General features: G+C 39.0%; 870 protein-coding genes, 2 tRNA genes, 1 other RNA gene, 21 pseudogenes, 3 CRISPR repeat arrays, 3 riboswitches and 1 other annotated feature (2 of these 901 cut by a window edge). Of the genes and pseudogenes, 318 read left to right on the top strand and 576 right to left on the bottom strand.

What is annotated here, in order from left to right; translation table 11 throughout:
* Nucleotides 1-509 carry the 3' portion of a Cof-type HAD-IIB family hydrolase gene (locus tag NSQ61_RS07400; protein ID WP_340806549.1) on the top strand. Its footprint begins 262 nt before the window's first position, so 509 of the gene's 771 nt are visible here — the last part of the coding sequence; the start codon falls outside the window, past its left edge; the stop codon is at nucleotides 507-509.
* A 177-nt stretch (nucleotides 510-686) separates the two neighbouring features.
* On the opposite strand, the gene def is transcribed toward NSQ61_RS07400, so the two are convergent.
* Together def and NSQ61_RS07390 are read right to left on the bottom strand one after the other, a co-directional pair.
* A complete protein-coding gene (gene def, locus NSQ61_RS07395) occupies nucleotides 687-1,241 on the bottom strand; it encodes a peptide deformylase (protein WP_063389641.1) in 555 nt (184 codons plus the stop codon).
* Nucleotides 1,242-1,338: 97 nt separating this feature from the next.
* Complete coding sequence (locus NSQ61_RS07390) at nucleotides 1,339-1,473, bottom strand: YjcZ family sporulation protein (protein ID WP_340806547.1); 135 nt, start codon at nucleotides 1,471-1,473, stop codon at nucleotides 1,339-1,341.
* Nucleotides 1,474-1,991: 518 nt separating this feature from the next.
* Between NSQ61_RS07390 and pdhA the strand changes: the two genes are divergently transcribed.
* The 4 genes from pdhA (at nucleotide 1,992) to lpdA (NSQ61_RS07370) (ending at nucleotide 6,885) form a co-directional block, all read left to right on the top strand.
* Complete coding sequence (gene pdhA / locus NSQ61_RS07385) at nucleotides 1,992-3,113, top strand: pyruvate dehydrogenase (acetyl-transferring) E1 component subunit alpha (RefSeq protein ID WP_063389642.1); 1,122 nt, start codon at nucleotides 1,992-1,994, stop codon at nucleotides 3,111-3,113.
* 2 nt (nucleotides 3,114-3,115) lie between these two features.
* Entirely contained in the window at nucleotides 3,116-4,093 is a 978-nt protein-coding gene (locus tag NSQ61_RS07380; protein ID WP_063389643.1) for an alpha-ketoacid dehydrogenase subunit beta, read from the top strand.
* A 74-nt stretch (nucleotides 4,094-4,167) separates the two neighbouring features.
* On the top strand, nucleotides 4,168-5,466 hold the full coding sequence (locus tag NSQ61_RS07375; protein ID WP_063389644.1) for a dihydrolipoamide acetyltransferase family protein: 1,299 nt from the start codon (nucleotides 4,168-4,170) through the stop codon (nucleotides 5,464-5,466).
* Between the two features lie 3 nt (nucleotides 5,467-5,469).
* Nucleotides 5,470-6,885 (top strand): dihydrolipoyl dehydrogenase, encoded by a 1,416-nt coding sequence (lpdA, locus tag NSQ61_RS07370; protein ID WP_340806545.1) that lies wholly within the window; start codon nucleotides 5,470-5,472, stop codon nucleotides 6,883-6,885.
* 284 nt (nucleotides 6,886-7,169) lie between these two features.
* Here lpdA (NSQ61_RS07370) and NSQ61_RS07365 read toward each other — a convergent pair whose 3' ends face one another.
* Nucleotides 7,170-7,544, bottom strand: coding sequence for a hypothetical protein (locus NSQ61_RS07365; RefSeq protein ID WP_066250224.1), 375 nt, complete (start codon nucleotides 7,542-7,544; stop codon nucleotides 7,170-7,172).
* 440 nt (nucleotides 7,545-7,984) lie between these two features.
* Nucleotides 7,985-8,809 (bottom strand): annotated as a pseudogene (istA, locus tag NSQ61_RS07360) (IS21 family transposase); the annotation flags it as partial.
* A 248-nt stretch (nucleotides 8,810-9,057) separates the two neighbouring features.
* On the opposite strand from istA (NSQ61_RS07360), the gene NSQ61_RS07355 reads away from it, so the two are divergent.
* Together NSQ61_RS07355 and NSQ61_RS07350 are read left to right on the top strand one after the other, a co-directional pair.
* A complete protein-coding gene (locus tag NSQ61_RS07355; RefSeq protein WP_340806543.1) occupies nucleotides 9,058-9,324 on the top strand; it encodes a hypothetical protein in 267 nt (88 codons plus the stop codon).
* A 146-nt stretch (nucleotides 9,325-9,470) separates the two neighbouring features.
* Complete coding sequence (locus NSQ61_RS07350) at nucleotides 9,471-9,602, top strand: GapA-binding peptide SR1P (protein ID WP_082830423.1); 132 nt, start codon at nucleotides 9,471-9,473, stop codon at nucleotides 9,600-9,602.
* Nucleotides 9,603-10,337: 735 nt separating this feature from the next.
* Here the strand turns inward: NSQ61_RS07350 and NSQ61_RS07345 are convergent.
* On the bottom strand, nucleotides 10,338-11,267 hold the full coding sequence (locus NSQ61_RS07345) for a DMT family transporter (RefSeq protein WP_340806541.1): 930 nt from the start codon (nucleotides 11,265-11,267) through the stop codon (nucleotides 10,338-10,340).
* A 173-nt stretch (nucleotides 11,268-11,440) separates the two neighbouring features.
* Complete coding sequence (locus NSQ61_RS07340) at nucleotides 11,441-12,913, bottom strand: aminotransferase class I/II-fold pyridoxal phosphate-dependent enzyme (protein WP_340806539.1); 1,473 nt, start codon at nucleotides 12,911-12,913, stop codon at nucleotides 11,441-11,443.
* A gap of 198 nt (nucleotides 12,914-13,111) precedes the next feature.
* Here NSQ61_RS07340 and NSQ61_RS07335 point away from each other — a divergent pair, with 198 nt between their 5' ends.
* On the top strand, nucleotides 13,112-14,077 hold the full coding sequence (locus NSQ61_RS07335; protein ID WP_063389650.1) for an NAD(P)H-dependent flavin oxidoreductase: 966 nt from the start codon (nucleotides 13,112-13,114) through the stop codon (nucleotides 14,075-14,077).
* A 50-nt stretch (nucleotides 14,078-14,127) separates the two neighbouring features.
* Here the strand turns inward: NSQ61_RS07335 and NSQ61_RS07330 are convergent, their stop codons facing one another.
* Nucleotides 14,128-14,763, bottom strand: a complete 636-nt coding sequence (locus tag NSQ61_RS07330; protein WP_340806537.1) for a YktB family protein — start codon at nucleotides 14,761-14,763, stop codon at nucleotides 14,128-14,130.
* 163 nt (nucleotides 14,764-14,926) lie between these two features.
* On the opposite strand from NSQ61_RS07330, the gene NSQ61_RS07325 reads away from it, so the two are divergent.
* Nucleotides 14,927-15,721, top strand: coding sequence for an inositol monophosphatase family protein (locus tag NSQ61_RS07325; RefSeq protein ID WP_063389652.1), 795 nt, complete (start codon nucleotides 14,927-14,929; stop codon nucleotides 15,719-15,721).
* Between the two features lie 461 nt (nucleotides 15,722-16,182).
* Here the strand turns inward: NSQ61_RS07325 and NSQ61_RS07320 are convergent, their stop codons facing one another.
* A complete protein-coding gene (locus NSQ61_RS07320) occupies nucleotides 16,183-16,368 on the bottom strand; it encodes a DUF5325 family protein (RefSeq protein WP_130158513.1) in 186 nt (61 codons plus the stop codon).
* 149 nt (nucleotides 16,369-16,517) lie between these two features.
* On the opposite strand from NSQ61_RS07320, the gene typA reads away from it, so the two are divergent.
* Nucleotides 16,518-18,356 (top strand): translational GTPase TypA, encoded by a 1,839-nt coding sequence (typA, locus tag NSQ61_RS07315; protein WP_130158515.1) that lies wholly within the window; start codon nucleotides 16,518-16,520, stop codon nucleotides 18,354-18,356.
* A 23-nt stretch (nucleotides 18,357-18,379) separates the two neighbouring features.
* Nucleotides 18,380-18,700, top strand: a complete 321-nt coding sequence (locus NSQ61_RS07310) for a YlaH-like family protein (RefSeq protein ID WP_340806533.1) — start codon at nucleotides 18,380-18,382, stop codon at nucleotides 18,698-18,700.
* A gap of 87 nt (nucleotides 18,701-18,787) precedes the next feature.
* Here the strand turns inward: NSQ61_RS07310 and NSQ61_RS07305 are convergent, their stop codons facing one another.
* Nucleotides 18,788-18,988, bottom strand: a complete 201-nt coding sequence (locus tag NSQ61_RS07305) for a YlaI family protein (RefSeq protein ID WP_063389656.1) — start codon at nucleotides 18,986-18,988, stop codon at nucleotides 18,788-18,790.
* 553 nt (nucleotides 18,989-19,541) lie between these two features.
* Entirely contained in the window at nucleotides 19,542-20,141 is a 600-nt protein-coding gene (locus tag NSQ61_RS07300; RefSeq protein ID WP_063389657.1) for a YhcN/YlaJ family sporulation lipoprotein, read from the bottom strand.
* A 253-nt stretch (nucleotides 20,142-20,394) separates the two neighbouring features.
* On the opposite strand from NSQ61_RS07300, the gene NSQ61_RS07295 reads away from it, so the two are divergent.
* On the top strand, nucleotides 20,395-21,741 hold the full coding sequence (locus NSQ61_RS07295; RefSeq protein ID WP_375338794.1) for a PhoH family protein: 1,347 nt from the start codon (nucleotides 20,395-20,397) through the stop codon (nucleotides 21,739-21,741).
* Nucleotides 21,742-22,015: 274 nt separating this feature from the next.
* On the opposite strand, the gene NSQ61_RS07290 is transcribed toward NSQ61_RS07295, so the two are convergent.
* A complete protein-coding gene (locus tag NSQ61_RS07290) occupies nucleotides 22,016-22,513 on the bottom strand; it encodes a molybdopterin-dependent oxidoreductase (RefSeq protein WP_066250247.1) in 498 nt (165 codons plus the stop codon).
* Nucleotides 22,514-22,793: 280 nt separating this feature from the next.
* On the opposite strand from NSQ61_RS07290, the gene NSQ61_RS07285 reads away from it, so the two are divergent.
* The 5 genes from NSQ61_RS07285 (at nucleotide 22,794) to NSQ61_RS07265 (ending at nucleotide 32,370) form a co-directional block, all read left to right on the top strand.
* On the top strand, nucleotides 22,794-23,078 hold the full coding sequence (locus tag NSQ61_RS07285) for a YlaN family protein (RefSeq protein ID WP_063389660.1): 285 nt from the start codon (nucleotides 22,794-22,796) through the stop codon (nucleotides 23,076-23,078).
* A 226-nt stretch (nucleotides 23,079-23,304) separates the two neighbouring features.
* Entirely contained in the window at nucleotides 23,305-24,477 is a 1,173-nt protein-coding gene (locus NSQ61_RS07280; RefSeq protein ID WP_327855916.1) for an FtsW/RodA/SpoVE family cell cycle protein, read from the top strand.
* A 69-nt stretch (nucleotides 24,478-24,546) separates the two neighbouring features.
* The gene (gene pyc / locus NSQ61_RS07275; protein ID WP_340806528.1) at nucleotides 24,547-27,990 is read left to right on the top strand and encodes a pyruvate carboxylase; all 3,444 of its coding nucleotides are present in this window, start codon (nucleotides 24,547-24,549) and stop codon (nucleotides 27,988-27,990) included.
* 443 nt (nucleotides 27,991-28,433) lie between these two features.
* Nucleotides 28,434-32,039 carry a dynamin family protein gene (locus NSQ61_RS07270; RefSeq protein WP_340806523.1) on the top strand — a complete coding sequence of 1,202 codons (3,606 nt, stop codon included), beginning with the start codon at nucleotides 28,434-28,436 and terminating at the stop codon, nucleotides 32,037-32,039.
* Nucleotides 32,040-32,103: 64 nt separating this feature from the next.
* Nucleotides 32,104-32,370 carry a YpbS family protein gene (locus tag NSQ61_RS07265; protein ID WP_063389664.1) on the top strand — a complete coding sequence of 89 codons (267 nt, stop codon included), beginning with the start codon at nucleotides 32,104-32,106 and terminating at the stop codon, nucleotides 32,368-32,370.
* Nucleotides 32,371-32,730: 360 nt separating this feature from the next.
* On the opposite strand, the gene NSQ61_RS07260 is transcribed toward NSQ61_RS07265, so the two are convergent.
* Together NSQ61_RS07260 and NSQ61_RS07255 are read right to left on the bottom strand one after the other, a co-directional pair.
* Nucleotides 32,731-32,898, bottom strand: a complete 168-nt coding sequence (locus tag NSQ61_RS07260) for a hypothetical protein (RefSeq protein WP_165381958.1) — start codon at nucleotides 32,896-32,898, stop codon at nucleotides 32,731-32,733.
* Nucleotides 32,876-33,295, bottom strand: coding sequence for a reverse transcriptase-like protein (locus tag NSQ61_RS07255; protein ID WP_340806518.1), 420 nt, complete (start codon nucleotides 33,293-33,295; stop codon nucleotides 32,876-32,878). The genes NSQ61_RS07260 and NSQ61_RS07255 overlap by 23 nt, the downstream gene beginning before the upstream one ends.
* Before the next feature lie 353 nt (nucleotides 33,296-33,648).
* Here NSQ61_RS07255 and NSQ61_RS07250 point away from each other — a divergent pair, with 353 nt between their 5' ends.
* Nucleotides 33,649-33,867: a zinc-finger domain-containing protein gene (locus tag NSQ61_RS07250; protein ID WP_157728045.1), complete on the top strand. Its 219-nt coding sequence runs from the start codon at nucleotides 33,649-33,651 to the stop codon at nucleotides 33,865-33,867.
* 70 nt (nucleotides 33,868-33,937) lie between these two features.
* On the opposite strand, the gene cspD (NSQ61_RS07245) is transcribed toward NSQ61_RS07250, so the two are convergent.
* The 3 genes from cspD (NSQ61_RS07245) to metA form a co-directional block, all read right to left on the bottom strand.
* Complete coding sequence (cspD, locus tag NSQ61_RS07245) at nucleotides 33,938-34,141, bottom strand: cold-shock protein CspD (protein ID WP_063389667.1); 204 nt, start codon at nucleotides 34,139-34,141, stop codon at nucleotides 33,938-33,940.
* A gap of 378 nt (nucleotides 34,142-34,519) precedes the next feature.
* Entirely contained in the window at nucleotides 34,520-35,659 is a 1,140-nt protein-coding gene (locus tag NSQ61_RS07240; protein ID WP_063389668.1) for a diglucosyl diacylglycerol synthase, read from the bottom strand.
* A 60-nt stretch (nucleotides 35,660-35,719) separates the two neighbouring features.
* Nucleotides 35,720-36,628: a homoserine O-acetyltransferase MetA gene (metA, locus tag NSQ61_RS07235; protein WP_063389669.1), complete on the bottom strand. Its 909-nt coding sequence runs from the start codon at nucleotides 36,626-36,628 to the stop codon at nucleotides 35,720-35,722.
* Between the two features lie 181 nt (nucleotides 36,629-36,809).
* Between metA and NSQ61_RS07230 the strand changes: the two genes are divergently transcribed.
* From NSQ61_RS07230 to NSQ61_RS07165, 14 genes are all read left to right on the top strand, one after another.
* Nucleotides 36,810-37,283: a glutathione peroxidase gene (locus tag NSQ61_RS07230; RefSeq protein ID WP_063389670.1), complete on the top strand. Its 474-nt coding sequence runs from the start codon at nucleotides 36,810-36,812 to the stop codon at nucleotides 37,281-37,283.
* 97 nt (nucleotides 37,284-37,380) lie between these two features.
* A complete protein-coding gene (locus tag NSQ61_RS07225; protein ID WP_066250259.1) occupies nucleotides 37,381-38,505 on the top strand; it encodes a conserved virulence factor C family protein in 1,125 nt (374 codons plus the stop codon).
* 59 nt (nucleotides 38,506-38,564) lie between these two features.
* Nucleotides 38,565-38,999, top strand: a complete 435-nt coding sequence (locus NSQ61_RS07220) for a BrxA/BrxB family bacilliredoxin (protein WP_063389672.1) — start codon at nucleotides 38,565-38,567, stop codon at nucleotides 38,997-38,999.
* 164 nt (nucleotides 39,000-39,163) lie between these two features.
* Nucleotides 39,164-40,954, top strand: coding sequence for an IS1182 family transposase (locus NSQ61_RS07215; RefSeq protein WP_066249780.1), 1,791 nt, complete (start codon nucleotides 39,164-39,166; stop codon nucleotides 40,952-40,954).
* 319 nt (nucleotides 40,955-41,273) lie between these two features.
* Complete coding sequence (locus NSQ61_RS07210) at nucleotides 41,274-41,855, top strand: YpjP family protein (protein WP_066250261.1); 582 nt, start codon at nucleotides 41,274-41,276, stop codon at nucleotides 41,853-41,855.
* Between the two features lie 15 nt (nucleotides 41,856-41,870).
* The gene (locus tag NSQ61_RS07205) at nucleotides 41,871-42,386 is read left to right on the top strand and encodes a phosphatidylglycerophosphatase A family protein (RefSeq protein WP_340806514.1); all 516 of its coding nucleotides are present in this window, start codon (nucleotides 41,871-41,873) and stop codon (nucleotides 42,384-42,386) included.
* A 207-nt stretch (nucleotides 42,387-42,593) separates the two neighbouring features.
* Nucleotides 42,594-43,388: a thymidylate synthase gene (locus NSQ61_RS07200; protein ID WP_066250264.1), complete on the top strand. Its 795-nt coding sequence runs from the start codon at nucleotides 42,594-42,596 to the stop codon at nucleotides 43,386-43,388.
* The gene (locus NSQ61_RS07195) at nucleotides 43,385-43,888 is read left to right on the top strand and encodes a dihydrofolate reductase (RefSeq protein ID WP_340806509.1); all 504 of its coding nucleotides are present in this window, start codon (nucleotides 43,385-43,387) and stop codon (nucleotides 43,886-43,888) included. The genes NSQ61_RS07200 and NSQ61_RS07195 overlap by 4 nt, the downstream gene beginning before the upstream one ends.
* A gap of 258 nt (nucleotides 43,889-44,146) precedes the next feature.
* On the top strand, nucleotides 44,147-45,415 hold the full coding sequence (gene ilvA / locus NSQ61_RS07190; RefSeq protein WP_063389677.1) for a threonine ammonia-lyase IlvA: 1,269 nt from the start codon (nucleotides 44,147-44,149) through the stop codon (nucleotides 45,413-45,415).
* 87 nt (nucleotides 45,416-45,502) lie between these two features.
* The gene (locus tag NSQ61_RS07185) at nucleotides 45,503-45,754 is read left to right on the top strand and encodes a DUF2535 family protein (RefSeq protein ID WP_063389678.1); all 252 of its coding nucleotides are present in this window, start codon (nucleotides 45,503-45,505) and stop codon (nucleotides 45,752-45,754) included.
* 214 nt (nucleotides 45,755-45,968) lie between these two features.
* The gene (locus tag NSQ61_RS07180) at nucleotides 45,969-46,817 is read left to right on the top strand and encodes a DegV family protein (RefSeq protein ID WP_063389679.1); all 849 of its coding nucleotides are present in this window, start codon (nucleotides 45,969-45,971) and stop codon (nucleotides 46,815-46,817) included.
* Between the two features lie 107 nt (nucleotides 46,818-46,924).
* Entirely contained in the window at nucleotides 46,925-47,497 is a 573-nt protein-coding gene (locus NSQ61_RS07175) for an SCO family protein (protein WP_094245660.1), read from the top strand.
* A 131-nt stretch (nucleotides 47,498-47,628) separates the two neighbouring features.
* Complete coding sequence (locus NSQ61_RS07170) at nucleotides 47,629-48,456, top strand: SGNH/GDSL hydrolase family protein (protein ID WP_339199787.1); 828 nt, start codon at nucleotides 47,629-47,631, stop codon at nucleotides 48,454-48,456.
* Between the two features lie 5 nt (nucleotides 48,457-48,461).
* A complete protein-coding gene (locus tag NSQ61_RS07165) occupies nucleotides 48,462-49,040 on the top strand; it encodes a YpmS family protein (protein WP_327855922.1) in 579 nt (192 codons plus the stop codon).
* Nucleotides 49,041-49,072: 32 nt separating this feature from the next.
* On the opposite strand, the gene NSQ61_RS07160 is transcribed toward NSQ61_RS07165, so the two are convergent.
* Nucleotides 49,073-50,452 carry an RsmF rRNA methyltransferase first C-terminal domain-containing protein gene (locus NSQ61_RS07160; RefSeq protein WP_130157591.1) on the bottom strand — a complete coding sequence of 460 codons (1,380 nt, stop codon included), beginning with the start codon at nucleotides 50,450-50,452 and terminating at the stop codon, nucleotides 49,073-49,075.
* 172 nt (nucleotides 50,453-50,624) lie between these two features.
* Here NSQ61_RS07160 and ypmT point away from each other — a divergent pair, with 172 nt between their 5' ends.
* The 16 genes from ypmT (at nucleotide 50,625) to NSQ61_RS07080 (ending at nucleotide 64,789) form a co-directional block, all read left to right on the top strand.
* Nucleotides 50,625-50,819 carry a protein YpmT gene (gene ypmT, locus NSQ61_RS07155; protein ID WP_063389739.1) on the top strand — a complete coding sequence of 65 codons (195 nt, stop codon included), beginning with the start codon at nucleotides 50,625-50,627 and terminating at the stop codon, nucleotides 50,817-50,819.
* Between the two features lie 151 nt (nucleotides 50,820-50,970).
* Nucleotides 50,971-52,176 carry an MFS transporter gene (locus NSQ61_RS07150; protein ID WP_066250280.1) on the top strand — a complete coding sequence of 402 codons (1,206 nt, stop codon included), beginning with the start codon at nucleotides 50,971-50,973 and terminating at the stop codon, nucleotides 52,174-52,176.
* Nucleotides 52,177-52,340: 164 nt separating this feature from the next.
* A complete protein-coding gene (gene msrB, locus NSQ61_RS07145; RefSeq protein WP_340806504.1) occupies nucleotides 52,341-53,312 on the top strand; it encodes a peptide-methionine (R)-S-oxide reductase MsrB in 972 nt (323 codons plus the stop codon).
* A 293-nt stretch (nucleotides 53,313-53,605) separates the two neighbouring features.
* Nucleotides 53,606-54,544: a magnesium transporter CorA family protein gene (locus tag NSQ61_RS07140; protein WP_063389686.1), complete on the top strand. Its 939-nt coding sequence runs from the start codon at nucleotides 53,606-53,608 to the stop codon at nucleotides 54,542-54,544.
* A 364-nt stretch (nucleotides 54,545-54,908) separates the two neighbouring features.
* Complete coding sequence (locus NSQ61_RS07135) at nucleotides 54,909-55,058, top strand: YjcZ family sporulation protein (protein ID WP_340786954.1); 150 nt, start codon at nucleotides 54,909-54,911, stop codon at nucleotides 55,056-55,058.
* Between the two features lie 124 nt (nucleotides 55,059-55,182).
* Complete coding sequence (gene bioB / locus NSQ61_RS07130; RefSeq protein ID WP_340806503.1) at nucleotides 55,183-56,181, top strand: biotin synthase BioB; 999 nt, start codon at nucleotides 55,183-55,185, stop codon at nucleotides 56,179-56,181.
* 218 nt (nucleotides 56,182-56,399) lie between these two features.
* On the top strand, nucleotides 56,400-56,627 hold the full coding sequence (locus tag NSQ61_RS07125) for a YozE family protein (protein ID WP_063389688.1): 228 nt from the start codon (nucleotides 56,400-56,402) through the stop codon (nucleotides 56,625-56,627).
* Nucleotides 56,628-56,775: 148 nt separating this feature from the next.
* Nucleotides 56,776-57,390 carry a hypothetical protein gene (locus NSQ61_RS07120; RefSeq protein ID WP_235600520.1) on the top strand — a complete coding sequence of 205 codons (615 nt, stop codon included), beginning with the start codon at nucleotides 56,776-56,778 and terminating at the stop codon, nucleotides 57,388-57,390.
* Nucleotides 57,391-57,565: 175 nt separating this feature from the next.
* Nucleotides 57,566-57,754 (top strand): hypothetical protein, encoded by a 189-nt coding sequence (locus NSQ61_RS07115; RefSeq protein WP_327855925.1) that lies wholly within the window; start codon nucleotides 57,566-57,568, stop codon nucleotides 57,752-57,754.
* Between the two features lie 2 nt (nucleotides 57,755-57,756).
* Nucleotides 57,757-58,566: a serine/threonine protein kinase gene (locus NSQ61_RS07110; protein WP_063389691.1), complete on the top strand. Its 810-nt coding sequence runs from the start codon at nucleotides 57,757-57,759 to the stop codon at nucleotides 58,564-58,566.
* Nucleotides 58,567-59,337: a sporulation protein gene (locus tag NSQ61_RS07105; protein ID WP_063389692.1), complete on the top strand. Its 771-nt coding sequence runs from the start codon at nucleotides 58,567-58,569 to the stop codon at nucleotides 59,335-59,337.
* Between the two features lie 1,014 nt (nucleotides 59,338-60,351).
* Nucleotides 60,352-60,954, top strand: coding sequence for a phosphatase PAP2 family protein (locus NSQ61_RS07100; RefSeq protein ID WP_063389693.1), 603 nt, complete (start codon nucleotides 60,352-60,354; stop codon nucleotides 60,952-60,954).
* Between the two features lie 79 nt (nucleotides 60,955-61,033).
* Nucleotides 61,034-61,342: a YodL domain-containing protein gene (locus tag NSQ61_RS07095; protein WP_063389740.1), complete on the top strand. Its 309-nt coding sequence runs from the start codon at nucleotides 61,034-61,036 to the stop codon at nucleotides 61,340-61,342.
* A gap of 97 nt (nucleotides 61,343-61,439) precedes the next feature.
* Nucleotides 61,440-62,144 (top strand): purine-nucleoside phosphorylase, encoded by a 705-nt coding sequence (gene deoD, locus NSQ61_RS07090; RefSeq protein WP_340806494.1) that lies wholly within the window; start codon nucleotides 61,440-61,442, stop codon nucleotides 62,142-62,144.
* A gap of 236 nt (nucleotides 62,145-62,380) precedes the next feature.
* On the top strand, nucleotides 62,381-63,220 hold the full coding sequence (locus NSQ61_RS07085) for a M15 family metallopeptidase (protein ID WP_130157584.1): 840 nt from the start codon (nucleotides 62,381-62,383) through the stop codon (nucleotides 63,218-63,220).
* A gap of 183 nt (nucleotides 63,221-63,403) precedes the next feature.
* Entirely contained in the window at nucleotides 63,404-64,789 is a 1,386-nt protein-coding gene (locus NSQ61_RS07080; protein WP_066250343.1) for a S41 family peptidase, read from the top strand.
* A gap of 536 nt (nucleotides 64,790-65,325) precedes the next feature.
* On the opposite strand, the gene NSQ61_RS07075 is transcribed toward NSQ61_RS07080, so the two are convergent.
* Nucleotides 65,326-65,739, bottom strand: coding sequence for an Hsp20/alpha crystallin family protein (locus NSQ61_RS07075; RefSeq protein ID WP_063389698.1), 414 nt, complete (start codon nucleotides 65,737-65,739; stop codon nucleotides 65,326-65,328).
* Between the two features lie 138 nt (nucleotides 65,740-65,877).
* Here NSQ61_RS07075 and rarD point away from each other — a divergent pair, with 138 nt between their 5' ends.
* From rarD to NSQ61_RS07010, 13 genes and pseudogenes are all read left to right on the top strand, one after another.
* Nucleotides 65,878-66,777, top strand: a complete 900-nt coding sequence (gene rarD, locus NSQ61_RS07070; RefSeq protein WP_063389699.1) for an EamA family transporter RarD — start codon at nucleotides 65,878-65,880, stop codon at nucleotides 66,775-66,777.
* Nucleotides 66,778-66,811: 34 nt separating this feature from the next.
* A complete protein-coding gene (locus NSQ61_RS07065) occupies nucleotides 66,812-67,078 on the top strand; it encodes a hypothetical protein (protein ID WP_063389700.1) in 267 nt (88 codons plus the stop codon).
* 14 nt (nucleotides 67,079-67,092) lie between these two features.
* Nucleotides 67,093-67,440 carry a YojF family protein gene (locus tag NSQ61_RS07060; RefSeq protein WP_063389701.1) on the top strand — a complete coding sequence of 116 codons (348 nt, stop codon included), beginning with the start codon at nucleotides 67,093-67,095 and terminating at the stop codon, nucleotides 67,438-67,440.
* Nucleotides 67,441-67,457: 17 nt separating this feature from the next.
* On the top strand, nucleotides 67,458-68,126 hold the full coding sequence (gene bshB2 / locus NSQ61_RS07055) for a bacillithiol biosynthesis deacetylase BshB2 (protein ID WP_063389702.1): 669 nt from the start codon (nucleotides 67,458-67,460) through the stop codon (nucleotides 68,124-68,126).
* A 183-nt stretch (nucleotides 68,127-68,309) separates the two neighbouring features.
* A complete protein-coding gene (locus NSQ61_RS07050; protein ID WP_340806489.1) occupies nucleotides 68,310-69,392 on the top strand; it encodes a C40 family peptidase in 1,083 nt (360 codons plus the stop codon).
* 977 nt (nucleotides 69,393-70,369) lie between these two features.
* Nucleotides 70,370-70,562: riboswitch (Lysine riboswitch) on the top strand.
* A gap of 138 nt (nucleotides 70,563-70,700) precedes the next feature.
* Nucleotides 70,701-71,004, top strand: a pseudogene (locus NSQ61_RS07045) (group II intron maturase-specific domain-containing protein); the annotation flags it as partial.
* Nucleotides 71,005-71,123: 119 nt separating this feature from the next.
* On the top strand, nucleotides 71,124-72,590 hold the full coding sequence (locus tag NSQ61_RS07040; protein ID WP_063389705.1) for an amino acid permease: 1,467 nt from the start codon (nucleotides 71,124-71,126) through the stop codon (nucleotides 72,588-72,590).
* A gap of 799 nt (nucleotides 72,591-73,389) precedes the next feature.
* On the top strand, nucleotides 73,390-74,295 hold the full coding sequence (locus NSQ61_RS07035; RefSeq protein ID WP_445659447.1) for an AAA family ATPase: 906 nt from the start codon (nucleotides 73,390-73,392) through the stop codon (nucleotides 74,293-74,295).
* Between the two features lie 10 nt (nucleotides 74,296-74,305).
* The gene (locus NSQ61_RS07030; RefSeq protein ID WP_340806483.1) at nucleotides 74,306-76,222 is read left to right on the top strand and encodes a vWA domain-containing protein; all 1,917 of its coding nucleotides are present in this window, start codon (nucleotides 74,306-74,308) and stop codon (nucleotides 76,220-76,222) included.
* A gap of 250 nt (nucleotides 76,223-76,472) precedes the next feature.
* Nucleotides 76,473-79,316: a 2-oxoglutarate dehydrogenase E1 component gene (gene sucA, locus NSQ61_RS07025; protein WP_063389707.1), complete on the top strand. Its 2,844-nt coding sequence runs from the start codon at nucleotides 76,473-76,475 to the stop codon at nucleotides 79,314-79,316.
* Nucleotides 79,317-79,332: 16 nt separating this feature from the next.
* The gene (odhB, locus tag NSQ61_RS07020; protein WP_130157576.1) at nucleotides 79,333-80,592 is read left to right on the top strand and encodes a 2-oxoglutarate dehydrogenase complex dihydrolipoyllysine-residue succinyltransferase; all 1,260 of its coding nucleotides are present in this window, start codon (nucleotides 79,333-79,335) and stop codon (nucleotides 80,590-80,592) included.
* A gap of 74 nt (nucleotides 80,593-80,666) precedes the next feature.
* Complete coding sequence (locus NSQ61_RS07015) at nucleotides 80,667-80,873, top strand: DUF6501 family protein (RefSeq protein ID WP_063389709.1); 207 nt, start codon at nucleotides 80,667-80,669, stop codon at nucleotides 80,871-80,873.
* A 49-nt stretch (nucleotides 80,874-80,922) separates the two neighbouring features.
* Nucleotides 80,923-82,365 carry an NAD(P)H-hydrate dehydratase gene (locus tag NSQ61_RS07010; protein ID WP_311067247.1) on the top strand — a complete coding sequence of 481 codons (1,443 nt, stop codon included), beginning with the start codon at nucleotides 80,923-80,925 and terminating at the stop codon, nucleotides 82,363-82,365.
* Nucleotides 82,366-82,370: 5 nt separating this feature from the next.
* On the opposite strand, the gene NSQ61_RS07005 is transcribed toward NSQ61_RS07010, so the two are convergent.
* Nucleotides 82,371-83,222, bottom strand: a complete 852-nt coding sequence (locus NSQ61_RS07005) for a superoxide dismutase (protein ID WP_082830427.1) — start codon at nucleotides 83,220-83,222, stop codon at nucleotides 82,371-82,373.
* 53 nt (nucleotides 83,223-83,275) lie between these two features.
* On the opposite strand from NSQ61_RS07005, the gene NSQ61_RS07000 reads away from it, so the two are divergent.
* Nucleotides 83,276-83,509: a hypothetical protein gene (locus tag NSQ61_RS07000; protein WP_340806476.1), complete on the top strand. Its 234-nt coding sequence runs from the start codon at nucleotides 83,276-83,278 to the stop codon at nucleotides 83,507-83,509.
* 576 nt (nucleotides 83,510-84,085) lie between these two features.
* Here NSQ61_RS07000 and NSQ61_RS06995 read toward each other — a convergent pair.
* On the bottom strand, nucleotides 84,086-84,226 hold the full coding sequence (locus NSQ61_RS06995; RefSeq protein WP_198318524.1) for a hypothetical protein: 141 nt from the start codon (nucleotides 84,224-84,226) through the stop codon (nucleotides 84,086-84,088).
* 468 nt (nucleotides 84,227-84,694) lie between these two features.
* Complete coding sequence (locus NSQ61_RS06990) at nucleotides 84,695-86,179, bottom strand: aldehyde dehydrogenase family protein (protein ID WP_340806471.1); 1,485 nt, start codon at nucleotides 86,177-86,179, stop codon at nucleotides 84,695-84,697.
* Between the two features lie 239 nt (nucleotides 86,180-86,418).
* Here NSQ61_RS06990 and NSQ61_RS06985 point away from each other — a divergent pair, with 239 nt between their 5' ends.
* The 6 genes from NSQ61_RS06985 (at nucleotide 86,419) to NSQ61_RS06960 (ending at nucleotide 90,843) form a co-directional block, all read left to right on the top strand.
* Nucleotides 86,419-86,658: a spore coat associated protein CotJA gene (locus NSQ61_RS06985; protein ID WP_063389713.1), complete on the top strand. Its 240-nt coding sequence runs from the start codon at nucleotides 86,419-86,421 to the stop codon at nucleotides 86,656-86,658.
* Nucleotides 86,659-86,663: 5 nt separating this feature from the next.
* Nucleotides 86,664-86,924 carry a spore coat protein CotJB gene (locus NSQ61_RS06980; protein ID WP_063389714.1) on the top strand — a complete coding sequence of 87 codons (261 nt, stop codon included), beginning with the start codon at nucleotides 86,664-86,666 and terminating at the stop codon, nucleotides 86,922-86,924.
* A 45-nt stretch (nucleotides 86,925-86,969) separates the two neighbouring features.
* Entirely contained in the window at nucleotides 86,970-87,539 is a 570-nt protein-coding gene (cotJC, locus tag NSQ61_RS06975; protein WP_063389715.1) for a spore coat protein CotJC, read from the top strand.
* 832 nt (nucleotides 87,540-88,371) lie between these two features.
* On the top strand, nucleotides 88,372-88,500 hold the full coding sequence (locus NSQ61_RS06970; protein WP_340806469.1) for a hypothetical protein: 129 nt from the start codon (nucleotides 88,372-88,374) through the stop codon (nucleotides 88,498-88,500).
* Nucleotides 88,501-88,761: 261 nt separating this feature from the next.
* A complete protein-coding gene (locus NSQ61_RS06965; RefSeq protein WP_063389720.1) occupies nucleotides 88,762-89,130 on the top strand; it encodes a helix-turn-helix transcriptional regulator in 369 nt (122 codons plus the stop codon).
* Between the two features lie 15 nt (nucleotides 89,131-89,145).
* A complete protein-coding gene (locus NSQ61_RS06960) occupies nucleotides 89,146-90,843 on the top strand; it encodes an ABC-ATPase domain-containing protein (RefSeq protein ID WP_340806467.1) in 1,698 nt (565 codons plus the stop codon).
* Between the two features lie 184 nt (nucleotides 90,844-91,027).
* Here NSQ61_RS06960 and NSQ61_RS06955 read toward each other — a convergent pair whose 3' ends face one another.
* A complete protein-coding gene (locus tag NSQ61_RS06955; RefSeq protein ID WP_066246600.1) occupies nucleotides 91,028-92,263 on the bottom strand; it encodes an MFS transporter in 1,236 nt (411 codons plus the stop codon).
* 351 nt (nucleotides 92,264-92,614) lie between these two features.
* Here NSQ61_RS06955 and NSQ61_RS06950 point away from each other — a divergent pair, with 351 nt between their 5' ends.
* From NSQ61_RS06950 to NSQ61_RS06905, 10 genes are all read left to right on the top strand, one after another.
* A complete protein-coding gene (locus NSQ61_RS06950) occupies nucleotides 92,615-94,486 on the top strand; it encodes an IS1182 family transposase (RefSeq protein ID WP_340806465.1) in 1,872 nt (623 codons plus the stop codon).
* 305 nt (nucleotides 94,487-94,791) lie between these two features.
* Complete coding sequence (gene yunB / locus NSQ61_RS06945; RefSeq protein ID WP_063389724.1) at nucleotides 94,792-95,538, top strand: sporulation protein YunB; 747 nt, start codon at nucleotides 94,792-94,794, stop codon at nucleotides 95,536-95,538.
* Between the two features lie 100 nt (nucleotides 95,539-95,638).
* Entirely contained in the window at nucleotides 95,639-95,845 is a 207-nt protein-coding gene (locus tag NSQ61_RS06940; RefSeq protein ID WP_066246606.1) for a DUF1657 domain-containing protein, read from the top strand.
* A 56-nt stretch (nucleotides 95,846-95,901) separates the two neighbouring features.
* Nucleotides 95,902-96,348, top strand: coding sequence for a YhcN/YlaJ family sporulation lipoprotein (locus NSQ61_RS06935; protein WP_063389726.1), 447 nt, complete (start codon nucleotides 95,902-95,904; stop codon nucleotides 96,346-96,348).
* Between the two features lie 13 nt (nucleotides 96,349-96,361).
* Entirely contained in the window at nucleotides 96,362-96,841 is a 480-nt protein-coding gene (spoVAC, locus tag NSQ61_RS06930; protein WP_063389727.1) for a stage V sporulation protein AC, read from the top strand.
* Between the two features lies 1 nt (nucleotide 96,842).
* On the top strand, nucleotides 96,843-97,850 hold the full coding sequence (gene spoVAD / locus NSQ61_RS06925) for a stage V sporulation protein AD (protein WP_063389728.1): 1,008 nt from the start codon (nucleotides 96,843-96,845) through the stop codon (nucleotides 97,848-97,850).
* A gap of 5 nt (nucleotides 97,851-97,855) precedes the next feature.
* Complete coding sequence (spoVAE, locus tag NSQ61_RS06920; protein ID WP_063389729.1) at nucleotides 97,856-98,212, top strand: stage V sporulation protein AE; 357 nt, start codon at nucleotides 97,856-97,858, stop codon at nucleotides 98,210-98,212.
* A 5-nt stretch (nucleotides 98,213-98,217) separates the two neighbouring features.
* Nucleotides 98,218-98,424: a DUF1657 domain-containing protein gene (locus NSQ61_RS06915; RefSeq protein ID WP_063389730.1), complete on the top strand. Its 207-nt coding sequence runs from the start codon at nucleotides 98,218-98,220 to the stop codon at nucleotides 98,422-98,424.
* A 14-nt stretch (nucleotides 98,425-98,438) separates the two neighbouring features.
* A complete protein-coding gene (locus NSQ61_RS06910; RefSeq protein ID WP_066246610.1) occupies nucleotides 98,439-99,299 on the top strand; it encodes a DUF421 domain-containing protein in 861 nt (286 codons plus the stop codon).
* 16 nt (nucleotides 99,300-99,315) lie between these two features.
* Nucleotides 99,316-100,227 (top strand): NAD(P)/FAD-dependent oxidoreductase, encoded by a 912-nt coding sequence (locus tag NSQ61_RS06905; protein WP_340806463.1) that lies wholly within the window; start codon nucleotides 99,316-99,318, stop codon nucleotides 100,225-100,227.
* A 479-nt stretch (nucleotides 100,228-100,706) separates the two neighbouring features.
* Here the strand turns inward: NSQ61_RS06905 and NSQ61_RS06900 are convergent.
* Nucleotides 100,707-101,483: pseudogene (locus NSQ61_RS06900) on the bottom strand (DMT family transporter).
* On the opposite strand from NSQ61_RS06900, the gene NSQ61_RS06895 reads away from it, so the two are divergent.
* The 3 genes from NSQ61_RS06895 to ilvD all read left to right on the top strand — a co-directional run bounded on the left by NSQ61_RS06895 (nucleotide 101,473) and on the right by ilvD (nucleotide 104,953).
* Nucleotides 101,473-101,682, top strand: coding sequence for a hypothetical protein (locus NSQ61_RS06895; protein ID WP_242009282.1), 210 nt, complete (start codon nucleotides 101,473-101,475; stop codon nucleotides 101,680-101,682). The pseudogene NSQ61_RS06900 and the gene NSQ61_RS06895 overlap by 11 nt on opposite strands.
* 651 nt (nucleotides 101,683-102,333) lie before the next feature.
* Nucleotides 102,334-103,113, top strand: a complete 780-nt coding sequence (locus tag NSQ61_RS06890; protein WP_063389744.1) for a TIGR00266 family protein — start codon at nucleotides 102,334-102,336, stop codon at nucleotides 103,111-103,113.
* A gap of 163 nt (nucleotides 103,114-103,276) precedes the next feature.
* Entirely contained in the window at nucleotides 103,277-104,953 is a 1,677-nt protein-coding gene (gene ilvD / locus NSQ61_RS06885) for a dihydroxy-acid dehydratase (protein WP_063389594.1), read from the top strand.
* 481 nt (nucleotides 104,954-105,434) lie between these two features.
* On the opposite strand, the gene NSQ61_RS06880 is transcribed toward ilvD, so the two are convergent.
* From NSQ61_RS06880 to NSQ61_RS06865, 4 genes are all read right to left on the bottom strand, one after another.
* Nucleotides 105,435-106,973 (bottom strand): solute symporter family protein, encoded by a 1,539-nt coding sequence (locus NSQ61_RS06880; protein WP_094245693.1) that lies wholly within the window; start codon nucleotides 106,971-106,973, stop codon nucleotides 105,435-105,437.
* A 20-nt stretch (nucleotides 106,974-106,993) separates the two neighbouring features.
* Nucleotides 106,994-107,326 carry a DUF485 domain-containing protein gene (locus NSQ61_RS06875; RefSeq protein ID WP_063389591.1) on the bottom strand — a complete coding sequence of 111 codons (333 nt, stop codon included), beginning with the start codon at nucleotides 107,324-107,326 and terminating at the stop codon, nucleotides 106,994-106,996.
* Nucleotides 107,327-107,602: 276 nt separating this feature from the next.
* On the bottom strand, nucleotides 107,603-108,130 hold the full coding sequence (msrA, locus tag NSQ61_RS06870) for a peptide-methionine (S)-S-oxide reductase MsrA (protein ID WP_094245694.1): 528 nt from the start codon (nucleotides 108,128-108,130) through the stop codon (nucleotides 107,603-107,605).
* Nucleotides 108,131-108,184: 54 nt separating this feature from the next.
* Entirely contained in the window at nucleotides 108,185-108,505 is a 321-nt protein-coding gene (locus tag NSQ61_RS06865) for a hypothetical protein (protein WP_130157230.1), read from the bottom strand.
* Nucleotides 108,506-109,057: 552 nt separating this feature from the next.
* On the opposite strand from NSQ61_RS06865, the gene NSQ61_RS06860 reads away from it, so the two are divergent.
* Nucleotides 109,058-109,792 (top strand): SDR family NAD(P)-dependent oxidoreductase, encoded by a 735-nt coding sequence (locus tag NSQ61_RS06860; RefSeq protein WP_066246619.1) that lies wholly within the window; start codon nucleotides 109,058-109,060, stop codon nucleotides 109,790-109,792.
* Between the two features lie 147 nt (nucleotides 109,793-109,939).
* On the top strand, nucleotides 109,940-111,280 hold the full coding sequence (locus NSQ61_RS06855) for an MATE family efflux transporter (protein ID WP_063389603.1): 1,341 nt from the start codon (nucleotides 109,940-109,942) through the stop codon (nucleotides 111,278-111,280).
* A gap of 24 nt (nucleotides 111,281-111,304) precedes the next feature.
* Here the strand turns inward: NSQ61_RS06855 and NSQ61_RS06850 are convergent, their stop codons facing one another.
* The gene (locus tag NSQ61_RS06850) at nucleotides 111,305-111,934 is read right to left on the bottom strand and encodes an NUDIX hydrolase (protein ID WP_144597011.1); all 630 of its coding nucleotides are present in this window, start codon (nucleotides 111,932-111,934) and stop codon (nucleotides 111,305-111,307) included.
* Nucleotides 111,935-112,085: 151 nt separating this feature from the next.
* Here NSQ61_RS06850 and NSQ61_RS06845 point away from each other — a divergent pair, with 151 nt between their 5' ends.
* Together NSQ61_RS06845 and NSQ61_RS06840 are read left to right on the top strand one after the other, a co-directional pair.
* Entirely contained in the window at nucleotides 112,086-112,229 is a 144-nt protein-coding gene (locus NSQ61_RS06845; protein ID WP_158640157.1) for a hypothetical protein, read from the top strand.
* Between the two features lie 317 nt (nucleotides 112,230-112,546).
* Nucleotides 112,547-113,737: an MFS transporter gene (locus NSQ61_RS06840; RefSeq protein WP_063389587.1), complete on the top strand. Its 1,191-nt coding sequence runs from the start codon at nucleotides 112,547-112,549 to the stop codon at nucleotides 113,735-113,737.
* Between the two features lie 37 nt (nucleotides 113,738-113,774).
* Here the strand turns inward: NSQ61_RS06840 and NSQ61_RS06835 are convergent, their stop codons facing one another.
* A complete protein-coding gene (locus tag NSQ61_RS06835; protein WP_063389586.1) occupies nucleotides 113,775-114,632 on the bottom strand; it encodes a TetR/AcrR family transcriptional regulator in 858 nt (285 codons plus the stop codon).
* Between the two features lie 149 nt (nucleotides 114,633-114,781).
* Here NSQ61_RS06835 and NSQ61_RS06830 point away from each other — a divergent pair, with 149 nt between their 5' ends.
* Nucleotides 114,782-117,928 (top strand): efflux RND transporter permease subunit, encoded by a 3,147-nt coding sequence (locus NSQ61_RS06830; protein WP_066246621.1) that lies wholly within the window; start codon nucleotides 114,782-114,784, stop codon nucleotides 117,926-117,928.
* A 169-nt stretch (nucleotides 117,929-118,097) separates the two neighbouring features.
* On the opposite strand, the gene NSQ61_RS06825 is transcribed toward NSQ61_RS06830, so the two are convergent.
* Nucleotides 118,098-118,185 (bottom strand) — tRNA-Ser (locus tag NSQ61_RS06825).
* Between the two features lies 1 nt (nucleotide 118,186).
* Nucleotides 118,187-118,263 (bottom strand) — tRNA-Pro (locus NSQ61_RS06820).
* A 141-nt stretch (nucleotides 118,264-118,404) separates the two neighbouring features.
* On the opposite strand from NSQ61_RS06820, the gene NSQ61_RS06815 reads away from it, so the two are divergent.
* From NSQ61_RS06815 to NSQ61_RS06805, 3 genes and pseudogenes are all read left to right on the top strand, one after another.
* Nucleotides 118,405-119,373, top strand: coding sequence for an MBL fold metallo-hydrolase (locus NSQ61_RS06815; protein ID WP_133309079.1), 969 nt, complete (start codon nucleotides 118,405-118,407; stop codon nucleotides 119,371-119,373).
* Between the two features lie 7 nt (nucleotides 119,374-119,380).
* Nucleotides 119,381-120,152 (top strand): annotated as a pseudogene (locus tag NSQ61_RS06810) (pirin family protein).
* A 305-nt stretch (nucleotides 120,153-120,457) separates the two neighbouring features.
* Nucleotides 120,458-121,837, top strand: a complete 1,380-nt coding sequence (locus NSQ61_RS06805; RefSeq protein WP_327873951.1) for a methyl-accepting chemotaxis protein — start codon at nucleotides 120,458-120,460, stop codon at nucleotides 121,835-121,837.
* 600 nt (nucleotides 121,838-122,437) lie between these two features.
* On the opposite strand, the gene NSQ61_RS06800 is transcribed toward NSQ61_RS06805, so the two are convergent.
* Nucleotides 122,438-122,713 carry a hypothetical protein gene (locus NSQ61_RS06800; RefSeq protein ID WP_063389581.1) on the bottom strand — a complete coding sequence of 92 codons (276 nt, stop codon included), beginning with the start codon at nucleotides 122,711-122,713 and terminating at the stop codon, nucleotides 122,438-122,440.
* A gap of 137 nt (nucleotides 122,714-122,850) precedes the next feature.
* Between NSQ61_RS06800 and NSQ61_RS06795 the strand changes: the two genes are divergently transcribed.
* The 23 genes from NSQ61_RS06795 to NSQ61_RS06685 all read left to right on the top strand — a co-directional run bounded on the left by NSQ61_RS06795 (nucleotide 122,851) and on the right by NSQ61_RS06685 (nucleotide 150,793).
* Nucleotides 122,851-123,168: a helix-turn-helix domain-containing protein gene (locus tag NSQ61_RS06795; RefSeq protein WP_063389580.1), complete on the top strand. Its 318-nt coding sequence runs from the start codon at nucleotides 122,851-122,853 to the stop codon at nucleotides 123,166-123,168.
* Between the two features lie 652 nt (nucleotides 123,169-123,820).
* Nucleotides 123,821-125,281 (top strand): aldehyde dehydrogenase family protein, encoded by a 1,461-nt coding sequence (locus NSQ61_RS06790; RefSeq protein WP_340806449.1) that lies wholly within the window; start codon nucleotides 123,821-123,823, stop codon nucleotides 125,279-125,281.
* Between the two features lie 400 nt (nucleotides 125,282-125,681).
* Nucleotides 125,682-125,957 (top strand): metal-sensing transcriptional repressor, encoded by a 276-nt coding sequence (locus tag NSQ61_RS06785; RefSeq protein WP_063389602.1) that lies wholly within the window; start codon nucleotides 125,682-125,684, stop codon nucleotides 125,955-125,957.
* 12 nt (nucleotides 125,958-125,969) lie between these two features.
* Nucleotides 125,970-128,366 (top strand): heavy metal translocating P-type ATPase, encoded by a 2,397-nt coding sequence (locus tag NSQ61_RS06780; RefSeq protein WP_144597019.1) that lies wholly within the window; start codon nucleotides 125,970-125,972, stop codon nucleotides 128,364-128,366.
* Nucleotides 128,367-128,423: 57 nt separating this feature from the next.
* A complete protein-coding gene (copZ, locus tag NSQ61_RS06775; RefSeq protein WP_094245704.1) occupies nucleotides 128,424-128,627 on the top strand; it encodes a copper chaperone CopZ in 204 nt (67 codons plus the stop codon).
* Between the two features lie 703 nt (nucleotides 128,628-129,330).
* The gene (locus NSQ61_RS06770; RefSeq protein WP_063389576.1) at nucleotides 129,331-129,780 is read left to right on the top strand and encodes a DinB family protein; all 450 of its coding nucleotides are present in this window, start codon (nucleotides 129,331-129,333) and stop codon (nucleotides 129,778-129,780) included.
* A gap of 69 nt (nucleotides 129,781-129,849) precedes the next feature.
* Complete coding sequence (locus tag NSQ61_RS06765; protein WP_063389575.1) at nucleotides 129,850-130,215, top strand: PH domain-containing protein; 366 nt, start codon at nucleotides 129,850-129,852, stop codon at nucleotides 130,213-130,215.
* A 443-nt stretch (nucleotides 130,216-130,658) separates the two neighbouring features.
* Nucleotides 130,659-133,244, top strand: a complete 2,586-nt coding sequence (locus NSQ61_RS06760; protein WP_340806446.1) for a PAS domain S-box protein — start codon at nucleotides 130,659-130,661, stop codon at nucleotides 133,242-133,244.
* A 738-nt stretch (nucleotides 133,245-133,982) separates the two neighbouring features.
* The gene (locus NSQ61_RS06755) at nucleotides 133,983-134,711 is read left to right on the top strand and encodes an EAL domain-containing protein (protein WP_066246638.1); all 729 of its coding nucleotides are present in this window, start codon (nucleotides 133,983-133,985) and stop codon (nucleotides 134,709-134,711) included.
* 60 nt (nucleotides 134,712-134,771) lie between these two features.
* Complete coding sequence (locus tag NSQ61_RS06750) at nucleotides 134,772-136,811, top strand: FapA family protein (RefSeq protein ID WP_144597023.1); 2,040 nt, start codon at nucleotides 134,772-134,774, stop codon at nucleotides 136,809-136,811.
* A 98-nt stretch (nucleotides 136,812-136,909) separates the two neighbouring features.
* Complete coding sequence (locus NSQ61_RS06745; protein WP_340806445.1) at nucleotides 136,910-137,227, top strand: STAS domain-containing protein; 318 nt, start codon at nucleotides 136,910-136,912, stop codon at nucleotides 137,225-137,227.
* A 601-nt stretch (nucleotides 137,228-137,828) separates the two neighbouring features.
* A complete protein-coding gene (locus tag NSQ61_RS06740; protein WP_063389570.1) occupies nucleotides 137,829-138,560 on the top strand; it encodes a LytR/AlgR family response regulator transcription factor in 732 nt (243 codons plus the stop codon).
* Nucleotides 138,561-138,695: 135 nt separating this feature from the next.
* Nucleotides 138,696-140,795 (top strand): HD domain-containing phosphohydrolase, encoded by a 2,100-nt coding sequence (locus tag NSQ61_RS06735; RefSeq protein WP_327848631.1) that lies wholly within the window; start codon nucleotides 138,696-138,698, stop codon nucleotides 140,793-140,795.
* 53 nt (nucleotides 140,796-140,848) lie between these two features.
* Entirely contained in the window at nucleotides 140,849-142,468 is a 1,620-nt protein-coding gene (locus tag NSQ61_RS06730; RefSeq protein WP_340806444.1) for a methyl-accepting chemotaxis protein, read from the top strand.
* Nucleotides 142,469-142,521: 53 nt separating this feature from the next.
* Entirely contained in the window at nucleotides 142,522-142,839 is a 318-nt protein-coding gene (locus NSQ61_RS06725) for an STAS domain-containing protein (protein WP_066246649.1), read from the top strand.
* Complete coding sequence (locus NSQ61_RS06720) at nucleotides 142,839-143,678, top strand: PP2C family protein-serine/threonine phosphatase (protein WP_340806443.1); 840 nt, start codon at nucleotides 142,839-142,841, stop codon at nucleotides 143,676-143,678. Before NSQ61_RS06725 ends, NSQ61_RS06720 begins: the two co-directional genes overlap by 1 nt.
* Nucleotides 143,679-144,104: 426 nt before the next feature.
* Nucleotides 144,105-144,749 (top strand): HlyD family secretion protein, encoded by a 645-nt coding sequence (locus tag NSQ61_RS06715; RefSeq protein ID WP_340806439.1) that lies wholly within the window; start codon nucleotides 144,105-144,107, stop codon nucleotides 144,747-144,749.
* Nucleotides 144,750-144,835: 86 nt separating this feature from the next.
* A complete protein-coding gene (locus NSQ61_RS06710) occupies nucleotides 144,836-146,467 on the top strand; it encodes a DHA2 family efflux MFS transporter permease subunit (RefSeq protein ID WP_375338809.1) in 1,632 nt (543 codons plus the stop codon).
* Between the two features lie 79 nt (nucleotides 146,468-146,546).
* The gene (locus NSQ61_RS06705) at nucleotides 146,547-146,963 is read left to right on the top strand and encodes a MarR family winged helix-turn-helix transcriptional regulator (protein ID WP_082829330.1); all 417 of its coding nucleotides are present in this window, start codon (nucleotides 146,547-146,549) and stop codon (nucleotides 146,961-146,963) included.
* Nucleotides 146,964-147,165: 202 nt separating this feature from the next.
* A complete protein-coding gene (locus NSQ61_RS06700; protein ID WP_094245712.1) occupies nucleotides 147,166-148,086 on the top strand; it encodes a malate dehydrogenase in 921 nt (306 codons plus the stop codon).
* A gap of 262 nt (nucleotides 148,087-148,348) precedes the next feature.
* Nucleotides 148,349-149,002: an MOSC domain-containing protein gene (locus NSQ61_RS06695; protein WP_066246655.1), complete on the top strand. Its 654-nt coding sequence runs from the start codon at nucleotides 148,349-148,351 to the stop codon at nucleotides 149,000-149,002.
* Between the two features lie 371 nt (nucleotides 149,003-149,373).
* On the top strand, nucleotides 149,374-149,949 hold the full coding sequence (locus NSQ61_RS06690; protein WP_339199836.1) for an RNA polymerase sigma factor: 576 nt from the start codon (nucleotides 149,374-149,376) through the stop codon (nucleotides 149,947-149,949).
* Nucleotides 149,921-150,793 carry a hypothetical protein gene (locus tag NSQ61_RS06685; protein ID WP_066246656.1) on the top strand — a complete coding sequence of 291 codons (873 nt, stop codon included), beginning with the start codon at nucleotides 149,921-149,923 and terminating at the stop codon, nucleotides 150,791-150,793. The genes NSQ61_RS06690 and NSQ61_RS06685 overlap by 29 nt, the downstream gene beginning before the upstream one ends.
* A gap of 84 nt (nucleotides 150,794-150,877) precedes the next feature.
* On the opposite strand, the gene prpB is transcribed toward NSQ61_RS06685, so the two are convergent.
* The 3 genes from prpB to mmgD all read right to left on the bottom strand — a co-directional run bounded on the left by prpB (nucleotide 150,878) and on the right by mmgD (nucleotide 154,769).
* Nucleotides 150,878-151,783, bottom strand: coding sequence for a methylisocitrate lyase (prpB, locus tag NSQ61_RS06680; RefSeq protein ID WP_066246659.1), 906 nt, complete (start codon nucleotides 151,781-151,783; stop codon nucleotides 150,878-150,880).
* Nucleotides 151,784-152,186: 403 nt separating this feature from the next.
* Nucleotides 152,187-153,635 (bottom strand): bifunctional 2-methylcitrate dehydratase/aconitate hydratase, encoded by a 1,449-nt coding sequence (locus NSQ61_RS06675; RefSeq protein WP_340806437.1) that lies wholly within the window; start codon nucleotides 153,633-153,635, stop codon nucleotides 152,187-152,189.
* A 24-nt stretch (nucleotides 153,636-153,659) separates the two neighbouring features.
* On the bottom strand, nucleotides 153,660-154,769 hold the full coding sequence (gene mmgD / locus NSQ61_RS06670) for a citrate synthase (RefSeq protein WP_063389557.1): 1,110 nt from the start codon (nucleotides 154,767-154,769) through the stop codon (nucleotides 153,660-153,662).
* A 514-nt stretch (nucleotides 154,770-155,283) separates the two neighbouring features.
* Between mmgD and ppx the strand changes: the two genes are divergently transcribed.
* From ppx to NSQ61_RS06655, 3 genes are all read left to right on the top strand, one after another.
* Complete coding sequence (ppx, locus tag NSQ61_RS06665; protein WP_063389556.1) at nucleotides 155,284-156,816, top strand: exopolyphosphatase; 1,533 nt, start codon at nucleotides 155,284-155,286, stop codon at nucleotides 156,814-156,816.
* A gap of 33 nt (nucleotides 156,817-156,849) precedes the next feature.
* Entirely contained in the window at nucleotides 156,850-158,961 is a 2,112-nt protein-coding gene (locus NSQ61_RS06660) for an RNA degradosome polyphosphate kinase (RefSeq protein WP_066246664.1), read from the top strand.
* Nucleotides 158,962-159,125: 164 nt separating this feature from the next.
* A complete protein-coding gene (locus NSQ61_RS06655) occupies nucleotides 159,126-160,073 on the top strand; it encodes an aldo/keto reductase family protein (protein ID WP_340806435.1) in 948 nt (315 codons plus the stop codon).
* Nucleotides 160,074-160,200: 127 nt separating this feature from the next.
* On the opposite strand, the gene NSQ61_RS06650 is transcribed toward NSQ61_RS06655, so the two are convergent.
* Both NSQ61_RS06650 and NSQ61_RS06645 read right to left on the bottom strand, forming a co-directional pair.
* Entirely contained in the window at nucleotides 160,201-161,733 is a 1,533-nt protein-coding gene (locus NSQ61_RS06650) for an FAD-dependent oxidoreductase (protein ID WP_340806433.1), read from the bottom strand.
* Between the two features lie 884 nt (nucleotides 161,734-162,617).
* A complete protein-coding gene (locus NSQ61_RS06645; protein WP_277986809.1) occupies nucleotides 162,618-162,746 on the bottom strand; it encodes a hypothetical protein in 129 nt (42 codons plus the stop codon).
* A 181-nt stretch (nucleotides 162,747-162,927) separates the two neighbouring features.
* On the opposite strand from NSQ61_RS06645, the gene NSQ61_RS06640 reads away from it, so the two are divergent.
* The 4 genes from NSQ61_RS06640 (at nucleotide 162,928) to NSQ61_RS06625 (ending at nucleotide 168,143) form a co-directional block, all read left to right on the top strand.
* Nucleotides 162,928-164,679: a sensor histidine kinase gene (locus NSQ61_RS06640; RefSeq protein WP_340806431.1), complete on the top strand. Its 1,752-nt coding sequence runs from the start codon at nucleotides 162,928-162,930 to the stop codon at nucleotides 164,677-164,679.
* Nucleotides 164,676-165,407, top strand: a complete 732-nt coding sequence (locus tag NSQ61_RS06635) for a LytR/AlgR family response regulator transcription factor (protein WP_063389552.1) — start codon at nucleotides 164,676-164,678, stop codon at nucleotides 165,405-165,407. The genes NSQ61_RS06640 and NSQ61_RS06635 overlap by 4 nt, the downstream gene beginning before the upstream one ends.
* Nucleotides 165,408-165,577: 170 nt before the next feature.
* Nucleotides 165,578-167,371 carry a carbon starvation protein CstA gene (cstA, locus tag NSQ61_RS06630; RefSeq protein WP_063389551.1) on the top strand — a complete coding sequence of 598 codons (1,794 nt, stop codon included), beginning with the start codon at nucleotides 165,578-165,580 and terminating at the stop codon, nucleotides 167,369-167,371.
* A gap of 196 nt (nucleotides 167,372-167,567) precedes the next feature.
* A complete protein-coding gene (locus NSQ61_RS06625; RefSeq protein ID WP_066246672.1) occupies nucleotides 167,568-168,143 on the top strand; it encodes a TetR/AcrR family transcriptional regulator in 576 nt (191 codons plus the stop codon).
* 129 nt (nucleotides 168,144-168,272) lie between these two features.
* Here NSQ61_RS06625 and NSQ61_RS06620 read toward each other — a convergent pair whose 3' ends face one another.
* Entirely contained in the window at nucleotides 168,273-169,487 is a 1,215-nt protein-coding gene (locus tag NSQ61_RS06620) for a Gfo/Idh/MocA family protein (RefSeq protein WP_340806429.1), read from the bottom strand.
* Nucleotides 169,488-170,059: 572 nt separating this feature from the next.
* On the opposite strand from NSQ61_RS06620, the gene NSQ61_RS06615 reads away from it, so the two are divergent.
* The 3 genes from NSQ61_RS06615 to NSQ61_RS06605 are packed head-to-tail and all read left to right on the top strand — an operon-like array spanning nucleotide 170,060 to nucleotide 172,458.
* A complete protein-coding gene (locus NSQ61_RS06615; RefSeq protein WP_340806428.1) occupies nucleotides 170,060-170,815 on the top strand; it encodes a prolipoprotein diacylglyceryl transferase in 756 nt (251 codons plus the stop codon).
* Nucleotides 170,805-172,217, top strand: coding sequence for a radical SAM protein (locus tag NSQ61_RS06610; protein WP_340806426.1), 1,413 nt, complete (start codon nucleotides 170,805-170,807; stop codon nucleotides 172,215-172,217). The genes NSQ61_RS06615 and NSQ61_RS06610 overlap by 11 nt, the downstream gene beginning before the upstream one ends.
* Entirely contained in the window at nucleotides 172,210-172,458 is a 249-nt protein-coding gene (locus NSQ61_RS06605; RefSeq protein WP_340806424.1) for a hypothetical protein, read from the top strand. The genes NSQ61_RS06610 and NSQ61_RS06605 overlap by 8 nt, the downstream gene beginning before the upstream one ends.
* A 126-nt stretch (nucleotides 172,459-172,584) precedes the next feature.
* On the opposite strand, the gene NSQ61_RS06600 is transcribed toward NSQ61_RS06605, so the two are convergent.
* The gene (locus NSQ61_RS06600) at nucleotides 172,585-173,136 is read right to left on the bottom strand and encodes a hypothetical protein (RefSeq protein WP_144597989.1); all 552 of its coding nucleotides are present in this window, start codon (nucleotides 173,134-173,136) and stop codon (nucleotides 172,585-172,587) included.
* A gap of 84 nt (nucleotides 173,137-173,220) precedes the next feature.
* Here NSQ61_RS06600 and NSQ61_RS06595 point away from each other — a divergent pair, with 84 nt between their 5' ends.
* The 3 genes from NSQ61_RS06595 (at nucleotide 173,221) to NSQ61_RS06585 (ending at nucleotide 175,251) form a co-directional block, all read left to right on the top strand.
* Nucleotides 173,221-173,823, top strand: a complete 603-nt coding sequence (locus NSQ61_RS06595) for a TetR/AcrR family transcriptional regulator (protein ID WP_340806422.1) — start codon at nucleotides 173,221-173,223, stop codon at nucleotides 173,821-173,823.
* 105 nt (nucleotides 173,824-173,928) lie between these two features.
* Nucleotides 173,929-174,852 (top strand): hypothetical protein, encoded by a 924-nt coding sequence (locus tag NSQ61_RS06590; protein WP_340806420.1) that lies wholly within the window; start codon nucleotides 173,929-173,931, stop codon nucleotides 174,850-174,852.
* A 99-nt stretch (nucleotides 174,853-174,951) separates the two neighbouring features.
* Entirely contained in the window at nucleotides 174,952-175,251 is a 300-nt protein-coding gene (locus NSQ61_RS06585; protein WP_340806418.1) for a hypothetical protein, read from the top strand.
* Between the two features lie 561 nt (nucleotides 175,252-175,812).
* Here the strand turns inward: NSQ61_RS06585 and NSQ61_RS06580 are convergent.
* Nucleotides 175,813-176,520, bottom strand: coding sequence for a DsbA family oxidoreductase (locus tag NSQ61_RS06580; protein ID WP_340806416.1), 708 nt, complete (start codon nucleotides 176,518-176,520; stop codon nucleotides 175,813-175,815).
* Nucleotides 176,521-176,907: 387 nt separating this feature from the next.
* Here NSQ61_RS06580 and NSQ61_RS06575 point away from each other — a divergent pair, with 387 nt between their 5' ends.
* The 6 genes from NSQ61_RS06575 to NSQ61_RS06550 all read left to right on the top strand — a co-directional run bounded on the left by NSQ61_RS06575 (nucleotide 176,908) and on the right by NSQ61_RS06550 (nucleotide 181,995).
* Entirely contained in the window at nucleotides 176,908-177,285 is a 378-nt protein-coding gene (locus tag NSQ61_RS06575) for a hypothetical protein (protein WP_063389541.1), read from the top strand.
* Nucleotides 177,269-177,466 (top strand): RNA polymerase sigma factor, encoded by a 198-nt coding sequence (locus tag NSQ61_RS06570; RefSeq protein ID WP_340806414.1) that lies wholly within the window; start codon nucleotides 177,269-177,271, stop codon nucleotides 177,464-177,466. The genes NSQ61_RS06575 and NSQ61_RS06570 overlap by 17 nt, the downstream gene beginning before the upstream one ends.
* Nucleotides 177,408-177,806, top strand: a complete 399-nt coding sequence (locus tag NSQ61_RS06565) for an RNA polymerase sigma factor (protein WP_445659458.1) — start codon at nucleotides 177,408-177,410, stop codon at nucleotides 177,804-177,806. Before NSQ61_RS06570 ends, NSQ61_RS06565 begins: the two co-directional genes overlap by 59 nt.
* Nucleotides 177,807-177,856: 50 nt before the next feature.
* On the top strand, nucleotides 177,857-178,012 hold the full coding sequence (locus NSQ61_RS06560; RefSeq protein WP_339199857.1) for a hypothetical protein: 156 nt from the start codon (nucleotides 177,857-177,859) through the stop codon (nucleotides 178,010-178,012).
* Between the two features lie 408 nt (nucleotides 178,013-178,420).
* The gene (locus NSQ61_RS06555) at nucleotides 178,421-178,873 is read left to right on the top strand and encodes a MarR family winged helix-turn-helix transcriptional regulator (protein ID WP_340806411.1); all 453 of its coding nucleotides are present in this window, start codon (nucleotides 178,421-178,423) and stop codon (nucleotides 178,871-178,873) included.
* Nucleotides 178,870-181,995 carry an MMPL family transporter gene (locus tag NSQ61_RS06550; RefSeq protein ID WP_340806409.1) on the top strand — a complete coding sequence of 1,042 codons (3,126 nt, stop codon included), beginning with the start codon at nucleotides 178,870-178,872 and terminating at the stop codon, nucleotides 181,993-181,995. The genes NSQ61_RS06555 and NSQ61_RS06550 overlap by 4 nt, the downstream gene beginning before the upstream one ends.
* Before the next feature lie 710 nt (nucleotides 181,996-182,705).
* Here the strand turns inward: NSQ61_RS06550 and NSQ61_RS06545 are convergent.
* On the bottom strand, nucleotides 182,706-184,127 hold the full coding sequence (locus NSQ61_RS06545) for a LysM peptidoglycan-binding domain-containing protein (RefSeq protein WP_340806407.1): 1,422 nt from the start codon (nucleotides 184,125-184,127) through the stop codon (nucleotides 182,706-182,708).
* A gap of 495 nt (nucleotides 184,128-184,622) precedes the next feature.
* Here NSQ61_RS06545 and NSQ61_RS06540 point away from each other — a divergent pair, with 495 nt between their 5' ends.
* Together NSQ61_RS06540 and cspD (NSQ61_RS06535) are read left to right on the top strand one after the other, a co-directional pair.
* On the top strand, nucleotides 184,623-185,063 hold the full coding sequence (locus NSQ61_RS06540; protein WP_340806405.1) for a DMT family transporter: 441 nt from the start codon (nucleotides 184,623-184,625) through the stop codon (nucleotides 185,061-185,063).
* Between the two features lie 266 nt (nucleotides 185,064-185,329).
* A complete protein-coding gene (gene cspD / locus NSQ61_RS06535; protein WP_063389535.1) occupies nucleotides 185,330-185,530 on the top strand; it encodes a cold-shock protein CspD in 201 nt (66 codons plus the stop codon).
* Nucleotides 185,531-186,008: 478 nt separating this feature from the next.
* Here the strand turns inward: cspD (NSQ61_RS06535) and NSQ61_RS06530 are convergent, their stop codons facing one another.
* Nucleotides 186,009-188,105 carry a DNA topoisomerase III gene (locus tag NSQ61_RS06530; RefSeq protein ID WP_340806403.1) on the bottom strand — a complete coding sequence of 699 codons (2,097 nt, stop codon included), beginning with the start codon at nucleotides 188,103-188,105 and terminating at the stop codon, nucleotides 186,009-186,011.
* A 350-nt stretch (nucleotides 188,106-188,455) separates the two neighbouring features.
* Between NSQ61_RS06530 and NSQ61_RS06525 the strand changes: the two genes are divergently transcribed.
* From NSQ61_RS06525 to NSQ61_RS06510, 4 genes are all read left to right on the top strand, one after another.
* Complete coding sequence (locus NSQ61_RS06525; protein WP_311067271.1) at nucleotides 188,456-189,514, top strand: beta-carotene 15,15'-monooxygenase; 1,059 nt, start codon at nucleotides 188,456-188,458, stop codon at nucleotides 189,512-189,514.
* Nucleotides 189,515-190,054: 540 nt separating this feature from the next.
* Nucleotides 190,055-191,095 carry a zinc-dependent alcohol dehydrogenase family protein gene (locus tag NSQ61_RS06520; protein WP_311067272.1) on the top strand — a complete coding sequence of 347 codons (1,041 nt, stop codon included), beginning with the start codon at nucleotides 190,055-190,057 and terminating at the stop codon, nucleotides 191,093-191,095.
* A 677-nt stretch (nucleotides 191,096-191,772) separates the two neighbouring features.
* Nucleotides 191,773-192,681 carry a ketopantoate reductase family protein gene (locus NSQ61_RS06515; protein WP_311067273.1) on the top strand — a complete coding sequence of 303 codons (909 nt, stop codon included), beginning with the start codon at nucleotides 191,773-191,775 and terminating at the stop codon, nucleotides 192,679-192,681.
* A 109-nt stretch (nucleotides 192,682-192,790) separates the two neighbouring features.
* The gene (locus tag NSQ61_RS06510; protein ID WP_311067274.1) at nucleotides 192,791-193,201 is read left to right on the top strand and encodes an acyl-CoA thioesterase; all 411 of its coding nucleotides are present in this window, start codon (nucleotides 192,791-192,793) and stop codon (nucleotides 193,199-193,201) included.
* 109 nt (nucleotides 193,202-193,310) lie between these two features.
* On the opposite strand, the gene NSQ61_RS06505 is transcribed toward NSQ61_RS06510, so the two are convergent.
* Complete coding sequence (locus tag NSQ61_RS06505) at nucleotides 193,311-194,201, bottom strand: hypothetical protein (RefSeq protein ID WP_311067275.1); 891 nt, start codon at nucleotides 194,199-194,201, stop codon at nucleotides 193,311-193,313.
* A 167-nt stretch (nucleotides 194,202-194,368) separates the two neighbouring features.
* On the opposite strand from NSQ61_RS06505, the gene NSQ61_RS06500 reads away from it, so the two are divergent.
* Nucleotides 194,369-194,968: a nitroreductase family protein gene (locus tag NSQ61_RS06500; protein WP_094245736.1), complete on the top strand. Its 600-nt coding sequence runs from the start codon at nucleotides 194,369-194,371 to the stop codon at nucleotides 194,966-194,968.
* 442 nt (nucleotides 194,969-195,410) lie between these two features.
* Nucleotides 195,411-196,856, top strand: coding sequence for a DHA2 family efflux MFS transporter permease subunit (locus tag NSQ61_RS06495; protein ID WP_340806396.1), 1,446 nt, complete (start codon nucleotides 195,411-195,413; stop codon nucleotides 196,854-196,856).
* Nucleotides 196,857-196,920: 64 nt separating this feature from the next.
* Here the strand turns inward: NSQ61_RS06495 and NSQ61_RS06490 are convergent, their stop codons facing one another.
* Nucleotides 196,921-197,487 (bottom strand): spore coat protein, encoded by a 567-nt coding sequence (locus NSQ61_RS06490; RefSeq protein WP_327856815.1) that lies wholly within the window; start codon nucleotides 197,485-197,487, stop codon nucleotides 196,921-196,923.
* Nucleotides 197,488-197,590: 103 nt separating this feature from the next.
* Nucleotides 197,591-197,884, bottom strand: a complete 294-nt coding sequence (locus NSQ61_RS06485; RefSeq protein ID WP_066246704.1) for a hypothetical protein — start codon at nucleotides 197,882-197,884, stop codon at nucleotides 197,591-197,593.
* 422 nt (nucleotides 197,885-198,306) lie between these two features.
* Here NSQ61_RS06485 and NSQ61_RS06480 point away from each other — a divergent pair, with 422 nt between their 5' ends.
* From NSQ61_RS06480 to NSQ61_RS06460, 5 genes are all read left to right on the top strand, one after another.
* Complete coding sequence (locus tag NSQ61_RS06480; RefSeq protein WP_340806394.1) at nucleotides 198,307-199,113, top strand: HAD family hydrolase; 807 nt, start codon at nucleotides 198,307-198,309, stop codon at nucleotides 199,111-199,113.
* Between the two features lie 422 nt (nucleotides 199,114-199,535).
* Nucleotides 199,536-200,702 (top strand): KamA family radical SAM protein, encoded by a 1,167-nt coding sequence (locus NSQ61_RS06475; protein WP_063389524.1) that lies wholly within the window; start codon nucleotides 199,536-199,538, stop codon nucleotides 200,700-200,702.
* A 660-nt stretch (nucleotides 200,703-201,362) separates the two neighbouring features.
* On the top strand, nucleotides 201,363-202,394 hold the full coding sequence (locus NSQ61_RS06470; RefSeq protein ID WP_340806392.1) for a fatty acid desaturase: 1,032 nt from the start codon (nucleotides 201,363-201,365) through the stop codon (nucleotides 202,392-202,394).
* A gap of 91 nt (nucleotides 202,395-202,485) precedes the next feature.
* Nucleotides 202,486-203,628, top strand: a complete 1,143-nt coding sequence (locus NSQ61_RS06465; protein ID WP_063389522.1) for a sensor histidine kinase — start codon at nucleotides 202,486-202,488, stop codon at nucleotides 203,626-203,628.
* Nucleotides 203,625-204,224, top strand: coding sequence for a response regulator transcription factor (locus tag NSQ61_RS06460; RefSeq protein WP_063389521.1), 600 nt, complete (start codon nucleotides 203,625-203,627; stop codon nucleotides 204,222-204,224). Before NSQ61_RS06465 ends, NSQ61_RS06460 begins: the two co-directional genes overlap by 4 nt.
* A gap of 416 nt (nucleotides 204,225-204,640) precedes the next feature.
* On the opposite strand, the gene NSQ61_RS06455 is transcribed toward NSQ61_RS06460, so the two are convergent.
* Nucleotides 204,641-204,874: a hypothetical protein gene (locus NSQ61_RS06455; RefSeq protein ID WP_340806389.1), complete on the bottom strand. Its 234-nt coding sequence runs from the start codon at nucleotides 204,872-204,874 to the stop codon at nucleotides 204,641-204,643.
* A 261-nt stretch (nucleotides 204,875-205,135) separates the two neighbouring features.
* Here NSQ61_RS06455 and NSQ61_RS06450 point away from each other — a divergent pair, with 261 nt between their 5' ends.
* From NSQ61_RS06450 to NSQ61_RS06400, 11 genes are all read left to right on the top strand, one after another.
* The gene (locus NSQ61_RS06450) at nucleotides 205,136-205,471 is read left to right on the top strand and encodes a hypothetical protein (RefSeq protein ID WP_340806386.1); all 336 of its coding nucleotides are present in this window, start codon (nucleotides 205,136-205,138) and stop codon (nucleotides 205,469-205,471) included.
* Between the two features lie 110 nt (nucleotides 205,472-205,581).
* A complete protein-coding gene (locus NSQ61_RS06445; protein WP_311067280.1) occupies nucleotides 205,582-206,712 on the top strand; it encodes an MBL fold metallo-hydrolase in 1,131 nt (376 codons plus the stop codon).
* Between the two features lie 223 nt (nucleotides 206,713-206,935).
* A complete protein-coding gene (locus NSQ61_RS06440; protein ID WP_311067281.1) occupies nucleotides 206,936-207,331 on the top strand; it encodes a sulfurtransferase in 396 nt (131 codons plus the stop codon).
* On the top strand, nucleotides 207,298-207,558 hold the full coding sequence (locus tag NSQ61_RS06435) for a metal-sensitive transcriptional regulator (protein WP_063389517.1): 261 nt from the start codon (nucleotides 207,298-207,300) through the stop codon (nucleotides 207,556-207,558). Before NSQ61_RS06440 ends, NSQ61_RS06435 begins: the two co-directional genes overlap by 34 nt.
* A 95-nt stretch (nucleotides 207,559-207,653) precedes the next feature.
* Entirely contained in the window at nucleotides 207,654-207,881 is a 228-nt protein-coding gene (locus NSQ61_RS06430; protein ID WP_066246718.1) for a sulfurtransferase TusA family protein, read from the top strand.
* A gap of 53 nt (nucleotides 207,882-207,934) precedes the next feature.
* A complete protein-coding gene (locus NSQ61_RS06425; RefSeq protein ID WP_066246720.1) occupies nucleotides 207,935-208,417 on the top strand; it encodes a DsrE/DsrF/DrsH-like family protein in 483 nt (160 codons plus the stop codon).
* Between the two features lie 10 nt (nucleotides 208,418-208,427).
* Complete coding sequence (locus tag NSQ61_RS06420) at nucleotides 208,428-208,793, top strand: rhodanese-like domain-containing protein (RefSeq protein ID WP_144598008.1); 366 nt, start codon at nucleotides 208,428-208,430, stop codon at nucleotides 208,791-208,793.
* A 305-nt stretch (nucleotides 208,794-209,098) separates the two neighbouring features.
* Nucleotides 209,099-209,659, top strand: coding sequence for a sulfurtransferase TusA family protein (locus tag NSQ61_RS06415; protein WP_117016959.1), 561 nt, complete (start codon nucleotides 209,099-209,101; stop codon nucleotides 209,657-209,659).
* A 339-nt stretch (nucleotides 209,660-209,998) separates the two neighbouring features.
* Nucleotides 209,999-210,781, top strand: coding sequence for a sulfite exporter TauE/SafE family protein (locus tag NSQ61_RS06410; protein WP_340806381.1), 783 nt, complete (start codon nucleotides 209,999-210,001; stop codon nucleotides 210,779-210,781).
* 794 nt (nucleotides 210,782-211,575) lie between these two features.
* Nucleotides 211,576-211,878: an ArsR/SmtB family transcription factor gene (locus tag NSQ61_RS06405; protein ID WP_063389511.1), complete on the top strand. Its 303-nt coding sequence runs from the start codon at nucleotides 211,576-211,578 to the stop codon at nucleotides 211,876-211,878.
* 470 nt (nucleotides 211,879-212,348) lie between these two features.
* Nucleotides 212,349-213,746, top strand: coding sequence for an acetaldehyde dehydrogenase (acetylating) (locus tag NSQ61_RS06400; protein ID WP_339211512.1), 1,398 nt, complete (start codon nucleotides 212,349-212,351; stop codon nucleotides 213,744-213,746).
* A 312-nt stretch (nucleotides 213,747-214,058) separates the two neighbouring features.
* Here the strand turns inward: NSQ61_RS06400 and NSQ61_RS06395 are convergent, their stop codons facing one another.
* Nucleotides 214,059-214,673, bottom strand: a complete 615-nt coding sequence (locus tag NSQ61_RS06395; RefSeq protein WP_340806377.1) for a hypothetical protein — start codon at nucleotides 214,671-214,673, stop codon at nucleotides 214,059-214,061.
* On the opposite strand from NSQ61_RS06395, the gene NSQ61_RS06390 reads away from it, so the two are divergent.
* Nucleotides 214,646-214,924, top strand: a complete 279-nt coding sequence (locus NSQ61_RS06390) for a hypothetical protein (protein WP_340806375.1) — start codon at nucleotides 214,646-214,648, stop codon at nucleotides 214,922-214,924. The two genes, NSQ61_RS06395 and NSQ61_RS06390, sit on opposite strands and share 28 nt — an antisense overlap.
* A gap of 320 nt (nucleotides 214,925-215,244) precedes the next feature.
* On the opposite strand, the gene NSQ61_RS06385 is transcribed toward NSQ61_RS06390, so the two are convergent.
* The 5 genes and pseudogenes from NSQ61_RS06385 to NSQ61_RS06370 form a co-directional block, all read right to left on the bottom strand.
* The gene (locus NSQ61_RS06385; RefSeq protein WP_340806373.1) at nucleotides 215,245-215,685 is read right to left on the bottom strand and encodes a hypothetical protein; all 441 of its coding nucleotides are present in this window, start codon (nucleotides 215,683-215,685) and stop codon (nucleotides 215,245-215,247) included.
* A 629-nt stretch (nucleotides 215,686-216,314) separates the two neighbouring features.
* Nucleotides 216,315-216,610: pseudogene (locus NSQ61_RS20230) on the bottom strand (AmiS/UreI family transporter).
* Nucleotides 216,579-216,788: pseudogene (locus NSQ61_RS06380) on the bottom strand (AmiS/UreI family transporter); the annotation flags it as partial. The pseudogenes NSQ61_RS06380 and NSQ61_RS20230, both read right to left, overlap by 32 nt.
* Nucleotides 216,789-216,825: 37 nt before the next feature.
* Nucleotides 216,826-217,944, bottom strand: coding sequence for an AAA family ATPase (locus NSQ61_RS06375; protein ID WP_340806371.1), 1,119 nt, complete (start codon nucleotides 217,942-217,944; stop codon nucleotides 216,826-216,828).
* Between the two features lie 67 nt (nucleotides 217,945-218,011).
* Nucleotides 218,012-219,058 (bottom strand): aliphatic amidase, encoded by a 1,047-nt coding sequence (locus NSQ61_RS06370; RefSeq protein WP_063389505.1) that lies wholly within the window; start codon nucleotides 219,056-219,058, stop codon nucleotides 218,012-218,014.
* Nucleotides 219,059-219,330: 272 nt separating this feature from the next.
* Between NSQ61_RS06370 and NSQ61_RS06365 the strand changes: the two genes are divergently transcribed.
* From NSQ61_RS06365 to NSQ61_RS06350, 4 genes are all read left to right on the top strand, one after another.
* Complete coding sequence (locus NSQ61_RS06365) at nucleotides 219,331-221,664, top strand: transporter substrate-binding protein (RefSeq protein ID WP_340806369.1); 2,334 nt, start codon at nucleotides 219,331-219,333, stop codon at nucleotides 221,662-221,664.
* A 665-nt stretch (nucleotides 221,665-222,329) separates the two neighbouring features.
* Nucleotides 222,330-223,778: a sensor histidine kinase gene (locus NSQ61_RS06360; RefSeq protein ID WP_327856801.1), complete on the top strand. Its 1,449-nt coding sequence runs from the start codon at nucleotides 222,330-222,332 to the stop codon at nucleotides 223,776-223,778.
* 1 nt (nucleotide 223,779) lies between these two features.
* A complete protein-coding gene (locus tag NSQ61_RS06355; RefSeq protein WP_144598014.1) occupies nucleotides 223,780-225,189 on the top strand; it encodes a response regulator transcription factor in 1,410 nt (469 codons plus the stop codon).
* A gap of 27 nt (nucleotides 225,190-225,216) precedes the next feature.
* Nucleotides 225,217-226,509: an MFS transporter gene (locus NSQ61_RS06350; protein WP_130156609.1), complete on the top strand. Its 1,293-nt coding sequence runs from the start codon at nucleotides 225,217-225,219 to the stop codon at nucleotides 226,507-226,509.
* A gap of 226 nt (nucleotides 226,510-226,735) precedes the next feature.
* On the opposite strand, the gene NSQ61_RS06345 is transcribed toward NSQ61_RS06350, so the two are convergent.
* Together NSQ61_RS06345 and NSQ61_RS06340 are read right to left on the bottom strand one after the other, a co-directional pair.
* Entirely contained in the window at nucleotides 226,736-227,623 is an 888-nt protein-coding gene (locus NSQ61_RS06345) for a carbon-nitrogen hydrolase family protein (protein WP_130156611.1), read from the bottom strand.
* 109 nt (nucleotides 227,624-227,732) lie between these two features.
* Nucleotides 227,733-228,596 (bottom strand): polysaccharide deacetylase family protein, encoded by an 864-nt coding sequence (locus tag NSQ61_RS06340; protein ID WP_130156613.1) that lies wholly within the window; start codon nucleotides 228,594-228,596, stop codon nucleotides 227,733-227,735.
* An 856-nt stretch (nucleotides 228,597-229,452) separates the two neighbouring features.
* Here NSQ61_RS06340 and NSQ61_RS06335 point away from each other — a divergent pair.
* A complete protein-coding gene (locus NSQ61_RS06335) occupies nucleotides 229,453-229,914 on the top strand; it encodes a DUF523 domain-containing protein (protein ID WP_094245804.1) in 462 nt (153 codons plus the stop codon).
* A gap of 26 nt (nucleotides 229,915-229,940) precedes the next feature.
* Here the strand turns inward: NSQ61_RS06335 and NSQ61_RS06330 are convergent, their stop codons facing one another.
* Nucleotides 229,941-230,105: a hypothetical protein gene (locus NSQ61_RS06330; protein ID WP_158640189.1), complete on the bottom strand. Its 165-nt coding sequence runs from the start codon at nucleotides 230,103-230,105 to the stop codon at nucleotides 229,941-229,943.
* A 626-nt stretch (nucleotides 230,106-230,731) separates the two neighbouring features.
* Here NSQ61_RS06330 and bioW point away from each other — a divergent pair.
* The 4 genes and pseudogenes from bioW to NSQ61_RS06310 form a co-directional block, all read left to right on the top strand.
* The gene (gene bioW / locus NSQ61_RS06325; protein ID WP_340806365.1) at nucleotides 230,732-231,526 is read left to right on the top strand and encodes a 6-carboxyhexanoate--CoA ligase; all 795 of its coding nucleotides are present in this window, start codon (nucleotides 230,732-230,734) and stop codon (nucleotides 231,524-231,526) included.
* 66 nt (nucleotides 231,527-231,592) lie between these two features.
* Nucleotides 231,593-232,003: an aminotransferase class III-fold pyridoxal phosphate-dependent enzyme gene (locus NSQ61_RS06320; RefSeq protein WP_340806363.1), complete on the top strand. Its 411-nt coding sequence runs from the start codon at nucleotides 231,593-231,595 to the stop codon at nucleotides 232,001-232,003.
* 222 nt (nucleotides 232,004-232,225) lie between these two features.
* A pseudogene (gene bioF / locus NSQ61_RS06315) lies at nucleotides 232,226-233,397 on the top strand (8-amino-7-oxononanoate synthase).
* A gap of 12 nt (nucleotides 233,398-233,409) precedes the next feature.
* A pseudogene (locus NSQ61_RS06310) lies at nucleotides 233,410-233,547 on the top strand (AAA family ATPase); the annotation flags it as partial.
* A gap of 186 nt (nucleotides 233,548-233,733) precedes the next feature.
* On the opposite strand, the gene NSQ61_RS06305 reads toward NSQ61_RS06310, so the two are convergent.
* Entirely contained in the window at nucleotides 233,734-235,440 is a 1,707-nt protein-coding gene (locus NSQ61_RS06305) for a sigma 54-interacting transcriptional regulator (RefSeq protein ID WP_340808070.1), read from the bottom strand.
* Nucleotides 235,441-235,884: 444 nt separating this feature from the next.
* Here NSQ61_RS06305 and ahlS point away from each other — a divergent pair, with 444 nt between their 5' ends.
* From ahlS to NSQ61_RS06135, 34 genes are all read left to right on the top strand, one after another.
* Complete coding sequence (gene ahlS, locus NSQ61_RS06300; protein WP_063389500.1) at nucleotides 235,885-236,733, top strand: AhlS family quorum-quenching N-acyl homoserine lactonase; 849 nt, start codon at nucleotides 235,885-235,887, stop codon at nucleotides 236,731-236,733.
* A 111-nt stretch (nucleotides 236,734-236,844) separates the two neighbouring features.
* A complete protein-coding gene (locus NSQ61_RS06295) occupies nucleotides 236,845-238,026 on the top strand; it encodes an iron-containing alcohol dehydrogenase (protein ID WP_063389499.1) in 1,182 nt (393 codons plus the stop codon).
* A 1,450-nt stretch (nucleotides 238,027-239,476) separates the two neighbouring features.
* On the top strand, nucleotides 239,477-240,310 hold the full coding sequence (locus NSQ61_RS06285; protein WP_117017599.1) for a hypothetical protein: 834 nt from the start codon (nucleotides 239,477-239,479) through the stop codon (nucleotides 240,308-240,310).
* 1,478 nt (nucleotides 240,311-241,788) lie between these two features.
* Nucleotides 241,789-242,160 (top strand): ATP-binding cassette domain-containing protein, encoded by a 372-nt coding sequence (locus tag NSQ61_RS06280; protein WP_340806362.1) that lies wholly within the window; start codon nucleotides 241,789-241,791, stop codon nucleotides 242,158-242,160.
* Between the two features lie 77 nt (nucleotides 242,161-242,237).
* Complete coding sequence (gene istA, locus NSQ61_RS06275; RefSeq protein ID WP_327848831.1) at nucleotides 242,238-243,737, top strand: IS21 family transposase; 1,500 nt, start codon at nucleotides 242,238-242,240, stop codon at nucleotides 243,735-243,737.
* Nucleotides 243,737-244,477, top strand: coding sequence for an IS21-like element helper ATPase IstB (gene istB / locus NSQ61_RS06270; RefSeq protein ID WP_412674477.1), 741 nt, complete (start codon nucleotides 243,737-243,739; stop codon nucleotides 244,475-244,477). The genes istA (NSQ61_RS06275) and istB (NSQ61_RS06270) overlap by 1 nt, the downstream gene beginning before the upstream one ends.
* A 25-nt stretch (nucleotides 244,478-244,502) precedes the next feature.
* Nucleotides 244,503-244,889: an ATP-binding cassette domain-containing protein gene (locus tag NSQ61_RS06265; protein ID WP_340806361.1), complete on the top strand. Its 387-nt coding sequence runs from the start codon at nucleotides 244,503-244,505 to the stop codon at nucleotides 244,887-244,889.
* A gap of 5 nt (nucleotides 244,890-244,894) precedes the next feature.
* Complete coding sequence (locus tag NSQ61_RS06260; protein ID WP_063389493.1) at nucleotides 244,895-245,590, top strand: hypothetical protein; 696 nt, start codon at nucleotides 244,895-244,897, stop codon at nucleotides 245,588-245,590.
* A 1,120-nt stretch (nucleotides 245,591-246,710) separates the two neighbouring features.
* On the top strand, nucleotides 246,711-248,756 hold the full coding sequence (locus tag NSQ61_RS06255; protein ID WP_063389492.1) for a methyl-accepting chemotaxis protein: 2,046 nt from the start codon (nucleotides 246,711-246,713) through the stop codon (nucleotides 248,754-248,756).
* Between the two features lie 322 nt (nucleotides 248,757-249,078).
* Nucleotides 249,079-249,354, top strand: a complete 276-nt coding sequence (locus NSQ61_RS06250) for an autorepressor SdpR family transcription factor (protein ID WP_066250666.1) — start codon at nucleotides 249,079-249,081, stop codon at nucleotides 249,352-249,354.
* Entirely contained in the window at nucleotides 249,351-250,001 is a 651-nt protein-coding gene (locus NSQ61_RS06245; RefSeq protein WP_340806360.1) for an SdpI family protein, read from the top strand. The genes NSQ61_RS06250 and NSQ61_RS06245 overlap by 4 nt, the downstream gene beginning before the upstream one ends.
* A gap of 465 nt (nucleotides 250,002-250,466) precedes the next feature.
* The gene (locus tag NSQ61_RS06240) at nucleotides 250,467-251,210 is read left to right on the top strand and encodes an amidohydrolase family protein (RefSeq protein WP_327874041.1); all 744 of its coding nucleotides are present in this window, start codon (nucleotides 250,467-250,469) and stop codon (nucleotides 251,208-251,210) included.
* A 317-nt stretch (nucleotides 251,211-251,527) separates the two neighbouring features.
* Complete coding sequence (locus tag NSQ61_RS06235; RefSeq protein WP_063389488.1) at nucleotides 251,528-252,403, top strand: ABC transporter ATP-binding protein; 876 nt, start codon at nucleotides 251,528-251,530, stop codon at nucleotides 252,401-252,403.
* 13 nt (nucleotides 252,404-252,416) lie between these two features.
* Nucleotides 252,417-253,214 (top strand): ABC transporter permease subunit, encoded by a 798-nt coding sequence (locus NSQ61_RS06230; protein WP_066250675.1) that lies wholly within the window; start codon nucleotides 252,417-252,419, stop codon nucleotides 253,212-253,214.
* 20 nt (nucleotides 253,215-253,234) lie between these two features.
* On the top strand, nucleotides 253,235-253,888 hold the full coding sequence (locus NSQ61_RS06225) for a TetR/AcrR family transcriptional regulator (RefSeq protein WP_339212680.1): 654 nt from the start codon (nucleotides 253,235-253,237) through the stop codon (nucleotides 253,886-253,888).
* Nucleotides 253,889-254,616: 728 nt separating this feature from the next.
* Nucleotides 254,617-255,576 (top strand): bile acid:sodium symporter family protein, encoded by a 960-nt coding sequence (locus NSQ61_RS06220; RefSeq protein ID WP_063389485.1) that lies wholly within the window; start codon nucleotides 254,617-254,619, stop codon nucleotides 255,574-255,576.
* Nucleotides 255,577-255,888: 312 nt separating this feature from the next.
* Nucleotides 255,889-256,083: a hypothetical protein gene (locus tag NSQ61_RS06215; protein ID WP_340806359.1), complete on the top strand. Its 195-nt coding sequence runs from the start codon at nucleotides 255,889-255,891 to the stop codon at nucleotides 256,081-256,083.
* A gap of 1,192 nt (nucleotides 256,084-257,275) precedes the next feature.
* On the top strand, nucleotides 257,276-257,830 hold the full coding sequence (locus tag NSQ61_RS06210; RefSeq protein ID WP_340806358.1) for a nuclease-related domain-containing protein: 555 nt from the start codon (nucleotides 257,276-257,278) through the stop codon (nucleotides 257,828-257,830).
* A gap of 77 nt (nucleotides 257,831-257,907) precedes the next feature.
* Nucleotides 257,908-258,234 (top strand): IS66 family insertion sequence element accessory protein TnpA, encoded by a 327-nt coding sequence (gene tnpA / locus NSQ61_RS06205; RefSeq protein WP_327848417.1) that lies wholly within the window; start codon nucleotides 257,908-257,910, stop codon nucleotides 258,232-258,234.
* Entirely contained in the window at nucleotides 258,228-258,584 is a 357-nt protein-coding gene (gene tnpB, locus NSQ61_RS06200) for an IS66 family insertion sequence element accessory protein TnpB (RefSeq protein WP_048622526.1), read from the top strand. The genes tnpA (NSQ61_RS06205) and tnpB (NSQ61_RS06200) overlap by 7 nt, the downstream gene beginning before the upstream one ends.
* Nucleotides 258,585-258,648: 64 nt before the next feature.
* Complete coding sequence (gene tnpC, locus NSQ61_RS06195; RefSeq protein ID WP_445659444.1) at nucleotides 258,649-260,226, top strand: IS66 family transposase; 1,578 nt, start codon at nucleotides 258,649-258,651, stop codon at nucleotides 260,224-260,226.
* Nucleotides 260,227-260,296: 70 nt separating this feature from the next.
* Nucleotides 260,297-260,527: a topoisomerase DNA-binding C4 zinc finger domain-containing protein gene (locus NSQ61_RS06190; protein ID WP_340806357.1), complete on the top strand. Its 231-nt coding sequence runs from the start codon at nucleotides 260,297-260,299 to the stop codon at nucleotides 260,525-260,527.
* A 723-nt stretch (nucleotides 260,528-261,250) separates the two neighbouring features.
* Complete coding sequence (locus NSQ61_RS06185) at nucleotides 261,251-262,825, top strand: Vga family ABC-F type ribosomal protection protein (RefSeq protein WP_063389482.1); 1,575 nt, start codon at nucleotides 261,251-261,253, stop codon at nucleotides 262,823-262,825.
* A 919-nt stretch (nucleotides 262,826-263,744) separates the two neighbouring features.
* Nucleotides 263,745-264,665 (top strand): putative RNA methyltransferase, encoded by a 921-nt coding sequence (locus tag NSQ61_RS06180; protein ID WP_340806356.1) that lies wholly within the window; start codon nucleotides 263,745-263,747, stop codon nucleotides 264,663-264,665.
* A complete protein-coding gene (locus NSQ61_RS06175) occupies nucleotides 264,646-266,109 on the top strand; it encodes an Msr family ABC-F type ribosomal protection protein (protein WP_340806355.1) in 1,464 nt (487 codons plus the stop codon). The genes NSQ61_RS06180 and NSQ61_RS06175 overlap by 20 nt, the downstream gene beginning before the upstream one ends.
* A gap of 407 nt (nucleotides 266,110-266,516) precedes the next feature.
* Nucleotides 266,517-266,681: a DUF4083 family protein gene (locus tag NSQ61_RS20225; protein ID WP_082829585.1), complete on the top strand. Its 165-nt coding sequence runs from the start codon at nucleotides 266,517-266,519 to the stop codon at nucleotides 266,679-266,681.
* Between the two features lie 656 nt (nucleotides 266,682-267,337).
* On the top strand, nucleotides 267,338-267,985 hold the full coding sequence (locus tag NSQ61_RS06170) for a TetR/AcrR family transcriptional regulator (protein WP_066250691.1): 648 nt from the start codon (nucleotides 267,338-267,340) through the stop codon (nucleotides 267,983-267,985).
* A gap of 96 nt (nucleotides 267,986-268,081) precedes the next feature.
* Nucleotides 268,082-269,224 (top strand): acyl-CoA dehydrogenase, encoded by a 1,143-nt coding sequence (locus NSQ61_RS06165; protein ID WP_340806354.1) that lies wholly within the window; start codon nucleotides 268,082-268,084, stop codon nucleotides 269,222-269,224.
* Between the two features lie 63 nt (nucleotides 269,225-269,287).
* On the top strand, nucleotides 269,288-270,931 hold the full coding sequence (locus NSQ61_RS06160) for an AMP-binding protein (protein ID WP_445659457.1): 1,644 nt from the start codon (nucleotides 269,288-269,290) through the stop codon (nucleotides 270,929-270,931).
* A gap of 10 nt (nucleotides 270,932-270,941) precedes the next feature.
* On the top strand, nucleotides 270,942-272,297 hold the full coding sequence (locus NSQ61_RS06155; RefSeq protein ID WP_340806350.1) for an acetyl-CoA carboxylase biotin carboxylase subunit: 1,356 nt from the start codon (nucleotides 270,942-270,944) through the stop codon (nucleotides 272,295-272,297).
* A gap of 84 nt (nucleotides 272,298-272,381) precedes the next feature.
* A complete protein-coding gene (locus tag NSQ61_RS06150) occupies nucleotides 272,382-272,594 on the top strand; it encodes an acetyl-CoA carboxylase biotin carboxyl carrier protein subunit (protein WP_130157294.1) in 213 nt (70 codons plus the stop codon).
* 12 nt (nucleotides 272,595-272,606) lie between these two features.
* Nucleotides 272,607-273,515: a hydroxymethylglutaryl-CoA lyase gene (locus tag NSQ61_RS06145; RefSeq protein WP_340806345.1), complete on the top strand. Its 909-nt coding sequence runs from the start codon at nucleotides 272,607-272,609 to the stop codon at nucleotides 273,513-273,515.
* Nucleotides 273,516-273,532: 17 nt separating this feature from the next.
* On the top strand, nucleotides 273,533-274,312 hold the full coding sequence (locus NSQ61_RS06140; protein WP_063389474.1) for an enoyl-CoA hydratase: 780 nt from the start codon (nucleotides 273,533-273,535) through the stop codon (nucleotides 274,310-274,312).
* Between the two features lie 14 nt (nucleotides 274,313-274,326).
* Nucleotides 274,327-275,874: an acyl-CoA carboxylase subunit beta gene (locus tag NSQ61_RS06135; protein ID WP_340806341.1), complete on the top strand. Its 1,548-nt coding sequence runs from the start codon at nucleotides 274,327-274,329 to the stop codon at nucleotides 275,872-275,874.
* A gap of 1,521 nt (nucleotides 275,875-277,395) precedes the next feature.
* On the opposite strand, the gene NSQ61_RS06130 is transcribed toward NSQ61_RS06135, so the two are convergent.
* Both NSQ61_RS06130 and NSQ61_RS06125 read right to left on the bottom strand, forming a co-directional pair.
* Complete coding sequence (locus tag NSQ61_RS06130; protein WP_340808066.1) at nucleotides 277,396-277,737, bottom strand: AzlD domain-containing protein; 342 nt, start codon at nucleotides 277,735-277,737, stop codon at nucleotides 277,396-277,398.
* Nucleotides 277,738-277,757: 20 nt separating this feature from the next.
* Nucleotides 277,758-278,487, bottom strand: a pseudogene (locus NSQ61_RS06125) (AzlC family ABC transporter permease).
* A gap of 350 nt (nucleotides 278,488-278,837) precedes the next feature.
* On the opposite strand from NSQ61_RS06125, the gene tnpA (NSQ61_RS06120) reads away from it, so the two are divergent.
* The 10 genes from tnpA (NSQ61_RS06120) to NSQ61_RS06075 all read left to right on the top strand — a co-directional run bounded on the left by tnpA (NSQ61_RS06120) (nucleotide 278,838) and on the right by NSQ61_RS06075 (nucleotide 288,127).
* Entirely contained in the window at nucleotides 278,838-279,164 is a 327-nt protein-coding gene (gene tnpA / locus NSQ61_RS06120; RefSeq protein WP_327848417.1) for an IS66 family insertion sequence element accessory protein TnpA, read from the top strand.
* Complete coding sequence (gene tnpB, locus NSQ61_RS06115) at nucleotides 279,158-279,514, top strand: IS66 family insertion sequence element accessory protein TnpB (RefSeq protein ID WP_048622526.1); 357 nt, start codon at nucleotides 279,158-279,160, stop codon at nucleotides 279,512-279,514. The genes tnpA (NSQ61_RS06120) and tnpB (NSQ61_RS06115) overlap by 7 nt, the downstream gene beginning before the upstream one ends.
* 64 nt (nucleotides 279,515-279,578) lie before the next feature.
* The gene (gene tnpC / locus NSQ61_RS06110; protein WP_445659444.1) at nucleotides 279,579-281,156 is read left to right on the top strand and encodes an IS66 family transposase; all 1,578 of its coding nucleotides are present in this window, start codon (nucleotides 279,579-279,581) and stop codon (nucleotides 281,154-281,156) included.
* Nucleotides 281,157-281,758: 602 nt separating this feature from the next.
* Nucleotides 281,759-283,693, top strand: a complete 1,935-nt coding sequence (locus tag NSQ61_RS06105; protein WP_340806338.1) for a BglG family transcription antiterminator — start codon at nucleotides 281,759-281,761, stop codon at nucleotides 283,691-283,693.
* A gap of 14 nt (nucleotides 283,694-283,707) precedes the next feature.
* Complete coding sequence (locus NSQ61_RS06100; protein ID WP_130157288.1) at nucleotides 283,708-284,151, top strand: PTS sugar transporter subunit IIA; 444 nt, start codon at nucleotides 283,708-283,710, stop codon at nucleotides 284,149-284,151.
* 20 nt (nucleotides 284,152-284,171) lie between these two features.
* Nucleotides 284,172-285,167: a 6-phosphofructokinase gene (locus tag NSQ61_RS06095; RefSeq protein ID WP_130157286.1), complete on the top strand. Its 996-nt coding sequence runs from the start codon at nucleotides 284,172-284,174 to the stop codon at nucleotides 285,165-285,167.
* A 22-nt stretch (nucleotides 285,168-285,189) separates the two neighbouring features.
* Nucleotides 285,190-285,480 carry a PTS sugar transporter subunit IIB gene (locus tag NSQ61_RS06090; protein ID WP_130157284.1) on the top strand — a complete coding sequence of 97 codons (291 nt, stop codon included), beginning with the start codon at nucleotides 285,190-285,192 and terminating at the stop codon, nucleotides 285,478-285,480.
* A gap of 104 nt (nucleotides 285,481-285,584) precedes the next feature.
* A complete protein-coding gene (locus NSQ61_RS06085; protein WP_339199908.1) occupies nucleotides 285,585-286,865 on the top strand; it encodes a PTS sugar transporter subunit IIC in 1,281 nt (426 codons plus the stop codon).
* A 20-nt stretch (nucleotides 286,866-286,885) separates the two neighbouring features.
* Nucleotides 286,886-287,272 carry a tetratricopeptide repeat protein gene (locus NSQ61_RS06080; RefSeq protein ID WP_130157282.1) on the top strand — a complete coding sequence of 129 codons (387 nt, stop codon included), beginning with the start codon at nucleotides 286,886-286,888 and terminating at the stop codon, nucleotides 287,270-287,272.
* Nucleotides 287,273-287,284: 12 nt separating this feature from the next.
* Entirely contained in the window at nucleotides 287,285-288,127 is an 843-nt protein-coding gene (locus tag NSQ61_RS06075; protein ID WP_130157280.1) for a class II fructose-bisphosphate aldolase, read from the top strand.
* Between the two features lie 323 nt (nucleotides 288,128-288,450).
* Here NSQ61_RS06075 and NSQ61_RS06070 read toward each other — a convergent pair whose 3' ends face one another.
* Nucleotides 288,451-289,098 (bottom strand): ATP-binding cassette domain-containing protein, encoded by a 648-nt coding sequence (locus NSQ61_RS06070; RefSeq protein ID WP_340733711.1) that lies wholly within the window; start codon nucleotides 289,096-289,098, stop codon nucleotides 288,451-288,453.
* A gap of 39 nt (nucleotides 289,099-289,137) precedes the next feature.
* A complete protein-coding gene (modB, locus tag NSQ61_RS06065; RefSeq protein WP_063389471.1) occupies nucleotides 289,138-289,812 on the bottom strand; it encodes a molybdate ABC transporter permease subunit in 675 nt (224 codons plus the stop codon).
* 303 nt (nucleotides 289,813-290,115) lie between these two features.
* Here modB and NSQ61_RS06060 point away from each other — a divergent pair, with 303 nt between their 5' ends.
* The 3 genes from NSQ61_RS06060 to modA all read left to right on the top strand — a co-directional run bounded on the left by NSQ61_RS06060 (nucleotide 290,116) and on the right by modA (nucleotide 292,775).
* The gene (locus NSQ61_RS06060) at nucleotides 290,116-291,063 is read left to right on the top strand and encodes a helix-turn-helix transcriptional regulator (RefSeq protein WP_130157276.1); all 948 of its coding nucleotides are present in this window, start codon (nucleotides 290,116-290,118) and stop codon (nucleotides 291,061-291,063) included.
* A 208-nt stretch (nucleotides 291,064-291,271) separates the two neighbouring features.
* The gene (gene tsaA, locus NSQ61_RS06055; RefSeq protein ID WP_311067307.1) at nucleotides 291,272-291,751 is read left to right on the top strand and encodes a tRNA (N6-threonylcarbamoyladenosine(37)-N6)-methyltransferase TrmO; all 480 of its coding nucleotides are present in this window, start codon (nucleotides 291,272-291,274) and stop codon (nucleotides 291,749-291,751) included.
* 211 nt (nucleotides 291,752-291,962) lie between these two features.
* Nucleotides 291,963-292,775 (top strand): molybdate ABC transporter substrate-binding protein, encoded by an 813-nt coding sequence (gene modA / locus NSQ61_RS06050; RefSeq protein ID WP_445659446.1) that lies wholly within the window; start codon nucleotides 291,963-291,965, stop codon nucleotides 292,773-292,775.
* Nucleotides 292,776-293,601: 826 nt separating this feature from the next.
* Here the strand turns inward: modA and NSQ61_RS06045 are convergent.
* Nucleotides 293,602-294,459, bottom strand: coding sequence for an oxidoreductase (locus NSQ61_RS06045; protein ID WP_066250720.1), 858 nt, complete (start codon nucleotides 294,457-294,459; stop codon nucleotides 293,602-293,604).
* A 265-nt stretch (nucleotides 294,460-294,724) separates the two neighbouring features.
* Nucleotides 294,725-295,636 (bottom strand): DUF5655 domain-containing protein, encoded by a 912-nt coding sequence (locus tag NSQ61_RS06040; protein WP_066250723.1) that lies wholly within the window; start codon nucleotides 295,634-295,636, stop codon nucleotides 294,725-294,727.
* Nucleotides 295,637-296,065: 429 nt separating this feature from the next.
* On the opposite strand from NSQ61_RS06040, the gene NSQ61_RS06035 reads away from it, so the two are divergent.
* The 6 genes from NSQ61_RS06035 (at nucleotide 296,066) to arsC (ending at nucleotide 300,132) form a co-directional block, all read left to right on the top strand.
* Nucleotides 296,066-296,275: a MetQ/NlpA family ABC transporter substrate-binding protein gene (locus NSQ61_RS06035; RefSeq protein ID WP_063388323.1), complete on the top strand. Its 210-nt coding sequence runs from the start codon at nucleotides 296,066-296,068 to the stop codon at nucleotides 296,273-296,275.
* A gap of 15 nt (nucleotides 296,276-296,290) precedes the next feature.
* Complete coding sequence (locus NSQ61_RS06030) at nucleotides 296,291-297,049, top strand: methionine ABC transporter ATP-binding protein (protein WP_063388322.1); 759 nt, start codon at nucleotides 296,291-296,293, stop codon at nucleotides 297,047-297,049.
* Nucleotides 297,042-297,704 carry a methionine ABC transporter permease gene (locus tag NSQ61_RS06025; RefSeq protein WP_327848320.1) on the top strand — a complete coding sequence of 221 codons (663 nt, stop codon included), beginning with the start codon at nucleotides 297,042-297,044 and terminating at the stop codon, nucleotides 297,702-297,704. The genes NSQ61_RS06030 and NSQ61_RS06025 overlap by 8 nt, the downstream gene beginning before the upstream one ends.
* 545 nt (nucleotides 297,705-298,249) lie before the next feature.
* Entirely contained in the window at nucleotides 298,250-298,597 is a 348-nt protein-coding gene (locus NSQ61_RS06020; RefSeq protein ID WP_340806316.1) for an ArsR/SmtB family transcription factor, read from the top strand.
* 31 nt (nucleotides 298,598-298,628) lie between these two features.
* A complete protein-coding gene (gene arsB / locus NSQ61_RS06015; RefSeq protein ID WP_144598538.1) occupies nucleotides 298,629-299,690 on the top strand; it encodes an ACR3 family arsenite efflux transporter in 1,062 nt (353 codons plus the stop codon).
* A gap of 19 nt (nucleotides 299,691-299,709) precedes the next feature.
* Nucleotides 299,710-300,132 (top strand): arsenate reductase (thioredoxin), encoded by a 423-nt coding sequence (gene arsC, locus NSQ61_RS06010; RefSeq protein ID WP_144598539.1) that lies wholly within the window; start codon nucleotides 299,710-299,712, stop codon nucleotides 300,130-300,132.
* Between the two features lie 468 nt (nucleotides 300,133-300,600).
* Here arsC and pdxR read toward each other — a convergent pair whose 3' ends face one another.
* Nucleotides 300,601-302,052, bottom strand: coding sequence for a MocR-like pyridoxine biosynthesis transcription factor PdxR (pdxR, locus tag NSQ61_RS06005; RefSeq protein WP_340806314.1), 1,452 nt, complete (start codon nucleotides 302,050-302,052; stop codon nucleotides 300,601-300,603).
* Between the two features lie 143 nt (nucleotides 302,053-302,195).
* Here pdxR and NSQ61_RS06000 point away from each other — a divergent pair, with 143 nt between their 5' ends.
* From NSQ61_RS06000 to NSQ61_RS05990, 3 genes are all read left to right on the top strand, one after another.
* Nucleotides 302,196-302,822, top strand: a complete 627-nt coding sequence (locus NSQ61_RS06000) for a LysE/ArgO family amino acid transporter (RefSeq protein WP_144598541.1) — start codon at nucleotides 302,196-302,198, stop codon at nucleotides 302,820-302,822.
* Between the two features lie 170 nt (nucleotides 302,823-302,992).
* Complete coding sequence (locus NSQ61_RS05995) at nucleotides 302,993-304,135, top strand: aminotransferase class V-fold PLP-dependent enzyme (RefSeq protein ID WP_340806311.1); 1,143 nt, start codon at nucleotides 302,993-302,995, stop codon at nucleotides 304,133-304,135.
* Nucleotides 304,136-304,861: 726 nt separating this feature from the next.
* The gene (locus NSQ61_RS05990; protein ID WP_340806307.1) at nucleotides 304,862-305,248 is read left to right on the top strand and encodes a hypothetical protein; all 387 of its coding nucleotides are present in this window, start codon (nucleotides 304,862-304,864) and stop codon (nucleotides 305,246-305,248) included.
* A gap of 580 nt (nucleotides 305,249-305,828) precedes the next feature.
* Here the strand turns inward: NSQ61_RS05990 and NSQ61_RS05985 are convergent.
* From NSQ61_RS05985 to NSQ61_RS05975, 3 genes are all read right to left on the bottom strand, one after another.
* Nucleotides 305,829-307,439: a sodium:solute symporter family protein gene (locus NSQ61_RS05985; RefSeq protein ID WP_340806303.1), complete on the bottom strand. Its 1,611-nt coding sequence runs from the start codon at nucleotides 307,437-307,439 to the stop codon at nucleotides 305,829-305,831.
* 14 nt (nucleotides 307,440-307,453) lie between these two features.
* On the bottom strand, nucleotides 307,454-307,579 hold the full coding sequence (locus NSQ61_RS05980) for a hypothetical protein (protein ID WP_277986822.1): 126 nt from the start codon (nucleotides 307,577-307,579) through the stop codon (nucleotides 307,454-307,456).
* A 79-nt stretch (nucleotides 307,580-307,658) separates the two neighbouring features.
* Nucleotides 307,659-309,053, bottom strand: a complete 1,395-nt coding sequence (locus NSQ61_RS05975) for a sigma-54 interaction domain-containing protein (protein WP_340806299.1) — start codon at nucleotides 309,051-309,053, stop codon at nucleotides 307,659-307,661.
* Between the two features lie 318 nt (nucleotides 309,054-309,371).
* Between NSQ61_RS05975 and NSQ61_RS05970 the strand changes: the two genes are divergently transcribed.
* From NSQ61_RS05970 to NSQ61_RS05960, 3 genes are all read left to right on the top strand, one after another.
* Complete coding sequence (locus NSQ61_RS05970; RefSeq protein WP_340806296.1) at nucleotides 309,372-311,366, top strand: oxidoreductase; 1,995 nt, start codon at nucleotides 309,372-309,374, stop codon at nucleotides 311,364-311,366.
* 276 nt (nucleotides 311,367-311,642) lie between these two features.
* Nucleotides 311,643-312,830: a CaiB/BaiF CoA transferase family protein gene (locus tag NSQ61_RS05965; RefSeq protein WP_130157728.1), complete on the top strand. Its 1,188-nt coding sequence runs from the start codon at nucleotides 311,643-311,645 to the stop codon at nucleotides 312,828-312,830.
* Between the two features lie 20 nt (nucleotides 312,831-312,850).
* On the top strand, nucleotides 312,851-314,068 hold the full coding sequence (locus NSQ61_RS05960) for an acyl-CoA dehydrogenase family protein (RefSeq protein ID WP_063388313.1): 1,218 nt from the start codon (nucleotides 312,851-312,853) through the stop codon (nucleotides 314,066-314,068).
* 53 nt (nucleotides 314,069-314,121) lie between these two features.
* On the opposite strand, the gene NSQ61_RS05955 is transcribed toward NSQ61_RS05960, so the two are convergent.
* Complete coding sequence (locus NSQ61_RS05955) at nucleotides 314,122-314,430, bottom strand: DUF3870 domain-containing protein (protein ID WP_063388312.1); 309 nt, start codon at nucleotides 314,428-314,430, stop codon at nucleotides 314,122-314,124.
* 572 nt (nucleotides 314,431-315,002) lie between these two features.
* Here NSQ61_RS05955 and NSQ61_RS05950 point away from each other — a divergent pair.
* Both NSQ61_RS05950 and NSQ61_RS05945 read left to right on the top strand, forming a co-directional pair.
* Nucleotides 315,003-316,163: a DUF4062 domain-containing protein gene (locus NSQ61_RS05950; protein ID WP_144598051.1), complete on the top strand. Its 1,161-nt coding sequence runs from the start codon at nucleotides 315,003-315,005 to the stop codon at nucleotides 316,161-316,163.
* Nucleotides 316,150-316,308 (top strand): hypothetical protein, encoded by a 159-nt coding sequence (locus NSQ61_RS05945; protein WP_311066120.1) that lies wholly within the window; start codon nucleotides 316,150-316,152, stop codon nucleotides 316,306-316,308. Before NSQ61_RS05950 ends, NSQ61_RS05945 begins: the two co-directional genes overlap by 14 nt.
* A 1,427-nt stretch (nucleotides 316,309-317,735) precedes the next feature.
* On the opposite strand, the gene NSQ61_RS05940 is transcribed toward NSQ61_RS05945, so the two are convergent.
* Entirely contained in the window at nucleotides 317,736-317,924 is a 189-nt protein-coding gene (locus tag NSQ61_RS05940; RefSeq protein ID WP_130157692.1) for a hypothetical protein, read from the bottom strand.
* 868 nt (nucleotides 317,925-318,792) lie between these two features.
* Here NSQ61_RS05940 and NSQ61_RS05935 point away from each other — a divergent pair.
* Together NSQ61_RS05935 and NSQ61_RS05930 are read left to right on the top strand one after the other, a co-directional pair.
* On the top strand, nucleotides 318,793-320,343 hold the full coding sequence (locus NSQ61_RS05935; protein WP_340806286.1) for a hypothetical protein: 1,551 nt from the start codon (nucleotides 318,793-318,795) through the stop codon (nucleotides 320,341-320,343).
* Between the two features lie 19 nt (nucleotides 320,344-320,362).
* Nucleotides 320,363-321,661, top strand: coding sequence for a hypothetical protein (locus NSQ61_RS05930; RefSeq protein WP_340806284.1), 1,299 nt, complete (start codon nucleotides 320,363-320,365; stop codon nucleotides 321,659-321,661).
* Between the two features lie 388 nt (nucleotides 321,662-322,049).
* Here the strand turns inward: NSQ61_RS05930 and NSQ61_RS05925 are convergent, their stop codons facing one another.
* The gene (locus NSQ61_RS05925) at nucleotides 322,050-322,301 is read right to left on the bottom strand and encodes a GNAT family N-acetyltransferase (RefSeq protein WP_242513773.1); all 252 of its coding nucleotides are present in this window, start codon (nucleotides 322,299-322,301) and stop codon (nucleotides 322,050-322,052) included.
* 578 nt (nucleotides 322,302-322,879) lie between these two features.
* Here NSQ61_RS05925 and NSQ61_RS05920 point away from each other — a divergent pair.
* Nucleotides 322,880-323,377, top strand: coding sequence for a hypothetical protein (locus NSQ61_RS05920; RefSeq protein ID WP_340806281.1), 498 nt, complete (start codon nucleotides 322,880-322,882; stop codon nucleotides 323,375-323,377).
* A 1,297-nt stretch (nucleotides 323,378-324,674) separates the two neighbouring features.
* On the opposite strand, the gene NSQ61_RS05915 is transcribed toward NSQ61_RS05920, so the two are convergent.
* The 10 genes and pseudogenes from NSQ61_RS05915 to moaA form a co-directional block, all read right to left on the bottom strand.
* Nucleotides 324,675-325,475, bottom strand: a complete 801-nt coding sequence (locus NSQ61_RS05915; RefSeq protein ID WP_063387658.1) for an ABC transporter permease — start codon at nucleotides 325,473-325,475, stop codon at nucleotides 324,675-324,677.
* Nucleotides 325,472-326,101, bottom strand: a complete 630-nt coding sequence (locus NSQ61_RS05910; RefSeq protein WP_311067342.1) for an ABC transporter ATP-binding protein — start codon at nucleotides 326,099-326,101, stop codon at nucleotides 325,472-325,474. The genes NSQ61_RS05915 and NSQ61_RS05910 overlap by 4 nt, the downstream gene beginning before the upstream one ends.
* A gap of 972 nt (nucleotides 326,102-327,073) precedes the next feature.
* Nucleotides 327,074-327,559: a cyclic pyranopterin monophosphate synthase MoaC gene (gene moaC / locus NSQ61_RS05905; protein WP_340806279.1), complete on the bottom strand. Its 486-nt coding sequence runs from the start codon at nucleotides 327,557-327,559 to the stop codon at nucleotides 327,074-327,076.
* A gap of 4 nt (nucleotides 327,560-327,563) precedes the next feature.
* A complete protein-coding gene (gene moaD, locus NSQ61_RS05900; protein ID WP_063387661.1) occupies nucleotides 327,564-327,797 on the bottom strand; it encodes a molybdopterin converting factor subunit 1 in 234 nt (77 codons plus the stop codon).
* Nucleotides 327,794-328,249 carry a molybdenum cofactor biosynthesis protein MoaE gene (locus NSQ61_RS05895; RefSeq protein WP_130156967.1) on the bottom strand — a complete coding sequence of 152 codons (456 nt, stop codon included), beginning with the start codon at nucleotides 328,247-328,249 and terminating at the stop codon, nucleotides 327,794-327,796. Before NSQ61_RS05895 ends, moaD begins: the two co-directional genes overlap by 4 nt.
* Before the next feature lie 32 nt (nucleotides 328,250-328,281).
* Nucleotides 328,282-328,785 (bottom strand): molybdopterin-guanine dinucleotide biosynthesis protein B, encoded by a 504-nt coding sequence (gene mobB, locus NSQ61_RS05890; RefSeq protein WP_201108594.1) that lies wholly within the window; start codon nucleotides 328,783-328,785, stop codon nucleotides 328,282-328,284.
* A complete protein-coding gene (locus NSQ61_RS05885; RefSeq protein WP_340806277.1) occupies nucleotides 328,782-330,047 on the bottom strand; it encodes a molybdopterin molybdotransferase MoeA in 1,266 nt (421 codons plus the stop codon). Before NSQ61_RS05885 ends, mobB begins: the two co-directional genes overlap by 4 nt.
* 45 nt (nucleotides 330,048-330,092) lie before the next feature.
* On the bottom strand, nucleotides 330,093-330,701 hold the full coding sequence (locus tag NSQ61_RS05880) for a molybdenum cofactor guanylyltransferase (protein WP_340808061.1): 609 nt from the start codon (nucleotides 330,699-330,701) through the stop codon (nucleotides 330,093-330,095).
* Between the two features lie 5 nt (nucleotides 330,702-330,706).
* Nucleotides 330,707-331,207, bottom strand: coding sequence for a MogA/MoaB family molybdenum cofactor biosynthesis protein (locus tag NSQ61_RS05875; protein WP_094245859.1), 501 nt, complete (start codon nucleotides 331,205-331,207; stop codon nucleotides 330,707-330,709).
* Nucleotides 331,208-331,217: 10 nt separating this feature from the next.
* A pseudogene (gene moaA, locus NSQ61_RS05870) lies at nucleotides 331,218-332,198 on the bottom strand (GTP 3',8-cyclase MoaA).
* A gap of 465 nt (nucleotides 332,199-332,663) precedes the next feature.
* Between moaA and NSQ61_RS20220 the strand changes: the two are divergent.
* The 5 genes and pseudogenes from NSQ61_RS20220 (at nucleotide 332,664) to NSQ61_RS05850 (ending at nucleotide 335,360) form a co-directional block, all read left to right on the top strand.
* Nucleotides 332,664-332,792 (top strand): annotated as a pseudogene (locus NSQ61_RS20220) (helix-turn-helix domain-containing protein).
* A gap of 520 nt (nucleotides 332,793-333,312) precedes the next feature.
* Complete coding sequence (locus NSQ61_RS05865; protein WP_063387667.1) at nucleotides 333,313-333,546, top strand: DUF2249 domain-containing protein; 234 nt, start codon at nucleotides 333,313-333,315, stop codon at nucleotides 333,544-333,546.
* Between the two features lie 4 nt (nucleotides 333,547-333,550).
* Nucleotides 333,551-333,778, top strand: coding sequence for a DUF2249 domain-containing protein (locus tag NSQ61_RS05860; protein ID WP_063387668.1), 228 nt, complete (start codon nucleotides 333,551-333,553; stop codon nucleotides 333,776-333,778).
* A complete protein-coding gene (locus NSQ61_RS05855) occupies nucleotides 333,765-335,012 on the top strand; it encodes a hypothetical protein (RefSeq protein ID WP_339192850.1) in 1,248 nt (415 codons plus the stop codon). The genes NSQ61_RS05860 and NSQ61_RS05855 overlap by 14 nt, the downstream gene beginning before the upstream one ends.
* Nucleotides 335,013-335,057: 45 nt before the next feature.
* Nucleotides 335,058-335,360, top strand: a complete 303-nt coding sequence (locus tag NSQ61_RS05850) for a metal-sulfur cluster assembly factor (RefSeq protein WP_063387670.1) — start codon at nucleotides 335,058-335,060, stop codon at nucleotides 335,358-335,360.
* A 460-nt stretch (nucleotides 335,361-335,820) separates the two neighbouring features.
* Here the strand turns inward: NSQ61_RS05850 and NSQ61_RS05845 are convergent, their stop codons facing one another.
* Nucleotides 335,821-335,943, bottom strand: coding sequence for a hypothetical protein (locus NSQ61_RS05845; protein ID WP_268753464.1), 123 nt, complete (start codon nucleotides 335,941-335,943; stop codon nucleotides 335,821-335,823).
* A 189-nt stretch (nucleotides 335,944-336,132) separates the two neighbouring features.
* Complete coding sequence (locus NSQ61_RS05840) at nucleotides 336,133-337,245, bottom strand: TIGR04053 family radical SAM/SPASM domain-containing protein (RefSeq protein ID WP_144598044.1); 1,113 nt, start codon at nucleotides 337,243-337,245, stop codon at nucleotides 336,133-336,135.
* Between the two features lie 338 nt (nucleotides 337,246-337,583).
* Here NSQ61_RS05840 and NSQ61_RS05835 point away from each other — a divergent pair, with 338 nt between their 5' ends.
* Both NSQ61_RS05835 and NSQ61_RS05830 read left to right on the top strand, forming a co-directional pair.
* Nucleotides 337,584-338,276 carry a Crp/Fnr family transcriptional regulator gene (locus tag NSQ61_RS05835; RefSeq protein ID WP_130156977.1) on the top strand — a complete coding sequence of 231 codons (693 nt, stop codon included), beginning with the start codon at nucleotides 337,584-337,586 and terminating at the stop codon, nucleotides 338,274-338,276.
* Nucleotides 338,277-338,367: 91 nt separating this feature from the next.
* On the top strand, nucleotides 338,368-338,580 hold the full coding sequence (locus NSQ61_RS05830; protein WP_242009325.1) for a YozQ family protein: 213 nt from the start codon (nucleotides 338,368-338,370) through the stop codon (nucleotides 338,578-338,580).
* A 191-nt stretch (nucleotides 338,581-338,771) separates the two neighbouring features.
* Here NSQ61_RS05830 and NSQ61_RS05825 read toward each other — a convergent pair whose 3' ends face one another.
* Nucleotides 338,772-339,515, bottom strand: coding sequence for a YwiC-like family protein (locus NSQ61_RS05825; protein ID WP_063387675.1), 744 nt, complete (start codon nucleotides 339,513-339,515; stop codon nucleotides 338,772-338,774).
* Between the two features lie 199 nt (nucleotides 339,516-339,714).
* On the opposite strand from NSQ61_RS05825, the gene ric reads away from it, so the two are divergent.
* The gene (gene ric, locus NSQ61_RS05820) at nucleotides 339,715-340,410 is read left to right on the top strand and encodes an iron-sulfur cluster repair di-iron protein (protein WP_340806271.1); all 696 of its coding nucleotides are present in this window, start codon (nucleotides 339,715-339,717) and stop codon (nucleotides 340,408-340,410) included.
* A gap of 692 nt (nucleotides 340,411-341,102) precedes the next feature.
* Here ric and parC read toward each other — a convergent pair.
* The 3 genes from parC to NSQ61_RS05805 all read right to left on the bottom strand — a co-directional run bounded on the left by parC (nucleotide 341,103) and on the right by NSQ61_RS05805 (nucleotide 346,082).
* Nucleotides 341,103-343,532, bottom strand: coding sequence for a DNA topoisomerase IV subunit A (gene parC / locus NSQ61_RS05815; RefSeq protein ID WP_340806269.1), 2,430 nt, complete (start codon nucleotides 343,530-343,532; stop codon nucleotides 341,103-341,105).
* A gap of 25 nt (nucleotides 343,533-343,557) precedes the next feature.
* A complete protein-coding gene (gene parE, locus NSQ61_RS05810; RefSeq protein ID WP_094246508.1) occupies nucleotides 343,558-345,480 on the bottom strand; it encodes a DNA topoisomerase IV subunit B in 1,923 nt (640 codons plus the stop codon).
* Nucleotides 345,481-345,674: 194 nt separating this feature from the next.
* A complete protein-coding gene (locus NSQ61_RS05805) occupies nucleotides 345,675-346,082 on the bottom strand; it encodes a CoA-binding protein (RefSeq protein WP_063387680.1) in 408 nt (135 codons plus the stop codon).
* Nucleotides 346,083-346,237: 155 nt separating this feature from the next.
* Between NSQ61_RS05805 and plsY the strand changes: the two genes are divergently transcribed.
* On the top strand, nucleotides 346,238-346,834 hold the full coding sequence (gene plsY / locus NSQ61_RS05800; protein ID WP_311066126.1) for a glycerol-3-phosphate 1-O-acyltransferase PlsY: 597 nt from the start codon (nucleotides 346,238-346,240) through the stop codon (nucleotides 346,832-346,834).
* A 19-nt stretch (nucleotides 346,835-346,853) separates the two neighbouring features.
* On the opposite strand, the gene NSQ61_RS05795 is transcribed toward plsY, so the two are convergent.
* From NSQ61_RS05795 to NSQ61_RS05785, 3 genes are all read right to left on the bottom strand, one after another.
* Nucleotides 346,854-347,570 carry an exonuclease domain-containing protein gene (locus NSQ61_RS05795; protein ID WP_340808059.1) on the bottom strand — a complete coding sequence of 239 codons (717 nt, stop codon included), beginning with the start codon at nucleotides 347,568-347,570 and terminating at the stop codon, nucleotides 346,854-346,856.
* Between the two features lie 23 nt (nucleotides 347,571-347,593).
* Nucleotides 347,594-348,571: a DUF294 nucleotidyltransferase-like domain-containing protein gene (locus NSQ61_RS05790; protein WP_311066128.1), complete on the bottom strand. Its 978-nt coding sequence runs from the start codon at nucleotides 348,569-348,571 to the stop codon at nucleotides 347,594-347,596.
* A 66-nt stretch (nucleotides 348,572-348,637) separates the two neighbouring features.
* Complete coding sequence (locus NSQ61_RS05785) at nucleotides 348,638-349,903, bottom strand: ammonium transporter (RefSeq protein ID WP_340806266.1); 1,266 nt, start codon at nucleotides 349,901-349,903, stop codon at nucleotides 348,638-348,640.
* A 224-nt stretch (nucleotides 349,904-350,127) separates the two neighbouring features.
* Between NSQ61_RS05785 and NSQ61_RS05780 the strand changes: the two genes are divergently transcribed.
* Nucleotides 350,128-351,282, top strand: coding sequence for a CapA family protein (locus NSQ61_RS05780; protein ID WP_327848194.1), 1,155 nt, complete (start codon nucleotides 350,128-350,130; stop codon nucleotides 351,280-351,282).
* Nucleotides 351,283-351,354: 72 nt separating this feature from the next.
* The gene (locus NSQ61_RS05775) at nucleotides 351,355-351,645 is read left to right on the top strand and encodes a HesB/YadR/YfhF family protein (RefSeq protein ID WP_063387686.1); all 291 of its coding nucleotides are present in this window, start codon (nucleotides 351,355-351,357) and stop codon (nucleotides 351,643-351,645) included.
* A 187-nt stretch (nucleotides 351,646-351,832) separates the two neighbouring features.
* On the opposite strand, the gene NSQ61_RS05770 is transcribed toward NSQ61_RS05775, so the two are convergent.
* The 8 genes from NSQ61_RS05770 to NSQ61_RS05735 form a co-directional block, all read right to left on the bottom strand.
* Nucleotides 351,833-352,141, bottom strand: a complete 309-nt coding sequence (locus NSQ61_RS05770; protein ID WP_144598039.1) for a hypothetical protein — start codon at nucleotides 352,139-352,141, stop codon at nucleotides 351,833-351,835.
* Nucleotides 352,142-352,144: 3 nt separating this feature from the next.
* A complete protein-coding gene (locus tag NSQ61_RS05765; RefSeq protein WP_063387688.1) occupies nucleotides 352,145-352,570 on the bottom strand; it encodes an acyl-CoA thioesterase in 426 nt (141 codons plus the stop codon).
* A gap of 272 nt (nucleotides 352,571-352,842) precedes the next feature.
* On the bottom strand, nucleotides 352,843-353,064 hold the full coding sequence (gene tlp, locus NSQ61_RS05760) for a small acid-soluble spore protein Tlp (RefSeq protein WP_063387689.1): 222 nt from the start codon (nucleotides 353,062-353,064) through the stop codon (nucleotides 352,843-352,845).
* Nucleotides 353,065-353,226: 162 nt separating this feature from the next.
* Entirely contained in the window at nucleotides 353,227-353,370 is a 144-nt protein-coding gene (locus NSQ61_RS05755; RefSeq protein WP_063387690.1) for an acid-soluble spore protein N, read from the bottom strand.
* A 73-nt stretch (nucleotides 353,371-353,443) separates the two neighbouring features.
* Nucleotides 353,444-353,584 carry an FbpB family small basic protein gene (locus tag NSQ61_RS05750; RefSeq protein ID WP_082829475.1) on the bottom strand — a complete coding sequence of 47 codons (141 nt, stop codon included), beginning with the start codon at nucleotides 353,582-353,584 and terminating at the stop codon, nucleotides 353,444-353,446.
* A 204-nt stretch (nucleotides 353,585-353,788) separates the two neighbouring features.
* A complete protein-coding gene (locus NSQ61_RS05745) occupies nucleotides 353,789-354,298 on the bottom strand; it encodes a redoxin domain-containing protein (RefSeq protein ID WP_066248554.1) in 510 nt (169 codons plus the stop codon).
* A gap of 158 nt (nucleotides 354,299-354,456) precedes the next feature.
* Nucleotides 354,457-357,183 carry an aconitate hydratase AcnA gene (gene acnA, locus NSQ61_RS05740; protein WP_063387692.1) on the bottom strand — a complete coding sequence of 909 codons (2,727 nt, stop codon included), beginning with the start codon at nucleotides 357,181-357,183 and terminating at the stop codon, nucleotides 354,457-354,459.
* 244 nt (nucleotides 357,184-357,427) lie between these two features.
* On the bottom strand, nucleotides 357,428-357,691 hold the full coding sequence (locus NSQ61_RS05735; protein ID WP_063387693.1) for a hypothetical protein: 264 nt from the start codon (nucleotides 357,689-357,691) through the stop codon (nucleotides 357,428-357,430).
* 154 nt (nucleotides 357,692-357,845) lie between these two features.
* On the opposite strand from NSQ61_RS05735, the gene NSQ61_RS05730 reads away from it, so the two are divergent.
* From NSQ61_RS05730 to NSQ61_RS05720, 3 genes are all read left to right on the top strand, one after another.
* Entirely contained in the window at nucleotides 357,846-357,986 is a 141-nt protein-coding gene (locus tag NSQ61_RS05730) for a small acid-soluble spore protein P (protein WP_063387694.1), read from the top strand.
* A 522-nt stretch (nucleotides 357,987-358,508) separates the two neighbouring features.
* Nucleotides 358,509-358,826 (top strand): hypothetical protein, encoded by a 318-nt coding sequence (locus NSQ61_RS05725; RefSeq protein ID WP_063387695.1) that lies wholly within the window; start codon nucleotides 358,509-358,511, stop codon nucleotides 358,824-358,826.
* A 66-nt stretch (nucleotides 358,827-358,892) separates the two neighbouring features.
* Nucleotides 358,893-359,318, top strand: a complete 426-nt coding sequence (locus NSQ61_RS05720; protein ID WP_063387696.1) for a DUF2621 domain-containing protein — start codon at nucleotides 358,893-358,895, stop codon at nucleotides 359,316-359,318.
* A gap of 98 nt (nucleotides 359,319-359,416) precedes the next feature.
* Here NSQ61_RS05720 and NSQ61_RS05715 read toward each other — a convergent pair whose 3' ends face one another.
* From NSQ61_RS05715 to yneA, 9 genes are all read right to left on the bottom strand, one after another.
* Complete coding sequence (locus tag NSQ61_RS05715; RefSeq protein WP_063387697.1) at nucleotides 359,417-359,881, bottom strand: CcdC family protein; 465 nt, start codon at nucleotides 359,879-359,881, stop codon at nucleotides 359,417-359,419.
* Between the two features lie 70 nt (nucleotides 359,882-359,951).
* Nucleotides 359,952-360,308, bottom strand: coding sequence for a response regulator (locus tag NSQ61_RS05710; protein WP_063387698.1), 357 nt, complete (start codon nucleotides 360,306-360,308; stop codon nucleotides 359,952-359,954).
* Between the two features lie 127 nt (nucleotides 360,309-360,435).
* Complete coding sequence (locus tag NSQ61_RS05705; protein ID WP_066251214.1) at nucleotides 360,436-361,146, bottom strand: cytochrome c biogenesis CcdA family protein; 711 nt, start codon at nucleotides 361,144-361,146, stop codon at nucleotides 360,436-360,438.
* Nucleotides 361,147-361,467: 321 nt separating this feature from the next.
* A complete protein-coding gene (locus NSQ61_RS05700; RefSeq protein ID WP_063388294.1) occupies nucleotides 361,468-361,686 on the bottom strand; it encodes a YneF family protein in 219 nt (72 codons plus the stop codon).
* A gap of 86 nt (nucleotides 361,687-361,772) precedes the next feature.
* Nucleotides 361,773-362,204 (bottom strand): sporulation inhibitor of replication protein SirA, encoded by a 432-nt coding sequence (gene sirA / locus NSQ61_RS05695; protein ID WP_157727967.1) that lies wholly within the window; start codon nucleotides 362,202-362,204, stop codon nucleotides 361,773-361,775.
* Nucleotides 362,205-362,317: 113 nt separating this feature from the next.
* Nucleotides 362,318-364,327, bottom strand: coding sequence for a transketolase (tkt, locus tag NSQ61_RS05690; protein WP_063388296.1), 2,010 nt, complete (start codon nucleotides 364,325-364,327; stop codon nucleotides 362,318-362,320).
* A 71-nt stretch (nucleotides 364,328-364,398) separates the two neighbouring features.
* Complete coding sequence (locus NSQ61_RS05685; RefSeq protein ID WP_340806263.1) at nucleotides 364,399-364,629, bottom strand: DUF896 domain-containing protein; 231 nt, start codon at nucleotides 364,627-364,629, stop codon at nucleotides 364,399-364,401.
* A 75-nt stretch (nucleotides 364,630-364,704) separates the two neighbouring features.
* Nucleotides 364,705-365,355, bottom strand: coding sequence for a YneB family resolvase-like protein (locus NSQ61_RS05680; RefSeq protein WP_094245871.1), 651 nt, complete (start codon nucleotides 365,353-365,355; stop codon nucleotides 364,705-364,707).
* An 18-nt stretch (nucleotides 365,356-365,373) separates the two neighbouring features.
* Nucleotides 365,374-365,688, bottom strand: a complete 315-nt coding sequence (yneA, locus tag NSQ61_RS05675; RefSeq protein WP_063388298.1) for a cell division suppressor protein YneA — start codon at nucleotides 365,686-365,688, stop codon at nucleotides 365,374-365,376.
* Between the two features lie 159 nt (nucleotides 365,689-365,847).
* Here yneA and lexA point away from each other — a divergent pair, with 159 nt between their 5' ends.
* From lexA to NSQ61_RS05660, 3 genes are all read left to right on the top strand, one after another.
* Entirely contained in the window at nucleotides 365,848-366,471 is a 624-nt protein-coding gene (gene lexA / locus NSQ61_RS05670; protein WP_063388299.1) for a transcriptional repressor LexA, read from the top strand.
* Between the two features lie 329 nt (nucleotides 366,472-366,800).
* Nucleotides 366,801-368,180, top strand: coding sequence for an NADP-specific glutamate dehydrogenase (gdhA, locus tag NSQ61_RS05665; RefSeq protein ID WP_327862970.1), 1,380 nt, complete (start codon nucleotides 366,801-366,803; stop codon nucleotides 368,178-368,180).
* A 735-nt stretch (nucleotides 368,181-368,915) separates the two neighbouring features.
* Entirely contained in the window at nucleotides 368,916-369,500 is a 585-nt protein-coding gene (locus NSQ61_RS05660; protein ID WP_066251223.1) for a lysophospholipid acyltransferase family protein, read from the top strand.
* 83 nt (nucleotides 369,501-369,583) lie between these two features.
* Here the strand turns inward: NSQ61_RS05660 and NSQ61_RS05655 are convergent, their stop codons facing one another.
* The 4 genes from NSQ61_RS05655 to NSQ61_RS05640 form a co-directional block, all read right to left on the bottom strand.
* Nucleotides 369,584-370,165, bottom strand: a complete 582-nt coding sequence (locus NSQ61_RS05655) for an LOG family protein (RefSeq protein WP_066251226.1) — start codon at nucleotides 370,163-370,165, stop codon at nucleotides 369,584-369,586.
* Nucleotides 370,166-370,262: 97 nt separating this feature from the next.
* Nucleotides 370,263-371,195 (bottom strand): aldo/keto reductase, encoded by a 933-nt coding sequence (locus NSQ61_RS05650; RefSeq protein ID WP_066251228.1) that lies wholly within the window; start codon nucleotides 371,193-371,195, stop codon nucleotides 370,263-370,265.
* A 1,161-nt stretch (nucleotides 371,196-372,356) separates the two neighbouring features.
* On the bottom strand, nucleotides 372,357-372,968 hold the full coding sequence (locus tag NSQ61_RS05645) for an alpha/beta hydrolase (RefSeq protein ID WP_339209818.1): 612 nt from the start codon (nucleotides 372,966-372,968) through the stop codon (nucleotides 372,357-372,359).
* 41 nt (nucleotides 372,969-373,009) lie between these two features.
* Nucleotides 373,010-373,951: a ring-cleaving dioxygenase gene (locus tag NSQ61_RS05640; protein ID WP_339196279.1), complete on the bottom strand. Its 942-nt coding sequence runs from the start codon at nucleotides 373,949-373,951 to the stop codon at nucleotides 373,010-373,012.
* Between the two features lie 432 nt (nucleotides 373,952-374,383).
* Between NSQ61_RS05640 and NSQ61_RS05635 the strand changes: the two genes are divergently transcribed.
* A complete protein-coding gene (locus tag NSQ61_RS05635; protein ID WP_027725928.1) occupies nucleotides 374,384-375,613 on the top strand; it encodes an IS110 family transposase in 1,230 nt (409 codons plus the stop codon).
* 706 nt (nucleotides 375,614-376,319) lie between these two features.
* Here NSQ61_RS05635 and NSQ61_RS05630 read toward each other — a convergent pair.
* Complete coding sequence (locus NSQ61_RS05630) at nucleotides 376,320-376,463, bottom strand: hypothetical protein (RefSeq protein WP_161939811.1); 144 nt, start codon at nucleotides 376,461-376,463, stop codon at nucleotides 376,320-376,322.
* A 95-nt stretch (nucleotides 376,464-376,558) separates the two neighbouring features.
* On the opposite strand from NSQ61_RS05630, the gene NSQ61_RS05625 reads away from it, so the two are divergent.
* Complete coding sequence (locus NSQ61_RS05625) at nucleotides 376,559-377,536, top strand: LacI family DNA-binding transcriptional regulator (RefSeq protein WP_063387811.1); 978 nt, start codon at nucleotides 376,559-376,561, stop codon at nucleotides 377,534-377,536.
* 348 nt (nucleotides 377,537-377,884) lie between these two features.
* Here the strand turns inward: NSQ61_RS05625 and NSQ61_RS05620 are convergent, their stop codons facing one another.
* On the bottom strand, nucleotides 377,885-378,304 hold the full coding sequence (locus NSQ61_RS05620; protein WP_157727971.1) for a hypothetical protein: 420 nt from the start codon (nucleotides 378,302-378,304) through the stop codon (nucleotides 377,885-377,887).
* 134 nt (nucleotides 378,305-378,438) lie between these two features.
* Here NSQ61_RS05620 and NSQ61_RS05615 point away from each other — a divergent pair, with 134 nt between their 5' ends.
* The 5 genes from NSQ61_RS05615 (at nucleotide 378,439) to NSQ61_RS05595 (ending at nucleotide 381,925) form a co-directional block, all read left to right on the top strand.
* Nucleotides 378,439-378,780, top strand: coding sequence for a lmo0954 family membrane protein (locus NSQ61_RS05615; protein WP_063387809.1), 342 nt, complete (start codon nucleotides 378,439-378,441; stop codon nucleotides 378,778-378,780).
* A gap of 15 nt (nucleotides 378,781-378,795) precedes the next feature.
* Nucleotides 378,796-379,440 carry a PspA/IM30 family protein gene (locus NSQ61_RS05610; RefSeq protein WP_063387808.1) on the top strand — a complete coding sequence of 215 codons (645 nt, stop codon included), beginning with the start codon at nucleotides 378,796-378,798 and terminating at the stop codon, nucleotides 379,438-379,440.
* An 82-nt stretch (nucleotides 379,441-379,522) separates the two neighbouring features.
* Nucleotides 379,523-380,257: a cell wall-active antibiotics response protein LiaF gene (gene liaF / locus NSQ61_RS05605; protein ID WP_066251251.1), complete on the top strand. Its 735-nt coding sequence runs from the start codon at nucleotides 379,523-379,525 to the stop codon at nucleotides 380,255-380,257.
* Complete coding sequence (locus NSQ61_RS05600) at nucleotides 380,254-381,300, top strand: sensor histidine kinase (protein ID WP_063387806.1); 1,047 nt, start codon at nucleotides 380,254-380,256, stop codon at nucleotides 381,298-381,300. The genes liaF and NSQ61_RS05600 overlap by 4 nt, the downstream gene beginning before the upstream one ends.
* Nucleotides 381,293-381,925 (top strand): response regulator transcription factor, encoded by a 633-nt coding sequence (locus NSQ61_RS05595; RefSeq protein ID WP_063387805.1) that lies wholly within the window; start codon nucleotides 381,293-381,295, stop codon nucleotides 381,923-381,925. Before NSQ61_RS05600 ends, NSQ61_RS05595 begins: the two co-directional genes overlap by 8 nt.
* 556 nt (nucleotides 381,926-382,481) lie before the next feature.
* On the opposite strand, the gene NSQ61_RS05590 is transcribed toward NSQ61_RS05595, so the two are convergent.
* The 3 genes from NSQ61_RS05590 to NSQ61_RS05580 all read right to left on the bottom strand — a co-directional run bounded on the left by NSQ61_RS05590 (nucleotide 382,482) and on the right by NSQ61_RS05580 (nucleotide 387,277).
* Entirely contained in the window at nucleotides 382,482-383,726 is a 1,245-nt protein-coding gene (locus NSQ61_RS05590; RefSeq protein WP_340806258.1) for a TIGR01459 family HAD-type hydrolase, read from the bottom strand.
* Between the two features lie 687 nt (nucleotides 383,727-384,413).
* Nucleotides 384,414-386,162: a methyl-accepting chemotaxis protein gene (locus tag NSQ61_RS05585; RefSeq protein ID WP_340806256.1), complete on the bottom strand. Its 1,749-nt coding sequence runs from the start codon at nucleotides 386,160-386,162 to the stop codon at nucleotides 384,414-384,416.
* Between the two features lie 392 nt (nucleotides 386,163-386,554).
* On the bottom strand, nucleotides 386,555-387,277 hold the full coding sequence (locus NSQ61_RS05580; RefSeq protein WP_339209826.1) for an EAL domain-containing protein: 723 nt from the start codon (nucleotides 387,275-387,277) through the stop codon (nucleotides 386,555-386,557).
* 174 nt (nucleotides 387,278-387,451) lie between these two features.
* On the opposite strand from NSQ61_RS05580, the gene NSQ61_RS05575 reads away from it, so the two are divergent.
* Nucleotides 387,452-387,790 carry a helix-turn-helix domain-containing protein gene (locus tag NSQ61_RS05575; RefSeq protein ID WP_340806253.1) on the top strand — a complete coding sequence of 113 codons (339 nt, stop codon included), beginning with the start codon at nucleotides 387,452-387,454 and terminating at the stop codon, nucleotides 387,788-387,790.
* 55 nt (nucleotides 387,791-387,845) lie between these two features.
* Here NSQ61_RS05575 and NSQ61_RS05570 read toward each other — a convergent pair whose 3' ends face one another.
* From NSQ61_RS05570 to NSQ61_RS05550, 5 genes are all read right to left on the bottom strand, one after another.
* Nucleotides 387,846-389,093 carry a restriction endonuclease subunit S gene (locus NSQ61_RS05570; RefSeq protein ID WP_340806251.1) on the bottom strand — a complete coding sequence of 416 codons (1,248 nt, stop codon included), beginning with the start codon at nucleotides 389,091-389,093 and terminating at the stop codon, nucleotides 387,846-387,848.
* Between the two features lie 301 nt (nucleotides 389,094-389,394).
* Nucleotides 389,395-389,937, bottom strand: a complete 543-nt coding sequence (locus NSQ61_RS05565; protein WP_339196309.1) for a helix-turn-helix domain-containing protein — start codon at nucleotides 389,935-389,937, stop codon at nucleotides 389,395-389,397.
* Nucleotides 389,934-390,887, bottom strand: coding sequence for an alpha/beta hydrolase (locus NSQ61_RS05560; RefSeq protein WP_340733825.1), 954 nt, complete (start codon nucleotides 390,885-390,887; stop codon nucleotides 389,934-389,936). Before NSQ61_RS05560 ends, NSQ61_RS05565 begins: the two co-directional genes overlap by 4 nt.
* Nucleotides 390,888-391,182: 295 nt before the next feature.
* On the bottom strand, nucleotides 391,183-391,461 hold the full coding sequence (locus tag NSQ61_RS05555) for a YciI family protein (RefSeq protein ID WP_066251612.1): 279 nt from the start codon (nucleotides 391,459-391,461) through the stop codon (nucleotides 391,183-391,185).
* A gap of 92 nt (nucleotides 391,462-391,553) precedes the next feature.
* Nucleotides 391,554-392,699: an AbrB family transcriptional regulator gene (locus NSQ61_RS05550; protein WP_094245887.1), complete on the bottom strand. Its 1,146-nt coding sequence runs from the start codon at nucleotides 392,697-392,699 to the stop codon at nucleotides 391,554-391,556.
* 144 nt (nucleotides 392,700-392,843) lie between these two features.
* Here NSQ61_RS05550 and NSQ61_RS05545 point away from each other — a divergent pair, with 144 nt between their 5' ends.
* Complete coding sequence (locus tag NSQ61_RS05545) at nucleotides 392,844-393,716, top strand: LysR family transcriptional regulator (RefSeq protein ID WP_340806249.1); 873 nt, start codon at nucleotides 392,844-392,846, stop codon at nucleotides 393,714-393,716.
* Nucleotides 393,717-393,795: 79 nt separating this feature from the next.
* Here the strand turns inward: NSQ61_RS05545 and NSQ61_RS05540 are convergent, their stop codons facing one another.
* The 5 genes from NSQ61_RS05540 to NSQ61_RS05520 form a co-directional block, all read right to left on the bottom strand.
* Complete coding sequence (locus NSQ61_RS05540; RefSeq protein WP_063387794.1) at nucleotides 393,796-394,323, bottom strand: nitroreductase family protein; 528 nt, start codon at nucleotides 394,321-394,323, stop codon at nucleotides 393,796-393,798.
* Between the two features lie 293 nt (nucleotides 394,324-394,616).
* Entirely contained in the window at nucleotides 394,617-394,829 is a 213-nt protein-coding gene (locus tag NSQ61_RS05535; protein ID WP_066251603.1) for a hypothetical protein, read from the bottom strand.
* Between the two features lie 524 nt (nucleotides 394,830-395,353).
* Entirely contained in the window at nucleotides 395,354-396,814 is a 1,461-nt protein-coding gene (locus NSQ61_RS05530) for an aldehyde dehydrogenase family protein (protein WP_340733830.1), read from the bottom strand.
* A 228-nt stretch (nucleotides 396,815-397,042) separates the two neighbouring features.
* Nucleotides 397,043-397,714 (bottom strand): response regulator transcription factor, encoded by a 672-nt coding sequence (locus NSQ61_RS05525; RefSeq protein WP_339196321.1) that lies wholly within the window; start codon nucleotides 397,712-397,714, stop codon nucleotides 397,043-397,045.
* A gap of 2 nt (nucleotides 397,715-397,716) precedes the next feature.
* Complete coding sequence (locus NSQ61_RS05520) at nucleotides 397,717-399,087, bottom strand: sensor histidine kinase (protein WP_339196323.1); 1,371 nt, start codon at nucleotides 399,085-399,087, stop codon at nucleotides 397,717-397,719.
* A 301-nt stretch (nucleotides 399,088-399,388) separates the two neighbouring features.
* On the opposite strand from NSQ61_RS05520, the gene NSQ61_RS05515 reads away from it, so the two are divergent.
* The gene (locus NSQ61_RS05515; RefSeq protein WP_412674572.1) at nucleotides 399,389-400,696 is read left to right on the top strand and encodes a cell wall-binding repeat-containing protein; all 1,308 of its coding nucleotides are present in this window, start codon (nucleotides 399,389-399,391) and stop codon (nucleotides 400,694-400,696) included.
* 509 nt (nucleotides 400,697-401,205) lie between these two features.
* Nucleotides 401,206-401,385: pseudogene (locus NSQ61_RS05510) on the top strand (energy-coupling factor ABC transporter permease); the annotation flags it as partial.
* 159 nt (nucleotides 401,386-401,544) lie between these two features.
* Here the strand turns inward: NSQ61_RS05510 and NSQ61_RS05505 are convergent.
* From NSQ61_RS05505 to NSQ61_RS05480, 6 genes are all read right to left on the bottom strand, one after another.
* Entirely contained in the window at nucleotides 401,545-402,660 is a 1,116-nt protein-coding gene (locus tag NSQ61_RS05505) for an IS4 family transposase (RefSeq protein ID WP_340806227.1), read from the bottom strand.
* A 297-nt stretch (nucleotides 402,661-402,957) separates the two neighbouring features.
* Nucleotides 402,958-403,803, bottom strand: a complete 846-nt coding sequence (locus NSQ61_RS05500; RefSeq protein WP_311066149.1) for a hypothetical protein — start codon at nucleotides 403,801-403,803, stop codon at nucleotides 402,958-402,960.
* 308 nt (nucleotides 403,804-404,111) lie between these two features.
* Entirely contained in the window at nucleotides 404,112-405,311 is a 1,200-nt protein-coding gene (locus NSQ61_RS05495) for a CaiB/BaiF CoA transferase family protein (protein ID WP_311066150.1), read from the bottom strand.
* A 1-nt stretch (nucleotide 405,312) separates the two neighbouring features.
* Complete coding sequence (locus NSQ61_RS05490; RefSeq protein WP_066251578.1) at nucleotides 405,313-406,110, bottom strand: enoyl-CoA hydratase/isomerase family protein; 798 nt, start codon at nucleotides 406,108-406,110, stop codon at nucleotides 405,313-405,315.
* Nucleotides 406,111-406,451: 341 nt separating this feature from the next.
* Nucleotides 406,452-407,117: a GntR family transcriptional regulator gene (locus NSQ61_RS05485; protein WP_063387781.1), complete on the bottom strand. Its 666-nt coding sequence runs from the start codon at nucleotides 407,115-407,117 to the stop codon at nucleotides 406,452-406,454.
* 245 nt (nucleotides 407,118-407,362) lie between these two features.
* Complete coding sequence (locus NSQ61_RS05480; protein ID WP_144596560.1) at nucleotides 407,363-408,472, bottom strand: IS4 family transposase; 1,110 nt, start codon at nucleotides 408,470-408,472, stop codon at nucleotides 407,363-407,365.
* Between the two features lie 808 nt (nucleotides 408,473-409,280).
* On the opposite strand from NSQ61_RS05480, the gene NSQ61_RS05475 reads away from it, so the two are divergent.
* Complete coding sequence (locus NSQ61_RS05475) at nucleotides 409,281-410,564, top strand: SLC13 family permease (RefSeq protein WP_327856332.1); 1,284 nt, start codon at nucleotides 409,281-409,283, stop codon at nucleotides 410,562-410,564.
* A gap of 260 nt (nucleotides 410,565-410,824) precedes the next feature.
* On the opposite strand, the gene NSQ61_RS05470 is transcribed toward NSQ61_RS05475, so the two are convergent.
* A complete protein-coding gene (locus NSQ61_RS05470) occupies nucleotides 410,825-411,838 on the bottom strand; it encodes a FecCD family ABC transporter permease (protein ID WP_340806243.1) in 1,014 nt (337 codons plus the stop codon).
* 1 nt (nucleotide 411,839) lies between these two features.
* Nucleotides 411,840-412,883, bottom strand: coding sequence for a FecCD family ABC transporter permease (locus NSQ61_RS05465; RefSeq protein WP_340806240.1), 1,044 nt, complete (start codon nucleotides 412,881-412,883; stop codon nucleotides 411,840-411,842).
* Nucleotides 412,884-413,010: 127 nt separating this feature from the next.
* Here NSQ61_RS05465 and NSQ61_RS05460 point away from each other — a divergent pair, with 127 nt between their 5' ends.
* The gene (locus NSQ61_RS05460) at nucleotides 413,011-413,988 is read left to right on the top strand and encodes an ABC transporter substrate-binding protein (RefSeq protein ID WP_340806238.1); all 978 of its coding nucleotides are present in this window, start codon (nucleotides 413,011-413,013) and stop codon (nucleotides 413,986-413,988) included.
* A 1,177-nt stretch (nucleotides 413,989-415,165) separates the two neighbouring features.
* On the opposite strand, the gene NSQ61_RS05455 is transcribed toward NSQ61_RS05460, so the two are convergent.
* Nucleotides 415,166-415,369 carry a Fur-regulated basic protein FbpA gene (locus NSQ61_RS05455; RefSeq protein WP_144598111.1) on the bottom strand — a complete coding sequence of 68 codons (204 nt, stop codon included), beginning with the start codon at nucleotides 415,367-415,369 and terminating at the stop codon, nucleotides 415,166-415,168.
* Nucleotides 415,370-416,502: 1,133 nt separating this feature from the next.
* On the opposite strand from NSQ61_RS05455, the gene NSQ61_RS05450 reads away from it, so the two are divergent.
* Nucleotides 416,503-416,700: a hypothetical protein gene (locus NSQ61_RS05450; protein WP_340806234.1), complete on the top strand. Its 198-nt coding sequence runs from the start codon at nucleotides 416,503-416,505 to the stop codon at nucleotides 416,698-416,700.
* A gap of 924 nt (nucleotides 416,701-417,624) precedes the next feature.
* Here the strand turns inward: NSQ61_RS05450 and NSQ61_RS05445 are convergent.
* The 8 genes from NSQ61_RS05445 to istA (NSQ61_RS05410) form a co-directional block, all read right to left on the bottom strand.
* Nucleotides 417,625-417,900: a 2TM domain-containing protein gene (locus NSQ61_RS05445; RefSeq protein ID WP_327848729.1), complete on the bottom strand. Its 276-nt coding sequence runs from the start codon at nucleotides 417,898-417,900 to the stop codon at nucleotides 417,625-417,627.
* Between the two features lie 378 nt (nucleotides 417,901-418,278).
* A complete protein-coding gene (locus NSQ61_RS05440; RefSeq protein WP_340806231.1) occupies nucleotides 418,279-418,482 on the bottom strand; it encodes a hypothetical protein in 204 nt (67 codons plus the stop codon).
* Between the two features lie 270 nt (nucleotides 418,483-418,752).
* Nucleotides 418,753-419,177: a CRISPR direct-repeat array (repeat unit 30 nt; unit sequence GTTTCAATTCCTTATAGTTAAGATAAAAAC).
* Between the two features lie 631 nt (nucleotides 419,178-419,808).
* Entirely contained in the window at nucleotides 419,809-420,753 is a 945-nt protein-coding gene (locus tag NSQ61_RS05435; RefSeq protein ID WP_340806229.1) for a hypothetical protein, read from the bottom strand.
* A 170-nt stretch (nucleotides 420,754-420,923) separates the two neighbouring features.
* On the bottom strand, nucleotides 420,924-422,039 hold the full coding sequence (locus NSQ61_RS05430; RefSeq protein WP_340806227.1) for an IS4 family transposase: 1,116 nt from the start codon (nucleotides 422,037-422,039) through the stop codon (nucleotides 420,924-420,926).
* 292 nt (nucleotides 422,040-422,331) lie between these two features.
* Nucleotides 422,332-423,018 carry an ABC transporter ATP-binding protein gene (locus NSQ61_RS05425; RefSeq protein WP_340806225.1) on the bottom strand — a complete coding sequence of 229 codons (687 nt, stop codon included), beginning with the start codon at nucleotides 423,016-423,018 and terminating at the stop codon, nucleotides 422,332-422,334.
* Nucleotides 422,999-424,468, bottom strand: coding sequence for a hypothetical protein (locus NSQ61_RS05420; protein WP_066247521.1), 1,470 nt, complete (start codon nucleotides 424,466-424,468; stop codon nucleotides 422,999-423,001). Before NSQ61_RS05420 ends, NSQ61_RS05425 begins: the two co-directional genes overlap by 20 nt.
* Nucleotides 424,469-425,455: 987 nt before the next feature.
* Entirely contained in the window at nucleotides 425,456-426,214 is a 759-nt protein-coding gene (istB, locus tag NSQ61_RS05415) for an IS21-like element helper ATPase IstB (protein WP_066251710.1), read from the bottom strand.
* Nucleotides 426,211-427,740, bottom strand: a complete 1,530-nt coding sequence (gene istA, locus NSQ61_RS05410; RefSeq protein ID WP_066251714.1) for an IS21 family transposase — start codon at nucleotides 427,738-427,740, stop codon at nucleotides 426,211-426,213. Before istA (NSQ61_RS05410) ends, istB (NSQ61_RS05415) begins: the two co-directional genes overlap by 4 nt.
* Nucleotides 427,741-427,863: 123 nt before the next feature.
* On the opposite strand from istA (NSQ61_RS05410), the gene NSQ61_RS05405 reads away from it, so the two are divergent.
* Nucleotides 427,864-428,970, top strand: a complete 1,107-nt coding sequence (locus NSQ61_RS05405; protein WP_340808056.1) for an ISL3 family transposase — start codon at nucleotides 427,864-427,866, stop codon at nucleotides 428,968-428,970.
* 1,082 nt (nucleotides 428,971-430,052) lie between these two features.
* The gene (locus tag NSQ61_RS05400; RefSeq protein ID WP_340806221.1) at nucleotides 430,053-430,226 is read left to right on the top strand and encodes a hypothetical protein; all 174 of its coding nucleotides are present in this window, start codon (nucleotides 430,053-430,055) and stop codon (nucleotides 430,224-430,226) included.
* Between the two features lie 977 nt (nucleotides 430,227-431,203).
* Here NSQ61_RS05400 and NSQ61_RS05395 read toward each other — a convergent pair.
* Nucleotides 431,204-431,413 carry a hypothetical protein gene (locus NSQ61_RS05395; protein ID WP_340806219.1) on the bottom strand — a complete coding sequence of 70 codons (210 nt, stop codon included), beginning with the start codon at nucleotides 431,411-431,413 and terminating at the stop codon, nucleotides 431,204-431,206.
* Between the two features lie 76 nt (nucleotides 431,414-431,489).
* On the opposite strand from NSQ61_RS05395, the gene NSQ61_RS05390 reads away from it, so the two are divergent.
* Entirely contained in the window at nucleotides 431,490-432,611 is a 1,122-nt protein-coding gene (locus tag NSQ61_RS05390; RefSeq protein ID WP_340806217.1) for a hypothetical protein, read from the top strand.
* A gap of 521 nt (nucleotides 432,612-433,132) precedes the next feature.
* On the opposite strand, the gene NSQ61_RS05385 is transcribed toward NSQ61_RS05390, so the two are convergent.
* Nucleotides 433,133-435,640 (bottom strand): restriction endonuclease-like protein, encoded by a 2,508-nt coding sequence (locus tag NSQ61_RS05385; protein WP_340806215.1) that lies wholly within the window; start codon nucleotides 435,638-435,640, stop codon nucleotides 433,133-433,135.
* Entirely contained in the window at nucleotides 435,609-438,578 is a 2,970-nt protein-coding gene (locus NSQ61_RS05380; RefSeq protein ID WP_340806213.1) for an McrB family protein, read from the bottom strand. Before NSQ61_RS05380 ends, NSQ61_RS05385 begins: the two co-directional genes overlap by 32 nt.
* A gap of 433 nt (nucleotides 438,579-439,011) precedes the next feature.
* Between NSQ61_RS05380 and NSQ61_RS05375 the strand changes: the two are divergent.
* From NSQ61_RS05375 to NSQ61_RS05355, 5 genes and pseudogenes are all read left to right on the top strand, one after another.
* Nucleotides 439,012-439,668, top strand: a pseudogene (locus tag NSQ61_RS05375) (IS4 family transposase); the annotation flags it as partial.
* Nucleotides 439,669-439,755: 87 nt separating this feature from the next.
* A complete protein-coding gene (locus NSQ61_RS05370) occupies nucleotides 439,756-440,118 on the top strand; it encodes a Gfo/Idh/MocA family protein (RefSeq protein ID WP_340806212.1) in 363 nt (120 codons plus the stop codon).
* Between the two features lie 132 nt (nucleotides 440,119-440,250).
* Complete coding sequence (locus NSQ61_RS05365) at nucleotides 440,251-440,532, top strand: hypothetical protein (RefSeq protein ID WP_144598098.1); 282 nt, start codon at nucleotides 440,251-440,253, stop codon at nucleotides 440,530-440,532.
* A 180-nt stretch (nucleotides 440,533-440,712) separates the two neighbouring features.
* Entirely contained in the window at nucleotides 440,713-441,726 is a 1,014-nt protein-coding gene (locus NSQ61_RS05360; protein ID WP_144598097.1) for a LacI family DNA-binding transcriptional regulator, read from the top strand.
* Between the two features lie 526 nt (nucleotides 441,727-442,252).
* Nucleotides 442,253-442,444, top strand: a complete 192-nt coding sequence (locus NSQ61_RS05355; RefSeq protein ID WP_144598096.1) for a hypothetical protein — start codon at nucleotides 442,253-442,255, stop codon at nucleotides 442,442-442,444.
* Between the two features lie 195 nt (nucleotides 442,445-442,639).
* Here NSQ61_RS05355 and NSQ61_RS05350 read toward each other — a convergent pair.
* Nucleotides 442,640-442,912 (bottom strand): annotated as a pseudogene (locus NSQ61_RS05350) (transposase); the annotation flags it as partial.
* 46 nt (nucleotides 442,913-442,958) lie between these two features.
* Between NSQ61_RS05350 and NSQ61_RS20215 the strand changes: the two are divergent.
* Nucleotides 442,959-443,459 (top strand): annotated as a pseudogene (locus NSQ61_RS20215) (IS3 family transposase); the annotation flags it as partial.
* A 332-nt stretch (nucleotides 443,460-443,791) separates the two neighbouring features.
* On the opposite strand, the gene NSQ61_RS05345 reads toward NSQ61_RS20215, so the two are convergent.
* From NSQ61_RS05345 to NSQ61_RS05280, 14 genes are all read right to left on the bottom strand, one after another.
* On the bottom strand, nucleotides 443,792-445,219 hold the full coding sequence (locus tag NSQ61_RS05345; protein ID WP_144598094.1) for an aldehyde dehydrogenase family protein: 1,428 nt from the start codon (nucleotides 445,217-445,219) through the stop codon (nucleotides 443,792-443,794).
* 204 nt (nucleotides 445,220-445,423) lie between these two features.
* A complete protein-coding gene (locus NSQ61_RS05340) occupies nucleotides 445,424-446,377 on the bottom strand; it encodes a transketolase family protein (protein WP_144598093.1) in 954 nt (317 codons plus the stop codon).
* Complete coding sequence (locus tag NSQ61_RS05335) at nucleotides 446,374-447,231, bottom strand: transketolase (RefSeq protein ID WP_144598092.1); 858 nt, start codon at nucleotides 447,229-447,231, stop codon at nucleotides 446,374-446,376. Before NSQ61_RS05335 ends, NSQ61_RS05340 begins: the two co-directional genes overlap by 4 nt.
* 98 nt (nucleotides 447,232-447,329) lie before the next feature.
* Nucleotides 447,330-448,343, bottom strand: coding sequence for an inositol 2-dehydrogenase (iolG, locus tag NSQ61_RS05330; protein WP_340806205.1), 1,014 nt, complete (start codon nucleotides 448,341-448,343; stop codon nucleotides 447,330-447,332).
* A 547-nt stretch (nucleotides 448,344-448,890) separates the two neighbouring features.
* Complete coding sequence (locus tag NSQ61_RS05325) at nucleotides 448,891-450,081, bottom strand: sugar ABC transporter permease (protein WP_144598090.1); 1,191 nt, start codon at nucleotides 450,079-450,081, stop codon at nucleotides 448,891-448,893.
* 4 nt (nucleotides 450,082-450,085) lie between these two features.
* Nucleotides 450,086-451,600, bottom strand: coding sequence for a xylose ABC transporter ATP-binding protein (locus tag NSQ61_RS05320; RefSeq protein WP_144598089.1), 1,515 nt, complete (start codon nucleotides 451,598-451,600; stop codon nucleotides 450,086-450,088).
* Between the two features lie 76 nt (nucleotides 451,601-451,676).
* A complete protein-coding gene (locus NSQ61_RS05315) occupies nucleotides 451,677-452,756 on the bottom strand; it encodes a sugar ABC transporter substrate-binding protein (RefSeq protein WP_144598088.1) in 1,080 nt (359 codons plus the stop codon).
* 42 nt (nucleotides 452,757-452,798) lie between these two features.
* Nucleotides 452,799-453,626: a sugar phosphate isomerase/epimerase family protein gene (locus NSQ61_RS05310; protein WP_144598087.1), complete on the bottom strand. Its 828-nt coding sequence runs from the start codon at nucleotides 453,624-453,626 to the stop codon at nucleotides 452,799-452,801.
* 74 nt (nucleotides 453,627-453,700) lie between these two features.
* Nucleotides 453,701-454,723: a Gfo/Idh/MocA family oxidoreductase gene (locus NSQ61_RS05305; RefSeq protein WP_144598086.1), complete on the bottom strand. Its 1,023-nt coding sequence runs from the start codon at nucleotides 454,721-454,723 to the stop codon at nucleotides 453,701-453,703.
* Between the two features lie 478 nt (nucleotides 454,724-455,201).
* Nucleotides 455,202-456,110, bottom strand: coding sequence for a myo-inosose-2 dehydratase (gene iolE, locus NSQ61_RS05300; RefSeq protein ID WP_144598085.1), 909 nt, complete (start codon nucleotides 456,108-456,110; stop codon nucleotides 455,202-455,204).
* A gap of 58 nt (nucleotides 456,111-456,168) precedes the next feature.
* On the bottom strand, nucleotides 456,169-456,975 hold the full coding sequence (gene iolB, locus NSQ61_RS05295) for a 5-deoxy-glucuronate isomerase (protein ID WP_340806199.1): 807 nt from the start codon (nucleotides 456,973-456,975) through the stop codon (nucleotides 456,169-456,171).
* A gap of 143 nt (nucleotides 456,976-457,118) precedes the next feature.
* Complete coding sequence (gene iolD, locus NSQ61_RS05290; protein WP_144598083.1) at nucleotides 457,119-458,984, bottom strand: 3D-(3,5/4)-trihydroxycyclohexane-1,2-dione acylhydrolase (decyclizing); 1,866 nt, start codon at nucleotides 458,982-458,984, stop codon at nucleotides 457,119-457,121.
* A 39-nt stretch (nucleotides 458,985-459,023) separates the two neighbouring features.
* Nucleotides 459,024-460,025, bottom strand: a complete 1,002-nt coding sequence (locus NSQ61_RS05285) for a Gfo/Idh/MocA family oxidoreductase (RefSeq protein ID WP_144598082.1) — start codon at nucleotides 460,023-460,025, stop codon at nucleotides 459,024-459,026.
* An 86-nt stretch (nucleotides 460,026-460,111) separates the two neighbouring features.
* On the bottom strand, nucleotides 460,112-461,311 hold the full coding sequence (locus tag NSQ61_RS05280) for a diphosphate--fructose-6-phosphate 1-phosphotransferase (RefSeq protein WP_340806197.1): 1,200 nt from the start codon (nucleotides 461,309-461,311) through the stop codon (nucleotides 460,112-460,114).
* Between the two features lie 1,445 nt (nucleotides 461,312-462,756).
* Between NSQ61_RS05280 and NSQ61_RS05275 the strand changes: the two are divergent.
* Nucleotides 462,757-463,422 (top strand): annotated as a pseudogene (locus NSQ61_RS05275) (IS3 family transposase); the annotation flags it as partial.
* A gap of 1,729 nt (nucleotides 463,423-465,151) precedes the next feature.
* Here the strand turns inward: NSQ61_RS05275 and NSQ61_RS05270 are convergent.
* From NSQ61_RS05270 to NSQ61_RS05255, 4 genes are all read right to left on the bottom strand, one after another.
* Nucleotides 465,152-465,406: a hypothetical protein gene (locus NSQ61_RS05270; protein WP_063388730.1), complete on the bottom strand. Its 255-nt coding sequence runs from the start codon at nucleotides 465,404-465,406 to the stop codon at nucleotides 465,152-465,154.
* Nucleotides 465,407-467,043: 1,637 nt separating this feature from the next.
* Nucleotides 467,044-468,393 (bottom strand): GntP family permease, encoded by a 1,350-nt coding sequence (locus NSQ61_RS05265; protein ID WP_063388181.1) that lies wholly within the window; start codon nucleotides 468,391-468,393, stop codon nucleotides 467,044-467,046.
* Nucleotides 468,394-468,442: 49 nt separating this feature from the next.
* Entirely contained in the window at nucleotides 468,443-469,987 is a 1,545-nt protein-coding gene (gntK, locus tag NSQ61_RS05260) for a gluconokinase (protein ID WP_130157840.1), read from the bottom strand.
* Between the two features lie 15 nt (nucleotides 469,988-470,002).
* Nucleotides 470,003-471,019, bottom strand: a complete 1,017-nt coding sequence (locus NSQ61_RS05255) for a LacI family DNA-binding transcriptional regulator (RefSeq protein ID WP_063388183.1) — start codon at nucleotides 471,017-471,019, stop codon at nucleotides 470,003-470,005.
* A gap of 639 nt (nucleotides 471,020-471,658) precedes the next feature.
* On the opposite strand from NSQ61_RS05255, the gene NSQ61_RS05250 reads away from it, so the two are divergent.
* From NSQ61_RS05250 to NSQ61_RS05240, 3 genes are all read left to right on the top strand, one after another.
* Entirely contained in the window at nucleotides 471,659-472,705 is a 1,047-nt protein-coding gene (locus tag NSQ61_RS05250; protein ID WP_340808054.1) for an energy-coupling factor ABC transporter permease, read from the top strand.
* A gap of 62 nt (nucleotides 472,706-472,767) precedes the next feature.
* Nucleotides 472,768-473,574 (top strand): cobalt ECF transporter T component CbiQ, encoded by an 807-nt coding sequence (gene cbiQ, locus NSQ61_RS05245; RefSeq protein WP_340806194.1) that lies wholly within the window; start codon nucleotides 472,768-472,770, stop codon nucleotides 473,572-473,574.
* Nucleotides 473,575-473,578: 4 nt separating this feature from the next.
* Nucleotides 473,579-474,409, top strand: coding sequence for an energy-coupling factor ABC transporter ATP-binding protein (locus NSQ61_RS05240; RefSeq protein WP_340806191.1), 831 nt, complete (start codon nucleotides 473,579-473,581; stop codon nucleotides 474,407-474,409).
* A 331-nt stretch (nucleotides 474,410-474,740) separates the two neighbouring features.
* Nucleotides 474,741-475,038: a CRISPR direct-repeat array (repeat unit 30 nt; unit sequence GTTTCAATTCCTTATAGTTAAGATAAAAAC).
* A gap of 723 nt (nucleotides 475,039-475,761) precedes the next feature.
* Here NSQ61_RS05240 and NSQ61_RS05235 read toward each other — a convergent pair.
* The 9 genes and pseudogenes from NSQ61_RS05235 to NSQ61_RS05195 form a co-directional block, all read right to left on the bottom strand.
* Nucleotides 475,762-476,460, bottom strand: coding sequence for a response regulator (locus NSQ61_RS05235; RefSeq protein ID WP_082829387.1), 699 nt, complete (start codon nucleotides 476,458-476,460; stop codon nucleotides 475,762-475,764).
* Nucleotides 476,460-478,049 carry a sensor histidine kinase gene (locus NSQ61_RS05230; RefSeq protein ID WP_340806190.1) on the bottom strand — a complete coding sequence of 530 codons (1,590 nt, stop codon included), beginning with the start codon at nucleotides 478,047-478,049 and terminating at the stop codon, nucleotides 476,460-476,462. Before NSQ61_RS05230 ends, NSQ61_RS05235 begins: the two co-directional genes overlap by 1 nt.
* Nucleotides 478,050-478,114: 65 nt before the next feature.
* Nucleotides 478,115-479,641: a tripartite tricarboxylate transporter permease gene (locus tag NSQ61_RS05225; RefSeq protein ID WP_063388192.1), complete on the bottom strand. Its 1,527-nt coding sequence runs from the start codon at nucleotides 479,639-479,641 to the stop codon at nucleotides 478,115-478,117.
* Between the two features lie 15 nt (nucleotides 479,642-479,656).
* Entirely contained in the window at nucleotides 479,657-480,112 is a 456-nt protein-coding gene (locus NSQ61_RS05220; protein WP_063388193.1) for a tripartite tricarboxylate transporter TctB family protein, read from the bottom strand.
* A 156-nt stretch (nucleotides 480,113-480,268) separates the two neighbouring features.
* Complete coding sequence (locus tag NSQ61_RS05215) at nucleotides 480,269-481,237, bottom strand: Bug family tripartite tricarboxylate transporter substrate binding protein (protein ID WP_445659456.1); 969 nt, start codon at nucleotides 481,235-481,237, stop codon at nucleotides 480,269-480,271.
* 968 nt (nucleotides 481,238-482,205) lie between these two features.
* Nucleotides 482,206-482,765: a CRISPR direct-repeat array (repeat unit 30 nt; unit sequence GTTTCAATTCCTCATAGTTAAGATAAAAAC).
* Nucleotides 482,766-483,201: 436 nt separating this feature from the next.
* A pseudogene (locus NSQ61_RS05210) lies at nucleotides 483,202-483,522 on the bottom strand (transposase); the annotation flags it as partial.
* A gap of 179 nt (nucleotides 483,523-483,701) precedes the next feature.
* Nucleotides 483,702-484,867, bottom strand: a protein-coding gene (locus NSQ61_RS05205; RefSeq protein ID WP_340806189.1) for an IS3 family transposase whose coding sequence is annotated in 2 segments (ribosomal slippage) — nucleotides 483,702-484,591 and nucleotides 484,591-484,867 — 1,167 coding nt in all. Because the reading frame shifts where the segments join, the coding sequence is not laid out codon by codon here.
* A gap of 111 nt (nucleotides 484,868-484,978) precedes the next feature.
* Complete coding sequence (gene glnA, locus NSQ61_RS05200; protein ID WP_063386744.1) at nucleotides 484,979-486,313, bottom strand: type I glutamate--ammonia ligase; 1,335 nt, start codon at nucleotides 486,311-486,313, stop codon at nucleotides 484,979-484,981.
* Nucleotides 486,314-486,361: 48 nt separating this feature from the next.
* Nucleotides 486,362-486,769, bottom strand: a complete 408-nt coding sequence (locus tag NSQ61_RS05195) for a MerR family transcriptional regulator (protein ID WP_063386743.1) — start codon at nucleotides 486,767-486,769, stop codon at nucleotides 486,362-486,364.
* 99 nt (nucleotides 486,770-486,868) lie between these two features.
* On the opposite strand from NSQ61_RS05195, the pseudogene NSQ61_RS05190 reads away from it, so the two are divergent.
* Nucleotides 486,869-486,973 (top strand): annotated as a pseudogene (locus NSQ61_RS05190) (helix-turn-helix domain-containing protein); the annotation flags it as partial.
* A gap of 7 nt (nucleotides 486,974-486,980) precedes the next feature.
* Here NSQ61_RS05190 and NSQ61_RS05185 read toward each other — a convergent pair.
* The 125 genes from NSQ61_RS05185 to NSQ61_RS04565 form a co-directional block, all read right to left on the bottom strand.
* Nucleotides 486,981-488,249, bottom strand: a complete 1,269-nt coding sequence (locus tag NSQ61_RS05185; protein WP_340806186.1) for a methionine gamma-lyase family protein — start codon at nucleotides 488,247-488,249, stop codon at nucleotides 486,981-486,983.
* 14 nt (nucleotides 488,250-488,263) lie between these two features.
* On the bottom strand, nucleotides 488,264-489,511 hold the full coding sequence (gene hflX, locus NSQ61_RS05180; RefSeq protein WP_082830231.1) for a GTPase HflX: 1,248 nt from the start codon (nucleotides 489,509-489,511) through the stop codon (nucleotides 488,264-488,266).
* Between the two features lie 965 nt (nucleotides 489,512-490,476).
* Complete coding sequence (spoVK, locus tag NSQ61_RS05175) at nucleotides 490,477-491,391, bottom strand: stage V sporulation protein K (protein WP_232515765.1); 915 nt, start codon at nucleotides 491,389-491,391, stop codon at nucleotides 490,477-490,479.
* Between the two features lie 418 nt (nucleotides 491,392-491,809).
* The gene (hfq, locus tag NSQ61_RS05170; RefSeq protein WP_066246428.1) at nucleotides 491,810-492,037 is read right to left on the bottom strand and encodes an RNA chaperone Hfq; all 228 of its coding nucleotides are present in this window, start codon (nucleotides 492,035-492,037) and stop codon (nucleotides 491,810-491,812) included.
* 30 nt (nucleotides 492,038-492,067) lie between these two features.
* Nucleotides 492,068-493,024 carry a tRNA (adenosine(37)-N6)-dimethylallyltransferase MiaA gene (gene miaA, locus NSQ61_RS05165; protein ID WP_339196456.1) on the bottom strand — a complete coding sequence of 319 codons (957 nt, stop codon included), beginning with the start codon at nucleotides 493,022-493,024 and terminating at the stop codon, nucleotides 492,068-492,070.
* 226 nt (nucleotides 493,025-493,250) lie between these two features.
* Nucleotides 493,251-495,149 carry a DNA mismatch repair endonuclease MutL gene (gene mutL / locus NSQ61_RS05160; protein ID WP_340733906.1) on the bottom strand — a complete coding sequence of 633 codons (1,899 nt, stop codon included), beginning with the start codon at nucleotides 495,147-495,149 and terminating at the stop codon, nucleotides 493,251-493,253.
* A gap of 9 nt (nucleotides 495,150-495,158) precedes the next feature.
* A complete protein-coding gene (mutS, locus tag NSQ61_RS05155; RefSeq protein WP_311066214.1) occupies nucleotides 495,159-497,777 on the bottom strand; it encodes a DNA mismatch repair protein MutS in 2,619 nt (872 codons plus the stop codon).
* 559 nt (nucleotides 497,778-498,336) lie between these two features.
* Nucleotides 498,337-498,891: an outer spore coat protein CotE gene (gene cotE / locus NSQ61_RS05150; RefSeq protein ID WP_063386736.1), complete on the bottom strand. Its 555-nt coding sequence runs from the start codon at nucleotides 498,889-498,891 to the stop codon at nucleotides 498,337-498,339.
* A gap of 242 nt (nucleotides 498,892-499,133) precedes the next feature.
* Complete coding sequence (locus NSQ61_RS05145; RefSeq protein WP_063386735.1) at nucleotides 499,134-499,559, bottom strand: RicAFT regulatory complex protein RicA family protein; 426 nt, start codon at nucleotides 499,557-499,559, stop codon at nucleotides 499,134-499,136.
* Entirely contained in the window at nucleotides 499,559-501,091 is a 1,533-nt protein-coding gene (miaB, locus tag NSQ61_RS05140; RefSeq protein ID WP_063386734.1) for a tRNA (N6-isopentenyl adenosine(37)-C2)-methylthiotransferase MiaB, read from the bottom strand. The genes NSQ61_RS05145 and miaB overlap by 1 nt, the downstream gene beginning before the upstream one ends.
* Nucleotides 501,092-501,295: 204 nt before the next feature.
* Nucleotides 501,296-502,162 carry a 2-oxoacid:ferredoxin oxidoreductase subunit beta gene (locus NSQ61_RS05135; protein ID WP_063386733.1) on the bottom strand — a complete coding sequence of 289 codons (867 nt, stop codon included), beginning with the start codon at nucleotides 502,160-502,162 and terminating at the stop codon, nucleotides 501,296-501,298.
* Nucleotides 502,163-503,920, bottom strand: a complete 1,758-nt coding sequence (locus NSQ61_RS05130) for a 2-oxoacid:acceptor oxidoreductase subunit alpha (protein ID WP_117016773.1) — start codon at nucleotides 503,918-503,920, stop codon at nucleotides 502,163-502,165.
* Between the two features lie 369 nt (nucleotides 503,921-504,289).
* Complete coding sequence (gene spoVS / locus NSQ61_RS05125; protein WP_003181955.1) at nucleotides 504,290-504,550, bottom strand: stage V sporulation protein SpoVS; 261 nt, start codon at nucleotides 504,548-504,550, stop codon at nucleotides 504,290-504,292.
* Between the two features lie 180 nt (nucleotides 504,551-504,730).
* Nucleotides 504,731-505,525 (bottom strand): TIGR00282 family metallophosphoesterase, encoded by a 795-nt coding sequence (locus NSQ61_RS05120; protein ID WP_340806181.1) that lies wholly within the window; start codon nucleotides 505,523-505,525, stop codon nucleotides 504,731-504,733.
* Between the two features lie 82 nt (nucleotides 505,526-505,607).
* The gene (rny, locus tag NSQ61_RS05115) at nucleotides 505,608-507,167 is read right to left on the bottom strand and encodes a ribonuclease Y (RefSeq protein WP_063386730.1); all 1,560 of its coding nucleotides are present in this window, start codon (nucleotides 507,165-507,167) and stop codon (nucleotides 505,608-505,610) included.
* A 248-nt stretch (nucleotides 507,168-507,415) separates the two neighbouring features.
* A complete protein-coding gene (recA, locus tag NSQ61_RS05110; RefSeq protein WP_082829319.1) occupies nucleotides 507,416-508,456 on the bottom strand; it encodes a recombinase RecA in 1,041 nt (346 codons plus the stop codon).
* Nucleotides 508,457-508,592: 136 nt separating this feature from the next.
* On the bottom strand, nucleotides 508,593-509,846 hold the full coding sequence (locus NSQ61_RS05105; RefSeq protein ID WP_063386750.1) for a competence/damage-inducible protein A: 1,254 nt from the start codon (nucleotides 509,844-509,846) through the stop codon (nucleotides 508,593-508,595).
* A 24-nt stretch (nucleotides 509,847-509,870) separates the two neighbouring features.
* Nucleotides 509,871-510,449 carry a CDP-diacylglycerol--glycerol-3-phosphate 3-phosphatidyltransferase gene (gene pgsA, locus NSQ61_RS05100; RefSeq protein ID WP_340806179.1) on the bottom strand — a complete coding sequence of 193 codons (579 nt, stop codon included), beginning with the start codon at nucleotides 510,447-510,449 and terminating at the stop codon, nucleotides 509,871-509,873.
* 54 nt (nucleotides 510,450-510,503) lie between these two features.
* Complete coding sequence (locus tag NSQ61_RS05095; RefSeq protein ID WP_340806177.1) at nucleotides 510,504-511,391, bottom strand: helix-turn-helix domain-containing protein; 888 nt, start codon at nucleotides 511,389-511,391, stop codon at nucleotides 510,504-510,506.
* Between the two features lie 15 nt (nucleotides 511,392-511,406).
* On the bottom strand, nucleotides 511,407-512,201 hold the full coding sequence (locus NSQ61_RS05090; RefSeq protein WP_340806174.1) for a YmfK family protein: 795 nt from the start codon (nucleotides 512,199-512,201) through the stop codon (nucleotides 511,407-511,409).
* Nucleotides 512,202-512,345: 144 nt separating this feature from the next.
* A complete protein-coding gene (locus NSQ61_RS05085; RefSeq protein WP_063386726.1) occupies nucleotides 512,346-512,603 on the bottom strand; it encodes a DUF3243 domain-containing protein in 258 nt (85 codons plus the stop codon).
* Between the two features lie 73 nt (nucleotides 512,604-512,676).
* Nucleotides 512,677-513,390 carry an elongation factor P 5-aminopentanone reductase gene (gene ymfI / locus NSQ61_RS05080; protein WP_232515766.1) on the bottom strand — a complete coding sequence of 238 codons (714 nt, stop codon included), beginning with the start codon at nucleotides 513,388-513,390 and terminating at the stop codon, nucleotides 512,677-512,679.
* Nucleotides 513,391-513,405: 15 nt separating this feature from the next.
* A complete protein-coding gene (gene yfmH, locus NSQ61_RS05075) occupies nucleotides 513,406-514,695 on the bottom strand; it encodes an EF-P 5-aminopentanol modification-associated protein YfmH (RefSeq protein ID WP_340806172.1) in 1,290 nt (429 codons plus the stop codon).
* Nucleotides 514,692-515,969 (bottom strand): EF-P 5-aminopentanol modification-associated protein YfmF, encoded by a 1,278-nt coding sequence (yfmF, locus tag NSQ61_RS05070; RefSeq protein WP_340806170.1) that lies wholly within the window; start codon nucleotides 515,967-515,969, stop codon nucleotides 514,692-514,694. Before yfmF ends, yfmH begins: the two co-directional genes overlap by 4 nt.
* 365 nt (nucleotides 515,970-516,334) lie before the next feature.
* Complete coding sequence (locus NSQ61_RS05065; protein ID WP_066249780.1) at nucleotides 516,335-518,125, bottom strand: IS1182 family transposase; 1,791 nt, start codon at nucleotides 518,123-518,125, stop codon at nucleotides 516,335-516,337.
* 175 nt (nucleotides 518,126-518,300) lie between these two features.
* Nucleotides 518,301-518,483, bottom strand: a complete 183-nt coding sequence (locus tag NSQ61_RS05060) for a YfhD family protein (protein ID WP_063386722.1) — start codon at nucleotides 518,481-518,483, stop codon at nucleotides 518,301-518,303.
* A gap of 103 nt (nucleotides 518,484-518,586) precedes the next feature.
* Nucleotides 518,587-518,715 (bottom strand): YfhE family protein, encoded by a 129-nt coding sequence (locus NSQ61_RS05055; RefSeq protein WP_082829320.1) that lies wholly within the window; start codon nucleotides 518,713-518,715, stop codon nucleotides 518,587-518,589.
* 82 nt (nucleotides 518,716-518,797) lie between these two features.
* On the bottom strand, nucleotides 518,798-521,110 hold the full coding sequence (locus NSQ61_RS05050) for a DNA translocase FtsK (protein ID WP_339196504.1): 2,313 nt from the start codon (nucleotides 521,108-521,110) through the stop codon (nucleotides 518,798-518,800).
* 135 nt (nucleotides 521,111-521,245) lie between these two features.
* Nucleotides 521,246-521,464 carry a YlzJ-like family protein gene (locus NSQ61_RS05045; protein ID WP_066246452.1) on the bottom strand — a complete coding sequence of 73 codons (219 nt, stop codon included), beginning with the start codon at nucleotides 521,462-521,464 and terminating at the stop codon, nucleotides 521,246-521,248.
* Nucleotides 521,461-522,195, bottom strand: a complete 735-nt coding sequence (locus NSQ61_RS05040) for a ClpP family protease (RefSeq protein ID WP_066246454.1) — start codon at nucleotides 522,193-522,195, stop codon at nucleotides 521,461-521,463. The genes NSQ61_RS05045 and NSQ61_RS05040 overlap by 4 nt, the downstream gene beginning before the upstream one ends.
* Nucleotides 522,196-522,315: 120 nt before the next feature.
* On the bottom strand, nucleotides 522,316-523,971 hold the full coding sequence (locus NSQ61_RS05035; protein WP_063386718.1) for a ribonuclease J: 1,656 nt from the start codon (nucleotides 523,969-523,971) through the stop codon (nucleotides 522,316-522,318).
* 187 nt (nucleotides 523,972-524,158) lie between these two features.
* Nucleotides 524,159-525,034 carry a 4-hydroxy-tetrahydrodipicolinate synthase gene (dapA, locus tag NSQ61_RS05030; RefSeq protein WP_117016776.1) on the bottom strand — a complete coding sequence of 292 codons (876 nt, stop codon included), beginning with the start codon at nucleotides 525,032-525,034 and terminating at the stop codon, nucleotides 524,159-524,161.
* 22 nt (nucleotides 525,035-525,056) lie between these two features.
* Complete coding sequence (dapG, locus tag NSQ61_RS05025; protein WP_063386717.1) at nucleotides 525,057-526,271, bottom strand: aspartate kinase; 1,215 nt, start codon at nucleotides 526,269-526,271, stop codon at nucleotides 525,057-525,059.
* 66 nt (nucleotides 526,272-526,337) lie between these two features.
* The gene (asd, locus tag NSQ61_RS05020) at nucleotides 526,338-527,381 is read right to left on the bottom strand and encodes an aspartate-semialdehyde dehydrogenase (protein WP_063386716.1); all 1,044 of its coding nucleotides are present in this window, start codon (nucleotides 527,379-527,381) and stop codon (nucleotides 526,338-526,340) included.
* A gap of 127 nt (nucleotides 527,382-527,508) precedes the next feature.
* The gene (locus tag NSQ61_RS05015) at nucleotides 527,509-528,099 is read right to left on the bottom strand and encodes a dipicolinate synthase subunit B (protein WP_063386715.1); all 591 of its coding nucleotides are present in this window, start codon (nucleotides 528,097-528,099) and stop codon (nucleotides 527,509-527,511) included.
* The gene (dpaA, locus tag NSQ61_RS05010) at nucleotides 528,083-528,997 is read right to left on the bottom strand and encodes a dipicolinic acid synthetase subunit A (RefSeq protein ID WP_340808050.1); all 915 of its coding nucleotides are present in this window, start codon (nucleotides 528,995-528,997) and stop codon (nucleotides 528,083-528,085) included. Before dpaA ends, NSQ61_RS05015 begins: the two co-directional genes overlap by 17 nt.
* 156 nt (nucleotides 528,998-529,153) lie before the next feature.
* Nucleotides 529,154-529,414, bottom strand: a complete 261-nt coding sequence (locus NSQ61_RS05005) for a YlmC/YmxH family sporulation protein (RefSeq protein WP_063386713.1) — start codon at nucleotides 529,412-529,414, stop codon at nucleotides 529,154-529,156.
* Between the two features lie 129 nt (nucleotides 529,415-529,543).
* Nucleotides 529,544-530,800: a M16 family metallopeptidase gene (locus NSQ61_RS05000; RefSeq protein WP_340806160.1), complete on the bottom strand. Its 1,257-nt coding sequence runs from the start codon at nucleotides 530,798-530,800 to the stop codon at nucleotides 529,544-529,546.
* Nucleotides 530,801-530,823: 23 nt separating this feature from the next.
* A complete protein-coding gene (locus tag NSQ61_RS04995) occupies nucleotides 530,824-531,780 on the bottom strand; it encodes a polysaccharide deacetylase family protein (protein ID WP_340806157.1) in 957 nt (318 codons plus the stop codon).
* 102 nt (nucleotides 531,781-531,882) lie between these two features.
* The gene (gene pnp, locus NSQ61_RS04990; RefSeq protein WP_063386710.1) at nucleotides 531,883-533,994 is read right to left on the bottom strand and encodes a polyribonucleotide nucleotidyltransferase; all 2,112 of its coding nucleotides are present in this window, start codon (nucleotides 533,992-533,994) and stop codon (nucleotides 531,883-531,885) included.
* 162 nt (nucleotides 533,995-534,156) lie between these two features.
* Nucleotides 534,157-534,426 carry a 30S ribosomal protein S15 gene (gene rpsO, locus NSQ61_RS04985; RefSeq protein ID WP_063386709.1) on the bottom strand — a complete coding sequence of 90 codons (270 nt, stop codon included), beginning with the start codon at nucleotides 534,424-534,426 and terminating at the stop codon, nucleotides 534,157-534,159.
* Nucleotides 534,427-534,554: 128 nt separating this feature from the next.
* On the bottom strand, nucleotides 534,555-535,535 hold the full coding sequence (gene ribF, locus NSQ61_RS04980; RefSeq protein ID WP_339196516.1) for a bifunctional riboflavin kinase/FAD synthetase: 981 nt from the start codon (nucleotides 535,533-535,535) through the stop codon (nucleotides 534,555-534,557).
* Between the two features lie 21 nt (nucleotides 535,536-535,556).
* Nucleotides 535,557-536,474, bottom strand: coding sequence for a tRNA pseudouridine(55) synthase TruB (gene truB / locus NSQ61_RS04975; protein ID WP_327847715.1), 918 nt, complete (start codon nucleotides 536,472-536,474; stop codon nucleotides 535,557-535,559).
* 71 nt (nucleotides 536,475-536,545) lie between these two features.
* A complete protein-coding gene (rbfA, locus tag NSQ61_RS04970; protein ID WP_063386706.1) occupies nucleotides 536,546-536,905 on the bottom strand; it encodes a 30S ribosome-binding factor RbfA in 360 nt (119 codons plus the stop codon).
* A gap of 16 nt (nucleotides 536,906-536,921) precedes the next feature.
* Nucleotides 536,922-537,200: a DUF503 domain-containing protein gene (locus NSQ61_RS04965; protein WP_063386705.1), complete on the bottom strand. Its 279-nt coding sequence runs from the start codon at nucleotides 537,198-537,200 to the stop codon at nucleotides 536,922-536,924.
* Nucleotides 537,200-539,362, bottom strand: a complete 2,163-nt coding sequence (gene infB / locus NSQ61_RS04960) for a translation initiation factor IF-2 (protein ID WP_340806149.1) — start codon at nucleotides 539,360-539,362, stop codon at nucleotides 537,200-537,202. Before infB ends, NSQ61_RS04965 begins: the two co-directional genes overlap by 1 nt.
* Before the next feature lie 19 nt (nucleotides 539,363-539,381).
* The gene (locus NSQ61_RS04955; protein ID WP_063386703.1) at nucleotides 539,382-539,681 is read right to left on the bottom strand and encodes a YlxQ family RNA-binding protein; all 300 of its coding nucleotides are present in this window, start codon (nucleotides 539,679-539,681) and stop codon (nucleotides 539,382-539,384) included.
* Complete coding sequence (gene rnpM, locus NSQ61_RS04950; RefSeq protein ID WP_063386702.1) at nucleotides 539,678-539,962, bottom strand: RNase P modulator RnpM; 285 nt, start codon at nucleotides 539,960-539,962, stop codon at nucleotides 539,678-539,680. The genes NSQ61_RS04955 and rnpM overlap by 4 nt, the downstream gene beginning before the upstream one ends.
* Nucleotides 539,963-539,974: 12 nt before the next feature.
* A complete protein-coding gene (gene nusA, locus NSQ61_RS04945; protein WP_340806147.1) occupies nucleotides 539,975-541,096 on the bottom strand; it encodes a transcription termination factor NusA in 1,122 nt (373 codons plus the stop codon).
* Nucleotides 541,097-541,119: 23 nt separating this feature from the next.
* The gene (gene rimP / locus NSQ61_RS04940; protein ID WP_327856304.1) at nucleotides 541,120-541,596 is read right to left on the bottom strand and encodes a ribosome maturation factor RimP; all 477 of its coding nucleotides are present in this window, start codon (nucleotides 541,594-541,596) and stop codon (nucleotides 541,120-541,122) included.
* Nucleotides 541,597-541,769: 173 nt separating this feature from the next.
* Nucleotides 541,770-546,095, bottom strand: a complete 4,326-nt coding sequence (locus NSQ61_RS04935) for a PolC-type DNA polymerase III (protein WP_340806145.1) — start codon at nucleotides 546,093-546,095, stop codon at nucleotides 541,770-541,772.
* A gap of 118 nt (nucleotides 546,096-546,213) precedes the next feature.
* Complete coding sequence (locus NSQ61_RS04930; RefSeq protein WP_063386698.1) at nucleotides 546,214-547,914, bottom strand: proline--tRNA ligase; 1,701 nt, start codon at nucleotides 547,912-547,914, stop codon at nucleotides 546,214-546,216.
* Between the two features lie 35 nt (nucleotides 547,915-547,949).
* Nucleotides 547,950-549,209: an RIP metalloprotease RseP gene (rseP, locus tag NSQ61_RS04925; RefSeq protein WP_063386697.1), complete on the bottom strand. Its 1,260-nt coding sequence runs from the start codon at nucleotides 549,207-549,209 to the stop codon at nucleotides 547,950-547,952.
* Between the two features lie 14 nt (nucleotides 549,210-549,223).
* Nucleotides 549,224-550,372 carry a 1-deoxy-D-xylulose-5-phosphate reductoisomerase gene (dxr, locus tag NSQ61_RS04920; protein ID WP_339196524.1) on the bottom strand — a complete coding sequence of 383 codons (1,149 nt, stop codon included), beginning with the start codon at nucleotides 550,370-550,372 and terminating at the stop codon, nucleotides 549,224-549,226.
* Entirely contained in the window at nucleotides 550,369-551,181 is an 813-nt protein-coding gene (locus tag NSQ61_RS04915) for a phosphatidate cytidylyltransferase (RefSeq protein ID WP_063386695.1), read from the bottom strand. Before NSQ61_RS04915 ends, dxr begins: the two co-directional genes overlap by 4 nt.
* 15 nt (nucleotides 551,182-551,196) lie before the next feature.
* Complete coding sequence (locus NSQ61_RS04910) at nucleotides 551,197-551,970, bottom strand: isoprenyl transferase (RefSeq protein ID WP_063386694.1); 774 nt, start codon at nucleotides 551,968-551,970, stop codon at nucleotides 551,197-551,199.
* Nucleotides 551,971-552,088: 118 nt separating this feature from the next.
* The gene (gene frr, locus NSQ61_RS04905; RefSeq protein ID WP_063386693.1) at nucleotides 552,089-552,646 is read right to left on the bottom strand and encodes a ribosome recycling factor; all 558 of its coding nucleotides are present in this window, start codon (nucleotides 552,644-552,646) and stop codon (nucleotides 552,089-552,091) included.
* Between the two features lie 2 nt (nucleotides 552,647-552,648).
* Nucleotides 552,649-553,371: a UMP kinase gene (gene pyrH, locus NSQ61_RS04900; protein ID WP_063386692.1), complete on the bottom strand. Its 723-nt coding sequence runs from the start codon at nucleotides 553,369-553,371 to the stop codon at nucleotides 552,649-552,651.
* A gap of 109 nt (nucleotides 553,372-553,480) precedes the next feature.
* Nucleotides 553,481-554,362 (bottom strand): translation elongation factor Ts, encoded by an 882-nt coding sequence (gene tsf / locus NSQ61_RS04895; RefSeq protein ID WP_063386691.1) that lies wholly within the window; start codon nucleotides 554,360-554,362, stop codon nucleotides 553,481-553,483.
* Nucleotides 554,363-554,438: 76 nt separating this feature from the next.
* Nucleotides 554,439-555,140, bottom strand: a complete 702-nt coding sequence (rpsB, locus tag NSQ61_RS04890; RefSeq protein WP_063386690.1) for a 30S ribosomal protein S2 — start codon at nucleotides 555,138-555,140, stop codon at nucleotides 554,439-554,441.
* Nucleotides 555,141-555,289: 149 nt separating this feature from the next.
* A complete protein-coding gene (locus NSQ61_RS04885) occupies nucleotides 555,290-555,769 on the bottom strand; it encodes a DUF6115 domain-containing protein (RefSeq protein WP_066246479.1) in 480 nt (159 codons plus the stop codon).
* A 28-nt stretch (nucleotides 555,770-555,797) separates the two neighbouring features.
* Nucleotides 555,798-556,568: a FliA/WhiG family RNA polymerase sigma factor gene (locus NSQ61_RS04880; RefSeq protein WP_063386688.1), complete on the bottom strand. Its 771-nt coding sequence runs from the start codon at nucleotides 556,566-556,568 to the stop codon at nucleotides 555,798-555,800.
* A 35-nt stretch (nucleotides 556,569-556,603) separates the two neighbouring features.
* Entirely contained in the window at nucleotides 556,604-557,101 is a 498-nt protein-coding gene (locus tag NSQ61_RS04875) for a chemotaxis protein CheD (protein WP_063386687.1), read from the bottom strand.
* 4 nt (nucleotides 557,102-557,105) lie between these two features.
* Complete coding sequence (locus tag NSQ61_RS04870; protein WP_340806142.1) at nucleotides 557,106-557,732, bottom strand: chemotaxis protein CheC; 627 nt, start codon at nucleotides 557,730-557,732, stop codon at nucleotides 557,106-557,108.
* A complete protein-coding gene (locus NSQ61_RS04865) occupies nucleotides 557,716-558,189 on the bottom strand; it encodes a chemotaxis protein CheW (protein ID WP_063386685.1) in 474 nt (157 codons plus the stop codon). The genes NSQ61_RS04870 and NSQ61_RS04865 overlap by 17 nt, the downstream gene beginning before the upstream one ends.
* A 25-nt stretch (nucleotides 558,190-558,214) precedes the next feature.
* Nucleotides 558,215-560,278, bottom strand: coding sequence for a chemotaxis protein CheA (locus tag NSQ61_RS04860; RefSeq protein ID WP_340806140.1), 2,064 nt, complete (start codon nucleotides 560,276-560,278; stop codon nucleotides 558,215-558,217).
* Nucleotides 560,279-560,297: 19 nt separating this feature from the next.
* Nucleotides 560,298-561,350, bottom strand: coding sequence for a protein-glutamate methylesterase/protein-glutamine glutaminase (locus NSQ61_RS04855; RefSeq protein WP_063386683.1), 1,053 nt, complete (start codon nucleotides 561,348-561,350; stop codon nucleotides 560,298-560,300).
* Nucleotides 561,351-561,355: 5 nt separating this feature from the next.
* Complete coding sequence (locus NSQ61_RS04850; protein WP_066246485.1) at nucleotides 561,356-562,231, bottom strand: MinD/ParA family protein; 876 nt, start codon at nucleotides 562,229-562,231, stop codon at nucleotides 561,356-561,358.
* Between the two features lie 6 nt (nucleotides 562,232-562,237).
* The gene (flhF, locus tag NSQ61_RS04845) at nucleotides 562,238-563,326 is read right to left on the bottom strand and encodes a flagellar biosynthesis protein FlhF (protein WP_066246487.1); all 1,089 of its coding nucleotides are present in this window, start codon (nucleotides 563,324-563,326) and stop codon (nucleotides 562,238-562,240) included.
* Complete coding sequence (gene flhA / locus NSQ61_RS04840) at nucleotides 563,326-565,359, bottom strand: flagellar biosynthesis protein FlhA (protein ID WP_066246489.1); 2,034 nt, start codon at nucleotides 565,357-565,359, stop codon at nucleotides 563,326-563,328. Before flhA ends, flhF begins: the two co-directional genes overlap by 1 nt.
* A 23-nt stretch (nucleotides 565,360-565,382) precedes the next feature.
* A complete protein-coding gene (gene flhB, locus NSQ61_RS04835) occupies nucleotides 565,383-566,465 on the bottom strand; it encodes a flagellar biosynthesis protein FlhB (protein ID WP_063386679.1) in 1,083 nt (360 codons plus the stop codon).
* Nucleotides 566,462-567,238 carry a flagellar biosynthetic protein FliR gene (gene fliR, locus NSQ61_RS04830; RefSeq protein WP_066246491.1) on the bottom strand — a complete coding sequence of 259 codons (777 nt, stop codon included), beginning with the start codon at nucleotides 567,236-567,238 and terminating at the stop codon, nucleotides 566,462-566,464. Before fliR ends, flhB begins: the two co-directional genes overlap by 4 nt.
* Nucleotides 567,239-567,243: 5 nt before the next feature.
* On the bottom strand, nucleotides 567,244-567,513 hold the full coding sequence (gene fliQ / locus NSQ61_RS04825; protein WP_063386677.1) for a flagellar biosynthesis protein FliQ: 270 nt from the start codon (nucleotides 567,511-567,513) through the stop codon (nucleotides 567,244-567,246).
* A 17-nt stretch (nucleotides 567,514-567,530) separates the two neighbouring features.
* Nucleotides 567,531-568,196: a flagellar type III secretion system pore protein FliP gene (fliP, locus tag NSQ61_RS04820; RefSeq protein ID WP_063386676.1), complete on the bottom strand. Its 666-nt coding sequence runs from the start codon at nucleotides 568,194-568,196 to the stop codon at nucleotides 567,531-567,533.
* On the bottom strand, nucleotides 568,193-568,834 hold the full coding sequence (locus tag NSQ61_RS04815; protein WP_066246493.1) for a flagellar biosynthetic protein FliO: 642 nt from the start codon (nucleotides 568,832-568,834) through the stop codon (nucleotides 568,193-568,195). The genes fliP and NSQ61_RS04815 overlap by 4 nt, the downstream gene beginning before the upstream one ends.
* A 12-nt stretch (nucleotides 568,835-568,846) precedes the next feature.
* Nucleotides 568,847-569,209 carry a response regulator gene (locus NSQ61_RS04810; protein ID WP_063386674.1) on the bottom strand — a complete coding sequence of 121 codons (363 nt, stop codon included), beginning with the start codon at nucleotides 569,207-569,209 and terminating at the stop codon, nucleotides 568,847-568,849.
* A 21-nt stretch (nucleotides 569,210-569,230) separates the two neighbouring features.
* Complete coding sequence (fliY, locus tag NSQ61_RS04805) at nucleotides 569,231-570,310, bottom strand: flagellar motor switch phosphatase FliY (RefSeq protein WP_063386673.1); 1,080 nt, start codon at nucleotides 570,308-570,310, stop codon at nucleotides 569,231-569,233.
* The gene (fliM, locus tag NSQ61_RS04800) at nucleotides 570,303-571,301 is read right to left on the bottom strand and encodes a flagellar motor switch protein FliM (RefSeq protein ID WP_063386672.1); all 999 of its coding nucleotides are present in this window, start codon (nucleotides 571,299-571,301) and stop codon (nucleotides 570,303-570,305) included. The genes fliY and fliM overlap by 8 nt, the downstream gene beginning before the upstream one ends.
* Before the next feature lie 33 nt (nucleotides 571,302-571,334).
* Nucleotides 571,335-571,763, bottom strand: coding sequence for a flagellar basal body-associated protein FliL (gene fliL, locus NSQ61_RS04795; protein WP_063386671.1), 429 nt, complete (start codon nucleotides 571,761-571,763; stop codon nucleotides 571,335-571,337).
* Nucleotides 571,756-571,974, bottom strand: coding sequence for a flagellar FlbD family protein (locus NSQ61_RS04790; RefSeq protein ID WP_063386670.1), 219 nt, complete (start codon nucleotides 571,972-571,974; stop codon nucleotides 571,756-571,758). Before NSQ61_RS04790 ends, fliL begins: the two co-directional genes overlap by 8 nt.
* A gap of 25 nt (nucleotides 571,975-571,999) precedes the next feature.
* On the bottom strand, nucleotides 572,000-573,529 hold the full coding sequence (locus NSQ61_RS04785; protein WP_063386669.1) for a flagellar hook protein FlgE: 1,530 nt from the start codon (nucleotides 573,527-573,529) through the stop codon (nucleotides 572,000-572,002).
* Between the two features lie 35 nt (nucleotides 573,530-573,564).
* Nucleotides 573,565-574,008 carry a flagellar hook assembly protein FlgD gene (flgD, locus tag NSQ61_RS04780; protein ID WP_063386668.1) on the bottom strand — a complete coding sequence of 148 codons (444 nt, stop codon included), beginning with the start codon at nucleotides 574,006-574,008 and terminating at the stop codon, nucleotides 573,565-573,567.
* A 9-nt stretch (nucleotides 574,009-574,017) separates the two neighbouring features.
* Nucleotides 574,018-575,289, bottom strand: coding sequence for a flagellar hook-length control protein FliK (locus NSQ61_RS04775; RefSeq protein ID WP_311066229.1), 1,272 nt, complete (start codon nucleotides 575,287-575,289; stop codon nucleotides 574,018-574,020).
* Between the two features lie 43 nt (nucleotides 575,290-575,332).
* Entirely contained in the window at nucleotides 575,333-575,956 is a 624-nt protein-coding gene (locus tag NSQ61_RS04770; protein ID WP_327847722.1) for a MotE family protein, read from the bottom strand.
* Nucleotides 575,957-575,965: 9 nt separating this feature from the next.
* A complete protein-coding gene (fliJ, locus tag NSQ61_RS04765) occupies nucleotides 575,966-576,409 on the bottom strand; it encodes a flagellar export protein FliJ (RefSeq protein ID WP_063386665.1) in 444 nt (147 codons plus the stop codon).
* Nucleotides 576,406-577,722, bottom strand: coding sequence for a flagellar protein export ATPase FliI (gene fliI / locus NSQ61_RS04760; RefSeq protein ID WP_311066231.1), 1,317 nt, complete (start codon nucleotides 577,720-577,722; stop codon nucleotides 576,406-576,408). Before fliI ends, fliJ begins: the two co-directional genes overlap by 4 nt.
* A gap of 5 nt (nucleotides 577,723-577,727) precedes the next feature.
* A complete protein-coding gene (gene fliH, locus NSQ61_RS04755) occupies nucleotides 577,728-578,480 on the bottom strand; it encodes a flagellar assembly protein FliH (protein ID WP_161939796.1) in 753 nt (250 codons plus the stop codon).
* Complete coding sequence (gene fliG / locus NSQ61_RS04750) at nucleotides 578,473-579,474, bottom strand: flagellar motor switch protein FliG (RefSeq protein WP_063386662.1); 1,002 nt, start codon at nucleotides 579,472-579,474, stop codon at nucleotides 578,473-578,475. The genes fliH and fliG overlap by 8 nt, the downstream gene beginning before the upstream one ends.
* 13 nt (nucleotides 579,475-579,487) lie before the next feature.
* On the bottom strand, nucleotides 579,488-581,092 hold the full coding sequence (gene fliF, locus NSQ61_RS04745) for a flagellar basal-body MS-ring/collar protein FliF (protein ID WP_340806134.1): 1,605 nt from the start codon (nucleotides 581,090-581,092) through the stop codon (nucleotides 579,488-579,490).
* A gap of 46 nt (nucleotides 581,093-581,138) precedes the next feature.
* Nucleotides 581,139-581,435: a flagellar hook-basal body complex protein FliE gene (gene fliE / locus NSQ61_RS04740; RefSeq protein WP_327856292.1), complete on the bottom strand. Its 297-nt coding sequence runs from the start codon at nucleotides 581,433-581,435 to the stop codon at nucleotides 581,139-581,141.
* 16 nt (nucleotides 581,436-581,451) lie between these two features.
* Nucleotides 581,452-581,895: a flagellar basal body rod protein FlgC gene (gene flgC / locus NSQ61_RS04735; RefSeq protein ID WP_063386659.1), complete on the bottom strand. Its 444-nt coding sequence runs from the start codon at nucleotides 581,893-581,895 to the stop codon at nucleotides 581,452-581,454.
* Complete coding sequence (flgB, locus tag NSQ61_RS04730) at nucleotides 581,895-582,284, bottom strand: flagellar basal body rod protein FlgB (RefSeq protein ID WP_340806131.1); 390 nt, start codon at nucleotides 582,282-582,284, stop codon at nucleotides 581,895-581,897. The genes flgC and flgB overlap by 1 nt, the downstream gene beginning before the upstream one ends.
* Nucleotides 582,285-582,632: 348 nt before the next feature.
* Complete coding sequence (gene codY, locus NSQ61_RS04725; RefSeq protein ID WP_066246516.1) at nucleotides 582,633-583,412, bottom strand: GTP-sensing pleiotropic transcriptional regulator CodY; 780 nt, start codon at nucleotides 583,410-583,412, stop codon at nucleotides 582,633-582,635.
* Nucleotides 583,413-583,444: 32 nt separating this feature from the next.
* Entirely contained in the window at nucleotides 583,445-584,848 is a 1,404-nt protein-coding gene (gene hslU / locus NSQ61_RS04720; protein WP_340806128.1) for an HslU--HslV peptidase ATPase subunit, read from the bottom strand.
* 15 nt (nucleotides 584,849-584,863) lie between these two features.
* The gene (gene hslV / locus NSQ61_RS04715) at nucleotides 584,864-585,406 is read right to left on the bottom strand and encodes an ATP-dependent protease subunit HslV (protein ID WP_082829323.1); all 543 of its coding nucleotides are present in this window, start codon (nucleotides 585,404-585,406) and stop codon (nucleotides 584,864-584,866) included.
* 14 nt (nucleotides 585,407-585,420) lie between these two features.
* The gene (gene xerC, locus NSQ61_RS04710) at nucleotides 585,421-586,332 is read right to left on the bottom strand and encodes a tyrosine recombinase XerC (RefSeq protein WP_094246052.1); all 912 of its coding nucleotides are present in this window, start codon (nucleotides 586,330-586,332) and stop codon (nucleotides 585,421-585,423) included.
* Between the two features lie 63 nt (nucleotides 586,333-586,395).
* Entirely contained in the window at nucleotides 586,396-587,703 is a 1,308-nt protein-coding gene (gene trmFO, locus NSQ61_RS04705; RefSeq protein WP_339196567.1) for an FADH(2)-oxidizing methylenetetrahydrofolate--tRNA-(uracil(54)-C(5))-methyltransferase TrmFO, read from the bottom strand.
* A 118-nt stretch (nucleotides 587,704-587,821) separates the two neighbouring features.
* Complete coding sequence (gene topA / locus NSQ61_RS04700; protein WP_340806126.1) at nucleotides 587,822-589,900, bottom strand: type I DNA topoisomerase; 2,079 nt, start codon at nucleotides 589,898-589,900, stop codon at nucleotides 587,822-587,824.
* A 160-nt stretch (nucleotides 589,901-590,060) separates the two neighbouring features.
* Nucleotides 590,061-591,026: a DNA-processing protein DprA gene (gene dprA, locus NSQ61_RS04695; RefSeq protein ID WP_082830336.1), complete on the bottom strand. Its 966-nt coding sequence runs from the start codon at nucleotides 591,024-591,026 to the stop codon at nucleotides 590,061-590,063.
* Nucleotides 591,004-591,906, bottom strand: a complete 903-nt coding sequence (gene sucD, locus NSQ61_RS04690; RefSeq protein WP_066246522.1) for a succinate--CoA ligase subunit alpha — start codon at nucleotides 591,904-591,906, stop codon at nucleotides 591,004-591,006. Before sucD ends, dprA begins: the two co-directional genes overlap by 23 nt.
* Nucleotides 591,907-591,923: 17 nt before the next feature.
* Nucleotides 591,924-593,084 carry an ADP-forming succinate--CoA ligase subunit beta gene (gene sucC / locus NSQ61_RS04685; RefSeq protein ID WP_063388418.1) on the bottom strand — a complete coding sequence of 387 codons (1,161 nt, stop codon included), beginning with the start codon at nucleotides 593,082-593,084 and terminating at the stop codon, nucleotides 591,924-591,926.
* A 118-nt stretch (nucleotides 593,085-593,202) separates the two neighbouring features.
* Nucleotides 593,203-593,472, bottom strand: coding sequence for an EscU/YscU/HrcU family type III secretion system export apparatus switch protein (locus NSQ61_RS04680; protein WP_063388419.1), 270 nt, complete (start codon nucleotides 593,470-593,472; stop codon nucleotides 593,203-593,205).
* Nucleotides 593,469-594,956 carry a hypothetical protein gene (locus NSQ61_RS04675; protein ID WP_340787524.1) on the bottom strand — a complete coding sequence of 496 codons (1,488 nt, stop codon included), beginning with the start codon at nucleotides 594,954-594,956 and terminating at the stop codon, nucleotides 593,469-593,471. The genes NSQ61_RS04680 and NSQ61_RS04675 overlap by 4 nt, the downstream gene beginning before the upstream one ends.
* 5 nt (nucleotides 594,957-594,961) lie before the next feature.
* A complete protein-coding gene (locus NSQ61_RS04670; RefSeq protein WP_094246058.1) occupies nucleotides 594,962-595,744 on the bottom strand; it encodes a ribonuclease HII in 783 nt (260 codons plus the stop codon).
* A 265-nt stretch (nucleotides 595,745-596,009) separates the two neighbouring features.
* Nucleotides 596,010-596,864, bottom strand: coding sequence for a ribosome biogenesis GTPase YlqF (gene ylqF, locus NSQ61_RS04665; RefSeq protein WP_063388422.1), 855 nt, complete (start codon nucleotides 596,862-596,864; stop codon nucleotides 596,010-596,012).
* 9 nt (nucleotides 596,865-596,873) lie between these two features.
* Nucleotides 596,874-597,425 (bottom strand): signal peptidase I, encoded by a 552-nt coding sequence (lepB, locus tag NSQ61_RS04660; protein WP_063388423.1) that lies wholly within the window; start codon nucleotides 597,423-597,425, stop codon nucleotides 596,874-596,876.
* 211 nt (nucleotides 597,426-597,636) lie between these two features.
* Nucleotides 597,637-597,978, bottom strand: a complete 342-nt coding sequence (gene rplS, locus NSQ61_RS04655) for a 50S ribosomal protein L19 (protein ID WP_063388424.1) — start codon at nucleotides 597,976-597,978, stop codon at nucleotides 597,637-597,639.
* A 129-nt stretch (nucleotides 597,979-598,107) separates the two neighbouring features.
* Complete coding sequence (gene trmD, locus NSQ61_RS04650; protein ID WP_063388425.1) at nucleotides 598,108-598,842, bottom strand: tRNA (guanosine(37)-N1)-methyltransferase TrmD; 735 nt, start codon at nucleotides 598,840-598,842, stop codon at nucleotides 598,108-598,110.
* Nucleotides 598,839-599,360: a ribosome maturation factor RimM gene (rimM, locus tag NSQ61_RS04645; RefSeq protein WP_066246531.1), complete on the bottom strand. Its 522-nt coding sequence runs from the start codon at nucleotides 599,358-599,360 to the stop codon at nucleotides 598,839-598,841. Before rimM ends, trmD begins: the two co-directional genes overlap by 4 nt.
* A 10-nt stretch (nucleotides 599,361-599,370) precedes the next feature.
* A complete protein-coding gene (locus NSQ61_RS04640; protein WP_063388427.1) occupies nucleotides 599,371-599,751 on the bottom strand; it encodes a YlqD family protein in 381 nt (126 codons plus the stop codon).
* Nucleotides 599,752-599,935: 184 nt separating this feature from the next.
* Nucleotides 599,936-600,166 carry a KH domain-containing protein gene (locus tag NSQ61_RS04635; RefSeq protein WP_063388429.1) on the bottom strand — a complete coding sequence of 77 codons (231 nt, stop codon included), beginning with the start codon at nucleotides 600,164-600,166 and terminating at the stop codon, nucleotides 599,936-599,938.
* A gap of 12 nt (nucleotides 600,167-600,178) precedes the next feature.
* Nucleotides 600,179-600,451: a 30S ribosomal protein S16 gene (gene rpsP / locus NSQ61_RS04630; RefSeq protein WP_063388430.1), complete on the bottom strand. Its 273-nt coding sequence runs from the start codon at nucleotides 600,449-600,451 to the stop codon at nucleotides 600,179-600,181.
* A gap of 96 nt (nucleotides 600,452-600,547) precedes the next feature.
* Complete coding sequence (gene ffh / locus NSQ61_RS04625; RefSeq protein WP_066246533.1) at nucleotides 600,548-601,888, bottom strand: signal recognition particle protein; 1,341 nt, start codon at nucleotides 601,886-601,888, stop codon at nucleotides 600,548-600,550.
* Between the two features lie 11 nt (nucleotides 601,889-601,899).
* Nucleotides 601,900-602,232, bottom strand: a complete 333-nt coding sequence (locus NSQ61_RS04620; RefSeq protein WP_063388432.1) for a putative DNA-binding protein — start codon at nucleotides 602,230-602,232, stop codon at nucleotides 601,900-601,902.
* Between the two features lie 94 nt (nucleotides 602,233-602,326).
* Nucleotides 602,327-603,310, bottom strand: coding sequence for a signal recognition particle-docking protein FtsY (ftsY, locus tag NSQ61_RS04615; protein ID WP_063388433.1), 984 nt, complete (start codon nucleotides 603,308-603,310; stop codon nucleotides 602,327-602,329).
* A gap of 15 nt (nucleotides 603,311-603,325) precedes the next feature.
* Nucleotides 603,326-606,892 (bottom strand): chromosome segregation protein SMC, encoded by a 3,567-nt coding sequence (gene smc / locus NSQ61_RS04610; protein WP_340806123.1) that lies wholly within the window; start codon nucleotides 606,890-606,892, stop codon nucleotides 603,326-603,328.
* Nucleotides 606,893-606,978: 86 nt separating this feature from the next.
* Entirely contained in the window at nucleotides 606,979-607,719 is a 741-nt protein-coding gene (rnc, locus tag NSQ61_RS04605; protein ID WP_063388435.1) for a ribonuclease III, read from the bottom strand.
* Nucleotides 607,720-607,832: 113 nt separating this feature from the next.
* Nucleotides 607,833-608,066 carry an acyl carrier protein gene (locus NSQ61_RS04600; RefSeq protein ID WP_063388436.1) on the bottom strand — a complete coding sequence of 78 codons (234 nt, stop codon included), beginning with the start codon at nucleotides 608,064-608,066 and terminating at the stop codon, nucleotides 607,833-607,835.
* 63 nt (nucleotides 608,067-608,129) lie between these two features.
* On the bottom strand, nucleotides 608,130-608,873 hold the full coding sequence (gene fabG, locus NSQ61_RS04595) for a 3-oxoacyl-[acyl-carrier-protein] reductase (protein ID WP_063388437.1): 744 nt from the start codon (nucleotides 608,871-608,873) through the stop codon (nucleotides 608,130-608,132).
* A gap of 2 nt (nucleotides 608,874-608,875) precedes the next feature.
* Nucleotides 608,876-609,817 carry an ACP S-malonyltransferase gene (gene fabD / locus NSQ61_RS04590; RefSeq protein ID WP_063388438.1) on the bottom strand — a complete coding sequence of 314 codons (942 nt, stop codon included), beginning with the start codon at nucleotides 609,815-609,817 and terminating at the stop codon, nucleotides 608,876-608,878.
* A gap of 2 nt (nucleotides 609,818-609,819) precedes the next feature.
* Nucleotides 609,820-610,821: a phosphate acyltransferase PlsX gene (plsX, locus tag NSQ61_RS04585; RefSeq protein WP_340806120.1), complete on the bottom strand. Its 1,002-nt coding sequence runs from the start codon at nucleotides 610,819-610,821 to the stop codon at nucleotides 609,820-609,822.
* Nucleotides 610,805-611,407: a transcription factor FapR gene (gene fapR / locus NSQ61_RS04580; protein WP_063388440.1), complete on the bottom strand. Its 603-nt coding sequence runs from the start codon at nucleotides 611,405-611,407 to the stop codon at nucleotides 610,805-610,807. The genes plsX and fapR overlap by 17 nt, the downstream gene beginning before the upstream one ends.
* Nucleotides 611,408-611,498: 91 nt before the next feature.
* Entirely contained in the window at nucleotides 611,499-613,544 is a 2,046-nt protein-coding gene (gene recG, locus NSQ61_RS04575; protein ID WP_340806118.1) for an ATP-dependent DNA helicase RecG, read from the bottom strand.
* A 127-nt stretch (nucleotides 613,545-613,671) separates the two neighbouring features.
* Nucleotides 613,672-615,339 (bottom strand): DAK2 domain-containing protein, encoded by a 1,668-nt coding sequence (locus NSQ61_RS04570; protein ID WP_066246543.1) that lies wholly within the window; start codon nucleotides 615,337-615,339, stop codon nucleotides 613,672-613,674.
* A 17-nt stretch (nucleotides 615,340-615,356) separates the two neighbouring features.
* Nucleotides 615,357-615,719 carry an Asp23/Gls24 family envelope stress response protein gene (locus NSQ61_RS04565; RefSeq protein ID WP_063388443.1) on the bottom strand — a complete coding sequence of 121 codons (363 nt, stop codon included), beginning with the start codon at nucleotides 615,717-615,719 and terminating at the stop codon, nucleotides 615,357-615,359.
* A gap of 238 nt (nucleotides 615,720-615,957) precedes the next feature.
* Between NSQ61_RS04565 and rpmB the strand changes: the two genes are divergently transcribed.
* The gene (rpmB, locus tag NSQ61_RS04560) at nucleotides 615,958-616,146 is read left to right on the top strand and encodes a 50S ribosomal protein L28 (protein WP_063388444.1); all 189 of its coding nucleotides are present in this window, start codon (nucleotides 615,958-615,960) and stop codon (nucleotides 616,144-616,146) included.
* 675 nt (nucleotides 616,147-616,821) lie between these two features.
* Here rpmB and spoVM read toward each other — a convergent pair.
* The 15 genes from spoVM to NSQ61_RS04485 form a co-directional block, all read right to left on the bottom strand.
* Nucleotides 616,822-616,902, bottom strand: a complete 81-nt coding sequence (spoVM, locus tag NSQ61_RS04555) for a stage V sporulation protein SpoVM (RefSeq protein WP_063388445.1) — start codon at nucleotides 616,900-616,902, stop codon at nucleotides 616,822-616,824.
* Between the two features lie 220 nt (nucleotides 616,903-617,122).
* Complete coding sequence (rpe, locus tag NSQ61_RS04550) at nucleotides 617,123-617,770, bottom strand: ribulose-phosphate 3-epimerase (RefSeq protein WP_327847729.1); 648 nt, start codon at nucleotides 617,768-617,770, stop codon at nucleotides 617,123-617,125.
* Nucleotides 617,771-617,772: 2 nt separating this feature from the next.
* Nucleotides 617,773-618,657 carry a ribosome small subunit-dependent GTPase A gene (rsgA, locus tag NSQ61_RS04545; RefSeq protein WP_339209945.1) on the bottom strand — a complete coding sequence of 295 codons (885 nt, stop codon included), beginning with the start codon at nucleotides 618,655-618,657 and terminating at the stop codon, nucleotides 617,773-617,775.
* An 18-nt stretch (nucleotides 618,658-618,675) separates the two neighbouring features.
* Complete coding sequence (gene pknB, locus NSQ61_RS04540) at nucleotides 618,676-620,643, bottom strand: Stk1 family PASTA domain-containing Ser/Thr kinase (RefSeq protein ID WP_066246548.1); 1,968 nt, start codon at nucleotides 620,641-620,643, stop codon at nucleotides 618,676-618,678.
* Nucleotides 620,637-621,395: a Stp1/IreP family PP2C-type Ser/Thr phosphatase gene (locus tag NSQ61_RS04535; RefSeq protein WP_066246550.1), complete on the bottom strand. Its 759-nt coding sequence runs from the start codon at nucleotides 621,393-621,395 to the stop codon at nucleotides 620,637-620,639. Before NSQ61_RS04535 ends, pknB begins: the two co-directional genes overlap by 7 nt.
* Nucleotides 621,396-621,399: 4 nt before the next feature.
* On the bottom strand, nucleotides 621,400-622,461 hold the full coding sequence (gene rlmN / locus NSQ61_RS04530) for a 23S rRNA (adenine(2503)-C(2))-methyltransferase RlmN (RefSeq protein WP_340806114.1): 1,062 nt from the start codon (nucleotides 622,459-622,461) through the stop codon (nucleotides 621,400-621,402).
* Entirely contained in the window at nucleotides 622,461-623,807 is a 1,347-nt protein-coding gene (gene rsmB / locus NSQ61_RS04525) for a 16S rRNA (cytosine(967)-C(5))-methyltransferase RsmB (RefSeq protein ID WP_066246553.1), read from the bottom strand. The genes rlmN and rsmB overlap by 1 nt, the downstream gene beginning before the upstream one ends.
* Nucleotides 623,804-624,739 carry a methionyl-tRNA formyltransferase gene (fmt, locus tag NSQ61_RS04520; RefSeq protein ID WP_063388452.1) on the bottom strand — a complete coding sequence of 312 codons (936 nt, stop codon included), beginning with the start codon at nucleotides 624,737-624,739 and terminating at the stop codon, nucleotides 623,804-623,806. The genes rsmB and fmt overlap by 4 nt, the downstream gene beginning before the upstream one ends.
* A 77-nt stretch (nucleotides 624,740-624,816) precedes the next feature.
* Nucleotides 624,817-627,228 (bottom strand): primosomal protein N', encoded by a 2,412-nt coding sequence (priA, locus tag NSQ61_RS04515; RefSeq protein ID WP_340806111.1) that lies wholly within the window; start codon nucleotides 627,226-627,228, stop codon nucleotides 624,817-624,819.
* 3 nt (nucleotides 627,229-627,231) lie between these two features.
* Nucleotides 627,232-628,443, bottom strand: a complete 1,212-nt coding sequence (gene coaBC, locus NSQ61_RS04510) for a bifunctional phosphopantothenoylcysteine decarboxylase/phosphopantothenate--cysteine ligase CoaBC (RefSeq protein ID WP_130158138.1) — start codon at nucleotides 628,441-628,443, stop codon at nucleotides 627,232-627,234.
* Between the two features lie 73 nt (nucleotides 628,444-628,516).
* Nucleotides 628,517-628,717: a DNA-directed RNA polymerase subunit omega gene (rpoZ, locus tag NSQ61_RS04505; RefSeq protein WP_063388646.1), complete on the bottom strand. Its 201-nt coding sequence runs from the start codon at nucleotides 628,715-628,717 to the stop codon at nucleotides 628,517-628,519.
* Nucleotides 628,717-629,340 carry a guanylate kinase gene (gene gmk, locus NSQ61_RS04500; RefSeq protein WP_063388455.1) on the bottom strand — a complete coding sequence of 208 codons (624 nt, stop codon included), beginning with the start codon at nucleotides 629,338-629,340 and terminating at the stop codon, nucleotides 628,717-628,719. The genes rpoZ and gmk overlap by 1 nt, the downstream gene beginning before the upstream one ends.
* A gap of 12 nt (nucleotides 629,341-629,352) precedes the next feature.
* Nucleotides 629,353-629,616 (bottom strand): extracellular matrix/biofilm regulator RemA, encoded by a 264-nt coding sequence (gene remA / locus NSQ61_RS04495; protein WP_063388456.1) that lies wholly within the window; start codon nucleotides 629,614-629,616, stop codon nucleotides 629,353-629,355.
* A gap of 22 nt (nucleotides 629,617-629,638) precedes the next feature.
* Nucleotides 629,639-630,514 (bottom strand): YicC/YloC family endoribonuclease, encoded by an 876-nt coding sequence (locus NSQ61_RS04490; RefSeq protein WP_063388457.1) that lies wholly within the window; start codon nucleotides 630,512-630,514, stop codon nucleotides 629,639-629,641.
* 94 nt (nucleotides 630,515-630,608) lie between these two features.
* Nucleotides 630,609-633,281, bottom strand: a complete 2,673-nt coding sequence (locus tag NSQ61_RS04485) for a calcium-translocating P-type ATPase, SERCA-type (RefSeq protein ID WP_144597732.1) — start codon at nucleotides 633,279-633,281, stop codon at nucleotides 630,609-630,611.
* A 128-nt stretch (nucleotides 633,282-633,409) separates the two neighbouring features.
* On the opposite strand from NSQ61_RS04485, the gene NSQ61_RS04480 reads away from it, so the two are divergent.
* Nucleotides 633,410-635,116, top strand: coding sequence for an Rqc2 family fibronectin-binding protein (locus NSQ61_RS04480; protein ID WP_063388458.1), 1,707 nt, complete (start codon nucleotides 633,410-633,412; stop codon nucleotides 635,114-635,116).
* Nucleotides 635,117-635,270: 154 nt separating this feature from the next.
* On the opposite strand, the gene NSQ61_RS04475 is transcribed toward NSQ61_RS04480, so the two are convergent.
* The 51 genes from NSQ61_RS04475 to NSQ61_RS04225 form a co-directional block, all read right to left on the bottom strand.
* Nucleotides 635,271-636,044: a sirohydrochlorin chelatase gene (locus NSQ61_RS04475; RefSeq protein WP_340806107.1), complete on the bottom strand. Its 774-nt coding sequence runs from the start codon at nucleotides 636,042-636,044 to the stop codon at nucleotides 635,271-635,273.
* A complete protein-coding gene (gene cobA, locus NSQ61_RS04470; RefSeq protein WP_066246567.1) occupies nucleotides 636,041-636,820 on the bottom strand; it encodes a uroporphyrinogen-III C-methyltransferase in 780 nt (259 codons plus the stop codon). The genes NSQ61_RS04475 and cobA overlap by 4 nt, the downstream gene beginning before the upstream one ends.
* Nucleotides 636,821-636,848: 28 nt before the next feature.
* Entirely contained in the window at nucleotides 636,849-637,055 is a 207-nt protein-coding gene (locus NSQ61_RS04465; RefSeq protein ID WP_340806104.1) for a DUF3906 family protein, read from the bottom strand.
* A 13-nt stretch (nucleotides 637,056-637,068) separates the two neighbouring features.
* Nucleotides 637,069-638,694 carry a nitrite/sulfite reductase gene (locus tag NSQ61_RS04460; protein ID WP_340806102.1) on the bottom strand — a complete coding sequence of 542 codons (1,626 nt, stop codon included), beginning with the start codon at nucleotides 638,692-638,694 and terminating at the stop codon, nucleotides 637,069-637,071.
* A 23-nt stretch (nucleotides 638,695-638,717) separates the two neighbouring features.
* Nucleotides 638,718-639,314, bottom strand: a complete 597-nt coding sequence (cysC, locus tag NSQ61_RS04455) for an adenylyl-sulfate kinase (RefSeq protein WP_063388463.1) — start codon at nucleotides 639,312-639,314, stop codon at nucleotides 638,718-638,720.
* Nucleotides 639,315-639,326: 12 nt separating this feature from the next.
* Nucleotides 639,327-640,469, bottom strand: a complete 1,143-nt coding sequence (gene sat / locus NSQ61_RS04450) for a sulfate adenylyltransferase (protein WP_327847737.1) — start codon at nucleotides 640,467-640,469, stop codon at nucleotides 639,327-639,329.
* Nucleotides 640,470-640,958: 489 nt separating this feature from the next.
* Nucleotides 640,959-641,678 (bottom strand): phosphoadenylyl-sulfate reductase, encoded by a 720-nt coding sequence (locus NSQ61_RS04445; RefSeq protein ID WP_063388465.1) that lies wholly within the window; start codon nucleotides 641,676-641,678, stop codon nucleotides 640,959-640,961.
* 274 nt (nucleotides 641,679-641,952) lie between these two features.
* The gene (pyrE, locus tag NSQ61_RS04440) at nucleotides 641,953-642,588 is read right to left on the bottom strand and encodes an orotate phosphoribosyltransferase (RefSeq protein WP_066246572.1); all 636 of its coding nucleotides are present in this window, start codon (nucleotides 642,586-642,588) and stop codon (nucleotides 641,953-641,955) included.
* Nucleotides 642,585-643,301, bottom strand: coding sequence for an orotidine-5'-phosphate decarboxylase (pyrF, locus tag NSQ61_RS04435; protein WP_066246573.1), 717 nt, complete (start codon nucleotides 643,299-643,301; stop codon nucleotides 642,585-642,587). The genes pyrE and pyrF overlap by 4 nt, the downstream gene beginning before the upstream one ends.
* Nucleotides 643,270-644,205, bottom strand: a complete 936-nt coding sequence (locus NSQ61_RS04430) for a dihydroorotate dehydrogenase (protein ID WP_063388468.1) — start codon at nucleotides 644,203-644,205, stop codon at nucleotides 643,270-643,272. Before NSQ61_RS04430 ends, pyrF begins: the two co-directional genes overlap by 32 nt.
* Nucleotides 644,199-644,975, bottom strand: coding sequence for a dihydroorotate dehydrogenase electron transfer subunit (locus tag NSQ61_RS04425; RefSeq protein WP_063388469.1), 777 nt, complete (start codon nucleotides 644,973-644,975; stop codon nucleotides 644,199-644,201). Before NSQ61_RS04425 ends, NSQ61_RS04430 begins: the two co-directional genes overlap by 7 nt.
* 13 nt (nucleotides 644,976-644,988) lie before the next feature.
* Nucleotides 644,989-648,177 (bottom strand): carbamoyl-phosphate synthase large subunit, encoded by a 3,189-nt coding sequence (gene carB / locus NSQ61_RS04420; protein WP_066246575.1) that lies wholly within the window; start codon nucleotides 648,175-648,177, stop codon nucleotides 644,989-644,991.
* Nucleotides 648,170-649,261 carry a carbamoyl phosphate synthase small subunit gene (locus tag NSQ61_RS04415; protein WP_063388471.1) on the bottom strand — a complete coding sequence of 364 codons (1,092 nt, stop codon included), beginning with the start codon at nucleotides 649,259-649,261 and terminating at the stop codon, nucleotides 648,170-648,172. The genes carB and NSQ61_RS04415 overlap by 8 nt, the downstream gene beginning before the upstream one ends.
* A gap of 1 nt (nucleotide 649,262) precedes the next feature.
* Complete coding sequence (locus tag NSQ61_RS04410; RefSeq protein WP_063388472.1) at nucleotides 649,263-650,540, bottom strand: dihydroorotase; 1,278 nt, start codon at nucleotides 650,538-650,540, stop codon at nucleotides 649,263-649,265.
* Entirely contained in the window at nucleotides 650,524-651,438 is a 915-nt protein-coding gene (locus NSQ61_RS04405) for an aspartate carbamoyltransferase catalytic subunit (protein ID WP_066246591.1), read from the bottom strand. Before NSQ61_RS04405 ends, NSQ61_RS04410 begins: the two co-directional genes overlap by 17 nt.
* 154 nt (nucleotides 651,439-651,592) lie before the next feature.
* Nucleotides 651,593-652,888, bottom strand: a complete 1,296-nt coding sequence (locus NSQ61_RS04400) for a solute carrier family 23 protein (RefSeq protein WP_063388473.1) — start codon at nucleotides 652,886-652,888, stop codon at nucleotides 651,593-651,595.
* A 143-nt stretch (nucleotides 652,889-653,031) separates the two neighbouring features.
* Entirely contained in the window at nucleotides 653,032-653,577 is a 546-nt protein-coding gene (gene pyrR / locus NSQ61_RS04395; RefSeq protein WP_063388474.1) for a bifunctional pyr operon transcriptional regulator/uracil phosphoribosyltransferase PyrR, read from the bottom strand.
* 163 nt (nucleotides 653,578-653,740) lie between these two features.
* Nucleotides 653,741-654,655 (bottom strand): RluA family pseudouridine synthase, encoded by a 915-nt coding sequence (locus tag NSQ61_RS04390; RefSeq protein ID WP_327847739.1) that lies wholly within the window; start codon nucleotides 654,653-654,655, stop codon nucleotides 653,741-653,743.
* A gap of 3 nt (nucleotides 654,656-654,658) precedes the next feature.
* Entirely contained in the window at nucleotides 654,659-655,120 is a 462-nt protein-coding gene (gene lspA / locus NSQ61_RS04385) for a signal peptidase II (protein ID WP_412674429.1), read from the bottom strand.
* A gap of 109 nt (nucleotides 655,121-655,229) precedes the next feature.
* Entirely contained in the window at nucleotides 655,230-655,568 is a 339-nt protein-coding gene (locus NSQ61_RS04380; protein ID WP_232515561.1) for a molecular chaperone DnaK, read from the bottom strand.
* A 253-nt stretch (nucleotides 655,569-655,821) separates the two neighbouring features.
* Nucleotides 655,822-658,596 (bottom strand): isoleucine--tRNA ligase, encoded by a 2,775-nt coding sequence (ileS, locus tag NSQ61_RS04375; protein WP_144597715.1) that lies wholly within the window; start codon nucleotides 658,594-658,596, stop codon nucleotides 655,822-655,824.
* Nucleotides 658,597-658,649: 53 nt separating this feature from the next.
* Nucleotides 658,650-658,874 (bottom strand) — a binding site (T-box leader).
* Between the two features lie 51 nt (nucleotides 658,875-658,925).
* Complete coding sequence (locus NSQ61_RS04370) at nucleotides 658,926-659,435, bottom strand: DivIVA domain-containing protein (protein WP_063388479.1); 510 nt, start codon at nucleotides 659,433-659,435, stop codon at nucleotides 658,926-658,928.
* 95 nt (nucleotides 659,436-659,530) lie between these two features.
* Nucleotides 659,531-660,307 carry a YlmH family RNA-binding protein gene (locus NSQ61_RS04365; RefSeq protein WP_063388480.1) on the bottom strand — a complete coding sequence of 259 codons (777 nt, stop codon included), beginning with the start codon at nucleotides 660,305-660,307 and terminating at the stop codon, nucleotides 659,531-659,533.
* A 78-nt stretch (nucleotides 660,308-660,385) separates the two neighbouring features.
* Nucleotides 660,386-660,649: a YggT family protein gene (locus tag NSQ61_RS04360; RefSeq protein ID WP_063388481.1), complete on the bottom strand. Its 264-nt coding sequence runs from the start codon at nucleotides 660,647-660,649 to the stop codon at nucleotides 660,386-660,388.
* Nucleotides 660,650-660,658: 9 nt separating this feature from the next.
* The gene (locus NSQ61_RS04355; protein WP_063388482.1) at nucleotides 660,659-661,120 is read right to left on the bottom strand and encodes a cell division protein SepF; all 462 of its coding nucleotides are present in this window, start codon (nucleotides 661,118-661,120) and stop codon (nucleotides 660,659-660,661) included.
* 22 nt (nucleotides 661,121-661,142) lie between these two features.
* On the bottom strand, nucleotides 661,143-661,814 hold the full coding sequence (locus NSQ61_RS04350; RefSeq protein WP_066246582.1) for a YggS family pyridoxal phosphate-dependent enzyme: 672 nt from the start codon (nucleotides 661,812-661,814) through the stop codon (nucleotides 661,143-661,145).
* Nucleotides 661,815-661,817: 3 nt separating this feature from the next.
* Nucleotides 661,818-662,645: a peptidoglycan editing factor PgeF gene (gene pgeF / locus NSQ61_RS04345; RefSeq protein WP_063388484.1), complete on the bottom strand. Its 828-nt coding sequence runs from the start codon at nucleotides 662,643-662,645 to the stop codon at nucleotides 661,818-661,820.
* A gap of 82 nt (nucleotides 662,646-662,727) precedes the next feature.
* Nucleotides 662,728-662,979, bottom strand: coding sequence for a YlmC/YmxH family sporulation protein (locus NSQ61_RS04340; protein ID WP_063388485.1), 252 nt, complete (start codon nucleotides 662,977-662,979; stop codon nucleotides 662,728-662,730).
* 96 nt (nucleotides 662,980-663,075) lie between these two features.
* Complete coding sequence (gene sigG, locus NSQ61_RS04335) at nucleotides 663,076-663,852, bottom strand: RNA polymerase sporulation sigma factor SigG (protein WP_063388486.1); 777 nt, start codon at nucleotides 663,850-663,852, stop codon at nucleotides 663,076-663,078.
* Nucleotides 663,853-663,983: 131 nt separating this feature from the next.
* A complete protein-coding gene (gene sigE / locus NSQ61_RS04330) occupies nucleotides 663,984-664,703 on the bottom strand; it encodes an RNA polymerase sporulation sigma factor SigE (protein ID WP_063388487.1) in 720 nt (239 codons plus the stop codon).
* Between the two features lie 51 nt (nucleotides 664,704-664,754).
* Entirely contained in the window at nucleotides 664,755-665,681 is a 927-nt protein-coding gene (gene spoIIGA, locus NSQ61_RS04325) for a sigma-E processing peptidase SpoIIGA (RefSeq protein ID WP_063388488.1), read from the bottom strand.
* A gap of 720 nt (nucleotides 665,682-666,401) precedes the next feature.
* Nucleotides 666,402-667,535, bottom strand: a complete 1,134-nt coding sequence (gene ftsZ, locus NSQ61_RS04320; RefSeq protein ID WP_063388489.1) for a cell division protein FtsZ — start codon at nucleotides 667,533-667,535, stop codon at nucleotides 666,402-666,404.
* A 41-nt stretch (nucleotides 667,536-667,576) separates the two neighbouring features.
* Nucleotides 667,577-668,863: a cell division protein FtsA gene (gene ftsA, locus NSQ61_RS04315; protein WP_063388490.1), complete on the bottom strand. Its 1,287-nt coding sequence runs from the start codon at nucleotides 668,861-668,863 to the stop codon at nucleotides 667,577-667,579.
* A 129-nt stretch (nucleotides 668,864-668,992) separates the two neighbouring features.
* The gene (locus NSQ61_RS04310) at nucleotides 668,993-669,364 is read right to left on the bottom strand and encodes a small basic family protein (protein WP_063388491.1); all 372 of its coding nucleotides are present in this window, start codon (nucleotides 669,362-669,364) and stop codon (nucleotides 668,993-668,995) included.
* Nucleotides 669,365-669,366: 2 nt separating this feature from the next.
* Nucleotides 669,367-670,089, bottom strand: coding sequence for a DUF881 domain-containing protein (locus tag NSQ61_RS04305; protein WP_232515562.1), 723 nt, complete (start codon nucleotides 670,087-670,089; stop codon nucleotides 669,367-669,369).
* 49 nt (nucleotides 670,090-670,138) lie between these two features.
* The gene (locus NSQ61_RS04300; protein ID WP_063388492.1) at nucleotides 670,139-670,846 is read right to left on the bottom strand and encodes a DUF881 domain-containing protein; all 708 of its coding nucleotides are present in this window, start codon (nucleotides 670,844-670,846) and stop codon (nucleotides 670,139-670,141) included.
* The gene (locus tag NSQ61_RS04295; protein WP_063388493.1) at nucleotides 670,833-671,624 is read right to left on the bottom strand and encodes a cell division protein FtsQ/DivIB; all 792 of its coding nucleotides are present in this window, start codon (nucleotides 671,622-671,624) and stop codon (nucleotides 670,833-670,835) included. The genes NSQ61_RS04300 and NSQ61_RS04295 overlap by 14 nt, the downstream gene beginning before the upstream one ends.
* Before the next feature lie 172 nt (nucleotides 671,625-671,796).
* Nucleotides 671,797-672,708, bottom strand: coding sequence for a UDP-N-acetylmuramate dehydrogenase (murB, locus tag NSQ61_RS04290; protein WP_066251810.1), 912 nt, complete (start codon nucleotides 672,706-672,708; stop codon nucleotides 671,797-671,799).
* Nucleotides 672,709-672,724: 16 nt separating this feature from the next.
* Entirely contained in the window at nucleotides 672,725-673,831 is a 1,107-nt protein-coding gene (gene murG, locus NSQ61_RS04285) for an undecaprenyldiphospho-muramoylpentapeptide beta-N-acetylglucosaminyltransferase (RefSeq protein ID WP_340806098.1), read from the bottom strand.
* Between the two features lie 109 nt (nucleotides 673,832-673,940).
* Entirely contained in the window at nucleotides 673,941-675,041 is a 1,101-nt protein-coding gene (gene spoVE / locus NSQ61_RS04280) for a stage V sporulation protein E (RefSeq protein WP_063388496.1), read from the bottom strand.
* Between the two features lie 41 nt (nucleotides 675,042-675,082).
* A complete protein-coding gene (gene murD, locus NSQ61_RS04275) occupies nucleotides 675,083-676,438 on the bottom strand; it encodes a UDP-N-acetylmuramoyl-L-alanine--D-glutamate ligase (protein WP_429652951.1) in 1,356 nt (451 codons plus the stop codon).
* On the bottom strand, nucleotides 676,439-677,413 hold the full coding sequence (gene mraY / locus NSQ61_RS04270) for a phospho-N-acetylmuramoyl-pentapeptide-transferase (RefSeq protein ID WP_066251816.1): 975 nt from the start codon (nucleotides 677,411-677,413) through the stop codon (nucleotides 676,439-676,441).
* Between the two features lie 102 nt (nucleotides 677,414-677,515).
* Nucleotides 677,516-678,994, bottom strand: coding sequence for a UDP-N-acetylmuramoyl-L-alanyl-D-glutamate--2,6-diaminopimelate ligase (locus NSQ61_RS04265; RefSeq protein ID WP_066251819.1), 1,479 nt, complete (start codon nucleotides 678,992-678,994; stop codon nucleotides 677,516-677,518).
* Nucleotides 678,995-679,103: 109 nt separating this feature from the next.
* Complete coding sequence (locus NSQ61_RS04260) at nucleotides 679,104-681,041, bottom strand: stage V sporulation protein D (protein ID WP_066251821.1); 1,938 nt, start codon at nucleotides 681,039-681,041, stop codon at nucleotides 679,104-679,106.
* A 148-nt stretch (nucleotides 681,042-681,189) separates the two neighbouring features.
* Nucleotides 681,190-683,346 carry a penicillin-binding protein gene (locus NSQ61_RS04255; protein WP_162876998.1) on the bottom strand — a complete coding sequence of 719 codons (2,157 nt, stop codon included), beginning with the start codon at nucleotides 683,344-683,346 and terminating at the stop codon, nucleotides 681,190-681,192.
* A 5-nt stretch (nucleotides 683,347-683,351) separates the two neighbouring features.
* Nucleotides 683,352-683,711: a cell division protein FtsL gene (gene ftsL / locus NSQ61_RS04250; RefSeq protein WP_063388501.1), complete on the bottom strand. Its 360-nt coding sequence runs from the start codon at nucleotides 683,709-683,711 to the stop codon at nucleotides 683,352-683,354.
* 10 nt (nucleotides 683,712-683,721) lie between these two features.
* A complete protein-coding gene (gene rsmH / locus NSQ61_RS04245; RefSeq protein ID WP_063388502.1) occupies nucleotides 683,722-684,657 on the bottom strand; it encodes a 16S rRNA (cytosine(1402)-N(4))-methyltransferase RsmH in 936 nt (311 codons plus the stop codon).
* Nucleotides 684,658-684,711: 54 nt separating this feature from the next.
* The gene (gene mraZ / locus NSQ61_RS04240) at nucleotides 684,712-685,143 is read right to left on the bottom strand and encodes a division/cell wall cluster transcriptional repressor MraZ (protein ID WP_063388503.1); all 432 of its coding nucleotides are present in this window, start codon (nucleotides 685,141-685,143) and stop codon (nucleotides 684,712-684,714) included.
* Between the two features lie 123 nt (nucleotides 685,144-685,266).
* The gene (bshC, locus tag NSQ61_RS04235) at nucleotides 685,267-686,922 is read right to left on the bottom strand and encodes a bacillithiol biosynthesis cysteine-adding enzyme BshC (RefSeq protein ID WP_340806089.1); all 1,656 of its coding nucleotides are present in this window, start codon (nucleotides 686,920-686,922) and stop codon (nucleotides 685,267-685,269) included.
* A 67-nt stretch (nucleotides 686,923-686,989) separates the two neighbouring features.
* On the bottom strand, nucleotides 686,990-687,373 hold the full coding sequence (locus tag NSQ61_RS04230; RefSeq protein ID WP_063388505.1) for a DUF3397 family protein: 384 nt from the start codon (nucleotides 687,371-687,373) through the stop codon (nucleotides 686,990-686,992).
* On the bottom strand, nucleotides 687,373-688,257 hold the full coding sequence (locus NSQ61_RS04225; protein ID WP_340806086.1) for a 2-dehydropantoate 2-reductase: 885 nt from the start codon (nucleotides 688,255-688,257) through the stop codon (nucleotides 687,373-687,375). Before NSQ61_RS04225 ends, NSQ61_RS04230 begins: the two co-directional genes overlap by 1 nt.
* Nucleotides 688,258-688,445: 188 nt before the next feature.
* Between NSQ61_RS04225 and NSQ61_RS04220 the strand changes: the two genes are divergently transcribed.
* Nucleotides 688,446-688,925: an N-acetyltransferase gene (locus NSQ61_RS04220; protein ID WP_063388507.1), complete on the top strand. Its 480-nt coding sequence runs from the start codon at nucleotides 688,446-688,448 to the stop codon at nucleotides 688,923-688,925.
* A gap of 99 nt (nucleotides 688,926-689,024) precedes the next feature.
* Here the strand turns inward: NSQ61_RS04220 and NSQ61_RS04215 are convergent, their stop codons facing one another.
* From NSQ61_RS04215 to NSQ61_RS04205, 3 genes are all read right to left on the bottom strand, one after another.
* Nucleotides 689,025-689,618, bottom strand: coding sequence for an RsfA family transcriptional regulator (locus NSQ61_RS04215; RefSeq protein ID WP_066251829.1), 594 nt, complete (start codon nucleotides 689,616-689,618; stop codon nucleotides 689,025-689,027).
* Between the two features lie 778 nt (nucleotides 689,619-690,396).
* Nucleotides 690,397-690,570, bottom strand: coding sequence for a 50S ribosomal protein L32 (gene rpmF, locus NSQ61_RS04210; protein WP_063388509.1), 174 nt, complete (start codon nucleotides 690,568-690,570; stop codon nucleotides 690,397-690,399).
* A 28-nt stretch (nucleotides 690,571-690,598) separates the two neighbouring features.
* The gene (locus tag NSQ61_RS04205) at nucleotides 690,599-691,123 is read right to left on the bottom strand and encodes a YceD family protein (protein WP_063388510.1); all 525 of its coding nucleotides are present in this window, start codon (nucleotides 691,121-691,123) and stop codon (nucleotides 690,599-690,601) included.
* A 131-nt stretch (nucleotides 691,124-691,254) separates the two neighbouring features.
* Between NSQ61_RS04205 and NSQ61_RS04200 the strand changes: the two genes are divergently transcribed.
* Nucleotides 691,255-692,481, top strand: coding sequence for a nucleotidyltransferase (locus NSQ61_RS04200; RefSeq protein WP_340808044.1), 1,227 nt, complete (start codon nucleotides 691,255-691,257; stop codon nucleotides 692,479-692,481).
* On the opposite strand, the gene NSQ61_RS04195 is transcribed toward NSQ61_RS04200, so the two are convergent.
* Nucleotides 692,478-693,500, bottom strand: coding sequence for a SepM family pheromone-processing serine protease (locus NSQ61_RS04195; protein ID WP_339209987.1), 1,023 nt, complete (start codon nucleotides 693,498-693,500; stop codon nucleotides 692,478-692,480). The genes NSQ61_RS04200 and NSQ61_RS04195 overlap by 4 nt on opposite strands.
* Nucleotides 693,490-694,284 (bottom strand): patatin-like phospholipase family protein, encoded by a 795-nt coding sequence (locus NSQ61_RS04190; RefSeq protein WP_063388513.1) that lies wholly within the window; start codon nucleotides 694,282-694,284, stop codon nucleotides 693,490-693,492. Before NSQ61_RS04190 ends, NSQ61_RS04195 begins: the two co-directional genes overlap by 11 nt.
* Nucleotides 694,285-694,437: 153 nt before the next feature.
* Between NSQ61_RS04190 and ylbJ the strand changes: the two genes are divergently transcribed.
* Entirely contained in the window at nucleotides 694,438-695,658 is a 1,221-nt protein-coding gene (ylbJ, locus tag NSQ61_RS04185; RefSeq protein ID WP_133309190.1) for a sporulation integral membrane protein YlbJ, read from the top strand.
* A 40-nt stretch (nucleotides 695,659-695,698) separates the two neighbouring features.
* On the opposite strand, the gene coaD is transcribed toward ylbJ, so the two are convergent.
* Both coaD and rsmD read right to left on the bottom strand, forming a co-directional pair.
* Nucleotides 695,699-696,193, bottom strand: coding sequence for a pantetheine-phosphate adenylyltransferase (gene coaD / locus NSQ61_RS04180; protein ID WP_063388514.1), 495 nt, complete (start codon nucleotides 696,191-696,193; stop codon nucleotides 695,699-695,701).
* Nucleotides 696,194-696,214: 21 nt separating this feature from the next.
* Nucleotides 696,215-696,766 carry a 16S rRNA (guanine(966)-N(2))-methyltransferase RsmD gene (rsmD, locus tag NSQ61_RS04175; protein ID WP_066251986.1) on the bottom strand — a complete coding sequence of 184 codons (552 nt, stop codon included), beginning with the start codon at nucleotides 696,764-696,766 and terminating at the stop codon, nucleotides 696,215-696,217.
* Between the two features lie 408 nt (nucleotides 696,767-697,174).
* Between rsmD and NSQ61_RS04170 the strand changes: the two genes are divergently transcribed.
* Nucleotides 697,175-697,564: a DUF7147 family protein gene (locus NSQ61_RS04170; protein ID WP_130156241.1), complete on the top strand. Its 390-nt coding sequence runs from the start codon at nucleotides 697,175-697,177 to the stop codon at nucleotides 697,562-697,564.
* Between the two features lie 30 nt (nucleotides 697,565-697,594).
* Here the strand turns inward: NSQ61_RS04170 and NSQ61_RS04165 are convergent, their stop codons facing one another.
* The 7 genes from NSQ61_RS04165 to NSQ61_RS04135 all read right to left on the bottom strand — a co-directional run bounded on the left by NSQ61_RS04165 (nucleotide 697,595) and on the right by NSQ61_RS04135 (nucleotide 701,248).
* Nucleotides 697,595-697,867 (bottom strand): YlbG family protein, encoded by a 273-nt coding sequence (locus tag NSQ61_RS04165; RefSeq protein WP_063388517.1) that lies wholly within the window; start codon nucleotides 697,865-697,867, stop codon nucleotides 697,595-697,597.
* A 34-nt stretch (nucleotides 697,868-697,901) separates the two neighbouring features.
* Nucleotides 697,902-698,342, bottom strand: coding sequence for a YlbF family regulator (locus NSQ61_RS04160; RefSeq protein WP_063388518.1), 441 nt, complete (start codon nucleotides 698,340-698,342; stop codon nucleotides 697,902-697,904).
* 64 nt (nucleotides 698,343-698,406) lie between these two features.
* Entirely contained in the window at nucleotides 698,407-698,844 is a 438-nt protein-coding gene (locus tag NSQ61_RS04155) for a hypothetical protein (RefSeq protein ID WP_063388519.1), read from the bottom strand.
* A gap of 181 nt (nucleotides 698,845-699,025) precedes the next feature.
* Nucleotides 699,026-699,262 carry a YlbE-like family protein gene (locus NSQ61_RS04150; protein WP_144597726.1) on the bottom strand — a complete coding sequence of 79 codons (237 nt, stop codon included), beginning with the start codon at nucleotides 699,260-699,262 and terminating at the stop codon, nucleotides 699,026-699,028.
* A gap of 5 nt (nucleotides 699,263-699,267) precedes the next feature.
* Entirely contained in the window at nucleotides 699,268-699,642 is a 375-nt protein-coding gene (locus NSQ61_RS04145) for a YlbD family protein (RefSeq protein WP_063388521.1), read from the bottom strand.
* 82 nt (nucleotides 699,643-699,724) lie between these two features.
* A complete protein-coding gene (locus tag NSQ61_RS04140) occupies nucleotides 699,725-700,756 on the bottom strand; it encodes a CAP domain-containing protein (protein WP_340808042.1) in 1,032 nt (343 codons plus the stop codon).
* A gap of 135 nt (nucleotides 700,757-700,891) precedes the next feature.
* Complete coding sequence (locus tag NSQ61_RS04135) at nucleotides 700,892-701,248, bottom strand: CBS domain-containing protein (RefSeq protein WP_094246106.1); 357 nt, start codon at nucleotides 701,246-701,248, stop codon at nucleotides 700,892-700,894.
* A 200-nt stretch (nucleotides 701,249-701,448) separates the two neighbouring features.
* Between NSQ61_RS04135 and NSQ61_RS04130 the strand changes: the two genes are divergently transcribed.
* On the top strand, nucleotides 701,449-701,808 hold the full coding sequence (locus NSQ61_RS04130; protein WP_063388524.1) for a YugN family protein: 360 nt from the start codon (nucleotides 701,449-701,451) through the stop codon (nucleotides 701,806-701,808).
* A gap of 32 nt (nucleotides 701,809-701,840) precedes the next feature.
* On the opposite strand, the gene ctaG is transcribed toward NSQ61_RS04130, so the two are convergent.
* From ctaG to cyoE (NSQ61_RS04100), 6 genes are all read right to left on the bottom strand, one after another.
* The gene (gene ctaG / locus NSQ61_RS04125) at nucleotides 701,841-702,740 is read right to left on the bottom strand and encodes a cytochrome c oxidase assembly factor CtaG (protein WP_063388525.1); all 900 of its coding nucleotides are present in this window, start codon (nucleotides 702,738-702,740) and stop codon (nucleotides 701,841-701,843) included.
* Nucleotides 702,741-702,914: 174 nt separating this feature from the next.
* The gene (ctaF, locus tag NSQ61_RS04120) at nucleotides 702,915-703,244 is read right to left on the bottom strand and encodes a cytochrome c oxidase subunit IVB (protein ID WP_063388526.1); all 330 of its coding nucleotides are present in this window, start codon (nucleotides 703,242-703,244) and stop codon (nucleotides 702,915-702,917) included.
* Nucleotides 703,245-703,246: 2 nt separating this feature from the next.
* Nucleotides 703,247-703,870, bottom strand: a complete 624-nt coding sequence (gene ctaE / locus NSQ61_RS04115; RefSeq protein ID WP_339196679.1) for a cytochrome c oxidase subunit III — start codon at nucleotides 703,868-703,870, stop codon at nucleotides 703,247-703,249.
* Nucleotides 703,870-705,738, bottom strand: coding sequence for a cytochrome c oxidase subunit I (ctaD, locus tag NSQ61_RS04110; RefSeq protein WP_340806079.1), 1,869 nt, complete (start codon nucleotides 705,736-705,738; stop codon nucleotides 703,870-703,872). The genes ctaE and ctaD overlap by 1 nt, the downstream gene beginning before the upstream one ends.
* A gap of 31 nt (nucleotides 705,739-705,769) precedes the next feature.
* Entirely contained in the window at nucleotides 705,770-706,852 is a 1,083-nt protein-coding gene (coxB, locus tag NSQ61_RS04105) for a cytochrome c oxidase subunit II (RefSeq protein WP_130156230.1), read from the bottom strand.
* Nucleotides 706,853-706,957: 105 nt separating this feature from the next.
* The gene (gene cyoE, locus NSQ61_RS04100) at nucleotides 706,958-707,830 is read right to left on the bottom strand and encodes a heme o synthase (RefSeq protein WP_232515768.1); all 873 of its coding nucleotides are present in this window, start codon (nucleotides 707,828-707,830) and stop codon (nucleotides 706,958-706,960) included.
* A 427-nt stretch (nucleotides 707,831-708,257) separates the two neighbouring features.
* Here cyoE (NSQ61_RS04100) and NSQ61_RS04095 point away from each other — a divergent pair, with 427 nt between their 5' ends.
* A complete protein-coding gene (locus NSQ61_RS04095; protein ID WP_063388531.1) occupies nucleotides 708,258-709,163 on the top strand; it encodes a COX15/CtaA family protein in 906 nt (301 codons plus the stop codon).
* 159 nt (nucleotides 709,164-709,322) lie between these two features.
* Here the strand turns inward: NSQ61_RS04095 and NSQ61_RS04090 are convergent, their stop codons facing one another.
* The 9 genes from NSQ61_RS04090 to NSQ61_RS04050 form a co-directional block, all read right to left on the bottom strand.
* Entirely contained in the window at nucleotides 709,323-710,846 is a 1,524-nt protein-coding gene (locus NSQ61_RS04090) for a carboxypeptidase M32 (RefSeq protein ID WP_066251852.1), read from the bottom strand.
* A gap of 26 nt (nucleotides 710,847-710,872) precedes the next feature.
* On the bottom strand, nucleotides 710,873-712,786 hold the full coding sequence (locus NSQ61_RS04085) for an ATP-dependent DNA helicase (RefSeq protein ID WP_066251856.1): 1,914 nt from the start codon (nucleotides 712,784-712,786) through the stop codon (nucleotides 710,873-710,875).
* Between the two features lie 199 nt (nucleotides 712,787-712,985).
* Entirely contained in the window at nucleotides 712,986-713,159 is a 174-nt protein-coding gene (locus NSQ61_RS04080) for a hypothetical protein (protein ID WP_157728005.1), read from the bottom strand.
* A gap of 58 nt (nucleotides 713,160-713,217) precedes the next feature.
* Complete coding sequence (locus tag NSQ61_RS04075) at nucleotides 713,218-714,363, bottom strand: THUMP domain-containing class I SAM-dependent RNA methyltransferase (RefSeq protein WP_066251860.1); 1,146 nt, start codon at nucleotides 714,361-714,363, stop codon at nucleotides 713,218-713,220.
* A 76-nt stretch (nucleotides 714,364-714,439) separates the two neighbouring features.
* Nucleotides 714,440-714,815: RNase P RNA component class B (rnpB, locus tag NSQ61_RS04070), an RNA gene on the bottom strand.
* Nucleotides 714,816-714,880: 65 nt separating this feature from the next.
* Entirely contained in the window at nucleotides 714,881-715,180 is a 300-nt protein-coding gene (gpsB, locus tag NSQ61_RS04065; RefSeq protein WP_063388535.1) for a cell division regulator GpsB, read from the bottom strand.
* A 187-nt stretch (nucleotides 715,181-715,367) separates the two neighbouring features.
* Nucleotides 715,368-715,595, bottom strand: coding sequence for a CotD family spore coat protein (locus tag NSQ61_RS04060; protein WP_063388536.1), 228 nt, complete (start codon nucleotides 715,593-715,595; stop codon nucleotides 715,368-715,370).
* Between the two features lie 364 nt (nucleotides 715,596-715,959).
* Nucleotides 715,960-717,216: a ribonuclease H-like domain-containing protein gene (locus tag NSQ61_RS04055; protein ID WP_066251863.1), complete on the bottom strand. Its 1,257-nt coding sequence runs from the start codon at nucleotides 717,214-717,216 to the stop codon at nucleotides 715,960-715,962.
* Nucleotides 717,207-719,489, bottom strand: a complete 2,283-nt coding sequence (locus tag NSQ61_RS04050; RefSeq protein ID WP_066251865.1) for a DEAD/DEAH box helicase — start codon at nucleotides 719,487-719,489, stop codon at nucleotides 717,207-717,209. The genes NSQ61_RS04055 and NSQ61_RS04050 overlap by 10 nt, the downstream gene beginning before the upstream one ends.
* Nucleotides 719,490-719,636: 147 nt before the next feature.
* Between NSQ61_RS04050 and NSQ61_RS04045 the strand changes: the two genes are divergently transcribed.
* Nucleotides 719,637-720,104, top strand: a complete 468-nt coding sequence (locus NSQ61_RS04045) for an Hsp20 family protein (RefSeq protein WP_066251868.1) — start codon at nucleotides 719,637-719,639, stop codon at nucleotides 720,102-720,104.
* Between the two features lie 735 nt (nucleotides 720,105-720,839).
* On the opposite strand, the gene NSQ61_RS04040 is transcribed toward NSQ61_RS04045, so the two are convergent.
* Complete coding sequence (locus NSQ61_RS04040; protein ID WP_063388540.1) at nucleotides 720,840-721,154, bottom strand: YppG family protein; 315 nt, start codon at nucleotides 721,152-721,154, stop codon at nucleotides 720,840-720,842.
* 158 nt (nucleotides 721,155-721,312) lie between these two features.
* Here NSQ61_RS04040 and yppF point away from each other — a divergent pair, with 158 nt between their 5' ends.
* Nucleotides 721,313-721,498 carry a YppF family protein gene (gene yppF, locus NSQ61_RS04035; RefSeq protein ID WP_063388541.1) on the top strand — a complete coding sequence of 62 codons (186 nt, stop codon included), beginning with the start codon at nucleotides 721,313-721,315 and terminating at the stop codon, nucleotides 721,496-721,498.
* Nucleotides 721,499-721,746: 248 nt separating this feature from the next.
* Here the strand turns inward: yppF and NSQ61_RS04030 are convergent, their stop codons facing one another.
* The 3 genes from NSQ61_RS04030 to NSQ61_RS04020 form a co-directional block, all read right to left on the bottom strand.
* Complete coding sequence (locus tag NSQ61_RS04030) at nucleotides 721,747-722,109, bottom strand: YppE family protein (RefSeq protein ID WP_066251871.1); 363 nt, start codon at nucleotides 722,107-722,109, stop codon at nucleotides 721,747-721,749.
* Nucleotides 722,110-722,159: 50 nt separating this feature from the next.
* Nucleotides 722,160-722,387 (bottom strand): hypothetical protein, encoded by a 228-nt coding sequence (locus NSQ61_RS04025; protein WP_066251875.1) that lies wholly within the window; start codon nucleotides 722,385-722,387, stop codon nucleotides 722,160-722,162.
* A 309-nt stretch (nucleotides 722,388-722,696) separates the two neighbouring features.
* The gene (locus NSQ61_RS04020) at nucleotides 722,697-723,641 is read right to left on the bottom strand and encodes a DUF2515 family protein (protein WP_066251879.1); all 945 of its coding nucleotides are present in this window, start codon (nucleotides 723,639-723,641) and stop codon (nucleotides 722,697-722,699) included.
* A 106-nt stretch (nucleotides 723,642-723,747) separates the two neighbouring features.
* On the opposite strand from NSQ61_RS04020, the gene recU reads away from it, so the two are divergent.
* Nucleotides 723,748-724,344 carry a Holliday junction resolvase RecU gene (recU, locus tag NSQ61_RS04015; RefSeq protein ID WP_063388545.1) on the top strand — a complete coding sequence of 199 codons (597 nt, stop codon included), beginning with the start codon at nucleotides 723,748-723,750 and terminating at the stop codon, nucleotides 724,342-724,344.
* Between the two features lie 40 nt (nucleotides 724,345-724,384).
* A complete protein-coding gene (locus NSQ61_RS04010) occupies nucleotides 724,385-727,009 on the top strand; it encodes a transglycosylase domain-containing protein (RefSeq protein WP_063388546.1) in 2,625 nt (874 codons plus the stop codon).
* A gap of 109 nt (nucleotides 727,010-727,118) precedes the next feature.
* Here the strand turns inward: NSQ61_RS04010 and NSQ61_RS04005 are convergent, their stop codons facing one another.
* The 16 genes from NSQ61_RS04005 to NSQ61_RS03930 form a co-directional block, all read right to left on the bottom strand.
* On the bottom strand, nucleotides 727,119-727,634 hold the full coding sequence (locus tag NSQ61_RS04005; RefSeq protein WP_144598148.1) for a YpoC family protein: 516 nt from the start codon (nucleotides 727,632-727,634) through the stop codon (nucleotides 727,119-727,121).
* Between the two features lie 3 nt (nucleotides 727,635-727,637).
* On the bottom strand, nucleotides 727,638-728,288 hold the full coding sequence (gene nth, locus NSQ61_RS04000) for an endonuclease III (RefSeq protein WP_063388548.1): 651 nt from the start codon (nucleotides 728,286-728,288) through the stop codon (nucleotides 727,638-727,640).
* A 42-nt stretch (nucleotides 728,289-728,330) separates the two neighbouring features.
* Complete coding sequence (locus NSQ61_RS03995) at nucleotides 728,331-729,023, bottom strand: DnaD domain-containing protein (protein ID WP_144598147.1); 693 nt, start codon at nucleotides 729,021-729,023, stop codon at nucleotides 728,331-728,333.
* Between the two features lie 104 nt (nucleotides 729,024-729,127).
* Nucleotides 729,128-730,420 carry an asparagine--tRNA ligase gene (gene asnS, locus NSQ61_RS03990; RefSeq protein WP_144598146.1) on the bottom strand — a complete coding sequence of 431 codons (1,293 nt, stop codon included), beginning with the start codon at nucleotides 730,418-730,420 and terminating at the stop codon, nucleotides 729,128-729,130.
* Nucleotides 730,421-730,545: 125 nt separating this feature from the next.
* Nucleotides 730,546-731,730 (bottom strand): pyridoxal phosphate-dependent aminotransferase, encoded by a 1,185-nt coding sequence (locus NSQ61_RS03985; RefSeq protein ID WP_066251883.1) that lies wholly within the window; start codon nucleotides 731,728-731,730, stop codon nucleotides 730,546-730,548.
* 18 nt (nucleotides 731,731-731,748) lie between these two features.
* On the bottom strand, nucleotides 731,749-732,252 hold the full coding sequence (locus NSQ61_RS03980; RefSeq protein ID WP_063388550.1) for a cell wall elongation regulator TseB-like domain-containing protein: 504 nt from the start codon (nucleotides 732,250-732,252) through the stop codon (nucleotides 731,749-731,751).
* A 12-nt stretch (nucleotides 732,253-732,264) separates the two neighbouring features.
* Complete coding sequence (locus NSQ61_RS03975; protein ID WP_065095534.1) at nucleotides 732,265-732,435, bottom strand: YpmA family protein; 171 nt, start codon at nucleotides 732,433-732,435, stop codon at nucleotides 732,265-732,267.
* A gap of 278 nt (nucleotides 732,436-732,713) precedes the next feature.
* Nucleotides 732,714-733,097, bottom strand: a complete 384-nt coding sequence (panD, locus tag NSQ61_RS03970; protein WP_063388552.1) for an aspartate 1-decarboxylase — start codon at nucleotides 733,095-733,097, stop codon at nucleotides 732,714-732,716.
* Between the two features lie 17 nt (nucleotides 733,098-733,114).
* Nucleotides 733,115-733,963 (bottom strand): pantoate--beta-alanine ligase, encoded by an 849-nt coding sequence (panC, locus tag NSQ61_RS03965; RefSeq protein WP_066251888.1) that lies wholly within the window; start codon nucleotides 733,961-733,963, stop codon nucleotides 733,115-733,117.
* Entirely contained in the window at nucleotides 733,960-734,793 is an 834-nt protein-coding gene (gene panB, locus NSQ61_RS03960) for a 3-methyl-2-oxobutanoate hydroxymethyltransferase (protein WP_066251892.1), read from the bottom strand. Before panB ends, panC begins: the two co-directional genes overlap by 4 nt.
* A gap of 246 nt (nucleotides 734,794-735,039) precedes the next feature.
* Nucleotides 735,040-736,020, bottom strand: a complete 981-nt coding sequence (locus NSQ61_RS03955; RefSeq protein ID WP_117016804.1) for a biotin--[acetyl-CoA-carboxylase] ligase — start codon at nucleotides 736,018-736,020, stop codon at nucleotides 735,040-735,042.
* The gene (locus NSQ61_RS03950; RefSeq protein WP_130156202.1) at nucleotides 735,990-737,201 is read right to left on the bottom strand and encodes a CCA tRNA nucleotidyltransferase; all 1,212 of its coding nucleotides are present in this window, start codon (nucleotides 737,199-737,201) and stop codon (nucleotides 735,990-735,992) included. The genes NSQ61_RS03955 and NSQ61_RS03950 overlap by 31 nt, the downstream gene beginning before the upstream one ends.
* A complete protein-coding gene (bshA, locus tag NSQ61_RS03945; protein WP_130156200.1) occupies nucleotides 737,198-738,340 on the bottom strand; it encodes an N-acetyl-alpha-D-glucosaminyl L-malate synthase BshA in 1,143 nt (380 codons plus the stop codon). The genes NSQ61_RS03950 and bshA overlap by 4 nt, the downstream gene beginning before the upstream one ends.
* 44 nt (nucleotides 738,341-738,384) lie before the next feature.
* Entirely contained in the window at nucleotides 738,385-738,789 is a 405-nt protein-coding gene (gene mgsA / locus NSQ61_RS03940; protein WP_340806072.1) for a methylglyoxal synthase, read from the bottom strand.
* Between the two features lie 11 nt (nucleotides 738,790-738,800).
* Complete coding sequence (gene dapB / locus NSQ61_RS03935) at nucleotides 738,801-739,580, bottom strand: 4-hydroxy-tetrahydrodipicolinate reductase (protein WP_340806071.1); 780 nt, start codon at nucleotides 739,578-739,580, stop codon at nucleotides 738,801-738,803.
* 15 nt (nucleotides 739,581-739,595) lie between these two features.
* Complete coding sequence (locus NSQ61_RS03930; protein WP_063388560.1) at nucleotides 739,596-739,919, bottom strand: nucleotide pyrophosphohydrolase; 324 nt, start codon at nucleotides 739,917-739,919, stop codon at nucleotides 739,596-739,598.
* 141 nt (nucleotides 739,920-740,060) lie between these two features.
* Here NSQ61_RS03930 and NSQ61_RS03925 point away from each other — a divergent pair, with 141 nt between their 5' ends.
* Complete coding sequence (locus tag NSQ61_RS03925; protein ID WP_094246122.1) at nucleotides 740,061-740,930, top strand: YitT family protein; 870 nt, start codon at nucleotides 740,061-740,063, stop codon at nucleotides 740,928-740,930.
* 109 nt (nucleotides 740,931-741,039) lie between these two features.
* On the opposite strand, the gene ypjB is transcribed toward NSQ61_RS03925, so the two are convergent.
* A complete protein-coding gene (gene ypjB / locus NSQ61_RS03920) occupies nucleotides 741,040-741,819 on the bottom strand; it encodes a sporulation protein YpjB (protein ID WP_063388562.1) in 780 nt (259 codons plus the stop codon).
* Between the two features lie 64 nt (nucleotides 741,820-741,883).
* Nucleotides 741,884-742,483 (bottom strand): DUF1405 domain-containing protein, encoded by a 600-nt coding sequence (locus tag NSQ61_RS03915; RefSeq protein ID WP_066251898.1) that lies wholly within the window; start codon nucleotides 742,481-742,483, stop codon nucleotides 741,884-741,886.
* Between the two features lie 288 nt (nucleotides 742,484-742,771).
* On the opposite strand from NSQ61_RS03915, the gene NSQ61_RS03910 reads away from it, so the two are divergent.
* Entirely contained in the window at nucleotides 742,772-743,059 is a 288-nt protein-coding gene (locus tag NSQ61_RS03910) for a hypothetical protein (RefSeq protein WP_117016808.1), read from the top strand.
* Between the two features lie 739 nt (nucleotides 743,060-743,798).
* Here the strand turns inward: NSQ61_RS03910 and NSQ61_RS03900 are convergent.
* The 29 genes from NSQ61_RS03900 to NSQ61_RS03760 all read right to left on the bottom strand — a co-directional run bounded on the left by NSQ61_RS03900 (nucleotide 743,799) and on the right by NSQ61_RS03760 (nucleotide 769,884).
* Nucleotides 743,799-745,259, bottom strand: coding sequence for an alanine/glycine:cation symporter family protein (locus NSQ61_RS03900; protein ID WP_063388566.1), 1,461 nt, complete (start codon nucleotides 745,257-745,259; stop codon nucleotides 743,799-743,801).
* Nucleotides 745,260-746,122: 863 nt separating this feature from the next.
* Nucleotides 746,123-746,890 carry a menaquinol-cytochrome c reductase cytochrome b/c subunit gene (locus NSQ61_RS03895; protein ID WP_063388567.1) on the bottom strand — a complete coding sequence of 256 codons (768 nt, stop codon included), beginning with the start codon at nucleotides 746,888-746,890 and terminating at the stop codon, nucleotides 746,123-746,125.
* 64 nt (nucleotides 746,891-746,954) lie between these two features.
* Complete coding sequence (gene qcrB, locus NSQ61_RS03890; RefSeq protein ID WP_063388568.1) at nucleotides 746,955-747,629, bottom strand: menaquinol-cytochrome c reductase cytochrome b subunit; 675 nt, start codon at nucleotides 747,627-747,629, stop codon at nucleotides 746,955-746,957.
* Between the two features lie 3 nt (nucleotides 747,630-747,632).
* Nucleotides 747,633-748,145: a QcrA and Rieske domain-containing protein gene (locus tag NSQ61_RS03885; RefSeq protein ID WP_063388569.1), complete on the bottom strand. Its 513-nt coding sequence runs from the start codon at nucleotides 748,143-748,145 to the stop codon at nucleotides 747,633-747,635.
* Between the two features lie 140 nt (nucleotides 748,146-748,285).
* Nucleotides 748,286-748,729, bottom strand: a complete 444-nt coding sequence (locus NSQ61_RS03880; protein WP_327873669.1) for a YpiF family protein — start codon at nucleotides 748,727-748,729, stop codon at nucleotides 748,286-748,288.
* 83 nt (nucleotides 748,730-748,812) lie between these two features.
* Nucleotides 748,813-749,355 carry a ReoY family proteolytic degradation factor gene (locus tag NSQ61_RS03875; protein WP_063388571.1) on the bottom strand — a complete coding sequence of 181 codons (543 nt, stop codon included), beginning with the start codon at nucleotides 749,353-749,355 and terminating at the stop codon, nucleotides 748,813-748,815.
* Between the two features lie 72 nt (nucleotides 749,356-749,427).
* A complete protein-coding gene (locus NSQ61_RS03870; RefSeq protein WP_327873670.1) occupies nucleotides 749,428-750,693 on the bottom strand; it encodes a tetratricopeptide repeat protein in 1,266 nt (421 codons plus the stop codon).
* Nucleotides 750,694-750,714: 21 nt separating this feature from the next.
* The gene (locus NSQ61_RS03865; RefSeq protein WP_340806067.1) at nucleotides 750,715-751,626 is read right to left on the bottom strand and encodes a hypothetical protein; all 912 of its coding nucleotides are present in this window, start codon (nucleotides 751,624-751,626) and stop codon (nucleotides 750,715-750,717) included.
* A gap of 75 nt (nucleotides 751,627-751,701) precedes the next feature.
* Nucleotides 751,702-752,997, bottom strand: coding sequence for a 3-phosphoshikimate 1-carboxyvinyltransferase (gene aroA / locus NSQ61_RS03860; RefSeq protein ID WP_340806065.1), 1,296 nt, complete (start codon nucleotides 752,995-752,997; stop codon nucleotides 751,702-751,704).
* Between the two features lie 16 nt (nucleotides 752,998-753,013).
* The gene (locus tag NSQ61_RS03855; protein ID WP_327859056.1) at nucleotides 753,014-754,114 is read right to left on the bottom strand and encodes a prephenate dehydrogenase; all 1,101 of its coding nucleotides are present in this window, start codon (nucleotides 754,112-754,114) and stop codon (nucleotides 753,014-753,016) included.
* Between the two features lie 55 nt (nucleotides 754,115-754,169).
* A complete protein-coding gene (gene hisC, locus NSQ61_RS03850) occupies nucleotides 754,170-755,252 on the bottom strand; it encodes a histidinol-phosphate transaminase (RefSeq protein ID WP_340808037.1) in 1,083 nt (360 codons plus the stop codon).
* A 21-nt stretch (nucleotides 755,253-755,273) separates the two neighbouring features.
* A complete protein-coding gene (gene trpA, locus NSQ61_RS03845; protein ID WP_375338753.1) occupies nucleotides 755,274-756,068 on the bottom strand; it encodes a tryptophan synthase subunit alpha in 795 nt (264 codons plus the stop codon).
* Complete coding sequence (gene trpB, locus NSQ61_RS03840) at nucleotides 756,058-757,254, bottom strand: tryptophan synthase subunit beta (RefSeq protein ID WP_412674490.1); 1,197 nt, start codon at nucleotides 757,252-757,254, stop codon at nucleotides 756,058-756,060. Before trpB ends, trpA begins: the two co-directional genes overlap by 11 nt.
* Nucleotides 757,254-757,892 (bottom strand): phosphoribosylanthranilate isomerase, encoded by a 639-nt coding sequence (locus NSQ61_RS03835; RefSeq protein WP_327856238.1) that lies wholly within the window; start codon nucleotides 757,890-757,892, stop codon nucleotides 757,254-757,256. Before NSQ61_RS03835 ends, trpB begins: the two co-directional genes overlap by 1 nt.
* Complete coding sequence (gene trpC, locus NSQ61_RS03830; protein ID WP_340733964.1) at nucleotides 757,889-758,656, bottom strand: indole-3-glycerol phosphate synthase TrpC; 768 nt, start codon at nucleotides 758,654-758,656, stop codon at nucleotides 757,889-757,891. Before trpC ends, NSQ61_RS03835 begins: the two co-directional genes overlap by 4 nt.
* Nucleotides 758,649-759,665 carry an anthranilate phosphoribosyltransferase gene (gene trpD, locus NSQ61_RS03825; protein WP_063388580.1) on the bottom strand — a complete coding sequence of 339 codons (1,017 nt, stop codon included), beginning with the start codon at nucleotides 759,663-759,665 and terminating at the stop codon, nucleotides 758,649-758,651. Before trpD ends, trpC begins: the two co-directional genes overlap by 8 nt.
* Nucleotides 759,662-761,176 carry an anthranilate synthase component I gene (trpE, locus tag NSQ61_RS03820; RefSeq protein WP_130156176.1) on the bottom strand — a complete coding sequence of 505 codons (1,515 nt, stop codon included), beginning with the start codon at nucleotides 761,174-761,176 and terminating at the stop codon, nucleotides 759,662-759,664. Before trpE ends, trpD begins: the two co-directional genes overlap by 4 nt.
* A 237-nt stretch (nucleotides 761,177-761,413) precedes the next feature.
* Nucleotides 761,414-761,779, bottom strand: coding sequence for a chorismate mutase (gene aroH / locus NSQ61_RS03815; RefSeq protein WP_063388656.1), 366 nt, complete (start codon nucleotides 761,777-761,779; stop codon nucleotides 761,414-761,416).
* Nucleotides 761,776-762,870 carry a 3-dehydroquinate synthase gene (gene aroB, locus NSQ61_RS03810; protein WP_144598136.1) on the bottom strand — a complete coding sequence of 365 codons (1,095 nt, stop codon included), beginning with the start codon at nucleotides 762,868-762,870 and terminating at the stop codon, nucleotides 761,776-761,778. The genes aroH and aroB overlap by 4 nt, the downstream gene beginning before the upstream one ends.
* The gene (aroC, locus tag NSQ61_RS03805) at nucleotides 762,870-764,042 is read right to left on the bottom strand and encodes a chorismate synthase (protein ID WP_063388583.1); all 1,173 of its coding nucleotides are present in this window, start codon (nucleotides 764,040-764,042) and stop codon (nucleotides 762,870-762,872) included. The genes aroB and aroC overlap by 1 nt, the downstream gene beginning before the upstream one ends.
* A gap of 105 nt (nucleotides 764,043-764,147) precedes the next feature.
* Nucleotides 764,148-764,924 carry a CheR family methyltransferase gene (locus NSQ61_RS03800; protein ID WP_063388584.1) on the bottom strand — a complete coding sequence of 259 codons (777 nt, stop codon included), beginning with the start codon at nucleotides 764,922-764,924 and terminating at the stop codon, nucleotides 764,148-764,150.
* Nucleotides 764,925-764,992: 68 nt separating this feature from the next.
* Nucleotides 764,993-765,439 (bottom strand): nucleoside-diphosphate kinase, encoded by a 447-nt coding sequence (gene ndk, locus NSQ61_RS03795; RefSeq protein WP_063388585.1) that lies wholly within the window; start codon nucleotides 765,437-765,439, stop codon nucleotides 764,993-764,995.
* 84 nt (nucleotides 765,440-765,523) lie between these two features.
* Nucleotides 765,524-766,486, bottom strand: a complete 963-nt coding sequence (gene hepT, locus NSQ61_RS03790; protein ID WP_063388586.1) for a heptaprenyl diphosphate synthase component II — start codon at nucleotides 766,484-766,486, stop codon at nucleotides 765,524-765,526.
* Nucleotides 766,487-767,212, bottom strand: a complete 726-nt coding sequence (locus NSQ61_RS03785; protein ID WP_063388587.1) for a demethylmenaquinone methyltransferase — start codon at nucleotides 767,210-767,212, stop codon at nucleotides 766,487-766,489.
* A 3-nt stretch (nucleotides 767,213-767,215) separates the two neighbouring features.
* Nucleotides 767,216-767,992: a heptaprenyl diphosphate synthase component 1 gene (locus NSQ61_RS03780; RefSeq protein WP_158640198.1), complete on the bottom strand. Its 777-nt coding sequence runs from the start codon at nucleotides 767,990-767,992 to the stop codon at nucleotides 767,216-767,218.
* A 113-nt stretch (nucleotides 767,993-768,105) separates the two neighbouring features.
* The gene (gene mtrB, locus NSQ61_RS03775) at nucleotides 768,106-768,333 is read right to left on the bottom strand and encodes a trp RNA-binding attenuation protein MtrB (protein WP_063388589.1); all 228 of its coding nucleotides are present in this window, start codon (nucleotides 768,331-768,333) and stop codon (nucleotides 768,106-768,108) included.
* A gap of 17 nt (nucleotides 768,334-768,350) precedes the next feature.
* Entirely contained in the window at nucleotides 768,351-768,917 is a 567-nt protein-coding gene (gene folE / locus NSQ61_RS03770; RefSeq protein ID WP_063388590.1) for a GTP cyclohydrolase I FolE, read from the bottom strand.
* Between the two features lie 216 nt (nucleotides 768,918-769,133).
* Entirely contained in the window at nucleotides 769,134-769,412 is a 279-nt protein-coding gene (hbs, locus tag NSQ61_RS03765) for a non-specific DNA-binding protein Hbs (RefSeq protein WP_063388591.1), read from the bottom strand.
* Nucleotides 769,413-769,671: 259 nt separating this feature from the next.
* On the bottom strand, nucleotides 769,672-769,884 hold the full coding sequence (locus NSQ61_RS03760; protein ID WP_340806062.1) for a hypothetical protein: 213 nt from the start codon (nucleotides 769,882-769,884) through the stop codon (nucleotides 769,672-769,674).
* A gap of 209 nt (nucleotides 769,885-770,093) precedes the next feature.
* On the opposite strand from NSQ61_RS03760, the gene NSQ61_RS03755 reads away from it, so the two are divergent.
* The 4 genes and pseudogenes from NSQ61_RS03755 to NSQ61_RS03735 all read left to right on the top strand — a co-directional run bounded on the left by NSQ61_RS03755 (nucleotide 770,094) and on the right by NSQ61_RS03735 (nucleotide 773,017).
* The gene (locus NSQ61_RS03755) at nucleotides 770,094-770,279 is read left to right on the top strand and encodes a hypothetical protein (protein WP_327848142.1); all 186 of its coding nucleotides are present in this window, start codon (nucleotides 770,094-770,096) and stop codon (nucleotides 770,277-770,279) included.
* A pseudogene (locus NSQ61_RS20210) lies at nucleotides 770,276-771,171 on the top strand (CotH kinase family protein). Before NSQ61_RS03755 ends, NSQ61_RS20210 begins: the two are co-directional and overlap by 4 nt.
* Before the next feature lie 236 nt (nucleotides 771,172-771,407).
* A complete protein-coding gene (locus tag NSQ61_RS03740) occupies nucleotides 771,408-772,280 on the top strand; it encodes a hypothetical protein (protein WP_066251960.1) in 873 nt (290 codons plus the stop codon).
* 71 nt (nucleotides 772,281-772,351) lie between these two features.
* A complete protein-coding gene (locus NSQ61_RS03735; RefSeq protein ID WP_375338754.1) occupies nucleotides 772,352-773,017 on the top strand; it encodes a DUF2642 domain-containing protein in 666 nt (221 codons plus the stop codon).
* An 88-nt stretch (nucleotides 773,018-773,105) separates the two neighbouring features.
* Here the strand turns inward: NSQ61_RS03735 and NSQ61_RS03730 are convergent.
* From NSQ61_RS03730 to prsW, 17 genes and pseudogenes are all read right to left on the bottom strand, one after another.
* Nucleotides 773,106-774,434, bottom strand: a pseudogene (locus tag NSQ61_RS03730) (arsenic transporter).
* 378 nt (nucleotides 774,435-774,812) lie between these two features.
* A complete protein-coding gene (spoIVA, locus tag NSQ61_RS03725; protein ID WP_340806060.1) occupies nucleotides 774,813-776,291 on the bottom strand; it encodes a stage IV sporulation protein A in 1,479 nt (492 codons plus the stop codon).
* A gap of 170 nt (nucleotides 776,292-776,461) precedes the next feature.
* Nucleotides 776,462-777,175 (bottom strand): hypothetical protein, encoded by a 714-nt coding sequence (locus NSQ61_RS03720; RefSeq protein WP_082829632.1) that lies wholly within the window; start codon nucleotides 777,173-777,175, stop codon nucleotides 776,462-776,464.
* A 20-nt stretch (nucleotides 777,176-777,195) separates the two neighbouring features.
* Nucleotides 777,196-777,396, bottom strand: a complete 201-nt coding sequence (locus tag NSQ61_RS03715; RefSeq protein ID WP_063388596.1) for a DUF2768 domain-containing protein — start codon at nucleotides 777,394-777,396, stop codon at nucleotides 777,196-777,198.
* A gap of 114 nt (nucleotides 777,397-777,510) precedes the next feature.
* Nucleotides 777,511-778,554 (bottom strand): NAD(P)H-dependent glycerol-3-phosphate dehydrogenase, encoded by a 1,044-nt coding sequence (locus tag NSQ61_RS03710; protein WP_340806056.1) that lies wholly within the window; start codon nucleotides 778,552-778,554, stop codon nucleotides 777,511-777,513.
* A gap of 19 nt (nucleotides 778,555-778,573) precedes the next feature.
* Nucleotides 778,574-779,884, bottom strand: coding sequence for a ribosome biogenesis GTPase Der (gene der, locus NSQ61_RS03705; RefSeq protein WP_340806052.1), 1,311 nt, complete (start codon nucleotides 779,882-779,884; stop codon nucleotides 778,574-778,576).
* Between the two features lie 190 nt (nucleotides 779,885-780,074).
* The gene (locus tag NSQ61_RS03700) at nucleotides 780,075-780,263 is read right to left on the bottom strand and encodes a capping complex subunit for YIEGIA (protein WP_066251964.1); all 189 of its coding nucleotides are present in this window, start codon (nucleotides 780,261-780,263) and stop codon (nucleotides 780,075-780,077) included.
* Nucleotides 780,254-781,156: a YIEGIA family protein gene (locus NSQ61_RS03695; RefSeq protein WP_063388600.1), complete on the bottom strand. Its 903-nt coding sequence runs from the start codon at nucleotides 781,154-781,156 to the stop codon at nucleotides 780,254-780,256. The genes NSQ61_RS03700 and NSQ61_RS03695 overlap by 10 nt, the downstream gene beginning before the upstream one ends.
* Nucleotides 781,153-781,749 (bottom strand): YphA family membrane protein, encoded by a 597-nt coding sequence (locus tag NSQ61_RS03690; RefSeq protein WP_339193005.1) that lies wholly within the window; start codon nucleotides 781,747-781,749, stop codon nucleotides 781,153-781,155. The genes NSQ61_RS03695 and NSQ61_RS03690 overlap by 4 nt, the downstream gene beginning before the upstream one ends.
* Nucleotides 781,750-782,595: 846 nt before the next feature.
* Nucleotides 782,596-783,741, bottom strand: a complete 1,146-nt coding sequence (gene rpsA, locus NSQ61_RS03685; protein WP_144598135.1) for a 30S ribosomal protein S1 — start codon at nucleotides 783,739-783,741, stop codon at nucleotides 782,596-782,598.
* Nucleotides 783,742-783,891: 150 nt separating this feature from the next.
* Nucleotides 783,892-784,476: a lysophospholipid acyltransferase family protein gene (locus NSQ61_RS03680; RefSeq protein WP_066251969.1), complete on the bottom strand. Its 585-nt coding sequence runs from the start codon at nucleotides 784,474-784,476 to the stop codon at nucleotides 783,892-783,894.
* A 3-nt stretch (nucleotides 784,477-784,479) separates the two neighbouring features.
* The gene (gene cmk / locus NSQ61_RS03675; RefSeq protein ID WP_063388604.1) at nucleotides 784,480-785,151 is read right to left on the bottom strand and encodes a (d)CMP kinase; all 672 of its coding nucleotides are present in this window, start codon (nucleotides 785,149-785,151) and stop codon (nucleotides 784,480-784,482) included.
* Nucleotides 785,152-785,230: 79 nt separating this feature from the next.
* Nucleotides 785,231-785,407 (bottom strand): DUF5359 family protein, encoded by a 177-nt coding sequence (locus tag NSQ61_RS03670; protein ID WP_094246144.1) that lies wholly within the window; start codon nucleotides 785,405-785,407, stop codon nucleotides 785,231-785,233.
* 53 nt (nucleotides 785,408-785,460) lie between these two features.
* Entirely contained in the window at nucleotides 785,461-786,108 is a 648-nt protein-coding gene (locus tag NSQ61_RS03665) for a flagellar brake protein (protein WP_130156168.1), read from the bottom strand.
* 94 nt (nucleotides 786,109-786,202) lie between these two features.
* Complete coding sequence (gene ypeB, locus NSQ61_RS03660) at nucleotides 786,203-787,546, bottom strand: germination protein YpeB (protein WP_066251975.1); 1,344 nt, start codon at nucleotides 787,544-787,546, stop codon at nucleotides 786,203-786,205.
* A gap of 14 nt (nucleotides 787,547-787,560) precedes the next feature.
* Nucleotides 787,561-788,514, bottom strand: a complete 954-nt coding sequence (sleB, locus tag NSQ61_RS03655) for a spore cortex-lytic enzyme (protein ID WP_094246145.1) — start codon at nucleotides 788,512-788,514, stop codon at nucleotides 787,561-787,563.
* A gap of 92 nt (nucleotides 788,515-788,606) precedes the next feature.
* Nucleotides 788,607-789,278 (bottom strand): glutamic-type intramembrane protease PrsW, encoded by a 672-nt coding sequence (prsW, locus tag NSQ61_RS03650; protein ID WP_066251976.1) that lies wholly within the window; start codon nucleotides 789,276-789,278, stop codon nucleotides 788,607-788,609.
* A 224-nt stretch (nucleotides 789,279-789,502) separates the two neighbouring features.
* Here prsW and NSQ61_RS03645 point away from each other — a divergent pair, with 224 nt between their 5' ends.
* Both NSQ61_RS03645 and NSQ61_RS03640 read left to right on the top strand, forming a co-directional pair.
* Nucleotides 789,503-790,471 carry an asparaginase gene (locus tag NSQ61_RS03645; RefSeq protein ID WP_340806043.1) on the top strand — a complete coding sequence of 323 codons (969 nt, stop codon included), beginning with the start codon at nucleotides 789,503-789,505 and terminating at the stop codon, nucleotides 790,469-790,471.
* Between the two features lie 298 nt (nucleotides 790,472-790,769).
* Nucleotides 790,770-791,990: an IS110 family transposase gene (locus NSQ61_RS03640; protein WP_063388609.1), complete on the top strand. Its 1,221-nt coding sequence runs from the start codon at nucleotides 790,770-790,772 to the stop codon at nucleotides 791,988-791,990.
* Between the two features lie 371 nt (nucleotides 791,991-792,361).
* Here the strand turns inward: NSQ61_RS03640 and NSQ61_RS03635 are convergent, their stop codons facing one another.
* The 8 genes from NSQ61_RS03635 to NSQ61_RS03600 all read right to left on the bottom strand — a co-directional run bounded on the left by NSQ61_RS03635 (nucleotide 792,362) and on the right by NSQ61_RS03600 (nucleotide 799,956).
* Nucleotides 792,362-793,330, bottom strand: coding sequence for a YpdA family putative bacillithiol disulfide reductase (locus NSQ61_RS03635; protein ID WP_066247690.1), 969 nt, complete (start codon nucleotides 793,328-793,330; stop codon nucleotides 792,362-792,364).
* 90 nt (nucleotides 793,331-793,420) lie between these two features.
* On the bottom strand, nucleotides 793,421-794,677 hold the full coding sequence (locus NSQ61_RS03630) for a Glu/Leu/Phe/Val family dehydrogenase (RefSeq protein WP_063388611.1): 1,257 nt from the start codon (nucleotides 794,675-794,677) through the stop codon (nucleotides 793,421-793,423).
* Between the two features lie 236 nt (nucleotides 794,678-794,913).
* Entirely contained in the window at nucleotides 794,914-795,495 is a 582-nt protein-coding gene (locus NSQ61_RS03625) for a genetic competence negative regulator (protein ID WP_063388612.1), read from the bottom strand.
* 130 nt (nucleotides 795,496-795,625) lie between these two features.
* A complete protein-coding gene (locus NSQ61_RS03620) occupies nucleotides 795,626-796,078 on the bottom strand; it encodes a DUF2663 family protein (RefSeq protein ID WP_066247688.1) in 453 nt (150 codons plus the stop codon).
* Between the two features lie 70 nt (nucleotides 796,079-796,148).
* On the bottom strand, nucleotides 796,149-796,799 hold the full coding sequence (locus NSQ61_RS03615) for a LysM peptidoglycan-binding domain-containing protein (RefSeq protein ID WP_157728008.1): 651 nt from the start codon (nucleotides 796,797-796,799) through the stop codon (nucleotides 796,149-796,151).
* On the bottom strand, nucleotides 796,774-797,397 hold the full coding sequence (locus NSQ61_RS03610) for a CPBP family intramembrane glutamic endopeptidase (protein ID WP_311066282.1): 624 nt from the start codon (nucleotides 797,395-797,397) through the stop codon (nucleotides 796,774-796,776). The genes NSQ61_RS03615 and NSQ61_RS03610 overlap by 26 nt, the downstream gene beginning before the upstream one ends.
* Before the next feature lie 4 nt (nucleotides 797,398-797,401).
* A complete protein-coding gene (locus NSQ61_RS03605) occupies nucleotides 797,402-798,898 on the bottom strand; it encodes a RecQ family ATP-dependent DNA helicase (protein WP_340806039.1) in 1,497 nt (498 codons plus the stop codon).
* Nucleotides 798,895-799,956: a helix-turn-helix domain-containing protein gene (locus tag NSQ61_RS03600; protein ID WP_144598197.1), complete on the bottom strand. Its 1,062-nt coding sequence runs from the start codon at nucleotides 799,954-799,956 to the stop codon at nucleotides 798,895-798,897. The genes NSQ61_RS03605 and NSQ61_RS03600 overlap by 4 nt, the downstream gene beginning before the upstream one ends.
* Nucleotides 799,957-800,229: 273 nt before the next feature.
* Between NSQ61_RS03600 and NSQ61_RS03595 the strand changes: the two genes are divergently transcribed.
* Nucleotides 800,230-800,478 (top strand): ferredoxin, encoded by a 249-nt coding sequence (locus NSQ61_RS03595; RefSeq protein WP_063388618.1) that lies wholly within the window; start codon nucleotides 800,230-800,232, stop codon nucleotides 800,476-800,478.
* Between the two features lie 135 nt (nucleotides 800,479-800,613).
* Here NSQ61_RS03595 and NSQ61_RS03590 read toward each other — a convergent pair whose 3' ends face one another.
* Nucleotides 800,614-801,195, bottom strand: a complete 582-nt coding sequence (locus tag NSQ61_RS03590) for an ECF transporter S component (RefSeq protein ID WP_082829402.1) — start codon at nucleotides 801,193-801,195, stop codon at nucleotides 800,614-800,616.
* Between the two features lie 157 nt (nucleotides 801,196-801,352).
* A riboswitch (FMN riboswitch) is annotated at nucleotides 801,353-801,504 on the bottom strand.
* A gap of 140 nt (nucleotides 801,505-801,644) precedes the next feature.
* Here NSQ61_RS03590 and NSQ61_RS03585 point away from each other — a divergent pair.
* Both NSQ61_RS03585 and serA read left to right on the top strand, forming a co-directional pair.
* Nucleotides 801,645-802,142, top strand: coding sequence for an inorganic diphosphatase (locus NSQ61_RS03585; protein ID WP_063388619.1), 498 nt, complete (start codon nucleotides 801,645-801,647; stop codon nucleotides 802,140-802,142).
* A gap of 170 nt (nucleotides 802,143-802,312) precedes the next feature.
* Complete coding sequence (gene serA / locus NSQ61_RS03580; protein WP_066247685.1) at nucleotides 802,313-803,884, top strand: phosphoglycerate dehydrogenase; 1,572 nt, start codon at nucleotides 802,313-802,315, stop codon at nucleotides 803,882-803,884.
* On the opposite strand, the gene NSQ61_RS03575 is transcribed toward serA, so the two are convergent.
* The 15 genes from NSQ61_RS03575 to NSQ61_RS03505 form a co-directional block, all read right to left on the bottom strand.
* The gene (locus NSQ61_RS03575; protein ID WP_261308724.1) at nucleotides 803,875-804,009 is read right to left on the bottom strand and encodes a hypothetical protein; all 135 of its coding nucleotides are present in this window, start codon (nucleotides 804,007-804,009) and stop codon (nucleotides 803,875-803,877) included. The genes serA and NSQ61_RS03575 overlap by 10 nt on opposite strands.
* Before the next feature lie 84 nt (nucleotides 804,010-804,093).
* Nucleotides 804,094-805,206 (bottom strand): GerMN domain-containing protein, encoded by a 1,113-nt coding sequence (locus tag NSQ61_RS03570; RefSeq protein WP_340806037.1) that lies wholly within the window; start codon nucleotides 805,204-805,206, stop codon nucleotides 804,094-804,096.
* The gene (gene sigX, locus NSQ61_RS03565; RefSeq protein WP_130157469.1) at nucleotides 805,181-805,771 is read right to left on the bottom strand and encodes an RNA polymerase sigma factor SigX; all 591 of its coding nucleotides are present in this window, start codon (nucleotides 805,769-805,771) and stop codon (nucleotides 805,181-805,183) included. Before sigX ends, NSQ61_RS03570 begins: the two co-directional genes overlap by 26 nt.
* Before the next feature lie 92 nt (nucleotides 805,772-805,863).
* The gene (locus NSQ61_RS03560) at nucleotides 805,864-806,448 is read right to left on the bottom strand and encodes a cob(I)yrinic acid a,c-diamide adenosyltransferase (protein WP_340806034.1); all 585 of its coding nucleotides are present in this window, start codon (nucleotides 806,446-806,448) and stop codon (nucleotides 805,864-805,866) included.
* A gap of 50 nt (nucleotides 806,449-806,498) precedes the next feature.
* On the bottom strand, nucleotides 806,499-808,265 hold the full coding sequence (locus tag NSQ61_RS03555) for an ATP-binding protein (RefSeq protein WP_094246154.1): 1,767 nt from the start codon (nucleotides 808,263-808,265) through the stop codon (nucleotides 806,499-806,501).
* A complete protein-coding gene (locus NSQ61_RS03550; protein WP_066247683.1) occupies nucleotides 808,262-808,984 on the bottom strand; it encodes a response regulator transcription factor in 723 nt (240 codons plus the stop codon). Before NSQ61_RS03550 ends, NSQ61_RS03555 begins: the two co-directional genes overlap by 4 nt.
* Nucleotides 808,985-809,075: 91 nt before the next feature.
* On the bottom strand, nucleotides 809,076-810,251 hold the full coding sequence (gene ccsB / locus NSQ61_RS03545) for a c-type cytochrome biogenesis protein CcsB (protein WP_144598193.1): 1,176 nt from the start codon (nucleotides 810,249-810,251) through the stop codon (nucleotides 809,076-809,078).
* 24 nt (nucleotides 810,252-810,275) lie between these two features.
* Nucleotides 810,276-811,907, bottom strand: a complete 1,632-nt coding sequence (gene resB / locus NSQ61_RS03540; protein WP_063388627.1) for a cytochrome c biogenesis protein ResB — start codon at nucleotides 811,905-811,907, stop codon at nucleotides 810,276-810,278.
* A gap of 16 nt (nucleotides 811,908-811,923) precedes the next feature.
* Nucleotides 811,924-812,445 (bottom strand): thiol-disulfide oxidoreductase ResA, encoded by a 522-nt coding sequence (resA, locus tag NSQ61_RS03535; protein ID WP_063388628.1) that lies wholly within the window; start codon nucleotides 812,443-812,445, stop codon nucleotides 811,924-811,926.
* 171 nt (nucleotides 812,446-812,616) lie between these two features.
* The gene (locus tag NSQ61_RS03530; RefSeq protein ID WP_063388629.1) at nucleotides 812,617-813,354 is read right to left on the bottom strand and encodes a pseudouridine synthase; all 738 of its coding nucleotides are present in this window, start codon (nucleotides 813,352-813,354) and stop codon (nucleotides 812,617-812,619) included.
* A gap of 99 nt (nucleotides 813,355-813,453) precedes the next feature.
* Nucleotides 813,454-813,984 carry a spore maturation protein gene (locus NSQ61_RS03525; RefSeq protein ID WP_063388630.1) on the bottom strand — a complete coding sequence of 177 codons (531 nt, stop codon included), beginning with the start codon at nucleotides 813,982-813,984 and terminating at the stop codon, nucleotides 813,454-813,456.
* 2 nt (nucleotides 813,985-813,986) lie between these two features.
* Nucleotides 813,987-814,577, bottom strand: coding sequence for a nucleoside recognition domain-containing protein (locus tag NSQ61_RS03520; protein ID WP_063388631.1), 591 nt, complete (start codon nucleotides 814,575-814,577; stop codon nucleotides 813,987-813,989).
* Nucleotides 814,574-815,704: a D-alanyl-D-alanine carboxypeptidase family protein gene (locus NSQ61_RS03515; RefSeq protein ID WP_340806032.1), complete on the bottom strand. Its 1,131-nt coding sequence runs from the start codon at nucleotides 815,702-815,704 to the stop codon at nucleotides 814,574-814,576. The genes NSQ61_RS03520 and NSQ61_RS03515 overlap by 4 nt, the downstream gene beginning before the upstream one ends.
* A gap of 124 nt (nucleotides 815,705-815,828) precedes the next feature.
* Complete coding sequence (gene scpB / locus NSQ61_RS03510) at nucleotides 815,829-816,413, bottom strand: SMC-Scp complex subunit ScpB (RefSeq protein WP_327848146.1); 585 nt, start codon at nucleotides 816,411-816,413, stop codon at nucleotides 815,829-815,831.
* Nucleotides 816,394-817,164 (bottom strand): segregation/condensation protein A, encoded by a 771-nt coding sequence (locus NSQ61_RS03505; RefSeq protein WP_340808033.1) that lies wholly within the window; start codon nucleotides 817,162-817,164, stop codon nucleotides 816,394-816,396. Before NSQ61_RS03505 ends, scpB begins: the two co-directional genes overlap by 20 nt.
* Nucleotides 817,165-817,343: 179 nt before the next feature.
* Here NSQ61_RS03505 and NSQ61_RS03500 point away from each other — a divergent pair, with 179 nt between their 5' ends.
* Nucleotides 817,344-817,868, top strand: coding sequence for a DUF309 domain-containing protein (locus NSQ61_RS03500; protein WP_063388635.1), 525 nt, complete (start codon nucleotides 817,344-817,346; stop codon nucleotides 817,866-817,868).
* Here the strand turns inward: NSQ61_RS03500 and NSQ61_RS03495 are convergent, their stop codons facing one another.
* The 6 genes from NSQ61_RS03495 to NSQ61_RS03470 form a co-directional block, all read right to left on the bottom strand.
* Entirely contained in the window at nucleotides 817,869-818,237 is a 369-nt protein-coding gene (locus NSQ61_RS03495) for a GNAT family N-acetyltransferase (RefSeq protein WP_063388636.1), read from the bottom strand. It abuts the gene before it with no gap.
* Nucleotides 818,238-818,364: 127 nt separating this feature from the next.
* Entirely contained in the window at nucleotides 818,365-818,835 is a 471-nt protein-coding gene (ribH, locus tag NSQ61_RS03490; RefSeq protein WP_063388660.1) for a 6,7-dimethyl-8-ribityllumazine synthase, read from the bottom strand.
* 21 nt (nucleotides 818,836-818,856) lie between these two features.
* On the bottom strand, nucleotides 818,857-820,050 hold the full coding sequence (locus tag NSQ61_RS03485) for a bifunctional 3,4-dihydroxy-2-butanone-4-phosphate synthase/GTP cyclohydrolase II (RefSeq protein WP_063388637.1): 1,194 nt from the start codon (nucleotides 820,048-820,050) through the stop codon (nucleotides 818,857-818,859).
* 13 nt (nucleotides 820,051-820,063) lie between these two features.
* A complete protein-coding gene (gene ribE, locus NSQ61_RS03480) occupies nucleotides 820,064-820,708 on the bottom strand; it encodes a riboflavin synthase (protein WP_063388638.1) in 645 nt (214 codons plus the stop codon).
* Nucleotides 820,681-821,796: a bifunctional diaminohydroxyphosphoribosylaminopyrimidine deaminase/5-amino-6-(5-phosphoribosylamino)uracil reductase RibD gene (gene ribD, locus NSQ61_RS03475; RefSeq protein ID WP_066247677.1), complete on the bottom strand. Its 1,116-nt coding sequence runs from the start codon at nucleotides 821,794-821,796 to the stop codon at nucleotides 820,681-820,683. Before ribD ends, ribE begins: the two co-directional genes overlap by 28 nt.
* 152 nt (nucleotides 821,797-821,948) lie before the next feature.
* Nucleotides 821,949-822,100: riboswitch (FMN riboswitch) on the bottom strand.
* Between the two features lie 392 nt (nucleotides 822,101-822,492).
* Nucleotides 822,493-822,930 carry a peptidylprolyl isomerase gene (locus tag NSQ61_RS03470; protein WP_063388640.1) on the bottom strand — a complete coding sequence of 146 codons (438 nt, stop codon included), beginning with the start codon at nucleotides 822,928-822,930 and terminating at the stop codon, nucleotides 822,493-822,495.
* A 164-nt stretch (nucleotides 822,931-823,094) separates the two neighbouring features.
* Here NSQ61_RS03470 and NSQ61_RS03465 point away from each other — a divergent pair, with 164 nt between their 5' ends.
* Nucleotides 823,095-823,961 carry a DUF1002 domain-containing protein gene (locus NSQ61_RS03465; RefSeq protein WP_340806029.1) on the top strand — a complete coding sequence of 289 codons (867 nt, stop codon included), beginning with the start codon at nucleotides 823,095-823,097 and terminating at the stop codon, nucleotides 823,959-823,961.
* A gap of 43 nt (nucleotides 823,962-824,004) precedes the next feature.
* On the opposite strand, the gene lysA is transcribed toward NSQ61_RS03465, so the two are convergent.
* From lysA to NSQ61_RS03375, 18 genes are all read right to left on the bottom strand, one after another.
* The gene (lysA, locus tag NSQ61_RS03460) at nucleotides 824,005-825,327 is read right to left on the bottom strand and encodes a diaminopimelate decarboxylase (protein WP_066247674.1); all 1,323 of its coding nucleotides are present in this window, start codon (nucleotides 825,325-825,327) and stop codon (nucleotides 824,005-824,007) included.
* 74 nt (nucleotides 825,328-825,401) lie between these two features.
* Nucleotides 825,402-826,877: a spore germination protein gene (locus NSQ61_RS03455; protein WP_066247706.1), complete on the bottom strand. Its 1,476-nt coding sequence runs from the start codon at nucleotides 826,875-826,877 to the stop codon at nucleotides 825,402-825,404.
* Between the two features lie 55 nt (nucleotides 826,878-826,932).
* Nucleotides 826,933-827,940, bottom strand: coding sequence for a stage V sporulation protein AD (gene spoVAD, locus NSQ61_RS03450; protein ID WP_066247704.1), 1,008 nt, complete (start codon nucleotides 827,938-827,940; stop codon nucleotides 826,933-826,935).
* A gap of 37 nt (nucleotides 827,941-827,977) precedes the next feature.
* Entirely contained in the window at nucleotides 827,978-828,400 is a 423-nt protein-coding gene (locus tag NSQ61_RS03445) for a stage V sporulation protein AB (RefSeq protein WP_063388663.1), read from the bottom strand.
* Entirely contained in the window at nucleotides 828,390-829,007 is a 618-nt protein-coding gene (locus NSQ61_RS03440; RefSeq protein WP_063388643.1) for a stage V sporulation protein AA, read from the bottom strand. The genes NSQ61_RS03445 and NSQ61_RS03440 overlap by 11 nt, the downstream gene beginning before the upstream one ends.
* 101 nt (nucleotides 829,008-829,108) lie before the next feature.
* Nucleotides 829,109-829,867, bottom strand: a complete 759-nt coding sequence (sigF, locus tag NSQ61_RS03435; protein ID WP_063388329.1) for an RNA polymerase sporulation sigma factor SigF — start codon at nucleotides 829,865-829,867, stop codon at nucleotides 829,109-829,111.
* A 12-nt stretch (nucleotides 829,868-829,879) separates the two neighbouring features.
* Complete coding sequence (spoIIAB, locus tag NSQ61_RS03430; RefSeq protein ID WP_063388330.1) at nucleotides 829,880-830,320, bottom strand: anti-sigma F factor; 441 nt, start codon at nucleotides 830,318-830,320, stop codon at nucleotides 829,880-829,882.
* Nucleotides 830,317-830,670 (bottom strand): anti-sigma F factor antagonist, encoded by a 354-nt coding sequence (gene spoIIAA / locus NSQ61_RS03425; protein ID WP_063388331.1) that lies wholly within the window; start codon nucleotides 830,668-830,670, stop codon nucleotides 830,317-830,319. The genes spoIIAB and spoIIAA overlap by 4 nt, the downstream gene beginning before the upstream one ends.
* Nucleotides 830,671-830,767: 97 nt before the next feature.
* Entirely contained in the window at nucleotides 830,768-831,934 is a 1,167-nt protein-coding gene (locus NSQ61_RS03420; protein WP_063388332.1) for a D-alanyl-D-alanine carboxypeptidase family protein, read from the bottom strand.
* A gap of 181 nt (nucleotides 831,935-832,115) precedes the next feature.
* Nucleotides 832,116-833,420 carry a pyrimidine-nucleoside phosphorylase gene (locus NSQ61_RS03415; RefSeq protein WP_094246164.1) on the bottom strand — a complete coding sequence of 435 codons (1,305 nt, stop codon included), beginning with the start codon at nucleotides 833,418-833,420 and terminating at the stop codon, nucleotides 832,116-832,118.
* A gap of 15 nt (nucleotides 833,421-833,435) precedes the next feature.
* Nucleotides 833,436-834,254, bottom strand: coding sequence for a purine-nucleoside phosphorylase (locus NSQ61_RS03410; RefSeq protein WP_094246165.1), 819 nt, complete (start codon nucleotides 834,252-834,254; stop codon nucleotides 833,436-833,438).
* A 3-nt stretch (nucleotides 834,255-834,257) separates the two neighbouring features.
* Entirely contained in the window at nucleotides 834,258-835,448 is a 1,191-nt protein-coding gene (gene deoB / locus NSQ61_RS03405) for a phosphopentomutase (RefSeq protein WP_144598189.1), read from the bottom strand.
* A 99-nt stretch (nucleotides 835,449-835,547) separates the two neighbouring features.
* Nucleotides 835,548-836,441, bottom strand: coding sequence for a site-specific tyrosine recombinase XerD (gene xerD, locus NSQ61_RS03400; protein WP_063388336.1), 894 nt, complete (start codon nucleotides 836,439-836,441; stop codon nucleotides 835,548-835,550).
* Between the two features lie 6 nt (nucleotides 836,442-836,447).
* Nucleotides 836,448-836,675, bottom strand: a complete 228-nt coding sequence (locus tag NSQ61_RS03395; RefSeq protein ID WP_063388337.1) for a YqzK family protein — start codon at nucleotides 836,673-836,675, stop codon at nucleotides 836,448-836,450.
* Between the two features lie 107 nt (nucleotides 836,676-836,782).
* Complete coding sequence (gene fur, locus NSQ61_RS03390) at nucleotides 836,783-837,247, bottom strand: ferric iron uptake transcriptional regulator (RefSeq protein ID WP_063388338.1); 465 nt, start codon at nucleotides 837,245-837,247, stop codon at nucleotides 836,783-836,785.
* A gap of 111 nt (nucleotides 837,248-837,358) precedes the next feature.
* Nucleotides 837,359-837,997, bottom strand: coding sequence for a stage II sporulation protein M (gene spoIIM, locus NSQ61_RS03385; protein WP_066247667.1), 639 nt, complete (start codon nucleotides 837,995-837,997; stop codon nucleotides 837,359-837,361).
* 96 nt (nucleotides 837,998-838,093) lie between these two features.
* The gene (locus NSQ61_RS03380; RefSeq protein WP_066247665.1) at nucleotides 838,094-839,263 is read right to left on the bottom strand and encodes a TIGR00375 family protein; all 1,170 of its coding nucleotides are present in this window, start codon (nucleotides 839,261-839,263) and stop codon (nucleotides 838,094-838,096) included.
* Complete coding sequence (locus NSQ61_RS03375; RefSeq protein WP_063388341.1) at nucleotides 839,260-839,814, bottom strand: NUDIX hydrolase; 555 nt, start codon at nucleotides 839,812-839,814, stop codon at nucleotides 839,260-839,262. Before NSQ61_RS03375 ends, NSQ61_RS03380 begins: the two co-directional genes overlap by 4 nt.
* Nucleotides 839,815-839,892: 78 nt before the next feature.
* Between NSQ61_RS03375 and mciZ the strand changes: the two genes are divergently transcribed.
* Both mciZ and NSQ61_RS03365 read left to right on the top strand, forming a co-directional pair.
* On the top strand, nucleotides 839,893-840,072 hold the full coding sequence (gene mciZ, locus NSQ61_RS03370) for a Z-ring formation inhibitor MciZ (RefSeq protein WP_145976098.1): 180 nt from the start codon (nucleotides 839,893-839,895) through the stop codon (nucleotides 840,070-840,072).
* Between the two features lie 5 nt (nucleotides 840,073-840,077).
* Nucleotides 840,078-840,998, top strand: coding sequence for an aldo/keto reductase (locus NSQ61_RS03365; protein WP_094246527.1), 921 nt, complete (start codon nucleotides 840,078-840,080; stop codon nucleotides 840,996-840,998).
* A 263-nt stretch (nucleotides 840,999-841,261) separates the two neighbouring features.
* On the opposite strand, the gene NSQ61_RS03360 is transcribed toward NSQ61_RS03365, so the two are convergent.
* Nucleotides 841,262-841,867: a TetR/AcrR family transcriptional regulator gene (locus NSQ61_RS03360; protein WP_066247661.1), complete on the bottom strand. Its 606-nt coding sequence runs from the start codon at nucleotides 841,865-841,867 to the stop codon at nucleotides 841,262-841,264.
* Nucleotides 841,868-842,037: 170 nt separating this feature from the next.
* On the opposite strand from NSQ61_RS03360, the gene cyoE (NSQ61_RS03355) reads away from it, so the two are divergent.
* Nucleotides 842,038-842,955 carry a heme o synthase gene (cyoE, locus tag NSQ61_RS03355; RefSeq protein WP_066247660.1) on the top strand — a complete coding sequence of 306 codons (918 nt, stop codon included), beginning with the start codon at nucleotides 842,038-842,040 and terminating at the stop codon, nucleotides 842,953-842,955.
* Between the two features lie 358 nt (nucleotides 842,956-843,313).
* Here cyoE (NSQ61_RS03355) and NSQ61_RS03350 read toward each other — a convergent pair whose 3' ends face one another.
* The 4 genes from NSQ61_RS03350 to NSQ61_RS03335 all read right to left on the bottom strand — a co-directional run bounded on the left by NSQ61_RS03350 (nucleotide 843,314) and on the right by NSQ61_RS03335 (nucleotide 845,127).
* Nucleotides 843,314-843,550 (bottom strand): DUF3886 domain-containing protein, encoded by a 237-nt coding sequence (locus tag NSQ61_RS03350; RefSeq protein ID WP_063388345.1) that lies wholly within the window; start codon nucleotides 843,548-843,550, stop codon nucleotides 843,314-843,316.
* 8 nt (nucleotides 843,551-843,558) lie between these two features.
* A complete protein-coding gene (locus tag NSQ61_RS03345; RefSeq protein ID WP_063388346.1) occupies nucleotides 843,559-843,801 on the bottom strand; it encodes a DUF2552 family protein in 243 nt (80 codons plus the stop codon).
* A 10-nt stretch (nucleotides 843,802-843,811) separates the two neighbouring features.
* A complete protein-coding gene (locus tag NSQ61_RS03340) occupies nucleotides 843,812-844,135 on the bottom strand; it encodes an iron-sulfur cluster biosynthesis family protein (RefSeq protein ID WP_340806024.1) in 324 nt (107 codons plus the stop codon).
* Between the two features lie 209 nt (nucleotides 844,136-844,344).
* The gene (locus NSQ61_RS03335) at nucleotides 844,345-845,127 is read right to left on the bottom strand and encodes a class I SAM-dependent methyltransferase (protein ID WP_066247657.1); all 783 of its coding nucleotides are present in this window, start codon (nucleotides 845,125-845,127) and stop codon (nucleotides 844,345-844,347) included.
* A 399-nt stretch (nucleotides 845,128-845,526) separates the two neighbouring features.
* Between NSQ61_RS03335 and NSQ61_RS03330 the strand changes: the two genes are divergently transcribed.
* Nucleotides 845,527-845,898 carry an iron chaperone gene (locus NSQ61_RS03330; protein WP_063388349.1) on the top strand — a complete coding sequence of 124 codons (372 nt, stop codon included), beginning with the start codon at nucleotides 845,527-845,529 and terminating at the stop codon, nucleotides 845,896-845,898.
* Between the two features lie 22 nt (nucleotides 845,899-845,920).
* Nucleotides 845,921-846,292 (top strand): iron chaperone, encoded by a 372-nt coding sequence (locus tag NSQ61_RS03325; protein ID WP_130157796.1) that lies wholly within the window; start codon nucleotides 845,921-845,923, stop codon nucleotides 846,290-846,292.
* Between the two features lie 483 nt (nucleotides 846,293-846,775).
* Here NSQ61_RS03325 and NSQ61_RS03320 read toward each other — a convergent pair whose 3' ends face one another.
* The 4 genes from NSQ61_RS03320 to NSQ61_RS03305 form a co-directional block, all read right to left on the bottom strand.
* Nucleotides 846,776-847,105 carry a YolD-like family protein gene (locus tag NSQ61_RS03320; RefSeq protein ID WP_066247653.1) on the bottom strand — a complete coding sequence of 110 codons (330 nt, stop codon included), beginning with the start codon at nucleotides 847,103-847,105 and terminating at the stop codon, nucleotides 846,776-846,778.
* A 38-nt stretch (nucleotides 847,106-847,143) separates the two neighbouring features.
* Nucleotides 847,144-848,400: a Y-family DNA polymerase gene (locus tag NSQ61_RS03315; RefSeq protein ID WP_094246170.1), complete on the bottom strand. Its 1,257-nt coding sequence runs from the start codon at nucleotides 848,398-848,400 to the stop codon at nucleotides 847,144-847,146.
* A 339-nt stretch (nucleotides 848,401-848,739) separates the two neighbouring features.
* Nucleotides 848,740-849,534: an SDR family NAD(P)-dependent oxidoreductase gene (locus NSQ61_RS03310; RefSeq protein ID WP_063388354.1), complete on the bottom strand. Its 795-nt coding sequence runs from the start codon at nucleotides 849,532-849,534 to the stop codon at nucleotides 848,740-848,742.
* The gene (locus NSQ61_RS03305) at nucleotides 849,535-850,503 is read right to left on the bottom strand and encodes an MBL fold metallo-hydrolase (RefSeq protein WP_063388355.1); all 969 of its coding nucleotides are present in this window, start codon (nucleotides 850,501-850,503) and stop codon (nucleotides 849,535-849,537) included.
* Between the two features lie 325 nt (nucleotides 850,504-850,828).
* Between NSQ61_RS03305 and proC the strand changes: the two genes are divergently transcribed.
* The gene (proC, locus tag NSQ61_RS03300; protein WP_063388161.1) at nucleotides 850,829-851,665 is read left to right on the top strand and encodes a pyrroline-5-carboxylate reductase; all 837 of its coding nucleotides are present in this window, start codon (nucleotides 850,829-850,831) and stop codon (nucleotides 851,663-851,665) included.
* Nucleotides 851,666-851,794: 129 nt separating this feature from the next.
* Nucleotides 851,795-852,820: an NADPH dehydrogenase NamA gene (gene namA, locus NSQ61_RS03295; RefSeq protein ID WP_340806021.1), complete on the top strand. Its 1,026-nt coding sequence runs from the start codon at nucleotides 851,795-851,797 to the stop codon at nucleotides 852,818-852,820.
* A 262-nt stretch (nucleotides 852,821-853,082) separates the two neighbouring features.
* Here namA and rnz read toward each other — a convergent pair whose 3' ends face one another.
* Nucleotides 853,083-854,012 (bottom strand): ribonuclease Z, encoded by a 930-nt coding sequence (gene rnz, locus NSQ61_RS03290; RefSeq protein WP_130157788.1) that lies wholly within the window; start codon nucleotides 854,010-854,012, stop codon nucleotides 853,083-853,085.
* Between the two features lie 177 nt (nucleotides 854,013-854,189).
* On the opposite strand from rnz, the gene zwf reads away from it, so the two are divergent.
* Nucleotides 854,190-855,665, top strand: coding sequence for a glucose-6-phosphate dehydrogenase (gene zwf, locus NSQ61_RS03285; protein ID WP_066247642.1), 1,476 nt, complete (start codon nucleotides 854,190-854,192; stop codon nucleotides 855,663-855,665).
* 85 nt (nucleotides 855,666-855,750) lie between these two features.
* On the opposite strand, the gene NSQ61_RS03280 is transcribed toward zwf, so the two are convergent.
* Nucleotides 855,751-856,023: an acylphosphatase gene (locus NSQ61_RS03280; protein ID WP_094246179.1), complete on the bottom strand. Its 273-nt coding sequence runs from the start codon at nucleotides 856,021-856,023 to the stop codon at nucleotides 855,751-855,753.
* Nucleotides 856,024-856,418: 395 nt separating this feature from the next.
* Here NSQ61_RS03280 and NSQ61_RS20205 point away from each other — a divergent pair, with 395 nt between their 5' ends.
* Nucleotides 856,419-856,490, top strand: coding sequence for a LuxR C-terminal-related transcriptional regulator (locus tag NSQ61_RS20205; protein ID WP_395994372.1), 72 nt, complete (start codon nucleotides 856,419-856,421; stop codon nucleotides 856,488-856,490).
* Nucleotides 856,491-856,841: 351 nt separating this feature from the next.
* On the opposite strand, the gene NSQ61_RS03275 is transcribed toward NSQ61_RS20205, so the two are convergent.
* The 9 genes from NSQ61_RS03275 to NSQ61_RS03235 form a co-directional block, all read right to left on the bottom strand.
* Nucleotides 856,842-858,023, bottom strand: coding sequence for a sugar ABC transporter permease (locus tag NSQ61_RS03275; protein WP_063388156.1), 1,182 nt, complete (start codon nucleotides 858,021-858,023; stop codon nucleotides 856,842-856,844).
* Nucleotides 858,024-859,523, bottom strand: coding sequence for a xylose ABC transporter ATP-binding protein (locus NSQ61_RS03270; protein WP_311067359.1), 1,500 nt, complete (start codon nucleotides 859,521-859,523; stop codon nucleotides 858,024-858,026). It abuts the gene before it with no gap.
* Between the two features lie 91 nt (nucleotides 859,524-859,614).
* Nucleotides 859,615-860,703 (bottom strand): D-xylose ABC transporter substrate-binding protein, encoded by a 1,089-nt coding sequence (gene xylF, locus NSQ61_RS03265; protein ID WP_311066303.1) that lies wholly within the window; start codon nucleotides 860,701-860,703, stop codon nucleotides 859,615-859,617.
* A 221-nt stretch (nucleotides 860,704-860,924) separates the two neighbouring features.
* Entirely contained in the window at nucleotides 860,925-862,199 is a 1,275-nt protein-coding gene (locus tag NSQ61_RS03260; RefSeq protein WP_340806018.1) for a response regulator, read from the bottom strand.
* Complete coding sequence (locus NSQ61_RS03255) at nucleotides 862,192-863,625, bottom strand: sensor histidine kinase (protein ID WP_144596820.1); 1,434 nt, start codon at nucleotides 863,623-863,625, stop codon at nucleotides 862,192-862,194. Before NSQ61_RS03255 ends, NSQ61_RS03260 begins: the two co-directional genes overlap by 8 nt.
* Nucleotides 863,622-864,737 (bottom strand): sugar-binding protein, encoded by a 1,116-nt coding sequence (locus NSQ61_RS03250; protein WP_242513817.1) that lies wholly within the window; start codon nucleotides 864,735-864,737, stop codon nucleotides 863,622-863,624. Before NSQ61_RS03250 ends, NSQ61_RS03255 begins: the two co-directional genes overlap by 4 nt.
* A gap of 210 nt (nucleotides 864,738-864,947) precedes the next feature.
* On the bottom strand, nucleotides 864,948-865,850 hold the full coding sequence (locus tag NSQ61_RS03245) for a hypothetical protein (protein ID WP_445659445.1): 903 nt from the start codon (nucleotides 865,848-865,850) through the stop codon (nucleotides 864,948-864,950).
* Nucleotides 865,777-867,546, bottom strand: coding sequence for an IS1182 family transposase (locus NSQ61_RS03240; RefSeq protein WP_445659455.1), 1,770 nt, complete (start codon nucleotides 867,544-867,546; stop codon nucleotides 865,777-865,779). The genes NSQ61_RS03245 and NSQ61_RS03240 overlap by 74 nt, the downstream gene beginning before the upstream one ends.
* A gap of 154 nt (nucleotides 867,547-867,700) precedes the next feature.
* Nucleotides 867,701-868,714, bottom strand: a complete 1,014-nt coding sequence (locus NSQ61_RS03235; RefSeq protein ID WP_340806013.1) for a hypothetical protein — start codon at nucleotides 868,712-868,714, stop codon at nucleotides 867,701-867,703.
* 90 nt (nucleotides 868,715-868,804) lie between these two features.
* Between NSQ61_RS03235 and NSQ61_RS03230 the strand changes: the two genes are divergently transcribed.
* The gene (locus NSQ61_RS03230) at nucleotides 868,805-869,956 is read left to right on the top strand and encodes a DUF2515 family protein (protein WP_340806011.1); all 1,152 of its coding nucleotides are present in this window, start codon (nucleotides 868,805-868,807) and stop codon (nucleotides 869,954-869,956) included.
* Entirely contained in the window at nucleotides 869,877-870,344 is a 468-nt protein-coding gene (locus tag NSQ61_RS03225; protein ID WP_066247629.1) for a CBO0543 family protein, read from the top strand. Before NSQ61_RS03230 ends, NSQ61_RS03225 begins: the two co-directional genes overlap by 80 nt.
* Nucleotides 870,345-870,614: 270 nt before the next feature.
* On the opposite strand, the gene NSQ61_RS03220 is transcribed toward NSQ61_RS03225, so the two are convergent.
* From NSQ61_RS03220 to gltB, 5 genes are all read right to left on the bottom strand, one after another.
* The gene (locus NSQ61_RS03220) at nucleotides 870,615-871,208 is read right to left on the bottom strand and encodes an ABC transporter ATP-binding protein (RefSeq protein ID WP_340806009.1); all 594 of its coding nucleotides are present in this window, start codon (nucleotides 871,206-871,208) and stop codon (nucleotides 870,615-870,617) included.
* A gap of 201 nt (nucleotides 871,209-871,409) precedes the next feature.
* Nucleotides 871,410-872,822: an NADP-dependent phosphogluconate dehydrogenase gene (gene gndA / locus NSQ61_RS03215; RefSeq protein WP_063388147.1), complete on the bottom strand. Its 1,413-nt coding sequence runs from the start codon at nucleotides 872,820-872,822 to the stop codon at nucleotides 871,410-871,412.
* 110 nt (nucleotides 872,823-872,932) lie between these two features.
* Nucleotides 872,933-874,153 (bottom strand): DNA polymerase IV, encoded by a 1,221-nt coding sequence (locus NSQ61_RS03210; protein ID WP_066247697.1) that lies wholly within the window; start codon nucleotides 874,151-874,153, stop codon nucleotides 872,933-872,935.
* A 269-nt stretch (nucleotides 874,154-874,422) separates the two neighbouring features.
* Nucleotides 874,423-875,904, bottom strand: coding sequence for a glutamate synthase subunit beta (locus tag NSQ61_RS03205; RefSeq protein WP_063388146.1), 1,482 nt, complete (start codon nucleotides 875,902-875,904; stop codon nucleotides 874,423-874,425).
* 45 nt (nucleotides 875,905-875,949) lie between these two features.
* Nucleotides 875,950-880,509: a glutamate synthase large subunit gene (gene gltB / locus NSQ61_RS03200; RefSeq protein WP_340806007.1), complete on the bottom strand. Its 4,560-nt coding sequence runs from the start codon at nucleotides 880,507-880,509 to the stop codon at nucleotides 875,950-875,952.
* 128 nt (nucleotides 880,510-880,637) lie between these two features.
* On the opposite strand from gltB, the gene NSQ61_RS03195 reads away from it, so the two are divergent.
* The gene (locus NSQ61_RS03195; RefSeq protein ID WP_063388144.1) at nucleotides 880,638-881,540 is read left to right on the top strand and encodes a LysR family transcriptional regulator; all 903 of its coding nucleotides are present in this window, start codon (nucleotides 880,638-880,640) and stop codon (nucleotides 881,538-881,540) included.
* A 194-nt stretch (nucleotides 881,541-881,734) separates the two neighbouring features.
* On the opposite strand, the gene NSQ61_RS03190 is transcribed toward NSQ61_RS03195, so the two are convergent.
* A complete protein-coding gene (locus NSQ61_RS03190; protein WP_339196787.1) occupies nucleotides 881,735-882,856 on the bottom strand; it encodes a tripeptidase T in 1,122 nt (373 codons plus the stop codon).
* Nucleotides 882,857-883,006: 150 nt separating this feature from the next.
* On the opposite strand from NSQ61_RS03190, the gene prli42 reads away from it, so the two are divergent.
* Nucleotides 883,007-883,102 carry a stressosome-associated protein Prli42 gene (gene prli42 / locus NSQ61_RS03185; RefSeq protein WP_153028099.1) on the top strand — a complete coding sequence of 32 codons (96 nt, stop codon included), beginning with the start codon at nucleotides 883,007-883,009 and terminating at the stop codon, nucleotides 883,100-883,102.
* Nucleotides 883,103-883,527: 425 nt separating this feature from the next.
* Here the strand turns inward: prli42 and NSQ61_RS03180 are convergent, their stop codons facing one another.
* The 6 genes from NSQ61_RS03180 to lpdA (NSQ61_RS03155) all read right to left on the bottom strand — a co-directional run bounded on the left by NSQ61_RS03180 (nucleotide 883,528) and on the right by lpdA (NSQ61_RS03155) (nucleotide 889,836).
* Complete coding sequence (locus NSQ61_RS03180) at nucleotides 883,528-884,505, bottom strand: aromatic acid exporter family protein (protein WP_339196790.1); 978 nt, start codon at nucleotides 884,503-884,505, stop codon at nucleotides 883,528-883,530.
* A gap of 77 nt (nucleotides 884,506-884,582) precedes the next feature.
* Nucleotides 884,583-885,020, bottom strand: coding sequence for a BrxA/BrxB family bacilliredoxin (locus tag NSQ61_RS03175; protein WP_063388141.1), 438 nt, complete (start codon nucleotides 885,018-885,020; stop codon nucleotides 884,583-884,585).
* Nucleotides 885,021-885,141: 121 nt separating this feature from the next.
* Nucleotides 885,142-886,377 carry a dihydrolipoamide acetyltransferase family protein gene (locus NSQ61_RS03170; protein ID WP_311066310.1) on the bottom strand — a complete coding sequence of 412 codons (1,236 nt, stop codon included), beginning with the start codon at nucleotides 886,375-886,377 and terminating at the stop codon, nucleotides 885,142-885,144.
* Nucleotides 886,378-886,407: 30 nt separating this feature from the next.
* Nucleotides 886,408-887,391 carry an alpha-ketoacid dehydrogenase subunit beta gene (locus NSQ61_RS03165; protein WP_063388139.1) on the bottom strand — a complete coding sequence of 328 codons (984 nt, stop codon included), beginning with the start codon at nucleotides 887,389-887,391 and terminating at the stop codon, nucleotides 886,408-886,410.
* A 13-nt stretch (nucleotides 887,392-887,404) separates the two neighbouring features.
* Nucleotides 887,405-888,397 carry a thiamine pyrophosphate-dependent dehydrogenase E1 component subunit alpha gene (locus NSQ61_RS03160; RefSeq protein WP_340787819.1) on the bottom strand — a complete coding sequence of 331 codons (993 nt, stop codon included), beginning with the start codon at nucleotides 888,395-888,397 and terminating at the stop codon, nucleotides 887,405-887,407.
* A 17-nt stretch (nucleotides 888,398-888,414) separates the two neighbouring features.
* Nucleotides 888,415-889,836 (bottom strand): dihydrolipoyl dehydrogenase, encoded by a 1,422-nt coding sequence (lpdA, locus tag NSQ61_RS03155; protein ID WP_340806002.1) that lies wholly within the window; start codon nucleotides 889,834-889,836, stop codon nucleotides 888,415-888,417.
* A 212-nt stretch (nucleotides 889,837-890,048) separates the two neighbouring features.
* Here lpdA (NSQ61_RS03155) and NSQ61_RS03150 point away from each other — a divergent pair, with 212 nt between their 5' ends.
* Complete coding sequence (locus NSQ61_RS03150) at nucleotides 890,049-890,297, top strand: DUF2627 domain-containing protein (RefSeq protein WP_340787823.1); 249 nt, start codon at nucleotides 890,049-890,051, stop codon at nucleotides 890,295-890,297.
* A gap of 19 nt (nucleotides 890,298-890,316) precedes the next feature.
* Here the strand turns inward: NSQ61_RS03150 and NSQ61_RS03145 are convergent.
* A pseudogene (locus NSQ61_RS03145) lies at nucleotides 890,317-890,406 on the bottom strand (sporulation initiation factor Spo0A C-terminal domain-containing protein); the annotation flags it as partial.
* A 121-nt stretch (nucleotides 890,407-890,527) separates the two neighbouring features.
* Between NSQ61_RS03145 and NSQ61_RS03140 the strand changes: the two are divergent.
* The 3 genes from NSQ61_RS03140 (at nucleotide 890,528) to NSQ61_RS03130 (ending at nucleotide 892,671) form a co-directional block, all read left to right on the top strand.
* The gene (locus NSQ61_RS03140) at nucleotides 890,528-891,562 is read left to right on the top strand and encodes a tyrosine-type recombinase/integrase (protein ID WP_340806000.1); all 1,035 of its coding nucleotides are present in this window, start codon (nucleotides 890,528-890,530) and stop codon (nucleotides 891,560-891,562) included.
* Between the two features lie 148 nt (nucleotides 891,563-891,710).
* Entirely contained in the window at nucleotides 891,711-892,157 is a 447-nt protein-coding gene (locus NSQ61_RS03135) for a hypothetical protein (protein WP_340805998.1), read from the top strand.
* A 67-nt stretch (nucleotides 892,158-892,224) separates the two neighbouring features.
* Nucleotides 892,225-892,671 carry a helix-turn-helix domain-containing protein gene (locus NSQ61_RS03130; protein ID WP_340805996.1) on the top strand — a complete coding sequence of 149 codons (447 nt, stop codon included), beginning with the start codon at nucleotides 892,225-892,227 and terminating at the stop codon, nucleotides 892,669-892,671.
* A 32-nt stretch (nucleotides 892,672-892,703) separates the two neighbouring features.
* Here NSQ61_RS03130 and NSQ61_RS03125 read toward each other — a convergent pair whose 3' ends face one another.
* The 4 genes from NSQ61_RS03125 to NSQ61_RS03110 form a co-directional block, all read right to left on the bottom strand.
* Nucleotides 892,704-893,570 (bottom strand): peptidoglycan recognition protein family protein, encoded by an 867-nt coding sequence (locus NSQ61_RS03125; RefSeq protein WP_340805994.1) that lies wholly within the window; start codon nucleotides 893,568-893,570, stop codon nucleotides 892,704-892,706.
* The gene (locus tag NSQ61_RS03120) at nucleotides 893,570-893,980 is read right to left on the bottom strand and encodes a phage holin family protein (protein WP_340805992.1); all 411 of its coding nucleotides are present in this window, start codon (nucleotides 893,978-893,980) and stop codon (nucleotides 893,570-893,572) included. The genes NSQ61_RS03125 and NSQ61_RS03120 overlap by 1 nt, the downstream gene beginning before the upstream one ends.
* Nucleotides 893,981-893,982: 2 nt before the next feature.
* Nucleotides 893,983-894,192: a hypothetical protein gene (locus tag NSQ61_RS03115; RefSeq protein ID WP_340805990.1), complete on the bottom strand. Its 210-nt coding sequence runs from the start codon at nucleotides 894,190-894,192 to the stop codon at nucleotides 893,983-893,985.
* Between the two features lie 120 nt (nucleotides 894,193-894,312).
* Nucleotides 894,313-896,598, bottom strand: a complete 2,286-nt coding sequence (locus NSQ61_RS03110) for a phage tail protein (protein ID WP_340805988.1) — start codon at nucleotides 896,596-896,598, stop codon at nucleotides 894,313-894,315.
* Between the two features lie 294 nt (nucleotides 896,599-896,892).
* Between NSQ61_RS03110 and NSQ61_RS03105 the strand changes: the two genes are divergently transcribed.
* Entirely contained in the window at nucleotides 896,893-898,209 is a 1,317-nt protein-coding gene (locus NSQ61_RS03105) for a hypothetical protein (protein ID WP_340805986.1), read from the top strand.
* Here NSQ61_RS03105 and NSQ61_RS03100 read toward each other — a convergent pair.
* From NSQ61_RS03100 to NSQ61_RS02965, 28 genes are all read right to left on the bottom strand, one after another.
* The gene (locus NSQ61_RS03100) at nucleotides 898,132-900,369 is read right to left on the bottom strand and encodes a hypothetical protein (protein ID WP_340805983.1); all 2,238 of its coding nucleotides are present in this window, start codon (nucleotides 900,367-900,369) and stop codon (nucleotides 898,132-898,134) included. The genes NSQ61_RS03105 and NSQ61_RS03100 overlap by 78 nt on opposite strands.
* Nucleotides 900,370-900,383: 14 nt before the next feature.
* Nucleotides 900,384-901,256: a phage tail family protein gene (locus NSQ61_RS03095; protein ID WP_340805980.1), complete on the bottom strand. Its 873-nt coding sequence runs from the start codon at nucleotides 901,254-901,256 to the stop codon at nucleotides 900,384-900,386.
* Entirely contained in the window at nucleotides 901,256-905,572 is a 4,317-nt protein-coding gene (locus NSQ61_RS03090) for a phage tail tape measure protein (RefSeq protein ID WP_340805976.1), read from the bottom strand. The genes NSQ61_RS03095 and NSQ61_RS03090 overlap by 1 nt, the downstream gene beginning before the upstream one ends.
* A 4-nt stretch (nucleotides 905,573-905,576) precedes the next feature.
* Nucleotides 905,577-905,798 carry a hypothetical protein gene (locus NSQ61_RS03085; RefSeq protein WP_340805974.1) on the bottom strand — a complete coding sequence of 74 codons (222 nt, stop codon included), beginning with the start codon at nucleotides 905,796-905,798 and terminating at the stop codon, nucleotides 905,577-905,579.
* A 98-nt stretch (nucleotides 905,799-905,896) separates the two neighbouring features.
* A complete protein-coding gene (locus NSQ61_RS03080) occupies nucleotides 905,897-906,262 on the bottom strand; it encodes a tail assembly chaperone (protein WP_340805971.1) in 366 nt (121 codons plus the stop codon).
* Nucleotides 906,263-906,321: 59 nt separating this feature from the next.
* Complete coding sequence (locus NSQ61_RS03075) at nucleotides 906,322-906,765, bottom strand: phage major tail protein, TP901-1 family (RefSeq protein WP_340805966.1); 444 nt, start codon at nucleotides 906,763-906,765, stop codon at nucleotides 906,322-906,324.
* A 7-nt stretch (nucleotides 906,766-906,772) separates the two neighbouring features.
* The gene (locus NSQ61_RS03070) at nucleotides 906,773-907,216 is read right to left on the bottom strand and encodes a hypothetical protein (protein WP_340805962.1); all 444 of its coding nucleotides are present in this window, start codon (nucleotides 907,214-907,216) and stop codon (nucleotides 906,773-906,775) included.
* A 5-nt stretch (nucleotides 907,217-907,221) separates the two neighbouring features.
* Complete coding sequence (locus tag NSQ61_RS03065; RefSeq protein ID WP_340805958.1) at nucleotides 907,222-907,584, bottom strand: HK97 gp10 family phage protein; 363 nt, start codon at nucleotides 907,582-907,584, stop codon at nucleotides 907,222-907,224.
* Nucleotides 907,584-907,982, bottom strand: a complete 399-nt coding sequence (locus NSQ61_RS03060) for a hypothetical protein (RefSeq protein ID WP_340805954.1) — start codon at nucleotides 907,980-907,982, stop codon at nucleotides 907,584-907,586. The genes NSQ61_RS03065 and NSQ61_RS03060 overlap by 1 nt, the downstream gene beginning before the upstream one ends.
* Before the next feature lie 12 nt (nucleotides 907,983-907,994).
* Complete coding sequence (locus tag NSQ61_RS03055; RefSeq protein ID WP_340805950.1) at nucleotides 907,995-908,810, bottom strand: hypothetical protein; 816 nt, start codon at nucleotides 908,808-908,810, stop codon at nucleotides 907,995-907,997.
* Nucleotides 908,807-909,178, bottom strand: a complete 372-nt coding sequence (locus NSQ61_RS03050) for a hypothetical protein (RefSeq protein WP_340805946.1) — start codon at nucleotides 909,176-909,178, stop codon at nucleotides 908,807-908,809. The genes NSQ61_RS03055 and NSQ61_RS03050 overlap by 4 nt, the downstream gene beginning before the upstream one ends.
* Before the next feature lie 14 nt (nucleotides 909,179-909,192).
* The gene (locus tag NSQ61_RS03045) at nucleotides 909,193-909,393 is read right to left on the bottom strand and encodes a hypothetical protein (RefSeq protein ID WP_340805943.1); all 201 of its coding nucleotides are present in this window, start codon (nucleotides 909,391-909,393) and stop codon (nucleotides 909,193-909,195) included.
* On the bottom strand, nucleotides 909,393-910,415 hold the full coding sequence (locus NSQ61_RS03040; protein ID WP_340805939.1) for a major capsid protein: 1,023 nt from the start codon (nucleotides 910,413-910,415) through the stop codon (nucleotides 909,393-909,395). The genes NSQ61_RS03045 and NSQ61_RS03040 overlap by 1 nt, the downstream gene beginning before the upstream one ends.
* A gap of 61 nt (nucleotides 910,416-910,476) precedes the next feature.
* On the bottom strand, nucleotides 910,477-910,863 hold the full coding sequence (locus NSQ61_RS03035) for a hypothetical protein (RefSeq protein WP_340805937.1): 387 nt from the start codon (nucleotides 910,861-910,863) through the stop codon (nucleotides 910,477-910,479).
* A gap of 16 nt (nucleotides 910,864-910,879) precedes the next feature.
* Nucleotides 910,880-911,419, bottom strand: coding sequence for a hypothetical protein (locus tag NSQ61_RS03030; protein ID WP_340805933.1), 540 nt, complete (start codon nucleotides 911,417-911,419; stop codon nucleotides 910,880-910,882).
* Nucleotides 911,420-911,439: 20 nt separating this feature from the next.
* A complete protein-coding gene (locus NSQ61_RS03025) occupies nucleotides 911,440-912,948 on the bottom strand; it encodes a phage portal protein (RefSeq protein WP_340808031.1) in 1,509 nt (502 codons plus the stop codon).
* Between the two features lie 46 nt (nucleotides 912,949-912,994).
* The gene (terL, locus tag NSQ61_RS03020) at nucleotides 912,995-914,701 is read right to left on the bottom strand and encodes a phage terminase large subunit (protein ID WP_340805931.1); all 1,707 of its coding nucleotides are present in this window, start codon (nucleotides 914,699-914,701) and stop codon (nucleotides 912,995-912,997) included.
* A 20-nt stretch (nucleotides 914,702-914,721) separates the two neighbouring features.
* On the bottom strand, nucleotides 914,722-915,144 hold the full coding sequence (locus NSQ61_RS03015; RefSeq protein ID WP_340805930.1) for a phBC6A51 family helix-turn-helix protein: 423 nt from the start codon (nucleotides 915,142-915,144) through the stop codon (nucleotides 914,722-914,724).
* Nucleotides 915,145-915,169: 25 nt separating this feature from the next.
* Nucleotides 915,170-915,778: a DNA-methyltransferase gene (locus NSQ61_RS03010; RefSeq protein WP_340805929.1), complete on the bottom strand. Its 609-nt coding sequence runs from the start codon at nucleotides 915,776-915,778 to the stop codon at nucleotides 915,170-915,172.
* Nucleotides 915,779-915,971: 193 nt separating this feature from the next.
* Nucleotides 915,972-916,625, bottom strand: coding sequence for an NUMOD3 domain-containing DNA-binding protein (locus NSQ61_RS03005; protein ID WP_340805927.1), 654 nt, complete (start codon nucleotides 916,623-916,625; stop codon nucleotides 915,972-915,974).
* A gap of 886 nt (nucleotides 916,626-917,511) precedes the next feature.
* Entirely contained in the window at nucleotides 917,512-917,916 is a 405-nt protein-coding gene (locus tag NSQ61_RS03000; protein ID WP_340805924.1) for a hypothetical protein, read from the bottom strand.
* 32 nt (nucleotides 917,917-917,948) lie between these two features.
* Nucleotides 917,949-918,149 carry a DUF5659 domain-containing protein gene (locus tag NSQ61_RS02995; RefSeq protein WP_340805922.1) on the bottom strand — a complete coding sequence of 67 codons (201 nt, stop codon included), beginning with the start codon at nucleotides 918,147-918,149 and terminating at the stop codon, nucleotides 917,949-917,951.
* 57 nt (nucleotides 918,150-918,206) lie between these two features.
* Complete coding sequence (locus tag NSQ61_RS02990) at nucleotides 918,207-918,395, bottom strand: hypothetical protein (RefSeq protein WP_340805920.1); 189 nt, start codon at nucleotides 918,393-918,395, stop codon at nucleotides 918,207-918,209.
* Nucleotides 918,395-918,628: a hypothetical protein gene (locus tag NSQ61_RS02985; protein WP_340805918.1), complete on the bottom strand. Its 234-nt coding sequence runs from the start codon at nucleotides 918,626-918,628 to the stop codon at nucleotides 918,395-918,397. Before NSQ61_RS02985 ends, NSQ61_RS02990 begins: the two co-directional genes overlap by 1 nt.
* Before the next feature lie 185 nt (nucleotides 918,629-918,813).
* Nucleotides 918,814-919,281: a hypothetical protein gene (locus NSQ61_RS02980; protein ID WP_340805915.1), complete on the bottom strand. Its 468-nt coding sequence runs from the start codon at nucleotides 919,279-919,281 to the stop codon at nucleotides 918,814-918,816.
* A complete protein-coding gene (locus NSQ61_RS02975; RefSeq protein WP_340805914.1) occupies nucleotides 919,278-920,429 on the bottom strand; it encodes a DNA-methyltransferase in 1,152 nt (383 codons plus the stop codon). Before NSQ61_RS02975 ends, NSQ61_RS02980 begins: the two co-directional genes overlap by 4 nt.
* The gene (locus tag NSQ61_RS02970) at nucleotides 920,426-920,746 is read right to left on the bottom strand and encodes a sigma factor-like helix-turn-helix DNA-binding protein (protein ID WP_340805913.1); all 321 of its coding nucleotides are present in this window, start codon (nucleotides 920,744-920,746) and stop codon (nucleotides 920,426-920,428) included. The genes NSQ61_RS02975 and NSQ61_RS02970 overlap by 4 nt, the downstream gene beginning before the upstream one ends.
* Before the next feature lie 52 nt (nucleotides 920,747-920,798).
* Nucleotides 920,799-920,981 (bottom strand): hypothetical protein, encoded by a 183-nt coding sequence (locus tag NSQ61_RS02965; protein WP_340805912.1) that lies wholly within the window; start codon nucleotides 920,979-920,981, stop codon nucleotides 920,799-920,801.
* Nucleotides 920,982-921,062: 81 nt separating this feature from the next.
* On the opposite strand from NSQ61_RS02965, the gene NSQ61_RS02960 reads away from it, so the two are divergent.
* Nucleotides 921,063-921,440 carry a hypothetical protein gene (locus tag NSQ61_RS02960; protein ID WP_340805911.1) on the top strand — a complete coding sequence of 126 codons (378 nt, stop codon included), beginning with the start codon at nucleotides 921,063-921,065 and terminating at the stop codon, nucleotides 921,438-921,440.
* On the opposite strand, the gene NSQ61_RS02955 is transcribed toward NSQ61_RS02960, so the two are convergent.
* The 3 genes in view from NSQ61_RS02955 to NSQ61_RS02945 are tightly spaced (each overlapping or abutting the next) and all read right to left on the bottom strand, a layout consistent with a single transcriptional unit that may run on beyond the window.
* Nucleotides 921,415-921,978, bottom strand: a complete 564-nt coding sequence (locus NSQ61_RS02955) for an AAA family ATPase (RefSeq protein WP_340805909.1) — start codon at nucleotides 921,976-921,978, stop codon at nucleotides 921,415-921,417. The genes NSQ61_RS02960 and NSQ61_RS02955 overlap by 26 nt on opposite strands.
* Nucleotides 921,971-922,714 carry a hypothetical protein gene (locus NSQ61_RS02950; RefSeq protein ID WP_340805907.1) on the bottom strand — a complete coding sequence of 248 codons (744 nt, stop codon included), beginning with the start codon at nucleotides 922,712-922,714 and terminating at the stop codon, nucleotides 921,971-921,973. The genes NSQ61_RS02955 and NSQ61_RS02950 overlap by 8 nt, the downstream gene beginning before the upstream one ends.
* Nucleotides 922,711-922,746, bottom strand: the end of a protein-coding gene (locus NSQ61_RS02945; RefSeq protein WP_340805905.1) for an ImmA/IrrE family metallo-endopeptidase. The gene runs 258 nt beyond the window's last position; the window shows 36 of its 294 coding nt (coding positions 259-294); the start codon falls outside the window, past its right edge; its stop codon occupies nucleotides 922,711-922,713. Before NSQ61_RS02945 ends, NSQ61_RS02950 begins: the two co-directional genes overlap by 4 nt.

Raw genomic sequence — 922,746 nt, 5'->3', positions numbered from 1 at the left:
AGCAATTAATCGAAGCGACTGAAAATACTGATTACCCGCTTGTATTTTTGAGTGAAGAAGATATGAAAGCAAATGTGGAAGATCATCCGTTTATTCATGAAAGTTTGAAATCTTTGCACCTCTCGCATCCTGAGTACAGACCTGATTATTTTCAAGAAAAACATATTTACCAAGCGCTTTTGTTTTGCAAAGAAGGAGAAGAAGAACAGTTCAATATTTCTGAAGAGATAAAATTTGTCCGCTGGCACCAGCTTTCAACTGATGTTGTTCCAAAAAAAGGATCGAAAGCAGAAGGGATCAAAAAGATAATGGATATGCTTGGCGTTAGCCGTCAAGATGTGGTTGCTTTTGGAGACGGTTTGAATGATATAGAAATGATTTCGTTTGCTGGAACAGGCGTTGCTATGGGTAATGCTGTTTCGCATGTGAAAAAAGTAGCTGATTTTGTTACAAAGCCTGTTGATGAAGATGGAATATTTTATGCTGCAAAGCAATTGCAGTTGATATAAATCCGAAGCTAAACTTAAAAAAATGCCTTGCAAAGGCGATTTCAAATGGTAGTGTGCACAAAAAATTTCTCTTTATGAACAAAAAATCCCGAAAGAACTATTCGGGATTTTTTGCATGGATTTTCGTTTTGCTTCAAAATATTCCGCGGCTTGGATGCCGGGCGCTAACTTCTGGCTTCATCTGTCAATTGGAGTTGCATTTTCCGGTTCTTTAAAAGGATTCTCTTTATTGATCCGATCATAAAACATAATGCCGTTTAAATGATCTATTTCATGCTGAAACACAATAGCGACAAGACCTTTTAAACGAAGGTCGACTTCATTGCCTTCAAGGTCAACCCCTTTGACGCGGATGCGTGCATAACGCGGAACATATCCTGGAACCTCTCTGTCAACGGAAAGGCATCCTTCACCGCTTGTTAAATAACTTTGTTCCACTGAATGGCTTACAATTTTTGGATTGAACAGGCCGTACGAATATAATTTTCCTTTTTCATCCGTCACATGAACGGCAATCATTCGTTTTGATACATTAATTTGCGGGGCGGCAAGACCGATCCCAGGCCGCAATCCATATTTTTCTGCAATCTCTGGATCTTGACTGTTTTTTAAGTATTGAAGCATCTCCGCTAAAATTTTTTTCTCCTCTTCAGAAGCGGGCAATTCCACTTCCTTGGCAACTTGACGAAGAGTTGGATGTCCTTCCTTAATAATATCTTCCATTGTAATCATTGCTAATCACTCCTGAACCTATATCAACAAATTTCATTATACATAAATCTTTTAAAAGAAACAAAAAAGAATTGCCCGAAAATCGGACAATCATCAATTAATAGTTTAAGCAGGCAGCGCCAACAATAATGAGCAAAATAAAAAGCACAGTGATCAATACAAATGTCCAGTTTGAAACTGGAAAATATCCGTATGATGGGTAATGATAAGACGGATTGGAATAATAATGCATCTCTTTCACCTCCACATAAGGACTCCATATCGCCTTATTTAGGGCAAATGTCTATATCATCGTATGATGAAGCAAAATAAAGGTATAGACGTTTGCCTAGAAGACTTCCTTATTTATATAAATTCTTCTGTAATTTATATAGAGAAGCAACACGCTCTCCAGATAAATGATTCGCTTCCGTCTGTATCTGTAATAGTGATACAGAATTATCTGTTGTATTAGTACAGATTTAAAAGTAAAAATATTTCCAATTATCTTGAAAGCGTTTTATATATTGTTTTAAAAATAAACAAATTAATTGACGCATGTGAAAAAAGGGTGTACACTATGAAGTGAAATCGATGTGTATTACTATTTTAAATAAAAAAATTAATACAGTTTGTAAAGCGATCTTGCAATGTACTTGACGATTTTGGCAATTAAAGATCCGCAATGTGTGTCTCCATGAACAATTTGGGGTAATCTAGTTTTATGGATGAATTTAAAGGCTGAGAAAATGAAACGAAGAGGTGTGTTGAATGGCAAAAAAGGCGAAAAATGTTGTCGTTGACAGCGAAAAGCAATTTGATGCGATTCGCAAGGAATTCCAAACGTTCCAAATTTTAAACGAAAAAGGCGAAGTCGTGAATGAAGATGCGATGCCTTCCCTTTCTGATGAAGAATTAAAGGAATTAATGAGACGAATGGTATTTACCAGAGTGTTGGATCAGCGTTCAATTTCTTTAAATCGTCAAGGTCGTTTAGGTTTTTACGCACCGACTGCCGGACAAGAAGCATCACAAATTGCTTCTCATTTTGCCTTGGAAAAAGAGGACTTCATTCTCCCGGGCTATCGTGATATACCGCAGTTAGTTTGGCATGGATTGCCTTTGTATCAAGCATTTTTATATTCCCGCGGGCATTTTCATGGAAACCAAATGCCTGAAGACGTAAACGCTTTTTCACCGCAAATTATTATCGGCGCCCAATATGTGCAAGCTGCAGGGGTAGCATTAGGCTTGAAAAAACGCGGCAAAAAAGCAGTTGCTGTTACGTATACAGGTGATGGAGGAACGTCTCAAGGCGACTTTTACGAAGGAATAAACTTTGCTGGGGCATTTAAAGCACCTGCTATTTTCATCGTTCAAAACAACCGGTTTGCAATTTCAACACCTGTAGAGGTGCAAACTTCAGCTGAAACACTTGCACAAAAAGCTGTTGCAGCTGGAATCCCTGGTATACAAGTAGATGGAATGGATCCGCTTGCTGTTTATGCAGCTGTGAAGGAAGCGCGTGAACGGGCAATAAACGGTGAAGGTCCGACATTAATTGAAACATTATGCTACCGCTACGGTCCGCATACAATGGCAGGAGACGATCCAACGAGATATCGGGCAAAAGAGCTTGATGACGAGTGGGAGGCAAAAGATCCGCTTGTTCGTTTCAGAAACTTCCTTCAAGCAAAAGGATTGTGGAGCGAGGAAGAAGAAAACGAAGTTATCGAAAAGGCGAAAGAAGATATAAAAGAAGCAATCAAAAAAGCGGATGAAACTCCAAAACAAAAAGTGACAGACTTAATCAACATTATGTTTGAAGAAGGAAGCTGGCCTTATAACCTAAAAGAACAATATGAAATTTATAAAGAGAAGGAGTCGAAGTGAGCATGGCGCAAATGACAATGATTCAAGCAATCACTGATGCGTTGCGTACGGAACTGAAAAACGACGAAAATGTGTTAGTATTTGGGGAAGATGTTGGTGTAAACGGCGGTGTGTTCCGTGCAACAGAAGGACTTCAAAAAGAATTCGGCCCAGACCGAGTTTTTGATACGCCTCTGGCAGAATCAGGAATTGGCGGCTTGGCAATCGGTTTAAGCACACAAGGCTTTCGTCCGGTAGCTGAAATTCAATTCTTCGGTTTTGTTTATGAGGTTATGGATTCCATTTCTGGACAAATGGCGCGTTTGCGTTATCGCTCCGGGGGCCGCTGGCATGCTCCGATCACCATTCGTTCTCCTTTCGGCGGCGGCGTTCATACCCCTGAGCTTCACGGGGACAGCTTGGAAGGCTTGATGGCGCAGCAGCCTGGTTTAAAAGTCGTTATTCCTTCCACCCCTTATGATGCAAAAGGGTTGCTTATTTCAGCAATTCGGGATAATGATCCGGTCATTTTCTTGGAGCATATGAAGCTTTATCGTTCCTTCCGTGATGAAGTTCCGGAAGAAGAATATACAATTCCGATCGGCAAAGCAGATATAAAACGTGAAGGGAAAGATATTTCGATCATCACTTACGGGGCAATGGTGCATGAATCTTTAAAAGCTGCTGACGAACTTGAAAAAGAGGGCTTTTCAGCAGAAGTGATCGATTTACGTACAGTAAGTCCGCTGGATATAGAAACGATTATTGCTTCAGTAGAGAAAACAAACCGCGCGATTGTCGTGCAGGAAGCCCAAAAACAAGCAGGAATTGCTGCTAATGTTGTTGCAGAAATTAATGAAAGAGCGATTCTTAGCTTGGAAGCTCCAGTTTTCCGCGTGGCAGCTCCAGACACTGTCTATCCATTCTCACAAGCGGAAGATGTATGGCTTCCAAACTACAAAGATATCGTTGAAACGGCTAAAAAAGCATTGAATTTCTAATTGGCTAAAAAGAGGAGCATCATCTTTTCTTCTTTTCGGCCATCAACTGAAAATTATTTAGGAGGTTGAAATCTGTGGCTTTTGAATTTATAATGCCGGATATCGGTGAAGGCATTCATGAAGGTGAAATAGTAAAATGGTTTATCAAACCTGGTGATGAAATCAATGAAGATGATGTTCTTTGTGAAGTGCAAAATGACAAAGCAGTTGTTGAAATCCCTTCCCCTGTAAAAGGAAAAGTATTAGAATTAAAAGTGAATGAAGGGGAAGTTGCAACTGTCGGTCAAGTATTAGTCACAATTGATGCTCCAGGTTATGAAAATCAATCAAAAGGCGATGAAAGCGGTGAAGCAGCAAAAGAAGAAAAGCCTTCCACAGAAGAGCAAAAAGTGGAAAGCAACGCTTCACAGTCTGCTTCAGAAGACGTAGATGTTAACCGACGCGTTATTGCAATGCCATCCGTCCGAAAATATGCGCGTGAAAAAGGCGTTGATATTCGATTGGTACAAGGCTCAGGAAACGGCGGGCGCATATTGAAGGAAGATATTGATGCTTATCTGAAAGGTGGACAAGAAGAAGCAAAACCTGTTGAAAACGTGGAAAAAGAAGCTGCAACAGGCGTATCGGCAGGAGAAAAAGCAGCGCCGGCTCCGGTTGTCCTTGAAGGAGAATTCCCAGAAACCCGCGAGAAAATCAGCGGTATTCGAAAAGCAATTGCAAAAGCGATGGTTAAATCAAAGCAAACTGCGCCACATGTAACATTAATGGATGAAGTCGATGTAACAGAGCTTGTTGCACATCGGAAGAAATTTAAAGCTATTGCGGCAGAACAAGGCATTAAGCTTACATATTTGCCTTATGTTGTCAAAGCTTTAACATCAGCACTTAAAAAATATCCAGTATTAAACACATCGTTTGATGATGAAACAGAAGAAGTTATTCATAAGCACTATTACAATATCGGAATTGCAGCTGATACGGAAAAAGGACTTTTAGTTCCTGTTGTCAAACATGCAGATCGAAAATCGATTTTTGAAATCTCGGCAGAAATTAATGAATTGGCAACAAAAGCGCGTGAAGGCAAACTTACTCCAAATGAAATGAAAGGCGCATCATGCACGATAACCAATATCGGTTCCGCTGGCGGCCAATGGTTTACTCCTGTCATTAATCATCCAGAAGTAGCCATTCTAGGTCTCGGACGTATTTCTGAAAAACCGGTTGTGAAAAACGGAGAAATCGTTGCAGCCCCTGTTTTAGCGCTGTCTTTAAGCTTTGACCATCGAATGATCGACGGTGCAACTGCACAAAATGCGCTTAACCATATTAAGCGTTTATTGCATGATCCCCAATTATTACTAATGGAGGCGTAATAAATGGTAGTAGGAGATTTCCCGATTGAAACTGACACTCTCGTCATAGGAGCTGGTCCCGGCGGCTATGTGGCTGCAATAAGAGCCGCGCAATTAGGGCAAAAAGTTACGATCGTTGAAAAAGGATCTCTTGGCGGCGTCTGCCTCAATGTTGGATGTATTCCTTCTAAAGCATTAATTAGTGCAGGACACCGTTATGTAGAGGCTAAAGAATCAGAAGATATAGGAATAAAAGCTGAAAATGTAACACTAGACTTTTCTAAAGTGCAAGCTTGGAAAGAAAGTGTCGTCAAAAAACTTACAGGCGGTGTTGAAGGCCTTTTAAAAGGAAATAAAGTTGAAATTGTAAAAGGCGAAGCATATTTTGTTGATCGCAACACCGTCAGAATCATAAACGAGAATTCAGCTCAAACGTATAAATTTAAAAATGCAATCATTGCAATTGGCTCCCGTCCAATTGAAATTCCAAGCATTAAATTTTCTGAGCGAGTCATTGACTCAACAGGAGCGTTGTCCCTGCAAGAAGTTCCGAAAAAAATGGTTATTATTGGCGGGGGAGTCATTGGCATAGAGCTTGGAACTGCTTATGCGAATTTCGGCACTGAAATTGTGATTGTTGAAGGAGACAAAGAAATTCTTCCAGGATTTGAAAAACAAATGACAGCTCTTGTAAAAAGAGCGTTGAAGAAAAAAGGAAATGTCGAAATTCATACTAGCGCACTTGCAAAAGGTGTTGAAGAAACAAAAGACGGAGTAAAAGTGACATTTGAAGCGAAAGGAAAAGAGCAAGTAGTGGAAGCGGACTATTGTTTAGTTACAGTAGGACGCAAACCAAACACTGATGAACTTGGTCTCGAACAAGTCGGAGTAGAAATCGATGAAAAAGGCTACATTAAAATTGACAAACAGTGCCGGACAAATATTTCAAATATTTATGCTATCGGCGACATCGTTCCAGGACCTTCACTTGCTCATAAAGCTTCATATGAAGGGAAAATTGCTGCAGAAGCGATTTCTGGAAAACCTTCTGAAATCGATTATAACGGAATTCCTGTCATTGTCTTCTCAGAACCTGAGTTGGCTTCTGTCGGATATACGGAACAACAGGCTAAAGACGAAGGAATTGACATTGTGGCAGCTAAGTTTCCATTTGCAGCAAACGGCCGCGCATTGTCATTAAATGCAACCGATGGATTTGTAAAATTGATTACACGAAAAGAAGACGGCCTTGTTATTGGGGCTCAAATCGCAGGTGTCAGCGCATCAGATATGATTGCTGAACTTGGACTTGCGATCGAAGCAGGCATGACGGCAGAAGATATTGCCTTGACGATTCATGGCCATCCGACATTAGGAGAAATTGCAATGGAAGCTGCCGAACTTGCACTTGGAACACCGATTCATATTATAAATAAGTAATGCAGCCCAAAGGGGCAGTCTAATAAGTCGTTTTTTCGGCTTATTGACTGCCCCTTTTAATGTTATAGAAACGTTGATATATCGGTGTTTATGATTATTTGTTTTCAATGGGGATTTGACTTTTTGGACAACACCTTTTTATGATGAAATGTAAATGATGGAACAATTCTCTCACTGTTGTGAAAGTTTTTTCACAAAAATATGTTGTGCAGAGATTTTGAGCACAAATCCTATTTAACTAAAGAATCTTCTCAGCGCTTAATTACCTCAAACCGACATTCTCATTATTCGGAAAGCACTTCTGAGACCGGCTCTACAATTTCATCTTTTGTTGAAACTGATCCTTTAATATGCAAAATGATGCCGTCATGATCCATCACGATAATGGAAGGATATGTTTTAATATTAAACCGCTTAGATTCAGGGTTATCAGCTTGGTAGATCATCATATTGTCCATTTCCTCTGGAAATTGTTTTTTTAAATCTAATAAAGCATCGTAGTAAATTGATTCTTTTTCCATCATTTTTTGGTCGGTAAAAAAAAGAATTTGTTTTTTGTCGGAGCTTGAAATCGAGTGATCGTCTTTCGGATCAGCAATACAAGATGACAATAGAAGCAGTACGGCAACGGTATAGGTATATGCAATAAATTTCACCATTGTCCTACCTCTTTCGTTTAAAGAAAACTGGTAAAATGTGTTCATTTTTTCTTAACGCCATTTTAACATATTTAATTCCGTCACTTTTGAATGTTATGCAAATGTTACAAAAATAAAATATTATTTAAACAAATTAAAAAATTTTAAATCGTGTACGAGAAGTATGATATCTAGAGCGAATGTTTGAGTTGTTGGGTTGTAGACTTTAGATGCACGTAATGGATCATACTCAGCAATCATGTAATGCTAATGATCAGAAAGATAAAGGTCATTTGAAAGCTACTTTGAACCAAAAAAATGTCCCCATCCCCATATAAAACATTTCCTTGTTTAATTAAAAACTTTTTTCGCATAGATTTCATTGATATGGCCAAAGGATTCCAGATAGTAATTTTTCCTTTTGTGGAATATATTCGGAAGAGTGAGCAGCAAAGACTTTCCATTTCTTCTTTCATCCAAGTCGCTAATTGCGGAAAACTTTCCATTATTGGTTCCGTTGTAAACAAATTATTCCTTGTATAACCAACTTTCTTTTCCACATTGCCTTTCTCATGTCCACTAGACGGGTTACACGGTTGAACTTCAAAGCCATAGTGACATTTAAATCTAATAAAAGAGTCAGTGTATGTTCGCTTGTCCCCTTTACCAATTGAAACAACTGCTGCAGCTAAGTTATCAATTCGTCAATAGGTTGGAACTCCCCCCGCCTGATGAAACAGTTGTTTTAATCCTTCTAGGAAACATTCCGTATTTTCACTTGGAAGAGGGTAGGAAAATCCCGCGTTACTCTGTGGAAAACTCATGACAAGTGCCTTTATATCCTTATAGGCTCCATCTTTTACAACAGTCATGTTACCGAAATCCACTTGTGCTTCTCCAGGAGGGTGCTCTAAACGCTCATAACTTTCAATATTTGCAGCTTTGATTTGCGGTCTCCGGTATTGAATATACTCGCACACAGTCCGATAAGATCCCCTAAACCCATGTTCATCTCTAAGCTGTTCATATATTTTCTTATTGGTTCTTCTTTCTTTTCTCTTAAGTTTCATGTCCTCCTCAAGCCAATAATCTACGATTTCTCCGTACCCCTCCTCATACATCATTCCTCTTTTCCTAAAGGTAAGAGTTTCTTCAAAACTTTCTCCATCTGCGTATTTCTTAACTGTCCTCCAATTACGGCCAGTCTTTCTTGCAATTTCATTTATTGACAAATCTTCTTTCTCTCTTAAATGTTTGATATAATTAACTTCAGGCATTGCTAGCATCCTTTCATTTCCTCCCACTGTTAAGATCGCTCAATCTATACAGTAGGAGTTATTTTAGGGGCTGGCAAGCCTATTTTTTATCCAGTTAAGTTCTGCACAAATTCCTTGCAAATCTCTGTACTTTTATTTTGCAATAAACAGGTAGTCCTCCGACTGGTTCTTCATACAAAGCAGGCGATATTTATAGAAATGAAAGTGTCCGAGCGATATTGTATTACGGCGCAGGAGGTCAGGAGCCTGTTGTTGAGATGTATGATTCGGGTATTGTTGCTACTTCTCTAGCCCTTGATTCCGTTGTAAATGGGAACCATAGTAGTGGACGTAATTCTATTCCTGGATACAAAGAATTAATGGCTCATGCAGAAGCTAAAGATGCACCATCAACTGATGCTTATTTTAGTAAAAATTCTCTCAATAGTAGTGTTTCAGGGAATAGACAAGTTTCTGAATTCCAGCAGATTCAAGAAATTCCATTAAAATTCCTGTTCCTCAAAATGTCATCCTTCATATTGTAGGGGAAGGTAGTTATATGCAAAAAAAATAAATGTGTTATACAATTTTCTGCTTGACGAATATAATGTGACATATTAATATATAACTATCAGGTCATTTTGTCTCCACTTTATTCTTTATGACGCTATATGGAAAAGGGGAATACAGGATGGGAACAATTGTCTGTCAAGACTGCAATTCAACAATTCATTTCTTTGATGATGAAAAAGTTACGGTATTGTATGGTAAATGCAACAATTGCTGTACAGAAAAGAATCGTAAAAAAAGCAATCATCAATAACATATTGAATAACACGTGTAACAAAGGGGTTTAAGATAAATGGGCTGTCTTTAAGGCAGCTTTTTTTTATGTAAAGCAAATGCTGGTGATCTTAATGGAATGGATGCTTGCAGGATTGTGATTGAGAGCTAAGACAGAAAAACATCGTTTGAATTCATTTTTTATCAATTCACCTTTGTCTTTTTCAGTAAGTACGGTCATTGCGGTTTTTAAGTGTTAAAACGACAGCGATGCGGTTTGTAAAGATTGATGAAACATATACCAAATGTCACTTGTGCATAAAAGGTTGGATGAAAAATTTATTGGAGTTACGACAAATTTCGCAGCCAATATTGGAACTGGCAGCAATTCGATATAGCGAAGTTTGTTATCGATGTCTTTTCAATAAAAGTATAAAAAGTGGTGTCTATTCCATTCATTAGGCGGTAAAATGTAGCTAAAGGACTTTTGTGAAAGGAGCTTTACAATGGAGGTAATGGCAGCAAGCGTCTTTTCGGCAATTATTATATTTATTACTGTCTTTTCTATGATAAGGGTATTCATCATCGCTTTTAAGAGGAAAGAAATAACGCTTCGGAAGTTCATCATCTTCACCATATCTTCAATTGTTACAGGTTTAATTATTGCTTCCGTTTTACCGTTTGTTTATCAAAAAATATTTCATTACTTCTATTAACTGTTTTTTTAATGAAAGACCTTCCCCACGAAGCAGGAAGGCCGTCGTCCATATTTTAGTTATGTATTAGCACTTTTTACAGAAGCATTCGTAGTCAATTCCTTATTTGAAAGTCCTTTATTTTTCAAAAACATACTGACTCCAATTAAAGATAGCGCTCCGCCAATCATTTGGGAAATAGATGTAGCTTCTCCTAAAAATAAGTATGCTAATATAATTGCCCCTATTGGTTCACCTAAAATACTCATTGAAATCGTCGTAGCATCCAAATATTTTAAAAGCCAATTAAATAATACGTGACCAAAAATATTGGGGACTAGTGCTAGAAGTACAAATATGCCCCAATCATGAACTGAATAATGAATCAGCGGGATCTCGTAACTAAGATTGTAAATCAATAATACAAATCCACCTATAAAGAACACACAAAAACTATATATTGATGTTGGAATTTTTTTGCATAATACTTGTCCAAAAAGCATATGAATGGCTACTGCTAACGTTCCTGCTAATGAAAGGAAATCTCCAAATAATGCTTTTGTAGAAAGATTAATATCTCCCCATGCAATAATGATTGAACCGCTAACAGCTATAATAATACTCACAATCCCAATAAGGTTTGTTCTCTCTTTAAAAATAAAATAAGCTCCGATCATAACAAATACAGGCTCTAATGTAGTTATAATCATTGAACTTGCTACTGTTGTATATCTAAGGGAATCCATCCAAAATAAGAAATGAAAACCTAGGAAGATTCCAGATAAAAATAGTTGAATCCAATCCTTCCATTGAATGTTAATAGCTCCTGTTTTGATTTTCTTCCAAGGGAGAAACGGCAGCATAACGATCACTGTAAAAAGCAGTCTATACATTCCTAATATAGATGCAGGTGCATCAGACCATTTAACAAAAATAGAAGAAAATGAAATAGAAATAACACCAATTAGTAAAATAAAAATAGGCGGAACGGGAAATTGATATTCTTTCATTGTTGTCGCTCCTTTTAAAAGAATTGAATATTATTATAAATTAAATACGGTAATGGTTTTAGCCATTACCGCAGCAAAATTATTTTATGATCGATCTTCAGCAAAATTTGGTTTCATCCGTTTTTCGACTTGTCCTCGAATGTATGGATTTATAAAGCTTCTTCAGCGATTTCTCATTTAATCGGTTTATGCTCTTTAATAACGCGAATGTAGGAAAGAGTTGGATCTTCTGTACCTTGAACAGGCAGGCCGGCATCTAAATTTTTTCGGATGTAATGTAAATTTTCTTTAGTGATGATTTCTCCTGGTATGAAAATCGGTATGCCCGGTGGGTACACCATGACAAATTCTGCAATAATGCGTCCGACAGATTGTTCAAAAGGTACCATTTCCGTCTCTGCATAAAAAGCATCTCTAGGTGTCAGCGCCAAAACAGGAATATCGGGCAGAAGGACAGAGACTTCCGCTTGCTTGTTTGCCTGATGGGAAAATTCTTTTGACAAAGCACGAAGCGCTCTTATTAAAAGTGATGTTTCATATTCTGTATCACCGGGCGTGATCAGACAGAGCAGATTGTACAGATCGGAAAGCTCCACTTCAATGTTGTAATGTTCTCTTAACCACAGCTCTGCATCATATCCCGTTATGCCTAGTTCCTTCACAGAAATAATTAATTTTGTCGGATCATAATCATACGTTGCATTCGTTCCCAAAATTTCTTCTCCTACACAATATAGATGATCAATTTTGTTAATTTCGTATCTTGTCTGATTCGCCAATTGAATCGTTTGCTCTAATAATTCATAGCCCTTCGTTGCCAGCTGCTTTCGAGCTGCATCCAGTGATGCAAGAAGCAAATAGGATGTCGATGTCGTAGTCAGCATGCTTAAAATCGATTGAACACGGTCAGGAGACACAAGACCTTCCCGAACATTTAAAATAGAGCTTTGCGTCATCGATCCTCCCAGCTTATGAACGCTAGTTGCCGCCATATCTGCCCCTGCCTGCATGGCGGATAATGGCAGCTTGTCATGAAAATGAATGTGGACGCCGTGCGCTTCATCTACAAGAACAGGGACATTATATGAATGAGCAATATTTACGATTTGTTTTAAATCAGCTGAGATTCCGAAATACGTTGGATTAATGACTAAAAGCCCTTTTGCATCAGGATATTGCTGAAGAGCTTTTTCAACTGATTCTGTCGTTATTCCGTGAGAAATGCCGAGGTTTTTATCCACTTCAGGATGTATAAAAACGGGGGAAGCCCCTGAAAAAATGATTGCTGACATGACCGATTTATGAACATTTCTTGGAACAATAATTTTATCTCCAGGTCCGCAAACCGACAGGACCATTGTCATAATGGCTCCGCTCGTACCTTGTACCGAGAAAAAGGTGTGATCGGCACCGAAAGCTTCAGCAGCCAATTTTTGTGCTTCTTTAATAATTCCTTTTGGCGAATGAAGATCATCCAAAGGACCGATATTAATTAAGTCCATCGCCAGAGCATTATGTCCGATAAATTCTCGGAATTTTGGCTCCATTCCGGCTCCTTTTTTATGGCCGGGAATGTGAAATTGAATTGGATTTTTTTGAATATGTTCTAAAAGACCTGTAAACAATGGTGTATCATGCTGTGACAATTTTCCTTTTCACCTACTTTTTAAAGGTTCCCCAAAATTAAAAACAAATGAAATTATAGCACTTTCCTTTAAAACCTGCAAAAGGCATTAAATAGGGTTTTTAATATCTTTGTGCTTCTCTTTGTTTTGAGCTACGTTTTTATAAAGAAGGAATTTAATGCGTGGAAAAAGAATAATACGAAATGGGGAGGGGGAAACATGGTATTTTCAACAAAAATTACCGAATTGCTAGGGATTAAATATCCGATCATTCAAGGGGGACTTGCTTATTTAGCGTATTCAGAATTAGCAAGTGCAGTAAGCAATGCAGGAGGGCTCGGTCAGATCACGGCTATGTCTCTTCCGAATCCAGCTGCGCTTCGAGAGGAAATACGGAAGGTGAAACAAAAAACGGATAAGCCGTTTGGAGTGAACTTCGCCATAGGTCAGCATGGCCGTCCATTTTCCGATATGCTTGATGTGGCGATTGAAGAAAAAGTGCCGGTCATTTCCATCACTGGCGGGAACCCGGCTCCGCTTTTTGACCAATTAAAAGGTGTCGATGTAAAAAAACTAGTTCTCGTTGCGGCAAGAAGACAAGCGGAGAAAGCGGAAGAGCTTGGAGCAGATGCAGTGATGGTCGTCGGACAAGAAGGCGGCGGTCATTTAGGAAAAGACGATATCGGCAATTTCGTATTAATTCCACAAGTAGTGGAAGCTGTCTCCATTCCGGTGATTGCTTCTGGAGGCATTGCGGACGGGAGGGGACTAATGGCAGCATTGGCTCTTGGAGCTGAAGGGATTGAAATGGGAACTCGTTTTATTGCAACGAAGGAATGCGTACATGCACACCCGTTATATAAAGAAGCAATTGTCAACGGTACTGAACTTGATACCGTCATTATTAAAAGGTCGTTAGGGGCACCAGGTCGGGCGCTTCGAAATAATTGGACCGAAAAAATTTTGGAAATTGAAAGAGAAAGAGGAGATTATGAGTCGCTAAAAGATTTCATTAGTGGAGAAGCGAACAAAAAATATATTTATGAAGGCAAAATCGAGGAAGGATACGCATGGGCCGGTCAATCTATAGGGCTGGTAAAAAATATTCCGTCTGTTGCGGAACTGTTTGACGAAATCATTGAACAGGCGAAAGAGATAAGGCGGAAATGGTCCAGCATTGCTTAATTGTTTTCAAAAGAAATAATGGTCAGCGATGCAGCGCATCCTGACCATTTTTAAACAGTGCTTTTTTGTGTGATTTGATAAAGCGGCATTAACGTTTTAAACGTCTCGTCAACCTTTTCCAAAAATTGCTCCCTGCTCATGGAGAGAACTTCATTTTTTGGAAGGTTGATGCCGCATAACATTTCTGCTTTTTTCACCGATTGCAGACGTTGAAAAATTCGTTGAAAATCTTCGTCAGATAAATTTTTTTGTTTTTCCGCATCTGGTTTTGTATGATCGGCTGACCAGAAATAATCTTCAGGAATTTGCTTTCGAATTTGCTGCCAATTCTGTAGAAATTGTTTTCCGATTTCTGCTTTCACAGGGGATTCATAAATAATGGCAAACCAAACAAAGACGTGTGTGCTCCATAATCCGATTTGAAAATGAGGGAGCTTCTTATAACCCCGTTTACTGTTTGCAAATGCAACCCATGTGTCATTGGGAGGATGAACGGTACGGCGGGCATGTTTTGCTACATGATAAAATATTTCATCTCCCGTCAAAGCAGACAAAGTAGGTGCAAAATGCTGTCCCAGCGCTTCAAGTTTTGGGCGCACCCGTTTTTTTAGCTCATCCATTCTCGCTTCTAAACCGTCTATTTGAAAAACTTCAAAATCTTCCTTCACAAATGGCACAAAATCCATAAAAATCCTCCTTGTGTTGTTTGTCCACATTGTAGCACAAACCGACAGAGAAAGAAAAATAATGTGGGTGAAATATTGCAATGAAAAAGGTGAAAAACTTGATTTTCTCCATTTCTTTACAGTATGCTAAAAAAGGTGATTGAATAGAAAGTGGGTAAGATAGATGAACTGGCATGAAATAGATCAAAAAGCAAAGCAATGGATTTATGAGGCTGGTGAAAGAATTCGCCAATCATTTCAACAAAAGCTGGTCGTTGAAGCGAAATCAAGTCCAAACGATTTAGTGACGAATATTGACCGGGAAGTAGAGCATTTCTTTTGGGAAAATATTCGCAAAACGTTTCCGGAACACAGCATTTTAGGAGAAGAAGGTTCCGGTCATGAATTGAAATCATTGGACGGTATCGTTTGGATAATTGATCCGATTGACGGCACAATGAATTTTGTACATCAAAAGCGGAATTTCTGCATTTCGGTTGCTGTTTTTGCGGATGGTGTCGGTCAAATAGGACTGATTTATGATGTCGTCAGAGATGAAATGTACCATGCGATAAGGGGGAACGGCGCCTATTTAAACAAAACGGAGCTTCCGCCGTTACAAAAGAAAACAATAGAAGAATCCATCATCGGCTTGAATGCATCATGGCTGGTGGAAAACAGACGAATTGACCCAGCAATATTAAGTCCGCTTGTCAAACGTTTAAGAGGAACGAGATCATTTGGTTCAGCCGCTCTTGAATTTGCCTATGTAGCTGCAGGCAAGCTGGACGGCTATATTACAATGAGACTTGCTCCTTGGGATTTTGCGGCAGGTTTAATCCTTGTCGACGAAGTAGGCGGGGTTACGACAACGCTTGACGGAAAACCAGTCGATTTGCTTAAAAAGCAAAGCATTTTCACCGCTAACCAAACCATTCATCAACAAATTATCGAGGAGTATATTAAAGGGAAAATATAAAGCTGCAAATGCTGTTGACAGCTTATAGATCATCATAGCTTGCTAAAAAACAAGCATGAAGAAAGCAGTATAAAAAGTCTCTTATAAAAATATGAAAGAATTGGTATCGTTCGGCAAACTTCACATCGTGATGGCAGGCGAGAAAAATGGAACAAGTGTGGAGCAATGAAATGTTGTAGCAATCAACGTTTTGTAAATAGGGCTAAAAATCGGGTTGTTTAAAAATTTACATAAAATGGAACTTTTTTTTATCCATTCCATTTCTGGCTGGTCTTTTGAAAAAGGCTATTGTAAATGAGTTTTAGCTAAAACCGAACATATTGTGAAACAAAAGATGGGTCTTTGTAGGTTTGAAAGAAACTAATGCCATGTAATAAAGCCCCTCTATCAGTAGAGGGGACGATCTATGTATCATAAACCGTTTGAAAGTATAAAATGGCCGATGCCAAGATGTAAATTCTTTATAATAATCCTCTCTCTCGCATTTTCTTTTTTTGGGTAAAGCCGAGTCCAAATACTATAATAATTCCAATGATGCTAACAACTACTCCCAACAGGCTGCCAGCCCCTATTGCAAAGCCGACCAACACAATAAGCAGCGCCGCAATGGTGGCGAGAACCCAAAATATCCATTTTCCGTTGCCCATTCCCATCCTCCTTTCATTAATCCAAGGCGAAAACTATTAATAGCCTTTAAGCCTCTTTCCATCTTTAGTTTATCGAAAAACGTTCAACGTTTCCACAGTATTTATGGTATAATAGCCTAGGTTCAGTTTAGCAAATAGGAGATGACAGTGTGAAAGTTAGAAACGACTTACGCAATATTGCTATTATCGCGCACGTAGACCATGGGAAAACAACATTGGTTGACCAATTGCTTCGCCAATCAGGAACGTTCAGGGAAAATGAACAAGTGGCGGAGCGCGCATTAGATTCCAATGACTTGGAGCGCGAGCGCGGAATCACCATCTTAGCCAAAAATACGGCGATTGAATATAAAGGAACGACCATTAATATTTTAGATACGCCTGGTCATGCCGACTTTGGCGGAGAAGTAGAACGCATTATGAAAATGGTCGATGGCGTGCTGCTAGTTGTCGACGCCTATGAGGGCTGCATGCCGCAGACAAGATTTGTTTTGAAAAAAGCGTTGGAACAAAACTTAACACCGATTGTCGTCGTGAACAAAATTGACAGAGAGTTTGCCCGGCCTGAAGAAGTTGTCGATGAAGTGCTTGAGCTGTTTATTGAGCTTGATGCAAACGATGATCAATTAGAATTTCCGGTTATTTATGCTTCGGCCATCAACGGAACGGCAAGCACAGATCCAACTAAACAGGATGAAAATATGGAAGCTCTATTTGATGCGATTATCGAACATATTCCTGCACCTGTTGATAACAGCTCAGAACCCCTTCAATTCCAGGTGGCGCTGCTGGATTACAATGACTATGTTGGGCGGATCGGCATCGGCCGCATTTTTCGCGGAGAGATGAAAGTCGGACAACAAGTCGCATTAATGAAGCTTGACGGAAGTGTGAAGCATTTCCGTGTTACGAAAATGTTTGGATTTAAAGGATTAAAACGATTGGAAATTGAACAGGCAAAAGCTGGTGATCTTGTCGCTGTTTCTGGTATGGAAGACATTAATGTCGGGGAAACGGTTTGTCCAGTTGATCATCAAGAGGCGCTACCTGTTCTTCGGATTGATGAACCGACGCTGCAAATGACGTTTTTAGTTAACAACAGTCCTTTCGCAGGCAGAGAAGGAAAATATGTGACGGCGAGAAAAATCGAAGAAAGGCTGCATGAACAACTGCAAACAGATGTTTCGCTAAGAGTGGAGCCGACGGATTCCCCGGATAAATGGATAGTATCAGGGCGAGGCGAGCTTCATTTATCCATTTTAATTGAAAACATGCGCAGGGAAGGGTATGAGCTGCAAGTTTCGAAGCCTGAAGTAATTGTAAAAGAAATCGATGGAGTACTTTGCGAACCGGTTGAACGGGTGCAGGTGGACGTTCCAGAGGAATACACAGGTCCTGTCATGGAATCATTGGGCGCGCGCAAAGGGGAAATGGTCGACATGATCAATAACGGAAATGGACAAGTCCGCTTGATTTTTATGGTGCCATCGCGCGGATTAATCGGCTACACGACCGAATTTATGTCTTTAACAAGAGGATACGGCATCATAAACCATTCGTTTGACTCGTATCAGCCTATGCAAAAAGGACAAGTTGGCGGAAGGCGTCAAGGGGTTCTTGTTTCAATGGAAACAGGAAAAGCTACCTCTTATGGCATTCAACAGGTCGAAGATCGCGGAACGATTTTCGTTGAACCCGGAACAGACGTGTACGCTGGGATGATTGTCGGTGAACATAATCGTGAAAATGACCTTGTTGTAAATATATGTAAAGTAAAACAACAAACAAATATCCGTTCTTCGACGAAAGAACAAACGGTCGGAATGAAAAAAGCTCGGATTATGTCGTTGGAAGAAGCACTTGAATATTTAAATGATGATGAATATTGTGAAGTCACGCCTCAATCGATTCGTTTAAGAAAGAAAATCTTGGATAAAAACGAGAGGGAAAAAGCAGCGAAAAAGAAAAAACTGTCAAATCAAAGCTAATGAGTGAAAGGGGGAGGGACGTAGTGACAGACGAACAAGTAATTGAAAGGCTGTCTTTTTTTGCGCGTCTTTTCCGTGTTCATGAGCAGCATGATGTCGGAATGTGGTATTTGTATATTACCATTCTGATTTTATCAATTATTGTATATAAACTGGGATTTGCTAAGAAGCTCCCGATTTTAAAGTCTGCTATAATCTATTTATTTCTCGCTTTCGGCTGTACGGTGCTGACGTTTTTGGCAATTTTTCTACCGATTGCAGAAGGATTGGTAGTCGCTGTCCTTATTTTAAGCATATATAAAATTCGGCTTTACTATTCGAAAAAAAATGAAAACAACACATAGCTTTAAAGAAAATAAAAACAGATGTCGGTATGTGCCAGTGCGCACCACCTTCATCTGTTTAACTTTTTTCTGAGTATTTTTCTGTTCTCAAAAAAGCTCATTCCTTTTTCTTTCGCGGTACAAACGGAACTTTCCGGTTGATAGTCTTTTGTTTGTTTTTTCCGTAATTCGATTATAGCAAGTATTGCACATATATGTATGAATCGGTCTATTCCTCAGCTGTTTTGCCTTCAATGATTCGTCATCAATTGTTTCGATTTTATCGCATAAAACACATTTGACTTTCATCTTGCTTCTCACACTTTCTAATCAAATTTTTAAGCTTTGTACAACGTTGTTCGTCTCAGCATCAAAAGGCTTCGATGATAGTTTGGATTGCTTCCAAACAACACGCCTCTATACTCACTCGCCTCTCGCATAGTATATCACGTTTTGCTTCCGCTCACACAATTTCTTTTGCAACTTTGCAAAAGAATCAAGCCAGCAGCGGCTTTATACGACTTACACACAATACAATTTCTATAAGAAAAGACAGAAAAATAAGCTATTGAGCCACTTTCGAGCATTGCAAAAAACATTGTGAGACAGGTCAATACTCTTTATCCAAACCAGAGCCATTTGCATTTCCGTTCCGACTTGGGATCGTGAATCATCCGGCGATAGTCAAGCTATTATTAAAATGAATAGACATACTGATCTTCAGCCGCGCAGGTCAATAGTGAAACAATGTTTTATGAGTTGTTATTTTATTAAATATGACAAAATATCATCGGATTTTGACTAAAAGGTGTTGAAAGCAATGAAAAACGCTTAAGCTTCGGACTTAAGCGTTTTAATGTCTTTATTGTTGTTTTTGGTTTGATTGATCACGCTGTTCTTTATTCAGCTCTTGATTTTTTGACTTCGGAAGCTGATCTTTTTCATTCATCGGCTGCTTTTGTTGATTGTCTGTCGCGTCACCAGGAAGATCCGGCATCAATCTTCCGACAATTTGAGCGAGCTCATCTAGAATGCCGCCAATGGGCCGGCCGTTTTGAATTTCCTCTCCAATTTGGCGGATTCGTTCATTTGTGTCTGGATCGGCAATAACTACAGCATAAGCCCCGTAAGGATCGTTTTTTAATGATTCTGCAACGGAATACTTAATCGATTCAACTTTTGAACGATCCAGCTTTTTGTCGACATCAATTCCGACGACTGCATAATTTCCAAGAACAACTGCAGTTGCATCATTTACATCTGGAACATTTTCGGCTATTTTTGCCAAGCGGCGGGCGATTTCCTGGCCGGATTTGCGATCAACATTTTCCCGCACGGAATCTTTGACAGTAATTGTTCTTGAATAGTTTTCACCACGATTTTCCTCTCGTGCATTTTCGTTTGTGGAACAACCGTTTAAAATAAAGCCGACAAGCAAAATAAACATCAAAAAGCTGCGCATGCTATCACTCCTTTTCTTACAAGTAAGGTGTAAAGTAATCCATTACTTATTTCGTGCTTCCGTCTTTGACGAATAACATTGGTTCTAGTTACAAAACTTATAAAGAAGCCTGAATCTTTCGGAGTTAACTCCCGACTGGATTGTAGAAGACATCGGCTTAGGCAGCATCTTTCTTTATTTATTGTTTAATAAACCTTCTATCTTTATTCATAAAGACATATATTTTAGCTAAGGAAGCCTCCAATAATTTCGGATGAGGGAGGAAGAAAGATTGGGCAAGATATATGTGCTGGATACGAATGTTTTGTTGCAGGATCCGAATTCCATTTTTTCCTTTGATGAGCACGAAGTTGTAATACCTGCCGTTGTTCTTGAAGAGGTGGATTCCAAAAAAAGATATATGGATGAAGTTGGACGAAATGCGCGCCAAGTTTCAAAAATCATTGATCAGTTGAGGGAACAAGGGAAATTGCACGAAAAAATTCCTCTGCCAAACGGCGGATCTTTAAGAATTGAATTAAATCATCGTTCGTTTCATGATCTGCAGGAGATTTTCGTGGAAAAAACAAATGATAACCGAATTTTGGCAGTAGCCAAAAATTTATCACTAGAAGAGCAATCAAAGAAAGATGGAAAATCGGTAATTTTAGTCAGCAAAGATGCTTTAGTGAGAGTGAAGGCAGATGCGATTGGACTTCATACTGAAGATTTTCTGAGCGATCGTGTAGTAGAAATTGACCATATCTATACAGGGTTTCTTGACCTTTACATAAGTATGGAAAACTTAAACCGATTTTATGAGAAAAATGAGCTGCTGCTGTCGGAAATAACCAATCATCCTTTTTATCCGAATCAATTTATTTTGCTGAAGGATGCTTTAGGAGGCAAATCATCTGCCATTGGGATTGTCGATAAAACAGGGAAAAGATTGAAAAAGCTTGTTTTTCAGCATGACCATGTTTGGGGAATTCAGCCGAGAAATGTTCAACAAACGATGGCATTCGAACTATTAATGAGACACGATATTCAGCTCGTGACTTTGATCGGCAAAGCAGGTACAGGAAAAACGCTTTTGGCTTTAGCGGCCGGGCTGATGCAAACAGAAGACATGGAATCATATAAAAAGCTTCTTGTCGCCAGACCAATTGTTCCAATGGGAAAAGATATCGGTTTTTTGCCGGGAGAAAAAGAAGAAAAACTGAGGCCTTGGATGCAGCCAATATGGGATAATTTAGAATATTTATTTAATACGAAAAAAGCTGGCGAGCTTGATGCGATTTTAGCAGGTATGAATTCGATCGAGGTGGAGGCGCTGACTTATATTCGCGGCAGGAGCATCCCGGAACAATTTATCATCATCGATGAAGCGCAAAATTTGACGAAACATGAAGTGAAGACGATTTTAACAAGAGTTGGCGAAAAAAGCAAAATTGTGTTGATGGGGGATCCAGGACAAATTGATCATCCTTATTTAGATGAATATAACAATGGGTTGACCTATGTAGTGGAAAAATTTAAAGATCAAGCAATTGCCGGGCATGTAAAATTACTGAAAGGCGAACGATCCCAATTGGCGCAAATAGCAGCAGATTTGTTATGAAAAAGTGAGATGTTGTAGTTTTTAAAAGCCTCAGGGGTCAGAGATAAAAGTGTGAGCTTTGCAGAAGCTGATTTATCTTAAGCTCTTTGCAGCATCCAAAAAGATTTTTTGCGCTAACATTTGCGATTCTACTCAAATTGTGAGCAATGGAAAAAAAGGGATTGTCCAGAAAGTCAAATCGCCATTGGTAATAAACACCGATATATCAACGTTTCTAAAACATTAATGGGGGCGTCAATAAGCCGTAAAACGACTTATTAGACACCCCCAAAAATTATTTTACGATTATTGCTCTCACCTTTTTAATTGGATCATTGCGGTTCGAGCCATCTCCGTAAATGATGTGGACAGGGCCGTCTTCTTTTAACGGTTTTCCTTCCATGCTAAATGCCAAAATGCATTCTTCTGCTTTTTCAATCGGCATTTCGACTTCGCCGTTTTCGGTTTCAAAAACGACCGTTTTGGCGTTCGTTAACGGTTCAGCATTTGATAAAAACGGTTTAAGCGGCATGCCGAAAGTCCCGGTAAGCACCTTTTCTTTTTCAAATTTTTGTTCCGTTTTTAAAGTAGGCGGAAATACAGCTCCCTCCTGAATCTCCCGTTGCCATTGATTTGCTGTTTTTTGCACATAGTCCTCTTCTATGTTTTCCTCTTTGCGGCCTTGATCAAAATATGTATTTAAATCAATGCGGCGGTCATCAAAGATCCAAACACCTGGGTCCAAAGTAATTGGAAATTTTACATTCCCTTTTATTTGAATAATATCGCTCATGAGCATCCCTCCACGTTAAAGTATAAGCGCTTTTATGGATTTTGTCACATTCCGTTGCCCATTTCAGTTCAAAAAGGCGACAATCAGGCGGCTGAGTCCAGACGCGGCAAATCAATCAGACGAATTCTTCTAGCATTTTTTTGGAAGGTTCATACATATATATGAACAACTTTAAAATTATTAGGGAAGGAGGGTGCGTGTTTCCTTGCAATTTTCCTTTATAACATTTAATATTAATAGATAGAATAGGGATTCCTTAATGGGGAACGGAGGGATTCAGATGGCATCATTTGAAATGGTTCTTAGTCACCGGGAAAAGGCTCTTTCGCTTTTAAAGGCGGATGCAGATAAAATCATGAAATTGATTAAAGTACAAATGGACAATTTGACAATGCCTCAATGTCCTCTTTATGAAGAGGTTTTAGATACGCAAATGTTCGGATTATCTCGGGAAATTGACTTTGCTGTCAGACTAGGCCTGATTGAAGAACGCGAGGGAAAAGCTCTGCTTGATGAGCTTGAGCGTGAGCTGTCAGCTCTGCACGAGGCATTTGTACGAAAATAAAAAGCTTGCTCAAACCGGTAAAAAAAGGTTTGGGCTTTTATTTTATCTTTTCCATTTCTCATATCGACCTTCCACAATAGGTGTTCCTTCGCAATTTTTATTTTGCCATTGAGAAAATGAATTGTTCAAAGTATAATAGAAAATAAATTTTCTTTACACTTATGAAAACAATGACTGTGTATTTATTTTGCAACAAGAAGAGCAGCAAGTCGTAAGGAAGATGAACATGTTGAAACGAATTTTAAAATCATATGATTATTCGCTTATTTTAGCAGTTTTCTTATTATGCGGTTTCGGCTTGGTCATGGTGTACAGTTCAAGTATGATCATGGCAGTCACGAGGTATTATACGGAAAGCGATTATTTTTTTCGCAAGCAATTGTCCTCGCTCCTGCTTGCAACGATAGCTTTTCTAGTAATGATGTTTTTTCCGTACCGCGCTCTGCTGAACGGAAAATTTATAAGAATTTTGTTTTTTGGATCGATTGCTGTTCTCGGGCTGTTATTTATTTTTGGACATGTTGCCGGCGGTTCGCAAAGCTGGTTTAAAGTTGCCGGAAGAGCCATTCAGCCGGGAGAATTTGTCAAGCTTTCCGCCATTATTTATTTATCAGCTGTATACGAAAAAAAGCAATCGTACATATGGCACTTTGGAAAGGGAGCATTGCCTCCGGTAATCTTTACCGTATTGATTTGCGTTTTTGTTATGCTTCAGCCTGACATTGGGACATCATTCATTATTGGAATGATTGCCTTGTCTATTATTTTATGTTCAGGTATGGGCATCAAAAACATGTTAAAGTTAGTATTGCTTGCTTTATTTTTCTTATTGCTGCTAAGTCCGCTCATTTTATTTAAGGCCGATGATATTTTTAGTAAAGAACGTCTTTCCCGCTTTACAGGGTATACGGATCCATTTGAACATGAAGACGGAGCAGGTTATCAGCTCGTAAATTCATATATTGCGATCGGATCCGGAGGTCTTACTGGACTGGGGCTGGGGGAAAGCGTGCAAAAATACGGATATTTGCCGGAAGCGCACACTGATTTTATTATGGCCGTTGTAGCGGAAGAGCTAGGTATTTTCGGTGTATTATTTGTTCTTGCGCTTTTGGCGTTTATCGTTTTAAAAGGCCTCTATATTGCAAGAAAATGCACTGACCCGTTTGGTACATTGATTGCCGTAGGAGTTTCAAGCATGATCGCCATTCAAACGGCCGTCAACTTGGGAGGAGTGACAGGGCTGATCCCGATCACTGGTGTTACATTGCCGTTTGTCAGTTATGGAGGCTCATCGTTATTAGTACTATTAATATCGATGGGATTGTTAGTGAATGTTTCAATGTTTGTCAATTACCGGGAGCAATATAAAAAAGAAAAAGAAATTACAAGCATGTAATCGTTCCGCCATATGCTGCTCTAATTTTATTTTCTTGAAAATCTAATATACACTGCAAGGGGGATTTATATGACGAACAGAAAAATTAAAAAAATCTTAGTAGCAAACCGTGGAGAAATCGCGATTCGGGTATTTCGAGCTTGCAATGAATTGAATATCCGAACTGTTGCAATTTATTCCAGGGAAGATTCAGGTTCTTATCATCGATATAAAGCAGATGAAGCTTATTTAGTTGGCGAAGGAAAAAAACCGATCGAAGCATATCTCGATATTGACGGTATCATTGAAATTGCAAAAGCTCATGACGTGGATGCTATTCATCCCGGATACGGTTTTTTATCTGAAAATATCGAATTTGCTAGAAAATGCGAAGAAGCCGGAATCATTTTTATCGGCCCTAGAACAGAGCACTTAGATATGTTTGGCGATAAAGTGAAAGCTAGACATCAGGCGGAAAAGGCCGGAATTCCAGTCATTCCAGGCAGCAACGGTCCAGTCAAAAGCTTGGATGAAGTGATTCAGTTTGGTGAAGAATACGGGTATCCGTTTATCATTAAAGCTGCTCTTGGCGGCGGAGGCCGGGGAATGCGCATAGTCCGTTCAAAGGCTGGAGTAAAGGATTCTTATGAACGAGCTAAATCGGAAGCAAAAGCAGCATTCGGCAGCGACGAAGTGTATGTAGAAAAGCTGATCGAAAATCCGAAGCATATTGAAGTGCAAATCATTGGTGACCACGATGGAAACATTGTTCATCTTTATGAGAGGGACTGTTCTGTCCAACGTCGTCATCAAAAAGTCGTGGAAGTTGCTCCAAGCGTTTCTTTAAAGCAGGAATTAAGGGATAAAATTTGCGAAGCGGCTGTACGGTTAATGAAAAATGTCAACTATGTCAATGCAGGTACGGTGGAATTTTTAGTTTCCGGAGATGACTTTTATTTCATCGAAGTAAATCCGCGTGTTCAAGTAGAACATACGATTACTGAAATGATTACAGGGATAGATATCGTTCAAACACAAATTCTTGTGGCAGAAGGCCACTCAATTCACAGCCCGGAAGTTGGAATTCCAAGACAGGAAGACATTAAAACATGGGGATATGCTATTCAAGCAAGGGTGACGACGGAAGATCCGCTGAACAATTTCATGCCGGACACTGGAAAAATTATGGCGTATCGTTCCGGAGGCGGCTTTGGCGTTCGATTGGATACCGGAAACAGCTTCCAAGGCGCTGTTATTACACCTTATTATGATTCATTGCTTGTAAAAGTATCGACATGGGCGCTATCGTTTGAGCAAGCTGCCAGAAAAATGATTCGAAATTTAAGAGAATTTCGAGTTCGCGGAATAAAAACAAATATTCCTTTTTTGGAAAATGTCATTAAACATGAGAAATTTTTATCTGGAGAATATGATACGTCCTTTATTGATTCATCACCTGAGCTGTTCGTTTTCCCGAAACAACGAGATCGGGGAACAAAAATGCTCACATATATTGGGAATGTGACGGTGAACGGTTTTCCAGGCATCGGGAAAAAGAAAAAACCAGTATTTGATGAGCCACCAATTCCGCAAGTAAAATTATCGGAGCCTATTCCAGAAGGAACGAAACAAATTTTAGAGAAAGAAGGAGTCGACGGCCTTGTTAAATGGGTAAAAGAACAAAAACAAGTGCTGTTGACGGATACGACTTTCCGAGATGCTCATCAATCATTGTTGGCAACTCGCGTGCGTACAAATGATATTAAAAAGATTGCTGAACCTACTGCGAGATTGCTTCCAAACCTGTTTTCGCTTGAGATGTGGGGAGGAGCAACGTTTGATGTTGCCTATCGCTTTTTAAAAGAAGATCCGTGGGAAAGACTTCAAATTGTCAGAAAGCATGTGCCAAACTTGCTTCTGCAAATGCTTTTGCGCGCATCGAATGCTGTCGGATATAAAAACTATCCAGATAATGTAATTAAAGAATTTGTCGAAAGATCAGCGGAAGCAGGCATTGATGTGTTCAGAATCTTTGACAGCTTAAACTGGGTAAAAGGGATGACCCTTGCCATCGATGCCGTCCGTAAAACCGGAAAAATTGCCGAAGCAGCCATCTGTTATACAGGGGATATTCTCGATCCAACAAGAAGAAAATATGATTTGAATTATTACAAACAGATGGCAAAAGAATTGGAAGCATCAGGTGCACAAATTTTAGGCATTAAAGATATGGCAGGACTGTTGAAGCCACAGGCGGCATATGAGCTTATTTCAGTGTTAAAAGAAACGGTCGATCTGCCAATTCATTTGCATACACATGATACGAGCGGAAACGGCATATACACATATGCCAAAGCGATCGAAGCAGGAGTCGATATTATAGATACGGCGTTGAGCTCAATGGCCGGTTTAACTTCTCAGCCAAGTGCCAATTCTTTATATTATGCGCTTGAAGGTTCGGAAAGAAGACCGAATGTTAACATTCAATCATTGGAAAAGCTGTCTCAATATTGGGAAGAAGTTCGCAAATATTATCAAGACTTTGAAAGCGGCATGAAAGCTCCTCATTCAGAAGTTTATGTACATGAAATGCCTGGCGGACAATACAGCAATTTACAGCAGCAGGCGAAGGCTGTAGGTTTGGGTGACCGCTGGGAGGAAGTGAAAGAAATGTACAGCCGCGTCAACCAAATGTTTGGCGATATTGTCAAAGTAACTCCGTCATCAAAAGTTGTTGGTGACATGGCGCTCTTTATGGTTCAGAACAATTTAACGGAAGAAGACGTATATGAGCGTGGAGAATCGCTTGACTTCCCAGATTCAGTCATTGAATTTTTTGCCGGATATCTCGGCCAGCCGTACGGAGGCTTTCCGAAAGAGCTCCAGCGCGTGATTTTAAAAGGCCGTGAGCCGATTACAGTTAGACCTGGGGAGCTATTGGAGCCGGTTAATTTCCAAGCATTAAAAGAAGAACTGGAGCAGCTGCTCCATCGTGAGCCGACGCCTTACGAGACGATTGCTTATGCACTGTATCCAAAAGTGTTCACGGAATATTTGAAAACATATGAACAATATGGAAACATTTCTGTTTTAGATACACCGACATTCTTCTACGGAATGCGTTTAGGCGAAGAAATTGAAGTGGAAATAGAAAAAGGAAAAACGCTGATTGTGAAGCTAGTTTCCATTGGCCAACCGCAGCCTGATGGAACGCGGATCGTGTACTTTGAATTAAACGGTCAGCCGCGTGAGGTTGTCATTAAAGACGAGAGCATCAAATCAACTGTTCAGCAAAGAGTCAAAGCAGATCCGCAAAACCCTGAACATATTGGAGCGTCTATGCCTGGAACAGTAATTAAAGTCTTGGTGGAAAAAGGCGAAAAAGTAAATAAGGGCGATCATTTAATGATCACTGAATCAATGAAAATGGAAACGACCGTTCAAGCTCCATTTGCAGGTGTTATTAAAGATATTTATGTGAAGAGCGGAGAAGCTATTCAAACAGGTGATTTGTTAATCGAAATCACTAAATAATAAATTTTGTGCCAGCCATTTTTGGCTGGTTTTTTTATGTAAAATTTTAAAATTTAAAACTTCGTTTCGAAAAAACTATTGAAAATGATTTTCACTCATGTTATTCTTTAATTAATGATGAAAATCATTCTCAAGAAAGGCTGTGACGACATGACAATGCTTTTTGTCGGTAGTACGGTTTTGATTTATAGCATTTTAATCGGATATGTTTTGAAGCGAGTCGACTCAAATTCATAAATAAATTTTTCATATATTACATAGCGGGGATTGGCAAAAAACAGTCAATCTCTTTTTTATGGGAAAACTGAGCTTTTTAACAGTCGCTTGGGAGGAAGCGAAGCGGGTTTTTTCTTGTCCAGGCTCCTGAAAATAATTTTTTTGCCTTCATTTACGGGCAATATGGTAAAATCAACATGAGGAATTGACGAAAAGGAGCCTGAGGTATGGGAAATGTAGTTGAGCAAGAACGAATCAGCAGCTTGATTCAAATATTTGAAAAGCTTCCTAAAGAAGTCAAAGCTTCCTATAAACAAAAATGGAAAGAATTAATTGAAAAAGAAATGCAGGATCAAATCCAAATTGCATTTATGGGCCATTTTTCGGCAGGAAAATCATCGCTGTTAAACAAGCTTGCAAACGGAACCATTTTGCCTTCGAGTCCGCTTCCGACCAGCTCCAATATCGTCATGCTGGCGAAAGGCGAACGTTTGACCCGTGTGCATCTGTTTAATGGCAAAATGTATGAATCGAAAGACGATTTGGATAATGAGCTGATCAGCAAGCTGTGCAAACAAGAAAATGAAATTGAAAAAGTATTTATTCAACGGCCTTATTTTACGATTCGTGAACATCTGATTTTAACAGATTCGCCGGGAATTGATTCAACGGATGACGATCATCGCAAAAGAACAGAATCGGCGCTCCATTTAGCGGATTACATCGTATATGTGACGGATTATCATCACGTTCAGTCGGAGCTGAATTTTTCTTTCTTGTCAAAGCTGAGGGAGATGAATAAACCGATCATCGTCATCATCAACCAAATTGATAAGCATCAAGAAGATGAAATACCTTTTTCAACGTTTAAAACAAACATTGAAGCCTCGCTGACAGCTATCGGAATTGAAAAGGAAAATATTTATTATACGACAACGAAATCGCCTGAGCATCCTTTAAACGAATTTAAGCAGTTAGAGGAGCGGTTAAATGGGCTAGTCGATAATAAAAAGCATTTAGTGCGAAAAAATGTATTGGAGCAGGCAAAAATTTTGCTTCAACAAATGAAGGAGGATTTGTCTAAAGAGAAAGCGGAGAGCCTTCATCTCTCATTGGATGAATGGAATCAGCTTGATCAGCTGCTTCAAAACAGCCAGCAAAAATTGTCGGAAATAGAACAGAAGCTCAAACTGATAGATGAAGACATTAAACAGTTTGAAGCAGCATTTGATCAAGAACTTGATGGTTTGTTGAGAAACGCCAATCTTATGCCTTATGATACAAGGGAAAAAGCGGCAAAATTAATTGAAACCCAGAAAAAAGATTTTAAAGTTGGTTTGTTTTTCTCAAAAAAGAAAACAGAAGAGGCAAAACGAAATGCACTTATTCAATTTTATGAAGAGCTGGCCAAAAATGTGGAATCGCAAATTGTATGGCACATCATCAATATGGCGAAAAAATATTACGAAAAGCATCATATCGACCAACCTTCTCTTTTACAGCAAATACTAAGCTTTTCGATCGAATTTGATGAAAATATGCTGCTTGACGTGATCAAACCAGGGGCTGAATTAAATGGTCAATATGTGCTCCAGTATGGGAAAGATGTTTCAAATGCTGTACAGCAATTGTGCAAACGAGAAGCTCAAAGCTTGCGCGATCACATGATCAAAGCGTTACACAAGATGAATCAAACAGAAAGAGAACGGATGAAGCAGGAGCGGGAACAGCTTACAGTCAAACTGATGCAAATGTCTAAAGCGATTGATGAGAAAGAACAATTTATGAATGAGTTTAAACAGCTTTCCGACATATTAAATGGTCAAGGAACTGTTGACAATATCGATATCGAGCGATGGAAAGCCGAACATCTGCAAAAACAAATCATGGAATGGAATTCTCTTCAATTCCTTATTTCGAATGAAAAGCAAAGAAAAGATAAAAAAATAGAGAAAAAAGAAACCGAACGAAAACATGAAGCGGCGAAGAAAGATCAAATGATAAATAAGCTGCAAAAAGGGATTGAAATTTTAAATGAGACTGGGCTGGAGCATTCAGCCAACCGCTTAAAAGAAAAACTTTCTCAAATTGAGAACCGCTCCTTTCAAATTGCAATTTTTGGCGCGTTTAGTGCAGGAAAATCGAGCTTTTTAAATGCCTTGATTGGTGAAAAAATTTTCCCTTCCTCGCCAACTCCAACAACCGCTGTTATCAATAAATTAACCGGTGTTAAAGATGGCAAAAAACACGGGGATGTTGAAGTAGTCTTTAAAAATGAGCAGCAAATTTTAGAAGAAATTAATGAATTGCTAGCACCGCTTTCTCTTAAGGCGGAGCGATTTTCCGGTTTGCGCGAAGCGATGCTTCAAGCAATGAAACGAACGGAAGATGAAATGGTTCAACGAAGGCTGAACACCTTTTTAGAAGGAATCTCATTTTATGAAAAAGAAGATCAAAAAGTGAAATGGATCAAGGCAGATGAGCTTGAGTCATTTGTTGCAAAAGAAGAACGGTCATGTATGATTCAGGATGTAACGATTTATTATGATTGTGATCTGACTAGAAAAGGGATTACTCTTGTTGATACTCCAGGTGCGAGTTCATTTCACGGCCGGCATACAGAACTTGCTTTCCAATATATAAAACATGCGGATGCCATTATCTTTTTAACTTACTACAACCATCCATTTTCAAAAGGAGATCAGCAGTTTTTGGATCAGCTTGGTCTTGTAAAGGACGCCTTTACGTTAGATAAAATGTTTTTTATCATCAATGCAATTGATTTGGCGGAACATGATCAAGATGCAGAAGATGTTCGAAATTATGTCGAGCAAATGCTATTGTCCCATTCAATCCGACAGCCGAAGCTTTTTCAAGTTTCAAGCTTACAGGCATTGGAAAAGAAAAAGATTTCAAAGGTTCGAGACGAGTTTCCGCATTTTCTCAAGTCGTTTGAACATTTTATCCATCATGAATTGATGACCGTTTTAATTCAAGCAGCTGAACATGAATTTCAACAGGCGGTCTCAGAACTTTCAGATATGATCAAGCTTTTGGAGCTTGATGAAAGCGAACGCGATCAGAAAATTCGCGAATTGAAGGATCAGCTCAATCGCATGCAGGAATTAATTCGTACGCAATCAGTTGACGAATACGTTATAACATTCCAGCAGGAAACGGAAGAATTGAACTATTACGTAAAACAGCGGCTTCTTCATAAACTTCCGGAGCTGTTTAAAGAGGCGTATCATCCTGGCAAATTTACAAACAACACAAAGGGAGAAGCAGCCATTTTAATGGATTGTTTTAACGAAATGATAGAAGGACTGAATATTCAGCTCCAGCAGGAAATGAACGCTACAACACTTCGTATTGAAAATTATTTAAACGGAATATTGCAAAAAATCAATCAGAACCTTTCCGACATGGTTGCTAAACAATGTGAAGCAGTTCCGTTTTCAAATATAGAAGAGGTTCAATGGGAAGAAATCCGGATCCAAGTTTCCGTTTTCCCTTACATTCAATTTGATGTTTCAAAAGCACATAAAGTGTTCCGAAATACGAAATCATTTTTCGAGCAGAACGAAAAGCAAAAGCTGTTTGATATTTTAGAACAGAATTTGAAAGATACGATTGACATGTCGGTGAAAGCTTTTGAAGAGCATCTGGCTCGCCATTACGAAGCATTATTGAAAAAGGAAATCGAACAGCTGAAGGAAAAAATGATTCATGAAGGGGAACAATTTATTCAAGCTAGATTAAAAACGTTGACAGCACCAAATGATGTACAATGGATGAAAGAAAAATTCAATGAATTAACATCGCTTTCATAAAGAGGGGCAGAAGCTCCTCTCTTCCTTTGAAAGTGCTCGAACTCAAAAATTAGGGGGAAAAAAGATGGCAGAAGTACATAAAGAGATAACAAAGCATTCAAACCGCCAGCACGAGATCGTGAAAAGGTTTTTGCATCTCGAAGAAAAACGGGAGCAGGCAATCGATGAAGCTGTAATGCTTTGCGAAAAGGGGCTTCATTTTTCCGTGCAAACGATTAACGAAATTACAAAAGAAATGAATGAGCTGGCCAGAACCACCGGAATCGTTCCGCAGCGAAAATACGTAACGGAAGAAATGGTAAAAGAATATGTAAGTCGGAAGCAAAGCTGAAAGGAACTGGATGACCCAGTTCCTCATAACATTTATGGAAGAGTCTTTATTTTCTGGATGCTAACAGAACGTGCAAAATGGTTTATGGAAATGTTTTTTGCCGGGAGAAGCCGCAAAAACCAAGCTCATCCCTCTGATCAAAAAGCGGATGATCTCATGGGGCCCCGCTCTTGATGGAACGCTCATAAACGTTGTTAGTTTATTGTGTTCTAATACATTAAAGGTCCCGGTGAATGTTCACAAACGTTGTTAGTTTATTGTGTTCTAATACATTAAAGGTCCCGGTGAATGTTCACAAACGTTGTTAGTTTATCGCGCTAACACATTAAGGTTCCGGTGAACGCTCCGAACGTTGTTAGTTTATTGCGTGCTAATACAATAAAGGGTTCCAATGAAAGACCACAACGTTGTTAGTTCTTCTTCAATAATATGAGTTAACACATAAAGCCCTCCGAACGATAAAAAATGCTGTTTCCAAATATAAGCAACGCGAAAAAACTTAAAATCAGCCGCTTGTTGTTCCTTCATGATCAATCCCTTTTTGATGCTGCAATGCTTTTTTGGCTAATTCATCAGCCGTTTTGTTTTGCTTTTCGGGAATCCATTTAATAAAAAACAAATCCAATTGATCGATGAGCTTTAACGCTTCCTGAAGATGGCTGTTATAGCGTTGATTTTTTGCATAACGTTTAAGCACTGCTTGCTCCACTGCCTGTGAATCGGTTCTGAAAGAGACGATCTTATATCCTTTTTCAAGGCAGATCATAAGTCCTTTGACTAATGCAGCAAATTCAGCTTCATGATTATCCATGACGCTAAGGGGGAAAAAATATTTTTCTTGAATGTTCGTTCCTTTTATATAAATACCGGCGCCGGAAAGTCCGGGATTTCCTTTTGCCGCACCATCTATGTAGACTTCTACCAATCAATTTCACTCCCTTAGAGGAATTTTTTTAAAAATGAAGAATATAACATGTCATCAAGATCATGATATGGATGAAAAAAGCTTAAAATAGATGTGAGGAGCTTTTGATCTTATTAAGTAAAACATCTATTTGACTGCCTTTTTCTTTTCAAAAAAATCGATGTGATTATACCATACAATTCGATCAATGTCTGTAAAAACCCTTTTGAGTGAATCGGTTGCAAGGTTGAACAGAATATGGTATAAAAAATTAGTCTCTTCAATTGAGAATGCGAAAGATACATTTTCGAGAAAGTACAATCTCTTTTTGTGAAACAGCATAATGATAAATAAAAAACAGTGGAGATGGAATGATGAAAGATCGTGCGGCTATATTTGAAAAAGTGACTGAATTAATGGATGAATATTGCGTAAATTGTTTTTTAAAAGCTCATTTTCGAAAAGAATACGGAAAAACATATGCCCATTCATTTTGTATTAATAAATGCACGGTGGGACAGCAAATTAAAGAGCTGGGGAAAAATTTGAGGGGGACACGCAAGCGCGGCGATCGAAAATTCAGTAATAAATAAAAATTCCGAAAATAAAAAATAAAAAGAGGCAAAAGCCTCTTTTTATATTTGAAGATCAAATGATCATCGATTATAATTTTACAACGTTCGCTGCTTGTGGTCCACGATTTCCTTGGACAATTTCAAAAGATACCGCTTGACCTTCTTCTAAGGTTTTGAAACCTTCGCCTTGAATTGCAGTGAAGTGGACAAAAACATCGTCTCCGCCTTCAACTTCAATAAAACCATAACCTTTTTCATTGTTAAACCATTTTACTTTACCATTTTGTTGCATATTTCGATTTCCTCCTAATACTTTCCGCACAAAGCCGTGCTTAAAAAATTTTTTATCATTTAACAGGAATATAATGCAACAAGCAAGGTCTCAAAACCTTAGGCTGCCTATATTCAGCTAAATGATATATCTACTATACACTAACCAATTATTGAAAGTCAAGTTTATTCCAATGATTCGAATTTTTGTCAAAACGCTAAGATGGAAATTGATTGGGAATAAATCAGCTTAATTGCCGGCTACATGACAAGGATGCTTTCACCGTGAAAATCGGTGCTGTTTTCTCGCAAAAAAAAGCATTTTCCAGGTAATACGAGGAAGTTAATACGATAAAGCGACATCATTTTATAAAAAAACGAATGTCTTATTGACACTCGTTTATGAAATATGTTCATGAATATATTTAGACATTCGTTCACTTTCTAACTTTATGTCGTCTAAAATGGTGTCCACAGCGTTTGGATGGTACAGTTGAAAAATATTTTTACGCATCCGTTTTAACTTATCAGGTGAATGCAATAATTTGTTCACCTCATCAATCATATCAGATACATTGTTGACGATGACCGCAGCACCGTGTTTTGCAAAGAATTCCGCGTTTTCTTTTTCCTGCCCAGGAACCGGGTTGTATAAAACGAGAGGAACCGAAAGGGAAGAAGCTTCTGTTAACGTAATTCCTCCGGGTTTTGTAATCAACAAGGAAGCAATTCGAAACAGCTCGTCCACTCTTTCGACGTAACCCAAAACTTTCAATTGATCTCTGCTTGCTTTAGCAAGAGGGGCTAAGCGGTCTTTGAGCGCATGATTGTTTCCGCATACAACAACGGTTTGGACGTTTTCTGAATAGCGCATCGCTTCGCAAATTTCTTTCACATTTTTTAAGACGCCGTGAGCACCTGCCATAATAAGCAAAATATGTTTGTTCTCACTTAATCCATATTTGCGGTACAACGGTTCTATCTCAATATTTTCTTCAAATCGGCTGCGTATAGGAATTCCGGTAACTTTTACGTCTTTTTCGTCGATCCCTAAGCTGAGAAGTTTTTCTTTTACATCTTCACATGCAACATAATATTTATCTATGTTTTGATGCACCCAAATTTTATGTAAACAAAAATCTGTCATGACATTAAAGGTCGGAATCACGTGACCGGTGCGTCTCCGGTATTCGGGTACGACGATCATTGGAAACGTATTGATGATGATATCGGGTTTTTCAGCAGCAATCACTTGTTCGAGTTTTTTTCTGCCCATTGTGTAATAAACATTCATGACTCGTTTATTGTACATTTTATCTACACCATAATAAAACAAACGGTAAAACTGTTTTCCAAACGAAAAGCTCTTTAAATACAGGTATTTTGTGAATTCAGTAATGAGTGGATGAGACTCTTGATATAGATCGCAAACGATGACGTCCATACCCCGTTCCATACATCGCTTTTCCAGCGTCTTTGCCACTTGAATATGCCCGTTTCCGTACTTTGCTGTCAAGATCAAAATTTTCTGCTTATTCATAAACGATTTCATCACCTCAATTTCAGAACGTCGTATTTTAATCCGACCAGGTTGCTATTATTATTCCCAAATATAAGGAGTTTCTTGATATACATAATAGTTAAGCCAGTTGACAAACAGCAAATTCGCATGTGACCGCCAGCGATTGTAAGGCGATTTCGTCGGGTCGTCATTAGGGAAATAATTTTTTGGGATTTCGATGTCAAGTCCTCTCGCCAAATCTCGTTCATATTCATCTCTTAATGTTGTTGCATCATATTCAGGATGTCCGGTTAAAAAAATAAATCTCCCGTCTTTCGAAGAAATAAGACATACACCCGCTTCATCCGAATAAGACAAAATCTCTAAATCTTTTTGTTTTTTCACTTCTTCCACATCGATGTCCGTATGGCGAGAATGGGGAACGTAATAGATTTCATCGAAACCTCTTAACAGCTTGACGGAAGGATCTGATATTTTATGTTCAAAAACGCCGAAGCATTTTTTCGGCAGCATATATTTATCGATGCCGTAATGATAAAATAGGCCTGCTTGAGCACCCCAACAAATATGCAAAGTAGATGTCACATTTTCTTTCGTCCATTCAAAAATGTTTGTCAACTCTTCCCAATAATTAACAGCATTAAAAGGCATTTTTTCAACAGGAGCCCCTGTTACAATCAACCCGTCGAATTTTCGATGCTTGACTTGATCAAACGTTGTATAAAATTGTTCTAAATGCTGCTTTGCCGTTGTTTTTGGCGTATGGGTTTTCGGACGCAAAAACGTGATATTAACTTGAAGCGGAGAATTTCCTAAAAGTCTGAGAAGCTGGGTCTCCGTTTTTTCTTTTTCTGGCATTAAATTTAAAATGGCAATATTTAATGGGCGGATATCCTGAGTGTAAGCCCTTTTTTCATCCATCACGAAAATGTTTTCCTTCTCCAATATTTCTTTTGCCGGCAAATTTGCTGGTATATTAATTGGCATGTATGTGCACCTCCGGAATGTAATCGAAAAACAAAAAAATGAATCATGTGCAGAGCGAAACAGAACATGATCAGACTAAGTTTTGCTAATATTATAGATAGTTTAAAATGATATTTCAATTTTAGATTTGTTATTATTATGACTGTAATGTAAAATCAACGTAAATGGAGGGGGAGGCGTGATGACTGTTTATGACTTTGATGTAAAAACCGCAGATGGGCAAACAATATCACTATTACAGTATAAAGGAAATGTCATGCTCATTGTCAATACTGCAAGTTATTGCGGCTTTACGGAGCAATACAAAGATTTGCAAAATTTATATGAAACATACAAAGAAAAAGGATTTGTCGTACTGGCGTTTCCGTGTAATCAGTTTGGCAATCAGGAGCCGGGAACGGACGAAGAAATCCAAACATTTTGTGAAAATTATGGTGTGACATTTCCCGTCTTTTCAAAAATTGATGTGAGAGGCCCGAATGCCCATCCTTTATTTGTGTATTTGACCGAACAAATTCCAGGCGTGTTTGGAACAAAGATGATTAAATGGAATTTTACAAAATTTTTGATCGACCGCGACGGCAATCCGGTAGAGCGATTTGTTCCGCAAACAAATCCGAAAGACATCGCTCCTTATATCGAAAAGCTTTTGTAAATTCTCCATTATTTCACTGCAAGTGCTTTTGGAAAGAATTTTGCAGACTGGCATGTTAAAATGGAACTAGCTAAGAGGAAGTAGGGAGTGACATCTTGTGAACATTAAGTCGATTGAACCTACCCCAAGCCCTAATACGATGAAAGTAATTCTCGACCAAGAGCTTCCGGCAGGTAAAAGGAACAATTATAAAAAAGAAAATGCTCATGAAGCACCAAAGGAAATCCAATCCATTTTAGCAATTGAAGGGGTGAAAGGGGTTTATCATGTTGCAGATTTTATGGCCATTGAACGAAACAGCAAATATCATTGGCAGGATATTTTATCAGAAGTAAGAAGCATTTTCGGCGAGCAGGTTGAAGATAACAGCCAGGACGCCTATTCTCCTGAAGAAGGATATGGCGAAGTAAAAGTGTTTATTCAAATGTTTCACGGCCTGCCGATGCAAGTAAAGCTGACAGACGGACATGAGGAGCGCCGCTACGGGCTGCCTGAACGCTTCCGAAACATGATCATGGAAGTTCAAAAGCATGCGAACAACGTTGTTTTAGAAAGGGAATGGAAGGAGCATGGCGTCCGCTACGGAGATTTGGATGCAATCGGCCAGGAGGTTGTCGATGAAATATCAGCAGCCTATCCGGATGACAGGCTGGAACGCATAAAAAATAGAATCATTCATCAAAAGGATGAAAAGGAAACGTTTAAGCGATTCAGCTACAAAGTAACGGTTGACATGCTTGATGATCCTGATTGGCAAAAGCGGTTTGCCCATTTGGAGCAAATGGATCCAACGCTTGAAGATTTAGATGTGCTGGAAAAAGCGTTGAATGATGAGAAAGCATCGATACGAAGACTTGCAACGGTCTATTTAGGAATGCTCGAAGATCCGGCTGTCCTTCCTTTGCTCTATAAAGCGTTAAAAGATAAAAGCGTTACTGTTAGAAGAACAGCAGGTGATGCGCTATCTGACATCGGGGACAAAGCGGCTATTCCTGAAATGGCGAAAGCATTGAAGGACAAAAGTAAACTTGTTCGTTGGCGAGCAGCCATGTTTTTGTACGAAGTAGGAGATGAATCTGTTTTAAAGGAACTGAAGGAAGCGGAAGACGATCCAGAATTTGAAGTGAAAATGCAAATAAAGATGGCAATAGAAAGGATCGAAAAAGGAGAAGAAGCAAAAGGATCCGTTTGGAAGCAAATGACCGAAAGCCGGCAAAAGTAGCATATTTCTGTTTCATAAACGAATAATGTTAAATATAGTAAAAATTAGGGGGATTGAAAATGTCAATGGCTTATGAAGAGTATATGCGTCAGCTCGTTCAACCGATGAGAGATGAGTTGACAAATGCCGGATTCCGCGAATTAGTTACACCTGAAGAGGTGGATCAATTTATGGAATCAGCGGAAGGGACAACGCTCGTCTTTGTGAATTCCGTTTGCGGCTGCGCAGCGGGACTTGCAAGACCAGCGGCAACACAAGCTTTAGTAAGAAGCGAAAAAACTCCTGACCATCTCGTAACAGTTTTTGCGGGTCAAGATCGGGAAGCGACGGCAAAAATGAGGGAGTATTTTATCGGTTATGAACCGTCGTCGCCGTCAATGGCTCTTTTAAAAGGAAAAGAAGTTGTCCATTTTATCCCAAGACATGACATTGAAGGCAATACGCTGGAAGGAGTTATGGAAAATCTTCTTCAAGCATTTGAAAAGCATTGCTAATGATATTCAGCTTCTTAAAAGTAAAAGAGGGGCTGTCCAAAAAGTCAGGGTAACTGACTTTTTGGAGCCCCTCATTTTTTCACTTTTAAAAAAAATGCACAAAAAAATCGTCCTTTCTAGTAAAATGAAGTTGCGACACAACATTACAGAAAGGACGATTTTTTATGAGCAATCAAATGATTACTCCTGAAAATTATAACACACAAATGACACTTCCTCTAGATGGAAAAGAAGAAAAAACTCCTGCTAAAAGAAATTTAGCCCCTACTTTCAAACCATATGACAACCGTCAAGTTCAAATGATTTATGATATTGAATCGCTCATACCCGAACATCACGTGGCACGTGTCGTGGACGAAATGGTGGAGGCGATACCAGATGAACAATTGTTTTCTCATTATAAAGGCGGCGGCAGAAGCTCCTATCATCCCAAAATGATGCTGAAAATCATTCTGTATGCTTATTCTCAAAAGGTTTATTCTTGTCGAGGAATCGAAAAACTCGTTAAAGAAAATATTCCTGCCATGTGGCTTTCAGCGATGCAACAACCAGATTTCCGGACAATCAACGAATTCCGAGGCGGACGGATGAAGGTCCTAATGGATGAGTTATTTGAAGCGATGATTCTGAAGCTGATTGAAGAAAATTACATCACGATGGAAAACTACTTTTTGGATGGTACTAAAATTGAAGCCAATGCCAATAAGTATTCTTTCGTGTGGAAAAAATCAACCTTGAAATTTGAAGCGAAGGTAAGAGAAAAAATTCAAGAAACACTTCAGTACATTCAAGAATTAACCCAATTAGAAGCAGGAACAGCACAAAAAGAGGCGAAAGAAGATCCAGAAATCACGGAACAGAACTTGGAAGCCATCGCTCAAAAATTAGAAGAAAAAGTCGAAATCCTAACAGAGGAAATCGAACAGGAATCTGATACAAAAGTTCGGAAGGAAAAACGAACAGAACGCAAGAAATGGAAAAAACCTTTAAAACGGATTCGAGAAAATTTTTTACCTCGACTAGCCAAATACAAGGAACAGAATGAAATCTTTGGCGATCGTAACAGCTATTCAAAAACGGATAAAGACGCAACTTTTATGCGAATGAAAGAAGATCATATGAAAAATGGTCAACTGAAGCCAGGGTATAATGTGCAAATCGGGACAGAGAATCAGTTTATCTTGTTTTATACCATTCATCAACGACCAACCGATACACGTTGCTTTATCCCACATATGGAGAAGCTAGCCTCCACTTCATTACCGATGCCCCAAACAGTTATTGCGGATGCAGGCTATGGTAGTGAAGAAAACTATGTATATGCAGTTGGTGATGAGAAAGAGCCCCGGTTTGAGTTTCTGATTCCTTATGGGAGCTATGTAAAAGAACAAACACGTACATACAAAAAAGACATTAAAAATGCCAAAAACTGGACCTATTGTGAAGAGGATGATTGTTTTATTTGCCCGAATGGAAGGAGAGTAACGTTTAAAAAATACCAAAACAAAAAGAATCCATCTGGCTATGAACAAAGCTTCAAAATATACGAATGTGAAGATTGTACCGATTGCCCATTGAAAGCGAAATGCACAAAAGCGAAGGGAAATCGTCAAGTTCACTGGAATCCCATCTTCGAAGAAATGAAAGCAAAGGCCAAAACAGCCCTTGAATGTGAAGAGAAAGCCGCCATCTACGCTCGACGCAAAGTCGAGGCAGAAAGTGTGTTCGGTCACATCAAGGGCAATCGGTCGTTCCGCAGATTTTCTTTACGGGGGCTCGACAAAGTACATGTTGAGTTTGGGATTGTGGCATTAGCCCACAACTTCCTGAAAGTAGCCGGCATCCGCCAGCTACTTTCAGATAAAAATCGAAAAAATATAAAAGCAAGTGGAGAGAAACGCATTGTTTTTCTCCACTTGCTTCATTTTAGGGACTTATCGGACAGCCCCTTTTAGTCTGTAAGTTCCATTACAATTAAATATGCAAGTGTAATAAAGCTACCTATTATGAACATTGCATCATACATATGTACTTTCCTCCAATCAACTAGAAAAAATTTTGCAGGATGAGTTGAACGGTCATTTTCTGCCGGTTTCCCAAATTGTCGGCTTCCGATCTGCTGCCTCCAACTTCTGATTTTTATTTTACCCTTTTTTCTCGTTTTTTTGAACCCATTTCTTTTCAGTCAAAAAACTCTATCAAATATCTATTTTGATTAAAATATGATAGAATGATAGTATCGTTTGTTCATTTGGCGGAAAGGATGTTGGGAACTTGAAAAATTGGATTCGAAAATCGCTTGTCGTTTTATTTACACTCGCAACATTCGGGCTTGTAGCGCCTCCGTCCGCCTTAACCGTCAATAAACAGGCTCCTGACGCAAACTATGCACCGGAGGCCGAAGAGAAAAAACTATTACTGCATCGTGATTCACAAGATCAGTCAGCAATAGAACAGCCAAACATTGTCGATCAATTTTTGTTTGAAGCGGAAAAACAATCATTTGAAAAATTCGGCAAAAAAATCAGCGGTGTGATAGAAGATGAGTTTCGCAACTTAGTTTTGCCGCAAATGGAAGAAGTGATCAAAACCTTCTTGGCAACGGAGAAGGAAAAATTTGCAGATTTGGCTATATCCCAAAAACCTGCGAATGGAAAAGGAGAAAAAATTTTTCACATTTATGATCGTACGAGCGGAAAAGACTTGATACGATTTCATGTTCGCGTCGATCATCCGCCAAAACAAGGCTATTGGTTTGATTTTCATTACCATACATACCATGACCACTTTCAAACCCATTATGCATTGGGGAAAATTTATTGGGACACAAACACACCTCCAAATTGGATGCAGTAAAGGAAGTGATTGAATATGGCGTATTCACTTGAAAAGCTCCAAAAAAAAGCGATTGAATTGTTGGAAGATCGGGGAGTAACATTAAAAGACATTGGACAAATCGTGTTGGAGCTGCAAAAAAAATACATTCCCGATCTGTCTCTTGAAGAATGCACATACCATGTTGAAAAGATTTTAAGAAAACGAGAAATCATTCATGCTGTCTTGACAGGAATTGCTTTAGACAAGCTTGCGGAACAAAAATTGCTTCCTGAACCGCTTCAGCAAATTATCGAATCAGATGAACCGCTATATGGAATTGATGAAATTTTATCGTTATCGATTGTAAATGTTTATGGGTCAATTGGATTTACGAATTATGGCTATTTAGACAAAGAAAAATTTGGAATCATCAAAGAGCTGAACAATAGCCATGACGGGAAAGTCAATACATTTTTAGACGATATCGTGGCAGCCATTGCTGCAAGTGCAGCTAGCCGCATTGCTCATAATAACGAAAATGTAAATGATAAGCTGGAAGAGATAAAATAATTTCAGAAAGTGTGCAGCGGGAAATAATTGGCGATTCGCCAATTTTTCCATTTTAAAAGATGGAGATTGCAAAAATAAGCTGCATGAGACGGCTTTTTCGATCCGGATTTTGAAAAAAATTTTTCGTTTGACAAACGGTTTAATAGCAATGAGAGAACGAGCCGATTGTAAACTAAAGTAACATTTCAACTAAAGGATGTGTCATCAATGGAACAATACTTAAATTTATGCAGACATGTGCTTGAGCACGGGGTTAAAAAACAGGATCGGACGGGAACAGGAACCATCAGCACATTTGGATATCAAATGCGTTTTGATTTGGCTAAAGGGTTTCCTCTTGTTACGACGAAAAAAATTCATCTAAAATCGGTCATTTATGAGCTGTTATGGTTTTTAAAAGGTGATACAAACGTAAAATATTTACAAGAACACGGCGTCCGAATTTGGAACGAATGGGCAGATGAGAACGGCGACTTGGGCCCCATTTACGGCTACCAATGGCGTTCGTGGACAGGTGCAGATGGAAATACCATCGACCAAATCTCAAATGTAATTGAACAAATTAAAACGAATCCACATTCACGGCGATTGATTGTAAGTGCTTGGAACGTCGCTGATTTAGATAAAATGGCTCTACCGCCGTGCCATGCGTTTTTCCAATTTTATGTTGCGGAAGGAAAGCTTTCGTGTCAGCTTTATCAACGATCCGCAGACCTTTTTTTAGGTGTGCCGTTCAATATTGCTTCCTATGCGCTTTTAACGATGATGATTGCTCAAGTTTGCGACTTGGAGCTCGGGGAGTTTATCCATACATTCGGCGATGTTCATATTTATAACAACCATATTGAGCAAGTAAAATTGCAGCTGACGAGGGAGCCGCGGCCTCTTCCGACAATGAAATTGAATAAAGAGGTAAAATCCATTTTTGATTTTACTTATGAAGATTTCACGCTGGAAGGGTATGATCCTCATCCTCACATTAAAGGTGAGGTGAGTGTATGATTTCCTTTTTGTTTGCGATGGATGAAAACCGGCTGATCGGAAAGGACAATAAGCTTCCTTGGCATCTTCCGAATGATTTAAAATATTTTAAAGAAACAACGATGAACAAAAAGATCGTCATGGGCCGTAAAACCTTTGAATCGATTGGACGGCCCCTTCCCGGAAGAGAAACGATTGTGTTAACAAAGAATGAAAAGTTTTCTTGCGAAGGCTGTCTCGTTTTTCATTCGATAAATGAATTTTTGCAATTTGCCCAAAACAATAAGGAAGAAGAAATTTTTGTAATTGGCGGAGCGAAGATTTTTGAAGCGCTGCTTCCATTTGCCGATCGGCTCTATGTAACAGAAATTGAGGGGGAGTTTGAAGGCGACACATATTTTCCAAAAATTGATTTTTCTGAATGGAAGCTTATTTCCCAAAAAGATGGAGTAGTTGATGAAAAAAATGTTTATCCGCACCGCTTCCTTGTGTACGAGCGAAATAAAATAAGAACGGTCTGAGTCAATTTGAAGTCAAGGAAGCATTGCTTCTTTCGCCGGCTTCTATAGGACATTAAAAAAGGCGCTGCAGCGTCTTTTTTAGTTGTGCCATATCTTGCAAGTAATACATATAAGAATCATATAATTTCACATGTAAAATTGGATTCAATCGGTCAAAAAAGCCGATTTCTAAATAAAAACAATAGATGTAATTTTATTTTTATTTGAATCGTGTTATAATTTAAAAATTAAGAAATTGTTTAAGGGCAGGGATGTACGATGACGAATTTGACAAAAGTTGAAGCATTCGTCCAAGTAGAAGATATATTAAAAGCGCATCAATCATTAAAGGATGTTGTGACACATACTCCATTGGAATTTAACCAAAGATTATCTGAAAAATATGGTTGCCGGGTATACTTGAAAAGGGAAGATTTGCAAGTTGTACGCTCTTTTAAAATAAGAGGAGCTTACAACAAAATGAAACATTTGACTCCTGAGGAAACGAAAAATGGAGTTGTCTGTGCAAGTGCTGGAAATCATGCGCAAGGAGTCGCATTTTCGTGCAGAGCGTTAAAAGTGCATGGAAAAATTTTTATGCCTTCCACAACTCCTAAACAAAAAATATCTCAGGTGGAATTGCACGGAAGAGAGTACATTGAAATTGTGTTGACAGGCGATACATTTGATGATGCGTATAAAAAAGCGCTTGAATGCGCCGAAAAAGAAAACCGTACGTTCATCCATCCGTTTGACGATAAAGATGTCATTGCGGGCCAAGGCACCATTGCTGTTGAAATTTTAAATGACAGCGATGAGCCAATTGATTTTTTGTTTGCTGCTATCGGCGGCGGAGGGTTAATGTCTGGCATCGGCACATACTTTCAAAGCGTATCGCCGGAAACAAAATTAATCGGCACGGAACCTTCCGGAGCACCAGCTATGGCGAAATCACTCGAAAAAGGCGAAGTAGTCGAACTGGATGAAATTGAAAAATTTGTGGATGGAGCGGCGGTCCAGCGGGTAGGAAATCAGACATTTTCCATTTGCCGGACAATTTTGGACGATCTTTTACTTGTGCCGGAAGGAAAAATTTGTACAACGATCTTGAACTTATATAATGAAAATGCAATTGTAGCAGAACCAGCAGGTGCGCTTCCAATCGCAGCGCTTGATTTTTACAAAGATCAAATAAAAGGAAAAAATGTCGTTTGCATTCTTAGCGGAGGCAATAACGATATTGAGCGCATGCAGGAAATTAAGGAGAGATCCTTAATTTATGAAGGCTTGCAGCATTATTTTATCGTTAATTTTCCGCAGCGTGCGGGTGCTTTACGTGAATTTTTAGATGAGGTATTAGGTCCGACGGATGATATCACTCGCTTTGAATACACGAAGAAAAATAATAAAGACAGCGGTCCTGCGCTTGTCGGCATCGAAGTCAAGCATCGGGAAGATTACCGCGGATTAGTCGAAAGAATGAAAAAGAAAGGTTTTCCTTTTACAGAGGTTAACAAGGACAGCAACTTATTCAATTTGTTAATTTAAAATATTTTTGTATATGACAAATTTTTGCAAAATTCGCTCCTATTTTGTTGTATAATAGAAGAAACGGGTAAAAAGAGGATTGATACTTTGCTATTTAAAAGCCTAGAGTTCAAACTTGAAAATGGACAGAAGGTGAAGATTGTTGAAATCCCAGTATTGGAGGAGGATAACTCTTACCGTTTCATGTTAAATATTCATTTGCAGCTTTTTATAGCGAACATTTGCAAAGAATCAAAGCCAAAAAGCCTTTATAATTTTCGAAGCTATTTGAAGCATGCTTTAAAGTGGAAAGATTATGAATCAATTTTTCAAGACAACCGATTAAAACATAACGCTTAAAGAAATATCCCTTGCAGATATTTGATTATCGGCAAGGGCTTTTTATTTTTTTTAAGCGTTTTGGAGAAGAAGGAGAGATCTGCGAAATTGACCGTTTTTGAATTTTTAAGTTTCAAAATATGTTAGGACGGGTAAAGATTAGAGACTGTTTCTTTTCTTTTGATCAGAAACGTGATAAGGTTGAAATATTATTGTTTGATAGGAAGTGAATATATTGACACAAAAGGTAAGGATCGTTACCGATTCAACAGCAGATTTAGATAAAAATATTTTGGAGGAATACAATATTGAAGTTGTTCCGTTAACCTATACATTGAATGGTGTATCTTATACGGACGGCATTGATTTTGAACCAGCGGAATTTATTGAAAAAATGATGGAATCAGCAGAAATACCGAAAAGTTCTCAGCCTTCTCCGATCCATTTTAAGGAAGTGTATGATCGCCTTCATGCAGAAGGTTTTCAAGTGCTATCCATTCATATGTCCGGTAAACTGAGCGGAACAGTGCGCGCCGCACAGCAGGGGGCAAGCCTGACCGAGGGAGAAGTTACGGTCATAGATTCCAACTATATATCTAGCGCTTTAGGTTTTCAAGTGATTGAAGCGGCAAAAATGGCAAAAAAGGGAGCAATGTTAGACAAAATAATCTCTCATATAGAACAAGTACGAAAAAACACTTTTCTTTATGTATCAGTAGACACTCTCGAGCATTTGGAAAAAGGGGGACGGATTGGAAAGGGAAAGGCTCTATTAGGCTCGTTATTGAATATTAAACCGATCGCTTCTTTACAAGATGGGATCTTTACGCCAATCACAAAAGTTAGAAGCCATTCGCAAGTTGTTAAATTTTTTATGAAGCAATTGATTCAAGATATAAAAGATCGCGATTTGCTGAGGATTGGGGTGGCGCATGCCAATGCATTAGATTTGGCGCTGCGCTTAAAAGAGGAATTGTTGAAGATCACAACCGCCGATAAAATTGATATTTGCACAACGACACCAATCATTTCCATTCATACCGGCAAAGGAGCTTTAGGAGTTTCTTACTATGTGAAGCCATAAGTAAAAGCTAGTTTTTTGAATCTTTTATGAATCATTTTGGAATTTGTTTTCACTTGAATGAAAATTTGATACACTTTCGATGAGAATAGGTGAAAGGTGAATGATCGATGAAGAAGAAAATGTTCATTTCCTGTTTTCTGTTATTGATCTTTTTAACGGCTTGCAGCGGAAATAAAATAAAAGATCCGTTGAATTATAAAGTGGAAAATTTTGAATTTACGGATCAAAACGGACAGCCCTTTGCTTTAGCAGATTTAAAAGGGAAGGTTTGGGTAGCTGATTTTGTTTTTACAAGCTGTGAAACCGTTTGTCCGCCGATGACAGCCCATATGGCTCAATTGCAGGAAAAAGCGGAAAAAGAAGGTGTTGAAGTCGAGTTTGTATCATTCAGCGTTGATCCGGAAGTAGATACACCAGAGAAACTGAAACAATTTGCAAATCAATTTTCCGATTCTCTTGACAACTGGCATTTTTTAACCGGATACAGCCAAGAGACAATTGAAAACTTTGCAAAAAACAGTTTTAAAACGATCGTTCAAAAACCGGAAAGCGATGATCAGGTCATTCATGGAACGAGCTTTTATTTAGTGGATCAAAACGGAGTTGTTTTAAAAAGCTACAACGGTGTTGAAAATACGCCGTATGACGAAATCATCAACGATATAAAAGCTGTTCAATAAAGTTTAAAGTTGGCCTAAAGCGTCTGACAGCAGGGGGAAAGGACCCTCTGTACATGATGCCTTTGGGTCAATTTTAAACTTTTTTTCGTATGATATAATAAAAAGAAAGAGATCGTCACAAGGTGATAGGAATGCTGTCGAAAAAATTTTCTCTTCTTATTATGACTTTTTTCTTATTAACCGGATGTGTCCAAAAATCCACTGCTTCTCCTTCAAATCAAGCGAAGGCGGAAGAGGAAGAGAGCAAACCGATTGAAACTGAAATCGCTGTCGCGGGGAATGAAAGTAGGTCCAGCTCTTTTCAATTGCAAGGAGATATCAAAATTGTTGCACTTGGCGACTCCCTGACAAAAGGAGTGGGCGACCGAACAAAAGAAGGCTATGTTGGTCTCGTTTCAGATGAATTAGAAAAAAAGGAAGACATTTCATCTGTTTCAACAGTCAATTTTGCAGCGATGGGGCATTCAACGGAAAATTTGTTAAAAAAGCTTGATGAAGATCAAGTAAAAAAGGAATTGGAAGATGCCGATCTCATTTTCATGACGATTGGTGCAAATGATTTAATGAAAGTCGTGCGGGAAAATATTTTTGAATTAACAGTTGAACTTTTTCAAGAAGAACGCCTTCTTTATGAACAACGTTTAAGAGACATTATGAACAAGATCCGGTCGACAAATGAACAGGCAGTCATTGCGTTTATTGGGCTTTATAATCCGTTTGCGTGGAAATTGGCAGAATTTCCGGAAATTGATATGATTATTTCGGAATGGAACGAGCGGACGAAACAAATTTTGCTCGGAGATGGACGTGCGGTATTCGTTTCAATTCAGGATATTTTTCAAGAAGGAGAGGACAAAAACCTCTTATATACAGATGAATTCCATCCGAACGAGAACGGATATGTATTGATTGCGGCAAGGGTTATGGAAACATTGGAAAATGGAACAAAAAAGGATTGAAGTAAATGAATAAATGGAAGCTTGCATTTTTTATCTTGTTGTTTTCCAATTTTTTGATTATTCTCATCTCCTCTGGTCTTCTGCTTATGCCTGGGGAAAAGCCGCCTCTGAAAAAGGAAGCGGAAGGTAGTAAAGATTTTGCTGTCTTTAAAGTGGAAACAGATAAACAGACAGTAACTAAGGTCATCAATGATTATTTAAAAAAGGAAGCCGTTCATCAGCCTCTCACATACTGGGTTGAAATTACGGATGATATTAAACTGTACGGCAGCCTTCTCGCTTTCGGCCGGGATTTGGACATGGTCATGTCTTTTGAACCGAGTGTACAGCAGGGAAACGTCATTTTAAAGGTGAAAAGCTTATCGGTTGGGAGACTTTCCGTTCCGGTTTCTTATGTGTTGAAATATATTGATTCCCAATACCACTTTCCAAAAGAAGTGCAGATTGATGCAAAAAATCGCCAGATTGTAGTCTTTCTTGATCAGCTGTCATTGGAAAACGGGTCTAAAATTCAAGCTGAAAAAATTGATTTGGAGGAAGGGGTAATTTCAGCAAATTTGTATGTTCCGCTCCCTCTCAAATAAATAAGCGGGTATCAAAACCCGCTTTTGTTTTGTCAAAATTGAACACGAAGACCTTTTGGATAAAAGTTTTTAATGGTTCCTTTCGTTTCTTTTCCCCAACCGATCGATTCGCCGTCTATTGTCATTAATATCCATCCCCTGTCTACACCCAATGGAGATGAAATCGTTTCTCCCGTTAAATAAGCTTGCCAATCTTTTTCGTTCGTTGAGAAGGAATAACTGTATTTCACATCATTTGGTGTGAGTGACAGGGCAAGATGATGATTCGGTTCAAATCGTTTCTTTTTGATTTCTCCAAGATGGAGACCCGCCCGCAAAACGTTCAACGAAGTAATATCTGGGCATTTTTCAGGTAATACATACAGCTGTTGTTTTTTTAAGAAAAATGCCCCGGTTATTCTTTTCTTTAAAAAAGAATGTTCGAATTGCTGAAACTCAGCTAATTGCTGTTTTTTGACATTTGATTTTAAATATGAAACGCTGCTTCTCGTATTGTTTTCGCCATTTTTGATTAATTTCGCAACGAAATGCCCTTCACCTTTGATTTTATGCGGCCAAAGGCGGATGCATTTTGAAATTTCTTCAAAATTCGTTTTTGTCCATTCCACTCTTCCTCGATCAAAACCTTCACGTTTAGGAATTTCAACAAGAGACATTTCTGGATGCATGCTTACAAATGCCTCAATAACCTGTTCATTTTCTTCAGGAGAAAACGTGCAGGTGGAATAGACGAGAGTTCCGCCGGGTTTTAACATTTGAAACGCTAAAGATAACAGCTTTTTTTGCGTGTACGAGCATTTTTCAACAAGATCCTCGCTCCAAAATTCGATGGCGTTATCATCTTTTCGAAACATTCCCTCTCCAGAGCACGGGGCATCAACTAAAATTTTGTCGAAATAATTAGGAAAGTGTTGAACCAGTTTTTCGGGCCGTTCATTTATCACAATAGCGTTTTGAATTCCGAAACGTTCAATATTTTCCGATAGTGCTTTCGCTCGTTTGAAATGAATTTCATTTGAGATAAGAATTCCTTCATTTTCCATCGCTGCGGCAATTTGCGTCGATTTTCCTCCTGGCGCAGCGCACAAATCTAATATTTTTTCTCCGGGTTTTGCCTGAAGCACTTCAGCAGGAACCATAGCACTCGGTTCTTGTATATAATAGAGCCCAGCTGCATGAAAAGGGTGTTTTCCGGGCTCGTCTTGTTTTTCATCGTAATAAAATCCGTCTTCACAAAAGGGAACTGAAGAAAGAGAAAAAGGTATTTTCCGAATGAACGTTTCTTTTTCTATTTTTAGACGATTGAAGCGCAGTCCCTTGATCGGTTCATCTCGCAAAGCAGAAAAAAAATCATCTGCTTCATTTTTTAACAATTGTTTCATTTTCCGGCAAAAATCATCAGGTAATGCCATATTTCAGATCTCCTTTCCTAAAATATTATAGCGGAATATGAAACATAATGGCGAAAATTCTTTCTGGCGAATTCTTGACGGAGAGGTGAAGATAAGAGAAAATAAATTGTTAGAGATGAAACATTTTTATAGAAAAAGAAAAGCAAGGGAATTTGGTGTAGGGGTGATGTATTTGAAAAAAATATATTTAATTGCTAGCATCGTCATGTTCCTCCTTGCTGTTTATTTTGGCGGTATGGCATATAAACAATACCTTGCTGGAAACTTAGATTACAATTTAGACAAAGTTTACATAAATGTCGGTTACTGCGCCTTGTTTTTAAGCATTGCTGTATATGTACTTCATTTGCGCGAGCATAAAAGTTAAAGAAAAGCGAGATAGAAAGGGGATCCAGAAGGATGAAAAACGTCCTTTGATGGATCGCCTTCTTTCTTTCCTGTAAAAGTAAAAATTTTACATCGTAGTTGATTCTTGATACATAAAAATTTAAAGTCAAAGATATGCAGGTGAAGTTATCATGTTACGTTCAAATAAACAAAATATCTCCCTTATATTACTGCTTTGCAATGTTTTTATCGCTTTTTTAGGAATCGGACTCGTTGTTCCGGTTTTGCCCGCTTATATGAATGAACTAAATTTATCGGGCGTTTATATGGGATATCTCATAGCAGCATTTTCAACTGCCCAGTTGTTTTCCTCGCCGGTCACGGGGATTTTTACTGACCGTTTTGGCAGAAAGATTATGATTGTCATCGGTTTAGTTTTGTTTGCTGTATCCGAATTTTTATTTGCAATAGGTTCTGCGTTCTTCTTGCTTTTGATTTCAAGAATAATTGGCGGAATCAGCGCGGCATGTATTATGCCCGCTGTTACTGCGTTTATTACAGATATCACCACTTTAGAGGACAGGCCGAAAGCGCTTGGATATTTGTCTGCCAGCATTAACGCAGGTTTTATTATCGGGCCCGGCATCGGAGGATTTGCAGCAGAATTCGGCATTCGGGTGCCGTTTTTTCTTGCGGCATTTATTGCGCTTGTCGCAGCCGTTTTTTCCATTCTCCTTTTAAAAGAACCGCTTCCAAATGATAACATTCAACAATTAGATGAAAAACAAACTCGTCTTCAATTTTTCAGCGAATTAAGCAAATCGATCAAACCTCCGTATGTTGTACCGCTATTGATCGTGTTTGTTTTAGCATTTGGTCTTTCCGCATATGAAACGATGTTCGGTTTGTTTGTCGATAAAAAATTCGGTTTTTCGCCGAAAGATATTTCCATCGTCATAACAACAGGAACGATTTTTGGACTCATCGCCCAAATCGTTTTCTTTGACAAGCTAGTGAAGTATCTTGGCGAGAAAAGGTTGATTGAAATTTGTTTATTAGGCGCTTCCGTCTTTATTTTTCTGTCAACCTTAGTTGACGGCTACTTTTTCATTATGGCTGTAACGTTTGCTGTATTTTTAGCATGCGATCTTCTTCGACCAGCTGTCACCACTCTATTATCCAATATGGCAGGAGATGAACAAGGGTTTATTGCCGGCATGAACTCTACTTATACAAGTTTAGGAAACATTGTCGGTCCTGCGATTGCAGGAATTTTGTTTGATATCGACGTCGATTTTCCATACGTTTTAGCTTCCATCGTTTTGCTTTTAGCCTTCATGATGGCAGCGTTATGGCCATTTCGTGATAACATGGAGCAAAAAAGGAAAAATTCTTAATGGAACGAATATACTAGTTTTTGGACTTCGCTATGCTTGAGTTGCAAATCAATTGTTTTGTTCTTTTTAATCGTTTTATAATGTATTGTAGGAAGAACAAGTTGATCTTTACTTTTGCGATGAGAATGAGCAGGCAGGAAAATTAGCTAAAGGGAGGGAAAATGATGAGCAATGAAAAATATGAATTGGCTACTTTTGCGGGTGGCTGCTTCTGGTGCATGGTTCAGCCTTTTGATGAGCTTCCGGGAATTATTAAGGTTGTTTCCGGATATACGGGAGGACATAAGGAAAATCCGACATATGAAGAAGTGTGCTCGCACACGACGGGTCATGTGGAAGCCGTGCAAATTACTTTTGATCCGAACGTGTTTCCATATAAAAAGCTTCTGGATATATTTTGGCAGCAAATTGATCCGACTGATCCGGGCGGACAATTTTATGACAGGGGAGAATCTTACAAAACGGCTATTTTTTATCATTCGGAGGAACAGCGCGAGCTCGCGGAACAATCGAAAGAGCTTTTAGAAAAAAGCGGACGTTTTGAAAAACCGATTGCGACCAAAATATTGCCGGCAAAACCTTTTTACCCAGCCGAAGACTATCATCAAGATTACTACAAAAAAAATCCTTTTCACTACAAACGGTATCGTCAAGCGTCTGGACGGGATGAATTTATACGCAAGCATTGGAGCGACTGGGATAAAGAAGAGCTGAAGAAACGATTGACTCCGATGCAATATGAGGTGACGCAAAACAACGGGACGGAGCCTCCATTTCAAAATGAATATTGGGATCATAAAGAAGAAGGGATTTATGTCGACATCGTCTCGGGAAAACCGCTTTTCAGCTCGCTCGATAAATTTGATTCAGGCTGCGGATGGCCAAGTTTTACAAAACCGCTTCATCAGCATGAGATCGTCGAAAAATTAGATACATCTTACGGCATGATCCGTACAGAGGTTAGAAGCAAAACGGCGGATTCGCACCTTGGACATGTTTTCCCTGACGGTCCAGAACCGACAGGCCTTCGCTACTGCATTAACTCGGCTGCGCTTCGCTTTATACCGAAAGATCAGCTCGAACAAGAAGGCTATGGTGAATATAAAAAACTGTTTGAAGACGATCAAACAGAGTAAAGATTATATGTAAACGAATGGGCACAAAAACATGTGCCCTTTTTTTATTAAATGTTCAAATTTATGTAAAATTCCGTTAAAACCTATATACATCGTAAAACAAAATTAGTATCATATATTAGGTTGAATTTTTATGGATGAAGGAGGGTGAAAATCGTTTATGAATAGCGGTTCTTTTTTAGATCCGGACGGGCCCGAGATAGGTAAGGCAGTATGTATGCGGAAAGAGGCGCTGTTCGTAAGCGATGACACTCTTGCGCGTGCAGACTGCCTCTAGCAAAGGAGGTTAAAGCATGCTGAACATTTATATGTCAAGCGCGAACGGCCAATTGAAGGAAATTGAAGATATTCAAAACGGTTGTTGGATCAACATGGTGGCACCGACTGAGGAAGAAGTTCATTTCGTGTCAGAACGGCTGCAAATTCCAATAGACTTTTTTAAAGATGCACTGGATGATGAGGAAAGATCCCGGATTGAAAAAGAGGACCACAATGTGTTGATTATTGTTGACATTCCTGTTATCACGGTAGATGACATCGGGCAAACGTTTTATGAAACGATCCCGATCGGAATGATCATTACTGACAGTTGTTTTATTACAGTATGTTTGCAAGGAAACCCAATCTTTGAACAGTTTGCCAGAAACAAAGTTAAAGGTTTTTATACGTTTATGAAAACGCGTTTTGCTTTTCAAATTTTATATTTAACTTCAACTTATTATTTGCGATATCTGAAACAAATTAATCGCAAAACGAGCGAAGTAGAAAAAGAGCTTCATCAATCGATGAAAAATAAAGAATTTTTTTCATTGCTCAGTCTGGAAAAAAGCTTAGTTTATTTTACGACATCGCTGAAATCCAATAATATTGTCATGGAAAGGCTGCTGCGATTAAATTACTTGAAAATGTATGAGGAAGATCAAGATCTTTTGCAAGATGTCATTATCGAAAACAAACAAGCAATTGAAATGACAGAGGTATATTTAAGTATTTTAAGCGGAATGATGGACGCATTTGCATCAGTCATTTCCAACAATGTCAATATTGTCATGAAATTTTTGACGGCAATTACGATCGTCATCTCTATTCCGACATTAGTAGCGAGCTTGTATGGGATGAATGTGCCGATACCGTTTCAAAATCATCATTTTGCGTTTTTTATTCCCATTTCCATTTCATTGCTCATGTCAAGCTTAACAGCTTATATTTTTTGGAAAAAAAGATATTTTTAAACTTGTACAACCATAACTGGTCAGATGACTCTGAACTAATACTAGCAGCTTATGTCGGAAAAAGACGAATTTGCCCACTCCTTTTCTTTCGTTGACCGCTGCCATGTCTATAGTAATCTCAGATAATCTAAAATTTGTAAAATTGATTTTTTAAGACAATCACAATGCGGTCGCAGATGAGTTCCTCCTCATGTTTCTTATAGGACGATATCATCTGCCCGCTTGCACAACTGGTGTTTCCAATTTCCAACTGCAGGGCGTTTGTTCCAAAGAATTTGGAAAAATAGGCATGTGCACATACCTGAAAGTCCAAAAAAACATAATGTAAACTGAAACCTAGATTAAAAAATGAGGAGTGGGGCAAATGCATTTTCACCATCACGATTTTCACCATTGTGGACATGGATACGGTTATCCGGTACATGGTGCCGGATATGGCGGCGGATCTTCCTTCGTTTTGATCGTAGTATTATTTATACTTTTGATCATTGTCGGCTGCGCTTATGTAAAATAAAAAAATCCTGCCTTTTCGGGCAGGATTTTTATCTGCATTTTATGTAAACTTAATTTAAAAAATAGTTGACATATATCCTTTCTTTTTTTACCATTTAAGTATTACAGAAAAGGGGGATTACGAAATGAGAATCGATTGGGTTGAATTAGCCGAAAACGTACTATTTGGACATAAAATAACTTATGAGGAAGCTGCTGCAATTTTGGACTGTCCTGATGAAGAATTGCTGCTTCTTCTGCATGGTGCTTACAAGATTCGAAAAGCATTTTACGGGAATAAAGTGAAGTTAAATATGATCATGAATGTAAAATCAGGATATTGTCCAGAAAACTGTTCCTACTGTTCCCAATCTTCCGTATCAACGGCTCCGATCGACAAATACCCGCTGCTTTCAAAAGAAGCCATTTTAGAGGGGGCCAAACGGGCACAAGAGTTGAAAGCTGGAACTTTCTGCATCGTTGCAAGCGGAAGAGGGCCTACAAACCATGAGTTAGAAAAAATATGCGAATCTGTACGCGAAATAAAAGATACATACAACTTGACGGTTTGCGCATGTTTAGGAATTTTAAAAGACGAACAGGCGGAACGATTGAAGGAAGCTGGTGTCAATCGATACAATCATAACTTGAACACATCAGAAAGATATCATGAACATATAGTCACTAGTCATACATATGAAGATCGCGTAAACACAGTTGACAAAGTCAAACGTGCAGGGATTTCTCCTTGCTCCGGTGTGATTATCGGGATGGGTGAATCGAAACAAGATGTTATTGAAATGGCAGCTGCTTTAAAGAAGATCGACGCAGATTCTATTCCGGTTAATTTTCTTCATCCTATTGAAGGAACTCCGTTGCAAGGAGAAAATAATCTTAATCCTCGATATTGTTTAAAGGTGCTTGCCTTATTCCGCTACATGCTGCCGACAAAAGAAATACGCATTTCCGGAGGAAGGGAAGTAAACTTGCGCTCGCTACAGCCTTTTGGGTTATATGCGGCTAATTCTATTTTTATCGGAGACTATTTAACAACTGAAGGACAGGAAATGTCAAAAGATCACGAAATGTTAAAAGATTTAGGCTTTGAGATTGACTTAAATCCGCTTCCAGAAACCGTTCAATAAGGAAACGGTGTCTTGGCATAATGGATCGTTGTTTTTTAATCAGTGGAGAATAAATATGGTCCATTCTATAAAACAATAAAAAATCTTTTTCCAGCTGCAGCTGAAGAAAGAGCATGTTTTCTCTTTAAAACCGCTCCATAAAAAGGCGGTTTTTTTATTTTCGAAAATTTATCAAAACGTTATAATGAAACAAGCAAATTTTTTAGGAAGGTGGAAATATGAGTTCTTTTTATCATTATTTGATGACGTTCAGACATCCTAAACCGAAGGACAAAATCAGCAAGTTTGCAAACGATGCTTATCTTGACCACAGCTTTCCGAAAAATTCAACTGATTATGATGAACTCAGCAATTACTTGGAATTAAATGGATCATATTTGGAAAACATGTCTGTTTTTGATGAAGCTTGGGAAAAATATGTTCAATTGATTGAACAAAAACATTGACTGAGCCTTCAAAATAGTCCGCCCAACTCAAACAAGTTGATGATGCATATAATGTGATAATCGAAAGAGTGATGGCATTAAAGGGGGTGCCTTCATACTGAAAAGAAAAAAACCGAAGTTCAATATTGGCGATCAAGTCGTTATTACTTTGTACGGTACTTTGGGGACGATTACCAACATCCATACGATGGACGAAGAGTTTTTATATGAAATCAATTACAGTGAAATTTTATATTTTGAACATTCATTACAGTTTTTATCAGAATATGATGGGACTGTGTTTGAGTCAGAAACGGTTGAAGTGGAACTGATGTTTGGAATTGGCGATCTTGTTTATGTGAAAGGCTATGGTGATGAAATTTTCAAAATTGTCGGGTACCGGACGGAATTGTGGAGATATAAAGACGATGCGTGGGAGGAAGTGATTTATGAATTAGTGCGGGTGCGCGACGGGGAATGGATGGAATCATCTGCGGATGAATTAAAGCTGGCCGTTTCGAAAAAAGAAGCAGATCAACATTTGCAAAATATTCATATTATCCAACATATTGCTGGGATGGGCGCACAGAAAAATGCTTCTGCTCCGATGAACAGCCAAAAAAACGAAAAGAAAACAAAGCCTATGCAGCAGGAAATCATTGATTCCCTCCTTGATCTGTATAATGATTACAAAGGTCTTTACGATTTATTTGGGGATAAAAAATATAAGGAAATGATGGACGTTGTCATTCAATATTTGAAAAAAATGAGCCGCTTACCATGATCTTTTTTTGAAAAATTTTCTAATGAAAAAACTGCAATGGATGACAAGTAATAGAAATAGAGGAATGGAAGATTACCAGGTCTTCCAATCTTTTTATTCAAAAAATTTTTTAAACTGAAACCAATACAGATTTTTTTCGTAAAAACAAGTAATACAAGAAGGAGGGAAAAGGTGTATGTTGAAAAAATTCATCAAATCGTTTTTAGGCCATCGCCCTTACCATTATTCCAGCAGCAGCCACTACCACAAAAAGCATTATCCTAAGTCAAAATACAAACATGATCCAACTTCTTACGGCCATCATTATTATAAAAGAAAACATCGCTCTGGGTTTGGATTCTTTTCCGGTTCGTATAGCAGCTGATGATGGAAGTTTGGAAAAAGTTTTGGAAGCCGTTTCCGCTTTGGGGTGAGCGGCTGCATAAACCAGGATCTGTTATCGAACGATACGTAGTCCAAAAATTTTTAGGAGTAGGGAGCTACGGAATCACGTATCTTGCAGAAGATTTGTCCACACATCAAAAAGTCGTTTTGAAGCAGCTCCGAAAGCGAAGAAAAACAACGGGTGAACGGCCTTTTCAAAAAGAAAGGGAAATATTGCAAAAATTAAGTCATCCTGCCGTTCCAGCTTTATATGCTGAAATCAATGATGGTAGCCATCAATATCTTGTCATGGAATACAAAGAAGGGCTAACATTTGAGCAATTAATCTTTCAATTTGGAAAAAAATATTCCGAAAAAGATGCTTTTCATTATTTAACAAAAATTCTCGAAGTTGTCCAGTATATACATGATCAAAACGTTGTCCACCGTGATTTAAGAATACCGAACATTCTTCTTTACAACGACAGTATTTCCATCATTGATTTTGGCTTGTCCCGTTTGATTACAGATGAAGAAGAGGAGAGTTTTCATAAATGGGAGCCGGAAAAGCAAAGGATGCGTAAAATTAGCTTTCAGACGGATTTTTATGCGCTGGGGCATTTCGTATTGTTTTTGCTTTATTCATCATTTGATCAAAAGGGAAAAAAAGAAAAAAGTTGGGAAGAGGAGCTAGATATTTCCGTAGAATCAAAGAATATTATAAAAAAGCTGTTTGGAATGGATGGTTCATACAGATCAGCAGAGGAGATTCTAGAGGATATTCAGAAAAATTCCGAAATAGGGGGAGAATAAATGTCTCTATTTAATAAAATTTTCGCGGGCATCGGGATTGGAGCGGCAAAAGTAGATACGAAGCTTACCTCCTCAACGTTCTATCCCGGCGAAGAGGTGAAAGGCATTGTTGTCATTAATGGAGGAAACGTTGAACAAAAAATTGACGAAATTTACTTGTCCGTTCTTACGCATTATATAAAAGAAGTAGATGATCGTAGAGAGAAGAGGCAAGCAGAAATCGCTAAAATACAAATCAATAAACCTTTCGTCATACTGCCGAATGAAACGAAAGAAATTCCGTTTTCATTTCAGCTTCCGCTTGATACTCCAATTACTATCGGAGCATCCAAAGTATGGATTCATACCGGATTGGATATTAAAGGAGCGATCGATCCGAAAGATACGGACTATATCGACGTTGTTCCCGGCGGCTTAATGAAGGAAGTATTAAACAGTATAAACCGAATCGGATTTAAGCTCCTTCAAGTTGAAAATGAAGCAGCGCCATATCGTTTAAGAAAAAGGCTACCGTTCATTCAAGAGTTTGAATTTTATCCGACTTCCGGTCCATTTAGAGGCCGTTTAAAGGAGCTTGAAATTGTTTTCTATTCGATAGGCGAACACGATATTGAAATGATTATGGAAATTGATCGAAGAGCAAGAGGACTTTCCGGGTTTCTCGCCGAAGCGCTAGATTTGGATGAAAGCTACGTTCGAGTTCGTGTAAGCAGGCAGGACGTGCCGAATCTTGATAGCAAGCTTATCAATATCATTCGCCAATATAGCTGATAAACAAGGAGAGCCTAGTTTTTTTGTATGAAAATTTTACAATCATGTCCAATTTAAAAGGCTGTTGTCATAAAATCCGACGGGGAATAGAATCAGTCGGTTATGGCGTAAGTAGGTGTATAACAAAGCTCTCATATTAGCGACAACGGAGAAAGACTATTCCGTTTAGAAAAGCTGTCAAAGTAGCTGTGCAGTCAAATTACGCGGCATTTTTAACTAGCTAAATTTATTGTGGCCGCGATAAAATCGGACCAACCCAAAATGGGAGGAAGAGGGCGCATTAAGGCTGCGAAAATGGAAGGGGTGTTGGGCAGCACATATCGTCACCCCTCTGCTTTTGCTGCTCAGAAATAGAAGCCAGCTATCAAAATTTATGGCGATGAAGAACTTAAAAATCAAAGCTCTCTATGTATATAAAGACGGAAGGAAATGTATCCAGTTCACACACTCTCTTGAAAAGATGAATGAACGGATTTATCAATGCGCGGCAACAGTAAACTTCTTAACTTGAATAAGAAAATACCAGCAGCACGCAAAGGAAATTCTCCTCCACCTTATTAAAAGGCGGCCATCACTACTATTTAACATCAAAAAGAAGCATCATTCTTTTATTGCTTTGCTCGGTTAATTTTACTATTGTTCATGAACCCATAAATAGTTAAGAAAACAAAAAATATACATAAGACTGTAAAAGTGATGCTATAACCTATATTATGTTCGCTGTAATTGTCATAAGCAAACATCCCCAACACGATCGAATTGATCAACAAATTTAATAGTATGAATGGATGTATTTTTTTATCCACTGTTTTCCACCACCTCCCCAACTATCATTCTATCATAGGTTTCAGCAAAAATTGTTTCGAATATCAGCGATAAAAAGAATAAGACGTTTTAAACGATTTGCGTTTTTCCTATTTTTTACTATACTAAGAAATACAACGAAACGAAGGGAGGAAAAAGCGATTACCTTTCCCACTTTCGCTAAAAAGTGGCATATCTTCGCTGCCTTAGATGAATAAAACATATATATTTTTCATCCTGCTTTTTTATTTGATAACGAGTTCCTTTGCGATTAAAAATGAGACAGTTCGCCATGTTGACGATACAATTGTTCAATCAATCGAAGGGGTTCGAAATGATCCATTCACTTCCATTATGTTCTTTTTTACAGAAATTGGTTCATATCATATTCTTCTCCCTGTCACTATTTTCATAAGTATTTATTATATATTTCGAAAAAAATGGATCACGTTCATTATTCTTTACATAAATTTATACGGAGTTCGTTGGATGAATGAAATGATAAAAGAAATGGTGAAAAGAGAGCGCCCTGATTTTGATCGACTGACCGATATTTCCGGCTACAGTTTTCCAAGCGGTCATACGATGAATTCAACAGCTGTCTACGGTTTGATCGCTTATTTAATCAGCACCCGCATAAAAAAAGGAAAGCGGGTCGTTTTTGCTGTTTCCAGTATTTTATGTCTGTTGATTGGATTAAGCAGAATTTATTTGGGAGTTCACTATTTAACAGATGTTTTGGCGGGATTTGCGGTTGGATTGTGCTGGCTTATGTTTATCTTGACAATATCAGAAAAGGTTCGACAAAAGTAGTTGACATTCGCAGCAGGAATTCCCTCCATTGACAGCAAATAAGTTTGGAAAATTGTATTTGGAGGGGACAAGGTTGGCACTGAATCTTCTTAAATTGTCTAATCCATCGACCGATTATGATGTGACGATCTTTCAAACACCAAACATCGGGGAGAAAAAAGGGTATCGGCCCGTATACCGCTTAACTGTCCGTGCAAAAAATCATCAGGAAGTGCTCAAAAAAATTTTTCGGAAATTTAATATTTCGGAAGCGATCCCTCCGGATTATAACGGACGTTATATTTGGACAGGAGACATTGTTTTTATTGATGAAGGAAAAAATGGAACAAAGTATTATAAATTAGTGACCGGCGGGTGGAAAAAAATTCACCGCATTCACGTCCGGTGATTGGAGGATGCAAAATATGCTGCACGGATTCTCATGAAAAATCTGCTATGTTATGATAATATTACTTCAATTATTTTAAATGAAGGGGCTTGATAACATGAGCATTCATATTGGTGCGAAAAAAGACGAGATTGCTGACAAAATATTGCTTCCCGGTGATCCCCTTCGGGCCAAATATATTGCGGAAACTTTTTTGGAAAATGCTGTATGCTACAACAAAGTTCGAGGAATGTACGGTTTTACCGGAACTTACAAAGGAAAGCGCATCTCTGTCCAAGGAACAGGAATGGGGGTTCCATCGATTTCGATTTACATTCATGAACTCATGCAAGAGTACGATGTGCAAACGCTTATTCGCGTTGGCTCCTGCGGTTCCATTCAAAAAGACGTCCGCATCAGAGACTGCATTTTAGCTATGAGCGCATCAACGAATTCCCAAATGAACCGCATAACGTTTGGCTCTGTTGATTATGCGCCTACCGCTAATTTTGATTTGCTGAAAAAAGCTTATGATGCTGCAGTATCAAAAGGAATCGACGTCAAAGTCGGAAGCGTGTTCACGACGGATTTATTCTATAATGATCAAGCGGAGCACGAAAAATGGGCTGAATATGGAATTTTGGCAATTGAAATGGAAACGGCTGCTCTTTATACACTTGCTGCGAAATTCGGCAGAAGAGCATTATCTGTTTTAACGGTCAGCGACCATGTCCTGACTGGGGAAGAAACATCTGCTGCCGAAAGGGAATCGACCTTTAACGAAATGGTTGAAATCGCTCTTGAAGCTGCTATACAGGAATAACACGGCATGTGCGGCGTCATGCCGCTTTTTATTTTTAAAAACATGTTCACAAAAAATGAAGGGAACGGCTTAGCTCCATTTATTACATCCACTCTCTTGTTTTAGAATTTGAAAGATCGTCATCTGCTCCTTTCTTTTATTGAACGTTATGATAAGTTATAATGTAAGAACCGTTTTTCTTCTGTTTGGACAAGTGTTAAAATAGGAGTGAGAGATTATACAAGGTGGGAATTTTTATGCATAAAATCATCGCAGTCACGATTCTTGCAGCTTTGATGCTTGCCGGATGCTCAATGCCATTTGATAAGCTTCCCTTTTTTCATGGAAGCGACTATGTTGAAGAGAATGAACCGCAAGCAAAAACAGTAGAAAACAAAGAACTCGTCCAAACAACGGAAAAAACCGTCCAAACAGAACAAATTGATCCGGAATTTTTGCTTGAGGAGCAATATTTTAATGTCGTACAAACGGTTAACGGTCAACCCGTTATTCAAAATCCTGACAATATTTTAGTTCTTGTCAATAAAGATTTTTTCCTTCCTGTCGACTATAAACCAAATGATTTGACAGTGCCAAACATACAGTTTTCATTCGGGGACGCGGATGTTCCGAAGCGTTATTTGCGCAAGGAAGCAGCTGCGGCACTTGAACAGCTTTTTGCAGCTGCGAAAAAAGACGGCGTGATTCTTTTCGGAGCCTCAGGCTTTCGTTCGTACGATCGGCAGGTTGAGCTGTTTGAAGCAGAAAAAAAACAAAAAGGGGAGCAAAAAGCAGTTCAAGCAGTAGCAAAACCTGGTCAAAGTGAGCATCAGACAGGGTTATCTATTGATGTGACGAGTGAAAGTGTAGATTTTCAAATTACTGAAAAATTTGGGGAAACGAAGGAAGGAAAATGGCTTCAACAAAACGCCCATAAATTTGGCTATATTATCCGCTATCCGAAAGGGAAAGAAGCGATCACAAAATATAAGTATGAGCCTTGGCATATTCGCTACGTTGGAAAGAAAGCTGCAAAAGTCATATATGAAAATAATTTAACACTTGAAGAATATTTCCAAAAAGTAAAGAAAATTTAACCGAAGCTCTCCCGCTGAAGCGGGATTGATTTTTTCATAAACAAGAGATGAAGGATGAAAGAGCGTTGATTTAACGTTTTGACTTGCCATTTCTTTGCCGACAGAAACACATAGATCGTTTGACGATATTGTAATTGTCGGACATAATGAAATGGATGGATTAAAGGGGGAGTTGTGTTGTATATTAAAAAACGAAATTTTTTCATCGCTATTGTACTGACGGTCATAATAACTTGCGGTTTTACGCTCACATTACTCAACTTTACGTCAGCATCTGAAAAAGAAAATGATAGTTTTGAGAAGCTTTATTCAGCATATGATACGTTAAAGCAAGAATATTATAAAAAAATAGATGATGAAAAATTGGTAGAAGGTGCTGTCAAAGGGATGGTAGAATCTCTCGACGACCCGTATACGTCATATATGGATTTGAAAGAATCAGAAGGATTTGAAGAAAATATATCTTCAAGCTTTGAAGGAATCGGTGCAGAAGTAACAGAGACGAACGGCTATATCATGATCGTCTCGCCGATAAAAGGCTCGCCCGCCGAGAAAGCAGGGTTGAAACCGAGAGATAAAATTTTAAAAGTTGACAATAAAAGTGTTGAAGGAATGTCTGTGAATGAAGCGGTATCTCTTATTCGTGGCGAAAAAGGAACGAAAGTAAGCCTTGAAATTGAACGGGATGGCGTCGGCACGCTGACCTTTACGATTACAAGAGATACGATTCCGATTGAAACAGTTTATAGTGAAGTTGTAGAAAATAAAATTGGAAAAATACAAATCACAAAATTTTCCGAGAACACTGGAAAAGAATTGGCAGATGCATTGACAGAGCTGAAGGAGAAAAAAGTAAAAGGAATTGTCCTCGATTTAAGACAAAATCCTGGGGGATTGATGGACCAAGCCATAACGATGTCAAATATGTTTGTTGATAAAGGCAAAAAGATTTTGCAAGTTGAAGCAAAAGACGGATCAAAGGATATTTATAAAGCGGAAAATCAACCAATCGTTGATGTTCCGGTCGTAGTCATCACAGATAATGGAACAGCCAGCGCAGCCGAAATTATGGCCGCGGCTTTGAACGAATCGGAGGGAATTCCGATTGTAGGAGAAAAAACGTTCGGAAAAGGAACCGTTCAAAGCGCTAAAACGTTTGAAGACGGTTCGTCGATGAAATATACGATTGCCAAATGGCTGACACCTTCAGGCAAATGGATTCACGAAAAAGGAATAGAACCTCAATATAAAGTGACTTTGCCTGAATATGCTCATTTACCATATTTAAATCCTGAAAAAACGTTGCAGGAAGGCGACGTTTCAACAGAAGTGAAAACAGCTGAGAAAATGCTTCAAGCTTTAGGCTATAAAACAGATGTGGACGGATATTTTGATAAGGCATTAAAAAATACTGTTGTTGCTTTCCAAAGAGACCATCAATTAAAACAAACGGGGAAAATCTCACAAGATACGACAATCAAACTGATGGATTTAGTAAGAGAAAAAATTGAAAAAAATGATACCCAAATGAAAAAAGCAATTGAAGTATTGAAATCGAAGATGGAATAAAATTGACAGCAGCGGCTTGGTCTTCCGGCCGCCTTCTTTATTTTCAGATTTGTTCAAGCATATTGTTGACATTGAAAGGACTTTATTTAAGGAAAGTCCTGTTGCAAAAGCTTTACTTAACTGATTTTTTCTATACGATAAAGCAAGAGGGAATGATTGCTAATACAACTAAGGCATCCAAATATATGTAAAGTGATCGCAAATAAAAAAGGGCAAGTGACAAATATTTTGCTTTTAAATTCTTGCCTACCTTCTCCACTTTTCATTTCATTTTAAAAAATTTAATAATCATAGACCTCCCTATCGTTCTGCCATTTTCATTTCATTTTTGTTGAGCTTTCATATAATGCGGCGAACGTTCGCTTCGATATTTTTGAATGGTGTTAAGAAAAGGGATTAAAGTAAAATGCGGAATCGGATTTGTCTGCATTTCATCTTCAGTTTCAGGAATATGTTGAAGATCCCTTTTGGCAGTGCGGAGTTTATCCATACGAAAATTGGATGAGTGGAGGCTGGTTAACAAAACCGGCCTCATTTTACTCAGATGGGAAAAGATCAATTTCCGTATAATGATGATCTTTTAATTTCACGAATTTAATTTCAAGAATTCCGTCAGAAAATACGGCTTTTGTCCCTTTTCTTTTCACAGGTGCAGGAAATACAAATTTTTTTTGTTGATTTTTTTCCGGATAATTCATAAGATGCAAATGGTGTTGGTTATGTTGGATTTTTATCATTTTTTTTAAATCATCATTCATCGGAAGTTTAATATAGATAAATTCATCTGTCTCATAAAATTCAGGTGAAGGAGGAGCTTCTTTATGATTCATAATAGGAAAAGGACTGGTGAATGGGAATTGCTCCGTATAGTGTGAACCAAACGCTTGCTTCATTACTTCCTGAATATATTGTTCAACATGTCCGGCATTCATGTTTTTCCAAAGATTCATTGCTCACACATCCCTCTTCGACCCTAATTGTTACATTGTAATATATGACTGCTGCGGAAAGATCGTTCAAAACAATTTCTTGGAAAAAGCGATCGAAACAGAATATAATGTGTGATATGGGAAGGAAGATGATCTAGCATGAGATCAGGAATCATGTATATTAGTCTATCTTATATTTTATGGGGGATATTCCCTATTTATTGGAAAGTATTAGATCATGTGTCATCTGAGGAAATTTTGGCTCATCGAATCATATGGTCTTTTGTTTTTGTGTTGCTGTTGCTTTTGTTCCAAAAACGATTTGCTGATTTTTTATATGAGTGCACAAAAATCGTTAAATCACCCAAGATTTTGTTAACGTTGGCTCTTTCATCCTTCTTAATCAGCGCCAATTGGTTTGTTTATATTTGGGCGGTGAATCATGACCGTGTACTTGAGACAAGTCTTGGTTATTACATAAATCCATTGGTGAGCGTACTATTAGGAATGATCTTTTTGCATGAAAAATTAAACAAAGGGCAGCAGACCGCGTTTTTGTTTGCGGCTTTCGGAGTGCTCATATCAACTGTCCATTATGGCCATGTCCCGTGGACATCGCTTATTCTTGCGAGTACATTCGGGTTTTATGGACTGGCTAAAAAAGTGATAAAATTAGATTCTGCTTTTGGTCTGGCGCTTGAAACGTTTGTTGTGTTTCCAATTGGAATCATTTATGTGCTATACTTAGAATCGTTAGGAAGCAGTGTTTTTTTTGAATGGGATGCATCGACCAACTTTCTTCTAATGGGAACAGGCGTTATTACGGCGATCCCTTTATTGCTGTTTGCGAAAGGTACGCCTAAAATTCCGATGTATTTTCTCGGAGTCTTGCAATATATTGCGCCAACGATCACTTTTTTTCTCGGCGTTTTTCTTTACCACGAGCCGTTTACTGTTGTAGAATTGATCACCTTTGTTTGCATTTGGACAGGCATCATCATTTTTACAATGAGTGAACCTTCTTTCAAAACGATATGGAAGACTAGACTCTCAAAGTAACCTCATGCAAGCAGGTTCCTCGAGGTGAATAAATGTGAATGATAACGAACTTCTTCATGCATACAGAAAACTTTGGTCAAACCGAACTCTTTCAGTAGGGTCAGATGAGAAAAAAACGTTGGAAGAGGCGATTAAAAAAGAACTCCTCGATGAAATGACTCACCCTAGAGTAAGAAAAAGTCCAGATAAAAAATTACTAGATGCGCTGAAACGCATTATAGCAGCCGACATTTCACCGGAAGAGAAGCTTGAATTAATCAGCAAGCATATGGAGATGTATGAGAAAATCTTAACAAAATAAAGAAGGTGGAAGCTTTGAAACCGATTGATCCGATAAGGGTTCAAAAAATCATTGATTCTTTTTTACATAAAGAGGTGTATATTCATCTTGAAACGACAACCGGTGCTTATACTTCACACCACAATCAAAACAGCATGACTATTGTCGCGTTTGTCCGAAATGCAAAAATTACATTTTCACAAGGTAAAATAAAAGGAACAGGACCATACCGTGTCGGATTAAAAACAGAGGAAGGCTGGGTGTATGCTGAAGGTCTTACCGATTATACCGTTGATGAACAAAATCGCCTTCTCATGGCCGGCCACGATCGAGATGGAAAACTTGCCATTGCATTACAAATTAGTGAAACTCCATTTTCTTAAAAAGGAGAGAGGAATAAATGGAAGAGAGGTTATTAGTGATCCTGCCTCATCCCGACGATGAATCGTTCGGAGCAGCAGGACTGATCGCTTTAAAACGGAAAGCAAACGTACCTGTCACGTATGCTTGCTGCACTTTAGGCGAAATGGGCCGCAGCATGGGAAAGCCTTTAATCGCCAATAGGGAGACATTAAAAGATATTCGAAAAAAAGAATTGGAGCAGGTCGCAAAAATTTTAAATATAAACGATTTACGAATGCTCGGCTATAGGGATAAAACATTGGAATTTGAAGATGAAGAAAAATTGGCAGACCACTTTGAACAGATCATCCGGGAAGTCAAACCGACCCTTCTTGTCACGTTTTATCCTGGTTATGCTGTTCATCCAGATCACAACGCTTGTGGCGAGGCGGTTATTCGTGCGGTGAAACGCTTGAAAAGGGAGGAGCGTCCAACCGTTTATTGCATAGCTTTTTCAAACGATCGATTTGAACATATAGGCGAGCCGGATGTAGAAATCGATATATCTGAAGTTGCAGATATAAAAATACAGGCATTGAAGGCTCATCGATCGCAAACTTATTCCATCGTAGAAAAAATAGAAGAAGGAGGAAAAGACCTCCCTCAATTTCAACAATTTTTTCATAAAGAAACGTTCTGGATTTACCCATTTGATGATGAAAAATAAACGATCGAATAGGCTGCTTTGAAAATATTTACAATACAGGTCTATCATCCTCTTTTTTGAAAAAATGATGAATTTTATCTTATAATATAGTAAAATATGAAGAAAGTTGTCGATATAATAAGTAAGAAATTTTATTGTACGATAAACGAACATAGGATGTCTCATATGAGGAGGAAAGGCTGTATGAAGAAAAAAGTGTTGGGATTAACGACATCCGCGGTTCTTGGATCTTCGGTTTTCGCAGGAGTCGCTTCCGCTGAAACGATTCGAGTAGAAGCCGGGGATACTCTTTGGGGAATCTCGCAAAGATATAATACTACTGTTGTAAAGTTAAAAGAAGCAAATAGACTTACAAGCGATACAATATACATAGGTCAGGTTTTAAATATTCCTTCAGAAGCATCGTCTTCTCCGAAAGCGAAAGTAACTACTAATAATCAAACAGAGGCGGCTCCTAAACAAACTGGTTCGACATATACAGTGAAAAAAGGTGATACGTTATGGGGCATTGCCAAAAACAACGGAACGTCTGTCAGCGAATTAAAAAGGCTGAACGGATTAACCAGCGATTTAATTTATCCTGGCCAAGTGTTAAAACTATCTGGATCCAGCCAAGCTGTATCTAGCGAAAAGGTTAGCGCCAAAGAACCGGTGCAGGCGCCCAAACAAACCTCACAAACTTCAAATAAAGCAAGTTCACAAAATACATATACCGTCCAAAAAGGCGACTCTCTATGGAAAATTGCTGTAAAATTTAAATTAACCGTCAATCAATTAAAAGCTGCGAATAACCTTTCATCTGACGTTATTTACCCCGGCCAAGTATTGAAGCTGTCAGGCTCTTCAGCCGATAGTGCACGTCAAGTGAATTCCGGTACAAAAACGAATTCTGATTCATCTACTCAAAACGGCAAAGTTTTAGTAATGATTCGAGAAGCCAAAAAATTAGTTGGAGTTCCGTACAGATGGGGCGGAAATACGCCATCTGGTTTTGACTGCAGCGGATTTGTTTACTATGTATTAAACAAAGTGACATCCGTTTCTCGGTTAAGTACAGCCGGTTATTGGAACATGATGAAACCAGTAAGTTCACCAGATGTCGGAGACTTTGTATATTTTTCAACATATAAAGAAGGTCCTTCCCACATGGGAATCTATCTTGGAAATGGGGATTTCATTCATGCCGGATCAAGTGGCGTGCAAATATCGAATTTAAACCAAAAATATTGGAACGATCGATATTTAGGAGCCAGATCTTATTTTTAAAATTATATTTTGCGAGAATGAGAAACATGAAGCAATCAGCCAACAAACGGCTGATTGCTTTTTTAATCGGAAGAATGATAGAATCGTCTAATTTGCCGATACATCCATCTTACTGGAGATTTTGTATATGTATGAAATTTAGGGTTGTTAAAAATGTTTCGACATTATTGACAAGAAATACAATTGTATATAAAAATTTATATTTTGCAACGAATTCAGCAAATGATATGGAATAATTTTTAGAAAATAAGGCATACTCTGTTGATCTGAAGGAGGTGCTATAGGTATTGATTAGGAGCACGGTCATACAGGATATTACAGATATTGTAAATCTGTTCGGTGGGACGGACTCTACCATGTAAATATATTCAATTAATATCTACTAACATGAGGTGAAGAAGCTATTGGAAGTTAGTGAAATTTAAAGAAAACGTGAGAATTTTGAAGAAAATTAAAGTTTATAGAGGGAGGGTGAAATGATCCAAACACTATTTTATTATTATGCTTTTAGGCTGAGAAGTGATATCCAAGCTGTAAAGAATGCTTTACTTCCCCCTAAAACATCGGTCTGCTTGAGGGTCAAATCAATCGCTTGCAAATAATAAAACGAGTGACTTGCGGACGAACTGGATTATTTTTGTTAGAGAAACAGGTGCTTTATCGATTGTGATAACTATTGCGAAATAACAAATATAAACTTGTTTTCAACCCTTACTCGTTTTCATAAAAAATTTCGTAAGAACCATATTTAAAATCATTTCTAAACAAAAGATCGAAGTCATCACGAGAAACCATGTCTTCTATCTACAACAATCATCTGGTAGACCGATTGATCATCCCTTGAAAGCAATGGTTGGATTTTAAAAAATTCTATACGAAAAAATCTTGTCTCAATCGAGGTGCAAATAGATATTGTTTTTGCACAAAAATTGTTTTATAATCATTATGGAATTAAATAAATAGCATCCTCATTCACCCGATGAGGTAGAGGTTGCGGCTTTTATGAGTACTGCGAACGAGATGCAGAGAACATTGAAGACTTCGCTGGAAAGGGAAAGCCGCCGAAGTTCGCACATTTCTCTGGATGTGCGGACTGGGGTTGCCACCGAACAGGGGCAGCACTGTCACGGTTTGCCTGAAGAAAAGCAGCCGTGGAGCGCTATCTTCACGGAAGGGTTGATACGGGTAATGTTTGTATTGCCGCCGAATCACCTTCGGCGGCTTTTTTGGTGCGCCCAGCATGGGTGTAATCTCTAGGGTGAAAGTCCCGAGCTGCAAAGGCAGAAGAGCAGTTAGCTTAACAGAAGGGGATGGTGCGGCTATTTTGCCTTGGCAGATACGCCAAGTAAGTTCAAAGAATTTGGCGAATGGATCAGACGAAGACTTCGAATGTGTTTATGGAAAGAGTGGAAAACGCCGAAAACAAAAATTCGGAAACTCAGAGGATTAAGTGTTCAAACGCATAAGCCATTCGAGTGGGGTAATACGCAAGAAATACTGTCGGATTGCCTGCAGTCCCATTCTACACAAAACCCTCGACAACTCCTACTGGAGTCGACAAGGGTTAAGAAGTCTATTCGAAAGATATCAATTTCTGCGTCATCTTAATTGAACCGCCGTATACTGAACGGTACGTACGGTGGTGTGAGAGGTCGGGGGTTAGTCACCCACTCCTACTCGATTATCACCCGGCTCCTTTCCATGACAAAGAAAAAAGGAGCGATGAAAACAATGGAAAGCGTTATTAAAAAGAAGGAAACAGCTACGACCGCCCATTCTTCGCCTAACCAGCTTCGACGCAAGCTAAAAACAAGGCATTTAACGATGATTTCTCTTGGTGGGACGATTGGCACTGGATTGTTTTTAGCCAGCGGTGGAGCAATTCATACTGCTGGGCCGGGCGGAGCGCTGGTAGCGTATATTGCAATTGGTATAATGGTGTATTTTTTGATGACCAGTCTTGCAGAAATGGCAGCTTATATGCCAGTTACTGGAACGTTTAGTACGTATGCAACTAAGTTTGTCGATCCTGCGCTCGGATTTGCTCTAGGATGGAATTACTGGTACAACTGGGCCATTACGATTGCCGCAGAGCTCTCTGCTGTGACTATAATTATGAAATTTTGGTTTCCTGATAGTCCTTCACTTTTATGGAGCGCTTTATGCTTAGTAATTATGTTTCTGCTTAATTATTTATCCGTAAAAGGATTTGGCGAAGCAGAATATTGGTTTTCGCTCATTAAAGTAATAACAGTCATTATTTTTCTTATTGTCAGCTTTTTAATAATTGTAGGTATTATGGGTGGTGAAGCGGTTGGATTTAAAAACTTCACCATCGGCGACGCTCCATTCCATGGTGGTTTCATGGCGACTCTCGGCATTTTTATGGCGGCGGGTTTTTCTTTCCAAGGAACAGAGCTGCTTGGAGTTGCAGCAGGTGAAAGCGAGGATCCGAAGCGTAACATTCCTCGCGCCATTCGGCAAGTATTTTGGCGCATTTTGCTATTTTATATATTGGCTATTTTAGCAATCGGACTTCTTATTCCATATACGAATGAAAATCTAGCGAATAGCGATGTTACGGTCAGCCCGTTTACTCTCGTTTTTGACAAAGCTGGCATTGCGTTCGCTGCATCCGTTATGAATGCTGTCATTTTAACAGCGGTTTTATCAGCTGGAAACTCTGGTATGTATGCGTCTACTCGGATGCTTTGGGGGCTAGCAAAAGAGGGGAAAGCGCCAAAATTTCTGGCTAAGTTGAATCGCCGGGGAGTCCCTGTTAATGCATTACTGGTTACTGCTTCATTAGGAACGCTTGCTTTCTTGGCTTCGTTTTTTGGGGATGGGATCGTCTATGTATGGTTATTAAATGCTTCTGGTATGTCGGGGTTCATTGCATGGCTTGGCATTGCAATCAGTCACTATCGTTTCCGCAAAGCGTATGTTGCGCAAGGGAGAGATCTCCGTGATCTTCCTTACAAAGCAAAATGGTTTCCATTCGGACCGCTGTTTGCTCTGGTACTTTGCGCGGTCGTCATTTTGGGACAGAACTACAGGGCCTTCATGGGAGAATCAATCGACTGGTACGGTATTCTCGTTTCTTACATTGGATTGCCATTGTTTTTAGCAGTTTGGTTTGGCTATAAAATCGTGAAAAAGACAAAGGTCGTTCCTCTCGATGAATGTGAATTAGACTAAAAAGCCGCTTGAAAAGACGCATTAGTATCCAAAATCTGCACGTTCGGTGTTCAATGGATTTTGTATGCCATCACAACGACGAAAACGCTCGTATGGTGCAGGACAAGTGTAAACGAATGATGGTCCAATCAGAAAAGCCGCTCTTTCTTGATACGGAGCGGCGTTCATCAGTTAAAGGGAAAGCTTCATCTTTTCCATCAAATGATTTGTTCTTTTTATTCCGATTAATTAAGATTGTCTGTTCAGAGCTCCCAACATCCAGAGATGGGGGAATGGCGGAAGGGCGTCCATCATCTTCCTTTCATTTGGTAAGATAGAAAATCCATTCCTCCCTATATATATGTAACTTGACATGTTAACATCTGCATGGATATGTAGCTTGGACCGTTTTTCGACGGTCTGAAAATAGGTGTCTTTCTTAATGTTGCCAAAATGTTAAATGATACATTTGAATTACAAGATCTATATATATAAAATTTTAACTAAGCTACTAGTATGCGAAAGTTGAGTTCAATATAAATAAATTTCTATATAATTTATTGATTTATAGGGGCTGTCTAATAAGTCGATTTTTGGGCTTATAGACGCCCCTTTAACTTTTTTTAAAACGTTGATATATTCATGCTTATGATTTGATGGATTTTGACTTTCTGGACAATCCCAGTAGTACAAACCACGTCTATGGTTTGTGCTGTCTGTAAAAATTACAATATTTTAAATTCAAAAGAATCTTAAAAATTAATGTGTTAAAAAAGGATATGATATAGTTATGTAGTGAAACAATATAAAAAAGAACGTGATGATTAGAAAGGAAATTTTTATGATGTCTTTAGAGCTTCATTTGCCAAAAGAAATAATAAATGTAATTGAATCTCGCAAAAAGCGGGTGCATTCTGATCAAGATCAAAGATTAATTGGACAAGGCGGTTTTTTGTCTGACGATCCAATCATTTTGTATGATGCGTTGGTGGCATTGGCCCTTGGAAAGAATGTTTTGTTAAAAGGACCGACCGGTGCTGGGAAAACGAAACTTGCTGAAACGCTGTCATCATTTTTTTCTCAGCCGATGCACAGCATTAACTGTTCAGTTGATCTTGATGCCGAAGCATTGCTTGGATATAAAACGATTGTCAATTCCAGCAATCAAACAGCCATTGAGTTTGTCGAAGGACCTGTTATTCAGGCGATGAAAAAAGGGCATTTTTTATATATAGATGAAATCAATATGGCGAAACCTGAGACATTGCCAATTTTAAATGGGGTGCTAGATTACCGGAGGCGGATCACGAATCCATTTACACAAGAGGTAGTGACGGCGAAAGAGGGATTTGGTGTCATCGCAGCTATTAACGAAGGGTATGTAGGGACGGTTCCGTTAAACGAAGCGTTGAAAAACCGATTCGTCGTGATTGATGTTCCATATGTACAAAATGAAAAGTTAAAACAAGTGCTCACTGAGCAGTCTTCTTTAAAAGATGAAAAGCTGATAGAAAAGTTTCTCACATTATCCAGCGACATTATTACACAAGTAAAAATTGGGAAGGTTTCGGAAGAAGCAGCTTCCATCCGGGCTTTGATCGATGCCTGCGATTTGTCGGTTTATTTGCCCCCTTTAAGAGCGATTGAACGGGCCATTGCAGCAAAATTGGATGATGAGCTGGAAAAAAGAGCGATCATGAACATTGCAGAAACCGTTTTTGAGTGAGGGAAATCCGATGCATTATATAAAATTTAATGATGAAATCATAGATTCAATGTTAATGATGGAGCTGTCCGATTTAGCGCAAACATTGACAAAACGAAGAGATATCGATATCGCTTTTGCCGTTCAGTCTTACTTTCATCCAGCAGAACAAAAAATTTATATCAGCCATTTTTGGAATGATCGTGCGGAAGAAGACAAGCTTGCAGGATTTAAATCAGACATTTATTTGCGCGCAATTGGCAGCTATTATTATACGGATTTTCATCAAATTGCTGCATTTCATGATCTCGTTCGGACATTACATCATCAAAAATTTGCAAAACAGCTGTTGATGCTGCTTGAAGATGTCCGGATTGAAGAACTGGTTAAACGCGATCGTCCCGGGACAAAGCGCTATTTCCGCAAGCGACTGAATATTTATAAAAAATATTACCATGATCAGCTGAAAGCAAGTCTTGATCGGGGATTTGCAACCGATGCGCTCTTTGCGGCCCTGTATGAAATGGCTACGGCCACATCACCTGTTTTGAATGTATCAGAAATAAGCGTCCAAATAGATGAATTGCTGCCTTTCGTGAAGGAACAAGTGATGAACGTATACGATGCAAATAGCACGAAAGAAGTTTCCGATATTGTCCTGAAGACGATGAGGCTGTTGGATGAAGTGTTGAAAAAAGATTTGATCCATACTTATTTCATTTTGCCTGATTTATCGGAAAAAGATCTCCATACCTTGACTTTTGACGACATGAAACGAAAAGACCGGCTTCAAAATCAGGATGCACTGGATAATGTAAAAAAGGGCGATGAAGATCTTCATGATGAAAAAATGGCCATATGGCATCGTGAAACATCCACACCGACGAAAAGCTTTTTGCAATTTGATTTAGAACAAGGAACGCAAACGAATTTAATAGATGAACATGCAAGGCAAACTGAGACGGGAGATCAGGCGCTTGTGATTGTGGAAGGTTCAGCTAGACAGACTCAAAACAATTATTATGATGAAGTAAATGCTGATGAAAAGCTGCAAAAAGAAGCAGAGCAAGAAATACAACAACAACTCGGGAAGGAAAACAAGCATGCAAAAGCATATTTCCTGACGGCAAGCATGCCAAAGGAAGCAGAAAAATCTGCGTATGAAAAGGAATTGCAGCAATTGATCGTGTACAAAAAACGTTTGCAGCGGATCATTCAAAAAACGCTTGAACATAAAAAGACATATCCAAAACAAGATGAACATTTTGGCAGATTGAATAAAAAGCTGTTGCGTCTATGGACGGATGAAAACCCGAAGCTTTTTTTCAAAAAAAGGAATCCTGCGAATGATCTTGACGAGGTGTTTACACTGCTCGTCGACTGCTCTGCATCCATGCACGACAAAATGGAAGAAACAAAACGAGGCATCATTTTGTTTCATGAAACGTTAAAGTCCGTTCGGGTTCCACATCAAATTGTCGGTTTTTGGGAAGACTCGGCAAACAGTACAGAAAACAACCAGCCGAACTATTTCAAAAAAGTAATCAACTTCGAAACTTCACTTAGCTCCAGATCAGGACCAGAAATCATGCAGCTTTTGCCTGAAGAAGATAACCGCGACGGTTTTGCGATCCGGCATATGACAAACGAACTGCTTGCAAGAAAAGAGAAGCAAAAATTTCTTCTTGTTTTTTCAGACGGTGAGCCTGCTGCCTACGGATATGATCAAAACGGAATTGTCGATACACATGAAGCCGTAATGAATGCTCGAAAGCACGGTATAGAGGTGCTGAACATATTTTTATCCGCCGGAGCAGTTGAAGAAAGCAAAAGAAAGGTAATGAAAACGATTTATGGAAAACACAGCATCATGGTGCAAAATATCACAGAACTCCCGGACGTCTTGTTCCCGCTTTTGAAAAAATTGCTGCAAAAAACAATCGAATAAACCGCCAAAACATGGCAGAATACAACATGTATTCAAAAAATCAAGAAAATTATTATATAAAGATGCTAATTTTTAAGTAAATACTATTGGTCAATCTGATGAATAGTGTTAAAATAGCGGTGGAAGCGGTTATTTAAAAAAATATAGCTTGCTTCTTGTGGGATGGTGATGAGAATTTAAAAAAATTTTTTGTGGGGAAACAAAGCAGAAGAATTCTAATGATTAGTGATCATTGGGGGTTTTTAAGAAAATGGAAGAAACTTCGTCAAATTTAAAAATCGCATGGCGTGATTTTCACGGACCTAATTTAGGGTATGTCATGGACTTATATGAACAATATTTAGAAGATCCGAATTCTGTTGATGAAGAATTAAGAAACATGTTTGATGCTTGGGGGGCTCCTGAGGCTCTAACTGAACAATCTTATGTAAACTCCTCATCCACTGTAAGCAGAAATTTGTCTTATACGTTTGAAAAGCTGCAAAAAGTAGCAGCTGCTGTAAGGTTTGCAGAGGATATTCGGACATTTGGACATTTGGATGCTTCTATTTATCCTATGGGGATAAAACATAACGAAGAAGATGTTTTGAATGAATCAAGATACGGTCTGACGAAAGAGGACTTAATTGAAATACCGGCCAAATTGTTGAGTCCGTATACTCCTGATCATGTACACAACGGGTACGAAGCGATCCAATATTTAAAAGATGTTTATTCAAAATCGATTGCATTTGAATTTCAGCATGTCCACAATTTTGAAGAGCATGAATGGCTAAACGAAATGGTGGAATCTGGGAAAATTTTCAAAACACTTTCAAAAGAGAAACGCATTTCTCTTTTGAAGCGATTAACAGAAGTTGAAGGATTTGAATCTTTTCTCCATAAAACATTTGTCGGCCAAAAGAGATTCTCCATTGAAGGTGTTGATATGCTCGTTCCGATGCTTGATGAGCTGATTTCTGAAGCTGTGAAAAGCGGAACGACAAATATAAACATCGGAATGGCGCATCGGGGCCGACTAAGCGTGTTGGCTCATGTGTTAGGAAAGCCATTTGAGCTTATTTTCTCTGAGTTCCAGCATGCACCGAACAAAGAATTGGTTCCGTCTGAAGGTTCAATCGGAATCAACTACGGCTGGACCGGAGATGTGAAATATCATTTAGGTGCGGACAGAAAAATTAAAGATCATAATGTTGTTCGTGCACGGCTCACGCTAGCGAACAACCCTAGCCATCTAGAGTTTGTGGATCCGATTGTGGAAGGGTATACACGTGCAGCCCAAGATAATCGTAATGTGCGCGGATATCCTGAACAAGATATTCACAAATCCATGGCTGTGCTGATTCACGGCGATGCAGCATTCCCTGGCGAGGGAGTCGTGGCAGAGACTCTTAACCTTAGTCAGTTAAACGGTTACAAAACCGGAGGAACAATCCACATTATCGCCAATAATATGATTGGATTTACGACGGAAAGCCATGATTCTCGATCAACAAAATATGCCAGCGACCTAGCCAAGGGCTTCGAAATTCCGATCGTTCATGTGAATGCGGATGATCCAGAAGCATGTTTGGCAGCTGTTTATATTGCCATTTTGTATCGCAATAAATTCCATAAAGATTTCTTAATTGATTTAATCGGATACCGCCGTTACGGGCATAACGAAATGGATGAGCCGATGGCGACAAATCCGTTGCTTTATGAAAAAATTAAGAAACATGAAACAATTTGCAAATTATATGCTAAACAGCTTGAAAGCGATGGAATTATTTCTTTAGAAGACGCAAGAAAGTTTGAACAAGAAGTGCAGGATCGGCTGAAAAAAGCATACGATAAAGTTCCAAAAAACGAACACCAAGAAGAGGAAATTCATATTCCAGAAACGGTCAGCCATGGTCTGCCCAAAATCGACACGACTGTGCCGGTGGATGTCCTTGACAAAATTAACAAGGAATTAATTACTTTCCCAGAAGGATTCACCGTTTTTAATAAATTGCAAAAAATTCTAGAACGCAGGGCAAAAGTATATGAAGAAGAAAGAAAAGTAGATTGGTCGCTTGCAGAAGCGTTCGCTTTTGCGACAATCTTGAGAGATGGAACTCCGCTTAGAATTACTGGACAAGATTCGGAACGCGGGACTTTTGCTCATAGACATTTAGTCTTGCACGATGTGAAAACAGGCAAAACCTTCTCGCCGCTGCATCGTTTGTCGGATGTTCAAGCATCGTTTGCGATTCATAACAGCCCGTTGTCTGAAGTTTCTGTATTGGGATTTGAATACGGATATAACGTATTTTCTCCGGAAACGCTTGTTATTTGGGAAGCACAATTCGGTGATTTTGCAAACGTTGCACAAGTCATATTCGATCAATTTATTTCAGCCGGCAGGGCAAAATGGGGACAAAAATCTGGACTCGTCATGTTGCTGCCACATGGATATGAAGGCCAGGGACCGGAACATTCCAGCGGGCGTTTGGAACGGTACTTGACCCTTGCTGCAGAAAACAATTGGACGGTGGCAAATGTAACGACTGCTGCTCAATATTTTCATTTGCTAAGAAGACAAGCAGCGATTTTAACAAAAGAAGAAGTGCGTCCGCTCATCATTATGACGCCAAAAAGCTTGCTGCGTAATCCAAATACGGTTTCCGACGTTACAGAGCTGACTGAAGGTCAATTTCAACCGGTTATTGAGCAGCCTGGTTTAGGTCAAAATAAAGAAAAAGTAAAACGTTTAATTTTGTGCACTGGCAAAATATCGATAGAATTGGCGAATGGTCTGCAAAAATTAGATCAAAAAGATTTTCTTCATATTGTACGGGTGGAGGAAATTTATCCGTTCCCTGAAGAAGAAATTAAAGAGATTATAGAAAGATACCCTAACTTGCAGGAAATCGTCTGGGTGCAAGAAGAGCCGAAGAATATGGGATCGTGGATTTTCACATATCCGCAATTAAAATCTATTGTGGGTGATAAGCTCGCTGTTAAATATATTGGACGTCCAAGACGGTCAAGCCCTGCAGAAGGAGACCCGACAATTCACAAAAAAGAGCAGAGCCGAATCATAACAGAAGCGCTTACATGGAATGAATGAGGAGGAAATTTAAAAAATGGCTGAAATTAAAGTTCCAGAACTAGCAGAATCCATTTTAGAAGGTACAATTTCTCAATGGTTGAAAAAACCTGGCGATAAAATTGAAAAAGGCGAATACATTCTTGAGCTGGAAACCGATAAGGTCAATGTTGAAATTACTGCTGAACATGCTGGTGTTTTAAAAGAAGTATTTAAAAATGAGGGCGATGTTGTCGAAGTTGGCGAAGTCATCGGAATCATCGATGAAGGCGCAAGTGAAGCTCCACAGGCAAGCAGCCCTCAGCCAGAACAAAAAGTAGAAGCCGCTCCAGAGCAAAATCTAGAGGAGCAAACAGTTCAAGTGGAATCGGAAGAACAGTCTGCAGGCAAACCGCGCCCAATCGCAACACCTGCAGCAAGAAAGCTTGCACGTGAAAAAGGAATCGACTTATCGGCCGTGCCGACGGCTGATCCGCTCGGTCGTGTTCGCAAACAAGATATTGCATATTATGAAGCGCCAAAAGCGGAAGAAAAAGCCCCTAATAAACCAAAACCAGAACCGCAAGAAACACAAAAGGCAACGGTTGCAGATCAGAAGCCTGTGGAACGGATCAGAATGTCCCGCAGAAGACAAACCATTGCCAAACGTCTAAAAGAAGTTCAAAATACAGCAGCTATGCTGACAACCTTTAATGAAGTGGATATGACAGCAGTTATGAACATCCGCAAACGGAGAAAAGATCAATTTTTTGAGGAGCATGACGTTCGTTTAGGCTTTATGTCCTTCTTTACAAAAGCAGTTGTCGCAGCCTTGAAAAAATTCCCTCTACTGAATGCGGAAATTCAAGGCGATGAAATTGTGTTGAAAAAATATTATGATATTGGAGTAGCTGTTTCTACAGATGAAGGTTTGGTTGTTCCTGTTGTAAGAGATGCAGATCGTTTAACATTTGCTCAAATCGAGCAAGAAATTGCCGATCTTGCAGCAAAAGCGAGAGCAAATAAACTTGCGCTTTCGGATCTGCAAGGAGGAACATTTACGATAACAAACGGCGGTATTTTCGGATCTTTATTGTCAACACCGATTTTAAATGGACCTCAAGTCGGTATTTTAGGGATGCATAAAATCCAGCTTCGCCCAGTTGCGATTGACGAAGAGCGCATTGAAAACCGTCCGATGATGTATATTGCTTTATCATATGACCACCGTATTATTGACGGAAAAGAAGCTGTCAGCTTCTTGGCAACTGTCAAAAAGCTGTTGGAGGATCCAGAGCAGCTCTTGCTGGAAGGGTAAATCACTAATGAAGGAAGAACGCATTCCGCGTTCTTCTTTTCATATGAAAACGAACGAATGAAGGAGTGGCAAACATGAATCATCTATCATGGAAAAACAAAAAAGCGAATAAAAAAGTTGTATGTTTACATACAAATGCAAAAAAGTATATGGTAAATAATGTATTGACACCTGGACAAACTTATGATGTCTTGAACGAAACGGAAGAGTATTATTTTATTATCGACAATTCCGGAAAAGTAGGCGGATTTTACAAGGAATATTTTGAAGAGGCAAAATAGCTAATCATCCCTTTATTTTTTCTTTCCTTTTTGAGAGGAGGTGTTGTTCGTGTTCGTTTATACTGAAGAGGATATTCGCAACATTGACAATCTGGCAGAAAAAAATGGCCTTTCTTCTATTGTGTTGATGGAAAACGCCGGGCGCTCTTTATTTCAAAAGCTTGTTTCGTATGTAAAAAAAGATGATCGCATTTTAATATTGTCCGGTAAAGGCAACAACGGCGGAGATGGAATTGTTTTGGCCAGATATTTAAAACAAAACGGCTACCATGCCGATCTTTCTTTTCCGCTTGGGGCACCGAAAAGTGAAGCAGCGAAGCATCATTTCGCTTTTTATAAAAACAGCGGTTTTCTCGAAACAGCCGAATATGAACAAAATCATTACCAAGTCATCGTTGACGCTTTGCTGGGGGTCGGTGCAAGGCATCCGCTAAGAGATGATGTGAAAAACATCATTGAATGGATTAATGGACAAAACGCTTTTGTCGTTTCCGTTGATGTTCCTTCAGGAGTTTTATCCGACTCCGGAGAAGCGCCAATAGCGGTTAAAGCAAACGTCACCATCAGCATCCACGGATATAAGCGATCAGCCTTTTTGCTGCCTTCTTCATCTTTTTACGGAAAAAAGGAAGTTGTGTCCATCGGCCTGAAGGAAGAAGGGAAATGGAAGGTCTGGACAGAAAAAGATGTGAAGCAAACATGGCCGAACCATCCGTCTTTTTCCCATAAAGGCACTTTTGGAACAGGCTATTTAATTGCTGGCTCCGACGAAATGCCGGGAAGTGTGCTTCTTGCTGCGAAGGGAGCTATGAGGGCAGGAATTGGCAAGCTTGTGATCGGCACAACACCATTTGTAGCCGGTGCCATCGCCGGGCAAATTCCTGAAGCAACTTATTTTTTTGAAGGTCTTATAAAAGCAGGAGATGGTGAATTCCCGGAAAAGCTGTCAGTATGTGCAATTGGACCAGGTATCGTTCCTGGAGAAGAGACCGAAAAAGCCATTCAATCCATCTTACAAAACGATTGGCCTGTTGTGCTGGATGCCGGTGCGTTACATAAACGCACATATCCGAAAAATAGACAACATCCTATTGTGTTAACACCGCATCCGGGTGAATTTAGCCGTTTAATCGATCAGCCGATCAGCTATATACAAAAGAACAGAATCGAAGCTGCTTCTAAATTTGCCGTTGAAGAAAATGTCATTGTGGTTTTAAAAGGCCAATATACAGTGATTGCATTTCCGGATGGAACAGGAATGATCAATCCAACTGGAAACATTGCTTTGGGCAAAGGCGGAAGCGGAGATGCATTAACGGGAATCATCGCTGCTTTTTTGTCCTATTATGAGAACAAAAAAGCAGCTGTGGCAAATGCAGTCTATTTACACGGTTTATGTGCAGATCTGTTTGTAAAAACGAAAGGTGTAAGATCAATGCTTGCGGGCGATATTCCAGACATTTTGCCGGAAGTGATGAAACGATTCGAATAGCCTTATCAATATGGCTTCCAAATGACTTTTTTTGCAGTTTGAAATCTTTGTTCCACTTCTGGCCAGTTGACGATTTTCCAAAAATTATCGATATATTTTTGCCGATCGTTTTTATATTGCAAGTAGTATGCATGCTCCCAAACATCTAATACAAGAAGAGGAATGACATCCCATTGGCTTAAGTTTTGATGCTTTTCCGCCTGCAATATTTCCAATCTTCTTGAACGGGGGGACCATACTAATATCGCCCAGCCTCCGCCTTCGACTGCTTTTGCAGCTTCGCTGAAATGCTTTTTAAATGCTTGAAAGCTTCCAAATGAATTTTTGATCGCTTCCTTTAATTCACCTTTTGGCTCGCCCCCGCCTTTTGGGTTCATGACATTCCAAAAAATTGTATGCAAATAGTGGCCTGCCCCATTGAAAGCTGCTTCCCGTTCCCAATGTTTAATCAATGAAAAATCTCCTGTTCTCCGTGCTTTTTCCATTTCGATTTCCGCCTTGTTTAAACCGTCTACATAGCTTTGATGGTGTTTCAAGTGGTGAAGCCTCATGATTTCTTCTGAAATATACGGCTCAAGCGCATTGTATCGATAGGGAAGAGGAGGGAGCTTATGTTGTCCTATCGGCACAGCCAAAGACCGGTCATCTTCACCTTCAATAAATGATCTGAATTCATCATACAATTGATTCGCCTGTTCATAAAGTTCGCTTTCTGAAACGGACTCGGCTTTGTCCAGCTCTGTTTTGAAACGGATTATTTTTTCCTCGAATTCGCTTGCAAAAGGGTGTTCTGAAATGATGTTTCCATAAAGATCATCACACCATTTTTTTAATTCATTAATATACGATTCACTCAAGACAACAAAATCCTCCTTTTCATTCAATCGTCCAGAATACTATATGAAGCAATTTGAAAAAGGGTGAACTAAAAGAAGCGCGTCTTTTTTTAGATGGAAGAGGGGAGCTCCTTAAAGCGGTTTTTCACCAATTAAAAACGGATGATTTTTTGAAGACGTGCATTTTTTATATGAGAGGAGAGGCTGGATGGGAAGAAATTTGTTTGTCAATACTCGGTCTTGTTATTAAAAAAGAGCAGCTGCCTGAATTATGTATGAAAAATGCCATGCATATCAATGCAAAATAAAATCAGGGGATTGTCCCAAAAGGATACATCCATTGGAATTCAATAATCAAGAAATGCTGATATATCAGCATTACTGAACATGAAAAGGGGATCCAATACCGTGAAATCAACTAATTGGACAGCCCCTTAAGTTCAATCTGCCCAAACATCGTTCATTGAACAGTATACTTTTCATCTTTTCAAATAAGCACGTCAGCTTCTTTAGCTTTTTTGGAAACTAATAGACAAACTCTACTTTAATGACAGAAGTAAGTACATTCAAATTTCATTTTAACAACAAATACTATGTAACTTCTTGATTAGATCTGCCATCATAACAAAAATATTATCATCATACGCATTTTCATCCTGCTTTAAAATGTCGTCTATATATCTTGGTATTCCTTTATAAAAGCTTTAACAAAGTCCGTGAAATGACAATCCAGTACTTTTTGTTTGCTTGAATCATTATACAACAATCAATAAACAGACGATTTTGGGATTTTTTTAATGTGATATTTTAAAGCATTCTCATGAGTTTCTACGGTCCCTTGAACTATTTTTCATTACTGAATTTGATCAAGTAATCTCCGATATCTAATAAAAGACCATCACGGAATGTTGTTTTTGTCCTTTTTCAACAATATACATATATAATCTTTTGTAGAAATAAAAGGATAGCTCAAAAGGAGCATCTTTTGTATCCTCATATTCTTCAATCTCAAATAATAGCTTCATCTGTCTATACACCCTTTAAATTCATTTTGTTTACTATTTTTACAGATTTCATATATTAAATTACTTGATTTATCCCGTTACTTGGTTTTCCTTTAAAGATTTCATAATCCTCTTCATTTCTGTTTTTGAAAGATTTTTAGAAACAATGTTCATTTTATATCGCGATTTTCCCTGTAATTCCTTTTTGATGCTGTGCGTCCTTTAATTTGTAAAAAGCAGAGAAGACAACGCTTTTTTTAATTTAAAGCCGAACAGGGAAGGGGTGTTCTGCTGTATTATGGACAATTACTGTTTCTGTTGTTTTTCACAGAGGAAATGCCCGAGCTTTTCTCAATGCAGAAAGTACTAAAGCAGGCGGAACTCAACCTTTTAGGAGAAGTTCTCGACAACTGGAAAGCCCCACAGAAATCATTTTCTGTGGGGCCTAGATATTGTTTTTTAGACAGGCGCTATTCTGAATTATATATTTTAATTTAAGCTAATCCACACGCTTTTTACTTCTGTATAGTTGTTCAAAGCATATGAACCCATTTCGCGACCGATACCTGATTGTTTGTATCCGCCAAACGGAGAAGCTGCGTCAAATACATTATAACAGTTGACCCAAACAGTTCCTGCTCTCAAGCGATTGGCGACATAGTGAGCGTTGGCCACATCTCTCGTCCATAAACCGGCAGCTAAGCCGTATTCGCTGTTGTTTGCCCGATCAATAACTTCATCTAAATCTTCAAAAGGCAATGCAGCAATGACCGGACCGAATATTTCCTCTTTGGCAATTGTCATTTTATCTTCAACATCAGCAAAAATTGTAGGAGTGACAAAATACCCTTTTTCAGATGGCGTAGATCCGCCGGTCACAACTTCTGCGCCTTCTTCAATTCCTTTTTCAATATAATTCAACACTCTTGACTGCTGCTCTTCAGATACGAGCGGCCCCATTTCTGTTTCCGGATTCAGACCAAAGCCTTGGCGGATATTTTGGGCATGGGAGACCATATCTGCTAATACATTATCGTAATGTTTTTTCTGAATAAACACACGAGAACCTGCACAGCATACTTGACCTTGATTAAACATTACACCGTTTAATGCACCTGGAATCGCTTTTGACAGATCAGCATCCGGCAAAATAATATTCGGCGATTTGCCTCCTAATTCCAGCGTAACTCGCTTCAGTGAACGTGCGGCATTTTTCATTATCAGCTTGCCAACTTCCGTCGATCCGGTAAAAGCAATTTTATCTACCAGAGGATGATCAACAATCGCTTGCCCAGCTGTTTCCCCAAAGCCCGGTACTATGTTGATAACCCCAGGTGGGAAACCTGCTTCTTCAATAAGCTCTGCTAAATAAAGGGCTGAAAGTGGAGTTTGTTCTGCAGGCTTCAAAACGACTGTACAACCAGTTGCAAGAGCGGCACCAAGTTTCCACATTGCCATTAGAAGCGGGAAGTTCCATGGAATAATCTGGCCGACAACACCAACAGGTTCATGTCTTGTATAATTGAAAAATGGTCCGTTGACAGGAATGGTCTGCCCGACTATTTTTGTAGACCATCCGGCATAGTAACGCAAGTGTTCAATGGCTAACGGAATATCTGCATTTCTAGTTTCCCGGATCGGTTTTCCGTTATCCAGCGTTTCCAGCTGAGCTAGTTCTTCTTTGTTTTCTTCCAGTAAATCCGCCAGTTTGTACAATAATCGGCTTCGTTCAGCAGCTGATATTTTGGACCATGGCCCGCTGTCAAAAGCAGCTCTTGCCGCACGGACAGCACGGTCAATATCTTCTTTGTCCGCTTCATAAACCGTTGCAAGAGTTTCTCCAGTTGCTGGATTAGGAGTGTCAAACGTTTTGCCGGAAACGCTTTCGACAAATTCACCATTAATGTACAACTTTTTTTTCCCTTTTAGAAACTCCGCTACTTTCCCTTCAACATTAGCGATTAATTGACTCATCGATCATCCTCCTAATTTTTTTTTCGTTGTGTAAACTCTGGATGAACGAAATACAGTTTTATAATAAAGGAAAATTCAGAATATTTCAACCCATTTTTTAAAAATTACCAAAAATCTCCTGACCAACAACTGCTGGATGGCCGCAGAAAACTTAAGAAAACAACTTTATTTCAGTCATCAAGACAAACTATTTAAGAATAATCGTATAAAGAGAAATGAACTTCAAAGAGGTGATGACTATGAATGAGAAGCATCAAAAATCTTTTACGACCGTAAAATCATATCGTCCTTTTCATAGCAGATATGATCCATGTAAACCAATCGGTGTCAAATACTATTCCACACCGCCAAACCTTTTCCTCGGTTTTCAGCCGCCGAACTTGCAGCAATTTTCCGCAAAAGAAGCATTAAAAAAAGGGACTCTTTGGCGATTTTTTTATGACTATTACGAAAATCCGTATGAGAAAAAAGGGAGGTAGCCAAAATGAAGGAGCTTCCTCAAGAGTACTATCAGCTCCTTGAAGAAATTCAAGCGGCTGATTTCGTGCTTGTTGAATTATCGCTTTATCTAGACACTCATCCAAATGATATAGAAGCAATCCAGCAATTTAACCAATATGCCCAATACTCAAAACAATTGAAGCAAATGTTTGAATCAAAATTCGGTGCGCTGCAGCAATTTGGAAACAGCTTTTCAGACGCGAACTGGAGCTGGGGAACGATGCCGTGGCCATGGCAAGTATAGCTTTAATCCGTTTAACTATACTCATACGATGAAAGGAGAAAGAACATGTGGTTTTATGAAAAAAAACTACAATATCCTGTCAGGGTGAGTACGTGCAACCCAAAACTTGCAAAATATTTAATTGAACAATACGGCGGAGCAGATGGAGAACTTGCCGCCGCCCTTCGCTATTTGAATCAAAGATACACGATCCCCGACAAAGTAGTAGGACTTTTAACGGATATTGGAACAGAAGAATTTGCTCATTTGGAGATGATCGCAACAATGGTGTATAAATTGACGAAAGATGCGACACCGGAACAATTAAAGGAAGCAGGACTAGGCGAGCATTATGTCAATCATGACAGCGCCTTGTTTTATAACAACGCTGCTGGAACTCCGTGGACTGCGACTTATATTCAAGCAAAAGGGGATCCGATAGCTGATTTGTATGAGGATATAGCTGCCGAGGAAAAAGCAAGAGCTACTTATCAATGGATTATCGATATGTCAGATGATCCAGACTTAAATGACGGATTAAGATTTTTGCGCCAAAGAGAAATTGTTCATTCGCAACGTTTTCGAGAGGCGGTGGAAATTTTAAAAGAAGAACGTGATCGTAAAAAGTTTTTTTAAGAAGTTCAAGGAGCATCCAATCAGACGTACTTTCATCTATTGGATGCTCCTTTTATGTTTCAGGCAGAACATTGTTGGTAATATCCAAGATTGACAGCATTGATCGAATTTTTTTACTCTCTTTCTTTTAAAATAATACAAGCAGCTGTACAATCGATCAATTGAAGCTGTTCACGTACAAAAATAGTGTATTTTGCATTACTTAATCCATTTTCTTTAGCCCATGAATAAAATTCAAAATCATATCCTCCTTCTTAATATTTATGAAGACATAGTATTTTCTACTTCTACTATGTCTATCCCAATTTTATCCTTGATATATCATCTAGGTTAGAAAAGAATGGCACACCCTAAAAATAAAAATGCAACAAAAAAGGATAAAAGTAACTCTCCTCCTTGAAAAATGGACACATTACTTAAATGGTTATTTATAACATACTGTATGGAAAATACACAGCTATCTATGCAAAAGAAAACTTAAAAATGTAAGTGATCCAGTTAGGTATTATGAGCGATGCTGCGAGTCCTTTAATAATTACCATAAATCTGAGCATATAAACGAGTGCTACTGCACTTACCAATAAAGAAAAATGTATAAGTCTGACCGAGAGCTATAATTTACATAGTCTCCTAAGAAATGATTAACTCCTAAAGAAACAAAGTAAATGATTAGGCTAGGAACAGCCATAGCAAAGAATAAACAAAAGCCTATAAGGAACATTCCTGTTAGAAGTTTTTTCGGGGACTTGAATAAAAAAAGCCCTCTTGGTATGATTCGGGGGTGTCAATCGGATTAATTGCCCCCTAATTTGGATACCAAGGAGGACTATACATGAGTTCTATCTCAAACAAGAAGATTAATCAAGTCACCGATCAAACGCTCATCGTTGGCATGGATATCGCGAAAAAGAAGCATTATGCCTGCATGCCCGATGCTTCCGAGAAGCAATCGAAATTTTAAAAAGGTCAAGATTCGGTGGTAGAGGAAAAGACTTTCGGATTGACCAACAGCCGAATGCCATTCCACTTTATGCTTAAACAAATATTTTAACAAATAGCATGGAGGTCTTGTCATATTATGTGACAATTCATTTTGCAAACAATGTTCTAAATGAAAAAAAGATATATTTTTATATGAACTTATATTATGATTAAAATAAAAGGATCGGAAAACTATAAGTTTACATAATTATATTATTGTAAAAAGGAGATGGATGGAGAGATGACGGAAAAAAGAAAACCTAGCGGCTTTTTATTGAAGCAGCGAGCTTTTTTAAAATTATATTTAATCACGATGACGGAAAAGAAGCGGCTGTACGGTTTTAAAATATTGGATGAACTGCGGGAAGAGTTTCGCCCGTATGGCTACCGTCCGAATCATTCTGAGCTGTACAAAGCGCTTCATGATTTAATAAAAGACGGCATTTTAAAACAAATTAAACGAAAAAAGGAAGGAGCCGAGTTTCAAGAGGTTGTCTATTATCAGTTTGTCGATTATGAAAAAGCAAAACAATATAAAAGACAACTAAAAGCAGAGCTGGACCGCTCAAAAGCAATTATTGAAAAAGCTATACGAGACAATTTTGCATAAATATGGAGGAGTATTATGATCAATCTTGCAAAAAAGCTGGAACAAATCGATGGCAAAGGATATAAAGCGTACAAACAGATTCAAGGCTCGTACAAGTTTCCTGATTTTGAATTGTTGATTGATTATGTACAGGGCGATCCGTTTGCAAGTCCTTCGAAAATCAGAATATTGATCGCTAGAAGCAAAACGGCTTTTTTACAAAAATGGACAAACAGCCGGCAAAGAAAGATAAGATGTGAAGATATGATTGTCCGCGAAGTATTTCAAGCAATTTCTAATTTGAAAAATAACGTACGCGGCTCTGGAAAAAGCGGGCTGATCATGATTGACAAACCGGGGCAGAAGGTGTTAGAACGGACAGCTGTTCAGATAGGAGAAAACGATATTACAGTTTGTCTTTCAATCGGTCTTCCGGCTCAAGGGAGAACAATATTAGGCAAGGAAGCCAAAAAAATATTTTTTCAACTACTTCCCGAAATTTTGCGGCATTCTGTCTTTTCTGTGAAGGGGAAAGATATTGAGGGCGCGATTCAGCTTTGCGACCAGCAAATGGCGATCCGCTCCTATATGAAAGAGAGAGGAATAATAGCGTTTATTGCAAATAATTCAATTTTGCCGCGTGCAAGCGGCGTAAGTGATCAGCCGTTGAAAGGCGCTGTTCCTTTTCAAAGTCCAAAGGAAATGGAAGTCTCAATTCCTGTTCCGCATCGGCAAGAACCGTTGAAGGGCATGGCTATATACAAAGGCATCACCTTGATCGTTGGAGGAGGTTATCATGGAAAAAGCACTTTATTAAAGGCGCTCGAGCATGGTGTTTATGACCATATTGAAGGGGACGGCCGTGAATTTGTTTTGACGGACCGTTCAGCATGCAAAATACGTGCCGAAGATGGCCGCAGTATAAAGAAGGTGGATATTTCCGCTTTTATTAACAATCTGCCGTTTCAAAAAAGCACAAAATCCTTCTCTACGGAAAATGCAAGCGGCAGTACATCGCAGGCAGCCAATATAATGGAAATGCTAGAAGCAGGAGCAAAAACATTATTGATCGACGAGGATACAAGTGCAACAAACTTTATGATTCGGGACGCCAGAATGCAAGCATTAATTCATAAAGAGCATGAACCCATTACTCCATTTATCGATAAAGTTTTACAATTGAAGCAGGATTTTGATGTCTCAACAATTTTAGTTATGGGCGGATCGGGAGATTACTTTTCCGTTGCGGATCGCGTAATTAAAATGGATCATTATAAGCCTTATGACGTCACACATGAAGCAAAACAGATTGCCTGTCAAATTAAAACCGGAAGAAAGCATGAAGGAGGGGAGAAATTTGGAGAATGGAAGCTTCGTATTCCGGAATCAGGCAGCTTGAACAGCAGAAAAGGGAAAAAATCTAAAATTGCTTGCCGGCTTTCTGAAATTCAATATGGACTAGAAAAAATTGATTTATCTTATGTAGAACAGCTGGTCGACGAAAGCCAGACAAGAATGATTGGAGAAATATTATCGTATATCGAACGGACAAACCTTTTTGACAGACGCTTAACAGTATCACAATTGCTTGATTTCGTAGAAAATAAGATCAATCAGGACGGTCTCCAAAGTTTTTCGGCCCATCATGGTCATCAAGGTGAATTGGCGTATGTAAGAAGATTTGAATTAGCGGCAGCTTTGAACCGGATTAGGGCGTTAAAAATTCGGGAATGAAGAAAAGACTTTCTTCCATAAAAAATTTTTCTATCATCATCAACGAACTGACGGGTGCCCCAATTTTGAGGCGCAAAGAAAGCGAGAGACTCCGAGCATTTCTTTTGCTTAGACGGTCTCGACCGCAAGCTTGCCGGCGTGAAACGGGCGCGGGAGTCGCAAGCTTTGAATCTGTCAATGCTCGTTACGAAAACGATTTGGCATGAACTTGCTGGTTTTCCCGCTTGTCCGTTTTCTTTTTCTCTTTTAAATAATCAATTAAAACTAGCAGAATAACAATGAAAAAACAAATGCTTGATAATTGAAAAATCGTTCCTAAATCAACATAGGATGATAAGAAGCCTAGAAAAACCGCACTTATTCCTATTCCTCCATCCAATGCTGAATAATACATTCCGTTTGCGACTCCTCTCCGATCGGCAGGTGTTTTAGAAAGCACCCATGATTGCAAAACAGGAAGCAGTGACCCAAAACCGGCGCCAAATAAAATACCAGCTAAAACAAGCATTCCGACTGAGTATGTGAAAGATAAAACCCAAAAGGCGATAAATGTTAAGAATGAGCAAACAATGGCAAGAAGCCAAGGACCGCTTCGATCAAACCACCTTCCTGAAATTGGTCGTACAGCAGTTGCCGCCAACGCATTACATAAGTAGTATAAGAAGATTTGATCGATCCCTCTTTCTTGGCCGAATATGACGATAAACGTGACAATTCCCCCATAACCGAAAGCTGATAATAATGTAATCAGTGCAGGAAACGCCCCATGTTTATCAATGAGTGAGCGAAAAAAAGAAAAATCCTTTACATGCATTGATTTTTCTAAAACAGACTTTGGCGTTTTGTATTGAACTAATGAAAGGGCGATAATCGATATGACACCGAAAATGGCGGAACCGATGATGAGCGGCTGGAATCCTAAATGTTGAAAAAGCAAAATGCCAAAACTAGGAGCGATGATCATCCCAATGGTGATAGATAAACCATAATAGCCCATTCCTTCTCCGAGGCGTTTCGTTGGAACCAATTCAACAGCTGCCGTTCCATTTGCTGTTGTTGACCATCCCCAGGCAAAACCGTGAAGGAGGCGGACAATTAAAAATAAAAAAACAATCGATGTAAGCGAGTATGAAAGGGTTAAAAAGAGTAAGCCTACAGCTCCAGTTATAACGAGCCATTTTCGTTTCGCTGATTCAAGAAGAAAACCAATGAGCGGTCGAATGACAACAGCAGCGATGGAAAAAAGGGTTGTAACAAGCCCGATTTCAATGTCCGATGCTCCAATTGCTTTCGCTTGCGGCGGCAAAGTAGGCAAAAGCATTTGAAAGCTCATAAAAACAAATAAATTTCCGATAATTAACAAAATGAATGATTTTGTCCAAAGCGGCGGCTTGGCGGTATGAACGGCAGAATCCTTCATGGATTTGATGGCACCTCCTGTGTCGTAAAAACAAAAATATTTAGATACTCGAACAATTACCAACTACTCTATTATACAAATTTTTCAAAGGAACTCAATGGATTGGTTGCCTTTTCTTTTTAATAGAAGCTGGAGAAGAAAATTCACAAATCGATGGAAAATCTAGAACAGCGATGGGTTGAAAAAGTTGCAACTGACACATATTACAAAAAAAGGGGCTGTCCAAAAAGTCAGGGTAACTGACTTTTTGGAGCCCCTCATTTTTTCACTTTTTAAAAAAAATGCACAAAAAAATCGTCCTTTCTAGTAAAATGAAGTTACCACACAACATTACAGAAAGGACGATTTTTTATGAGCAATCAAATGATTACTCGTGAAAATTATAACACACAAATGACACTTCCTCTAGATGGAAAAGAAGAAAAAACTCCTGCCAAAAGAAATTTAGCCCCTACTTTCAAACCATATGACAACCGTCAAGTTCAAATGATTTATGATATTGAATCTCTTATACCCGAACATCACGTGGCACGTGTCGTGGACGAAATGGTGGAGGCGATACCAGATAAACAATTGTTTTCTCATTATAAAGGCGGCGGCAGAAGTTCCTATCATCCCAAAATGATGCTGAAAATCATTCTGTATGCTTATTCTCAAAAGGTTTATTCCTGCCGAGGAATCGAAAAACTCGTTAAAGAAAATATTCCTGCCATGTGGCTTTCAGCGATGCAACAACCAGATTTTCGCACCATTAATGAGTTCCGAGGGGAACGGATGAAAGCTTTCATGGATGAGCTCTTTGAAGTCATGATTCTCAAATTGATAAAAGAACATTACATCACGATGGAAAACTACTTTTTGGATGGCACTAAGATCGAAGCCAATGCCAATAAGTATTCTTTTGTGTGGAAAAAATCCACTTTGAAATTCGAAGAGAAATTAAAAGAAAAAATCCAAGAAACACTAAAGCACATTCATGAATTAACCCAATTAGAAGCCGGAACAGGGCAAAAGGAAAGCGATCAACATACAGAGATCACCGAACAAAACATGGAGGAAATCGCAAAAGAAATAGAAGAAAAAGTTGAAACGCTAACGGAAGAAATCGAAAAGGAGACCGATACATCCATTCGGAAAGAGAAGCGAAAAAAACGCAGTCAATTAAAGAAATCGGTGAAACAAATTCGTGAAGATTTCCTGCCCCGAATGGCAAGATACAAGGAACAAAAGGAAATGTTCGGTGACCGTAACAGCTACTCGAAAACAGACAAAGACGCAACCTTCATGCGCATGAAAGAAGACCATATGAAAAACGGTCAGCTCAAGCCCGGATACAACGTGCAAATGGGGACAGAGAATCAGTTTATCTTGTTTTATACCATTCATCAACGACCGACCGATACACGTTGCTTTATCCCACATATGGAGAAGCTAGCCTCCAGTTCATTACCGATGCCCAAAACGGTCATTGCGGATGCAGGCTATGGTAGTGAAGAAAACTATGTATATGCAGTTGGTGATGAGAAAGAGCCCCGTTTTGAGTTTCTAATTCCTTATGGGAGCTATGTAAAAGAACAAACACGTACATACAAAAAAGACATTAAAAATGCCAAAAACTGGACCTATTGTGAAGAGGATGATTGTTTTATTTGCCCGAATGGAAGGAGAGTAACGTTTAAAAAATACCAAAACAAAAAGAATCCATCTGGCTATGAACAAAGCTTCAAAATATACGAATGTGAAGATTGTACCGATTGCCCATTGAAAGCGAAATGCACAAAAGCGAAGGGAAATCGTCAAGTTCACTGGAATCCCATCTTCGAAGAAATGAAAGCAAAGGCCAAAACAGCCCTTGAATGTGAAGAGAAAGCCGCCATCTACGCTCGACGCAAAGTCGAGGCAGAAAGTGTGTTCGGTCACATCAAGGGCAATCGGTCGTTCCGCAGATTTTCTTTGCGGGGCCTCGACAAGGTACATGTTGAGTTTGGGATTGTGGCATTAGCCCACAACATACTGAAAGTAGCCGGCATCCGCCAGCTACTTTCAGATAAAAATCGAAAAAATATAAAAGCAAGTGGAGAGAAACGAATTGTTTTTCTCCACTTGCTTCATTTTAGGGACTTATCGGACAGCCCCCGTTTTCTTTTATCGGTTTGGCATGATTTGTTGAATTTGACTGTTTGCAAATTTTTGTTGCAGCGGTTTGATGATGTTAGCGAATAAGTTTTGTCGTCTGCCAAATCCGTATAATGCTGCAGCCCCCAAACCGACTAAAGAAATCCACATCATGCTGTTTCTTTGCCGGTTCTTAGGAAACATGGAGCGTTTTTTTCCCATTTTGAAGAGGGACCCCATTTTTCTCATTATAAAAGCACCTCTTCCTAAGTTGTGTTTGGAAGAACATCTTCCAACAGTTATAGTATTGTTTTTTCACGATTCTTTATTAGTTACAGTTGATTCCAATTTTATTTTAGCTTCTAATCAGCTTTCTTTTCTACATATATTGGTACAAAGGGAGGGAAATTCTTTTGTACCGAAAATTCAGAAGACGACGAAGACGCGGCCCTCTGCCGGCTAAATATGTTTTTTTAATTACATTTGTCATTTTCAATGTTTTGACAGCATACAGCTTATGGCTGATCAATGCCATTATTGAACCGACATTGGTCAGAATAGCGGAAACAAAGACGAGGCAAATTGCCGAACATGCAATTCATGATGCTGTTTCGAAAAAAATAGCAGAAAAACTTGATATGAAGGAATTGATCATTATTCATGAAAAGAAATCAGACGAAACGGCGACTTACAGCTTTAATTCCCAAATTTATAACCGTCTTATTTCAGATGCGACCGTTTATATTCAGCAATATTTGGATGGGAATGTGGAGGTTGAATCGGAAGACGGCATCCCCGTCAATCAAAACCCAGATGGAAAAGGCCTGGTTTATCATATTCCACTCGGATTAATAACAAACAATGCGCTCATCTCCCATTTAGGTCCTGAAGTTCCCGTACGCTTTGAACTTATTGGTTCAGTTAATTCAGAAATTAGCACAAAATATAAGGAAATTGGCATTAATAACGCTTATTTAGAAATTTATATGGACATTTTAGTTAAAATTAACGTCATTATTCCTTCGATTTCAAAAGATATGGAAATAGAAAATTCAGTGAAAATTGGTGATTTATTTATTGAAGGAAAAGTTCCGCAGTTTTACAACAGCGGCGGGACTGGTTCGGCACCTGCTGTCATTATGCCTGAAAAATCAAAATAATAATACGGAATAAAATGGATATAAGGGAAGAACATCCCTTTTTTACTTTTGGGCATTTAGGAAATATTAAACTTGTAACAACAAAAAGGAGGAATTGACATTGACAGTTTCAACTCAAGTTCAACAAACATTAGCAGGATTAAAAAGTGCTCAAGCAAGCTTTGAAACGTTTGCACTGCAAACGGAAAACAAGCAAGCAAAACAGATTTATCAACAGGCTGCGCAGCAAACACAGTCAATTGTTGATTTAATTAATACCCGCTTGCAGCAAATCCAGAATGAAGAGCCTCAATATAAACAACAGTAAAGGTTGGTATTTACCAACCTTTTCAACACATCACAAATAAGAGTGAGCTGGTCAGGATGAAACATTTTATATTCTTTTTCACTTTCCTTTTTGTTTTCTCAGCATGCCAACAGAACGATATGGTCGATCCGACTTTAGAACAACCGACAAAAATCAATTATTCGACGAAGAACGCTCCTTTTAATCAAAAGGTCGCGAAAAAGGCGGAGGAAATAGCGGAAAGCTATGATGGAGTTCCCAAAGCCATAAGCGTCAATACAGACCGCAAGCTATTGCTTGCTTTTCAATTAGATCATATGAAACGGTTTCAATTAAAACAAAAGGAAAAAACAATTGAAAAAAAATTAAAAAAATCTTTCCGAGATTATGATGTCACCGTTTCAAGCGACATGAAAATTTATTGGGAAACAGAAAAATTAATTAACAAACTGGAAAATCTGGACAAGCGTGAAATGAACAAGAAAGTGGAAAACATTATTCAATTAAGCAGAGAAGAAACATAAGAAGGTGTTTTCGATGGCGAATGAGCAAAGAAAACTTCAAACGAAAATCATGCAGGAATACTATCAATTGGAGAAAAAAAATGAAACGAAAAGACCTGTTGTCCAAAACTGTTTACGAGCCTTTTTAGTCGGTGGAATTATTTGCTCCATCGGACAAGCGATACAGTTTTTTTACATGTACTTTTTTCATTTTACTCAACAAACCGCTGGAAATCCGACTGTTGCCACGATGATTTTTTTATCTATGCTTTTGACCGGATTTGGTGTTTACGACCGGATTGCTCAATTTGGCGGTGCCGGAAGCGCTGTACCAGTCACAGGGTTCGGAAATGCTGTTATTTCTGCAGCGATTGAGCACCGAACAGAAGGATTTGTCCTCGGTGTAGGCGGGAACATGTTTAAATTGGCCGGATCTGTTATTTTATTTGGAACATTTTCTGCATTTGTAGTTGCTTTAATCAAAACGATTTTAATTAAATGGGGTGGTTTTTGAAATGCTGAAAGGACATCGCACTTGGGTATTTCATAATCAACCCGTGATCATTTCAACCGCTACCGTTGGCGGGCCGTTTGAAGCAAATGGCAGACTAGCCGACGATTTTGATCTTCTTCACGAAGATTTGTGGTTGGGTGAGGACTCTTATGAAAAAGCTCATAAAGTGCTTTTTGAAGAAGCGTTTTACAAAGCAATTGAAAAAGGAAACATTGAAAAAGAACAGGTGGAATTTATTATTTCCGGAGATTTAGTGAATCAAATCACCCCGTCCAGCTTTGCAGCAAGAACGTTCGGCGTTCCTTATCTCGGCATTTTCGGCGCTTGTTCTACGTCGATGGAAGGGCTGGCATTAAGCGCATTTATCGTCAATTACGGCGGAGCAAAATATTTACTGACTGGTGCGGCCAGCCATAATACGGCAATCGAAAAACAATTTCGCTATCCGACCGAGTACGGTGGGCAAAAGCCACCGACTGCACAGTGGACAGTCACGGGTGCAGGAGCTGCTTTGTTAAGCAATGAAGGGAAAGGACCTGCCGTGACCTCGGCAACGATTGGCAGAGTGGTCGATTTAGGCATGTCTGATCCGTTTAATATGGGCGGTGCGATGGCGCCGGCAGCAGTTGATACGATAGAAGCGCATTTCCGCGATTTAAATATTGATGCGGACTACTATGATTTAATTGTAACAGGCGACTTAGGAAAAATCGGACGCAACGTCGCTCTTGAATTATTTGAAAAAAATGGAGTTCAAATGGATGAGGAAAAATTTCAGGATTGCGGTTTAATGATTTATCGGGAAGGACAACCAGTTTTATCCGGTGCAAGCGGGGCGGGCTGCTCGGCAATTGTCGTATACGGCCATTTATTAAATCGGATGAAAAAAGGCGAGCTGAAGCGAATTCTCGCTGTCGCAACTGGGGCGCTGCTTTCTCCGCTAACGTTCCAGCAAAATGAAACCATTCCGTGCATTGCACACGCTGTGTCCATTGAATTCAGGGGGTGAAACATTTGGTTGCGTCATTTTTTTGGGCGTTTGTCATAGGCGGATTAATTTGTGTAATTGGACAGATCATGTTTGATGTGTTTCATTTAACACCTGCTCATACATTAAGTACGTTTGTCGTGATTGGAGCCATCTTGGACGGTTTCGGGCTTTATGAACCATTTATCGATTTTGCGGGTGCAGGTGCAACCATTCCGATTACAAGCTTCGGAAATTCTCTCGTTCATGGAGCGTTGCAAGAAGCAGAAAAACATGGATTGATCGGCGTTTTAACAGGTATGTTTGAAGTGACTAGCTCCGGTATTTCAGCAGCTATTATTTTTGGTTTTATCGGAGCGCTTTTATTTAAACCGAAGGGGTGATTGGATTGACAGTAGCATCACAGGTCAAGCAAACGCTGGCCAGTTTAAAAAGCATTCATGCGGGATTGCAAAACTTGGCCATTACGTCAACTGATGAAGAAACGAAACGAGTTTTTCACGAAAACATGTTAATATCTGAAGAAATTATCAATGATGTAAAGTCTCGAATTGGAGAGCTGGAGTTTGAGGAACCTGAGTATAAAGGCTTTTGAAAAGAGGGATGAACATGCCAGAGTGGGTTGAAGTCATTATTCGTTCACTTGCCATAATAGCTGGATTATTTTTCATTTCCAAACTATTGGGAAAAAAACAGCTTTCCAAGCTTTCCTTTTTTGAATACGTCGTCGGCATTACCATTGGTGACATTGCCGGGACACTGTCAATGGATACGAATTTAAATTTAACAAACGGTATTATCAGCATTGCCATATGGGTGATGATTCCGGTTATTATTTCATTCATTTCCATGAAAAGTCCGTCGTTTCAGCAATTTATTGAAGGAAAACCGACCGTTTTTATTAAAAACGGAAAAATCATGGAGGAAAATTTAAAGAAAGAAAAATATCCTTTGGCCGCTTTGTTGGAACAATTGAGGAAAAATAATGTCCATCATGCCAGTGATGTGGAATTTGCTATTTTGGAAACTACTGGTGAACTGAGTATTTTGCTAAAAAAAGAAAAACAGCCTATAACGGTAGGAGATATCAAAACGAACGTTGCCCCTGTTAAAGAACCGCAAACCGTCATAATGGACGGAAAAATTATGGACGAAGCTCTTTCAACGACCGGTTTGAATCGAAGATGGCTGAAAGAAAAACTCGATCAATTAGGAGTCGCCGTCGAGAATGTTTTTTTAGCCCAAGTCGATTCATATGGACAACTCACTGTTGATTTATATGATGATAAAGTAAAAGTGCCTGAACCTGTTGAAAAACAGCTTCTTCTTTCATCCCTTAAAAAAGTGGAGGCAGATTTTGAATTATACGCTCTGCAAACTGAAAATACGGAAGCGAAAAACATGTATATAAAAAATAGAAAAAAAATAGCTGAAATGATCAAAACATTAACGCCTTTTTTGCAAGGTTGACTGAAAGGGTGGAAAAGTGAAAACATACGATTGCATCATTGTTGGCGGCGGGATCGCCGGTTTATCTGCGGCCATTATGCTTGGAAGGTATAAACATAATGTTTTAGTCATCGACAAGATGAACGGAAGATCGACGCTATGCAGAAGCTATCATAATTTGTTAGGGTGGCCTGACGGGGTAAGCGGACAGACACTGCGTACTCTTGGAAGAGAACATGCAGAAAAATACGGAGTAAAATTTTTGAAAAAGCTGGCAGCAAAAGTCGAAAAGCAAGGAAAAGATTTCCTTATCGAAACGGACGATCGCAGCATATACAAAACAAAAAAATTGCTGATTGCAACAGGGGTTACCGACCGCATACCAGAAGTGCTGTCAGAAATAAAGCATTGTTTAGGCATTTCGGTATATGTTTGCCCTGATTGCGATGGATATGAAGTAGATGGGAAATCGGTCATTGTAATGGGGGCAGGAAAAGCAGGAGCGAAGCTGGCTCTCTCACTAACGTACTGGACGAAAGACATTCAGTACGTGAATCATGATGGAGAAGAAATTAATGCTGCATTAAAAAATGAACTTTCTAATAAAAATATCGAATACATAAAAGAACGGTTAACGAAAGTGATGAGAGACGGTGAATGGTTTAAGGGAGTTGAATTGGAAAGCGGAAGACGCCTTTTCGCGGATAGAGGCTTCCTCGGATTTGGCGGCAATCGCGTTCATTCAGATCTTGCCGCTCAGCTCGGCGCCGAGCGATTAGAAAATAAGCATCTAGTCATCCATGCATGGACGAAAGAAACGAGCGTCCAAAATGTTTGGGCAGCCGGAGACGTTGCGGCTCACTCGGAACAAGCTGCAATCGCAATGGGGGATGGAATCCAAGCAGCGATTTGGATTCATAAACGGCTTTTAGAGGAACAACGGACTTGATGTTGATTGATAGATCTGAAAATTCCGAGCTGTTCAGGGCTCCATTATTTTGCCGATTTTACGACCGTAAAAGTTATCGACAAAGAATGACGAGCAATTTAGGAGCGAATGCTCGGATTTGTCTTGAATTAGTATTGGAAAAAGTTAACTGAATAAAGCTAGGAGGGGGAGGACATCAATTGTTTTGAGCGCTGGAAGTTTCGATGCCCTACTTTATGTTGACATGAAGATATTTATGATTACAGCCTTTCAAGGCTGCAGAGAAAGTAAATGTGATCAAATAAGTGAGAATCCGAAAATGGAAGTTCTGCACATGATAGGGATTGAGCATTTGTTTTTGGCGAAAAAGCTCTCTTCAATCTTTAATTTTTTTACGATGAAGGCTCAGATGTTTTCAACTAAAGCCCCGAATTGTTGAAGTGTATGTTTCACATACTATTCTCCAGCTTTACATAGGAATTTTTATCAAAGACAAGAAATCATTCTATATTATTTGCACGATAAGATTCATTTGCAGCTGCTTTCCTTTGTTGAAGTAAAAATAAAAATACACCTAATAAAACAAAGAAGCCGCCTGCAATCTGCAAACCGACAACAGTTTCACCTAATAGGATTGCCGCTAAAATTGTAGCTCCTTTAGGTTCAAATAAAACACTCATCGAGATAGTGGCTGAGTTTACATACTTTAATAAAAAATTATATATTACATGGGCGATTGTAGGGACTATTGCCAGCAACAAAAAAAATTCCCCATTCCTTTGAATCATAACCGCTGATGGGTACATTCGCAAAAAGGTTTAAATCGTTAAAGTAACTGCAAAAAAACTGTAAATCCAATGAGAAATCAGCTTTACCGTATTTTGTCCGATTAATAAATAACAAACAATTGCCAAAACACTTAAAAATATCACCAATAATGACTGATTGGCGATTAAGCCCAAAATCACCCCATCCAACCATAACTACTCCTATAATTGAAATCACGATAGCGATTAAAGTTGAAATAGTTGTTCTTTCTTTGCAAATTAAAAATCCTCCTAACAAAGCGACTATAGAACTGCAAAGAAAGTATTATCGTCGAACTGGCCACTGTTGTCAGTTTCAAAGATTCAAACCACAAAGCAAAATGTAAGGCTAGAAAAACACCTGCAGCTAATAAAATCAGCCATTCCTTTTTGGAAATCTTACTAAACTCTTTCCTATTTACATAGATTATTTGGCAACAATAATATAGAGGCTAAATACATGGGATACATACTTAGTATAGTTGCCGATGCTACCGACCACCTGGCGAAGATTGCTGCAAAGGAAATGGCAATTACAGAAATGATCAGCAGAAATCCAACCGTTTTTTCATTTTTCCTCATTTGGGTTCAATGCACATTCTCATACGATTACGATACTGTAGAAAGCCGCTTAATACTAATAAAATCACGGGCAACAGTATACCTATGAAGTAGAAACTGTTTATCGGTATTATCTAAAATTTCTCAAATTGCTTCTGCGAAATTATTTCAGCAGCGATCCAGAACGAATATTCCATATCCAGTGATGTTAGTTTATTCGAAAATCTATTACTCAGATAATTTCATCAATAAACTTTTATATTATCTTTATAAACTGGTCAGCCCTGTATGAACTGTTCGAGCTGTACCAATACCTCGTTAGTTTTTTCGGATTTAGAGGCTGATTTTCTCGCTCCTAAATCGATAAAATTCGATCAAATTCTGTTTTGCTTTTTTAAAGGATAAATCCTATATAAACAGGATGTTTGATCAAACTTTCAATTTTATATAAGACGATTATTTATCAAACTTTATTTTACATCTGCATTTTGCAAATGAAGTAGATATATCGTTTAACTGAGCAGCCGTTAATCCTTTGGCTTTTTTGCTGCAAGCAATTCTTTTTCCTTGCCTAGGACAAAACATTCATATTGCACCGAAGCCCGATTGAAAAAAGAAATCGAACGGATTGCTCAAAGTGGTATTATGCACTGGTTCTATGGTCATAGAGATTCTTAAAAAAATTATGGCAATATGGATGAAAAAGAGCTATGATGAGTATATTACATATTCAAAAAATTACAATTATTGGGGTGAAACTATGGTCGCTCATGAAATTGAATACAAACTTCATGGAGACGATATGCAATTTGTCGAAATTGAACTTGATCCTGGCGAAAGCGCCATAGCAGAAGCCGGCGCCATGATGATGATGGACGATGGTATTGAAATGGAAACAGTATTTGGTGACGGAAGTAATCAATCAAAAGGTTTATTAGGTAAACTTGTTGGCGCAGGGAAGCGTTTGATTACTGGAGAAAGCTTATTTATGACAGTGTTTACAAATCATCAGATGGAAAAAAAACATGTTTCCTTTGCCGCTCCGTATCCCGGAAAAATTATTCCGCTTGATTTAAAGGAATTCGGCGGGAAGGTCATTTGTCAAAAGGATTCATTTCTTTGCGCTGCAAAAGGGGTTTCCGTCGGAGTTGAATTTCAACGGAAATTAGGGACAGGATTTTTCGGCGGTGAAGGGTTTATTATGCAGAAGCTTGAGGGAGATGGATTAGCTTTTCTTCATGCAGGCGGAACGATTATCCAGAAGGATTTGCTCCCAGGAGAAAAACTTAAAATTGATACAGGCTGTTTAGTAGCAATGACAAAAGATGTTGATTACAATATCGAATTTGTCGGCAAAGTGAAAACGGCATTCTTTGGCGGCGAAGGTCTGTTTTTCGCAACCGTACGTGGACCGGGTTCTGTTTGGGTGCAATCATTGCCCTTCAGCCGTTTAGCTGACAGAGTTTTGGCCGCGCAAAGTGGAGGCAAAGATGAAGGCAGCATTTTAGGCGGAATTGGGGATTTGTTTGATGGAGATTGATTATTTGCAATGACAAGAGGAAGCGGCGCATACGATTCCTCTTTTTTTTAATGAAAAAGGCCATAATAAAAACCTTTGTGAAAAAAATAAAATAGTAGTATAATATTTAAATATTAAAATTAATTGAAAATTAAAAAAGGAATTAAAAGCGGGGGGATTTATTTTGGCGCAATTACGCAGCAACATGATCAAGAAAGGGTTTGACCGTGCACCGCATCGAAGCTTGTTGCGCGCAGCTGGTGTAAAAGAAGAAGATTTTGATAAACCGTTTATTGCGGTTGTTAATTCATATGTGGACATTATTCCAGGCCATGTTCACTTACAAGAATTTGGAAAGCTTGTAAAAGAAGCGATTCGCGAAGCTGGCGGCGTGCCATTTGAATTTAATACGATCGGTGTCGATGACGGAATTGCAATGGGGCATATCGGCATGCGCTATTCACTGCCAAGCCGAGAAATTATTGCTGATTCTGTTGAAACAGTCGTCAATGCACACTGGTTTGACGGCATGGTCTGCATTCCGAACTGCGACAAAATTACGCCTGGTATGTTGATGGCAGCTATGAGGATTAACATTCCGACGATTTTTGTCAGCGGAGGACCGATGGCTGCCGGAAGAACAAGCGACGGCCGGAAAATTTCCCTATCTTCAGTTTTTGAAGGAGTAGGAGCTTATCAATCAGGAAAAATAGATGAAAACGGATTAAAAGAACTTGAAATGTACGGCTGTCCGACTTGCGGATCTTGTTCAGGCATGTTTACAGCAAACTCAATGAACTGTTTGTCTGAAGCATTAGGTTTGGCCCTGCCTGGGAACGGAACGATTTTAGCTGTTTCGCCTGAACGGAAAGAACTTGTCAAACAAACGGCAAAACAATTAATGAAATTGATCGAAATGGATTTAAAACCTCGTGATATTGTGACGGAAAAAGCAATTGATAACGCATTTGCTTTAGATATGGCGTTAGGCGGTTCGACCAACACGGTCTTGCATACTTTAGCCCTTGCCAATGAAGCAGGCGTTGATTATCCGCTTGAACGGATCAATGAAGTGGCGGAAAGAGTGCCTCATTTAGCAAAGCTTGCGCCGGCATCTGATGTTCATATTGAAGATTTACATGCAGCTGGAGGAGTTTCCGCCGTATTAAATGAGTTGACGAAAAAAGAAGGAACTCTTCATTTAGACTGCATGACGGTAACAGGAAAAACGCTCGGTGAAAATATTGCCGGATGCGAAGTAAAAGATTACAACGTTATTCGCCCAATTGATAATCCGTTTTCTGAAAAAGGCGGACTTGCCGTATTATTTGGAAGCCTAGCTCCAGATGGCGCTATCATTAAAACAGGCGGCGTTCAAGGAGGAATCACTCATTTTGACGGCCCTGCCGTAATTTTTGATTCTCAAGAGGAAGCGCTTGAAGGAATTGCGAAAGGAAAAGTAAAAGAAGGGGATGTTGTCATCATTCGCTACGAAGGTCCTAAAGGAGGCCCGGGAATGCCTGAAATGCTTGCGCCGACATCACAAATTGTTGGGATGGGTCTTGGACCGAAAGTTGCTCTCATCACGGATGGACGTTTCTCCGGTGCATCCCGCGGTTTATCGATTGGCCACGTATCACCTGAAGCTGCGGAAGGCGGACCGATTGCCTTTGTAAAAGAAGGAGACCGTATTGTGATCGATATTGAAAAACGGACGATTGATGTGCATGTTAAAGAAGAGGAATGGAACAAACGAAAAGCGGAATGGAAAGGCTTTGAGCCAAAAGTGAAAACCGGTTACTTAGCTCGCTATTCCAAACTGGTTACATCTGCTAGCACAGGCGGCATTATGAAAATTTGACGTCACTAACCGCCCCCTTTTTCAAAAAATTAAAAATTGGACAGATTTTCCTATATTATTCATAGCTGCACATATTTCTAGAAAGACGCGACTGCCGCGTCTTGCTAGCATTTTTCAGATGATCTCACTTGATTTGGCGAATTTTTCTGATCCAATACTGCTGGAAAGATGAGGGGAAGCAACATACAGAAAGTGTGAAACAAAGATCTGCTCATCTCGTTTTGACGCATATAAAACAGAGAAAGGATTCAGAAGAAGCACGAGAACGGATTGTTTTTTTCATTATGAAATTATGAAAGCCCATTTTTTAATGATTTCAAATGGGCTTTTTCATGTTTTAAAGTTGAAGGGGGCTGTCCAGAAAGTCAAATCGCCATTGAAAACAACACCGATATATCAACGTTTCTAAAACATTAATGGGGGCGTCAATAAGCCGTAAAAACGACTTATCAGACACCCCCTTCATCTATTTTTCAAGCGCTTACATTTCGGCTTCTTTATATCCAGTATTGGCTTTAAACGTCACTTCAGCATATTTTTTCTCATCCCGCTTGGCGGAAACAAGCGTACCAATCAAACCACCGATAAAACCTGCTGGTACTGATATGAGCGCTGGGTTTGTCAGCGGGAAAATAGGATCGCCGACAAAAAAGGCTTTTCCAGCTTCAGGATGAATGACATTTGGGCTGATTGACACTAATACAATCGCTGTAATTAAACCAGCCAGCATGGCAGTGACCGCTCCGGCAGTGTTAAATTTTTTCCAATAAATCGTATAAACAATGACGGGCAAATTAGCGCTTGCTGCTACACAAAACGCAAGAGACACAAGAAATGCAACATTTAATGATTGAGCGCCAAGGGCTAGCAGGATTGAAAATGCGGCAACGCCTACAGAAGCCCATCTTGCAGCTAACACTTGCTGTCTTTCCGTAGCTTTTCCTTTTTTAATGATCTGTCCATAAATGTCGTGCGCGAATGCGGACGCACCAGACAAAACTAAACCTGCAACAACAGCTAATATTGTTGCAAAAGCTACTGCAGAAACAAAGGACATTAAGAAATCTCCTCCAAGTGCTTTCGCAAGCAGCGGCGCCGCCATATTTCCAGCAGGATTTTCGGCTATAATCGTTTCTGAACCGACAAATTTGGCTGCACCGAATCCTAAGAAGATTGTCATGACATAAAAGATTCCGACAACCCAAGTTGCATTAACTACTGACGCACGTGCAGTTTGTGCATCTTTAACGGTAAAAAAGCGCATTAATATGTGAGGAAGCCCTGCCGTTCCCAACACTAAGGCAAGCATCATTGAAAGTAAATCGAGCGGATTTTTAAATACAATTCCTGAATGTAAATAGTTTTCACCGTGTGGAGTCGCTTGTGACATCTCGTTAAACATGCCAACGATATTAAAGTTAAATTTCAATAAAACAAGGAATGAAATAATGACCGTTCCTGCCATAAGCAATACAGCCTTTATGATTTGCACCCAGCTAGTTGCAGTCATTCCACCAAATAATACGTAAATGGTCATCATGACTCCAACGATCAATACGGCGATCCAATACTCAATCCCCAATAACAATTTAATGAGTGCACCTGCACCAACAAGCTGTGCGATCATATAAAATATAACAATTGTGATGGAACTAAGAGCAGCTGTTGCACGGACTTTTCTTTCACTGAATCTTGAGTTGATCATATCTGCGAGTGTATATTTTCCTAAATTTCTGAGAGGCTCTGCAACGATGAATAGAACGAAGAGATATGCGGTTAAATAGCCGATGCTGTAGTAGAAACCATCAAATCCATTCAATGCGATGGCGCCTGCGATACCAAGAAATGATGCGGCTGATAAATAGTCTCCAGCTATCGCAAGTCCATTTTGCCACCCAGTCAAGCCTCCGCCGGCTGTATAAAATTCGTTTGCGGTTTTTGTTCTTTTTGCAGCCCAATACGTGATATATAACGTGACTAAAAGGATGATTAAAAACAGAATAAATGCTGGTACACTCATGAAAGTGCAGCCCCCTTATTTTATTTTATATTTTCTTCAATAATTTCTTCCGCCAATTGGTCAAATGTTTCCGCTTTTTTTACATACATCGTAGCGAACACCCAAACCATGACAAAAAGACCAAGCGAATAGAGCCACGTCCATGTAATCCATCCGATTGCTTTATGCTCCAAGATGGATGTATAACCCGTGAGAATCGGCAATAAAAAGTAAGTGATGAGAAAAACGATTATAATGGGTACAATAAAATTCCGCTTTTTTTGAATCAACTGTTGAAATTTGCTCGTTGCAACAATTTTCTCATAATCGAGAATGCGCTCCCCCTGTTCTTTCTCCTTTCCGAATGTTTCCATTGTACCATCCCCTTTCTTTGGTAATATTCGTAATTTTTTGTCAATTACAATAATAAGTTATGCTAAAAAAATAGTCAATCATTTTTGTAAAACGTTTTCAAAATTTCGTTTGTAACATTTTGGAAGTGAGAGGCTGCATTGACACACAAAATGGAATCGTTTACACAAATGCGTTTGGATGTCCGGAAATCAGGAAGCTGAATGAATGCATAATCAGTGATGGCCATTCAAAAAAACAGTAAAATCTATTGTAAGATTTTACTGTTTCAATCATTTTTATTTCCAATGCTTTCGCAAAAATTCATCCCGTCCGGAAATTTCCCGATCTTTTTTGTATGCTTCTGGATTTTTTTGATAAAAATTTTGATGATATTCTTCTGCTGGGTAAAATGGCGCAGCCGGTAAAATTTTGGTTACGATCGGTTTATTGAATTTTCCGCTTTTGGCTAAGGCGAGTTTAGATTGTTCTGCCAGCGTTTTTTGCTCATTTGAATGATAGAAAATGGCTGTCCTGTACTGACTGCCTCTGTCGTGGAATTGTCCGCCGTCATCGGTCGGATCGATTTGCTGCCAATAAATTTCAAGGAGCTTATCATATGGGAACACCGTTGGGTCAAATTCGATTTGTACCGCTTCATAATGCCCAGTTGTCCCTGTTTTGACCTGTTCATAAGTAGGATTTTCAACATGCCCGCCCGTATAACCAGAAATGACTTTCTCAATGCCGTCCCACTGGTCAAAAGGTTTTACCATGCACCAAAAACAGCCTCCGGCGAATGTTGCTTTCTCTAGCTTCTTCTCCAATTTCTTCACTCCTGGTCCAGTTAGAATGAGTTAAAGTTTAATAATATCATAAAGTTAATGGCAAATCCCGAGATTAAACAGTAAAATTTTAAATTGCCCAGCGATAATAGCTATCCATAAAATGGAGGCTATAGAATAGATCGTGGTTCGTTTTCTAAAATTTTTATATTTCAAGATAAAAAATGCCGCTACTGATACGATGGAAAAGAAAACAGTTAAACCTAACATTCCGACAAATGGAGTAGACCAATAATAATTGTTAAAAATCGGGATGATGATTGTTGGTGTGTAAAACTTTGACAGCGAATAGATGCCAAACAGCCATGAGATAATCATGAAAACAAAGATGGAAACAGTTGTCAATTTAATTGCCAAAGGTATCTCCTTTCTGACTTTTATTCCGATCTGTTTAATTGTATTTTATGTATGCTGCACGTTGTTGTCAATTGATTAAGTTTATAAATGATATAATAAATGAGTGAGCTATCTAAAAGCGACTAAATTGAAGAAATGTAAAAATCTGTAGCCGAAAAAAGGCAATACAAAAAAATTAATTCGCTTCCGTTTAGGCGAGTAGAGTGGATCTTTTTATATCAGGCTGCGTGTCTTCTGAGCTAACAGTCAATCTTTTTCAAGGGGGACTCTTTTTTCGATTTAGGGGAGGGGAAGGTTGCAAGCTTCCAGCTTTGCAGCCAGATTGAACTAGTAGCTCGAACACAAGATGGTGAAACCAACCTTTTAAGCAGCCGAAGCTAAAAGGAGGGAAAAAGCTTGCATAAAAGATCTTTAGACGGTTTCTGCGTTCAACGAAAAAAGTCTATCTTTAAATGAAAATTTTCAATATTGTGGGGCTGACCCTGTTATTTCCAACGGAAGTAATCGAAAACAAGAGCAGGATTTTAAAAAACGATAAGAGGAGGAATCGACATGGTCTTTGCAGGAAAAACAGTCATTATAACCGGCGGTGCACAAGGGATCGGGAAAGCGATCGTTTCCGCCTATGCAAAAGAAGGAGCAACAGTTGTGATAGCGGATGTGAATGAACAAAAAGGAAAGGAAACAGCTGAGGAATATGGAGCGACGTTTATCAAAACGGATGTCAAAAATCATAAGGACGTCATCAAATTAATAGAAACGGTCAAACATACAACGGGAAGAATCGATATTGTGATTAACAATGCAGGTGTTTCAAGATTTAAATCTCTTTATGAGCTAACGGTTGAAGAATGGGATGACATATTACAAACAAATCTTCGCAGCGTATTTTTATTTGCAAAGGAATCTGCAAAATATATGCGAGAAAATGAAAGGGGAGGTTCGATCATTAATATTGCTTCAACAAGAGCGTTCATGTCTGAAAAAGATTCGGAAGCGTACGCTGCGTCTAAAGGCGGCATCGTTGCTTTAACACACGCTTTAGCTATTTCATTGGGGGAAGACAAAATCAGAGTCAATTGTATAAGCCCCGGCTGGATTGAAACGAACAACTATGAACTGCTTACTGAGCGCGATCATCTACAGCATCCTGCAAAGCGAGTCGGAAAACCGGATGATATTGCCAGAGCGTGTTTGTTTTTAACTCATCCCGACAACGATTTTATTACGGGAGAAAATATTATTATTGACGGCGGCATGACGAAAAAAATGATATATGAAGAATAAATCTTGATAAAAGGTAAGGAAGCAAGAGAGCCCCATTCGTTCAAAAAAAGCTCTCAGCAGGACGTGGTCGTAAATCCTTCACCGAGCGGCACTTTGCTTATTCGAAGGCTGCGTCAATGTAAGATGAAAGAAAAAGGTGATTCTTGGATGAAACAGACGGATTACTCAGAAGGAAATATTTTAAAGCAGCTCATCACTTTTTCCTCGCCTATTTTATTAACGAACTTGCTTCAAGTTTCTTATCAAATAATTGACAGTTTATGGGTTGGAAACTTGCTGGGGGCTCGTGCATTAGGGGTGGTGTCTCTCTCTGGAACTGTCATTTTCACAATTCTTTCTTTCATAATCGGGATCAACCAAGCAACATTAACGATTTTGTCCCAATTAAAAGGAAAACGCGATGAACAAGGGTTGAAACGGTATGTGAATGCCTTTGTTGTCACGCTGTTTATATTATCGATTTTGCTTGGAGTTTTTGGATTTATTTTTGCCGAACGGATTTTATTTTTGCTTGGAACACCTGACAGTTTAGTTGCAGATGCATCCTTATACTTGCGAATTAATTTTCTTGGAATTATTTTCTTATTCGGCTACAATTTTGTGGCGACATTGATGCGTGCGCTTGGAGAAAGCAAAGCCCCGGTTTATTTTGTTGTTTTGGCTGTTCTTTTAAATGCCGCTTTAGATCCATTATTTATTTCTGGATTTCAATTCGGCATAGCCGGAGCGGCTTATGCAACAGTGATTTCCCAAGGGATCGCCTTTTTATTCGGAATATATTTGGCGATTCATTACAAATTAGTTCCTTTTACATGGCCGCGTATGCCGAAAAAAGAAGAAGTTTCTCTTATTTTAAAAATCGGGGTTCCGTCCGGCATGCAAATGATGGTCATTTCCGCTGGAGTGACGGCGATCATGAGCGTTGTAGCTAGTTTTGGCGAAGACGCGCTGGCCGGATTCGGCGCTGCTCAGAGGCTCGATAATATTATCTTGCTTCCCGCAATGGCCCTCGGAACTGCTGTCAACAGCTTGGCAGGCATAAACATTGGTGCAAATCGATGGGATCGAGTTTATAAAATTGCTCAATATGGATTGATGTATAATTTAGCTATTATGGTTTTGATATCATTGCTAATTCTCTTTTTCGCCCGTTTTGGTGTGGAATTATTTATCCAGGAGGAAGAAGCGGTGCAATTTGGTGTGAATTATTTAAAAATCGTCGCTTTCTTCTATCCGTTTCTTGGCATCAATTTTGTGTTAAACGGTGTTGTTCGTGGATCTGGTGCGATGATGCAAGTCTTAATTTTAAACATCATCTCGTTTTGGGTGCTGCGTTACCCGCTCACATACCTTTTTTCCAATTGGATCGGCGAAGACGGCATCGGTGTCGGAATGGGCGTCAGCTTTGTTATTTCCAGCTTATTCGCCTTTTTATATTTTAGGCTCGGCGGGTGGAGGAAAAAAGAATTGTTTCACGGTACAGCTTAAATAAACAGCCATCCCATAAAACTATTATAGGGATGGCTCGCTCTTTAGCATATCGATAAAATAGTAGATCATCCGGGCTGTCAGCCCCCAAATCACTTTATCTTTATAATAATAAAAATGTTCTTCTATTTTCGGTGAATTCCATTTATATTTTTTTCCCCCGATGATGCTTTCATAAGGAAAATTTTCTTCAGGTTCTGCCCGAAAATGAACTTCATAAATTTCTGGCTTCGTTTCTAAAAAGAATTGAAAAGGAACTGTAAATACTTCGCCGACTTCGTCTTTGTTTGGCTCTAACGAAGCGTCAGGATCGATCATGCCAACAAAAGGATAAACAACCGTTCCGTAGGCAGTCATCACATAATCAAGCGGATATACATGCTGAATCATATCGGCTGAAATACCTAGCTCTTCTGATGTTTCGCGAATAGCTGTATGTTTTGCATCGTGATCGGTCGGCTCAACTTTCCCACCTGGAAAACAAATCTCGCCGGGCTGCCTTTTTAATTTTTTGGCGCGTACTTCAAACAACAAATGAACTTCATCATTTATTCGCATAAACGGAAGCAATACCGCAAATTTTACTAAACGATCCATCCCAATTATCGTCGGATTATGATTTTTAACCTTCTTTATAATATCTTCGATCTCCATACTGTCACCTTCAATCTAACATAATCGATTAATTTCATTATAAATGAAAAACAGAACTGGTTGGCGAATGGCATGCATATTTTCGAATAAACGTAAAAAATTTCGCAACAATAAATAAGAAGATGATGATATATATGAGAGGTGAGCAAGAATGAAGTGGTTTAAAAACAAAAAACGTACACATGAACAAACGGAACTCGAAAGAAGAACGGATGTACATGACTTATATGAACCGTCCCGTGAAGCATATGGTCAAGCCTATAACGTAGAAGATGGGACAAAAAACAAAAAATAAAAATTTTATAGACAAAATGCTGTCTCCTATTCCTTTTTAAATGGCGAAGATCTACAGAATATATAAATGATTTCTGTGGATCTTTTTTAGTTGTTAAGGATTTCTCTGAAAGTAGAAATTTCAAGGAATTGTACCTTTTGCAATAAATGAAACGCTGCAAAGATGGTCTGAAATTGCGATTATAGGATTCATATGCCGATGGCACAATATTATGTTTCGTTTATAAAACAAAAAACATGACAATTATGTAAAATATGATATAGTTTACATATAACAAAACATATGTAAAGACATCAGAAAGAGGTGAAGTTGACAAGATGAAAGAGATGTCAACAAAAAAGCTATTAGGCATTGCGGGACTCGCATGGCTTTTTGATGCAATGGATGTCGGCATTTTATCTTTTATCATTGCCGCGTTAAAAGAAGATTGGAATTTGACGGCAGAACAAATGAGCTGGATCGGGAGCATCAACTCGATCGGCATGGCTGTAGGGGCATTTTTCTTCGGTCTCTTGTCAGACAAAATTGGCAGAAAAACTGTCTTTATTATCACATTATTGTTATTTTCGATCGGCAGCGGCCTGTCGGCTTTTACAACCACATTAGCAGTATTTTTGCTGTTAAGATTTTTTATCGGCATGGGGCTGGGGGGTGAATTGCCAGTAGCATCAACGCTAGTATCAGAAAGCTCGCCGACAAAGGATCGGGGAAGAATGGTCGTGCTGCTTGAAAGTTTTTGGGCTGCAGGATGGTTGATCGCGGCAATTATATCTTATTTTGTTATCCCTCAATTTGGCTGGCGTCTCGCCCTTATTTTAACAGCTCTTCCGGCTTTTTATGCGATTTATTTGCGCATGAAGCTTCCGGATTCAAAAAAATTCAAATCGATACAAACAAAATCAAATGTATGGAAAAATATCGCAGCTGTCTGGTCAAAAAAATATGTGAAACAAACAGCTGTACTTTGGGTGTTGTGGTTTTCTGTTGTTTTTTCTTATTACGGGATGTTTTTATGGCTTCCAAGCGTTGTGATGATGAAAGGCTACAGTTTAGTGCAAAGCTTTGAGTATGTTCTTATTATGACGATTGCACAGCTTCCGGGATACTTTAGTGCGGCGTGGCTCATTGAACGAATCGGTAGAAAATTTGTTCTTTCTCTTTATTTATTTGGCACTGCACTGAGCGCATTCTTTTTCGGATTTTCCGATACAACGGCAGAGCTTTTAATATCTGGAATCTTTTTATCATTTTTTAACTTAGGGGCTTGGGGAGCGCTTTATGCTTATACACCTGAGCTTTATCCAACAGAAATTCGCGGGACAGGTGCGGGAATGGCCGCATCGTTTGGAAGAATTGGTGGCATTTTCGGGCCTTTATTAGTTGGTTATTTAGCCGCTCTCAAAGTTTCCATGGTAGCCATTTTTTCAATTTTTTGCGCTGCCATTATTATTGGAGCATTAGCTGTTCTATTGTTTGGACAAGAAACAAAAGCGTTGGAGCTGGAGTAAAAATACAGCCTCTAAAGGAATTAAACCCTTTAGAGGCTCATTTAATTTGAAAATAATCAGCTAGTTGATTGGCCAAGTAGCGTAGTTCAGGATATTCATGGAGATTTGACAACATTCCTTTAATGACCGGAGTTCTTGGCTTTTCAGCCGTTATTTCAGCTTCTAACACTTCAATCGTAATGTTTAACTGTCCATCATCGATTATAGAACGGCTCATTTCTTTTATCTCATTTAAAATGTTCAACGGATGGCTAGGGGATTGAGGATGATTGAACATTTTGGTCATGATCTCAGCTGGAATGATGGGGTCATTTTGTTTTGCCAGCATTCCTTTGACTAAATCATCTGCTGTTTGCAAAATGTATTTTGCCAATTTTTCCTCATCTACTCTCACCCTATTTTCAAATATGAGGAACTGAATGAATGAAAAAAAGATTCCTTGAACGATAATGTTTACATCTGCTATATACTTATCAATTGACTTGCCGTAAATGTTTTTCAGATTGTTTGTTAAAAAATGAAAAAAATCGTTTCTTAGGTTTTGTAACAACGAATCAATTTTTTCATTATTTTCTTTTAAATTTTCATGCATCTGCGTAATAAATATTTCTTTATGCGCCAAAAATTCTTTTAATTGAACAGACAATTGTTTAATAAACCGCTCTTTTGGATCTTCGTAATTTGCCCCGATTTGCTCCGTTTTTTTCTTTAACTGACTAAAAAACTGCTCCAATAATTTAATTAACAGCTCGTCTTTTGACTTGAAATAAAAATAAAACGAACCTTTCGGAATGCCACATGCATTGGTAATTTCTTGGATGGAGGTGGAAGAAACGCCTTTTCGAGCAAACAGCTTCATCGCAGCTTCAATGATTAAACGTTCTTTTTCTTTCACATGAACATCCCCTTATTGTCGGAAAAAATTTTATTAGTTTAGTTGACTACTAGTTAACCGGTCAATTATAATGACTATATAGTCAACTTACTATAAGTATGTATAAAAAAAGGAGAATTGTCAAATCTTCATGAAAGGAATGGGACTTGGTGGAGAACATTATTAAATTTTCGCTCCGTAATAAACTGGCTATTTGGATTTTAACTATCATTGCAATTTTTGCGGGACTATTTTCTGGATTTAATATGAAGCTGGAGACGATCCCGGACATAAACACTCCCATCATAAGTGTTACGACTACATATCCAGGTGCAACCCCTGAAGAAGTACAAGAGAAAGTGACGGTTCCTATTGAAGAAGCTGTTCGCAATTTGAACGGGGTGGAAATCGTCAGCTCTAATTCGTTTGAAAATGCATCTTCTATTCAAATCGAATACAAATTTGAAAAAGATATGGAACGAGCAGAAGAGGAAGCTGAAAAGGCAATCGAACAAGTCGAACTTCCTGATGGAGCAGGAGAGCCTAAAATTGCAAGATTTAGCATGAACGCTTTCCCTGTTTATACAGTGAGCTTTTTTGATGAAGGAAAAACACTTCCTGAATTAACTGAACTGGTTGAAGACATCATTGTTCCTGAATTGAAAGGAATTGATGGAGTAGAAAGCATTGTAACTTCTGGACAGCAGGTAGAAGAGGGGCGGCTTGTTTTTCATCAAGACAAATTAAAAGAGCTCGGGCTAAATGAGGAAACAATAAAAAATTATATTCAAGGTGCGGATCTCCGTGCGCCATTAGGTCTTTATACATTTAAAGACACGGAAAAGTCTGTTGTCGTTGACGGAAATATTACGACAATTGACGATTTGAAAAAGCTTAAAATCCCAGTCACAGGATCAGCACAAGGGCAGCAAGCCGGAGAGGCGCAAATGAGCCAAGTGCCAAACGGTTTGTCTGGAGCAAATGGTGCAGCGCCAAATCAGGCGATCCAGCAGCAAAGCATTGAATTGCCAACAGTCGAATTAGGAGAAATTGCCGATATCGAAATCGTCGGAAAAGCTGAATCCGTATCAAGAACGAACGGAAAAGAAGCAATCGGACTGCAAATTGTAAAAGCTACTGATGCGAATACAGTTGAAGTCGTAAATAAAGTAAAAGAAAAATTGGATGAATTAAAAGACGAATATAAAGGCCTCGGAGTCGTTTCAACGCTGGACCAAGCAGAACCGATTGAAAAATCTGTTGAAACAATGCTGAATAAAGCTCTGTTCGGTTCGATTTTTGCAGTTATTGTCATTTTGCTGTTTTTGCGCAACATTCGTTCAACGTTGATTTCCGTGGTGTCAATTCCGCTTTCCATATTAATTGCATTAATCATTTTGCGTGAAATGGACATCACGTTGAACATGATGACGCTTGGAGCTATCACAATGGCGATCGGCCGCGTCATTGACGATTCGATTGTCGTCATTGAAAATATTTACAGACGGATGACATTAAAAGGGGAGCCGTTAAAAGGGAAAGAGCTGATTATTGCAGCGACAAAAGAAATGTTTATTCCTATTATGTCCTCAACCATTGTGACGATAGCGGTTTTCTTGCCGCTCGCATTTGTCGAAGGGATGGTCGGACAGCTATTTATGCCGTTTGCCCTTACGATTGTATTCTCGCTTTTAGCGTCCCTTTTAGTGGCGATTACTATTGTGCCGGCACTTGCTCACGTTTTATTTAAAAAAGGAGTAAAACGGAAAGGCGAAAAAGAAAAGGAAGCTGGCTTTTTGGTTACTAACTATAAAAAAATATTAAATTGGTCTTTGAACCATAAATGGATAACATCATTGATTGCGATTCTGCTTCTTGTCTCCAGTCTGTTTTTAATTCCTGTCATCGGTGTAAGCTTTTTGCCGAATGAACAAGAAAAGCAAGTTATCTTAACGTATGATCCGGATCCAGGGCAAACGCTGGAAGAAGTAGAAGATATCGCATTGAAGGCAGAAGATTTCCTTGTCGACCGTGATCATGTAAAAACGATTCAATTGTCTGTCGGAAGCGAAAATCCGATGAATCCTGGAAATCGAAATCAGGCCATTTTCTTTATTATGTATGAAGATGACACACCGAATTTTGAAAAAGAAAAGGAGAAAATTGTTAAAGACTTAAATGAATTAACGAACGAAAAAGGCGATTGGGGCACCATTGACATGATGATGGCAAGCAATGAGTACACATTGTATGTGTTTGGCGATTCGATGGAAGATATTGAGCCTGTCGCCCAAAAAGTGCAAAAAATCTTGGAAGATGAAAAAAACTTGAAAAATGTCGAATCAGGTTTATCGAAAACTTATGATGAGTTCACGTTTGTTGTTGATCAAGAAAAGATGAGCAAGCTAGGATTGACCGCTGGGCAAATTGCGATGGCATTAAGCCAACACCATGAACGGCCGGTTTTAACAACAATCCAAAAAGAAGGTCAAGACATTGAAGTTTATATTGAAGGGGAAGAGCAAACATTTGATTCGATTGATGAGATGAAAAAGAAAACCATTCAGTCCCCACTTGGCATGAATGTGAAAATTGGAGATGTAGCGAAAGTAAAAGAAGGCGAAACATCCAATACGATTACTAGACGCGACGGAAAATTTGCAGTATCAGTCAGCGGAGAGATTACTACTAATGACGTTAGCCAAGTAAATGCAAACATTCAAAAGAAAATAGATGGTTTAGAATTGCCGCCTGGTGTGAACATTGAAACAGGTGGAGTGTCCGAACAGATCAATGAGTCGTTTTCACAATTAGGATTGGCTATGCTCGCTGCCATCGCTGTTGTCTACTTTGTGCTGGTGGTTACGTTTAGTCAAGGACTTGCGCCTTTTGCCATTCTATTTTCACTTCCATTTACCGTCATCGGCGGATTTGTAGCGCTATGGCTTGGGGGAGAAACATTGAGCGTTTCAGCTTTGATCGGTGCGCTCATGTTAATCGGTATTGTTGTGACGAATGCGATTGTGTTAATTGACCGTGTCATTCATAAAGAGCGTGAAGGACTTTCTACAAGAGATGCGCTCATTGAAGCAGGGGCAACTCGTCTAAGACCGATTTTAATGACTGCGCTGGCAACAGTTGGAGCATTGCTTCCTCTCGCATTAGGTTATGAAGGAGATGGAGGCATGATCTCGAGAGGACTTGGTTTAACCGTCATCGGCGGATTGACCAGCTCGACTTTGCTGACTCTCATCATTGTTCCAATCGTCTATGAAGTATTAAGCAAATTTAGAAGAAAAGCTCCAATCGAGGAATGATAAGCAAAAAACCTGAAAAGCACTAAATAGGCTTTTCAGGTTTTTTGCATAACTTGCTGAAACAGTTTTTATGAAAATAAGAATATCAATTGTTTTGAAAAATTTTTAAAAGGGTCAATTATTCAAATTCCGGCAATAAAAAAACGCGCTAAAAAGCGCGTTTTTTAAACGGAGAAGGTGAGATTCGAACTCACGCGGCGGTTGCCCGCCCTAACGCATTTCGAGTGCGTCCCCTTCAACCACTTGGGTACTTCTCCATGGTCGGGAAGACAGGATTTGAACCTGCGACCCCCACGTCCCGAACGTGGTGCTCTGCCAAGCTGAGCTACTTCCCGAAAAACGTCAGCATTGATATTATATATTAAAATAAAAAATTTGTCATCAAAAAATTTTAACCAATCAACAAAAAGTTTGGAAAAGGAAATTAATCTTTTTTTGTTGAATTATGTAGTAGGCAAATAAAAGAAAGGAGTCACATAACATTGAAGGTACAAAACATTGGCGATGACATCACATTAATTGATCTTTTTGACTTAGGATTAGAAAACAGAACAGGGGCTTACGTTCTTCACGAAAAAGAGCTGACCATCATCGAAACAAGCGCGAGCCCGTCTGTCCCATATTTATTAAAAGGTCTTGATAGTTTAGGAATTGATCCGAAGGATGTTCAAAACATCATTGTTACGCACATTCATTTAGATCATTCGGGAGGTGTCGGGCTTTTCCTTAAACATTGCCCAAAAGCAAAAGTGTTCGTCCATCCCCGCGGGAAACGTCATTTGCAAGATCCATCCAGATTAATTGCCAGCGCCAAAATGGTGTATGGAGAGGAGCAATTTCAAAAATTGTTTGATCCGATTTTGCCCGTGCCAGAAGACCAGCTAGTTGTAAAAGAAGATTTGGAAACGCTTCAAGTAGGCGATGATCGCGTGCTGACGTTTTATCACACACCAGGTCATGCGAATCACCATTTTTGTATACATGATTCCAAAAGCAACGGCATCTTTACCGGCGACACGATCGGAGTTTTTTATTCAATGCTCTTAGATTCAGACTTAGAGTTTTATTTGCCGTCTACTTCTCCTAACCAGTTTGATCCGGATAAAATGCTTGAATCATGTGAAAGAATCGAAGCATTAAACGTTTCGAAAATATTTTTCGGTCATTTTGGCATGAGCGAGCATCCAGAGGAAGTTTATAAACAGCTAAAATATTGGCTGGACATTTTTGTAGATCAAGGCAAAGCGGTTGTAAAAGAGCATGGAAGCTTGCCGTTTGAAGAAAGATCAAAGCTTCTATCTGATAGATTGTACAGCACGCTGCAAGATTACTTAAAGAAAAAACATATTTCCGAAGATCATCAAGTGCACGAGTATTTAAAAATCGATATGGGCATTTGTGCGCAAGGGATTATTGATTACTTGCAAAAAGCAGAAAATAGATAAGGCTTGTATGGAAAGGGATATACGCAAAATTAAAAATGTTGCGTTACAAACGAATAATCCGACTCATACTAATGGGTTTGTGTTAGAACCTGGTAATTGGGAGGAATATGATCGATTTTAATGCTTGCGGAGGATATTTTTCAGCAAGGGACGTTTGACCTTCATCCCCATCGGGGAATCGAAACTGTCACATATGTAATTGACGGGATTTTGGAGCATTTTGATAACAAAAATGGATATGGCAAGCAAAGCCGGGGATGTTCAATGGATGACTGCTGGAAGAGGAGTAATCCATCAAGAAGATCCTGCACCTGGATCTACCGTTCACAGTCTGCAGCTGTGGGTTAATTTGCCGAGTTCAAAAAAACTGACCGCTCCCCGCTATCAAAATTTGAAAAGTGCTGACAGGCCAGTTAGAAAAGAAAAAGGAGCGTTGATTCGGATTTTTTCTGGTTCGTCAAAAGGTATTCAAGCGCCGACTAAAAAATTACGTTCCTGTCACGATGGTGGAAATGATTCTGGAACCTGATGCGTCCGTTCATCAAGATCTTCCGGAAAACTATAATGGTTTTCTTTATATTTTAGAAGGAAAAGGCTTGTTTGGTGCGTCTAAAACAAAAGGGGAAAAAGGGCAAGTGCTGTTTTTAACAAAGGGTGCTGAGGGAGAGGAAAGCTACATAACCGTCACAACGACAGACAAACTCCGGCTGCTTCTATATGCGGGAGAACCTCTCCATGAACCTGTCACAGCTTACGGTCCGTTTGTTATGAACACGTAAGAAGAAATACGGCAAGCAATCGTCGACTATCAAACAGGAAAGTTTGAATGAAAGAGAATAACAGTTTGATAAACTCTCCGACTTTTATGCACGGAAGGAGAGTATTTTTTTTGTAAATAAAAATTATTTCTCGGGAAAGCGCAAAATTCAACAATGATAAAGAAAAAACGAGAAAAAAGGTAGCATCTGTCGAATGGTTGTATATTGAAATGTTTTGTGTCAGATTATGTGACATAAATTATGTTTCGTTCTTGTTCGGCTTGTTACAATAAAGAGTAAATTAGTGGAGACAGTAGGTGATAAATATGCTGTTTTTAAAAAAATGGAATCGAGCAGCGGATCATGAAGAAGATAGACAAAAAAAACAAATGGAGGATTCGTTTGCGGCACAGGTGGAAGTTGCTGCGGATCAATTAAAAGGCGTCATTGAGCAAATGAAATTAACCGCTGTTTCCCTTGATGAACGATCTTCCTCGAGTAAAAAAAGCACGTTTCAGCTATTAGAGCATATTGAGCAGACCGCGCAAGACACAAATAACGTTTCAGAAAAGATGCGTAAAATTGAAGAGGCAGCTGTGAAAATCACAGCATCTTCTCAAGAGATACATTCCTCAAGTATATTATTTTATGAACAGCTCGTAAAATCGAAAACGCAGCTGCAAAAAATACAAGAAGAAACGGAACAGCTGCGGCAAAATCATTTGAAAATTCTTGATCAAATGGATCGGCTCGTTTCTTTTTCCAAACAAATGGATCACATTCTTTCTTCGATTGGAGCGATTTCTCTAAAAACAAAAATACTTGCATTAAATGCAAATATCGAATCGGCAAGAGCCGGAATACATGGGAAAAGCTTCTCGGTCGTTGCAAATGAAATTGGAAATTTAGCAAACCAAACGCATGATGCGGTTGAAGAAACACATCAAATTCTTTCTTCGATTCAATCAGAAATTGAGTTTTCGACCAAAATGGTAAAATCGGAAAACGATCAGATGAAAAAGAATGTGGCTGAATTACTATCTTTAATTGATGTTATCCATTCCTTTCAAACATCGTTGGGCAAAATCACATCAATGGTATCGGATTCGAAAGACGCTGTCGAATTGCAGTGTGATCATGTACAGGAAATTACTACGGTGCTCAAGCAAATATCAGATATGGCTCATGAAAATAAAACATATGCACTGAGAGTTTCAGAAGATATGGATAAGCAGCACCAGCATATTGAAGAGATGATTGCCATCAGCGAGACATTGGATCAAACCTCTAAAGAGCTGCAAACGTTAGTCAAAAGGGATCAGCTTCAACAAATTACAGAAATAGATTTGGCAAAAATCAATGAAATGAAAGAAAAAGTGATGAATCTTTTATCACAATTTCCATTGTATGAACTAGATGCGGATGTTCATAAAAAAGCATTGGATCAATTTTTTGAGGAGAACGAGCATATCGAAGCTATTTGGTCGAATCGACTGGACGGTACATTCGTTTATTCCAACCCTCCTGCAGGCTTAATAAATGCAAAAGCCCGTCCTTGGTTTATCGAAGCTAGTAAAAATAAAATCTTTATATCAAGCATCTATACATCTGCTGTTACAAAAAAACCGTGCATCACCATTTCCTTCCCCATTCATAAGAACGGAGACATCGTCGGGGTTATCGGTGTCGATTTAATAGTAAAATAAGCAGATGGTTTCAATCCTTTTTGAAACGATATAATTTTCGCCCTTTTATTTAAAAATGCGGTTTCACAACCGCGTTTTTCTTTTCTCTCAAACAAGAAAATTAAAAAAAAGAGAATGAATACTCAAAAAATTTTCAGAAAGATTAGCCTGTTTTTCTGCTCGATCCATCCGCTTCTCTTTAACTCCGCAACACAATGCTTAAAGCATTTTTTTAATGATGGATAAGAACATGTCTTTTTCCTCGCTTCCATTACGAGCCGCAAAATTTCCCCTTCGTTAAAGCCGTTTCTCTTGTTTATATGGAGCAAATAAAAACAAGTCAATAAAATCCAGACACACACTTCAGACAAATTTCCTTTGGCAAATTCTTTAAAAACGAATTCCGGGACTTGAAAATACCTATTTTTTACATTTTTATGTAGATGCTGTTCAATAATTGATTCATGATGGTCTTTTTTATACTCATTATTAAATATGTAGAGAGGCAGTGAAAAATATTTACGATGTTCATAGAAAGAAGGATTTAATTCATTTGTCAACATCTTGACCCCCAAAAACCCTTTTGATCAGCATGAACGGGAAATATTTTCGTAGAATTGTTTATTTTTGGCCGGTGCCCGCTTTTGTTTCTTCCAGTTTGATAAGAAAGGAAATGACATCTGCAAGTGCTTGCCTATAAACTAGCAAATTTTGAGTATCCATCAAACAATAGATGGTTCCTTTTAAATCATCGCAATCGTTTTTGGCTATGCCCAGCTTTTTAAGCTTTTCTTCAAGCTCGTTGTATAGAGCTTTGAGCTCACGGTTTTGTCGATTTAACAAAGCTTGCTCAATTCGATTATAAGCGAATTCATTGAAAGCTTGCTCAAAGTTCATCTATGCTCACCCAACCCTTTGAAGATAAAAATGAATAAAAAATATTCATTTTTATAGTAATACAAAACGAATTGAAAGTAAAATAGGAAAACGTTAAACTATATTATAGATGAAGTAGCAAAGAAGGAATGTAACAGATGGAAATCAATAAAAAAATCGGAGAACAAATAAGAGAAGTGCGAAAAAAGTATAATATATCGATGGTTCAACTGGCCGAGGATTTGGAAATTTCTCAGCCAAGGCTTTCCAGAATCGAAAATGGTGAACAAGAAATTCCTATTAGCCTCATTCAAAAGTTTTGCCAAAGATTTAATATACCGATGGGAAGCTTTTTTAAAATGATCGATAACGAGGACATATCCCTTGTTGATGATCAAGTAGAACATATTCTTTCTACTTTAAATGATGAGCAAAAGAAAGCATTGTATGTTTTTTTATCTTCTTTTCAAAAATAACCCTCCATCCCTTGATCCCTTCATGAATTCGTGACGAAAGGCAGACCGAAAATAAACGAACAAATGTTCCTTTTTATTTTACCATGTTTTGATAGTTTTTGGAAGCGGTGAGAATCCTCTTTATTTTATTTTTATGGAGAGTTGAATCACCGCTTTTTAGATCCAGGCAAGTAACTGCCGTATTATATGCACAGTAAAAATGGAACATGCTGATGCATCGGCTTAAAATATTTTGCTAGAATGTAAGAAGCCAAAAAGTATGTTTGAACAAAACTATATACAGTTGATCCACTTTTCAAAAGCACAATCAAATGGAACTTCTGAACCATTTCAATAAAAATGACTCGAAAATCATTTAAACATTGTCGTAATAAAGCGAGAAATATTTGGGATTTGAGTTGGAATGGAAGTCGGCAGCGAAACATATTTATCTATAAAACGGAGCATAACTGCTATGTTGATGCAGCTTCCTAGAAAATCTTACAGTTCTCAATGAAAGGTTTTTTAGAAGCTCGCCAATTTCATGGCGGGCCAAGCAAATTGATACAATGACAGCAGGACGAAAAATATGAAATGATGCTTAATGATTGACAGCCGCGCCATAAACTAATAAAATTGGATTGAAAATTCGGAATTTTTAGGAGGGGACCAAATGGAGAAATTTGAGAACTACAATAAAAGCTATATTAACGGACAATGGGTTGAAGGAAAAAGCGAAAGCATATTTGAAGATGTTAATCCTTACGATAATTCCCTCATCACAAAAGTGCGTTTAGCAACAAGAGAACAAGTGCAAGAAGCATTTGAAATCGCTCAACAGGCACAAAAAAAATGGGCGAAATCGTCTGTTGAAGAAAGAAAGGAAGTTATTCGAAAAGCAGAAGAATATTTAAAGTCTCATCAGGATGAAATTGTAAGCGTTATCACTCGTGAGACAGGCGGAACTGTTTTAAAGGCGAATGTAGAATTGCACTTGACGCTGGAGGTTCTCGAAGAAGCCTTGAACTATGCAGGAGCCATACATGAAGTCAGGGAAGTCCCAAGTGCAATTGAAGGGAAAGTGAACAAAATTTACCGTCTTCCGCTCGGAGTGATTTCATCAATATCACCGTTCAATTTCCCGATGAATTTATCGATGAGAACAATCGCTCCTGCGATTGCATTAGGAAACAGCGTTGTCCATAAACCGGATATACAGGTAGGTCTTGTTGGAGGCTCGATCATTGCGAAAGCATTTGAATATGCCGGACTTCCAAAAGGAGTCTTCAACATGATTTTAACCGATATTCCTGAAATCGGTGATGAAATGTTGACAAATCCGATTCCGCGCTTAATTAGTTTTACCGGCTCCACCGCCGTTGGCAGACATATCGGTGAAATTGCTGGCCGCAATTTGAAACGGGTTGCGCTGGAGCTTGGAGGCAACAGTCCGTTTGTCGTGCTGTCGGATGCCGACGTAGACCAGGCAGTGAACGCCGCTGTTTTCGGCAAGTTTATCCACCAAGGACAAATTTGTATGATCGTCAATCGCTTTATCGTTCATAAAGATCATTACGATGAATTTGTGGAAAAATTTGTTTCCAGAGCAAAATCTCTTCCTTATGGGAACCCTTCCGATCCCAATACGGTCATTGGGCCATTAATCAATGAAACGCAGCTGAAAAAAGCTTTAAGCTACATTGAAGAAGCTAAGAAGGAAGGCGCAACACTTGTCTTAGAAGGGAAAAGAGAAGGAAACGTCCTCACTCCATTTGTCTTTACGAATGTCAAAAATTCAAGCAAGCTCGCGCAAACAGAAGTTTTTGCGCCCATCGCGACAATCATTAAGGCTGAATCAGATGAAGAAGCGATTGAAATGGCAAATGACACCGAATATGGTTTAAGTTCTTCTATTTTCACCAGCGACTTGAATAGAGGGGAACAGCTTGCGTTGTCCATTGATTCAGGCATGACCCATATCAATGACCAAACAGTCAATGATGCTCCAAATATTCCATTCGGCGGAAACAAAGGAAGCGGTTTAGGACGTTTCGGAAATCCATGGGTTGTCGACGAATTTACCGTGACAAAATGGGTTTCAGTTCAAGAAAAAGAGCGTCAATTTCCGTTTTAATGATGACCACTCCCTATACATTGTGTAGGGAGTGATTTATTGTAAGAGGAATTTTGGACGAGGAAATTCCTTTTGGGGAATAAGCGATAGTTCTAGAGAAAAATATAAAAATACATCCTCTTTATAAACGAAAACAATTTCATGAAGGCACCTCTCATGCTATCTGATTTTTTATTAAAACGAATCTTGCCAATTTTTGAATTTTATTGTCCACTCTTAAGTATGCGGTCAGCTTTTGCAGAAAATTGTGTTTCACGACTTGATAGAGTTGAATCTTTGTAAAAAAAACTAGAAAGATGAATCATTTGCTTTTTATACCTATAACGGGTATAATGTATACAAACGAAAGGAGGGAGGGGTGTCAGTGACAGAAAATGAAAAACATGATCACGAGAAAATAATGGTTCCTAGAACTTCTGATGAAATAGACAAGCTTTTAAAGAGGCTGAAACGGATTGAAGGGCAGGTTCGCGGGGTACAAAAAATGATTGAGGACAATCGTTATTGCATTGATATTTTAGTCCAAATTTCAGCCATTCAAGCTGCGCTGCAAAAAGTAGGTTTCAACCTGTTGGAGCGGCATGCCAGCCATTGTGTTGCGAAAGCGATCAAAGAAGGAAGCGGTGATGAGTCGATTCGCGAGCTGATGGATGTGATCAAACAGTTTTCTAAATAAGAGGTGGAACAAATGAGCGAACAGAAGCTTGTCACATTAAACATTACCGGCATGACATGTGCTGCATGTTCCGCGCGCATTGAGAAAGTGCTGAATAAAATGGACGGAGTAGAGGCAACTGTCAATTTAGCGATGGAAAAAGCAACTATTCATTATAACCCTTCGAAACAAAATCTTTTAGACATCCAGCGGAAAATTGAACAGTTAGGTTACGGCGTCGAATCGGAAAAAGTAACATTGGATATTGAAGGCATGACGTGTGCCGCATGCAGTGCACGTATTGAAAAAGGGCTGAAAAGAACGGAAGGCGTTGTAAATGCGACTGTCAATTTAGCGACAAACAGCGCTGTTGTGGAATATAGGGAAGGCGTTGTTTCGGTTGAAGATCTTTTAGAGAAAATAAAAAAGCTTGGTTATAAAGGACAAGTTCGGGACGAGACTACCCATCAATCGGATCGAAAAAAAGAACAATTGCATCATAAAAAAAGAAAGCTTATTGTTTCTATTTTATTATCACTTCCTTTATTGTATACAATGATCGCCCATTTACCGTTTGAAACGGGGCTTGCGGTGCCGGATCTGTTTATGAATCCGTGGTTTCAGCTGTTGCTGGCAACACCTGTTCAATTTTATATCGGCGGCTCATTTTACACAGGAGCTTACCGGGCTTTAAGAAACAAAAGCGCAAACATGGACGTGCTCGTGGCGCTCGGCACATCAGCAGCCTACTTTTATAGTTTGTACGAAGCGATCAAATCAATCGGTCGTTCCGATCATATGCCGCATCTATATTTTGAAACGAGCGCAATCTTGATCACCCTAGTGCTCGTTGGAAAATATTTTGAAGCGATTGCAAAAGGTAGAACGACAGAAGCTATTTCCAAGCTGTTAAGCCTGCAAGCGAAGGACGCGCTTGTCATCCGTGACGGGAAGGAAGAATGGATCCCGCTGGAGCAAGTAAAAGTAGGGGATGAGATAATCGTAAAGCCCGGAGAAAAAATTCCAGTCGATGGAACGGTCATTTCTGGAATGTCTTCTGTCGATGAATCGATGATCACAGGTGAATCTATCCCGGTTGAGAAAAAAGTAGGGGATGCAGTAATTGGCTCCACAATCAATACAAACGGCCTTTTAACAATACGGGCAGAAAAGGTTGGGAAGGATACCGCTCTTGCCAACATCATTAAAATTGTTGAAGAAGCGCAAGGATCGAAAGCGCCAATACAGCGAATGGCCGATGTCATATCCGGTATATTCGTTCCTATTGTTGTAGGCGTTGCGATCGTGATGTTTGCTGTTTGGTATTTGTTCATAACGCCATATGATATGGCAAGAGCGTTAGAAGTAGCGATTTCTATTCTTGTCATCGCCTGTCCTTGTGCACTCGGATTGGCGACGCCGACATCGATCATGGTCGGATCAGGAAAAGGGGCAGAAAACGGGATTTTATTTAAAGGGGGAGAGCATCTAGAAGAAACACATAAAATCAATGCGGTCCTCCTTGACAAAACGGGAACGGTAACAAAAGGAAAACCGGAAGTGACCGATTGTATTGAATTAAAAACAGGCATGCTTTATTATGCCGCTTCTGCGGAGAGCGCTTCTGAACATCCGCTTGCCCAAGCAATTGTGGAATTCGGTAAAGCACGTTCCATCAACATACAAAAGCCGGAGCATTTTAAAGCCGTGACTGGACATGGCATCGAAGCCAAAGTAGATGGAAAACATATACTTGTTGGCACAAGAAAGCTGATGAAAGAACGGTCGATTGCAACTTCAGACCATGAGGAGAAAATGGTGAAGCTTGAATCAGAAGGAAAAACAGCTATGCTAGTTGCAATTGATGGGGAGCTTTCCGGCATCATCGCTGTCGCTGATACTATTAAAGAAAGCTCAAAAAAAGCCATTCAAACATTGAAGGAAATGGGAATCAACATATTTATGGCAACGGGAGACAATAAAAGAACAGCGGAAACAGTAGCGAAGGAAGCGGGGATCGGGCAAGTATATGCTGAAGTGCTTCCGGAGGAAAAAGCGAAAATCGTGGAGGATCTACAAAAGCAAGGATATCGTGTAGCAATGGTTGGAGACGGAATGAATGACGCACCCGCTCTAGCAGTTGCCGACATCGGCATGGCGATCGGAACCGGGACAGATGTCGCCATCGAAACGGCTGACGTCACCTTGGTCGGAGGCGATTTAACACACATTCCAAAAGCGATTTCCTTGAGCCAAAAAACGATGAAAAACATTCGGCAAAACTTATTTTGGGCTCTTTTCTACAATTCAATCGGCATACCAGTTGCCGCCCTTGGCCTCTTGGAGCCTTGGATCGCCGGAGCAGCGATGGCACTCAGTTCAGTTTCCGTTGTCACAAACGCGCTGCGTCTAAAACGAATTAAACTGTAAAGTATTTGCAACGATTTAATCTGAATATCTTAAAATCATACTAAGGAGGAAATGAAAATGAATCTTACATTTCAAGTAGAAGGAATGTCTTGCAATCACTGCAAAATGGCTGTTACAAACGCTCTAAAAGAGCTGGACGGAGTCGAAAAGGTCGAAGTATCACTTGAAAAAGGAACTGTTGAGGTAGAATATGACGACAAAAAAGTAACAATTGAAAAAATGAAAAACGCCATTGAAGATCAAGGCTACGATGTCAAGTAACCATCCTCTCCTAAAAGGGGATGGTTTTCCTTTTGCTAGTTCTATATGAAGAGCTTCAATGCCTCAAAAGGTTGAAAAGAAGAGTCAGGCTATTACAACCTCTTTCCTTCTATAGATATAAATATTAACTATTTGTCGTTTGATGTCAGCATGCCCCTTTCCTTCTTCTATTATTAAATACTAACTGATAGCAAGTAAACTATTGATTGCTTGATCTGTCCAGCAAGCATATGATCTATCCGACTTTTAAAGTTTGCGAAATGATTGAACGAATCAATGAGAAAATCGGCTGTCAAGCAGGTATATTGAATATGTAATTTTGCATAATATTTGACAGAAGTTGGATTAATAATAGAGAGCTTAATTATGCTCGCAGACTGAAAAAATGTTTAAATTTTTAAGCGAACTCATGTTATAATTGTTTCAACACTTGTCATTTTGCGAGGCAGAATGCAAAACTCTGAACAATCTTTGGAGTGGCTTTCCCAAAAAGTTTTAAAAGGTTGGATATCTCCCAATTTGATAAAACAGTAAAAAACAGGAATTCATAATCAAGAGCTTGTCAACAATAAATTATTAGAATATTCGAAAAATAAACCGTGTATTTGACGAACTTTTATACGATAAAACCTAATCATTGTCAGTTAACTCAAAGGAACAGCATTTGCTGCATACATAGTAAAGTAAAGAAGGAGGATTTTTATTGGAAACGATTCAAAAGATGTTTGAGCACTTGCATTGGGCGAACGAGCGTATATTAGACACTTTGCAAAAGATTGAAGGGGAAAATAATGGGGCGCTGCGCTTGTTTTCGCATATTCTTTTAACTGAAAAACTATGGTTTACAAGATTGCAAGGATTGGACAGCTCACACATTGCGATTTGGGAGGATGTACATATAGATGCCTGTGCAGAACTTGCAAAACAAAATGAACAGAGCATTACATCGTTTTTGAAAAATTTGACGAATCGTGATTTAGACAACATTGTCACTTACAAAAACAGTAAAGGAATCGAGTTTCAAAATACATTAAGGGAAATTTTAACTCATGTCGCTTTGCACGGACATTACCATCGAGGACAGATCAACTTGAGACTGCGATCTGAACGGCATGAACCAGTGAACGTTGATTTTATCACATTTGTAAGATAAGCTCCAAGACAGTTTGCCAAAATTATGTTTATTGTTCATAAATGAAGCAAATAGGGGATGAAATCAGGTATGGCAAATGTAGGTTCTATTATGACTTGGACGTTTTATGAAGAGACAGATGTTCCAAAAGAAGTGGAGGAAATTTTAATTGAAGGGGAAACTGCGGAAGCTGCGTATAAAACGGTTCGAGATGTTGCGGTCGTGACGAACAAAAGAATAATCATTGCCGATCGTCAAGGAATTACAGGTAAAAAAGTGGAAATCTACACCATTCCATTTAAATCGATTGTCATGTATTCTTCTGAAAATGGAGGAAAGATTGACCTTAATGCAGAACTCGAACTATGGACTAGGGCAGGGAAATTCAAATTATTATTAAATAAAAAAGTGAATATTCGGAAGCTTGATCGAATTATTGCAAGTCATATTCTGTAGTTGTACTCTTTAAATCAAAAGAATTTTTATATTTTACAAAAATAAATAAATATAACATTTACAATGCTGCACTAAGAGATTTTTGAATCAATAGGTGCAATAAAATGCAAAGATTGTTAAGAACATTTAAAATTGCTTCTATGAAATTTTTCATATAGAATGATTGTTTGAGAGCAATAGCACCTATAAAATTTCTTAAATCTCGGTGCTTTTTTTGTTTTTTCAATACTAGGATGACGCTTTAAATTCCGCTTTTTAAAAAAAGTATCCCGCTTATCTGCAAAGCTCTTTGGCATATTACTCCACCGTCTTCAAAAACAGTTTTAATATTTTACTAAAAAAACTGTTCCGTTCTGTTCAAATTGGTTCCACAGAGTAAAAATAATTGTCTAACCTTCTTTATTTGTTTATGATGTAAGCAAATAAGATAAGGTGTGTGAAACATGGAAGCTTTGTTTAATTGGGAGTTAGTGATTTCATCTGTCGTCATGGCAATCATTGCTTCTTTTTTTTCTGTTCACATGATTCAGAACATACAGGTGTCTACTGAAAAAGATAAGTGGTTATACATATTGTTAGGAACGATATGGGTAGGGTTAGGAATTTGGACAATGCAATTTATTGACATGCTCGGTGATGATTTATATTTGATTGCAACGTATTACACCGTCTATACGTTATTATCTTTTTTGCTAGGGATCATTGCATCATTCGCTGCTTTTTCCATGAAAGATAAACAAAAAAATGTTTCTAATGCAGCGGCGATTTCGATTGTAGTGGGTTTAAGTATTTTTGTAATATATTATATTGGTATAAAATCATTGAAAGAGAATGAATATGACGGATTTTATTCCGTTCTTTCTAACTTAATCGCTTTTGTTTTAGCGGGAGCAGTGATTGCCTTTTTCCATCACAATAAGCGATCTCAAAAGCTTCAAATGAAAGCGATCATAATACTTTCAATTGTTTTGGGATTGGGTATTTTCATTTTTCAATACACGGTAATGAATGAAATAAAAAAAGCTGGATTATTCATATATGAGCAGATTTATTCGGTTTCTACATTGCTGGCAAATCAACTTCTCCTTTCAATCATCATGATTTTTATGATTTTTGCATTTGTTCAAAAAGAAAAAAACAAGCTAGAAAGAAAGTTTGAAACAACAAATCTATATTACGAGTCATTGATTACGTATAATCCGTATATCGTTTTCATCATTAATATCGACGGAATGATTACGAATATAAATCCTAAAGGATTAGAAATCTTAAAAGCAAAAAAAGAACAAATGATTCATCAATCGATTTTTTCGTTTTTGCCTCAAGACGATGCCGAAAGGGTAAAACAGAAAATGAATCGTTTGTTGGAGCATAACGAAAATGAAATGGAAGTTTCGTTTAAAAATAGTAAAGGTGAATGGATTCCTTTACTTTTAACGTTTGTCCCTATGATCGTTGAAGGAAAAAATGAAGGTTTTTTCGTCATCGCCAAAGATATGAAAGAATTAAAACAATATCAAAAACGACTTCGAAAAATGCAGAAAGATTTAATGAATACATTAGAACGCCAGCAAGGAATGACATTTAAGTTCGTCAAAATAAACGATCAGTTTATCCATACGTTATGTGCAGGGGAATTGCTCTATAAACTTGGCTATTCTCCCCATGAGATTATTGGAAAGGATTTGCGGGATTTTTTGCCGAAAGAAGTCGCTGAAGGGCAGCTTCGAGCTTATCAGAAAGCCTGGAATGGCGAGATTGTCCATTTTGAGGGAAAGCTGAACGGATATGATTACTTGGCTGTGTTAAGTCCGGTTATAGAAAATGGAAAAGTTGTTGAAGTCATCGGTTCTTGTGTAGACATAACCGTCAGAAAAGAGCAGGAAATGAAATTAAATGAGTCGAATGCACTAAGACGGACGATTATTGACAATCTGCCAATCGGAATTGTTGTGATTGATCATGAAATGAAGATTATCGCCTTAAATAAGACGATATTGAAAATTTTTCAAATCAATGAGCCAATAAAACAGCTGATTGGGAAAAACATCACAAATTATTTTCCAGCCGTTGGCCGAAAGGTTGAAGAGAACACAGGGGAAGTATCAAAGATTTTCACGCCCTATAAGCATTTCTCTGATGAAGTGAACATCAAAAATAGTAAAATCTTGAAAAGAAGTTATTTTCCTTTTTATATGGACGGGAAACTGAAAGGCCATTTATGGACGTTTGAAGATATAACAGAACAAAAGAAGATGGAAAACAGCATTATTCAGGCGAAAGAAGAAGCCGTCAAAGCCAATATGGCGAAATCGGAATTTTTATCGAAAATGAGTCATGAATTAAGAACGCCGTTAAATGGAATCCTTGGTTTTTCTCATTTGTTGGAACTAGATAAAACGTTAACGGAGCAGCAGCAAGCATTTGTGGAAGAAATTTTAAAAGGAGGCCGCCATTTATTAAATTTGATTAATGAAATTTTAGATCTTTCCAGAATTGAAACAGGAAAAATAAAAATTTCAAATGACGAAGTACAAATTGATTCGGTCATATGTGAATGTATAGCATTGATGAAGCCAGCGGCAAACAAAAAAAGGATCAAAATCATCAAAAGCATTGATCAGTGTGTGGATCAAATGATCCACATTGATTCGTTAAGATTAAAACAAGTCATTTTAAATTTGTTAGATAACGCGATTAAATATAATGTTGAAGGTGGACAGATCCATATAACCTGTAAATGTCAAAACGGATTTCTAGTTATTCACATAATTGATACCGGAATCGGGATATGCGAAGAAGAATTGAAAAAAATATATGAACCTTTTTATCGTATTCAACATGTGCAAGTTGAAGGAACCGGTCTCGGACTTTCACTTGTAAAACAACTGATAGAGCTGATGAACGGGGAATTTGGGGTTGTTAGCAAAATAGGAGAAGGAAGTGACTTTTGGATTAAACTGCCTATGTTGAATCGAGAAACGAATCATGCTGTTAAGAAAGATCTAGAACACAGGCAGCACCATTAATATATATATATAAACTGTTTTCTATGTTTACGGAAAATGCCGCATGAGTTATGGGAAAAATGTTATTTTGTTCAAATAGGTTAAAAGAGTTCCGTTTAATGTTGGAATTTAATGACTGATCGTTCAGTTGCCTTGTTACAAAGTGTTTTGCAATATTCAATATGCAAAAGTAAAAGGTTTGATGAAAATCAAAGCTTTTTTCATTCCAGTGATAATGAAAACCTTTTCTTAAGCAAAAGATACCATCTTGTGGAAATACAGGAAATGAGAATTATAAAAAACTTTATTAGACGAACACGTCAAACTTGCCGGCAATGTCGAAAAAGCAGAAGAATTTCATACTTGAACAGGAGGCTTGCTAATCATAGCAGCTTCTTTTTTTCATAAATACAATTTCCTAGTTACAAAATCATGAATACAAGACAATGACGATTCTGAAGCTTTTCCTTCTGGATTCAAACTTCTGCTAAAAAAAATGAAATAATTTTAGTATGATTATTTAGTCATAGGTCTTTTTTGCTATTGTTTTTAGTTCAAAAGAACTATTTGGGCAATATTTGTAAGTTTGAATAAAAAAGTCGTAAAATGTCGGATTTTTGACATATTCTGTCCTCTATCATTTTTCTTAAGTCAAAATACGTTCCTCTCATGCTGGAGGCTGGTTAGACAATAAGTTGGAATACAGTTACATTGAACATAGAACAAAAATATCATAAAACATGGCAAGGGAGGGAAAAGATGAGAAACAGTGCAGCCAATAAAATGGAATCAGTTTATCAACCGATTTGGGATTTAAATAATTGGAATGTATTTGGATATGAGGCATTTTTAACCTTTCCAGATGGCCAAATGGACATAGAAAAAATATATGAACTGGCACGGGGAAAAGGATGTCTTTATGAACTGAACATAAAGGCGATATTAAATGCGATTACGTGTTTTCCGATTGAACGTTTGGATGATTCATTAATATTCGTCAATCTTTTCCCTTCCACACTCATTCATCATCAATTCGAAAAATTTGTCGAGCGGTTATTGAAACAATATCCTCAAATACAAGAAAAAGTTGTATTTCAAATAAATCATACACCAAGTGAAAAGCATATATGGGACTTGCCAGATTTAAAAGATAAAATAAACATGTTAAAGAAAAACGGTTTTGATGTAGCATTATATGGCGTTGGAAATGGAACGGCTGTTTTACAACAAATTGTTGATTTTTCAGCAAGCTATATTAAACTTGATCGGCATTTTACTAAAGAATTATATCGTTCTAAAGAAAAACAGCACATTGTCTCGCTTTTAGTGCAATATGCAAAACAACAAATCACTATTATCTTGGAAGGAATCGAAAAGGAGATGGACTTAGCTAAGGCAAAATTGTTAAAAGTTCCTGTTGGCCAAGGAAATTTATTAGGAAAACCAGAAAAATCAGCCGTCCACACCATTGAAGATATTTTTCGATAAGCACTCCGACAGATGAATGAACATGTTTCTCCTGAATTTTATATGGAGAGGTAGATGCAAATGAATCAGTCAGTTTTAGCGAAAGGAAAAAACATACAGGAAGCGATCGAACTAGGTTTGAGTATTTTAGGGACTGATAAGGAGAAAGTTTCGATTGAAATCATCGAAAAAGGCGGCAAAGGATTTTGGAAAATTGGTTCTAAACAGGCGATCGTCAGATTAACAAAGCTGGATGATCAGGAAACATCTTCTAAGCAAAGCTCTATAAAACAGGATCCCTTAGAACAGATCATTGATTCGTTAGAAATCGAATCATTTGCAAGCTCTGAACCAATAAAAGAAAATTCATTAGAAGGTAAAGTGTGGATAAAAGATGGAAAATTATATTGCCAGCCAGCTTCAAATAAATACCCGACCGTTACTGTTGGAAAAGGAATAAAGTTGTATAAAAATGGTCAACTCATTACCGGAACAACCATCGTAACAGAAATGGATGAGTATAAAATTCAAACGGATGAAGTTGTAACGGAAGGTAAATGGGATATTACGATCGACTCTGACAAGCTGCATGTTTTTTTACAAATAGAACCAGGGTATCGAAAAACGTATAAAGTGAAAGATATCGAACCTAGTGAGCATATTGTATTAGAAGGAGAAGAAATTGTTGAAACGATTCCAGCAGTTGATTACAATCAAATTTTAAAAAAACTAGAAGAGCTGCGAGTTATTCATGGATTTAACCATAATGAGATTATTAAAGCAATTCATACGGACCGGCCAGGAAAATTTACAATTGCATCTGGCATGAAACCAAAAGAAGGGGAAAATGGAAAAATCGAGCTTCTCGTTGATTTAAATAAAGGAGCAAAAGTGAAAGAAAAAGAAGACGGAACCGTCGATTTTCGTGAAAAACAGGAGTTCCCTTCAGTTGAAAAAGGACAGGTCATTGCTATTGTACATCCTCCTGTCCCTGGAATACCTGGAATTACGGTTACGAACGAACCTTTACCACCTAAACCGACATATCCGCTTACGATTCAGCCGGGAAAGGGAATCGCTCTTATCGAGCAAGGTAAAAAAATTTTAGCTACAGAAACGGGGCGTCCTCTCATTGAACAAAGGGGATTAATCGTCAGAGTATCTATATTGCCAAAACTTGTACATTCTCATGATGTGAATTTATTATCAGGAAACATTCGTTTTAAGGGTGATCTGGACGTTCTTGGCAATGTGGAAGAGGGAATGGTTGTAGAGGCGGATGGAAACATTTTGATTCAAAAAAATGTATATGGAGCTACAATTTCATCGAAAAATGCCATTGTCGTTCATGGAAGCTTTATTAAAAGCACAATCTCAGCAGGAAAACAAAATATTTATTCATCCGAGCTCATTCGATTATTAACAAGCATTCAAGAACAAATGGATCAATTGATCAAATCCATTTATCAAGTCATTAAGCTCCCTGCATATAAAATGTCAGACTATTCATCAAAAGGATTACAGCCGTTAATAAAAATTTTGCTTGAAAAAAAGTTCAATAATTTGCTTACGCTTGTAAAGCAATATATTGCGACCTGCAATAATGGGAGTCATATTTTAGAGCTGGAATGGCTAACAATTAGCGAACAGTTAAGACTATGTTTCCTTTCACCTGCAGTAAATGAATACCATACGATCGAAAAAATCAATCAGCTCATGCAAAAAATAACTGAACTGTTAGAGCGGCAAAAAAATGAACAAGATGATCACTGTTTTGTCAAACTAAAGTATGCTCAAAATAGCACCATTTATTCCCGAGGGGACATTTTTATAACTGGACAAGGCTGTTTTAACAGCAAAGTGTATGCTGGTGGAACGATCGCCATAAAAAATGTCCTCAGAGGTGGGGAAATATTTTCCGAAAAAGAGGTCATGGTGAGAGAGAGTGGTTCAGAAAGCGGGGTTATGACAAAAATCAGCGTGCCAAGCAATGGAAAAATTATCATTGATCATGCCAATGAAGGGACAATCATCGAAATAGGAAAAATGAAGCATGTGTTTCATGAAGGGAAAAGAAACATAATAGCGAAATTAGATAAAAATGGAAATCTTGTATTTTAGCGACATAAAAACAATTGACGTTTGAAAAGGACGTGCCGTTTATTAAAAGATTTTTCAGCAAAACGAACAGGCATGATTTAGAAAGGAAGAATTTTTGTATGTTTTCTTATAGCCTCGATCAATTGAACGAAAAAGCATACGTCCGGTTTGTCGGAGATTTAGATATTGAAGTCGCGGAATTAATGGAAACAGAAATTATTCCGGCTCTGCAAACCTATACAAATATTGAGTTTGATTTTCAAGAAGTTCCTTTCGTTGATTCCACCGGGATTGGACTGTTATTAAATTTAATCGAGACAGTCAAAAATAATGGGTTGGATGTTCAAGTGAAAATAAAAAACGTTCAACCTTTAGTGAAAGATGTATTTGATATGCTCCAATTAGATAAAATTTTAGGAGAAAATGTATTTGTATAGGTATTACGATAATGAAGTGGGATGAGTGCTATTTTAGAAGCAGAAAACATCATGTAGACGATGCAGTATTGGTAGAAATCAGCAAAACAGCCGATTTCTACCTTTTGATATGTAAAAAAATACTAATATTAGCATTTTGTGTATTTTACAGATTGTTGAAGACTGAGTTGGGAGCCCGGGGAAAAATCAAATTTTTTCTATAATGTTTCTGTTAAAATAATTTTTATTTAAAATTGGCATCCCGGCGGTTTTATATCGGGAAAAGATTTGAATTGCAGAACGATCCTTTCAGAATCGACGCATTTCAACTTTTTCGCAGCTTGCAAGCATCTTTTCGGCGACAAAATTTGATTATAATGAAAAACTTATTTTATGAAAATATTTATGTGAAATTCATAAAGCAAAACGGCTTTTCAGCATTTTATGTACATGGATAAACATCGAAGACGCTGTCTGCATCATGGAGACATCCAACAAGGAAAGATGCCGGTTTCATCCGCAATTCATGCTTTCCTTTTGAAAAGGAACATCATCATCCATGCAGAATACACAATAAACTCAAAAAGACGGCACGCAAACTAGAGCAACGAGGTGGAGATTTATGGAGAAATACAAACTGATTATTGCAGATGATGATCACCCTTCAAGACTGATTTTATCCCATTTTATTCAATTGTTCCCCCAATATGAAATCGTCTGTGAGGCAGCTGACGGAGAAGAATTAATTCAACGATTTATGAAGAAAATTCCTGATATTGTTTTAGTTGATGTCGATATGCCGAAAATTAACGGAATGGAAGCTATGAAAATATGTAAAGAAATACATCCGTCCTTGCAAGTCATCTTTACAACTGGGTATGATGAATTTGCTGTTGAGGCATTTAATCTGTCTGCTACAGATTATATCGTAAAGCCAATTGAACGGACTCGATTATTTACGGCGCTTGAAAAGGCGAAAAAAGCGATTGAAATAGAGAAAAAATTATTAAACAAGCATCCATTTAAAGAGATTAAAAAGCTTTCGATTAAATCGAATCAAACCTTTCATTACATCTCATCAGACGACATTCTTTTTATTGAGAAGAACGGAAGAAAAACGGTGTTTCATACTGCAGAACATCAACACGAAACAAACGAATCCCTGCAAGAAATAGAAGGGAAATTGCCTTGTAATTTCTATAAAACTCATCGTTCCTATATTGTTAATTTGAAAAAGATCATAAAAATTGAACCACAAGGCGAAACGTATGCCGCCCATTTTTCTGGAAGCGATAAAGTTGCCTACATTTCGAAATTGAAAATACAAGAGGTGCACGGATTGTTAAGGGCATGATATTTGCAAGGGAGAAGTTTTAAAATGGATTTTTTCTTTTTTATATTGAAAAAGCTTTAAAAATTATTCGGGGATTTTTCATTCAATTCGTAAAATATGTCTGACCCGAGTTTTTAAAAGAAAGGTGTATCATACATGCCGATCTTGTTGAAAGAGAAAGGGTTCATGCTTATTGTCATCGGCTTTGGCCTGCCCATTATTCTAATACAATTATGGAGTTTAGAGAAAACACATATGCCATTTGCCATTTTAATAGCGATTCTTGCAGGGATATTAGAAATATTTCCTATCGAACTCCGCAATGGTAAGAAGCTTTCTTGTTCAAGCATTTTTAACATTGTGGTTCTTGTTCAAATGGGAATTCCGGAAGCTGTGATTGTTGTTTTCATCGCTTCTTTATTCTTATTTTACAATAGCAAATTAAGCTTTATTTCTTGGTTATTTCAGGCTAGTCAATGTGCGGTTGCTGTTTTTTTATCAGGATTTGTATTTGAGTATTTTTTTGGCAAACTCGGCGTTTTTACATATATAACCTCCGTTTTCGCATTTGCATGCACAACGTTTATATATTTTTTCATCTTTTTTGCCATTACAGTGAGCTATAAGAGTCTCGTTTTCTCTCAAAATTTTTCGGATGTTTTGAAAACAGAGATGAATGATACATTGCTAGCATTTGCTGTGACATTTATTTTAGGATTTCGGCTTGCTGCTATTGATTACGATCAACAGCCTTTTCCATTTTGGTTTGAAACGATCTTTACCGTCGCTGTTTTTCTATTCGCACGATCCATTGCTCAAGTACTAGTTCGTCATAGAAAAAACCATTTGACGACCTTAGAAAATATTACACAGTATATGGAACAAAAAGTTCATTTGCCGAAGGGGCATTCTAAAAGGGTAGGAGATTTAGCACGCCGCATCGCAGAAGAGTTAAAGTTAAGCCCCAAACATGTTGATGCTGTTCATTACGCTGCCTTGTTGCATGATATTGGAAAAATACAAATGGAGCATGAAATTTTTCAGAAGCGAGGGGCTCTTACGCTTGAAGAAGAAAAGCTTTATAAACAACATTCCGAGTTAGGGGCAAAGGTGGTTTCAGCAATATCGGGAATCGAAAAAGCTGCCCAGTATGTCCGTTTTCATCACGAACAATGGGATGGAAAAGGCTATCCGGATGGAAAAAAAGGAGAAGAAATTCCATTGGGAGCCCGCATTATTGCTGCGGCAAATGAGTATGACAAATTGATGCATTCTTCTGGAATTATCAATCAAAAGAAAGCTTTTCAAAATTTAAAGAATACAAAACTTGATCCAAAATTAGTAGAAATTGTTTTAAAAATAGCTGATTTCAAAAAGGCAGGCAAAGATCATCATCCGGGATTGATTCAGGCTCAAAATCAGCAGCACTTTCACGATATAAAATATAAAGGCTCGAAGCTTCTGAAAGATTTTGCTGTTGTACAAGCTGTATTTTATCAAAATGGCAGCTTCTATCATATAAATGGCGAAAAAGTTCAGATTCCTTGTGAACAACAAATCAAAAGCCTGATTACGAATCATCCTATTCAAAATGGATATGCACATGAATTTATTGAAGATGTTCCAAGTCGGAAAATGTATAACGTTCATTGGATCTGTTTGGAAAAGAAAATATTATGTCTATTGTTTGATGTAAGTCATTTACGAGAATATGAGAGAAAACAAGAATTGAGGATACGTACAATTTACCGTGATTGTTTATACGCCGTCACACAAGGAAAATTGACTCTGATTGAACGGGAAGAATTAAAAAGCTTTAATCAAGGTGAGAAAATTGCAGAATTTCCTGTTTCTGAAAAAAATGATGTTGCGGCATGTAGAACATTTATTGACCAGTTGTTAAAAGATCGGCATATTTCAGAAAAGAAAAGATATAATGTGCTCTTATCTATTTCTGAAGCTGTAACAAATGTATTAAAGCATGCGGTTGAAGGAAAAATGAAAGTTTATTTGAACCATGATTGGTTAAAAGTGATTGTAGAAGATAAAGGAAATGGCATCAAATTAAGCGAACTGCCGAAATCAATATTGTTAGAAGGTTATTCCAGCAAACGGTCATTTGGGCACGGTTTCAGCATTATGTTAAAAATGATGGATAAAATTTCAATATATACAAGTACAGAAGGAACGACGATTATTTTAGAAGTAGATTTAAAGGATCGACTCATAGAGAGAAGAAAAAACATTCCATTATGATAAAGATCATTTTGCAATCAAGTACTTGATCCTTTCGTTCGGAGTGAATGCGGATGAATTTCTTAAAGAATAAAACGATCATTGGTCAAATTATTACAATGATTGCGCTTATTCCGATTATTATTTGTTCTATTTTCATCTTTATTTTTGTCAGGCAGATGGAGAAAGAATTTGATCATTTTCATAAAAATGATGTGTTACGAACAGCAAGCATTTTAAAAAGCGCGATAGAAATCAGCGAAAATTCCAAAAAAACGGTTGAACGTTTAATTGACGAAAAGCTGCACTTAATTTCAAAAGAGATTGCAAAAGAATTGCGCGGGAAAACGATCGAGGAAGTGACTCAGCAAGATTTAATTGCATTGCGCAATAAATATGATGTGTACAATATTTCTTTATTGGTAAGAAGAAATGATGATATAATCATTGCCCAATCTTCAGACCCCAATGAAATTGGTTTAAGCACAAAAGAGTGGGGGTATTGGTATGATGCTTTTCAACAACTGATGTCAGGTAAGCCTGTAACAGTAGGAAAAGGTTATTATCAAGAACATTATTGGGTTGGTCCGATCTCCAAATCAGACTGGGAAAACAAATATTTTAAATATGCCTATTATTATGACGGAACAACTGAATTTATGATTAATCCGTATATTCTTGATTCTGAAATTTATCATGCAACGAAGCATTCGGATCCTGAAGCGCTTATTCATTCCATTTTAAAATTTAAAGAAAGTGAAATAGAAGAAATTGCGGTTATAAATGCCAATGTACTGCTTCGGAGCGAAAATCGAGATATTATTGAACCGGAAAGAGATGCGCCGATATTATATGGAAAAAATTCATATAAGCATGAAAAAGATCATTTTTATATTCAAAAAGTTTTGAAAGAAAATCAAATGGAGTCGGTGAAACTCGGGGAAAACTATCGGAAATATTATCTGCCAATTCCAAATGACAGGGTTATTACGATTGTCACCGACTTAAGCGCTGGCACAAAGTTTTTTCATAATATCATTTTTTTGTTTGTCCTGTCATTTGTTGCTGCCTTTGTCATTATATTTTTCGTTTTGCAGGTCATTACGAAAAAATATTTAACTCCGATCCCTACTATTCACCGTTATATTAATAAAATTGCAGCAGGCGATTTGACCGAAGAAATTCATGTCGATCAGAAAAATGAATTCGGTGATATTGCTGCCCATTTAAATGAAATGACTGACCGCATCAGCCAATTAATTGTCGATATTAAAAACGATATTGAAACATTAAGGCTCGTTTCAAACGTTTTATCAGAGACAGTGCACTCTTACTTTCATGTCATGGACGAAGTTTCAACAACCATGACGAAGGAATCGCGGGAAATTTTTCATGAAATAGAATTAGAGGTGAAAGAAATACGACAAAACTATGAAAATATCAATCAACAATTTGAAAAACTAAAAGAAGCGAATCATCTTGAATTCCATCATGTCTCTAATTTTATTATTCAATCAAGTCATCAACTCATAAAACTGAATGATTTGATGAAACAAAATGTCAAAAAAGTTACGGAAATGAATTTATCTTCTTTTGATGCGATACAGCAATTGAATGAAATTATTATTCAATTAGACAACCTTTCAAAGGATTTAGAAAATAAAATAAATAAATTTAAAGTTCAAGAATCATGAAACACATAAAGGTGAAAATGAATTGCTCAGTTTTTCTGCCAAGGAGGGTATGTATGGGTCTTACGGTTCAAAAGGAAATTCAAGAACAAAACCTCACATTATACATTAAAGGAGTTTTAGATATTTCAACGGCTCATGTGTTTCATGGTCATTTTAATGAAATCGGCAATTTTCAAGTATTGACGATTGATTTTAGCTATTTGGAATTCATTGATTCATCCGGCATTGGTGAAATCATCGATTTAATTTATTTATCTCAAGAAAAAAACATTAAATTAGTTTTTAAAGGTATGAATGACTTCACAAACCATTTATTTGAAACAGTTGGATTATACGAAATTTTAAAATCGATTCAAGGGGAGGTTGTTTGATGCAAAGAGACTTTTTAACGTATCAGCAATCTTCCTATACGATAGAAGATGTTAAGAGAAAAGAACAATTGCTGCAAAGGGAAATAAACTTGGCACGGACGATACAAACAACGTTGTTGAACGGGCATGCTCCATTGATCGAAGGGGGAGAGGTATTTGGCTATTCTATACCTGCCCGATTAATTGGCGGGGATTATTACGACTTTTATCCGCTTGTCAACGGAAAAGTGCGCATCGTTATTGGGGATGTGATGGGAAAAGGGATTCCTGCTGCGATGCTCATGATCTTAACGCGCGGCGCCTTTCGGACAGCCGCTGAAAGCACGCAAAGCCCCGGAAAGACGCTGACTGCAATGAACAAAGCGTTATACAATGATTTGAGAAAGTTAAAATCTTTTGTTACCGTTTTCTGTGCCGATTGGGATCCGCTGTCGGGAACGTTTACATATGCAAATGCCGGCCATCATCTTCCGCTGTTTATAAGAGGCGATGCGGTACATGAGCTTCCAAAAGTGAAAGGGATTATGATTGGCGGTCTTCCTAATCAAATTTACCATGAAGAATCGATCCAATTATTTGAACATGATTCAATTTTCTTTTATACAGACGGAATCATTGAGGCGCAGAATAAACGCGGCGAGCAATTTACATTGGCACGGCTGATCGAAACGTTAAAACAAAATCAGGATAAAAATGCTGGGGAGATTGAAAAAAAAGTGCTGGAATCGATTCATAAATTTACAGAAGGCGTTCCGCAAAAAGATGATATGACTATGGTATTCTTAAAAGTAGGGAAACAAAAAGTCGATATTTCAAGTTTAAATTCGCCTGTCATGTAACGTTTATTTGAAAACGTGATTGTTTGGAGGAATTGAAATAAAAAATTTTACACTAGTTGGAAAAATAAATCTTGGGCTGGGAATCGCTTTTATCATAGCTGCTCTTTTCCTATTCATGCAGCATTTTTACAATGTGATTTATTTAAACCGTTTTCTTTTTGAGATTTCGTTCGTTTGTCTTGGACTTTCATGAATGTTTTCAGCAGTTTTTTATCAAAAATCGAATGGAACATGATTATGCTTTTTGGACAAAATGACCCAAACAGTCCATTGTACTGTCTGGGTCATTTTTATATATATATTTCGGTACACGAAAAACATTGACTCGGATAAACGATTGTCATATGATAAATAATGCAGTTTATAAATATTTCACAAAATGAAATATTTATTTAATGAATATTTTTTTTGTAAGGGGGATAAAAAATGAATGTGAAAAAGTTGGTCATATTAAATATTGTTGTTCTCGTTGTTTTGGTTTTAGGAGGTTTTGCCGGATTCTATTATTACAATGAGTCGGTCAACTATATTAAAACAGATTACGCAAAAGTGGACGGACAGCAATTAGTGATCGCCGCCCCTGCTTCCGGAGTCTTGACAAAATTTGATGGAAAGGTTGGAGCACAATTTCAGAAAGATAAAGTCATTGGAAAATTAGCCGTACCTGGGGAGGATGAACCTGTCAGCATTCAAATGCCCCAGTCCGGAACGATTGTCCAAACAAATGCGGTAGAAAATTCATTTGTGGCAGCTGGTACCCCTTTGGCATATGCATATGATTTCGATCATTTATGGATCACTGCCAATATTAAAGAAACCACTATTGGGGATGTAAAAGTTGGTCAAGATGTTGATATTTACATCGACGGGTACAGCGAGTCTAAACTTTCGGGAAAAGTAGAGCAAATCGGAAAAGCAACAGCTAGCGTCTTCTCATTGCTTCCAAGTGAAAATGCGGACGCAAACTATACGAAAGTAACACAGGTGATTCCTGTGAAAATATCTATTGCGGATGCAAAAGGGCTAGGAATTATGCCGGGAATGAATGCAAAAGTACGCATCCATAAATAAATGATTTAACCATATAAACTGAAGGAGGTGGAAGCATGCCGTTTATCATCAGTTATACGTTTTTCACTCTGATTGTGCTGATCGTCATGAATGTTTTCCTTGTCAGAAAGAAAAACTGGCATACAAAAAAAGAGGAAGCACTTGATAAGGAAGTGCCGGTTGGAAAAGTGCTGTTCGTTTTAATGTTTGGAATGTTCATTGCGATTTTGAACCAAACAATTTTAAATGTAGCGCTTCCGGTCATGATGACGGATTTAAATGTCAATGCGACAACAGCACAATGGCTGATGACAGGCTTTATGCTTGCAAACGGAATTTTAATACCGATCAGCGCATTTTTAGTTGAAAATTTCGGTTTTCGCAAGCTGTTTATTACAGCGATGATCTCGTTTACAATTGGATCGCTCGTTTGTGCCGTATCAGCAACATTTCCATTGGTGATGATTGGCAGAATTATTCAGGCGATTGGTGCAGGAATTTTAATGCCGCTTGGCATGAACATTTTTTTGACTGTTTTTCCTCCTGAAAAAAGAGGAACAGCCATGGGGACGATGGGGATTGCCATGATTCTGGCTCCTGCAATTGGTCCGACACTCTCAGGATGGGTTGTGCAAAATTATGATTGGCATTTTTTGTTCTACGCGATGGCTTTGATCGGTTTAATTGATATCTTTTTCGCCTTTATTTGGTTCCGTTTAGAAAAAGAATTAACTCGCCCGACGTTTGATATCCAAGGGATTGTTTATTCAAGTATTGGATTCGGCGGCATTTTATACGGGTTTAGCGAGGCTGGAAGCAAAGGATGGTCAAGCGCGGAAGTTATCATCAGCTTAATGGTCGGAGTTGTTTTTTTAATTTTCTTTGCCGTAAGACAATTGAATGTGGAAAAACCTCTGCTTGAACTAAGAGTATTTAAGTACAACCTCTTTACGTTCACATTAATTATCAACTCGATTGTTACTATGGCATTATTTGGAGGAATGCTGCTTCTCCCGATTTATTTACAAAATATTCGCGGTTTTACACCGATTGAATCGGGTTTATTATTGCTTCCAGGAGCAATGATCATGGGATTAATGGGGCCGATAGCAGGAAAAATTTTCGATCGATATGGTGTAAGAGGATTAGCAATTGTCGGTTTGGCCATTACAACATATGGAACATATGAATTCACGCAGCTGACGGCCGATACGCCCTACACAACCTTATTAGGAATATATATGCTGCGGTCTTTCGGAATGTCATTGATCATGATGCCGATCATGACTGCCGGTATGAATCAGCTGCCATTAAAGATGATTTCCCACGGTACAGCCATGTCGAATACGATACGCCAAGTGGCTGGATCTATTGGAACCGCATTATTAGTAACGGTTATGACACAGCAATCAACAAATCATTTATCAGATTATACGAATCTTGTGTCAAAAACTGATCCAATGTTGATGAATCAGCTGCAAGCACTTGGCAGCAGTATGGCTCAATCAGCCGGACTTTCTGCACATGCTGGTCAAACTATTGGTGCTCAGGCACTTTTAGGGCAGGCATTGCAGCAATCAACCATCGAAGGGATCAACGATGCATTTTACATTGCGACCGTTTTGGCATTCATCGCGCTAGTTCTTTCCTTTTTCTTAAAAACACCAAAGAAAACGCTCCAGGAAAGCTCGTTCGAAGCAGCAAAAGTTAAAACCGAAGCATCTTCCCAAGAGTTATAAACAAAGATATAATGAATGAAACGGGGATGTCCGGCAGAGGACACCCTTTATATATGTGAAAGGAAGGGAAAGTAATATTATGAATCCGACATCCTCCTCCATGACGGAATTAGAGAACGAATTTATAAGGATTTTTCGTGATTTGCGAAATTTTTATACAATGGGGAAAAAATATGGCTTGTCAAGAAATGAATTTTTTATTATGAAGTTTTTGCTGAAAAACGGCCCTCAAAAACTATCTACCATTTCCCAAGAATCTGATATATCTCCCAGTTTCCTCACAGGTATTACTGATCAGCTAATCGAAAAAGGCTACATCGAACGGAATAGATCAAAGAAGGACCGCCGAATTGTCCAAATCTCTTTAACAAAAAAAGGAGAAGAAACCATCATAGCGGTTCAACAGGACTTGATTCAATATATGCGTTCCAAATTCAACGCATTTACAGAAGAAGAAATTCAAGATTTAATTCGACTTTTGCGGAAAATACCATAATATCGTCCGTGGTATTCAAAATCAGTAGTGCCTGACTTTGTGATTTTAGTCAAAAAGAGACGAGCTTGTTTTAAAACGGTGCACTTTTTCAGAGATGATCCATTGACAAGACGGGGAAATTTGTGTATTCAATGTCAAAACGGGTCATGCTGCCTGTTTGACGTGGAGTAGAATCTTAACGGCTGCAAAGGGGGAAAAGAAAATGTGCAAAATTACGATCATTGGCGGAGCAGGAACTCTTGGAGCCGCCATCGCTTTCAAATTAGCAGGGAAAAAAGCGATCGATGAAATTTGTCTCATCGATCAAAATGAAAAGCTGCTGCTCAATCATTTAATGGATATGGAAAATGCTTATCCGTCCAAAACGATTTATAAAGGGACTTTTCACGATTTAAAGCACTCTAATATCGTCATCATTACGGCAGGCATCCCAAACCGAACCGATATTTCTTCTAGAGATGAGTTTTTAGAAGGAAACTTGCAATTGTTTCGTCAAATCGGAGAAGCCGTCGCAAAACATGCCCCAAACGCTTTGATTATCACCGCTTCCAATCCAGTCGATGTTCTGAATTACTATTTAGTTCATACGTTTCAATTTGATAAGAAAAAATTAATCGGATACACCATGAATGACTCCTACAGGTTTGAATGGGCGCTTCGCCGAGTTCTAAAGCTACACGAGAATGATAAAGTATCAAGCCCTGTTATAGGTGAGCACGGAGAAACACAAGTTCCGCTTTTCAGCCAAGTCAAAGTAAACTATAAGCCGCTGCTTTTATCAGAAGATCAGAAAATTCAAGTTAAAGAAAAGCTGACAAATTGGTTTCGAAACTTCAATGACCTAGGCATAAACCGAACAACCGGGTGGACGTCTGCCGTCGGTATGGAAAGGCTGATTGATCAGCTGCTTCAACCAAAAACGTCGACAGCAATCGGTTCTGCGGTATTAAACGGAGAATATGACGTTTCTGGCATTAGTTTAGGTGTACCTCTAACAGTGAATCATACAGGCATCCAAAGCATCCTTGAATGGGAAATCGAACAAAAGGAAAAAGAGTTATTTCAACAATCTGCTGAAAAAGTGAAGCGTCTCATCAACGAGTTTATTATGAATAAAAAATAGACAAAATGGAAGTTTCTTCAAAAAGAGCGCATCTATCTAGTAGACAATAAAAAAGCTCACTATAAACTATGCTAGTTTTTGTTTTGTTGTTCCCAATTCAGCTTTTTAACCATTTTAGGAGGTTACAGCACTGGAATAGATTTTTTTATCCTGTATGATTTTTTGAAAATCATACAAACTGCAGACTTGCCGCTTAACGATAATCTATTGCTGCTCCCAAACGAAGTTGGAAGATCTTAAAGAATTAATGGAGTTGATCAAAATGGAAGCAAAAACTTATGAAATTATTTCTATAAATGTAGGAAAACCGAAAAATTTCATATATAACGGCAAAGAATTCGTCACTGGAATTCAAAAGCAGCCTGTTGATGGACCGGTTTTTTTGTCATTTCTTAATTTTTCAGGCGATGGTCAGGCAGATCTTGTTCATCATGGCGGTAGAGATAAAGCGGTATGCGTTTATCCGTATGATCATTATGCCTATTGGGAGCATGAGCTTGAAAGAAAGCTGGATGTGGCGGCATTTGGTGAAAATTTGACAGTAAAAGGCTTGTTGGAAACAGAAGTTTGCATCGGTGATACGTTCCAATTAGGGGAAGCGGTTGTGCAAGTTAGCCAGCCTCGGCAGCCATGCCATAAGATTGCCAAAAAGCACAGGGTGAATGACTTGCCGCTTCGTGTTCAAAATACTGGTTATACCGGTTTTTATTTTCGGGTGCTGAAAGAAGGCTGGGTGGAGACACAATCAAGCTTGCAGCTCATTGAAAAACATCCGCTAAACATAACGGTTTCTTTTGCGAATCAAATCATGTTTCATGATAAAACAAATAAAGAAGGAATTGAACAAATTCTTCGTGTGGACGAACTATCGGAAAGCTTTCGGGATTCATTGATGAAACGCTTACAATCCATTTAGGAACATCTACCAAAAGAAGGGGTTGGAAAATCGGCTTGTATATAAATTAGAAATGCAAGAGAGATCATTAAAATTTCAATGATCGTTGTTTTTAGATTACTATTTTCAAAGGTTGAGCTTCTGTGGAGAAAGCGTCTTACATTTCAGCTACTTCCCATATAATAAGCCAACGATCCACTGATGCAGGGCAGATCGTTGGCTTATTTTACAAAACTTTGCCATCTAAAAAGCTCCAAAATTTGAGTTCTTGCTTTTTGTGAGAAAATGGGAATTCCTCCAATCTATTTCTGCAACTAGAATCTGATGATTCGATACTTTTTCTCCAGCATTTCGTCTAATTGATTGTACGAGAAAGAGAGGTGCACCTCGGCATGCGAGATGAAGATTTGGTTCAAAAGGCTTTAGAGGGGGACGATTCAGCCTTCCGTGAGCTTCATGACCGCTACATTGGCCAAGTGCTCCGCTATGCATATATGCAGACGGGGGATTATCATCGGTCAGAAGAAATTGCTCAAGATGTCATGTATAAAATGGCGGTTCATTTAGCGAACTTTCAAGGAAGATCAAGCTTTAAAACTTGGCTGTTTACAATTGGAAGGCGGGTTGTTATCGATTACCATCGCAAGTATAAAAAAGAAAATAACACAGTCTATTTAAGCCCCGAGGACTTAGGGCATAAACAGGATAAACATTTAGTAGAACAAAATATTCTGGAATATTCGCTCAGAGAACAGATCATAGCCAGTATGGAAAAATTGTCCCCGGATGAAAAGACGGTCCTTTATTTAAGATTTTTTGAAGGAATGTCTATAAAAGAAACAGCCAAGGTAATGTCGAAAACGGTTATGGCGGTTAAATCGCTGCAAACAAGGGCTAAAAAGAAATTGTCAGCCCATTTAAAAAGCGAGGTGAATGATCATGAAAAAACAACTCGTACCGCCGAATAGCGAAAAGCGTGAAGAGTCAATAAAACAGCTTTTTCATCACTTTTATATAGAACCGACAGATGAATTTAAAGAAAAAAGTTTTCAAAAAGCTTTAGCCGGAATTGAATTAGCTAGAAATAAAGAGAGAAGGAAAAAAGCCGCTAGCAAGCTTCAGCTTGTATTCTCATTTGCGGCCGCAGCAGCTGTATGCATCCTTCTAATGATTTTTCCTCCTTTTCAAACAAATGAGACGAAAGAAGGCGGCCAGCATTCAGATCAACAAAGCATACTAATGTCTCCCCAACAATCTCAAAATGCAGAAAAGGAAGAAGAAAAAGGAGATATCAACCGACCTGAATCGATCGAAATGACAATTTCATTGGAAGGAATGGAAGAAAAGGAGCTGTATCACCTCGTAAACATAAAGCAACTACCTTTTACCACATATATTCCGGATCGTTGGCAGGCAGAATATATTGAAGAAAAAAATTTGATCGGAGCAAAGCTGATAGCGGTGAATGAAAAATATGGGGAAGTTGATGTCATGTTTTTTCCAAAAGGGACATCTTTAGGAGAGGCGGAAAATTACATTACAGATGAATTGCTGGGAAATGTTTCTTATAAAGTTTTATCAGCGGAAGAAGAAGAGAAAAGAAATATACCTGATTGGTCTCTCCGTTCCTTTCATTATGAAAATGTAGAGCAGACGAGAACGGGCGAGATTTATTTAAGCGAGCATAACAGACAGTACTTTTATATACAGAGAGAGTTTGCTAATGAAGCATTGGAAGGATGGGGTTCAAGAACAACAACGATTTTGGAGCAATGGGAATGGAAGGACACGAAAAAAGGATTGTGGGATTAAAAAGTTTTATGAATCAGAAATGTGAGCAGCTACTATTTTTTCCGGTAAATACTTTTTCATCCACGGGGCAAACCCCGTGGATGGTTAATCTTCAGGCAATACTGTTTTTGCAATCGTTTGGTCGAGCGCTTCGAAATCATCGTAATGAATCACTTCATAAAGTTCCTTGCGAGTTTGCATATTCTCGAGCTCGCTTTTTTGAGTTCCAGACGATTTAATGGTTTGGAATAGGCGTTCATACGCTTTAGCGGCGGCGCGAAGAGATGAAACAGGATAAATCACCATTGAATAGCCGAGTTCCGAAAATTCTTCTGCTGTATAGTAAGGAGTTTTTCCAAACTCTGTCATGTTTGCGAGAAGAGGAGCTGAAATTGCCCGGCTCACCTTTAAAAAGTCTTCTTTTGTTGAAAGAGCCTCAGGAAAAATAGCGTCTGCTCCCGCTTCAACATATCTTTTGGCGCGTTCAATGGCGCTTTCAATTCCTTCAACTGCATAGGCATCCGTTCTGGCAACAACGACAAGAGTCGGCGCTGCCTGTTTAATAGCTTTAATTTTTTGCATCATCTCCTCTACAGACACAAGCTTTTTGCCGTTTAAATGTCCGCATTTTTTCGGAAGATCTTGATCTTCGATTTGGACAGCAGCTACTCGTGCTTCTGCCATTTCTTTAGCTGTTCGGGCGGCATTCAAAACACCGCCGAAACCGGTATCAATGTCAACGAGAAGCGGCAGATCAGCCGCCCGCACGATTTCCCGCGCCCGGCGGGCAACCTCTTCTGACGAGACGATGCCCAAGTCAGGAAGCCCTTGGCTCGCGGTATAGGCGGCGCCTGACAAATAAAGCGCTTGAAATCCTGCTTTTCTCGCTATAAGTGCAGCCATTCCATCATGGGCTCCAGGAATTTGAAGGATTTCCGGTGCGTTCATTAACGTTCGAAACCGATCGGCCAACTCCTCTTGTGTCGATTCTTTTTCAACGATCCAAACCATGGAATCACCTTCTTTTCTGTCATTTCATCTTAGCTTTACAGAACCATTAATTACGTTTCTAGAGGCAAGCCGCGTTTTTCATTAAACGAGCGCTGCCCTCGTCAAGTCTACTCGAGGGTGCCGCCCTGTATCCACGCTTCGCTTACGGTCTGTTTTGTACCCTGATCTTTTGTCTGTTAACTTCCGTCATTTGGTACAAAATCGATTCTTTCGTTCTTTTTGACTGCCCAAAAAATTTTCGCTTTACAGAACATTTTTCGGTGTGGCCGATTGCCACACCAGCTCGATATAGTTATCTCAAATGTTCTTACAAGGTTTATAACATGTTTTTTCTTGCCAAACAATGAAATTGCGCCAAAGTAACATGCATCTGATGCAAAACAACGTGTGATCTGCCCCGGATTTATATAACAAATAAGTTTACAAACTCATGTACAAACGACTCTTCCAGCACGTTCTGGTCAAGCGAAACGTCTAAGATTTGCTTGAGCTGCTTGTTTGGGAACCGTGTTGCCAAATTGTTTTCATATTTTTGGATCAGCTTAGGCAGACCTTCTTGACGGCGGAATCTGTGGCCGATTGGATATTCCCGCACAACTTGGCGCGTTTCCGTTCCGTCTTTAAACCGTATTTGAACTGCGTTTGCAATTGACCGTTTGTCCGGATCGAGATAATCTTTGCTGAACTGTTTATTTTCCACAACTGTCATTTTTTCACGAAGCGCATCGATTCTAGGGTCTTGTGCGATTTCATCTTCGTAATGATCTGCTGTTAAATCGCCATAAATAAGACCGATGGCAGTAATATATTGAAGGCAATGATCACGATCAGCCGGGTTGAGAAGAGGTCCCGTTTTGTCGATGATGCGAATGGCTGATTCATGCGTCGTGATCGTGATTTCTTCGATCTCATCAAGGCGATCTTTTACTTCAGGATGAAGCTCAATGGCGCATTCAGCAGCTGTTTGCCCATGAAACTCTGCTGGATATGATATTTTAAATAAAATATTCTCGATTACGTATGATTCCAAAGGACGGGCGAGCTTCAGTTTCTGTCCTCGGAACAGCACGTCTTCAAATCCCCAGTTCGGAGCCGATAGGGCAGAAGGATATCCCATTTCACCTTTTATGGCCATAAATGCAAGACGTACAGCGCGGCTTGTTGCATCGCCAGCCGCCCACGACTTGCGAGAACCAGTATTTGGAGCATGTCGATATGTCCGAAGACTTGAATTGTCAATCCAGGCATTGGAAAGGGCGTTGATGATTTCATCTTTTCCCCCGCCAAGAAGCTTCGTAACGACAGCAGTTGAAGCAACCTTTACGAACAGCACGTGGTCAAGCCCGACTCTGTTCAGGCTGTTTTCAAGTGCCAGCACCCCTTGAATTTCGTGGGCTTTTATGATCGCTTCAAGAACTGTCCTCATATTGAGCGGCTTTTTCCCTTCTGCCACATTCGTTCGGCTTATGTAGTCGGCCGCAGCTAAAATTCCCCCTAAGTTATCAGAAGGGTGACCCCATTCCGCTGCAAGCCAAGTGTCATTATAATCGAGCCAGCGAATCATGCAGCCGATGTTAAATGCACCGTGCACGGGGTCTAATACATATGAAGTGCCAGGGACGCGGCACCCGTTTGGAACAATCGTCCCCGGAACGATCGGACCTAAAAGCTTTGTGCATTCAGGGTAGCGAAGAGCAAGTATGCCGCAGCCCAGCGTGTCTAACAACACATAGCGGGCGGTTTCAAACGCTTCTTTACTTTGAATTTCTTTATTTAGAACATAATCGGCAATTTCTTCAAGCAGTTTGTCTGTTTGTCGATTTTCATTATTTTTTACTAGTACTTCTGCCATTTTTACAACCTCCTAAGCTATCCATTACTGTTGTACTTTCAAAGAGCGTTTTCCTGTATATTTCACGCGCGGACGGAACAAACGGTTGTTATTATGCTGTTCGATCACATGGGCGCACAGGCCTGCTGTTCGAGCGCTGAAGAAAATAGGAGTATATAAATCAATCGGAATGCCAAGCATGTAATAGACAGGAGCCGCATAATAATCGAGGTTCGGATACAATCCTTTTTCCTCTCTCATAATGGTTTCCCCGGCTTCGCATATTTCAAGCAATCGAAAATCGCCCCGTTGTTCGGACAGCTGCTGCAATGCTTTTTTCATAAGCAATGCTCTTGGATCCATTTTTTTCATATAGACGCGATGGCCAAATCCCATGATCCGTTCTTTATTTGCTAATTTTTGTTTAATCAATCGTTCAAAATTTTCCTTTGTACCTGCTTCTTCAATTAAATACATCACCGCTTCATTGGCTCCGCCATGCAGGTGTCCTTTCAATGAGGAAACCGCACCGGCGAGAGCGCCATACAAATCTGCATGTGTAGACGATATGACGCGAGCGGCAAATGTAGAGTTTGGCATTTCATGTTCGATATAAGCGATGAGCGAGCGGTCGAATATTTTCGTTTCAAGTTCAGTCGGTTTTTTTCCTGTAATCATATATAAAAAATTTGCACTGTAGGAGAGATTTTCATCTGGTGGAATGACTTCTTGTTGATTGAGTAGATGATAACTGCTGGCAAGAATGGATGGCATCTGTCCTAGAAGATTGATAGATTTCGTTTTATTGGCCTGTTCAGATCTGTCATCAATGAGCGGGTCAAATCCTGCTAAAATGGAAATGCCTGTTCTCAGGGCGTCCATTGGATGAGTTGTCTTCGGCAGTTTGGAAAATACGTCGTAAAGCACGTCTGGAAGCTCTCTTTTCGCTAGAAGCTCGTTTTCAAATCTAGCTCTTTCTTGTTCAGACGGAAGCTTGCCTTCAAGCAGCAAAAACGCAACCTCGACATATGATTTTGTTTCGGCAAGTTCAATTAAATCGTATCCTCGAATGACAATTTCTTCATTTTCTACATCGAGAAACGAAATCGTTGTCTCAGCTGCCACTACGTTTTCTAATCCTGGTCTAAACTCCATCAAATATACCTCCTTCAAAAGTTTTCGAAAACGCTTTACTTTTAATGCAAACAGGGAAAAATGAATATCGGGATGATCGATCGCTTTCACAAATTTTGTTATTGGGCAATTGCTGAGACAATAACATTGTTCATTTCTTAAAGCCTATTCATTTCTCCCAAATCTCAAAGCGATCTTGCTATAATTGACCGCCTCTCCTTGTCGAAGCTTAAATGGTTAGGAAACCATTTTTTTACTTCTGGAACAAATATAGCACATTTTTTAAAAAAAGAAAATGAATCTTCGGAATTTTCGTTTTTGTAAAACGACAGCTTTCACAAAATTCATTTGAAGAACTGACTTTAAAAATGGAAGTCAGCTTCCAGCAATCGGAGGCTTTGCGGTTTTAATGTCTTTTGGATGTTGACTGCTTATTTATATCTATTCAAATCTTTTAAATAGACTGGAAAAATAGTACGATATAAGTAAAAAATAACATACTTTCTTCATTGGATTTCATAAAAGGATGGGAAAAATGACAGAGAAAAAAATCGGCATAATAGATTTAGGATCGAACTCCATTCGCCTCGTTATTTTTCATATTGATCAAAATGGACAATATAAAGAGCTTTACAATTTTAAGATCAATGCCCGTTTAGCTACGTATATTGACGCCGAAGGAAATTTGTCCAACGAGGGGATCGAGGTTGTCATCGATTCTTTAAAAAAATTTGTTCCAATCGTTCAATTTCATCAAGTGGCAGAAACGAAAGGGGTTGCAACGGCAGCTATTAGATCTGCCAAAAACCGGAAAATGGTCTTAGAGGCTATAAAAAGAGAGACGAATTTCGATTTTCGCGTCCTTTCCGGCCAAGAAGAAGCCTATTACGGCTACTTAGCTGTTATACATTCCGTATATTTAACTGAAGGCATAACCATTGATATAGGCGGAGCAAGCACGGAAGTTGCGTATTTTAAAAATCGGGAGCTCGTCCATTCATACAGTTTTCCGTTTGGGGCCCTCACATTAAAGAAAAGGTTTATTGCCAACAGCGAACCGAAAGAATCGGAAATGAAAGAGCTGACAGCGTTTTTGCGAAATGAATTTTCTTCGCAAAAATGGCTTAAAAACAAAAATGTTCCGGTAATCGGGATAGGCGGCAGCGCCAGAAATCTAATACGGCTTCATCAAAATAAAACCAATTACCCGTTATTTGGTATTCATCAATATGAAATGGAACCGAATGAAATTAAAAAAATAAATCAATGGCTGATCGGAATGACTGTCTCGGAGCGTCAAAAATTAGATGGACTGTCGAAGGAACGCGCGGATATCATCATTCCTGCAATTGAAGCAATTTATACGCTGACGGAAATCGTATCAGCTCCATTTTTTACAATGAGCAGCAAAGGCTTAAGGGAAGGGGTCTTTTTTGAGGAGGTGTTTTCCAACTTAAACGTCCGGTCTTTTTCTCAAGTAGCGGACGAAACATTTTCCAAGCTGGCAAGTGATTATAAAATCAACTTGAAGAATACATCATTTCTCCTTCGTCTTGCTTACGTATTTGTCAGTGAATGTGAGGCAAAGAAAATTATATCTTTTACTCAAGAGGAAAAAGAAATTTTGTTTAAAAGCACAAAGCTGGTTCAATTCGGGGAATTTATCGATCATCATTCAAGCAGTCAGCATACGTTTTATATTTTGACAAATCGATCGCTTGACGGAATCAGTCATAAAATGCGGTTGAAACTCGCATGCGTCGCTTCCTTTAAGTCCAAAAAAACTTTGATGAAATATATCTCTCCTTACAAATCATTATTAACGGAAGAAGAAATTTTATCGCTGGAGCGATTAGGCGCGATTTTGAAATTCCTTTATTCCCTCAACACGACACACCGTTCAATCATTTCCGAGCTGGAGGTGAACAAAAAGGAGGGGGAAAAGATGGAAATATCTTTAGCCTGCAACAGTGATTATACTTTTGAAGAGCAGGAAGCAAATAAGCAAAAAAAGCATATGGAACGCGCTTTTAACTGCCAAGTCGAATTATCATTTACACTCGTCTAATGGACATACGAAAGGTAAAAGGTGGGCGAAATTATGCAAGATAAGAAAGAACAATTGATTCCAGATATAAGCCGTCCAGAATTTTATAATAACCGGGAATTAAGCTGGCTTGCATTTAATGAGCGTGTCATGCAAGAGGCCATTGACTTTGAAAATCCTTTGCTTGAGCGGATGAAGTTTTTAGCTATATTCAGCTCGAACTTAGATGAGTTCTTCATGGTGAGGGTTGCTGGTTTAAAAGATCAAGAAAAAGCTGGTTTTAATTTACCGGAAAATAAAGCCGGCATGACGCCAAAGCAGCAGCTTAACGCCATTTCGGCGAAATGCCACACATTGGTCAAACGCCAATATGCAATATTTAATGAATATGTACAGGGGGAATTAAAAGAGGAAGGGATTGAATTTCTCAAGCTTAATGAATTAACTGGCGAACAATTCCGCTTTTTGGAACAAAAGTTTGATGAGCAAATTTTCCCGGTTTTGACGCCTCTTGCGATCGATGCGTACAGACCGTTTCCAATGCTTTTAAATAAATCGTTGAACTTGGCCGTATTGCTTCAATATAAGAAAAAAGAGCGGAAAAACCCTTTTTTTGCGATCGTTCAAGTTCCTGCTGTTTTGCCTCGATTCATTGAAGTGCCGAATCAAGATGGAAAGAGGCAGTTTGTATTTCTTGAGGATTTGATCAGCAGTTTTATTTACAAACTGTTTCTCGGTTACAACATCATTTCGGTCTCACCGTTTCGCATTACGAGAAATGCAGATCTGACCATTGATGAAGAAGGGGCGCGGGATTTGCTGGAAGTGATTGAGAAGGAGCTGAAAAAGCGGAAGTGGGGTGCGGCGGTCAGGCTTGAAATTCAAAAAGGAACGATAGATGAACGTGTTTTAAATTATTTAATGGATGTGCTGGAAATTCAAAAAATGGATGTTTATGAAGTGGACGGCCCCATCGATTTAACGTTTTTATTTCCATTTTATACTCATTTGCTGACCGATTTTGAGCACCTTGTTCATGATTCGTTCATTCCACCACCTCCGCTCGACTTGCCGAACGGAAATTTGTTCGAAGCTATATTAAAACGGGACTTATTATTACACCATCCGTACGAATCATTTCAGCCTGTTGTTGAATTTATTGAAAGTGCAGCGGATGACCCTCAAGTGTTGGCAATCAAGCAGACGTTGTATCGTGTAAGCGGAAATTCGCCGATCGTTCAAGCATTGGCAAAAGCTGCGGAAAACGGGAAGCAGGTGACGGTTTTAGTCGAATTAAAGGCAAGATTTGATGAAGAGAACAACATCCATTGGGCAAAAATGCTTGAACAGCACGGAGTTCACGTTATTTACGGCTTTCACCATTTAAAAACGCACAGCAAAATTACCCTTGTCGTCCGGCAGGAAGAAGGAACGGGTAAAATTCAACGCTTCGTTCATTTGAGCACGGGAAATTACAATGACGTCACGGCGAAACTGTATACGGATATTGGCTTTTTTACAAGCGAAGAAACATTCGGGATCGATGCAACCAACTTTTTTAATTATTTGAGCGGTTATGCGGAAAAACCGGATTGGAATCATTTTTCTGTATCGCCATATGATATGCGGGAGACCTTTATCAAACTCATCAATCAAGAAATCGAATGGCACCAGAAAAGCGGCAAAGGCCGGATTATTGCCAAAATGAATTCTTTAACAGATAAAACGATCATCATGAAGCTTTATGAAGCTTCGCAGGCTGGAGTCAAAATTGACTTGATCGTAAGGGGAATTTGCTGTTTGCGACCGCAAATAAAAGGCGTGAGCGAAAACATTCAAGTGCGAAGCATCGTCGGCCGCTTTTTGGAGCATAGCCGTATTTTTTACTTTCACCATTTTGGGGAGGAGAAAATTTTCTTATCCTCTGCTGACTGGATGACAAGAAACATGATTAAACGTGTTGAAATTCTTTTTCCGATTTATGATGTCCGTTTAAAAGAGCGTTTGAAAAACATCTTGGACATACAACTTAAGGACAACGTCAAAGCGCGTTTTCAGGACGCAAACGGCGATTATCATTATGTTGAACGGTCGGAAAACGAGCCAGTCATTAACTCGCAAAAAATTTTTTATGAAGAAGTGGTTCGCTACCATGACGCTGACTGATCGGCAGCGCAAGTTTTATGAAAACTAGAGAACTTTTTCACATGCGGAAAAATGATAGATTTTTGTCCCCTTCAAACAAATTGCTTTCAGATTCGAAATGTTTAGTATTATAATGAGTCTTGAATGAATTTTTTTGCTATTTTTTGAAAAAAGGGGATGAATAAATGAAATATCGCAAATTGGGAAGAACGGGGCTAAAGGTTAGCGAAATCAGTTTGGGAAGCTGGCTTACATACGGAAACTCCATCGAAAAAGAAACGGCCATTCGGACGATTGACAAAGCGTATGAGCTAGGCATCAATTCATTTGATACAGCGAACGTTTATGCAACTGGGGAAGCGGAAAAGGTCGTCGGTGAAGCATTGCGGAAATATCCGCGTGAATCATATGTTTTGGCAACGAAAGTATTTTGGCCGATGGGAGATGGCCCCAATGACAAAGGCTTATCGCGGAAGCATGTGTTTGAACAGCTCCATGCCAGTTTAAAACGCCTTCAATTAGATTACGTTGACATTTATTACTGCCACCGCTATGATCCGGAAACACCGGTCGATGAAACGCTGCGCACAATTGATGATCTTGTCCGGCAAGGAAAAGTGTTATATGTCGGCGTCAGTGAATGGACTGCTCAGCAAATACAAGAAGCTCTTGGCACAGCAGATCGATATTTGCTGGACCGCATCGTGGTCAACCAGCCGCAATATAATATGCTGAACCGTTATATTGAGAAGGAGATTATTCCAGTCTGCGAACATAACGGTATTAGCCAAATTGTTTTTTCGCCGCTTGCACAAGGTGTTCTGACGGGGAAATATAAGCGCAATGGAGACATCCCGGAAGGAAGCCGTGCGAGTGATCCAAAAGCAAATAAATATATCAATGATTTGCTGACAGATGAAAATTTATTGAAGGTAGAAAAATTAGGAAAAGTGGCGGATAAATTAGGAATTAAACTTTCCCAATTGGCGATTGCTTGGGTATTGCGGCAGCCGAATGTTGCCAGCGCTCTGATCGGATCCACCAAGCCGGAGCAAGTCGAAGAAAACGTCAAAGCAATTGATGTGGAATTAACGGAAGATGTGCTCGAGGAAATTAAGCAAATCCTGTCGTAGTTCTCCTTATGGCAGAATTTTGATTGAAGAACAGACGTTTCAATAAAAAAGGGGAGAAAGGATTGTTTTTGTTCAACAAGTCTTTCTCCCTTTTATTTTTCATTTTTTGGACTTGGAAGCGATGCAGTCACTCCTTTAATTTCTTAATTGATTTGAGTGCCGGACCTTCTACAACATCGCCGTCTATTGAAAATCTCGAACCATGGCATGGACAATCCCATGTTTTCTCGCCGCTGTTCCATTCTAATTCACAGCCTAAATGGGTGCAGGTAGTATCTACGATGTGGAGGCTGCCATTTTCATCTTTGTAGGCACCGGCTCTTTTTCCGTTATAGGAAACGACTGCTCCTTCATCAGGGGCTAAATCTTCCGGCTTTCTTAGAGCAAACTCAAGCTTTCCTTCAATCAAATGCTTTGCAACATCTGTATTTGTTGAAATAAACTGCTTCACGCTTGGATCTGCTTGAAATCTTGCTGGGGTAAAAAGCTCGCGATATCGGTTTTCCTTCCCTTTAATTATATCGACAAGCAGTCGTGCGGCGGCTGTGCCGTTTGTCATTCCCCATTTTCGAAACCCTGTCGCAAACAGGATATTTGCTTTCTGTTCGTTTATATGTCCAATATAAGGAATTTTATCCAACGTTGTTAAGTCTTGAGTAGACCATCGGTAAGGAATTTTTTGTATGCCGAATGCTTGATCGCCAAAAGCTTGAAGGGACTCGTAATGCTGAATCATCGGGATTCCTTGTCCAGTTTTATGATTTTCACCTGCGATCAGCACAAGCTTTTCTCCGTTGATCGTGACGGACCGAAGCGACCGAACCGGATTTTCGGCGCTGATGTACATGCCGCCGGGATACTCAATTTTTGTTTTGACAGCAATAATATACGATCTTTCCGCATACATTCTTGAAAAATAAAAGGCGGCATCATAGAAAGGAAAATGCGAACAAATGAATACATAGTTGCACAAAATGTGATAACCGTCTTTTGTCAAAATTTTCGGGTGTGGGCCATGTTTTATATCGACAGCTGCTGTATTCTCATAGATGTCTATCCCTTTTTCCGACGCGTTTTCCACAAGCTTTTGCAAATATTTTAACGGATGAAATTGGGCTTGATTTTTCATCACAACTGCTGTTTTTGCCTGTACGGGAACAGGGATGTTTTCCACAAGCTCTCCTTGAATTCCAAGCTTTTCATATGCTTTATATTCGTTTTCGATTTTTTTTATGTATTGCTCTGAATTCGTATAAACATATGCATCCTCTTCTTTCCAATCGCATTCGATGTTGTGCTCCTGTATCGTTTGTTTGATAAACTCCATTGCATCGCTGGCTGCTTCATAATATAGCTTTGCATTGCTTTCCCCAAAGTGCTGTATAAATTCATCATAAATCAGCCCGTGTTGTGCGGTGACTTTTGCGGTTGTATGCCCGGTCGTACCATTTAAAATACGATCCGATTCGATCAGCGCGGTTTTGATTCCTTCTTTCGCAAGCAGATAGGCGCTTGTGATGCCTGTGATCCCGCCGCCTACAATCGCTACATCAACAAAAATATCTTTGTCAAGCTTGTTGAAGGAGGGCAGCTGAACAGAATCTGGCCAAAACGGTTTCGAAAGCTTAGGAAGTTCATTTTTACTAACGGCTTCTTTCATAAAAAAGTTCCTCCTATTAGATCTGATGATGCTTTTATCTTTTCCTAATATTTGGGTTGTTATGTGCATCTGATAATTTTGAGCGGACTTTTTATTTCAATTAAGATATGCTGCTACGTTTCAAAGAAATAAGTTTTTTGCTGATTCCAATCATTCCTTGCTTCTACTTAGGGTTGCTGTAGGAAAATGCAGATTGAGAACACTAAGTAAATTCCGAAATAAAAAGCCTAATTCTCTCATTTTAAATGATGAGAAATTAGGCTTTTTCCTTAATTAGACAATATAAATTATAATGGACAAACATTAAAGCATAAGTTTCTTTACGAAGAGCACTCGAATAGTTATTATATGACTACAACCGAAATAACTAAAATTACACATTTTTATTATCATTGTATTCTTTAAGTAATTTTTCACATAAATCCTTGCAAATTCCTTGAGAATGGTATCTACTCAATAATTCACTTAGGTTTATGAATATTTTATTTTCATTTAATACATTTTTAAAATCTTGATAAGTGCCCTTTCTATTAATTTTCACCTTTCTTTCAGTGAAAAGGCTATTTATTTTATTATTGACTTTGTTATTGATTCTTCACTCTCAGCCACTGGGTTTTATAATGTTGAAGCAAAAGTCAAAATTGTTTCGATAAAATGTATATCATCTTCATGTAAACCATTTTTTCATCCATTCACTTACAGCTAAAATCCCCACAAGTATCTCTCCTAAAAGAATAAGGCATCTGCCATACGAATAGCCCAGCTTACAGCTATTGCAATGTTCTCAGCGGTAGTTTTACTCATTCTAGTATTCTTTTTTAAGTAAACTGGAAGTCTTGTTCTAACCATAGCAGCTGCATCTGAACCAGCATTTTCAAATTGGGTTAACCAATTTCCGATTTTTTACTATTATTTTTAAACGTTCTGGCAGTAGCTGCGTCTATTATGTTAAAATGTCTTGCCGCATCAAATACCGCATCTCCACCCGCTCTAAGCAACTGTGCGACTTTCACTATAACACCCATATTATAATGAGTACTGCCTAAAAATCCATTTTGAGAAGCTTAAAATGTAATAGTAATGATAACCATTGTGAACATTAAACTTTATTCAGCACCCTTTAATAGGTACAATGAATATTGACACCGCGAGCGAACAAAAGCTGGAATATCGGTGTAAAGGAGTGTGTCTGTCTTGTTTGATTTAATGCCTTTAATGCTGGAGCGAGTGGGAATTTTAGTCATTTTAGCTTTTTTGTTATCAAGGATGAAGGCATTTCGGCGAATGATTCATCATGAGCATGGATTAAGCGAAAAGCTAATGCTGATTGCCGTATTTGGATCTTTTGGCATTATTAGTAATTATACTGGTGTCGAAATTGCTCAAGGCAATATCAGCTCACAAACATGGCAAATAGAAGTGGATGGAGATGCCGCAATTGCCAATACAAGAATTATGGGAGTAGTGATTGGGGGATTGCTTGGCGGTCCATTCGTCGGCATCGGCACTGGTTTAGTAGCAGGACTGCATCGGATGACATTAGGAGGATTTACCGCGTTTGCTTGCGGAGCATCTACTATTTTGGCTGGATTCGTGACCGGTTTCCTTTGGAAGCGTTTTAGAATAAAAGACAATTTTTCACCTTGGAAAGCTGTTTTGACCGGAATTTTTATGGAATGTACTCAAATGGGACTTATTCTCTTACTTGCCCGCCCGTTTGAATCCGCAGTTAAGCTTGTAGAATTAATCGCTCTTCCGATGATTACGATTAACGGATTTGGGACTCTTATTTTTATTTTAATTATTCATTCGATTCTAGTGGAGGAAGAGCGGACGAAGGCGCTTCAAACACATAAATCTTTTTACATCGCGCAGCAGACCTTGCCATTTTTCCGAAAAGGCTTAAATGAGCATTCGTGTAAAAAAGTAGCGGAAATTATTTTAAAATGGACGAAAGCAGATGCCATTTCCATTACCAATCGGGAAATTGTCCTCGCTCATATCGGTGCCGGTTCTGATCATCATAAGCAGGGGCAAACTTTAGTAACAAAGCTGACAAAAAAGGTTTTAGAGCAGGGTAAAATCATTAAAGCAAAATCGAAGGAGGAAATCCAATGCCCAAATTCTGATTGTCCGCTTCAGTCAGCGATTGTTATGCCGCTTCAAGTACACAACCAAACGGTTGGCACGTTAAAGCTTTATTTTTTAGACCCGAGTCTTATGGATAAAGTGGAGCAAGAGCTGGCGGAAGGACTTAGCAAGCTGTTTTCTACCCAATTGGAGCTTGCTGATGCAGAACTGCAGAGAAAACTGCTGAAAGATGCAGAAATTAAAGCTTTGCAGGCGCAAATTAATCCGCATTTCCTGTTCAATTCGTTAAACACGATTTCCAGCTTGATCAGAACTGATGCGGATAAAGCTAGAAAGCTTCTTTTAAAATTAAGCGTGTTCTTCCGAAGTAATTTACAGGGAGCTAGACAATTTGTCATTCCGCTTGAAAAAGAGCTTGAGCATGTTGAAGCGTACTTATCTATTGAGCAGACAAGATTTCCTGATAAATATCATGTAAGTTTTGATATTGACCAAAGCTTAAAGAAAGTAATGGTTCCGCCGTTTACGCTTCAGCCTCTCGTCGAAAACGCCATCAAGCACGCTTTTGCCAATAAGGAGCATGGGAAAGTGTCCATTCGGGCGTATGCAGAAAATGATCAAATGATCTTAATCACCGAAGATAATGGCAGCGGCATTCCTGATCATTTATTGTGCCAATTGGGAAATCAGACCGTTCAATCGAATGATGGAACAGGAACAGCTCTTTGGAATATAAAAAAACGAATAGAAGAAATTTATGGTTCCGCCGGAGCCTTCCATATTAAAAGTGATGAAAATGGAACGAAAGTGACGATTAAGTTTCCATTAGAAATGAAAGGAGAAGTAGCCGTATGATCAAGGCTTTTATCGTGGAGGATGAACCGTTGGCAAGAGACGAACTTATTTACTTGCTTAAAAGGAGCAAGCAGGTAGAGATTGTTGGGGAAGCGGAACAAATGGATGAAGCGATTGAAAAAATCCGCCAGACCGACATGGATGTGATCTTTCTCGATATACAGCTGTCATCTCATGAACAAGGGATTAGACTTGCTGAAAAGCTAATGGAGATTGATCATAGACCTGAGATTGTTTTTGCAACCGCTTATGATGAGTACGCTTTAAAAGCATTTGAGCTGAATGCGGTTGATTACATTTTGAAGCCGTTTGATGAAGAAAGGATATTTCATACAATTGAAAAAATTTCAAAGCGGCTGGAAGCCCGCCAAGAAAAAAGACCGCAATATTTTCAAATGCAGGATGAAAAGATTCCTGTATCATTAGACGACCGCATTCTGCTTATTAACGTGAAAGATATTCTTTATATTGAGTTTAATGACGGAAAAACTATTATCACTTGCCGCGATCAAAAATATGAAGTTAAAGAATCGCTTGTCACTTTTGAAAGAAAGCTGCAGCAAACGCACATCATGCGTGTTCATAGAGCTTATTTAGTCAACTTGAATGAAATAGTTGAAATTCAGCCGTGGTTCAACTCCACGTATCATGTAATCATGAAAAATGGCGAATCGATCCCGGTCAGCAGAACTTATACGAAGGAACTGAAAAAGCGATTGGGCATTTAAAAAAAGCTGAAAGCTTTAAGCAATATTTGTGACAAAATTGTTGCAATTCAATTTAAGAAATTGACGATTTATCCCCGGATTCTTGCATTTTGTTTTGAAAACCGATCATGAAGATGTTTATTTAATACAATGAATGTAAAAAGCAAGAACAAAGGGGAGGTTGCAAAAAAATGAATGCGATTACAATCGTGATTGCCTCAATGTGTATTTTAATGATCGCCTACCGTCTTTACGGAACATTTATGGCTGTAAAAGTGTTGAAGCTGGATGATTCAAAACCGACACCAGCTCACGAATTAAATGATGGAAAGGATTATGTTCCAACGAATAAATGGGTAAGCTTCGGGCATCACTTTGCCGCTATTGCTGCAGCAGGACCGCTCGTCGGACCGATCCTGGCCGCACAATTTGGATATTTGCCCAGTCTGCTGTGGCTTTTGATTGGTGCCGTAATTGGGGGAGCCGTCCATGATGCAGTCGTTTTATTTGCTTCCATGCGGCAAAAAGGGAAATCATTATCGGAAGTAGCAAAAGAAGAATTAGGTCCGGTAGCCGGCTTTTGCACAGGACTTGCCATGCTGTTTATTATTACCATAACAATGGCTGGTCTTTCCATGGTTGTTCTTCATGCATTGGAAAAAAACCCTTGGGGCACGTTTGCAGTCGGAATCACCATTCCTATTGCAATGGGAGTCGGAATTTTCTATAAGAAAACAGGCAATTTAAAATTAGCTTCAACAGTTGGCTTTATTTTATTAATGATAGGTGTTTTCGCAGGACCTTCCATACAAGAAACAGCTCTTGGGGATTGGTTGACATTCGATACTAAAACTTTGGCGCTTATTTTACCAATCTATGCATTTTTTGCTGCGGCTTTGCCGGTTTGGCTGCTGCTTGCTCCTCGTGATTATTTGAGCAGCTTTATGAAAATCGGTGTGTTCATTGCGCTGATCATTGGTGTTTTTATCATTAATCCTTCTATTGAAATGCCGGCCTTTACAGAATTTATCCACGGCGGAGGGCCGATTTTAGCTGGACCTGTTTGGCCGTTTATATCGATTACAATTGCATGCGGTGCGATTTCAGGATTTCACGCTTTTGTCGGATCGGGTACAACGCCGAAAATGCTTAATAAGTGGAGCGATATAAAAGTTGTCGGCTTTGGAGCCATGTTGGTGGAATGTTTGGTCGGCATCATGGCGCTGATCGCTGCAACAGCTCTTCATCCGGCAGATTATTTTGCGATCAATTCCGCGCCGGAAGTATTCCGGACACTTGGAATGGATGTTATTAATTTACCAGCTTTAAGCCAGGAAATAGGTTTAAATTTGGAAGGAAGAACAGGTGGAGCGGTTACACTTGCAGTTGGAATGACTTATATTTTTACTGCGATTCCATGGTTTGAGAATTTGGCTTCGTATTTTTTCCAATTTGTTATAATGTTTGAGGCTGTTTTCATTTTAACTGCGATTGATGCAGGAACACGTGTAGCACGTTATTTAATTCAAGATTTCTTCGGTGAAGTGTATAAACCATTAAAAAAGGTAGACTCCGTTCCGGCTTCCGTATTTGCAAGCGCTTTAGCCTGTTTTATGTGGGGGTACCTGCTTTACTCAGGAGATATTGGATCGGTTTGGGCATTGTTTGGCGTATCGAACCAGCTGATGGCATCCATCGGACTGATTGTCGGTGCGACAGTCATTTTAAAAATTGCCGATAAACGAAGATATATGCTTACTTGCCTCATTCCGTTAGCTTATTTATTTGCTACAGTAAACTATGCAGGCTACTGGATGACCGTAAATGTTTATTTGAATCCGGAAGCTGCAGGCTACAACGTATTAAACGGAATTTTATCCATCATTATGCTCGTTCTTGGTATTGTCATCTTGGCAACGGCATTGAAAAAATGGATTGAAATATGGAATGATCCGGGCTTTCAAATGGAGGCTAAATCAGCCTGACACAAGGGTAATTGGGCGGCTCATTTGTTGATGCCGCTCTTTATTTGTTTAAGCATCACAACAGCGGTGGCGACAGAGGAGGAGAAATGATCAAACGATGGCAAAAAAACTTAATGGAAGTAATGGATCGTAAAAGCAATATCATGTACAATAACAACTAACTAATTAGTTAGTTGTATAAAAAAGGGTGATTTTTATGGCGAGAAATAAAGGAGAAGAGAGCAAAAAGAAAATATTTCAAGCTGCTGCGGAGCTGTTCGCTCATAAAGGTTTTCATGCTACAAAGATCAGCGATATTGTGGCAAAAGCAGGGCTCACGCAGGCAGCTTTTTATCTTTATTTCAACAGCAAGGAAGAAATTTTCGAACAAATGCTTGAAGATTTTGAAAAGCAGTTAATTCATTTTAGTGATGCAGGAAAAAAAGTGGCTGATATACAACCGGAGCAAGTGAAAGACCATGTCCGTGAGACAATCGCTGACATTCTGAAGTTTCTCGGAAAAAATCCTCACTTAACGAAAGTTGCACTCAGGGAGAACAAAGATGATCGTTTACGAAGCATCATTGTTGAAAAAATAGCAGCAAATATGAGCAACAATCAAAGACTTGGAATTGTTAAAACGGAAATTGACACTCAATTTGCCGGTGAAGCATTTCTCTCAGTGATCGAGCACATTATTGAACGATATGTAATGACAGGAGAAAAAACAGAAAATGAACTTGCGGACCAAGTGTCCCTTTTGTTCTTAGAGGGGATTTTGAATAAAAATTAAAAGGGGAACATGAAAGGTGCTGGAATGACGTTAACATCATTTCGCATTAGTGTATATGTGAAATAAAAAAACGAGATTAGATCAGTCGTTTTCCATTGGATAAAATGCTATTTAAAACCGCTAACCAATTTATTCGGTTAGCGGCTGCTCCGTTTTATTAAACGTTACACGATTTGCCAGTTCTAAGTCTTTCACGGCGTCTTCAGCTGTAACAAATCCTTCCCATCCTTCTTCTTCAATGATTCGGCAAAAATCAAGGAAACGGTCTTGGACCATTGCCTCATACCACAATTGCCGCTGCTCCAATTTGATTGTCCGTTCGTATGAAATGCTGGATAGTGCTTTAAGCGGGAACGATTTATTTTTGAAACAATGAAAGGCTGAAGAGCGTACTTTTTCAACAGCGTTTTCTACCGGTTTTTTCGGTATGCTGTCTAGTATTTGATCGATCAGCTCGCCCTGTTCTTTTGAGATTTTGCCCTCTAAATATAATTTTTGGGGAATCCATCCTTCAAGTACAATCCGTCCATGAGTGCAATGAATTTCCCATTTTGTCGATTCCGGTGCGTCAGGATCCATCGTAAAGCCGTGGTAATATTGAACAGGAACTAAAGAATATATGTTGTTTCCCGAACTTTTTTCGTCTTGTTGATAAACTGGTTTATGAAGAACGCTTGCCCAAACACGCTGTTTTTCACCGTTTTCCTCCGTCAGAGCAAAACCGTTCGCATCGACCGCTTCTCCGAGTATGTGACGACCGACCTCAAAAAAATGAACTCCATGTTCAATAAAAATGCCTCCGCTTAGTTGATCATTCCAAAACCAATGGCCATTGGCGACGTGATGAGCCGAGTTGGTGAGAGTTGCATGATGCACGAATCCAAGCAGCCGATGGCGGACGATCCATTCAACAGCTTCTACTAGCGGATTGTAACGCAATACAAGGTTCACGGCGAATGCACGCTTTTGTTTTTTTGCATAGTTCGCATTTTCCAAAAGTTCCTTGGCATAAAGGGCACCAGGTTTTTCTAACAAGACATGCTTTCCGTGTGTTAAAGCCAGTCGGCTAAGTGAGGAGTGAAGATGGGGCGGTGTTGCTAAAATGACAATATCGATTTCAGGATCGGCTATAAGGTCGGCTGCCTCATAATATTCTTTTGGCGTTATCGCATTATGTCTCTGTTTTTTGTAAGCAGCCATCACGCTCTCCCGTTTTGTATCCGTCCTTCCTGCGACAGCTGTCAATTGAAATTCAGGCAGCCGTGCAAGCGCACCGGACAAAAAAGTGGCAAAAGCGCCCGCACCTGCGATCCCCACTCGGTAAGTCTTCATCTTGCCAGACATGGTGTTTTCCCCCTTTACGTTATGGAATTTGACAACTTCATTATAAACGAAAATATAGTCTCGTAAATTTTGAATTGCACAATAGTAGGATGTATATTTTTCAAAACCGATTCTGTCAAGTGTAAAAAAAGTTTGAAAGATTTGCATGAATGAGAGCAAGGAAATGACAGGATGATCGTTGAATCAAATCTAGGAAACCTGCTCAAACAACGATTCCTAACAAATAACTTTTAATTATTTATTTGTATGCAAAAGCGATTGCCATCATGATTCAAAGGAAATTCGGGAGTTCCTTCCGGAAAAATCCAATCTGCCTTGATTATAAACATTAGAAAATATAGCTTTCTGCAAATGGACTGATGCAAACAGTTTGGAATCACTTATTGATGCTAAGCTTATTGAACAAAAATCAGCTTTCGAAAATATTTGCCGGCGCTTCCATTAGTTTAGTTGAGACGGGGAAAAAATATAACTGCTGCAACCAAAATTTTTTGTAATGTTTAAAATATTAAAACAATAAATTCATATTTTTTGATATGATGAAAGTAAGGTTTTGCAAAAAGAGGTGTAAAATGGATTTTCCTGTTTATATACGTTTGGGTCCTGTTTCGATTCATCCGCATTTATTTTTTGAGACTTTGGCTTATTTTGTCGGTTTCAGAGTTTACTTGCATACGAGAAATAAAGAAAGAATTCCGCTTGATAAGGCGATGTGGGTCGTGATCGGTGCGATAGCCGGGGCTGCGTTAGGATCAAAGCTCCTGTATTGGCTTGAAAATCCTGTTGAAACGCTGAAAAATGTGACGAATCTCAACTATTTAATGGCCGGGAAAACGATCGTCGGTGGATTGCTGGGAGGATTGATCGGAGTTGAAACCGCAAAAAAGCTAATCGGCTGGAAGCGCTCGACAGGCGATGATTTTGTCTTACCGCTTATTATTGGCATGAGCATTGGCAGGATAGGCTGTTTTTTAACCGGCCTCTCAGACCATACGCACGGCACCCCAACGACTTGGGTGACGGGTGTTGATTTTGGAGACGGCGTGCCGAGACATCCAACTCAAATATATGAAATTGTCTATTTATGGCTGATCGGTTTTTTCGTTCTATACATAAGAAAAAAGAAAACAGCTCCGTGGGAAGGGTTTCTGTTCCAGTTTTTTATGGTTTCCTATTTGCTGTTTCGCTTTTTTATTGATTTTATCAAGCCGACACCTCACCCGTATTTTGGGTTAAACAACATTCAGTTAGCAGCTTTCGTCGGATTGATGTACTATTTGTTCCTTATAAGGAAAAAAAGAAGGGAGAAATTTCAGTATGCCAAATAGACCATACATTTTCTATGAATTAACGAACAGCATTTGTTCAAAATGTTTGCGGAAAACGGAAGCAAAAGTCATATTTGAGAATGATCAAGTTTTTTTAGTAAAACATTGCCGTCATCATGGAAGAGAAAAAGTATTGATCTCAACCGATATCGAATATTACAAAAAATGCCGTGAATTTTTGAAGCGTGCAGAAATGCCGTATCGCTGGAATACCTCCATTCAATACGGGTGCCCGTATGATTGCGGCTTATGTCCGGATCACGAGCAGCACAGCTGCTTGGCATTGGTGGAAGTTACGGATCAGTGCAATTTGCAATGCCCGATCTGTTATGCGGAGTCTTCCCCGAAAAAACAGAAATGGCGCCCACTAGAGGAAATTGAGAAGATGTTTGATGCGATTGTGAAAAATGAGCGGGAACCAGATATCGTTCAAATCAGCGGCGGTGAACCAACGATCCATCCACAGTTTTTCGAGATATTAGAAATGGCGAAATCGAAGCCAATTAAGCATATAATGGTGAATACAAACGGAATTAAAATTGCCCAGGACAAAAAATTTGCTGAAAAGCTGGCTCGCTACATGCCCGGATTTGAAATTTATTTGCAGTTTGACAGTTTTGAAAAAGATGCGTTAATCGATCTGCGCGGAGTAGATTTGCGTGCAGTCCGAGAGAAGGCAATAGAACATTTAAATGAATACAACATTTCCACAACATTAGTTGTCACGTTAAAAAAAGGTGTAAACGATCAGGAGGTCGGAAAAATCATTAAATACGGTCTTTCGCAGCAGGCAGTCAGGGGAGTCACCTTTCAGCCGGTGCAAATTGCCGGAAGAACAAAAAATTTTAACCCTGCAACTGACCGATTAACGTTGAGCGAAGTTCGCAGCATGATTATCGAGCAATCGGAGGTTTTTCAAGCAGACGATATTATTCCCGTCCCTTGCCATCCTGACTGTTTGGCTATGGGGTATGCGCTGAAGTTAAACGGGGAAGTAAAGCCTCTGACGGGTATGATCGATCCGCATATTCTCCTTGAAGGAGATCAAAATACGATCGTATTTGAACAGGATGAACAATTGAAACATAAAGTTTTTGAGCTATTCAGTTTAAATCATTCTCCCGGCTCTTCCGCGATGTCACTAAAAGATTTATTATGCTGTCTGCCGAAAGTAGCGATACCGGAAAATATCAGCTATAACAATGTGTTTCGTGTAATTATTATGCAATTTTTAGATGCTTATAACTTTGATGTTCGTTCAGTTAAAAAATCCTGTGTTCATATTGTACATCACGACGGCCGCATCATTCCGTTTGACACGTATAACTTGTTTTACAGGAACAGCCTTGAAAACCGGCTGAAAGAAATTCAAACAGAAATGGCGATGACTGTGCATGAATGAGCATACAAAAAACATTTGGAAAGGCATCGGTATTGTGCTTCTTTTACATGGACTATTGTTGATTTTTCCGATTACGATCTTTTTTATCGGTTTTGTTCAGGTGATTTATATCATTCCAGCAGTCGTGATCGCCTTAATGAAAAGAAAAACAGCGATTGCTCAAGGAATACTGATCGCAGCTGGGATTACGTTTTTAGTGAATACTGCATGTTTCGGAGTGTTTATGATGGGATGGTACTAACGTAAAGAGTTTACAAACATGGTATAAAAAGCTGTAAATAAAACTTGTAGAGAAAAATATTGTCCTTCTCCACAAGCTCTGTAGCGCTAATCTAGGGGAAAATGGTCAAATTATAGGATTACATTTTTAACTTTCATAATGCCCTTTCGCCTCTTTTTTCGGCCATATTGTATAGCTGAAGCTCCATAAAAAATCGATAAACAGGATGAACGTCCATTTTGCAGAAAATGATAAAAGTGCTTCTGTTTTCTGGAAATCGTTGACGAAAAGAACCATGAACAGGAGAAGTGCATTCCCGATAATCCATGCTAGAAGGTGGCGGTACCAGCCTTGCCGTTCATAAGCAGCATGCTGTTTTCCGAATTGAGGCCGTTTGTTTGGCCGCTTTCCTCCAGCAAATCGGTAAGCAAACTGTTCATCCGCCCACTGAATCATCCGTTTGCCAAATGCAACCGAAACCCCAATATATACAGCAGACAATCCGTGTACAAAATGAGCTGTTGCGCCGTCTTTCAAATCGAAAACCGTTGCGATGATTAAAACAAGATCGATAAGAGGCGTACACAATAGAAGGAGCGACCCGATTTTTTTCCAGCCTAGAATATATCTGGCGAATAATCCGGCGCCGACAAATATCCAAAACAAAATTTCGCATATGACAATGAGCCAACCGATCATGATTCCACTCCTTTTTAAAACACACGTATTAAATAAAAATTTAACACAAGTGTATTAAAAAAACAACCATGATATAATAAAAATATGCCGAAAAAAGTGGATCACGTAAAACAAAGAGAAAAAATTGCTGTAGCGACATGGAATGTCATTGCGAAAGGCGGGATGGAAAAAGCAACCGTTCGCAATATTGCGAGAGAAGCAGGAGTTTCCGTCGGTTCATTAAGACATTATTTTTCAACTCAAGCAGAACTGCTGTCATTTGCAATGAAATTGGTGTCGGAAAGGGTGAGTCAACGAATTAACGAAATTGATTATTCTATGCCGCCGCTTGATGCAATGAAAAGGATGATCCGGGAGGTTTTGCCGCTTGAAGATGATACAAAGAAAGAAATGGAGGTATGGTTTGCTTTTACCCAGAAAGCTCTTTCGGAGCCGGAACTTCAGCCTTTAAGCAAAGAAGTATATCTTAAAATGCGTTATGGATTTGAACAGGTCATCAAGACCTTAGTCAAACTTGATCTTGCGCGGCCGAATATCAATGTAGAGCTGGAGGTGGACCGTCTGTATGCGCTGATCGATGGCTTGGCCATTCATGGATTAATGCATCCGGAATATTTATCTAATGAGATGATCGAATCCATTTTGGACAGTCACTTAAAATCTTTGTGCAAACAAGAGGTTTTATAATGGTTTCCGTCGAAACTAAGAATATAAATCAAACAAACTCGCATCCGCAAAAAAATGAAAGTTTAGGAATCCTTTCTAGCTTCTGATATAAAAGGAGGTGGGAAAATGGTTCAGCTTTATTACACAGATCAATTCAGTTTTGCACCTATTGTGGCTCTGCAGCAATCATTGAAAGAACATGAGAAAAAACAGTCTATTGTCGAAAAAATATATGAATCCAATCTTGGGGCCCAATCAGAAAAGGACAACATAAAAGATTTGAGGAAGGAAGCGCTGGCACACGGATCTGTTCTGAAAACAATCACGTTAAAAAGGGGGAAGTCAAACGCTCTAATCGTTCCTTGGAAATCAACTAAGTTCTACGCGAAAGCAAGGGGGCGGGCAGGATTTGGGCGTTTTGACCGCCTAGGTGAAAAAATTGATGATCTAGCTTCAGAATATGTTTATTTAAAAAACTGGATTGAAGAAAATTTTTTTGGTGAACAACGAAAAGAGCGGCTCGACAAACTCGATCATTTTTTTCAACAAAGCATCCAACAGTTAGCTGATTCTTTTTCAAAATCAGTTGGCGGCTTTTTTGTGAAGCATGGTCTCCCAGACGTGAAAGAGGAGATGTATAACGATATTTTAAAAGCTTATGAACAGCGCATCGAACAATATACATCTTTTTTACGCAAGCATAAGGATTATGCCCCAATCGACAGAACGGATGGTGAACAGCTGTTAAGGGGAAGCCATACTTTTAAGTTGGAGGCGCTCCGCCAACAATTTTTACAGAAGGAAAGCGCTTTAGAAACCGGCGATCATTATACAATATATGATTTTGAAGCGGCTGGGTCCTTTTATCAAGAAGCGGTCCGAACAGAACATGGCTATACGGCTTCAAAAAGCGAAGAACAAATCGGGATTGAACTCGGATTATTAGGGATGAAGCTGGAAGCATTGCTTCATACACCATTGTCTGAAAAAATGCGCGGCAACCTTGAGCATGTATACCATTCATATATCCAAAAAACGATTGAATCATAAAACCGCTTCCAGGAGGAAAAGAGGGAAGAAGCATATGGACGGAGCAAAAGGGCTTATTCCATACTTGATTCGAAAATCATCGATGACATTATTTCAAGCATGAGAAGGCACGCAAAAGAAAAAAATATAGATCATGTCTTTTTGCATATTATACCGTCTGCTTACGTTTCATATGAACAAAAAACAAATGATGCGAATTGGAATGATCTTGTCCGTTATCATTCCTCAAAAAACGACTGGGACATGTTTTTTCAAAATGATTGGTCGGCGCATCATGCGTATTATCCATTTACTTACAATAATCTTATCAACAATTGGAACTCTTTTATAAATAAAACAGAGGGTCTATTGGATATGAAATTTGATCAAGAGGCGGTCATTTTTGAAGCGAGAATTTAATTTATGAAGAAATGGATAATCAAACATTAAATGGAAAAAAGTCCGTTCTTTGAAATCATTTACAATGTTGCGATGGATGAAAAATTCATAAATTTGAAGGGAAAATGGAGATCCACGTCAAAATCCCAGTATTTTACCTCTAGGCCTTTGACGTGGATTTTTTATTTCGGGTGCAAGTGTAATAAAATGGAAAGGTCTTTGCATCATTCAAGAAAAAAGGAATAGCAGATCAACAAGAAAAATAGTTAAACGATTCATCACCGTTATGAAGACATAATGAGCAGCCGCACCGCCTAAATTTCATAGTTTGAGGAGTAAAGTAAGAATTGTTCCTCTAAAGAAAACTTGGGAAGGTTAGTCAATGTAACAAAGGATGTATACATTGATAACCTGACGATTCGGTTCTTTTATATGTGTTAACAAACGAATTTAAGTAAATAAATTAAACAAACTTTGCGATGTGAGCAATTGACAGATGTCATGAACTGAAAGAAATGCAAAAGGAGGACACGTCGTTATTGATGACCGTTGTTCCTCCTGCCCATTTGCGGTCAAAACGAATTACATTTCACAGCTCTGATCGTTGCATAGTCCTCCGCCATCAGCTGCCAGTGGTTTGAGCGGCGAAGAAGAGTTTTCTTCATCCCATATTTTTTGAAAGCTTTTCAAAAATACTTCTGTTGGCTGCGCCCCAGAAATGGCATATTTGCGGTTGATGACGAAAAACGGCACACCTCTGACACCGAGACGTGAGGCTTCCTGTTCATCCTTTCTAACTTCCTCTTCCAATTGACCGCTTGAAAGCACTTGCTTGACTTCGTCGCCATCCAAGCCGATTTCTTCTGCGAGTTCAACTAAAACTTGATGGTCACTGATTAATTTCGATTCAGTGAAATAAGCATAAAAGAGCCGTTCGTGCATTTTTCTTCCTTTCCCTTTTTTATCCGCATATTTCGCTAATCGATGGGCATCGAACGTATTTGTTGGCTTCATTTCCTCGAAGCGAAATGTCAATCCGACGGACTCTGCCTGTTTGGCAACATCGTTATTTGCCCGCTTCGCTTCCTCAACGGAAATGCCGTATTTTTGAGCAATGATTTCATGGATGGAAAGATCGTATTCCTTTTTGGCGGTTGGATCAAGCTCAAAGCTGCGGAACACGATTTCCGCTTGCTCCTTGTGCTGAAACAGCTCGAGCGCTTTTTCCATACGCCGCTTTCCGATATAGCAAAATGGGCAAACATAATCAGACCATATTTCAATTTTCATGTTTTCACCTTCTTTTATCAATCAATCGCACATCCATTGTATCGAATGAAAAGAAACAACTTCAACTTTTTCGACTTGACAGAAAGAAACAGGAAAACTTCATTTTTCATAAAACATTAAAATGATTGAATCTGTTTCGGACCTATGACGTTTGCGAAAAAAGCGTGAGATTTATCTGCAAGAAGATGTAAAATGTTGATCAACGGAATGGAATCGGAGCGTTTCATGTAAAACGGCCAGCGAAACATTAGAACTAACAGCGATTTTGTTAATATTACAGATGAAATCAACCTGAAGCCTTTTTATTAAAAAATTACGGAGAAAAATGAACTTTTTCCTTTCACGATTTGTATAAACAAATGAATGATGGGAAAGGAGTTGACAATTATGCCTGTAACCGGCTGGGTAATCAGTTCAATTGTAGGCGGAATCATCGGAACGATTTTCGGTGTTTCGATCGCTTCTTTAAATAAAAAGGTCGTTCGGGATCGATGGGGAAACATCGATTTTAAAAAAACCGATCTTTATTTCTATTGGACCCGTTGGGATACGATTACGGTTATATCCGCAATTTATTCATTTTGCTGCCTCACAGGACTCTTTATCTTTCTAATAAGGGGAGATAACATTAACAGTCCTGTCATTCAATTTTTCCTTCATCAATCGTTTATGTTTACTTTAATGACGTTTCTTTGGTTCATCGGAAGAATCCTGTATGTGTTCAAAGGAATTAAAGAGCGGTGGTCAGATGAATTTAACAGATGAAAAGCTCATGGAAAAATTTCAAAACGGTGATACGGAAGCTTTGAACGAGCTTTATGAACGATATCGAGCACCGCTTTTCCGCTTTATTTACCGTTGTACACTTGACGACCAGCTTAGCATGGATGTCGTTCAAGATGCATTTTTTGAAGCTGCAGCAAAAAAAGCATTACTTTTCCCCTGAAAAAGGTAGGCTGAAGACATATCTTTTTCAAATTGCTTATCATACGATGATCAGCAAAATAAAAATGAGAGCAAGGTGGCACCGTCTTCTTCCGTTTTTATATAAAGAGCCTGTCAACATATCCCGTTCCGATGAAAAAATGGAGGTCGAGCGGATGCTTCAATCGCTTTCAAACGAACAGCGGGCCGTTATCGTATTGTTTTATTATCATGATCTGTCACAAAAGGATATTGCGCGCATCTTAAACATTCCTTTGGGCACGGTGAAATCAAGGCTGCATCAAGCGGTTCAAAAAATGAGGAAAGAATGGGGGATCGAATCTGATGGAAAAGGATCGTGAAATTTATAAATTATTAAAAAAAATATACAGTGGAAATACCGGATTTTCCAATGAAAAAGTCAAAAATGGAGAAGCTTGCTAATTGGCTGTGTGAAAAGGCTTCATTTCCGATTCCTGAAGAACGAATCACCTTTAAAGGAATGGTATGTATTCAGGTTATTCCAATTGTTGTTTCGCTAGCTGTTTCGGTTTGGATGATTTTGTGAACCGATGGATGGGATCATCTTTGCAGGTTGATCCCTTTTTCCATGAATTGCTCGCCGTTTAACTGACACTTGAAACAGGAGCTTCTCAGTTCTATAACGAAAGCATTGAGAGTGCAACGGACAGTCCTGCCTGCTGCTCGGCGAATCTGCTCTTAAGTGATGCGGATCTTTTACAGTATGAAAGCTTAGCTCACACAACATTTTTTCTATGCTAAGAACATATTTTAGAGAATGGAAACTAGCGTTCAGTCATGGGCACGCCAGGGAAGCCTTCATATTATTGGAATGCACCTTTCACGCGTTTGAAGAAGAGGAAGTTTGCCAATTTTCATACAAATTGATTGACAGGTTGATAGTTAAATAGTTTAATAGTTAAATAGTTGAACTATTTAAAATAGGGGGCAGACAATGGATCGAAAAAAAATAGATGAATTGATCGAACGGTATATTAAGGTTTCGTTCATTGTAACGAAAAGAGCGGAAGAACTTGTGAAATGTGAAATTGATCCAGATATCACAAACGAACAACACTATCTTTTGCGCTATATCCATCAAAAGGAAAGGTGCACTTCAACAGAACTAGCTAATGTTTTTCGAGTGAACAAAAGCGCGATCACAGCGATGATTAATCGGCTTGTTGAGAAAGGATTTGTTCGGCGAATTCGCGATGAAAAAGACAGGAGGGTCATTTATTTGGCTTTGACTGAAAAAGGGAGCAATTTGTTTGCAAGCACAGAAGAGAGAGTTCATAAAGTTGTAGGATCGTTCATAACAAAATTTTCGGAGGACGAGATCGAATCGTTTATTCAAACCTATGAAAAATTGGCAAACATATTGCTTGAACTGGAGGTTGAGTCATGAGGGCAATCCTGAAAGGAAAATGGTTTGTACTCATTTTATGGCTTGTCGCTGTTATTGGTTTGCTCTTTACATCGCCAAACATGGAGGAGCTTGTGCGCGAAAAAGGGCAAATTACGGTTCCGGAAGGTTATTCCTCTTCGATCGCGAATGACATTTTAAAAGAAATTCAGAGCAAAGAGCATTCAGGAGATCTAATATCAGTCGCCCTTGTGCTGCATAATGAGGACGGGCTGACAAAGGAAGATTGGAAAGAAGCGGAACAAGCTGTAAAACAGCTTGAACAACACAGCGAGAATTTACGGATTACAGAAATTGTTTCGCCTTTTCATCAAGAGGAGTTAAAGGATCAGCTTGTTTCAAAAGATAAAACCACCATCTTGACGTCAATACAAATGGAAAGAGACGGAAGAACGGCAAAAGAAATGACATCCGCTCTTTATAAAGTGATCGATCATATTTCATTGGAGCATTATTATACCGGCAGCTGGATCATCGATGAAGACGTTATTGTCAGCTCGCAGGAAGGAGTGAAAAAAACAGAAGGCATAACAGTCGTGTTTATTTTGATCGTCTTGCTGATCGTTTTCCGCTCGCTTATAGCGCCATTTGTGCCGCTCTTGACAGTCGGCATTACATATTTGGCATCACAGTCAATTGTCGCCTTTTTAGTTGAAATGGTGAATTTTCCATTGTCCACTTTTACGCAAACATTTTTGGTCGCCATTTTGTTCGGGATCGGTACAGACTATTGCATTTTACTGCTAAGCCGCTTTAAAGAGGAGCTTGGCAAACAAGAAAGCCGAACTGAAGCGATTATAACAACCTATCGCACGGCTGGAAAAACTGTGTTTTTCAGCGGTTTAGCCGTTATGATCGGCTTTGCGGCGATCGGATTGTCATCATTTAAGCTTTATCAATCGGCTGCGGCAGTCGCTGTCGGAGTCGCCATCCTGCTGGTAGCACTTATGACGCTTGTTCCGTTTTTCATGGCTGTGCTTGGCCCGGTGTTGTTTTGGCCAGTTAAAGGAAATCTGGAACATAAACAGAGCAAGCTATGGGACTTTGCAGGACGTTTTTCGTTCACCAGACCGCTTGTTTCTTTAATCATCGTAGGAATTATTACCCTCCCAGTGCTGCTTTCCTATGACGGCAAGCTGTCGTTTAATTCCCTTCAAGAAATCGGGGATGATTACGACTCTGTCAAGGCTTTTAATATTATTTCGAAAAGCTTCAACCCAGGCGAAGCGATGCCGACAAAAATTGTGATCAAAAATGATGACAACATGAATAGGACGGAATATTTTGCTTTAATTGAAAAAATAAGCAGAAGCATCGAAAAAGTTGAAGGTGTCGAGACGGTCCGCTCAGTAACGAGACCGACAGGCGAACAGATCGACCAATTATTTGTGACAGAACAGGCGAAAACGCTGAAAGACGGAATTGGTCAGGGAAATGAAGGGCTTGAACAAATCAGCTCCGGTTTGAATGAAGCGAGCAAAGAGCTTTCTGCATCATCTCCGAAATTAAAACAAGCTACAGACGGTATTGAAGCGCTCGTTTCCGGAACAAATGAATTAAAAGCCGGCGTCGATGAACTTGAAAAAGGGCTTTCGCAAGTTAAACAGGGGATCGAGAGCGGATCAATGGGGGCCGGTGACATAAAGAAAGGGCTTGAGACCGTTCAAAACAATGCGAAAAAGCTGCAATCCGGCGCAGAACAGCTTTTGAAAGGATACGAAACAGCCGGAAGCAGTCTACATTCATTGCTGAAACAATATCAACAGATGGAATCACATCTCGGTCAATTGTCAACACATTTATCCGGCATGAGTGAATCTTTAAACCGCATCGAACAACGACATCAGCAGCTTCAGCAGGATGCTGAGTATCAACAGGTGAAAATGGCAGCTTCCCAGCTTAGTGAGCAAGTAAAACAAATGAGAAGCGGATTTCAGCAAATTAACGGAGCGCTTCAGCGAGTGACAAATGGAATAGAGCAGGCGAACCGTTCATATTCTGAATTACTTTCAGGTCAAAAAGCGCTCGTTAATGGAATGGGAGAGCTCATCAACGGGCTTGATCAGCTGCAAAAAGGGTTGAATAAAGCAGCGGTTGGACAGCAAACCATCATTTCAAAATTGCCGGAGCTGTCTAACGGCTTAAGCCAAGTCAACAATGGACAGGAGGAATTGCTGGAAGGTTTTTCTCAGCTGGATGGACAAATGAATCAGCTGATTTCAGGCCTTGACAAAAGCGTGGATGGTCTAAATCAAGTAGCCGATGGTCTCGGTTCTGCCGAAAATTACTTATCTGGTCTTTCTTCTTCAAATCAGGAAATGGCAGGCTGGTACATGCCGAAGGAAGTGCTTGAAAGCAAAGAATTTGCGGATGCGAAAGAAGCTTACTTATCGAATGACGGCAAAGTGACAACCATTGATGTTGTTTTCGAGAAAAATCCATATTCAACTTCAGCGATGGATCAGCTTACTGAGGTCAAACAAGCGGTGGAGTTTACCGTAAAAGACACGAAGCTTGAAAATGCGAAAATTGCCTATGACGGGGTTACTAGCATTTACTCCGACTTGAACGAGATTTCAGCAAACGACTACTCCCGCACAGTTGTATTGATGCTGATAGGGATTGCTCTTATATTAATTGCATTGCTGCGCTCGTTTGTCATGCCGATTTATTTAATTTTATCGCTTATTCTAACGTATTACACATCAATGGCGGTGTCAGAAGCCATTTTCGTTCGTCTTCTTGGATACGACGGTTTGAACTGGGCAGTTCCATTTTTCTCATTTGTCATTTTAATTGCGCTTGGCATAGATTACAGCATCTTCCTTATGAACCGCTTCAACGAATACAGAGATTTGCCTGTCACAGAAGCGATGCTTTCAGCTATGCGTCATATGGGAACGGTCATTATTTCCGCCGCGGTCATTTTAGGCGGAACATTTGCGGCGATGCTTCCGTCCGGTGTGCTGTCGCTGCTCGAAATTGCCACAATTGTTTTAACAGGATTATTTTTATATGCTCTTGTTGTACTACCGCTATTTGTACCGGTGATGGTCAAAATGTTTGGTAAAGCGAACTGGTGGCCGTTTATGAAAGAGGAATAAGCGAGAAGGGAACATACGCTTTGTGCGTAGGTTCCCTTATTTGTGCGCCCGGCATGTACATGAACTATAGGGTGTAAGTCCCGAACCCCGAAGACAGAAGTAGAGGTTAGCTCAACGAAAGGGTGTCCGTGGTGACGCGGAATCTGAAGGAAGCTGGAGGCAAAACACCGGTCCGAGGAACACGAACCTCATATAAGGCTAGGTATGATTGAGTGAGTTTGCAAAACAAAACAAAGCTCTTTCTGTCGAAGGTCATATCGAGTAAATGAGGCGGATAGATGGTGTGAAAGTGCATGTACTTACCCGGGGAGGTCTGGTGGATATGTGAAGTACGCTTCATAACCTACTTAGTGATAAGTAGCTGAACCGTCAGAAGTCAGCAGAGGTCATAGTATTAGTTGATCTAGAACAACTGAGAAGGACCGAACAATTAAGAGAGAATAGCCCTTGGCATTCAGTGAGTCATGATGAACACAGAAAACGTAGTACCTCACTTGAGGGAGGAAGCGGTGAATCCCGTGGGAGACCTCTTGGAGGGTGGAGTGACAACTGGCATAAAGAGAACAGCTATTCACGGAAGTTATGAAAACTTGCGTCAATTATCTTAATTGAACCGCCGTATACGGAACCGTACGTACGGTGGTGTGAGAGGACGGGAGTTAATCGCTCCCTCCTACTCGATTCATTTGTGCTATGAGAGACTTCTGCTATCAATGAATTGAACGGAATTTCCGCACTTGAAAATTGTCTTCAAGTAATACCCAATTTTGTGGGAACGGATAGCCAAGTACCCAATAACTAATTCCCCGTAAACCGTAATCCTTTACCGCATCAAATTTTGCCCGGGTGCTGCGCGCGTCTTCAAACCAGACCTCATGCGTACGGCCTTGTTCATCCACATACCGATAAAACGGTGATTGGGATGTTTGATCATACTGTATCGCAGCACTGTGTTGAACTGCTCGACGAATCGCTTCTTGCATATCAAATGTTTCTGCTTCCTGACCTTGAACATGGGGAAGGAGCCAGTCACGAGCATATACTTGGAAGCCCATAAAGATTTTATTTCTTGGAATGACGGTTACAGCATAATCTAGCACTTGTTTGATTTGATTAAGCGGAGAGATCTCCTGAGGAGGTTCAAGCCTATAACCCCATTCGTATCTCATTAAAATAACGAAATCTGCAATCCTGCCGTGTGCGGCATAGTCGTGTGCTTCATATAATATTCCTTTTTGTTCTGCGCTCGTTTTAGGGGCGAGCGCGGTTGAAACAAAATATCCTTCTTTCTGCAATTGGTCAACGGCGCGCTGTAAAAATTGATTATATAACTCACGATCGTCAGGATATACATTTTCAAAATCAATATTTAATCCACGATAACCTTTTTCTTTCATAGTGTTTATAATGGTGGTCAATAATCGATCTTGCAGTTCCGTATTTGAAAGGATGACATGAGCCAGCCGGGACCCAGGATCTCTAAACGTAAAATTTGTTATACTCAACATCGGAATCACTTGCTCCGATCTAGCAGATTGAAGAATCGCTGTGTCGTTTATTGCATCGAGTCCGCCGTCTTCCCGGATGATATAGGCAAATGGAGAAACGTATGTTAAAAAGCTGCCAGCTTCTCGAACTTCTTTGCCTCCTTCTTCACCTGCATGGATCGTATATGCATTTACGTCAATGACTGGTTTTACAAAAGGAATCGTTAATCTTGTCCCCGGATAAAGAAGGTCGGGATTTTGAATTCGATTGGCTTTGGCAATTTCCTGTACGGATATATGGTAAATTTGAGAAATTTGCGATAAATTCTCTCCAGGCTTCACAGTATGGATGCGAGGCGGAATGTTTAAAATCATTCCCGGATTAATTTTTGAAGGATCACTAATATGGTTAGCCTGAACAATAGACCCGACGGCAACTCCATATTTTTGGGCAATTTGCCATAATGTTTCCCCTGCTCGGACGATATGTTGACGAAAAGCAATGGGAATCACAAGTGATTGGCCAATCAGTAATCGATTAGGATCGGGCAGACTGTTTGCAGCAATAATTTCTGAAAGACTGATACCGTAGCGTTCAGCTATGTTCCATAAAGTCTCTCCTCTTTGTATAATATGAATGATCATAAGTGCCTCCTTTTTTTGTTTATATATATGTTGAAAATGGTTGATCTAGAAAATGACATGAGAGAAAATAGTTTGCTGAATATAATTTTTTAAGGTCTTTACATAAACAAGTGTAGTAAATTGTCGTTAATGGATAATTGAACTAATCATCAGGCCGAATATACTTGTAAACGTTGTGCTCTTCATCAAACAAATAGATCGGTCTTAATCTCCTCCTTTACAGCGTCATTTTCTGTGTGGGTGCTAGAAAATTATTTAACGGGTTTGATTCTCATCTGAACGGCAGGTTTGCACTTTCAGACAACAGAAATTTATTGAAAAATTCTGTTGTCTTTCATCATTTTAAGAGCTTTTACGAAAGCGCCGTTTTTTTAAGTCTCTTCTTTTTTTACAAAATGAAAATTTTAGAAAATCAACTTTTTTACTTAAGAACGTTTTTACGTAAAGGAGTTCAAGCGGGTAGAAGAGAAATTATATTTCTGGGGAGGGTTCAGGATGAAATGGATTTACATTTTTTTAGCGATACTGGGTGGGATGATGATAGGAATACAGTCGCCGGTTAACGGAAGTCTAGGCAAAAAAATCGGTGCTGTTGAAGGAGCATTTGTCTCTTTTTTTGTTGGAACAATGGTTTTAGCGTTCCTTGTTTTATTTTTTGGAAAGGGCCACATTACCGATTTGTTTCAAGTTCCAAAATGGAATTTGCTTGGGGGATTTTTAGGCGCGATGTTCGTCACGTTTACCATTATTTCTGTTCCGAAGGTTGGGGTGGCCGTAACGCTCCTTGCAGGAATCATCGGTCAAATGGCCATCAGCGTCATCATTGATCATTTTGGATTATTTGGAATGCCGAAAAATCGAATAGACATAAACCGCCTGATTGGGATCGGGCTAATGCTGACAGCTCTGTTCTTTCTTTACCGCGGCAGTGAATGAGATTTGTTTTAAGGGGAAAGCAGCGTATAACGTAAAGTATCACCCTTAAAGAGTCAAGAACATTCTTACATTTTCTTGACTCTTAATGTTTGATTGGTTATAATGAATTAGCCATTTAGTTCGTTTTATCATGGATCCATTATAAGTCGTACCTCATATTGAAATGCAGGCGATCTTATATGGTCTGCATTTCTCATGAGTGTACGGCTTTTTTTCTTATGAAAAACAAACAATGAATGGTAAAATCTTTTTTTGGAGGAAAAAGCATGAACACAGGTAAGGTAAAATGGTTTAACAGTGAAAAAGGGTTTGGATTTATTGAAGTCGATGGTGGAGACGATGTGTTTGTTCATTTTTCGGCGATTCAAGGCGATGGTTTTAAAACGTTAGAAGAAGGGCAAACTGTTAAATTTGAAATTGTCGAAGGCCAACGCGGACCTCAAGCGGCAAACGTACAAAAAAACTAATCCTTTCAAAGTGGCGCCTTATTTAGGTGCCGCTTTTTTTAGAAATTTATAAACATCTCGACTTGAGGATTACTGTTCGATAAAGACCCTGCAGCATGTGTATAAACATTCTTGATTTTTAAATATATTGGGGAGGTCGAAAGAGGGGAGACCATTTTCGAATATATGTGGTTGACTGTTTTGAGTTTTTTAGAAATGCAGGGGGAACAAATAGTACATAACGTTTTAATTCGCGTGTAGTTAACGAATGATAAGGAGCTGTCCAGAAAGTGGAGCCCATTATAATCATAAACATCGATATGAACGTTTCTAAATATTAAAGGGGTTTGTCTATAAGCCGAAAAAATGACTTATTTGACAAATCCCTTTTAAAATTTGAAACAAACTGCATACCATTCCAGATTCGTCGTGACACCGTTTTTTAAATAGAAACAAGCTAACTTTTTGTCGTAAACGCAGCATCCGGAAGCTTTTTTATTTATTGCTGTTTTTCTTCCAACACCTGTTTTAACAAATCACCTAAACTTGTGCCAAAAGAATCGCTTTTCGGGCTGTATTTTTGAATTAAAGCCCGATCTTTGCGGTTATTGACTGCCGTTTTCTTTTCTTCCGCTTTTTCAACCACATTGCAGCGGCGGCATTGGAAGTAAACGCCGGCTTTGCCGTTATGGATTTCCATTCGTTTTTTGCATTGTGGACAGCGCCGGTTGGACAGCTTCGGATCTTTTCGTTTGCTATAGCGGCATTCCATGTTCGAACATGCTAATAAACGTCCTTCTTTTGTAGAACGTATTTTTAAAAAGGAGCCGCATTCCGGGCACATGGAGCCGGTTAAATTGTGTGCTTTGTAGCTTCTATCGCTATTTTTTATTTCATTAACGAGCCGTTTCGTTTGCTTGCGAATGTTGTTTAGGAAAAATTCAGGATTTCCTTTTCCCCGTGCGATCGCTTCAAGCTCTTTTTCCCAGCGCGCTGTCAGTTCAGGTGATTTTAGTTCATCATTGACAAGTTCAATCAGTTGTTTACCTTTTTTCGTTGGGTAGAACCTTCCGTTTTTTCGCTCAACCGCTTCTGTTTCGATAAGTCTTTCAATAATATCCGCCCTAGTTGCAGGAGTGCCGAGTCCGAACTTTTCCATCTGCGTAAGAATGTCCGCCTCTGAATAGCGAAGAGGAGGTTCTTCCAATTTTTCTTCTATTTCTACTTGATGAACAGCAAAAGATTGTCCTTTAACTAAAGCAGGGATGTTTCTGTTTTCCGGCTCATCCTGCTGCTTCCCTAAAACGGCTTTAAATCCATTATTCAATACAATTGTCTCTTTTGCAGTGAGTGTTTCTCCGTTCACATCAAAAACTGCATGGACGGTTTCATATTCGTAAGCAGGATAAAACAGCGCCAAAAACCGGCGGGCAATCAAATCATACAGCTTCCTTTCATCAGCGGAAAGCTCGCTCATATTTAGCGGTTCCTCAGTCGGGATAATGGCATGATGATCGGTCACTTTTTCATTATTGAACACCCGTTTTAATAAAATTTTTCCTTTGTTGGAAAGGAGAGGACGGATTTCGTCTTTATAGCCGGAAGCCATTGCCTGAAGCCTGTCAAACATTGTCGATTCCATATCCGCAGTTAAATAACGGGAGTCTGTCCGCGGGTATGTGACAAGCTTATAATGCTCATAAAGCTTTTGCAGTATCGTTAACGTTTTCTTTGCGGAAAAGCCGAAACGCTTGTTGGCATCCCGCTGCAGCTCGGTTAGGTCGTATGGCAGCGGTTGATGTTCTTTCTTTTGCTTGCGCTCCACTTTGATGACTGTACCTTTTTTACCATTCAGGTTTGCCAATAGATGTTCAGCCGTTTCTTTGGAAAAAATTCTTTTTTCGCCGTTTCGCTCCCAGATGGTATGAATGGAACCGATTTTTGCATGAATCGTCCAATACGGCTTCGGTACAAATTTTTGAATTTCTGTTTCCCTTTTCATGATCATGGCAAGGGTTGGGGTCTGCACGCGCCCTGCCGAAAGCGGGTCATTATATTTCGTCGTCAAAGCTCTTGTCACATTTAAGCCGATGAGCCAATCTGCCTCTGCACGGCAAACAGCAGACTGATATAATGCTTCAAATTGTTTCCCAGGTTTTAAATGCTTGAAACCGTCACGAATGGCTTTATCGGTCTGAGATGAAATCCATAGGCGCAAAATCGGCTTTTTCCAGTTCAGCTTTTTTAAAATCCATCTTGCAACAAGTTCGCCTTCACGTCCGGCGTCTGTTGCGATAATGCAATCTTTAATGTCCGTTCGTTTCGCCAACAGTTCTATGCCTTTATAATGCCGGCTCGTTTGTCTAATTACTTTTAACCCCATTTTTTCTGGGATAATTGGCAAATCTTCCAGCCGCCATGTTTTATATTTTGGATCGTAATGTTCCGGCATCTTCAATTCAATTAAATGACCGAGCGCCCACGTTACGATATACTTGCTTCCTTCAAAGTGAAATTTATGCTTTTTTTTGCAACCAAGCACACGGGCTATCTCACGTGCAACGCTCGGCTTTTCAGCTAAAACGAGAGATTTCATATAATGCTCCTTTCTTTCAATCAACAACGTTTTAAGTATAACGGAAAGGAGGGAGGTTTGCATTAGTTGAATGAAAAAGCATAATATGTTTCAGTTTTATATCTCTTAAGGCAATGAATTCTTGTAAAGGTTGTACTATGGGATGATTGACTGTTCACATACAGAGGATGCATGTTCAAATTTAGTTCTTTCGTATTACCTCAAGAAATCAATCACACTCAATTTAGGAACATGTTCGTTTCTTAAAATCAGCAGAGACAAGGAGAAAGCTGGCAATTTTGAAAATTAACAAAAATAAAAAACGAAATATTTTAAAATCTGTTACAATATAGGTAAAAAGGGGTGGATTTGTGGAAGCTTGGCAATTTGATAAAAAAAGGTATATATGGTTGTCCTTATTAGTGCTGGTGCTTTGTTCCAATTTTCTAATATATAGGTCGCCTTTGTCGATTATGGTATTGCCTGAGGAGATGGGATGGGTCATCCTTGGCACTTTAATGGACTTGGCAATCGTTGTTCCGCTTTTAATGGCAGTAATATATAAAAAGAATTTTTCAGTTAAACGTTTTATTATTTGGATGGCAGGAGGATTAATTTTAGCTAGGTTTATCATTCCAGCAAAATACTTTGAGCCATTTGCAGCAATATCTTATATAGGTATTGCCATTGAAGGATTGTTAGTATTGTCAGAATTAGCTTTGCTATTCATGTTTTTGCGCTATTTGCCTGCAATTATTCGACAGGTCCGCATGAGTGATGACAGCTTGTTGTTTTCTTTTCCGACTGCTGTTGAAGAAAAAGTTCGCAAACATCCTATTGTACACATCGTAGCGTCAGAATTCCTTATGTTTTACTATGCCTTTATGTCGTGGAAGAAACGACCGCCGAAAGGTGAAAAATACTTTACATTGCATAAAAATTCCAGCATAGTGGCATTTCAAATTATGATCATTCACGCAATTATTATTGAAACGATCGGAATTCATTGGTGGCTGCATGATCAGTCCAAGCTGTTGTCCATTTTGCTGCTTATTTTGAATATTTATTCAATTATCTTTTTTCTCGGCGACTTACAGGCAGTACGCTTAAATCCATTGAAAATGACAGATAATTACTTGTACTTATCTCTTGGATTAGCAAAAAAAATGGTATTGTCGTTAGATGACATAGAGTCAATTACCATTGATCAAAAACAATTAGAGAAAAAAATAGATAAGAAAACAACTATTGAATTTATTGCTAGAGATTTCGAAACGGTACATCCGAATATGATTTTAGAATTAAAGAATCCTTGCCGTGCCACACTTTTCTTAGGATTTCAAAAAACATATTCGAAAGTGGCTTTACGTTTGGATCATCCTGATACGTTTTATAAGATGCTGAAAGAAAAAGCTTCTCAGGCAAAATAACAAAAGGCCAAATTAATTAAGAGAATAGTATTAATTTTCAAAATAATAATAACGAACGTGAGCAGCTGTGGTGCTCTAGCTAAGTTGTCTGTCGTAAGAATAGTGTTTTTTATGGCATAAATCGCTATTTTTTGTTGCAGCCGTTCGTTGTTAAAGTGCTACAAACGCTGATTGGCCAACAATGGATCATCAATTGCAACAAGTTGAAGTTGTTCAGGGGAGCCAATTGTGACGGATTAAAAAAAATGCCACATAGTTAACGGCAAAATTATTTATTTCCGCCGCTCACTAACACTTTTTCCTGACCCTGTTGCCCACGCAATCTGTGATAGGGAACTTCCGGCAAGATACTTTATGTTAACTTGAGAGGGGGGATATATATCATACATACCTATTGAGCAGAATAATTTCTTGATCGCAAGGGGAAAAATACCTTTGGGATAACAAACCGCTAGTAACATCTAATTTAGTTAGACCCGCCATGGCCTTTATTTGAAACCGAAGACAGCTTACGAACAAATATATTTAGGAGGTATGATGATGAAAGCACTAATATTCCGTGGACCAGGCAAGCTTGAGTGGGGAGAGAAGGACAAGCCTACGATTCAGGAACCAACAGATGCCATCGTAAGAATCACCAAAACGACAATCTGTGGAACAGATTTACATATTTTGGGTGGAGATGTACCGGCTGTAACTGACGGACGGACATTGGGACACGAAGGTGTTGGTATAGTAGAAGAAGTCGGCTCAAGTGTCAACAATTTCAAACCTGGAGACAGAGTGCTGATTTCTTGTGTGACTTCCTGTGGAAGCTGCGATTATTGTAAAAAAGCGATGTACGCACACTGTGAAAAAGGCGGTTGGATTTTAGGGCATTTGATCGACGGTACCCAAGCAGAGTACGTTCGGATTCCATATGCGGATACAAGCATGTATCATATCCCTGAGGGAGTCGATGAAGAAGCGCTTGTTATGTTGAGTGACATTTTTCCGACAAGTCTCGAAATCGGGGTAATCAACGGCGAAGTTCAACCAGGGGATGTAATCGCAATTGTCGGGGCCGGACCGGTCGGAATGGCAGCACTGTTGACAGCACAGCTTTATTCACCAGCGGAAATCATCATGATCGACCTTGACGATAATCGTCTGGAGCTGTCCAAAAAGTTCGGTGCCACTAAGACAATGAACAGCTCAAAGACAAATGCGGTTGAGCAAGTGCTTGAACTAACGGACGGAAAAGGTGTTGACGTAGCGATTGAAGCGGTCGGATTCCCGGTGACCTTCGACATCTGCCAGCAAATCCTAAAGCCGGGCGGACGGTTGGCCAACGTTGGTGTTCATGGTAAGCCTGTCGAATTGCACTTAGAACAATTGTGGATTCGCAATGTCAAAATCACAACTGGACTAGTTAGCACGAGTACGACACCGATGCTGCTAAAGACGGTGCAGTCAGGAAAAATTAAACCGGAACAGTTAGTCACTCATCGTTTTTCGCTGGACCAGATTTTGCAGGCATACGAAGTATTTCGCAATGCGGCTAAAGAAAAAGCGATGAAAGTCATTTTATCCAATGATTAACCTTTAAAAAACTTGATGTAAGTGAAGCATTGTTCTTAAAAAGTAAACCATTTTATTGTAACCCCGTCCTAAACTTAGAACGGGGTTATGTGTGTTGGATGGATGCTTAAATTTATTAGAAAAAAGAAAAAGCTTCATTATTTGATTGCGAGAAACATCATTATGGAGCGGAAAAAGATTAACCTATCTGTTCGTTTTTCATATAAAACTGTAAAATGTAAGAAAGCAAAAACGTGCTAGCAGCTGTATGTTTACAAGACTTATAAATTCAGCGTATTTTATTCGAAAGCTAAGTCAACGATTCGGCGGGGGAGAGATGCTATTTCACGGAGTTCGTTCATTTTGGACAGGCTTTTTTCAACTTCTGCTTCTTTTTTTATAGCATTGCCGTCATTTTAAGTTATGAGTGTTAGTGATCTGCGCGCTTTGCGAATCCTCATGGAACATAGAATAAATCATAATAGTCTAGAGTCTGATATTGGTTTCAAGATTATCATCTGTTTGGGAGGCTCGTTTTTACTATTGGTTTTAAACACTCAAGACTTTTCAGTCCCGAATGCTTTCACTTGATTAATGAAAAGATTAGGTTAATAATTGAGGTGCAAAACTTGCATTTCATTATTTTCTGTTTATTCTGTCATTCATAAGCTTTTTGATTCAATTGAAGGGGGAATGTTATGAAAATCGCTGTTGCTGGAGCTGGCGCGGTCGGCGGCTATTTTGGAGCTTTATTAAAGAAAGCCGGACATGATGTTGTTTTCCTTGCAAGGGGCAAGCATTTAGAGGCAATGAAAAAATCAGGTTTAGTGGTTAAAACGAATGATCAACTCCTCACAATAGACGGTGTTTTTACAGATAAAATAGAGGGTTTTGCTGATTGTGAGCTGATACTGTTTTGTGTGAAATCAACCGACACGGAAAGTACAGCAGAACAGATTGCCTCTTTGCGGAATGATCGCGCAGTTGTTTTGACGCTGCAAAATGGAGTCGACAATGAAGAAAAGCTCGCTCAAATTTTAGGTGGAAAAAGGCTCTTGTCAGCTGCAACCTATCTGTCGTCACATGTGGAAGAGCCTGGGGTCATAAAGCATAGCGGAAGAGCAAAACTAGTGATCGGTGCTCTGGATGAATCACTCATTTCGTTCCGCGATAAAGTGGCAGATCTTTTTCGTCAAGCTGAAATTTTTGTAAAAACAACAGATGATATCATGCTGGATAAGTGGAAAAAGCTGTTGTGGAATGCAACCTTCAATCCGCTTGCTGCTTTATCCAAAGCGACTGTCGGTGAAATTATGGAGCATAAAGAATTGAGGAAAACAGCTGAAAATGCTTGCCGAGAAGTGATGCGAGTAGCCAATAAAATCGGGATTCCATTAGATGAAGAAATGTTTCATCGCACTTTTGCCAATTCAGGAGCAGCTCTGAAGCATAAGCCGTCCATGCTGCAAGATCGATTGAAAGGAAAAAGGATGGAAATCGAATCATTGTGCGGGTTTATCGTGAAAAAGGGGCGGCAGATTGGTGTTGAAACGCCTGTTCTTCAAACGTTGTACAGCAATTTGCTTTTTCTTGAAACACATCGATGATCCGATGGACAATTCCTATACACATGAAGGATTCAATTCCATTCATACATAAATATCGATCGATTGATAAAAACAGAAAAATAAGACATAAAAGAAAGGACGATTTAGCATGAAAACCATTCCGGATATAGAAATTTATGTAAGATATTGCGAAACGGATGCGTCAGGCCATGTTAACAATACAAGCTATTATTTGTATATGGAGGAAGCTCGGACTAAATTTTTACAACACATGTCAAAACAAGTAGGGAACCAAGACTGGAAATTTATTTTAGCATCCACAAAATGCGATTACCTTGCTCAAGCGTATGCCCATGATACATTAACGGTAACTTCAAAAATTACGCGGATTGGAACGAAAAGCTTTTCGATGGAGCATGAAATAAAAAATGCAGAAACGGGGAAATTGATCGCAAAAGGGGAAGGAGTTATCGTTCATTACAATTTTAAGTTGCAGCGTTCTGAGCCTTTAACTCCTGAAATGCGTTCGATCCTTGAACAATACTTAGTAGCTGTTTAATGAGCAAGGCAATTTTGTAAGCCTTATCAGTTGATTAATATCATTCTGATTAAATAACTAAAGAAAAAGGATTTTCCGAATGTATCCACCGGAAAATCCTTAAAATTTGTTATTCAAACGCATCACGCACAACTTTTTTGACCGGGTCGACTGCATACCAGCCCCATGTAGAAGTATGTCCCTCTTTTGTCTCCGGATCACTGATCACGATTTCATAAACGTGAATAATATATTCGCCTTTTTCATTATCATGATCATATTCAACGTAAACGTTAGAAGTATTTTCAATTTTTAAATACTCCCGGACTAACTGTTCAGCTTCAGTATGGCTTATAGGACGGCTTTTCTTTGATTCCTCAGCCTTTTTTTGCTCTTCCTCTCTCTTTTTTGCTTCTTCTTCTTCAGCTTTTTGCCGCTCTTCTTGAAGTTTTTTCTCCTGCTCCTGCAAGTATTGATTTTTCGCCGCAGCTGCTTGATTCATGAATTGTTCTGCATTTTTGGTAACGCTGACGACCTTCTCGTTATTTGATGTTGTTTCCGCAATTTTCTTAAATATGGCGAATGCTTCGTCATACTTGTTTTCTTCCAACAATGCTTTCCCTGACTCAAGTTCAGATTCCATTTCTTTTAAAGCAGCGCTCGTTTTTTCCGCTTCTTCGATTATTTTTTCAGCTTTCGGTTTGAGAATATCAAGAATCTTGGAGGTTTCATTTGAATTTTTGATTTTTTCTGCCAATGATATGGCGGTTTCAAATTCTCCTTTTTCAAGGGCAGCAACGCTGTTTTTAATTTGTTTTGACAAATCCAGCGCCAATTGAGCTTCTTCAGTGTTTTTTTCATGAAGAGCTTTGTTAAAAAACGAGATGGCGTCGCTGTATTGTTCTTTTTTTAGCGCTTCAATACCAGATTCCATGTTGAATTTATATTCTTTTGATGTACATCCGAACAGAAACATCATGGCAAAAATCAAAATGTAGAAAAATAAGTTCCGCTGTTTCAAGTTTTTACCGCCTTTTCTAATATTATTGATTTCATGTAAATTATATCCCTCAAAATACGGCTCTTACAAGAAAAAATTTTATTCAAAACGTTACTAAGAAGTGTAATAGGCGAAGCGTTTAAAAGGAATGATATAAAAAGATTGAAATTCAGAAAGGAGAGATGAACGTGTCAAATGACTTTTATTCAGCAGTCAAACATCGACGCACTTATTACGGAATCAGTAAAGAATCAACTGTTTCTGATGAGCGTATTCAAGAAGTGATCAGCCACGCAGTTCTATATACACCATCCGCTTTTAATTCCCAAAGCGCCCGAGTCGTTCTTTTGCTTGGCGAGCATCATAACAAATTGTGGGATATAACGAAAGAAACGTTGCGAAAAATTGTTCCAGCGGATCAATTTGCTTCAACAGATGAAAAAATAAATTCATTCCGAAATGGATACGGTACTGTATTGTTCTTTGAAGATGACCGCGTTGTTCAAGGGTTGCAGGAACAATTCCCATTATATGCGGACAATTTCCCGATTTGGTCACAACAGTCTTCTGGAATGCTGCAATTTGTGATTTGGACTTCGTTGGAAATTGAAGGATTGGGCGCCTCGCTGCAGCACTATAATCCGCTCATCGATGATGAAGTGAAGAAAGAATGGAATATACCAAATGAATGGAAACTAATTGCTCAAATGCCGTTCGGAAAACCGACAGCTGAGCCCGGTGATAAAGAAATAAAACCAATAGAAGAGCGATTGAAAATATTTAAATAAGATGCTTATGTTTTCAAATTGTTGTCACCCCCTTTTCAAAAAAATAAAGCTGAAAAGGGGTTTTGCATTTGAAACAATTCAAACCGAAAGAGAAAAAACGGCTGTTCTTTTTTTTATATTGGAAGGAGTGATATTTTTTTCTTTGACACTCATGATGTAAAAATTTTTTCAAACGTTTCCTTCTTAATTATCAAAAAAGAAAATAAAGGTGAGCGAAACAATTGCTTTTTTCTTCATCTTCCTTCACTATGGTAATGTACGCTAATATATTTATAAAGACAACAATTGCTTCATTTATTTATGGAAAACACTCTTCAAGTTTCATCCTCATCAAGTGTATATTCTTCCTATTTACAAAGAAAAAATATTACAATAACATGTATTAAGCAGTCTATTTGTATCGCTAAATAATATAGAAAAATTGTTAGAAAGAAGGATTTATATGGGAGAAGAACGAGACCTGGCACAGGAAACCTTCAATAAAGTGCCGCTCATGATTGTGTTAATGTCCGGTGCTTTTGTTGCCATTTTAAACCAAACGTTGCTTGGAACTGCTTTGCCGCATTTAATGATGGATTTCAAAGTTGATGCCAATACAGTTCAATGGCTGCAATCGATTTTTATGCTTGTTAATGGGATTATGATACCGATCACCGCGTTTTTGATTGGTCGTTTTACGACAAGAGGACTGTTTCTTACAGCCATCGGAATTTTTGCTGTTGGAACTGCAATTTGTGCAATTGCTCCCAATTTTTCTGTTTTAATGGCAGGGAGAGTGGCGCAGGCTGCTGGTGCCGGAATTATCATGCCGCTGATGCAGACAATCTTGTTTTTAATTTTTCCCGTTGAAAAAAGAGGAACGGCAATGGGGATGTTTGGACTCGTTATTGCATTTGCGCCGGCAATTGGTCCGACTTTATCCGGTTACCTTGTAGAGCATTTTGCATGGAGAAGCTTGTTTTATGTGCTCTTACCTATTGTAGTCATTGATCTTTTCTTAGCTTTTTTCATCCTAAAAAACGTTACGCGGCAAACTTACCCCAAAATCGATATTTTATCCATCATCCTTTCAACGTTAGGGTTCGGCGGTTTATTGTATGGATTCAGTGCAGCTGGGAGCAGCGGCTGGGGGAGCGGTCAAGTTATTTTATCGCTCTTCATCGGTTTGATCACTCTTACTTGGTTTATAATTAGACAGCTGCAATTGGATGAGCCGATCCTGGAATTCAAAGTATTTAAAAGCAAGACATTTTCGATCACAACTGTTTTAGGCATGATTGTGTTTATGTCTATGATTGGCGGAGCAGTTATTTTGCCGATGTTTACGCAAAATATGCTGGGATTTTCAGCATTTGAGTCCGGACTGGTGCTCTTGCCAGGCGCACTTGTCCAAGGTGTGGCCAACCCGATAACAGGCAGATTATTTGATAAATTCGGTGCCAAATGGCTGGCGATTATTGGATTTTTTACCTTAACGATCACGACGTTTATGCTGTCACACCTCACCTTACATACAACGTTTACATATTTAGCGGCAGTAAATGCTTTCAGGATGGTCGGTGTTGCGATGGTCATGATGCCGGTGACAACCGCTGGTTTAAATCAACTGCCTACATATTTAATTTCACACGGAACTGCGATGAACAACACAATGCGGCAAGTAGCTGGTGCAGTTGGAACAGCTTTGCTTGTGACAGTCATGACAAATACAGCGTTGCCTGAAAAAGGTATTGAAGGAATGATACATGGAGTAAATATATCTTTTGTAGTGGCAGGTATATTCTCTGCGATCGCTCTCATCTTATCGTTTTTTATGAAAAATTCGCAAGCGGCAAAAGACGAAAGTCTAAAGGAAAAAGAAAACAAGCAAATTGTGAGCGAAAGCTAATTTTTTTCTTGGCAATAGCTAAAAAATAAAGCAGAAGCAGGGTAAGCCCTGCTGCTTTATCGTTTTATGTCTGCTGATTGTTCATTTGATTGCCAGCCGGTTGATAATGATTAATGATCGCTTGAGCAGTATTTTGCTGAAAGACCGGCACTTGATAATAACCTTTTTGGTTCATATATTGCCAAACTTCATAAGCTTGCTCTGCGCAATTTTTCGCCCCTTGGAGCACGACATTTCTTAATTCCGGATCTGAGCATTCCAATGCAGCATGCATTCTTAATGCTGCTGACGCTTTTAAACATCCTAACATTCCTGACGCAACATCATGGTCGTTCATCTCGTTTATTGAGCTGTTGGGAGCTTCCGGTGTTCCGCCTGAGGTGCCAAAGGAAGGGCTTGCATTTTTCAATGGGCGGTAAGTGCTGAAATTTTGCTGACTGCTCTTGTTTTTTACTATTTGAACGATTGAATTGTATTCATTTGTCATAAAAATGATTTGATTTTGCAAAATGTTTTGCAGCTCTGGATCTTTGCAATGGGGCTGATAAAGTTGAAATTGGTTAATTCCATCAATTGTGTTTGTTAAAACTTCATGTACTTCCATTAATTCATGAGCACCTAATGGATTCATACCTTCAATCCCTCCTAAGTAATTTTTTAACAGTTAGTATTATGTTTGAAATTTTTCATTTTATACAAAAAACCCCTCAGTCTGCGATACTGAGGGAAAACTTTTAAGAAATTATTTTTACACGCTCTTTTCCAGAAAAGCTTTTACATACTAGCATCTGACTAAATCTATTAGAATAATTTGTACGTGCTTGTATCGTTCCTTGTTCATCCATTGTGAGGATCCATCCTGCAGGCAATTCTCCTTCAAAATATTCAATGAAAGATTGAAGCTTTTCAGTCGATTCAGGGATCGTTACATACCCTTCCGTTAGTTGATACCATAAATCTCTGACAGAACGAAGGGCTTCTTTTAGTTTATATTCTTTTTCCAGTTGTTTGACACTTCGATAGATCATTTGATATTCACTCCCTAATAAAAACTTATAACATTGAAGAGTGAATCACTATGAAAAAATTTTTCCAGTTGAAGGTAAAAAAGCCAGACAATTTGCATCTATAGCCTAGTTGTGCGTGTATCTATTTGCCATCTTCTTGTCATTTGTTGTATGCCCAGCCGATGCTTCGAATCCAGCTATTTTTGCATAGATGTCACTGTCCATTTTGTACTGAAGCTTTCTTTTTATTTTTCTAAACCTCTTTCATCTTTTGGGCTGCCATCAACCGAGCGGAAATTGACTTTCTGGCAAAGCAAGCTTTTTGGCCATTCTTGTAAACAGGAAATCTTTACAGCGATCAGGACGATTTTGATAAAATAGGTAAGAGAAAAATAAGAAGTTTCTTTATTATTTTAAAAAAAGAAAGGAATTGGGATGAGGATATGAAATGTTTTTCAATTGATTTAGATGGCACACTATTAAATTCGCAGCATGAAATTTCACATGAAAATTTATCAGTTTTACATGAATTGAAAAAGCAAGGACATGAAGTCATTTTAAATACGGGACGTGCATTTCCGGACGTCATCAAGATTAAAGCGGTTGAAGAGCTCCAAGTGCCGATTTTTTGTGTTAATGGGGCTGTATTATATTCCGATAAAAGAGAGCTGATGTATGAAGCAACAATAGATGAAAAAACGTTTAAAGAAATTTTTGCAACAGTAAAAGCTCTGGATGTCGGAATTCTCGTTTACACCAATCAGGGTGGCTTTCCATCCACTTTACCGCCTTTGCATAAGCTGAGCTGGAATGAGATCGAAGAGATGTTTCGCCAATTTGATTATGACTCTATTTTCAAGCTGGAAAATGTAAAAATCTATAAGCTGATTGGATTAGTGAATCATGATGAAACGGAAAAAATCGATCGAGTGAAGGAAGCATTAAGCGAAAGAAGCGACCTATCCATTGCCTCATCATTTCCTAATAATATTGAAATTACCTCCAGCGAAGCGCATAAAGGAAAAGCGATTTTACGCTATCAAAAAATGAAGCAGCTGACATTTGAAGAAATTTATGCGTTTGGCGACGGAGGCAACGACATTGCCCAATTCGAGATCGCGACCACATCGGTTGCAATGGGAAATGCTCCAAAGGAAGTGAAAGAAAAGGCCGATTTTGTCACGAAAACGAACGATGAGAACGGCTTTGCCTATGCGGTAAAAGAACTGTTGAAGGTTGTATCAGTTTAAGCAATGCTTCATGCTGCCCGAAAGAATTTATGTAAAGCAGGAAGCCGCTTATTTTACTTATTTATATAAAATATAGAAAACGATTTTTTTCATTTTTGGCTTAAGTCAATATATTGTTGCAGCGGGGATGGAGACTCACAAAAAAGGATTCTAAATTTAGTGAAAGCTTATCAAGATATGTCAGATATTTATTCCTTGTTTTAGCAAATGTAGTGGAATCTGCCTTCTATTTGGACTTGTATTAGAGAAAAGTCCGCATTGGAAAACTAGCTTAATAGTTTTCCTTGCTGGAAGGCAAATTTTTTTGAAAAAATATTATCGAATTTTGCAAAAAAATAATGAACGTTTTGGACATATTGCTAAATAATTTGTTACTATATGTTATCATAGAACTGTTAACTAATGATGGGGGAGTGATACATGTGGCGATGCCAAAATATATAACAAACATCGACAAAATTGAACAAATCCCAAAAGAGGAACGGGAAAAGCTGAAGCCGATCACAGAAAAATATGTGTTTCGGGTCAATGATTATTATTTAAGCCTGATCGACTGGAATGATCCAAACGACCCTATCAGAAAATTAGTTATTCCAAATGAAGGAGAAATGCGAGAGTATGGGAGGTGGGACGCATCAGATGAAGATACAAACTATGTCGTTCCTGGCTGCCAGCATAAGTACAAAACAACAGCATTGCTGCTAGTTTCTGAGGTTTGCGGAGCATATTGCCGCTATTGCTTTCGAAAAAGATTATTTAGAAGTGATGTAAAAGAAGCGATGGCAGACGTACAGCCTGGTATTGACTATATTCGCAAAACTCCTGAAATCAACAATGTTCTTCTAACTGGAGGGGATCCTTTAATCCTTGCTACGAAAAAATTGCGCATGATCATTGAAAGCTTACGAGAAATCGAGCATGTAAAAATTATCCGCATCGGCTCCAAAATGCCTGTCTTTAACCCTATGAGAATTTATGAAGATGAATCTTTACTCCAACTCATTAGAGAGTTTTCCTCTCCTGAAAAACGAATCTACATTATGGCTCACGTCAACCATCCGAGAGAAATTACAAAAGAAGCAAAAAAAGCTTTTGAAGCGCTCCATGACGCCGGAGCAATAGTGGTCAACCAAACTCCAGTATTAAAAGGAATTAATGACGATCCTGTTGTTTTAGGCGAATTATTAGATAAGTTATCATGGGCGGGAGTAACACCTTATTATTTCTTTGTGAATCGACCTGTTGCTGGCAACAGTGACTTTGTATTAACATTGAAAGAAGTTTACGATATCGTTGAACAAGCAAAAGCAAGAACATCAGGACTAGGCAAGCGCGTCCGCCTGTCAATGAGCCATACCTCTGGGAAAATCGAGATTTTAGCTATCGAAAACGGAAAAGCGTATTTGAAATATCACCAATCTAGAGATGGCAATTATGGACAATTTATGGTGCTTGATTGCCCTGATGATGCAACATGGTTTGATGATCTGCCTGGCAACGAAAAGTATTGGAAAAAACCGAAAAAGAAAACAGACCAAGTTGTTTCAGTCAATGAATTGCCAGATCATCCTCAAAAAATAGCAAAATAAAAAAATGGACAAGGCTGTCGTTTGTGGCAGCCTTAAAAAAAATCGTTATAAACGAGCAAATTTATACAGGGGTTAAATAGACGAAAAGAAACAGGGAAGCAGATGAGAATTTTGTTCGAATATCATCATACAGGTTGATTGTGCCGTTTGCGTATGGAGAAGTCTAACAAAGAGGCCTCAAGTTTCAGTTTTTTGCGATTTGAAAAAGTTCTCTTTCTTCATAAAAGGGAAAAAGACACTAAAACTGCAAAGAAATGAATGGATGAGTTTGGTGGTTAGAGCTACGAAAAAATCGCCAGTAAGCTAACAGAGTAATATCGAAAAAATACAAGAAAACTCCACACCTTCATCCAAATTCAATACTAAATGAAAAAATCTCCCCAGAGTATATTTTTTGATGATCCACAAAATTCCGCAAATGCCGTTATCTTTTTCTTTTCATCTTTTGCACGTTGGCTCCCTCACTGCATTAAGCTTTGAGAAAATATGCATTTTGTTAAGGAATATTCATTTCCAAGTGTGCATGTCCGTCAGCAAAAGCGAATATGATAGAAAACGATATATGACATTTATCATATTTTGAATATGACATATATGACTACACAGATCGATTTCCCTCATTTATGATTAGAAATATCAAATAAAGAAGGGAATCGAAACATGATGAAACAAATGCAAAAAAAATTAAGAAGGCAAATGGCTCCTTATGAAAAACCCAACACGATGAATAGTGTTTGGCAGTTGGTCAATACGACTGTGCCGTTTTTTCTGTTATGGTTTTTAGCTTATCAAAGCTTATCCATTTCTTATGTTCTTACTTTCGCTATTTGCATGATCGCAGCTGGATTTTTAGTTCGACTTTTTATCATTTTCCATGATTGCTGTCACTATTCCTTTTTTAAAAACCGCCTTGCCAATAAAATTTTTGGAACAATAGCTGGTATTTTAACGTTGTTTCCGTACAGCAAATGGCAGCACAACCATTCAGTCCACCACGCAACCAGCTCAAATTTAGATAAGCGCGGAACAGGGGATATATGGGTTTTGACAGTTGATGAATATTTGTCAGCACCGCCTTTAACTAAATTCGCCTACAGGGTATATCGAAATCCGTTCGTGATGTTTGGGCTAGGACCGATTTACGTTTTCCTTATTAAAAATCGGTTTAACAGAAAAAATGCGAGGTTAAAGGAACGCATCAACACATATATAACAAACATATCAATCGTTGCCTTAGTTGGGCTGCTTGGTTGGACGATCGGATGGGAGCCGTTTCTTATCATTCAAGGCACAATCTTTTTCATTTCAGGCTCTTTAGGCATTTGGCTTTTTTACGTACAGCACACATTTGAAGATTCTTATTTTGAAGAAGATGAAAACTGGGAGTATGTGAAAGCAGCTGTTGAAGGGAGTTCATACTATAAGCTTCCAAAACCGCTGCAATGGCTTACTGGAAATATCGGTTTTCACCACGTCCATCATTTGAGCCCAAGGATACCTAATTATAAGCTGGAAGAGGCACACAATCAAACGTATCTTTTACAGAATGTACCAACCATCACTCTAGCGACAAGCTTAAAATCTCTCCAATTCCGCTTATGGGATGAGCAAGCGAAAAAGTTTGTCGGGTTTAAAGACTTATCGAAAAAGAAGGAAAAAAAGTCGAAAGTCCATATTGAATCTGAATTGTAAAATCTTTAGAAAATTGGGCAAAGTTTTCAAGACGCAGTGTACCTTTTTATGATAAGATAACATATAAAACAAATTTTTAGAGGATTTGACCATGCAAAAAAAGTATATGATCTTAGAGAAATTCTCGGGAATTACTCCTTATATATGGAGCGTTTTTAGCATATTGCCGTTTTATTTTATTTTTCAATCTTCCTCCACTAAGGAAATCATTGCAGGGATCGTGCTGACACTTATATTTTTCTTTGTATATCGTTTAGCTTTTATTTCAAAGAAGTGGCCTGTCTACTTGTGGACATCAATTTTAATTGGGATTTCTATCACGATGACGATCCTTTTCCAATTTATCTATTTTGCTTTTTATATTGCTTACTATAACGGTCATATCAAAAACCGCATTGCTTTTTTAATATTGTACATCATTCACTTAGCTGCAACGACCATCTCGATCAACTATAACGTGGTTCTACAGGAAAAGTTATTCTTAAAGCAATTGCCATTTGTCATCATCATTTGGATTAGCGTCATCCTTCTTCCATTCAACATTTATAATCGAAAAAAGCAAGGGCAGCTCGAAGAACAGCTCCAAGATGCCAACAAAAGAATTTCCGAGCTCGTGAAACAGGAGGAGCGCCAGCGAATTGCCCGCGATCTTCATGATGCGTTAGGCCAGAAGCTGTCCCTTATCGGTCTAAAAAGCGATTTGGCTAGAAAATTAATTTACAAAGACCCTGAACAAGCCCGCAGCGAGTTAAAAGACGTTCAACAAACGGCCAGAACTGCATTGAATGAAGTAAGGAAAATAGTTTCACAAATGCGCGGGGTTCGATTGAAAGAGGAAATCATACATATAAAACAACTACTCCAAGCTGCTGAAATCAAGTTGGTAAGTAATGAAGAAGAATTCACACTATCAAACGTATCCCCGTTTATTGAGAACATTTTAAGTATGTGTTTGAAGGAAGCAGTAACAAATGTCGTAAAACATAGTAAGGCGTTTACTTGCCGGATTGCCATTCAGCAATCTTGGAACGAAATATGTATTACGGTGCAAGATGACGGAATCGGCATGGAGGAGGAACGGGATCTTGCGAAAGGAAACGGACTGATCGGAATTAAAGAACGTCTGGAGTTTGTGAACGGCAGTCTGGAAATTTGCTCGGAAAAAGGGACTACATTAATCATGAAAATACCTAATGTAGTAAAACAGACCGTTAAGGAGGGACTCAAATCATGATTCGAATCGTCATAGCTGAAGACCAGCGTATGATGCTGGGCGCTTTAGGGACTTTGCTTAATTTGGAAGAGGATATGGAAGTGGTGGGGAAGGCGAGCAACGGAGAAGAAGCTGTTTCACTTGTGAAGCAATATCAGCCTGATGTTTGCATCATGGATATCGAAATGCCCAAAAAAAGTGGCCTCGAGGCAGCTGAAGAGCTGAAAGACCTGGAATGTAAAGTGATCATTTTAACAACGTTTGCCCGTACTGGTTATTTCCAACGGGCTTTAAAAGCTCGTGTCAGCGGCTATTTATTGAAAGACAGCCCCAGCGAGGAGCTGGCAAGTTCGATCCGCAGCATCATGGCAGGCCGGCGAATCTATGCACCCGAGCTGATGGATGATGTTTACAGTGAAGAAAATCCTCTCACGGAAAGGGAGAAGGAAATATTAGAACTCGTTGCCGATGGAAAAAACACAAAAAAAATAGCGGACGAACTGAAACTAAAAACCGGAACGGTCCGAAACTATATTTCAACGATTTTGGATAAGCTTGAGGTAACGAACCGGATCGAAGCGATTAAACAATCTAAAGAAAGGGGATGGTTTAAATAGACATAAGAAAAATTGTTTTTTCGCAACTAAATCAAAACATCATAAGAGACGGAACCGAAATCTTGCAGGCGAACAAAATGAACAGTTATTAATACCTTTCCCCAAAACACGATAAGTTCCTCAATATATTTCGTGGAACGATGAGATTCAGGTTCCGCCTGCCAATAAATTCACGTATCATATTTATTCTGGTTAAGCCGATAACGGCACCCTGTTTGTTTGAATTTATATTTTTCTAGAGAAAATAATTATTATATGATTCTTGTTATACCATTTATGAGTTTTCAAGCATCGCGAGCCAAACAATCGCTTTGTGAGAGCCTGAGTGCGTCATGCTTCTCGGTATACGAATTATAGAAAGAATTGTTTTTCATAGATAAGTTTATTTCTTAAGTTCTGATATGCGCTTACTTTTTTTACTGAACATAATCAAACATTGTACTAGTAAAGCCGCCAAAACTAGACAACTGGCAGCAAACGGAAGGGAGGAAGGAGCCAATCCTGCAAGCAATACAATCCCCCCCAAGAGAAGAACCTACTGCACTTCCTAAATAATTAGCGGAACTGTTTAAAGCTACAACAGCAGCGTCATGCTCAGGCTGGTAACGAAGCCGTTCATGTTGTTGCGGGGCTTGCGAAGCCCAGCCCATCGCCCCCCATAGAACAAAAGGTAAAAAGGATCGCATCGGGAAAGAGAGTGCAAATGGTATGCAGATCATAGCTAAAGCCATTATGGCTATAATTCCGGCCATAAGCATTTTCGGTTGTGCCGTCCGGTCAATGAAATATCCAACGGAAAAGCTCCCGATAACGCCCCCAATGCCCCATGCCCACAAATAAGGTGCAAGGGTGAGGGTGCTTTTAAGTTATCCAAAATGGTTGAAATATAAGTATAGAGTCCCAAGCTGGAAATGCTTGTTAAAAAAGTTGCGTTGATGATTGCAGCAACTCGTCCGTTCGCCATTATGGCAAAACGATGCTGCATCGATGGCGGTGGAAACGAGATAATCCCTATCATAGCGACAAACCTAATTCTCCTATTTATAAAAAGGGATAAGCTTGAATTCTATTACGAATATGTAAAATCCAGTGTCTTCTTCATTGATCGTTTCAATTTATCGACCTTCCCAATCTCGTTCGAATCATACGTTTATTTTAAGCAAACATCTTCAATCCCTCCATTATCGTTTATAGAACAATACGGCGAACTGAAGGAAGTAATTGCATCTAAAAATAAAAAGCGTTGACTTTTAGAGCAATAATTTGTAATATTAAGACCATAAATACCCATACATGTATGTGTAAAATGATTAGTTTAAACCAAATTTACAACATTCGATAGGAGGAAGAAGGGAATATGACGGTAAAAACCATCACGGTAAAAGAAATTGCAAACAAAATCATTCGCGGGGAAGACTTGTTTATAGTCGATGTACGCAATCAAGAGGAGTATGCTGATTGGAGAATTGAAGGAAAGAACGTACAAGTTGTAAATATTCCTTATTTTGAAGTTCTTGACGGTGTGGATCCATTTCTTGAGCAATTGCCTAAAGAGAAAGAAAACGAAATTTATGTGGTATGTGCCAAAGGAGGATCATCGCTATTTGTTGCCGAACAGCTTGAACAAGCAGGTTTTTCACATGTCTATTCCATTGAAGGCGGTATGAAAGCGTGGAGCGAGCATTTACAACCGGTCAAAATCGCTGAGCTGAAAAACGGCGGTGCGATTTATCAATTTGTCCGTCTCGGGAAAGGCTGCCTGTCCTATTTGATCGAATCAAACGGAGAAGGTGCGCTTATTGATACAAATCGCATGACGGATGTATACGTTGAGTTTGCGAAGGAACGCGAGATTTCTATTAAATATGTCATTGATACCCATTTGCACGCAGACCATATTTCCGGCGGCCGCAAGTTGGCTGAACAATTGGGAGCGACGTACTATTTGCCTCCAAAAGATGCGACAGAAGTGACCTTTTCCTATGCACCGATTCAAGATGAGGATCGCATTCAGGTCGGTCATGCAGTGATCGAAGCTGTTTACTCACCGGGACATACAATTGGCAGCACTTCGTTTATTATAGATGACCAATATTTACTAACGGGAGATGTTTTATTTATCGATTCGATCGGTCGTCCGGATTTGGCTGGAAAAGCGCAGGATTGGGTGGGGGATTTGCGCAAGACATTATATGAGCGCTATAAACAATTAGCAGATGACCTGTTGGTTTTGCCTGCACATTTTATGGTACCGGGTGAAATGAATGACGATGGTAGTGTTGGTACTACATTAGGTATGTTGTACGCAAAAAATCATGGTCTCAATATCGCGAGCGAAGAAGAGTTTCGAAAAACGGTGACGGAAAACTTGCCTCCGCAACCGAATGCTTATCAGGAAATTCGGCAAACAAATATGGGAAAGCTTCATCCAGATGAAGAGCAGCAACGCGAGATGGAAATCGGTCCAAACCGTTGCGCAGTCCGGTAATGATTAAAAAAGGGAGACTTGAGTCATTCATGCCGAGTCTCCTTTTTCTCCCTCCGCAAATATTTTTTAAATTAAGTAAAGGGAAAGCTATATTGATAACTAACAAGTAAAGACAATGCCTCTATTCCAAAATTTGTTTAGAAAAATAAATCGGTTGATTATATACTTATACATGTATATAATTGTTCATAAATAAAAACAATGAATGAGGTGGAAAGAAGAATTGGAAGGAATACTGCTTTTGGCTTTATTTATTTTGTTATCAATATCTGTCTATCGGCGGTATTATCCAGTAAGAGGAGTTCCGTGTGTTGACTACCGCGATGAAAGTATAAATTCTTTAACGATTCTAGATCTTCGTGATTACAACGAAAAAACAAATCATTATCCCATTGCGAATTCCTTTCACATACCGTTTGCTTATTTAAAACGGCATGTTTATGAAATTCCTGATAAACCAATCCATGTGATTGCAAGTGATGAAGTAGGAAAAAATTTAGGCATTCGCTTTTTGCGCAGCCGCGGTTTTAAAGTTAAGAGCTATTCAATGGCCGATTGTCCTTGCAAAGAAAGGAGAAATGCCAAATGGAATACAGCAAAGAGATCAAAAACCGCCTAAAACGAATTGAAGGACAAGTAAAAGGGATTATTGGTATGATGGAACAAGAAAAGGACTGCAAAAGCGTGATTTCTCAACTTTCTGCTGCACGAAACGCTATTGATCGCACTATTGCCGTTATTGTAAGTTCCAATTTAGAGCAATGTATCCGTGAAAGCTTAGAAAATGGGGAAAAAACGGAACACCTAGTAAAAGAAGCTGTAGAGCTGTTGGTAAAAAGTCGTTAAAAATTTGTCAACTTTTCTTAGAAAAGTTGACAGATTTTTTTATCCCTATTAATATACATATAGGGGTAATGGTAATATTAAAGGAGGTCATTACAATGAATGCAGATAAAGTATTAGATGCAAAGGGTTTTGCATGCCCAATGCCAGTCGTAAGAGCAAAAAAAGCAATTGATGAGTTAGAAGCTGGTCAAGTTTTAGAGGTGCATACAACGGATAAAGGTTCCAAAAACGATTTGACCGCTTGGGCAAAGGCAAGTGGACATACGGTTGTTAATATGAAAGAAGAAAATGGCGTTTTTACGTTTTGGATTAAAAAGGGATAATTTTTGCTATCTTTATACCCCTATGAGTATTTTGAGAAGAAGGTGGAAACAAAGTGTCGGAGCAAAAGAAAAAAACAACGATCATCTTGTTTAGCGGTGACTATGATAAGGCGATGGCAGCGTATATTATCGCGAACGGCGCTGCTGCCTATGACCATGAGGTTACAATTTTTCATACGTTCTGGGGGCTTAACGCATTGCGTAAAGATTCGACAGTTCCGGTGAAAAAAGGATTATTAGAAAAAATGTTTGCGAAAATGATGCCGCGTGGTGCTGACCGCATGGGACTGTCGCGGATGAACTTTGGCGGAATAGGAGCGAAGTTAATTAAGCGGGTGATAAAAAAACATAATGCTGTGCCGCTGCCGCAATTAATCGATATGGCAAAGGAACAAGGAATAAAGCTGGTTGCTTGCCAAATGACAGTCGATCTTTTAGGACTCCAACAGGATGAATTAATAGACGGCATCGAATTTGCAGGGGTTGCTGCGTATTTAGCAGATGCTTCTGAAGGAAATGTCAATTTGTTTATTTAAGGTGGGGTCTATGGTTCAAACCATTATTAATATTGGTCTAGTTCTATTGGTGATATGGTTCGTTGTCAATCGGTTTCTGCCCATAAAAGGAGTGCGAATCATATCTGTAGTGCAATTAAAGAAGGAATTACGAAAAAAAGATGTTCATTACATTGACGTACGCACACCTATTGAGTTTCATACGAATCATATTCCTGGTTTTAAAAATATTCCGCTTCACGAGCTTCCAAAACGAGTTCATGAACTATCAAAAGATAAAGAAGTTATTGTGATTTGTCAAAGTGGAATGAGAAGCGCCAAAGCAAGCAAATTATTAAAGAAATTAGGATTTCAGCGTGTAACCAATGTAAAAGGCGGCATGAACTCTTGGTCATAAAGGTTGCTATGAAACAACTATTCTGCTAAAGAAATTTGAGGCGTTGTTCCATAAAAGGAAAACATTCAATGTTATTGATGTTCATGAACTAGAAGAAGTCGATTTAGGAAAATTTCTAGTTCCATAAATATTACGCCCTGACTGTTTAAGTTTCTAAGAATGAACTAGATACAGAAAAAGAAAATACTCTCGCCTGCTGTCTGAAGGAAAAAGCAGACGAGCCGAAAACTATCGGAAAGTTGCGGAAATTAATGCATAAATAAGAAGATCCTGTAGAATAGTTCCCATTTAAGGAGGAGAAAGTCATGATTCAAGTAGATATGACAATAGACGCTAAAGGGTTGTCTTGTCCGATGCCGATTGTCAAAGCGAAAAAAGCGATTCATAAGTTGCAGCCTGGACAAGTACTGGAGGTACAAGCAACAGACAAAGGATCGAAAGCGGATATGAAAGCATGGGCAGAAAGCACTGGACATCACTATCTCGGTACAATTGAAGAAGAAGGGATATTAAAGCACTATATTCGTAGAGCAAGTGAGAGCGAGGCAAAGAATGAAGCGAAATTCCCCCATGTTATTCGCAATGAAGAATTAGCAGACAAAATAAATGATCCGTCAATTATCATTTTAGATGTCCGTGAACCGGCAGAGTTTGCATTTGGGCATATTCCTGGTGCCGTGTCAATTCCTCTTGGAGAATTGGAGGAACGAATCAAGGAACTCCCGCAAGATAAGACCATTTATGTCGTCTGCCGCACGGGAACGCGCAGTAGTTTGGCAGCCCAGAAATTAGCAGAAAAAGGGTTTTCAAACGTATGGAATATTGTCCCCGGTATGTCAGAATGGAATGGATCGCTTGAACAATGATTGAACAGTTGGTTATCAATATACAAATATATGATAAAGGTACAAAAAATCTTTAAACAACAAAAAAACATTTTTATAGTATACATGCGAACTATTTTGCAATTGGAAAATGAAAGGCGAAATTTCTCAATATTGAATTGTTCCTTATTGTGAATTAATCGATGGTTCATTGCATTGGGACGAAAATTCATTTATCGCCTTGGGCATCAAGCAATAGGCATACGATGATGAAAAAGAAGAACATGATCGGTCATTTTCGAATTAAAAAGGATAATTCACTTACTAGCGGGGTGCATATACGCACCCCGATTTTAACAACATCAAAGGAGTAGTATATCAATGGAAATAACGTTCAATTTTATTATCGTAATGTTTCTTATTGGCTTTATCGGTTCCTTCCTTTCCGGTATGGTTGGGATTGGCGGTTCCATTATTAAATATCCGATGCTTCTTTACCTGCCCCCGCTTTTTGAGCTTGCCGAGTTCAGCGCCCATGAAGTATCGGGAATTAGTGCCGTCCAAGTATTTTTTACGACGATTGGCGGTGTTTTAGTCTATCGGAAAGGTGGATACTTAAATAAGTCGTTAATTTTTTATATGGGGAGCAGTATTTTAATTGGAAGTTTCATTGGCGGATACGTTTCTAGGATGATGAGTGAAGGAAGCATTAATCTTGTATACGGCATTTTAGCAGCATTTGCTGTTTTGATGATGTTCGTACCAAATAAAGGGATTGATGATATTCCATTGGGCATGGTGAGCTTCAATAAATGGCTGGCAGCTTCGCTTTCATTTTTGATCGGAATTGGATCAGGAATCGTCGGAGCGGCAGGAGCTTTTCTATTAGTGCCGATTATGCTTTCTGTTCTAAAAATTCCAACGAAAATGACGATTGCCTCCTCATTAGCGATCACGTTTATTTCCTCAATCGGATCGACATTTGCAAAAATCACAACGGGCCAAGTTGAATTCATTCCTGCAATAATTATGATCATTGCAAGTTTGATTGCATCTCCTTTAGGTGCAAAAGCAGGACAAAAAATGAGCACAAAAGTACTCCGCGTAATTTTAGCTGTCTTAATTTTAGCGACGGCAGCGAAAATTTGGATCGATATTTTTTAAGCCGTCAGTGAAAAAACTTTCATGTGTGATTCGAAAAAACGAATCAAGATGTATAATAATTATGGCGTATCATTTATTGGTTTTAAAGTTAGGAAAACAAAGAGAGAATATTTGGAGTTCTTACTTGGATGATAAGGATGCTATAGTGATCAAGTGTATGATGAAAACAAACATGAACTATATGCAATGATTCGCCTGATCATGCAATGGTGTTCAGCGCGCTTTCACCACAATCTGAAACAATTTCGCTCTGCAAGTGTGTCTGAAAAGGATTTTGCCCGCATTCAATATAGCTGTCTTTCGCTTATAGAAGGAACAATGAATTTGTTTTTACGATCATCCGGATCAAAGATTCAACAGTTCATCTTTGATTGGCTGCTCTGAAAACATGTTTATAAGGTTGTGTTTGAACATGAAGCGCTGAGGAGGCTGATTGACTGTTCAAGAATCAAGTTGATTATAATTGTATGTAATTTTATTATCAGGGCTTTACAGAAAATAAAGCAGTTTATTGCTAAAAGACTTGGATTTTGCTTTTATGGTTGGGCTTCGTGTATTATTGAATTAATAATAAAATTATTACGTTTTAGGGGCTAATGATCACTGCCACGCTGTCAACAATCAGAGCTAGTCGTCAAGGTATTGTAGATTTGTTGGTTATATGCTAATCTATCCATGCAAGAGCGATCAACCTCCGTTTTAGGATTGTCGTTGTTTGTGTTTTTATTGTCTGTTAATGCAAATTTTATTCCGCTGTTGTTTTGAAATATAAGTATTGTCAATTGGAGGTAGCAATGGAACTTTTAGAAGTGTTTAAAGCCTTGTCAAATGAAACGAGGCTGCAAATCGTACAATGGCTCAAGAATCCGGAAGCTCACTTTCCCAAACCGCAGCACGGTGATATACACGAAGATGGAGTATGTGTGAGCGATATCCATAAAAAAGTTGGACTGTCACAATCTACTGTATCCCATTATTTATCGATGCTGCAAAATGCCGGATTAATAAAGGCAAAACGTGTTGGGCAATGGACTTATTATAAAAGGGATGAAGAGAACATCAAAAAATTGAATGAATTATTATCAAGGGATTTATAGGCCTATTTTTTTAATTGTTGCTTTTGGCTTGAATCCCTTTTTATTTTGTTTTATTATATTTATAGATTCAGATATCGAGAATTATCGATTTATAATTATTTATATCGATGATTCTAGATATTTAAATAAATAAAAAATATACTTCTACAAATTTTCGGGTTTTATGAAACCGCTTTTTTGTAATCGTTATCAATTTTTGAGCGGTTGAAATGCTTCTTCTTTGTCAAAAAGCGAAAGTATTGGAAGAAGGAGTTTTGCATATTGGTGACGACATCAGATTAGATCGTCGTTCGATAAAGTGGTCATGACAAGAATCAGTGATGTCAAACTGCTAGCATTTGAGGAGGTGAGGGCAGAAACACAAAAAATGATGCTTGTTCAAGCGAACAAAATTGAAATAGTGTCATTTGAGATCATGACAATATGAATCTGCTAGTTAAATGAAAACTATGAAAGGGAGCGAAGCAAAGATGTTGCGAGATATTGATTTACAATCTATCCAAGAAGTAAGAAATTACCTTGAGGAAGCGAAAACAGCTCAAAAAATAATGGCAAAGATGAATCAGAGCGAGATTGATCATATTGTTGAAAGCATGGTTAAAGCGGCAAGGGAAGAAGCTGAGCGATTGGCTGCTATGGCAGTCGAAGAGACTGGCTTCGGGAATGTTCCTGATAAAACAGTAAAAAATCTGTTCGCAGCGAATGATGTTTACAATTCTATCAAGGATGTGAAAACAGTCGGGATTATTCGTCGCGATGAAGAAAACCGCGTATGGGAAGTTGCTCAACCTGTAGGGATCGTTGCAGGAATTGTTCCATCTACAAATCCTACCTCAACAGTCATTTTTAAATCATTGATCGCAGTTAAAGCAGGAAATGCGATTATTTTCAGCCCTCACCCAGCTGCTGCGAAATGTACAACGGAAGCGGCAAGAATTATGCAAGAAGCAGCAGAGCGTGCCGGAGCACCAAAAGGTTTGATTTTGTGCATTACCCAACCAACATTGGCAGCAACAAACGAGCTGATGAAGCATAAATTAACTGATGTCATCCTTGCCACAGGCGGTCCTGGATTGGTAAGAGCTGCTTACAGCTCCGGAAAACCAGCATACGGAGTAGGTCCTGGAAACGTACCTGTATACATTCATGAAAGTGCCAATATCGAAAAAGCTGTTGAACTTATTATTGAAAGCAAAACTTTTGACTACGGAACAATTTGTGCTTCTGAACAAGCTCTTTTAGTGGATGAGTCGATTAAAGAGAAAGTTGTTGCAGAGATGACAAAACAAGGCGCTTATTTCTTGAATGAAGAAGAAAAACGAAAAGTAGAATCCATCATTCTCGTAAACGGTGGACTGAATGCAAAAATTGTAGGAAAGTCACCTCAAGTGATTGGTGAAATGGCAGGTATTGAAGTTCCGTCCGAGGCGAAAGTGATCGTTGCAGAAGAAACAGGAGTTGGGAAAGAATATCCATTCTCAATTGAAAAACTATCTCCAACGCTAGCATTTTATACAGTGAAAGATATGCAAGCAGCAAGCGAGCTTGCCCAAAAACTTCTTGATGCAGGCGGACTTGGTCACACAGTCGGAATTCACGCTGAGGATGAAAAAGTAATCGAAGCTTACACAATCGATAAACCAGCAGGACGTATCATTGTAAATGCCGGTACAACATTTGGCGCTATTGGCGCTACAGTGAACGTAAAACCGTCCTTGACTCTTGGCTGCGGTGCTATTGGCAACAACGTTACATCTGACAATGTTACGGTCAATCACTTGTTTAACATTAAACGTGTTGCATTTGGAGTCCGCCAAATGCCAAAAAAAGAGGAAAGTGCACAAAATGAACCTGCATTAACGAAATAACTTGACTGTCCATAAAAACTCTTTTGATAGATTAAAAGACTGTATCAAACATCTGCCATGTTCTTTGATACAGCTAAAAAAATAAATTCGACACTCCGGAAGTGATAATGCGTTTACCCCCCTAAAAAAATTTCGTTGTAAGGACGATATTCAGTACAAAAATCCATGCAGGAGCATCTTTTCCTGCATGGATTTATTATTACACACATCAACTAGTAAGCTCGTGCAGTTCACTGGATCTATTTTAAAAAGTTTTTTGTTAATTTGGAAATCGTAAAGTGGTAGCGGGAAAACTCCCAAAACAACACTAGACTATTGGTTGCGCTGCAAAAATAAAAAGCCAGTCATTGCAATTAAAAGCATTTTATGATGTTTCGACAAGTTGTCAGAGAGCTCAACGATATCATTGTACACATCACGAAAAATATTTGTATATTCATGAGGGAAATATCCATTGTAGAAACGGGCCAACTGCCGACCTTCGGAATCTGTTAATGTAAAATCACCAGAAAAGGCCTTAACCTTAACAGGGAGAATCAGCTTATCATCAGCATCTCTCAGCTCACCTTTTATGTTGACTAGACTTTTCCAATCCTCTTGTACATATTCTCCCAGTTTTCGGCCATGTACATCCTTCACAGTTACAATCGACTTTTTCATTCCTTTTCTCTTAAAGGTAAACAGCACATTTCCTTTATTCGAAAAAACACCATATGTAATCGGAAGCGTCATGATCAATGAATCACGAAGCAGCAGGCTCATTGGGTAAAAAATAGAAGGAATACGGATTGGCTTAATCGTTCCAACAAAATGGCCGCTTTTTTCAAACAGTAGGAGACGAGGAAAAAAGCCAATATCTTTTTTTAAAACAAGATGATCCAACTCAAGGAGGGAAGCTTTTGACTCATGAATTTGAATATCTTTCACCGTTATATTTCATCTGGCTTGAAACTCCGGTAAAAAACAAAAAAAGACCGACAATACCTATTGAAGAAAGATTTAACCAATTTTGTAAAGAATCTGGTCGATCGATGAAAAAAACAGAAATACAAATGAGCATAACTATAGAAGATAAAGCAAATGCTACTTTCATTCTCCGTTTATACATAGTAGCAATCATCAAATCAACTCCAGTCAAACAAAGGGAAGTCTTTCTACCTCATCAACTATCAGTTTAGATTAGTAGTTTATAGTATTCAATATTTTTTACATCCTTTTAGTGAAAAAATGGAGAAGACATCAAGATGAGGCGGCTTTGAATGTGCTCGTGCTCATCAGCTTTAGCAATCCTAAGTTATTCATTAGCACAATATGCCAAATAGAGAACTGTATGATTGGGCACGTTTTTTTATTTATTTTCAAAGGTCAGAATAAAAGTTTAAATACAGGTTCTTTGAATAAAATGGGAAAAAATTTTTGCTTTTTGTATGGTATTTCCAGGAAATAGCACAGGGTTAAAAAAAGAAGTGAGGTTATCACTTTTTGAGGTGGTTGTAGGTTACATAATTTTTTTTCGTAACGTACGGATGGAAACGTCATGTTCGCCAATAATTTCGTAAACAGATTTGAAGCTTTCTTGGAGGTTTTTCATTTCTTCGTTTGTTTCCATTACAGCTTGTTTAATTGATTTTTGTTCCTGTTCAATCCGATTCAATCGCTCTTCAACATAATTTAAGCGTGTTTCTACTTGATCTAATCGCTCTTCTACTCGATCCAGCCGATTTTCGACCCGATTCAATCGCTCTTCAACATGATTTAAGCGTGTTTCTACTTGATCTAATCGCTTTTCTACTCGATCCAACCGATTTTCGACCCGATTTAATCGATCATCCACCTGGTCCAATCGCGTCCCGATATAATCTAGTCGATCATGCACATTTTTAAGATCATTGTCAATAGACATCACTTTTTCTAAAATTAAGTCGAGTTTTTGTTCCATTTTTTGACTCCTTTTAAAAATCTCCTTTCCTCAATTTTATTCGAATGAAATGGTTCTGACAAGTACGGATTGGGTGCCTTGTGTTGATTAAATGCAGTAAATGCCCGAGCATTAATAAAACATTTACATCTGAAAGACTATGTGACGATAAAGGGATTCATACTCAAACAAGTCGGTGGAATATGTTGAAGATTATGTTTTCGCTTTATCATTTCATTGTGTGTTCGAAATATTAAAGAATAAGATAATTGAGAATTAAGGTATTTTTATGTAGAACAATACAGAAGGATTAAATAGGCATAAAATTGCTTTTCAAAATCAGGAATCTAAATTTTTCATCATCATCGAAATAAACCCTTTGTGTTGGTTGATCTTTATTGTTAACCAACACAAGAACACAATGATTGTTCAAGCCAATTAAATATTCGTCTTCATGCTGTTTTACAAGTCTTATTTTAATACAAAAGAAAATAATCAAATGCTAAAGTATAGAAAAAATCAATAGGTGATCCGAGCTCTATAATTAAGATTTTGTTGAAATGCTGTCTATTTTGACAGAAGTAGGTTTTGTGAATATAGATAGCGATAAAAGCTAGAATTGTTAAAATAGTTACTACGAAAGCAGTTTTTTATCCTACGAACTCCCATTGGTTATTGAGAAGAAGAAAGGGGGGAATAGTTGCTGTAATCCATGCTTGAATAAACGCGCTCCACCCAGTAAAGATAGCAATGTTCTTTTTTGTGCAAGCAGCAAGTAAAATAATGTCCATAGAAAGGACCACATAAGCCAAATAATACCGAATTTTATATCTTGCAGTTTAATAAAGTTTATATAGCTGTATCCTAAAGCAAGAATTGCTACCCATAGAGAGTACCAACCTAAACCTGAAGAGTTAAAGTTTTTTAGATTCGAAATTCCTAACATATAAATAAGTTAAACCAAAAAGAAAAATGCCGGATGCGTTTAAGATCATCCATGAATCTCCTGTAGATGTAAAAATGAGATAAAATGGTGTCATAACTTGCATCGATCCAATAAATAAGTTAAACACTCTCGCGCTTTTTTCATCGACTTTTCCCAATAGCATTAAACCATTGATACATAATACTGCACCACGACTTTATCCAGTGAAATAATTATCACTTGTCTTGTGCTGTTTCAAAGAGGATGAGATTGCCGTCCTTAATTTTTGCAATAAATTTGGTTGGGTGATCTTGATGTAATCTCTTGCTGATTTTTGCAGCTAAAGGAACTTCTATATATTTTCGAATAGCGCGTTTTAAAAATCTCGCGCCATATCGCTGATCAAATCCTTTTTTAATCAAAAATTTACGAGCAGATCCTTCGAGCTGAAGTGTGCAGTTGTATTTTTTTATTCTTCGGTTAATAGCTTGAATGTTAAGATCAAGAATATGTTCCAGCGCATCTTGTTTTAGCCACTGAAAGACAAAAATATCATCGAATCTGTTGATAAACTCAGGACTAAATCGTTTTTCTAATTGGGAAAAAACTATCGAGCGGAGAAAATCTTGTTCTGTTTTTCCAAAATTGGAAGGGCTTAAAAACCAAAGCAGTTTACGTAATCTATATTTTAAACTTTTATTTGCATAACTAATAATTTCTTTTGCCCCAATATTGCTTGTCATAAAGATCATGGCATTACGAAAATGAATAACCTTCTCTCCAGATGTCATAACGAGTATGCCGTTATCCATTACATTAAGCAGGGAATAAATCACTTGGTCATTTGCTTTCTCCAGTTCGTCAAAAAGAACAATTCCAGGTTTACTGTAGGATCCTTCAATTTTTTCCTTTTGAAATAAGGAGTTCCCCTCTTTGCTTCCTACATATCCTGGAGGTGCACCGGTTAGTGCCGCAGCATAGTGTTCCTGGGTTAGTGTATTCATGTCAATACGGCAAAAAGCCTCCGCATTTCCGTAAATAGCTTCACTAAGTACGCGAACGATTTCTGTTTTTCCAACCCCTGTAGGCCCAAGAAGTAAGGCTACATACAAAGGGCGGTTTTCTTCTGTAATATCCGTCCAAATTATATTTAACATTTCTTCTATACCTTCTAACACTTCATCTTGTCCCCAAATTTTTGAACGTATGTGTTGAATTACTTCGTTGACTTCAAAACGAAATCGGGTCACTAAGGGAGAAGAAGAATTAAAAGTTTCTGAATGGTTATCAGATGATATAGAATTTTGCTGGCGATTCTCATTTAAATCCTTTAATTTAGATGTTATAAATGTCATAGCATCATCTCCTGATTAGCGATCAGGAGGTCAAGTCCTAGAACCTGACCTCTTCTTCTTATCAAGATCATTTTCCAGTTGTTTTCTCAATTTCTTCATGAGGGATTCCTTCTATCGGACATTCCACAGTTCCCACTGTAGAGCGTGTAATCTTTTCTACATTTTCACGAGCCTTCTCTGCATCAAGCACCCAGGTGCGGTAAAAATCAAATGGACACTCTGCTAAACCGCGGCTGTCATCTCCCGATTGAATTAAACCGGTATACCCACGGTGAAGCAGTTTAAATAAGTGGTTTTGTGATTGCGAATTTTTGCGGAAATCACGGATTTGCGAAATCGACAGTTCCGCGTATTGGATTCCGTTTTCTTCTGTTCCGCATTCCCCTAATGTACGGCCATCAAAACCAACAATAGCTGAATGGCCAAAGTAAGAATAGACGCCGTCGAATCCAGATGCATTCGCAACAGCTACATACGTATTATTTGCCCATGCCATAGCCTTTGCCATAATGATTTGCTGTTCTTTTGAAGGATACATATAGCCTTGGCATCTCACAATAAGTTCAGCGCCTTTCATGGCGCAATCACGCCAAATTTCCGGATAGTTCCCATCGTCGCAGACAATTAAGCTTATTTTTATTCCTTTTGGTCCTTCTACTACATATGTTGTGTCTCCTGGATACCACGCTTCAATTGGACACCAAGGAATAATTTTTCGATATTTTTGTACAATTTCTCCTTTATTGTTCATTAAAATCAAGGTGTTATAAGGAGCTTTATTGGGATGATCTTCATGTCTTTCACCTGTTAAAGAAAATACCCCCCAAGTGTTAGCAGCACGACATGCTTGGGCAAATATTGCAGTCTCTTCTCCAGGAATGGAAGAGGCAGTATCGTACATTTCTTGCTCATCATACATAATTCCATGAGTGCTGTACTCTGGAAAAACGATTAAGTCCATACCAGGAAGTCCCTTTTTGATTCCTACAATCATGTCTGCTATTTTGCGACAGTTATCTAATACCTCATTCTTTGTGTGAAGACGAGGCATTTTGTAATTGACCACTGCTATACCAACTGTGTCATGGCTGCTTGAGATATCCCCATGTCTCATTTTTCATTACTCCTTTCTATAATTGAATGTAAAGCTGGAAACGTAGCCTATTGTTTTGTTTCCAGCTTTCTCGCTTATATTTACTGCAAGTAATATGCCAAATTTATAAATGCTTTATTTTTAGAATAGGAGGGAAAGGGAGGATTTCACTTTTGCGACATTATTGTTGATTAAATATTTGAAATATTATGAATTTTATAATAAGATTAAAGTGAAATAGGCATGTTTAATTTTTATACATTGTCGCAAATTGATACAAAAGAGGGATTTATATGAATATTTGCATCGGCTTTTTATTTTCATTAACGGGCATCACTTCCTTGACAGAAATTGGCCAATATCGAGCAGCTGTGTATGCTCTTGAAAAATTCCAAATAGACAACAGTAAATCAAATATTACCTTTACCTTTGAAGCAAGAGACATTCGTTCCGATCCAATTGAAAGCTATAGACAAGCATTAGATATGGCGCGTTCAGGGATAAAAGTTTTTGTAGGATGCTATACGTCCGCATGTCGGAAAGCTATTTTACCTGTTCTTGAACAATACGATTGCCTTTTAATATATCCGGCGCTTTATGAAGGACAGGAGATTCATCCAAATGTTTTCTATGTTGGAGAAATTCCCAATCAACAAATCACTTCACTGCTTAAATTTACGATTGAACAATTTGGCAAAAAAGTTTACCTAATTGGAAACGATTATGTTTACCCTAGATATACGAATCAACAAATTAGAGAGATGTTATATGAATTGGACGGGAAAGTGATTGGGGAAAAATATGTTCCATTAGGGCATAAAGAGTTCTCGACTTATTTGGAAGAGATTAAACATTCTTCTTCCAATGCAATATTGTCTACGCTTGTCGGGGAAAGTATATTACCTTTTTATAAAATGTATTATGAATTAGGATTCAATCCTGAGGAAATGCCTATTATCAGCCCAATTACAACAGAGCTGGAGATACAAGCAATGGGGCCAAAATATGCAGCTGGTCATTACAGTTGTTTTAGTTATTTCCAGTCATTAGATATTCCTGAAAACGATTTACTTGTAAAAGGCATGAAAGAAAAATATGGGTTGGATACTGTTATTTCCTCGGTTATGTGCAGTACTTACATAGGGGTTCAAATAGTATTAGACGCGATATGTCATTTACAATCTACAGAAAGAAAAAAAATCACAAAATATTTATATGAGAAAGAGTTTTCATCACCGAGTGGAAAAATTAAAATAGAATCTAATCATCATTTGTCAAGAGAAATGAGGATTGGAAAAGCAAAGGAAAATGGACAGTTTGAGATAGTTTGGAGCTCGGAAAAACAAATTTTTGCTAGACCGCTTTTAACAAATACGCTTTTTGATTCTGTAGATGAAGAAGATATATGGAAAGGTTTAGTCGAAGAAATAGGGAAAGAGGTATCTGATGGAATTATCGCTGTTGACCAAAATGATAAGATACTATACGTAAATCCCCATGCTTTTGAAATAACGAAAGCTAAATCCGGTGATCTTTTCGATGAAGCGAACCTATTGGATATTGGTTATGAAGTAATGAAAAGGAAAATGAGAAAGCCGTACAACGCTTTTTTGATTTTTATAAAGAAAAGATCAGGACAAGCTATTCAGCAGTCAAATGAAAAATACCATTTTGGAAAAATAGCAACTTACAATCCGGCCTTTCAAAAAGAGCTCCGCATTGCTTCGATCTCCTCACAATTTGACGCCAATGTATTGATATTTGGGGAAACAGGAACTGGTAAAGAAGTTTTGGCAAGAACGATTCATGAGCAAAGCCCTCGCCGAAATGGACCGTTTATTGCTTTGAATGCCGGTGCTATTCCAAGAGAACTGATTGCCAGTGAGTTATTTGGATATGTGGAAGGAGCATTTACTGGTTCAAAAAAGGGTGGAAGCGTTGGGAAGTTTGAAGCTGCCAACGGGGGCACATTGTTTCTTGATGAAATTGGAGAGATGCCATTAGAATTGCAAGTAAGCCTTCTTAGAGTGTTGGAGGAGCGAAAAGTCGTTCGCATAGGTGACTATAAAGAACGTCCAGTTAATGTAAGGGTCATTGCTGCAACAAACCGCAATCTAAAAGAGGAGATTGCTTACCAAGGTTCTTTCCGTTCTGACCTGTATTATCGATTAAATGTATTTACTATTCAGATTCCTCCGCTTAGACACCGATTAGAAGATATCCCTTATTTATCTGCACAATTTTTGCACCAGTTTCATCAGTATTATGGAAAAGGACCACTAGAGTTATGCGATTCCGCATTGCAAATGCTTCAGTCCTATTATTGGCCAGGAAACATTCGTGAACTGAAAAACGTGATGGAAAGGGCATTTCTTTTAGCAATTCATGAGACGAAAATCTGTCCTATGCACTTGCCTGAAGACTTCCAAAGCTCCAGTACAATAAAACAATCTCATGTAGTTGGCAATCTAAAGTCTTTGGAAAAACAAATGATCGAGCAAGTTCTCCAAGAAACAAAAAATATGACGGAAGCTGCGAAAATACTTGGTGTAACTCGTAGCACATTATACCGAAAAATGAATAAATGGAACATCCGCAAAAAACATTTTAAAAACAGTAGTAATTGATTTTGTGTCAGCTGTTGTCAGAAAATAGTGAGCCTGTAATATATTACACGGCTCTCTTTCAATTTCAATGTAAAAACTCTATTTTAGTTTTTACATTCTCCTTACATTCCTCTTTAACAACAAGCGATCTCTACATTTTTCATCAAAAATATTACCAAAAGGACGATCAAAAGCCTCAATTTGAAAATGGACTTAATGGTTTAAGTATTATGATAATAAATTGTATACATATGAGTGGGGTGCTAGCATTTATTAGTAAATAAGCAGTCTGTAACGCAGCTTGTTTGTTGTAATCTTATAAAGGTACGAATATGACAACCGATAAATTAAAACCGAAAATTCATTGAATTTTGATATATCAATTGTAAAATTAAACGAAAATATATTTTTTTCTAATGGTGGTTCTTATCTTTTTTTTAATGAAAGTTTAATAGCTTTTTTACTGTATATCTTATTTGATGGATGTAGCAACATTTCTTATATTCCCTGTTGATTGCTCATGGACCAAATGTTTAAAGTTAAAAGTAACACTGGTATACGAAGCAACGGGCTGGGAAAAAGATATCTTAAGATTCAAAATCTATATCGATTCACTTCCCATGAATACGGAAATGAAAAACATTCATAAAAAGAGAAATTTGATATTCTTTAAAGGGGGGCGCTCCGTGTACTTCAGTATCAAATATAAATATATCGTACTTTATTTCATTCTCACCATTTTTCCCCTCGTTATATGTGATCTATTAATTTATCAAATTTGGACAACAAAATTTTACAACAATACTGTTGAGTCTCAGACGAAAATAATTAAGCAGCTGAATCGCTCTTTAGCACTTTTCAAAAAAAATGTTGAATCCACTAGTCATGGGTTTTCTATTATCGAATCAGGATTGTTGCAGGAATTCCTTCAAGGCGTTGACTTCAATGTGCCTGCCGATCTGATAATCACGGACCACGGGAAAATTGTCTATTCTGCAAACTCGTGGAAAAATGATAATAGTTTGCTTGAAACAGTGAAAAACAAAGAATCTGTCAACGGCAAAGTCAGTGGGAATTTTACGTTCAAAGAAAGTGGCCGAAATATGCTCGTGATTTATAACCATGATCCGGAGACGAATCTCTCTGTAATTAGCGTAACTGAAGCATCTAAAATATTAGAAAAAAATGAAAATAACAAAAAATTAATGGTTTATATCATTATCAGCAGCATTGTGGTCAGCATATTTTCAATTATACTCATTTCATTTCATGTGACTTCCCCCATTCGTTCTCTCAGAAAAGAAATCAAGGCGATAGAAAATGGGGATTTTAATCACTCGTTTGATCGAGATGTAATGATCAGAGATGAAATATGGGAAATTGAAATAAGCTTTCATAAAATCATGTTAAAATTAAAGGAACAAGCGAGGATTCAGTATCAATTAATCTCATTAACGAATCAAGCAAAATTCAAGGCATTGCAGTCACAAATCAATCCGCATTTTCTTCATAATGCATTGGAAACAATTAATTCGTTGGCCATTATTCATAATGTTCCGCTAATTGCCCAAATTTCTAGGTCGTTATCGAAAATGTTCCGGTACAATATGATGCAGGATACTGAAGAAGTATTAATCAAAGACGAGTTGGATCACATGGACAATTATCTAAATGTTCAATTAATACGATTTGACGGTTTTATAGAATGTGAACGACAAATCGATCCACAAATTCTAGAATACAAAATCATCAAATTTGTTCTCCAACCGATCGTTGAAAACTGTTTCATCCATGGGTTCAAAAATTTAACTGATAAAGGAATGATTCGAATTGAAGGCAAAATCAATGAAAACAAGCACATTGTCATCAGCATTTCCGATAATGGACCAGGTATTCCGGAAGAAAAGTTGCAAAAGCTAAACGAGGAACTGAAAACGTTTACTTTGGATAATAAACACCCTCCAACCAATAAAGAAAGTAACCGAATCGGAATTTTCAATGTAAACAATCGTTTGAAAATTGCTTATGGGGAAGAATACGGCCTTCAGTATCACAATATTTCACCGCATGGACTATGCGCGGTTATCACGATACCAATTCATAATCGTAAACAGCAGGAAGAGGAGAGTGGTTGATATGCTGCGCATGTTGACTGTGGAAGATGAGCCTTGGATTAGCAAAGGAATAGAGAAGATGCTGCCATGGCAGCAATACAATATTCAAATAGTTGGAAACGCAAGAAATGGGAAAATCGCTTTGGATCTCATCAAACTATATAAACCTGATATCATTATCACGGACATCAGAATGCCTGTCATGGATGGTTTGTCCATGCTGGAACAATTGAACAAGGAAATGACATCGTATCCCAAAATTATTATTATTTCCGGTTACAACGATTTCGATTATGCCAAAAGAGCGATCAAATACGGCGTTTCCAATTATATATTAAAGCCGATCGATCCGGAAGAGCTGAAAACAACCATTGAAAACATCAAGAATCAGATTGAAAGAGAAAGGCAGGAGCGAGAAAACATTAGTATAATCCAGTTGAAAAATTATATTTATGAGCGAATCTCTAATAGAGAAAAACATATGGATGCTGATGTAGTGTTTCCTTGCAAATATTATTTGTTTATTTTTTCCTTAGTCCCTATTTCGAATGAGGAACTGAAAAACATTGGCAGGAATTTTCTTTTACGTATGGGTTCCCAACATATCTACGTAGTCTATGAAGATTCCTCAGAGGCGTTAATAAACATTATAAAAACAAACATAAAACAATTGCAGAAGCGTTATCCTTGTGGCGTGAGTCAAATACATGAAGGCGAGGATCTTTCCGTTGAACATGCATATAAAGAAGCTATTCAGAATCTAAAATATTATCGAGAAGACGAAAAGAATGTGTCAAATCATGTTTTTTTAAACATTGAGGATGAAAGTAAATTGCTCTTGGCATTGAAACAGGGAGAGAAAAGAGTGTTTACTCAGCATTTGAACGAAATTTTGGACAACAATCAAACTTTGGAAGCACATTGGTTTATCCTGTTTCAGCTTTATATAGAGATATCCAAATATTTCAACATTGATAATAGGCTCGATCAGAATAAAGCATGGTTACAGGAATTCAAGTCGATTTCTCAATGGGATGACTTGTATAGGTGGAAAGCAATATTTTTTGATCCACTGATCGACTATATTCTATACAAGTGGGACAAATATTCCAAAGATTATTCCCTTCAAGTAAAAATATTTATTGAGCAAAACTATCACAATTCTTCACTGTCCCTAGATATGGTAGCAGAGTATTTGGAACTTTCGCCATCGTATCTCAGTTGGTTGTTTAAAAAAGAGACCGGAATCAATTTCACCTCCTACATTGCCAAAAAAAGAATTGAGGAGGCAAAGAAGCTTTTAATTCAAACTAAACTGAACTTATATGAGATCAGTAAGGCAGTCGGCTTTAACGATGTAAAATACTTTATCAAAGTATTTAAAAAAGAGGTGTCTTTAACACCGATTCAATTCAGAGAATTGAACACATAAGATGGAAATAGTACGGAGGTATTATAAGTGAAGAATGATATTCAAGGTTATAGCATGTTTGTAACATTAATAGCATTTATCGGATGGACAATTTCCGCGATGGATACCTCCATATTTTTCTTCGTGGCTCCACATTTAATGGAGGAGTTTGACTTTTCTTTAACTGAATTTGGCATTATTGTTGCGGCAGGATTCATTGTCGCTATTGTGTTCAATATTGTGGTAGGTCCTTTGATGGATTACTTCGGAAGAAAAGTAGTTTTTCAATGGATTTTATTTTTGGTGTCGATTGGCACCTTTTTGACTGGTTTATCTTGGAATTTTGAATCACTGACTATTTTCAGAATTCTTGCAACCGGAAGTGCTTTTGCAGAATATGCGGTGGGCGCCACTATTTTAATTGAATCAGTTTCTGCCAAGCATCGGGGGTGGATCGTCGGGATTATGGCAGCGGGTTGGCCTGCCGGGACAGCAATTTCTACCCTTTTGTCAATATACGTTGTACCAGAATGGGGGTGGAGAAGTGCTTTTTATCTCGCATCTATTCCTGCATTTCTAGTTATAGTCGTCCGTTTGTATATCAAAGAACCTGTTAGATTCAAGGAATTGGTTAAATTTAGACAAAGTATTAAATCATATACTGCCGAAACAAAGGAAATTGTGAGCCAAAACAGATTTAAAATAAATAAAGAAGAGGTTCTAAAATTTACGTATTTGCAGCTAATGAAAGGGGAGCTACTTAAAAATACCCTATTAATCTGGGTATATATGAATCTTGTTGTGATTGCATATGGTTTGTTAATCTGGTTTGCTCCCTATTGGATGAATTATGCGTTTGAATTAAATTGGAATGAAGCAATATGGACTGTAGGGGCGGGAAGTTTAGTTAGCATGTTAGGTTTTGTTTGTTGCGGATGGCTCAGCGGGATTATTGGCATCAGGTATGCCAATCTGTTATTTATTGTCATTTCCATACCACTGACCATTTGGATGACATTTTTTGCTCAAACATTCAATGCTTTTTTGCCTGCCTATTTGTTATGGAACTTTTTTGGCGCGGGCATATGGGGAACCATTCCAAGAATTTTTACAGAAGCTTTCCCTACAAGAGCCAGGGGCACTGGTTCATCGATCGGTTCCGCTTCTTGCTGGCTCGGCTGGGCTGTCATCAGTTATTTGGCACCTCATATTATTGAAGCAAACGACTATTACACAGCCATTTCGTTTTCTGGTATCATTTTATTACCGTTAGCACTTATTCCTCTATGGATTATTCGAGAAATTCCTTCTTCAAGTGAACTGGAAGATTATATATCTTGAATGGGGTGACTTTGTCCTGATACAAAATTAAAGGAAATGATATCGTAACAAAGATTGTGTATCAAGTGCAAGCAACAATTTTTTACACTCGGTTGTTTCAATACATCTATCAAGTAACAACGTATTTAACCGTTCGAAAGGACATTGAGAATTTTAAAAAATATTAATATACTGCATTCGTTCTATAACGAAAAAATGCATACCCCGAAAGGTACGCATTTTTTCGTTATTTTTTTCGGTTATATGATCTGTAAGGTTCATATTTAGTGTAAATATTTTCTCTTCGGGTACGGTCAACGAACGTAGTAGCAGCACCGGTTTTTCTATTTACATACAATTCATCTATATCTACAGTTCCTGTCACGACCATATTTTTGTTGGTTTCTCCTTCAGAAACGATACCGTTTGGAGACCAAGCCGAATCGCAAGGGCTCAAGATCGACGCTCTTCCAAATCCATTCGGTAAAGGTGTACCCGGCTCACCAACAGTTGGACAGTGCACGAAATACACTTGATTCTCGATGCATCGAGCTTGTGCACAATGACGAACACGCCAAAAACCATGCTCCGTAAATGTATAGGAAGGACAGAAGATAATTTCTGCACCATTAATGCTGTAGATTCTTGAAATTTCCGGAATTTCAGCCTCATAACAAACAGCAAGTGCAATTTTGGCAGGGCCAATCTCGAAAACTGCTAATTCATCGCCTTCTGAGGTTTTCCAGTCGCTTTCCGAAGGAAAAATATGAGTTTTTTTGTGTTCAATATAGGTACCGTCTGGTTTAAAAATATAGGCAATGTTGTAATACTTGTCGTCTCTTCGCTCCAAGTGTGATCCACCAATGATTACCTGCTTTTTTTCTACCGCCAACTCGATAAAGAGTTGTTTATAATCATCAGTGTATTTGTCAATCAAAATAAGATCTCTTGCTGTTAATTTTTCGCTGTCTGGAAAGCTGGTCAGCAAACCGACGGTAAATAGTTCGGGAAAGATCACATAGTCGGATTGCTGTGGAACTTGCTCGATCAATTCAACAACTTGATTTTTAAAATCATCAAAACTTTTTGTTCGTTCTACACGAAACTGGCAAGCGGATATGGTTACTTTTCTCATTTTTTTCCTCCAAGAATTAATTTTGTAAATGATCCTCCGTAAGCTAAATTGATTTATTTTACGGAGGATGTAAGTGTGTACGGAATGTATCTTTTATGAGCGAAGTATATTATTCTTCGTAGAAGTTGTCATAGATTTCACCGAGAGTCGCAAACCATGCACCGCGGGATTCCATATATTGAATCAATTTTTCTAACATTTGGATCATATGTGCTCGTCCGATTGTTTGCGGGTGTGTCGTCAACACGAAACAAGCCCCTTCTTCTTGATCACATGCATAATCGAAAATGGATGCCCAACGCTCAAAAATATCTTGGGCAGGTCTTTGCCCTTCTTGTATACCTGTTATATATTCTACTTGTGGAAAATCATCGAGGTACCAAGAAACAGGGATTTCCAATATGGTGCTTTCTTTCAAGAAAACGTTCGCTTTATCAGCGTTTACTTCTACCGGTCTCGGCCAGTAAGGATGAAGATCATTTCCCATCAAACTGCTATCGTATTTAAACCCATATTTTTCTAAAATACTCAATGTATTTGGACTAAAATCCCAATAAGGAGATCTGTAGCCACGCGGTTTCACGCCGATTTTGGCGAGGGATTCCAACCCCATTTGCATGATTTTGTCTTCTTCTTCATAGCTCATTGTGGTAGGATTTTCATGAACATACCCGTGATGGCCAATTTCATGGCCACGAGCCGCTACCTCTTTGCAAATGTCAGTGAATGTATCCACAGTATGACCTGGAATAAACCAAGTTGTTTTGATGCCGTATTTGTCAAACAGTTTTAACAATCTTGGGGCACCAACTTCAGCGCCGAACTCACCACGTGACATGTAGGCAGGAGAAGTGAGGTTAAAAGAACCGATCCAGATGGATTGTGCATCAAAGTCACACCCAATGTTTACTGCTACTCTTTTTCCTTTCGGAAGCTTTACTTTTCCGTTTCGTTGTTTTCCGATTTTTTGCATTATATTTCCTCCCTTATTTGTTAAATTTGATTGCGCTTTCATTATAGTTTTAAGATTAAGGGTTTGAAAATTCCGATTATTTTAGCATAGTGTAAAATTATTTGATTTTTCATTTAACAACATTTTTTGTCGGATTATTCCAAAACAAAGAAGCTGCTTCAAACGTCAATGCTAACAGCAGAAGAAGGCACCGTTTGCTTATATTGTTTATGTTTCGGATATTTTAGGAAATTTCGATCAGCGCTTTGAAAAATTCAAGAATGCGTCAAACTGACAAGTTTTGTTCAAAATAATTAAATCGATACCTGACTCATTACGAATTATGTTCTAGATTGTTAAACAAGAGAGCCCTTAATATTGAACTCTATTTCAAATTTTTGATCAGAAAATTATTAATCTAAACATTGTGGAGGAAGAAACGGGAGATTATTAAAAGAGGTCAGAATGACTAATAAAGCCTTAGCTTTGTGCAAAAAGGAAGCAGTTTTATTTGCCTGAGATCTAGGTTCGTTTAGCAGGGTGTAAAAATTTACACATAAATTTTAACTGGGCTGTATGTCTCGACATTTGAAACTATGTGCAAACTATCGGAAAAAAGAGAAAAGCGGTAAAAATTTACGAAAGTTTTCTATAGTTAGTATGTTAGTAATTAGTAATAGCAATTCCAAAATTAGATACGTATATTGAAGTTACATATCGAAACAACATCATTTGGTATATAATAGAACTGAAGAAGATATCATAATTGGGTCATTTTCATTAGTGAAGCCGTTAGCCAAAAAATTTGTTCCGATATAGCAATTTATAATTGTAATAGGTATAACATAAGAAAATTAATTGCAAAAGAGGTGATTTGATGATATTAGTAAGCTCCTGTTTAGCGGGGTTAGAAGTGAGGTATAATGGGACGCATTGTTTACATAATAAAATATGGAAATTAGTTCAGGAGAAGAAAGCCGAAATGGTTTGTCCTGAAATATTAGGCGGATTTTCGACTCCTAGAGAACCTGCAGAGATCATCGGTGGAAATGGGGAGGATGTACTGGATGGAAAGGCGAAAGTAGTGGATCGGTCAGGCAACGATGTGACAGAGCTTTACATAAAGGGCGCTTATGCGGCTTTAAAAAAAGCAAAAGAAATAAAAGCAACATTAGTAGTTCTCAAAGAGAATAGTCCGTCCTGCGGCAGTTCAATGATTTATAACGGCGAATTTACTGGAAAGAAAATGGTTGGAAGTGGGGTAACAGCTGCTTTACTAAAGAGAAACGGGTTTCAGGTCATTTCAGAAGAACAATTTGCTGAACTAGATTCTTTTTAACTACGAGTTGAATTGGAATCGATTTTTTAAAAGTCCGCTTTTTCCTGTTCATATAATTTAGATTGATAGAATAACGAACGAATCCTTGAATTGTTCAATTGAATGCCAACAATACCCGTTGTTTGTGCAACAGTTGGTTTGTCATTTTTTAGAGAAAGACCGGATGCTATATCATTGAGTTGTTTGTCCATCTGGGTAATCTTTTTTTCGACTTGGTCCAACCGCTCATTTATTTCGGTCAATTGCTGCTTTGTTAGTTCAAACTGTTGATCAACTTGTTTGATTTAAAACGTTAATCGATTTGTTCAAAGCGCTGCCTTGTTTCCCGTATGATTTTTTAGTTGCTCCGCTAATTCCTTCAACGCTTGTAAAATCATCTTAGCTATAAGATGGGCTCAAATTTCTTCATTTTTATTAACATGCTCCAGCGATTTCAACGAAGACCACATTATTTTTTTCAAATCGGCATTGAACTGATAATGAATGAGAAAAGCGAGGAATAATCATATCCTTTTAGACGGCATTTTTTAAGATAAAAACATTTTGCAAAGCATTCCTACTCAGCTTAACCGCTTATCTTCAATAAAAGCTCCTTTCACCCGAGACTGGCTGCCATTTTGAGTGCGTATTTTAGTTAACCAATTGACATTAATAGATAACAATTTTATCATTTAATTGTTAACCATTTTATTTTAAAAGTTAACATAAAACAAAAGATTGTAGGTTGAAAAATTAGAAATAGCTTTTTAATTAGTTTAATGAATTTTGAAGGAATTTCTTTGACATAAAATAAATGACGGAGGCTGGAGGCCAACGAATGAAAGAGGAAAGGTATTATAGTGTCAGAATGAGAGCTGCCAAGAATGGACCTCATGAACATGGCGGAAAACATATATCTGGTGGAGAACTGCTTTCAACCTATAGTGATTTAAAAAATTCAGTAAATGCTTTATTAGAAAAGGGACTTCATCACTCAAGAGGTACTCCGGATTTTATGCAAATTCAATTTGAATCTATTCACGAACCGATTAAACGAATTCAACCATTACATATTGACACAAATGAGGCAGATACAGTAGAGAAAGGGCGAAAGTTGTCTAGGCTGCTTTTGGAGAAAGTCGGTATCGAAAGACGGGTTATTGAAAAAGCATTTACAGAATGGACGAAATATTCAGGAATGAGAGGCGCTATATTAATTGATGTTCATTCAGGAAAACGTATTGATAATAGGCAGGAAAAGGGAGTGCGTGTTTCAAGAATCGATTGGATGAAGACGAATTTTGAACATTGGGCAGACTACTTTCATGTGCCCAAGAGTACAAGAATCAGGGAAGCACTTGTGATTGCCACAAAGGTGTGTGCGCATCCGGCTACCATCGCTGAACTATGTTGGTCAGACGATCCTGAATATACTACTGGCTATGTTGCAAGTAAAAAGCTGGGGTATCAACGGATTACAAACCTAAAAGAATATGGAGATGAACGCGGCTGCCGCATCTTTTTTGTTGATTGCAGGAAAGATCTGAATGCCTATATTCACTATTTAGAAAAACAGCCAGTCTTTATTCATTGGGAGGTAGAGAATGAAACAACAATTAATCGAAAAAAGTAAAAAATATCTATGACTGCCTTTTACACAGATGATGATCATCCTTTAATAATTGAAAGCGGCTAAGGAATGAAAGTTAAAGATATTGAAGGAAAAGAATATATGACGGCTTTTCTTCCGTTTGACTTAACGTACATGGTCATCGTAAAAAAAGAACTGGACGAAGCAATTAAAAAAAGCTCGAAAAAATTGCCCACTCCACATTTTTTAGGCATGACAAATGTTCCAGCAACAGAGCTTGCGGAAAAGCTCATTCAAATAAGTCCTGAAAAGCTGACGCGTGTTTTTTATTCAGATAGCGGAGCTGAAGCGATGGAAATTGCACTTAAGATGGCGTTTCAATATTGGAAAAATATCTATAAGCCAGAGAAACAAAAGTTTATTACAATGCAAAACGGCTATCATGAGGATACGGTCGGCTCCATAAGTGTCGGTTCCATCCAGCTTTTATCATCAAGTATATGGGACATTTATGTTTGAAAGTTTTAAGGCACCTATTCCTTACGTTTATCGGTCAAAAAGCGGCGATCCGAAACATTGTCGTGATGAATGCTTAAACATACTTGAACAACTGCTTAAGGAAAAGCATCAGGAAATTGCGCACTAACAATTGAATCAATGGTCCAAGGATGGAAGAAGCAATTGTCACGGGTAACAGAAAAAGAGGTTTTGCTTTTTAAAGACATAATGAGGTGACAAGCGTTGAACTTTAATGGGTGGTTAAACGACCGTTTAGCGAAGACAAAGGAATCCGGCTTGTATCGGACGCTTAGAACAATGAATACTGCACCTAGTCCCGAAATGTACGTAGATGGCCAAAAGTACATAGTATTTTCCTCAAACAACTATCTGGGCTTGGCTAATGATTCACGCTTGATTCTTGCAGCAGAAAAGGCATTGCACGAGTTTGGGGTTGGGAGCAGCGGCTCGAGGCTAACGACAGGCAATACGCAGTGGCATCAAAAGCTTGAAAAAAGATTTGCAGATTTCAAACAGACTGAAAGTGCCTTGCTGTTTTCAAGCGGTTATTTGGCGAATATCGGTGTGCTTACTTCATTGCCTGAAAAAGGTGATGTTATTTTTAGCGATCAATTAAACCATGCGAGTATTATCGATGGATGTCGTCTCTCACAAGCGGATACCGTCATTTATAACCATGTAGATATGGAAGATTTGGAAAAAAATTAAAAGAAACAAATTCATCACGGCGACGCTTTATTGTCACAGATGGTGTCTTTAGTATGGATGGTACCATTGCGCCTTTAGATAAAATCATGTCACTTGCTCAACGTTATCATGCATTTGTCATTGTGGATGACGCACACGCAACAGGAGTTTTAGGAGAAAACGGCAGGGGAACAAGTGAATTTTTTCACGTCTTTCCGGATGTAGTGATTAGCACTTTAAGTAAAGCGGTTGGAACGGAAGGCGGGGTCGTTTCTGGATCGAAGGTTTTCATTGACTTTTTGCGAAATCATGCCAGAACCTTTATCTTTCAAACCGCACTATCACCATCTATTTGTGCAGCTTCATATACAGCATTGGAAATCATCGAACATAGTAAAGAAAAACGACAGCAATTGCTTATAAAAGCAAAACGAATAAAAACTAGTTTACAAGAAATGGGGTACACCGTGAAGGGAGATCATACACCAATTATTCCTGTATTGATCGGAGATGCTCATAAGGCTGTCATATTTGCAAAAAGATTACAAGAAAAAGGAATATATGCCCCGGCGATTCGACCGCCGACTGTACCTATTGGAGAAAGCAGAATTCGGTTAACGGTGACCGCGGACCATAGCTTAAAGGAGATAGATTATTTGTTGCATGCATTTAAATTAATCGGAAAAGAGTTGAATATGATCAAATGAAAGGTTTTTTTTATAACAGGAACTGATACTAGTGTTGGAAAAACGATAATAGCTTGCGGACTAGCAGCTGTATTAAAAGAGAAGAGAATGAATGTCTGCGTCTTTAAACCGTTTTTAAGCGGTATTTCGCATGATGATCCAACAAGCGATCAAGTCTTTTAAAAGGGAATCTCAAAGTCGAAAATTGACTTATGAGACACCCCATGTAAAAATTCTACTCCTTTAATATAGAGCGTTTGAAAAAAATGAGGACGCTTCTTTTGATTAGGCAACTGCAAATTATTTTTCTCCGGCACAACAGAATAAAATCTTTAGATGAGCAGAAATCGAGATTGTTTATATGTTTGCTTTTTTTGGATCTAAACCCCATCTCTTTAACTTTTTGACTAATGTGGAATGGTCGATGCCGAGTTCTTTTGCCGCAATCCGTAGTGATGGATGTTTTTTGATCACATCTTTTACAATTCGCTGTTCAAATTTTTCCACGCGCTGTTTCAGCGTCAAAGCTTCTTCACCGTCTTTTTGATCATGAATGTGCAAAGGAAGATGGTGCGGTTCGATCAATTGAGAGGGAACCGATACGATCATGCTTTCTATTAAATTTTTCAATTCTCGGACGTTTCCAGGCCAATGGTAGCTCGTTAAAGCCTTCTTAGTTTCTTTTGACAATGTTTTATCGACATGGTAAAGCTTGCAAAAGTATGAAAAGAAATGATCAATAAGCGGTGATATATCTTCTTGGCGTTCAGATAAGGGCGGAACAGTTATTTCAACAACATGCAGACGGTAATAAAGATCCTCACGAAATTTTCCTTCTGAAACAAGTTGCTTTAAATCTTTGTTCGTTGCAGAAATAAATCGAATATCAAGCTTAATTGGCTCCCTGCCTCCTATTCGCTGAATTTGCTTTTCTTGCAATACTCGTAATAACTTTACCTGCAAAGAGAGAGGCATTTCTCCTACTTCGTCAAGCATAACGGTTCCGCCGTCCGCCAATTCAAGCAGACCAATTTTCCCCTCTTTATTCGCACCAGTAAATGCACCTTTTTCATAGCCGAATAGTTCAGATTCAAGCAGATGTTCAGGAATGGCCCCGCAATTCACTTTAATAAACGGCTTTTGTTTCCGTTGGCTGTGATGATGGATAAAATTGGCGATCACCTCTTTTCCTGTTCCGGAAGGGCCTGTTAAAAGGACGCTTGTTGGAAAAGGCGCCACTTGTTTTACTTTCTCATAAATGTTTTTCATTTTTTTGCTGTTGCATATAAACATTTGTTCTGATCCGTTCACATGAGCCGAAAAACGGTTTTGGTTTATTTCGGAAATACTTTTTGCTTTTTCTAACTCTTTTCTAAGTTTATTTAATTGTGTGATATCCCTTACGCTCGTTACTACGAGCTCAACGTCTCCTTGATCATTAAATACCGGATTTCCGGTGACAATGACATCTTTTTTGCCTCCTATTTTTTGCATAATGGAAATTTGTTTCTTTTTTTCCAAAACTAAGAGAGATACTGACTGGTCAATATAACCATTCGTCATCAGATCCCTCATATGCCTTCCGACCAGTTCTGTGCGTTCAAAACCTGTAATCTCTTCATATGCGGAATTAACATAGATCGTAATCCCTTCTTGGTCAACAACATAAAGGCCGTCAGTTGAAAACTCGATAATCGCCTCAAGCTGTGTTAGTAGGCTGCGATATTGCTCGATTTCAGTAATATCTTGAATAACACTGATCGCACCGATGCGCTTGCCGTTTTGATACAGAGGAGTCCGGTTTACCATACATTGTCTGTCCGCTAGTATCATTTTTTGACCGATTGAACGATCGCCGCTTTCCACAACCTCCAAAATTTTTGTGTGAGGGACGAGTTCTTGAATATGCTTTCCTTCCCAGTTTCCATTTTCCGCTTGCAATAACTTTTTTGCAGCAGCATTCATCACAACAATGTTTCCTTTTCGATCGACGACAACTACTCCGTTATGCATGCATGAAAAAATATTTTCCCAAGTTAAGGAATTAATAGAGTTTGCTTTGATTATAATCACAACCTTTCATCTGATTGGTGAATTTTTTCAACCGTTTGGTGAATAATTTCACCATATATTTTCGATAATTTCGATTATTAATCCTTTTTTATGGTGAAATTTTTCAACAGTTTTCAGTAAAGAAGCTTAAAAATCCCTTTGTTTGTAAGAAGCTTTTTTTGGCATGCATTTTGCATTTAAATTGATGAGCAAAAAATAAGGAGGGGGAAAGTAGAACGAATGATGAATGAATAGAAAAAAAGAATATACTGCCTCTATTCTTTCAGCAGTATTTCTTGTACTGTATAAAGAAAGCGCTTACGGAATTTGGAATATGTTGTGGTAGAAATGGCTGAATGTTGAAACAAAAACAAGAACACATTTTTACATGTCGTCATTTAAGAATTATTTCATGTCTTGATTGACATTTTCTATTTCATTATAGGAGGGTTTTTTATGGCAAACATTATTAAAAAACACCCGAAACTGTATGTAATGGACAACGGCCGAATGAAAATGGACAAAAACTGGATGATTGCGATGCACAATCCAGCAACCATTGACAATCCGAACGCGCAGACTGAGTTTGTCGAATTCCCGATTTATACCGTTTTAATTGACCATCCTGAAGGAAAAATTCTTTTTGACACGGCATGTAATCCAAATTCCATGGGTCCAGCAGGCCGCTGGTCTGAAACGACGCAAAAAACGTTCCCATGGACAGCGAGCGAAGAATGTTACTTGCATAACCGACTTGAGCAATTAAAGGTCAGACCAGAGGATATTAAATTTGTTGTGGCATCTCATCTTCATCTCGATCATGCGGGCTGCTTAGAAATGTTTACAAACGCAACCGTTGTCGTACATGAAGACGAATTTAACGGCACATTACAATCTTATGCCCGCAACCAAAAAGAAGGGGCATACATTTGGGCAGATATTGATGCATGGATAAAAAATAATCTTCAATGGAGGACAATCAATCGGGATGAAGATCATGTTGAACTTGCGGAAGGGGTGAAAGTTTTAAACTTTGGCAGCGGTCATGCTTGGGGAATGCTTGGTCTTCATGTACACCTTCCTGAAACTGGCGGCATCATTCTTGCATCTGATGCGATCTATACGGCAGAAAGCTACGGGCCGCCAATCAAGCCACCTGGAATTATTTATGATTCTCTCGGATATGCGAAAACGGTCGAACGAATTCGCCGGATTGCCAAAGAAACAAATTCCCAAGTATGGTTCGGGCATGATGCAGAACAATTTAAAGGATTCAGAAAATCGACGGAAGGATATTATGAATAAAATTTCCCGGAGTTTATATAGAAGAAATGGGTGGAAACGTCCATTTAGATTTTAAAGAACACAAATGTCGATGCTTTAAGAGAACATTCCAGGGTGTGAAGGAGGAGAGTCATGACACATTCAAAGCTAGTTTTTACACCTTTATGTTATACTGGATGGGGTTCGTTAAGCCAGCTTGTTCCGGAAGTTGAAAAATATCAACCTAAGAAAATTCTTGTTGTGACAGATCCGGTGTTGAATGACATAGGGCTCGTTGACCGCGTCACATCTCCATTACAAGAAAAAGGATACAGCATTGATGTATATACTGACATCGAACCAGAGCCTCCGCTTCAAATCGGAGAAAAGCTTGTCGCCTATACGAGAGAAAACAAATTCGATCTCGTCATAGGTTTAGGCGGAGGAAGCGCAATGGATTTGGCAAAGCTTGCAGCAGTCTTGTCTGTTCATAAAGGAACAGTGGAAAGTTATTTAAATTTAACAGGTACAAATCAAGTAGATAAAAAAGGTCTCCCCAAAATTTTGATACCCACAACTTCCGGAACGGGCTCTGAAGTCACTAATATTTCTGTCTTATCTTTAGAAAGTACGAAAGATGTTGTAACACATGATTATTTGCTCGCTGATGTAGCAATTATTGATCCGGAACTAACTGTCACTGTCCCGCCGAAAGTGACCGCTGCAACGGGGATCGATGCATTGACACATGCAGTGGAAGCATATGTCTCAATCAATGCCAATCCGGTAACAGACGGTCTTGCCCTGCAAGCGATGAGACTGATCAGCCGTTCCATCCGTAAAGCTGTGTTAAACGGAAATGATAAACAGGCGCGGATTGATATGAGTTACGGCAGCTATATTGCCGGATTAGCTTTTTTTAATGCCGGCGTGGCAGGCGTACATGCTTTAGCCTATCCGCTTGGAGGACAATTTCATATTGCCCATGGCGATTCCAATGCAGTTTTATTGCCATATGTGATGGGCTACATCCGAAAAAGCTGCCAAAAAAGAATGGTGGACATATTGAATGCTCTAGGCGAGAATTCAAGCTATTTGTCTGAAAAAGAAGCTTCCTATCAATGTGTCGAGGAACTAAAAAGATTAGTGGCAGATGTCGGAATTCCGACAACTTTGGGAGAATTCGGCATTCCGGAAAGTGCGATCGAAAAATTGACGGAAGACGGGGTGAAACAAAAAAGATTGCTCGCAAGAAGTCCAATGAAGCTTAATAAAGAAGATATCCGAACCATATATCAGTCAGCCTTTCAAGGGATAGTAACGGAACCGTCATAATTGTCGATAACTTGAGTTTTATAATTCACAGTTGAAAGGAAGATAAGGGCCAGATTTTTGATATTATCCCCTTATAGTTAGACAGAAAAAAGAAAGGGATGTCACTGTCTACTAGAAGGGGGTATTTTTATAGGTAAAAATTAAAAAAACATACAGTAAAGAATATAAATTAGATGTTGTGAAGAAATATTTTGATGAGGGAAGGGCAAACCGTGAAATCATGGATCACTTTCACAACTCTGTTTTTGCAAAATAAAAGTGCAGAGAATTACAAAATCCTTACGCAGTGATATACAAGGTGCTTTACATGGAGGGGGAGACATGAAAACCTTTTTTGGTTTTGCCAAAACTGTTGAAGCTGGTGCTTGGCTAAAGAATCATGGCTACAGAGGATCCATGCCAAGCTCTTGATGGATAGATCGCATATATGTATATTTATACAAAATTTGGATATAGATATACTGCAAAACTCTGTATTTTTTTCTTTCAGAAAACAACATGTCAATTAGGAACAAAGCAATGCCGTTCGAAGAAACGTTATCGAGTGGCCATCTTTCGTGACATCCATGGACATGAGATTCGCATTGTAGCCAATGTTTTGACTATCGGCGGAAAAGATCGCCGATATGTATCCAAAACGTTGGACGGTCGAGATCTTTTCGGTGGATCAAGCAGTATCCTATTTGGACAATAGAAAACGCAGTCTACAATTAGTCGTTTGCATCGTCATTGACTGCGTGCTGTTAAGATGGCTATAGAAGAAGGTGCAAAAGGGGCTTACTTTCATTTCTTTTGAACGTCAACTTCTTTTTGGGCAGCTTCCTCTCAATTGGCAAAATGAACTTCAGACGGCAAGTAGCCCACGTTTTGTCTAATTTCTTTTGGTCGTGTTGTAAAATATTAAAAAATAAGATATTGACTTCCAAAATATTGATATAGTATTTTTTTAATAAAGTAATAATTTTTTCCTATTATAAGAATTTTTACCATTAAAGTCTATTATTATATTTTAAAGAAAAAATACTAGTGTTAGTTACAGTATTTGGATTATCAACTTGTCAATGATATCCTAGCCGTATGTTTTTATTAACTTTCATCGATTCGGTTTGGTTATTATAAATAGACTTCTAATTACAAGTAATGCTAAAAAGAATATGTCATGCATTGCATGATATATTCTTTTAATATTTATTAAATTTAAATGTATATATTCAATCAATTGAAGAAAAAGTAATTTCAAAAAATCCATCAAATGAAGGATGATAAAAGTCTAATTTTGTTTGTGAAAACTTGATAAGGACTACTTACAAATAGATTCCCTTATCCTTTTTTCTTATATACCGTGCGAATAAAAACTCAGAATGTTTTTTATTAGATAATATGCCGACATGATAAAACACTGACCTTTTTAAGCTGTACCATGCAAGTAGTAAAATATTGAGGTGATGGCATGATTCAATTAATTAAGCTTGAACTTAGTAAGTGTATGAAAAGAATAGAGTTCAAGATAGCATTTATAGCTGTTTTTTGTGCAATATTTTTAGACTACATTATTTTGTGTAAAGAATATTATGGATCGGAATTATCAAAGGTAATGTCTGCTTCAACTGGTACTATTCTTACAAACGTTGTCGCAACACCTTTGTCACCAATAGTAGGGATCTTGCTGCCACTAACCGTAAGTATCATTTATTCTGTGTCATTCCTAGAAGAAAAAAATTGGGGATTAAGTAACTTTATTCATACAAGGGTACACAAAGAAAAATATATTTTAGCTAAAGCTATGTCGATTACTCTAGTAAGCTTTTTTGTAATATTAATACCATTATTAGTAAATGAAATTTTAGCGATTATTGCTTTTCCAATCCAAGGATATAATACATTCGGTTTACCAGATTATAAAAAGTTATCGTATATAGATTCAGGAATTATGTTACATAACTTACAGGTGTATTATCCATATTGCAATATTTTAATATTCATCATAATAAGATCATTATTTGCATCTAGTTTTGCTCTCATGGCATTCGGAGTATCATTTTTTAAAAAAGTTAATAAATATGTAGTCATATTATCCCCTTTTATTATTAATACTTTATTTATGATTTTTACTGATGCGTTATCAAGAATTATATCTGATGAAACTATAGCCAGAGCAGTCGGAACAAATATTTTAGGGACAAATAGCTACGGAAGTTTTATATGGTTACTATTCGTACTATGTGGTTACTTTTTGTTTAGTGTTATTTTAATTAGAAGAGGTATGAAGAATGAAATTTTATAGATTGCGAGGTTATAAACGTTTTGATGAGGATAACTGTAGGGGAGAAGCTTTTTTATTTTACAGTATTCATATTGGCGTTTTTTAACAAAATTTTAGGTTCTATTCATAATGTAGAGGATATGTATATGGCCATAGTTAATAATAAAATTTTTACAATTGTCTATTTGCCGATCTTTTTATATATATTTCTAGACAAGTTTTCAAAAAGATTAAAACCCGAAGTAATTGTCAGGTATCAAAGCATAAAAAATTGGAGTATTTCAAATCTTAAAATCATTGCCGCATTAAGTGTAAGACTTTCTATTACATTTAACGTGATCACATCAATCTTTATGGTAATATGTGACACAAATATTTTGTACAATCAAGATTTTTATATTTTCAATTATATCTCAATAGTTGTACAAAGTGTCGGATGGTGTCTAATTGGTATGCTTTTTATGAATCTTATCTCTATTACAAATAGTATTAAATTAGCGTATGTAATAGAAATAGCATTTTTCTTAGCTATTAGACTCATTATGTCTCCATTATCTTTTATATCGTTAAGAGATTACATAGTTCCCATATGGGATACAATGTTCTTTTATGAATTTAATCGAGAATATATGATCATGATTAAGTATTTATGTATGAATATCATTATTATCATAATATTGTTTGTAATATATAGTCATTTGGTCAAAAAAAGAGATCTTAAAATTGAAAGGTAAAGAGTAGATATTTATGAAGGAATTAATAAAAGGTAATAAAGTTTCTTTAATAATTGTTTTACTGTTTTCTATAATTTTCAATTTCCTAGGTTTATTTTTTCATCATATAAACACAACAAATGATTTAATTAGCTTTACTTACGGATACGTTGATTTATGGCATGTCAATAATGTTTTCAGTATAATTCGTTGGTTGCTTCCGCAATTAATTTTACTTGTATACTTAGGCAATTACATTGAAGTTAGACTTCTTAAAAATGCAACATTAATTTTTACTAGGACAAATAAGAAGATGAAAATTTTATTACAGTTTATTTTACAATTACTGTTCATCATATGTTGCTTTTATTTATTACAATTTATGATTGTAATTATAATTGGTGCTATATTAGGATTGGAGCTAGTTTTAAATATAGAAACAATGTTTATCATAATGAGATTAATTTTATATAGCTTTTTAATTATATTAACTGTGAATAGTAGTTCCATCTTATTCAAATCGATTTACGGGGTATATCTAGTATTAATCATCCAATTAGCAATGCTGTACATATCAAATCTTATATTAAATTGGAATAGTTATTTTTTAGTATATATACCTACAACAAATGCATTAGTATCACTAAATGATAACGGTTTAGGAATAAATAATGACAGCTCAATAGTATATTTGTTGATACTAATATTTATAGTAATTATTATATCTATCAATATATTCAATAAAAAAGAAGTTTTATATTAAATCAATTATATTTGGAGGTCATGATGAGAAATATAAAAGTGAACAATGTTTCAAAAGTAATCAATCGAACAACAATTTTAAAAGATATAAATATTATCTTTGAAGAAGGAAAAATTTATGGCATATATGGACATAATGGTTCAGGTAAAACTATGCTATTTAGAACTTTGAGTGGGTTAATTAAACCAACGTCAGGAACAATTACTATTTTTAATGAAGAATTACATAAGGACATAGACTTTCCAAGAAGTATAGGGGTATTAATTGAAAATCCAAATTTTTGGCCTAACTATACCGGAAAAGAAGTGCTAAAAACTCTTGCAAGTATTAAACGTGTTTATTGCAAAATAAAAGTACATAGTTTTGCAAGAAATTTGTGCAGAATAGCTGCATAAAAAAAGGCTTGCCAGCTCACCCAATAACCTCTACTGTTGAGATTGAGCAGAACTTAACAGTAGGAGGATAAGAAAGGATGCTAGCAATGCCTGAAGTTAATTATATCAAACATTTAAGAGAAGTCGAAGATATGTCAATCTCTGAGATCGCTAAAAAGACAGGTAAAAATTGGAGAACAGCAAAAAAATACGCTGACGGTGAAGTACCAGTAGAATCTCTTCCCTTCCGTCGAAGGGGAATGATGTACGAGGAAGAGTACGGAGAAATCGTAGATTGTTGGCTTGAGGAGGACATGAAGCTTAAGAAAAAAGAAAGACGAACAAACAAGAAGATGTTTGAACAACTTAAAGAAGAGCACGGGTTTAAAGGTTCTTATCGAACCGTTTGTGAGTACATTCAGCATCGCAGACCACAAATAAAAGAAGAAAAAACCACAAGATACGAACGTCTGGAGCACCCTCCGGGCGAAGCCCAAGTGGATTTTGGAAATATGACGGCTGTAAAAGACGGCGCATATAAAGACATCAAAACTCTTATTCTCAGTTTTCCATATAGTAATGCCGCCTTTTCTTATCCCCTGCCGGCAGAAAACTCGGAGTGTTTTCTAGAGGGCTTGAAACAGTTATTTCACCAGGCTGGGGGTGTCCCGACATATTTACGAATTGATAACCTGTCGGCAGCGGTTGTAACGGTAGGCAAGGGAGACAAGAGAAGCTATACGGACTCTTTCTTACGCTTCCAGTCCTATTATGGATTTGAAGTACAACCATGCAATCCCGGTAGTGGACATGAAAAAGGGAATGTAGAGAAAAAGGTAGGCTATACAAGAAATAACTTTTTTGTAACAGCCCCAGTAATGGAGGATTTTTCACAACTGGCCCACTGGCTAGAAGAGAAAATGGTAACCGATCGAAAACGCCCTCACTACGAAAAAGGAGTTCCGATAGAAGAATTGTGGGCTGAGGATCAGAAGCAATTAAAAGCTTTGCCAATCAGTGATCTTCCAATCTTTTCAATCGACTCGGCTACTGTAAATAAATATGGCGAGATTCTAGTCGATAGAGAAAAATTCCTTATTCATAAAGCGAGGATCAAACAGACACTAGTTATTAAAAAGGAATGGGACAAATTCACTTGCTTTTCGAATGACGGTGAAATGATCTATCAAGACTCACGTCCCTATATGATGACCACAAGGCCTATACCATGGGACAACATCTTGGCCGACTGGGAGAAAAAGCCACGTGCTGTTAAGTATTCTCGTTTCTTTAAATACCTGCCCGAAAGAGTACAAACTTATCTTACGATAAAACCTGATGAGATTAAGAAACGGGTGGCAGGCTTAAAAAAACTGCTGGAGGTTCATGCCTTACAAGACATCCATAAATGTTTGGAAATGGAGCAACGTATTGAAAAAGAGCCGCACGAATTGGGTTCCTTATTGGAAGCTCAGAAAGCAACTTATCCGGAAAAATTGTCAGAACCCCATACCCCTTCTGTATTACTAGATTATGAAACGGATTTAAGCATGTATGATCAGAGGCTATGTCCGACCTTAGAAGGGAGGGATAACTGATGATCGCTCGTGATCTGAAAGAAGTCTGTAAAACCCTGCACCTTGCTTATATAGCTGATCAGTATGAAGACATTGTCTTTGAGAATAAAGAACAGTTTTTATGTGATGTATTACTGGCCGAAGTCTCATCAAGACAAGCTGCCAAGGTATCGAGACTAATAAAAAAAGCCAAATTTAGAGAACTGAAATGGTTGAAAGATTATGAATGGAACGACCAGTTGCATCTGCCAGCTACCACGACAAAAGAAGAGATTTGTGACCTTCGTTTCTTACATGGGAAACAAAATTTATTGCTTCTTGGCTCACCAGGAACAGGCAAAACCCATTTAGCGACAGCTCTTGGATTAAAAGCCTGCGAAAAAGGGTTTGAGGTTCGTTTCTTTCGTGTCGCAGATTTGGTAGGACAATTAGAGGAGGCGTTAAAAGAAGGTACTTTACAACGAGTAAAACGTCAAATCGATAAGTGCGATTTACTTATACTAGACGAACTGGGATATGTTCCTTTCCAAAAACAAGGATCGGAATTATTGTTTCATATCATAGCCGACTGTTATGAACATAAAAGTGTGATTGTCACATCGAATTTAGAGTTTGGCCAATGGAATCGAGTGTTTGGAGATAACCGCTTAACTTCCGCTTTAGTGGATCGCTTGGTACACCATGCCCATATCATCGCATTCACAGGTGAAAGTTACCGGCTGAAAAATGCTCTTTCTTCTGTGAAATTGAATGGTAATTAATGTAAAAAAATAAAGCTGCAAGCCTATGTATTTTTCGCTGCAATACTCTGCACTTTTTGCTTGCAAAAAACATAAACGAATTATAGATGATGAAGAGATTATAAGATCTTTGGAGAGAGTTGGGCTTAATCCTAATGATTCACGAACTGTAAAAAAATATTCTTTAGGAATGAGACAAAGATTAGGAATAGCACAAGCAATAATGGAGAAACCAGATATTATTATTTTAGATGAACCGACAAGTGCATTGGACGAAGATGGCATTAATTTAGTATACAAGATTCTTTTGGAAGAAAAAGAGCGAGGAGCTATCGTGATTATATCTAGCCACAATAAATCAGATATTGAGACATTATGTGATTGTAAGATAAAGATACAGGCAGGTAAAATCACTGATATGATAGGAGGATAAAATCTGTGACCATAAAAAAAGTATCATTTATTTTTATCCCCATAATAATGACTATTTTCATGGTAGTAATTGGAATACTAACAAGAAATAGCTATATAAATGATGTAGATGTCAATAAATATTTTAATGATAAAGAATTAAATTATACTATATCTAAATACGAGGAAGATATTACAAAGGTATTTACCAAATTTGAAAGTTTGAAGAATTTGGATGAATTGGAGAAAGAATCACCTATAATTGTTAAAGCAAAAGTAGATTCAAAATCACCTAGAATTAGGTACTATTTAACTACATTGACAACAGTAAAAGTCCTAAATGTATATAAAGGAAAAATTAGCAATGATTTCATCTCCGTTTTTGAACCTATAGATATTATAGATGCGGTGGATTCCGCTGGAACAGTAAATTCTGTTGATGGATATAATTGGATGGATAAAGAAAAAGAATATATATTGTTTCTTAGACCACTTAAAGATTCGCATTATAGTGATGACAGTGTAGTTTATTTGCCAACCACTACAGTGTTAAGCAAATATCAAATAGATGAAAGTAAAGTTTCCCTATTAGATGAAGATAAAATGCTAAATGGCAGCTTAAAATATGCAGATATAAAAAATCAAGAAGTTGTTCTTTATGAAGATCAGTATGTTGACAAATTTAATAACTTTAAGCGTGATGTTTTGAACAAATATAATTAAGGATGGTTCTTCGTTGTTTAAAGTGTATATGTTATATATTGGATAAAGGAGAAACGGTACTGTCAAGAATTTTGTGTAATGTAAGATAGGTAGGGTATCTCTGAAATGGATTTAGAATAGAGAGGGATATTACCTCCACACAGGAGACTGAATATTCAGTCTCCTGTGTGGAAAGGGAGAATTCCCTTATTTTGTTTATTTGCAATATTTGGTTAACAATAACGTTCTTCAAACATTCGTTGAAGGGCTTCATGAGCTTCGGCAAATCCTCGTTACTTTCGCCCTGCCCATTTCTCATTAAAATCTTGAACAGTCAAATACACGACTTTTTCCGCGGCTTCTAAACTGCTCAAACTGTTCATCGGCTTTAGGTGCTTCGTTTGTTTGGAAACGCGATCTATTGGTTCAAAGTGCTCCTTCGTTTCTTTCGTATGTTTTTTTATTGCTTACAAAATCATTTCCACTCATTTTGGACATAGATGTGCCTTTTCTTTTATATTCATCGTAACATACTCCAGAAATTTTAACGTAGATCACATTAAACTTTTTAAAATCAACATTTGAATGGTCTTAAATGGAAGTTTAAAAAATTGTTTGGAATAATATGTTATTTTAATTCCAAAAAAAACTTCTTTTCTCCAATCCTATGTTTATTTGTCAGAGAAAAGAGCTGCTCATACTTCAAAAAATATTTGTATCTTTTTCTGTTTTTTTGTCGGAATTTTCTATTTATCATCTTGATTTCTCCTCCTCATTTCGCTTTAATAAAAATGTATCCATCATTTTCCTGAAACATTTTTTGAAACATATGTAAAATAATACCTTAATTTGAAAATTATTTAAAAAATCTAAATAAATGTCCGTTTATTAAAAACGAAAGCGAGGGGAGATTGTGCAGTTGAACGATAGGCAATCGGTCAGCTTGTAACCGCTTTACTTATATAAAGAGCAAAAATTCGGAATTATCGAAAAGGAATTGGATGCGGCAAGATGAGCCGTTGGATTTATTTTCCACTGATGACAATAAATAAAAAACTAGATATGAGATTTAAATTTTCTAAAAAACAAACCTACAGCCGTTTTTTTCACATTTGTCGATTTAAAAGGGGGATATGACGGAATGACTATGAAAGCTAAGCTTTTTGCTTTAATGGCAGGTTTTGTTTTTTTGTTATTGTCCAGCACGTTTCTAGTATTATGGTTGGAAAGAAACACTTTAGAGAAAAAAGGGAATGAAATAACTGATGAAGTATGGAAGGAAGCGGAAACAAAATTAGAGGTGGAAGTGGAGGCGTTTGCGAATCAAATTTCCAGAAATTTAGTTGAACTTGAGCAGTCGATGGAGAAAAATATGCTGAATGCAGCCTATTTATTGCAGGAGCAGGATCGGGGGAGAACGTTACATAACGAAGATTTGAAGCGTTTGGCAGAGCAAACAGGGATGACAGATTTTTATCTGACAAATCGAGATGGAATTTTTGTCGCATCTACAGAGAAAGCGGCACTAGGGAGTAATTTATTTGATATTTGGGACGGATATCGCAAATTGCTGACGGGTGAAGAGCAGATGCTGCCTTCAACCTTGACGATCAAAGCAGAGACCGGAGAGATTTTCAAGTTTATGGCCATTCCCCGCGCTGATGGAAAGGGAATTGTCGAATCGGCGTTAGATGTAAGCAATTTTGAATCGTCGCTCGCCCGTCACATCCAAGAGAAGGAAGAAGTGAAAGCAATTTATTTGTTTGATCCCAAACAAGTCGTATTGATGGAAACATTAAAGAAAGAACAGCGATTGCTGTGGGAAAAAGGAAAGGCTGCAAAAAACGAAAATGTTCAGTCAGTCTTTTCTTCCGGAAAAACTCGGATTTTCCTGAAGGACAATCATGTGGAGGCTTATGTTCCGGTAAAAGCGGATGGAAATGTGCGTTATGTATTATATACCTTGTTAGATGCTGCCCCGTATTTCCAGCATGCCGAATCCACTAACCAAGTATTGCAGGAGTTTCAGCAGTTGATTAATGGGGTTGGATATAAAATCATGCTGGCGATTTTTATCTTTTCACTGTTGTTCCTCTTTGTCCTTTTTGGTGTGATCCGCTCGGTGTTAAAGCCGTTGAAATTTTTCTCTAGAGTCCTGCGGGAAGCAGGGGACGGGCAGGAAGTAAAATGGGAGCAAGTAAAAGCGAAAGAGTTAAAAGAGATTCAAGAAGCAATTACAGAAGTGGTACAAAAGTACCGGGAAATGCTGTCGGCAATCCAAGGCAATTTAGTTGCTGTCACAAAGACCCAGAAGGAATATCGTTCAGAGATGGATACAACGCTGGAGACATTGGAACAGGTTACCAAGGCTGTGACAGATAATGCACACAACAATCAACAGCAAGCTGAGCAGCTGAATGAAGCCGGGGAAATCGTGGAAAATATGTCCCGTACCTTGACGAATGTTTCCAGCATGACATCCGAGCTCGAAGACTTCTCAAACAATGCCAAGGGTCTAGCGGAAAGCAGTATTCGGGGGTTGGAAAATATTACGAATGTAATAGAAAATATCTACAAAGGAGTAGAAGAAAGCGGCAGCCGAATCGAAAAGCTAGCCAAAAGTTCAGAGGAAATTGGAGGAATTATTTCACTAATTAAAGGTATTGCGGAACAGACAAACTTGCTGGCGTTGAACGCAGCCATTGAAGCCGCTCGAGCTGGAGAACAGGGGAAAGGATTCGCTGTCGTGGCCGAAGAAGTCCGAAAACTGGCGGAGGAAAGCAGAAGGGCAACTGATAAGATTGCTCAAATCTTATTGGATATTCAGCGAGAAATTGCCAGTACGAAAGAAGGAAATGACAATCAATTGTCAGTTATTATAAGCAGCAGACAGGGAATTCAGCATGCGAACGATTCTATTCAGCATTTGATTGATGCTACGAAAGAGTCGTCAAGAAAGATTGCCCAGCTGGGAGATTCGGTTGAAACTATGTTTCAAAACGGCCAATGCGTGATTGATGTATTTGAGAATATGCACGGCAACATTCAATCCAATGCCGCAAACAGCGAGCAGCTGCTGGCCATGGTGGAAGAGGTGACGGGAGCGTTGAAGAGATTGAGGGATTTGTTGAATAACATGACAAATTCCACCAAAAAATTAGAGGAAGTAGCGGCTGCAACCCGCTAAAAATATGAATTGCTTATATAGAAAAGCCGCCGCAGCGGCTTTTTTTTCCCAGAAGAAGAAAAAACAAATTGAACTGGAGAAATGAAAATATGAATGGTGTGGTTTATTATGGTATAGAGTGTAGGAAAAAATCAGACGGTTCGATTTTTCAACGGCTTCGTTACTTAACCTGTTTTACGAACTCATTGACAATTATCTGCAAATAGAATATTCTATAATTAGAAAAATATCTAAATATCTAATTTTTTTTGTTTCATAATTAGATGATTTTCTAAATATCTAAATAGAATATTACTTATTTTTTTAAAAGGTGGTGCGTTCTTTGTTATTTAACGAAGCGTTTAAAGCCATTGCTGATCCCACTAGAAGAAAGATTCTTTCCTTGCTGAAAAATGGGGATTTAACCGCTGGTGAAATCGCTTCCCATTTTGATATGCAGAAACCGAGCGTGTCGCATCATTTAAAAATTTTAAAGCAAGCGGATTTGATTCAAGATCGACGCGTCGGACAGCATATTTATTATTCGTTAAACACAACCGTCTTTCAAGATTTAATGAGTTGGTTTTATAATTTTTTACAAAAGGAAGGGGATAAATGATGAGAACAAATCGCTTCGTGGTCATGTTGACGGTTTTTAGTTATTTGTTAAGTTTGATTGCGATCCCATATCTACCTGATGAAGTGGCTACTCATTGGAATACGGCTGGTGAAGCGGATGGGTACAGTAGCAAATGGTTTGGGGCGTTTAGTCTCCCTTTCATTATGACTTCAATCGTATTGTTAATGACACTTTTACCAAAAATGGATCCGAAAAAAGCAAACTATGAAAAATTTAAAGGGAGCTATAACATAATAATCAACGTATTAGTGATCTTTTTTATCGCTCTTCATATCGTGACATTAGCCTATAACCTAGGGTTTCCTGTAGATGTGGGTTTATTTGTGCCAATCGGAATCGGAGTTTTATTCATTGTATTAGGAAACTACATGCCTAAACTCAAACATAACTACTTCGTTGGGATTCGTACACCTTGGACGATAGCGAATGAAACAGTTTGGAACAAGACGCATCGTATAGGTGGAAAAGTGTTTGTGTTCATGGGATTAGCATTAATGTTGACGGTATTTATTGAAGGAATATGGGGTTTTATCTTGTTTTTAGCCGTTACATTGATCGGGGTTGTATATTTGTTTGTTAAATCCTACCTATATTTCCAGGAAGAACAACGGAATGGTTTGCGGTAAGTGAGCAAAATGAAAGAATAGTATGTTCGATTCAGGAACAACAGTCTTCTATTTTTTAAGCATGAATTTTGTATAATATTTACAAAAAAGATCCCGTCTTTTTCTTTCTGTTTATCATGAATAGGAATAACGATACGATATTGGAACGAGATAGGCTGATTTTTTATGTACTTTTAAAAAATCATAATAAAGAGAAAGTTTTAAAGTCAGTTTATACTGACGTTTTTTTGCAGATTTGATATAAAGTTTGGTAGAAACTCTATTATAGAAGATGATAAAGAGCCATATTTATGCATCTTTTTTTAACCAAATATAATAGAAGCAAGAATATTCCGATATTAATTGAAAAAATACAGTAATAATTATAGGCATGATTATAATATTGAAATTTGTAATTAAGATTAAATGTTGGTTCAGCCAAGATGAATCTTAAAATATATACATTCAATTGAATGGGATAATCTGATGAAAATATTTGATGCGCATTTACATATTATTGATCCAAAGTTTCCATTATACGCAAATCAAGGCTTCTTGCCCGAGCCATTTACAACAGAGGATTATTTACAACATGTAAATACAGTTGATTTAGTAGGTGGAGCAATTGTTTCAGGCTCTTTTCAAAAGTTTGACCAAACATATTTGTTGGATGCATTACAAAAACTAGGAAAGAATTTTGTTGGTATAACACAGCTTCCATACGATACGTCCGACGAAGAAATTATTGAGCTAAATAAACACGGTGTCCGAGGACTGCGTTTTAATGTGAATCGCGGGGGCTCTGAGGACATTCGTCGATTAGATTATTTTGCTAAAAGAGTTTATGAGCTAGCTAATTGGCATACAGAATTGTATATTAATTCAAAAGAGCTGCCGGCTATCAAGCCAATTATCGCCCAACTTCCAGCAGTATCCATTGACCATTTAGGCTTGTCGAAGGAAGGATTTCCACATTTGCTTGCATTAGTTGAAATGGGTGTACGTGTAAAAGCAACAGGATTTGGACGAATTGATTTTGACCCGGTTGAAGCGATGAAAAATATCTATAAGGTGAATCCAGATGCCCTCATGTTTGGAACGGACCTGCCTTCTACAAGGGCAAAAAGACCATTCCGGTTTTCAGATATCGAATTAATCCAAGAGCATTTTGATGATAAAGCAGTTAAAAAAATCCTTTATCAAAATGCAATGGAATGGTATTGTAAATAAAGTAAAGTGGAATTAAGTGCGAAAAAGGGAAATATAAAGCGAAAGTTTTCAAAAAAATTAAGAAAAGTAAACATTTCACGCCTTTTTATTGCATATTTATATTTTATTCAAACAAAGCATATACGACAAAATGGGATGTCTATTTAGATGGCATCCTCTTTTTTTGTTTTGGAGAAAATGGATTATGTCATGTTCTTCGCATGGAACTGTTTTTAACCTGCAGTTTAAAAAAACACATTGACTATCCAGTCAATTTTAATATAATGGAGTTGACTGCTCAGTCAATCCGTACAAAGCCACCCAAAGGAGGCGTAAGGATGAAAATTATCGATGTTAAAAATTTGACCAAAACGTATAAGAAGAACAGGGGAATTGTGAACTTAACGTTTTCAGTTGAAGAAGGGGAAATTTTTGGATTTATCGGTCCGAATGGAGCAGGCAAGAGCACAACCATTCGAACGCTTTTAAATTTCCTCTATCCGACCAGCGGGAGCGCTACGATTTTCGGGAAAGATATCGTCAAACAGTCAAAAGAAATTAGGCAAAACGTGGGCTATTTGCCGTCTGAAGTTCATTTTTACGATGATATGAAAGTGATTGACTTATTAAAATACTCGGCAGGCTTTTACAAAAAATTTAACCAAAAAAGAATGAAAGAGCTGGCAGAAAGACTTGATCTCGATCTCCATAAAAAAATTGAGGATCTCTCATTTGGCAATCGGAAAAAGGTTGGGATTGTCCAAGCGCTTTTGCATGAGCCAAAACTTCTAATCTTGGATGAACCGACAGGCGGACTCGACCCGCTTATGCAAAACACTTTTTTTGAAATTCTTACAGAGGAAAGAGAGAAGGGAACAACGATTATTTTTTCCTCTCATATTCTTTCTGAAGTGCAAAAGATGTGCGATCGGGTTGCCATTATTAAGGAAGGGGAGCTTGTTAAAGTAGAAACGATTGAAAATCTCACGAAAAACAATTTGAAAAATATTACCATTACGTTTGAACAAACGAATGCAATTGACTTCGATCTGGAAGGAATAGTGAAAAAAGAAATAAACGGCAGCGAAATGATGCTGCTTTACAGCGGGGATATAAAGACGCTTCTAAATCAATTGAATACTATGCCGGTTCAAGATCTATTAATTGAAGAGCCGTCTCTCGAAGAAGTATTTATCCATTACTATGAGAAGTAAGGGAGGGATCTATATGATTTTTAAAAGAGAGTTGAAACGGAACTTAAAATCTTTGATTATTTGGAGCGTCGTACTCAGCGGTCTCATTTTATTGACGTTAAGTATTTATCCGCAGTTTGCTGAGCAGCAAAATGAAATGAACAAACTGCTTGAATCCTATCCGGAACCGATAAAAAAAGTGTTTGGAATGAATGAATTAAATCTTGGAGAGCTAATGGGTTTTTACGGAGTAGAAATATATATGATGACTACACTTTTAGGAAGCATCTACTCGGCCATTCTTGCATCCAATATACTGGCGAAGGAGGAAAATGAAAAGACGATTGAATTTTTGCTGTCAAAACCGGTCGGAAGAAGCCGAATCGTAACAGAAAAACTTTTGAGCGTTTTCGTAAATATATTGATCTTGAACGGAGTTTCAACGATAACAAGTATCATTGGATTTCAATTTGCAGATGACCCGGATGTACCGACAGACACATTTAGCTTACTAACCGTCGCAACCATTTTGCTTCATTTGACATTCGGTGCCATTGCGTTTATGTTGTCATCAATGTTGAAAAAAACAAGAAGCATCATGTCTGTCTCACTTGGGATTGTCTTAGCTGCCTATTTTATGAATGTGATGGCAGGGATTTCGGAAGACTTAGAAGTTCTAAAATATTTCAGCCCGTTTAAATATGTGGACGCCGCCCAAATTATTAATGATAATAAATTAGAGCCTCTTTATATGTTTATTATGGCTGCTGTCATTTTCATTAGTGTTATCACTTCATATATGGTATATAGAAAGAAGGATATTGCAGTTTAATGAAAATTGAGGTGTAAAAATTGTATTCAGCATTTGAAAAGCAGCCGCAGGAAAAGAAAGATTTGATTATCAAGGTGGCCATTGAGGAATTTGTAAAAAACGGTTATGAAAAAGCTTCTACAGATGTCATTACGAAGCGGGCGGGAATTTCTAAAGGAATTCTTTTTCATTATTTTAAGAGCAAGAAAAACTTATACCTTTATTTAGTCAATTATGTGAAAGATCTTCTAACGAAAGAAGTTATGGAAGCCATAAAACAAGTTAAAGCTGATGATTTCTTTGAAAGAATTAAAGAAATTGTCCTGATAAAACATAAAGTGACAGCGAAGTATCTGCTAGAAGCTCATTTTATTGCGGATGCTTTCGCCAATCCCCCTGTAGCAGTTAAGGAAATGAAAGAAATTATTAAGGAACACTACGAAACGTACCAGGACGATTTTATGCTGGAGTATGTTTATATTAAAGACTTAATCCAAACGGAAAAACTGAGAGATGATATTTCCGTTGATACCGTGATCAGAATGACGATGTTTATCTGTGAACAGCTGTCTAATAAGTACTTGACTCTATATAAAAATAAACAAATTGATATTGCTCATATTTTGGATTCTTCGATAAAGGAACTGAATGATTATCTTAAAATTGTGAAATATGGGATTTATAAGCCGGAATAAATGTTGCTCCATTTTCCCGCGGCGAGTAGCTGCGGGATTTTTGCATATTAGCAGCAGTTGAAATAGTTACTCCAAAACAAAGAAGATTTGATTAAACTTTTAACAAAAATTGATCTAAAAAAGCAAACTAAGAAAAATTTAAGGGCAGTTATATACAGAAAAGATCTGTCTGCCAGCGGATGGAATCACGTAGGCTAAACACTCCAATTGTAAAGCATAAAGCGCTATGCTCGTAAAATGTCATGAATATATAGCTAATCAGTGATAGATACGGTCCATAAAATCAGCCGTTATCAAGTAAACTTTATCGAATTCATCGTTGTTAATAAGAGTCATCATCCTTTTTCATTAATTATTGGGAGAGGAAAACGATGCAAACAAACGTTGACCAGTGTACCCGTGTATATACGACGATCTATCCAATATTAATTGCTATCAGTATCGGTCAATCGACATGAAGCCATGCAGTCGGTTGTTCCTGAGTGTTTTCGATGTTGAAAACATCAATGCGTTTATCGTATTCGCAAATTGGTTGGATCGCCTTTAATGAAATATAGTATTTTCATTTTGCACGCTGATCGTCGGTTTACTTGCAGATTGCTTTCCTTGACTGTAAAAAATAAAAAACGGGAGAGACTATAGTAACCTATTATTTTTATAGTTGAAACTTTTCGAATATTAAAAGTATAATAGCTGTTGTATTCATAAAATTGGAAGGGGAAGAAATAATGGGAATTCTTGTAAAACTAAGCAATTTTGTCAGCAATACTTTTGCAATTTGGGTATTAATATTCGCAGCATTAGCTTTTTTTGAGCCAAAAGCATTTACATGGGTCGCCCCATATATTGTGCCGCTGCTAGGTATCGTCATGTTTGGAATGGGATTGACCTTGTCAGCCAATGATTTTAAGGAAGTCTTCGCACGTCCGATAGATGTGCTGATTGGGGTAATCGCCCAATTTTTTATTATGCCGCTTTTGGCCTTTTTGCTCGCTACCTTATTGCCTGTTTCACCTGAAGTAGCGATCGGCATCATTCTTGTTGGCTGCTGTCCTGGCGGAACGGCTTCCAATGTCATGACGTATTTGGCAAAAGGTGATACGGCGCTTTCAGTCGCTGTTACGTCCGTGTCAACCTTGCTTGCTCCCATTTTAACACCGTCCTTAATTTTGCTGCTTGCAGGGAAATGGCTGTCCGTTTCAGCCGGTGCTCTGTTTTGGTCAATCGTGAAAGTTGTACTTATTCCTATTATTCTCGGACTGATTGTACAAATGTTGTTTAAAAAACAAGTAAAAGCAACCGTTCAAATTCTTCCGCTCGTTTCCGTTATCGCTATTGTGGCTATCGTGGCTGCTGTCGTCGCTCAAAACCAGCAGGCTATCGCAAAAAGCGGGCTTCTTATTTTCCTTATCGTCGTTGCTCATAATGGGCTTGGATTGCTGCTCGGCTACTGGTTTGCGAAGCTGCTTAAAATGTCAGAGCCGAAACAAAAAGCGATTTCGATTGAGGTCGGCATGCAAAATTCCGGACTTGGAGCTGCGCTGGCGACTGCTCATTTTTCGCCTCTTGCCGCTGTTCCAAGCGCAATTTTTAGCGTTTGGCATAACATCTCTGGACCGATTGTGGCGACCTATTTCCGTAAAAAAAGCGAAAAGAAGGAAAGCAATCAATCAACGATTACAACATAACATAGAAAAAAATATAAAGATTAGCAACACAGACCAAGGGCAAAGGTCTGTGCTGTTATTTTTGTAGTAAAAAGTGGTACTTGAGTTACTTTAAGGGCTAAATCTGTTGCTGTTGTTCCGTTAGGCAGCTCGCCAACAAGTCTTACTCCGATGACCGTGACAGAGCCAGAACTATGAGAGTTCGTACTAAAAACTGGCCAACTTCACTGTCCTTATCAGAATCTGTTTTAAAATATTGGATCCATGTGATCGTGTATAAGAAAAGTGAATCGATAAGGTTATGTGAAGATTTCTACAAATCATTGAAGAGGAATGAATAATTGGCAAAGTGTAATGGCATTCGTAGTTAGAATGGAAAAAATTTTTGATCAATTCAGCTGTGAAATTTTCCATAATCACGCACAGTTTGAAATATGGGCGCAGTTTTATAAGGTGGCGTTTTCAATTTGCCGAATCATTCCACATGATTGTTCCAAAACGGCGTTGGCGAATTACGGCAGTGTGTAAAAGTCAATCCATTAAGACAGAAGCAGGTAAGTTTCTGCTTTTTTTAGTTTTATGACAATATTCGACAGCATTTTTTGTGTCTATTATGTATATTTTGGACTAGAAAGAGTCAATAGAATGAGGGAGAAAAGTCCTACTTGATTTTAAGCTTTGAAATTCAAAATGCATTACTACAAATTTGAACGCATGAGAAAAGCTGGGAAAGCTAATGAAGAAACGTTTATAAACATTTAATCAGTAAATTTCTGGAGGGTGCAATTTAAAAATGTGCAGCTACAAAATTTTTTTCGAGCAGATCATTCAAAACTGTATTAGTAAATTGACTTATTATCTATTACATTAACGATCATCATGGATACAGTGTTCGTTTTCAAAAAAAAGGAGTGGGAAGTATTAAAAAAGATCTTTCATCGCTTAAGAAGGTTAACTTAAAATGATGAGAAAGCTTTTTGTTGCGATCACCGACGAATTACTAGTTGGCAAATTATAAGAATTAATGTTTCGGCTAAATGAATAAAGCTTGATTAGAGTATTATTTTTAACATTTGTCTTTTTGAGCTAAAACTAACATTATCATGAGTGTATTCGGCATTATCAGGACTTTTAGAAATAATTTTAGGTTTATATAAGTAAAAAAGCGTTAATAGGTAAGACGATACCCTTTATAAATGTTTTTTGGCATTGGGAATCGCTTCAAGGTAACTGATTAAATATTCATTCGTATTTAGTGATTAATTGTGACAAAGATTAAAAATATAAATTTCAATAGCTTGGGAGGTTAATATGGGAGATGTTCAATCAAAAACAGTCAATGCTTTTTGTCTTTTCCTTGTAACGATTCACTTGCTTATTCTCTATTCGTTCGTTTTTATGACAGACAAATTAGATACTAGGCTTGGGCAAATGGGTTCTCTGATTACATTAGTTTTAGGAATAGTCTTTTGTTATCAGTCCTTTAAAATTAAATCCCCGTTTAGATATATTTTGCTAATAACAACGGCTTTTGTATCAATTTTAGCAGTACTAGTATTGCTGATATTCTTAATTGCTTGTTTTTAAAAGAAGGATTATGCACTCCTTTATATTGTTTCAACAATTTATGCTGAAAAAAAACAATACGATAAGAATTGAAAGAAATCAATAAAGCAGTCTGCAACAGTATACAGTAGATGCAGCAAGGAAGGGGAATAGAATGAATACGAATCTTTTCTATACATTCCTTCTTTTATTCTTGTTTGCCTTGTTAGCAAGATGGTTCAAATCGAAAGAAGCGGAATGGCTTGGATCGCTTGGAGAATATAAAGTCCGAAAAGAAATAAATAAGATAGAAGAATCGTCTGAAAAATACAAATCTTTTCATGACTTGTATATTCCGAAACAAGATGGCTCCACTTCGCAAATAGATCATATTATTCTTTCTGATCATGGGTTGTATGTGATTGAAACCAAAAATTACAGCGGTTGGATTTTTGGTGATGAAACGTCAAAATATTGGACACAAGTCATTTACAAACGAAAAGAAAAATTTCTTAATCCAATTTTTCAAAATAAAGGTCATATCAAGGCGTTAAGAAACTGGCTTGGGGAGGAGTTTGCACATATACCAATTCACTCGGTCGTCGTGCTTCTGCCGCGGGCAAAGTTCAAATCAGAAATTCATTTTTCCAATGCATACGTTATTTATCCAAAACAGCTGAAACAAGTGCTTGAGCAGCATAGAACAAGCGAGATCGACGGAGAAACGTAAGCGTCAAATAAAACCCACATTCCGATCATAGGTCATCCGTGTGATAATCTTCTTAGAATGATTCGGGAGGTTTTGCCATGACCCTAAAAGAAAAAAGAATAGAATGGAAAGCACGATATGATGCCTGGAAAGAGAGTGGACAGAGTATAGCGGAGTGGTGCCGGGATCAAGGAATCAAAACTCACCAAATGTACTATTGGGTGAGGCAGTTCTCCCGCGGTGGCAGTTGCACTGAAACGCCTGTCCAGACGCAGTGGCTGGCTGTTCAGGTAGAAGAATCCTTGCCCTCTTCAGGTCAAGGTCCGATCTTTTTACACGTTGATGCGATCTCCGTTGAAGTACGGCCCGGTGCCAATCTGGATCTATTAACCGATGTGATTCGGGTGCTGCAACACCAATGTTGATGAATTCCCCGTTTGAACGTGTCTATCTGGCGCGTGGCAGTACGGATCTTCGCAAATCGATTGACGGACTGGCCGCTATTGTACAGGAATGCTTTGAACTCGATCCCTTCTCTCCGTGCTTATTCGTGTTTTGTAACCGGAAACGGGACAAGTTAAAGATTCTTCAATGGGAACATAACGGCTTCTGGCTTCATTATCGCCGTCTGGAAAAAGGGACGTTCCACTGGCCGTCGGAGAATGATACAGCGCCCATGTCTATCAGTTCACGCCAGCTGCGCTGGCTGCTGGACGGCTTGCCAATCGAACAAAAACAAGCGCATCAGGAAGTGAAGGCACGCATCCTTCTATAAAACAAATAAATAAAAAAAGAATTCGATACTAGGCAAGTTGGATTCTTTTCCGTATACTGGACATATGGAAAAATCAGCGCAGACTTCAAAAGGCACAATTGAATATTACAAAGCGCTCAACGAAAAGCTCCAAATGGAAAAGGAAGAGTTGGAAGCGAAATTAAAATGGTATGAGGAACAATTCCGCCTCAGCCAGCAACGCCGATTCGGAGCTTCCAGCGAGAAGACCCATCCGGACCAGCTCTCCCTTTTCAACGAAGCCGAGTCCACGGCTGATCCAGCTATGGAAGAGCCTACCGTTGAGACGATGACATATAGACGCAAGAAACAACACGGCCAACGCAAACGCATGCTTGAAAACCTGCCTACAGAGACGATCGAATACCGTTTGTCTGATGAGGAACAGGTCTGTTCGTGCTGTGGCGGTGCCATGCATGAAATGAGCACAGAAGTACGCAAGGAATTGAAAGTCATTCCTGCCCAAGTGAAAGTAGTCGAACATGTGCGTCATGTATATAGCTGCCGTCACTGTGAGCGTCATGAACTGAACACACCTATTGTGACAGCGAAGATGCCGGAACCTGTTTTCCCTGGAAGCCTAGCGTCTCCGTCGTCAATGGCTTATACCATGACACAAAAATACATAGAAGGTATGCCCCTGTATCGCCAGGAGAAACAACTGGAACGCTTTGGCGTGTCCATACCTCGGCAAACGCTGGCCAATTGGACAATTTATGGGGCTCAAACTTGGCTTAGCCTCATTTACGATGAGATGCATGAGCACCTCCTACAGAAGGATCGTCTGCATGCGGATGAGACAACCTTGCAGGTCCTGTCTGAACCGGACCGGCCAGCGACATCGACTTCCTACATATGGCTTTATCGTACCGGTCGCGGGGATACACCAATCGTCTTATACGATTACCAGCAAACCCGTGCAGGCAAGCACCCACGCCGTTTTTTGGACGGCTTCCGGGGATATTTGCATGTGGACGGGTATGCGGGTTATAACGTCCTCCCCGATGTGAAATTGGTCGGGTGCTGGGCCCATGCCCGCCGCAAATTCACAGAAGCCCTGCAGGCACTGCCTGAATCGGCGAGCACTTCCACCGTCAAAGCAAAGGAAGGTCTGGCCTATTGCAATAAACTTTTTGAAATTGAGCGCAAGCTTAAAGATGCAAGTCCAGAGGAGCGCTATCAAGCACGGCTGGAGCACAGCAAACCCGTGCTTGAGGCTTTTTTGTCATGGCTTAAAGAGCAAATGCCGCGCGTACTGCCAAAAAGCGCACTTGGCAAAGCGATCAAGTATTGTCGTAACCAATGGGAGCGGTTGGAGGCATTTTTAGAGGACGGCCGTTTGGAGATCGATAATAATCGCGGGGAACGGTCAATTAAACCTTTTGTGATCGGTCGCAAAAACTGGCTCTTCAGTAATACATCAAAAGGAGCAAGGTCTAGTGCGATCATCTATAGTGTTGTGGAGACAGCCAAGGAAAACGAGTTGGATCCATTCAACTACCTTAGCTATCTGTTTCAAGAGCTTCCCAATATAGATACGACAGATAAAACAAAATTAGCTGAATTCCTGCCATGGTCACCGACGCTTCCGCAGGAATGCTGTGTTCCTAAAAAATCTAAATAAAGCATACATGAAATCCCCATCTGAATACAGGTGGGGATTACTTTACGCTTACGGAGAAACAAAACAACAGTTGATTCGAAAATTAGAAACTGTCATTGCCAAGAACAAGCAGCAACAAAAAGAAATAAAAAAGCGGCATGTACAAACGATTCAAACAAATAGAAAGCAGGAGGATCGATATATTCAGCAAAACCGCTGTCCGAAATGCGGCAGCGCTCTAGTAATCAAAAATGGAAAATATGGAAAATTTAAATGCTGCAGCACCTATCCCAAATGCAGGTTTACACAAAAGATTCGCTAATTTTCTCTGTTGTAGAATAATTGTGGGAGCAATTGTACTCCCATGAAATATGAGTTAAATTCCAACTTCTGTGTGTGAACTCGTTTTATGGTTGGCTAACGAAACAATTTTTTGCAAGGAGCAAAAAAGTTACATGTTATTAACATAAGAACTACCATTTAATCATTTACTCTCGTAAAGCTGCCCTTGCTGCATCCATATATTCAATCCTCTGCAGGCGCGATCATAAATCTTTTGTTGTTCATCAAATGCAGTTGGGACGTTTTCTAATCCCAAAAATACCTTGATACGCGTAATATTTAATTTTGTCAGACTGTCGATGTGTAAACGTGACGAAACTCCTCGAATGCTATTTATGTATGAGTGGAATGTAAAAATTTGTTCCATTAACAAAAATGTTTTTTATTTACAATTAACATTTGACAATTCTTAGTAAATCGTTTATAGTAAATTTAAACTTAAGATCGGAAGGGTGAACTGACCTAATGAAGTACTAATCCTATTTATGAAAGGTTACAATTGAAGGCTATGTTTAGCAGACAATCTCTGCTGTGTTTGCAATGACTTCAATTGTCGTTTTTTCAGAATAGGATTGGTCTTCTATAGGTGGATCTAAAAGAATAGTTTCTTTTTGGTGTGCCCCTAAATATTTATGCCTCCTATTCTGAATGTATATAGGAGGCATTTTTTTGTCTCCTAAGTTAGTACAAAGGAGATGTTCATATGCTCTTATTAGAAGCTCATCATATAAAGCACTATGTACAGGATCGTTTATTACTAGATGTGGATCGATTGGAAATCCATCAAAAAGATCGAATTGGATTAGTTGGTCGAAATGGAAGCGGGAAAACGACGTTACTTCATATTTTAGCTAAAAAAATTTCTTCAGAGGAAGGGAGCGTTATTCAACATACTCAATGTGGACTTTTGCCGCAGTTTAAACGAACTGATACAACAAAAAGCGGTGGTGAAGTGACGCAAGAATATATTCAAAAAGCTTTTGTGAAAGATCCAGAGCTTTTACTTGCAGACGAACCAACGACAAATCTCGATACAGACCATATTGAATGGTTAGAAAAGAAACTGAAAGAGTGGCAGGGGGCATTTATCATTGTTTCACATGATCGCGAATTTTTGGATGCTCTTTGTACGACCATATGGGAAATCAATGAAGGAAAGATTAAGGAATATACAGGCAATTACAGCGATTATGTAGAACAAAAAGAAGTAGAGAGACGTCAAGAACAGTTAGCGTATGAAAAATACGAGAAAAAGAGAAAGCAGTTAGAAGAAGCATTAAAATTAAAAGAGAAAAAAGCGGAAAGAGCAACAAAGACTCCTAAAAAGGTAAGTAAATCAGAGGCGAAAATTACTGGAGCGAAGCCGTACTTTGCCAAAAAGCAAAAGAAGCTGCAAAAAACAGCGAAAGCCATTGAAACGAGATTAGAAAAACTTGAAAAGGTAGAAAAAGTGAAAGAACTCCCGCCGCTTAAGATGAACTTGCCGAATGCAGAAGCGTTTAAAAATCGAATTATCTTTCGTGTAGAGGATGTAACAGGCAGGATTAGCGAACGTGTACTTTGGAGCAATGCAAGCTTCCATGTACGCGGTGGTGATAAATTAGCGATTATCGGTCCAAATGGAAGTGGAAAAACGACGCTTGTAAAAAAGATCATCAACGAAGAGCCTGGCATTACACTTTCCCCGGCTGTGAAAATGGGTTACTTTAGCCAAAATTTAAATATTTTAGATGTGGAAAAATCTATTATTGAGAATGTCCAGTCTTCTTCTAAACAGAATGAAACACTTATTCGGACGGTTCTTGCGAGAATGCATTTCTTCAGAGATGATGTCTATAAGCCTGTAGAGGTTTTGAGCGGCGGTGAGCGGGTAAAAGTTGCACTGGCAAAACTATTTTTAAGTGATATCAATACGTTAATTTTAGATGAACCGACGAATTTTCTTGATACGGAATCTGTTGAAGCATTAGAGTCTCTTCTAAAAGAGTATGAAGGAAGCGTGATCTTCGTCTCCCACGATCGCCGATTCATTGAAAATATCGCTACACGAATTTTGGCAATACGTAATCAAAAGATTGTACTTTTTGACGGAACCTATCAGCAATATAAACATGCTCAACTGCAAAAAAATCGAGACACTGCAAAAGAAAAACGTCTCTTACTCGAAACAAAAATATCAGAAGTACTAAGTCGCTTAAGTATCGAACCATCTAAAGAATTAGAAATGGAATTTCAAAAACTTTTACGAGAAAAAAGGGAATTGGACAAGTTTGAATAATTGCGAAGAATTCTTTTTTGAACCAAGGTAATTTCGATGTATAGCTTTTATTTAAAGAGCAATACCAATATCGTCTTGGACAGTTGAGCAAAAAATACAGAAAAGATTTTACAGGAAGTGATGAAACTGCTTGGATCACGATCATTTAAAGCTTATAAAATGATCACGTGTATGTGTTAAGCACAAAATGCTGTCACAAACTTCAGGTATTATTGTTTTCTAAAGGGATCAGGATGGTGGGAGAATCAGCAAGTTAAAAGGAGATTAATGGACAGCTTCTTCAAGAAAATGTTGTATAAAAGCGGAATAATTGCTAGTTTTCTTTGACTTTTTCAGATAAGATCTCTATAATAATCGGTGTACTGAAAATTTAAAGGAGGATTATTAAAAAGTGTATTCTGTCAGATTGCGTTTCCCAGCTTTGAACTAAGTAATTAAATACGTTCAAAGGCTCTGCTTGTGAATGCAGAGTAATGGGAGCAGTCTGTCCTTTTTTAATAATCTTCATTTCATATAGAAAATATGTAATATGAAGACAGACGGGTCTCGTCTGTCTTTTTTATATATGTATAATTATCAATTATCCTTCTTTTATTTAGCAAAAGGAAGGTTTATCCCGCTTTAACGGGCAATAAGTCCCCGCTTCAAGACTAAATATAATAAGTCTAAGTGGGGAATAACTGCCCGTAAAAGCCCGATTGGTTTAGCTAACCATCAGTGGGGATGAAGGCCGATTAAAAACGCAGCGTCATCATTTCTTCATCGGCACTAGCACATGTCGCCCACTGATGGAAGTTTCACTTTATTTGGTGACGGCTTCAAATAGCCCCGTAATTTAAATAAGGATGGGTCTTCTTCCCTTTACTCTGAATCACAGGCAGATCGCCTGTGTTTTTTTATTTGGAAAGGGAGAGATCACATGACCAAAAAAATCAAAAGTGCAGAACTTGTTAGTGAATTTGTAGCGGTATTCAGATGTCCACTCTGTAAAAGTTCGATGAGGGTTGTTGATTTGAAAAGCCTAATATGCTCTAAAAATCATACTTTTGATTTCACTAAACAAGGATATGTAAACTTGATGACTCGTTCCTCTACTAGTCATTACAAGAAGGAATTGTTTGAAGCAAGACGCAAAATCATTATGGAAAGCGACTTATACACATTCGTGCATGAAGCGATTGCAAGGTCGATAAAGGAGTATATGGACGTTTCTTTTAAACCTTTAATGGTTGCAGATGTAGGGTGCGGAGAGGGCTCCCATTTACAAAGGATTTTGGACGAATGTAAGGTTTCGGCAATGACTGGGATTGGTCTTGATATTTCAAAGGAAGGCATTGCCATGGCTGCGAAGAGATACGAAAACCAAATTTGGTTAGTAGGTGACTTGGCAACATCACCGCTTGCGGATCAATCGTTTCATGTAATTCTAAATATCTTATCTCCTGCCAATTACAAAGAATTCAAGAGGATATTAGTTGAAGATGGACTTGTCATTAAAGTTATTCCTCGTCCTCATTATTTGAAAGAGCTGAGAGATGAACTATTTGATCACAACGAAAAAAAGGTCTATAAAAATGATCAAACAGTGTCGCTTTTCAAAAAACATCTCCATCTACTGGATGTGCAGCATTTATGTTACACAAAGAACCTTAATAAAGCTGATCTTAAACACTTGGTGCAAATGACCCCGCTAGCATGGTCTGCGGATAAAGGGCGTATTGATGCGTTTATAAATCGGGATTCGGCTGAGATCATGGTGGATTTGGAAATTTTAGTAGGCGTAAAGAAAACATTTGCAACAAGAATGGGGGCTGCGAATCATGGAAAAAGTATTGATTGAGTTAAATAATATTGAAGTTTCATTTTCCGGCCAACTTGTATTAAATATTCCTCGACTGGCCGTACACCAATTTGATCGTATCGGGATTGTCGGAAAAAACGGGGCCGGAAAGAGTACGTTGTTGAAGCTTTTGGCAGGCCAAATTACGCCTGATAAAGGTCAAGTACATCGCTTTGCCGATTTTGCTTATTTTGATCAGCTGTCAAGACCGGTTCAACGTGAAATCGATTATAAATTGCTAGGAAGGTTGTCAATCCCGCAAACAGAAGTGAAAAATTTAAGCGGCGGAGAACAAACTCGTTTGAAATTAGCGGAAATTTTCTCCACCTATCATGAAGGTTTATTAATAGACGAGCCGACAACACACTTAGATGAGGACGGTGTGCAGTTTTTCATTGATGAGCTAAGTTATTACTATGGCGCGCTTGTTCTTGTAAGCCATGATCGCCATGTGCTGGATGAACTCGTTACAAAAATTTGGGAGGTAGAAGACGGGCGTGTAACGGAATATACGGGGAATTATTCAGACTACGCAGAACAAAAAAAGCTCGCTCTTAATAGACAGCTTAAAGAGTACGAAAAATACGTGAAAGAAAAAACGCGTCTTTTAAAAGCAGCTGAGGAGAAAATGAAAAAGGCTGAAAAAATTACTCAGCCAAATAAACGTATGTCAAAAAAGGAAACAAAAGCAAAGGCAAATAAAATGTTTATGACGAAATCAAAGGATACAAGCCAAAAGGCGATTCAACGTGCAGCAAAAGCGATTGAGCAGCGTGCGGAGCAACTCGAAGCAGTAGAGGCGCCAAAAAAGGAACAAACCCTTTATTTTCCTCAGCCAGCTGCTCTCAAGCTGCACAATAAGTTTCCCATTATGGCGGATCGATTGACGCTTAAGGCAGGAAATAAAATTCTGCTTAAAGAAGCCAGTTTCCAATTCCCATTAGGGAGCACGGTCGCTATCACGGGAAAAAATGGTTCAGGGAAAACAACACTCCTTCGTCATATCATCCAGCAAGGGGAAGGAATTATTCTTTCTCCGAAAGCTGTCATCGGATCATATAAACAAATGGGCTATCAATTTGAAAAGAACGAAACAGTAGTTTCATTTATGAAAGAACGAAGCGACTATCATGAAAGTAAGATTCGTGCAGTTCTGCACGCAATGAATTTTACAGGAAATGATTTAGAAAAGAACGTCCGCAATTTAAGCGGTGGCGAAGCTATCCGTCTAGTTTTGTGTCAACTATTTTTAGGAAGATACAATATACTGATTTTAGATGAACCGACCAATTTTTTGGATGTTTTTTGTATTGAAGCGTTAGAGCGTTTTTTAAAAGGATATGAAGGAACTGTTATCCTCGTATCGCATGATGGCATGTTTATTGATCGTGTCGCAGATCATATATATGTCATGGAAAACCAACAATTGAAGCTAAGAAACTGAAGCAGGGAAGACGTTCCTGCTTCTTTTTTATAAGAATCCTTTTTAGGCGGGTGATTTTTTAATAAGAAATTGTATAGTGTGAACGCTTATTTTTTAAAAATAGAACTATGTGCTAAATGAACATTGAAATAAAATAATGAAAATAATTAAACAAGAAGGTAAAGGAAAAATGGAAGTTTAAGGAGAAGAAAAAGGATTAAAAACAGAGAATTCTTTAAAGGGCATCAAACAGAAGCATAATGGATGCTTTTCACTCTAGAGCAAACAATCAAAATAAATTTGCTATTTACTGATTGTTAAAGTTTTTAATAAAAATGTTATGTTAACTGTATGGTGAGTCGGGATACAACCAAAGATTCCAGCCCTTTGTTTCTTTGTGATACAGTTAGAAAAAAGAGGATGGGTGATTGGGAATCATTCATTTTTCCATTGGTCATGTTTGCTTTTCTTATTGCTTTTGCACGTGCAGTGTTCTTTGTAGTCAAATCATTAGTCATGAGAAAAGTTCAGCACAAATTGATAAGAAGCTGGATAGAATCATTGAACTGTTAGAGAAACAAAGCAAAGGATAACCTATTCTTTTAGACGGTTTAAGGAGGTCGTTTTACAACATAGAATAGACAAAAACTAACCTAAAAACATTGTGTCTGAGGGGGAACGATTGCCTTCAGGGAGATTTCAAGAAGTACCTATTTATCCAACGGCACTCAAATGTTGCCGATCCTGCGGCACGAACATTGTATCTGTACCAATGGATGAAGATGGAATGAGAATTTATGAAACATGCGAACTTAGATTAATACATACTATTCCGGAATTTTTTTAAGTCAGGAAAGAAAAAAACAACTATTAACTCTTGTGCGAAGATATCAAACGATTGTTTTATAAGAGAGAAAAACAAACAAATCAAAGCAATATCTGTGTCTTCATGATCAGTTCCTTAACTACAACACTCATCTGGCAGCCCGATGTATCATGCCTTGATAGCGATGGTTAGATTTAAAAAATCCTAAACGGTACTGCACAAGCAAACTAAGGAGTTCAGTAAACGCTTTTGAATAAAAAATCCTTCTGTACAAAAAAGAAAATACCCACAAAATTTTGACTCAATCTTATTAAACGAGGATTGACATTTGGGGCATTTATTACGTATTTTATAGATAACAGCTATAAAATATTTAACTTTTCTGAAAATTATGTTAATATAAGCTGATGAAGGAGATTTTCTATGGCAAATAAAACTTTAAAAGAAAGAATTATCGATACGGCTCTGCATCTTTTTGAACAATACGGCTATCATGGGGTTACTGTCGATCGGATTGTCACAGAAATCAACGCATCAAAAGGCGGCTTTTATCATAATTTTAAATCAAAAGATGAACTTCTTTATCACATTCACGACGTGTTTATCACCTATGTGCTCAACAAGGCACAGGCGGCCTATGAAAACTACAAAACCCCAACAGAGCGTTTATGTGCTATTATTCAATCATTTGTAAAAGTATTTCATTTATATAAGCCGCATATAACGGTGTTTTATCAAGAAAGCAATTATTTAAAGCCGGAGTATGCACAAAAAATTAATGAAAAACGTGATGAGTTTAAGCATGTGATTTTTCGGGTCATTCGCGAAGGAATTGACGCAGGCGAGTTTCGCCCAGAGCTTTCAGTGGAAATTACAGGAATGACGATTATTGGCATGGTGAACTGGACGTATAAATGGTATAAGCCGGAAGGGCCGATGACAATCGAGCAAATTGCCGACTATTTTATTGATTTTATTTTGCATTCTGTCCTTACAGAAAAGGCTAAGCAAAAGGCGGAAAATATCATTTATTTCATCAAAAGCAAGCAGGCTTCGCTTCAATCATTTTAAAATTTAAAAAATGATTTTTAGTTAACGTAAATTTTTCATGAAAAACAAACCGACTAGTCGGTTTTATAATAATATGTTAGAAATGGGGGAGAGAGCATGAATTTTGAACTTACAAAAGAGCAACAGATGATTAAAGAAATGGTAAGGGAGTTTGCTGAGAAGGAAATTGCACCAAACGCAGCGAAATGGGATGAAGAAGCCTATTTTTCCATCGAAATATTCAAAAAGATGGGAGAGCTAGGGCTATTGGGAATCCCGTTCCCAGAAGAATATGGCGGAGCTGGTGGCGATACGATTTCATATGCTGTTGCTGTAGAGGAAATTGGCCGCGCCTGTGGAGGAACAGGTCTTAGCTATGCTGCTGCTGTCTCATTAGGTGCAAGCCCTATTTACTATTTTGGTACAGAAGAGCAAAAGCAAAAGTGGCTTGTTCCGATGGCAAAAGGAGAGGCGTTGGGAGCGTTTGGGTTAACTGAACCGAATGCCGGTTCAGATGCTGGCGGAACCCGAACGAGAGCGGTGCTTGACGGAGATGAATATGTGATTAATGGAGAAAAATGCTGGATTACGAATGCAGGACATGCAAGACAAGTGATTGTCACCGCAGTGACCGGAAAGGATGACAAGGATAAAAACATCATCTCTGCTTTCATTGTTCCAACAGACGCTCCGGGATTTACGATTCAATGCAATTACGACAAAATGGGTGTCCGTGCCTCGAATACGTGCGAGCTTGTGCTTGAAAATGTACGCGTGCCGAAAGAGAACATATTAGGGGATCCGGCAAAGGGATTTAAGCAATTTTTATATACTCTAGATGGCGGTCGCATTTCGATTGCTGCTCTTGCCGTTGGCATCGCTCAAGCCGCGTTTGAGAAAGCGCTTCAATATGCGAAGGAACGGAAACAATTTGGTCAATCCATTTCTAAATTCCAAGCGATTCAATTTAAGCTTGCCGATATGGCGATGGAAATCGAATTAGCCCGCAGCATGGTGTATAAAGCGGCCTGGCTAAAAGATCAAGGGAAACCGTTTACAAAAGAAGCCTCTTTCGCTAAACTGTTCGCTTCTGAAGCTGGCTTCCGCATATGTAATCAGGCAATTCAAATTCATGGAGGATACGGGTATATGAAAGAATATGGGGTCGAGCGCCATTTGCGCGATATTAAGCTCATGGAAATTGGTGAAGGCACATCAGAAATTCAGCGGCTCGTTATTGCCCGTCAGCTTGGATGTTAAAGGACAGAAAAATGGAGAGGATGAAAATTTATTTAAACAAAGGAGGCGCATGTTATGACGGAGATGTTAGAGGTTACGGTTGGCAAACTATTAGAAGAAAAAGCGAATGCTTATCCAGAGCATGAGGCTGTTGTGTATGCAGATCGCGGACTTAGAATGACATACAGGCAGTTTGATGAATATTGTCGTCTTGTTGCTCGAAGCTTAATGAAACTGGGCATTCAGTCAGGAGAGCATATTGCAATTTGGGCAACCAACACTCCTGAATGGCTGGCATGCCAGTTTGCTACAGGCAAAATGGGGGCTGTACTTGTGACGGTCAACACGAACTACCGTACAGCTGAATTAGAATACTTATTGAAGCAATCAGATTCCACGACCCTTCTTTTAATCGAACAATATCGCGAAACCTCTTACATTGACACGATCTATGAGATTGCCCCGGAGCTGTACGAATGTCAGCCAGGACAGCTGAAGGCGAAGCGTCTTCCACGTCTAAAAAATGTCATCGTTCTTGGTGATAAGCGTTACCCTGGCACATATACATGGAATGATCTTTTGGCGATGGCTCAAGATACCGCTGAAGATGAACTCGATCAACGAATGAACTCCCTTGACCCGCATGATGTCATCAACATGCAATACACTTCAGGAACGACAGGATTTCCAAAAGGAGTTATGCTCAGCCACTACAACATTATCAACAACGCCTACAATATTGCTCAATGCATGAAACTCACGAAAGATGATCGTTTATGTATTCCTGTGCCATTTTTTCACTGCTTTGGCTGCGTGCTTGGCGTCTTAGCATGCGTCTCTGTCGGCGCTACGATCGTACCAATACAAGAATTCAATGCTACCCAAGTGCTTCAAACGGTTCAAGACGAAAAATGCACCGCTTTACATGGTGTGCCGACCATGTTTATTGCTGAGTTGAACGATCCTGATTTCGAAAAATACGATCTGTCTTCATTGCGGACAGGAATTATGGCGGGATCAAATTGTCCAATTGAAGTAATGAAGGCGGTTATCGAAAAAATGGGAGCCAAAGAAATTACGATTGCTTATGGACAAACTGAATCTTCGCCTGTCATTACTCAGACGAGAACGGATGATCCTATTCATTTGCGCGTCGAGACAGTCGGGCGTGCTCTTCCAAACGTTGAAGTCAAAATAGTCGAACCAGGCACAAACAAGGAAGTACCGTACGGTGTGCAAGGAGAGCTATGTACGCGAGGCTATCATGTCATGAAAGGATATTATAACAATCCGGAAGCGACGAAAGAAGCGATTGATGAGGAAGGATGGCTCCGTACAGGCGACTTAGCAATAATGGATGAAAATGGATATTGCCGCATTACTGGAAGACTAAAGGATATGATCATCCGCGGTGGAGAAAACATTTATCCACGGGAAATTGAAGAATTTTTATATCAGCATCCGAAAATTCTAGATGTTCAAGTGGTCGGTGTACCTGATGAAAAATACGGAGAAGAAGTAATGGCGTGGATTATATTAAAACCAGGGCAAACTGCGACGGCTGAAGAAGTTCAAGAATTTTGTCGCGGAAAAATATCGCGTCATAAAATCCCCCGTTATATTGAATTTACCGATTCGTATCCGATGACAGCATCCGGAAAAATTCAAAAATTTAAATTGCGCGAGCAGGCAAAACAAATTCTTAGTACAAAGACAACACATGAATAGGAGGAGTTGCATGTTTAAAAAAGTGTTAGTGGCCAATCGGGGAGAAATTGCAGCTCGAGTCATTCGAACGTGCCGGCGGTTAGGAATTCAGACAGTAGCCATATACTCAGAAGCAGATGCTGATTCGCTCCATGTAAAATGGGCAAACGAAGCTTATTTAATTGGAAAGCCGCATGTCAGTGAAAGTTATTTGAATATTGACAAAATCATTGACGTTGCAAAAGCGACGAAAGCGGAAGCGATTCATCCAGGATATGGTCTCTTGTCGGAAAACCCGACATTTGCGCACCGTTGTGAAGAGGAAGGAATTGTATTTATCGGACCGAATGCTGATGTTATTGCGAAAATGGGAAGTAAGATTGAGTCGCGGAAAACAATGTCAGAAGCAGGCGTGCCGATCGTCCCCGGCATCTCCTTTCCGCTTCAAAATGTCGAGGAAGCAGCAAGCACAGCAGCGACGATCGGTTATCCTATTATGTTAAAGGCGTCTTGCGGCGGTGGCGGTATCGGAATGCAAATCGTCCATAATGAAGAGGAATTGCACAAAGTGTTTGAAGGCAACCAAAAGCGGGCGACTTCCTTCTTCGGCGATGGGGCGATGTATTTGGAAAAGTATATTCAGAATCCGCGCCATATTGAAGTTCAGCTTCTTGCTGACCACTACGGGAATTATGTGTATTTATGGGAACGTGAATGTTCGATTCAGCGGCGTCACCAAAAGGTGATTGAAGAAGCTCCTTCTCTGTTTTTAGATGAGCAAACAAGAAAAAGAATGGGGGAGACAGCCATTCAAGCTGCCCAATATATCGGTTATACAAATGCAGGAACGATTGAATTTCTTGTTGATGAACAGAAAAACTTCTACTTTCTTGAAATGAATACGCGTCTTCAGGTAGAGCATCCAGTAACTGAGGAGATCACCGGTCTGGATCTTGTCGAAGAGCAGCTGCGCATCGCTGCTGGGGAAAAGCTCGGCTATAGCCAAGATCACATCCAGCGTCAAGGGCATGCCATCGAGGTGCGGATTTACGCAGAGGATCCAAAAACATTTTTTCCATCCCCCGGAACCATTACTGCGCTTCAATTACCGGAGGGAGAGCGTATTCGCAATGAAACAGCGGTTCAAAGCGGAATGGTCGTAACGCCGTTTTATGATCCAATGATTGCTAAATTAATTGTAAAAGGCGAAAACCGAAAGGAAGCGATTAATCGCATGCTGCAAGCGCTTGGCAGCTATCAAATTGAAGGAATTAAAACAAACATTCCAATGCTAAAAGAAGTGTTGGCACACCCAGAATTTCAAGCGGGACATACAACAACCGATTTTGTAAATCGGCATTTAAGCAGCGTTTCTATCAAAAAATAAGATGTTGATCAAGTCTTCCACTTTTCTTGATTAGAGAGTGGAAGACCTTTAATCTGCAAGTTCAGGAAATGGAGGAGTAAAAAGATGAATCAGATTGTTGCAATAATGGCAGGGAATGTATGGAAAATTGTTGTTTCTGTCGGAGAAAACATTGAGAAAGGGCAAGATGTCGTGATTTTAGAATCAATGAAAATGGAAATTCCTATTGCTGCAGAAGCAAGCGGAATCGTTAAAGAAATTCATGTGAAGGAAGGCGATTTTGTCAATGAAGGCGATATTTTGCTTGAATTTGAATAAGAGGTGAGGCGCGTGGGCAACTGGCCTAAACACGTTACGATTAAAGAGGTAGGGCCTCGTGATGGGCTGCAAAATGAAAAGACAGCCATTGCGACTGAAGATAAAATTGCTTGGATCAATCAGCTTTCCAAAACAGGGTTGACGTACATTGAAATAACATCATTTGTTCATCCAAAATGGATTCCGCAGCTAGCCGATGCGCTAGATGTTGCAGCAGGAATTGAACGAGCTCCTGGTGTTACTTATGCAGCGCTTGTTCCGAATCAAAAAGGGCTTGAAAATGCTTTGACGACTCAAGTTGATGAAATCTCTGTATTTATGTCTGCAAGCGAGACGCATAATCAAAAAAATATTAATAAATCAATCTCAGATACCTATCCTGTCTTAACAGCTGTTGTTCAGGAGGCAAAGCGTGCTAAGAAAACCGTTCGCGGCTATCTTTCAACGGTTTTTGGTTGCCCTTATGAGGGAGAAGTTTCCATTGAGCAGGTAGCTGCTATATCAGAGCGGTTGTTTGAAATGGGAGTGGATGAGCTTTCTTTAGGTGATACGATCGGTGTTGCTACCCCTCGCCAAGTGGAAGCTGTGCTCAACTCGCTTCTAAAGAGATTCCCGAAAGAAAAGCTATCCATGCATTTTCACGATACAAGGGGAACAGCCTTAGCCAATGTGCTGCTTTCATTAGAAATGGGGATTACGACTTTTGACAGCTCGCTTGGTGGACTGGGCGGCTGTCCGTATGCACCGGGAGCTTCCGGAAACGTAGCGACTGATGATTTATTATATATGCTTCATGGCATGGGTATTGCTACAGGCATTGATGCTGGGCGGTTAACGGAGGCAGCGCTATTTATTCAAAATAAAATCGGTCGAGCGCTCAATAGCCATTATTTGCAAACCGTTGATCCTTGTTTGTCCTAATAAAGGAGAGTGATTAAATGGAATCTTCTATTCTCTATGAGGCGGCGAATGGAGTGGCAGTGCTAACTTTGCATCGCCCGCAAGCAGTCAACGCTTTGTCTACAGCGCTGTTAATGGAGCTGAAGCAAAAGCTTGGGCAATTAAGGTTTGATCGCTCGATCCGTTGTGTGATCGTAACAGGAAGTGGAAAAAAAGCATTTTGTGCTGGTGCTGACTTAAAAGAACGTGCCAGTATGACTGAAACAGAAGTGAGAAAAACCGTTGCGCTGATTCGCGAGACGATCAATGAATTTGAACAGCTTCCAGCACCAACTATTTGCGCGATTAATGGCGTTGCATTTGGCGGAGGCCTCGAATTGGCGTTAGCTTGCGATATCCGTATTGCCTCTGATCATGCTCAGCTTGGATTAACCGAAACGGCGCTTGGGATTATTCCAGGTGCTGGCGGAACTCAGCGTCTCCCGCGTTTAATCGGAAAAGGCAAAGCAAAGGAGCTCATTTTTACGGCTAAACGGCTAACGGCAGCGGAAGCAGCCAGCATCGGAATAGTAGAATATGTTGTGCCGTATGAGCAGTTAATGGAAAAGGCAAACGAACTTGCCGGACAAATAATTCAAAATGCGCCGATTGCTGTTGCCCAAGCTAAAATAGCCATTAATCGAGGTCTGGAAGTCGATTTATATACAGGTTTGAAGCTGGAGCAGATGGCTTATGAGATGACAATTCCAACGAAGGATCGTTTAGAAGGGCTGCAAGCCTTTAAAGAAAAGCGGAAGCCTGTTTATAAAGGAGAGTAAAGGAGGAAGTGCAAGTGATCAACGAGCAAGCAAAAACATTGACCGAGAAATTGGCGGAACAAGTCGAAAAAATTGAACAAGGCGGCGCATTAAAGTACCATCAAAAAAATGCGGAGAAAGGCAAGCTATTCGTACGAGATCGTCTAAAGCTGTTATTTGATGAGGGAATGCAATTTGAGGATGCTTTATTTGCCAATTGTCTTGCTGACGGTCTGCCAGCTGATGGCGTGGTAACAGGGATCGGAAAAATCAACGGGCAAACCGTATGTGTAATGGCCAATGATTCAACGGTAAAGGCGGGATCGTGGGGATCACGAACCGTAGAAAAAATCATTCGTATCCAAGAAACCGCAGAAAAGCTTCGGTGCCCGATGCTTTATTTAGTAGACTCGGCTGGGGCGCGGATTACGGATCAAGTCGAAATGTTTCCTGGTCGTCGCGGGGCAGGGCGCATTTTTTACAATCAAGTAAAGCTTTCTGGAAAAGTGCCGCAAATATGCTTATTATTTGGACCATCGGCGGCCGGCGGTGCTTATATTCCAGCTTTTTGCGATATCGTCATTATGGTCGAAGGAAACGCTTCGATGTATTTAGGATCGCCGCGAATGGCGGAGATGGTGATTGGCGAAAAAGTGACGCTTGAAGAGATGGGTGGAGCGCGAATGCATTGCAGTGTCTCTGGATGTGGAGATGTACTTGTGAAAACAGAAGAAGAAGCCATTCAGTTTGCCCGCAAGTACTTATCTTATTTTCCAGCCAATTTCGCTGAAAAACCGCCGATTGTCGAAGCAAAGCCAGCTAAGAGCTTTGAAAAAACGATTGAGGACATCTTACCCCTGAATCAAAATGCGCCGTTTAATATGTATGACTTGATCGAGCGTTTTATTGATGAAGGCTCATTTTGCGAAATCAAAAAGCTGTTTGCACCTGAATTGATTACAGGACTTGCTCGCTTGAATGGACAGCCAATCGGTATACTCGCTAACCAGCCGCGCATCAAAGGCGGTGTTCTATTCCATGATTCGGCTGATAAAGCAGCCCAATTTATTACTTTATGTGATGCCTTCCATATTCCGCTTTTATTTTTAGCCGATATTCCAGGATTTATGATCGGCACTAAAGTGGAAAGGGCAGGAATTATCCGCCATGGAGCGAAAATGATTTCAGCGATGTCAGAAGCAACGGTTCCGAAAATTTCTATTATCGTGCGAAAAGCGTATGGGGCAGGTCTTTATGCGATGGCTGGCCCGGCCTTTGAACCGGATTGCTGCTTAGCGTTTCCTAATGCGCAAATTGCCGTGATGGGACCAGAAGCAGCGGTTAATGCAGTCTATGCCAATAAAATTGCTGAGCTTCCTAAAGAAGAACAGGCAGCCTTTATTGAACAAAAACGGGAGGAGTATCGCCGCGATATTGATATTTATCGTTTAGCCTCAGAGATGGTGATAGATGGAATTATCGCTCCAAACCAGCTTCGCGAAGAATTGATTCGTCGCTTTGATGCCTATATGTCGAAATATATCGTCTTTTCGGAAAGAAAGCATGGAGTATATCCGGTGTAATAAAAAAGGTTCTTTGTCAAATATTGGGGTTCAGGCTGCCGCGCTTCGCTTGGTGGCCTTTTCTTCTGGAAAGGGGGTACCTCCCTTTCTAAAAGAAAAGGTAGTGCTAGCCTATATGTCCCTCAATTCTTTTAAACTTGTGGAATAATAGTATTTTTGAACGAAAACGGGTAAAATTCTTATATCCATAGGCATTTCGCTTTCATACCTCCGTTAAATTGTTGATCACTTGCTTTGTCTTGTCGCATTTGATGAGGGAAGATACGCCTTTCTTCTATACGGACAACCATGTCGCAGGCATGTTGTGATTTTTGATTCAATCCAGCTTAAATAGCTTTGGATCCATTGCTTCTCGAAGAGGGCGTAACCGGGCCGCGCTGCTGAATTTAGAAAACGAACTAACGCCAGTGACGATATCCAATGGGTCGAGGGCGCTGCAGAATAATTTTTCCCCTGTGCCAAGCTCTCAACCTGAAAGCCAGTCTTTTCCAGAAACGTCTGAGCTTAATTCTAATGCACCATAAGCTGCGCCCAATGCAACCACTGCCGGCGACAAATGAATGAGACGAGCGCTGTAATTTGTCCCCAGAATTCTTTGTTCAACTGTCCGTCATTGATCCTTTTGCATTAAAAATTAATAGATTTTATCAAAAAGCATCATAAGGGAAAATTTTATAAATTTCACGACCAAGTATTATGCCGTTTTGCAGAGGCACAATGTTACAAGCGAGAGACGTTTCCAGAAAAAAAAAAAAAAAATAGAACTATGTGCTAAATGAACAATAAAACAAAATAAAGAAAGAAATTATACAAGAAGGTAAAATGCAAAATTAAAGGGCAGAAAGGATTAAAAAACGGAAAATCATTTGAGGACTTCGAACAAATGGAAAGAAAAAGATACTCTTCATCTCCGAATATACATACTTGGAAGGAGAGGGCTAGAACAAATAATCAACAATACATTAACTTATTTTTAAAGTTTTAAATAAAAATGTTATGTTGACTTATAAGAAGAAGTGAATACAACTAAAGCCACTACCTCTTATTTCTCAACAATTAGAAAAAGAGGGGGGATGATAAGATGGATTGAGAATCATTCATTTTTCAATTTGTCAAGTTTGCTTTTCTTATTGCTTTTGCACGTGCAGGGTTTTTTACAGTCAAACCATCTCAGTTCTTTAGGGAATTAAGAGCTTGGGATTATTTCTATGGATTTTACTTTGGCGGCAGAAAAACGTAAGCATGAAATAAGGAAAGGGGACATAACTGAAAATAGATTGGTAATTTTTCCGAAAAATTTGAACTATATTTTTCAGCTGGTGATTATTGTAGTGGGAATTATATGAACTATTTTTTCAGTGTGAATGATGTACCCAATGTGAATATGAGGCAGTTTATTTAGCTAACCTGGAAAAAGCAACTGATTAGGCTATTACTCTCTGTTAAACGTATCCATTTTCTTGTCATAACACCACTAGTTACATACTATTTTTATATCTGCTTACTTTAACCAGGGGAAGACTAATCTTTCAGTCTTTTTATAAATCTTCCCCTTAAAATTTCATTTAAAAAATCCATCTTAAATAAACTGACAGATATCATTCCCACTAAAACAGCTCCTAGTAGACTTCTAAATAATAGAGCAACTAAAAAAGTGGGTATAATAGCCAATAATTCAAACTTATTTGCCATCGGAGAAAGTTGACCATCATCAAATAAAAGGCTCTGTGTCAATAACGACGCCATAACAGTAACGGGGACAAAACTAAGCCAACTTAAAAACCACTCAGGAAGTTTGATTCTGCTTAAGAATAACGAAGGCACTATTCTTGGGATTAATGTAACAATACCTGTTCCAAGTATGATTAAAAAAATCTCCTACCTTATTTCCATTTGTTCATCACCATCCCAACGGTTGATCCTATAATAGTCGCAATCATGACTCCCCACATCCCTAGTATTAAAAAATTAACAACAAGTAAACAAACAACTGTAAACATTGCTATGCCTATTTCTAATAGCCTCTCATCTTTACCAATAATTTGAAATACTAATCATCCAGCAAACATAGCTGGTAACGCAAAGTCCATTCCGATAGACTCCGTATTAGTTACCCATCCTCCCATGATGGCTCACAAAATATTTGCTATAAGCCAATTGATATAAGCTGTTATATTTAACCCTAGTAGCCAAGAAAAACTAGCTTCTTTTTTGTTTGCAAGATAATTAGAAGCTACTCCAAAAGTTTCGTCTGTTATTTGACAACCTATTAAAAAATTTTTCCACAGGATCATACGCCTACAATAAGGGGCTAGAGAGACACTAAATAAAAGATGCCGAAGATTAACTAAAAAAATTGCAAAAATAATAGATGGAACAGTACTGCCATCTGTAATCATCCCCGCTGTAACAAATTGTCCAGAACCTGCATAAAGAAAGAGAGACAATAAAGCGATTTCCAACACACTAAGACCTGCCGCTTTTTCTACAACTTTCAGCAGCAAAGCCAATACTTAAATAACCAAATATGGTAGGTAAACAGGCCTTTACTCCTTCAATAAAATTATCACGATATTTTGTTTTATCTCTTACATTTAAAATAGTTTCTGGCACGAGTCATTCCTTCCCTGGTTCATAATAAACTAAACTTATACTAAACGAATTATATGTATAACAGTCAATATGACTATATAACACTATATCCGTAATCAAATTGACGATATGAATTCAAATTGAAAATCCACATAGGCTAGAAGTTTAATGGCCAAAACGTTTTTCATTTGCAGGAAAATCAATTTGTATCTATATACGAATAGAGGAAATTTGTGAAGATTAAATTGAATCAAAATGCCAGTATCCCAAAGGTTCAACAAATTTTATTTGTAAGCGTCAAATAAAACCCACATTCCGATCATAGGTCATCCGTGTGATAATCTTCTTAGAATGATTCGGGAGGTTTTGCCATGACCCTAAAAGAAAAAAGAATAGAATGGAAAGCACGATATGATGCCTGGAAAGAGAGTGGACAGAGTATAGCGGAGTGGTGCCGGGATCAAGGAATCAAAACTCACCAAATGTACTATTGGGTGAGGCAGTTCTCCCGCGGTGGCAGTTGCACTGAAACGCCTGTCCAGACGCAGTGGCTGGCTGTTCAGGTAGAAGAATCCTTGCCCTCTTCAGGTCAAGGTCCGATCTTTTTACACGTTGATGCGATCTCCGTTGAAGTACGGCCCGGTGCCAATCTGGATCTATTAACCGATGTGATTCGGGTGCTGCAACACCAATGTTGATGAATTCCCCGTTTGAACGTGTCTATCTGGCGCGTGGCAGTACGGATCTTCGCAAATCGATTGACGGACTGGCCGCTATTGTACAGGAATGCTTTGAACTCGATCCCTTCTCTCCGTGCTTATTCGTGTTTTGTAACCGGAAACGGGACAAGTTAAAGATTCTTCAATGGGAACATAACGGCTTCTGGCTTCATTATCGCCGTCTGGAAAAAGGGACGTTCCACTGGCCGTCGGAGAATGATACAGCGCCCATGTCTATCAGTTCACGCCAGCTGCGCTGGCTGCTGGACGGCTTGCCAATCGAACAAAAACAAGCGCATCAGGAAGTGAAGGCACGCATCCTTCTATAAAACAAATAAATAAAAAAAGAATTCGATACTAGGCAAGTTGGATTCTTTTCCGTATACTGGACATATGGAAAAATCAGCGCAGACTTCAAAAGGCACAATTGAATATTACAAAGCGCTCAACGAAAAGCTCCAAATGGAAAAGGAAGAGTTGGAAGCGAAATTAAAATGGTATGAGGAACAATTCCGCCTCAGCCAGCAACGCCGATTCGGAGCTTCCAGCGAGAAGACCCATCCGGACCAGCTCTCCCTTTTCAACGAAGCCGAGTCCACGGCTGATCCAGCTATGGAAGAGCCTACCGTTGAGACGATGACATATAGACGCAAGAAACAACACGGCCAACGCAAACGCATGCTTGAAAACCTGCCTACAGAGACGATCGAATACCGTTTGTCTGATGAGGAACAGGTCTGTTCGTGCTGTGGCGGTGCCATGCATGAAATGAGCACAGAAGTACGCAAGGAATTGAAAGTCATTCCTGCCCAAGTGAAAGTAGTCGAACATGTGCGTCATGTATATAGCTGCCGTCACTGTGAGCGTCATGAACTGAACACACCTATTGTGACAGCGAAGATGCCGGAACCTGTTTTCCCTGGAAGCCTAGCGTCTCCGTCGTCAATGGCTTATACCATGACACAAAAATACATAGAAGGTATGCCCCTGTATCGCCAGGAGAAACAACTGGAACGCTTTGGCGTGTCCATACCTCGGCAAACGCTGGCCAATTGGACAATTTATGGGGCTCAAACTTGGCTTAGCCTCATTTACGATGAGATGCATGAGCACCTCCTACAGAAGGATCGTCTGCATGCGGATGAGACAACCTTGCAGGTCCTGTCTGAACCGGACCGGCCAGCGACATCGACTTCCTACATATGGCTTTATCGTACCGGTCGCGGGGATACACCAATCGTCTTATACGATTACCAGCAAACCCGTGCAGGCAAGCACCCACGCCGTTTTTTGGACGGCTTCCGGGGATATTTGCATGTGGACGGGTATGCGGGTTATAACGTCCTCCCCGATGTGAAATTGGTCGGGTGCTGGGCCCATGCCCGCCGCAAATTCACAGAAGCCCTGCAGGCACTGCCTGAATCGGCGAGCACTTCCACCGTCAAAGCAAAGGAAGGTCTGGCCTATTGCAATAAACTTTTTGAAATTGAGCGCAAGCTTAAAGATGCAAGTCCAGAGGAGCGCTATCAAGCACGGCTGGAGCACAGCAAACCCGTGCTTGAGGCTTTTTTGTCATGGCTTAAAGAGCAAATGCCGCGCGTACTGCCAAAAAGCGCACTTGGCAAAGCGATCAAGTATTGTCGTAACCAATGGGAGCGGTTGGAGGCATTTTTAGAGGACGGCCGTTTGGAGATCGATAATAATCGCGGGGAACGGTCAATTAAACCTTTTGTGATCGGTCGCAAAAACTGGCTCTTCAGTAATACATCAAAAGGAGCAAGGTCTAGTGCGATCATCTATAGTGTTGTGGAGACAGCCAAGGAAAACGAGTTGGATCCATTCAACTACCTTAGCTATCTGTTTCAAGAGCTTCCCAATATAGATACGACAGATAAAACAAAATTAGCTGAATTCCTGCCATGGTCACCGACGCTTCCGCAGGAATGCTGTGTTCCTAAAAAATCTAAATAAAGCATACATGAAATCCCCATCTGAATACAGGTGGGGATTACTTTACGCTTACTTTTATTTGGTCTGTTTTTTTATTGAGGGGGAACGATTGCCTTCAGGGAAATTTCAAGAGGTACCTATTTATCCAACTGCACTCAAATGTATTCCGATCCTGCGGTGAGAACATTGTATCTGTACCAATGGATGAAGATGGAATGAGAATTTATGAAACATGCAAACTTAGATTAATACATACTATTCCGGAATTTTTTTTAAGTCAGGAAAGAAGAAAACAACTATTAACTCTTGTACAAGAATATCAATTATTGTTTTAGAGGACGACCCAAGGAGTGAAATATATTATGATAAACAAACTTTCCTATTCAATAAAAGTTTAATTTCCTTTGTCTGAAAGAAACAACCCTGTCGGTTGGCTCAACGAAAAAGTTGGCAAGTTTTTTTAAAAAATTTTTGGGAATGCCAAACGATGCTTTAGTTATATATCTTTGATAATTAACTAAACAGAAATTGACTAAAGAGGAAATTCCTTTGCAATGGCAAATTTCTGACTTAATATTAATGTTTTTACGACTTATTCTAATAAAAGAGAGGGGATCATCGAGATGAAAACGCTAACAGAAAGGGAAAGGTCCATACTTTTTCTTTTAAGGAGGGGGAAGACATATCAAACAGGAAAAAGTATTGCGATTTTAATGGGGGTATCCCCAAGGACTATAAGAAATGATGTAAAAGCATTAAATCGAGTATTGAGAAATTACGGGGCAGAGATTGTTTCAAAAAGAGGCATGGGATATAAATTAGAAATTCGTAATAATACTAAATTCTCAGAAATAGACAACCACATTATTTATAACAATCATTGCTTTACATTCCCAGCGGAAAAATCAGAGTTCTTACTATTAATAATAAAAAAAATATTAATTAATATGCTTGTTAACAAAAAATTGTATCTACAAGAATTAGCGGATGAATTGTTTATTAGTTTAACTACTTTAAAAAATAATTTACCTGCAGTAAATAATGAATTAAAAAAATTTGATTTAAAGGTTAAAATTGACCGTTTTAATGGAATTAGGATCGAAGGAGATGAGGACAAATTTAGATATTGTGTGTCTGAGTATATTTTTAGAGGAGACAATTATGCATCACACCAATTATTCTCAATTGATGAAATGATGCAAATTAAAGATATAATAACAAAAATTTTATTAAATCACAATTTTATTTTAACTGATATGGCCATAAACAATTTGATTATTCACATCCAAATAAGTATACAAAGATCTTTAGCTAACATGCATCTTTCTTATAGCAACCAAGCCAAAAAGGAATTAAAAAATACCCCTGAGTTTACGATTGCTGCTGAAATCATAAATGAAATAAAAAATAGATTGGGAAAAAATATCGATTCGGAAATCTACTATTTGACTCAGCATCTAGTAAGCAGTGGAAAACTGATTTATCATCAGATGAATTCCTTTGAATTAAATAAAATCCATAACATTATCATGAAAGTCATGGAACAAATAAAAATAGAAACCTCAATTGATTTTACAAAAGATTTAGAATTAAGGAATCATCTGACCGTCCACCTTAGTGCAGCTCTAAATAGACTAAAATACAAAATGAATATTCGAAATGATCTTTTAAATCAAATTAAATATAACTACCCGTTAGCATTTGAAATTGCAGTTATTGCGAGTAAAAAAATAAAAGAAATAACAAATTTTTCGATAAATGAAGATGAAATCGGCTATATTGCTATTCATTTTGGAGCGGCTTTAGAAAGGAAAGGAATTAATGAAAAAAATAATATTAAAAAAATACTCATTGTTTGTGGATCAGGTCTGGCTACTGCCTCTTTACTCCGAGAGAAGCTAAAGGGATTTTTCGGAAATCAAATTAATATTATAGAAACTACCAGCCTTTTAAAACTTAATGTGGAAATGATTAATCAAGCGGATTTGATTCTAACTACTGTTCCGATTAACAATTTAAAATCAAAGAAAATCATGCTAATCAATCCTATTTTAAATCATAAAGATTTGGTTGAAATTAAAAATATTTTAAATGGTGACAAATTGAATATTCATTTTGATTTGAAAAAAATATTTATCAAAGAACTATTTATTAAAGGTGTGGAATTCAAAACCAAATATGAAGTACTTGATTATATTACTAATTTAATGGAAAAGCATGGATATATTGATTATCAAACAAAGCAATCAATATTTGAAAGAGAAAAAATGGCTTCAACCGAATTAGGTGATTTAGTAGCAATACCACATGCCCTAGAAAATAACATGAACAAAGTAGCAATTGCGGTATGTATTTTAAAGTCTTCAATAATATGGGATAAGGAAAAAGTACAGGTTGTTTTCGTTTTAAGTATCCCTAAAAACCAAGCTGAAAGTTATGAGTATGTTTTTCGTTTACTTTATAAATTTTTAATTGACGAGTTTGGCGCAAGTAAACTAATTTATGAATTTACTTATGAGGATATGATTCACAACCTAGAAAATATGAGTAGTAGATAAGGGTGGCAATAACTATGGATGAAATAGAATTTAACGATGACAATGTGGAAATTCATGTAGAAGCTTCCAATTGGGAAGATGCTATTAGAAAAAGCATCTTTTTATTAGAAAAAAATGGTCATGTAAATAAAAACTATGTTGAGTCAGTTATTCAAAATATAAAGGAATATGGACCGTATATCGTCATATATCCGGGATTAGCCATTCCCCATACAAGACCTGAAAATGGAGCGATTAAAATTGGATATAGTCTTATTACCTTAAAAAATCCTGTGTATTTTCCCAATAGTAATACTCCAGTAAATGTTTTGATCAGTTTTTCAGCGACAGATAGCGATACACACCTAGAATTAATAAAAATGATAGTGAATATTGTAAATTCTGATTTAATAGATGAAATCTCCAAAGTTTGTTCAATTGATGAATTAAATCAACTTCTGAGTAAAAATGTTAAATAAAACAGCGAGGGAGAAGGAAGATGACAAAAGTAGCCATAATTACTAGCGGGGGAGACGGATCAGGTGTTAATGCTGCTATTGAAATGATAGCAAAAGATAAAAAAATAGAACTTTACGGATTCCATGAGGGGTTTGACGGAATATTAAAAAATCAGCCAATTCCTTTAACATTGGAAAATTGTCAAAATTATTCACTCGATGGAAAACAGATTATAAGGACTTCAAGAAGCAAATTACCGTATGAAAAGGAAGGAAGGAAAAAAATACATGAACAATTAAAATCATTTGGTTTTGATTATTTACTAATTTTTGGCGGGAACGGTTCGCAAAAAGCGGCAAAATTAATGAATTCGGAAGGAACAAAAACCATTTTTATCCCCATGACGGTAGATAATGATGTTGATGGCAGTGAATATTCGATCGGATTTGACACTGCTTTAAATAGGATTATAGGAACTATACATGACTTGCATGATACTGCACACAATATGCCTGGCAGAATTTTTATGGTGGAAGTATTAGGAGGAAAATGCGGAAATTTAGCTTTGGCTAGTGCAATTGCAGGTGGCTGTGATTTGGCAATAATCCCCGAATTCCCTACAGATAAAAATAAAGCAGTAGATATTATTGTAGAAAAACTGAAAGAAAAAAAATCTATCATAATTGTATGTTCTGAGTCTGCATATGATGGCAGACTATATAAAAGTGGGGATCAAGGAGTTTCTTTTGAAATTTCAGAATACATTGAAAAACACTTGAATATTAGAGTTAGAAAAACAATCATGGGATTTTTTATTAGAGCAGGTAATACATCTTTTAGAGATGCCATGATAGCTGTACAGATGGGTGCATTGGCTAGAGAGTGCATTAATAAAGGGATTTCTGGAAAAATGGTTGGCGTTAAAAATGGCACGGTTCAATTAATAGACTTTAATGATGTTCATTCAACAAATCAAAAACTTGATCCGCAATTAGTAAATATAGCAATAAAAAATAATATGTTAATAAAACATTAAAAATAGAAAGGGGGTGAAATAAATGTTGAAAATTTTAGTTGTATGTGGAGCTGGTCTAGGTAGCAGCTTTGCTTGCCAAATGAGTGTTGAGTCAGTGTTAAAAGATCTTAATGTTAAAGCATCATTAGATCATTCGGATCTTTCATCAGCAGCTGGGTATGGAGCTGATATTATCATTGCAGGCAAAAATTTTGAGCCACAGTTTAAGAGATACAACATTAATTCCAGCTTTATCTTTTTAAATAAACTAGTAGACAAAAATGAAATTAGAGAAAAATTAGTGCCGATTTTGCAGGAAAAGGGAGAATTATAAACTAAAAAATGAGGATTGTGTAAACACAATACCTCATCAAACTAAAAGAATTTATGAAACATATATTAGGAATTCTCCAATAGAAGCTATAGGAGGAAATGAAAATGTCTGTTATTAACTTTTTTATCGAAAATATATTAACTCAGGCAGCTGTGACAATTGGCTTGATTGCTCTAATTGGATTACTTCTGCAAAAAAAATCTTTTAGTGAAATTACTTCTGGTACGTTTAAAACGATGTTGGGATTTTTGGTGCTTTCAGCAGGTTCTGGAATAATTGTATCATCTTTAACCTATTTTGGACAAATTTTTTCAAAAGCATTTGGACTGCAAGGTATCGTCCCGTCGATAGAAGCTATAAACGGGCAAGCTATGAATGATTTAAACCTTGGGAGTGAAATAGCTCTTACATTTTTGTTTATATTCATTTTTAATATACTCATTGCTAGATTTACTAGATGGAAATATATCTTCCTAACTGGTCAAGCAATATTATGGATGGCTACAATGACCACAGTATTTGGAGTAAATGCTGGATTGAGAGGGTTTCCTCTTATTTTAATAGGTGGATTAGTCGGTGGTATTTTTGCTGTTGCTATGCCTGCCATTGCTCAGCCAATTGTGAGGAAAATAACAGGTTCCGATGATATTGCCCTTGGTCACTTTTGTACAATTGGCTATATTTTTACTGCAGGAGTTTCAAAGCTCGTTGGCGACAAAAGTAAATCTACAGAGGATTTTAAATTTCCAAAAGGGTTAGAATTTTTATCAGATAGTTATGTTGGTGTAGGATTAGTCATGATTCCGCTTTATATCATAACTGCAGCGTTTGCAGGAGAAGAATTCTCATCTAAATTTTCGGATAATTTAAATTATTTAGTATTTGCGTTTATTCAAGGCTTCCAATTCGTTGTCGGTGTATACGTCCTTTTATCAGGAGTGCGATTGTTATTAGCAGAAATTGTTCCGGCATTTAGAGGTATTGCCCTTAAAATAGTTCCAGATTCTAAACCTGCATTAGATTGCCCTGTATTATTTCCATATGCTCCAAATGCTGTGACATTAGGATTTATCGGTACAACAATTGGTTCAGTTATTGCAATGTTTGCACTACCATTATGTGGATTGCCAATGATTTTACCAGGGATGCTTACAAACTTTTTTGCCGGTGGATCAGCAGGAGTATTTGCAAATGCAGTAGGCGGAAGAAGGGGGACTATTATATCCACTATAGCCCATGGAATTTTTATTACATTACTTCCCGCTTTACTTGTTCCCATTTTAAATTCTATAGGATTCGTAAATACAACTGCCACTGATGTCGATACTGTGATGGCTGCACTCCTTTACCATTGGATATTTAATCCAATACTTCAATTATTCTGATTCTGTCGAGGTGAACAGCAGTGGTATTTTTTAAAAAAAGAAAAAAGGAAAAAAAGATTACGAACGAGCTTCCAAAAGCACCAAATAAAGAGGATTTAATGATTGAGATTGAAAAAGCAGAAAAATTATTAGAAAACGCTAATGAAAATAACAAAATAGAGATTTTAAACCAATTAGGGAAGCTATATTTTGAAGCAGGGGAAATCGATCAAGCTATAAATTACTATGAATTAAGTATTTCTGAGAATAAAACTATAGGACAAGCGAATAATGAATTATTAAAACTATATAACATAAAGAGAAAAGAAGCAATTGATCAAAAAAGAGATTCAGATGTTCAATTATATTTAAAAAAAATAGATGAATTGCTCAAATTATCCAAAGATATTATTAGAGGAAAGGCATAAGGTGATATAAAAATGAAAAATTTAGTATCGTTGTTTGAAATGACTAATAACAAAGGGGCAATTGGTGCTTTTAATGTGCATTGTATAGAGATGTTACCGTCCATGATGGAAGCAGCAAACGAGTTAAACATTCCTATTATTATTCAAACATCGTTAGGCACTGCAGAGTATGTTGGCTTCGACTTGATGGTATCTATTATTAAAACGCTTTCTGAAAGATACAATATTGATGTTTGTCTTCATTTAGATCATTGCCAAGATATTCATGCAATTCAAAAGGCAATCGATAGCGGATATACTTCTGTTATGTATGACGGTTCTAGCTTGCCTCTTAATGAAAATATTGAAAATACTAAAAAAGTTGTGGAATATGCCCATAAACGGAATGTATCTGTTGAAGGAGAAGTAGGAACGATAGGCGGAACTGAAGATGGATTAGTTGTCGATGAAAAAGATGTAATGTATACAAATCCTGAGGATGCATATATGTTTGTTAAGGAGACAAATGTTGATGCCCTTGCCGTTGCAATAGGGACAACACATGGATTATATAAATCGAAAGCAAAAATCAATTTTGATTTATTGAAAGAAATTTCTTCCAACATAGGCCATGTGGGTTTAGTTCTACATGGAGGAACAGGAGTATCTGATGAAGATATAAAAAGATGTGTTTCTGAAGGAGTGAAAAAAGTTAATATTGGATCTGAACTAAATAAAGCTTATATAGAGGAAATAAATAAGACCTTCCCTAAAGCAGCTGATCGCCCTTTAACATCATTAAGAAAACTTTTTATACCAGCCAATCAGAGAATCAAAGAAATTGTAAAACAAAAATTAATCTTGCTTCAGAAATAAAAAAATGCATATGATACATTATCACAATACGAATCTATCAGAGAGAAAAACAAACCAATCCTTCGCTGCTTATTTAGCGGCAAGGATTGGTTTGTGAAAAGAGGGAGGATGGAATGTTCTATTTGTACAAAAAAGTTGATTCAAATAACTATTGTAGATTTTCAAAACTTAGAACTATGTGCTAAATGAACAATATAAAAATAAATTTAATTTACTGTTTTTAAGGAAGTAAACACAAAATCTGAAAAAGGGGAATGCTATAAACCCCCTTTTTCCTCATAATTTGCTATAATTGATGTTAGCTTAAAGAGTAAGTCTGTCAATTAACTCTGAATAAGATTCGCGTTCATTTCACTGTCACGAATTTTTCCTTCGTGTAAATATAAAATTCGATTCCCCAATTTTTTTGCTTCCTCAAGATGATGGGTGACTAATATAATGGGAATGCGCCAAAGCTTATGGATACGTAATAGCTCTTCATGACCTTTTACACGTGTTTGATTATCTAATGCAGAAAAAGGTTCATCTAAAAGCAAGGCATCCGGCTCGATTGCAATGGCTCGTGCAATGGCGACCCGTTGTTTTTCGCCGCCTGAAATTTCAGACGGATATTTATCTCTAAGGTGTTCAATTCGCAGCTCTTTCATTAAATTTTTGACAAAGCTTTCATTTTGCATGCCATAAGCAATGTTTTTCCAAACAGTCATATGGGGAAAAAGCGCATAATCTTGAAATACATAGCCGATGTTTCTTTTTTGAATAGGAACAAATACTTTCTTATTTTCAAATAAAATGGTGTCGTTTAATCGGATGATGCCAGCAGCAGGTTTGCTTATCCCAGCAATACAATTTAAGATTGTCGTTTTTCCGGAGCCAGAGGGGCCAAAAAGGACAACAATCTCATTGGCCACTGAAAATTTTACATCTAATTCAAAATGGGATAGTCTTTTTTGGATTTCAACGATAAGCATAAGAAAAAACTCCTTTAAGTAAGCGACAATTTGAACTTACTATTTTTGTACATGTCTCATCATATTCCGTTTGCTCCACCAATTAAGCCATAAAATAGCGCTAAAGCCGAGGGCAACGATAATGATTACCCAAAATTTTGCCGCTTCCAAATTACCTGACTCCACAGCAAAATAAATGGCTAGAGGAATAGTGTCGGTGACATTCGGAATGTAGCCGGCGAGCATAAGAGTGGCACCAAATTCTCCTAACGCTCGTGCAAAGGATAAAACTAAGCCAGCTAACAGTCCTGGCCATGCCAGTGGAAAAGATATCGTCCAAAACACTCTCCATTTAGATGCCCCCATTGTATATGCAGCATTTTCAATATTTGGGTCATACTGCCGAAACGCTGCAGATGCACTTTGATACATTAAAGGAAAAGACACAACGACTGCTGCGATCACAACAGCATACCAGGTGAAAACAATTTGGAAATCAAACCAATCAAGCAGTAATCGACCAATAAAACCGTTTTTACCAAATATATATAATAAACCAAAGCCTACAACTGTAGGCGGAAGCACGAGTGGCAGCAAAATAATCGCTTCTATAATACTTTTCCCTCGAAAGGAGTTACGACTAATCAATCGTGCCAACACAACCCCAGTAACAAATACAATAAACGTGGCGATTGTTGCCGTTTTTAAAGAGAGTATAAGTGGCGAGTAATTCATATTTGTCGTTCACCTTTTCATAAAGTTTCATCATTTTTCGTTATAAATGGTTATAATTATTTTGAACTTTGGAGTAAAGGAAATGGTAAAACAAGAAGTTGAGTCATTTCCATTGAAAAAGAGCGAAACAAAACATGATATAATCAAGATTAGATATAAACTACATAGCCATCTTCTTGTTAAGAAAATAATTAATTTTATTTATATTTAAATATAAATCATTGATACAGAAGTTATCAATACAATATATCAAATTACATTTAATTACTTATAACGAATTTTTTTATGAAGGAGCAAGTAGGTATGGAAAAAAATCTTTCTTATACAACCGAGGAAGTGGCAAACATATTAAAGGTTTCAAAATTAACCGTATATGATTTAGTGAAAAAAGGGTTATTACCTGCTTATCGTGTCGGACGACAAATGCGAATTGATCCTTCCGATCTAGAAGAGTATATAAAAAAGTCAAAAAAAGAATTGCAGCCAAGCTCCGTACAGTCATCAAAAAAAGAAACATCGATTGAAACTCAAGGGTATTTGCAGCCTAGACAATTAATTATAAGCGGCCAGGATATGAGCTTAGATATTTTGGCGAACTACTTAGAAAAATCCTCGAAAAGGTTTCGGCCACTTCGTTCTTATGTTGGAAGCTTAGAAAGCCTAATTTCAATGTATCAAGGATATTCAGACATTGTCAGTACACACTTAATCGAAGGAATTTCAGGTGAATATAATGTTCCGTATATCAATAAGATACTAGTGAATTTTCAGTATATCGTGATTCATTTACTAACAAGGAAGGCAGGCTTTTACGTCAAAAAGGGAAACCCGTTGAATATTAAGCATTGGGAAGATTTAAGAAGAAAAAATATAAAAATTGTGAACCGGGAAAAAGGTGCGGGTGCTCGTGTTTTACTAGATGAATGTTTGAGAAAGTATCGCATACCTGTTTCTGAAATTAACGGCTATGACAATGAGGTAACCAATCACGTAAGTGTCGCAAGTGCTGTCGCTAAAGGGGATGCAGATGTCGGGGTAGGAATTGAAAGAGGGGCTAACCTAGTTAAAGATGTCGATTTCATTCCGTTAGTTAATGAAAAGTACGATTTGGTTATTTTAAAGAACGATGAGAATAGAGAGTTAATTAGTCAAGTCCTGCAAATTTTAAGATCGGTTCACTTTCAAAACGATTTAAAAGCACTAGGAGGCTATGATTTGTCACAAACCGGACAAGTCGTTTATGAAAGCTGAAATGGATCCAGCTAAAAGCCAGGGGTTCTCTTAAAAACCTCTGGCTTTGTTTTATCACTTTTTGGCACTGGAATATCTGGTTTTCTTGATTCGTGAGCACTGGAAATGAAAAACCAAAAAGAGAAACATAAGTATATCTTTTTCTATTATATTTATTTATAATTAAATATAATTAATTATAAATAAAAGAACATAGGATGTTGTAAAGATGAACATTCATTTTAAAGCGATAGGAAAAATTCTAACCCCTTTTAACACCTTGGAAGGAATGCCGATTCAATCGGCGGCGGCGAAAAATGTAGAAGGAACAATAGAGCTTAACCCATTGTATGTAGAAGGGATGAAAGATCTGGACGGCTTTTCACATCTTATTCTTATTTATTATTTTCATAAGATTCATGAATATTCATTGCAGGTAGTTCCTTTCTTAGATGATCAACCCCATGGTATTTTTGCAACAAGATTCCCGAAAAGACCGAACCCAATCGGCTTTTCAGTCGTTCGATTGAAAAGTATTGAGGGGAACCATATCCATGTCCTAGATGTCGATGTATTGAACGAAACACCTCTACTCGATATAAAGCCTTACGTTCCGATGTTTGATGCAATAGAAACATCTAAGATTGGATGGTTTGAAAAAAGAATCGAAAACGTAGATAAAGTAAAAGCTGATAAAAGCATTTATTGAAAAGGCGTTATTGGCAAGGCCGATTAAAAAAGCACCTTATGGTTTTTTTTCATTGCACTGAACAAATGTGTTTTTTCTATCCATGAACGGAGACACTTTACTATTCTATATAATTATATTTTATATAAATTAATTATATACTATACAAAATAGTTATAAGAAATTATAATAAGTTTTATATTAGATTAAAAGTAGAAGGGGGAGAGAAAGCATGAAGCATTCTATTCGCATGATCATGATCATGTTTTTGTGTGCTTCAATCTTTTTTATTTTTGGTTGTACAAACGAGGGAGAAAAACAGGAATCAAAGAAGACAGAGGATAAACAGACAGTACAATTAACCATCTCAGCAGCCGCAAGCTTACAAGATGCCTTAACGGAAATTCAGAAAAAGTATGAAAAAGAACATGAAAATATAAAAATTACATTTAACTTTGGAAGTTCTGGTGCATTGCAACAGCAAATCGAACAAGGAGCGCCGGTAGACCTATTTTTCTCGGCTGCTGAAAATAAGTTTCGTCCACTCGTAGACAAAGGATTGATTAACAAAGAAGAGAGTAAAAACTTGCTAGGAAATGAAATCGTTTTAATCGTTCCGAAAGATAAAGCAGACACAGTAAAAGGATTTCAGTCTTTGGCAGACAGCGGTATTAAGCAATTTGCATTAGGAAATCCTGAAACTACTCCAGCAGGTCAATACGGGCAGCAAACTCTGACCAAGCTAAATCTTTGGCCAAAAGTAAAAGAGAAAGTCGTATACACAAAGGATGTGCGCCAAGTATTATCATATGTAGAAGCAAATACAGTGGACGCAGGAATTGTATTCAAAACTGATGCTCAAATATCTGATAAGATAAAAATTGTCGACATCGCAGACGCAAATATGCATGATCCTATTATTTATCCAGTTGGCATCATTAAGGACACAAAGCATAAAAAAGAGGCTGCCGATTTCTATCAGTACCTACAGACAGAAGATTCGTTTCAAATTTTTGAAAAATTCGGATTTAAGATTTTGAAATAAGCGATATGACGAAAGAATATTTGAGCCCTTCATGCCCGCCATTAGTAGATTCTTAAAGAAAAAAGCTGATTACGAAAGGTAGTTCAACTTACGAGAGTTTTGATCCTTGGAAATTGCCTCAGAGCATTTATTATGTTTATTTGTACAATACAGATGGACAAAAGATTGGCAGTTAGGACCTTGAATTGGATTAGTCGTCATCGTCTAAATCTCCGTTAAAGTTGAATTACCATCATTTTTTTAATGCGACAAATATTTTTAAGACAACTATCAGCTATTATATTTCATTAGTAGCGATAGTATGGAAAAATCGCCTTGTTTCATTTAAATGTCATATGGTGACATTAGTCATTAGGGCGAATTTTTTTTATGAATTATAAAATCTGAAATGATTATTGTGTAAATTCCGTTCAACTCAACTTGCGAATCCGTAGTTTTGCTTTTTTATATTCATAATTGCAATATGAATACAATTACAGATAAAAGCACCACAAAAATTCCAATGGAAAAGATTGATGGAACCACAACGAATAAATGAGTAACAGCAGCAATGAGCTGACCAGGAACATATTTTTTTTATAGCAAAATTTTTTATGACAAGACCTAGAAAGATAAGCGACCAGTAAAACCATGCTGGAATATTTGAAACGATATTGGCACTCACAAGATAGTTAACCAAAAAGGTTAGCATTGCCGCAAGCAATACTTCATTTTAAACAAGAAATATCAATTGTAAATTTCTAGATAATTTAAATACCTTAAAAACAAAAATAGAGTGGAAAACGTACTTCTAGATTTTTTGGAAGAAAATCCTAGTATCCGGATTCTATCTGTCCCACAGCCGCTTCATCACCATCCGCTCCCACCACTTCCACGGCAATATATTTTTCAAGACAATTCCTAATTTCACACCTTTGCCAACCGGATACCGCAATTTCGGATAAGGAGACTTTGCCACGTGTACAATCTGTTGGATCACTTCATACGGAGAGGGTGCCGTGTCAGCAACATGGTTGACATATTTCAAAATTTTCTCCATCTCTTTAACATAAGGAGAATCCGGATTGACCGATACCGCATCCAGCCCTTTTGACCAGATTTCCGTTTTATAGGATCCCGGTTCAATTAAAACGACATGAACACCGTACGGCAGCATCTCTAAACGCAAAGACTCGCTGAATCCTTCCACCGCAAACTTGGATGCCACATAAGGTCCCATAGAAGGGAATCCGATTCGTCCGCTAATACTGCTTATATTCACAACCTTGCCGCTTCTGCGTGCCCTCATCGACGGCAAAACAGCTTTTGTTACTGCCACCAAACCGAAAAAATTCGTTTCAAATTGCCTCTGCCATTCTTCAACAGCAAGCTCCTCCGTAAACCCTCCCGCTGCATACCCCGCGTTGTTTACCAACAGATCAATTTGGCCGTAATCTTCAATCACATTCTGAATTACAGTTTCCGCTGCTGAAAAATCGGTTACATCTAGTTGGATAATCTCAATCCGGTCTGTTACACCTGCTTCTTTGGCTGCCGCTTCCAGTCGTCCTCTCTTATCCAAATCTCTCATTGAAGCCAGCACGCGGTAGCCTTCGCGGGCAAGCGCTACACTTGTTAGCAATCCAAAGCCGCTTGAAGCTCCTGTAACAAACGCAACAGGTTGTTTCTTTAAAGTTTGATTCACAAGATTCCCTCCAGCTATTCATATTCTAACACTGCCTTTTTGTCAAATATATGTAGAGCATCATCATGCTTTCGTCCGCAAATTCCTTCAAAAATCTGCTCCACCTATATGTTTTGACAATTCCTGTCTCTTCTTAATAAACACTTTTTATTGGAATTGTATCATGGAAATAATGAGATAAAATAAATCCTGCCTTCTTTACAGAGGATTGGTTAAAAATATTTAATTATTAAAAATCGCCAAGTATAATAATTACCGGCGATTTCTAACTTCTATCATAGCTCATATGAATAAGTCGCTTTGCCTTTTCAAAATCTTCATCGTTATAAATACTGACTTCTAAATCCCCTGTTCCGATATGACCGATATTTCGTACATCACGGCTAAATCCTGGCTCGAGTTCAATTTCATCTGGATTCACTTTTAAAAATAAGACGATTTTTTCTGTCTGAGGATGCACTTCTAAGCAGACAAAATTTTTAATGCGCTTAAAGGCTATGTAGTATTTTAATACAGCCATTTGTACATCATCGCCTAGTGCCATAATATATGCTTTTATTGCTTCAAACCGGTCTTTTAATTCTGTACTGGATTGTTCCAGATATTCGGAGACTGTCTTATATCCGGGCTTCGATGAGTTAATATGGTTTTCAACTTCCAGTAATGGTTGTGCAGTTGTTGTATTTACTAAATCGAGCAAAAGAAATCCATCTTTATAAAACTTATACTGGTACAACTCAATGTTCCGATTAATTTGTTGAACAGCATGTTCGTCATATTTTGTGAATCCACCCGCAATACATAATAAGCGCGGATTCGTCCAATCAATTGCGTCAGCCAAGTCATTACCGTATTTGCGCATTACCATAAGAGTGAATTCTGCTTTATGATCCAACAGCCAGTCCAGATAATATAATCCTTGGTTAATGACATTTTCATTGACAGCTCGTTTATATTCGATAATAACTGGAGAGTTATTTTCATCAATACCTAATGTATCGATTCTGCCGCCATGTGTCTTACCAGTAGAATATTCTGATGCTAAAAACCGTACACCTAAAAATGTTTCAAGATTACGCTCAATAAGGGTTTGCAGCGATTTTTCAATTGTCAGAGATGTGCCTTCCAATTCACTTACATGTTCTCCATTTATACGAAATAATTTAATATCACCCATGAAACTACTCCTTCTTTTATTGTGCATCTAAAACTACGATTACAATAAATGAATAATGATAGTATACAATAAGCGTTGATATTTATGAGACATATTAGTCAATCTATGTAAAGAATACGGAAGAACGTAACAAAAGACTCCAATTCAATTTTAATAATGTTCCACTCGTTCGGAAATATGTTTGCAAAATTATTTTGGCTCTTGGAAATACTAGAGAAACCAATCAATACATTCATTACAAAGACTGCTTGATTATTAACTACATGAAATGTTTATTACCCTTTGCAAGAAAGGAAATCATGTTGCAAACGATACAGATGATGAAACAACCGGAGAAGCAAAAGTGGTATTGTTAATTATTTTTCTCTCAAGCAACCAGTTTACGAACTATATGATAACTTAAATTTTAAGTCAATTGAATATCTAGACATGTCGAGCATGAGGAATTTCAAAGAGACATCAAGAAAAGATAAAATAGCGGAAGACTCTAGCTCTGAATTTATAGGCGTTATCACGACTAGACCAGACAACCAAAATGACGAAAAAATCCAAAAATTAAAAAAGGTTTTGCATACACCGGAGGTTAAAAAATTCATTGAGGAAACATTCCATGGGGACATAATCCCAGTATTTGAATAATGGGGGCTGTCACAAATGATACATTTAAAAAATATAAAGAAAACTTATCAAATTAAAAAAGATGAGAAATTGGAAGCAATTAAATCCGTATCATTAAAAGTGGAAAAAGGGGATATCTATGGGATTATCGGATTTAGCGGAGCAGGAAAGTCAACTCTGCTTCGTACAATCAATCTCCTTGAAAAGCCTGATGAAGGGGAGGTTCTTATTGAAGGAAGAAATATAATGGCTTTAAAGAAGAAAGAGCTGCGGCATATGAGACAATCGATTTCCATGATATTTCAACATTTTAACTTGATTCATAATAAAACGGTTTATGACAATGTATCTTTTCCATTAGAAATTGCCGGAATACCATCCGTTAAACGTAAAAGTATAATAGAAGAATGTCTTTCCATAGTTCAATTAGAAGATAAAGCAAATCAATACCCCTCTAATTTAAGCGGGGGACAAAAACAAAGAGTTGCCATCGCAAGAGCTTTGGCAACGAACCCGAAAATTTTGTTATGTGATGAGCCTACATCAGCTTTAGATCCACAAACAACGGATAATATTCTATCCTTTTTAAAGAAAATTAATCAAGAGCTAAATATAACGATGGTTATTGTTACACATGAAATGGATGTAGTGAGAAAAATTTGCAATAAAGTAGCCGTAATGGAAAAAGGAAGTATTTTAGAGGAATTTTCGTTATCAGACAATCAATATAATCCTAAGTCTGATATTGCTAAATTAATATTTAATAAGGACAAAAGGATGATCCTAAATGTTTGAAAACATCATTCAACAAATTCCTGATATAATAGAAGCCACTAAGCAAACAGCCATTATGGTAGGTATTTCAGTAACAGCTGGCATACTATTTGGAATTCCTTTAGGAACGATTCTGTTTTTAACAAGAAAAGGGCAATTATTAGAACAGCCGCATATTTTCAATATTTTAAATTCATTAGTGAATTTAATTAACGCATTTCCATTATTAATTTTAATCGTAGCTGTCATTCCGTTTACTCGGCTGTTGGTAGGAACATCCGTTGGAACGGTTCCTGCCGCTGTACCGCTTTCGATCGCTATTATTCCTTATTTCGCCAGACTAATAGAACAATCTTTAGTGGAAGTAAATAAAGGGGTCATCGAAGCAGCTATTTCAATGGGAGCTAATATATTTCAAATTATATGGAAAGTAATGTTTGTTGAAGCGAGAGCAGGAATGGTAGTCAGCTTATCTAATATTATTATTCTTTTAATATCTTATTCTACCATAGCGGGTGTTGTTGGCGCAGGCGGCCTCGGAGATTTTGCCGTTCGAAATGGCTATTATCGTTATCAACCGGATATTATGCTTGCTACAGTTGTTATCATGATCATTTTAGTTTCCATTATTCAAATTAGCGGCAGCCGTTTAGCCAGTTTTTTGGATAAACGATAAGCTAAACGGAGTCATTTATTGCGGGATTTTTGAACATAGTGTCTTAACAAAATGATGATTCGTTTCAAAGCATTGCTTGAATCGAGATCTTCTATAAAGTTTTAGTAAAATCCAGTCTCGCATAAGAAAATGCGATAAACAATTGTTCCCCCTCTTTTAATTTTATATAGATGAAGGAAGCTGTTGACATGGGTTATTGTTCAACAGCTTCTTGTTTTAAACATAGTATTGGCTTCTTAAAAAAGTAGGGAATTTTAACGTTTTATTTTTTTCCTCATAATCAATTGTGTAAGTTATTTGCACTGACTTTAAAAATTTCTTTCACACTTTCGGGTCAATTATAAAGATTATGTTAAAAATCGTATTTTCCGTTGATTTATATAAGTATATTGTTATATGCTTATTGAAGTTAAGGAAATGATAATACTAAACAGTATTCATGTCGTGGATATGAAAAGACATTTTTTAGTGTGCGATGAACCATAAAGTAGATTGATATATAAGTAAATATTTATATAACTATATATGTATAGGGGGTGTTCCAAATGCAAAAAGTAGTGGTGGAAATAGAAAAAGCAGCACACGTTTTAAAGCTACTCGGTGATAAAACACGTTTAACGATTATGGCCATTTTAAAGAAACGCGAGTGTTGCGTCTGTGAGCTTCTAGAAGTATTTGATATGAGTCAGCCGGCTATTAGTCAGCATTTACGCAAGTTAAAAGATGCAGGATTAGTAAAAGAAGATAGAAGGGGGCAATGGATTTATTATTCTATCAATCTAGAAAATGAGTTATATGATTTCATTCAAGAAATTCTGCAGCACATTCCAGATCAAACAGAGAATATTCGTAAGATTGAGGAAACCAACCCTACACTCCGTTGTGGTTGTTAACCTATTAATTTTAATTTAATTGGGAGGGAAAATGAATAATACGGGGAAAAAACGCCTATCGTTCTTGGATCGATATCTAACGCTTTGGATTTTCCTAGCTATGGCAGCAGGAATTGGCTTTGGATCTGTCTTTCCGGGCTTTGTAGACGCAATAAACAGTTTACAGGCAGGAACCACATCGATTCCAATTGCCATTGGTTTAATTTTCATGATGTATCCTCCGTTAGCAAAAGTTCGCTACGAGGAGATGGGACGCGTCTTTAAAGACATAAAAGTATTGGTTTTGTCCCTTGTACAAAATTGGATTATTGGACCAATATTGATGTTTGTATTGGCGATTGTATTTTTGCCGGATAAGCCGGAATACATGGTCGGACTCATCCTAATCGGTCTGGCACGTTGTATTGCGATGGTGATCGTCTGGAATGATTTAGCGAAAGGAGACAGAGAGTACGCAGCTGGGCTTGTAGCGTTTAACTCTGTATTCCAAGTGCTATTTTACTCTGTTTATGCGTATGTGTTTGTAACAATCATTCCAGAATGGTTAGGACTAGAAGGTGCTGTCGTTCATATTACAATGACGGAAGTCGCCAAGTCGGTGTTCATTTACTTAGGAATTCCGTTTCTTGGCGGAATGGTGACGCGCTTTTTGTTGGTAAAAGCAAAGGGCAGACAATGGTATGAAAAAGTATTCATTCCAAAAATCAGCCCGATTACATTGATTTCTTTATTGTTTACGATTATCGTCATGTTCTCTTTAAAAGGAGATGCTATCGTAAGTTTGCCGTTGGATGTAGTGAGAGTCGCCATTCCATTGTTCATTTACTTTGTATTGATGTTTTTCGTTTCCTTCTTCTTGGGGAAGAAATTTGGAGCGAGCTACCCTGTCACCACCACACTTGCCTTTACAGCCGGCAGCAATAACTTTGAGTTAGCGATTGCTGTAGCTGTTGGCGTGTTTGGGATCCATTCTGGTGCAGCATTTGCAGCTGTCATTGGACCACTTGTGGAAGTGCCTGTCATGATTGCATTGGTCAACGTAGCATTATGGTTTAAACGAAAATACTTTAAAACCGAATCAGTATCATACTAACAACAAAGGTGGAATGAACATGAAAGACAAAAAGACGATTTACTTCTTATGCACTGGCAACTCTTGCCGCAGCCAAATGGCAGAAGGATGGGCAAAAAAATATCTTGGCGACGAGTGGGAAGTGTACAGCGCCGGTATCGAAGCTCACGGATTAAATCCAAACGCGGTAAAAGTCATGAAAGAAGTAGGAATTGATATTTCGAACCAAACATCGGATATCATTGATCCGGAAATTTTAAATAAAGCGGATTTGGTCGTAACATTATGTGGTCACGCCGCAGACCATTGCCCGGTAACACCTCCGCACGTGAAACGCGTACATTGGGGATTCGATGATCCTGCGAAGGCAGAGGGGACAGAAGAAGAAAAATGGGCTGTGTTCATGCGTGTTCGCGATGCGATTGGTGAAAGAATTAAACGTTTTGCTGAGACTGGTGAATAATTTCCTTCAGTCCCTCTATATCAATAACAAAAAGAGCCTGGAGAACTTTCTTGGGCTCTTCGTGTTTTTTAGGAGAAGAATTAGACAATTAACGAAAAAGTCATATAGCATTGGCTGTTGCAAGACAATATCAACATTAAGATTAATAGATTTGCTGCAATGGGGCAGATTTTAGGGAGAAAAATAGATATTTAATTTAGGTAAAAGTTTTAAGGGATTTATAGTACGATTTGAGGCTTCAATTATTACATTTTTGAAACACCGCCCGATTTCTAACATTATTTTATTTTGGTTATGTGTAGTTTAAGTGGGGCTTGAAAGAATAAAATCGAGAAAGCTTCCGATACAAGCGTCGATTCACAATCGCCTGAATGTGGGACCTATTCAAGTTTCGATATTGGCTGTTTTATACGAGATGTTGATGTATGCGATGGATTCAACTACCGCTATGGAACGCACGTTAAAGAGTTAGGTGATTAGTTGTCGGATGACTTTCGAAAGACGGAACATTCCTTTCTCCAGGTCAGCTAAAGAAGCGTAGGAATAAGAAAGGCGAAGGTACTGGGCTGCATGCTTATCATAGACATTTCCTGGATTTAATAGAATTCCATGCTCTAATGATTTTTCAAAAAGTTCCCGTATGGAGATTGAAGGCAATATGCGCAGCCATATATAAAAACCACCTCTAGGAACAGTCCAGGTCGCAATATCGGAAAAATACCTCTGTAATAAATCAATCATGATCTCTCTTCGAACCTTCAATTCTTTTCTGACCTCTTCCAAATGTTGATGATAGAGCCCGCTTGCTAGCCATTCCGCAACTGCCCATTGAGACAAGGAACTGGATCCGTAATCGGTTTGCATTTTAATATCCGCCAATCGCTCAATAACAGGCTTCGGTCCGACTATCCAGCCGATTCTCAGACCGGGACTCAATGTTTTCGACATGCTCCCAAGATATAAAACAAGCCCATTTTTATCGATGGCTTTCAATGGTGGGGGAGGCGGTGTATCGAGCCAGAGTTCCCGGTATACGTCATCTTCAATAATCGGCAGCCGCTCCTTTTCACATACATCAATCAATTTTCTCCGTCTTTCTTCGGACATCAAAATTCCTGTTGGATTATGAAAGGACGGAATTGTATAAAGCAATGAAGCATTTTGCCGCTTTTTTTGTTCCGAAATCTTATTTGCTTGAATTCCATGCTCATCTAAAGGAAGTCCAAATAATCGCATATCGGCAGATTGAAATACATGCAGGGAATACAGGTACGATGGTTTTTCCAGAAAGATCGTAGCACCTCGCCGCAATAGACCTATTGATATCAATTGCAATGCCTGCAGAGCTCCTGACACAATCAAAATGGAAGAAGGGGAAGCTTCAATCCCAATGGTTTTCAAATATCTACTGAGCTGTTCCCTGAGAAAAAGCAGCCCTTTCGGTTCCTCGTAGCCAAGTGAATCAATGTGCCCCGTCAGCTTTTCAAATACTTGTTTCATCATCTCACGTGGAAATAAATCTGGAGAAAGCTCTCCTGTTCCTAAACGGATGATATTTGGATCAAACTCTGCTTTATTGATTTCCTGTATCGTAGGCAAATTAGGATAATAACTCCCCGCTTGCACATAGGAATTCCAGTCTGGGGGAGGGGTAGAGGTCATCAAAGACCATGAATTGTTAATAATCTTGGTACCGCCTCCTCTTTTTCCTTCCAGCAATCCATCAGCAATCAATTCTTCCATAGCCGCCACGATCGTACTGCGGTTCACTCCGAATGCTTTGGCCAATGTGCGTTGAGGAGGGATTTTTGTCCCTAAAGTCCATTCTCCTGTTTCAATCTTTTCTTTAATATATTCTTTGATCTGGATATAAAGGGGAACTGGAGTCGATTTGTCTGGCTTCCAATCTAATTCATTCATGAAAAAATACTCTCCCTTTACAATCATATGAGTCGATTATACAACTTGGTTGGTATTGAATCCATCCAATTGGTTGGAGACAATAATCGATTTCCGAGTAAAATTGTATTCATATGCATTGCAATAGGAGAGGAGGGATTGGAATGGCGGAAGCCTTTATTCACGGACTTATTCTTGCATTTGGACTTATTCTTCCTCTTGGCGTCCAAAACGTTTTTATTTTTCATCAAGGAGCTCTTCAGAAACACTTCATTCATGCGCTCCCAGCCGTTTTAACTGCATCACTATGTGATACACTTTTAATCATCCTTGCTGTTTTCGGAGTATCTATTATGGTCTTGGGTTCTTTTTTGATCAAAACGATTATGCTGTGCTTTGGGATTTTATTTTTGTTATACATGGGGTGGAGCACTTGGAAAAGTACCCCTTCTGCTGTTAAAGAGAATAACGGAAAAACAGCTAAGGAAACTTTTACACCATTCAAACAAGTTGTGTTTTCAGCATCGGTCTCGCTGCTCAATCCACATGCGATCATGGATACGATTGGAGTGATCGGAACGAGTTCACTTCAATACAATGAAGGGGAAAAAGCAGCTTTTGCACTTGCCTGTATTCTAGTTTCCTGGATCTGGTTTGCGGGGCTGGCTTTGGCAGGGCGGAGAATAGGGGATCTAGATCAATCTGGACGTTTGATGAGTGCTTTCAACAAAATTTCCGCGCTCGTCATGTGGGGAGCAGCGATTTATATTGGATTCACACTGGCAAAATAAAAACAGGAGTTTACAGTAGAGGTTTCATTACTCCAAATAGTAAACTCTTGTAAGTCTATGAAACAGGATAATAAACTAAAAGAAAAAACCCAGTTGCTGATTACTATAATAATCGGGAGACCAATAACTAGGAGAAAATTTTTTTGCGGAGTTGAAGGGAGGAGATAGGATTGAAACACCCGTATGCTCATTATCGTTCTTTATTTCCTGTTTTAGCATCGAAAATCCATCTGGCGAGCTGTTCGCAAGGAGCCATTTCAAAAACTGTGTCCGAATCGATTGAAGCGTATATGAATAGTTTGCTAACGGCGGGGGGTAATTGGAATCAAGCAATAAAAGTAGTTGAACAGGCAAAATACCGTTTTGCAAAATTAATCGGTGCTGAACCTAATGAAATTGCTGTATTATGCTCGGTCTCTGACATTTTTTCTGCTATCGCCTCTTCACTTTCTTTTGAAAAAGGGAAAAATATCATTGTGACGACAGATATGGACTTTCCAACCGCCGGTCATGTATGGCTCGCTCAGGAGAAATTTGGAGCAAAGGTCAGATTTATTCCTTCTCAACAAGGAGTCATTCCTTTAGAATATTATGAACGTTATGTAACGTCTGACACACTTGTCACATCCATTTCCCATGTCTGTTATTACAACGGTTTTAAACAAGATCTCAAAGCGATTGCAGACATTGTTCATCGTAAAGGTTCACTTCTTTTTGTTGATGCATATCAATCTGCTGGACAGGTGCCTATTGATGTAAAGAAAATGGATATCGACATATTGGCAGCAGGAACAAGGAAATACTTGTTAGGTATTACGGGAATATCCTTCCTATACATAAAAGCTGAATTGGCAGAGAAATGGAAGCCGCGCGTCACAGGATGGTTTGGTCAGGAGGATCATTCGAAATTCAATGTTCATCAAATTATACCAGCAGCTGGAACACGTCGTTTTGAGACTGGAACGCCTTCTTTTATAAGCGCTTATGCAGCAGCTGCCGCTATTCGTTTACTTCTTGAAATAGGAGTGGAGAATATATCTTCTTATTTAAACCTATTAGCTCAATTCGCATTAGATTATGGACAAGAAAAAGGATTACACACTGTTACTCCTTTATCGGCTCACAAAAGAGGCGGCATAACTGCTTTTTATGTAAAAAATGCTGGGCAAATAGAATCGATCTTGAAAGAGAGAAATATCATTGTTTCTGCTAGAAACGACGTCATCCGAATCGCTCCTCATTTTTACAATACGCAGGATGATATTCGGCAAGCAATTGACGAGCTAACAACTGTTTTAACAGCGAATAAATAAGCAGCACAGGTCTAGGTACTGAAAGACTCGAAACTTTTGCATGGTTCCAATAACAATATATGAGTGGTTTAAAGCGGACAAAAGATTTGTGTGAATAGTCTATTTTTAACTCTGTAGTGCAAAATTCAGCTAGTTTCATAACTAATGTCTTAACAGTTTTTTTCGGCTCCATTCAACGATCTGATGGAGCTTCAGTTTATTATTAAAAATGATTATTTGCAAATTGCAAATAATATAGTATAAATAAATATGGATTCAATCCCAGCGAATACTTAAAACAGATATATCAACAGGCCGGAATAAAAGGCAGTGTGCAGGATGACCATAAACGATAAGCCTAACCCTTCAAACACATGAAAGTGCTTGAAGGGTTTTTCTTATTTTCTCCTTTTACAGGGAAAAAAACTTCCTCAACAGGTAGTACAAAAATTGACTTGTGAATGATAATTATTATCGATCACTTGTAACAGTCTCCATAGGATAGATTCAGTTATACGTAGGTTAGGCATACCGTAAGTAATTTATTTTGATATATCTTGTGCATTTTGCTTGCAGGATTGTTCATTCTCTCATAGCAGTGAAAACAAGGAAGAGACGTGCAAGCGGTGTATAGGAATGATACATATAGTTGAAGGTGTCTCATGCATCTGGGTTTTATCGTTTCTCACGGCTGCTTTTTGGACATTAAGATCGAAATGGAAAACTAAAAAGAAAGGTTGAGAATCAATGAAAATCGAACAGATGTCTGATAAATTAATTAAATACGAAGTAGGTACTTCTGTTACAGTGAACCATATGCGAGAATTGGTTAAGATTCTTGAAGAAAAATTAAAGCAGCAACAGACATTCGGAATCATTATTATAAGAAACGGAGATCATCAGAAAAATCCTGAAGCAACCAAATGGTTTAATGGTTGGTTGAAGAAAAATAAACCTCTCCTAAAGCAATATTGCGTCGGTGTAGCAATGGCTACAAATTCTGATAGATTGCTGAAATTATATAAACCCTTAGCTGGAATGATAATATCAAAGATGCTTGGTTGTTCTGGAGAAATGTTTACTAATGAGTCTGATGCAATTACATGGATGTTGGGAAAAATGAGGAATAGGTAAATGAAAACACGATCGATAATGGAAAGATCCTCTTATGTATCTTGTTGTCGAGATAATTGTTTCTCCCCTTTGGATTTAGGCCTTTCTATTCGTTTATTTATATGCAAAAAAGAGAGGGATGAGCCCCTTAGCGAGTTTCACTTAAGCCATAGTTAAACTTTCATGACCGAGTAGTTCTTATACGGTACATAGATTAACATTTTCTTATTGTAACAAGGTAGCAAATGTATGCCGCAATGATGGAGTGAAAGACGTTGAGGGGGCAGCCCTTGTGTATATAAAAAGTGACAGAATTATTCTTGATTCAATAACAAAACGAAAATAATTCTGTCACAGCTAGATGGTCTAAGCGTCAACACTTCATTGCTTTTGATTGGTCCATCGTTTTTCCGCACCAAGTCGATTAAAAGGTGTGTTAAAAATGGGTCAGTCCACATCTGTTTAAACGCGTTAAAGCGGTAGGGAGCGGGCGGAACGCTTTCTAGAAGATGACTTTTACATTTTTCCTCTCACAACAATTGAAGATAATAAAAAGCTAGCCCAGCTTTACGTTGATGTTAGCTTATTGTTTAAACGATTATCAACCCTTCATGGCCAGTATCAGCGGCCAATAATAGAATATGAAAGTTATCACGATAATGAGAATACCACTAACGGCCAAGTACATTGGATATCTGCGAGTGATAGCCATTTCCTCTTTTTCGTTTTCTTCAATCGGACGTTGTAAAATGTTTTCTTGAAAGTCCCTTTCTTCGGCAGTGATTTCTCCGAATTTAGAGCCTATATATAAGGCGAGTGAGCTTAGGATAATACCGATAATCACGGGATTAAAATAAACTGGAAGTGCGACTCCAACCTTTTTCAAGCTTTCTCCAAATACAACACCTAAAAAGCCCATAATAATACTCCATAAAGCTCCGGTTTTTGTTACCTTTTTTGAATAAACACTGGCAAAAGCAACTGGACCCCAAGAAGCGGCGAATAGTGTTGCTGCAAAATAACCAATCCACATGATAGAAGGCGGCTGCCAAAGACCAATCAAAAGAATGACAAAACTAACGACAATCATCGAAATGCGGCTTGCTCTTAGCAATTGTTTGTCCGAATACGTTTTGTTTCTGGATTGCTCCATAATATCTCTCGTAACACTTGAGCCGATTAGCTGCAGGAAACTTGCACACGAGGAAAGGGCTGCAGCCATAATCCCGCTTATGATAATAACTCCCAACCATGTAGGGACCATGTTCATGGCTGACCAAATAAATACTTTTTCCGCAGGTTTAATATCCGGATTAACGGTTGTAATCGTTGAAATACTAATATGAAGGAATAGATAAATCGTAATAATGGAAATCGTCGCCCAGACACCGGAACGAATAGCAACATGTTCATTTTTAGCCATTAAGTAGCGGCTGCTTTGCCACGGGCTGATTGCAATAACGGCAGACCAAACTAATCCTAAAATAACAGCCCAAATCAAAGCCTCCCACGGTTCGCCCATATAAGCATTAGGACCGGTGATTCCGTGCCAGCTTAATAAATCTGGCCGTTCCGGATTGGTCGCTGCTTTAATAATAGCATCCGGAACTCCTCCTGACTTGCCTATAATAAAGGGGAATGAAATATATGTCGCGATGGAAAACAAGAAAAACATGATTGTATCATTCACCATTACACCCTTTGCTCCGGACAGAACCGTGAAGGATGCATATACAAGCCACATAATTAATAAGGCAACGAAGTAGGAGACGCCCGAAATTTCCGACAGCAGCACTGCTCCGCCTTGTGTAACCGCCACTAAATAAGCAGAAATTCCTAGGATCGTCGTAATGGCAGCGGCCATCCTTACTTTGTTTGATTGAAAGCGATTACCAAAATATTCAGGAACAGTTAAAGCCTTACTTCTTCTTAAGTATCGCCCGAAAAAGAAGACACCAACCACATAACCTGTTGCATTAAAAATAACGAGAATTAATAAAAGAATAGGGTAACCTTCATAAGAAAATCCTGCTTCACCCATAAAGGACACTGTGCTTAAAAATGAAGCGACAAGTGTTCCTGTTACCATAAGCGTGGAACCTTTTCTGCCTGAAACATAGTATTCCTCAGAGCTTTTTACTTTCCTTGAAAGAACCAAACCGATAAGGACGTACAGAATAAAGGATGCCGCAATACCGATTGTATAAATCATGATATCCCCGCCTTTTAATCCGTATTTTCCGAACGTTTTGGAACCGTGCTGTGATCCATGTTACGGATAAATGCATGTGTAATAAGTCCAAGAATAATCAGTGAGCCTCCATAGCCTAAAGTAAAGAGAAACTCCCCCATTTCATTCACTCCTTTGCATTTGTTCAATTAAATACCATGCAAATTGTGTGCCATTTCTAAAATTCTGTTAATTTTAATGTTAACTAGTCCCATATAACTTCAGTTTATACTTACGAAGCTTTCTCATAATGGTCGTTTGATTCACCCCAAGGGCTTTTGCCATTTTTCTAGTCGTTTTATATTTCGATAATGCGTATAAAAGGACATGCTTCTCTGTTTCTTCAACGGCTTTTTTCAATGGTATTTCCTTAAATGAAAAGTCGTTTTGAATCCGATTGTCCATGGCAATTGGTAAATCTTCAATGCTTAGCAGGGGCTTGTGAGCAGTAACCACAAGATGTTCAATGAAATTTTCGAGCTCTCTGACATTTCCGCGCCATTCCTGCAGTTGGATGAATAATTTAGCATTTTCATCAATATTGATGCGTTGCGAATACTTCCTATTAAATTTTTCAAGAAAATAATCTGTCAAAACTAAAATATCCTGTTTGCGTTCTCTTAAAGGCGGAATTCTTAACGGCACAACATGCAGACGATAATATAAATCCTGGCGAAATGTTTTCTCTTCGATCATCTGCAGAAGGTTCTTATTCGTAGCCGAAATAATTCGGATATCGACTTGTTTTTCGGACGTACCTCCGACTTTTTTGAAGGATTTTTCTTGAACTAAATGCAAAATTTTGACCTGCAGCTCCAGCGGCATTTCACCAATTTCATCTAAAAACAATGTCCCACCGTCCGCCAATTCAACCAGTCCGAGCTTTCCATGTTTATTTGCGCCCGTAAATGCTCCTGCCTCATATCCAAATAATTCCGCCTCTAATAAAGTTACCGGAATGGCTCCGCAATTCACTTGAACAAAAGGTTTATTCTTCCTCGGACTGTGTTCGTGAATAATTCTCGCTAATACACCTTTGCCTACACCGGATTCACCATGAATAAAAATCGAGGAATCCATGGGCGCAACCTTTTGAGCCGTTTGCAGCGTGGAGATCATATTTGGGGATTGTGTAATGAATTTTTGCTTGCCTGCTGTAAGGATGATTTTATTTTCTTGTTGAAGGGAATGGATTTCTGAAAGTTTTCTTTTCATTTCAACCAGTTCGGAAATATCTCGTGTATTACAGACAATCCGGTATAATTTTCCTTCTTCATCAAAAACAGGTTTGGCCGTAGCCAGAACGGTTTTTCCGTTTGGGTAATACTGCTCAATGGATTGAACCGTTTGCGTTTTCATCGTTTTTAATGTGACCGATTCCTTAATAATACCTTTTTGTACCAATTCACGGATGTTTTTATTGATAAAAGCCTCAGGAGGAAGACCTGTAAAATATTTGCATGATTCACTTACAAATAACACATTGCCATTTGCGTCGGTAACAAAAATTTCATCATAACTGGAATTCAGGATTTGGGTAAGCTCTTTAATTTTTTTTAGGGAAATATCTAATTGTTCTTGAAGAGAGGCGTTCACATGTAATAGATCATGAATCTGTTGCTTGTATTAGTCAACACCCATCATATTTTCACTCCTTTTTGTAAAAATTGAACACATTTTGCATCAATAAAATCCGTTTGAATAGCCTGGAAGCAGAATTTTAAACTGTTTGCAAGTAATATTAGAGATTTGAACCCTTTTTGCAACGGGTGATGTAAAAAAGGTTCAATCTTACGAGAAATTATATAATTGTTTTTTCTAAATAATTTCAAAAAATTGAAATTTATATGAAATATAGTTGGCATGATTCTTGCTGGTAAAATTTATAAAAATATTTCTTGGGAGAGAGTGATCATGACACAATTTAAACATTTATTCAGTCCAACCATCATTGGTCGTACGAAATTAAAAAATAGGATTTTAAGTACAGCCCATCAAACAAATCATGTCATTGATGGGATTCCAACCCCGGATATGACGGCTTATCATGTTGAACGGGCAAAGGGCGGTGCAGGCTTAATCATCCTCGAGGCTGCAGCTGTTCATCCATCTGGGAAGCTGACGACAAATACCATTGCCGGGTATGATGAAAATGTAGTCCCTGCCTATTTGGAACTGGCAAATGAGGTGCATCAATACGGAACAAAAGTGTTCTCGCAATTATTTCACGGAGGCAGGGAGGTTGTTTCGAGCGATTACCGGAATGCCGCTTGGGCTCCGTCCGCTGTTCCCAGCCTGCGTTTCAGCACGATGCCAAAGGCGATGAGCATTGAGGAAATCAAAGAGGTGATTGAAGGATTTGCCGTTTCCGCAAAATTAGCGAAAGAAGGAGGTCTTGACGGGGTAGAAATCTGCTGCTCGCATGGTTATCTTCCCGCTCAATTTTGGTCGGAACAAACGAATTTCCGTACCGATGAATACGGGGGCACGTTTGAAAATCGAATGCGATTTATTGTAGAAGTAATCGAACAGATATGGCAGAAAGCGGGAGAAGACTTTACGGTCGGAATTCGTATGAGTTCGGATGAAATGACCATGGATGGCACCACTATTAAAGACGCCGTGAAAATAGTTGAATATTTAGTAGAGCGGGTAAGGGTAGATTTTATCGATGTCACTGCTGGGGATTCCAGCACCTTTGCCGGCTCGACACATATCGTCCCGCCTTCACCAATAAAACATGGATACCTTACTCCCCAATCCTTTAAAATCCGTATGGCCGGGGCTGTGCCTGTATTTGTGGGCTCCCGGATTGTTGACCCAGCGGAGGCCGAACAGATCGTGGCAACCGGAAAAGCGGATGTAGTGGGCATGACCCGTGCATTGATTGTCGATCCCGAAATGCCTAATAAGGCGTATTCTGGGAATTTACAGCTGATTGATGCCTGTATTGGCTGCCTTCAGGCCTGCATAGGTCATTATCACAAAGGATTAACAATTGGTTGTGTGCAAAATCCATCTGCAGGGAAGGAAGTGCAGGTTACAGCATTAAAGAAAACTGCAAGAGAGAAAAAGAAAGTACTTGTAATCGGAGCGGGACCAGCAGGGATGCAAGCGGCCGTCACATTAGATGAACTAGGGCATGATGTCATTTTAGCTGATAAAACAGATAAAGTGGGAGGATTATTGCATACATTAAGACAGGCGACCATGAGACAGGAGCTCGCTGAATCCATGCTCGATAATTACACACGAAAATTGTCCAATAGTCATGTAAAGCTTGAGCTAGGTTTTGATGTTCAGCCCGCCGATATTATACCAATTTCACCTGATGCCATCATCTGTGCTAACGGTTCGAGACCGTTTATCCCAAACATTCCCGGAATAAACAATTCTAGAGTGATGACGGTTGATGAACTGTTTAATAAGCGGGGGAAAGACATCGGAAAAAGAGTTTTGGTATTTGATTTTGCGGGGGATTGGCCGGCGATTGAAGCGTCAATTGATTTAGCCGGAAAAGGCCATATCGTTTTGTTGATTTCTGCTAGGCTCCATATTGGCGAAGAAGTTCATCAATATTTAAGGAATGAATATTTAAAAAAATTGTATCAGTTGAATGTTAAAATGAAACCGCATTATGACTTAGGAGAAATTAATGATGATCAGGTTGTCATCAGAAATCTATTTTCTTATGAAAAAGAAATGATAGAAAATTGGGACACGATCGTTCTTTCACTTGGTCGTGTACCAAATAGTGAATTATACGAACAAATCAAGCATTTGGTACCACAGGTATGGCAAATTGGAGACTGTTTGGCACCAAGAACATTAGAAGAGGCAACATACGAAGGTTTCATGACATCATTGCATCTAGGGGTTAAGCAAAAAATAACAGGTAATGAACGATAAGCAAAACAGGAGCGAAATGTTTATATATTTTTGGTAAAATCCTCTTGAAATATTCAGAAAATTCTTTTAAAATAAGTGTAAACTTCATCCTATCTACCTTTTACAGGTGAAGGTAATGAAGATATCTCTTTTTAATTTAACAGTTGACTGATAAGATTCCATTTCCAGCCTTAGCCGGCTGGTTCAAATGGTTCGTAAAGCCAGTCCATATCACTAAAGTGTGTTTGGGCTGGTTTTTTGTTTTTAAGAAACCTTTTTCAATAGGAGGCGATGAACATCGGAGGCGCACTAGAGGGTGTAAAGGTATTAGATTTGACTAGGGTGCTTGCCGGCCCATATTGTACGATGATTTTGGCAGACCTCGGAGCAGATGTCATTAAGGTAGAAGCCCCGGGCGGCAGCGACGAAACGAGGTTCTGGGGACCGCCGTTTCAAAACGGTGTCAGTGCTTACTATTTATGTGCAAATCGCAATAAGCGAAGCATTACCGTGAATCTGAAATCGGAAGAGGGCAGGGAAATCATTCGAATTCTGGCAAAAGAAGCGGACGTGCTCATTCATAATTTTAAAACTGGATCGATGGAAAAATGGCAGCTCGACTACGACTCCTTACAAAAAATAAATTCACGGCTCGTCTATTGTTCCATCACGGGATTCGGGGAAACGGGCCCGTACCGCTATCTGCCGGGTTATGACTTTATTATTCAAGGGATGAGCGGCCTGATGAGTATAACCGGAAGCGAAGAGAGCGGTCCAATGAAAATCGGTGTTGCCATGGTGGATATTTTAACAGGATTATATTCGGTCATTTCCATTGAAGCGGCTTTGTTGGAAAGGGGAAGATCGGGCAAGGGGCAAAAAATTGATCTATCACTGATGGATACAGCGGTCAGCTCGCTTGCCAATGTCGCCAGCAATTATCTAATTTCCGGGAAGGTACCGCGTAGACTCGGGAATGACCATCCGAATATAGTCCCTTATTCGAAATTCAAAGCGTTAGATGGGGACATAATTATCGCAGTCGGGAATAACCGGCAGTTTGCCACACTATGTGAAGTAATGGGGCTGAGCGAAATGGCAATGGATGCTCGCTTCTGTACGAATGTGGCAAGAATGGAAAATAAGCTGGAGCTGACGAGGATTTTAGAATACCAGCTCCAGCTCAAAACGGTCAATGAGTGGATAAAACTGTTTTCAGAAAAAAATATTCCATGCGGTCCCATCCATACTATAGATCAAGTATTTGAACATCCACAAGTTTTGGCCCGTGATATGGTTGTCCAAGTCGAACACCCGGAAGCAGGAATGGTAAAACTCGTTGGTTCGCCTGTTAAACTATCAAGAACGAATACAAAGATAGAACGTCATCCACCGATGGCCGGGGAGCATACATGGGAAATCCTGCAGGAAGCTGGATTTTCATTTGAGGAGATTACCTATTTTAAAGAGAATAACATTATTTAATCGCGGGAGGAGTTTTTAAGATGAATTTTGAATTCACAGAAGAACAACGGATGTTGAGAAAGATGGTCAGAAATTTTGTTGATAAGGAAATTATCCCGAATATGCGAGAGTGGGATGAACGGGGATATTTCGATCCGATCATTTGGAAGCGCTTAAAAGAATTAGGCTTGCTAGGTGTCTGCATCCCTGAAAAATACGGCGGCAGCGGAATGGATTATAATTCGCTGGCCATCGTTTGTGAAGAACTGGAAAGAGGCGACACAGCTTTCCGCACGGCGGTATCCGTTCATACCGGATTAAACAGTATGACGTTGTTACAGTGGGGGACCGAAGAACAAAAGCAAAAATATCTCGTTCCACAAGCAAAAGGTGAAAAAATCGGCGCCTTTGGCTTAACAGAACCGGGAGCTGGATCTGACGTGGCATCACTTGGAACAACGGCTGTTAAAGACGGTGACCACTACATTTTAAACGGCTCCAAAACATGGATATCTTTATGCGATGTCGCCGATCATTTTATCGTGTTTGCGTATACAGATAAATCGAAAAAGCATCATGGAATTTCCGCCTTTATCGTCGAACGCACTATGCCTGGATTTTCATCCAAGTCCATTAAAGGAAAGCTCGGAATCCGATCCGGAAATACAGGAGAATTGTTCTTTGATCAGGTCCGTGTACCAAAAGAAAATTTACTTGGCCAAGAAGGAGAAGGATTCAAAATTGCGATGTCTGCGCTGGATAATGGACGTTTTACCGTTGCTGCAGGGGCAGTAGGCCTGATTATGGCATGTTTGGAAGAAAGTGTAAAATATTGTCACGAGCGTAAAACATTTGGCAAAGAAATTGGTAAACACCAGCTTGTCCAGCAAATGATTGCCAACATGGAAGCGGGATTGCAAATGAGCCGTTTATTGGTGTACCGTGCTGGAGAACTCAAAAACAAAGGATTGCGCAATACGAGAGAAACATCTCTAGCCAAATGGCAGGCCTGTAATTTTGCCAATAAGGCCGCAGATGATGCGGTTCAAATTCACGGAGCCTACGGTTATTCCAATGAATATCCTGTTGAGCGCTTCCTAAGAAACTCCAAAGCTCCTGTTATTTACGAAGGAACAAGAGAAATCCACACCATTATGCAGGCAGAATATGTGCTTGGGTATCGGGAAGATAAGCCATTAAATAACATGCTGCCAGCCTGGCCCTTTGAATGTGATAAAGAGACAGTAACGGATAGTTAGGTACCAATCGATAGCAGGATCGGATTCCATTTTGCATCCGATCCCCTTATTGCTTATTGATTGATAGCTTCATACTGTTTATACAGATCTTTTAATGCGGCAATTAGGGCATTATTGGCCTTTCCTAAATAACCATTCTTTAACTCTTCCAACGGCTTTTCAATGCCGTTGCGCAAACTATGACCTTTCAAGAGCCTGGAAATATATTCTCTGCCGTGTTCGGTAGCAAGCGTACAGGAAGCATCCACAATCACACCATATAATTTATCAACCTCTGCTGTAATCGTTAAAGTTTCATAAACACTTCTGGCCGCCATCCCTGTCGGAAGTTTGGCGTGACCGGCAATAAAATAAGTATTCATCCATAATCTCTCCTAATCGTTTTATTTTTAGAATAATATGAAAATAATCAAATGATAAGACTATTGATAGATGAAATTTCCAATACATCCCTAACGAAAAAGTTATGAAAATGAAAATATGTGAAAGGCAGAATTAATAGCAAACTTATTTTATGTGGTACGCCATACTTGGTCATATACCTTCGTATATGATTTGAATGTATTTTCTCCCCGTTGGAACAAGTGCGTTCGATATCTATCGGATTAAAACAGGTAGTCGTTTGTTTAAAGTACCAAGGTACCCTAAAATTTACATCTTTAATGCTCGAATGAAGCGATATTTAGAGGTAAGCGTTCAGATTACGGAGCTCTTTCTCTCATTTGAAGTGATTTTTAATCGCTCTTATGAAGAAAAACTTATCATTGGAAGCGGAGGAATTTAGCAGCTTTTGTCGTAAGCTAAATACAGAAAGGAATCTTTGTTAAGAACATCAACCATCCTGCGAATAAAAGAAAAAAGGTTAAGACAACAATGTTCGATTAATCAAATAGATTCACGGGAGGTTGTTTAAAAAGTAAGGTGGTTTTGTAATATGGATAGAACTACTATTTTTATAAGTTCTGTTGCACAAGATGCTCTTTCCTCTATACGAAACGCTGTATTTGAAGAATTAAAAAATATGGGGCATGAACCTATTCGCTTTGAAGATAGTATGCGATATATTCATCAAGATGCCATCCGAACTTGTTTGGAGTACGTATCAAGAAGTGATATCTTTCTGCTATTTATCGCGGATAAAGCAGGAACATTCTTAGAGGATGAAGGGAAAACTGTTACTCACCTTGAATTTTTACGTGCATATCACGAAAATAAACGTCTTATCGTGTATGTTCACGATATAGTTCTTGATACCTATTTTCGGACGATCAGACCTCAAATAAAACAATCGTTAGTACAGTATTTAAGCGAACACGGTAAAGAACCGGATTCAATGTTGAATTTTATAAGCGAAAATATTAAAGAGGAGCCTCATATTGCCGAAAATTATGTATGGTACTTTCTTTATGATGCAGAACAAAAAGGGATATATTTCGAAAAATGCTCATTAGGTGTCGAAATTCTTTCAAACATAAAAAGCTATCTTTCAGCTCTTTTCAAAGAAAGCCTTCAATACTTAAATATTCGTTCTGAAATAGAACGGAGCTTAGAACATGTAGAATTATACGGGGATTTTTATGAACTATCACTTGAATTCATAAGTTTATTGCGGAATGGGCAAATTACAAATTGGAGAAGGCTATTAGCGCTTTTACGATCTAAGATGGTCGGCTGCAATATTTACTCTACAAATACAAAGTACCAACAAGAAGCTATAGGAGCATTAATGGACTGTAAAGCCGTAACTCTTTACGAAAAAAGAGATAACCAGATGATTTGCAAAGAATATGATGGATTAACAACTCCTGAGAACTTTTCATTAGATGATACTTCTTCTTACGTTGTGCAAACATATAATGATCATAATCATAATGAAAAGCTATACTATTCACTGGAAAAAAGAATATGCTATTTCTTGTTTAAGGTAAAGACTTATGTATTTTGCTTTCATCTGCCCCTGCTAGGAGAGTGGGATTATTATAAACTGAAGGCTTACCAAGAGAATATATTTAATGCTATACTTGAATCAAAAGGATATTCTTATTGTTACTTTATCAAAATGCTGTTAGGAGGTCTCTCAAATGAACAATTATAAAGAAAATGTAATATTAATCGCCTCCGCACCACATGGATATGGAAAAAAAGTTGTAACGAATCGTCTTAGTCAAATGAAACGTGATCACGCAAACTTACAAAATAAACTTTCCCAAATAAAAAGTTCATTTCGTCGTTCAAAATAAACGCTCATGATGTAAAAAATGCTCTACTGATAGAAGGAATAAAATCCATTTCTTCGAATGTTTCAAATTTGCACGCTCTACAATTTCAATATGTTCAAGATAGCAGAAGAAGCCCATCTATCACCAAAGTATTCAAGAAGAAGGTCATTTGATCTTCTTCTTTATTTATATAGGTTCAGACTGAAAAACCGACATAAGTAAGGTTAAGATTAGGCAAAGAACAGTCGGAATGCTTTATACAAAATGTTTGCAGATTATGATCGTATGATTCAAATCAGCAATGAGAGTAGAAGAGAAGAAACTCCCCAATTGTTTGATTATCTTTAAAAAGAAGCTTCTTGCATACAAGCTTCTCTTAGTGTTTCATCCGACTTTATTCCTCACCCGGGAAGTTCCACACGATGTCACCTCTTTGAACGATTTATTTGACTATTAATATATGAGCGTCTTTAATGATCAGTACTTGCGAAATCACTTTTCTGTTCCTTTCTTTGAGTAATAAGGTTGAGCATTCCGATCAAGTAAAGAGCTACATAGTTAAATATGACTACAACTCATATTAAAGTAAATACCAAATGTTCCAGTTTTTTCTTGATATATTTTACCAGAACATATAGATTATTGTATAGATATAGAAATGGAATTTATTTGTAAAATGTTGCTTTATGTATCACATAGTGTAAGTCACTTTAACTGTTAAATTTAAATAAAGAAGTTTTTGTATGATTCAGTTTTTGTATGATTCATAGACCAAGAGCATTTGTGATAATCATGCAGGTAACAATCCCGAACAAACTGATGAAGAGGAAGGCTTGAAAGTAATCAAATGATGGCCGGCTCAAGAAATGAACAGTGGTAAGCATTTATCAAATGTCATTAAGTATCTATATGTAGATATTTAATATAAGTAAAATTCTGTTCCAAACTTTTCATGCATGTAAGAGAATGCAGAGACAGTGAAGGAAATAAAATCAATTGATTAAAAAGGGGAGGCATTTTTTTGAATATAATACCATTGTTACTATTAGTGAGCCTCCGTTCTTTTATTTATTTCTTCTGAAGGGTTTAATTTTTTTATTATTACTGTAGATGAGTAAATTTTATTACATTTATTACCATCTTCAAAAAGCAAACAAAGATACCCTCCTTGGAGCGATTGGATCATTTGGCGTGCGAGAGCGATTTTACTAATTCCTGATGCCCCCATACGAATTTGCCTTTGGTGTGTGAAAAATGATGATCACACCCTTCAATAGGAGACTTAGCCTGTAACGAGGGCTTTGTCTTTTGGCAAATCGTATCATCAATCATCAGTAAAACCGGCTCATTCGTTTGTTTCGCTACTCGATGAATCTGTTTACGAACGTATTGTTGTATGGCTTTAAGGAGTCGTATTTCGTCCCAAACGCCTTTGTGCAAAAAATTGTTTATGTTGTTCGGGCCTCGGATGATGACTCAACTCGTGAAGATCGGTCCGGTATACCAGAGAACCCTTTTGTCATCATTCTATCAATGACATGAACGAGATGGTTCATTACTGACTTCAAGTAATAAAAAAACAATCCAAGAGAAGATAACGTATTGTAAATGTCTTGATGATGTGCTAATTTATCCATACGAGAGACATGAACCTCCTTGTTTGGGTAGTTTGGTAGCAAATCTATTCTAACCAAGAATCGGTTCATGTCTCTTTTTATGTTTATTTGTAAATTTACTCAAGTACAGATTATTATTCCAACCGCTGCAAACGGGTATCGGTTTTTCATATTTAGCTCACAGTTAGAATAGTTTAGCTCATAAAAACTTAAAAAGGTCAATAAGCTAACGAACGACGATACTTCAGAACCGTATCGTCTTTCTTGTTTTTTATGTCTATTTCTTTTTAAAATGGTATAATAAGTAAAAAGCTTATTAATTAAATAGGTGTAGGCTTTAATTTGGAAATGGATAAACATTCTGAAATTTTTTGGGAAATAGCTATCGAAATAAGCCGCTAACAATTAATAAGCGATAGTACCAATGTTGAGTATGACACCATATTTAAATCGAAAACCGATTAAAGTAGATAAACATTGGTAAAGTTAGAGCAATACATAATTTGTGACGATGAAGTACAACAAGCTTATCAAGAAAAAGAATAACAATTACGGCAGTTATCGCAAGAGATCGATTTACTAGAACAAAAAGAACAGTATTATAAAACCCTTTTAGAAAATAGCTCTTCTATAGAAGAAACCGAACAAATTAGAAAAGAATTGCATACGTTACAGCTAGAGTATGAACAGAAGGAAAAAGAAATACAATCCTTAAACGCTTAGAATAATACTATCTGTTAAAGATAAATTTGCTGAAAATCGACTGTAGAGATGTCGTCTTTAGATTAAACGGAACTCCAAACACAGAGTTATTTGAGAGTTTCTAGTTTTAGTTTATGTTGATTTTTGGGGTTAAACTTGCTTATCAATAATCGTCTTGGAGGTAAATATGAGTGGACAGATATTAAGTCAAGCATTAGCAAAACTTTCAGGGCATGATTTGCGATTAGTTTATGCTTTACTTTGTAAAACAAATATTTTCAATCTTATTTCCACTAAGACTAAGGACTTACTATCATCTGATGAATCAAATCATTTTTCAAAACATCTCGAAGAAGAAGCGAAAAAGTTGCTATCTAAAACAGATGAAGAAATTCGTTTGTCATTATTTCTAGAATTAACAAAAATCGCACAGTTAAAAGGTGGGAGATACGATTTAAAAAAAGAAATAGAGGATAAGTGTCAAGAGATTGTGGATTGGGCTTTTAATGAGTTTCAGAAAAAGAATAAAGAATTTCAACAATACTATAAAGAAAAAGATATAGACAAGTTAGAAGCAATGATACATTGGCAAATGAACCAAGTGTTTAAAGAATTGGACCTAAAGTTAACAGGTTTATCTGAGTACGAACAGGATCAATTGGCTGAAAAAGTATTGGAGTTTGTGAACTCACTTCCTTCAGATCAACAAGAAAAAATTAAAGAAAAATTAGGTGTTCAGGAAATATCCAATAAAGTAGTCAAGAATATAATGGCCCAAAGTGGTGCAAGTATTCTTTTTGCAACAATTGTTGAGGTAAGCGGTTTTGCTTTTTATACAACAGCGACATCGATGTTGGCAGCATTTATGGGTTTCTTTGGAATTACATTGCCTTTTGGTGCATATACCACACTTACTTCAACAATCGCATTTCTAGCAAACCCATTATTTATTCTGCCCTTGATTTTAGGCGGGGGAGTGTTGCTAGTTAATCACCAAAATAAATCATTACGAAAACGGTTAGTTCCAATCGTTTTAATGCAGATCTCCTTGCCATATTTAACAAATCCTGAAATATCTTATCATGACTTATCTGTTATCTCGAATGAATGGATTCCAAAATTTGATAACTATAAACAGTTATATCATAAATTAAAGCTTAATCAAGAGGAACAAAGGAAACTAAATAGAGAGATTTCTGCATTGAATACAAAATTGAAAGCAAGAGAAGCAGATAAAAAAGAAAAAGAGAACAAAATTTCTGCAATAAAAGAAAAATTAAAAGAAAAGCTAAAAAATGATAAGGGACGACCTTATATAGAAGGATTAACTAATCAACTTCATTCAATGCAGAATCAAATCGTCGGCTTAGAAGAACAAATTAAAATTGAAAAACGTTCATCAACCGGCTTTTGGAGATCCATAAAAACAGCATTAAAAACAAGTAACTATCAATTAGAGATTGCTAGTTTAAAAAGAAGAATGGATCAAACCTTTGAGCAAATGGTGGAGATTATTTTACAGGGAAAGTTGGAGTATGCAAACGAACAATTTGGACAAGTCAATTCCTTGCAATTGGAAATACAAGAATTACTTCAGCAAATTTCTACCTTACAAATTCAGTTGTCTGAAAAGAATAAAGAACTATCCAATTTGCGAATAAAGGAACGTACGATTCGAAACGAAATAAAAAACAAGGAAATTGAAACATATGGATTAGAGCATATTGTATTAAACTAGCAGAAAGAAGAGATGAACGATGATGAAGGGCATAAAAAACGAGCAATTTTGGAATTTATGGAGACAAAAAAACTATGAAAAGGCATTATCATGTTCGGTTGCTCCAACAGTGTCATCCCAAGAACTGCGTTTACGTAATCTATTATTTGGAGGAAAAAAACAAATTCAACAGACAGTAGCTATTTCGACCATTAGTGTCGGTGAGTTTTTCTATGATTTTATCATGCTGGATCCCTTGGCAGTAGAAGGGATTGATTTTGCTAGGGAAGAAGACTTATCCCATCTTTTTTCTTTAAGTGAATTTGCCAAAACAGTTGATACTACTTCACTAACTGGAGACATGGCACAACTACAAGGGTATGTAGCAGAGCGAATGATAGGAAGCGAACTTCAAGCACGGGGCCATGATGTCGAATTTCCTGCTACTTCTAATCAAGCTGGTTATGATCTTCTTGTGGATGGGGAACCATTTCAAGTAAAAAATTTAATTAATCCACAAGGAGTACGAGAACACTTAGAGAGATATCCTGATATTCCTGTTTACGTTAATGAGGAACTTGGGAAATATTTCGAGGGGAATCCTCAAGTATATGTTACTTCTGTTTCACATGAAGAAGTCATCAATACAACAAAGCAGACGCTTTCTCACGCAGCCGATTTAACTGATTTTGAGATTCCTTATATTACGTTTATTATTTATACTGCTTCAAATGTAAAGAGAGTATGGAGAAATGACCTTACAATTGAGCAAGCTGTTATAAATATTTTAGTTGATTCTACCGCAAAAATTGCATTTGCAAGTTTAGGAAAAATGACAGGAACAGCCCTTGGTGTTGCACTATTTGGCCCACAGTATGGAATTTTATCAGCAGGCATAGGTGCCATACTTTTTGGATCTCAAAGCCGCTATGCATCAGATTTTATTAAAAAAGCTCTGGCAAGCAAGGAAGAAAAAGAACTAAAAGACTCGGCCTTCTATCTGTTAGAACCGATATTGAAAAAAGTGGATGAAAAAATCGAAATCAGACATGATAAGCTTCGTAAGCTTAAAGAAGGATTGGAGAAAAGCCATACCAATGAAATATTGCTTCAAAAACTAACGGCAATGAAAGATGAAGATATACAGTATATTGCTTATAAAAAGAAAGAGCTTGAGAAAACATTATCTGATATCCAAAACGGTCGGATTTATGTACTAGATGGATATAAGGAAATCATGAAAACTATACCGAAAACAGGTGTTCATCCTAATAATTATCAATCTGAGTTAGATTTTGCAAATGCTGCATTTATAAAACTAAGAGAAAAGGTTTTATAAATTTCAATTACTGCTGTTTCTATTGATGAATGATCGGACTGTCTATCGCGCACAAGCAAGATTGTAGACATGCGTCAAGGGAGTATTTCCGTTCGCAGCTAAGTGGGAGAAAGAACGGAGTTAACCGTTCAGCTGCACCTTCATTCATGAGCGGCAAGGCACTGTTATACGAGAATATAGTAGAGAGAAAAAATTCCCCCCTCTCTACGAACATCATGAAAAAGAAAGCATGTTTAGCGCGTATTCCTTAATACCGTAATAAACCCATCCAGTATTTGATGACTGATTTTAAACCTTTTCGGAGATAAAATTTTAACGCATCGTCATTTCCGTTTGATACAAAAATAAATATGTCCTTGATTGATTCAAATGAACTTAACCACTCCATCTATTTTTCGAATAAAACGCTGCCAATTCCATGGTTGCGATATCCTTCTTTTTTATAAAACTGCGAAAGGCAGCCAGCGTCATCGGTTGGAACAGAATCAAAATCAAAAAATGCGTCACTCGGCAAAGTCGAGAAATTATTGGAATAGATTGTTTTTGGAGAAATATTGCTATATGCATATCCAACAATTTCATCATCATCTTTCGCTACAATGATGTAGTTCGCTTTAGCTTTTTCGATCGATGGAATCATTCACGTTTCAAAACACATACCGTCAAACCACTCCGGATGGATCACTTGCTTTAGATTTTTGATAGGCCATTAATTCATTGCATAAATCTTTAATACAAATAATCTCGTCTTCGGAAATCACTTCATAACGAATACCCATGTTCCAACTTCTTTCGAAGGGATTATGTAAAAATAAGGAGAAGGGCATGCCTCTCCTAGAAAAAAATTTGTGGGCAGTTCAGAAACAGATGTCGTTGATGCTCATTAAAGTTGCCTTTGCTTTTTTATCTTATGAGGCGAATGCTCAAGATGTCAAGGCCTTAACATTTGCGATACATAGCAATGTTTAGAATCACATTTTTCATTTAAACCACTCTAAGGAAGAAAAACTTATCATTGGAGGTGGAGGGAGGTGGAGGAATTTAGCAGTTTTTGTCGAATTTAATCTCTAATGAATGTTTTCAAGTTAATTTTTATGCTAAAAAAGGATCTAAGGTTAGAGCAATTCATGATTTGTGTGTGATGGTATACATATTATCAGTTTCAAACATTTTCAACACTATTCGAATTAAAATTTAGGTAAGTGTAGGTGATAATTCGTGAAAGATGTTTTAACATCGATTGTAATTCCACTTGTTGTTGGGATTGTACCTGCTTTTATTTCATATTTAGGAGCTCGGTATCAGGCGAATAGTGCACTACAAACTGTTAAAGAACAACAACAGGCAGAGTTGCAAAAATTGAAAGAACAACACAGTGTTGATTTACAGAAGCTAAGAGAACAACAACAGGCGGAGCTAGAAAAACTAAAAGAGCAGCAGAATGCAGAGATACAAAGGATAAGAGAGCAGTCTTTGCGTGATATAGAGAGAATAAAGGTTGAAATAGAAAAACAAGCAGAACTTTATGAAAAGAATGCCCAAACGGATATCATAAAAGAGTTGTTTGGAAAAGCAATTGAAGGGGACATGTCTGTATTCGAAAACTTGGAGAAGTTAGATAAATTATCTAAGCAGATGCAGAAAGGAATCTTTGTTAAGAACCTCAACCATCCTGCGAATAAAAGAAAAAAGGTTAAGACAACAATATTCCATTAATCAAATAGATTCTAACTTCATAAACTCACGACACAAATGAACCCCCCTAAAGAAATTCTCGAATTTGAAGGAGTAACCATTAAGGATACACACCATTAAAGCTTTGCAACAGCAGTAAAAAGTAAGAATTTTCTTAAACATGAAAAAAGTACGTGGAAGCATTGCGCTTATATGAAGAACTGTATCAAAAAGAACCAGGAAATTTAAATTATCGTTTAATCGGATTTTCTTACAGGAAAACGCGGTGTTATAATTTGCGGGTTGAATATTAATGCATGAAATCTAAGAAAATCAAGTCGATCGGTTTGTTAAATTAACTGCTTTTTAACGATGTTCACTTTCTTAACCAGATAATTAAATAAATATTGTGAATACATCAACAATAATAACTTAAATTAATTTTTTTCTAGTTCAGATTCCTTTGAAATGCTTGTTGCATTGGTGATAGAGATTTATAGAAAAGTTATTGTAACTGCATTGGAGAATCATTTAAAAGCATGTGGATTTGAAGTAAACTTAACTAAAAAAGAAAATCATATTCGTTTATATATGAGCAGCCGAAAAACCATTAAGGAATTTTACGACTCATGACAAAGGATTGTACTTAAAACGCAAATTTGAAGTGTTCCCGGATCAAAATTTGGATACAGAAATATTGCAAAATGCGAAATGAAAAAGAATAAAACAAGCTGTTGCAGAAAGAAAAAAAGCTTTTATCGATGAATATCGAAAAAAATTATTGCATTCATCGAGCATGTGGAACTGCTTGAATTACATTAGGAACGTATTATACATGGTTAAAACGTGACAAATCATTTAGCGAAGAATTTTATAAAATTAACGAAAGGGCAGTTAAGTAGTCAATAGCTGCTTTATATTTTTCAAATTTTAGTTTACATAATATATATTATAGGAAGTTATAAATGGATCTTGTTTCACTAAAGAGATTACTTGTTGTGATGAGACGAAATAAAAAAATGAAACAAATTGTATTTTAATTGCATTTAATGAATTTCTTTTTAAATTGTAAATTTACATTGCAATTTAATTAATTGATCTTAAAAATTCGTTATGATTTGCTGCGTGTTTAAATTCATTCCATGATTAATTTTGGATTATGATTTATTTATTTTTATTAACGCTTCATTTTTGTTTGTTCTATATCCCGAAGTCCGTTCATTCATCTTCTTCTAAGTTTACATAATATATTTATGTTTTTAAAAAACTCCACTCATACCCTCATCCTCATGATTTGAGCGGCAAAATCAATGAATTATTGCCGCTCTTTGCCGTTCTTTTACTTCTCTTTTCCATTTTGTGGTATAAATTGGAAGCGATCATTAAAAAATGTTTTGTAGCCGAATTGCAGTGATAAAAAAGATGAAATCCCTACACTTCCGGCAATACCGATCAAAATCACAATTTGATATTCGATTGCAACTAAAGGGCTTGTACCTGCAAGGATTTGACCTGTCATCATTCCCGGCAAAAACACTATCCCCATACCGACCATGTTATTGATAGTCGGCAAAATAGCTGAATCAAATGCAGAGTTTACGATTGGTTTTGTTGCTGCATCGGGTTTAGCACCTAACATGAGCGCCCCTTCAATCAGATTCTTTTGGGTAGCAAAATTTTCGATCATTTCTTTCATGCCTAGCGTTATACCGATCATTGAATTTCCAATAAACATTCCGGCAATCGGGATAAAGTATTGAGGTTCATACCAAGGCTTAAAATGAATGACGATTAGATTAAAATACAACAGGCTGACGAGAGAGCCGATAACCATTGACAGCACAATGACCAGCTTCAATTTTTTCGATAAAGGCTTATGAAGCTGTTTAAATATATTATAAACGGCAAACGATTCCATGAAACAAAGCACCAATAAAACAATCCAAGGTGAAGGATTTTTAAAAATATACATCAATATGTATCCGACTAGCACAAGTTGAATCGTCATCCTGGCAGTTGAAAGGACAATTAATTTTTCACGTTTAATTTCTCGTTTTTTTACAAGCAATATTAAAATAAGAACAAATAAATATGCTGCCGAGAGCCTCCAAAATTCGATGTTGATAACTTCTTGCTTCATTGATTATCACCTGTTGGTTTATTTATCGTAATAACTTTATCTGCATATGTTTTTGGTATTGTATCTGAGTGTGTTACCATAATAACCGTTTTTTCTTTTTCCTTTGAATAACGAATGAATGCATCCATGATTTTCTCTTCAGTTCCTTTATCTAGCGCAGAGGTTGGCTCGTCTAATAAAAAAACTTCTGGATCCATTAGAAAAATTCTGGCTAGTGCAAGTCTTTGTTTTTCTCCGCCGGACAATTGTTCTACGTCATCCTCTAATTTTTTTTGCAAGCACACAAATTTTAGTGCTTCTTTCAACTTTTCATCGTCAATAGGCTCTTTTTCAGATAAAATTCTGCCGAAATTCAAATTCTCTCGAATATTTCCTTCAAACATTACTGGCTGCTGTGAAAGCATCACAACTTCCCGTCTTAAAGCGATTGGATTCCATTCAAACAATGACCGGCCTTTATAAACAATTTCTCCTTGATCTGGCGACAGCATGTGATTGAGCATTTTTAAAAGTGTTGTCTTTCCTCCCCCGCTTTGGCCAATGATGCACGTTACTTGTTTTTCTTCAATTTTCAACTCGTCAATGTAAAGAATATCTTTGTATCGTAAATTTTTGATGTGAAACATGTAAAACAGCCCTTTCTTCATAAAAAGCGAAATCCCCTGTTTTGAATATGAATAAAGTTGCAAATGATTCAAACCATTATACTTATTAAACACTTCTCTCTTTATAAAAAGCTTGGCACTCTTATTTATTTTATTTCGTGCAGCAAACCACTGAAAATTTTTTATTTCATTTAATGTCGGAACAAAGGAATGGAAAAAAGATAAAAAATTTGAATTTTATACCTCTTGTTTTAAATAAAAAAAGCTTTTTGAATGAAATTTTAACGTATTTGGAGCATTTTGTAAAATTTTTTGCGAAGCGGAAAATCAATGTTATTGAAAGGAAAACGCCTTTTGATCATGAGGGCTTAATGAAGATCGACATTTTGCGTCTTGAAGCAGTTTTCTTCCCTGCTTTGGAGAAATGATCAGAGGAGCTTAAAAAAATTTGTCCTTAACCTTTCGTTTTATTCATGCTGCCTCAGCAATCCAACAATTTTGGGGCTCTAGACACTTCATAAGCCCCTGGCCTTTTTTTGCAAAACGGGATGCAAAAGCATTCAACTCGATATGATAAAATTTTTTCCTTAAAACAATAGAATAACTTGTGAAATAGAGCTGATTGAATCGTTCAGAAAGAATGACATAAATCAAAACAGACGGCAACGAGGCGGTTATAGGACGGTACGAGAACACCCCGACAAGCTCGTTGTCCACAACGCTTATGCAGCCCTTCATCGATGATAATGAAGAAGCTCTTATATGCCGAATGAAAAATATGTACAGGGCTCCTTAGAAATTTTTCCAGTTCCAAGAGCCCGGATTGCGAAACATTTGATATGATCATGCTTTTTTCAAAAGTGTCTCTTTCCTTGTAGTTTTCAGCTTGGCGTCCTTTTATTTAAAGACAGAGTAAGTTGATTGGTTTCATGGTAACTAGTTTCTTTCTGCAGCTAAAAATTCTTTTCTATAATGATCAATTACCTATAAAAGTTATAGTTCACGGCGGAAGTCACCGCTTTTGCCGCCTGTTTTCTCCATTAAATATGTTTGGCCGATGACCATTCCTTTATCGATTGCTTTGCACATATCATACACGGTTAAGGCGCAGACGATCGCAGCAGTTAATGCTTCCATTTCAACCCCTGTGCTTCCTTTTGTTTTCACAAATGAATGGATCATTAATTCATATTTGTTTTCGTCGCATTTCCATTCAAATTGAATATCCACCGCTTTTAAAGCAATCGGATGGCACATTGGAATGATGTCAGCCGTGCGTTTGGCGGCCATAATTCCAGCTACTTGCGCTACTGACAGAACATCTCCTTTTTTGACCTGTGAGCTTGTGATTTTTTCATACACTTCTTTTGAAACAAGAATACTTGAGATGGCATGTGCAGTACGGACTGTTTCCTCTTTCTCTGAAATATCTACCATTTTTGCCCTTCCTTGCTCATTTAAGTGAGTCAGCTTCTTCATGTTTTTAACCTCCACTCATCGGCGGAATAAGGGCGACAACATCCCCATCCCGAATGATGTCATCTTCTGCAGCAAATTCTTCATTGATGGCAAAAAGGACGGAGGATAGGGCGGGCAGTGAATATTCTTTTTCCAACCGTTCGCGGAGTTGTTTAACAGTTATTTCTTGATATGGCAATGTCATCTCCTTTTTATTCAGCTGCTCTTTTAGTTGGGCGAAAAATAAAATTCGGATCATGACTTCATCTCCTTTGGAATGCCTTTTTCATAAGAAATCGTTTCTTGCTGATTGCCGATCCACAATGAGCCATCCTCCCAATGCTCTTTCTTCCATATCGGTACCATTTCTTTAATCCGCTCGATTGCATAACGGTTTGCTTCATAAGCATCAGCGCGGTGAGGAGTAGATACGGCGATGACGACCGCGGCATCCGTAATTTCTAATCGTCCGATACGGTGGACAATGGCAACCTTAGCATTCGGAAACTGCTGTTTAATTTCAGCTCCGATTTGTTCCAGTTTTTTTTGAGCCATCGATTCATATGCTTCATATTCTAAATACAATGTTTTTTTTCCTTTTGTCAATTCCCTTACAGTTCCGATAAATGTAACGATAGCTCCGGCATTTCGATCCACAACAGCTTCGATGACACGTGAAACATCTATCGGTTCTTTCACAATTTGAAACATAATTATCCCTCCAAATATAATATAAAATGGAATTATTGTCTCATTTCCAACAGCTTCTCCTTTACATAGTTCACGATCCAGCTGATATACAAATCTTCATCTTTAATAAAAAATGAATGTTTTTCTTTCAAAGGGATCGAGCTAATCGATGCGATCACATTTGATAAATCAAGCAGATGAAGATCTTTCTCATCACGGATACAGACAATTTTAGGGTATGGAGCTTTTTTCAATCCTTCGATAATCAATACATCAATTGAAAAATGCCGGTAAAGTTCCATAATGTTCGAAAAATGTTCATTCGCTTTTATTTCAGCTTGCAACAGCAAAGTTTCTTCCCCTAGAACCGCTGAAACAACAGCACCAGCTTCCCAATGCCGATACGTATCTTTTTTTGGAATATCCGGTTTTCCACCATGACCGTGATGTTTAAAAGTACCGACTTTTATCCCATGATTGGTCAGCTCTTTGATGCATTTTTCAATTAGCGTAGTTTTTCCGCTGTTTTGATGCCCTACCACTTGTAAAATCATCATAGCCAACTGGAGGCTCCTTCTTCATCTTCGATTAACAGCACGTTAACTTCACTGCCTGCTTGAAATCCTCTGCTTCCGCCAGGCAAAACAATTAAACTATTAGTATGAATTAAGGATGAAACAATATTTGATTTGTCCCTTCCAATCGGATCAGCTACTAGCTTTCCATCATGATAGGACAGTTTTGCTCTCACAAAGCGCGTGAACGGATTCGGCTTTAAAAAATCTTTCGTTAAAATCGCCCGGGCTCGTTTTAAATAACAATTTTTTTGTCCGAGCATCGCCCTTATATACGGACGGACAAACAGCTCAAAACCGACATAACAAGCGGAAGGGTTGCCTGAGAGGCCGAACAAAATTTTGTTGCCGACAACTGCTGCAGAGGTAACACTCCCTGGACGCATGCCGATTTTATTGAATAAAACTTGGGCTTGAAGATGCTCGTACACCTTTGGGATATAATCAAAATCGCCCACTGACACTCCGCCTGTTGTGATGATAATGTCGGCCATTTGCATTGCTTTTGTAACAGCTTGAAATATATTTTGAAATGTGTCTTTCACAATTCCGTATAAAATCGGTTCACCGTGAGCTCTGAAAATTTGTGCCTGCAGCATATAAGTATTGCTGTTGTGAATTTTTCCTTTTTCCAGCGGTTTATACACTTCAAGCAATTCGCTCCCGGTTGCTATGACGACAACCTTTGGGCTCTTCATAACCGGAACGTAGTGATACCCGAACGTTGCCAGAACAGCGGATATTCCCGGAGTGATCACGGTTCCTTTTTCGACAAGCAAACTGCCCTTTTTCATATCTTCTCCGATGCGGGAGATGTTTTCTCCTGCCTCAACTTTTCTTTTTATTTGCACATATGTCTTTCCGTCTTTTCTGAATTCCTGTGTTAATTCCTTCATGATGACGGCATTTGCACCTTCTGGAATGGCAGCGCCAGTCATAATTTTAACGGCTTGAAAAGGTTTTAAAGATTCTTTCCAAACAGAATCTGCTCCTTGAGTCCCGACGACTTCCAAAACTGCTGGATTGGAAGCTGAAGCGGCCTCGGTCGATGCTGCCCAAACAGCATAGCCGTCATAAGGGGATCGATCAAATCCAGGTACATCCGTTGTAGCAGTTATATCTTGACCAAGCACACGATGAAAGCTGTTTTCGATTGATACATACTCTATTTCACCTTCATAGCTTTTTTCCAACACCCGGTCGATTGCTTCCTCTACTTGAATTGGCTTTCGCAACGCTCCCATTCCTTTCCACCCTTCTTGCCCCCACCCGATACTACCAAGGAACATTTATTTTGTTTTGGAAAAGGAGGCTTGAGGAAAAAGGTTATTATGAACAATATACTGGTCATATTCATCCTTTGTATTAATATTGATGAAAGCATCGTCATCATTGATCTCAACATATCTAGTATGAATACTTGGAAGAAAATGCTTCATGCTTAACTTATTTTGTTCAAGGTGCCATCGTATTTTTTCCTTCACTCGATGATGGTACATGGCGATCAATGGCTGAATATTTCCGTGAACACTAGGAACAATCGCTTCACAACCGTCATTTCTGTATAATTGTAATTTTTTCAACAAATGCGAATTGATAAAAGGAGTATCACAAGGTAAAACGATATACCATTCGGATTTGAATTGGGACATAACGGAATAAATGCCGGCAAGAGGTCCTTTTCCTTGATACAATTCGAGATCTTGAATATATGTCAGCTGGTTCCTTTGCAGCCATTTCGTATCTATTTCAGGATGTATGACAACAACCACGTCTTTTGTGATACATTGCAGCGCTTCGATACTATATAAAATAAATTCCTTTCCATTTCTTTTCGCAAATGCTTTCGGTTGCCCAAACCGTTTCGACTGTCCTCCTGCCAGCACAATCCCGATCATCTTGTTCACTGACGATTCATCTCCCAAACAAGATGGCGAAGTTCCGGCAAAATCAGCTTTTCCATGGCAAGACGAACCGCATTTGTCGATCCCGGCATGCAAAAAATGACTTTTTGTCCAATTGAACCGGCAAGCGCTCGACTAAGCATGGATGCGCTTCCAATTTCTTTATAGCTTAAATAACGAAACAATTCCCCAAAACCAACCATTTCTTTGTCAAGCAATTCTTTTACCGCTTCAACCGTCACATCCCGTTTTGTAAAACCAGTCCCGCCGTTCAATAAAAAAACATCAATTTCGTCAGAAGCCTCTTTCACAGCAGATTGAATGGCTTCCCGTTCATCTTTCACAATCTCGTAATCTATTATTTCCATTTGTTCTCTCGTTAATAATTCGATGATTAATGCACCGCTTTTATCCGTATCCTTCGTTCTCGTATCAGAAACGGTGATCACTTTGCAGCGAACAGGGTCATTTGCCTTGCTGCGATGTTCAGATACACTCATCAATCACACCTCACCCGCCAATATAAGACATTTCCACACGTCTGTTTGCAGAAAGAGCATTGATCCTTCCTCTTTCTTCGAAATAACGATCGTCCCGAGCCTGCCAAACACGGGTGATCTCATCCAATATTTCTTCACCGCTTGCTCCCTTTCGCATTTTAACTAATAAATCAACGCCGTTTGAGGCAAATAGCATGTATACTTTTTACCGTCAGCTGATAGGCGCATTCGCGTGCAATCATAACAAAAAGCTCCTGATAAGGAAGAAATAAAACCGCCTTCCACATCCGTACCTCGGTATCGATACCTTTTAGGAACCTCACCAAAAACGTTGACTGAACTGGTTTAAGAGGTATTTCTTGGTGAATCATATCATGAACTTCTTTGCTCGTCAAAACTTCGTCCATTTTCCAACCGTTTAAGGTTTCGACATCCATATATTCGATGAAGCGGATCGTCATTCCTTTTTCTTCAAAAAAACGAGCCATCGGTAAAATTTCACTCTCATTTATTCCTTTTACAACCATGTTCACCTTTACGGCCAGACCTTGTGCAACCGCTTCTTCAATTCCTCTAACAATTTCCTCAGACTTTGCTTTACCTCCGTTCATTTTAGAAAAAATTTCGTTATTTAAAGCATCTAAACTGACATTGATCCGGTTCATGCCCGCTTTTTTTAAACGCTTGGCATATGATATTAAAAATATCCGTTAATGGTCAATGAAACGTCTTGAAGATCTTGAATATTTTTTAACATCGATATTAGTACATCAATGTCCTTTCGGAGGAGCGGTTTCCCCCCGGTCAGACGAATTTTTCGAATGCCTAAACGTAAAGGGGCTGACCAAACGATATATTTCTTGAAACGTCATTAGTTATTCCCGTTTCATAAAAGAATACTGTCTTCCTTCCATTTCAACATACAGAATACACAACGAAAATTCCATCGGTCTGTCACCGAAATGCGCAAATTCAATAAAGGGCGGTTAATTGATCTCGCAACATCTTCCTCTCCTTATACATTCATTCTTCATATGTTACAGACAAGATAAACAATAGAATGAGATCTCTGTCACATAAATTCGAATGATCATAAAAGGTTAAATTAATTGTAAAAAAAATTTTCTGAAAAAGAAACCTATTTGGAATACATTTTGCCAATTTATCATTTTTTTATGGCTAACATGATGGGGCTCTATATAATGAATTGAGAAAGCAAAATAGATACACAAAAAATATTTTACGATTTCGGCAAACGGAGGCTTTCATAATAGAATCAGCAGTTTTCATTATGGACAATGTACCAATGCTTGGCGACTTGATGGAAAGAATGGTTATTATATTAGAAAACCGTTCATCCATCAACAGGATCTTCTTAGCTTTTTCCATTTCGGGTCACCTGTCGAGAATCCGTCCAGACTCGAAAAAACTCAAAGTTGATTGAAAAAAAGATACTATCGAAAAACAACTGATAGAAAAATCATTAAAGAAAACCGCCGGCAACAAATCCAAAGCTTCCTGAGAATTAGGGATTTCACAAGTTACACTTTACAATAAGATGAAAAAATACCAGCTACCTAAATAGATGAACAACTTCTCAATCGTTTTCGAGAATGGCATTAACTTGGTTTACGCCCCGCTTTTTTCTTCTAGCACACTTTTCAGGCAACCATCTTTTTGATGTCAATGACATACTTTCAATGTTAGAATGATCTTTTTGCAATAGCGCTTTGTCCGGGTTAGACGTATTTTTCGCACAATGGCCGCTGACCATATTAACAAAGAAATAAATTTCCCTACATGCCATCAGCTGTTTCCGCTTTAAAAACACACACTCTCCTTTCTATTTCAAGCAAAACAATATCCTTAGCGAAATGGTACCGATCTTTCATTGAAAACTGAAACATTTTCTAACAAGCAGTTCAATTGATGTTGCAACATCTTCCCTTCCCTCAATTGGAAGGATATATGCCAATACGGCATCACGAATCAATTATTCATAAACTTTTCAAAAGTGATGCCGATGAAGTGAAGCAAATCACAAATTGCGGGAATTGTTTTTACTATGATGAACATTGATAAAAAAGATGGAAAGGAGAATATGGATGGGAAAAACTGTTGAATTAGATGTTCGCGAAGATTTAAAGAAGAAATTAGAGCCGTTTCAAAAAATCATGGCGGCCATTCAGCCTCTTGCACAAGGAGATGTATTTATTTTACACGCTCCGTTTAAACCTGTTCCGCTTTTTCCTATCATGAAGAAAAAAGGGTTTTCTTATCAAGCGGAAAAAATAGAGGATAAACATTGGAAAATTACCTTTGTTAAAACGGAGGAATGAAAAAATGATACTGGATAATCGCGGCTTAGAGCCCCCACAACCGATGATGCGGACTTTAACGGCATTAGCAAAATTAAAAAAAGGAGAAGCGTTGAAAATTATTAATGACCGCCGCCCGATGTTTTTATTTGAACAGCTTGACGATCTCGGTTATACCTATCAAACGCAAAAGCGCAGTGATGGAAGCTATGAAATAACGATTGAAAAGAAGGATGACGATGATGACGGCTAATCATACTTATGAAACGAATATTCGAATCCCTTTTTCGTTTATTATTTTTGGCTTGCTGGCGTTTTTCCTTTCTCAAATTCTTTTATTTCTGTCAACTCGTCAGCTTTCAACCGGAGAAATGCGCCTTCCTGTCGTATTGTCAGCTGTCCATTTATTAGTGATTGGCTTTGCTTTAATGACAGCCATGGGGGCCATGTATCAGCTTGTTCCAGTCGTGTTTTTAACCCCGATATGGAATGAATCATTTGCTTTTATCCAAATGGTCGTCACGTCATTAGGAATACTATCTTTTAGCATCAGCCTGGCCTTTAATATTCAAATGGCTATATTTTCAGGCTTGCTTCTTACTTGCGGGATTGTAATGTTTTTATGGCAGATGTTCATGACATTAAAAAAACAGAAGAAAAGAACGGTCATCACTTTATTTGTTGGTACTGCCCTCATTTGTTTGCTCTTAACGATCGGGCTCGGATTGACGCTTGCCTATCATTTTTGGAGCGGCAGACAATTAATCGATCATGATTTGATTTTCAAAGCACATATATTGCTGGGATTTTCCGGCTGGTTTACACTTCTTATCTTCGGATTTTCTTACAAAATGGTTCCGATGTTTTCATTGGCGCATCATTTTTCAATGAACACGGCCCGATATGTCTACATTTTTTATATAAGCGGTCTTGTGTTAACTTTCATCAGTTTTATAACGGCAAATGACCGGTTGTTATCAGCAGGGCTTCAATTGATGGCTGTCGGATATGGGTTGTTTGCATACCATATGTTTGCCATTTTAAAGAAAAGGATGAAGAAAAAACTGGATAAACCTTTTCTGTTTGCTCTTTTGGCCATTGTTTTTGGAGTCATCCTGCATATAGCGGCGGCCGGTTTTTCTTTTCAAAGTGAAATCCATTCCCGCATCTTTTCCATCATCATCTACTGTTATCTGTTCGGCTGGATTGTATTAAGCATCATTGGCTACTTATATAAAATTGTTCCTTTTCTATGGTGGACACACCGGTATAGCAAAAAAATCGGCAAAGAAGCGGTGCCGACTTTGAAACAAATGATAAATGAAAAATGGATTGTGATGGAATGCTGTTTATTTGTTGCGAGTCTTATCGGCATGATCGCTGCTCTTGCCTCTTCAAGTACTGGTCTATTTTATCTTGCTCAAGGAGGAATGGTGCTGTTTTCTGGATTATTTGCCTGTACGATTGGCTCCGTATTGCTGAAATAAAAAAATGAGGGAACGATTTACTGAAATATAAAGGGTGATGTTACAATGGAAATAAAAGCAAAGATCTTGGAAAAACTGCAAAACGTTTTAGATCCTGAATTGGGAATTAATGTTGTTGATTTAGGACTGATCTATAAGATTGAAGTAAAAGACGGAACTGCATTCATTTTAATGACATTGACTACACCCGGCTGTCCGTTGCACGACTCAATAGCAGGCGGTGTGAAACGCGCGTTGCGTGATATTGAAGGCATTCAAGACGTAAATGTCCAAATCACTTGGAATCCGCCTTGGTCCCCTGATAGAATGAGCGAAAAAGCATTAAGGCAGCTAGGGTTCCTTTCCTAAACGTTTTTCAAAGACTGTTCCTTTCCTGAAAGGGACAGCTTTTTTTATGAAAGAAGTCCCAATTATTTTGGTGTTTTTGGCTCTTCTTCCAGCTCCCAAACAAACGGCATCACATTTAAAATTTTCGTTTAATCGTTTCCCAGCCAAAAAAATCCCCTTCCAGGAAAATCTTTTTACAAATGCTGTCTTCCTGCAGGGGATAATCGCTGTTCCTTGTTTTTCCAGAGGTGTCAACCAAAAAAAATGTAACTGAAATTGCAAATGACGTTCGTCCATTCCAATGAAAAAGCTCAAAATATCGTCATTCCGTAAGAATTGGCAAAACTGACGCCAACTATGGGACAATTAAAAATAATAAAAGCAAAGAATACATTTACCGTCGGCCATACCGGTCAGTAAATTCCGAGTGGAATTCGCATGACAGAACCTTGCAAGACGGGTTGGCAACTTAGATGCTTTTTTATGTTGCTGTCAGGTTATAAATATCTTGGAACGTACTTGCTAACGGAGATAAAATTCGCCATACGGCAAATGCAAATGTCATGGCTAAAGTGGTGACTGGCAGTAATGCTTTTTGTTTCACCAAAATCCCCCTCCTAAACAGATGAATGGTGCCATCATCTGTACCATAAAAATAGGCGGGGAATGTTTGTGAACTTTATCATATAATTATTGATTGCCAAATAATTGTTAAAATTTCACCTCAACAAAAATGTTTTTCCGATTTTTGCCCATTCAATCAAATTGAAAAACCGCTTGCGTTTCCAACGGTTTAAACTTCCCGTTTTTGGCGAAGCGCTTTAGGAATGTATACACAATAAGGCTCACTTTCCAAATAGTCGCCTGTCACAGCATACGCTCTTGAGCGTGAGCCTCCGCAAACAAAACGAAATTCGCAAACACCGCATTTTCCTTTATAAAGATTTGGATTGCGCAATTTTTGAAATATTGGTGAAGTTCTGTAAATATCGGCCAGTGGTGTTTGTCTTACATTTCCCGCTTTGATTGGAAGCAATCCGCTCGGATAAACATCGCCAATATGGGAAATAAACACAAAACCGTTGCCATCATTTACTCCCTTCGGAGCACGGCCGAGTCCGTCCACTTCCCCTGTAGCCCCTTTAAACAAAATATCTTCATAATGGATTTCTTTTCCATCTATTTGCTGTTCACGCATTTTGGCTTGCAAGACGACACGACGGTAATGTTGTCCGGCAGTCGTTTTAATATCAAATGGTACACGTTTGCTCTTTTCATATAACCAACGAAAAACTTGTTCATGTTGGGCGGGAGAAATCATATCCGATTGTTTTCCTCTTCCAGTTGGTACGAGGAAAAAAACGCTCCAAAGAACGCAATCAAGTTTTTCAACAAAATCCGCCATTTCTTCAAGAACATGAACATTGTAGCGTGATACAACCGTATTAATTTGAACAGGAATCTTAAATTCATGCAAATATTTGATTCCTTGCATCGTTAAATCGAAAGAACCTTTTGTGCCGCGAAAATGATCATGAATTTCCGCATTCGGGCCGTCCAAACTAAATGCCCAACGGGAAAGCCCGATATTTTTTGCCCTCTGCATCACTTCTTTTGTTACATTTGGAGTTGCACTCGGCGTGATTGAAACACGCAATCCCTTTTCAATAGCATATTCGGCAAGAGCGAATAAATCCGGCCGCATTAATGGATCACCGCCGGTAAATACTAATAGCGGCTGGTTCATCGCAAAAATATCATCAATTAATTTTTTTCCTTCCTGAAAAGTCAACTCATGGGGATCACGATGATATTGCGCCTCGGCTCGGCAATGCAAACAATTTAATTGACATGCTCTCGTCAACTCCCAAATGACAATAAAAGGGTTTTGGTCATAATCCATCATCACATACAAACTCCTTTCTTTAAAATGAAAAATATCTCTGCTTCTTCTCATCATATAAAAAGGTGAAATTTTCGAAGTGAAAGCCATCACACTTTCCGGTAAAAGGGAAGAAATGATTTTTACGAAAAAGTCATTCTTTTGACAAATGTTCAGCTGCTGCGGATCTTCCCCGCGATTGCTTCGGTAATTCGCAAATGGATGAGGTGGTCTGCCCCAAACCTTAAGTATGTTAGACACCTTATTTTTATTAGGAACTATGATTTACATCACACGACTCATTTGTAAAGAAACGCTATAATATGAAACGAAAATCAAAGTTGAAAAAAAGGTGTGATACCATGACAAATAGCTGGGTGTTTGAAAGATTAAGAAGCGTTCCCCTTTTCCGTGAACTGTCTGATGAAGAATTGACTTCCATAGTTGCTATCTCTCAAGTACGTACCTATCAACCAAAATCGTATGTATTCATGCAAGGCGACATGCTGGAAAACGTATATTTCATCCATTCAGGAACTATTAAAATATATAAAACGGACAGAAATGGAAAAGAACAAATCGTTTCCATCTTGCAGAATGGAGAAATGTTTCCCCATACCGGATTTTTTTGCAAAGGATCTTACCCTGCTCATGCAGAAGTTATGGAAGAATCTACATTAATTGTCATTCCCATCAAAGATTTTGAGGAAACGCTTATGCTCTTTCCGGTATTGTCCATCAAATTGTTTCGTGTGATGAGTGAAAAAATCATAGATTTGCAAAATCGGTTAGAAGAGCAAATTCTTCATAATACATATGAACAAATCGTATTGTTGCTGTTGCGGCTTACCAAAACGAATGCACTGCCGCAAGGAAAACTTTATCGTTTGACAACCCATTTAACGAATCGGGAATTGGCAAATATGATCGGAACTTCCCGTGAAACCGTAAGCAGAACGCTTAACCAGATGAAGCGGAAGGGTCTTATTCTTGTTGATGACGACGGATATTATTTGGTTGATGCTGAACAATTGGAGAAAGAAATCTTTATGTAGCGGCCGCCAAAAAGAAAACTTATTTTTGATGAATGTTTGAAGCGATTAAGAATCATAATAAAAGAAAACGAATTTTCATGGAGGAAACGAAATGTCCACAAAACGTCAAGACAAGAAAATGAAAAATAACCCAACCTTCGGAGCATATGATGAACCTTTTAAGAGCGGCAGCGAATCCGACCTAAAACAAGGTTTGGCCATAACGCAGGAACAAATAAGAGATACATATACGGAGGGCACAATTGATGGGATGATGGAGGATGTTGACGGCAACAACATCCCGTTGAAGACTGAAAAAGAATAATAATTCCTTTTTTTCCTGATATTAAAAATTTAAGTGAAATGCCTGTACCCCCCGCAATCATCATGATGATTGCGGGGGAATTTCATGGCCAATTTTGTCTTGACAGCGTTTAAAAAAATATATCGGCATTACTTCCCCCAAAAAATCGAATGATCATTGGGCAATCAACCTTCTGCAAAGGGAAAATGCGCTTACGGCAGCATGAACAGATTGATGATCATAAACATTGCAAAACAAAAATATACGGCATTGCCCACTTCTATTAAACCGATTTTTAAAATCGGCATTTTTTTTCCGTAAAAATAAACAGCTCGAATAACACTCGGAATATAAGCTATTATAAAAACGGCATATTCGGTAGCGACCAAGCCGATCATTAAGAAAACATGAAAACCCCATGACAACCATTTATAGTTCGGATTGTTTTTTTCCCGAATCATTGTTTTGACATAAAAAGTGCTGCCCACAAAAAATAAAAAACAAAGCATTATGGTGATGAAGGCTTCTTTTGTTATTTCTCCGCTTACAATAAAAGAACTGGCAAGACCTCCAATGCAAAAAACAGCGATTGCTGCTAGATCATTGAAAAAAGCACGATCTTTTTTCTTTTTCCCATAATAAATATTTATTAAAAAAAACGGTGTCATCGCCATTCCGAAATATATTATTTCCCATCTATACATTAATGGAAAGAGCAGTATAGCGGCAGCAGCGGCAAAATAAAGAGCAAACCACTTTATATAAAATGGCTTGCGCTTATTTTTCATAGCCATCAGTAACGGATATGTTGCTAAATATAAACATAACCAGCCGATAAATAATGGAATATGAATCCAAGAGAACCCTCCTATATAAGCCCCTAATAGAAATGGTATAACAAGCATTGCCCAGGCTCCATGCTGTTTTGGAATCACTAATTTCTTGACGGTTGCCATCATGTATCCACCTTTCATCAACAATTTCTTCTAAATTCCATTATAGTGAAAAAAACTAGCTACGTTGTGATTTGTTGCATACCTCTTTGTTTTGTCACAAAATAGCCACAACACTAAACGGGAAAGTGACACCTGTCACTATTGAAAAGAACGAGTTGCGGTATTATCTTTTTAACAATGAAATTGGGAGGGAAAAATAATGAAAACAATATTTACGGAAAATACGACAGTTGGAGAAATTGTCGCAATGCTTCCGAAAGCGAGCGATGTTTTTAAAAAAAATAAAATTGATTTTTGTTGCGGCGGTGATCGCTCTTTAAAAGAAGCAGCTGATAAACGGGGAGTGGCGATTGAGGAATTAATGAGTCAATTGCAGGATCTGTATGCTGCAACTGATGAAAAAACAGAGAAAAATTGGTTGACAGCAACATACTCAGAACTTATTGACCATATCATAAATAAACATCATCGTTATTTGTTGGAAGAACTGCCAAACCTTAGTCCCTATGTGACAAAAGTTATGCGAGTCCACGGCGAAAATCATCCACATCTAATAAAGATTCATAAATTGTTTAATGAATTAAAAACGGAACTAGAACAACATTTATGGAAAGAAGAGTCTGAAGTATTTCCGCTTATTAGCCAATTCGAGAAGCAGCCGACAAGCGAAAACGAACAAAAAATGAAAAAAATGATTGCCGATCTTACGAATGAACATGATAAAACAGGGGATATCATAAAAGAAATTAGACGGATCACAAATGACTATACCCTTCCGGACGGGGCTTGCCGAACATATCAACTCGTTTACAATCGTTTAGAAGCTTTGGAATCAGACTTATTTGAACACATTCATTTGGAAAATAACGTATTATTTCCACGCATTCTTCAATAATTTCGGGAGAAAGAGGCGGCGATCCCCCGCCTCATTCTTCACCATCTACGTTCCATCTTCGTTGCTTCTAAGATCCATTTCAACATCACGGAAACGGTTTTTTCAGGGAATAGAAAGCTAAAAACGAAAAGCGCCTCGGTGTGTGACGTCATTTTCGCTGATGTTGCTGAATAAGCGGCTTTCGATATGGTTCTTTCTTTTTTGGAAGCGCTCTTTTTCTTGTTTTGATATTCTGCTTGTTTGGCACAAAAGAAGAATAACTTAAACATCTTTCTTCTGATATAATAAGTATAATAAGTTATATCCAACTTTTTTCAACTACACCACTACGATCACAAAGGAAGTGAAGGGAAATTGGAGGAATTTGTAGGATTCTGTATAAGGTGCAGCAAACCTATTCATTGTCTAAACGGTTTTTTGAATGGGGCTATTGACGAAAAAAATGGGTCGTTGTTTTGTTTTTCATGCTTAGAAGAGAATGAAAATTCGGATTTTTCTCATCCATCCCATTGAAAGCGCAAATAAATGGCATTTAGATTATGCATTTCAAACAACGTTTAGAAATGTGTCCGAATAATATGTCTGATCGAGACCAAGCGGTTTTCTTTCAGAACCCGCTCCTAAACCGCCAATGAAGCAAATAGAGTGAAAAACCCCTATCCTCACTAAATCCGGATAGGGGTGATCATTTTTTATGCTTCCGTTTCCAGCCAGCTATCAGTGACTTCTCCTGCCTCCTCTTTATCTATGTAAAAGGAACCGTTGCTGTATCGATCAGTCACCTTCACATTGGAAAGAGGCACTATTTCCCTGATGCCTTTCTCCGTTTCCAATACCAAATTCTCATTACCGTTGACGAGTAAGATGGCCGCTGTCCGATGCGGGTTTGTTTTCAGCTCTCTGTACAGCATTGATCCTCTTCTGGCTCGTTGTGTTCGTTCGATTTCCCCGATATTGATCATTTTCACAGCGCCTCTGTGCGTGACAATGGCGAGCTTTTGATCGTTAACATGTTTCTGAGCAAACACAAGTCCAGAAACGACTGCATCGCCTTCCTTTAATTGGATGCCTTTGACTCCTGCGGCACGGGAGCCGACAATATTCACTTCTTCTTCGTGAAATAAAAGACCGTATCCAAAACGGGTGGATAACAAAATCAATCCTGTTCCATCAGTTATATGAACCGCAACCACTTCATCGTCGTTTTTTAAATTGATCGCAACAAGCGGCTTGGAGTATCGCTGAGCTTTATATTGGCGAATTTCCGTTTTCTTCACCATGCCTTTTTTCGTAACAAACAAGAAAAATTTCTCGTCGTCAAAACTTTTTAAAGGAATGCCTTGTACAATCCGTTCATCTTGATCAATCGGAATGGTCCTTGAAATATGCTGTCCAATATCCTTCCAGCGAATATCCGGAAGCTCGTGAACAGGACAATATAAATAATTTCCTTTGTTTGTGAATAAGAGAAGAACATCTGTTGTGTTCATTTCATACTGACATAGCAGTCGATCCGAATCCTTCATGCCGAAATCTTTTCCGTTTGATGCTGTATACGACCGCAAGCTTGTACGTTTCACATAGCCGTCTTTTGTCACAGTAACAATTGTATCCTCGCTTGCGATGAGGGATTCCATATTGATAGTAATGGATTCAATTTCCGCCTCAATCTTCGTCCGCCGCTCATCGGCAAATGTTTTTTTCAATTGTTTTAATTCGGATTGAATGACTTTGGAAAGCTTTTTTTCATTCTCCAAAATGCTTGTTAACCCCTTGATTTTTTTCTCAAGCTCTTCTTCTTCCGCTTTCAACGCTGTAATATCAGTGTTTGTCAGACGGTACAGCTGCAACGAGACAATCGCCTCTGCCTGCGGCTCAGTAAATGCAAATTCACTGATTAAATTATCTTTCGCATCCCGTTTATCTTTTGAAGCACGAATAACAGCGATCACTTCATCCAAGATGGATAGAGCTTTGATTAATCCCTTTACGACATGCTCCCTTTCTTGAGCTTTTTGGAGCTCAAAAGTCGATCGGTTAATCACGACTTCCTTTCGGTGTTCGATGTAAGCATCCAACAATTCAGGCAGGCTTAATAATTTCGGATGCCGACGGTGAATTGCAACCATATTAAAGTTATATGGAACTTGCAAATCTGTGTTTTTATATAAGTAATTTAAAACTCCTTCAGCATCGGCATCTTTTTTCAGTTCGATGACGATGCGAAGACCTGTCCGGTCCGTTTCATCGCGCACCTCGGCGATTCCGTCCACTTTTCTTTCGTACTTAAGGTCATCTATTTTTTTAACTAAATTTGCTTTATTGACCTCATACGGAATTTCTGTAATGACAATTTGCTCTTTTCCGCCTCGGATTTTTTCAATTTCCGCTTTGCCGCGAACAACAATTTTTCCTTTTCCTGTTTTATATGCTTTTTTAATCTCGTCGATTCCTTGAATGATTCCTCCAGTCGGGAAATCAGGGCCTTTTAACACTTCCATTAATTCCTCAACTGTGCAATCCGGATGATTCATTCGCATAATCACAGCATCAATAACTTCGCCGAGATTATGCGGAGGAATATCAGTTGCATAGCCGGCTGAAATCCCTGTTGAACCATTGACAAGCAAGTTTGGGAACATCGCGGGGAGAACGACGGGTTCTTTCGTTGTATCATCAAAATTCGGTACAAACTCGACTGTATTTTTCTCAATATCTTTTAAAAGCTCGGAAGCAAGTTTGGACAGCCGTGCTTCCGTATAACGCATGGCGGCAGGAGGATCGCCGTCAAGGCTTCCGTTGTTTCCGTGCATTTCCACTAAAACATTGCGAACCTTCCACTCCTGGCTCATCCGAACCATCGCTTCATATACAGAAGAATCTCCATGCGGATGGAAGTTCCCGATAACATTCCCGACTGTTTTGGCCGCTTTTCGAAATCCTTTATCATGCGTATTTCCGTCCATCAGCATCGCGTATAAAATTCTCCGCTGCACCGGCTTCAGCCCGTCGCGAACATCCGGAAGCGCGCGGTCTTGAATAATGTATTTGCTGTACCGTCCAAAACGGTCGCCCAGCACATCTTCAAGGGGTAAATCGACATAACGTTGTTGAGCTTCCATGCTGCTCCTCCTCTAGCACATTGTTTTAAATTTCGAACATGTTGTCATTTTCGTCAATACCAAAAGACACATTTTTTTCGATCCATTGTCGACGCGGTTCAACCTTGTCACCCATTAAGGTTGTCACTCTTCTTTCCGCTCTTGCTGCATCATCAATCCGGACGCGGATGAGAGTGCGTGTTTCAGGATTCATCGTCGTCTCCCATAGCTGCGGCGCATTCATTTCTCCAAGCCCTTTGTATCGTTGGATTGTGTAGCCTTTGCCGACCTTCTTAATGGCAGCGGACAGCTCCTTCTCATTCCATGCGTATTCAATGACTTCGGATTTGCCGCTGCCTTTGCTTACTTTATATAAAGGCGGAAGCGCAATATAGACTTTCCCTGCCTGAATGAGCGGCTTCATATATCGATAGAAGAAAGTCAATAAAAGCACTTGGATGTGGGCGCCATCCGTATCAGCATCCGTCATAATGATCACTTTGTCGTAGTTGCAATCTTCAATGTTAAAATCAGCACCGACGCCAGCTCCGATTGCATGAATAATTGTATTGATTTCTTCGTTTTTAAAAATATCCTGCAGCTTCGCCTTCTCCGTATTGATCACTTTTCCGCGCAGAGGCAGAACAGCCTGAAATCTTCTATCCCGACCTTGTTTCGCTGATCCTCCCGCAGAATCCCCCTCCACAAGAAACAATTCATTTTTCTTTGGATTCCGTGATTGAGCAGGCGTAAGCTTTCCGCTTAAAGACATTTCAGATTTTTTTCGTTTTTTTCCTGATCTTGCTTCTTCGCGCGCTTTTCTTGCCGCCTCTCTTGCTTCTTGCGCTTTTATCGCCTTTTTAATCAGGAGGGTGCTGATCTCCGCATTCTCTTCTAAAAAATAAGATAATTTTTCCGAAATGACTGTGTCAACAGCAGATCTCGCCTCTGTTGTACCGAGTTTTCCTTTCGTTTGTCCTTCAAACTGCAAAAGTCCTTCAGGGATTCGGACGGAGATAATTGCCGATAGCCCTTCACGAATATCTGTTCCTTCCAAGTTTTTGTCTTTCTCTTTTAATAAACCGGTCTTTCGTGCGTATTCATTAAACACTCTTGTCATGGCAGTTTTGGCGCCCGCTTCATGTGTGCCGCCGTCTTTTGTTCTCACATGGTTGACAAACGACAAAATGTTTTCGCTGTAGCCGTCATTAAATTGGAAAGAAAATTCGACTTCAATTCCTTGCTGCTCACCTTCGAAAAAGACAACAGGATGAAGAGTTTCTTTTCCTTCATTTAAATATGCGACAAATGATTCGATCCCATTTTCATAACAATAAGATTCTTGAACATTGTTCCGTTCATCAATCAAATCAATTGTTAATCCTTTTAGGAGGAATGCAGACTCCCGCAATCGTTCACTCAATATGTCAAATTGAAAAGTCGTAGTGCTGAAGATGAGAGGATCTGGTTTAAAATGGACTGTCGTACCGGTTTCTTTTGTTTCTCCTATCTTTTCTAATGTCGTAACGGGTTTCCCGCCCTTTTCGAACCTTTGCTTGTAAATAAATCCGTCCCGTTTAATCGTCACTTCAAGCCACTCAGATAAAGCATTGACGACTGAAGCGCCTACTCCGTGCAAGCCGCCGCTTGTTTTGTAACCGCCTTGCCCGAATTTTCCTCCTGCATGAAGCACGGTTAAAATTACTTCCGGAGTCGGCTTACCAAGCTTATGCATGCCAGTCGGCATTCCTCTTCCTTTATCAGCAACAGAAATGCTTTCATCTTTATGTATTTTGACAATGATATGGTCTCCGAAGCCTGCTAATGCTTCATCTACAGAATTGTCAACAATTTCATATACAAGATGATGCAATCCTCTAGCATCCGTGCTGCCGATATACATCCCCGGCCGTTTCCTTACTGCTTCCAATCCTTCCAATACTTGAATCGCATCGTCATTGTATTCCATTATCTTTGCTTTTCCCACAAACAAATAACTCCTTTCAAAAAACAAGAACAGATGTTTGTAAACTGTATTTTACATGGTTTCCCTGCGTTTGGCAATCTTACACGGCAACGTATATTATTGTATTACTCAAATGTCGTATGTTTCAAACCTTTCTTCAAAAAAAGAACCCATCAAGATGATGGGGGAAACATTTGTTATTTTGTTAACGCATGCGCCACTTTTATACACATATCCATGATAACGGGATAACCTTTTTCTTTTAATAATTGATAAGCTTCCTCGTTAACGCAGCCTAATTGAGCCCAAAAAACATCGGCATCAATTTCTAAAAATTCTTTCGCAACATCTAATAAATGCTCGGAACGTCTAAAAACGTTTACAATATCCACATGTCCTTCAATTTCTTTTAAGGATGAGACCGCTTTGACACCCAAGGCTTCATCGATCATCGGATTGACAGGAATAATCTCATACCCCGCATTTTGCATCGCTTGTGAAACTTGGTAAGATTCTCTTTCAGGATTGTTGGACAAGCCGACAACAGCGATTCGTTTGCTTTTTTTTAAAATATCACGGATTTCGTCTAGACTTGGATTTTGCATGAAAATTTGTTCACTCCTTCCAATGTTTCTTTTATTATAACTGTAAAAGCGTCGAACACCAAAGTTTTAAAACGGCTTTTATCAACAAAATATAGTCCTGATCGAATCAATTGTGTACAATAATAATAGAATCATGAATATAAAGGAGTTTCATTATGTCTTTTCTATTAATCTTAGTCCTTATCTTAGCTTATTTAATTGGTTCCATCCCCTTTGGACTTATCGTTGGCAAAATTGGATACGGTATTGATATTCGCGAACATGGAAGCGGAAATTTAGGTGCAACCAACACTTTTCGAGTGCTTGGAAAAAAAGCCGGGCTGTTTGTTACGGTTGCAGACATTTTAAAAGGTACTCTCGCAGCAAGCCTCCCCGTATTGCTTAGTGGTGACCTACACCAAGCATGGACGCTCATTGCAGGAATGGTGGCTGCTGTAGGACATATGTATCCAATTTTCGCAGGCTTTCGGGGCGGAAAAGCCGTGGCGACAAGCGGAGGGGTGCTGCTTTTTTATAGCCCATTACTCTTTTTATCCATGCTTGCTGTATTTTTTCTTGTTTTATATGTATCAAAATATGTTTCTTTATCCTCTATGGTTACAGCACTGTATACGTTAGTTTATACTATTTTTACCGGTGATGCGGCTTTAATGATCATTGTCGCGATCCTCGCAACCTTTGTTTTCTATCGGCACAGAGCCAATATTAAAAGGATCTTAAATAAAACAGAGCCAAAAGTGAAATGGCTGTAAAATAGAAAGGAGCGGGAACTCATCTTCTCGCTCCTTGTTTTAATTGTGATAGTTTGATAAACACATCCATCAACGTTTTATAGCCTGATTCAACAAACATTTTTACATATTCACACCAGATCGCGGCTGTCATTTTTGCATCTTCTAAGGCGTGATGACGCTTTTGGACCGGGATGGAAAAAAACCGGCAGCATTCATCTAAACTTACGGCAATTTGTTCTCGCTGAACGAGCTGGAACAGCATGGCTGTATCCACAATCCGATGTTTAAATGGAATGCGGAAATGCTCCTTATTAGCTTCTGTAAGAAAATTTTTTTCATGATTGGCATGATGGGCGACAAGCGTCCGATTTTCTGCAAATTGATAAAAACGAATCAATACTTCCGATATAGGGGGAGCAGCTCTTACGTCTTCTTCAACAATTCCTGTCAATTTTTTTACATCAACGGGAATTTCCCCTTCATACTGAACAAAAGAGTAAAATGTATGCTTTTCTTCAATCTGCATGCCGTGAACTTTAACTGCTCCAATCGAAAGAATTTGATCCCCTTTTTCCGGAAAAAAACCTGTTGTTTCCAAATCAAGCACAACAACGTCCAGCTCCTTAAGAGGAGTTGACAAGCTTTCCTCCCGCTTTAAGTCTTGTTCCATTTTCCGCAAAAACGCTGCATGCTGAAGATTTGTTTCAAGACCTGTAAATGCTGAAGATTGCATTTTCCCCTGAAATTGCTTCATCAAGTGAAAAAAAGATGGAAGTTTCATGGATTAACGCCCTTTTCAATGATGGATTTCGTTTCATTCATCAATTTTTTTCCGCCTAAAATGATTTTTTTTAGCCTTCCTTTTTCTTCTTTTGATAAATCCTTTAAAGAGAGGTAATGAACTTCATCATATGTGTTCGCTTTTAATGAATTTTTAAAATGAATCGTTACTAATTCTTGAAAATATGTGTGATATGGAGATAATACATGACGAAAATACTCCTGCTTCATCAGAAGCTGAAACCTCGACAGCGTAGACGTATCCAACAATCGTTCTTTGATCGCCAATAAGCGGACAGAATTAATGTAAGGCAATAACCCGGCCTGTTTTAAATCAATAGCGCCTGAATGAGGGCCGTATGTTTCAGGAAGCAGCTGATGAAAAATACCCACCCCTTTTTTGACATGCATTGTGTTGTTTAACAATCGACCGAGAAAATCAGGATTATATTGAATATATTGGAAAATTTGGTTTTTCAGTCGATGAATCGATTCGGATTGTCCGATGATCATACGCGCATCAAAAAAGATTAATAAATAGCGGATAGAATCAAATGTTTCATCCTGCAGCCATTTATTGATCTGATTGCTCCAGCTTTGTTCCGATCGGCACCATAAAGAAGTTGAACACATGACATTTCCTTCGCAGTAAGGATAACCGATGACGTTCAAGCCGAATGAAACTTCTTTTCCAAGCAGCAAAAAGTAGTCGAGAGCTTCTTTCTCATTGGAATGAAAAATGAGTCCGTGGTCTTGATCGCTTATTTTCGCCTGCTCGCCTCTTCCGCCGCTTCCGACTAAAAACCAAGTAAATTCACAAGGCGCAGGGCCGTATTTCTTTTTTACAATCTCGAAAGAAAGATGGAAGGATTGTTTCATAACCTGATCGTGTATACTGTTTAATTCCGTCACTGTTTTCGCTTTTTGCAAATGACTGTTGCGCCATTCCTTCAATTGTTTGTAAGGATTCCCCATGTGTATAAAAATCCCCTTTTTTATAAATAAGCGTACAGATGATACATCATCCATACGCTCTTGCGGTTAGCTTCCAAGCTTTTGTTCATTGGATTCAAATGCTTCCGGATACCCATAAACTCCGTGCTCGCTTAAGTCCAAACCGATCATTTCTTCTTCTTCTGTCACCCGCAAGCCATTGAGCAATTTTTTCATCACAGCTAAGATGACGAATGAAACAACAAAGGCGTATAAACCTGAAGTAAACACTCCCAATGCTTGAATGCCGAGCTGAGTAAGGCCTCCGCCGTAAAACAATCCAGGGTTACCAATAGTTGCTAATTCAGGGGTTGCAAAAAATCCAGTTGATAAAGTGCCCCAAACACCAGCTACTCCGTGAACAGACAAACAATAAATCGGATCATCAATTTTAACTTTATCAAAAAACTTCATACTAAAATATACGAGAATTCCAGCTATTAGCCCGATTACGACAGCAGCCCATGTGTCGACAAATGCACAAGATGCGGTAATGGCGACCAATCCTGCAAGCGCTCCGTTTAACATTGTCGGTATATCAGCTTTTCCGCCAGCGATCCATGAAATGATCAAGGCGCTTACGGCTCCTGCTCCGGCAGCTAAATTCGTGTTCAAAGCAACAAATCCAAAAAATCCATCCTCAACTGTAATCGTGCTTCCTGCATTGAAACCGAACCAACCAACCCATAAAATAAGTACGCCTAGAGCTGTATAAACTTGGTTATGTCCATAAATATTATTAACAGAACCATCTTTGTTATATTTACCGATCCGAGGTTTCAACAAGATCGTTGCAGCCAAAGCTGCCATTGCACCTGTCAAATGAACAACGGTAGAACCTGCAAAATCTTGTTTTCCATGTTCTGACAGCCATCCTCCGCCCCAAATCCAATGAGCAACAACTGGATAAACAAGTACGGTAAACAATACAGAAAAAATTAAATAAACTGAAAGTTTCGCCCGTTCCGCAAATCCAGCAAAAGCAATGGCTAGAGAAACTCCGGCAAAGGCTAACTGGAATACAAAAAAGACGGATGTTGAAAGAGATAATCCATCTATTTCATATCCTGAATAAAAAAAGTCAGACATTCCTACAAAAAAGTTGCCGTTCTTCCCAAAAATAAATCCATAGCCGACTGCCCAGAAAACAATGGAGGCAATTCCGAATGTAAAAACAGTTTTTCCGGCAATATGTCCGGCATTTTTCATTCGTGTAGAACCCGCTTCGAGCAATATAAATCCTGCTTGCATAAAGATGACCAAAATAGCTCCCAGCATCACCCATAAACTGTTCATTAACGTTAATGAGTCCATAGCACAACCTCCCATGTAATTATTTCTTCTTAATTGTGTTATAAAAAATAACATAAGAAGTATATCTCTATTTTTACACCCGTTTTATTTTAATGTCAATTCATTTTCCATAATTTTTCGAAAAAGTATGTTAGGAAATCTAACATATAAACAAAATTAGACAATAGTTTATTTTTTCCGACAAAACGTTTATGATAGTAAAAACAGTATTTAAGGAGGGTTTTATGAGAAAGGTTTTCTTAATATTCGCAATTATTTGTTTGATGCTTTTTTCAGGATGCGACAGCAAAGGTCAGGCAAATGAGCAAAACACGGTCAAAAAAGAAAATGTGGATGATTCGCCACAATCTATACAAGCTGCTCCCAAAAAAGTGGAGCCGACCGAATCGCTCGTCACTGTTTCTGCAATAGGTGATGTTCTCATACATAGCCAGCTTTTTAAAGATGCGAGGACCGGGAGCGAATCATACAATTTTAAGCCAATGTTTGCAACAGTAAAACCTTTGCTCTCGAAAAGCGACTTAGCCATCGCCAACCAAGAATCGATCATTGGGGGAACAGAACTTGGAATCTCCAGTTATCCGTTGTTTAATAGCCCATTCGAAGTGGCAGATGCGCTAAAAGATGCTGGCATTGATATCGTCTCAACGGCAAACAATCATAGTTTAGATAAAGGAGAAAAAGGTATTTTAAATGCGATTCAGCATTATGAACAAATCGGGCTACCGTATGTAGGGAGCTTTAAAAACGAAGCGGACGCCAATACATGGAGAATTCAACAGGTCAACGGGGTGAAAATCGGCTTTCTTTCGTATACATATGGGACAAACGGTATTCCAGTTCCGAAAAATAAACCCTATTTAGTAAACCTTATTGATGAAGAAAAAATGAAAAGGGATTTAGACACACTAAATGGACAAGTTGATGTAACTATTGTTAACATGCACTGGGGAGAAGAATATCAATCCTTTCCAAGCGACGCTCAAAAACAGTGGGCGCAGCTGCTAGTCGATCATGGTGCAGACATTATCATCGGTCACCATCCTCATGTATTGCAGCCGATCGAATGGCTGGAAGGAAAAAATGGAAACAAGAGTATCGTTGTGTATTCGTTAGGCAACTTCTTGTCTGGCCAAAAGGGAGATGGAAAAGACATCGGAGGGATTTTTTCGATTGATGTAATTAAGCGGACTGATGCTAACGGTACGACACTGACTTTGAAAAATCCGCGTTTACTCCCTACCTACGTTACCAAAAATAAAAATCATCATTACTATGTTGAATTGCTGGACCGCATCGACAAAAACGCCTATGAAAAAGTGATGAAGCATATGCATCAATGGTTGGAAACGAAAGAAGTGACGAACTCTATCCAGTAGAGTTTATTCATGGAAAGAAAGCTTTTCATGTAATATAATGTAAACAGGAAGCTGATATTAGGAGTGACAAAAATGAAACTGAATATTACCGATGATGCAGCAAAATGGTACAAGGAAGAATTGGAGTTAAACGAGGGAGATGCAGTCCGCTTCTTTGTCCGATATGGCGGATGCGGTCATGTGCAAAGCGGATTTTCCCTTGGGATTGCAAAAGAAGCACCAAATCAAATCGGAATAAAAGCCGAAAAACTAGGGGTCACATTTTATGTTGAACATGATGATTTATGGTATTTCGACAATCATGACGTGACCATTCAATTGGATGAAAAAATTCATGAACCTGTTGTTCGTCTTATAAATTAGCAAATCGATTGAAAGCATGCTATAGGTCGAAAAACAAGTCTTTGTCAAAGAGCTGTTCTAGTAGCCGAAGCATGCTATAGTCAGTAAAAGAAACCCAACCGCAAATTTAATTTGCCGATTGGGTTTCTTGTTTCATCTCATCATTTTTTACTCAAATCTGACTTCCACATGATGCCCGTCAAATCTTTTATTTTTTCAGCAATTTAAATCTTCTTAAATGATCGGTTAGCTGATATTTTTGCAGGATTTCTACTTGTTTTTCCCCCAGCAGGTCAAAATGCGGAAAATCTTTATGATGATGGATCCACTCCATTTTCAAACCGTTCTTATTTCCCCATTCTATTAAATGCTTTATATTGCTGCATCCGACCTTTGTTACAGAATGATAATCCGGAAACCGTTCATCATACCAATAATGCGTTAAAAAGGCGATTTCCCCTTTCCGCACTTTTTTCTTCCACTCAGCAAGCTCCTCTTTCTTGATTCCAAAGGCCAATCTTTATCTCTCCTCTTTCATCGCTTTTACATATGCTTCGTGCCATTCAGGATATAATTTCTTAAATACAACTGGGCGAAACGTTTCTTTTTTTACGCAAACATGGCTGGAAAAACCTTTTGCTGCCAATTCGCCATGAGAATTAAAAATTTCGTATCCATATACTGTTTTAATTCCGTTATATTTCTCAATCCACGTATGTATTATTGCCTTTTCACCGTATGTAATCGGTTTTTTATATTCGATTTGAATATCCACGACAGGGGAAATTATTCCGTCTTTCTCCATCGCTGCATACGAAAAGCCAAGATCTTGGATCAGCTTCGTCCGTCCAACTTCCATCCATATAATATAATTGGCATGGTACACGACACCCATTTGATCGGTTTCCGCATAACGAACTTCTATTTCTTTTGATGAAACAAACATAAGCTTCTCTCCCTTGCAAAAAATGAAATCGATCGAAAAAGCCTGCATCAGCGTCTGTGATACAGGCTTTCTATTTTAGGCCTTTTCAACTTTCTTACTTAAATTTTTTTGCGGAGTCTGTTTTTTATTCAAGCCGGTCCAACAAAGTTTGTCCCATTGTTGGCCGTTCATCAAATGAATTTAGAAGACAAAAATTTTCAATGAACAATTTTATTATAACATTTCCATTTGCAATCGAAAACTAAAATGGAATTATCAACCTAAATTGAAAGCTAGGAGTTTCGTTCACGGGCTTCATCTTTAATTTCTTGTCGCATCGCCTCAATGCTTTCTTCTCTGCGGCGATTTTTTGCCTCAATCTGTTCACGCTCTCTGTCGTTGGCAAACTCTAATGTTTCTTCTGCTCTTTCGATGTTTTCAATCGTATTTTGTACCATTTCCTGCAATTTTTCAACATTGTCGGAACGGTCATCACGATTTGTTCGATTTTGCATCAAATATTCTCCTTTCTGGGAAAAATTGTTTTATCGCCATTTCAAATATAGTTTGTGCATTTGATGTTAAATTATGAAACGAACCTGTTTCCTCAATGAAAAGGAGAAAAATGATGGAACCATAATTATATTATGTAAATTAAAAGGCGGTGGACATATGTCCTACTCGCCTTTTGTCTGAATCACTTGAGGATGCTCATTCGTCTTATTTTGCATTTTTTTCCCTTTGTTTCCACCGAATCCTCTCGGTTTTGTTCCGATATGATTCGGATTAAAATGAGACTGGATATCATTTGAATTTGTCATCAAACAATCGCCTCCTGCTTTTATTGTTTACCAATAAAGCAGAAAACATGCTGTCAAACACGACTGTTTGCTATCAGCTCGATTTTTCCAATTGCCGTTTTTCCAGCCTTTTTTCAAGTCTTTCTTCAATTTCATTCAATGCTTCACGGTCTTTTAGCAAGTTTTGCTTATTTTCCAACACAAGCTGTTTAAACGAAATTTTCGTTTTTTTCATTTTTTATCCCTCACTTCTTTTCTCTGTTACTTTTATTGTACAAAATATTCCGACACTTTCCCGTTGAAAATTTGAATGTTTAATGACAATATAACCAATAATGCAAAATTTCATACGTTTCAAAAAAACTCTTCTTTTGCAAAAAGAAAAAATCGGCAAAGTCAGCCGATTCTTTTTGATTCCCGAAAGGAAATCAGCGTCTTTTTATTTCAGGTTTAGTTTTTCTTTTATCGTTTTTTCATTTAATTCTCCCACTACTTTATCTTGTATGACTCCATTTTCATCAAGAAAAAATGACGTCGGATATGTAAGAATTTTATATCCACTGTTCATTTTATTTTTTGGATCAAGTAATATCGGAAACGTAAATCCAGCCTGTTGAACAAAATTTTCAACATCTTTTGCACTTTTCTCACTGGCAGTAAAGTTAACCGCGACAATCGTTACTTCATCTTGATGCTTTTCATATATTTTTTGCATGATCGGCATTTCTTTTTTACATGGTGGACACCAAGTGGCCCAAAAGTTTAAAAGTACTTTTTTTCCATAAAAATCGGAAAGCGATTTCTTTTCTCCATCCAAAGTCGTCACTTCAAAATTCGGAGCTTTGTTTCCTATTTCTAAACCGACTGTTTCCTTCTGGGAATTGATCCATTGCCATACTGCAATCGCTGCTAATACGATTAATAAAAAAACAGCAAGCTTTTGTTTCATAAACCATAACACCTCTGATTCAATACGATAGCATTTCGAAAAGATGCTCAATTTCATCATATATTATTTTTGTAAAAAAAACAGTATTTCATATCAATTGTCTAATTTTAGCCAAAAAATAACGGGAACTATGAACAGTTCCCGCTTTTTTTCAATTATTATCCTTTTAATCTTTCTCTTAATACCATTTGTAAAATTCCGCCATGTCGGTAGTAATCAATTTCAACTTCACTGTCAAAGCGAACTAATACTTCAAACTCTTTTTTGTTTCCGTTCTCATCAGTTGCCGTTACTTTGATGTAATCGCGCGGTTTTACCGATTCATCAATGTGAACATCCAATACTTCTTTACCGGTTAAACCAAGTGTTTCCGCATTTTCGCCTTCTTTAAACTGAAGCGGAAGAACACCCATAAGAACAAGATTAGAACGGTGAATACGTTCGAAGCTTTCAGCGATAACCGTTTTGATTCCCAATAAGTTCGTTCCTTTAGCAGCCCAGTCGCGAGAGCTTCCCATTCCGTAATCTTTTCCTGCCAGTACAACAAGTCCTGTTCCGTCCTGTTTATATTTCATGCAAGCGTCATAAATAGACATTACTTCGCCTGTCGGCCAGTACGTTGTATATCCGCCTTCAGTTCCTGGTGCAATTTGGTTGCGAATGCGGATGTTTGCAAACGTACCTCTCATCATTACTTCGTGGTTTCCGCGTCTTGAACCGTAAGAGTTGAAATCTCTTGGCGATACACCTTTAGACAGCAAGTATTGGCCTGCAGGAGTATCTTTGCCAATCGCACCTGCTGGAGAAATGTGGTCTGTTGTGACAGAATCACCGAATTTTCCAACAACGCGAAGCCCTTTCAACGGTTCTACTTTACCAGGCTCAGGAGACAATCCTTCAAAGAATGGCGGATTTTGGATATAAGTAGACTCTTCGTCCCATTGATATAATGGCTCATCTGTTGTTTCAATGGCATTCCAGCGTTCGTTATCATCAAATACACGTTCATATTCTTTACGGAATAATTCTGGTGTAACAGTTTGTTTCACAACTTCATTAATTTCTTCCATTGAAGGCCAAATATCTTTAAAGTAAACATCGCTTCCGTTTTGATCCTTTCCGATTGGATCATTCAGTAAATCAATGTCAACAGTCCCTGCTAATGCATAAGCAACAACTAGAGGCGGTGAAGCTAAATAGTTACCTTTCACGAGCGGATGAATACGGCCTTCAAAGTTCCGGTTTCCGGAAAGAACAGATGTGACGAGCAAATCATTTTCAGCGATCGCTTTTTCAATTTCATCTGCAAGCGGTCCAGAGTTCCCGATACAAGTTGTACATCCGTAACCGACAAGGTTAAACCCTAATTTTTCAAGATAAGGCATTAAGCCAGAATTTTGAAGATAACCGGTTACAACTTTTGAACCAGGTGCTAATGATGTTTTTACATATTTCGGAACAGTCAATCCTTTTTCAACAGCTTTTTTTGCAACGAGACCAGCGCCTACTAAAACATATGGGTTTGACGTATTCGTACAGCTTGTAATCGCCGCAATAACGACTGCACCCGTTTTCATTGTTGTTTTTTCGCCATTCGCAAATTCAACCGTTACTTCCTTATTAAGTTCTTCCGGCTGCAAGCCAAATCCTTGGTTTCCTTGCGGAGCTGTAAGAGCTCTATGAAATTCTTCTTTCATTTTTGAAAGAGGAATTAAATCTTGAGGACGCTTCGGACCGGAAAGATTTGCTTCAATTTGAGAAAGATCGATTTCAACTACATCCGTAAAAATAGGATCCTCTGCTTCAGGCGTGAAGAATAAACCGTTTTCTTTACAATATGTTTCCACTACTTTTACATGCTCTTCATCGCGACCAGTTAAACGCAAATATTCAAGCGATTCATTATCAACAGGGAAAAATCCGCATGTTGCTCCGTATTCAGGCGCCATATTCGCAATAGTAGCACGGTCAGCAAGCGGAAGCTTTGCAACACCAGGGCCGAAAAACTCCACAAATTTTCCTACCACGCCTTTTTGACGCAGTACTTGAGTTACTTTAAGGGCTAAATCTGTTGCTGTTGTTCCGTTAGGCAGCTCGCCAACAAGTCTTACTCCGATGACTTCAGGTACAGGGAAATAGGAAGGCTGTCCAAGCATTCCAGCTTCAGCTTCGATTCCGCCGACACCCCAACCTAAAACACCGAGTCCGTTAATCATGGTTGTATGGGAGTCTGTTCCAACTAACGTATCAGGATATGTTTCGTATTCTCCATTTTCACCTTCAACCGCATGGACAACGCTTGCTAAATATTCCAAGTTTACTTGGTGGACAATACCTGTTGCTGGCGGAACAGCACGGTAGTTGTCAAATGCTTTTTGAGCCCAATTTAAAAATTTATATCTTTCAGCATTTCGTTCGAATTCAAGATTCATGTTATATTGCAGCGCATCATCTGTTCCGGCACGATCCACTTGAACAGAATGGTCGATAACAAGATCAACAGGCTTTTCCGGATTGATTTTTTGTGGATCTCCGCCCATGTCAGCCATCGCTTTTCTTAATGAAGCTAAATCAACGACAGCAGGAACGCCGGTGAAGTCTTGCAAAATGACACGAGATGGTTTAAATGGAACATCCAAATTTTTAATTTCATCTGTTCCCCATTTCGCAAGGTTTTCAACATGTTCTTTTGTAATAACTCGTCCATCCACTTGGCGCAGGACTGATTCCAAAAGAACTTTGATTGAATAAGGCAAACGGGAAACTTGACCAATTCCTGCATCTTCTAGCGCTTTTAATGAATAGTAGTTGTACGTTTTTCCGTTAATTGAAAAGCTTTTTCTTGCACGGAAAACGTCATTTTTCTCTAACTGTTGCTGTGACATGTCATTTTATCCCCCTTTAAACGTAATTTCGACAAAAATGCCGAATATCTCCCCACTTTAAACATCACACATTTAAATCTTAATATACTTTTTATGATAAGTAAATATCAATGATGTTATCAATTATTATAAGAAATGCTTATTTCACTAAAAAATTTAAATATTTTCAGTATAATTTTTCTTGCTAATGAAAACGTTCGTATAAGAGAAAAAATAGTGAAAAACGACGGAAGCTCCGCCGCTTTCAAGTCTCATCCAAATTCACTTCCTGCACAATTCGATCTAAATCGCGCTTGTACTGTTCTAAATGCTTTCTCTGCGTTTCCGATGCAACTTCCAATGCATTTTGAATTTGTTCATACGCCTCATTAATTTCCTGGCGAAGATGCTTTAGCTGATGTCCATAATCAGAACTGTTTTTCGTTAGATTGACATGTACTTTATGAACTTCCACCATTCCTTGTTGCACTGCATCAAATGCTTGTTTTTTATTTTTATGGTACGGCAAATATAGCACTCCTTTCGTTTTTTTATCTTCTATAGTGTTTTTTTCAAGAAATCAATTTATTCTAAAATGAATGAATGATTTCAAAATCATTCAAACTAAACGACGAAAGATAACAATGCTATTCTTTACTATTAAATATTAAGGAGCGATGTATATGGCAAAAGATCAAGTACAAAATGATCAAAAACAAAACGTTCAAAATCGGAAGGGACAGCCAGAGCCGTTATCTGGATCGAAAAAAATAAAAAATCGAAATCATAGCCGCCAAAAACATAACTCGGAGCATGATTTATAAAAAAATGGGGATGTTTAATTGAAATGTCCCCAAGTAGACAGCGGAAATAATAAAAATGCTTTAAGCGGCTTGAGCTCTACATTCTAATGGGCTTAAGCCGTTTAATTTTTTTGATAACGTTCGTTATTATAAAACTGAATATTCCTTAATGGTCTGTTGTAACGCTTCAAACGTTTCATATCCCTCTTTCACATTATAAGGTTCCCCAAAAAGATTTCATTGGGCCGTTATCAATGCAACGTCCAACTCTTGTCATACTATGGCTTTTAAGCATATCATAAGTCTTTCTTCGGCTTATAGACGTCCCCTTTCATCTTATAGAAATGTTGAAATGATGTTTATGTTTTCAATGAGAATTTGACTTTCTGGACTGCCGCAGTTTTGAATTTATACACGTCTTTTCTACATATTATGTCTTGCGGAAATCCTCGTTTATGGTTTTTCTTTAACGACGAATTTTTAAGTTATATCTATTTTTCATTTAGAACAATGTTTTTGTTAATAATAAAAAGTTGATGACAAATGATTGAAATGAAAGTGGAATCTATCATAAAATATAGTAAGGTGAAAATGGAAGCTTTTTTTCAGCAAATGACAGATATTGATAATATAAAATTTTTAAGTCTGGAGGCTGTCATGAACGGGCGTTTATATGAAATGTTAATTTATCCTTCCAAATCAGGCGATATTAAAATCAGTATTTACCGTGATGCAGTTGAATACCAAGTTTTCGCGGAAATTAATGACTGCTTTTCTGTCGGCCGTCATAAAAAGAAATTAGAAGCTGTGAGACGTGCTGTAAAAGAATTGATAGATGCATATGAGTCGATTAATCCTTAACGGTTTTCATCAACTTCGCCGAAGTGCACGAATTAATGGAAATGTTAAGGCGATGGGGGTGATTTCATGCTTGAAGGCTGGTTTTTATGGTTTATTCTCATATGGGTTGTGTTTCTTATAACTATGTTATCGATTGGCGGCTTCTTCATGTTTCGCAAATTTTTGAAACGGCTGCCGAAAGAAGACGGAAAATCTGAACTTGATTGGGAAGAGTATTATATTCAACAGACTCGGCATTTATGGTCAGAGGAACAAAAGGCGTTGTTAGAAGAATTGGTTGCACCGGTTCCAGAGCTTTTCCGCGATGTTGCCAGACAAAAAATCGCAGCAAAAATCGGTCAACTGGCATTAGAAGAAAAAGCTCCATCTATTACGCAAGATTTAGTCATTCGAGGCTATATTATCGCAACTCCAAAACGGGACCATAAATTTTTAATTAAAAGACTAAAAGAAAAAAATATCGACTATTCCAAATATGAAGCACTCTTTTAAACAAAAACATAAGCCTTTCGGGGATTTGTCCCGAAAGGCTTATTTATATGGAATAAACGGTAACCTGCTTTGAACAGCCGGCAGCTATATGTATTTTTTTACGTTCCGTTCAGTTGATTTTTCAGTTTTTTATACGAAATGAACATCGCAATTCTCCAAGGAACAATCATTCCAAAAGCCAGCAGCCAGAACATACCGCTTAATTCGCCAACATCGATAGACGCGCTTAAATAAGATTTTAGCAGAATTCGTACAACTAACAGACCAATCAAAATGTAAACAAAAGCTTTTGACCTTTTTAAATAGATTTCTTCTCCCCGAACTTCAAAAGTAGAGGTTTTTATTAAAAAAATCGAAAAAATCAGCCCGACTGTCAACGCCTCCAAAATTTCCATCGGCGTTATGCGGAATTGCGGAAATAAATACATAAGGGCTCCAGTGCTCATAAAGATCGGAGGCAAAATAATTTTTTTCGCTGTCGCCGGCTTTTTAGCAGCCTTTGTTCTGATCATAATTACGACAATGCCCATTAATACAGCCGTAATAGAAGACCAAATGACCATGCAGAACCATCCTTTTATTTTCAGCTTCTTTCTTTAATAATATTATAGAAAAAAAAGCAAAATGAAAAGGCTAATTCATAACTCTTTTGATGGCTTCCATCACACGATCTTCATCAAAAGGCTTTGTAATAAAATCGAGTGCTCCTGCTTCTATCGCTTCGATAACCATTTTTTGCTGTCCCATTGCCGAACATATAATGATTTTCGCATCCGGAAATTCCTGTTTAATTTTTGTAATAGCCTCAATGCCGTTCATTTTCGGCATTGTGATATCTGTGATTAATACATCTGGTTGTAATTGTTTGTATAATTGTACCGCTTCGATGCCGTTTTCCCCTTCTGCAACAACCTCAATACTATGCTTTTTCAAAATGTCCTTTAATGTCTCCCTTAAAAATTTCGCATCGTCAACGATCAATGCTTTCAAATTAATTCCACCTCAATTATCCTCGCAAACTAAATCCTTTGATATTATACTACTTTCTGTCACAAAAAAGTACCGAGAGGTTTAAAATATTGTCAAAAATCTCGTTTTTCTCTTAAATGACTAAAAATTAAAACCCGGTTGGTAAAAATATAAGAATTTTGTTCATCCAATTAATAATTTTAGTCATCCAATCAAAAAACAGCAGAATTCCCATGAAAATCATGAATATGCCTCCAATTTTCATGATTTTCACATTATGTTTTTTGATCCAATTCATCCGCCCGATGAAGAATGATAAAATAAAGAACGGTACTGCAAAGCCTAGCACATATGCTGTCATATACAGAACTCCAGAACTAGGATTGGTTGCCGCTAAACCGATTACTACCATAAGAATTGGGCCCGTACATGGAGTCCATCCAGCTGCAAACGCCATACCAATCAGAACAGATCCAAGAAATCCGGCTGGACGATTTTTGAATTCAATCCTTCTTTCCTTCATTAAAACATCAGGTTGAAAAACACCGAGAATAACAAGTCCAAAAAAGATAATGAGGATCGCTCCTATTTGTCTTATCAGATCTTGATAGTTCAAGAAAAAGTTTCCAATCAAGGATGTGCCGAATCCCATTGCGATAAAAATGGCAGAAAAACCAACTAAAAAAAAGAAAGTATGTAATAAGCTTCTTTTTTGCAGCATAGCGTTTTCAGTTTTCAACTCATTAACCGATACCCCAGTTATATACGATAAAAAAGCAGGATATAAAGGCAAGCTGCACGGAGAAATAAACGATAAAAAACCTGCTCCAAATGCTAAAAACACATTAATTTCCGACATTTTGCTGCTCCTTCCAAAAGATTTACCTCCATCCATTCTAACAGATCATTGAATAAATGTTTAAAAGAACGTTTGACATTTTCCGCACATTATTACAATGAACCTTCTCCCGCCATGAATAACATATTCTCACAACTTCTTACAACGAAAAAAGAATTAATCTTACCTTGAGAAAGGAAAGACTAATTCTTACTTCACAATTCCGTATAAAACAACGCATATATTAAATAGTATAGATAAAAATTACATGATGTCAAAAAATATGATTGGTCATCATGAACTAATTTAATGAAAAATCATTCAATAATGCCTGAAACGAAATTATTTTAATTGATTTTGCATCGCTTTCATCATTTGATTGATTTTCTTCTGGGACGGTTTCATTCCCATTTGCATCATCATCATTTTCAACATTTGTTCGTTAATAGGTGGATTTTTCTTCAAATAATTCATCATATACTTTCGAGCGATAAAAAAGCCTAGCGCTACGCCGGCAAGTAATGCCAGAACAGCGATTAATATCGCCAGCCAAAGTTCCATCTTATTTCCTCCTTCATGTTGTCTATCATACAGTGTACTAAACCATATGACATTATACAATATTTCATTAGCAAATTTCCGCAACTTTAGACAAATTTTCTTTCTTTAATCGGACTCAGCCACCCGTATCGTTCATTTGTAAAATCCATGGCAAAAAAATAAGGATCAAATTTTCCCAATATATCAAAAAACAATAACTCACCGTCAAAGCTGCCGGTACAAATCATTTCAATATACCGTTCCTTTAAAACCATAGTAGCTTGTCCTTTTTGATTTTCCATTTGGATGGCGTGAATCGATGATACCTTTTGATAATGGTTTCGGTGAGACAAGAATGACTGAAGCAGCAAATCTATTTCTGAAATGGGAATGGCTCTTGAAATATAATTGACTTGCCTTTCCAATTGTTCAAAAATAGGATGCGTTTTCCTTGTCCAAAAAAATTCTTGATATAACTGAAAAATTTTCGATTCCCTATGATAAAAATGCTCAGCAAATTCCTTTTTTATCAAATACAAATAAAAGTGCCTCATGCGCTCACCTCATTGTTACATTCCTTTTTTGCTATTATAAAGCAAGGAATGTAAAAGGTTTGTCTTATGGTGGCGGATAGAGGCACTAATTTTGGCGATTATTTCCGAACTAATTCTTTTACTTTTTCGACAACATTTTCAACAGTAAAACCGTACTCGCTTATAATTTTTTCCCCAGGTGCAGATGCTCCAAACTTGTCGATAGCTAAGATTTCACCTTCAGATCCGACATAGCGCTCCCAGCCAAGCGAAGATGCCATTTCGATCGCAAGACGCTTCGTTACGCTGCTAGGAAGAACTGATTCTTTATAATCTTTTGATTGCTTTTCAAAACGGTCCCATGACGGCATGCTGACGACTTGCACATCAATTCCATCAGATGCAAGAATTTGTTGAGCTTTAATAGCTAATGCTACTTCTGAACCTGATGCAAGTAGAAGAGCATCCGGTTGATCCGATTTCGCCGGTGAAATGACATAAGCGCCTTTTGCAACACCTTCTTCAGCATTTTCTTTCGTACCTTTAATAGTTTCTAAATTTTGGCGCGTTAATACTAATGCAGTCGGTGTTGATTTAGATTCCAGCGCAGCCTTCCACGCAGCTCTTGTTTCATTTCCATCAGCTGGACGAATGACAGAAAGATTCGGCATTGCTCTCAAAGAAGCTAATTGTTCAATCGGCTCATGTGTTGGTCCGTCTTCTCCAACCGCTATGCTGTCATGAGTGAACACGTAAGTTACAGGGAGATTCATTAATGCTGCTAAACGAATCGCTGGCCGCAAATAGTCAGAGAAAACAAAGAACGTTCCGCCAAAAACACGTAAACCTCCATGCAGAGCCATACCGTTCAATGCTGCTCCCATGGCAAACTCTCTGACACCAAACCAAATGTTTCGTCCGCTGTAATCTTCCGCAGAAAAGTCTCCTGAACCTTTTATTGTCGTTTTGTTTGATCCAGCTAAGTCTGCAGATCCCCCAAAGAAATAAGGAACTTTTTCAGCTATTGCATTTAATACTTCTCCAGAAGAAGAACGGGTTGCAACGCTTTTTCCTTCTTCATAAAAAGGTAAAGATTGATCCCAATTTTCTGGCAATTCACCATTGATTGCTGCCTTTAACTCTTTTGCAAGTTCAGGATATTCTTTCTCATACTTTTCAAACAAATTATTCCATTCAATTTCTTTCTGCTTTCCACGTTCTTTTACATTTTTCTCAAAATGCTCATAAACTTCTGCTGGAACATAGAAATCTTCTTCAAATGTCCATGCATAGGCTTCTTTTGTCAATTTTGTCTCTTCTGGACCTAACGGCGAACCATGAACGGAAGAAGTGCCTGCTTTATTCGGCGAACCATATCCGATTGTTGTTTTTACTTCAATTAATGTCGGTCGTTGTTCATCCAATTTGGCTTCTTCAATGGCTTTCGAAATCTCTTCAATGTTGTTGCCGTCCTCAACGCGCAGCACTTGCCAGCCCATAGATTTAAAGCGCTCTTCTACATTTTCTGAGAATGATTTATTTAAATCCCCATCTAGGGAAATATCATTCGAATCATAAAGAACAATTAATCGTCCAAGCTTCAAGTGACCAGCTAAGGAAGCTGCTTCAGAGGAAATCCCTTCCATTAAGTCACCGTCACCGCAAATGACGTATGTGTAATGATCAACAATATTGTATCCTTCTTTATTGTATGTAGCTGCTAAATGACGTTCTGCCATCGCCATTCCAACGGCCATTGCTATTCCTTGGCCTAATGGTCCAGTTGTTGCGTCAACGCCAGGTGTATGTCCGTATTCAGGATGTCCAGGTGTTTTGCTTCCCCATTGACGAAACGATTTAATATCATCCATGGAAAGATCATAACCCGATAAATGAAGCAAGCTGTAAAGCAGCATCGAACCATGTCCGGCAGATAAAACAAAGCGATCTCGATTAAACCAATTAGGGTTTTCAGGGTTAATGTTCATAAATTTCGTCCACAGCGCATAAGCCATTGGTGCGGCGCCCATTGGCATTCCAGGATGTCCGGAATTCGCCTTTTCAATCGCGTCAATGGATAATGTTCGAATCGTCATGATGGATAAATCTTGAATGGAATGAGTCACCATTATCATCCTCTCATCTGTATTTTCAGTTTATAATCTTATCTTTATTGTTGCAATAAGGCAACACCCATCCGTTAATGCAGCCTTTTATTTTTAAATTTTTTCAATTTTTCCGGTGTAACATCATTACCTTTCGGATCAATCACTGTAACATTTTTTAAGGTGTTTTGAAAATCCCGACGAAACGCCTCTAAATATTCCTGCCTTAATTGCTGCTGCTCAAGCTTTTCCTCTTGCGTCAGTCCTTCTGACTTAGACTTTTTAGATAGTTCATTAATACGGTTAAGTTTTTCTTTTGAAATCATAAGCTGAACCCCTTGTATATTTTTGCCGCGCTCTTTTATCATACTAAATGCAACCACTAATGACAACAATTATTGCTATGATTCTCCTTTTTCTGACAAAAATTGTTGATATCTGCGATGGACAGTAGCTTTTGAAACGTCATAGCCGAATCCTCTTAACGTTGCCGCTATTTCTGAAAATGTCAGGCCGTTTTTCCGCAATCGGTCAATCTCCTCGATCGGAACTTCTTTTCGCTCTCTTTTATAGGAAGAATTTCTATTCTTTAAATTTTTTTCAGGCCTGTACCCATTTTGTATAGCTCTCAACATTCCCCGCTTTATTTTCAAATTATGAATTTTTCGTTGATATTCTTCGACAATTCCTATGATTTCAAGCACCATCGTGTCTGATTCAGACAGTTCCATCTCCCCGCGATGGGCAGCGGTGAAAATTTTCACACCTTGTTTCAAAATGGAATGGACAATGGCGATTTTGGCATTCCCTCTGCCAATTCTTGTTTCATCCTGTATTAATACCGCTTCAATATCTTTCTCCTCAATCAATTCCAGCAGTTGAAAAACCCCTTCACGATCAACATCATACCCGCTCGCTTTTTCTTCTATCACTTCAACAACTTCCATACCGTTTTCAGCTGCGAGCTTTAACAGCTCGTCCTTCTGTCTTTTCAAAGATGTTTCCTGCTCATCTTTTTCAGTGCTGACTCTTGCATAAACGACTGCTCTCATGTTAAATGCTCCTTGCGGTTATTCTTTGTTTGCCAAATATTCAGCATTGTAGTATTTATTTTTTTCAATCGGAATGACGATTGTTTCCCCCGGTTTTACAACAAGGCTTTGGAGATTGTTTCGCTCCTGAACCCATTTAACAAACTCTGAATGAGACATATTGTCATATTCTTTATATTCATCAGCGATTTTCCACAAACTGTCCCCTTCCTTCACTTGAACCTCCAAATAATGATCGAGCTCTTCCCTTTCTCCAGTATACGAAATCGCCAAAACTGCCGCCATGATGACAAGGAAAAAAGAAACGATGTAAGACCATGATAATTTATCCATATAGAACCGCCCCCTGAAACAGAATATTTGTTCGGTTTTTTGTTTTTAAGTATAAAAGGGAACACATGTTTCTGTCAAGCAAATATTCGAACTTACGTTTGCTTTTTTGGAAAAATCATGCTATAATCGACACAAATTGATATGACTGAGGTGCTTGACATGTCAACAAAATTATCTAAGAGACAACAAGATATTTTGAACTTCATTAAGGAGGAAGTAAAAAAGAAAGGATACCCTCCCTCTGTAAGAGAAATCGGCGAAGCGGTCGGTCTTGCCTCCAGTTCAACTGTTCACGGGCATTTAGCAAAGCTTGAGAGCAAAGGACTGATTAGAAGAGACCCCACAAAGCCGAGAGCCATTGAAATTTTGGACGATGATGGCAGCCACCTTCTAACAAACAATGTGATCAACGTGCCGGTCATAGGAAAAGTGACGGCTGGTATTCCGATCACTGCCGTTGAAAACATCGAAGAATATTTTCCGCTTCCGAATCATATTGCATCAGGTGATGATCAACTTTTCATGCTTGAAGTAGTCGGAGAAAGCATGATCGAAGCAGGCATTCTGGACGGAGATTTAGTTATTGTCAGACAGCAGCAAACAGCCAATAACGGCGACATCGTTGTCGCGCTCACAGACGACAATGAAGCGACCGTAAAAAGGTTTTTCAAAGAAAAAGACTTTATACGGCTTCAGCCGGAAAACCCAACAATGGAACCGATTATTTTAAAAAATGTGACAATACTCGGAAAAGTGATCGGGCTATACCGTTCCATACACTGAATATTCGATGTCTCAAAACAGGTGAGGCATCCTTTTTCTTTTTATAAAATTTTCAAAATTCCCTCTCTTAGCGATGTTAAATTTTTAAAAATGTTTTCTAATCAATATGTATGCAGACAAGCTAGATTCAATGAAACAAATTTCAGGCGCCTTCTCCGTGCCTGCATGCAAAGCTATTATGCAACAATTCTCAACAGTCATTGTTTTTTGATTTATTTTGTTGTAGAATTTTTTATTGTAGATTTCGCTTCCTTAGCCAGTGCCGGGATGATTTACTGAATTGTTTGAATTCTTCTAACTGCTTAAATTTTAGGTATAGGAGAGGTGCTATGAATCAATTACTTATGAAACAAAGTGAACTGGAAAATGCAAAGCAATATGTCAATGAAGTATTTCAATCCGTGCAAGAAAAAAATCCGAATGAGCCTGAGTTTCTTCAAGCTGTAAAAGAAATATTTGACTCGCTTGTGCCTGTATTTGCTCAACATCCTACATATATAAAGCACGGAATACTTGAAAGAATTGTTGAGCCGGAAAGATTGATCATTTTTCGCGTTCCATGGGTGGATGACGAAGGAAAAGTGCGTGTAAACCGCGGATTTAGAGTGCAATATAATAGTGCAATTGGGCCATATAAAGGAGGCTTGCGCTTTCACCCGACCGTCAACGCCAGCATTATTAAATTTTTAGGATTTGAACAAATCTTCAAAAATTCATTGACTGGGCAGCCGATCGGCGGAGGAAAAGGCGGATCTGATTTTGATCCGAAAGGTAAATCAGATGGGGAAATTATGAGATTTACACAAAGCTTTATGACAGAGCTTTACAAACATATTGGACCAGATATTGACGTTCCTGCCGGTGATATTGGAGTTGGCGCAAGAGAGATCGGATACTTGTTTGGCCAATATAAAAGAATACGCGGCGGATTTGAAGCTGGGGTGTTAACCGGAAAAGGCATTGGGTACGGCGGAAGCTTAGCGAGAACCGAAGCGACAGGTTATGGAACTGTTTATTTTGTTGAAGAAATGCTTAATGACCATGGATTAAGCTTCAAAGGAAGCACAGTTGTTGTCTCTGGTTCTGGGAACGTTGCCATATATGCGATTGAAAAAGCAACACAATTAGGTGCAAAAGTTGTCGCATGCAGCGACTCTGATGGCTACATTTTTGATAAAAATGGAATTAATCTTGAAACGGTTAGAAGGTTAAAAGAAGTTGAAAGAAAAAGAATTAAAGAATATGTAAATGAACATCCTCATGCAGAATATTATGAAGGCTGTTCCGGAATTTGGTCCATTCCATGCGATATTGCCCTCCCATGCGCTACTCAAAATGAAATCGATAAAAAAGCAGCTGAACTCCTTGTTTCCAACGGACTCAAAGCTGTTGGAGAAGGCGCCAACATGCCGTCTACATTAGAAGCGATCGACGTGTTTTTATCAAACAATATTCTTTTTGGACCTGCAAAAGCTGCTAACGCAGGCGGAGTTGCTGTTTCAGCATTAGAAATGGCTCAAAACAGCGCAAGATTGTCTTGGAGCTTTGAAGATGTCGACGCAAAATTACGTGATATCATGAAGAACATTTACCGAAATTGCGTCAACGCTGCAAATGAATACGGCTGCTCCGGAAATCTTGTCGTCGGCGCTAACATTGCAGGATTTAAAAAAGTCGCTGATGCAATGGTAGAACAAGGAGTCATTTAAAAGATAGAAAAATGGTCATTTCCATCATTTATTCTTTATAGTGAGTAAACATATATGATAATCGCTAAAGCTTTACCTAACCTGCTTTGGCGATTCATCATGCTCACTATAATACCCCATCTTAACTTGAGTGAATAGAAATTGACATCACACCGATCCAAATTCACTCTTCTTTATTTCCACGATTGGATCAAATTTTTCTCTATCAGTGTATCCCATTCAATGAGAGAATTGAAGTTTTATGTCAGATTATCTTACATATTTTTTTACGCTGATGCCTGGACTGATTGTCTCTTGCTTTTTAATTAAAAAAGACAGATTGCGCTGATGTTCGTTTTTCTGCTTCTTCTCTTCTTTACTCTCAATATTTTGTATCATTAAGTATAAAATTTATAGAAACAAAGTAACTGCTATTAAAATTGATTTTTCCAATTAAAACATTTTATTATTGATGTGGTTGCCCCTTTTATCCAGCGCCAACAACCTTCAGCACAAATACTTGTTCATCTAAAAAACACCGAATACGACCCGCCCTTCCTCCAAATGAAACGGCGGTATTTTCACTGACTGACTTTGGATAAGACGATTCGTTGACGATGTACTACCGACTTTACATGCATCACGTAAAAATGCTAAACTGAACGCAGACAAAATCGACATGCGCCCTAACCGAAAATACAGATCTTTTGCAACGCAAACATATTTCTGGAAGTCATTCGGGGGGGGGGGAACAAAATGATTTATCATTTAGCAGGAAAACTTGCAATATTGATCATTAAAATTTTTAGTTTGCTAGAAGTCAAAGGCAAGCAGCATATTCCGGCAGACCATCGTTTTATTGTTACATGCTCTCATCGCAGCTGGGTAGATGTAGTCTTGCTCGCCGCAGCACTTTTTCCAATTCATGTCCATTATATGGCCAAAAAAGAATTGTTTCAGAACACGCTCATAGGTTGGTTTTTGAAAAAGATGCATGCTTTTCCAGTTAATCGTGAAAATCCTGGACCGAGCGCACTAAAAATTCCTTTGAAACTGTTAAAAGAAAATAAAGTTGTTGGAATTTTCCCGAGCGGCACAAGAACAGACGAGGAAGTTCCTTTAAAAAGAGGCGCGGTTACAATTGCGATGAAAGCCGGCGTTCCCATATTGCCTGCAACCTATCATGGTCCAAAAAGTTTAAAAGATTTTTTTGCCGGGAAAAAAGCTGTCGTTGCATTTGGCGAACCAATCTATTTAGAGAAAAATGCAAATCAAATTGATGATGCGCTTCAACAGCTTGAACATAAGCTGAAAGCTCTTGAAAAAAGCATAAACGACTAAACATTGACGTTTCTGATCAGCTTGTCATTTTTAGACAAACTGATCAGAAAGCTAAAGGCGAAGTAAAGTTCTGATATTTTCATTTATCGATCTAGTTCGATCCACTTATTTGTCTTCAAAGGCGGTTTGTACGCACGAAGTTTATCTATTAATATAGAGGGATTGTCTGCAAAAATCATAAACTGTTTATGCGTTTCAGGCATGAAGCCTCCCTCTACCGCATTCTCAATCATCTGTTTTACCGGCGTGTAATAGTCATCGATATTTAACAACGCCACAGGCTTTTCATGAATCCCAAGCTGCCCCCAGCTAACCGCTTCAAATATTTCCTCAAAAGTACCATAGCCTCCGGGAAGAGCAATGAACGCATCTGAAAGCTCTCCCATTTTTGCTTTCCGCTCATGCATATCATTGACTTCATAAAGCTGAGTGAGATGCTTGTGGACAACCTCTCCTTGAAATAAATTCGTCGGCATAACGCCCAATACGGTGCCTCCTAACTCTAATACGGTGTTTGCAATCACTCCCATCAGACCAATGCTGGAGCCTCCATATACGAGCTCAAGCCTGTTTTTTACCAATTCTTCTCCCAGTTTGATAGCTGCTTCTTTATACTTAGGATTTGTTCCCGGATTCGATCCTGCAAAAACACAAACACGTCTCATATTACCACTCCTGCTTCTTCTCTAAACGTTCTGACGAATGAGAAAGTCCTATTAAAAGCTGTGAATGGGATATTTCCATCACAGCTTTTTTACAAAATTATTGAAAAATCTGACTGATTTTCTCTATTTCTTCCTTTGTTAACTGGACATCTAACGTTTTTAAATTGTCAAGTACCTGTTCCGGCTTCTTCGCACCAGGGATGATCGCATCGATGGAATCGACCGTTAAATACCATGCTAGCACAACGTGAGCAATTTCAGCATTTTTCGCTTCTGCGATTGGACGCAATTGCTCGACTTTTTCGAGATTACGCGCAAATGCTTCCCCTTGAAACAAAGGATTTTGTGCACGTGAATCATTGAACTTCGCATCTTTCGAATATTTTCCGCTTAATAGACCTGAGGCAAGTGGAAAATATGGTATAAACGATATTCCATTTTCCGCTGTGTAAGGAAGCAAATCTTTTTCTGCTTGTCGTTTAAATAAGTTATATTCGGACTGAATTACATCGACATACCCATCTTTGTTCGCTTCCTTTAATTGTTCGAGCGAGAAGTTCGATACACCGATCGCACGAATTTTCCCTTCATCCTTAAGCTTCTTCAATTCACCGACAGCTTCATCCTTCGGTGTCGTTTCGTCCGGAAAATGAATGTAATATAAATCTATGTAATCCGTTTTTAAGCGTTTCAGGCTGCCCTCGACCGACTCGCGAAGGAAATCGGGAGAGTTATCAAGAACAACTTTTCCGTCTACAAATTTGTGAGCACCTTTAGTAGCAATGACTACTTCATCACGACGGCCAAACTCCTTGACGACTTCACCGATAATTTCTTCCGAACGCTCAGGACCGTAATAAAATGCCGTATCCAAAAAATTTATTCCATGATCCAAAGCTGTACGAACGATTTCTTTCCCAGTTTCATCGTCAAGGTTTGGAAAAATGTTGTGCCCGCCAACAGCATTTGTTCCAAGTCCGATTGGGTTCACATATATATCGGTCTTGCCTAATCTAGTCTTTTTTGTCACAATATTTCAACTCCTTTCATTTACATTATAACAAATTCTATCAGAAAAATCAGTTTTTTAACTAATAAGCTATTAAATATTATTATGGCTTTATAAATGAAATTATGAAAGGATTCTTTTATTCATTTTCAAGCAGCAGTTGCTCGACTGTTTATTGTTTGTTCCATTATGTTCAAATTCTTGAGGTTGTCTAAAGCATCATAAAAATATCTTAAGCAACTGCAGCCTGCTGCAATAACAAAATAAAGAGGGGGCTGTCTAATAAGTCGATTTTCCGGCTTATAGACGCTCCTTTAATGTTTTGGAAACGCTGATATATCAATGCTTATGATGTTTCGTTTTCAGTGGATTTTGACTTTCTGGACAACCTCTTTATTTTATGGACTTATCGGACAGACAATTTTTTTCAATCTTGTTTATATCCTTCAGAAGTCTTATGAAGGATTTTTCTTTTGCTCTCTTTCTTCATTAGGTTCTTCAAAAGTTTTATGACGGACATTCAGCACATACAATCGCTTCTTGTTGGACTTCATTGCCTCTATAAAGAACATTTATAAATTTTATTTCATTATTTTTGTCCTTCACAGTTGTATTTCTCAAAATCTTTCATTTTAGCAACTCGTCGGACAGCCCCACTGTTTGCTTGAAAGCAATTCCGTCCTTTACTTTCAATCTTTTTATTTAGAAGGATATTCTTTTTTTCGGCAATTATATCAATTAATTAAAACAGAATAAAGCATTACTGAAAAATTGCAAATTAGTGTCTGTCAAAACATTTATTTTGCGAATACTTATCTTGATTTCATAAAATCCACCGAACGCTCACGATTTTTTATTGTAAATCTTGTGGAATTCGGCAGCTCTGTTAATATATTTGATGCACAAGGTTCAAAGTTGATAAACATTTTTTCAAATATAAGAACTCCCGCACTTTGACGAAACTTTTTGGCATTACGGATCATTTTTGATCCGCTTTGCGTGGAATTAAGCAGCTCTTTTGATATATGATGTACGAGCCTTGAGAATTACAAACATTTACAAATGAAAGAGCACGCCCAATTTCCTTCCGCATTTTGTTATAAACATTTTGGAATGACGGCCAATTGATTGCTGGCAACATTTTGATCCAATTTACTTGCTTTTATTGGTATCTTTCACAGCTTATTTTTGATAAAGCTGCCGGTACCAATTGGATGCTGCCTGAACTTCTGATAAAGTCAGCTCATGTCCTCCATTTTCCCAATGCAAGTGCACATTTGCGTTGTTATTTTCTAAAAATGTTTTAAGCTCTATTGATTCTTCAGGAGAGCAAATTTGATCACGCTTTCCAGCTGCAATAAAAACGTTTTTTCCTGATAGATCCGGCAGATCCATCCCTCTTCTCGGCACCATCGGATGATGCAAGATGGCTCCATTTAGCGCATCCCGAAAATGGAATAAAAGGCTGGCTGCTATATTTGCTCCGTTGGAATAACCGATTGCGATTACAGAATTTCGATCAAATCGATATGTTTGCGCTGCTTCATCTAAAAACGAGTTTAATTCCTTTGTACGGAAAACAAGATCTTCTTCATCAAAAACTCCTTCGGCAAGTCTTTTAAAAAAACGCGGCATTCCATTTTCCATTACATTTCCGCGCACAGCTAAAATCGATGCTTCTGGATCAATAATTTCTGCAATGGGAAGAAGATCAAACTCATTTCCGCCGGTTCCATGCAGCAATAGGAGTGTCGGTTTTGCCGGATTGCTTCCTTTTTGAAAAATATGTTTCATCGTTTTTTCTCCTTCTCAGCGTTTATTAAGCATTACTTTTCTTATTCGTCAAGGTTACGGACTTCCACTGGCATCAACTTATTTTCCAACCGTTCCCGATACTTTTCGTAACGCTCCGGAAGCTTTAATTCTTTTCCAAGTGCATCTAAAGATTCATCAATTGCAAAACCCGGAGGATCTGTTGCAATTTCGAACAAAATTTCACCATGCTCTCTGAAATAAATAGAATGAAAATACTTTCGATTCTGAACTGGCGTTACCCTGTATCCATTTGATTCTAAAGATGTTTTCCATTCTAATTGATCGTTGTCGTCTTTTGCCCGAAGCGCGATATGATGGACTGTTCCAACCCCCATGATGCCGCGTCCGGAAGAAGTAAATTTTACATCAACGACATTGCCGATTTCACTTGGAGACTGAAAACGAATAAAATCTCCTTCCCTTCCAATTCGTTGAAGTCCAAAAATATTCTCCAACAACTCTGACGTTTTTTCAGGAAATGATGAATATAATACGGCGCCGCCAAATCCTTTAATGGCAACATCAGAGGTGACATGGCCAAATTCCCATTGATTTAATTCTCCTTCTTTTCGTTCCACTAGCTCAATGTTCAAACCGTGCGGGTCTTGAAATACAAGCAGTGACTCACCAAACCGTTCTGTCATTGTAAACGGAATTCTAAATTTATCTAGTCTTTCTTGCCAAAAGCTCATGGAACCTTCTGGTATCACATAAGAAGTTACACCCACCTGACCCTTGCCGATTTTTCCTTGATACGCATCAGGCCAAGGAAAGAAAGTAATCAGTGTCCCTGGCTTTCCTTCTTTATCCCCGAAATAAAAATGGTACGTGCCGGGATCATCGAAATTCACAGTTTTTTTAACTAACCTCAGCCCTAAAACTCCAGCATAAAAATCAATATTTTCCTGCGGATGGCCGACAATAGCAGTAATATGATGAATTCCAGCTGTTTTCTTTTTCATCTTTGATTCTCCTCGTATACTAAGTTTCAGAAAGTTTTTTTATCGAATTTCCAGTCCGATACGCTCCTTGACAATCGCATATCTTGGGTGGTTACCTTTGTGGGAGGGGCGCGCCCCTCCCACAAAGGGTTCAGCGTACCGGGGTTGGACTTTTCGCAATGTTCCTGGATAATGGTCTTAGGATCATCGGGGATACTCTTCTCACTCCTGTAGCTTCGACTACTTGTAAAGTCTGTCTCCCCGGCTCCTGTTTGGACGTCTAACCCGCAGGCTGTTCCCGTTGGTTTTCCCCATGCTGGAAGGAGCAGCTTCCAGGGCAGCCCATGGTCCAACGTGAGTTCTCATATGCGAGGGTGACTGGTCAACAGGCGCGATCCGGGGGCATCCCGAAGAGTCCTACCCCTCGATCCTACAACAATAGGAGGTGATCTCATGAAACTCTACGTCGGGATCGACGTGAGCTCACGCGACTTAGCCACCTGCATTATGGATCATGAAGGAAATACGTGCGCACGCTTCAAAGTGGATAATCATCTTCTGGGCGCCACCTTCCTTCGGGATCAAATCCTCCTGTGGGCTAACAAGCGAAAGCCAACCGAAATTCTGATCGGGATGGAAGCCACCTCGGTCTACAGTTGGCATCCAGCTATGTTTTTCCACCAGCAGGAGGCCTTGCAGGCTTGGAACGTCAAGGTGTTTACGATCAATCCAAAGCTCATTCGCAAGTTTAAAGAAGCCTATGTCGACTTGGAGAAAACGGATGACATCGATGCTTGGATCATTGCGGATCGGCTTCGCTTCGGCCGTCTGAAGATGACGGCTGTCCTCAAGGAGCAGTTTCTCGCGCTTCAGCGACTGACACGCATGCGATATCATCTCGTCCACCAGTTAACCCGTGAGAAACAGTATTTTCTCCAGCACTTGTTTTACAAATGCAGTTCCTTTACCCAAGAGGTGGACAGTTCGATCTTCGGACATGCCATTCTCGAACTGCTGCTTGAGTCGTGGAGCCTCGATGACATCTGCCAAATGGATGTCAAGCAGTTGGCCGACTTCCTGCGCCAAAAAGGGCGCAATCGCTTTGCCGATCCGGAATGCATCGCCAAGTCGATTCAAAAGGCGGCCCGTTCGTCGTATCGGTTGTCCAAGTGTGTCGAGGATTCCATCGACTTGCTGTTAGGGCTGTCGATTCAATCAATCCGCAGCCTGCAATCGCAGCTCAAAGAGCTCGATAAAGCCATTACCCGCCATCTTGAAGGCATTCCGAACACACTGCAAACCATCCCAGGCATCGGACCGGTTTATACCGCAGGCATCCTGGCCGAAATCGGGCAAATCGAGCGGTTTCACAACCAGGCCGCCTTGGCAAAATATGCCGGCTTGACATGGTCCAAGCACCAATCGGGCCGTTTTCAAGCCGAGGACACCTCCCTCATTCGTTCCGGCAATCGCTATCTCCGTTACTACCTAGTGGAGGCTGCCAACTCGGTGCAACGGCATGATGCGACGTTTCGTGCGTACTACCGGAAGAAGTATGAGGAAGTGCCCAAACACCAACATAAACGAGCCCTCGTCCTCACCGCTAGAAAACTCGTGCGTGTGATCGATGCGCTGCTACGCAACGGTCAAATCTACACGCCAAGAAAGGGGGAAGATCGATAAGAGGATCGATCTGGTATACCAATATCAACCTTTAGACCCAGTTTATTACATGTACTAATACTGGGTTTCTTCAGTATTGCCTTTTTTCGGATCATCGGACAAGGGAATTTCCAATTTCTATGATTTTTCACCTTGACATATTACCGCAGGACTTTATTATTTTCTTTACGCGATTCATTTTTGTAAATCAATTATTTTAACGGGTCGTTATTTCGAATTAAAATATCTCGAATTAAATTATTTTTAATTCGAAATAATTTTATCAAATCTTTCATTTATTGTCAAAAAGCTGATCTGTTGAATTTTTCATCTCTTTTCGTTCCGTATTCACTAAAATACCATCCTTACCAAAATGAAAGCAATCGCAAGAGCAGCGTTTGAATGCGAAGAGAAACCTCCCTCTCCTCTTACGCGCAAAATCGTTACAGAAATTGTTGTTCTGGCCGCAGCAAGGGCTATCGGCCGTTCCATAAATTTTTTTTGTGATGGCTCGGCAAACACAGTCGAATTTAAGATTGGTGATGAACACGCAACATCCTGAAAGTAGCCGGCATCCGCCAGCTGCTTTCAGATAAACCGAAAACATGCAAAAGCAAATTGCTTTTTGCAGACTGATCGGAATGACCGTTGCAATTTAATATTAGTAAATCCGTATGGCTTTAGCAAATGTAGACAAATGAAGTTGAATACCGTAACCGGACAGGTATCATTTCTGATCTTCTTTTTTATCATCTAATTCAAAGAACTCAGCAAAATCCATCAGCGAAGCATCTTTGTCTTTTAACGCCAATTTTGCTAAGATGATTTCGAGAAGACATAAGCCAATTAAAATAAGTAATCCTTTCATCATATTCCTCCCCCCCTCAAACTCATCTCTTTGTCAACATCAACATAATGTATGAAACGCGTTTCAGGTCAAGGATTTTTAAAAGAAAGGGATATTTCATGGCAACGATTCGTGATATTGCAAAGCTTGCAGGTGTTTCTGTTACAACGGTTTCGAGAGTTTTAAATAATCATCCATATGTCAGTGACGAAAAAAAAGAAGCGGTTTTAAAAGTGATAGAAGAAATCAACTATAAACGGAACATTCATGCAGTCCACTTGTCTAGAGGCTTTTCAAATTTGATCGGCGTCGTCCTGCCTAAAATCGATCATCCTTATTTTAGCAGCATTGTGGAAGGGATTTCGGAGGAAGCGATCAAGCATCATTTGCAGCTTGTTCTCTTTCAAACGAATTATGAACCAGCAAAAGAGCTTGAAGCATTGGAATTGTTGCGGGGAACCTTATTGGATGGTGTCATTTTTTGTTCAAGAGCCATTTCCTTTGATGTATTGAAAGAATATAAAAATGCTGGACCGATCGTTCTTTGCGAAGATTCAGACCAAAGCCATTTCCCTTCTTTGAGCATTCCGCATGAACAGGCATTTCAGTTTGGTTTGGACTATTTAATTTCGAAAGGTCATACGAAAATTGCATTTACTTTAGGACGAATGGAAGGGCCAAACAGTAAAAAAAGAAGAAAAGCCTATAAAACAAAAATGAAGGAATTAGGCGAACCGATTCGAAGCGAGTGGATCTTCGACAAATGCCTATCGATCACTGACGGCAAACAGCTTATGGAAAAGCTTCAGCATTTAGAGAAAAAACCGACTGCCTTTTTTGTTACAAACGATCAAGTGGCAGCAGGTATCTTATTAAGTGCCGAACAATATAAAATAAAGATTCCTCAAGACATTGCCATCTTAAGCTTTGATAATCAGCCTATTGCCGACATCATGGGAATCACTACTATTGAAATCCCAATAAGAAAAATGGGGAAGCTTGCGGTGCAATCGATTATTCATTGTAAAGAAAAACGGGAGCAAACAAATAAGAAGATGACTCTCCCCTTTCGGTTAATTGAGCGGAAAACTGTGTAACCCATGAAGAAGGATGCCCCCTCTTTAGAGTTCAAATCATTCCTGCCAAACGATCATCTGCAAAAACCGAAGCAGCTTGGCAGGATTTTTCATTTGATTTTGTAATCATTTTGACGATTTGCATGCGTCTTTTTCCATATTCCGTTTTCTTTTGACGTTCAGTGTGAAATTCATCGATTACTACTCAAAGCTGGTTAACAACTTGTCTGCATACTTACTCCCCTTTTTGGCCGACAGCAAAGTGTACGTCAATCACAAATGGCCTTACAGATGTTTTCAATTGCATAGCAATGAAAATCCTTAAAATTGGAGCGTTATTTCCCCAAACCGCTTTTTAAAACAATTTTCCTACTCCGTTAATTTTCTTCTTATCAGCAAGCTTGCGATCACGATGCTCAAAATATTTGCTGCATAAACAAACGCTTCATTTCCGTCAACCATCGAGTTGAATTTGTAAAAAAAGTGCGGCCATGGTATAAGTTCGCCGTTTGTCACGTATTCGACAACCGTATAAATGGCAATGAATCCGAACGCCATTTCAACATTTTTGACCAATAAAATCAATAACGCACCAATCAGCAAAAAATTCAACCCGAGCAGCAAGGCGAATAAAATTAAATGCCAAGGCACATCCGCTAGATTACGGAAGAAAAACAACAAGATCATTAACAAATTCATCACGGTGTAATATCGCATTAAATCAATAATGGCGTGCTTTTTATACAGATTGATCAATGTTTCCCATGCCCCGTCCTCCCTTCTAACCATGATCCTAAGCAGAACATAATCATTGAAAGGAAATCGAAATACGCCTCAAGTCGTAGTTCAAAATATGCCTCAGGTTCGTTATGAGCAGCGACCACAAAAGGTAAGATGAAAATTGAAAGGAGGTCATTCAAATTATGAAAAAAATTGGTTTGTTCATCGCAGGTGCAATAGCCGCAATAGTTTTAATCGCCAATCTCGGCTCAATCGTCGGACTTCTTATCAGTTTGCTTGTTCTATACTTTTCGTTTAAACAATTTGTGAAATCCGACAAAAAATCAAAAAAATGGTTTTGGGGGATTGTCGGGCTGATTGCACTATCTGTTTCAGCTGCAAATGTCCCAGCTATTCTCGGTTTAATCGCCGCATATGTGCTTTATCTCATTTTTAATAATTGGAAAAAATCGAATGATCCGTATGTGTCAGACGATCCATTCACCAATTTTGAAAAACAATGGGAATCACTAAAACGACAATAAATGGAGGGGAAAAAAATGAGCATATTTACGAGATTAAAAAATGTGATTATGGCCGATTTACATGATTTATTGAATGAACAGGAACAAAGGAATCCAATTGCGCTATTAAATGAATATTTGCGCCAATGTGAAAAGGAAGTTGAAAAGGTTCAAAAATTAATCGAACGCCAACGATTATTAAAACAAGAGCTGTTAAGAGAATACAACCATGCTGAACACTTAAAAGAAAAAAGAAAATATCAAGCCGAAATTGCGTTGAAAGCGCAAGAAGAAGAATTGCATCAATTTGCCATCAACGAGCAGCAGCAGTATGAGGAGCGTGCATCAAAATTAAAACAAGCGCTTGAACAAGCAACGAAACAGCTCATTGACTTAGAACATAAATATGAAGAAATGAAACATAAATTAAAAGATATGCATATAAAGCGCATGGAGCTGATGGGACGAGAAAATATTGCACGCGCCTACTCCCGGATCAACCAAGTTCTTGAGCAGCATAATTCCGAAAAGAACCATTTTGTTCGCTTTGCTGAAATAGAGAATTACCTTGATGAACTGGAAAATCGAATCAACAACAGATACGATACATTAACATTTGATGCAAGAATCGCAAAGCTTGAAAAAGAATTAAAAAATCAAGAAACGGATTCAAATTCTTAACGTAAATTGTTATGCTATAAGGGCGTAGTTCTCTACGCCTTTCCATATTTATGTTCACACTAATAGGAAGGAGAGGAGCCTCGTGTTTCATCAATCGAAAATAGATTTTACAAAATGGATTTTCGTCATTGGCATCATCTTATTCATCGCAGAGCTTTTATTTTTCAATGGTGAGGCCCTTTTCTTCCTAATGATGATGATTTTTTGCGTATATATTGGAAGAAAAAGAATGCCGAAAAAATCAGGATTATTGTTATTTTGGATCGGAATAATCGGCGGCGTTCTATCTTTTTTCAATATGTTTACATTCCGACTGCTTCTATTTGCTGTTTTCATTTACTTTATTTTTCACTATGTTCAAAACAAGCAGGTAGCTGCTAAAAAGTCTCCTAAAATTGAAGAAGCAGATCCAATCCTCTCGCAAGAAGAGACATTTTCCAAAACGCCTCTTTTTCAAAACAGATTGTTCGGAACGCAGCGAACCGAAGAACAAATATACAGATGGAACGATGTCAACATTCAAACAGGCATCGGCGATACAGTAATAGATTTAAACTATACGATTCTTCCGAAAGGTGAAGCGGTGATTGTCATCCGAAAGCTTATCGGCAATATCGAAATAATTGTTCCTTACGAGCTGGAAGTGTCCGTCCACCATTCCGGTTTCATCGGCTCCTACTCCATTTTTGATTATAGTGAACCGAATGTATGGAACGAAACAATTCGATATGAGTCCAAAAACTATCATGAATCTGCCCAAAAAGTGAAAATCATCACCTCTATAACCTTTGGCAGAATAGAGGTGAAAAGAACATGAATGTATTGCAAAGACAAATTATTATCTGCTTAGTAACATCAGTAGTCACTTTTTTATTTTTCACTGTTTCGCTTTTGCTTACGTTCCTGTTTCCTAATTGGACATTACTATGGAAACAAAAAATTCTTGATATTCCGTTTATCCTCTTCACGTTCGTAATCAGCAGCGCCATCGGCTTGCTTTTCGGCATTCTATTCGGACTTCCTTTTAAAGATAAACTACACAAGATTGAAGACAAACTAAAAAAAATAACAAAAGGAGAAACGGTTGAACAAAATGAACATATAAACATTAAAGAATTAGATGAAATCAACCTTCGAATTGACCAAGTGCAGCATCATCTCATTGAACAGACGAAATTAACGCAAAAACTTGCAGGTGAAAACGCAAAAGAACAAGAAAAAAGATTGGAAGAAATCATTTCACAAGAAAGGCAAAGGCTGGCACGCGAGCTGCATGACTCTGTCAGTCAAAACTTGTTTGCGGCCTCGATGCTCATTTCTGCTGTTAAAGGAAACAAGGAAAAAATCGATGAAGGAACGAGCAAACAAATCCATTTAGTTGAAGAAATTATTCAGCAGTCCCAGCTTGAAATGCGCGCTCTTCTTTTGCATTTGCGGCCTGTCCCTTTAAAAGGTAAATCTTTGCAAACTGGAATTGAAGAACTGCTCACAGAGCTGCGGCAAAAGGTGCCGATGAACATCCAATGGAAGACAGAGCAATTTCCTCTAGATAAAGGGATTGAAGACCATTTATTCCGCATTTTGCAAGAATCGGTGTCAAACACTCTTCGCCACGCCAAAGCGAATACACTTGAAGTATTGCTGATCAAACGGAAAAATATGGCCATTTTACGGATTGTCGACGATGGTGTAGGATTTGACGTTCAATCGGCAAAATCAGGAGCATATGGTTTGCAAAACATGTATGAACGTGCAGCCGAAATCGGCGGAACATTGCAAATTGTCAGTGTCCCTCATGAAGGAACTAGATTGGAAATAAAAGTACCGTTGTTAACAGATGAAGGTGATAAAAATGATTAAAGTATTACTAGTTGATGATCATGAAATGGTAAGAATCGGCGTTTCGGCTTTTTTATCGTCCCAGCCTGACATAGAAATCGTCGGCGAGGCTGATAATGGCAAAAAATGCATTGAACTAGCTTTACAATTAAAGCCTGATATTATTTTAATGGACCTCGTCATGCCGGAAATGGACGGGATTGAAGCGACAAAAGAAATACTTCATCAATGGCCAGAGGCAAAAATCATTATTGTCACAAGCTTTCTCGATGATGAAAAAGTCTACCCTGCCCTTGAAGCCGGTGCTGTCAGCTATATGTTAAAAACTTCAAAAGCAGACGAAATCGCCGATGCGATCCGTTCAACATATCAGGGACAATCTGTCTTAGAGCCTGAAGTGACAACGAAAATGATGGCAAGAATGAATAAAAAACAAAACCGCCATCCTCATGAAGAATTAACAAACCGAGAAATGGAAGTGCTGCTTTTAATGGCTCAAGGGAAATCAAATCAAGAAATTGCAGATGAGTTGTTCATTTCATTAAAAACCGTCAAAGTTCACGTCAGCAACATTTTAAGCAAACTGGGCGTTCAAGACCGCACCCAAGCCGTCATTTATGCGTTCAAGCATTCGCTAATCAAGTAAAATTGGCAATAAGCGAAGAAAAGAGAATGTGGAATGGTTTTTCACCGAAAGACAAATACAGGAAAACCGTTTTCATTCGAAATTTATGTATCATTTTACATATATAATCAAAACAAAAAAATTGCTAGTTTTCCCAACCTAATAGAAGATCACATACGTAAGCGATGTTATTCATCTACCAAATGAATGCATATTCGTCGACAAAAGCAAATATAAACATGTTAACGCTTGATAAAATCGGCTAAAAATAACTCAAAAATCTCAAGCGAAACGATGGCGGAAATCGAAATAATCGATAAAATCGGTAAAAGTAATCAGAAATTTTCCTATTCGTTTTCCGCCAAAAACTAGTTTTCTCTTAAAAAACAATAGATGAACAAAAGTCCTAGCATGACTATCTAGGCTGCCGAAAAATAGCAACCTTTCCTTGCAGATAGCATATTAAATAAGCCTTTTGTTTCTAGGTTTAGGAACAGTGCAAAATGAGATACATAACAAGGTTCTTCTGCTCGAAACTTGAAAAAGACGTAATTTTCCCCCAACAGTATTCCGGCTTTTATCGTATATATGGAGCATGCTCTTTTTCCAATGCATCTTGCAGCCATCTCGGATGCATCGTTAAAAGGTTTTCCGGCAGATCGTTTGGAGCGAAAAATCGTGCATCAAGCGTTTCATCTGTTTTTTGACGCAGCGTGCCTCCAATGATTTTGCACTCAAAGCAAGTTGTAATAAAGTGGCTGATTTCGCCATTTGGGTATAAAAAAATTTGTGAATCCGGATCTGAGTAAATACCGATCAACCGAGTTACCTCCACTTCAAGACCTGTTTCTTCATAAATTTCTCTTATAATTGCTTCTTCCACCTTTTCTCCCGGCTCTACATGCCCTGATGGAATGCTCCATAGTCCGTTATCCGACCGTTTTAATAGGAGAACTTGCTGCTGTTCATTAAAAATAATTCCCGCCACTCCTGCTTCGATCCGCTCCGGCCATGCAAAATCACGCGTATTCCATTGTTTAATTTTGACACGATCATCAAATAAAGACTGCAAATTGCCGATCACCGCATCCGGATTGCGGTAATCCCCGGGAGATGGAAACGGTGCATTCTTCCCGTTGGAAATTAAAATCGCTTGAATCCCTGCTTGATGAGCACCTAATATATCAGTTAACGGGTTATCGCCGATCATAACCACTTTTGCTTTAGACGAAATCGATTCAATCGCTTTCTGAAACATAAATGGATTCGGTTTGCCGACAATGTACGGTTTTTTCCCGGTTGATGCTCGTATCATTTCAGCAACAGCTCCTGTTGCAGGCAAAGGACCTTTCGAAGTAGGGAAACTCATATCGGCATTCGTTGCAATAAACTTCGCACCATTATGTATTTGTTTTACCGCTTCCTGAATATCGTACAAAGATACATTGCCGCTCCAACCGACAACAACGGCTTCTGCCTGCTCTTCACCCTTTACAACCATTACTCCTGCTTGACTGCACTCGTGCTTTAAATGATCGTCCCCCAGCACATAGGCACTGCGAATATTTTGTTTTCGCAAATATTGAGCTGTCAACCAAGCGGATGTAATGATTTCCTCTGGACTTGCTGTAATCCCCATTCGCTTGAGCCGTCCGGCAATTTTTTCTCTCGTTGTACAAGGATCATTTGTAAGAAACCGAATCATTTTCTTTTCTTGACGCAAGCGCCGCAAAGATTCAACTGCCCCAGGAAGCGGATTTTCTCCTATGTAAATCACTCCGTCTAGGTCAAATAAAAACACGTCAAATTCATCTATGATCATGAAATCATCCTTCCTTAGTGAACCATTTTCGCATGAAACAAGCTGATTGAAAAAACTTCCTCATCACCAAGCTAATTCAAGTTAAAGTGATCGTTTTCTCGAAAAGATTTGAACTTATTTAAAGTACCTCAAAACTAACTCGTGTTAAAACAATCGTTTTCTCAATGAACCATTTCTTAAACTGGCGCAAAACTTTTAGAAGTTTTTTTGCTGTCAAACCAAAAGATGTTTCAATGAAACGATTTGCCTTGCTTGAAAGTTTGCATGAGCTTGTATGAGGAGAATCTTCTCTCTTTATTTCCACTTCTACATATGATTATAATAGATTTATCGTTCACGCAGCAAAAAGGCGGTTTAAATGAAGAAAATGTGATGTGGAAAATTGGGAATTTGAGCAATAAGACAAAAGTTTTTTCAAAAAGACTGTGCAATTCGTGCACACTAAGAACTAATCTCTAATCAAATGTATGCTTTTACGACTGATCTCCTTTCTAATAAAGAAAGGTCTGTATTTGATCTGACATTTATGCAAGTTGTCTTCCCCCTCTAAATGCCAGCAATACTGAACATTTATCCCCCTTTTTGCAGGGAGCTGGTCTATGTATCGCTCAAAAGTTTAAGGTGAGGACATTTATCCCCACCCAAATACATCTTCTGATATCAAAAAAATCAAACACATTCTTCTTTCTAAAGCTTAAATTGCCGTACAAATTCATTCAGCTCTTCGGCTAGCTTCGCTAGTTGTTCGGAGCTGTTCGCCACTTCTTCCATAGAACTGCTTGTTTGTTCGGCTGCCGCAGAGGTTTGCTCAATACCTGCTGCTGATTGCTCGGAGATCGAGGCTATTTCCTCGATGGAACGGTTCATTTCCCGGCTGTTGGAAGCGATTTCCTTCAAGTTGTTCGCAATCGTTTGAATATGATGAACCATGTCCGTAACAGCTTTGTTGATCGTTTGAAATGTTGCGCCTGTATTTTTAATTTGCTCTGTTCCTTGTTCAACCTCCTGATAGCCGCTCTTTAAAGCATCAACTACATTCTTTGATTCATTTTGGATATTGTCGACAATGCTTGTTATGTCTGAGATTGAGACGGAAACTTGTTCAGCGAGCTTTCTTACTTCATCTGCAACTACTGCAAAGCCTTTTCCGTTTTCGCCTGCTCTTGCCGCTTCAATCGCTGCGTTTAATGCTAGAAGATTCGTTTGGTCCGCAATTCCTTGTATGACTGATACGAGTTTTGTAATTTTTTGCAAATGTCCGTTTAAACCGAGCACTTTATCAACAGATTGTTGAAAAATTTCGTCAATTTTCGACATTTGTTCGGTAGAAGACATCATTAGTTTATTTCCTTTGCCGGCAATTTCAAGCACCTCTCTGGAGACTGATTCAATATGCTCCCCTTTTTCGCTGGCATCTTGAACTTTTTCGACAAATACCTCCATCTTTGCTGCCATGTCGCTCGCGCTGCTTGCTTGCGTTTCAGCGCCTGATGCCAATTCCTGCATGGTGGTTGAAACCTGCTCTGATCCGGCCTTCACTTCATTTGCAGAGTGGGTCATCTCCTCGCTGTGGCTTGTCAGTACTTCAGAAGCATTCGAAATGTTTGTAATCATTTCTTTCAGTTTCTTTTGCAGCTGATTTATGGCATGTGCCAGATTTTGTGTTTCATCTTTCGAACGGATTTTTATTTCACCTTGTGTTAAATCTCCATTAGCCAGCAAATGCATGCGCTCAGATACGGCGTGTATTGGTTTGGAAATGCTGTTTGAAAACAGCCATACGATGAAAAATCCAATCACAATCGTTGCGCCAATGACAATCATTAAAAAAACGAGAAGATCATTAGCCGGCTGATTGAAATCCATTAAATACGTGCCCGCACATACAACCCATCCCCAATGAGGATCAGTTTTTGAATAGGCGACTTTTTTTTCAATTCGATTTTCGTTGTCAGGCAAAGCCCATTCGTAATAAGTTAAACCGCCACCTTCATTTCCGGTTTTAATCATTTTTTGATTGAATTTTACGCCTTTGGAATCTTCGTCATTCCAGCCTTGTCTGCCTTCTATAACTGGATGTGCAATAAGAGTTCCTTTTTGATCGATAATATACATGTATCCGTTTTCGCCTAAATCAAAATTTTTATTAATTGACCGTTTGCCGTCAGCATTCTTTTCCCCCAATATCGCAACTTTTACCTGTTCCTGCGCTTCTTCTAAAGACAATGTTCCCTTTTCAACCTCTTTATTTAACGCATCGATTAACTCAATGGTCATTTCGACGCTATTTTTTAAGTTCTTTTCCCCCAGCTTGTTTAAACTGGAAGTTGTTTTCTGATAGCTTAACAAGCCTAAAATGACTAACGGAATCGTTAATAATAGAAATGAAATGGTCATTAGCTTCATACGTATCGTGAATTGAAATTTCTTTTTCATGAAAATCATTACCCCTTTGTTATGCCATAATTTTTTTAAAGAATTCGTTCTTTCCTCTTAGAAAAGCGTTACGAACTCATTTCCATCCATTTTCACTCCCCAAATCCGAAATTGGTTGCTTGACATTTTAATTATCGGCCTCTAAACATACTTTTTTTATTTAGTTAATTAATCATTTATTGTCAAATATGTATTTTTTTAGCTAACATCGAACGTATATGGTCAAAAATATAATGAACCGATAATCCTTTATTTAAGCGTTTTCATTAATTTTATCGTTCATTTAGTGCGGTTCTTTTACGTCAATGAAGCAAAAATAATCTGAAAATAGTCTATATGTTCGATCCGATAAAATTTATTTTTCTAATTCATTTACTATGAATAAGCAGCAATTATTTTTTTGTATTTTCCCTCATCGGCTTCGGCTCGCCTAATAAATATCCTTGAGCGTAATGAACCCCCAATGCTTTAGCCATGTCTAAATCTTCTTTTTTCTCAATTCCTTCTAAAACTAGTTTCATATTGGTACGTTCGCAAAGAAATAAAAGTTTTTTAATAACATCTTGATTTTTGCCCGAATTATATAAATTTTGGCCTAAAGAACGATCGACTTTAATATAATGCGGGTTTAAATCGACAATGGTTTCTAACGATATTTCACCTTTTCCGAAATCATCAACGGCAACTTTATACCCTTCATCTTTTAAAAATTGAATATTTTTTTTCAACAATTCAATATTTTCGATTTTTTCACTTTCATTTATTTCAAAAACTACTTTTTCGGTCGACTGAAAAAAAAGGTTTATTTTTTTTATAAATTGGGTAAAAGAATGATGAACAATCGTCGATGGAAATACGTTAATAAACAGCTTTTGCTGCAGGTCTCCCATCGATGTTATTGCATTGTGAATGGAGCAAGTATCCAGTTCATATAAAAAACCGCATTCACGGGCGATTTGAAACAAAATTTCCAGATCGGAAAAATATTTGCAGCGAAGCAAAGCTTCGTATCCATATATTTTTGATTCTTTTAATTCATAAATAGGTTGAAAAAAATGACAAAATGATTTGTTATCTATAATTTCTTTTATCCTTCTAATTTCCCATTTAACCAATGGAAGAACCTCCTATACGTCTATCTATAGACCTATTTCGGATAATGTCTAATGTTATATTTCATATTTTTAGTATATATTTTAATACTTTTAATATCAATAGTCTCTTGGGGGCTTAACTCTCATAGTAGATTGTAAAAAGGAATCACTATTATCCCCAAGGAGTGACGGTTCATGACTAAAATACAGCAAATAATCGGAGAAAGAATCCGAAATTTTCGCAAGAAGAAAGGGTGGAGTCAAGAAGAATTAGCAGATATAGCAAATCTACATGCTACTTATATTGGACAATTAGAAAGAGGTGAAAAAAACGCAACATTGGAAAGTATTAACAAAATCGCAACGGCGCTTGAGGTTTCTTTAGAGGAATTATTTAAATCTATTCAACCAAATTCAAAAAAACCAGATTATACTTTGTCGCAAATTATTACAAAACTTCAGGCAAGGCCGGTTGAAGATCAAAAATTCATACTAAACATGCTGGATCTCCTATTGAACTGGAAAGATAAGTAGCAGTATTCCAAAAAAGGGGGGGACAATCCCCCTCTTTTGGAACTTATTTATCATTTTACATCATGTTAGCAACATGCTTTTCAGCATCTAATACATCCATCTCCCCTGATAAAAGCCGGGGCAGCAAAGCGTTTTGCAATTTTTTGAGCCGGTCATTTTCATTGGCATTATGTATCATCATCGCATAATAATTGCTGGTGAAACGTATAAATTTTTTTAAAATATCATCCGGCGGAAGCACAATTTTCATTTTTTTTATCTCATCCGCGCTGACATTCGGCTGTGCAGATCCAGTAGACCGATCTAAAATTTTTTGGCGGAAATCCGGCAATTTAGTTATGGCATAGACAAATGGCAATGTGTTCATCTCGTGCACGCTAGAATAAAATTTGCCGACACGTTGATTTAATAATGCGGGTTCTTCAAAATAGTAAATGCCGCATTTCCCGATTTCAGCGCCTGTTAGCCCAATGAGCAGATCTCCTTGTGTAATTTTGAAACGATCTAATCGATGGAATAAAGATGGATCTACATATGCTGCATCTTCTTTGTTGATGAAAGGCGGGACAATATTTTTTATTTTTATTACTGGTATGCCTTCACATTTCCATTCCTTGCTTTTAAAAGCATATCCATTTTGTAATTCTATAACTTCACCTAATGTTCCTGCCTTCCATCCTTTCGGAATCATTCCCAATTCAGAAAGTTCGAACCCTCTATCTTTAAAAGGCCCAAACTCTATGAACCAGTATTTGTAAAGTGTCATGATCGTTTCATCGATCGTTTTATTTATCTTGATATTCAGTTCAATTTTATCATCAATTGTTCCTAATATGTCCGCAATCTTCTCTTGCGTCCGCATGTCCGGCAGCAATACGAGCGCATTTTTAATAGAATCCATGCTGACAGCCGGATACGCAGCTCCCTGTTCCTGAGAAACTAAATAATCTGTAAAAGATTGATTGGAAATAAGGTAATACACATACCTCGGATGAATATGCTCCGTAGGCCGAAGAACCGCAAAACCGGTCGATACAACTTGATTTTCTTTCGGATTTTTTAAAAACAAAAAGGATCTTCGATTCGGACGGACGGTCGAAAGAATTGTATCGCCTGCTCGAACCAGCCTTTTTGCTCTGCTGGGCGCTTCATGAATCAAATATTGCGATGTCTCCCTCAGTTCGCCTGTTCCAACAGACGAAATATCGATGTAATCGATCATTTGAAAGGGAAATTGTTTCGTTAATGATTCAGGATTTATTTGAACAATCTCACCAAGCCGAACTTTCTTCCAGCTCGCCACATAAATTCCTCCACATGCATTAATTTTGAAACTTTATGGGGCAGTCTAATAAGTCGATTTTCCGGCTTATAGACGCCCCTTTAATGTTTTAGAAACGTTGATCCGTTGATATATCAATGCTTATGATGTTTCGTTTTCAGTGGATTTTGACTTTCTGGACAGCCCCATGACAATTCCGAAGCAACAATCAGATCGCTTCCCCAATTTTTCTAGTTATAGCTCGTTCAGAACATAATCCTCCTGTTTTGATCCATATTGATTAGCTTTTCATTTCCAATCAAAGCGGATAAAAAAAACTGCACTATTTTAATTTTTCTTCTGCTTCCGGCATGATGATAGATGTAAAAATTCTTTTTTTTCGGTTAGGAGCAGGCTGGTTTTCCATTAGCTTTTTCATCGCCCGGTTGATAGTTTGAGCAAATTGAAAAAACTCTTCGTCGCTTGCATAAAAGCGAACCTGCCGAAATCCCACCCCATCTTTTAGGAGATCGATTTGTTCTTGTCGTAAATATCTCTCATAATCCGCTAAAATATTGGCGATAAATCTCATAAATATGTTCAAATGTTCATCTCTGCTTATATGCTGCAAATCGCTGTCTTCGAGCCCAATCGTTTCATCCGGCAAGGCATAAACTTTTTCTATTGTTCCCCTTATCTTTCTTTTCTCAACGATTTCAATCAGCTTTGCTTCTTCAAGTTTTTTTAAATGTCTGTACAAGGATGCTTGCGGAACTTCCGGCAGAAACTCCATTATTTCCTGCACAGTCAAGCGTTTTCCGATCAATGTTTGAATGATCCGAATCCGTACCGGATGCAAGATTAAAGCAGCTTTTGATTCAATCATGAAAACACCTCATTGTACCGTTTGTTCAACCAATTTTTCAAATGGTCGCAAAGCTCTTCGTGAAGCGGTTGATCCGCATTTTTGATATAATTTTTTTTCATTTTCAACATATTAATCTCATCTTCTTGTTTTTTCAATAAATGATCCATATTTTGAATCATATAATATTCCAACTCCCCTTTCACTATAGCGGGGAGGCGGTTGAGCTTTTCCGGATCAGCTTGAACGTCCTTGTCACCGGTAATGGCCAAAACAGGGCATTCTATTTTTTTCAAATCTTCGAGCACATCGTATTGCAAATGCTCCCGAAACCATTTAGCATTTATTTTTTGAAAACCAACTTTGATCACATCTTGATCAGATTGCATGATTTTTTCAAAAAGGGCATTCGACTTTTTTTCGTTTTTTTGCTCGATGTTAAACATGCGGATCATTTTTCCTTTTAAACCTGTTACATTGTTTAAAGCTTCATACACAAGCTTTCTCTGTCTCGTTAAAGCTTCTTCCAGCCTCTCCCCTGCCCCTGAGAGAAGAATGAGCCCATCCATTTTCTCCAAGGTGTTTAAAGCAACTGCCAATGTTGTTCCTTCACTGTGCCCCAAGGCAATGATCCGATTTTCATCAACAAGCGGATGTTGTTTTAAAAATTGTACAGCGCTAGCTGCATCCCGGACGAAATCCCACATTCCTGCAGATAAATAATCGCCGCCGCTTTCACCAACTCCCCTTTTATCATATCGCAACACGATAAATCCTAAAGAAGTAAGAAATGATGCCAATTGCTTATATATATTCAACTGGAATTTTCCTTTTGCATCATTGCCGTCGCGATTCAACGGACCAGAACCGGAAAGAATGAGAATAGCCGGCTTTTGGCTGTTTTGTAACATGGATAATGTTCCTTTTAACTCATATCCGCAGCTTTGAAAGCTGACAAATTGTTCAATCATGTTAATTTCTCCTTTATTTATGTTATTATTATCATTATCGATAATAATAACAAATAAGTCAAGAAAATTCTGATGATTGTTTTTTGCATATAAATGTTATCAGAATTGTGCCTTCAGCCCACAGCATATTGAAAGCAGTCGGCATCTGCGAACTGTTTTTTTGAGAAAAATCGTAAACATACAAAAGCCCTTAGAGAAAAACAGCTCTTTTTCTCTAAGGGCTTTATTTTAGAGACTAACGGACAGCACCGATGCAAATGTTCTGTCATTCTACAACGGCTTTCCTATCAAAATCTTAATTTGGGAGCACTGCGTCGCTGACCATTTCCCATTCGTGAATCTCATACCCTCTAGCGCCAGTCACAACATATGGATCTTCTTTCGCAAGCTTTTCGGCCTCTTCAAAAGAGCCGGCGCGATAAATCACCATACCGCCTGTGCCGTCGGTAAATCTGCCTTTTGCAAATATTTTTCCTTCTTTTCCTTTCTGCTCTAAATAATTCAAGTGATCATTCCGAAACGCTTTGCTTTTTTCTTCATCTTTCATCGGCAATAATACGACAAAATATTTCATCTCAACCACTCTTTCTATTAGATTCATCGCTTACCATTTTACTTGAAGCTGTCAGTCTTGAAAAGCTTCATGTCTTAAGTTCCTAATGTCAATCAAATATTTCTTGCTGCATGCGAATGTGCTCTATTGCGCAATCTTCTTTGATGGAGCAGTTTGATCAATGGAGGTACTGCGATGCATACTAACACAATGCGCAGTACTTGAACGACCACAACAAATGTTGAATCTTCATGAAGTACAGCGGCTGTTGTAGCCATCTCCGTAATACCGCCCGGCGCAAATGCAAGAACTGCTGTGACAAAGGTTATTCCAGTCAGCTTTGAAACAATAAAAGCGCAAATAAACAAGGAAAGAATTAAACCAATCGTGCTGAATAAAGCAACCGCCATTGTTTTCCCTAGCCCTGTAAACATCTTTTTATGAAATTTCGAGCCGATGCTTGCAGCGATGAAAACTTGCGCCGCTATGATCAAAATGTTCGGCCACCATGGCGTCAAGTTGTGGCCTGCAAATGATGAGCCGGCTGCTTGAATACTAGCAGCACCAAGCATTCCGCCAACGAGCCAAGGTGCAGGGAACTTCAGCCGCTTTCCAATGTAATACCCTGCCAATGCCCCTAGTGCCAATACTGCCGTCCAAATCATTTCGTCCATTTCCAAGCTAGGAAAAATGAACGCTGATTGGTTGTTCGAAACTTCAAGCTTCGCAGAATGGACCGCAAATGAAGAAACAAGAAACGGGATCACAAGCACTACTAAAAATACCCGCATCGTTTGTATAATGCTGACGACACCAATGTTGCCCCCGACTTCTTCTGCTATGCCGGGTATAACAGACAAGCCCCCGGGCACCGTTCCGAACAAACTAGTCAATAAATCTGTATGACTGAACTTCCACAAAACGAGTCCAGACAGCAGCGAGAAAACAATGGACAAGAGAAGCATTGTCATGATGGACATCCAATGATCTCTAAAAATATCTATAACTGTCAAATTGATTTTTTGCCCTAATTCAATCGCCAAAATAAATTGCCCAGCATTCATCCAAAATCGGGGCAAAACATACTTGTCATCGGACGATGTTGAATTGGTATGGCTCCAAAATGAAAAAGCCCCTGCCATCACCAATGTTCCGAGCATCCAGCCGATGGAAAGGCCTGTTAGAGATAAAAGCAATCCTCCAATACTGCTGAATAAAATAAACGAAACATTGCGCAAGAAACCTTTCGTTCGTATCATTTCAATCCTTCTTTCTAAACAAAATATCTTGCGGCATTCGAACTTGCTACAAACATATTGTATACTTTTTTTAGATATAAATAAAATATCAATAATCTATGCATGATTATAAAAATTATTGATGGAAAAAGAGAGGTGATGACGATGGATGATCGAGACTGGCTTATTTTGAAAGTTCTCTACAACGAAAAAAACATTACAAAAGCTGCAAAAAATTTATATATTTCTCAACCAGCTTTAACAAACCGGCTTCAGCAAATTGAAAAGGAATTCGGTGTACAGATTGTTCATCGAGGAAGGCGGGGAGTTGAATTTACCCCGCAAGGAGAATATTTAGCGAAATGTGCGAATCAAATGCTGCTGAAAATACAAAAAATAAAAGAAAATGTTGTGAACATGGAGAACCGAGTAACCGGCACATTAAGATTAGGGGTTTCCAATTACTTTACAGATTATAAACTCCCCGGTCTTTTAAAGCTTTTTAAAAACGAGTATCCCGACATTGAATTTAAGGTCCTGACAGGCTCGAGCAGCGAGATAGCCCATTTGATCCACAGCCACGAAGTCCATGTCGCTTTCGTAAAAGGAGCTTACAGCTGGAACGATCAAAAACGATTACTATTTGAGGAATCCATTTGTATTGCTTCTAAAGACAAAATAGATCTCCGCGATCTTCCAAATTTGCCGAGAATTGATTACCGGACGGATCCCTTGCTAAAAACGGCAGTGGACAATTGGTGGTTTGAGAATTACTCCCAACCACCATTGATCAGCATCGAAGTCGATAAAGCAGATACGTGCAAAAAAATGGTGTTGAACGGATTAGGTTACGCTATTTTGCCAAGCTTGATTTTAGATGATGCCGACGATATTTATAAAATCGATCTGAAATCGAAAAATGGGAAGCCCATTTTAAGAAAAACTTGGATGTTTTATCACAAGGAATCGATCCAACTGAAATTTGTGAAAGCGTTTGTCGAGTTTATGGAAAAGCTCGATTTTCAAAAAATTCCATAAAATGCTATGACACTCGTATAACCTTTTTCCTTACATATGTTGCTTGGAAAAAGGTTTTTCAAAATTTCCGCAAACGTAATTACGTTTGAAACCGTTCATAATGAATAATAGATTCCTTCCGAACCATTTCTTTTGCGGGCGGTTCCTTTTCAGGATAACCTAAACCTAATATTGCAACTACGCGGCGGTCTGATGGAATGTTTAAGGCTGTCCGGACAAAGTCTTCCCGTTTTTTTGATTCTTCTTGATCCTGTGAGTGATATATCGCACCAAAAGCAGCCCCTAAACCTAATTCAGTTGCAGTCAGCCATATAAAACCGCATGCGATCGAGGCGTCCTGCAGCCAATATTTGCTCACTTCCGGGCAGCCTGTAACGGCTATGGCCGCTTTCGCCTCTTTCAACCAAGAAACAAAAGGCGTGGCGTTTGCCAATTCATCAAGCTTTTCACGATTTGTTATAAGTATAAACTCCCTGGAAGGAAGATTGTTCCCAGAAGGGGCTAAATAAGCTGCTTCTAAAATTTGCTCCAACCGTTCATTTGGTATAGGCTGATCTAGAAACTTTGTCATTTCACGTCTTTTCTGTATAGCTTCAAAAACGTTCATGCACCTTCATCCTTCTTTCTATTTTTTCGCCTATTTTGCTTTCGTATGAATGTACCTTTTCATAAACGATTTTTTCCCTCTCCTGTTCAATACATGATATGGAATCATTATATCGATTCATATGGATCCACAAAAGAATCATTTTAGCCAAAACTTAGGAAGTTTCATTCCGAAAAATTAAAATATAGGAATGGACGAACAGCGTTATTATTTAGATGCTGCTGTCTATAATGGCAGCTTATGATACCGACAGAGCCATTCACTTTACTTTTTAATTATTTCACAGTTTGAAGTTAATTTTTTTTATTTATAAATAAAAATCCTAGTTTTGACACTAAATACAAGATAAAAAGAATTACTAAAGTTCTAGCAATTACATAACCATCAACAGCCAGCTTATATGCTTCAGGCACTAGTGAATTGGGTTCAATTAACAAATAAATTGAAATTATCAAAACAATAGAAATAAGTATATACCCTAAAGCTGAAACAGATTCTTTTGACATACATGTTTCTCCTTTTTATCCAATAATAACATTTTTTTGTTGGTACTGGAACATTAGAGATTTCTAAACAATGATAATTAAAATAATTGGAACAATACGCTAAAGCCGGATTGAAAGTGAAATCGGATAATAAGCAGCCAGTATTCACCCGTTATTATCCAATAGAGTATAAATGAAAATATTTAACGACAAGCTGGAAAGCTTCTTGAGTCGTAATCCATCGCTGCCTAAGATAACGAGACACACGCTTCATCGTTTTTTGAAGCCGGATTGAATATTAAAAAGATGCAGAAATAGTGACAGTAAAACTATCTATGCTCATATCACGAGATTAGAAAAGATCATCCTGCTCATTTCTAGATTTTTAAAAGTGCACAACATAAAAAACTTTCCCAAAAATCGCGGGAAAGAGTTTGGAAACGTCATGATTATTTGCCAAGCAAAAATGATACACAAATTCATTTTCAGTTAACCATTAACTGTTCGTTCAAAAATCCCTTATTGTTTGGCAGGTCGGGATGTTGTTAAAAAGGATATTTTCGATATTCTTTTTGAATCGAAATCCATTTTGTCATCGTAAATTCTTCTACCACCCAAGGATTTCCAAATCTACCCATTCCGCTCGACTTTGTTCCGCCAAACGGAATTGTCGGGCTGTCGTTGACTGTTTGATCATTGATATGAGTCATTCCGCTTTCAATTTGAAGTCCTAGTTGTTCACCTTCACTTAAATCCTCTGTAAAAATCGCAGAGCTTAAACCATATTCTGTATTATTCGCCATTTCAATTGCATGATCGTCTGATTCCGCTTTCATGATCGTAGCAATTGGTGAAAATAACTCAGTTTGAGCAAGCTTGCTGTTGTTATCAACATCCACAAATACAGTCGGAGTTAAAATATTTCCGATACGCTTCCCTTCCAACGCAATTTTTGCTCCTTCTTTTTTTGCTTCATTTATAATATTTAAAGCTTTTTCAATTTGTGTTTCGTTTATAAGCGGTCCAATAATTGTTTTCGGGTCAGACGGGTCTCCGTAAGGCAACGATTTGGCTTTTTCCACAAATTTTTGTACAAATTCATCATATTTATTTTTATGGACAATAATTCTGTTTACAATCATACAAATTTGACCTTGATGTATAAACTTTCCAAAAATAGCTGCATCAACAGCACGGTCTACATTTGCATCTGCCAGAACAATGAACGGGTTATTTCCGCCTAGTTCAAGGGCAACCCTTTTCAGCATGCTGCCGGCAATTTTTCCGATATGCTTGCCAACTGGCGTTGAACCAGTAAAGCTAATAAGCTGTGAATGCGGAGAAGTGAGCATGTCATCGCCAATTTCATCAATATCCGTTAAAATACATTGAAAAACACCTTTTGGCAGTCCTGCATATTCAAATGCCCTCGCAATGATTGATCCTCCTGTCAAGGCTGTTTGAATATCAGGTTTATGAACGACACTGTTTCCAAGTGCAATAGCAGGAGCAATTGTCCGAATGGATAAATTCATCGGAAAATTAAAAGGCGAGATGGATGTTATAACTCCTAAAGGAAGACGATAAACACGATTCACTTTCCCCTTTATATCGGCTTCAATTTCCCTCACTTCATCTAATTTCTTGGCCATTTTCACAGCTTCTTCCACAAGCCCTACCGTCAAGTCAAGTTCAACGTTAGCCTTTATGAAGCTTCCGCCTGTTTCACGAGAGATCACTTTTATGATTTCGTCACGATTTTTTTTAAAAAATTCCGCGGTTTTCCGCAGCACTTCTTCTCGTTCTTCTGACGATGTTTTTCCCCATTCTTTTTGAGCTTCCTTTGCGTTTAAAAATGCCTGTTCAAGTTGTTGTGAAGTCGCCAGTTGAATCGTTTGAATGACAGTTCCATCATATGGATTCAAATTTTCATATTTTCTTTCACTTAATCCTTCGACCCATTCACCATTTATATAATTTTTGTTCAATTCCTCAAAGCGCTCCATATAACTTACCCCTTTTTTAATTCATTTATTTGTGGGTAGTTTTTTACAGTTCGAACAAAATTATTCTTGCTAAAGGTCGGAAAGCAAATGACAGATGATCTGTAAATTGGTTCCAAAACATAAAAAAGAGCCAGACATAAGCTGGCTCTCATCTGCCTATTAACAAATATAAAAGATGTATGCACTCTTGCCGTATCAGCATTAAAAAAAGCTAATCCGGCAATACAGCTATTTTCCCCATCTATACCCTACTCCCCAAACAGTGCGAAGGAATTGATCGATCGGAAAACCGGCTTGTCTCAGTTTTTCGCGGATATTTTTTACATGAGAGTCGATGGTGCGCTCCTCAGTTTCAGCATCGTATCCCCATAAGGATAAAATGATTTCTTCCCTGCTGAACGCTCTGTTCGGGTGCTTTAAAAGCAGCCCTAAAATATCGAATTCTTTCGGCGTTAATAATATGTCTTCGTTTTGAAAATGGACTTTATGTTCTTCTTGATCCCACACCAATCCTTGAACATCAATAATTGAACGCTTTCCTGCGGAACGACGCAGCACCGCTTCGATGCGAGCAAGCAGTTCAGCTTCGTCAAACGGTTTTGTTATATAGTCGTCCGCACCGAGTTTGAGGCCTTTAACAATGTCGAATGTTTGGTCTCTTGCTGTTACCATTATAATAGGAACGTTTGAAAATTCTCTTATTTTCCGGCAGGTTTCCCAGCCATCCATTTCCGCCATCATAATATCGAGCAGGACAAGTTCAGCTTTGTTGTTTTCTAAATATCGGATGGCTGATAGTCCTGATTCGCACTTGACGCAATGATATCCTTGAGGGGAAAGATAAAGCTCCAGCAAGTCCAACATTTTTCTTTCATCATCAACGAGCAAAATCGTGTACATCCTTATACCTCCGGCAGCGTGATAACAACGTTTGTTCGTTTTCCGTATTCACTGGCGGCGTAAACCGTTCCTCCGTGCGCTTCGACGATCTCCTTAACAATGGCCAATCCGAGACCAGTACCGCCGCTTGTTCTTGATCTTGATTTATCCACTCGGTAAAATCGTTCAAAAATATGATGCAAATCTTCCTCTGGAATTCCGATTCCATCGTCTGAAACAATGATCACTATGCTGTTTTTCTCCGCTCTTGCTTCAATCGATACAACTGAGCCTTCATCGGAATATTTTAAAGCATTGTCCAACAAATTGATCATCACCTGCTCAAATCGCTTTTGGTCAATTTGGACGGTAATGTTTTTTTCACATTTATAGATAAGTGACATGTTTTTCTCATGAAACGCAGGTAGCATTTTGTCATGTAATTTCTTTAAGAAATCACACAGGTTGGCCGGTTCCTTATGGATTTGAAATGAATGTTGATCCATCTTTGCTAATTCAAACAGTTCCTTTACAAGCTTTTGCATATTCTCCGCTTCTTCATAAATAATGGACAAATAGCGGTTCCTCTCCTCTTCTTTTAGATTCGGCCTTCTTGCGATATCTGCATACCCTTTTACATATGTAAGAGGGGTTCGGAGCTCATGAGAAATGCTGGCAAGAAATTCTTTTCTTTCTTTTTTTAAATATTCCAAATCTCTCGCCAATGTTTGAATCGCTTCCCCCAGCTCCGCCAATTCGTCCTCCCCTTTCACTTGCAAGCGAACAGAAAAATCGCCTTTGCTCAATTTTTCGGTTGCCTGTTTCATACGAATAAGGGGATTTGTTATCACTTTTGATAAAAAAGCGATCGTCAAAATGGTTAAAAATACCGAAAGAAATCCAACCAAAACGAAATGATGCTTTAACTTATAGATCATTTTTTGAATAGCATCGGTATTTTGAAACATATAGACATACCCTTTGATCTTGCCGTCAATACGTATCGGGCTTACTGTCGCTATATGCGACTCTTTTTGCCAATTTCTTTGCACGATTATTCCGTCATGCGGAATCGTTCTGTCCATTGTATTTACAATTTTTTTGGCAAAAGGCAATATGTCATCGGAATAATACAATATATTGCCTTTCTCATTTGTAATCACTACATCCGTCACCGCTTCCGATTCCATCATCGTCACATGCTCCAGCGTGGAATGGTCAAAGTTTTTTTCCAGCACATCGCGATGGTTATTCCCTCTCGCCAATAGATGCTCAAACTCCTCCTCAATTCTTGAATTGACCAAAGTTATGTACAATGAGACAAATAAAATGATTTCGACTCCCAAAACAAACACGAAAAATAGCAGCCCTAATTTAAACGAAATTTTTTTCACTTTTTGTCCCTTCCTTATCAGCCAACTAGCTTTCTCTTCAAAAAGGAAAGCTCTTCGCCGCCTTTAACCGAACGTTCTGTTCTCATTTTTTCATTATATCATTTTCATCCAACGCTTATCTGTTCTCCCCCGTCCGAACTTTAAAACAGCGAGCGGATGCCAAATGCGGGCACACCTTTTTGGCGAGTAAATAATTTTCGCATAAAAAAATTTACAGGATCAAAAATGGACCGTCTCCATCATTTTTGCACATTTTTTTGTTAAAACAGATGCAAAGAAAATGTTAGGAGGAGGAATTAGAATGAAAAAAAATAGTAAGCTGCTGATTTTTCTTACCGTTTTAACAGCTTTCATGCTCTTTTCTGCATCATGTTCCAACGGAAGCAGCAACGGCCATACAGGAGAACATACGGAAGACATGAATCATGAAAAAATGGACCACGAAAATATGAATGATCATGCCAATCATAACGGAAAAGACACTCAGAGCACAAAAAATCAAGACTTTTCCAAAGCGCCCGCACAATTTAATCCAAATGCTGAAGAAAGCTTAATTGTTCAAAACACGAAAAATATAACGAGAATTCCTGTTGCCGATCCAATTCGTGCATCCATTTACGTATCCCAAACCATTTGGCCTGCCACACATAAAGAAAATCAACCCGGAGCCGTTATTCTGTCGCCTGTTGGTCAATGGCAAACAACATTAGCCGGAGCTGACTTAATCCATCATCCAAATAACGGCCCGATCTTACTGATTCATCAAGATAACATTCCCGATAAAGTGTTGAGTGAAATCAAACGGTTAAATCCGACTGGGAACCGGAACGGCACTCAAATTGTTGTGTTAGGAGATGTTTCAAACAATGTCATCAACCAGTTGTCAGGTTATAAAATAGAACAGATCAAAGGAAAAAATCCCGCAGAATTCGCAAGAAATGTCGATCAAGCTTATGCAGAAGTATCCGAAGGCTATCCAGAAAGCGTGATCATCGTTTCTTCAGAGGATCAACATAAACTATATTCCATACCAGCCGTTAATTGGATTTCCCATATGCCTGAGCCTATACTGTTTGCTGCTGAACACGAGCTTCCTAAAGAAACGAAAGATGCGCTTAAGAAACGGAACAAGAAAGCAAACATTTATATTTTAGGACCAGAGAAGGTTATTTCTAAAGATGTAGAAAATCAATTGAAAGAATACGGGACTGTTCATCGAATAGCTGGAAATGACCCTGTAACCACTTCGATTGAATTTGCCAAATTTAAAGATAAAGACACTCAATTCGGATGGGGTATAACGGAACCGGGCCATGGTGTTTCTTTTATTTCAACAGATTCACCAGAGCTTGCTTTAGCTGCCGCTCCGTTTTCACATCTCGGCAAACATGCACCGATGATTTGGTTAAACAAAGGACAGCTTCAACAAGAAACATATGATTTCTTGGCAAGCATCAAGCCAACCTTTCAAGATGACCCGACAACAGGTCCTTACAATCATGGTTTTATCATCGGAGATCAAAAACAAATTTCCTTTCAAACACAAGGAATTCTAGATGACAAGCTTGAAATTGCTCAGGAAGACGGACACGGGCATGGAGGGCATTAAGGAAAACCGGGCGTGAAAATTGAACGCCCGGTTTTCCTTAACTTTTTAAAGTAAATAAACAGCTTCATATGGTAAGTGTGAAAGGTCGCTTCCATTTAGCTTCCTGCTGTTTGAGGAGTTTTATATTCTATCTGTCCCGAAGATACTCAAAGATTTATTTGTGCCCACGAATTAGTTTGAGGCGTTTTATATTCTTTCTGTCCCTGAGGACAAAGTCAATTTTTTTCATTTTCCAAAATAACAAAAAGTGCAAAACTAAGAATCGTACAAGAGTTTTAAATTGTATATTTCCCTATTTATTGAAAACTTTGAGTATTCTTCACGATGAATAAACTGGCGTTTTCAATCAGCTAAAAATGTTTGAAAATGGCGGATTAACAAGAGATAAATTTGTGTAAATAATGATTGGAAAAAGAGAACAATAAATCCAACAACACTCATCGCTGTTGGGCCGAAAAGGAAGCTCCCAATCATTTCTATTCGTTTTTATCCCGGAACAGGCCATCGCCATGCATATTATGGAAGGTTTTCTGCCGATTGAATGGGCTTTATTTTGGTGGGGGGTTACTTTACCTTCTTTAATTATAGGCTTACTTTCTATTAAAAAGAAGCTTCAGGAGCATCCTGAATTCAAAATGATGCTAGGTTTATCTGGAGCATTTGCATTTGTGCTGTCAGCATTAAAAATATAATACTTGCTCTCATTAGCATTGCATAAATATAGTTAGAATTTTCTGTTAATTAATTTTTGTGAATTTGTGCCAAAAAGACAAAACCTAAAGAAAGGTGGCACTGCCCATTTGGTAAATATATACAGTTAAACCAGAGGGACAACGACAAAAGGGAGATTATGGACTGGCTCGCCCATCAAATTTTCGCAACCAAACATAAGCTGGTTTCCACAGAGCTCTCTTTAACCAACGAGTAATTCGAAGTAGAGATTTCTTACTTTTCATCTCCAATTGAATGAGAACATGTAAGCAATACGTGATAAGGGCTAAGAAAATTTGATTTTGAATAGCTGTTTCACTCATCCCATAAAAGTGCTTAATTTCCACGTGTTGCTTGAGCCATTTGAAAAAGAGCTCAATAGCCCAGCGAGATCGGTAAATATCACTTATCTCTTCTGGTTTTAAATCAAATCGGTTGGTGATGAAACGAAGTAAGTTCCCTTTTGTGTCCGTAACTTCTAGTAGACGAAAGACATTTTCAGTACGATTTTGTGTGGTACCAATGTAGACCATTTTATCGGATAGAACGTGACAATCATCAGGAAGTGAAAATGTATAGACTTCACGAATGACTGCGTTTTTCTTCAGTCTTGAAACGAAGAAATAGCCATCATCTGTCATCCGATCAAAACGTTCATAGTCCACATAACCGCGGTCAAACACATACATGGCTTCTTGATCATCCACTAGGACTTCGAGTTGATTTCGGTCATGTTCTTTTGCTGTCGTAATCACTGCTTTTTCAGGATAGACGGTGTCTTTATCCATGAAAACGAGCCGTAAGTGTAGCTTTACACCAGCTTTTGTTTTACGGAATTTTGCCCATTTATAATGGGTCAAATTCAACGGGAGTGTACTTGAATCAATGATTTTCAGTGGCATATTCTTTCCGTTTTGATAATGGTGCCGTTGAATTTTCCAAACAAGATCCAAGAACAAATTTGCAAGAATTAGTGGGTTGATCTGATTGTTTTTTCGGGATAGCTGAGAGGCACTTATCGATTCAAATCCGAGTGCTTTTTGAAGATCTTCGTCTACAAGTGCATCACTCATTTCCTCTAAGCTCGTAAATTCGAGCAGCTGGGCTACCAATAAAAGTTTAATATAGGCTTCTGTTGTCAGCTTTTTTGTGTAATAGTCCTGTTTCAATTCTTTGACTTGTTCGCTAAGTTTTTGAATATTTATGGGTGAAACCCATTTACCAAATGATGAAATTAGTGTATTCTTGTCCATAATGGTTATCCTTTACGATTGGATTTGGACAGGAACCACCTGTACTTCCATTGTAAAGGATTTTTTTGTTTCGAAATCAATAAAAAATTGAACATTCTTAGTATTTTGAATCATCAGATTTAATTAGTGCAATGCTAGTGACTTGCTCTATATGAATTTATTTTTTCAATATGCCTTTTACTGTATAATCCGTTCTTTTACATTTGCCATTTTTATAATAATGACTGACTTTTTGATCATATGGCACCCCTTTGCTCAGCTACGATTACCTAATTTTGCATAACTTATCAGCCCAAATCATATGCGCGCAGTCCGGATCATTGATGCAGGATAAGAGTGTTCCATCGACAATTTACTGATATGAATAGTAATGCTATTTAACTCTATATTTAAAAACTTTAAAAAATCTTCAGCAACTTTTTGTTGAATCTTTTCTGCGATGACGGGTAATGCTTCATCCAATGGATAAAACATGGTGAGGGTGATTTTTATATTCGGCAGCTCGTTTAATGCAATATCTATCCGATGGCATTTTTTTACTGCTTCTACCGAAGTGCAGGCATGGGAAATGATTTGTTTTAAAACGTGTTCAGAAATGTGGATGGTTCCTTGATGAAACCGTGGTCTGATAATCGTTGTTTCACCAATCTCTTCTTTTTGGGTAGAAAAAATTTTCTTTCCCTTCATAATGATCTTCTTTAAAATATTTTGTTCGACTTGTACATATGGAATCGGAATAATATGTTTCCCCTCTGTTTTTCTCACATATAATGCCATGTTGATTTCCTTTGACGATCTAATTTCTTCAATTTTGTAATATTTGGTGATTTTTCCTAATTGCAATGTTTCCGCAATTTGATCAACCATTTTTGTAGACGTACCAATAATAAGAAGCGAATGAATATCAAGTGCTTTAATAGCATTTTGGACTTCTTTTCGGTGATCCTCATAAAAAAAGACAGCCCGTTTAATAGCGGTTATATAGTTCTTTTCATATTTCGCTGAACTCCCTGCAGCTTTTCGCCCTTTATAAATTAACAATCCATCATCAATCATAGCCGGTATGTTTTTACTATGTGCAAAAGAAAGTGCGCTGGTGCTTTTTCCCGTGCCGCTGCGGCCAACAAGAGCGAATACGCGCATTGGGTGAATACCCCTTTCTTAAAAATCTTTCAACCTGAAGGAAAATGCCCGTAAAACTTAAAGGCGGACCGGATCCGGCAAACCGGAAACTCTATTCTGTCTATTTACAGGAAAATTCAGTTCGTATGACAGCAAATGTTTGTTTCTGGACTCCGATTGTTATGTGGGATATTAATATTCATGAATTTCAAAAAAATAGGCTTTGGATCGAGCATCATACACAATAAAACAGAGGAAGTTTTTTTACTTGAAAAAACTAGCAAATTATTAAAATATTTTTAGTCGATTGTCGACTGAATTTTATCGAATTATACACATTTTTGTTGAGGAATAATAATCCCCTCTTTTATAAATGTTTCTATCTCTTCTTTACTGTAGCCCATTTGCTTTAGAACGGTTTCACTATGCTCCCCCTGAGCTGGAGGGACCGTTTTGATCCTGCCCGGTGTGCGCGATAATTTTACAGGAACACCAAGCATTTTTAAGATTCCGAGGGAAGGATGCTCCATTTCAACGACCATTTCCCTTTCCTTGATATGGGCATCATTTAAAATGTCCGAAAGCTTATTAACCGGTCCGCATGGAATTTTCGCAGATTCCAACATGTCAACCCATTCATCTCTCGCTTTTCTTTTAAATATTTCTTCAAGTATGGAAATCAGTTCATCTCTATTTTGAACCCGGTCCGGATTCGTTTTAAATTTCCGGTCTCTAAGAGCTTCCACATCCAATACGTCAACCAGCGAATTCCAAAGGCTGTCATTTCCTACTGCAAGAATAAAGTGGCCGTCCGAAGCTTCAAAAACCTGGTAAGGCACAATATTCGGATGGGCTCCTCCCAGCGGCTTTGGATCATTGTTTGTCGCAAAATAGTTGCCGGCAAGGTACGTTTGCCAAGAAACCATCGTGTCGAGCAAGGAGACATCGATCCATTGTCCTTGACCTGAACGCTCTCTTTCCCAAAGTGCTGACAGAATGCCGATTGTTGCCCACATTCCTGCTCCGATGTCTGCCAAAGAATATCCAGCTTTAACTGGTGTACCGTCTGGTTCGCCTGTAACGGACATTAACCCGCCCATTCCTTGAGCCAGGACATCATAGCCAGGCTTTTTTGAATACGGTCCTGTTTGACCGAAGCCGGAAATCGAAGCAAGAATGACTCCGCGGTTATGCTGCTTTAAGATGTCATAATCAATTCCGAGCTTTTTTAATGTGCCGGGTCGAAAGTTTTCAACAACAACATCCGCTTCTTCTACCATTTTCAGTAAAATTTCTTTTCCTTTTGGATCTTTTAAATTTAAAACAACACTTTTCTTATTGCGGTTGACACTTAGAAAGTACGCGCTTTCATTTTTAATGAACGGAGGACCCCATTGCCTTGTATCATCCCCTTGCGGACTTTCAATTTTTATCACCTCGGCGCCTAAATCAGCTAATGTCATTGTGCAAAAAGGGCCGCTCAATATTCTCGTTAAGTCAATAATTTTAATTCCTGCAAGTGGCAGCATGTCAACCTCTCCCTTTAAAATTCGGTTTTCTTTTTTCTACAAAGGAACGAACACCTTCAGGAAAATCATTTGCGTCAATACTGGACGCCGTACCTGTATCCCACGGAAATGAAAGTGCCGGCTTATTGTAGGCGACAGATCTTTTAACAGCAAGAAGAGACGCCGGTGACTGCTCCATAACTTTTTTCGCCAAACGTAATGTAAAATGATCCACATCCTCATCATCCGGAACCATGTAATTAACTAATCCCAATTGACAGCATTCTGAAGCGTCTAGCAGTCGACCTGTATAAACTAAATCCATCGTCCGGCTCCCTCCGATCAGATCTGCAATCCGTTTTACAAACATTTGGTTTAACGTAATTCCCAGCCGTCCGACTGGGATTCCCATTTTAGCTTTAGAGGTCCCAACCCGAAGATCACATGCTAAAGATAGAACAAATCCTGCACCTAATGCCGGACCATTTATAGCGGCAATGGTTGGCAACGGAAGTTTTTCAAACGTCGAAATGGCTTGTTCCATTAAGCGGAAAGCTTCGTGCGCTTCGTTAATCGACATTTGGTTAAATTCTTTCAAATCAGAACCTGAACAAAATTGATCCTTGCTTCCGCGCAGGATCACCACTCGTGTTTTCGGGTTTTCAGGAATCAGCCTTCCAATTTCCGCCAGCTCCCTCCACATCCCCGATGTTATAGCATTTTTTAGGTGTGGACGTTGGATCGTTACAATGGCAAGCCCGGCACTTTCCTGAAGTATAATTTTCCCATCCGCCTCGACCTGACTAATCGTTACCCTCATTAAAAATCACCTATCTCTTGTCTTCATATTTTTTAACAAAATCAAAAAATGCTCTTCCTAGAAGATGGACGACTGTCGACAATCATCTTGTTACAACCATGATATCCCCTCATGTTATAAAAGTCAATAAAAATTCTGAAAATTTTAAATTTTCATTTTGTATTTGCTGAGGAAAACCTACTTATGTCATGTTTTGATTATGACCCAGTCGATAAGCTGAAAAATAAAAAAAGGAGCTTATATGAAAAGGGCTTCACTCCTTCATATGAACTCCCTAAAATCATGTATATGTTGTTCGTTTCAAGACATTTACAGCGCTCGTTGTTTTCCCTTTTTTGCTGCTAGTACGATTGTTTATTTTTCGTTTTGTTTTCGACCCTTTTAATTACGCTATGATTATGATTTTCAAGCAAAACAAGCGCTTCATCGATCAGGTTTTCCTTTAACAAATCTAAAATAATGCGGTGTTCCTTCAAAGACTTTTTTATATGCTCCTCTTCAAGAAACGATATTCTTTGAAGTACAAGCAAAGGACGTCCTAATCTCCAATACATTTCTTTAATAATTTCGCTTTTGCTCATTTCAATGATGAGCATATGAAACTCTTGGTTCAGATTGGCATACTGTTTTTCGTCATCAACCTCTGACATCTTTTGTACCAATTGCTCCATTTTCTTAAGAATTTCTTCATTTATCCCGCGGACTTTAATTCTTTTCATCGCAAGGCTTTCCAATACGATTCTCATTTCAAGAAGATCATAAACTTCATCTTCCGTATAGCCTTTCACAACAGCGCCTTTTCTAGGAATTCGCTCTATTAGCCCTTCATTTTCCAGCAAATAGAGCGACTCTCGAATAGGCGCCCGGCTCGTTCCAAACTCTTCTGCGTAAGTGGACTCAATAATTTTTTCTCCGGGCTTCAGCTCCCCCGCCATAATTTGGTTTGTTATTTTTTCCGCTATTTTGTGGGACAACGAATGATTGTAAAATAATTGATTATTTTTCATTCCCGCTCTTCCTCTCTATAATGTCGACTGTCTATTTTTTATAATCCTATTATAACTTGTTTATAAATACACAGTAGCGTTGCATAAAAAATAAAAACATTTTATGCAGAATTTTCTGAATAAAATATTTTATAATAAACGAAAAACAAGGCAGTAACCAACTAAAGGTGATCACTATCCATTTGGTAATAAATGTATCTGTTTTATTGTTACATGGCTACTGCGCTTCGCCGACTTTTTTCAACTCATTCCCGTTGAATTCGTTCCACCCACACGGTACTTGGTTTCCAAAGAAAAACGCGAAGCCAACGATAAATCTGGGTGAGAGAATGTTTCGATTTCATTTCAAGTTGAATAAGAATGAGTAAACAGTAAGAAATCAGAGCTAAGTAAACCTGATTTTCTACAGCTTCTGGACTCGTTCCATAAAGATGTTTGAGTGTTAAACGTTGCTTAATCCACTTAAAAAATAGTTCAATGGCCCATCGAGAACGATAGATATCACCAAGTTCTTCTGGATCTAGGTCGAATCGGTTCGTAATGATTCGAATTCGATTCCCGTCCGAATCGAATGTTTCGATTAATCGAAAGACATTTTCCGTTCGTTTTTGTGGTGTCCCAATGACCACCATCGAATCAGATAAAATAGAGGAATTGGATGGGACAGAGAACGATTCAAGAAATCGAACATAGGCATTCTTTTTCAGACGGGAGGCGAAAAAGAGGCCTTTATCACAGTAATAATCGAACTTTTCGTAGTCTACATAACCACGATCAAACACGTACATGGCATCTGTTTCGTCGATCAGTTGTTCCATTTGTGTTCGATCATTGTTCCCTGCTGGGGTCATGACCATTTTTTCCGGATAAACCGTATCTTCATTGACAAACACCAGTCGTAAATGAACCTTAATTCCCGACTTCGTTTTGCGAAACGTAGCCCATTGATATTTTTTCAGATTCAGTGAAATGGTCGTAGAATCCACGATTTTTAAGCCACTCACCTGACTGGAGGAATTCGTGGACATCTGGCGGATTTGATTCACTAAATCCAGAAAGATTTCTGCGAGCAATTCGGGTTTTACTTGGCGATGTTTTCGAGAAAGTTGTGAAGCACTAATAGATGTCAATCCTAATTCTCGCTGAAAATCATCCAGTAACGCATCATCGGCGATGGCGCGCAGTCCTTCTCGTTGTTGAAGTTGAGCATGCAAAAACAAAAGTAAATACGCTTTTGTGGTTAATTTTTTCGTATATTTATCTTGTTTCATCTCTTCAATTCTTTGTGTAAATTTAACAGAATTGAGAGGAGTGACCCATTTACCAAATGAAGAAAATAGTGTATCCTTGTCCATAGGCTTCATCCTTTATATTGGATTTGGACAGGGACCACCTGTACCATCCATTATAAAGGATTTTTTTATGGACTTTTTTCAATTCGGAATTTTCGAATTAAATTAATGCAACGCTAGTGATAAATACAAATCGAAAAATTCTGTAAAGTCGGCATTGTATTGGAAGATTTTCCGCAAATCTTTCGTTTGCTGCACTGTTCTAATTTATTCGAAATTTATAGAAGTTCTCCTTCCTCCATATATAAAAATTAATGTGATCCCTTTCATTATAAATGACTTCATAAATAAGAATATTCAAATTTTTATTACGAATATTTCATCGCTTCGTACATCCTGTCGACAATTGACAAAGATGCATATTTTTCATTTTGCTTTCGTAAACATTTTTGTAAATGAATAAATAGCTGTAAACAATCTGTGATGAATGAAAAACGGAGAAAAGGAGGTAATGTGCGAAAAACACTTTATCTTAATCTTATAAATGCTGTTTCTCTCTTTATTTTGCCCTTGGACCGCCTTCTAACAAATAGGATAAGCAGCCGATTTCCTTGTGAAGTCGCCGAAATGTTCAGGTATGTCATTCAAAATAAAAGCATACATTTCAATTATTTTTTCGAGAGGTGACGATTTATGATTTGAAATTATATTTTTCAGAATATTCAAATAAAAAAGTCACCTTTTTTCTAGTCATTCATATTCTTATAATGCATTGTCGATCGTCGATTTTGTAAGCTGGGGTTTTTAGAAAGCGGTTTCAAATTTTTGGGATTTTCTATTTTCATTCCAAAGCTTAGGAGGAAAAATCAATATGAGTATTGAGCTCATTGGAATTATTGTGCTTCTGTTGATGTTTATTGTAGGTTCAGTTTTGCCAATTAACCTCGGTGTTTTAGGGTTCGTAGCTGCTTTTATCGTCGGAGTTGTATTCAGCGGATTAAATATTGACGACATTTACAGCGGTTTTCCGGCTGAATTGTTCGTCACTCTTGCTGGAGTGACTTATCTGTTTTCAATTGTTGAGAAAAACGGGACAGTTGATTTGATTACCGGATGGGGTCTTCGCTTAGTCAGAGGTAATCTAGGTCTCGTGCCATGGATAATGTTTTTGCTTTGCGCTATTTTAACTAGCGTCGGCACTTTGGGACCTGCTGCTATTGCGATCCTAGCGCCGATTGCGCTGCGTTTTGCCGCACGATACAACATTAATCCTCTCTTGATGGGGTTATTGTTAGTGATTGGTTCCACAGCGGGATCCTTCTCACTGCTTAATCCTTATGGAGTGATTGTTAACGGCGTTATGCAGGCAAGAGATCTTCCTCATTCGCCGGGGTTGCTTTTCATAAACGCTTTTATCTTCAGTGTATTTGCTTCTGTGATTGTGTTCATCGTTTTGGGAGGACTTCGGCTGCTAAAAAAACGAACTGCTGCCGAAGAAGATGCAGCGTCTAGAGCTGAAGGGTCCTCCGCAAATGAGAACAATAAATCACAAGAAAATGGATTAACTTTTTACAGAGGCATCACACTTTTAGGGATCATCACACTCGTCGTCCTCGCTCTTATGTTCGATATCGATATTGGCTTTGCAGCGCTTGGAGTAGGATTAGTGCTAGCATTAATTGCTCCAAAGCAGCAAAAGGGCGTTCTATCACGGATGCCTTGGTCTGTGATTCTCTTAATAACTGGTATTGTCACATACGTAGGCGTTTTAGAAACAATTGGAACGATTGATTACATGACTGACTTAATCGCAAAAGTAGGAAATCCGGTAATCGCAGCCCTTGCATCGTCATACGTAGGAGGCATCGTTTCAGCTTTTGCCTCGACAACAGGGTTTCTGGCAGCTATCATCCCGCTGGCAGCGCCCATTTTACAGGACCCGACCATTTCTTCCGTCGGTGTCGTTTCAGCCATTGCCATTTCTTCAAGCATCGTCGATATAAGCCCCTTCTCCACTAACGGTGCATTGCTGCTCGCAAACGTACAAGGGGTAAAAGAGAATGTATTTTTTAAACAGCTTTTACTTTCTGCTGTTGTAGTCGTAGCGCTTGGACCTGGGCTCGCCTGGCTTGCTTTTGTATTAATTGCGGGATAGCATGGCAAACGATCATCCTTTCGCCGGCAGAAAACAGTTTTTTATAACGAACAAGCGCAGCTTCAAGCTGCAATAATGAAAAAAACGTTGACCGCTTGATCTTTTGGATAAAACAAACACCTCCATTCATCGAATTTATTTGATGCATTCGACACTGGAGGTGTTTGTCCCTTCCCTCATTTAACCGGGCCGCTTTTAGACAAATTCGTATAGTTTTTTTTGAGACGAAGCGGTGCAATGAAATCTTGCTGTATATAGCGTCAAATTGATTTTATTAGCAAATATATAAAATAAGGCGCCCCCAAAATGGAAACAACGATCCCGACAGGCAGCTCTGAAGGAGCCATGACAACCCGTCCTAATGTATCTGCAGCCAAAAGAATGAAGCTTCCTAAAGCAGCAGTAAGGGGCAAGCATTTCGAATGCTTTGGCCCGACTAGTTGCCTTGTAATATGAGGGGCAAGCAAACCAAGGAACGTAATCCCTCCGCCAACCGCTACACAAACTCCTGCCAGTGTAACGGCAATGATTAATAAAATCTTGCGTTCTCTTGCAACGTTTATTCCTACCCCTGTTGCTGTTGAATCACCTAAAAGCAATATATCGAGAACCTTTGATTTATAAATCGCGATCGGAATAAGGATCAATAACCATGGTAACAGCGCCCATACATAGTTCCAGTTCGCACCCCAGATGGCTCCCGACAGCCAAGTAAGTGCTCTTGTAAAATCATTCGGTTCCATTTTCATTTGGAAGATGAGGATGCCGGCATTGAATGCCGCATTCATCCCTATTCCCATTAATAAAAGTCTTATCGGTGTAATATGTCCATTTTTTCGAGATAAAAAATAGATTAAGACGGCGGTAAGAAAAGCGCCTGCTAAAGCCGTTATGGGCAAAACATACACGGAAGCCCAGCCGTTCAAAAAGGAAGCTCCTTGGAAAAAGAACATATATAATACAACGGCAAACCCTGCTCCTGAATTAATCCCCAATATTCCCGGATCCGCTAACGGATTTTGCGTAACCCCTTGGAGGATAGCCCCTGAAAGGGAGATTCCCATCCCTACGAGCAATGCCATGAATATTCTAGGCAAACGGAATTGGAATATGGTCAATTCATTTTGATCTGTTCCATTTCCTAATAAGGCGGCAATGACCTCATGAAGAGGTATTTGTATATAGCCGGCATTAATGCTTATGATTGCGGTTATAATGATGATAAAAATAGTTGAAAAAAACAATGTTTTGAAGTTTATTAATCTTTTTGACATGTTACACCCTCCCCTCTTTACGGGCTAAATAGAGGAAGAAGGGAACCCCTACAACGGCAGTTATCGCTCCAACAGGAGTTTCAAACGGAGCATTCACCATGCGTCCGACAATATCAGCCGCAATTAATAAAATCCCGCCTAAAACGGCAGAACAAGGAATAATCCAACGGTAATCCGTTCCGACCAAAAACCGTGCAATATGAGGAACGATGAGTCCGACAAAGCCAATCACTCCAGCAATTGAAACAGCTGCCCCTGTTAAAAGCAGCACCGTGACCGCTCCTAAAAATTTTACCACATTTGTATTTTGCCCGAGACTTTTGGCAGCTTCTTCGCCCAAGTTAAGGACGGTAATAGAGCGCGACAGTAAGATGGCCAGCAAAAGACCGGAAATGACGAACGGCAAAAGAAAATGGACTTGGGTTGGTTGGACAGCTGAAACTCCTCCCGCAAAAAAATAGCTGATATCCTTTGCAATATTAAATTTAATTCCGATCGCAGTCGATAAGGAGGTTAGGAGTGATGTAATCGCTGACCCGGCCAAAGCCAGCTTCACAGGCGTCATCCCTCCGCGGGAAAGGGAGCTAATGCCGAACACAAGACAAGCGCCAAGACCTGAACCTATAAAAGAAAAGATTGATAGACCGAAATAAGAGATTCCCGGTAAAAATGCCAGCGCAATGGCAATGAGAAAGGACGATCCTGCCGTAACACCCATAATAGAAGGAGAGGCTAATGGATTCCTAGTCATTCCTTGCATAATAGCACCGGAAACAGCCAAGGCAGAACCGACGAGAATGGCTGCGACTGCACGGGGCAAACGCAATTCCCTGACAATGACATGAGCTTGATTGTCCTCTTCAAAGGCAAAAAACGCACCAAGAACATCCCGATAACTCAAAGCCGCAGCACCAAAACGAATCGAAATGACAACTGACAGAAATAGGCCAATGATGCCTATGAAAAGAACGATAAGAGCAATCCATCTATTTTTGCTTTTATGTAAAGATTCTGAAGCAGGTTTCGTATGTATCGTTGAATCCATAAACCATTTTTCCTCCAAATGATAAAAATTAAGATTGACAAAGTGGCAGAGATATATTTTAATTGAAAATGGTTATCATTATTGCTTCCCAAAAATTTATTTTATCATATGAGTTGGAGGTTTAGAAATGGTATTTCAGAAAAAGTTATTTTCTCTAATAGGAGCTGCGCTATTAGCTCTATCACTAACCGCTTGCGGTGGACAAGGAACCGACTCCTCTTCCGGATCGGATCAAGCTTCAAATGAGAATGAAAAGTCAGCAGAAACAAGAACATTAACAGATGGAATGGGAAATAAAGTGGAAGTTCCTGCTAATCCAAAAAGAATTATTGCCAGCTATCTTGAAGATCATCTTGTTGCCCTTGGCGTAAAACCTGTCGCACAATGGAGTGTAAACGACGGGAAAACCGTACAAGATTATCTGCAAGATGAGCTGAAAGGAATTCCAACCATTCCGCATGATCTTCCGTTTGAAGCAGTTCAAAAAATGAATCCGGACTTAATTATAATGGACTCCGCTAGCATGGTAGAAGGCGGAAAATATGAACAATATAATCAAATCGCCCCTACTTTTGTTATTGGTGAAGAAGATAACAGCGATTGGCGCAAAGAATTGAAGCTTATTGGCGAAGTATTAGGAAAGGAAAAAGAAGCGGAAAAAGCTCTAGAAGAATATGACGCCAAAGTAGCCAAAGCGAAAGAGACAATTAAAGAAAAAGTAGGAAATCCTTCTGTCGCAGCAGTCTGGTTAGTAGGCGGACAATTCTTTATCGTAAATGAAAAACTTTCAAGCGGTGCCGTCATGTACGGAGACTTAGGATTAAAAGTGCCAAAAGTTGTAAAAGAAATTTCAGCAAACTCAGCAGATAACTGGAGCTCTATCTCTTTAGAGAAATTAGTAGAATTGGATGCTGACTATTTGTTCTTAATTAATAGTGACGGTTCCAATGCAGCACCTTTAAGTGATGCTCTATGGAAAAGCATTCCGGCTGTAAAAGCAGGCAACGTTTTTGAATTTTCACCTGAAAAAAGCTGGTTGTACACAGGCTCTATTGCCAATTCGCAAATCATCGATGATATTCTAGATTCCTTAGTACAAAAATAATGAAAAAGGGTATCCATCACGGATGCCTTTTTTTGTTGGAAATTTCAACTGAGCGTTTTTTTCCGTTACGCCTTTCCGTAATGGCGAGCTGTCACAAACTTCAATGTTGTCAGAATTTAAACGTCTAATTCATATAAACAGCAGGCCATACAGCTGCTAGAAGATCAAATGAACTTTGTTTTTTGTTTTGCTATTTTCGGTCAAAACCGGAGTAGATAGATCACATCTCAGTGTGCTGATCTGAAAACGAAGCAAAAACCGAAATTGATTGATCACAAGTTTATCCTTTTCTCAATGTCTGGCCAATGAAGCCAAAACTGTAAGGTTGAAATTCATGGTTTTTGCCGGAAAATTCCCCCTATTTTTTATGTAATGGTTGACACTTCATGACATTAGTCGTTGAAAGTTCTTGTTTGCTATTTTCTATGTAATAACGCGCGTTTGCGATTTTTTAATGTTCATTTTCAAACTCAAGCTGATCTGCATTTGATTCAGGCTGCCGATGATGAAAACGGCTTCCCCTCTCAGTTGTACAAAATCTTTAAACCGTTTGAGGACGCCATTTTGTGCTTTGCAATAGCCTTTGAAGCCTTATTCCCCCCTTCTGAATAACCGAGCTCCATATGTACATTTTTTCTATTTTTCCTATGGCACAATCGGCATCTATATATGTTAAAAATTTAAAGGCGGATTTAGCGAAAATGAAGAACGCTGTTTCAATCGGCATCTATATATGTTAAAAATTTAAAGGCGGATTTAGCGAAAATGAAGAACGCTGTTTCAATCGGCATCTATAATCCTTACACTAAAATGAAAAGCTAAGAGGCTCTTAAATCAAGATTTCCTCCTATCTCGAATCAAGAGCCTCAAATAATTCAGCTGGTAGTTTATTAAATCATACTAATACTATCTATATAGTAGTATTTAAAGGTGCAAAAGCAGATAGAAATTTTTACTAAAAGCCATTGCGTAAAATTTCGTTTTCGATAAATCCTCATTCAAAATTTTTGGAATTTTCCATAGCGTTTTGATTTGCAAATCACTAGCAGAATAATTGAGAAGGGTTGAAGGCCTTTTGGAAAATTCAGTTCACTTACCCATGCTTTGAGAAGAATTCACTGTCCTTCCCTTTCCAATGTACGGGTTTAAAAGAATCATGCGTATTTTTTGATGAAAATTATATTTTTTTGCTCGTCCAACGAATCAACCCTGTTTCACTATGCGGATGGGAATCCCTTTGGGTTTTTTTATATTCATATTCTAATTCTGATAACGTTAATTTGCAAAGCTGCTCCTCATTCTTAAATGCATTTAAGACAATCAGTTTGTTGATCAATTTTTTTCTTCTGATTTCTACAGCCTGACGAAGAAGGTTACTCATGTGATCCTCTCCTTATCATAAAATTTTTACGTTTTTTTAAATGGTTATCCGATTTCGCTGCACCAGCTTTCTTAGTGCAAGTCTGATCTTGTTAAGACTATTTCATCCTCTGTGCCTTATACGGATCATTTATATTCCTGCTGCGAATTTAAAAACTAAGAGGCTCCCAAATCAAGAAAATCCATCTTGAATGGAGCCTCTAGTGAACCAGTCGGCGTTTTTAATTTTCCAGTAAATTTAACATTATATTAAAACATATTAATCCTACCTGTCAAGTATAAATTTATGTTTTTATGAATTTAGGCAAAAAAATTCTGCCTCACCGGTCGTTGATTTGTTAATTACAGATTGATTTCAATTATACAGTCCCGATCCACCCCGGGAAACAGTCCCTTTTGAATGTGCAGTAACATGCTAAAATGTGAAAGCCCGGACGGCCATCCTGACGAATGTACGGTAACATGTTAAAACCCTATTTCACAACTTGTTAGGTTGTTTCAGCAGGCCAAAAATAAAGCAGCTTACCGTTTTTCTTAACAGAAGAAATGCTGTTTTAGACGATAGCTTTTTTCTCTAAGCAATTATTTGAAAGAAGTGGAATTCCAATGCTGCTGTTAAAATGTTGGGAAGTCACCATAGCAATTTTTTGCATAATATGGCATAAAAGCGTTGGATCCGTGCTTTTGTAGAACAAAGAAATGAGCCGTTCACATTTAGCAATTTGCCATTTAAATCATAATACCCCGCTCTGATGGAGCTGATAAATCGGTTACACGAAAACTTATAGCCCCTCACTTAATGGGTTTCTCCTGTCCTTAGTAAACATAATAACAGTTCATTTTCTCTTCTGTTGCTGAACTCTTTTTTGTTCCAGCAGCTGGCAAATGGATTTGATCCCGATCATTCCAAATTTAGCTTTCTACATAAAGCGGGATATCTGGACGTCTTTTAACGTCAACACATCGAACAAAAATTTCTCTTCAAAATGCGTACTATGAATGCTCTTCCAATACCAGATATTACAATATTTTACAATTAGATGAATTTTTTATATAACTTGTGATATTTGTCCGTTTCAAAAAGCCCTGCTAATACATTTAATGTATATAGATATTCTAGGAGGTGAGTTTCCAATGTTTGGTCATACTAGACCCATTATCTGTCCGCCTAAACATGTGGTTCGTGACTGTTTCATTCCACGTGTAGTTCCTTATATTCATCCAATTGTAAGGATTAATCGTTTCAATATTGTCAATGTTCCTAGACATATTTATAGACCAATTACAAGAAACGTAATTGTTGATCCAGGATACCCTTCTAAATGCTGCTAAATGACATTACAATGCGCCCCTCTTTTATTAAGGGGGGGGTTGTTTTGTTTTAAATTCCCTTAACGCCATAACCTCAAGAGGTTCCATCATTATTTCGCATTTCAAAAGTACACTAATGTTCAGATTTTCATTGGAGACACCATAAATTAAGCCGATACAGACCAAGCAACTATTCCTTTGCAAAATGCCGATGCGTTTATTGTGAACAAAGGATTTTTGTGCCCTCTGGATGTTTCAATGTATACAAAAGGAATTTTTCGTCTTCTGATTCGCCATCCTCTCGGATGTCTCTGCGGCCATCCTCCAAGATCAGAAAGCTTTCTTTTTATCAACCCATTCCAACCTGTTTCCTCAACAATATCCATACTTTGAGTTAATCCCCATCAGTTGCAATACATCCATTTATATCCATATGATGAATGAGTCGACACTTTTTTATATTAGTTTGCATAATTATTTTATGGGTTACTAAACTTAATCTTGGCTAATTTATCAGCTGCTGTTCGCTTCAACATTGATTCTGCAGCGGTTTCCAATCGATTTTAGCAGCGTTTTGGGCTCTTGCTCTTACCCGTTGCTTGTGTAGTATTTAACAAAGAGCTCCCTCCTTTGAAGTTGAGTTTTGAAGGAAAAGAAAAAGCACCTTTCAAAAGGTGCCTACACTTTTTTTCTAAATGCCCTTCTTTCCGCATATACTGCACATTCCGGACAAACTTTCATACTATTTCCGTTATGGTCTACATAATGATAGTAAGTTTTTGTTTTTCGCTTACACAAAAAGCACCGCTTATGAAATAGACGAAACATAATTCAACTCTCCATACTGTAATGTTTGAAATGCACCTCACAGGGTGCATCTTTTAGATGTTCCATTTTAATACTCTCCACAAAAAAACGTTCGATTCCGAACGCTTTTAAAATGTTCTACCTGTCTTTTTCCATATATTTTTTTATCTTTTTTTCTTCCCATTCTTCCCCGAATATGCCAAATGCAAACGTTGAGGCGCCGTGTACTAAAAGCCCAATCCCCCAGCCAAAAAGCGGATATTGAAACCACCAATTACCGGGATCCGAAATTAAATTAAAAACAAAAAGCATAGAATTCACTAAAACATAAGAAATGAAATGCATATAAAAGGCTTTCAAATTTTCCACTCTTTTTTTCGCCCTTAAATATTTTTCATCTTTTTCGACTTTCAACACCCCCCTATATAGCTTAGTTTTTGAACAGCCTTGTTGCCACTCATTATGCTGAAAACATTTTGTTCTCCTTCACCGTCTACATTTGGGAATGAGGCACGACAATTTCTAACCTGCTGTTGATTCGGTTTTTCATAAGTGTTGAACCGTAAACGCAACGAATTTGCTTAAGTTTCGACGTTTACCTCTCTTCTCCTACTCCATTCGACAAAGGGGTAATTTTTCCTTCTTTAAACAATAAGGATTAACAAATTTTTTGCAGGAAAAAGGCGAATAAAAGCTTCAAAAAAATATGGGCCACCATTCAATGAAATCGTTTCACAAATGAATTGCACACCATAAAGCTCTCAGCAGGATGGATGAAATGAGCTTTTTCATCTAGAAAAGCCAGAACAAGAAGGTTGGAGCTGAATCGCCATTGGCTAACAAGTACATCCAGTAGCATTCTTTTGAACAATCTTTTTCTGTCAAAGCGGCAACCGTACCGTCATCCTCTTTCACCGGAACAGGGTGTGGCGCCTTAAACAGCTTCTTCATCATTGGAATGGGGGTCATCCGTCTAATCATGAAGGAAATGTCCAATTTTCAAACTTCCCAGCAGGATTTACATCTACAATTATGGGGATCGTGATGCCATGCCTGTATCTAGAAGACAAGGAAACACCTTGATCATATTTCATAAGCAAACACCTGCATCAATTTTACTGTTTTGAACATCATATCGGCACAATATTTTTATATCTCAAATGTATCATATGACCGCCGCAAAGTTTTTTATTCCTTATTTTTTAACAGCGGGGTCTATAAAGGGAGCAATTGGTAGGCATCAAACGTAAAGGCCTTTAGTTTGGTGTTGCAATTCCTTATAGGTAAGATAAAAACGGTATTCCGCGAAAGACATGAACCGGCCAGCAATGTTTCAATTCCTTATAGTTAAGATAAAAACCCTTCGAACCTTGCTAAAGAAAGACCAAGACGGTAAGGTTTCAATTCCTCATAGTTAAGATAAAAACATTGTATTGCAGATGTTTTAAGCATTGATTTCATGAGGTTTCAATTCCTTATAGTTAAGATAAAAACGCTAACTATATAAATACTAATAAACCTTTAAAGTTGTTTCAATTCCTTATAGTTAAGATAAAAACGCGGCAGCGAATAGCCACATGGCAAACGCAGCACGGTTTCAATTCCTTATAGTTAAGATAAAAACAAAAAGGCGACATTCCAACAGCTTGGTGGGGCAAACTGTTTCAATTCCTTATAGTTAAGATAAAAACCCCAGAAAATGTTGTTAAATAAGCATTTCGTTTTAAATGGTTAATTGGTTATTTTCATTTTAACGAAGGAGTCAAATTTTATCAATCCTTTGATTTGCGTGGGCTCAATTGAATTTTTAAAGAGTCGTCGATCCCCTAGGATTTTTGCACGATTGGAGATCGACGACAAATTTTCATTATTTTTATAAAGAAGAATGTCAATGATTCCAGTATTCTTACTGATCAAAGGCTTGTTTTTAGGACTTTTTATTCGGACAGAAATCGAGAAGAGGCGTTGTAAAGAATTAAAGATCCTGATTTAGAAAATAATAAGTGGATTATTTGACATTACATCATTTACGGTAAAGCCATTGTTGCATTCCTCCTTATGTTTGTCCATTGTAAATTCTACAAAGGAAGGGGAAGCAATGTGGCTCTTTTCTATTTCCCTTTTGACACAATCATATGGACTAATTGGTGGCGCAATTTTCTAGTCTGCAACGGTCCAGTTACACACGATTTTCTGTTTCAGATAAATGAAAATTTGCAGCATGTGCTATCAGAAAAAGTGGAATGTTAAAAATTATTGGATTTAAAAAATGACAACGGTTAGTCGTCCCCGTTGTCATTCTAAATGTTACTTGATTAAAGACTAGTTACGCAGCTGGGAAACAATATTCTCATTTGATAGTTCCTTCGCTAATAATCTGGAAATAACATACTTTACAAACAATTTATTTAGCAAAATGAATAAACTTAATAGTAATAATAAACCAACGGTAATCATCATTAATACTTCATTATTTAGCACTTTAGAAAGAAGAATAGCAAATAAAATAACCGTTCCATAAGAGAAAATATAAACTTTTTTGTTTCCTGATTCGATTGTTTTATAAAATTGGGATGTGATTTCTTTGCTAGACATTCCGTTTAAATAGAGAGACAGTAAATCACGATTTATTAACTTGATGAGAGAATTTAAGCTGTTTTTATATACAATAACAATTACAATAAGTAAGCTTAGCTGGAAAAACAAAAGCAAATGAAAAGAGACTTTCGAATTTTGTACTAAGTTCTCCAATCCTTCAGATTGATAATATACATAAACTTCATCTTCATTAAACATTTCATGAAAGGATTTGACAAAATCATATATATATTCTGTTTTTTCTAAGTTCACAATAAGTGATTTAACACCTGAATAGTTACTGCTATTAATTGTTGCCAACATTTTATTATATAAAGGTTGAGCGAGATAACATTTATCCTTTAGAAAATATGTGCCTGAACCTTCATAATAATAGTTTGTAGTTTTAACGGGCTTGTGATTCATATCAGAAATAATTAATGTTTGATTTTTAAAATGTTCTGGCAGCACTAAAGCATTGTCATCAACTTGTTCGTCAAAACTAATTGCTTCTCTAGTAGTTTCATTAAGAGGCAAGCAATCTAAAAACTCTACCTCCTCTTTTTCCGACGAATAAATAAGAGGAATTTCATAATCATAGGTAAGATTTTTAACATGAGGCAAATTTAAAATTAAGTTAGTATCGTACTCAAATTCTCCTGTTTCTGTATATCCATTGATCAGTACCATTGATAATTTATCATTATTTAATATCATTAGCATTGCATAAATATAGTTAGAATTTTCTGTTAATTAATTTTTGTGAATTTGTGCCAAAAAGACAAAACCTAAAGAAAGGTGGCACTGCCCATTTGGTAAATATATACAGTTAAACCAGAGGGACAACGACAAAAGGGAGATTATGGACTGGCTCGCCCATCAAATTTTCGCAACCAAACATAAGCTGGTTTCCACAGAGCTCTCTTTAACCAACGAGTAATTCGAAGTAGAGATTTCTTACTTTTCATCTCCAATTGAATGAGAACATGTAAGCAATACGTGATAAGGGCTAAGAAAATTTGATTTTGAATAGCTGTTTCACTCATCCCATAAAAGTGCTTAATTTCCACGTGTTGCTTGAGCCATTTGAAAAAGAGCTCAATAGCCCAGCGAGATCGGTAAATATCACTTATCTCTTCTGGTTTTAAATCAAATCGGTTGGTGATGAAACGAAGTAAGTTCCCTTTTGTGTCCGTAACTTCTAGTAGACGAAAGACATTTTCAGTACGATTTTGTGTGGTACCAATGTAGACCATTTTATCGGATAGAACGTGACAATCATCAGGAAGTGAAAATGTATAGACTTCACGAATGACTGCGTTTTTCTTCAGTCTTGAAACGAAGAAATAGCCATCATCTGTCATCCGATCAAAACGTTCATAGTCCACATAACCGCGGTCAAACACATACATGGCTTCTTGATCATCCACTAGGACTTCGAGTTGATTTCGGTCATGTTCTTTTGCTGTCGTAATCACTGCTTTTTCAGGATAGACGGTGTCTTTATCCATGAAAACGAGCCGTAAGTGTAGCTTTACACCAGCTTTTGTTTTACGGAATTTTGCCCATTTATAATGGGTCAAATTCAACGGGAGTGTACTTGAATCAATGATTTTCAGTGGCATATTCTTTCCGTTTTGATAATGGTGCCGTTGAATTTTCCAAACAAGATCCAAGAACAAATTTGCAAGAATTAGTGGGTTGATCTGATTGTTTTTTCGGGATAGCTGAGAGGCACTTATCGATTCAAATCCGAGTGCTTTTTGAAGATCTTCGTCTACAAGTGCATCACTCATTTCCTCTAAGCTCGTAAATTCGAGCAGCTGGGCTACCAATAAAAGTTTAATATAGGCTTCTGTTGTCAGCTTTTTTGTGTAATAGTCCTGTTTCAATTCTTTGACTTGTTCGCTAAGTTTTTGAATATTTATGGGTGAAACCCATTTACCAAATGATGAAATTAGTGTATTCTTGTCCATAATGGTTATCCTTTACGATTGGATTTGGACAGGAACCACCTGTACTTCCATTGTAAAGGATTTTTTTGTTTCGAAATCAATAAAAAATTGAACATTCTTAGTATTTTGAATCATCAGATTTAATTAGTGCAATGCTAGTGATTTAATATATTATTATGGATGTTCTCAGCAGAAATAAATACTGTAAAGATCGAAAATATAATCAATATTAATAATAAAAAGTTTAGTATCGCAAGCTTTCTTAAACTTTTTAAATATTTTTGCTTTATATAATAAAAAACCGAATCATGTTTTAACATAGTTCTTTCAATCCTTTATTTAATTGAATAAAATCAAATGATTTGTCTGAATTTTCCACAACAAATTTTGAATGGGTTACTACTATAATGACCCTATCTTTTTTTATACTAGATAAAATATCCATTATGATTTGAATGTTCTCTTCATCTAAATTATTCGTTGGCTCATCCAATAAAATAAGCGGATATTCAAATACCAATACTTTTAAAAAAGCTGCTCGTTGTCTTTCACCACCAGAGAGATTATTTACTGGAATATCTAACTTGTTTTCCATTTGTATTTGCCTGCTGTATTTATTTAGTTTTTCGTTATCTAAAGGCTGGCTGTTTATAAGTGAGATAATTTGAAGGTTTTCTCTAATTGTTAAAGTCTCTATTAAATTTAAATCTTGGAAGAAATACGCTATTTTTTTCCGCAAGTCATCAACTAATTCAACATCCTTAAAATTAATTTGTTTATGAAATAAATTAATGCTTCCTGAGTGAGGTTTTTGTATTAAAGATAAAATATTGATAAAAGTGGTTTTCCCACACCCGCTTTTTCCATAAATAGCATATAAACCAGGTTCATTTATCTCTAGAGAGAGATTTCTCAAGATTATTTTTTCGCCGTATTGAAAGTTAATGTTTTTAACACTAACATGAATATCCTCATAGTTGTCAACGGAATTTTTGTGCAAATTCATCACCCTCTAATATATTAAGGATATTATTCAAATACACACTTAGCTCAAAAACATAGTTACCTCTTGGTTCACAATATCCTAAATAACATTCATACTGCTCTACCTTTTTTCTAATTAATTCCTTATCTATATCAAGGTTATGCTTTTGAACTAGACTAGTATAAATATTTAATATAATATAGAAGTCTTTACTTTCATTATTTAAAACTTCAGGATATAATTTTTTCATTTCTTCGATATCTTTGGGAGTAGGGTCAATGATATCGTACTTTAGTACCTTTGTAAGTAAGTCATCTGACTCTTCTATAGCAACAGCTTCAGAAGTAGCCATCTCACCAGTTGCCTTATAACAGTAATACATTTCATTAAATAATTTTATGTCTCGGCAGTTTGTATTTTCAGCAGCTTCTTGATTACGAGAGGATTTTCCAATCACTTCTTCTGCATAGTTTAAATAATATGAATATTGGTAATAACTTTGATCTCTATTGTTTTTCAATTCCTGACTAAAACTATCTATGCGATGGCTTAGTACATTTAAATATTTATCGACATCAGAAATTTCTTTACTAGCAAATACATTCGACATTAAATATAGATTTCTTATACTCTCCAATGAATAAAAGTACGTATGAAAAGGTCTTGTTTCTGATAATATATTAGTCATAAACTTTTTGTTCTCAAAGTGTTGCTCTAGTTCTTTTGCGATCATTAAATGAACCCAATAAGTAATTTCATCTCTGAATAATATTGTTATTTGGTTTTCTTTCTTTTCATATATGTCTTTTAAATGGTCCAAATTTACTTCAAGATCATATAGATTGCTTAAAATAATAGAGGCATGAAGAAGAATTGGTTTATTATAGTCTAAGTCTAAAAGGTCTTGTTCAGTAAAACTTGAAATGTTATTTTCAATTTTATCTTTCATATCTGCAACCGTGTTATTTATCTTATAATCCAATATTAGAAAATAATAATACTCCACTTGATCAGCCTTGCCTGGATTCTCTAGCTTCATAAATACTTTTTTTATTTTTTCTAACCCCTCTGAATCACCAATATATTCCATCATATTATAAAGAAAATATAAATCAAAAAATGAACGAACCTTATTAATTTCTTCTATTGAGAATAAACTATCTTTTTTTAACATTGATAATAAAATCCTACAATAAAAATTATTTTGTTCTTGCTTACATTCACTAGGCTGTAATTTATCATTTATTTTGCCAAGATATAATATCGAGCTATTATTTTTCAAATCAGATATTTCCTCAGACTGACTGGTTACTTCAAAAACACTTCCATCATTACTTTCTTTCATATAAGAATTGATTGTATTAATAAAATTATTACTATGAATAGGCCGATTTTTAAAATAAGGTTCACTGCAAGCTGTAAGCAGGAAAAAACATACTATAAGCAAATAGATATTTTGTTTCATATAAACATATCTCCTAACCTATTAGCCTTTATACTGGAAATGAGGTAAAAAGTGTAGATATTCTGCTCTAAATATTAGATTTTTGCAGTAGCTGTGTATGTTCTATTACTATAATCAACTATAGTAGTAGTGTACATGCCAAGATATATTGTTAAACCGCTTCCACAAACATTTCCAGAGCTGCTATAAGATTTTGTAGTTGTGCTTCTTGAATAACCAGGACTAGATCCACTACCACTTGCTCCGGCTCCGCTAAAAGAAACACTTCCTCCAACTGTATAAAACGAAACTTGATGAGTTAACTTCTTAAACCCGGTTCTAGTAGTAGAACTTAATGCTTTATATTTTCCGCAACCTTTCCAGTCAGACAAATAAGGCAAATCGGCTTTCGCTGTTACATTGTTATCGGGATTAACGCTTTGGTTAGAAAAGAACAGGGCGGCGATTTACAGTTTTGGTGGCTCGATAAGCATCATCAGATGGTGAAAACATAAAAATAAAACATAGTAATATAGCAAAAGATAAAGCAAGCATTTTTCACCTAAATAATTGAATATTATACACTTTTTACCTTAATTATCATTTTATCACATTTATAGGTAATTTGGAGTATTTTTTACATTATTTGTTTGTAATGATTATTTTTTGGCTCTCTTTAATTAACCGTGCTTGACATTGAAAAAAGCAGAATCTTCCTCTATTGTTTAAAGTAACCACACCCAAAACAATAGAAGGAGAGATTCTGCTTGTATAAACAGTTTACTACAGATTTAGTGCATTTACCAAGTTTTGAATTAGGAGAGATCTATAAAATGAATGGAGTTTGGGAGATTCAATTAATTTGTTTTTGTCAATAATAAATTGAGCCAGAGCGATCACTTCAAAAGTGAGCCACTTTTAGAATCAGAGTTCCCATAAATGGGAGAAGGTGGGTGTTTGGATGAGTTGCCCCTAGGGGCAACTCATCCAAACGCTTCGCGCACCTGGCTACCACTCCCCATTTTCCCTCTGTTTCATACTTTGACGGAATCGATAAGATTCTCCGTTTAGAAGAAGAATGTGCGAACGGTGAGTGAGCCGATCAAGCAACGCTGCTGTCATCTTTTCATCCCCAAAAATGTTCGTCCATTCTACAAATTCAAGATTTGTTGTAATGATGACACTTGCACGTTCATAGCGATTGGAAAAGAACTGAAATAATAGCTCTGCTCCTGTTTTGGAAAAGGGGATATATCCCAGTTCATCTACGATGATCACATCATATTTGAGCCACTTCTTCTCAAACGCACCAAGTTTGTGCTCTTCTTTAGCAATAAGCAACTCTTCCACTAACTCGGAAGCAGTAATGAATTTGGTTTTGTAGCCATTTTGGATCATGGCGATTCCAAGCCCAATGGCCAAATGGGTTTTCCCTGTGCCACTATTCCCTAGAAAAATAATATTCTCTTTTCTCTCTACAAACTCACCTTTTGCGAGTGTGAGAAATCGATTTCGATTTAAGCTCGGCATGAAAGTAAAATCATAGGTGTCTAAAGTTTTGTGGATGGGAAAGGCAGCTTGTTTGAGCCTTCGCTGTCTTTGATTTTCCTCTCTTGCCTGCACTTCTGCTTCTAATAGTGCCAATAAGTATTCTTCATACCGTAGATTTCTTTCTTCTGCCTCTCTTGCGAGAGAGCGATATTGTTTCGCAATTGTAGGCATTCTCAATTGCTTCGTGATATGGTCTAAAAGGATTTCTGTTGTCATTTCATCTGACCTCCCGTTAATTGTCCGTATTGAGCTACGTTTGCCTTTTGAATTTTATAGTCTAGTAGATTTACAGGCGTTTTCTCCTTAGATAGATCTTGGACCTGCAAGTAGTTATTCGTCAGTCTTTGAATGATTTCATGGACGACTTCATACCGATAGACCTGCGCTTGTTCAGCTTCTCGTAATGCTTGTGTCAATTTTTCCATCCCGATCTCTCGATGAAGGAGAAGGAGTCGGATAAATTTACGGTCGCCCGCGGCTCCTTCTTGTTCCCTCATTTTTCGGTGAAAACGCCTAAATACATCCGGAAGGTCAGATGATTGAAATGCATGGGCATCCCGAATCGCTCGCGGTTTTTTTAATAATGCCTCCAGATAATGATCTAGATTGGTGATCATCTGGTTCCGTTCGTAAGAACGAGGATGTTCAGCGATCACTTGATTTTGAGCCACAACGATCACATGATCGACAAATATTTTTGCCCATACAGCTTGACCTACATAACTACAAGGGACAGAATACTGATTGGTCTCCACTGTAATTAAAGAGGTCTTATTCACCTGACAAGAGACTAATCGGCAAGCTTCAAACTTCTTTTCAGGGAGTGGGTGTAGATACTCCTTTTCTTTCGCCCACATTTGCGCAACCGTTTCTTTAGTGAACGGAACGGTTTTTTCTTCCGCCTCTCTCAAACACCAGTCCAATAGATAAGCGTTTAATTCCTCCAGCGATTGTACGTCCGGAAGCGGAACGAAGACGTTTCTTCTTACGTATCCGACCGTCCCTTCCACTCGTCCTTTTTCATTCCCGGAACGAATATTACAAAACTCTGCCTTAAACAAATAGTGGGATTGTAAGGCTAGAAAAGCATCCTGTTCGAGACGATCTCTCCCTTGGAGTATTTTTACTACGGCTGTTTTTAAATTATCAAATACCCCTTCGGTAGGTACTCCTCCAAAGAATTCAAACGCATGGACAAAGCCATCTAAGAAAGCCTCCTGTTTCTCATGCAGGTATGCTCGTACAAATCGCATTCGACTTGCCGAAAGTTGCATACAAAAGAGGTAAATTCGTTGTGTTCGACCCTGTAGAATAATATCCGCCTCTCCCCAGTCGAATTGGAATTGGTGGCCGAGTTGAAAGTCAAGGGGAATAAAGACTTCCTGTAGCTTCTTCTTACGTTTGGCTACAACCTTACGGATGTTGGACTCAGATCCTTTGAAATCGTACTCATCGACCAATCTTCGATAAATTCTGGCAGCGGTATGACGTTGTTTTCCCCAACGTTTTAGATCGTCTTCGAGCCATTGATCAATAATGGGCAAGACTCGCTTCGTTTCATCGGAATACTCCTTTCCATGATAGTTTTTCTGCCGATGAATGGTGGTTGGAGCCTCATTCTGTTTTAGATATTTGCTTACGGTATTTCTTGAAATCCCTAATTTTTGAGCAATTTGTCGTTGGGATAGCCCTTCTACCTCATGCAAGAATTTGATATGATGAAATTGAGCCATCTTGATCATCCTTTTTCTCTCCCTCTGATGAAAAGTTTAGGCACTTTCAATCATAAGGGAGGTAATGAAAATTGGAAATCAGGTGGCTCATTTTTTATGTGATCGAACCCTTCAAAAGTGGCTCAATTTTAAATTATCAAATACATAATTCCTAGACAACAATCTTTTATTTGTCCTTTATGCTTTCAAAAAAGTGTCAATCATGCTCGTCCAAAAGAGAGAGTTCTAAAACATTTGTTTATTCCGACCCATGGTCTTATCTATGTTCGGGTACCTGTTTACCGTCAACGCTGTGATGATTGTGGGATTTCATGGAGTGTGGAGTGGCCTGGAATTCCACAAAGAGGAAAAGTGACAAATCGTTTTAAAGAGATGGTTATTCAAGAATGCAAGGGGAATACGTTTCAATCTGTCTCTAAGAAAACAGGGATTTCCCCATCAACCATTACTCATTGGTTTTACCAAGAAGCAGAGAGACTTGTGGCTAAGCCTGAGAAGCATTCCTCTCCTACAAAAGTTTGCATTGATGAATTTTCACTCAAAAAGGGACACAAATATAGTCTAGCCATCCAAGATGCAGAGACGGGCCATATATGGCAAGTTTCAGAAGGAAGGAGTCGTGCACAGATTCAGGAGGCGTTGAAACGGTATCCATTCATTGCACCAGAAGTAGCTGTCACCGATTTAGCTCCTGGAATGGCGAAAACCATACAAGAAGTGTGGCCTCATGTAGATATTGTCGCCGACAAATTTCACGTTATTCAACTTTTCACAGCTGCCTTAGAACGCGCCAGAAAATTGAGTTCAAAATATGCGACCAAACACCTCGAAATTCGTTATCAACGCCGAATATTAATGACAGATCCTAAGCTGTTAAATCCCCAAGAAAAAGACAAGCTATCTAAATGGTTAGATGAAGATACGAATCTATACCAGCAGTATCAAGCTCTCCAAGCTATACGTCGAGTTTATCAAAGTCATACATATCAAGAAGGAGAGCAGAGTTTACAAGCATGGATAGATTACTATTTATGGGATGGTGCACCTGCCACAAGGCGAATAGCAAAAACCCTCCTCCAATGGAAAACAGAAATTCTGAACTATTTCAAATATCGAATAACTAATGCCAAAATCGAAGGAACCAATAACTTGATCAAGACCATAAAACGCCGTAGTTTCGGTTGTCCAAATCAAGAGAAGTTTACCTTACGAATCAGATTAGAATGTCAACAACCTTGAAAAGTAGAGAAATTAAGCGATTAGAGGAAGAATCAAGCACGTTTATTGAACAGAACCTATTTTTTTCTATTTTAGTATTTTTTGTGGTATGCACACAATTAATTTTGGAAATAAAATGAATTTCCTGATCTGATCGCTTATCAGTAAATAAAATGAGCGCCTAGTAAACGCTCATGTAGACAATATATTAACCAGAAAGTTAATAACCTTCTTCTTGGGTGAACCCTTGTTCTTATAAAACTTGTTGATACCGCTTCATCAGATAACGCCACCGTGATCGGAATGAAGAATGGGCTTCTTCATTTCTTTCTATCGTTTGCAAGCAAAAAATACAGAGACGTGCAAGCTGTTTCATCGCACATAAATAAGGAGCAGTCATTACAAATGTTTCAACAAAGGCATCAGCATCGCTGGCTCATGGATGTTTCAGCGCTACATCCGTTTCCTTGACCATAAAAATTGATTAAGCACGACCGCATAGGCCGTGCTTTTTGGTTTAAAATTTTTCTTCATCGTTAAGATAAAAACGCACCTAGCTGAAACAGGGAACGCCAATCTAAGAGGTTTTCAATTTCTAATAGTTAAGATAAAAACGGCGGCTCGGTGGGACAGAGATCCCGAAGATTCGGGGGTGTTTCAATTCCTTTTAGTTAAGATAAAAACTACGGGTGACGGGGCTGTCATACTACCAAACTATTAGTTTTAATTCCTTCTAGTTAAGATAAAAACGTTCAACGTCTGAACGCAAAAACAGACTTTCCCTGGAGTTTCAATTCCTCGTAGTTAAGATAAAAACTCTCACTCATGGATTCCGAAGAAAAAAGTTTTGAGCTCGTTTCAATTCCTCGTAGTTAAGATAAAAACGCCAACCGGGCTTTTTTTGAACAATGATCCATTCATGTTTCAATTCCTCGTAGTTAAGATAAAAACCCCACAAATTGTTGTTAGATAAGTATTTGGTTTTAAATGGTTTATTGGTTATTTTCATTTTAGCGAAGGTGTTACATTTAATCAATCCTTTGATTTGTCAAGGTTCAACGAAGATTTGAAAGAGTCGTCGATCCCCTAGGATTTTTGCACGATTGGAGGTCGACGACAAATTTCCATTATTTTTTGAAGAAGATGTAAATGATCTTAGTAGTTTAATTGATCAAAGACCTGTTGCAGGACTTTTTGTTCCACAAGTAAGAAAAGTGCCTTTTTCAAAGACAGCAAAGGAATCATTAAAAGGACCTGGCCTCCTCCAAAAAAACTAACCCTCCCCCATCATCTTCCAAATTTCCTTAAAGACCTTCGATTGCTGTTTACGCAGTTCCTCAAGCTTCACGATTTTTCTTACATTCTCTTTCGCGATAGCCAAGATATTTTGATCGTAGTCGAGATTCAGCACGATGTCTTTGATTCGATACGCTTTTATTTTCGATACGTAGTCTAAGTATTTGTCAGTTTAACAATGTATCGAAACAAATTATAGCTTCATCGAAGGACAGTTCCATATCTTCTTCTCCCCCCTAATAGCCAATACTGTTGGATTCATATCCTTTTAAAAGTCGTTTATCCGCTCAGTTAACACTACGCATTTTTTGGTAAAAAATGCTATTGAATCATGTAATCAAACAACAATAGCACAAAAGGCTTCTGTTGTGAGCTCAATTCAAAACTAGTAACGTTTTTCTTTGGTCCTAAATATACCAATGGATTCATAAATTTTCGAACTAATTTGAAGTTGGCTTATACTTCTGATTTCGACTTTGATTTCTTCTGACTATACGAAACGAGCCCCTTATTACATTGCTACTCATTTTACCAAAAAATTATTCCATCAATCAAAAAATTATAGTCCAAAAATCACAATATATTGTATAATATGACCAAAACATCCATTTTTTGAAGGTGGTTAGTGTGAGTTTCGTGAAAAATTTGGTGATATTTTGGTGCTGCTAGTCGAATTGAACGGAAAATAGAAGAATTTGAAGATTTAAAATACGAATATGAATTACTTTATGAAAAATGGAGAAAAAAGAGTAGAAGTCAATGATTAAACTAAAACACCTGATTGGTGAAAAAGCAGAATCTCTCAAATCTTTGAAGCAACTCATCAAAATCTCTATAAATATACAATCAAAAGATAAAGATGTTTTTATATAGAATATTTGGTAACGAAGTCGAACAAATCAAATTTGATAAAATTAACGATAGCATTAGTTGCTGGAGGAATTGCAATGAATGCTATTTAGGGGATTTCAGCTAGTGTTATCTCTGCACTTGGGGCTTGGATATTAGTTTCTACCTTTGGAACAGCTTCTATAGGAACAACCATCGCATCTATATCTGGTAATGCTGCAACAAATGCAACATTGACATGGTTTGGAGTTGGAGCAACTATAGCAACTGAAGGTGGTATGGCTGCCGGAACAGCTGTATTAGGTGGTATCATTGCCATTATAACCGGCAATTTTCATATACAAGCTAGAAAAAAATCAAAGAAATCGAGAAACAGATGATATAGAGGTGACAAAATGATTAGGAAAAAAATTAATATTGATGTTGTTTCTACAACATGGACTATGAATGGGAAAAGTCCACCCATAAGTTTAGCTAAACTATCTGGAAAAAAAGACATTAATATACTTTTAGTAATGATTCATATTGCAATTCGAACACGTCCTCCTTTGAGTTATGGCTTCACTCTAGGAGATATTTGGGCGTGGTTAAGATATTTTCCGGCCATATCTACTACTACAGAGCTAAGATTGAAACCTGAATGGGAGGAAATTGATTCACACCAGAAAACTATATTGAGTGATGATTGGGGAGTTGGCTTTTCATCATGTGTTCTAACAGAAGCTTTAAACCTAATTGAAATAATCCCAACTAATTACTTAGTAAGTCATTCTCCTTACTTTTCATTAGGTTCAGCAGGAGGGAAAACTGGACCAAGAAAATCACCTGATTTTATTGGAGTCGATAGAAGCGGGAGATTCCATATATTCGAGTGTAAAGGAACACAATCTAGTATAGACTCTATGAGAAGGCAATTTGAGACTGGCCGAAAACAAAAGAATAATGTAAATGATCCTTGTAGTCTTATTGATCAAAGGCTTGTTGTAGGACTTTTTGTTCCACAATACAGAAATCCAGAAGAAGCGTTGTTAAGAATCGAAGATCCTGAATTTGAAATAGATTTAGGACAAGTCGAAAACGAAGATTTAATAAAAACTATTTTAATAGGAAACTTAGCTACTTATTTTCATTTGCTTGGCTTTCCTAAAATTGCCAATGCGATTGCACTTAATAAGAGACTAGAAGGTAAATTTGAAAAGAGAACTAGGGAAGAAATCGAATCTCTTTCAAGTGTATTTATTGACCAAAAAGAATACAAATTAACAAAAATGATATTTAAATTTGATTATTCTGATCAAGATAATAGTAAAAATTCATTATATGGGCTAGAAGTCAAAATTGGAATTGAAAAATCTGTAGTTGAAAATATATTTCATGTAGATGTTTATTCAGAATATATTGATGAAATTTATCATCACTTTGAAGATATTCCAACATGGAAAATTAATGAGTATGAGTCCGGCATAAGTGTTATTACACCATTGGGACTATATGCTGAAATGAACATCATCTATTAGTACATTAATGAATGTAAATTAGAACAAACAAAATTGGTTCGTACGTAATCTTGGTAATTGGTGAACAGTCCTGTCACTGTTCGCCACTATCTCAGTGTACTGATAAAATCGTTTAAATCTTTCTTTAGATTGAGAAAGGGAAAACGACTTTTTAGCCTTCCTTCCTCGTTCATCCACAAGTCAGGCATAATGCCTTTTTCTCAATATCCATCCCAACAACCAGCTTTTAATCAGCGACTTAAATTAATGTTCTTTTTTAAGAAATGTAAAATGTATAGTCCTCTTTGATACCCAAATTAAGAGCAATTCACCGATTGTACCACTCTGATTCATTCTGATTCATATCGAGAGTTTTTTATCCGAGTCTTTCCAAAAAGTATTCTAACAGGAATCCTCCATAAAAGCTCCCTCCTATTGAATAAGCACTTAAAAAAGGAATGAAAGATGAGAGTTCTCAAAAAAGCGACTTTTTCAAAGACAACAAAGGAATCATTAAAAGGACCTAGTTTCCTCCAAAAAAACTAGCCCTCCCCCATCATCTTCCAAATTTCCTTAAACACTTTCGATGGCTGTTTACGCAGTTCCTCAAGCTTCACGATTTTTCTTACATTCTCTTTCGCGATAGCCAAGATATTTTGATCATAGTCAAGATTTAGCACGATATCTTTGATACGATACGCTTCGATTTTCAATGCTTTGTCGAGATAACGGGCGTCAAGGTCGAAGCGAATGCGATTGGATAGTCTGCGCAACATGCGCCATAATGTGACTTCTTCTTTCGATTTCATGAAAAGCTCTGGCAATTCTTTCGCATCTTTTAAGGTATTTAAGGTTGTCATCGTGTAGACAGAAATTCCATAGCCAACAGGTTTAATAATTTCTTTGAGAAAATGCCAGCTTTCGATTTCGAATTTGACATATTCTTCTGCACTGTTTTTCGGTAATTCGATGATTTCATATCTTTTCACAAATTGGACGTCGGTTATTTTTCCGTAGCACGTCACACCGTTTGTCGTTGCAGCTCCTTTTTTCGGATAAAGGGCAACATATTTAGCTTCTTGCCAGCCTTTATTAAGACGTTTGACAGGGATGTGGTAAAATCGATGCTGAAGATGCGCCCGATAGTTTTCTTCTCTTGGGACCATACCGACAAGGACCTTTTCCTCAAGAGAAGATTGCCATTCCTCGATCGTTCCTCTTGGGAGGATTCCTTCCTTTTGTAATTCTTCAGGATTTTTTTCAATTAGTCGTTCGATCAGTTGTTCTACTAAGCGTGTGGCATTTGGTAAAAACGGCAAGCCGCCGATATTGACTTCATTGATGCTTTTATAAAGCTTGTGTTCTTGATAGCTGTCTTCATCCCACCAAGGAAATAAAACGTAAGCGCCAAAAGCGGTTCGTTCGTATGGTCCTTGGTGGCGGACAACTAGTGAATCTCGATAACGGTGCATCGTATTTATATCTTCTTCTATTGGTCCTGGAAGCTGATAGTTTCGATGATAGCTGCTCCCTACCATCGCAAAATCGATACGGTATTTTGCATCAAATATATAATTGTATGTGTAATCCTTTCCCTTCTTTTCAATCAATAGCATTGTATCCGGGATTTGCGGGATGGTTGGTAATTTCCCTTCGTATTTTTGATACGTTAAAATAATTTTTTCACCTGTGTACGGATGTTTATATATTCGTGTAGCTGTAGCATTTTTCTTCAGATTGACAAATAAACCGTTTCGATTGACACGAATAATATCCTGACTCACTAACTTGTATTTTTTATCTAAGATTTGCCCTAATTTCAAAAACGTCCAATACTCGTAAAGGGTCGCGACATCTTTAACGGACATTTGATACAGTTTTCCATGCAGCGCAAGACCTCTTGTCACTAATAAATAAATTTGAAAGGCATCGCGATAGCCAGGAGCCATTTGCAATACAAGGCTCATGACAGAGCGATCGAGTATCCCGATCGTTTTCCAAAAATAACTGTTTACTTTCTTTTCTAACTCTCTTTTCATGTTTGAAAGCTTTTCGATTAGATCCTGATCAGGCTCAACCTCATAGCGCTTGTTTTTTGAATGTATTTTTTCTAGTAAATCCGCTAATTTATCGATTAATCGGTTCATCATCCATTTGACGAAACGGTTTTCCAACGTATCAAATGTGAGATCTTTTTTGACTTTTAATCCGGAAACAGGCATGACGAGACGGTCATGGATCGCAATACCATTGGGCACATCTCGAAAAAGCTGCGAACGTTTTCGCAAATAATGTCTTCCTTTTTGATCGAGACGTCCTAATTGATCCCCTCTCGCCTTGACATGAGTTTTTACAAGCTGGTGGTGAGGCTGCTGTTCGATTCGTTTGATCGCTTGGATAAAAGAGTGAAAATGAACGTCCATTAAGCGAAAAAATTCACTTCTAGATGGGGTTCCCTCCAGTTTTACTTTGGCCCGCTGATACGTTTTTTTGATAAAGTGGAAGGCGAGATTATAAATTTCATCGTTTACTTCTTGTAATAGTTTGAGATAATCATCTTTGTAATTTAATTTCGTTGGAAAAATTTCAATTGTGACCTCTAACACAGTTTTGTTTTCATCTCTAATCTCAAAGGTTGATAGCCCCACTTCATTTTGAAACTGGAGATTCCCCATTAACACATAAGATTTTCCGACCTTTACTTTGTCTACCGCTCTTCTTAAAGAAGGATGTTCATGATAAAAAGACAATTCTGTATCGACTTTCGGAGAGACGATGACTTGGTAAATTCCGTTTTCAAAAAAGATTGGCCGATGATACGACCAGTCGACTAATGTTTGTTGATCTACATCAAATACTTTTACTTCTTGAATGCCTTCCCCATCGACCGAAAATTCCATTTGTTCATGGATATCCATGTTTCGATATTGCTTCAGGCCTTGATACCGCTCATGATAAGGCTTCCCTTTCATAACGAGTGTTAATAGTTCAGTTTCAATATGGACTAGCTCTACATCCTCATGAGCTAATCCAGAAGGACGTAAAGCCATCGTCCGTTAACCTCCTTAACATTTCTAAAATTTTGTCTGCACTTTTCGGATATTTGGCATAGGAAAAATTGGCTAGATCTTCGTAATTCTCATGTAATTCAACACCTGTACAAAACATATACAGCTGTTCCAATGCCCGTTGTACCCTCGTATCACTTCCAGAAATTCTTGGTAAGACTTTTTGAAGAAGACAGTGATCAAACGCATTTTTATATGTCATCAAATTTCCTTCTTCAGCATAGGCAAGGTAAAAACAAATTTCGTCCCGCACACGGTAACCAACATGAGCCCCAAGTGGCTGCAAGTACTGATTCACTTGTACAAGCTCATTCGTTGCTTGCTCAACGATATGTGGATACTCCTGATAAACATCTTTTAGATGCAAATATTTCGCTGAAAAAGCTTGATCCTTTAATGTAATTGGATGAACTTCCTCGAGCCCTTTTAAAAATTCAAGATGTGACAAGTCCACACGATTAAACTCAATCGTATTTGCCCGATCTAACACCTTTTTACTAAATGGATGAGTAGTTTCGTCCATATTAACCGTCCCGATGATATAAACGTTTGATGGAAAGGTGACCTCTCTTCTCGCTACCTCTTTGGAAAGAAGGTTCGAGGACACAATTTTTCCATTCTCCCACCTTCTACTTTCCATTACACTTAAAACATCGCTAAAGTAATACTCGACACGCGCTAAATTCATTTCATCTAACAAAACAAAATATGGATATTCTGGATTTTGTTCCGCCTCGAGCACTACTTTCGTAAGCGGACCTGGTCGAAACTCTCCTTTAATGTCTTCATACCCTAACAAATCTGACCCATCGTTCCAATCGGGTCGAACAGGGATTAACGTAAATCTTCCATTTTTTTCGGTGGCTCCCACACTTTCTGCTAACCATTGAACAATTTTCGTTTTCCCAGTGCCTGAAATCCCCGAAAGAATGACAAACGGCTTTGTTTTTAATGATAAAAATAGATTGATCACTTCTTCTTTAGTGTAGTAAAAGCCTTTACTAGAAATATAGGAATGGATGTGGTGAGTGATTTGTTCGGATGTTAATGCTTTTTCTTCCTCTTGAATAGGAATGTTGATTATCTCTATGAGTTCTTTTGGGAAATGATTTTTAAATTTTCCTAAAAGTTTTCCTACAAATTCTTCTGATACTTCAAAAAAGTAGCCTTGTTTAACATTTCCGTTCCGATCAAATGGTCCGGTTTCATTCAAACGCCACTCTTCTGGAATCTCTTCTTTTTTAATAGGTGAGATTAAATCATAATATGTTAATCGAACAAGATTTCCTTCTTCTTCCCAATTTCCAGAGGATATTTCCTTAGGCTTTGGAAGCTCTTCTGCTTCTCTTTCAACAATTCCAACTGCTTTAATTTCTCCTACCGAATATGCAAATACAAGATCCCCTACTTTTGCATAAACGAGATTTCGATGATGTGCAAAAATGGTCCCACTTTTTGTTTGTTTTGGCGCCCACAAATAGCCGCCTTCTTTTTCCTCTTTATGTGTTTGACCTTGGTTAACCCACCAATATTTCAAACTTTTTCTCTCCTCATTTTGATTTATCCAATATAAATACCAATCCAATTCAATAAAATCAGCTGCATGTAAGGTTTCCTTCAAATGAGCGATATCTTTTTGGAAAGCTTCTAATGTGTCTGGTGAAAATCCTAGCTTTTTCAAGGCTTTAATAGATTGAGAATTATAGATGGCAAATTCATCTGGATGAAATACCATGACGAGACCTGTTGCAATATTTTCACCAAATCCCTTTATATCTACCAAATTTTTAACCTTCTCCAAAGGAGTTAGATCGGTTCTATTTAATATTTCAACAGCGTTATTGATTAACTGTTCTTTTTCTTGATCGGTCAATTTTAATTGAGCACCAAAAACTCTAGTTGCTGTGCTCCAGATAGAATTCCCACTATATATTAATTCCTTTTTTTCTAATTGTTCGTTTAATTTCTTTAACGTATCAAAATCCTTGTTATGTATTAAGTTAAATACGTTAACTTTCGAGTCATTTAAGACTGCATAACCGATATTCCAAACTTCCTCGTTAAATTGTTGTAAGGAAATTTTGTTTTTTCCATTTAATAGCTCTTTCAGTTGATTGGCACGATACTTTCGTAGCTTAATAAAAAAGCTGTGAAAAATATTTTGTTTAAATTCATTAAAATTTAATAATTTGTTTTCAGGATTTTGTTGAATCAAGCTCCATTCATCATCTACCAATCCTACGGCATTTAACCAATTTAACAAATTGATCGTTCGCTCCTTAGCTACTGAATCAACCATAAGATTTTCTCCACGAGAATTACGAACAATTAACTTTCCTAACTCAAAAAGCATTGATTTTTTCTCGTTTTTATCAACATCACTTAATAGTTTTAGAACTTCCAATACGATTTGACTGTAAGGATGTTTTATAATTTGTTTCTTTATCACTTCAACTTTATTTTTTGCATTGATATATTCATAAAAAAGCGATTCATTTTCATCATTCAGGAAACGTAAAAGTCTTAAATCTTGTCTCCCTCTTGATTTAATTCGATATAAATTTTTATTGGTTTGTTCACTTAATCTTTTAGGATCATATACCCCGTTTATTACTTCTTCTAAAAAAGAAATCACCTTATGAAATTGTTCAGTTGGTAAATCTTCGGTAGTAAATTCTTTTAATTGAATGGCAACTGCATTCTCCTTGACTGTTTTCGTGACAAATGGAAGCTGATGAAAAAAGGCCATCAAAAAAGAAGATTTTTCTTTTGTTTTTAGAAAATCATTTGAATTGGCCGTCCGTAGCTCTATAAATTCATTCCAGCCTGTTCTTATAAAGTCAAAGGAAATATATTCCCAAGGCTGATCCAGTCCTCCATTTTCAAACTTCTCTCTCGATTTTTCTGTCTCGACATACAATACAACCCATTCGAATCTATTTTTGTTATCCAAATTTGTTCATTAGAGCTTAATGTGTAAATACAATCTACCTGTTTTGCAAGTTCAATTAGTAGTTTCTCTAGCATCTTTCCCATCACAAATCCAAATTTTTCTTTATTTATATTATCAAATTTTTTCGAAATAAAAAAACACATGCCTGAGTTGGAATGCATGTGTTGAAATGAAAAGGGAACAAATTTTCTAATTTAAGCCCTTCAAATTAATTTAGCCTATTTTTGAGTTAAAGGAAATTCTCATTTAAACAATTATTTTAATTTCAAATAAGTCGGTAGATATCTTACCTTTCAGCAAATAAATAAACGCCCATCCATTCGGATAGACGCTTTTTTGACAGACTTTGACTACCTCAGCAAAATTGTTCACACTACAATCAAATCATGTTCGAAGCAAAATTGTGGATCAAGGGTTGGATGTTATTGGAATGGTGAAGGATACAAAACAAAGATATCAAGTGAACGGTGAATGGGTAGCCTAAAAAAACTATACCAAACAGCTAAACCATCACAACATCAAAAGGGTATTTTGCGCTCTATTCACACAACGATGGTAAATGGCGTTCCTGTTAAAGTGGTATTTGTCCGTAATCGTAATAAAAAGAGACAGTGGCTAGCTATTTTGAGTACAGACTGTACTTTATCGGATCAAGAATTCATTCGTATTTATGCATACGTTGGGATATTGAAGTATTCTTCAGAACAGTCAAATCATTATTGAAACTCCAAAAAGAGTTCCAAGGAAGATCTTATGATTCCATGATCAGCCATACCACTATTGTGTTTACAAGGTACATTGTTTTGTCTTTGTCTTGGCAAAACCGAGTAAGTACAGATTATCGAACATTAGGCGGCATTTTTTATGAACTTTGTGATGAAATCGATGAACTAGATTGGGCCTTGGCACTTTACTACTCATTGAAATTCTTGAAGATGCACTTCAAAATGTAAATCAACAGATTAAAAAATTAATCGAAAGTCAATTACGTAAATGGATTGCAGTTTTGCCTAATTATATCAAGGCTTATTTACCAAAATTGAGCTGCGAAAGTTGAGTTAAGGTATAATAAAAACAAGTAAGCGCTTAATCACAAAATTACAAATTGAATTTATAATTTGGAGATATTTATGAAAAGGATAAATTGGGGTATACTAAGTGTTGCAAATATTGTCTTTACAGAAATAATTCCTACACTGCAGTGTTAGATCGTGCATTTGTATCAGCAGTGGCTTCAAGGAGTAAAAAAGAGCTAAGCGCTTTAACACACCTAAAATTTATGAAAAATAATGATGATCTTTTAAACGACTCAACAATTGATACAGTATATATTCCACCTCCTAATTCATTGCATAAAAAATGGACAGTAAAAGCAATGGAAGCAGGAAAGCATGTACTACTTGAAAAGCTAGCTGCCTTAACTGAAGAGAAAATGATTGAAATTAAAAGAGCTTCTGAAGCTAATAACGTTATTTTTGATGGAAGCGTTTATGTATCAATTTCATAGTCAATATAAAAGGGTTAAAGAATTGTTCGAATCTGATTTTATTGGTAATCACCATCATATTAAGGTGCATTTTTCATGGTTACTTAATGATCCGAATAATATTCGGCTACACCAAGAGTTCGGTGGTGCCATGTGGGATGTAGGGTGTTACGGGGCATTCATACACTTACTCAATTAATAGGCATGAAACTAGTAAAAGTGTCTATGAGCGGGAAAATTCATCCTGAATATACAGCTGATACCTCACCTATTTGTATCTTAATTGACGATGAATATCGAACAGGGGAAGTATTTGCTTCAAATAGATCTTCCCTTTATAATCGTTATGAAATCATCAGACCGAAAGAATCAATCTTTGTAGATTCTTCATTTCGCTCTAATGTTTCAACAGACGGTAGTGAAAAGTCATCGTAAAAGGAAATTCATTTGAAATGGCGAGTTATTTGCAAAGAAGCTATCAATCATTATACAATGGATCCTCCTTTATCGAAATTTAACTCAAAAATCTAGAGGAAACTATTTCCATAAGTGAAGTAGTTCCTATTTCTTGTATCGTTCAAACAATATCCTGAAAAATAGGGGAGAGAAATAAGGTTGAAAGTGACCATTTATGACGTGGCAAGAGAAGCGAATGTTTCAATCGCAACCGTATCTAAGGTGATTAATAATAACGGACGGATTAGTGAAAAGACAAGAAGAAAAGTCCGTGAAGTGATGGAAAGACTTAACTATCATCCGAATATGATGGCATCAGCTCTGATGGGAAAGCAAACAAAGACAATCGGACTACTTATTCCCGATTTAGCGAATCCATTTTTTTCAGAGTTAGCAAGAAGTATTGAAGATCGGGGACACGAACTTGGTTATAACCTCGTCATATGTAGCACGGATTATCAAATTGATAAGGAGAATAAATACCTTAGTCTTCTGAAACAAAAAGGTATAGACGGCTTTATCTTAGCTTCCGGATTTGAAAATTTAGATAAAGTGGAAGAACTTATGCAAGAAGATATTCCTGTAGCGAGTGTTGCTCGTGATTTTCCGATGTTTTCTATCAATACGGTAGCAATTGATGATTTCATGGGAGGATACCTCGCGGCTTCACACTTAATTAAGCTAGGTCATAAAAATATCGGTATCATCGCTCTTGATGTATGGAGTAACAGAGAACGGCTCCGTGGTTTTAAACAGGCATTGGAGGAAAATAATTTGGAGTTCACACCTGACTTCGAATTTATTCAAAAAACCAATAATCTTTTAGAAGCAAGTAAATTTATGACTCATAAATATTTAAGTGGTAGCAAACCTCCAACAGCTATTTTTGCTTGTAATGATTTATTGGCGGCGGGAGTAATCCAAGCAGCGAAAGAAATGGGAATGAACGTACCAGAGCAACTTTCTGTTGTCGGATTTGACAATACTATTATTGCAACAATCGTTGAACCGACATTAACAACCATTGCTCAACCAATTCAAAGCATGGGAAAAGAAGTAATGGATTTAATGGTTTCAATGATCGAAGGAGAAATAAAAGAAAAGAGGCGCATTACTCTTCTTCCAACGCTTGTAGAGCGAAAATCTACAGTAAAATTGAAGTCAAGCACATAGCTCTTATATTTCAGGCGTGTTGATTAACCAATAAAATCCAGTGACAGATACAAAAAAGAGCACCTTTCCTCTAGAATATAAGTATCACCAAGGAAAGAGGTGCTATTCATGAAAATAAATACCACACTTCCGAATCTATTGTAAAAAATTGTTTCAGAAGAGGAATTGCAAACCACATCGAAATCGAAGTGTTCGGCTATAAATATACTGCCCGAGTCTCTGATGTTCGTACGCTGATTCACTACTTTGTGACTGCTTCTATGAACGAATGGGAAGGATTTCAACCATGGATCCGCTGTAGCAGCGACTTATGTATTGCCGTAAGTTTCCTCTACCTTTTCGAAAAAAGTCAGTGATGTTTGCTATGACATCATAAAACGACTCTTCAATCTCATTGTATCCAAATGCTATCGAAAAACATGTCGTGCTCTCCAGTTTCCACGTCTATTGCTAGTGATGAATTCGACCACCATAACGATAGGAAAATCTCGCCTTCCTTGGGCCATATATCACAGGGAGTGCTCTGGTGTCAAGCGTCATGTCACTGATTCCCCTGAACTGGAAATGCCGCTCGAAACGGTGGAAACGATCGTCCCTTCGTCATGATGCTCCTGTCGGAAAAACATTAGCGCACAAACGACATATTCTTGTTGAAGACCGTGCGTATTTCAAAATCGAACGCATCGACCATTTGCTGAAAACGGACAAGATTTTGTGATTCGCATCAAAGAAAATGGAACTGCATCAATGTCGCAGTTTGAGACGTTTAGAAAACAGCCATCATCATGATTCGAGACGTCATATGCTAATTAGGAACACCACAATGCCGTTCGAAGAAACGTCATCGCATCGTAATCTTTCGCGATGACCTAGGACATGAAATTCATGTCGCAGACTGTAGACAAAATAGGGTTCAGACGCTGAGTCTGAACCCTATTTTGATTAAGAGCCTAAATGTGAATGAAGAGCCTGGAGTTGCCCTCCATAGCCATGTAGCTAGTTTTTTCAAATTCACGGCAACACAAACAAGCATCTCCTGCATTGAAACTTTTTCTAGACCTCGATAAACTGTCCAACGCAGAACATTCTTCTCTTTCATATCCGCAAACACTCGTTCAATCGTTTCTTTTCTTCAAGCGTAGATTTTTTTGTTTTCTTCGGCATGTCTTAAATGTTCAGCTTCTTCATTGATGTTAGACTAAAAAGTAGACACAGTTTATTATAGTAATATTCTTTATCTAGCTAGTATTATGTTTGTATTCAAGAAAAATAGTCGGCTGGCATATAGACTTTTCCATGAAAAAGGAGCTAGTGTTGAGTGCTTTAAAGCAAGCCTATCAGCGTCAACACACAGGGTTCTATCCTCCATCATTCTGATTGAGGGAGTCAATATGCTTCAAATGACTTTCAAGCTAAGCTAATGGAATACGGAATGAAATGTAGCATGAGCCGAAAAGGAAATTGTTATGACAACGCTTGTATTGAATCATTTCATGGGATAATAAAAAAAACTAATCTATCAGACTCGTTATAAAACAAGGGAAGAAGCAAAAAAGAGCATATTTGAGTATGTAGAAATATTTTACAACAATAAACGTATTCACTCCGCAACAGAGTGTTTTTCGCCATCTGAATACGAACGTATGTACGGAAAAAAGAAGCTTAATGAGCATATTAATAGAATAGTTAGACCCGAAAATTTACCTTTAAAAATAATTAGGACAACGTCGTAATTATTTTTAAAAGGTCACCAAGCGATAGCGCGGTAGCTGCGAAAAAAAAATTTATAAATTTTTGTGTCTACTTTATTGACCTAATATCAAGAGACCGCTTCATAAAGCGATAGCGTCGACCATGACTACTTTAGGAGAGCGACGCGTAAATCGTTTAAGAGCTGATGACGAAAGTCAGATTCTACTCTACAAAAATAGAACTCTTTCTTATAATTTAATTTTATCAAACCTGCAATGTTATCGCTAAATATCTCACCAAATGGATTTAAAATGCATTTTCCATCAATCCATTTGGTGAGATGGGATTTTTTACACAAAAATTTTACATACAATTAGTCTTCTAGATTTACAACAACTGTTACTGTTTCCACAAGATCCTGAATTGCATATGACGGTCCTTCTTTACCATTTCCACTTTCTTTTACACCACCGTAAGGCATTTGGTCTACCCGGTAACAGCAGGTATCATTAATAATTACACCCCCCACCTCTAGTAAGTAAGGAATTTTATAGGACAAATTCAAATCAGATGTGTAAATGCCAGCTTGTAACCCGTATTTCGAATCATTAACAAGTTCAATAGCTTCTTCGATTGTTCTATATGCTGACACTGTAACAACTGGCGCAAATACTTCTTCATCCAATACTTTCATTCCTTTTCTTACATTAGTAATAACAGTTGGATGAAAAATATTCCCTTCTCTTGTGCCACCGATTAAAATTTCAGCTCCACCTTCTTTTGCCTCTCTCACCCACTGCTCAATACGCTTCGCTTCGCTTTCATTAATCATTGGCCCAACGACTGTATCAGGATCTAACGGATCTCCTACTTTTAAAAGAGAAACTTCTTTTAAAAACTTCTCAAGAAACTTTTCTTGAATCGATTCTTGGACAAAAATGCGCTGAACTGAAATACAAATCTGTCCAGCATGAGAAAATGACATTTTGGCAAGTCTCATTGCTGCTTTTCCAACATTGGCATCGCTATGAACAATAGTAGCAGAGTTTGAACCAAGTTCTAATGTAGCTTTTCTTAAGCCAATCGTTTTTCGAATATGCTTACCAACAGCCGGTGAACCTGTAAACGTATAGTGGGCAATCCTCTCATCGCGAAGAAGCTGTTCACCAACTGTACTACCGCTTCCAACAACGCATTGCACGTAACCATTCGGTACCCCTGCTTTTTCTAACAGTTTACATAGTTTAATTGCAGTTGTAGCAGTATCAGATGCCGGTTTAATAATCACTGGGTTTCCAGCTGCGAGTGCAGGAGCAACTTTATGCACGACAAGATTTAACGGAAAGTTAAATGGCGTAATAGCCGCTACTACTCCAACAGGTTTTTTCACTGTATACATGAAACGGCCTGGAACATTATAATTAGGAATAATTTCTCCAACGAGCTTTTTTGTTTCATCTGCCGCTATCTTTAATGTGGATATTGACCGATTGACTTCAACTTTTGCGTCTGTAATCGGTTTGCCACCTTCCTGTGCAATAATCTTTGCAAATTCTTCACTACTCTCAAGTAAAAGCTCAGCTGTACGCATTAACACTGTATATCGGTGCTCTGGTAAAAATAATGTATTTTTATGAGCGTACACTGCGGCTTCAACAGCTTGATCTACTAATCTCTCATCTGCTACACAAACTTCAGAAAAAAGTTCTCCTGTGTATTTATTATATATCTTATGTGTAGTATCTGTTTCTATCCATTTGCCATTAATAAAGAGTTTTTCTTTGACAATGTTCCTCCGCATGTTTTCATCTCCCACCTTTTAAAAAATATTATATTAAATGGAAGTTTAGGAATTTCTAAACTTCCATTTTCAATTTCTAGTATTTAGTTGCAATAAAGAGTTTCACACCCTTCCCATATCATCTACAACCGCATTGTTTATAGACCAAAATATAACGTGACTGCTGAATGGATTAGTTGTAAAACAAAAATTCAACTTATATATTTACTTTCTCTTCAGTGCTTTTTTTACAGCTTCAGCAACATATTTAACAGAAATTTCGTATTTCTCTAATAATTCTTCGTTTGGAGCTGACTCAGCGTTCCGATCTTTTACCCCTACACGAAGCATTGGAACTGGCTTTTCTTCAACAAGCACTTCCGCTACAGCACTTCCAAGACCACCGTAAATGCTATGTTCTTCAGCTGTTACTATCACTCCTGTAGTCTCCGCTGCTCTAATAATTGCTTTTTTATCAAGTGGCTTAATTGTTGGCATATGGATGACAGCCACTGAAATCCCTTCTTCCTCCAGCTTTTCAGCTGCCTCAAGCGAACGACTCGTTTGTGTACCTGTTGAAATAATTGTAATATCTTTTCCTTCTTTTAATGTAACTGCCTTTCCAAGTTCAAAATTGTAATCCTGTGAGAAAATAACTGGATAAGGATCACGTGCAAGACGCATGTATACAGGACCTTTGTATTTGTGGGCAAACTCCATCATCTTCTTTACTTCCACACTATCTGCTGGCGCGAGCACAACCATATTTGCAAGTGAGCGAAAAATGGCAATGTCTTCCAATGCCTGATGTGTTTTCCCTGTCAATCCTGTCAATAGACCACTGTAGGCACCAACCATTTTGACATTTAAACTTGGTTGAGCAATCTGAACTTGAATTTGATCAATTGCCCGTTTAGAAAGAAACGCTGCAAATGTAGTAGCCCATGGCTGTAATCCCGTTGTTGCAAGCCCTGCTGCAACGCTCATCATATTTTGTTCAGCAATACCCATCTGTAAAAATTTTTTTGGATTTTTCATAGCCACTGTATCTACTTTCGTAGAGTTAGCCAAATCCCCATCAAGGACGTAAACAGTTTCATCTTCTATTGACAATTGTAACAATATTTCACCGAACACATCTCTCATTGAAACTTTTTCTGTAGATAATACTCTTTTCATTTCTTAAACCCCATTTCTATTTCTTGAATTGCATCGTTAAATTCTTTACCTGTCAGAACACGTGAATGCCATAAATACTGATTTTCCATAAAGGATACACCTTTTCCTTTTATTGTATTTGAGATAATAATGGTTGGTTTGTCATTTATTTTACGAGCTTCCTTAAAAGCTTTGCTAATTTGTACATGGTCATGCCCATCAATACTAATCACATGCCATCCGAAAGCTTCCCAGCGCTTTTCAGGTTCAAACACAGGTATTTCTCTCCCTCCTCCTTCAGCATTCCAGCCAAACTGCTGCAATTTGTTATAGTCAAGAATACATACAAGATTGTCCAGTTTGTATTTAGATGCCACATCTGCGGCTTCCCATACTTGACCTTCCTGTGATTCTCCATCACCAATCATACAGTAAGTAACGAAGTCTTTCTTCTGAAGTTTCGCTCCAAGTGCCATTCCAACTGCTGCTGAAATTCCTTGACCAAGAGAACCAGTTGACATATCAATACCTGGTAAAGCATTCATATCAGGGTGTGCCTGCAATCGAGAATTAAGAGCATCAAATGTTTTTAATTCTTCTATCGGAAAGTATCCTCTCATTGCTAACACAGTATAAAGTCCAACTGCTGCATGTCCTTTTGATAGAACAAAACGATCACGATCTTCTGCTTTCGGATTTTGTGGATCAATGTTCATTTCATTAAAATACAGATTAACCAAGACATCAACCGCTGACAATGGCCCTCCAATGTGACCAGCACCTGCATGGAATACTGTTTCAATGATAAGGCGTCGTGCTTCAATTGACTTTTCCTTCAAATAAGCCAAGTTTTCTTTAGAAAGTGTTTGATTCACTTTATATTCCTCCTTAAACTTGCTTTTAATAAATAGGTTAAGCGCTTTACCTTATACCTGAAAAAAATAAGATAAAGCAGTAAGTCTATGCCATCTTTTTAAATTTTTATATATTCTATTTTTACGGGCTTACCTGTTTTTAGAGACTCCTGTGCAGCTCTAGCAATTAATTCTGCTTGTAAACCGTCATTTCCGGTACAACAGAGTGGTTTATTGTGTAAAATAGAGTCAATAAATGCATATGTTTCCCGAATATAGGCCTCTTTATAACGCTCCAAGAAAAAGTACTTTAACTTATCTTTATATACCCCTTCCTCTGTGCTTATCTCGACGTTGGTCAGATGGTCATTTTCCGCCATAATGCTACCTTTCGATCCAAACACCTCAACACGCTGATCATATCCATATACAGCCTTACGACTGTTATCAATCACTCCGATTGCCCCGTTTGCAAACTTCAAAGTAATCACAGCAGTATCAATATCTTCCGCATCACCGATAGCTGGATCAATTAAATTAGCTCCTTGAACATATACTTCTGTCACTTCACTTCCCGTCACATAACGAGCCATATCGAAATCGTGGATTGACATATCAAAGAACAAACCTCCTGAACTTTTAATATACTCTATTGGAGGAGGTTCAGGATCGCGGGATGTGATTTTTACAATATGCACTTCTCCGATAAGCCCGTTTTTTACTACTTCTTGAATTTTTACAAAATTACGATCAAAACGACGGTTAAAGCCGACCTGTAGCTTTACGCCTGCTTTTTCCACAGCTTCTAGAGCAGCTTTCGTTTCCTGAATCGAAAAGCTGATTGGCTTTTCACAAAAAATGTGTTTACCCACTTCTGCAGCTCTTCGAATAATCGGTACATGTGTATCAGTCGGTGAACAAATAAAAATAGCATCAATTTCATCATCATTTAAAATATCTTCATAATTCGTTGCCACATTTTCAACACCAATTTGACATGCCCAATCTTTTACACTATCGACAAAAAGATCAGAGATTGTTTTAATTCTCACTTGTGGTATATGAATAATATTTTCAGCATGTAGACGTCCAATTCTTCCAGCTCCAATAATTCCAATTGTTAACTTTTTCAAATAATTTCACCTACCCTTGGTTAAGCGCTTTCCTTAATTTCTTATTATAATACAAATCCTTGACTTTTTAAAGCTTTTTATTGTACTTTTTCACTTTAATATTTAAGATGGTGTTGTAAAATTAAAGTGAAAACTAAAATTTATGCATAAGTATACAAAGTTACATATGCAACAAATATCAATTAAATCCATACGATCGTGATGGTTCCAGACTATTACTATCCGGTTGATTAAAGACCCGTTCGATGATGCTTCGAAAGCTGAATAACCACTTCCCAAATTTTGATCAGTAATGGGCAAGGGTGATCTTCATGTCACATAAGAGGTTCCAAAGAAAGTTGATCGATGTATCGAAATAATACATCTAAAATAGGATCCATTTCTCCAGTTAGTGCATATTCGATCATAGAATTGGAAATCATGATAGCATCCACCCCTTGGGTGTTTATCTTTTGGTCGCTGTATATGATTTCCAAAGCGGTGTTTTTTATATGTGCATTTATGCATCCATTATGCGTTTTACAACACGATAATTTAATACAAAATCCTATGCTTTCTTTTTACTGTATATATCAAACCATACTGCAAAAATCAAAATTGAGCCCTTCACAATATATTGCCAAAAAGCATCCATATCAAGCAGGCTCATTCCGTTATCTAAGCTTGCCATGATTAAAGCACCTAAAATTGCACCATATACTTTTCCTTTCCCCCCCATTAAACTTGTTCCACCAATAACAGCCGCTGCAATGGCATCTAATTCCATCATTGTTCCCGCTGCAGGAGAACCAGCGTTTAACCTCGCAGACAAAATGATTCCCGCAATAGCAGCCATTAGTCCATTTAAAGCAAAAACAATCAAAACAATTTTCTTTACTGAGATACCCGAAAAAATAGCAGCTTGTAAGTTCCCGCCTATTGCATATACACTTCTTCCGAATGTTGTTTTATCCGCTAAGAAAGTCAATACAATTACTAAAATCAACATAATGAAAACAGGTACGGGCATGCCTTTATAGGCAACCATAATGTAAACAAAGCCTAAAATCAAAAGACTATAAACCAAAGGTTTAACATAATAAGAGCTTGGTTCCTGTTTTAGATTATATTTAATTCCACTTTTTCTTTTGCGATAAGCTAGGAAGAACATAGATAAAATCACTAGTCCAGCAAAGCTAAATAAGGTTACGTTTGTAATATAAGCCTGACCAAAAACTTTATAACTTTCTCTCATAGGAGCAATAGTGACTCCCTTTGTAATCCCTAATAATATTCCTTTAAGAACCATCATTCCACCTAACGTAACAATAAAGGCAGGTACATTTAAATAGGCAGTTATAAAACCTTGAATAGCTCCTATTGCCAACCCGATTAAGAGGACAGTAATAATAGTTAGTCCAGTGCCCCACCCCTTCCAAACCATTAATGCTGCAGCAATTCCTCCTATTAAACCTACTAGTGAACCCACAGACAAATCTATGTGGCCAGTCACAATGACCAAGACCATTCCTGCTCCTAAAATAGCAACAACAGCCATTTGCATAGTTAAATTAGATATATTGCGTGCTGAAAGAAATATCCCGTCAGTTAATATAGCAAACATGGCCCATATAAGTATTAGACCAATGATCATGGCATATGCTCTTACATTAGTAGAAAAAAAGTTTTTTGGATTAAAATTCTTTTTATTGTTGTTCACTTCATTGAGCTCTAAACTTTTATTGAGTTTTCCTTCCATACTTTTAGACCCCTCCTGTAGCATAATACATTATTTTTTCTTGGGTTGCTTCTTGAATAGGGAGATCAGCCCTCAATTTACCTTCATAAATAACTAAAACTCGATCACTAATCCCCAGAACTTCTTCAAGCTCAGAAGAAATTATAATTACTGTAACACCCTCATCCACTAGCTGATTAATAAGTTCATATATTTCAAATTTAGCACCAATATCAATTCCACGAGTAGGCTCATCTAAAATAAGGACTTTTGGTTTTGTTAATAGCCACTTTCCCAGTACAACTTTTTGCTGATTTCCACCACTAAGGTTATTTACAGCTTCTTCAATATTAGATGTTTTTATATTTAAATCACGAACATAACGAAGAGTGTACGAATTTTCCTCATCTTCTTTAATAATAAAATTGAAAAAATTTCTTAAACTAGCCATTGAAATATTTTCTTTGACAGTCATATTTAAAACAAGTCCGGTTCCTTTTCTATCTTCCGGAACAAGAGCGATTCCATTTTGGATGGCATCTATTGGTTGGCGAATATTTATTTTTTTTTCATCTATATAAAACTCTCCTTCCCTTTTTCCAGGGAAAACTCCAAAAATTGCGGAAACCATCTCTGTCCTGCCTGCTCCCATTAAACCGGCTATACCCAATATTTCTCCCTTATAAGCCCTAAAACTAATATTATCAATAACTTTTCTTGATTGAATTTCAGGATCGTAAACAGTCAAGTTCTTTACTTCAAAACTACAATCCTTTCTCTCCCTCTTTTTACGTGGATATAGTTTATCGAGCTTCCTCCCCACCATCATATAAATAAGTTCACTCTTGGTAATTTCATTAATATCCTTTGAACCAATGTATTGCCCATCTCGTATAGCGGAAACAGTATCAGCGATACTTAGGACTTCATCAAGCTTATGGGAAATATAAATAGATGTAACTCCTTTTGCTTTCAAACGACAAAGGATATTTAACAAAGTATTGCTTTCTTTTTCAGTCAATGCTGAAGTAGGCTCATCAAGTATAAGAATTTTCGCATTCTTGGATAGCGCCTTAGCAATCTCTACTAACTGCTGTTGCCCTATACCAAGATTTTTTACTAATTCTCTGGGATCAATATCTAATCCAAGCTCATTTAAAAGATTTTTAGTTTTAATATACATTTCGTCCTCTTTAATAACACCTGCAATATTCGGCTCGTTTCCTAAAAAAATATTCTCTTGAACAGTTAATTCACCTACTAGTGCAAGTTCTTGATGAATACAGACGATTCCGTTATTTTCCGCGTCACGGATATTACGAAATTGTACCTCTTTTCCATCAAGATAAATTTTTCCCTCATACGTTCCATATGGATAAACGCCGCTGAGAATCTTTATTAGTGTTGATTTCCCAGCTCCATTCTCTCCACACAGTGCATGTATTTCTCCAAATTTAACTCTAAGATTGATATTATCTAATGCTTTTACTCCAGGAAATTTTTTGCAAATATTCTTTAACTCTAATATATACAATCCCATGATCCCACCTTCTTTCCATCACGTTTGTTTTTGGACAAAGGGGATATCTACCAGATAGATACCCCTTTTCATATCATTATTGTTTTGGCCACTCATTCTTCGGGATGTTTTTATAAACATCTTCAATTTTATGGAATCCATCCTTGATTACCGTATCAACTACATTTTCTTTCGTAACGTTGACAACATCAACTACTACACTAGGTACATCCTTAGTTCCATTGTTAACTTTACCGTTTACCATGCTATTCACTTTTTCCTTCTCTCCTTTAGCCAAAGCATATGCCAATTCCATAGCTTTTCGATTCAAAACTTTTATTGGTTTGTAAATTGTCATCGTTTGTTTACCTTCTACAATTCTTTGAACTGCTGCTAAATCAGCGTCTTGTCCTGAAACTCCGACCTTTCCAGCTAATCCTTGAGCTTCTAATGCTTGTACTGCTCCTCCAGCTGTATTATCGTTTGAAGCAAGAACTGCTACTACATTGTTATTTGCTGCAGTAAGCCCATTTTCGGTATGTTTTAATGCTTCTTCAGGACTCCACCCTTTACACCACTGTTGTGTAACGATCTTAATATCCCCTTTCTGAATTAGAGGTTTTAATACCTTCTCTTGCCCTTCTTTAAGTAGATACGCATTAAAATCCTCCGGCCCACCTAAAAGCCAAATATAATTCCCTTTCGGATACTTTTGTACAAGCCCTTGAGCTTGCAACTCTCCTACTTTTACCGTATCAAATGTAACATAGTAATCTAAATCACCGTTTCGAACCAGTCGGTCATATGCAATCACTGGAACCCCCGCTCTATGTGCTATATCTACGACAGCTCCAGCCGATTCTGAATCCTGCGCAGATATAATCAAAACATCAATTCCTTGTGTAACCATATTTTCCACTTGCTTAACCTGCTTAGATGCATCTTCCTCTGCAGACTGAACTACTAGTTCAAAATTATGTTCTTTTGCGAATTTCTTTGCCATTTCAATTTCCCGCTGCCATCTTTCTTCCTTAATTGTTCCGAGTGAAAATCCAACCACTATTTTATTATCATTACTTGTTTTCCCTCCTTGAGTACTCTCTTGCTGGACACATCCAATTAAAAGAACAGCAATAACCAGCAACATAACTGATAGATTTATCATCTTTTTTTTCATAAGCCTCTTCCCCCATTTCCCTTTATAAGGTTGTAATTTGATTTATCCATTTGAATACAAAACTTGTGTCTTTAAAATAGAAATATCTCTCCTTAATAACTCTATTGGATCATCTCCTTCTAAAGATAAAGGTCTTAGATCATAGTAATTTTCTAGCAGAATCCACCCACTATAATTTTTATCTCTTAATACTTCCATCGTTTCAAAAAAACCAGAATCTCCTTCACCCAAAAGGGCACCGCTCATATGTCCATCTCTACCATCTTTCACGTGGATTTCACAAATATAAGGAAAAAGCTCTTCTACCATACTTGCCACATTATAATTTCTTCTTAAGTGATAATTTTGGGTATCGAAGTATAATCTAAGGTTCGGTTTATTAACTAAATTGAAAAGTTGCTTTGTTTCCTCTATAGACAGCAGATTTTCAGTTGCGATTATTATATTTTTCTTCTCGGCTTCCTCACATGCCATTTTTAAACAGTTTACAACCCTTTGAAAATCCCGATCCGTTTTAATTTCCCCATCTTCAAAACTAGGAAGCATAACAATTGGAATATTCATAGCCTCTGCAGCTGAAATGGCTTTCAAAATTGCCTCTACTGCAATTTCCTTTTCCATAGTGCCGTCTTTCCTAGTCATCCCGTGTCTATCTAACTCTCTAACTGCCAAAGATGTAATAGTAATATTATATTTTTTGGCATATTCTACATACGCTTTTTGGATCGATGGTCTAGACAAAGGAAATCCGCGCTCATAACTTCCGATATCTAACTGAATTCCTTCCAAACCTAGTTCTGATGCCATCTTCAAAGCATACGGCCCATCTATTGGGCAAGACCAATGGCATACGCCTAGTTTTACATTCATTTTAAATCACCCTTTTTTGGTAAAATTTTACCATATTTTAACAATTTTGTTTTATCTTAAAAAGCCCCCCTCTTTCATATGGCTATTTTTTTTAAATAAACCGTTTTTCCAGTTTTAAATGATCGTGTTGCTGCTACAGCGATTTCCAAAGCTAATTTTCCATCAATTTCGGTACATACTGGTTTTTCACCTTTTTGCAAGCACTCAATAAAATGAATCATTTCTAACCAATATGCATCTTCAAATCGTGTCGGAAAATCCTGAACTAAATCGTGATAACTTCCTTTTTTCGTAAACAATTTCACATCATTGAGCCTCATGGAACCAATTTGGATCGCGCCTTCTGTCCCAACTACTTCTCCGCGAATATCATATGCATAAGGAGCGATTCTCATTGTTTCAATATCTCCAGTAGCCCCTGAATCAAAAGTCAAGTAAGATAGTGCTTGATCCACGTCATTATATTTTTCCATAAATTTGTTTGAATCTAATAGAATGCTCCCTGTTGATGTAACAGAACTCACTTCTTGATTCATTAAATAACGCGCTATATCGTAATCATGAATAGCAACGTCGAGAAAAATGCCTCCACTATGTTTTATAAATTCTTCAGGAGGGACGTTTCCATCTCTGCTTACCCCTTTAAAGTAAATAGGTTCTCCAATATCCCCGGCCTCAATCCTTCTTTTGGCTTCAGCATATGCTGGGTCGAATCTCCTCATAAAGCCCACTTGGCAAATAACTTTATGCTCATTAATAATTTGAATCACTTCATCTGCTTCAGCTAACTCCTGAGTAATTGGCTTTTCCACAAAGATATGCTTCCCATTTCTTGCAGCACGCTTAATCATATCCGCATGAGTGCTAGTTGGAGTGACAATCACCACTGCATCAATATTGTCGTCTTCGAACACCCCATCGGGATTACAAGACCACTTCCTTACCCCCAACTCTTTAGCGACTTGCTCAGCTCTTCCTTCTAGCGGATCGACAACGCTTACAAGTTCGGCACCTTTCACTTTTGAAGCAAGATTTTCAGCATGCTTATATCCAAGTCTCCCCAATCCTAATACTGCACAACGTATTGTTTTTTCCATGATTACCCCATCCTCTCGATACTGTTTTCGGATAAGCACTTAATTAAAAGGCATCATTATTTATAATTTAGGATGACAAAACTCTGTTAATCCAACAATAACAATAAAGCTTATATTTATTTTTTATCCAATAGGTAAAGCGCTTACCCAATGTAATTTATTCTAATTTTAGCTAAAGAACTTCAAGGGTCAAAGTATTTTTTTTATTTTTATGAAAATAGATATTATTATAAAAATTACAACAATTTATTTCGAGTGTTTCCCATTCATATCATATTCCGTACCGTCTGTTTGAGCATTCCTAAACTTTGTAGTTCCCAGATTCTGTCCTTGGAACACTCCCACTCTTCCATAGATGCATTCAAAGCTTTCGTTAGATCCCTCTATCTAGTTCTTTGAATACATCAGGTCGTTAAATCATGTTTCTCAACTATTTCTCACTAATATCCGCTTTGTCGACAAACCGAAATAATATTATCTATCTCTTTAAATTTCTAATAATATCTTCTATATAACTTTTTGATTTTTTTGCATATTCATATGGATTATATTGTAAAGGATCTTGTTCCCCTTCTATTAAAACCCAATCGCTATAACCTCGTTCTAGTAAAATTTTAATAATTGGCACAAAATCAAGACAACCGTCTCCGGGAACTGTAAAAAGACCGCTTCTAATACATTTTCTAATGCTGTATTTTTCTTCTCTTGCTTTATCCAAAACATCTTGTCTCACATCTTTTAAGTGGATATATTTAATCCGATCGTAATATTTTTCCAATAGCTGAACAGGATCATTTCCTCCGTAATAGGCATGCCCTGTATCATAGAGAAGAAACACTGTTTCGGGATCGCTCATTTCCATTAGACGCTCGATTTCTTCAGGTCTTTCTACTACTGTACCGGCATGGTGATGATAAACTAAATACATCCCATTCTCACGGCAAATTTCACCCGCTTTATTCAATCCCTCAATCATGTATTTCCACCCATCATCATCCAACCACTCAACATATGTTTCATCCTGTCCACGACGCGGATCCTGGTTAAGCATAGATCCTCCGATCTCCGCTGTACTCACAACTTTACAGCCGAATTGCTTGAGAAACTCAACATGTTTGCGATACGCCTTTAATTCACTTTCATGCTGGTTTGGATCAGAAAAAAAGACGGATTTCCACTGTGTTGTTAGCTGAAGGTCATAATGTTCCAATGCTGTTCTAAGCTCATTTACATTTTTAGGAAACTTACGACTCATTTCTGTCCCTTCAAAACCAAGTGATGATATTTCCTCCATAACCTGTTCATACGTATAAAAATCTCCATGCTCAAGTACATCTTCGCCCACCCAGTTGATTGGGTGAATCCCGAGATGAAAAGGAAGATTCATATTATGCATCCCTCCCTATCTATTTGAAATTTTTACTTACAACTCAACATACCATGTTTTATTTCATTAACCATTCATGATCTTTATCATTTGTAAAACACCATTTTCTAATTGGACCAGCCATTACATTTAAGTAATACAATTCATATCCAGGTGGCGCTGAAACAGGATGATAGCCTTTTGGAACGAGTACAACTTGCCCATCTCGAACAACAATTGTTTCATCGAGTGAACGATCATCTGTATATACGCGATGAAGGGCAAATCCGCGATCTGCAGGATTGATTTTATAATAATATGTTTCTTCTAAATATGTTTCATGAGGCATATTGTCTTGATCATGCTTATGAGGCGGATAGCTTGACCAATTCCCTTGTGGTGTGAAAACTTCAATCACAAATAGACTATGTGCAGGCTTGTTTTCTGGCAAAATATTGTGTATCTCTCTCTCCATGTTACCGTAACCACGCGTTACGACTTCGACGTCTTCCGGCTTAATCAGCCGGGCTTCATAGTCTCCGCCACCAGGAGAGAGACAGACGGCGATTTCGAGTTCGGTGAGCGCCTCGATCTTTATCTGATCATCATGAGGAACATATACGGTATATGCAGGTATTTTTTCAAATACACTCATTCTTTTTCCAATGTTATCCCAATGTTTAGATTTGGTTTCAGCGTTTGCAAGTCCAGAGAGAATGACAACAGCCATTTCGTTTCTCCCTGTCTCTTTTTCAAACATCTGTCCCTTTTTCAAATGATAAACTTCAAAGCCAACATATTTCCAACCTGCTGATTCAGGTGTGATTGTAATTGCATTACCGTCTTGAGTCGCTTGTGTTTTTGGTGTTACTAGAAGCTTTGACATTTTATTTCTCCTCCTGACATATATTAAATATTAAAATTTTGAGGAGGAAGGGAATCGGTATTCATGGAGCACTGTATCTTTGGTGATATAAAACCCTTCCTCAACATCAACAGTTTCAGGGACAAACAGATATTTTTAGGTGCTTAATATTTTCTTGCTTGCTCTAATTTTGCTTGCATATTTTCATAAGCCTCTTGCACTTTTTCGCTATTGGACACTTCGGCAACCCCAAGTCTCCACCATGATTCATATCCCGTTGTAGACGTGCCAGGTAAAACTTTAACATCGATCAATGTGGATACCGTTTCTTTTCTTGCCTTCTCAAGCGCCTCTTTTAATTCATCAATCGTACGGGCAGTATACCCTTTGGCCCCTAAGCTTCTAGCGTTTGCGGCATAGTCGATTTGTAAATAATCTCCTGATAAAACGTTTTCTTCTTCAGAGCGATAGCGAAATTCATTTCCAAATCCGTCGCTTCCATGTGCGACTTGTAAGTTGTGAATGCATTGGTATCCATTATTATCGACCAATATAATGTTAATTTTCTTCTTTTCTTGTAAGCTTGTGACTAATTCCGAATGCAACATTAAATAGCTTCCGTCACCAACAAGGGCATAGACTTCTTTATCTGGTTCCGCTATTTTAATTCCTAGCGCACCAGCCACTTCATATCCCATACACGAGAAACCATACTCCATATGATATGTTTTTGGTTGAGTGCTTCTCCATAAACGGTGTAAATCTCCAGGCATACTTCCCGCAGCACATACAATGATATCGCTTTCATCAATGAACCGGTTAATTTCGCCGAGAACTTGAGTTTGTGACAAGCCATTCTCGCGTTCATCCTCATAAAGTCTATCTACTTCCTGATTCCACTTTTCTTTCAACTCTTGTAATTTGGCTGTATCATGGCTGCTTCGATAATTAATTTTCTTTAACTCTTCTGTTAGCAGTTCAAGCGCGACTTTAGCATCAGCCACTAACATGTGTGCATCCATCTTCATGGCATCAAATGTGCTTACGTTAATATTCAGAAACTCCACTTCTGGGTTCTGGAATGCTGTTTTAGATGATGTCGAAAAATCGGTTAATCTTGTTCCTAAACAAATAACCAAATCTGCTTCTTTAGCCAAGATATTAGAAGCCAGCGACCCTGTGGCGCCGATACTGCCCATATTCATTGGATGCTTCCATGAAAGCGCGCTTTTTCCTGCTTGTGTCTCTCCCACCGGTATATTGAACGTTTCACTAAAAGAAGCCAGCACTTCTGTAGCCAATGAATAATGTACGCCCCCACCAGCAATAATAATAGGCTTTTTCTTTTCAGAAATGAGCTTAACCGCACGCTGTACTGCTGCTTTTGAAGGAATTTTTCGTTCGATATGATGCACTCTTTTCTTAAAAAAGTCTACTGGATAGTCATAAGCTTCTGCTTGAACGTCCTGCGGCAACGCCAATGTCACAGCGCCTGTTTCCTCAGGATCGGTCAGTACACGCATAGCGTTTAATGCAGCAGTCATTAGTTGTTCTGGCCGGGAAATACGATCCCAATATTTACTAACCGGCTTAAAAGCATCGTTTGCTGATACCGTATAATCAGTCGGATCTTCTATTTGCTGTAGAACTGGATCAGGCTGTCGGCTAGCAAAAATATCTCCTGGAAGCAAGAGTACAGGAATTCTATTGACCGTTGCAGTTGCAGCTGCCGTCACCATATTTAACGCTCCAGGTCCAATCGACGATGTGCAAGCAAAAATTTGTAGTCGGTTTTTTTGCTTTGCATAAGCAGTTGCCGCGTGCACCATACCTTGTTCATTTTTTCCTTGCAAATATACTAGATCCCCCGGCTGTCTTTCAAGCGCTTCTCCGAGTCCCGTCACATTACCGTGGCCAAAAATACCGAATACGCCTTTCACAAATTTAATTTCTTTTCCGTCAAACTCAACATACTGATTGTCTAAAAACTTCAAAAGCGCTTGTGCCATAGTCAAACGGATCGTTTCCATTTTTCCCTCTCCTTTACAAATTATTTTCTATAAAAATTTTTACAGATATACAATTTCCTTCTTTTTAAACGATTCAGTCGCAGCTACCGCAATTTCCAACGCTATTTTCCCATCTATTTCATCTACAGATGGCTTAACATCATTTCGGACGCAATCAATAAAATGCTCAAGTTCTAGTAAAAAGGCACCTTGAAATTTAGTCTGAAAATCTGGAATATTATCATGATAACTCTTGTTCTTGGTCATAATAATATTATGGTGATGTTGTATCGACCCAATTTGAATCACTCCTTCTGTGCCAACGACCTCCCCTCTAACATCGTAGCCAAATGTAGAATTTCGGCTTCCTTCCACATTAGCTGCCGCCCCTTTCTTAAAGGTTATAAATGTCATGGCTTGATCAACATCATTGTATTTTTCCATAAATGGATGAACAAGTACTCGACCGAATGATTGAACGGATTTCACTTCATCTCCAAGCAAAAAACGAGCAATATCATATTCGTGAATACACAAATCAAGAAAAATACCACCACTTGTTTTAATATAATCTTCAGGGGGGGAACCAGGATCTCGACTCACCCCTTTAAAATAAATAGGCTCTCCTATATCCCCTCGGACAATTCTTCTTTTCGCTTCTGCATAACAAGGATCAAATCGTCTCATGAACCCTACTTGACAATAGACGTTATTTTCAGCAATCGCTTTAATCACCTCATCAGCTTCTTCCAAAGTTTCTGTTAACGGCTTATCTACAAAAATGTGCTTTTTGCTCCGTGCTGCTTGAATAATTAATTCAGCATGAGTCTTCGTTGGACTTACAATGATTACAGCATCAATCAGTGGATTATCGAATACTTCTTGGGGATCGTTCGTCCAGCATTGAACACCTAACTCACGTGCAACTTTTTCTGCCCTTTCTTTCCTAGAAGCAACAATTGTGACAACTTCTGCTCCTCGGATGCAGGTCGCAGCATTTTTCGCATGAACAAACCCCAGCCTGCCTACACCGATGACGGCACAACGAACTTTTTCTTTCAAATTTCCCCAACTCCTTTTATATACTTCGAGAAACTTTTTTATAATTAGTTATTAAAACTAAATGTAAAGCGCTTACCTTTTGCCGCCTAAATAATTCGCTTATAAGCTGGTAGACCATTTTCTATCGGAATGAGCATCTCCCCTTGAATGACCGGATGTACATATTCTTTAAACTTTTCGGTCATTGTATGTTTTTGAGAATCATACCATTCTTGTGGTACAAATCGCTCTTTCCCTGCTGTTTCTTCAAGCGGAACTGCTTCATAAGATACCTGGTAGTTGTCTGTATTCATATTTCGTTTAATGCCAATCATGACTCCTGTATATCCTTCAACGGCATATAACCAAGCTTCTTTTCCTATTTTGTACGCTTCATCTACATCTGCCTTCGAAGCAAGAGCAATACTGCTCCGTTGCCAAATGCTTAAAGCGATAGAACGTGTGTCAATACCTATATGTTCTTCGATCTTCTCTTTCAAAAAAGAAGAAATACCGCCGAGTTTTGGTCTTCCTAAAATATCATATTCTATATCTTGTTGTATCAATTGACCATCTTCATTACGTAGGCCCTCTGCTACTACTAATACTGTATTTCTTTTTTCATCACAAGCCTTAGAGATTCTACTTAAACAATCACTCAAATGAAACGGAACTTCTGGAATATAAATGAGGAGCTGGTCGTTATCAGTAGACACTTCAGCCAAAGCACAGGCACCAGCAAGCCAGCCAGTATGTCTTCCCATCGTTTCGATAATCGTTACCCTGCGACTTTCTGGATAGCTGGCCATGTCCATTTTCACATCAAGAACTGAAGTGACTAGAAACTTAGCTGCACTACCATATCCCGGAGAATGATCAGTCCCTAGTAAATCATTATCTATCGAATTCGGAATCCCAATAACAACCATTTCGAATCCAGCTGCTTTTGCGAATTCATTCATTATTTTCGCCACATTCATCGAACCGTTACCACCGATACAAAAGAAATATCTAATATTATTTCTTTTAAAAATTTTAATAATATTTTCAAAATCATCAGGAGTTAATTTGTAACGCCACGTACCTAATGCAGCCCCCGGCGTACATCGAAGCCGGTAACGATCTTGAATAGACAAGTTATTTAGTGTAATAAACGACTCATTCAGCAGTCCATGAATCCCGCCTATAGCACCATATATTTTGCCGGTAAACGAAGAACTCAAGATTTCATCGATAATACCGACCATTGAATTATTAATAACGGCAGTAGGACCTCCTGATTGAAGAATTAAACAATTCCCATACATTTATCGCATCCTCTCTGCATTGTGCCTTAAGTATTAACAGCTCCTTTACATCTAAACCATCTACATTTAATAAATTAAGTTAAGCGCTTTACTAAAAGTGCAAAGTAGAATTACAATCCACCATAGTTGAAAGAACGCTAATTATCTTGCATAAATTATAATTTAAATTATTTGAAAAATCAATATTTTTTATTTTATCCAATTTTGAATAACAAATTTAGTTAAGCGCTTTACCAAAAGTGTAAAATAGAATTACTACTTATCATCATCCAAATAACGGCACTTTTGTGTCTAAATTATAATTTAAGTTCATCTAAGGAGTCAATATTTTTTTGTAATTTTATTTAAATTAATAAATTACAGTATATTTATTATATTGCTATCTTCAAAAAGTAAACGAAGGTATCCTTATGCCACTCGTAACTAGTTTTTATTGAAATCAGCGGCACTCCTTGTTGGACTTCGTAATAAATAAACTCTAATGAGATCATGAATCTTTCTCGACCTCATACTCGCAAGACCGGTTGAAAAATCACTTGAATGTTCTGTCATGCAATAGATATACGTAAATTGCACGATGGTCCAATATCGCTGATGCCTTACTCATGATGGATTCGATATCGATCGAAATCTAATGTTTCTTTCGTTTGCTGAACGTAGCTTTCGATCGACCAGCGTTTCGCATAGTATTCAAGAATAGCCTGATCGCTCAGTTTTTGTGTCTGTACTTAAAAAACAACGCAAATGCTCGCATGTCATCGGTTGATCGGTTTTCCAACAAAACAATACCACCGCATTTGGAATGTCGTTCAATGCCCCTTCGTAGCGATACACTCGATACGTTTCCCCTCCCACGGTCACGGTGGGTATCGGAAACATTGATGTAAAGGGCAAATTCTTTGGCGGATGGACGAATTCCTTTTGAATACATGATTTGGTTGGTTTTCAGTACTGCGATGACATGGGCCTTCTTTCGTTAGGCACACTTCAATGAGCGATTTCGATGTATACTAAGAATCTAACAGAACATAGACACGATGGTTCCACCCATGGAGCGATTGGATCATTTGGCGTGCGAGAGCGATTTTACTAATTCCTGATGTCTTATCGTACCGTGCAAAGGCATAAGGGAACGCACGATAAGCACAACGAATCATCATCCAGACTACCTGATGCCCCCATACGAATTTGCCTTCGGTGTGTGAAAAATGATGATCACACCCTTCAATAGGAGACTTAGCCTGTAACGAGGGCTTTGTCTTTTGGCAAATCGTATCATCAATCATCAGGAAAACCGGCTCATTCGTTTGTTTCGCTAATCGGTCAATCTGCTTACAACCGGATTGTTGTGCGGCTTGAAGGAGTCGGTTTTCGTCCCACACACCTTTATGCAAAAAATGGTTTATGTTGTTCGGTGCCTCGGATGATGACTCAACTCGTGAAGTAAAATCAAACATGAATTAGAGAAGCTTGGTATGATTGCCTCAAGACGAAGAATTGGCAGAATCATGAAAGAAAACGGGCTAGTATCAAATTATACGATTGCCCAGTTTAAACCTCATGTAGATAAATGCAATGAATCAAAAGTTGAAAATGTGTTAAAACGAGAATTTGATCAACAAAAAGAATTAACAGTTGTGGTTAGTGACCTAACATACGTTAGAGTAGAAAAAAGCTGGCATTACATCTGTTTATTTGTCGATCTTTATAATCGAGAAATTATTGGTCATAGTGCAGGCCCAAACAAAGATGCCCAGCTAGTCTACCAAGCTTTATCGACCGTGAAAGCAGATTTACGGCAAATTCAATTATTCCACACAGACAGAGGCAATGAATTCAAGAACAAGACAACTGATGAAGCTCTAGATACTTTTCAGATTAATCGGTCGTTAAACATGAAGGGTTGTCCCTATGACAACGCAGTAGCTGAAGCAACCTTTAAAATTATCAAAACAGAATTTGTTAAGGGTAGATATTTCGAAAATTTAGACCAATTGAAACTAGAATTAGATGATTATGTTCATTGGTTTAATCATATTAGAATCCATGGAACACTTGAGTATTTAAGCCCGGTGAAGTACAAAGAGAAACACCTCAAAAAAATTGTCTAGTTTAGTGTTGACATACCAGTTTTGGGTCAATAGATTGAAAGGGAATTTCGTGAGGAGCAATAAAAACTAGGGAGTACTCGCACTCTTCTTTTTTTAAGTTAACTAGATTAGCCAATTAAGATTAAGTGTTTTTAGGTCACACAATTTACTTTCCAGTATAGAAGAGACCAATAAACCGTTTATCCAAAAACCTATTTGCAGCATTGTGTAGTTCCCAAATTTCGCAACAAAATTCGAAAAAAAGAAGTCGAATCGGCAAAGGTCTTCAAACTGATTTATCTCGCACAAGGAGTGGCCAAAACAAATGTTTATTCAACAAAGGCATTGCTCACGCATTGAAGTCCGGATCTACAATACGTTCCTCCGACCATAAAAATAGATTAAGCACGACCGTATTGATATTGGCCGTGCTTTTTTGTTTAATATTTTTCTCAGTTAAAAATAAAAAACACGCTGGAACTATGCATTTTCAAAACAAAGTGCCTTATTTAAGTTCCTTTTAGTTAAGATAAAAACGGGATCTCCGGCGCGGGAAGTTTAGACAGTCGGAGCAGTTTCAATTCCTTATAGTTAAGATAAAAACGAAATCACTCGGTTGGTGAAAAACGCACCTGTGTCGTTTCAATTCCTCATAGTTAAGATAAAAACCGGCGGGGAAAAGGTAGCCTTAACGAACGAAGAAACACGGTTTCAATTCCTCATAGTTAAGATAAAAATCAAGGAGATGATCGGGATGAATAGGAAAGAGATCGAAGTTTCAATTCCTCTTAGTTAAGATAAAAATCGATTCCTGAAATCGTTAATTTATCGATCCAGTTTTGTTTCAATTCCTCTTAGTTAAGATAAAAATGCATCGATTTCACGCGTTGTGCGCTTGATGTGATCATGTTTCAATTCCTCTTAGTTAAGATAAAAATCCCAAAAATTGTTGGTAGATAAGCATTTCGTTTTAAATGGTTGATTGGTTATTTTCATTTTAACGAAGGAGTTATATTTTATCAATCCTTTAATTTGTGCAGGCTCAATGGAGATTTGAAAGAGTCGTCGATCCCCCAGTTTTTTTGCACGATTGGAGGTCGACGACAAATTTCATTATTTTTAAAACATAACGTTTGTTTGCAGATCGACAATTCAATTTTGTTTAAATCCGTGTTTTTTCCAGAATGCTTTTTACTGCCGCTTCTGTATCATAGACAATATTCCACCAGCTTTTTCTCGATCTCTTCTTTCTTTGGAACATTTTCATCTATTGATTTTGTAATATGGTGATTGCCTTTGAATCTCAAATTGATTATACACCAGATGTAAATTTATACAAGAATTGATCGTTAAATCCAAAAATTATATGAACAATATATTTCTCAAGCATTTTTGGGTCAACTCGTCCGCTCAGGCGCATACATAGCCGGCAGCGTTAACTTCTTTACGGTTTAAACATAATCTTTTTCACCAAGTTCAGCTTTGCAACGTTTATTATCAACAAAAAAGCGTCTAGATGTTCGACGCTTCCTGCCCAGATTTCGTACTTTTTAACTTCGCATTGACAACAACCCTTCATATTCTTTGGTTGGCATTGTGATGGTGTTGCCCGAAAAACGAACCATCTGGTTGTTACCATTTCCGGCCAAACCGCTTGTTCCTCGAGCTGATTCAAGTACGCTTATGCAGCTGTCAAGAAAGGAAACACTTTATACTTTTCCAACCAGCCGCCCCGGATTTATGTCTGCCATTATTTCTCCGTTGTCTTTTCAAGAGCATATTTGATTGCAGCGACGGATCCGATCCCATACAAGGCATATTTTAATCCGTTTACTAAAACCTCAAATGAGAAAGCGCTGGCTTCAAAAATAGAGAAAGCAACGCCAAGTACAACCGCGACAATCGGAATGTAGCGATTCGAAAGATTGGTTGCTTGACGGATTGCGTACAGCAAAACGGCTAATGCCACATATGCAGTGAACTCAATTGATAGAATAGCTTCCATTTGAACATTTCTCCTTTCTAATTGTCATTGCTCCAACATTAGTTTATTCAAGACCTAGGACAAGAGAAACAGCAGAAGCATAGCAATTCAACAAATTAGTTACTTGTCTACCGCACGATTTTTTCCGTCACTGAACACTTACTTCAATGCAGCAAAAATAATAGCTACGACTCCTCCGATCACTGACACAATAATTGCGCTTGTGATCGTTAGCCGTAGCCACTTTGTATCGTCCTTAATAGCTCGAATGTCATTAAATTTTTGTAGTCGCCTTGTGGTCAAGAAGGCAGGAGTTTTACGTCCGGCTTCTTTTCGTCCAATAATGATCGCCAAAACAATTGATATAGAACCGTAATTAAATTACATTCTTATCCTTTGAATTTCAAATGTCGATATTTAAAACTCAATCGTTTGCTCGATTCTCATTAAAAATTTTCAAAAGAAAAAATGAACTTACTAATAAAACAGGTATTCCTATCAAGATGTATAAAAAATTTTTCGGCAGAATCATATCGTATACATACAAAAAAAGAGTTGTCCAAACAAACAGGACTATATATTTTAATATTTTTCAACTCCGCATTCATTTATCCATCGCTGCTTAACATAAAATCTCTATGAAACTGTCATTTACTGCAAAATTTACATTGTATTAAAATCGATGGATAAACATGAAAAAGGTCGTGTAGTATGAATGAAAGCATTTTTATTTAGAAATCTCACAACATATTGGTTGGTATCAGTACTGATAACGATCTGTCTTATCCCTAGATTCTGGATGTAAATATTTCCTATATTTTCATCTGCTGGCTTCTATGTATCTTTCATTGTTTTGTTGTATGGGGTATCCGCATCAATCCTCTCTGAAATTTTAAGTAAAAGTATTATGAAAAAAGAAAATCGACTATTAGTCAAAGCAATTATATACTGTCTTTCTATATCTATATTTGCATTACAGTCAAAGTAAAGCGAAACACGTTAGAGAGTTCAGAAACTTTCTATATCTATATTTGCATTATAGTCTCCTCCTGAATTACTGATTTATGCAGTTATTCGTGCAGTGTTCTATTATTCTGTGGACGAATTTATTCGAAAAATATAATAGCAATAAACAATAGTCCAAGGATTTTTCTTTTGAACCTAAATAAAAATGCTCTATCAAATACAACTTCTAAATTTTATGTCGTTGGAAGAATTTTTAATGAATGTTCCGTTCTTCTAATTTCGCATATTCACCTGCTTTTTACATTTAGATGAACAAAAAACACATAGTTTTGACGGCATCTCCTTTTTTATACGATTCAGCGAGCGATTAGTCTCACGCTTTTAGAAGTCCTTACGCAATTTCCTGCTGGGTTAGGTTTGATGATCAAAAAAAAATAAATGTGTGATTCTTTAAGGCTTGTAATTGCGATTGAAGAATATATTCATTTTTTACCATCACAGTCGTTTCCAAGAAAAAATAACGGCCTTTCCCCGGTTGAGTATCGAGAAAAGGCCGCAGCTTCATATACTCTTTTTTTAATATCTGCTTGACAGAGTTATGTGCAAGTAACTATTACAGCATTGTTGTTCGATCTCAGTCGGAAATGCCCACTTGACAGGTTTTTGCGGAAGCGCCTGGCATTTTTTATATCTTACACTAATAAATCCAGCAACGCAATCAGCGCAAAAGCGACGACAGAAATAATTGTCTCCATTGCGGTCCATGTCATCAACGTTTCTTTGACGGTCATGCCGAAATACTCTTTGATCATCCAGAAGCCGGAGTCGTTGACGTGCGATAAAATGAGTGATCCCGCTCCTGTCGCTAATACAAGCAATTCAGCGTTCGTGCCAGGAATGCTGGCGGCAATTGGGGCAACAATGCCTGCCGCTGTCATCATCGATACCGTCGCAGAACCTGTCGCAATCCGAATGAGCGCGGCAATTCCCCAACCTAACAGCAGCGGAGACATTTGCGAATGTGTAGCCCAGTCTGCGATTTGGTCGCCAATGCCAGAATCAAGCAACACCTTATTGAACGCCCCGCCAGCGCCGATGACAAGCAAAATATTGGCGACAGGACCAAGGCAGTCATTGGCAAATTTTAATACTTTATCGCGATTGAATCCTCGAGCGTAGCCAAGGCTAAAGAACGAATAAATCGTCGCGATCAAAAGCGCGATGATTGGATCCCCGATAAAGCGCAGCACTTTCGATGCTTCCGACGCTTGATCCAGCGTAACATTAGCTATGGAAGCAACCAGCATTAAAATAACCGGAAGCAGAATCGTAAATAACGTGTTGCCAAAGCCAGGGAGGTCTTTCTTTTCTTTATGCTGTACAAGCTGCTCGGCGATTTCACTAGGCACTTGTTTATACATGCGCGACCCGATCCATTTTCCAAACAACGGGCCGGCGATAATGGCTGTCGGCAGCCCGACAATAAGCGAATAAAGAATTGTTGTCCCGACATCGGCTTTAAAAATGCCGACGGCAGCCATCGCAGCCGGATGCGGCGGAACAAGTCCATGCACGACAGATAATCCGGCAACTAGCGGAATACCAATTGTCACAAGTGAAATTCCTGTTTCCATTGCAATGGTAAACACAAGCGGAATTAATAGCACGAATCCTACTTGGAAAAATACTGGGATCCCCACTAAAAATGCGACGACCATCATTGCCCAATGGACGCGTTTTTGGCCAAAACGGTCAATCAATGTTTTCGCAATGCGTTCAGCGCCTCCGGACTCCGCCATCATCTTTCCAAGCATCGTTCCAAGCGCCAATACGATCGCCAAAAAGCCAAGCGTATTGCCAAGACCTGCTTTAATCGAATCAATAATTCCCGGCGTTTCCGGCGACGGTGCGATCAGCGGCATCCCCATTGCCAGCCCTACTCCAACAGATGTCAAAATCAAAGCGACAAACGGATGCATTTTCGCAACCGTGATGAGCAGCAATAACACAACAATCGCAGCAATAACAATCGCGATTCCCATTTCCATTCCTCCTCTTTTCTGTTTGATGCAAACTAAACCGATTTAGTAGCTATCCATTTCTACGCTGGAAAGAAGCAATCACATCAAACTCATCCTTTAAGCGATCATATAATCGTGTATATATATCAAATAGTTCGGAATAAATAAGCGTATTTTCTTCATTTGGCACATGGCGTGATAAAATATGAATCCACGTTTTCACCGTATCAAGCGATGGAATATCGCCAAGCGCATACAATGCCAATGCTGCAGCGCCTAGCGCAGACGCCTCGTGCGTTTCCGGTACTAACAGCTCTTTTCCCATCATATCGGCAAGCATTTGCCGCCAAAACGGAGATTTCGCAAAACCGCCAGATACGCGGATTTCCGACAGCGGCCCAGTGACATCGCGAATCGCCAGAGCGACAGAAAAGACGCTCATACATACCCCTTCCATCACCGAGCGAATAAAATGCTCCCGCTTATGACGGAGGCTGATGCCGAAAAAAGTCCCTCTTGCGTTCGCATTCCAGTACGGTGCACGTTCGCCAGACAAAAATGGAAGAAACAGCAATCCTTCTGAACCTGCTGGAACTCTTTCAGCGTACTTTGTCAGCAGTTCATATGGATCAATGCCGAGCCTTTTCGCCACTTCGCGCTCTGGGCTGCCAAATTCGTCACGCAACCAACGCAGCAAAATACCGCCATTGTTCGTCGGCCCGCCAACGACCCAATGATTTGGTGTAAGCGCATAACAAAACGTCCGCCCTTTTTCATCTGTTTTTTGAATTGGGGAAATCGTCCGCACCGCGCCGCTTGTTCCTATCGTAATCGCCGCCTCCCCGGGCAAAATCGCTCCGACGCCGACATTAGCGAGCACCCCGTCACTAGCTCCGACAACGACAGGGACGTTCGGATCCAAGCCCATTTGCTCAGCCCATTCTTTCCTCATCCCCCGCAATATGTGCGTCGTTGGCACCAAGCTCGATAACTGCGCTCTTGTCATTCCGAGAAGTTTAAGAACATCCTCATCCCAATCAAGCGTATCTAAGCGGAACAGACCCGTTGCTGAGGCGATCGAATAGTCGACAACATATTGGCCATATAATTGATACAGCACATATTCTTTCATCGATACAAATTTGTGCGTCTGACGGAATAAATCAGGCTGTTCCTCTTTCAGCCAAAGCAATTTCGGAAGCGGGGACATCGGATGAATCGGGGTTCCAGTCCGTTTGTAAATGCTTATGCCGCTTAATTCATCCAAAAGCCGCTCTGCTTGTTCGACACTGCGGTTATCGGCCCAAATAATGCAGCGGGTAAGCGGGCGTCCTGATACATCAAGCGCCATTAATGAATGCATCGCCGCGCTGAATCCGATCGCCTTCACTTGGCTAGAAGGAATTTTTAACTTAGAAATAACAGCGTTTACAGTTTTCACAACAGCTGTGAAAATCTCCTCCGGATCCTGCTCCGCCCAGCCTGGATGCTGCTGTATTATTGGATAATCAATTGCGTGGGAGGCTAGCGTCCGCCCCTGTTCGCCAAACGCCACCGCTTTTGTGCTCGTCGTTCCGATATCGACACCAATTACAACTGGTTGTTTTGCTTCCATGTCTGCTCCCTCTTTCTATGATGTTTTTTCCTTTACCGATCCTCGTTCGATAAACGTAGGCGAAAAACGAAAAACTTGCGGTTGATGCTCGCTTTTTTTGGCGATTTGCAAAAAAAGCCGTTCTGCCGCTTTTTTCCCCATGGCAAACGTCGGCTGCGAGATCGTCGTCAACGTCGGCGTATAAACATGGGCAAACGGCACATCGTCAATGCTGATGATCGCCAATTCGTCAGGAGTATTAATATGATTTCCTTTAATAAAATACAAAACTTCCATCAATGTTAAATCATTGATCGCAAACAATGCTTCCGGCAAGCGGCCGGATTCATACAACCTTGTCAATTCTTTTTGAATACGCGGGATCTCCGTTGTGATAAAATAATCGTCAACAACTGGAAGTCCCTTTTTTACTAACGCTTGCCGAAATCCTTCAATGCGCTCCATCCTCGGAACGATATGGGAAACAAGCGGCGGAGTGACAATTCCGATGTGTTCGTAACCACGCTCAGCAAAATATTCGACCGCCAATTCAGCAGCCTTTTGATTATCAAGCAGAACTGCGTCCGCTTTGACCTCCGGAACCATCCGATCGACAAACACAAGCGGAAACCGTTCTTCAAGTAATTTTTGATATATATCAGCGTTTTTTCCTGTTGGAAAAATAATCAAACCATCGACTTGTTTTGCCCGCAGCATCTCAATATATTTCTTTTCTTTCTCCGGATCATCATCGGAATTAGAGACGATAACATGGAAACCCCGCTCTTGGCACTCTTCCTCAATCGCATGCAGCACTTGCGTCGTAAGCATATGCATAATGTTGAAGACGACCACTCCGATTGTCATCGTTGTTTTCTGTTTTAAGCTGCGGGCGATAATATTCGGTTGATATCCCAATTCCTTAATCGCCATGGCAATTCGTTTTCTCGTTTCCTCGCTCATATATTCATAACGTTTATTTAAATATTGCGACACCGTGCTTTTCGAGACATCCGCCAACTTTGCGACGTCAGCCATCGTAACTTTCTTCAAAGGGATCCCTCTTTCATTACTAAATCGATTTAGTATTTATAAGCGTTTTCATAAACCGGTTTAGTAAAATTATAAAACAAAATGAAATCGTTTTACAATTATTTTGTTAAAATTTTTTCTTTAAAAATCAACATATCTGGCTGCCAAACGTTGTAAATAAATTGATATTTTTGTGAACCAGTTAAATGCGGACAAATCCAATTTAAAAAAAACTGCCCGTTTATATGGATAGATTCATTAATCGCCGATAAGAAAAAATCTTCGCAAAACATTGACGGAATTACCGGCTGTGCGCAACAGCGATCATAAAGATGTAATTTTCGACATCTATGACCCGGCACAAAAAATCTGCGATACTAGTTGACCCTTAACGATGAGCCGAAAACAACATGAGTACCAGTAAAAATCCATCCCCTCCCCCGTTTCAAATCCAGAAACCGGATAGTGAGAAATGGCTGGATAGCAAAAGATTGTAATTGCTGGACAAAAACAAATCGCGTTCAACAAAGCTGAACATTTCTGACCATTGAAAGTCGTGTAACTTAACATTCTCTTGACCATTCTTGTCAAACCGTGATACGCTCGACTTACAAATTATTTTAAAAATTCTAAAAATAATGTTATAAAGGGGTGAACATGATGCACATGGCGGATGCCTTGATTTCACCAGCTGTTGGTGGAACCATGCTGGCAACTACTGCTGGAGTTGCAGCTTATTCAATCAAAAAACTCCAGAATGAGCTGGATGAAAAGAAAATTCCTTTAATGGGAGTGATGGGAGCATTTGTTTTTGCAGCACAAATGATTAATTTTTCAATACCAGGCACTGGTTCAAGCGGACACCTCGGAGGAGGAATGCTGCTGGCAATATTATTAGGTCCTTATGCGGGATTTTTAACGATGGCTTCGATTTTGTTGATACAGGCATTGTTCTTTGGTGACGGCGGATTGCTTGCTTATGGCTGCAACGTATTTAACCTTGGTTTTTATACGTGCTTTATAGCGTATCCATTCATATATAAGTGGATTACACGTAAAGGGGTTACTTCCAAAAGGATTTTTGCTGGTTCGATGGCTTCAGCGCTGGTTGCTCTCCAATTGGGTGCTTTTAGCGTTGTCCTTGAGACTCTTTTATCTAGAAAAACCGAATTGCCTTTTGAGAAATTCGTATTGTTAATGCAGCCGATACACCTTGCGATCGGGATAGTTGAAGGGCTGGTAACCGCAGCAATCATTACCTTCGTATGGAGAGCTAGACCTGACATTTTGGAAAAAGCAGCAAACGAGGAAGCCTTTGGCAATATATCTATGAAGAAAGTATTGACAGGCTTTTCAATCGCTGTAGTTGTGGTTGGCGGTTTGTTTTCTTGGTTTGCATCCGCTAATCCTGACGGACTGGAATGGTCTATCGAAAAAACAGCAGGTACGGCAGAATTGGAAGCTCCTGACGGCATTCATGAAACACTCTCTGAAATTCAAAGCAAAACAGCATTATTGCCTGATTATGATTTTAAAGCAAGTGAAAATGAAAAAACAGCTGGACAAGCTGAAAATGCGTGGCCTGCTGTTAATGCTGGGACAAGCGTTTCGGGTATAGTAGGAGGAGCATTGACTCTTGCATTAGCCGTATTTACAGGGTGGGGCATCATGTTGATTAAAAGGAAAAAAATAAAAACGACCGCTTGATCATTTTTATGGTGGGGTCCTCCCTTTAGTTTATTAAAAATATATAATAGGAATGGATGTAAATGTCGAACATGATAAATTCGCTGTCTAATATGAGGCTTCTGGATGATCTGGCGCGAAAAGAGACCTTTATACACAGAATTCATCCACTAATAAAGCTGTTAACCACAGTCGTCTATTTAACTGTGGTTGTATCATTTGAAAGGTATGAAATAATTGGTCTTTTGCCTTTTATTTTTTATCCTATACTACTTTTTGCTTTTGCAGAGCTACCAGTTGCACCAATTTTAAAAATGATATTGCTTATTGAACCTTTCATTATCGGAATTGGAATATTAAATCCATTGTTTGATCAATCTAAAGTGCTGTTTGGTGGAATTGCCATTTCAAAAGGTTGGGTTACTTTTTTATCCATTTTAATAAAATGCAGTTTAACAGTGACAGCCAGCATTTTACTCATTGCAACCACAGGGATGGATCGGTTTGCTGCAGCTTTGCGGATGCTCAAAATACCTAAGATTTTTGTCTTACAGCTTCTATTAACATATCGATATATATCGGTGCTGATCGAAGAGGTTTCTAGGATGATAAGGGCGTATTCACTTAGGGAGCCAGGACAAAAGGGATTAAAGTGGAGCGCTTGGGGCTCTTTTGCCGGACAAATATTGCTCAGGACTTTTGAAAGAGCAGAGCGGGTATATCAAGCAATGAATTTAAGAGGCTTTACAGGAGAGTATTATACAGGAGATATTTCAAAACTAAGCTTTAAAGATCTTGCCTATTTTGCCGGATGGAGTCTATTTTTTATTATTGCAAGAATTTACAACATACCTGTATTGATAGGGTCATTGTTTACAGGAGTGATTTGATAGGATGAGTCATCATAAAATTGAAGTGAGGAATCTGCATTTTTCGTATCCGGATGGACATAAAGCAATTAAAAATATGTCTTTTTCCATTTATCATGGTGAATCAGTCGGAATCATTGGTGCAAATGGTGCTGGGAAGTCTACGCTGCTAATGCTGTTGATGGGAGTTTATTTTCCGGATGGCGGAGAAGTGCTGGTAGGAGATGTGCGTGTAACCAAAAAGACATTACCGATGATTCGCCAAAGATTGGGAATGGTTTTTCAGGACCCTGACGACCAATTGTTCATGACTACTGTTTATGAAGACGTTGCCTTTGGACCACGAAATTATAAGCTGGAAGAGGAAGACGTGGAGAGACGGGTGATGCAGGCACTGGAGAAAGTTGGAATACCTCATTTGAGAGACCGAGCCCCCTATAAACTATCAGGAGGAGAAAAACGATCTGCCGCAATTGCATCCGTTTTATCCATGCAACCTGATGTATTGATCATGGATGAGCCAACTTCTGGCCTGGACCCAAAATCAAGACGGAGAGTAATTGATTTGTTAAAAAGCTTTGAACATACAAAAATAATTACCAGCCACGACTTGGACATGGTACTTGAAACCTGTAAAAGGATTATTGTGATAAAAAAAGGAGAAATAGCTGCAGATGGAACCGCAGTGGACATTTTATCCAATGAAGATCTGCTGAATAGCTGTGGCTTGGAATTACCTCTTTCACTTCAAAATTGTCCTGTTTGCGGAACTTCAAAAGGCAAATTCGGATATATCCATGAGAAAATTGTAGTCGACAAAGAAGCCAAAAAAGAATTGAGATTGACCAGAGAATGAGATTGCTTTTGAAATTTGAAGAAGCTCAAATAAATTCAACTATTTCGAAGCAGTTGACCTTATGAAATAAGCACTGCCAAATCTGACGAGAACCATAAAAATATTCTCTCGTTTATTTTGATGTTCCATGCACCCCCGCCCCGACATCACTTTCACAAAAAACATCGGCTGGCTCATTGATGTTCCGAACTTAACTTATATCTGTTTCCCCGATTATAAAAATAATGATGAAGCACGACCGCATAGGCCGTGCTTTTTTGGTTAAAATTTTTCTTCATAGTTAAGATAAAAACAAAGAGATTCGCATTCCTGATGCGTTCAGGAGAGCAACGTTTCAATTCCTTATAGTTAAGATAAAAACTAAAAAAACTATTGACTATACAATTATATAATTATATAAGTTTCAATTCCTTATAGTTAAGATAAAAACATAAACGTTATGTATGGGTATTAGCTTACGCTTGCTAGTTTCAATTCCTTATAGTTAAGATAAAAACATTTCACCGTGATTTTTACATATGCTTTTCTAGTTGGTTTCAATTCCTTATAGTTAAGATAAAAACTTCTGCCTGCTTTGCGTATTCTTCAACGTCAGTTTTGTTTCAATTCCTTATAGTTAAGATAAAAACCCCAAAAATCGCTGTTATATAAGTATTTAGTTTAAAATGATTTATGAGTTATTTTTATTTTAGCGAAGGAGTTACATTTTATCAATCCTTTGATTTTCATGGGCTTAATGAAGATTAGAAAGAGTCGTCGATCCCCCGGGATTTTTGCACGATTGGGGGTCGACGACAATTTTCATTAAAAACAGGCGTTCCACGTTTGCAGGCCAACAATCAAATCCGTGTTTTATCTGAAATATTTTACCTGATCCATCTGTTTTAATAGAGCAAACGGCCAAACTAGAAGTTCATGCCGTTTGTTATTCCATTGAATGGTTAGAGAGATAGACCATCATCGTCACGGTCTCTGAACTAAACAGTATTGAAATCAATACGCTTAAGCGGCATCATCCGGTAGTGTCCATATTCCACGGATAAAACGCTGTGTTCTGGGTTTATCCTTCTCTCTCATTTGCGGTGAGAGTGAGACCTTATTCAATGCGTAAAACGCTGTGTTTTTGAGCAAGGATACGGCCTACCGATGAATAACGAATAAGTAATCACTCCACTCCACCAAGATGCAATACAAACATAATCATAGCGGCAATCGCCGCGCCGGCGAAAGAAGAAGGCGTCTGAAAACCGTAAAAAACAGCAACGATGGGAACCGCCAATACCTGCAAGCAAAATATCGGTAAAATGACATGAAGCAAAATCAGAATAAAAACATCTAAGCTGTCTTCCTCCCTATCGTTTTAACTTGTAAATTCTCTCTGGCCTTCCAACAGAGCCGTACAAAATGTCAGCTGTCACTTGAGAAATGGAAACAAGATATTCTAAATATCTTCTTGATGTCGTTCGGCTCGCGCCAATAAGTTTCCCTACTTCTTCCGCTGTAATGCCGTCTCGATATTGCTTCACTACCGCCAGCACTTTCTCCAATGTCAATCGGTGAATTCCTTTTGGCAGTTCCCCTTCTGCGTCTCCAAAGGTACGTTCCCGTCGAATTAATTGATCGATTTCCTCCTGTCCAATCAATTCTTTTTCCTTCATCAGTTCGTGCATTTTATAAAAATATTCTTTGTATTTCACCAATGTTTCGGTAAAACGGTCAAGCATAATCGGCTTGATAATATAGTCAAACACTCCGCCATGCATCGCTTGCTTTAATGTATCAATTTCTCTGGCAGCTGTAATCATAATAATATCGATATTCGCAAAATGCTCGCGAATCCATTTTAAAAATTGAATTCCATTCATATCAGGAAAATAAATGTCCAGCAGCACTAAATCGGGTTGCAGCACTTCTATCAGTTCTTTCCCTTCCTGTTCATTTGTGGCAATCCCGACCACTTTATATCCTTCTACTTTTTCAACAAAGCGGCGGTTAATTTCGGCAATACGTTTATCATCTTCGACAATGAGCACTTGAATAGTGTATTCCATCATAATTCCTCCCGTTGCTTCGGAATGATAACGGTAAAAACGGTTCCTTTTTCTCGCTCTGATTGATAAGTAATGTGCCCTCCAAGCACCTTTAACGAATTTTTTACTAAATCCAGACCGTATCCTCTCTGTGCATTCCCCTTGGTGGAAAATCCCCGTTCAAATATTTGTTCAGCAATCTCTTCCTGAATACCCGTTCCGTTATCTTCCACTTCAATGATTAGATCGTCGCCAAGATCGGTTAAAAAGACGTTGACCCGCTTTTGGTCACGCCCATTATGCAATGCCGCCTCCATGGCATTATCAATAATATTACCGATAATCGTAACAAGATGATCGCGGTCCAATTGTTTCGGAATATCTTTAAAGCTGCTTTGCCGATCAATATCAAATTGAATTTTCAGCTCATTAGCTCGGTTAAATTTTCCGATTAACAGCCCTCCAACAATCGGGTCAGGTACTTCTTTCATCACAAAACGAACGATATCCTGCTGCATGTTTGTTTCTTTTGTAATAAGTTCCAACGCTTCTTCATAAGATTCCAGCTGAATCAATCCAGAAATAAGATATAATTTATTGGAAAATTCATGTGTCTGCGCCCGCAGTGCATCGGCATAGCTTTTAAGCTGGGAAAGCTCTTTTGTCAATCGGTACAGTTCCGACTTATTGCGAAATGTCGATACCGCCCCAATGACGTTTTCTTTTTTATCAACAATCGGAATGCGATTAGTAATGATCGTTTCTTCACCTAATATCATTTCGTCATCATATTCTGCTTCACCTGTTCGAATTACTTCTAACAGCCTAGAATGAGGAATAATATGTAAAATATATTTTCCTAGCACATCTTGTTCTCTCTCATAGCCTAACAGCGTCATCGCCGTTTTATTGACCATTGTAATGATTCCATTCTGATTCACAGCAATAATTCCTTCGCGAATCGCTTCTAAAATCGCCTGCTTTTCTTGGTATAATAGCCCGATTTCTTTCGGTTCCAATCCATGAATCGATTTTTTTACCGTTTTGGCAATAACAACCGCTCCAATAATCCCTAGCAATAGTGCAAGGATAGAAAATAAAAAAATGTTTGAGGTATATGACCAAACGATATCCTCAATATCTTCCAGCAAAAAGCCTACCGATACAATGCCCACCACATTTCCCCGCTCATTGAAAATCGGTGCTTTTCCGCGTATCGCCGGACCGAGCGAACCAACCGCTTCAGAAATAATCGCTTTTCCTTTAAGCACCTCGTGATTATCTCCCCCGACCATCTTCTTCCCAATTCGATCTGGGAGCGGATGGGCGTAACGAATTCCTTGTCTGTTTCCCACGACAACGTACTCTGCGCCTGTTTTTCGACGAATCATTTCTGCAAACGGCTGAATTTGTTGATGAGGGTTCGGCTGTTTAAAAGCGTCCCGAATGTGCGGCGTAGCGGCCACCGTTTCTGCTACATTCAGCGCCCGCATTCCGATTTGTTCTTTCAGTGTTGCCGCAAGCATGTACTGAAACAAAAAGGAAAGAAAAATAATAACAAATAAAAGCAATGAACAAATAATGATCACCAGTCGCGTTTGCAGCTTCATTTTTCTCTCTCCTTGACTAAAAATAGAGAAAGACTATCCGCCAAAAGGCAATAGTCTTTCCCTTATTACATATCTTCATTTACAATAATCGACTTCCCTTTTAATTTCATGATAAATGGCACAACAATCCATAAAAACGCTATGATCAGCAGTACAAGTGAGATTGGTTTTTCAAAAAACACCATAAAATCGCCATTCGACGCTGTAAGTGCTCTTCGCATGTTATTTTCGATCATCGGACCAAGTACCAGCCCTAATACAAGCGGAGCGAGGGGAAAGTCATGTTGTGCCAGCAAATAGCCTAAAAGGCCAAACCCAATGAGTAAAAACACATCAAATATTGTGACTTGCACCGCATAAACACCGAAAACCGAAATCGCAACAATAAGCGGCAGCAAATATTTAGTCGGAGTTTCAATAATTTTAGCAAATATTTTGACAAGAGGCATGTTTAAAATAAGCAGCATCACATTGCCGATAAACATGCTGGCAATAAGCCCCCATGCAACATCTGGATGTTCGTCGAAAAGAAGAGGACCCGGCTGGACGTTATACATAATTAACGCACCCATTAAAATCGCCGTCGTCCCAGAGCCAGGGATTCCGAGCGTCAACAGCGGAATCATCGCCCCTCCTGAAGCGGCATTGTTCGCTGATTCCGGCGCCGCCACGCCGGCAATCGTTCCCTTTCCGAATTTTTCAGGCGTTTTGCTTAATTTCTTTTCCATGATATATGAGAAAAACGAGGCGAGCGTCGCCCCTGCTCCCGGCAATACGCCGACGAAAAAGCCTAGCAGCGATCCGCGCGCAATCGGTCCCACGCTTTCTTTTGCTTCTGCTTTCGACGGAAGGATGCGGCCGATTTTTGCGATTTCGCCGTCATTTTTCTCCTTATGAAGAATGGCTTTGAATACTTCTCCTAAGGCAAACAAACCGACCGCTACCGTTAAAAATTCCAAGCCCCCGTATAGAAACGAAATGTTATACGTAAACCGTGCCACACCTGATACATTATCAAGACCAATGGTCGAAAGCAACAAGCCGAAAACAGTCATCATCCACGCTTTTGTCATCGAGTTTCCCGCCAGTCCACTGACAGCAGCCAATCCGAGAAGCATTAAGGAAAAATATTCCGCTGGGCCGAATTTCAACGCTACATTGGAAAGCGGCTCTGCCAACAGCACAAGGGCAATTAAGGAAACGAGCCCGGCGACAAATGAACCGATCGCCGCAATCGCTAAAGCTGCCCCCGCCCTTCCCTGCTTTGCCATTTGATAACCGTCCAATGTCGTTACAACAGAGGAGGACTCTCCAGGCGTATTTAATAAAATCGATGTTGTCGAACCGCCGTACATCGCTCCGTAATAAACACCAGCAAGCAAAATAATCGAGCTTGTCGCCGCTTGAGCTGGGTCAAGACCGGACGTCATTGAAGCGGTTACCGGGATGAGCAGCGCTACCCCGCTCATCGGCCCAATTCCTGGCAGCACTCCTACCGCCGTTCCGATGAGCACTCCAAGAAAGGCGAAAAACAGATTGTGCGGCTGCAATGCGGTCTGAAAACCATCAATTAAAAATGTCAATGCATCCAAACTTTTCTACCTCCTTTACTGCAACCAAATTGGCCAGCTAGGCAACGTTCCTTGCAACAGCTTGACGTATAGCCCGTATACCCCTAGAGAAAAACAAGCGGCAAACAACACCGATTTCCACAGCCCACCTTTTTCCATTGCCTGAAATCCAATAACAAGAAAGACAAAAGTGGTAATCACATAGCCGACTGTTTCTAATAAAGCGGCATAGAAAACGGCGGCAAGTAAAATGATGAAAAACTTTTTATATTGCAGCGGCAGCTTTTCGCTTTCTGAGTGCGCATATTTTGCTGTTTCGAAGAGCAGTTTAATGCTTAATAACACAAGAATAAGTCCTAGCAAAAATGGAAACACGTTTGGTCCGACGGCACTCCCATAAGCACTTTTCGAGATTCGCAGACTTTCCACCATAAACAAAGCTCCAACGGCCAAAAAGGTGATGGCAGCAATGCGATCAAACGTTTTACTCACTCACATCCCTCCATTCTTGATATAACGATGGGGCTGTCTAATAAGTCGATTTTCCGGCTTATAGACGTCCCTTTAATGTTTTAGAAATGTTGATATATCAATGTTTATGATGTTTCGTTTTCAATGGATTTTGACTTTCTGGACAGCCCCGTCCACTTACTTATGCATTCCGAGCGATTTTAACATGTCGCTAATAAGCTGTTCTTGTTCTTGTAAAAATTGTGTAAATTCTTTGGAACCTTTGTACTCAGGCTCCCAGCCTTGTTTTGTTAACTCCTCTTTCCATTTTTCATGCTCAGACAATTTTTTGAATGTATTTTCCCAAAACTTTTTCGCATCGTCAGACATTTGTTTTGGACCAAAGACGCCGCGCCAAATTGTAAATTCCGCATCAATGCCAAGCTCTTTTAACGTCGGTACGTCTTTCAAAACACCGCCAAGACGTTCCGGCGCTGAGACAGCAAGCACCCGCACTTTTCCTGCTTTTACATATTCCCCGACAGAAGAAGCATCGGTTGCAATGACATCGGTATTTCCACCAAGCAGCGCTGCAATTGCTTCCCCTCCGCCATCGTACGACACGTATTTCACTATTTTCGGATCGATACCGGATTTATAAATAGGAAGAATCGCAACCAAATGATCCATCGATCCTGGTGCAGATCCGCCGGCAACCGTCACCGATTTCGGATTTTGCTTAATCGCATCCAATAATTGAGACAACGACTGAAATTTCGAATCCGCTCTGACCACGATCGCTCCAAAATCTTTTGTTAGTTGGGCAAGCGGTGTTGTATCTTTATAACCATATGGACTATTTCCTTCCGCTTTTAAGTTGTTAATAATGATCGGCGGGGAGTTGACAAACAGCTTATAATCATTGTTTTTATCTTGCGTCGCATATTCCGCCATAAACACGGTTCCTCCACCGCCCGGTTTATTCTCTACCGTCATCGTTTGCTCCACCAGATTTGTTTCATCCAATATTTTCGTAATCGCTCTTGCTGTTAAATCCCAGCCGCCCCCAGCACCTGAAGGAGCGACAAACATAATCGGTTTTGTTGGATAATTTTCTTGTTTGTTAGATGATTTTGTCGCCGCAGTACTTCCGCAAGCCGCCAGCATCACCGCGACAATCCCCATCACTAGAAAGAACCACCACTTTTTCATTTCAACAGTACCCCCTTGTTTTTTGACAGCGTTTACATTTTCAAAGGTATTATAGCAGCAATTTTCTGAATAATGTTTTTTTGCAAATAAAAATAATTATGTGCATTTTGTTCATGAAAATAGAAAAAACCTGTCCCCAACAAGACTGATGTGGCAAAGAACAGGTTAAATTTAGATTTATAGCTATTACAAAAGGATGGCCTTCTTCTCATTGTGAATATTGGAATAGATCCTCGTCTACTCTGGATTTTTGAATAGTTTGTTGTAAGGTGAAGGTTTACTTGTCGTTTTATAATTAACAGAAATAACGCAGCAATTCCTTTGGTTAAACCGCATAATATTACACGGCTGGTTTTGATCAGATGATTATTCGTCCCAAGTTTGCGGATTGGAGAACGCAACCCGGACGACTTCGTCGGAAATGAAATATCAATAAAGCGTTGAAGGATTTTTGAATATAGGATTCATATGCGCTCTACAGTTTTTTTCGTCTAGCATTCGATTGGCTGCAGTTTAACTTCTTTCTTCCCGATTGGTACGATCCGGACGAGCTTCCTCGTCTTTCATGGTGTTCCATTCTTTCGCTTTCTTTTACTTTGTACTTACGAATTTCATAGTTTTGAAGCTATCACTTTTGAATACATTTTTTATAAGATTGGCCGTTATCTTTCACAAGTCTGTGCATAATTTCCTGCTGGATTGTAGAGATGATCGCTATAAAAATAGATATGTGATTTCTTTTTCTTGAAAAAGTATGGCTTATATATCATGAAAATACTTCAATTCTGAAAGATGGATAAAAATGTTCCTGTCTACTTGACATGGCTCACTTCACATTGGCCGTGCTTTTTTGTTTAAAGTTTTTCTTCATAGTTTAAAATAAAAGCATATTTTTGGGCGGAAATTGCGCCATCCACAACAGGGCTTCAATTCCTAATAGTTAAGATAAAAACGGAAAGGAAATGTATGATGCTGTTTTGGCCATTATTCAGCTTCAATTCCTCATAGTTAAGATAAAAACTCGCCAACTACACAATGAAAGGTTCTCTTGTTGGAGGCTTCAATTCCTCATAGTTAAGGTAAAAACGAAGATGTTTTCAAACTCCTAACATCACCGTCATTCTTGTTTCAATTCCTCATAGTTAAGATAAAAACAAAGCAACTTCACAAGAAGTGGTCAATGCTTTTTCACTTCAATTCCTCATAGTTAAGATAAAAACAATTATACGATCACCAACGGCGCGCTGTCGAAAAGTGTTTCAATTCCTCATAGTTAAGATAAAAACAAAAGCCTGAAGATAATCCTAGAATCGAATCTTTACTGTTTCAATTCCTCATAGTTAAGATAAAAACTTATATGCGCCAGAACTCCGAGATCACTATTACAAGTTTCAATTCCTCATAGTTAAGATAAAAACATAAAAGAAAAGAGGAATATTTAAACAGAATCAATGTTTCAATTCCTCATAGTTAAGATAAAAACCCCAAAAAAATGTTGTTAGATCAGCATTTCGATTTAAATGGTTGATTGGTTAATTTCATTTTAGCCAATGAGTAAAAATTTATCAATCCTTTGATTTGCGTAGGCTCAATGAAGATTTGAAAGAGTCGTCGATCCCCCGGGATTTTTGCACGATTGGGGGTCGACGACTCTTTTTTATTTCCGTTTAAAACAGATTTCTAAGTTTGCCTGCCGACAATGAAATCCATGTTGTATCAACCATTTTACCTGATCCATCTGTTTTAATAAAGTAAACATCCGGCTCATTCCCTTCTCATTCAATTGAAGGAAGAGTGAGACCATATTTAACATTTCATTCAGGAAAATTGGTTTAGGTCTATTCGATCGGTTCCTACGATCTAAAATAAGAACATGATCTGAAAAATGATTGGTAGTTTTTACTTAAAATTCCTTTTTTCTGTTTGAGGTGTTTCTCTTTGTACTCCAACGGGCTTAAATACCCAAGTGTTCCATGGATTCTAATATATTAAACCAATGAACATAATCATCTAATTTCAGTTTCAATTGGTCAAAATTTTCGAAATATTTACCTTTAACAAATTCTGTTTTGATAATTTTAAAGGTTGCTTCAGCTACTGCGTTGTCATAGGGACAACCCTTCATGCTTAACGACCGATTAATCTAAAAAGTATCTAGAGCTTCATCAATTGTCTTGTTTCTTGAATTCATTACCTCTGTCTGTGTGGAATAATTGAATTTGCCGTAAATCTGCTTTCACGGTTGATCAAGATTCGATGCGTAAATATGAAGAATACACCTCATCAATTATGGAGTAATTTTTTTCAATTTTTGTGGGTGCTTTTTATTGAAAGTTAGATTTATTGTTTTCACCCACAAATATAAAACCCCTCCAACGCTTGTGGACTGACCCACCTATTTGAGACACAGAAAAAACACCTATGCTGCCTGTTTCCTGAACTCAATAGGAGACAGGTAGTTTAATTTGGCCTGAATTCGAATTTGATTATAATAATAGATGTAATTCTGAACCATTTGTTTTACAATAGAGTTAGTGAGATTTTGTTTTTCTTGTGAATAGAATGTTTCAGACTTTAATGAAGAATGAAACGATTCTATTACGGCATTATCATGGCAGTTTCCTTTGCGGGACATGCTCGTGGTAATGCCTTTTTCTTTGGCTAAATGTTGAAAAGCATAAGACGTATAGACCGCCCCTTGATCGCTATGGAATAACACTTGTTTTGGTTGTCGCTCTTTTACGGCCATTTCTAGTGTCTTTAACACTAGCTGAACATCCTGTCGGTCGCTGATTTGATAGGCAATAATCTCATTATTGTATAAATCCATAATGGTTGACAAGTAAAGCATCGAAGTACCAAACGGCAAATAAGTGATATCCGTTACCCACTTTTCATTTGGTTGAGAAGCCGTAAAATCACGGTTTAAACGATTCGGTACGATGATTTTACTTTCTCCATTGATCCAATTTTGACGTTTTTTCTTCACACGGCATTGAAGATTCCGTTTTTGCATGATTTTTTGTACGGTTTTGCGATTCAACTTGATTCCATATTTAAGCCGTAGGACTTCTCTTACCTTGCGATGACCATAACGATAATGATTCTTTACACAAATTTCTTGAATCAACCGTTCTAACTCTGATTCCATCATGAACTCTTCCCATTTCTTTTCCCATCGATAATAGGTCGATCTTGGAATTCCTAAACAAGAACAGATAAGGGTAACAGGATATCTGTCTTTTAACTCTCTTACAACTTGGACCACTACTTCTGGCACCATCTCCTCTCGAGTTCCTTGTACTTTTTTAAGATTTCCAATTGTGTTTCTAGCTGACGGTTTTGCATTTTGAGCTGTTCCATTTCATTTAATTCCTGTGCCCCTTTCCCCCATACATATTGCTTCCCTACAGGCTGAGAAAACCGATGAGTTTCGCCATGTTTATACCATCTCATCCATGTCTTGATCTGCGTCTTATTTTTAATCCCTAACGTCTCCATAATTTCTCGGTTGGTATACCCTGCTTGTTTCATCTCGATAGCTTTCCACTTGATCTCCTCTGGATAATGAACTCTTGTCCCCATAAGTAAAACACCTCCACAAATCGAAGTAAGTTATACATTCGATTCAGGAGGTGTTTTTTCCTTGTCCCATTTTACTGGGTCACTTCACTTGAGCGTCAAGGGGTTTCGGGATTAATATTGGGTGATGTATTGTTCGCGCTCCCATGGGTGCACTTGAGTTCTAAACATATCCCATTCGATCTCTTTTGCTTCAACGAAATGTTCGAATAAATGGGATCCTAAAGCACTGACAATGACTTCATTTTGTTTTAAGTTTTCAAGTGCCTCATATAATGTTGCTGGAAGGTCGACAATGCCGTTTTCGATGCGTTCTTCTTTTGTCATCACATAAATGTTGCGATCTACTGGTTTTGGCGGAGTTAATTTGTTTTTAATGCCATCAAGACCAGCTTTCAAGAGTACAGCCATGGCAAGGTATGGGTTTGCAGATGGGTCAACGCTGCGCACTTCAATACGAGTGCTCATGCCGCGAGATGCAGGAATCCGGATTAACGGGCTTCTGTTGCGGCCGGACCATGCAACATAGCAAGGAGCTTCGTAGCCAGGCACTAAACGTTTGTAAGAGTTGACAGTTGGGTTTGTCACAGCTGTAAAGCTTGTTGCATGTTTGATGACACCTGCAATGAATTGTAAAGCTGTTTCGCTTAATCCATCTTCTGTATTTGGATCGTAGAATGCATTTTCACCATTGCGGAATAAAGAAAGGTTGCAGTGCATACCTGAACCGTTGACGCCGAACAATGGTTTTGGCATGAATGTTGCGTGCAAGCCGTGTTTACGGGCAATGGTTTTCACAACAAGCTTAAATGTTTGAATGTCATCACAAGCTTTGATGGCATCTGCATATTTAAAGTCAATTTCATGCTGACCAGGTGCTACTTCGTGGTGGGAAGCTTCGATTTCAAATCCCATTTCCTCAAGTTCCAACACAATGTCGCGGCGGCAGTTCTCGCCTAAATCAGTCGGCGCAAGATCAAAATATCCGCCATTATCATTCAATTCTAATGTTGGTTCACCCTTTTCATCCAGTTTGAATAAGAAAAATTCCGGCTCAGCACCTAAATTAAATGCTGTAAATCCGAGCTCTTCCATTTCCTTCAGCACTCGTTTTAAGTTGTTGCGCGGATCTCCTTCAAAAGGCGTTCCATCAGGATTGTAAATATCGCAAATTAAGCGGGCAACTTTCCCTTTTTCCGCTGTCCATGGGAAAATGACAAACGTATCTAAATCAGGATACAGATACATATCAGATTCCTCAATGCGGACAAATCCTTCAATAGATGATCCGTCAAACATCATTTTGTTATCCAACGCTTTTTCTAATTGGGAAACAGGGATTTCAACGTTTTTAATCGTTCCCAAAATGTCAGTGAACTGCAGGCGGATAAATTTTACGTTTTCTTCTTGGACTAAACGAATAATATCTTCTTTTGTGTACTTTGGCATATTATTTCTCCTCTCATATATAAAAAATAAATTTATATAGCGATATTATCAATGAAAGAACCGTGAAAGGTCTCCTTGTCTTAATGTTGCACGGTTCATTCTTCCAGCATGGAGAAGTTCTTCCTTTAATAGTTTGCGAAGTTCGGCATCAGATAAATCTGATTTTTCTTTTGCCAATGAGGATCTTTCGAAAGTTTGTCTTTCTTGTTCGTTTTCTTTATACGCAAATATTTGCTTAATACCTGCCATATTGACACCCTGCTCAATCAACGATTTAATTTCAAGCAATCTATCGACATCATTGAAGGAAAATAACCGGCGATTGCCTTCCGTTCTCGCAGGGGAAATAAGACCATGTTCTTCATAATATCTTATTTGTCTGGCAGATAGTTCCGTCAGTTGTTTTACGATGCTGATTGGAAACAACGGCATGGAACGGCGATCTTGATCATTCATGCTCTTTTAGCCCCTCCTTCCTTTTGCTTACCTACATTATAGATGAATGTAAGATATCATGTCAATATAATGTCACAAAATTTAACATGGTTTTTTATACAAGGAAAACTTTATCGTTTGACAGCCCATTTAACGAATCGGGAATTGGCAAATATGATCGGAACTTCCCTTGAAACCGTAAGCAGAACGCTTAACCAGATGAAATGTTTTTTTATAGTTCGACTAATCGTTTTTCAATTAATTCATTGACGGCATGGAAAATAGCGATTTTGACATGTTCAAACGTCAAGCCTCCCTGCACATATGCCACATATGGAGGACGAATCGGTCCATCCGCTGAAAGCTCGATGCTGGAGCCTTGAACAAAAGTCCCGGCCGCCATGATGACTTGATCGCTATAACCAGGCATTTCATTTGGAACCGGTGTTACATGCGAGTTTATGGGCGATGCAGATTGAATCGCTTGGCAAAACGCAATCATCATATCTGCATTATCAAATTGAACAGACTGAACTAGATCTGATCTTTTCTCATTCCAGCTAGGATTGACTCGCAACCCGATTTCTTCCAGCATTGCAGCGGTAAAAATCGCTCCTTTTAGTGCTTGTCCAACAACATGCGGAGCGAGAAAAATACCTTGAAACATCTCATGAAGACTGTAAAGCATTGCACCGGCTTCCCTTCCGATACCAGGCGAAGTGAGCCGGTACGCGCAAGCTTCCACGAGCTCTTCTTTTCCAACGATGTATCCTCCCGTTTTCACAAGCCCTCCTCCAGGATTTTTTATAAGAGAGCCTGCAATAAGATCAGCACCTGCATGTCCCGGCTCCTGATCTTCGGTAAACTCACCGTAGCAATTATCGACAAAAACAACAATTTTTTCATTGATTGATTTGATAAAAGAAACCATTTCCTTAATTTCCTGAATGGAAAATGACGGTCTGACATCATATCCTCTAGAACGCTGAATTCCGATCATTTTTGTTTTATCACTGATTGCCGCTTTTACTCGGTCAAAATCAACTCGTCCTTCAGGAGTCAGATCAATTGTTTGATAAGAAATGCCAAATTCTTTTAAAGAGCCTGTCCCCTTTCCGCGGATACCGACAATTTCTTCAAGCGTATCATACGGCTTTCCGGTAATATAGATGAGTTCATCGCCGGGCCTTAATACGCCGAAGAGAGCCGTTGAAATGGCGTGTGTACCAGAAATGATTTGCGGCCGGACAAGTCCTTTTTCACATCCAAAAATATCGGCATAAACATCTTCCAATGTATCCCTGCCGATATCATCATATCCGTATCCTGTTGAGGGAATAAAATGGGAATCGCTCACCCGATGCTTTTGAAAGCTTCTGAGCACGCGAAGCTGATTTACTTCCACTACTTTGTCAATTTCTTCGTGAAATGGTTTTATTTTTTTTTCTACTTTTTGAGCTATCTCCATAATTTTTTTTCCATGTGTAAAATATTGAAACATCTGTAAAACCCTTTCTACTTATTCTTCATAATTTGATCATATACTGGATGGTCGCGAAACACTAGACCAGAAACGATATAGTGCTGATTTTGTTCGTCAAATTGCAAGGTTGAAACGAGCGTATTTGCTTTTAACAACGATAGACGTTTCCCATCACCTGTTGGAACGGAGACAACGTAAGGATGCATTTTTTTCTTTAATTTTTCTTCAATAGCTGTTTTTAACCGTTCTATATCTTCGTCGCAAAAAGCAGAAATGACAATATAGTCTTCCTTTAAAGAAGGAAAGAAATGCTCTAGTTGTTGATCTTTTTTATTGTACACTGTTAAAACAGGCAATCCGTCCGTTCCCAATTCTTTTAATAATTCATTCACAGTGTTTTCATGCTGAATATAGTCAGGATGAGAGCTGTCGACGATATGTAAAAGCAAATCTGCTTCCTTTATTTCTTCTAACGTAGAACGAAAAGCAGCGATAAGGCTTGTCGGCAACTGCTGGATAAAGCCGACAGTGTCAGTCATGAGCACCTTCATGCCGGATGGGAGAAACATTTTCCTTGTCATAGGATCCAATGTGGCAAACACCATATCTTCCTGAAATGAATCAGCAGCTGTCAGCTTATTGAACAGCGTTGACTTTCCTGCGTTGGTATAGCCAACAAGAGCGATTTGAGTTTGATGATTTCTCTTTCTTTGCGAACGATAACGCTCGCGATGGGAAACAATATGGGACAGCTGTTGTTTTATATCGTGAATGCGATTTCGGATGTGCCTTTGATCCGTTTCAAGCTTCGTTTCTCCCGGGCCTCTTGTCCCGATTCCTCCTCCTTGCCGAGATAGATTCAATCCATGTCCCGAAAGTCTCGGAAGCAAATATTCAAGCTGTGCCAGCTCAACTTGAAGTTTTCCTTCTCTTGACTTCGCCCTTTTTGAAAAAATATCCAAAATTAGCTGAGTCCGATCGATCACTTTTACCTCTAACAGACGAGCTAAATTTCGCAGCTGGCTAGGCGACAGCTCATTATTGAAAATAACGGTATTTGCCTCTGTCGTTTCGATAAGCTGTTTAATCTCATCAACTTTTCCTTTTCCAATATATGTAGATGGTTCGGCCCTCAGTCGATTTTGTGTGCAAACAGCTGCGACTTGGCCGCCCGCAGCAGCCGTGAGCGATTTCAGCTCTTCCATTAAATAAAAAAACTGTTCTTCATCGGTTTCCATGAACTTGACGCCAACGAGAATCACCTGTTCTTTCTCTTCCACTCGTCTTCTTCCTCCAATTATGCTGCAAATTTATAAGTTATGCGTTATGAATTAAACCTTCGATAAACGGATCAATGGTAAGGTTATCAAATTTAAATCATCTTTAGTGCACTTTAAGACAAAAGAAACGTATTGGATTCAAAAGTAAGATGATCAAACTTAATTCATCTTCAGCGCATTTCAAAACAAAACGTACTGAGTTCAAATTAGGATTCAAATTCAAATCAACTTCAGCACACTTCAAGACTAGAAACGTTTCTAAGTTCAAAATTAGGATACAAACTCCAATCATCTTTAGCGCACTTCAAGACAATAACGTACTCTGTTAAAAGTTAGGATCAAACTCAAATTATCTTTAGCGCACTTTCTTTAGCGCACTTCAAGACTAGAAGCGTTGCTAAGTTCAAAATTAGGATACAAACTCCAAGCATCCTTAGCGCACTTCAAGACAATAACGTACTCTGTTCAAAGTTAGGATCATTTAGCACACTTCAACATTAGAAACATTATTGAGTTCAAAGGTAGGATGATCAAACTCAATTTATCTTCGGCTCGCTTCAAGATAAAAACGTACTGAGTTCAAATTAGAAGTCAAACTCAATTCATCTTTAGCGCACTTCAAGATTAGAAGCGTTTCTAAGTTCAAAATTAGGACTCAACTAAATCTTCAGTATGCCTTAAAAACAGAAACGTATTGAGTCAAAATAAAGATTATCAAATTTAAATCGTCAACGCACTTCAACACTAGAAAAACTTATTGAGTCAACGTTAAGAGTATCAAATTCTAATCGTTTCAGCCAATTAAAATGGCTGCCATCATTCTTTTCTAAACTATGTGAGAAAAATAAACGAATTTGTGTAAATTATGTGCAGCAATAAAACAGGAGCTTTCTTCAAAGCCCATTTAAATAAAGTTTTATCAATCAATTCTTTTCAATAATCAAGCAAAGCAGCCTAGGGGCTGCTTATACGTTTAATATTAAATCTTCTTCTTTTACAAGAAGCAAATCTTCCTTGCCAAACTTATCAGAAAGCAGGAGCCTCATTGCCTGTGCCCGTATAGATTTTTCGATAATGTTGCGAACATATCTTCCATTTGAAAAGTTCGTTGGGTGAGTCGCATATTTCACTTTTAGCAAATGCTCTTTCAATTTGCATTCAGCTCCATGGCTAAATCGATACTCTTTGTCCTTCATCATTAATTTTGCTATTTCCATCAGCTCATCGACTGAATAGTCCGGGAAATCAACTACGATCGGAAAACGGGATTCGAGTCCGGGATTTAAAGATAAAAAACGATCCATTTCCCTTGGATATCCAGCTAAAATTAACACAAAATCATGCTGTCTGTCTTCCATATGTTTGACAAGGGTGTCAATTGCTTCTTTTCCGAAATCTTTTTCTCCTCCGCGGGCTAAACTGTATGCCTCATCAATAAAAAGAATTCCGCCAAGTGATTTTTTGATCAAATCGCGCGTTTTTTGTGCTGTATGGCCGATATATTCACCTACTAAATCAGCCCGCTCCGCTTCAATTAAGTGCCCTTTCGATAAAACATTCATTTGGAAAAAAAGCTTTCCAATCAATCGCGCGATCGTTGTTTTTCCCGTTCCGGGATTCCCTTTAAACAGCATATGAAGCGCTTGCCTTCCGGTTTTTAACCCCTGTTCTTCTCTTTTTTTATTCACAAAAATCCATGCATATATTTCCTTTAATAATCTTTTCACTTCTTCCATTCCAACTAATGCGCCCATCTCCTGTTCAATCTCTTTTAATACACTGTGTTCGACAGCCGCTTTGGAAATGGAAAGATCATATGTCGCGATTTTTTCCTTTTTACCTTCAAGTTCAGTTTTGCTTTGTCCTAAGACAATATTCATTTGGCCGTTATTTTTGAAGGTGACCGCTCGCTCCACAGGCTTCACCTCATTTTTATATTTATCTTCTAAATTACATCTACTTTGTTTAAAGGAACATGTCATGGAAAAAGGTTGTTATTATTAATATTTATGCTGAAAGCCAAGTAGTACAAACCTTCTTTTCATCTATGTCTTAATAAAAACTAAGCAGTATTTTTCTGAAGCCTGGGTGGCTTGCGGCCTGGACAAGTACAGATTCTAGGACAGGTCAGTTAAATATTAGCGAAGGGCAAAAATAACGACCATTCAAATTATCTGCGTTTAGCCGATAATTAGGAAAACATGGATTGAAGATAGAAAAATACCTGACATATCGGAACCGCTGCCACGAAACCTTTCCTTCTCATGAAAAAACCGGAGATCATCTCCGGTTTTTTCGTCATGCTTCAATGTCAATTTGTACATTTCTTTGCGGTGCAAATGTTGAGATCGCATGCTTGTAAATGAGCTGCTGTTTGCCCTCTGATTCGATGAGGACCGTAAAATTATCAAATGCTTTTACTTGTCCTCTAATTTGGAAACCGTTTAATAAAAACACGGTCACGTAAGTGCCATCTTTTCGTAACTGATTTAACACTTGATCTTGAATGTTTATCGGTTGCTTCATCATTCGTCCTCCTCATATCCTCTATATTTATTATTTCTTCTCAGAAAGAAGCTTTCCTGCTATATAATGAAAAATTTCACTAACTTTTTCTTCCATCGAGACAGGCGGAGTCATATCAAACCATTTGACATTCATTTTGTTTCGAAACCATGTTAGTTGCCTTTTCGCATATCTTCTTGTGTTTTTTTTCAACGTTTCAATTGCTTCTGCAAGAGAAGCCTTGCCATCAAAAAAATCGTATAATTCTTTATATCCAATCGCCTGCGCAGATTGTACACCGCGAACTCCAGAATCATACAGCGATTTTGCTTCTTCAATCAAACCTTCCTCAATCATTTCGTCAACTCTTTTATCAATGCGTTGATACAATACATCGCGGTCCATCGTAAGGCCGATAATGGCGGTATGATAGCGCTCATTTGCTTCATGCGCCTTTATATGCTCGCTCATTTTTTTTCCTGTTTTATAGAAAATTTCTAAAGCACGGATGACTCTCCTAGCATTGTTTGGATGAATTCGTTCTGCACTGTCAGGGTCGATTTCCTGTAAACGCTCGTATAATGCTAAATTCCCATGCTCATGCAAAAAATTTTCCAGTTCTTTTCTTATTTCAGGGTCAGATTGAATATCGGAAAATTGGTAATCATCATATAGAACCGCTTGAATGTACAAGCCTGTTCCCCCAACAATCATCGGCATTTTTCCGCGCTTTGTTATCGAGGCAATTGCTTTTCTCGCAAGCTCTTGAAACTCGGCAACGGAGAATTCTTCCGAAGGATTCTTTAAGTCAATTAAATGATGGGGGATTCCTTCCATTTCATGCTCTTTTATCTTTGCAGTTCCGATATCCATTCCTTTATAAATCTGCATGGAATCTCCGCTGATAATTTCACCGTTTAATTTTTTGGCTAATTCAATGCTTAGTTTCGTCTTTCCGACAGCTGTTGGGCCAATTAAAACAACAAGTCTATCCTTTTCTTCTTCCATATTGACCACACTTTCAAAAAATACTCACTGTTTCATCGTATCATGATTTTTAAGAAAACACCAATATATTATACCCTTTTTCATCATAGAGTATACTCTTTTCAATTGATTTCATATTATCTTTATACTGCTCTAATCCGAAAAAAACAACTTTTGTCCAATCATTGCTCCCATCTCCATTTACCTCATAACTTGACAACGATCTTTTACATGCAGCAGAAAACTATTACATAACCCTCTTAAACATTTTTTCGAGCTCATAGGTGGAAAAATGAATGATGATCGGCCGGCCATGAGGGCAAGTAAATGGATCTGACGCTTTTCTTAGCGATTCTAGCAACGCGAATATTTCTTCATTGTTTAAATATTGATTCGCTTTAATTGATCCTTTGCAGCTCATCATGATGGCTGCATCTTCTCTAAGCTTGTGGATATCCGTCTTTTTTTCATCAAGCACCTGCTGGATCAGCTCTTCAATAATTTCTTTTTCTTCACCTTGCGGAAACCATGTTGGATGAGATCGAATGATATAGGTGTTCGGTCCAAAATTCTCCAAAAACACTCCGACCTTTGCCAGCTCTTCTTTATGCTCTTCGATCACCATGACTTCATCAGAGGAAAAGCTCAGTGTAAGGGGAACAAGCATTTCCTGCACTTCGCTCGCCACTTCCCCAACTTTTTCGCGAAAATATTCATATTTGATTCTTTCTTGGGCAGCATGCTGATCGATTATATATAATCCTTTTTCATTTTGCGCCAAAATGTAAGTGCCGTGCATCTGTCCAATTGGATACATTGGAGGAACTCGGCTTTCATCCAACGTATTATTGTCCGAATCCTTCTCTTCATGTTCTTCGTTGTTATTTGGTAAATACTCTTGTACTTCAGTTTCTCCATTGACAACTGGAGGTTCAGCTATTTTTTCAGAGGAAAAGGATTGTTGCTGCTCTTCATCCGCTCCTCTATGATCAATCGAATACAAATCATCTTCGTTCCATTGATTGTCAGCCGTTTTTGGTTGAAACGTCCATTCTGGATCCTGTTTTTCCTCATTGATCAGATGTTCAAATTGGATCTCCTGCTGCACATTTACCGGGTGCTCTTTTTTCTTTTTGACAGTATCGGAGGTTGGGATAAGCTCTTTTTTCTTAAATGCATCCTGGATGCCTTTTGCGATGACTTCAAATAATTCCGCTTCTTTGCTGATTCTGACCTCCAGTTTGGCAGGATGAACATTTACGTCCACTAAGATCGGATCCATTTCAATATGAAGATAGACGACCGGAAAACGCCCTATAGGCAGGAGCGTATGGTACCCTTCTTCCACCGCCTTCGTAATGGAATGATTTTTAATAAATCTTCCGTTGATCATCGTAGAAATATAGTTTTTGGATGCTCTTGTCACTTCCGGCAACGATAAATAGCCGCGTATGTCAAAATCAAGCGAACGGAAATGGACTGGAAACATTTTTTTCGCAATGGGAACCCCGTAAATCGCTGCAAGAACTTGCCTTACATCTCCTTTGCCGTTCGTATATAGAAGCCGCCGGCCGTTATGCGTAAATTTAAACGATATGTTTGGATAGCTCAGCGCAAGACGATTGACTATGTCGGTTATTCTCCCAAGCTCCGTATTCAAGCTTTTCATATACTTCAATCGCGCCGGCGTATTGAAAAACAGGTTCGTGACCGTAATGTCCGTTCCTTTTCGACTTGATGCTGTCTCTTTTGCTGTTACCTTCCCGCCGATTAAAGTAATTTTCGTCCCGGGTTTATCCCCAGTGCTAGTTTTCATTTCCAGATGAGAAACGGCGGCAATCGAAGGCAGCGCTTCGCCCCGGAAACCGAGAGTTCGGATGCGGAATAAATCCGCTTCATCTTTAATTTTGCTTGTTGCATGCCGCTTAAACGCCTTTTCGCAATCATCTGGCTCCATTCCGTCCCCATTGTCCACGACGCGAATTTTGCTCAAACCGCCTTCTTCCGCCTCAATTTCTATCACTGTGCTGTTTGCATCAATCGCATTTTCGACTAGTTCTTTCACAACAGAAGCCGGCCGCTCCACGACTTCCCCAGCGGCAATTTTGTTGGATAAACTAGCATCCATAAGGATGATTTTTCCCATCATCATCACCTATTTCAATTTCTTTTGGATGTCATACAGTGTGTTTAATGCTTCAAGAGGCGTCATATCCAATAGATCTAAGGAAGAAATGATGGAGAGCACCTCTTTTTCCTTTGATGAAAGCTTTTTCCCTGCCGGCTCTTTTTTCTTCTCTGCTATTTCATCGCCGAATAAAGAAAGCTGGCTTGGCTCCGCAGAATACTCGATGCTCCGTTCCACCGAATGCTCGATGACGGATGGTGTATGTTTCTCTTTCTGATTGTCTCCTTCCAGTTTGCTCAATATTTCTTTTGCCCTTTGGATAAGAATTTCAGGAAGCTCCGCAAGCTCAGCAACATGAATTCCGTAGCTTTGATCAGCCGCCCCTTCATCCACTTTATGGAGAAAAACAACCTTTCCGTTTTCCTCTATTGCCTTAACATGGACGTTCTGCACATTTTGCAATTCATCTCCGAGCACGGTTAATTCGTGATAATGGGTCGAGAACAATGTTTTGGCTCCGATGTGGTCGTGAATGTATTCGATTATCGCTTGAGCAAGCGCCATGCCGTCATATGTCGATGTCCCGCGCCCGATTTCATCAAATAAGATCAAGCTTTGATTCGTGGCATGTACAATCGCATTTTTGGCTTCCAGCATTTCCACCATAAACGTACTTTGCCCTGATACTAAATCGTCCGCCGCTCCAATTCTAGTAAAAATTTGGTCAAAGATCGGCAGAACCGCTTCGCTGGCAGGGACAAAGCAGCCGATTTGCGCCAAAACAGCCGTTAAAGCAATTTGCCGCATGTACGTACTTTTTCCTGACATGTTTGGACCGGTAATTAAAAGAATGTTCCTTCCTTCTTTCATCCAGCAATCATTCGGAACATAGTTTTCGGATTCCATCACTTTTTCTACGACTGGATGACGACCATCTTTAATGTAAAGCTCGGAGTCGGAAAAGGACGGTTTCGTATAATGTCGTTCTTCGCTGATTACAGCAAAGCATTGCAGGCAGTCAAGCTCGGCAATCTTTTTAGCCAAGAGCTGCAATCTAGGAATATATTGCTTTACTTCGTCGCGAATTTGCACGAACAATTCATACTCAAGATCAACGATTTTTTCTTCCGCTTCTAAAATCAACGCTTCTTTCTCTTTCAGCTCTGGTGTCACATAACGTTCGGCATTGGCCAGCGTCTGTTTCCGTTCATATCTTCCTTCATCCAAAAGATGAAGATTCGCTTTCGTTACTTCAATATAATATCCAAACACTTTGTTGTAGCCGATTTTAAGCGATTTAATTCCTGTCAGCTCTCTTTCTCTCTTTTCCAGCTCTGCTATCCACGTTTTTCCGTTTCTCGCTGCATCTCTGTAGCGATCCAATTCTTCGTTAAATCCGTCCTTAATGATGTTCCCCTCTTTGACTGAAATCGGCGGGTTTTCGATGATCGCTTTTTGAAGCAACTCCTTCAAGCTTTCACAAGGATCAATTTCTTTTTTTATTTGCTCCGAATCAGCAATTCCTAACGAAGCAACGATTGAGCGGATCTCAGGAATTTTTTCAAGCGACTTTTTCAATTGAATCAGATCTCTTGCGTTTGCATTTCCGAACGCAATTTTTCCTGACAGTCTTTCTAAGTCGTATACTTCCTTCAGCAATTCCCTTAGTTCTTCTCTTTCGATATAGCGGTCGATCAACATTCCAACGATATTTTGCCGCTTTTCAATTTCTTTTTTGTCAATAAGCGGACGGTCAATCCATTGCTTCAGCAGACGCGCGCCCATAGCTGTTTTCGTCTCATCTAACAGCCAAAGAAGAGAGCCTTTTTTTCCTTTCGACCGAATCGTCTCGGTCAGCTCCAAATTTCTTTTCGAGTACATATCAATTTTCAAATATTGATTTAATTGATAAAACTCCACCTTTTGCAAATGCTCTAGCGTCCGTTTTTGCGTCCGTTCTAAATAGTTGTATAGCCTTGCAAACGTTATTTTCAGCCGCTGATCTTGCAAATGTCCTGCAATGCTGTCTAATTTTTCAAGATAAGCTGCGTCTTTTTCAATCGAAAATGTCACAGGCTGTCTTTCTAATATCATTTTTTTCAGTTTCTCAGGAAAATCATCTGCCACTACAATCTCTTTCACTTGGCGGGAATAAAGCTCTCCCAAGCAGTCCTCCATTGTGGAGAGAAGGGTGACATATGATTCCCCTGTCGTAATATCTGTCAAAGCTAAGCCGAAAAGCGCTTCAAAGACCGTAACGGAAGCAATATATTGGTTGTCTTTCTCGCCTAGCCCTTTTCCTTCCATTAATGTCCCTGGTGTAATGAGCTGAACGACTTCCCGTTTCACAACACCTTTTGCTTGTTTCGGATCTTCTGTTTGTTCACAAATCGCCACCTTATAGCCCTTTTCAATGAGCTGTTCGATGTAGCTTGAGGCTGAGTGATACGGCACCCCGCACATTGGGATTCTTTCCTCGCCCCCGCCATCACGGCTTGTTAACGTAATTTCCAATTCTTGAGAAGCCTTGATGGCATCCTCAAAAAACATTTCATAAAAATCGCCTAAACGAAAAAATAAAAAGGCATCCTGATAGTCTGCCTTGATGTTTAAATATTGCTGTATCATTGGCGTGTATTGTGCCATGTTCATCCCCCGACTGTATGTAAAAGTTAACATCTTTTATTATAGCACAAACTCTTTATTCCGAAAAAAACTTATTCGCTCAAATAACCTATGACAAAACAATAAAACTAAAAAGCACGTACATTATTATTCGCTAATTTATTTATTGCGTCAACCTTTGACATAAATGTTCATGATTAATGGCGGATTTGTTTATTCCTTTAAACTTTTGACATAAAAAATTAAGAAGCAGGTGCGCGATTATCGCAAATTAGTTTATTCCGCCAAACCTTTGACATAAAAAACAGGAAGCAAGGGCACGATTATTCGTAGATTGTTTATTCCGTCAAACATTTGCCGAAAAAACAAGGAAACCAGCGAGCGATTATCGCAAATTAGTTTTTTCCGTCAAATCTTTGACATAAAAAACAGGAAGCAAGGGCACGATTATTCGCAGATTATTTATTCCGTCAAACATTTGACTAAAAAACAAGGAAACCAGTGCGCGATTATCGCAAATTAGTTTTTTCCATCAAATCTTTGACATAAAAAACTAGGAAGCAGCCCTCCTAGTTTTTCATTATTCTTCTGGTTCACCTTCTAAAAGCTCTGGCGTTAAATCTTCTATTTCATCCTCTAAATCCTCTTCCCAATCATCCCATTCCTCATCGGATTCAGACAAGTTGTTAGGATGGACGGAGACAACCACTTTCGTTTCTCCGATGACCTCTGCTAAAAATTCTCTTTCTACTTGAACCACAATGTTTTCGCCGTTTGGAGAAATGGTGACTTCCAGACAATTCGGCTGCTGCAAAACACGGGCAACCACTTCGTTCTCGTCATCTAAATAGTTGTCATCTTTATATCGTAATTTTAACACATCTGTATACTTGACACGCTCTGTAACTACTTCTGTTTTCGTATTTTCATCAAATGAATACCAAACGTTAATATCATATGTTCCCTCGATTTCAACTGTTTTCCCCCGTTTTTGCGCATCATATTTATGGTTAATAATCCAACCACCCAAAATACTTGCTGGTTTCTTCTCAGGACTAATCGTATGTGTTGCTTGAGTAAACTTTCGACCTTTTGCTACTACCGCTTTCGTTATGATTTCCCTATATTCTGCCATTTGCCAAACCCTCCTCAAAACGATCGTAAAAAGATTTTCGCTAGGACAAGCTCGATATTTTCATAAATCCTTCTAGTTCATTCTATGCATGAGCCAGAAAATATGTACCAAAAATTAAAAAAGACGCTGACGCGTCTTTAAACAAAATGAGGGAGGGTTGGCCGAAATTGTAGAAATACCGATTGTTCATAAGCTCAAACGGTTTTTATTTTTTCAAAAATAGCCTGAAAACCTTAATACGATTAATGGCAAGATCCATGTTTATTCCGAATTTGGGCGCCTGTTTCACCCGTTAACAGATTGCCTCCAGTTGAGCGAATAATTTCATTTGTCACATGGTTTGAAATTGTATTCGCTACTAATTGAAGAAGATCGTTAACTTCAATTTGCGATTCTTTAAATTGCTGGACGATCGGAATTTGATCTAATTCTTCATACAGGCTGTCAATTTTCTCCTCCACTTGTTTGAGAGCTTCATGCTTTCCGAAATGCTGAAAATTGACGGCTTGTTTTTGCAGGCTTTTAATGCTGGCAATCATTTCCCGAACTTTTTGATTTTCGTTAATTTGTTCTTCCGCTTTTTTAAAGAAGTCAACTTGCTCTGTTTCGGCTATCATTTGCGCCAGTTCTTTTGCCTTTTCTAAAATATCGTCTTTCGTATACGCCATTACAATGTCACCCCAATTTGCTCTTCCACCATTTCTCCATCAAGAGTCCAGGTTTTGGCTTTTGTAATTTTTACTTTTACAAGCTGACCAATCGCCGATTTCGGACCTTTAAAGTTAACTAGTTTATTTTTTCTCGTATACCCTGCCAAAATGTCAGGATTGTTTTTGCTCTCGCCTTCAACTAATACCTCAACGACTTTGCCTTCATATTCTTTCATTTTTTGGGCGGAAATTTCGTTGACTAATGCATTTAATCGCTGCAGCCGCTCTTTTTTCACTTCCATCGGGACATTATCTTTCATTTTAGCAGCAGGCGTTCCTTCCCGAGGCGAATAAATGAACGTATAGGCACTGTCAAAGCCGACTTCGCGATAGAGGGAGAGTGTTTCTTCAAACTGCTCATCCGTCTCATTTGGAAAGCCGACAATGATATCAGTCGTTAACGAAACGTTTGGAATCGCCTTTTTAATTTTTTGCACTAATTCTAAATACTGTTCGCGCGTATATTTGCGTGCCATCAATTTCAATATTTCCGAGCTGCCTGACTGCACCGGAAGATGGATATGATCGACAAGGTTGCCACCTTTGGCCAAAACTTCAATTAAACGGTCGTCAAAATCTTTCGGGTGACTTGTGGTAAAACGAATTCTGGCGATATCGATTTTTCGAAGCTCGTCCATTAAATCGCCTAGGCCGTATTTGATATCGTCAAAATCTTTCCCGTAGGCATTTACGTTTTGACCAAGTAACGTGATTTCTTTATACCCTTGCGCTGCAAGGTGGCGAACTTCTTGAATAATATCCTCCGGTCTGCGGCTCCGTTCTTTGCCTCGAGTGTACGGAACAATGCAATACGTGCAAAATTTGTCGCAGCCGTACATAATATTGACCCAAGCTTTAATATTTCCTTTCCGGACTTTCGGAAGGTTTTCAATCACATCGCCTTCTTTTGACCAAACCTCCACGACCATTTCCTTCGACATGTACGCTTCATTCAACAAATGCGGAAGGCGGTGAATGTTGTGTGTTCCAAAAATTAAATCAACATATTGGTACTGCTTTAAAATTTTGTTGACAACAGATTCTTCTTGGGACATGCAGCCGCAAACACCTAAGATAAGATCCGGCTTTTCCATTTTGAGCGGCTTCAAATGCCCAATTTCCCCAAATACTTTGTTTTCAGCGTTTTCCCTGATCGCACATGTGTTTAACAAAATAACATCAGCATCTTCTGTGCTGTCAGTCGGCTTATATCCGAGCTGCATAAAAATACCGGCCATCACTTCCGTATCATGTTCATTCATTTGACATCCGTATGTGCGAATATAAAACTTTCTGCCTTCTCCCATTCCTTTTAAATGTTCAGGAATGACAAAATCTTTATGGTATTTCACTTCTTCTTTTCCGCGCTTTTTCGCATCTTTTAAAGAAGGCGGAATGTAAACACGCTCGAAATACTTACTGTAATCCTTCTCGGATTTTTTGTCCGAAGGATTAACCAGCGTGGTTGCTAATCGTTGTTTTTCATTCATGGCGCATTACTCCTTCATGTTTAAAAGTGTACACTGTTTTATAGTATATCGTGTTAAGTAGCAGAACACAATATTGCACCATTATTTTATAATAAAGACACTTTTTTTTAAAATTTTCGATACAAGATTTCTAGAAATAAGCTAAAAGTAGATTTCTTCCTTTAACAATTGAAGTCAAAAAAAGAGAGAGGGGAACCCCCTCTCCTACATAAACTCTGCTACTAATTCGTCAAATTTTTCTTTGCTAAGTTTCAGTTCAGCTTTTGCAAGCGGCACTTCGCCGAATCCTGGAACAAGCTCTTCATATGGTTTTTGTTCTTTATTTTGATAAATAAGACCTGTTACAAGACCGTTATATTCCATTAACGTTTGCATCGCAAGTTTTTTGTCAGAAGGATCATATCCTTCAATATCTTTCAGCTTTGTTAAATTCTCTTTAAACCAGTCGTATGTGTTCACTTTGTTATAAGTAACGCAAGGACTGAACACGTTGATAAAGGAAAAGCCTTTATGCTGAATTGCTTGTTCGATCAAGGAAGTTAAATCTTTTAAATCTGTCGAAAAGCTTTGCGCAACAAACGTAGCACCTGCTGTTAACGCCAATTCCATTACGGACAGCGGAGATTCAATTGAACCTTGCGGGGTGCTTTTTGTTTTAAAACCGACATCACTTCTTGGGGACGTTTGTCCTTTTGTTAACCCGTAAATTTGGTTGTCCATCACAATATACGTAATGTCGATATTTCTTCTCATCGAATGAATGGTATGCGCCGTACCAATAGCAAACCCATCGCCGTCACCGCCAGCTGCTATGACCGTTAAATCTTGGTTCGCCATTTTTACGCCTTGTGCGATCGGCAGCGCACGACCGTGAATTCCATGGAAGCCGTAAGAATATATATAACCTGAAATCCTTCCTGAGCATCCAATTCCGGAAATGACTGCAAGCTGATGCGGTTCCAAACCGACATTAGCAGCTGCCCTCTGTATAGCTGCTTGAACCGAGAAATCGCCGCAACCCGGACACCAATTCGGTTTGACATTGTTGCGAAAATCTTTAAAAGTGGCCATTTAGAACAACACTCCTTGTTTTGTGAACTCCTTGCTTTGCGTATAAATTTCATTCGGCAGGAACGGGTTTCCGTCATATTTTAATAGAGATTGAATTTTGTCAGCAAATCCGACATTCATTTTTATAAGATTTGCTAATTGTCCTGTTGCATTATGCTCCACAACGATGACTTGTTTGGCCTTTTCAATGAGCGGGCGAATTTCCTCTTTCGGGAATGGATGAATGAGACGGATGTGCGCATGGTTCACTTTCACTCCGTCTTCTTCTAGACGTTCCATCGCTTCCTCAATGGCCCCTCTTGTCGAAATGTAGCCGATGAACAAAATATCCGGCTCTTCATGCTTGTCATTTTTATGAACTTTATTGTTGAACTCTATTTGTTCTAATTTGCGAAGCCGTTTTTCCATTTGCGCCTTTCTGTTTGCGGCAGCTTCCGAAGGTTTTCCGGTTTCATCGTGCTCAACACCTGTCACATGGTGGATGCCGTTTTTCATTCCAGGAATCACTCGCGGCGATATACCGTCTTCTGTTATTTCATAGCGTTTGAAATACCCTTGATTACCTGCTTCCGGAACTAATTCTTCATTTAATAGTTTTCCGCGCCGAATTTGGATAGATTCATAGGAAAGAGGTTCAACCGTTTGCTTACCAAGAGAAAGCTGCAAATCAGAAAGTACAATCACAGGGCATTGGTACTCTTCCGCTAAGTTAAACGCCTCAACCGTATCATAAAATGCTTCTTCCACCGTGCTCGGTGCAATAACAATTTTTGGTATCTCTCCATGTGTTCCGTAAATCATAGCCATTAAATCCGATTGCTCCTGCTTAGTTGGAAGTCCAGTGCTCGGACCACCGCGCTGTGTATCAACTATGACTAGCGGAGTTTCCGTCATGCCTGACAGACCGATCGATTCCATCATTAATGATAAACCTGGACCAGCAGAGGAAGTAAATGCCCTAGCGCCGGCATAGTTGGCTCCAATCGCCATTGTGGCTGCAGCGATTTCGTCTTCCGTCTGAATGACAGCTCCTCCTAAATCTGGAAGCTTTTTAATCAAATATTCCATAATTTCCGAAGCGGGAGTAATCGGATAGGCAGCCATAAAGCGTGCACCAGCGGCAATCGCACCTAGAGCGATGGCGTCGTTTCCAATCATGAACATCCGCTTTTGACCATCCGCTTTTTCCAAATAAAGATCTGAACGGTCAAACCCTAATTCTTCTTTTAAATATTGGGCGCCTTTTCTAATCGCCTCCATGTTGTTTAAGACGACTTGTTCGCCTTTTCTTCCGTAAGTGTCTTGTACAACTTCCTGAAATAATGACGGGTCAAGATTCAAAATTGCGCTTGTTGCACCGATTGCAACCATGTTCTTCATTAAAGATGTTCCCAGCTCTGAAGCGATTTCCGTAAAAGGTACTGAATATAAGGAAACATTGCTTCCTTCAGGGATTTTCGGTCCAAACTTTGCATCGGCAAGTATAATTCCGCCGTCCCGCAATTCATGAAAATTAAAATCGATCGTTTCTTGGTCAAAAGCAACAAGAATATCTAAATCATCGCTTATCGTTCGAACTTTCTTCGTGCTGACACGAATTTTATTGTTTGTATGTCCCCCTTTAATTCGTGAAGAAAAGTGGCGGTATCCATATAGGTAATAACCAAGCCGGTTGAGCGTAATTGCAAAGACTTCTCCTGTACTTTCGATTCCTTCTCCTTGCTGCCCACCGACTTTCCATGAGAGTTGGTTTACCATTTCTATGTTACACTCCTTTGGATCTAAAATATCTTTATCATTTCCGGTATTTTAGAGGCCCACTGCCCTGCCGAAAAGTCTATGATGATGAATTATGCTATTTTTAGCCATAATAACCTTGTTCTGGCAGCAAAACCACCATACCTTAAAATTTTTGGGATAATCCTAAACGATTTCAATTTTATCCCTAAATAATCAAAATTACAAGTTTAAATGCTTGTAATGACAAAAAATTTTAAATATTCACCATTCTCTACTTCTGTATAATGAAATTATAATAAAACCGATAAATATTATCAACATTTTAAGCAAAAAACAGTCTGCAACCGAAAAGGAGTGCAGACTGTTTAGCTAATTTATTTAAACATGTTATCTCGGCTCAACAATCAATTTAATGGCTGTTCGTTCTTCACCGTCTATTTGAATATCTGTAAATGCCGGAATACAAATTAAGTCAACACCGCTCGGAGCTACAAATCCTCTTGCTATCGCTACCGCTTTTACAGCTTGATTCAATGCTCCAGCTCCAATCGCTTGAATTTCGGCGGCTCCACGCTCCCTCAGCACCCCTGCTAGCGCTCCGGCGACAGAATTCGGATTAGATTTTGCTGAAACTTTTAATATTTCCATTTCCTAGTTCCCCCTTCATTTTTTACAATGGTTCGTGAAAATTTATTGGAACAAATGCTGTTAGATGCATTGTTCAAAAGACCCATCACCTCTTGAACAATTGGTTCCATCCCATAGTTACTATATTCCCTAAAGTTTGGCAGTATTCCTGCTTATTTTTAATTTTTTTTTTCATTTAATTTAATCAAAATAAACGTGATCATCATTGATTAATATTCGTTTGATCGATTTTGCTTTGCCGGTTCCTTCCTCAATTTCCACTAATACGGCATTCAATTGTCCTCTGCCTTCATTGATTTCAAACCGAACAGGGAGATTCGTTAAAAATTTTTTTAATACTGCTTCCCTGTCAACTCCTAAAATACCGTCATATGGTCCTGTCATCCCGACATCGGTAATAAATGCCGTTCCTTTATCTAAAATTCTTTCATCGGCAGTTTGAACGTGTGTATGAGTGCCAACCACTGCGGAAACTTTCCCATCCAAATACCAGCCCATCGCTTGTTTTTCGCTTGTTGCTTCCGCATGAAAATCAACAAAAATATATGGAGTTCTTTTCTTCGCTTCTTGAATCAATTCATCCGCTTTCCGAAAAGGGCAATCGATTGCCGGCAAAAATGTTCTTCCCTGGAGGTTTATGACTGCAAGCTCTTTTCCATCCGCTTCCACGTACACGATTCCTTTTCCTGGTGTGCCTTCAGGAAAGTTAGCCGGTCGAACCAACGCTTTTGCTTCATCGATAAATTCAAAAATTTCTTTTTTATCCCAAGTATGGTTGCCCATTGTCACTGCCTGAACTCCCAATGAAAGAAGCTTCTGGTAAATTTTCACAGTTATTCCTTTGCCATGTGCAGAATTTTCACCATTGACAATTGTTACTTCAGGATTATATTTTTTCTTCAGCTTCGGCAAATATTGTTCAACCATTTCTCTCCCTTTTGCTCCTACCACATCGCCTACAAATAAAACTTTCATGATGAATTCCTTTCTAAATGTTTATTATATAGTTTTGCATAAATTGAAAAAAAAATAAAGCGGCACATTTTCATGTACCACTTTATTTGGCATATTCAACCGCACGAGTTTCCCTAATGACGGTCACTTTAATATGTCCAGGGTAGTCAAGCTCTTCTTCGATCCGCTTGCGAATATCTCTTGCTAATCGATGAGCTTCTAAATCATCTATTGCATCCGGTTTTACCATGATGCGAACTTCGCGGCCTGCTTGAATGGCGTACGATTTTTCCACACCTTCAAACGACTCGGAAATTTCCTCCAATTTTTCAAGCCTGCGAATATAATTTTCAAGCGTTTCACTGCGGGCACCCGGCCGTGCTGCCGATAAAGCATCAGCAGCTGCAACTAAAACCGCAATTACCGATGTCGGTTCTTCATCCCCATGATGGGAAGCAATGCTGTTGATGACAACCGGGTGTTCTTTATACTTCGTTGCCAGCTCCACGCCGATTTCAACATGGCTTCCTTCTACTTCGTGGTCAATGGCTTTTCCGATGTCGTGCAGAAGCCCTGCACGTCTTGCAAGGATTTGATCCTCACCTAATTCGGCAGCCATCAATCCGGTTAAAAAGGCAACCTCTATTGAATGCTTCAGCACGTTCTGGCCATAGCTCGTTCGAAATTTCAATCTGCCTAAAATTTTGATCAAATCCGGATGAAGACCGTGAACGCCAACTTCAAATGTCGTTTGTTCTCCGATTTCCCTAATATGCTCGTCCACTTCCCGCCGCGATTTTTCCACCATTTCTTCAATTCGCGCTGGATGAATGCGCCCGTCTTGAACAAGCTTGTCAAGCGCAATTCTTGCTGTTTCACGGCGAATCGGATCAAATCCCGATAAAATAACCGCTTCCGGTGTATCGTCGATGATGAGGTCGATCCCTGTCAACGTTTCAAGAGTGCGAATATTTCTTCCTTCTCTGCCGATAATTCTGCCTTTCATTTCGTCATTTGGCAAATTCACAACAGAAACGGTCGTTTCAGCCACATGATCTGCTGCACAGCGCTGTATAGCAAGGGAAAGAATTGCCTTTGCTTTTTTGTCTGCTTCTTCTTTCGCCTTTGTTTCTGCTTCTTTCACCATTACAGCAATATCATGAGAAAGTTCCTTTTCCACTCGTTCAAGGATGATTTGTTTCGCCTCTTCACGCGATAAACCAGAAATGCGTTCAAGCTCTATTTGTCCTTCTTGCACCATCTTTTCCACTTTGCTTTCCATCTCTTCAATATGCTGTTGTCTTTCATTTAGAGAATCTTCTTTTTTATCTAGCATCGCCTCACGCTTATCTAATGATTCATCTTTTCGATCGAGATTCTCCTCTTTTTGCATTAAACGGTTTTCTTGTTTTTGAAGTTCATTTCTTCTTTCGCGAATTTCTTTTTCTACTTCCAAACGAAGCTTATGAATTTCATCCTTTGCTTCCAGAAGCGCTTCTTTTTTCGTTGCTTCAGCTTCACGCTTAGCATCTTCAAGAATTTGTTCCGCGGCGTTTTTTGCACCCGCTATTTTCGCTTCAGCAATGGATTTTCGAACAAAATAACCAACAACTGCACCGACGATTAGGCCAAGCAAAATGGAGATGATTTCAATGAGTTCCATTCTTTCACCTCCTCTTGCTATGAACTTGTCACAAAGAAAGTGTCGGCATTACACATTTACTCTCCCGATAACATTTTCCAAAAAAATATGTTAAATATATTGCAAAAATGAAAAAATATACATATCCATTTTAAATGTGGGAATAACCCTTGTCAAGTTTTCATCTTGTCGAACAAAGGATGGGGCTTTTTTTGACCAAAAAAATAAGACCGGCTACTCCGCCAGCCTTACGCTAAGATGTGCGTACATTATTCATCCAAAAGCTCGAACGTTTCCTGCCCCTCTTGCACAGGTTCATTCGTTTCAAGGCCATATGCCTTGCGAATTTCTTGCTGAATGGCATCGCGAATATCCGGATTTTCGCGCAAAAATTGCTTTGCATTTTCTCTTCCCTGTCCTAAACGCTCCTCTTGGTAAGAATACCACGAACCGCTTTTTTGTATAATATCCAATTCCGTTCCCAGGTCGATGATTTCTCCTTCTTTTGAAATCCCTTCCCCGTACATGATATCAACTTCTGCCGTTCTAAAAGGAGGCGCTACTTTGTTCTTGACAACTTTAATTTTCGTTTTGTTTCCTACCATATCATTTCCTTGTTTCAGCTGTTCAGCTCTGCGCACTTCAAGGCGGACAGATGAGTAAAATTTCAGCGCGCGTCCCCCTGGAGTTGTCTCGGGATTTCCGAACATGACGCCCACTTTTTCCCTTATTTGATTAATAAAAATCGCAATGGTTTTCGACTTGCTGATGGCTCCTGAAAGCTTCCGAAGCGCTTGCGACATAAGACGAGCCTGCAATCCGACATGCGCATCGCCCATTTCGCCTTCAATTTCCGCTTTTGGGACGAGTGCTGCGACCGAGTCAATGACAATGATGTCGACTGCACCGCTGCGAACGAGAGCTTCTGCAATCTCAAGAGCCTGCTCGCCGGTATCGGGCTGCGACAAAAGCAGTTCATCAATATTAACACCTAAATTTTGCGCATAGACAGGGTCGAGCGCATGTTCCGCATCGATGAACGCTGCTTGCCCGCCTAGAGCTTGAACTTCAGCAATGGCATGAAGGGCCACTGTCGTTTTACCGGAGCTTTCCGGTCCATATATTTCAATAATCCGACCTCGAGGATATCCGCCGACGCCAAGAGCTGCATCCAATGCCAGCGATCCGCTTGGAACTGTTGAAACTTTTCGCTCAGCTTGTTCTCCAAGCTTCATTATCGAACCTTTTCCGAATTGTTTTTCAATCTGTTTTAACGCCATTTCCAAGGCAGCTTGACGATCATGATTCAATACAATTTCCTCCTTAAAAAATTGATAGCTTCAAAATAAATATACCGTGTTTTTTCCTGTTTGCCAAGAAAAAAGGGAACATTTATTCGTTTTTTAATTTTCATTATATAAAAATTAAAAAACCGGATGAAGACGCTCATAACCGGTTTTCCATTTCCTTTATTACATTCATTACATAGTAGCAGCCATAATTTGCCGTTCTGTGCCTGATCCCTTCCCGAGTACCGGAAAGATGAAGCTCAAAGACTGCTGTCGGCCGATCGTCGAATTGAATGCCGATATAGACAGTTCCAACTTCTTTTCCTTCAGAAGGATCAGGTCCTGCCACTCCCGTAAAGCTGATGCCGATATTGCTGCCGGTCAATTTTTTTATATTTTCCGCCATTTCTTTCGCACATTCAGAGCTAACGGCTCCTTTTGTTTTCAACGTTTCTTCCGACACGCCAAGAACATGCTGCTTCACTTCGTTTGTATAGCAGACAATTCCTCCAAGCACAATATTCGAAGCGCCTGGAAAATGGGTCAGCTGTTCGGAAAAAAGACCGCCCGTCAAACTTTCTGCAGCCGAAATAGTATATTGCTTTTCTTTTAGAAGCTTCATAAGCTGCTCTTGGATCGAAGTTTCACCGTGTCCATAAAAATATCGGCCAACACGGCTTAAAATCTTTTTTTCTGTTTCGTCAATCAGCTTCAGCGCAGTCGACTCATCTTCATGTTTTGCTGTCAGGCGCAATGTTACTTCGCCGTCTTTTGCCAGCGGCGCGATGGTCGGATTTGTTTGCTGATCAATCAGATCCTCTATATCTGTTTCAAGCTGAGATTCGCCGATGCCAAAGAAACGAAGCACACGCGAGATGATTTTTTCTTTTAACCCGTAATGATATTGCAAAAACGGCACACCGTAGTTGATAAACATCGGCTTCATTTCTTTCGGAACGCCCGGCATTAGCAAATATGTAATTCCGTTCGCCTCTAACGCCATTCCTGGCGCCATTCCGTAATGATTTGGCAAAACAGTAGAACCTTCCAAAACTAATGCTTGTTTCCGATTGTTTTCCGACATTGTCCGTTTCGTCCGTTTAAAAAAATCCTCAATGTTTTTCATCGCCGCCTCGTCGATCACGAGGCGTTTATTCAAAATACGTGCAATCGTTTCTTTCGTCAAATCATCTTTTGTCGGGCCGAGCCCGCCGGTAAAAATGATGCAATTCGACCGTTTTTTTGCCGTTTCGATCGTATGCTTGAGCCTCTCAGCATTGTCTCCAACGACCGTATGATAAAAAACATTAACACCTATTTCAGCAAGCTTTTTTGATATAAATTGGGCGTTTGTGTTGGCGATCTGTCCAAGCAACAGTTCTGAACCGACAGCAATAATTTCAGCATTCACATTCATACAATATCCTCCACATGGTTATTTCGAATTGACAAACGCGTGTTTATTTTTCATGAAATAGTCCCATCCAGATAAAATGGTAAAAAAGAGCGCAACCCACAAAGCAATGTCTGCAAATGGAAACGAAATCCATTCAAAAGGTATATTATGTAAAAGCAAAGCGGAAATAGCCACGATCTGCGTCCATGTTTTTATTTTGCCGAGCATGTTAGCTGCTACGACTTCTCCTTCACCGGCCAGAACTAAACGCAATCCGGTTACGGCAAATTCACGGCTGATGATCAGAATGACAATCCAAGACGGAGCAGCACCTATTTCCACCAATATGATGAGAGCTGAAGAAACGAGCAATTTATCGGCAAGAGGATCTAAAAACTTTCCTAAATTTGTCACAAGTCCAAGCTTGCGTGCATAATATCCATCAATCCAATCGGTCGTCGAAGCTAAAATAAAAATGAGGGCGCCAATGACATGTTTAACAGGGATGACTTCTTCACCGACCGACCAATTTCCCCAGTTAAAATCGCCAAGCATCACAATCATAAATATTGGAATTAGCATAATTCTTGATACAGTAATTCGATTTGGCAAATTCATTTTGTACCTCCACTAGCATAAAGTAAGAATGAATAAGCCATCTCGTACGATGACTTATTCATTCTTGTTATTTAAAATGATAATATCCTGCCGAACCATTTTATTCGGGTCCGTTTCATAAGAAACGGCTTCTCCATTCACTTGAATGGTCGTAAATCGAGCATCGCCTACAACGATTTTTGCTTCTTCTTCCGCTGTTACATCAACCGTTTTCTGCTCATTTTGTCGCATCATTCCTGCAAAAAACGATTTTCCTTTTCCGTTCTTCACTTCTATCCACGAATTCCCATTGGTTGAAATATCGATCACCAATTTGTCCGCATTGGACAATTCATATACGGTTTCTTTCCCTCTTACTTCTTTTACCGTCAATGTTTGCTTCGTTTCATTTTCGGCGTTCTCATCTTTTTTCTCCTCTTGTTCTGTTTCTTCAACCGAACGGTCTTTTTCATCGACAATATTATTTTGCTCTTTTTTCTCAGGCTCCACGCCAGAGGTTTCTATTTTGACGGATTTTGTATCGTCCTCCGTCTGAACGCCTTCGTCTGTGCTTCCACGCTGGGAAAGCACCCAAACGATAATCGCCACCAAAATAATAACAGCGATGACGGCAAGCTTCGGCAACAGCTCTAAAAATTTGGAAGCTGGCTTTGGAAGCTCTTTATGCGTTTGAACGCGGGACAATTTCTCAGATATCTCATCATATGTACTTGGTATTTCATTTTTATACTGTTCAAATAAAACATCCGGATCAAGGTCAACCGCTTCCGCGTATTGTTTAATAAACGCACGCACATAAAAATTCCCCGGCATGATCGAGTAGTTTCCTTCCTCAATGCCGATTAAATAGCGCTTTTGAATTTTAGTTATTTCCTGCAAGTCATCGAGTGAAATGTTTTTTTCCAGCCTAGCTTGTCTCAGATGGTTACCTAACTCGCTCAAAACGTACCCACCTTTCTAAAAATCAAATCCATTATAAATTGAGTTACCAAATGGCTGATGATTATTTTCTACGACGTCATACGTAATTTCTTCATCAGGGTGATGTCTAAGTTCAATAATGTAGTCGAAATCATCCAAAGTATATTCGGAGCTCTGAACGAAAATATCTGGATGCTCCACGACTTTCGTTGCCGGAAGCTGCATCACTTCCCGAACTAATTGCAAATGCTGTTCAGAGCCTCTTTTCATCGTGACGATTCCATCTAAAATAAACACGTTATCTGTCCCGTATTCATCAGCAATCAGCCTTTCCCGGACAGTTTGCTTCAGCATGGTTGAAGAGAGAAAAAGCCATCTTTTATTCGCACAGACGCTCGCCGCTACGATCGATTCTGTTTTCCCGACACGCGGCATTCCGCGTATGCCGATTAATTTATGACCGTCTTGTTTAAAGAGCTCGGCCATAAAATCAACGAGAATACCAAGCTCATCGCGAACAAAACGGAACGTCTTTTTATCATCTGCATCCCGTTGAATATAAAAGCCATGACGGACAGCAAGACGATCTCTCAGCTTAGGCTGCCGCAATTTTGTCACTGTTATGTTGTCCATCGTATTCAGAATAGATTCAAGCCTTTTAATTTGTTCAATCGTTTCGCAGCGCAGAAGCATCCCGCGGCGCATATCATCAACGCCGTTAATCGTAACGATATTAATGTTCAGCATACCGAGCAAAGACGAAACATCTCCCAGCAGCCCCGGCCGGTTTTTTTGAATTTTATATTCTAAATACCATTCAGTTTTTTCCACCTTCAAAAACCCCCAAATAACACCTATAAATTTATAATAAATCATTTTAGATAAAGAAGAAAGGATAATTGCAAGGAAAAAATAAAGGGCATCTTGGTCATTTCACCAAGTGCCCTAACTTGACAGTAATAAATGAAAAACATCCTAATGGACGCTGTCATTTTGAACAAGTTTCACCATCATGTTGGCGATTGCATGTTGCTCCTCTTTTGAAGCGACACTCCACAGATCGTGAAGAATTTTTTCTTCAGGGTTTTTCGGCTCCACTTGCTTTGCTAAATAATCACCGATTTCATACGCTAAATTGGAAATAACCTCTTGGGACAATCCGCCGCTTTCTGCTTGCTGGAGGCGATCCGCCAAAAAATCTTTCCATTGATTCCAATTTTCCAATACTGACATATGTTCCCCTCCTTTATCGTTTAATCAATTTTTATTTTCCCTTGATCATGCAGTTTTTATACGGGAGAGGGAATCAGCAGTACCATCCTCCATTGACAGCAATCACCTGACCTGTAATGTAGGAAGCTTGCTCGCTAATAAGGAATAAAACAACATTCGCGACTTCTTCAGGCTTTCCATTTCTTTCAAGGGGGATGCTGTTTTTAATATCTTCCAATTCTTCAGGAGAGAATCGATCATTCATACTTGTATCGATCATGCCTGGCGCAACGGCGTTGACGCGAATATTGGAAGGCGCTAATTCCTTCGCTAGTGCTTTCACAAAGGAAATTTGCCCCCCTTTTGCCATGGAATACAAAGCTTCACAGCTGGCTCCTGTCTGCCCCCATATAGAGGAGATGAAAAGAATGCTTCCTTTTTGTTTTCTTATCATTCCACTGACTACTTTTTGAGTAATAAAAAAGGGCGACGTAAGATGAAGCTGTATAATTTTTTGATAATCTTCCATCAAAACATCTTGAATCAGTCCGTAGTGGGAAATACCGTTAGCAAAAATAAGAGCATCTATAGAAGTTGGAATGTTTTCAAGTAATTGTTCCGTCCCGCTTTCCGATGACAAATCCGCATAAACTGGAATGATCTGATCATATAACTTCATTGCTTCTTTTAACGGTTCAATGTTTCGAAAGTATTGAGCATAAATTTGATATCCTTCCTGAGCCAATTTTTCTACAACCGCTTTTCCGATTCCTCCGCTGGCTCCAGTTACTAACGCTGTTTTCAAGATTTCCCCTCCGCAATATTATGATTTCGGCAAAACTTGGAAAACTGTTAAATAATCTTCATCAATCGCTTCTTTTAAAACTGCTTCAATCGAGTCCATGTTTATATTTTCTAAAGCTTGCACAACATCGAACAGATTCATTTCGTTAAATTGATACCGGGTAAATTGATTGGCGATAAATTCAGGAGAATTAAAAGCCCTTAAAAAAGAGCCGATTTTTTTCTTTTTGGCGGCCTCCAGCTGCTCATTGGTAAATAACGATTGCTTGCTTTTCATAAGAGCTTCTTTTATATATTCACTCAGCTCATCCGGCCGGTCGGTATCGCCGCCGACCATAGCAAAACCGAAGCTGTACTCCTCTGTATAATCGAAGCTGAACGTATCATCAATAAGCCCTTTTTCATACAATTCCAAATAAAGCTTTGAGCTTTTGCCAAAAAGCATTTCTAAAATTAAATTCATGGAAAGCTCATGCGTAAGCAGTTCTTCCCCTTTTCGGAAAGGATGTTTTGCCTTTAAGCCGACTAAGCATTTCGACGACTTGACATTCATATAAATTTTTTCACTCGTTTTAAACACTTCATCTCTTTCATGTACTTGTTCACGAACAATATTCGTTGGCTTTTTAAAATCTTTTTTTGCCTGATTCTCTTCCACTTGCTTGATAATTTTTTCCGCTTGAACAGGCCCGATCAAAAACAGGAGCATGTTGCTGGGATGGTAAAACGTTTCGTAGCATTCATAAAGCTGCTCTTTTGTAATTTGATTTATCGAATCAATTGTGCCGGCAATGTCAATCCGTACTGGATGGCTTTCATACATGTTTTGGATGAGTCCAAAATAAAGCCGCCAATCAGGATTGTCTTGGTACATGTTGATTTCTTGACCTATAATGCCTTTTTCTTTTTCAACGGATTGGTCAGTAAAATAAGGACTTTGGACAAAATCTACTAACGTTTCTAAATTTTGTTCAACATTTGCCGTGCTGGAAAAAAGATATGCTGTTCTCGTGAAGGATGTAAATGCATTGGCCGATGCCCCTTGTTCACTAAACTGTTGAAATACGTCCCCATCCTTTTTTTCAAAAAGCTTATGTTCCAAAAAGTGAGCAATGCCGTCCGGGACGTGAACGATTTCCTCTTTGCCAATTGGAACGAATTTATTGTCAATAGAACCGTATTTAGTGGTGAATGTTGCATACGTTTTATGAATCCCTTGTTTTGGAAGGACATAAACATCTAATCCATTTTCCATTTTCTTATAATAATACGTTTCTTTCAGTTGATCGAATGTAATTTCTTTTATCATAAAGATCCGCCCCCTTTCAAAAAATAAACCGTATCCAGTTGAATTTTTTCAGCAAGCTGGACGATTTCGTCTTTTTGGACCTTTTCTACCCCTTCGATCCATTCTTCAATAGTTCGGTTTGTTTTCGCAACAACATTGTGGTACAGCACTTCCGTCATTCCGTAAGGGGTATCGATTGTTTCCAGCAACTGATTTTTGATCACCGCTTTCGTTTGTTCCAATTCTTTATCTGTAAAATCTCCTTTTTTCATCGCTTCCATTTGTTCATGAATAATCGTGAGAGCGCGTTCGTAGTTCTTCATTTCAATTCCTGACATCACCATTAACAAGCCTTTATGGCTTTCCACTCTTGAGGAAGCATAATAAGCAAGACTGTTCTTTTCGCGAACGTTTAGAAACAGCTTCGAATGCGGAAATCCCCCAAAAATGCCGTTAAACACTTGCAATGCGTAATAATCATGATCACTATATGTTGTGTGCGTGCGGTACCCGATGTTCAATTTCCCTTGGGTAATGTCTTGTTCTTCGATAACTTCGTTAACCTTCTCAATTTTTTTTTCAACACTTTCAGCCCTAGCTTGTTGATTGGATTTTGTTAAACGGAAATATTTCCTGACAATATCAGCCACTCGTTCGTTTTCAATATCCCCGATCACAAATAAATCGACTTCATCATGCTGCAGCATGTTTGTATAATAATCTGTCAGCTGTTGAGGAGAAATTTGATCGATATGCTCTTTCTCTCCGTTGACATGCAGACGGTACGGCTCAGTTTTGCACATTTCTTGGATTAAACGTAAATTCGCATAACGCATTTTATCGTCATAAACCGCTTGAATGCGCTGTTTTAATGTCCGCTTTTCTTGTTCGATAATGCTTTGATTGAACACCCCTTCTTGCAGAGGAGGCGAAAGAAGTACTTCGGACAACAATTCGATCCCTTTTTCCAATAAAGGTGTCTTATCTTTTAAAAATTTTTCATTCGGGATTTCCATCCGGAACGTAATGATATGGTTTTCTCCCTTTTTGGCTAAATCGACTTGCAGTGTTGCACCGTACAAATCATCCAAATATTTCCTTAATTCAGTTGTGGATGGGTAGGATGCTGTACCTCTTTGCAAAACATGGGGAAGCAAAGCTCGAATGGTTACATCCTTTTCCGATAGCGTCGCCTTTAACCTTAAAATGAGTGAATTTGTTTTAAAAGCATTTGATGAAACGGTATGCAGCTGAATCCCGTTTATTTCGCTTACTTGCTCTTGTAAAAAACCCATTCTATCCCTCCTAAGCCTGAAAGCTTTCTATATGTTATTGTTTCCAATCATGAAAAAACACGTTATTAGTAATTATATCAATCATAGGATATTGAAGGAAATCATAACGAAATGAATTATTATTTAAAGTTTACATAATTATATTACTGTTAATTATTTAACAAAAAGCAGGGATGTCTCTAGCCAGATCAGCTGAGTTATGACATCCTTCTTATGTATAAAATAGGGGTATACTATACGATAACATGCAGGAATTAAAAAGTCTTTAGCAGATTCTCGGAGAAAACACACTATTGATCGTTGCCCAATACTTTTTTGTGTGTTTCAGTTTATTGTTCAATTTTAAGTGAAAAAATACCATATACTTAAAAGGGGCTGTCCGATAAGTCCCTAAAATGAAGCAAGTGGAGAAAAACAATGCGTTTCTCTCCACTTGCTTTTATATTTTTTCGATTTTTATCTGAAAGTAGCTGGCGGATGCCGGCTACTTTCAGGAAGTTGTGGGCTAATGCCACAATCCCAAACTCAACATGTACTTTGTCGAGCCCCCGTAAAGAAAATCTGCGGAACGACCGATTGCCCTTGATGTGACCGAACACACTTTCTGCCTCGACTTTGCGTCGAGCGTAGATGGCGGCTTTCTCTTCACATTCAAGGGCTGTTTTGGCCTTTGCTTTCATTTCTTCGAAGATGGGATTCCAGTGAACTTGACGATTTCCCTTCGCTTTTGTGCATTTCGCTTTCAATGGGCAATCGGTACAATCTTCACATTCGTATATTTTGAAGCTTTGTTCATAGCCAGATGGATTCTTTTTGTTTTGGTATTTTTTAAACGTTACTCTCCTTCCATTCGGGCAAATAAAACAATCATCCTCTTCACAATAGGTCCAGTTTTTGGCATTTTTAATGTCTTTTTTGTATGTACGTGTTTGTTCTTTTACATAGCTCCCATAAGGAATCAGAAACTCAAACCGGGGCTCTTTCTCATCACCAACTGCATATACATAGTTTTCTTCACTACCATAGCCTGCATCCGCAATAACTGTTTGGGGCATCGGTAATGAAGTGGAGGCTAGCTTCTCCATATGTGGGATAAAGCAACGTGTATCGGTTGGTCGTTGATGAATGGTATAAAACAAGATAAACTGATTCTCTGTCCCGATTTGCACATTATACCCTGGCTTCAGTTGACCATTTTTCATATGATCTTCTTTCATTCGCATAAAAGTTGCGTCTTTATCCGTTTTTGAATAGCTGTTACGATCGCCAAAGATTTCATTCTGTTCCTTGTATTTGGCTAGTCGAGGTAAAAAATTTTCTCGAATCCGTTTTAAAGGTTTTTTCCATTTCTTGCGTTCTGTTCGTTTTTCCTTCCGAACTTTTGTATCAGATTCCTGTTCGATTTCCTCTGTTAGGATTTCGACTTTTTCTTCTAATTTTTGAGCGATGGCTTCCAAGTTCTGTTCCGTGATTTCTGGATCTTCTTTCGCCTCTTTTTGTGCTGTTCCTGCTTCTAATTGGGTTAATTCTTGAATGTACTGAAGTGTTTCTTGAATTTTTTCTCTTACCTTCGCTTCAAATTTCAAGGTTGATTTTTTCCACACGAAAGAATACTTATTGGCATTGGCTTCAATTTTAGTACCATCCAAAAAGTAGTTTTCCATCGTGATGTAATTTTCTTCAATCAGCTTCAGAATCATCGCTTCAAATAACTCATCCATTAGGACCTTCATCCGTCCGCCTCGGAATTCGTTGATTGTCCGGAAATCTGGTTGTTGCATCGCTGAAAGCCACATGGCAGGAATATTTTCTTTAACGAGTTTTTCGATTCCTCGACAAGAATAAACCTTTTGAGAATAAGCATACAGAATGATTTTCAGCATCATTTTGGGATGATAGGAGCTTCTGCCGCCGCCTTTATAATGAGAAAACAATTGTTCATCTGGTATCGCCTCCACCATTTCGTCCACGACACGTGCCACGTGATGTTCGGGTATGAGCGATTCAATATCATAAATCATTTGAACTTGACGGTTGTCATATGGTTTGAAAGTAGGGGCTAAATTTCTTTTAGCAGGAGTTTTTTCTTCTTTTCCATCTAGAGGAAGTGTCATTTGTGTGTTATAATTTTCAGGAGTAATCATTTGATTGCTCATAAAAAATCGTCCTTTCTGTAATGTTGTGTCGCAACTTCATTTTACTAGAAAGGACGATTTTTTTGTGCATTTTTTTTAAAAGTGAAAAAATGAGGGGCTCCAAAAAGTCAGTTACCCTGACTTTTTGGACAGCCCCTTCATCATTATTTTTCAGGCACAGCTTTTGAAACAACCTTTATGTTCTTTTCTGTTGCCTTTTGTCCGCTGCAGCAGAGCGAGCCAATGCTTGAAGATCGTCCTTGTCGGCAAGCTCTCTTGAAAATTCAATACTTTTGCCGTCTGACTTCAAATTTTTTGGCACTTGCGGCAGCTTAGCTTTGTTTTTATCACGCGCTTTTTGCTTATGTGCTCTTCCCATTTTGCGCACCTCCGCAAAGAGGGTGTAGACAGTTGCTTTCACAACATGTCCTATCCATTAGGGTGACATGTTCGGAGCATTTTATAATTGGCATTTTTATGCTTTAATGGCTTTCATGTTTTTCTGAAAAGCCTCCCGCTCTGTCAGCCATTTTAAACGCTCTCGAATAAGTGACTTCTTGGGCGCTGCTCAAACTGCTTTTTGTTTTTTTACGTTTCGCATCTTTTGCCATCCATCGATCTCTCACTTTCTAGTAAATGTAGTTTTAGTATGCCCGTTATTAAAATATTTTTGCATGAAAAACACGAAAATTTTTATGACAAACGTTCCTCCAGCTCTTCTTTAGAAATCAACACTTGACGCGGCTTGCTTCCCTCATAAGGTCCGACTACCCCTCTCTCTTCCATGGCGTCAATTAATCTCGCAGCTCTTGAGTAGCCGATTCTAAATCTTCTTTGCAGCATGGATACACTTGCACTTTGCATGTCCACAACTAGTTGAACCGCTTCATTATATAATTCATCATCAACATCTCCATGATCCTCGGAATCTTCGTTCGGAATCATTTCTTCTTGATATTGCGCCTTTTGTTGTGAAATGACGTAATTCACGACTTTTTCCACTTCTTCATCTGATAAAAACGCTCCTTGAACACGAATCGGCTTTGATGATCCGACTGGCAAAAACAACATATCTCCTCTTCCGAGCAGCTTCTCAGCTCCCCCCATATCCAAAATAGTGCGTGAATCGGTTTGGGAGGACACACTAAAGGCAATTCTCGATGGAATATTGGCTTTTATGACTCCTGTAATTACATCAACAGACGGACGTTGAGTCGCAATAATTAAATGAATGCCAGCAGCACGGGCCATTTGCGACAAGCGTGTAATCGAATCTTCTACATCAGAAGAAGCAACCATCATTAAATCAGCGAGCTCATCCACGATGACGACAATAAAAGGAAGCTCAGGCTGCTTCTCTTTTGACAGCGAATTTTGCCTTCTGATCATTTCATTATATCCTTCAATATTGCGCGTTCCAGTATGTGAAAACAGCTCGTATCTTCTTTCCATTTCATTAACTACTTTTTGCAATGCGAGCGACGCTTTTTTCGGATTTGTCACAACAGGAGCCAATAGATGCGGAATCCCATTGTAAACACTTAATTCGACCATTTTTGGATCGATCATCATCATTTTCACTTCATGAGGCTTCGCCCTCATCAAAATGCTTGTAATAATCCCGTTAATGCAGACGCTTTTTCCGCTGCCTGTTGCACCTGCGACAAGCAGATGCGGCATTTTGTTCAGTTCAGCCAGCACCGCTTCTCCAGTTATATCACGTCCTAAGCCGATCAGCAGCTTGGAATCAGGGCGATCGTTCATTTTGGATTCCAGCACCTCGCGCAATGACACCATCGCAATTTCTGAATTCGGCACCTCAATTCCAATTGCAGACTTTCCCGGAATCGGCGCTTCAATCCGAATATCTTTTGCTGCTAAAGCCAGCGCCAGGTCATCGCTTAAACTGACAATTTTGCTTACCTTCACCCCGACATCCGGGTACACTTCATATTTTGTTACAGCAGGCCCTAAATGTACTTGGGTAACCTTTGCCTTCACTCCAAAGCTTTGGAAAGTGCGCTCTAGTTTTCTCGCATTATCGTAAATATTCCGCTTATCGGCATGCTGACCGCTGTATTTTGGAAGAGACAGCAAATCAATCGGAGGCAATTTATAATCTTTGTTTTCTATCTCCTGAAAGGCGATCGGCTCATCCTTTTCTTCAAACGTAATTTGTTCCTGCTTTAAATTATTTTCGGGCTCTTTTTTATCATTTGTCATGATTTCCGGATGGTCTGTAAAACTGGAAATAATCGGTTCAGATGTATTTTCTTCTAAATGTTCATCTTCTTGTTCTTGATCGTCTTCAGCCTGAACCTTATTGGAGCGATGCTTCTTTTGCTTTTTCTTTTGTTTTTTTACTAAGGAAAATAAGTTCTTCATATCATCCACAAAGGCAAAAAATTGTTTTTTGAAAATCCGGCCGATGGACTCAACAATTTTGGAGAGGCTGTTTCCGAGTGATTTTCCGGAAATTAAGATGCAACCAATTATGATCAAGACAATGGAAATAATTCGAGTGCCCCCTGAAGAAAATAAATAGTATGATGCAGCAAAAAAAACGGCGCCGATCATTCCTCCTCCAAGATCTTGAGCGCTTGCCTCCCCGTTTAATTCCTTTAAATACATCTCCCAAGTATTCAATATAACGCTTGGAGAAGCAAAAACTCCTCCCTTTGACAAATTTTCAAACAGCTTCATATGGCTGAGAATTAAAATTGAGCCAACTATAAGATAGATCCCGAGCCATCTTCTCGTTAAAAAATGAGGGAATGTCTTTTTCCAAAATATATATATGGAAAACCATAATAATCCTAGCAAAAAGATAATAAACCATTCTCCAGCGAAGAACCGAAAAAAGGAGACAAGCGCTTTGCCAGCAAATCCAAATTCGCTTAAAGCGATTATCGACAATGATAATAGCAGAAGCCCCGCTATTTCAAATTTTAGTTTATTTTGCCAATCCGTTTTTCTCTTTTTTCGTTTTCTTTTCACTTTTGCCACTTTAATCCCACCTATGTATTATGTAAAACAAGAACGCAGCCACTATTTGGCTGCGAACGACTGTTTGTGTCCATATTATATCATACAAACTTGAATTTAGGTATGCTAGCAACGATGTTGTCTTTAAAAGGAATGTTAGCTTCGAAAAAAAGGTACTTTTTGACCGGGGAAAACAGATTCCAATAAATAATGGTTTGGATTGGTTGAAAGCACTCTGACGATTTGGCATTGATTTTCTCCCGTTTCTTCTATTAATAATGAAATGCCGTTCATCTCAATAATGTGCCTTTTTTGAAAAGCTTCTTGATCTGATGGAAAAATGAGCTCTTCAGGAACAGTCGTGTATAAAATCATTGAAGGATGTCCCCTCCTTTTCCATTCTTTCTTTCCAAAATAAGCTCGTTCAATTTTTTCATCGCGCTTCCTACACCGCCTATTTCATCGATCAAGCCGTACTTAACCGCATCTTGACCGATAACATTTGTTCCAATATCCCTTGTTAAATTTCCTTTTGAAAACATCAGCTCTTTAAATTTATCTTCTGTAATATTGGAATGCTTTGTTACAAAACTAATAACCCGCTCCTGCATTTTATCAAGATATTCAAACGTTTGCGGAACACCAATGACCAAACCGGTTAACCTTATCGGGTGAATCGTCATCGTAGCCGTTTCCGCAATAAATGAATAATCGCATGACACAGCGATGGGCACACCGATAGAATGTCCGCCGCCAAGAACGATGGATACAGTCGGTTTCGTAAGCGAAGCAAGCATTTCAGCGATCGCAAGTCCTGCTTCAACATCGCCGCCGACAGTATTTAAAATGACGAGCAGTCCTTCTATTTTCATATTTTGTTCGATCGCCACAATTTGCGGAATGATATGTTCATATTTCGTTGTTTTATTTTGAGCAGGGAGCTGTATATGTCCTTCAATTTGACCGATAATGGTCAAACAATGAATGTTTGTTTCCTGATCCATTTGCGGAATGTTTGTTTGTCCTAACTGCTGAATTTTGTCAACTACATTTTCGCTTCCCTTTTCCACTGGCTGAACAGTCGGTTGATCAGCATTTCCGTTCATCCCAATCATCCTTTCTTCTTACCGTTATGATGTTAGTATGAACGGAATCCATTTTTTCATGCGGCCAGGAAACCGTTTTAAAAATGTGAAAAAAGCAGGCTTCGTCGGCCTGCTTTTTGTCTAAACCTCCATAATAATTGGCAAAATCATCGGGCGGCGCTTCGTTTGCTCATATAAAAATTGATTCAAGACGTCGCGAATGTTTTGTTTCATTGTTGACCAATCCATTGAAACATCTTCCATACAAGACGACAGTGTGTCATGCACCATTTTCGTAGCTTTGGAAATTAAACTTTCAGACTCACGAACATACACAAACCCTCTTGATATAATTTCAGGACCAGCGACAATTTTTTTCATCTCTTTGTTTAACGTAACAACAACAATTAAAATGCCGTCCTGAGATAACAAACGCCGGTCTCTTAGCACGATATTTCCAACATCTCCTACACCAAGCCCGTCAATGAGTACATTTCCAGAAGGTACTTTTGTAACCGTTTTGGCAGATTTAGGGGTGAATTCAACCACATCTCCTTGATCGAGCAAAAAAATGTTTTCTTCGCGTATTCCGATCGATTGCGCAATTTTAGCATGCGCTATTTGCATTTTAAATTCACCATGAACGGGAATAAAGTATTTTGGTTTCATTAAATGTAGCATAAGCTTCAGCTCTTCTTGGCAGCCATGACCAGAAAAAAACGCTTTTTTATCAATCGAAACAACATTGGCTCCTGCTCGAAACAGCAAATCAATCGTTTTCGAATAAATAAGTTCTTGTCCGGGTGTTGGGGTCTGAGCAATTAAAACCGTATCATCGGAAGTTATATGATGTTGCTTGTGAATGCCTTTGGCCATTTTTGAAATTTCCGCAAGCGGATCGAATGAATCGCTTGCACATAGTAGAACAGAGTTTTGTTTTTCAAGCTTTTTTAAATGCGACACCGGAATAAACAAATCATCGTCAGCCTTTAAATACCGTAATTGTCTTGCAAGCTCAATAATTTTGGCAAACGATTTCCCTATAATTGCTATTTTTCTTCCAGTCTCAACTGCGGCATTGAAAATTTGCTGAATTCGGTAAATATTCGTCTCTGCTACAGATACAACAACTCTTCCAGGCGAATTATACATAACATCGTTGATCATTTCTCCGGCAAGAGCTTCGGAACCAGAAAAGCCGGGTCTTTCTGCATTGATACTGTCGGAAAGCAAACAAAGAACTCCGCTATTACCGATTTCCGCCATTTTACCAAAATCAAGAAAATGACTTCCGATCGAGGATTGCTCTAATTTAAAATCGCCTGTATGCACGATCGCTCCCATTGACGTATGGAAACAAACTCCCATAGAATCAGGAATATTTGAGAATGTGCGAAAAAAAGAAACCGTCACTTGAGGAAAATGTACAGGCTTTCGCATATTCACTTCGCGAAAATCAGCGGTAACAGAATATTGCTTCATTCTTTCTTTTGTCAAGGCAATTGTCCATTTCGTTCCGTAAACTGGCGCATTGATATGTTTTAAAATGTAGAAAATCGCACCGATCCGATCCAATCTGCCATTTGTTAAGAAGATGGCCCGAACCCTATCTTTACGTTCAAGCAAATATGTAATATCCGGTATCACCACATCAATTCCGAGCATCTCGTTTTCAGGATATTTCAAGCCGGCATCCACAATAAAAATATCCGAGTCGATTTCGACGATGTACAGGTTTTTTCCGACTTCCCCAACCCCTCCTAAAGCAATAAGTTGAATTTTTTCAGCTTTTTTCATAAGTGTTAGTGATCCTCCCTAAATATCCCCGTCCAAAGCACTTAGCAATATTATACCTGATGAAAGAAATGGAATACAAGTTAATTTATATCAGGCACACTTATCCGAAAAATTAAGCCGCTAGACACAGCTGTTTTGAATGGGGCAGAGTGGAATTTTTAAAATAAAAAAAGGCTAATCACGATGATCAGCCTAATTCATGGATCACAGCGGCTAATGATGTTCGCTCATCTGTTGTTAACGGAACTAACGGCAAGCGAACCGGACCAACATCCAGACCTTTTATTTGCAGCGCTGCTTTTACTGGAACAGGGTTTGGCGCCTTAAACAGTTCTTTCATTAATGGGAGAAGTCTTCGATGAAGGCTTCCGGCTTTTTTCACATCACCTGACAAAAAGGCTTGAATCATTTCTTGCATTTCATCTCCTACAACATGGGAGGCTACAGATATGACGCCATCACCGCCTATTGATAATGTCGGCAGCGTTAAGCTGTCGTCCCCAGTGTATAAAGCAAAATCATCTGGCGTTTTCTCGATAATTTTGGCCATATTATCAAGATCTCCGCTAGCTTCTTTAATCGCAACGATATTGTCAATTTCCGATAGACGAATAACCGTTTCAGGCGCGATCGAGGACGATGTTCTGCCAGGCACATTGTAAAGCATCACAGGAAGATGCGTGCTTTCTGCTATCGCTTTAAAGTGCTGATAAATCCCTTCCTGATTCGGTTTGTTGTAGTATGGAGTGACAAGCATAATCGCATCGACGCCGGTTTGTTCCGCCTTTTTTGTCAGTTCTATGGAAGCTCTTGTATTGTTTGTACCTGTCCCTGCAATCACTGGAACTCTTTTATTGACAACAGAAACGACATGTTTAAATAAAGCGAGCTTTTCTTCCGTTGTTAAAGTTGGAGATTCACCCGTTGTTCCAGCCACAACAATTGAATCTGTTCCATGATGGATTAAATATTCTACTAATTTTTCCGTTTTTTGAAAATCAATATTCCCGTTATTGTCAAACGGGGTAACCATTGCAGTTGAAATTCTTCCAAACATACCCACTTGTTCCTCACACCTTTATCGATTATTTTCCAAGATCAAACGCTTTATGAAGTGCATTAACTGCTTGAATCATTTCACTTTCCTTCACAAGCACCCAAATTGTTGTGTGGCTGTCTGCCGATTGCAAAATTTGTATCCCTTCCTCCGATAAAGCAGCAACGATTTTGGAAGCGACTCCAGGAACTCCTTGAATGCCTGCTCCTACAATTGAGACTTTTGCACAATGCCGCGTGATCATCGGATCATATCCGATCTCTTTCAAAATTCCAACAGCAAGATCCGTTACATCCCCATGAACAGTATATATGACACTCTTAGGGGTAATATTAAAGAAATCGACGCTAATTCCGCTTGTAGCCATCGCTTTAAAAATTTCTTGATGAAAACGGAAATTCCCTTCTTTTGCATCTACTTTAATTTGCGTGACATCGGAAACATGAGCAATTCCAGTAATTAAACGTTCTTTTATGTCCGCACCTAGTTTGTCCTGATGGTGAGAAGTGATGATCGTTCCTTTCGATTTAGAATAAGTGGAACGAATGCGAATCGGGATTTTGGCTTGCATAGCGATTTCAACCGCACGCGGATGAATCACCTTTGCTCCTTGATAGGCCAAATTGCAAATTTCCGTATACGTCACAAATGAAAGGGGCTTTGCATCCTTAACAATACGTGGATCCGCTGTCATAACTCCTTCCACATCTGTAAAAATGTCTACATATTCTGCTTTTAAAGCTGCTCCAAGTGCTGTTGCTGAAGTGTCACTGCCGCCGCGCCCAATTGTCGTCACATCTCCATTTGCTTGTGCTCCTTGAAAGCCTGCGACAACAACGACATCATTTGTTTCTAGAAGCCCGAGCAGGCGATCACATTTCAATTCTAATATTTTAGCATTTGTATGTTCATTTGTCGTCAAAAAACCTGCCTGCGCTCCGCTTAAAGCTGCCGCTTTTATTCCTTTCCCTTTTAGCATGCTAGTAAATACGACAGAAGAGATGATTTCTCCGCAGGACAGCAACATATCCTGTTCACGTTTGGAAATGGTGTCGATCCCGCCTTCCACAAGGCTGATCAGCGTATCTGTTGCGTACGGATCTCCTTTTCTCCCCATCGCTGATACGACGACGACCACTTTTTTTTTCTCAGACAAGGCTTCCTTTATATGTTCGTACGCATGTCTTCTGCCTTGTTCATCACGGACAGACGTTCCTCCAAACTTTTGAACAACAATGCTCATGATGTTCACCTCTATAAAATAACTAAACAGAAGAGAGCTGATGGCTTCAACTCTCTTCTTTTCACCTTATACTAGTTTCAGTTTAATTAAACTTTCGGCAATTTGTACAGAGTTTAACGCTGCTCCTTTTAATAAATTGTCGGATACAACCCAAAGGTGGAAGCCGTTTGGCCGATCTAAGTCTTTGCGAATTCGGCCTACAAATGTATCGTATTTGCCTTCTGCAAAAGCAGGCATTGGATAAATTTGATTTGCCGGATCATCTTCAAGCGTAACGCCAGGCGCATCTCTTAATACATTGCGAATATCATTTACAGTAACATCGTCCCTGTCGATTTCAATGTAGACTGATTCTGAATGCCCGATGACGACCGGCAAGCGGACGCAGGTCGCTGCAACTTCCAGATCCTTCATATGCATAATTTTTTTTGTTTCATTGATCATTTTCATTTCTTCAAATGTAAATCCATTTTCCTGGAACTTATCAATTTGCGGAATTGCATTAAACGCAATTTGATAATGTTTTTCGTCACTTTTAACAGGTAAAATTTCAGGTACAAACGGCTTTCCTTCTAAAATCGCTTTAGACTGTTCTTTCAATTCCTGGATCGCTTGTGCCCCCGCACCTGATACTGCTTGATAAGTGGAAACAATGACTTTTTTCAGCCCGAACGCTTTACGGATCGGCTGCAATGCAACAACCATTTGGATCGTCGAACAATTCGGGTTGGCAATAATACCGTTATGCCATTTTATATCCTCTTCGTTCACTTCCGGTACTACGAGAGGAACGTTTTCATCCATTCTAAATGCGCTCGTATTGTCGATCACGACCGCGCCTCTTTTGGCTGCTTCCGGTGCAAGCTGCTTCGACACGCTTCCTCCAGCGCTGAAAAGAGCGATATCAACCCCTTCAAAGCTCTCCGGTTCCGCTTTTTGTACTGTGATTGGTTTTCCTTTAAATGTAGCTGTCTTTCCTGCAGATCGTTCGGATGATAACAACGTTAAAGTTTCCACAGGAAAATTTCTTTTTTCCAATGTTTCGATCATTCGTGTTCCTACTGCTCCAGTTGCTCCGACAACTGCTACATGAAAACCTTTTTGAGCCATTTTCTATCTATCTCCTTCCAAAATGCATCAGAGTCGAATAATCATGTATTCGTATTACGTTTAATTGTATCACAGTAGCCAAAAAAAGTGATGAGCGATTTTTCATGAAAGCGTTTTATTTGTTTGATTATTTTTTATGTTCAATAATAACCGGCTGAAGCTGTCTATGTTCAAGCGCATGTTCAACTGTTTCCACTAACCGATCCATATTCGCCACCATTGAATTCGGTTTTTGGTGGGGTGCATCTTGGCCGAACGGAACAAAGAAAATATTTTTTGCCGCCATTAGCTTCATTAAATTTACGCCATTTAACCCGAGAGCATCGTTTGTAGAAATGGCTAGTACAACGGGGCGATGGTTTCTCATAGTCGCTTTTGCAGCCATCAATACAGGAGAGTCCGTCAAGGCATTCGCCAGTTTGCTCATCGAATTGCCGGTCATCGGCGCAATGACCATGCAATCAAGAGGAATTTTCGGACCTAAAGGCTCGGCATCCACGATCGAATCAATTACTTGATTTCCAGTCGCTTCTTCAATTCTTTTGACCCATTCTTCTCCTTCCCCGAATCTAGTTGTTGTCGTCTTTACGGTCGAGGTGACAATTGGCAAAACGTTTGCTCCTTTTTCAACGAGCTTTTGAATTTGCGGAAATACCGCATCATAAGTACAATGAGAGCCTGTTAAACCAAATCCGATCCGTTTACCTTTCACTTCCATTATCCATACTCCTTTCAAGCTGATGCTGTTCAGTTAAAAGGATTGTCAACGCATTCGCCAAAATTTGGCCCGCTGTCCTCGGTGCGACAATTCCTGGAAGACCAGGTGCTAAAATGGCTTTCATACCTCTTTTTTCAGCATAGTGGAAATCGGTTCCCCCCGGCTTTGATGCTAAATCGATAATAAGAGCGTGGACAGGCATAGCTGCCAAAACATCAGAAGACAACACCAACGCTGGAACTGTATTAATGCAAATATCGATCGACGACAATTCGTCCTTCAGTTCACTCAAATGAAACGGCTTCATTCCCATTTCCGTGATCCTGGCCAAATCTTTCTGTTTGCGAGCGCCTACCTTCACATTAGCTCCTAATGCTGCAAAAGTGCGGGCAACGCTCATTCCTGTCCGTCCAAATCCGATAACGGCAATGTTGGAACCATGAATGGTAAAATCAGTATGTTGAATAACGAGCATTATGGTCCCTTCTACTGTCGGAATGGAATTATATATCGCTACATCATCACGGTCCAGTATCGGTACAAGCTTTCGTTTTTCTTTTTCCATTAACTCTTCTAAATATTTTGTGCGTATCCCAGAATAAAAGATGCAATGCTCAGGAGTGGAGGCCACCATTTCTCTTGTCAGTACGATTTCTTCAGCGGAAAAAACTGCTTCGACCTGTCCTTCGCTTCCGGTTCCTGAAACAGGCAATATTACTGCATCCATTCCTTCCAGACTAATATTATGGCTGTTTATTTTCACTGATCCTGTATACCCATGTTCAAGCTGATCAAATCCGATTAAAAATAGATTGGCATCGTGCTCTGATAGCCTTCGGATCACCTCTAGCTGCCGGGCGTCACCGCCAATTACAGCAACGTTTAAGCCAGTTAACATCCTTTTTTCACCTTCTTTATGGCAATTCAGTTCAGTTTCGAAAACCATAATTAGCTCCCTGTTTTAAGCATATTATGTAGGCGGCAGCCGATAGGTGAATCGCATCGAAAAATTGCCAAAGAAATAAAGCCGGCTTCTTTAGCCGGCGGATCTTCATTAGTCATCAATTTTATTTAAGGAATTTTCCGGTACGTCAATAATGATCATATCTTGACCAATTTTTTTGATATGCTCCCACGGTACTCGAATATCATGTCCCTGCTTCCTTAAACCGAACCACTTTAAAGAAGGAATAATAAGCGCCGTGATTTGTCCGGTTTCCGCATTGATTTCAAAGTCTGTTTGACCGAGCACGCCTAGACGTTCCGCTCGTTTTACATCGACGATTTCTTTTCCGCTTAACTCGGATAAACGCATAGTATTGGCTCCCCTCTTTCATTATAAATATACGAACATATTCACAGGCAGAGATTGATTCGAAACTGATGAACATAGCTTTCCATACATGTATACGTTTTTGGCAAATAAAAAATGCCCGCCAATCCATCATAGCAGGCATTTTAATTCTGGAATTGTAGAAGAAAGATTCTCTTCCGGACTAATTAAAGATACAGCATATTCATCTGTAAAAATATGTTGAATAAGTTCATTGACGCTCATGATATCAACACGGTTAACCGTTTCGATAATTTCATCCAAAGATCGATGTTTGCCTAAGAGCAGCTCATTTTTGCCGTTTCTGCTCATTCTTGCATTTGTACTTTCAAGACTAAGCATTAAATTCCCTTTAATTTGTTCTTTTGAATGCATTAATTCTTTTTCAGTAATACCGCTTTTTTTCAATTTTTCAATTGTTTGAAAAATCGTTTCAAATAAAATATTCAGCTGGTTTCTTCCAGTCCCACCGTAAATTGTGAGCACTCCGCTGTCTTCATATGAAGTGTGGTAAGAGAAAATAGAATAAGCAAGCCCTTTTTCTTCCCTCACCTCTTGGAATAATCGGCTTGACATGCTCCCGCCCAAAATATTGTTTAACACAATTAAGCTGTAAATGTCGTCATGACCGACTCTCAACCCTTTAAACCCAATGCAGAGATGCGCTTGCTCCGTCTCTTTTTTCTTGGCGATTTTTTGGTCCAAAAAAACCGGTTCCTTATATTTTTCTTTTTTATGAGACGACTTAAAATTGCCGAACCATTTCTCAACCTCTTGAATAAAGCTTTCTTGAACGTTTCCAGCTACTGAAATGACGATATTGTCAGGAGTATAGTATTTTTCCATATAGCTTTTCAACGCATCGCCGGTAAAACTAGATAAAGTTTTTTCTATGCCTAAAATCGGATAGCCAAGCGGATGATCGCCAAACGCAGCCTGGCTTAACAAATCGTGCACAATATCGTCTGGAGTATCTTCATACATTTTGATCTCTTCTAAAACAACATTTCGTTCTTTGTTTAATTCTTCTTCTTCAAATACTGAGTTGAAAAACATATCAGCCAGCACTTCAAGTGCATAATTTGCATGCTCATCGAGCACTTTTGCATAATAGCAGGTGTATTCTTTTGAGGTGAAGGCATTCACCTGACCGCCAATTTTGTCAAAAGCTTCTGCAATTTCTCTAGCTGTTCTTTTTTCTGTTCCTTTAAAAAACATATGCTCTAAAAAATGAGAAATACCGTTTGTTTCTTTCGTCTCGTTTCTAGAACCTGTGCCAATCCAAACTCCGATAGCAACGGAGCGAACAGTCGGAATGGATTCTAAAATGATTCTAACACCATTTTGGCATGTATATTTCTTGATCAAATTGTAACCCCCTGTTCTTCCAATCAGTCAAGACGTTTTTCATCCAGCAGACTAGAAAGTGAACCGATGGAAAGATTTTTTTCTTTAATCTTTTTAATTAATGAATCTAGACTCTCTGCGGTCGATGACGTCGGATGCATTAAGATCATGGCGCCGTTATGAATTTTTGACATCACTCGATTGATTAACGTTTCAGGCCGCGGCTTTTGCCAATCAATCGTGTCAACAGACCACATGATCGTTTCCATGTTCATTTCTGCCGCTATATCTACGACCTCCTTGCGAAAGCTGCCGCTTGGTGGCGCAAACCATTTCACGTTTTTTCCTGTCGTCGCTTTGATGATTTTGTTCGTCTCTTCCATCTCTTGTCTAATTCTTGCAGACGGCAGGCGGGCCATATCTGGATGCGAGTATGAATGATTTCCAATTTCATGGCCGCTTTCTACAATCATTTTAGCCAGTTCAGGATTTTCTTTTACCCATCTTCCTTCTAAAAAAAACGTCGCTTTGACATGGTGCTTTTTTAGCACGGCCAACATTTTAGGAAGATACTCATTTCCCCATGCAACATTTATTAAAAAGGATACCATTGGCTTATCCGGATGTCCACGGTAGATCGCTTCGTTCGGCAAATCGCTTAAATGAACAGAAGGCGGAATTTGCTTGAATACAAGAAGCTTCGGATCAAAAGAACCCTTTTTCTTCATTCTCTTATACGATTCGTCAATGTCGACTGATCGCCCATTATAACCGGGCGTTTTTTTCCAAACTCTATGTATTTCAGCATTTTCCGGAGGAATTTCATACTCTTTTGCTTTGGCAACGATTTCTTGATACAACGAATCTCCGCCAGATACAGCGAATTCATGTTTTGCTTTTAATTGCTGGAGAAAGATCAATGTATAACGATTATCCAATATGACATAAGAAAAAAGTATGATCAATATAAAAATGGCTATTTTCCCTTTTTTTCGCTTCATCTCAACATCCCCTTTTTCACTTATAAAACTATGAAAAAAGGGGACAAGATAGAACTGCCAACCGCAAAAATGGAAAAGAAGCCGGGTTTTCCCTGGCTCCGGTCAAGACTTTTGCTGCTCTTTTTGGTCCCTTAAAACGGCCTTTCTTGATAAATTGACACGACCTTGTTTATCGATTTCCATCACTTTGACTAAAATTTCATCACCGACTGACACAACATCCTCCACTTTTCCTACCCGCTCTTCTGCAAGCTCAGAAATGTGGACAAGACCATCTTTTCCGTTAAACAGTTCCACGAATGCGCCGAATTTCTCGATCCGTTTAACTTTTCCTAAATACATTTGTCCGACTTCAATTTCTCTTACAATATCTTCAATAATTTTCTTCGCTTTTTTATTCATTCCTTCGTCTACGGAAGAAATGTAGATTGTGCCATCTTGTTCAATATCGATTTTTACTCCTGTTTCTTCAATGATTTTGTTAATTTGCTTTCCGCTAGGTCCAATCACGTCACGAATTTTATCCGGATTGATGACCATGGTTAAAATTTTTGGAGCATATGGCGATAATTGTTTTCTCGGTTCAGAGATTGTCGCCAGCATCGATTTCAAAATTTCAAGGCGGCCTTTGCGAGCTTGTTTTAACGCTTCTTCTAAAATTTCACGGGACAAGCCTTTAATTTTAATGTCCATTTGCAGCGCAGTGACGCCTTTTTCTGTACCAGCGACTTTAAAGTCCATATCACCAAGCGCATCTTCCATGCCTTGAATATCTGTTAAAACCGTATAGTTGTCACCAGATTTTACAAGTCCCATTGCAATTCCAGCAACAGGCGACTTAATCGGCACGCCGGCATCCATCATCGCTAAGGTGCTTGCACAAATGCTCGCTTGTGAAGTTGAACCATTTGATTCAAGCACTTCTGAAACGAGACGAATTGTGTACGGAAAATCGCGCTCGGAAGGTATGACTGGCTCAAGCGCTCTTTCTCCCAACGCTCCATGACCAATTTCCCGTCTGCCAGGCCCCCTCATCGGACCGGTTTCCCCGACACTAAATGGCGGGAAGTTGTAGTGATGCATGAACCGCTTTGATTCTTCCACGCCGAGTCCGTCAAGTATTTGTACGTCTCCTAAAGCTCCGAGCGTACAAATAGACAGGGCTTGTGTTTGGCCGCGGGTGAAAAGACCTGAACCGTGCGTGCGCGGCAAAATTCCGACGGAAGACGATAATGGACGGATTTCGTCAATTTTTCGTCCGTCAGGTCTCACTTTTTCTTCTGTAATGAGACGGCGCACTTCCTCTTTCACGAGCTTGTGCAAAATTTCTTTTACTTGCTTAATCGTTTCTTCATCTGCTTCTTCTTCCTCAAATATTGCGACAGTTTTCTCTTTCACTTCATTAATAGCATCTTCGCGGGCGTGTTTTTCAGGCACTTGGATAGCTTGCAATAAGTCGGCAAGAGCCATTTCACGAACTCTTTTTTCAAGCTCCTCATCGATTTTATATAATTCGACTTCCATTTTTTCTTTTCCGATTTTTTCTACAATCTCTTCTTGGAATGCAATCAAACGTTTGATTTCTTCATGGCCAAACATGATTGCTTCTAAAATCGTTTCTTCAGGCACTTCATTGGCTCCTGCTTCCACCATGTTGATGGCATCTTTCGTGCCGGCTACGATTAAATGGATATCGCTTTTCTCAAGCTGTTCGACAGTTGGATTAATGATAAACTGGTCATCAAGGCGGCCGACCGTGACTCCGGCAATCGGACCTTCAAACGGAATGTCCGATATTGACAGCGCGAGCGAAGATCCAAACATAGCCGCCATTTCGGAAGAACAATCTTGGTCGACGCTCATCACCATGCTGACTACTTGAACCTCATTGCGAAACCCTTCTGGAAACAGCGGGCGAATCGGTCTATCGATTAAACGGCTCGCTAAAATAGCTTTTTCACTCGGTCTACCCTCTCGTTTAATAAACCCTCCCGGGATTTTACCGACAGCATAAAGCCTTTCTTCATAATTGACCGTTAGGGGAAAGAAATCCACTCCTTTTGCTTCCTTCGAAGCGGTTGCCGTACATAAAACAACCGTATCTCCATAGCGGACTAAAACGGCGCCGTTCGCTTGCTTCGCCAGCTGGCCGATTTCAACAGTCAGCTTCCGTCCGGACCAATCTATGGAAAAAACATGTTTCTCTTGATCCATACTTGTTTTGAACCCCTCTTTCATTGACAAAGTCTATCTTCGCACATAAATTGTACAAAAATGTTATTTTTAAACTTTTCAATCTATATCGTTTTTATGTAATCTGTCATAAACTTTTTTGAATACAGTAAAAAAGCGGGAAATCTCCCGCTTCCATACAACTTAACGACGCAAACCGAGTTTATTGATGAGTTGACGGTACCGTGCAACATCTTTATTGCGCAAATACGTCAACAAATTACGGCGTTTCCCAACCATTTTCAAAAGACCTCTGCGTGAATGGTGGTCTTTTTTGTGAACGCGCAAATGCTCATTTAAAATGTTGATTTTTTCAGTTAGGATAGCAATTTGCACTTCAGGAGAACCAGTATCTGATTCATGTGTTTTAAATTGCTCAATCACTTCATTTTTCCGTTCTTGCGTTAAAGCCATCCTTGTCCACCTCCTAAATATAATCCCCGGCTACCTAGCAAGCGTCGGTGACTCGCGTTGCCACGCAGCGGTTAAAAGTTACAAGAATAAGAATACTATTTTTCCCAAGAAAAAGCAAGGAGGTTCCATTAAAAATTTTTTTCAGCCGTGATTTTATCCGATTCTGTCAGCCGCTGAAAAAAATCTTTAGCTTCCTTGATGTCCCGTTTGATTTGGGCAATTAATTCTTCCACACCAGAAAACTTTTGTTCACTGCGTATTCGTTTGAACCATTTTACGGTCACATCTATATCATAAATTTCTTCATGAAAATCAAAAATATGAACTTCTATGCTCGGCTTGTCCGGTCTTTTTTCATGAAATGTCGGCTTATAACCGATATTGCATATGCCCGCATATTCCTTCCCATTCATGCTGATTTTGACCGCATATACCCCTGTCGGAGGAGTAATGTAGGATTCGCTTAGTTCAATATTTGCGGTTGGAAAGCCGATTGTCCGCCCTCGCTTTTCTCCATGGATTACCTTTCCGGATACTTGATGAGGCCGCCCTAGAAGAGAGCATGCATAAGAAACATCACCATTTTTAATAGCGTTTCGAACGAGGGAAGAGCTGATTTTTCTTTCACCGTCTGTCAGCTTTTCAACCGTCGTATGCGTAAAGGCTCCTCTTGAATAGAAAGGCAAAGTTTCCATTGTCCCTTTTCCAAACCGGCCGAATGTAAAATCAAAACCGGCCACAACGTGAATGGCATTTAATCCGATAATATATTGATCGACAAATTGTTGAGGCTGAAGCGAGCTAAAGCTTTCTGTAAATTCGACTAAATACAATCGATCAATTCCAAGATCTTCAATAAACTTCAGTTTCTCTTGTAAAGGAGTAATATATTCTATTTGTTGAATATTTTTTTTTAAGACGATGGATGGGTGCGGATCAAATGTCATCACCGCACATTCAACATTTAATTCTTCAGCCTTCTGTTTAGCTGTTTGAATGACTTTTTGATGCCCTTTATGGACTCCATCAAAAAATCCGAGCGCCATTACCGATTTCGGCACATTTTGTTTTGCCAAATGGTGTGGATGTGTTATTTTTATCATTTTCACCGAAAGTTCCCCTTTTCTTACCTATTCATTCGTTTTTAACACCTTGACGGGTTTAAGCACATTGTTTTTTTCTGAATGCTTTTTATATATGGCAATAATTTCTCGATTATTCCATATTGCTACAACATCATTTTGTCCAATATGCTGGAAATCCTCGTTCATTTCCAACATCGCTCCGTTTTTTACTTTCTTTGCTAATGTATCATTTATTTTAATTTTCGGCAATTGATTTAATGCTTCCTCTATGGTAAGAAAACCGTTTGGCAAATCTCCCGTTTTTAAACATTGCTCGACCGCAGAAAACGTGACGCAGTCATGTAAATGAAAACGGCCGGATCTTATTCGCACCAATTCAGACATGTGAGCAGGATACCCTAATTTTTCTCCGATCATGACCGCGAGAGTTCGAATATATGTCCCTTTTGAGCAAGAGACTTGAATGGAAAAGGAAGCCGTTTTGTCATGTTGTTTTATATCGCTTAAAAGGTGTATGGCATGAATGACAACCCTTCTTTTCGGCCTTTCGACTACTTTCCCTTCACGCGCGTATTCGTATAATTTTTTTCCATTCACTTTTACAGCAGAATACATTGGCGGAATTTGTTCAATTTCTCCGCGAAAGCTTTCCAGCACTCGTTCAATTTCCTCTTTTGATGGCGGGAGCTTTACTTCTTTTTCAGCAATAATGCTTCCAGAAGCATCCTCTGTTTCAGTGGCAGCTCCTAATGTTACTTCAGCAATGTATTCCTTATTCTCAGCCATTAAATATGACGAAATTTTTGTTGCCTTGCCGATGCAAATAGGGAGCACGCCTGAGACATCCGGATCTAATGTACCAGTATGCCCCGCTTTTTTCGTTCGAAACAATTTGCGCACTTTTTGGACACAATCATTTGAAGTCATTCCTCTAGGTTTATGTAAGAGAAGAACGCCGTCCACAGTCACACCTTCCTTTTGCCAGCTGCAATCATGAAAAAAGAACCCGTTACACAATTGTGAAACGGGATGCCTCAGCTTTCATGATCTCTTTCTTCTTTTTTCAATTCATGGATTAATGATTCGATTCGATTGCCATAATCAATTGTCTCGTCAAATTCAAAATGAATTTCCGGAGTTTTCCGCAGCCGAATCCGCGACCCGATTTCAGAGCGGATAAATCCTTTGGCTTTCGCCAGCGCCTTCATCGTGTTTTCCTTCTGTTCCTCATTTCCCAATACAGAAATATATACTTTAGCGATTTGCAAATCCCCTGTTAAGCGAACGTCCGTTACAGTTACAAATCCAATTCTCGGGTCTTTAATTTTTCTGCCAATAATATCGCTTAGCTCTTTTTTCATCTGTTCAGCTACTCTGTTTGCTCTTAGGCTCATTTCATCACCTCATTTGCTAAAACCAGTCAAATGTTGTAATGGTTCGTTCAATTTCAGGAAAAGAATCGATCAACTTCAATGCCTGGTTCAGTTCTTTTTCCGCGATGGCGCGGCTCGATGCAAGGCAGGCAATGCCGATTTCGGTCCGCTGCCATGCATCCTGAAAGCCGATTTCTGCAACACTGACATTAAATTTATTTTGCAGTCTTTTTATAATTCGTTGCACTACTGCACGTTTTTCTTTTAAAGAAGAAGCTTCAAAAATCATGCATTCACATGATACCATCCCGAGCATTATTTTTTAACTTCCTCCATGATGAACGCTTCAATCGTGTCGCCTTCTTTAATATCGTTAAAGTTTTTAATCGTAAGTCCGCACTCATATCCTTGAGCAACTTCTTTTACATCATCTTTAAAACGTTTTAAAGTGTCAATTTCTCCTTCAAAAATCACGACTCCGTCCCGAATTAAGCGAACGCCGCTGTCGCGTGTAACAGAACCATCTGTGACGTAGCAGCCGGCAATTGTACCGATTTTAGAAACTTTGAATGTTTGCCGCACTTCAAGGGTACCGATCACTTTTTCTTCGTATTCAGGATCAAGCATACCTTTCATAGCCGCTTCGATTTCTTCGATCACTTTATAAATGATGCGGTGAAGGCGAATGTCGACGTTTTCCGCTTCCGCTGTTCTCTTCGCATTCACATCCGGGCGAACATTAAAGCCGATCACAATAGCGTTGGAAGCAGAGGCAAGCATGATGTCATATTCCGTAATGGCACCGACACCGGTGTGAATAATTTTTACTTTTACTCCTTCAACATCGATTTTTTGAAGAGCTGATGAAAGAGCTTCAACGGAACCTTGCACATCTGCTTTGACGATTAAATTAATTTCTTTCATGTCATTTTGCTTAATTTGTTCAAATAAATCATCAAGGCTTAGCTTTGTCTTTTCGCTGCGCTGCTCTTCCAGCTGTTTTTTCGCACGGGCTTCACCGATTTGACGCGCTTTTTTCTCATCTTCAAATACCATAAATCTGTCGCCGGCTAATGGAACTTCATGAAGACCGGTGATTTCAACCGGAGTGGACGGTAAAGCTTCTTTTACACGTTTTCCGACATCATTCACCATCGCACGCACCCGTCCATATGTGTTTCCGACAACAATTGGATCACCGACACGAAGCGTTCCGTTTTGAACAAGCAATGTTGCAACTGAACCTCTGCCTTTATCAAGCTTTGCTTCAACAACCGTACCGGTTGCAAGACGATTCGGATTCGCTTTTAACTCTTCCATTTCCGCAACGAGCAAGATCATTTCCAATAGTTCAGGAATTCCGTCACCTTTTAATGCCGAAATTGGCACAAATATCGTGTCGCCGCCCCAATCTTCCGGTACAAGGCCATGTTCCGTTAATTCCTGCATCACACGGTCAGGATTTGCCGTCGGCTTATCCATTTTGTTGACCGCTACAATAATCGGCACATTCGCAGCTTTTGCATGGTTAATTGCCTCAACTGTCTGCGGCATAACACCATCATCTGCAGCAACGACTAAAACAGTAATATCTGTTAATTGAGCACCGCGGGCTCTCATTGTTGTAAACGCTGCATGGCCAGGTGTATCTAAAAATGTGATCTTTTTCCCTTCCACTTCAACCTGGTAAGCGCCGATATGCTGCGTAATGCCTCCAGCTTCGCCTTCAGCCACTTTTGTTTTTCGAATGGAATCTAAAAGAGTCGTTTTCCCATGGTCAACATGCCCCATAATTGTCACAACAGGAGGACGGCTGACAAGATCTTCTTCCTTGTCTTCGATTTCATACTTTTCAAATTCCGTTTCATCGAAAACAATTTCTTCTTCCACTTCAACGCCGTATTCAGAAGCGATCAGTTCGATAATGTCCTTCTCCAGCTCTTGGTTGATTGTTGCCATGACGCCGAGCATCATGAGCTTCTTAATGATCTCTGACGGTTCTTTATGGAGTTTGTTGGCAAGCTCAGCGACTGTTAAAGAGCCTTGATACGTAATTTTGGACGGCAATTCTTTTTTGCTTGGAGCTTCATTTTGAACCGCTTTTTTGTTTTTCTTTCCATTTTTTTTGTTTTTATGTTTCGTTTGTTGAATCGGAACGTTTTGTTTGCGTTCCTCGCGTTTTGGAGAAGGTTTTTTGCCTGATTTTTTCTTGTTCAATACGATATCCTCATCGTCATCAAATGGAATGTCATCATATGCTGCATGCTTTTCTTCCTTTTGTTTTGGTTGATGATCTTTTTGAACGTTTTTCTTAGGTTGTTCCTTTTGATATCGTCCATTGAGTTTTTCAATTGTATTGCTGTCGATCATTGACATGTGGTTTGCAACATTTATATTCATTTCTTTTAATGTATGGATTACTTCTTTGCTCGTTATATTTTGTTGTTTTGCATATTCATATACTCGCATTTTACCCATACGTTCACCCCCAAAGTAGTTATTCAAGTAGAAGCTTCAACTTCTTGGCAAAACCTTCTTCCGTCACGGCAACAACTACTCTTTCTTCCTTACCGATCGATTGCCCAAGTTCGTATCGGTTTGGGGCAATCACGAGCGGAACTTTATAAAACGAACATTTATCCGTAATTTTTTTCTTCGTGTTAGAAGAAGCATCGTCTGCCAATAAAACGAGTTTTGCACGCTTATTTCGAACCTCTTTCAAAACAAGTTCTTCTCCTGAAATCACTTTTCTTGCCCGATAGGCAAGGCCTAATAAAGATTTCCATTGTCCATTCATGGCAATGAAGGTTTCTCCTTCTCAGCTAGCTGAATTAATTCATCATATATAGATTCCGGAACAGGCGCATCTAAATGGACGGATAGCACATTTTTCTTTTTCGCCTTTAAAATGCAGTCTTTATCAAGAGTGATATAAGCACCGCGTCCATTTTTCTTTCCTGTTAAATCAACCGAAACTTCTCCTTCTTTCGAACGAACGATTCGAACAAGCTCCTTTTTGGGTCTCATTTCGCCAGTCGCCACACATTTTCTCATCGGAATTTTCTTTTGCTTTGCCACTGGTAACCACCTCTATTCGTCTTGTTCTTCTCCGTGTTCATCATCCGTATTGTCCAATTGGAATAAACTATCATGCTCTTCGCGAGGATAGATGTTCAGCTCTCTCGCTTCCGATTCGCTTTTAATATCAATTTTCCATCCGGTTAATTTGGCAGCGAGGCGAGCGTTTTGCCCTCTTTTGCCAATCGCAAGGGATAATTGATAATCAGGAACGATGACGGTTGTAGCTTTTTCCTCTTCATCGACAATAACGTCCAAAACTTTTGAAGGACTTAAAGCATTTGCAACAAATTCAACAGGATTTTTAGACCAGCGAACGATATCAATTTTTTCGCCATTCAACTCGTTTACAATTGCTTGAACACGCTGGCCTTTTGGTCCAACGCATGATCCGACCGGGTCAACTTCCGGATTGTCGGAATGAACCGAAATCTTTGATCTGTCACCTGCCTCCCGGGCGACTGATTTAATTTCCACTATCCCGTCATATATTTCCGGAACCTCCAATTCGAATAAACGCTTCAACAGCCCCGGGTGTGTTCTGGAAACAAAAATTTGTGGTCCTTTTGTTGTTTTTTCTACTTTTGTAATGAATACTTTAATTCGGTCATGAGGTTCGTATTTTTCATTCGGCATCTGTTCCGATTGTGGGAGGAGAGCCTCTATTTTCCCTAGACTTACGTATATATATTTGGGATCAGTTCTTTGGACGATTCCGGTCATGATATCTTCTTCACGATCAATAAATTCCGAATAAATGACTCCTCTTTCGGCTTCACGAACTCGCTGCGTAACGACTTGTTTCGCAGTTTGTGCAGCTATTCGTCCAAATTCTTTCGGTGTCACTTCAATTTCAACGACATCGCCGATTTCATATTGGGGATTGATGTTCATCGCATCATGGATGGAAATTTCCAAACGGGGATCCGTTACTTCTTCCACCACTTCTTTTCTCGCAAACACCTGCATCGTACCTGTTTCGCGATTAATATCGACACGCACGTTTTGCGCTTGGTTAAAGTTGCGTTTGTATGCAGAAATGAGGGCAGCTTCAATCGCATCTATAATGACATCTTTACTAATGCCTTTTTCTTTTTCTAATACTGTCAAGGCATCTAAAAGTTGGCTGTTCATAAAATGATGTTCCTCCTCATCACTTAAATATTAAATGAAACGGCAAGTCTAGCTTTTGCAATTTTTCCCCAAGGAATTTCCACTTGTTTAGTTTTTGTTTTCACTCTTATTTCGAGTGTGGCAATCTCGCCGTCAAAATCCGTTAAAACCCCTTCAAAATGTTTTTCCCCGTTGATCGGCTCGTAAGTTTTGAGTGCGACATTTTTCCCGACAGCCTTTTCAAAATCGGCCTTTGTTTTTAAAGGGCGTTCAGCGCCTGGAGAAGATACCTCCAAGAAATAGTTGTGAGGAATCGGATCGATTTCATCCAGCTTTTCGCTCAAACGTTCGCTTACCATACCACACTCTTCAATGTCGACACCATCTTCAGAATCAATAAAAAGCCGTAAATACCAATTTTTCCCCTCTTTTACATATTCAATATCTACTAGTTCCAGCTGCAAATTTTCAAGAATTGGCGATGCTAGTTCTTTGACGAGATTTGTTATAGATTGGCTCATATTTTCCTCCTTAATTTCAGCGTTTCAGAAAGGGACATCTATTTAATCGTCATAAAAAACTAGTTCCAATAGGAAAGAGTGGGTTTTTTCCCCACTCTTTCGTTAGGCTTTTTTTAGCATTTCCATAAATGAATATAACATAACCTAATCAGGTTTGCAAATTGAATCGCAAATCAGAAAAGGGAGAGCTGATTTTGCTCAGGCAGCGATGCCAAACAGCCATGATTTTCAAGATATTCCATAATCGTTTTTGAAATTTTTGTCCGCTCCTGCAGATCCTCTTTGGATAAAAATTCTCCTTCTTCTCTCGCTTTGACAATATTGATGGCCGCGTTCGTACCAAGCCCTGGTATCGAATTAAACGGTGGTATCAGGCTGTCGCCATCAATAATGAATTCTTTGGCTTGAGAGCGGTATAAATCTACTTTTTGGAATGAAAATCCACGCTCCGTCATTTCAAGTGCCATCTCCAATACGGTCAGCAAGCTCTTCTCTTTTGGAGAAGCATCGAGCCCTTTTGCACTGATCTCTTCAATTTTCGCTCTGATTGCGGTGCTTCCTTTGATCATCGTTTCGATGTCAAAATCGTCCGCTCTGACTGTAAAATAAGTTGCATAGAATAGCAGAGGAAAATGTACTTTAAAATATGCAATCCGCACAGCCATTAATACATAAGCTGTCGCGTGAGCTTTTGGAAACATATATTTGATTTTTTTGCAAGATTCAATATACCAGTCTGGAACGCCGTTCTTTTTCATCTCTTCTTCCCATTCGGGAATCAAGCCTTTTCCTTTCCGAACCGACTCCATAATTTTAAAGGCTAACGACGGCTCCAATCCTTGATAGATTAAATAAACCATAATATCGTCGCGGCAGCCAATGACCTCACTTAATGTACATGTGCCGCTTTGAATCAGTTCTTGTGCGTTTCCTAGCCAAACATCTGTCCCATGGGACAATCCTGATATTTGGACAAGCTCTGAAAATGTCGTCGGTCTTGTTTCCTCCAACATTTGGCGGACAAATCGCGTGCCGAACTCTGGAATCCCCAGAGTGCCCGTTTTACAGCCAATCTGCTCCTCTGTCACGCCAAGTGATTCGGTTGAGGAAAAGATTTTCATTACTTCCGGATCATCTGTTGGAATGGTCTTCGGATCGATTCCGCTTAAATCTTGAAGCATTCTGATGACCGTCGGATCATCGTGCCCTAGTATATCAAGCTTTAATAAGTTATCGTGAATGGAGTGGAAATCAAAATGTGTCGTTTTCCAATCAGCGCTTGTATCATCTGCCGGATATTGAATTGGAGTAAAATCATATATATCCATATAATCGGGAACAACGATGATTCCTCCGGGATGCTGTCCTGTCGTCCGCTTGACCCCCGTACATCCTTTCACAAGCCGATCGACTTCTGCACTGCGGAAATGCAGATTATGATCGTTCATGTAGCCGCGGACAAATCCGAAAGCTGTCTTTTCGGCAACGGTGCCAATTGTTCCTGCACGGTACACTTTATCTTCACCAAACAGCACTTTCGTATAATTGTGTGCTCTCGGCTGATATTCACCTGAAAAATTCAAATCAATATCAGGCACCTTGTCTCCTTTAAATCCTAGAAACGTTTCAAACGGTATGTCATGCCCGTCCTTTTTATATGGTGCTCCGCATTGCGGACAATTTTTATCAGGAAGATCGTATCCGGATCCTACAGAGCCGTCATTGAAAAATTCGGAATGCTTGCATTTTGGACAAACGTAATGAGGCGGAAGAGGGTTCACCTCAGTAATTTCCGTCATCGTGGCAACAAAGGATGAGCCGACTGATCCCCTTGAACCGACCAAGTACCCGTCATCCAAAGATTTTTTTACTAGTTTGTGAGATATCAAATAAATGACGGCAAATCCGTGGCCGATAATGCTTTTCAACTCTTTTTCAAGCCTTGCTTGAACGATTTCCGGCAATGGGTCTCCGTATATTTCTTTGGCACGATTGTAGCTCATTTCCCGAATTTCTTCTTCGGCACCGTCTATTTTCGGTGTATACAGATCATCTTTAATCGGTTTTACATCACCTATGAGAGAGGCGATGTACTGGCTGTTTGTCACAACAATTTCTTTCGCTTTTTCATCGCCTAAAAAACGAAAAGCATCCAGCATTTCATTTGTTGTACGGAAATGCACATCAGGCAATGTATGGCGGTTTAAAGGATTCGCTCCCCCTTGCGAAGAAATTAAGATTTTCCGGTAAATTTTATCTTCCTTGTTTAAATAATGGACATTGCCTGTTGCCACAACCGGAATCGACAGCTTTTCCCCTAGTTTGACTATGTTTGCAATGATTTCTTTGATCGCTTGTTCATTTCGAACCTGCTCCGTCTCAATTAGAGGGTAATATACTTCCGGTGGATGCACTTCGAGAAAATCATAAAATGAAGCCATCTCTTCAACTTCTTCCGGACCTTTTTGCATCATTGCTTCAAAAATTTCTCCCTTGTCGCAGCCTGAACCAATTAAAATGCCTTCCCTATGCTTTAACAATACAGAACGGGGAATGCGCGGAACGCGATAAAAATATTGAACATGGGAAAGAGATACAAGCTTAAATAAATTTTTCAGCCCTGTTTCATTTTGCACAAGAAGCGTCGCGTGAAACGGTCTTGCCCGCTCATACGCTTTTGAATCCCCAGTCCGCTCATTCAGCTCATCATGATAAAGAATTCCTCGTTCATTTACCTCTTGCAGCAATTTTACAAGCAAATAGCCGGTTGCTTCCGCATCATAAATGGCTCTATGATGCTGTACAAGCTCTATATCAAACTTTTTGCACAATGTATTCAGGCGGTGGTTTTTTAAATTAGGATATAAATATCTTGCAAGTTCAAGAGTATCAATGACAGGGTTGTCCGCCTTTTTAACCTGCAAATATTTTTTGTAGCCTGCATTAATAAAGCCCATGTCAAAGCTTGCATTGTGGGCAACTAAAATGCTGTCGGCAGCCCATTCTTTAAATTTGTACAATACTTCATCGACGTCGGGAGCATTTTGAACCATATCATCGGTAATTCCCGTCAGTTCTATCGTTGTTGCTGAAAGCGGATGGTGAGGGTTGGCAAACGATTCAAATCGGTCGATAATTTCCCCGTTTTTTATTTTCACCGCTGCAAGTTCAATGATCGTGTCGTATACAGCCGAAAGCCCTGTTGTTTCAACGTCAAAGACAACAAAGGTATCTTCGCTTAAAAGTCTGTGCGATTCGTTATAAGCAATCGGTACACCGTCATCAACAATATTTGCTTCAAGACCGTAAATCATTTTAACGCCAAACTTTTTGCTTGCAGTATATGCCTCTGGAAAAGATTGGACAACTGCGTGATCTGTCAATGCAATCGCTTCATGGCCCCACATTTTAGCTTGTTCAACAAGATCTGTGATCGATGTGACGGCATCCATTTGGCTCATCTGCGAATGAAGGTGCAATTCCACCCTTTTCTCTCCTTCAGGTGCGGTATCAAGCCGTTTTTTCGGGTTGATTTCATTAATGTCGTTGGCAATCATGACAAGATCACGAACAAATGTATCGTTTTGAATGCTTCCGCGAACTTTCAGCCACATTCCTTTTTTGATCGATGCAAGCAATGCATTATCTTCTTTATCGCGGCCGAACATTTTGACTAAAATGGAATTGGTATAATCGGTAATTTTAAACGTGCATAACGTTCTTCCGCTTTTTAATTCCTTTGTTTCCGCCTCAAAAACATATCCTTGAATGACGACTCTCCGCTCTTCATCAAAAATGTTATCAAGAGTGCGAATTTCTTCGTCATCTTTTATTTTGTATCCGATAATAAGAGGACCTTCCTGCTTTTTAGGCTCCTGAGTTTGATTTTCCTTTCCATTTTGCTTCATTTCCATCATTGCTTGTAAAATCCGCTCTTCGTCTTCTTTTTGCTTCTGCTCCAAAAATTTTTCCCATTCTTCGTTAGATGCATCGATCACCGTGTCGATAGTCAGCTTTGGAAAGCCGTACTTCTCGTACGCCTGCTGGATGATGGGGCCGTATTTTTTCTTGATCCTTTCATTTTCCGTCTCATTTCTCGTGCGAATCATTAATTTTTGCTTTTCCAGCTTCGGCATTTGTTCTTTTAACAGTGATAATATCGGCGGAGAAACCCCCTCCATTTCTTGGAGGCAAAACTCCCAGTAGTCTTGAACGAGCTGTTCATCATATTCTTGTTTCACAGTTGTAATGTGAAACGTAACATTGGCTAAATGAGAAAATGTTTTGTTCAATCTTCTATCAAACAATTGCAGGATACGAAATGGAAGAATGTTTTCAAGCCGAAAAGAGAAATCCCATAATTTAGATTTTTTATGAACTGTTAATTTTAAGATCGCTCCGTTTTGGAAATAAGGGTAGATTTGATCATCCGTCATTTCAAGCTGTTTCAGCAAAATCTGAAACCGTTCTTTTTGCTGCTGCAAGTCTTTATCATCCATTGGTTTCCCCTCTTTCCCAAAAAGTTAATAGGGGGCTTGACCCGTTTGACAAATTATCATAAAGGCAAGACCCCCTACTCTTTACCTATGCCAGCTTCATCTGCGGCATCCAGCTTCATTAGCGGAGAAGTTTGGCAAGCTGCTCTTTTAGCTGATCAACAGAAACTTCTATACTATTTCCGCTTTTTCTTTCTTTCACTTCTACAATCCCTTCACCAGCTCTTTTTCCGACCGTTATTCTGACAGGAATGCCAATTAAATCACTGTCAGCAAATTTCACACCCGCCCGTTCAGCACGATCATCATAAAGGACTTCGTATCCTTTCGCCTGCAAATCGTGATAAATTTGCTCTGCAACCTTGACTTGTTCTTCGTTTTTCATATTAACCGGAATAAGGTGGACTTCAAACGGAGCTAATTTATTAGGCCAAATAATTCCATTTTCATCATGAAATTGCTCGACCACCGCAGACAGTAAGCGTGAAACACCGATACCATAGCATCCCATGATGATAGGGTTTGTTTTTCCCTTTTCATCTAAAAATTCTGCCTTCATCGCTTCACTGTATCTTGTGCCAAGCTTAAAGACGTGGCCGACTTCAATGCCTTTCGCGAACTTGATCCGTCCCTTTCCGTCCGGGGAAGGGTCCCCTTCCTGAATAAATCTTATATCTTCATACTTGGTAACGGTAAAATCCCGATCAGGGTTTACTCCGATATAGTGCAAATCGTTTTCATTTGCCCCGCATATTCCATTTACGACTGCTTGAACTGCATAATCTGCGACAATTTCCACTTTGTCGGATGCGCCGATCGGTCCTAAAAATCCGGGTGAAACTCCCATTACCTGCTCTGTTTCTTCAGCTGAAGCAAGTTCAACAACTGATGCCTGATAAAGGTTTTTCAGTTTCACGTCATTGACCTCATGATCACCGCGGACAAGAACAAGAACGAACTTTTCATCTACTTTAAATAAAACGGATTTTATTAATTTTTCCTTCGGAACTTGGAAAAACTGCGCCACTTCTTCAATGGATTTTTTGTTTGGCGTTTCTTTTTTTTCAAGCTCTATGAGCGGTTCGTCAACCTTTTCATAAGATGCAACTACCGGAGCCATTTCAATATTTGCTGCATAATCGGACGAATCAGAATATGCGATCGTATCTTCTCCGATTTCCGAAAGCACCATAAATTCATGAGTATCTTTACCGCCCATTGCTCCCGAATCAGCGATGACTGCGCGAAAGTTCAACCCACATCGAGTAAAGATGCGGCTGTATGCTTCTCGTACCTGTTCGTACACTTCATCTAAGCTTTCCTGTGTAGCATGAAAAGAGTAAGCATCTTTCATAATGAACTCTCGTCCCCGCAAAAGACCGAACCGCGGACGCTTTTCATCCCGGAACTTCGTTTGAATTTGATAAAGGGTGAGCGGCAGACGTTTATAAGATTTGATCTCATCTTTTACCAAACTTGTTATAACTTCTTCATGAGTCGGACCTAAAGCAAAATCACGCTCATGACGGTCTTTCAATCTCATTAATTCTGATCCGTATGAATACCAGCGGCCAGACTCCTGCCAAAGTTCTGCTTGCTGCAAAGCCGGCATTAGCAGCTCCACCGCTCCGATCCGGTTCATTTCCTCTCTGATAATATTTTCAATTTTGGTTAACACTCTATGAGCAAGAGGCAGATACGAATAAACACCGCTAGCTGTCTGCCGAATGTATCCGGCACGCAACAGCAGCTGGTGGCTTTTAACTTCCGCATCTGCTGGATTTTCTCTCATTGTGGGTATAAATGACTGACTCTGTTTCATTTAAAGCACCTCGAATTTGATTTCTATATTATTTTTTAAAGGAAAAACTTTTGGATGTCATTCCATGTCACAACGAGCATTAACAGCATTAGAAGTGCAAATCCGATAAAGTGGACGATCCCTTCTTTTTGTCGATCAATCGGTTTTCCCCGGACCGCTTCAATGGCAAAAAACAATAAGCGTCCTCCATCTAGAGCTGGAATTGGAAGCAAGTTCATAATGCCAAGGTTAATGCTTAAGAGAGCCGTCCAGCTTAATAGGCTTGTCAAGCCTGTTTCTGCAACTTTTCCTGTCATATCATATATGCCGACAGGTCCAGAGAGCATATCAATTGAAAATTGTCCGGTTATCAGCTTCCCAACCGCAAATATTATTTCTTTCGACCATGTATAGGTCTCAACTAAGCCATATTTCAAAGAACCGAAAAATGTTTTTTCAACCGGGGAATAAACTCCTATTTGGCCGATCGTTTTGTTTTCGGATTTCACAGAATCCGGCGTTACCGTCATTTCCAATTCTTCTCCGGAACGTTCAATTGAAAAAAGAAGCTCATTCTCCGGATTTGCTCTGATCATTTCAACGACATCTTTCCACGAATTCATCGGCGTTCCTTCTATTTCTTTTACAACATCGCCTTCCCGTAATCCTGCTTGTTCAGCCGCGCTGTCAGGGACGATTTCTCCTAAAACCGGTTCATTCACGGGCACTCCTTGGCTTAAGCCGAGGTAAAACAAAACTAAAAACCCTAATAGAAAATTCATAAAAGGTCCGGCAGCAATGGCGAGCGTTCTTTGAACGAGCGTTTTTGAAGCAAATTGCCTGTTATAAGGTGCAATTTGAATTTCTTCACCGTCAACTACATAAAAGGATGTTTCGCTTACTTCAAACCTTTTTAGACCGCTGTCTTCTCCATCTTCATAGCCTGTGATAAACATTCCATGTTCCAAATCTGCTTGTTCAACTTCAATCACTTTTGCATTAGGATACTTTTCTTTTCTGTTTAAAATAATTTTTTCAACTTGTCCTTTCTGATTAAACAATAGTCCAACCTGATAGCCAGGTTTGACCTCAATCATCTCCGGGTCTTCCCCCGCCATGCGCACGAAGCCGCCGATAGGCAAAAGCCTGATCGTATAGACCGTTTCTTTTCGTTTAAACGACAAAATTTTCGGCCCAAAGCCGATTGCAAATTCACGGCATAAAATGCCTGCCCTTTTCGCCATAACTAAGTGCCCTAATTCGTGGAAAAACACCAATACGCCAAAAATAACGACAAATGCGATCACCGTGTTCACTTATTTAACCACCTCTAATTAATTAAAGATTGAACAAACTGTCTTGTCCTTCCATCCGCTTCTTGTATATCCTCCAAGGTCGGATTGAAAAGCGGAGCATGTTCTTCTAATGCCCTTTCCACAAGTTCTTCTATCTTTAAAAACGGAATTTTATCTTCCAAAAAAGCATTGACTGCCACTTCGTTCGCTGCGTTTAAAACAGCAGGCATTGTACCTCCTATTTTACCCGAATCAAAAGCAAATTTTAAGCAACGGTATCGATCAAAATCAATTTTTTCAAAATGAAGCTGTCCATATTTTGTTAAATCCAATCTTTCGCTTTCATAAGAAGGAATTCTATTTGGATATGTAAGCGCATATTGAATCGGTATTTTCATATCAGGAGTTCCAAGCTGCGCTATGATGCTGCCATCATGAAATTCGACCATCGAGTGAATGACGCTTTCTTTATGCAGCAGCACATCAATTTGGTCGTATGAAACAGAAAACAGCCAATGTGCTTCAATGACTTCAAGCCCTTTGTTCATCATCGTCGCAGAATCGATCGTTATTTTTGCGCCCATTGACCAGTTCGGATGGTTTAACGCTTCCTTAACTGTAACATGCTTTAATTCATTTCGCGATTTATCCCGAAAGCTTCCTCCTGAAGCCGTTAAAATAAGCCGTTCGACGCTTTCCTTTTTTTCCCCGTTCAAGCATTGGAAAATCGCGGAATGTTCACTGTCCACAGGAAGAATTTGCACATTGTGTTTTCGAGCATAGTCGGTCACAATTTGTCCAGCTGTAACAAGTGTTTCCTTATTCGCTAAAGCGACCGTTTTTTTCGCTTCGATCGCTTTTAGTGTTGGAATAAGCCCGACGCTCCCAATGACCGCATTCACTACTATCTCGCCTTTATGATAAACAGCCGTTTCACACAGCCCGTCATGTCCGTATGTAAGCTGACAGTTAGAAGGGATGTTCAAACGAATTTGATCATAAATTTCACGATTTTTGACAGCAACAAGCTCTGGTTTAAATTCATGAACAGCCTTCAATCCAAGTTCGATATTTTCTCCAAATGACATCGCAACTAGCCTGAATGAATCCGGATTTGCTCGAATCACATCGAGAGTTTGCTGCCCAATAGATCCTGTCGCACCCAGCAAAATAATTTTTTTCACATTGTCACCCCTTGTCTACTGATCAATTGGATGAAGAAATATAAAATCGGCATAATAAAAATCAAGCTGTCAAAACGGTCAAGAACTCCCCCGTGGCCTGGAAAAATCGTTCCGGAATCCTTTGTGCCGTAATGGCGTTTAAAAGCGGACTGTACTAAATCCCCCATTTGTCCAACAATAGAAACAATGACGGACACAAAAACGGTTTGAACATATGTCGGTAAAAAATTTGCAAAATAGTGGAAAATTAATCCAACCAAAATTGCCGAGAAAATCCCTCCGAAAAATCCTTCGACTGTTTTATTAGGGCTGATTTCAGCTGATAGTTTTTTCTTTCCGAAGGCTCGGCCGATAAAGTAAGCGCCTGAATCAGTCGCCCAAATCGTTAGCAGAGCAAACAAAAGCTTGTCTAGACCTAACACTCTCATTTCAATAAAAAAATAAAATCCGACTCCCACATATATGATCGCAATGAGCGCAAATCCAACGTCATCAAAAGAAAATTGGTTTTTTGAAAACACTGTATAGATCAATAACAGGATCGCGCCAAAAAAAAGAAAGCCAGTTTTACTTATATGTATTTGATGAAGCAAATCAATATAACGGTTTGGGAAAATTAAAATCCATAAAAGGATAAAGCTGAACAAAACTGGAAATGAAAATAAATGAAATCGTTTCATTCTAAATAATTCAAACAATCCAACTGATGCGAGCACATAAATAGCAATTGTCAGCGGAAGTCCGCCAATAATGACAATTGGTACAAATAAGGCTAAAGCACAAATTGCTGTAATGATTCGTGTTTTCATTTTTTTTAGCTCCTTCTATACGCCGCCGAATCTGCGGATTCTCTGCTGATATTCGCGGATTGCCTCCAAAAAATGGTGTTCATTAAAATCCGGCCAGAGCACATCCGTAAACCAAAATTCAGTATAAGCCAGCTGCCAGAGCATAAAGTTGCTTAGCCGAATTTCTCCGCTTGTCCGAATTAACAGGTCAGGATCTTTGAGCTTTTTCGTCATTAAATAGTTGGAAAACAATTGTTCATCTATGTCATCTATATGTAGTTTTCCATCTTCGCGGTCTCTTAATATTTTTTTTACTGCTTCAACAATTTCTGTTCTGCTGCCATAGTTCAACGCAAAATTTAAAATCAGCCCGGTGTTTTGCTTCGTTTCATTCACAGCTTTCTTCACAGCATTTACCGTATAATCGGGGAGCATAGATTGATCGCCGATAACCCGAACTTGCACGTTTTCCTGTATTAATTCCGGCAAAAAAGTCGATAAAAATTCGACCGGAAGGCGCATTAAATAATTAACCTCATCTTTTGGCCTTTTCCAATTTTCTGTTGAAAACGCATATAAGGTCAAAACTTTGATGCCGATATCGCTCGCTAATTTCGTAATTTTTTTAACTACTTTCATTCCTTCCCGATGGCCGGCCATCCTAGGCAGCGATCTTTTTTTCGCCCATCTTCCGTTTCCGTCCATGATGATGGCCACATGTTCCGGTATTTCATTTACTAAAATGTTTTCTTTCGCCACCAAGTTTTTGGAACCTTTGCTGCTCTTTTTTTTATAAGGAAAATTAAACATAAGAATCCTCCACCGAGAATAATATGACATTAAAAAATGTAGCAAATCCTCTTGAACAAAAAAACCCCCTGTGAGAAAAGAGGGTTTTTAGCACATTTCTATTGTACATTCATTTTGTTTAAACTTCCATGATTTCTTTTTCTTTTTCTTTTGTTGCGGAATCAATTTTTTTAATGTATTCATCCGTCAGTTTTTGTACATCATCTTGAAAACCGCGCAGTTCATCTTCTGTAATGTCGCCCGCTTTTTCTAATTTTTTTAATTCATCATTTGCATCTCTGCGAATGTTTCGCACAGCAACTTTTGCATCCTCTGAATATTTGCGAACTACTTTTGTCAGTTCTTTTCTTCGCTCTTCCGTCAATGGAGGAATGGCAATGCGGATGACGGATCCGTCCGATGTCGGCGTTAATCCAAGATCAGATTTTAAAATCGCTTTTTCAACCTCACCGATTGTCGATTTGTCATAAGGCTGAACAACAAGCAAACGTGCTTCTGGCGTGGAAATCGATGCCAATTGATTTACAGGAGTTGGAACTCCGTAATAGTCGACCTGAATTTTATCAAGCAAAGACGCGTTTGCCCGGCCTGCACGAACACCTGCTAATTCACGTTTGAAAGCTGATAAAGCTTTTTCCATTTTTTCTTTCGCTTGTGAAAGAACTTGTTTAGACATGTTTATTTCCCCCTTACAATTGTTCCAATATTTTCTCCTAAAACAGCACGTTTAATGTTGCCTTCTTCCATAATCGAGAAAACAATTAAAGGAATATTATTGTCCATGCATAATGAAGAAGCTGTTGAATCCATGACAGCCAACCCGTCTTTTAATAAATCTAAATAAGATAACTCATCATATTTTACCGCTGAGGCGTCCTTTTTTGGATCTGCGCTATATACACCATCTACATTATTTTTCGCCATTAAAATGACATCTGCTTCGATTTCAGCGGCTCTTAACGCAGCCGTTGTGTCTGTTGAGAAATAAGGATTTCCTGTTCCTGCTGCGAAAATGACTACTCTTTTCTTCTCCAAATGGCGAATGGCTTTTCTTCTTATGTACGGTTCTGCGACTTGTCGCATTTCAATTGAAGTTTGCACTCGGGTAGGAATGCCGAGTCCTTCCAAACTATCTTGTAAAGCTAAAGAATTCATAACAGTCGCCAGCATTCCCATATAGTCTGCTGTTGCCCGATCCATCCCCATCTCGCTGCCGATTTTGCCTCTCCAAATGTTTCCGCCGCCAACAACTACTGCGACTTCTACACCCATTTCAGCAATTTCCTTTACTTGTCTGGCAATTGACTGTATGACGGAAGGATTAATTCCAAAGCCTTGAGCTCCAGCAAGCGCCTCTCCACTTAATTTCAGCACGATACGATGATATTTTGGCGTACTCATATTAACCTCCAAGCTATTTCTTGACGCTATATATAGAAAAGTTGAAACAAAGGGTTTTCAAAAAGAGGGAACACTCGCTTGTGTTCCCTTCTTAACGTTTTCATGACTTTTATTTCTTAATTTGATTCATAACTTCTTCAGCAAAATTTTCTTGACGCTTTTCAATTCCTTCTCCAACTTCATAGCGAACAAACGCTTTTACGTTTGCGTTTTGTGCTTTGACGAAATCGCGTACTTTTTGATCAGGATTTTTTACAAAATTTTGCTCTAAAAGGCAAATTTCCTCAAAAAATTTGCCGAGGCGGCCTTCAACCATTTTTTCTACAATGTTTGCAGGTTTTCCTTCTTGAAGAGCTTGTTTTTTAAGAACTTCGCGTTCGTGCTCCACTTCAGCCTGAGGAACATCTTCACGAGAAATATAACGCGGATTAACCGCTGCGATATGCATTGCTACATCTTTTGCAGCAGATTCATCATTTGTGCCTTCAAGCACCGTTAATACTGCAATGCGTCCGCCCATGTGCAAGTAAGCGCCGAAGACATCTTGATCATTTTTCTCGACAACTTCAAAACGGCGTAATGTAATGTTTTCGCCAATTTTAGCAATAGCAGCATGGATGTATTCTTCCACTGTTGAACCGTTTTCCATTTTGGAAGCCAATGCGTCTTTTAAATCAGCTGGTTTGCTTGCCAGCAAGTGTTTAGCCAAATCTTCAATTAATTGTTTAAAAGAATCATTTTTGGCAACGAAGTCTGTTTCGGAATTCACTTCCAAAATAACAGCTGTATTGCCGTCAGTTTTGATCAATGTCAAGCCTTCTGCAGCGATTCGGTCAGCTTTTTTCGCAGCTTTCGCTATGCCTTTTTCACGAAGATAATCTATTGCTTTGTCCATATCACCATTTGTTTCAGTCAATGCCTTTTTGCAGTCCATCATGCCTGCACCGGTTTTTTCCCGAAGCTCTTTTACCATTTGAGCAGTAATTGCCATAAAAGTTCCTCCTTCAATTCGTATGCTTAAAAAAGGTGATAAAAGGCTAAAATCCCCTCTTATCACCTTTTGTCATTTAGGCAGTTGTAGTTTCTTCGCCTTGTTTGCCTTCTAAAACAGCATCTGCTATTTTGGAAGTTAACAATTTGACGGCGCGGATTGCATCATCATTTGCAGGGATTACATAATCGATCTCATCTGGATCGCAGTTTGTGTCAACGATGCCGATAATCGGAATATTTAATTTGCGAGCTTCCGATACAGCGATGCGCTCTTTGCGAGGATCGATAATATAAACAGCATCAGGCAGCTGTTTCATTTCCTTAATGCCGCCTAAAAATTTCTCAAGGCGTTCCAATTCTTTTTTCAAACGAACTACTTCTTTTTTCGGCAATACATCAAATGTGCCGTCTTCTTGCATTTTTTCAATTTCTTTTAAACGAGCAATTCGTTTTTGAATTGTAGCAAAGTTCGTTAATGTTCCTCCCAGCCAGCGCTGATTGACGTAAAACATTCCTGCACGTTCTGCTTCTTCTTTAACAGATTCCTGCGCCTGCTTCTTCGTACCAACGAATAAAATGTTGCCTCCATTTGCAGCTAACTCTCTTGCAAATTGATACGCTTCCTCAACTTTTTTTACTGTTTTTTGAAGGTCAATGATGTAAATTCCGTTCCGTTCAGTGAAAATATAGCGTTTCATTTTCGGATTCCAACGGCGTGTTTGATGACCGAAATGAACACCAGCTTCTAATAATTGTTTCATTGAAATAACTGACATTTTCATTCCTCCTAATGGTTTTTCATCCTCCGCCCGCTTCATTTTTAAGCATGACTGCACAAAACAGCACCGATGCTTAAATCAACAGACGTGTGTATTAGCACCAAAAACAAATATAACATATGGAAGTTTGGCAATCAAGAAAGAATTCAATCGTTTTGTTGAAATTTCATGACGAGTTCAATTTCTGTTTTGCCGACATGTAATGTTTGTGCAATTTCGTCTATAGTATATCCTTTCTCTAATAATTGGAATACTTGTTTATGCAAATTTTTTCTTTTATCTTTAGGCTCTTCTATAAGCTCTGCATCCTTGTCGATAGGCTCTACATCCGCGCTCGTGTCTTTCTGGATTGTGCTCACTTCCACCTTGTCTTCCAGCTGCGTAACTAATTTTTCGAGATCAAAAGAACCGGGCTTGGCGCTGTTTTGCTCGAGCTGTTCAAGAAATTGTTTGTTTTCTTCTTTTAATTCCAATAAAAACATCGCGAGCGAATCTTCTGCTTCTTTTAATAATTGTTCCTGCTTTTCTTCTATTTTTTTTACATTTTGATAGCGTGTATAAAGGAGAATGATAAAGTAAAACGAAACGATGTGCAAAACAAAGCTCAGTAAAAGAAATACCGCCATGTTTCAACCTCATTTAATTGTATTCTTTTTAAGATAAAAGCTTAACGAGCGTTCCTTTTAATTTATATAATGCTTTCGAATGAATTTGCGAAATTCTCGAAGTGGACAAATTCAGCACGTTTCCTATCTCTGTTAATGTCAGCTCTTCTTTATAAAACAAGCTTAATACGAGCTGCTCCTTATCGTTTAATTGTGAGATCAATTTTGTTAAATGCTCAAATAATTCCTCTTTTAACAGATGCTCTTCCGGAGTTAATGTTTTATCATCCTTAAGGACAATGTTCATCTGTTCCCCTTCTTCTTGGTCATGCAATTGTTCATCAATTGACAAGACATTGGCAAAAAAGTTTTCATTGACGACATGAACGACTTCTTCGGGTGTCATACCCAACTCTTCTGCAACTTCATTAGGCGTCACATTGCGATGATATTTTTGCTCCAACCGCTCAATGGCTGCTTCCACTTTTTTTGCTTTTTCCCGAAAACTTCTTGGAAGCCAATCTTCTTTCCTTAGCCCGTCAAGAATGGCTCCGCGTATGCGGAAGGATGCATACGTATCGAATTTTAAATCCCGTGTAGGGTCAAATTTTTCCAGTGCATCATATAATCCCATCAATCCAAAACTTATTAAATCATCTTTATCGACATTTTTTGGAAGACCCACTGAAATACGACTGACATGATAGCGGACAAGCGGCATATATTTTTTGACGAGCATGTTGCCCGCATCTTGATCACGGTGACGAAACCACTTGTCCCAGTACACCCTTTCATCATTCAGTGTCATCGATTGGACCATTGCCTTTTTCCTCCTTCTAAAATGTCAATCTCCGGCTATATTTGCTTCACTCCAAGATTGACGGTGCGAATCGTCAAAATGAATGAATTCGTATCAAATTCAATGGTTCTTCCATTTTTACCGCCAACATCTTCGCTAACGATAGGGATATTACTGCTCAACAAATGCTGTTTGACCGCTTCAACATTTCTCGGACCTATTCGCATGATTTTGGAAGATGGCCGATGCGGAAACATTTCAGCTCCTCCAGCTATTTTCGCTTTAAAAAACATGATGTTTCCTCCATAGTTTTTTAAAAGACGAATTAATTCTGTTACAGCCGTATCCGCATATTTTGCACAATTTAAAGGCTCCTTGTTTGAAAGCGAAGAATCAGGCAGCATTATATGAGCAAGTCCTGCCAATTTATTTACATCATCATAGATGACGAGTCCGACGCAAGATCCTAATCCAGTTGTTCGAATTTTCCACGGAGCTTTCACAACATTCATTTCCGAAATACCGACTTTTACAACATTTTCAAAATGCCCCATTTCACTAAACCTCTAATATGTCAAAAATTTTTTTATATGACTGTGAGTCGGGCAGAAAGAAAATATGCCCTCTTATTAATTCGGAATCTTGATGCCCTTCTTCTTTTATAACAGCATCGATGACAAGTGCTTCATCACTTTCAAGCGAAAGCTCGATCAGAGCATGACTGATAATCGCGCCGAACATATCACATTGGATGGCAGGAACGGACGGATTAACCATCAAATTGGTCATGTTCGATAAAACAGATAAATAGGATCCAATCAGGATGTTGCCGAGCTCCTGCAAAACAGAGCATTCCATTTCTTTCATAGTTGAAGCATCCTGAAGAACATAATCATTCATTAATGCTTTTGCATATTTTTTAGCCTGCGGGATCGGCAAAATGAAAAACATCGATCCAGTTATATCCTCTTGAATGCGGATGTATACAGCCGTAACCTCTGTTTCCGCACCGCCTGCTAAATCCATCACATCGTTAAAAGAGGCGACATAAACGTTCGGAACTTTCATTTCAATTTTTTTACTAAGAAGTTGGGACAGACTCGTTGCGGCATTTCCCGCTCCGATATTGGCAATTTCCTTTAATATATCGATCCTTTTGTTTGATAAATCAAACAACTTGCTCATGCTCTATTACCCTCTGATTTTCTTTGCTCAGCACTTTTTCAAGGTCAAGGAGCATAATCAGCCGTTTATCCAATTTTGTAATTCCTTTTATAAACTCGGTTTCTACTTGTTCGATGACGCTTGGAGCAGGTTCAATACTGTCTTCAGATATATCGACGACATCATTGGCAGAATCAACAATCAATCCAACTTCCATTTCATTTTGAACAGCTATAATCACTCTCGTCTGATCTGTTATTTCTTTTTCCGGCATATTCAATCTTTTTCTTAAATCTATGATCGGAGTGACAACACCGCGCAAATTGATGACTCCTTTTATATAGTCAGCTGTTTTCGGAACGCGGGTGATATGGTCAACTTTTTCAATCGATTTCACATTTTGTACAAAAACCCCGTATTCTTTGTCTTGCAGCTGAAAAACTATGACCTTCTGTTCATTAAATACACTATTTGCCATTCTCATCTTCCCCTTCCATCAAGCATTACTGGATTAATGCATTACAATCAACGATCAATGCAACTTGACCGTCTCCTAAAATTGTGGCACCTGAGATGGCGAATACATTTGTCAAATATTGTCCTAACGATTTCAAAACAATCTCTTGCTGACCGATGAAGGAATCGACAACTAAACCAGCCATTTTATCTCCTTTTTTGACAACGACGATTGAAACATAATCTTGGTCATCCTCGGCGTCCACTTCAAAAATTTCTTTTAAAAACACTAGAGGTACAATTTTTCCGCGATAATCAATCACCTTGTTTTGATGTGTCTGTAAAATATCTTCTTTTTTAATAACAAGGGATTCAATGATAGACGAAATCGGAATACCGTATTTTTCATTTCCAACTTCAATGAGCATGGCGGAAATAATCGTTAATGTCAGCGGGAGCTGGATCGAGAATAAAGATCCTTTTCCTTCTTCCGACTCGATGGTGATGCTTCCTCCGAGCGATTCGATTGTATTTTTCACTACATCAAGCCCTACACCCCGTCCAGAGACATCTGAAATTTTTTCAGCCGTTGAAAAGCCTGATGCGAAAATGAGTTCATGAATTTGTTTTTCCGTTAATGTTTCGCTTGCCTCTTTTGTAACGATTCCCCGCTCAATAGCTTTTTGCAATACCTTTTTCTGATTGATTCCTGCACCGTCGTCTTCGATTTCGATAAAGACATGATTTCCGCTGTGATATGCGCTGAGCCGCAGCGTTCCTTCTTCTTTTTTGCCATATTTCAGGCGGGTTTCAGGCGTTTCAATCCCATGGTCGATCGCATTTCGGATTAGATGCACAAGCGGATCGCCAATTTCATCAATGACGGTCCGATCCAATTCGGTTTCTGCGCCAGTGACAACTAAATTGATTTTTTTATTTAAATCGCGGGCGAGATTTCTCACCATTCTCGGGAAGCGGTTAAAAACGGTTTCGATTGGGATCATGCGCATATTTAAAATAATGTTTTGCAAATCAGCTGAAACTCTGGACATTTTCTCAACCGTTTCTTTCAGCTCCGAGTGATTTAATTCTTTTGATATTTGCTCTAAACGCCCTTTGTCGATGACTAATTCTTCAAACAAGTTCATTAAAATATCGAGGCGCTCGATGTTGACGCGGATCGTCTTTTGCTGGTTTTTCTTCTGTTTTTGGCTAGTGTCTTTCGAACTACTGTCCTTCTGCTGACGGCTTTGCTTGCTGGAAACAGTAGTTTGTTTGCTAGCAGCAGTTTGTTGGCTGGCATTAGATTGTATGCTGGAAACAGACTGCTGTACTCTTTCAGTACTTGGCTTTTCTACATTCACTTTTTCAACTAGTACTTCTTCAACCTCTGAAATTTTCAATAGGCTGTTCCGGATAAAGTCCTTATCTTCCTTCGTAATGTAGGCAACCGAAAAATTGTTGTCAAACTTTTCTTCTTCGAGTAAATCAACAGAAGGCGATGATTTGACCACTTCCCCGTGCTTCTCAAGCAATTCAAAAACCATAAATGCTCTCGCTGCTTTTAAGATGCAGTCTTCTCGAAGCCGAATGTTGATTTCGTATACTTGAAATCCTTGTTCAATTGATTGAAGAATGACCGTCCTGTCATATTCATCAAACTTCAGTTTTTTCACATCCTGCACTTGTTCTCTTGATGTTTCATTTTCAGCTGTCTCATCTTCAATTTGTTCTCCGCTTTCAATCGCTTGCAGTTTTTTCACAATGGCCGAAACATCTTTTTTGCCGTCTCCTCCATCCGCAATCGATAAAACAATTTCCTCCAAATTCTCCAATGCTTCAAAAAGGACATCCAAAATTTCAGGCGTTACTTCTAATTTTTGATTGCGAATGGCGTCAAACACATTTTCTATTTTATGTGTTAAATCGGCTAAATCTTCAAACCCCATCGTTGCGCCCATTCCTTTTAATGTATGGGCGGAGCGAAAAATTTCGTTCACAATTCCTAAATCATCCGGATTTTGTTCAAGCTCCAAAAGCTTTTCGTTGCACGACTGCAAATGTTCTTTACTTTCTTCAATAAAAATGTCCAAATATTGATTCATTTCCATGGCAGCACACTCCTTGGATTTAGATCAGCTTTTGAATTAAATACGGAATTTCCATTAAATCTTCCACGTAATCAACCACATTCGCTTGGATGGCGGATTTTGGCATCCCAAATATAATGGAGGTTTTTTCGGACTGTGCGATCCCTGTCGCATCTGTCCTTTCTTTTAATGCTTTTAATCCTTTTGTCCCGTCAGAACCCATTCCCGTTAAAATACAAGCAATCGTTTGATAATATTTTAAATTCGATAAAGATTCAAACAGTACATCTACTGAAGGTCTGTGCCCTCTCTTTTTTTCCGATTGATCCAGTTCAATGAATAAATTCCCTTGTTTTTCTATTACTTTCATATGGCTGCCTCCAGGCGCTATGTATGCTACCCCATTTCTGACGATTTCTTGATGCTCGCCTTCTTTTACTTCGATGTTTGACATTTCATTTAATCGTTCAGCCAACGATTTTGTAAATCCTGGCGGCATATGCTGTACGATGAAAATCGGCGAATTCAGGTTTTTCGGGAAGCATGGAACGATTTTTTGAAGGGTGCTCGGTCCTCCGGTAGAAGTTCCAATGGCAATTAAAGATTTTTTTCGCTGTCGATGGCTCTTTTCTTTCATCATCTCCTTTCGAGGAAACGTGTCGATCTCTTTTTTTAACATCTGAACTTTTTCTTTTGCCCGTTTTGCTGCTAGAACTTTTGCAATTAATTCTTCTTTCACTTTAAATATGTCAAGAGATATGGAGCCGGAAGGTTTCGGGATAAAATCAAACGCCCCGAAAGCTAAAGATTTTATCGTGTTTTCGGCTCCTTCTTTCGTCGAACTTGAAAGCATAATGACTGGCCTTGGAAACTTGTCCATGATAATCTGCAAAGTATCAAGCCCGTTTAAAACCGGCATTTCAATATCTAACGTCACAACATCAGGATCAAGCTCTGCGATCTTTTCAATTCCTTCTTTTCCATTTTTAGCTGTACCAATCACATCGATGGAAGGACTCTCTAAAAGCAAATCGGAAATCAACTTTCTCATAAATGCCGAATCATCAATAACCAAAACCTTTACACGACTCAAAAACATCACCTACTTGAAAACAAAGATCTAAGAGAATGAATAAATCCTTTTCTTTTTATTTTACCATTTAAGTACATCTCTGTTATATTTTCTAGTGCTTTCGATATAGGAGCATTCGGAAAACGCAAAATAAACGGAATTTGTTCCATGACTGATTTCTGTACATGATCATCCTCCGGCAAACTGCCGAGCAAATCAATTGTTTTATGTAAAAAACGCTCTGCAGTGGTTCTAATTTTTTCCCATGTTTCTTTCGCTTCAATGTTTTTCTTGAATCGATTGACAACTACTTTCATCACCTTTTCTTGATCGAACTGGTGAATGAGCTTTATCGCACTGTAGGCGTCCATAATCGATGTCGGTTCAGGCGTCGTAATGACGATAATTTCGTCCACTGCAAGCAAAAATTTCAAGCTGTCTTTCGAAATTCCTGCCCCCATATCAAATAAGATGGTGTCGTATTTCTCTATTATTCTTTCAAGCTCGTAAAGAAAAAATTGAAACTCTGCTTCATCGATTGTGACAATATTGGAAAGGCTCATTCCTCCTGACAAATACTGCAAATTTAAAGGACCTTTTTTGATAATTTGTTCAATTCCAATGCGGTTTTTCAGCAAATCGACAATTGATCTTTCTTGATACTGCTGTCCCAGCAAAAGATCGATGTTTGCCATCCCAATATCGCAATCTACCAGCAGCACACGGTCGTTTCGTTTTTTGATCAAGTTTAAAGCGAAATTTAAAACGAAATTCGATTTGCCGACTCCCCCTTTTCCGCTAATCACAGCCACTGTTTTTGCATGACGGTTAGGCGGAGAGTCTTTTATCACCGCATATTTGTTTTGTTGAATAATCTTTCTGAGTTGTTCTGCTTGATCCATATCCTGCTACCCCATTAAATATTGAATAAAAGTTTCATGATCCAGCTTATGAATGTCGTCTGGAACATCTTGACCGTCAGTCATATATCCGGCACCAATCTTTGTTTTGTAGACGATGTTATACATAGCTCCATAAGAGGAGGTTTCGTCATGTTTAGTAAAAATAAATTGATGAATCGGCAAATGAGAAAATTGGTTATAAACTTTTTCCATATCTTCAAATTTTGAAGTTAAAGAAAATACTAAAAATGTTTCCATTTCATCCTGAAAGTCAATGGTTTCGCTTAAATCTTGCACATATTGCTGTTCAAGGAAGTTCCGGCCCGCTGTGTCAATAAAAACGATGTCGCAGTCATTCAGCTTCTTTTTCCCTTCCTGAAAATCAAATGAGTTATAACAAACTTCAAGCGGGGCATTTAAAATTTCGGCATATGTTTTTAATTGATCGATCGCAGCAATTCGATAAGTGTCCGTCGTAAGAAATCCGATTTTTTTCTTGTAATTTATTTTGCAGATTGCGGCAAGCTTTGCCAATGTCGTCGTTTTTCCAACACCGGTTGGTCCTACAACATTCACAAATTTTTTTGAAAAAGTAATGCCGTGAAAAGGAATGTCCGAAATTCTCTTTTTTAACTCTTTCTTCAATTGAAATTCCAGCTGTTCGTTTGTCAGCTTTTTTTGATGAATCAAATACGTTTCCAGTATAGATGCGATCACATCCTGTTTAATCGGCTGCAGCAAACCTAACGAATCGATTTTTTGTTCGATCTCTTTTAGGTCAGGATGAATAACAGTACTGTTTACGGACATGGATTGAACTAGATCCTTCAGTTTTTTTATTTCATTCAGTACAGGAGCCATCTCTAATTGTTGGTCCGTTTGATGTTCTATTTTTTCTTTTTGGGACCCGCTGATCATTTCATCTTCTTCGTCAATGCCCGCCACCACTTCAATCATTTTTTTCTTAAACATTCCTAGAAATCCACCAGTATAGACGACTTTCGAATTGAGGATGACAGCATTTTGACCGAGTTGGCTGCGAATCGTCTTCATCGCCTCTTGCATAGTATGGGCTTTGAATTTTTTAATCTTCATTAAATATTCACCACTCCGACACTTTGTACTTCAATGTTTGATTCAAGTTCGTTGTATGACAATACGGGTACATCAGGCAAATATCGCTCGATCAGCTGCCGTGCATACATTCTGACAGAAGGCGAGCAGAGCAAGATTGGCGTTTGCTCTTCCATTGCCAGCTGTTCCACATTTTTTGCAATGGCTTCGACAATCCTTTGTGATACATGCGGCTCCAATGACAAAAAGGTTCCTCGTTCCGTTTGCTGCACGCCATCGGCAATGGCTTTTTCTACTTGAGCGGAGAGAGTAATGACTTTCAATGTCTCCCCTTCTTTTGCATACTGGCTTGTAATTTGTTTTGCCAGCGACTGTCTTACATATTCAGCTAAAATTTCCGGATCTGTTGTAAATTTGGCATAGTCAGCTAATGTTTCAAAAATAACCGGCAAATTTCGAATAGAAATTTTTTCTTTAAGCAGTTTCGCCAAAACCTTTTGAATATCTCCAATAGAAAGTGGATTCGGCGTAACTTCTTCCACTAATATCGGGTATGTTTCTTTTAAATGATCGACAAGCTGTTTTGTTTCGTGTCGTCCAAGCAGTTCATGAGCATGCCTCCGGATCGTTTCCGTAATGTGAGTAGAAACAACGCTAGGAGGATCGACGACCGTATATCCTGCCAATTCAGCTTGTTCTTTTAAATGTTCGCTGATCCATTTTGCAGGAAGTCCAAACGAAGGCTCAATTGTGTCAATCCCTTCAATCGAATCATTATCCATTCCTGGCGCCATCGCCAAATAATGATCGAGCATAATTTCACCTTTCGCCGCTTCGTTTCCTTTAATTTTTAATCTGTATTCATTCGGCTTTAATTGGATATTATCCCGTATTCGGACGACAGGAATGACAAGGCCCAATTCTACGGCAAGCTGCCTTCTGATCATTACGATCCGATCCAACAGGTCTCCCCCTTGTCCGCTATCAGCAAGAGGAATTAAACCATATCCGAATTCAAATTCAATTGGATCCATCGATAACAGATTCATCACTTGCTCCGGACTTTTCGCTTCGTTCATTTCCACTTCTTCTTCAACAATCTCTTCGTCTTTTTCAATTTGTTTCTTCGTACGATTCATCGCAAATGCTAAGAAAGCAAACATGAGAGCGATCGGAGTTGTTACGATCGGACCAATCGGAGTAACAATACCTAAAATAAAGATGATTCCTGCGGTAACATACAGCAGCTTTGGAAATGCTAAAAGCTGGTTCGTAATGTCTTGTCCTAAATTTCCGTCAGAAGCAGCTCTCGTGACAACAATCCCTGTTGCCGTTGAGATTAATAAAGCTGGAATTTGGCTGACTAATCCATCTCCAACTGTAAGAAGCGTGAATTTTGAAACAGCTTCTTGAAAAGAAAGCCCCTGCTGGATCATGCCGATGATAATTCCGAAAATAATATTGATCAGCACAATTATGACACCAGCAATCGCATCTCCTTTTACAAATTTGCTTGCTCCGTCCATTGCGCCATAAAAATCTGCTTCTCTTGCAATCGTTTCTCTCCGTTTTTTTGCCTCGTCTTCCGAGATGATTCCCGCATTCAAGTCTGCATCAATACTCATCTGCTTACCGGGCATGGCATCAAGCGTAAAGCGGGCTGCCACTTCTGCTACCCGTTCAGATCCTTTTGTAATGACAACAAATTGAATAATAACTAAAATGATAAATACGACAAAACCAACAAGGATATTTCCACCGACAACAAAAGTTCCAAACGTTTCCACGACTGTTCCCGCTTCTCCATTAGCTAAAATCGAACGCGTTGTGGAAACGTTTAAGCCGAGTCGATATAACGTTAACAAAAGCAAAAGAGAAGGAAAGATTGAAAATTGTAAAGGCTTTTCAATGTTCATGGATGTAAGGAGGACGAGCAAGGCAAGAGATATATTAATGATAATCAATATGCTCAGCAGCCATGAAGGCAGCGGGATGATAAGCATGGCAACAATTAAAATGACAGCTACTATAACCGATAAATCTCTTGCTGACATGATACTTCCTCCTAGCAAAATTGTTACACTTTTTGTTTTTGACGATAAACATAAGCTAAAATTTCAGCCACAGCCTTAAAAAATTGTTCAGGAATCATCTCGCCAATTTCCACTTGGTCATACAAGGAACGAGCGAGCTGCCTGTTTTCGACTGTTATGATTTCATGGGCTTTGGCAATTTGCTTGATCTTTTGCGCGACAAAATCTGTTCCTTTTGCAACTACGACAGGTGCATCGTGTTCCTTTTCATCATACTTTAAGGCAACTGCATAATGAGTAGGGTTCGTAATGACGACATCAGCTTTCGGAATTTCCTGCATCATCCTTCTCATCGCCATTTCCCTTTGTTTCTGTTTAATTCTCGATCTAATTAACGGGTCGCCTTCCATTTTTTTGTACTCATCTTTTACTTCCTGCTTAGACATGCGAATGTTTTTTTCGAAATCCCATCTTTGATACAAGTAATCTAGCAATGCGATGAACAAAAGCGCACCTGAAGCATATAGTCCTATCTGCACCGCCAGCTTTGAAATTGAAGCAAAAGCTCGTTCAAGCGGCATTTGCGGAAGCCGCAAAATCTCCTGCCAATTGAAATAAATATACGCAAAGGTTACCCCGCCGATAAAGAAAACTTTTAAGATCGATTTCAAAAGCTCGACAATTGCCCGAATGGAATATATGCGTTTAAATCCTTCAATCGGATTCAGTTTATTTAATTTCATTTTCAACGGTTCAGTTGTAAAAAGAAATCCAACTTGAATATAATTACTGAAAACTCCAGCAACGAAGGCTGCTATCATGAATGGAGCGGTAATTTGAGCGCCTTCCAATACATATTTATTAAAGATTGAATGCACATTTTCTTCTGTGATATCCGTCAACAAATAATCTTCAAAAGTAGAATGGAACATGTTTAAAATATTATCAATCACCGTTTTCCCGAAAAACAGCAATGACAGAAAAACTAAAAACATGGTGATGGCTGTGTTCAAATCGGGACTCTTGGCAACCTGCCCTTTTTTCCTGACATCCTGCCGCTTTCTCGGAGTCGCTTTTTCCGTTTTTTCTCCGGCAAAATATTGCAAATCTAACGGTAAATAATTCATGCGCCATCACCTAATAAATTCATTAAGGTTCTCATCACATCGAACATGTATTGGAAAAGCCCCTGAATCAGCATAAATATAATGCCTAAAACGAGCACCATCATCAGAAAGCTGACGCCAATTTTAATGGCAAACCCAATGACAAATACATTCATTTGCGGAACTGTCCGGGCAACAATCCCTAGAGCAAGGTCAACTAAAAAGAGCGAAGCGACTATCGGAAGCGCCATTTGAAATGCTACGAGAAACATTTTGCTGAACGCCTTCAAAACTTGTTCGGCAACAGCTCCATCAGAAATCGGAATAAAATATTGATCCGGAGGGATTACTTGAAAACTGTATACAATCCCGTTAATCAGCATATGGTGCCCGTTTAGGCTCAGCATGAGCAATAGGGCAAAAGAATAAAGAAATTGTCCAATTAACGGCGTTTGAACTCCTGTCTGCGGATCAATAATATTCGCGATGATAAACCCCATTTGAAAATCGATTAAGCTTCCTGCAATGTGGACAGCTGACATGATGATATATGCGATCAGACCAATGAATAGTCCGATTAAAACTTCTTTTATTATCAGCGGGTAGAAATTCGCATCTAAGTCAACCTTTCCCTCATCGATCGTCATGACGATGATAAGGGAAAGGAAAAAAGACATGCCAATTTTAAACCGCATCGGAATATTCCGATATGAAAATAATGGAAGTGTTGCAATAAAAGCTGTTATTCTTGTAAACACAAGCAAAAAAAGCGGATAATACTCCAGCATCATCATTCAACTCATCCAACAAATTGATTGAGATTGCTGAAAATATTATGTGTATACGACAAAATGACAGATAGCATCCATGGGCCAAAAATAATCAATCCGACCAAAACAGCCACAATTTTTGGTATGAACGCCAATGTCTGTTCCTGTATTTGTGTCGTTGCTTGAAAGATGCTGACAATTAAGCCGACAACAAGCGATATTAAAAGAAGTGGCCCACTGATCATTAAAGTTGTATAAACCGCTTTTTCTGCTATGGAAAGGATCATTTCGGTACTCATTGGCTCACCTACTTATTTTAAAAACTTTGCAGCAATGATTTGACAACTAAGTACCAGCCGTCCACGAGCACAAACAGCAATATTTTAAAAGGCAATGATATCATGACAGGAGGAAGCATCATCATTCCCATTGACATGAGGACACTTGATACAACCATGTCAATGATTAAAAAAGGAATAAAGATCATAAAACCTATTTGAAACGCTGTTTTTAATTCGCTGATGGCAAATGCAGGCACTAAAGCCACGAGCGGAATATCGTCAATCGTCTCAGGATTTTCAATATTGGCGTAATTTAAAAACAAAGCTAAATCTTTTTGTCTCGTATGTTTGCTCATAAATTCCTTTATCGGCTTTTCCGCCTGTTCATACGCTTCCTCAATGGTTATTTCATTGTTGAACAAAGGATTCAAAGCTTTTTCATGTATTTCTTGAAAAGTCGGTCCCATTATAAAAAAGGTTAAAAAAAGTGCAAGGCCGATGAGCACTTGGTTGGGCGGCATTTGCTGGGTAGCAAGCGAAGTTCGCACAAACGATAACACGATGACGATGCGCGTAAAGCAAGTCATTAAAATCAATATCCCTGGTGCAATTGACAAAACGGTGAGCAGAAGCAAAAGCTTCACAGTCGTCGCAACATTTTCCGGATCATTTTGATTAAAATAGCTAAAAAACTCACTCATTTTTTTGATCCTTTCTGCCGAAGACGCTGCATCTGTTCACGTCTTTCTTTTAATAGTGATTCCAGTTCTTTTTTGAAGGAGGTCTTCTCGCTACCCTTTTGTTTATGATTATTTAGAATGAAGCGCATCATATTTTGTTCAAAAGCATTGTTGCCGGGCTCTTTCTGCATGTCGATAATTTTCTTATATTCCTCTTCATCATTAATTTCTTGTAATAGTTCAATCGTATCCCCGACGCCAACGATTAGAATGCGATTCCCCACCTTCACCAGCTGGATGGACTTGTTTTGTCCTAAGGAAATGCCGCCGAGATTTTGTAAGTATTTAGTTTCTTGCGGAAGCTTCATTTTTTTGTTTAAAAATTTTAATAAAAAGATTAAGAGACCTAAAACAAGAATAAGTGTAAAAATCATTTTCAAAACATCGAATACTGATAAGGAGGTGCTGTTGCCACCATCTTCAACCAATTCGTTCGTCGCTTTCTCTTCTTTTTTTTCATCCTGTTGATCGGATGTCTGCTGTTTTAAATATTCCTCAACGGTGGGATTTTTCACGGCTGCATGCACGAAATCGGCGTTTATTGGAACATAAAAAAACAACAGCCATAAACAGCACAAATATGTAATACGTCGTTTCAATGCAAATGCTCCTTATCCCAATGTCTTTTGAATAGCTTCCAGTACACGATCGGCCTGAAAAGGTTTCACAATAAAATCTTTGGCACCAGCTTGAATAGCATCGATTACCATTGCCTGCTGTCCCATCGCTGAACACATGACAACTTTTGCATTTGGATTAATTTTGCGGATTTCCTTTAAAGCAGTGATGCCATCCATTTCAGGCATTGTAATATCCATCGTGACTAAATCAGGCTGCAATTCTTTAAATTTTTCGACTGCCTGCGCACCATCTGCAGCCTCTCCTACTACTTCATATCCATTTTTTGTCAATATATCTTTGATCATCATTCTCATAAATGCTGCATCATCAACGACTAAAATCCTTTTTGACATTTTGCTCCTCACTCCTATCAACTATTTTAGATTCATTATCCGATCTGCTTGACTCATGATATCCGTTACGCGAACACCGAAATTTTCGTCGATGACAACTACTTCACCTTTTGCTACCTTTTTGCTGTTTATGAATATGTCGACTGGCTCCCCGGCCAGCTTATCAAGCTCGATAATGGATCCTTTAGACAATTCCAAAATTTGTTTGATGGATCTTTTTGTTCTTCCAAGCTCAACCGTTACATTTAAAGGAATGTCGAGCAGCAGCTCCAAATTGTGCGTGTCTACAGATTGATTCGTTTGTTCATCAAATGTCGCAAATTCAACAGGTTTAACTTCAACAGGCTGAGCTTTTTCCTTCTCGCTTTTTTCTATATGCAGCTGTTGATTTTCTCGCGCTTCTTCAGGTTCTGTTTGCACGTTATTTGATGCCTCTTTACTCGCTTTATTCATTAATTCAACAACGAGCTGTTTAGCAAAATCAAGGGGTAAGAGCTGCATAATATTCGAATCAATTAAATTGCCGACAGTTAATCGGAAGGATACCTTCACAAGCAGTTCATCATCAGGAATAGCATCGGTTCCTTCCCCTTCTTTAACATTCAATAATTCGAGGCGAGGCGGTGAAATATCTATTTTTTTATTTAAAACGGTTGACATTGATGTGGAAGCAGATCCCATCATTTGATTCATCGCTTCCTGGACAGCACTTAATTGAATTTCCCCCAATTCGTCCGGGTTGGAACCATCCCCGCCAATCATTAAATCAGCAATGACAGCAGCATCGCTTTGTTTAATTACAAGCAGATTGCTGCCGGACAGCCCTTCTGTAAAAACTACTTCTATTGCTACGTATGGATGTGGAAACTCCTTTGCCAGTTCTTGCTTATTAATAATTGACACGCTCGGAGTAGTGATTTCTACTTTTTGATTAAGCAAGGATGATAAAGCGGTAGCAGAACTGCCAAAAGAAATATTTCCTATCTCCCCAATCGTATCTTTTTCAATATCATTCAATAGATTGTCAGTTTCAGTTGATTCTTGATTTCCCCCTTTTAATAGAGAATCGATTTCCTCTTGTGACAACATGTTATCAGTCATCAGCTTCGTCACCTCTCTCTATGTGGCCTAATATTTGAACGGCCAGCTTCTTGTTCTTTTTGCCAGGCTGTCCAAAAAATTTAGGGACGTCACCTACTTTAATCACCAACGGGTCGCTGGTCGATTGATCAAGACGGATCATATCCCCCACTCGCATTTCAAGAAACTCTTGAACTGTCACAACGGACGTCCCTAATTCCGCAACCACCGGAACTTCTGCAAGCTTTATCCGGTTTTTGATTACTTCCGTTTCCACAGAGTTTTGGGCTTTCCTTTCTGATTGCATCCAATAATGGACGGAAAGCTTTGGAATAATTGGTTCCAACACAACATGGGGAATACAAAGGTTTATCATTCCGCTCGCTTCTCCCACTTGTGTATTAAGGGAAATAACAACAACTGTGTCATTTGGAGATACCATTTGCAAAAATTGCGGATTTACCTCAAATTCCTGCATGCAAGGCTCAATGTCCAAAATGGTACTCCAAGCTTCACGGTAGTGCTCCAAAGTTTTTTCGAAAATGGATGCAATAATTTTCATTTCAATTTCTGTTAATTGTTCAATCTTATTCATGGAAGCCCCGAAACCGCCCATTAACCGATCCATCATTGCGTACGCAATATTTGGGTTCACTTCCATAATAATTCTTCCATCAAGTGTCCCAAGTTCAAAAACATTTAAAACCGTCATTTTCGGAATGGAACGGACAAACTCTTCATAGGGCAGCTGGTCTACAGACGTGACGGTTATTTGGACATATGTCCGCAATTGCGCAGCAAAATACGTCGTTAAAAGCCTTGCAAAATTTTCATGCACTCGAGTAATGCTGCGAATTTGATCTTTTGAAAAACGAAGAGCACGTTTAAAATCGTAAACTTTTATTTTCTTTGCTTCTTCTTCTTTCTTTAATTCATCAACATTCATTTCACCGGTCGTTAATGCAGATAATAGCGCATCAATTTCACTTTGCGATAAAATTTCATTTGACATAATGAGAACATCACCTCCTTATCCCTTTTTTGTCTATTGAAGGATAAAGGAAGTCGTGTACACTTGTTTCACTTCTCCTTCTTGTAAAAGCGCATCGACCTTCTTTTTAATCGTATCTTTAAAGCGGTCCATTCCAGCTTGCCCTTCCAAATCTTTTGCTTCCATATTTGCCAGTTCGGTTATAATAATATCTTTTATTTGAAATTCTCTCTTTTCTAATTCTTCTCTCGCTTTTTTGTCAGATGCTTCAATTTTGAAAGATAGTCTTACAATATTTTTACTCTTTAAGTTTGTCGTAATTTCAGGAACATCAAATGACGATTCCACCACCTCGTCGATGGAACGGTTTTTCGCTTCTACCGGATCCTTCGTAAAAAATTCCATGACGACAAACGTAGTCAGTGCAGCAATTCCAACGGTTGAAATAATGATTAATAATGCAGTTATAAATTTTTTACTCATTTTCTTGTCCCCCGAAATAGAAAGCTTTCCCAAAACCAAATTGTTTATAAAGCTCATTGATTTTTGTTACTACTTCCGTCTGTGAATCTTTTACTATATATTTTTTGCCGGATATTAACGTAATAGTCGTATCAGGAAACGATTCAATCCGTTCGATTAACAACACATTCAGATAAAAAGCTTCGCCATTCAGTTTTGTTAATTTGATCACGTTTCAAGCTCCCCCGTTCTTCCTATTAACGTTTTAAGCCAAGGAGCTCCTGCAAAATTTCGTCAGAAGTTGTGATGATTTTCGTATTTGATTGAAAACCTCTTTGTGCCACAATCATTTCCGTAAATTCTTCCGCCAAGTCCACATTGGACATTTCTAGTGAACTATTAATCAATGAGCCTGCTCCATCCTCTCCTGGAACGGAAAGTTCGTTAAGCTGCAGCCCATTGCCATTTTTGTCGATAGAACCAGAGTTAGGTGTTTCTCTAAAAAGATTGTTTCCGATTTTTTCTAATCCTTCTGGATTTGGAAAGTTCGCAAGCCGGATTTGTCCAGCGACTTTTAACTGACCGTTTCGATCAATAAACGTAACCTTTCCATCAGGCCCGATGCTAAAGCTTTTAGCCGAAAGCGGAATTTGGATGAGACCGGCTTCTCCGCTCAACGAATCCGTCCATTGCGCCTCTTTTAAACTTTCGGCAATATCTTCGTATTTAATGACTGCTTGCCCAACATTGTTAAGAGCAACTTTATAATTCTCAATTGTCCCGATCAACTTCGTCATTAAATCAAGCGTATTCGTGTCAGCACTTGAACCCAATGGGATAGCTGTTGACGGATTTTGCGGATAATCCCCCGCTGTAATCGGCAGAATCGGATTCGTGATTGTTGTAATGACGTCAGTATATGGCGGTGTAGTGTTAAAATTATTAATAGAATTATTTAATTGTCCGATTGCCGTTTCAAACTGGTCTCGAATATTCCCAAACCCTGACGTTGGGTTTGTAATGGCTGCATTAAACTCTGTCCATATATCAATTAAAGCATTACGTGCATTTTGCATAGAGGTGTATAAAGGTGATGGGTTTGGTTGTCCGGCTTTTTCCCATATTTCCACCGCATCATTATATGCTTCATAAGCTTCCATCAATGCATTCGCTCTTTTTGAAATGTCTCTCAACGATTCATACATATTTTTATAAGGTGTATTGAAAGACGTGATTTGCTGAAGCGCTGCATTTGCTTTTTGAATTCCTTGATCTGTCGGAGGAATTTTTTCACCTGTTTCGCCAATTAAGTAAAGCCCTTCGCCAGTTACTAAATATCCGTTTGCGTCCAAATAAAAGTTTCCAGCGCGGGTGTATGCTAAATCAATTGCTCTATCAATGGCGCCCAAAATTTTATTGTCTCCAAATTGCCCTGCGTAATCAATGTTGACTCTCGTTAAATCGGTAATCACTCCGACAGGAAAAAAACCGTCTCCGCTGATCGCTACATCAAGAAGTCTTCCCGTTGATTGAGTTGGTCCAGATGTATGAACAGTGTCGATTGTTCCGATTGCCGCACCCAATCCTACCTGTGCTGGATTTATACCTCCTCGTCCATTTACAGCGGCGCTTGCGCCTGAAATTTGCTGGTTGACTAATTCTTTAAAAGTGACACGTCCTTTTTTGAAGCCGTACGTGTTGACATTCGCGATATTGTTGCCAATGACATCCAATTTCAATTGAAAATTTTTCATTCCGCTAATACCAGAATACATGGAACGCAACATATGAACCTCTCCCTTTCTTTAAAATTTTAATATTATTATCCTTCCTGATCAGATGAATCGTTTTCTCCAGCTTCGGATACTTTCGTAATACTTGAGCTTTCCACTTCATCGCCGTTGGCAAGCGCAATGATGACTGTATCTCCATTCATCCGCACGCTTTTGACAATGCTCTGCTTTTGCTCACCTTCTTTTGAGTATTCTACCGATTTGCCGATGAGCTGCGAATATTTGATGAGTGCATCCGATTTTAAAAAGGCTTCAAGCGATTTATTCATGTTTGTTATTTGTTCCAATGTTGAGAAATTCGCCATTTGGGCAATAAACTCTTTATCTTCCATTGGATTTAGCGGATCCTGATATTGCAATTGGGTAATCAATAACTTCAAAAAATCATCTTTTCCAAGAGTTGACTTAGCTTCCCTTGCTTTGTTTTCTGTATAGGTCGATAACAAATAGCTGTCGATGGAAATTCCGCTCATAAGAACCTCCTATATAATGGCATTTACATACTCTTTTAATTTTTCCATAAAAGTTTGGTCGTTCTGCTGTTCATTTTGATGCTTTTCTTGATCTTCCCCGTTATGTTGCTGCGAATTGCCACGTCCTCTTTTTTCTTGAAAGAAATAATGCTCTTCGTCAAAAATATCAAAGCGGTCAATTTGCAATGTTACATTCGGCAGCGAATGCTTTAACTGCTGAATACTATGCTCTAACAATTCTTTCGCTGATTGAGTCGATGTCTTAATTTTGGCGCTCATTTGGTCGCCATCTTTTATTAATTGAATGGTAATGGTCCCTAAATGCTCCGGAGTGAGTCGTATCGTCAATTTTTGTGCGCCATTGGGAAGCTGGCCAAATCGACTTGTTTTTATTACGTCTTTTAACTTTTGAAAAAATTCCTCTTGGACGTCTATACTCAGTTCAGAATCAATTTGCGAAGCCGGATTTTCTGAGCCAAATTTGTTTATGTATGATGTAAGAGTCAACTCAAACGTATCCTTCGTTTGGCCCGTTAGGAAATTTCCAACACTTTTTTGTTCAGCACGGCTCTCTTGTTGAACAAACTCCATTAGAGGATGTGTTCTTGCCAATATTTCCTCACGCTGCACAAATGGTTTCTTATTCGTGTCCATTTGTTGTATAAAATGAAGCGGCTCTGATGTTTCTAGATCATTAGGCAATATGTCAGCTATGGTAGCACTGTGATTCTCATATTGTCCAATCCGAACAGCTGTTAAAATATTTTGAAGCATCGTGCTGCCTAGATCGCCATACTTTCTAGTAATGGTTTCAAAAACTTCGAGCATTCGAATAAACTCGCTCGGCTCATTTCGTTGTAAATAAGCTAAAATAGCAGTGATTTGCTGAAAAAGTACAGTTTTTTCCGGACTTTGCTCCGTATGATCAACATTCAGTTCCATATTGCTCGCAAATGTCAATTCCAACTTTTCAGAAGAAGGTTGGCTGACAGAAGATAAACTGCTGTCTTCTCTCTCCTGTTTGTCTTGAGCGTCTGTTTCCTGATCGTACAAAATGTCAAGAGAGAGCCAATTTTTGATCGCATTTTTCAACTCTTCTAAGATAGTTGTTTCGATTTCAAATTTTTGCGGTTCATTTCCTTTCACCTGATCGGCTGGCTTCATGTTCACAAGCTGATCAAAAAACGTTTGAAAAGTTGACTCTTCCTTTTTTTCTTCTCCGTTTGTTGATTGTATGTTTCGCGTGTTCAATTGGAAAAACTGCAATTTAATGGCATCCATTTGTTCACCTCCTGTAATATGATCAGAATGTCATGTAAGTTATTTATTGAGCAGCTGCCTCTTCAGTTGCTGATGGTACAGATTCGGCTGCTGGTTGTTCAGATTGAGCTGCTGATTGCTCGGATAACAACTTCGTATATTTGGCAGCGTCTTGGGGAGTCATTTTTTCTAAAATTCTAGCAAGCACGGCTTTTTTTAAAGATGATAGTATGCTGATTGCTTCATCATCAGAAAGCTCTGTAATGATGGCAGCTGCTTTTTTACTTGACATTTCTCCATATACTTTCGCAATATCAACGGCTTGTTGTTGATTTTTTTGCGGATTGGTTTGAGCTGCGTTTTCCAATGAGTTGATTTGCTGTGTCAGCTCTTGTATTTCTTCATCCTTGCTTTTCAGCTGTTCTTGCAGCTGATTGATTGTGTTTTCCTGCTCTTCAATCTTTTGCTTGAGCTCTTCTTGCTCTTTTTCCAGCTGCTCGTTCAGCCTTTCAAGATTTTCTTGCTTCTGACCTCCTTGCGCTAAGTCCGAAATAATCGGAATATTTTGGGCCGGCAGAATGCCGAGAAAAAACATGACGATTACGGCGACAAGCCCAAGACTAAAAAGTGATAAAAATATGGTCAAGAAAGTTTTTAAACCGCCTCGTTTCTTTTCTTTTTTCGCCATCATTTCCACCTAATTTCTATGAAACGAATATGTAATGATTGATATTTCATCCATCATTTTTCCTTCTTCTCGTTTCCTTAGCTCCATAAATTTCTTGTAATCTTTTTCTTTTATTTTTTCATATTGCTTTACTTCTATATGTTTTTGCATCAAAATCGACTGTTTTTCATTCATTGCATTACGAGAATAAATGACAAGCTGCTGGTAATGCTCAATTGTTTTTTCCAAATTTTGAACAAACTGTTGATACTGCTTAATTTCTTGAACGGACATCCCTTTGTTCAATTTTTCTTCTTGAAGCTTTACGAACTCCTCTTTTTGCTTTAAAAATGTATACAGCTTTGTTGCAACTTTTTTAAAATTTTCAACGGAATCTTCATATTCTTTTGATGATTTTCGTTTCTCATTTTCCTTTACATCCAATATTTTTTGGTAGCGGAAATGGTATGTCATGTCTTGTCACCTTCTTCAAGTAGCGAAATTAATTGCTGTACGCTTTCCTCAAATGTTATTTTTTCATTCATATGCTGCTGAAGAAATCCGTTTATTTTCGGATAATAATCCATTGCTTGATCCATTTCTTTTGAAGAGCCTCTTTTATATGCGCCGATCTTAATTAAATCTTCTGACTCGGTATATGTAGAGTACAATGCTTTCAGTTTGTTCGCAGCTTCCAGATGCGCCGGTTCGACAATATGGTTCATAAGGCGGCTGACGCTTTTTAAAATATTAATTGCAGGAAAATGTCCTCTATTCGCCAACTCACGATCGAGCACAATGTGCCCGTCCAAAATTCCTCTCACAGTATCCGCTATCGGTTCGTTCATATCATCGCCATCAACTAAGACAGTATAAATGGCTGTGATCGAACCCTTTTCATTATTTCCTGTTCTTTCTAAAAGTCGAGGAAGCATGGCGAACACTGAAGGGGTGTATCCTTTTGTCGTCGGCGGTTCCCCAACAGCCAGTCCAATTTCCCTTTGCGCAATCGCTACTCTCGTGACTGAATCCATCATAAACATGACATTATATCCTTTATCTCGAAAATATTCTGCAATCGCCGTTGCAGAATAGGCAGCTTTAATTCTCATTAAAGCCGGCTGATCGGAGGTTGCCGCCACAATAATCGTCCGCTTTAGCCCTTCTTCGCCTAAATCTCTCTCAATAAATTCTCGAACTTCTCTTCCCCTTTCACCTATTAAGGCAATCACATTTATATCTGCTCCTGAGCTTCTTGCGATCATTCCGAGCAAAGTACTTTTTCCAACGCCGCTTCCTGCAAAAATACCTACCCGCTGACCTTTCCCAATCGTTAAAAAACCGTCAATTGCTTTCACACCCACTTCAATTTTTTGGATGATCGGCGGCCGGGTTAACGGGTTCGGCGGCTCATTTTCAGACAGAATAGTCGTTAAACCTTTTGGAAGATTGGATCCGTCCATTGGATGACCAAATGCATCTAATACTTTTCCGATCAGGCTGATTCCCGACTTTATTTTCAGGGGCGAGCCTGTTGCTTCCACGACACAGCCAGGTGCAATTTGGTTGACCTTTGTAAACGGCATTAATAGAATATTTTCTTCTTTGAATCCGACAACTTCTGCCAGCGTTTTTTCATTTTTCCCTACATGTACATAGCAAACATCACCGATGGAGCATTCAGGTCCGCGTGATTCAATCATGAGTCCGACTACTTTTTTCACTTTTCCATATCTCTTATAAGAGTCCAGCCGATCTATATGGTCGATCAATTGAGCTAGTTTCAATCGCTTCAATCCTCCCTGACAAGATTTAACAGCTTGCTTTTTAATTGCTCCAGCTGTGTATCAATGCTCGCATCAATTTTTCCAAATGGCGATTCTACACAAATTCCGTTTTCGGGCAAATTTACATCCGGAAAAATATAGAGCTCCGTTTTGGTTGTAAATAGTTCCATTAATTCTTCTTTTTGTTCAAGCATAAATTCATATTTGTCAGGGTGAACGTATATTTTGACTTCTGGATATTCCTTTACTTCACAAATCACTTCGCGAACCAATCCAGTAAACAGTTCAGGCTCTCGCTTTAGGTTGGCTGCAATAATTTTTTCCGCTACTTTTACAGCAATTTCAATAATGGTTTCCTCGGAAGCTTCTATTTTTTTCTCATAATCTTTTTTGGAAAGCTGGACTACCTGTCTGGCAGATTCAATCACATTTTCATACTCTTGAAGTCCATCTTTTTTCCCTTTTTCAAAACCGGCTTGATACCCTTCTTTTCTTGCTTCTTCTATTAGGCGCGCTTTTTCTTCCTGCCAAGCTTCCCTTTCTTTTTCGATCTCCTTAAGCAATCGCGTTTTTTCTTCTTCAGCTTTTTCTAAAATTTTCTCTGCTTCCAAATGGGCTGCCTCAAGGAACTGTGAGCGCTGTGTGTTCTCTTCTTGATCGGAAGCGGCGAACTCTTCCTGAATTTGGATCGTTCTGATCGTCAATTTGTGCGGCTTGTGCAATGACCAAGCATGGCCGGATTTTATGACTCTAGACAATGATTTCATCTCCTTGTCCTCGAGCGATCACAATTTCGCCAGCATCCTCTAATCTTCTTATCACTTCAACAATTCTTGATTGCGCTTCTTCTACATCACGAAGCCGAACAGGACCCATGTAATTCATTTCCTCCTTGAATGTTTCCGCCATTCTAGTTGACATATTTTTAAAGACAATTTCTTTCACTTCATCCGACGCAACCTTTAACGCCAGCATGAGATCATTATTATCCACTTCGCGAATGACGCGCTGAATGGCGCGGTTATCCAAGGTAACAATATCTTCAAATACAAACATCCGCTTTTTGATTTCTTCGGCCAGCTCGGGGTCCTGTACTTCTAGTGCTTCCAGTATCGTTCGTTCTGTCGAGCGGTCGACACCGTTTAACACTTCCACTACTGTTTCGATTCCACCCGTTTCTGTGAAATCTTCCGTTACAGTAGAAGAAAGCTTCTTCTCTAAAACTTGTTCAACTTCATTAATTACTTCAGGGGATGTGCGGTCCATAATGGCGATTCTTCTTGCAATATCCGCTTGAACTTCCTGAGGCAAGCTCGATAAAATTTGTCCCGACTGCTTGGCATCCAGATAGGACAAAACTAAAGCGATCGTTTGCGGATGCTCGTTTTGTATAAAGTTTAAAATTTGAGCCGGATCTGCTTTTCTAACAAAATCAAACGGCCGTACTTGAAGAGAAGATGTCAGCCTTCTGATTATTTCACTTGCCTTTTCCCCTCCTAATGCTTTCTCAAGCACCTCTTTCGCATATTGGATCCCCCCTTGGGCAATATAATCTTGCGCAAGGGCGATTTGATGAAACTCTTCAATCACTTCTTCTTTTTTTTGCGAATCCACTTTCCGTACACTCGATATTTCTAATGTAAGCTTTTCAATTTCTTCTTCCGTGAGGTGTTTATAAACGGAAGCAGAAGCTTCCGGACCTAAGGAGATCAATAAAATAGCAGCCTTTTGCCTACCGTTTAACTTTTTCATATGTCATTTCCCCCTAGTCTTCATAGAGCCAAGTGCGCAACAGTTTAGCGAATTCGTCAGGCTTCTCTTTGGCAAGCTCCTCAAGCTTTCTACGCTGCTCATTTGCTTTCGTTTGCTCGACAGATTCTTCTTCTTGCACAGGCTGCGGCACCACTTCTTCTATTTCGTCAAATTCATCATCTTCATACTCATCTTTTTCGTCTCTCCGTCTTTTCCACCACCATAGGAATAACAAGCCAAGAAGCAGAATGCCTGCTCCAATTAACACATAGCCCCAAATTGGGAATGATGATGGCTCCTTTAAATCATCCGCATTTATTTTGCCTGAAAACGGCTGAACAGAAACTACGATTTTATCCTCAATGTCTTGATCCGTTAACGGCTCGGCCTCCGGATCTTCATTGATGCTTGTCCGAACAATTGTTGATAAAATTTGTTCAATATCATCTACACTCTGCTGCGGCAACGAATTTGGATTTTCCGGATTCGGGGGCTCAACCATAACTTGAATGCCCAGATCTCTAATTTTATATGGACTTTCAACAATTTCCCGTTTGATCCGGTTTACCTCATAATTAATTCGGTCTTCAATTTTTTCATATTCTCCTTCTCCGTTTGCACCGGCAGCCTGTTGATATGTATTCGGGACATCTGTTTGACCTGTTCCAGCAACGCCGGCAGCTTGCGCCCCAGTACCTGTGTATGTTTCCGTAATCCGTTCTGCACTGATGGCAATTCCTTCATTGTTCTCCTCATCAACTGGCTCGACTAAGTTTTCTTCCCGCTTTTCCTGGGTAAAATCAATATCAGCTGATACGTTGACAACCACTTTGTCTTGGCCCATCATCGTACCCAGCATTCTTTGCACTTGCCGTTGAATATTTTTTTCAATTTCCGATTTGATTTCAAGCTGGGAAGCAAAATTAGTGCCAGGTGTATCCTCTTGTTTCAAATCATAATAATCAAAATTTTGGTCCATTATAACAATGTTTTCAACAGGTAAATTCGGCACGCTCTTGGAAACAAGGTGATAGAGTGCATTCACTTGCGATTGGTCAAGCTTGTAACCCGGCTCCAAATTTAAAACAATGGAAGCTGATGCTTCTCCTGCGTCCTCGCCGACGAATACCGTTTCTTTAGGTAAATTGACCATCACTTTAGCGTTTTTTACGCCTTCGATTTCTTTAATTAAATTGGCCAGTTCCGTTTGTGTAGCTTTTAATTTTAATACATCAAATTCATTATCTGTCATGCCAAAACCGATATTTTGTCCAAAATACGAATAATCGATATTTCCGCTTTCAGGAATACCTTCAGCAGCAAGCTCCACTTTCAGTGCATTTGCTTCGCTTTCCGGCACTTTAATAGTTGTTCCGTTATCGGCTATTTCCGATTGAATCCCTTTGTTATCGAGGGTTTCTTTGATTCGGCCAGCTTCTTCCAATGATAAATTCGTATATAGCGGTATCATTTTCGGTTTTGACAAAACTATTGACGAAACGATAATGGCAATGATGATGAGCGATGCGCCTCCGATGATGAGGGCTTTTTGCCATTTTGTCCTTTGCCTCCAAAATGACAAAATTGTATCCTTTATTTGCAGTAGTTTTTGATTCATTCTTTCTGATCCCCCGATAATGACATTCCATTTCTAAATAGACTAATTATATTTGCATTCTCATCACTTCTTGATAAGCTTCAATGACTTTATTCCTGAATTCAACAGTTGCTTCAAGTAAAATGCTCGCTTTTTGTGCTGCGATCATGACATCATGAAGCTCTACATTTTGTCCTGCTGCAAGAGCATTTGTCAGCCGATCGGAATTTAATTGAGCTTCATTGACAGCTTCCAGCGATTTTTTCAACATATCTGAAAAGGATGATTTCCCAGAATTTTCCTCACTTTGTGCTCGGTTTTCGAGCTGGATCGATTGAGTCGGAAAAGAAATTTGCTCAATCATTTACATCACTCCTATTCTATTTCCCTATTTCCAATGCTTTCAGCAGCATGTTTTTCGATGCATTAAAGCTTGTAACATTTGCTTCATATGAGCGCGTGCTGCTGATCAAGTCGACCATTTCTTTTAAAGGATCTACATTTGGCAAAGAAACATAGCCATTTTCGTCTGCATCAGGATGGTCGGGATCATAAACGATTTTAAAAGGCGTCTCGTCCTCAACAATGGCTTGAACTCTCACGCCGTTTCCAACGCCTTTCAGCTCTTGATTCAGAAAAGCTGAGAAAGGTTTTGTATCCTCTGCTGTTACAACCATTTTCCGGCGGTAAGGCTGCCATTGCCCGTCCACATATTCAGCTCTAGTCGTCTCCATGTTTGCCATATTCGATGAAATGACATCCATTCTCAGCCGCTGAGCTGTTAAAGCTGATGCGGAAATGTTCAAAGACTGAAAAATCCCCATTATGTACGACCACCTTTTATTACTGTTTTTAATGAATTAAATTTGCCATTCAATCTGTCAATCAATGCATTGTAGAAAATTTGATTTTCCGCAAGCTTTGCCATTTCTTGATCAATGTCGACATTATTGCCATTATGCTGATAAGCACTGTTTGTCCTCGTTTCCACAATCGATGTGCTTTCGCTGCCCACAAAAGGAAGATGACGCGGATTGGTCCGATATGCATCCAGTTTTATTTGTTGATCCAAAACGTTTTTAAAATTAACTGTTTTCGCTTTATACCCTGGAGTGTCCACATTTGCAATATTATTGGCTATAACTTTTCCGTTTAAGGAAGAAATTCGAATTACCTGCTCCAAATTGGCTATTGAATTAGAAAATATTTTCATTGCTCCCTCCAAAAGTATGATGATCTTGTATTGCAAAAGAAATAAGAAGTAAAAATGTCGAATTTTGCTAATTTATAAATATTATTTTAAAAAAGAAACAGCTTAAAGTCTATGTATAATTTGTAAAAAATCGTCGTACATTGCGATTATTTTTTTTCTAGTTCTAAATGACTATCACTTTTTTAACATTGGAATTTGATTTTGCAGCTTTTTCAGAGGGATAAGTAGGAGGTTAGAACTTATTGAAATTGGACAAATCAGCCGATTTTCAAGAAGAAATTTGTAGAAAACATTTATAAAAAGCTGCTTCAAAAGGTTTGATAAACAAACCTTTAGAGCAGCTTTCTTTTAATGGTTTTTTAATTTTTCTAGTTCAACTAAAAATTTGTTGTTTAACACTTTAATATATGTGCCTTTCATACCAAGAGAACGAGATTCAATGACACCAGCGCTTTCTAACTTGCGAAGCGCATTGACGATCACAGATCTGGTAATGCCGACGCGGTCAGCAATTTTGCTTGCAACTAGCAATCCCTCTGTGCCGCTTAATTCTTCAAAAATGTGTTCGATCGCTTCGAGTTCGCTGTATGATAAAGAGCTGATTGCCATTTGGACAACCGCTTTGCTTCTCGCTTCCTCTTCAATTTCCTCGGCTTTTTCTCTTAAAATCTCCATTCCAACAACAGTTGCCCCGTATTCAGCCAATATTAGGTCATCATCATTAAATTGGGTTCCCAGTCTAGATAATATAAGGGTTCCTAAGCGGTCTCCGCCTCCGATGATCGGTACAATGGTCGTATATCCGTTTTTAAAGAGCTCGCGGTTCTCAACAGGAAATGCAGTATATTCGCTATATACATCTAAATTTGGTGACGTTTCGGTAATATTAAATAAACTTTTCGTATACTCTTCAGGAAATTTTCTTTCCTCCAGCATTTTTTTCATGCGGTCATTATCTATTTGCTTGTTCAAGCCGAAGCCTAATACTTTTCCTCGGCGGCTGAGCACAAAAATATTTGCCTCAATGACTTCACTTAATGTTTCCGCCATTTCTTTAAAATTAACAGGTTTTCCTGCCGCCTTTTGCAGCATCGCATTAATTTTTCTTGTTTTTTCTAATAACTCCATGATCTCAAATCCTCCTAAAAAATTTCATCTTTTTATAAAATAAATTGACTTAAATCTTTGTTTTGAACAATTTTATTTAATTTTTCTTCCACATAGTTCGGTGTAATCACAACCTTTTCTAAATTTATATCCGGCGCTTCAAACAACAAGTCTTCCAGCAGTTTTTCTAAAATGGTATGAAGCCTTCTTGCCCCAATATTATCTGTATCTTGGTTCACTTGGTAAGCAATTTCAGCAATTTTACGAATAGCTTCGTCAGAAAATTCTAATTTTATACCTTCCGTCTCCAATAATGCTTCATATTGTTTTAATAAAGCATTATCCGGTTCAATTAAAATTCGGACAAAATCATCTGCCGTTAGCTTTTTCAATTCCACGCGAATCGGAAAACGCCCTTGCAATTCAGGGATTAAATCCGATGGCTTCGCCATGTGAAAAGCACCAGCTGCAATAAAGAGTATATGGTCGGTTTTTACGGTGCCATATTTTGTTACAACTGCAGATCCTTCCACGATTGGAAGTATATCTCTTTGCACACCTTCGCGGGAAACATCAGCACCAGAACTGTTGTGGCCGTTTTTGGCGATTTTGTCGATTTCATCGATAAAAATGATGCCTGATTGTTCCGCGCGTTCAATGGCAAGCTGTGTCACTTCGTCCATATCAATCAGTTTTGCTGCTTCTTCATTCGTCAAAACCTTTCGGGCGTTTTTCACAGTAAGCTTTCTTTTTTTCTTCCTTTTTGGAAGAAGACTGTTCAAAGCATCCTGCATATTAAAGCCCATCTGCTCCATCCCTGTCCCTTGCAGGAGATCGAACATAGAGGGCTGCTGTTCCTCAATTTCAACCGTAACAAAATGATCTTCTAGTTCGCCTGCTGCTAATTTGCGGGCGATTTCTCTCCGCTTCTCCTTTAGATCCTGTTCATTTTCTCCCTGAGTTTCGAACGAATTTGTTTGTTGATTTCCTCCGAAAAGCATTTCTAAAGGATTTTTGTAAGCAGCCTGTTTTTTCTTACTCGGGACGAGGAGCTCGACCAGCCTGCGATTGGCGTTTTCTTCCGCTTGAGCTCTTACTTCCTGCATTTTTTCTTCCTTCACAAGCCGGACGGAAGTTTCCACTAAATCGCGAACCATCGATTCCACATCTCGCCCGACATACCCTACTTCTGTAAATTTTGTTGCCTCCACCTTTACAAAGGGCGCGCCGACGAGCTTTGCAATTCTCCTAGCAATTTCAGTTTTTCCAACCCCAGTCGGACCAATCATTAAAATGTTTTTCGGAACTACTTCATCGCGAATTTTTTCATCCAATAAGCTTCTTCGGTATCGATTTCTTAACGCAACAGCAACCGCTTTTTTCGCTTCTTCCTGACCGACTATGTATTGGTCTAATCGTTCAACAATTTGTTTCGGAGATAATTGCATTTTTTTCATTCGCCTCCCTCCTTTCTAAAGTTCCTCAACGATAATGTTATTGTTCGTAAAAACGCAAATATTTGCTGCTATTTCTAGAGCGGATTTAGCGATTTCTTTGGCAGACATTTGTTCACCGGCATATTGTTTCAATGCACGGCCTGCAGCAAGGGCATAATTTCCCCCTGAGCCGATAGCTAAAATGCCATCATCCGGTTCGATTACTTCACCCGTCCCAGAAAGGAGCAGAAGCTTTTGGGCATCCATCACAATTAACATTGCTTCTAATTGTCTTAATACTTTGTCGCTTCGCCACTCTTTTGCCATTTCCACAGCCGCTCTTGCCAAATTGCCGTTATACTCTTCCAGGCTGCCTTCAAACTTTTCAAACAGCGTAAACGCATCAGCAACAGATCCCGCAAATCCAGCAAGCACTTTTCCATTATAAATTTTTCGGACCTTTCGTGCTGTATGCTTCATCACAACTTGATTGCCAAGTGTTACTTGTCCATCACCTGCCATCGCGCATTGTCCTTTATGGCGAATGGCAAAAATCGTTGTCGCATGAAATGTTGACAATTGCAAGCCTCCCTTTAAGAATCTTTTGCTCGTGGATGGTAGGCCATATAAACATTTTTCAAATGGTCTTTTGACACATGGGTATAAATTTGCGTTGATGATAAATGAACATGGCCCAAAAGTTCTTGAACACTTCTTAAGTCAGCTCCAGCATTTAAGAGGTGAGTCGCAAAAGTATGCCTAAACATATGCGGATGAAGATGCAGATTTTTTGCTGAAGCATCTATCAGCTGTTTTAATATATACCGAACTCCCCTTGCTGTTAAAGGCTTTCCCCGATGGTTTACAAACAAAAAGCGATGATCCTGTCCGGACTGATTTTTCATCAGCTTGCTTCTGCCATCATGGATATATCGTTCCGCTGCCTGACGTGCATAGCTTCCGAAAGGCACATAGCGCTGTTTGTTTCCTTTTCCATTTACTAAAATGGTCTCAATGGAAAAATCCAGGTCTTCAAGGCGAATTTGGCATAATTCGCTTACACGGATTCCCGTTCCATATAAAAATTCCAAAATCAATTGATTCCGCTGCCCGAGCGGATCATTCAGGTCGGAAATGGAAAACAGCATTTCCAGCTCCTCATCAAATAAAAATCTAGGGATCGCTTTTTTTTGCTTCGGAAGTGACACTAAAGAAAAAGGATTATCCGTTACATATTTTTCCCGCAAAAGAAAATGATAAAAAGTTCTAATGCTTGAAATTTTACGGGAAATGGATGTTTTGGAATACTTTTTGCTTAAATCCGTCAAAAAAATACGTATATCTGAATATTGAACGTCATCCAGCCTTTCTAACCCTTCTTTTTCCATAAAAGAAAAAAAATCATTCAAGTCATGCAGATAATTCACAATTGTATATTGTGAATAATTTTTTTCAATTTGTAAATATTCAATGAATAAATTTAAAAAATTCTTAACATTTTCCACTATTAGCACCTCACAAAGGGCTACTAAATCGTATCACATTTGCAGTAGCCCTTTCAATCCATTTTATAATTTTTTCGAAATTTTTTGAATAGTTTGAAGTGCTCTTTTTGCCAATTGTTCATTTCTTTCTTTTTTCACTTTAATGTGGGTGTCAAGCGGTTTAAAAAGACCAAAATTCGCATTCATCGGCTGAAAATTATTCGGATCTGCCGTTGTAATATACTTTGCCATGCTTCCCATTGCTGTTTCATCAGGAAATTCAATCAATTCCTTTCCCAAAACGAGGCATGCCGCATTAATGCCTGCTATTAATCCGGAAGCAGCTGACTCAACATAGCCTTCTACGCCAGTCATTTGTCCGGCGAAAAACAAATCCTCGCGCCCTTTATATTGATAAGTTGGTCTAAGCAGTTTCGGGGAATTGATAAACGTATTTCGATGCATCACTCCATATCTGACAATTTCCGCCTTTTCAAGCCCCGGAATCATCTGAATGATTTCCTTTTGCGGACCCCATTTTAGATGAGTTTGGAAGCCGACGATATTATACAAAGTCCCTGCCGCATTATCCTGCCGCAGCTGGATGACGGCAAAAGGACGCTTTCCTGTTTCGGGATGCTCCAAGCCGACAGGCTTCATCGGTCCGAAAAGAAGCGTTTTCTTTCCTCTCTTTGCCATGACTTCAATCGGCATGCATCCTTCAAAAAAGATTTCTTTCTCAAATTCTTTTAGAGGAACAGTTTCCGCGCTGATTAATGCCTCATAAAAGCGGTCGAACTCTTCCTCTGTCATCGGACAGTTTAAATATGCAGCCTCCCCTTTGTCGTATCTTGATTTCAAATATACTTTTTCCATATCAATGCTGTCTTTTTCAATTATCGGTGCGGCTGCGTCGTAAAAATATAAATATTCCTCGCCAGTAAGCTTTTTTAATGCTTCCGATAATGCTTCTGAAGTTAAAGGTCCTGTCGCTATTACCGTCGGCCCTTCTGGAATGTCCGTCACTTCTTCGTGAAAGACGGTAATATTGGGATGTTCTTTCACCCGTTTAGTGACGATATCCGCAAATTCGTGGCGATCAACGGCAAGTGCACCCCCAGCCGGAACGGAACATTGATCAGCAGCCGAAATAATTACGGAGTCACACATTCTCATTTCTTCTTTCAATACTCCGACTGCATTTGTCAAAGAATTGGCTCTCAACGAATTAGAGCAGACCAGTTCAGCAAATTTATCCGTATGATGGGCCGGAGTTTGCTTTTTTGGACGCATTTCGTACAAGCGAACTTGAATGCCTCTTTTGGCAATTTGCCATGCCGCTTCGCTTCCAGCTAGCCCAGCACCGATAACGTTGACAACTTGATTGTTCATTTTAGCACTCCTCCGTCTTTTTAAAAGCTCTCTTCTTGTTGTGTTTTCGAAAAAAACTGCCGAAATATCTCCATGAAGAAGGTGAGCTTTACATTGCTCACCAAAGAGAAGATATTTGTTAACGCTGCGGTTCTTCTTTATAGTCGCAAGAAGAACATTGCACTTGAACACCTTTTTTCAAACGTTTTTCTACCAAAATTTCTCCACATTTCGGACATTTTCTTTCAACCGGCTTTTCCCAAGAAATAAAATCGCACTCTGGGTAACGGTCACATCCATAAAATACGCGGCGTCTCTTCGACTTTCTCTCCACAATATTTCCCTCATGGCATTTCGGACACTTCAAACCGATTTCTTTTAAAATCGGTTTTGTATTGCGGCAGTCTGGAAAATTGGAGCAAGCCAAAAATTTTCCGTACCTTCCCATTTTGTAAACCATTTCGCTTCCGCATTTTTCACACTTTACACCGGCATATTCATCTTTTATTTCTACCTTTTCCATTTCATTTTCGGCTTTTTTAACATTCTTTGAAAAATCATGATAAAATTCATCAATAATTTTTACCCAATTTACTTTTCCTTCTTCTATATCATCTAAATCATGCTCCATTTTCGCAGTAAATTCCACATCCAAAATTTCAGGGAAAAATTCCATCATCAGCTCGTGGACAATTTGGCCAAGTTCTGTTGGGACAAATCGTTTGTTTTCAAGCGCAACATACCCTCTTCTTTGAATGGTATCGAGCGTCGGTGCATAAGTAGAAGGACGTCCTATGCCTAATTCCTCCAGCGTTTTGACAAGCCTCGCTTCCGTATACCTTGGAGGCGGCTGTGTAAAGTGCTGCTCCGGTTTTAAATCTTTTGAAAAGATTTTATCCCCTTCCTGAAGATCAGGCAAAAGACGATTGCTTTTATCTTCTTCTTGATCGTCCGTCCCTTCTACATATACTTTCATAAAACCATGGAATTTGATTTTTGAACCGTTTGCACGGAATATAACACCATTGTTCTCCAAATCAACGCTCATCGTATCCATGACAGCCGGCGACATTTGGCTCGCGATAAATCGTTCCCAAATCAGTTTGTATAATTTATATTGGTCTTTTGTTAAAAAGTCTTTTATTTCATCCGGATTTCGAAAAGCGCTGGTCGGCCGTATCGCTTCGTGTGCATCCTGAACATTGCCTGATTTCTGACTTCCTCTCGTTTTTGCTTGCGCATATTCACTGCCAAACATCTTTTCAATATAACTGATTGCCTCCGATTTCGCTGTGTCTGAAATTCGCGTGGAATCGGTACGCATATAAGTAATCAATCCGACAGTGCCTTCCTTGCCGAGGTCAATTCCTTCATACAGCTGTTGTGCTACCATCATCGTTTTCTTCGCACGGAAATTGAGTTTCCTTGCAGCTTCCTGCTGTAAAGAGGAAGTTGTAAATGGAGGTGCAGGATTTCTTCTCCGTTCTTTTTTTGTTACTTTCGTTACGGTAAACTCATTTCCAATAACTTTTTGGAGCACCTGTTTTACATCTTCTTCTGTTTTCAAATCCTTTTTTTTGCCTTCAACACCCCAAAAAGCAGCTTCAAACGACTCCGTTCCTTTAAGAAAGTCTCCGTTAATCGTCCAATATTCCTCAGGCTTGAAATGTTTAATTTCATTTTCACGATCGATAATTAGACGGACTGCAACAGATTGAACTCTCCCGGCACTTAAACCCTTCTTTACCTTTTTCCAAAGGATCGGGCTGATATTGTAGCCGACCAGCCTGTCTAATACCCTTCTTGCCTGCTGGGCATCAACTAAATCCATGTTAATAGCTCTTGGCGATTTAAAAGAATCTTTGATCGCATCTTTTGTAATTTCATTAAACACAACGCGGCAATCGGATTGGATATCAATATCTAAGCTTTGCGCTAAATGCCACGCAATCGCCTCTCCCTCTCTGTCCGGGTCGGCTGCAAGAAAAACTTTTTTCGCCTTTTTGGCAGCGTTCTTGAGCTCTTTCAGAACCGGCCCTTTCCCTCTTATCGTGATGTATTTTGGTTGAAAATTGTGCTCTATGTCAACTCCCATTTGACTTTTAGGCAAGTCCCGAACATGGCCCATTGAAGCCTTCACGGTATATTTTTTTCCTAAATACTTTTCAATTGTTTTCGCCTTTGCTGGCGACTCCACAATGACTAAGTAGTCCGACATTCATTTTTCCTCCTTAAGAGGTTTTCTCTCTTTTTATGCATCAGTTTATGAAAATGATTGTTGATCATTCAACTGTTAAAATAATCTTCACTATTATTAAATATTCCAATGCATTTTGTCAAACAGTATTCATCAGCTTCCGCCTTTAGACGCAAAAAAATTATTTTTCTTCATACATCGGCTTTAATTCTTCTATAATCTCATCAGGTGACAGGGCAAGCGCTGCCCCTTCCTTTAACAATTGTATATTCCCTTGAAATAATGGATCAAATAATGGCACCGGGGGTGAAAAAACGATTCTCCCTTGTTCCAAAGCATGCTGGGCAGTGATAAGAGAACCGCTTCGTTTGGAAGCTTGAGCAACAAAGGTTCCTAAGCTTAATCCGCTAATAATTCTATTTCGCATTGGAAACATCCATTTTTCCGGTCTTTTATATGGAGGATGCTCAGAGAGGAGAAGATGCTCCTTTTGGATGATTTTAGCCAGCTCCATGTTTTCCTTCGGATAAATATGATCAAATCCGCCAGCGATTACGGCAATTGTTTTCGAATTTTCCTCAATGGCCGTCCAATGGGCTTTCGCATCAATACCGAGGGCAAGCCCGCTGATTATCGTAAATTTTTGCTTCGCCAAATGCGTAACAAAATATTGAACAAGGTCGCAGCCATATTTCGATGCATGACGGGTTCCGACAACGCTTAAATTTCGGATATTTTTTAATAGACTAATATCCCCTTGGCAAAATAAAACGGGAGGCGGATCAAAAATATGCTTTAAATACGTTGGATAATGGGAATCAATGATCGTAATCAGGTGAATATTCCTGTTTTTATAATAGTTTAGCAGGCTCTCCGTTGAAATGGATTGGTAATCTTCTATAAACGTTGAATAGTTTTTAGGAGGAATAAACAGACGGGTGGCTAATGTTTGAGGCGTTAGATGCAGAGCTTCTTCATACATGCCTTCCTGTTCAAAAAGCTGAACGATTCTTCTCTTTGCCGCACCTTTGCAATGAGCGAGTTTTATTAATAAATTTCTAGGATTAATAGCCCTCACCTCAATTCTATAAAGAAGGAATAGCCTTGTGGCTACTCCTTTTGTTTTAATGAGTTTTGCATTTTTCATATAAACCTTTTTCTTTTAAAACTGAGATTAACGTCTCACCAATAACGGAAGGAGTATCTGCGACTTTAATACCACATTCATTCATTTTCTTAATTTTTTCCGCTGCTGTTCCTTTACCTCCGGAAATAATTGCACCCGCATGTCCCATGCGTTTTCCTGGAGGTGCTGTTTGTCCGCCGATAAATCCTACGACTGGTTTTGTCATGTTTGCTTTAATCCATTCAGCTGCTTCTTCTTCCGCTGTACCCCCGATTTCACCAATCATAATGACGGCATATGTTTCCGGATCTTCGTTAAATGCTTTTAGCACGTCAATGAAGTTTGTGCCGTTTACAGGGTCCCCGCCAATTCCAACAGCCGTTGACTGACCAATGCCTGCTTGCGAAAGCTGATGAACCGCTTCATATGTCAAAGTACCTGAACGGGAAACGACTCCGACATGTCCCTTAGTGTGGATATATCCAGGCATAATGCCGATTTTACATTCGCCAGGTGTGATGACTCCCGGGCAGTTCGGTCCGATTAATCGAGTTTTCTTTCCTTCCATGTATCTTTTTACTTTGACCATGTCTAAAACCGGGATATGTTCTGTAATACAGATGACTAGGTCAAGCTCCGCATCAACCGCTTCCATAATGGCATCCGCTGCAAAAGGAGCTGGGACATAAATAACGGAAGCATTGGCACCGGTTTGTTTCACCGCTTCTTCAACCGTGTTGAAAACCGGAACTCCTTCGACTTCCTGACCGCCTTTGCCTGGGGATGTCCCGCCGACAATCTTCGTTCCGTATTCAAGCATTTGTTTCGTATGGAATAATGCAGTAGATCCAGTAATCCCCTGAACGATTACTTTTGTATCTTTATTAATAAATACGCTCATTCTTCTCCCTCGCTTTCCTATTTCACTAATGAAACGATTTTTTGCGCCCCGTCTGCCATAGACTCTGCAGATGTAATATTTAGGCCTGACTCTTCTAGTATTTTTTTACCAAGCTCAACATTCGTTCCCTCAAGACGAACGACTAGCGGGATCGTCAAGCCAACTTGTTTTGTCGCCTCAACGACACCTTGTGCGATGACATCGCATTTCATAATGCCTCCAAAGATATTGACGAAAATCCCTTTTACGTTTTCATCCGACAAAATAATTTTAAACGCTTCCGTAACCTTTTCTGCCGTTGCGCCGCCGCCGACATCTAGGAAGTTTGCTGGTTCACCGCCGTAATATTTAATAATATCCATCGTTGCCATGGCAAGACCTGCTCCGTTTACCATGCACCCGATATTGCCATCAAGAGCTATGTAGCTTAAATCATATTTTGAAGCTTCAATTTCTTTCGGATTTTCCTCATCTAAATCACGATATTCCAACACATCTTTTTGACGGTATAATGCATTGGAGTCAAAGTTTAGTTTGGCATCCAAAGCCATAACCTTTCCGTCGCCTGTAACGACAAGCGGGTTAATTTCCGCAATGGAGCAATCCTTTTCGACAAATACTTGATAAAGTCCCAACATAAATTTAACAGCTTGTCCGACTAATTCTTTCGGAATGTTAATGTTAAATGCGATTCGGCGAGCTTGGAAAGGTTGAAGTCCTACTGCCGGATCAATATATTCTTTGAAGATTTTTTCCGGTGTTTTCGCTGCCACTTCTTCAATTTCGGTGCCGCCTTCTTCAGACGCCATCAAAACAACGCGGGAGGTTGCGCGATCAACAACAAAACCAACATAATATTCTTTTTTAATGTCACAGCCTTCTTCAATTAAAAGACGTTTGACTTCTTTTCCTTCTGGTCCTGTTTGATGTGTAACGAGCGTTTTTCCTAACAATTCACTAGCATACTCGCGAACCTCTTCTAAACTTTTCGCTACTTTTACTCCGCCAGCTTTCCCGCGGCCGCCAGCATGAATTTGCGCTTTGACTACCACTACGTCAGTACCCAGCTCTTTTGCAGCTTCAACCGCTTCCTCAACGGAAAACGCAACTTTGCCGTTCGGTACCGTGACGCCGTATTTTCTGAGGATTTCTTTCCCCTGGTACTCATGGATATTCATATCCCATCCTCCTAACTTATGTATCTTAGCCTTTTCGAGGCAATTTTAGACTGCGCTTTCATTGTATAAAAATGTTTCATCATTGTCTACCATTCTTTATAAAAAGACATCGTTTATTTCATCTTTGCTGGTCTAAGCGGTATATAAAGCTTAAAAGCTCAGCTACCACTTCATAAAGCTCCTCGGGAATTTGCTCATTTATTTCCACTTCTGACAAAAGTTCAATAAGCGAGGGATCTTCTTGAATCGGAACATTGTTTTCTCTAGCTTTTTCAATGATTTTTTCAGCGACATACCCTTTACCTTTTGCCGATACTTTTGGCGCGGCGTCCTTTTCATCGTTATAGCTGAGGGCAACAGCTTTTAAATCTTTTGTTTCTTTTTTCATATTTTGATGTCCACCTTCTGGTAAGGTTGTCCGGAAATGACCTTTTGAGTTTGTTCATCCGTTTTTCCCTTTTGGATAGAGACTCCTGTTAAAACATAATTGATTTGTTTTAAATTTTCCTGAAGGCTTCCCAAATGCTGAACAATATCGCTTTCTTCAAGAATGTCGTTGTAAATCGTAACTTTTACAGCGCGATTTTGAATGAATACGTCCACTACTGTTTCTTTTATTTCTTTTAAATACAATGAAAAAACGATTCGGCAAAAATTAGGATTTATTTTTTCTGTTTCGTCTTTTTTTCCGTTGATTTGGATTGTAATATCCGTCCATTGCTCTCCTAACTGAATGGGGACATGAATAAAAAATTGTTCAACAGGTCCTTTTTGTTCCCGCATAAAATGCTGTCCGTTTATGTAATCTAAAGCGCGCTCCATCGCCCCTCTTAAACTTGAATGTTCCATATTTTGCAAATATTTTATAAGCAGTGTCTTTAATGGCCATTCACTCTGACCGCTACTGCTTTCAGCATGTTCAAATAAGCCGATTTTGGCTATCGCTGTTTTTAACAATTGTTTTACTTCTTGAGCGGAAACGTTGTGGATGCTTTGCTGAAACATCGCTTTCAGCATATTTTTTTCTTCCGCGTTCAGCATTTGTCCAATTCTACTTCCGTCCGCCTTGTCTTTTGTGAATGGTTGAAGCAATGCTTGCTCACTGTTTTCATTCAATATAAGCTGCTTAATGGCTAGCGGATTTTCTTTCATCCAAAATTCAAGCTTATTCAACAATTGCTTGGAAAAGGTGTCATTTCTTTCTCGCAATATTTGGTTCACTTCTTCGGCTTTATATAGAAAACGAAGGTTTGTAAGCTGAAACAGGTTTCGGTTTAGATCTTTCATGTCCTCGGCTCTTCCGCTATTGTTTAACATTTCGTCTAATTGAAAAAGGAGCTGAGACAGCTTCTTCTCATCTTGAACAGCCAGCAAAGGACGGATGACATGCTCCGCAATTGGCAGTTTTTTTTCAAAAGCGATGAGAAGCGCCTGAAATAAACTTTCACGAGGAGCTTTTCCCTTAAAGGACTGCAAAATGTTGATGGCAAGAGCCAAGTCTTTTTTGGAAAAAGGAATTTCATTTTCAAGCAGCAAATCAATAAGCTGCGAGGCCGTATTGTCAGCAGGCAGGCGGAAATGTTCAAGAATAGCTCGGCCTGTATGACCTTCATCTTTTTCCGGAAACAAAAGCTTCAGTCTGATTCCGCTTTCCGTTACTTCAGTCTGAAACCAATAAGTTTTCATTGCTTGAATATCCGCCTCAACAGCAGCGGTTAATTTCATTTTTCCAATTGCAAGCAATGCATGAGAATTAGGATAAATTTTCAACACTTTTCCTTTCACAATCTCTTGATCTTGAAATGTTTTGGCCGCGGGATCAAAAAGAGATTGAAGACTTATCTTCCTAAGAAGAGCAGATATTTCATTCATTCTTATCACCCGTTAAAAAAGTTTAACGCATCTTGTACCGGAGCAAAGCTTTTCCGATGATGCTCCGTCACACCGTGCTTCTCGATCGCTTCCAAATGCTGCTTTGTACCGTAGCCCACATGACGTTCAAAGCCGTATTCCGGAAATTGCTTTCCCAGCTCTTCCATGTACCTGTCTCTCACAACTTTTGCGACGCAGGAGCTTGCTGCAATCGTAATGCTTTTTTCATCACCCTTAATGATGGAAAGCTGCGGAATATTAATTGGTAATTCAAGAGCATCAATCAATAAATGATCCGGCTTTCCCTGCTTTAATTGATCAATGGCTAAAAGCATTGCTTTTTTTGTCGCATTGTAAATGTTTAGTTCATCAATTTCTTTTGCCGACACAAACCCAATCCCGACATCTACTGCCAGATCCATTATGTATTGAAAAAACTCTTCCCGTTTTTGCTTCGAAATTTTTTTCGAGTCCGTCAGCCCCGGCAAATAAAATTCATCAGGCAAAATCACGCAAGCAGCAACGACCGGACCTGCAAGACACCCTCTTCCCACTTCATCAATGCCTGCCAGCATTCGAAATCCCTTTTCTTTCAATTCTCTTTCGTATTTGCACATGTTTTGAAACTGCTGTCTCAATTGCTGCTCTTTTTCATATTGCTTCAGCCATTTTTTTACTAATTTTTGGACGGTTTTCCGCTCATCTTTTTGGCAGGCAAGAAAAAAAGGGTCGTTTATATCATGGATGGCACTGAGCTTTTCTTCAATTTCCTTCGCCGTTAAATTCAACTTTCTTCAACCTCTCCCTTAATATTTGCATTTGTAAATTTCGTTCGAATAGTTTGTACATGAACGGCTTCCTCGGCTGCAATTTGATTAAGCGTCTATTTTTCACATGCTCAAATGACTTTCAAGACTTTTTTACTATTTCCCGAAAGCTCTTTACCCGTCAAGAAAGGAAAACCGATTAACCGGTTAAGCGCCGATTGCACCGCTTCTCTCAAGTGAACGAGTTTTGTTAAAAATAAAATATAGACACGCGGAATGCGTGCCTTTATTCATTTGGCCGGTCAAAACTTATTTTCCCCAGCTTCAATGTCCGAACATCCCTTATGAACACTTCCGCCGTCTTGTCATAGTCTATCAGGCCGCCAGCTGATAAACAGCCTCTTTTTTTTCCAATATGATCAAATAAGTCGACGATTTCATTTTCATTTGATAGATTGTCGATTTGATAGCGATCCATTAAACGATCTGGATAATGCTTGATCAAGTATCGCATCGCATAAGCTGCTACATCCTGCAAATTTAAAATCTCATCCTTAATGGCGCCTGTCGCAGCCAGCTTCAGCCCGACTTCTTCATCTTCAAATTTCGGCCAAAGAATGCCTGGGGTATCGAGCAGCTCCAATTCTTTTCCTGTCTTGATCCAGCTTTGCTGTTTCGTTATGCCTGGACGATCGCCGGTTTTGGCAATGTTTCTTCCTGCAAGGCGATTGATCAGCGTTGATTTGCCGACATTCGGAATTCCAACAATTAATGCGCGGATCGCCCTTGGTTTTACCCCTTTTGCTTTCATTTTTTCACGTTCTTTTTCGAGCAGTTCTTTTGAAAGCTGCACGATTTGTTTTAGTCCTGATCCTGTTTGCGAGTCGATGGCTATTGATGCAATGCCCTGTTCTTTGTAGTACTGAATCCATTCTTTCGTAATGCTTTCGTCTGCCATATCCTTTTTATTTAAAATTAAAATTCTTTTTTTATTGGCAATAATGTCATCAATCATCGGATTTCTCGATGACTGAGGGATTCGGGCATCGACAAGTTCATAGACAATATCTATCAGTTTCAATTTTTCAACAACTTGCCGTCTCGCTTTTGCCATATGCCCTGGAAACCATTGAATCGTCATCTACTTCACCTACTTTACAACTCCAAATTCAGAAAGCGGCCAATAAACAAAATTAGTTTTCCCCATAACTGATTCAATCGGAATGGTCCCTATATGCCGCGAGTCTTTGCTGTATCTTCTATTATCACCCATAACAAACAATTCGCCTTCAGGCACAGTTGATCTTCCAATAATGTCTTCAAGTTTAAATGGTTCTGTTAAAGGGCCATCCACGCCGTTTTGTTTATATTTTTCCAAGTATGGCTCTTCATACTTCTTGCCGTTAATGTAGAGGGTGTCATCTTTATATTCTATATGATCGCCAGGCAAACCGATGACACGCTTAATGTAGTCTTTCTCTTCCGTTGCATGAAAGACGACAATGTCAAAGCGTTTTATTTCACCAAGCTTCGTTCCGATTTTATTCACGATCATTCGGTCCTGGTCTTGTAATGTCGGCATCATGGAAACTCCATCAACGACAATCGGAGCAAAGAAAAACGTCCGAATGACGACCGCCAACAAGACGGCGACACCTAGAGCTTTCATCCACTCAAAAAATTCATTTTTTTTACGTGACATTTCTTTCACACCTTTATGTTTTTAAAATGGTTTTTTATTTATTTTAATACAATTATTGGCTTAACAAAAGAACATGTCCACCTATTTTTAAACAGATTATGCTTTCGTTAAATAATTTTTTCCAAAAATATTAAATGAATTCATAAGTGAATGACTGCTCACATGACAAAAGGGCCTGTATTGAATACAAGCCCTTTTTATGTTCGAATGTTTATCTTTCTTTAATGCGAGCTGCTTTACCATGTAGATTGCGCAAATAGTAAAGTTTTGCACGACGCACTTTGCCTCGGCGAACAACTTCGATTTTCGCAATTCTTGGAGTGTGCAGCGGGAATGTACGTTCAACACCTACGCCGTAAGAAACTTTACGAACGGTAAATGTTTCGCTAATACCGCCGCCGCGGCGTTTAATCACAACTCCTTCAAAAACCTGAATCCGTTCACGGGAGCCTTCAACAACCTTCACGTGAACACGGACGGTATCCCCAGGTCTAAATTCAGGCAAATCTGTGCGAAGTTGTTCTTTCGTAATTTCTTCAATTAATTTTTGCATCGCAATCATCTCCTTCCAACAGATGCTCATACAAGATGCTTGCAGCGGAACATCGTTTTAAAAAGACAAGACCGGCTGTCTATGTCACAAAACGTATCTTATCATAGGAAACAAACCATTTGCAAGCATTCATTTCGCCTTTTTTATTTCTTCCAGCCATTTTTTTTGCTTTTCCGTTAAAGAATAGCCGTCCAATAAGTCAGGTCTGCGCTCCCATGTTCTTCGGAGCGATTCTTTTTCCCGCCATTCGGCTATTTTTTCGTGATGGCCTGACAATAACACATCAGGCACCTTCATCCCCCTGAATTCAGCAGGGCGGGTGTAATGCGGATGTTCAAGCAGTCCCGTTGAAAAAGAATCATTTTGGTGCGATTCTTCATTTCCGAGAACACCTGGTAGAAGACGCACAACACAGTCAATGATGACCATCGCGGCAAGCTCACCGCCTGTCAGGACAAAGTCTCCAATTGAAATTTCGTCTGTCGCAAGAAAACGGATTCTTTCGTCGTAGCCTTCATAATGGCCGCAAATAAATATTAGATGATCTGCTTGAGCCAGCTGCTCTGCTTTTTTTTGGGTAAAGCGTTCTCCTTGCGGACAAACAAGTATGACTTTCGAATGCTGTGCGTTTCGCTTTTCTTTTACAGCCTCAACAGAATGAAAGATCGGCTCCGGCTTTAATACCATGCCGGCACCGCCACCGTACGGATAATCATCGACCGACTGATGCTTGTCTGTTGAATAGTCTCGAAAATTAATAACGTTAATCGAAACAGCATCCTTCTCCTGAGCTTTTTTTAAAATCGATTGGTTAAAAACTCCAGCGAACATATCAGGAAATAAAGTCAGTACATCAATAATCATTTGTCCAATAACCCTTCCATAGGAAAAATGATGACTCGCTTCTCTTTCACATCAATATGTTTCACAACATCCTCGATATATGGAATCAACAAATCTTTTTTGCCTTTTCGTTTGACAACCCACACATCGTTGGCACCGGGCGTTAAAATTTCATTTATGATCCCCAGCTCATCACCGTCTTCGGTATACACGGAGCATCCGATGATTTCATGAAAATAATATTCTCCTTCATCCAGGCTGCCAAGCTGGCTTTCTGGAACCTTTATGTCTGAGCCTTTAAACGGCTCAACCTCATTGATCGAATCATACCCTTCAAAAGACAATAAATCAAAATTTTTATGAATTCGATGAGATTTGACAATAACTTCAACAGGCTCTTTGTCTTTTTGAAAAATGTATAAACGGTTTCCGCGTTTATATCGCTCATCAGGAAAATCAGTTACGGAAACGACGCGCACTTCGCCGCGAATTCCGTGCGTATTGACAATTTTTCCGACTTGAAACCATTTTTCGGCCATATGATCACCTCTAGCGAATCTCTTTTACTACTCCATCTTCGATCACAATCGTTTTTTCATTCAGCAATTGATCCCAGTTGTCGCCTTCTTTTACTTCGATTACTGCGTTCACTTCCCGTTCTTTTAATTCGCTGCCTAGAGGGAGCATATCGATTTGCTGAAGCTTAAATTCCATCAACTTCATTTTTTCCTTTCTTTTGTTGATTTCCTGATGGTACTGGGAAATGATGGACTGGTTTTTTGTTGTTTTTTCAGCTTTTTTCAGCTGAAAATATAATTGATCGCATTCCCGTTTCATTTCTTCTTTTTTTGCCTGCCATTTATGAATCAGTTTTTCCTTGCTGTTTTCCGTCAATATTTGCTTTACTGTGATCGGATAAATGATTTTCATTCCTCTCTCCTCCAGTCATAAAATTGCTCCGAGGAGTATATTCATGGAAGATCCCTCCCGGCTTTTCCCTTCTGGCCAGAAGAGGGAGGTCTGGAATCGTCGCAATTTCAAATGTGATTTTTTGATCCTGCGAAATCAGCTTTTCTTCTTTTGTAAAAAAGGCGAGGAGCAATCCCCTCACCTTTTAATCATTAATTTTAAGCGTTACTCTCATTGATTTGCCGCTAGCCGCTGCATAAACGACCGTCCTGATCGCTTTTGCAATACGGCCTTGTTTTCCAATCACTTTGCCAATATCGTCTTGGTGAACAGAAAGAGTATATACAATTTCACCTTTTTTCTCCTCTCTGTTCACCTTGACTTCATCCGGATGATCAACAATAGCTTTGGCAATTGTTGTTATTAACTGTTCCATAATAATCACACATTATTTACTATATTTCGCATTGTGGAATTTTTCCATAATCCCTTGTTTCGAAAACAGGTTACGAACAGTGTCAGACGGTTTTGCACCGTTTTGAAGCCACTTAAGAGCCAATTCTTCGTCAATTTTCACTTCAGCAGGATCCTTTACTGGATTGTACGTACCGATCGTTTCAATGAAACGTCCATCTCTAGGAGAACGGGAATCAGCTACAACAATGCGATAAAATGGAGATTTTTTTGCACCCATGCGTTTTAAACGAATTTTAACTGCCATATTTTTTTACACCTCCGAAATATTTTCAACAAAATAGAATATTATCAATGATCAAAAAGTTTGTAAAGTGTTTTTTCTTAACAGAATAAATTTTTATTACATAAAAGGAAATTTAAATCCTTTTCGCTTGCCTTTTGTCATTGAAGTCATTTGCTTCATCATTTTTTTCATTTCTTCAAACTGCTTTAAAAGCCTGTTTACTTCCTGGACAGAAGTACCGCTCCCTTTAGCAATCCGTTTTCTTCTGCTTGCATTAATAATTTCCGGCTTCTCTTTTTCTTCTTTTGTCATGGAGCGGATGATCGCTTCAACGTGGCTTAGCTGCTTTTCATCAACTTGAATGTTTTTCAAGCCTTTCATTTTCCCTGCACCAGGCAGCATGGAAATCAACTCATCAAGAGGACCCATGTTTCTTACTTGTTCAAGCTGCTCTAAAAAATCATCGAAAGTAAAAGACATCGTCCTCATTTTTTCTTCCAGCTGCTTCGCTTTCTCCTGATCGACGTTCTCTTGAGCCTTTTCGATCAGGGTCAAGACATCTCCCATTCCTAATATACGCGATGCCATTCGTTCGGGATGAAACGGTTCGAGCGCATCCAGCTTTTCGCCCATCCCGGCAAATTTAATCGGAGCACCTGTTGCCGCACGAATGGAAAGCGCAGCACCGCCACGTGTATCCCCATCAAGCTTTGTCAAAATAACACCGGTAATGCCAAGCTCATCATGAAAGCTTTTTGCCACATTGACGGCATCTTGTCCAGTCATGGCATCGACAACGAGAAAAATCTCATCAGGATTTGCAGCTTCCTTCACCTGCTTTAATTCATCCATCAGATTTTCATCGATATGCAAGCGTCCGGCTGTATCAATGAGAACATAATCATGATGCTCATTTTTGGCATATTCCAGCGCCTGTTTGGCTATTTCAACAGGGCTTACCTTGTCGCCGAGTGAAAATACAGGCATGCCAAGCTGCTTTCCTAATGTTTCTAATTGTTTAATGGCTGCAGGACGATAAATATCAGCTGCAACAAGAAGCGGGTTTCGGTTATGTTTTTTTCGCAAGTAGTTGGCAAGCTTTCCAGTCGTAGTCGTTTTCCCTGCACCTTGAAGGCCCGCCATCAAAATCACCGTCGGCGGCCGTTTGCTTACGGCAATTTTGCTCTGCTCGCCGCCCATCAGCTCGGTCAGCTCTTCTTTCACTACTTTGATAACTTGCTGGCCTGGTGTCAAGCTTTTCATGACTTCCTGGCCAACAGCCCTTTCGCTGACTTTCTTAATAAAGTCTTTGACGACTTTATAGTTGACGTCCGCTTCCAAAAGAGCAAGACGAACTTCCCTCATCATTTCTTTGACATCCGCTTCAGAAACCTTTCCTTTGCCGCGGATTTTAGCCATCGTGTTTTGCAGTCGGTTGGCTAATCCCTCAAAAGCCATGGCGGCTCCTCCTAATCCAGTTTTTCCAAAAGATGAAGTAGTCGGTCAAATTCTTCCTTCATTTCTGATTGGAAAGGCAGACCTTTCAGCTTTTCAATTATTTTTTTACGCTCTTGAAATTTCTTGAACAGCTGAAGCTTCTGCTCGTATTCCTCCAGCATCATTTCCGTCCGTTTTATGTTGTCGTACACTGCCTGGCGGCTGACGTTGTATTCTTCAGCAATTTCACCTAGGGAGTAATCATCCAAGTAGTACAGAGACATGTAGCTTTTTTGCTTTGGCGTCAACAACGACTGATAAAAATCAAATAAATAATTCATCCTCGTTGTTTTTTCAAGCAACATCAACACCCCCTGTTGTTAAGTGAATTGCCTTTACATGTTTTTAGTGTATCGATTCTAACTGTAGATGTCAAGTTTTTTTCTTAACACAATTACGTTACGCTTCATCTACTAAATCGGCAAACAGCCCATAAACATATTTCTCTGCATCAAATTTCTCAAGATCGTCCATTTTTTCGCCAAGCCCCACCAGTTTTACAGGAATGTTCAGCTCATTTCGAATGGCTAGAACAATTCCTCCCTTCGCAGTGCCATCCAATTTTGTCAAGGCAATTCCAGTGACATTTGTCGCCTCCGAAAACTGTCTTGCCTGGCTCATTGCATTTTGTCCGGTTGTCGCATCAAGGACAAGCAGCACTTCATGCGGAGCACCTGGAATTTCCCGTTCGATAACCCGCTTTACTTTCTCAAGCTCTTTCATTAAATTCATCTTATTTTGAAGCCGTCCAGCAGTATCACATAATAAGACGTCTACTTTTCGAGAGCGAGCGGCCTGAATGGCGTCATACACGACGGCAGCAGGATCAGAGCCTGCCGATTGTTTAATCACATCTACGCCAACCCGATCCCCCCAAACTTCCAGCTGTTCGATGGCGCCTGCTCGGAACGTGTCGCCGGCAGCAAGAAGGACAGATTTTCCTTCTTCTTTTAATCGATGTGCAAGCTTTCCGATCGTCGTCGTTTTTCCAACACCATTGACGCCAACAAACAATACGATGTTTAACCGGCCGTCTTCAATGTTTAAATCGGTAGGAGCGCCGTCTTCTCCTTGGTAAATTTCAACAAGCTTTTCGGAAATGGCAGCGCGCACTTCCTTCGGTTCTTGAATGTTTCGCCTTTTCACTTCCATTTTCAATTCATCGATCAAGTCCATGACCGTTTGAACGCCGACATCGGCAGTAATCAAAATTTCCTCTAATTCCTCGAAAAATTCTTCATCAACCTTTCGATAGCGCGAAACAAGTTCATTTAAGCTTTCTGTAAAAGAGCTTCTCGTTTTTTCAAGCCCTTCTTTAAATTTTGCCGTTACTGAATCCTTCTGCTTTGAAATTTTTTCTTTTAATTTCTTAAAAAAACTCATTTATTTTTCTTCCTTTCACGACGATTTCACATATCTAACTGTATCTTCCAAGCGGACGGATACAACTTTTGACACTCCCGATTCTTGCATTGTCACACCATATAAAGCATCCGCTTCTTCCATCGTCCCTTTCCGGTGGGTGATGACAATAAATTGAGTATTCTCACTGAAACGCTTCAAAAATTTAGAAAATCTTTGAACGTTTGCTTCATCCAATGCCGCCTCTACTTCATCGAGAACACAAAACGGAACAGGACGTACCTTTAATATGGAAAATAGAAGGGCAATTGCAGTCAAAGCGCGTTCGCCTCCGGACAGCAGGCTTAAATATTGCAGTTTTTTCCCTGGAGGCTGAGCAATAATGTCCACTCCGGTGTTTAACAGATCGTCGGGATTTGTCAAAATTAAATCCGCTTTTCCGCCTCCGAACAGTTCTTTAAAAACGATATCGAATTGAGAACGTATTTTGGCAAACATTTGGGAAAACTGCTTTTTCATTTCTTCATCCATTTCGGCGATGACTTTAAAAAGAGTTTCTTTTGCATTCAATAAATCGTCCCTCTGTTCTGTTAAAAACTCATGCCGTTCACGCACCCGCTCGTACTCATCAATTGCCCCTAAGTTTACGGTTCCAAGCTCTTCTAATGCCAGTTTAATCAGCTTTACTTTTTTCTTCGCCTCTTCTTTCTCCATCTGTAAAGGAAAGCGGGCCTTTGCTGCTTCAAAAGTTAGCTTATACTCATTTTGCAAATAATTCAAGAGCTGATCAAGCTCCACATCCAGCCTGTTTAATTTCACTTCTTCATCTTTTAGAACGTCCGTCAGTTGTTTATGAGCGCGCTTCAGCTCTTTCCATTCTTTTTCTTCTCGTTCCAGCTCTTCTTGCATGCTCATTCGCTGGCGTCTGCGGGATGCGATCAATTCAATTGTTTTATTTTTGTCCTCAAGCTTCTCCTTTTTTATTTCTTCCAATTGGATTTCACCGGAGTGATCGCGGTCGATTTCATCCAATAATAGTTGTAAATCTTTTTCCGCCTCTTTCTTTTTTTGATTCGCCAGATGATATTCTTTTTCAAGGCGTGCTAATTGTTCCTTACTATTTTTAAAGGATTCCTCTTTTCCTGCAAGAATAATTTTGAGCTCTGTTATTTCCTGCATCCATTCTTCCTTTGATTTTTGCTGTTTCTCCTTCTTCTCGGCCAGCTGACGAATCTCTGAATCTAGCTGTTGTATTTGTCCTTCCATTTGTTCGATGGAGGACAGCAATTTTGTTTTTCTTTCATCTAACTTCTCCTGTTCTTCTACATAGGCGATTTTTTCAGCATCGTAAAGCTTCAAATGATCATTAATATTTCGCTCTTTTAATTCAATTTCCCTCAAGCTGCCCTTCAAAGCTTGCTCTTCCATTCGCAAAGAAGATCCTTCTTCCCGCAGATCATCAAGCTCTTTCTCTTTTTTGGCAATCGATTGCTTCAGATTTTTTACTTCTTTTTCGAGCAAAGCTGTCTTTTCTTCCATTTCCGCAATTTTGTCGCGAATCGACTCAAGCTCTCGGTTTTTGGTAAGGAAAGAAGGTGATTTCTGCTTCACCGCTCCTCCTGTCATCGATCCGCCTGGATTGACTACATCGCCTTCAAGCGTAACAATTCGGTGCGAGTACTGAATTTGTTTGGCAATCGCATTTGCCCCTTCCAACGTTTTTGCAATAATAACGTTTCCTAACAGATTTTCTATGATCGGCTTATATGCTGATTCATATTCCACGAGTTGAGACGCTATCCCGATAAAATCAGGATGGCTTTCTGCAATCGAAAGCTGATATTTCGGGATTGAGCGGCCTTTGATGACAGATAAAGGAAGGAACGTCGCTCTGCCGAATGCATTTTTCTTCAAAAACGCAATCGCCTGTCTTGCCGATTCTTCATCGTCAACGACTATATGCTGGCTTGCCGCGCCAAGAGCAATTTCAATGGCTGTTTCATATTCATGTTTCGTTGTCAACAGCTCGATAGCAGCACCATGTATGCCTTTTAGCTTGTGTTTTGCTTTTAAAACTTCGCGGACACCCTGGAAGAAACCGGTATAATCCTCCTGCATCGCCTCTAGCATTTCTTTTTTTGATTTTGCTTTTTGTAAATATTGATATGCTTGATAAAGCAGCGATTCCTTCTTTTCATATTGTTGCTTTAGGCTTTCCAACGTTTTTAAGCCTGTATGATAAGAGGAAAGCTGATTTTGCAATGTTTTTCCGATTTTAGAAAGCTGTGCTTCTATTTTCCCTTTCTCTTTTTTCAGCTCTTTTCTTTCGGAAATATATTTTTCGTTTGCCTCGTCTAAGCGGTCTGCTTTGACTTTTCGCAAGCTTAGCTGCTCCTCAATATAATTGATTTCATTTCGAGCGCTTGCCAGTTCATTTAATTTTTCAAAATAGTCACTTTTTAGCTGCTCAAGCTTTTCCTCGATGTTTCCATCCAGGCTTAGCAGGTCGTTTTCTTTTTTTTGCAGGAAGGATTTTAGTTCTTTTACTTCTTTTTCGCATGTTTCATAGACGCTTTTTTGCTCTTCTTTTTCTTTTAATAATTGATTTATTTGTTCAGTCAGCTCAGCGATTTGCTCTTTCAACTGCTGTTCGTTTTGCGCCGCATGTTTTTTTCTTTCTTTTAAAACTTCTTTTTTCCCTTCAAGCTTCTCCAGTTCTTCGCTTGCCAAAAGAAGAACTTGCTGCAAATCATTGATTGATTCATCCAATGCACTGATTTGATCCCGCATTTCTTCCAGATTCGCTTCTTTTTTTTGTATTTGCGATGTCAGCTCTAGTTCGCGATCGCGATTTTCTTCGACCGAACGCTTCAATGCTTCCCATCTATCATGAAGCTCTTCAATTTCATGCGCGAGAAGAGCGACCTCATGCTGCTTCAGTTCTTCCTTTTTATCCAAATAATCCTTTGCAATAGATGCCTGCATTTTAAGGGGCTCAATTTGCGCATTCAGTTCATATAAAATGTCTTGAACTCTATTTAAATTTTCTTCAGTTTCAGCAAGTTTTATTTCAGCTTTCTTTTTTCGGGTTTTATATTTTAGCACACCAGCCGCTTCTTCAAAAATTGTCCGCCGATCTTCCGGTTTCGCGCTTAAAATTTCTTCAACCTTTCCTTGGCTGATAATTGAAAACGCTTCTTTTCCGAGACCGGAATCCATGAACAGGTCGATAATATCTTTTAAGCGGCAAGATTGCTTGTTTATAAAAAATTCACTTTCTCCAGAGCGGTAAACTCTTCTTGTCACACTTACCTCATGATAATCGATCGGCAAAAACTGATCGCCGTTATCAAGAGTTAAAGTGACTTCCGCCATATTTAAACGTTTGCGAGTATCGCTTCCAGCAAAAATAATATCCTCCATTTTGGATCCTCTTAATGATTTTGCTGATTGCTCCCCAAGAACCCATCGAATAGCTTCTGTTATATTCGATTTTCCGCTCCCATTTGGGCCGACAACAGCGGTAACACCGCCAGCAAAATCAACGCTGATCCGATCTGCAAAAGATTTAAATCCTACGATATCTAAACGTTTGAGGAACATGGTGATCCCCTTTCATTCCAAATAAGTCTTTCCTATTTTACCATAACAAAAAATGATCGGAGCAATATCAATAAAAAATCCCCCGTTTATTTTTGGGGGAATTCGCCTAATTTTTGCAATCCTTGTTCAGCTGCATGCTGTTCTGCTTCTTTTTTGGAACGGCCCACTCCTGAACCGATCACCTCTCCGTTTAAAGATACGGTTGCAACAAATTCTTTATTATGAGCGGGGCCTTTTTCTTCCAAAATTTTATAATCCAAAACACCTTTTCCGTCACGCTGAATAAGCTCTTGCAATCTGCTTTTAAAATCCATCACATGAGAAAAAGCACCTTCGTCGATTTTCGGGAAAACGACCTTATTTAAAAAAGAAGTGACTGACTCAAGACCTTGATCCAAATACAAAGCGCCGATAAATGCCTCAAAGACATCAGCTAAAAGAGCTGGACGACCGCGCCCCCCAGTCATTTCCTCTCCTTTTCCGAGCAAAACGAGTTCGCCAAAAGAAAGCTCGTTGGCAAAAGTAACAAGCGATGGCTCGCAAACAATGGCAGCTCTCAGCTTTGTTAAATTGCCTTCAGACATTGTCGGATATTTTTTATACAAGTACTCCGAAACCGTCAGCTCCAATACTGCATCACCTAAATATTCCAGCCGTTCATTGTCTTCATACGGTTTTTTGCGATGCTCATTCACATAGGATGAATGTGTAAAAGCCTGAAATAAGAGCTTTTCATTCGTGAACGTAATGCCGATTTTTGCTTGGAAATCACGAAACTTTTCTATTTTTTTAAAAAAATTTTTTTTTAAATTTGTTTTGTTAGGCATACGTTACCTCCATTTTCTAAACAAATGAAACAACCTCTACTTTATGTTAACAAAAAAAGGGATGAAAAGGGAGAAAGCCCCGCAAAGATACGGGACTTTTTAAAAACATGCAATTATAGTTTACTCTGTATGTAATTAACTGCATCCCCTACAGTCACAATTTGTTCCGCTTCTTCGTCGGAAATTTCCATGCCGAACTCATCTTCTAATTCCATAACAAGTTCAACAACGTCTAGGGAATCAGCGCCGAGATCGTCTTTAAAAGAGGATTCAAGCTTTACTTCAGATTCATCAACTCCGAGACGGTCGACGATGATCTTCGTAACACGCTCCAATACATCTGCCATAACTTTCACCTCCCTCCAGTATTATAGAAGATTTGTCTTCATATTACTACAACGAATTCAAAATTAATACATGACCATTCCGCCGTCGAGACAAAGTGTTTGCCCTGTCATATAGGAGCTTTTATCAGAAGCTATGAATGTTACCATATTGGCAATATCATTCGGCTCGCCGAAACGTCCGAGCGGAATTTGTTTGAGCATTTCATTTCTTATTTGTTCAGGGAGCTGATCCGTCATATCGGTTGAAATAAAACCTGGCGCTACAGCATTTACTGTAATATTTCGGCCCGCCAGCTCCTTCGCAGTCGTCTTCGTCAGTCCGATAATCCCGGCTTTAGCCGCTACATAGTTTGCCTGTCCAGCATTACCAGCTATACCGACGATCGATGCGATGTTGATGATCCTGCCGGAACGCTGCTTCATCATTTGTCTTGTGACCGCTTTTGTACAATTGAAAACGCCTTTTAAATTTATGTTGATCACGTCGTCCCATTCTGATTCTTTCATTCGCATAAGCAAATTATCTTTCGTGATTCCGGCATTATTTACAAGAATGTCGAGACGGCCGAATCGTTCGATTACTTCATTGACCATGCTGTTTACTTCATCAGCATTTGCAACATTAGCGCGAATGGCAAAAGCTTTCCGTCCTAAGGATTCAATTTCTTTTACCACTTCATTGGCTTTTTCCTCATTACCAGAATAATTTACAGCGACATCCGCGCCATTTTTGGCAAGATCAATAGCAATCGCTCGGCCGATTCCGCGGCTTCCTCCCGTTACAAGGGCCGTTTTCCCTGAAAGCATAATCATACCTCCTTTATGTCATGAACAACTGCTTCTAATGATGACAAATCAAAAATATTGTATGTTTTAACGCTGCGATCCACCTTTTTGACAAGACCTGTCAGAACTTTTCCAGCACCGATTTCAATAAACGTTGTCACTCCTGCTTGAATCATCGACCGTACACTTTCTTCCCATCGAACAGGAGAATAAAGCTGCTCAATCAAAAGGCTCTTGATTTCATCTTTATTTTGAACAGGAGCAGCAGTCACGTTCGCGATGACAGGAACGGATGCATCTTGAATGGTCACTTCATCAAGCACTTTGGACAGCTCGCTGGCAGCCGGCTTCATCAATTCAGAATGAAATGGACCGCTTACTTCCAGCGGGATTACCCGCTTGGCACCCTTTTCTTTAGCAAGCTCCCCAGCTCTTTGTACTCCTTCTTTTGTTCCAGAAATAACGATTTGCCCGGGACAATTTAAATTTGCCAGTTGTACTAGAGTGCCTTCATTCGAGATTTGTTTTGTTATGTTTTCAAGTTCTTCCTGCACCATACCTAAAACGGCAGCCATGGATCCTTCTCCTGCAGGAACCGCTTTTTCCATCAGTTCACCGCGCTTTCTTACAACATAGACTGCATCTTCAACTGTCATGACGTTTGCCGCCACTAATGCTGTATATTCACCTAGGCTGTGTCCGGCAACATAATCAAAAACGACTTCATACTGTTTCAATGCTTCAAAAATCGCAGCGCTTGTCGTAAGCAGTGCAGGCTGTGCATTGTATGTTAACGTCAATTCTTCTTGCGGACCGTTGAAAATAATAGAAGTTAAATCAAAGTCTAAACGTTCATTTGCTTTTTGAAAAATTTCCTTGGAAATGGGAACTTGATCAAAAAAATCTTTTCCCATACCGACTTGCTGAGAGCCTTGTCCCGGAAACAGAAGAGCAGTTTTCCCCATTGTCAATCCCCTTTCAATTGCATGTTCTGAATCGTTTCTTCTATCGTTGAAGATACGGAGTTCGCCACTATTTCCCGAGCCTGGCGAATAGCATGAAAAATAGCCAGCTCATCGGATGAACCGTGGGCTTTGATCACCGGTGCTTTCAGCCCGAATAAGCAAGCCCCGCCATGCTCTGAATAATCCATTTTTTTCTTTAGTCCTTTTAATTTCGGCTTCAAAACAGCTGCAGCAATTTTCGCTGTAAAAGAGCTTGTCAACGCCTCTTTCATCATGGCAAATACCGAAAGTGCTGTGCCTTCAATGGCTTTCAAAGCAATGTTTCCTGAAAAACCGTCCGTTACTACAACATCAGCCGCTCCTGACAGCAGGTCGCGCGCTTCTACATTGCCGACAAAGTTGATCGGCGATTGAGACAGAAGTTGAAAAGCCTGTTTAGCTAATTCGTTCCCCTTTTTTTCCTCCGTTCCAATGTTGAGCAAGCCAACTCTCGGAGATTTGATCCCTCTCACCTTTTCTGCATAAACGGAGCCCATGATTGCATACTGCTGCAGATGTTCCATTTTCGCATCTGCATTAGCACCGACATCGAGCATCACAAAGCCTTTTCCATCAAGGGTCGGCAGCGTTGGTGCCAGCGCCGGCCGGTCGATGCCGTTTATACGGCCGATAATAAACAGACCGGCAGTCATAAGCGCGCCTGTATTCCCAGCTGAAATGCAGGCATCCGCCTTTTTGTCGCGAACTCTTTCAGCCATAATGACCATCGACGCATTTTTTTTTCTGCGCACAGCCCGAACAGGTTCGTCGTCATTTTCAATTTTTTCTTCTGTATGAAAAGTAGAAATGTTTGTATGTCTACCTTCTAACAATGGAGTGATCAGCGACTCATTTCCGATTAATTCAATTTCCAAATCAGAAAATTCATCAAGCGCTCTTAATGCTCCTTTTACAACCGCTTGAGGCGCGTTGTCTCCCCCCATTGCATCAATGGCTATCTTCATGTTTTGCCCCTTCCTTTTTAGATTGATTCGCAGATCTGAACATTTCAAATTCACCTGAAAAAACGAGTTCGTTGCCGACATAGCTGTTTACTTCAACAAACGTGCGGCCTTTATCTCGGTCAATGCGAGTGACTTTTGCTTTTGCGACAACGCGCTCATTTTCTTTTACTTGCCGTGTGAAACGGATTGTCGCTTTAGCCGTTAATGCCAATTCATCATCAATGCAAGCAACGGCAAGAGAGTTCGCTTGTGCAAATAGATGATGGCCGCGTGCAATTTGATTTCGGCTAAAAACATGCTCTTTTTTAACATCAAAAATCGAAATAGCTGATTTATCGAGCTCAAGATCAATAATTTCACCGATCACTTCATCAATCGGAAGGGATTTGACTTCATCTTCAAGTTTTCGTTCAGCGACATGCTTGATTCGTTCTCTTAATTCCGGGATCGACAGTTCTAGTCTGTCCAAACGGATGGTTTGGACGCTGACGCCAAATTTTTCAGCTAATTCTTCATCTGTAATAAAAGGCGTTTCTTGAATTGTTTCCAACAATAAACGCTGTCTTTCCTTTTTACTGCGTCTCATTTTTTACACCGTCCGACTAGTATTAAGACTAGGTACTAATAACAAGTATATAATCAAAGAAATAAGTTTGCAACCATGAATTCTTTTTTGGCTAATCCAGCTTCTCTCCGCTCAACACTCCGGAAGCCTCTAAATCATCGCGGAGCGGCGCAAATTGTTCATCTTTCCAAAAAGCATCAGACTGAATCAGTTGGGCAGCGTCAGATCTCGCAGTTTCAAGCGCTCTGTAATCATGGACCATGTCGGCGATTTTAAACTCTGGTATGCCGCTTTGTTTTTTGCCGAAAAAATCTCCTGGACCTCTAAGCTCCAAATCTTTTTCAGCTAAACGGAAGCCGTCATCTGTTTCCGTCATAATTCTCATTCTTTCTTTTCCTATTTCTGATTTCGGATCTGAAAGCAGTATGCAATAGGATTGCAAGCTTCCTCGGCCAACTCTTCCTCGCAGCTGATGGAGCTGGGCAAGACCAAACCGCTCCGCATCGTAAACTAACATGACCGTGGCATTCGGTACGTTTACGCCCACTTCCACTACTGTCGTGGAGACAAGAACTTGCACTTTATTTTCGCTAAAATCCATCATCACCTGATTTTTCTCTTCTTGTGACATGCGTCCATGCAAAAGGCCGATTTGAATTCTGCCCTGATAAAATTGAGTTAATTGACTGTGCACTGTCACAGCATTTTCGACATCCAAATTTTCCGATTCTTCAATTAACGGACAAATCACATACGCTTGATGGCCCTTTTTCACTTCTTTTTCAATAAATATTAGAATTCGGGTTAACATTTCCGGCCGAACCCAATATGTTTTTACCTTCTTTCTTCCGGAAGGCATTTCATCAATGATGGAAACATCCATTTCGCCAAATGCAGTTATAGCAAGAGTTCTTGGAATAGGAGTTGCCGTCATAAATAACACATCTGGGAATTCTCCTTTTTCCCGCAATATTCTTCGCTGATTGACGCCGAACCGATGCTGTTCATCCGTAATCACAAGCCCTAAACGGCAAAAATTCACTTCCTCCTGAATAAGGGAATGCGTCCCTATGATCATGTTAATGTCCCCGGATTTTAACTGAAGAAGCAGCTCTTTTCGTTTTTTCCCTTTGATTGAGCTTGTTAATAAAGCGATGCGGACAGACGTATGCGAAAAAAGATTTGACAATGATTTCGCATGCTGCTCAGCTAAAATTTCCGTCGGAACCATCAATGCCGCTTGATAGCCGCTTAACACAGCGGCATACATCACAATGGCAGCAACTGCGGTTTTCCCTGATCCAACATCTCCTTGAAGAAGGCGGTTCATCCTGTAGGGTGAAGACATATCGGATAAAATTTCCGAAACGACACGCTTTTGTGCGTTTGTTAATGAAAAAGGAAGCGTGTCGATAAAGGATTGCAATTCTTTTCGATCAAAATGATGAGAAATTCCTCTTGAGGAAGACCTGCGAAAATGTTTAATCGCCTGCATTTTCAATTGAAATAATAAAAATTCTTCATAAACAAATCTTCTTCTTGCCTGTTTCAGTTCATCGGCATTTTTGGGAAGGTGCATGGCTCTTACCGCTTCTTCTTTCATCGGCAATTTATATCGCTTCCTGAGCATTTCCGGCAAATTTTCTGGAATAAAACTGGAATACGACTGGATGGCGGTCCTGATAATCCGTTTTAGCTCTGAAACAGTCAGCTTTCCGCGGACTGAATAAACGGGTTCTACTTCTTGATTTTGCTTATGAGGCCCAAAATGAATCTGTTGAACATTGATAGTTTGCCGATTGCGGTCCCAAATGCCAGAGACGGTAACAACCTGATTGATGGCAAGCTTCTGTTTGTAATATGGTCTATTAAAACAAACTGCAGTGACAACATAACGGCCGACAAGCATGCGAAAGGAAAGACGCGACCGCTTCTTTCCGTAATAGGTCAGCAATGGCTCGCTGTAAACCTTTCCTTCGACTGTCGCTCTTTCTTTATGCTTCACTTCAGCAAGATCCTTTAAACGGTTGTCTTCATAGCGATTAGGAAAATAATAAAGCAAATCAGAAACAGTATGTATTCCCATATCATGCAGCAAACGTTCTGTTTGTTCTCCTACCCCTTTAACCGCTGTGACCGGTTGTAGCAATTGGTTCATGTTCTGTTTGCAGCTTTGAACTTAGCCGCGGGAAACCTCCTTTAAAACCGTTTGAAATATCGATATTTAGTTTACCAAAAATACTTAAACCGTGAAATAAAAAGAGGAAGGCCGAAGCCCTCCTGCTCTACTCAACTGAAAAAATATAAGAATATAATGGCTGATTTCCATTATGAACCTCAATTTCGATATGTTCATAATGATTTTCAACATGTTGGACTAATTGGTCTACTTCGTTTTCGGATGCATCTTCTCCTTGGAGAATCGTCAATATTTCATCCTCTTCATCGATCATTTGATCCAACAACTTTTTGGCAGCTTCAAGCTTGCTTTTATCTTTTGCGACGATGGTTTTCTCGTAAATCCCCATGAAGTCTCCTTTTTCTATCGCAAGTCCGTCAATACTTGTATCCCTTACAGCATATGTGACTTGTCCTGTTTTCACATTCCTGCTTGCTTCCTCCATCGCCTTTACGTTTTCCTCTAAACCGAGTTCAGGATTGAAAGCCAGCAGGGCGGATAATCCTTGAGGAACGCTTTTCGTTTCAATGACTCTTATATTTTTATCAGTTATTTGTGCTGCTTGATTGGCTGCCATAATGATATTGGAATTGTTCGGCAAAATAATAATATTCTCTGCGTTCAACTGTTCGACAGCCTTTACAAAATCTTCCGTACTTGGATTCATCGTCTGGCCGCCTTCAATAATTTTTGTTGCACCAATTGATGTAAAAAGATCGGAAATTCCCGAGCCCATGGCAACCGCGATAATTCCGTACTTTTCATTTTTGGGTGCCGCCGGTTCAGTAGATAATACATTTTCCGTTTGATTATTGACAATTGTACTATGCTGCTCGCGCATGTTTTCAATTTTCATATTCAATAAGCTGCCGTAGCGCTGCCCGTATGTCAATACCTCGCCAGGTTGTTCAGAATGGATATGTACTTTGACAAGTTCATCATCGGCAATTACTAAAAGCGAATCTCCGAACCGGGATAAATCTTCGCGAAATTTCTTTTCAGAAAACGGCTCTTTTTCTTTTTCAAACCGAACCATAAATTCTGTACAATATCCATATTTAATATCTTCTGTATTAATATGACTTTGTGCATTTTTATGATGCTCTGCACTTACCAGTTTGTCCATCGAAGGAAGCTTAGGGGATTCGGAAATTTTCTCTCCCTTTAATTCTGCCAAAAATCCCTCGTAAATAAATACAAGTCCTTGTCCACCGCTGTCCACAACGCCCACTTCTTTTAGGACAGGCAGAAGCTCAGGCGTTCTCTTTAATGACTCCTTTGCTTCTTTTACCACTTCTTCCATAACAATTGTCAGATCATCGGTTGATTTAGCTGTTTTAACAGCTTTTTTCGCAGCATCTTTTGCAACCGTTAAAATGGTCCCTTCAACAGGCTTCATAACAGCTTTATAGGCAGTATCAACACCTGCTTGAAAAGCTTTAGCAAATTCATCCGCATTGATCGATTCTTTTCCTTCAACCGCTTTTGCAAACCCACGAAAAAGCTGGGATAAAATAACCCCAGAATTCCCACGCGCGCCCATTAACAGACCTTTTGCAAATGCTCCAGCTACAGAACCGATATTTGATGAAACATGTTTTTGTACTTCTTTTGCTCCAGCTGTGATGGATAAATTCATGTTTGTTCCCGTATCCCCATCCGGAACAGGAAAAACGTTTAACGCATCCACCACTTTCGCATTATTAGATAGATGATTCGCTCCTTGAATCACCATTTCCGCAAAGCGCTTCCCATCAAGCAAAGTATTGGCCACAAATGTTTCCTCCTTCTCTACGGATTCGTTACACGAACCCCTTGCACATATATGTTAATCGAATCGACAGATAATCCAAGAATTTGATTTAATGTATATTTCACTTTTGTTTGAACATTATGAGCAACTTCTGATATTTTTGTTCCATAGCTGACAATAATATACATATCAATATGAACGCTCTCTTGTTCTTGGCGGACGATCACTCCACGGCTGAAATTTTCTCGCCGTAAAATTTCTGAGAGTCCGTCTTTAATTTGATTTTTGGAAGCCATTCCGACAATTCCGTAACAATCAACAGCTGCACCGCCGGCAACTTGTGCGACTACATCATTCGAAATTTCGATCTGGCCATATTTCGTTTTTAATTCGATGGACATTCGAGTTCCTCCTTTAGCATACGTTCATTACAAACATTTTACTATATGATGATTTGGATTTAAAGAAATGTCATGGCTCCCTACATAATAAGAGCATTAATACATGATGATGTCAAGCGTAAATTCTTGAAAGTGAGGTGAATTTATATTGCAATGATCAAGGGTGTATGTTACATTATTATAGTATCTTGAAACATTGTCAAAATAGCAATTTCCTTGCAAGTTAGGAGGTATAGAAATGGCTCGTAAATGCGTGATTACTGGCAAAAAAACAAGCTTTGGCAATACGCGCTCTCACGCTATGAACGCTTCAAGACGCAAATGGGGAGCGAACCTTCAAAAAGTGCGAATTCTTGTGAATGGAAAGCCAAAACGTGTATACGTTTCTGCACGTGCTCTTAAATCTGGAAAAGTTGAGCGTGTATAAAACAAAAGTTAGACGACAAGAGGTTGGATTATGATCAGAAGAAATCGGCGAATCCCGATATCTTCTGATCAAAAGTATTTCGAAAATAAGCGTTTAAAAAATCGGCGCTTTAACAAACTTCTGCCCGTTTTGTTTCAATACTCTTTATTCACCTTTTGAAGCACTCCCAATGTCACATTTCTTCAAGCACATTCTTCTTTTTAGGCGAATCCTGCAACTTTAAAATCCACTTTAACATGAAATTTTTTCAAACTGCTAAAAAAACTACATAGGTTATTTACTACATATTAACGATCGGAATACATTCCACTTTCTCAAACAGTTTGCCTTTCTTCAGCGCGATCCGTGTTCCTTTCGGCATACACAAAATCAACCGCATAAAGTCTACTTTAAATTAAAAAAATTCTTTTTTACACAAAAAAGATGGAAGAAAAATGAGGCAGCTTTTTAATATTGAAGACAAAAACCCCTGCCATTTACTGTATTTGTTGACAGTTTGCTAAAAACGAAGGCAACATGCACTTAATCGGGGTCCTCTATTATTTTTTCCAGTTGAAGCCGAACATTCTAACAGAATGGTAAATCCCCACAATATAATTTGGTATAAAAAAAGCTTGTAGAGTTCACACCATTTGGCTTTGTCTACAAGCAGAAAGCACCTTGATAGGTGCTTCTTTAATCTTTCTTAAATGAACCGAGCATTGCCCGTATAATTCCTCCTAAAAACCTCGGAAGCTTAATTGTATAAAATCTCATTTATATTTACCCTCCCCATGAGAAATCTAAAAAACGTCTATAAGTAGCATATTCATCATCCGTATTTTAGATACTAATTAGAACGTCTTCATCAACTTTTCTTACAATATCTTTATGCATGAAAAAAATAAAAAAGTACTTGACATCTATTGAAGAATCAACATAAAAATGAAAAATTTTTTCCTTTAAATGTGAAAAGAACCGCATATAAACGGTTCTTTCACATTCCTCTTATAGATTTGATCGCTTGTTTGCGATCTTTTTGATTATAAATGGCTGATCCTGCCACAAGCACATTTGCTCCAGCTTCCACACACAATTTGGCTGTTTCAGCGTTGATGCCGCCGTCCACTTCGATCTCAACTTGCAAATTTCTTTCTTTCAAGATGCTAGAAACTTGCTGAATTTTTTTGATGACTGATGGAATAAACGCTTGTCCGCCAAATCCAGGGTTAACCGTCATCAAAAGCACGAGATCAACATCTTCTATTACATGCTCGATCATCGATACAGGAGTATGTGGATTTAAAACAACACCTGCTTTCACTCCATTCGATTTGATTAAATGGATCGTTCGATGAAGATGCGGGCAGGCTTCCGCATGAACGGACAACAAGTCGGCTCCTGCTTCAACAAAAGCAGGAATATAACGATCAGGCTGTTCAATCATTAAATGAACATCAAGCGGCAGCTTGGTCACTGGGCGGATCGCTTGCACAATGAGCGGACCGATCGTAATATTCGGCACAAAGTGGCCGTCCATCACGTCAACATGAATGTAATCCGCTCCTCCTTTTTCCACATCAATAATTTCTTCTGCCAACCTAGAAAAATCTGCGGATAAAATCGAAGGTGCAATTTTAACCATGTTCAATACCTCGGCTTTCTTTCTTTTATCTCTTCTAAAAACTGAAGATAATGTTCGTACCTGTAGGAGGAAATATCGCCATTTTCAACCGCTTCTTTAACGGCGCATTTTGGCTCCTTCTGATGAAGACAGCCTCGAAATTTACATTGAATGCTAAATTCTTTTATCTCTGGAAAGCAATTCGGCAAGTCAGCAGCTTCTATACCCGTAAACTCCAGCGAACTAAATCCGGGCGTATCGGCGACTAGTCCCCCTCCCAATGAAATGAGCTCTACATGTCTCGTTGTATGCTTTCCTCTCCCCAAATGATCGGAAATTTCTCCTGTCTTCAATTGCAAACGGTGATCCAGGCAGTTCAACATAGAGGATTTGCCAACTCCAGATTGCCCGGCAATCACTGAAATGCTGTCTTTTAAATAAGGAATGACCTGTTTAACTGTTTCAGGCTCTTTTGTAGTCATCAAAAAGACAGGATAGCCAATTTTTTCATAATCTTTGGCAAACTGACGAATTTTTTCATCTATTACATGATCTGCAATTAAGTCCATTTTTGTAATACAAATGATCGGGCGAATATTTTTGGCTTCCATTAACACCAAAAAGCGATCCAGCAGCTTGGCGCTAAAATCTGGACTTACAGCGGAAAAAACTAAGATCCCTTGATCAATGTTTGAAATGGGCGGACGGATCAATTCATTCTTTCTTTGCAAAATTTCTAGAATATAGCCTTCTTTTTCATTTTCCGCCTGAAAAATAACTTCATCTCCTACTAGAGGGGAAATTTTATTTTTTCGAAACACCCCTCTTCCCCTGCATTGATAAAGCTTATTTTCAGCTAATACGTAATAAAATCCGCTTAACGCTTTAACAATTTTGCCTTTTGGCATACATGACCTCCTTTTTCATTAATTTTCAGGATAAGGAACTGTTTCAGTTTTCACCACTTCATTATTCAGCAAAACTTGATAATAAGCGGATTGACCAGGTTGAATCGTCAACTCAATTTTCTTTTTGGTAGGCTTTGATATTTTAAATGTTTCATAAGGTTCACCGATAGAATGCTCAGCATCATTGATATAAATACCCACTTCCGCTTCTTCGCCGTGAATTTCGGGATCAAACGGGATCTCTACTTCACGGACGACTTTTTTGTCCGGCTTTTCTTCCGGACCTAAGGAAATAACCACTTCTATTTTTTCACCTGGAAGCACTTTTTTTCCTGCACTCGGTGATTGGGAAATCACTTGACCGGCAGGAACTTCATCGGAATGTTCTTCTTTCTTTGAAAAAGATAAACCTTCTTTTTCCACATAGTCCTTAACAGCTTCTTCTGTGTATCCCGTTAAATCTGCAAGGGTGATTTTTCTCGGTCCTTTGCTCACGGTTAATGTAATTTCATCTTCATCAGGAATGAGCTCTGCTCCCTCACTCGGAGATTGGTCAATGACAGTTCCTTCCTCTTCACCGCTATATTCTTCCAATACTGTAATGTTGGAAAATCCTTTTACTTCAAGGAGCTGCCTTACTCTCTCGATATCCTTCCCGATATAATTATCAAGCGTTACCTTTTTCTTGCCTGCACTTTCATAAATGATAATAGAAGAACCTTCTTCTACCATTTCTCCTGCTTCTGGTTCTGTCCTTATGACATATCCTTCTTCAATTTCATCGTTTTCCAGCAAAATCGTGTCTTTGACATCAAATCCTTCCTTCAGCAATTGGTTGACAGCTTCCTCATATGTTTTCCCTCTCACATCAGGCACTTCTACATCTTTTGGAAGGATTAGTTTAGGAAGAACGAGAAGTGCTAAAATGATGGCTATGATGACTACAGCTGTCGTCACCCATAATATTTTCAGCCATTTTCTTTTTTTCTTAGGGCTTACAATATTTTCATGCTTTTGTTCCTTTTCTAATCCCGGCGGCTGCCGATCCTTTGCATGATGAATGATTGTTTGTTCCCCAGTTTCAGGTATATCATGTAAAACAATCGGATGGGTGATCGTTTTTTCGTCGTTATCAGGTATTTCAAATTTCTTTTCATCTAATCTGTCTGTATTAAAGGCAGTGCGAATATCTTCTCCCATTTCTTCCGCAGAGGAATAACGGTGAAGAGGGTCTTTCGCCATCGCCTTTAAAATAATATTTTCGACGCTTTGGGGGATCTCAGGGTTCCATCTCTTTGGAGACGGAGCTTCTGATTGCAAATGCTTTAAAGCGATTGATACGGCTGATTCCCCGTCAAAAGGGAGCCTGCCTGTCAGCATTTCATACAGGACGATGCCGAGCGAATAAATGTCAGATTTTTTTGTTGCAATCTGACCTCTCGCTTGTTCAGGCGACAAATAATGTACAGAGCCCAGCACGGAATTAGTGTGGGTAATGGTTGTTGATGTCAGAGCCATAGCAATCCCAAAATCGGTCACTTTAATGTTCCCGAGGTTGTCAATAAGTATATTGTGCGGCTTTATATCTCTATGGACAATTTGATTTTCGTGTGCGTGAGCAATGGCTGATACGATTTGCTCCATTAAATTTAATGCTTCTCTAGGATGCAAAGGTGCATTTTGCTGGATGTACTGCTTTAACGTCTTGCCTTCCACATACTCCATCACGATGTAGTAAATGTTATCTTCTTCGCCGACATCGTAAATGCTGACGATATTCGGATGGGCAAGGCTTGTTGCCGATTGTGCTTCTCTCCTAAATCTTCGTATAAACTCATCATCATCTGAAAAATCTAATCGTAAAATTTTAATGGCAACGTCGCGTTCTAAAATAATGTCTCTTGCTAAATAAACGTTTGCCATTCCTCCTCCGCCAATCACTTTCAAAATTTTATAACGGCCGCTAATCCGCTTGCCGATCAGCATGTTCCATCACTCTCGTGGCCGATGACATGTTTATAAATAATGACAGAAATATTGTCATCGCCGCCGTTTTCATTTGCTAGCCGTATTAATTCCTTCGCTTTTTCTTCCAGTGATTGGTCGGATGATAAAACTGATTCCATTTCATGTTCCTGCACTTTATTCGATAAACCGTCAGAACAAAGAAGCAAATAATCGTTTACTTCTAGGCCGACTGTTTTAATATCTGCATCGACAGATTGTTCTGTGCCGAGAGCCTTCAATAAAATGTTTTTTCGCGGATGCTCTTTCGCATCCTCTTTTGAAATTTGTCCCGATTTCACAAGCTCGTTCACTAATGAATGATCATCGGTAATTTGAGCAAAACCGGCTTTATTTAACAAATAGCATCGGCTGTCGCCAATGTGGGCGATTGTAGCAAAGCTTTCAGTACAGATGGCGCCGACAAACGTCGTGCCCATTCCTTTACATTCCTTATGTTCATTCGCATATGTCAAAAGTTCTTCGTTGACTTCGGCAATATGATCGTTTATCCAGCGCTCCGCCTGCTCGGGATGTTCCATTTTTTCCGCTTCGTTCCAGCTTTTTTCAAAATGCTCGATCGTCATTCTGCTTGCGACATCGCCTGCGAGGTGGCCACCCATTCCGTCAGCCACGACAGCTAAAATTTGCCCGTGTCGGTTAAGAATGGCACTTGCGGCGTCTTCATTATGGGTTCTGACCTTCCCTTTGTCAGTAAAAACAGCGGTTTTCATTTATTCACCTCGTCTCTATTTTTCGCTCTTTTGCCCTTAACTGTCCGCAAGCTGCATCAATATCGTGTCCATGTTCTCTTCGGATCGTGACATTAATCCCTTGTTCCTTTAATGTCCGTTCAAATCGAAAAATTTGATTTTTGCTCGTGCGAACATAATTCCGCTCCGGAACATAGTTGACTGGAATTAAATTCACGTGGCATTTTAAATCTTTTATTAGCTCAGCAAGCTCGAGTGCGTGCTCCACTTGATCATTTACGCCTCCAAACAGTCCGTATTCAAATGAAATTCGCCGCCCTGTTTTGTCAATATAATATTTGACTGCCTTCATTAAATCAGGAAGCTTAAAAGCTTTATTGATCGGCATTAGCTTTGTGCGCAGTTCTGTATTCGGTGCATGGAGGGAAATAGCTAAATTGATTTGTAAATTTTCATCAGCAAATTGATAAATTTTAGGGATAATTCCGCTAGTTGAAACAGTAATGTGGCGGGCGCCAATGTTCAATCCTTTTTCGTCGTTGATGATTTTTAAAAATGACATCATTTCTTCATAGTTGTCAAAAGGCTCTCCAATCCCCATTATGACGACATGGCTAACTCGTTCGCCGATTTCATCTAAAATTTGCTGCACTTTTATGACTTGAGCTACAATTTCCCCCGCAGATAAATTTCTTTTTAATCCACCTAATGTGGAAGCGCAAAAGGTGCACCCGATTCGGCAGCCAACTTGTGTTGTCACACATACTGAGTTTCCGTAATTATGCCTCATTAACACCGTTTCAATGGAATAGCCGTCATGGAGCTCAAACAAAAATTTCATCGTGCCGTCTTTTGACGTTTGCTTAACAATTGTTTTCAATGTTGTCAAATCGAAATGCTCCGCCAATGCTTCCTTCAATGACTTTGGCAAATTGGTCATTTTATCGAAAGAGGCAACGTGTTTTTTATACAGCCATTCAAAAATTTGTGCTGCTCGAAAGCTTTTTTCGCCTTGTTGTTCAAGCCATTCTTTTAAATCGGAATATTTTAACGAATAAATAGATGGTTTTACTTGCATCTTGTCCATCATTGTACCTTCCTTCTCAAAGCCGCGATAAAAAATCCGTCGGTATTGAAATATTGCGGCAAAATTTGCACAAAGCCGTTTTCGACGTATTGTCGAACTTTTTCCGGCATTCGATCTTTTAACGTCTCATCTAATTGAAAGTCATCATGCTCCTTTAAAAAATATTTTATCATCTCCTCATTTTCTTGTTTATCTATTGTGCAAGTGCTATAAACAAGCAAACCTCCAGGCTTCACCAAATCAGCTACGGAAGCTAATATCTTTTTTTGCACTGATGTTAAAGAAAGAATATCTTCTTCTGTTTTCGTATATTTAATTTCCGGTTTTTTTCTTATGACACCGAATCCGCTGCACGGTGCATCCACTAAAATTTTATCGAAGCTGTTTGGCGGAAAATGCTCCGAGGCGTTGCGGCTGTCCAGCACTTTTGCGTTTACATTCAAGAGCCCAAGCCTTGATGCTTGCTTTTCGATGAGCTGGATTTTATGCTCGTGCAAATCTAGGGAGACGACTTTACCCGTATTATTCAAAAGCTCTGCAATATGAGTTGACTTCCCTCCCGGAGCTGCACATGCATCCAAAATTTGCTCTCCTTCTTTTACATGTAAAGCTAGCGAGACGAGCATCGAGCTTTCATCTTGAATGGTGAACCAACCTTTTTGATAGAGGCTCGTATTCGCTAAATTTCCTTTTACAGCTTCGATGGCCTCATCAACCAGCTTTCCCTTTACCGCCTTTATTCCTTCTTTTTCCAAAGCAGCGATCGCCTGAGGAACTGTCGTTTTCAGCTTGTTCACTCTAGCTGTCTGTTTAGCATGCAAAAGCTGCGAGGATAATATATTTTCCGCAGTCTCAAACCCGTATTGACTCGCAAGCCGTTCGACAAGCCATTTCGGAGCGCTTGTCTTTACCGCTGTACGCTCAATCGGATCTTGTATATCTTTAATGGTAGGGAGGCCTTTTCGTTGTATATTTCGCAAAACACCGTTTACTAGAGCCGCAATCCCTTTATGTCCTCTCTTTTTGGCGATTTCCACTGCCTCATAAAGAACCGCGCGGTCAGGAATCCGATCTAAATACACCATTTGATAAAGCGATATTCTTAAAAGCTGGATCACCCAATTGCTAATTTTTTTCTTTTTCTCTAGAAAATGCGATAAATAGTAATCAAGAGTCAGCTTCCGCTGGATGGTTCCGTAGACAAGCTCTGTCAATAAAGCAGCATCTTTTTGCTCCAATTTATATTTATCAATCCATGTATTTAGCAGCAGGTTGCTGTATGCTTGTTTTTCTTCGATGGCCACTAGTAAATCCATTGCTAGTTCTCTTGCATTTCGTTTTTTCATTCGAATGTCATCCCTATTTCAATTTGCGTTCCTCTTAAAAATTGCTCGCAGCTCATTTTTTTCTTTCCGGACGGCTGAAGCTCAATAATTTTAATGGAAACGTCATTTCCTGTTGCAACAACGAAACCGTCCTTGTCGACGGAAACAATTGTTCCAGGCTCTGCTTGGTGTTCTTTCTTCACTTTTTCTCCCCACCAAATTTTAATCGTCTTTCCGTTCAAAACCGTGTAGGCAACTGGCCAAGGATTTAACCCGCGAATGTGGTTGTACACCTCTTCACCGCTTTTCGTCCAATCGATTTTTTCCTGTTCCCTTTGAATATTCCAGGCAAATGTGGCTTTCGTTTCATCTTGCGGAATTGGAGTTATACTGTTTTCTAAAATTTTCGGTATCGTTTGTGATAAAAGATTGGCGCCTGCTTCGCTCAATTTGTCGTGCAATGTAGCAACCGTATCCCTTTCATCAATTGGAACTTCGACTTGTGTTAAAATATCTCCGGCATCCAGTTTTTCCACCATATACATGATCGTAACTCCCGTCTTCTTTTTGCCTTGCATGATGGCATAATGAATGGGTGCTCCGCCTCGCAGCTCAGGCAAAAGAGAAGCATGCACATTTATACAGCCATATTTCGGTGCGTCCAAAATCTCTTTTGGCAAAATTTGACCAAAAGCAGCCGTTACAATTAAGTCGGGTTTTAACGCCAAAATTTTTTCTATTTCTTCTTTGTGACGGATTTTTTCAGGTTGAAACACTGGAATGTTATGTTGTTCTGCAGCCACTTTTACAGGCGGAGGCGTCAATTGTTTTTTTCTTCCTTTCGGGCGGTCTGGCTGTGTGACAACCGCACAAACGTCATGACCGTCTTTTACGATTCGATTTAGCACTGGTACAGCAAAGTCAGGCGTGCCCATAAATATAATTTTCGCCATACATATCTCCCTTCTATTGTTTCCAACTCATCGACATCTAAAAACTAGATATGATGCTAACAATTTACATAACCAATTTATAGAATGGTATACGGATTTAGATCAATCATCAATTTTAAATCCGTTTGCGACATGTCCTCTTCATAATGCTCGAACAATAATTTCAGTGTTTTATACAAGTTTTTTTCCCGTTTGTATTTTATCATGCATTGAAATCGATATCTATCTTTCATCTTCGGTATTGGCGAACTGACAGGACCGAGGATCTGCGCCTCATTTGATAAATGAAGCTTTAAATATTGTCCAATTTTCTCCGTTACTTCAGCTGCTTTTATCGCATTTGGATGGGAAACGGTAATGAGAATGAGAAAATAATAGGGCGGATAGGCAAAAGATTTTCTCATTTTCATTTCCTGTCGATAAAATGTTTCAAAATCATGCAAGCTTGCCAATTGAATGGAGTAATGCTCAGGCGTATAAGTTTGAATCACCACTTCCCCCGGAAGCTCATGCCGGCCTGCTCTTCCGCTTACTTGCGTTAATAATTGAAACGTTTTTTCTCCAGACCGGAAATCAGGAAGATGGAGCATCGTGTCAGCCGAAAGCACTCCGACCAATGTGACATCAGGGAAGTCCAATCCTTTTGCAATCATTTGTGTTCCAAGCAGGATGTCTGCTTTTTTTTCGCCGAATGCGTTTAAAAGCTTTTCATGCATTCCTTTACGGCTGGTCGTGTCGACATCCATCCGTATGACACGCGCTTCCGGGATAAGCCTGTTGAGCTCTTCCTCGATACGCTGAGTTCCTGTTCCGAAAAAGCGGATATGCTCGCTTCCACATTCTGGGCATCGCGACGGCATGGCTGTTTCGAATTGGCAATAGTGGCATTTTAGCTTTTCCCCATGCCGATGATAAGTAAGGGAAATATCGCAATGAGGACATCCTATGACATGTCCGCAATTTCTGCACATGACGAAGGAAGAATAGCCGCGCTTGTTTAATAAAAGTACAGATTGCTCTCCTTTCTTCAAGCGATCTGTCAGCTTTTCAAACAACGTTCTTGAAAACATCGATCGGTTGCCGTTTCTAAGCTCCTCCCGCATGTCGACAATATGGACTTCCGGCAGAGGACGGCGGTTGACGCGTTCTTTTAAAGTTAACAACGTATAAACGCCTTTTTGTGCTCTCGCAAATGATTCAAGCGTCGGAGTGGCGCTTCCTAAAATGACTGGACATTGATGATATTTCCCTCTGTAAATGGCAACGTCCCTTGCATGATACCGAGGACTTTCCTCCTGTTTATAGCTAGTTTCATGCTCTTCATCAATAATAATGATGCCGATATTTTGAAACGGGGCAAAAATTGCTGATCTCGCCCCGACGACAAGCTTCGCTTCTTTCCGGTAAATTTTCCGCCATTCATCGAACTTTTCCCCGCTGGACAACCCGCTATGAAGAACAGCAACCTGGCTGCCAAATCTGCTTTTAAACCGCTGAACCATTTGAGGAGTCAACGATATTTCAGGTACTAGCACGATCGCTTCTTTTCCTTCATTCAATACCTTCTCGATCGCTTGCAAATAAATTTCCGTTTTGCCGCTTCCCGTGACCCCATACATTAAAAATACTTCGTGCTCGTGTCGATTCAGCTTGTCTAAAATCGGCTCCATTGCACGTTTTTGTTCGTCAGTTAACGGTAAAGGCTTCGTTCTCGGAAACTGTTTATGCTCATAAGGATCTCTGTAAATTTCTACTTGCTCCTCTGACAAAATACCTTTTTTAATTAACGCTTTGACGGCAATTGAAGCTCCTTGTATGCTGTTCGTCAACTCCGTTAATAAAATCGGATTAGGATGATCAATAAAAAATTGAATAACCTCTTTCTGTTTATGGGCGCGAGCTGGCAAATGCTGAAGCTGTTCTTCAAGCTCACGAACCGGCAAAAGAGGCTTTACATATTTCACAAGCCGTTTTTTTTGCTTTTGTTCGACACGATAATCAATTTGCAAATTCCCATTCCGAATTTCCTTTTGAACGACGGCGACAAGCGATGAAGGTAAATCCTCCCATGAAAGCGGCCCTCCTTTTTCGAAAGCAGTCCTGATCTCTTCAGGCAAATCCTCCAATTGAGCGGAGCTCGATGGCTTGATTTCTTTTATGTACCTCGTTTTCATCGCAGCCGGAAGCATTGCCTGAAAAGCGGTGATTTTATAGCAAAGAGTCGTTTCACTAAGCCATGCGCCAAGCTCTAACAGTTCATGATTTAATACCGGTTCCGGATCAAAAAGCGAATGGATCGGTTTCACACTGTCAATATCTGTTTCATTTTTTAACTGAACGACAAATCCAGTAAGCTTGCGGGAGCCGAAAGGAACGATGACCCTCATGCCAGGCTGGATTACGCCAGCGAATTTATTTGGAATTTCGTAGTCAAATAGCTTGTCCGTGCCTTTTGCCGGGACATCCACAACAACGCTTGCATACCGCATTATCTATTCACCTTTCAAAAGCTTTTCAATTTCTCTTAAAATTGCATTTGCCACTTCTTTTTTAGACATAAGCGGATACGCCTTCTTTTCTCCGTTTCTATGAAAAATCGTCACTATATTTGTATCCTTTTGAAATCCTGCTCCTGGTTCATTTACATTGTTGGCGACAATTAAATCCAAGTTCTTTTCATTCAGCTTATGCAGCGCATATTGTTCAACATTTTCCGTTTCCGCCGCAAATCCTACCAGCAATTTTGTTCCTTTCTTCTCGCCGAGTCTTTTTAAAATGTCTTCCGTACGTTCCAATTCAATGACTAATGAGCCGTCCTTTTTTTTCATTTTTTGATCAAATGTTTGTTTCGGCCGATAATCAGAAACTGCGGCAGATTTAATCACAATGTCGGCTTTGTCAAAATGGTTCATCACTTCATGATACATCTCTTCAGCACTTTCAACTGGCACAAATGTCACCCCGGCCGGCGGCGCAAGAGAAGTCGGACCGGAAATTAAAATTACGCTCGCTCCAAGCTCCTTCGCCTGCTCGGCGATCGCATAGCCCATTTTTCCGCTTGAATGGTTGGAGAAAAACCGGACAGGATCTATTTTTTCCCTTGTCGGCCCCGCAGTAATGATAATTGTTTTCTGATTCAAGACGGAAGGTACCTTCGTTTGATCGGAAAAATGGTTTTGAATGAGTTCAACGATTTTGTCCGGCTCTTCCAGGCGGCCTTTGCCAACGTAACCGCATGCAAGATGTCCTTCTTGCGGTTCAATAAACTGATAGCCGTCCCGATAAAGGGTTTCAATGTTGCGTTTTACAGCCGGATGGCCATACATATGTACATTCATTGCAGGAGCAATCCAAACCGGTGCAGTTGTCGCAAGCAGTGTCGTTGTCACCATATCATCGGCAATCCCTGAGGCAAGTTTCCCAATGATATTGGCAGTTGCTGGAGCTACGAGCACTAAATCAGCCCAGTCGGCTAAATCGATATGTGCAATCACTTTCGCATCTTTTTCATCAAAAGTATCTAAAAACACTTCATTTCTCGATAGTACTTGAAACGTCAAAGGGGTGACGAATTTCGTAGCAGATTCTGTCATGATCACTTTCACATCAAAACCCGCCTGTGTCAGCTTGCTCGTCAAAGCTGCAGCCTTGAAAACCGCTATTCCTCCCGTTACACACAATAAAATACGTCTCGGACGTGCCACTTTGTTCTCCTCCTATTTCTCAGCTTTTTAAAAAAATAACAACCTATCAAGTAGGTTGTTATGACAGCAGCTATTATTTCTCAATCTTTTCATAATTAAGCAGCCCTGCATCAATTTCTTCCAGCGCTTTTCCGACATATTTTACAGATACCGTGTTTTCCAATTGCTGGTCATTGTTTTGCTGCATTTGCCGCGCTCTTTTTGCTGCTACAGTTACTAGTGTATATTTTGAATTGATACGGTTTAATAGGGAATCAATTGATGGATAAAGCATCAAGACTCAACCTCCAAAAATTTTTTGTACATTTGTGCAACTCTTTCCCTTCTGCAATGTTCAGCAGTCACAATCGCTTTAATTTTTTCACAGGCAAGATTCACTTCATCATTAACAACAACATAGTCATAATAATCCATCATGTCAATTTCTTCTTTTGCTTTTTTCATCCGATTATTGATCAAGTCAGCTGACTCTGTTCCTCTCGTGACAATTCGATTTTTCAGTTCTTCCAGGCTAGGCGGGAGTAAAAATATAAACAACCCGTCAGGAAATGCCTTTTTAACTTGAAGAGCCCCTTGAACTTCAATTTCTAGAAAAACATCTTTTCCTTCTGCAAGTGTTTTCTCTACATATTCAACGGGTGTACCGTAATAATTCCCAACATATTCTGCCCATTCAAGCAGTTTGTTTTCCTTAATCATCTGTTCAAATTGTTCGCGTGTTTTAAAAAAATAATCTACACCGTCCTTCTCACCCTCCCGTGGGGTTCTCGTCGTCACTGAGATCGAATATTGAAAATTGACGTCTTTTTGTGCAAACAACGCTTTGCGAACAGTGCCTTTTCCCACTCCGGACGGTCCAGACAAAACAATTAACAAACCTTTTTTCTTTAATTGCATTTCAATTTTACCCTACCCTTCATCAGACAGCTCATCTTTATTGGAAAGCCTTTGAGCAACTGTTTCCGGTTGGACGGCAGACAATATAATATGGTCAGAATCCATTATAACAACTGCTCTCGTCCTTCTTCCATATGTCGCATCAATAAGCATTCCTCGTTCTCTTGCATCTTGAATCATCCGCTTTATCGGAGCCGATTCGGGGCTTACAATGGAAATGATGCGGCTTGCTGAAACGATGTTGCCAAAGCCAATATTAATTAATTTAATTCCCATGATTTTTCCCCCTAAAAAGCCTTTATTCAATATTTTGAACTTGCTCTTTTAATTTTTCAATAACAGTTTTCAATTCCACAACGAAAGCAGAAATGGCCGAATCATTCCCTTTAGCTCCGATCGTATTGGCTTCCCGGCTCATCTCTTGTACGATAAAATCAAGCTTCCGCCCTATCGGTTCATCTTTTTCGATCGTTTTTCGAAACTGGCTCAAATGGCTTTCTAATCTTGTCAATTCTTCCGTAATATCCGATTTGTCAGCGAAAATTGCCACTTCCAACAATATTCTATTCTCATCAATATTCCCTGTTATAAACTCGGATAAACGCTTTTGCAATTTATCTCTGTAGTTGCTTGCGACAATACTGGCTCTTGATTGAATATGTTCTATGATTTGCTCTAACGCTTCCAAATGCTTCAGCAAGTCTTCTTTTAGCTTGCTTCCTTCTGCAGCCCGCATTTCCAGAAGTTGATTGGCCGCTTCATGAACAGCTTCTAACATCATACATTCAAGCTCTTCATTTTCATTCGCAACCTCTTGAATTTCAAAAATATGTTCATCATGCAAAAGGTGCATGAAACGAATGGAATCATCTATATGAAAACGGCGTTTCATTTCGTTCAAAGCGTCTATGTATTGAGCGGCAAGGGACCAGTCAACGTTTAGGGTTCTGGAAAAAAGACCCTCTCCGCTGACCGTGATGTACAATTCCACACGTCCTCGATTTATATAAGATTGTACGGCTTTCTTTATTTTTTCTTCAAGCGAAAAAAAATTTTTAGGCATCCGCACGCTGATTTCACAAAACCGGTGATTGACCGATCTCATCTCAACTGTTATTTGCATCTGCTGCACCGTTTTTACCGAGCGGCCAAATCCCGTCATGCTTAATACCATTGTATCACATCCGTTCTTTCGTCGCCTTCAAAACAAAAGAAAAAAAGAAAGGTCATAGAATAGCATCTATCACCTGAAAAAATTATAACATAACTTATCGTTTTTTTCTTGTTAAAATTGATCCTGCCAGCAAAAATGTCGGCAGAGCGGACATGACGAAAATAAACAGCCAATCTCGAGCCATGATAGGCGTTGTATGGAAAATCGGTTGAAGCGGCTCATAATAAATGACAACAAGCATTAAGATTATGGATGAAAAGACTGCCAGCAGCAAATAAATGTTGTTAAAAGGATTCCGGTCAAAAATCGTTCTTTCCGTTCTTGAATCAAACACTAAAATCAATTGCGACAAAACAAGTGTTGCAAAAGCAGCTGTTTGCGCGTAGGCAAGCTGTTCTGTATTCCGTTCATAAATGAAGTAAAAGACAAGTAGTGTGGACAGCCCGATTAAAAAACCGCGAGATAAAATTTTCCAGCCAAGCCCTCTCGAAAAAATCCCTTCTTTCGGATCGCGAGGCTTTCTTTTTAACACATCTTCTTCTGCGGGATCAAGGCCAAGCGCCATAGCCGGCAGGCCATCTGTTACAAGATTCACCCACAAAATTTGAATCGGAACAAGCGGCAGTGGCAATGCTAAAATCATGGCAAATAACATAACTAGTATCTCTCCTACATTTGATGCTAATAAATAGCGAATAAATTTCCTGATATTGTCATAAATATTGCGCCCTTCTTGAATCGCTGCTTTAATGGTGGCAAAGTTATCATCAACGAGAATAAGAGAGGAAGCTTCTTTTGCCACATCGGTGCCGCTCATTCCCATCGAAATGCCTATGTCTGCCGCTTTGATTGCCGGGGCATCATTTACGCCGTCTCCAGTCATTGCAACGATATGTCCTTTGTTTTGCAATGCTTTCACAATTTTCAATTTATGCTCCGGAGAAACTCTGGCAAATACGTAAATATCATCAACTACTTCTTCCAATTCTTCAATCGTGAGCTTGGACAAAGATGATCCGTCCATTACTTTACCGTTAGGCGGCAATATTTCTAGTTCTTTTGCGATAGCTTGTGCGGTAATAACATGATCGCCTGTTATCATGACAGTTTTAATGCCTGCTTCACCGCATTCCTTCACCGCTTGTTTCACTTCTGGTCTTGGCGGGTCAATCATTCCTTGTATGCCAATGAAAATAAGAGAAGATTCCGCTTCAGCTTGGGGTAGAGATCCTGTATGAAGCGGTTTGTATGCAACTGCTATCGTTCTTAATGCTTCGTTTGCCTGATGAAAAATCGCCTTTTGAATGTCATTTTTTCGCTGCTCCGTTAAACGTTCTTTTCTATCGTGCCAAAGAACATGTGTCGAACGTTCTAATATAACATCTGGAGCTCCTTTTGCGACTGCAAAGCATTTTCCGTCTTTGTCTTGAACAATGACGGACATCATTTTTCGGTCGGAGTCAAAAGGAAATTCTCGCATAATATGAAATTGCTTCAATAATTTTGATTTTGACAGCCCCGCTTTCATGCCAGCCACGATCAACGCGCCTTCCGTCGGGTCGCCATCAAGGGAATATTCTCCATTTGTTTCAATAATATCAGATGTTGAAGCAAGCATTCCAAACATTAACATTTGCTTCAACGGTTTATGAGCAGCCGGATCAATTTTTTTTCCGTTTTCAAAAAACTCCCCAGCAGGCTGATAGCCCGCACCTGTTACCTTCCATGATTTATTGCTTATCCAAATGTCTGTCACAGTCATTTGGTTTTGAGTCATTGTTCCTGTTTTATCTGAACAAATGACGGTTGCACATCCGAGTGTTTCAACAGCTGGAAGCTTTCGGACAATTGAATTTTTCTTGATCATCCGCTGGACGCCCAATGCCAATGCAACCGTAACAATCGCCGGCAAGCCTTCAGGAATCGCCGCCACTGCCAGCGAGACCCCCGCCAAAAACATTTCATAAACAGCATGTCCTTGCATGACTCCGATTCCTGCTACTAATACCGTCAAGAGAAGAGCTACAACAATTAAAACTTTGCCCAGCTCTTCTAATTTTCTCTGCATCGGTGTCAATTGCTGCTCCTGGGTTTGCAGCAAATCTGCAATTTGCCCCATTGCCGTTTTCATGCCTGTAGCCACGACAACGCCGACTCCGCTTCCTCTTGTTACAAGCGTGCCCATAAAGGCCATATTTTGCATATCGCCAACGGATCCTTGATTCCCTTTTAATGGGCGTGTATGTTTTCCAACAGGGACGGATTCGCCAGTTAGTGCCGACTCCTCGACTTCAAGGCTTGATACCTGAATGAGACGCACATCAGCTCCGATTCGATCGCCGCTTTTAAATTTAATGCAGTCCCCTACGACAATTTCTCTCGAAGGGATCTTCACCCACTTCCCGCTGCGCAATACAGTAGTCTGCGGACTTGACAGTTCTTTTAATGCAGCAAGAGACTTCTCTGCCTTTTTCTCTTGAATAAATCCAAGAACTCCGTTCAAAATCACAATCGCAATAATGGCAACTGCATCAATATACTCTCCTAAAAGGCCGGAAATGACGGTTGCCGCAATTAAAACAAGAACCATGAAATCTTTAAACTGGCCGAAAAATAACAAAAGATTTGATTGCCGTTTTCCTTCTGCAAGCTCATTGTATCCTAATTTTTTTCTGCGGTTTTCTGCTTCTTTTTCTGATAATCCTTTTTTTATATCGACATTCAATGATTGAATTGCTTCTTGTTCTGTCAATTCATGCCATTTCATGAATTTCTGTTTCACCCCTTTTCACCTTTTGATACACGCTCTAAGAACAACATATTCAGCCTTGTCCTAAAACATGTTATAATTTAGTAAGTTTTTTCTTGGACTTCATGGAAAAAGGGTGAGCAAATATGTCTTTTGACGGCATTTTTACATATTGTGTTCAAAGAGAATTGAAACAAGAGCTTGAAGGTGGAAAAATCACAAAAATTCATCAGCCTTCTAAGCACGATCTTATCTTGCAAATTCGTCAGAAAGGTAAAAATTATCGTCTGCTTATATCCAATCATCCCAATTTTGCGCGCATTCATCTTACAGCCTCCAACTATGATAATCCGCAAGAACCGCCGATGTTCTGTATGGTTTTAAGAAAGCATTTGGAAGGAAGCATCATTGAGGAAATCAGCCAGGTCGGACTTGATCGAATCGTCATGCTGCAAATGAGATCCCGCAATGAATTAGGGGATATCACCAGGAAACAATTATTTGTCGAGATCATGGGAAAACATAGCAACATCATCTTAGTCGATCAAGAAAAGAAGATGATCATTGACAGCATCAAACATGTATCAGCTGCAGTCAATCGCCATCGCTCTGTTTTGCCCGGACACGCATATGTTTTTCCTCCAGACCAAGGCAAATTGAATCCTTTTCATGCTTCAGAAGAAACGGTTTTGAAAAAAATTGATCTGTTTTCAGGAAAATTTGAAAAACAAATTGTCGACCAATTTGCTGGCATCTCGCCTCTGTTGGCAAAAGAAATCGTCTACCGCTCTGGAATCGCCAATAAGGAATCGGTTGCCAGAACGCTTATGTCCGTTTTAAATCAAATAAAAAGCGGAAGCATTGTTCCGCAAATGACAAAAACTTTAAATAAAGAATATTTTTATATTTTGCCTTTAGAGCATGTAAAAGGAGAAAGGAAAACATTTTCTACCATAAGCGAATTGCTAGACCGATATTTTTACTCGAAAGCGGAACGCGATCGAGTGAAGCAGCAAGGGCAGGATTTAGAACGCTTCATCATCAACGAGCGAAAAAAGAATGAAACGAAAATCCAAAAGCTAAAACACACGCTCAAAGAGGCTGAAAAAGCAAATACGCTACAGCTTTACGGCGAACTATTGACAGCGAACATGCATGCAGTGAAAAAAGGGGATAAAGAAGTCGAAGTTATCAACTATTATGACGAGGATGGACAAAAGATCAAAATTCCGCTTGATCCTTTGAAAACTCCTTCTGAAAACGCCCAAAGTTATTTCCAAAAATATCAAAAAGCCAAAAATTCCGTTTTAGTTGTCAAATCGCAAATCGAAAAAGCAGAACAAGAAATCGAATATTTTGACCGGCTTCTCCAGCAGCTTGAAACAGCTTCTCCTAAAGACTTAGAGGAAATTCGAGAAGAATTGATTGAAGGGGGATATTTGAAAAAAAGAGCGAACATCCAGAAGAAAAAAAATGCTAAACCTGTTTTAGAAGCTTATCTGTCCAGCGACGGAGCTGAAATATTAGTCGGCAAAAACAACAAGCAAAACGAATACTTGACGAACCGGGTTGCTGCTAGAGACGATATTTGGCTTCATACAAAGGACATACCGGGCTCCCATGTTGTCATCCGGAAAAAAGATCCGTCTGAACAGACCATTTTAGAGGCAGCGAATCTGGCAGCTTATTTCAGCAAAGCGCGCCAATCAAGCTCCGTACCTGTCGATTATACAAAAGTGCGCTATGTAAAAAAACCGAATGGCGCCAAGCCTGGGTTTGTCATATATGAAAATCAGCAAACGGTCTATGTGACGCCTGATGAAGAGCTCGTGCTGAAGTTGAAAAAACAATAGACGTTTTTTCTGCTTCTCCTTCTGCTTTTATAAGCTTCTTTTATGAAACTCTTACTCCATTAACAACGTTGATCATCTGGAATGTCGCCTTCACTAGTTCTAATCTTGAAAAATTATGTACGCCTCATTTCAGTACAGAGAAAAAGGAAACCATTCATAACACGGTTTCCTTTTTCAAATATTTATTCTCTGCTCTTGCTGCAAACGCCTCTTCAACTCTGACGCGAAGCAGCTCTTTAACAGCTGAATGGTTTCCGATATGATCAGTTAACATAATCTTTTTATTTGTTGCCCTTTGCAATTGCTCGATTTCCTCTTGAACTCCTTTTAACAATAGACCTGTAAACAATAAATAAGGCACAAAAATTATTTCTTCTTCCGTAATTTTTGGAACGGATTGAACAACATCTTGAAAAAGAGGAGAAGCTGCGGTTAAATAGCAGCACGTCACCGGTACTTCCAATCGCTCTTCAAGCATGCGGCCAATCGTTAAAAAATCTTGCTGCATTTCTACATCCCGGCTTCCTCGACCGATCAAAATCATTCTAGACTTTTTCGGTCTATTCAAAACGCGTTTAATTCTGTCTTCCACTGCCTCTAGCATCAATTCATCAACGCCAAAAGGCATGCCATAGGAGATCATTGCTTCCGGATAATTTGTCTGCAATGTCGAAAGAATAGCTGGTATATCTTGTTTGGCATGACCGGCAGCTAATAACAGCACTGGAATTACCGCAATATGAGCAGCTCCTTTTGCGAAACAGGATGCAAATCCTTCCTCAATGGTAGGCTTTGCAAGCTCAAGGAAAGAGATTTCTTGAATCTCGTATGGCAGGCTCGCCTTCACTTCATTGAAAAAATGAATCGCCTCTTCTCTAGAATCTCGCAACCGACTGCCGTGAAAGATATACAGAACCCCTTTTTTCATAACGAAACCCCTGTTGTAAAATCGATGTTGCTCATCTGCTTCTCAAACCAGTTCAACTGGTCATGAAAACGAACGACTTCGCCGATAATAATCATGCATGGATTGGAAATACAATTTTCTTCTGCCGATTTCGCCATTTCCTTCACGGTTGTCGTTACTGTGCGTTGTTCTTCCGTAGTCGCCCATTCAATAAAGGCAACAGGCGTATTTTGATCCTTCCCGCTTCGTATAATCATGTCTTGGATTTCCGCAATATTTTTCACACCCATATAGACGGCAACGGTGTCCGCTGCTTTCATTAAACGAATCGTTTCCTCTTTAATTGTCCAATCCCCTGCTCTATGTCCGGTAATAAATGCACACGAAGCGCTGATGTTGCGATGCGTAAGCGGGATGCCAGCATAGGCGGAAGCGGCGGAAGCAGCCGTAACCCCGGGGATCACTTCAAAAGGAATTCGTTTTTGCACCAATACTTCCGCTTCCTCCCCCCCTCTGCCAAACAGATAGGGGTCGCCTCCTTTTAACCGCGTTACGATTTTGCCTGCCTGGGCATACTTCACTAAAAACTTATTGATCGTCTCTTGGCGCATCGTATGGTAATTTGGCAATTTGCCGCAATAAATGAGATCCGCTTCTTTTTTTGCATAAGCAAGGAGCTCTTTGTTGACAAGCCTGTCATATAAAATCACATCCGCCTTCTGAATCGCCTTCATCGCTTTTATTGTGATTAATTCTGGATCTCCTGGGCCTGCTCCGACAATATACACTTTTCCCACGCTGATCTCCCCCACTACGTACAGAGCGTCACGTCGCTTCATCAATCACAAACCCTGCACATTTTCGTATTTTTTTCTTTTCGTACAACGTAACATCTTCAATATCAAGAACCTTTAAATAAAATTTTTCAAGCTCAACATCTACTTGCTCGAATGCTTTCAAATCATTTTCGGCCGCGATGATTACTGGAATTTCCTTCTCCTTCGTTTTTACAAGAAAGCGATACAAATACATGCTGACACCCCATTTAAGCTCCGAGAGGTTCCAAAATCTCATCGAGCTTCGCCTGCAAAGGTTCAATGCCGACGCGATCATAATATTCTAAAAAGGTTTCGCCGGCCAGCTTCGTTTCTTTGAAATATTGCAGAAAATCTTTCAACACTAAATGAAGCTTCTCTGCCTCAATTTTTCCTTTCAATTTTTCATTAAATCGACCGCCATCAAGAAGCGTTCCGCCAACATGAATTTCGTAGGCATCGACCATTTTTTTATCTTTTGTTCTCATCAAAACGCCTTGCAGACCGATGTCCGCGATTTGCCGCTGACCGCATGAATTCGGGCAGCCTGTGATGTGCATCCGAACAGGTACATCCAATTCTAATTCTTGATCCAAATATTCGACAATTGTTTTCATCCGCTGTTTCGTTTCAACAAGCGCAAGGTTGCAAAATTCCGTTCCAGTGCAGGAAACGGCATAACCAATGAATGATTTCGGCTTGATGGTAATTCTGCCCTTTTGAAAAATTTCTTCTGCCAGCAAAGCTTCAACTTGATCATCCGGAACGTTTGGAATCACAATATTTTGTGTATTGCAAGTTCGGATTTGTCCATTTCCGTATTTTTTGGAAATTCTGGCGATCTCCAGCACTTCCTCGGAATAAAGTCTTCCGAGCGGAACATTAAAGCCAATGTAATTCAAGCCTTTTTGCTTTTGCGGATGAACGCCGTAAAAATATCCTGCATTCCAGCCTTTTGTTTCATCGTTTCCTCTCTCCGGAAGCGGACCTGTCAGTTCAAACAGTTTTTCTTGGAATTTTTCTACACCCCAATCGGCAACTAAAAATTTTAGACGGGCGCGGTGTCTTTTCTCACGATAGCCGTAATCACGGAAGATGGTTGTGACCGCAATGGCAACATCCTTCACTTTATCCGGGGTTACGAAAATGTTCAATGGTTGGGCCAAATGCGGTTTTGATGATAGTCCGCCACCGACCTTTACATGAAAGCCTTTCACAAGCTTTCCGTCAATCTCTTTTGTAGCTGGTATGAAAGCTAAATCATTGATTTCGGCATGTCCGGAATTGTAGTAGCTTGCACTAATCGAAATTTTATATTTTCTTGGCAAATTGGAAAAATCTCTATTTTTATGGAAAAATTGATGAATTTCTCGCACAATCGGTTCTGTGTCCAAAAGCTCCTCCGGGTCAATGCCCGCAAGAGGATTTCCAATCACGTTGCGGGCGATGTCGCCACAGGCGCCTACCGTTGTTAGACCGACTTCATCCAAGCGTCTAAATATTTCCGGAATGTTCTCGATTTCCAGCCAATGGAATTGGATGGCTTGACGAGTTGTAATATCAAATAGATCCCGGCCAAAATCTCTGCAGATCCCTGCGAGTGCAACGACTTGTTCATAGTTTAATATTCCCGTCGGTACTTTGATCCGCATCATAAAATATCCGTCTTTTTTAGGCCGTTGAAGATACAGCCCCGCCCATTTGAGCAAATCCCAATCTTCTTCCGGAATGGAAGCAAAGCCGTTTTTCGCAAAGGTGTCGATTTCTTCCAAAATATCCAATCCGTCTTTTTCAAGCTTTTTTAATTCAAATTTATTTAAATTTTCATTGTTTGCCCATACTTTTTCATGTGCCATTGCAACTCCCCCAATGTTTAAAATTATAGGAACTTTCGATTTTTTAAATATTGAAAAATATGTTCAACACTTTCTTCTACTGACCATTCCTCAGAATGAACAATGATTTCAGGATTTTCAGGCTCTTCATATGGATCGTCGATACCTGTAAAATGTTTTATTTCACCGTTTCTCGCTTTTTTGTACAGCCCTTTCGGATCTCGTTTTTCACATTCTGATAATGAGCATTTAACATATATTTCAATGAACTCATCATGCTCGAGCAAATTTCTTACTAACTCCCGATCTTCTTTATATGGAGAAATAAAGGCTGTCAAAACAACTTGACCGCTGTCTACAAATAATTTTGCAACTTCTCCAATGCGCCGAATGTTTTCTTTTCGGTCCTGTTCAGAAAATCCTAAATCTTTGTTCAACCCATGGCGAACGTTGTCTCCATCTAGTACGTAAGACGAAATATTTTCATTGAACAGCTTTTGGTTTAATGCATTGGCTAAAGTTGATTTGCCGGAACCGGACAATCCGGTAAACCATAGAACAAAGCTGTGATGCCCCGACTTTTTCCTCCGCTCTTCTTTTGTGACGGAATGATGATGCCATACAATATTTTTGCTTGTCACGTTAATTCCACCTCATCTTTGCAATGCTTCTTGGCGCAGACCTTTTACAAGCACTTCCACAACTTCCGGACGGCTGAAAGTGTTTGGCAGCGGCTCACCGTTTCGAAGTTTTTCCCTTACTTTTGTTCCTGATAAAATGACACGGTCGTCATCAGAATGCGGGCATGTTTTATGGGAAGCCATGCCGTCGCATTTTTTACAATAAAAGCTGTGTTCAAAAAACAGCGGCGTAATGTCTAATTCCTCTTTTGTAAAGTTGAAAAAGATTTTCTGCGCATCATATGTTCCATAATAATTTCCAACCCCTGCATGGTCTCTTCCAACGATGAAATGCGTACACCCATAATTTTTTCGAACGATAGCATGGAATATCGCTTCCCTTGGTCCGGCATAGCGCATGGCGGCTGGAAAAATTCCTAACAGAACACGATCTTTTGGATAGTAATTTTCCAACAGAACTCGATAGCTTTCCATGCGAATATCCGCAGGAATATCATCCTTTTTTGTTTCGCCGACAAGCGGCTGCAGAAATAATCCGTCTACGGTTTCAAGAGCTGTTTTTTGAATGTATTCATGCGCCCGATGAACAGGATTTCTCGTTTGAAACCCTACGACTGTATTCCAGCCGAAACGTTCAAAAGCGGCTCGAGATTCCGCTGGTTCAAATGTTTCGTTTGGAAACGGCTTTTCCGTTTTCTTTACTAACACGACATCCCCGCCAAGATAGACAGGTGGACGCTCATACAATTTAGCAACTCCTGGGTGCTCTTCATCTTTTGTCCGATAAACATATTCCGCTTCTTTTTGTTTATCCGGCTTATATTTATCTTCCACTTTGATCACACCGTATACTTCTCCGTTAAATGTCAGCTTAACTTCATCTCCAATGTCGATGCGATCAGCTTGTTCTTCTTCAACAGGAAGTGTAATTGGAATGCTCCAAACTATACCATTGGCAAGACGCATGTTTTCGACAACACTATCATAATCTTTTTTAGTTAAAAAACCCGTTAATGGACTAAATGCTCCAATACCGATTAACTCTAAGTCAGAGAGCCCGATATTATCCAATTCAATTGCTTCTTGAATATGAGAATAATTGTATTCTGGATTATAGCGATTGATTAATGTTCCTCCGTGCGGTGCAATCCCCATTTGATCTCCTCCTTGCTACGCCATATATTCCTATATTCATATTTATTTACTAGGCTTTTATTGAAAAAATTTTTAGCCTTAGCCGCTAAATAAATCTAAATCGTTGCGATACGCCATCATCAAAAACGAGAAAAAAAGCTTGAACAATTGGAATCATTTCATGAAACGAGTCTTCAAAACTTTATTTTTTATGACGAGTTTTTATAAAGCATTATCTGCGGAAAAAAGCCTGCTGTAGATCAAACTGTCACTTCACTTGTAAGTGATATTCATATTTTGATTGAACAAACACCAAATATAAAATGATTGAATCAACTATCGATGAAGCCGAAGCAGACGGTTTAGCAACCTTCACCTCCACCGACCATTGAACAGAGAACATTTCCAGTAGTCCGAATGGAGGAAAAAGCGATATGTTTTTACCGCTCCTGTACGACAGGCAGCACCCGCTGCCGCCGCACCGCTTCCTCTAATGGTTATAGGCTTCCATTATTTTGTCACACTTGTACTCTCATGTAATCCGCATTCAAGCTTTTGATGGCCGACCCATCTTCCAGAACGCAGATCATCCATGTTAATGGCTGGCTGAGTACAAGGCTGGCAGCCAATGGAAGGATAACCTTGATCATGTAAGACGATATAAGGCAAATCATGTTTATAAACATATCGCCAAACTTCCTTCCAGGTCCAGTGGATGAGAGGGCAAATTTTCACCTTTTGGAATTTCTCATCTTTATTAATATAGTTTACATGTTTTCTTGTCGGCGATTGTTCTCTTCTTAATCCTGAAATCCATGCTTTTACTGGTTCAAGCGTCTCCCTTAATGGAACCACTTTCCGGATGTGACAGCAAAGATTCGGATCTTTCTCCCAAAGCTTATCTCCATATTGCTCTTTTTGCTCTTCTAATGTGATCTCTGGTTTTTTTAATTCTATATTTAAATCTGGATATCGATTTTTTACTTTTTCTATGCAATCATAGGTTTCTTTAAAATGCAGCCCTGTGTCCAAAAAGACAATCCGTGCGGTCGGATTGACCTTCGATATTAAATCAATGAGTACAATCCCTTCAATTCCAAAGCTGCACGAATACACAATATCATCTTTATATGTTGAATATGCCCATTCCAACACCTCTAGGGCACCTTTTGTGTCCGATGTCTCATCAAACACGAGATCAGGTTCCGCCCAGGTTTCGTACGTAAGCATTCGCCTTTCCCCCTTATTAGAAAAGGAATAGAGCGCGTTCAATAAAAGGATTGAAAACCGCCTCTAGTCGTCTAGTCAGCGGTTTATTGAGACAGCTTTTTATATAATCCTTCTTTTCTTTCATTTGTACAAATGACATTTTGTACTTAAAAAATTAGGTTAGAAGATTCACAGTGTTCCTTTCAAGAACGTGCTATATGCTATCAAATTTTATCATAATTTTCCTAAAAGTCAACCCGAGTTTTTTGATTGGAATTAAATATTATATGAAAGGTTAAACTTTTTCGAGCCAACTGTCGTTTTCAGGATTTTTTCGCCATAATGACAAGCGGTCGAGATCCTCTTTTGAAATCATTTGCACATCCAAAGCCACTTGGATTAAAGTGTCATAATCACTTAATGCGATCGCCGGAATGCCAGCATTGGCAAAGTTTTGCTTTCCTTGAGGAAGACCGTAGGTAAAAATTGCGGCGACACCTAGTACTTGACAGCCAGCATTTCTTAGTGCTTCAACAGCTTTTAAGGAGCTTGCCCCTGTTGAAATCAAGTCTTCGATTACAACAGCTTTTTGTCCTTCCCTCACTTTTCCTTCTATTTGGTTTCCCTTCCCATGCTTTTTCGGTGTGCTGCGCACATAACACATAGGCAATCCCAGCTCTTCAGCAACTAATGCCGCATGGGGAATACCGGCTGTTGCAGTTCCAGCAATTAATTCAGCATCGGAAAAATGCTCACTGATTAGTTGAGCTAGTCCTTTATAAATGATTTTGCGGAGCTTCGGATACGATAGAGTCAAACGATTGTCGCAATAAATGGGCGATTTTATTCCGCTTGCCCACGTAAACGGTTCATTTGGTCTGAGAGTAACTGCTTCAATTTCTAGCAAATGTTTGGCGATTTCCTTTTTCATTCCACCTTACCCTCCCATTCTTTTTTTACCTCATTGTAGGCTGCAATAGGATCCTCTGCTTTTGTAATTGTCCTGCCGACAACAATGGCTGATGCGCCTTGTTCCTTTGCAAATTTTGGCGTCGCAATGCGGACTTGATCCTGTGCTCTATCTTTTGCTAAACGAATTCCAGGCGTAACAGTCAGAAAAGATGGACCGCACGTTTTTCTTATTTCGCTTACTTCATGGACAGAACAAACAACACCGCTCATCCCGCTTTTTTTTGCATTTTCCGCATAATGTAAAACCGTCTCAAGCAGCGGCTTTTCAATGAGAAGTTCATTTTTTAGCATCTCGCTGGAAGTGCTTGTCAGCTGGGTGACAGCGACAACATGTGGACGCTTATTTCCGCACTGAGCTCCCGCCTCCAGCCCTTCTATCGCTGCTTCCATCATGTCTCTACCTCCCGCAGCGTGAATAGTGATCAAATCGACTCCGAGCTTGGCAAGTCCTTTCATCGTTTGTTTCACGGTATTTGGTATATCATGCAGCTTCAAATCAAGAAATATTTGATGACCGCTTCGCTGTAATTCTTCGATGATAGAAGGGCCTTCTTGATAAAAAAGTTCCATCCCCACTTTAACAAATAAAGGCTCCTCAAATATTTGCACAAACTGCAATGCTTTTTCTCTCGTATCAAAATCAAGGGCAAGAATTAGAGGACGATTTTTCATCTTTCCAGCTCCTTCCGACACATTCATTCACATGATCAAAGCCTAATTCTTTCAGCCGATTCGGCAACGCATCAATAAGTTCAACACAGACGTAAGGATTGACAAAATTCGCTGTACCAATTGCGACTGCCTTTGCTCCTGCCTGCAAAAATTCTATGCAATCATCGACATTCATAATTCCTCCCATGCCGATGACCGGGATTTCTACACTTTGGGAAACCTGATAGATCATACGAACGGCAATCGGCTTGACAGCAGGTCCAGAAAGCCCGCCTGTTCCATTAGCAATAATCGACCGGCCTGTTTTCACATCGATCCGCATGCCGAGGAGCGTGTTGATCATCGTAATTCCGTCTGCTCCCGCTTTTTCCACCGCTTTTGCCATGGCGACAATGTCAGTTACATTTGGAGAAAGCTTGACATAAACCGGTACTGAAGAAACGTTTTTCACAGCTTCTGTTAAATGTCCGGCTACTTCAGGAACTGTTCCGAACATGATCCCCCCTTGTTTAACATTCGGACAAGAAATGTTTAGTTCAAGTGCTTTTACGTTAGGCGCTTTACTGATTTCTTTTGCCACTTCCACATATTCTTCAACAGTCGAGCCGGCAATGTTCGCAATGATCGGAACATCAAATTGAGAAAGCCAAGGAAGCTCTTCCTCCATCACTTTTTTTAATCCGGGATTTTGCAACCCGATGGCATTGAGCATTCCCGACGGCGTTTCCGCCACCCTTGGTGTTGGATTTCCGAATCTAGGCTCAAGCGTTGTTGCTTTGATCATGATCGCGCCAAGCTTGGATAAATCGTACAGCTTGGCAAATTCGCGGCCAAAGCCGAAGCATCCTGATGCGGGCATGATCGGATTTTTTAACTCAAGACCAGGAAGCTTAACAGTTAACATTCCAACATCACCTCCCCGATTCGAAAAACAGGCCCGTCGGTACAGATTTTCTTATAGCCCGAATCATTTGCATCGGTTTTCGTACGGCGGACACAGGCAAAGCAAGCGCCGATTCCGCAGCCCATTCTTTCTTCCAGGGACAAAAACACTTTTTTATGCGGAAATGCTTCTTCTATCGCTTTTAACATCGGAGTTGGTCCGCATGTATAGAGCGTTTCAAATGTGAAGCGTTGTTCATTGATGATATCCATAACGGTTCCTTTTGCGCCGAATGTGCCGTCAACTGTCGCCACAAACGTTTCGCCCAGCTCCTTAAACTCTTGTTCGTAAAACACCGCCGCCTTTGTTGAAAATCCTAATACATGGACAACTTCCACTCCATTTTGAACAAGCTGCTTCGACAATTCATAAAGAGGGGGAACGCCAATGCCGCCACCGACAAGCAATGCTTTTTCCTTCGTTTCTTCAACCGGAAAACCGTTTCCGAGCGGTCCGAAAACATCGACAAGCTCACTTGCTTTTTTTCTGGACAATCTTTTCGTTCCGGCGCCTTCTGCCCGATAAATTAATGTCATCGTGTTTTTTTCGGCATTGTATTCGGCAATGCTGATCGGTCTTCTTAATAACAGATCAAAACTGTCATCCACTTTTATTTGAACAAATTGTCCCGGACGAGTAATGCGTTGAACGAGCTCTCCTTTTAATTCCATTTTATAAATGTTTTTCGCAATTGGCCTGTTGCTGATGATTTCCATCCAAGCTTTGATCATTGGATCACCTTCTTTACCTATTATGTTCGGAGAGATTTTCAACCGTAAAAGCCATCGATTCAAGCACGCGTAAAATTGCCCTTGCAGTGTCTAAAGAAGTGAGGCACGGCACACCGTTTTCAACCGATTCCCTTCTGATTCTGAAGCCGTCGCGCTCAGGCTGCTTTCCTTTCGTCAGCGTGTTGATGACAAATTGCGCTTTTCCATTGCGTATCACATCCAAAATGTTGTCGCCGCGTGATCCGATTTTGCTGACAACCTTTGCTTTTATGCCGTTCTCTTCTAGAAACTTTGCGGTTCCTTCCGTCGCCAGCAGTTGATAGCCGATATTGCGAAATCTGCCCGCAATTTCTAAAGCCTCGTTTTTGTCCTTATCAGCAATCGTAAGCAGCACTGATCCGTGCTCGTAAATATTCGTACCGGCTGCAACAAAGCCTTTATAAAGAGCCTTTTCAAAGGTGGCATCCTTTCCGATTACTTCCCCAGTTGATTTCATTTCTGGTCCAAGCGTAATGTCTACACGGCGCAACTTCGCAAATGAAAATACCGGCACCTTCACAAATACACCTTTCGGCTCTTTTGCAAGCCCTGTTTTCACACCGAGTTCCGGCAAGCTAGCACCGAGTATCACCTTTGTCGCAAGCTTAGCCATCGGAATTCCGGTAATTTTACTTAGAAACGGAACTGTTCTGCTTGATCTTGGGTTCACTTCCAATACGTATACCCGCCCGTCAGCAATTACAAATTGAATGTTTAGCAGTCCGACAATATTCAGCCCTTTTGCCAAACGAATCGTATAATCAACAAGTTCTGTTTTCAACTGATCAGATAACGTTTGCGGCGGGTAAACCGCTATCGAGTCCCCTGAGTGCACGCCTGCCCGCTCAATATGCTCCATAATGCCCGGAATGAGCACATGTTTACCGTCTGAAATCGCATCAACTTCCACTTCTATTCCGGTTAAATATTGATCAATTAAAACGGGATGTTCCGGATTAATTTTTACTGCATGTTCCATATAATGGAGCAATTCTTCTTTATGGTAGACAATTTCCATCGCCCGGCCGCCAAGCACATAGGAAGGACGGACAAGCACCGGATAGCCGATTTCTTCCGCAATTTCCACCGCTTCAGCGACGGATAGAGCCGTTTTCCCTACAGGCTGTGGTATTTCCAAAGCTTCAAGCACTTGTTCGAACTTGTCGCGGTCTTCCGCCCGATCTAAATTTTCCAGGCTTGTTCCTAATATTTTGACACCTCGTTTTGCCAGCTTGCCTGCCAAATTGATTGCCGTTTGCCCGCCGAATTGGACGACAACGCCAATCGGTTTCTCCAAGTCGATAATATGCATGACATCTTCGATCGTCAGCGGTTCAAAATACAGCTTGTCGGAAATGCTGAAATCCGTTGACACCGTTTCTGGATTGTTATTGATAATGATTGCTTCATATCCTGCTTCGCGAATCGCCCAAACAGAGTGAACTGTTGCATAATCGAACTCAATACCCTGCCCGATTCGAATCGGCCCTGAACCTAACACGACAACACTTTTTCGTTCAGTCACAATCGATTCATTTTCTTCTTCATATGTGCCGTAAAAGTAAGGCGTCTCGGATTCAAACTCGCTTGCGCACGTATCAACCATTTTGTAAACTGGAACAATTCCTTGTTTTTTCCGAAACTCATAAACTTCCGATTCATCTGTATTCCATAACGAAGCGATAAAGTGATCAGAAAATCCGAGTTGCTTTGCTTTTCTCAACACGTTTACATCAAATGGAGATTTTTTCAGTTCTCGTTCATATTCGATAATGTTGTTTATCTTATTCAAGAAAAAGCGGTCGATTTTGCTCCATTGATGAATTTGCTCAACGGAAAAACCCCTTCTCAGCGCTTCGCCGATGTAAAAGATTCGTTCATCCCCTGCTTTCTTGATTCGCTTTTCAATCATTTCATCTGAGACATCGTTTTCTTTCAATGTTAAATGGTAGACGCTTGCTTCGAGAGAACGAACAGCTTTTAACAACGATTCTTCAAACGTGCGGCCGATCGCCATGACTTCACCGGTTGCTTTCATTTGAGTGCCAAGCACACGGTTGGCTGATTCAAATTTATCAAACGGCCATCGCGGTATTTTCGTGACAACATAATCAAGCGCCGGTTCAAAGCAAGCAAATGTTTTCCCTGTCACTGGATTGATGATTTCATCTAACGTCAAACCGACGGCAATTTTCGCTGCGAGTTTCGCAATCGGATATCCTGTCGCTTTTGATGCAAGGGCAGATGAGCGGCTAACCCGCGGGTTCACTTCGATAACGTAATATTGAAAACTATCCGGATCAAGAGCAAGCTGAACATTGCAGCCGCCTTCGATGCCAAGAGCTCCGATAATTTTTAATGACACGTTTCTGAGCAACTGGTATTCTCTGTCTGAAATCGTTTGGCTGGGCGCCACAACGATCGAATCGCCTGTATGAATGCCGACGGGGTCAATATTTTCCATGTTGCAGACAACGATTTTATTGTCTTTTGAGTCCCGCATCACTTCATATTCGATTTCTTTGTAGCCGGCAATGCTTTTTTCGAGCAGACATTGATGAACAGGGCTGAGCTTTAAACCGTTTGTGACAATTTCAATCAGTTCTTCCTCATCGTGACAAATGCCGCCTCCGGTCCCGCCAAGTGTATATGCAGGCCGGACGATCACCGGATAGCCGACTTGCTCCACAAAATGAAACGCTTCTTCAAGCTCATGAATTATGGCGCTTTCCGGCACCGGTTCATTCAGCTCCTTCATAAGCTCGCGGAACAGTTCACGGTCTTCAGCTTTTTGAATGGCTGAAAGCTTAGTTCCTAAAATTTCAACGCCGCACTCTTCTAAAACACCCATTTTATGAAGCTCGACCGCCAAGTTTAGTCCAGTCTGTCCGCCGAGAGTCGGCAGGATCGCATCCGGCCTTTCCTTGCGGATGATTTTGGCAACAAAGCTCGGAGTGAGCGGCTCCATATACACTTTGTCGGCAATTTCCGTATCCGTCATAATTGTCGCTGGGTTCGAGTTGACAAGAACAACCTCATATCCTTCCTCTTTCAATGCTAAGCACGCCTGTGTTCCCGAATAGTCAAACTCCGCCGCTTGTCCGATAATAATCGGTCCTGATCCGATAACTAAAATTTTCTGAATATCTTTCCGCTTAGGCATTGAGATTCCCCCTTTGAGCAGTCTTTTCCATCAGCTCGATAAATTGATTAAACAATGGATTGGCATCCTCAGGTCCCGGCGATGCTTCCGGATGGTATTGAACAGCGAAAGCAGGATGCACGCGATGTCTCAATCCTTCAACTGTTCCGTCGTTCAGTGCAACATGTGTTACTTCAAGCTCTGTATTCCTAATGGATTCGATGCTTACAGCATAGCCGTGATTTTGGGAAGTCATATACACTTTCCCAGTTTTTAAATCCTTCACTGGATGGTTTGAGCCGCGGTGGCCGAATTTTAATTTTTCTGTTTTCGCACCGCATGCTAAAGCGAGCAGCTGATGCCCTAAACATATTCCAAAGATAGGGGTTTTCCCGATAAGATCGCGCAGCATTTCAATTGCTTCTGGAACGTTTTGCGGATCTCCAGGTCCGTTTGTAAGCAAAACGCCGTCAGGCTTCAATCGCAATATTTCCTCCGCAGATGTATCATATGGAACGACGATCGAGTCGCAATTTCGGCTGTTTAATTCTCTTAAGATTCCATGCTTCATGCCAAAATCTACAACAACCACTCTTTTTCCTCTTCCTGGACTTTGATATGGTCTTTTCGTCGATACAATTTCCACCTGATTGCGCGGCAGCTCCGTTTCTCTTAATTTCTCAGCCACTTGCTTTGGATCCGCCTCAGCTGAACAGATTGCACCTTTTAACGTTCCGTAGTTGCGGATAATTCTAGTCAGCCTTCTTGTATCGATTCCACTGATGCCAGGAATATCGTTTTCTATGAGAAAATCATTGATTGAATATAAACTTCTCCAGTTGGAGGGTGCTTCACAGGCTTCCTTCACAATCATCCCGTTCACGAACGGGCGGATCGTCTCAAAATCGTCGCGGTTGATGCCGTAATTGCCGATCAATGGATAAGTAAACGTTACGATTTGTCCGCAATATGAAGGATCTGAAAGTGTTTCTTGATAGCCTGTCATTCCGGTTGTGAACACAACCTCTCCGATGATGTCACGATCGCTTCCAAAGCCATCGCCGATGAAAACATCGCCGTTTTCAAGCACTAATTGCCGTTTCATATTACTCTCCCCTTTTCCAAACGATTTTGCCGTCCACCATTGTTAAAACAGGCCAGCCTTTTGCAAGCCAGCCGTTAAACGGCGTATTTTTTCCTTTTGATGCAAATGTTGAGGCATCTATTCTTTTTTCTTCCTGTAAATCAATGAGCGTCAAATCTGCAGAAATGCCTTCTTTTAATTCCCCCATATCCAAGTTAAAAGCTCTAGCAGGCTTTACCGTCAGCCAATCAACAAGTTGTTTCAATGTAAAAATGCCCCGTTCGACAAAATATGTGTACAAAAGAGGAAAGGCAGTTTCCAACCCGACGATCCCAAACGGCGCCTTATCGACCTCTAAAGATTTCTCCTCCATCGTATGAGGCGCATGATCCGTAGCAATAAAATCGATTGTTCCATCCAACAGCCCTTCGATTAATGCTTTCTTGTCTTCTCTGCCTCTAAGCGGCGGATTCATTTTAAAGTTCGGATTAAGCTCCGGAATATCTTCATCACATAAAAGAAGATGATGCGGGGTCACTTCGCATGTCACGCGGATGCCTGCTTTTTTGGCGTCTCTGACGGCTCTGACGGATTCTTTTGAACTAATATGGCACACGTGGTAATGGCAGCCGCTAGCTTCTGCCAGCAGAACATCTCTTGCAATTTGAACGGATTCACATACAGATGGAATGCCGGATATACCGTGATTTTTTGCAAAAACTCCATCATGGAAGGATCCGCCGTTGATAAGGGTATTGTCTTCACAATGCGCGACAATTGAATATCCTTTCTCCGCCGCTTTTTTCATTGCCTGAAACATCATGCCGGCCGACTGGACACCTACGCCATCGTCCGTAAAGGCAAAAGCACCTTCCTCTTTTAATGCATCAAAATCCGTTAATTCGCTTCCGCTTTGCCCAAGTGTGATCGCTGCATAAGGAAGAACGCGAACCTTTGCTGTTTCTTTAATTCGCTTTTGTAAATTGATCATTTTTTCTTTCGTATCAATAGGCGGCTTCGTATTAGGCATGGAGGCAACGGTTGTAAAGCCGCCCTTCGCTGCAGCCAGCGTGCCGGTGGCAATCGTCTCTTTCGCTTCTCCACCCGGTTCACGCAGATGAACGTGAAGATCGATGAATCCATGGGAAAGAAGCTTTCCGTTGCAATCGATCACGTCTCCCGCTCCATCAGCTATCTCTTCCGATATTTGTTTGACTATTCCGTTTTCCACAAGAACATCCCGTTTTGTCAATTCGCCTTCCTCTGTTAACAATTGCGCATTTTTAAATAGAATGGACATGTTTCTTCTCTCCCCCTTGTGCTTTACTTTCAATCGCCTGTTTTATAACTGCCATGCGGACAAATACACCGTTTTCCATCTGTTTAAAAATTCGCGATCGGCTGCACTCTACTAAATCTCCGTCGATTTCAACTCCTCTGTTGACCGGTGCAGGGTGCATAATAATCGCATGGTCCTTCATCATTTTTTCCCGTTCCTTTGTCAATCCGTACTGCTCCAAATATTGATCAGCTGTCCATTTTTCGCTGTGGCGTTCATGCTGGATTCTTAAGAGCATCACAACATCTGACATTTCGATTGCTTCATTGATCGATACGTATGTACCGTATGGATTGGTGTCGTCCCGAAATTTTTCAGGTCCAGAGAACAATACGGTTGCCCCGAGCCTTGTCAGCACTTCTGCATCAGATCTTGCTACACGGCTGTGGCGAATGTCACCGATGATGGAAACCGTCAATCCGTTAAAACTCCCAAACTCTTCACGAATTGTCATCAAATCGAGCAAACATTGCGTTGGATGGTGTCCGCACCCATCGCCAGCATTTAATATGGATACTTGGACACGGCCGATAAGCTCGTCAAAATACCGGTCCTCGGGATGTCGGATGACGACCGCCTCGACACCGATTGATTCTAAAGTTTTTACAGTATCGTACAACGATTCTCCTTTTTGAATGCTTGAAGAAGCTCCATCCACATTTAAAATGTCAAGTCCAAGTTTTTTTTCAGCAGCTTCAAAACTAAACCTCGTCCTCGTACTCGGCTCAAAAAACAAGTTGGCGATAAATGTTTGTTCTCCGACTTTCCATCGTTTTCCCATTTTAAAGCGTTCCGCTTCATCCAAAATGGCAATAATCTCTTCAGTTGACAGCGTGCTCATTGTCACTAAATGTTTCATCGCTTTCTTCCCCTTTCCTTTAAATAAAAGCGATTGACGTTTGAATTTTAAAAAAACACCCTGCCAAGGCATGACAGGGTGTAAGCAAATGACGAAGCATGATTTGTCCCACACACCCTTGAAAGCCTCTCTGGACTTTTTTAAAAGGTGATTGCTACGCTACTGAATCTTCTTCATTTGTGTCAAAAATATGTTCTTCTTTTTTACCTGGGAGCACAAAGTTTAAAATGACGCCAATGATTGCAGCTAATGCCATTCCGTGTAACTCAAAGCTTTCCCCGAACTTAATCATCGCTTCGCCAATTCCTATTACTAAAATGACGGAAGTGATGATTAAGTTTCTTTTTTCGTTCAGATCAACTTTATGCTCAATCATCATTCTTAATCCTGAAGATGCGATGATCCCGAAGAGCAGTATTGAAACGCCACCCATTACTGGAGTTGGAATCGAACTGATCAAGGCGGAAATTTTTCCAATAAAGCCAAACAAGATTGCAAATAGAGCTGCACCGGCAATGACATAAACGCTGTAAATCCTTGTAATCGCCAATACGCCGATATTTTCGCCATATGTCGTGTTCGGCGGTCCACCGATAAAAGATGCAATCATGGTTGCCGCTCCGTCGCCGAGAATGGAACGGGCAAGTCCAGGGTCTTTGATTAAATCTTTTCCGATTACTTGGCTTAGCAGCATTTGGTGACCGATATGCTCGGATAATGTCACCACTGCGACTGGAACCATCAGCAGAATGATTTCAGATGTAATGTGAGGTGTATAATCAACAAATGGAATGATAAAGTTCGGGAGCTGAAACCATTTGGCTTCCGCCACTTTTTGAAAGTCGACAATACCGATTATAAGCGAGTATACATATCCGCCGAAAATTCCGATTAATACAGGGATTAGGTTAAAAAATCCTTTAAAAAATGCCATTGTTATAATGGTGATCAGAAGCGTAACAAGGCCTGCTGAAAAGTGAAGCAAGCTGTAATGTCCTTTAGGATCGTTCATGGCCATACTCACAGCTGTTGATGCAAGGCCAAGTCCGATTACCATAATTACTGGACCGACGACAACAGTTGGAAGTAATTTCATAATCCATTTATATCCTGTCTGTTTGATGATAAGCGCGACAACCCCGTAAACTAGGCCTGCCAAAAAGCTGCCGATCATCGCCGCTCCTACACCGCCGGCAGCTTTAGCCGCAATTAACGGTGTGATGAAGGCAAAGGAGGAGCCGACATATGCCGGCACTTTTCCTTTTGTTATCAAAATAAATGCGAGTGTGCCGAGACCGCTGGAAATCAAAGCAACAGAAGGATCAATTTTGACTAAAAACGGTACGAGAATCGTTGCTCCAAACATGGCAAATAAATGTTGGAAGCTTAAGGCGAGCCATGTGATAAAATCAGGTTTATCATGAACATCTAGTATAATATTTCTTTTCATGTTTTTTCCTCCTTATGGAATTTGCACAAAAAAACCTCTTTGGCCGATGAGGCACAAAGAGGTTTTACCAAAGTGCATACAAATAGCGTATACACCTTTCGGACCCCTTTGCAGCCTCACGGGACTGCTATTAAAAGGGACATCTATTCATTTTCATAAATGGATACTTTTTCTTTTTCATCTACTTCCAAAAGCTGTACAACAATTTTTTCTGATTTTGAAGTAGGTATGTTTTTCCCGACATAATCCGCTCGGATCGGCAGTTCACGATGGCCGCGGTCAACAAGTACAGCGAGCTGGATTTGCGCTGGCCTGCCGTAGTCAACAATGGCATCCATCGCTGCCCGTACCGTTCTTCCCGTGTAAAGGACATCGTCTACTAAAATGACTTTTCGATTGTTAATATCGATCGGGATATCTGAACCTTTAACGAGCGGTTCGCCGCTTTCTGTTTTTTGTGTTAAATCATCCCGGTAAAAAGTAATGTCAAGGTTGCCGACAGGTATCTCTTTTCCTTCAATGTCCTCTATTCTTTTTGCAAGACGTTTGGCAAGATAAATTCCCCTTGTCTTGATTCCGACCAAAACACAATTGTCTATACCTTTATTGTGTTCGATAATTTCGTGGGCTATTCTAGTTAACGCCCTTCTGATCGCCTGCTCATCTAAAACAACCGCTTTTTCCGGCATGCTCATCACCTCAAATTTCGGTTAAAAAAACCTCTCATCCTGAGGATGAGAGGTTTTGTGCATAGCTCACCTATTGCCATACGATTCCTTCTCAGCCTCACGGGACTGCAGTTAAAGGATGCTGTATTGTCTAAACGTATTATGACAGAGCAGCTCGTAAATGTCAACGATCATTTCTTAACATTTGCAAAATCTTTTCGAATTCTTCCGGGAGCGATGCTTCAAACTTCAAAAACTCTTTTGTTCTTGGATGCTCAAAACCAAGTACGCCTGCATGAAGAGCCTGTCCATGAATCGGAAGTGTTTTTTTCGGTCCATATTTTGGATCGCCGGCTAGCGGAAAACCGATATATTTCATATGCACGCGGATTTGATGCGTTCTTCCGGTTTCCAGCCGACATTCAATATATGTATAATCCGAAAATCGTTCCAGCACATGAAAATGGGTGACAGCTTCTTTACTGTTTGTTTTTGTTACCGTCATTTTTTGCCGATCCTTTGGATCCCTGCCGATCGGAGCATCAATTGTGGCATGATCGTGCGGAATTACCCCGTGTACAATCGCCTTATATCTCCTTTCAACCCTCTTTTCCATTAATTGATTTGCTAATGATTCATGAGCGTAATCATTTTTGGCAACCATTAATAAACCTGAAGTATCTTTATCAATCCGGTGAACAATTCCCGGTCGAAGGACTCCGTTAATTCCGGACAAATCTTTACAATGATATAAAAGACCGTTCACAAGTGTTCCTGAAGTGTGTCCCGGCGCTGGATGGACGACCATCCCACGCGGTTTATTGACAACGATGACATCTTCATCCTCATAGTATATATCAAGCTCCATCGGCTCAGGCTTGACATCCAGCTCTTCCGGTTCTGGAACAGATACAATGATGACATCACCAATTTGGCACTTGTAATTGGCCTTCACCGATTTTTCATTTACTGAAACAACCCCGTCCTTGATCCAATTTTGGACCAACGTTCTTGACCAATTCTCATCTTTATTGGCCAAAAATTTATCTATTCGTTCATGTTCCTCTTTTTCCGTCACAACAAAAGTAAATTGCTCCATTTTCTACTCCTTTTGCTTCTTTTCTTCAAAAAACAGAAAATATATGAAAAGTAAAATAACACCGATTGTTAAAGATGAATCGGCAATATTAAAAATTGGAAAATTATAACCGAAAATATATGTATGGATAAAGTCCACCACCTCTTTGCGGAAAAGGCGGTCAATAAAATTCCCAATCGCTCCGCCGAGCATTAAGCTGAGAGCAACCCCCAGCATTGCATTTTGTTTCGCATATTTTTGCATATAATAAATAATCGCTACGACAACAATAATGGTAATCACATAAAAGAACAACATCTGGTTTTGCAATATTCCCCAAGCCGCTCCTTTATTGCGGTGAGACGTTATGTATAAAAATCCGTTGATAATTTCAATGCTTTCACCAATTTCCATATTTTTTACGATCAGCCATTTTGTCCATTGGTCGAGAGCGATGACAAATAATGCAATCAAATATTTAAGCACACTGCGTTCCTCCACTCACTGGCAAGTTTCCATCAAATTTTAGCACATTTTTTGACAAACAGTAAAGAAGGGGAACAAGCAAAAAAGTGAAGCTTGTTCACTTCACTTCTTAATGATATTCTAGTGTTTTTTTTAAATATGATTTCATATTGAGAAAATCATGAATCGTTCTGGCTGTCGGAATTTGTGCCAATTGTTCGAGCGGCAATTTTTGCAATGTTTCTTCACATATGCCATAAAGTCCATATTCCATTTTTTCCAATGCAAGCTCAACATCGTTGAGCTCATTTTTTACATCCCGGATAAAAATCGGGTCATCCAATTGACTTTTGGCGAGCCGCGCATTGAGTTCGTCCTTCATTAACGTTAATTCGTCTTTGATTTGATCGAGCGGATTCATTATTAAAACCCCCTCGTCTGTTTTGTATTTATATTGTAACCGCCGCACTGCCTCCTATCACATTCAAGTTTTTCCACACACGTAAATAGCGGCTTGGAAATGATTCACACTTTAAAAGCTAAAAAGCTGAATTCTTCTTTCAATTTTGAGCAAAGTATTCATTTTTGAAAAAGCATCCGAGAAAACTTTTCCAATTGACTATGACGGATTTCAATGAAAGATCGTTCTTTTTATGACACTTCTTTATGAGGAAGCATTGCTAAATGAAAAAACTCCCTGTTTGCACAGGGAGCTGATAAAACTATGCTAGATGGCTGTAGTGATCTTTCACAATGCTTGCACATCTTTTGCACAATGTCGGATGGTCTTGATCAGTGCCTATATCTGTTGAAACAACCCAACATCTTTCACAAGTCTCACCATCCGCTTGCTTCACAATTATTTTGATGCTATCAAATGTTTGCGCTTCTTCTGGAGCATCTTTGTAATCACCGGCAATTTCTAACTGGGAAACAATAAACAGCTGTTTTAAGTCCTCTTGTATTGAATTGAACAATTCTTTTATTTCTTCGTTCGGATAAAGGATGAGAGCAGCATTTAACGATTTGCCGATCACTTTTTCATTTCGGGCAATTTCCAGGGCCTTTAATACATCATCGCGAACTGACATAAACTGATCCCATTTCGCTTCAATCTCTTTGCTGCCTTCAATCTCTACAGCTTCCGGCATATCGACAAGCTGTACGCTCTTTTCTTCGACTGATTCAATATGTCCCCATACTTCTTCTGTTGTATGCGGCAAAATCGGTGTCATCAGCTTTACAAGAGCAAGAAGCGCTTCATATAAAACCGTTTGGATAGAACGTCGATTATGGCTGTCAGCAGCCTCAATATACAGAATGTCTTTTGCAAAATCAAGATAAAATGAGCTTAGCTCAATCGTACAGAAATTGTGAACGTCATGATAGATGGATGCAAAATCATATTCTTCATATGCTTTTCGCACTTTGGCAATTAGTTTATTCAGTTTAATGAGAATATAGCGATCCACTTCTCTTAATTTTTCTACAGAAACACGATGCTGATTTGGATCAAAATCAAACAAATTTCCTAACAAGAAACGGTACGTGTTGCGAATTTTCCGATATACTTCAGATACTTGTTTTAAGATTGCATCAGAGACGCGAACATCCGATTGATAATCAACTGATGCTACCCATAGACGAAGAATATCTGCTCCAAACTGTTCCGTCACTTTGGCAGGAACAACAACATTTCCTAGCGATTTGCTCATTTTCCGTCCTTCGCCGTCCAGCGCAAATCCATGGCTTAAAACGCCTTTATATGGAGCTTTTCCTGTGACAGCAACTGCTGTAGACAGCGATGAATTAAACCAGCCGCGATATTGGTCAGAGCCTTCTAAATAAAGATCAGCAGGACGCTGCAAATCTTCCCGTTCAACTAAAACTGCTTGATGAGAAGAGCCTGAATCGAACCAAACGTCCATAATGTCTGTTTCTTTTGTAAAAATGCCGTTCGGGCTTGAAGGGTGTGTAAATCCTTCTGGAAGCAGGTCTTTTGCTTCGCGTTCAAACCAAACGTTCGAGCCGTGCTCGCGGAACAGTTTTGCCACATGTTCAATCGTTTCATCTGTTATGATCGGCTCCCCATTTTCACCATAAAACACTGGAATTGGCACGCCCCATGCCCGCTGACGGGAAATACACCAATCGCTTCGATCGCGGATCATGTTATGAATGCGAATTTCTCCCCAATTAGGGATCCATTTCGTTTCTTTAATTGCTTGCAGCAATTCATCTCGAAAATCTTTAATGGACGCAAACCATTGCGCTGTTGCTCTGAAAATCGTTGGTTTCTTTGTCCGCCAGTCATGTGGATAGGAGTGTGTAATAAATGAAAGCTTTAGCAATGCCCCTACTTCTTCTAATTTTTCCGTTATTTTTTTATTTGCGTCATCATAAAACAATCCTTCGAACCCTGGAGCTTCTTCTGTCATGTACCCTCTTTCGTCGACAGGACATAATACGCCTAGGTTATATTTTTGTCCGACGACAAAATCGTCTTCCCCATGGCCTGGCGCTGTATGGACGCATCCTGTACCAGCGTCGGTCGTTACATGTTCGCCAAGGATCACTAATGAATCGCGGTCATAGAACGGGTGTTTCGCAACCACATATTCCAGCTCTTTGCCTTTAAACGATTTCACTACTTCATATTCTGTCCAGTCCAGCTCTTTTGCCACTTCTTCGAGCAGAGCAGATGCGATCACAAACTTGTCAGCTCCAACCTTCACTACAGAATATTCCAAATCAGGATGAACAGCAATTCCTAAGTTTGCAGGGATAGTCCACGGAGTAGTCGTCCAAATGACGATTTTTTCTCCATCTGTTAATATATTTTTTCCGTCCTTTATTTCAAATGCAACATAAATAGAAGGCGAGCGTTTGTCATAATATTCAATTTCCGCCTCTGCCAAGGCAGATTCGCTCGATGGAGACCAATAAACCGGCTTCAAGCCTTTATAAATATATCCCTTTTTCGCCATTTCTCCAAAGACGCGAATTTGCTGGGCTTCATATTCTGGTTTCAAGGTGACATATGGATTTTTCCAGTCGCCTCGAATTCCAAGGCGTTTAAATTGCACGCGCTGGCGCTCAATTTGCTCCCATGCATATTGCTCGCAATGTTTTCGAAACTGCGCGACATCCATCTCTTTTCGATTGATTTTTTGTTTCTTCAAAAGTGCTGTTTCAATTGGCAGACCGTGCGTATCCCATCCAGGAACATACGGTGCGCAATATCCGCTCATGGATTTATAACGGACAATAATGTCTTTTAAAATTTTGTTTAAGGCATGCCCCATATGAATATCCCCGTTTGCGAACGGCGGACCATCATGCAATATGAAAAGAGGCCGTCCTTTCGTGCGCTCCTGCACTTTTTCATAAATATCCATCTCTTCCCATTTTTTCTGGATCTCAGGTTCTTTTTTCGGAAGGTTCCCTCTCATTGGAAAGTCTGTTTTCGGCATTCGTAACGTCTCTTTATAATCCATTCCCATTCCTCCACATAATATTTGTTCACTAAAATAAAAAAAACTCCTCATCCCTAAGGGACGAGGAGGAATCTCGCGGTACCACCCTTTTAGATGCGCACAAATCATGCACATCCACTCATAAACATAACGGACTTGGCCGCCACAGCCTACTAGCATGTTTCAGCTATGGACTCAAGGGTGATGTTCATCCTTTCGCCTTTACCCGGGCTTCCACCGTCCCCGGTTCGCTGTCATAAAGGGCTTGAAAGGACTACTGTCCCTCTCATTGTTTTGTCATATTCCGTTTTATTTTCGTATTATATGAAATCACGAACAAAAAAGTCAAGTTATACTTTCGGTTCTTCCGCTTCTTCTCCTAAGATTGGCTCGACATTGTATTCCATTAAGTGATCCCAATCATCATTTTTTAGCAGATCAAGCTGTGCTTCGATGAGCATTTGAAAACGGGTGCGGAATACTTTTGACTGCTTTTTCATCTCTTCGATTTCCATTGCAATTTTATGCGATTTAGCAAGTGCTTCATTGATGATTCTGTCAGCATTTTTTTCCGCTTCTTTAATGATCAGCTTCGCTTCCTTTTGAGCGTTTCTTTTCACATCTTCCGCAGCTTCCTGCGCAACTAAAATCGATTTATTTAACGTTTCTTCTATATTTGTAAAGTGATTCAGCTTCTCGGTTAATTCCTTCACCTTTAATTCCAATTCTTTCTTTTCGCGGATGACCATTTCATAATCTTTAATCACTTGATCTAAAAACTCATTTACTTCATCTTCATCATAGCCGCGAAAGCCTTTTGTAAATTCCTTGTTATGAATATCCAGCGGGGTTAAAGGCACAAATTCCACCTCCATATGTATGTTTTTCGCAAAACACTAATCCAATTATAAACGATTTTTCGACAGAATGGGCAAAAATCTTTCCATTTGTAATATTATTTTTGTATTCCGATCTTAATGCGCCACTTATCTTTTCTTGTTTTCCCTTCAATTGCCAAAACTTTGCTTCTTCCGAATCCTCGGACAGATAACACATCATCTTCCGCAATTTCAAAATGAGCATCCTCAACAATTTTCCAATTGACTTTGACAAGACTATTTTCAATAAGCGATTTTATTTTTTGCCGAGATTGGTGATAAACATTTGCTAGAACAGCATCGAGCCGAAGCGAAGAAACGGTGATCAAAGAAATATCCATTTCTTCTTCATGAGAAAACACATCTTCGAATGGAATCTGTTTCAAACGAACGGAAATCTTTCCAATTTTATTCCAGTTCAGCTGCAGAAAATTGGCAATTTCTTGCGCAACCATGACTTGCACCGTTTCATCATGAATGATAATGTCGCCGAACTTGCTCCGTTTTAAGCCGAGCGACATAAGCGATCCAAGCACTTCGCGATGTGATAATGTTACGAATTTTTTCGGGAACATGATTTCAAATGCGAACATTGAAAAATCATCTAATGTCGGTTGAATATAGTCAGGGTAAAAAAAAGCCCGCTTTCTTTCAGCATTTTTATAGCCTCCGAAAAATTGCACGTGAACATCCGGATTTTCACCGATCAATGTCTTAATGATTTTCTGTTCCCGCGGATCTAAAAAATCGGTCAATTTTGGCCGATATTGCTCAGTCACAATTTGTTTCCATCCAAAGACTTTGTCAATGAACTCCCTTTCTTCTTTGCGAAAATGCTGATAAACACTCTCCATAAGAGACAACTCCAATTATGATATGAAAAGAGCCGATTGGCATACAAAACAATTCGAATGTCAATCGGCGAATGAATTTTATGAAATCATACTAAAAAGAGCATACAGCCCATAATCTGCAAAATGCAGGGCAATCAATGCAACAATAGGAGATACATCAATCATCCCTAATGGAGGAATGATTCTTCTAAACGGTTCTAAATAAGGCTCACATATAGCCGCTAAAAATTGTCCAATGGACGTTTCCCTTGCATTCGGAAACCAAGACATCAAAATATAAATGATAATCGCATAGGAATAAATATCGAGCAAAAAACTTAATATGTTATATATTGTCCCCATCAATCATTTCTACCACCTTTTATTTTCATCATCTGCCATGAAATCGGAAATGGAGCCGGCGACATCTACGTTATCTGGGGTACATAAAAATATGTTTGTTCCAACACGCTGGATGTCTCCGCCAATCGCATAAACAGTGCCGCTTAAAAAATCAACAATTCTTTTTGCCTGATCATGCCCGATCCGCTGCAAATTGACAATGCATGAACGGCGGTTTTTCAGATGATCAGCAATTTCTTGCGCCTCTGAATACGTTCTTGGCTCACATAATATTACTTTAGTGGATTTTTGGGCGCTTTGCAAACTTACAACATTTTGTTTTCCGAAAGCGGCATTTTTTTCAACGCTGCTGTTGTGATTGAACATAATCGGTTCATGTTGGTGTTTCTCTTCCGGAGCTTCCATATCTTCAATCTCATAATCTTCATCATCGAGGGCAAAAAAGCTTTTAAATTTATTCTTTAAGCTCATCTGATTTACCTCCAGTTTCGTTTTATGTACCTACTAGCGAGGAGCCGATGCGAAGATAAGTAGCCCCTTCTTCAACCGCGATTTTGTAGTCGTTGGACATCCCCATTGATAGCTCTGTACATGGTGCATTCGCTATATTTAGTGCTTTCACTTGTTCCTGCAGTTGCTTTAAACTTCGGAAGCATCTTCTGATTTCATCTTCATCTTCTGTAAATGGAGCCATTGTCATTAATCCGACAACTTCGATATGGCGATACTCCTTCAACTGTTGAATAAAATCAATGCATTGTTCAGGAGCCACGCCATGCTTTGACTGTTCGCCAGATGTATTTACTTGCACAAAGCATTTGATCGTTCGATCTGCTCTTTTTTCAATTTCGTTTGCTAGCGATATTCTATCCAACGAATGAATATAATCGACCTTGTCTATAATATTTTTCACTTTTCGAGTTTGAAGTGTGCCGATGAAATGCCAGACAGCTTTTGACCCAATGCTGTTATATTTCGATAAAAAACCGTCATCCCTGTTTTCGCCTAAGTGTAAAATGCCTGAATTTATCGCCTCTATAGCCCGTTCTACCGTTACATATTTCGTCACTGCAATAATTTGGATATCATCTATTTTTCGATTTGATTTTTTGCATGCTTGTTCGATTTCCTGTTGGATTCGTGCTAAATTTTCTTTCACTGACAAGGCTTAGTATCCCTCCTTCAAACCGATAAATCCCATCATTCGTCCTGTTTTCCCTTGATCTCTTCGATGGGAAAAAAACAAATCTTGATCGCAGCTTGTACAATATGAGGTCAATAGGATTTGATGTTCCGGCACTCCTTTTTTCATTAACAATCTTTTGTTGATTTCTGCAAGATGAATAGAATAAAGGCCGTTCTCAAGCTGTTTATAAAATGTCGTCTCATTGTCAAAAAGAGGTTTGATCGCATCGATCACATCGTCATTGACGACATAACAGCATTCGCCGATTGAAGGACCTATGGCTGCAAATATATTTTGAGCTTGCACACCTTCGTGCAAAACCCAACTGTCGATCATTTCACCTGCTATATTTTTCGCAGTCCCTCTCCAGCCCGCATGTGCGATGCCAATCAGTGAGTCTTTTGGAGAAAAAAAGAAAATCGGAACACAATCAGCAAAAAAAAGGGAAAGTAATATATTTTTTTCCGATGTGTATAGGCCGTCCGTTTGAGTGATGCATTGACGATATGTAAAAACCCCTGATCCTTTATGTTTATTTACTACCTTGACAATTTGTTTGTCATGGACTTGATCGGCACATACCCAGTTTGGTAGATCAAAACGAATTTTGTCCCCAATGATTTTTCGATTTTTGATCACCGTTTCCTTTTCATCATTCACATGAAGACCTAAATTTAATGAAGCAAAACCATTCTTGGAAAATCCTCCTTTTCTCGTCGTAAAACCTGCTGTAATCTGAGAATGAAGCTTCGCCCAAGCAGGTATGGAGAAAAAAGATTCATCTGTTAATTGAAACGGTTCATGTTTCATTGTACCATTCCTCTTCGACAATTCTCTTATTTTTATTTTAACATATCTTTAAGCCAACATTTAACCAAAATTCGTGCGATTCTTATTCTGTTTCAACATTTTTCGAAACTCTTACTAAAATAACATCTTTTCCGATTTTTACGATGTTCCTCCAAGGAATGACAATTTCTTCCCCTTTTCCAAAAAAACCTAAAACCTTCCCTTGACTAGTGATCATGATCGCTTGAATTTTACCAGTTTTTAAGTCGATGTCAACGTCTTCAATGCTTCCTAATTTTTTTCCGTCATGGACATTCACAACATCTTTTATTTGCAAATCGGAAATATGGATCATGCCGGCTTCTCCCCTCAAGTATTTTTACAATCAGTATATGAGTTTTTTTTTTGAATGATGATAAAGGGCCACATTCAAAAGAATGTGGCCCAATGATTATTGAATATTTTTGGTCATTTGTTTAATGGCAGCTTTTTCAAGCCGAGAAACTTGAGCTTGGGAAATGCCGATTTCTTCTGCTACCTCCATTTGTGTTTTGCCTTGAAAAAACCTTTTTTTCAATATCAGCTTCTCCCGATCATTCAATCGTCTGATCCCCTCTTTTAGAACAATTTCTTCAATCCACTTGGAATCGCGGTTTCGCTCGTCGCTTAACTGATCCATGACAAAGATCGGATCACCGCCGTCGTTATAAATCGGTTCAAATAATGAAACTGGATCTTGAATGGCGTCTAAAGCAAAAACGATTTCTTCATGCGGCACATTCAGCTCTTTAGCAATTTCTTCTGCCTTCGGCTCACGTGACGTTTCGCTCATGAGTTTTTCACGCACCTGCAAAGCTTTATAGGCAATATCACGCAATGATCTTGAAACACGTATCGGATTGTTGTCTCGCAAATATCGACGAATTTCACCGATGATCATCGGTACAGCATAAGTAGAAAATTTTACGTTTTGGCTCAGATCAAAATTATCTATAGATTTCATCAACCCAATACATCCTACTTGAAAAAGATCATCGACAAACTCGCCTCTGTTATTAAATCTTTGGATGACGCTTAAAACGAGTCGCAAATTTCCGTTGACAAGCTTTTCTCTGGCTGATAAATCACCGCTTTGCATTTGTTTAAATAATTCTCGCATTTCTTCATTTTTTAAAACAGGAAGCTTCGAAGTATCAACACCGCAAATTTCAACTTTATTTCTTGTCATTTCGTTTCCCCCTTACAGGAGTTCTTGCTGTCTTAAGTTAAGTATCTCCCTGAAGGGGAAAAATATGCACAAGCTTTTCAGAGTGAACACGCTGTTGATTTTTCGCTATACATGCGACTAGCAAGCAAAAATTACACCATTTTATTAAATTCTTTTCGAAGACGCTTAATAATTCTTTTTTCCAATCTTGATATGTAAGATTGAGAAATCCCGAGCATGTCAGCCACATCTTTTTGCGTTTTTTCTTCTCCGCCATGCAATCCAAACCTAAGCTCCATTATTTGTTTTTCTCGTTCATTTAATTGCTGCAGCGCCCGCATTAATAGCTTTCGGTCAACATTAGCCTCCAAATCCTTTGTAATAATATCGTCTTCTGTTCCGAGAACATCCGAAAGAAGCAGTTCATTTCCATCCCAATCAATGTTCAACGGTTCATCAAAAGAAACTTCAGATCTTGTCTTATTATTTCTGCGCAAATACATTAATATTTCATTTTCTATACATCTAGATGCATATGTCGCAAGCTTGATCTTTTTTTCGGGATTAAAGGTGTTGACTGCTTTAATTAGCCCGATCGTCCCAATGCTGATCAAATCTTCAATATTGATGCCGGTGTTTTCAAATTTTCGGGCAATATACACGACAAGGCGCAAATTTCGTTCAATCAAAATCGAACGGGCAGCCTTATCGCCGCTCGGAAGTTTTTTTAACAGTATTTCTTCCTCTTCCTTCGAAAGCGGAGGCGGCAGCGCTTCGCTTCCGCCGATATAATAAATTTCATCTGTTTTGATCCCTAATTTTGTTAAAAACTTGTACCATATATACGTGAGATAAAGCTTAATTTTTTTCATGTTGTTCCCCCTTCTAAACAAATTGGTTTATGAGTATGCTATGAATAAAGGCTAAGAAGCATCTTTTTGTTTACCCGTCTGGATCATTTTTGGATGAATAATGCATTGATAATCGTCTTCGCTTGAAAGCCGCGAATGATTTAGTCCAATAAGCGGGCGGGACAGCATTAATGATTCTTCTTTTGTATGAATCACCACTTCGTCTGCTATTACGGCTAATAATAACTGAAGATCCTGGCCAACTGAGCGGTACGGAATAATTTTCAGCCTGCCGATCCATTCTTTCTGTTCTATTGCTGTCACAGCCTCCATAGGATTTCGATTTGAAATGACTTGGTGCATACTTTCAGGAAACACGGTCATTAATTTTTCCGCTTCGGCAATCATGACTGGCTTCTTAGTGATGGGATCATACAATTGATTGCCGCTGTCAATCAATCCTTTTACTGTTACTTTTTTCTCCATCATCGTGATCGAAACATCGACAATTTGATCATAGTGGATTTTTTTTGCTTCAACCTGTTCAAGCCGCAAGCGGGAAAAATACCAAATAATCGGAAAGCCGACCACGATAAATAACCAGCTGACAGGATTTCCGAAGCCATTTCCATTTGTTAAAATCATGTTATTTTGAAATGAAAAGCCTACTTGAAAAAAATAATAAGTGCCAAGCATACCTCCCCCAACTGCAAAAGTGACAAAATAGAAAGTCAATAAATTTTCTATAAAGTAGCGAAACTTCTTAAAGCCAAAAGCATAAAGAACCATCACACATGAGAGGATTAGTTTTGATTCCGGACGGCTCGCCAGCTGTGCGAAAGGCGAAAAAAGCAATATCACAATAGCGGAGCCGATGAGCGAAGCAATCATTATTTTTTTCCATACAATGTTTCTCTTTAAGATGATTGCTGTAAGAAAAAGGAGCATGATATCAAAGCAAAAATTCATCAGCCAAATAGCATCCAAATAAATGGTCAACCGCCTCTTCCTCTCCCACCATTCAATTTTCTAGGCTTCTGACTTGCTATTAATAGGTAGTATAAACGCTATTCATTCCAAATTGTGTCAAATAGTGGCGAGTACAGCATACAATTTTTGACGGATTCCTAATGTTTTCGTCGAATGGAAAAATGGTTAAAGAAAAAAAAACGGTACAAGCCTTTTAGAGGAAGAAAGCTAAATTGCTGAAGTTGTAAACACTTTCGTTAAGAGACGATGGGGAAATTACAGGAGATCTTTTCTTAAAAAAGCTGTGTAAATGTTTATACTTTTTCAGAACGAGGAAAAAGCCTGGCTAAAAAGCCAGGTCCTTTCGCGTATATATCTGCAATTTATATTCCACAAAAAATATTAGAACTTACCATATACATGGCATTAAATTTTCAGCAAGGATCCGCATTTTTTTCAAATGGCATGTCGTATTTTTTCATAAAGTTTTGATTCATTCGTTTTGCTATTTTCGGGAACGCGTTCAAATCTGTTTATCTATTTTTACATAATTTTTTGATTCTTTCCGCCGTAATACGATTTTTGAACAAATCATGCCTAAAAGGAATCTCTGAATCCTGCAAATATTTATGTTCCAGTCCAATATTTAAACTGTTTTACGCATGCAAATATTAAAAACCTTCCATTTTGCCCGCTTGATGAGCTTTAAGAAAAAAGCATGGATGACGTCTATTGTCACCCATGCTTTTTTTAGCGGCGCTTTCTGTTTCTTAAAAATGTCGGGATGTCAAGCGTATCTTCTGCCTGCTGCAATGCACGGCTCGTAATGTCGTGAGTCGGCTCTTCCTTTTTCACTTCACGCTTAGTTGCAACATTTGGCTTCTTATTAGGAGCAAATGGTCTCGCTTCTTGCTTGCTAGGATTTATTTCAGTTTCTCTAAATCCAGTTGCAATCACTGTTACAACAATTTCATCCTTCAAATCTTCATTAATAACAGATCCAAAGATCATGTTGACATCTTGGTCCGAGGCTGATGCAACAATATCGGCTGCTTCTTGAACCTCATATAGGCTTAAATTTGTTCCGCCGGTAATGTTCATCAATACTCCTTGCGCCCCATCGATTGAAGTTTCAAGAAGCGGACTTGAGATTGCTTTTTTGGCAGCTTCAGCCGCTCTGTTCTCTCCCGTTGCTACTCCGATTCCCATCAATGCAGAACCTTTGTTCGACATAATCGTTTTCACGTCCGCAAAGTCTAGATTGATGAGTCCCGGCACAGCAATTAAATCAGAAATACCTTGCACTCCTTGACGAAGAACGTTATCCGCTTCACGGAAAGCTTCAAGCATCGGCGTATTTTTATCAACAATTTCAAGAAGTCTGTCATTCGGAATCACAATAAGAGTGTCAACGGCTTCTTTCATGGCTGCAATTCCACCAGCCGCCTGCATAGCGCGTTTTCTTCCTTCAAACGTGAACGGCCTCGTGACAACGCCGACCGTCAGTGCTCCTAAATCTTTGGCAATTTGCGCAATGACAGGTGCTGCACCAGTTCCGGTGCCTCCTCCCATTCCAGCCGTTACAAACACCATGTCTGCACCTTTTACAGCTTCTTCAATTTGTTCCTTGTTTTCTTCAGCAGCTTTTTTTCCGACCTCTGGATTTGCTCCTGCACCAAGGCCCCTTGTCAATTTTGCGCCAATTTGCATTTTTGTTTCTGCTTTTGAAAGGTTTAATGCTTGTGCATCAGTGTTGACAGCAATGAACTCTACACCTTGCACACCATGTTCAATCATCCGGTTGACGGCATTATTTCCGCCGCCTCCTACTCCAATAACTTTAATTGTTGCAAAGCCGTCAATATTCGTATCGAACTCCAACATGCAAAATCCTCCCTAATCCATCAATGCTCTATTGACGAAATTTATTCGAAAAAGTACCCAAAAAATTTCTTCACTCTGCTCATTTTTTCTTCATTTTGACGCTTCGTTTTTTGCTTTAAAGTCACTTCATTCGCTTCACTCGGAACAGTTTGCTTAATCTGTTCCACCTCCACCTTCGATCCAATCCGTCTCCCTTGAATTTTTGCATTTTTGTAGGCAAACTGGATGAGACCGACACCTGTCATGTATTGAGGATTTCTAACACCTATGTAGTCGGGGCTAGCAATCCGAACATTGTGGGCGAGTACAGTTTGAGCAAGTTCAAGCACACCAGGAATGTTTGCACTTCCGCCAGTTAACACGAAACCTCCGGGCAATTCCCTGAAGCCCAGTTTTGCAATTTCTTGAGCTACAAGCAGAAAAATTTCCTCCATTCTAGCCTCAATAATATCAGCTATTTGAAGCTGATTGAATTTTTGCATTTTATCGCTGCCTATAATCGGAACATCAAACACCTCGTCTTCAGATGCATGATCATAAAAGGCATGTCCATGTTTAATTTTAATTTTTTCAGCATTTTCTGTGGAAGTTCTAAGACCAATTGATAAATCGTTGGTAATGTGTTCTCCCCCAACCGGTAGAACGGAAGTTGTTTTTAACTCTCCGTTTTCAAAAACTGCAATGGTAGTGGATCCCCCGCCAATATCGATAAGAGCTACGCCTAAATTTTTTTCGTCTTTGGATAAAGCAACTGAACCACATGCGAGAGGCTGAAGTGCAATATCCGTAATTTCAAGGCCTGCACGTTCAACGCAGCGCAGTAAATTATGTAGAATAGTTTTTGATCCGGTGATGAGCAGCCCTTCCATTTCCAGCCTTACTCCCAACATTCCCCTTGGATCATGTATCCCGTCAAGACCGTCTACAATAAACTGCTTCGGAATGCAATCTATAATTTCCCGATCTGGGGGAATGGATAAAACTTGTGCAGCTTCAATGACACGCCTTACATCTTCATTTTGAATTTCTCGGTTTTCACTTGAAACTGCCACTACTCCTTGACAATCTTGAAGTTTTACATGAGAGCCGCTCACACCGACAACAACTTTATGGAGGGGCATGCCGATCATTCTTTCCGCTTGTTCCACAGCCTTTTTAATAGAATGAACGGTTTCATCTATATCAACAATTGATCCTTTTTTTAAGCCTTTTGATTTCACATTACCAACACCAATAACGTTTAACGATTCATCCATCATTTCGCCAATGATTACTTTTACATTGGATGTACCGATGTCAAGACTGACAAATATTTCATTGCTGTTCAATGCTTTTGGCACCTCCTTATCCAATACTACTATTCTATTACGTCCAATAGAACAATACAATGAAACGAACGTTACATATTTGTTTCAATTTGTATATGTGTAAATTCAACACTTGATCTATTTTCCCTTTTAAAAGTTGGATTTTTTTTTGTGCGTATTTCTGCCGCTGTTCCATTTTGCGATTAAAATTCTGCGAATAACCGCTATATTTTGGAAAAGCCGAACTCCAAAAGCAAACATTGCTACTAAATACAAGTCTACACCAAGATGAACGCCGAGAAAAGCTAAACTTGCAGCTAAAAGTATATTAAAAAAGAATCCGGAAACAAACACAAGCTCATCATAAGAATTTTGCAAGTATGCCCGGAATCCCCCGAACAGAGTATCAAGCGCAGCAAGTATGGCTATTGATAAATAGTTGGAATATTCATCTGGAATTTGAATGTTGCTGTACAGACCTAAGATGATACCTAAAAGAATTCCGATAACCGGGAGCCACATAACTAATTCCCTTCCTTTTCATCTTTAAGAGGTGCCATATTTTGAATGCGGATCGATTTTTCATAAGGCGGTATAATTAGCTGTTTCTGCGGTGCAGATACGGTCAATTTCAAATTATCAATCGCAAAATCGTCTTTCAATGCAGATCCATTTATTTTACTGTAAAGTTTTTCAGCGTCGTTTGATAAAATTTTGATTTCAATCGGGTAAGTGTTCAGACTGTTTCCGTCAATTTTCGTTATTCCGTTAATATCGCGGATAACGGTTGTGTTGACAACTCTGTATCCGTTTATTGAAATTTCTTTTGCTTCATAAGAGTTCACTTCATTGATCAGACGCTTTAAAAGCTCTGGCGAAATCGGCTGAATAGGTTTTCCGAGCAGGTTGCTGTCAAACAAAGGCTCAACTGTGAGAACGACACCCTCACCTTTTACTTCGGTTAAACCCGCTTTCGCCTTCAGCTCTTCTAAAGTATCTTTCAACGCTTTTTCAGGACTTTCGTTTTTTTCCATTTCCCTTTGCATTTGGTCATATTTGCGGATTTCTTCTAACAATTCCACTTGAAGCTTTTGTTCTCTTTTTAAATCTTCACGGAGCTCCCACATATCCCTCGTATCACGCTCGTCCGGTTCTTCTATGGATCGATATTGCACGCCAAGCATAAACCCAAAAATTGTTGTAATGATGGAAAATGTAAAGGCAAATTTCCATTTTGGTTTAATCAATCGTCCATCACCTTTCTTTTTTCTAGAGCTAGGTTAGCTAGGGTTTCCGCTAATCATCCAGTTCATTTGACAAATAGGGCCCCATTTTAATTTCTTTTTTCTTTTCCACCTTTACAACAATATTTTCATAGGCAAGCTGATCCAAAACGCCTCCTGCAATGTTTAGCGCCTGCGTCAATACCTCAGCATCTCCGATGGCAGAAATAACAAATGGAGCGGGAAATTGGTTTCCATCTACCGTTACGACGGGGCCGTTACAGATGATATAAGAATGATGGAATATTCTTTGTCCGTTGATCGCTACAGCGGTCGCACCTGAAATGAGCAATTCATTCACAACTTTAAAGATGTGGCTTTCATGAACAATATAATTGTTCACATTTTCCCCTTCTGGAACATAAGAAGAGTCTTCGAGCGTCACTTCAATCCCTTCGCCGACAACCCCTACCTCTCCTACAAACATCCTCAATTTTTCAACATCTTCAACTAAGTTATAATAAAGCTCTTTCTCTTTTTTCAATTGCTCTTCAATTTCTGTAACTTTTTTTTGTTTTTGAAAAAGCTCCTCCTGGAGCTTCCGGTTTGTTTCTTCTTGATTGATCAGCAGCTTTCTTGTTTCATATTCTTTTTCCCACTGTTCTGGTGATACATTCAAATCTTTTCTTTCTTTTGTCCATTGAAAAGAATATGAAATTAAGAAACCGACGACGAGCATAATAAAAAATAACATGACATGGCTGGCATTAGCTTTCCTCATCGGCTTTGTCCCCTTTATTCTTCTGTGATCCTTTCTTGCTGTAAGGCTCAAAATAAGAACCGACTTCTAAGTGGATAATCCCTTTTACTTTCGGGTTGAGTTCTTTTACAATCATTGGATATGAACGCATTTTTTCAGCAAAAGTTTTCATAGAAGCTCTCACTTCATAGCCGTTGTTCATAAATAATGTAATTATGTACGGATCCATTTTTTCCGGCGTATAGTGAACCTCAGAAATGGAATTGGAAATGGAATGCGGAAGGTTTGTCAATTGTTCAGTCATGAGATGAGCAAATTCAGCATCGTCAAAACCGAATAAGATCGGAGCATCAGGCACTTTTACGCTTTTTTGTCCATCTAAAGTTTCCCCGTTTTCCAAAACCGGGTAAAAGGATGATCCATTGGACACGTAGGCTACTCGTTTCATTTCTTCAATTTCAATCCGAATGGTGTGAGGGAAAATTTTGACTATGTTCGCACCTTTCACTTCTTTATGTTTTTTCAAGGCTTTGATCGTTTTTTCTTTATTAACACTCCAAAAATTCGTCTGTTGATCGATACCGGAAAGCGAAATGATTTCATCGCTGGGAACATTGACATTTCCGCTCACTTCTACGTTTTTCACTTTGCTTAACGGCGTTTCTAAATAAATAATTAATAAAATAAGCAAGGAGAAGGTGAGAATAAATAGTATAAATCTCCTATTTGCCTTTTGTTTGCGCTGCTGCTTGAGCTTCGGTATCCGATCCTCGATTGAAACGATTTTTTCTTTTTCCAAGTCTATGTTCACCCCATCCTAGATTCATTGAATCCAGGTTTAATATATAAGCTTGTCCAAAAGGAGCAAAAAATGTTTAAAGGTGAAAAAACGGCAATAGCATGCCGTTTTAAAAAAATCTTGTTGAAATATTATAACATAATGTACAAGCTGAAAGGGAGAAAGATTTTTCCTATTTATTCCTTCCAACAATTTCAACTTCCGTTTCCATTTTGATTTGGAATTGCTCGTAAATCGTCTTTTTTACAAAATCGATGAGGGCCAGAACATCTGAAGCTGTTGCATTGTCTTCATTGACAATAAAATTCCCGTGCATCTCCGATATTTTTGCGCCTCCGATTTTGTAGCCTTTTAAGCCGGCTTTTTCAATGAGCTGACCAGCATAATGAGGAAGGGGGTTTCGGAAAATGCTTCCTGCGCAAGGATGGTTCCAAGGTTGTGTTTCACGGCGATATTCTTTATTTTTTTGCATCGTGGATACGATGCTGTCTCTATCTCCTTTTTTTAATTGAAATACCGCTTCTAAACATATTCCCGGGCGCTTTTTTTGCAAGATGGAGCTGCGGTATGAAAATTCCATTTCTTTATTGGAAAGCCATTCTAATGTCCCATCTGCAAACAAAATATGCGCCTTTTTGAGAACATTTGAAATATCCGAGCCGTGCGCACCCGCATTCATATAGACCGCACCGCCTACAGATCCGGGAATGCCGCTGGCAAATTCTAAACCAGACAATCCTTTTCTGCTGATCAATGTTGACAGGCTGACTAATGAATAGCCTCCCCCTACTGTGATCTCCTCATCTTGAATGGTTAAATGGCTGATGCCGTTTCCTAATTTAATTACGACCCCGGCAATTCCTTCATCTAAAACAAGTAAATTGGATCCTCTCCCTATTACGCGCCAATCTGCATGATGCTTTTTGATGATTTCCATTGTTTTCATTAAGCCTTCAATGCTTTTTGGCTCGACAAACACATCTGCCGGTCCGCCGACTTTCATCGTTGTATGTTTTTTTAACGGCTCATTCTCAAGCACTTTTCCTACATCAGCTCGAATTAACTCTTCCAACAGCTGCTTCACATGTATCCCCCCATTTTCAAATCTTGTTATTAGCAGCGGCAAGTTCGTTCATGACTTGATAAAGCCTTTTGGCTGCATCACGAACTCCCAGTTCAAAAGAAGCTTTGCTCATGCTCTTCAACGTTTCCGGATTCAGTAAAATTTGATCGATCAACGTTAACAAACGATGCCCTGTTAAATTTTGTTCAAGCAATAAAACGGCAGCGTTTCTTTCACTGAGTGTGCGGGCATTTGCTTCTTGATGATTGGCTGTAACATACGGGCTTGGAATTAATATGCTTGGAAGACCAAGCGCTGTTATTTCCGCTAAAGTCGTAGCACCTGCTCTTGATACGATTAAATCAACTGCTGCCAGCACATCCGGCATTTGGTGGATAAACGGTTTGATAATAATATTTTTCAGCCGGCCGCAATCACCTATTTGTTCCATTATTTGCTTGTAATGAACCTCACCGGTGACATAAACAATTTGATACGGCTTTTTCGATAATTCGTCAAGGATGCTGAGGACAGATTCATTAATCGGTCTTGCCCCGCGGCTTCCTCCAAAGATGAGCACGGATTTTACATTCTCTGTTAAATTTAAAGATGATTTACCTTTTGCCCGATCGCCGCCAATCACTTCCTGCGCGCGAGGATTTCCTGTTAGAACAACTTTTTCTTCCGGAAAAAATTTTTTGGAGCTTTCAAAAGAAATGGCGACTTTATCAACATATTTTGCTAAAAATTTATTAGTCAAACCAGGCACGCTGTTTTGTTCGTGGATGATTGTCGGTATTCCGAGTCTGCTGGCTGCATAAACGACTGGTCCCGAAACATATCCTCCAGTCCCAACTACAACATCCGCCTGAAACTCTTTTAGCAGCTTTTTGCAGATGGCGAAGCTGTTGAAAAATCGATAAACTGTTTTAACATTATCAAACGACAGCTTTCGTTTAAAACCGCTAATTTTAATCGCTTTAAACGGGATCCCTTCCCGTGCCACAATCTCTTTTTCCAGTCCATTTTCCGTCCCTATATATAAAAAATTGGCATGAGGGTCATATTTTTTCACTTCTTTTATGAAAGCAAGCGCAGGATAAATATGACCGCCGGTTCCTCCTCCACTTACGACAATGTTCATTCAAAAAGCCCCCCTGAAATGTTAGAAACTTTTTATAAAACAGTTAAAAGAGGCTGAGCAAACAAGCCGAAAAGCCCCTTTTTTTCCATATTTATCCGGATTGGAAAGCTTAATATTTTGCATATCGGCTAATATTTAAAAGCACCCCGATTGCCATCAGCATTAACGTCAGTGACGATCCTCCATAGCTTAAAAACGGAAGGGTGATGCCCGTTACAGGCATTAATCCTGTGACAACCCCGATATTGATCATCACTTGAATCGCAACCATTGCAACAATGCCGACAGCTAGCAAGCTGCCGAATAAATCAGGCGCGTTCAACGCGATTAAAATTCCCCGCCAAAGCAAAAGAGAGAATAATAAAAGCACAAGAGAACCGCCTATAAACCCCAATTCTTCCGCAACGATCGCAAAAATAAAATCTGTTTGTGGCTCGGGCAAATAAAAAAACTTTTGTCTGCTTTGACCCAATCCTAATCCGAAAAGGCCTCCAGGGCCAATTGCATAAAGCGATTGAATAATTTGAAACCCGCTCCCAAGCGGATCCTCCCATGGATTGAGGAACGAAGTGATCCTTTTCATACGATAAGGAGCTGATAACACAAGAGCGGTAAAACCGAGTGCACCTATCAATCCCAGTCCGATAAAATGGCTAATTTTCGCTCCTGCTGCAAAGATCATGACGACACATGCTCCCATCATCACCGTTGCTGTTCCTAAATCCGGCTGAAGCATAATGATCCCAAATGCTAAAAAGACTAATCCTAAGGACGGGAAAAGCCCTTTTTTAATGGTTGTTACAAATTTTTGATTTTCGGACAAAAATTTAGCCAGAAAGGCGATCATCGCTAGCTTCATAAACTCAGAAGGCTGTATGGAAAATGCCCCGACACCGATCCAGCTTCTGGAGCCATTTCGTACAACGCCAATTCCAGGAATCAACACGGCAATCAGCAAAACGAAGCATACGATTAAAAGCACCTTTGCCCACGTTCTCCATGTCCAATAGTCTATATTCATAAAAAAGAACATGGCAACAATGCCCAAGGCGGCGAACAGCAGCTGCCGCTTTGCAAAAAAGAATGCATCGTCAAATTTATACGTTGCCCATATGGCGCTTGCGCTATATACCATGATTAAACCGATCGAAAGCAGCAAAAATGTGATCAAAATTAAAATGAAATCTGGAGATTTGCTTTTTGTCGACACGCCGAACACCCCATCTTTTTTAAGCTTAAGGGTACGAGCCCTTATTTTAGCTTATGCACGGCGTTTATGAAAATGTCTCCTCTCTCTTCGAATGTTTTATATTGATCCCAGCTTGCACAGGCCGGAGAGAGCAAAATGACATCACCTATATCCGATATGCGAAACGCCGCAAAGACTGCTTGTTCCACATTATCGACATGTTCTATCAGTTCTATTCCAGCCTTCTTTGCAGCCTTCTTTATTTTTGGGGCAGTTTGTCCAAAGGTGATGACTGCTTTCACATGTTTGAGATACGGGATTAATTCATCAAATTCATTCCCCCGGTCAAGCCCTCCGGCCAGCAATACAACAGGGGATGAAAAAGCTTCGAGAGCCTTTGTTGTTGCCAAAATATTCGTGGCCTTCGAATCGTTATAAAATTTTCTTCCTGAAACTTCGCCAACATATTGCAGGCGATGCTTTACACCTGAAAACGATGCCAGCACCTTTTGAATCGCTTTGTTTCCAACATTTTTCGCCTTTACTGCACAAATAGCGGCCAAAATATTTTCTAAGTTATGCTTGCCGACAAGAGCGATATCTTTTATATCAATAATTTTTTCACCATCATACCAAATGGATTCATTTTGGATATAAGCACCATTTGATACTTCCTTATTGGTTGAAAAATAAATTTTCTTTCCGTTTGACAGTTCAGACAGACGCACAACATCTTGATCATCCGAATTGATAACCGCAACCGATTGGTCATCTTGGTTTGAAAAAATTTTCCCTTTCGCTTGCATATAATTTTCGCGAGTTCCATGATAGTCTAGATGGGCATTAAAAATATTTAACAAGACCGCGACTGAAGGTTTAAAATGAATGGTTCCTAAAAGCTGAAACGAGGATACCTCCATAACTACAATTTGTTCCTTTGTCGCTTCCTGTACAACTTCACAAGCCACATTTCCGATATTTCCTGCCAGCAGCGGCTGTTTTCCATCTGCCTTCAGCATTTCGTATATTAAAGTTGTCGTCGTCGTTTTTCCATTCGATCCAGTTATCGCAATAATTTCCGCTTCAGAAATTTGATACGCAAGCTCGACTTCGGTTATAACGGGAATATTTTGGCTCGCTGCTTTTTGTACGATCGGGTTTGTGTATGGAATGCCTGGATTTTTTACAACAATATCAATATTATGCTCCTCGAGCAATTGTTCCGGATGTTCTCCTAAAATAAGTTTGATCCCTAAACTTTCAAGTTCTTTTACATCATCATTTGCTTCGTATGGTTTCATGTCGTTTACGGTAACACGAGCACCTAGTTTATGCAATAATTTAGCGGCTCTCAAGCCGCTTTTCGCCAAACCTAATACGAGAACGTTTTGATCGACATACATTTGTACATTTTTCAATTATAACCACACCTCGATGATAATTCCTAGTATTGCAAAAAGCAAACCCATCGCCCAGAATGTCACGACGACTTTCCATTCCGACCATCCGTTTAATTCATAGTGATGGTGGAGCGGGCTCATTTTAAACACTCTTTTTCCAGTCATTTTAAAGGAAATTACTTGAATAATGACTGATAATGTTTCAATAACAAACACGCCGCCAATCACTATAAGCAAAATTTCTAATTTTGTCAAAATGGCTACAGCGACAATCGCTCCGCCTAAAGCCAATGAGCCAGTATCTCCCATGAACACTTTTGCAGGGTGAGCGTTGAACACTAAAAAGCCTAATACGGAACCGACCACTGCAACACTAAAGATGGCGATATCATATTGACTATTGTTCCATGCCAATACAGCAAATGCTCCGAAAGCAATTGCAGCGCAGCCGGATAACAATCCATCGAGACCGTCGGTCAAATTGACGGCATTTGAGCCACCTACAAGCATAAACAAAATAAGAACCGGGTAGAGCCAGCCAAGATCAAAAGAAAGTTCCGTCCCCGGCAATCGAATTTCTGTAGAGAACTCAAATTGATTTAAAACAAAATAAAAAATAACCGCAACAATGATTTGACCGATTAATTTTTGTTTTGAAGTCAGACCGAGATTTCTTTTTAACACCACTTTAATCATATCGTCTAAAAATCCAAGGAGTCCGTAACCGATTGTTACAAACAACAGCAAAAACGTTTCGATCCCCGGTTTCGAAAATTTATTGGTCATGACAATAGTGGTGATAATGATGGATAACATAATCATGACTCCGCCCATCGTCGGAGTTCCGGATTTTTTTTGGTGGGATTTTGGTCCTTCATCCCGAATACTTTGGCCAAATTTCAGCCTTCTTAAAAATGGAATAAAAATGGGAGAAAGTAATACACTGATTAAAAAGCCCATTAAGATGGTAAAAAGCACGACTTGTTCTAGCATTGATACTTCCTCCTCCCACCAAAACCAACATTTGCCTTTATATCCATATGATTATTGATGTTAAACCATTCCAATTTCATAACAAATCCTCTTCCTGCTTGATTATTTATTCTCTTTCAATTGAATAGCGCGAATAGCCACTTTTCGATCATCGAAGTCAAATTTTTTGTCCCCGATTTGTTGATATGTTTCATGGCCTTTTCCTGCAATGACGACGACATCTCCTTCTTCTGCATTGCTGATTGCAAATTGGATGGCTTCCTCTCGATCGACAATTGAATGAAAAGGTTCTCCGTCGACACCAGCTGTCATATCTTTTAATATTTGATGTGGATCTTCATTTCTAGGGTTGTCGGAAGTAAAAATTGGAATGTCCGCCCACTGAACAGCAATTTTCGCCATAAGCGGACGCTTCGTTCGATCGCGGTCTCCTCCGCAGCCAACGACTAAAATGACTTTCTTTTTGGCAAGCTCCTTCACCGTTTTCAATAAATTGTCCAAGCTGTCTGGTGTGTGTGCATAGTCAATAATGACGGAAAAATTTTGTCCGCAATCTACTAACTCAAATCGGCCGCGCACACCTTCCATCGATTCGACCGCTTCGATGATCTTTTCGATCTCAACTCCTGAAACTAAAGAAGCCGCAATAGCAGCAAGAACATTATAAACGCTGAATTTCCCGACTAAATTCATTTGTACAGGAAATGTACCTTCAGGAGTAACGAGGAGAAAAGAAGTCCCGCTTGCATTCATTTTCAATTCTTTCGCCATAATCTCACATTCGTTTTCAATTCCATATGTAACGATATGGGAAGAAGTCATATGTCTGTAATAGTCAGAGGCTGGATCATCACCATTCAATATAGAAAATTTTGGATGATCATGATCATATTTATTTCCGAGCTGAGCAAACAATAATCCTTTCGCATTTCGATATTCTTCCATTGTTTGGTGATAGTCTAAATGGTCTTGGGTGAGATTCGTAAATACTGCAACATCAAAATCACAGCCGTGGACTCGTCCCATATGCAGCGCATGAGAGGAAACCTCCATACTGGCGTGGGTCACGTTCTCCTCGATCATCTTTTTAAATGTTTTTTGCAGGGTTAAGCTGTCAGGCGTTGTATTTTTTACTTCGTATTGTTGATCATTTATTTTTGTATACATTGTTCCGATTAAACCGGTTTTATAGCCGGCATTGCGAAAAATATGATCAATCAGATGAGTCGTAGTCGTTTTTCCGTTCGTGCCCGTGACACCGATGAGGTGAAGCTTATGTGTTGGCTGGTCATAAAAATAATCAGCAAGCACAGCCATTGCCCGTTTTGTATCATTTACGACAATTACCGGGATATCACCCGGCAGATGATTCAGCGGTTTTTCTGATAACAGAGCGGCCGCGCCTTTTTTTACAGCTTCTAAAGCAAACTCATGACCGTCTACCGTAAAGCCTTTGATGCAAATAAATAAGCTTCCTTCCTTCACAGCACGCGAATCCATTTCCAATGAAGTAATCTCAGGATTCCCATTACCATAACGTTTATAATGATGTAGAGCAGTGAGAATTGCATCTAATTTCATAACGATAATCCTTTCTCAAAAAAACATTCTCCATTATTTTATCTTAGCTTAAAATGAGCGACAAGGGCTTTTCAAAAGCAGTTGTTTCAAAAAGCCCTTTTTTAGAAAATTATTCGTCTGCTGCCGCCTCGTCTCCTAATAAAATTCGTACAGTAGATCCTTCTTTTACCTTTACGCCTGCTTTTGGCGATTGTTGAACGACTACCTTGCCGTCGCCGTTTACATCAAGTTTTAAATTCACAAGCTGTTCAGCGAGCTCTTGTTTTGAGAGTCCTAAAACGTCCGGTACTGTGACGAACTTTTCATCCAGCCAAGTTTCCTTTTTTTCCATTTGCTTCGTTCTAGGCTTCACACCGAGCTGTCGGAGACTGTCTTTTATGATTGTTCCTACAATTGGCGCGGCAACAACACCGCCAAATTGCACCGTTCCCTTTGGATTATCAACGGCGACATAAACAACTATTTGAGGGTTGTCTGCAGGTGCAAAACCAATAAACGATACAATATGATTATTTGTCAAATATCCTCCGCCGGGAGCAGCTTTTTGCGCAGTCCCCGTTTTTCCTCCGACCCGATACCCTTCAACAAACGCTCCTCTTCCTGTACCTTTTGCAACAACACTTTCAAGAGCAGCGCGAATTTGTTTGGATGTTTCCTCGGAAATAACGCGTCTTTTCGCCTCAGGAGTCTTTCTTGATACAACATCTCCCGTATCCGGGTCAATCCATTCTTTTGCGATATTCGGTGTATATAAAACACCGCCGTTGATCGCGGCTGAAACAGCGGCCACTTGCTGGATCGGCGTTACAGAGACCCCTTGGCCGAACGCTGTGGTCGCAAGCTCGACAGGTCCAACCTGACTTTCTTGAAATAGAATGCCGCTTCCTTCACCTGCTAAATCAATCCCCGTTTTTTCACCAAAGCCAAATTTTTTAATATATTCAAACAAAGTCGATGTTCCCAGCCTTTGTCCAAGTTCAACAAATCCCGGGTTGCATGAATTTTGAACAACTTCAAGAAACGTCTGATCCCCATGTCCGCCTTTTTTCCAACATCTTAATGTCGCACCGGCAACTTTTACATAACCCGGGTCGTAAAAATGCTCTCTATAAAGATCAACCTTCTTTTCTTCAAGAGCGGCTGCTAACGTGATAATTTTAAATGTTGATCCAGGTTCATACGTGCTCCAGATCGGCAAATTTCGGTTATAAACTTTCGGATCGACATGCTGATATTTTGTCGGATCAAATGTCGGTCTTGATGCCATGCCTAAAATTTCTCCGTTGTTCGGATTCATGGCAATGGCAATTATTCCGTCCGGATTGTATTTCGATTCGGCAATGTCCAATTCCCTTTCGATGATCGATTGAATTTTTGCATCAATCGTCAACTTTAAATTCAAGCCGTCCACAGGAGGCATATATTCCTCCACTTCATTTGGCATTCTTTTTCCTTTAGCATCAGAATAAAATTTAACATATCCTTTTTGGCCTTTCAATTGCCGATCATAATATAATTCAAGTCCGCTTAGCCCTTGATTGTCTATCCCTGTAAAGCCCAAAACGTGCGCTAAAAGGCTGTTAAACGGATAATATCTTTTAGAATCTTCGGCAATGTAAACGCCTTTTAAATTTAAACTGCGTATTTCTTGCGCTTTTTCGTCAGATATTTTCCGCCCTTCAGGATGAACACGGACAATCATTTCTTTTTTCGTTACGTATTGATAAGCTTTTTCCGTCGGCATATTTAAGACAGAAGCAAGCTTTTGAGCCGTTTCAGCTGGATTTTCGACCTGACGGGGAATGATAAAAACGCTCGGAGCACTGACATTTGTCGCAAGCTTCTCCCCATTTCTGTCCACGATTTCTCCCCGCTTTGGTTCAAAAGGGATATTTCTGCTCCATAAATCCTTGGCAAGAGAAGTTAATTGCCCGCCTAACACAAATTGGACATATCCTAGTCTTACTTCGATCACGGCGAAAATCAAAAAACCTGCCAATAGAACGAAAACGAGCCGTTTTCTTACTGTTACATTTGAAACGCGCATATATATGATAACTCCCCTCATGTAGGTTCGCTATCAAAATATATGCCTCGTCCATTTAATATAGAACAAGCTTCAAGCGGAAGCAGGCGCCCGCTTGCCAAACCGTTCCCAGATACATTTTTTTTAAAAGCGGGCTCCTATTGTGGTACTACTTAGGCTTTTTTAATTTAATAGTTAATTGATCTCCTTTTCTAATTTCAGTGCCTGGTTTAATATTTTGTGCGTTAACATATCCGCTTCCTTCATATTTCAGCTCAAGCTCCATGATGGAACACAGCTTCATCACATCCCGCAACGACCATCCGGAAATGTTCGGCATTTTCACAGCTCCGTCCGTTAGAAGAAACACTTTTTCTCTTTGGATCACCCGTGAAGTCGCGCTTGGATATTGGGAGGTGACGGTGGCTCCGCCGCCTAGAACAATTGGTTGAATTTGCTGTTTTTCGAGCTGTTGAACGGCTTGTTGAACCTGCTGGCCTTTATATTCAGGCAGTGAAACTCCGACTTCTTTTTCATTTTTAACATTTTTTTCTTCCTTCGCAGCAGCAGTTGTCGGTTCAATTTTTAAATATTCAAGACTATTTTTCATCACTGATTTAAAAATCATGGAAACAGGAGCTGAACCGGTTTCTGTCGGCTTCAACTTCGGCTGCTGAACAGCAACGTAGACAATGAGCTCTGGATTTTCTTTTGGAGCCATTCCTAAAAAGGAAAATACATAATTTTCCCGACCCGTTAAATAACGTCCTCCTTCTCCTGCTATTTGAGCTGTCCCAGTCTTCCCGGCGATGTGGTACTCCGGTATTTGAAAAGGTTTCCCTGTTCCATGTTCAGATGTCACAACAGTTTCTAAAATATCAAGCGTTTTCGCAGCAGTTTCTTTTGTGATTGGTTCGCCTTCTACCGATGGTTCCGTCTTCTTTAGCACTCGATTTGTGTCAGGGTCTACAATTTTATCGATGACATAAGGCTTCATCATCTTCCCATCGTTGGCAATAGCTGTTGCAGCTTGTACGAGCTGGATTGGTGTGAAAGCTGACGCTTGTCCAAATGCAGTCGAAATTTTATCCCTCTCCCATTTGTAATTTAATTTGCTGTTCTCTTCGTTCGGCAAATCAATACCCGTTTTTTCTAAAAACCCAAAACGATTTAAATATTGATAAAACCGCTCAAGCCCAATCTTTTTATGCGCTAATATGGCAAAACCGACATTGGATGACCGCTGAACAGCTTCATCAAACGTAATGGTGCCCCATCCGACATTGTTATGATCGTATATAGGACTTGCGCCTTTTACTTTATACATCCCGGACTTATATTTTTCGTTGCCGTTATAAACCCCTTCATTAACCGCAGCAGCTAATGTAAAAATTTTCATTGTCGAACCAGGCTCAAAACGGTAAGAAACAGCGTCATTGTAAAAATTTTGAATATCACGCTCGTTTGGATCAAAGCTTGGCCGCTGAGACATCGCTAAAATTTTCCCCGTTTTTGGGTCTGCGACAATTCCGATCATTTTCGTCGGCTGATATTGTTTTTCAGCTTCATTTAACGCATCTTCCAAAAACGTTTGAATTTTTTGGTCAATTGTTAAATAAACGTCGGCTCCGTTATTCGGCGTAACAATTTTGTCTTTGCTGCCCGGCAGCTTGTAGCCGCTTCGGTCGCTTTCATATATCACATATCCGTCTGTTTCCTGCAAATATTTATCTAAGCTTTTTTCTATCCCCAGCTGCCCGGTTGTTTTTCCCGTCTTTTCATCTCGCTTGGCGTAGCCAATCACATATGATGCAAATTTTCCGTTTGGATAAAAACGTTTTGTATCGCGAATAAAACCGATGCCGGGCAATTTAAGCTTTTCAATTTGCTGTTTTTTCGCAAAGCTGATGTTTCTTCCTTTTTCTCCGAATTCGACCTGAAACTTGTCTTTTTTCAAAATAGTTTCGATTTCTTTCTGTTTCATTCCAAGAATGGGAGCTAATTTTTCTGCCGTTTCTTCAGGATCGACAACATGATTCGGATGGTCGGGATCCGTTGTCATTTTTTCATCCAATACAGCTACTAATGTATAGGTAACAGTATCTTCAGCGAGCACGTTTCCTTTTTGATCCAATATTTGGCCGCGGCGGGCTTCAAGCATGCGCTTTTTTTCATATTTTTCTTTTGCCTTAACAGCTAGCACTTGACCATCGACAGTTCCTGTCGCTTGAATGTAGAAAAACCTCCCAAATAAGATAAAAAAGAGCAGAACAAATATTACGGATAATATTGCTGCTCCCCGATTCATATTTTTGCTTTTCTTCATCCCAATCAGTCCTGTATGCCTTTTACTTTGCTTGGATCTAATGTGAAGCCTAAGTCTTTAGCAATTTTATAAATTCTTTCAGGTCTTTTCAATTCATCGACCTGAAGGTTTAAATCACTGTTGATTTTTTCCTGATTTTCAATTTCAGCTTCGATTTTCTGCATTTCTATATTTGCTTGATACAATTTCACACTATTTGAGATAATCCAAATGGAGCATACCAGCATCAAAAATAAAAAAACAACAAATAACAGTTTCTCGCCTAATGTAATGGAGGATCTTTTTCGTTTAACAACGAGGGTTTGTTTTGCATGCTTCTTTTCTTCTTGTCGCCTTTCTTGAATTTTGACAGCTAAATTGCTCATAGAAAACCTCCTATTTTTTAATCTTTTCTGCTATACGAAGTTTAGCGGATCTCGCCCTTCGATTTTCTTCAATTTCATTTTCCGACGGCACGATCGGTTTTTTTGTTATAATTTTGATTTCTGGCAGCATTTCGTTGGGAATTATCGGTATGTTGCGCGGAATTTCTGCTTGGCTGGCAGCTTTTCTAAACGCCAGTTTGCAAATTCGATCTTCTAAAGAATGGAACGTAATAACACATATCCGCCCTTCTGGAGCTAACAGTTCAATTGCCTGACTAACCGCGCTTTCAAAAGCGGAAAGCTCGTCATTGACGGCAATTCTAATTGCTTGAAAGATGCGTTTGGCAGGATGCCCACCTTTTCTTCTAGCGGCGGAAGGAATTGCCTCTTTTATAATTTCCGTCAGCTCGCCAGTTGTTTGAATGGTCTTTTTTTTGCGGGCAAGTTCAATTTTTCGAGCTATTTGCTTTGAAAATTTTTCTTCTCCGTATTGAAAAAAAATTTTTACAAGCTTTTCATAGGGCCAGGTGTTGACAATGGTAAAAGCGGAAAGCTCTTGGTTTTGATCCATTCTCATATCAAGAGGAGCGTCATATTGATAGCTGAAGCCTCGTTCCGGTGTGTCCAGCTGAGGCGAAGATACTCCCAAATCAAACAAAATCCCGTCTACTTTATGAATACCCCTAGAGAAAAGCTCTTCTTTTAAATGTTTAAAATTGCTTTTGATGATGGTTACTTTATCTTGGAAGGGCTCGAGTTTTTCCTTCGCAAAAGCAATTGCAGCTTCATCTTGGTCAAAGGCGTATAAATGTCCAGTTGTCAGCCTTTTAGCAATTTGTTCGCTATGGCCTGCCCCTCCTAATGTGCAATCAACATAAATTCCGTCCTCTTTTATTCGTAAACCTTCAATCGCTTCATCCAGCAAAACTGTCTTATGTACAAACAATATCCAGCACCTCGTTTCCAACGGAAGAAGTTTTGATTATGGATAGGATGAACATCAAATATCAAAATCAATCATGTTTTCTGCAATTTCTTCAAATGATTCTTCTTGTTCAGCCACGTATTGCTCCCAATTTTGTTTGCTCCAAATTTCTATCCGACTGGAAACGCCGATGACGACGCATTCTTTTTCCAATTTCGCGTAAGCAAGAAGTGGAGCCGCAATGTTAATCCGTCCTTGCTTGTCCATTTCACATTCAATAGCGCCGGAAAAGAAAAATCGTGTAAAAGCTCGGGCATCTTTTTTTGTTAATGGGAGAGCTTTCAGTTTCTCTTCAATCACTTTCCATTCGCTGAGGGGATATCCAAACAAGCATTGATCAAGACCTCTCGTGAGAACAAACTTCTCGCCAAGGCCTTCCCTGAATTTTGCGGGTACGATCAATCTTCCTTTTGAATCGATCGTATGTTGGTATTCTCCCATAAACATCACGTTGGCCCCACTTTCATTTCTTTTCCACCACTTCCCCCCACTTTTCACCACAAATTTATTGTACTATTAATGGACATAAAAAAAAACCCTGTATGACACAGGATTTTTCAAAAAATAGTTTTATAATTTGACAATTTTATGTTTTCCATTGAAAGTATATGTCAACTGCTGCAAATCTTTTACAAAATTCGGCCCATATTTGTTTAAATAGTAATAAATATTCCATACTCTTTCTTGCCATTGATTATTCGGTTTCAGTGAATACTCAATACGCCTGAACTTTTGCAGCTCTGCTTCATATTTTGCATGTACCTTTTTTTGAACGATCCTTTCCACAAAATCTATCTGCTGTTCGATAAATTGTGCGTTTTTCCGCAATACGGGCGCTAAGCTTTGGTCGAAATCCTCTATTTTTTCTCGCAATGACCGATGAATGTCCTCAATCTCTTCTTTTGCTTTCGACACATATGCGCTGACATCAAAAGGCTCCTTTTGTTTAAACCACCTATGTTTTAACGGTTCAACCCCCTGCTTAAGAACCTCTTCCAACGGCAGGTCCAATTCTAGCAAGTCCGACTCTATGTTTCTTTCTAAAATCGTCAAATGAATTCTCGGAATAACTGGCGGCACATTCATCGAGAATAAATGAAATACCTCTTTTAATTCTGCCCAATACGCAATTTCTCCTGGTCCGGCGATAAAAGCCAAAGTCGGAAGCAAATATTCCTGCATGACCGGTCTTGTCACTACATTATTGCTGAACTTCCATGGATTCATTCTGACTTCTTCTAAAAGATCAGACAACGAAGACGTCCAATTGATTTCAGGGATCGAAAACAGATTCTTCTCTTTTTCTATGAGCAAATAGCGCTCATCTTCTATTAGATAAAACAGATTGGCGCAGTTTTCTCTCATTGTAATTGCTTGATATGGATATCCTTCTTCTTTTAAAATTTGCTGCTGCTTGACGACTTGATGATAAATGCTGTCAGTTGCCATGAGCATTTGTTCGAAATAAGATTTTTCCAATTCCCGCAATTCTTTTGATCCAGAGTTGATGAGTACAATTCCTTCATCTCCGAACATGGAGATGAGTAATCGTTCAAAAAATTCAACATAAGTGGCAGATTGGTCAAGCTCATGATACAAAGAAGCAAGCAAATGTTTCGTATATTTCGTTTCGCCAAATGCCGCAAAAACTTCTTCCAGCCAAATGCGACAAGCGTTTTTATCAATTGATAACTCCGATATCATTGTTTTTTTTCGTTGTGTTTGCATGATCGTTTTCTTTTTCAAACGCCCTCTGTCTGCCACATAGAGATGATTAATTTCGTCAAAGTCATGATCCTCCCCCGCGATCCAAAAAACGGGAACAACAGGTATGTTCAGCTTTTTCTCTTGCTCTTTCGCCAATGCCAATATGGAAATGATTTTATGTATTGTATATAAAGGTCCTGTTAAGAGTCCAGCTTGCTGACCGCCCACAACGACGACACTATTCGGATTTTTTAATTTTAAAATATTCTCCATTATCTGTTCTGTTGCGTTCAGCCGCTTATGATATTGGATTAAAACATCCGCCAGCTCATCCCTCTTATAAGTCCTTGATAAAATATCGTCATATCTTTTTTGAAATACATCTTCTTGAAATGGATCATAATCAAAATATTTTTCAACCTCTAATCGCCGATTTATATAATTGTTCACAAAAGGATTGGATTGAGGAAGGAAGAGTTCAAACGCCTCCATATCTATTAACTTCCTTTCTTCGTTCATTATCATTACCCCGACAAGAGTATAGCATGTAATATTTTCAAACAAAAAAAATTTGCTTTTTTTTTATTCACATTTGATTCATTATGTACATAAACACCCCGATGATCGCCATGCTCTCAGACAGCAGAAAAAATATTAAAAAAGAGCTTCTCCACATCATTTTCAATGCTTTCATCCATTTGATCTCGTCAGTGAATACGAATTGAAGTCCAGCTGTCGCCAAAAAAAGCAGCAAATATAAACAAAGCAGCCATAAAAACGATTGATGATGCCAAATAACAGAAAGCTTGATCCAAAATGAAACGGCAAAAAATACAGCAGCCACATCCACGCTCAAAAGGAAAGATTTTTTCTTACTCTTTAATAAAACACGAAAAAGAACCAAAAACAGCAGCCACGCGGCCAATGGAAACGTCACAAAAAAAGCGATGATTCCTATAACAATTCCCATCAACGTTCCTCCCGGTTTTCCAACCCTTTAATCGCATTGTACAAAAATTCCATTGTACAAGTATGAGCACCCTTTTCTTCCCCTTTTTGAATGAGATCCCCTAATATTGAATCAATTTCTGTTTTTTTATGATGTTCAATATCCGACAGCATTGATGAACGATTGTTTTTTGTCTTTATTGCAATACTTTCAATATATTCCCATAAATCATCCTTATCATTTATTTCAAGAACATCACATACTTCGTGAAATAGCTTTTTGGCAAGCTTTGCAACATAAGGATTGCTGACGATGTGGCCATTCGGCATTCGAAATAAGGCAGTTAATGGATTAATAACTGCATTGGCGGCCAATTTTTTCAATACAACCGACTCCCAATCCTCTTCATATTGTATCAAAAATAAAGGATCAGACGTATTTAACTGATCAATAAATTCCCGCGCCCCACCGCCGTCATACGGGCTGATGCGAATTTTCCCAATACCAGTATGGTGAACGGTATTGGGGGATTTTTTTAAGGCGCCGTGCTCTACAACACCTATATACAATTCATGTTGGGCAAGCTCTTTCATTCTGCCGATATGAGTTATGCCGTTTTGAACAAATACAATCTTTTTCGGCGGCAATTGCTTTAGATTTCCAAATAATGACGGCAGACTATATTGCTTGACAGCAATAATTAATAATTCTTCATTATATAATACATCTGCACGTGATTTTACATATGCAGTCCAAGGGTTCGGGCCTATGACATGTATCCCTTCTGTCCTTACCGAAATCGCCTGCTCTTCCGTCTTTGTATAAAGGGTAATGTCATGTTTTCGGCTAAGGTATGCCGATATTAACAATCCTACAGCTCCTCCGCCAATTACACCGATCTTCAAGTTCTCCACCTCTCTCATATGTATCATAACAAACAAAAACTAAAAATTCTTCTTTTTCCTGAATATAATTAAAAATTTGATTATATTTGCTTTTTTATTATTTTTTCAATGTTATTTTCTCTTTATGTTTAGTATAATGTGAGTGAAAAGGCGTCTATCATTATAGCGGCAATTGGGGGAGATTCGCCATGGTAAAAGTGGAAAAATTATTAGTCAATTATAAAACTTTAGAGGAATTTAAAAAATTTAAAGAATACGGTTTACAAGAATTATCCATGCTGGAGGATTTAGAAGCAAATATTATCGAAAATAACAGCGATTCGCCCTTTTACGGGATTTACTACGGAGACAAATTAATTGCCCGGATGAGTTTATATCGGGTGGATAAAAAATACGATCAATATTTTGAGCCAAAACAGGACTATCTTGAGTTATGGAAATTGGAAGTGCTTCCTGAATACCAAAGAAAAGGGTATGGAAAAGCGCTAGTAGATTTTGCCAAATCGTTCGGCTTGCCTATAAAAACAAATCCGCGTATGAAATCGGCTGGCTTTTGGGAAAAGATGGGCTTTGTCCCTGTAAAGTATGATATGAAACGAGATCGTGGAGAAAATCCTCTCGTTTGGTATCCTAACGGTGTCACTGTCAAAGAAAAGGGCGCTCATTAAAAAAAGACGCTGCCAGCGTCTTTTTCAAAGTCAGAAGTCGATAGTTGATGAAACCGGCACGCTTTGTCGGTTTCATCTATTTTTAGAATCTCCCTTTTTTCATTCCTGACCGAACTGAAACGGTCTTTTTTTATGTTTCATTTTTTCTTCCTCCGCCTCTTCTTTCAATCCTGCTCGTTCCCTCACTTTTTCCATCATTTTAATAAAAGCGTAAAATTCATTTTCAATCTTTTTCAATTGTTCATGTAATTGTTCATTTTCGTTTTTAAATTCTTCTACTTTTTGTTCTAGAAAAGAGATTTTTTCACGCAAGCTTTTATTTTCTTCTTCCAACCGATTGTTCACCGGTTGGTGCTGTGTAGACTTTAAAAAAGCAATCACATCATCGATAGTGATTTCCGATCTTCCACCTGCTTCCTCATAATGAAGCAGCTTTTTTTCGGAATTTTTCTTTTCTTTTTGCTGTCTAAATTTTTTACGTTCCTGTTTCGCAAGTTCAATGTCTGTTTCATATTTTTTTCGCAAATATGAATTCCAGCGAAAACCGCATGCAGCAGCCGTTCTTGAAAGTTTCTCCGCAACGATCTCAAAAGCCTTTAGTTGTGTTCCGCCTTCGCGAATATGCTGCAAAACAATTTCTTTCAAGAGCAGATCTTCATCCTCTGTCCATGCATCTTGCCGTGTCACCGCCATTTGTTCATCCCTCCGTTTTGATTTGACTTTTTCTTAAAAATGATTTTTTAAAAATAGAATGAGATGTAACAAATCAATTGTTGCTTCCATTCTCTTTTCTAAATTTTGTGATGCGAGCTTTTTGCCTCATCTCAACTATTTCATGCAATTTTTAATAATATATATGCCTGTAATAGAAACGATAGAAGCACAGTTTTAGTTGAAAGGAAAAAGAATGTGCTTCTTTCATTGACATTTCTTCTGCTTCCTAAAAAGTTTTTTTTGAAAATCGAGGGAGAATTGAGAGATGCATTAGTAAATTTGGAAGAAGCGGTTGTTCTAATACGGCATTCGACATTTTCTTCACATCTTTTCCCATTCCGCCAGCAGGCTGGCTGTCAAAAAAGAGGATATTTTTTAGAGGCTAGCTTGGAGGAGATTTATGCTAAAAGGACAAATCTTCTACTCATATTCGTGAAGTCGTTCGCTTAACATTAGAGGAAGGATCGTTTTCTCGGCAGCTTCATGGAGCCTTAGGAATAAAGAGGATGCACAGATTGCAGAATGGATAAGAAATTTTCAAAGATTCAAGGAAGCCTCTGTGCCAGGAGAAAAAATATGTATGTATTGAAAAGCTTTTTCTCGCGCTTTAATACAGAAAGTCCAAAAACGATCAAGCCGTTCAAGCAGATCTTAAGCCGCATTTGCTTTCACAAAATGTAACGGCCTTTCCCCGACTGAATATCGAGAAAAGGCCGCAGCTAAATTGTCTACTTGACATGGGTATGGTCACTTTTCATTATTTGTTTACTACTTCTCTGCCTTTGTATGTTCCGCAAGATTTGCATACGCGGTGCGCCAGCTTCATTTCTCCGCAGTTTGGACATTCTACCATACCTGGAACTTGTAATTTAAAATGTGTACGGCGCAATCTTTTTTTCGTTTTGGATGTTCTTCTAAAAGGTACTGCCATTTTTCCCACCTCCTTACAGAGCAATGCTTTAAGAATCATTTTCTTTCTTATCCAATAACTTAGCTAAGCTAGCTAATCTTGGGTCAATTTTGTTTTGTTGTTCTTCCTCTTTTATTAACTTCCAAAACTTCCCTTCTTGAGGTGCTGCTTCCTGCTTGTTTTCCTCTTCATCACTAAACACTTGAAGCGGAATTTCTAAAAGGACAAGCTCATGAATGATTGGCATTAAATCAATGACTTCTCCTTGAACAACATGTGTTTGCTCACTCGTTTCATACTCGTCGGAGCTAAACAAAAACGTTTCCGATGTGCGGATTTCAAATGGATATTTAACATCAACAAGTGTTCTTGCGCAAGGAAGCGTCATTTCGCCAGTAATTGTTAAATGAAAGATGACTTTCATAGAGCTTATATCTGCATGTCCTTGAACATGAACAGGAGTTATCTCCCGCAAATCAGGATGATTTTGGACAAGATCATATAGATCGACATCTTCATTGATTTGTAAGCCTTTTTTCTGCAGTTTATACAATTGATGAACAGACCATTTCAACATATATCACCTCAAGACAACAAAGGTTATTATAGCTTTCAAATAAGTATTTGTCAATATTTTTCCTTTACACTATAATATAGGCATTATTGCACAAATATATTGATGAATTGAAAAAGAAGGTGATGGAGTTGAAGGCGGTCGGAATTGTTGTAGAATATAACCCATTTCATAACGGTCATTTACACCATCTAGCCGAATCAAAGAAGAAAGCAAATGCTGATATTGTCATTGCAGTGATGAGCGGTCATTTCTTGCAAAGGGGAGAGCCGGCACTCGTCTCAAAATGGGCGAGAACAGAAATGGCTCTAGCAGGCGGCGCAGATTTAGTTTTTGAACTTCCGTTTGCCTTTTCAACGCAAAGCGCAGAAATTTTCGCCAGCGGCGCCGTGTCGATTTTAGATGCGCTTGGCTGTGATTCACTATGTTTCGGAAGCGAGGTCGGAAAAATTGACGCTTTTCTTGAAACATATGAACTGCTGGAAAAAAGAAGCGATGATTTCGTTCATCTTTTGAAAACAGCGCTTTCGAAAGGCAACAGTTATCCAAAGGCCGTTTCCATTGCTTTTCAAAAAATTGCTTCCGGAGAAAAAACGCTATTAGATTTAAGCAAACCGAACAATATATTAGGATTTCAATATGTCAAAGCCATTGTTCAACAAAAAAGCTCGATGAAGCCTCTTACAATCGAGAGAATTGGCGCCGGCTACCATGATGAATCATACCATCACCCGAGCATTGCCAGCGCAACAAGCATCCGAAAAAACATTGTTCATGAACAAAACTTGTCTTCCATGAAACATTATGTTCCGGAAAGTTCGTTTCGCATTTTACTGAATTATAAACAAACTTATTCAGCCTTTCACGATTGGGAGCTTTACTTTCCATTTTTAAAATATTCTATATTGTCCAAAACTTTAACAGAATTAAAAGAAATATATGAAATGGACGAAGGCTTGGAACACCGCGTTGTTCACCATATTAAAAAGGCCGCATCATTCCACCAGTTTCTATCTCTCTTGAAAACGAAAAGATACACATGGACAAGATTGCAAAGATTATGCACCTATCTTTTGACCAATACGAAAAAAGAAGAAATGGCGAGCATATTAAAAACGAAAAAAGCCCCGTATATTCGTTTGCTTGGAATGTCAGGGCGGGGGCAAAGCTATTTGCAAGCTGTTAAAAAACAGTTGGAGCTGCCGCTTATTTCTAAAGTTTCGTCCTATTCTTCAGATGTATTGGAAATGGATCTCAGAGCGACAAATGTTTATGCGCTCATCCTCAACGAACCTGCCGCAACCGAGTTTATGAAGCTCGAGTATACAATGCCTCCTATACGTTACGGGCTTCCTTAACCGGAAGTCCTCATTGTTTCTAAATAATGGACGGCATCATCAAATGTATCCACCGGTATGATTTTCATATCAGAATGAATGGAGTCTCGTGTCTTCAGCGCTTCTTCATAATCGGAGCCTCTCTTGCCGTTTTCGTTAGGGGCAAAAAATATATCAATCCCAGCACGGTCTGCTGCTATCACTTTTTGTGAAATGCCGCCGATCGGACCTATCTCCCCTTTTTCATTAATCGTTCCTGTTCCAGCAATTTCTAATCCTTTTGTTAAATCCGTTTCCGTCAGCTGATCGTAAATTTCAAGAGCCATCATCAGACCTGCTGAAGGACCGCCGATGTCTTTTGTATTGATAGTAATTCCTGGTGAAGTCGTCAATTTTTTATCCGTCACGACGCCAACACCGAGACCCGTTTTATTAGGATAACCAGGAATTTGGACAAGTTCTACTGATGTTTCAATTATTTTTCCATCTCTGTTTATTTTTAGTGATATATGATCGCCCTTTTTCTTCCCTTTTAAATAATCAGTAAATTGCTCGGAAGTTTTTATTTTCATTCCATCGGCTTCGACGATTCGGTCGCCAACTTTTAATTTTTCCCTTGCCGGTACTTCTTTCATAACCTCCAATACTGTAACGCCATTATTTTGAATAGTAATTTTTTTGCCGGCTTCTTTATAGGCGATGGTAATCGCAGCTTTTTGTGAAGCTTCCATTATATGTATTTGACGTTTTATATATTCCTCATCAGATTCATCTTCTTGGCGGACATGTTGAATCGGCATAATCTCATAATCATTCTGCATTTTCGCCCATAAATACGTAAATAATGTTGCTCTCCCGAAACGGACTGTTGTTAACGAAAAGCTGCCCTCTTCCTTATATCCGTTTTCAACATGAATCATATTGGATAAATCATTGACCAATCCCGGTTTTGTAATATAATAAGGGAGCTTGATGAAGGAACCGGAGAGTGCGACAATGATGCTGATGATAAGAGAAATAATAATGCGTTTACTTTTCATGATTGGTCTCCTTCCATTGGTTGATCTTATTCTTGATCTCATCAATATGTTTCGTTGCTTCCTCTTCACCGAGTTTAATAATTTCATCAATTTTCGTAAACGCTCCGCTGTGAAAATGTTCAACACGCGGGCAGATCACTACATCTGATGTTATTCGATGCTGCGCTAACTCATTTTGCATAATGTCTAAACTCCGCATAATGACATCAAAAATGGACTGAATGCGAGCTTCTTTTTTGACATGTGATACATCGACCGCTATTACGATATCAGCCCCCATTTCTTTCACCGCTGAAACGGGAACCCGTTCAATCACTCCTCCGTCAACTAATAACGAGCCGTTATAAGAAAAAGGAACAAAAATTCCCGGAATCGAAATGCTTGCCCGAACGGCATCCGCAACAGGACCTTTTCGAAAAACAACTTTTTTCCCTTCATTTAAATCGGTTGCAACGACCGCTAAAGGAATCGGCAAATCTTCTATATTTTGATTTCGGGTAAAAATTCGAATTAACTGTTTAATGCGGTCTCCTTGAATAAACCCCATTTTTGGAACGGTCACATCGATAAAATATTTTCGTTTAAATGCTGCCGCCAATTTATACATTTGTTCAACAGTTAAACCTGAGGCATAAAAGCTTCCTACAAGGGCCCCCATGCTCGAACCGGAAATCATATCAATCGGTATTTCATGCTGCTTCAACACTTTCAAAACACCCAGATGAGCAAAGCCTCTAGCTCCCCCGGAACCTAACGCCACACCAATTGTTGGATGTTTCGGCATAAACGGAGCCCCCTTTCATGAATTTGTTATTCATCATATGGTCTAAAATGCCACCCTATTCACGTATATTGAATTATAGGTTGTACGAAAACCTCTTATTCATTCTATCATGTCAGCTTATACGTGTGCAGTTTTCAATAGGGGGCATAACAATTGAAAGAGGCAAAAATTAAAACTGCTTTATACGCAACCGTTATTTTCTTTATCACCTGCGCGATTATTTTTTTTCCTGACGCCTCACTTGAGGCATCAAAACGGGGATTACATATGTGGTGGAACATTGTTTTTCCTTCCTTGCTGCCTTTTTTTATTGTCTCGGAAATTCTTATATCAATCGGTGTGGTCCGTTTTATCGGCGTGTTTTTAGAACCGCTTATGCGGCCCGTTTTTAAAGTTCCAGGAGCAGGGGGATTCGTTTGGGCAATGGGGATGGCTTCCGGATTCCCCGCCGGGGCAAAATTAACTGCAAGATTAAGACAAGAAAACCAGATCTCAAGACATGAAGCGGAAAGGCTTGTGTCTTTTTCCAACTCTTCAAATCCGCTATTTATTTTCGGAGCTGTGTCAATAGGTTTTTTTCAAGATAAAAATCTCGGATTGCTGCTGGCCGTTTCGCATTATTTAGGAAATGTTTTCGTCGGGCTAACGATGAGATTTTGGGGAAAAGATGAAAAAAAGCCGCAAAAGGAAACAGTACATTCGAAGCCATCATTTAAAAAAGCGTTTCAGCTTATGCACGAAATGAGAATGCAAAATGAAAAACCTCTTGGAAAAATGCTCGGGGATGCCGTTCTCAATTCTGTCCAAACGCTGCTCGTCATCGGGGGCTTTATCATTTTGTTTTCGGTATTAAATCAAATTTTAAGCATCGTTCATGTGGCGGACATAGCAGCAACTTTCATATCGTCTTTGTTTATTCTTGTTCATATACCGACTGAGCTTTCCGTTCCGTTTTTTTCCGGACTGTTTGAAATAACATTAGGCAGCCAGCTTACAAGCCAGGCACAAGCCGCCATGCTGGATAAGGTGATCATCACAAGCTTTATATTGGCATTCAGCGGCTTCTCCGTTCAAGCACAAGTGGCAAGCATTTTAGCAGAAACAGACATCCGCTTTAAGCCTTTTTTCTTCGCCCGCATTATGCAAGGGATTTTTTCAAGCCTCTCTGCTTTGATCTTATTCAAGCCTTTATATATCGATCTATTGTCAAAGAATGAAGGTTATGCACCGGCATTTATATTTGAAAAAACTCCAAGCTTTCTCACGGAGTATTGGCTGCTCCTTTCCAAAGTCGGCCCCGTTATCACGATTTGCACGCTCATTGTGTATATTTTGATTTACTACTTTCGTTTAAGAAATAAAAGTGGAACATAAGAAAAGGTTCGGAAACCAAAATTTTCCGAACCTCAAAAAATTATTTTTTATACATATGCTCATATTTTTTCTTTAATGCTTCTTCCACTTCATACGGTACAAGCTCAGAAACTTTTCCGCCGTATTTAGCGACTTCTTTAACAATACTTGAACTTAAAAACGAATACTGATTGTTTGTCATCATAAAAAAAGTTTCTATATTTTCATCCAGCACTCTGTTCACTGAAGTGATTTGCATTTCATATTCAAAATCAGAAACAGCCCGAAGGCCTCTCAATATAGCGTTCGCATTTTTGCTTCTCGCATAATCAACGAGCAGCCCTTGAAAGGATTCAATGTATACGTTTGGTAAGTTGCCCGTTACCTTTCTCAGCAGCTCACATCTTTCTTCTACAGTAAATAGCGGCTTTTTTGAAGAATTGTTTAAAACGCAAACATACACTTTTTCAAATACATTTGCCCCCCGCTTTATGATGTCTAAATGTCCATATGTAACGGGATCAAAGCTTCCCGGACAGACTGCAATGCTTGCCAAAATAAATACCCCCATCCGACTTCAAACATTTTGATACAAAGATACACTTGTTATACCATATCTCTCAGACTTCGTTTTTGCAAGTGATAAAACTTGGTCTGGCAATGTTACTTCATAGCTATGCTCGCACACAACGACACCATCCGTTGACAATAAAGACTGCTCATGAATTACCTTTAGAATAGATTCTAATTTTTGTTTTTTATAAGGCGGATCCAGAAATATGATCCGAAACTTCAGCCCGCGTTTGCTGACAGCTTTTAACGCTTGATCAGCGCTGGTGCGATATACTTCAGAACAGTCGTTTAACTTTAAATTTTCTAAATTCTCTCGAATCGTTTGAATCGCTTTCATATCTTTATCAATAAAAATAGAGCATTCTATCCCTCTTGATAAAGCTTCTATTCCAAGACTGCCGCTGCCGGCAAACAAATCTAAAGCAAGTCCCCCTTCAAAATATGGTCCGATCATGTTAAATATTGCTTCTTTTACTTTATCTGTCGTCGGTCTTGTCGTCTTTCCAGGAACCGATTTTAATGCTCGTCCTTTTAATGCACCGGAAACCACTCTCATATCATTCACCACAACTTGACAAAATTCCTTTTGGCTCGGAATAATATTAACATAGAAAATGTAAGATCATCAATTAAATTTGACAGCTGTTTTTTTGCAGAAACGAGTATAATTTTTTGCCAATTGACCATAATGAAAGTGACAACATCAGTTGTGATGGTGTTGTTGCCAACCGCGGAGAAGACTTACGTTTCCCCATAAGTTCTTCCTCCGGTTTCTCCTCTCCCTTTCCCTTCTGCTTTGAAGATTTTGCTTCAAAGCTAGGAAGGATCCTGCAGATCCAATCTGCAGGCTTTTTTTTATTCTTTCAATTCTTCCATTTTCATGATACATTTATTTACGGACAAAAGCGCAATACATTTAGCTTATGAATTTAGCAACCAAATACCCATTGGAGGAAGGATAAAAATGATCCAGCGATTTATTGAACTAGGAGAAGGATATTCAGATATATACGAATTATTGGAAATCGCAAAAAGAAATCAAGACCGGATTTCGCACTTTCTAGTCCTTTATACAGTAAAAAATGGAAAAGAGGTTTGTTCGTTCGTCATTGTGTTAAAACCGACGGAGATAGGTGATTTCCAGCCTCTTTATATTTGCCGGGAAGGGATCCCAAATCCGCAGAAAAAAACGAACAAACGATTTGAACTTTTTCAACAGGCTGCCGAAACATATGGTCATGAGCTGATCGAGCTTGTTGTAAAGCCTTCAGACCAATTTTCTGATGTTGAATTGTATTACCAGCATTTAATCGGCATATTGCGGATGAACCGATACATACCTTCTTTACAATAGTAGGACAGCCTAAATTCTCGGCTGTCCTATTTATAATCCAATTTTATAATCATATTCTTTTGCTTTATCCACTTTTGATTCAAATTCAATTTTTAAAAGCGGCCTGTAAGAAGGTTCGACCCTTTTTACGAAAGAAAATGATGCAATGGTGTCCATTATTTCGTCTATTTGTTCTCTATCACAATAAAGAACAACATATTTCATTTTTTTTGAAACATAATGAATGTTTCCAAATTTCCGCAAACTTTTTACATATTTTAAAGAATGCAGCCAAACAATAATTCCCTGTCTTTTTTCAAACATCCCGATTCTCCTTTTCCTTTGCTTCTAAACCCGTTTAAGCTGAACAGCCGCATGCTCCGCCTGATGCGCATCCACAGCTAGGCATCATTTCAAAATAAGGGTTTCCAGTCGGAACTTTAATGGCTGTTGAAACAGCTCGTCCGATATACATGCTGATTTCATCGAGAAGTTTTTGAATTTCTTTTTCCGCTTTTTTAAATGCAGCGACTTTATCATTTAAATCAAGTTCTCTTTTAATTTCCCTCATTTCGCTTTTAATTCGATTATAATCAGGATGATATTTGCCAAATCTCATGACATCCTCGTATTGCTCTTTTATTTTGACAAACTTTTGAATGATTGTTTGAGCTTCTTGATCATTTTGCAAATTATATAATGAACGCCGATATTCGATCGCAAGTTCTGATTCTGTTATCATTTTTGCTAAAGCTTCCGCTTCATCTAAAAGCAGAACGCTTTCCATTGACGTAACCATTAAGATCACACCTCCAATATTGATTGTAGCACGAACATCATCTTATTTACAACGCCTGCGTTTCTCATATATTTACAATCCATTCTTTTTTCAATTGATAGCTGGTTGAATCATTATATACTAATTCCAGGTTGATTGTGTGCCGCCCTTTAGACAATCCTTTTATAATAAATGCAGCAGAATAAATATCACTTTTTTTCTTTCCATCAATATATAATACGATATGACCTTCTCCTTCTTTTTTCGTGTTCCGTTCACCGTTAAATGTAAAATCAGGCACATAGCATTCTACATAAACGTTGTTTCCTTCTACATGATGACGAACTTGAAATTTTCTTATTTGGCTGTTCATCGTTTCAATGGCATTTCTGTCGGATTCATGAATTTCTGTCGGAACGATGCTGTCTTTTTTATTTCCTTCCGGTACCGGTTTTTCTGGGGAACAAGCCGCCATAACCGTGAGAAGCGTCAGCATTGCGAGCCATTTCATTTGCATAATCATTGATGCCTCCTTTTTCATATATTTTCAACACTTTATGTAAAAACATGTGCTTAAAAATAAAAAAGACGCTGACGCGTCATTCACAAATTCGGAAGCTGCTGAATGCGGAATACAAACAAAAACCCGTTTTTTTCATTCCATTAGGAAAAATGATTGCTTTCGTACAAACACATTTGAACCGTTAATTTTCGCGAAATGCTTGCAGCATCGACAGCATCATCGACATCATTTGAATAGAATTCGAAAATTTTTCTATTTTATGCGGCAGAGTTAGATAATAGTCATTTGCCATGCTAATTTCCATTTTCTCAAGAAATTCAGGATGTCTAGTCAAGGTGCGGTACCAATATGGCTTTTCGCGAATGTATTGCTTTAAAAGGGGATTTTGTTGAATATATAAATACAAGTCCTTTCTCATCGTTATTAATCCTTTCTAAACGATAAGGGATGCGAATGATTTGGATCTGATTTGCGGCTGCTCTCGATCTCTTTTAAAAGATTTTGAATGGTTGAAATCGCATCATTCATTTTATATAAATGTTCGTTTACCGTCTCCACATCTAAATGCTGAAAAGTTTGTAAAATATTTTTCAGAAAGTCACCTTGTTGATGTTTACGGCTTTTCATACTGTTTGATCGGTATTTATTCCACAAAGGATCTTCCTCACCTAAAAGCTGCCAATCTTCATAAATCTCCTTCCATGTTTTCTTTTCTTTGCGGACTTCTTCTATTAATTTTGGATGTTTTTTAATAAATTGTTTAAACAATTCGAGTTTTGATAACGATTTTGTTTTCATGCGATCACCTCATAAACGTTTTTCTTATATTTAATATATCGATAACGGAAAAATTGGTGATAAAATGAAAAAGCGAGCCTCTTCATTTGGCCCGCTTTGCAATAAAATTTTGCGTATAAAATTTTTCATACACTCCGACCCCTATATGTGTGAACCGTTCATCAAGAAGCGTTTTTCGGTGTCCTTCACTATTCAGCCAGCCTTCGACCACGTCAATTCCATCCATATATCCATGCGCAATATTTTCACCAGCCATTTCAAAATTAACCCCAGCCGATGTCAAACGATCGGAAAGAGAGCCTCTCTCAGGCGACACATGAGAAAAATATCCTTTTTCACTCATTTCCTTGCTGTGGGAATAAGCGACTTTCGCTGTGCTTTCTTCCTGCTTAAGAGGACTTAAACCATTTATTGTTCGAATTACATTTGTTATGTCAACAATTTGTTGTTCTTCCCCGTATTCAATTTTCCGCTGCTCTTCCTCTGTTATAGGCTCTGCCGCTAAAAGCTCGCCTCTATATACAACTTCATATGGACGCTGTTTTACTAATGTTTGAACATCAAAAGCTCTAATGCTCGATAACGTTCCAGTGAATTTATCCATATACAACTGAACATAAAGATCATCATTCAAACGGACTGTCGGCCTGACATTCAGATCATCCTCCGACAGCTCGAACCGGTATGAGTTTAAACCAATATCTGCTGTGACAAATGAATTGGGAGCGACAATATGAAATACTTGGGTAGACGGCTGGCCAATTTGAAACGGATCTACATTTACTTCTTTTCCAATAGCAAAAACTGTAACGACCTTTCCGTTTAAAACACCGAATTGCTTGTATTGCTGCAAATCATCTCGGTATATCCACCATTCATAATCATATCTTGATGGATCAATCCGATCAGGTTTGCCAAAAGTTTTTAGTACTTCTTTGGAAGATCTTCCGACTAATGAGATAACTCCTTCCCCCACTTTTATTTCTTTGTCCGTTTTCTCTTGAAAATTTTGCTGTTCCGGAGGCAGTACTGGTTCCTTTTGAAAGGTGACATATACGATATATGTTAATGTAATAATTACAAATATCAATATAATTCTTGTAACTCTTTTCAGTTCAATTCCCCTCTTCTTTCTTTGTTTCTTATATATTCTGTTTTAAGTCATTTTAATCAAAAATGGGGAAATTTTGCAAACATTTCATGAAAAATTCACTTCTTTCATTTAAATGGTGTAGTTTTTGTCTTCTCATCATGTAAAACAACGTTCTGTTATAATGCCAACAACCTTTCCATCCTCAACAACCGGCAAATGATGAATATGATGAGCTGCAAGCATCTCAGCTGCGTCTTCTGCTGATGCATCAGGAGTGATCGTAACAACATCGTCGTTCATTACATCCGTAATTTTCGTAGAACCAGGACGTTTTTCTGCAATTCCTTTTGTCACAAGATCACGATCGGTTATGATTCCTGCTAATTGATCATTTTCAACGATTAAAACGGCATCAGCATTTGACTCTTTCATTTTCACAGCCGCTTCAAACACATTATCTAACGGTGTGCAAAAAATACAATTTGTTGACATAATTTCCTTTACCTTTTTCAATGAGGACACCTCTTATGCTTTTTGATCTATTATGGGAAATTTCGATTTTCTTTATTCGCTCTCCATTTGAATACCGAATTTTATTTGAACATTGTGTAAATGCTATATATATAACATTGCATGTTTTAATTATTCATACTATTATTAAACAGTAGAGAGAAATCAATTTTTTGTTCGAAGCGCTTAGGAGGGAAATACATATGAAATTTGAACAAATCGGCCTGGAAGGGCTGACGGTGGAATTGTCTCACCTTAAGGATGCGTTGTCAGAATTAGGTTTTATCCTTGCCGGCCAATGGGATTATGACCGTGTGACGTTTGACAAGAAATTTGAGCATAAGGGCGATGTTTTTTATTTAAGAGTACAAGGATATTGTATTGAAGGCGATGTGGGAGGCCGCTACGCACTTATTAAATTGCTAACTCCAATATTAGGGAAACATTATTATCCTCATGGTGTCGAATATGGAGAGGATGAACATTTTCCAGCTGTCATCGTTGAGTCGAGCGAAAAACTGTTAAAGCGGGCAAAAGAAGCGATTGAAAGCTTAACTGTTTGAAAAACTGCAGGCAAATAACCTGCAGTTTTTTTTTATTTATTTGGTTCAGGAGACAAATTTTGCACATCGATGTCGTCTTTTTCTCTTTCTTTTTTCGCCCATTCAAAAAATACATGAGCTAAAAATGTTCCGTACACAAGCTCTTGGATCACTTTCATAATAATGCCGCCAAGCTGCTGATCCTCAAGCAGCGGCATTCCGCTAAACATTTGCGGGCCTGACAAAGACAACCCAGCCAACGTATCAGAAGGAACACATAAGCTTAAAGTCTTTACCCACGCCTCCGGATTCGAATATGTTTCAAACAGCGGCGCACCTGCAAAAATGATTAAACCGCAGGCTGGTGTGATTAAAACGCTGTTTCCTAAAATGTAGGCAATTTTTTTCAGACCCCCAATTGGATGCCAATTTGGACTTTTTCCAATCAATGGCCAATACATAAAAAAGGCAAAAACGAAAATAAAAGTAGTAGCCGCCTCATGATAAATATAATTTGATTTTAATGTATCGAAAATAAACGGCACATGATACAAGGAAAAAAATAAATTAAACAAAATCATAGCCAATATCGGTTTAGTGAAAAATTTTACAACAGGTTTTATGACCGGCTTTTCCATAACAGCCTTCCATAACCATTCAGGAACGCCGATAATCAAAAGCGGTGCTACGATTAAAAACAAAATTGCCATTGAAGCCATATGCCCTGTAAATGTAATGTGCCCCAGCAAATCAAGCGGGCTTCCTTTGCTGACATAAAGGAGAACGATTGCCAATATAAACACTAATTTTTGTTTTAGGCTGACCGGTTCAGAATTTTTAAAATAGTGACGAAGCGAATCGGTTAATAATAAGTAAAGCACAATTAAAATAACACAAAATATAAAAAACAGCGGACTCCACATAGCGCGAAAGCCAAATATATCTAAACTCAACTGAATCAATCCTTTCAATCATCGATCTAGTCGATTCCATTTCATTATACATGCTTTCCTTTTCTTTTTTCAATGAACGTTCTATGAATTTGCATTTCTTTCAGCAAGCAGATTTATATTGCCTTTAAAAAAAGAAGCAACCAGTTAAAACTGATTGCTTCCATAAAGAGTATTTTACCACCAGACAATTGTCATAAAGGCAAGAACCGTCAGAAATGTGACAAAAATACCTGACCATATGAAAAACTGTGGTCCTTCATGTCCTTTATGATTCATATGCATGAAATAATATAGCTGAAAAATGACTTGAATGCATGCAAGCAGTACAATAAATGGAACTTTCAACCATTCGTCGATTCCATCATATCCTACTGTAATAAAAGCTACAATCGTTAAAAAGATCATTAACGCAAATGAAACGACTTGGTGCTTCATTTCTTCCGCATTTTTTTTACGGCGAAACGCTAAATCAACTTTTGGGTTACGAGAATTTTCACTCACCATCGTTATCCCACCATTCCCATTAAGTATACAACTGTGAATATAAATACCCAAACAACGTCGATAAAGTGCCAATAAAGGCTTGCGACGTAATATTTAGGAGCGTTGTATAAGTTTAATCCGCGTTTTGCATTTCGAATCATCAGCGTTGTGATCCAGAGAAGCCCGAAGGCAACGTGCGCACCGTGCGTTCCTACCAATGTGTAAAAGGCTGAACCAAGCGCACTGCTTGTCAACTTAAATTCATATTCATGCATATAATGGTTAAATTCATAAATTTCCAAAATTAAGAATGCAAGACCTAATAAAACGGTGACACCAAACCAGAACTGCATTTTACCAAATTGAAAGTTTTTCATATGATAAATTGCATAGACACTTGTCAAACTGCTTGTTAATAAGAGCATTGTCGCTACAAATACTAATTTGATATCAAAGAGCTCCTGCGTTGAGGCTCCACCAGCGGTGGAATTTCTCAACGCAAGAAACGTAGCAAACAACGTGGCAAACAACACAGTTTCGCCGCCTAAGAAAACCCAAAAACCTATAAACTTATTTTTCCCTTCGAGGGTGGCCTTTTCTGGCTGCTCAGGAAACGTTTCAGCCGTTAATTTTTCTTCTACTTGCATTATGCCCGAACCCCCCCATTATCATCTTTTAAAAGATCCTCTTTATGAATATGGTATCCGTGGTCATCAATAACCGAGCGTAAAAACATCGTACCGAACGTAATGATAAAGCCGATAATCGCAACCGGCACACCCCACGAATAGTCATTGTGGTACATGAGGCCGAAAGCGGCAATGAATAAGCCTAATGAAATAAAAAACGGCAAGATTGAAGAGTTCGGCATATGAATATCACTTAGCGGTTCAGCAGGTGTTAAGCCTTTTTTGCCCTCCATTTTTTCAATCCATAAAGGATCTAATCCGCGAACAAGCGGAGTTTGTTTAAAGTTGTATTCAGGTGGAGGTGATGCGACTGCCCACTCTAGTGAACGTCCATCTTCCCAAGGATCTGCACCTACTTTTTCTCCCTTCACAGAAGTAACCACAACATTGATCAAGAGAACGATTACTGCTACCCCCATCAGAACCGCACCTATTGTACTGATCAAGTTTCCAGTGTCAAAGCCTTGGCCTGATAAGAATGTGAACACGCGGCGCGGCATTCCCATTAAACCAAGGAAATGCTGGATAAAGAACGTTAAATGGAAACCGATGAAAAATAATACAAATGTTATTTTACCAAGCGTCTCATTTAACATTTTTCCAAACATTTTTGGCCACCAATAATGGGCAGCAGCCAAAATAGCAAATACGATACCACCAACGATTACGTAGTGGAAGTGTGCAACAACAAAGTAAGTATCATGGTATTGATAATCGGCTGGAGCAGCAGCGAGCATGACTCCAGTCACACCACCCATAACAAACGAAGGAATAAAGCCGACTGCATAAAGCATCGGTGTCGTAAAGCGGATGCTTCCGCCCCACATCGTAAAGAGCCAGTTAAACACTTTAATTCCTGTCGGCACACCAATTGTCATAGTTGCAACCGCAAAAATCGCATTGGCAATCGGACCAAGACCTGTTGTAAACATGTGGTGCGCCCACACCATGAATCCTAAAAATCCGATCAATACTGTTGCAAACACCATTGATGTATACCCAAACAATCTTTTCCGAGCAAAAGTTGGAATAATTTCCGAAAAAATTCCGAATGCCGGCAAAACTAAAATGTAAACTTCAGGGTGCCCAAAAATCCAGAAAATATGTTCATAAATGATCGTATTCCCGCCTAAAGCCGGATTGAAAAAGTTCCCGCCAAATAAACGGTCAAACATTAAAAGCGCAATTCCAACAGTTAGCGGAGGAAACGCAAACAAAATGAGCGATGATGACACAAATGTAGTCCATGTAAACAATGGCATCCGCATGTATGTCATTCCGGGAGCACGCATATTAATAATCGTAACAATAAAGTTGATCCCGGCGATCAATGTTCCTATACCGGAAATTTGCAAGCCTAGTATATAAAAGTCTACTCCATGTCCAGGAGAATTCAAGGCCACTGATGCGTATGCCGTCCAGCCAGCATCAGGTGCCCCGCCTAAAAACCAGCTTAAATTTAAGAAAACACCGCCAAAGAAAAACAACCAAAAGCCTAAAGAATTCAAAAACGGAAACGCAACGTCACGAGCCCCAATTTGGAGTGGAACAACTGCGTTCATATATGCAAACAATAACGGCGTAGCTGCTAAAAATATCATCGTTGTACCGTGCATTGTCATCAATTCGTTAAACGTACCTGCACTGACAAAGTCATTTTCTGGGATGGCCAATTGAATACGCATCAAAAGCGCTTCAATTCCACCAATTACAAAAAAGAGTCCTCCAGCGATTAAATAAAGGATGGCAATCTTTTTATGGTCAACAGTTGTCAAATAGTCCCAAACCGTTGGCCAGAACCCTTTTTTCCGAGCTAACGTACTCACGATGTAACCTCCCTTTTATAATTAGTGAGCATTACTTTTCAACTGATAGGCTTTGTAAATAATCTGTTAATGCTTGAAGTTCTTCTTCAGTCAACTTACCGTATGTGCCTGTCATTGTGTTGCCAGGTTTATATTTTTCAGGATCTTTCAACCAGTTTTTAATATTTTCTTCATTGTGCTCCAAGATGCCGGCTACTCGTTCACGATCAGCAAAGTTAGCTAAGTTAGGTGCCGTGCGTGCTTGTTCAGGTCGGTTATCAGCTGGTGATACTGCATGGCAGCCGATACAGCCTTTATCTTTGAACACTTGTTCTCCCTGTTTTGCAGACGCTGTTTGAGCAACAGTTTCGGCTTTGAAATTTTTCATTTTATTAATCCAAGAATTAAATTCATCTCGGGAAACCGCCTTCACTTTAAAGTCCATCAACGCGTGAGATGGTCCGCATAATTCAGCACATTTCCCGTAAAAAATGTTTCCAGCTTCCTTCGCACGTTTTGAATCAATTTTTAACCAGAACTGGTTCTCATTATCTGTGTTTGTATCGATTTTACCACCAACTGGAGGAATCCAGAATGAGTGCTTCACATCTGATGCTTTTAAGTTAAAATAAACTTTTTCATCTGTCGGCAAGACTAAATCTTGGCTTGTAATGACTCCATAGCCAGGATATTCAAATTCCCACCAATACAAACTTGCTCTTACATTGACAACAAGAGGATCTTTTCCTCCATTTTTATCATCTGCCAACGCTTTTTTCATTGGGTCGGTATCCGCCAAATTAAAGGTGGAAGCAACTACCGGAACTGCCAATACAATCAGCAATAATATAGGAATAACAGTCCAAATGATTTCAAGCTTATGGCTTCCTTCCACTTGTACCGGAATTTTATCGCTTCCTTTCCGGCGGAATTTCATTAAGACATAAATAAAAATAATCGTTACGACTGCAACAACAATCACCATGATTGCCGTACTCAACATCATGAGCGAAAATTGTTCATCGGCAACTTCTCCAGCTGGAATCAGCGTGGAAATAAACGGTTCGCCGCAGCCTGACAATACGAGCGTCATGACTGAAAGTAGTAACAAAAGACGCCATTTCAGCTTTTTCATCGCTAAATCAAACCCCTCTTTCTTTGTTAAATCCTGTTCATAAAGAAAAAATGAAGAATTCCTTCTATGAATAAATTCTTATCTAGAAAGAATTACTACCGAACGTTAAATTATTGAAAAGGCAACCATAGCCACAAACAAAATGGTTAAATAGTTAATTGAATAGATAAACATCCACTTAGACCATTTTAAATCATTTTTCATTTTCAGTCCAATTAATGACAAAATCAACCAAATAATGTTCAATACAGTAGCCAAAACGATGAAGCCAATGCCTAGGCTAAACAAATAAAAAGGAAGGGGCAGCAAGCAGGCAACCCAAACAATGATTTGTCTTTTCGTCACCTCAAAGCCATGAACAACTGGAAGCATCGGAATTCCAGCTTTACGGTATTCTTCCGAACGCTTCATCGCAAGTGCCAAGAAATGAGGCGGCTGCCAAATAAACATGATTAGAAATAAAATCCATGCAATGATATTTAAATCATCAACTGCAGCCCATCCAATCAGCGGCGGAACAGCTCCAGCGATGCTGCCGACTACCGTATTGATCGTATATTGGCGTTTTGTCCACATCGTGTATAGCACTATGTAGGAAAACACGCCTAACAAACCAATGACGGCTGCGGAAACAGAAACCATTAGAAGCAAAATCGTTCCAATGGAAATGAAGCCGGTCCCCAGCAGCAATACTTGAAACGAGCTTATACGGCCCGTTACGGTTGGGCGTAATCTTGTTCTTTCCATTACATGGTCAATATCTCTGTCATAAAAATTGTTGATTGCGCAAGATCCAGCAATAATAGCTGCTGTTCCAAGCAATGTAAACACAACAATATCTATATTTTCAAGAAAACCTTTACCGCTGAAATATAATGCCAACCATATTCCGGTAAAAGTGGTGATTAAATTGGAGTTGACGATTCCGATTTTAATTAATGATAAAAAATCTTTCCAAGCGGAAGTTGCCACTTCTATTTCTTGCCGATCGTTTAAAACAACTTCGCCCCTTGTATTACCCAATTGAATGACCTCCTCTGGGACGGCCTCCTATCTGAGACCATTTAGCGTTTGCCTCTATCATATAAAAAAAACACGAGACAAAAAAGCATTCATATAGTATTAAACCATAATTCGTCAATTTTTTGTGTACATTTCGCGAATAAAGTTTGTCGAAATTGTGAAGCGGTTAAAAATAAAATATTTTCCGATTATAATAATAGTTGGTCGAACGTTTCGGCAAAATGCCTTCCCCATAATATTTCTAGCAAACTCCTTTTGAATATTCAAGCTTTTTCTGATTCTACAAGAAACTATTTGTTTCGAAGTTTGATGTTTCTATACCCATTATGGAGTTTCTTTCGGCTTTTTAAACTTATTAAAGATGTTAGAAGGTGAATGAGACATGCACTATTTATTAAAATGGCTTGGCGTCGTGACAACAATCGTCATGCTATTCGTTTTAATTGGCGGAGCACTCGTAACAAAAACAGGATCATCTCAAGGATGCGGCCGGTCTTGGCCGCTTTGCCACGGAAAAGTTCTTCCAGACCCTTTGACATTAGAAACAATCATTGAACTTTCACACCGACTTGTGAGCGGAATTGCAGGAATCCTTGTTTTATGTCTTGTTATTTGGGCTTGGAAAGCGATCGGGCATAAAAAAGAAACAAAGCTGCTTTGTTTTCTGGCCATCTTTTTTATTGTTTTGCAGGCGCTAATCGGTGCTGCAGCTGTCGTATGGGGGCAATCCGATGCCGTTCTTGCACTTCATTTTGGAATTTCCCTCATTTCATTTGCAGCTGTTTTGCTGCTTACTCTGCTGATTTTTGAAGTTGATAAAAAATTTGACGCAGATAATGCTGTCATTGGGAAAAAAATGCGATTTCATATTTATGGCATTATTACTTACAGTTATATTGTCATTTACACAGGTGCATATGTTCGGCATAAAGGCGCAAGTCTAGCTTGTCCAAGCATTCCTTTTTGCAGCGAAAATCGCTTGTTCCCGCAAACCGTCCATGAATGGGTGCAAATGGGCCACCGCTTTGCAGCAGGCTTGCTGTTTATTTGGATTGCGGTTGCCACTATTCATGCGATAAAACATTATAAAGATCAAAAAGTGATGTATTGGGGTTGGATTATAGCTTTCATTCTCATTCTTCTCCAAGCATTATCCGGCATATCCGTGATCTTGTCTGATTTAAATCTTTATCTTGCCTTGGCACATGCTTTATTTATTTCCTGCTTGTTCGGGCTGTTGTGCTATTTTGTTCTTCTTGCAGGCCGGGCAAAAGCTTCGAATGATTAAAAGGCTCTGTCTAAAGCCTTTAGAATTGATGATGGCGGAAATCGGCGAAAGAGCTGATATCCGCCATCTTTTATTTTTTTTTAAGAATGTGGGATGTCATTTTAAAAATCGAAACAATTTTTCCCTGATTGACGATGGAAAGTTTTCCAAACGAATCTTTTAATCAAGACTGTAAATGTCTTTATATTTCTTTTCTAAATACTGAATAAAATATGCCGGATTCAACGATTCGCCAGTCGCATCCTTTAATATTTCCAGCGGTTTTTTCATTTTGCCATATAGATGAACATGTTTTGTCAGCCAGCTTTGAATTTGCTGAAATTCTCCGTTTTCAATAAGTTCTTCAACATTCGAAAGATCCTGCTCCATTTTTTGCATCAATTGCGTTGCATACATATATCCTAAAGCATATGAAGGGAAATAGCCAAAGCTTCCTCCCGCCCAATGAACATCTTGAAGCACCCCGTTTCCATCATGATCTGGAGCAATACCTAAATATTCGCTATATTTATCATTCCAAACTTTTGGAAGATCAGACACATCCAAATTTCCTTCAAACAGCAATTTTTCTATTTCATAGCGTACAATGATATGAAGACAATATGTCAATTCATCTGCTTCAATACGGATCAGCGATGGTTTAACTTCATTGATCGCTCTGTAAAAATCATTTAAAGAAACCCCAGTAAATTGGTTTGGAGCATACGTTTTAAGTTGGTTGTAATATCGCTTCCAGAAATGATAGTTTCGCCCAATTAAATTTTCATAAAATAATGATTGAGATTCATGAATCCCCATTGAAGCGCCGTCAGCAAGAGGAGTTCCTTCCAGTTCTTCATTTATGTTTTGCTCATAAATCGCATGTCCGGCTTCATGAATGGTTCCGAAAACGGCCGTTCGAAAATCTGTTTCATCATACTTTGTTGTAATTCGAACATCTCCCCGGTTCATTCGAATTTCAAAAGGATGGACGGTTTCATCAAGGCGGCCGGCATCAAAATTGTAGCCTATTTCCTTTAAAATATATTCGGAAAACTTTCGCTGTTTTTCTTTCGGAAACGGTTTGTGCAAAAACGAAACGTCGATTTTTTTTGATGATTCTACAATTTGTTGTACTAATGGGACGATATGTTTTTTTAGCTCTGCAAAAACCTTGTCAAGCGTCTCCACAGTTATTCCTGGTTCATACAAATGAAGGAGCGTATTATATTTATGTCCCTTATAGCCCCAATAGGAAATAAACTTTTTATTGAATTCTATTAATTTTTCTAAATAAGGAGCAAACTGATTGAAATCTGCATTTGCTTTCGCTTCTTCCCAAACTGATTCGCTTTTTGATTGGAGAATGACATATTCTTTATATTCCTCTTTCGGAATCTTAATGTTTTTTTCATACTCCTCTCTGCATTCCTGAAGAGCTTTCTTTGTCACCGAAGAGAGATTGTCATAAACATGTTTTTCTGTTAATTCATCAAGAAACTCTTTCATAGTATCTGAAACGGACATCTGGAACCACTCTTCAGAAAGAATGCCGATTGTTTCAGCTCGCCGCTCCAATCCATTTTTCGGCGCACCCGTCCGTAAATCCCAATACATTAAATTTAATGCTTCTTCATAGCTTTCCATTTTCTTTAAGTAATCGAAAAATTTTTGTTCTTTTTCTTTTAAGCCCATTTTGATCATCCCCTTCTTCCAATTGAAAATATATTTCAGCTCGGTTTGACAGGCAACGCTTTTACGACCTCCGAAACAATATTTTCTCCCTCATCTTTGCTGATAAAAATCGTTATAGTACCATGGTCATCTTTCGTGCGAAGGAGGCGTCCAACCCCTTGCTTCAGCCGCAGTATCATATACGGAAGATCCACTTCATAAAAAGGATCTGTTGCGGATTTTCGTTTCGCATCAAATACAGGATCATCCGGCGGGAATGGAAGCGACCAAATGATCACATGTTCAAGCGACGGTCCTGGAACGTCAAGCCCCTCCCATAAATGCACAGCGCACAAAACGGTTTCCGGATCTCTTTCAAAACATGCCACTAATTCGCTGATTTCATAATCTCCTTCAAATAAACATGAATGCCAAAAGCTTGGTAAATGTTTTTTTAAGAAAAGCAGCTCCTCTTTCGTTCTGCATAAAATTAACGTGCGCCCTTTGTTTGATTTTATGACAGATTCCGTCCAGTTCAATTTTTCCTCGCTCGTACCTTTTTTTACAAACACTTTCATATTTTTTTCATAGTCAAAAGGAGAGGAAACGGAGAATGATAGATAATCTTTTATACCAAGGCTATTCGCTAAATAAGCAAACGATCCGTTTTGATCCGATAAAGTGGCTGATGAAAAGATATAAGGTATTTTATGAGAAAACACTTTTTCTTTTAAAATATCTTCTATCCTTTGCGGCATGATCACAAAAGAAGATGACGCGCCGTTTTGTTCAAGCCAGGTAATTGTGTTGTCAAATTGTAAAAACAAGCGAAAAGAAAATTCCATTTGATCAAGGTATTCTTCCACAATCTTTAAGCTATATTCATCAATGGTATATAGTTCACTTTCAAAAACTAAAGCTTCAGACAGCTGATTCAATCGTTCATACAAATTTCCGGCCGCTTCTAACAAATCGTCTGTTCTCGTGATTGTCAACCGATTGGAGCCTTCCTTTTGATGTGCACTTTTAAACAACATATGAAAAAAATGATCGTTCGCTAAAAGCGCTTCTTCGACCATTTCTGCAAGTTGTTCACGAATGTTGTTCTTTAAAATTTTTTCTAAATATGCTGCTAGCGTTTCTTTTTTCACTTGATACGTAAGTGCCTTTTGAGCCGCAAATTCTAATAAATGGCCTTCATCAAACACGACGCAACTGTGCTCTGGGAGAAGCGGGAGCTGTCCTTCACGTTTCCGGGATTCTTTCGTCCAAATATGCTCCATATAAAAATCATGGGAGCAAACGATTAAATCCTTCGCCTTCCGATAATAATCGCGGGAAAGAATTAAGCCGCACCGATGTCTTTTGCTGCATGACAAACAGTTTTTAAAAGGATCCCAGCTGATTTTTTCCCATTTTTCATCGGAAAAAAACGGGTATTGCTTCCGGTCTCCATAATGATAGTAAGATTGCAATCCGCTCTGATCATGCACGAATTCAGGGAGAGATTCATAAAGATCAAAAAAGTCCTCATCATCGTCCATTCCAAGCAAATCCTCAAGCTTGTCCAAACATAAATATTGGTTCATCGATTTTGCCAATCGCACATCCACTTTTAGACCTAGAGCTTCTTCAAGCTTTTTTATATCCCCTTGTTTTTTGACAAGCTGTTCAATTAGAGCTTCGTCCGCACAGGCAATGACGGCAGGTCTTCCGGTATATCGCGCATATGCAATCGCATAAAGCAAATAAACAATCGTTTTTCCTGTCCCTACTCCCGCTTCCGCAAACATAACTTTCTTTTCTTTAAAAGCTCTGTCAAGCTGGAAAGCCATAAAAATTTGTTCGTCGCGCAATTCAAAGCCTTTTTCAGGCAAAATATCATACAGAACATCACCGATCCATTTGTTTAACGCTTCATAAAAACTTTCATTTTTTGTCAGCGGGAAAGGTAAACCTTGAAACATCATGACTCCAACCTCCGTGATTATTCATAGAGTAAAATTATTTCACTTATTACGCTTAACGTCAATATCTTTTCTGGCAGCGCGCGATTCAATTAGAATCATGTCAACCTCGCTTATGCAGGAAGCGAGCGGTAAGGTTTGAAGCATAAGGATTGACTCGGTTGAAACGAAATCATTTAAAAACAGAAAAAACTTCCCATTTTCAGGGAAGCCGTTTCTCTCGAACGGAAAGAGATCCGTGAAAAATAGCCTTTTTCAATTGCCCTTCCGCTTCAAAGATTTGACTGAGCGCTTTTTCTGTTGAACCTCTTTCTACCAACGCAGTATACGTATTCTTTAATGCGCGAGAAATAATCGCATATTCTTCCTTTGTCATAAATCAACCAACCCCGTATAAATTTTATCCATTTTAATTTATGCAGAGCTGGTATTATTTATGCTTTTTTGGGCGGTTTAGGTCCCCAATACTGATAATAGTGCGTTTCGATAAACCCGTTAAAAAGTTTCCGTTTTTTTGTCGCCTTTTTTCCGTAAAACTGTTCAAAGCTTTTATTGCTTGTCAAAATGTAAATCGACCAAGTATCTAACAGCGAGAATGTTTTCCCCATTTCCTTATATAATTGCTCCACTTCTTCTCGTTCTCCGAGTCGCTCACCATACGGTGGATTCCCGACTATTACCCCAAATTCCTTCACTGTACGTAAATCTTTAACTTGCATTTGTTTAAAAGTAATGACATCCGAAAGCCCGGCCTCCATGGCATTTTCTTTTGAAATCTCAATCATTTTATGATCAATGTCCGTCCCGATGCAGTCGAGGCGAATATCATATTTAGCTAAATCCTCTGCTTCTTCTCTTGCCCTTCTCCATACATCCTTGCCGATCCAGTCCCATTGCTCTGAAATAAAATCTCTATTGAAGCCGGGCGCGATATTTTGCCCAATTAACGCCGCTTCAATCGGAATCGTACCTGAACCACAAAATGGATCAAAGAAAGGTCTGTCAGGAGTCCAATTCGTTAGCAAAATAAGTGCAGCAGCGAGCGTTTCTTTTAAAGGGGCATTTCCTTTTCGAGCGCGATATCCTCGTTTATGGAGGCCGTCTCCGCTCGTATCAATGGTCAGTGTAGCAATGTCTTTATGTAAAGAGATCTCAATCTTGTAAACCGCCCCTGTCTCTTCTAACCAATCGGTCGTTTTTCGGTACTGCTGCTTCAATTTTTCAACTATTGCTTTTTTTACAATTTTCTGGCAGTCAGAAACACTTGCCAGTTTTGATTTCACCGATTTTCCGATGACAGGAAATTGAGCGTTTTCAGGCAAAAAATCCGCCCAATCAATGGCTTTCGTTTTTTCAAACAGTTCTTCAAATGTCGTCGCCGAAAATTCAGCCACTTTTAATTTCACTCGATCAGCCGTTCTAAGCCATAAATTCGCTCGGCAAATCGCCAGTTCATCGCCTTCAAACGTTACTTTTCCGTTTTCCACTTTGCATGTATATCCTAGATTGCGCACTTCTGATGCAACAATCGCTTCAATTCCCATTGCAGCTGTTGCAATCAATGTAAACCGTTTGCTCATTTTTTCACCTGTCTTTTTCAGAAAATAAAAGCTCTCCAAATGGAGAGCACGAAAAATTGCGGTTTATTCCATAACGTTCTGTAAGCCATGTTTTGTCCCCATGCAGCTTGTACATGGGTGGTAATCATCTATCTACAGAAGGGTTTTAGCCCTTCTGTCCTTCTCCTCGTTCATTTCCTCAGAGAAGGTGCCCCTACCATCATTTGGGTTTCTCGCTCGTGGGGTTTACCGCGTTCCACTCTTGCGATTTCTCGCAAGACTACGTCACTGTGGCACTTTCAGGGTAATAGTGCCATACTAATCAATAGCTTAGGCACGTTCCCCGCCGTCAGCCGAAAAGGCTGCCCTAGCTTATGGTTTCGCTAGGCACGAACACTACGGGCATCTCAGCACCGTGCGAGCATGGACTTTCCTCTACAACGGATGATCCGTTGCAGCGATTACCCGAACGTTATGCTAAACCGCATTATGTAGTATAGTGAAAATGAATAAAAAATTCAAGTGGCATCCATGAACATTACTCATATAATTTGCTTCCAAATACATGTTTTTCTAAATTCGATAAACGCTTCAAAATGTCAAAGTTCGTTGTATTCGCCTGCATCGTCGGTTGTTTTTTCGATGCTTCTTCGAGCTGCTTTTTCAGCCGCATATTTTCCTGCCGCAACTGTTCAATCTCCTGGTAAAACGTTTCGTAATCTTTAATGATAATATCTAAAAATTTATCAACTTCTTCTTGTTTATAACCGCGCATCGAAGTTTTAAACTCTTTTTCCAAAATTTCTTTCGCCGTTAATCTAATTTTATCTGAAATCAACTCGGTTCACCTCAATCGTCAGAAGTCCTCCTAGGCTATATTTTTTCAAACTTCCTGATTAATGTCAATTTATTCTTTATGGTAATAACATGTCTCCATCCTATTATAGGAAAAAATGAAGCCTTCAGAGGTTTAAAAATAATGATTATAAACGGAAGGAGCTGGTTACTCAGCCCCTTCTCAAAGATTATCTCGGAAACGGACCAGGTCCCATGCACTGAAAATGTTGATGTGACACATTATTTACCGCAGATTGAGTATGCGGGAAATAATGCAAATGTTGATACATTTGATGATTAACATTTGTTGTATGAATTGGATGGATATGAGGAACGATTGTTGTTGAATGTGTATGATTGACGCAGCATTTCGTCGGATGAACAATCGGCTGAAGAACGTTCGGTCTGCATTTCATATTATATAACTCCTTCCTATTTATTATTTTTACAATACTAGCCTATGAATATAAAAGTGTACATGTACTAATTCAAATACCTATTTTCAAAAAAAAGCAGGCGCGATATTTATCATGTATAGGCATTTCCTTCATAACCGATTGATTAAGGCACTATATTAAAATTTTGAAAGAGAAAGACCTTCTTGTTCGATGGAAGGTCTTGCTAGTCAATCTTTTTCTTTTTCTTTTTTTATATTTGACAGAAAAAGCATCTAATAGGCGATACCGTTTTTTCTCGTATATAATACCAAAATATGTTGCCGCCGGCATCTATTCCTTTTAACAAATCCTTATATTAGACGGTTGTGATCGAGTAATTGTTTCATCTTTCCAAATCTTCCAACTTATTTTTTTTCTTTTCCAGCCTCCATTTTCTTTTCAGCAGCTCTTCTTTTTGTGTTGAATGTTTGGATACTCCCATTCTTTCCAGCTGTTTCAAAATTTGAATCGCTTCGTTTGTGTCCATATATGCAGCATCAATATTTTTTTCATAATGCTCATAAAATTTGGCCAGTTCGACTAAAGCTTTTATTTTCAAAAAGCCTTGTCCATGTTTTTTAATTTCGCTCCATAGTTTCACTGCCTCATCCAAACGTCCGTTTCGTTTTGCCAGCATTGCCATTTCAAATTTCGCCTTGAGGTGAAGGCTGTTTGACTGCTCGTTTATTTTCGCATATGAAAAATAAGCAAGCTTTTCATTTCCTTGAGCTTGAAACCATCTTGCCATTTCAAACAGTTCTTTATCATCATGGTTGTCATCGGGAAACAAAAGCTTTTTTGACAAATGAATATAAAGTGAAATTAAGGAGAGAATATCCATCTCATTATGCTGAAAAATTCCGATCACACTATCAGGATTTGGGTCTTTCAAAAAATGATGGTAAAGGATCGGCGCTAAATAGCCGGGAGTATCTTCCTTTCGGTTCACTTGCAAAATATCTTTTTCAACATTTGATAATTTTACCGACTCCAATCTATTTTTCCAGAGACGTCTAGCTGCATGATATAAATCAAAATGGCCGTACTCAGGCAATTGCGGCACCATATTGCGAATGAGAGTATGTCTCGTTTTCACTTGAGGCCAATCAAATGCTTTTCCATTGTATGTGACTAATGTTTTTATATTTACTTCACTTAAAAACCGTTGATATAAAGCAACCTCATGGCCAGGAGCAGGCAAAAAAAGCTGTTTGATCACCACTTTATCGAATAATATTCGCGCAAATCCAAGTAAAAAGATCATATTGCCTGCTCCGCCCTTTAAACCAGTCGTTTCCGTATCGAAAAAGAAAAGTTCATAAGGTTTATGCCCTTTTGCTGACAGCGGATGCTCCATTTCATTGTCATTCCAGTAATCTACAACATCAATTACTTCGCTCAATTCATACAATCCATGGCGATAATTGAGCGGATATTCTACTTCACGGATGAGAATATATTGGCCATCAAAGAAAAACGGCTTGACTCCAACGCTTTCCCAGCGTTTTAAATATGGAATCTCTATATCCTGTTCCTTTTTCAATACGTCTTCATGAACAATATGATTTTTTAATCTGTTTAATTTTTGTTTTATGGACATAAAATCTGTCCTTTCTTTATATATTGAAGCAGCAGAAGCGCCGCTTCCTTTCTTCCGCTCGATTCTCCATCAAGACCGATGCAGGAAGGGCAGCCATCATCGCATTTACAGTTTGTTACCATTTCTTCCGTTCTTTCAAGCAAGCATTCAAACTCATCAAATACTTTCTTCGCCAGCCCAACTCCGCCTGGATATCGGTCATACAAATAGATGGTTGGTTTTCCGTTGTGAATGGATTTCACTTGAAATACAACGTCAAGATCGTTTGGATCGCACATTGCTGCAAGAGCACTCACATATTTTAAAGCATGGCTGATACCGACTAAAGCTTTTTCCATTTGTTCTTCCGATAAAACAGAAAAAACGTCATTTTTAAAGCTAATCCAAGCACCTGTTGTATGAAGCTCTTCCTCCGGCAGATGAATAGGACCAGAACCAATGTTCTCATGTGTGCCAAATTTGATTTTTTTAAATATCGTCGGTTGGGCAAGCACCATGACATCTCCAAATCCAATCTCCATGCTCTTGCTTTCCTTTTCCTGATCCACCTCAAGCACCTTCAATTGAACAGCTAGGTTCGCATCCGTAAAATAGTCAACATTGACTTCAGAAACATATGCTTTTTTTTCTTCCCAATCGAGCTTTTCAACCTGAAATTGCCTTCCTTCATGCAAATAGATCGCTTCTTCATGAAGCATCGTCATGGCGCTGAATCGGTCCATTTCCCCGATGACATTTGCGCCATTTGTAGTGTCAATAATTACGACATTTTCTTGAGAAGCAGAACGCAAGCTGATCCCATGTGCAGGAAACGAATCGCTCATCCAATACCATCTGCCTCCGTTTTCGTAAAGAACGCCTTCCTCTTTCAGAAAATCAAGTATATCGTCAACCTCCACCCCATCTAACGTTTCACCTGACTGAAATGGAAGCTCAAACGCCGCACATTTTATATGATCTACGAGAATGATTAAGTTATCTGGATGAATGATCGCACTTTCCGGATTTTTTTCAAACAAATATTCTGGATGCTTTAAAATATATTGATCTAATGGACTCGATCCTCCGACGAGAATAATTGCTGCTTCCTCTTCCCTTCTGCCCGCCCGGCCTGATTGCTGCCACGCGCTGGCAATCGATCCGGGGTATCCTGTCATAATGCAAACCTGCAGCTGACCGATATCAACCCCTAGCTCCAAAGCATTGGTGCTGACGACACCTTTAATTTTTCCCTCTCTAAGGCCTTTTTCAATTTCCCTTCGCTGCTTCGGCAAATAACCTCCGCGATATCCGCGTATCGTTTTCGATCCCAATTCCTTTTTCGTCATCTCTTGCAGATACGTTAAAATAATTTCAACCCTTGTCCGGCTTCTAGCAAACACAATCGTTTGAATGTCGTTTTTTAAAAATTCTTTCGCAATCTCTTTTACATCAATCATGGCGCTTCTGCGGATATTGAGAGGCTTGTTAACAACAGGCGGATTGTAAAAGATGAAATGTTTTTTGCTTCTTGGGGCTCCGTTTCGATCAATAAGAACCGCTTTCTCTCCAATCAATGTTTCAGCAAATTCCAACGGATTTGCAATCGTTGCCGACGTACATATAAATTGAACGTCGCTTCCGTAAAATCGGCAAATTCTCTTCAGCCTTCTGATTACATTCGCAACATGGCTTCCAAATACTCCGCGATATGTATGCAATTCATCGATGACGACATATTTTAAGTTTTCAAAAAGCGACACCCATTTCGTATGATGCGGTAAAATGCCTGAATGTAGCATATCAGGATTTGTCATAACAATATGACCAGCTTTTCGAATCTTTTGACGGATCGTTGGAGAAGTATCTCCATCGTATGTATAGCAATTTATCTCCGTTTTTATTCCTTCAATCCATTCATTCAGTTCGCTTTTTTGATCCTGAGCTAGCGCCTTTGTCGGAAAAAGATATAATGCTCTCGTGTTATTGTTTTTTAATATTGCGTTTAAAACAGGCAAATTGTAGCACAACGTTTTTCCTGACGCTGTCGGGGTTACAGCGACAATGTTGTGATGATTTAACGCTAATTCAAACGCTTCTTTTTGATGACTGTATAATTGTTCAATTCCTTTTTTCTTCAACATTTCCTTCAATCGGTTATCCATATCTTCTGGAAAAGGAACTGTGATTGCTTCTTTTTCAGGTATTGTGTGCCAATATACAATCTGATCCCGAAAACGCTCGTCATGTCTAAAATCATGGATGACTTTTTCAAAAGGTTTCCGCCCAAGCATGACCCATTCCTCCTCGAATTCACTACATCTATTCTAACGAATAAACGTTCGTAAATAAAGCATGTTTTCATTGGAAGCTTTCGTATAAACTTTTCGAAACTCTTTTGCATATAAATGTGAAAAAAAGAAAGGGAGTGAGAGAGCAAGATGAAAAAAGACAAAAAGGAACATGATGAATTTTTGCCCGTGTTTTCCCAACTAGATCCGCTTCCAGGCAGGTTTTCACAATTTTTCGATCCTGCCTACATTCAATCGCTATTAAAACCGTTTCATGATTTGTTTGATGCCGCAATGTCCCTTCCCTTTTTTCATTTTGACACTCATGAAACCGATCAAGAATGGGTGTTAGAGGGAAAGCTTCCAGGAGTGAAAAAAGAGCAAATACGCATCGAATCGTATGATCATGTATTAACGATTTCCATTCAGCAAGATCAACATATTGAACAAACAAATGATGAAAAACAGATGACGCAAATGTTCAAGTCTCATGGCAAATTTGCGAAATCCTTTTATTTGCCAGCCTACTTAGATGTACAACGTATTAAAGCATCGTTTCAAAATGAAAAGCTGAAAATTGTGATCCCTTCCAAAAAAACAAAAATAAATATTGACTAATATGCTTCTAATCAAAGAGGTTGTCCAAAAAGTCAGGGTAACTGACTTTTGGAGTCCCTCATTTTTCCACTTTTAAAAAAGCAAAAAAAATCGTCCTTTCTAAATAAAATGTAGTTGGGACCCAACATCACAGAAAGGACGATTTTTTATGAACCAATCAAATGATTACTACGGAAACAGCACTTTCACTAGATGTAAAAGAAGAAAATACTCCTGACAAAAGAAATTAACATTCCCTCCTACTTTCAAACTATATGACAACCGTCAAGTTCAAGTAATTTTCGATATTGAATTGCTCATACCAGAACATCACGTGGCACGTGTCATAGACAAAATGGTGAAGACGATGCAAGATGAGGTATTGTTTTCTCATTAGCTCACACTTCCTGAAATAGCCGGCATCCGCCAGCTACTTTCAGATAAAAATCGAAAAATATAAAAGCAAGTGGAGAGAAACGCGTTGTTTCTCTCTACTTGCTTCCTTTTAGGGACTTATCGGGCAGTCCCATTTTTCCTATTGCATCCTGTAATTGTCTGTTTTGTGATCGGTACTCATCATTCCCCGGGCAATCATGTCATCAGCTGTTGTTCCCGATTGGAAATATTCTTTTTCCAAAAATAGGTTTTTGATATAAAAAGGATTTTTTCGTACATCCAACAAAGCATAAACAGCCTTGACTTGCGGCGAACGGCATCCCTAGCGCCTTACATCGTTTCAAAGCTCATTATTCAGCATCAAGCTTTAAAAATTTGCGTGACTCCTTTTAAAAGGGAGCTCATTTGATTCATCGTTTGAACAACTTGTCCTGCTGTATCGATCATTTTGTTAAAATCCATCTGTCCGTCCGCTTTTTTAAATGAAGAAAGTAATGAAGGATTTGACCCTTTTGGCATCATCATAGGCAGCGTGCTTGGATAAGGCTGAGGATACGGATTCATAAATGGCTGATAATATGGAGATTGGAAATAAGGAACAACATGTTGATTCATCATGAAATATTGATCGTAAGAAACAGGTCTTAACCAATCATAAACATGATCATGATACATTTTGATCCCTCCAATAAAAACTTAACTAATCATAAAATATGTTTTTGCCTTTTAAAGGGTGAGATGTCAAATAGTGTCGGAAGTTTTTATTTTTTTTAAAATTGATAATTACAAAAGAGATGGTAACATATTAATATAAGTGTTAGGGGGGATGTTTTATGACGGTTCAAACATTGAGGGAAAGATTTAAAATGGAGAAGCAATACGAAGCAGAATGTGCAAATGAATTGCTGGACTTTGCTCGCAGATTGTATCTTTATGAAAACATCAGCATCAAAGACTTTCGAAATATTGTCAAAACGCTAGAACAGCAAGGAGCCGTTACACCTGAATACATCCTTTAAATCAAGCAGAGGCGGGAGAATTTTCTCCGGCCTCTTTTTGCCGCTTACGAATAGTCCCGTTTACGGCAGTTCAATAGCATAGATTGACAAAAAAGAACGGATATTTTTTAGATAGAATCTTTTAACCCCAAGATTTCTTCAAACGAAGTAAGGTTTTGCGTAAATCGAAAGCCCAATAGATTGTGTCTATATATTTCACACATAATAAAGCGGAGAAACTGCTCGCTTCTCCGCTTCCCCTTTTTCATTCATTTTTTTTCCATTTCACGGATCATGCTTCTTAATGTGTATTCAGCAGATTCTTTTATATTTTTAAATCTCACCTTGCTTGTATCTTGAAAAAAAGATTGGATCACAATGTTTTCAATATGCTCTTTTGCCGTATCAATTTGTTGCGAATGCAGGTATCTAGGATGGTACTTATTGATCCATTTTTTCGCAACAATTTCCCATTCATCCAATATTGGCAAAATCTTGTCAACACTCGGTTTAATTTCGGCAAAAAAATCGTATTCCAGTCCTTCCTTCTTGGTTCTCTCGAAGCGTTGAGCACTTTTTTGGATCACTTGAAGCAATTGCTCCGTGATTTTCCGGACTTGTTCTTCATCCAAGGTTCTCACCTCAGATTCATCATAGCAAATTTTTTTTGTTTTACCAAATTTTATACTACCTTTTTTCTCAAGCTCCGCACGAATTTCCTTTCTGCACACATTTTCTCAAATTTATTCATCTTTTCTTCTCCATTTTCTATAAAGTTTGAAACGGCTTGTTTTGTCCGATGAATTTCTTTATCTATATTTTGCGTCAATTGCTGCTCTAAAAGATCAATTTGTTTTTCAATTTCTTGCAATTTTTTTAATGCCTCTTGCTTTTCTATAAACGAACTCATCAGCATCCCTCTTTTCTTATTTTTGCTAAAAAATTCTTCTTCCTAAATATGAGTCCTGCCTGTTTGACAAAACTAGTTGTGATTCGGCAAAAAAAGTGTAAATTCCCTGCATTCAAAAATCCGCTTCATTGTGCGCATGTATTTTTTCAGGTTAGAAAAAATAAACATGGGAGGTGTTATGATGAAAAACGATAAAAAAACCATTCAAAATGATAGTCAAAAAGAAAAAAAGCGAGGAGTTGGAGACAAAAAGCTTGAAGGTCCAAACAGACCCTCTACTTAAAAATGGTCAGGCTCATTGCCTGACCATTATTGTAAGTATTGCTTCATCATGCATAATAAATGTAGCTGGGACTGTTTTTTCTCATACCAGTTAGTTAATTCAATTCGTTTCGGAATCTCTGGATCTTTATAATACTTTCCGAGCCGCTGCCCATGAAACCATTCTCTTTCTTTTTCGTCTATTTCGTGTGAGATTATCGGAAAAGCCGTCCTTAAATATGGGGATTTTCTTTTTGTTGTTTTTTTCATATATTTTTCATAATCATACCGTGATCCTGTATGTATTACACGATTTGAAAATTTTAGAAACTGTCCATGGTAAAGAGGATGAAATAAAAGCCATGCCAGCCTTTTTCCCAATTCAATCCGTTTTTTGACATGGCTGAATTGATGGGTGGAAAATCCGTACAATTTTCCTGTTAACGTCGGAAACAGTATAACGCGAAAATGAAATAGATCTTGAAAAATAAACGGCAAGCTGTGAAAGACAAATTTTTTAAATAATGGATGATCAATAACCGGTTTTTGAATAACATGCTGCTCATTAATAATAAGGGAGGTTAAAAGCCTTTTCTCATCTTTTGTGCGGAAAAAGCGTTCCCACTCCTCAATCATAAAGGCGGATACATGAAAAGCTTCGAGCAAATAAAACATCGGTTTGTTGTAACGCTTGGAATATTCATATAGTAAAAGCTGTGGATAAGCATCAGCAAAAATGAGCCAGTTTGCGGTTTCAACTGATAAAAAGAGCCATTGCCGTTTTTCATAAGGCAAAGCCTGTTTGAGGGGAATACCTTCTAAATCTGTCATAAACCAGCCGGCGTTTCTGGAGACCATGCTTGCCAGCAACGCCCATTTTACTTCCGGATGTTTTTTATAAAACTTTGCATATCGTTCCGTCCGTGAAATATTATCAACATTTCCGTCATCTGTTTTTAATTTTGTTTGTAATATTATATCATGTAGTGACATAGTATTCCCTCTTTCAACTTAAATCATGTATAATGAAGTCATTTCATCGAAAAAAGGTTAACATTTTTTGTTAAGATATAAATAGCCGGAAAAAGGAGGAGATCGCTTGGCTATTCGTTATCCTAACGGAAAGTTGTGGAAAGCTAAACAAAATGTAGCGAATCCAGTCCCAGTTGAAATACAATATTCAAATAGAGGGATGACCCTCGAGGACGACTTAAATGAGACAAATCTTTATTACAGGGAAAATGGAATAGCTGTCATCCATAAAAAACCGACTCCGATCCAAATCGTTTCGGTTGATTATCCGAAACGGAGCGCAGCAGTCATTAAAGAAGCTTATTTTAAACAGGCTTCAACAACCGACTACAACGGAGTTTATAAAGGCAAATATATTGACTTTGAAGCAAAAGAGACAAAAAACAGCTCTTTTCCACTAAAAAATATTCATGATCATCAAATTGAGCATATGAAGGCTGTGCTCGAACAAAACGGAATATGTTTTCTAATTATACGATTCACTAAACTAAATCAAATATACTTCTTAGAGGCTGAAAAATTGATGCATTTTTGGGAAAGACAGAAAAACGGGGGAAGAAAATCGATTTCGCATCAAGAAATTGTAGAATGCGGTCACCATATCCCTCTTGGCTATTGCCCAAGAGTTGATTATATTAGTATAATAGACAAGTTATATTTTTAGCTACTGCCCTTTTCATTCTAAATGAAAGGTTGGATTTATAATGAGTCAACAATATAAATCGAGGGAAGAAAGACGAAAAGCTTTAGCAAGTAAGAAAAAAAAGCCGAAGAAAAAAGGAATCGCAAGAAAAATTGTGTTTTTCATTCTTTTGTTAGGGCTTGTAGGCATCATTGGAGGAACATCGACATTTGCTTATTTTGCAGCAACGGCACCTCCTCTAAATGATGATCTTTTAAAAGGAAATATGTCATCAAAAGTATATGACAAGGACGGAAATGAAATAGGTGAGGTCGGTTCGGAAAAACGGACATATGTGAAGATCGATGAAATTCCGCAAGTTGTAAAAGATGCGTTTATTGCTACGGAAGATGTTCGATTTTATAAACATAACGGAATCGATCCAATTCGTATTGGAGGCGCTGCAATTGCCAACTTTAAAGAAGGATTCGGTTCTGAAGGTGCAAGTACAATTACGCAGCAGCTTGTCAAGCTTTCCTTTTTATCTCTTGACAAAACATTAAAAAGAAAAGCTCAAGAAGCATGGCTTGCCTTGCAAGTGGAGCAAAAATATTCAAAAGATGAAATACTTGAAATGTATTTAAACAGAATTTATTATCCCGGCAACTATTACGGCGTCGCAAGAGCTACTGAAGCTTTCTTTGGGAAGGATCTTAAAGACATCACGCTGTCTGAAGCGGCAATGCTGGCTGGGATGATTAAAAATCCTGATCTATACAACCCTAGAAAAAATCCCGATCTGGCGGAAAAACGCCGCAATGTTGTCTTAAATTTAATGGTTAAAAACGGATTTATCAGTGAAGAGGAAGCGGCAAAAGCTAAACAAACATCCATCACAGAATCATTAGTAGAACCAAAAAAGCAGCAAAACAAATATCATGCCTTTATTGAACATGCGATTGAAGAAGTAAGAAAAAAGCTTGGCGTTGATCCGAGCTCAGCAGGATTAAAAATCTATACAACAATCGATACAGATGCTCAAGAATATGTTGAACAATTATTGAACGGCGACGAAATCAGTTATCCGAGCAAATATTTTCAGGCTGGAATTGCTCTAATCGACACGACAACAGGTGAAATACGCGCCATCGGCGGCGGGAGAAACCAACCGATTGGCGGATTTAACTATGCTGTCGATTTAAAACGGCAGCCTGGTTCAACCATTAAGCCTATTTTAGATTACGGCCCTGCCATTGAGCATTTAAAATGGTCAACGTATCACCAAATCGTTGATGAGCCGTACACGTATTCAAACGGAAATCCAATAAACAACTATGACCGCAGCTATAAAGGGCAGATGTCAATCAGAGAAGCATTGGCTGATTCAAGAAACATCCCAGCATTAAAGGCGTTTCAAGAGGTTGGTGAATCGAGGGCAAAAGCATTTGCCGAGAAATTGGGAATTAAAATCGATAAAATTACAGAAGCATACGCAATCGGCGGATTTGAACACGGCATATCCCCTCTTCAATTGGCGGGGGCTTACAGCGCCTTTGGCAACAACGGTATATACAATGAACCATATTCCGTAACAAAGGTTGTTTTTGTTGATGGAACAAAAGCTGATTTAACACCAGATCCGGTCGAAGCAATGAGCGATTACACAGCATTTATGATCACCGATATGTTAAAAACCGTTGTAGAACGAGGAACCGGTACAAGAGCTCGTGTGCCTGGCTTGAATATTGCCGGCAAAACGGGTTCAACGAACTTTACAGAGCAAGAAAAAGCAAAATATCATCCGGAGCGCGGTGCAGCAAAAGACAATTGGTTTGTCGGCTATACACCAAAATACACAGCTGCTGTTTGGACTGGATATGAGAAAAATGAAGAGAAAATGTATATAACAAAAAGGGAACAACAAATTGCCAGAGACATCTTTAGAAAGCTAATGCGGCATGTATCTGACGGGGATTCATCCGATTTCAAACAGCCGAAAAGCGTGGTGAAAAAGGCAATCGAAAAAGGATCTAATCCGGCGAAGCTTGCAAGCAAATATACGCCAAAAAATATGATTACGTACGAATATTTTGTAAGAGGCGAAGAGCCGACAAAAGTTTCAACGAAATATGAAAAGCTGGACAAACCGTCAGGCCTATCCATCAATTATGATCAAAAAACGAATGCAGTGAAGCTTAGCTGGAATCACAGTGAATCGGACGTTTCATTTGAAGTGAGCGCCTCGATCGATAACGCTGCTTCCAAAGTATTAACGACTACAAAAGACAAATCGTATGTCTTGTCAAATGTGAAACCTGGTTCTGTATATAAATTCAGCGTTACAGCTGTAAGGGACAGCATGCGAAGCGATCCTGCAAGCGCAATGATCGAAATACCTTCTGTGGAGGAAGAGGAGCAAGAAGAATTACCAGATGAATTAACGCCGCCTGAACAGGAACAAAATGAAGGACAAGATGAAGAGGATCAATTGGAGAACGAAAATGACAATGAACAAAATAACGGGCAAAATGAAGAGGAAAATCAAAACGAGAATCCTGAACAGCCGCAGACGCCAAATGACAGTACACAAAACGGCAATCAAGGCGGCGGACCTACTCCTCCTCAAGATCCAGGCAATAACTTCAATCGTTCACAAACGGGTGGAAACGGAAGTTCACAAACCGAAACGCCTGCTGTTCAGCAATGAAAATAAGGGACTGTCCAATAAGTTCCTAAATGGAGCCAGTGGAGAAAAACAGCTCGTTTTTCTCCATTGGCTTTTGTTATAAAAAAATGAGAGGGCTCGAAAAATTCAGTTACCCTGAATTTTTCGAAGCCCCCTTTTGTTTTGCTTTTTTGATCGCCTGATGTTTATAAAACAATTTTTCCGTTTCTGTAAATAGTTCATTTAATTGAATATATGCATGATATTGAGTAGGCTTTTTTAAAATAAACGTTAGACGATCTTCAATATTGACGGGAGCTATATCCAGCTTCTTTATTTCGTCTAAGTGCAGTGAATGAACCGGCTTTTCATTGAGCCAATAAAGAAGTTGGATATAGAGGCAGATTCCTGTCATCATGTTTTGTCGATCCGTTTTAAATGGTTTTGTTATCGTGCGTTGAATCTCGGTTTGAATTTCCTTCCACTGCTTAAAAAGCTTGGGCAAAAATTGCTCGCTCGCCTCCCACGGTCTGGTATCAACCATTCCAGCCAAATATTGAAGATCATAATAAAAAAAATCAGTTGGATGCAAATATACAGATTCCTCGTCAAAAAATGCAGTATTTTGAAATTGCTCAGGGAGATGAAACATCTTCCTATCGTGCATTTTTTATGCCTTTCCTTTCATTCTTTTTTCCCCTTCTCTGCACAAATAAAGAAGAGGGCATTCATGACACTTTGGTGATTGGGCTTTGCAATGATACCTTCCAAAAAAAATAAGCCGATGGTGGGTGATTCCCCATTCATCCTCAGGAACTTTTTCCATCAATGTTTTTTCCACTTCCAATACAGAATCCTTCCAACGGCAAATCCCGAGCCGCTTCGACACACGTTCAACGTGTGTATCGACGGCGATGGCAGGTTTTCCAAACGCGACAGATAAAACAACGTTTGCCGTTTTCCTTCCTACTCCAGGAAGGCTCATTAATTCCTCTCTAGTTTCCGGCACTTTTCGGTCAAATTCTTCAATTAACATTTTGCATAACTTTTGAATATTTTTCGCTTTGTTACGGTAAAGACCGATGGAGCGAATATCTTGTTCTAATTCCTCCAACGGGACAGACAAATAATCATCAGGTGTTTTATATTTTTGAAACAAATTTTTTGTTACTTTATTGACTAACGCATCCGTGCATTGAGCAGACAAAACGACAGCAATGACCAGTTCAAAAGGATTGCTGTGCACAAGCTCGCAATGAGCATCAGGAAACATTTTCCCGATAACCTCTAAGCATTCTTTTACTTTCTTTTTTGACAGCATGTACCATCACCTTTCAATCAGCTTGAACGAGGAAAAGAAATTTTAGTTTTCCAGCCAGTTGTAGAAAGGCACCTTCCTTTTATATTCTTGCTCCTCTAGAGTAGACTGCTTTTGTTTTTGATTGAATTCACGAAATTTTTGTGAATGCTTTTTAGCTTGTTCAATTGTTTTGATTCCATTCTTCTTCCATTCAAATAAAATCCGATCAATATATCGAAAATTTAATTTTCCGGAGATCACCGCTTCCCTTAATGCAGAAATGATAATATCGGGATCATGATGATCTTGGTCGATCCAAAAAGCTAACGTTTCGCACTCAATCGGGGAAAGAGGTCGTCCAAATTCTTGTTCAAAGATGGTGTATAATTGATTTTCCTTTTCTACTTTTTCTTGATCTTGGTCCATGACGACTACATCATACAACTTTTCCCATAGCTGTTTTAAAGAATATTTCTCATAAATCATCCCGTTTTGCTCAAATTCCTCTATCGTTAAAAAACCTCTCTGAACTAAACTCCGAAGCAATTTGACACATTCCGCCGTTGTGATTGTCATATGGTCGGAAAGTTCTGTAGGAGTTGGAAAAGCATTTCCTTTTTGAATGTGGGAATGTACGTGCAAAAGGAGAACAAATTCTTTTTCTGACAAACCTAAAGCGGCATAATTCCGCAGCAGTATATTGGGAACGGTCAGTGATCCATCTTCCACTAATTCGGTGAACTGTTTTTTCTTCATATTTCGACACCTCAAAATAAGTATACCATGATTGCGGCCATTCATGGCTTCAGAATGCATGGCTGAAAAACGAAACCTCCTGAAGATAGGAGGCTTCATGCAGTTTACGGATATAAACGATTTAATAAACGCGGAAATGGAATCGTTTCACGAACATGTTCGACACCGCATATCCAAGCAACAGTTCGTTCAAGTCCAAGGCCGAAGCCGGAATGAGGTACGGATCCGTATTGCCGCAGCTCAAGATACCATTTATAAGCTGCTTCGTCCAGATGATGCTCTTCAAGTCGTTTTTTTAATAAATGATAATCATGGATGCGTTCAGATCCGCCGATGATTTCTCCGTACCCTTCAGGAGCGATTAAATCCGCGCACAGAACAACCTCTGGTCGATTTGGATCAGGCTGCATATAAAAAGGTTTTAAGCTTGTCGGATAATGTGTAATGAAAACTGGTTTATCAAAGCTTTCCGCGATCGCTGTTTCATGCGGCGAACCAAAATCGTCCCCCCATGCGATGTCGTTGAATCCTTTCTTATGCAGCAGCGCGATAGCGTCGTCGTATGTTATTTTCGAAAACGGAGGAACAACCTGCTCCAGCTTGGAAATGTCACGTTCTAATGTTTTCAATTCAAGTGAACAATTTTTTAATACCGATTGCACAATATGGGAAACGTACTGCTCCTGCAGCTGCAAATTGTCTTCAAATTGATAAAACGCCATTTCCGGTTCAATCATCCAAAATTCAATTAAATGACGGCGCGTTTTCGATTTTTCAGCCCGGAATGTCGGCCCGAATGAAAATACTTTGCCTAAGGCCATAGCAGCTGCTTCCATATACAGCTGACCACTCTGCGAAAGGTAAGCATCTTCATCAAAATATTTCGTATGAAACAATTCCGTCGTCCCTTCAGGCGCACTTCCGGTCAAAATAGGGGGATCCACTTTGACAAACCCTTGATCATTAAAAAATTCATAAGTGGCACGGATGAGTTCGTTGCGCACTTTCATAATGGCGTGCTGGCGCTTTGATCGAAGCCAAAGGTGGCGATTGTCCATTAAAAATTCAGTACCGTGTTCTTTCGGCGTAATCGGATAATCGCTTGCTTCATGAATGATTTCTATATTTTCAACGCCAAGCTCATATCCAAAAGGTGAACGTTCATCCACTCTCACAACTCCTGTGACATACAAAGAGCTTTCTTGTGTGAGTTGTTTTGCTTTTTTAAATATTTCTTCATCCACCTTCGATTTTTCAACAACCCCTTGAATAAAGCCTGTTCCATCCCGAAGCTGCAAAAAAGCAATTTTTCCGCTTGATCGCTTATTCGCCAACCAGCAGCCGATTGTTACTTGTTCTCCGACATGGTTTTTAACATTTGAAATCGTTGTTTTCACAGCTTTACCCTCCATATGAAACCGCCTTTTTATTCGATGCTTTCTATTATACATATGTTATTCCTTTTTTTTCAATAAAGGAAACCAGCGAAAAAGCCGGCTGAACCACCGGCTATTGACAATCTTTACTGTTTATGATTGTTGACAAAGCGATCAATACGTTCAATCGCTTTATTTAAAAGTTCTAGTGATGTCGCATACGATAATCTTACATTATCTGGAGCACCGAAGCCGCTTCCTGGTACTAGCGCTACCTTTTCCTCTTCCAAGAGCGCCTCGACAAATTCGTCAACATTACGAAAACCTGTTATCTCTGCTGCTTCTTTTGCATTTGGAAATAAATAAAATGCTCCTTGTGGTTTAATGCACGAGAAACCAGGTATTTGCACAAGTTTTTCGTAAATGATATTTAAACGGTCTTCAAAAGCTCTTCTCATTATTTCGACCGGTTCTTGAGGTCCCTCATACGCCGCGATCGCAGCATATTGAGCAATTGAAGTCGGATTTGAAGTGCTGTGGCTCGCTAGGTTCGTCATAGCTTGAATAATGCGCTCATTGCCCGCCGCATAACCAATTCTCCATCCTGTCATTGAATGGGATTTCGATACACCATTAATAATAATTGTTTTTTCTTTTACTTCAGGAGAAATTTCAGCGATGGACACATGTTCATTTTCTCCGTATACTAATTTTTCATAAATTTCATCGGAAACGATAATAAGATCATGGCTAAGGCAAACCTCCGCCAATTCTTTCAACTCATCCCGCGTATAGATCATGCCGGTCGGGTTGCTCGGAGAATTGATAATCACCGCTTTTGTTTTGTTTGTGATCGCTTGCTGCAGCTGATCAGGCGTAATTTTAAATTGATTTTCTTCCCTTCCCTCTACAAATACTGGAGCTCCGCCTGCAAGCTTCACTTGTTCCGGATAGCTTACCCAGTATGGAGAAGGAATGATCACTTCATCACCATCGTCAAGAATAGCTTGGAACAATGTATATAAAGCGTGTTTAGCGCCTGTTGAAACAATAATTTCAGACGGTTTATATTCTAAATGCTGGTCTTTTTTAAATTTTTCTATAATTGCCTCTTTCAATGATATAAGTCCTCCAGAAGGCGTATACTTCGTATGTCCTTCTTTCATCGCTTTTTCTGCAGCGTCTAAAATATGATCAGGAGTGTTAAAATCCGGCTCACCTGCCCCAAGGCCAATCACATCATGCCCGGCTGCTTTCAATTCTTTTGCTTTTGCAGTGATCGCCAGTGTAGATGAAGGTGTTAAAGTTGATACGCGTTTAGATAAATTCACTTTTACAATGCTCCCTTCTTATTGCTTAATGCTGTACATTTTATAAACTCTGTCATCCGTAAAGCTAACAATAAAATATGTATAACGGTTTTGTTGGTCAATATATTGGACCTCCCAAACCGGTATATCCCATTTTTTCGAATCTGTATCATCATACCCAAGCATGATTTTCTTTATTTTCTTCGGCTTGCTGTTGTCAATGTTTTGAATCAATTGAAGTACGTCGTCTTTGCTCAAGCCTTCCTTCGCTTTTTTAATTAAAATTTTATCCGTGTTCCCCTTTTTCATCCAGCCGATAATTTTTTCGCCTTTTTTATTTTTCCCTTGAATGATATAGTAAACATTTCGATTATAAAATGTGTTGACTTCATCGATCGATGCAAAGCCATGCTCCTTCGCAGCTTGTATAGCTGTTTCGTGTCCTTTTGTTTTATCTTCTTTTGCACTATTATAAAGAAAAGCAAACGTCACCACTAAAAAGATAAGAGCGCATATAAAAGAAATAAAAATTTTTCCTTTCATTATGATCACCGATTATGTTCTATAAATAGTAAAAACCGCTTTATTTGGATCTTTGCTGTCAAGGGCTAATCCGAATAATAAATGTTCTCTTTTTAATGTCCGATTTAGCAAATCAACTATTTTATACAAATCGTCGGAATGCTCAACCGTAACGGAAGATATAATTTCGATTTTGCTTTCCATGTCAGCTTCCTCCTTTACAAAAACAAAATTTGTAATTCATACTTACAAAGCATCCAGGAAACAATACAGATACAACAGCAATATGTTGTTATCTGTACCCATTATAACAGCTTTACGGCTCACACTAAATAAAATTTCTCCTAGTCCACACCTAATTTTTTGAGGAGCCATCGCTGCTCCTCTTTTTTCTATATGTATAGAAAAGTTATGGCCAATTACGTCCGCAATAGAAAATAGGTCAAGCCCTATCGAAAGCTTAAGAGCCTGACCCTTGTTTATCACATAATCGTGTTCGCCGGTTCCTCTTTAATTAACTCGATGATTTCATTGTTTTCATTCATGATGGCTATCGTTGGACGGTGGTTTTTTAATTGATCTTCATGCACAAGCTTATAGGAAATGATAATGACCACATCACCGACCTGAACAAGCCGGGCAGCCGCACCGTTTAAACAAATGACACCGCTTCCTCTTTTTCCAGGAATCACATACGTTTCAAAGCGTTCGCCATTATTATTATTCACGATTTGCACTTTTTCATTCGGGACAATCCCAACGGCATCTAAAATATCCTGGTCGATCGTAACGGAACCTACATAGTTCAAATTTGCTTCCGTCACCCTTGCACGATGAATTTTTCCGTTCATCATCATACGGAACATGTATGAACCCCCCCCCTTTAGGTCAAATCGATAATAATATTATCGATCAGCCTAGCATGCTTAAATTTTACAGCAATCGCAACGATAATTTTTCCCGTAAGTGCGTTTGGTTTTTTCAAGTCAGGATAAGTCAAAATATCTATATAATCAATTTCTCCGCTCGTCTTTTCCGTTATATACGCTCTCATTTTTTCGATGATGGCTTCTTGATCATGCACTTTGTTCTCAACCATTTCTTTTGCCATTAATAACGATTGATATAAATGAACGGCTTCTTTTCGTTCCTGTTCGTCTAATCGTACGTTTCGAGAGCTTTTGGCCAATCCGTCCTCTTCACGAACCGTTTCCACCGGAACAATTTCAATTGGGAAATTAAGATCTTTTATAAGTGCTGCAACAACGGCAACTTGCTGGGCATCCTTCAATCCGAAATAGGCTCTGTCTGGAGTTATGATGTGAAACAGCTTTGTTAAAACCGTTGCCACTCCGTCAAAATGTCCCGGTCTTGATTTTCCGCACAAAACGTCAACGCGCTTCGTCACTTTTACTGTGACAGCAGGTTCTTCCGGATACATTTCTTCTTTTGTCGGCGCGAAAAAAAGGTCAACCCCTTTTTGTCTTGCCAGCTCTTCGTCGCGTTTGATATCGCGAGGGTATGTTTGATAGTCTTCATTCGGTCCAAATTGAAGCGGATTCACAAAAACGCTCATCACCGTTACGTCGTTTTCCTGTTTGGCCCGTTCAACCAATGATAAATGACCTTCATGCAAATATCCCATCGTTGGCACGAACCCTATCGTTTTTCCTTCTTTTTTCTTGAGATCGATTTCTTTTTTTATTTCCTCTATTGTAGTGACGATTTTCATTTTCCTTTTCCTCCATATAAGCTTGCAAGTTCCTCTTCATTCATGCGGAACGAATGATCCAACGATGGAAAGTCCCGATTTTTCACTTCATCTTTATAAGCTTCAATCGCTTTTACAATGCTTTCATTTACATTTGCATATTGTTTAACAAACTTCGGCACTCTTTCCACTCCAAATCCAATCAAATCATGAAACACTAACACTTGTCCATCTGTATATTTTCCTGCGCCGATGCCGATGGTTGGAATGGACAGCTCGTTTGTTATTTTTTCCGCCAGCTGAAACGGGATGCATTCCAATACAATGGCAATCGCGCCAGCCTGTTCGCATTTTTTCGCATCTAGCAGCAGCTTTTCTGCACTTTTCGCTTCTTTTCCTTGTACTTTATATCCGCCTAATACACCTACTGACTGAGGAGTCAGTCCGAGGTGGGCAACAACAGGAATGCCGGCATTTGTTAACAGAGATATGACGTCAAAAACAGGCCCTTCCACCTTTAAGGCATCTGCCCCGCTTTGCTGCACCATTTTCTTTGCATTTTGCAGCGTGTCTTCTGTCGAAATATGATACGACATAAAGGGCATATCCGTCACAACAAATGTATTTTTTGCTCCACGTTTTACAGCCTTCGTGTGGTGAATCATATCTTCCACCGTTACAGGTACGGTTGAATCATACCCTAAAACGACCATTCCAAGCGAATCGCCGACAAGGATCATATCAACATTTGCCTGTTCAGCAAGCTTAGCGGACGGATAATCGTACGCCGTCATCATCACGATTGGCTCTTGCTTTTGTTTCATTTGAATAAAATCCAGCTTTGTTTTCATAAAAACTCCCCCTCTTTTGTAGTTGCAGAGGGTAAGAACGAACCGATCAAAAAAACCTTCTTTCACTGAGAAAGAAGGATTTTTACCATTTCCTTATTATCGGCTTCTTCATCCCTCTGTCCCAGTCCTTTTGGATCAAGGCAGAATCAATCTTTTAATAATGACAACATGAAACTTTTTTGGTGCAGTTCCAAACAGGATACTGCCCTTTCGTTAAGTATAACAAAATTTCATTGTAAAATATATTTATTTGATATCAATATCTGCTGAATACACTTTTTCTATTTTTCCTTCAGAAGTTTCAATGAGAAGCGCCCCTTCTTCATTAATGCCAAGAGCCTTGCCGACAACTGTTCCGGATAATGTCCGGGCATGGATCGTTTTGTTTAAACTAATGGAATAGCTTTCCCATAAAAGTTTAATCGGTTTAAATCCATGCTCTAAATATGTAGTATACCATTTTTCAAAACGTTCGAGAAACTTTTGAATGATAAGGGCGCGATGAATTTTCTCTCCCTTTTCAATCGCTATGGAGGTAGCGGTATTGCGAATCGCTTCAGGAAATTCATCAATTTGCTGATTTACATTAATACCGATGCCGATGATCACCGAATGCACTTGATCAGCTTCCGCCTCAAGCTCTGTTAAAATTCCGACTGCTTTTTTTCCATTAATCAAAATGTCATTGGGCCATTTAATGGTCGGAGAAAGCCCTGTTGCCTCTTCAATCCCTTCTACGAGAGCAACGGCTGTCAATAAAGTAAGCTGAGGAGTTTTCTGTAAAGGTATGTTCGGCCGCAAAATGATGCTCATCCAAATCCCTGTACCTTTTGGCGAATACCATACTCTAGCCATTCTCCCTCTTCCGCCTGTCTGTTCATCCGCAACTACGAGCGTTCCCTCCTCAACACCTTTCTGCGACAATTCATGGGCAATTTTTTGAGTAGAATCAACCGTATCGTAATATACAATGTTTTGTCCTATAAAATCCGTTTGCAGACCTAATTGTATTTCGTTGGCTGTAATTTTTTCCGGCGTCTTGACTATTCTGTACCCCTTTCTTCGCACCGCCTCGAGGACAAATCCTTCCTTCCTCAATTCCTCAATATGCTTCCATACTGCCGTTCTTGAACAACCGAGCAATTCGCTGATTTTTTGGCCTGAAACATAACCTCCATCAGCTTCAGAAAAAGCTGCTAACAGCTTTCGCCTAATTTCTGATTGCAATTTTTTAACCACTCCTTTATTTCGCCGCTATTATTTTCAATCAATCCATTGACAACCTGTTGTTCAACCAGCGTTAAATATTCCTCCACCCATTTGCCCGGCTTTTTCGGCACGATGTTTAAAATGTCATTCCCCGTTACGGCCAATTCTTTTCTAGAATGGATTGGAAGCTGTTCGTAAGACTTTTGCAGTTTCTGAATGGCTTCTTCGTTTTTTTCTTTTTGCAGCACCTGCCTTATTCTTTCCAGCTGAAGAGCATCCTCAAGCCCTGTCTTATATAAAAGAAAGGCTGTCCAGTCTTTCTCGAAGAGACAATTGAGCAACTCAAGATGTCTGCATACTTTTTTGATCACCCTTCTAGGAAGCTTCCAATTCCGCATAAATGATTCACCATCATCCGTTTCTAAAACGAATAACAAAACAGTCCAGTATTCTTCCCGCTTACACAAATTATGCATTGGATATCTGAGCAGCTTGTTCAACTGTTCTTTCTTTTGTTTTAATCCAGGCATATGTTGATAAACATTCGTAAGAGTTAATAGTTGTATCGCATCATTTGCGGAAGCTCCAGCCAGAAGCTTTTCAAATTCAGCAGTTATTCGCTCGATCGATATGTTCTGAAGAAGCTTATGCCAAACGGTTATGGCTTGCAAAGTTTTTTCTTCAAGCCGAAAGGACAATTGGCTGACAAATCTTAAAGCGCGCAGCATTCTTAACGCATCTTCGGAAAAGCGTTCATACGGATCTCCCACTGTACGAATCATGCGGTTTTCTAAATCTTCCATGCCATTGACATAATCTAAAATGCGCCCGTTTTTGTCCATCGCCAAAGCATTAATTGTAAAATCGCGCCGCTTTAAATCTTCTTGCAGCGAGCTGACAAAACGGACATATTTAGGTCTTCGATACTCTTCGTATTCCCCTTCCGTCCGAAAAGTCGTCACTTCATACGGCTTTCCATTATGAAGAACGATGACTGTACCATGCTGCACCCCAACATCAATTGTTTTCGGAAAAATTTTTTGAATCTCATCAGGCTTTGCTGATGTGGCAATGTCGATATCCCCGATCTTCCGATTCAGCAATAAATCACGAACAGAACCGCCGACAAAATACGCTTCATGGCCATGCTCATTTAATTGTTCTATAATCGGTATTGCCTCCACAAATTCTGCTTTCATGTTGGAACTCCTTCAGATAGTAATTCAAAATAAATTTGCTCATATGTTGACACAATTTTTTCAGAATGAAATTTTTCTCTGACAAGCAGTATCGCATTTTCTGACATTTTTTGATGAAGTGTTTGATCTTCCAATAAGCGAATCGATTTTTCGGCGGTATCCTCAATATCGCCAAGCTCAACAATATAGCCTGTTTTATGATCTTCAATTACTTCCGGTATGCCGCCGATCCTCGTTCCAATACAGGGAACTCCGCAAGCCATCGCTTCCAATAAAACTAATCCAAAGCTTTCTTTTTCTGACAGCAGCAATTTTAAATCACTGATGGAATACAATTGATCTAAGTTTTCTTGCTTCCCCAAAAACAGCACATGATCTTCCAATTGCAGCTGTTTCACTAATTTCATGACAATCGACACTTCCGGTCCGTCGCCGACCAGCAACAGCTTCGATGGGACTTCCTGTCGGATGAGGGCAAATGCTTTGACGACATCAGGAACTCGCTTCACTTGCCGAAAATTTGATACGTGTATAAGCACTTTTTCATCATCTTGAATCCCGTACTCTCTTTTTAATGAAGGCAAATGTTTTTTATGATAAATTCGTTCATCAATAAAATTGTAAACCGTTTCAATTTCTTTTTTAGGCTCCAATAAATCATATGTTTGTTTAACGAGCGCCTTTGATACGGCTGTAACGCGGTCCGAAGCTTCAATCCCAAATTTGATCGCTATGGAGAGCGTTGGATCATATCCTAGCACAGTAATATCAGTACCATGAAGAGTTGTGACGATTTTTATTTTTCCCCCAACCATTTGTTTAGCCAAAAAAGCGCAAATCGCATGAGGCACAGCATAATGAACGTGCAAAATATCTAAATTTTCCCTCTCAATGACTTCGGCAATTTTGCTGGATAAAGCGAGATCATATGGAGGATATTTAAAAACAGAGTATTGATTAACTTCCACTTCATGAAAATAAATGTTGTGATAAACCTTATTCAGCCTGAATGGCATGCTGGAGGAAATAAAGTGAATTTCATGCCCTCTTTCTGCAAGCAATTTTCCAAGCTCTGTCGCCACCACGCCTGATCCTCCAACAGACGGGTAGCAAGTAATGCCAATTTTCAATTTTTTCATTCATTATCACCAGGAAAGGATATTTTCAAAACTATGATTTCTGCTCAATTTTTCTCGTGGATGATGTTTCTCCATGTAAAATCTCCCCGTTCAAGCCCCTTTACTAATATTTCCGCAGTGCCCATATTGGTTGCCAGGGGGATTGCATACACATCGCATAGACGGATAAGGGCAGAAACGTCCGGTTCATGAGGCTGGGCAGTCAGCGGGTCGCGAAAAAAGAAGACGGCATCCATTTCGTTTTTCGCGACTAATGCACCAATTTCTTGGTCGCCTCCAAGCGGACCGGATTGGAAGCGGTGAATTTTCAGTCCAGTTGCTTCCTGTATTCTTAAGCCTGTTGTGCCTGTTGCAAATAAATCATGCTTTTCTAATATATGTTTATAAGCAATGGTAAATTGAACCATATCGTCCTTTTTCTTATCGTGAGCAATGAGTGAAATCTTCATATATTTCCCCCTCATTCAATAATGTTTTCCAACCCGTAAACGAGCGTATCGATCTTCATCACGGTTTCAACGGAAAGCTTTATTCCTGACATAAAAGACGCACGATTATAGGAATCATGGCGAATTTTCAGCGTTTGACCGTCACCGCCAAACAAAACCTCTTGATGAGCCACTAACCCTGGAAGACGAACGCTGTGGATATGAATGCCATTCCATTCGCCGCCTCTTGCTCCTTTGATCGTTTCCTTTTCCTCCGGATGTCCTTGCTTTTTATTTCCGCGAACTTCATAAATCATTTCAGCCGTTTTGATTCCAGTTCCAGAAGGTGCATCAAGCTTTTTATCATGATGCATTTCGATGATTTCAACATCAGGGAAGTATCTGGCCGCCATTTTTGCAAATTTCATCATCAGTACAGCTCCAATCGCAAAATTTGGCGCGATAATTGCCCCGATTCCTTTTTCTTCCGCTAATTTTCTCAATTCCTGCAAGTCTTCTTCCTGAAAGCCGGTAGTTCCTACTACAGGGCGGACACCGTGCTCCAGCGCAAGCTTTGTATGTATTTTTCCAACCTCTGGTGTTGTCAAATCAATCAACACGTCTGGCGATGTTTCTGCAAAGCATTGTTCAGGGTTTGTATAGGTGCGGACTTGATCTTGAAACCATTCGCCATCATTTATTTTGTCTATTACAGCTGAAAGTGTAAAATGCTCTGTTTCATTTACCAGTTTTACTGCCTCTTGCCCCATGCGTCCTCTTGGGCCGGCAATGACGATCTTAATTTGTTCCATTATTCCATCACCTTTCTATTTTTTTGTCCATCTGTTTCGATCTCTAGTTTGAAATTTATGCATGACGCGATCGTGCGCCTTCTCAAGATCAATGTTTAAAGAATTGGCCAAGCAAATGATGACAAACAATAAATCGCCAATTTCCTCTTCAATTTCTTTCTCTTTCTCCGTTTCTTTTTTTGGCTTTTCCCCATAGTAATGATTAATTTCTCTTGCAAGCTCACCAAGCTCTTCTGTTAATCGCGCAAGCATCGCCAGCGGGCTGAAATAGCCTTCCTTAAATTGGGATATGTAATCATCTACTTCTTTTTGCAGGTCTTTAATTGTTTTACGTTCCATTAGGCAACCACCTCATTTGTCTTCTCTTTCATGTTAGCTAATTCCTTACCATTTGACAATGAAAAGAAATGTCGATTGAATTGTAACATACAATCTGATCCATTATAATTAAAAACATCGAAAAAAATAGGAGGTGGGAGTTTGTTGCCTTTTAAATTGAAAAACCTCTTTTTTATATTGCTCGGATCCGCTATTTTCTCGTTTGGACTCGTTCATTTTAATATGCAAAACAATTTAGCTGAAGGCGGTTTTACTGGTATTACGCTCCTTTTATTTTTTTTGTTTCAAATCAACCCCTCTATTTCCAATCTTGTATTGAATGTACCCATTTTTTTTATTGGATGGAAGCTTTTAGGGAAGACGACTTTTTTGTATACATTAATTGGAACGATTTCAGTTTCGTTCTTTTTATGGATTTTTCAGCTGCATCCATTTCATATTCCTCTACATGAAGATTTAACATTGGCGGCTCTGTTTGCAGGAGTTTTCATCGGCGTTGGACTAGGGATTATTTTTCGCTATGGCGGAACAACAGGTGGAGTTGATATCATTGCTCGTCTTGTTTATAAATTTTTCGGCATCAGCATGGGAAAAACAATGTTTTTATTTGACGCGTGCGTGATCACTTTATCGTCCATTTTTTATTTATCCTATCGCGAAGCCATGTACACATTAGTGGCTGTTTTTATCGGAACAAGAGTCATTGATTTTATTCAGGAAGGTGCCTATAGAGCAAAAGCAGCGACCATCATATCGGAGAAACATGAGGAAATTGCCGAAAAAATCATGAAGGATATGGATCGCGGAGTGACCATTTTAAAAGGACAAGGTTCGTTTACAAAACAGAATCGGAATATTTTATATTGCGTCGTCGCCAAAAATGAATTTGTCAAGCTGAAACAAGTTATTACAGCTGTCGACCCTCATGCGTTTGTTGTCGTCAGCGACGTTCATGATGTACTCGGTGAGGGCTTTACCCTTGATGAAAATAAAAATCCGATTGAGCACTAACGCGTTTCTTGTCGTCAACGATGTTTATGATGCTCAAGAAGGATTTACCCTTCATGAAAACAAAAACTTGTTTAAGCACTGACAGGCCAACATATTCGTTGGCCGCACTCTAGTTCTCTTTTCTTTTATCTGTTTTTTCTCCTTTGTATTTTTTCCATCCTGTATAAGCTAGTGCAATAAAAATGACGCTGCCCGTTGAAAACATCACCCATAACAGCGATGGATCTGCTTCGTCGTTTTTGACGCGATCAAAAATGTTTTTTAAGTCTTTTTCGATTTCCATCATATGCTTCTGTCTTGTCTTTTTCGAAATTTCAAAAAACATTTTGTCGTTTACTGCTGAAATATGTGTTTCAATCTTATCAATGTTTTTGCTGTCAACATCAACGGTAAGGCTTGGATAAATAACGGAGTACAGTGACAAAAAACGATTCCACTCATGCTGAAAAGCCGCCCAATCCTCTTTTTCCATTTCCGTTTTTAATTCTGCAAATGTCGTCATGATCGGTTCTTCCATTGTGCTCCAGAGCGGCTGGTGTTCAGACAGAATTGCATCAACAACAAGCCGGAATTGAGTGACTTTGTCGATCCGATCTTCATAGCTCATTCCATCGTTCTCAACGGCATCCAACGCTTTTTCGTAAGAAGCAGAAATGACCCGAAGCTCATTTATTGATAAGCGGTTTTCAACATTATTTTCTTTAAATTCGTTTTCAAGAAATAATAACAGCTGCTTCGCTTCATCAAACTTTTTTTGCTTTGAAAGCTGCCACGCATAATTCGTCATGACATCCAATGTTTCCCAATTGTTTTTTTCTTTTGCATTGATCGGTATTTGAAGCAGGAAAAAAAGCAAGAGAACAATCAACGTACTGATCCATTTTTTCATTCTTGTCCCCCCTATAACTACTAGTAATAGTTATTCAAGAGTGGACAAGAGTAGACCATGTTTCTTACAATTCTTTCAATTCAAATTTGTATGTTTGATTTTTTATAACAAAAAAATAGGCGATCGCAATGGAAATAATACTCAGCCAAAACGTAAAGTAACCGATTAGCGCAGAATATTGATTTAAAACGCTATATTGAGGCATCATATCAAAAACGTAATCAATAATTTCATTGTGAAGCGTCCATATGGAGGCCAGCATCAAGTGCTTCATTTCAAACCGATAATACGGTGCATACAACAGCCCTTCTATTGCCATTCCTAAATGGGACAAAATGAGCATCATTCCGTAAATGGATAAAACACCCGTTTCCAAATATACAAACAGGTTCATGGCAACCGCCCAAATTCCATATTTAAATAGCGTAATCATCGCTAGTGCTTCAAACAATTTAAAATGCTTTCCAACAAGAAACCCAATCAAAACGAAAACAAAGAACAAACTAGCGGTTGGACTGTCAGGAACAAACGCAATAAACTGTGGCGGTGTTTCGGAAAGCTGCTGTTTATACCAAATATAACCATAAATTGTTCCTGCTGTATTGATTAAAAGCATCAAATATAAAAATGATCGCTGCCTTAATACAAAAAATAACCAACCCATCCAAGTTCACTCCTTGGTTTTATTGAATTCGGGGTCATGTATCATGAGACACCCTGTACTATGTATGCCAAGAAAACACTCTTTTTTCATTGCAGAAATGTTCCTTATATTTTGAAGAACTAAATGGTAGGAACGCATTTTTAAAATAAGTTTATCGCCTTCCACAGCAACAATATTCATCCTGATTATCAAGAGTAACATTCTCTGTAAATAAGGAAAGCGCTCCTCATCTTTGGTAGAATTTTGTTTGATAAGAACATGACCTACCAAAAAAGGAGCACCTTTAAGGTGAAGTCTACCACACCTATCCACAAAATCAAGACCGAATGTACATCGCAAAATGCAAACAACTTCGACAGATTCAAATATTCCTGGAGCACACGAAAAATCAAGCCTGAGAAAGCGCTACAGGACTTGCCTGCATCAACGAAACGTCACGCTGCGGAAGATGCCGCCTGTCGTTACTGGAAATGGTACGTCGATGATGAAGAAGGCATGACGGTCACCTACCAAGCGATCTTCTGGAAGAACCCTCATCGTGTTGAAATCATAATGCCAAACACAGGTGGTGGATGACGGCCAGATGCTCTAAATCTAATCTTTAATACGGATTTCGATACAAACCAATCGTCACCAACCTCGAGTAGGAAGCGCTCAATTTGTGGCGTTTTTACAACAAACGATGTTCCATGGGAAATTACATCAAAGAAGCTAAGTGCATGTTTGCCATGGACTGGATTGCGACTGGCGATTTTGAAGCCAATGAACTTGATTCTCACCAAACTGTTTTCCAACAACCGCTATGAGCGGTTTAAACAAGATTACTGTGAACCCGTTCATCGAGCATACAGCACTGCTCGGTTTCACTTAGAATTCTTCCGTTGTACAGCAATGTACGGTACAGCTGTCGAGGAATTCTCAGGTTGATAAAAGATTTTGCTAATCAACAGACCTGGAGGAGAAGCGAAACAAAGATCGTCCGGCTAGAATGAGTTTACCACAATTTCGCATAGGAATACCGAAGCTCTTAACAGTCGGGAGGGAAGACTAAAGAGTCATGTGATATGATTCAGCGATGCTAACAAATGTACTGTTTGCATACTCTGATATTTCGTCATCTATCATTGTCTACGATGCTGAAAAACACTGAATGATTATTACTATCTAATCCCAATGTTATATTAAGATCATTTCCTTTGATAAACTGATCATAACACAAGTGAAAAGAAAGGGCGATTCATCACACAGCCTATAAAGGTGAGCGACTTCTCGCCAATTTACGTTAAAAAAGGGGCTTATTGTTGGTACGCAATCTTTAGGATCTTTCTTCATTTTCATGTTTATACCCGTCTGCCCAAAATTCGGCATTTTTTACACCCTGTTTTGTAGAATCATAAGTCGGATCAACACCTTGTTTTTTCTGATTTTCATAGTCTTTTAACGCCCTGATGGCCGGTTTATATAATAATACGAGACCGATTAAGTTCACCCATACCATCAATCCTAGTCCGACATCTCCCAAAGTCCATGCGATATCAGATGTCCGAACCGTTCCGTAAAAGACGGCAGCCAAAAAAATTAACTTTAAGACAAGAATCGGTATATTCTTACTTTTTTTCTTAAACAAATATATAATATTTACCTCGGCAATATAATAGTATGCCATTATTGTTGTAAATGCAAAGAAGAATAATGCCACTGCTACAAAGGGGGATCCAAATCCAGGTAGTTGGGAATCGACTGCAATTTGAGTATAAGCAGTACCCACTTCAACAGTTTCTCCAATATTGTTTACAAGCAATGATTTTTGATCAGGCTCATACACATTGTAGGAATTTGTAAACAAAATCATAAAAGCTGTTGCTGAACAGACAAGCAATGTATCAATGTAAATAGAAAATGACTGTACGAGCCCCTGTTTGGCCGGGTGGGAAACTTCGGCAGCACTAGCAGCATGCGGCCCCGTTCCTTGACCAGCTTCATTTGAATAAATCCCACGCTTTACACCCCAAGAAATCGCACTTCCTAAAATCCCTCCGAATAATTGATTAGCTCCAAACGCACTAGAGAAAATTAGTTTAAATACACCAGGAACTGCTTCAATATTCATGATAATAATGATAAGTGAAATAAGTATATATCCGATTGCCATAAAAGGCACTACTAATTGAGCGACGTTGGCGATTCTTTTTACTCCGCCAAGAATAATCACTCCCAATAGTACAACTAAGATGATTCCTGTTACGGTCGGATCAACGGAGAATGCTTTTTTAAATCCAGAAGAAATGGCATTTGATTGAACACCCGGCATTAAAACACTCATTGCTACAATCGCAGCCACAGCAAAAACCATTCCGGCCCAACGTCGATTTAACCCTTTTTCAATATAATAAGCCGGTCCTCCGCAGTATATCCCATCCACTTTTTCTTTATAAATTTGGCCAAGTGTCGATTCCACATATGCCGTAGCAGCACCAAAAAAAGCAATTAGCCACATCCAAAATACTGAACCGGGACCACCATATGCGATCGCAGTAGCAACACCAGCAATATTCCCGGTTCCGACCCGTCCCGATAATGCGATCGACAATGCTTGAAAAGAAGAAATTCCCGACTTGGAACTTTTTCCTTTAAACATTTGCTGAACCATATCTTTGATCAATCGTATTTGAGCAAATTTTGTCATAAATGAAAAAAACACTCCGATTCCAATACAAAATACGATCATCGGCGTACTCCAAAGCCACCCACTCAATGTTTCAATAAAACCATCCAAAAAAAAATTCCCCCTTATTTTAATGTTATGAGTAATTATAGCTCAGCATTTATATTTATAATAGATTCTTCATTAATTTTTGTGAAATAACACAAAAAAGAAAATATTTTTGAATTATTTGAAATGAATGTTAGTGCTATGCAACCAATTATCAGGAGGTTGAACATATTTTCTGTGTGACTAGAATTTCCAGAATTTTAAGTCGTTACTTAACATATGTTTGAAACACATTATAATGTTTAAATAGAGAAAAGGTTTTAGCAAGAACGCTGTCCTTTTACGGCTTTTTTCACCACAAATGTTCAGAACAGGTGGACGAGAAAAATCTGTGAATTACCCTTATGAAATAAACCGTTGTTTTGAATTGTTTATGTGAAACGATATCGTTGTGTCGATGATCGTGAAATATATAATTGGAGCAGCTCAAAATTCAATTATCAAATACCCCAATCATGGAATACTTTCAGACACTCCATACCTACACATGAGCAGAGGGCACAAATCATAAAATCAAAACAGTAAACGCCTTAGCATACTGGCTATAGAAACCAATACCGATTTAGAACACGTGGCTTGTTTAGATTGTACAGGAGAAACGTATAATAAGCAGGTGTCCTAGCCCTCCTTCTTTATCATTTTGTCAAAAAATAGTAAATGGATAGAAAGCCGTCAACAAAGGCGATTGACCTCCTCTATTTTTTCATTTACCAGTCTACAAAAAGAAAATACAATCGCATCAATCTTGCTGACTTAATTGTTAGAGTTGTTTCACAGTCAATGGAGATAAGACAATAAAAAAGCTTGTAGAGAAAAAATCTTCCTTTCTCTACAAGCTATACAGACAAACGCGATGTCAGCTCTTTTTATTTCGATGTAACACTAGAAACAAACTCTGCTAATACTTTCAACTCTTCATCCGTACCTTTAAAGATTCCAGGAGGCATGCTTCCTACGCCTTCTTTAGCAATTTTCGCAACTTCTTCCGGAGACAATCCGTTATCAACTAAAGAAGGTCCAGCCGCTCCGCCTTGCAGGTTATCACCGTGGCAGGAGACGCAGCCTTGTTCCTGAAATATTTTGTATCCTTCCGAATTTGTATCAATTTTAGCTTCCGCTTTAATTTTCCCTTGTTCCTCTTTTAATTCCCAGTCCGTATGCTCAACCGACTCCCATGTTAAATAAACGATGGAAGCTACAGCTAGCAGCATCATTCCTACAGCAACCGGACGCTTATGCGGACGGCGTTCTGGCCCGCGATCCAAAAATGGAGCAAGAAGTAGCGCAGAAAATGCCAGTCCAGGTATTACGATTGCACCGATAACGGTATAAGGACCTGATGCATAAGAATATTTTAAAAGCTGGTATAAAAATAAGAAGTACCAGTCAGGAAGCGGTATGTAACCAGTATCCGTAGGATCTGCAACCCGCTCAAGCGGTGACGGATGGGCAACGGTTAAACATAAAAAGCCAATTAAAAAGACCGCGCCAACTAACCATTCTTTTAAAAGAAAGTTGGGCCAAAAAGCTTCAGTTTTCCCTGGGTATTCGGAGTAATCTTTCGGTATGTTCGGCTTTCTTTCAGCCGACACACGAGAATCTCCAACGAACTTCATACCTTTTCCGCGATGCATTGTTTCCCCTCCTTTGTTAAGCGGTTCGCCACGAACAACTTACTAAAAAAGAATAAGCCGGATTTTATAGCGGACCTGAAATCCCTTGTTTGCGAATCATTAAGAAGTGCGCTGCCATTAATCCGAATAATGCAGCAGGCAAGAAAAATACATGAATCGCAAAGAAGCGAGTCAATGTTTGCGCACCGACAATTTCGGAATGCCCTGCAAGCAAAATTTTGACGTACTCTCCAATAAGCGGTGTCGATTCAGCAATCTGCAAGGTAACTTTTGTCGCAAATAACGCTTTCATGTCCCAAGGCAATAAATAGCCTGTCAAACCTAAACCTAGCATAACGAAGAAAATGAGTACACCGACAATCCAGTTAAGCTCGCGTGGCTTTTTGTATGCTCCTTGGAAAAATACACGTAAAGTATGTAAAAACATCATGACGATGACTAAGCTTGCTCCCCAATGGTGCATACCGCGAACAATTTGTCCGAACGCCACTTCATTTTGCAAATAATAGACAGACTCCCATGCATTTTTAATATCCGGCACGTAATACATCGTTAAAAACATGCCAGACAGCACTTGAATCACTGTAACAAAAAACGTCAAACCCCCAAAGCAGTATACAAATGCTGAGAAGTGATGGGCTGGGTTAACATGTTCGGGAACTTCATGGTCTGCGATATCGCGCCATAAAGGGGTGATATCTAACCGTTCATCAACCCAATCATACAATTTGTTGAGCACTTATTACGCCCCCCCTCTTGGTTTAGCTTTTCCTAAATATAAAAATCCATCTTGAATTTTGTACTCATATTCATCCAGCGGAGCAGAAGGCGGTGTTCCAGGGACATTGTCGCCGTTTTTCTCATACAATCCTCCGTGGCAAGGACAGAAGAACATGTTAGGGTTTGATTTATCCCCGTTCCAGTTTACTGTGCAGCCAAGGTGTTTACAAATTGGAGAAAGTGCAACAATTTCTCCTTTTTCATTTTTATAAACCCACGCGGATTTTGGCTCTTCAGCTTCATGCCACGCGTCCTTCTGTTTAATGGTAAAGTCGACACGTGTCGGTTCTTCTTTAATGTCTGATTCCTTTACATTTGTATTAACAAATTCTCCAGCTGCTTTCGGCTGCAATACAGGATCTACAGCGAAACGAACCATCGGCATGAGCATGCCCGCAGCCATAAAGCCGCCTACACCCGTTAGCGTATAGTTTAAAAATTGACGTCTTGAAACACGGTGTTTATTCTCGCTCATCTTTTTCCCCCCTCTATCTCAAGCTAGTCCATAATGGACATATACAGAAACATATAAAACTAGGACATACTCATGATATATCAATCTTTGTAGAAGGTCAATATAATCATATCGTTAGAAACAAGGGATTGAAAGGGTTTTTAGGTTCGATTCCAATATTGTAATAAAATGTTCATAATTTGTTCGATTTGGTCCTGAACAACCTTTCGCTTTACATCCTGATCCATATGTTCTATTGGGATTGACGGAATCCATATAAATTCATCACCTTCTTTGCGCCATCTTTCTTCACATGTTAAAAAAATGACATGCTGAAAATGCTGTTTAATCGTATCTTTCCACTTTTTTAACAGTTTATCCAAATCAATGTCGTCATTTTTTAAAGAAACAAACGGAGGCAACAGCATGATCCGCCCCTTTAACTGCCGTTCAAGCTCCTGTGAAACAATTGTAATAAAATCTGCTTTTGACGCATTTCTTTTCAGTTCCTCATCAAAAGATACCGATAGGATAGGAACAACTGCAGTATCAACGTACTCCCTTGATTGAAGAAAAGAATCGATATCAACCATTTGCCATTTCACTGATTTCAGCCCCTATTTTTTATTTTTCCTTACTCATTATAAAACTGATAAGCAAAATAAAAAAGCAATGCTGTACACATTGCCTAACATCCTAAATTGTTCAATTGTTTTACAAGCTTTCGAAACGCCTCTTCATCGTGAGCATCCAACGCTTCATCAATTAAGCGGAGGAGTTTTTCTTTTTGAAATTTTTTAATTGACTCCTCCAAAATTTTTTCCGCAAGCAGCCGGTCTTTCTCATTTCTTTGCATATCTTTAGGCAAATATGGATTTTCAACTAAAACGGCAGCATATTCCGGGGAACGGTATTGAGCGCGAAAGTTTAACTGGATATACAAGTCTTCATCTTTATTCAAGCGAATATCGTGAAAAGACTTTTCTGCATCTGTTGTCATCACATTTTCTTTATAAAATCTAAACGGAACATCATCCACACAGTGGGTGGACATGATCATTCCCCTCGGACAAAATTTGGCATGCTCTACAAAATGGACGTTTTCCATTAATGAATCATGGCTCATTAAATAATTTAATATCCATACGCATTCCCGTCTTTTCAACTGATAATGATTTAAAAACCAGCGAATAAATTCTTTCTTCTCGTTAACAGAAACAGGGGCTTTCATCTTTAACCCTCCTCTGCTTTCCATCTAATTCAAAAATTCAACATAGTTGCGTTGAATTCCTTCCAATTCCGCCTAAAAATTGTCCTCCAATTCGAGCAGCATATTTTCATATTCAATGTTGCCTGGATCAAGCTCCAGCGCTTTTTCAAAAAGCTTCCTAGCCTTTGCCCGCTCCCCTTCTTCAAGCAGAAAATAAGCGTAATTCTCCAAAAATTCCGGGTCTGTTTTAAAATTATTATATGCACTTTCATAATGCTTTAATGCCTTTTCGTACTGTTCGGTGCGATGATAAGCGATCGCTAAATTGAAGTCAAAATGAGGATCATATTCTTCATGTCTTTCCACGATTTCCGTCAACATCTCAATCGTTTCCATATATTTGCCTTGGTTTAACAAAACTCCTGAAAGTGTTATGATTGCTTCTATATAACCCGGATCCAGCTCCAGCGCTTTTTTTAACAATTTTACTGCATTATCTACATCTTTGAGCTTTAAGGCAATTTTTCCGCCGAATAAATAAAGCTCTTTATTAAATGGATCCTCCTGTAAACCTTCTTGAACAATTTGAAAACTTTTTTCCACCATCCCTTCCTGTTCATAGCTTTTGGCCAAATATAAATATAGTGAGTGGTAGGTAGTGTCCAATTCCTTTATTCGTTCAAATTGTGCAATCGCTGTTTTTGTCTGGCCTGCATTTAAAGCTGTCATCCCATAAGCGAAATATGTGTCCAAATCCTCTTCTTCCACCGCTTTCTCAAAATAAGCAAGGGCTTCTTCAAATTCACCGCAAGCAGATAAAGACTCGCCTATTCGTTTATGAATATTTACATTCATTATATTTTCAAATTCCTCTAGGACTACTCTATAAAAGTCGATTGCTTGACGATATTTTCCGAGATGAAAATAATGCTCGGCTAATGCGAAATCAATTACTTTCTCTTCAGGCAACCTTCTCTTTGCTTCCTTCAGTTTTTGTTCGCTGACTTCATATAAGCCTTGCAATTGATACAAATCAGCCATAAGAAGAAGGGCTTGCGGATATGATTCATCCTCTTGATCAATTTCATTCAGCAGATCAATCGCTTTTTCTTCATCGTCAAGCTCAATGTATATTTCCGCCAAAAAAAGAGTGATGGCAGATTCATCAGGGTATAACTGCGACAGCTCCTCAGCTATTTTTAGCGCTTCATCTGTCCTTCCCCATTGAAAATATTTTTCCGCAAGCTCAAACTTTTCTTCATCATTTAACTCTTTTTCAATGGATGAAAGTTTTTTCAATCCTTTTTCCACTTGGCCGCTTTCAACTAATTGAACGGCTTCGCTCATTTTTTTATTCAACCTAAAACTCCCCTTCTAAATTCAGTACTTGTTTATTGGCTGCGAATACATATTGAAGCGTCCTGGTGCATTCAGCTGCACTTCTTTTCCGAACCCTGGTTTATAAAATATTTGTTCTCCTGCTTTCAAAACGCTTCCGTTGTGAACGATCACTTCTGGGTTATGATTATAATAATCTAGATAATTATTTTCTTCAACTAAATCGATCATCCGAAATAAATTATAATCAACATTGCTTCCGCTTAAAATTTCGCCGCGAATCGGATAAAGACCAATTTTCATTAATGCTTCTTTCGTAAGTGGGACACCGTTTTCAGGACATTCTTCCAATGATGGCAATTTATATTTTTTTACAATTTGCCGCCATTTGCTTTTCAACTGATGGAAGATGGATTGATCTTCTGAAGAAAAATGGGGAAAAATTGGAGTTTGCTTTGGAAATAAAGTCTCACGAATCCATTCCCATGGAACATCATCAAGCTCAGCAATCTGCTTAATTTCCACGATAATCACAGTAATTTTTTCTCTTTTTAGCATTCTGATGATTGAAGGGGTCAGCCGTTCGATTGGGATTTTTGCAGCGATCGCATAATCGATCGGCGAATTCATCATCACTTTGCGAATATGTTTTTTCTTTTCATCCCATTGTCTTTCAAACGGCAAATCAACAGCAGCAATTAAAAAAGTGCAGCCTTTTTGGATCAAATTCTTCACATATAATTTGAATGAATGGCTTTGGTCTAGATGTTGAATGTTTTGGTCAAGCATGACAAAGCCCGGTGTCATGAAATAGGGCGATCCATCCATTTTCATAAATCGAAACTGATCTAATTGCTTTTCTTTAAAACGAAACTCATTTCCGTCAACGAGTATTGAGCGCGTCACAATTTGATTGTCTTCCATTAAACGAATTTGATCAATAATATATGCCATTTTCCCACCTCAATAGCTTTTTTAGACAAGCTATGAAAAGGTTGATAAAAATATGACAAAAACCATCTGACAAACTCAGATGGTTTTGGAAAGCAAATTCAAATGGTCAAAAAAAGCAGGATAGGATACACTGACTGCCTCGTGCTGCATTAATTCCACAGGTTCTTCACAAATAGTGCTGGCAATCGCGAGCATCATGCCGATGCGGTGATCTCCATGGCTGGAAACATTCGTTCCTCCTTTCAGCTTTGTTTTTCCGCGAATGATCATTCCATCGCTTGTAGCTTCAATATCCGCGCCAAGCTTTTTCAGCTCGCCGACAACTGTATCAATTCTATTTGTTTCTTTTACCTTTAATTCTTCGGCGTCTTTAATAACTGTCGTTCCTTCAGCCTGTGTCGCAAGAAGGGCAATGATCGGAATTTCATCAATCAGTCTCGGAATCAGCTCTCCTGAAATTTCGGTTCCTTTTAACTCTGATGTCCTGATCGATATATCAGCCATCGGTTCGGCAGAATCTAATGTCGGTATAATCTCGATTTCTGCACCCATATTTTCTAAAACATCTAAAATCCCTGTTCTTGTTGGGTTAATGCCGACATTTTTCAGCTTGATCGAACTGTCCGGAACAATGGCTCCCGCAACAAGGAAAAAAGCAGCGGAAGAAATGTCACCAGGCACATAAATATCGGCGCCTTTTAATGTTTGTCCTCCCTCTACCGAAACAGTCAAATTTTGTTTTTTCACATGGACGCCAAAGGCTGACAAAAGACGTTCCGTATGATCTCTTGATTGATACGGCTCCTCAACTGTTGTGGTTCCATCTGCTTGAAGACCTGCAAGCAAAATCGATGACTTCACTTGAGCACTCGCTACTGGGGATTTGTAATAAATGCTCTTTAAATTCCCGCCGCGCAAAGACAGCGGGGTAAAAGATCCGTTATTCCGTCCATCAATATGAGCTCCCATTTGTCTTAAAGGAGCTGTTACACGATCCATCGGTCTTTTCGCAATTGACTCATCCCCAATAATGCATGCATGAAAAGGACGTCCCGCTAAAATGCCCAGCATTAATCTTGTCGTGGTGCCTGAGTTCCCAACATTTAAAATGTTGACAGGTTCTTTCAGTCCGGAAAATCCTTTCCCTTCAATTGTTACATTCGTTCCTTCCTGTTTGATCGAAACCCCCATCTCTTTAAAGCATGAAATGGTGCTTAAACAATCCTCTCCAGTTAAAAAGTTTTGAATAGTTGTTTTTCCTTCCGCAATTGCCCCAAACATAACCGCCCTATGGGAGATCGATTTGTCGCCGGGAACTTCAATAGTTCCGTTCAGCGAATGTTTTTTTGTCAAAACAAGCCCTTGATTCATATCTGTATCACCCCAACTACAGTATATATGTTTCATAATTCGTGTAGCGATCAATGCATTGTTTCGCCTTCATCCGGTCTTCATCCGACTGAAAGCTGATGCGCAAAACACCAAAAATTTCTTCACGCGTTTCTAAAATTCGAATATTTGTTATGCTAATTTCCTCTTTTGCTAAATAACCGGTAATTTCAGAAATAACCCCCGGATAATCCGGAACATCGACATAAAGGTCATAAAAGGACGGAATAGCTCCTTTTTGCCTTTCAGGCAATCCGTCTCGATATGTCTTCGCTTTTTCAAAATATGTATAAAGCTGTTCTTTATCGAGCTTCTCAATGAATTGTTTAATTTGCTTCATTTCTTGAATCCATTCATCAAACAACTCGATTAATACATCATGGTTGTGAACAATAATATCGCGCCACATAACCGGGTTGCTTGACGCAATTCGGGTAATGTCGCGAAATCCTCCGGCCGCAAGCCGCTTAATAATTGGAAACATTTCTTCTTTCTTTTCTGCCTGATGGACGAGGCTTGCCGCGATTAAATGCGGAAAATGGCTAATGACCCCGGTAATGGAATCGTGTTCTTCAGGTGTCATGACAATAAATTGCGCTTTTGTTCCCTTTAAAAGCTTTTTTAATTGTTCTATTTTTTCCGGACGTTCGTTGCTGCCAGGCGTTAAAATATAAAACGCATTTTCAAATAGATGAGTTTTCGCTGCCGCAACGCCTGATTTATGTGAGCCCGCCATTGGGTGACCGCCAATAAATGTTACTGTTTTCGGCAAAGAAACGCTCGCATGATCGACAATTTTTTTCTTTGTGCTGCCGACATCTGTGATAATGACTCCTTCTTTCAAGCTTAGTTCTCCCAAAAACGTTAAAACGTTCAATGTTTGTTCAACGGGAGTTGAAATAATAATAACGTCCGCTGATTCAGCGCCTTCCTTAATAGATTCTGCTGATTGATCAATGATTCCCAATTTTTTTGCCATTTGCACTTGATCGTTATTTATATCATATCCGACCAATTGAACCGATGGATGCTCTTTCTTAATTGCACGTGAAATCGATCCGCCGATTAAACCAAGACCAATGATAAAAACTTTTTCCACAAAAAACCACCTGTTTCTGCTTTTTGGTAAAAAAAGAGGTGAGCATTCACCTCTTTTAGGAAAGTAGTTCCTTTAAAGTTTGAATCAGTGCTTCATTTTCCTCTTCTGTTCCGACAGTAATTCTCAGCGATGTCGGAAATCCGAGAGCTTTTCCTGAACGGACGATGAATCCTTTTTCAAGCAGCTGTTGAAAAAGCTCATCCGCATCCTTTTGAAAATCTATTAAAATAAAGTTCGTTTGCGAAGGGAAGTACTCAAGACCAAATTGTTCACAAAAATCATAGTATTGTTTGAGCCCTTCCCGGTTCAATTTTTTGCAGGTTTCGATAAAAGTTTGATCGTTTAGCGCTGCAATAGCAGCCTTTTGTCCAAGACGATTTGTATTAAAAGGTTCCCTTGCCGGCTCAATTAAGCGGATGAGTTCTTCATTTCCAATTCCATATCCTACTCGGAGTGCAGCTAGGCCGTATGCTTTTGAGAACGTCCGTAAAATTAATAGATTTGGAAATTGATCCAATAAGGCGACTGAATTCGGATAATCTTCCGCCGTCACATATTCGTAATACGCTTCATCAGATACGACAAGGACATACTTCGGCACTTTGTTTAAAAAATTAATAAGCTCTTCTTCACTTATGTAAACTCCTGTAGGGTTATTCGGATTGCATAACCATACAATTTTTGTTTTGGAATCAATAGAGTCTGCCATTTTATCCAAATTGTGCCGACCATCTACAAGTTCAATTTCGCGAATTTCGGCATTTTCGATCACCGCATTATGCCGATATTGGGAAAATGACGGTGACGCCATTACGGTATTGAAGCCTTCGCTCAAAAGTGAACGTGACAGAATTTGTATAATATTATCTGATCCGTTTCCGAAAATGAGCTGATTTTCTTTTACGCCTACATGCTTTGCCACCTGTTTTCGCAGCTCTGCACTATAGCCGTCAGGATAGATCGCAAGAGATTCAAGCTCTTCTTGTATCGCTTGTTTCACTTTATCAGAACAACCGTACGGGTTTTCGTTTGATGCAAGTTTGATCACCTTTGTTAGACCAAACTGTTCTTTTACTTGTTCAATTGGTTTTCCAGGTTCGTATGGCTTCAGCGACTTTAACTGTTCTTTTACCTCCAACCTTAACACCTCTTTCATCCCCTAATGGAGCAAACCGTTAATAAACCTTTCAAATTCCTGTAACCCGCTCTGTTTTGTATTCGCATTTGTGAGAAGCGGAATAAGCTTTTCAATTTGTTTAACAATCGCACTGCCCACAACGACGCCGTCACTTATTTTGAAAAATTTTTTTACATGCTCATTCGACGAAATGCCGAACCCGACAGCCACCGGAACTTCCGCATACTTCTTTACATGAGAGATAAAATCAGAAACGCGCTCATCAAATGATTGGCGTTCACCAGTCACCCCGAGAGATGAAACACAATATAAAAATCCTGCGGCGTTTTCAGCAATTTTTTTTATTCGATTGTAGGAAGTGGGAGCAACCATAGAGATAAAATAAATCCCATGCTCGTCACATTTTTTTCGCATCCATCCGCTTTCTTCGAACGGGAGATCAGGAATGAGAAGTCCTTCTAATCGATTTTTCTCCATTAAAGTAAAAAAGTATTTTTCTCCTAATTGTAGCACAGGATTGAAATAAGTAAAGAGAATGATCGGAATTTTTAAACCTCTTTCTTTCATTTTATATGCTAATTCCATCGCCTTTTCAATATTCATTCCATTTCTTCTTGCCCGGATGGATGCCTGTTGAATAACGGGGCCGTCAGCAAGCGGGTCCGAATAGGGAACGCCAAGCTCAATGGCTGACGCCCCGCATTTTTCTAAAGTAAGGGCGAGATCAATGGTCAACTCTTCATTCGGATCTCCAGCTGTAATAAAAGGAATAAAAAGCTTGTCAAACTGTTGAAACATGCTTTTGTTAGAAACCATTTTCAACTCCCCCTTTCGTTTTCATCAAAGTGTGAACATCTTTATCGCCCCGTCCGGACAAACAAATTAAAATTGACTGTTCATTTGATAAAGTTTTTGCTACTTCAATTCCTTTTGCAACGGCATGAGCAGATTCAATTGCGGCTAATATTCCTTCTGTTTTCGCCAATGTTTCGAGTGCTGCAATCGCCTCTTCATCTGTCACAGATTCATAAACGACACGCCCTATTTTTGCTAAATAAGCATGCTCCGGACCGACACCCGGATAATCGAGGCCGGCAGAAATCGAATAAGGCTCAATAATTTCACCGTATTGATTTTGCAATAAGTACGTCATCGAACCGTGAATAACGCCTTTCGTCCCCTTTGTAATTGTTGCCGCATGTTCACCCGTTTCCACTCCTTTTCCTCCTGCCTCCACTCCAATAAGCTTTACATCTTCTTCTAAAAACGGTGTAAACATCCCGATCGCATTGCTTCCTCCGCCCACACAAGCTATGACAACATCCGGCAGCTTGCCAAACTCGTTGAAAAACTGCTCTTTCGCTTCATCTCCAATGATCCGCTGGAATTCTCTTACCATCATCGGATATGGATGCGGACCGACAGCTGAGCCCATTAAATAAAAATGGTCTTCACAATGCTGAACCCAATATCGGATCGCCTCATTCACAGCGTCTTTTAATGTTTTATTTCCGCTTGTAACAGGCACTACTTCAGCACCTAGCAGCTGCATCCGAAAAACGTTGAGGCGCTGTCTATCGATGTCTTCTTCTCCCATAAATACTTTACAGTCCATGCCAAATTTCGCAGCGACAGTTGCTGATGCTACACCGTGCTGTCCGGCACCTGTTTCAGCAATAAGCTTCTTTTTTCCCATTCTTTTCGAAAGAAGCGCTTGACCAATAGCATTATTGATCTTATGGGCACCAGTATGGTTGAGATCCTCCCGTTTTAAAAAAATGTTTGCTCCCCCGACATGTTTTGTTAATTGGTCTGCAAATGTTAAAGCGGTCGGTCTGCCGGAATATTTTTGCAGCATTTGATGATATTGCTGTTGAAAAGAAGAATCACTTAATGCATCCTTTAATGCTTCTTCTAATTCATACAACGGCTTCATTAACGTTTCTGGTACATATTTTCCTCCAAATTCTCCAAATCTGCCATATTCATCAGGATATTTCATCAGCCTTTCACCTTCTCTATTAATTTTGCTATTTTTTCGACATCTTTTTTTTCATTTGTTTCAACACCGCTTGCAACATCAATGTTTTCAGCGCCTTTTTCAAGCAGCTCTGTTATGTTTTCAGGTGTAATGCCGCCCGCAATAAAACAAAGCTTCCGGTTATTTTTCGCCCATATTGTATAATCAGACACATTTGACCAGTCAAAAGCAACGCCTGTTCCGCCCCACATTCCTTTCACACGGCTGTCAATCACATATCCATCCACCCAATGTGAAAATTTTTCCATTTCCTCTATCACATGTTCATGATGAGGAAGAGCTTTCCAAACAGAAAGACCGAACTTTTCCTTTACCTGTTTTACAAATTCTTCATCTTCATCGCCATGCAGCTGTATGCAGTCTAATTCGACCGCTGCTAGCACATCCTCTAAAAATTGAATCGTCGGATGAACAAATACGCCTACTAGTTTTGGACGCATTTCTTTTTGAAAAGCTTCCATCCACCTGCCGACATCATTTGCCTTCACCTGCCGTCTGCTTTCAGAGGAAAAGATAAAGCCGATATAATCGGCTCCTTGATTGATGGAAACGGCTGTATCTTCAAATGTGCGGTTGCCGCAAATTTTGACGAGTCTCACTTTACACTCTCCTTAAACAGCTCATAAATTCCTTGTTCCGGGTCTTTTTTCCGCATGAGCGACTCCCCGACAAGCACGCCTTTTGCTCCATATTCATACACCGTTTGCAAATCTGCCATCGTGCTTATGCCGCTTTCACTGATCAATAAAATATCTTTCGGCACATATTTTTGAATCGTTTCCAGATGATGAATATCCGTATGAAAGGTTGTTAAATCCCTGTTGTTCACCCCCAGTATATTCGGCACAAATATATCTAGTATTCTTTCAAGAGTCTCGACAGAATGGACCTCCACCAGCACATCCAGCTCTAAGCTGACCGCTTCATCCCAAAGCTCCTTTAATTTTTTTGGCGGAAGAGCCTCCCCGATTAACAAAATGGCATCCGCTCCGATCCATTTCGATTCATACACTTGCTTTTTATCGATAATAAAATCTTTGCGCAAAACAGGAAGTTTCACCTTTTCTTTAATTTCAGACAAAAATGCGGTTGATCCTTGAAAAAACTTTTGATCGGTTAAAACAGATAAGCAGTCTGCCTTCCCTCTCTCATATTTTTTTGCAATATCGACAGGATCGAAATCTTCACGAATGACACCTTTGGATGGCGATGCCTTCTTCACTTCCGCAATGAGCCCAAGAAAACGGTTCGGGTTTTGAAGAGCAGCGAAAAATGATCTTTTTTCGAATGTTTTTTGGTCTAATTGCGTCAAATCAAGCTCTTTCACTTCTTGTTCTTTAACTCTTATGATCGTATCAAGCATAGCTCTCTTCCTTTCGGATGGCCAATCTCTTTAATTGCTGATAGGCGGTCCCGTCTTTTATGGCTGTTAAAGCCATCTGTACCCCTTCCGAAATGTTTTTTGCTTTTCCTGCTACGTAAAGAGCTGCAGCCGAATTTAATGCTACAATGTTCTTCACGCTTTCATTTCCTTTATTTTTCAGTACTTCCTCTATCATTTTAGCACTTTCTTTAGCATCTGAGACTTGTATTTCTTCAAGCTTCCCTCGATTCATTCCAAATTGCTCCGGAGAAATCGTATATTTTGTTATGTTCCCATCTTTTAGTTCTACGACATCCGTTTCATCACTGATCGAAATTTCATCTAATCCGTCCCTTCCTGATACTAACAGCACATGCTCTGAACGGAAATGTTTTAATGTTTCAGCCATTTTCTCCGCATGCTCCAATGATGAAACGCCAAGCACTTGTCGTTTTGTATTGGCCGGATTAGCCAGCGGCCCGAGCAAATTAAAAATCGTTCGGAATCCCACTTCTTTTCTTGCTTTGGCAACATGCTTCATCGATGAATGATAGAGAGGAGCAAACAAGAAGCTCATATTCGTTTCTTCCAGGCTTCTTCTTGCTTCTTCAGGCGTTGTTTGGATTGGGATGTTTAAACATTCGAGCACATCAGCGCTGCCGCTTCTTGAAGAAACAGCGCGGTTTCCGTGTTTTGCGACTTTCACTCCCAACGATGAAGCTACAATGGCAGATGCGGTTGAAATGTTAAATGTTGATGCTCCGTCTCCGCCCGTTCCGCAAGTATCAACTGCATTTTCAAATCCTTCAAGCTGAGTCATATTTTCCTTCATCGCTTTCACAAATCCCGTCATCTCTTCGACCGTTTCGCCGCGAAACCGTAAAATAGTGATGAGACTGGCAATTTGACTGTCCGGAACCTTTCCTTCCATGATTTTTTTCATAATATCTTCTGCTTCAGATGCTGAAAGAGTCTCACCATTAATGCACTTCTCCAATATATGCTTCATGCCCTCTTCCTCCCTTTTTCTAAAAACAATTGTTCTGCTAATTCGATCGTTTGAATGAGCGCACTCGCTTTGTTTCTTGTTTCTTCCCATTCTTTTAAAGGAACAGAATCGGCAACGATCCCAGCCCCCGCTTGGACATATGCCTTCTGATTGCTCAGCGTGATCGTCCGAATTGTGATGCATGAATCAATGCTTCCATCGAAGCTGATGTATGCAACAGCCCCCGCATAGCTCCCCCTGGCAGTCGGCTCCAGCTCATGAATAATTTCCATCGCACGTATTTTGGGGGCGCCTGAAACGGTTCCGGCAGGAAAAGCCGAAATTAACGCATCAATCGGATGAATGCTTTTTCTCAATTTTCCTCTCACTTTTGAAATGAGATGGATAACATGTGAAAAATAAGCTGCATCCAGAAGTACAGGTGTTTTGACCGTCCCGTATTCAGCAACTCGGCCGATATCATTTCTTGCTAAATCAACAAGCATATAATGCTCCGCTAGTTCTTTTTCATCCTGCAGCAATTGGCGAACGAGTCTTCTATCTTCTTCCTTTGTTTTGCCCCGCTTTCTCGTGCCGGCAATAGGATGAATTTCAACATAATCGTCGCGAACATGAATCAATCTTTCCGGTGAACTGCCGATAAGCTCTTGGTTTGATAGTTTTATATAAAATAAATAAGGGGAAGGATTGATAATTCTTAAAATTCGATATAATTGCAGACCGGTTACCGATACTTGTTTTTCAAAGCGCTGCGAAAGAACTCCTTGAAATATATCGCCAGAACGAATATATTCCTTCATTTTTTCAACATGATGCAAAAATTGTTCTTTTGTATAATTCGATTCAAATCCGGCGAAAGAAACCGGTTCTTTGTTTGACGGGATGAAAATATTTCCTTCCGGCTTGACGTTTTTTAATTCATTGCGATATTGAAAAATGCGTTCCTTTCCCGCCTCAAATATTTGCTTCAGCTCTTGTTCGCTTTCGTTTCCTTCTAGCTCTCTGTAATGAATAAATGTCAGCAGTTTTTCCCTGTGGCTATATGCAATGACCGTTTGGCAAATGACCAGTTCACATACAGAATGGGTTCTGTCAGCATGACGATGAGCTGGAATTTTTTCAAATAGGCTGACCGCATCATAATCGATTTTTCCGACAGCTCCGCCTGAAAACGGCACATCGATCGCCACTTTTTTTACATTGAAGCTTACCGTCATTCTATGAAACAATGCTGATAACGAAACATCTTTGTCCATGACCATCTGTTTTCGATTTTGCAGCTGGAACGTTCCATTTTCTTCCTTGATAAAATACATCGGCTCAAGACCGATAAACGAGTAGTTGGACCAGTTCGACTCGCTGTCATTGCTTTCTAAAATATAACAAGCATCGGTTTGCAGCGTTTGAAATATTTGGATAGGTGTCAGCATATCGACATGATATTGCTCGATAATGGGAACCGTCTTATATTTGCGGCAATCCTGCAAAAAATCTTGAAAGGTTGTTGCCATTGAAGTACTCACTCCTCCAAAGTATTTGGAGAATGAGTCATAGAGGATCGTTTTTGAGGGATGAAATTGATAATAAAAATGCCCAAAAACATTACGTTTTTGGGCAGTCGATCAATCTATCTTCCTAAACCACTCATCTATTACTTCCTCGACTCATTCTCAACTACCCTTAACTAAACTCAGCTCATTTCAGGTCATATAAAAACTTTCTTATTCGCCATATTATCGGATACAGCATTATTTGTCAACAAGATCCGGTCGTAAAATTTTTGCCTTCTCTAAATAAACATGGCAAATATCGTTTTGGGCGGCTTCTGTATTAATATGCATCATCACCCTTACGCATTTCTCAAGGGCGCCTTCAACGGCTATTTCCTGCATGCATGTCACAGGAACATATTTCCAGCCTTCAATATTTCTTAATGCTTTTGCAGGGAAGCAGGCATTTAAATCATTTGTCGCCGAAATAAACACGGAAGCTACTTGTTCAGGGGCAATGTTGTTTAATCGAATCATCTCCCTTAAGAGCCTCTCCGTGCTTTCTACAATCTGTTCTTCATTATTTTCCGAAACGGTGATGGCCCCTCTAACACCTCTTATCAAACGCATCCCTCCGTTCTCCACTCATTAAGAAATGAATATAATGTATGCGTGTCAAACGTCTTAAGTACCGGATTGCCGATATCCTCGAGAAGCACAAAACGAATCTGGCTATGTACCGTTTTTTTGTCTTTTTTCATTCGTTCAAGAAGCGATTCGGTTTGAATGGTTTCATCGATTTTGACAGGAAAGCCGATTTCGTTAAACCAATTTTTGATCGATTTATATTGAAAATCTTTGCGGAACATCTTTTCACTCAGCCATAGAGCAAACAGCATGCCGCATGCAACGGCATCTCCGTGGGAAATCTTCCCGTAACCTAACTCCGCTTCGAGCGCATGGCCGAGAGTATGACCGAAGTTTAAAAACGCCCTTTTTCCCGTTTCTCTTTCATCTTCAGCGACAATTTCTGCTTTCACTTCAATTCCCTTTCGTATAAACCATTGCAGCTGTTCGCTTGTTACATGATTCAACGAATGGATCGTTTTCATTAAATTTTCAACAAATGAACGATCATTGATGAAGCCGTGCTTCACCACTTCCGCAAATCCTGAGCGGATTTCTAGAAGAGGCAGTGTTTTTAAAAACTGTGTATCATAAATAATGGCATGAGGCTGATGAAAAGCCCCGATCATATTTTTTCCGAGCGGATGGTTAATGGCCACCTTTCCCCCGACAGCACTGTCATGAGCCAAAAGGGTCGTCGGCACTTGAATGAACGGAATTCCTCTCATAAATGTTGCAGCTACAAAGCCTGCTAAATCACCCACTACACCGCCGCCAAAAGCAATGATTACGGATTCTCTGTCCAGATTGTTTTCTAAAGCAAAGGTCAAGCATTTATAGTACGTTTCAAATGATTTAGACTGTTCGCCGCTCGGAACAACACATGTCAATACGTCCAAATCAAATGCTTTTAATACCGACTCTAATTTTCCGCCATACAGATCCTTGACTGTTTGATCAGTAATGATCAAAATTTTCGAAGGATTATTGCAAACAGACAGAAGCCATTCTCCGACATTATCGATAATTCCGTCTCCTAAAAAAACTGGATACGGGCGACTTTTCGTTTGAATCATCATCTGTTCCATTAAAATTCCCTCGCATATTGTTTCATACGTTCGATATTTTCCCGAATAAGGTCAATGCGATCAAGACCAAACTGTTCAACGATCGCTTTGGCTACTTCCCATGCAACAACTGCCTCCGCCACAACACTTGCAGCCGGGACTGCGCAGCTGTCCGATCGTTCAATGCTCGCCAAAAAAGGCTCTTTCGTATCAATGTCAACGCTTTGTAAAGGTTTGTACAGTGTTGGAATTGGCTTCATGACTCCTCTGACGACGATGGGCATGCCGGTCGTCATGCCGCCCTCAAAGCCTCCCAGATTGTTTGTTTTGCGATAGTATCCTTTCTCTTCGCTCCAAAGGATTTCATCATGAACTTCGCTGCCAAAACTCCGTCCCGCTTCAAATCCCAAGCCGAATTCAACCCCTTTAAACGCGTTGATGCTTACGATCGCTTGCGCTATTTTGGCATCCAGCTTTTTGTCCCAATGAACATAGCTGCCGACACCAGGCGGCATTCCTTCAACAATCACCTCAACGATGCCGCCGATGGAATCACCCTTTTCTTTTGCTTCGTCGATCGCCTTCATCATTTGCTGAGCCGCATTTTCATCTAAACAACGCACAGGTGAGTTCTCTGTCTTTTCCTTTAACTCAGCAAGCGTCGAATAGTCCAATTTTTGCGCACGGACACCGCCAATTTCAATGACATGTCCTGCCACTTGAATGCCGAGTTCAGACAAAATTTTCTTCGCAACAGCTCCTGCTGCCACCCTGACAGTTGTTTCCCGGGCAGAAGAGCGTTCAAGCACGTTGCGCATATCACGATGTCCGTATTTGATCGCCCCGACTAAGTCGGCATGGCCTGGGCGAGGTCTCGTAATTTTTCGTTTCATTTCCGCTTTCTCCGATTCAGAAATCGGCTCTGCCCCCATAATTTTCGTCCAATGGGCAAAGTCTTTATTTTCTACAACTAGCGCTATTGGTGATCCTAGCGTTTCGCCATGGCGCACTCCGCCTAGAATTTGCACCTGGTCTTTTTCGATTTGCATTCTTCGACCGCGGCCATAGCCTTTCTGTCTTCTTGCAAGCTCAATATTGATGTCTTCTTTCGTTAGAGGAAGCCCTGCCGGAACTCCTTCTATAATCGTCGTTAATTGCGGGCCGTGAGATTCCCCTGCTGTCAAATATCTCATACTAGCAAACTCCTTCCCATAACACTTTAACGCTTTTACGCTTTTATGCTTTTACGTAACTATACCATAAGATTTTTTGTTTGAATAGAAAGATCTTTGCTATTGCTACAATCGTGTATAAAAAAACGTTTCGATCGTTTTTAATCCATATTTTTCCGGAGTGAAAATTTGCTCTGTGCTGCCAACAAATAAAATCCCGTTTCGTCTAAGCGAGTTGCTGAATTTTTCATAAAGCTCTTTTTTCGCAGACTCAGTAAAATAAATGAGGACGTTTCGGCATACGATCAAATCAAAATCTGTTTCAAAGCGGTCTGACAGCAAATTATGCTTTCTAAAAGTAACCGAGCGTTTAATGTCTTCTTTTACATGATAGAAAGAGCCTTCTTGCTGAAAATAATTAGTTTTATATTCAAGAGGTACTTCTTTTAGCGATCTTTCCGGATAAATTCCAATTTGTGCTGTTTTAATCGCTTGTTCATCTATATCTGTGGCTAATATATATGAGTCTTTCAATAGCGAATTTTGTGCTAAAATCATCGCAATTGTGTAAGGTTCTTCTCCCGTTGAGCAGGCAGCGCTCCAAACCTTTATATGTTTTTTACCATTCAGCAAACGCGGAAGCAATTTTTTTTCAAGGATGTTCCAGCGCTGATAGTTGCGAAAAAATTCAGAAACATTAATAGTCATCCGATCTAAAAAAAGATTGTATAAACATTTATCCTTTTCCATCGCTAAAAAAAACTCGTGAAAGGATTGAAAGCCTTTTTTTTCATACAATGATTTTAATCTTCTTTTCATTTGAGTCTCTTTATATAACGACAGGTCAATCCCACTTTTTCTTTTTATCTTTTCGATAAATGCAACATAGTCCTTATCTGTCACTTTCCGATCTTCCCCCGAATGTAATGTAGAAAACCCTAATCAAACCATTGTTTGATTAGGGTCAGATGTTAATAGATCCATGCATCAATTTCACGGTCATATTCTACAAGCTCTTCAGCTTTAAAAAACAATTGAATTTCCCGCTCAGCGCTTTCAGGTGAATCAGAACCGTGAATTACATTCTTCCCTACTGTTAAACCAAAATCGCCGCGAATTGTTCCAGAAAGGGCATCCTTTGGATTGGTTTTTCCCATCATTTGACGGGCAATTTCGATTGCATTTTCGCCTTCCCAAACCATTGCAAAAACCGGTCCTGAAGTGATGAATTGAACGAGTTCATTGAAAAAAGGCTTTTCTTTATGTTCTCCATAATGCTGCTGGGCCAATTCTTCAGAGATTTTCATTAATTTTGCACCGATAAGCTTCAGCCCTTTTTGCTCAAATCTTGAAACGATTTGTCCAATCAGCTGCCGCTGTACACCATCAGGCTTTACCATTAAAAACGTCTTTTCCATCAACACATCCACCTCGAAAATTTCTTTATGTATAAGTACAAAATCCACAAGAAAATAGTATCATTATTAAAGCGGTTACGCAAACTAAAATTTCCTTTTTCCAATATATTTGGCAATATTGTATAGCGAAGTTCGCGCTTTCCCGTGCTTGAGGCCTTCCAATTGATGAAAGCTCTTCTGCAAATAGCGGTCACTAATATTCATCGACTGTTCGATTGCTCTTGATTTTTTAATTTCATAAATAATCGGCTTGATTTCTTCAGCAGTTGTTTGATTATTGATTTTGACAATTTTTTTTCTTAATTCTTCATTTTGCATGGCAAACAAAACAGGAAGGGTAATGTTTCCTTGAAGTAAATCGCTCCCAACTGGTTTTCCAAGCTCTTCTTCCGTAGAGGTAAAATCTAAAAGATCGTCAATAATTTGATACGAAATTCCAACATAATAACCGTACAAATAAAGCTTTTTACAAACGGATTCTGGAGCGCCGGAGGCAAGAGCGCCCAATTGGCAGCTGACAGCAATTAATAAAGCTGTTTTTCTTTTAATTCGTTTGACATACGTCCGATAAGACTGATCAAAATTGTATTTATCGTTGATTTGTTCGATTTCTCCTAAACAGAGTTCAACAAGAGCTTTCGAAAGAACTCGGTGAATAAGCGGCTCGTCCAGCTCTGTTATGATTTCAAGAGCCCGTGCGAATAAGTAATCTCCAACATACATAGCAATGCGATTGTCCCATTTTGCATTAACTGTTGGTTTTCCTCTTCGCAGCTCAGCATTGTCGATGACGTCATCGTGTACCAATGAGGCGCTGTGAATCAGCTCTAAAGCGACGGCAACCGGTTTCATACGGTCAATGTTATAATCTCCGAACATTCCTGACAACAATACAAAAACAGGGCGAATCCGTTTTCCCCCTGCTTGAAGAAGATGAATCCCGGCTTCACGTATTAACGGATCTTTTGTTTGTACGGAAGACAGCAATTCATTTTCAATCACTTCAAGGTCTTTTGTTAAAAAGGAATAGAATGATTTTAACTTCATTTATTTCACCTTTGTTTCCAATTTCGGTTTATAACCTAAGTGCATTGCTGCAACACCGCCTGTAAATGGCTTCACTTCTACATTTATAAAACCAGTTTGCTCGAACATTTTTTTCAGCTCTTTCATGCCAGGAAATTGACGCGCGGACTCCTGCAGCCAAGAATATTCTTCATAGCTTTTAGCAAATATCTTGCCGAATAAAGGCATGATAAAGCGAAAATAAAAATAGTAAAGCTGTTTGAAGCCAATCAAGGTCGGCTGTGATGTCTCCAAACAAACTACCATTCCTCCGGGTTTCAATACGCGGTACATTTCCGATAGAACCTGCATATAATCAGGAACATTTCTGAGGCCAAACCCGATGGTCACATAATCAAACTCGTTTTCAGGAAACGGCAAATCCATCGCATTGCCGTGAATAAATGAAATATTGGAAAATTGTCTTTCCTTTGCCTTTTCCTCACCGATGCTTAACATATTTTGGCTAAAATCAAGTCCTATGACCTTTCCGTTTTGCCCGACTGCTTCCCCGAGCGCAAGCGTCCAGTCCCCCGTTCCGCAGCAAACATCGAGTGCGTAGGAACCTTTTTTCACATTCATTCTCCGCATCGTTTCTTTTCGCCATGCAATATGACGATTAAAGCTGATCACAGAATTCATCCGGTCATAATTTTTATAAATTTTTTCAAATACGCGGTGCACACGTTCTTCTTTCGATTGCTGCATTTTTTAACCTTCCTCCACTATCATATGCGAAAACCGTAATACATGAATTCGGTTCATAATAAATTGTTTTACGGCAGGCGAATATTTCAGACTTTTTTCCAACAGTTTATTAATTTCCCAGAAATAATGATTGCAGCATTCTATGAAAGTTCCAACTAAATCAATCGGGCTTTTAGATTTCTTTTGAAATTGTGTTAAAACGGACTGGCTATTTTTATCGTATTTATGTTTTTCTTCACATAAACGTTTATATGTTAAATATGTTTTGGAAATTTCCGGCCACGTCTCAATTTGAAAATGCTCTCCGATCCGTTGAAATAACGCGGTTTCCACAATGACGATGCTTTCGACTATTGCTTCAATCGACTGGCAGCTTCGGTCGTAAAGACGAATTTTATGCTCATTAATTTCTTTAATCGCGGTTGCAAGCGCACGAACCATTTTCAAGTCTTGAATTTCAGAAAGAATAAAATAATATAGACCGCTGAAATAATCACCTGCAATGACATTTAATTGTCTTTCAACAAAAAGCTTCTTATTTTCACATTCCGTTGTCGTTACTAAATCATGGGTATCAAGGGCTGATTGAACAAGCATGGCGGTCACAACATATTTTTCCTTCTTTTCATCTGCTATTTCCGCTTCTTCAAAAAGCGCGTAAAACAATAGCAGCTTGTCTTCATCAATTACAGGCTTTTGAATATATTGTTTAAGCACAGGATGTGAAAAATATTGGTCTAGCGAACGTTTTATTTGCTCCAGCTTTTGATAGATTTCCATCATTATCACCCTTGTCCCCCATATATCTCTATACTAACATTTACAAATTTTATTATATCATAACCACATTTTTTCATTAGGCTTTGTCGAAAAAGTAAAAGCAGAAATCCTGCTTATTTTCTCTCGCCGCTCTCAATCTCTCCATAGCTTGTTTGAATAAGCGCCTTGCCGCGAATTTTAATGGCAGAAGTGTGTTCCGTAAATTGAGCAATCATTACTTCTCCTTTATCAAGCTTTTCGGAATGGTGGAACCTAGTATCGGAACCTCTTGTCAAACCAATCACATTGACGCCATCTTCAATTGCTTTAATAACCACATAATCATTTTGATTCGGATTCATCTATCAACACCTACCGTTTATTTTTTTATTAATGACAGCACTTCGCTTCTTGCCGCAGCATCATTCAAAAAACATCCTCTGACTGCTGACGTTACAGTGATTGATCCAGGCTTTTTCACTCCGCGCATTGTCATGCACATATGCTCCGCTTCAACAACAACCATCACACCGTGAGGATCCAATGATTCGACTATGCTGTCGGCAATCGTTGACGTAATCCGTTCTTGCAGCTGTGGTTTTTTTACAACCGCTTCAACAGCGCGGGCTAGTTTGCTTAGTCCAGTCACTTTGCCGCCTTTTGGTATGTATGCAATATGTACTTTACCGAAAAAAGGAACTAGATGGTGTTCGCACATTGAAAAAAATTGAATATCCTTTACTAAAACAAGCTCTTCATGATCCTCTTCAAATACGGTTTGAAAATATTCTTTAGGATCCTGATCTATACCTGAAAAAATTTCCTCATACATATTGGCAACCCGCTTAGGTGTATCAGCCAATCCTTCCCTATTAGGATCCTCCCCTATAGCTTCTATAATTAAACGTACTGCCTGTTCTATTTGCTCTTTATTAATTTTTGGCATACTCGGCTCCTCCTATTGTCATTCATTCATACCGATTCTAGCACAATTAATGAAAAAAAAGCAAAATGAAGCTTCCTTTCCCGCAAATAGAACAGAAAACTTTTCTGAACAATCTCGCCTAAATAGGAAAAGCCCCAAAAAGGGGCTTATTCTGTGAAGAAATGCAGCGAGCATATGTAGTCGCTACTCATTTCTTAATTGTGTGCGTTCATTTCATTACTTGCCAGCAACTGCATCTTTAAGAGCTTTGCCTGGTTTAAACGCAGGCACTTTGCTTGCCGGAATTTCAATTTCTTCACCAGTTTGAGGATTGCGACCTTTGCGCGCTGAACGCTCACGCACTTCAAAGTTTCCAAAACCGATGAGTTGAACTTTGTCACCTTTTTTCAAAGATTCTAAAATTGTATCGAAAACAGCATCTACAGCTTTCGTTGCATCCTTTTTGGATAATTCGCTAGCTTCTGCTACAGCGTTGATTAATTCTGTTTTGTTCATTTAATGTTTCACCTCCTCCCAAAAAAGTTTCATGAAAATCCAGCTATTATACATTTCTTCACAGCTTTTAAGAATTCTATACATGCAACAACAAGAAGTTGGTGACTAGCTTATCATAAATGAAACAATATTTCATTTCAACAGTTTTTCATTTTCAAATTGGTTGCAAAGGATGATTCATCCTTATGAGAGAAGAATTTCTGTAAAAAGATTATCATAACAATAATGGCAGAATCAAGCACAATTCTATTAATTTCAGTCATTTTTCAATCGATTTGGCAAAAAGTTCGCCAAAACAATATAGGGAGACTGCATGAGCAGTCAACCCTTCCATCATTTGAAAACGCAGCTCCCACATATTTCCGTTTTCAAAGCGCCGAATTCTTTTTCTTTTCGTATGTTTAAAATCCCGGCTGCCGCTTGTTTTATCCGATCTTCTTCCTTCAGGTTCTTGGAAATAAAAATGTTTCAACCCTTTTCTTCCCCGCTATGAAATGCTTCTTTAATCACTTTTTCGGAAATCACTATTCTGCCCTCCCCTTTTATTTTGTATAGCATATGTGTCTTTACATTAATTCGTTTGGACCTTTAAATCGTTAAAAAAATGTGCGTTTGCCAACAGTGGCATGTTTTATCCACATTCATACTATTTAAATGAAAAACAGTGGAAAGAGGGATCAAATGGAAAAAGACTTGGAGAAAATTTCCTTATACATTCATCCGAAAGATTTGCTTTTTTTACAAAAAAATAAATGGGATGAAGACGGAGTTCCCGGCATGGTTTATTTAGGGAAGAAGAAGATCGATGCGGATATAATGTATCGTGGCTCTCATACTAGAAAAGCGAAAAAAAATCTTTTTTTATAAAATATTACCGTCCTTCACAATACAATAACGAAAAGGAATTTCATTTAAATGCGGAATATTTTGATCCTTCACTGATTCGCAATAAGCTTTCTTATTATTTTTTCGACCGTATAGGAGTATACGTCCCCGAAACAAAATTCACCCTTTTATCGATCAATAGAATCCATCAAGGCATTTATTTACGCCTTGAATCCGTCAATGAAGATTTTTTAGCAAAAAGAAAACTGCCTAAAGGCCCAATTTTTTATGCAATAGATGGTGATGCTAATTTTTCGTTATACAGCGATTTAGACCAAAAGGTAAAAAAAAGCTTATCACAAGGATATGAGCTAAAATACGGGGAAAATGACGATTTTAGTAAGTTCGAACAATTTATTTATTTTGTTAATACAAGCAATTCGTCCCAATTTTCTGAAGAAATTGAACAATATTTAGACGTGGAGCAATATTAAAATGGCTGACAGGTGTTATTTGCACACAAAATTACGATGGTTTTGTTCACAATTACGCACTTTACTTACATGGAGAAACAAGCCGTTTTCATATTATTCCCTGGGATTACGATGCGACATGGGGAATTGATGTCAACGGAGAAAAAATTCGACATGACTATGTTCGGGTAGAAGGATTTAACACTTTAACGGCAAGGCTGCTAGACGCCCAAAAGTATAAAAAACTTTACCAACAACTTTTATATGACACTATACAACATCAATTTACGGTAAAAAATTTGATAGATGCTGTATACGGTTATTATGAACAAGTGAAAAAGTTTATTAGCAAAGATCCTTATTTCCAATATACCCTTGACGAATTTAATCAACAGCCTTCACAAATTCTCGATTTTATCTCGAAAAGAAATCAATTTATCGCTTCACATTTAATGTTTTAGCAAGTTGAACGACGCAAATAGGCGATCGCTTATTTTTCATGAATTGGGTAAATGTTCTGTTGCTTTCTCCCATTTTGAACGTATAAATACATTATGATTGACCTGTATGGTTGAATGCCAAGGGAGGTTAAAGAAAATGACTGCAGCTGGAGAAAAATTTTATCAATATGTAAAGTCGCTTGTTGGAAAAATGATTAAGGTGAATAGAGGCGGTCCTGAAAGCAAAAGCGGTTTGCTTGCTTGATGTAAAAACTGATTATTTGGCCCTCTATTTATTCGAATCAAACAATGTTGTTTACTACCAATTGAAACACATTAAAAGCATTACAGAAAATTCTAAGACAAATTTCAAACCTTTACGACTGGAAGATGTTGGACAAAACGCTTCGAAAAGCGACAGCTTCCGCCACCTAATGAAATTATTTCAGTACGAATACCTTCAAATTAACCAAGGCGGCCCTGAAGCAATGAGCGGGAAGTTATTAGATGTAACAAATCATTATGCTGTTCTCTACAAAGATGATCAGGTGATCTATCTCAATTTGGAGCATATTAAAAGCTTCTCATTAAACAAAAGCAAAAACGCTGAAGAAAAGGAAACCGTCCGCTATTTGAAAGTAAAAACATTTGATGAAATACTCAATTATTTTATTCATAAATGGGTTTCCATTAATTTGGGAGGACCGGAAGCGCTCGAAGGTGTTCTGTCATACAGCGGAAATGGGACATTCATTTTAATTAACAAAGAAGAAGTCATTCGAATTCAGCCGTTCCACGTTCGAAGCATTTTTGAAGGTTCCCGTGATCAGAAAAAAAATGAGAACAAACAAACTGAAAAAAAAGATCGATCCGATCGTGATAAAAGAACTTCAACGGAAAAAGATTCTAAAAGCGGACAAAGCACGTACGAGATTGAGCATAAAAACACTTACTCACACTCAGAACGTCATGTTAGAACCGATGATCTTGATAGAAGGACTAAACGGTCAATGCCAGATGATAGAAGAAGAGCTTCGAATGCCTATATAGAAAGAGCAGAGATACAGTTGCAATCAATGCCGCATCCTGAAAAAGTAGTCAAAACTGTCCACTATCGTTGGAAAGGTTAGCTAGCGTCTCCGCCATCAAATTCCCCCTCTGTTTTTGTTTCAGTGTTTCAAAGAAAGGAGGCATTGAAGTTTTGAGATTTTCTGAACTTATTGACGAACAAGTAAAAGCAGAAATAAGCGGCAAAAACGAAATTATCGGAATTTTAGTTGACGAAGGATTAGATGTGATCGTGCTTTATAATGGTTATAAATATATATATATTCCTCTTCTACATTTACACAGTTTGGAAAAATATGATGACGAAAATCCGATTAAATACGATCACAAAACGATTAAACCAATGTTTATTGAGGAAGATTCCATTTCCTACCGAAAAATATTAATCAATGCTAAAGGAATGTTTGTTGAAATATATGTAACTGGAAATAAAGCTTTACACGGTTATATTACATCTGTCTTAACTGACTACTTTGTTTTTTATTCCCCTGTGTTTAAATATGTTTTAGTGTCTTTTCAGCATTTAAAATGGCTCATTCCATATCAAAACACAACAACGCCATACTCGTTAAACGAACATGAATTGCCAGTGGTGCCCGCCATGATCACCGTTAACCGCACCTTTGAGGAACAATTAAAAAAATTCATCAACAAATTAGTTGTATTTGATCTTGGGGAAAAACAAGGAAAAATCGGAGTGATAAAGTCTGTTCAGCAAAACTTCGTCGAATTGGTAACAGCTGAAAGCCACACGGTGTTTTTAAAAATTTCCCATATAAAAACAGTGCACGTTCCGTAAACGCTTCCGCCTTCTTAAATACGTTTCACCTAAACCGTTGCTTCAATTTATGAAAAAAATGGGGTGAAGCACACCCCATTTTTTAACATTATACAAACAAAAGCTTGATCCAATAGTATAAACAGAACATCGTAAATATTAATGTTGGCGGAATGACAACAAATGTTACTTTCACATATTTTCCCCAGCCGATTTTCATTCCGTTCTCTTTTAAAATGTGCATCCATAAGAGCGTCGCTAACGTACCGATCGGAAGCAGCAATGAGCCGATATCACTGCCGATGATGCTTGCTAAATAAGCTGTTTTTAACGTGATTTCGTCCAATCCGAAATTTGTAAGCACCATTGAACCGATCATTAATGCCGGGTGATTATTAAAGATATTGGATAAAACAGTGATCAGTCCGCCCATCCAAAAAATTCCGCTTGCTACATCTGTCATCAACGGCTTTAACAGCTGAAGGAAAAAAGTAACTAATCCGATATTTTTCAAGCCATAAACGATGATGTACATGGAAAAAGCAAACAGAAATACTGACCATGGTGCTTTCATTAAAACATCGATTGGACTTAAACGAAGCTTATACCATCGCACCGTTAATAAAACGATTGAACCAAACAGAGCCACAAGCCCTATCGAGATTTCGAAAAGTGAAGCGACAAACAGACTGATTCGAACAACGATCACAAACATCAACATTTTCATCATCATACTTGTCTTCTCTTTAAAAACTTTTGGCAACAATTTAGGCTTCAAAGGATGATACGATTGGATGAAAAAGTTCTCATCTTTTGGCACGTTTATCACCCTTTTTGGAATGTCTTTATAAAAAACGAAAAAGAGCAAACTGACCATTAGCAACAACCCGGTCACAGTAGGTGCGAAAATCATTGCCGTATGCATGTATAAATCCATTCCTACAATCTTTAATGCGATCAGATTTACAATGTTGCTGACACCAATTGGCGCGCTTGAAGCGGTGGCAACCAGCGCTCCACTTAGAAGGTACGGAATTTTTTCGTGATGTTTTAAACGAAGGTGATGAAGAAGTAGCAGTAAAATAGGAGTCGTAATTAAAATGCTTCCGTCATTATTAAATATGACAGTCATGAAAAAACAGAGAAGATTCGTATATCAAAACAATCGGATTCCAGATCCGTTAGCTTTAAATGCCAACTGATGAGCACACCATTCGAAAAAACGAAAGCTTTCCAGAACGATTGCCATAACAATCGTTGCGATAATCGTAACAGAAGCTTCTGTTACATTTAAAGCAATTTCCGACAATTCTTGAAAGCTGATTCCCCCAACGAATAATATGATAAGTGCCCCAATTGTTGCTGGAAATGCTTCATTTACTCCGCGGGGGCGCCAAAAAATCAAGATCATCGTTATGAAAAACACGAATAAAATCACTAAATCGCGGTCAACTAGCAAACTATTTCCCTTCTTCCTTACCGTCAGGTTCTTTTTAAATATCCACCATGGTTTCTATCACTCCTTATCACCTGTACTATATAAATATGTGTCTAACAATATCTCTGCCATCTATCAACAACCCATTTTCTATTAAATCCGCAAAAAACTATCTACTATTATCTCGGAAATCGATTCACTTGTCGGTTTTTTCGCTAAGTTGTTTAACCTTTTAAAAAAAATGATGTGTCTTTTCAAAGGCCGGAAAACGCAGGGCAGAACTTCTTGTCAAAAAAAAAAAAAAAACAGGGCTCACTCGTTTGCCCCTTGTGAAAAAAACAACGGCCAAAAAACCGTTGTTTTTGACCTTTTGATCTTTTATAATATGATTGCTATGAGCCCGCCTGACCCCTCGTTGATGATTCTTTCCAATGTTTCTTTTAATTTGTAGCGGGCATTTTCAGGCATCAACGACAATTTTGCTTGTATTCCTTCTCTGACGATCGAGCTTAAGCTTCTTCCGAATATATCGGAATTCCATATGGACAAAGGATTTTCTTCAAAATCTTGCATTAAATAACGCACAAGCTCTTCACTTTGTTTTTCTGTGCCAATGATCGGCGCAAATTCAGATTCAACATCTACTTTAATCATATGAATGGAAGGTGCGACTGCTTTGAGCCGGACGCCGAATCTCGATCCTTGGCGGATAATTTCCGGTTCATCCAGACTCATATCTGATAAAGCCGGTGCTGCTATGCCGTAACCTGTCTGTTTTACCATTTTTAAAGCATCGGCTACTTGATCGTATTCCGCCTTAGCGTGTGCAAAATTTTGCATGAGCTCAAGCAGATGATCCTTCCCGCGTATTTCAACACCGACAACTTCTTTTAAAATTTGATCGTACAGCTCATCCGGCGCAAACAAATCGATCTCCGCAATCCCTTGGCCCATTTGAATACCAGCTAGTCCAGCCCGCTCAATAAAATCATACTCACTGAACTGCTGGACAACTTGATTGACATCACGCAGACGTTTGATATCTTTTACTGTTTCCTTCACCGTTTCTTGATAGCTCGTGCGAAGCCAATGATCTTCTCTCAGCACCATCACCCAGCTGGGCAAATTCACATTGACTTCCAAGACTGGAAATTCGAAAAGCGCTTCTCTCAATACATTCGTTACATCAATTTCCCTCATGCTTTCCACGCTCATAGCAAGAACTGGAATATCATATTTTTCATTTAATTCTTTTCTTAAAGCCTCCGTATCCGGATGATGAGGATGCACAGAATTAATAACCATAATAAATGGTTTTCCGACTTCTTTTAACTCTTCAATTACTCGTTCTTCCGCTTCTACGTAATCTTTTCTAGGAATTTCGCCGATTGAACCGTCTGTTGTGACGACTACACCGATTGTTGAGTGGTCTTGAATAACCTTGCGGGTGCCAATTTCCGCTGCTTCATGAAACGGGATCGGCTCCTCATACCATGGAGTGTTGATCATTCTCGGCCCATTTTCATCTTCGTATCCCTTTGCACCAGGCACTGTATATCCTACGCAATCTACTAATCTTATATTGACATCAAGGCCTTCATCAACATGGACGGTGACCGCTTGATTCGGGACAAACTTTGGCTCCGTTGTCATAATGGTTTTGCCTGCTGCGCTCTGAGGGAGCTCATCTTGAGCACGTGCTTTATCCGCTTCATTTTCAATATTGGGAAGAACAACTAATTCCATAAACTTTTTTATGAATGTTGATTTACCGGTTCTAACTGCACCAACGACCCCTAGATAAATATCGCCGCCAGTTCGCTCTGCAATGTCTTTGAAAATATCTACCTTTTCCAAGTGATTCCCTCCCGACTTTCAAGTCTTATAACATCCATACATTTACAATTCTTTAGTCATTACATATTTATGATGTTGTCCTATCTAGTTATGACTGTAAAAAAAGAATTTCTTCCAAAAAGAAAAGAACCTTTCTCTTAAATTGTATTCTTAAGAAAAAGGTTCATGACTTATTTTATTAAAAATACCGGTTCATTTTTTTCATTCACAGTATATGGAAGGGAAAATGCAGGGACGAACGGGGAGTTTTCTACTAGCAAATGACGGATATCTTCCCCCTCTTTGAATGATCTTTTTGATTCCTTAATGGCACGGTATAAATCTAAGCTGTAATCAACGTAAACTTCTCGATTGTTGTCGATCACAAGCGGAAGATTTTCCCCTGAGTACGGACTCTTCACATGAGGAGGCTCTTTTAATCCTAGCTTTTTATAGTTCAGTGTAAATACATTTTTCGCTATTTGCTTTTCATAAGGAGGATATTCATGAGCATTGATCCTCATCTTTAGTTCACGGATCGCCTCTGCTATTCGTAAATCGATCAGCTTTACGGTTGGATTTTTTTCCACATCGACTAAAACATATAAGTAAATGCCTCCATTTTCAAACGCGGTGCCAGGGGGCTCAGGCAAATATTCAGGAATCAACAGATTGAAATCAATAGGGTATTTTTCATAAATAGGCGTTGATTTGTCTCTCGTTTTAATCGGCAAAAGCCCTTCCGTATCAGCTTTATATTGTTCTACTGCTTTTTGCACGGATTGTATTTGCGCTTCATAAGGTATTTCATTTTTATGTAATCGTTCTTCTGGGTATAAACATCCAGATAAAAGCAAAACAAACATGATAGAGATGAAAGATTTCATTATGCTTTTCTTGTTCATCCTCGTCTTCCTCACTTTGCCTACTCGCTTGTCGGTCCGGAAAAGACTACGAAAAAAATGATAATTCCTGCTAAAATCATAAAAAAATAAGCAATCACTGCTGTGATAGATTTCAAAAATCCTTTTAGTTTAAAACGGCTCAAGTATATGGAAAAGACCGCGATAAACATAAAGGCCATCGCTGTGAGGGCAATCCACATTTTCATTAGACCTTCTGACATTGTGATCCACTCCTTCTATTCCTACCAATCATTTTAACATATGCTCTTTTTCACGCAATTGTTTTCCATATAAGAATCGAATTCAAAAAAAAACTGAAGCAGCTGGGAAATGTGCTACAGTTCTTCATTTCGATTTTCTAATATGTTCACAAGATCTTCCATTTCATGCGTTTTAACTCTCGCCATAAGCTCTTCGACTGCTTCTTTCGGATCTTTTTCGTGAAACAGCACTTCATAAAGGACATTGATAATCGGCATTTTTACTGAATATTTTTCAGAAAGCTGTTTAGCTGCTTTTGTTGTTCTTACTCCTTCGACAACCATTCCCATGCTTTCTAAAACTTCATCTAGTTTTTTGCCCTTTCCTAGCAAATGGCCGGCACGCCAATTGCGGGAATGCACACTTGTGCAAGTGACAATTAAGTCGCCGATTCCGGCAAGACCAGAAAATGTTAATGGATTGGCACCCATTTTACAGCCTAATCTTGAAATTTCCGCCAATCCTCTAGTTATTAAAGCAGCCTTCGCATTGTCCCCGTATCCAAGGCCGTCGCTGATTCCGGCAGCTAAAGCAATAATGTTTTTCAGCGCTCCTCCAATTTCAACCCCGATTATATCCGGATTCGTATACACACGAAAATAGCGGTTAATAAATAAATCTTGAACAAATTTTGCTGCTTGAATATTTTTGCTCGCAGAAGTCACTGTTGTCGGCTGTCTCAAAGACACTTCTTCCGCATGGCTTGGACCTGATAATACAACTACGTCCTTCAAAAGGTGAGGAGGCATTTCTTCTTCAATAATTTCGGAAATTCTTTTTAATGAACCCGGCTCAATCCCTTTTGAAACATGGACAATTAAAACCGGCCGATCAATGGCTTCTCTTAATTGACTCAGCACTTCTCTTATCGCTTTTGTCGGGACTGCCAAGACAATCGTTTCCACATTTTCAACCGCATCCTTTAAGAAATAAAATCCGGTTAAATTGTCCGGCAATGGGACATTTGGCAAATATTTCTCATTTTTTTTTGTACGATTGATCGCTTCTATATGTTCTTTCCGATGTCCCCAAAGATGCACTTCATGACCATTGTCGCAAAGAACAATTGCAAGCGCTGTTCCCCAGCTTCCAGCTCCCAATATTGCCACCTTCGCCAAATTACTCACTTCCTTTTATTTATCTTCTTTTTCTCGCAATGATTTTAATAGGGGTTCCTTCAAACCCGAATGCATCGCGAATACGATTTTCCAAAAAACGTTCATATGAAAAATGAAGAAGCTCCGGATCATTTACAAATATGACAAATGTAGGCGGTTTAACAGAAACTTGTGTTGCATAATAGATTTTTAATCTCGTACCGTGGTCCGTTGGAGTCGGATTCATAGCAACGGCATCCATGATCACATCATTCAATACGTTTGTTTGGACACGCATCGCATGATTCTCGCTGGCAAGAATAATTTGAGGCATTAATGTGTGCAATCTCTTCTTCGTTTTTGCGGACAAAAAGACGATTGGCGCATAGTCTAAAAATAAAAATTGATCGCGAATATCTTTTTCAAACTCTCTCATCGTTCTTTCATCTTTTTCCACTGCATCCCATTTGTTTACTACAATGACAACGGCTTTCCCGGCTTCATGGGCGTAGCCAGCAATTCGCTTGTCTTGTTCAATAATTCCTTCCTCTGCATTTAAAACAACTAACACTACGTCAGAGCGTTCAATCGCTTTAAGCGCCCGCAAAACACTGTATTTTTCTGTTGTCTCATAAATTTTTCCTTTTTTTCTCATGCCAGCTGTATCAATGATGACAAACTCCTGCTTGTTATACGTAAACTTAGTGTCAATGGCGTCTCGTGTTGTTCCAGCAATTTCGCTGACGATCACTCTTTCTCCTCCTAAAATAGCATTTACTAAGGAAGATTTGCCGACATTTGGTCGGCCAATCAAAGAAAATTTAATGATGCCTTCATCATCATTTTCTGATTGGGGTTTTGGAAAATGTTTGCATACTGCATCCAAAAGATCTCCCAGTCCGAGCCCATGCGCTCCTGATATCGGGTACGGTTCTCCAAAGCCAAGAGAATAAAATTCATATATATTTTCCCTCATATCCGGGTTGTCCATTTTATTAACGGCAAGGACAACGGGTTTGTTTGAGCGGTACAATATTTTTGCAACTTCTTCATCAGCGGGAGTTACGCCTTCTCGACCGTTTGTAATGAAAATAATTACATCTGCTTCTTCAATCGCAATTTCCGCCTGATGACGAATTTGTGCTAGAAACGGTTCATCCCCAATTTCAATTCCACCTGTATCGATCAAGTTAAATTGGAAATTCAGCCATTCACAAGGTGCATAAATACGGTCACGGGTAACACCAGGTATATCTTCTACAATTGAAATACGTTCACCGACAATTCGATTAAAAATCGTCGATTTGCCGACATTTGGTCGACCGACAATAGCCACAACAGGTTTCGGCATACTAAAACTTCCTTCCTAATTTAAAACTCATCGCATTTTTTCACTATGTATAATGTTAAAGGGGCTACGCCTTCAAGAAATCGCAGCATGTTTTCGCCTAACTCCTTTTTCGGCATGCCCCGGAAGTTTTTTACCAAGCTTTTTTCCAACTACCCTATTATATAGCAGTTTATGAAATTGAACAACTGCCTTAAAAATGTTTCACAATGATATATATTTCCTCGCTTATGGCATGAGCAATTCCATCTAGAATCGCTTCTAAATTTTTTGCAATCGAATCCATTTCTTTTTGGTTATCACAAATAAAAACAGGTGCACCGCCTTTTATTTTTTTCTCATTTGTCGTAACGACCGCTAAAACCGCTTTCTCTAAAACCATCGTTTTTTCTCACCTTTCCTATTTGCCTTCGACTCCGTCGGCATGCGAATGGCATTTTCAAGCGTTGGCACGTTGCTGATCACTCGAATGGCGATATCCAAATCATGTTTTTGAGGAAGCACAAACACGCCGACTCTTCCATCCTCAAGATCTCGTTTTGCCAATGGGACTAAAGATGGTTCACCCGCATCGCGGTTTACGCCCAGCGCAGTTGAGACATCATGGAGAATCGCCTGACGTTGTCCGATGTTGGCAATCGTTGTTCTCGCATCAAATGATTTTGGTGTCAAAATAAACCCCATGCCATATTTTAAAACTAGTTCACGTTTTTCCGGGATGCCGATATTCATAATATAAATGTCATCGACATACAAGCCTGCACCGTCAAAATGCGGCTTTACATATTGAATGTCAACAATATCTTTCAATGTGCCTCCAGACATTAACACTTTAGAAATGATAAAGCAAACGACCGTCATCACAAGAGCCATCCAAAAGCCAAAGATTAAATAAGCAAGCGTAACAAATAAAGATGTGAAAATCACTAAATAATTTCTGCTTTCAAAGGCGATTGCAATTCCTTCAATATATGTACTTCCCCGAGGAACAAGCTCATATTGATCGAGCTCTGACAGTGTATTTCTTTCCATGTTGCGGACTTCGCGAAACTGCGATGCAGCCAACGTTAAAAAAGTAATGGCAGTAAACTCCTTTTCCATTATGGCCGGAACAGCAATCGTGCCGAGTCCCGCCGCTATAAATCCAAGTGCGATATGAATAATTTTTCCGTGCAAATATGTTGGATATTGGCGATAATCGGTTTTTAGCATAAAAAGACGGGCTAACACACCTACGAAGACACCATAAAAAATAGGAAGCGTGTATTCATTCATGACCCTTGCCTCTCCCTTGCATGTTTTTTGAATATATGTTCTAAAGAAGCAGCGAATGTTTTGAATGACGCCCATATGAGCAATGAAAAGATTCCGATTGACAGCATATCAAGAAAAGGAAAGTCGCCTATTACAATCGGTCGATAATAAGAATAAACTGCAGACGAAAAAAGAGCTTCTCCGTAACAAGATCCCAATATAAAAAATGCCATTCCTTCAAAAAAATCTTTGCTCAGCATATTGGATAAAATGACTCCTAATATAGATAAATACATTTGAACGTCAAGTAAAAACCAGACAGGATCAAATAAATAAAACAGCTTGACTCCTGCATAGGCAACCGTAATGATCAAAACGGAAAATAATGAATAAAATAAACGCTTAGTTCTATACAAGATGAAAAAACTAAGCAAAGCAAATAAGATATACGAAAAACCAACATGTATTTGTGTAAAGTGTATAAACGTTGCACTTCCTAAAATATTTAACAATATAAAAAAGGAGAGCCAAAAACGAGCATCCGTTTTTGGAAGCCAAAATGTTACAATTACCCAAATTATCCACATGAACCAATAATAATATATTCCTTCCATCTCCAACCTCCTACTATTTCCATTATGTGAAAAATTTATGGATGCTAACCGTACAAATTTTGAAATCAAAGCTAAAAGCGTATAAAAAGCAGTTAAAAGGCTGTGGGAGAATTGATTGCTGATGGATTGCTGTGAGAGGAAAATGTAAACATTTCACTGCCCGTCAAGAAAGGAATTTTCGCTATTTTTTTAGAACTCATAAGCCGATCTGTTTAATGGCAGAATGTCCGTATAATTTCTTTTCATAAAAAAAGGCTTCTAAATCATTATTTGTTTTTTAGGAGGGAGTTTTTCTGCAAAAAAATTGTGGGCTAATGAATACAGGCTGGATGTATCACTTGTTTATCTGCACAAGTTTTGATTTTTAATGGAGATACGAACGCAAAACGGACGTATCGGTTGCTTATTAAAAGCAGCGAAGAATTTTGTTCGCACATATAATCACGATATAGAGCAGCTTAGCAAAAATAGAACCGATACTGCAGAACTCAAAAGACAGCTTATTGAAGTGATATGGAAGCTATATACTAGGCGAGGCTTCGAACAATAACAGCTTATTACAGCGAGGATGGATCGTATCATTCTCAAGGATTTATGAAAAGAACAGCAGTGGAGAAGATGATAAAACAGCTCGTTATATGCTGGGCGGTGCTTATGGAGTCTTTATGGAGAACGCTCAAATGCGAAACGTAGATTTCGTTTGAGGATTGGCAATCGATACAAATTACCCTCATAAAACGACTAAACGGCCTCAGCCCTATGGAATATAGAGATAAAGCCGCTTAGAACATTTTTTATTCCGCTGTCACCTTGACAAGGGGCAGCTCGTGATGATCGCCTTTGTCTTTATTTTAATTTATTTAATTGCTCTCCGATCATTTCGCTTAGTTGAAATCCTGTCGATTCCTCTTTCGGACGATATTTGCGAAAATCTTCTTCACTACCGGTCCCATCATCTTCCAATTCCTTTATGCTTAAGGAAATCCGTTTCTCTTCTTCGTTTACATCAAGCACTTTTACTTTTACCTTTTGTCCTTCTTCTAATACTTCTTGAGGTGTGCCTATATGTTTTTTAGAAATTTGCGATATATGGACAAGACCTTCTACTCCAGGTAAAACTTCAACAAAAGCTCCGAATGAGACGAGGCGTTGTACAGTTCCTTCGACAACATCACCGGATTTGATTTTTTCAGAAATGTTTTCCCATGGACCAGGCAATGTTTCTTTAATCGATAGTGAAACCCGTCCATTATCCCGATCGACAGACAAAACTTTCACTTTTACCTTTTCGCCTTCTTGAAGCACATCTGACGGTTTATCTACATGAGCATGAGAGATCTGAGAAATATGTACAAGACCGTCAATCCCGCCGATGTCAACAAAGGCTCCGAAATCGGCTAAACGTTGGACTGTTCCTTCCAATACATCACCAGGCTGAATCGACTGAAGCACTTGCTGTTTTTTCTCTTCCTGCTCCTTTTCCACTACAGCACGATGAGACAAAATCACTCGATTTTTTTCACGGTTTAGCTCCACAACCATCAATGTCAATGTTTTTCCTTTATAATCTGAAAAATCCTCAACATAGTGAGGTTCAACCAATGAAGCAGGAATAAATCCGCGGACGCCCAAGTCTACCACTAAACCGCCTTTTACGACATCCTTCACTTCTGCCTCAAATACTTCTTTATTTTCAAATTTTCTCTCTAATTCCACCCAAGCTTTATCCGCAGCCACTTTGCTTTTCGATAAAATGACTGCTTCTTCCTCAACTTTAATGACCGCTAGTTCAAGCTTGTCATTTTCCTTTACAACATCTGAAGCTTTTTCAATATGCAAACTAGACAGTTCACTAATCGGAATGATGCCCATTTGTTTGCAATTTTTAATATCAACAATCACCTGCTTATCTTCCACTTTTGTTACAATTCCCTCTACAACGTCTCCCACTTCAGGCACAAAAACTTCACCTTGATTGATGTCCTCTACCATACCATTTACCTCCTTGGTCAAGCCATAGCAACTCAACAAAATATGTACCATTCTATTTAGTATGTCACAAGCTACTCTAAATAGAATGAAAAATACCTCTTTTCTATAAGTTCTAACAAAAAATTCCGTTTGTCAAGTTAAATCCATTGATTACCTATATTTTTCGAGCAAATTTCTAATTTCTGTCATGATTTTATCGGTCGCTTCTTCAGCTGAAATTTTTTTGTTTCGATAAGATGTAAAATCAATGGCTGGGCCGAAAATGACTTTCGTTTTCCGAAACGGTTTGTAAGAACTGACGACGGCGCATGGCAAGACGACACAATCTGATCTTAAGGCAAAAAAACCTGCACCAGCCAAACCTTTTCCGAGTTCACCTGTTTTGCTTCTCGTTCCTTCCGGAAAAATGGCTAAAACTTCTCTTTCTTTTAATATTTTCAAGCCTGTTCTTAACGCCTCTCGATCGGAAAAGCCCCTTTTGACCGGAAACGCCCCCAATGCCCGGACGATCAGGCTGAAAACCGGAATTTTAAACAGCTCCTCTTTAGCCATAAAACGGAGCTGCCTTGGTGAAACGATACCAATCGTCGGAGGGTCCAAATTATTAATATGATTGGAACAAAGCAGCACGGCACCATCCATTGGAAAATGTTCCTTTCCGATCACTTCGACCCGAAAGAGCGGTTTAATAAAGCAGTAAACAATTGCCTTTGCAAATTGATAAAATTTACCCATTTCTTACAGCCTTTCTTTTACCAATTCTTTAATTAATTCCGCCACCTCTTCAATCGTCAATGAAGTTGTATCGATTTCGACGGCATCCGGCGCTTTTTTTAATGGGGCAGTTGCCCTCGTGGAATCAAGCTTATCTCTTTCTTCAATTTCTTTCTTTAATTGTGTTAAATCGGATGTAAAACCTTTTCTTAAATTCTCCTCATACCTTCTTTTTGCTCTTTCCTCTACAGAAGCCTTTAAAAATATTTTCAACTCCGCATTCGGCAGCACATGAGTGCCGATATCCCTGCCATCCATGACAACGCCGCCGTTTCCTGCAAGCTGTTTTTGCCTTTTCACCATTTCCTCCCGCACATTAGGATGTTTGGAAACAGTGGAAACATGCTTTGTTACTTCATTGGAACGGATAATCGCCGTTACGTCTTCACCGTTTACTAGCACTTGCTGACCTTCATTTACCGGCTTCAGTTCAATCGTCATTTCATTCAAAAGCTTGGTGAGCGCTTTTTCATCCTCCAAAGAAATGCCATTCTGTAAAGCTTTCAAAGTGAGAGCTCTGTACATCGCACCCGTATCAATGTATGTATAGCCTAAATCTTTTGCGATTTTTTTGGCAACTGTGCTTTTCCCGGCAGCTGCCGGACCGTCGATTGCAATGGAAATTTTTTTACTCATAATACCTCCTAGCTAGTTTCAAAAAATATGTATCTATTTTTTTGGAATACAGAAAGAAAAGCAGGGGTTTCCTGCTCTTTTAGCGGCTGATAGTTTCCACCCATTCGGAGATGGACATGTTTCCAACACCTTCATATTGCACGGCTTTTGATAAATATGGCTTCAATTCAGAATGGCGCAAAAAAAGCTGAGCGGCAATTAACATAATGAATTGTATAATGATCAATTTGATCAATATTTGTTCAAAGCGCTTCACAAAAAACATCCTTTTGCCATTTTTTATAAATAGTATGGACAGCCGTGCCGGTATTATTCATTCAAAATTCCTTTCTTTTTCATTTGCAGCTGCTGTTCAAAGCAAAAGCGAATCAATTTTTGCTGTGTCTTTTCATCAATATTGATAAAAGCTATGGAAGCGAGCTTATGATGTTCCGCTTCCACAACTCTGAGCGCCTTCCCTGTTACCTTATAATATTCAATCGTTCCGTCCATAAACGTGAGCACCATATAAATATGTATATTTTCATTTAGCGGTACGTCCACACCGTTTGGAATAATGATTGAAATGCCGCCAGCACTTATGTCGTTTGTAACTGTTGTAAATGGGGCGAATTCCTGATTAATGGCGTGTATGGCTACATCAACAGCTGTCTCGATTCTGACAAATTGCCGCCTTTGGATCTCCTCCATATACTCAGGTGCCTGAAGCATGATCATCGGGAGGTTATCTTTTTTCTTGCCAAGAACTTTAGTACGAAATTTATACGGTTTTTTTTCGCTGTTCACAAATGTTGCAACGAGCTCGGTGCCGTCTGGTAAGAAAACAGTTTTTCCTGTCTTGCTATTTATAGGAAAATCAATATAAAGAATGTTTTCTTCTTGGTCCACAAGTTTGCATTTTAGTATTTGATCTTGGCCAGAAAGTTCCAATGTGATCATCGTACCAATTTTTATCAACGTTACCACTCTTTCAATGTAATAAGCGCTCTACATTTATTAAAGCATGAAATGAAAAAAAGGGAAAGCCTAAAAATCGACTCCCCTTTTGTGATTAAATTTCTCTGAATAACGGTTCAGCACTTTGCAATTTTTCCACTTTTTCTTCCGTTCCATCCATTGCGTTGATGAAAATGCGGTACGTGTCTTGGTCAATCGTTCCTAAAAATTCATAGCACAGCACTTCTTCGCCGGCATCATTTGTCACAACAGCTAATCGATCCTCCTGAATTTCAACGTTAGAATGGACTGATTTTTTCGCTTCTTCTTTTGTAATAGCCGGTTTCGGCAAATTTCTTTTTTTGTGCGCTGCTAAATAATCACGTCCAGAATAACCTATAATTTCTCCGTTGTCCAACGCTACCTTTAAACGAACTGCATCAGGATATAGACGTACACCTTTGTAATTAGAAACAAATGTGAAAACACCAATGTTGTCATATTGTGCACTCTCATAAAGCTCTAAATCCTTAAATTTTAGCTTTTTCAAAAATTCCGTTGCTCGGTTGGATGCTTCATTTAAGCTGATTTTTTGTTGTTTAATATCTCTGTTGTGCAATAAATAAATTAAATGACCGCCTTTTTTCGTGATATCCATATAAACATCATGTTTATTTCCTTTATCATGCATAGTAATGCTGTAAAACTGAATGTTTGATCCTTTACCATTTGTTGTTACATCTACTCGTTCTACATTTTTAGGGGCAAATCGTTTTGCGATTTGTTTTGCTTCTTGCTCTGATATTTCCTTTCCAGTTAATTGTTCAAATCCTTTTTTAGGCTTTTGCAGCGCTGTTGCCGTTGGACCGAAATTAGTTTCGGAATAGCCTTCAACATTTTTTTCTACCGTTTTAAATCCATCAATGATCGTATTGTCCATTTGTTTTTGCCCTGATGCTAGTGCGAGTTCAACATCCATCCAGCGCAGATTGTTTTTTAAGATTAAATGCTGGACGTTTCTCAATTCGTCTTGTATGTCTTTTGCATTTTTATACAATTTTTTTAACGTTTCATATTCTTGATCCGTTAACGGATCTTTGTTTAAATCTCTCACTGCTGTTTGATAACTAAATTTCCCAATATTTGACAAGAATTCCTCTGTTTTATTGAAAGGTAAAAGAGTTAACGGAAGCTGGCCGACATCATTGTGCGCTTCCGATGTAATTCTCCAAACTTCCGCCAGCGCCGGTGACAATGATTTTCTTGAATTCATGGCGAGTGTCTCGCCAATTTTGTCATGAAGCTGATCCACTTGATAGGTTAGATCGTGAAAAGCCCGCTGGTAATTGTTTTCTGCATGAATTAATACGGCGTTTTTTTCCTGATGCTCTTTATATCCCCAGTAGCCTGTTCCGATTAAGGCCACTGTAAGCAGCCCGATTAATAATCCTCGAAGCATATTGAATCACCTCACTATTCACAGAATATGTGTTTTCCGATTTTCTTGATTTGCGGCCGCGTCCATATCCATGGGCTTGTTGCTGTATCAGGATTGAAATAATAGAGAGCTTCTTCTGTCGGATCCCACCCGTTAATGGCGTCCATCACCGCTTTTCTCGCTGTTTCATTTGGTGTCAAATATATTTGTCCATCGCTGACAGCTGTAAAAGCACCCGGTTCAAAAATAACACCAGCAACCGTATTTGGAAATGTCGGGCTGTTCAGTCGGTTTAAAATAACTGCCGCAATTGCTACTTGACCAATATAAGGCTCGCCGCGGGCTTCTCCGTAAACGGCATTGGCTAAAAGATTTAAGTCATTTTGTGAAAAGCCTCCAGGCATATTCACCGCCATCGGCTGTACCGATTTCCCTGTTTGTTGTTTATTTTGGGCTGCTTGCTGTTTAGGAGCAGCCTGCTTTTGCCCTTGTCCAGCCTGACCAGCTTGTTGTTTTTTTGGCGGTACATTTTTTGCGAGATTTTTTTCGGTTTGCTTCCGCCATTTTGCGCGCAGCTCCTCAGAAGGCGCTGTTTGGATTTTTAGCGGCACTCCGCCATAATGGGTAAAGTCTCTGCCTTTTCGAATTTGTTCGTGGACAAAAGACTTATAATATTTTGTCGTATTGATAAGCTTTTGTTTTGTTTCAGGACCAACTAAACCATCTACTTCTTTAAGTCCGAAATTATTTTGAAATTTTCTAACTGCCCAATAAGTATTCCATCCATATACCCCATCAATTTTCCCATGATAATATCCGTTATATTGAAGTCTTGCCTGCAGTTCAATGACATCATCACCTGTCGCACCTCTCTGAATCACTTGTTCGCTAAAAGCATGAACATGCAGCTGATTGTTAGAAAGAATAAGAAAAACGATTAAAACAAAAGCGTTTGCGAGCAGATATTTCATGTTTTTTCCCATCATCATGCCTCCTCACTTTATATCGTTACATGTATTTTCTGTAGTAGATGTCATTTTATACAACAAAAAAACCGGCTCATGCCGGTTCAAAAATTTTTTTATCCTGATATTGTTTCGATATTTTGCTTGTATACCATGCGCGCTTTTTTTGCTTTATGAAGCCCAAACCACCATAAAAACACCATAAACGGAGTGACCCAAAACTTCCAGTCTTCATTGGAAAGCAAGATATAATTGTACGTTCCGTGCAAAAGAAACGGAATAACTAGAGAATAAAAGAGCCATCTTTTTTTAAGCCTATCATTCGAAAATTTGCTTTTTCCTAAATAATACCCCATGATGACACCGAACAATGCATGGCTTGGGACTGGAAAAATTGCGCGCCCGAATGCAAACTCCACACCGTTCGCAATTAAATATAAAATATTTTCCAATGTCGCAAAGCCGAGGGAGATGGACACACCATAAACGATTCCATCGTAATGTTCATCAAAATGAAAATGGGAGTAAATTGTAAAATAAAAAATAAACCATTTAAAAAACTCTTCCAATAAACTCGAAGCAAAGAAAGCTTGTAAAAAAGAAGAGGGAAATACATTTTCTGTTTCCAGAACGTATTCAATAAACATAATTGGAAAAACAAGCAGCGCACCGAAAATAAACGTCCGAACCACCATGTAAAGGGGTTCCATTTCATATTGATCCTTCAAATAAAAATATGAAAGTATTGCCAGCCCTGGTGCAATGCCTGCTGTAATAATCGCAATCATAATGACAGCCTCTTTTCTTCTAGTATCTCCTTATTTATGTATAGATTTATCAGAATGTTCCTTTTAAAATAAAACAAAATAAAAGAATGAGAAATGATGATTCATGTTAGAGCAGCAGTAAGTTGTTAAAAACATCCTTTTGATAAAATGGTAACATGTATATGACAAAATGAAAATCAAAAATAAGCATGAAAAAATGAAACTTTAATGAAAGGGATAAAAAGATGAAGAAAGTATTGATTTTACATACAGGCGGTACAATTTCAATGCTGGAAGATGAACAAAGCGGTGCAGTGAGACCAGGAGGGTCCAATCCTCTAACAAATTTTTCATTGAATGTAAACAATGTACAAACAATCGTAAAAGAGCTTTTTAACTTGCCTTCCCCGCATATAACTCCTAAGGAAATGCTGGAAATTAAAAAAGAAATCGAACATCATGCCAAAAATGGAAGCATCGACGGTGTCGTCGTCACTCATGGAACGGATACTTTAGAAGAAACAGCTTATTTTTTAGATTTGACTCTTGACCTTCCCATCCCCGTTGTTGTAACGGGTGCGATGAGGTCAAATAATGAACTCGGATCAGACGGATTATATAATTTATTGATGTCCATAAAAGTTGCTGCTTCCGACAAAGCGAAAAACCTTGGTGTGTTAGTTGTCATGAATGACGAGATTCATACAGCAAAAAACGTCACAAAAACGCATACAAGCAATATCGCTACATTCCAAAGTCCGCAATACGGACCGATCGGTATTGTGAACAAAAAAATTCTGGCATTTCATCACTATCCGTTAAGAAAAGAAACATATAGTATAACGAAAATCTCTAAACATGTGCTCCTTTTAAAGGCGTATGCAGGCATGGATGAAAAAATAATGGAAGCAGTTGAAGGACTGAATCCGGATGGAATCGTCATTGAAGCTTTAGGGCAAGGAAATTTGCCGCCGGCTTTAGTCCCCGGCATGAAACGGCTTATTGAGAAGAAAGTGCCGATCGTCATTGTCTCACGATGTTTTAACGGCATTGTGCAGGATGTCTATGATTATCAGGGCGGAGGAAAACATTTAAAACAGCTTGGCGTTATATTTTCGAACGGATTAAACGGGCAAAAAGCTAGAATAAAGCTTTTAGTGGCTTTAGAAAAAACGAGCGATTTAACTGAAATAGAAGAAATGTTTTCGAAATAATAAGCTGTTGTGATGATCAACACAAATTTTACTAAAAAATGTTACAAGTAAAACATACTAACATTAGTAGTACAGACCTAGGCCAAGGTTTGTGCTACTATTTTTTTATAGTAGAAGTGAAGGAAGGTCGAACATCCCCTGGGACCAAATAGAGTCCGTATTAAAAACAGACCAACTTCACATCCTTATTTGAATCAGTTTAGTATGTTGGGTCCGAAGAGACCGTGTATAAGAAAATGGAATCAATAAGGCAATGTGAAGAACTTCTATGTTTGGCTAAAAAGGAGAGGCAGAAAATATGAAACACGTAGTGGCATTTGATGTCAGTATGGGGAAAAGTACAATGGTCATTTATGACCGTTATCGTCAATGCGAATATGAGGGTGAAATAACCCATAACCGCTACTCTTTCGAGAAATTAAACGAAACCCTTATATCTTTAACACAAAAAGATGCACAGGCACCTGATATTGTCTTTGAAGCAACAGGCGTATATTCAAAACCACTAGAACGATTCTTAGGTGATCAAGGTTATATGTATTATCGAGTTAACCCACTCGAAGCGAATATTCAAATGGCTTCAATGAGGAGACAAAAAACAGATAAAAGCGACGCTCATGAACTTGCGAAAACTCACTTTAGAGTTGAACGTGAACAAACTTATCAAGAAGGGGAATATTATAAACAAATGCGTGCAATGACGAGATATTATGATGAATTAAGTAGTGAAATGACGCATTTATATAGTCGTTTACATGCGATTCTACAATTGAGTTTTCCCGAGTTAGAAAAGCTATTCAGTAAACGTTCTGCTTTATTTTTGAATGTCGTTCAATTATACCCTCATCCGGATCATGTGTTAGTTTGTTCAAAAACAGTGATTCGTAATCGTTTAAAAGCCAACACAAGAAAAAACTTATCATTGGCACGTGCTGAAGAAAAAGGGATCGCTTTAATCGAAGCAGCAAAAGAAGCGTATCCAGCAATTTCAAAAGATGATATTCGCTGTGAACAAGTGCGGGATTATGCCAAACGGATTGCAGACTTGAAGGAGAAAAGAGATCAACTTGTCCAAAAGATGGTTAAATTATCGAAAGATAAACAAGAGTATCAGATTTTAATTTCATTTCCAGGAATCGGAGAAACGACTGCAGTTCGTTTAATTGGAGAATTAGGAGATATTCGACGATTCAAAAACCATAAACAACTGAATGCTTACGTCGGTATTGATATTATGAGATATCAATCTGGGAATACCTTTTATAAAGACAAGATTAATAAAAGAGGAAATAACAAACTTAGAAAGATTCTATTTTACATGATCCAGACCATGATCCAACTACGGAAAAACACACAAAATCATATTGTAGATTATTATGATAAATTAAAAACGCAACCCCAGAGGAAACCTCATAAAGTTGCGTCCATAGCATGCGTGAATAAGTTCTTGAAATCGGCTTATCACCTTATCACACATAATCTGAAATACGATTACGAAAAGGCAACAATGCATCAGTAATCGTAAGTAAGATTATATCACAAAGACCTGACGAAAAAAATGGAAATCGTGAGGTCTATTTGTCATGCGAAAATTTATTTTGGAAGGAAGGGGTCCCCCTTCCTTCCAAAATAAAATCTATATTAACCAAATTATTTAATAAAAAATACTTGACTAGAGGTAAGAAGGGGGTGTCTAATAAGCCGTTTTTACAGCTTATTGACGCCCCCATTAATGTGTTAGAAACGTTGATATATCGGTGTTTATGATTTTTTGTTTTCAATGGCGATTTGATTTCTGGACGGCCCCACAACTTATGAAAGCAACAAAATCAAGTAGAGAAAAACGGATTGTTTTTCTCTACTTGATTATTTTCGGGACATCCCCTATTTTTATACTCTTTTGATAATTTCTTCTGCGATCAATTCCCCGTGAAATCTGCCGTTTTCGATAAAAATCTCATTCGCATCATTTCCAGCTGCGATGACACCGGCTATAAAAATCCCATTTACATTCGTTTCCATTGTATCGGGATTGTAGTAAGGTCTGCCTGTCTGCTCATCAATAAGTACACCCATTTTTTTCAAAAAGTTATGATCTGGATGGTAGCCAGTCATGGCAAAGACAAAATCACAAGGAATAGTTTTTTCTTCTGTTCCGTTCACAATATAACTAATAGAGTCATTTTTAATTTCTTTTACATCTGCCCGAAATTCCATTTTTATATAGCCTTTTTTGATAAGAGAATCAAATTCCGGCAATATCCAAGGCTTAATGCTTGAAGAATACCCGCTTCCTCGGTACAATACAGTTACTCTAGCCCCGGCTTTATAAAGCTCAAGCGCGGCATCAACACTTGAGTTTTTCCCGCCGATCACAACGACATCTTTATCAAAATATGGATGAGCTTCTTTAAAATAATGGAAAACGTGGGGCAGATTTTCGCCTGGAACATTCATGTAATTTGGATTATCATAATAACCTGTAGCAATCACAACAAATGACGCACGATATTTTCCTTTTTCCGTCGTTACCATGAACGTTCCGTCCTGCTGCTTTTCTACCTTCTCTACTTTTTCATATGTATGAATGCGCAAATTTTTTCGCTTCACAACTTCCCGGTAGTAAGCAAGCGCTTGATTGCGGACAGGCTTTCGGTTTTCTGTGATAAATGGGACTCCGCCAATTTCAAGCCTGTCTGCTGTGCTGAAAAAGGTTTGATGTGTTGGAAAGCGATAAATGGAATCAACAATATTTCCTTTTTCAATAACTAAAGGATTTATTCCTTTTTCCTTCAATTCGATCGCAGCCGATAGTCCACATGGACCTCCGCCGACAATGATCACTTTTTCTTCTTGCATCATGATCACTCCTATAGCATTAAGCGGCTGGTGACAAAAGAAAAATTTCCCCTACATTATCATAGGGGAAACTGCAAAACGATGCAAATATTATACCCATCCGCGATATCTGCATGCTTCTGCCATTTTTCTTACGCCTACCATATATGCAGCAAGCCGCATATCTACTCTTCTGTTTTGCGCCGTTTCATATACAGTGTTAAATGCTTTCACCATCATTTTTTCCAATTTTTCTTCCACTTCTTCTTCAGACCAATAGTAGCCCTGATTATTTTGAACCCATTCGAAATAAGAAACCGTTACTCCTCCCGCGCTTGCCAATACGTCAGGCACGAGTAAAATTCCCCGGTCCGTTAAGATTTGAGTGGCTTCAACAGTTGTCGGACCGTTGGCTGCTTCTACGACAATTTGAGCCCGAATATTATGGGCATTTTCTTCTGTAATTTGGTTTTCAATCGCCGCAGGAACTAAAATTTCGCAATCAAGTTCTAACAATTCTTTATTAGTGATCGTATCATTAAACAATTTCGTAACAGTTCCGAAGCTGTCGCGCCGGTCTAATAAATAATCGATGTCAAGTCCGTCTGGATCGTACAGACCGCCGTATGCATCGGAAATACCTACAACTTTTGCTCCGGCATCATGCATAAATTTTGCTAAATAACCGCCTGCATTTCCAAATCCTTGGACAACGACCCTAGCCCCTTGTAAAGAAATTCCACGCTTTTTCGCTGCTTCGCGAATGCAAATGGTCACGCCTTTTGCCGTTGCCGATTCACGGCCATGTGAACCGCCGAGAACGAGAGGCTTGCCGGTAATAAATCCTGGCGAATTAAATTCATCAATCCGGCTGTATTCATCCATCATCCAAGCCATGATTTGCGAGTTCGTAAATACATCAGGTGCAGGTATATCTTTTGTAGGGCCAACAATTTGACTAATTGCCCGAACGTATCCTCTGCTTAATCTTTCTAATTCCCTGAACGACATATCTCTTGGATCACAAACAATTCCACCTTTTCCACCACCGTAAGGCAAATCAATAATTCCGCATTTTAGACTCATCCAAATTGAAAGCGCTTTTACCTCGTTTTCAGTTACATTTGGATGGAAGCGAACGCCTCCTTTTGTAGGTCCTACAGAATCATTATGCTGCGCCCGGTAGCCAGTAAATATTTTAACAGAACCGTCATCCATGCGAACAGGTATTTTCACTGTCAGCATGCGAATCGGCTCTTTTAATAATTCATACACCTCTTCTGGATAACCTAGTTTTCCTAACGCTTTATGTATTACCTTTTGCGTAGCTTTTAGCACATCATGCTTGTCATTGCCTTCGGCTACCATAATAAGTAAACCTCCTATATGTTCTTTAATAATGAAAAGGAAAAGTCCACCTTTCATGACTTAGTATACACCTTCTATAAATTAATTCAATCATTAATTCATAGAAAATAAAGGGATACTGAATTTCTTGTTAAAAAAAGAAAGCGGCAAACCGCTTTGTTTTTTATCAAATAAAATACTAAATCTACGCAAAAAAAGCTGATAAAACATCGCTGAAAGGCGATGTTTTGTCAGCCTCAGGAAAAATAGTCATTCAAAAGACGAACAGCGTGATCCTTTATCAATAATTTTCCATATTCATGCAGTCTATGAGTTGTCATATGTGTTGGCGTTCCATATTCCGCTAAAATTGCAACAAGATGCTCCGTTTCAATCTTAGAGATGTCATCAAACAGCAGGTAGTATCGTCCCTGATATGAATATAGCGCGCCTTCTGTTATTTCGAAACGTTGAAGAACTTTTGCAAGATCGAGGACATCTTCGAAATTCAAAAACTCATACAATATATCTTGATGTTCATCCACTTTTACTTGCATTTCAATATAATCATCTAAAAATTCATCTTCAAGTTCTTCATCATTATTTTTGGAAACAATAATCACCATTCCCTGTGCTTTTAGTGAATAAACCTCGACCGCAATCGAACCGTTTGCATGAAAATCGAGTTCTTCACTTGCCTCATTGATCATTTCCCGGAAAAGCTGATGAACTTTTAAAGAGTTGTTCCATAGATCTTCTTTTGTTAAGCCGCGATCCGACAAATCATCTAGAGTCAGGAAAATTTTAATTTTATTATGATTAAGACGCTCGAGCCGCATCTTCTTCCCTCCTGCCGTCAATACATCATACGATATTGTATGTTGATTCTAAAAGATGGTTCTTTAGTTAGTAAACAGTTTACAATTACGAGGGGGTGAAGACAAGCATTTTTACTCACAAATCACATTTTTATTTCGTTTTATAATAGAGATTAATATCAAATTCTTTTTTCATAACAGAAAAAACCTTGTCGCGATTCATCCACTCTTCTTCGCTTTTCCAAAAATCAGTGCTTTTATCAATAATTTCCCATCTAAGCTCATGATATTCTTTTTCCGCTTTTTCTTCTTTCTTTTTAAAATAAACGGCTGTTGAATAGCTGAATGCAATCAGCAAAACGGCGAATAAGTGTGATGATTGAAAAAAATAGAATAAAACAAACAAAAGATCTGTTTCCAATCGTTGATATACGTTGAAATAAATAAACACTATAAAAATGATCACTTCCACAAATGTAATTATTTGCCAAGCCAAACATTTCTGTTTATATGTTTCGAATTCTCTTTTACGCTCAATGAGCCCTTGCAGCATATGCTTGGTAGGTTGATCTGTATAGGGCAGATCTTTAATTTGCCTTTCCATTCGTTTAAAATCCCCCAAAGTTTTTTGTACAAGTTATGCATGATCTTTTTCAAATATGAAAAATTTTTAGTTATTGGGGATTATCTAAAGGGATTTTTAAAACTTGTCCGACATAAATGTTGGAATCTTGAAGATGATTCCATTCTCGAATAAGCTCTTCGCCATTTCGGCTTTTATAATACTTCATCGAGATTTTATACAGCGTTTCGTTCGGCTGGACAACATGAGTAATGATGCGTCTGTTCTCTTCCATGTTTCCATCGCTTTCATTTCCAGAAATTTCTTTTCGGGTTTCGTCTCTTGTGCTGTTGGAAGAGGATTGTTCTTCAGTCGTTGGAGAAGCTTCCTGTTCATTCTGATTTCCTTCTTCTTTGTCTGAGTTAGAGGAATTATTTTCTTCCACTCTCTCTTCTTGAACAGACTTCCCGCTATTATTTTTAATAATTACAGAGTCAAAATCTGAAAGATTTTCCCCGCTGCGGTTTGATTGATTTCGTTCCAAATAAGAAGTTAAAAATAAAACAACGACTGGCACTAATATAAAAAGAAAGACGAGAATACGCAAAAGCGGATAGTTCATTTTCTTTTTTTTCTTCCGCCTTTTTTTATGCACTTCACTCCGAGACGGATATGTCCCCGTTCTCTCTTTTATTTCATCAATCATTTTTTCCCTTAAACGCTCAGCTTGGTCATGTTCATACGGACTTGTCATCTTCTTCATCGTCCCTCCCATCGCCTTTACTATTTTTCAAATATTGAAAGCGAATTTGCACTGCCGATACAAAGTCGATAAGAAAATGAGCGAAAATTGTTGTTAAAATATTCTCAGTCAGTTCAAATATCACTCCGAGAAAAAAACTGACGAACAAAACCGTTGCAAATAACAGCCATTTTGAAAGATAACGAAAATGCATGAAGGCAAAGATCAAACTGGCGATAAACAGTCCAAAATGGGTTTGCAGAACCCCGCGAAACAATATTTCTTCCGCAAAAGCAACGATAAGGGTCATCCAAAAAATTTCCGGCAAGCTTCTGTTTTGAAACAGTTTTTCATTGATTCCTCCATCATCGTACCAGCTTTTTGGCGCCCATTTCATAATTACCAAATCAATGAGCAGAACGATAACTGTTGCAAGCAAGCCAACAGCTATCGATTCCCAACTCAATTCCCATAATTGAAAAAAATCCTCCGCACGGTCAAAAAAAATGAACCCTAAAATAATCGATATAAGAAGAAATAGCGACTGAGTGACCATGAGATGAAATAAAAGCTCTCGATCGGTCATGTTCTTTATCAATTCTTCTTGTCTTTTAATCACGCCTTCACCCACTTTGACGAAACAGCCTTTTTAATTCTTGCTTCCAATCCCACTTTATCATTGGCTGGGATGAATGAATTTTTTTTCGGATAAAAAAACGATCGTTTATTCCGCAATTGTCGCAGCAAATCGAAACCTTTGTTGAAGATTTTTCCTGAAAATAGCTTAAAATCATGTTCCGCCTGCATGCTTTTGCTCGTAAAAATGCTTCCATGTCGGCTAATTTTTTAAATTTCATTTTCATTCGATCTTCAATCTTGCTCCATACATAATTTACGATCTGATCAGTCGTCCAATGATACATGTTTTCATCCAACATTTGGAAATTATATTGTAAAAATCTCCTCTGTACATCAGACAAGCCGAAGCTGCTCCACTCTTCTTCTGTTAAATCAAAGCTTCCCTTTAACCGAATCGTTTTTACAATCAACTCAATCTCTTTTTTTTCAGGAAATTCAGAACGTATTATCGACCGGGGAAACTCCTCGTCACCCTTTGCTACAAGTGCAATTGCAATGCTTTGGTTTCCATCTCTTCCTGCCCGGCCTATTTCTTGTACGTATGATTCCATGTCAGCAGGATAATGGAAATGGATGACAAATCGAACGTCTTTTTTGTTTATTCCCATTCCAAAAGCATTTGTCGCCGTTATAACCGAAAGTTCGTCATTTAAAAATTGCTGTTGAATCAACATTCTATCTTCATATTCCATTCCGCCATGATAATAAGCCGCATTTGTCATTCCCTTTTGTTCAATCCATCTGGCAAGCTCTTCCGCCCACTTTCTTGTGGAGCAATAAATGATACCCGGCCCTTCTAACATTTTCAGCCATTCGGCTAATCGCTCCAATTTTTCCTCTTGGCTGCTTACGGCTTCAACATTAATGGCAACGTTTTGCCTGTCAATAGAATGAATATGAAATGTTGCATCGGTTAAATGCAAGCATTTCGCGATATCGTTCAGCACTTCTTTAGTGGCTGTGGCGGTCATCGCCAAACAAGGAGGAGAACCGATCATCTCCCTTACCTTTCCGAGCTTTAAATAGTCAGGCCGAAAATCATGTCCCCACTGTGAAATGCAATGCGCTTCATCGACGACAAATAAAGATATTTGGATTTGCGCCAATGCATCCAATAGCCTTTTTGATTTAAACATTTCAGGCGATAAAAATATAAATTTGTAACGGTGCAATTGCCGAAAAGCTTTTTCTTTTTCATATCGGGTTAAAAAGCTGTTTAATGCAATGACTCTTTTTTCTCCAAACATTTTCATCTGCTGTTCCTGGTCTTGCATGAGCGACAATAGCGGGGACACTATTAATACAGCACCTTGTAAACAATAGCCAGAAAGCTGATAGCACAATGATTTTCCACCGCCTGTCGGCAGCATGGCAACTACGTCATGTCCGCTAATAACATCTTCAATTATTTCCTTTTGGCCTGTTTTAAAGCTTGAATAACCGAATTTTTCCTTCAGCAAAGTAAAAAGATCTTTCGTCATTGCCATCTCCTTATTGCAGCCATTGCCAGCCGAATTTGAAAATAGCTGTATTGATCTTGAAGATATTCTTTAACTGTTTTCAGCTTGTTTGTTTGCAGCTTTTCAATCGCTTGCCCGATTTTGAGCACATCTTCTTTGCTTACATAAGGTTCGAAGGCAAAATCGTGCATGTTTAAAGCAATCTCAACAATATGGTCCTCAATCGTATTTCTTTTAAGCTTTCGGACTGCTGCAATTTCATCAATGTCCAACCCCTCCGCCAACAAGCAGTACGTTTTTTCCGCCGATGCGGTTAGCGGGTGTTTTTTTATCAAATCTCGTAAAAGACCGAATAATATCGGATATTGATCAGAACGTTTTTGCAATTCGTTCACCATTTGAATGACGGCAGCTTGAAACATAAGCTTCAAATAAAAAGGATCTTCATTCGCAGCTGCTGCAAGCTGTTCAAAGGTGATTCCATTTTTTTTAAAGCCGGACAAACGATTGACAACTAAGATAGCTCCCTTTTCATCTAAACATTCAAGCAAACGGTTCATTTCCAAAAACGTTCGATTTCCGATATTTTTCTTTGTCTCTTTCATCTGTAATATGTATGTTTTGACAAAATGCAACAGCTGACCATTATTTGTTATAGGTAAAAATTTCGAATGGTTATAAACTAGATGGGAAACCGTTTGAACAAATAAAGATAAACGCTGCCAAAAAATTTTTCCTATATCATTGTAGGTGGCCCCATCCAGCTTATCAGGAAACGGTTTTTCTGACAAAAATTCTTGCAGCACCCGTTCGCCGTTCATTGTGACCATATAAAACTCGCCTTTTACTTGTTTGACATATGACAGCTGAACCAATCTGTTTAACAAGTGATTATATTCTTCAAGCTCGAGCTCACGGCAAATCCCAAATAAGTTCGATAAATGAAAAATAATGCTATCTTGAATCGTTTGAGAAGATTTTTTTCCTTTTAATAAATGAAAAACAGCTGCTTTCGATCGCTCGCATTTGAGCTGTTGAAAACAATAAAGGATAATTCCTTCCAAATAAGAGAGAGGCATTTGATCACCTTAAAAATTGAAACCTTCTGTTCAATCCTTATTTTATCAAAATTTATCCAATAATTGTCGAAAAATATATAATGAATGATTGATTTAAGTAAGTTTATCGAAATACTATGACTTTTCATCTTTTTTTATTGAAATGTTTAATATTCCATCTTACAATAATTATGTGGTATTCTGATTATTATATAAAACATTCTGAAGTGGAAGATAAATGTTTCTTTCTCTTTTATGACTTCTACTCATTTCATTTATACAGGAGGTTAGACAATGCCAAAATATACAATCGTTGACAAAGAAACATGCATTGCATGCGGTGCATGTGGGGCAGCAGCGCCAGATATTTATGATTATGACGACGAAGGAATCGCATACGTTATTCTAGATGATAACCAAGGGACGGTTGAAGTTCCAGAAGTTTTAGAAGATGATTTAATGGATGCTTTTGAAGGTTGCCCAACAGATTCCATTAAAATTGCTGATGAACCCTTTGACGGCGATCCTTTAAAATTTGAATAGCTGTTTCATCAGCTTTAAAAGAACAACCCCCACGGAAAAACGAATTTCTGTGGGGGTTTTGTGTATCATAATTCGGAGCACCGTTATGATGCGAAAACATCATAGCGGCTGGTCTCCGCTTTTTTGCATATAAATTTATGCATTTTGCACGTTAAATTTATGTTGAAGCCATTCTTTGATTCTGCCGTAAATCATTAAAAAGACAATGGCAATAATTGTTCCTTTAATGAGGTTAAAAGGCAAAATCCCGGCAATAATGACTTGCTTCACTTCTGCAATCGACATTTGCGGCATATTTAAAAACAGCGTATATGCCGGCAAAATGAAATAATAGTTCAATAAGCTCATGGCTACTGACATCGAAATGGTCCCGGCAGCTAAACCGAAAAGAACCCCTTTCATCGAACGAACTTTTTGAAACACGAATGCAAACGGCAAAAGGAAAAACAATCCGGCCAAGAAATTTGCCAACTGATCAATCGGAACTCCTGTCGCGCTTCCTTGAATGATGTAATGAAGCGTATTTTTAATCGCTTCTACAGCCAATCCTGCAATCGGCCCTAATAAAATCGTCGCCAGCATAGCAGGAATTTCGCTGAAATCAATTTTTAAAAATGCCGGAAGTCCCGGAAGCGGAAAGTTAAGAGCCATAAGCAAGTAGGAAATCCCGCTTAACATTCCTACAAAAACAAGTTTAAATGCCTTTGTTTTTAACACAGTCCTTCTCTCCTTTTCTTTCTGTGATCCATCTTGAAAAGAAGGAAGGGTCCATCTCCTGCTTCAATAAAAAAACCCTCTACATTGACGCAGAGGGAGAATTGTAAGCAGGTTAAAATAAACGTTTCAATGATCATATTTTTTGAAACGCCTGAACCCTCATCTTCTCCCATCCAGACTATACTGTCGGCTCTGGATTCTCACCAGATCCACCGTAAAGGAAAAACACCTTTACGGGTCACGGGCTAAAAAAGCTTAAAAGCTTTTATCACCGCCGGTCGGGAATTTCACCCTGCCCCGAAGATGAATCCATATTTTTTATCTTCATTATATACAATAACGAAAAAAAAAGAAACTTATTTTATTTCATTGTCTTTTTTCTACAATTGCCAATATTTTTTACATCCTCTATAATAAAAAGGCATACATAATAAAGGAGGATTTTGTCGATGGCAAACAATAAAGTTGTCGAAGCTTTTATTGAAATTCCGACAGGAAGCCAAAACAAATATGAATATGACAAGGAAAAAGGCGTTTTTAAACTAGACCGGGTTCTTTATTCGCCTATGTTTTACCCTGCAGAGTACGGTTATTTAGAAAATACTTTAGCACTTGACGGCGATCCTCTTGACATTCTCGTAATCGTCACCAATCCGACTTTCCCTGGATGCGTCATAGAATCGCGTGTCATTGGCTATTTAAACATGATCGACAGCGGTGAAGAAGATGCAAAATTAATCGGCGTTCCTGTAGATGATCCTCGTTTTGATCATGTTCAATCGATTGAAGATCTGCCGGAGCACAAATTAAAAGAAATTGCCCATTTCTTTGAACGTTACAAAGATTTGGAAGGAAAACGAACAGAGATCGGCAGCTGGGAAGGACCTGAAGCAGCGGCAAAACTAATTGACGAATGTATCGCACGATACAATGAATCTAACAATTAAACAAAAAAGAGAGCTGTTTCTTCAGAAGCAACTCTCTTTTTCCCTTTTTACACACAGTAAACGTTTTCAAACTGTAAAGTTTTGAACCTTGACAACATAGATCAGTTAAGATAAAATAATCAGAAATTTTGTTTTCATTTTTAATTCGTTCACTAGGGGGATCTTAGAAAATGTTTCATGTTCTTGTTTCTGACTCAATATCAAGCGATGGATTAGCACCATTATTGAACGATGAAAACATCAATGTCGTTCAGAAAAAAGTAAGTGAAGTTGACGACCTGGAAAAATATGATGCTCTGCTCGTCCGCAGTGCAACGAAAGTAACAGAAGAACTGCTTCAAAAAATGACAAATTTAAAAATTGTTGCAAGAGCAGGCGTCGGAGTCGATAATATCGATGTTGAAGCAGCGACAAAATACGGAGTTGTCGTGATTAATGCACCTGACGGAAATACGATTTCAACTGCCGAGCATACATTTGCCATGATGGCATCGCTTGTTCGTCATATTCCACAAGCAAATGTTTCCGTTAAATCAGGTGAATGGAACCGCTCCGCCTTTCTCGGTACTGAGCTATACGGCAAAAGCTTAGGAATCATCGGTTTAGGACGAATCGGCAGCGAAATTGCCAAAAGAGCAAAAGCTTTTGGAATGAACGTCTTAGTGTTTGATCCATTTTTAACAAAAGACCGGGCGCAAAAATTGGGAGTAAACAGCTGCAAGCTCGATGAAGTTTTAGCGCAAGCTGATATCATTACTGTTCATACACCATTGACAAAAGAAACAAGAGGTTTATTAGGAAAGGAAAATATCGGAAAAACGAAAAAAGGAGTTTATTTATTAAACTGCGCCCGGGGCGGCATCATCGATGAAGAAGCATTAATTCATTATTTAGAAATTGGACATGTGAAAGGCGTTGCTCTTGATGTATTTGAAGTCGAGCCTCCAGTAAATCGGAAGCTGCTTGATTTTGAACAGGTCATTGCTACACCGCATCTTGGAGCATCAACGAAAGAGGCCCAATTAAACGTTGCCTCTCAAGTTGCTGAAGAAGTATTAAAATTTTTAAATGGAAAACCTGTTACAAATTCTATTAATCTACCAACATTAACAAAAGATATATTTGACAAAATACAGCCGTTTTATAAATTGGCCAAAAAATTGGGTCAGCTTGCTTCTCAATACATGAAAGAACCTGTTCAACATATCGGAATCGTTTACGAAGGAACGGTTGCTGAACTCGAAACATCTTTTATTACGAAAGCATTTCTTGCTGGATTTTTAGGAGAACGGGTTGATTCAACTGTTAACGAAGTGAATGCTGGCCTCATCGCCAAAGAACGCGGCATCAGCTTCAGCGAAAAAATTGCTTCAAACGGTTCTGGATATGCAAATTGCATCGCTGTTCAAGTAGATGGAGATCATCGGACTTTTTCCGTAAAAGCAACGTATATTCCAAACTACGGTGAACGAATTGTTGATTTAAACGGTTTCGATATCGATTTTTACCCGGCAGGGGAAGTATTATATGTAGAACACATCGATAAACCAGGTGTTATTGGACGCGTCGGAAAAGTACTGGGCGACCATGGCGTAAACATCGCAACAATGCAGGTTGGACGTAAAAACATCGGCGGCGAAGCAATCATGGTTTTAACTTGTGATAAACTGATTGATGATCAGCTTATTGAAGCGTTAGTCCAGTTCGATGACATCGTTTCAGCCAAAACTATTCATTTATAATATTTAAAGGTGCTGGGAGGGCTTATCTCTCCTGGCTCCTCTGTTTTTAATCCTCCCAAAAACAAAAGACCGATGAAAAGCCCCATGATTAGGGCAATACCCAGCCTCCGCATTAAATCCAGCATCCGTTCATCCTCCTTTCCTCCTTTCGTACATTCTCAATATTTATGATGGTGTCTTTATGTTTAGACCTATTTCCGTTCCTTTTGCTATGCATCAACTTTCAGGTCAATAAAATTAGGCGAAAAAGGCACTTCCACCGGTTTTGAAATATCAATATTTCCGATTTTTTTCGCATCAAAGCCTTCGAACTTCACTTTCTTAAATCCGAATTCTTTCGCTGTCATTAAAATCGCTTCCAGCATAACTTCAGTATGCTCTGTGTTTTTCATTTTTGAAGCATTGTCAAAAGTGACCGTAAGCAGCTCATCATCCTTTTTCAATTGCTTAATTTTAACGGAATTATTAATGGAAGGTTCAAGCCCGTCTTCCTTACCTTTTTGCATGGCATTCATTGCCTCTTCAATTGTTTCATATTCATTTTTTGATGGAACGAGCAAAGGATTGCTGCTATTTTTAGGAAAAAACAAGAAATAGGCTTTTTTCAGCAGCTTCTTTATTTGAAATTCGGAAACAAAATGCTCAGAAGGAACATGCTGCTTTTCATTTGTAAATAAGCGCACCTTTTTATAATTTTGCCACCGAAATGTTTCTTTTAATACTTCTTTAAAATTTTGTTCATTATGGAAACGGTCTTTTATATTCAATTTTTCAAAATTTATGATCACCTCGTCACTTCGGCTTTTGCTTTCATAAATGTCTGCATCTTGAAAGGCAAAAGCTGAAAGATTGAAACGTTTCACATCGATCTTGTTTAAGACGTCATTTATTTGCTTGACGGCAGGCTCGAATTGATTTCCTTTAAAGCTTAGAGGAACGACATGCTGTTTGCTTTCATCTAAAAGCCCTACTGTGATAATTTGTTCTGTTGAAGAATTTGGAACTATGGAACGATACTTCGGCGAAGCCTCATTCGTTTGAATTTCGGTTAAATGACTGTTTCCTGCGTTTTCGGCCTTTTTGTTATATGAATATTGGGTTTGTTCATTTTTGCTGTTGCTTAGCGGAAAAACTACAAAAGTGACGGCTGCTGTCAAAGCAACAATCGAAGCTGATGGAACAATGAATTTCAATATTGTTCTTTTTCTTTTTTTCTCGGTAATATTGTTCCAAATCTCGAATGAACTGCGGGAATCTTCTACTTTTGGAAACTCGCTTATCCATTTTTTGATTTGTTCATCGCTCCACCGAGAGTTTTTCACTTGAAACTACCTCCTGTTCTGTCATAGCTCCCTGATCTTTTGTGGCACCTTGTTCTTTCATAGCTTTATCTATATAATTTTTTAACACTTTTAAAGCCCGATGCTGGGTTGTTTTGACTTTGCTTTCCGTCCACCCCAACACCTCGGCTGTTTCTGCAACAGATAATTCTTTTATAAACCGTAAAATTAAAACGGTTCTTTGATTCACATTACAGTCATTCATTGCTTTGTATAGCATCTGTATTTCTTCTCGTTGTAAAGCTATTTCTTCCGGGAGGGGCTCTTGATCCGCAATTTGTGCTTGATCTAAATCAAATTTTTCCATTATTCGCTGACGGAGAGTTTTTTGCTTTCGAAAAAAATCAATCGCTACATGCCGAGCAATGGAAAATAACCATGTTTTTTCACTGCTTCGTCCTTCAAAGCTCGAGTATGATTTTAAAACTTTTATATACACTTCATGCACCAAATCTTCCGCTTGTTCCCGATCCTTCACCAAATAATATAAAAACTGAAAAATATCTTGATGATACTTTTCGTATAATCTTTGAAACGATTCATCCATGCACATACCCTCCGTTTAAAATATTTGTCGAAAGAGACGCATGACATGTTACAAACAAAAAAGAAAGGGTCTTATAAAAGAGACCCTCGGTGTCAATTTTTTTTGCTATTATGTGTCCGGAACACCTTCCCGCTTCGTTCGTATTCGACATCCTTCACGTTTAGGCGGTAATTTACAACCCGAGCAGCAGCAAATAAATAATCAGACAGACGGTTCATGTAAATGAGGACCGGATGATGAATTTTAACCTCTTTCATTAAAGAAACGATTAAACGCTCTGCTCTTCTGGCAACTGTTCTCGCAATATGTAAAACGCTGGCCGCCTCCGTTCCTCCGGGCAAAATAAATTTTTCTAATGCAGGAGCTTCTTCCACATAATGATCGATTCGTTCCTCTAAAAAATGAATCATATCCTCCGTCGTTTTAAACGGATGTTTTTGCTTTTCGTACACAACCGCTATGTCAGATCCGCAATCAAACAAATGATGCTGAATTTTTTCAAGCTCTTCGTAAATATCTTGAAACGCTTTATCTGTTAAAAACGTCCTTGCATAGCCTATGTAAGCGTTCAATTCATCAATCGTTCCGTAAGCTTCCACCCTTGGATCATCTTTATCGACGCGCGCACCAATAACGTTCGTCTGTCCTTGATCCCCTGTACGCGTATATAAATTCATTGCCAAACCTCCCTTCTGTTACGTGTGAAACAATAAAGATCGGCAAATTTTTACGATGTTTGCGGCAATAGTACGGTAAATGTCGTTCCAACATTTAATTTGCTGTGAACTTGTATTACCCCTTTATGGGCATCAACAATATTTTTCGCAATGGCAAGCCCCAGACCCGTACCTGCTCTTCCACGCGTTCTCGCTTTGTCAGCTTTATAAAAGCGTTCAAACACAAACGGCAGATCTTCTTCACTGATTCCGCTTCCTGAGTCCTGAACATCTATTTTTAAACCATTGCTTTCTGAAATAATTACTTTTACAAATCCTTGTGCACTCGTATGGCGGATGGCATTGTCAATTAAATTGGTCAGTACTTGCTCAATGCGGTCCGGATCAAACGAAAAGGAATCCGTTTGAACATTCAGCAAATATTCGAGGTGAATCTGTTTTTCTTTTGCAATGCCTTGAAATTTGCGAATAATTTTTTCAATAAAAGGCTTCAATTTGACATCTTGTATATTTAAGGAAATATGTCCTGCCTCCATTCTGGCCAAATCCAATAAATCATTCACCAATCGGCCCATTCGCAATGATTCGTCATAAATAACCTGAACAATCTCCTTCCGCTCCTTTTCGCTTCCTGCAATGTCATCGCGAAGAGCTTCGCTGTATCCTTGCAGCATGGCAATAGGCGTCCGCAGCTCGTGGGACACATTGGCAATAAAATCAATTCTTAATTTGTCGAGACGTCTTTCCTCCGTTATATCGCGCAAAACAACGACCGCTCCTCGAACACGATTTTGATTATAAAGAGAGCTCATGATCACTCCCCATGTTCTGCCTTGCAAAGTAATCTCAGTAACCTGCTCGCGGTGAGTCGTCGTCACTCGTTTAAACAGTTCTTCAATAGCCGGCGGAAGCTCATGTTCCTTTTTCGGATCCATTCCGTTTTCATAATACCATGCCTGCAAAAAACGTTCAGCAGGAGGATTTGTGACTAAAATCGTTCCATCGATATTTAACGTAATGACACCGTCGGCCATACTGCTTAAAATGTTTGAAAGCTGTTCTTTTTCTTGCCGCAAAGCGTTAATATGGAATTTCACCTGCCGGCCCATTTGGTTAAAGGCAACAGCTAATTCACCAATTTCATCGCTTGTCAGCTTTGGAACTTTCGTATCAAATTTTCCATTCGCCACTTCAATTGCGACTTCTCTCATTTTTCGGAGCGGATAGGTAATGCGGGTTGATAAAAAAAAGGCAAAAACGGTCGTTAATATAATAGCTATAAATGCTGCCATAAAAATATATTTAGTTGTTTGTTTTGTTGTTTCATTAATGGCAGACAAAGATTGTACGACAAATATCGCTCCAGATTGATAAGGCACTCCGACGATCATCATTTCATTATTGAATTTATTGTGATCATTCGTTTGCGGAAAGCTTTTTACAAGGCTGATTTTTTCTTGATCTTCCAATACTTTTGACAGCTCTTTCTCACTGATGATTTCATTTAATGAATATTGAGCGACACCCGCCCCGTCATTTTGCTTTTGCCAATATGTTTTTCCACCATCAACGATATACACACTTGTTAGTTTATCAGAAAGTTCAGTTGCGATGGAGCCGGCTAATGGTGTATTTTGATGATTTTCCATAATAATGGCTGCTTTATTGGCAAGCTGGGTCAATTTTTGCTCGGCATCTTTTATATGATAATTTTCCATAAACTCGAGCAGCAAAATGGTTAAAATCGACAGAACCACTATCACAAGAAATAAAATGGTCATCCAAAGCTTGCCAACAACGCTTCTCCAAAATTTCATTCTTCAACGACCTCGAATTTATAGCCGACACCCCAAACAGTCACGATCATTTTGGCGGCTTCAGGCGAAACTTTGTTTAATTTTTCCCTAAGTCTTTTCACATGAGTGTCAACTGTTCGTAAATCTCCAAAAAATTCGTAATGCCATACTTCCTTCAGCAGCTTTTCCCGGTCGTATACTTTATCAGGAGTTTTTGCCAAAAAATAAAGCAGCTCGTACTCTTTCGGGGTTAAGTTGACTTCCTTGCCGTCGGCCGTCACGCGATGAGCATCATGATCGATTGTTAAGTGCGGGAAAACGATCACATTTTTCGCCGATGAATCGGTTTTTAAATAGCTTGTTTGTGACGCCCTTCTTAAAATCGCTTTCACACGCAAAACAACCTCTCTCGGGCTGAACGGTTTTACAATATAATCGTCCGCACCGACCTCAAACCCTTGAACACGGTTTACCTCCTCTCCTTTTGCTGTCAGCATAATGACAGGAGTGGCTTTCTTTTCTCTCAGCTGCTTGCACACTTCGATTCCGTCAATTCCGGGCATCATAATATCCAGAATAATCAAATCATAATCGGCACAAAGAGCCTTTTCAAGCGCTTCATCACCATTTTCCGCCTCATCTATTTGATAATTTTCCCTTTCTAAGTACATTTTCAAAAGCCTGCGAATTCTTTCTTCATCATCTACCACTAAAATCGTTACATCCTGGTTCTCTGACATATTTTATTCCTCCCTTGATCAGGTTAAAAAAGAGCTGACTCAAATGATAATGATCCAAATTCCAGCATGTATCATGAGTCAGCCAATCCGTTTATGCATATGAATGTAAACCAGCTATCACAAGGTTTACAAAAATTAAATTAAACATGATGATCGCAAATCCGATAACCGCAAGCCATGCTGATTTTTCTCCATGCCATCCTCTCGAAAGCCGTAAGTGAAGATATGCCGCGTAAAACAGCCAAGTGATCAATGCCCAAACCTCTTTCGGATCCCAGCCCCAAAATCGGGTCCAAGCGATCTGCGCCCAAATCATGGCAAATATTAAAGCACCTAGCGTAAATACTGGGAATCCAATCGCTACTGAACGGTAGCCAATTTCATCCACCACATCCAAATTTAAATTTTTCACTAAAGGCTGCAACGCTGCAGAAATACGCTTTCTCAATATTAGGCGGATCACTCCGTATAAAATCAGTCCTACAAATGTGGACCATAAAACAGTGTTCACCTTTCTGGCCGATAAAATCGCCGGCAATTCCACAAAGCCTGCAAGCCGATCTTTTGTCAACAATTCTCCTTCGTGCGGCGCAACGAGAGCAGGCAAATGAAATTCCATTTCCGCCTCTTGTCCATTTTTATCGATCCATTTAAACACTGATTCATAATCCATTGCTCGGAACACGGTTGTGACAATGACAAATGCTAGTGTTGTGACTAATACAAACATGACAAATTCAAGCCAAAACGTCTTTTTTGTTGCTTTTGATTGATCCACAACCTTTGTTAAATACAGGACTCCGGCTACAAAGCTGATCGCCAAAATAGCTTGTCCGGCAGCAGCTGTTGTTACATGGATTTTCAGCCAATCGCTTTGAAGAGCTGGTATTAAAGGGCTGATTTCTGTCGGAAACATGCTGGCATATGCAATCAATAAAAGTGCAACTGGCAATGTAAATAAGCCAAGTGCAGACAGCTTATAAATAAAATAAATAATGATAAATGCTCCTACTAGCATCATACCAAAGAATGTCGTGAATTCAAATAAGTTCGAAACCGGGGCATGTCCAGCAGCGATCCATCTCGTAACGAAGTATCCCAGTTGAGACAAAAAACCGAGGATCGCCGCCGCAATGCCTAATCGCGCCCATCTATTCGTTTTTTCATCCTTTCCTCTTTTGTCACGGATGGAACCGCCAAAAAAGAATGTTCCTATTAAATACAAAATAAACGCAATGTATAATAAAGTGCTGCTAAGTTCAGCCACAAACTTCCCCTCCTTCATGAGGTTCTATTCTTTTAATTGTTTTTGGTCAACAGGCTTTTGAATTTCAGTATCGCGCAAAATGATGTCCAATTCATTTTTTAATCCAAACCAGTTTTTGTTTGTATGCCCCGCCAGCATGATTTTGCCGTTATCCGCTTTCAGCCATATGCGGCGATGCTGCCAGTACAATCCTTGAATTAAGCCTATCATAAAAATGGCTCCGCCGACACCGAGCACCCATAAAGTTAAATCTTTTCTTACAACTAGGCCCGTTAAGTTTTTCGTTTCAATTCCTGAAAATTTCATTTTGTATTTGTTATTCTCGTTAGGTTCAATCGTTTGCTGGATGGCAACGAAACTCGTTTCTCCCTTCGGTCTGTCAGGTGCAATCATTTTAAAAACAAATGCCGGGTTGTTTGGCACTCTCGACCGCGTGGCTGGATTGCCTTCGTCATCAAAATAAAAATCTGGAAGATAGCTAGCAATTTCAACAGCATAGCCGTTTCCTAAATCATATTTCTTTTCTGGATTTAAGAGGTCAATGACAACTTTCCCGAAGCTTTTCCCCGATTTTTTATCGATAAGATCAAACGTCATTTTATTTAACTCATTCAGCTTGTAATTCACTTGATAGACAGCATAAGAATCAAATTTCAACGGTTCGTTGACGCGAATGCTGAAGTCTTTTACCTCTTTTAATTTTGGTTCTTCACCCGGCAGGCTGTCTCCCTGCTTTTTATAAAGCGTCACATTTGATTGGAAGTTTTTAGCTACGCTTCCATCGCCGACACGGTCAATCGCTTCCTGAAACACATCTTTTTCTTTTTCCTTTTGATAAGTTTCCAAAATGAATTGATGATGCTTCAAATAATACTCGCCATTTGTCCCGGGTATTTCTTTCGTTTCCCCTTCTCTTAACCAGAGAACCTCATCCACATACATCCCCGGGAAAAAGCGGAGCATGGCTCCAATTAAAAAAATAATCAATCCGATATGATTGACATACGGACCCCATCTGGAAAATCGATTTTTCTCTGCCAAAATGTTTCCATTTTCTTCTCGAATGCGATAACGGCGCGCTGTTAAATTTTTTTTAACTTGTTCTACATTTTTTTCAATATTGTCCACATATGATTCGCTAAAAAGGCGCTGTCTTTTCAAAAAAGACTCGTGCCGAGACACACCTTGATTTTTCAAGGCACGATAAAGTGGAATAACCCGGTCAAGCGAGCAAATCACAAGCGATATTCCAATCGATGCGATCAAGGTCATATACCACCAAGAACCGTATAGGCGGTGGAAGCCTAATTGATAATAAAGCTGGCCTAAAATTCCATATTCATCTTTATAAAATTGCTCTGGCGTTACGTTGGAAGGTATGTACAATTCTTGCGGAAAAATCGTTCCGATTGCTGATGCGATCAGCGTTATCACAATCAGCCAGACTCCAACTTTAACAGAAGAGAAAAAATTCCATACTTTATCGACGATCGTTTTATTATATGTTTGAGAACGTCTGGCGCTTCCGTCATAACGCATATCATGAAGTTTTTCCGAATTGCCTTCGCCCTCTGCTGCCAAGGCCCGTCCGCAATTTTCACACAGCACAGTACCGAACGGATTTACATGACCGCATTCACATTTCACATGATTCATGTTGAAAACTCCCTAACTATGGTTTTATCATTTCCATGTAATCTCGAACTTCCCGTTCCGTCATTGGTGCAGTAATGATTTTGACAACCTTCCCGTTCTTATCGATGAGAAACGTAGTAGGCAGCGGATCTACATCATATGCATGAAGCACCTGCTGATTTTTGTCAATGACAATCGGGAAATTGAGTCCGTATTTTTCCGCAAATTTTTCCACTACTAATTTTGATTCGCCAACGTTGACAGCTAAAACTTCCACGCCTAAATTTTTATAGTGCTGATATTGTCTTTCAATGTAAGGCATTTCACGTTCACAAGGTTTGCACCACGTTCCCCAGAAATTGAGAAATACCCCTTTTCCTCTATAATCGGAAAATTGATGCTTTTTTCCTTCTAAATCAGTAAGAACAAAATCAGGCGCAGCTGATCCGACTTTCACTTTTTCTTTGCTCATAAAAAAATTTGAATAGAGTGTATATCCAAGAGCACCTAATAAAATAACAAGAATAATCGAGCGAGTAATGAGTCGCCTTTTTTTCATCGTGTGTACTCCCTTTGTTTTTCATTCGCTTGTTATTATATCATTGAATTTCCGTTCATTCAGAAAAATAATTTTGACGTTTATGTGACATAAAAACGTGTAAGCCCCTAAAGCAGTACATTGTTTGCAACGTTTTGTCGGTATAAATGCGAAAGCTTAACCGATTTTAGGCTAAACTCTCGCATGCTTGCCGTGCTGGGCCAGCGCCCGCAATCTCTTCACCTCGTGGGGAGTAATTTCGCGGAACGCACCCGGATTGAGCCCTTTTAAATCTAAAAATGCGTACCGTTCTCTTTTCAGCTTCAGCACAGGATAGCCGATTTTATCAAACATTCTTCTAATTTGCCGGTTTCTTCCTTCATGAATGGTAATTTCGATTATACACGTTTTTTTTCTTTTATCTAAAGAAAGCATTTTGACTTTTGCTGGTTTTGTCATTCCATCCTCCAGCATGATCCCTTGCTCCAGTTGTTTTAATTCTTTCCTTTCTGGAATTCCTTTAACTTTCGCTACATACACTTTATCAATTTCATATCGTGGATGCATTAACAAATTAGCAAAATCGCCATCGTTTGTCAGGATTAGAAGGCCTGAAGTATCATAATCAAGTCTGCCGACCGGAAAGATGCGCTGCTCAAAATCTCGAAAGTAATCGGTGACGACTTTTCTCCCTTTTTCATCTTTCACGCTCGAAATAACTCCCCTAGGCTTATAAAACAAAATATAAATCGGTTCTTCCCTTTCTACCGGAATCCCGTTTACCTCCACCTTGTCCTCGTCAGATACTTTTGTTCCGAGCTCTGTTACAACTTGTCCATTTACAGTAACTTTTCCGTCCAAAATTAATTGCTCCGCTTTTCTTCTTGAAGCAATTCCCGAACGCGCTATCACCTTTTGCAAACGTTCCATTGATCTCACCTCTCTAAAAATATTACCTTCTTTCGGTCTGGTTACACAAGATGAACGCATTTATTTTTTTGCAAATAAAAAAGCTAAGCTCATTAAAGCTTAACCGAAAAGGAGCGTAACAATTATTATGGAAGAAAGGATGGCTGCAAAATCCGCCAGCAGCCCAACCTTTATCGCATCGCCCATTCGCTTGATCCCAACAGCACCGAAATATACTGTAATGATATACAAAGTCGTGTCTGTGCTCCCTTGCATGGTGGCTGCCAGTCGGCCGATCAACGAATCCGCTCCATGCATTGAAATTAAATCGCTCATAATTCCTAACGAAGCTGTTCCAGAGATGGGCCGAATTAACGCCAGCGGAACAATTTCCGCCGGGACGTGGATAGCTTGAAACATCGGTTTTAACAGGTCCATAAAAAAATCGAGAGCCCCTGAAGCGCGAAAAACAGACACTGCCACGAGCATGCCGACAAGATACGGAATAATGGAAAAAGAAATTTCGATTCCTTCTTTTCCACCTTCAACAAACGCTTCATAAGTTGGAATGCGTTTAAAAGTCCCGTACAACAAAATAAAACCGATGATCAATGGGATCAGCCATATCGAAACAGCACTAATGAACACCATCGTTATTCTCCTTTTCTTTTTCGTAAATAGTAAAAATAGCGGTCAATCATAATAGCGGCTATGGTAGCAAAGAAAGTCGACAGAAGCGTTGGCACGACAATATCAGTCGGATTATGCGAACCGTATGTCATTCGTATAGAAATTACAGTTGTTGGAACAAGAGTCAATCCAGTTGTATTTAATGCTAGAAAGGTGATCATGCTTCTGGACGCCTGGTCTTTATTTTTGTTCAATTTTTTCAGCTGCTCCATCGCCTTAATTCCCAACGGTGTAGCTGCGTTTCCTAGCCCAAACATATTGGCGAGCAAGTTTGACAGCATGTAGCCCATCGCAGGATGCTCAGGGGGAACATCAGGAAAAATTCTCCTCATCAACGGTTTGAACAGATTCCCTAGCTTTTCTAACAGACCGCTTTTCTCCGCAATATTCATTAAGCCTAACCAAAATACAAGCACGCTGATGAAGCCAAAGGCAATGGTGACACCCTCTTTTGCACCTGAAAAGACGGCTTTATTCACTTCCTCCATTGTTCCGTTGAACATTGCAAATACGACGCCGATCAAAGTTAAGGCAACCCAAATAATATGAATCATGCGGAAACACCCAGCATATCAAAAAATAGATCGATCATCTTTCCAAACCAGCCATGCGGAGGCTCTACATCACCGTTTTCAAAATAGATCGGCACTTCTTCAATCGTTTCGCCATCGAGCAACACTCTAAATGTTCCTACTTTTTCTGGAACCTTTTCAGGATGGTTCTTCCACGAAGCCTTCGGTTTTGCTAGGAATAAACGGATGTTTATTTTGTTTTTTTCTTCCTCCATCAGCGGATAAACAATGTCGCGATTAATGAAGATGCGGTCTTTGTAAAACTTGTTGTCAATGGCAAGGTATCCTTCTTTTTTGATCGTCACTTGATCATATTCGCTGAACGCGCTGTTAAACATCGACATATGGTCGTTCCAATCATCGGGAGCATTTAGCGTAACAGCAATTAAATGTAAATCATCTTTTTCCGCAGTGGAGACTAATGTTCTATTTGCCCTCTTTGTGTACCCGGTTTTACCGCCTGTACAATATTCATATAAATTTAAAAGTTTGTTTTTATTTTTCCACTGAAATCCGTCTTTTTTATAAACTTTTGTTCCAAATATTTTGCGGAACGTTTCATTCTCCATGGCGTATTTCGTTAAAAGAGCCATATCATATGCGGTAGAATAGTGGTTTTCGTGATCATCCAAACCGTGCGGGTTGGCAAATTCAGTATTTGTCATGCCGATTTCCTTCGCCTTTTCGTTCATCATAAATACGAAACCATCTAAACTGCCTCCGACAAATTCAGCAATCGCCACCGCAGCGTCATTTCCGGACCTTAGCATAAGACCATAAACCAAATCTTCCAGCTTCACCTTTTGCTTTTGCTTAAGATATATGGAAGACCCTTCAGTTCGGACAGCGCGGTCACTGACAGTCACATTTTGATCCATTTTTCCTGATTCAATTGCTAAAATCGCCGTCATGATTTTCGTAATGCTTGCAATGCGCATTTTTTTATGTGGGTTTTTTTCAAAAAGGATCCGGCCGCTCTCCTGATCCATTAATATGGCGCTTTCTGCACTAACTTCAATCGTATGCGTTGCATGAGCTGTCGGGATAAAAAAATGGCCTATCAATATAAAAAGAATGAATACATTAATACGTGATGTCCATTTGTTCATTAATGCTTTCACGTCCCTTTATTCGATTCGTTTTGTACAAGTTTATGCAAAGAAGACAACCGTATGAACGGAATTTGAAAGAATGTGAAATAAAAATAAGTCTCAGACTGCCGCCTGAGACGACTTACAAGTTATTTAATTTTTCAAAGAATAAATCTGCCTCTTCTTGAATAAAATGCTCTTCATTCTCGATCTCTGTCAATGAAGGCAATTCTTCGATCGTTTTTAATCCGAAATATTCAAGAAACTCTTTTGTCGTTCCGTATAAAATAGCTCTTCCCGCTCCCTCTTCTCTGCCGACTTCTTGAATAAGCCCTTTCGCTGAAAGGGTCCGGATCGGCCTTTCTGACTTTACCCCTCTAATTTCTTCTATTTCAATCCGGGTAATCGGCTGTTTATAAGCGATAATGGCCAATGTTTCAAGCGCAGCCTGAGAGAGTGATTGGTTCATAGGAGTTTCCATCAGCCGCTTTAAATATGGTGCATGCTCCTTTTTGGTTGTGAGCTGGTAAACCCCTGCGACTTCTACAAGGTCGATCCCCCGTTCTTTTTTTTGGTATTCCTCTTTTAAATCTTCAATAATGCTTAAAACCGTTGCCTCGTCAATTTCAAGAACGGAAGTTAATTGCTTGATGGAAAGGCCTTCGTCCCCAGCCGCAAATAAGAGCCCTTCCAAAATGGATTTCCATTCAATAATCCCTAAACTCATGCAGCTTTTCACTCCCGTAAATATAAATTTCTGAAAAATTATGTTCTTGTTCTACATGAACGTATTCATTTTTCATCAGCTGAAGCAAAGCTAAAAAAGTCACGACCATATAATCCTTCCTGTCAGCTGGAAAGAAATCGTGAAACTCCTTTTTCTTTTTCGTTGCCTTCAGCTCCATGATCATTTCCTTCATTCGTTTTTCGATCGGGATTTCTTCTTTTGCTACGGTTCGTTCGATTGGCTTTTCAATTTTTTTTCGTTTTAGCATTTTTTGAAAGGCAGCGATCATATCATAAACCGTTACGTTTCCTTTTTGCAAAATCGGCTCTTTTTCCTCCAAATATTCGCTCAAGTCGCTTGGAGGCTTCGTATAGACAAGCGCCCGTTCACTTTCCAGTTCTTTCAGCTTTACTGCCGCTTCTTTATATTTCTTGTATTCAATTAAACGGGTAACAAGCTCATCTCTCGGATCGGACTGCTCTTCTTCGATGATTTCCTCGTCTGACCACTCTTCCTCCTGTCTTGGAAGGAGCATTTTGCTTTTAATCGACAATAATGTGGCTGCCATCACTAAATATTCACTGGCAACATCCAGCTCAAGCTCCTGCATCGTGTGAATATATTCCATATACTGTTCTGTTATTTCGCTGACAGGGATATCATATATATCAATTTCTAAACGATGAATTAAATGCAAAAGCAAATCTAACGGACCTTCAAAAGCTTCTAACTTTACTAGATACATTACCAGATCATCACCCTCGATAAATGGCTAATTTTTAGTATAGACCAATAGAAAAATACATCCAATACTCTTTTTCAACAAAGCTCATTTTTTGTTTATTTTTAAATCAGGCATGAATACTTTCTTTTTTGCAGCCATTTTCATAAACTATAACATATATAGTAGAAAAAAGGAGTTTTCTCAATATGTACCCACCTGAATATATTGAGTTTTTATATCATTTTCATTGTGACCGGGATTATTTTGAATGTCATGAAATTTTAGAAGAATTGTGGAAAAAAGATCCTAAAGAAGAGAGAAAACAAATCTGGGTCGGGCTCATACAAATTGCCGTTAGCTTTTATCATTACAGGAGAAAAAATTTCAATGGTGCTGAGCGGATGATGAAAAATGCTATTCGCATTTTAAAAAATGAAACGGCGTCTCTTAACAAACTCGGTTTGGATGATGAACAGCTCTTACATATTTTACAAAACACTTTTGGTCGAATTCAAAAAAGAGAACCATATAAAAGCATTCAGCTGCCGATTTTTGATCAAAACCTTTACGAAATTTGCTTAACAACAGCAAAGGAACGAGGAAAAACGTTCGGTGAGCCTAGCGATATTTCAAACGTTTTTTTAATACATAAACATAAAACAAGGGATCGAACGGACATCATTGAGGAGAGATTGAAAAATTGGCATAAAAAAAGAAAAAGAAGAGAGTGATCAGCTCTCTTCTTTTTCCAATTGTTCATGGTCGCATTTTTCAAAAAAGGATTGAATTTGTTCGCTAGGAATAACATGTTTATCTTTATATAGCTCTTTTACGGCATTGATCATTTTTTTGCCGATTCCTTCATGACGATGGGACGGGTTTACGCAAATATGCTGAATTTCCACTATTCCTTTATCTTTCAATTCAACGCCGATCACTCCGATAACATCTTCTTCCTTCCATAAGAAAAGCTGCCAATTTTCGTCATTTTCATACGTTTTCATCGTTTGCTGGAGCTGCTTTAAATCCTTTTCACTCGGCATAAAGGAAAGAAGCCCCATCGCAATTTTTTCAAAAGCTTTCTTATATCGAACTAACATGCTGGATCCCTCGTTAATATATAACATTCTTTCAAGAAAGATTTTATGGGCAACTGGTGTTGAATCCCATTTATCATATTGCTCTTAACATTATATACATTTTCTTATGAATTTTAAACTGTTTTCTTTAAAGTTGGGCGAGGGATTTGATTAAATTTGCCATTTCAATTGCCGATAGTGCTGCGTCCCAGCCTTTATTGCCCGCTTTCGTTCCTGCTCGTTCAATCGCTTGCTCGATATTTTCCGTCGTGACGACGCCAAATATTACCGGCACTCCTGTTTGCAGAGAAGCGTTCGCAATCCCTTTTGCCGCTTCATTGCATACGTAATCGTAATGCGTAGTGGATCCACGGATAACTGTTCCTAAGGCAATGACCGCATCGTATTTTTTGGACTCAGCCAGTTTTTTGGATACAAGCGGGATTTCAAAAGCCCCCGGAACCCATGCAACATCAATGTCGCTTTCCGAAACGCCGTGGCGGATGAGAGCATCGATTGCTCCGCTTAACAGCTTGCTTGTAATAAATTCATTAAATCTTGATACGACAATTCCGATTTTCAAATCTTTTCCGACTAAATGTCCTTCAATTTTGTTTATGCTCATTAGTATAACCTCCCGCTAAATATGAAGTAGATGTCCTAGTTTCGATTTTTTTGTTTTCAAATATTTTTCATTATCCTTGTTTGCCGGTATTTCAATTGGAACCCGCTCCAATATTTCAAGTCCGTATTCTTGCATTTCTTTCATTTTTCTCGGATTGTTTGTCATTAAACGAATAGACTTGGCTCCAATATCCTTCAGCATCTGTGCTGCAACAGCATATTCTCTTTGATCCGGCTGAAAGCCGAGCTCCTCATTTGCTTCGACCGTATCATAACCTTTTTCTTGAAGCTTATATGCTTTCAATTTATTTATTAGCCCGATCCCCCTGCCTTCTTGGCGCAAATAGAGCAAAATTCCGCTTCCTTCTTTTTCAATTTCACTCAATGCAGAATGAAGCTGCGGGCCGCAGTCGCATCTGTGAGAATGAAAGACGTCTCCTGTCAGGCATTCTGAATGGATTCTAACTAAAACGGGATGCTCCGGCTTAATTTCACCCTTCACCAGCGCAATATGCTCTTTTCCATCATACAAGCTGGTATAACCGATGGCTTTAAAACGGCCAAAACCTGTCGGAAGCTCGATTTCCACTTCTTTTTTGATTAATTCCTCCCGTTTTCTGCGGTATTGAATTAAATCTTGAATCGTGATCATTTTTAAATTGTATTGTTCCGCTATTTCTTTTAATTGAGGAACCCGAGCCATTGTTCCGTCTTCATTAATAATTTCACAAATGACGCCAGCTGGAAAGCATCCTGCCAGCTTTGCCAAATCAACGGCTGCTTCCGTGTGGCCGGCTCTTTTTAATACTCCTTCGTTCTTTGCAATTAACGGGAAAACATGTCCGGGTCTTTTAAAATCCTCCGCCCTTGCATCCGGCTGAATGAGCGACTGAATCGTTTTAGCTCGCTCATATGCGCTGATTCCCGTCGTTGTTGTTTGATGATCGATGCTGACAGTAAACGCGGTTTGGTGCAAATCTGTATTTTCCGCTACCATAGGGTGAAGCTGCAAACGGTGCGCTAACGATTCCGTGATCGGCACACAGACGAGACCTTTTCCTTTTGAAATCATAAAATTGATCATTTCAGGGGTGGAAAACTCAGCTAGACCGACAAAATCTCCTTCGTTTTCCCGATTCTCATCATCCACGACAATGATCACTTTCCCCTGTTTTAAATCTGCGATGGCATCCTCAATGGAATGAAACATTATTCTATCACCTCTATTCACTGTAAAAACCGTGCTTTTGCAAAAAATCAACGGTAATTCCGGTTGGCGCCTCTTTGCGGACAAACTTTTCTAAATATTTCCCGATCAAATCACATTCAATATTGACCTTATCGCCTATCTCCTTTTCCCCAATAATTGTTTCTGAATATGTGTGAGGAATAATCGAAATCGTAAAGGTTTGTTCTGTTAAGCCAAAAATGGTTAAACTCGTTCCGTCAACTGCAACTGAACCTTTTAATATCATGTAATAAAGCAAATCTTTAGGAGCTTTAATTTGATAATAAACAGCATTTTCCTTTCTTTCTTTTTTGACGATCGTGCCAACGCCATCAACATGTCCTGAAACGATGTGGCCGCCAAATCGGTCGCCAACAGCCATTGCCCTTTCCAAATTCACCTTTGATCCGGTTTTTAATGTACCTAATGTCGTTGCCGCCATCGTCTCAGGCATGACATCCACAGAAAAATAATTCGATTCAAAGTCGGTGACCGTTAAACAGACTCCGTTGACGGCAATGCTGTCGCCTATTTTTACATCTTGCAAAATGTTTTTTGCATAAATTTCTAAAATTACTGCTTGATTCGTTCCTTTTACTGATTTGATTTCCCCTATTTCTTCAATGATTCCAGTAAACAATCTTGTCCACCTCTTTTCGGAACGGAGACAATTTTCACATCTTCTCCTATTTTCGTAACGGACTGAATTTCAAATGAATGTGCCATCCTCATCTTTAATGCTTCATCGCCCATGACGGCTGATATTCCTTCAGGGTCTCCCAATATTTTGGGTGCAAAATACACGATTAATTCATTCACTGCTTCCGCTTTTAAAAATGAAGCATGGACTCTTGCTCCTCCTTCAACGAACAGGGAGGTGATGCCTCGCTCGCCTAATATTTTTAAAATATTTGGGATATTCCATTGATCATGTAAAGTCAACACTTCTATTCCTAATTTTTTCAGTTCCGCTTTTTTATTGAGATCCCCATCTTGGCAAATGACCCAAGTTTCTGCTTCCTTGTCAGTTATCACATTGGCATCCATCGGAATTCGCAGATGGGTATCTAAAATAATCCGTATCGGTGTTCGTTTGCGATCCGGCAGCCGACAAGTCAGACTTGGATTGTCTTTTATAATTGTATTAACACCCACTAAAATGCCGTCGTGTATTTCTCTGTAACGGTGCACATCCTGTCTTGCTTCCTCTCCGGTAATCCACTTGCTGTCACCTATTTTTGTAGCAATTTTCCCATCGAATGTTGCGGCATATTTTAATGTGACAAACGGAGTGTTTGTTTGAATGTAATGAAAGAAAACTTTGTTAAGTTCATGTCCATTTTTTTGCAATATCCCGGCTTCCACATCGATTCCAGCATCTTGCAAAGCTTTCACACCGCGTCCACTTACGAGAGGATTCGGATCCAAAGCAGCTACAACGACCCGTTTAATCCCTCTTTTGATAATAAGCTCAGAGCAGGGAGGAGTTTTGCCAAAATGGCTGCAAGGTTCAAGCGTGACGTACAGCGTTGCACCTTTTGCCTTTTCCCCAGCCATATTTAAAGCATGAACTTCCGCATGGGGTTCCCCAGCCTTTAAATGCGCTCCAAACCCGATCAGTTCCCCATCCTTCACAACGACCGCTCCCACCAACGGGTTAGGGCTCGTTTGGCCGATTGCTTGTTTCGCTAGCTGAAAGGCAAATTCCATCCATTTTTCGTCATTCATGAAGGACACACCTCCCTTTTGTTGATTTCAAAACAAAAGCCCCGGGTTTGTTCCCCCAGGGCTTGATGATCACTTTAACGAAAAGAAGGTATACTCAAATAAGAGTATAAAATCTGTTCTTTTTGAACAGTTTATACTCCTCACCTTCAAAAGTGATCCTTCTCCCATCCAGACTATACTGTCGGCTCTGGATTTTCACCAGATCCACCGCAAAGGCGTTCCGCCAATGCGGGTCACGGGCTAAAAAAGCTTAAAAGCTTTTATCACCGCCGGTCGGGAATTTCACCCTGCCCCGAAGGATGCATCATTCATTTTATGTTATTTTCAATGGGAAAAACGGCTGCTTCCTCTTGCTTCCCACCTTCCATTTTGAAGCATTCACGAGTTTTTGAAAAAGAAACAAAGCTGAAGAAAACAGCCAATTATTTTACTATTATCTCCCTTCAAACGGTCTTCTGTCAAGAAAGCAATCTTTGAACAATATGAAAAAGTGCCTTTTTATCGATTATTTCTCTCCTACACTTGACCGCATCTACAAAAATTATATTATCAACTAAAGCTGAGCGGTATTCAGCTAGTCAGCAATGAACATCCAATAGACGAGTCCCCAAATAATGCTCAATACAACAAGAACAATAAATAATATCCAGTTTTTCATTCTCATTTTGTACATCCCTTTCTATTTGAAAGAGGAATTTAATTTTCATACACTTCTACTTTTTTCATTACATCTCCGTTTTTCATGCTCAACACAGTTTCCATGCCTGAAGTTACTTGGCCAAAAACAGTATGAACTCCATCCAAGTGAGGCTGAGGTTCATGAACGATAAAAAATTGACAAGAGCCTGTATCCCTGCCTGCGTGAGCCATAGAAATGGCGCCGGTTACATGTTTATGTGGATTGCCATCTGTTTCGCATTTGATCGTATATCCTGCATTACCAGTGCCGTTGCCATTCGGACATCCGCCTTGGCTTACAAACCCTGGAATAACACGATGAAAAGTCAAACCGTCATAAAAGCCTGAATTCGCAAGTTTTTCAAAGTTCTTCACTGTATTTGGAGCTTCATTCGGAAAAAGCTCAAATTCAATTTTTTCTCCGTTTTCCATTAAAATGTAGCCTTTTTTGCTCATAAAACAGCTCCCTTTCATGAAAAAATTTTCTCTTTATTTTATCATAGAGTAAAACATAAAATACAGATGAAACGTTTTAGTATATATATACGTCTTAAATGGTTGAAAGTTTTTGCACTCTATAATCATATATTCGAAGTCATGTTCGCTTAGGAGGTTAAGTGATGAAAAAAATCGTTTTATCCATATTACTTGCTATTGGGTTGGCAACACCAACTACTAGTTTTGCTGATTCTGTTGTTGGAGATGTTATTGTCACGTTAGGCAGCGATTTAACGGAGCAGCAAAAGCAGGATCTCTTAAAGGAAATGGGCGTACCAGATAACGTGCAAACGGTCACCGTGACAAACGAAGAGGAGCACAAATATTTGGGGGATTATATTCCGAAAGCGCAAATCGGTTCAAAAGCGATTTCTTCTTCCAAAATACAAATTGAGAAAAAGGGATCTGGTTTAGAAGTCCAAACAAACAACATAAACTGGGTCACGGATGAAATGTACTTAAATGCGCTCATGACAGCTGGTGTCAAAGATGCAAATGTTTATGTCACCGCGCCTTTTGAAGTTTCCGGAACAGCCGCTTTAACAGGGTTGATAAAAGCTTATGAAGTTTCGACTGATAAAGCGATCCCTGAAGACGTGAAACAGGTCGCCAACCAAGAGCTGGTGGAAACAGCAAAGCTTGGAGATAAGATTGGTGACGAAAATGCTTCGGCATTAATTGCAAAAGTAAAAGAACAGATGTCCGAAAACGGCGTTCCGAAAAATGACCAAGAGCTAAGAGAAATGATTGAACAAGCAGCAAAAGATTTGCAAATAAATCTTTCCGAAGATGATATAAACAATTTAATCCTCTTATTTAACAATATGATTAACGTCAATATCAATTGGGATGAAGTCGGAAACCAGCTTGACAAAGCAAAAGACAAAATTTCTAAATTTCTCGAATCCGAAGAAGGACAAAGCTTTTTGCAAAAAATGAAAGAATTCTTTTCTTCGATCATTGATGCCATCGCATCGTTTTTCCAATAATGAAAAAGGCGTCTTCAACTAATGTTGAGACGCCGTTTTTCGTTTACGGTTGACCGACTTCCGCTTTTAAAGGCAAATCGAGACTGACTAAATCCTCGTATGTTTCCCTTTTGACGACAAGTCTCGCTTCGCCGTTTTCAACAAATACAACAGCAGGCCGAGCGATCCGGTTATAATTATTTGCCATAGAATATCCGTAAGCTCCCGTGCAAAAAACAGCTAATATATCGCCTGCTTTTACGGTAGGAAGGGATAAATCCCAAATGAGCATGTCCCCGCTTTCGCAGCATTTTCCTGCAATCGATACAGTCTCAGAACATTCGTCATTCATCCGGTTGGCAAGAGCCCCCTCGTATTTTGCCTGGTACAAAGCAGGCCGGATGTTGTCGCTCATGCCTCCGTCCACCGCAACATATTTGCGTATGTTAGGGACGACCTTTTGAGATCCTATCGAGTACAAGGTTGTTCCTGCATCCCCGACGAGAGAGCGTCCTGGCTCAATCCATATTTCAGGGAGAGGAATTTGAAGCTTCTCAGAGTGTCCTTTCACAACTTCCACCATTTTTTCAACATATACATTCATTGGCAGAGGATCATCCTCTTTCGTATATCGAATTCCGAATCCTCCCCCTAAGTTTACAACTTTCGGAACAAACTGAAACTTCTCTTTCCAAATAGAAATTTTCCCAAAAATCTTTCCTGCTGCTAAAACAAATCCTTCAGTGCCAAAAATTTGCGAACCGATATGGCAATGGATTCCTAATAGCTGTAAATGCGATTGATTTTTTACAAGCTCAATCGCTTTTTCGATTTGACCATTATGAAGGTCGAATCCAAATTTCGAATCTTCCTGCCCGGTTGTAATGTAATCATGTGTATGTGCCTCGACGCCTGGTGTAACGCGAAGCAACACCGCAACTTTTTTATTCATTTGCTGGCAAAGAGAAGATAAAACATCAATTTCATAAAAATTATCAATCACAATGCAACCGATATTTGCCTCCAGAGCCATTGCAAGCTCGTCGATGCTTTTATTGTTTCCATGAAAATGAATTTTTTCCGGAGGAAATCCTGCTTTTAATGCCGTATACAGTTCACCGCCTGAAACGACATCAAGAGAAAGCCCTTCCTCATTTGCAAGCTGCACCATTGCAATGGAAGAAAAGGCTTTGCTTGCATAAGCAACTTGATATGGAACTCCTAATGATTCAAATGTATTTTTAAAAGAACGGGCTCGTTCGCGAATGAGTGCGACATCGTATACATATAACGGTGTCCCATACTGTTTGGCAAGTTCAACTGTATCGACACCGCCGATTTCTAAATGCCCTAACTGGTTGATTTTACTTGTTCCCTGTAAATACAAAGACTAGCCCCCGCTTTCGTGAACGTAAAAGTTAAAAATACATTACCATAAAACATTTTCTCTTTCAAATTTTTTTAAGGCTGCTTTTTTACGTTCTGCGGATGAACAATGCTTGGCCTTACTTTTATATGAGGCACCGACGACCTGACGATGATCTGCCAAAAGGCTTGAGGATTAAAAGGGATAAACGGCCATAAATAAGGCGTATTTAACGATCGAATGCTGGCAAGGAAAAGGATGAACAGTGTGCAGCCGATCACTAATCCGGGCACTTTAAAGATCACTACTAATAGCAGCAATACAAAACGAACGATTTTATTGGCTACGCTCAATTCATAGCTCGGGGTTGCAAAAGTACCGACCGCCGCAATGGAAACGTACAAAATAACTTCCGGCGAAAACAAACCGACATCGATGGCAATTTGTCCTATGAGAACTGCTGCAATTAAACCCATCGCCACTGAAAGAGCTGTCGGTGTATGAATGGCTGCCATTCTTAAAAGCTCAATCCCTATGTCAGCAAGAAAAATTTGAACAACAATCGGAATATTTTTTTCTTTGTTTGGTCCGATGTAAGATATAGCCTCCGGCAGTAAAGACGGCTGCACTACATACAGCATCCAAAGAGGAAGCAAATAAATAGAAGCTAGCATGCCAAAAAAGCGCACCCATCTGACAAACGTTCCGGCCGCTGGCGCCTGACGGTATTCTTCGGCGTGCTGAACATGGTGAAAAAAAGTAGTTGGCGTAATAATGACACTCGGGGACGTGTCAACAAGAATAATGACATGTCCTTCCAGCAAATGAACTGCAGCGACATCCGCTCTTTCCGTATAGCGGACAAGCGGAAACGGATTAAAGCCTTGCTTTACTAAAAATTCTTCAATTGTTTTATCTGCCATTGGAAGCCCGTCAATCTTTATCGTTTTTAACTCCTTTTTGATCACTTCAATTAATCCTGGATCCGCCACATCTTCCAAATACGCGATCGCAATGTCGGTTTTTGATCGTTCGCCGATTTTCATGATTTCATATCTCAGACGTTCGTCCCTTATTCTTCTCCGAATCAGTCCCGTGTTGACAACGATATTTTCCACAAAACCGTCACGTGCGCCGCGGATCACTTTTTCCGTATCCGGCTCTTCCGGCTGTCTTCCAGGATAGTTGCGGACATCGACAACAAAAGCAAAATCGCTGTCTTCGACAAAAAAAACGACTAAGCCTGACAACACTTGATCGACTGCTTCATCAAGCGTTTGAACCAATGTTACTTGCTGATGAACGAGACGGTTTTTGACAATTTCCTTTAAACGATTGGCTTCCGTTTCATGATCATTGATTTTCAAAAGCTCCTTGATCAGTTCGATGACATAAAGTGAATCGCAAAGTCCTGTCACATAATATAAATGCACTTGTTTTCCGAGAAGCGTAAATTTGCGCACGCCTAAATCAAAGCTTGTTCCTAAGCCAATATGATCTCGAAAAAATTTTTCGGTATCTTGCAGCTTGGGAGAGATTTGACTTTTTTCTTGATCGGTTAATTTCGTCATGCTATCGAATCCTTTCTCTTCATCATTCATGTTCAGCTCACCTTTTCCCGCCTTTCTATCTCTGTCTTTCAAAAACTACTCCGTGAGCTATGGCCGGGATCGATTCGTTCAGCTTGATCATCGTTTTACTTAACAGAGCCCCGGTTGCCACCATCAATACTCGTTTTAAATTTCCTTTTTTCATTTCTTGGAATATGTGACCGTAAGTTACAACTGCTGAACAAGCACATCCGCTCCCGCCGGCAAATGCTCTTTGTGCTGGATGAAAAATTAACAGCCCGCAATCTGAATGGTTGCCTCGGATGTCGTACCCATCCTCAAGCAATAATTCCTTCAGCTTCGGACTGCCGACTCCCGAAAGATCGCCGGTAAGAATTAAATCGTAGTCAGAAGGAGTCCGATTTAAATCACGAAAGTGCTGCTTAATTGTATCTGCAGCTGCCGGCGCCATTGCGGACCCCATATCATAAGGGTTTTTCCTGCCAACATCGATCACCTTGCCGATCGTTGCAGCCGTTATGGCAATCTCACTTTCGTCTTTGCTGATTAATACAGCACCTGCCCCTGTTACGGTTGTCGTCGCTGTTTCTGGTTTTTGTCCGCCGAAATTCGTTGGATGCCGAAACTGCTTTTCAGCTGCGCCATAATGGCTGCTTGTGGCAGCGATAATTTTGTTCGCGAACCCCCCATCGATCAGCGCGCATGCCGTAGCGACTGTTTCCATTGAAGTCGAACAGGCCCCGTACATACATAACAGCGGAATATTGAGCATTCTAGCTGTATAGTTCGATGTAGCATTTTGGTTCAATAAATCCCCCGCCAAAAACAAATCAATATCCTCTTCCTTTAATTCAGCTTTTTTTAAACAGCGGCTGATCGCCTGCTCCATTAAATTCCGCTCGGCCAATTCCCAAGACGGCGCACCGCAGTACATATCATCAAAATGAGCATCAAATGTTTCCTTAAGCGGTCCTTTCGCTTCCTTCGGCCCAACGACAGTTGCCGTTTTATTGACAAACAATTTATGCTGAAACACCCATGTTTGCTTTCCCGTTAACCGCATCATGCTATGTTTCCTCCGATCATATGACAAATTGCCTTTACAGACCAGCAAAATAAAGCCAATGAAACAAAGAGCCGCAAATTTTTCCTAAAACGATCGCCATCATCAACATAACGATTTTGTCATCAATGCCGATCCTTTTCGCTAATATCGGAAATACATTCAGCACTTCTGTTAATGCTGCTGCAAGCATTCCGACAAATATTCCGTAAAGGAGACCGATCGGGATAAACCAATAATGCGAAGCATGCAAATAGACGGGAGAGAGGCTGAACCAACCGCCGGACACGGCGCCAAGAATAACAGCCCATTCATACAAACGAATCCATTTTATTGTCTTCGTCAGCTGCATGAGTCTTGGAATGATTCCGAGAACAGATAAAAACGCAACAAATCCACACCCGACAGCCAAGCCCCCTGCAAACCCCGTAAACAAAAGCATGAACCATTTAATCATCATCATTTTTCACGCTTTCTTTGTTTTCGTTTATGGCGATGTATTGGTCGAGATCCATTTGATAATTAAAAATCTCGACTTCCAACGGACTCGGCTCTTCATTAAATTTCTTTTTAAAAACGTGATTAAAAAACAGAACCATTCCCAGCCCCAAACCGATGGAGTAGGGGATTTGCAAAATTAACGGCTTATCGATCTTATTGCCAGTGAAAAACTGATACAAATTGCGATGCATCCGCTGCATGCTGACATCTTCATGAAAGTTCATAATCGTTAAAGCCGATCCGACAAATAATAACAGCCATACAAGAAAAAAAAGGACGGGAGCAAATTTTTTTCGATGATTTTGAATTTCAACAATTGTTTGCGTCGGCCCAACAGGTTGGACATCAAGGGAAGGATCAATGGATTGGATTTTTTCTATGACGTTGATGACATCAATGACAACATATGTTTTATCTTTTGATTGAATTTGATGAATGATTTGATCCCCCATTTTGCTGATTAACGCTTCGTCTGCAATTATTTTCGCGATTTTGTTAAGCGTGATCCTTTCGTTCGGTTTTGCCTGAATACGATGCTTTAGACGCACATAAACCGTTTTATTCACGCCCTGTCACATCCTACTTTTTTCTAATAGTATGAAACGTTCGCCACTCCCTCATGCAAAATGATCAAGACCATTTATTTCCACAAAAAAAGACCAAAGAGCTATCCGCTCATTCGGTCTTTCATTTGCTTTAATATTTTCTTTTCCAGTCTGGACACCTGAACTTGTGAGATTCCTAACCGTTTTGCGACTTCCGACTGTGTTTGATCTTTATAATACCGCAAATAAACGATCAGCCGCTCCCGCTCGCCTAAATCGTTCATAGCATCTTTTAATGCTATTTGATCAAACCATTTTTGCTCATTTTGATCTGCAATTTGATCCAGCAATGTAATCGGATCGCCATCATTTTCATAAACCGTTTCATGGATGGAGGAAGGTGCACGTACAGCTTCTTGTGCAAGAACGATATCTTCAGGTGAAATATCTAAGTAGTCAGCGATCTCCCCTACTGTTGGCACCTTGCCAAGTGTTTTGGACAGTTCCTCTCTAGCCCGTCTAATTTTATTTCCGAGCTCTTTTAATGAACGGCTCACTTTTACTGTTCCGTCATCCCGGATGAATCGTTGAATTTCTCCTATAATCATCGGAACAGCATAAGTGGAAAATTTAACATCATACGACAAATCAAACTTATCGACCGATTTCACTAAGCCAATGCAGCCGATTTGAAATAGATCATCCGCCTCATAGCCTCGGTTTAAAAATCGCTGCACAACTGACCAAACGAGCCGCATGTTTTTTTGGATAAGCAAATCGCGGGCTGCCTGATCGCCTTGCTGGCTTCTTTTAATCAAATCCCTGACTTCCTGATCCTTCAATTGTCCATTCGAATGTTCGTTCTTGACCTCCACATCCATAAGCTAATCTCCTTAATTACATAAAGCTTTGCTTTTTGTAAGATGTTTTGTTAATCGAATGATTGTGCCTTTATTTTTTTCCGATTCTATTTTCACTTCATCCATAAAATTTTCCATGATGGTAAATCCCATTCCTGAACGCTCCAGCTCAGGCTTTGTTGTAAAAAGCGGCTGTCTAGCTTCTTCAATGTTGTCAATTCCTACCCCTTCATCTCGAATCGTCAAATGAACGATATGGTCCTCTAGCGTGCAGGAAATATACACAATACCGTCAGGATTATTTTCATAACCGTGAATGATCGCATTTGTCACAGCTTCGGAAACTACTGTTTTGATTTCGGTTAGTTCATCGATCGTCGGATCCAGCTGTGCGATAAAGGAAGCTACAGCTACTCTTGCAAATGATTCATTTTGACTTACAGCGGAAAATTGAAGCTTCATTTCGTTTTTCATGACGCCACCCCCAACGTTTGCAAAGCCGCTTTCTCTGTCTCGGCCAGATGAATAATTTTAAATAAACCTGACATGTCAAATAGACGCTTTACACTCGGGGAGATGGCGCAAACAATCATTTCACCGCCGAGATGTTTTATTTGCTTATAACGCCCGAGAATCACTCCAAGTCCGGAGCTATCCATAAAAGTTAATTGTTCTAAATTTAATAAAATATGTTGAATAGAGTTATTTTCGATGGCATCATTGACTTTTTGCCGAAGTTCCTCTGCTGTATGGTGGTCGAGCTCCCCTGACAGACGTATCAATAACACGTTTTCTTTTACTTCAAGGTCAACCGCTAGACTCAAGATCATATTCCTCCTTCAACTATGATATTGAATCTTTCGAGTTGACCTTTCATATTTCCTGCCTGAAGACAAAACTAGTGGAATTTCGCCAAAAATATCATTTTTCGGCCTTCGTCCATTCGCCTAGAACCCTTTTGAACAGCTTCCACCAGCTCGCAACGCGAACATCTTGTTTAGCCACAAGCTTGCTTTCAGCAAAAACCTTTCCATTCTTTTTCAGCACGAGGGTTCCAAGCTCATCTCCTTTTTTCACTGGCGCTACCAGGTGGTTTTTAAACATAATTTCTTGTTTAATATCATCAATGCTTTCGCCCTTTTTGGTTATAATGGAAACAGGCTCCGAAGTAATCAGCTGTACATCTTTATCGCTTCCTTTGCTCAGTTTTGCTTTTGTCACCACTTCGTTTCGTTTAAACAGAGGATGGGTTTCATACTGGGAAAAGGCATAGTCTAACAGCTTCGTGATTTGAGCATTTCGATCTTTTGGCGTTTTAGCTCCAAATACAACAGCAATAACCCGCATATTCCCTTTTTTGGCTGTTGCCGTTAAACAGTATTTCGCTTCGTTTGTATAACCTGTTTTTACACCGTCAACTCCGTCGTAAAATTTCACAAGCCGATTTGTATTGACCAACCAAAATTTTTTGTCTGTTCCTTCTCGTAAATAATCCTCATATGTTCCCGTAAATTTCGTAATTTCTTCATATTTTAATAGCTCTTTGGCAATAACCGCCATGTCCTTTGCCGACGAATAATGTCCTTTTGCAGGTAATCCGGTCGAATTTTTAAAATGCGTATTTTTCAGTCCGAGCTCTTTCGCTTTTTGATTCATCATGGATACAAACTGTTCTTCTGATCCTGCAATTCTCTCCGCCATCGCGACAGACGCATCATTGCCGGAAGCAATCGCAATTCCTTTTAATAAATCTTCCACTGTCATTTCTTCCCCAGGCTCCAAAAAGATTTGCGATCCCCCCATGGATGCTGCATATTCGCTCGCTCTTACTTTTTCATCCATTTGAATCTTTCCTTTATCAAGAGCTTCCATAATAAGAAGAAGCGTCATGATTTTCGTCATACTGGCGGGCGGCAGCGGTGTATCTGAATTTTCTTCATATAGTACTTGACCTGTATCCCGCTCAATCAATATAGCCGATTTCACTCCATCTACTAGTTTGACATTTTTTTCTTCTGCCCACGCAGCCGTTGAAACCCCAAAAAAAAGAACAAATGTTGCCATGACAGACAGTAGTAATTGTTTCATCTCCACATCCTCCATTCCTCATATGTAACTGCAATCTAATCTAATGAAATGTAAAAGACTCTAAAAATGAAATGAGAATGAATTTTTACTGGTAAAATTATCTGTATAAAACCCATTTTTTCCAATTATTAAAAAGTTATACAAAAAAAGAATCGGGATTACCCGATTCTTTTTTTCTTTCCTAATTTGTTATTGTTTCATAAATAAGGACAGGCTTTTTTGTTTTGTTTTTCGAAATTTTAATGCTGTAGTATAAAGTTTGTTTCACCTTTTCAATATCTTGTTGATTGCTGTAAATTGTAACGAATGTTTCTCCCTTTTTTACGTAATCGCCTATTTTTTTATGGAGGATGAGGCCGACTGCCAAATCAATTGCAGCATCTTTCGTCGCTCTTCCGGCACCAAGCCACATGGCGGCAGTCCCGACTGCATCAGCTGCAATTTCGTTTACATAGCCTTCTTCTTTCGCCTTTAATTCGAATGTATACGAAGAATGCGGCAATTTTGATGGATCGTCCACAATTGAGGCATCTCCCCCTTGGGCAGAGACAAATGTTTTAAAAGTCTCTAAAGCTTTTCCTGAAGCAATGGATTGCTCGAGCAGTTTACGCGCTTTTTCTAAACTGTCTGCTTTTTCCGCCATATACACCATATAGCTGCCAAGCGTTAAACATAGTTCAGTTAAATCTTCAGGACCTTCACCTTTTAATGTATCAATCGCTTCTTGGACTTCAAGAGCGTTTCCGATGGCAAACCCTAACGGCTGACTCATATCGGAGATCACGGCAATCGTTTTTTTGCCGACGTTTTCCCCTATTTTCACCATCGCTTTTGCCAGTTTTTTTGATTCTTCTATATTTTTCATAAAAGCGCCCGATCCGGTTTTAACATCTAAAACAATGGCATCCGCTCCGGCAGCGATTTTTTTGCTCATGATGGAGCTGGCAATAAGAGGAATACTGTTAACCGTCGCTGTCACATCTCTTAATGCGTACAGTTTTTTATCAGCGGGAGTTAAATTCCCCGTTTGTCCAACGACTGCAATTTTATTTTGATTGACTAAACGGACAAACTGTTGATTGTCTATTTCAACATGAAACCCCGGGATCGATTCTAGTTTATCAATCGTTCCGCCGGTATGGCCAAGACCTCTTCCGCTCATCTTGGCAACAGGAACACCAGCTGAAGCCACAAGCGGCGCAAGCACCAACGTAGTTTTATCGCCAACTCCTCCGGTCGAATGCTTATCCACTTTTATTCCTTTAATTTCACTAAGATCGATCTTTTCTCCAGAATCAACCATCGCCATTGTGAGCTCCGCCATTTCCTCTTCCGTCATCCCTCTAAAAAAAACGGCCATGGCGAAAGCGCTCATTTGATAGTCCGGAATCTCCCCGGCCGTATATCCTTCAATGATATAACGGATTTCTTTTTTTGTGAGCGCTTTCCCATCCCGCTTCTTCTCTATTAAATCGACCATTCGCATGCAAATCACCTTTTTCTACATTTTGGCTACGATGGATTTTACTAGCGCTATAAAATCAGCCCGAACCATTTCCGCCGTTTTCATGACTTCTTCATGCGTCAAAGGCTGTTTTAAAATACCAGCCGCCATGTTCGTAATACATGAAATGCCAAGCACTTTCATTTTGACTTGATTCGCCACAATTACTTCTGGAACTGTTGACATGCCAACTGCGTCTCCCCCGATCGCTCTTAACATCCGTATTTCAGCCGGCGTTTCATAGGACGGTCCAGTATTGGCAACATAAACCCCCTCTTTTATTTCGATGCCAAGCTCTTTCGCTGCTTCTTTTGCCAGCTGGATTAGTCTGCTATCGTACGCTTCCGACATATCGGGAAAACGGTCGCCAAGCTCAGGGCTATGTTCGCCAATTAAAGGGTTTTGTCCCATGTTGTTAATATGATCGGTAATCAGCATTAAATCACCTGGTTGATATGACTGATTGATCCCTCCGGCTGCATTTGTCACAATTAAGGAATGAATACCCAGCGCCTTCATGACTCGCACAGGAAATGTCACTTGCTTTACACTATACCCTTCGTAAAAATGGAATCTGCCTTGCATGATCGCTACTGTTTTTCCATTTAGCTCCCCAATTACGAATTGGCCTTTATGCCCTTCAACAGTGGAAACCGGAAAATAAGGAATGTCGCTGTATGGAATGGTTACAGCATCCTCCACTTCTTCAGCGAGAACTCCTAAACCTGATCCTAGAACGAGACCGATCTCTGGAGTTTGTTTGCATTTATCTTTTAAAAATTGAGAAGCCTTTTCAACTTCTTCCACAATTGACATTGATCAATCCCCCTGCTTCAATTCTGTTAAAAAGCTTGTTCCGTAATTTGGCATTTGCACGCCGAAATTTTCTGCAATGGTTGCTCCTACATCTGCAAATGTTTCTCTGATTGGCAGTTCTTTTCCTTTTGTATAGGTTGAATTATAAACTAACAGCGGAACATATTCTCTAGTATGATCCGTACCGTGGTGAAGAGGGTCGTTTCCATGGTCTGCTGTGATGATGAGCAGGTCTTCTTCCTTCATTTTTTCGAACACTTCAGGAAGACGAGCATCGAATTCCTCAAGCGCTTGTCCATACCCTTCAGGATCTCTTCTATGGCCGAATTTTGCATCAAAATCGACAAGGTTCAAAAAGGAAAGACCTGTAAAATCCCGGTCGAATGTTTGGATCAATTTGTCCATTCCATCCATATTCGACTTTGTCCGGATTGCATCTGTAATGCCTTCGCCGTCATAAATATCGGAAATTTTCCCAAGGGCAATTACATCAAATCCTCCGTCCTTCAACTCGTTCATAACTGTTCGGCCGAAAGGCTTTAAAGCATAGTCATGCCGGTTGGCAGTCCGTTCAAAATTCCCCGGCTCCCCGACAAACGGACGAGCTATAACGCGCCCAACCATGTACTTTTCATCCAAAGTCAGTTCGCGGGCAATTTGACAAATTTGATATAATTCGTTCAGAGGAATGACTTTTTCATGTGCAGCAATCTGTAAAACAGAGTCTGCCGACGTATAGACAATGATGGCTCCTGTTTTCATATGTTCTTTTCCAAGCTCTTCTATAATTGCCGTACCGCTTGCCGGCTTATTGCCAAGCACTTTTCGCCCGGTTCTTTTTTCAAGCTCCTCTATCAGTTCTTCTGGGAAGCCGTCTGGAAATACTTGAAAAGGAGAATCGATTTTTAACCCCATCAGCTCCCAATGACCAGTCATCGTATCTTTTCCTGCTGAAGCTTCTTTCATTTTTGTATAGAAGGCGAGCGGCTTGTCTGTCTTTGGAACACCTTTTATTTCACGTATATTCCCCAATCCGAGCTTCGCTAAATTCGGCAAATGCAAACCGCCGAGATGTTCAGCGATATGGCCAAGCGTGTCAGCACCTTTGTCGTTATAAAGCTCTGCATCCGGTGCTTCGCCGATTCCAACTGAATCCATTACAATTAAAAAGACGCGTTTATATGTATGCTGCATGTTAAATTCCTCCTGCCATTTGAAAGCGGTGATGATTATATTTTTTCCTAATGCTTGCCGAAACAGACGAGCAACTTGATTTTTAGCATGACGATGGCATTAAGCACGGGGGTGGTACATTTTATATACATCTTTTAAACGTGTTTTTGTCACATGAGTATAAATTTGCGTGGTTGAAATATCAGCATGACCTAGCATTTCTTGCACCGCTCTTAGATCAGCGCCGTTTTCAAGCAGATGGGTGGCAAAGGAATGTCGCAATGTATGAGGAGTCAATTCTTTTTGTATTCCTGCTTTAACCGCAATCGATTTTAAATTTTTCCAAAATCCTTGGCGGGAAATTCTTTTTCCATGATGGTTTAAAAATAAGGCATCCGTTTTATGCTTCTGTCTTACAAGCTTTGGCCGGCCCTTTTCCAAATATTCCTCCAGCGCTTTTGTTGCTTTTTCTCCAATCGGAACGAGCCGTTCTTTTTTCCCTTTACCGTAGCATCGGATAAATCCCATGATCAAATGGACGTCTGAAAGATTCAAATGAACCATTTCACTCACCCGAATACCTGTCGCATATAAAAGTTCAAGCATTGCTTTATCTCTATATCCAATCGGTGAGGTCAGCTCAGGCGTTTCAAGAAGCCGCTCCACTTCCTCAAGAGACAGCACTTTCGGAAGCTTCCGTTCAATCTGCGGTGTTTCAATATGGACGGACGGGTCTTCATCCGCAGCTTTTTCCCTTAACAAAAATTGATGGAAAGCGCGGATTGAGGCGATATGCCGGGCGATTGTCTTGCTGGATTTCCCTTGATCTTTCAAAAAATGCAAATATTGCAAAATATGATAGCGTTGAATATTTTGCACTTCTTGAATATTCAGTTTTTCGTTCAAAAATTGCTTGTACGATTTCAAGTCTCGCTCATATGAAACGATCGTATTGTTCGCAAGTCCTCTCTCAACGGTCAAATAATGAATAAAATCTTGGATATGATCGTTCAATCTTCTCTACTCCCCGTTTAAATAAAAGAATATTAAGCGATTCAGCCAATTATCGTTCTGTTCTTCCACAACGCTTGTCACCTTTACGGCAGATCCTTCAGGCTCGTCATAGCGATGGTAATCTTGATATTCCAAGTTAACCCATATAATAGCATAGTAGAACAAAATCGTAAATCCTGTAAACAAGATAAAAATTTTAAGCATATTCTTTACGGTTTTCGTCCATTTTTCCATGTTCGTCCTCCACAAGGCCATATTTTCTTATATTTAAAGATATGACCGTCTGGACAATCTTTATACGTATATAATATAAAAAAACCTTTCCCCTCGCGGAAAAGGCTTTATTCTTTCTTGTTATCTTCTTTTTCTTTTTCCTGACAGCGGTGGCATATGCCGTGAAAAGTTAGACGATGATCTTTAATTTTAAACTTCCAATCTCGTTCGACAATTTTTTCAACATCTTCTAATAAATCTTCCTGAATCTCATCAACGGAACCGCATTCCATACATACGAGATGATGGTGAAAATGAGCGGCTCCTTCCCTGCGCAAATCATATCTGGAAACCCCGTCTCCAAAGTTTATTTTATCAACAATTTTCAGCTCAGTTAACAATTCCAGCGTTCTGTACACTGTTGCGAGCCCGATCTCAGGCGATTTTTCCTTAACGAGGAGGTAAACATCTTCGGCACTTAAATGATCCTCTTCATGTTCAAGCAAAACACGAACGGTTGCTTCCCTTTGCGGGGTTAATTTATAGCTTGAAGAATGCAACTGCTTTTTTATACGCTCTATGCGGTTTTCCATGACACTTTCCCTCCCTCGCCGCATTCCTCATATATTATAACAAAATAAAAGAAAGTGTCCAACTGAAATAATTTTAAATTAAAAAATAAAATTTATATTAAATAATAATTATTATTTATAAATAAAATCAATCGTCCCTCTCATCAGGATCGGGGAAACATATGCTTCTAACATTGCAGCGAGCAATATAACGGCGATCAAGCAAGAAAATGTGACTGCATAGCCTGCAAACATTCGAAACGGCTGATCGTGGAACTTTTTTACAAAAAGCTGTCTAATGAGCTTGAAGGAAAAAGAAATTGCCGATGCGCTCATAATAAGAAACACAGGTATCAGCAGCAAATTTTGCGGCAAAACGGAAACGAATGACAGCAAAAATCCGCCCCATTTCATTTGATTTACTAAAAATCCGACTGTAAATCCAACGACCATTCCTTTTAAAAATAACATGATAAAAATAATCGGCAGACCAATGATCGAAATGCCTAGAAGCCACATAAGCCCTACATATTTTGTATTGTGGAAAAAACTTTGCTTGAACATTTCAAACGAGCTGGCAAGTTTTCCGTCCGATACTTGTCCAAAAAACAGGTTTAAATAATAATACAGATCTTCTTTTTGCGTAATGCTCATGCTGTTTACGATGATTGCGCCAAAAATTACTCCCATTATGAACAATATAAGCACAAATAAATAGACGGTTGATTGATCTTTCAATTGTTTTAGTAAAAAACGCTGAATATTCTGCATATCCTATCCTCTCCTGTCTTTCTTTACTAGATTGTATGAGAGAACGGATGGTACATATTCGTATTTTTACTAGAAAAAAAGAAAAGGCGCGAAAATTTACGCACCTTCCACTTTTCCGTATTTTCCTCCTCCCCCTGATTGCACATAAAGGGTGCCTTCTCTTGCCGAGATGATGGAAGCGGCGATTTTTTCCGGAACCACTTCGACAAGATCGGCGTACGGAACTTTGTGTAAAATATTCATTTCCGTTCCAAAATAATGCTTTAATTTTTTTAATGTTTTAGGGCCAATGCCAGGCAGAAAAGCTAGCGGGACTTGATGAATATAAGGGGGCCTTTTCTCCACATGATTTGTTTTATCCCCCAGTTCTTCAACCCGCTGTTTTACACCTTTTGTAATTTTTACTCCTCCGCATATTTGACAGCATCCCTCATCTGTCAAGCCTACTGTTTTTTGGCACGCTTCACAAAACGTTTCGTAATACTTTCCAAGTTTCGGGTTTAATCCGTAATTCGCCTCAATTTTTCTGTCGTTTTCTTTTTTGATCGCCATCACCAATTCCTGAAACGTCGGCGCTTTTAACAACAACTTCTGATATTCCCGCCCGATTTTTGGCAATGAATGGGCGTCTGAGTTCGTTAAAAATGGATAGGAAGCTAGTTCACGAATACGGCTTGCCATGTTAGTATCGCTGCTCAAACCGAGCTCGACCGCATCGATGAGTGTTTGATCAAAAACTTCTGTCAAGCTTCGCTGAACCCCTTTTCCGTACAAGCTTTTAAAAGGAGTAAAAATATGCGCCGGAATGAACAATCCGCCCAAGCTCTTCACTTTATGCTGAAGTCTTTTCCCTTCAACATATACCCGTTGAGAGCTTAAATGAATATTTTTTAAATGGGAGCTGAGCCAATGGGAAAATTCCTTCATCTTTTCTAAAGTCGGCATAAAGCATAGAACATGAATCGGCCCATTGCAATGTTCATCAAATATTTCAAGCTCCGTACCTAAAATAAGTGTCGAATTTTGATAGCGGACTCCCCCTTCCATTAATTCCTCATACTTTCCTCTTCTGATGCCATCTTCAATTTCCTTGATTACTTCGGGAACATGGCAATCAATGATGCCAATTATATCCATACCTTTGCTCTCAACTGCTTCAATAAAAATATTTTCAAGCGTCAGCGACTTGGCCCCCGTAATCTTTACCGGTTTTCCTGTATTTGTTCTGCCGATATGAATGTGCAAATCTGCGAAAAAAGCGTTCATATCTCCTCACTCAATTGTTTTAATGTTAAATATTGAACTGCATAAGCTGTTTTTGCATCGTAAATTTCTTTTTCTTCTATCAATTTTCTCGCTTCCTCAAGGGTTACTTCCAGCACCTCGACAAACTCGTCTTCATCCAAACTCGCTTTATTTTCCAGCTTTATCAATCCTTCAGCTAAATAAAGATGAACGAGTTCATCAGCAAAGCCCGGTGAAGTATAAAACGAAATGACATGTTTTAATGATTCACATCCATAGCCCGTTTCTTCTTCCAACTCTCTTCTTGCTGTGATTTCAGGTGACTCCCCTTTTTCAAGCTTGCCGGCAGGAATTTCCACAAGCTGACGTTCTAAAGCTTTGCGATATTGTCTCACCATGACAATTTTCCCTTCATTTGTAATAGGGATCACGGCAACTGCACCCGGATGCTTCACGACTTCACGTTTCGCATTTTCCCCGTTTGGGAGACGGACATCTTCCACATATACATCAATAATCTTCCCTGAAAAAATTTTTTCCTTCGCAATCGTTTCCTCGTTTAAACGGTTCATATATTCAACTCCTGTTCTATTATCCAATCATTCTTCATACATTCTACCATAATTAAAAAGGAGGCGGAGCGATTGCTCATGTATCGGAATTATAACCGGGTCGTGATGATTGGAAAGCCGAAGGAAATTGCTTACAGCTTAAAGGAAGCCGCAAAACGATATAAAACAGTCTATGAATGGCTTCATCATGAATATGAAACATTTGCTTTTTCAAAAAGTTTATACTACTTTCAAATTAGAAGAGAAAAAGAGAGGTGATCTTTTTGAAAAAGCGCAGATTAGGAACATCCGAGCTGTATGTGAGCGAAATCGGTCTTGGATGCATGTCGCTTGGCCGCGACGAAAAGCATGCGCGTTCGCTGATTGACCAAGCGCTTGAATTGGGGATTAATTTTTTTGATACAGCAGATCTTTATGATCAAGGCCTGAATGAAGAATTTGTCGGAAGGGCTCTTAAATCGCGTCGAAACGATATCATTTTAGCAACAAAAGTAGGAAACCGGTTTGAAGTTGGCAAAGACGGATGGTGGTGGGATCCATCCAAGAAATACATAAAGGAAGAAGTGAAAGAAAGCCTCAGACGGCTGGGTACAGATTATATCGACTTATATCAGCTTCACGGAGGAACAATCGACGACCCGATCGATGAAACGATTGAAGCGTTCGAAGAGTTAAAGCAGGAAGGCGTCATCCGCTACTACGGCATTTCTTCGATTCGGCCGAACGTTATGAAAGAATGGTTGAAACGCTCCAATATCGTTTCAATCATGATGCAATACAGCCTTCTTGACCGGCGCCCAGAAGAATGGTTTCCTTTGATTCAGGAGCATAACGTTTCTGTTATTGCCAGAGGGCCGTTGGCTCAAGGCCTCTTGACAGAGCGCCCGCTCGAAAAAGCCTCTGAGCGCGTCAAGAACAATGGATATTTAGACTACACGTTCGATGAATTAAAAGAAGCTTTGCACAGCATCGATTCAGCATGCCCGGATCGCACTCGGACGGAAACAGCCGTAAAATATGTTCTTCATCAGCGTGTTGTAGCCTCCTGCATTGCCGGAGCGAGCAAGCAAGAGCAGCTGCTTGAAAATGTCCAAGCAGCGAAAGCAAAAGATCTGCTGGAAGAAGAGTACGAAGCGCTTATAAACGCAACAAAACAGTCTCTTTATACAATCCATCGCGATTAAAACAGGCGGGGACGATCCCCGCTTATTTATTTTCGGATTCACATGACTGTTGAAAATTCAATTTAGCTATCCAGTTGATGTTCCTGCCGAAACGGATGGGATTCGCATGATCATGTTGCAATCTCAATGGCTAAACGATTGTTCATAGCACATAAACCGGATTTACAACTATATGTATCGGTTCATTGAACAGCGCCGTCCATTCCTATCTTGAAAAATTTTGGACTAATATATTTTGAAATCCGTTTAAGCTTGAATATTTTCTAATGAGGGGATCGAAGCAAATTTTGCAGTGCTTTTCCATATAAATGAAGAGGCACACGGTCTTCGCTAATATAATAAAATATCGCTAAACCGTTTTCTAACGAAAGAATAGTCCATGCTATTTCATCCGCAGATAGAGCAGAATCGTTATTCTCTTTCGACTTCAATTTTTCAATCGCCTTGGAAATTTGTTGTACCGCTTCCGTTATCATGTCAGACCATTTTCGGCGTACCGATTCTTCACGCATCGCATAAAGAAAAAATTCCATGTTAAGCATGCTCCACGTTCGATTTTTCTGCCTAACTGACAGGAAATATTCATCCATCGTTTCGATAAAATGTGAAAGCGAATGCTGTCCGTCTATGACTTGAAGAATGTTGTCCACATGCAATTGCATTTGTTGCTCCAAAATAGCTAAAAAGAGCTCTTCTTTGGAACGAAAATGGGCATATACCGCCCCTTTGCTAAATCCGGCATGTTCTGCAATTTTATCAACAGAAGCGCCGTGAAAGCCGAATCGAGCAAAGATTTCAACAGCTGACTCTAAAAGTAATTGCCGCGTTTCTTTTTTTCGCTCCTCTTGGGTTAATCTTCGTCTGACCAATTTGCTATCCTCCCTCTCTCTTGACAATCATACCATATAGCATTAACATACCAGATAGTATATAAATTCTAATCAGTATACAAATTATAATTTCTCATTATGCTGGACGCAACTATCAACAATGTCCTCCTAGATTTATAGATCATGAGTGAAAAAGGAAGAGGGGAAGAATGCGAAAAGAAGAAAGCCTTACAACACAGAAACCAACTTTGCCCCAAATTTTGGCTGAAACTTGTAAAATTGGAATTATTCAATCAAATCTCGTTCCGATGTTGGCTGGATTGACATTGGCATTGTATACGTATCAGATCAGCCTGTTTGAGAAATTGCCGGAAATGTTATTTGCTTTGATTGGATCGATTTTCGTAATGGGTGCAGCTGGAGCTTTTAACAACTTATATGACCGAGATATAGATTCTATCATGGAAAGGACGAAAAACAGACCGACTGTGACAGGAGCAATAAAGCCTAAAACAGTATTATGGCTTGGAATCTGTATGTCTATTTTAGGAATTGCAGCTCTTGCATTAACAACTCCTCTAGCAGCATTCCTAGGGTTTCTAGGTTTGTTTTTTTATGTTGTCCCATATACGATGTGGAGCAAGAGAAGAACAATTTATAATACGGAAATTGGCAGTATTTCTGGAGCAATGCCCCCTCTCATCGGATGGGCTGCTGTTCATCCGGACGTGACACATCCAGCCATTCTTGGTTTGTTTGTGATTTCAATTATTTGGCAAATGCCTCATTTTTATGCTATAGCTATTCGCAAGCACGATGAGTATAAGGCTGCGAAGGTTCCTATGCTCCCAGTTGTCAAAGGTGTTAAAAGAACATATATACAAACTAATATTTATTTAATTATTTTAATTGCAGCAAGCTTTCTTTTTGGGCCTTTAAGCCTCGGTCTTATGCTAGTAGCCCTTCTTTTAAGCGTTCTGTGGCTTATGTTAAGCATTTTCGGCTATAAAAAAATGGATTCAGAGAAATGGGCAAAATCAATGTTTCTTTATTCTCTGTTTCATATGACAATCTTATTTTCAACTGTCATTATCTATTCTCTTGTGGGAATTCTTTTTCATTTATAAAAGAAAGTGTTTCTAAACAAATTCATGGCGGCATAATAAATGTTGGGAATTAAGGGGCTGTCCGATGAGTTCCTAAAATGAAGGATCGGGGAAAAATACTACTGTGAAGGACAAAAATAATCTAATAAAATTTGTAAATGTCCTTCATAGAGGCAATGAAGTCCAACAAGAAGCAATTGTATATGCTGAATGTCCGTCATACAACTTTTGAAGAACCTAATGAAGAAAAGTCCTTCATAAGACTTCTGGAGGATATAAACAAGACAGGAAAAATGGTCTATCCGATAAGTCCCTAAAATGAAGGGGCTCCAAAAAGTCAGTGAACCCTGACTTTTTGGACAGCCTCCTTTCCAGCTTTTTATTTAAAATCTTCCCATTTCAAGTCGCTTTCTGCGAGCAATTCAGCAAAGCTTTTCTGTTTTTCCCGCTTTTGTTCCTCTTTTCTTTTACGCTCCAATTCCAGTTTTTTTAATTTCTCCTTTTCTTCTTCAATTTGCTTCTTCATATCTATAAGCTTTTTCGCTTTTTCTTCGCCGATCTGATCTTTGAGATTCCATGCATCTTTCATGTTTTTCCCTTCCTTTGACCAATGCATGCTCTTTTTTATCCTAATACATCGTGAATATTCTGCATGTTTTTTTCCATCCATGCAATTGCTTCATCGATCGTGGCAAACTCTTCCGCTTCAAACGTCATTTCATCTTGAATCAGCCACACATCCTTTTTTTCATATCCCATTCCTCCTACAGACCAATGCAGAAGGGTGTACGGATGATTGTCATGGAGAAAGGACACCCATGTTTTATTTAAAGCAATGTTCTTTAAAGAAGCTAGACGTTCCTTCAATTTTGTTCCCTCATTTCACAATGCAGCTCATTCTTGGATTGTAAATTTGCATTGGACTTTTGAGCATGAATATTTGTTTTTGCCCGTGATAATCGATTTGCAATTCATCATCTAAAAAAACAAGCTTTGATCGCTCCACGTACACCGGGACAAAATTTGTATCAATTTTCATATCATCCTCATCAAGATCTTTCACAAGCCAAAGAACAGTAACACCGCTTATGACACAGCCGCAGCCATCTGTATCATATTTCAGCTTTATATAGCGGTTTTCGTTCATTTCCAATATCTCTTTAAGTTTTGCTTTCGCTGCGTTTGTAAACGAAATGTTCATAGGCTAAAATCATCCTTTTTTAATTTTGCCTCCATTCTATCATATTTTAGCTCTCTCCGCTTATTGAAGCAGAATGAACATAACCGATTAACGTTTTTTAAACATTTATAGAGAAATATTGACAAACTATTAGCCGGGTTAGTTGAATAAAGCTGTTGTTTTTATTTGTGAGAAATCAGTGTTATTTTCACAAGCAAATTATGACACGTCTATTTTCTTCTAATCAATATCATTGCATTCCCTAATACTTTTTTGTTCAATAAAAGCTTTGGCAGTTTCATTACTTTAGCGAGTTTGTAGCTTTTCAATTCAGATACACCATGTTTCTTTAAGGAATTTAAGAGCTCTTTTTCATCCCCAAATATTTTTTCATCCATAAACAAATCTAAAAAGACAAATCCACCACCAGGTTTTAACACTCTTAATGCCTCTTTCATTACTTCTGTTTTATTTCTTTCATCTTTAACTTCATGAAATGTTAGACAACTTACAATTATATCGAATTCATCATTTTTAAAAGGCAGTTTTGTGGCACTTGCTTTCAGAAAATTTATTCGATCAGAAACCCCTTCAATTTCAGCGTTTCGTTGGCATTGATCTTTCGAATATTCCCAATCGTCGCCCCAATAATCAATTCCAGTTAATAGGGACTCAGGAAAAGCCTTTGCAAGTTTAATAATCAGTGAACCGCTGCCTGTTCCTATATCCAGTATTTTTCCTTGCCCATCCCAATTCACCTTGGCAACAATTAAGTCATGTATTTTTGACTGATAATTTCCCCCAAATGCTGCGAATTGGTAATAAGAATAAGAAAGGATAAATGTAATATAAATTAATGGTAACGCTATAATACCTGACAAAACTCGCAGATATAAATTAATAGGTAAGAATGTCAACAAAATGAATAAAAGTGAAAAAAGCAAAAAAATTAGTAGTTTATTCATTCGAATCCAAGTTTGATACCTAGCATTTGTTTTCAAGTTATCAGCCATCCTTAAATCATAAACTGATTACCGTAGCAATTCGGTCATTGAATTGCTACGGCTCGTGTAGTTGACTAGCGAAAAGATACAGCATAAATTAAACTAATATTCATTTAATTTGGTGCTGTATCCTTTCCTTTAGTTTAAGTAAATTGTTTCACAATATCATTGTTTTATCAATCTTTATTATAATTTGCTTTAAATGATCGAACCTTTTTTAACTCTACATTCGGATGGAAAATTTCAAACTAATTTGCATTTTAAGCCATTTTGACTATTCAGGTTGTAAAATATATAGTGGAAATAGGTGTTGTTTAAGAACTTGTCTGAGCGGTTCTGTGAGGAGTTTTAACGACGAATGGGTTTGAGGAACTTCTCTAAACGATTTTTATTTTAGGAGGAAATAACATGGAAGTTTTTGCAAAATATTTAGCAGGTATTGATAACCCCGACCACCGCGACCGAACAGAGGAAATTTTGGCGTGGGTTGCTAATAAATTTCCAAATTTAGAACCGCAAATCAAGTGGAACAAACCCACGTTTACCGATCACGGCACATACATCATTATGTTTGCCGCAGCAAAGAATCATTTGAGCATTTTACCCGAAGAAAAAACAATGGTGCATTTTGCCGATGAAATCGCCCAAGCTGGCTACAGCGCTTCTTCACGCTTGTTCCGAATTCAATGGTCTGAACCAGTTAATTACGAATTGTTAGAGAAAATAATTGAATTTAATATCAAGGATAAGGCGGAGAATTCGAATTTTTGGCGGAAATAGCATAATATCGAAGGAGGAAGACATGGAAGTTTTTGCAAAATATTTAGCAGGTATTGATAACCCCGACCACCGCGACCGAACAGAGGAAATTTTGGCGTGGGTTGCCAATAAATTTCCAAATTTGAAGCCGCAAATCAAGTGGAATACGCCAATGTTTACCGATCACGGCACATTTATCATCGGCTTTTCCACAGCGAAGCATCATTTGAGCGTTTCACCTGAAGAAAAGACAATGATGCATTTTGCCGATGAAATCGCCCAAGCTGGCTACAGCGCTACCAAAGGCTTGTTTCGAATTCCGTGGAATGAGCCGGTAAATTACGAATTGCTGGAGAAAATGATTGAATTTAATATTCAGGATAAAGCAGACTGTTCAACTTTTTGGCGGAAATAGAATAGAATAGGATAGCCCTTAGAAAGCCTGTGAGGGCTTCTGAGAGGCTTTAAGAAGTTGATAGCTACAAAAACGCTTTTTCATGCCCCAACACTCTTGTTGTGGACGCCCTGACACAGCTAATGTCAAAGCTTTTTTAATAAGTGTAAATTATTACAGGAGCTAAGAAAATAATTCTCTTACTTATTCCAGAAAATGACCCTATAGTGGCAGAGTGAAACTTAATTGTTTTTTGTTAACCGTGAATGTCACTTATTCACTAACGGGTGCTTTTTTAGTGAAAGAAAAATTAATTGATTTTAAGATTGAGATCATGTTTTAGTTATTCCATATAGGGCGCCGATGGTAGAGTAGCAAAAAGCCCAATTTCTCAAATTTTTAGAAATTGGGCTGTTAATTATCGTCATTTTCTAAGCGTTGTAAATCTGCATTTTCCTGACCTTACGCTACCCCTATTAAGTTTGTATTTCTAATGCTGTTTTCTTAGTATTGCTCAATTTCAATAATATCTCCTAATTTTAAAACATGTTTTTTAGTCAAGTAATCAACAATTCGTAATTCTCTTTTTAGCTGATCGATATAATGAATATTGCCGACAAGCTTCTTTATTTCACCTTTTTGATAATAGGTGAATTGTAGAGTAATGTTCTCTTCCATAGCCTCACAGATAACTTCATTAAATTCTTCATATTTTTGTTCATCTAAAACCGGTTTTTCGACTTTATCTAAACTTTCATTGTATTTCCTTAGTAATTTCACATGCTCGGGCAGCATCATAGCTGTCCATTTTATGCTTCCACGATCCTGAATCATTGTTTATCCCATCCTTTGCTTTCTTTTCTTCATATTCGTTACGCATAATGCCCGCCGATCAGCTTGTTGCGGTGAAGACTCGTTCCTGCCTTCGTATACGAAACAGCGCGCAGCAGTGCATTGGAGCCGTGCTTGTTCCGAATCGCATCCATTACATATCCTAAACGATGCTCTTTTATGCGGTTCGGCCTAAACAAATCAAGCTGCATGCCGCTGTCTTTTTCCACGTTGGAAAGAGAGATGGAAATTTTTCTGACTGTCTTCCCCTCATAAAAACGATCAAACAGCAAAAGGCAGGCTCGATAAAGATCCATCGTAATATTTGTTGAGACATCCATCGTTTTGGAACGGTAAAATCCTCCTCCGCCTTCCTTTTGGCTGTAGCCGATTCCAAGGCTGATTGTTCTCCCCGCCATCCGGTGTTCCCTCGCTCTTTTTGCCACTTCCTCGCACATTTCTAAGATGACGCATTTCACCTCTTCGGGGTCCGGATAGTCGCGAAGCAATATTTGATTTTTTCCAAAACTGATTTGCCCCAGCATAATCGGAGAGCCTATGTCGGAAAGATCTATTCCCCATGCGTGGTAATAAAGCTGATTCCCCATGACGCCGAACTTCTTTTCAAGGAGCTCTAACGGATAATTTGCGAGCTGACCAACTGTAAAAATTCCCATTCGATTTAACGTTTTTTCAAGTCTTGTCCCAATCCCCCACATCTTACGCAACGGCTTGATGCTCCACAGCTTCGTTTTGACATCATCATACGTCCATTCCGCTATACCTTTCTTTTTCGCCTCCAAATCTAGACAAAGCTTCGCCATCAATATGTTTGGACCGATCCCAACCGCGCATGGGAGAGAAAATTCATTTCGTAAATCTTCCACAATTTTTTCGGCCAGACTATGCGCATCCCCCCAAAGTCTTTCTGTTCCATCCGCAGTAATAAAACATTCATCTACGCTGTAAACATGAATGTTTTCTTTCGGAACATAGCGGTTCAGCAGCCGAGTAATTTCAGCAGAAATCCGTAAATACGTCGCCATTTTCGGAGTGATGAGGCGGATGCGGGGGTCGTTTGGAATTTGAAATAAGCGGGATCCGGTTTGAATTCCGAAATCTTCCTTCAGTTTTGGTGAAGCGGCCAATACAATGCTTCCTGTCCGCTCTTTGTCCCCAACGATAGCAATGTGGGCTGTTAAAGGATCAAGCCCAAGTATGACCGCCGCACAGCTCGCATAAAAGCTTTTCATATCGATGCATAATATATGCCGGTTTGGAAACGATTCATAATTCATTCCATCATCCCCTCATGAGAATGTATGTTCGGTTTTATTTTATTTTTATTGTATGGGAATATACGTTCGGTTTCAATGGGAATTTGCGCCATTTTTCGCGGTACAAAAGGAGCATAACAACGAAGTACGGCATCGAAAAACAGATATTAAGCTTGGAAAGCTTATTCAAAATACAGCCGCGTTTTTTAGAAGATTTAAGTTGGAGACAAATCGGTGAAAGAGCTGAATTTTTTATCAAAATAAAAAGACGCTTGACGCGCCTTTTCAGAAGTGAGAGCGGAGATTTTAGCGAAAAGTCCGCCTTCAGCTTTCTGTTCATTTCCTGCATCATGCTCCCGGTCATTTTTGCCGAAACAAATTTCCGGCAACTTTTTCAAATAGGGAGGGCATGAGACGATAAACAAGCCCGCCAAGCTCCATCCAAACAGGCATATTAATTTCCCGTTTATTTGTCAGCATCACGCTCACGATTTTTTGTGCAACAGCTTCCGGATTAAGCATCCAGCGTTGGACGTTTTTCACATAATCCCCTGACGTATCGGCAAGATTGAAAAAATCCGTTTCAATTGGACCCGGATTGACAGATGTTACAAAAATCCCGCGGTCCGCCACTTCCATCCGCAAGCTGTTCGTAAAGCCTAAAACAGCATGTTTTGTAGCAGAATAGATGCTTGATTTCGGAGTAGCTATTTTGCCAGCCTGAGAGGCGACATTAATAATATGCCCTTCCCGTTGGGCCAGCATCATCGGAAGAACCAGCTTTGTCGCAGCAATTAATCCGAACACATTTACTTTAAACATTTGCTGCATCTCTTCGAATGTTGCTTCCTCTGCATTTCGAAAAATACCAAAACCAGCATTATTGACTAAAACATCCACTCGGTCAAAATTCTCTGTGATGTCCGTAAATACTTCGGAAACTGCGTCAAGGTCACTGACATCCAGTTCGTAATATGTACAAGAAATAGAGTGAGAGGCTTGAAGCTCATCCGAAAGTTTCTTGAGACGATCCTTCCTCCTAGCCAGCAAAACTAAATGTCCACCGCTTTCTGCAACGATCCTTGCGATTTTTTCCCCGATCCCGCTCGATGCCCCCGTAATAACTACCAATCGATCTTTAAGCCGCGAATTCATTTATTTGTCACCTCTTCGTTGCGCGGAAAAAAGTAAAACGCCATTTTCTATTCTTTTGTTAATTTTTCCATATTGTTCTAAATAATCAAGCTGAGCAACAGTTTCTGATATAGCAAATAAAAGCTCTTGTTGATAAGCAGCCGGAAAAAGAAGCTTGCAAAGAGCAAACACCGTCATTTCCTGTTTTTCTAAATGCTTTAATACGGTGAGCGCGCGTTCATGCTGTTTGTCTAAACGGTTCCGAATCAACAGGTGAGGATCGAAAAATTCATCTTTATGACCCGGAAAGACAACAGAAATCGGAATATGCAAAAGCTTTTTCAAAGATTCATTATATTGCAGCTGAGGTTTTGGACGCTCTTTTCCTTCATACGGCATTTCAAGAACAGGATTGGAGGAAATGGTTTTCAGCAAATGATCGCCGCCGATCATTCGGCAGTCTTCCTCATTGTACAAAACGATATGGCTTTGGGCATGTCCAGGAGTCTCAATGACTGTAAACCCAGGCATCCCGTCTATTTCATCTCCTTCTTGAATGGAGGAGGTCAGCGGATGATTGCGTGGATATAAGGAAAGATCAAGATGATCTAAGTGTGACGCAAACGACTCCGGGACAGCAAACTGCTTCAATAATTCTAAAAAAAATTCCTTTTGCCGATCAAAAAAACGCACATCATGAGAAAGCCAAGGAGCAAGCAAACGATGGCCCAAAACACGAAGATCGCCATCAAAAAAATCGAGCAAACCGATATGGTCAGGATGATGGTGGGTAAGAATGACTTGCTCAATATCCTCAGGCACAAGCCCTATTTCCTTCAGCTTATGTTCAAAAACTCTCCACGCTTCCTCCGTTTTCATCCCTGCATCCACTAATGTCAATGCGTCCCCTTTTACAACATACACGTTCACATCTTTAATCGGATAAGGTATAGGGATCGTTATTTTATAAATTGCATCTTTGCTGAACATTTTTGCAAACCGCCTTTAATTTTTTAATATAACTTATTTTACACATGATAAATCAATTTGTCATTTTATTCGAATAATTCATAAGTATACTTGACAAGCCGTAGGAACTGATAAAAAATTAATTCTACAACGCTTTTAGAATTTAAGGCAGGGAAACATTTCATCATACAAGCCCATCCAAAGCATGCACTTCTGTTGCTTAACAGATGAATAGTAAAACGTTTTCTCGCTACCTTTCCCACTGAATCTCTTCTCTTTTAAACTAAGTTTATAGGGAAGAAGTTCAAAAGAAACATATAAAACGATCAGGAAGGAGTCTCTTTTTATGTACAAGTTTGGATTTATCGGAGCCGGATCTATGGCGGAAGCTATTATATCCGGATTGATCAACGGGAACAAGTGCCGGAGAGAAGAGATCGTTGTGACAAACCGTTCCAATGAAAAGCGGCTCGAGGAGCTGCAAAAAACATACGGCGTCACGATGACAAAAGATAAAAAGCATTTGTTTGACAACACAAAAACGATTTTTTTCGCGATGAAGCCGAAGGACGTTGACGAGGCAGTAAAAACAGTCCGCGAATACGCAACAGAAAACCATCTTGTTATTTCCATGCTCGCAGGCGTTTCAACGAAAGCAATTGAAACATTATTCAACAAACGTATTCCCGTCATTCGAGCAATGCCAAATACGTCCGCTACCATCAGACAATCAGCAACCGCCTTGGCACAAGGACAATATGCAACGGATGGTGACCTGTCAGCAGCTGTTGAACTGTTTCAATTGATCGGAACAGTTGAAATTGTTGAAGAAGACAAGCTCGATGCCGTCACAGGACTGGCAGGAAGCGGACCAGCCTATATTTATTACATAGTAGAAGCAATGGAAAAAGCAGCAGAAGAAATCGGTTTAGAAAAGTCCATGGCGCGCTCCCTCATTGTTCAAACACTTTATGGGGCAGCATTAATGTTAAAAACGTCTGACAAAGAGCCGTCTACTCTAAGAAAAGAAATAATGAGCCCAGGCGGCACAACTGAAGCCGGCTTAAGCGTCCTAAACAATCATCACGTAGATGAAGCTATTATAAGCTGTGTGAAACGGGCAGTCGAACGGTCAAAAGAATTAAACAGCGCTTTGGAGGAAAAACTGGTGAACGAACAATAATCTGAAATCGGACTCGGGTTCAGCGAGCAACACTGAACCCCTTTTTTATATTTACCAAGCAGATCATATGACAAAAATAATCATAATTGCTAAAATTTTAAAGGAAATATTTAGGGAGGCGAATAAAAGATGAAAGACCGATTATTATTTTCTCCATTTACGATTAAAGATGTCACATTGAAAAATCGAATTGTCATGTCGCCGATGTGCATGTACTCAGCCGCAAATAAAAAAGGATTTCTTGAAGATTTTCATTTCACACATTACATTTCAAGAGCGGTGGGACAGGTGGGCCTCATCATTCTTGAAGCAACAGCTGTTTCGCCGGAAGGCAGAATTTCTGAATTGGACCTCGGTATATGGGAAGATGACCATATTATAAAATTGGCTGAACTTGTGCAGCAAATCAAATCATACGGAGCGAAAACAGGCATCCAGCTTGCTCATGCAGGAAGAAAGTCAAATGTGAGCGGAGACATATTCGCCCCATCTTCAATTCCTTTTGATCAAAACAGCCGTACACCGAAAGAACTGACAAAAGAACAAATAAAAGAAACGGTTGAAAAATTTCAATTAGGAGCAAAACGAGCTAAGGACGCAGGCTTTGATATCATCGAAATCCATGCAGCCCACGGTTATCTCATTAACGAATTTTTATCTCCGCTATCAAACAAGCGCAATGATGAGTACGGAGGAAGCTTAAAGAACCGCTACCGGTTTTTAAAAGAGGTTATCCAAGCCGTAAGGAAAGTGTGGGAAGGCCCGTTGTTTGTCCGTGTTTCCGCCAGTGACTATGTTGAAGGCGGATCGACGATAAATGATTACGTACAAATTGCTAAATGGCTGAAAGAGGATGGTGTCGATTTGATTGATGTCAGCTCAGGAGGGCTTGTCCCGGCAAATATAGATGTTTATCCCGGGTACCAAGTGCCATTTAGCGAAAAAATCAGACAGGAAGCAAACATCAAAACAGGGGCAGTCGGCTTAATTACTTCACCTTTGCAGGCGGAAGAGATTTTAAAAAACAACCGGGCGGATCTTATTTTTGTCGCCCGCGAATTATTGAGAAATCCATATTGGCCTTACCATGCAGCTAATGAACTAAACGCAAAAATTGAATCGCCGATACAATATGAACGCGGATGGCGCGTATAAAAGAAGAAGCTGTCTCAAAAAAGCCTTTTGAGGCAGCTTTTGTTTGCATATTGCATTTTCCAAAGCATACAGTGAGTGTTGAATCAACATATAATTCTTTCATTGCCGCAACCGAAAAAATTTTGAAAGTTCAGAGATTCTGCAAGAATCATGTCGACGATTTTTTTGCCCGATTATAGGACTAAATATGCCTGTAGACGATTCTTTTATTCTATGTAAAAAAGGCGGCGAAAGTTTCATTTTTGGCATCCCATACCATTTTCTACTTTTTAGGAATTGGGACACATAAAAAATCATGGGCAAGGCTTGCTTCTGGAAATACAGCCCTTGCTTCAGCAAGAAGCATTTGACAATCCTCTTCGCCTTGATATCGCGAGCTAATATGCGTCAGCCATAACGTTTTTGCGTTTGCCTCTAAAGCAATTTGCGCTGCTTGAACTGTTGTCGAATGAAAATAATTGTAGGCCAAAAGCTCTTCATCCTTTGCAAATGTCGCCTCATGCACTAAAACATCCGCATCCTTTGATAATTCGACGCTTTGCTTGCAATATCTTGTATCACCCAAAATCGAAACAATCCGTCCTTTTTTGACAGGACCTAAAAAATCTTTTCCATTCAAAACTCTTCCATCAGCAAGTTGGACTGTTTCGCCATTTTTTAATTTTTTGTATATAGGTCCAGGTTTTACTCCAATTTCTTTTAATCGATCCGCTAAAAGTGTTCCGGGCAGATCCTTCTCTATAATCCGATAACCGAATGAAGGGATGCCGTGCTCCAATTTCTTTACCTTAACGATGAATTGATCATCCTCAAAAACGGTTTCATCGTCAAATATTTCTTTTGTAATAAGCGGATATTTAAGATGAGTAAAGCTTAACTTCAAAGTTTGTTCCACAAATTCTTTAATACCGGGAGGACCGTAAATTACGAGCGGGCTCTCGGCGCCATGAAAGGATCTTGTTCCTAACAAACCGGGAAGTCCGTATATATGATCACCATGCAAATGCGTAATAAAAATTTTTTCAATTTTTGCCGGTTTGATGTTCGTATATAAAATCCGGTGCTGTGTCGCCTCGCCGCAATCAAACAGCCAAATAGAACCGCGTTCTTCAAGCAATTCAAGCGCAATGGAAGACACATTTCGATGTTTGGCCGGCAGACCAGCACCTGTTCCTAAAAAATAAAGATTCAACGTTCGCTCCTCCAAATGTCTTTTTATCTGTTATTATAATACATTCATTCAATATTTAGCAGAAAAATCAGCAAATATTATTTGCGTTACAGTACGTTTACCTTTAAAATTAAATATTTGAACGGGTACATATTTTTAGCAAAATTTATAGCAAAACGATAAAGTGAGGTACGTTCAGTGAATACAATCCAGTTACCAAAAGCAATCATCATTATATTCGGAGCAACAGGAGATTTAGCGAAAAGGAAATTATTCCCATCCATTTACCGTTTATATCAAAGCGGTAAGATCAGCGAAGAATTCGCGGTCGTTGGCGTGGCAAGAAGACCATGGACGAACGAAACGTTCAGGGAAAATGTTAAAGATTCCGTTGAAAATGCAGTTTCCGTCAACAGCGATCTAACATCCTTTACTTCGCATTTTTATTATCATCCGTTTGATGTATCGAACCAGTCTTCGTATCACAGCTTAAAAAGCTTACTTTCCGACTTGGATGAAAAATATCAAACGGAAGGGAACCGAGTCTTTTACTTGGCGATGGCGCCTGAATTTTTCGGAATCATCGCTAACAATTTAAAAGAGCACGGTTTAAAAGATACAAACGGATGGACAAGACTTGTCATTGAAAAGCCGTTCGGCCATGACCTAGCTTCCGCCCAAAAATTAAACGATGAAATCCGCGCCGCATTCGATGAAGAGCAAATTTACCGAATCGACCACTATTTAGGAAAAGAAATGGTGCAAAATATTGAAGTCATTCGATTTGCCAATGCGCTTTTTGAACATTTATGGAATAACCGTTTTATTTCCAATATTCAAATTACTTCAAGCGAATCACTCGGCGTGGAAGACCGGGGCAACTATTATGAAACATCCGGTGCGCTCAGAGATATGGTGCAAAACCATATGCTGCAGATGGTGGCCTTGCTTGCGATGGAACCGCCAATTAAATTAACGACTGACGAAATTCGTTCCGAAAAAATTAAAGTGCTTCGTGCTTTACGGCCAATTCAGGAAAATGAAGTCGACAGCTATTTTGTAAGAGGCCAATATACAAAGGGAATAATTAATGGAAAAGAGGTTATCGGCTACCGAGAAGAAGCAAATGTAGATCCCGATTCCAATACAGAAACGTTTGTGGCCGGAAAGATTTTGATTGACAATTACCGTTGGGCAGGCGTTCCTTTTTACATTCGCACAGGAAAGCGGATGAAAGAAAAATCAACAAAAATTGTTGTCGAATTTAAAGATATTCCAATGAACCTATACTTTAAAAAGGAAAGCGACCGCGTTCCAAACTTGCTTGTCATCCATATCCAGCCTGATGAAGGGATTACGCTTCATCTCAATGCCAAAAAAGCGGGAGTAAGCTCAGAGGCTACACCAATTAAGCTTTCTTACAACAATAACGGCATCGACGGTATGAACACTCCGGAGGCATATGAAAGATTGCTATATGATTGCATGCAAGGCGATGCCACGAATTTTACCCACTGGGATGAAGTCGCCTTATCATGGGCATATGTTGATCCGATTTCAAATGCATGGTCCCGTAAAAAAGCGGCCTTCCCTAACTATGAGGCAGGCTCGATGGGTCCTAAAGAAGCGGATGAACTTCTTGCCAAAGACGGCTTCCATTGGTGGCCGATCTAATGACATTTTTCAATTTAAAAGTGTTGCCTTATTAAAACACCCCTTGTACAAATAGGGGTGTTTTATCATATTAATGCTTTAATAATTAATAACGAATATCAAACTTTTGAAAGCCTTCCACTTCATCATGTTCCGTTAATTGTATATTTTCAACTTTTGAAAAAGGACTACCTTTTTGAATAGAGGCAAGAAAGTTCTGTAAATTTTGCTCCTCTCCTTCTGCAACGATTTCAACCGTTCCGTCCATCTTGTTTCGAACCCAACCGGAAATTTGGTGCTCGACCGCTTTTGATTGCGTAAAATATCGAAACCCCACTCCTTGCACACGTCCTGAAACAATGATATGGTATTGCTTCATTTTTTCACTCCTTTCATAAATATTCTTCATTTCTATCTTAATTTATTTTTTACCGAATTTAGATATAAACGAAACGGTTTGTGAAAGAATTAATCAAAAAAGTGATAGTTAAAAAATATATCCAATAGAGGCTGTCTAAAAAGTCAAATCCTCATTGAAAAATATCAATCTATCAACATTTCTAAAACATTAAAAGAGCGTCTATAAGCCGAAAAACGACTTATTAAACATCCCCATCCAAATTATAGAAAGTAAAGTTCATAGGGGGGAATTTACACAATAATTTGGACTTGACCAAAGAATTTTGCAAGTTAAAAAGATAGAAAATCAATATAAGATGGGAAAAATCCAATCACAACTAACGCCAACCGAATGAAAAATATTAGAGTTCATAGATAATACGTGAAATTGCAGATGAAATGTTCATTTCCATCCGAACGGTCAAAAACCATGTCAACAACATTTAAAAAAATGGAAGAAAAAAGCAGCAAAAAAATTAGGCTTATTTAAAAGGTAAGTTTAGTTATCGAACTTCTTAATTGCTTCTGGAATTACCTATAGGCTTTTTTATTTATGTGATTTTACATTTAATAAATCACATTCCGTCCTTAGTGATTTTCCTTCGTTGAAACACGATGCCTAAATGACCACAAGGATAGGAAATGAAACGAGGTTTATTCCAAGCTTTGCATAGTTTGATATAGTCTTCATAATTATATGGAAATTTTACAGCATACTGGTACATTTTTTACCAACACAAATAGGGCTGAAACTATGAATGATATCCAAAGTTCAGCCCTTTTGTCGCAGATTTTTAACTACTTATTTTTTTTACGGCTTGCAATATCTATCCAGACTGCTAGTACAAGAATACTTCCTTTCACAATGTACTGCCAATAGGTGTCCAGCCCCATAAGGGACATTCCATTATCGAGCGATGTCATGACCATGGCCCCTATAATCGCACCAATAATCGTTCCAGATCCGCCCATTAAAGAGGTTCCGCCAATGACACATGCAGCGATAGCATCTAATTCATACATCTGGCCAGCCGAAATGGTAGCAGAAGAAAGACGAGCTGTTAACACAATTGCTGCAACGGCTGATAACAATCCGCTAAATACAAACAGCATCATCGTGCGACTTTTAATATTAATTCCTGATAAACGCGCAGCTTCTGAATTTCCGCCAATTGCATAAATATGACGGCCAAATGTTGTGTTATTCGCAATAAATGAAAAAATGACTGCCAAACCGATAACAAATATAATGGGAAACGGAATTCCTTTATAGCTGTTCATCGTGATGACGAATAAAACAATGAGTGAGCTAAGAAAAAGTATTTTCATGATTTCCAATGAAAGAGGCATTACTTCAAATCCATAATTTAAGCGAGTTTTTCGTTTTCTTATTGTTAAAATAACCAAAATGACTACTGCTAGTATGGCCAACACAATCCCAAACATATTTGTAAAATAGGCACTTCCAAGGGCAATAAAATTCGCATCAAAAATAGGAATGGTTGTTGATTTCGTTATTCCCATTAAGATGCCGCGAAATGCCATCATACCGCCTAAAGTGACAATAAATGCAGGAATTGCCTGATAGGCAACTAGCCAACCCTGAAGTAGGCCAACAATTGCACCAGCAACTAACGTGACAACAATGACAACAATCGTTGGCATTCCCATCCAGTTACTAAATATGGCAGCAATACCTCCTGTAAGACCTACAATGGATCCGACAGATAAGTCAATGTGTCCGGCAACAATAACGAGAACCATTCCAATCGCTAAAATAGAAGTAACAGACATTTGAGTGAATAAATTTGAAAGGTTACGCGCTGTTAAGAATGTATCGTTCAAAATTCCAAAGAACAGCCAAATCGCAACTATGGCACCAATCATCGTATAAGCCCGTACGTCAATTTTTCCGATTATATCTTTCAACGACTTTTTTTTGACATTTGTCTTTTGTTGAGCCGTCACTTTTAATTCCATTTATTTCCCTCCTCCCGTTGCTGCTGACATAATTTTTTCTTGTGTGGCTTCTTCTTTCGTCAGCTCTTTCACAAATCTGCCTTCGTTCATGACCAGAATTCGATCGCTCATACCAAGTATTTCAGGCAGCTCTGATGAGATCATAATGATTGCGACTCCTTCATTAACCAGCTGATTCATTAATTGATAAATCTCATATTTTGCCCCTACATCAATTCCCCGTGTAGGTTCATCTAAAATTAAAATTTTCGGCTTAGACATCAACCATTTGGCAATAACGACTTTTTGCTGATTCCCTCCCGATAATGCTCCAACTTTCGTTTCGAGAGATGCCGTTTTAGTTTTTAACTTCTGGACAAACTGTTGGCTTGATTTCATTTCTTCATTATGGTTCATAACGCCCCATTTGCTAATTTTTTTCAAACTGGCAAGAGTGGTATTTGTTTTCACATCCATACTTAAAACAAGACCAAAGCGTTTTCGATCCTCTGTCACTAATGCTATCCCTTCATTAATAGCATCTTGAACGTTGCGAATGTGAACCTTTTTACCTTCTATCCATACCTCGCCTTCCCGTTTTCCCTCATATGCTCCAAAAAGACTTGTGGCAAGCTCTGATCTACCAGACCCCATTAATCCAGCTATTCCAAGGATCTCTCCTTTTCTAAGTGAAAAGGAAATATTATCATTTACCTTCATTTTTGGCATATCTGGATGCCAGACAGAATAGTTTTTCACTTCAAGAATCGTTTCATTTGGAGTTCGTTCAGCTTGCGGATATCGTTCCGTTAATTCTCTGCCGACCATTAAAGAAATAATTTCATCCTCACTTGTTTCATCTTTGGATAGAGTTGCAATGGATTTTCCATCACGTAAGACGGTTATGGAATCAGCTAAACGAAAAACTTCAGGCATTTTGTGAGAAATGTAAATACATGTTACCCCTTTTTTTCTTAATTCCTCTAAAATTCCCATTAATATTTCGACTTCACTCTCTGTTAAAGCAGCTGTCGGTTCATCTAAAATCAATATCTTCGTATTTTTAGACAAAGCTTTGGCAATTTCCACAAGTTGTTGCTGCCCGATGCCAAGTGAATAGATTTTCGTTTGAGGAGCCACATTTAAACCTACTGCATTTAACCATTCGGATGACTCATAAAACAATTGATCCCATTGGATGACGCCATATTTTTTCGGTTCTGCTCCTAGAAAAATGTTCTCTCCAACTGTCAAATCTTTAACGAGTGCAAGTTCTTGGTGAATAATTGCAATCCCTGCCTTTTCTGCATCTTTAATATTGCGGAAATGTACAGGGGTTCCGTTTATACGAATCTCTCCTGAATATGTTCCAGTTGGATATAATCCACTTAATACTTTCATTAACGTCGATTTACCCGCTCCATTTTCACCACAGAGCGCATGAATTTCACCTTTTTTCACTTTAAATGTTACACGGTCTAATGCTTTCACTCCGGGAAACTCTTTTGTTATTTGATCCATCTCTAACGAATACAACCATCTTCCCTCCCATTCGCAGCATGATAGAATGAGAAAGGTCTGACTCTTTTGTAAGAGTCAGCCTTTATAACATTTAATTCTGTTTTGGCCATTGATCTTTTGGAACATTTTGATAGACATCTTCTAATTTGTGAAATCCATCTTTAATGACAGTATCTAGAACATTTTCTTTCGTTACAGCAATAGGATCGAGAAGGACAGATGGAACATCGATTTTACCGTTCGGTATTTTTTGATCTGTTTCGATTTTTTCTCCTTTTGCAACAGCTACAGCTATTTCAGCCGCTTTCGTGGCAATAGCATGAATTGGTTTATAAACCGTCATTGTTTGCGTTCCTTCCACGATGCGTTGCAGCGCAGCCAGCTCTGCATCTTGACCAGACACAGGGATTCTCCCTGCCAGTCCTTGAGCCGCTAATGCTTGAATGGCGCCGCCAGCTGTGCCATCATTTGCTGCTATAACTGCTTGAATATTATTTTTATTTGCTGTTAAAGCGTTTTCCATATTTTTCAATGCTTCTTCAGGCTTCCAGTCCTTTGAGAACTGATCATAAACAATCTTAATATCCCCTTTTTCTTCAAGCGGTTTTAACACATTCATAGCTCCTTCACGGAATAGGTGAGCATTATTATCTGTATCGGCACCACCGATGTATACATAGTTTCCAGTCGGTGCTTGCTTAACAATCTCTTTCGCCTGCATTTCCCCAACTCGAACATTGTCAAAAGATACATAGTAGTCTACATCTGCATTTTTAATCAGGCGGTCATATGAAATAACCTTAATTCCTTCTTTATGCGCTTTGTCAACAATAGCTGCTGTAGCTTCTGCATTATGTGGTACAACAACTAACACATCTACCCCTTCGGAAATTAATTGTTCTGCTTGATTCAATTGAGCGGCATCATCGCCATTAGCCGCAAGCGTTTTTACTTCTGCTCCTAATTCTTTTACCTTTGCTTCAAACAGGTCTTTATCGCGCTGCCAGCGCTCCTCCTTTAACGTATCCATTGAGAAACCAACCACAATTTTGTCGCCATCTTCTTTTGCTTGACTGCTTTTGTCCTCGCCTCCCGATGAAACAACGCCGCATCCTGTTAAAGCAGAAGCTAAAACAAGTGATGCAGCTGCCATCGATAAAGTTTTCCACCATTTCTTCATTTGAAACCCCCCTCGTAATGTTTACGCTTTCATTTTTAAGCCTATCACGCATATGAAAACGATTTCTTTCTTATTTCCTTCACTTTTTCGACTTATAAAGGGACATTTTTCACCTGTAAAAATTTTACTGACTACCAAAATAGGATTCTTTTAATATTTGTCAAAAAAGTGCTAAAAAAAGATCACCCCTCCTGCACGTATAGGAGAAGTGATCGAATTTATCATTTATTTTTCTGCAGTTGGTTTCGATACTCTTTTGGCGTCATTTTTGTAACTTTTTTAAAAACTCGGCTAAAATAGTTAGGATCGTTATAACCAACATAATAAGAGATTTCTTTTACGTTAAGGTGGTATTGTTTCATCAGTTCTTTCGCTTTTTCAATACGCATGTGTGTTAAAAAATCAGAGAACGTTTGGCCCGTTTCCTGTTTAAATCGTTTACTAAAATAGTGTGGATGAAAATTCATCAATTGAGCGACTTCCTCTAGTGTAATATCTTCGTGAAAATGATCAGAAATAAATTGAAGTGCTATATCTAGTCCCTTCGTATTCTCTGAATTTAGTAAAGCTCGATTCTTTTCTTTCTTGTCTGAATCGTGTGCAGCCTCTACTTCTGAAATATGTTTTACCCGTCCAAAATACGGTTGAGATGTTACAGCCAGAAGAGCTTCTTGATATGACTTTTTAAAGCCTTGAATATCCTTTTGCAAAGTACCAATTCCTATTTTAATTTTTTTGTTTGTTCGTTTTTCGATTTCCTTCAACCATTTCATGGAAAGAGTAATCCATTGATTTCTCGTCATGTCCTGATCGGAACGAAACGAAAATATCGTCATACGATGATCGATTAAAGGACTGCATATACACTCTTGTTTATTTTTCATATACCTTTTGACAATTTGGTATAAATCTTGTTTCTCTTCCATCTTTATATCGGAAAATTCAATGACAAAGGCTACACTAGTTCGGTGAGGGATTTTTAACAGAGAAAGCAATTCATCCACGTCTGTTTCTGATACTGCATCCATCATAATCATTAGGGCACATTCGGATTCACTAATTGAAAAAAGGTGTCCCAGCTTTTCTTTCATTTTCAGTTCCTTCTCACGATTTAACAATTCTTCTTCTAATTCTGATATACATTTTTTCAACACAGAGACAATTTTCTCTTTTTTAGCTGGTTTTAAAATATAATCATTCACACCGAGTTCAATGGCTTCTTTTGCATAGGAAAAATAATCAAATGCAGTTAATATAATGATTTTAATCTTAGGATTTTGTTTTTTTATTTCTTCAATCGCCTCCAGTCCTTGAATACCAGGCATTTTTAAATCCATAAATATAATTTCCGGCTGATGCTTTTCCATCTGTTGTATCGCCAATCGGCCATTTTCAGCATGAAAAATTTGAAATTGATTGGGCAAACATTTTTGAATCATCAATTCTAACCCTTCACGCTCTAGAGGTTCATCATCTGCAATGAGAAGTTTATACATGCATCTTTTCCCCCCTTACTCTTGGTAATGACAACAAAATCGTGGTGCCGCGACCTTGCTTGCTTTTAATATCCACGATATCATGTACTTGGTAAAATAATCGCAAACGTCGAAACACATTTTCCATTCCTAATCCTGTTGAATGTCCTGTTGATTTTTTAATTGAAAAAGATGGTGACTCGAGTATTGTTTTCACAATCTTTTCATCCATCCCTACACCATTATCCGAAATTTTCACCAACACTCTTCCTTCTTTTTCTTTGACGCTTAACTCAATAACAGCTCCTGATTCCATTGATTCGATCCCGTGGACAAAAGCATTTTCAAGCAAAGGCTGAATCGTAAGTGCAGGTATTGATTGGTCTAAACAATGATTATCAATCTCCATTTGAAATGAAATACGGTCACGAAATCGTGCTTTTTGTATGGCAAAATACTCTTTTGCATTTTCAATTTCTTCACGCAGCATGACAGGTTCGTTTAATTTCCGCAAATTATATCGTAATAAATTGGAAGTAGAAATGGTTAGTTCACTCGTTTTTTCAGCTCCTTCAATATATGCAAGCTTTGAGATCACATTTAATGTGTTAAATAAAAAGTGCGGGTTAATTTGACTTTGAAGTGCTTTTAACTCTAATTCTCTCATTAATTTTTCTTTTTCTAGTATTTCCATATTTTTAGAGATTAATTTTCGTAAATTTTCAATCATCTGATTAAACACTTTTCCTAGTACCCCAACCTCATCATTTGGCTGGTATATCGGCACGTTCGTATTTAAGTCTCCCGCAGCGACTTGTTTAGCTGTTTGAACAAGCTGCTGAATGGGAATGACGATACTTCGAGACAGCCAGATAGCAAATACGATACTTAATGCTGTGGTTACAATAAACAAACTTCCTCCCCATTTATTCATATTTTCGTTAATTGCCAACATACTATTATACACAGGCTGGTATTCACTCAATTCCATGTCTACTAGTTGTTGGCTATCCTCCCGAATGAAAGAAGCAACTCTTTCTATTTCTTTGAATTGATCAGCTTGATCCAGAAATTTTTTTTCTTTTAAGTTTGTTAAAATAGCTTCTTCCAGTTGGAGAAAAGTATTGATCATATTTTTGTAATTATCAACTACTAAAGCATTACTGGCCGAATTGTTGCTTAAATTATTTTGCAGAGCTTCTAAATTAGCTTTATGTTTAATTAGCAAGTTAAGATTTTCTTTGTCTTGATATATGAGATAGCTGCTTAAATAGCGAAGATTTTCTTGAGTTTCATTGGAAATTTGTTTGTATAAGTAAATACGATGGACCATGAAGTCATAGCTCTTTTGAACTTTTTTTCCACTATCAAAAATAAAAAATGCTATAGTATTGAGTAAAATGACGAGCAATGGAATAAAGATAAACAATTTTGTCCGTATATTCACGGTGTTACCTCCATTTGTACGTTTGATGCATCTACTTTTTTGCTTGAAGTAAAATATACGTTTGGAATAGGTTGTCCTTGCAAATGCTTGGACATTAATTGAACAGCAATAAAACCCATTTCATATGGTTTTTGAATGATAGTCGCTGTAATCTCTCCTTTTTTTATTGCCAATAATGTTTCTTCGACGTCATCAAATCCAAAAATTTGAATATCGGATCGTTGCAAATTTTTCACAGCCACTGTCATACCAATTGCATCTAAAGCACTTGTCCCAACCATCACTGAAATATCGGGATATTTTCTTAACATAATATCAGCTTGAATGGACGCTTGTATTCTTGAAATATTGGATGCTTGGACTTCCACTACTTCTAACCTTGGATGTTGTTTAATAACTGACAAAAAACCATCTAGCCGCTCCTGTTGATTGTCAGATGATTCACTCCCAATAATAACCCCAATTTTATGCTGCCCTGTTGTCATATCTACCACGGTTTTCCCAAGCAATTGACCAGCTGCAAAATTGTCTGTCCCTACATAGGAAAGACGACGGCTCGCTTTAGCATCTGTATCAATTGTGATAATTGGAATATTTTTGGATATTGCTTTATTAATGATGGGAGTAAATGTTTCTTCATCCAAACTTTGAACAATGATTCCATCTACTTTAGAAGCAATTGCTTTTTCTAATAGCTTAATCTGTTCTTCAATACTTGTTCGTAACGGAGCGACATATTCAACTTCTACTTGAAACTTTTTTGCAGCATCCTGAGCACCTTTTTCTACTTTCCGCCAGTATGGATTATCGAATTCTTGAGCAATAAGAATAAAATGCGGAGGTTCTTCATGTAGGGAAACCCTTTTGTCAAGAGCTTCCACTGTCTCTTCCATCTGCTTTGACGTCCATATAAATTGAATAAAAACATATAGAAACAAAATAATTAAGAATAAAAAAGTTAATGTCCATCTTTTGTTTGACATATATTTCACCTTTAGCTCAAATAAATTGTAACCGTTTACAGTTAATCCGATTAAATATTTTGATAATCTACAAGCCTTATATCTATTAATATTATTATAAACTAGTGCGATTTCCTTTTTATTTTTCATAAATTTCTCATGTATGACTCCTCATAGGGAAATAATTCATAGCTTTTGTCTTACACTGATCGCTTTTTTAGGAGTCTCGCGAATTTCACTTTAAATGAGGATAGCTTTCGATTGAAACATCGTTCTACTATTTTTCGGTAAAAAGGTTAAAAATTAATTATCAAAAATGTTACGGCCGTAGCTTTTTGCATACAAATTTCCATCCTCTAATCACCATTTCTTTACAAAATGAGCCAATGCCAGCAAAGGAAAAATATATTCATAGCTTGGATAATGAATGTAAAATCCGCCAGGTAAGCCTTGACCTTTTGGGTATGTGATTGTCCATGAATTTTCATCTTTTGAATTTAATAAATAGTTCACTGCTTGATTCATTTGTGGTGTAACCGTTTCTTCTGCCGCTGCCAAAGCGTCTAATGCCCACGCAGTATGCACTCTAGTACTAGCTGGTAAAGGGATAAATTTTTTCTGTATATCACTTTTACAAGACTCTCCCCAGCCCCCATCGTCATTTTGAATGGAGTATAACCATTTCACAGCCTTTCGTACGGCAGGGTGATCTCTTCTCACCTTTACTGCGATTAAGCCTGTTAATGCACACCATGATCCATAAATATAACAAATTCCCCATCGTCCATACCAAGAACCATCGCTTCGTTGATTTTTTAAAAGCCACTTTACCCCTTGCTTTATAAACGTTTGATTGTAGCTTGATCGTGTAAAATTCCCTAAAAACTCCAACGTTCTTCCCGTTAAATCAGGCGTTGATGGGTCAAGAAGCATTTTTTCCCCGCCTTCTATCGGAAGCCAAGATAGCGATGACTTATTGACATTTTTTTCGAACGATCCCCAGCCTCCATCATCGTTTTGCATAGACAGGAGCCATTTCATTCCTCGATCCCAAAAGGAGCGATTATTTAATGCTTCTTTTCGCAACGCGCGTAAAGCCGCTGTTGTATCATCAATATCCGGATTCATCGTATTAATATTTGAAAATCCCCATCCCCCCGGTATTTGATACGGATTATGAACAGCCCAATCACCATATAGATAGTGCTGGCGAGAAGGGGCTGTCCGATAAGTCCCTAAAATGAAGCAAGTGGAGAAAAACAATTCGTTTCTCTCCACTTGCTTTTATATTTTTTCGATTTTTATCTGAAAGTAGCTGGCGGATGCCGGCTACTTTCAGTATGTTGTGGGCTAATGCCACAATCCCAAACTCAACATGTACCTTGTCGAGGCCCCGCAAAGAAAATCTGCGGAACGACCGATTGCCCTTGATGTGACCGAACACACTTTCTGCCTCGACTTTGCGTCGAGCGTAGATGGCGGCTTTCTCTTCACATTCAAGGGCTGTTTTGGCCTTTGCTTTCATTTCTTCGAAGATGGGATTCCAGTGAACTTGACGATTTCCCTTCGCTTTTGTGCATTTCGCTTTCAATGGGCAATCGGTACAATCTTCACATTCGTATATTTTGAAGCTTTGTTCATAGCCAGATGGATTCTTTTTGTTTTGGTATTTTTTAAACGTTACTCTCCTTCCATTCGGGCAAATAAAACAATCATCCTCTTCACAATAGGTCCAGTTTTTGGCATTTTTAATGTCTTTTTTGTATGTACGTGTTTGTTCTTTTACATAGCTCCCATAAGGAATTAGAAACTCAAAACGGGGCTCTTTCTCATCACCAACTGCATATACATAGTTTTCTTCACTACCATAGCCTGCATCCGCAATGACCGTTTTGGGCATCGGTAATGAACTGGAGGCTAGCTTCTCCATATGTGGGATAAAGCAACGTGTATCGGTCGGTCGTTGATGAATGGTATAAAACAAGATAAACTGATTCTCTGTCCCCATTTGCACGTTGTATCCGGGCTTGAGCTGACCGTTTTTCATATGGTCTTCTTTCATGCGCATGAAGGTTGCGTCTTTGTCTGTTTTCGAGTAGCTGTTACGGTCACCGAACATTTCCTTTTGTTCCTTGTATCTTGCCATTCGGGGCAGGAAATCTTCACGAATTTGTTTCACCGATTTCTTTAATTGACTGCGTTTTTTTCGCTTCTCTTTCCGAATGGATGTATCGGTCTCCTTTTCGATTTCTTCCGTTAGCGTTTCAACTTTTTCTTCTATTTCTTTTGCGATTTCCTCCATGTTTTGTTCGGTGATCTCTGTATGTTGATCGCTTTCCTTTTGCCCTGTTCCGGCTTCTAATTGGGTTAATTCATGAATGTGCTTTAGTGTTTCTTGGATTTTTTCTTTTAATTTCTCTTCGAATTTCAAAGTGGATTTTTTCCACACAAAAGAATACTTATTGGCATTGGCTTCGATCTTAGTGCCATCCAAAAAGTAGTTTTCCATCGTGATGTAATGTTCTTTTATCAATTTGAGAATCATGACTTCAAAGAGCTCATCCATGAAAGCTTTCATCCGTTCCCCTCGGAACTCATTAATGGTGCGAAAATCTGGTTGTTGCATCGCTGAAAGCCACATGGCAGGAATATTTTCTTTAACGAGTTTTTCGATTCCTCGGCAGGAATAAACCTTTTGAGAATAAGCATACAGAATGATTTTCAGCATCATTTTGGGATGATAGGAACTTCTGCCGCCGCCTTTATAATGAGAAAACAATTGTTTATCTGGTATCGCCTCCACCATTTCGTCCACGACACGTGCCACGTGATGTTCGGGTATAAGAGATTCAATATCATAAATCATTTGAACTTGACGGTTGTCATATGGTTTGAAAGTAGGGGCTAAATTTCTTTTGGCAGGAGTTTTTTCTTCTTTTCCATCTAGAGGAAGTGTCATTTGTGTGTTATAATTTTCACGAGTAATCATTTGATTGCTCATAAAAAATCGTCCTTTCTGTAATGTTGTGTGGTAACTTCATTTTACTAGAAAGGACGATTTTTTTGTGCATTTTTTTTAAAAAGTGAAAAAATGAGGGGCTCCAAAAAGTCAGTTACCCTGACTTTTTGGACAGCCCCCTTTGAATAGAAGCTGACGCAGATGGTACACCAGCTTCTTGTAATGAATAGCTTAATAATGCCGTATTCCAAACAGTTGCCGTCGTGTATTGAATATGAGTGTGTCCATCTATTGTTGTCTTCATTGACTTTAGCCCTTGAACAGCCCGAACAATAACTGGATGCTTTTTCGAATATCCTAGAGCCATCAGAGCAAAAATCATTAAAAATGTTGAACTAAAGTAGCTATAAAAGGTACCATCTTGTTCAATTCGATTTAACATATATTGTTCTGCTCGATGTAATGCCAATCGATGAAGCTCAAAAGGAATACCTACTAATTGTTTCATGCCGTCATATATAAACGAAAAAAAAGAACGCCATTCAGAAGAGTCCAAGTCCCAAAGGTCTTCATTTCTATGAACATATAAGTCTGATAAGTCAGGAGTATGCTTTGTCTTTATACTAAACTTTCGATCAGCAGCAATCAATATTGGTATTAAATTGGCTCTTGCATAAACGGAAAAGTCAAAAAAATTTACAGGAAAAGTAGTTGGAAATAAAATGAATTCGATCGGCAGATGAAAGGATTTAGGCCATTTGATTTGGTCCGTTAAAGCAAGCATGACTTTCGTAAACATATTTACTTTTCCAATGCCACCATGGTTTATGATAAACTTCCTAGCTAGTCGCATGTTTGTATTGTTTTGATCGATGAATCCCGAATAAAGTAAAGCATAGTATGCTTCAACTGTTGTAGATAGATTTCCCTTCTCTTCATCGTAAAACAGCTTCCATGCTCCGTTTTTCTCCTGTTTACTTAATATCCTGTCAACGAGTGATTGAATGAATTGTTCATCATGAATTTCCAATGTTCGTAATAAGATAATCATATAACAATCTGTGGCAATACCCGTTTCAAATGGGAAATCCCAAGCACCGTCAAAATTTTGCCTCTTTAGGATTAATTCCGCCAATCGATTGATTTCAGCTTCAATTCGTTGTTTCATCCTATTCACCACCACTTCATGTAGTAAGTTTTAGCTTATTCCTATACATATTCAGCTTTTATGGAAGCTATTCGATGAGGGAGGAATAGGATGGTCTTTCCATGGTTGAACAACAATAAATTGATCGGTCAACAGCTTTTGAAAATTAAGGAAGATCTCGTCGAAAAAATGAAATGTAACGTAAATCAGCCTATGCCTCCATTACAAACATGGGAACAAAACATCATTGATTCCATTGTGAACGTGACAAATACACTCAACGCTAACAACGTAACTAGAACAGCTGCATATTTAAATTTTTATATCAGGCATCCAGACATCCATTGGGCGCTCTTAGGACATATGGTTTCCCGGAATGGAGGATGGCATATGACCGATTTAAAAGGAGACTTGTTAACAAGGCTAATATCAGAAAAGGAGCAAAAAAACTACTTTTTATTTTTAGAACGTGGAAATTGGTTAATCTTTCAAGATGTATTCCCGCAATTTTTACTTTATCACCACAGCTTGCGCATGAAACGAAACTTATTTTACCTCCTCCCCTATTTAAACGTATCAACATTTATGGAAACAATCTGGAATCACTATTGGGAAAACAGAAACTATTATCTACTGGCAATCGCAACGGTCATCAATGAACAAAACTATTTAGAAAAACATGTTATTCAAAATCATCATTTTCAAAAGACCGTATTAAACACGATTGGTTTCAAGCTTTATGATTTTTTGCGATTTAATCACATCATCTTTCCGTATGTTGAAAATGAAACAAAGCCTGCTTTAATCGGAGCGACGCTGCAGCATTTTGCATCGCTTCATGAACGAATTATGTTAGGTAAACGTTTATATTCTTTGCTTTTTCACCAAGAGAACGTTTTACAAGGAGTGCTGCGTTGGGCAAAAAAAAATAAGCATACAGGTTCGAGAGCAGATTACTGGGGGCACCTCTTTCATCATGTGAAAGAATCATTGCCAGGCACAATCTATAAACGAAGGACAAAAAAGTGCGAGTTGAAAAAAGGAGAGCCGCGCATTTACAGCCCTCAATTAAAATTCGCTTGGGAAAATATCAAACACGAAGACGCGGTCAGTGAAGATTGGTTCCATGATTGGAAGGTCATCCACTATTTAAAAGAAGAAACATTTTCAGGCGGGGATATTTATGAAGATTATTGTAAAACAATCGAAAAAATTGAACTTACCATCATGGCGAAAAAAGCAATTTTTCTTAGAAAGGAATAACATTGCTTTACTTGCTGCAGCACTTTTTGCCTCTTTACTTGGAACATACTTAGATTTGATTTTTGTTGAATGCAGATTTTACGCCTTTCCAAAACGATTGTTCCCGAAAATCTTCTCTATTAACATCTTGTTTACGCTCGTCATTCTACCTATTATCACCGCCTCATTTTTAATCGTCATGCATAAAATCCGTCCTTTTGTTCGCCCAATCCTACTTTGCTTAATTGGTATTTTAGCCTGCATTTTTGAACAAGCGGCTGAACGAGCGGGCGTGTTTATCCATTCTTCTAATTGGAATCATTTCTATTCTTTTTTTGGATATATCCTTTTCTTTATAATTATATGGAGATTTTACAGCATACTGGTGAATTCTCCCCAAAACAATTAGGGCTGCAACGTTCAGCCCTTTGAAGCTGTCGATTACGGGAAAAGAGGCTCCCAATAAAAGGATCAATGAGATCTTTCTGGAGAATGATAAATCGGTGATTTTTTCGGTCTTGACAATAATTGCTGTTTTAAGCCCGACAGCATAATTAACGGCATCGATTTTGAAATAGCTGAAGCATCTAGCAAAAATATTATTATATTTGATTTAACACATAATGTTCCAGTTCGCTTTCGCTGTATTGATTGGTAACTTGATGAATTTTCCCGTTTTTCAGCAATAATATTTCATCGGCCAATTTATGGCGATCGGGATCATATGCGTGGAAAGAAGAACAATATTTCCCCTTCTGGCATAAGAAATGAGCTTCTTATAAGTTTCAGCAATGTTAATCGGGTCTAAAGATACTAGCGGCTCATCCAACAGCAATACCTTCGGTTTTATTAAAAAAGCAACGGCTAAAGCCAGCTGGTGCTTCATTCCATGTGAATAATTGATGACCAGTTCGTGGATAAACGACTGAATTCCTTGTTCTTCACAAAACCTTTCCAATTCATCTTTCGACATATTCAAATGATAGATTTTTTTAATAAAATCTAAGTTGTCAAAGCCAGATAAAAAATCTAGAAAAATTGGCTTCTCTGAAACATAATGAACAAGCTCATTAAGCTTTTTGTTATCTTTTATTATAATCGTGCCGGAATCATAAGCTAGAATGCCGGACAAAATTTTCATCAATGTCGTTTTTCCCGCACCATTCCTCCCTAATAGACAATAGATATTATTTGGTTCTAATGTAAATTGAACTCCTTTTAATATTTCCATTTTCGCCCGATACGACTTTTTTAAATCCGCAACTTGAATCATCTTTTTCAACCCTACTTTATGTTAATTTTTAACATTTCCCTCTATATTTAAAGAGGAGACAACATAATCCCATTGTTGATTCGAACTTTTTATCAAGAAAAATTTTTTCTTTTTCAAAATGAAAAATAGCAGAACGGTGCTCACGAGAAAGGAATCATGGCGAAATGAAAAAGCATCGGTTAAAACCGATGCTTTTTATCGTTATTTATTCAGCCAATCTGTATGGAAGATGCCTTCTTTGTCAACGCGCTGATACGTATGAGCGCCGAAATAATCGCGCTGTGCTTGAATTAAGTTTGCCGGCAATGTTTCAGTGCGGTAGCTGTCATAATAAGCAAGAGCGGCAGAGAAGCACGGCACTGGAATTCCTCTTTCGATGGCAATCGCAATAACTTGTCGTAAAGCTCCCTGATAGCTTTCAACAATTTCTTTAAAATAAGGGTCCAACAGTAGGTTTGGAAGATCAGGGTCGCGATCGTAAGCGTCTTTGATTTTTTGCAAAAACGCTGCGCGGATGATGCAGCCGCCGCGGAAGATCATGGCAATATCGCCGTATTTTAAATTCCAATTATACTCTTCGCTTGCTGCTTTCATTTGCGCAAACCCTTGAGCATAAGAACAAATTTTGCTCATGTACAGCGCTTTGCGAACGGCTTCAATGAGTTCTTCCTTGCTTCCTTCATAAGGCCGTACATTCGGTCCGCTCAACAGTTTGCTTGCTTTAACACGCTCTTCCTTCATGGCGGAAATAAAACGGGCAAATACCGATTCAGTAATGATCGGAAGAGGGATTCCTAAATCGAGAGCGTCTTGGCTTGTCCATTTTCCTGTTCCTTTTTGCCCGGCGGTGTCAAGAATGACATCGACAAGCGGTTTTCCTGTTTCTTCATCGATTTTTGTGAAAATATCTGCTGTAATTTCAATTAAATAGCTGTCGAGCTCTCCTTTATTCCATTCAGCAAACACTTCATGAAGCTCTTGAGCATTTAACCCTAGAACATGTTTTAAAATGAAGTAAGCTTCGGAAATTAATTGCATATCTCCGTATTCAATGCCGTTATGCACCATTTTTACGTAATGTCCTGCTCCGTCTGGACCAATGTAGGTGGTGCACGGCTCACCATTTACCTTAGCGGCGATCGCTTCAAAAATTGGACGCACAAGCTCATGAGCCTCTTTTTGTCCTCCCGGCATGATGGAAGGGCCTTTTAAAGCTCCTTCTTCCCCGCCGGAAACCCCTGTGCCAATGAAATGGATGCCGCGTTCAGCGAGCTGTTTGCTGCGGCGTTGAGTATCTTTATAATATGTATTTCCGCCGTCAATTAAAATATCTCCTTCATCGAGATATGGAAGAAGCTGTTCAATAGTTGCATCAGTCGCAGCACCCGCTTTAACCATCAGTAAAATTTTTCGAGGCTTTTCAAGAGAATTGACAAATTCCTCTATACTATACGTTCCGACGATTTTTTTTCCTGCTGCTTCTTTTAGCATTTCGTCTGTTTTTTCTGAAGAACGGTTGTAGACAGAAACGCTGTAGCCTCTGCTTTCAATATTCAATGCTAAATTTTTTCCCATTACTGCTAATCCGATAACACCTATTTGCTGTTTTGACATATGAATACGTCCCTTTCTATTTCGAATAACTATTCTACAGAACTGAAAATACCATAATTAATAGATTGTTTTCAAGTCAAAGCCATATACAAAGTACAGGCTTAAAAAACTTATTTAAAGAAAAAATCTTTCCCGAAGCTCGAGCCGAAAGAATCAATCTCTTTATGCATGCTCAGTCCTTTTTTGATAATTCCTTCTCCATATTTTTCAGACAATTTTTCTATCGCCTGATGGAGCGGTTCATTTTTCGCTTCTTCTTCAAAAGTAAATAGATCAAGCTGTTTAAAAGCATTTTTTTTGTGCATCACATCCTGCCCTGTTATGCCGAGCAGGCGCACAGGCTCATTTTTCCACAGCTTTTGAAAAACAATCAAAGCATGCTGGAAAATTGTTCTTTCATCATCGGTTGGGTTTTCTAATTTCATACTTTTTGTTACAGTCGTCCGGTCTTTATAGCGAAGCATCACTGCAACTTTTGTCGCTACCGCCTCTTTTTTCTTCAATCGGAGACTTACCGATTTCGCCAAACTTTTCAGGGCATTCTTTAACTCTTCTTCATTTGTTGCATCTTCGGGCAGCGTCATCTGATTTCCGACGCTTTTAAAATCATAAACGGACGATGGATCAACCGGGCGATGGTCAATGCCGTTTGCTTTTTCTTTTAACCTTAATCCATTAATGCCAATTATTTTTTCTAGTTGAACGTCGTTTCCTCTTGCAAGGTCACCGATTGTCCGAATTCCGATCTTCTTTAATTTTTCAGCTGTTTTCGCCCCTACGCCATGCATCTCTTCTACATCAAGAGGCCACAATTTCTCTTTAATATCCCTCTTCCTTAAAACCGTTATGCCTAAAGGCTTTTTCATATCAGAAGCTGTTTTAGCCAAAAATTTATTCGGGGCAATTCCGATGCTGGACGGCAGCTCCAACTCATCAAGAAGCCGCTGTTGAATTTCTTTTGCCAGATCGAGCGGATGTCTTGCGACGTCTGTGACATCCATATATCCTTCGTCTATAGAAACCGGCTCTACAATCGGTGTGTATGAACATAAAATCGCAAACATTGCTTTCGATGCTTTTCGATAACGATCAAAACGGGGCTTTTTGACAATTAAATTCGGGCAAAGCTTCTTTGCCTCCCATACTGGCATGGTCGTCTTTACCCCAAACGCTCTAGCTTCATAGCTGCAAGTCACAACAATTCCTTTCCTCTCCTCCGGGTTGCCGGCTATCGCAAGCGGCAGCCCTTTTAACGACGGATCAAAGGCAGCCTCAACAGATGCGTAAAAACTATTCATATCAATATGCAAAATAACGCGGCTCATACACATCACCCAATATCATTGTACCATACATAAATAAAAGAGGCTCCCTTGTTCTTTTGAATGGGCGGACAGAGCTGAATGAAGCTGGCATTTCTTGCTGCCTGCTATGCAAATGCTTTAAAAATAAAGGAAAGGGGGTGTCTAATAAGTCGTTTTTACGGCTTATTGACGACCCCCATTAATGTTTTAGAAACGTTGATATATCGGTGTTTATGATTTTTATTTTCAATGGCGATTGGACTTTCTAGACAGCCCCGGGATTTCAAAATATAATTTTAAGGTAAATTCGTCGCTCCCATTAAGAAGCGATCCACTTCCCTTGCGGCACCTCTTCCCTCATGAATCGCCCAGACAATCAAGCTCTGTCCTCTTCTTGCGTCACCTGCAGCAAATACGCCTTCTACATTTGTTGTAAATTTGCCGTACGGAGCGTTCACTTTCCGGTTTACCGTTTCAACGCCAAATTGCTTCAGAACAGGCTGTTCCGGCCCTTCAAAGCCGATTGCGATAAAGACTAAATCGCACGGCCATACTTTTTCTGTGCCGGGTATTTCTTTAAACACCGCATTGCCGTTTTCATCAAATGATTTTTCCATTTGAATCGTATGCAATTCTTTTACATTGCCATTTTCATCGCCGACAATTTTCTTTGTTTGGATGCAAAATTGACGAGGATCCTGTCCGAATTTGCTTTTCGCTTCCTCATATGCATAATCTAACGTAAAGACCAGCGGAGCTTGAGGCCATGGATTGCCTTCCGCCCGCTCCTTCGGCAAGGCTGGATGTTTACCAAATTGCACAACGCTTTTACACTTTTGCCGCAATGCTGTCGCTACACAGTCAGCACCTGTATCACCGCCGCCAATGACGATGACATGCTTATCTTTTGCATCAATAAACTTTTTGTCTGCAAAATTAGAATTGAGCAGGCTTTTCGTCGTTTCTGTTAAATAATCCATCGCAAAGTGCACGCCGTTTAATTCTCTTCCTTCAATCACAAGATCACGCTGCTTTTGCGCTCCTGTGCATAAAACAACAGCATCATATTGGGAGCGAAGCTCATCAGCGGTGATGTCTTTGCCTACTTCCGTATTAGTTATAAACGTAATTCCTTCTTCTTCTAAAAGACGCACTCTTCTTTCAACAATTTCCTTCTCAAGCTTCATATTCGGAATACCGTACATTAATAACCCGCCGATTCGATCAGCCCGCTCATAAACCGTAACGGAATGTCCCGCTTGGTTCAATTGATCCGCACATGCCAGACCGGCAGGACCTGACCCAACAATAGCGACTTTTTTACCTGTGCGCTTTTCAGGAATTCTCGGCTGAACCCATCCTTCGTCAAAGCCCTTATCGATTATTGCGCGCTCGATGCCTTTAATGGCAACAGCAGGATCTGAAATCGCAACCGTACAAGATCCTTCACACGGTGCAGGGCAAACCCTTCCGGTAAATTCAGGAAAATTATTTGTTTTTAAAAGACGGTCCAGCGCTTCCTTCCATCTACCTCTATAAACAAGATCATTCCATTCAGGGATTAAATTATGAATCGGACAACCTGATGTTAAGCCGTTAATCTCCATTCCCATATGACAGAAAGGAGTCCCGCAGTCCATGCAGCGGGCACCTTGTCTGGCAAGTGTTTCATTTGAAAACGGGAATGAATATTCCTTCCAATCATCAAGGCGGGAAAGCGGATCACGTTTTTTCTCTTCTTCGCGTACATACTCCATAAAACCTGTTGCTTTTCCCACGAGTCTCCCCCTCCTTTTCATCCATTCACTAGGTGTGCAATGAGGTTAATTTGCAACAGCCTGTAAAGCGAATGGTTCACCGGCGGTTGTTTTCTCATTCGCAACCGCTTCAAATGCTGCAAGTACAGCTTCTTCTTTCGTAAGACCTGAATTTTCCATTTTTTCAATCGTGCTGATCATTAATTTGTAGTTTCTAGGTATCACTTTAATAAATCTTCCGACATACTCTTCCCAGTGATCTAATATATGCCGGGCCTTTGGACTTTCTGTATATTGGAAATGCTTCGAAATCATGTCATATACAGTGCGGATTTCTTCTTCATCTTCAAGAGATTCAAATAACACTAATTCCTTATTGGCTGTTCGTTTGAATTTCTCCTGATCATCCGCCAATACGTAAGCAATGCCTCCGGACATACCAGCTGCAAAGTTTTTGCCGACAGATCCGAGAATGACAACACGTCCTCCGGTCATATATTCACAACCGTGATCGCCGACACCTTCAACAACAGCATTCACACCGCTGTTTCTTACACAAAATCTTTCGCCGGCTCGCCCTTGAATATATGCTTCACCGCTCGTTGCACCGTAGAACGCCACATTTCCAATAATGACATTGTCACTTGATGCAAAAGATGCTTCTTTCGGGTGACGGACAATTACTTTTCCGCCGGATAAGCCTTTTCCAATGTAATCATTGGCGTCGCCAGTAAGCGTCATCGTCATTCCTTTCGGTACAAACGCAGCAAAGCTTTGACCTGCTGAGCCGTAGAAATGAAGATTGATCGTATCTTCCGGCAGCCCCTCTTCGCCATATTGTTTTGCAATTTCGCTGCCTGTAATGGTTCCAACGACGCGGTTCACATTTTTAATGTTCAAATGGAGTTCAACTTTTTCTTTCCGTTTAATTGCCTCTTCAACTTTCGGCAATACTTCGTTCACGTCTAATGACTGGTCGATTTTATGGTTTTGCGGACGTGCAAATGTTCGCGGACCCTCCACTTGATAAAGCAAGCGGGATAGGTCAAGATGCTTTGCTTTCCAATGTTTTTTTGCACGGTCGCTAACCTTCAATACATCTACTCTTCCAACCATTTCATCAATAGTTCGGAATCCGAGGCTTGCCATGATTTCGCGAACTTCCTGCGCGATGAAATACATGAAATTAACAACATGCTCTGGCTTGCCCATAAATTTTTCACGAAGTTCAGGATTTTGCGTTGCCACTCCGACTGGACATGTATCAAGATGACATACACGCATCATGACACATCCTAGAACGACTAGAGGAGCGGTTGCAAAACCAAATTCTTCTGCCCCGAACAATGCCGCCATCACAACATCACGGCCTGTCATCAGCTTGCCGTCTGTTTCAAGAACGACTCGGTCACGCAATCCGTTGAGCATAAGCGTCTGATGTGTTTCACTAAGGCCGAGCTCCCACGGAAGTCCGGCATGCTTAATGCTCGTCTTTGGAGATGCCCCGGTACCGCCGTCATAGCCGCTGATTGTAATAACGTCCGCTGCACCTTTCGCAACTCCAGCAGCAATCGTTCCTACTCCAGCTTTTGAAACAAGCTTGACGCTGATTCGGGCATCTCTATTCGCGTTTTTCAAATCATGAATAAGCTGCGCCAAGTCTTCAATTGAATATATGTCATGGTGCGGAGGCGGTGAAATCAATTCCACACCCGGTGTAGAGCCGCGAACTTTTCCGATCCAAGGATACACCTTTTTGCTTGGCAGCTGTCCGCCCTCACCTGGCTTTGCTCCTTGAGCCATTTTAATTTGCAGCTCGTCAGCATTGACTAAATAATGGATTTTCACGCCGAAGCGGCCGGAAGCTACTTGTTTTATGGCGCTTCGCTTCAAATCTCCATTTTCATCTGGAACATAGCGGTTCGGATCTTCTCCACCTTCACCGCTGTTGCTTTTTCCACCGATGCGGTTCATCGCAACCGCCAATGCTTCATGCGCTTCCTTGCTTAAGGAACCGAAGGACATTGCTCCTGTTTTAAAGCGGCGTACGATCGATTCCACCGGCTCAACTTCTTCAATAGGAATCGGTTTTCTAGATTCATTGAATTCAAACAAGTTGCGCAAAAACGTCACTTGCTCTTCATTGGCCATCTTCGAGTATTCTTTAAATAACTTATAATCGTTTTTCCGGCATGCCCATTGCAGCGTATGGATCGTTTTCGGATTGAATGCATGGTGTTCTCCGTTTCTTCTCCATTGAAATTCGCTGCCTGGATCGAGCGTTTCATCTCGATAAGTTGTTTTAAATCCTTGAGCATGACGCATTTTCGCTTCTTTTTCAATTTCTTTTAATCCGATTCCTCCAATTTGCGAGGCTGTTCCAGTGAAGTATTCCTCGATAACTTCTTCTCCAATGCCGACCGCTTCAAAAATTTGGGCTCCGCGGTAGCTTTGAATCGTAGAAATTCCCATTTTTGACATGACTTTGACGACCCCGTCTGTCACCGCTTTTTTAAATCTTTTTACTGCTTCTTTATATGAATATGGAATCGTTCCCTTTTGAACAGCATTTCGCACTGTTTCTAAAGCTAAATAAGGATTGACCGCATCTACACCATATCCTATTAGAGCCGCAAAATGGTGCACTTCTCTCGCTTCTCCGCATTCAACAATAATGCTTGCTTTCGTGCGGGTTCCTTTTTTCACCATATATTGATGCAGAGCGCTTCCGGCAAGCAGTGCTGGAATTGCTGCATATTCTTCATTTACTCCGCGATCTGATAAAACTAGAAGTGTGGCGCCGTTTTCCACCGCTTCATCAGCAGCTTGAAAGAGCTGATCTAATGCATTTTTCAAATCATCTTTAAACAAAGCCGGCAAAGTGACGCATTTAAATTCAGGATACGGATTATCTTTCAAAGCAGCGAGTTCTTCATTCGAAAGAATTGGAGATTCTAAGCGAATGCGTCGTGCTGCTGATGGATCAGGATCGAGAATATTTCCTTCTTTTCCTAACAGTGTCATCGTAGAAGTGACGATCGATTCACGAATCGCATCAATCGGAGGATTCGTTACTTGGGCAAACAATTGTTTAAAATAATTAAACAAGCTTTGCGGGCGATCTGACAGCACTGCAAGAGGAGTATCATTTCCCATTGCGCCGATCGGATCTTTTCCATCGATCACCATCGCTGCAATTGTTTTTTCAACATCTTCATACGTATAACCAAACGCTTTTTGGAGTTTGGTTAGATCGTCAACCTTTTCAACATCTTCAGGGACATTGATGTCGAAAATAGAAATCATCTGATCATTGATCCACTGGCGATATGGTTTTTCTTTGGCGATTTCTTCTTTGATTTCCTGATCAGAAATGATTCTTCCTTCTTCCAAGTCAATCAACAGCATTTTTCCTGGACTCAACCGGTCTTTATAAAGCACATTTTCCGGTTCAACATCAATCACACCGACTTCTGATGAGAAAATAATGTAATCATCTTTCGTCACATAGTAGCGGGCTGGTCTAAGTCCATTGCGGTCTAAAATAGCTCCGATCTGCTTTCCGTCTGTAAACGAGATGGCCGTTGGACCGTCCCACGGCTCCATAAAACAGCTGTGAAACTCATAAAATGCTTTCTTATCATCATCCATTTCATCATCCCAAAACCACGGTTCAGGAATAAGCATCATCGCCGCATGCGCCAGCTTTTTTCCTGCCAGCACAAAAAATTCAAAAGCGTTGTCTAAAATGGATGAATCGCTTCCGTTCATATCTAAAATAGGTGTGATTTTTGTCAAATCATCCCCGAAAACGTCTGAAACAAACAGCTTTTCCCTTGCAGCCATCCAATTCACATTGCCGCGCAATGTGTTGATCTCGCCATTATGGATTAAATATCTGTTTGGATGCGCTCTTTCCCAGCTTGGGAACGTATTGGTGCTGAATCGGGAGTGGACTAGAGCAAAAGCTGATTGAAATCTCTCGTCCTGCAAGTCTACATAAAATTCATCTAATTGTTCAGGCGTCAAGAGACCTTTATAAACAATTGTCCGGCTTGATAAACTTGCAAAATAAAATTCATTATTTTGAACAAGACGTTCTGCTTGTTTCCGAATAACATACAGCTTTCTCTCAAAAGTAAGCTCGTCTTGAATATCATCGCTCGCCCCAATAAATACTTGTCTGATGAAAGGTTTGCTCTCTTTTGCAAGCCAACCGATCTTTTCAGAATTTACCGGCACAGTTCTCCAACCTAATAATATTTGTCCTTCTTTTTCAATGATTTTATTGATTTCTGTTTCATAATGTATCCGATCATGTTCACGACTCGGCAAAAAGACCATTCCGACTCCATATCGTCCTTTTTCTGGAAGGTTCATTCGTCCGCAAGCAACTTTAAAATAATTGTGCGGAATTTGAACCATAATGCCTGCACCGTCTCCAGTTTTTGGATCGCTTCCTTGTCCGCCGCGGTGCTCCAATTGACAAAGCATGTGAAGGCCTTTTTTGACAATATCATGAGAAGGTTTCCCCTTCAGATGAGCATATAAACCGATCCCACATGCATCATGTTCAAATTCAGGACGATAGAGACCTTGTGCCTTTGGTAATCCTATCTGTTTCATCTCTTCTCCCCCATTCTCATGCCGATAAGTCTGTATGTTTAATTGTAGTTTTCAAAAATAATATTAACAATATATAATTTAGATAATAATAATCTCATTTTGATATAAATTGCTTGGGGGTGAGTCAAATGGAACTGAGACAGCTTATATATTTTTGGGAGGTTGCAAAGCGGGAGCATGTTTCAGAAGCTGCTGAAGCCCTTCATGTCGCACAGTCGGCTATCAGCAGGCAAATAGCAAATTTAGAGGCGGAGCTCGGAGTGGAGCTTTTTGAAAGGGAAGGAAGGAATGTTAAGCTTACTCCAATTGGACGTCATTTTTTGCCCCATGTCGAGACGGCTTTAAAAGCGATCGAACACGCCAAACAGCAAATTGAAGAATTTTTGGATCCGGAAAGAGGAACAGTTAAAATCGGCTTTCCGACCAGCTTGGCAAGCCATACAATGCCGACTGTTATTTCCGCTTTTAAAGCAAAACACCCGAACGTTTCCTTTCATTTGCGACAAGGTTCTTATAAATATTTAATTGAAGCCGTCAAAAAAAGAGAAATCGATTTAGCTTTTCTCGGTCCTATTCCGACGGATGACAACGATGTGAAAGGGGATATTTTATTTACGGAATCCTTTGCAGCCCTTTTGCCGCACAATCATCCGCTTGCGCACAAAAAAAGCTTAGTGCTGACGGAATTGCGTAATGAACCGTTTGTGACGTTTCCAGAAGGTTATATTTTGCATAAAATCGTGCATGAAGCGTGTCAACAGGCTGGATTTTCCCCAATTATTTCATCGGAAGGGGAAGATTTAGATGCCATCAAAGGGCTCGTATCGGCAGAAATTGGCGTAACATTGCTGCCTGAAAGCACTTTTTATGAAACAATGCCTCGTTTTACGGTAAAAATTCCGATTGAAATGCCTCGTGTAAGCAGAAATGTCGGCATTATTATATCGAAAAATTACGAGCTGGCCCCGTCCGTTAAAGTGTTTTATCAATTTGCAAAAGAGTTTTTCTCAGTACTAGAAAAATATCAATAAAAAAGATGCTCTTCCAACACGACGCTGGAAGAGCGGAACGGCTGTCAATTCTTATTATAGAAGCCGGAGGTTGTAAAAACTATCAGAGGTCTTGCAGATGTTTTAGAGCTGTCAATTCTTATTATGAAGCCTAAGGCCTGGCACATCGGATCGTTTGCTGAGTGACAAGCTTCCGGCTTCAAATTTTCAAAGCTCTATTGGTTTGCTACCTCTTTTATAATGGCGACAACTAATTCTGCTGTTTTGACAAGCTCCTCGATCGGCATTTTTTCATTTGTTGTATGAATTTCCTCATAACCAACAGCAAGATTAACAGTCGGAATGCCGAAGCCAGCGATAATATTCGCATCGCTTCCGCCCCCGCTTTTTAACAATCTGCTCTCTCTGCCGATTGTTTTGATAGCTTTTTTAGCAATTTGAACGACCTTATCTTCATCGGTAAACGTAAATCCGGGATACATTACGTTAATATCCACTTCTGCTTTTGCTCCCATTTCGGCAGCTGCTGTTTCAAAAGCTTCCTTCATTTTTTGTACTTGCTGCTCCAATTTTTCAGGTACAAGTGAACGCGCTTCAGCTAAAATTTCAACGCGGTCGCATACGATATTTGTTTGCGTTCCCCCTTCAAAACGGCCGATATTTGCCGTTGTTTCTTCATCGATTCGGCCTAAAGGCATATTGGCAACTGCTTTTGCTGCAACCGTAATAGCGGAAATTCCTTTTTCTGGCGCAACCCCGGCATGAGCGGTTTTTCCGTGAATCGTCGCTTTAATTTTTGCATGTGTCGGCGCCGAAACAATAATGTCTCCAACTTTTCCGTCACTGTCCAATGCATACCCGTATTGCGCGGTAATCAGTTTTGAATCAAGCGCTTTTGCCCCAATTAAACCTGATTCTTCTCCAACCGTAATGACAAACTCGATTTTCCCGTGAGGAATGTTATTTTCTTTTAATACACGCACCGCTTCCAGCATTGCGGCAAGGCCCGCTTTATCATCAGCGCCTAAAATCGTTGTTCCGTCCGTCACAATATATCCGTTTTGTATAGAAGGTTTTACCCCTTTTCCAGGTACGACCGTATCCATATGAGAGGTAAAATAAATCGTATCAACGCCTTCTTTCGTCGCCTCTAGCGTACAAATTAAATTTCCTGCTCCATGTCCTGTTTTTTCAATTGATTCGTCTTCTATTACTTGTAGTCCAAGCTCGGTAAATTTTTGCTTTAATACATTTGCTATTTCCCGTTCAAATTTTGTTTCTGAATCAATTTTCACGAGTTCTAAAAATTCATTCACTAGCCGGTTTTCCTGAACCATTTTGTCTTTCCTCCTAATTATGTATTCATGTTTAGTGTAACCGATTTTGATTCCGCTTGTGAAATCAAAAAGAAGCTGTCGATGAAGGTTGTCCCCTCTAAAAAATCGTTGTACAATGTTTTATAAATCATGTATATGGAGGGAATCATGATGACAAGCAAAAAAATGCAAAAGTGGGTTGTTTATATTATGTTAGGTTCATTGCTGATCACCTCAATTTTAACAGGCATCACTATGTGGCTTTAAAAATTCAACATGCACTTTTTACACCACATAGGCTGTTTGGTGAAAAACAATTTCTTTCAAATCGGTGCTTCCTCCTCTCGATTGCTCGTCCTCATACTACCTTTTGTTACATATTTTCCGATAAAGTCCATGAATTCCGCACATTCATTTTCGCAAAATCAATCTCGTCCGCTGCGGACTTTTGGCATCGTTGCCGAGAATTTTTTTACAGATCACGCTGATTTATTCCATAGCTGTTCACGAATATTTTCAGATCATGCGAACCGATATGGTGAACATTCTTAGCCGATTTTTTTCAGCAGACACGGTCCATTCTTCTGTTTGTATTTTGAAAAGTGCAGCTCGTAAAGGCGTTTCTTCTAAACATATGTATGAAAAAAGCATTGACACGATCTCTCGTTTTATTGTGCTCAATGACAAGAGCTTCATCCTTTTCCTTTTTTGGCGTCGGCAAGACCTTTAAACTGGCTTTTAATAATTAAATATTGCTCCATTTCATATAAAAAATGATAAAGCCTTGCTCTCGTTTCAAATTCCTTTCTTGTTTTCGGAAGCGGTGCCCTTTCCATCTCTTTTTTGATGTCATCTAGCTTTTTTAAAAATTTCTTTGCTGTATTTCCGGAATGAATGTTGTCTTTTAACTCTTCAATAAACTGTGCAATAAGGTGCGCTTGTTCTACGTTTGCGGTGATCATCGTGAACGTCGGCAGCACTCGTTCAATGATTTCTAATTGTTTTTCTCTCATTTTAAAATATGCATAATATTGGTCTTCATGTCTTAGCAAACGATTTTCTACATTTCGGAGCGCCAATCCTTTCCCTTTTTCAATGAGATCGGCTGTCTCAGGAATTTCTTTTCCATCCCACGTATAGTCGCCTTCTCTTAAAAAAGCTACAATTTTTTCAAAAATAACCGCAAAGTTTTTTTCTACTTCTTTTCGATAAACATTAAGGTCATTTTCCAGGCTCGGCATATACAGATTCATTAAGAGCGCTACTCCGATCCCTGTCACAATAATCAAAAGTTCGTTTTGAACAATATCCAGCGTTATTTGACCTGCTTCATATAAGTGCAAAATAATAACAGAGCTCGTTACAATGCCTTCTGTCGTTTTAAAAAGCACCATTGTCGGTATGAAAAAAAGCAACAGAAATCCAATGACAATTGGATGGTAACCAAAAATTTCAAAAAAAAGAAAAGAAAACATCATTCCCGTTATACAAGCAAAAAACCTGGACCAAGCGCTTTTCAATGATTTCTTTTTTGTTACTTGAATACAAAGAATCGCGATGATGCCGGTGGAAACAAAATGGTTTAAATCCATCAGCTGTGCTAAAAATATCGCTAGAGGAGCACCTATCGCTGTTTTTAACGTACGATAACCGATTTTAAATTTTCTCATTACTCATCACCATCATTTTCCTATTCTCTTTTCGAAATAAAAAAGGCGCCACATCTAAAAATGGCAGCCTTTTCTTTTTATACTTCGTCACAATATTGCTCGAATGCCTCTTGTAATTTTTGGACAACAGACATCGGCTCATGTCCTTCGATTTCATGGCGTTCAATCATGGTAACGAGCTTTCCATCCTTGAGCAGCGCAAAAGATGGAGAAGACGGCGGATAACCGGTAAAATAAGATCTAGCTCGTTCCGTAGCTTCTTTATCTTGACCTGCAAATACAGTCACTAATTGATCAGGACGTTTATCATAATGAAGCGCATGATATGCAGCCGGTCTTGCGATTCCGCCTGCACAGCCGCAAACAGAATTAACCATTACTAAAGTGGTTCCTTTTTTCGTTAAAGCTTCATCCACTTCTTCCGGTGTTTTCAATTCCGTATAGCCAGCGGCGACGATTTCCTCACGCGCTTGGCGAACTATGTCGTTCATGAAGAAATTAAAATCGATGCTCATTCATTCGCACCCCTTTCCCTTTTTTCACCATTATATTGTTATCTTACAATAACAGCAATCTTTGAAGCAAATGTTAACCAATTCAATTCTGCTTAAGCATTATTTCTAATAACTCAAAGGACTAATATACGGATGTCGTTTCTTTCGAAATACCTTCTAATATTTGTTTTACTCTTTGCAAAAATCTTCCGCATACTACCCCATCTAATACTCTATGATCGAGAGAAAGGCAGAGATTCACCATATCGCGCACGGCGATCATTCCGTTTTTCATGACAACTAATCTTTTCACAATCGTTTCTACTTGCAGCAAAGCCGCTTGTGGATAGTTAATAATTCCCATTGATTGAATAGAGCCGAATGAACCTGTGTTGTTAACGGTAAATGTGCCGCCTTCCATTTCCTTCGCTTCAATCGTTCCCGTTCTAACCTTTAAAGCAAGCTCGTTAATTTCTCGAGCAATTCCTTTAATGGATTTTTCATCAGCATGTTTAATAACTGGTACATAAAGCGCATCATCTGTTGCAACAGCGATCGAAATATTAATGTCTTTCTTTTGAATAATTTTATCCCCCGCCCAAGTCGAATTCATTTGCGGATATTCTTTCAACGCTTCTGCAACGCTTTTCACAAAAAACGGGAAAAATGTTAAAGGAAAACCTTCTTTTGCTTTAAATTCTTCCTTGATCGAATTTCTTAATTCAACTAACCCAGTTACATCGACCTCAATCATCATCCAAGCATGGGGAATTTCTGTTTTGCTTCGCGCCATATTTTGAGCAATGGCTTTGCGCACCCCAGAAACAGGAATTTCAGTATCACCGGCTGTTTTAGGTGATTTATAGGATTTCGTTTCTTGGATCAAGGAGCCCTTTTTCGGTATATTACCTGCTTCAATCAGTTTCAACACATCTTTTCGGGTAATTCTTCCGAAAGCTCCCGTTCCGTTGACTTTTTCTAAATCAATATCATGTTCTTGAGCTAGCCGGAGCACTGCCGGAGAATACCTGTTTTTCATAGTCTTCTTTTCCGTTTCTTCTTTTTCAGCCGGCTGATGGTCATTAGCATAAAGACTGTCTTTTGGCTGAATGTTTTTTTCTTGTTCAACCGCCACAGCCTCCACTTCAATTCTGCAAATAACTTCGCCAACTTGGAGAGTATCTCCCTCCTCAGCTACAAGCTCTTTAATTACACCTGTATATGATGAAGGAACTTCTGCATTTACTTTATCCGTCATAACTTCTGCAATGGGATCATATTTGTTGACCTTATCGCCGATGGAGACGAGCCACTTGCTGATTGTTCCTTCTGTCACGCTTTCTCCTAATTGAGGCATTTTCATTTCTTCGATTAGCACGTTGATTCCTCCTTGAGATTAGGGTCAACTTTAAAACTCTGCCAATTCTCTCATCGCTTTTTCAATTTTTTCTGCATTCATCATAAAAAATTTTTCCATTGTCGGTGCAAATGGCATTGCAGGTACATCCGGGCCTGCAAGCCGTTTAATTGGTGCATCAAGATCAAACAAACAATGCTCTGCAATAATGGCGGATACCTCGCTCATTACACTGCCTTCTTTATTATCCTCAGTCACGAGAAGCACCTTGCCGGTTTTTGAAGCGGCCTCAATAATAGCCTCCTGATCAAGCGGATATACCGTTCTTAAATCTAAAAGGTGGACAGAAATTCCATCTTTTTCTAATCGTTCAGCTGCCTGCAGAGCAAAATGAACGCACAATCCATATGTAATAACGGTAATGTCATCCCCTTCCAGCTTGACATCCGCCTTTCCAATCGGCAAAACATAATCATCTGCCGGAACTTCCCCTTTAATGAGCCTGTATGCCCGCTTATGTTCAAAAAATAAGACAGGATCATCATCGCGTATCGCTGCTTTTAATAATCCTTTTACGTCATACGGCGTAGAAGGTATGACAATTTTCAAACCAGGCTGGTTGGCAAATACCGCCTCAACAGACTGAGAATGGTATAAAGCACCGTGCACTCCTCCGCCAAACGGCGCCCGAATCGTAATCGGACAGTTCCAGTCATTGTTGGAGCGATACCGTATTTTCGCTGCTTCTGAAATAATTTGATTGACAGCCGGCATAATAAAATCAGCAAATTGTATTTCACAAACAGGGCGCATTCCGTACATGGCCGCTCCTATTCCAACGCCAGCGATAGCAGATTCAGCAAGGGGAGCATCGATTACCCTCTCTTCTCCAAACTGTTCATATAACCCTTGAGTCGCTTTAAAAACTCCTCCTTTTTTCCCGACATCTTCTCCTAGTAGAAATACTTTTTCATCTCGCTCCATTTCCTCACGAAGTGCAGCTGTAACTGCTTCGATATATGACATAATTGGCATCTTTTTTCCTCCTTCAGTTTCCATACACATGTTTCAGTGCATGTTCCGGAGCCGCATAAGGCGCATTTTCTGCATAATCAGTTGCTTCATCGATTACGCTTGCAATTTTCGTCTGCATATTTTGTTCCAATTCCTCTGTTAACAATCCAATTTCTTTTAAATAGGATGCAAACGTATAAATCGGATCTTTTTTCTTAGCTTCTTCGATTTCTTCTTTTGTCCGGTAGCTCCGATCATCATCATCGCTCGAATGGGGTGTAAGGCGGTGCACAAGCGTTTCAACCAATGTCGGTCCCTCTCCTCGGACAGCTCTTTCTCTCGCTTCCTTCACAACTTTATACACTTCAAGAGGATCGTTTCCATCTACAGTCACCCCGTGCATGCCGTACCCTGCTGCTCTGTCTGACACTTTTTCGCAAGCTAATTGCTTTTGAATCGGAACGCTGATGGCGTATTGGTTATTTTCACACATCAAAATGACAGGTAATTTATGTACTCCAGCAAAATTCGCCCCTTCATGAAAATCTCCTTGGTTCGAAGATCCTTCCCCAAAGGAAACAAATGTGACAAAATCCTTTTTATCGATTTTTCCTGCTAAGGCGATTCCAGCTGCATGAGGAACTTGAGTTGTAACAGGGGATGAACCAGTTACAATCCGATTTTTCTTTTGGCCGAAATGTCCCGGCATTTGCCTGCCCCCGGAATTCGGGTCTTCCGCTTTTGCAAATGCTGACAGCATTAATTCTTTCACGGTCATTCCAAAGTGCAGGACAATGCCTAGATCACGGTAGTAAGGCAAAATATAATCCTTTGTTTTGTCCAAGGCAAAGGCTGCACCAACTTGAGCGCCTTCATGCCCTTGACATGAGATGACAAATGGGATTTTTCCTGCTCGGTTTAAAAGCCACATCCGTTCGTCCACTTTTCTTGCAAGAAGCATCGTTTCATACATGTTTAATACGTCCTGATCCGTTAAACCTAAAGACTGATGACGATTTTTGGGCATGACAAGACCTCCCTAGCTTATATATGTATTGCTTTGCCATTTACCGCAAGAGCCGCTTCCATTATCCCTTCTGACAATGTTGGATGGGCATGAATCGTACGGGAGAGTTCCCAAGAGCTTGCATCGAGAAAGCTTGCTAAACTTCCTTCAGAAATCAGCTCTGTTGCATTTGGTCCGATAATATGAATTCCTAAAAGATCATCGGTCTTTTCATCTGCGACAATTTTGACAAACCCTTGCGGTTCTCCATAAATGAGCGCTTTTCCAACTCCTTGAAAAGGAAATTTTCCGATTTTGACGGTATAGCCTTTTTCCCTCGCTTCTTGTTCTGTTAAACCGATACTTGCAGCTGCAGGATTCGAATAAATACATTTAGGGACTTTTTTGTAGTCAATTGGCAAAACATTCTCTCCTGCAATATGTTCTACGGCGCGTATTCCTTCTTGCGATGCGACATGGGCAAGCTGAAGACCGCCGATGACATCACCGACTGCATAGATGTTTGATTCCTTTGTTTGATAAAACTCGTTTGTCACAATATAGCCATTATGGATTTCAATTTCGGTATTTTCCAATCCAATTCCTTCTGTGTTCCCTTTTCTCCCTATTGACAACAGCAGTTTTTCACTGTGCAAACTGATTTCTTGTCCATCCTGTTCGATGAACACTGTGATTCCGTTTTGTATTTCTGTTTTTTCAGGCAAAATCGATATATTCGTAAAAATGCGGACTCCTTTTTTCCTCATTAGCCGTTCCATTTCTTTACTTATTTCAATATCTTCTGACGGCAAAATTCGATCCGCCATTTCAAGGATCGTGACTTCAACTCCGAAATCAGAGAGCATAGATGCCCATTCCATTCCAATCACTCCGCCGCCCACAATGATCATAGATGAAGGAAGGCGTTGTAATTGCAATGCTTCATCTGACGTCAAAATAGTCTCGCCGTCAATCGTTAATCCAGGCAATTCACGAGGGCGCGATCCAGTTGCAATAATAACGTATTTCGGAAGTAAAATTTGGTTTTCCTCCCCGTTTTCCATCTCTACAGAAACTGTTCCCGGCTGCGGAGAAAAGATGGACGCACCTAAAATTCGTCCGATGCCATGAAACACATCGATCTTTCCCTTTTTGACTAATTGCCTGACCCCTTGATAAAGTTGAGAAACTATCTTTTCCTTCCGCTCCTGCACTTTATCAAAATTGACTTGAACATTGGACAGCTCGATTCCAAAGTCGCTGCTTTTTTTTGATTGAGCAAAAATTTCAGCGCTTCGCAATAAAACTTTGCTCGGGATGCAGCCCGAATGCAAACAGGTCCCCCCAAGCTTTGATTTTTCTACAATAGCTGTTTTCATACCGAGCTGGGATGCCCGGATCGCTGCGACATATCCTGCTGTTCCTCCTCCTAAAATCACTACATCATATTCCTTGGCCATGAAACTCTCCTTCCTTTAATCTCTTCTATGTATGCTAAAAAACCGATTTTTAAAAATATTTATATAGAAAAGACGTCTGCTATTTGTCCATTCACCATTAATAAAATGGCATACCTTCATCATAACATGTTTATTTGTATTGACAAATTGTTAGATGACCGTAAAAATGAAATTGATCCGTACTATTTTAACAGAAAGGGATATAAAGTCAAATGATAAGGCTTATTGCATTGATGATTATGGTGATTCCAGGGATTCTGGCGGTTTACGGAATTAAATTAATGCGTGATATGCTTTTTGGCATTTTACAGCCCCCGTTTCCTTATTTATGGCTGCAATTTTTAATGGGTTTATTATTTTTCCTAGCAGGATTGTTCTTTATAGGAGGATTTATTTTGCATAGAGATAGAAAACGCAATCGAGTTCAGCCGCGTTTTCAGAAAAAAAGTAACCGCCGTTAGGCTCAGCGGTTACTTTTTTTCAGGAGGCCTTATGCTCCAATCTCAATTTATCTGCCACCATTGCGATGAATTCTGAGTTCGTCGGTTTGGCTTTTGACATGCTGACTGTGTTTTGGCGCGGTTTATCGCGGTTTGAATTTGTCGCAATTCCAACAAACTCCCGTCATTCCGCCGACAATTTGTCGTACTTATTATACGACAATTCATTGCTATGAATAAGGAGGGTGATTATGGAAAAGTTCGACTTTAGTCGACGAAAATCGACCGAAACCCGGCGGCAATTCAATCTCGAACAAACCATCGAAAAATTCCTTGACGCAAAACGGTTACAACGTCGAAGCGAAAAGACAATTAAATCGTACAAACAAACGCTATATCATTTCGCTAAGTTTTGCGCCGATCACGGGCTGAATGGCGTCGAGTACGATTGTGTCAAACATTATATCAAGTATATGACGTTTGAAAAGGTAAAATGGGATGATCATCCAACGAGCCATTCTGACGAAATCGGCGTGTCGTCTCGTACAATCAACAACATCATTCGCAACATACGAATATTCTACAATTGGGCGGAACAAGAAAAGCTGTCTTACATCAACCCTGCGGCACATGTTGAGTATCAAAAAGAAAACGAAGAAAGTTTTGACGTATTTACAGACGAAGAAGTCAAGGCGTTGTTGGACGCGCCAAACAAGCGAACTTACACAGGTTTTCGCGACTATGTCATGATGTTGGTGCTCGTAGATACGGGCGTAAGGGTTGGTGAATTAACGACCTTAAAACGGTGTGATGTTGACTTATTATATCGCCAAATCATACTGCCTGCGGAAATAACTAAAGCACGGCGGGCGCGTGTTGTGCCAATCAGTCCAACAACCGCCAAAGCACTCGGAGATTTATTTGACATGATTGGCGCCGATGACAGTCAGTCGGACGAGTATATATTTTTGACGCAGTTCGGCGAGCGTTACTACGGTGACACTTTCGCAAAAATGTTGAAAAAGTATGCGAAAAAGTCGGGATATCCGATTAAAGCCCGGGTTAGTCCACACACATTTCGACACTACTTTGCGATCAAATTTTTGCGTAATGGCGGCGATCCGTTCGCGCTCATGAAAATACTCGGACACACGGATATGGCGATGACACAACGCTATGTGCGATATGCAAAAAGTGAAGTTATGGATATTCACGAAAAAGCATCACCAGTGGAGGCTATTATATCAACAAGAAACAAGCGCAAAGGGAGTATAAAATTTAAGTAGGATAGTATAAGCATTCAGGAGGGTATATCTCTCCTCTTTTTTTATGCAAAAAATTTTAAAAAAGGTATTGACTTAATGCGTTATCGCACTTATAATAAAATTAGAAAATGCGATAACGCATTAAAATAAAAAAAAGGAGGAAGTAACGATGCAAAACGTAATGACGCTTGCTTGGGAGATTGCTCGGAAAGGACAAAAAAAGTTTGGAGGGAAAGTGAAAGAGTACATCGCTGAAGCTTTGCGTCAAGCGTGGCGCATCGTGAAAAAAGCTATGAAAAAAGACATGACAACACCTGAAAAATTTGGATTTATGGAGCTGCAAAGAAAAAACGGGGTTATCTTTTTCATTGTCGACCATGTTGACGGTATGACCGTCACCCTTCTTGACCGAAACCCATACAACGGTCAAGTGAACAAATTAGTCATCAACGACTACAAACTAGGCACAAACAAAAAATCCGGAAAAGAAGCGCGTTTGTATGATGTCGCTATCAACGCTGGCGACATCGAGATAAAATTAGGGAACGACGTTATGGTCATCCCTAACAGCCTGAACAGAGATCAATTTAAAACAAAAAAGAGATGGGAGAAATAAAAAAAACGGTATCCGGGGAGAAGTTTTTCCCTCCCCGCTGCCTTAAAACGAAAAAGGAGGAATAAAAATGAATCGAGATATCAAATTCGGAAGATTATTAGCGATAGCAAACATTTTGAGTGAAAAGGTGTTTGAAGAAGGAAAACAGTCTGTAGTACAAAAATATATGTCTCGATACAGCCAAAAGCCGGAGAAAACTTTTCAAAAAATCCATGAGGAATTGCTAGAATATACCCCGAAATTTGGACAAGATGAAATGGTTTTGCTGGATATGTTCGGCGAAATACTTGCCGATATGGACGAATCTGAGTTTACGAATGAGCCCCTCACGCCGAAATACTTGCATGCTTTTCATTCACAACAACACCGACTGTCAAACCTTATAGGCGTTGAGGAAGCTGCAAAAATCCTGGGGCTTTCCCCAGGAACGATTAAAAACAAATGTGCTGCCGGTGAGTTACCGGCAGTAAAGATAGGTAAAACGTGGGTTATGGATAAAACTTTACTTGATTAAGCACGACCGAAAGGCCGTGCTTGTTTTATGCATTAAAATGTACCTTCATTCAACCTTCTCTGTAATTCTTTCACCACAAGCGATGTCGGCCGACTAATTTTTCCATCTACCGGAGTTCCCAAGTACTGTTGTAATTTTCGCACTGTCTCCGAACCCAATTTCCCGTCAACCTTAGCTCCAATCTTTTTCTGCAATGCTCGAATTACCATGCTGCCCTTGTTGCCGAAAGTAATACCGGAATAAATAGCTTTTGTTATATCGTTTTTTGGCTGGCTGCTAATAACTCCGTCTACTACTGTTCCTAACGCTTTTTGTAGTGCTTTTGTAGTTTCACTTCCCCATTTTCCGTCAACTACAAGATTCGCTTTATTTTTTGTTTGTGCGGGCTTAACTTCTTTTTTCGGTGTATCAACCTTTTTACCAACAACCATATTTAAAAAGTCATTCCACATAATACCTTTTGAACCAGATCTCAAGTTGCGTGGGCAGTTTTTTCCACTCCAATGGTTGTGCTGAACCACATTCGATAGTGGAATATTTTCTTGTTCCATAATCATTCTTGTTAGTTCTGCCGCATTTTCAACAGCTTTATTAAAATTGCCATCGCTATTGACACATATTTCAATATGAATAGAGTTATAGTTTCCGTCGCCTTTCCCGTCACCAGCAGCCCAACAGCGCACCGTATGCGGAAAAGATTGTATGGCTTCTTTGTCATCAACTGTCCAATGCCAAGAAGCTGATCTTGAATTTCCCCTCGACTGCAAGTTTGCATGTGCTTGAGCATTTGCGCCCTTATTAGTATTGTCTGTTTCATGAATGGTTATATATTTACGTCCATTTATGCCGTCATAGGTATTCTTACGGCTTGAGACCAGCTGTTTTTTGATTTTCACCATTATTTACCCTCTCCTTCTCTTTCACTTTTTTCATTCAAAATATCAATAGCTTTTTTGAGCGCTCCCGGAATCGGAACACCGATTCTACCGGCGTTTTCGAGTATAGACAGCGCTTCGTTTGCCAAAAAGAAAAAGATTGTAGCATCACGTAAAATATGGCCGTCATAACCGAGCGCAACGTCCATCATGTGGGCAACAGCAACAACAAAAAAGACCGCCACTTTTTTGGCGATCCCCCTCATACCATTACTGCTGTTCAATTTTCCTTCGATCCCCGCCGCAACGAATCCTGACACATAATCTAGTATGACAAAAGCTAATAGAATACTAAGCAAATTACTCCATCCCCCAAACGCAAATGAGATAACTGCTCCGAATATAGCTGAAATATATTTAATGACGTTTTCCACGCTTATTCTCCTTTCATCTCTAACTCTTCCACTTTTCTTTTTAGTTCTGCAATTTCTTTTTCTCTTTCCTGCAAATCTTTCTTCATCTGTTCGTTTTCTTGAAATAATTCAGTAATTTTTGAATCCCTTTCCGCAATTTTCATGTTTGCTTCTGCTAGTTGGTTTTGGTACGAAAAAATAATATATTCGGCGTTATGATTCGCTTTTTCCATCCTTATCCCTCTCTCAATATTATTTTAATTTTTTGGTGCTTCCGCTTGTTTATGTCGTTTTTCTTCATCCAAGACGATTGAAATAGGTTTTTGTTCTTTTACGTTCACGACAACTACCTCCTATGCACTCGGTTCATAAATAATAATAAGTTGCAATTGAATTTGCGTTGTGCTCGGTGTATCAGAAGCGTCGTTTTTCGCAACATACACGTCAAAACCTGTACTAGAGATGTTATATGCTCTTGCATTGTAATATATTGAATAGCTACCCATCGGTTGTACAAAAACAGCAAAAATATTTTCAGCGCCGTTCATATTATAACGCCCAGATTGATACCGCACATTTGGGTCAACATTAAAATTCCAAATATCGACGAATAACAAAGCGTTTCCGTTCAACGAACCTCTTATATTGCTAACATTAGAATCAATACCGATGCCTAGTGAATTGTAATAATATCCGTTCTTATATTTTAGGTATGATTGGCTAGGAAGCCACGCTTCATCAGTATAAATACCTGCGTAAGATTTCCCATTACTTCCTTTGTCTATAATAAGATGTTGATTTAAACCGCCACTACCGTCATATTGCCAAACTTCGAAGCCGAAACGTTTATTCGCCCCTCCCGGAGATTCTGTACCGCGACCAGTGTAAACAAAAACACCGCCCCAATAAGTACTGTTATAATAATTATTTTCTATCGAAATTTTAGACGTTTGATAATTATACGCCCCTGACCTAACAGAATGTAAATCAAGCCTTCCGATTGTTTTCTCGTCACGACCTTCGCCGTACAAATAAGTCCTAGACTCGGAAAAATTAATTTCAAAAAAACTCTTAGCGTTTGTATCGCTTTCCCCATATCCAACATAAAAGTAATCCTTGTATCCAACAATACCGAATCCTCTTGCATTAGTATTATCATCCTTCCAAGACGAACTTAACGTTGCGACGACTCCGTAGTCGGGAGACGGCGATGCATCTCCCGGATCATAAAAATAAATCTCATAGTTATGGATTTTAACCATGTCTCGATTATTAATTTTGCTAACCAATGACCCGGATTCAATCTTTACGGAATTTCCTTGCCCGTCATCAGATATCACCGTAATTCCTCGCAATGTTCCAGCAGTAATTACGTCCGCCACGATTCCAGAACCCGTCATTGCTGTGCGGAACGTCTGTCCTCCATCGTCAGAAATACCGATTCCGGCTGCGTTAAACACGACAATTTTGTTCGGGTCATTTTTATCAACCGCCATAAGTCCGCCATTTGGCGGCACTTTCAATTCGCTCATTACGCCTTGCAGTTCTTTTGTCGCTTTAATGACCGCATTATCAAGTACGGAAAACGGTATCTTTGTACGACCTTCCATAATTTCGTTTACACGTTCAACTGCCGTCTGTATGTTCGATTGATAACGTTTAGTAATAGACGGCGTGCCGAACGTTAGTTTTAAGTCAATGATGTTGCCTTGCCAATCCTTTGTGATCGAAATTTGAACGACACGAACTTCCGTGTCAAGACCAATTCGTTCATCAATTAAGAAAACTCGATCACCTAATTCCGGCTGCGCCAACGCATAACCCTGCCGTCTTAAGTCGTGAATATCGGCTGAAACGCTAATTTTCAACGATTCGTCAACAAGCGTTTTAAGTTGTTCGTCCATCGTCTCGACTTGCGTAATGCGACCGTCCATAATCGGCGGTGCTTCACGGATGCCGATTCCGGGAATTTGCGCAAGTGGAGACGTATACTCACGAATCAAATTTGCCCACTGCCAACCGTCTTCGTCAGAATAGTCGCCGTATCCTTTCGCATATGTGTAAAACTCGCTTGCATCGTTTTCCTGTACGATATTTGAAGCGTTTAGGCGGTGTCGGTACATAAAACCCGTGTCGCGACCGATTTGTGATTCCAAATAGACGGTATTTCCGACAATACGAAACTCGCATTTATAGCGTTCAAGACCTTTTTTAAACGCTGATAAACGTGTTTCTCCGCCGCCCAACCCTTCCCATTCTACAGCTTCAAATGAATCGACAAGAATGAAATCAAAGCCGGTATTGGCGAAAACAAGCGAGAAAAACTCGCGTGCCGTCATGTGTTCGTTGTATTCCGTGTAAATACGCATTGTATCAAATTTGTCGAAAAATAAAGGAATCGCCTTGACTTCGACTGTCAGACGATTCCCTTTTCCTTGCTTTTTTGCGTATATGATTTTATGAGTAACTCCGTCGTGGTCAATGATTTCCCACATGCGGTCGATATTGTCGATAAAAAGATCGTTTACTTTGTTTGCGACAAATATTGCCGAAAGCGATTGGTTGCCGTTGAGTTCCAACTCTTTTGTTGACGTTGCTTGAGCTGGATATTCGTTTCCTTCCAAATCTCTTACGTACATAGATTCACCTCCAAAGAAACGGAATTGAACGACTTTTATATGAGACGGCATGTGCGTTTTTGTAGATGGCGACAAGGTTCATTTTTCTTGTCGAAAATTTTTAACAATATACAACACCTTCGCAAAATAATTATTTACATCACACAGTTTTCTGATTTTTAGTTAAAAGCGTCATTTTATTCGTTTATCATCTTATTGTGAGGTATGTTTTATATATGCACTAGATTTTGTAAAATGATGTATTTTAATATCAGCTCATCAATTGTATAATAATTTATTAGGAGGTGGATAATCATGGTAAATAAATCAAGAGACAACGTTTCAATTCTAGTAAAATTACTCCTGTTGACTATGTGTTGTACATCTTTCTTAATTTTTCCTTCTATTCAAGGGACAACGCTAGCTTACTTATTGACTTTTTCAATGCTTATAACTTGTCTTTTCATTAATAAAAGGAAATCAAAAATGTTTTACTTTGATATTGTTAAATTTTTGTTTTTTTACTTATTTTTAACTATGTTATCTCAAATAGCACTATCATTTTCTAGTTTTACTTCTTTTCATGTTTCTGAAGCAACCTTCATCGATTCTAATGATTCAAGTGTATTATTTAGAAAATCTTTTTTCACTCAATCCTTATATTTGTTAGTAGCGATTATTTTCTTTTATTTCACAAAAAATTTTTATAGTAAAAGTTGGGATAAATACTTTCTTACTGGTGCTGCTTTTCTTTCTTTATATGGACTGTACGAATTTGTTTATTTTTTATTTACGCACCAAAACGGCGATTTTATTTCAAACAGAATGTTTGATGGCAGTCATTCAGGAAGTTTAGTTCAATGGTTTACTATAGAATCATTTGTTGTGCAAAGGGTTAAAAGCCTTACTGGTGAACCTTCAATGTTTGCATTAACGATCATCCCATTTTTTTATTATGCCTATTATACTAAACGTTATAAGCTATCAATGCTCTTTGGTTTAGCAGCCGTTTTAACCTTTTCATCTACAGCTTATTTAGGTCTGGCAATATTTTTTGTTGCAAAAATTATTAAGTTCTACAAAAATATAATCTTATTATATTGCGCATCACTATTGTGCATGATATTAGGGCTGATCGTTGGTTTCGAAAAAATATGGAAAATTATTTATGACGCTGTTTTCAAAAAATTATTAACTGATAGTCAATCCACCGTCATTAGATCATTTAACTTTGGAAGGCACATGGATTTTTATTCAAACCTTCCGTTTTTTAATAAACTTTTTGGTGTTGGTTTTGGTACTGTTCGATCAACCGATTTATTTAGTACCCTGTTAATTAACGTTGGAATAATCGGATTAATTATATTCATATTCTTATTTTTATATCCAGTCTTTAAATTAAAAAACATAAATAACGAAATAAGAGCGATTAAACTTTCACTTATATTTGTCTATATAGCAATGATGATAGCTGTTCCTGAATTCTCTTATCTATCATCGTGGTTGTTTTTAGGTATATCGTATTATTATATAAAGGAGGCGAAAGCCTCCTTATTAAGTACTCATCTGTTTTGTTATTTTCAAGCGAACAGTTACAGCAGTAGGTATATAACTTCCGTCCTTCGATTTTAAGGTGAATATGCAATAATCCTTACCTGGAAGTTTAGGTATTATTTCTATGTTAGGACGATTTACAACGAATCCTTCAGCGTAAAGGATGTCATATGTTGCTGACTCTTTATACGTATACGTGAAATCATATTCGGTTGAATTTGTAGGAATATCTATAACATCAATAAACGCAAATTCATATGACAGAGCATCTGAACAGAAATTTGTTACACTACCTTTATTGTTCCATATATTTTTATCGTAATAATCTGTGTCGAGTTTTGTTAATATGTTTTTATCCACTTCCATAAAGAACAGCGAAGCTCCTGTCCAGCCTTGTTCATCTCTATAATACATTACACCGAATTTGCTGTCACTTAAAGGTACTAATGTTGTATACCCTCCTGTACCTGTTTTTTCATCTAAAACAACTGTTTTAATTTGAGTGGCTCTTATTGCATTCATAAACTTATTAGGTTTTCGAATACACCCAAAAACCGGTTTTCTATCAGATGCTGATTTATAATAACTAGCAGTAAAGTATAAATCTTCATCTGATTTGTTGTATTGCATTAGGCAAGGTGCATGTAATGTTAAAGTTGTATGTCGTTGTGGCGTACCCCAACCTGTTTGACCTTCTAAATCCTGTGTAAGAACTAATGAAAACCCGACTTTATTACGGATCATTGCAATCAAGTAATTACGCCAGTAACCTAACGTAGTCTCTGTACATTCTTCTCCACCAATACTTGCAATAGTTATTCTTGTAAAGCCTTGCGGATTATTTGGGTTATTGCTATTACTGCGATAAAGTACAGATTGATAAACAGGAGTTAATCCTGAATTTTGCGTTGTATATCCTGCTTTTAACAAATAGCCGTTTGGTGTTTGAATCATGTTACCCCAAGAAAAAACATTATCCCCTTCTGATATGGTTATTCTTGAACTTCTAACCATATTCCATTCATACACATAATAGTAATTGTTGTAGTTAACCTCATCGGCTGTTGCTGCAAAACTTAAAAACATTTTTAACCCATCTTTACTTACAGATAAATTCGGATCTCTAGGTTCATAATCGGTTTCAATAATTTCATCAACAACTTTAAAATTTAAAGTATTTGGTTCACGCTCTAATAACACTAATTTTCCCCATTTTGTAGGGTCTGACGGCGTATGATGACCTGCACCTTGTCTAAAAACATAATATTCTTTCCCTTGAAAACGCACTCCACTAGAGAAAGCATTATATATGGAATTACTACGTCCATCAAAAATACGATTGGGTTTGCTTAAGGAAATAGCATTAATCACGGATAAAGCCTTATCATAAGCACCTTTTGTATAAGTTCCTCGTTTTTTTTCCCTTAATACTATATCCGTTAGCACTATTTCTTCTCCCGATAAATTATCCACCTGTACAACTTTTATTTGAGTTACAACAGTATCGTTTGTTTGAAACTCATATTCAATATTCGTTTCGCCACTTATCATATAATTAGGGCTAACAAAAACGCCATCAGGATAGCTTTGAAATCTAATTCGTTTTCCGTTTGCATTAGCTTTTACAGATAAAATATAAGTTGTATTTGTTTTTAACGTTAAATCTCTAATGGTAGTAACTGATGCATTGATTCCGTCAAAATAGATTCCGAATTTGCTGACCCCAAAATCAATATTTTCTTTTAAATGGTCAGCAGGAATATTGTCTTTTGAAACTAAATTATCTTGACTTATTAAATTAGATAAAATTCCAATTTTATCGTCGACATCGTTCAATCTATCCCGCAAAACTGGAAATGTCGTCCCATCCGCTTTTGTTCTCGCTTGTTCGATCTCTTGTTTATTTTCATCAATTTCAGCACTTAACCTAGTATCTATTTCATTCACCGGCCCTGCATCAATTTGCTGTATTTCTCCCCAAATATCATTATAGAAACGATAAACTTTACCGGTATCTCTAACGAAAACCGTATGACCTACTTCTGGATTGGGGTAGGTCGTTGTAATATCCGTAAAAGTGTTAACGGGCTCAAGCCATATCAACTTTGCGCTGTCAATAACTGCTTGCGTCGCTTCTTCAATTGCTCTGTCTTGTACATCATACAATTCTTTGAAATTTTCGTTTATATTGTTGCGGTTTTCACGATCCCAACTCGTTCCGATCTCTCTTCGTGCCATTGACATCCCTCCGGCTATAAATAGTAAAATCTAAAGTCAAACTCTATAGTCGCTCTACTAGCGCCATAAATTTGAAAATCATTCCAACCAGGCGACAACTCGATAAATCCCTTATTCGTTTTTCGCAAAAAATTAAGACCGTTTGAAGTAATAGACGGGCCGTCTATTACGATTGTTTGCGCGCTTGAAACAGCTTCATTTACACGGAAAACTGTTCCGTTTGTAAGGTTACGTAACTCAAAATAACCAGTCGAGTCTACAACTTGTTTTATCGTAATTTTTAAGTCTTGTTGGAACGGATGAATAGGCACGTTTCCAGCGTTGTAAATCCGAAAACTAGTTCCAGTATGCGTATATTTTAACGCTTCATCCTCGGCGATCAACCCCATACCGAACCCCCACAACTCGTCATCGGCGTTAATTCCGTTTTCTTGAATGCCTTGTGTTGTGCCGATGGATTCGGCGAATGGTAGATCGGTTGTTTCAAACGACAACTCACCAAAACCGTATCTATACGTTTGTTCAATATCGAACGAATTTACCAACCGTACTAAATACCGTTTGCCCCCGACATACTTATTGTCGCCGACCTGAAAAATATCACGTCGCAATTCGCGAACATAAAAAGGTTCCGTATCTACCGTCAACTCGAACAGTAAGTCGCGAAGCAACGGAAAGTCGAGTAGATCATTCGCTTTAAAGTAAAAAGGCACGCTAATTGCTCGCGTGCCATAAGTAGCGCCCATATTAACGCGCCCGTGACGCCCCTCTATTTCGCTATATGTCGGAAGTATTTCGATTGATCCGACGACAAAATCACGAACGGTTATGTCATAGTCGCTTAATTTAAATGTCTTTCCGTTTTGTTTCGTTATTTCAACGTCCATTAACCGAAATACCTCCTTATCGTAGCATCAACTGCGTTTCCTTCGTTTACATATCCGCGAACAAGATGGCCGACACGTTCTCCGTCCATTACGATTGTCATACCGTCAAGTGACCGTTCTAACCGATCAATCGCAGCCGCCAGTATTTCGTCACGAGAATCAACGTTGACTGTTCCGTTTACTGCGCTAGACAGCGAACCAAAAACGCCTGTAGGTGTCGAGTAAGCAAGCGACACGCTTGGTACCTCAGGCGTCATCCACTCTGACAATTTTTCCGTTGTTTTGACGACTTTGTTGCGCATAGATTCGATACCCTTAACGACACCCAACGATACAAATTTAGCTAATCCGATCATAACGCGCGATGGCGAATGTATGCCAAGCGTTTTCTTGATCGTTTGGGTGATTACGTTAGCGATCGATTTTGTCGTGCTTTGTAATTCGCCTTTCATACTTCTCAAACCGTTGATTAAACCTTGTACCGTACTTTGACCGAGAACGCGACCGCTGTTTCGGAATGAGCCGAGTTTTGCAACGTCAGTGCCGATCTTTTTCAAATTCGCGATCCATTCCGATCTTGCCTTTTGAATTTCCGCTTTCGCCGCTGCTGTTAGATTCTTGATTTGTTTTGCGAGAGTTGCTCTCTCACCTTCCATTTGGATATTTGCTTCTTTTGCGGCTAACGCGTGTTTATCTCGCCATGCATTAACGTATTCATTGAGCATCGTTTTCGGCATATTCGCAATCGCGTTAATTTCGTTTGCTGCTGACACGCCCATTGCTCGAAGCTCGTCAACAAACGCTTTAGAAACGCCCATTTTTTGTAGTTTTTCAAGATCGGCTTGAAACTGTTTCATTTGGGCGACCTGGTTTTTCAAATCATGAAGTAGTTTTGCGGGATTAACTCTTTTTGTGTTGACTGAATCAAAAAGACCGACCTGATTGTAAATCGATTCAGTTAAACTAATTAATTTTTCTTGAAAGTCTTTCTTCGCGGCGTCTATGTCTTTTTTCAATTTATCGTTTATTGATTTAACCTTGCTTAAAAATTTATCATTAGCCGATTTTACTTTCGTGTTTATAGAGTTTATTACTTTCGATCGTTCTTCCGCCTGCTTTTTGATTAATTGATTCGCCTGAAAAATTTCGCGACTAACCTTCCTAGCTTGATCTCCTGTCAATTTATAGTTTTTACGAATCTTCTCAAGTTCTCGAATATACGTCGATGCCGAAATCTTTTTCGTATCGAACTTTACTTCGAGATTTTTAATTGTTTCCGATACTGCCTTCGACTGTACTTTCGTCTGATTTTTGACATATTGGTTTGCTTGATAGATTTCACGCGCAACTTTTCGCGCTTGGTCGCCTGTTAATTTATAATTTTTGCGAATTTTTTCGAGCTCGTTAATATAAGTCCTCGCAGAAATCTTTTTCGTATCGAATTTCACTTCGAGGTTTTTAATCGCTTCCGAAATCGCTTTTGATTGCGATTTTGCTGCGGCAACAGCCGTTTTAGTCGAACGCTTTATACCTTCTGCGACACCAGTACCAATATGACGCCCAACTTCATCGCGCATGACACGAGACGGCGAGTGTATGCCGAAAAAACTTTTAATCGACTTTAAGATACTGTCTGTAAATCCGCCGATTTTTCCAATTATCCAGTCTTTAACGGAATTAATACCGTTCCACAAACCTTTAATTAAATCTGCACCGACATTAAATATGTCGCCAACTTTGTCGCCGATAGCGCCAGCCAATTTCTTGACCAAATCCCAACCAAGCGACAGCAACTCCGGAATTAATTTCGTTATGCCGTCAAGTAATGCAAGTAAAATTTTTCCTCCTGCTACTAGTATTTTCGGCAAGTTGTCGATTAACGCGCCAACCAGCTTTACAATGAGCGTTAAGCCTGCGGCAAGTAATTGTGGCAAAATCTTCATGATTCCTTCGATTAGCGCCATCAACACCTTAATACCCGCGTCAATAATTTTCGGCAAGTTATTGATTAACGCGCCAAATAATGCTAAAATAAGCATGATTCCGGTGTTAATTAACTGTGGTAAAATCGAAATAATTCCGTTAATTAGTGCGTCAAGTATTTTAATACCCGCGTCAATTATTTTCGGCAAATTGTCAATAACCGCCTGTACAATCGTCAATATAATTGATAATACTGCGTCAATAATCGCTGGTAAAAGCGTAATAATCCCATCAATAAGTGCAGTTAGTATTGTGGTTCCTGCTTTAATAATACTCGGTAAATTTTCGGCAATCACGCTTAAAATTGTCGTGACTAACGTCAAAATTGCCGTGACAAGCAACGGTAATGCGTTAACAATTCCGTTTAATAGGTTCGTCAATACGGTTACGCCCGCTTGAACAAATTGTGGGAAAAACTGCGCAATCGTCGTTATCAACGTTGTTACAATCGTGAGAACTGCCGGCAAGATTAACGGAATTGCCATCGTCAATCCCTCGATTAGTTTCGTCAGCACGCCAACGCCCGACTGCACAAACATCGGCAAATACGCAGTTATCGCGGTTATGACATTAGTTATGACCGCTGTAATACCGTTAAGTAGTGCCGGTAAATTCTGTTGCATACCTTCGGCAATTGCCGGAAGAAATCTCGCGCCGGTCAAAATCAATGCTGGGATACCGCCAACTAAAAAGCCAATAATCGTTGGCACTAGCTGTCCGAACATTTGCGCCACCCCGCTAAAGTCGCCACTAAATGCTCGCGATATAACATCGGCTACACTTTCGAAAAATGGCGCAACTTTGGTGTTTACAAGTTCGATGAATACGTTTTTTAGTTTCGTCAGTACTTCGCTTGCTTTTTCTACGCCGACAAAGAACGCCCCTTTAAGCGTCGACCCGATTTGATTAACCGAGTTTCTGAATGGTTCCGAGTGTTTGTATAACGCAACAAACCCAGCAATTAATGCGCCGAAGGCAATAACAGCAAGGCTAATCGGGCTCGTTAAAAACGCGAACAAGCCGCCAACTACTTTTAATTTTCCGCCTAGTTTTGTGAGATGTGGAATCAAAGGCGCTATTGACAGAATAAACAGACCAATTCCAGCGACAACCGTTCCCACAACGGCAATAAACCCAGTCAATGTCGCAAGCACTAACGCCGAAACCGAAATAAACTTTTGTAATTTCGGTGGGGCATTGTTGAACGCCTCAATTAATTTAGTTATCCATTCCACCAAGCGTTGTAGGATAGGCGCTAAATGGTCGCCAATTATTATTTGCATAGTTTCGAACGCGCCGCTCATCTGCTCAATTGCGCCACCGAGTCCGCCCATCATTTGTTTTGCGGCTTCGGCAGACGCTCCTGCGGAATTTTCGAGCGACTCCGTCATGGCGTCGATTTTTTCAGGGCCTGCCGCAATAAGAGCCATCATGCCCGACACTGCCTCCGTACCAAAAATTGCAGCAAGTGCCGACGCCTTTTGTGCATCTGTGTAACCCTCCATACCCTTACTAAGGTCGCCAATAATATCACTCAACGACCTCATGTTTCCGTTTTGATCGGTGATGGATACACCTAATTTATTAAGCTCGTCCGCTGCTTGTTTCGGAGGATTAACTAAACGTAATAATGCCGCCCTTAATGACGTACCCGCTTGTTCTCCGGCGAGTCCTGCGTCGACCATAATCCCGACTGCCGCTGTTACACTTTCAATAGAGTACCCTAGCTGTGCGGCAGGGCCAGCCGCATATTTAAAAGCATATTGTAAGTCCGCAATGCCGGCAGCGGTGTCGTTAGCTGACTGCGCCAGTATATCCGCCACCCTACTAGCATCCTCCGCTTTAAGTCCAAATGCATTAATCGCACTAGATACGGTATCTGCCGTCAACGCCAAGTCCTCGCCAGACGCTTCAGCAGCTGCAATTACACCGGGCATAGCAGCAATTATCTGATTTACGTCGTAGCCTTTAGCCGCCATCTCCGACATCGCCACTGCAACCTCTTGCGCTGATTTCGTCGTGGACGCGCCTAAATCAAGCGCAGTTTGTTTCAACTTATCGAATTCGTCGCCTGTTGCGCCAGCAATCGTAGCCGCCCGTCGCATGGCGCCGTCAAAATCGACTGAAGTCTTTACGGCTTGTTTCAGCGGTAGGGAGATTCCGGTTGCAATCGCACCAAAGGACATCGCAATTCCTCCACCAACATCGCGCATATTTTTACCAAAACTTTCCACGCGACTGCTGAAGGATTGAACTTCTTTACCAGCCTTCGCCATTCCGCTACTTAAGTCGCTTATATCCGCGCCTACTTTGACGAGAATATTTTCTTCCAAGCCGTCACCCCCTCCGTTCTGTTGTTAACGTCGAAAGCCACGCGTTGATTTCATCAACTTCTTTTCGCCGTTCATTTATCGTCTTTTTATCGTGATTTTGTTCATTAGGCCGCTTGAACAAATCCGTTAATTTCGGTCGTTTTTCACGATGTGCTTTTTCGATCATAAGCGCCTGAATTGCCATACGCTCATAATCGTCGTATCGTCGTTCATTTTCCGCTTTCATAAGAATCTCAAATTCGCGCGGTGTTAGCGATTCTATTTCGTGTGGTTTTAGCGATAAATAACGCCAACCGTTAAATATAACCTGTTCGTATTCGTCGTTTATTTCAGAAGCTGTTCGATTGCTTTCTTCGCTTCTTTGTTTTCTTTCAGTAGTTTGTCTACCGTCTTTTTGTAGAAAAAACTATTCGTAACAATTTCGTTAGACAATTTAACAATTCCGTCGAGATCGAGTTTTTCGTTTTGAATTGCTTCGTCAATTGCTTTTTCAACGTCCTTCAACGCGAAATTTTCGCCAGTGTGGAACAATGCGGCGTGAATGATGTGTGGGAAAGTGTTGAGGTCGCCCATAATCGCTTTTCCGATAACTTCAAACGAACCACCTTCGAATAAACCATTTAAGTATTTAACGCTTTCAAACGTTAACTTCAATTCGTACTCTTTTCCATTTATTTCAAAACGTGCCATACGTTATTACCTCCGTCGTTATTTTAGTAAAGAAAAGACGGGCGATTGCCCGCCGTTAATTAATCAATAGTTGTTGCTCCTGTTGGAACTTCCGTCAATGTCTCATTCGTTGTGCTTCCGACAAGTGTCGCTTCAAACGAGAATGTTGCATTTTCTTCGTCAGGGTATTCGAATTCAAGCGAAGAAATCATGTATTTCCCGACTTCCGCTTCTTTCGTATCAACGTTAATTTCTAGAATTTCAGCAAATTTCTTGTTTTTAATGCAATCTCTCAAATGTTCAAGCGCAGGATCATCTATCCCAACTAAGCCTTCGAAAGAAATCGTTTCAGTAACGGATCCATAGTCTACTCCGTCAATGTCCTTCGTATTTACTTCAATTTCGTCAGCTTCGTACGAACGTCCGCCTGTCGTTTGATAAAGAACGCGCAAAATTTGTTGTTGAGACATTTCATCAGTAAAACGGACTGCATAAATAATTTTTTCACCTTTCAAAACCGCCATTTATTCGTCACTCCTTCGTTTTTGTTTCGATGTTTTGAACAAACACGTCAAAATAAACACGGTGGTATTGAGATTTTTCTGTGATGTCATCTACCGGCATAGGAACGATACGCTCGACAGTGCAATTAAAAAAGCCAACCGATGGAAATCCCGGCTGGCTTGTGTCTAACAACGCAAAATCGTCGTAAAGAAAAATTTTACGTACATTTTCTTGTAATTTCGCCCGTTCTGCCGCAGTTCTTGCGAATAATCCGACTTGAAAACGGTATATCGTTTCGACTGCTTCGCGTTGTTTCGCAAGTATTGTTATATCGTCTTGCATTTGTTCAATCGTTACATACGGCTTTTGCGTTTCGTCCGGCAACGTCACGCCGTCGAAAATCCAAATAACGCGTAAACCTGTTTTCTGCTCTAGGTGACGTAGGATTGACGCTTGAATATCGTACTGCAAATTCGTCACCCTTTCGCTATTCTATTTCGTATTGCTTCGCGGTATTTCGTTCGATTATTCCAAATCGCTTTGCGTACGAAACCTTTTTTCGATTTATGCTCGTATTCTTGCCGTGTTGCATACGGCAAGTTTGAACCCCACTCCCACGCAATACCTTCGCCTTCTGCTTTTTGCGGCGATGACGAAATCGAATTTTTTAACGCTCCGGTATCAACCGGTGCCATTTCTGCGGATTCACTCGCCATTTTCCTAGCGTAAGTTTCCGTTATTTTTTCGAGATCACGTTTCGCAGGCTCTCCGCCTGTTTCGGCGAACTTTTTTAATACATCGTCAATCCCGAAAACTTGTACGTTGAGTTTGCGTGCCATTACGAAATCACCCGCCCTAATACTTCAATACGATTGATTTCGCCGATACCTTTTTTGTCGGTAGCGAGAATCTCGTACTGCTTGCCGTCATATTCAATACGCTCAATTTTATCGACAATATCGGCAACGTCATCAATCGTAATCGATAGCCAAATGTCGCCATCTTCGACTTCTATTCCGTTTTCCAATCGTCGATCAGCGCCTGCTCCGGTTGCCGAACTTATTTCGGTGACTACGCTCTGTACCGTTCGAATTACTTCCGTTTCTCCAATCGGCTCGTTCGTAAACGGGTCGCGTTCGGTAACGTCCTTGTACTTTACGATGATTGTTGACGTGCGATTCGCAACCAGTTCCATCCGATTCGCCTTTATCCATGCTGAATCATATTCGGTTAGCAACGTAATCACCTCCTACAAATATTCGTCTTTTAGAACCGGAACAATGAACGCTGAGCACTGCGGGTGTGGCGAGTAAATTTCGGTATCAGTCGGTTTGAAAATTCCGCGTCCTTTGCCATATCGATCTTCTCGTGCTAACTCATAGCAACGGTGTTGCTGATGTCGAGGGTGACGGCTTCCGTTTTCAACAATACGCACCCAGTCCGCAACCTCGCTTCGTTCAATGCTCATGGCGTTGGCGGTGCGGTATGCTGTATTGGCTTCGGTTATAACTAAGCGTCTAATCATCCACGTTTGATTATCGACAATTTGACGGATATTCCGTATCATCGTGCTTACTGATTCGCCACGTATAATGTCCGCACGCAGTTGCGTTGCAATAACATCACGAATTTCGCCCGACACGTTCCAAATACGATCGGACAGTTTTAAACCGTCATCGGCAACTCGTGATGTCACGGCTTCGACGACATTATGATTTATTTGTGCGACACCTGCTGAAATCAGTGCGACACCTATAACCGCTTCCGTTGCATTGTTCGATTGCTCGATTGCGAAACCGGCTGATTCTTCGATTATGTCGTTTAGTGCTGCCGTTCCGTATTGACGTAGTTGTCGCTCGATCGTATCTAGTTCGCGCAACAATCGCATAAGACGTTGTCGTTTGATTGTGCCGTCGCTTTCGGCAAAACCGGCTAACAAGTCGGCAATATCGCTGCGAATACGGTTGATTTCCCGTATGGCAAATTCGACTTGCTTTTCGTTGAGTTTACCGTGTTCGGCGGCGATGCGACGAAATAATTCGTTTAGTTCTGTTTGGGCTGTCATGATCTATCAATCCGTTTCATAACAAAAAAACTAGAGCCACTTTTTCGCGCTTTTTCCACTTCGTACTGTCCGCGAATGTCTTGCGCTAGTTTTCGATACTGTTCAGATATGTTGGATTTGTCGACCGATTCCTCGCCGTCCTGGTAAGAAAAATAATGCGCGGTAGCTAGAGCAATTTGCCAAGCGCCTTCGGCTTGTGCGTAAAGTAAAATTAAATTTGTATCAGATTCAGGAACATTGCTTGATGACGCAAAGCCATGAACCTGCATCGCGTCATCAACGAGTTCATCTGCGTCCGTTAATAAAAAATTTGGAACGCCTTTAAACCGTCGTAAAAGTCGCTCGGCAAGTTCCGCCTTTGTCGTCATTAAGCGTTCCCTCCTTATTGTTTAGACGTTGTGCGCTTTCTAGTTGCGGGCTTTTTCGGCGCTGACGAACCTTTTTCACCCGTAACCTCCTGCGCAAGAATACGAACGTAGCCGATTTTTTCGAGATGTTTCGCGCTACGTTCATCTATTTCGATTTTTGAGCCGGGTTGGTTGCCGTCTACAACCGCCCCGACTACTTCAACTAGCTTTTTCATTATGCTTGTGGCGTGAATACGTCAGCGTGGAAGATTAGTCCTGGCGCTTCGATTGCTGGGAATCCAGCAGCCACCGCGCGTAAAACGGATTGAATTGGCTCTTGCTTGTCATATGCTTGCAACACAATTCCCGGTTGGAAATTGTTTTCAACAGTTGGGCCGAGTAAGAAATTACCGACACCTTCGCTTAACATTACAACGCGATTTACTGGGAAATATTCAACCACTTCATCGTCGCCAGTGTAAATGTTTTTAACCGTTACTTTGCGGTCAGTAACAATCTGAATCGGAGGCAACCCAAATCCGTCAAGTACCGCGTTTAGTTCTGCTTGACTTACGCGAGTAGAACCTTCTGGACGACCTGCTTCCGTAACGATCACTTTGTTCCGCAATAATTTCGCTTGAACTTCGCGACTCATTAGAATAACGTCTGGTGATTTTCCGTTAGTATTTTCGTAAATTTCAACCCAATCTAATAAATCGGCGATAACATCACGATCGACGTTATCCCAATCATTAGGCGATGTTAGTGCGATTTTGTGTTCGGATGGAATACCGAAATCAACGTTAACTTTTACGCCGTTTTTGTTATATGAGAAGTTACCTTTCGCTAATGCTTCCATCTTGATTACGCCGATACGACGTTGAATTGCTTGAACGAGATCCACGCCTTTAAGCGCTAAACGCTCAACCATCGCAGCTTTTTCGCCATTATTACGCGCTTGGTTTAACGCCAGTAATTCTTCCTCTGTCGCGATATATTTAATACCCATTTTCGCGATTTCGCCCATTTTGGACGCTACTGCATCGCGGTCAACAACCGGAGGCTCTGAACCGTATCCGATCATCGCACCGATGTGTTTAGATTTTTTAATGATGTCATACGCGAAAGTATTCGAATAGATTTCTGCGTTCGGTAAGAAACGGTCGCCTAACGTTGGTTCAGCCTCTTGTAAAGTTTCGTCAACTAAACCGCGCAATGCCGGCTCTTTAAATTCTTCTAAATGTGTAATACCTGCCATAACTCTATTCCTCCTAAATTATTAATTTTTAAGACGCATCCACACCGAAAGCGCCTTTACGTTAAATGTGTTTTACATATCTAATGTTTTTGTTTGCTTCTTTAAAAGCGTCAGTAGCACCGATAATTTTCGCATCGTAAACAGAACCGCGAACAAGAACCTCACCGACTACTACATCGTTTGTGCCGTCAACTTCAACGTTAACATTTAAAATAGCCGGCTCATCGTAACCAGGCTCAAATGTTCCCGGAGTTGTTTCGCTGTACTCCTCGAATTTACCTGTTGTAGTATTACGAGCGATTGCTGTTCCGGCTTCTAGTGTTTTAGAGCCGATAGCAACAGCGTCCAGTGTTGCGCCACCTTCAATAAATTGAAAATGCTCAGACGCTAAAATGTTTTTACCGCTTTTAAACGGCTGCTCAGTGATTTTTAAAGTATAACCTGCCATTTAATGACCCTCCTAATTATCTAATTTTTCCTTTTTCTTTCAGGCGTTTGAATATATTACGCCCGATTTCCGCCGCATCTTTCGGTTTCGGCTGTTGCTTTTCAGTGTTGCCTGCGATTGGGTCAACGCCTACTGCCTTTTTCGGCGGAATATCCGCGATTAATGTTTCGAGCGATGCTTTAAGTTCGTCATCATTTTCGCCAGTTAAATACTTACGGTACCGTTCGATTTGCTCGCTTGTGTAGCCGGCTTGTGCGAGCAATGCGTCTTTTTTCGCGTCAAGCGCACTCATTTTTATTTTTTCAAGTTCCGCTTGCGCTTTTTCGTACAAGGCCTTATATTCGTTTTGTTCTTCGAGTTTTTTACGCTCTGCTTCATCGCGCTCTTTTTCGATTTCCGCCAACTTACGTTTTAACTCGTTGACTTCATCGACTTTTTGTTTAAATCGTTCGTACGGAATTTTGTTGTCGACTTGCGGTTTTTCCGCCTCCGCTGGCGATTGATTGTCGACTTGTTCCGTTTGTTGCGTTTGTTCTTTTTTCATTTCTTCGCTCATGTGATTACCTCCGTTTAACGTCACGCGGACGAAGTTTCGTTATATGGGTCTGTTGTTTGTCTCCGTTGTGCAATTTCGTTAGTAATCTCTTGTTTTTTCGCGTTTACATTTTCGACGCCTAATCGCTGCATTGCTCCTGCCGTTGATTCAAAACCTGCGCTTGTTTCAAGTGTAAGTAATTCGACTAATTCTTTTCGATTGTCCGGTAAAGGTAAAACAAATTTAATTTCGTTGTCATAATCGTCACCAATTAGTTTTACGACTTCTCGGTCGTAAGCGAATACCGGACGATCAACACGAGCCTGCAAATATCGAATTGTTTTCTCGTGTAGTTCCTCTAATCGCGGACCCCACGAAAGCCAATGTTCCTCGGTTTCTTGAATTATGTCGTGAAATAAAACGTGCAATGCTTCGCCATTAAGTCCGCCGAAATTCAATTCCTGCGGAACGATTTGCGGTAAACTAGTTATCTCGTGAAGCGCTGCTTTAACGCGAGCATACTGATCTTTAAACGCCTCTTTCCAACGGAAGCCTGACTCAACCTTTTTAATTTCCGGCGCTCTACTGTCTGCCGCACCGCGAGCCTCAACAACCGCGCCTGGCGCAATCGCCATTTTAGCCGCCGTTCCTTCCGGTGCGTCTAGTACCGCAGTCATCGGGAACATTTCGAACTTCAACGAATCGATTGCATCTTCGTTCATTTCGTTTAAAATGTCGGTTTGCTCTTTCATGTCGTTTACTTCGGAATAATCTACTGACTCGCCTGATAAATCATTGACTGGGAACAGTACAACCGGAATGAAATCGAGTCCCATCGATTGTTTCGGCGTGATTTGCTCGACTAAATCTAGGTTGTAATCATAAACCGCTTCTTCGAGGAAGCACTCGCCATTTTCGAGCGAGAATGTCTGTTTTCGAATAAATTCTTCGCCTGTTTCTTCGTTGTCGATGAACGACACGAAATGAACCGCAACCAATTCCTCGTAATCATCATCGCTGTAAACCGGTACTATTTCGTAGTCGGGACGAAACACCCATTTAATTTTTCCGGTGTTTGGATTAAATACGATTTTACAACCGACACGTCCCGCGATTAAACGATCACGCGCCGCTGCTAGCAACTTTTCTCGCATTTTGTTTTCGCGCCAAAGCTGATATAACAAACGCTCATACGCTTCCGCCCGTTCGTTTTCGCGACGTTGTGCTTCGCTAGGCTCATAGTCTGGTTTTGTCGCTTCTATCGGGTCGTCAATTTGTTTTGGTGTGACGGATATTCCGTGCTTACCGCCCATTTGCCAACGGGCTTTGCGTTTGATAAACGCTTTGAAGTAATTTGTTGCGTACCGCGTCGGGTCGTAGTCGAGACCGGATGGTCGCGGCAAATCCTTCGCCTTGACGAGTTGTCCCGTGTCAGGATGAACGTGCTGCTTCCCGTCGTAATAGTCATAGTTTCGCAATTGCTGATTAATTCGTTGCCACGTTGAGCGCCCTAACGCTTGTTGATACGGCGAAAACAGCAATTCGTCCATACTCTGCGGGCTTAATAAATTGTAATCCGCCAACTACACCACCTCCTTAACGGATATTACGTAAATGTGTTTTAACGATAACGTTCCCGCCTTTAGCTAGCTTATAAGCGTCAGCTAATGCGTCAGGTCCGTCGTCGTGATTATGGTTTGGGTACATCTCAAACATTTCTAACAATAATTTCTGATCTTTTTTGAATCGAATACGCCCTGCCTGAATGTCTGGCAAAAGCGCTTCTATACGCAATGCTTTTCTCGTTTTTTGTTTAACTTTATGGAGCCGTGTGTATGCCGGATAACCGTGTTTTTGTAATTCCTCTTGTAATTTTTCAGCAAACCACTCTTGCGCTTGTTGTGCTTCTACCGCTATTCCTTCGTATTGATATTGTAATGTCCGTTTAACAATTTCTTTTAGTAATTTATTAGGGTTTACACGCTGAATAAATACGTCAATCACATAACATACGCCTGTTTCTCGCTTTTTCGCTAAAGAAATTATTGCGGAATAGTCTCCTTTTTCTTTACCCATCGCAAAATCAACCGCAGCGTAAATATCGCATTGCGCTAAATCAAGATCGCTATCGACATAGTAAGAAAATTTTTCGGGATTGAATATTTGCGATTCCTCGTCGACTGGATTTCCGAGATATTCCTGATTAAACGCCCGTGCGCCGATGTTTTCACGTTTTTCCATGAAATACTTATACGAATACATTTGCGGCCAAAGCACTTCGGTGCCACGAAGCATTTCTTCTTTATTAGCTTCGTAAAATGCGTCGGCTTTGTCTTTCGCTTCCGGGTCGTCGGAGTTATAAATTTTACGCCATTCTTCCCATAAATCCTCTCGTTCACTCCACGATAAGATCGCCGGGAACTTTCGCGAAATGAAGTCTTTACGCTTTGTCAATACGTGATTTAAAAGCGAGTCGTAGTGAACGATTGTACCCATGTATATACACATACCGCCGAACCCGAGCGCCTCAAGCATTTCCGACCGGAACCAGTGCAAGTTTTTTGCGCGAAGTTCTGGCGTGTTCGTGTTTTCGCCGCTTTCTAAATCGTCGAGAATGAAAAGCCCAGGTCTATCGGAAAGGTGGCGAAGCCCGCGCATCTGTGTTCCGATACCTTTCGCTTCGACTTTCGTGCCCGTGGACGTAATGAATTCGTATTTGTTATCGACTTCATTCATCGAAGGCTTCGGGTGTAGCAACTCACCGAAATCTTCGCGAAGTTTTTCGTTGAATTTCAGTTGGTTTACCGTCCATTTAATAAAGTCGCCAGCCACATCGGTCGTTTCGGAAACCTCAACGATATATTTTTGATGTCGATAAACGACTTGGTGACATAAGTATGAGTTCGATAAGTAGGCCGTTTTTGCATGCCGCCGCCCGACTGACCACGCGACATTACTATCAACCTTACCGCTTGTAATTTCGTCAAGCAGCGAGCAGAGCGTTTTGTGAAAGTCCGCCGCGTTTTCCATCGTTTGACCAGCCGGTATCAAGTTCGATGGGTTGCCAGGGTTAAGCTCTTCGGAAAAATATTCGTAAGTAAACCGCAATAAGTTATATTCGCAGTCGTGCACCCGCTCGAGCTTTTCGAGCATCGCCAAGTTCGCTTCCAGTCGATCGAGGTCGTAGTCGGTCGCAACGCCTTTTTCGATTAGCTGGCGCAGTAAATCGTTTTCTTCGTGTAGCTCGTCGATGCGCTGCTGACGTGCAGCGCGGTCGAGCCACTGACCATCAACGTACGCCATACAGCGCACCTCCATTCGAATTAATCCTCGCCTTGCTTTGCGTTGAGCCGCGCGAGCAATTCAGCCTTACGCTCTTCGAACGATTTGTCGCTGCGTTTGTCGTCGATCGTAAGCTCGGTTCGTTCGTCAAGATCGCCAACGCGCTTCAAGAACAATTCGATTCCTTTCATCGAGCCGCGCGAAATACCGTCGATTAGTTTCTTGTAAACGAACGGCAAATACGTGTTAACATACGTACTGGCAACGTAATTTTTATAAGCGATAAAGTTTTCGTCGCCCGTTTCCCAACGATGTAGCGTCATGCGTGAGACGCCGACTTCCGCAGCGATTTCCTCTTTCGTTTTGCGCTCGTCCTTATCGGTAAAATCGTATTCAACTAGTAAGACCGCTGCTTCCTTTTGGCCGGGCTTTAGTTTCGTTTCGTCGTATTGAAATCGTTGCATAATACGTCCTCCTTTCGTGGAAATATTAAGAGGCGCCGGATTGACGTGCTTCCAGCGCCTCTGCTATTCGTTTATTTGCGATTTCAACGTATTCGGGTTCGCGTTCGATACCGATAAATTGACGGTTAGTGTTAATTGCCGCAACGGCCGTCGTGCCACTTCCGATACAGTTATCGAGGACGATTTCGCCCTCGTTCGTGTATGTGCGGATTAAGTATTCGAACAAGGCGACGGGTTTTTGCGTTGGGTGTAGCGTAAAATCTTCTTGTTTCGATTTTGAATAAGTTAATAGAGTAACAGGATAACGCTTTTCTAAAATATCACCCTCAAAAACGTCTTGACTTTTTCCGTATACTTGTTGTGTACTTCTATTTTTACTTTTTCGCGGTTTCTCCCTATCTCTCATCTGCGGATTATACGTACATTGTTTTTTATAAAAAACACATATTTCTTCTACTGACTTCAGAGGTTGTTTTTTTGCATTTAAATGACCGACTCCCCTAACCTTATCCCAATACCAGCAATACTTGAACATTTTAGGATTGCTCATAATCAATGCACTTGTAAACGGCTGACTCGCCGTTAATACTATCGCGCCATTATCTTTAATTACCCGCTCATATTGCGCCCACAACGGCTCAAACGGAATAACCGAGTCCCATTTACACGAGGTCGTACCGTTAACCGTATGGAAGGTCGCACAAAATCATGTCGATGGACTTGTCGGGAATATACTTCATTAACTCTAAACAATCTCCTTGATGAATTTTATTGATTTCTAGCCCTTCCATAATCGGCATCACCTCCTAAGAACAAAAGAAAACGCCTTATATAAATAAGGCGCTTTTCGTTCCCGTTTTTATTTTGAATTTGTCCCATTCTTCTTGTGTCATATCGCACTTTGCTCGATTTTCGAACCAACTAAGTATTTGCAAATTACTTAACTCCCAACTACCGCCTCTCGATAAAGGAACGATATGGTCGAGTGACGGTCTATACCATTTATCGAATCCTGATTCCTTCCAACGATTGAAAACTATGTTAAAATGCTCATCGTAGTAAAATTTTAAAATAAATTGTTTATATCGCTCTGTATCGAAATGAACACTAACTCTATCCCGCGTTAATATCCTATTTAAACACTTTACCTTTTCTATATCGTCAAATTGATTATAAAAATCGAAGTCAACGTCATATTTTATATGAGCTACCATGTTTTTAATGTTGTGCTCTCGCGTCATTTTCTTTCCGTGTGACCACGGTTTGCTACCTTTGCGCGCTTCAGCTATTTTACGTCGGTGTTCTTCGGTAAACACTCGACGTCGACCTTTAGTTGTAATCTCGACATCATTCCGTAATAAAATGCGTTTAATCCGATGATGATTAGTATTAAATTTATCGGCTATTTGACGTAATGTCCATCGTTCATTAACGTATAAACGAACTATTTCTTTTTCGTCTTTATCATTAATTTCCGTCATATAAACAACCTCCGCATTGTTTATTTACTCCGATTTAATAAGAATGGCGGAAAGCGTAATCGGAGTTTTACGCTTGTCGGAACGGTTCGCGACGCCGTTCCTATTCCGCCTATGTACCATTCTAATGTATTATATGCACAATTTAAAGGGTTCGAGTTTTAAAATTTTGTAAGAAATTTTCGGATACCAGGGCGCGAATTTCGAAAAACCCATACCGGGGGGGCTATTTCGGCGAACATGCGTTCGTTGCATATCGATGTATAGTATATTCATTGCTAGTTAACATAAAAACCATTATGTTATATACATACGTTGCATAAACGTTGATATAACGCCATTTCACAAAGTTACGCGAATTATCGTTTATGCACGATTTTATACAAACGTTGATATGACGCTATTTGTGACGTGTTTGCGAGTTTGTGAATACGTTATCGAATGCATAAATTTCGAATTCGAGATAACGCCAACCCCTCGAGTTTTCGGCGGTCTGTCCGTCGTGAACGCGTTGCCCGGTGAAATCGACCGTTCTCGTAACGGACAAACACACGACCATTCCGATAAGCTTCATTATTATATTGGCGAATAGGCGGCGTGTTACATCGGCACGGAAAAAAGTGTGCGCTTATTCGGACAAATGCGGCGCACCTAACGTTTGTTTTTTTTATCTATATACTTCTTCGAGTAATCTTTCATATAATTTCTTCTGCGACAATATCATATGAGTATTTATTGTTAGTATTATTCGCGACAAGTATATGAGCGTTAGCGAATATACTTGCGCAAAGTATTATTGTTTTTAAATTGTTCTTTTTCCGTTGTTCTTTTTATTTTCCCGTGAGTGGGATTTAATTAATTCCCGCTAATGGGAAACGATTAATTCCCGTCAATGGGAATTTGGTAGTTTCCGTTGATATAACGGCATATACATCTTTTTCGAATGACCATGCCACGATACTCTTTTCGTAATCAATACACCTTCCGACACGAGTATGTCGAATAATCCTTTAATGCGGTCGCCGTGTATGCCGGTATCTTCGCGGATTTTTTTCACGTTAGGATACGCCCACATGTACGCCGATCCCTCGCTTTGTCCGTTAACATATGCGTGAACATACATGTAAAGCGTCAAGCAATCTCGCGCCGTTTGCCCGTCATATTTCGCAGTTAGTTCCGGTAAAAGTTCGCGATATATCCAATGGGGAATTGGCGTATACTGACCGTTGTTGAGCACTGATTGCTTTTGACGTAATGCCTCGCGTTGTTCAACCGTTAATTTTTCATCGTTCATTACCGATACCTCCGTTCACTAATTTAACTTCGTTAACTAATGCGGCCTTCCGCTTTTGCCCTCGCTTTTCTCACATCGTATTCATCGAGTAGTGCCGATAATTCCGGCGTGCGATCAAATACCCACATACGTCTGTTCGTGCGTTTGTGTCGTGTCACGTATTTATAACGCATCCCATTCGCTTTTAAAAAGTGCATTAATGTCGTTGAATAGCAGTAGAAATTTTCGTTCATTTAAATACACCCCTTTTCGCAAAATAAAAAGCGCTAAGCCGTCAGCCTAACGCTTCGTCAACGGTTTGGATTATTCGTTGTATATGTCGCTAACAAACGCTCGAATTCAGGCGTGCGCTTATATTGCCAAAATTTACGCATTGTATTTTCGTTGAGACCTGCGCAAATATAACGTTGACCATTCGTGCGTAAGAACTCATGTAAATTTGGCGAATAACAATAAAAGAACTCGTTTATTTTTTCCATCACTCGGCTCCTCCTCGCTTATAACGTAGTTCCTGCGGAAAGTTATCGACCGCGCTTTTTACTTTGTCGTAGCCGAAAATAAAAATTAAGTGGCGTATGAAGCGTTGTAATGGCATATTAATCGTTATGTCGTCGGTTTTGATCGTTACCGCATCGCTGTAATAATACGGATTGTCCGATAACGTTATCTCGCCTTTTTCGGTGCGTAATTTAACATAATTGTTCGTTTCCATCGAACTACCTCCATGTCAATTTAAATTAAAAAAGCGCCGGATTCACGTCTCCTTTTCGTTTGAATTTGCCGTGCGGTTAACACGAAAAAGCCCGCCAGCATTGCGCTGATGGGCGTTTGTAAAAAGTTCCATCCGTTCTTTATAGCGGAAAGTTTTAACGTTTTGTCAGCCGTTCAACGAAAAATTCATTCCGTTTCTTTGATGACAACCCGTAACATCCCTTCCGTTTTCCCGCGAATAAAATCGTTATACTGTTTCCGTCGTTCTTTATTTTTCGCTTTCACAGTCCGATCAATGTATGCATTTTCGGATTTATGGCGTTTTCTTCTTGATCCCGTTAATTTTCGTTCTTGTTCGTGGTCGGTTGATTTTAACGGAACATTTTTCGCTGATCTTTCGTTGAATAATCGATCGCCCATTATCGGATATTCCGTATTTTGAATACGGTAAGGCGTTCTATCACTAACCTCCTCGTACAAACAAAGCGTCGCCAACCGGTCAAGCTGCGTTGGGTCAGGTCGGCGACCAGTCGCGGTAATATATTCGTCCGTCAGCCGTTCAATTGCGGTGAACCGATCAGCACGCGGCAGCTTGCCTGCTTTTGTTTGCGTCCATAGATCGTTTATTTGTACGTTAAATTGTTCAAAATTCATTGTGCAATCTCCCCTGTTCGCACTTCGATAATTTCCACATATTCATCTTCGCGCTCGATTCCGATAAACCCAAAACCTTCGCGCTTGGCCGCTACTAGTGTACTTCCGCTGCCTGCAAATGGGTCAAGTACGGTGCCACCGGGCGGAGTGACTAAGCGAACAAGCCACGCCATAAGATCGATTGGTTTGACCGTTGGGTGTGAATTTCGCAACGCTATTTCCTCCCCGCGCCAATCACTGTTACGGTCGCGTTTGCTTGCTTTTTTCGAAAGTTCTTGCGGTGTCACGTTGCTGTATTTCGACCAAAAGGCGTCAGGTTCGGTTGTGACGATGTTTGCGGGGAATCGTCCTTTTTCAGATGGTATATAAACCGTATCCCGTTCTCGATTGCTATTATCGGATTTATACGCATTATTTCGTATGTTTTGATTCGACGTTGCCTTTGGTTTATTGCCACAGAATAAAATCCTACAACCGTCTACATTAATCGCACCTGTGCCCCAACGCTCTACGTTGTCGCATACCGTACCTTCTAACGGCTTGCGGACGACGATGATCGGTTCATGTGCGGGTTTTAGCGCCGTGCCCCAGCCGTCCCATTTGCGGGCGAGATCGGTTACTGGCTCGTAAACATACCCGTAATCAGAGCGATACTTCAAATTTTGTTTTAATTCCGCTTTTCTTCCGTCATCCCCAGCGACACTAAATCCTTGCGACTGAACGCCTAGCTTTTTCGCCCGCTTATCAAACGCCTTGCTTACGTCCATCGACTTAGGGAAGCCGCTAAAATACAGCCATTCGATCACGTCGCGCACTTCAAATCCGGCGAGCCTAAGCGCAATCGTCATTAAATCTTGCGTTCGTGTGCCGGCAAACACAAGCGCATGACCTCCCGGCTTTAACACTCGATGCACTTCGCGCCAAATATCAGGATGCGGCACAAAAGAATCCCAGCGCTTGCCCATGAAACCGCCGTGCCCGTGGTCATAAGGCTCACCGTTCATCCATTTCGTCAGTACTTCGACGATGTCCGGTTCTTTTGATAATCCGTATGGCGGGTCTGTTACGACGCTATCTATGCTATTGTCCGGTAACTTTTTTAATCTATCGAGGCAGTCTCCTTTTAAAATCATGTATTCTTTCGTCAATTTATCGCTCCCCCTTCTTCGCTTGTAATTGCGTACCCTTCGCCCATTCTCGCCCACACATCGTACACACGCGCCACTTTCGCCGTTGCCACCGTAGCCAGCCGATTGACCGTTTGCTTGCTGGCGCCCATTCGTTCGCCCGCTTCCACCTGCGATAAGTCCTCGAAATACACTAGCGTAAGTGCCTCACGCTGCCTTTCGGTCAAGCCGGCCTTTTCGATCGCAGTCGCCAAGTCAACGAGCAAGATAACTGCGTCATAATCTCCGTCATATTGCCGTTCAACTAACGCGTGATAGTCGCGTAATAAGCGTTTCACACCATCTGGATTATCGAGTGCGTAGCGCTGCTCAAGTGCCCGTTCTTTTGCGTTAGTATCGATCGGTCATCTCCTCCTTCCGTTTTACATAACCCTTTTCAATCCACGATTGACGCGGAAAGTACTCTGTTACTCCTTCCGTTAAAAAGCCCGTTGGTACTGTTTCGCCTGATTTTCGGTCTGGCTTCTTTTCTTCCGCCAATTCCGTCCATACCCACGGATTACTTTTTTGCAAATTGAATCGCCACCTTTCGCTTGATTTTCGTTTAAAAATCGATTATACTTATCGTAAAATATCAGAAAATGAGGTGTACGTTTGAAAAAGGAATATAGCGATATGCTTGACGGTTTCGAGTTCGTGCCTGCTGACGGTGCACCGTTTATTACGCTCGACAATCAACGTCGTTTTTACATAAATAGAACCGCACGGAAACTATTGGATGTCAAACCATATGACCGCCTTGCCGTTGCTTTTCGTACGGACAATAAAGCGCTTGCCATCGTCAAGCCCGGCGTAATTGACGACATTCATGCCGACCTAGCGCAATACGTAATTGACAAACGTTACTATATGTCGGCAAAGAGGTTTGTTAAACAACACCCGTTTCCAATCGAAGAAGCGCCATATAAATTCGCGTATGATCGCGGTTCAAGCGACGGGAAAGTGTTTATTTTTCGGTTAGCTGGCGAATAACCACGTCAATCTTCGCGCACAATTCGTCAACCGTCCCGTCATTCAACACTTCGTAATCCACCGCGAAAGTATCAACGAGCAATTCCGTTTCGTGCGCCAAGTCCGCTTCGGTAAAGTCATCGCCGACTTTCCGCGCACGTTCCAACCGCAATTCATCTGGCGCAGAAATTCGTACAAATACGAAACCTTCTCGTTTCAACCTGTCGTATTCGTTTTGTTGTCGCACGTCCTCGATCAAAACCCGCAAGGGGTCATTGCATTGATTATGCGCCAAATACTCGTCAACCTTTCGCATGGTTGCGTCAATCCACACATCTTCGCCAATCGTTGCCCGCGCCCATTGACCGAACGACTGGTAATAGGCGCGCGGTTTCGGTTGTCGAGGTATTTGCGGAAAAGCGCGGTGAAATGCGTTTTTGAGCGCGTCGCCGAACGCAAACGGCTGGAAATCGTGCATTAGCGATAGGTATCCGGCAACTAACGACTTGCCTGAACGAAGTTTGCCGCAAAGGGCGAGTTTGATTGGCGGTTTATTCATCGCCTTTCACCGCCTTTACTAACGCTGCTAACGGCTGCGTGCGTTCGTCTAAATCGGCAATGTCGTCGAGCGCCCTTTCGACGTTTCCCTCAACCACCTCTAAATCGATGTTAATGTTTTGAATGTCGGCTTCCAATCCGTCAACTTTGCGTGCGTATTCGCCGAGTTTCCGTTCCAACTCCGTCACTCGCCGCGCTAAATTAGCGAGCAAGTCGAGTACGGATTTAGACGCTTCGGTTTCGTCTACCGTCAGCACGTCGTCGCTTTCTTCGGCTGGCTCAACGGGTTCAAGAACGAGGTATTGAAAATGATAAATAGCGCCTTTTTCACCGAAATCATGCGGACTTATCATTCCGCCGAAACTGCTGCCGTCTGTTTTGATGATTTCTACTACCTCGCCGATATTTTTATATACTAACGAAACATTTGCTTCAACAACGATGACCTTCTCGCCGACTTTGGCGTTACGACCCACCATGCGGTAGCGTACGCCGTCGATGTGTACGATATTGGTCGGTTCAAGAACGCGATATTTTGATAGATTAGTATGACCGTTTCTGTATCGCCCTAATAATGTATATCCATTCACATGATATACGTCATATATACGGTCAATAAATTCTAACTGCTCGTTACTAACTACTTTATCGCCAACTTCCGCCTTCCGGTCAACCTCGACATACTCGCGTAATACCCCGCCTAAGTTTTCGTCAGGAAGCACGTGAATTTTGCTCATTCCGATTCCTCCGTTCTCATAAATCCGAAATC

Origin of the sequence: Aeribacillus sp. FSL K6-1121 (assembly GCF_038003725.1) — a bacterium.
Lineage (GTDB): Bacteria > Bacillota > Bacilli > Bacillales > Aeribacillaceae > Aeribacillus > Aeribacillus composti.
Note: the sequence above shows the minus strand (reverse complement) of the source record. Positions and strands in the feature narration are given on the sequence as shown.

Excerpts from the sequence above, each read along its gene's own strand:
- def (WP_063389641.1), bottom strand. The coding sequence starts at position 1,241 with ATGATTACAATGGAAGATATTATTAAGGAAGGACATCCAACTCTTCGT.
- NSQ61_RS07390 (WP_340806547.1), bottom strand. The coding sequence starts at position 1,473 with ATGCATTATTATTCCAATCCGTCTTATCATTACCCATCATACGGATAT.
- pdhA (WP_063389642.1), top strand. The coding sequence starts at position 1,992 with ATGGCAAAAAAGGCGAAAAATGTTGTCGTTGACAGCGAAAAGCAATTT.
- NSQ61_RS07380 (WP_063389643.1), top strand. The coding sequence starts at position 3,116 with ATGGCGCAAATGACAATGATTCAAGCAATCACTGATGCGTTGCGTACG.
- lpdA (WP_340806545.1), top strand. The coding sequence starts at position 5,470 with ATGGTAGTAGGAGATTTCCCGATTGAAACTGACACTCTCGTCATAGGA.
- NSQ61_RS07365 (WP_066250224.1), bottom strand. The coding sequence starts at position 7,544 with ATGGTGAAATTTATTGCATATACCTATACCGTTGCCGTACTGCTTCTA.
- NSQ61_RS07355 (WP_340806543.1), top strand. The coding sequence starts at position 9,058 with ATGTATGATTCGGGTATTGTTGCTACTTCTCTAGCCCTTGATTCCGTT.
- NSQ61_RS07350 (WP_082830423.1), top strand. The coding sequence starts at position 9,471 with ATGGGAACAATTGTCTGTCAAGACTGCAATTCAACAATTCATTTCTTT.
- NSQ61_RS07345 (WP_340806541.1), bottom strand. The coding sequence starts at position 11,267 with ATGAAAGAATATCAATTTCCCGTTCCGCCTATTTTTATTTTACTAATT.
- NSQ61_RS07335 (WP_063389650.1), top strand. The coding sequence starts at position 13,112 with ATGGTATTTTCAACAAAAATTACCGAATTGCTAGGGATTAAATATCCG.
- NSQ61_RS07330 (WP_340806537.1), bottom strand. The coding sequence starts at position 14,763 with ATGGATTTTGTGCCATTTGTGAAGGAAGATTTTGAAGTTTTTCAAATA.
- NSQ61_RS07325 (WP_063389652.1), top strand. The coding sequence starts at position 14,927 with ATGAACTGGCATGAAATAGATCAAAAAGCAAAGCAATGGATTTATGAG.
- NSQ61_RS07320 (WP_130158513.1), bottom strand. The coding sequence starts at position 16,368 with ATGGGCAACGGAAAATGGATATTTTGGGTTCTCGCCACCATTGCGGCG.
- NSQ61_RS07305 (WP_063389656.1), bottom strand. The coding sequence starts at position 18,988 with ATGAAAGTCAAATGTGTTTTATGCGATAAAATCGAAACAATTGATGAC.
- NSQ61_RS07300 (WP_063389657.1), bottom strand. The coding sequence starts at position 20,141 with ATGCGCAGCTTTTTGATGTTTATTTTGCTTGTCGGCTTTATTTTAAAC.
- NSQ61_RS07295 (WP_375338794.1), top strand. The coding sequence starts at position 20,395 with ATGAGGGAGGAAGAAAGATTGGGCAAGATATATGTGCTGGATACGAAT.
- NSQ61_RS07290 (WP_066250247.1), bottom strand. The coding sequence starts at position 22,513 with ATGAGCGATATTATTCAAATAAAAGGGAATGTAAAATTTCCAATTACT.
- NSQ61_RS07285 (WP_063389660.1), top strand. The coding sequence starts at position 22,794 with ATGGCATCATTTGAAATGGTTCTTAGTCACCGGGAAAAGGCTCTTTCG.
- NSQ61_RS07280 (WP_327855916.1), top strand. The coding sequence starts at position 23,305 with ATGTTGAAACGAATTTTAAAATCATATGATTATTCGCTTATTTTAGCA.
- pyc (WP_340806528.1), top strand. The coding sequence starts at position 24,547 with ATGACGAACAGAAAAATTAAAAAAATCTTAGTAGCAAACCGTGGAGAA.
- NSQ61_RS07270 (WP_340806523.1), top strand. The coding sequence starts at position 28,434 with ATGGGAAATGTAGTTGAGCAAGAACGAATCAGCAGCTTGATTCAAATA.
- NSQ61_RS07265 (WP_063389664.1), top strand. The coding sequence starts at position 32,104 with ATGGCAGAAGTACATAAAGAGATAACAAAGCATTCAAACCGCCAGCAC.
- NSQ61_RS07260 (WP_165381958.1), bottom strand. The coding sequence starts at position 32,898 with ATGAAGGAACAACAAGCGGCTGATTTTAAGTTTTTTCGCGTTGCTTAT.
- NSQ61_RS07250 (WP_157728045.1), top strand. The coding sequence starts at position 33,649 with ATGAAAGATCGTGCGGCTATATTTGAAAAAGTGACTGAATTAATGGAT.
- cspD (WP_063389667.1), bottom strand. The coding sequence starts at position 34,141 with ATGCAACAAAATGGTAAAGTAAAATGGTTTAACAATGAAAAAGGTTAT.
- NSQ61_RS07240 (WP_063389668.1), bottom strand. The coding sequence starts at position 35,659 with ATGAATAAGCAGAAAATTTTGATCTTGACAGCAAAGTACGGAAACGGG.
- metA (WP_063389669.1), bottom strand. The coding sequence starts at position 36,628 with ATGCCAATTAATATACCAGCAAATTTGCCGGCAAAAGAAATATTGGAG.
- NSQ61_RS07230 (WP_063389670.1), top strand. The coding sequence starts at position 36,810 with ATGACTGTTTATGACTTTGATGTAAAAACCGCAGATGGGCAAACAATA.
- NSQ61_RS07220 (WP_063389672.1), top strand. The coding sequence starts at position 38,565 with ATGTCAATGGCTTATGAAGAGTATATGCGTCAGCTCGTTCAACCGATG.
- NSQ61_RS07215 (WP_066249780.1), top strand. The coding sequence starts at position 39,164 with ATGAGCAATCAAATGATTACTCCTGAAAATTATAACACACAAATGACA.
- NSQ61_RS07205 (WP_340806514.1), top strand. The coding sequence starts at position 41,871 with ATGGCGTATTCACTTGAAAAGCTCCAAAAAAAAGCGATTGAATTGTTG.
- NSQ61_RS07200 (WP_066250264.1), top strand. The coding sequence starts at position 42,594 with ATGGAACAATACTTAAATTTATGCAGACATGTGCTTGAGCACGGGGTT.
- NSQ61_RS07195 (WP_340806509.1), top strand. The coding sequence starts at position 43,385 with ATGATTTCCTTTTTGTTTGCGATGGATGAAAACCGGCTGATCGGAAAG.
- ilvA (WP_063389677.1), top strand. The coding sequence starts at position 44,147 with ATGACGAATTTGACAAAAGTTGAAGCATTCGTCCAAGTAGAAGATATA.
- NSQ61_RS07175 (WP_094245660.1), top strand. The coding sequence starts at position 46,925 with ATGAAGAAGAAAATGTTCATTTCCTGTTTTCTGTTATTGATCTTTTTA.
- NSQ61_RS07170 (WP_339199787.1), top strand. The coding sequence starts at position 47,629 with ATGCTGTCGAAAAAATTTTCTCTTCTTATTATGACTTTTTTCTTATTA.
- NSQ61_RS07165 (WP_327855922.1), top strand. The coding sequence starts at position 48,462 with ATGAATAAATGGAAGCTTGCATTTTTTATCTTGTTGTTTTCCAATTTT.
- NSQ61_RS07160 (WP_130157591.1), bottom strand. The coding sequence starts at position 50,452 with ATGGCATTACCTGATGATTTTTGCCGGAAAATGAAACAATTGTTAAAA.
- NSQ61_RS07150 (WP_066250280.1), top strand. The coding sequence starts at position 50,971 with ATGTTACGTTCAAATAAACAAAATATCTCCCTTATATTACTGCTTTGC.
- msrB (WP_340806504.1), top strand. The coding sequence starts at position 52,341 with ATGAGCAATGAAAAATATGAATTGGCTACTTTTGCGGGTGGCTGCTTC.
- NSQ61_RS07140 (WP_063389686.1), top strand. The coding sequence starts at position 53,606 with ATGCTGAACATTTATATGTCAAGCGCGAACGGCCAATTGAAGGAAATT.
- NSQ61_RS07135 (WP_340786954.1), top strand. The coding sequence starts at position 54,909 with ATGCATTTTCACCATCACGATTTTCACCATTGTGGACATGGATACGGT.
- bioB (WP_340806503.1), top strand. The coding sequence starts at position 55,183 with ATGAGAATCGATTGGGTTGAATTAGCCGAAAACGTACTATTTGGACAT.
- NSQ61_RS07125 (WP_063389688.1), top strand. The coding sequence starts at position 56,400 with ATGAGTTCTTTTTATCATTATTTGATGACGTTCAGACATCCTAAACCG.
- NSQ61_RS07115 (WP_327855925.1), top strand. The coding sequence starts at position 57,566 with ATGTTGAAAAAATTCATCAAATCGTTTTTAGGCCATCGCCCTTACCAT.
- NSQ61_RS07110 (WP_063389691.1), top strand. The coding sequence starts at position 57,757 with ATGGAAGTTTGGAAAAAGTTTTGGAAGCCGTTTCCGCTTTGGGGTGAG.
- NSQ61_RS07105 (WP_063389692.1), top strand. The coding sequence starts at position 58,567 with ATGTCTCTATTTAATAAAATTTTCGCGGGCATCGGGATTGGAGCGGCA.
- NSQ61_RS07100 (WP_063389693.1), top strand. The coding sequence starts at position 60,352 with ATGAATAAAACATATATATTTTTCATCCTGCTTTTTTATTTGATAACG.
- deoD (WP_340806494.1), top strand. The coding sequence starts at position 61,440 with ATGAGCATTCATATTGGTGCGAAAAAAGACGAGATTGCTGACAAAATA.
- NSQ61_RS07085 (WP_130157584.1), top strand. The coding sequence starts at position 62,381 with ATGCATAAAATCATCGCAGTCACGATTCTTGCAGCTTTGATGCTTGCC.
- NSQ61_RS07075 (WP_063389698.1), bottom strand. The coding sequence starts at position 65,739 with ATGAATCTTTGGAAAAACATGAATGCCGGACATGTTGAACAATATATT.
- rarD (WP_063389699.1), top strand. The coding sequence starts at position 65,878 with ATGAGATCAGGAATCATGTATATTAGTCTATCTTATATTTTATGGGGG.
- bshB2 (WP_063389702.1), top strand. The coding sequence starts at position 67,458 with ATGGAAGAGAGGTTATTAGTGATCCTGCCTCATCCCGACGATGAATCG.
- NSQ61_RS07050 (WP_340806489.1), top strand. The coding sequence starts at position 68,310 with ATGAAGAAAAAAGTGTTGGGATTAACGACATCCGCGGTTCTTGGATCT.
- NSQ61_RS07040 (WP_063389705.1), top strand. The coding sequence starts at position 71,124 with ATGGAAAGCGTTATTAAAAAGAAGGAAACAGCTACGACCGCCCATTCT.
- NSQ61_RS07035 (WP_445659447.1), top strand. The coding sequence starts at position 73,390 with ATGATTAGAAAGGAAATTTTTATGATGTCTTTAGAGCTTCATTTGCCA.
- NSQ61_RS07030 (WP_340806483.1), top strand. The coding sequence starts at position 74,306 with ATGCATTATATAAAATTTAATGATGAAATCATAGATTCAATGTTAATG.
- sucA (WP_063389707.1), top strand. The coding sequence starts at position 76,473 with ATGGAAGAAACTTCGTCAAATTTAAAAATCGCATGGCGTGATTTTCAC.
- odhB (WP_130157576.1), top strand. The coding sequence starts at position 79,333 with ATGGCTGAAATTAAAGTTCCAGAACTAGCAGAATCCATTTTAGAAGGT.
- NSQ61_RS07015 (WP_063389709.1), top strand. The coding sequence starts at position 80,667 with ATGAATCATCTATCATGGAAAAACAAAAAAGCGAATAAAAAAGTTGTA.
- NSQ61_RS06995 (WP_198318524.1), bottom strand. The coding sequence starts at position 84,226 with ATGAAGCTATTATTTGAGATTGAAGAATATGAGGATACAAAAGATGCT.
- NSQ61_RS06990 (WP_340806471.1), bottom strand. The coding sequence starts at position 86,179 with ATGAGTCAATTAATCGCTAATGTTGAAGGGAAAGTAGCGGAGTTTCTA.
- NSQ61_RS06985 (WP_063389713.1), top strand. The coding sequence starts at position 86,419 with ATGAATGAGAAGCATCAAAAATCTTTTACGACCGTAAAATCATATCGT.
- NSQ61_RS06980 (WP_063389714.1), top strand. The coding sequence starts at position 86,664 with ATGAAGGAGCTTCCTCAAGAGTACTATCAGCTCCTTGAAGAAATTCAA.
- cotJC (WP_063389715.1), top strand. The coding sequence starts at position 86,970 with ATGTGGTTTTATGAAAAAAAACTACAATATCCTGTCAGGGTGAGTACG.
- NSQ61_RS06970 (WP_340806469.1), top strand. The coding sequence starts at position 88,372 with ATGAGTTCTATCTCAAACAAGAAGATTAATCAAGTCACCGATCAAACG.
- NSQ61_RS06965 (WP_063389720.1), top strand. The coding sequence starts at position 88,762 with ATGACGGAAAAAAGAAAACCTAGCGGCTTTTTATTGAAGCAGCGAGCT.
- NSQ61_RS06960 (WP_340806467.1), top strand. The coding sequence starts at position 89,146 with ATGATCAATCTTGCAAAAAAGCTGGAACAAATCGATGGCAAAGGATAT.
- NSQ61_RS06955 (WP_066246600.1), bottom strand. The coding sequence starts at position 92,263 with ATGAAGGATTCTGCCGTTCATACCGCCAAGCCGCCGCTTTGGACAAAA.
- NSQ61_RS06950 (WP_340806465.1), top strand. The coding sequence starts at position 92,615 with ATGAGCAATCAAATGATTACTCGTGAAAATTATAACACACAAATGACA.
- NSQ61_RS06935 (WP_063389726.1), top strand. The coding sequence starts at position 95,902 with ATGAAACATTTTATATTCTTTTTCACTTTCCTTTTTGTTTTCTCAGCA.
- spoVAC (WP_063389727.1), top strand. The coding sequence starts at position 96,362 with ATGGCGAATGAGCAAAGAAAACTTCAAACGAAAATCATGCAGGAATAC.
- spoVAD (WP_063389728.1), top strand. The coding sequence starts at position 96,843 with ATGCTGAAAGGACATCGCACTTGGGTATTTCATAATCAACCCGTGATC.
- NSQ61_RS06910 (WP_066246610.1), top strand. The coding sequence starts at position 98,439 with ATGCCAGAGTGGGTTGAAGTCATTATTCGTTCACTTGCCATAATAGCT.
- NSQ61_RS06895 (WP_242009282.1), top strand. The coding sequence starts at position 101,473 with ATGGGATACATACTTAGTATAGTTGCCGATGCTACCGACCACCTGGCG.
- NSQ61_RS06890 (WP_063389744.1), top strand. The coding sequence starts at position 102,334 with ATGGTCGCTCATGAAATTGAATACAAACTTCATGGAGACGATATGCAA.
- NSQ61_RS06880 (WP_094245693.1), bottom strand. The coding sequence starts at position 106,973 with ATGAGTGTACCAGCATTTATTCTGTTTTTAATCATCCTTTTAGTCACG.
- NSQ61_RS06875 (WP_063389591.1), bottom strand. The coding sequence starts at position 107,326 with ATGGAAACATTCGGAAAGGAGAAAGAACAGGGGGAGCGCATTCTCGAT.
- NSQ61_RS06860 (WP_066246619.1), top strand. The coding sequence starts at position 109,058 with ATGGTCTTTGCAGGAAAAACAGTCATTATAACCGGCGGTGCACAAGGG.
- NSQ61_RS06855 (WP_063389603.1), top strand. The coding sequence starts at position 109,940 with ATGAAACAGACGGATTACTCAGAAGGAAATATTTTAAAGCAGCTCATC.
- NSQ61_RS06850 (WP_144597011.1), bottom strand. The coding sequence starts at position 111,934 with ATGGAGATCGAAGATATTATAAAGAAGGTTAAAAATCATAATCCGACG.
- NSQ61_RS06845 (WP_158640157.1), top strand. The coding sequence starts at position 112,086 with ATGAAGTGGTTTAAAAACAAAAAACGTACACATGAACAAACGGAACTC.
- NSQ61_RS06840 (WP_063389587.1), top strand. The coding sequence starts at position 112,547 with ATGAAAGAGATGTCAACAAAAAAGCTATTAGGCATTGCGGGACTCGCA.
- NSQ61_RS06805 (WP_327873951.1), top strand. The coding sequence starts at position 120,458 with ATGCTGTTTTTAAAAAAATGGAATCGAGCAGCGGATCATGAAGAAGAT.
- NSQ61_RS06800 (WP_063389581.1), bottom strand. The coding sequence starts at position 122,713 with ATGAACTTTGAGCAAGCTTTCAATGAATTCGCTTATAATCGAATTGAG.
- NSQ61_RS06795 (WP_063389580.1), top strand. The coding sequence starts at position 122,851 with ATGGAAATCAATAAAAAAATCGGAGAACAAATAAGAGAAGTGCGAAAA.
- NSQ61_RS06790 (WP_340806449.1), top strand. The coding sequence starts at position 123,821 with ATGGAGAAATTTGAGAACTACAATAAAAGCTATATTAACGGACAATGG.
- NSQ61_RS06785 (WP_063389602.1), top strand. The coding sequence starts at position 125,682 with ATGGTTCCTAGAACTTCTGATGAAATAGACAAGCTTTTAAAGAGGCTG.
- NSQ61_RS06780 (WP_144597019.1), top strand. The coding sequence starts at position 125,970 with ATGAGCGAACAGAAGCTTGTCACATTAAACATTACCGGCATGACATGT.
- copZ (WP_094245704.1), top strand. The coding sequence starts at position 128,424 with ATGAATCTTACATTTCAAGTAGAAGGAATGTCTTGCAATCACTGCAAA.
- NSQ61_RS06765 (WP_063389575.1), top strand. The coding sequence starts at position 129,850 with ATGGCAAATGTAGGTTCTATTATGACTTGGACGTTTTATGAAGAGACA.
- NSQ61_RS06760 (WP_340806446.1), top strand. The coding sequence starts at position 130,659 with ATGGAAGCTTTGTTTAATTGGGAGTTAGTGATTTCATCTGTCGTCATG.
- NSQ61_RS06755 (WP_066246638.1), top strand. The coding sequence starts at position 133,983 with ATGAGAAACAGTGCAGCCAATAAAATGGAATCAGTTTATCAACCGATT.
- NSQ61_RS06750 (WP_144597023.1), top strand. The coding sequence starts at position 134,772 with ATGAATCAGTCAGTTTTAGCGAAAGGAAAAAACATACAGGAAGCGATC.
- NSQ61_RS06745 (WP_340806445.1), top strand. The coding sequence starts at position 136,910 with ATGTTTTCTTATAGCCTCGATCAATTGAACGAAAAAGCATACGTCCGG.
- NSQ61_RS06740 (WP_063389570.1), top strand. The coding sequence starts at position 137,829 with ATGGAGAAATACAAACTGATTATTGCAGATGATGATCACCCTTCAAGA.
- NSQ61_RS06735 (WP_327848631.1), top strand. The coding sequence starts at position 138,696 with ATGCCGATCTTGTTGAAAGAGAAAGGGTTCATGCTTATTGTCATCGGC.
- NSQ61_RS06730 (WP_340806444.1), top strand. The coding sequence starts at position 140,849 with ATGAATTTCTTAAAGAATAAAACGATCATTGGTCAAATTATTACAATG.
- NSQ61_RS06725 (WP_066246649.1), top strand. The coding sequence starts at position 142,522 with ATGGGTCTTACGGTTCAAAAGGAAATTCAAGAACAAAACCTCACATTA.
- NSQ61_RS06720 (WP_340806443.1), top strand. The coding sequence starts at position 142,839 with ATGCAAAGAGACTTTTTAACGTATCAGCAATCTTCCTATACGATAGAA.
- NSQ61_RS06715 (WP_340806439.1), top strand. The coding sequence starts at position 144,105 with ATGAATGTGAAAAAGTTGGTCATATTAAATATTGTTGTTCTCGTTGTT.
- NSQ61_RS06710 (WP_375338809.1), top strand. The coding sequence starts at position 144,836 with ATGAATGTTTTCCTTGTCAGAAAGAAAAACTGGCATACAAAAAAAGAG.
- NSQ61_RS06705 (WP_082829330.1), top strand. The coding sequence starts at position 146,547 with ATGAATCCGACATCCTCCTCCATGACGGAATTAGAGAACGAATTTATA.
- NSQ61_RS06700 (WP_094245712.1), top strand. The coding sequence starts at position 147,166 with ATGTGCAAAATTACGATCATTGGCGGAGCAGGAACTCTTGGAGCCGCC.
- NSQ61_RS06695 (WP_066246655.1), top strand. The coding sequence starts at position 148,349 with ATGGAAGCAAAAACTTATGAAATTATTTCTATAAATGTAGGAAAACCG.
- NSQ61_RS06690 (WP_339199836.1), top strand. The coding sequence starts at position 149,374 with ATGCGAGATGAAGATTTGGTTCAAAAGGCTTTAGAGGGGGACGATTCA.
- NSQ61_RS06685 (WP_066246656.1), top strand. The coding sequence starts at position 149,921 with ATGAAAAAACAACTCGTACCGCCGAATAGCGAAAAGCGTGAAGAGTCA.
- prpB (WP_066246659.1), bottom strand. The coding sequence starts at position 151,783 with ATGGTTTGGATCGTTGAAAAAGAATCGACACAAGAGGAGTTGGCCGAT.
- NSQ61_RS06675 (WP_340806437.1), bottom strand. The coding sequence starts at position 153,635 with ATGGCAGAAGTACTAGTAAAAAATAATGAAAATCGACAAACAGACAAA.
- mmgD (WP_063389557.1), bottom strand. The coding sequence starts at position 154,769 with ATGGAGTTTAGACCAGGATTAGAAAACGTAGTGGCAGCTGAGACAACG.
- ppx (WP_063389556.1), top strand. The coding sequence starts at position 155,284 with ATGACAGAGAAAAAAATCGGCATAATAGATTTAGGATCGAACTCCATT.
- NSQ61_RS06660 (WP_066246664.1), top strand. The coding sequence starts at position 156,850 with ATGCAAGATAAGAAAGAACAATTGATTCCAGATATAAGCCGTCCAGAA.
- NSQ61_RS06655 (WP_340806435.1), top strand. The coding sequence starts at position 159,126 with ATGAAATATCGCAAATTGGGAAGAACGGGGCTAAAGGTTAGCGAAATC.
- NSQ61_RS06650 (WP_340806433.1), bottom strand. The coding sequence starts at position 161,733 with ATGAAAGAAGCCGTTAGTAAAAATGAACTTCCTAAGCTTTCGAAACCG.
- NSQ61_RS06635 (WP_063389552.1), top strand. The coding sequence starts at position 164,676 with ATGATCAAGGCTTTTATCGTGGAGGATGAACCGTTGGCAAGAGACGAA.
- cstA (WP_063389551.1), top strand. The coding sequence starts at position 165,578 with ATGAATGCGATTACAATCGTGATTGCCTCAATGTGTATTTTAATGATC.
- NSQ61_RS06625 (WP_066246672.1), top strand. The coding sequence starts at position 167,568 with ATGGCGAGAAATAAAGGAGAAGAGAGCAAAAAGAAAATATTTCAAGCT.
- NSQ61_RS06620 (WP_340806429.1), bottom strand. The coding sequence starts at position 169,487 with ATGTCTGGCAAGATGAAGACTTACCGAGTGGGGATCGCAGGTGCGGGC.
- NSQ61_RS06615 (WP_340806428.1), top strand. The coding sequence starts at position 170,060 with ATGGATTTTCCTGTTTATATACGTTTGGGTCCTGTTTCGATTCATCCG.
- NSQ61_RS06610 (WP_340806426.1), top strand. The coding sequence starts at position 170,805 with ATGCCAAATAGACCATACATTTTCTATGAATTAACGAACAGCATTTGT.
- NSQ61_RS06605 (WP_340806424.1), top strand. The coding sequence starts at position 172,210 with ATGAATGAGCATACAAAAAACATTTGGAAAGGCATCGGTATTGTGCTT.
- NSQ61_RS06600 (WP_144597989.1), bottom strand. The coding sequence starts at position 173,136 with ATGATCGGTTGGCTCATTGTCATATGCGAAATTTTGTTTTGGATATTT.
- NSQ61_RS06595 (WP_340806422.1), top strand. The coding sequence starts at position 173,221 with ATGCCGAAAAAAGTGGATCACGTAAAACAAAGAGAAAAAATTGCTGTA.
- NSQ61_RS06590 (WP_340806420.1), top strand. The coding sequence starts at position 173,929 with ATGGTTCAGCTTTATTACACAGATCAATTCAGTTTTGCACCTATTGTG.
- NSQ61_RS06585 (WP_340806418.1), top strand. The coding sequence starts at position 174,952 with ATGAGAAGGCACGCAAAAGAAAAAAATATAGATCATGTCTTTTTGCAT.
- NSQ61_RS06580 (WP_340806416.1), bottom strand. The coding sequence starts at position 176,520 with ATGAAAATTGAAATATGGTCTGATTATGTTTGCCCATTTTGCTATATC.
- NSQ61_RS06575 (WP_063389541.1), top strand. The coding sequence starts at position 176,908 with ATGCCTGTAACCGGCTGGGTAATCAGTTCAATTGTAGGCGGAATCATC.
- NSQ61_RS06570 (WP_340806414.1), top strand. The coding sequence starts at position 177,269 with ATGAATTTAACAGATGAAAAGCTCATGGAAAAATTTCAAAACGGTGAT.
- NSQ61_RS06565 (WP_445659458.1), top strand. The coding sequence starts at position 177,408 with ATGTCGTTCAAGATGCATTTTTTGAAGCTGCAGCAAAAAAAGCATTAC.
- NSQ61_RS06560 (WP_339199857.1), top strand. The coding sequence starts at position 177,857 with ATGAAAAAGTCAAAAATGGAGAAGCTTGCTAATTGGCTGTGTGAAAAG.
- NSQ61_RS06555 (WP_340806411.1), top strand. The coding sequence starts at position 178,421 with ATGGATCGAAAAAAAATAGATGAATTGATCGAACGGTATATTAAGGTT.
- NSQ61_RS06550 (WP_340806409.1), top strand. The coding sequence starts at position 178,870 with ATGAGGGCAATCCTGAAAGGAAAATGGTTTGTACTCATTTTATGGCTT.
- NSQ61_RS06545 (WP_340806407.1), bottom strand. The coding sequence starts at position 184,127 with ATGATCATTCATATTATACAAAGAGGAGAGACTTTATGGAACATAGCT.
- NSQ61_RS06540 (WP_340806405.1), top strand. The coding sequence starts at position 184,623 with ATGAAATGGATTTACATTTTTTTAGCGATACTGGGTGGGATGATGATA.
- cspD (WP_063389535.1), top strand. The coding sequence starts at position 185,330 with ATGAACACAGGTAAGGTAAAATGGTTTAACAGTGAAAAAGGGTTTGGA.
- NSQ61_RS06530 (WP_340806403.1), bottom strand. The coding sequence starts at position 188,105 with ATGAAATCTCTCGTTTTAGCTGAAAAGCCGAGCGTTGCACGTGAGATA.
- NSQ61_RS06520 (WP_311067272.1), top strand. The coding sequence starts at position 190,055 with ATGAAAGCACTAATATTCCGTGGACCAGGCAAGCTTGAGTGGGGAGAG.
- NSQ61_RS06515 (WP_311067273.1), top strand. The coding sequence starts at position 191,773 with ATGAAAATCGCTGTTGCTGGAGCTGGCGCGGTCGGCGGCTATTTTGGA.
- NSQ61_RS06510 (WP_311067274.1), top strand. The coding sequence starts at position 192,791 with ATGAAAACCATTCCGGATATAGAAATTTATGTAAGATATTGCGAAACG.
- NSQ61_RS06495 (WP_340806396.1), top strand. The coding sequence starts at position 195,411 with ATGGGAGAAGAACGAGACCTGGCACAGGAAACCTTCAATAAAGTGCCG.
- NSQ61_RS06490 (WP_327856815.1), bottom strand. The coding sequence starts at position 197,487 with ATGAATCCATTAGGTGCTCATGAATTAATGGAAGTACATGAAGTTTTA.
- NSQ61_RS06485 (WP_066246704.1), bottom strand. The coding sequence starts at position 197,884 with ATGATCTATCGAAGTGTCAAACAACTGGAAAAAGAATATAAACTAAAA.
- NSQ61_RS06480 (WP_340806394.1), top strand. The coding sequence starts at position 198,307 with ATGAAATGTTTTTCAATTGATTTAGATGGCACACTATTAAATTCGCAG.
- NSQ61_RS06470 (WP_340806392.1), top strand. The coding sequence starts at position 201,363 with ATGATGAAACAAATGCAAAAAAAATTAAGAAGGCAAATGGCTCCTTAT.
- NSQ61_RS06465 (WP_063389522.1), top strand. The coding sequence starts at position 202,486 with ATGCAAAAAAAGTATATGATCTTAGAGAAATTCTCGGGAATTACTCCT.
- NSQ61_RS06460 (WP_063389521.1), top strand. The coding sequence starts at position 203,625 with ATGATTCGAATCGTCATAGCTGAAGACCAGCGTATGATGCTGGGCGCT.
- NSQ61_RS06455 (WP_340806389.1), bottom strand. The coding sequence starts at position 204,874 with ATGGGCTGGGCTTCGCAAGCCCCGCAACAACATGAACGGCTTCGTTAC.
- NSQ61_RS06450 (WP_340806386.1), top strand. The coding sequence starts at position 205,136 with ATGCTTGTTAAAAAAGTTGCGTTGATGATTGCAGCAACTCGTCCGTTC.
- NSQ61_RS06445 (WP_311067280.1), top strand. The coding sequence starts at position 205,582 with ATGACGGTAAAAACCATCACGGTAAAAGAAATTGCAAACAAAATCATT.
- NSQ61_RS06435 (WP_063389517.1), top strand. The coding sequence starts at position 207,298 with ATGGAATACAGCAAAGAGATCAAAAACCGCCTAAAACGAATTGAAGGA.
- NSQ61_RS06430 (WP_066246718.1), top strand. The coding sequence starts at position 207,654 with ATGAATGCAGATAAAGTATTAGATGCAAAGGGTTTTGCATGCCCAATG.
- NSQ61_RS06420 (WP_144598008.1), top strand. The coding sequence starts at position 208,428 with ATGGTTCAAACCATTATTAATATTGGTCTAGTTCTATTGGTGATATGG.
- NSQ61_RS06415 (WP_117016959.1), top strand. The coding sequence starts at position 209,099 with ATGATTCAAGTAGATATGACAATAGACGCTAAAGGGTTGTCTTGTCCG.
- NSQ61_RS06410 (WP_340806381.1), top strand. The coding sequence starts at position 209,999 with ATGGAAATAACGTTCAATTTTATTATCGTAATGTTTCTTATTGGCTTT.
- NSQ61_RS06405 (WP_063389511.1), top strand. The coding sequence starts at position 211,576 with ATGGAACTTTTAGAAGTGTTTAAAGCCTTGTCAAATGAAACGAGGCTG.
- NSQ61_RS06400 (WP_339211512.1), top strand. The coding sequence starts at position 212,349 with ATGTTGCGAGATATTGATTTACAATCTATCCAAGAAGTAAGAAATTAC.
- NSQ61_RS06385 (WP_340806373.1), bottom strand. The coding sequence starts at position 215,685 with ATGGAACAAAAACTCGACTTAATTTTAGAAAAAGTGATGTCTATTGAC.
- NSQ61_RS06375 (WP_340806371.1), bottom strand. The coding sequence starts at position 217,944 with ATGACATTTATAACATCTAAATTAAAGGATTTAAATGAGAATCGCCAG.
- NSQ61_RS06370 (WP_063389505.1), bottom strand. The coding sequence starts at position 219,058 with ATGAGACATGGGGATATCTCAAGCAGCCATGACACAGTTGGTATAGCA.
- NSQ61_RS06365 (WP_340806369.1), top strand. The coding sequence starts at position 219,331 with ATGAATATTTGCATCGGCTTTTTATTTTCATTAACGGGCATCACTTCC.
- NSQ61_RS06355 (WP_144598014.1), top strand. The coding sequence starts at position 223,780 with ATGCTGCGCATGTTGACTGTGGAAGATGAGCCTTGGATTAGCAAAGGA.
- NSQ61_RS06345 (WP_130156611.1), bottom strand. The coding sequence starts at position 227,623 with ATGAGAAAAGTAACCATATCCGCTTGCCAGTTTCGTGTAGAACGAACA.
- NSQ61_RS06340 (WP_130156613.1), bottom strand. The coding sequence starts at position 228,596 with ATGCAAAAAATCGGAAAACAACGAAACGGAAAAGTAAAGCTTCCGAAA.
- NSQ61_RS06335 (WP_094245804.1), top strand. The coding sequence starts at position 229,453 with ATGATATTAGTAAGCTCCTGTTTAGCGGGGTTAGAAGTGAGGTATAAT.
- NSQ61_RS06330 (WP_158640189.1), bottom strand. The coding sequence starts at position 230,105 with ATGGACAAACAACTCAATGATATAGCATCCGGTCTTTCTCTAAAAAAT.
- bioW (WP_340806365.1), top strand. The coding sequence starts at position 230,732 with ATGAAAGAGGAAAGGTATTATAGTGTCAGAATGAGAGCTGCCAAGAAT.
- NSQ61_RS06320 (WP_340806363.1), top strand. The coding sequence starts at position 231,593 with ATGAAAGTTAAAGATATTGAAGGAAAAGAATATATGACGGCTTTTCTT.
- ahlS (WP_063389500.1), top strand. The coding sequence starts at position 235,885 with ATGGCAAACATTATTAAAAAACACCCGAAACTGTATGTAATGGACAAC.
- NSQ61_RS06295 (WP_063389499.1), top strand. The coding sequence starts at position 236,845 with ATGACACATTCAAAGCTAGTTTTTACACCTTTATGTTATACTGGATGG.
- NSQ61_RS06285 (WP_117017599.1), top strand. The coding sequence starts at position 239,477 with ATGATTCAATTAATTAAGCTTGAACTTAGTAAGTGTATGAAAAGAATA.
- NSQ61_RS06280 (WP_340806362.1), top strand. The coding sequence starts at position 241,789 with ATGAGAAATATAAAAGTGAACAATGTTTCAAAAGTAATCAATCGAACA.
- istA (WP_327848831.1), top strand. The coding sequence starts at position 242,238 with ATGCTAGCAATGCCTGAAGTTAATTATATCAAACATTTAAGAGAAGTC.
- istB (WP_412674477.1), top strand. The coding sequence starts at position 243,737 with ATGATCGCTCGTGATCTGAAAGAAGTCTGTAAAACCCTGCACCTTGCT.
- NSQ61_RS06265 (WP_340806361.1), top strand. The coding sequence starts at position 244,503 with ATGTATTTTTCGCTGCAATACTCTGCACTTTTTGCTTGCAAAAAACAT.
- NSQ61_RS06255 (WP_063389492.1), top strand. The coding sequence starts at position 246,711 with ATGACTATGAAAGCTAAGCTTTTTGCTTTAATGGCAGGTTTTGTTTTT.
- NSQ61_RS06245 (WP_340806360.1), top strand. The coding sequence starts at position 249,351 with ATGATGAGAACAAATCGCTTCGTGGTCATGTTGACGGTTTTTAGTTAT.
- NSQ61_RS06240 (WP_327874041.1), top strand. The coding sequence starts at position 250,467 with ATGAAAATATTTGATGCGCATTTACATATTATTGATCCAAAGTTTCCA.
- NSQ61_RS06235 (WP_063389488.1), top strand. The coding sequence starts at position 251,528 with ATGAAAATTATCGATGTTAAAAATTTGACCAAAACGTATAAGAAGAAC.
- NSQ61_RS06230 (WP_066250675.1), top strand. The coding sequence starts at position 252,417 with ATGATTTTTAAAAGAGAGTTGAAACGGAACTTAAAATCTTTGATTATT.
- NSQ61_RS06220 (WP_063389485.1), top strand. The coding sequence starts at position 254,617 with ATGGGAATTCTTGTAAAACTAAGCAATTTTGTCAGCAATACTTTTGCA.
- NSQ61_RS06215 (WP_340806359.1), top strand. The coding sequence starts at position 255,889 with ATGAATAATTGGCAAAGTGTAATGGCATTCGTAGTTAGAATGGAAAAA.
- NSQ61_RS06210 (WP_340806358.1), top strand. The coding sequence starts at position 257,276 with ATGAATACGAATCTTTTCTATACATTCCTTCTTTTATTCTTGTTTGCC.
- tnpA (WP_327848417.1), top strand. The coding sequence starts at position 257,908 with ATGACCCTAAAAGAAAAAAGAATAGAATGGAAAGCACGATATGATGCC.
- tnpB (WP_048622526.1), top strand. The coding sequence starts at position 258,228 with ATGTTGATGAATTCCCCGTTTGAACGTGTCTATCTGGCGCGTGGCAGT.
- tnpC (WP_445659444.1), top strand. The coding sequence starts at position 258,649 with ATGGAAAAATCAGCGCAGACTTCAAAAGGCACAATTGAATATTACAAA.
- NSQ61_RS06185 (WP_063389482.1), top strand. The coding sequence starts at position 261,251 with ATGCTCTTATTAGAAGCTCATCATATAAAGCACTATGTACAGGATCGT.
- NSQ61_RS06180 (WP_340806356.1), top strand. The coding sequence starts at position 263,745 with ATGACCAAAAAAATCAAAAGTGCAGAACTTGTTAGTGAATTTGTAGCG.
- NSQ61_RS06175 (WP_340806355.1), top strand. The coding sequence starts at position 264,646 with ATGGAAAAAGTATTGATTGAGTTAAATAATATTGAAGTTTCATTTTCC.
- NSQ61_RS06170 (WP_066250691.1), top strand. The coding sequence starts at position 267,338 with ATGGCAAATAAAACTTTAAAAGAAAGAATTATCGATACGGCTCTGCAT.
- NSQ61_RS06165 (WP_340806354.1), top strand. The coding sequence starts at position 268,082 with ATGAATTTTGAACTTACAAAAGAGCAACAGATGATTAAAGAAATGGTA.
- NSQ61_RS06160 (WP_445659457.1), top strand. The coding sequence starts at position 269,288 with ATGTTAGAGGTTACGGTTGGCAAACTATTAGAAGAAAAAGCGAATGCT.
- NSQ61_RS06155 (WP_340806350.1), top strand. The coding sequence starts at position 270,942 with ATGTTTAAAAAAGTGTTAGTGGCCAATCGGGGAGAAATTGCAGCTCGA.
- NSQ61_RS06150 (WP_130157294.1), top strand. The coding sequence starts at position 272,382 with ATGAATCAGATTGTTGCAATAATGGCAGGGAATGTATGGAAAATTGTT.
- NSQ61_RS06140 (WP_063389474.1), top strand. The coding sequence starts at position 273,533 with ATGGAATCTTCTATTCTCTATGAGGCGGCGAATGGAGTGGCAGTGCTA.
- tnpA (WP_327848417.1), top strand. The coding sequence starts at position 278,838 with ATGACCCTAAAAGAAAAAAGAATAGAATGGAAAGCACGATATGATGCC.
- tnpB (WP_048622526.1), top strand. The coding sequence starts at position 279,158 with ATGTTGATGAATTCCCCGTTTGAACGTGTCTATCTGGCGCGTGGCAGT.
- tnpC (WP_445659444.1), top strand. The coding sequence starts at position 279,579 with ATGGAAAAATCAGCGCAGACTTCAAAAGGCACAATTGAATATTACAAA.
- NSQ61_RS06105 (WP_340806338.1), top strand. The coding sequence starts at position 281,759 with ATGAAAACGCTAACAGAAAGGGAAAGGTCCATACTTTTTCTTTTAAGG.
- NSQ61_RS06100 (WP_130157288.1), top strand. The coding sequence starts at position 283,708 with ATGGATGAAATAGAATTTAACGATGACAATGTGGAAATTCATGTAGAA.
- NSQ61_RS06095 (WP_130157286.1), top strand. The coding sequence starts at position 284,172 with ATGACAAAAGTAGCCATAATTACTAGCGGGGGAGACGGATCAGGTGTT.
- NSQ61_RS06090 (WP_130157284.1), top strand. The coding sequence starts at position 285,190 with ATGTTGAAAATTTTAGTTGTATGTGGAGCTGGTCTAGGTAGCAGCTTT.
- NSQ61_RS06085 (WP_339199908.1), top strand. The coding sequence starts at position 285,585 with ATGTCTGTTATTAACTTTTTTATCGAAAATATATTAACTCAGGCAGCT.
- NSQ61_RS06075 (WP_130157280.1), top strand. The coding sequence starts at position 287,285 with ATGAAAAATTTAGTATCGTTGTTTGAAATGACTAATAACAAAGGGGCA.
- NSQ61_RS06070 (WP_340733711.1), bottom strand. The coding sequence starts at position 289,098 with ATGCTTATCGTTGAAATCCAAAAAAGACTATCCCATTTTGAATTAGAT.
- modB (WP_063389471.1), bottom strand. The coding sequence starts at position 289,812 with ATGAATTACTCGCCACTTATACTCTCTTTAAAAACGGCAACAATCGCC.
- NSQ61_RS06060 (WP_130157276.1), top strand. The coding sequence starts at position 290,116 with ATGGAAAAAAATCTTTCTTATACAACCGAGGAAGTGGCAAACATATTA.
- tsaA (WP_311067307.1), top strand. The coding sequence starts at position 291,272 with ATGAACATTCATTTTAAAGCGATAGGAAAAATTCTAACCCCTTTTAAC.
- modA (WP_445659446.1), top strand. The coding sequence starts at position 291,963 with ATGAAGCATTCTATTCGCATGATCATGATCATGTTTTTGTGTGCTTCA.
- NSQ61_RS06040 (WP_066250723.1), bottom strand. The coding sequence starts at position 295,636 with ATGGGTGATATTAAATTATTTCGTATAAATGGAGAACATGTAAGTGAA.
- NSQ61_RS06035 (WP_063388323.1), top strand. The coding sequence starts at position 296,066 with ATGTCGAGCATGAGGAATTTCAAAGAGACATCAAGAAAAGATAAAATA.
- NSQ61_RS06030 (WP_063388322.1), top strand. The coding sequence starts at position 296,291 with ATGATACATTTAAAAAATATAAAGAAAACTTATCAAATTAAAAAAGAT.
- NSQ61_RS06025 (WP_327848320.1), top strand. The coding sequence starts at position 297,042 with ATGTTTGAAAACATCATTCAACAAATTCCTGATATAATAGAAGCCACT.
- NSQ61_RS06020 (WP_340806316.1), top strand. The coding sequence starts at position 298,250 with ATGCAAAAAGTAGTGGTGGAAATAGAAAAAGCAGCACACGTTTTAAAG.
- arsB (WP_144598538.1), top strand. The coding sequence starts at position 298,629 with ATGAATAATACGGGGAAAAAACGCCTATCGTTCTTGGATCGATATCTA.
- arsC (WP_144598539.1), top strand. The coding sequence starts at position 299,710 with ATGAAAGACAAAAAGACGATTTACTTCTTATGCACTGGCAACTCTTGC.
- pdxR (WP_340806314.1), bottom strand. The coding sequence starts at position 302,052 with ATGAATGAATTAGATTGGAAGCCAGACAAATCGACTCCAGTTCCCCTT.
- NSQ61_RS06000 (WP_144598541.1), top strand. The coding sequence starts at position 302,196 with ATGGCGGAAGCCTTTATTCACGGACTTATTCTTGCATTTGGACTTATT.
- NSQ61_RS05990 (WP_340806307.1), top strand. The coding sequence starts at position 304,862 with ATGAAAATCGAACAGATGTCTGATAAATTAATTAAATACGAAGTAGGT.
- NSQ61_RS05985 (WP_340806303.1), bottom strand. The coding sequence starts at position 307,439 with ATGATTTATACAATCGGTATTGCGGCATCCTTTATTCTGTACGTCCTT.
- NSQ61_RS05980 (WP_277986822.1), bottom strand. The coding sequence starts at position 307,579 with ATGGGGGAGTTTCTCTTTACTTTAGGCTATGGAGGCTCACTGATTATT.
- NSQ61_RS05970 (WP_340806296.1), top strand. The coding sequence starts at position 309,372 with ATGACACAATTTAAACATTTATTCAGTCCAACCATCATTGGTCGTACG.
- NSQ61_RS05960 (WP_063388313.1), top strand. The coding sequence starts at position 312,851 with ATGAATTTTGAATTCACAGAAGAACAACGGATGTTGAGAAAGATGGTC.
- NSQ61_RS05955 (WP_063388312.1), bottom strand. The coding sequence starts at position 314,430 with ATGAATACTTATTTTATTGCCGGTCACGCCAAACTTCCGACAGGGATG.
- NSQ61_RS05950 (WP_144598051.1), top strand. The coding sequence starts at position 315,003 with ATGGATAGAACTACTATTTTTATAAGTTCTGTTGCACAAGATGCTCTT.
- NSQ61_RS05945 (WP_311066120.1), top strand. The coding sequence starts at position 316,150 with ATGAACAATTATAAAGAAAATGTAATATTAATCGCCTCCGCACCACAT.
- NSQ61_RS05940 (WP_130157692.1), bottom strand. The coding sequence starts at position 317,924 with ATGGATAAATTAGCACATCATCAAGACATTTACAATACGTTATCTTCT.
- NSQ61_RS05935 (WP_340806286.1), top strand. The coding sequence starts at position 318,793 with ATGAGTGGACAGATATTAAGTCAAGCATTAGCAAAACTTTCAGGGCAT.
- NSQ61_RS05930 (WP_340806284.1), top strand. The coding sequence starts at position 320,363 with ATGATGAAGGGCATAAAAAACGAGCAATTTTGGAATTTATGGAGACAA.
- NSQ61_RS05925 (WP_242513773.1), bottom strand. The coding sequence starts at position 322,301 with ATGATTCCATCGATCGAAAAAGCTAAAGCGAACTACATCATTGTAGCG.
- NSQ61_RS05915 (WP_063387658.1), bottom strand. The coding sequence starts at position 325,475 with ATGAAGCAAGAAGTTATCAACATCGAATTTTGGAGGCTCTCGGCAGCA.
- NSQ61_RS05910 (WP_311067342.1), bottom strand. The coding sequence starts at position 326,101 with ATGTTTCACATCAAAAATTTACGATACAAAGATATTCTTTACATTGAC.
- moaC (WP_340806279.1), bottom strand. The coding sequence starts at position 327,559 with ATGAAGAAGCTGACTCACTTAAATGAGCAAGGAAGGGCAAAAATGGTA.
- moaD (WP_063387661.1), bottom strand. The coding sequence starts at position 327,797 with ATGATCCGAATTTTATTTTTCGCCCAACTAAAAGAGCAGCTGAATAAA.
- NSQ61_RS05895 (WP_130156967.1), bottom strand. The coding sequence starts at position 328,249 with ATGTTTCAAATTGTGAAAGAACCGATAGATGTTTCACGTGTCATCGAA.
- mobB (WP_201108594.1), bottom strand. The coding sequence starts at position 328,785 with ATGATGATTTTACAAGTGGTAGGGCATCAAAACAGCGGAAAAACTACG.
- NSQ61_RS05885 (WP_340806277.1), bottom strand. The coding sequence starts at position 330,047 with ATGGGAGCGTTGCGAAAGCCAATTCAAGTAGAGGAAGCAATCGACCGG.
- NSQ61_RS05880 (WP_340808061.1), bottom strand. The coding sequence starts at position 330,701 with ATGATCGGGATTGTGCTGGCAGGAGGACAGTCGAAACGGTTTGGGCAA.
- NSQ61_RS05875 (WP_094245859.1), bottom strand. The coding sequence starts at position 331,207 with ATGAGTGTATCTGAACATCGCAGCAAGGCAAATGACCCTGTTCGCTGC.
- NSQ61_RS05865 (WP_063387667.1), top strand. The coding sequence starts at position 333,313 with ATGGGAAAAACTGTTGAATTAGATGTTCGCGAAGATTTAAAGAAGAAA.
- NSQ61_RS05860 (WP_063387668.1), top strand. The coding sequence starts at position 333,551 with ATGATACTGGATAATCGCGGCTTAGAGCCCCCACAACCGATGATGCGG.
- NSQ61_RS05855 (WP_339192850.1), top strand. The coding sequence starts at position 333,765 with ATGATGACGGCTAATCATACTTATGAAACGAATATTCGAATCCCTTTT.
- NSQ61_RS05850 (WP_063387670.1), top strand. The coding sequence starts at position 335,058 with ATGGAAATAAAAGCAAAGATCTTGGAAAAACTGCAAAACGTTTTAGAT.
- NSQ61_RS05840 (WP_144598044.1), bottom strand. The coding sequence starts at position 337,245 with ATGATGGATTATGACCAAAACCCTTTTATTGTCATTTGGGAGTTGACG.
- NSQ61_RS05835 (WP_130156977.1), top strand. The coding sequence starts at position 337,584 with ATGACAAATAGCTGGGTGTTTGAAAGATTAAGAAGCGTTCCCCTTTTC.
- NSQ61_RS05830 (WP_242009325.1), top strand. The coding sequence starts at position 338,368 with ATGTCCACAAAACGTCAAGACAAGAAAATGAAAAATAACCCAACCTTC.
- NSQ61_RS05825 (WP_063387675.1), bottom strand. The coding sequence starts at position 339,515 with ATGGCAACCGTCAAGAAATTAGTGATTCCAAAACAGCATGGAGCCTGG.
- ric (WP_340806271.1), top strand. The coding sequence starts at position 339,715 with ATGAAAACAATATTTACGGAAAATACGACAGTTGGAGAAATTGTCGCA.
- parC (WP_340806269.1), bottom strand. The coding sequence starts at position 343,532 with ATGGAAGCTCAACAACGTTATGTCGATTTACCCCTTGAAGATGTGCTG.
- parE (WP_094246508.1), bottom strand. The coding sequence starts at position 345,480 with ATGGAATACAATGACGATGCGATTCAAGTATTGGAAGGATTGGAAGCA.
- NSQ61_RS05805 (WP_063387680.1), bottom strand. The coding sequence starts at position 346,082 with ATGCAAAATCCAAGTCTAGACGAAATCCGTGATATTTTAAAAAAAAGC.
- plsY (WP_311066126.1), top strand. The coding sequence starts at position 346,238 with ATGTCTTTTCTATTAATCTTAGTCCTTATCTTAGCTTATTTAATTGGT.
- NSQ61_RS05795 (WP_340808059.1), bottom strand. The coding sequence starts at position 347,570 with ATGAAGCAATTTCAGGGGAAAATGCAATCTTCAGCATTTACAGGTCTT.
- NSQ61_RS05790 (WP_311066128.1), bottom strand. The coding sequence starts at position 348,571 with ATGGGGAATCCTTACAAACAATTGAAGGAATGGCGCAACAGTCATTTG.
- NSQ61_RS05785 (WP_340806266.1), bottom strand. The coding sequence starts at position 349,903 with ATGGACTCATTAACGTTAATGAACAGTTTATGGGTGATGCTGGGAGCT.
- NSQ61_RS05780 (WP_327848194.1), top strand. The coding sequence starts at position 350,128 with ATGAGAAAGGTTTTCTTAATATTCGCAATTATTTGTTTGATGCTTTTT.
- NSQ61_RS05775 (WP_063387686.1), top strand. The coding sequence starts at position 351,355 with ATGAAACTGAATATTACCGATGATGCAGCAAAATGGTACAAGGAAGAA.
- NSQ61_RS05765 (WP_063387688.1), bottom strand. The coding sequence starts at position 352,570 with ATGTTTGTTTCATCAAAAGAAATAGAAGTTCGTTATGCGGAAACCGAT.
- tlp (WP_063387689.1), bottom strand. The coding sequence starts at position 353,064 with ATGCAAAATCGAACAAATCGTGATGACCGTTCCGACAATGTTGAAAAA.
- NSQ61_RS05755 (WP_063387690.1), bottom strand. The coding sequence starts at position 353,370 with ATGACAAATTCAAATGATATCCAGTCTCATTTTAATCCGAATCATATC.
- NSQ61_RS05750 (WP_082829475.1), bottom strand. The coding sequence starts at position 353,584 with ATGAAAAAAACGAAAATTTCGTTTAAACAGCTTGTGTTGGAAAATAAG.
- NSQ61_RS05745 (WP_066248554.1), bottom strand. The coding sequence starts at position 354,298 with ATGAAACAAAAGCTTGCTGTTTTTTTATTAATCGTATTAGCAGCGATT.
- acnA (WP_063387692.1), bottom strand. The coding sequence starts at position 357,183 with ATGTCACAGCAACAGTTAGAGAAAAATGACGTTTTCCGTGCAAGAAAA.
- NSQ61_RS05730 (WP_063387694.1), top strand. The coding sequence starts at position 357,846 with ATGGCAAAAGATCAAGTACAAAATGATCAAAAACAAAACGTTCAAAAT.
- NSQ61_RS05725 (WP_063387695.1), top strand. The coding sequence starts at position 358,509 with ATGATTGAAATGAAAGTGGAATCTATCATAAAATATAGTAAGGTGAAA.
- NSQ61_RS05720 (WP_063387696.1), top strand. The coding sequence starts at position 358,893 with ATGCTTGAAGGCTGGTTTTTATGGTTTATTCTCATATGGGTTGTGTTT.
- NSQ61_RS05715 (WP_063387697.1), bottom strand. The coding sequence starts at position 359,881 with ATGGTCATTTGGTCTTCTATTACGGCTGTATTAATGGGCATTGTCGTA.
- NSQ61_RS05705 (WP_066251214.1), bottom strand. The coding sequence starts at position 361,146 with ATGTCGGAAATTAATGTGTTTTTAGCATTTGGAGCAGGTTTTTTATCG.
- NSQ61_RS05700 (WP_063388294.1), bottom strand. The coding sequence starts at position 361,686 with ATGGAACTTTGGCTGGCGATATTAATCGCTGTTCTGGCATTACTTGCC.
- tkt (WP_063388296.1), bottom strand. The coding sequence starts at position 364,327 with ATGGTGACTCATTCCATTCAAGATTTATCCATCATGACGATTCGAACA.
- NSQ61_RS05685 (WP_340806263.1), bottom strand. The coding sequence starts at position 364,629 with ATGATTTCAAAAGAAAAACTTAACCGTATTAATGAACTATCTAAAAAG.
- NSQ61_RS05680 (WP_094245871.1), bottom strand. The coding sequence starts at position 365,355 with ATGAGAGCAGTCGTTTATGCAAGAGTCAGCACTGAAAAAGATGAGCAG.
- yneA (WP_063388298.1), bottom strand. The coding sequence starts at position 365,688 with ATGGATAAATTATCATGGTCTTACATCGTTTCTTTTTTCCTTGTCATC.
- lexA (WP_063388299.1), top strand. The coding sequence starts at position 365,848 with ATGTCAACAAAATTATCTAAGAGACAACAAGATATTTTGAACTTCATT.
- gdhA (WP_327862970.1), top strand. The coding sequence starts at position 366,801 with ATGAATCAATTACTTATGAAACAAAGTGAACTGGAAAATGCAAAGCAA.
- NSQ61_RS05660 (WP_066251223.1), top strand. The coding sequence starts at position 368,916 with ATGATTTATCATTTAGCAGGAAAACTTGCAATATTGATCATTAAAATT.
- NSQ61_RS05655 (WP_066251226.1), bottom strand. The coding sequence starts at position 370,165 with ATGAGACGTGTTTGTGTTTTTGCAGGATCGAATCCGGGAACAAATCCT.
- NSQ61_RS05645 (WP_339209818.1), bottom strand. The coding sequence starts at position 372,968 with ATGAAACATATTTTTCAAAAAGGAAGCAATCCGGCAAAACCGACACTC.
- NSQ61_RS05640 (WP_339196279.1), bottom strand. The coding sequence starts at position 373,951 with ATGAAAAAGAAAACAGCTGGAATTCATCATATTACTGCTATTGTCGGC.
- NSQ61_RS05635 (WP_027725928.1), top strand. The coding sequence starts at position 374,384 with ATGAAACTCTACGTCGGGATCGACGTGAGCTCACGCGACTTAGCCACC.
- NSQ61_RS05630 (WP_161939811.1), bottom strand. The coding sequence starts at position 376,463 with ATGATGAAAGGATTACTTATTTTAATTGGCTTATGTCTTCTCGAAATC.
- NSQ61_RS05625 (WP_063387811.1), top strand. The coding sequence starts at position 376,559 with ATGGCAACGATTCGTGATATTGCAAAGCTTGCAGGTGTTTCTGTTACA.
- NSQ61_RS05620 (WP_157727971.1), bottom strand. The coding sequence starts at position 378,304 with ATGGTTAGAAGGGAGGACGGGGCATGGGAAACATTGATCAATCTGTAT.
- NSQ61_RS05615 (WP_063387809.1), top strand. The coding sequence starts at position 378,439 with ATGAAAAAAATTGGTTTGTTCATCGCAGGTGCAATAGCCGCAATAGTT.
- NSQ61_RS05610 (WP_063387808.1), top strand. The coding sequence starts at position 378,796 with ATGAGCATATTTACGAGATTAAAAAATGTGATTATGGCCGATTTACAT.
- NSQ61_RS05600 (WP_063387806.1), top strand. The coding sequence starts at position 380,254 with ATGAATGTATTGCAAAGACAAATTATTATCTGCTTAGTAACATCAGTA.
- NSQ61_RS05595 (WP_063387805.1), top strand. The coding sequence starts at position 381,293 with ATGATTAAAGTATTACTAGTTGATGATCATGAAATGGTAAGAATCGGC.
- NSQ61_RS05590 (WP_340806258.1), bottom strand. The coding sequence starts at position 383,726 with ATGATCATAGATGAATTTGACGTGTTTTTATTTGACCTAGACGGAGTG.
- NSQ61_RS05585 (WP_340806256.1), bottom strand. The coding sequence starts at position 386,162 with ATGAAAAAGAAATTTCAATTCACGATACGTATGAAGCTAATGACCATT.
- NSQ61_RS05575 (WP_340806253.1), top strand. The coding sequence starts at position 387,452 with ATGACTAAAATACAGCAAATAATCGGAGAAAGAATCCGAAATTTTCGC.
- NSQ61_RS05565 (WP_339196309.1), bottom strand. The coding sequence starts at position 389,937 with ATGATTGAATCAAAAGCTGCTTTAATCTTGCATCCGGTACGGATTCGG.
- NSQ61_RS05560 (WP_340733825.1), bottom strand. The coding sequence starts at position 390,887 with ATGATTGAACAATTTGTCAGCTTTCAAAGCTGCGGATATGAGTTAAAA.
- NSQ61_RS05555 (WP_066251612.1), bottom strand. The coding sequence starts at position 391,461 with ATGAAATATTTTGTCGTATTATTGCCGATGAAAGATGAAGAAAAAAGC.
- NSQ61_RS05550 (WP_094245887.1), bottom strand. The coding sequence starts at position 392,699 with ATGATACGAACGAAAGGTTTCTTGCGCAATGTTTCGTTTATTTTATTC.
- NSQ61_RS05545 (WP_340806249.1), top strand. The coding sequence starts at position 392,844 with ATGGATGATCGAGACTGGCTTATTTTGAAAGTTCTCTACAACGAAAAA.
- NSQ61_RS05540 (WP_063387794.1), bottom strand. The coding sequence starts at position 394,323 with ATGAACGTTTTTGAAGCTATACAGAAAAGACGTGAAATGACAAAGTTT.
- NSQ61_RS05535 (WP_066251603.1), bottom strand. The coding sequence starts at position 394,829 with ATGTCAAAAGAATCTGTTTCAGCTTTAGGGTATATACTTATTTCTATT.
- NSQ61_RS05530 (WP_340733830.1), bottom strand. The coding sequence starts at position 396,814 with ATGGAGCGCTTTGAGGAATTGAACAAAAATTATATAAATGGTGAATGG.
- NSQ61_RS05525 (WP_339196321.1), bottom strand. The coding sequence starts at position 397,714 with ATGTACACGATTTTGCTCGTTGATGATGAAAGAAAAATGTTGGACTTG.
- NSQ61_RS05515 (WP_412674572.1), top strand. The coding sequence starts at position 399,389 with ATGAAAAAAAATAGTAAGCTGCTGATTTTTCTTACCGTTTTAACAGCT.
- NSQ61_RS05505 (WP_340806227.1), bottom strand. The coding sequence starts at position 402,660 with ATGGACAAGAATACACTAATTTCATCATTTGGTAAATGGGTTTCACCC.
- NSQ61_RS05500 (WP_311066149.1), bottom strand. The coding sequence starts at position 403,803 with ATGCGCGTATTCGCTCTTGTTGGCCGCAGCGGCACGGGAAAAAGCACC.
- NSQ61_RS05495 (WP_311066150.1), bottom strand. The coding sequence starts at position 405,311 with ATGCTGCCACTTGCAGGAATTAAAATTATTGACTTAACGAGAATATTG.
- NSQ61_RS05490 (WP_066251578.1), bottom strand. The coding sequence starts at position 406,110 with ATGAGGGTAACGATTAGTCAGGTCGAGGCGGATGGGAAAATTATACTT.
- NSQ61_RS05485 (WP_063387781.1), bottom strand. The coding sequence starts at position 407,117 with ATGAAAAATAATCAATTATTTTACAATCATTCGTTGTCCCACAAAATA.
- NSQ61_RS05480 (WP_144596560.1), bottom strand. The coding sequence starts at position 408,472 with ATGGACAAGGATACACTATTTTCTTCATTTGGTAAATGGGTCACTCCT.
- NSQ61_RS05475 (WP_327856332.1), top strand. The coding sequence starts at position 409,281 with ATGAGTATTGAGCTCATTGGAATTATTGTGCTTCTGTTGATGTTTATT.
- NSQ61_RS05470 (WP_340806243.1), bottom strand. The coding sequence starts at position 411,838 with ATGTCAAAAAGATTAATAAACTTCAAAACATTGTTTTTTTCAACTATT.
- NSQ61_RS05465 (WP_340806240.1), bottom strand. The coding sequence starts at position 412,883 with ATGGATTCAACGATACATACGAAACCTGCTTCAGAATCTTTACATAAA.
- NSQ61_RS05460 (WP_340806238.1), top strand. The coding sequence starts at position 413,011 with ATGGTATTTCAGAAAAAGTTATTTTCTCTAATAGGAGCTGCGCTATTA.
- NSQ61_RS05455 (WP_144598111.1), bottom strand. The coding sequence starts at position 415,369 with ATGAGTAACCTTCTTCGTCAGGCTGTAGAAATCAGAAGAAAAAAATTG.
- NSQ61_RS05450 (WP_340806234.1), top strand. The coding sequence starts at position 416,503 with ATGTTTGGTCATACTAGACCCATTATCTGTCCGCCTAAACATGTGGTT.
- NSQ61_RS05435 (WP_340806229.1), bottom strand. The coding sequence starts at position 420,753 with ATGGTACTGATCAATGGATATACAGAAACAGGAGAATTTGAGTACGAT.
- NSQ61_RS05430 (WP_340806227.1), bottom strand. The coding sequence starts at position 422,039 with ATGGACAAGAATACACTAATTTCATCATTTGGTAAATGGGTTTCACCC.
- NSQ61_RS05420 (WP_066247521.1), bottom strand. The coding sequence starts at position 424,468 with ATGAAACAAAATATCTATTTGCTTATAGTATGTTTTTTCCTGCTTACA.
- istB (WP_066251710.1), bottom strand. The coding sequence starts at position 426,214 with ATGACAACAGAAATCCTTTTAGACCATATCACGAAGCAATTGAGAATG.
- istA (WP_066251714.1), bottom strand. The coding sequence starts at position 427,740 with ATGATCAAGATGGCTCAATTTCATCATATCAAATTCTTGCATGAGGTA.
- NSQ61_RS05395 (WP_340806219.1), bottom strand. The coding sequence starts at position 431,413 with ATGGCAATGATACCACCTAATACAGCTGTTCCGGCAGCCATACCACCT.
- NSQ61_RS05390 (WP_340806217.1), top strand. The coding sequence starts at position 431,490 with ATGATTAGGAAAAAAATTAATATTGATGTTGTTTCTACAACATGGACT.
- NSQ61_RS05385 (WP_340806215.1), bottom strand. The coding sequence starts at position 435,640 with ATGGCTTTACGTCCTTCTGGATTAGCTCATGAGGATGTAGAGCTAGTC.
- NSQ61_RS05345 (WP_144598094.1), bottom strand. The coding sequence starts at position 445,219 with ATGCGGAGGAACATTGTCAAAGAAAAACTCTTTATTAATGGCAAATGG.
- NSQ61_RS05340 (WP_144598093.1), bottom strand. The coding sequence starts at position 446,377 with ATGAAAAGAGTATTATCTACAGAAAAAGTTTCAATGAGAGATGTGTTC.
- NSQ61_RS05325 (WP_144598090.1), bottom strand. The coding sequence starts at position 450,081 with ATGGAAGGAAAACTCAATAAAAGTTTAGAGCTCAATGAAGTGAACAAC.
- NSQ61_RS05320 (WP_144598089.1), bottom strand. The coding sequence starts at position 451,600 with ATGGGATTGTATATATTAGAGTTAAAGAATATTTGCAAAAAATTTCCT.
- NSQ61_RS05315 (WP_144598088.1), bottom strand. The coding sequence starts at position 452,756 with ATGAAAAAAAAGATGATAAATCTATCAGTTATGTTGCTGGTTATTGCT.
- NSQ61_RS05310 (WP_144598087.1), bottom strand. The coding sequence starts at position 453,626 with ATGAATGTAAAACTAGGCGTATGCCATTGGTCTTGCCCAATAGATGGG.
- NSQ61_RS05305 (WP_144598086.1), bottom strand. The coding sequence starts at position 454,723 with ATGGAAAAAACAATACGTTGTGCAGTATTAGGATTGGGGAGACTTGGA.
- iolE (WP_144598085.1), bottom strand. The coding sequence starts at position 456,110 with ATGAATCTTCCTTTTCATCTCGGGATTCACCCAATCAACTGGGTGGGC.
- iolB (WP_340806199.1), bottom strand. The coding sequence starts at position 456,975 with ATGTCAAAGCTTCTAGTAACACCAAAAACACAAGCGACTCAAGACGGT.
- iolD (WP_144598083.1), bottom strand. The coding sequence starts at position 458,984 with ATGGAAACGATCCGTTTGACTATGGCACAAGCGCTTTTGAAGTTTTTA.
- NSQ61_RS05280 (WP_340806197.1), bottom strand. The coding sequence starts at position 461,311 with ATGTATGGGAATTGTTTAATTCTTCAATCAGGAGGTCCTACTGCCGTT.
- NSQ61_RS05270 (WP_063388730.1), bottom strand. The coding sequence starts at position 465,406 with ATGGAAGCTATTCTATCAATTGAGTTCACTGCATATGTGGCATTAGCC.
- NSQ61_RS05265 (WP_063388181.1), bottom strand. The coding sequence starts at position 468,393 with ATGGGAATCGCGATTGTTATTGCTGCGATTGTTGTGTTATTGCTGCTC.
- gntK (WP_130157840.1), bottom strand. The coding sequence starts at position 469,987 with ATGGAAGCAAAACAACCAGTTGTAATTGGTGTCGATATCGGAACGACG.
- NSQ61_RS05250 (WP_340808054.1), top strand. The coding sequence starts at position 471,659 with ATGCACATGGCGGATGCCTTGATTTCACCAGCTGTTGGTGGAACCATG.
- cbiQ (WP_340806194.1), top strand. The coding sequence starts at position 472,768 with ATGTCGAACATGATAAATTCGCTGTCTAATATGAGGCTTCTGGATGAT.
- NSQ61_RS05240 (WP_340806191.1), top strand. The coding sequence starts at position 473,579 with ATGAGTCATCATAAAATTGAAGTGAGGAATCTGCATTTTTCGTATCCG.
- NSQ61_RS05235 (WP_082829387.1), bottom strand. The coding sequence starts at position 476,460 with ATGGAATACACTATTCAAGTGCTCATTGTCGAAGATGATAAACGTATT.
- NSQ61_RS05230 (WP_340806190.1), bottom strand. The coding sequence starts at position 478,049 with ATGAAGCTGCAAACGCGACTGGTGATCATTATTTGTTCATTGCTTTTA.
- NSQ61_RS05215 (WP_445659456.1), bottom strand. The coding sequence starts at position 481,237 with ATGCTGGCGGCTTGCGGAAGTACTGCGGCGACAAAATCATCTAACAAA.
- glnA (WP_063386744.1), bottom strand. The coding sequence starts at position 486,313 with ATGCCAAAGTACACAAAAGAAGATATTATTCGTTTAGTCCAAGAAGAA.
- NSQ61_RS05195 (WP_063386743.1), bottom strand. The coding sequence starts at position 486,769 with ATGAATGATCAAGATCGCCGTTCCATGCCGTTGTTTCCAATCAGCATC.
- NSQ61_RS05185 (WP_340806186.1), bottom strand. The coding sequence starts at position 488,249 with ATGTTTCAATATTTTACACATGGAAAAAAAATTATGGAGATAGCTCAA.
- spoVK (WP_232515765.1), bottom strand. The coding sequence starts at position 491,391 with ATGAATATTGTCTTAGGACAAAGCAAAACTGAACTTGAAGGTAAAAAG.
- hfq (WP_066246428.1), bottom strand. The coding sequence starts at position 492,037 with ATGAAGCAACCGATAAACATTCAAGATCAAGTGTTAAATCAGTTACGA.
- miaA (WP_339196456.1), bottom strand. The coding sequence starts at position 493,024 with ATGGAAGAAGAAAAGGATAGACTTGTTGTTTTAATTGGCCCAACAGCT.
- mutL (WP_340733906.1), bottom strand. The coding sequence starts at position 495,149 with ATGGGAAAAATCATCCTTATGGATGCTAGTTTATCCAACAAAATTGCC.
- mutS (WP_311066214.1), bottom strand. The coding sequence starts at position 497,777 with ATGGCACAATACACGCCAATGATACAGCAATATTTAAACATCAAGGCA.
- cotE (WP_063386736.1), bottom strand. The coding sequence starts at position 498,891 with ATGGCAGAATATAGGGAAATCATAACGAAAGCGGTAGTAGCAAAAGGT.
- NSQ61_RS05145 (WP_063386735.1), bottom strand. The coding sequence starts at position 499,559 with ATGGCGTATACGAAAGACGATATTTTAGAAAAGGCAAAAGAACTGGCG.
- miaB (WP_063386734.1), bottom strand. The coding sequence starts at position 501,091 with ATGAATGAAAAACAACGATTAGCAACCACGCTGGTTAATCCTTCGGAC.
- NSQ61_RS05135 (WP_063386733.1), bottom strand. The coding sequence starts at position 502,162 with ATGGCCACTTTTAAAGATTTTCGCAACAATGTCAAACCGAATTGGTGT.
- NSQ61_RS05130 (WP_117016773.1), bottom strand. The coding sequence starts at position 503,920 with ATGGTAAACCAACTCTCATGGAAAGTCGGTGGGCAGCAAGGAGAAGGA.
- spoVS (WP_003181955.1), bottom strand. The coding sequence starts at position 504,550 with ATGGAAATATTAAAAGTTTCAGCAAAATCTAATCCGAATTCTGTCGCC.
- NSQ61_RS05120 (WP_340806181.1), bottom strand. The coding sequence starts at position 505,525 with ATGAAAGTTTTATTTGTAGGCGATGTGGTAGGAGCAAAAGGGAGAGAA.
- rny (WP_063386730.1), bottom strand. The coding sequence starts at position 507,167 with ATGGAACTCATTGAAATCATCTCCATTTTGCTTGGCCTAATCGTCGGT.
- pgsA (WP_340806179.1), bottom strand. The coding sequence starts at position 510,449 with ATGAATTTGCCAAATCGAATTACTGTATCAAGAATTATGCTAATTCCA.
- NSQ61_RS05085 (WP_063386726.1), bottom strand. The coding sequence starts at position 512,603 with ATGTCAGTATTGGAAAATTGGAATCAATGGAAAGATTTTTTGGCGGAT.
- yfmH (WP_340806172.1), bottom strand. The coding sequence starts at position 514,695 with ATGATAAAAGAAATTACATTCGATCAACTGAAAGAAACGTATTATTAT.
- yfmF (WP_340806170.1), bottom strand. The coding sequence starts at position 515,969 with ATGGGTTTTTTACAAGAGCAAGTAAGCGAAATAAACGGGATTCAGCTG.
- NSQ61_RS05065 (WP_066249780.1), bottom strand. The coding sequence starts at position 518,125 with ATGAGCAATCAAATGATTACTCCTGAAAATTATAACACACAAATGACA.
- NSQ61_RS05060 (WP_063386722.1), bottom strand. The coding sequence starts at position 518,483 with ATGGGAAGAGCACATAAGCAAAAAGCGCGTGATAAAAACAAAGCTAAG.
- NSQ61_RS05055 (WP_082829320.1), bottom strand. The coding sequence starts at position 518,715 with ATGGCAAAAGATGCGAAACGTAAAAAAACAAAAAGCAGTTTGAGCAGC.
- NSQ61_RS05045 (WP_066246452.1), bottom strand. The coding sequence starts at position 521,464 with ATGATTTTATACACGACTGTTCCTGAAGAGCTCATTTTTCCATCAGAT.
- NSQ61_RS05040 (WP_066246454.1), bottom strand. The coding sequence starts at position 522,195 with ATGAACGGAAATGCTGATCAACCGACTGTTCAGCCAGTGGAAAAGGGA.
- NSQ61_RS05035 (WP_063386718.1), bottom strand. The coding sequence starts at position 523,971 with ATGAAAAAAGCTGAAAAAATTCAACTTATTGCTTTAGGAGGGGTTGGG.
- dapG (WP_063386717.1), bottom strand. The coding sequence starts at position 526,271 with ATGAGCATTGTTGTTCAAAAGTTTGGAGGAACGTCTGTCCGTGATGAA.
- asd (WP_063386716.1), bottom strand. The coding sequence starts at position 527,381 with ATGGCTCAAAAAGGTTTTCATGTAGCAGTTGTCGGAGCAACTGGAGCA.
- NSQ61_RS05015 (WP_063386715.1), bottom strand. The coding sequence starts at position 528,099 with ATGGAAGTGAAAGGTAAACGGATCGGATTTGGTTTAACAGGCTCTCAT.
- dpaA (WP_340808050.1), bottom strand. The coding sequence starts at position 528,997 with ATGTTAACTGGCTTAAACGTTGCTGTAATTGGCGGTGACGCCCGGCAG.
- NSQ61_RS05005 (WP_063386713.1), bottom strand. The coding sequence starts at position 529,414 with ATGCGTTTATCCGAGTTAAGCGGAAAAGAAATCGTCGATGTAAAACGA.
- NSQ61_RS04995 (WP_340806157.1), bottom strand. The coding sequence starts at position 531,780 with ATGAAGCGAAAAAAAGGGAAAATAGCCATTTTTATATTGATCATACTT.
- pnp (WP_063386710.1), bottom strand. The coding sequence starts at position 533,994 with ATGGATCAAGAGAAACATGTTTTTTCCATAGATTGGTCCGGACGGAAG.
- rpsO (WP_063386709.1), bottom strand. The coding sequence starts at position 534,426 with ATGGCTTTAACGCAAGAACGGAAAAATGAAGTGATTGAGCAATTTAAA.
- rbfA (WP_063386706.1), bottom strand. The coding sequence starts at position 536,905 with ATGAGCCTAAGAGCAAACAGAGTAGCTGAACAGATGAAAAAAGAGCTA.
- NSQ61_RS04965 (WP_063386705.1), bottom strand. The coding sequence starts at position 537,200 with ATGCTCGGGATGGTATCATGTGAATGCATGATTTTTGAAGCTTCTTCT.
- infB (WP_340806149.1), bottom strand. The coding sequence starts at position 539,362 with ATGGGTAAAATGCGAGTATATGAATATGCAAAACAACAAAATATAACG.
- NSQ61_RS04955 (WP_063386703.1), bottom strand. The coding sequence starts at position 539,681 with ATGAATGGACAATGGAAATCTTTATTAGGCCTTGCCTATCGGGCAAGA.
- nusA (WP_340806147.1), bottom strand. The coding sequence starts at position 541,096 with ATGAACAGCCAACTTTTAGATGCCTTGACAGTATTAGAAAAAGAAAAA.
- rimP (WP_327856304.1), bottom strand. The coding sequence starts at position 541,596 with ATGAGCCAATCTATAACAAATCTCGTCAAAGAACTAGCATCGCCAATT.
- NSQ61_RS04935 (WP_340806145.1), bottom strand. The coding sequence starts at position 546,095 with ATGGATGATAAAGACTTGCAGCAGCAAAAAGAACGGTTTCAGATTTTG.
- NSQ61_RS04930 (WP_063386698.1), bottom strand. The coding sequence starts at position 547,914 with ATGAAACAGAGTCAGTCATTTATACCCACAATGAGAGAAAATCCAGCA.
- NSQ61_RS04915 (WP_063386695.1), bottom strand. The coding sequence starts at position 551,181 with ATGAAAACACGAATCATTACAGCAATTTGTGCTTTAGCCTTATTTGTA.
- NSQ61_RS04910 (WP_063386694.1), bottom strand. The coding sequence starts at position 551,970 with ATGTTTAATTTTCCTTATAAAAAAAAGAGCAGCAAAGGTTCCAAAAAC.
- frr (WP_063386693.1), bottom strand. The coding sequence starts at position 552,646 with ATGTCTAAACAAGTTCTTTCACAAGCGAAAGAAAAAATGGAAAAAGCT.
- pyrH (WP_063386692.1), bottom strand. The coding sequence starts at position 553,371 with ATGAGTACGCCAAAATATCATCGTATCGTGCTGAAATTAAGTGGAGAG.
- tsf (WP_063386691.1), bottom strand. The coding sequence starts at position 554,362 with ATGGCAATTACTGCTCAAATGGTAAAAGAGCTTCGGGAAAAAACCGGT.
- rpsB (WP_063386690.1), bottom strand. The coding sequence starts at position 555,140 with ATGTCAGTTATTTCAATGAAACAATTATTAGAAGCTGGTGTTCATTTC.
- NSQ61_RS04885 (WP_066246479.1), bottom strand. The coding sequence starts at position 555,769 with ATGGCGGTATTTCTTTTACTGAGCTTTGTTTTGCACATCGTTTCGTTT.
- NSQ61_RS04880 (WP_063386688.1), bottom strand. The coding sequence starts at position 556,568 with ATGGTCCAATCGATGACACTGAATGATGAAAGGGTGTACTGGGACAAG.
- NSQ61_RS04875 (WP_063386687.1), bottom strand. The coding sequence starts at position 557,101 with ATGGGGCATTTTGAAAATGTTGTAAAAGTCGGTATTTCGGAAATGAAT.
- NSQ61_RS04870 (WP_340806142.1), bottom strand. The coding sequence starts at position 557,732 with ATGAGCAAGTTGTTTGATTTATCAAACAAAAGGATCGATATATTAAAG.
- NSQ61_RS04865 (WP_063386685.1), bottom strand. The coding sequence starts at position 558,189 with ATGGCAAATAGTGTATTTAATGAACAGAAGGTCATAGTTTTTCAGCTG.
- NSQ61_RS04860 (WP_340806140.1), bottom strand. The coding sequence starts at position 560,278 with ATGGAAATGAATCAATATTTGGACATTTTTATTGAAGAAAGTAAAGAA.
- NSQ61_RS04850 (WP_066246485.1), bottom strand. The coding sequence starts at position 562,231 with ATGGATCAAGCAGAACAACTCAGAAAGATTATTCAACAAAACAAATAT.
- flhF (WP_066246487.1), bottom strand. The coding sequence starts at position 563,326 with ATGAAGATTAAAAAATTCAAAGCCCATACTATGCAAGAGGCGATGAAG.
- flhA (WP_066246489.1), bottom strand. The coding sequence starts at position 565,359 with ATGTCAGCAAGAGATTTATCGGTTATAGTAGCTGTCATTTTAATTGTT.
- flhB (WP_063386679.1), bottom strand. The coding sequence starts at position 566,465 with ATGAATTATTTACCGTTAGATTTGCAATATTTTGCCGGAGAAAAAACG.
- fliR (WP_066246491.1), bottom strand. The coding sequence starts at position 567,238 with ATGATGATGCTGGAGTATTATCCGCTTTTTTTGCTTGTGTTTACAAGA.
- fliQ (WP_063386677.1), bottom strand. The coding sequence starts at position 567,513 with ATGAGTACCGAAATGATCCTTTCCATAGCAGAAAAAGCGGTTTATACA.
- fliP (WP_063386676.1), bottom strand. The coding sequence starts at position 568,196 with ATGAGTGAGTTTTTTAGCTATTTTAATCAAAATGATCCGGAAAATGTT.
- NSQ61_RS04810 (WP_063386674.1), bottom strand. The coding sequence starts at position 569,209 with ATGTCAAAAAGGATTTTAGTCGTTGATGATGCAGCATTTATGAGAATG.
- fliY (WP_063386673.1), bottom strand. The coding sequence starts at position 570,310 with ATGACTGATAACATGTTGTCACAAGAGGAAATCGATTCTCTATTAAAA.
- fliM (WP_063386672.1), bottom strand. The coding sequence starts at position 571,301 with ATGTCAAATGAAATTTTATCGCAAAGTGAAATTGATGCGCTATTATCT.
- fliL (WP_063386671.1), bottom strand. The coding sequence starts at position 571,763 with ATGAGTAAAAAATTTATAACTGCATTATTAATCATTATTTCAACCGTT.
- NSQ61_RS04785 (WP_063386669.1), bottom strand. The coding sequence starts at position 573,529 with ATGTTGCGTTCCATGTATTCTGGTATTAGCGGAATGAAAAATTTTCAA.
- flgD (WP_063386668.1), bottom strand. The coding sequence starts at position 574,008 with ATGAGCGGAATTTCCATCGACAGCTATTTGTTATCGACCTATACAGAA.
- NSQ61_RS04775 (WP_311066229.1), bottom strand. The coding sequence starts at position 575,289 with ATGGATGCCATTAAATTGCAGTTTTTCCAATTGAACACGCGAAACATA.
- NSQ61_RS04770 (WP_327847722.1), bottom strand. The coding sequence starts at position 575,956 with ATGGCGAAAAAAGAAAAGAAACGAGGCGGTTTAAAAACTTTCTTGACC.
- fliJ (WP_063386665.1), bottom strand. The coding sequence starts at position 576,409 with ATGACATACCATTTCCGCTACCAAAAAATATTGGATGTAAAGGAAAAT.
- fliG (WP_063386662.1), bottom strand. The coding sequence starts at position 579,474 with ATGAAAAAGTTAAACGGTAGGCAAAAGGCTGCTATTTTATTGATCTCC.
- fliF (WP_340806134.1), bottom strand. The coding sequence starts at position 581,092 with ATGAATCAAAAACTACTGCAAATAAAGGATACAATTTTGTCATTTTGG.
- fliE (WP_327856292.1), bottom strand. The coding sequence starts at position 581,435 with ATGATTGAGCAAATTTCTTTTCCGACTCAATCGATCCAGCTCGAAAAC.
- flgC (WP_063386659.1), bottom strand. The coding sequence starts at position 581,895 with ATGGGGATTTTTCAGTCTTTGAACATTTCCGCATCAGCTTTAACAGCT.
- flgB (WP_340806131.1), bottom strand. The coding sequence starts at position 582,284 with ATGAAAATATTTTCTAATTCAATAGCCAATTTGGAGCAGGTAATTCGA.
- codY (WP_066246516.1), bottom strand. The coding sequence starts at position 583,412 with ATGGAGTTATTAGAAAAAACAAGAAAAATTAATGCGATGCTGCAAAAG.
- hslU (WP_340806128.1), bottom strand. The coding sequence starts at position 584,848 with ATGAAAAAAATGCAATTATCTCCGAAACAAATTGTTGAACGATTAGAC.
- trmFO (WP_339196567.1), bottom strand. The coding sequence starts at position 587,703 with ATGAACAATCAAGTTGTCAACGTTATCGGTGCTGGGCTAGCTGGAAGC.
- topA (WP_340806126.1), bottom strand. The coding sequence starts at position 589,900 with ATGTCGGACTACTTAGTCATTGTGGAGTCGCCAGCAAAGGCGAAAACA.
- dprA (WP_082830336.1), bottom strand. The coding sequence starts at position 591,026 with ATGAAAAATGCAAAACTCATTAAAACAAAAGGAGTAGCCACAAGGCTA.
- sucD (WP_066246522.1), bottom strand. The coding sequence starts at position 591,906 with ATGAGCGTATTTATTAATAAAGATACAAAAGTAATCGTTCAGGGGATT.
- sucC (WP_063388418.1), bottom strand. The coding sequence starts at position 593,084 with ATGAATATCCATGAGTACCAGGGGAAAGAAATCCTCAGAAAATACGGC.
- NSQ61_RS04680 (WP_063388419.1), bottom strand. The coding sequence starts at position 593,472 with ATGAAAAAAGAAACAAAAGATTTAAAAGCTGTTGCCCTCAGCTATAAC.
- NSQ61_RS04675 (WP_340787524.1), bottom strand. The coding sequence starts at position 594,956 with ATGAATGAAATATCTGCTCTTCTTAGGAAGATAAGTCTTCAATCTCTT.
- ylqF (WP_063388422.1), bottom strand. The coding sequence starts at position 596,864 with ATGACGATTCAATGGTTTCCAGGGCATATGGCAAAAGCGAGACGGCAA.
- lepB (WP_063388423.1), bottom strand. The coding sequence starts at position 597,425 with ATGTCACGTAAAAAAAATGAATTTTTTGAGTGGATGAAAGCTCTAGGT.
- rplS (WP_063388424.1), bottom strand. The coding sequence starts at position 597,978 with ATGCAAAAATTAATTGAAGAAATTACGAAAGAACAACTTCGCACAGAT.
- trmD (WP_063388425.1), bottom strand. The coding sequence starts at position 598,842 with ATGATTATTGATGTACTGACTTTATTTCCTGATATGTTCGCTGGAGTT.
- rimM (WP_066246531.1), bottom strand. The coding sequence starts at position 599,360 with ATGGCCGAAAAATGGTTTCAAGTCGGAAAAATTGTCAATACGCACGGA.
- NSQ61_RS04640 (WP_063388427.1), bottom strand. The coding sequence starts at position 599,751 with ATGAAAATCATTTATCCGATCACAGTAAAGCAAATATTGACGGAAAAC.
- NSQ61_RS04635 (WP_063388429.1), bottom strand. The coding sequence starts at position 600,166 with ATGGAACAGTTAATAACAACAATTGCCAAAGCTATTGTTGATCATCCG.
- rpsP (WP_063388430.1), bottom strand. The coding sequence starts at position 600,451 with ATGGCAGTTAAAATTCGTTTAAAACGCATGGGTGCAAAAAAATCTCCA.
- ffh (WP_066246533.1), bottom strand. The coding sequence starts at position 601,888 with ATGGCTTTTGAGGGATTAGCCAACCGACTGCAAAACACGATGGCTAAA.
- NSQ61_RS04620 (WP_063388432.1), bottom strand. The coding sequence starts at position 602,232 with ATGTTGCTTGAAAAAACAACGAGGATGAATTATTTATTTGATTTTTAT.
- ftsY (WP_063388433.1), bottom strand. The coding sequence starts at position 603,310 with ATGAGTTTTTTTAAGAAATTAAAAGAAAAAATTTCAAAGCAGAAGGAT.
- smc (WP_340806123.1), bottom strand. The coding sequence starts at position 606,892 with ATGTTCCTCAAACGTTTAGATATCGTAGGATTTAAATCTTTTGCAGAT.
- rnc (WP_063388435.1), bottom strand. The coding sequence starts at position 607,719 with ATGCCTAACAAAACAAATTTAAAAAAAAATTTTTTTAAAAAAATAGAA.
- NSQ61_RS04600 (WP_063388436.1), bottom strand. The coding sequence starts at position 608,066 with ATGGCAGATGTATTGGAGCGTGTTACGAAGATCATCGTCGACCGTCTC.
- fabG (WP_063388437.1), bottom strand. The coding sequence starts at position 608,873 with ATGCTTTCAGGGAAAACGGCCCTTGTAACGGGAGGAAGCCGCGGAATC.
- fabD (WP_063388438.1), bottom strand. The coding sequence starts at position 609,817 with ATGGGGAAAACTGCTCTTCTGTTTCCGGGACAAGGCTCTCAGCAAGTC.
- plsX (WP_340806120.1), bottom strand. The coding sequence starts at position 610,821 with ATGAAGATAGCCATTGATGCAATGGGGGGAGACAACGCGCCTCAAGCG.
- fapR (WP_063388440.1), bottom strand. The coding sequence starts at position 611,407 with ATGAGACGCAGTAAAAAGGAAAGACAGCGTTTATTGTTGGAAACAATT.
- recG (WP_340806118.1), bottom strand. The coding sequence starts at position 613,544 with ATGAACCAATTGCTACAACCGGTCACAGCGGTTAAAGGGGTAGGAGAA.
- NSQ61_RS04565 (WP_063388443.1), bottom strand. The coding sequence starts at position 615,719 with ATGTCCATCGAATTAAAAACGAAATATGGCCAGATCGAAATTTCGAAT.
- rpmB (WP_063388444.1), top strand. The coding sequence starts at position 615,958 with ATGGCTCGTAAATGCGTGATTACTGGCAAAAAAACAAGCTTTGGCAAT.
- spoVM (WP_063388445.1), bottom strand. The coding sequence starts at position 616,902 with ATGAGATTTTATACAATTAAGCTTCCGAGGTTTTTAGGAGGAATTATA.
- rpe (WP_327847729.1), bottom strand. The coding sequence starts at position 617,770 with ATGGTTAAAATTGCACCTTCGATTTTATCCGCAGATTTTTCTAGGTTG.
- rsgA (WP_339209945.1), bottom strand. The coding sequence starts at position 618,657 with ATGCCAAAAGGCAAAATTGTTAAAGCGTTAAGCGGATTTTATTACGTA.
- pknB (WP_066246548.1), bottom strand. The coding sequence starts at position 620,643 with ATGCTGATCGGCAAGCGGATTAGCGGCCGTTATAAAATTTTGAAAGTG.
- NSQ61_RS04535 (WP_066246550.1), bottom strand. The coding sequence starts at position 621,395 with ATGAAAACCGCTGTTTTTACTGACAAAGGGAAGGTCAGAACCCATAAT.
- rlmN (WP_340806114.1), bottom strand. The coding sequence starts at position 622,461 with ATGGACAAGATGCAAGTAAAACCATCTATTTATTCGTTAAAATATTCC.
- rsmB (WP_066246553.1), bottom strand. The coding sequence starts at position 623,807 with ATGAAAAAACGAAATGCAAGAGAACTAGCAATGGATTTACTAGTGGCC.
- fmt (WP_063388452.1), bottom strand. The coding sequence starts at position 624,739 with ATGGCGAAAATTATATTTATGGGCACGCCTGACTTTGCTGTACCAGTG.
- priA (WP_340806111.1), bottom strand. The coding sequence starts at position 627,228 with ATGCGGTATGCAAGCGTTGTTGTGGATGTCCCGGCAAAAGGCACGGAC.
- rpoZ (WP_063388646.1), bottom strand. The coding sequence starts at position 628,717 with ATGCTTTATCCATCAATTGATTCCCTATTAAACCGTATCAATTCAAAA.
- gmk (WP_063388455.1), bottom strand. The coding sequence starts at position 629,340 with ATGCAATTAAAGAAAAAAGGTTTGTTAATTGTTTTGTCTGGACCGTCC.
- remA (WP_063388456.1), bottom strand. The coding sequence starts at position 629,616 with ATGGGAATTAAATTAATTAATATTGGCTTTGGCAACATCGTTTCAGCA.
- NSQ61_RS04490 (WP_063388457.1), bottom strand. The coding sequence starts at position 630,514 with ATGGTATTAAGCATGACGGGATTTGGCCGCTCGGTAAAAACGGTGCAG.
- NSQ61_RS04485 (WP_144597732.1), bottom strand. The coding sequence starts at position 633,281 with ATGAAATGGCATGAATTGACAGAACAAGAAGCAATTCAATCATTGAAT.
- NSQ61_RS04480 (WP_063388458.1), top strand. The coding sequence starts at position 633,410 with ATGTCTTTTGACGGCATTTTTACATATTGTGTTCAAAGAGAATTGAAA.
- NSQ61_RS04475 (WP_340806107.1), bottom strand. The coding sequence starts at position 636,044 with ATGAAAAAAGGGGTTCTGTATATCTTTCACGGCAGTCGGTTGCGAGAT.
- NSQ61_RS04465 (WP_340806104.1), bottom strand. The coding sequence starts at position 637,055 with ATGTATTTGTATCGCTTTCTTGTAAAAACGAAGGAGAAGGAAATTCCA.
- NSQ61_RS04460 (WP_340806102.1), bottom strand. The coding sequence starts at position 638,694 with ATGGCACATGAAAAAGTATGGGCAAACAATGAAAATTTAAATAAATTT.
- sat (WP_327847737.1), bottom strand. The coding sequence starts at position 640,469 with ATGGGGATTGCACCGCACGGAGGAACATTAATCAATCGCTATAATCCA.
- NSQ61_RS04445 (WP_063388465.1), bottom strand. The coding sequence starts at position 641,678 with ATGCTTACGTACGAAACCTGGGCGGAACCTGATCTCGTGTTTGATGAG.
- pyrE (WP_066246572.1), bottom strand. The coding sequence starts at position 642,588 with ATGAAAAAGGAAATCGCCAAACATTTGCTAGAAATTGAAGCAGTTACT.
- pyrF (WP_066246573.1), bottom strand. The coding sequence starts at position 643,301 with ATGAAAAATCGTCCTCTAATTCTTGCCCTTGATTTTGATACGAGAGAA.
- NSQ61_RS04430 (WP_063388468.1), bottom strand. The coding sequence starts at position 644,205 with ATGTTAACTGTTAAGCTTCCTGGTCTTGAGTTAAAAAATCCGATCATG.
- NSQ61_RS04425 (WP_063388469.1), bottom strand. The coding sequence starts at position 644,975 with ATGATCAAAGCTTGGATGGAAATCATCAGCAACAGGCCAATTGCGAAA.
- carB (WP_066246575.1), bottom strand. The coding sequence starts at position 648,177 with ATGCCTAAGCGGAAAGATATTCAGAAAATTTTAGTTATCGGATCAGGA.
- NSQ61_RS04415 (WP_063388471.1), bottom strand. The coding sequence starts at position 649,261 with ATGAAACGGCAATTAGTGCTTGAAAACGGCGATGTTTTCATCGGCGAT.
- NSQ61_RS04410 (WP_063388472.1), bottom strand. The coding sequence starts at position 650,540 with ATGTCCATTCTATTTAAAAATGCGCAATTGTTAACAGAGGAAGGCGAA.
- NSQ61_RS04405 (WP_066246591.1), bottom strand. The coding sequence starts at position 651,438 with ATGAAACATTTAGTGACAATGAGCACGCTGTCAACTGAAGAGATTATT.
- NSQ61_RS04400 (WP_063388473.1), bottom strand. The coding sequence starts at position 652,888 with ATGAAAAGAAATATTATACTAGATGTTCATGATAAACCTGATTTTATC.
- pyrR (WP_063388474.1), bottom strand. The coding sequence starts at position 653,577 with ATGCCGGAAAAAGCGGTTGTTTTAGATGAGCAGGCGATCAGAAGGGCG.
- NSQ61_RS04390 (WP_327847739.1), bottom strand. The coding sequence starts at position 654,655 with ATGGAGCAATTTACTTTTGTTGTGACGGAAAAAGAGGAACATGAACGA.
- ileS (WP_144597715.1), bottom strand. The coding sequence starts at position 658,596 with ATGGATTATAAAGAGACGTTACGAATGCCGAAAACAGACTTTCCAATG.
- NSQ61_RS04365 (WP_063388480.1), bottom strand. The coding sequence starts at position 660,307 with ATGGAGAGTGTTTATCAGCATTTTCGCAAAGAAGAAAGGGAGTTCATT.
- NSQ61_RS04360 (WP_063388481.1), bottom strand. The coding sequence starts at position 660,649 with ATGGGGACAATATATAACATATTAAGTTTTTTGCTCGATATTTATTCC.
- NSQ61_RS04355 (WP_063388482.1), bottom strand. The coding sequence starts at position 661,120 with ATGAGCTTAAAGAATAAATTTAAAAGCTTTTTTGCCCTCGATGATGAA.
- pgeF (WP_063388484.1), bottom strand. The coding sequence starts at position 662,645 with ATGAAACATGAACCGTTTCAATTAACAGATGAATCTTTTTTCTCCATA.
- NSQ61_RS04340 (WP_063388485.1), bottom strand. The coding sequence starts at position 662,979 with ATGATCCATATTTCCGATTTGCAAATAAAAGATGTTGTGAATGTCCAT.
- sigG (WP_063388486.1), bottom strand. The coding sequence starts at position 663,852 with ATGACAAGAAATAAAGTTGAAATTTGCGGTGTTGATACTTCGAAGCTT.
- sigE (WP_063388487.1), bottom strand. The coding sequence starts at position 664,703 with ATGAAAAAAATTAAGCTTTATCTCACGTATATATGGTACAAGTTTTTA.
- ftsZ (WP_063388489.1), bottom strand. The coding sequence starts at position 667,535 with ATGTTGGAGTTCGATACGAATATTGACGGCTTTGCAACAATTAAAGTT.
- NSQ61_RS04310 (WP_063388491.1), bottom strand. The coding sequence starts at position 669,364 with ATGTGGCTCCCGGTTATCGGAATTCTTTTAGGTATCATCTTAGGTCTG.
- NSQ61_RS04300 (WP_063388492.1), bottom strand. The coding sequence starts at position 670,846 with ATGAGGAAAGCTAATGCCAGCCATGTCATGTTATTTTTTATTATGCTC.
- murG (WP_340806098.1), bottom strand. The coding sequence starts at position 673,831 with ATGAACATTGTCGTAAGTGGAGGAGGAACCGGCGGTCATATTTATCCT.
- mraY (WP_066251816.1), bottom strand. The coding sequence starts at position 677,413 with ATGCTAGAACAAGTCGTGCTTTTTACCATCTTAATGGGCTTTTTAATC.
- NSQ61_RS04265 (WP_066251819.1), bottom strand. The coding sequence starts at position 678,994 with ATGAAATTAGATGCAATTCTCACTGCTCTACATCATTATAAACGTTAT.
- NSQ61_RS04260 (WP_066251821.1), bottom strand. The coding sequence starts at position 681,041 with ATGCGCGTTTCAAATGTAACAGTAAGAAAACGGCTCGTTTTCGTTCTA.
- NSQ61_RS04255 (WP_162876998.1), bottom strand. The coding sequence starts at position 683,346 with ATGAAGAAAAGCAAAAATATGAATCGGGGAGCAGCAATATTATCCGTA.
- ftsL (WP_063388501.1), bottom strand. The coding sequence starts at position 683,711 with ATGAGCAATTTAGCTGTCAAAATTCAAGAAAGGCGACAAGAAGAAAAG.
- mraZ (WP_063388503.1), bottom strand. The coding sequence starts at position 685,143 with ATGTTTATGGGAGAATACCAACATACGATCGATTCAAAAGGAAGATTG.
- bshC (WP_340806089.1), bottom strand. The coding sequence starts at position 686,922 with ATGAACGAAGAAAGGAAGTTAATAGATATGGAGGCGTTTGAACTCTTC.
- NSQ61_RS04230 (WP_063388505.1), bottom strand. The coding sequence starts at position 687,373 with ATGGGAATTGTTATAGGAATCATCGCTTTTTTTGTGACGTTTCCATTG.
- NSQ61_RS04220 (WP_063388507.1), top strand. The coding sequence starts at position 688,446 with ATGGTAAAAGTGGAAAAATTATTAGTCAATTATAAAACTTTAGAGGAA.
- NSQ61_RS04215 (WP_066251829.1), bottom strand. The coding sequence starts at position 689,618 with ATGGCGGTGACACGGCAAGATGCATGGACAGAGGATGAAGATCTGCTC.
- rpmF (WP_063388509.1), bottom strand. The coding sequence starts at position 690,570 with ATGGCAGTACCTTTTAGAAGAACATCCAAAACGAAAAAAAGATTGCGC.
- NSQ61_RS04195 (WP_339209987.1), bottom strand. The coding sequence starts at position 693,500 with ATGAAAAGTAAACGCATTATTATTTCTCTTATCATCAGCATCATTGTC.
- NSQ61_RS04190 (WP_063388513.1), bottom strand. The coding sequence starts at position 694,284 with ATGCCGAAACATCCAACAATTGGTGTGGCGTTAGGTTCCGGGGGAGCT.
- rsmD (WP_066251986.1), bottom strand. The coding sequence starts at position 696,766 with ATGAGAGTGGTTTCCGGTGCATTAAAAGGACGAGCATTAAAATCGGTT.
- NSQ61_RS04170 (WP_130156241.1), top strand. The coding sequence starts at position 697,175 with ATGATCCAGCGATTTATTGAACTAGGAGAAGGATATTCAGATATATAC.
- NSQ61_RS04165 (WP_063388517.1), bottom strand. The coding sequence starts at position 697,867 with ATGTTTGAAAAAAGACAGGGAATTATTGTTTGGCTGCATTCTTTAAAA.
- NSQ61_RS04160 (WP_063388518.1), bottom strand. The coding sequence starts at position 698,342 with ATGGTTACGTCAATGGAAAGCGTTCTGCTTTTAGATGAAGCGGAAGCT.
- NSQ61_RS04155 (WP_063388519.1), bottom strand. The coding sequence starts at position 698,844 with ATGATTATGCAAATGAAATGGCTCGCAATGCTGACGCTTCTCACGGTT.
- NSQ61_RS04150 (WP_144597726.1), bottom strand. The coding sequence starts at position 699,262 with ATGAGAAAGGACTTGTATTTATATATTCAACAAAATCCCCTTTTAAAG.
- NSQ61_RS04145 (WP_063388521.1), bottom strand. The coding sequence starts at position 699,642 with ATGAAAACAAAATCGTTATCAAAACTCGAATTGTTTAAACAATTTATT.
- NSQ61_RS04130 (WP_063388524.1), top strand. The coding sequence starts at position 701,449 with ATGAAATTTGAACAAATCGGCCTGGAAGGGCTGACGGTGGAATTGTCT.
- ctaF (WP_063388526.1), bottom strand. The coding sequence starts at position 703,244 with ATGGTGAGTGAAAATTCTCGTAACCCAAAAGTTGATTTAGCGTTTCGC.
- ctaE (WP_339196679.1), bottom strand. The coding sequence starts at position 703,870 with ATGCAAGTAGAAGAAAAATTAACGGCTGAAACGTTTCCTGAGCAGCCA.
- coxB (WP_130156230.1), bottom strand. The coding sequence starts at position 706,852 with ATGAAAAAGCTGAAATGGCGTCTTTTGTTACTACTTTCAGTCATGACG.
- NSQ61_RS04095 (WP_063388531.1), top strand. The coding sequence starts at position 708,258 with ATGCACTATTTATTAAAATGGCTTGGCGTCGTGACAACAATCGTCATG.
- NSQ61_RS04090 (WP_066251852.1), bottom strand. The coding sequence starts at position 710,846 with ATGATCAAAATGGGCTTAAAAGAAAAAGAACAAAAATTTTTCGATTAC.
- NSQ61_RS04085 (WP_066251856.1), bottom strand. The coding sequence starts at position 712,786 with ATGATGTTTCAAGGTTTACCTTTCCCGCTGACAAAAAATGAAAGTTTT.
- NSQ61_RS04080 (WP_157728005.1), bottom strand. The coding sequence starts at position 713,159 with ATGACAAAGGAAGAATATGCGATTATTTCTCGCGCATTAAAGAATACG.
- NSQ61_RS04075 (WP_066251860.1), bottom strand. The coding sequence starts at position 714,363 with ATGAGCAAACGGTTTACATTGATTGCAACAGCTGCAATGGGAATTGAA.
- NSQ61_RS04060 (WP_063388536.1), bottom strand. The coding sequence starts at position 715,595 with ATGAAATGCAGACCGAACGTTCTTCAGCCGATTGTTCATCCGACGAAA.
- NSQ61_RS04055 (WP_066251863.1), bottom strand. The coding sequence starts at position 717,216 with ATGTCCATAAAACAAAAATTAAACAGATTAAAAAATCATATTGTTCAT.
- NSQ61_RS04050 (WP_066251865.1), bottom strand. The coding sequence starts at position 719,489 with ATGCTTGGGCGGAAACCTTTTGAAAAAGTCATCCATGATTTTAGACAT.
- NSQ61_RS04045 (WP_066251868.1), top strand. The coding sequence starts at position 719,637 with ATGAAAAAAGACAAAAAGGAACATGATGAATTTTTGCCCGTGTTTTCC.
- NSQ61_RS04040 (WP_063388540.1), bottom strand. The coding sequence starts at position 721,154 with ATGTATCATGATCATGTTTATGATTGGTTAAGACCTGTTTCTTACGAT.
- yppF (WP_063388541.1), top strand. The coding sequence starts at position 721,313 with ATGACGGTTCAAACATTGAGGGAAAGATTTAAAATGGAGAAGCAATAC.
- NSQ61_RS04025 (WP_066251875.1), bottom strand. The coding sequence starts at position 722,387 with ATGAGTTCGTTTATAGAAAAGCAAGAGGCATTAAAAAAATTGCAAGAA.
- NSQ61_RS04020 (WP_066251879.1), bottom strand. The coding sequence starts at position 723,641 with ATGTCACTACATGATATAATATTACAAACAAAATTAAAAACAGATGAC.
- NSQ61_RS04010 (WP_063388546.1), top strand. The coding sequence starts at position 724,385 with ATGAGTCAACAATATAAATCGAGGGAAGAAAGACGAAAAGCTTTAGCA.
- NSQ61_RS04005 (WP_144598148.1), bottom strand. The coding sequence starts at position 727,634 with ATGCACGATAGGAAGATGTTTCATCTCCCTGAGCAATTTCAAAATACT.
- nth (WP_063388548.1), bottom strand. The coding sequence starts at position 728,288 with ATGCTGTCAAAAAAGAAAGTAAAAGAATGCTTAGAGGTTATCGGGAAA.
- NSQ61_RS03995 (WP_144598147.1), bottom strand. The coding sequence starts at position 729,023 with ATGAAGAAAAAACAGTTCACCGAATTAGTGGAAGATGGATCACTGACC.
- NSQ61_RS03980 (WP_063388550.1), bottom strand. The coding sequence starts at position 732,252 with ATGAAAGGAAAAATTTTTATTTCTTTTATATGCGCTCTTATCTTTTTA.
- NSQ61_RS03975 (WP_065095534.1), bottom strand. The coding sequence starts at position 732,435 with ATGGAAAGCAAAATCGAAATTATATCTTCCGTTACGGTTGAGCATTCC.
- panD (WP_063388552.1), bottom strand. The coding sequence starts at position 733,097 with ATGTTCCGTATGATGATGAACGGAAAAATTCATCGTGCAAGGGTGACG.
- panC (WP_066251888.1), bottom strand. The coding sequence starts at position 733,963 with ATGAAAATCGTCACTACAATAGAGGAAATAAAAAAAGAAATCGATCTC.
- panB (WP_066251892.1), bottom strand. The coding sequence starts at position 734,793 with ATGAAAACAAAGCTGGATTTTATTCAAATGAAACAAAAGCAAGAGCCA.
- NSQ61_RS03950 (WP_130156202.1), bottom strand. The coding sequence starts at position 737,201 with ATGAAAGCAGAATTTGTGGAGGCAATACCGATTATAGAACAATTAAAT.
- bshA (WP_130156200.1), bottom strand. The coding sequence starts at position 738,340 with ATGAAAAAATTGAAAATTGGCATTACTTGCTACCCGTCTGTTGGAGGA.
- mgsA (WP_340806072.1), bottom strand. The coding sequence starts at position 738,789 with ATGAAGATTTCACTCATTGCTCACGATAAGAAAAAGGACGATATGGTT.
- dapB (WP_340806071.1), bottom strand. The coding sequence starts at position 739,580 with ATGGAACAAATTAAGATCGTCATTGCCGGCCCAAGAGGACGCATGGGG.
- NSQ61_RS03930 (WP_063388560.1), bottom strand. The coding sequence starts at position 739,919 with ATGGAACGTAAAACAATTAAAGACCTGCAAAAAGAAGTAGATGATTAC.
- ypjB (WP_063388562.1), bottom strand. The coding sequence starts at position 741,819 with ATGAAAAAATGGATCAGTACGTTGATTGTTCTCTTGCTTTTTTTCCTG.
- NSQ61_RS03915 (WP_066251898.1), bottom strand. The coding sequence starts at position 742,483 with ATGGGTTGGTTATTTTTTGTATTAAGGCAGCGATCATTTTTATATTTG.
- NSQ61_RS03895 (WP_063388567.1), bottom strand. The coding sequence starts at position 746,890 with ATGCATCGCGGAAAAGGTATGAAGTTCGTTGGAGATTCTCGTGTGTCG.
- NSQ61_RS03885 (WP_063388569.1), bottom strand. The coding sequence starts at position 748,145 with ATGAGCGAGAATAAACACCGTGTTTCAAGACGTCAATTTTTAAACTAT.
- NSQ61_RS03875 (WP_063388571.1), bottom strand. The coding sequence starts at position 749,355 with ATGAAAGCCCCTGTTTCTGTTAACGAGAAGAAAGAATTTATTCGCTGG.
- NSQ61_RS03865 (WP_340806067.1), bottom strand. The coding sequence starts at position 751,626 with ATGGCATATATTATTGATCAAATTCGTTTAATGGAAGACAATCAAATT.
- aroA (WP_340806065.1), bottom strand. The coding sequence starts at position 752,997 with ATGAATCAAGGGCTTGTTTTGACAAAAAAACATTCGCTGAACGGAACT.
- trpA (WP_375338753.1), bottom strand. The coding sequence starts at position 756,068 with ATGGTTTCTAACAAAAGCATGTTTCAACAGTTTGACAAGCTTTTTATT.
- trpB (WP_412674490.1), bottom strand. The coding sequence starts at position 757,254 with ATGAAATATCCTGATGAATATGGCAGATTTGGAGAATTTGGAGGAAAA.
- trpC (WP_340733964.1), bottom strand. The coding sequence starts at position 758,656 with ATGCTTGATACGATCATAAGAGTTAAAGAACAAGAAGTGAAAGAGCTT.
- trpD (WP_063388580.1), bottom strand. The coding sequence starts at position 759,665 with ATGAAGCATATATTGGAGAAGTGCATTAATGGTGAGACTCTTTCAGCA.
- trpE (WP_130156176.1), bottom strand. The coding sequence starts at position 761,176 with ATGGCAACAACCTTTCAAGATTTTTTGCAGGATTGCCGCAAATATAAG.
- aroB (WP_144598136.1), bottom strand. The coding sequence starts at position 762,870 with ATGGAACAGATGATGATTCAAACGAAAAGTCGCCCGTATCCAGTTTTT.
- aroC (WP_063388583.1), bottom strand. The coding sequence starts at position 764,042 with ATGAGATATTTGACAGCAGGGGAATCTCACGGCCCGCAATTAACGACG.
- ndk (WP_063388585.1), bottom strand. The coding sequence starts at position 765,439 with ATGGAAAAGACGTTTTTAATGGTAAAGCCTGATGGTGTACAGCGGCAG.
- hepT (WP_063388586.1), bottom strand. The coding sequence starts at position 766,486 with ATGAAGTTAAAATCATTCTATTCCTTTTTAACAAAAGACCTTGAAGTG.
- NSQ61_RS03785 (WP_063388587.1), bottom strand. The coding sequence starts at position 767,212 with ATGCAGCAATCGAAAGAAGAACGTGTGCACCGCGTATTTGAAAAAATT.
- NSQ61_RS03780 (WP_158640198.1), bottom strand. The coding sequence starts at position 767,992 with ATGGAAATCTATCAAAAGCTGGAGCAAATAAAACGTTCGCTAGACCAA.
- mtrB (WP_063388589.1), bottom strand. The coding sequence starts at position 768,333 with ATGAATCCGAATCAAAATGATTATGTGGTTATTAAAGCAATTGAAGAT.
- folE (WP_063388590.1), bottom strand. The coding sequence starts at position 768,917 with ATGCCAAAAATTAATAAAGAGCAAATAGAACAGGCAGTACGTTTAATT.
- hbs (WP_063388591.1), bottom strand. The coding sequence starts at position 769,412 with ATGAACAAAACAGAATTAATCAACGCTGTAGCAGAAGCTAGCGAATTA.
- NSQ61_RS03755 (WP_327848142.1), top strand. The coding sequence starts at position 770,094 with ATGGAAAAAGACTTGGAGAAAATTTCCTTATACATTCATCCGAAAGAT.
- NSQ61_RS03720 (WP_082829632.1), bottom strand. The coding sequence starts at position 777,175 with ATGAACAAGAAAAGCATAATGAAATCTTTCATCTCTATCATGTTTGTT.
- NSQ61_RS03715 (WP_063388596.1), bottom strand. The coding sequence starts at position 777,396 with ATGTCAGAAGGTCTAATGAAAATGTGGATTGCCCTCACAGCGATGGCC.
- der (WP_340806052.1), bottom strand. The coding sequence starts at position 779,884 with ATGCCGAAACCTGTTGTGGCTATTGTCGGTCGACCAAATGTCGGCAAA.
- NSQ61_RS03700 (WP_066251964.1), bottom strand. The coding sequence starts at position 780,263 with ATGGTTTTAGAGAAAGCGGTTTTAGCGGTCGTTACGACAAATGAGAAA.
- NSQ61_RS03695 (WP_063388600.1), bottom strand. The coding sequence starts at position 781,156 with ATGAATGAATACACGCTTCCTATTTTTTATGGTGTCTTCGTAGGTGTG.
- NSQ61_RS03690 (WP_339193005.1), bottom strand. The coding sequence starts at position 781,749 with ATGGAAGGAATATATTATTATTGGTTCATGTGGATAATTTGGGTAATT.
- rpsA (WP_144598135.1), bottom strand. The coding sequence starts at position 783,741 with ATGGTAGAGGACATCAATCAAGGTGAAGTTTTTGTGCCTGAAGTGGGA.
- NSQ61_RS03680 (WP_066251969.1), bottom strand. The coding sequence starts at position 784,476 with ATGGGTAAATTTTATCAATTTGCAAAGGCAATTGTTTACTGCTTTATT.
- cmk (WP_063388604.1), bottom strand. The coding sequence starts at position 785,151 with ATGAGTAAAAAAATTTCCATTGCAATCGACGGTCCGGCAGCTGCCGGG.
- ypeB (WP_066251975.1), bottom strand. The coding sequence starts at position 787,546 with ATGCTTCGAGGATTATTAATCGGGCTGCTTACAGTGGCCTTAATCGGA.
- sleB (WP_094246145.1), bottom strand. The coding sequence starts at position 788,514 with ATGATGATGGGAAAAAACATGAAATATCTGCTCGCAAACGCTTTTGTT.
- prsW (WP_066251976.1), bottom strand. The coding sequence starts at position 789,278 with ATGATTGCGATTATTACAGCAGGCATTGCACCAGGGCTGGCAATACTT.
- NSQ61_RS03645 (WP_340806043.1), top strand. The coding sequence starts at position 789,503 with ATGAAGAAAGTATTGATTTTACATACAGGCGGTACAATTTCAATGCTG.
- NSQ61_RS03640 (WP_063388609.1), top strand. The coding sequence starts at position 790,770 with ATGAAACACGTAGTGGCATTTGATGTCAGTATGGGGAAAAGTACAATG.
- NSQ61_RS03635 (WP_066247690.1), bottom strand. The coding sequence starts at position 793,330 with ATGCAAGAAGAAAAAGTGATCATTGTCGGCGGAGGTCCATGTGGACTA.
- NSQ61_RS03630 (WP_063388611.1), bottom strand. The coding sequence starts at position 794,677 with ATGGTAGCCGAAGGCAATGACAAGCATGATGTGCTAAAAGCTACGCAA.
- NSQ61_RS03625 (WP_063388612.1), bottom strand. The coding sequence starts at position 795,495 with ATGCGGCTCGAGCGTCTTAATCATAATAAAATTAAAATTTTCCTGACT.
- NSQ61_RS03620 (WP_066247688.1), bottom strand. The coding sequence starts at position 796,078 with ATGGAAAGGCAAATTAAAGATCTGCCCTATACAGATCAACCTACCAAG.
- NSQ61_RS03615 (WP_157728008.1), bottom strand. The coding sequence starts at position 796,799 with ATGAAGAAGATGACAAGTCCGTATGAACATGACCAAGCTGAGCGTTTA.
- NSQ61_RS03605 (WP_340806039.1), bottom strand. The coding sequence starts at position 798,898 with ATGACGAAAGATCTTTTTACTTTGCTGAAGGAAAAATTCGGTTATTCA.
- NSQ61_RS03600 (WP_144598197.1), bottom strand. The coding sequence starts at position 799,956 with ATGCCTCTCTCTTATTTGGAAGGAATTATCCTTTATTGTTTTCAACAG.
- NSQ61_RS03595 (WP_063388618.1), top strand. The coding sequence starts at position 800,230 with ATGCCAAAATATACAATCGTTGACAAAGAAACATGCATTGCATGCGGT.
- NSQ61_RS03585 (WP_063388619.1), top strand. The coding sequence starts at position 801,645 with ATGGCAAACAATAAAGTTGTCGAAGCTTTTATTGAAATTCCGACAGGA.
- serA (WP_066247685.1), top strand. The coding sequence starts at position 802,313 with ATGTTTCATGTTCTTGTTTCTGACTCAATATCAAGCGATGGATTAGCA.
- NSQ61_RS03575 (WP_261308724.1), bottom strand. The coding sequence starts at position 804,009 with ATGCTGGATTTAATGCGGAGGCTGGGTATTGCCCTAATCATGGGGCTT.
- sigX (WP_130157469.1), bottom strand. The coding sequence starts at position 805,771 with ATGGATGAATCGTTTCAAAGATTATACGAAAAGTATCATCAAGATATT.
- NSQ61_RS03560 (WP_340806034.1), bottom strand. The coding sequence starts at position 806,448 with ATGAATTTATATACGCGTACAGGGGATCAAGGACAGACGAACGTTATT.
- NSQ61_RS03555 (WP_094246154.1), bottom strand. The coding sequence starts at position 808,265 with ATGAAATTTTGGAGAAGCGTTGTTGGCAAGCTTTGGATGACCATTTTA.
- NSQ61_RS03550 (WP_066247683.1), bottom strand. The coding sequence starts at position 808,984 with ATGTCAGAGAACCAGGATGTAACGATTTTAGTGGTAGATGATGAAGAA.
- resB (WP_063388627.1), bottom strand. The coding sequence starts at position 811,907 with ATGAATCATGTGAAATGTGAATGCGGTCATGTAAATCCGTTCGGTACT.
- resA (WP_063388628.1), bottom strand. The coding sequence starts at position 812,445 with ATGAAAAAAAGGCGACTCATTACTCGCTCGATTATTCTTGTTATTTTA.
- NSQ61_RS03530 (WP_063388629.1), bottom strand. The coding sequence starts at position 813,354 with ATGGAACGTTTGCAAAAGGTGATAGCGCGTTCGGGAATTGCTTCAAGA.
- NSQ61_RS03525 (WP_063388630.1), bottom strand. The coding sequence starts at position 813,984 with ATGGTGTTCATTAGTGCTGTTTCGATATGGCTGATCCCATTGATCATC.
- NSQ61_RS03520 (WP_063388631.1), bottom strand. The coding sequence starts at position 814,577 with ATGATTCATATTATTTGGGTTGCCTTAACTTTGATCGGCGTCGTATTT.
- NSQ61_RS03515 (WP_340806032.1), bottom strand. The coding sequence starts at position 815,704 with ATGAACAAATGGACATCACGTATTAATGTATTCATTCTTTTTATATTG.
- scpB (WP_327848146.1), bottom strand. The coding sequence starts at position 816,413 with ATGAGTTTAGGGATTATTGAATGGAAATCCATTTTGGAAGGGCTCTTA.
- NSQ61_RS03500 (WP_063388635.1), top strand. The coding sequence starts at position 817,344 with ATGTACCCACCTGAATATATTGAGTTTTTATATCATTTTCATTGTGAC.
- NSQ61_RS03495 (WP_063388636.1), bottom strand. The coding sequence starts at position 818,237 with ATGTTAGTTCGATATAAGAAAGCTTTTGAAAAAATTGCGATGGGGCTT.
- NSQ61_RS03485 (WP_063388637.1), bottom strand. The coding sequence starts at position 820,050 with ATGTTTCATTCCATTGAGGATGCCATCGCAGATTTAAAACAGGGGAAA.
- ribD (WP_066247677.1), bottom strand. The coding sequence starts at position 821,796 with ATGAATGACGAAAAATGGATGGAATTTGCCTTTCAGCTAGCGAAACAA.
- NSQ61_RS03470 (WP_063388640.1), bottom strand. The coding sequence starts at position 822,930 with ATGAGCAAAAAAGGCTACATTTTAATGGAAAACGGAGAAAAAATTGAA.
- NSQ61_RS03465 (WP_340806029.1), top strand. The coding sequence starts at position 823,095 with ATGAAAAAAATCGTTTTATCCATATTACTTGCTATTGGGTTGGCAACA.
- NSQ61_RS03455 (WP_066247706.1), bottom strand. The coding sequence starts at position 826,877 with ATGACGAAATTAACCGATCAAGAAAAAAGTCAAATCTCTCCCAAGCTG.
- spoVAD (WP_066247704.1), bottom strand. The coding sequence starts at position 827,940 with ATGCGGTTAACGGGAAAGCAAACATGGGTGTTTCAGCATAAATTGTTT.
- NSQ61_RS03445 (WP_063388663.1), bottom strand. The coding sequence starts at position 828,400 with ATGATGATTAAATGGTTCATGCTTTTGTTTACGGGGTTTGCAGGGGGC.
- sigF (WP_063388329.1), bottom strand. The coding sequence starts at position 829,867 with ATGGATGTGGAGGTCAAGAACGAACATTCGAATGGACAATTGAAGGAT.
- spoIIAB (WP_063388330.1), bottom strand. The coding sequence starts at position 830,320 with ATGAAAAACGAAATGAAGCTTCAATTTTCCGCTGTAAGTCAAAATGAA.
- NSQ61_RS03420 (WP_063388332.1), bottom strand. The coding sequence starts at position 831,934 with ATGAAACAATTACTACTGTCTGTCATGGCAACATTTGTTCTTTTTTTT.
- NSQ61_RS03415 (WP_094246164.1), bottom strand. The coding sequence starts at position 833,420 with ATGCGAATGGTCGATTTAATAGAGAAGAAGCGGGATGGGAAAGCGCTC.
- NSQ61_RS03410 (WP_094246165.1), bottom strand. The coding sequence starts at position 834,254 with ATGTCAATTGTGGAAGAAGTTGAAAAGGCTTCTCAATTTTTAAAAGAT.
- deoB (WP_144598189.1), bottom strand. The coding sequence starts at position 835,448 with ATGCAGCATACATATAAACGCGTCTTTTTAATTGTAATGGATTCAGTT.
- NSQ61_RS03395 (WP_063388337.1), bottom strand. The coding sequence starts at position 836,675 with ATGGAAAAATGGACGAAAACCGTAAAGAATATGCTTAAAATTTTTATC.
- fur (WP_063388338.1), bottom strand. The coding sequence starts at position 837,247 with ATGGAAAACCGCATAGAGCGTATAAAAAAGCAGTTGCATTCTTCAAGC.
- spoIIM (WP_066247667.1), bottom strand. The coding sequence starts at position 837,997 with ATGCAGAATATTCAGCGTTTTTTACTAAAACAATTGAAAGATCAATCA.
- NSQ61_RS03380 (WP_066247665.1), bottom strand. The coding sequence starts at position 839,263 with ATGAACGCTTTTTTCGCAGATTTGCACATTCATATCGGCAGAACAAAT.
- NSQ61_RS03375 (WP_063388341.1), bottom strand. The coding sequence starts at position 839,814 with ATGAACCGTTTAAACGAGGAAACGATTGCGAAGGAAAAAATTTTTTCA.
- mciZ (WP_145976098.1), top strand. The coding sequence starts at position 839,893 with ATGTATCGGAATTATAACCGGGTCGTGATGATTGGAAAGCCGAAGGAA.
- cyoE (WP_066247660.1), top strand. The coding sequence starts at position 842,038 with ATGCGAAAAGAAGAAAGCCTTACAACACAGAAACCAACTTTGCCCCAA.
- NSQ61_RS03350 (WP_063388345.1), bottom strand. The coding sequence starts at position 843,550 with ATGCATTGGTCAAAGGAAGGGAAAAACATGAAAGATGCATGGAATCTC.
- NSQ61_RS03340 (WP_340806024.1), bottom strand. The coding sequence starts at position 844,135 with ATGAACATTTCGTTTACAAACGCAGCGAAAGCAAAACTTAAAGAGATA.
- NSQ61_RS03335 (WP_066247657.1), bottom strand. The coding sequence starts at position 845,127 with ATGGCTGATAACTTGAAAACAAATGCTAGGTATCAAACTTGGATTCGA.
- NSQ61_RS03330 (WP_063388349.1), top strand. The coding sequence starts at position 845,527 with ATGGAAGTTTTTGCAAAATATTTAGCAGGTATTGATAACCCCGACCAC.
- NSQ61_RS03325 (WP_130157796.1), top strand. The coding sequence starts at position 845,921 with ATGGAAGTTTTTGCAAAATATTTAGCAGGTATTGATAACCCCGACCAC.
- NSQ61_RS03320 (WP_066247653.1), bottom strand. The coding sequence starts at position 847,105 with ATGATTCAGGATCGTGGAAGCATAAAATGGACAGCTATGATGCTGCCC.
- NSQ61_RS03315 (WP_094246170.1), bottom strand. The coding sequence starts at position 848,400 with ATGAATTATGAATCGTTTCCAAACCGGCATATATTATGCATCGATATG.
- NSQ61_RS03310 (WP_063388354.1), bottom strand. The coding sequence starts at position 849,534 with ATGAATTCGCGGCTTAAAGATCGATTGGTAGTTATTACGGGGGCATCG.
- NSQ61_RS03305 (WP_063388355.1), bottom strand. The coding sequence starts at position 850,503 with ATGTTCAGCAAAGATGCAATTTATAAAATAACGATCCCTATACCTTAT.
- proC (WP_063388161.1), top strand. The coding sequence starts at position 850,829 with ATGTACAAGTTTGGATTTATCGGAGCCGGATCTATGGCGGAAGCTATT.
- namA (WP_340806021.1), top strand. The coding sequence starts at position 851,795 with ATGAAAGACCGATTATTATTTTCTCCATTTACGATTAAAGATGTCACA.
- NSQ61_RS03280 (WP_094246179.1), bottom strand. The coding sequence starts at position 856,023 with ATGAAGCAATACCATATCATTGTTTCAGGACGTGTGCAAGGAGTGGGG.
- NSQ61_RS03275 (WP_063388156.1), bottom strand. The coding sequence starts at position 858,023 with ATGGAATTAAAAGTGACGGCTCAACAAAAGACAAATGTCAAAAAAAAG.
- NSQ61_RS03270 (WP_311067359.1), bottom strand. The coding sequence starts at position 859,523 with ATGGATCAAATAACAAAAGAGTTTCCCGGAGTGAAAGCATTAGACCGT.
- xylF (WP_311066303.1), bottom strand. The coding sequence starts at position 860,703 with ATGAAGAAATGGTGGAAAACTTTATCGATGGCAGCTGCATCACTTGTT.
- NSQ61_RS03260 (WP_340806018.1), bottom strand. The coding sequence starts at position 862,199 with ATGTATAAACTTCTCATTGCAGATGATGAACCTCTAGAGCGTGAAGGG.
- NSQ61_RS03250 (WP_242513817.1), bottom strand. The coding sequence starts at position 864,737 with ATGAAAAATAAAAAGGAAATCGCACTAGTTTATAATAATATTAATAGA.
- NSQ61_RS03240 (WP_445659455.1), bottom strand. The coding sequence starts at position 867,546 with ATGACACTTCCTCTAGATGGAAAAGAAGAAAAAACTCCTGCCAAAAGA.
- NSQ61_RS03235 (WP_340806013.1), bottom strand. The coding sequence starts at position 868,714 with ATGAAACAACGAATTGAAGCTGAAATCAATCGATTGGCGGAATTAATC.
- NSQ61_RS03230 (WP_340806011.1), top strand. The coding sequence starts at position 868,805 with ATGGTCTTTCCATGGTTGAACAACAATAAATTGATCGGTCAACAGCTT.
- NSQ61_RS03225 (WP_066247629.1), top strand. The coding sequence starts at position 869,877 with ATGAAGATTATTGTAAAACAATCGAAAAAATTGAACTTACCATCATGG.
- NSQ61_RS03220 (WP_340806009.1), bottom strand. The coding sequence starts at position 871,208 with ATGATTCAAGTTGCGGATTTAAAAAAGTCGTATCGGGCGAAAATGGAA.
- gndA (WP_063388147.1), bottom strand. The coding sequence starts at position 872,822 with ATGTCAAAACAGCAAATAGGTGTTATCGGATTAGCAGTAATGGGAAAA.
- NSQ61_RS03210 (WP_066247697.1), bottom strand. The coding sequence starts at position 874,153 with ATGTGTATGAGCCGCGTTATTTTGCATATTGATATGAATAGTTTTTAC.
- gltB (WP_340806007.1), bottom strand. The coding sequence starts at position 880,509 with ATGAAACAGATAGGATTACCAAAGGCACAAGGTCTCTATCGTCCTGAA.
- NSQ61_RS03195 (WP_063388144.1), top strand. The coding sequence starts at position 880,638 with ATGGAACTGAGACAGCTTATATATTTTTGGGAGGTTGCAAAGCGGGAG.
- NSQ61_RS03190 (WP_339196787.1), bottom strand. The coding sequence starts at position 882,856 with ATGGTTCAGGAAAACCGGCTAGTGAATGAATTTTTAGAACTCGTGAAA.
- prli42 (WP_153028099.1), top strand. The coding sequence starts at position 883,007 with ATGACAAGCAAAAAAATGCAAAAGTGGGTTGTTTATATTATGTTAGGT.
- NSQ61_RS03180 (WP_339196790.1), bottom strand. The coding sequence starts at position 884,505 with ATGAGAAAATTTAAAATCGGTTATCGTACGTTAAAAACAGCGATAGGT.
- NSQ61_RS03175 (WP_063388141.1), bottom strand. The coding sequence starts at position 885,020 with ATGAGCATCGATTTTAATTTCTTCATGAACGACATAGTTCGCCAAGCG.
- NSQ61_RS03165 (WP_063388139.1), bottom strand. The coding sequence starts at position 887,391 with ATGCCAATTATGTCATATATCGAAGCAGTTACAGCTGCACTTCGTGAG.
- NSQ61_RS03160 (WP_340787819.1), bottom strand. The coding sequence starts at position 888,397 with ATGCCCAAAAATCGTCATCAGTCTTTAGGTTTAACGGATCAGGACGTA.
- lpdA (WP_340806002.1), bottom strand. The coding sequence starts at position 889,836 with ATGGCCAAGGAATATGATGTAGTGATTTTAGGAGGAGGAACAGCAGGA.
- NSQ61_RS03150 (WP_340787823.1), top strand. The coding sequence starts at position 890,049 with ATGATAAGGCTTATTGCATTGATGATTATGGTGATTCCAGGGATTCTG.
- NSQ61_RS03140 (WP_340806000.1), top strand. The coding sequence starts at position 890,528 with ATGGAAAAGTTCGACTTTAGTCGACGAAAATCGACCGAAACCCGGCGG.
- NSQ61_RS03135 (WP_340805998.1), top strand. The coding sequence starts at position 891,711 with ATGCAAAACGTAATGACGCTTGCTTGGGAGATTGCTCGGAAAGGACAA.
- NSQ61_RS03130 (WP_340805996.1), top strand. The coding sequence starts at position 892,225 with ATGAATCGAGATATCAAATTCGGAAGATTATTAGCGATAGCAAACATT.
- NSQ61_RS03125 (WP_340805994.1), bottom strand. The coding sequence starts at position 893,570 with ATGGTGAAAATCAAAAAACAGCTGGTCTCAAGCCGTAAGAATACCTAT.
- NSQ61_RS03115 (WP_340805990.1), bottom strand. The coding sequence starts at position 894,192 with ATGGAAAAAGCGAATCATAACGCCGAATATATTATTTTTTCGTACCAA.
- NSQ61_RS03110 (WP_340805988.1), bottom strand. The coding sequence starts at position 896,598 with ATGTACGTAAGAGATTTGGAAGGAAACGAATATCCAGCTCAAGCAACG.
- NSQ61_RS03105 (WP_340805986.1), top strand. The coding sequence starts at position 896,893 with ATGGTAAATAAATCAAGAGACAACGTTTCAATTCTAGTAAAATTACTC.
- NSQ61_RS03100 (WP_340805983.1), bottom strand. The coding sequence starts at position 900,369 with ATGGCACGAAGAGAGATCGGAACGAGTTGGGATCGTGAAAACCGCAAC.
- NSQ61_RS03095 (WP_340805980.1), bottom strand. The coding sequence starts at position 901,256 with ATGGACGTTGAAATAACGAAACAAAACGGAAAGACATTTAAATTAAGC.
- NSQ61_RS03085 (WP_340805974.1), bottom strand. The coding sequence starts at position 905,798 with ATGAAAGCGGAAAATGAACGACGATACGACGATTATGAGCGTATGGCA.
- NSQ61_RS03080 (WP_340805971.1), bottom strand. The coding sequence starts at position 906,262 with ATGGCACGTTTTGAAATAAATGGAAAAGAGTACGAATTGAAGTTAACG.
- NSQ61_RS03075 (WP_340805966.1), bottom strand. The coding sequence starts at position 906,765 with ATGGCGGTTTTGAAAGGTGAAAAAATTATTTATGCAGTCCGTTTTACT.
- NSQ61_RS03065 (WP_340805958.1), bottom strand. The coding sequence starts at position 907,584 with ATGGCACGCAAACTCAACGTACAAGTTTTCGGGATTGACGATGTATTA.
- NSQ61_RS03055 (WP_340805950.1), bottom strand. The coding sequence starts at position 908,810 with ATGACAGCCCAAACAGAACTAAACGAATTATTTCGTCGCATCGCCGCC.
- NSQ61_RS03050 (WP_340805946.1), bottom strand. The coding sequence starts at position 909,178 with ATGACGACAAAGGCGGAACTTGCCGAGCGACTTTTACGACGGTTTAAA.
- NSQ61_RS03045 (WP_340805943.1), bottom strand. The coding sequence starts at position 909,393 with ATGAAAAAGCTAGTTGAAGTAGTCGGGGCGGTTGTAGACGGCAACCAA.
- NSQ61_RS03040 (WP_340805939.1), bottom strand. The coding sequence starts at position 910,415 with ATGGCAGGTATTACACATTTAGAAGAATTTAAAGAGCCGGCATTGCGC.
- NSQ61_RS03035 (WP_340805937.1), bottom strand. The coding sequence starts at position 910,863 with ATGGCAGGTTATACTTTAAAAATCACTGAGCAGCCGTTTAAAAGCGGT.
- NSQ61_RS03030 (WP_340805933.1), bottom strand. The coding sequence starts at position 911,419 with ATGAGCGAAGAAATGAAAAAAGAACAAACGCAACAAACGGAACAAGTC.
- NSQ61_RS03025 (WP_340808031.1), bottom strand. The coding sequence starts at position 912,948 with ATGGACGAATTGCTGTTTTCGCCGTATCAACAAGCGTTAGGGCGCTCA.
- terL (WP_340805931.1), bottom strand. The coding sequence starts at position 914,701 with ATGGCGTACGTTGATGGTCAGTGGCTCGACCGCGCTGCACGTCAGCAG.
- NSQ61_RS03015 (WP_340805930.1), bottom strand. The coding sequence starts at position 915,144 with ATGCAACGATTTCAATACGACGAAACGAAACTAAAGCCCGGCCAAAAG.
- NSQ61_RS03005 (WP_340805927.1), bottom strand. The coding sequence starts at position 916,625 with ATGACGGAAATTAATGATAAAGACGAAAAAGAAATAGTTCGTTTATAC.
- NSQ61_RS03000 (WP_340805924.1), bottom strand. The coding sequence starts at position 917,916 with ATGAACGATGAAAAATTAACGGTTGAACAACGCGAGGCATTACGTCAA.
- NSQ61_RS02995 (WP_340805922.1), bottom strand. The coding sequence starts at position 918,149 with ATGAACGAAAATTTCTACTGCTATTCAACGACATTAATGCACTTTTTA.
- NSQ61_RS02990 (WP_340805920.1), bottom strand. The coding sequence starts at position 918,395 with ATGGAAAAAATAAACGAGTTCTTTTATTGTTATTCGCCAAATTTACAT.
- NSQ61_RS02985 (WP_340805918.1), bottom strand. The coding sequence starts at position 918,628 with ATGGAAACGAACAATTATGTTAAATTACGCACCGAAAAAGGCGAGATA.
- NSQ61_RS02980 (WP_340805915.1), bottom strand. The coding sequence starts at position 919,281 with ATGAATTTTGAACAATTTAACGTACAAATAAACGATCTATGGACGCAA.
- NSQ61_RS02955 (WP_340805909.1), bottom strand. The coding sequence starts at position 921,978 with ATGAATAAACCGCCAATCAAACTCGCCCTTTGCGGCAAACTTCGTTCA.
- NSQ61_RS02950 (WP_340805907.1), bottom strand. The coding sequence starts at position 922,714 with ATGAGCAAAATTCACGTGCTTCCTGACGAAAACTTAGGCGGGGTATTA.